The sequence below is a fragment of the Clostridium cellulovorans 743B genome (assembly GCF_000145275.1).
Taxonomy (GTDB): Bacteria; Bacillota; Clostridia; order Clostridiales; family Clostridiaceae; genus Clostridium_K; species Clostridium_K cellulovorans.
Genome location: NC_014393.1, coordinates 4325361 through 5248106 on the forward strand (window position 1 = coordinate 4325361; position 922746 = coordinate 5248106).

General features: G+C 31.7%; 810 protein-coding genes, 22 tRNA genes, 4 rRNA genes, 7 pseudogenes, 4 riboswitches and 5 other annotated features (1 of these 852 cut by a window edge). Of the genes and pseudogenes, 144 read left to right on the forward strand and 699 right to left on the reverse strand.

Annotation, left to right across the window (positions count from 1 at the left end; translation table 11 throughout):
• Positions 1–153: 153 nt before the first annotated feature.
• The 27 genes from CLOCEL_RS17730 to CLOCEL_RS17845 form a co-directional block, all read right to left on the reverse strand.
• Complete coding sequence (locus tag CLOCEL_RS17730; protein WP_013291890.1) at positions 154–966, reverse strand: GIY-YIG nuclease family protein; 813 nt, start codon at positions 964–966, stop codon at positions 154–156.
• Positions 967–993: 27 nt separating this feature from the next.
• Positions 994–3600: a CHC2 zinc finger domain-containing protein gene (locus tag CLOCEL_RS17735; protein ID WP_013291891.1), complete on the reverse strand. Its 2607-nt coding sequence runs from the start codon at positions 3598–3600 to the stop codon at positions 994–996.
• Positions 3601–3626: 26 nt separating this feature from the next.
• Complete coding sequence (locus tag CLOCEL_RS17740; RefSeq protein WP_013291892.1) at positions 3627–4238, reverse strand: ERCC4 domain-containing protein; 612 nt, start codon at positions 4236–4238, stop codon at positions 3627–3629.
• 4 nt (positions 4239–4242) lie between these two features.
• A complete protein-coding gene (locus CLOCEL_RS17745; protein ID WP_013291893.1) occupies positions 4243–4593 on the reverse strand; it encodes a nucleoside triphosphate pyrophosphohydrolase family protein in 351 nt (116 codons plus the stop codon).
• On the reverse strand, positions 4559–4891 hold the full coding sequence (locus tag CLOCEL_RS17750) for a DUF4406 domain-containing protein (RefSeq protein WP_013291894.1): 333 nt from the start codon (positions 4889–4891) through the stop codon (positions 4559–4561). Before CLOCEL_RS17750 ends, CLOCEL_RS17745 begins: the two co-directional genes overlap by 35 nt.
• Before the next feature lie 3 nt (positions 4892–4894).
• Complete coding sequence (locus tag CLOCEL_RS17755; RefSeq protein WP_013291895.1) at positions 4895–5383, reverse strand: DUF5651 domain-containing protein; 489 nt, start codon at positions 5381–5383, stop codon at positions 4895–4897.
• Between the two features lie 12 nt (positions 5384–5395).
• Positions 5396–5683: a hypothetical protein gene (locus CLOCEL_RS17760; RefSeq protein WP_013291896.1), complete on the reverse strand. Its 288-nt coding sequence runs from the start codon at positions 5681–5683 to the stop codon at positions 5396–5398.
• Positions 5667–5891: a hypothetical protein gene (locus tag CLOCEL_RS17765; protein ID WP_013291897.1), complete on the reverse strand. Its 225-nt coding sequence runs from the start codon at positions 5889–5891 to the stop codon at positions 5667–5669. The genes CLOCEL_RS17760 and CLOCEL_RS17765 overlap by 17 nt, the downstream gene beginning before the upstream one ends.
• Before the next feature lie 83 nt (positions 5892–5974).
• The gene (locus CLOCEL_RS17770) at positions 5975–6955 is read right to left on the reverse strand and encodes a radical SAM protein (RefSeq protein ID WP_013291898.1); all 981 of its coding nucleotides are present in this window, start codon (positions 6953–6955) and stop codon (positions 5975–5977) included.
• A gap of 8 nt (positions 6956–6963) precedes the next feature.
• Positions 6964–7554, reverse strand: a complete 591-nt coding sequence (locus CLOCEL_RS17775; protein WP_013291899.1) for a hypothetical protein — start codon at positions 7552–7554, stop codon at positions 6964–6966.
• A gap of 11 nt (positions 7555–7565) precedes the next feature.
• The gene (locus CLOCEL_RS17780; protein ID WP_013291900.1) at positions 7566–8000 is read right to left on the reverse strand and encodes a single-stranded DNA-binding protein; all 435 of its coding nucleotides are present in this window, start codon (positions 7998–8000) and stop codon (positions 7566–7568) included.
• Between the two features lie 18 nt (positions 8001–8018).
• The gene (locus tag CLOCEL_RS17785) at positions 8019–8642 is read right to left on the reverse strand and encodes an HD domain-containing protein (protein WP_013291901.1); all 624 of its coding nucleotides are present in this window, start codon (positions 8640–8642) and stop codon (positions 8019–8021) included.
• A gap of 12 nt (positions 8643–8654) precedes the next feature.
• Entirely contained in the window at positions 8655–9623 is a 969-nt protein-coding gene (bet, locus tag CLOCEL_RS17790; RefSeq protein WP_013291902.1) for a phage recombination protein Bet, read from the reverse strand.
• Positions 9623–9790: a hypothetical protein gene (locus CLOCEL_RS22895; RefSeq protein WP_013291903.1), complete on the reverse strand. Its 168-nt coding sequence runs from the start codon at positions 9788–9790 to the stop codon at positions 9623–9625. Before CLOCEL_RS22895 ends, bet begins: the two co-directional genes overlap by 1 nt.
• Positions 9790–10170, reverse strand: a complete 381-nt coding sequence (locus tag CLOCEL_RS23565) for a hypothetical protein (protein WP_041707195.1) — start codon at positions 10168–10170, stop codon at positions 9790–9792. Before CLOCEL_RS23565 ends, CLOCEL_RS22895 begins: the two co-directional genes overlap by 1 nt.
• On the reverse strand, positions 10151–10912 hold the full coding sequence (locus CLOCEL_RS17800) for an AAA family ATPase (RefSeq protein WP_041707196.1): 762 nt from the start codon (positions 10910–10912) through the stop codon (positions 10151–10153). Before CLOCEL_RS17800 ends, CLOCEL_RS23565 begins: the two co-directional genes overlap by 20 nt.
• Positions 10896–11198: a hypothetical protein gene (locus CLOCEL_RS17805; RefSeq protein WP_013291904.1), complete on the reverse strand. Its 303-nt coding sequence runs from the start codon at positions 11196–11198 to the stop codon at positions 10896–10898. The genes CLOCEL_RS17800 and CLOCEL_RS17805 overlap by 17 nt, the downstream gene beginning before the upstream one ends.
• Complete coding sequence (locus tag CLOCEL_RS17810) at positions 11195–11668, reverse strand: hypothetical protein (RefSeq protein ID WP_013291905.1); 474 nt, start codon at positions 11666–11668, stop codon at positions 11195–11197. Before CLOCEL_RS17810 ends, CLOCEL_RS17805 begins: the two co-directional genes overlap by 4 nt.
• 16 nt (positions 11669–11684) lie before the next feature.
• Entirely contained in the window at positions 11685–12275 is a 591-nt protein-coding gene (locus CLOCEL_RS17815) for a hypothetical protein (protein ID WP_013291906.1), read from the reverse strand.
• The gene (locus CLOCEL_RS17820; RefSeq protein WP_013291907.1) at positions 12262–12510 is read right to left on the reverse strand and encodes an AbrB/MazE/SpoVT family DNA-binding domain-containing protein; all 249 of its coding nucleotides are present in this window, start codon (positions 12508–12510) and stop codon (positions 12262–12264) included. Before CLOCEL_RS17820 ends, CLOCEL_RS17815 begins: the two co-directional genes overlap by 14 nt.
• 135 nt (positions 12511–12645) lie before the next feature.
• Positions 12646–12804 (reverse strand): hypothetical protein, encoded by a 159-nt coding sequence (locus tag CLOCEL_RS22900; RefSeq protein WP_157629753.1) that lies wholly within the window; start codon positions 12802–12804, stop codon positions 12646–12648.
• Between the two features lie 29 nt (positions 12805–12833).
• Complete coding sequence (locus CLOCEL_RS17825; protein WP_013291909.1) at positions 12834–13388, reverse strand: hypothetical protein; 555 nt, start codon at positions 13386–13388, stop codon at positions 12834–12836.
• A 1-nt stretch (position 13389) separates the two neighbouring features.
• The gene (locus CLOCEL_RS17830; RefSeq protein ID WP_013291910.1) at positions 13390–13623 is read right to left on the reverse strand and encodes a hypothetical protein; all 234 of its coding nucleotides are present in this window, start codon (positions 13621–13623) and stop codon (positions 13390–13392) included.
• On the reverse strand, positions 13616–13768 hold the full coding sequence (locus CLOCEL_RS23340) for a hypothetical protein (RefSeq protein WP_013291911.1): 153 nt from the start codon (positions 13766–13768) through the stop codon (positions 13616–13618). Before CLOCEL_RS23340 ends, CLOCEL_RS17830 begins: the two co-directional genes overlap by 8 nt.
• Positions 13769–13855: 87 nt before the next feature.
• The gene (locus tag CLOCEL_RS17835; protein ID WP_013291913.1) at positions 13856–15145 is read right to left on the reverse strand and encodes a DUF7666 domain-containing protein; all 1290 of its coding nucleotides are present in this window, start codon (positions 15143–15145) and stop codon (positions 13856–13858) included.
• Positions 15146–15263: 118 nt separating this feature from the next.
• Entirely contained in the window at positions 15264–15551 is a 288-nt protein-coding gene (locus CLOCEL_RS17840; protein ID WP_041707198.1) for a MerR family transcriptional regulator, read from the reverse strand.
• A gap of 12 nt (positions 15552–15563) precedes the next feature.
• Positions 15564–16325 carry a phage antirepressor gene (locus CLOCEL_RS17845; RefSeq protein WP_013291915.1) on the reverse strand — a complete coding sequence of 254 codons (762 nt, stop codon included), beginning with the start codon at positions 16323–16325 and terminating at the stop codon, positions 15564–15566.
• A gap of 91 nt (positions 16326–16416) precedes the next feature.
• Here CLOCEL_RS17845 and CLOCEL_RS17850 point away from each other — a divergent pair, with 91 nt between their 5' ends.
• A complete protein-coding gene (locus CLOCEL_RS17850) occupies positions 16417–16623 on the forward strand; it encodes a hypothetical protein (protein ID WP_013291916.1) in 207 nt (68 codons plus the stop codon).
• Here CLOCEL_RS17850 and CLOCEL_RS17855 read toward each other — a convergent pair.
• The 4 genes from CLOCEL_RS17855 to CLOCEL_RS17875 form a co-directional block, all read right to left on the reverse strand.
• A complete protein-coding gene (locus CLOCEL_RS17855) occupies positions 16574–16885 on the reverse strand; it encodes a hypothetical protein (protein ID WP_013291917.1) in 312 nt (103 codons plus the stop codon). The two genes, CLOCEL_RS17850 and CLOCEL_RS17855, sit on opposite strands and share 50 nt — an antisense overlap.
• Positions 16886–16887: 2 nt before the next feature.
• Entirely contained in the window at positions 16888–17931 is a 1044-nt protein-coding gene (locus tag CLOCEL_RS22450; protein WP_013291918.1) for a BRO family protein, read from the reverse strand.
• A gap of 10 nt (positions 17932–17941) precedes the next feature.
• A complete protein-coding gene (locus CLOCEL_RS23570; RefSeq protein ID WP_013291919.1) occupies positions 17942–18637 on the reverse strand; it encodes a BRO-N domain-containing protein in 696 nt (231 codons plus the stop codon).
• Between the two features lie 95 nt (positions 18638–18732).
• Positions 18733–18948 (reverse strand): helix-turn-helix domain-containing protein, encoded by a 216-nt coding sequence (locus CLOCEL_RS17875; protein ID WP_013291921.1) that lies wholly within the window; start codon positions 18946–18948, stop codon positions 18733–18735.
• Between the two features lie 194 nt (positions 18949–19142).
• Between CLOCEL_RS17875 and CLOCEL_RS17880 the strand changes: the two genes are divergently transcribed.
• Positions 19143–19499 (forward strand): helix-turn-helix domain-containing protein, encoded by a 357-nt coding sequence (locus CLOCEL_RS17880; protein WP_013291922.1) that lies wholly within the window; start codon positions 19143–19145, stop codon positions 19497–19499.
• 303 nt (positions 19500–19802) lie between these two features.
• Positions 19803–20888, forward strand: a complete 1086-nt coding sequence (locus tag CLOCEL_RS17885; protein ID WP_013291923.1) for a site-specific integrase — start codon at positions 19803–19805, stop codon at positions 20886–20888.
• A 62-nt stretch (positions 20889–20950) separates the two neighbouring features.
• Here CLOCEL_RS17885 and CLOCEL_RS22460 read toward each other — a convergent pair whose 3' ends face one another.
• The 20 genes and pseudogenes from CLOCEL_RS22460 to CLOCEL_RS17985 form a co-directional block, all read right to left on the reverse strand.
• Positions 20951–21061, reverse strand: a complete 111-nt coding sequence (locus CLOCEL_RS22460) for an NUDIX hydrolase N-terminal domain-containing protein (RefSeq protein WP_081446461.1) — start codon at positions 21059–21061, stop codon at positions 20951–20953.
• Positions 21062–21240: 179 nt separating this feature from the next.
• On the reverse strand, positions 21241–21807 hold the full coding sequence (locus tag CLOCEL_RS17890) for an NUDIX hydrolase (protein ID WP_010073595.1): 567 nt from the start codon (positions 21805–21807) through the stop codon (positions 21241–21243).
• A 291-nt stretch (positions 21808–22098) separates the two neighbouring features.
• The gene (locus tag CLOCEL_RS17895; protein WP_010073596.1) at positions 22099–23760 is read right to left on the reverse strand and encodes a dGTP triphosphohydrolase; all 1662 of its coding nucleotides are present in this window, start codon (positions 23758–23760) and stop codon (positions 22099–22101) included.
• Between the two features lie 230 nt (positions 23761–23990).
• The gene (gene ric, locus CLOCEL_RS17900) at positions 23991–24686 is read right to left on the reverse strand and encodes an iron-sulfur cluster repair di-iron protein (RefSeq protein ID WP_010073597.1); all 696 of its coding nucleotides are present in this window, start codon (positions 24684–24686) and stop codon (positions 23991–23993) included.
• 28 nt (positions 24687–24714) lie between these two features.
• Positions 24715–25131 carry a hemerythrin domain-containing protein gene (locus tag CLOCEL_RS17905; protein ID WP_010073598.1) on the reverse strand — a complete coding sequence of 139 codons (417 nt, stop codon included), beginning with the start codon at positions 25129–25131 and terminating at the stop codon, positions 24715–24717.
• 265 nt (positions 25132–25396) lie between these two features.
• Entirely contained in the window at positions 25397–26161 is a 765-nt protein-coding gene (locus CLOCEL_RS17910) for a SagB/ThcOx family dehydrogenase (RefSeq protein WP_010073599.1), read from the reverse strand.
• Positions 26162–26559: 398 nt separating this feature from the next.
• Positions 26560–26751, reverse strand: coding sequence for a hypothetical protein (locus CLOCEL_RS17915; protein WP_010073600.1), 192 nt, complete (start codon positions 26749–26751; stop codon positions 26560–26562).
• A gap of 104 nt (positions 26752–26855) precedes the next feature.
• Complete coding sequence (locus CLOCEL_RS17920) at positions 26856–30140, reverse strand: DEAD/DEAH box helicase (RefSeq protein ID WP_010073601.1); 3285 nt, start codon at positions 30138–30140, stop codon at positions 26856–26858.
• On the reverse strand, positions 30127–31410 hold the full coding sequence (locus tag CLOCEL_RS17925) for a sigma-70 family RNA polymerase sigma factor (RefSeq protein ID WP_010073602.1): 1284 nt from the start codon (positions 31408–31410) through the stop codon (positions 30127–30129). Before CLOCEL_RS17925 ends, CLOCEL_RS17920 begins: the two co-directional genes overlap by 14 nt.
• A 783-nt stretch (positions 31411–32193) precedes the next feature.
• Positions 32194–32607 carry an Imm44 family immunity protein gene (locus CLOCEL_RS17930; protein WP_010073603.1) on the reverse strand — a complete coding sequence of 138 codons (414 nt, stop codon included), beginning with the start codon at positions 32605–32607 and terminating at the stop codon, positions 32194–32196.
• Positions 32608–32619: 12 nt separating this feature from the next.
• Positions 32620–33333, reverse strand: a pseudogene (locus CLOCEL_RS17935) (polymorphic toxin-type HINT domain-containing protein); the annotation flags it as partial.
• A 94-nt stretch (positions 33334–33427) separates the two neighbouring features.
• Entirely contained in the window at positions 33428–33781 is a 354-nt protein-coding gene (locus CLOCEL_RS17940; protein WP_010073605.1) for a hypothetical protein, read from the reverse strand.
• Between the two features lie 32 nt (positions 33782–33813).
• Positions 33814–34443, reverse strand: a pseudogene (locus CLOCEL_RS17945) (polymorphic toxin-type HINT domain-containing protein); the annotation flags it as partial.
• A 198-nt stretch (positions 34444–34641) separates the two neighbouring features.
• The gene (locus CLOCEL_RS17955) at positions 34642–34968 is read right to left on the reverse strand and encodes a DUF6572 domain-containing protein (protein WP_010073607.1); all 327 of its coding nucleotides are present in this window, start codon (positions 34966–34968) and stop codon (positions 34642–34644) included.
• A 17-nt stretch (positions 34969–34985) separates the two neighbouring features.
• Positions 34986–37067 (reverse strand): RHS repeat-associated core domain-containing protein, encoded by a 2082-nt coding sequence (locus CLOCEL_RS23345; protein ID WP_013291928.1) that lies wholly within the window; start codon positions 37065–37067, stop codon positions 34986–34988.
• Between the two features lie 289 nt (positions 37068–37356).
• Positions 37357–37971: an immunity 26/phosphotriesterase HocA family protein gene (locus tag CLOCEL_RS17965; RefSeq protein WP_010073610.1), complete on the reverse strand. Its 615-nt coding sequence runs from the start codon at positions 37969–37971 to the stop codon at positions 37357–37359.
• A 14-nt stretch (positions 37972–37985) separates the two neighbouring features.
• Complete coding sequence (locus tag CLOCEL_RS22640; protein WP_013291929.1) at positions 37986–48590, reverse strand: polymorphic toxin-type HINT domain-containing protein; 10605 nt, start codon at positions 48588–48590, stop codon at positions 37986–37988.
• Positions 48591–48847: 257 nt separating this feature from the next.
• Positions 48848–49828: a permease prefix domain 1-containing protein gene (locus CLOCEL_RS17975; RefSeq protein ID WP_010073613.1), complete on the reverse strand. Its 981-nt coding sequence runs from the start codon at positions 49826–49828 to the stop codon at positions 48848–48850.
• Entirely contained in the window at positions 49821–50165 is a 345-nt protein-coding gene (locus tag CLOCEL_RS17980) for a PadR family transcriptional regulator (protein WP_010073614.1), read from the reverse strand. The genes CLOCEL_RS17975 and CLOCEL_RS17980 overlap by 8 nt, the downstream gene beginning before the upstream one ends.
• Before the next feature lie 181 nt (positions 50166–50346).
• On the reverse strand, positions 50347–53493 hold the full coding sequence (locus CLOCEL_RS17985; protein ID WP_010073615.1) for an MMPL family transporter: 3147 nt from the start codon (positions 53491–53493) through the stop codon (positions 50347–50349).
• 264 nt (positions 53494–53757) lie between these two features.
• Between CLOCEL_RS17985 and CLOCEL_RS17990 the strand changes: the two genes are divergently transcribed.
• The 3 genes from CLOCEL_RS17990 (at position 53758) to CLOCEL_RS18000 (ending at position 57810) form a co-directional block, all read left to right on the forward strand.
• Complete coding sequence (locus tag CLOCEL_RS17990) at positions 53758–54342, forward strand: TetR/AcrR family transcriptional regulator (protein WP_010073616.1); 585 nt, start codon at positions 53758–53760, stop codon at positions 54340–54342.
• 70 nt (positions 54343–54412) lie between these two features.
• Positions 54413–54470, forward strand: a sequence feature (sodium ion sensor (DUF1646 type); this cis-regulatory element may regulate processes involved in with the transportation of sodium ions).
• A 130-nt stretch (positions 54471–54600) separates the two neighbouring features.
• On the forward strand, positions 54601–55812 hold the full coding sequence (nhaA, locus tag CLOCEL_RS17995; RefSeq protein WP_010073617.1) for a Na+/H+ antiporter NhaA: 1212 nt from the start codon (positions 54601–54603) through the stop codon (positions 55810–55812).
• A gap of 227 nt (positions 55813–56039) precedes the next feature.
• Positions 56040–56215: riboswitch (Lysine riboswitch) on the forward strand.
• Between the two features lie 131 nt (positions 56216–56346).
• The gene (locus CLOCEL_RS18000; RefSeq protein ID WP_010073618.1) at positions 56347–57810 is read left to right on the forward strand and encodes an amino acid permease; all 1464 of its coding nucleotides are present in this window, start codon (positions 56347–56349) and stop codon (positions 57808–57810) included.
• Positions 57811–57918: 108 nt separating this feature from the next.
• Here CLOCEL_RS18000 and CLOCEL_RS18005 read toward each other — a convergent pair whose 3' ends face one another.
• Positions 57919–60906 (reverse strand): CBM35 domain-containing protein, encoded by a 2988-nt coding sequence (locus CLOCEL_RS18005; RefSeq protein WP_010073619.1) that lies wholly within the window; start codon positions 60904–60906, stop codon positions 57919–57921.
• 470 nt (positions 60907–61376) lie between these two features.
• Here CLOCEL_RS18005 and CLOCEL_RS18010 point away from each other — a divergent pair, with 470 nt between their 5' ends.
• A complete protein-coding gene (locus tag CLOCEL_RS18010; RefSeq protein ID WP_010073620.1) occupies positions 61377–62339 on the forward strand; it encodes a LysR family transcriptional regulator in 963 nt (320 codons plus the stop codon).
• Here the strand turns inward: CLOCEL_RS18010 and CLOCEL_RS18015 are convergent.
• The 24 genes from CLOCEL_RS18015 to CLOCEL_RS18135 all read right to left on the reverse strand — a co-directional run bounded on the left by CLOCEL_RS18015 (position 62334) and on the right by CLOCEL_RS18135 (position 91071).
• Entirely contained in the window at positions 62334–63440 is a 1107-nt protein-coding gene (locus CLOCEL_RS18015; protein WP_010073621.1) for an SGNH/GDSL hydrolase family protein, read from the reverse strand. The genes CLOCEL_RS18010 and CLOCEL_RS18015 overlap by 6 nt on opposite strands.
• A 40-nt stretch (positions 63441–63480) precedes the next feature.
• The gene (locus CLOCEL_RS18020; protein WP_010073622.1) at positions 63481–64317 is read right to left on the reverse strand and encodes a class I SAM-dependent methyltransferase; all 837 of its coding nucleotides are present in this window, start codon (positions 64315–64317) and stop codon (positions 63481–63483) included.
• 428 nt (positions 64318–64745) lie between these two features.
• On the reverse strand, positions 64746–64970 hold the full coding sequence (locus CLOCEL_RS18025) for a hypothetical protein (RefSeq protein ID WP_010073623.1): 225 nt from the start codon (positions 64968–64970) through the stop codon (positions 64746–64748).
• Positions 64971–65016: 46 nt separating this feature from the next.
• Positions 65017–67815 carry a lipase family protein gene (locus CLOCEL_RS18030; protein ID WP_010073624.1) on the reverse strand — a complete coding sequence of 933 codons (2799 nt, stop codon included), beginning with the start codon at positions 67813–67815 and terminating at the stop codon, positions 65017–65019.
• Between the two features lie 520 nt (positions 67816–68335).
• Positions 68336–68827, reverse strand: a complete 492-nt coding sequence (locus CLOCEL_RS18035; protein ID WP_423200097.1) for a DUF7010 family protein — start codon at positions 68825–68827, stop codon at positions 68336–68338.
• A gap of 360 nt (positions 68828–69187) precedes the next feature.
• On the reverse strand, positions 69188–70510 hold the full coding sequence (locus CLOCEL_RS18040) for an aminotransferase family protein (protein ID WP_010073626.1): 1323 nt from the start codon (positions 70508–70510) through the stop codon (positions 69188–69190).
• A 122-nt stretch (positions 70511–70632) separates the two neighbouring features.
• On the reverse strand, positions 70633–72462 hold the full coding sequence (locus tag CLOCEL_RS18045) for a radical SAM protein (protein WP_010073627.1): 1830 nt from the start codon (positions 72460–72462) through the stop codon (positions 70633–70635).
• Between the two features lie 70 nt (positions 72463–72532).
• The gene (locus CLOCEL_RS18050) at positions 72533–73234 is read right to left on the reverse strand and encodes an SDR family NAD(P)-dependent oxidoreductase (RefSeq protein ID WP_013291930.1); all 702 of its coding nucleotides are present in this window, start codon (positions 73232–73234) and stop codon (positions 72533–72535) included.
• A gap of 10 nt (positions 73235–73244) precedes the next feature.
• Positions 73245–74432 carry a hypothetical protein gene (locus CLOCEL_RS18055; RefSeq protein WP_010073629.1) on the reverse strand — a complete coding sequence of 396 codons (1188 nt, stop codon included), beginning with the start codon at positions 74430–74432 and terminating at the stop codon, positions 73245–73247.
• Positions 74380–76047 (reverse strand): YcaO-like family protein, encoded by a 1668-nt coding sequence (locus tag CLOCEL_RS18060; protein ID WP_010073630.1) that lies wholly within the window; start codon positions 76045–76047, stop codon positions 74380–74382. The genes CLOCEL_RS18055 and CLOCEL_RS18060 overlap by 53 nt, the downstream gene beginning before the upstream one ends.
• Positions 76044–76931 (reverse strand): hypothetical protein, encoded by an 888-nt coding sequence (locus tag CLOCEL_RS18065; RefSeq protein WP_010073631.1) that lies wholly within the window; start codon positions 76929–76931, stop codon positions 76044–76046. Before CLOCEL_RS18065 ends, CLOCEL_RS18060 begins: the two co-directional genes overlap by 4 nt.
• Positions 76932–76943: 12 nt before the next feature.
• Positions 76944–77717: a SagB/ThcOx family dehydrogenase gene (locus CLOCEL_RS18070; RefSeq protein ID WP_010073632.1), complete on the reverse strand. Its 774-nt coding sequence runs from the start codon at positions 77715–77717 to the stop codon at positions 76944–76946.
• The gene (locus tag CLOCEL_RS18075; RefSeq protein WP_010073633.1) at positions 77692–78525 is read right to left on the reverse strand and encodes a lantibiotic dehydratase C-terminal domain-containing protein; all 834 of its coding nucleotides are present in this window, start codon (positions 78523–78525) and stop codon (positions 77692–77694) included. The genes CLOCEL_RS18070 and CLOCEL_RS18075 overlap by 26 nt, the downstream gene beginning before the upstream one ends.
• Before the next feature lie 68 nt (positions 78526–78593).
• Complete coding sequence (locus CLOCEL_RS18080) at positions 78594–79943, reverse strand: hypothetical protein (protein ID WP_010073634.1); 1350 nt, start codon at positions 79941–79943, stop codon at positions 78594–78596.
• Entirely contained in the window at positions 79918–81558 is a 1641-nt protein-coding gene (locus CLOCEL_RS18085; protein ID WP_010073635.1) for a YcaO-like family protein, read from the reverse strand. The genes CLOCEL_RS18080 and CLOCEL_RS18085 overlap by 26 nt, the downstream gene beginning before the upstream one ends.
• A gap of 2 nt (positions 81559–81560) precedes the next feature.
• On the reverse strand, positions 81561–82790 hold the full coding sequence (locus CLOCEL_RS18090; RefSeq protein WP_013291931.1) for a hypothetical protein: 1230 nt from the start codon (positions 82788–82790) through the stop codon (positions 81561–81563).
• Positions 82791–82795: 5 nt separating this feature from the next.
• Complete coding sequence (locus CLOCEL_RS18095; protein ID WP_010073638.1) at positions 82796–83842, reverse strand: hypothetical protein; 1047 nt, start codon at positions 83840–83842, stop codon at positions 82796–82798.
• Positions 83843–83853: 11 nt separating this feature from the next.
• Entirely contained in the window at positions 83854–86367 is a 2514-nt protein-coding gene (locus CLOCEL_RS18100) for a lantibiotic dehydratase (RefSeq protein ID WP_010073639.1), read from the reverse strand.
• On the reverse strand, positions 86346–87089 hold the full coding sequence (locus CLOCEL_RS18105) for an ABC transporter permease (RefSeq protein WP_010073640.1): 744 nt from the start codon (positions 87087–87089) through the stop codon (positions 86346–86348). Before CLOCEL_RS18105 ends, CLOCEL_RS18100 begins: the two co-directional genes overlap by 22 nt.
• Positions 87079–87780 (reverse strand): ABC transporter ATP-binding protein, encoded by a 702-nt coding sequence (locus CLOCEL_RS18110; protein WP_010073641.1) that lies wholly within the window; start codon positions 87778–87780, stop codon positions 87079–87081. Before CLOCEL_RS18110 ends, CLOCEL_RS18105 begins: the two co-directional genes overlap by 11 nt.
• A 149-nt stretch (positions 87781–87929) precedes the next feature.
• Positions 87930–88124, reverse strand: coding sequence for a thiazolylpeptide-type bacteriocin (locus CLOCEL_RS18115; protein ID WP_010073642.1), 195 nt, complete (start codon positions 88122–88124; stop codon positions 87930–87932).
• 52 nt (positions 88125–88176) lie between these two features.
• Complete coding sequence (locus tag CLOCEL_RS18120) at positions 88177–88371, reverse strand: thiazolylpeptide-type bacteriocin (RefSeq protein WP_010073643.1); 195 nt, start codon at positions 88369–88371, stop codon at positions 88177–88179.
• Between the two features lie 56 nt (positions 88372–88427).
• Positions 88428–88622, reverse strand: a complete 195-nt coding sequence (locus tag CLOCEL_RS18125; protein ID WP_010073644.1) for a thiazolylpeptide-type bacteriocin — start codon at positions 88620–88622, stop codon at positions 88428–88430.
• A 1165-nt stretch (positions 88623–89787) separates the two neighbouring features.
• Entirely contained in the window at positions 89788–91071 is a 1284-nt protein-coding gene (locus CLOCEL_RS18135; RefSeq protein ID WP_010073646.1) for an alpha-galactosidase, read from the reverse strand.
• 103 nt (positions 91072–91174) lie between these two features.
• Between CLOCEL_RS18135 and CLOCEL_RS18140 the strand changes: the two genes are divergently transcribed.
• Complete coding sequence (locus CLOCEL_RS18140) at positions 91175–92038, forward strand: helix-turn-helix domain-containing protein (protein ID WP_010073647.1); 864 nt, start codon at positions 91175–91177, stop codon at positions 92036–92038.
• A gap of 168 nt (positions 92039–92206) precedes the next feature.
• On the opposite strand, the gene CLOCEL_RS23350 is transcribed toward CLOCEL_RS18140, so the two are convergent.
• From CLOCEL_RS23350 to CLOCEL_RS18175, 7 genes are all read right to left on the reverse strand, one after another.
• The gene (locus tag CLOCEL_RS23350; RefSeq protein ID WP_010073648.1) at positions 92207–93463 is read right to left on the reverse strand and encodes a V-type ATP synthase subunit I domain-containing protein; all 1257 of its coding nucleotides are present in this window, start codon (positions 93461–93463) and stop codon (positions 92207–92209) included.
• A 151-nt stretch (positions 93464–93614) separates the two neighbouring features.
• Positions 93615–94403: a hypothetical protein gene (locus tag CLOCEL_RS23355; protein WP_010073649.1), complete on the reverse strand. Its 789-nt coding sequence runs from the start codon at positions 94401–94403 to the stop codon at positions 93615–93617.
• Entirely contained in the window at positions 94403–95140 is a 738-nt protein-coding gene (locus tag CLOCEL_RS18155; RefSeq protein ID WP_010073650.1) for a DUF6063 family protein, read from the reverse strand. Before CLOCEL_RS18155 ends, CLOCEL_RS23355 begins: the two co-directional genes overlap by 1 nt.
• Positions 95127–96659: a hypothetical protein gene (locus CLOCEL_RS18160; protein WP_010073651.1), complete on the reverse strand. Its 1533-nt coding sequence runs from the start codon at positions 96657–96659 to the stop codon at positions 95127–95129. Before CLOCEL_RS18160 ends, CLOCEL_RS18155 begins: the two co-directional genes overlap by 14 nt.
• Positions 96656–97681 (reverse strand): Wadjet anti-phage system protein JetD domain-containing protein, encoded by a 1026-nt coding sequence (locus tag CLOCEL_RS18165; RefSeq protein WP_010073652.1) that lies wholly within the window; start codon positions 97679–97681, stop codon positions 96656–96658. Before CLOCEL_RS18165 ends, CLOCEL_RS18160 begins: the two co-directional genes overlap by 4 nt.
• 139 nt (positions 97682–97820) lie before the next feature.
• Positions 97821–98366, reverse strand: a complete 546-nt coding sequence (locus tag CLOCEL_RS18170) for a VanZ family protein (protein WP_010073653.1) — start codon at positions 98364–98366, stop codon at positions 97821–97823.
• Positions 98367–98759: 393 nt separating this feature from the next.
• Complete coding sequence (locus CLOCEL_RS18175; protein WP_010073654.1) at positions 98760–99230, reverse strand: hypothetical protein; 471 nt, start codon at positions 99228–99230, stop codon at positions 98760–98762.
• A 498-nt stretch (positions 99231–99728) separates the two neighbouring features.
• Here CLOCEL_RS18175 and CLOCEL_RS18180 point away from each other — a divergent pair, with 498 nt between their 5' ends.
• Positions 99729–100880, forward strand: a complete 1152-nt coding sequence (locus CLOCEL_RS18180; RefSeq protein WP_010073655.1) for a methyl-accepting chemotaxis protein — start codon at positions 99729–99731, stop codon at positions 100878–100880.
• Between the two features lie 118 nt (positions 100881–100998).
• Here the strand turns inward: CLOCEL_RS18180 and CLOCEL_RS18185 are convergent, their stop codons facing one another.
• Entirely contained in the window at positions 100999–102123 is a 1125-nt protein-coding gene (locus CLOCEL_RS18185; protein ID WP_242655178.1) for an acyltransferase family protein, read from the reverse strand.
• Positions 102124–102373: 250 nt separating this feature from the next.
• Positions 102374–104227 (reverse strand): glycoside hydrolase family 44 protein, encoded by a 1854-nt coding sequence (locus CLOCEL_RS18190; RefSeq protein WP_010073657.1) that lies wholly within the window; start codon positions 104225–104227, stop codon positions 102374–102376.
• Between the two features lie 207 nt (positions 104228–104434).
• Here CLOCEL_RS18190 and CLOCEL_RS18195 point away from each other — a divergent pair, with 207 nt between their 5' ends.
• Positions 104435–105271 (forward strand): AraC family transcriptional regulator, encoded by an 837-nt coding sequence (locus tag CLOCEL_RS18195; protein ID WP_010073658.1) that lies wholly within the window; start codon positions 104435–104437, stop codon positions 105269–105271.
• 108 nt (positions 105272–105379) lie between these two features.
• Here the strand turns inward: CLOCEL_RS18195 and CLOCEL_RS18200 are convergent, their stop codons facing one another.
• The gene (locus tag CLOCEL_RS18200; RefSeq protein WP_010073659.1) at positions 105380–106282 is read right to left on the reverse strand and encodes an AraC family transcriptional regulator; all 903 of its coding nucleotides are present in this window, start codon (positions 106280–106282) and stop codon (positions 105380–105382) included.
• A 112-nt stretch (positions 106283–106394) separates the two neighbouring features.
• Between CLOCEL_RS18200 and CLOCEL_RS18205 the strand changes: the two genes are divergently transcribed.
• Positions 106395–107129, forward strand: coding sequence for a sulfite exporter TauE/SafE family protein (locus CLOCEL_RS18205; RefSeq protein WP_010073660.1), 735 nt, complete (start codon positions 106395–106397; stop codon positions 107127–107129).
• Positions 107130–107263: 134 nt separating this feature from the next.
• On the opposite strand, the gene CLOCEL_RS18210 is transcribed toward CLOCEL_RS18205, so the two are convergent.
• A complete protein-coding gene (locus CLOCEL_RS18210) occupies positions 107264–108244 on the reverse strand; it encodes an aldo/keto reductase (RefSeq protein ID WP_010073661.1) in 981 nt (326 codons plus the stop codon).
• A gap of 223 nt (positions 108245–108467) precedes the next feature.
• Positions 108468–109409, reverse strand: coding sequence for a metallophosphoesterase family protein (locus CLOCEL_RS18215; RefSeq protein WP_010073662.1), 942 nt, complete (start codon positions 109407–109409; stop codon positions 108468–108470).
• Between the two features lie 257 nt (positions 109410–109666).
• Between CLOCEL_RS18215 and CLOCEL_RS18220 the strand changes: the two genes are divergently transcribed.
• Complete coding sequence (locus CLOCEL_RS18220; protein WP_010073663.1) at positions 109667–110386, forward strand: superoxide dismutase; 720 nt, start codon at positions 109667–109669, stop codon at positions 110384–110386.
• A 169-nt stretch (positions 110387–110555) separates the two neighbouring features.
• Here the strand turns inward: CLOCEL_RS18220 and CLOCEL_RS18225 are convergent, their stop codons facing one another.
• The 8 genes from CLOCEL_RS18225 to CLOCEL_RS18260 all read right to left on the reverse strand — a co-directional run bounded on the left by CLOCEL_RS18225 (position 110556) and on the right by CLOCEL_RS18260 (position 121195).
• Positions 110556–112052 carry a glycoside hydrolase family 43 protein gene (locus CLOCEL_RS18225; protein ID WP_010073664.1) on the reverse strand — a complete coding sequence of 499 codons (1497 nt, stop codon included), beginning with the start codon at positions 112050–112052 and terminating at the stop codon, positions 110556–110558.
• Between the two features lie 224 nt (positions 112053–112276).
• Positions 112277–113527: a DUF6179 domain-containing protein gene (locus CLOCEL_RS18230; protein ID WP_013291933.1), complete on the reverse strand. Its 1251-nt coding sequence runs from the start codon at positions 113525–113527 to the stop codon at positions 112277–112279.
• A gap of 53 nt (positions 113528–113580) precedes the next feature.
• Positions 113581–114051 carry a DUF6323 family protein gene (locus tag CLOCEL_RS18235; protein WP_010073666.1) on the reverse strand — a complete coding sequence of 157 codons (471 nt, stop codon included), beginning with the start codon at positions 114049–114051 and terminating at the stop codon, positions 113581–113583.
• 213 nt (positions 114052–114264) lie between these two features.
• A complete protein-coding gene (locus tag CLOCEL_RS18240; RefSeq protein WP_010073667.1) occupies positions 114265–115434 on the reverse strand; it encodes a phosphoribosylaminoimidazolecarboxamide formyltransferase in 1170 nt (389 codons plus the stop codon).
• 215 nt (positions 115435–115649) lie between these two features.
• Positions 115650–116123, reverse strand: coding sequence for an IS200/IS605 family transposase (tnpA, locus tag CLOCEL_RS18245; protein WP_013291935.1), 474 nt, complete (start codon positions 116121–116123; stop codon positions 115650–115652).
• A 157-nt stretch (positions 116124–116280) separates the two neighbouring features.
• Positions 116281–116362: riboswitch (ZMP/ZTP riboswitch) on the reverse strand.
• Positions 116363–116369: 7 nt separating this feature from the next.
• Positions 116370–118043, reverse strand: coding sequence for a cellulase family glycosylhydrolase (locus CLOCEL_RS18250; protein ID WP_010073669.1), 1674 nt, complete (start codon positions 118041–118043; stop codon positions 116370–116372).
• A gap of 654 nt (positions 118044–118697) precedes the next feature.
• Positions 118698–120683 (reverse strand): beta-propeller domain-containing protein, encoded by a 1986-nt coding sequence (locus tag CLOCEL_RS18255; RefSeq protein ID WP_010073670.1) that lies wholly within the window; start codon positions 120681–120683, stop codon positions 118698–118700.
• A complete protein-coding gene (locus CLOCEL_RS18260; RefSeq protein WP_010073671.1) occupies positions 120680–121195 on the reverse strand; it encodes a sigma-70 family RNA polymerase sigma factor in 516 nt (171 codons plus the stop codon). Before CLOCEL_RS18260 ends, CLOCEL_RS18255 begins: the two co-directional genes overlap by 4 nt.
• 378 nt (positions 121196–121573) lie before the next feature.
• Between CLOCEL_RS18260 and ctpM the strand changes: the two genes are divergently transcribed.
• The gene (gene ctpM, locus CLOCEL_RS18265; RefSeq protein WP_010073672.1) at positions 121574–122908 is read left to right on the forward strand and encodes a radical SAM/SPASM domain Clo7bot peptide maturase; all 1335 of its coding nucleotides are present in this window, start codon (positions 121574–121576) and stop codon (positions 122906–122908) included.
• 12 nt (positions 122909–122920) lie between these two features.
• Positions 122921–124036, forward strand: a complete 1116-nt coding sequence (locus CLOCEL_RS18270) for a radical SAM/SPASM domain-containing protein (RefSeq protein WP_010073673.1) — start codon at positions 122921–122923, stop codon at positions 124034–124036.
• 384 nt (positions 124037–124420) lie between these two features.
• Here the strand turns inward: CLOCEL_RS18270 and CLOCEL_RS18275 are convergent, their stop codons facing one another.
• The 12 genes from CLOCEL_RS18275 to cdaA form a co-directional block, all read right to left on the reverse strand.
• Positions 124421–124558, reverse strand: coding sequence for a ribose ABC transporter ATP-binding protein (locus tag CLOCEL_RS18275; protein ID WP_010073675.1), 138 nt, complete (start codon positions 124556–124558; stop codon positions 124421–124423).
• Positions 124559–124638: 80 nt separating this feature from the next.
• Entirely contained in the window at positions 124639–125271 is a 633-nt protein-coding gene (locus CLOCEL_RS18280; RefSeq protein ID WP_010073676.1) for a VTT domain-containing protein, read from the reverse strand.
• Positions 125272–125689: 418 nt separating this feature from the next.
• A complete protein-coding gene (gene glmS, locus CLOCEL_RS18285) occupies positions 125690–127522 on the reverse strand; it encodes a glutamine--fructose-6-phosphate transaminase (isomerizing) (protein ID WP_010073677.1) in 1833 nt (610 codons plus the stop codon).
• A gap of 502 nt (positions 127523–128024) precedes the next feature.
• Positions 128025–129449, reverse strand: coding sequence for an undecaprenyl-phosphate glucose phosphotransferase (locus CLOCEL_RS18290; RefSeq protein ID WP_010073678.1), 1425 nt, complete (start codon positions 129447–129449; stop codon positions 128025–128027).
• Positions 129450–129480: 31 nt separating this feature from the next.
• Positions 129481–130458: an LCP family protein gene (locus tag CLOCEL_RS18295; protein ID WP_010073679.1), complete on the reverse strand. Its 978-nt coding sequence runs from the start codon at positions 130456–130458 to the stop codon at positions 129481–129483.
• Between the two features lie 29 nt (positions 130459–130487).
• Positions 130488–131831, reverse strand: coding sequence for a phosphoglucosamine mutase (gene glmM / locus CLOCEL_RS18300; RefSeq protein WP_010073680.1), 1344 nt, complete (start codon positions 131829–131831; stop codon positions 130488–130490).
• A gap of 84 nt (positions 131832–131915) precedes the next feature.
• Positions 131916–132224, reverse strand: coding sequence for a YerC/YecD family TrpR-related protein (locus tag CLOCEL_RS18305; RefSeq protein ID WP_010073681.1), 309 nt, complete (start codon positions 132222–132224; stop codon positions 131916–131918).
• A gap of 145 nt (positions 132225–132369) precedes the next feature.
• Entirely contained in the window at positions 132370–133437 is a 1068-nt protein-coding gene (buk, locus tag CLOCEL_RS18310; protein ID WP_010073682.1) for a butyrate kinase, read from the reverse strand.
• Between the two features lie 25 nt (positions 133438–133462).
• Entirely contained in the window at positions 133463–134368 is a 906-nt protein-coding gene (ptb, locus tag CLOCEL_RS18315) for a phosphate butyryltransferase (RefSeq protein ID WP_010073683.1), read from the reverse strand.
• A gap of 340 nt (positions 134369–134708) precedes the next feature.
• Complete coding sequence (locus CLOCEL_RS18320; RefSeq protein WP_010073684.1) at positions 134709–136304, reverse strand: NAD(P)/FAD-dependent oxidoreductase; 1596 nt, start codon at positions 136302–136304, stop codon at positions 134709–134711.
• 20 nt (positions 136305–136324) lie between these two features.
• Positions 136325–137530, reverse strand: coding sequence for a CdaR family protein (locus tag CLOCEL_RS18325; protein WP_010073685.1), 1206 nt, complete (start codon positions 137528–137530; stop codon positions 136325–136327).
• Positions 137500–138351: a diadenylate cyclase CdaA gene (cdaA, locus tag CLOCEL_RS18330; RefSeq protein WP_010073686.1), complete on the reverse strand. Its 852-nt coding sequence runs from the start codon at positions 138349–138351 to the stop codon at positions 137500–137502. The genes CLOCEL_RS18325 and cdaA overlap by 31 nt, the downstream gene beginning before the upstream one ends.
• 170 nt (positions 138352–138521) lie before the next feature.
• Between cdaA and CLOCEL_RS18335 the strand changes: the two genes are divergently transcribed.
• Together CLOCEL_RS18335 and CLOCEL_RS18340 are read left to right on the forward strand one after the other, a co-directional pair.
• On the forward strand, positions 138522–139547 hold the full coding sequence (locus tag CLOCEL_RS18335) for a hypothetical protein (protein WP_010073687.1): 1026 nt from the start codon (positions 138522–138524) through the stop codon (positions 139545–139547).
• Between the two features lie 132 nt (positions 139548–139679).
• The gene (locus tag CLOCEL_RS18340; RefSeq protein ID WP_010073688.1) at positions 139680–140246 is read left to right on the forward strand and encodes a cell wall hydrolase; all 567 of its coding nucleotides are present in this window, start codon (positions 139680–139682) and stop codon (positions 140244–140246) included.
• Between the two features lie 298 nt (positions 140247–140544).
• Here CLOCEL_RS18340 and CLOCEL_RS18345 read toward each other — a convergent pair whose 3' ends face one another.
• From CLOCEL_RS18345 to CLOCEL_RS18395, 11 genes are all read right to left on the reverse strand, one after another.
• On the reverse strand, positions 140545–141414 hold the full coding sequence (locus CLOCEL_RS18345) for an NAD(P)/FAD-dependent oxidoreductase (RefSeq protein ID WP_010073689.1): 870 nt from the start codon (positions 141412–141414) through the stop codon (positions 140545–140547).
• 83 nt (positions 141415–141497) lie between these two features.
• The gene (gene trxA, locus CLOCEL_RS18350; protein ID WP_010073690.1) at positions 141498–141812 is read right to left on the reverse strand and encodes a thioredoxin; all 315 of its coding nucleotides are present in this window, start codon (positions 141810–141812) and stop codon (positions 141498–141500) included.
• 133 nt (positions 141813–141945) lie between these two features.
• Positions 141946–143301, reverse strand: a complete 1356-nt coding sequence (locus CLOCEL_RS18355) for a tetratricopeptide repeat protein (RefSeq protein ID WP_010073691.1) — start codon at positions 143299–143301, stop codon at positions 141946–141948.
• A gap of 1 nt (position 143302) precedes the next feature.
• Positions 143303–143761 (reverse strand): dUTP diphosphatase, encoded by a 459-nt coding sequence (dut, locus tag CLOCEL_RS18360; protein ID WP_013291936.1) that lies wholly within the window; start codon positions 143759–143761, stop codon positions 143303–143305.
• Positions 143762–144095: 334 nt separating this feature from the next.
• Complete coding sequence (locus CLOCEL_RS18365) at positions 144096–145139, reverse strand: hypothetical protein (protein ID WP_010073693.1); 1044 nt, start codon at positions 145137–145139, stop codon at positions 144096–144098.
• Positions 145140–145391: 252 nt separating this feature from the next.
• Positions 145392–147005 carry a phosphoenolpyruvate--protein phosphotransferase gene (gene ptsP / locus CLOCEL_RS18370; RefSeq protein WP_010073694.1) on the reverse strand — a complete coding sequence of 538 codons (1614 nt, stop codon included), beginning with the start codon at positions 147003–147005 and terminating at the stop codon, positions 145392–145394.
• A 464-nt stretch (positions 147006–147469) separates the two neighbouring features.
• Positions 147470–148144: an N-acetylmuramoyl-L-alanine amidase gene (locus tag CLOCEL_RS18375; protein ID WP_010073695.1), complete on the reverse strand. Its 675-nt coding sequence runs from the start codon at positions 148142–148144 to the stop codon at positions 147470–147472.
• A 338-nt stretch (positions 148145–148482) separates the two neighbouring features.
• A complete protein-coding gene (locus CLOCEL_RS18380; RefSeq protein WP_010073696.1) occupies positions 148483–149856 on the reverse strand; it encodes a citrate/2-methylcitrate synthase in 1374 nt (457 codons plus the stop codon).
• A 333-nt stretch (positions 149857–150189) separates the two neighbouring features.
• Positions 150190–150399 (reverse strand): helix-turn-helix transcriptional regulator, encoded by a 210-nt coding sequence (locus CLOCEL_RS18385; protein ID WP_010073697.1) that lies wholly within the window; start codon positions 150397–150399, stop codon positions 150190–150192.
• 5 nt (positions 150400–150404) lie between these two features.
• The gene (locus CLOCEL_RS18390) at positions 150405–150710 is read right to left on the reverse strand and encodes a DUF6442 family protein (protein WP_010073698.1); all 306 of its coding nucleotides are present in this window, start codon (positions 150708–150710) and stop codon (positions 150405–150407) included.
• A gap of 538 nt (positions 150711–151248) precedes the next feature.
• Entirely contained in the window at positions 151249–152226 is a 978-nt protein-coding gene (locus tag CLOCEL_RS18395; protein WP_010073699.1) for an aldo/keto reductase family protein, read from the reverse strand.
• Between the two features lie 113 nt (positions 152227–152339).
• Between CLOCEL_RS18395 and CLOCEL_RS18400 the strand changes: the two genes are divergently transcribed.
• Positions 152340–152717 (forward strand): MerR family transcriptional regulator, encoded by a 378-nt coding sequence (locus tag CLOCEL_RS18400; protein ID WP_010073700.1) that lies wholly within the window; start codon positions 152340–152342, stop codon positions 152715–152717.
• A 241-nt stretch (positions 152718–152958) separates the two neighbouring features.
• Here the strand turns inward: CLOCEL_RS18400 and CLOCEL_RS18405 are convergent, their stop codons facing one another.
• Both CLOCEL_RS18405 and CLOCEL_RS18410 read right to left on the reverse strand, forming a co-directional pair.
• Complete coding sequence (locus CLOCEL_RS18405) at positions 152959–154071, reverse strand: SLC13 family permease (RefSeq protein ID WP_010073701.1); 1113 nt, start codon at positions 154069–154071, stop codon at positions 152959–152961.
• 134 nt (positions 154072–154205) lie between these two features.
• On the reverse strand, positions 154206–155123 hold the full coding sequence (locus CLOCEL_RS18410) for an aminoglycoside phosphotransferase family protein (RefSeq protein WP_010073702.1): 918 nt from the start codon (positions 155121–155123) through the stop codon (positions 154206–154208).
• Between the two features lie 345 nt (positions 155124–155468).
• On the opposite strand from CLOCEL_RS18410, the gene CLOCEL_RS18415 reads away from it, so the two are divergent.
• Positions 155469–155852, forward strand: a complete 384-nt coding sequence (locus tag CLOCEL_RS18415; RefSeq protein ID WP_010073704.1) for a DUF3237 family protein — start codon at positions 155469–155471, stop codon at positions 155850–155852.
• Positions 155853–155868: 16 nt separating this feature from the next.
• Here the strand turns inward: CLOCEL_RS18415 and CLOCEL_RS18420 are convergent, their stop codons facing one another.
• The 62 genes from CLOCEL_RS18420 to CLOCEL_RS18725 all read right to left on the reverse strand — a co-directional run bounded on the left by CLOCEL_RS18420 (position 155869) and on the right by CLOCEL_RS18725 (position 201840).
• A complete protein-coding gene (locus CLOCEL_RS18420) occupies positions 155869–156621 on the reverse strand; it encodes an alpha/beta hydrolase family protein (protein WP_010073705.1) in 753 nt (250 codons plus the stop codon).
• 496 nt (positions 156622–157117) lie between these two features.
• Complete coding sequence (gene rpsI / locus CLOCEL_RS18425) at positions 157118–157510, reverse strand: 30S ribosomal protein S9 (RefSeq protein WP_010073706.1); 393 nt, start codon at positions 157508–157510, stop codon at positions 157118–157120.
• Between the two features lie 25 nt (positions 157511–157535).
• On the reverse strand, positions 157536–157970 hold the full coding sequence (gene rplM, locus CLOCEL_RS18430) for a 50S ribosomal protein L13 (RefSeq protein WP_010073707.1): 435 nt from the start codon (positions 157968–157970) through the stop codon (positions 157536–157538).
• A 227-nt stretch (positions 157971–158197) separates the two neighbouring features.
• Positions 158198–158932, reverse strand: coding sequence for a tRNA pseudouridine(38-40) synthase TruA (gene truA / locus CLOCEL_RS18435; protein WP_010073708.1), 735 nt, complete (start codon positions 158930–158932; stop codon positions 158198–158200).
• A 12-nt stretch (positions 158933–158944) separates the two neighbouring features.
• A complete protein-coding gene (locus CLOCEL_RS18440) occupies positions 158945–159751 on the reverse strand; it encodes an energy-coupling factor transporter transmembrane component T family protein (protein ID WP_010073709.1) in 807 nt (268 codons plus the stop codon).
• Complete coding sequence (locus CLOCEL_RS18445) at positions 159741–160607, reverse strand: energy-coupling factor transporter ATPase (protein ID WP_010073710.1); 867 nt, start codon at positions 160605–160607, stop codon at positions 159741–159743. The genes CLOCEL_RS18440 and CLOCEL_RS18445 overlap by 11 nt, the downstream gene beginning before the upstream one ends.
• A complete protein-coding gene (locus CLOCEL_RS18450; protein WP_010073711.1) occupies positions 160592–161434 on the reverse strand; it encodes an energy-coupling factor transporter ATPase in 843 nt (280 codons plus the stop codon). The genes CLOCEL_RS18445 and CLOCEL_RS18450 overlap by 16 nt, the downstream gene beginning before the upstream one ends.
• Positions 161435–161491: 57 nt before the next feature.
• Positions 161492–161833 carry a 50S ribosomal protein L17 gene (gene rplQ / locus CLOCEL_RS18455; RefSeq protein ID WP_010073712.1) on the reverse strand — a complete coding sequence of 114 codons (342 nt, stop codon included), beginning with the start codon at positions 161831–161833 and terminating at the stop codon, positions 161492–161494.
• Between the two features lie 13 nt (positions 161834–161846).
• Positions 161847–162794: a DNA-directed RNA polymerase subunit alpha gene (locus CLOCEL_RS18460; protein WP_010073713.1), complete on the reverse strand. Its 948-nt coding sequence runs from the start codon at positions 162792–162794 to the stop codon at positions 161847–161849.
• A 63-nt stretch (positions 162795–162857) separates the two neighbouring features.
• Positions 162858–163478: a 30S ribosomal protein S4 gene (gene rpsD, locus CLOCEL_RS18465; RefSeq protein ID WP_010073714.1), complete on the reverse strand. Its 621-nt coding sequence runs from the start codon at positions 163476–163478 to the stop codon at positions 162858–162860.
• Positions 163479–163511: 33 nt separating this feature from the next.
• Positions 163512–163907, reverse strand: coding sequence for a 30S ribosomal protein S11 (gene rpsK / locus CLOCEL_RS18470; RefSeq protein WP_010073715.1), 396 nt, complete (start codon positions 163905–163907; stop codon positions 163512–163514).
• 31 nt (positions 163908–163938) lie between these two features.
• On the reverse strand, positions 163939–164307 hold the full coding sequence (gene rpsM / locus CLOCEL_RS18475) for a 30S ribosomal protein S13 (protein ID WP_010073716.1): 369 nt from the start codon (positions 164305–164307) through the stop codon (positions 163939–163941).
• Positions 164308–164452: 145 nt separating this feature from the next.
• Positions 164453–164566: a 50S ribosomal protein L36 gene (gene rpmJ, locus CLOCEL_RS18480; protein ID WP_003373491.1), complete on the reverse strand. Its 114-nt coding sequence runs from the start codon at positions 164564–164566 to the stop codon at positions 164453–164455.
• Positions 164567–164583: 17 nt separating this feature from the next.
• A complete protein-coding gene (infA, locus tag CLOCEL_RS18485) occupies positions 164584–164802 on the reverse strand; it encodes a translation initiation factor IF-1 (protein WP_010073717.1) in 219 nt (72 codons plus the stop codon).
• Between the two features lie 7 nt (positions 164803–164809).
• The gene (locus CLOCEL_RS18490; RefSeq protein ID WP_242655179.1) at positions 164810–165097 is read right to left on the reverse strand and encodes a KOW domain-containing RNA-binding protein; all 288 of its coding nucleotides are present in this window, start codon (positions 165095–165097) and stop codon (positions 164810–164812) included.
• 2 nt (positions 165098–165099) lie between these two features.
• Entirely contained in the window at positions 165100–165849 is a 750-nt protein-coding gene (gene map / locus CLOCEL_RS18495) for a type I methionyl aminopeptidase (protein ID WP_010073719.1), read from the reverse strand.
• The gene (locus CLOCEL_RS18500; RefSeq protein WP_010073720.1) at positions 165849–166499 is read right to left on the reverse strand and encodes an adenylate kinase; all 651 of its coding nucleotides are present in this window, start codon (positions 166497–166499) and stop codon (positions 165849–165851) included. Before CLOCEL_RS18500 ends, map begins: the two co-directional genes overlap by 1 nt.
• A gap of 28 nt (positions 166500–166527) precedes the next feature.
• Complete coding sequence (gene secY, locus CLOCEL_RS18505; protein ID WP_010073721.1) at positions 166528–167811, reverse strand: preprotein translocase subunit SecY; 1284 nt, start codon at positions 167809–167811, stop codon at positions 166528–166530.
• A gap of 1 nt (position 167812) precedes the next feature.
• The gene (gene rplO, locus CLOCEL_RS18510) at positions 167813–168253 is read right to left on the reverse strand and encodes a 50S ribosomal protein L15 (RefSeq protein WP_010073722.1); all 441 of its coding nucleotides are present in this window, start codon (positions 168251–168253) and stop codon (positions 167813–167815) included.
• A 17-nt stretch (positions 168254–168270) separates the two neighbouring features.
• The gene (gene rpmD, locus CLOCEL_RS18515) at positions 168271–168450 is read right to left on the reverse strand and encodes a 50S ribosomal protein L30 (protein ID WP_010073723.1); all 180 of its coding nucleotides are present in this window, start codon (positions 168448–168450) and stop codon (positions 168271–168273) included.
• 12 nt (positions 168451–168462) lie between these two features.
• Positions 168463–168960 carry a 30S ribosomal protein S5 gene (gene rpsE, locus CLOCEL_RS18520; protein ID WP_010073724.1) on the reverse strand — a complete coding sequence of 166 codons (498 nt, stop codon included), beginning with the start codon at positions 168958–168960 and terminating at the stop codon, positions 168463–168465.
• Between the two features lie 18 nt (positions 168961–168978).
• Positions 168979–169338 (reverse strand): 50S ribosomal protein L18, encoded by a 360-nt coding sequence (gene rplR / locus CLOCEL_RS18525; protein ID WP_010073725.1) that lies wholly within the window; start codon positions 169336–169338, stop codon positions 168979–168981.
• 21 nt (positions 169339–169359) lie between these two features.
• Positions 169360–169899: a 50S ribosomal protein L6 gene (gene rplF, locus CLOCEL_RS18530; protein WP_010073726.1), complete on the reverse strand. Its 540-nt coding sequence runs from the start codon at positions 169897–169899 to the stop codon at positions 169360–169362.
• A gap of 35 nt (positions 169900–169934) precedes the next feature.
• Positions 169935–170333, reverse strand: a complete 399-nt coding sequence (gene rpsH, locus CLOCEL_RS18535) for a 30S ribosomal protein S8 (protein ID WP_010073727.1) — start codon at positions 170331–170333, stop codon at positions 169935–169937.
• 32 nt (positions 170334–170365) lie between these two features.
• On the reverse strand, positions 170366–170551 hold the full coding sequence (locus CLOCEL_RS18540; protein WP_010073729.1) for a type Z 30S ribosomal protein S14: 186 nt from the start codon (positions 170549–170551) through the stop codon (positions 170366–170368).
• A gap of 15 nt (positions 170552–170566) precedes the next feature.
• Positions 170567–171109 carry a 50S ribosomal protein L5 gene (gene rplE / locus CLOCEL_RS18545; protein ID WP_010073730.1) on the reverse strand — a complete coding sequence of 181 codons (543 nt, stop codon included), beginning with the start codon at positions 171107–171109 and terminating at the stop codon, positions 170567–170569.
• Positions 171110–171130: 21 nt separating this feature from the next.
• A complete protein-coding gene (rplX, locus tag CLOCEL_RS18550; protein WP_010073731.1) occupies positions 171131–171448 on the reverse strand; it encodes a 50S ribosomal protein L24 in 318 nt (105 codons plus the stop codon).
• An 18-nt stretch (positions 171449–171466) separates the two neighbouring features.
• Positions 171467–171835, reverse strand: coding sequence for a 50S ribosomal protein L14 (rplN, locus tag CLOCEL_RS18555; protein WP_010073732.1), 369 nt, complete (start codon positions 171833–171835; stop codon positions 171467–171469).
• A 28-nt stretch (positions 171836–171863) separates the two neighbouring features.
• The gene (rpsQ, locus tag CLOCEL_RS18560; protein ID WP_010073733.1) at positions 171864–172118 is read right to left on the reverse strand and encodes a 30S ribosomal protein S17; all 255 of its coding nucleotides are present in this window, start codon (positions 172116–172118) and stop codon (positions 171864–171866) included.
• A 27-nt stretch (positions 172119–172145) separates the two neighbouring features.
• A complete protein-coding gene (rpmC, locus tag CLOCEL_RS18565; protein WP_010073734.1) occupies positions 172146–172358 on the reverse strand; it encodes a 50S ribosomal protein L29 in 213 nt (70 codons plus the stop codon).
• Positions 172358–172792 carry a 50S ribosomal protein L16 gene (rplP, locus tag CLOCEL_RS18570; RefSeq protein ID WP_010073735.1) on the reverse strand — a complete coding sequence of 145 codons (435 nt, stop codon included), beginning with the start codon at positions 172790–172792 and terminating at the stop codon, positions 172358–172360. The genes rpmC and rplP overlap by 1 nt, the downstream gene beginning before the upstream one ends.
• A gap of 18 nt (positions 172793–172810) precedes the next feature.
• The gene (gene rpsC, locus CLOCEL_RS18575) at positions 172811–173482 is read right to left on the reverse strand and encodes a 30S ribosomal protein S3 (RefSeq protein ID WP_010073736.1); all 672 of its coding nucleotides are present in this window, start codon (positions 173480–173482) and stop codon (positions 172811–172813) included.
• 15 nt (positions 173483–173497) lie between these two features.
• Positions 173498–173833, reverse strand: a complete 336-nt coding sequence (gene rplV, locus CLOCEL_RS18580; RefSeq protein ID WP_010073737.1) for a 50S ribosomal protein L22 — start codon at positions 173831–173833, stop codon at positions 173498–173500.
• Positions 173834–173857: 24 nt separating this feature from the next.
• Positions 173858–174139, reverse strand: coding sequence for a 30S ribosomal protein S19 (gene rpsS / locus CLOCEL_RS18585; RefSeq protein ID WP_010073738.1), 282 nt, complete (start codon positions 174137–174139; stop codon positions 173858–173860).
• A gap of 64 nt (positions 174140–174203) precedes the next feature.
• Entirely contained in the window at positions 174204–175034 is an 831-nt protein-coding gene (gene rplB / locus CLOCEL_RS18590) for a 50S ribosomal protein L2 (RefSeq protein WP_010073739.1), read from the reverse strand.
• Positions 175035–175089: 55 nt separating this feature from the next.
• Positions 175090–175383: a 50S ribosomal protein L23 gene (gene rplW / locus CLOCEL_RS18595; RefSeq protein ID WP_010073740.1), complete on the reverse strand. Its 294-nt coding sequence runs from the start codon at positions 175381–175383 to the stop codon at positions 175090–175092.
• On the reverse strand, positions 175383–176003 hold the full coding sequence (rplD, locus tag CLOCEL_RS18600) for a 50S ribosomal protein L4 (protein WP_010073741.1): 621 nt from the start codon (positions 176001–176003) through the stop codon (positions 175383–175385). The genes rplW and rplD overlap by 1 nt, the downstream gene beginning before the upstream one ends.
• Before the next feature lie 27 nt (positions 176004–176030).
• A complete protein-coding gene (gene rplC, locus CLOCEL_RS18605; RefSeq protein ID WP_010073742.1) occupies positions 176031–176660 on the reverse strand; it encodes a 50S ribosomal protein L3 in 630 nt (209 codons plus the stop codon).
• A gap of 85 nt (positions 176661–176745) precedes the next feature.
• The gene (gene rpsJ, locus CLOCEL_RS18610; RefSeq protein WP_010073743.1) at positions 176746–177060 is read right to left on the reverse strand and encodes a 30S ribosomal protein S10; all 315 of its coding nucleotides are present in this window, start codon (positions 177058–177060) and stop codon (positions 176746–176748) included.
• A 610-nt stretch (positions 177061–177670) separates the two neighbouring features.
• Complete coding sequence (tuf, locus tag CLOCEL_RS18615; protein WP_013291937.1) at positions 177671–178864, reverse strand: elongation factor Tu; 1194 nt, start codon at positions 178862–178864, stop codon at positions 177671–177673.
• 30 nt (positions 178865–178894) lie between these two features.
• The gene (fusA, locus tag CLOCEL_RS18620; RefSeq protein WP_013291938.1) at positions 178895–180964 is read right to left on the reverse strand and encodes an elongation factor G; all 2070 of its coding nucleotides are present in this window, start codon (positions 180962–180964) and stop codon (positions 178895–178897) included.
• A gap of 79 nt (positions 180965–181043) precedes the next feature.
• Positions 181044–181514: a 30S ribosomal protein S7 gene (gene rpsG, locus CLOCEL_RS18625; protein ID WP_010073746.1), complete on the reverse strand. Its 471-nt coding sequence runs from the start codon at positions 181512–181514 to the stop codon at positions 181044–181046.
• A gap of 166 nt (positions 181515–181680) precedes the next feature.
• Positions 181681–182061 carry a 30S ribosomal protein S12 gene (rpsL, locus tag CLOCEL_RS18630; protein ID WP_010073747.1) on the reverse strand — a complete coding sequence of 127 codons (381 nt, stop codon included), beginning with the start codon at positions 182059–182061 and terminating at the stop codon, positions 181681–181683.
• A 57-nt stretch (positions 182062–182118) separates the two neighbouring features.
• Positions 182119–182355, reverse strand: coding sequence for a ribosomal L7Ae/L30e/S12e/Gadd45 family protein (locus CLOCEL_RS18635; RefSeq protein ID WP_010073748.1), 237 nt, complete (start codon positions 182353–182355; stop codon positions 182119–182121).
• A 120-nt stretch (positions 182356–182475) separates the two neighbouring features.
• Entirely contained in the window at positions 182476–185994 is a 3519-nt protein-coding gene (rpoC, locus tag CLOCEL_RS18640) for a DNA-directed RNA polymerase subunit beta' (RefSeq protein ID WP_010073749.1), read from the reverse strand.
• 19 nt (positions 185995–186013) lie between these two features.
• Entirely contained in the window at positions 186014–189733 is a 3720-nt protein-coding gene (gene rpoB / locus CLOCEL_RS18645; protein WP_010073750.1) for a DNA-directed RNA polymerase subunit beta, read from the reverse strand.
• Positions 189734–190055: 322 nt separating this feature from the next.
• Positions 190056–190415 (reverse strand): 50S ribosomal protein L7/L12, encoded by a 360-nt coding sequence (gene rplL, locus CLOCEL_RS18650; protein ID WP_010073751.1) that lies wholly within the window; start codon positions 190413–190415, stop codon positions 190056–190058.
• 48 nt (positions 190416–190463) lie between these two features.
• Positions 190464–190961, reverse strand: coding sequence for a 50S ribosomal protein L10 (rplJ, locus tag CLOCEL_RS18655; protein WP_029169171.1), 498 nt, complete (start codon positions 190959–190961; stop codon positions 190464–190466).
• 43 nt (positions 190962–191004) lie between these two features.
• Positions 191005–191145, reverse strand: a sequence feature (ribosomal protein L10 leader region).
• 145 nt (positions 191146–191290) lie between these two features.
• Positions 191291–191980 carry a 50S ribosomal protein L1 gene (rplA, locus tag CLOCEL_RS18660; RefSeq protein WP_010073753.1) on the reverse strand — a complete coding sequence of 230 codons (690 nt, stop codon included), beginning with the start codon at positions 191978–191980 and terminating at the stop codon, positions 191291–191293.
• Between the two features lie 71 nt (positions 191981–192051).
• A complete protein-coding gene (gene rplK / locus CLOCEL_RS18665; protein WP_010073754.1) occupies positions 192052–192477 on the reverse strand; it encodes a 50S ribosomal protein L11 in 426 nt (141 codons plus the stop codon).
• A gap of 80 nt (positions 192478–192557) precedes the next feature.
• Positions 192558–193079: a transcription termination/antitermination protein NusG gene (nusG, locus tag CLOCEL_RS18670; protein ID WP_010073755.1), complete on the reverse strand. Its 522-nt coding sequence runs from the start codon at positions 193077–193079 to the stop codon at positions 192558–192560.
• Positions 193080–193125: 46 nt separating this feature from the next.
• Entirely contained in the window at positions 193126–193350 is a 225-nt protein-coding gene (secE, locus tag CLOCEL_RS18675; RefSeq protein ID WP_010073756.1) for a preprotein translocase subunit SecE, read from the reverse strand.
• A 40-nt stretch (positions 193351–193390) separates the two neighbouring features.
• Positions 193391–193540 (reverse strand): 50S ribosomal protein L33, encoded by a 150-nt coding sequence (gene rpmG / locus CLOCEL_RS18680; protein ID WP_010073757.1) that lies wholly within the window; start codon positions 193538–193540, stop codon positions 193391–193393.
• Between the two features lie 192 nt (positions 193541–193732).
• Positions 193733–194926, reverse strand: coding sequence for an elongation factor Tu (gene tuf, locus CLOCEL_RS18685; RefSeq protein WP_013291937.1), 1194 nt, complete (start codon positions 194924–194926; stop codon positions 193733–193735).
• 77 nt (positions 194927–195003) lie between these two features.
• A tRNA-Thr gene (locus CLOCEL_RS18690) sits at positions 195004–195079 on the reverse strand.
• A gap of 77 nt (positions 195080–195156) precedes the next feature.
• Complete coding sequence (sigH, locus tag CLOCEL_RS18695; protein WP_010073758.1) at positions 195157–195810, reverse strand: RNA polymerase sporulation sigma factor SigH; 654 nt, start codon at positions 195808–195810, stop codon at positions 195157–195159.
• 94 nt (positions 195811–195904) lie between these two features.
• A complete protein-coding gene (locus CLOCEL_RS18700; RefSeq protein ID WP_010073759.1) occupies positions 195905–196414 on the reverse strand; it encodes an NYN domain-containing protein in 510 nt (169 codons plus the stop codon).
• Entirely contained in the window at positions 196415–197344 is a 930-nt protein-coding gene (rlmB, locus tag CLOCEL_RS18705; protein ID WP_010073760.1) for a 23S rRNA (guanosine(2251)-2'-O)-methyltransferase RlmB, read from the reverse strand. It abuts the gene before it with no gap.
• A gap of 26 nt (positions 197345–197370) precedes the next feature.
• A complete protein-coding gene (locus tag CLOCEL_RS18710; RefSeq protein ID WP_010073761.1) occupies positions 197371–197784 on the reverse strand; it encodes a Mini-ribonuclease 3 in 414 nt (137 codons plus the stop codon).
• A 143-nt stretch (positions 197785–197927) separates the two neighbouring features.
• On the reverse strand, positions 197928–199628 hold the full coding sequence (locus CLOCEL_RS18715; RefSeq protein WP_010073762.1) for a proline--tRNA ligase: 1701 nt from the start codon (positions 199626–199628) through the stop codon (positions 197928–197930).
• Between the two features lie 416 nt (positions 199629–200044).
• Entirely contained in the window at positions 200045–200734 is a 690-nt protein-coding gene (gene ispD / locus CLOCEL_RS18720; RefSeq protein WP_010073763.1) for a 2-C-methyl-D-erythritol 4-phosphate cytidylyltransferase, read from the reverse strand.
• Positions 200735–200748: 14 nt separating this feature from the next.
• Entirely contained in the window at positions 200749–201840 is a 1092-nt protein-coding gene (locus tag CLOCEL_RS18725; RefSeq protein WP_010073764.1) for a PIN/TRAM domain-containing protein, read from the reverse strand.
• 293 nt (positions 201841–202133) lie between these two features.
• Between CLOCEL_RS18725 and CLOCEL_RS18730 the strand changes: the two genes are divergently transcribed.
• Entirely contained in the window at positions 202134–202538 is a 405-nt protein-coding gene (locus tag CLOCEL_RS18730) for a nucleoside triphosphate pyrophosphohydrolase family protein (protein WP_010073765.1), read from the forward strand.
• 54 nt (positions 202539–202592) lie between these two features.
• Here the strand turns inward: CLOCEL_RS18730 and disA are convergent, their stop codons facing one another.
• The 18 genes from disA to CLOCEL_RS18815 all read right to left on the reverse strand — a co-directional run bounded on the left by disA (position 202593) and on the right by CLOCEL_RS18815 (position 220363).
• On the reverse strand, positions 202593–203666 hold the full coding sequence (gene disA / locus CLOCEL_RS18735) for a DNA integrity scanning diadenylate cyclase DisA (RefSeq protein ID WP_010073766.1): 1074 nt from the start codon (positions 203664–203666) through the stop codon (positions 202593–202595).
• Positions 203667–204002: 336 nt separating this feature from the next.
• Positions 204003–205376, reverse strand: coding sequence for a DNA repair protein RadA (gene radA, locus CLOCEL_RS18740; RefSeq protein ID WP_010073767.1), 1374 nt, complete (start codon positions 205374–205376; stop codon positions 204003–204005).
• Positions 205377–205691: 315 nt separating this feature from the next.
• Complete coding sequence (locus tag CLOCEL_RS18745) at positions 205692–208130, reverse strand: ATP-dependent Clp protease ATP-binding subunit (protein ID WP_010073768.1); 2439 nt, start codon at positions 208128–208130, stop codon at positions 205692–205694.
• Positions 208131–208143: 13 nt separating this feature from the next.
• Positions 208144–209160, reverse strand: a complete 1017-nt coding sequence (locus CLOCEL_RS18750; protein WP_013291939.1) for a protein arginine kinase — start codon at positions 209158–209160, stop codon at positions 208144–208146.
• Between the two features lie 10 nt (positions 209161–209170).
• Positions 209171–209686 carry a UvrB/UvrC motif-containing protein gene (locus CLOCEL_RS18755; protein WP_010073770.1) on the reverse strand — a complete coding sequence of 172 codons (516 nt, stop codon included), beginning with the start codon at positions 209684–209686 and terminating at the stop codon, positions 209171–209173.
• 164 nt (positions 209687–209850) lie between these two features.
• Complete coding sequence (locus CLOCEL_RS18760) at positions 209851–210309, reverse strand: CtsR family transcriptional regulator (protein ID WP_010073771.1); 459 nt, start codon at positions 210307–210309, stop codon at positions 209851–209853.
• A gap of 151 nt (positions 210310–210460) precedes the next feature.
• Positions 210461–211102, reverse strand: a complete 642-nt coding sequence (locus CLOCEL_RS18765; protein WP_010073772.1) for a histidine phosphatase family protein — start codon at positions 211100–211102, stop codon at positions 210461–210463.
• Between the two features lie 331 nt (positions 211103–211433).
• The gene (locus CLOCEL_RS18770; protein ID WP_010073773.1) at positions 211434–212384 is read right to left on the reverse strand and encodes an ROK family protein; all 951 of its coding nucleotides are present in this window, start codon (positions 212382–212384) and stop codon (positions 211434–211436) included.
• A 232-nt stretch (positions 212385–212616) separates the two neighbouring features.
• Complete coding sequence (locus tag CLOCEL_RS22915; protein ID WP_010073774.1) at positions 212617–212790, reverse strand: hypothetical protein; 174 nt, start codon at positions 212788–212790, stop codon at positions 212617–212619.
• Positions 212753–212986, reverse strand: coding sequence for a hypothetical protein (locus CLOCEL_RS18775; RefSeq protein ID WP_010073775.1), 234 nt, complete (start codon positions 212984–212986; stop codon positions 212753–212755). Before CLOCEL_RS18775 ends, CLOCEL_RS22915 begins: the two co-directional genes overlap by 38 nt.
• Before the next feature lie 323 nt (positions 212987–213309).
• A complete protein-coding gene (gene panD / locus CLOCEL_RS18780) occupies positions 213310–213699 on the reverse strand; it encodes an aspartate 1-decarboxylase (RefSeq protein ID WP_010073776.1) in 390 nt (129 codons plus the stop codon).
• A 14-nt stretch (positions 213700–213713) separates the two neighbouring features.
• Positions 213714–214559: a pantoate--beta-alanine ligase gene (gene panC, locus CLOCEL_RS18785; protein WP_010073777.1), complete on the reverse strand. Its 846-nt coding sequence runs from the start codon at positions 214557–214559 to the stop codon at positions 213714–213716.
• A gap of 176 nt (positions 214560–214735) precedes the next feature.
• Positions 214736–215563: a 3-methyl-2-oxobutanoate hydroxymethyltransferase gene (gene panB / locus CLOCEL_RS18790; protein WP_010073778.1), complete on the reverse strand. Its 828-nt coding sequence runs from the start codon at positions 215561–215563 to the stop codon at positions 214736–214738.
• A gap of 582 nt (positions 215564–216145) precedes the next feature.
• Complete coding sequence (locus CLOCEL_RS18795; protein ID WP_010073779.1) at positions 216146–218221, reverse strand: elongation factor G; 2076 nt, start codon at positions 218219–218221, stop codon at positions 216146–216148.
• Between the two features lie 475 nt (positions 218222–218696).
• Positions 218697–219236 (reverse strand): hypothetical protein, encoded by a 540-nt coding sequence (locus CLOCEL_RS18800; protein ID WP_010073780.1) that lies wholly within the window; start codon positions 219234–219236, stop codon positions 218697–218699.
• Between the two features lie 19 nt (positions 219237–219255).
• Positions 219256–219522 (reverse strand): hypothetical protein, encoded by a 267-nt coding sequence (locus tag CLOCEL_RS18805; protein ID WP_010073781.1) that lies wholly within the window; start codon positions 219520–219522, stop codon positions 219256–219258.
• Positions 219495–220058 (reverse strand): RNA polymerase sigma factor, encoded by a 564-nt coding sequence (locus CLOCEL_RS18810; RefSeq protein ID WP_242655180.1) that lies wholly within the window; start codon positions 220056–220058, stop codon positions 219495–219497. The genes CLOCEL_RS18805 and CLOCEL_RS18810 overlap by 28 nt, the downstream gene beginning before the upstream one ends.
• Positions 220059–220075: 17 nt before the next feature.
• Positions 220076–220363 (reverse strand): LiaF transmembrane domain-containing protein, encoded by a 288-nt coding sequence (locus CLOCEL_RS18815; protein WP_010073783.1) that lies wholly within the window; start codon positions 220361–220363, stop codon positions 220076–220078.
• A 261-nt stretch (positions 220364–220624) separates the two neighbouring features.
• On the opposite strand from CLOCEL_RS18815, the gene CLOCEL_RS18820 reads away from it, so the two are divergent.
• Positions 220625–221566 carry an IS982 family transposase gene (locus tag CLOCEL_RS18820; protein WP_010077629.1) on the forward strand — a complete coding sequence of 314 codons (942 nt, stop codon included), beginning with the start codon at positions 220625–220627 and terminating at the stop codon, positions 221564–221566.
• A gap of 308 nt (positions 221567–221874) precedes the next feature.
• Here CLOCEL_RS18820 and CLOCEL_RS18825 read toward each other — a convergent pair.
• The 13 genes from CLOCEL_RS18825 to CLOCEL_RS18885 all read right to left on the reverse strand — a co-directional run bounded on the left by CLOCEL_RS18825 (position 221875) and on the right by CLOCEL_RS18885 (position 232376).
• Positions 221875–221949, reverse strand: a tRNA-Asn gene (locus CLOCEL_RS18825).
• Between the two features lie 24 nt (positions 221950–221973).
• Positions 221974–222048 (reverse strand) — tRNA-Asn (locus CLOCEL_RS18830).
• 7 nt (positions 222049–222055) lie between these two features.
• A 5S ribosomal RNA gene (gene rrf / locus CLOCEL_RS18835) occupies positions 222056–222172 on the reverse strand.
• Positions 222173–222241: 69 nt separating this feature from the next.
• Positions 222242–225146: ribosomal RNA gene (locus CLOCEL_RS18840) — 23S ribosomal RNA — on the reverse strand.
• 200 nt (positions 225147–225346) lie between these two features.
• Positions 225347–225423: transfer RNA gene (locus CLOCEL_RS18845), tRNA-Ile, on the reverse strand.
• A gap of 6 nt (positions 225424–225429) precedes the next feature.
• A tRNA-Ala gene (locus CLOCEL_RS18850) sits at positions 225430–225505 on the reverse strand.
• A gap of 108 nt (positions 225506–225613) precedes the next feature.
• Positions 225614–227128 (reverse strand): 16S ribosomal RNA (locus CLOCEL_RS18855).
• A 967-nt stretch (positions 227129–228095) separates the two neighbouring features.
• Positions 228096–228171, reverse strand: a tRNA-Ala gene (locus CLOCEL_RS18860).
• Between the two features lies 1 nt (position 228172).
• A tRNA-Ile gene (locus CLOCEL_RS18865) sits at positions 228173–228249 on the reverse strand.
• 3 nt (positions 228250–228252) lie between these two features.
• A 5S ribosomal RNA gene (gene rrf / locus CLOCEL_RS18870) occupies positions 228253–228369 on the reverse strand.
• Together the 16S, 23S and 5S rRNA genes with 6 tRNA genes alongside form the textbook arrangement of a ribosomal RNA operon.
• A 388-nt stretch (positions 228370–228757) precedes the next feature.
• Complete coding sequence (gene murD / locus CLOCEL_RS18875; protein ID WP_010073788.1) at positions 228758–230134, reverse strand: UDP-N-acetylmuramoyl-L-alanine--D-glutamate ligase; 1377 nt, start codon at positions 230132–230134, stop codon at positions 228758–228760.
• A 474-nt stretch (positions 230135–230608) separates the two neighbouring features.
• On the reverse strand, positions 230609–232000 hold the full coding sequence (locus tag CLOCEL_RS18880) for a glycine--tRNA ligase (RefSeq protein ID WP_010073789.1): 1392 nt from the start codon (positions 231998–232000) through the stop codon (positions 230609–230611).
• An 85-nt stretch (positions 232001–232085) separates the two neighbouring features.
• Positions 232086–232257 (reverse strand) — a binding site (T-box leader).
• Between the two features lie 44 nt (positions 232258–232301).
• Positions 232302–232376: transfer RNA gene (locus CLOCEL_RS18885), tRNA-Asn, on the reverse strand.
• 398 nt (positions 232377–232774) lie between these two features.
• Here CLOCEL_RS18885 and CLOCEL_RS18890 point away from each other — a divergent pair.
• Positions 232775–232969: a hypothetical protein gene (locus tag CLOCEL_RS18890; RefSeq protein WP_010073790.1), complete on the forward strand. Its 195-nt coding sequence runs from the start codon at positions 232775–232777 to the stop codon at positions 232967–232969.
• Positions 232970–233042: 73 nt separating this feature from the next.
• Here the strand turns inward: CLOCEL_RS18890 and lysS are convergent, their stop codons facing one another.
• The 16 genes from lysS to CLOCEL_RS18970 all read right to left on the reverse strand — a co-directional run bounded on the left by lysS (position 233043) and on the right by CLOCEL_RS18970 (position 247260).
• Entirely contained in the window at positions 233043–234569 is a 1527-nt protein-coding gene (lysS, locus tag CLOCEL_RS18895; protein WP_010073791.1) for a lysine--tRNA ligase, read from the reverse strand.
• Between the two features lie 16 nt (positions 234570–234585).
• Positions 234586–235062 carry a transcription elongation factor GreA gene (greA, locus tag CLOCEL_RS18900; RefSeq protein WP_010073792.1) on the reverse strand — a complete coding sequence of 159 codons (477 nt, stop codon included), beginning with the start codon at positions 235060–235062 and terminating at the stop codon, positions 234586–234588.
• 170 nt (positions 235063–235232) lie between these two features.
• Positions 235233–236198: a tRNA dihydrouridine synthase DusB gene (dusB, locus tag CLOCEL_RS18905; protein ID WP_010073793.1), complete on the reverse strand. Its 966-nt coding sequence runs from the start codon at positions 236196–236198 to the stop codon at positions 235233–235235.
• A gap of 11 nt (positions 236199–236209) precedes the next feature.
• The gene (locus CLOCEL_RS18910; RefSeq protein ID WP_010073794.1) at positions 236210–236989 is read right to left on the reverse strand and encodes a type III pantothenate kinase; all 780 of its coding nucleotides are present in this window, start codon (positions 236987–236989) and stop codon (positions 236210–236212) included.
• Between the two features lie 273 nt (positions 236990–237262).
• Positions 237263–238933: a formate--tetrahydrofolate ligase gene (locus tag CLOCEL_RS18915; RefSeq protein ID WP_010073795.1), complete on the reverse strand. Its 1671-nt coding sequence runs from the start codon at positions 238931–238933 to the stop codon at positions 237263–237265.
• A gap of 203 nt (positions 238934–239136) precedes the next feature.
• On the reverse strand, positions 239137–241080 hold the full coding sequence (ftsH, locus tag CLOCEL_RS18920) for an ATP-dependent zinc metalloprotease FtsH (RefSeq protein ID WP_010073796.1): 1944 nt from the start codon (positions 241078–241080) through the stop codon (positions 239137–239139).
• 29 nt (positions 241081–241109) lie between these two features.
• Complete coding sequence (gene hpt, locus CLOCEL_RS18925) at positions 241110–241649, reverse strand: hypoxanthine phosphoribosyltransferase (RefSeq protein ID WP_010073797.1); 540 nt, start codon at positions 241647–241649, stop codon at positions 241110–241112.
• Between the two features lie 22 nt (positions 241650–241671).
• On the reverse strand, positions 241672–243060 hold the full coding sequence (gene tilS / locus CLOCEL_RS18930) for a tRNA lysidine(34) synthetase TilS (protein ID WP_010073798.1): 1389 nt from the start codon (positions 243058–243060) through the stop codon (positions 241672–241674).
• A gap of 142 nt (positions 243061–243202) precedes the next feature.
• Positions 243203–245584: a stage II sporulation protein E gene (gene spoIIE, locus CLOCEL_RS18935; RefSeq protein WP_010073799.1), complete on the reverse strand. Its 2382-nt coding sequence runs from the start codon at positions 245582–245584 to the stop codon at positions 243203–243205.
• 486 nt (positions 245585–246070) lie between these two features.
• Positions 246071–246544, reverse strand: a complete 474-nt coding sequence (gene tnpA, locus CLOCEL_RS18940) for an IS200/IS605 family transposase (RefSeq protein WP_013291570.1) — start codon at positions 246542–246544, stop codon at positions 246071–246073.
• 168 nt (positions 246545–246712) lie between these two features.
• A tRNA-Met gene (locus CLOCEL_RS18945) sits at positions 246713–246789 on the reverse strand.
• A 17-nt stretch (positions 246790–246806) separates the two neighbouring features.
• A tRNA-Met gene (locus CLOCEL_RS18950) sits at positions 246807–246882 on the reverse strand.
• Between the two features lie 14 nt (positions 246883–246896).
• Positions 246897–246985 (reverse strand) — tRNA-Leu (locus CLOCEL_RS18955).
• A 5-nt stretch (positions 246986–246990) separates the two neighbouring features.
• Positions 246991–247067 (reverse strand) — tRNA-Met (locus tag CLOCEL_RS18960).
• A gap of 14 nt (positions 247068–247081) precedes the next feature.
• Positions 247082–247157: transfer RNA gene (locus CLOCEL_RS18965), tRNA-Met, on the reverse strand.
• Between the two features lie 14 nt (positions 247158–247171).
• A tRNA-Leu gene (locus tag CLOCEL_RS18970) sits at positions 247172–247260 on the reverse strand.
• A gap of 177 nt (positions 247261–247437) precedes the next feature.
• On the opposite strand from CLOCEL_RS18970, the gene CLOCEL_RS18975 reads away from it, so the two are divergent.
• Both CLOCEL_RS18975 and CLOCEL_RS18980 read left to right on the forward strand, forming a co-directional pair.
• Positions 247438–247626 (forward strand): hypothetical protein, encoded by a 189-nt coding sequence (locus CLOCEL_RS18975; RefSeq protein ID WP_010073800.1) that lies wholly within the window; start codon positions 247438–247440, stop codon positions 247624–247626.
• A gap of 62 nt (positions 247627–247688) precedes the next feature.
• Positions 247689–248174, forward strand: coding sequence for an LSm family protein (locus tag CLOCEL_RS18980; RefSeq protein WP_010073801.1), 486 nt, complete (start codon positions 247689–247691; stop codon positions 248172–248174).
• Between the two features lie 177 nt (positions 248175–248351).
• Here the strand turns inward: CLOCEL_RS18980 and CLOCEL_RS18985 are convergent, their stop codons facing one another.
• From CLOCEL_RS18985 to purR, 19 genes are all read right to left on the reverse strand, one after another.
• Entirely contained in the window at positions 248352–248753 is a 402-nt protein-coding gene (locus CLOCEL_RS18985) for a S1 domain-containing RNA-binding protein (RefSeq protein WP_010073802.1), read from the reverse strand.
• Between the two features lie 46 nt (positions 248754–248799).
• A complete protein-coding gene (locus tag CLOCEL_RS18990) occupies positions 248800–249069 on the reverse strand; it encodes an FtsB family cell division protein (RefSeq protein WP_010073803.1) in 270 nt (89 codons plus the stop codon).
• A gap of 62 nt (positions 249070–249131) precedes the next feature.
• Positions 249132–249521 (reverse strand): spore cortex biosynthesis protein YabQ, encoded by a 390-nt coding sequence (gene yabQ / locus CLOCEL_RS18995; RefSeq protein ID WP_010073804.1) that lies wholly within the window; start codon positions 249519–249521, stop codon positions 249132–249134.
• Positions 249522–249530: 9 nt separating this feature from the next.
• Positions 249531–249818 (reverse strand): sporulation protein YabP, encoded by a 288-nt coding sequence (gene yabP, locus CLOCEL_RS19000; RefSeq protein WP_010073805.1) that lies wholly within the window; start codon positions 249816–249818, stop codon positions 249531–249533.
• Positions 249819–249870: 52 nt separating this feature from the next.
• Positions 249871–250149 carry an RNA-binding S4 domain-containing protein gene (locus CLOCEL_RS19005; RefSeq protein ID WP_010073806.1) on the reverse strand — a complete coding sequence of 93 codons (279 nt, stop codon included), beginning with the start codon at positions 250147–250149 and terminating at the stop codon, positions 249871–249873.
• Positions 250150–250258: 109 nt separating this feature from the next.
• On the reverse strand, positions 250259–250534 hold the full coding sequence (locus tag CLOCEL_RS19010; RefSeq protein ID WP_010073807.1) for an HU family DNA-binding protein: 276 nt from the start codon (positions 250532–250534) through the stop codon (positions 250259–250261).
• 88 nt (positions 250535–250622) lie between these two features.
• Complete coding sequence (gene yabN / locus CLOCEL_RS19015; protein WP_013291943.1) at positions 250623–252092, reverse strand: bifunctional methyltransferase/pyrophosphohydrolase YabN; 1470 nt, start codon at positions 252090–252092, stop codon at positions 250623–250625.
• A gap of 2 nt (positions 252093–252094) precedes the next feature.
• Positions 252095–253636, reverse strand: a complete 1542-nt coding sequence (locus CLOCEL_RS19020) for a putative polysaccharide biosynthesis protein (RefSeq protein WP_010073809.1) — start codon at positions 253634–253636, stop codon at positions 252095–252097.
• 215 nt (positions 253637–253851) lie between these two features.
• Positions 253852–254397, reverse strand: coding sequence for a stage V sporulation protein T (gene spoVT, locus CLOCEL_RS19025; protein ID WP_010073810.1), 546 nt, complete (start codon positions 254395–254397; stop codon positions 253852–253854).
• Between the two features lie 305 nt (positions 254398–254702).
• The gene (locus CLOCEL_RS19030) at positions 254703–255722 is read right to left on the reverse strand and encodes a SurA N-terminal domain-containing protein (RefSeq protein WP_010073811.1); all 1020 of its coding nucleotides are present in this window, start codon (positions 255720–255722) and stop codon (positions 254703–254705) included.
• 331 nt (positions 255723–256053) lie between these two features.
• Entirely contained in the window at positions 256054–257082 is a 1029-nt protein-coding gene (locus tag CLOCEL_RS19035; protein ID WP_010073812.1) for a SurA N-terminal domain-containing protein, read from the reverse strand.
• Between the two features lie 68 nt (positions 257083–257150).
• Entirely contained in the window at positions 257151–260672 is a 3522-nt protein-coding gene (mfd, locus tag CLOCEL_RS19040) for a transcription-repair coupling factor (protein WP_010073813.1), read from the reverse strand.
• Positions 260673–260688: 16 nt separating this feature from the next.
• Complete coding sequence (gene pth / locus CLOCEL_RS19045; RefSeq protein ID WP_010073814.1) at positions 260689–261255, reverse strand: aminoacyl-tRNA hydrolase; 567 nt, start codon at positions 261253–261255, stop codon at positions 260689–260691.
• Positions 261256–261487: 232 nt separating this feature from the next.
• Complete coding sequence (locus CLOCEL_RS19050) at positions 261488–262894, reverse strand: sensor histidine kinase (RefSeq protein ID WP_010073815.1); 1407 nt, start codon at positions 262892–262894, stop codon at positions 261488–261490.
• Positions 262895–262897: 3 nt separating this feature from the next.
• Positions 262898–263572, reverse strand: a complete 675-nt coding sequence (locus CLOCEL_RS19055; RefSeq protein WP_010073816.1) for a response regulator transcription factor — start codon at positions 263570–263572, stop codon at positions 262898–262900.
• A gap of 173 nt (positions 263573–263745) precedes the next feature.
• On the reverse strand, positions 263746–264702 hold the full coding sequence (locus CLOCEL_RS19060; protein ID WP_010073817.1) for a ribose-phosphate diphosphokinase: 957 nt from the start codon (positions 264700–264702) through the stop codon (positions 263746–263748).
• A gap of 26 nt (positions 264703–264728) precedes the next feature.
• Positions 264729–266096 carry a bifunctional UDP-N-acetylglucosamine diphosphorylase/glucosamine-1-phosphate N-acetyltransferase GlmU gene (gene glmU / locus CLOCEL_RS19065; RefSeq protein ID WP_010073818.1) on the reverse strand — a complete coding sequence of 456 codons (1368 nt, stop codon included), beginning with the start codon at positions 266094–266096 and terminating at the stop codon, positions 264729–264731.
• Between the two features lie 132 nt (positions 266097–266228).
• Positions 266229–266507, reverse strand: a complete 279-nt coding sequence (gene spoVG, locus CLOCEL_RS19070) for a septation regulator SpoVG (RefSeq protein ID WP_010073819.1) — start codon at positions 266505–266507, stop codon at positions 266229–266231.
• Positions 266508–266696: 189 nt separating this feature from the next.
• A complete protein-coding gene (gene purR, locus CLOCEL_RS19075) occupies positions 266697–267515 on the reverse strand; it encodes a pur operon repressor (protein WP_010073820.1) in 819 nt (272 codons plus the stop codon).
• A gap of 338 nt (positions 267516–267853) precedes the next feature.
• On the opposite strand from purR, the gene murC reads away from it, so the two are divergent.
• Positions 267854–269239 (forward strand): UDP-N-acetylmuramate--L-alanine ligase, encoded by a 1386-nt coding sequence (gene murC, locus CLOCEL_RS19080; RefSeq protein ID WP_010073821.1) that lies wholly within the window; start codon positions 267854–267856, stop codon positions 269237–269239.
• Between the two features lie 151 nt (positions 269240–269390).
• Positions 269391–269466, forward strand: a tRNA-Pro gene (locus CLOCEL_RS19085).
• A 267-nt stretch (positions 269467–269733) separates the two neighbouring features.
• On the opposite strand, the gene CLOCEL_RS19090 is transcribed toward CLOCEL_RS19085, so the two are convergent.
• Positions 269734–270936 (reverse strand): pyridoxal phosphate-dependent aminotransferase, encoded by a 1203-nt coding sequence (locus CLOCEL_RS19090; RefSeq protein WP_010073822.1) that lies wholly within the window; start codon positions 270934–270936, stop codon positions 269734–269736.
• 180 nt (positions 270937–271116) lie between these two features.
• Between CLOCEL_RS19090 and CLOCEL_RS19095 the strand changes: the two genes are divergently transcribed.
• The 4 genes from CLOCEL_RS19095 to CLOCEL_RS19110 all read left to right on the forward strand — a co-directional run bounded on the left by CLOCEL_RS19095 (position 271117) and on the right by CLOCEL_RS19110 (position 274607).
• Positions 271117–272460 (forward strand): [Fe-Fe] hydrogenase large subunit C-terminal domain-containing protein, encoded by a 1344-nt coding sequence (locus CLOCEL_RS19095; RefSeq protein WP_010073823.1) that lies wholly within the window; start codon positions 271117–271119, stop codon positions 272458–272460.
• A gap of 288 nt (positions 272461–272748) precedes the next feature.
• Positions 272749–273276: a phosphatase PAP2 family protein gene (locus tag CLOCEL_RS19100; RefSeq protein WP_010073824.1), complete on the forward strand. Its 528-nt coding sequence runs from the start codon at positions 272749–272751 to the stop codon at positions 273274–273276.
• A 78-nt stretch (positions 273277–273354) separates the two neighbouring features.
• A complete protein-coding gene (locus CLOCEL_RS19105; protein ID WP_010073825.1) occupies positions 273355–274020 on the forward strand; it encodes an HAD family hydrolase in 666 nt (221 codons plus the stop codon).
• Between the two features lie 125 nt (positions 274021–274145).
• Complete coding sequence (locus tag CLOCEL_RS19110) at positions 274146–274607, forward strand: hypothetical protein (RefSeq protein WP_010073826.1); 462 nt, start codon at positions 274146–274148, stop codon at positions 274605–274607.
• A 149-nt stretch (positions 274608–274756) separates the two neighbouring features.
• Here the strand turns inward: CLOCEL_RS19110 and CLOCEL_RS19115 are convergent, their stop codons facing one another.
• The 3 genes from CLOCEL_RS19115 to CLOCEL_RS19125 all read right to left on the reverse strand — a co-directional run bounded on the left by CLOCEL_RS19115 (position 274757) and on the right by CLOCEL_RS19125 (position 278569).
• A complete protein-coding gene (locus CLOCEL_RS19115) occupies positions 274757–275923 on the reverse strand; it encodes an iron-containing alcohol dehydrogenase (protein ID WP_010073827.1) in 1167 nt (388 codons plus the stop codon).
• A gap of 321 nt (positions 275924–276244) precedes the next feature.
• Complete coding sequence (locus CLOCEL_RS19120) at positions 276245–277126, reverse strand: class I SAM-dependent methyltransferase (protein ID WP_010073828.1); 882 nt, start codon at positions 277124–277126, stop codon at positions 276245–276247.
• A 423-nt stretch (positions 277127–277549) separates the two neighbouring features.
• The gene (locus CLOCEL_RS19125; RefSeq protein WP_010073829.1) at positions 277550–278569 is read right to left on the reverse strand and encodes a peptidoglycan-binding protein; all 1020 of its coding nucleotides are present in this window, start codon (positions 278567–278569) and stop codon (positions 277550–277552) included.
• A gap of 403 nt (positions 278570–278972) precedes the next feature.
• Between CLOCEL_RS19125 and CLOCEL_RS19130 the strand changes: the two genes are divergently transcribed.
• Positions 278973–279611: a type III toxin-antitoxin system ToxN/AbiQ family toxin gene (locus CLOCEL_RS19130; RefSeq protein WP_010073830.1), complete on the forward strand. Its 639-nt coding sequence runs from the start codon at positions 278973–278975 to the stop codon at positions 279609–279611.
• Positions 279612–279873: 262 nt separating this feature from the next.
• Here the strand turns inward: CLOCEL_RS19130 and CLOCEL_RS19135 are convergent, their stop codons facing one another.
• From CLOCEL_RS19135 to CLOCEL_RS19150, 4 genes are all read right to left on the reverse strand, one after another.
• Positions 279874–280563: a hypothetical protein gene (locus CLOCEL_RS19135; RefSeq protein ID WP_010073831.1), complete on the reverse strand. Its 690-nt coding sequence runs from the start codon at positions 280561–280563 to the stop codon at positions 279874–279876.
• Positions 280564–281178, reverse strand: coding sequence for a DUF2812 domain-containing protein (locus CLOCEL_RS19140; RefSeq protein WP_010073832.1), 615 nt, complete (start codon positions 281176–281178; stop codon positions 280564–280566).
• Positions 281175–281492 (reverse strand): PadR family transcriptional regulator, encoded by a 318-nt coding sequence (locus CLOCEL_RS19145; protein ID WP_010073833.1) that lies wholly within the window; start codon positions 281490–281492, stop codon positions 281175–281177. Before CLOCEL_RS19145 ends, CLOCEL_RS19140 begins: the two co-directional genes overlap by 4 nt.
• Before the next feature lie 197 nt (positions 281493–281689).
• Complete coding sequence (locus tag CLOCEL_RS19150; protein ID WP_010073834.1) at positions 281690–282499, reverse strand: hypothetical protein; 810 nt, start codon at positions 282497–282499, stop codon at positions 281690–281692.
• Between the two features lie 425 nt (positions 282500–282924).
• Between CLOCEL_RS19150 and CLOCEL_RS19155 the strand changes: the two genes are divergently transcribed.
• Together CLOCEL_RS19155 and CLOCEL_RS19160 are read left to right on the forward strand one after the other, a co-directional pair.
• Entirely contained in the window at positions 282925–283818 is an 894-nt protein-coding gene (locus CLOCEL_RS19155) for a phosphotransferase family protein (RefSeq protein WP_010073835.1), read from the forward strand.
• 34 nt (positions 283819–283852) lie between these two features.
• Positions 283853–284422 carry a GNAT family N-acetyltransferase gene (locus CLOCEL_RS19160; RefSeq protein ID WP_010073836.1) on the forward strand — a complete coding sequence of 190 codons (570 nt, stop codon included), beginning with the start codon at positions 283853–283855 and terminating at the stop codon, positions 284420–284422.
• A 277-nt stretch (positions 284423–284699) separates the two neighbouring features.
• On the opposite strand, the gene CLOCEL_RS19165 is transcribed toward CLOCEL_RS19160, so the two are convergent.
• The 28 genes and pseudogenes from CLOCEL_RS19165 to CLOCEL_RS19295 form a co-directional block, all read right to left on the reverse strand.
• Positions 284700–285533 carry a creatininase family protein gene (locus CLOCEL_RS19165; protein WP_010073837.1) on the reverse strand — a complete coding sequence of 278 codons (834 nt, stop codon included), beginning with the start codon at positions 285531–285533 and terminating at the stop codon, positions 284700–284702.
• Positions 285534–285638: 105 nt separating this feature from the next.
• A complete protein-coding gene (locus tag CLOCEL_RS19170) occupies positions 285639–286466 on the reverse strand; it encodes a GNAT family N-acetyltransferase (protein ID WP_010073838.1) in 828 nt (275 codons plus the stop codon).
• Between the two features lie 474 nt (positions 286467–286940).
• A complete protein-coding gene (locus tag CLOCEL_RS19175) occupies positions 286941–288836 on the reverse strand; it encodes an ABC transporter ATP-binding protein (RefSeq protein ID WP_087943108.1) in 1896 nt (631 codons plus the stop codon).
• A gap of 13 nt (positions 288837–288849) precedes the next feature.
• A complete protein-coding gene (locus CLOCEL_RS19180; RefSeq protein WP_010073840.1) occupies positions 288850–290589 on the reverse strand; it encodes an ABC transporter ATP-binding protein in 1740 nt (579 codons plus the stop codon).
• Positions 290590–290642: 53 nt separating this feature from the next.
• Complete coding sequence (locus CLOCEL_RS19185; RefSeq protein ID WP_010073841.1) at positions 290643–291074, reverse strand: MarR family winged helix-turn-helix transcriptional regulator; 432 nt, start codon at positions 291072–291074, stop codon at positions 290643–290645.
• Positions 291075–291239: 165 nt separating this feature from the next.
• Positions 291240–291683, reverse strand: a complete 444-nt coding sequence (locus tag CLOCEL_RS19190; protein WP_010073842.1) for a PaaI family thioesterase — start codon at positions 291681–291683, stop codon at positions 291240–291242.
• 167 nt (positions 291684–291850) lie between these two features.
• Positions 291851–292288, reverse strand: a complete 438-nt coding sequence (locus CLOCEL_RS19195; protein WP_010073843.1) for a hypothetical protein — start codon at positions 292286–292288, stop codon at positions 291851–291853.
• Between the two features lie 522 nt (positions 292289–292810).
• Positions 292811–293776, reverse strand: coding sequence for a pectate lyase (gene pelA, locus CLOCEL_RS19200; protein WP_010073844.1), 966 nt, complete (start codon positions 293774–293776; stop codon positions 292811–292813).
• Between the two features lie 530 nt (positions 293777–294306).
• Positions 294307–294711, reverse strand: a complete 405-nt coding sequence (locus CLOCEL_RS19205) for a hypothetical protein (protein WP_010073845.1) — start codon at positions 294709–294711, stop codon at positions 294307–294309.
• Between the two features lie 334 nt (positions 294712–295045).
• Positions 295046–296050, reverse strand: a complete 1005-nt coding sequence (mglC, locus tag CLOCEL_RS19210; RefSeq protein WP_010073846.1) for a galactose/methyl galactoside ABC transporter permease MglC — start codon at positions 296048–296050, stop codon at positions 295046–295048.
• A gap of 18 nt (positions 296051–296068) precedes the next feature.
• A complete protein-coding gene (locus CLOCEL_RS19215; protein WP_010073847.1) occupies positions 296069–297583 on the reverse strand; it encodes a sugar ABC transporter ATP-binding protein in 1515 nt (504 codons plus the stop codon).
• A gap of 105 nt (positions 297584–297688) precedes the next feature.
• Positions 297689–298720 (reverse strand): galactose ABC transporter substrate-binding protein, encoded by a 1032-nt coding sequence (locus tag CLOCEL_RS19220; RefSeq protein WP_010073848.1) that lies wholly within the window; start codon positions 298718–298720, stop codon positions 297689–297691.
• A 218-nt stretch (positions 298721–298938) separates the two neighbouring features.
• Positions 298939–300000, reverse strand: a complete 1062-nt coding sequence (locus CLOCEL_RS19225) for a galactose ABC transporter substrate-binding protein (RefSeq protein ID WP_010073849.1) — start codon at positions 299998–300000, stop codon at positions 298939–298941.
• Between the two features lie 165 nt (positions 300001–300165).
• Positions 300166–301158 carry a substrate-binding domain-containing protein gene (locus CLOCEL_RS19230; protein ID WP_010073850.1) on the reverse strand — a complete coding sequence of 331 codons (993 nt, stop codon included), beginning with the start codon at positions 301156–301158 and terminating at the stop codon, positions 300166–300168.
• Positions 301159–301173: 15 nt separating this feature from the next.
• Positions 301174–302940, reverse strand: coding sequence for a sensor histidine kinase (locus CLOCEL_RS19235; protein ID WP_010073851.1), 1767 nt, complete (start codon positions 302938–302940; stop codon positions 301174–301176).
• 12 nt (positions 302941–302952) lie between these two features.
• Positions 302953–304575, reverse strand: a complete 1623-nt coding sequence (locus tag CLOCEL_RS19240; protein WP_010073852.1) for a response regulator transcription factor — start codon at positions 304573–304575, stop codon at positions 302953–302955.
• A 313-nt stretch (positions 304576–304888) separates the two neighbouring features.
• Complete coding sequence (locus CLOCEL_RS19245; protein ID WP_013291945.1) at positions 304889–305896, reverse strand: aromatic acid exporter family protein; 1008 nt, start codon at positions 305894–305896, stop codon at positions 304889–304891.
• A gap of 100 nt (positions 305897–305996) precedes the next feature.
• Positions 305997–306590, reverse strand: coding sequence for a DUF1349 domain-containing protein (locus tag CLOCEL_RS19250; protein WP_010073854.1), 594 nt, complete (start codon positions 306588–306590; stop codon positions 305997–305999).
• A gap of 29 nt (positions 306591–306619) precedes the next feature.
• Positions 306620–306724: pseudogene (locus CLOCEL_RS23880) on the reverse strand (GNAT family N-acetyltransferase); the annotation flags it as partial.
• A 58-nt stretch (positions 306725–306782) separates the two neighbouring features.
• The gene (locus tag CLOCEL_RS19255) at positions 306783–307637 is read right to left on the reverse strand and encodes a permease prefix domain 1-containing protein (RefSeq protein WP_013291946.1); all 855 of its coding nucleotides are present in this window, start codon (positions 307635–307637) and stop codon (positions 306783–306785) included.
• Complete coding sequence (locus tag CLOCEL_RS19260) at positions 307624–307968, reverse strand: PadR family transcriptional regulator (RefSeq protein WP_010073856.1); 345 nt, start codon at positions 307966–307968, stop codon at positions 307624–307626. The genes CLOCEL_RS19255 and CLOCEL_RS19260 overlap by 14 nt, the downstream gene beginning before the upstream one ends.
• Before the next feature lie 200 nt (positions 307969–308168).
• On the reverse strand, positions 308169–308540 hold the full coding sequence (locus CLOCEL_RS19265; RefSeq protein WP_010073857.1) for a YkvA family protein: 372 nt from the start codon (positions 308538–308540) through the stop codon (positions 308169–308171).
• A gap of 89 nt (positions 308541–308629) precedes the next feature.
• Positions 308630–309019, reverse strand: a complete 390-nt coding sequence (locus tag CLOCEL_RS19270) for an ACT domain-containing protein (protein ID WP_010073858.1) — start codon at positions 309017–309019, stop codon at positions 308630–308632.
• Between the two features lie 164 nt (positions 309020–309183).
• Positions 309184–309279, reverse strand: a riboswitch (guanidine-I (ykkC/yxkD leader).
• 229 nt (positions 309280–309508) lie between these two features.
• Complete coding sequence (locus tag CLOCEL_RS19275; RefSeq protein WP_010073859.1) at positions 309509–310456, reverse strand: metallophosphoesterase; 948 nt, start codon at positions 310454–310456, stop codon at positions 309509–309511.
• 82 nt (positions 310457–310538) lie between these two features.
• Positions 310539–311552, reverse strand: coding sequence for a PDDEXK nuclease domain-containing protein (locus CLOCEL_RS19280; protein WP_010073860.1), 1014 nt, complete (start codon positions 311550–311552; stop codon positions 310539–310541).
• A 262-nt stretch (positions 311553–311814) separates the two neighbouring features.
• Positions 311815–312757 (reverse strand): annotated as a pseudogene (locus CLOCEL_RS22535) (IS982 family transposase).
• A gap of 127 nt (positions 312758–312884) precedes the next feature.
• Positions 312885–314057: a bacteriophage abortive infection AbiH family protein gene (locus CLOCEL_RS19290; RefSeq protein ID WP_010073861.1), complete on the reverse strand. Its 1173-nt coding sequence runs from the start codon at positions 314055–314057 to the stop codon at positions 312885–312887.
• Between the two features lie 241 nt (positions 314058–314298).
• Positions 314299–315855 (reverse strand): ABC-F family ATP-binding cassette domain-containing protein, encoded by a 1557-nt coding sequence (locus CLOCEL_RS19295; RefSeq protein ID WP_010073862.1) that lies wholly within the window; start codon positions 315853–315855, stop codon positions 314299–314301.
• 168 nt (positions 315856–316023) lie between these two features.
• Here CLOCEL_RS19295 and CLOCEL_RS19300 point away from each other — a divergent pair, with 168 nt between their 5' ends.
• Positions 316024–317211: a class I SAM-dependent rRNA methyltransferase gene (locus tag CLOCEL_RS19300; RefSeq protein ID WP_010073863.1), complete on the forward strand. Its 1188-nt coding sequence runs from the start codon at positions 316024–316026 to the stop codon at positions 317209–317211.
• 168 nt (positions 317212–317379) lie between these two features.
• Here the strand turns inward: CLOCEL_RS19300 and CLOCEL_RS19305 are convergent, their stop codons facing one another.
• From CLOCEL_RS19305 to CLOCEL_RS19320, 4 genes are all read right to left on the reverse strand, one after another.
• The gene (locus CLOCEL_RS19305; protein ID WP_010073864.1) at positions 317380–318321 is read right to left on the reverse strand and encodes a PucR family transcriptional regulator; all 942 of its coding nucleotides are present in this window, start codon (positions 318319–318321) and stop codon (positions 317380–317382) included.
• Positions 318322–318447: 126 nt separating this feature from the next.
• Positions 318448–319557, reverse strand: a complete 1110-nt coding sequence (locus CLOCEL_RS19310) for an ABC transporter ATP-binding protein (protein WP_010073865.1) — start codon at positions 319555–319557, stop codon at positions 318448–318450.
• A gap of 107 nt (positions 319558–319664) precedes the next feature.
• Positions 319665–320600, reverse strand: coding sequence for a tRNA modification radical SAM protein MnmL/YtqA (mnmL, locus tag CLOCEL_RS19315; RefSeq protein WP_010073866.1), 936 nt, complete (start codon positions 320598–320600; stop codon positions 319665–319667).
• Positions 320601–320703: 103 nt separating this feature from the next.
• Entirely contained in the window at positions 320704–321798 is a 1095-nt protein-coding gene (locus CLOCEL_RS19320; RefSeq protein ID WP_010073867.1) for a hypothetical protein, read from the reverse strand.
• 128 nt (positions 321799–321926) lie between these two features.
• On the opposite strand from CLOCEL_RS19320, the gene CLOCEL_RS19325 reads away from it, so the two are divergent.
• Both CLOCEL_RS19325 and CLOCEL_RS19330 read left to right on the forward strand, forming a co-directional pair.
• Positions 321927–322991 (forward strand): YkvI family membrane protein, encoded by a 1065-nt coding sequence (locus tag CLOCEL_RS19325; protein ID WP_029169175.1) that lies wholly within the window; start codon positions 321927–321929, stop codon positions 322989–322991.
• 185 nt (positions 322992–323176) lie between these two features.
• Positions 323177–324073, forward strand: a complete 897-nt coding sequence (locus CLOCEL_RS19330; protein WP_013291948.1) for a radical SAM protein — start codon at positions 323177–323179, stop codon at positions 324071–324073.
• A 272-nt stretch (positions 324074–324345) separates the two neighbouring features.
• Here CLOCEL_RS19330 and CLOCEL_RS19335 read toward each other — a convergent pair whose 3' ends face one another.
• The 11 genes from CLOCEL_RS19335 to murI all read right to left on the reverse strand — a co-directional run bounded on the left by CLOCEL_RS19335 (position 324346) and on the right by murI (position 335844).
• The gene (locus tag CLOCEL_RS19335) at positions 324346–325680 is read right to left on the reverse strand and encodes a peptidoglycan-binding domain-containing protein (RefSeq protein ID WP_010073871.1); all 1335 of its coding nucleotides are present in this window, start codon (positions 325678–325680) and stop codon (positions 324346–324348) included.
• 63 nt (positions 325681–325743) lie between these two features.
• Positions 325744–326976, reverse strand: coding sequence for a peptidoglycan-binding protein (locus tag CLOCEL_RS19340; RefSeq protein WP_010073872.1), 1233 nt, complete (start codon positions 326974–326976; stop codon positions 325744–325746).
• Between the two features lie 32 nt (positions 326977–327008).
• Positions 327009–328346 (reverse strand): peptidoglycan-binding domain-containing protein, encoded by a 1338-nt coding sequence (locus tag CLOCEL_RS19345; RefSeq protein ID WP_010073873.1) that lies wholly within the window; start codon positions 328344–328346, stop codon positions 327009–327011.
• Positions 328347–328405: 59 nt separating this feature from the next.
• Positions 328406–329149, reverse strand: a complete 744-nt coding sequence (locus CLOCEL_RS23575) for a peptidoglycan-binding domain-containing protein (protein WP_242655181.1) — start codon at positions 329147–329149, stop codon at positions 328406–328408.
• 9 nt (positions 329150–329158) lie between these two features.
• Positions 329159–329740 (reverse strand): hypothetical protein, encoded by a 582-nt coding sequence (locus tag CLOCEL_RS23580; protein WP_242655182.1) that lies wholly within the window; start codon positions 329738–329740, stop codon positions 329159–329161.
• 33 nt (positions 329741–329773) lie between these two features.
• Entirely contained in the window at positions 329774–331108 is a 1335-nt protein-coding gene (locus tag CLOCEL_RS19355) for a peptidoglycan-binding protein (protein ID WP_010073874.1), read from the reverse strand.
• 44 nt (positions 331109–331152) lie between these two features.
• Positions 331153–333021 carry a S8 family peptidase gene (locus tag CLOCEL_RS23735; RefSeq protein ID WP_010073875.1) on the reverse strand — a complete coding sequence of 623 codons (1869 nt, stop codon included), beginning with the start codon at positions 333019–333021 and terminating at the stop codon, positions 331153–331155.
• A 246-nt stretch (positions 333022–333267) separates the two neighbouring features.
• Complete coding sequence (locus CLOCEL_RS19365; protein WP_010073876.1) at positions 333268–333963, reverse strand: helix-turn-helix domain-containing protein; 696 nt, start codon at positions 333961–333963, stop codon at positions 333268–333270.
• A complete protein-coding gene (locus CLOCEL_RS19370; RefSeq protein WP_010073877.1) occupies positions 333956–334366 on the reverse strand; it encodes a DUF3783 domain-containing protein in 411 nt (136 codons plus the stop codon). The genes CLOCEL_RS19365 and CLOCEL_RS19370 overlap by 8 nt, the downstream gene beginning before the upstream one ends.
• A 121-nt stretch (positions 334367–334487) precedes the next feature.
• Entirely contained in the window at positions 334488–335006 is a 519-nt protein-coding gene (locus CLOCEL_RS19375) for a peptidylprolyl isomerase (RefSeq protein ID WP_010073878.1), read from the reverse strand.
• A gap of 58 nt (positions 335007–335064) precedes the next feature.
• A complete protein-coding gene (gene murI, locus CLOCEL_RS19380) occupies positions 335065–335844 on the reverse strand; it encodes a glutamate racemase (RefSeq protein WP_010073879.1) in 780 nt (259 codons plus the stop codon).
• Between the two features lie 313 nt (positions 335845–336157).
• Here murI and CLOCEL_RS19385 point away from each other — a divergent pair, with 313 nt between their 5' ends.
• The 3 genes from CLOCEL_RS19385 (at position 336158) to CLOCEL_RS19395 (ending at position 340331) form a co-directional block, all read left to right on the forward strand.
• A complete protein-coding gene (locus CLOCEL_RS19385) occupies positions 336158–338050 on the forward strand; it encodes a type I glutamate--ammonia ligase (protein ID WP_010073880.1) in 1893 nt (630 codons plus the stop codon).
• Between the two features lie 195 nt (positions 338051–338245).
• Complete coding sequence (locus CLOCEL_RS19390; protein WP_010073881.1) at positions 338246–339796, forward strand: DUF3369 domain-containing protein; 1551 nt, start codon at positions 338246–338248, stop codon at positions 339794–339796.
• Positions 339797–339839: 43 nt separating this feature from the next.
• Positions 339840–340331: a YajQ family cyclic di-GMP-binding protein gene (locus CLOCEL_RS19395; RefSeq protein ID WP_010073882.1), complete on the forward strand. Its 492-nt coding sequence runs from the start codon at positions 339840–339842 to the stop codon at positions 340329–340331.
• A 227-nt stretch (positions 340332–340558) separates the two neighbouring features.
• On the opposite strand, the gene CLOCEL_RS19400 is transcribed toward CLOCEL_RS19395, so the two are convergent.
• The 3 genes from CLOCEL_RS19400 to asnS form a co-directional block, all read right to left on the reverse strand.
• A complete protein-coding gene (locus CLOCEL_RS19400) occupies positions 340559–341566 on the reverse strand; it encodes a hypothetical protein (protein ID WP_010073883.1) in 1008 nt (335 codons plus the stop codon).
• An 18-nt stretch (positions 341567–341584) separates the two neighbouring features.
• Entirely contained in the window at positions 341585–342178 is a 594-nt protein-coding gene (locus CLOCEL_RS19405; protein WP_010073884.1) for a C39 family peptidase, read from the reverse strand.
• A gap of 606 nt (positions 342179–342784) precedes the next feature.
• On the reverse strand, positions 342785–344176 hold the full coding sequence (asnS, locus tag CLOCEL_RS19410; RefSeq protein ID WP_010073885.1) for an asparagine--tRNA ligase: 1392 nt from the start codon (positions 344174–344176) through the stop codon (positions 342785–342787).
• An 86-nt stretch (positions 344177–344262) separates the two neighbouring features.
• Positions 344263–344495: a binding site (T-box leader), on the reverse strand.
• Positions 344496–344779: 284 nt separating this feature from the next.
• Here asnS and CLOCEL_RS19415 point away from each other — a divergent pair.
• Together CLOCEL_RS19415 and CLOCEL_RS19420 are read left to right on the forward strand one after the other, a co-directional pair.
• Positions 344780–345202 carry a hypothetical protein gene (locus CLOCEL_RS19415; RefSeq protein ID WP_010073886.1) on the forward strand — a complete coding sequence of 141 codons (423 nt, stop codon included), beginning with the start codon at positions 344780–344782 and terminating at the stop codon, positions 345200–345202.
• Positions 345203–345496: 294 nt separating this feature from the next.
• On the forward strand, positions 345497–346621 hold the full coding sequence (locus CLOCEL_RS19420) for a THUMP domain-containing class I SAM-dependent RNA methyltransferase (protein WP_010073887.1): 1125 nt from the start codon (positions 345497–345499) through the stop codon (positions 346619–346621).
• A gap of 196 nt (positions 346622–346817) precedes the next feature.
• Here CLOCEL_RS19420 and CLOCEL_RS19425 read toward each other — a convergent pair whose 3' ends face one another.
• Positions 346818–347468 carry an HD domain-containing protein gene (locus CLOCEL_RS19425; protein ID WP_010073888.1) on the reverse strand — a complete coding sequence of 217 codons (651 nt, stop codon included), beginning with the start codon at positions 347466–347468 and terminating at the stop codon, positions 346818–346820.
• A gap of 144 nt (positions 347469–347612) precedes the next feature.
• Here CLOCEL_RS19425 and CLOCEL_RS22920 point away from each other — a divergent pair, with 144 nt between their 5' ends.
• Positions 347613–347774 carry a hypothetical protein gene (locus CLOCEL_RS22920; RefSeq protein ID WP_010073889.1) on the forward strand — a complete coding sequence of 54 codons (162 nt, stop codon included), beginning with the start codon at positions 347613–347615 and terminating at the stop codon, positions 347772–347774.
• A gap of 26 nt (positions 347775–347800) precedes the next feature.
• Here CLOCEL_RS22920 and CLOCEL_RS19430 read toward each other — a convergent pair whose 3' ends face one another.
• The 13 genes from CLOCEL_RS19430 to ppnP form a co-directional block, all read right to left on the reverse strand.
• Positions 347801–348643 (reverse strand): PRD domain-containing protein, encoded by an 843-nt coding sequence (locus tag CLOCEL_RS19430; RefSeq protein ID WP_010073890.1) that lies wholly within the window; start codon positions 348641–348643, stop codon positions 347801–347803.
• Positions 348644–349051: 408 nt separating this feature from the next.
• Positions 349052–349261 carry a cold-shock protein gene (locus CLOCEL_RS19435; protein ID WP_010073891.1) on the reverse strand — a complete coding sequence of 70 codons (210 nt, stop codon included), beginning with the start codon at positions 349259–349261 and terminating at the stop codon, positions 349052–349054.
• Positions 349262–349457: 196 nt separating this feature from the next.
• Positions 349458–349721, reverse strand: coding sequence for a hypothetical protein (locus tag CLOCEL_RS19440; protein WP_010073892.1), 264 nt, complete (start codon positions 349719–349721; stop codon positions 349458–349460).
• 44 nt (positions 349722–349765) lie between these two features.
• The gene (locus tag CLOCEL_RS19445) at positions 349766–352528 is read right to left on the reverse strand and encodes a tetratricopeptide repeat protein (protein ID WP_010073893.1); all 2763 of its coding nucleotides are present in this window, start codon (positions 352526–352528) and stop codon (positions 349766–349768) included.
• Positions 352529–352733: 205 nt separating this feature from the next.
• Complete coding sequence (locus CLOCEL_RS19450) at positions 352734–355520, reverse strand: calcium-translocating P-type ATPase, PMCA-type (protein WP_010073894.1); 2787 nt, start codon at positions 355518–355520, stop codon at positions 352734–352736.
• Between the two features lie 376 nt (positions 355521–355896).
• Entirely contained in the window at positions 355897–356388 is a 492-nt protein-coding gene (locus CLOCEL_RS19455; protein ID WP_010073895.1) for a dihydrofolate reductase, read from the reverse strand.
• Positions 356388–357179: a thymidylate synthase gene (locus tag CLOCEL_RS19460; RefSeq protein WP_010073896.1), complete on the reverse strand. Its 792-nt coding sequence runs from the start codon at positions 357177–357179 to the stop codon at positions 356388–356390. Before CLOCEL_RS19460 ends, CLOCEL_RS19455 begins: the two co-directional genes overlap by 1 nt.
• Before the next feature lie 226 nt (positions 357180–357405).
• Positions 357406–357837 carry a CD225/dispanin family protein gene (locus CLOCEL_RS19465; RefSeq protein ID WP_010073897.1) on the reverse strand — a complete coding sequence of 144 codons (432 nt, stop codon included), beginning with the start codon at positions 357835–357837 and terminating at the stop codon, positions 357406–357408.
• Between the two features lie 127 nt (positions 357838–357964).
• Positions 357965–358321 (reverse strand): DUF2752 domain-containing protein, encoded by a 357-nt coding sequence (locus CLOCEL_RS19470; RefSeq protein ID WP_010073898.1) that lies wholly within the window; start codon positions 358319–358321, stop codon positions 357965–357967.
• A 79-nt stretch (positions 358322–358400) separates the two neighbouring features.
• The gene (locus CLOCEL_RS19475) at positions 358401–358961 is read right to left on the reverse strand and encodes a CD225/dispanin family protein (protein WP_010073899.1); all 561 of its coding nucleotides are present in this window, start codon (positions 358959–358961) and stop codon (positions 358401–358403) included.
• A gap of 291 nt (positions 358962–359252) precedes the next feature.
• The gene (gene asnB, locus CLOCEL_RS19480) at positions 359253–361130 is read right to left on the reverse strand and encodes an asparagine synthase (glutamine-hydrolyzing) (RefSeq protein WP_010073900.1); all 1878 of its coding nucleotides are present in this window, start codon (positions 361128–361130) and stop codon (positions 359253–359255) included.
• A gap of 277 nt (positions 361131–361407) precedes the next feature.
• Complete coding sequence (locus CLOCEL_RS19485; protein WP_010073901.1) at positions 361408–362295, reverse strand: SDR family oxidoreductase; 888 nt, start codon at positions 362293–362295, stop codon at positions 361408–361410.
• Positions 362296–362451: 156 nt separating this feature from the next.
• On the reverse strand, positions 362452–362769 hold the full coding sequence (gene ppnP / locus CLOCEL_RS19490) for a pyrimidine/purine nucleoside phosphorylase (protein ID WP_010073902.1): 318 nt from the start codon (positions 362767–362769) through the stop codon (positions 362452–362454).
• Between the two features lie 238 nt (positions 362770–363007).
• On the opposite strand from ppnP, the gene CLOCEL_RS19495 reads away from it, so the two are divergent.
• The 3 genes from CLOCEL_RS19495 (at position 363008) to CLOCEL_RS22105 (ending at position 364869) form a co-directional block, all read left to right on the forward strand.
• Positions 363008–363361: a DUF4234 domain-containing protein gene (locus tag CLOCEL_RS19495; RefSeq protein ID WP_010073903.1), complete on the forward strand. Its 354-nt coding sequence runs from the start codon at positions 363008–363010 to the stop codon at positions 363359–363361.
• 125 nt (positions 363362–363486) lie between these two features.
• Positions 363487–363840: a DUF4234 domain-containing protein gene (locus CLOCEL_RS19500; protein WP_010073904.1), complete on the forward strand. Its 354-nt coding sequence runs from the start codon at positions 363487–363489 to the stop codon at positions 363838–363840.
• A gap of 255 nt (positions 363841–364095) precedes the next feature.
• Complete coding sequence (locus CLOCEL_RS22105) at positions 364096–364869, forward strand: YdcF family protein (RefSeq protein ID WP_013291951.1); 774 nt, start codon at positions 364096–364098, stop codon at positions 364867–364869.
• 114 nt (positions 364870–364983) lie between these two features.
• Here the strand turns inward: CLOCEL_RS22105 and CLOCEL_RS19510 are convergent, their stop codons facing one another.
• Positions 364984–365844, reverse strand: a complete 861-nt coding sequence (locus CLOCEL_RS19510; protein ID WP_010073906.1) for an NmrA family NAD(P)-binding protein — start codon at positions 365842–365844, stop codon at positions 364984–364986.
• 691 nt (positions 365845–366535) lie between these two features.
• On the opposite strand from CLOCEL_RS19510, the gene CLOCEL_RS19515 reads away from it, so the two are divergent.
• Complete coding sequence (locus CLOCEL_RS19515) at positions 366536–367981, forward strand: HD domain-containing protein (RefSeq protein WP_010073907.1); 1446 nt, start codon at positions 366536–366538, stop codon at positions 367979–367981.
• A gap of 73 nt (positions 367982–368054) precedes the next feature.
• On the opposite strand, the gene CLOCEL_RS19520 is transcribed toward CLOCEL_RS19515, so the two are convergent.
• Positions 368055–368756 (reverse strand): sugar transferase, encoded by a 702-nt coding sequence (locus CLOCEL_RS19520; RefSeq protein WP_010073908.1) that lies wholly within the window; start codon positions 368754–368756, stop codon positions 368055–368057.
• A 223-nt stretch (positions 368757–368979) separates the two neighbouring features.
• On the reverse strand, positions 368980–371904 hold the full coding sequence (locus tag CLOCEL_RS19525; RefSeq protein ID WP_010073909.1) for an Ig-like domain-containing protein: 2925 nt from the start codon (positions 371902–371904) through the stop codon (positions 368980–368982).
• A gap of 794 nt (positions 371905–372698) precedes the next feature.
• Between CLOCEL_RS19525 and ytvI the strand changes: the two genes are divergently transcribed.
• Positions 372699–373814, forward strand: a complete 1116-nt coding sequence (ytvI, locus tag CLOCEL_RS19530) for a sporulation integral membrane protein YtvI (RefSeq protein ID WP_010073910.1) — start codon at positions 372699–372701, stop codon at positions 373812–373814.
• Positions 373815–374326: 512 nt separating this feature from the next.
• Here the strand turns inward: ytvI and mgrA are convergent.
• From mgrA to CLOCEL_RS19545, 3 genes are all read right to left on the reverse strand, one after another.
• On the reverse strand, positions 374327–375328 hold the full coding sequence (gene mgrA / locus CLOCEL_RS19535) for an L-glyceraldehyde 3-phosphate reductase (RefSeq protein ID WP_010073911.1): 1002 nt from the start codon (positions 375326–375328) through the stop codon (positions 374327–374329).
• 122 nt (positions 375329–375450) lie between these two features.
• The gene (locus CLOCEL_RS19540; RefSeq protein WP_010073912.1) at positions 375451–377244 is read right to left on the reverse strand and encodes an ABC transporter ATP-binding protein; all 1794 of its coding nucleotides are present in this window, start codon (positions 377242–377244) and stop codon (positions 375451–375453) included.
• The gene (locus CLOCEL_RS19545) at positions 377244–378986 is read right to left on the reverse strand and encodes an ABC transporter ATP-binding protein (RefSeq protein ID WP_010073913.1); all 1743 of its coding nucleotides are present in this window, start codon (positions 378984–378986) and stop codon (positions 377244–377246) included. The genes CLOCEL_RS19540 and CLOCEL_RS19545 overlap by 1 nt, the downstream gene beginning before the upstream one ends.
• Positions 378987–379200: 214 nt before the next feature.
• Between CLOCEL_RS19545 and CLOCEL_RS19550 the strand changes: the two genes are divergently transcribed.
• On the forward strand, positions 379201–380037 hold the full coding sequence (locus CLOCEL_RS19550; protein WP_010073914.1) for an AraC family transcriptional regulator: 837 nt from the start codon (positions 379201–379203) through the stop codon (positions 380035–380037).
• 42 nt (positions 380038–380079) lie between these two features.
• Here the strand turns inward: CLOCEL_RS19550 and CLOCEL_RS19555 are convergent, their stop codons facing one another.
• The 8 genes from CLOCEL_RS19555 to CLOCEL_RS19590 all read right to left on the reverse strand — a co-directional run bounded on the left by CLOCEL_RS19555 (position 380080) and on the right by CLOCEL_RS19590 (position 387883).
• Positions 380080–381567: a sensor histidine kinase gene (locus CLOCEL_RS19555; protein ID WP_010073915.1), complete on the reverse strand. Its 1488-nt coding sequence runs from the start codon at positions 381565–381567 to the stop codon at positions 380080–380082.
• 203 nt (positions 381568–381770) lie between these two features.
• On the reverse strand, positions 381771–382226 hold the full coding sequence (locus CLOCEL_RS19560) for an S-ribosylhomocysteine lyase (RefSeq protein WP_010073916.1): 456 nt from the start codon (positions 382224–382226) through the stop codon (positions 381771–381773).
• 115 nt (positions 382227–382341) lie between these two features.
• The gene (locus tag CLOCEL_RS19565; RefSeq protein ID WP_010073917.1) at positions 382342–382773 is read right to left on the reverse strand and encodes a hypothetical protein; all 432 of its coding nucleotides are present in this window, start codon (positions 382771–382773) and stop codon (positions 382342–382344) included.
• A gap of 193 nt (positions 382774–382966) precedes the next feature.
• Positions 382967–383767 carry an ABC transporter ATP-binding protein gene (locus CLOCEL_RS19570; RefSeq protein WP_242655183.1) on the reverse strand — a complete coding sequence of 267 codons (801 nt, stop codon included), beginning with the start codon at positions 383765–383767 and terminating at the stop codon, positions 382967–382969.
• Entirely contained in the window at positions 383764–384792 is a 1029-nt protein-coding gene (locus tag CLOCEL_RS19575; protein WP_010073920.1) for a FecCD family ABC transporter permease, read from the reverse strand. The genes CLOCEL_RS19570 and CLOCEL_RS19575 overlap by 4 nt, the downstream gene beginning before the upstream one ends.
• A 145-nt stretch (positions 384793–384937) precedes the next feature.
• Positions 384938–385909: an ABC transporter substrate-binding protein gene (locus tag CLOCEL_RS19580; protein WP_010073921.1), complete on the reverse strand. Its 972-nt coding sequence runs from the start codon at positions 385907–385909 to the stop codon at positions 384938–384940.
• Between the two features lie 88 nt (positions 385910–385997).
• The gene (gene cobU / locus CLOCEL_RS19585; RefSeq protein ID WP_010073922.1) at positions 385998–386567 is read right to left on the reverse strand and encodes a bifunctional adenosylcobinamide kinase/adenosylcobinamide-phosphate guanylyltransferase; all 570 of its coding nucleotides are present in this window, start codon (positions 386565–386567) and stop codon (positions 385998–386000) included.
• Positions 386568–386688: 121 nt separating this feature from the next.
• Positions 386689–386861: riboswitch (cobalamin riboswitch) on the reverse strand.
• A 149-nt stretch (positions 386862–387010) separates the two neighbouring features.
• The gene (locus CLOCEL_RS19590) at positions 387011–387883 is read right to left on the reverse strand and encodes a tRNA 2-thiocytidine(32) synthetase TtcA (RefSeq protein ID WP_010073923.1); all 873 of its coding nucleotides are present in this window, start codon (positions 387881–387883) and stop codon (positions 387011–387013) included.
• Positions 387884–388137: 254 nt separating this feature from the next.
• Here CLOCEL_RS19590 and CLOCEL_RS19595 point away from each other — a divergent pair, with 254 nt between their 5' ends.
• The gene (locus CLOCEL_RS19595) at positions 388138–388521 is read left to right on the forward strand and encodes a hypothetical protein (protein WP_010073924.1); all 384 of its coding nucleotides are present in this window, start codon (positions 388138–388140) and stop codon (positions 388519–388521) included.
• Positions 388522–388664: 143 nt separating this feature from the next.
• Here the strand turns inward: CLOCEL_RS19595 and hisJ are convergent, their stop codons facing one another.
• The 20 genes from hisJ to CLOCEL_RS19695 form a co-directional block, all read right to left on the reverse strand.
• Positions 388665–389501: a histidinol-phosphatase HisJ gene (hisJ, locus tag CLOCEL_RS19600; RefSeq protein WP_010073925.1), complete on the reverse strand. Its 837-nt coding sequence runs from the start codon at positions 389499–389501 to the stop codon at positions 388665–388667.
• A gap of 25 nt (positions 389502–389526) precedes the next feature.
• Positions 389527–389865 (reverse strand): phosphoribosyl-ATP diphosphatase, encoded by a 339-nt coding sequence (gene hisE, locus CLOCEL_RS22925; RefSeq protein WP_010073926.1) that lies wholly within the window; start codon positions 389863–389865, stop codon positions 389527–389529.
• A 27-nt stretch (positions 389866–389892) separates the two neighbouring features.
• Positions 389893–390219, reverse strand: a complete 327-nt coding sequence (gene hisI, locus CLOCEL_RS22930) for a phosphoribosyl-AMP cyclohydrolase (RefSeq protein WP_010073927.1) — start codon at positions 390217–390219, stop codon at positions 389893–389895.
• A 23-nt stretch (positions 390220–390242) separates the two neighbouring features.
• Complete coding sequence (gene hisF / locus CLOCEL_RS19615) at positions 390243–391004, reverse strand: imidazole glycerol phosphate synthase subunit HisF (protein WP_010073928.1); 762 nt, start codon at positions 391002–391004, stop codon at positions 390243–390245.
• Between the two features lie 2 nt (positions 391005–391006).
• Positions 391007–391726, reverse strand: a complete 720-nt coding sequence (gene hisA / locus CLOCEL_RS19620) for a 1-(5-phosphoribosyl)-5-[(5-phosphoribosylamino)methylideneamino]imidazole-4-carboxamide isomerase (RefSeq protein WP_010073929.1) — start codon at positions 391724–391726, stop codon at positions 391007–391009.
• A complete protein-coding gene (hisH, locus tag CLOCEL_RS19625) occupies positions 391723–392328 on the reverse strand; it encodes an imidazole glycerol phosphate synthase subunit HisH (RefSeq protein ID WP_010073930.1) in 606 nt (201 codons plus the stop codon). The genes hisA and hisH overlap by 4 nt, the downstream gene beginning before the upstream one ends.
• 17 nt (positions 392329–392345) lie before the next feature.
• On the reverse strand, positions 392346–392933 hold the full coding sequence (gene hisB, locus CLOCEL_RS19630; protein WP_010073931.1) for an imidazoleglycerol-phosphate dehydratase HisB: 588 nt from the start codon (positions 392931–392933) through the stop codon (positions 392346–392348).
• A 26-nt stretch (positions 392934–392959) separates the two neighbouring features.
• Positions 392960–394252, reverse strand: coding sequence for a histidinol dehydrogenase (gene hisD, locus CLOCEL_RS19635; protein ID WP_010073932.1), 1293 nt, complete (start codon positions 394250–394252; stop codon positions 392960–392962).
• 84 nt (positions 394253–394336) lie between these two features.
• The gene (gene hisG, locus CLOCEL_RS19640; protein WP_010073933.1) at positions 394337–394987 is read right to left on the reverse strand and encodes an ATP phosphoribosyltransferase; all 651 of its coding nucleotides are present in this window, start codon (positions 394985–394987) and stop codon (positions 394337–394339) included.
• Between the two features lie 19 nt (positions 394988–395006).
• A complete protein-coding gene (hisZ, locus tag CLOCEL_RS19645) occupies positions 395007–396218 on the reverse strand; it encodes an ATP phosphoribosyltransferase regulatory subunit (protein ID WP_010073934.1) in 1212 nt (403 codons plus the stop codon).
• Positions 396219–396661: 443 nt separating this feature from the next.
• Positions 396662–398149, reverse strand: coding sequence for a methyl-accepting chemotaxis protein (locus CLOCEL_RS19650; RefSeq protein WP_010073935.1), 1488 nt, complete (start codon positions 398147–398149; stop codon positions 396662–396664).
• Between the two features lie 247 nt (positions 398150–398396).
• Positions 398397–398669, reverse strand: coding sequence for a hypothetical protein (locus tag CLOCEL_RS19655; RefSeq protein ID WP_010073936.1), 273 nt, complete (start codon positions 398667–398669; stop codon positions 398397–398399).
• A gap of 24 nt (positions 398670–398693) precedes the next feature.
• Positions 398694–399557 (reverse strand): hypothetical protein, encoded by an 864-nt coding sequence (locus CLOCEL_RS19660; RefSeq protein ID WP_010073937.1) that lies wholly within the window; start codon positions 399555–399557, stop codon positions 398694–398696.
• Positions 399538–401763 carry a heavy metal translocating P-type ATPase gene (locus tag CLOCEL_RS19665; RefSeq protein WP_010073938.1) on the reverse strand — a complete coding sequence of 742 codons (2226 nt, stop codon included), beginning with the start codon at positions 401761–401763 and terminating at the stop codon, positions 399538–399540. Before CLOCEL_RS19665 ends, CLOCEL_RS19660 begins: the two co-directional genes overlap by 20 nt.
• Positions 401764–401778: 15 nt before the next feature.
• On the reverse strand, positions 401779–402162 hold the full coding sequence (locus tag CLOCEL_RS19670; protein ID WP_010073939.1) for an HMA2 domain-containing protein: 384 nt from the start codon (positions 402160–402162) through the stop codon (positions 401779–401781).
• A gap of 12 nt (positions 402163–402174) precedes the next feature.
• The gene (locus CLOCEL_RS19675; protein WP_010073940.1) at positions 402175–402744 is read right to left on the reverse strand and encodes an HMA2 domain-containing protein; all 570 of its coding nucleotides are present in this window, start codon (positions 402742–402744) and stop codon (positions 402175–402177) included.
• 332 nt (positions 402745–403076) lie between these two features.
• Positions 403077–413714 (reverse strand): non-ribosomal peptide synthetase, encoded by a 10638-nt coding sequence (locus CLOCEL_RS22110; RefSeq protein WP_013291952.1) that lies wholly within the window; start codon positions 413712–413714, stop codon positions 403077–403079.
• Positions 413715–414078: 364 nt separating this feature from the next.
• Positions 414079–415122 (reverse strand): hypothetical protein, encoded by a 1044-nt coding sequence (locus tag CLOCEL_RS19685; RefSeq protein ID WP_013291953.1) that lies wholly within the window; start codon positions 415120–415122, stop codon positions 414079–414081.
• Positions 415109–415600, reverse strand: a complete 492-nt coding sequence (locus CLOCEL_RS19690) for an RNA polymerase sigma factor (RefSeq protein WP_010073945.1) — start codon at positions 415598–415600, stop codon at positions 415109–415111. The genes CLOCEL_RS19685 and CLOCEL_RS19690 overlap by 14 nt, the downstream gene beginning before the upstream one ends.
• A gap of 196 nt (positions 415601–415796) precedes the next feature.
• Entirely contained in the window at positions 415797–417992 is a 2196-nt protein-coding gene (locus CLOCEL_RS19695) for a DNA topoisomerase III (RefSeq protein WP_010073946.1), read from the reverse strand.
• A 391-nt stretch (positions 417993–418383) separates the two neighbouring features.
• Between CLOCEL_RS19695 and CLOCEL_RS19700 the strand changes: the two genes are divergently transcribed.
• A complete protein-coding gene (locus CLOCEL_RS19700; RefSeq protein WP_013291954.1) occupies positions 418384–419037 on the forward strand; it encodes a helix-turn-helix domain-containing protein in 654 nt (217 codons plus the stop codon).
• A 168-nt stretch (positions 419038–419205) separates the two neighbouring features.
• On the opposite strand, the gene CLOCEL_RS19705 is transcribed toward CLOCEL_RS19700, so the two are convergent.
• The 14 genes from CLOCEL_RS19705 to CLOCEL_RS19770 all read right to left on the reverse strand — a co-directional run bounded on the left by CLOCEL_RS19705 (position 419206) and on the right by CLOCEL_RS19770 (position 452961).
• A complete protein-coding gene (locus CLOCEL_RS19705; RefSeq protein ID WP_010073948.1) occupies positions 419206–420138 on the reverse strand; it encodes a serine hydrolase domain-containing protein in 933 nt (310 codons plus the stop codon).
• Positions 420139–420185: 47 nt separating this feature from the next.
• Positions 420186–421487 carry an MFS transporter gene (locus CLOCEL_RS19710; RefSeq protein ID WP_010073949.1) on the reverse strand — a complete coding sequence of 434 codons (1302 nt, stop codon included), beginning with the start codon at positions 421485–421487 and terminating at the stop codon, positions 420186–420188.
• A gap of 136 nt (positions 421488–421623) precedes the next feature.
• Positions 421624–426099, reverse strand: coding sequence for a non-ribosomal peptide synthetase (locus tag CLOCEL_RS19715; protein ID WP_010073950.1), 4476 nt, complete (start codon positions 426097–426099; stop codon positions 421624–421626).
• 15 nt (positions 426100–426114) lie between these two features.
• The gene (locus CLOCEL_RS19720) at positions 426115–427596 is read right to left on the reverse strand and encodes a serine hydrolase domain-containing protein (protein WP_010073951.1); all 1482 of its coding nucleotides are present in this window, start codon (positions 427594–427596) and stop codon (positions 426115–426117) included.
• A gap of 167 nt (positions 427597–427763) precedes the next feature.
• Complete coding sequence (locus CLOCEL_RS19725; protein ID WP_010073952.1) at positions 427764–430103, reverse strand: type I polyketide synthase; 2340 nt, start codon at positions 430101–430103, stop codon at positions 427764–427766.
• Between the two features lie 73 nt (positions 430104–430176).
• Positions 430177–431403 (reverse strand): ACP S-malonyltransferase, encoded by a 1227-nt coding sequence (locus CLOCEL_RS19730; protein ID WP_010073953.1) that lies wholly within the window; start codon positions 431401–431403, stop codon positions 430177–430179.
• A 26-nt stretch (positions 431404–431429) separates the two neighbouring features.
• A complete protein-coding gene (locus tag CLOCEL_RS19735) occupies positions 431430–433856 on the reverse strand; it encodes a non-ribosomal peptide synthetase (RefSeq protein ID WP_010073954.1) in 2427 nt (808 codons plus the stop codon).
• Positions 433857–433883: 27 nt separating this feature from the next.
• A complete protein-coding gene (locus CLOCEL_RS19740; protein WP_010073955.1) occupies positions 433884–447725 on the reverse strand; it encodes a non-ribosomal peptide synthetase in 13842 nt (4613 codons plus the stop codon).
• Between the two features lie 123 nt (positions 447726–447848).
• On the reverse strand, positions 447849–448892 hold the full coding sequence (locus CLOCEL_RS19745; protein WP_010073956.1) for an HAD-IIIC family phosphatase: 1044 nt from the start codon (positions 448890–448892) through the stop codon (positions 447849–447851).
• Between the two features lie 24 nt (positions 448893–448916).
• Positions 448917–450050 (reverse strand): acyl-CoA dehydrogenase family protein, encoded by a 1134-nt coding sequence (locus CLOCEL_RS19750; RefSeq protein ID WP_010073957.1) that lies wholly within the window; start codon positions 450048–450050, stop codon positions 448917–448919.
• A 41-nt stretch (positions 450051–450091) separates the two neighbouring features.
• Positions 450092–450328, reverse strand: coding sequence for an acyl carrier protein (locus CLOCEL_RS19755; RefSeq protein ID WP_010073958.1), 237 nt, complete (start codon positions 450326–450328; stop codon positions 450092–450094).
• Between the two features lie 36 nt (positions 450329–450364).
• A complete protein-coding gene (locus CLOCEL_RS19760) occupies positions 450365–450931 on the reverse strand; it encodes a 3-hydroxyacyl-CoA dehydrogenase family protein (protein WP_242655185.1) in 567 nt (188 codons plus the stop codon).
• A gap of 131 nt (positions 450932–451062) precedes the next feature.
• Positions 451063–451947 carry a recombinase family protein gene (locus tag CLOCEL_RS19765; protein WP_242655186.1) on the reverse strand — a complete coding sequence of 295 codons (885 nt, stop codon included), beginning with the start codon at positions 451945–451947 and terminating at the stop codon, positions 451063–451065.
• 321 nt (positions 451948–452268) lie between these two features.
• Positions 452269–452961 carry a serine hydrolase domain-containing protein gene (locus CLOCEL_RS19770; protein WP_010073961.1) on the reverse strand — a complete coding sequence of 231 codons (693 nt, stop codon included), beginning with the start codon at positions 452959–452961 and terminating at the stop codon, positions 452269–452271.
• A gap of 55 nt (positions 452962–453016) precedes the next feature.
• Between CLOCEL_RS19770 and CLOCEL_RS19775 the strand changes: the two genes are divergently transcribed.
• From CLOCEL_RS19775 to CLOCEL_RS19785, 4 genes and pseudogenes are all read left to right on the forward strand, one after another.
• Positions 453017–453391 (forward strand): TnpV protein, encoded by a 375-nt coding sequence (locus tag CLOCEL_RS19775; protein WP_013291955.1) that lies wholly within the window; start codon positions 453017–453019, stop codon positions 453389–453391.
• 366 nt (positions 453392–453757) lie between these two features.
• Positions 453758–455677 (forward strand): tetracycline resistance ribosomal protection protein Tet(O), encoded by a 1920-nt coding sequence (gene tet(O) / locus CLOCEL_RS19780; RefSeq protein ID WP_005357924.1) that lies wholly within the window; start codon positions 453758–453760, stop codon positions 455675–455677.
• Between the two features lie 51 nt (positions 455678–455728).
• Positions 455729–455918, forward strand: a pseudogene (locus tag CLOCEL_RS22540) (cysteine-rich KTR domain-containing protein).
• A 471-nt stretch (positions 455919–456389) separates the two neighbouring features.
• A complete protein-coding gene (locus CLOCEL_RS19785) occupies positions 456390–456995 on the forward strand; it encodes a sigma-70 family RNA polymerase sigma factor (RefSeq protein ID WP_010073962.1) in 606 nt (201 codons plus the stop codon).
• 6 nt (positions 456996–457001) lie between these two features.
• Here CLOCEL_RS19785 and CLOCEL_RS19790 read toward each other — a convergent pair whose 3' ends face one another.
• The 40 genes from CLOCEL_RS19790 to CLOCEL_RS19980 form a co-directional block, all read right to left on the reverse strand.
• Positions 457002–458588, reverse strand: coding sequence for a recombinase family protein (locus CLOCEL_RS19790; RefSeq protein ID WP_010073963.1), 1587 nt, complete (start codon positions 458586–458588; stop codon positions 457002–457004).
• A complete protein-coding gene (locus tag CLOCEL_RS19795) occupies positions 458573–460078 on the reverse strand; it encodes a recombinase family protein (protein WP_010073964.1) in 1506 nt (501 codons plus the stop codon). Before CLOCEL_RS19795 ends, CLOCEL_RS19790 begins: the two co-directional genes overlap by 16 nt.
• Before the next feature lie 34 nt (positions 460079–460112).
• On the reverse strand, positions 460113–460298 hold the full coding sequence (locus CLOCEL_RS19800) for an SHOCT domain-containing protein (RefSeq protein ID WP_010073965.1): 186 nt from the start codon (positions 460296–460298) through the stop codon (positions 460113–460115).
• Positions 460291–460701 carry a DNA-directed RNA polymerase sigma-70 factor gene (locus CLOCEL_RS19805; protein ID WP_010073966.1) on the reverse strand — a complete coding sequence of 137 codons (411 nt, stop codon included), beginning with the start codon at positions 460699–460701 and terminating at the stop codon, positions 460291–460293. The genes CLOCEL_RS19800 and CLOCEL_RS19805 overlap by 8 nt, the downstream gene beginning before the upstream one ends.
• Before the next feature lie 206 nt (positions 460702–460907).
• Positions 460908–462374 (reverse strand): N-acetylmuramoyl-L-alanine amidase, encoded by a 1467-nt coding sequence (locus CLOCEL_RS19810; protein WP_010073967.1) that lies wholly within the window; start codon positions 462372–462374, stop codon positions 460908–460910.
• A 1-nt stretch (position 462375) separates the two neighbouring features.
• Positions 462376–462786 (reverse strand): phage holin family protein, encoded by a 411-nt coding sequence (locus tag CLOCEL_RS19815; protein WP_010073968.1) that lies wholly within the window; start codon positions 462784–462786, stop codon positions 462376–462378.
• A gap of 73 nt (positions 462787–462859) precedes the next feature.
• Positions 462860–465331 carry a glycosyl hydrolase family 18 protein gene (locus CLOCEL_RS19820; protein WP_010073970.1) on the reverse strand — a complete coding sequence of 824 codons (2472 nt, stop codon included), beginning with the start codon at positions 465329–465331 and terminating at the stop codon, positions 462860–462862.
• Complete coding sequence (locus tag CLOCEL_RS19825; RefSeq protein ID WP_010073971.1) at positions 465331–465915, reverse strand: hypothetical protein; 585 nt, start codon at positions 465913–465915, stop codon at positions 465331–465333. The genes CLOCEL_RS19820 and CLOCEL_RS19825 overlap by 1 nt, the downstream gene beginning before the upstream one ends.
• The gene (locus CLOCEL_RS19830) at positions 465908–466105 is read right to left on the reverse strand and encodes a hypothetical protein (RefSeq protein WP_010073972.1); all 198 of its coding nucleotides are present in this window, start codon (positions 466103–466105) and stop codon (positions 465908–465910) included. Before CLOCEL_RS19830 ends, CLOCEL_RS19825 begins: the two co-directional genes overlap by 8 nt.
• Before the next feature lie 14 nt (positions 466106–466119).
• On the reverse strand, positions 466120–468645 hold the full coding sequence (locus CLOCEL_RS19835) for a phage tail spike protein (RefSeq protein ID WP_010073973.1): 2526 nt from the start codon (positions 468643–468645) through the stop codon (positions 466120–466122).
• A 3-nt stretch (positions 468646–468648) separates the two neighbouring features.
• On the reverse strand, positions 468649–469425 hold the full coding sequence (locus CLOCEL_RS19840; RefSeq protein ID WP_010073974.1) for a distal tail protein Dit: 777 nt from the start codon (positions 469423–469425) through the stop codon (positions 468649–468651).
• 12 nt (positions 469426–469437) lie between these two features.
• Positions 469438–472050: a phage tail protein gene (locus CLOCEL_RS19845; RefSeq protein WP_010073975.1), complete on the reverse strand. Its 2613-nt coding sequence runs from the start codon at positions 472048–472050 to the stop codon at positions 469438–469440.
• 208 nt (positions 472051–472258) lie between these two features.
• Positions 472259–472639, reverse strand: coding sequence for a hypothetical protein (locus tag CLOCEL_RS19850; RefSeq protein ID WP_010073977.1), 381 nt, complete (start codon positions 472637–472639; stop codon positions 472259–472261).
• Between the two features lie 19 nt (positions 472640–472658).
• Entirely contained in the window at positions 472659–473258 is a 600-nt protein-coding gene (locus CLOCEL_RS19855) for a major tail protein (RefSeq protein WP_010073978.1), read from the reverse strand.
• A 2-nt stretch (positions 473259–473260) separates the two neighbouring features.
• Entirely contained in the window at positions 473261–473602 is a 342-nt protein-coding gene (locus CLOCEL_RS19860; RefSeq protein WP_010073979.1) for a hypothetical protein, read from the reverse strand.
• Positions 473599–474030: an HK97-gp10 family putative phage morphogenesis protein gene (locus tag CLOCEL_RS19865; RefSeq protein WP_010073980.1), complete on the reverse strand. Its 432-nt coding sequence runs from the start codon at positions 474028–474030 to the stop codon at positions 473599–473601. The genes CLOCEL_RS19860 and CLOCEL_RS19865 overlap by 4 nt, the downstream gene beginning before the upstream one ends.
• The gene (locus CLOCEL_RS19870; protein ID WP_010073981.1) at positions 474023–474355 is read right to left on the reverse strand and encodes a head-tail adaptor protein; all 333 of its coding nucleotides are present in this window, start codon (positions 474353–474355) and stop codon (positions 474023–474025) included. The genes CLOCEL_RS19865 and CLOCEL_RS19870 overlap by 8 nt, the downstream gene beginning before the upstream one ends.
• A 1-nt stretch (position 474356) precedes the next feature.
• On the reverse strand, positions 474357–474668 hold the full coding sequence (locus tag CLOCEL_RS19875) for a head-tail connector protein (protein WP_010073982.1): 312 nt from the start codon (positions 474666–474668) through the stop codon (positions 474357–474359).
• A 17-nt stretch (positions 474669–474685) separates the two neighbouring features.
• Positions 474686–475864 (reverse strand): phage major capsid protein, encoded by a 1179-nt coding sequence (locus CLOCEL_RS19880; RefSeq protein WP_010073983.1) that lies wholly within the window; start codon positions 475862–475864, stop codon positions 474686–474688.
• 12 nt (positions 475865–475876) lie between these two features.
• A complete protein-coding gene (locus CLOCEL_RS19885; RefSeq protein WP_013291958.1) occupies positions 475877–476650 on the reverse strand; it encodes a head maturation protease, ClpP-related in 774 nt (257 codons plus the stop codon).
• On the reverse strand, positions 476544–477905 hold the full coding sequence (locus tag CLOCEL_RS19890; protein ID WP_010073985.1) for a phage portal protein: 1362 nt from the start codon (positions 477903–477905) through the stop codon (positions 476544–476546). Before CLOCEL_RS19890 ends, CLOCEL_RS19885 begins: the two co-directional genes overlap by 107 nt.
• 18 nt (positions 477906–477923) lie before the next feature.
• Entirely contained in the window at positions 477924–479525 is a 1602-nt protein-coding gene (locus tag CLOCEL_RS19895) for a terminase large subunit (protein ID WP_010073986.1), read from the reverse strand.
• 64 nt (positions 479526–479589) lie between these two features.
• On the reverse strand, positions 479590–479760 hold the full coding sequence (locus CLOCEL_RS23360) for a hypothetical protein (RefSeq protein WP_010073987.1): 171 nt from the start codon (positions 479758–479760) through the stop codon (positions 479590–479592).
• Positions 479761–479861: 101 nt separating this feature from the next.
• Positions 479862–480071: a hypothetical protein gene (locus tag CLOCEL_RS19900; protein ID WP_010073988.1), complete on the reverse strand. Its 210-nt coding sequence runs from the start codon at positions 480069–480071 to the stop codon at positions 479862–479864.
• Positions 480071–480661: a gamma-glutamylcyclotransferase family protein gene (locus CLOCEL_RS19905; protein WP_341271455.1), complete on the reverse strand. Its 591-nt coding sequence runs from the start codon at positions 480659–480661 to the stop codon at positions 480071–480073. Before CLOCEL_RS19905 ends, CLOCEL_RS19900 begins: the two co-directional genes overlap by 1 nt.
• A complete protein-coding gene (locus CLOCEL_RS19910) occupies positions 480621–481568 on the reverse strand; it encodes an amidoligase family protein (protein WP_010073990.1) in 948 nt (315 codons plus the stop codon). Before CLOCEL_RS19910 ends, CLOCEL_RS19905 begins: the two co-directional genes overlap by 41 nt.
• Before the next feature lie 121 nt (positions 481569–481689).
• Positions 481690–482079: a DUF4314 domain-containing protein gene (locus tag CLOCEL_RS23910; protein ID WP_010073991.1), complete on the reverse strand. Its 390-nt coding sequence runs from the start codon at positions 482077–482079 to the stop codon at positions 481690–481692.
• Positions 482080–482084: 5 nt separating this feature from the next.
• Positions 482085–482756, reverse strand: a complete 672-nt coding sequence (locus CLOCEL_RS19920) for a hypothetical protein (RefSeq protein WP_010073992.1) — start codon at positions 482754–482756, stop codon at positions 482085–482087.
• Positions 482757–482942: 186 nt separating this feature from the next.
• On the reverse strand, positions 482943–483491 hold the full coding sequence (locus tag CLOCEL_RS19925) for a hypothetical protein (RefSeq protein ID WP_010073993.1): 549 nt from the start codon (positions 483489–483491) through the stop codon (positions 482943–482945).
• Between the two features lie 30 nt (positions 483492–483521).
• The gene (locus tag CLOCEL_RS19930; RefSeq protein ID WP_010073994.1) at positions 483522–485258 is read right to left on the reverse strand and encodes a DNA cytosine methyltransferase; all 1737 of its coding nucleotides are present in this window, start codon (positions 485256–485258) and stop codon (positions 483522–483524) included.
• Positions 485251–486507 (reverse strand): site-specific DNA-methyltransferase, encoded by a 1257-nt coding sequence (locus tag CLOCEL_RS19935; RefSeq protein WP_010073995.1) that lies wholly within the window; start codon positions 486505–486507, stop codon positions 485251–485253. The genes CLOCEL_RS19930 and CLOCEL_RS19935 overlap by 8 nt, the downstream gene beginning before the upstream one ends.
• A gap of 9 nt (positions 486508–486516) precedes the next feature.
• A complete protein-coding gene (locus tag CLOCEL_RS19940; protein WP_010073996.1) occupies positions 486517–487299 on the reverse strand; it encodes an S-adenosylmethionine synthetase N-terminal domain-containing protein in 783 nt (260 codons plus the stop codon).
• Position 487300: 1 nt separating this feature from the next.
• On the reverse strand, positions 487301–487840 hold the full coding sequence (locus CLOCEL_RS19945) for a P27 family phage terminase small subunit (RefSeq protein ID WP_010073997.1): 540 nt from the start codon (positions 487838–487840) through the stop codon (positions 487301–487303).
• Between the two features lie 115 nt (positions 487841–487955).
• Positions 487956–488324, reverse strand: a complete 369-nt coding sequence (locus tag CLOCEL_RS19950) for an HNH endonuclease (protein WP_010073998.1) — start codon at positions 488322–488324, stop codon at positions 487956–487958.
• Positions 488325–488465: 141 nt separating this feature from the next.
• Positions 488466–488873 (reverse strand): sigma factor-like helix-turn-helix DNA-binding protein, encoded by a 408-nt coding sequence (locus tag CLOCEL_RS19955; RefSeq protein WP_010073999.1) that lies wholly within the window; start codon positions 488871–488873, stop codon positions 488466–488468.
• A gap of 2 nt (positions 488874–488875) precedes the next feature.
• Positions 488876–489106, reverse strand: a complete 231-nt coding sequence (locus CLOCEL_RS19960; RefSeq protein WP_010074000.1) for a hypothetical protein — start codon at positions 489104–489106, stop codon at positions 488876–488878.
• Between the two features lie 79 nt (positions 489107–489185).
• On the reverse strand, positions 489186–490556 hold the full coding sequence (locus CLOCEL_RS19965; RefSeq protein ID WP_010074001.1) for a DEAD/DEAH box helicase: 1371 nt from the start codon (positions 490554–490556) through the stop codon (positions 489186–489188).
• The gene (locus tag CLOCEL_RS19970; RefSeq protein WP_010074002.1) at positions 490540–490818 is read right to left on the reverse strand and encodes a VRR-NUC domain-containing protein; all 279 of its coding nucleotides are present in this window, start codon (positions 490816–490818) and stop codon (positions 490540–490542) included. The genes CLOCEL_RS19965 and CLOCEL_RS19970 overlap by 17 nt, the downstream gene beginning before the upstream one ends.
• Positions 490819–491034: 216 nt before the next feature.
• On the reverse strand, positions 491035–493302 hold the full coding sequence (locus tag CLOCEL_RS19975; RefSeq protein ID WP_010074003.1) for a phage/plasmid primase, P4 family: 2268 nt from the start codon (positions 493300–493302) through the stop codon (positions 491035–491037).
• Entirely contained in the window at positions 493293–493718 is a 426-nt protein-coding gene (locus tag CLOCEL_RS19980; protein WP_010074004.1) for a DUF7768 domain-containing protein, read from the reverse strand. Before CLOCEL_RS19980 ends, CLOCEL_RS19975 begins: the two co-directional genes overlap by 10 nt.
• Positions 493719–493902: 184 nt before the next feature.
• On the opposite strand from CLOCEL_RS19980, the gene CLOCEL_RS19985 reads away from it, so the two are divergent.
• From CLOCEL_RS19985 to CLOCEL_RS20010, 6 genes are all read left to right on the forward strand, one after another.
• Positions 493903–494277 carry a hypothetical protein gene (locus tag CLOCEL_RS19985; protein WP_010074005.1) on the forward strand — a complete coding sequence of 125 codons (375 nt, stop codon included), beginning with the start codon at positions 493903–493905 and terminating at the stop codon, positions 494275–494277.
• The gene (locus CLOCEL_RS19990) at positions 494256–494504 is read left to right on the forward strand and encodes a hypothetical protein (protein ID WP_010074006.1); all 249 of its coding nucleotides are present in this window, start codon (positions 494256–494258) and stop codon (positions 494502–494504) included. The genes CLOCEL_RS19985 and CLOCEL_RS19990 overlap by 22 nt, the downstream gene beginning before the upstream one ends.
• A 2-nt stretch (positions 494505–494506) precedes the next feature.
• Complete coding sequence (locus CLOCEL_RS19995) at positions 494507–494911, forward strand: hypothetical protein (protein WP_010074007.1); 405 nt, start codon at positions 494507–494509, stop codon at positions 494909–494911.
• Positions 494904–496046: a DUF2800 domain-containing protein gene (locus tag CLOCEL_RS20000; protein WP_010074008.1), complete on the forward strand. Its 1143-nt coding sequence runs from the start codon at positions 494904–494906 to the stop codon at positions 496044–496046. The genes CLOCEL_RS19995 and CLOCEL_RS20000 overlap by 8 nt, the downstream gene beginning before the upstream one ends.
• On the forward strand, positions 496039–496602 hold the full coding sequence (locus CLOCEL_RS20005) for a DUF2815 family protein (RefSeq protein ID WP_010074009.1): 564 nt from the start codon (positions 496039–496041) through the stop codon (positions 496600–496602). Before CLOCEL_RS20000 ends, CLOCEL_RS20005 begins: the two co-directional genes overlap by 8 nt.
• 96 nt (positions 496603–496698) lie before the next feature.
• The gene (locus CLOCEL_RS20010; protein ID WP_010074010.1) at positions 496699–498690 is read left to right on the forward strand and encodes a DNA polymerase; all 1992 of its coding nucleotides are present in this window, start codon (positions 496699–496701) and stop codon (positions 498688–498690) included.
• 33 nt (positions 498691–498723) lie between these two features.
• Here CLOCEL_RS20010 and CLOCEL_RS20015 read toward each other — a convergent pair whose 3' ends face one another.
• Positions 498724–499089 (reverse strand): hypothetical protein, encoded by a 366-nt coding sequence (locus tag CLOCEL_RS20015; RefSeq protein ID WP_242655188.1) that lies wholly within the window; start codon positions 499087–499089, stop codon positions 498724–498726.
• A gap of 473 nt (positions 499090–499562) precedes the next feature.
• On the opposite strand from CLOCEL_RS20015, the gene CLOCEL_RS20020 reads away from it, so the two are divergent.
• Positions 499563–500189 carry a helix-turn-helix domain-containing protein gene (locus tag CLOCEL_RS20020; RefSeq protein WP_010074013.1) on the forward strand — a complete coding sequence of 209 codons (627 nt, stop codon included), beginning with the start codon at positions 499563–499565 and terminating at the stop codon, positions 500187–500189.
• Positions 500190–500357: 168 nt separating this feature from the next.
• Here CLOCEL_RS20020 and CLOCEL_RS20025 read toward each other — a convergent pair whose 3' ends face one another.
• The 6 genes from CLOCEL_RS20025 to CLOCEL_RS20050 are packed head-to-tail and all read right to left on the reverse strand — an operon-like array spanning position 500358 to position 508864.
• The gene (locus CLOCEL_RS20025; RefSeq protein ID WP_010074014.1) at positions 500358–502265 is read right to left on the reverse strand and encodes a helix-turn-helix domain-containing protein; all 1908 of its coding nucleotides are present in this window, start codon (positions 502263–502265) and stop codon (positions 500358–500360) included.
• A gap of 37 nt (positions 502266–502302) precedes the next feature.
• The gene (locus tag CLOCEL_RS20030) at positions 502303–503775 is read right to left on the reverse strand and encodes an LlaJI family restriction endonuclease (RefSeq protein WP_010074015.1); all 1473 of its coding nucleotides are present in this window, start codon (positions 503773–503775) and stop codon (positions 502303–502305) included.
• Between the two features lie 2 nt (positions 503776–503777).
• Positions 503778–506351: an AAA family ATPase gene (locus CLOCEL_RS20035; protein WP_010074016.1), complete on the reverse strand. Its 2574-nt coding sequence runs from the start codon at positions 506349–506351 to the stop codon at positions 503778–503780.
• 3 nt (positions 506352–506354) lie between these two features.
• Positions 506355–507575, reverse strand: coding sequence for a DNA cytosine methyltransferase (locus tag CLOCEL_RS20040; RefSeq protein WP_010074017.1), 1221 nt, complete (start codon positions 507573–507575; stop codon positions 506355–506357).
• Positions 507575–508666: a DNA cytosine methyltransferase gene (locus CLOCEL_RS20045; protein ID WP_010074018.1), complete on the reverse strand. Its 1092-nt coding sequence runs from the start codon at positions 508664–508666 to the stop codon at positions 507575–507577. The genes CLOCEL_RS20040 and CLOCEL_RS20045 overlap by 1 nt, the downstream gene beginning before the upstream one ends.
• A gap of 18 nt (positions 508667–508684) precedes the next feature.
• Positions 508685–508864, reverse strand: a complete 180-nt coding sequence (locus CLOCEL_RS20050; protein WP_010074019.1) for a MerR family transcriptional regulator — start codon at positions 508862–508864, stop codon at positions 508685–508687.
• A gap of 154 nt (positions 508865–509018) precedes the next feature.
• On the opposite strand from CLOCEL_RS20050, the gene CLOCEL_RS20055 reads away from it, so the two are divergent.
• Positions 509019–509318, forward strand: coding sequence for a hypothetical protein (locus CLOCEL_RS20055; RefSeq protein WP_010074020.1), 300 nt, complete (start codon positions 509019–509021; stop codon positions 509316–509318).
• Here CLOCEL_RS20055 and CLOCEL_RS20060 read toward each other — a convergent pair.
• The 3 genes from CLOCEL_RS20060 to CLOCEL_RS20070 are packed head-to-tail and all read right to left on the reverse strand — an operon-like array spanning position 509315 to position 510537.
• On the reverse strand, positions 509315–509680 hold the full coding sequence (locus tag CLOCEL_RS20060) for a hypothetical protein (RefSeq protein ID WP_010074021.1): 366 nt from the start codon (positions 509678–509680) through the stop codon (positions 509315–509317). The two genes, CLOCEL_RS20055 and CLOCEL_RS20060, sit on opposite strands and share 4 nt — an antisense overlap.
• Positions 509681–509692: 12 nt before the next feature.
• The gene (locus CLOCEL_RS20065; protein ID WP_010074022.1) at positions 509693–510154 is read right to left on the reverse strand and encodes a hypothetical protein; all 462 of its coding nucleotides are present in this window, start codon (positions 510152–510154) and stop codon (positions 509693–509695) included.
• Between the two features lie 14 nt (positions 510155–510168).
• A complete protein-coding gene (locus CLOCEL_RS20070; RefSeq protein WP_010074023.1) occupies positions 510169–510537 on the reverse strand; it encodes an HIRAN domain-containing protein in 369 nt (122 codons plus the stop codon).
• Between the two features lie 698 nt (positions 510538–511235).
• Between CLOCEL_RS20070 and CLOCEL_RS20080 the strand changes: the two genes are divergently transcribed.
• Both CLOCEL_RS20080 and CLOCEL_RS20085 read left to right on the forward strand, forming a co-directional pair.
• Positions 511236–512468 (forward strand): recombinase family protein, encoded by a 1233-nt coding sequence (locus tag CLOCEL_RS20080; protein WP_010074025.1) that lies wholly within the window; start codon positions 511236–511238, stop codon positions 512466–512468.
• Positions 512469–512474: 6 nt separating this feature from the next.
• Positions 512475–512900: a hypothetical protein gene (locus CLOCEL_RS20085; protein WP_010074026.1), complete on the forward strand. Its 426-nt coding sequence runs from the start codon at positions 512475–512477 to the stop codon at positions 512898–512900.
• 71 nt (positions 512901–512971) lie between these two features.
• On the opposite strand, the gene CLOCEL_RS20090 is transcribed toward CLOCEL_RS20085, so the two are convergent.
• From CLOCEL_RS20090 to CLOCEL_RS20110, 5 genes are all read right to left on the reverse strand, one after another.
• Positions 512972–513127, reverse strand: coding sequence for a hypothetical protein (locus tag CLOCEL_RS20090; RefSeq protein ID WP_010074027.1), 156 nt, complete (start codon positions 513125–513127; stop codon positions 512972–512974).
• A 115-nt stretch (positions 513128–513242) separates the two neighbouring features.
• Complete coding sequence (locus tag CLOCEL_RS20095) at positions 513243–513515, reverse strand: hypothetical protein (protein ID WP_010074028.1); 273 nt, start codon at positions 513513–513515, stop codon at positions 513243–513245.
• Between the two features lie 67 nt (positions 513516–513582).
• Positions 513583–513780, reverse strand: coding sequence for a SymE family type I addiction module toxin (locus tag CLOCEL_RS20100; RefSeq protein WP_010074029.1), 198 nt, complete (start codon positions 513778–513780; stop codon positions 513583–513585).
• A gap of 164 nt (positions 513781–513944) precedes the next feature.
• Positions 513945–514307 carry a 3-hydroxyacyl-CoA dehydrogenase family protein gene (locus CLOCEL_RS20105; RefSeq protein ID WP_010074030.1) on the reverse strand — a complete coding sequence of 121 codons (363 nt, stop codon included), beginning with the start codon at positions 514305–514307 and terminating at the stop codon, positions 513945–513947.
• 42 nt (positions 514308–514349) lie between these two features.
• Entirely contained in the window at positions 514350–514757 is a 408-nt protein-coding gene (locus CLOCEL_RS20110; protein ID WP_010074031.1) for a tautomerase family protein, read from the reverse strand.
• A 723-nt stretch (positions 514758–515480) separates the two neighbouring features.
• Between CLOCEL_RS20110 and CLOCEL_RS20120 the strand changes: the two genes are divergently transcribed.
• Positions 515481–517088, forward strand: coding sequence for a xylulokinase (locus tag CLOCEL_RS20120; protein WP_010074033.1), 1608 nt, complete (start codon positions 515481–515483; stop codon positions 517086–517088).
• 120 nt (positions 517089–517208) lie between these two features.
• Here CLOCEL_RS20120 and CLOCEL_RS20125 read toward each other — a convergent pair whose 3' ends face one another.
• The 25 genes from CLOCEL_RS20125 to argC all read right to left on the reverse strand — a co-directional run bounded on the left by CLOCEL_RS20125 (position 517209) and on the right by argC (position 548427).
• Positions 517209–519095 (reverse strand): hypothetical protein, encoded by a 1887-nt coding sequence (locus CLOCEL_RS20125; protein WP_010074034.1) that lies wholly within the window; start codon positions 519093–519095, stop codon positions 517209–517211.
• A gap of 11 nt (positions 519096–519106) precedes the next feature.
• On the reverse strand, positions 519107–520024 hold the full coding sequence (locus CLOCEL_RS20130; protein WP_010074035.1) for a hypothetical protein: 918 nt from the start codon (positions 520022–520024) through the stop codon (positions 519107–519109).
• A gap of 11 nt (positions 520025–520035) precedes the next feature.
• Positions 520036–520437: a hypothetical protein gene (locus CLOCEL_RS20135; RefSeq protein WP_010074036.1), complete on the reverse strand. Its 402-nt coding sequence runs from the start codon at positions 520435–520437 to the stop codon at positions 520036–520038.
• 17 nt (positions 520438–520454) lie between these two features.
• Positions 520455–523181, reverse strand: a complete 2727-nt coding sequence (locus tag CLOCEL_RS20140) for a rhoptry family protein (protein ID WP_010074037.1) — start codon at positions 523179–523181, stop codon at positions 520455–520457.
• A gap of 298 nt (positions 523182–523479) precedes the next feature.
• Complete coding sequence (locus CLOCEL_RS20145; protein WP_013291960.1) at positions 523480–524811, reverse strand: hemolysin family protein; 1332 nt, start codon at positions 524809–524811, stop codon at positions 523480–523482.
• 169 nt (positions 524812–524980) lie between these two features.
• Positions 524981–526006, reverse strand: a complete 1026-nt coding sequence (locus CLOCEL_RS20150; RefSeq protein ID WP_010074039.1) for a protein-glutamate methylesterase/protein-glutamine glutaminase — start codon at positions 526004–526006, stop codon at positions 524981–524983.
• 6 nt (positions 526007–526012) lie between these two features.
• A complete protein-coding gene (locus CLOCEL_RS20155) occupies positions 526013–526825 on the reverse strand; it encodes a CheR family methyltransferase (RefSeq protein ID WP_010074040.1) in 813 nt (270 codons plus the stop codon).
• A gap of 180 nt (positions 526826–527005) precedes the next feature.
• Positions 527006–528532 (reverse strand): methyl-accepting chemotaxis protein, encoded by a 1527-nt coding sequence (locus CLOCEL_RS20160; RefSeq protein WP_010074041.1) that lies wholly within the window; start codon positions 528530–528532, stop codon positions 527006–527008.
• The gene (locus tag CLOCEL_RS20165) at positions 528498–529496 is read right to left on the reverse strand and encodes an MCP four helix bundle domain-containing protein (RefSeq protein ID WP_010074042.1); all 999 of its coding nucleotides are present in this window, start codon (positions 529494–529496) and stop codon (positions 528498–528500) included. The genes CLOCEL_RS20160 and CLOCEL_RS20165 overlap by 35 nt, the downstream gene beginning before the upstream one ends.
• Before the next feature lie 34 nt (positions 529497–529530).
• Positions 529531–530016: a chemotaxis protein CheW gene (locus CLOCEL_RS20170; RefSeq protein ID WP_010074043.1), complete on the reverse strand. Its 486-nt coding sequence runs from the start codon at positions 530014–530016 to the stop codon at positions 529531–529533.
• Positions 530017–530031: 15 nt separating this feature from the next.
• Entirely contained in the window at positions 530032–532077 is a 2046-nt protein-coding gene (locus tag CLOCEL_RS20175; RefSeq protein ID WP_010074044.1) for a chemotaxis protein CheA, read from the reverse strand.
• 39 nt (positions 532078–532116) lie between these two features.
• Positions 532117–532470 (reverse strand): response regulator, encoded by a 354-nt coding sequence (locus tag CLOCEL_RS20180; protein ID WP_010074045.1) that lies wholly within the window; start codon positions 532468–532470, stop codon positions 532117–532119.
• Between the two features lie 186 nt (positions 532471–532656).
• On the reverse strand, positions 532657–533451 hold the full coding sequence (locus CLOCEL_RS20185; protein ID WP_010074046.1) for an ABC transporter ATP-binding protein: 795 nt from the start codon (positions 533449–533451) through the stop codon (positions 532657–532659).
• Between the two features lie 510 nt (positions 533452–533961).
• A complete protein-coding gene (locus tag CLOCEL_RS20190; protein ID WP_010074047.1) occupies positions 533962–534756 on the reverse strand; it encodes an ABC transporter ATP-binding protein in 795 nt (264 codons plus the stop codon).
• Positions 534731–535627 (reverse strand): ABC transporter permease, encoded by an 897-nt coding sequence (locus CLOCEL_RS20195; protein ID WP_013291961.1) that lies wholly within the window; start codon positions 535625–535627, stop codon positions 534731–534733. Before CLOCEL_RS20195 ends, CLOCEL_RS20190 begins: the two co-directional genes overlap by 26 nt.
• A 110-nt stretch (positions 535628–535737) precedes the next feature.
• Entirely contained in the window at positions 535738–536739 is a 1002-nt protein-coding gene (locus CLOCEL_RS20200) for an ABC transporter substrate-binding protein (RefSeq protein WP_010074049.1), read from the reverse strand.
• 551 nt (positions 536740–537290) lie between these two features.
• A complete protein-coding gene (locus CLOCEL_RS23365) occupies positions 537291–537440 on the reverse strand; it encodes a hypothetical protein (RefSeq protein WP_010074050.1) in 150 nt (49 codons plus the stop codon).
• Between the two features lie 185 nt (positions 537441–537625).
• Positions 537626–537880: a hypothetical protein gene (locus CLOCEL_RS20205; RefSeq protein ID WP_010074051.1), complete on the reverse strand. Its 255-nt coding sequence runs from the start codon at positions 537878–537880 to the stop codon at positions 537626–537628.
• A gap of 448 nt (positions 537881–538328) precedes the next feature.
• Positions 538329–540167 (reverse strand): sensor histidine kinase, encoded by a 1839-nt coding sequence (locus CLOCEL_RS20210; protein ID WP_010074052.1) that lies wholly within the window; start codon positions 540165–540167, stop codon positions 538329–538331.
• 35 nt (positions 540168–540202) lie between these two features.
• The gene (locus tag CLOCEL_RS20215; RefSeq protein ID WP_010074053.1) at positions 540203–540658 is read right to left on the reverse strand and encodes a hypothetical protein; all 456 of its coding nucleotides are present in this window, start codon (positions 540656–540658) and stop codon (positions 540203–540205) included.
• 235 nt (positions 540659–540893) lie between these two features.
• The gene (argF, locus tag CLOCEL_RS20220) at positions 540894–541823 is read right to left on the reverse strand and encodes an ornithine carbamoyltransferase (RefSeq protein ID WP_010074054.1); all 930 of its coding nucleotides are present in this window, start codon (positions 541821–541823) and stop codon (positions 540894–540896) included.
• Positions 541816–545046, reverse strand: a complete 3231-nt coding sequence (carB, locus tag CLOCEL_RS20225) for a carbamoyl-phosphate synthase (glutamine-hydrolyzing) large subunit (protein WP_010074055.1) — start codon at positions 545044–545046, stop codon at positions 541816–541818. Before carB ends, argF begins: the two co-directional genes overlap by 8 nt.
• Positions 545027–546112: a carbamoyl phosphate synthase small subunit gene (locus CLOCEL_RS20230; protein WP_010074056.1), complete on the reverse strand. Its 1086-nt coding sequence runs from the start codon at positions 546110–546112 to the stop codon at positions 545027–545029. Before CLOCEL_RS20230 ends, carB begins: the two co-directional genes overlap by 20 nt.
• Before the next feature lie 48 nt (positions 546113–546160).
• Positions 546161–547378 (reverse strand): bifunctional glutamate N-acetyltransferase/amino-acid acetyltransferase ArgJ, encoded by a 1218-nt coding sequence (gene argJ / locus CLOCEL_RS20235; RefSeq protein ID WP_010074057.1) that lies wholly within the window; start codon positions 547376–547378, stop codon positions 546161–546163.
• Between the two features lie 11 nt (positions 547379–547389).
• Positions 547390–548427: an N-acetyl-gamma-glutamyl-phosphate reductase gene (gene argC, locus CLOCEL_RS20240; RefSeq protein ID WP_010074058.1), complete on the reverse strand. Its 1038-nt coding sequence runs from the start codon at positions 548425–548427 to the stop codon at positions 547390–547392.
• Between the two features lie 264 nt (positions 548428–548691).
• Between argC and CLOCEL_RS20245 the strand changes: the two genes are divergently transcribed.
• Complete coding sequence (locus CLOCEL_RS20245; RefSeq protein WP_010074059.1) at positions 548692–549858, forward strand: aspartate aminotransferase family protein; 1167 nt, start codon at positions 548692–548694, stop codon at positions 549856–549858.
• A gap of 309 nt (positions 549859–550167) precedes the next feature.
• On the opposite strand, the gene CLOCEL_RS20250 is transcribed toward CLOCEL_RS20245, so the two are convergent.
• Positions 550168–551103 carry a ketopantoate reductase family protein gene (locus tag CLOCEL_RS20250; protein WP_010074060.1) on the reverse strand — a complete coding sequence of 312 codons (936 nt, stop codon included), beginning with the start codon at positions 551101–551103 and terminating at the stop codon, positions 550168–550170.
• A gap of 352 nt (positions 551104–551455) precedes the next feature.
• On the opposite strand from CLOCEL_RS20250, the gene CLOCEL_RS20255 reads away from it, so the two are divergent.
• The 3 genes from CLOCEL_RS20255 to CLOCEL_RS20265 all read left to right on the forward strand — a co-directional run bounded on the left by CLOCEL_RS20255 (position 551456) and on the right by CLOCEL_RS20265 (position 555089).
• Positions 551456–551971, forward strand: coding sequence for a ferritin family protein (locus CLOCEL_RS20255; protein WP_010074061.1), 516 nt, complete (start codon positions 551456–551458; stop codon positions 551969–551971).
• Positions 551972–552109: 138 nt separating this feature from the next.
• Positions 552110–553702, forward strand: a complete 1593-nt coding sequence (locus CLOCEL_RS20260; RefSeq protein WP_010074062.1) for an ABC-F family ATP-binding cassette domain-containing protein — start codon at positions 552110–552112, stop codon at positions 553700–553702.
• A 265-nt stretch (positions 553703–553967) separates the two neighbouring features.
• Positions 553968–555089, forward strand: a complete 1122-nt coding sequence (locus tag CLOCEL_RS20265; RefSeq protein WP_010074063.1) for an acyltransferase family protein — start codon at positions 553968–553970, stop codon at positions 555087–555089.
• Positions 555090–555177: 88 nt separating this feature from the next.
• Here CLOCEL_RS20265 and CLOCEL_RS20270 read toward each other — a convergent pair whose 3' ends face one another.
• Positions 555178–556206 (reverse strand): substrate-binding domain-containing protein, encoded by a 1029-nt coding sequence (locus CLOCEL_RS20270; protein WP_010074064.1) that lies wholly within the window; start codon positions 556204–556206, stop codon positions 555178–555180.
• Positions 556207–557047: 841 nt separating this feature from the next.
• On the opposite strand from CLOCEL_RS20270, the gene CLOCEL_RS20275 reads away from it, so the two are divergent.
• A complete protein-coding gene (locus CLOCEL_RS20275; RefSeq protein WP_010074065.1) occupies positions 557048–560755 on the forward strand; it encodes an Ig-like domain-containing protein in 3708 nt (1235 codons plus the stop codon).
• A 143-nt stretch (positions 560756–560898) separates the two neighbouring features.
• Here the strand turns inward: CLOCEL_RS20275 and CLOCEL_RS20280 are convergent, their stop codons facing one another.
• Positions 560899–562281, reverse strand: a complete 1383-nt coding sequence (locus CLOCEL_RS20280; protein WP_242655189.1) for a S26 family signal peptidase — start codon at positions 562279–562281, stop codon at positions 560899–560901.
• 532 nt (positions 562282–562813) lie between these two features.
• Here CLOCEL_RS20280 and CLOCEL_RS20285 point away from each other — a divergent pair.
• Together CLOCEL_RS20285 and CLOCEL_RS20290 are read left to right on the forward strand one after the other, a co-directional pair.
• Positions 562814–563698, forward strand: a complete 885-nt coding sequence (locus tag CLOCEL_RS20285; RefSeq protein ID WP_010074067.1) for an AraC family transcriptional regulator — start codon at positions 562814–562816, stop codon at positions 563696–563698.
• Between the two features lie 183 nt (positions 563699–563881).
• On the forward strand, positions 563882–564310 hold the full coding sequence (locus CLOCEL_RS20290; protein WP_010074068.1) for a pyridoxamine 5'-phosphate oxidase family protein: 429 nt from the start codon (positions 563882–563884) through the stop codon (positions 564308–564310).
• 196 nt (positions 564311–564506) lie between these two features.
• Here CLOCEL_RS20290 and helD read toward each other — a convergent pair whose 3' ends face one another.
• Positions 564507–566783 carry an RNA polymerase recycling motor HelD gene (gene helD / locus CLOCEL_RS20295; protein ID WP_010074069.1) on the reverse strand — a complete coding sequence of 759 codons (2277 nt, stop codon included), beginning with the start codon at positions 566781–566783 and terminating at the stop codon, positions 564507–564509.
• Positions 566784–567193: 410 nt separating this feature from the next.
• Positions 567194–568279: an RNA ligase RtcB family protein gene (locus CLOCEL_RS20300; RefSeq protein ID WP_010074070.1), complete on the reverse strand. Its 1086-nt coding sequence runs from the start codon at positions 568277–568279 to the stop codon at positions 567194–567196.
• Positions 568280–569018: 739 nt separating this feature from the next.
• Between CLOCEL_RS20300 and CLOCEL_RS22940 the strand changes: the two are divergent.
• Positions 569019–569169 (forward strand): annotated as a pseudogene (locus tag CLOCEL_RS22940) (sugar phosphate nucleotidyltransferase); the annotation flags it as partial.
• 166 nt (positions 569170–569335) lie between these two features.
• Positions 569336–570142, forward strand: coding sequence for an aminoglycoside phosphotransferase family protein (locus CLOCEL_RS20305; RefSeq protein WP_010074071.1), 807 nt, complete (start codon positions 569336–569338; stop codon positions 570140–570142).
• 87 nt (positions 570143–570229) lie between these two features.
• Here CLOCEL_RS20305 and CLOCEL_RS20310 read toward each other — a convergent pair whose 3' ends face one another.
• The 5 genes from CLOCEL_RS20310 to CLOCEL_RS20330 form a co-directional block, all read right to left on the reverse strand.
• Positions 570230–570757 carry a putative ABC transporter permease gene (locus CLOCEL_RS20310; protein ID WP_010074072.1) on the reverse strand — a complete coding sequence of 176 codons (528 nt, stop codon included), beginning with the start codon at positions 570755–570757 and terminating at the stop codon, positions 570230–570232.
• Between the two features lie 164 nt (positions 570758–570921).
• Positions 570922–571698 (reverse strand): GNAT family N-acetyltransferase, encoded by a 777-nt coding sequence (locus tag CLOCEL_RS20315; protein ID WP_010074073.1) that lies wholly within the window; start codon positions 571696–571698, stop codon positions 570922–570924.
• A gap of 134 nt (positions 571699–571832) precedes the next feature.
• Positions 571833–573221 (reverse strand): glycoside hydrolase family 1 protein, encoded by a 1389-nt coding sequence (locus CLOCEL_RS20320; RefSeq protein WP_010074074.1) that lies wholly within the window; start codon positions 573219–573221, stop codon positions 571833–571835.
• Between the two features lie 201 nt (positions 573222–573422).
• Positions 573423–575084, reverse strand: coding sequence for a hypothetical protein (locus tag CLOCEL_RS20325; protein WP_010074075.1), 1662 nt, complete (start codon positions 575082–575084; stop codon positions 573423–573425).
• The gene (locus tag CLOCEL_RS20330; RefSeq protein WP_010074076.1) at positions 575071–575877 is read right to left on the reverse strand and encodes an ABC transporter ATP-binding protein; all 807 of its coding nucleotides are present in this window, start codon (positions 575875–575877) and stop codon (positions 575071–575073) included. The genes CLOCEL_RS20325 and CLOCEL_RS20330 overlap by 14 nt, the downstream gene beginning before the upstream one ends.
• A gap of 437 nt (positions 575878–576314) precedes the next feature.
• Between CLOCEL_RS20330 and CLOCEL_RS20335 the strand changes: the two genes are divergently transcribed.
• From CLOCEL_RS20335 to CLOCEL_RS20355, 5 genes are all read left to right on the forward strand, one after another.
• Positions 576315–577955 carry a response regulator gene (locus tag CLOCEL_RS20335; RefSeq protein ID WP_010074077.1) on the forward strand — a complete coding sequence of 547 codons (1641 nt, stop codon included), beginning with the start codon at positions 576315–576317 and terminating at the stop codon, positions 577953–577955.
• 312 nt (positions 577956–578267) lie between these two features.
• The gene (locus CLOCEL_RS20340; RefSeq protein WP_010074078.1) at positions 578268–579581 is read left to right on the forward strand and encodes an ABC transporter substrate-binding protein; all 1314 of its coding nucleotides are present in this window, start codon (positions 578268–578270) and stop codon (positions 579579–579581) included.
• Positions 579582–579901: 320 nt separating this feature from the next.
• Entirely contained in the window at positions 579902–580816 is a 915-nt protein-coding gene (locus tag CLOCEL_RS20345; RefSeq protein ID WP_010074079.1) for a carbohydrate ABC transporter permease, read from the forward strand.
• Between the two features lie 2 nt (positions 580817–580818).
• Positions 580819–581643 carry a carbohydrate ABC transporter permease gene (locus tag CLOCEL_RS20350; protein WP_010074080.1) on the forward strand — a complete coding sequence of 275 codons (825 nt, stop codon included), beginning with the start codon at positions 580819–580821 and terminating at the stop codon, positions 581641–581643.
• Between the two features lie 404 nt (positions 581644–582047).
• Positions 582048–583823, forward strand: coding sequence for a sensor histidine kinase (locus CLOCEL_RS20355; RefSeq protein WP_010074081.1), 1776 nt, complete (start codon positions 582048–582050; stop codon positions 583821–583823).
• 173 nt (positions 583824–583996) lie between these two features.
• Here the strand turns inward: CLOCEL_RS20355 and CLOCEL_RS20360 are convergent, their stop codons facing one another.
• On the reverse strand, positions 583997–586024 hold the full coding sequence (locus CLOCEL_RS20360) for a penicillin-binding transpeptidase domain-containing protein (RefSeq protein WP_010074082.1): 2028 nt from the start codon (positions 586022–586024) through the stop codon (positions 583997–583999).
• Between the two features lie 251 nt (positions 586025–586275).
• Between CLOCEL_RS20360 and CLOCEL_RS20365 the strand changes: the two genes are divergently transcribed.
• Positions 586276–587127, forward strand: a complete 852-nt coding sequence (locus CLOCEL_RS20365; RefSeq protein ID WP_010074083.1) for a Cof-type HAD-IIB family hydrolase — start codon at positions 586276–586278, stop codon at positions 587125–587127.
• A gap of 31 nt (positions 587128–587158) precedes the next feature.
• Here CLOCEL_RS20365 and CLOCEL_RS20370 read toward each other — a convergent pair whose 3' ends face one another.
• Positions 587159–588421, reverse strand: coding sequence for a TolB family protein (locus CLOCEL_RS20370; protein ID WP_010074084.1), 1263 nt, complete (start codon positions 588419–588421; stop codon positions 587159–587161).
• 521 nt (positions 588422–588942) lie between these two features.
• On the opposite strand from CLOCEL_RS20370, the gene CLOCEL_RS20375 reads away from it, so the two are divergent.
• Positions 588943–590175 carry a hypothetical protein gene (locus CLOCEL_RS20375; RefSeq protein ID WP_010074085.1) on the forward strand — a complete coding sequence of 411 codons (1233 nt, stop codon included), beginning with the start codon at positions 588943–588945 and terminating at the stop codon, positions 590173–590175.
• A 462-nt stretch (positions 590176–590637) separates the two neighbouring features.
• Here CLOCEL_RS20375 and lspA read toward each other — a convergent pair whose 3' ends face one another.
• A complete protein-coding gene (lspA, locus tag CLOCEL_RS20380) occupies positions 590638–591105 on the reverse strand; it encodes a signal peptidase II (RefSeq protein WP_010074086.1) in 468 nt (155 codons plus the stop codon).
• Positions 591106–591127: 22 nt separating this feature from the next.
• Positions 591128–593065 (reverse strand): ABC-F family ATP-binding cassette domain-containing protein, encoded by a 1938-nt coding sequence (locus CLOCEL_RS20385; RefSeq protein ID WP_010074087.1) that lies wholly within the window; start codon positions 593063–593065, stop codon positions 591128–591130.
• 264 nt (positions 593066–593329) lie between these two features.
• On the opposite strand from CLOCEL_RS20385, the gene CLOCEL_RS20390 reads away from it, so the two are divergent.
• From CLOCEL_RS20390 to CLOCEL_RS20405, 4 genes are all read left to right on the forward strand, one after another.
• Positions 593330–594337 (forward strand): LacI family DNA-binding transcriptional regulator, encoded by a 1008-nt coding sequence (locus CLOCEL_RS20390; RefSeq protein WP_010074088.1) that lies wholly within the window; start codon positions 593330–593332, stop codon positions 594335–594337.
• Between the two features lie 346 nt (positions 594338–594683).
• Complete coding sequence (locus tag CLOCEL_RS20395) at positions 594684–595991, forward strand: ABC transporter substrate-binding protein (RefSeq protein ID WP_010074089.1); 1308 nt, start codon at positions 594684–594686, stop codon at positions 595989–595991.
• Between the two features lie 87 nt (positions 595992–596078).
• On the forward strand, positions 596079–596972 hold the full coding sequence (locus tag CLOCEL_RS20400) for a carbohydrate ABC transporter permease (RefSeq protein ID WP_010074090.1): 894 nt from the start codon (positions 596079–596081) through the stop codon (positions 596970–596972).
• A complete protein-coding gene (locus tag CLOCEL_RS20405; RefSeq protein WP_010074091.1) occupies positions 596965–597804 on the forward strand; it encodes a carbohydrate ABC transporter permease in 840 nt (279 codons plus the stop codon). Before CLOCEL_RS20400 ends, CLOCEL_RS20405 begins: the two co-directional genes overlap by 8 nt.
• Positions 597805–598022: 218 nt before the next feature.
• On the opposite strand, the gene CLOCEL_RS20410 is transcribed toward CLOCEL_RS20405, so the two are convergent.
• Positions 598023–599810, reverse strand: coding sequence for a sensor histidine kinase (locus tag CLOCEL_RS20410; protein ID WP_013291963.1), 1788 nt, complete (start codon positions 599808–599810; stop codon positions 598023–598025).
• Positions 599811–599922: 112 nt separating this feature from the next.
• On the reverse strand, positions 599923–601467 hold the full coding sequence (locus CLOCEL_RS20415; protein ID WP_010074093.1) for a response regulator transcription factor: 1545 nt from the start codon (positions 601465–601467) through the stop codon (positions 599923–599925).
• 381 nt (positions 601468–601848) lie between these two features.
• On the opposite strand from CLOCEL_RS20415, the gene lacZ reads away from it, so the two are divergent.
• Positions 601849–604887, forward strand: coding sequence for a beta-galactosidase, LacZ type (gene lacZ / locus CLOCEL_RS20420; protein ID WP_010074094.1), 3039 nt, complete (start codon positions 601849–601851; stop codon positions 604885–604887).
• Positions 604888–605221: 334 nt separating this feature from the next.
• On the opposite strand, the gene CLOCEL_RS20425 is transcribed toward lacZ, so the two are convergent.
• The 7 genes from CLOCEL_RS20425 to CLOCEL_RS20455 all read right to left on the reverse strand — a co-directional run bounded on the left by CLOCEL_RS20425 (position 605222) and on the right by CLOCEL_RS20455 (position 613892).
• The gene (locus CLOCEL_RS20425; RefSeq protein WP_010074095.1) at positions 605222–606574 is read right to left on the reverse strand and encodes an alpha-amylase family glycosyl hydrolase; all 1353 of its coding nucleotides are present in this window, start codon (positions 606572–606574) and stop codon (positions 605222–605224) included.
• A 69-nt stretch (positions 606575–606643) separates the two neighbouring features.
• Positions 606644–607213 (reverse strand): TetR/AcrR family transcriptional regulator, encoded by a 570-nt coding sequence (locus tag CLOCEL_RS20430; RefSeq protein WP_010074096.1) that lies wholly within the window; start codon positions 607211–607213, stop codon positions 606644–606646.
• 425 nt (positions 607214–607638) lie between these two features.
• Positions 607639–608643, reverse strand: coding sequence for a LacI family DNA-binding transcriptional regulator (locus CLOCEL_RS20435; protein ID WP_010074097.1), 1005 nt, complete (start codon positions 608641–608643; stop codon positions 607639–607641).
• 273 nt (positions 608644–608916) lie between these two features.
• Entirely contained in the window at positions 608917–609960 is a 1044-nt protein-coding gene (locus tag CLOCEL_RS20440) for an aldose epimerase family protein (RefSeq protein ID WP_010074098.1), read from the reverse strand.
• Positions 609961–609971: 11 nt separating this feature from the next.
• Positions 609972–611483 (reverse strand): UDP-glucose--hexose-1-phosphate uridylyltransferase, encoded by a 1512-nt coding sequence (galT, locus tag CLOCEL_RS20445; protein WP_010074099.1) that lies wholly within the window; start codon positions 611481–611483, stop codon positions 609972–609974.
• Positions 611484–611700: 217 nt separating this feature from the next.
• A complete protein-coding gene (gene galE / locus CLOCEL_RS20450) occupies positions 611701–612690 on the reverse strand; it encodes a UDP-glucose 4-epimerase GalE (RefSeq protein WP_010074100.1) in 990 nt (329 codons plus the stop codon).
• A gap of 35 nt (positions 612691–612725) precedes the next feature.
• Entirely contained in the window at positions 612726–613892 is a 1167-nt protein-coding gene (locus CLOCEL_RS20455; RefSeq protein WP_010074101.1) for a galactokinase, read from the reverse strand.
• A gap of 244 nt (positions 613893–614136) precedes the next feature.
• On the opposite strand from CLOCEL_RS20455, the gene CLOCEL_RS20460 reads away from it, so the two are divergent.
• Together CLOCEL_RS20460 and CLOCEL_RS20465 are read left to right on the forward strand one after the other, a co-directional pair.
• Positions 614137–614820, forward strand: coding sequence for a polysaccharide deacetylase family protein (locus tag CLOCEL_RS20460; protein WP_010074102.1), 684 nt, complete (start codon positions 614137–614139; stop codon positions 614818–614820).
• A gap of 15 nt (positions 614821–614835) precedes the next feature.
• Positions 614836–615375 carry a YkoP family protein gene (locus CLOCEL_RS20465; protein WP_013291965.1) on the forward strand — a complete coding sequence of 180 codons (540 nt, stop codon included), beginning with the start codon at positions 614836–614838 and terminating at the stop codon, positions 615373–615375.
• 82 nt (positions 615376–615457) lie between these two features.
• Here CLOCEL_RS20465 and CLOCEL_RS23370 read toward each other — a convergent pair whose 3' ends face one another.
• Positions 615458–615616 (reverse strand): clostri-philic family protein, encoded by a 159-nt coding sequence (locus CLOCEL_RS23370; protein ID WP_010074105.1) that lies wholly within the window; start codon positions 615614–615616, stop codon positions 615458–615460.
• 157 nt (positions 615617–615773) lie between these two features.
• Positions 615774–616148 carry a hypothetical protein gene (locus CLOCEL_RS20470; protein ID WP_010074106.1) on the reverse strand — a complete coding sequence of 125 codons (375 nt, stop codon included), beginning with the start codon at positions 616146–616148 and terminating at the stop codon, positions 615774–615776.
• Between the two features lie 352 nt (positions 616149–616500).
• Here CLOCEL_RS20470 and CLOCEL_RS20475 point away from each other — a divergent pair, with 352 nt between their 5' ends.
• On the forward strand, positions 616501–617652 hold the full coding sequence (locus CLOCEL_RS20475) for an AI-2E family transporter (RefSeq protein ID WP_010074107.1): 1152 nt from the start codon (positions 616501–616503) through the stop codon (positions 617650–617652).
• Between the two features lie 425 nt (positions 617653–618077).
• Here CLOCEL_RS20475 and CLOCEL_RS20480 read toward each other — a convergent pair whose 3' ends face one another.
• The gene (locus tag CLOCEL_RS20480) at positions 618078–618344 is read right to left on the reverse strand and encodes a hypothetical protein (RefSeq protein ID WP_010074108.1); all 267 of its coding nucleotides are present in this window, start codon (positions 618342–618344) and stop codon (positions 618078–618080) included.
• Positions 618345–618597: 253 nt separating this feature from the next.
• On the reverse strand, positions 618598–620322 hold the full coding sequence (locus CLOCEL_RS20485) for a ferredoxin hydrogenase (RefSeq protein WP_010074109.1): 1725 nt from the start codon (positions 620320–620322) through the stop codon (positions 618598–618600).
• Positions 620323–620638: 316 nt separating this feature from the next.
• Between CLOCEL_RS20485 and CLOCEL_RS20490 the strand changes: the two genes are divergently transcribed.
• Positions 620639–621196, forward strand: a complete 558-nt coding sequence (locus CLOCEL_RS20490; protein WP_423199207.1) for a GTP pyrophosphokinase — start codon at positions 620639–620641, stop codon at positions 621194–621196.
• Positions 621197–621346: 150 nt separating this feature from the next.
• On the opposite strand, the gene CLOCEL_RS20495 is transcribed toward CLOCEL_RS20490, so the two are convergent.
• The 7 genes from CLOCEL_RS20495 to CLOCEL_RS20530 all read right to left on the reverse strand — a co-directional run bounded on the left by CLOCEL_RS20495 (position 621347) and on the right by CLOCEL_RS20530 (position 628458).
• Positions 621347–622066, reverse strand: coding sequence for an ABC transporter ATP-binding protein (locus tag CLOCEL_RS20495; RefSeq protein ID WP_010074111.1), 720 nt, complete (start codon positions 622064–622066; stop codon positions 621347–621349).
• Positions 622059–622829 (reverse strand): ABC transporter ATP-binding protein, encoded by a 771-nt coding sequence (locus CLOCEL_RS20500; RefSeq protein ID WP_010074112.1) that lies wholly within the window; start codon positions 622827–622829, stop codon positions 622059–622061. Before CLOCEL_RS20500 ends, CLOCEL_RS20495 begins: the two co-directional genes overlap by 8 nt.
• Positions 622807–623880 carry a branched-chain amino acid ABC transporter permease gene (locus CLOCEL_RS20505; RefSeq protein WP_010074113.1) on the reverse strand — a complete coding sequence of 358 codons (1074 nt, stop codon included), beginning with the start codon at positions 623878–623880 and terminating at the stop codon, positions 622807–622809. Before CLOCEL_RS20505 ends, CLOCEL_RS20500 begins: the two co-directional genes overlap by 23 nt.
• Before the next feature lie 3 nt (positions 623881–623883).
• Positions 623884–624786 (reverse strand): branched-chain amino acid ABC transporter permease, encoded by a 903-nt coding sequence (locus CLOCEL_RS20510; protein WP_010074114.1) that lies wholly within the window; start codon positions 624784–624786, stop codon positions 623884–623886.
• Between the two features lie 60 nt (positions 624787–624846).
• Complete coding sequence (locus CLOCEL_RS20515) at positions 624847–626025, reverse strand: ABC transporter substrate-binding protein (RefSeq protein ID WP_010074115.1); 1179 nt, start codon at positions 626023–626025, stop codon at positions 624847–624849.
• 356 nt (positions 626026–626381) lie between these two features.
• A complete protein-coding gene (locus tag CLOCEL_RS20525; RefSeq protein ID WP_010074117.1) occupies positions 626382–627497 on the reverse strand; it encodes an amidase domain-containing protein in 1116 nt (371 codons plus the stop codon).
• Positions 627498–627531: 34 nt separating this feature from the next.
• Positions 627532–628458: a M15 family metallopeptidase gene (locus tag CLOCEL_RS20530; RefSeq protein WP_010074118.1), complete on the reverse strand. Its 927-nt coding sequence runs from the start codon at positions 628456–628458 to the stop codon at positions 627532–627534.
• 332 nt (positions 628459–628790) lie between these two features.
• Here CLOCEL_RS20530 and CLOCEL_RS23375 point away from each other — a divergent pair, with 332 nt between their 5' ends.
• The gene (locus CLOCEL_RS23375) at positions 628791–628964 is read left to right on the forward strand and encodes a hypothetical protein (RefSeq protein WP_010074119.1); all 174 of its coding nucleotides are present in this window, start codon (positions 628791–628793) and stop codon (positions 628962–628964) included.
• A 125-nt stretch (positions 628965–629089) separates the two neighbouring features.
• Here the strand turns inward: CLOCEL_RS23375 and CLOCEL_RS20535 are convergent, their stop codons facing one another.
• Positions 629090–629500, reverse strand: coding sequence for a DUF2752 domain-containing protein (locus tag CLOCEL_RS20535; RefSeq protein ID WP_010074120.1), 411 nt, complete (start codon positions 629498–629500; stop codon positions 629090–629092).
• Between the two features lie 269 nt (positions 629501–629769).
• Between CLOCEL_RS20535 and CLOCEL_RS20540 the strand changes: the two genes are divergently transcribed.
• Complete coding sequence (locus tag CLOCEL_RS20540) at positions 629770–630288, forward strand: L,D-transpeptidase (RefSeq protein WP_010074121.1); 519 nt, start codon at positions 629770–629772, stop codon at positions 630286–630288.
• A 236-nt stretch (positions 630289–630524) separates the two neighbouring features.
• Here CLOCEL_RS20540 and CLOCEL_RS20545 read toward each other — a convergent pair whose 3' ends face one another.
• The 8 genes from CLOCEL_RS20545 to CLOCEL_RS20575 all read right to left on the reverse strand — a co-directional run bounded on the left by CLOCEL_RS20545 (position 630525) and on the right by CLOCEL_RS20575 (position 648612).
• Entirely contained in the window at positions 630525–632366 is a 1842-nt protein-coding gene (locus CLOCEL_RS20545) for an Ig-like domain-containing protein (RefSeq protein WP_010074122.1), read from the reverse strand.
• Between the two features lie 466 nt (positions 632367–632832).
• Positions 632833–636744: a S8 family peptidase gene (locus CLOCEL_RS20550; protein WP_010074123.1), complete on the reverse strand. Its 3912-nt coding sequence runs from the start codon at positions 636742–636744 to the stop codon at positions 632833–632835.
• Between the two features lie 333 nt (positions 636745–637077).
• Positions 637078–640980 carry a S8 family peptidase gene (locus CLOCEL_RS20555; RefSeq protein ID WP_010074124.1) on the reverse strand — a complete coding sequence of 1301 codons (3903 nt, stop codon included), beginning with the start codon at positions 640978–640980 and terminating at the stop codon, positions 637078–637080.
• Positions 640981–641444: 464 nt separating this feature from the next.
• On the reverse strand, positions 641445–644768 hold the full coding sequence (locus CLOCEL_RS20560) for a S8 family peptidase (protein ID WP_010074125.1): 3324 nt from the start codon (positions 644766–644768) through the stop codon (positions 641445–641447).
• Between the two features lie 149 nt (positions 644769–644917).
• Entirely contained in the window at positions 644918–645055 is a 138-nt protein-coding gene (locus CLOCEL_RS22945; RefSeq protein WP_010074126.1) for a hypothetical protein, read from the reverse strand.
• 222 nt (positions 645056–645277) lie between these two features.
• Positions 645278–646567: an O-acetylhomoserine aminocarboxypropyltransferase/cysteine synthase family protein gene (locus CLOCEL_RS20565; protein WP_010074127.1), complete on the reverse strand. Its 1290-nt coding sequence runs from the start codon at positions 646565–646567 to the stop codon at positions 645278–645280.
• Positions 646568–646725: 158 nt separating this feature from the next.
• Positions 646726–647847 carry a tRNA 2-thiouridine(34) synthase MnmA gene (gene mnmA, locus CLOCEL_RS20570; RefSeq protein ID WP_010074128.1) on the reverse strand — a complete coding sequence of 374 codons (1122 nt, stop codon included), beginning with the start codon at positions 647845–647847 and terminating at the stop codon, positions 646726–646728.
• A 3-nt stretch (positions 647848–647850) separates the two neighbouring features.
• Positions 647851–648612: an exodeoxyribonuclease III gene (locus CLOCEL_RS20575; RefSeq protein WP_010074129.1), complete on the reverse strand. Its 762-nt coding sequence runs from the start codon at positions 648610–648612 to the stop codon at positions 647851–647853.
• A gap of 267 nt (positions 648613–648879) precedes the next feature.
• Here CLOCEL_RS20575 and CLOCEL_RS20580 point away from each other — a divergent pair, with 267 nt between their 5' ends.
• Positions 648880–649710: a formamidopyrimidine-DNA glycosylase gene (locus tag CLOCEL_RS20580; RefSeq protein ID WP_010074130.1), complete on the forward strand. Its 831-nt coding sequence runs from the start codon at positions 648880–648882 to the stop codon at positions 649708–649710.
• Between the two features lie 203 nt (positions 649711–649913).
• Here CLOCEL_RS20580 and CLOCEL_RS20585 read toward each other — a convergent pair whose 3' ends face one another.
• The 6 genes from CLOCEL_RS20585 to CLOCEL_RS23740 all read right to left on the reverse strand — a co-directional run bounded on the left by CLOCEL_RS20585 (position 649914) and on the right by CLOCEL_RS23740 (position 656784).
• Entirely contained in the window at positions 649914–650624 is a 711-nt protein-coding gene (locus CLOCEL_RS20585; protein WP_010074132.1) for an MBL fold metallo-hydrolase, read from the reverse strand.
• 323 nt (positions 650625–650947) lie between these two features.
• A complete protein-coding gene (locus CLOCEL_RS20590; RefSeq protein ID WP_010074133.1) occupies positions 650948–653788 on the reverse strand; it encodes a CBM35 domain-containing protein in 2841 nt (946 codons plus the stop codon).
• 560 nt (positions 653789–654348) lie between these two features.
• Positions 654349–654537 carry a hypothetical protein gene (locus CLOCEL_RS20595; RefSeq protein WP_010074134.1) on the reverse strand — a complete coding sequence of 63 codons (189 nt, stop codon included), beginning with the start codon at positions 654535–654537 and terminating at the stop codon, positions 654349–654351.
• A 24-nt stretch (positions 654538–654561) separates the two neighbouring features.
• Positions 654562–654741: a hypothetical protein gene (locus CLOCEL_RS20600; RefSeq protein ID WP_010074135.1), complete on the reverse strand. Its 180-nt coding sequence runs from the start codon at positions 654739–654741 to the stop codon at positions 654562–654564.
• Between the two features lie 65 nt (positions 654742–654806).
• Positions 654807–656321: a radical SAM/SPASM domain-containing protein gene (locus CLOCEL_RS20605; protein ID WP_013291967.1), complete on the reverse strand. Its 1515-nt coding sequence runs from the start codon at positions 656319–656321 to the stop codon at positions 654807–654809.
• Positions 656322–656658: 337 nt separating this feature from the next.
• Positions 656659–656784 carry a hypothetical protein gene (locus tag CLOCEL_RS23740; RefSeq protein ID WP_010074137.1) on the reverse strand — a complete coding sequence of 42 codons (126 nt, stop codon included), beginning with the start codon at positions 656782–656784 and terminating at the stop codon, positions 656659–656661.
• 834 nt (positions 656785–657618) lie between these two features.
• Here CLOCEL_RS23740 and CLOCEL_RS20610 point away from each other — a divergent pair.
• A complete protein-coding gene (locus tag CLOCEL_RS20610; protein ID WP_010074138.1) occupies positions 657619–659046 on the forward strand; it encodes a glycoside hydrolase family 26 protein in 1428 nt (475 codons plus the stop codon).
• 183 nt (positions 659047–659229) lie between these two features.
• Here the strand turns inward: CLOCEL_RS20610 and CLOCEL_RS23745 are convergent, their stop codons facing one another.
• The 21 genes from CLOCEL_RS23745 to CLOCEL_RS20700 all read right to left on the reverse strand — a co-directional run bounded on the left by CLOCEL_RS23745 (position 659230) and on the right by CLOCEL_RS20700 (position 677092).
• Complete coding sequence (locus tag CLOCEL_RS23745) at positions 659230–659358, reverse strand: hypothetical protein (RefSeq protein ID WP_010074139.1); 129 nt, start codon at positions 659356–659358, stop codon at positions 659230–659232.
• A 231-nt stretch (positions 659359–659589) separates the two neighbouring features.
• Positions 659590–659772, reverse strand: coding sequence for a hypothetical protein (locus CLOCEL_RS20615; protein WP_010074140.1), 183 nt, complete (start codon positions 659770–659772; stop codon positions 659590–659592).
• 21 nt (positions 659773–659793) lie between these two features.
• Complete coding sequence (locus tag CLOCEL_RS20620) at positions 659794–661308, reverse strand: radical SAM/SPASM domain-containing protein (RefSeq protein WP_013291968.1); 1515 nt, start codon at positions 661306–661308, stop codon at positions 659794–659796.
• 293 nt (positions 661309–661601) lie between these two features.
• Positions 661602–661727 (reverse strand): hypothetical protein, encoded by a 126-nt coding sequence (locus CLOCEL_RS23750; RefSeq protein WP_010074142.1) that lies wholly within the window; start codon positions 661725–661727, stop codon positions 661602–661604.
• Positions 661728–662196: 469 nt separating this feature from the next.
• Complete coding sequence (locus CLOCEL_RS22560) at positions 662197–662340, reverse strand: class IIb bacteriocin, lactobin A/cerein 7B family (protein WP_010074143.1); 144 nt, start codon at positions 662338–662340, stop codon at positions 662197–662199.
• Positions 662341–662766: 426 nt separating this feature from the next.
• Positions 662767–665253: an ABC transporter permease gene (locus CLOCEL_RS20625; protein WP_010074144.1), complete on the reverse strand. Its 2487-nt coding sequence runs from the start codon at positions 665251–665253 to the stop codon at positions 662767–662769.
• A 2-nt stretch (positions 665254–665255) separates the two neighbouring features.
• The gene (locus CLOCEL_RS20630) at positions 665256–665960 is read right to left on the reverse strand and encodes an ABC transporter ATP-binding protein (protein ID WP_010074145.1); all 705 of its coding nucleotides are present in this window, start codon (positions 665958–665960) and stop codon (positions 665256–665258) included.
• Positions 665961–666043: 83 nt separating this feature from the next.
• The gene (locus CLOCEL_RS20635) at positions 666044–666646 is read right to left on the reverse strand and encodes a TetR/AcrR family transcriptional regulator (protein ID WP_010074146.1); all 603 of its coding nucleotides are present in this window, start codon (positions 666644–666646) and stop codon (positions 666044–666046) included.
• Positions 666647–666840: 194 nt separating this feature from the next.
• Positions 666841–667020: a hypothetical protein gene (locus CLOCEL_RS20640; RefSeq protein ID WP_010074147.1), complete on the reverse strand. Its 180-nt coding sequence runs from the start codon at positions 667018–667020 to the stop codon at positions 666841–666843.
• Positions 667021–667466: 446 nt separating this feature from the next.
• A complete protein-coding gene (locus CLOCEL_RS20645; protein WP_010074148.1) occupies positions 667467–668249 on the reverse strand; it encodes an acetyl-CoA carboxylase carboxyltransferase subunit alpha in 783 nt (260 codons plus the stop codon).
• A complete protein-coding gene (accD, locus tag CLOCEL_RS20650) occupies positions 668246–669118 on the reverse strand; it encodes an acetyl-CoA carboxylase, carboxyltransferase subunit beta (RefSeq protein WP_010074149.1) in 873 nt (290 codons plus the stop codon). Before accD ends, CLOCEL_RS20645 begins: the two co-directional genes overlap by 4 nt.
• Positions 669118–670464 (reverse strand): acetyl-CoA carboxylase biotin carboxylase subunit, encoded by a 1347-nt coding sequence (locus CLOCEL_RS20655; RefSeq protein ID WP_010074150.1) that lies wholly within the window; start codon positions 670462–670464, stop codon positions 669118–669120. The genes accD and CLOCEL_RS20655 overlap by 1 nt, the downstream gene beginning before the upstream one ends.
• Positions 670465–670472: 8 nt before the next feature.
• Entirely contained in the window at positions 670473–670895 is a 423-nt protein-coding gene (fabZ, locus tag CLOCEL_RS20660) for a 3-hydroxyacyl-ACP dehydratase FabZ (RefSeq protein ID WP_010074151.1), read from the reverse strand.
• Position 670896: 1 nt separating this feature from the next.
• Entirely contained in the window at positions 670897–671397 is a 501-nt protein-coding gene (accB, locus tag CLOCEL_RS20665) for an acetyl-CoA carboxylase biotin carboxyl carrier protein (RefSeq protein ID WP_010074152.1), read from the reverse strand.
• Positions 671398–671400: 3 nt separating this feature from the next.
• A complete protein-coding gene (fabF, locus tag CLOCEL_RS20670) occupies positions 671401–672645 on the reverse strand; it encodes a beta-ketoacyl-ACP synthase II (protein WP_010074153.1) in 1245 nt (414 codons plus the stop codon).
• A 12-nt stretch (positions 672646–672657) separates the two neighbouring features.
• The gene (gene fabG, locus CLOCEL_RS20675; protein WP_010074154.1) at positions 672658–673398 is read right to left on the reverse strand and encodes a 3-oxoacyl-[acyl-carrier-protein] reductase; all 741 of its coding nucleotides are present in this window, start codon (positions 673396–673398) and stop codon (positions 672658–672660) included.
• A gap of 11 nt (positions 673399–673409) precedes the next feature.
• On the reverse strand, positions 673410–674345 hold the full coding sequence (gene fabD, locus CLOCEL_RS20680) for an ACP S-malonyltransferase (RefSeq protein ID WP_010074155.1): 936 nt from the start codon (positions 674343–674345) through the stop codon (positions 673410–673412).
• 51 nt (positions 674346–674396) lie between these two features.
• Complete coding sequence (gene fabK, locus CLOCEL_RS20685) at positions 674397–675338, reverse strand: enoyl-[acyl-carrier-protein] reductase FabK (protein ID WP_010074156.1); 942 nt, start codon at positions 675336–675338, stop codon at positions 674397–674399.
• A gap of 52 nt (positions 675339–675390) precedes the next feature.
• Positions 675391–675615, reverse strand: coding sequence for an acyl carrier protein (gene acpP / locus CLOCEL_RS20690; protein WP_010074157.1), 225 nt, complete (start codon positions 675613–675615; stop codon positions 675391–675393).
• Between the two features lie 34 nt (positions 675616–675649).
• Positions 675650–676627: a beta-ketoacyl-ACP synthase III gene (locus CLOCEL_RS20695; protein WP_010074158.1), complete on the reverse strand. Its 978-nt coding sequence runs from the start codon at positions 676625–676627 to the stop codon at positions 675650–675652.
• Positions 676628–676630: 3 nt separating this feature from the next.
• Positions 676631–677092, reverse strand: coding sequence for a MarR family winged helix-turn-helix transcriptional regulator (locus CLOCEL_RS20700; RefSeq protein WP_010074159.1), 462 nt, complete (start codon positions 677090–677092; stop codon positions 676631–676633).
• A 137-nt stretch (positions 677093–677229) separates the two neighbouring features.
• Between CLOCEL_RS20700 and CLOCEL_RS20705 the strand changes: the two genes are divergently transcribed.
• Positions 677230–678033: a biotin--[acetyl-CoA-carboxylase] ligase gene (locus CLOCEL_RS20705; RefSeq protein ID WP_010074160.1), complete on the forward strand. Its 804-nt coding sequence runs from the start codon at positions 677230–677232 to the stop codon at positions 678031–678033.
• Between the two features lie 122 nt (positions 678034–678155).
• Here CLOCEL_RS20705 and CLOCEL_RS20710 read toward each other — a convergent pair whose 3' ends face one another.
• The 8 genes from CLOCEL_RS20710 to CLOCEL_RS20745 all read right to left on the reverse strand — a co-directional run bounded on the left by CLOCEL_RS20710 (position 678156) and on the right by CLOCEL_RS20745 (position 685189).
• Positions 678156–679226, reverse strand: a complete 1071-nt coding sequence (locus CLOCEL_RS20710) for an NAD(P)H-dependent flavin oxidoreductase (protein ID WP_010074161.1) — start codon at positions 679224–679226, stop codon at positions 678156–678158.
• A 243-nt stretch (positions 679227–679469) separates the two neighbouring features.
• Entirely contained in the window at positions 679470–679970 is a 501-nt protein-coding gene (locus CLOCEL_RS20715; protein ID WP_010074162.1) for a nitroreductase family protein, read from the reverse strand.
• A 129-nt stretch (positions 679971–680099) separates the two neighbouring features.
• Positions 680100–681245, reverse strand: a complete 1146-nt coding sequence (locus tag CLOCEL_RS20720; protein WP_010074163.1) for a metallophosphoesterase — start codon at positions 681243–681245, stop codon at positions 680100–680102.
• 154 nt (positions 681246–681399) lie between these two features.
• Positions 681400–682062 (reverse strand): ABC transporter ATP-binding protein, encoded by a 663-nt coding sequence (locus CLOCEL_RS20725; protein WP_010074164.1) that lies wholly within the window; start codon positions 682060–682062, stop codon positions 681400–681402.
• Positions 682019–682822: an ABC transporter permease gene (locus CLOCEL_RS20730; protein ID WP_010074165.1), complete on the reverse strand. Its 804-nt coding sequence runs from the start codon at positions 682820–682822 to the stop codon at positions 682019–682021. The genes CLOCEL_RS20725 and CLOCEL_RS20730 overlap by 44 nt, the downstream gene beginning before the upstream one ends.
• Complete coding sequence (locus CLOCEL_RS20735) at positions 682800–683801, reverse strand: ABC transporter substrate-binding protein (RefSeq protein WP_010074166.1); 1002 nt, start codon at positions 683799–683801, stop codon at positions 682800–682802. Before CLOCEL_RS20735 ends, CLOCEL_RS20730 begins: the two co-directional genes overlap by 23 nt.
• A 290-nt stretch (positions 683802–684091) precedes the next feature.
• Positions 684092–684679 (reverse strand): rubrerythrin, encoded by a 588-nt coding sequence (gene rbr, locus CLOCEL_RS20740; RefSeq protein ID WP_010074167.1) that lies wholly within the window; start codon positions 684677–684679, stop codon positions 684092–684094.
• A gap of 123 nt (positions 684680–684802) precedes the next feature.
• Positions 684803–685189 (reverse strand): desulfoferrodoxin, encoded by a 387-nt coding sequence (locus CLOCEL_RS20745; protein ID WP_010074168.1) that lies wholly within the window; start codon positions 685187–685189, stop codon positions 684803–684805.
• Positions 685190–685685: 496 nt separating this feature from the next.
• On the opposite strand from CLOCEL_RS20745, the gene CLOCEL_RS20750 reads away from it, so the two are divergent.
• A complete protein-coding gene (locus tag CLOCEL_RS20750) occupies positions 685686–686339 on the forward strand; it encodes a hypothetical protein (protein ID WP_010074169.1) in 654 nt (217 codons plus the stop codon).
• A gap of 238 nt (positions 686340–686577) precedes the next feature.
• Here CLOCEL_RS20750 and CLOCEL_RS20755 read toward each other — a convergent pair whose 3' ends face one another.
• From CLOCEL_RS20755 to CLOCEL_RS20770, 4 genes are all read right to left on the reverse strand, one after another.
• Complete coding sequence (locus CLOCEL_RS20755; protein WP_010074171.1) at positions 686578–687444, reverse strand: GNAT family N-acetyltransferase; 867 nt, start codon at positions 687442–687444, stop codon at positions 686578–686580.
• Positions 687445–687519: 75 nt separating this feature from the next.
• Positions 687520–688290 (reverse strand): DUF2087 domain-containing protein, encoded by a 771-nt coding sequence (locus tag CLOCEL_RS20760; protein WP_010074172.1) that lies wholly within the window; start codon positions 688288–688290, stop codon positions 687520–687522.
• A gap of 410 nt (positions 688291–688700) precedes the next feature.
• Complete coding sequence (locus CLOCEL_RS20765; RefSeq protein WP_010074175.1) at positions 688701–691304, reverse strand: cation-translocating P-type ATPase; 2604 nt, start codon at positions 691302–691304, stop codon at positions 688701–688703.
• Positions 691305–691753: 449 nt separating this feature from the next.
• Positions 691754–692377: a PH domain-containing protein gene (locus CLOCEL_RS20770; protein ID WP_010074176.1), complete on the reverse strand. Its 624-nt coding sequence runs from the start codon at positions 692375–692377 to the stop codon at positions 691754–691756.
• Positions 692378–692929: 552 nt separating this feature from the next.
• On the opposite strand from CLOCEL_RS20770, the gene CLOCEL_RS20775 reads away from it, so the two are divergent.
• Both CLOCEL_RS20775 and CLOCEL_RS20780 read left to right on the forward strand, forming a co-directional pair.
• Positions 692930–693697 carry an alpha/beta fold hydrolase gene (locus CLOCEL_RS20775; RefSeq protein ID WP_010074177.1) on the forward strand — a complete coding sequence of 256 codons (768 nt, stop codon included), beginning with the start codon at positions 692930–692932 and terminating at the stop codon, positions 693695–693697.
• A 129-nt stretch (positions 693698–693826) separates the two neighbouring features.
• Entirely contained in the window at positions 693827–694831 is a 1005-nt protein-coding gene (locus CLOCEL_RS20780) for a ketoacyl-ACP synthase III (protein WP_010074178.1), read from the forward strand.
• 267 nt (positions 694832–695098) lie between these two features.
• Here the strand turns inward: CLOCEL_RS20780 and CLOCEL_RS20785 are convergent, their stop codons facing one another.
• Positions 695099–696385: a phenylacetate--CoA ligase family protein gene (locus CLOCEL_RS20785; protein ID WP_010074179.1), complete on the reverse strand. Its 1287-nt coding sequence runs from the start codon at positions 696383–696385 to the stop codon at positions 695099–695101.
• Between the two features lie 922 nt (positions 696386–697307).
• On the opposite strand from CLOCEL_RS20785, the gene CLOCEL_RS20790 reads away from it, so the two are divergent.
• A complete protein-coding gene (locus tag CLOCEL_RS20790; protein WP_010074180.1) occupies positions 697308–698798 on the forward strand; it encodes a methyl-accepting chemotaxis protein in 1491 nt (496 codons plus the stop codon).
• Positions 698799–698964: 166 nt separating this feature from the next.
• Here the strand turns inward: CLOCEL_RS20790 and CLOCEL_RS20795 are convergent, their stop codons facing one another.
• The 5 genes from CLOCEL_RS20795 to CLOCEL_RS20815 all read right to left on the reverse strand — a co-directional run bounded on the left by CLOCEL_RS20795 (position 698965) and on the right by CLOCEL_RS20815 (position 704468).
• On the reverse strand, positions 698965–700866 hold the full coding sequence (locus CLOCEL_RS20795; protein ID WP_010074181.1) for an FtsX-like permease family protein: 1902 nt from the start codon (positions 700864–700866) through the stop codon (positions 698965–698967).
• Complete coding sequence (locus tag CLOCEL_RS20800) at positions 700853–701623, reverse strand: ABC transporter ATP-binding protein (protein ID WP_010074182.1); 771 nt, start codon at positions 701621–701623, stop codon at positions 700853–700855. The genes CLOCEL_RS20795 and CLOCEL_RS20800 overlap by 14 nt, the downstream gene beginning before the upstream one ends.
• 285 nt (positions 701624–701908) lie before the next feature.
• Entirely contained in the window at positions 701909–702940 is a 1032-nt protein-coding gene (locus CLOCEL_RS20805; RefSeq protein ID WP_010074183.1) for a sensor histidine kinase, read from the reverse strand.
• On the reverse strand, positions 702937–703611 hold the full coding sequence (locus CLOCEL_RS20810) for a response regulator transcription factor (RefSeq protein ID WP_010074184.1): 675 nt from the start codon (positions 703609–703611) through the stop codon (positions 702937–702939). Before CLOCEL_RS20810 ends, CLOCEL_RS20805 begins: the two co-directional genes overlap by 4 nt.
• Before the next feature lie 95 nt (positions 703612–703706).
• Positions 703707–704468 (reverse strand): SagB/ThcOx family dehydrogenase, encoded by a 762-nt coding sequence (locus CLOCEL_RS20815; RefSeq protein WP_010074185.1) that lies wholly within the window; start codon positions 704466–704468, stop codon positions 703707–703709.
• A 254-nt stretch (positions 704469–704722) separates the two neighbouring features.
• On the opposite strand from CLOCEL_RS20815, the gene CLOCEL_RS20820 reads away from it, so the two are divergent.
• Together CLOCEL_RS20820 and CLOCEL_RS20825 are read left to right on the forward strand one after the other, a co-directional pair.
• A complete protein-coding gene (locus CLOCEL_RS20820) occupies positions 704723–705250 on the forward strand; it encodes a TetR/AcrR family transcriptional regulator (RefSeq protein ID WP_010074186.1) in 528 nt (175 codons plus the stop codon).
• A gap of 332 nt (positions 705251–705582) precedes the next feature.
• Positions 705583–707313, forward strand: a complete 1731-nt coding sequence (locus tag CLOCEL_RS20825; RefSeq protein ID WP_010074187.1) for an MFS transporter — start codon at positions 705583–705585, stop codon at positions 707311–707313.
• A 231-nt stretch (positions 707314–707544) separates the two neighbouring features.
• On the opposite strand, the gene CLOCEL_RS20830 is transcribed toward CLOCEL_RS20825, so the two are convergent.
• The 19 genes from CLOCEL_RS20830 to CLOCEL_RS20920 all read right to left on the reverse strand — a co-directional run bounded on the left by CLOCEL_RS20830 (position 707545) and on the right by CLOCEL_RS20920 (position 730141).
• Complete coding sequence (locus tag CLOCEL_RS20830; protein ID WP_010074188.1) at positions 707545–708531, reverse strand: hypothetical protein; 987 nt, start codon at positions 708529–708531, stop codon at positions 707545–707547.
• A gap of 439 nt (positions 708532–708970) precedes the next feature.
• Complete coding sequence (gene ilvN, locus CLOCEL_RS20835) at positions 708971–709468, reverse strand: acetolactate synthase small subunit (RefSeq protein ID WP_010074189.1); 498 nt, start codon at positions 709466–709468, stop codon at positions 708971–708973.
• A 15-nt stretch (positions 709469–709483) separates the two neighbouring features.
• On the reverse strand, positions 709484–711208 hold the full coding sequence (gene ilvB, locus CLOCEL_RS20840; RefSeq protein ID WP_010074190.1) for a biosynthetic-type acetolactate synthase large subunit: 1725 nt from the start codon (positions 711206–711208) through the stop codon (positions 709484–709486).
• A 226-nt stretch (positions 711209–711434) separates the two neighbouring features.
• Positions 711435–711710: a binding site (T-box leader), on the reverse strand.
• Positions 711711–711852: 142 nt separating this feature from the next.
• Positions 711853–714474, reverse strand: a complete 2622-nt coding sequence (locus CLOCEL_RS20845) for an FtsX-like permease family protein (RefSeq protein WP_010074191.1) — start codon at positions 714472–714474, stop codon at positions 711853–711855.
• A complete protein-coding gene (locus tag CLOCEL_RS20850; RefSeq protein ID WP_010074192.1) occupies positions 714471–715154 on the reverse strand; it encodes an ABC transporter ATP-binding protein in 684 nt (227 codons plus the stop codon). Before CLOCEL_RS20850 ends, CLOCEL_RS20845 begins: the two co-directional genes overlap by 4 nt.
• 164 nt (positions 715155–715318) lie before the next feature.
• Entirely contained in the window at positions 715319–716320 is a 1002-nt protein-coding gene (locus CLOCEL_RS20855) for a sensor histidine kinase (protein WP_010074193.1), read from the reverse strand.
• Between the two features lie 2 nt (positions 716321–716322).
• Complete coding sequence (locus CLOCEL_RS20860) at positions 716323–717000, reverse strand: response regulator transcription factor (protein ID WP_010074194.1); 678 nt, start codon at positions 716998–717000, stop codon at positions 716323–716325.
• 209 nt (positions 717001–717209) lie between these two features.
• Positions 717210–718931, reverse strand: a complete 1722-nt coding sequence (locus CLOCEL_RS20865) for a methyl-accepting chemotaxis protein (protein WP_010074195.1) — start codon at positions 718929–718931, stop codon at positions 717210–717212.
• Between the two features lie 162 nt (positions 718932–719093).
• Complete coding sequence (locus CLOCEL_RS20870) at positions 719094–720527, reverse strand: Ig-like domain-containing protein (RefSeq protein ID WP_010074196.1); 1434 nt, start codon at positions 720525–720527, stop codon at positions 719094–719096.
• A 25-nt stretch (positions 720528–720552) separates the two neighbouring features.
• Positions 720553–721908, reverse strand: coding sequence for an acyl-CoA reductase (locus tag CLOCEL_RS20875; protein WP_010074197.1), 1356 nt, complete (start codon positions 721906–721908; stop codon positions 720553–720555).
• Positions 721908–723041 carry a LuxE/PaaK family acyltransferase gene (locus CLOCEL_RS20880; protein ID WP_010074198.1) on the reverse strand — a complete coding sequence of 378 codons (1134 nt, stop codon included), beginning with the start codon at positions 723039–723041 and terminating at the stop codon, positions 721908–721910. The genes CLOCEL_RS20875 and CLOCEL_RS20880 overlap by 1 nt, the downstream gene beginning before the upstream one ends.
• Positions 723042–723397: 356 nt before the next feature.
• Positions 723398–724000: an indolepyruvate oxidoreductase subunit beta gene (locus tag CLOCEL_RS20885; RefSeq protein ID WP_010074199.1), complete on the reverse strand. Its 603-nt coding sequence runs from the start codon at positions 723998–724000 to the stop codon at positions 723398–723400.
• On the reverse strand, positions 723997–725748 hold the full coding sequence (gene iorA, locus CLOCEL_RS20890) for an indolepyruvate ferredoxin oxidoreductase subunit alpha (RefSeq protein WP_010074200.1): 1752 nt from the start codon (positions 725746–725748) through the stop codon (positions 723997–723999). Before iorA ends, CLOCEL_RS20885 begins: the two co-directional genes overlap by 4 nt.
• A gap of 548 nt (positions 725749–726296) precedes the next feature.
• Entirely contained in the window at positions 726297–726611 is a 315-nt protein-coding gene (locus CLOCEL_RS20895; protein WP_010074201.1) for a hypothetical protein, read from the reverse strand.
• 153 nt (positions 726612–726764) lie between these two features.
• Positions 726765–726992: a small acid-soluble spore protein Tlp gene (tlp, locus tag CLOCEL_RS20900; RefSeq protein ID WP_010074202.1), complete on the reverse strand. Its 228-nt coding sequence runs from the start codon at positions 726990–726992 to the stop codon at positions 726765–726767.
• 287 nt (positions 726993–727279) lie between these two features.
• On the reverse strand, positions 727280–728020 hold the full coding sequence (locus CLOCEL_RS20905) for a ThuA domain-containing protein (RefSeq protein WP_010074203.1): 741 nt from the start codon (positions 728018–728020) through the stop codon (positions 727280–727282).
• Positions 728021–728040: 20 nt separating this feature from the next.
• Positions 728041–728850, reverse strand: a complete 810-nt coding sequence (locus tag CLOCEL_RS20910; RefSeq protein ID WP_010074204.1) for a sugar phosphate isomerase/epimerase family protein — start codon at positions 728848–728850, stop codon at positions 728041–728043.
• A 198-nt stretch (positions 728851–729048) separates the two neighbouring features.
• Complete coding sequence (gene queE, locus CLOCEL_RS20915; RefSeq protein ID WP_010074205.1) at positions 729049–729711, reverse strand: putative 7-carboxy-7-deazaguanine synthase QueE; 663 nt, start codon at positions 729709–729711, stop codon at positions 729049–729051.
• Complete coding sequence (locus tag CLOCEL_RS20920) at positions 729704–730141, reverse strand: 6-pyruvoyl trahydropterin synthase family protein (RefSeq protein WP_010074206.1); 438 nt, start codon at positions 730139–730141, stop codon at positions 729704–729706. Before CLOCEL_RS20920 ends, queE begins: the two co-directional genes overlap by 8 nt.
• Before the next feature lie 626 nt (positions 730142–730767).
• Between CLOCEL_RS20920 and CLOCEL_RS20925 the strand changes: the two genes are divergently transcribed.
• The gene (locus tag CLOCEL_RS20925) at positions 730768–731391 is read left to right on the forward strand and encodes a flavodoxin family protein (protein WP_010074207.1); all 624 of its coding nucleotides are present in this window, start codon (positions 730768–730770) and stop codon (positions 731389–731391) included.
• Positions 731392–731646: 255 nt separating this feature from the next.
• Here CLOCEL_RS20925 and CLOCEL_RS20930 read toward each other — a convergent pair whose 3' ends face one another.
• Positions 731647–732501 (reverse strand): methyl-accepting chemotaxis protein, encoded by an 855-nt coding sequence (locus CLOCEL_RS20930; protein WP_010074208.1) that lies wholly within the window; start codon positions 732499–732501, stop codon positions 731647–731649.
• A 62-nt stretch (positions 732502–732563) separates the two neighbouring features.
• Positions 732564–733301, reverse strand: coding sequence for a hypothetical protein (locus tag CLOCEL_RS20935; protein ID WP_010074209.1), 738 nt, complete (start codon positions 733299–733301; stop codon positions 732564–732566).
• A 370-nt stretch (positions 733302–733671) separates the two neighbouring features.
• Here CLOCEL_RS20935 and CLOCEL_RS20940 point away from each other — a divergent pair, with 370 nt between their 5' ends.
• Positions 733672–734796: a macrolide family glycosyltransferase gene (locus CLOCEL_RS20940; RefSeq protein WP_010074210.1), complete on the forward strand. Its 1125-nt coding sequence runs from the start codon at positions 733672–733674 to the stop codon at positions 734794–734796.
• Positions 734797–735028: 232 nt separating this feature from the next.
• On the opposite strand, the gene CLOCEL_RS20945 is transcribed toward CLOCEL_RS20940, so the two are convergent.
• On the reverse strand, positions 735029–735850 hold the full coding sequence (locus CLOCEL_RS20945) for a nitroreductase family protein (RefSeq protein ID WP_010074211.1): 822 nt from the start codon (positions 735848–735850) through the stop codon (positions 735029–735031).
• 305 nt (positions 735851–736155) lie between these two features.
• On the opposite strand from CLOCEL_RS20945, the gene CLOCEL_RS20950 reads away from it, so the two are divergent.
• Entirely contained in the window at positions 736156–737049 is an 894-nt protein-coding gene (locus tag CLOCEL_RS20950; RefSeq protein WP_010074212.1) for a LysR family transcriptional regulator, read from the forward strand.
• A gap of 85 nt (positions 737050–737134) precedes the next feature.
• Here the strand turns inward: CLOCEL_RS20950 and CLOCEL_RS20955 are convergent, their stop codons facing one another.
• The 8 genes from CLOCEL_RS20955 to CLOCEL_RS20990 all read right to left on the reverse strand — a co-directional run bounded on the left by CLOCEL_RS20955 (position 737135) and on the right by CLOCEL_RS20990 (position 745573).
• Positions 737135–738322, reverse strand: coding sequence for an iron-containing alcohol dehydrogenase (locus tag CLOCEL_RS20955; RefSeq protein WP_010074213.1), 1188 nt, complete (start codon positions 738320–738322; stop codon positions 737135–737137).
• A 189-nt stretch (positions 738323–738511) separates the two neighbouring features.
• Positions 738512–739588 (reverse strand): DUF4179 domain-containing protein, encoded by a 1077-nt coding sequence (locus CLOCEL_RS20960; protein ID WP_010074214.1) that lies wholly within the window; start codon positions 739586–739588, stop codon positions 738512–738514.
• Positions 739581–740153: a sigma-70 family RNA polymerase sigma factor gene (locus CLOCEL_RS20965; protein ID WP_010074215.1), complete on the reverse strand. Its 573-nt coding sequence runs from the start codon at positions 740151–740153 to the stop codon at positions 739581–739583. Before CLOCEL_RS20965 ends, CLOCEL_RS20960 begins: the two co-directional genes overlap by 8 nt.
• A 350-nt stretch (positions 740154–740503) precedes the next feature.
• Positions 740504–741268 carry an EFR1 family ferrodoxin gene (locus CLOCEL_RS20970; protein ID WP_010074216.1) on the reverse strand — a complete coding sequence of 255 codons (765 nt, stop codon included), beginning with the start codon at positions 741266–741268 and terminating at the stop codon, positions 740504–740506.
• 709 nt (positions 741269–741977) lie between these two features.
• Entirely contained in the window at positions 741978–742880 is a 903-nt protein-coding gene (locus CLOCEL_RS20975) for a sensor histidine kinase (RefSeq protein ID WP_010074218.1), read from the reverse strand.
• Positions 742881–742937: 57 nt separating this feature from the next.
• On the reverse strand, positions 742938–743831 hold the full coding sequence (locus tag CLOCEL_RS20980) for an ABC transporter permease (protein ID WP_010074219.1): 894 nt from the start codon (positions 743829–743831) through the stop codon (positions 742938–742940).
• A complete protein-coding gene (locus tag CLOCEL_RS20985; RefSeq protein WP_010074220.1) occupies positions 743824–744747 on the reverse strand; it encodes an ABC transporter ATP-binding protein in 924 nt (307 codons plus the stop codon). The genes CLOCEL_RS20980 and CLOCEL_RS20985 overlap by 8 nt, the downstream gene beginning before the upstream one ends.
• A gap of 130 nt (positions 744748–744877) precedes the next feature.
• Positions 744878–745573, reverse strand: a complete 696-nt coding sequence (locus tag CLOCEL_RS20990; protein WP_010074221.1) for a response regulator transcription factor — start codon at positions 745571–745573, stop codon at positions 744878–744880.
• Positions 745574–745987: 414 nt separating this feature from the next.
• Here CLOCEL_RS20990 and CLOCEL_RS20995 point away from each other — a divergent pair, with 414 nt between their 5' ends.
• The 5 genes from CLOCEL_RS20995 to CLOCEL_RS21015 all read left to right on the forward strand — a co-directional run bounded on the left by CLOCEL_RS20995 (position 745988) and on the right by CLOCEL_RS21015 (position 749314).
• Positions 745988–746449 (forward strand): ribonuclease, encoded by a 462-nt coding sequence (locus tag CLOCEL_RS20995; protein ID WP_010074222.1) that lies wholly within the window; start codon positions 745988–745990, stop codon positions 746447–746449.
• A gap of 39 nt (positions 746450–746488) precedes the next feature.
• The gene (locus tag CLOCEL_RS21000; RefSeq protein WP_010074223.1) at positions 746489–746767 is read left to right on the forward strand and encodes a barstar family protein; all 279 of its coding nucleotides are present in this window, start codon (positions 746489–746491) and stop codon (positions 746765–746767) included.
• Positions 746768–747025: 258 nt separating this feature from the next.
• Entirely contained in the window at positions 747026–747982 is a 957-nt protein-coding gene (locus CLOCEL_RS21005) for a DMT family transporter (protein ID WP_013291971.1), read from the forward strand.
• Positions 747983–748118: 136 nt separating this feature from the next.
• Entirely contained in the window at positions 748119–748403 is a 285-nt protein-coding gene (locus CLOCEL_RS21010) for a transposase (protein ID WP_013291592.1), read from the forward strand.
• The gene (locus CLOCEL_RS21015; protein ID WP_041707166.1) at positions 748400–749314 is read left to right on the forward strand and encodes an IS3 family transposase; all 915 of its coding nucleotides are present in this window, start codon (positions 748400–748402) and stop codon (positions 749312–749314) included. The genes CLOCEL_RS21010 and CLOCEL_RS21015 overlap by 4 nt, the downstream gene beginning before the upstream one ends.
• An 80-nt stretch (positions 749315–749394) precedes the next feature.
• Here the strand turns inward: CLOCEL_RS21015 and CLOCEL_RS21020 are convergent, their stop codons facing one another.
• From CLOCEL_RS21020 to CLOCEL_RS21115, 20 genes are all read right to left on the reverse strand, one after another.
• A complete protein-coding gene (locus CLOCEL_RS21020; protein WP_010074225.1) occupies positions 749395–749751 on the reverse strand; it encodes an SdpI family protein in 357 nt (118 codons plus the stop codon).
• A gap of 188 nt (positions 749752–749939) precedes the next feature.
• Positions 749940–751184, reverse strand: coding sequence for an MFS transporter (locus CLOCEL_RS21025; protein ID WP_010074226.1), 1245 nt, complete (start codon positions 751182–751184; stop codon positions 749940–749942).
• 391 nt (positions 751185–751575) lie between these two features.
• Complete coding sequence (gene trxB, locus CLOCEL_RS21030; RefSeq protein WP_010074227.1) at positions 751576–752514, reverse strand: thioredoxin-disulfide reductase; 939 nt, start codon at positions 752512–752514, stop codon at positions 751576–751578.
• A 30-nt stretch (positions 752515–752544) separates the two neighbouring features.
• Positions 752545–752775 (reverse strand): glutaredoxin family protein, encoded by a 231-nt coding sequence (locus CLOCEL_RS21035; RefSeq protein ID WP_010074228.1) that lies wholly within the window; start codon positions 752773–752775, stop codon positions 752545–752547.
• A gap of 92 nt (positions 752776–752867) precedes the next feature.
• Positions 752868–753413, reverse strand: a complete 546-nt coding sequence (locus tag CLOCEL_RS21040; protein ID WP_010074229.1) for a glutathione peroxidase — start codon at positions 753411–753413, stop codon at positions 752868–752870.
• Between the two features lie 14 nt (positions 753414–753427).
• Positions 753428–753910 (reverse strand): glutathione peroxidase, encoded by a 483-nt coding sequence (locus CLOCEL_RS21045; protein WP_010074230.1) that lies wholly within the window; start codon positions 753908–753910, stop codon positions 753428–753430.
• Positions 753911–754116: 206 nt separating this feature from the next.
• Positions 754117–754476: a zinc-ribbon domain-containing protein gene (locus CLOCEL_RS21050; RefSeq protein ID WP_010074231.1), complete on the reverse strand. Its 360-nt coding sequence runs from the start codon at positions 754474–754476 to the stop codon at positions 754117–754119.
• Positions 754477–754577: 101 nt separating this feature from the next.
• Positions 754578–755756, reverse strand: coding sequence for an aminotransferase-like domain-containing protein (locus CLOCEL_RS21055; RefSeq protein WP_013291972.1), 1179 nt, complete (start codon positions 755754–755756; stop codon positions 754578–754580).
• Positions 755757–756216: 460 nt separating this feature from the next.
• Complete coding sequence (locus CLOCEL_RS21060; protein WP_010074233.1) at positions 756217–756951, reverse strand: ABC transporter permease; 735 nt, start codon at positions 756949–756951, stop codon at positions 756217–756219.
• Positions 756952–756990: 39 nt separating this feature from the next.
• Positions 756991–757740: an ABC transporter permease gene (locus CLOCEL_RS21065; protein ID WP_010074234.1), complete on the reverse strand. Its 750-nt coding sequence runs from the start codon at positions 757738–757740 to the stop codon at positions 756991–756993.
• A 4-nt stretch (positions 757741–757744) separates the two neighbouring features.
• A complete protein-coding gene (locus CLOCEL_RS21070) occupies positions 757745–758653 on the reverse strand; it encodes an ATP-binding cassette domain-containing protein (protein ID WP_010074235.1) in 909 nt (302 codons plus the stop codon).
• Between the two features lie 35 nt (positions 758654–758688).
• Positions 758689–759237 (reverse strand): DUF2812 domain-containing protein, encoded by a 549-nt coding sequence (locus CLOCEL_RS21075; RefSeq protein WP_010074236.1) that lies wholly within the window; start codon positions 759235–759237, stop codon positions 758689–758691.
• A 26-nt stretch (positions 759238–759263) separates the two neighbouring features.
• Entirely contained in the window at positions 759264–759581 is a 318-nt protein-coding gene (locus CLOCEL_RS21080) for a PadR family transcriptional regulator (RefSeq protein ID WP_010074237.1), read from the reverse strand.
• A 160-nt stretch (positions 759582–759741) separates the two neighbouring features.
• Positions 759742–761874, reverse strand: coding sequence for a peptidase domain-containing ABC transporter (locus tag CLOCEL_RS21085; protein ID WP_242655190.1), 2133 nt, complete (start codon positions 761872–761874; stop codon positions 759742–759744).
• Between the two features lie 65 nt (positions 761875–761939).
• Positions 761940–764786, reverse strand: a complete 2847-nt coding sequence (locus CLOCEL_RS21090; protein ID WP_010074239.1) for a type 2 lanthipeptide synthetase LanM family protein — start codon at positions 764784–764786, stop codon at positions 761940–761942.
• 142 nt (positions 764787–764928) lie between these two features.
• Positions 764929–765111 carry a class II lanthipeptide, LchA2/BrtA2 family gene (locus CLOCEL_RS21095; protein WP_010074240.1) on the reverse strand — a complete coding sequence of 61 codons (183 nt, stop codon included), beginning with the start codon at positions 765109–765111 and terminating at the stop codon, positions 764929–764931.
• Positions 765112–765337: 226 nt separating this feature from the next.
• Positions 765338–767500 (reverse strand): peptidase domain-containing ABC transporter, encoded by a 2163-nt coding sequence (locus CLOCEL_RS21100; protein WP_010074241.1) that lies wholly within the window; start codon positions 767498–767500, stop codon positions 765338–765340.
• 18 nt (positions 767501–767518) lie between these two features.
• Positions 767519–770539 carry a type 2 lanthipeptide synthetase LanM family protein gene (locus CLOCEL_RS21105; protein ID WP_010074242.1) on the reverse strand — a complete coding sequence of 1007 codons (3021 nt, stop codon included), beginning with the start codon at positions 770537–770539 and terminating at the stop codon, positions 767519–767521.
• Between the two features lie 94 nt (positions 770540–770633).
• A complete protein-coding gene (locus CLOCEL_RS21110) occupies positions 770634–770831 on the reverse strand; it encodes a lichenicidin alpha family lanthipeptide (RefSeq protein WP_010074243.1) in 198 nt (65 codons plus the stop codon).
• A gap of 461 nt (positions 770832–771292) precedes the next feature.
• A complete protein-coding gene (locus tag CLOCEL_RS21115) occupies positions 771293–772153 on the reverse strand; it encodes a PHP domain-containing protein (RefSeq protein WP_010074244.1) in 861 nt (286 codons plus the stop codon).
• Positions 772154–772736: 583 nt separating this feature from the next.
• Between CLOCEL_RS21115 and cooS the strand changes: the two genes are divergently transcribed.
• Entirely contained in the window at positions 772737–774611 is a 1875-nt protein-coding gene (cooS, locus tag CLOCEL_RS21120) for an anaerobic carbon-monoxide dehydrogenase catalytic subunit (protein WP_010074245.1), read from the forward strand.
• Positions 774612–774804: 193 nt separating this feature from the next.
• On the opposite strand, the gene CLOCEL_RS21125 is transcribed toward cooS, so the two are convergent.
• The 8 genes from CLOCEL_RS21125 to CLOCEL_RS21160 form a co-directional block, all read right to left on the reverse strand.
• Positions 774805–775959 carry a DUF2812 domain-containing protein gene (locus CLOCEL_RS21125; RefSeq protein WP_010074246.1) on the reverse strand — a complete coding sequence of 385 codons (1155 nt, stop codon included), beginning with the start codon at positions 775957–775959 and terminating at the stop codon, positions 774805–774807.
• Positions 775946–776290 (reverse strand): PadR family transcriptional regulator, encoded by a 345-nt coding sequence (locus tag CLOCEL_RS21130; protein WP_010074247.1) that lies wholly within the window; start codon positions 776288–776290, stop codon positions 775946–775948. Before CLOCEL_RS21130 ends, CLOCEL_RS21125 begins: the two co-directional genes overlap by 14 nt.
• Positions 776291–776391: 101 nt before the next feature.
• Entirely contained in the window at positions 776392–777288 is an 897-nt protein-coding gene (locus CLOCEL_RS21135; protein WP_010074248.1) for a hypothetical protein, read from the reverse strand.
• A gap of 304 nt (positions 777289–777592) precedes the next feature.
• Complete coding sequence (locus CLOCEL_RS21140) at positions 777593–778942, reverse strand: MATE family efflux transporter (RefSeq protein WP_010074249.1); 1350 nt, start codon at positions 778940–778942, stop codon at positions 777593–777595.
• A 315-nt stretch (positions 778943–779257) separates the two neighbouring features.
• The gene (locus tag CLOCEL_RS21145; RefSeq protein ID WP_010074250.1) at positions 779258–780964 is read right to left on the reverse strand and encodes an ABC transporter ATP-binding protein; all 1707 of its coding nucleotides are present in this window, start codon (positions 780962–780964) and stop codon (positions 779258–779260) included.
• Between the two features lie 157 nt (positions 780965–781121).
• Positions 781122–782213 (reverse strand): ArsR/SmtB family transcription factor, encoded by a 1092-nt coding sequence (locus CLOCEL_RS21150; RefSeq protein WP_010074251.1) that lies wholly within the window; start codon positions 782211–782213, stop codon positions 781122–781124.
• A 253-nt stretch (positions 782214–782466) separates the two neighbouring features.
• Positions 782467–783027 (reverse strand): GNAT family N-acetyltransferase, encoded by a 561-nt coding sequence (locus CLOCEL_RS21155; protein WP_010074252.1) that lies wholly within the window; start codon positions 783025–783027, stop codon positions 782467–782469.
• Between the two features lie 114 nt (positions 783028–783141).
• Positions 783142–783714, reverse strand: a complete 573-nt coding sequence (locus tag CLOCEL_RS21160; protein ID WP_010074253.1) for a flavodoxin family protein — start codon at positions 783712–783714, stop codon at positions 783142–783144.
• 367 nt (positions 783715–784081) lie between these two features.
• On the opposite strand from CLOCEL_RS21160, the gene CLOCEL_RS21165 reads away from it, so the two are divergent.
• Positions 784082–785311, forward strand: a complete 1230-nt coding sequence (locus tag CLOCEL_RS21165) for a right-handed parallel beta-helix repeat-containing protein (RefSeq protein ID WP_010074254.1) — start codon at positions 784082–784084, stop codon at positions 785309–785311.
• Positions 785312–785526: 215 nt separating this feature from the next.
• The gene (locus CLOCEL_RS21170; protein ID WP_242655191.1) at positions 785527–786234 is read left to right on the forward strand and encodes a formylglycine-generating enzyme family protein; all 708 of its coding nucleotides are present in this window, start codon (positions 785527–785529) and stop codon (positions 786232–786234) included.
• A 243-nt stretch (positions 786235–786477) separates the two neighbouring features.
• On the opposite strand, the gene CLOCEL_RS21175 is transcribed toward CLOCEL_RS21170, so the two are convergent.
• Positions 786478–788013: a PucR family transcriptional regulator gene (locus CLOCEL_RS21175; RefSeq protein WP_013291973.1), complete on the reverse strand. Its 1536-nt coding sequence runs from the start codon at positions 788011–788013 to the stop codon at positions 786478–786480.
• 227 nt (positions 788014–788240) lie between these two features.
• Here CLOCEL_RS21175 and CLOCEL_RS21180 point away from each other — a divergent pair, with 227 nt between their 5' ends.
• A complete protein-coding gene (locus CLOCEL_RS21180; protein ID WP_010074258.1) occupies positions 788241–789197 on the forward strand; it encodes a flavodoxin family protein in 957 nt (318 codons plus the stop codon).
• Between the two features lie 99 nt (positions 789198–789296).
• Here CLOCEL_RS21180 and CLOCEL_RS21185 read toward each other — a convergent pair whose 3' ends face one another.
• Positions 789297–789725, reverse strand: a complete 429-nt coding sequence (locus tag CLOCEL_RS21185; protein WP_010074259.1) for a MarR family winged helix-turn-helix transcriptional regulator — start codon at positions 789723–789725, stop codon at positions 789297–789299.
• A 335-nt stretch (positions 789726–790060) separates the two neighbouring features.
• On the opposite strand from CLOCEL_RS21185, the gene CLOCEL_RS21190 reads away from it, so the two are divergent.
• Positions 790061–790516 (forward strand): DUF2798 domain-containing protein, encoded by a 456-nt coding sequence (locus tag CLOCEL_RS21190; protein WP_010074260.1) that lies wholly within the window; start codon positions 790061–790063, stop codon positions 790514–790516.
• A 294-nt stretch (positions 790517–790810) separates the two neighbouring features.
• Complete coding sequence (locus CLOCEL_RS21195; protein WP_010074261.1) at positions 790811–791239, forward strand: hypothetical protein; 429 nt, start codon at positions 790811–790813, stop codon at positions 791237–791239.
• A gap of 199 nt (positions 791240–791438) precedes the next feature.
• Here CLOCEL_RS21195 and CLOCEL_RS21200 read toward each other — a convergent pair whose 3' ends face one another.
• Positions 791439–792194 carry an MBL fold metallo-hydrolase gene (locus tag CLOCEL_RS21200; RefSeq protein ID WP_010074262.1) on the reverse strand — a complete coding sequence of 252 codons (756 nt, stop codon included), beginning with the start codon at positions 792192–792194 and terminating at the stop codon, positions 791439–791441.
• A gap of 106 nt (positions 792195–792300) precedes the next feature.
• Between CLOCEL_RS21200 and CLOCEL_RS21205 the strand changes: the two genes are divergently transcribed.
• The gene (locus CLOCEL_RS21205; RefSeq protein WP_010074263.1) at positions 792301–792708 is read left to right on the forward strand and encodes an Lrp/AsnC family transcriptional regulator; all 408 of its coding nucleotides are present in this window, start codon (positions 792301–792303) and stop codon (positions 792706–792708) included.
• 122 nt (positions 792709–792830) lie between these two features.
• Here the strand turns inward: CLOCEL_RS21205 and CLOCEL_RS21210 are convergent, their stop codons facing one another.
• The 15 genes from CLOCEL_RS21210 to CLOCEL_RS21275 all read right to left on the reverse strand — a co-directional run bounded on the left by CLOCEL_RS21210 (position 792831) and on the right by CLOCEL_RS21275 (position 813939).
• Positions 792831–793646 (reverse strand): MBL fold metallo-hydrolase, encoded by an 816-nt coding sequence (locus tag CLOCEL_RS21210; protein ID WP_010074264.1) that lies wholly within the window; start codon positions 793644–793646, stop codon positions 792831–792833.
• A 253-nt stretch (positions 793647–793899) separates the two neighbouring features.
• Positions 793900–794892, reverse strand: a complete 993-nt coding sequence (locus CLOCEL_RS21215) for a MerR family transcriptional regulator (protein ID WP_010074265.1) — start codon at positions 794890–794892, stop codon at positions 793900–793902.
• 410 nt (positions 794893–795302) lie between these two features.
• Positions 795303–797444, reverse strand: a complete 2142-nt coding sequence (locus CLOCEL_RS21220) for a DUF4135 domain-containing protein (RefSeq protein WP_010074266.1) — start codon at positions 797442–797444, stop codon at positions 795303–795305.
• Between the two features lie 265 nt (positions 797445–797709).
• Positions 797710–798435 (reverse strand): LytR/AlgR family response regulator transcription factor, encoded by a 726-nt coding sequence (locus CLOCEL_RS21225; RefSeq protein WP_010074267.1) that lies wholly within the window; start codon positions 798433–798435, stop codon positions 797710–797712.
• A gap of 26 nt (positions 798436–798461) precedes the next feature.
• Complete coding sequence (locus tag CLOCEL_RS21230; RefSeq protein ID WP_010074268.1) at positions 798462–799766, reverse strand: sensor histidine kinase; 1305 nt, start codon at positions 799764–799766, stop codon at positions 798462–798464.
• 335 nt (positions 799767–800101) lie between these two features.
• On the reverse strand, positions 800102–800263 hold the full coding sequence (locus CLOCEL_RS23380; RefSeq protein ID WP_010074269.1) for a hypothetical protein: 162 nt from the start codon (positions 800261–800263) through the stop codon (positions 800102–800104).
• Positions 800235–800870, reverse strand: coding sequence for an accessory gene regulator ArgB-like protein (locus tag CLOCEL_RS21235; RefSeq protein ID WP_010074270.1), 636 nt, complete (start codon positions 800868–800870; stop codon positions 800235–800237). Before CLOCEL_RS21235 ends, CLOCEL_RS23380 begins: the two co-directional genes overlap by 29 nt.
• Positions 800871–801314: 444 nt before the next feature.
• Positions 801315–802625 carry a lanthionine synthetase C family protein gene (locus CLOCEL_RS21240; RefSeq protein WP_013291975.1) on the reverse strand — a complete coding sequence of 437 codons (1311 nt, stop codon included), beginning with the start codon at positions 802623–802625 and terminating at the stop codon, positions 801315–801317.
• A 4-nt stretch (positions 802626–802629) separates the two neighbouring features.
• Positions 802630–805764 (reverse strand): lantibiotic dehydratase, encoded by a 3135-nt coding sequence (locus CLOCEL_RS21245; protein ID WP_010074272.1) that lies wholly within the window; start codon positions 805762–805764, stop codon positions 802630–802632.
• 36 nt (positions 805765–805800) lie between these two features.
• Complete coding sequence (locus tag CLOCEL_RS21250; RefSeq protein WP_010074273.1) at positions 805801–806526, reverse strand: LytR/AlgR family response regulator transcription factor; 726 nt, start codon at positions 806524–806526, stop codon at positions 805801–805803.
• A gap of 304 nt (positions 806527–806830) precedes the next feature.
• The gene (locus CLOCEL_RS21255; protein WP_013291976.1) at positions 806831–807556 is read right to left on the reverse strand and encodes a flavodoxin family protein; all 726 of its coding nucleotides are present in this window, start codon (positions 807554–807556) and stop codon (positions 806831–806833) included.
• Positions 807557–807692: 136 nt separating this feature from the next.
• Positions 807693–808796, reverse strand: a complete 1104-nt coding sequence (locus CLOCEL_RS21260; RefSeq protein WP_010074275.1) for a hypothetical protein — start codon at positions 808794–808796, stop codon at positions 807693–807695.
• A 187-nt stretch (positions 808797–808983) separates the two neighbouring features.
• The gene (locus tag CLOCEL_RS21265) at positions 808984–811161 is read right to left on the reverse strand and encodes a peptidase domain-containing ABC transporter (protein ID WP_010074276.1); all 2178 of its coding nucleotides are present in this window, start codon (positions 811159–811161) and stop codon (positions 808984–808986) included.
• 68 nt (positions 811162–811229) lie between these two features.
• A complete protein-coding gene (locus CLOCEL_RS21270) occupies positions 811230–812516 on the reverse strand; it encodes a lanthionine synthetase C family protein (RefSeq protein WP_010074277.1) in 1287 nt (428 codons plus the stop codon).
• 166 nt (positions 812517–812682) lie between these two features.
• The gene (locus tag CLOCEL_RS21275; RefSeq protein WP_010074278.1) at positions 812683–813939 is read right to left on the reverse strand and encodes a glycosyltransferase; all 1257 of its coding nucleotides are present in this window, start codon (positions 813937–813939) and stop codon (positions 812683–812685) included.
• 721 nt (positions 813940–814660) lie between these two features.
• Here CLOCEL_RS21275 and CLOCEL_RS21280 point away from each other — a divergent pair.
• The 3 genes from CLOCEL_RS21280 (at position 814661) to CLOCEL_RS21290 (ending at position 815682) form a co-directional block, all read left to right on the forward strand.
• Positions 814661–814879: a hypothetical protein gene (locus CLOCEL_RS21280; protein WP_010074280.1), complete on the forward strand. Its 219-nt coding sequence runs from the start codon at positions 814661–814663 to the stop codon at positions 814877–814879.
• Between the two features lie 288 nt (positions 814880–815167).
• Entirely contained in the window at positions 815168–815383 is a 216-nt protein-coding gene (locus tag CLOCEL_RS21285) for a hypothetical protein (protein ID WP_010074281.1), read from the forward strand.
• Positions 815384–815466: 83 nt separating this feature from the next.
• Positions 815467–815682 carry a hypothetical protein gene (locus CLOCEL_RS21290; protein WP_010074281.1) on the forward strand — a complete coding sequence of 72 codons (216 nt, stop codon included), beginning with the start codon at positions 815467–815469 and terminating at the stop codon, positions 815680–815682.
• Positions 815683–815804: 122 nt separating this feature from the next.
• Here CLOCEL_RS21290 and CLOCEL_RS21295 read toward each other — a convergent pair whose 3' ends face one another.
• The 15 genes from CLOCEL_RS21295 to CLOCEL_RS21365 form a co-directional block, all read right to left on the reverse strand.
• Positions 815805–816053 carry a zinc ribbon domain-containing protein gene (locus CLOCEL_RS21295; RefSeq protein ID WP_010074282.1) on the reverse strand — a complete coding sequence of 83 codons (249 nt, stop codon included), beginning with the start codon at positions 816051–816053 and terminating at the stop codon, positions 815805–815807.
• 92 nt (positions 816054–816145) lie between these two features.
• Positions 816146–817060: a helix-turn-helix transcriptional regulator gene (locus CLOCEL_RS21300; protein ID WP_010074283.1), complete on the reverse strand. Its 915-nt coding sequence runs from the start codon at positions 817058–817060 to the stop codon at positions 816146–816148.
• 93 nt (positions 817061–817153) lie between these two features.
• Positions 817154–818311, reverse strand: coding sequence for a DUF116 domain-containing protein (locus CLOCEL_RS21305; protein ID WP_010074284.1), 1158 nt, complete (start codon positions 818309–818311; stop codon positions 817154–817156).
• A 24-nt stretch (positions 818312–818335) separates the two neighbouring features.
• On the reverse strand, positions 818336–818731 hold the full coding sequence (locus CLOCEL_RS21310) for an ABC transporter ATP-binding protein (protein WP_157629757.1): 396 nt from the start codon (positions 818729–818731) through the stop codon (positions 818336–818338).
• A gap of 60 nt (positions 818732–818791) precedes the next feature.
• Positions 818792–819529 carry a 6TM ABC transporter family protein gene (locus CLOCEL_RS21315; RefSeq protein WP_029169184.1) on the reverse strand — a complete coding sequence of 246 codons (738 nt, stop codon included), beginning with the start codon at positions 819527–819529 and terminating at the stop codon, positions 818792–818794.
• A gap of 263 nt (positions 819530–819792) precedes the next feature.
• Positions 819793–820578: an ATP-dependent sacrificial sulfur transferase LarE gene (gene larE, locus CLOCEL_RS21320; protein ID WP_010074285.1), complete on the reverse strand. Its 786-nt coding sequence runs from the start codon at positions 820576–820578 to the stop codon at positions 819793–819795.
• 122 nt (positions 820579–820700) lie between these two features.
• Positions 820701–821930 carry a nickel pincer cofactor biosynthesis protein LarC gene (gene larC, locus CLOCEL_RS21325; RefSeq protein ID WP_010074286.1) on the reverse strand — a complete coding sequence of 410 codons (1230 nt, stop codon included), beginning with the start codon at positions 821928–821930 and terminating at the stop codon, positions 820701–820703.
• Positions 821931–822042: 112 nt separating this feature from the next.
• Positions 822043–822768, reverse strand: a complete 726-nt coding sequence (locus tag CLOCEL_RS21330) for an energy-coupling factor ABC transporter ATP-binding protein (protein ID WP_010074287.1) — start codon at positions 822766–822768, stop codon at positions 822043–822045.
• Positions 822769–822849: 81 nt separating this feature from the next.
• Positions 822850–823644: an energy-coupling factor transporter transmembrane component T gene (locus tag CLOCEL_RS21335; RefSeq protein WP_010074288.1), complete on the reverse strand. Its 795-nt coding sequence runs from the start codon at positions 823642–823644 to the stop codon at positions 822850–822852.
• Positions 823645–824625 (reverse strand): cobalt transporter CbiM, encoded by a 981-nt coding sequence (gene cbiM / locus CLOCEL_RS21340; protein ID WP_010074289.1) that lies wholly within the window; start codon positions 824623–824625, stop codon positions 823645–823647.
• A 223-nt stretch (positions 824626–824848) separates the two neighbouring features.
• The gene (locus CLOCEL_RS21345; protein ID WP_010074290.1) at positions 824849–826006 is read right to left on the reverse strand and encodes an aldo/keto reductase; all 1158 of its coding nucleotides are present in this window, start codon (positions 826004–826006) and stop codon (positions 824849–824851) included.
• A 171-nt stretch (positions 826007–826177) separates the two neighbouring features.
• Positions 826178–826987 (reverse strand): nucleotidyltransferase domain-containing protein, encoded by an 810-nt coding sequence (locus CLOCEL_RS21350; RefSeq protein WP_010074291.1) that lies wholly within the window; start codon positions 826985–826987, stop codon positions 826178–826180.
• Between the two features lie 40 nt (positions 826988–827027).
• Positions 827028–828587 (reverse strand): alpha-amylase family glycosyl hydrolase, encoded by a 1560-nt coding sequence (locus tag CLOCEL_RS21355; protein WP_010074292.1) that lies wholly within the window; start codon positions 828585–828587, stop codon positions 827028–827030.
• A gap of 200 nt (positions 828588–828787) precedes the next feature.
• Positions 828788–829777, reverse strand: a complete 990-nt coding sequence (locus CLOCEL_RS21360; RefSeq protein WP_010074293.1) for an HD-GYP domain-containing protein — start codon at positions 829775–829777, stop codon at positions 828788–828790.
• Between the two features lie 321 nt (positions 829778–830098).
• Positions 830099–831088, reverse strand: a complete 990-nt coding sequence (locus CLOCEL_RS21365) for an HD-GYP domain-containing protein (RefSeq protein ID WP_010074294.1) — start codon at positions 831086–831088, stop codon at positions 830099–830101.
• Positions 831089–831685: 597 nt separating this feature from the next.
• Here CLOCEL_RS21365 and CLOCEL_RS21370 point away from each other — a divergent pair.
• Positions 831686–832111 carry a DUF3237 domain-containing protein gene (locus CLOCEL_RS21370; protein WP_010074295.1) on the forward strand — a complete coding sequence of 142 codons (426 nt, stop codon included), beginning with the start codon at positions 831686–831688 and terminating at the stop codon, positions 832109–832111.
• A gap of 52 nt (positions 832112–832163) precedes the next feature.
• Here CLOCEL_RS21370 and CLOCEL_RS21375 read toward each other — a convergent pair whose 3' ends face one another.
• The 4 genes from CLOCEL_RS21375 to CLOCEL_RS21390 form a co-directional block, all read right to left on the reverse strand.
• Complete coding sequence (locus CLOCEL_RS21375) at positions 832164–832433, reverse strand: CD3324 family protein (protein ID WP_010074296.1); 270 nt, start codon at positions 832431–832433, stop codon at positions 832164–832166.
• A gap of 302 nt (positions 832434–832735) precedes the next feature.
• Positions 832736–833359 (reverse strand): TetR/AcrR family transcriptional regulator, encoded by a 624-nt coding sequence (locus CLOCEL_RS21380; protein WP_010074297.1) that lies wholly within the window; start codon positions 833357–833359, stop codon positions 832736–832738.
• 228 nt (positions 833360–833587) lie between these two features.
• Complete coding sequence (locus CLOCEL_RS21385) at positions 833588–834814, reverse strand: endonuclease (protein ID WP_010074298.1); 1227 nt, start codon at positions 834812–834814, stop codon at positions 833588–833590.
• Between the two features lie 433 nt (positions 834815–835247).
• Positions 835248–836111, reverse strand: a complete 864-nt coding sequence (locus tag CLOCEL_RS21390; RefSeq protein WP_010074299.1) for a pentapeptide repeat-containing protein — start codon at positions 836109–836111, stop codon at positions 835248–835250.
• A 470-nt stretch (positions 836112–836581) separates the two neighbouring features.
• Here CLOCEL_RS21390 and CLOCEL_RS21395 point away from each other — a divergent pair, with 470 nt between their 5' ends.
• Positions 836582–837031 carry a YsnF/AvaK domain-containing protein gene (locus CLOCEL_RS21395; RefSeq protein WP_010074300.1) on the forward strand — a complete coding sequence of 150 codons (450 nt, stop codon included), beginning with the start codon at positions 836582–836584 and terminating at the stop codon, positions 837029–837031.
• Between the two features lie 76 nt (positions 837032–837107).
• Entirely contained in the window at positions 837108–837551 is a 444-nt protein-coding gene (locus CLOCEL_RS21400; RefSeq protein ID WP_010074301.1) for a YsnF/AvaK domain-containing protein, read from the forward strand.
• A 27-nt stretch (positions 837552–837578) separates the two neighbouring features.
• On the opposite strand, the gene CLOCEL_RS21405 is transcribed toward CLOCEL_RS21400, so the two are convergent.
• The 3 genes from CLOCEL_RS21405 to CLOCEL_RS21415 all read right to left on the reverse strand — a co-directional run bounded on the left by CLOCEL_RS21405 (position 837579) and on the right by CLOCEL_RS21415 (position 840777).
• Complete coding sequence (locus CLOCEL_RS21405; protein WP_010074302.1) at positions 837579–838607, reverse strand: threonine aldolase family protein; 1029 nt, start codon at positions 838605–838607, stop codon at positions 837579–837581.
• 481 nt (positions 838608–839088) lie between these two features.
• The gene (locus CLOCEL_RS21410; RefSeq protein WP_010074303.1) at positions 839089–840051 is read right to left on the reverse strand and encodes a carbohydrate kinase family protein; all 963 of its coding nucleotides are present in this window, start codon (positions 840049–840051) and stop codon (positions 839089–839091) included.
• Between the two features lie 162 nt (positions 840052–840213).
• Positions 840214–840777, reverse strand: coding sequence for a PTS transporter subunit EIIC (locus tag CLOCEL_RS21415; RefSeq protein ID WP_081446467.1), 564 nt, complete (start codon positions 840775–840777; stop codon positions 840214–840216).
• A gap of 19 nt (positions 840778–840796) precedes the next feature.
• Here CLOCEL_RS21415 and CLOCEL_RS23885 point away from each other — a divergent pair.
• Positions 840797–841242: pseudogene (locus CLOCEL_RS23885) on the forward strand (glycoside hydrolase family protein).
• Entirely contained in the window at positions 841229–841429 is a 201-nt protein-coding gene (locus tag CLOCEL_RS21420; RefSeq protein ID WP_010074306.1) for a sucrose-6-phosphate hydrolase (Sucrase), read from the forward strand. The pseudogene CLOCEL_RS23885 and the gene CLOCEL_RS21420 overlap by 14 nt, the downstream one beginning before the upstream one ends.
• Positions 841430–841441: 12 nt before the next feature.
• Here the strand turns inward: CLOCEL_RS21420 and CLOCEL_RS21425 are convergent, their stop codons facing one another.
• Positions 841442–842659 carry a glycosyltransferase gene (locus tag CLOCEL_RS21425; RefSeq protein WP_010074307.1) on the reverse strand — a complete coding sequence of 406 codons (1218 nt, stop codon included), beginning with the start codon at positions 842657–842659 and terminating at the stop codon, positions 841442–841444.
• A 202-nt stretch (positions 842660–842861) separates the two neighbouring features.
• Positions 842862–843917: an FtsZ/tubulin family protein gene (locus tag CLOCEL_RS21430; RefSeq protein WP_010074308.1), complete on the reverse strand. Its 1056-nt coding sequence runs from the start codon at positions 843915–843917 to the stop codon at positions 842862–842864.
• A gap of 156 nt (positions 843918–844073) precedes the next feature.
• Here CLOCEL_RS21430 and CLOCEL_RS21435 point away from each other — a divergent pair, with 156 nt between their 5' ends.
• The gene (locus CLOCEL_RS21435) at positions 844074–844910 is read left to right on the forward strand and encodes a helix-turn-helix domain-containing protein (protein WP_010074309.1); all 837 of its coding nucleotides are present in this window, start codon (positions 844074–844076) and stop codon (positions 844908–844910) included.
• A 106-nt stretch (positions 844911–845016) separates the two neighbouring features.
• On the opposite strand, the gene CLOCEL_RS21440 is transcribed toward CLOCEL_RS21435, so the two are convergent.
• The 4 genes from CLOCEL_RS21440 to CLOCEL_RS21455 form a co-directional block, all read right to left on the reverse strand.
• The gene (locus tag CLOCEL_RS21440; RefSeq protein ID WP_010074310.1) at positions 845017–846495 is read right to left on the reverse strand and encodes a hypothetical protein; all 1479 of its coding nucleotides are present in this window, start codon (positions 846493–846495) and stop codon (positions 845017–845019) included.
• Positions 846496–846726: 231 nt separating this feature from the next.
• Complete coding sequence (locus CLOCEL_RS21445; RefSeq protein ID WP_010074311.1) at positions 846727–847869, reverse strand: glycerate kinase family protein; 1143 nt, start codon at positions 847867–847869, stop codon at positions 846727–846729.
• Between the two features lie 31 nt (positions 847870–847900).
• Positions 847901–849190: a GntP family permease gene (locus CLOCEL_RS21450; RefSeq protein ID WP_010074312.1), complete on the reverse strand. Its 1290-nt coding sequence runs from the start codon at positions 849188–849190 to the stop codon at positions 847901–847903.
• Positions 849191–849357: 167 nt separating this feature from the next.
• Positions 849358–850218, reverse strand: coding sequence for a helix-turn-helix domain-containing protein (locus CLOCEL_RS21455; RefSeq protein ID WP_010074313.1), 861 nt, complete (start codon positions 850216–850218; stop codon positions 849358–849360).
• Between the two features lie 222 nt (positions 850219–850440).
• On the opposite strand from CLOCEL_RS21455, the gene CLOCEL_RS21460 reads away from it, so the two are divergent.
• Positions 850441–851193, forward strand: a complete 753-nt coding sequence (locus tag CLOCEL_RS21460) for an HAD-IA family hydrolase (protein ID WP_010074314.1) — start codon at positions 850441–850443, stop codon at positions 851191–851193.
• A 162-nt stretch (positions 851194–851355) separates the two neighbouring features.
• Here CLOCEL_RS21460 and pseH read toward each other — a convergent pair whose 3' ends face one another.
• The 3 genes from pseH to CLOCEL_RS21475 form a co-directional block, all read right to left on the reverse strand.
• Positions 851356–851844, reverse strand: a complete 489-nt coding sequence (gene pseH / locus CLOCEL_RS21465) for a UDP-4-amino-4,6-dideoxy-N-acetyl-beta-L-altrosamine N-acetyltransferase (protein WP_242655192.1) — start codon at positions 851842–851844, stop codon at positions 851356–851358.
• A gap of 36 nt (positions 851845–851880) precedes the next feature.
• Positions 851881–853053, reverse strand: coding sequence for a dTDP-4-amino-4,6-dideoxygalactose transaminase (gene rffA, locus CLOCEL_RS21470; RefSeq protein ID WP_010074316.1), 1173 nt, complete (start codon positions 853051–853053; stop codon positions 851881–851883).
• A gap of 69 nt (positions 853054–853122) precedes the next feature.
• Positions 853123–854586, reverse strand: a complete 1464-nt coding sequence (locus CLOCEL_RS21475; protein WP_010074317.1) for a glycosyltransferase family 4 protein — start codon at positions 854584–854586, stop codon at positions 853123–853125.
• A gap of 445 nt (positions 854587–855031) precedes the next feature.
• Here CLOCEL_RS21475 and CLOCEL_RS21480 point away from each other — a divergent pair, with 445 nt between their 5' ends.
• From CLOCEL_RS21480 to CLOCEL_RS21490, 3 genes are read left to right on the forward strand one after another with little or no spacing between them, the layout of a single operon-like run.
• Positions 855032–855835 carry a hypothetical protein gene (locus tag CLOCEL_RS21480; protein ID WP_010074318.1) on the forward strand — a complete coding sequence of 268 codons (804 nt, stop codon included), beginning with the start codon at positions 855032–855034 and terminating at the stop codon, positions 855833–855835.
• 13 nt (positions 855836–855848) lie between these two features.
• On the forward strand, positions 855849–856979 hold the full coding sequence (locus tag CLOCEL_RS21485) for an ATP-binding protein (protein ID WP_010074319.1): 1131 nt from the start codon (positions 855849–855851) through the stop codon (positions 856977–856979).
• 3 nt (positions 856980–856982) lie between these two features.
• Positions 856983–858404, forward strand: coding sequence for a vWA domain-containing protein (locus CLOCEL_RS21490; protein ID WP_010074320.1), 1422 nt, complete (start codon positions 856983–856985; stop codon positions 858402–858404).
• Positions 858405–858588: 184 nt separating this feature from the next.
• Here the strand turns inward: CLOCEL_RS21490 and corA are convergent, their stop codons facing one another.
• From corA to CLOCEL_RS21510, 4 genes are all read right to left on the reverse strand, one after another.
• The gene (gene corA / locus CLOCEL_RS21495; RefSeq protein WP_242655193.1) at positions 858589–859548 is read right to left on the reverse strand and encodes a magnesium/cobalt transporter CorA; all 960 of its coding nucleotides are present in this window, start codon (positions 859546–859548) and stop codon (positions 858589–858591) included.
• A gap of 277 nt (positions 859549–859825) precedes the next feature.
• Positions 859826–860521 carry a LiaF transmembrane domain-containing protein gene (locus CLOCEL_RS21500; protein ID WP_010074322.1) on the reverse strand — a complete coding sequence of 232 codons (696 nt, stop codon included), beginning with the start codon at positions 860519–860521 and terminating at the stop codon, positions 859826–859828.
• Between the two features lies 1 nt (position 860522).
• The gene (locus CLOCEL_RS21505; protein ID WP_013291978.1) at positions 860523–860978 is read right to left on the reverse strand and encodes a LytTR family DNA-binding domain-containing protein; all 456 of its coding nucleotides are present in this window, start codon (positions 860976–860978) and stop codon (positions 860523–860525) included.
• 180 nt (positions 860979–861158) lie between these two features.
• Complete coding sequence (locus tag CLOCEL_RS21510; protein WP_010074325.1) at positions 861159–861926, reverse strand: SDR family NAD(P)-dependent oxidoreductase; 768 nt, start codon at positions 861924–861926, stop codon at positions 861159–861161.
• 507 nt (positions 861927–862433) lie between these two features.
• Here CLOCEL_RS21510 and CLOCEL_RS21515 point away from each other — a divergent pair.
• Positions 862434–863201: a 3'-5' exonuclease gene (locus CLOCEL_RS21515; RefSeq protein WP_010074326.1), complete on the forward strand. Its 768-nt coding sequence runs from the start codon at positions 862434–862436 to the stop codon at positions 863199–863201.
• A gap of 265 nt (positions 863202–863466) precedes the next feature.
• Positions 863467–864744 (forward strand): glutamate-5-semialdehyde dehydrogenase, encoded by a 1278-nt coding sequence (locus CLOCEL_RS21520; RefSeq protein ID WP_010074327.1) that lies wholly within the window; start codon positions 863467–863469, stop codon positions 864742–864744.
• 78 nt (positions 864745–864822) lie between these two features.
• Here the strand turns inward: CLOCEL_RS21520 and CLOCEL_RS21525 are convergent, their stop codons facing one another.
• The 3 genes from CLOCEL_RS21525 to udp are packed head-to-tail and all read right to left on the reverse strand — an operon-like array spanning position 864823 to position 867483.
• A complete protein-coding gene (locus CLOCEL_RS21525; protein WP_010074328.1) occupies positions 864823–865488 on the reverse strand; it encodes a YczE/YyaS/YitT family protein in 666 nt (221 codons plus the stop codon).
• A gap of 23 nt (positions 865489–865511) precedes the next feature.
• On the reverse strand, positions 865512–866702 hold the full coding sequence (locus CLOCEL_RS21530) for a phosphopentomutase (protein WP_010074329.1): 1191 nt from the start codon (positions 866700–866702) through the stop codon (positions 865512–865514).
• A gap of 1 nt (position 866703) precedes the next feature.
• Positions 866704–867483, reverse strand: coding sequence for a uridine phosphorylase (gene udp / locus CLOCEL_RS21535; protein ID WP_010074330.1), 780 nt, complete (start codon positions 867481–867483; stop codon positions 866704–866706).
• 411 nt (positions 867484–867894) lie between these two features.
• Between udp and CLOCEL_RS21540 the strand changes: the two genes are divergently transcribed.
• Positions 867895–868629 (forward strand): GntR family transcriptional regulator, encoded by a 735-nt coding sequence (locus tag CLOCEL_RS21540; protein WP_010074331.1) that lies wholly within the window; start codon positions 867895–867897, stop codon positions 868627–868629.
• A gap of 181 nt (positions 868630–868810) precedes the next feature.
• Here CLOCEL_RS21540 and CLOCEL_RS21545 read toward each other — a convergent pair whose 3' ends face one another.
• The 8 genes from CLOCEL_RS21545 to CLOCEL_RS21580 all read right to left on the reverse strand — a co-directional run bounded on the left by CLOCEL_RS21545 (position 868811) and on the right by CLOCEL_RS21580 (position 877439).
• Complete coding sequence (locus CLOCEL_RS21545) at positions 868811–869359, reverse strand: DUF6144 family protein (RefSeq protein ID WP_010074332.1); 549 nt, start codon at positions 869357–869359, stop codon at positions 868811–868813.
• A gap of 93 nt (positions 869360–869452) precedes the next feature.
• Complete coding sequence (locus CLOCEL_RS21550) at positions 869453–870289, reverse strand: AraC family transcriptional regulator (RefSeq protein ID WP_013291979.1); 837 nt, start codon at positions 870287–870289, stop codon at positions 869453–869455.
• 141 nt (positions 870290–870430) lie between these two features.
• On the reverse strand, positions 870431–871420 hold the full coding sequence (locus CLOCEL_RS21555; RefSeq protein ID WP_010074334.1) for a phosphotransferase enzyme family protein: 990 nt from the start codon (positions 871418–871420) through the stop codon (positions 870431–870433).
• A 276-nt stretch (positions 871421–871696) separates the two neighbouring features.
• Positions 871697–872368 (reverse strand): YczE/YyaS/YitT family protein, encoded by a 672-nt coding sequence (locus CLOCEL_RS21560; RefSeq protein WP_010074335.1) that lies wholly within the window; start codon positions 872366–872368, stop codon positions 871697–871699.
• 418 nt (positions 872369–872786) lie between these two features.
• Positions 872787–874829: an ABC transporter permease gene (locus CLOCEL_RS21565; protein WP_010074336.1), complete on the reverse strand. Its 2043-nt coding sequence runs from the start codon at positions 874827–874829 to the stop codon at positions 872787–872789.
• A complete protein-coding gene (locus tag CLOCEL_RS21570) occupies positions 874819–875586 on the reverse strand; it encodes an ABC transporter ATP-binding protein (RefSeq protein ID WP_029169186.1) in 768 nt (255 codons plus the stop codon). The genes CLOCEL_RS21565 and CLOCEL_RS21570 overlap by 11 nt, the downstream gene beginning before the upstream one ends.
• 168 nt (positions 875587–875754) lie before the next feature.
• Complete coding sequence (locus CLOCEL_RS21575; protein ID WP_010074338.1) at positions 875755–876774, reverse strand: sensor histidine kinase; 1020 nt, start codon at positions 876772–876774, stop codon at positions 875755–875757.
• Positions 876771–877439 carry a response regulator transcription factor gene (locus CLOCEL_RS21580; protein WP_013291980.1) on the reverse strand — a complete coding sequence of 223 codons (669 nt, stop codon included), beginning with the start codon at positions 877437–877439 and terminating at the stop codon, positions 876771–876773. Before CLOCEL_RS21580 ends, CLOCEL_RS21575 begins: the two co-directional genes overlap by 4 nt.
• A 405-nt stretch (positions 877440–877844) precedes the next feature.
• Between CLOCEL_RS21580 and CLOCEL_RS21585 the strand changes: the two genes are divergently transcribed.
• Positions 877845–878297 (forward strand): hypothetical protein, encoded by a 453-nt coding sequence (locus CLOCEL_RS21585; protein ID WP_010074340.1) that lies wholly within the window; start codon positions 877845–877847, stop codon positions 878295–878297.
• A gap of 165 nt (positions 878298–878462) precedes the next feature.
• On the opposite strand, the gene CLOCEL_RS21590 is transcribed toward CLOCEL_RS21585, so the two are convergent.
• From CLOCEL_RS21590 to CLOCEL_RS21600, 3 genes are all read right to left on the reverse strand, one after another.
• Positions 878463–878921 carry a GNAT family N-acetyltransferase gene (locus tag CLOCEL_RS21590; protein ID WP_010074341.1) on the reverse strand — a complete coding sequence of 153 codons (459 nt, stop codon included), beginning with the start codon at positions 878919–878921 and terminating at the stop codon, positions 878463–878465.
• A 100-nt stretch (positions 878922–879021) separates the two neighbouring features.
• Positions 879022–879894: an AraC family transcriptional regulator gene (locus CLOCEL_RS21595; protein ID WP_010074342.1), complete on the reverse strand. Its 873-nt coding sequence runs from the start codon at positions 879892–879894 to the stop codon at positions 879022–879024.
• A gap of 79 nt (positions 879895–879973) precedes the next feature.
• On the reverse strand, positions 879974–880747 hold the full coding sequence (locus tag CLOCEL_RS21600; protein ID WP_010074343.1) for an MBL fold metallo-hydrolase: 774 nt from the start codon (positions 880745–880747) through the stop codon (positions 879974–879976).
• A gap of 849 nt (positions 880748–881596) precedes the next feature.
• Between CLOCEL_RS21600 and CLOCEL_RS21605 the strand changes: the two genes are divergently transcribed.
• Positions 881597–882439: a class I SAM-dependent methyltransferase gene (locus tag CLOCEL_RS21605; RefSeq protein ID WP_010074344.1), complete on the forward strand. Its 843-nt coding sequence runs from the start codon at positions 881597–881599 to the stop codon at positions 882437–882439.
• A 125-nt stretch (positions 882440–882564) separates the two neighbouring features.
• Here the strand turns inward: CLOCEL_RS21605 and rlmH are convergent, their stop codons facing one another.
• From rlmH to CLOCEL_RS21650, 9 genes are all read right to left on the reverse strand, one after another.
• Complete coding sequence (gene rlmH / locus CLOCEL_RS21610; protein WP_010074345.1) at positions 882565–883044, reverse strand: 23S rRNA (pseudouridine(1915)-N(3))-methyltransferase RlmH; 480 nt, start codon at positions 883042–883044, stop codon at positions 882565–882567.
• A 71-nt stretch (positions 883045–883115) separates the two neighbouring features.
• On the reverse strand, positions 883116–883679 hold the full coding sequence (locus tag CLOCEL_RS21615) for a hypothetical protein (RefSeq protein ID WP_010074346.1): 564 nt from the start codon (positions 883677–883679) through the stop codon (positions 883116–883118).
• A gap of 374 nt (positions 883680–884053) precedes the next feature.
• Entirely contained in the window at positions 884054–884674 is a 621-nt protein-coding gene (locus CLOCEL_RS21620) for a lactate utilization protein (RefSeq protein WP_013291983.1), read from the reverse strand.
• 151 nt (positions 884675–884825) lie between these two features.
• Positions 884826–885863: an adenosine deaminase gene (gene add / locus CLOCEL_RS21625; RefSeq protein WP_010074348.1), complete on the reverse strand. Its 1038-nt coding sequence runs from the start codon at positions 885861–885863 to the stop codon at positions 884826–884828.
• A 242-nt stretch (positions 885864–886105) separates the two neighbouring features.
• The gene (locus CLOCEL_RS21630; protein WP_010074349.1) at positions 886106–886609 is read right to left on the reverse strand and encodes an SEC-C metal-binding domain-containing protein; all 504 of its coding nucleotides are present in this window, start codon (positions 886607–886609) and stop codon (positions 886106–886108) included.
• Between the two features lie 66 nt (positions 886610–886675).
• Complete coding sequence (locus tag CLOCEL_RS21635; protein WP_010074350.1) at positions 886676–887251, reverse strand: GerMN domain-containing protein; 576 nt, start codon at positions 887249–887251, stop codon at positions 886676–886678.
• 14 nt (positions 887252–887265) lie between these two features.
• Positions 887266–888048, reverse strand: a complete 783-nt coding sequence (locus tag CLOCEL_RS21640) for an MBL fold metallo-hydrolase (protein WP_010074351.1) — start codon at positions 888046–888048, stop codon at positions 887266–887268.
• On the reverse strand, positions 888049–889311 hold the full coding sequence (locus tag CLOCEL_RS21645; protein ID WP_010074352.1) for a UDP-N-acetylglucosamine 1-carboxyvinyltransferase: 1263 nt from the start codon (positions 889309–889311) through the stop codon (positions 888049–888051).
• Between the two features lie 350 nt (positions 889312–889661).
• A complete protein-coding gene (locus CLOCEL_RS21650) occupies positions 889662–890063 on the reverse strand; it encodes a hypothetical protein (RefSeq protein ID WP_010074353.1) in 402 nt (133 codons plus the stop codon).
• Positions 890064–890517: 454 nt separating this feature from the next.
• On the opposite strand from CLOCEL_RS21650, the gene CLOCEL_RS21655 reads away from it, so the two are divergent.
• From CLOCEL_RS21655 to CLOCEL_RS21670, 4 genes are all read left to right on the forward strand, one after another.
• Positions 890518–891072: a 2'-5' RNA ligase family protein gene (locus tag CLOCEL_RS21655; RefSeq protein ID WP_010074354.1), complete on the forward strand. Its 555-nt coding sequence runs from the start codon at positions 890518–890520 to the stop codon at positions 891070–891072.
• Positions 891073–891208: 136 nt separating this feature from the next.
• Positions 891209–891694 (forward strand): dUTP diphosphatase, encoded by a 486-nt coding sequence (locus CLOCEL_RS21660; RefSeq protein ID WP_010074355.1) that lies wholly within the window; start codon positions 891209–891211, stop codon positions 891692–891694.
• Positions 891695–891751: 57 nt separating this feature from the next.
• Positions 891752–892195: a DMT family transporter gene (locus CLOCEL_RS21665; RefSeq protein WP_010074356.1), complete on the forward strand. Its 444-nt coding sequence runs from the start codon at positions 891752–891754 to the stop codon at positions 892193–892195.
• A gap of 74 nt (positions 892196–892269) precedes the next feature.
• Positions 892270–893472 (forward strand): S8 family serine peptidase, encoded by a 1203-nt coding sequence (locus tag CLOCEL_RS21670; RefSeq protein WP_010074357.1) that lies wholly within the window; start codon positions 892270–892272, stop codon positions 893470–893472.
• Positions 893473–893505: 33 nt separating this feature from the next.
• Here CLOCEL_RS21670 and CLOCEL_RS21675 read toward each other — a convergent pair whose 3' ends face one another.
• The 3 genes from CLOCEL_RS21675 to CLOCEL_RS21685 form a co-directional block, all read right to left on the reverse strand.
• The gene (locus CLOCEL_RS21675; RefSeq protein WP_010074358.1) at positions 893506–893784 is read right to left on the reverse strand and encodes a hypothetical protein; all 279 of its coding nucleotides are present in this window, start codon (positions 893782–893784) and stop codon (positions 893506–893508) included.
• A gap of 111 nt (positions 893785–893895) precedes the next feature.
• Entirely contained in the window at positions 893896–896088 is a 2193-nt protein-coding gene (locus tag CLOCEL_RS21680; protein WP_010074359.1) for a type IA DNA topoisomerase, read from the reverse strand.
• 123 nt (positions 896089–896211) lie between these two features.
• Entirely contained in the window at positions 896212–897441 is a 1230-nt protein-coding gene (locus tag CLOCEL_RS21685) for a competence/damage-inducible protein A (protein WP_010074360.1), read from the reverse strand.
• A 472-nt stretch (positions 897442–897913) separates the two neighbouring features.
• Here CLOCEL_RS21685 and CLOCEL_RS21690 point away from each other — a divergent pair, with 472 nt between their 5' ends.
• From CLOCEL_RS21690 to CLOCEL_RS21700, 3 genes are read left to right on the forward strand one after another with little or no spacing between them, the layout of a single operon-like run.
• Positions 897914–898897, forward strand: coding sequence for a DnaD domain protein (locus CLOCEL_RS21690; RefSeq protein WP_010074361.1), 984 nt, complete (start codon positions 897914–897916; stop codon positions 898895–898897).
• Positions 898897–899880 carry an ATP-binding protein gene (locus tag CLOCEL_RS21695; protein WP_010074362.1) on the forward strand — a complete coding sequence of 328 codons (984 nt, stop codon included), beginning with the start codon at positions 898897–898899 and terminating at the stop codon, positions 899878–899880. Before CLOCEL_RS21690 ends, CLOCEL_RS21695 begins: the two co-directional genes overlap by 1 nt.
• A gap of 51 nt (positions 899881–899931) precedes the next feature.
• Positions 899932–900270, forward strand: a complete 339-nt coding sequence (locus CLOCEL_RS21700) for a hypothetical protein (protein WP_010074363.1) — start codon at positions 899932–899934, stop codon at positions 900268–900270.
• Between the two features lie 186 nt (positions 900271–900456).
• On the opposite strand, the gene CLOCEL_RS21705 is transcribed toward CLOCEL_RS21700, so the two are convergent.
• The 9 genes from CLOCEL_RS21705 to CLOCEL_RS21745 all read right to left on the reverse strand — a co-directional run bounded on the left by CLOCEL_RS21705 (position 900457) and on the right by CLOCEL_RS21745 (position 902566).
• Positions 900457–900532: transfer RNA gene (locus tag CLOCEL_RS21705), tRNA-Thr, on the reverse strand.
• A gap of 9 nt (positions 900533–900541) precedes the next feature.
• Positions 900542–900618 (reverse strand) — tRNA-Asp (locus CLOCEL_RS21710).
• 5 nt (positions 900619–900623) lie between these two features.
• Positions 900624–900699: transfer RNA gene (locus CLOCEL_RS21715), tRNA-Val, on the reverse strand.
• Between the two features lie 4 nt (positions 900700–900703).
• Positions 900704–900778 (reverse strand) — tRNA-Glu (locus tag CLOCEL_RS21720).
• A gap of 56 nt (positions 900779–900834) precedes the next feature.
• Positions 900835–900911: transfer RNA gene (locus CLOCEL_RS21725), tRNA-Asp, on the reverse strand.
• 5 nt (positions 900912–900916) lie between these two features.
• A tRNA-Val gene (locus CLOCEL_RS21730) sits at positions 900917–900992 on the reverse strand.
• A gap of 4 nt (positions 900993–900996) precedes the next feature.
• Positions 900997–901071: transfer RNA gene (locus tag CLOCEL_RS21735), tRNA-Glu, on the reverse strand.
• Between the two features lie 223 nt (positions 901072–901294).
• On the reverse strand, positions 901295–902098 hold the full coding sequence (locus CLOCEL_RS21740; RefSeq protein ID WP_010074364.1) for a pyruvate, water dikinase regulatory protein: 804 nt from the start codon (positions 902096–902098) through the stop codon (positions 901295–901297).
• Positions 902099–902167: 69 nt separating this feature from the next.
• Entirely contained in the window at positions 902168–902566 is a 399-nt protein-coding gene (locus CLOCEL_RS21745) for a CoA-binding protein (protein ID WP_010074365.1), read from the reverse strand.
• 330 nt (positions 902567–902896) lie between these two features.
• Between CLOCEL_RS21745 and CLOCEL_RS21750 the strand changes: the two genes are divergently transcribed.
• The gene (locus CLOCEL_RS21750) at positions 902897–904129 is read left to right on the forward strand and encodes a BaiN/RdsA family NAD(P)/FAD-dependent oxidoreductase (protein WP_010074366.1); all 1233 of its coding nucleotides are present in this window, start codon (positions 902897–902899) and stop codon (positions 904127–904129) included.
• Positions 904130–904290: 161 nt separating this feature from the next.
• Here the strand turns inward: CLOCEL_RS21750 and CLOCEL_RS21755 are convergent, their stop codons facing one another.
• The 3 genes from CLOCEL_RS21755 to CLOCEL_RS21765 form a co-directional block, all read right to left on the reverse strand.
• Positions 904291–905034, reverse strand: a complete 744-nt coding sequence (locus CLOCEL_RS21755; protein ID WP_010074367.1) for an acyl-[acyl-carrier-protein] thioesterase — start codon at positions 905032–905034, stop codon at positions 904291–904293.
• Positions 905035–905287: 253 nt separating this feature from the next.
• Entirely contained in the window at positions 905288–905470 is a 183-nt protein-coding gene (locus CLOCEL_RS21760) for a DUF1858 domain-containing protein (protein ID WP_010074368.1), read from the reverse strand.
• Positions 905471–905592: 122 nt separating this feature from the next.
• Complete coding sequence (locus CLOCEL_RS21765; protein WP_010074369.1) at positions 905593–906879, reverse strand: adenylosuccinate synthase; 1287 nt, start codon at positions 906877–906879, stop codon at positions 905593–905595.
• A gap of 307 nt (positions 906880–907186) precedes the next feature.
• Here CLOCEL_RS21765 and CLOCEL_RS21770 point away from each other — a divergent pair, with 307 nt between their 5' ends.
• Positions 907187–908251 (forward strand): HD-GYP domain-containing protein, encoded by a 1065-nt coding sequence (locus CLOCEL_RS21770; RefSeq protein WP_010074370.1) that lies wholly within the window; start codon positions 907187–907189, stop codon positions 908249–908251.
• 188 nt (positions 908252–908439) lie between these two features.
• Here CLOCEL_RS21770 and CLOCEL_RS21775 read toward each other — a convergent pair whose 3' ends face one another.
• The gene (locus CLOCEL_RS21775) at positions 908440–908685 is read right to left on the reverse strand and encodes a DUF3006 domain-containing protein (protein ID WP_242655194.1); all 246 of its coding nucleotides are present in this window, start codon (positions 908683–908685) and stop codon (positions 908440–908442) included.
• A gap of 177 nt (positions 908686–908862) precedes the next feature.
• Between CLOCEL_RS21775 and CLOCEL_RS21780 the strand changes: the two genes are divergently transcribed.
• Positions 908863–909948 (forward strand): HD-GYP domain-containing protein, encoded by a 1086-nt coding sequence (locus tag CLOCEL_RS21780; protein ID WP_010074372.1) that lies wholly within the window; start codon positions 908863–908865, stop codon positions 909946–909948.
• Positions 909949–909993: 45 nt separating this feature from the next.
• Here CLOCEL_RS21780 and CLOCEL_RS21785 read toward each other — a convergent pair whose 3' ends face one another.
• From CLOCEL_RS21785 to CLOCEL_RS21850, 16 genes are all read right to left on the reverse strand, one after another.
• A complete protein-coding gene (locus CLOCEL_RS21785; RefSeq protein ID WP_010074373.1) occupies positions 909994–910611 on the reverse strand; it encodes a 3'-5' exonuclease in 618 nt (205 codons plus the stop codon).
• Positions 910612–910690: 79 nt separating this feature from the next.
• Positions 910691–912022: a replicative DNA helicase gene (locus tag CLOCEL_RS21790; RefSeq protein WP_010074374.1), complete on the reverse strand. Its 1332-nt coding sequence runs from the start codon at positions 912020–912022 to the stop codon at positions 910691–910693.
• A 36-nt stretch (positions 912023–912058) separates the two neighbouring features.
• The gene (gene lonC, locus CLOCEL_RS21795; protein WP_010074375.1) at positions 912059–913951 is read right to left on the reverse strand and encodes a Lon family ATP-dependent protease; all 1893 of its coding nucleotides are present in this window, start codon (positions 913949–913951) and stop codon (positions 912059–912061) included.
• A gap of 12 nt (positions 913952–913963) precedes the next feature.
• Positions 913964–914407: a 50S ribosomal protein L9 gene (gene rplI / locus CLOCEL_RS21800; protein ID WP_010074376.1), complete on the reverse strand. Its 444-nt coding sequence runs from the start codon at positions 914405–914407 to the stop codon at positions 913964–913966.
• Complete coding sequence (locus CLOCEL_RS21805) at positions 914407–916392, reverse strand: DHH family phosphoesterase (protein WP_010074377.1); 1986 nt, start codon at positions 916390–916392, stop codon at positions 914407–914409. Before CLOCEL_RS21805 ends, rplI begins: the two co-directional genes overlap by 1 nt.
• A gap of 3 nt (positions 916393–916395) precedes the next feature.
• Positions 916396–917409 (reverse strand): DUF2232 domain-containing protein, encoded by a 1014-nt coding sequence (locus CLOCEL_RS21810; RefSeq protein ID WP_013291985.1) that lies wholly within the window; start codon positions 917407–917409, stop codon positions 916396–916398.
• A gap of 10 nt (positions 917410–917419) precedes the next feature.
• The gene (locus CLOCEL_RS21815; RefSeq protein WP_013291986.1) at positions 917420–917737 is read right to left on the reverse strand and encodes a MazG-like family protein; all 318 of its coding nucleotides are present in this window, start codon (positions 917735–917737) and stop codon (positions 917420–917422) included.
• A gap of 175 nt (positions 917738–917912) precedes the next feature.
• The gene (locus tag CLOCEL_RS22115; RefSeq protein WP_010074381.1) at positions 917913–918209 is read right to left on the reverse strand and encodes an ATPase; all 297 of its coding nucleotides are present in this window, start codon (positions 918207–918209) and stop codon (positions 917913–917915) included.
• Positions 918210–918422: 213 nt separating this feature from the next.
• Positions 918423–918875, reverse strand: a complete 453-nt coding sequence (locus tag CLOCEL_RS22120; RefSeq protein ID WP_010074382.1) for an HAD family hydrolase — start codon at positions 918873–918875, stop codon at positions 918423–918425.
• A gap of 101 nt (positions 918876–918976) precedes the next feature.
• Complete coding sequence (locus tag CLOCEL_RS23915) at positions 918977–919081, reverse strand: hypothetical protein (protein ID WP_010074383.1); 105 nt, start codon at positions 919079–919081, stop codon at positions 918977–918979.
• A 327-nt stretch (positions 919082–919408) separates the two neighbouring features.
• Complete coding sequence (gene rpsR, locus CLOCEL_RS21825; RefSeq protein WP_010074384.1) at positions 919409–919666, reverse strand: 30S ribosomal protein S18; 258 nt, start codon at positions 919664–919666, stop codon at positions 919409–919411.
• Between the two features lie 25 nt (positions 919667–919691).
• Positions 919692–920138 (reverse strand): single-stranded DNA-binding protein, encoded by a 447-nt coding sequence (locus CLOCEL_RS21830; protein WP_010074385.1) that lies wholly within the window; start codon positions 920136–920138, stop codon positions 919692–919694.
• An 18-nt stretch (positions 920139–920156) separates the two neighbouring features.
• Positions 920157–920444, reverse strand: a complete 288-nt coding sequence (rpsF, locus tag CLOCEL_RS21835; RefSeq protein WP_010074386.1) for a 30S ribosomal protein S6 — start codon at positions 920442–920444, stop codon at positions 920157–920159.
• Positions 920445–920656: 212 nt separating this feature from the next.
• Entirely contained in the window at positions 920657–920863 is a 207-nt protein-coding gene (locus tag CLOCEL_RS21840) for a DUF951 domain-containing protein (RefSeq protein WP_010074387.1), read from the reverse strand.
• A 23-nt stretch (positions 920864–920886) separates the two neighbouring features.
• Complete coding sequence (locus tag CLOCEL_RS21845; protein ID WP_010074388.1) at positions 920887–921768, reverse strand: mechanosensitive ion channel family protein; 882 nt, start codon at positions 921766–921768, stop codon at positions 920887–920889.
• A gap of 26 nt (positions 921769–921794) precedes the next feature.
• The gene (locus tag CLOCEL_RS21850) at positions 921795–922040 is read right to left on the reverse strand and encodes a putative Se/S carrier protein (protein ID WP_010074389.1); all 246 of its coding nucleotides are present in this window, start codon (positions 922038–922040) and stop codon (positions 921795–921797) included.
• Positions 922041–922148: 108 nt separating this feature from the next.
• Here CLOCEL_RS21850 and CLOCEL_RS21855 point away from each other — a divergent pair, with 108 nt between their 5' ends.
• Positions 922149–922746, forward strand: the 5' portion of a protein-coding gene (locus CLOCEL_RS21855; protein WP_010074390.1) for an aminotransferase class V-fold PLP-dependent enzyme. The gene runs 560 nt beyond the window's last position; 598 of the gene's 1158 nt are visible here — the first part of the coding sequence; the start codon lies at positions 922149–922151; the stop codon falls past the right edge of the window.

A 922746-nucleotide genomic window follows, 5' to 3' on the forward strand; every position in this document is an offset into this window, starting at 1 on the left:
GTATTTATATATCCTTATATATATATATATATTTATTTTAATGTAACTTTGTAACTATATATATATAAATGGCTTAACCGTGCGGTCTGAACGTGGTTACACTCCGGTTACGTTTCGGTTACACTTTTTAAATTATGTAACCTTTGTGTTTTTCTAAATGATGGCTACTTGATGCTCTTTGGCTATCATTTCTTTAAATCGCTGCTTGTAGGCCTCTAATGTAAGCTTTGGATTTGCAATATTGAAAACCTCATAACCTTCTTCTTTATATTTATGGATCCACCAAGCTTCAGCATTATTTAAATTTTCTTGGTTAACTGCTTCATTTGCATGAATATTATTTCTTACTCCTGTAATAACACTAAAAGTTATATCTTCTATATTGCCTTTGCCACCATCTTTTATATGCTCTTGCCATCGAAAGAAGGGTAGATATCTAGTTTGTCCAATATAATACTTATTTTCAACTCTGTTATACATTAAATAAATGTATCCAAATGTATCCCCGTTGTTGCCAGCTTCTTTTTCTTGAAACTCACCTTCATATCTTAGGTTTTTATATAATTGATTTTTGCAATCATAGCTACAAAAATAAGCTGTGTTTTCTTGATCTTCTAAGTCAATTTCACCAAAATAATTATTAGTTAAATTTGATTTTGGGAAATCACTAGCCTTGCCATTGAGTTTTTTATGACAATGAAAACAGTAAGTATCAATTTGTAAATAGAATCTGTCATAGAAAAACTTATTGCTTTCCATAATAATTGCATAAATTCCATCTTTCTTCCTTGGTTTTGCAAATAATATTTTTTCTGCTGCACTTCCTGTGTATTTCTTTTTAACATCTTCTTTAGCGATATCTTTGCTTTCAACATTCTTTAGATAGTACTCATCTAAAAGAATACCTTTATCCCATGCATCTCTTTTATGGCAGTAATCATAAACCCTTATCCAAAAGTAATGCATATTTATGCACCTCCTAAAAAGAGGGCATTAAGGAGTTTTAACACCCTCAAAATACCCTTGTATAACTTTTGTTTCTTCTGCTCCAAGCGGCTCCTCTAAAATATCCGGCTGAACTATTGAAAATAAACCAAGTTTTCTAAAACCCTCTTTGCTGTATTCATCAAATCTAATTGGTTTAAGTCCTATCTTGATTACCTTACTTGATTGCTTTACTAAATATCCTGACTTATCTGCTTGCTTCTTAAAGTCCCTTGCCTTTAAAGGAATAATATCTGCTGAACCGACTTTGGTACAAAATTCATGAATTTGATTTATCATTTCTGAGGTTCTGATAAATAACCCATCCCCTCTATCTTTTATAACATCATCAACATCAAATGCCCTATTATCATTAATCATGTTATTGTATAAGACTAACATCTGCTCAACTACTGACTTTGTGTCGTTGCCTTCATCAAGTATTTCCTCATTGATATTTTTAGATATGTGCTTTTCATATCCTATAAGTTTGGATGCTTGATGCTTTTCAAGTAGAATATTGAATAGCTCTATACCTGTAGCAATATTGATCGCTGTTGTTAATACCCTGTTTTGAAGCTTGAACTTCTTTTTTACCTCTGATCTAATCTCTTTGTAATCCTCAGTGCTCAAATCAAGCACTACATCTATAATTGACCTTCCGAACTTATTTAATATCTCCTCATTATCAATAATCCATTGCATGGCTTTGGTATGTTCTTCTGTTCTTTCTCTTCTACTCAGATATACTATTGCACTTCTCTCTATTAATGCTTTCTCTGCATTAGGATAAGATTCTTCACCAGCTAAAATTATTGGTCTAGTTAATTGAAAATCTTTTGTTTTAAACGATTTATCACCCCTAGATATGGTTGTTCTATCATAAAGGTTTCTAAGGTTTTCACTTATCTTTTGAGCCTTGTATCTATCACCCATCATGCTAGGCTTAAACTCTTCAAATAAGCTTGGATAGTTGCCTGTAGAGAGTTCTTTTGTGAGTGCGAACGGTGTAATTAATCCAATAGATTTTATATCTTGTGTTGGATAGTTTAATATTGCTGCTATAACATTTGTCATAATAGCTGATTTACCAGAGCCACTTTCACCTACTAACAATAAATGATGAAGTCTTTCTTTTACCTCTTTGCACTGAATAACTGCTAGATTATGAAGTATTGTACCTATGATAGGAATAGTCTTATCTGGAGTTGCAAACTTGAATATGTACCTCTTAAGTTGAGTTAACTCAGCCTTAGTTATTAATTCCTTACAAGCGATATCAACATTGGTACTTTCAGCCTTTAAAGTTTCATTAATTCCGTTTTGCTCTATGGCCCCATCTTTAGTTATTAAAACTAACTTATCGTCTTTCTTAATAAATTGTGTCCCTTGATAGACTTCTTCTGCTTCTGTTGCCCAGTATTTATTTATCCAACTTTTTAACTCTGTTAGATCTTTTATATCTGTGCTTTTAAATGTTAAATCCATAGCATTTAGGCTCTTCTTGAAAACCCTTATATCATTAAAAACATCAACTGAACCAACTCTTTCAACTATTTCTCCTCTAGAAGTTTTCATAGTTAGTTTTATGTATTCAATCTCATCATCTACGTAACTTATTCTCTTTGCTTCTAGGAGTCTAAAATCAGTTATATATGTTCGTATGTAGATATCTTTTTTCTCATTGTAGATATATTTATATATTCCACCTTGATTCTGTTGAAATTCATCCTTGCTTTTTAGGTCTAGACTTCTTTCGAATGCCTCCAGTAAATCCTGTTTAGTATGTCCACTTTCCAACCAATCAGTTACATCCTTATTGTCTCCAAGTGACTTTATACCAGGTAAATTTATAAATCTAAACTCTGAAGCAACTTCAAATAAATTCTTATGAACAAACCATTTATATTTTTCTCCTGCTGCGCCAGTATCACCAATAACATAAATAACATAATTCATTCCATCTTTAAGTAATTCAAAGTCTTTAAGCCCCTTTACGGAAGTTGTTTCATAACCATCTTTTCTAAGTATAGAATTGATAGTATTTGCATCCTTTTCGCCTTCGACGAATATTATTATCTTTTGTTGCTTAATGCCTGTAAGAGTATTGTGGAGATTATATGGAACTTCTCCGGATTCGCCACGCTTATTTACGACATTGCCAGAACTATCTATGTGATAATAAGGTGTTTCCTTTGTGCCATCTGGCTTCAAGAATTTAGCCTTGTAGTAAAGGACTTTATTGTCCTTATCTACGAAAGGGAAAATTCCTAAAAGCTTAAAACCTTTTTTGAATCCTTTTAACTGTCCATCAATATACTTCTTAATATTATCCTCCTGGAGCTCTTTTTCTGTCTTTATGTTTTCCATGCCTAAATATTCTCTAGCTTCTTTGTAGCCAAGGTTTTTAAGTTTTGTGATAAAATCAATGGCATCACCTTGCTCCTCACAACCCCAACATTTGAACTTCTGTTTATTCTTATCTGGAAAGAATTTAACACTCAAAGAAGGTGTTTTCTCTTTATGGAAGGGGCATTTAGTAAACCCCTCTCTGTTAAATCTCTCCCCTGTCTCTTTTTCTATTAAGTCCTTTAGATCTATATCTTGTATATCCAATTCTTCACCTTCCTTAAGTGTTTTTACTATAATATACCTTCCGTATCTTCTTCGATTCCATAGTCGAACTCTGCTATTTCCGGATTAAGCTCTTTTAAGTAGTTCCTAACTCCGTAGTAGAGCTTTCTGAAGATTTCAAACCCTGCTTCTTCTTGTGGAACAAATATAGTATCTGATAAGTACAGATCTTGAATACTTGATAACCTTCCTAGTACGGCCTTTACACTAAATTTACTCCTGTAATTTCCTTTCTTTATGTTTTCAAGTCCGTTTTTTTCTTCTATCATTAGAAACATTTTAATTCCTTTTACTTTAGCTCTTTGAAACTCTCTAATTAATCGAATATCATCCCTTGAATCAGTTTCTTCCATGAGGTTGCCTATAAATTCATTGATGTGGGCTTTCCTTTCAACTGCTACAGGAAAGTTCAAGTCTCTATATATACCCATTTCTGGCCTTGCTGTGATTATTGCTGTGTAGTCTCCTTCTGGAATCTTAGCTTTTTTATACTTAACTTTCTTTTTAGTAAAATAGCTAAGAATATGAGAGTTTTCTTGCTCATTTGTATCGCAAACAATTACTAAGTTTTCACTTAAAAGTTTTTTAATTTCCGTATCAGAAAATTTAAAATAATACATCTAATTACTCCTTTACGTTAATTTCTATTCCAGTCAAAGGTGTCCAAGCTCGCTCTGTAATAAGCTTATCCTTGTGTTCTAGGTTTATTTGTTGTACTAAATTAGGTTCTTCAAACTCTTTAGCCTCTTTGTGGCATCTCCAAAGGATTAAAATGCATATTTGTATCAAGTCAAAAGTTTCTCTAATAATCTCTTTAAGGTTTCTTAAGTTTCTATCTTCAGAATAATTTAGGATTGCTATAACTACTTCCCTAAATTCCTCTTCAAGTTTTGATATTATGCCTGCTGCACCTAAAGTTTCGTTATCTATTCCTTCTCTGTCATTTTTCTTCAATATGTACATCAGTAATTTCATTTGTATCCTCCACCTCAAACATCAATACTTTACCTTGCTTTTTAGCGTATACATATTCCATTCTCGCCCCTTTACTGTCTATCCAGTTACCAAGCATGCACACAGTATCACAAGCGTCTATCATTGCGTAGCAGATAGGCATGTATGCCTCCCATGGAAACCCTTCTGGAAGTATTGCCGGATTCATCACTAAGTGACCTTCTTTGATTAGTTTTTCTTCAACTTCTGCAAAATTTTCTTTATAATCAGGTAATCCTGTTATCTTTCCAGCTATGTAAACTTTCATTTTTTTACTCATACTTTACTTATCTCCTTTACTTAAATCCCTATCGTAAGCATATTTACAATGTCCGTAGTCATTGAATCCTGTTATCTCTGGAATGCATTTATCCTCAAACTCGCTGTAAATCTCACATTCAGTACACTTTTTTTGGCACTTGTTACACGTATAGTGCAATATAAGTTCAACTAGATAGTAGTAATCTCTGTTTTCTTCATAAGTCTTGTTATAATCTGATTCTCTTTTCTTCATAAGTTCTTCCATTGCTCTTACATTATCTAAGAACACCCTAGAGCGTAGTTTATCTTTTTCTAAAACTTCTTTAGCTTTTGGGTTAAGTCTGCCCTTAATAGATTCTGTGGTTTTATTTATATAGGTCATTGCCCTCTTAATATCTGCTTTTTCTGTTTTATTTAAAAAGTTGCTTTTAGATAATAACTCCAAGTTTGCCCTTAGAAGAATACTTGATATAACCTGGTTACGTTCATCTGTGTTAAGATAGTCTTTCATAAATCACACCTCCTAAGCACATTTTAGCCACCTCTTTATTTTGCCTATAAGCTTGTTTAGAAATGATTGTTGTTGTGGTAGAGTATTTACCCTTACAGGCTTTTTATAACCCTTGTACGACTTATTATTGTGTTTGTAGCTTGTCTTTTCGCTTTTGTCTCTATAAATCTTTTCATAAAGAAAATCATAATCAAGATAAATATCAAATTCTTTTCGAGCTGCTTTCTTTATACTAATAGCTTCGATTTTGGCTTTAGCACCTTCGCCTTCAGCTACATAGGTTTTAAGTTTGTGTCTCACTCTTTTCACCCTCCCACTTTTTTATTAGGCTAGAAGTCACTATTTCCAGTAATCTCTCTTTGCTTACATCTTCACTTTTAAGTTGATTAAAAGTTTCATCTATACCAATGCATAGTTCAGCAATTACTTTAATCTTTGTACCTTTAGTTTCAACTTCACAAACTGAAACATTTTTATCTTCTGAATCAATAATCTGTAACTTTAACATGTTTTTCTCCTTATTATCGCTATATCTAAATATAAAGATAAATAGATATAGCGAATGTTTCTATCACTTAATTTACCTTGTTCCTAAATCATATTAACTTGGAGGTATTCTAATTGTGCTTTCTTCCAAGGCTCATACTCTTCCCAAGTGCAGCTCTTGTATATTCTTGAATTAACCCATCTTGCAAAATGTTTTAACCTAATGTCTTTCTTTTGGTTGTAGATCATTACAAATGGGTCTACTTTTAACTCTCTAAGCTTTCTAAATCTATACATATCTTCTTCAAAAGTTGTGTTATAGCCAACCAACGTGAAGCACATATGTCTGTACGGTTTTATGAATTTGCTTAGGGTTTTTATGCCCTCTATAACCTTATCTTCAAAGGCCATCAAGTCCCATGTATAGTGCAATGACCTTAGATGTTTAACTTGTCCCATGGCTTGTGCTATATCATCGTTCATAAGCCTTATGTCGCATCCTTGATTAATATCAACTATTAACCCTCGTTCCTTAATCTCTACTAATTTATCTATACAATTAGGATCTGCAGTAATATTGTTATCATGGAGGATTATTATGTTTGAACGAGGATTAATTATATCTTTAATCTCTGCTACATTATGAAACTTTCCTTCTTTCTTAGGAACGAAACAAAAACCGCATTCCCGGATGCATCCTCGAGAAGTAAATCCCATCCCCGCATTGACTATCTCTGTAGCCTTTTGCAGTTTGCGTTCTTTTGTCATTATTCCCCTCATGCGTGATGCAATTTCTTCAGCACTATATAAATCATAATCTGGCTTACTGTATTCAATTTTTCCTGGCAACACTTTATTGATGTCCCAACCAGTACCACCAATTTCAATTTTATCTCCATACTTTTGTATAAGTTCTTCGCACTTATATTTAGATCTAGTAAAAATAGCACTAGCGAAAATCTTTTCATATTCTGTATTAGGCTGAACAAATTCAACTTTTTCACCTTGTAACTTGTAAAAACTTGATATCTTCATGAGTGCTAAGTTAGGTATCTTGGAATCTACATCAATTAATCCTATAGTCATATTCCACCTCAAACAACTATTTGTTTATAAAACTTGTCGTACTGTTCTATGTAATCCCATCTGTCTTGATATATATTGTATTTACTTTTGTGATCTCCGATACTTAGTTGTGTTTGTTTTAAGAATTTACTGGGTATAATAAGTATTTTGTTTTCATCAATGCAAACTATCACATAAATATCGCATGTAGGATTACTTTTTTCTAAGTTAAATGAATAGCATGACCACTGGTTTTGATGAGTATACTTATTAGCTGCTTTTACATCTATCTTGATATTGTCATTCACTAATAAATCATAAGGGTGTCTTGCTGACATTTTCTCAACTCTATATCCCTTGTTTTCAAGTAATTCTTTAATCATCATTTCAGCATCAAAACCAGTTTTACTTTCAGAGTCACTTTGTTTCAAATTCATTTCTTCAGCTATCCCCTTAAAGCCACCGTTTCTTGAAATCGCAATACCTAAACCATGGCTTTTAGTTGCTAAAGTACACTCCTTATCACTAGGCATCCTATTAATGTCTAATGCTTTCATAACTTTTCTAACTTCATCATAAATCTTCTCTTTAGTCCATCTAATTCCATGTGTATAACCCATGTTTCACCACCTTAAAATGGTATAGAATCGTCCGAATCATCACAAGGACTTGTAAAATTATCATCAAAACCACCACCAAAACCTTGATTACTACTTTGACTTTGATTGTTACTTTGCTGATTGCCATTTCCCCACTCAAGGAATTGAACTTCATCAGAAACAACTTCTGTAACATATCTCTTGCCTCCATCTTGTGCATCATAAGTTCTTGTTTGTATTCTTCCACTAACTCCTATTAGCTTGCCTTTAGTTGTGTAGTTGGCTACAGTCTCAGCAATCTTGCCAAAAACAACTATTGGAATGAAATCTGTTTCTTTCTGTCCATCTTTACTGGAAAACCTTCTATCAACCGCTATAGTAAAGTTAGCAACTGCTGTCCCTGTACCTTGTGCAAATTTTAGTTCTGGATCTCTTACAAGTCTTCCTATAAGTACCGCCTTATTCATAATAACCACTCCTTAATCTTATTTGTGTCTATAAACAACCGTTCTATCTATTGTGTCCTCTAAGAACCTACTAGCTTCTAAATCTGCTGTATGTAATGCAATTACGCTTTTATACATATCCATGGCTTGGTTCATTTGCATCTGCAATTCAGAAGGTTCTGAGTTGCCCATGTGCCACCTTATCATTAACATTTCTTCTAATGTAAGTCTGATGAAGTTTTGAATCATAATAACTGATTTCTCACCATGTCCCAAAGGCATACCATCATTAATCTTGTAACCATCGTAACTTTGCCATCTATTGTTATCACCTTTAGTCCAACAAGTTTCTAAACTATAGAAATTGGTTTTGCAAATATCATGCAGCAGTGCAGTAATTGCTATAGTGTCCTCAGAAAGTCCTAAATCAAATCTTTTATTCTTTTCATGTAAAAGTCCAAAAACATTCAAGCTGTGCCTAGCTAGTTGCCCTTCATAATTTCCGTGATATTTTGTACTAGCAGGAGCAATAAAGTAATCACTCTTGGTTTGTAACCATTCTATAAGTTTGTCCATGCCTGGTCTTTGTACTGTCTGCAAGATATGTAAGATTGTATTTTTATCTCTCTCGGCTTGTGCTTTGATTTCTAACTCAGTTAACATTCCTTATCCTCCTTAAAATGGGTCTTCCTCGGTCTCTTCTCCATCTTGTGGACTTTCCTCTTTTGTAGGAGGCTCTTCACTTGAAACTCCTTCTACAGGCTCAAAAACAACATCTTGAATATTTCTCTCTTCTTCTGTAGGCTCTTCATATAACTTGACTAACTTAATTAATTCCGAACAATCCCAACTAGATAAATTTCTTAGATTAAACTTACATTCTATAGCAAATCCTTCTAGCTTGGAAATATCACTTCCATCAACTAAACCTTTAGCCCTAGCTATATCCATAAGTAGCTTTTTTTCCTTGGTCGTTGCCATCTTTGGAGGTTCTTCCACTTTATTTTCCTCTCTCATTCTATCCTCGACATTAACTGGATCTGTTGGAAGGTCTTCGTCAACTCCGACTTCCTCTGCTGTATAAAGCTGAGATAAGGAGTTAGGAAATGCTTCTCTTAAGGCTTGGACTAATGCAACCTTGCGAATCATTGTAGCGGGTTTACTTCCCCACAAGGATTTACCAGTGTTGTATTCATCAAAACTTACTGTGTGATAAACCTCTTCTTTGTCATTTTTAAAAAATACTTTCGCCCATCCTCCAACAAGTTCTTCCTTTTTTTCCTTGTGTTTACTTAGATAGAAAGTTCCTTCTCTTTCCTCTAATTCACCTTTAAGGTTAATGATTATTATTCCAGATTTCGAACCTTTATAGTTCTCATTGGTTTCTGCTCTCTTAGTAAAAGCATCTTTGCCAACTATCATTTGTGCTGCTTGGTCTCCATACTTAACCAAGTAAGCTTCTCTTAGAAATGGATTAAGCTTTTGTCCTTGACATAACTTTAGAAACATTCCAACCTCTTGGTCTGAAACTTTGTTAGCTTGACCACTTACTAAATATTTCTTTACTACTGCTGAGGAGAGTTTTATCTTTTCCCCTGCAACTTCATATTCTGCTATATTAATTAACCCTGTTTGATTTTCCATTATTCCTCTTCCTCCTCAAAATTTTCTAAGTATTCTTTATAAGTTAAATCACACCTTATGCCCTCACATTGATTGTATGGTGCATTATTTATTTTGGTTAATCCATAATCAGTGAGTGGGCAATAATTACACAATTCTTCATCTAATTCATCCTTTGATTTAGCCATTATTCAATCACCTCTACTTTAATTTCTAGTAACCCTTTAACTACCTTAGTTAAAATCATTTGTGTATCTAGTTGTTTAACTACTGTTATTGATTCGCTATCATCAACAAACACTGGTATTTTTACGTTCATCACATTACTGATAAGATTAGATATCTCTAAGCCTGCTTTAATTCTTTCTGAATTGGAAAGTTTGTTGAACTCTTTACCTTCATATAAAATCTTGAACTTTTCTTTAAGCTCTCCATCCTTTGTAAGTTCTTCAAAACTTAATTCAACCTTATCAAGATACTGGTTAATAGTTGATGTTTGTTTATTAAGTCTAATAGTGTTAAATTGCTTTCCTGCATCAATAGCAAGTTTAATTTCTGCTAAATTCAATATCTCTTTGCTTTGCCTGTAAGTCTGCTAAAACATTATCCCTGGAACCTTCTTTAAGAGCATCTAATTTCTTTTGCAGTTCTTCAAGTTCCAAGATATCAAACTGTTTTTCCTCTGGAGCCTCTTTGACTTCCAGTGCTGAAATTTTACCTTCCAAGAAAATAACGTTGTCTTTATGTTCTTTAATTTCTGCGTTTTTATCTGATAAGAAAGTCTCTGGTATTTTGAAGTTGTTCTTTTTAAGAATCTCAGTAAAATATTCTCCTAGTTCCTGGAACACTTCTTCTTTTGGAACTGGCTTAAGAACTTCGCTAAGTAATTGCTTTGCATCTTTTGGTGCTAAGCTTGGAAAATAGTAAGGATTAAAGATACTTAAAAAGATATCTTTGCTTTTATATAACTCTGCTAGATCTGAATTATCTGCCTTGCTGCCATCAATAAACAATCCATTAGTTGAGCCTTTCTTTCTTCTAATGATGTTTTTCTCAGTACCGTCTATGATGCAATTCAACTCAACTTCTGTAATCTTTGGCTTATCATCATTAACAAGCCTTGTTGCTGCTTTTTCATTTCCGTAAATATCACAGCCAGTAAATAGCCAACATATCGCTTCACCTACGGAACTTTTACCTATACCATTATCTGCTGATATAAGAGTTCTTTTCTCTCCTAGAACCACGGCTTTAGCTTCTTTGTAGCCTTTAAATCCTGTAATAGTTAAATCTTTAATTATTAGCTTCATTTCTTTCTCTCCAATCTTTTTCTATTTCATCAATATCAAATCCACAAGGATTCTTACTAAATAAGCTTTTGCAATGCCCATAAACAGCACAATCTTCACAATCACTTGTTAAACAATAATTTTCTATAAGTCTAAGACAACTAAAAAGCTTTTCTTCCGTTGTCAATCCTTCATCCTCCTTGATTTTATTTAAGCCACCCTTTATACTAAAAGTGCGAGTTTTAGTGAGGGTGTAGCTTAGTGCTATGCTCTTTTCTTTTATCTTTACAGGCATTGAGGTAATCATCTAGAACTTTCTTTTGCATTCTTTGCCACCCCATTTCTTCTTTGACCTCTTTTCAACGGTGGTATGGTTGAGGCTTCTTCTTCACTCCATTCCCTTGCAATTCTTTCTCTAAATAGTTGTTCTGATATACCATTTCTTACTGCTACTTTCATAGCTTCACTAGCTTCTTTTTTTCTATTTGAAGCCATTTCGCTCCTTGTAAGAATAGGTGTACTTATAGCTTTTTCTATAGACCATTTAAGCCTTTTTACTCTTCCATATGCTGCTTCAAAACTTATACCGTTTTTTCTTGCTGTGTTTAATTGTTCTTTTGTAAATGGTGATTCTTCTCTGATTGTTTTAGGAGTAGCTAATGCTCTTGTTTTGCTCCATCCATATCTTCTTACCCTATCTTCAAATAATCTTCTTCCTATGCCGTTTTTCTCAGCTTTTAGATACTCTTCTGGTGTTATGTAATAATCAACATCCATTTATATGAACTCCTTCCTAAAACACTTCTATACCTTCCTTTTTAGCCAACTCAATGTAGTTACTTATAGATAATGTATTGTAATTATTCTGAAAAAGCCGTTTCTTAAACTCAGCCTTAGAGATTCTCTTTGGAAAATCTTCAAACATTAACTTTTGAGTTTTAACTTTTCTTCTTTTTCGAACCAAGACTGAAGCTTTTCCGCCATCAATTTTCTTTTGTTTTTTTACCTTTAGAAAGTCATCGTATAAAGGTCCTAGCTTTTCTCTGTATATAGCAATCCACATACAGTATGTTTTTCTATTAACATCATGTTTCTTTAAGCAATCAACCATCCTTGTATTAATAGTTGTGTACTCTTTTAGAAGAGCCTTGGTATTTCTAAATGTTGCTTTTTTAGTTGACTTAACAAGTACCTTTACAATGTCTTTAAATATAGGCTCGTCCACCAATGTAGCAAACATACCGTATATTTTAGCAGCCATCATGCCAGTTTCATCTTGTATTTTAGTCATGCTCTTACCTTTTATGTACTGCTGAGCAATTTCTTCTAAGGTACTGTCTGGACTTAATGTGTTTTCATCTGTTTCATAATCAGAAACTCTCATTTTTTAGTTCCTCCTTGCATTCTTTACAAATACATTTGCCTTTAAGGTAGGTAACATTCCTTACATTCCCACAGAAGATACAACCTGGCTGATGTTTCTTTAAGATGATCGTTTCATTTTCTGTAAAGATTTCTAGACCATCACCCACTTCTATTTCTAAGGTCCTTCTTAACTCTATTGGAAACACTATTCTTCCTAACTGATCTAATTTCCTAACCACGCCTGTACTCTTCATGATTAATTTTCCTCCTCAATATTTTCTTCTATAGGCATAAACCCACTTTCTAATAGACCTTGAAAAACCTTTTCATCATATCCTATTGATTCAACTTCATATCCTGTTTGATTCATCTTTCTTTCCTCCTAATTTTTAATCTATTACTTCAAAGGTTTCCTTTAACCAACAATCAAAACATTGTATAGGAAAACCTTTGTTATCAATTCTTTCAATGAATTTAGAGCCTACTTCATTCTCTTTAATTTTAGCTAGTACACCCTTACCATTCTTAAGCAGTGTTCCTACAGGCAAATCAATAACTTCTATGATATTGTAAGTATTTATGATGAAGCACCTCCCTCAATAAACCACTTTCCGTTATTCATAACATCTTTAATATCTTCTGATTCATCTTCTAGGATAAGAGTTAAAATCTCTGAGAAATCATAATAATCATCTATCACAAAATCTTTGTGCTCAACTCTGCATTTTGCATTTCTAGCCTGCATAACTTCTGTAAAGGTAACTGGTTTTTCTACTAAAATAAATTCAGCGTTTAGCCATAAATCAGACATTACAAGTATTGCTCTGTTTGCCTGTTCTTTTATGACTTTGTGGTCATTATTCCAAGTAATTTCATAAACAGCATTTTGATAAATAAATTCAGTTCCTACTGGAAACCCTAGTAACTCCCAAATCTTATAGGTTTTCTTTTGTGGTGGCTGATTTTTAATTTTCCATTCTAGTTCATCTATGATATTGCCATACAGATTAGGCGAACAGCTTCTTAACTTGCATGATCCATTATTGTGTTTGCCAATATCACATTTATCACATCCAGCCAACGCACAATGCCCCTTAATTACTTTTATTGCTTCAATAATTTCCTTCTTCATTTCAACCCCTCCTCACTTTATTACTTACATTTTCTTTAATACATTTACACCATTCTCTCAAAACCCATGTTCTGTCTTGTAGTTTTGCAACTCCATCGGCTTTGATTTCAATAACTTTTATACCATTACTCTTCTTAAGATTTTTATTAAGTTGAACTTTAATCTTTCCTAGGTGTTTTAAAAACTTCTTATAAGAAAATACATAAACATTACCTTCAACAAATTGTTTAGCCATTATCTTCCTCACTTTCTGCATCTGGACCTTCTCCAAATTGCTCTGCACATTTCTTACTATCTGGAATGAAATACATGCATCTGTCACCAGTTACATCACATATCCAACCTTCATCTTCATCAAATTCAGCACATTTACAACTCATAAAACCCCTCCTGTTGCTGCCAAGGCTACTGCTACCAGTGTTAGAAAGCAGCCTACAAACATAAATAAATTTAAAATCCAATTATCTTTATTCTTCATCTTCTTCAACCTCTACAAATTCACCATTTAAAAGCTTGTACCAAGTATTTTCTTTAATCTTCCCACCATCAACTAAAGCACTTTTAACTTCTTTTAAATGCCAATCACAATTTTCATCTTCATACCATTCTGCAAGAACCAACCATGCCCCTAAGATACCCTTAGCTTTATTTTCTATACCTAAACCACATGCTATTGATTCTTTTCCCTCAACACTTGCTGCTGAGCGATTACCTGTGTTAGTTGCTGCTGAGCGATTACCTGTGTTAGTTGCTGCTGAGCGATTACCTGTGTTAGTTGCTGCTGAGCGATTACCTGTGTTAGTTGCTGCTGAGTAATCACCTGTGTTAGTTGCTGCTGAGTAATCACCTGTGTTAGTTGCTGCTGAGTAATCACCTGTGTTAGTTGCTGCTGAGCGATTACCTGTGTTAGTTGCTGCTGAGCGATTACCTGTGTTAGTTGCTGCTGAGCGATTACCTGTGTTAGTTGCTGCTGAGTAATCACCTGTGTTAGTTGCTGCTGAGCGATTACCTGTGTTAGTTGCTGCTGAGTAATCACCTGTGTTAGTTGCTGCTGATTGATAACCTGTGTTAGTTGCTGCTGATTGATAACCTGTGTTAGTTGCTGCTGAGCGATTACCTGTGTTAGTTGCTGCTGATTGATAACCTGTGTTAGTTGCTGCTGATTGATAACCTGTGTTAGTTGCTGCTGAGTAATCACCTGTGTTAGTTGCTGCTGAGTAATCACCTGTGTTAGTTGCTGCTGATTGATAACCTGTGTTAGTTGCTGCTGATTGATAACCTGTGTTAGTTGCTGCTGAGCGATTACCTGTGTTAGTTGCTGCTGATTGATAACCTGTGTTAGTTGCTGCTGATTGATAACCTGTGTTAGTTGCTGCTGAGTAATCACCTGTGTTAGTTGCTGCTGAGTTGTCCTCATTATTGGATTCTTTAGCATTTTCCCAGTTAACTTTGTCATAAATGAACTTTACACCAGCTTCAATTAATCCTTTAAGTCCTATTTCAAAACCTATATGAATCTTGGATGTTGCAACCTTACTATCATCATTATCTTTACTGATCTGCCCATCACCTTCTACTTCGCAAAACCTGCTAGTTGCTGGGGCATAGTAATTAAAAACATCTAATGGGTTTTCGCAAAAGTGAAAACCGCAATCACAAGCTTTCGCTTTTTCTTCTTCGTAGTCCTTGCCTAATTCATATTGAAAACCTCTGCACTTTAAATCCTTGTCAAAACCTTTAAATCCTTTTATACTCATTTCAAATTCCTCCATTTAATTTAATATTTTATTTTGGTGTTTTGATACCATTGCAGCATCTTCTGCTAAGCTAGGTTGTCCATAGAATATTAATAAGATGTGTATAAGTGCATAACACTTATAGTTTTACGATTCTAATTCCTTCGCCTACAAAGTTTTTTACGAAACTTCTAAGTTGCTCTATTTCTACTTTTGCATCTGCTAGCTGCTGCTTCAATTTCTTTTCATTTAGATTTTCAATAACCTTACCATTCACAGTTAATTCTTCAACTTCTTTAGTTGAAAAGTAAGGACTATCAAATGCTTTTAATCTTTTCAATTTACCTTCTCTAACAAGTTTATCTACACTTGTACCGTGGATACCTAAATACTCAGCAACTTCTGATCTGCTCATTATTGCTCCCATAAAATTCACCCCTTAACTTTTAAACTTATTAATAAAGTAAACTTGCCCTTTTCCAGTAACTTTAGGAGTTTTAGAAATAGATACATGCCCATCAGCATGAGATATAGATGTCTCCTTTATCTCAAATAAACCTAGTTCCATACTGCTTTGAGTTGGCATATTATAATCAGTGCCTTTTCGCTTGATTAAATAACCATATTTTCTTAACCACTCAAATAGTCTGTTTTGACCAACATCGACACCATTTTGTTTAAGTATTTTAGCTAACTCACCAACTAATATGGAATTGTGTGAAGCTGCTACCGCATTAGCAAATACTACTTTTGGTTTTTGTTCTTGAAGCTTATCCTCAGCTAGTTTTCTCTTTTGCTGTTCCTCTTTCAAATTAGTAGCTAACTGAATTAAAAAGTCAGGACTAGTTATTGCTTTTTCAATGGTGTCGTTTGTCATGTATACTCCATGTTTTCTTATGGAAGGAAGTACCTCACTAGTAACCCATTTCTTAAACTTCTTAGCATTAGGTAATTTGCTACCTAAGATTAAAGAATAAAGACCACTTTCATTTATGATTACTAAATCTTGTTTTCCACCAGGGGTGTCGCAATTTGCTACCCCCTTATCATCTTCATCTACATGTTTATTTAAAGCATCTCTTCCATTTGAGTAGCCTAATTTTTCAGCTACATCCTTGCCTATAAACCAAGGTTCATTGTTTATAACCACCGTTCTAACTTGTCCAAATTCTTCGCTTGTGAAAATTCTTAAATCATTCATTTGCTTATTACCTTCTTTCTGTATTTTTCTTACTTTCTAATTAAATTAAGTCATTTATGTGTTATAATCTCCTGTGGAAGGAGGTGATTGAATGTCAAAAGATTTTGATGATTTCGTTAAATCTCTAAGTAAGGAAGAGTTAGAAGAAATCGGAAATAGTGCTAACAATAAAGACATAGTTATAACACTCCCAATAACTGAGGAAACTATTAACAAATTTATCACTGGTATATCCACAGCAAATTTAATTATTGCCTTTGCTTTGTTACGCAAGTATCATGACTGGCTAAATTCTTAGCAAGTTCAATACTGTCAATTTCGATGGATATGTTTTCTATCTGCTCTTGAACTTGCCCTTCCTGAGCAGATAATTCAATGTCATTTAGAATGGATAATGTATTTACTATTTCTATAATTTTTTCAGAAGCTTGTACTGCAACTAATAATGTATTAGCTGAATAACATTTATTTCCATACCTATCCATGGCTTGAGAAGACGCTTTCTCCTGAATATCCTCTAATCTTGTAATTTGTTTTTCTAAAATTTCTTTATAATTCACAATTATTTACCTTCTTTCTTTAATTGTTCTAAAACTTCTTCATTGCCACATATTAATAAGTCAATCTTTGTTCTCTCAGCTACTAAAGCCTTATTCTTTGATTCAAGTTCTTTTATCATTTCACTTTTTAGCTGAGGACTAAAACTTGAGAAATAGTTATTAACGAACTTGTTTTCATTTGCAACATAGCCACCTTTAAGTCTAATATTTTTCAGTATAATTTTTATTTGCTTCTTGAACTCTTTAGCTATTGGCTTTCTACTCTGCATAAGAACTTCATATACACCATCTTCTGTCAAGAACCACATTTCTTGCTGTCCGCCTTGGGTCGGAACAATCTTCCGAACCTTCTCTTCAACATCTACATTGTTAAGCATTTTGTTTATACTGGATAAGTCATATTCAATCCATTCCGCTATATCTTTAGCTAGAAACAATGGATTCTGAAAATCTCCAAACACTCTAAAATGTCTCCCTAGAATTTCGCCAGTATCAATGACCTGTAAATCGAATTTATCGTTCTTAGTTTCTTGTGTATCAATATGTATCTGTTCTTGAATTTCTATTTCTTTAGGTGGTACTAATTCATCTAAGAGAGTTTTTACTCTTGAACTATTTTTACTTATGTTTACATACTCTTTAAGCCCATCATAGGAAATTAAAAGCATTCCAAACTGATTTCTGTACATATTCAAATCTCTGGTTTCATCTGCACTTAATTTTGATATATAATTATCATTTACGGGCTTCGCTATTGTGGTGGTACTACTTGCACCTAAAGCTTTTGCAACATCCAAGACAACAAATTTATCTGTACCTTTAATATTTCTAACTTTGCCAAGGCTTGTCTCTAAAATTTGTACTTTGTTAGGGTCATGTGGAAATTCATCTTCAAATTTAATACCTTTAAACTCATTAATTGAAATTCTTATCGTTCTACCTAGTCCATCAATTTTCCTTATATCACCTCTTTTAATGCATTCATAAATATGACTTCTGCTTACTTTTAGTTTTTTAGCCGCTTCAGCTACTGTATAACTTTTCATATTGCCACTCCTATACTCTTCTATTTAGATCATAAATAGATACTTGATTCTCTTTTCTTTCTGCCTTTATGACAGCGATGCTTTCATCAATAATACCTAAGCTATCCCTCAACACTTCCACAGGAACATCTTCCCACTTGTCTGCATTAAGCTTAATAAGCACTCTTTCTTTAACAAGTTCATATTCTTCATTAACTTTAGTAATTCCAAGTCTCTTCTTTATATAAGAAACTATGTCTGTTTTTTGCTTAGTAACTGGTTTGAAGTATTCTTTGCATTTCTCTTCAAGCTTTGACATTCTATCATTGACTATTGCATCTAATTTGCTTTCAAGAAGAATAGCTATGTCATTACTTGATGCTAATTGATTGTTGTATGAGCCTGTCTTTCTAATGGAAGGTAAAACTACATCAGTAACCCAATCTTGAAATCTTTCAGCTTCTTCTTTCCTTGATTTAAAGATAAGCTTGTACACTCCGCTTTCAGTAAGAAAGTTTTCTCCTGCATTATTCAGTTTTCGGAAGTCGGCTATACCGATATCTGAATTAGTTAATTTAATAACTTGTTTTTCATTAAAATTTCTTATACTGTCATTTACATTCTTAATATCTAAACACTCTGCTACATGCTTAGTATTAAACAATGCTTGTCCATTCCATTCAAATACTTCAACTTGCTTTTCTTCAAAAATCATTAATTCGTTCATTTATCTATTACCTTCTTTCATTGTGTAAATTTGCTTTGATTTTGAAGCGATTTCCGTCTTTTCAGTTAAAAAAAATTTGAAGCTTATTAATGCTTCTATAAGGTCTTTTCTTTGCTGTTCCATTCTTTAACCCTTCTTTCTATTAGTTCGGTTTGACTAATTCCATATAGGTCGCAAAGTATAGGGACAAATTCAGCTGGTAACATAACCTCGCCATCTTCAATACGTCTTAACCTATCTCTCGCTATACCTAGCTTTTTTGCTACAAAAGTAACAGGTATTCCCTTACTTTCTCTGAGTTGTCTTAGCATTTTCATACCTCCTTCCCTGTGAACTCAGTATATAATACTTTATGTAGAATTGTAAAATCGTGTCTTGCTTCAATATTGAAGTTTATTGCGTCAATAATGCATTTTGCTTCATTTTCCTTCTATTTGAAGCAAATTACAATATTCGTTGTTTTATTTTACGTCAAATATGATATACTATACTACGAGGTGAGAAAATGTTATCTGAAAAATTAAAGCAAATAAGGAAAGAAATGCACTTAACTCAACAAGAGTTTGCAGATAAATTAGGAATAAGCAGAGGTTACTACTGCGATATGGAACGCGGTAGAAATAAAGGTACTAATGTAAAAGTAATATCAAAATTATCTGACGTTACAGGCAAGCCCATGGAGTATTTCGTTGATAAGGATACAGAGTTAAAGCAATATGATGTATTAGATTCTGCTTTAGATATGCTTATAGATAAAGGATATGTTGAAGACGATGGCGAGATTAATGACAATATGGCTAAAAACATAATCATGGAGATATTAAAGAAGGAACTTTGCTTAAAAATAAAAAGCAGGGAGTAAAATCTACTTCCTGCCAAGGTCTTTTATTAGTTCCAATAATGATATAATTTCTTGATTGATTTCTTGACTATTCACATAATCGCCCCACTTCAATTTAATGTGACCCGCTTGGCATTTGTGTGTGAAATTCCTAAAAATAGTATATCATAATACGAACAGTTGTTCTACTATTTTTTATCATTTGTTAATAATTTAAGTATACTACTTCTGTAAATAGTATCAATAATCACATAATAGATTTTAGAGATTGTTTATAATTTACCAATGTTGTATAGAATCACTAGAGAAAAGGAGGAATGAAAAATGTTTGAATATAAGATTCTTACTCGTAAAAAAGACAAAGGATATCAATTTATAGTTAGTTACAAAGATGAAACTGGTAAATGGAAACAAAGAGCAAAGCAAGGTTTTGAAAATGAATCTAAGGCAGAAAAAGCAGCTAAGGCTTATATATTTGATTTAAAAGAAGAACTCGAAGAAAAAGCCAAATTAAACAAGGATTATGAAAATATAACATTTGAAGAGTTTTCAAAAATGTACCTTAAACATAAGAAAAATCACGTTGAACCCCATACATTAACTAGGTTCAAGCTTGCTATTAGTAAATTTAGTGACTTGGATAGTATGAGAATGACCGATATCAAGGTTAGAGATATACAAAATATAGTCGACAAAATGGTTAAAAGTGACACTTTAAAAGCATCAAGCATATTGGCATACAAAAATACTGTATCTACCATGTTTGAATCTGCTATAAAGCAATTTGAGGTCATTATAAGTAATCCATGCACTAATGTTATTGCCCCAAAAGCCGCAAAACCAAACAAAAGAGCCTTGACCAAGATAGAGGTTGATGATCTACTTTCTAAAATAGAAAATAAAACACATTACTTAATATCTTTAATAGCTGCTTATTGTGGTCTAAGGGCAGGGGAAATTTTGGGGTTAACATGGCAAGATATTGATGAAGAAAATGATTTAATAAAGATTACTAAACAGTGGAAAAAACTTAAGAATGGTGAGTATGGAATGGGTCCACTCAAGAGTAGTAATTCTTATAGAGAGGTAACTTTGCCTTTAAAGGTAAAATTAGAGCTTAAAAAATATAAGATAGAATATTCTATAGGTGATGAACAAAGATTGTTTAAGTATAAAGATTCATCTTGTATAGTATCAACTCTTAGATATGACTATAAGAAAGCTGGATATGATGTAAGTATTCATGAGTTAAGACACTCTTATGCAAGTTTATTAATAAGCAAAGGATTGACCCATGATGAAGCAGCGGAAGTTTTAGGGCATACGGTGGAAGAAAATATAAGAACCTATTCACATCTTACTGCTGATAATAAGAATAAGGTTAAAAAGCTTATTCTAAAAAACTTCTGACGATCAATGAATTTCTGCCGTTCTTCTGCCGAAAATTTCACAACCCTTGTAAATCAACGGTTTCAAGAGTTAAAACTATATTTATCTTTAGAATAAGTTAAGCCCGCTTGTGCAATAGCTTGTAATTCCATCGCCCAATTCATCCATTGTTCCATAGCTTTGCCTCTTTTCATTATATTTTCTTATATCAGCTCCAATAATGTTTCTATATTAAATGCATGTACCGTTGACAAAATCAATATATTTTTTTAATCTAACTACACTATATATAAGGTTTATTATTATGAGCAAATCGCTCTTTAAATATAAATTTGATATATTTTATCAATCACTGTATCTTTTACATATTCCATCAATGATTATACATTTCATATATTTTATCAATGAACTTAGAATATACTTTTTGCATATGAGGCTCATTACTATATGTATTTACTTCGTTTGTATTTATCCATTTAACACCACTGTTCTCATCTTCTTTTATAAATAGTTCTTGCTTATCATCAGCCTCCATTAAATATGAAACAGATAAGTGAAGATGCGGAGCCACATATTTACCTCTCTTTATATGAGATATCACCGTTAATATATCTAAAGAAAAAATACCTGAACTTAAAAGTTTTATATCTTTTATACCCGTTTCTTCTTTAGCCTCTCTTGTTGCAACAGCTAATAAGTCTTCTTCTCCATCAGCATGTCCTCCAGTCCAAGACCAAGAATCATATATATTATGATATATCATCAAAACCTTTTCCTTGGTCTTATTTACTATAAATGCAGAAGATGTTATATGCGCAATCTGGTTATCTCTTGTTAATATATCTGGAAATTTTTCTATACATCTAAGAATTATTTCTTTATCTATTTTTTCTTGTTCATTGTAAGGCTTATAACTTTCAATCTCTTCAATCCATCCCATATGTTTCACCTCTTTTCACAAAATAGTCTTCTTGCAAATATTCTCAACCGCCCTATAGTCTATTTTTCAGATTTTATTATACCTTATATTCTAACCTAATTGCTTGAACTTTTCTGGTTATAAAATTGAAATATATAAAGAAAGATCATTTTTAGTACTAAACTTTTCTTGAAAATTTAACATTAAAAATGATCTAAGATATTCCATTATTATTTTTAAATAAATTTAAACGTAATTCAGAAATTAAACTTTAGCTTTATTGATGACCTTAAATTTGTTTATCAAAAAAACTTATTCGATTAAATATAAGCTTTTAAATTCGCTGCTAGCATAGTTATCTGTCATACCTGCTATATAATCACAAATAGTTGATAAATATGCATAATGAATTTCAAGGGTTGCTTTGATAAAAAGTTCCTCTTCATTAAGATTTTCCTTATCTTCTCTATTTATCTTAATAAGTTTATTCTCTATAAGGTTTCCAGAGTTATCTACATATATACTATCTCTTAGCTTTGCAATAATTTCATTAGCTTCAAATACATCCTCCATAGTTATTTCCAGTTTCATAAGCTTAACTAATTTATTTATTTCCTCTGGACTATTATCTATAAAATTAATATTTTTTGCTGACAACTCCTTTGAAAGCATTATATCATAAATATTTTCAGATACTTCTCTAACCTTTGATGCAAGTCTTGTTAATATATACTCCGGCATCTGCCTTGGATTTTTATAATAAGCTTTAAACAATTCCCTTATTACATGAATCGCTTTGCCATCAAATCTACTTACGTTATAAGAATTAAGAATTTTTATTTTTATATACTTCTCTATTATCTCATTAACCTTTTGTCCTATTGGCGAAAAATCTACAATTTTTTTAGTAAACATAACCCTGTCATCTTTTAAATTAGTTATATTTTCTTTATTCTTCATAAGCGTGTCTAAAGAAAACATCGTAACATCTTTAATAAAGAAATCTATTAAGTTTCTTACTAATGTATTTATTTGATATAATTCAGTTCTTTCAAACCTGACTACTTCTATGAGTTTTTCCATAGAGGAAATTAATCCATCTAAATTTCTAGAATACATATCGTCGTCTAGGTTAATCTTATCAAATTCATCCATTAAATAAGTAGCTACAGTTTCAAAATTTAAATTTAAATCTGTATCTCTTAATCCATCATCAAAGTCATGCTGTCTTTGGGCAATTTCATCTGCAATAGCAACAATTTGACCTTCTAAGGTAACAGCAAAATTATAGTCTAACAATTCCTTTATAAAGGATGCGTCACCTAAGAATCTATCTATATCCCAACATCCACCACACTTTTCTTTACAAACCTTATGTCTTTTTATTCTTGTATGTTTTAATATTCCGTCCATTACTTGCCAAGTTAAATTCATGCCTTTGATTTTTTTATGCTTAACCTCTAACTGGTCAAGAATCTTTAAGGAATGAAAATTATGCTTGAAACCACCGTAATTTATCCTATATCTTATTTTTCCAGTTAAGTTATCCTTACCAGACATGATATCGTCCAAGGTTCGCTCTCCTTGGTGCCCAAAAGGAGTATGACCTATATCATGACCTAAGGCTATTGCCTCTACTAAATCTTCATTCAAATTCATATTTCTCGCAAGGCTCCTTGCAATCTGAGAAACTTCCAAGGTATGAGTCAATCTGGTCCTGTAATGATCTCCTTTTTCGTGTGAAAAGATTTGTGCCTTATGTTCTAATCGTCTAAAAGCCCTAGAATACTTTATTCTATCTCGATCCCTTGAGAACTCATTTCTTAAAAACATGTTGTTGTATCCACTTGATTTACCACTTGATTGCTTATTACTAAACTTAACTTTTCTGTCTGATTCTTTATCACATTGAGCATACTCTTTCATTCTTACATCTCTAAATTCAATAAGCTTCCCTATATCTAATATCCCCATAATACAACCCCTATTTAACATTAATGTCAATTAAATAATCAATATCCAATATAAACTAGTATACTACATTTTAGTTAACATTTCATCAAAATAGTATTTATTTTACCAATTTAAAGTAACTAGTTCAAATATAAAAGCTATACACCCTATGCCTAAAAGTGTATAGCTACAAATCCTGATATAATCTATCTACATTTTTCGTATTCTTGTATACTTTACATATCTGAAACTTATATATTTTTAAATAAAATATTATTCTCAAGATGGATATGCTGGAAGGTATCTATTTCTAACTCCCTTAATTTTTCATAGGTTACTTGAAAAGTTCTGCAAGCATCCTTTGGCACAATATAATGTTCTGTTACTTCTCTAAGTTCTTTTATTATATCTCCAGCTCCTGTGTGTTCATCTTCTAATTCATTTATAAGTTTTAAAACTTTTTCTCTATTTGAATCATTTCTATTTGTATCATATTCTTTTATTATTGGAAATAAGAATTCCTCTTCCTTTACTAAATGCCCCTCTAACTCTGTTCTCAAAGTATTAAATAATTTATGAACCTTGAAAAGTTCTTCATGGTTACTACCATGAACCCTTAATATTTTAAAGGTAAGCTCACTGATTTTAGGCAATTCTTCCTTTAAATATCTATGATGCACGCTTACAATATAATCTACTAGCTTGCTTGGTTTTTCCTTCGCCCAATCTGTAAATTCCTCATTTTTTTCTTGAAATTCTTCATAAGATGCTTGAAGCAAAGTTAATATTTTATTTCCATCAAGGTTCTGTTCATCCATTGCCTCTATTAATGGTCTATTTCCTCCACAACAAAAATCAATTTTATATTTTAAAAATAAATCACTAGCTCCTGGAAAAACAGTAACAACATCTCCGATTTTATCTGACAAACTAAAGTTTCTAATCATAGTTTTTTCCTCCAATTTTAATTTTTGTTTATAAGGCTTTGATTTTAGGATATAGATGCATATCCTCTTTAGAAATACGACTTTCTAACAACTTTAATATTTCTTTGCTCTCTTTTAAAAAACTATCGGTATCATTTAAAATTTTGTACTTTGTATTAAACTTATTCTTATAATCACTAAAATCCCCATGAATAGTTCCCATTTCTTCACCATATTCTTTAGCCAATTTTCTTAAGTCTTCATCCTCACTTTCAATTAATGTTGGATACAAAAATTTATCTTCTGAGTGCATATGCACATTAATTTTCCCTGCAAGAATATTTATATTTTTTACTAGAGAGTCAAGGTTTTCTTTAATATCATTAGCATTAATCCCTTCCTTAATAACTAGAAATAATTCTCTTATTTCTCCATGTTGTCTTTCTAGATTACTTATATTAGCCATATTCTATCCTCCTATGTATAAAATTTTTTCAATTAATTCATTGCTTTTATCTATACTTTAATTATAATCATAGCGAATTTTTAATATGTGATTTGAAACACATATTAAAAATTTAATTGAAACTTATTTTGTAGTCATAAAAAATATAAAAAAGCTATACCTCTAAAACAAAAGTGTATAGCTCCAAATCTATATTTTTTTGTACTTACAATTGTTATATATACGTAAAAGTATTTGTATACTTGTTTATTAATAACCTTTAATATTATTTGATTTTATTGCCTACAGATGCCATATATATAACAAATTCATCTTCCCCGTCTAATCCTAACATCTCATCAATTAATTGTTGATCATAAATCCCAATAGCGCAGGTACCGCAATCAATGGACTCTGCTGCAAGATAAAGATTTTGACATAAGTGTCCTACATCAATAAGAATCTTTTTATGAGCAGTGACATCAAATTTATATTCTGCTCTATATGGAATACAGCTCCAAGCAAATATCACAGCACTCTTTGAAACGAAATTTTGGACAAAAGGTTGTCTAGGAGTTGCTTCATCAACTTTACTAACTAAATCTTCTACTATGTACATGAACATAAGTTTATGCTCCAAAGGAAGATACCTATAAACACCACTTACAAGTCCTTCTACTTTATTTATTATCAAGTATGTTTCAAAAGGATGACAAGCTCCTCCAGAAGGTACTCTTCTTAAAGTTCCTGTATTGTTATTTGTTACTTGATGTATTCCTTGAGTTGTCCAAAGCAGGTAAGAAAGCTCATCGATTGTGATTTTTTCTTCTGAATATTTTCTTACACTTCTCCTATCATCAAAGCAATCAAAGACATTATGTTTAATTAGGATTTCTCTATCCACCTCTGGAAGATCAATTAGTTCCTTAGTTTCATCATATTCTTTTTGAAAACTTGGGAATGGTAATCCTTTTTGTCTATCTGTTTTAATCTCATCTAGCACCTTAAAGTCTGCCTTCATAAAATCTCTATTTTTCTTATATCTGTCCATTTTTATCTCCTTAATAATCGATTTTCTTATATTTGGGTCTCTAACTTATAATAACATTCTTAGCTTATCAAGGGATTTAATTTTATTCTGTAACAAAGGTTACAAAAGTATTTAAATTTCCATTATTCTTCTTAATCCTTAATTTGAATAACTTCATTAATACTTCTGCATTATCTAAAGATACATCATTTACATAGTTGATTATCTCATAGTTTTGTGGGAAAAGTAGTGGGGTTTGTTTTCCTGGATTGCTTGGGTATTTTGATTTTTTGTACCAATCTAAATGGTTGCCGTTGTTATCTTCACTATCCTGTCATTTGTCATTAAAGAAAAATCTTCAATAGACATTATTACATCATCTATTGAAGATTTTCTGTGAGTTTATAAATGCACTAACTTTAATACAATATACTTCTTACTGGCAACTTTTCTAACTTTAACTTTATAACTTGTTGGTTAACTGTTTCTCTTAATTTTTCATTATCTTGTATTGATTCTTTCAGATCATTAAACCACTTATCTACTCCACCTGTCCTAGCTAACATCCCTTCCTCAAAAAAGGAAGTTTCATTTTTAACATATGTTAACACTTCGTTTATAGTTGAATCTACTCCACACCAACCAGCTCTCCAAAGTTAGGGCATAAGTCAGCTAACAAATCCAAAATTTTCATCAAAAATAATCAACTCAACTTTCAATTTTTTTTTGATAATATATCTTTAACTTCATTTGGAAGAATTCCCATAAAGTAATTTTCAATGTTGTCCCAAAACCATTTTGAATAATTGAGAATTCTCTCTTTTTGTGATGTTTCTGGTTGTTCCTTAGTAAACAAGAATTTAAGCATTTCTACGCTAGTGTAATGTTTAACCTGAACATCTTTCAAAATGCTATTTTGGTAAAAATCACCTTGCTTAATAGCCCTTTCAAGTGGATATATCGAGTTCATACGTAAATAAATTTGTGGATTATTGCCACCAATAACCTGATAGCTTAACATCTTTCTTGCTTCACCAATACCTAACGCAGCAATTTTTGCATCAATATCATCGCCATGAAACCTAAAGTGGAATGACGTAATCTCATCTACGCCAGTTACATAATTATCACTCGGATTCACGGTATTCGTTATTGAACTCATAATAAATTTTGAGAAAATATCACTATCTTGATGTATAATGTATCTTTGATTATCAGCATTACTATTTGTACGTTCAGAAATAAACTTAATTTCTTTGATTTTTCCGAATTCAAAGGCCGAATTGATGATAGTCTGTGCAAAAGATCTAGCTTCAAACTTATCAGCAATCTTTAAGGTCTTCATAAAATGATTGCCCAAATCAATAACTGTAAACTGGCTACTAGTTATTTTTTGTTCATTTAAAAAACTCTCAAATGATTTCAAGATTATTTTATATTGAGATAAAAGATTTTCTACTGAAATATCACTGTTAAGTGAAACCTCAACACCAGAAGTGTACACAAATTTCTCAAACAAATTTTTATGCTGTAATTTTTCCCGCTCATCTTGATTAAATAGAGCAAATTTAAAACTTGGAAACGACATATTCTTATAGTACTTTTCCCAAATTCCACTCAGATTTACTTGATAGACAGCCGAGTATGTGTTGCTATTAAGATCAAACTCTTTCGAGAAAAATTTACCTAATCGCGATTTGGAAAATTGAGATTCCAATTCTGGTGTCACAAAAATTAAGTCATTCCCGAAAAGACTCCTAGGACGAGCTACAAACGGTGAATATCCAAGCTTATTTGGAGACGAGAAATCTTTTTCAATCATTAACAGTACAGTTTTAACTTTGTTATCAAGAGAATCTTCATCACGTTTATTTTGAACAAAAATGTACTTAAAGTCTTCCGGACTAATGATTAAGTTACGATTATTTCCCTTTTCTTTGTATACAGACAGCACCTTACGCATTACTTCTAGAATTTGAGTCTTTCTTATTGCTGACATACCATGAAGCTGCTTAACTTCGTTCATATCTCGAGATAAAAAATCAATCATTCCAAATCCATGAAGAACTTTAGATTTATCACGTGCAGCACGACCAATTTCTTGAATATAGTCAACTACATTTCCAGTCGGAGCATAATGATAAACATTCGTGATATCAGGAATATCAATTCCCATACCAAAAGCCTTAGTGGCAAGCACAAATTGAAGTTCTCCAGATTTGTATTCCGATAGCACCTCATCCTTCTCTTCCTTTTGCAAAGTACCATAGTATTTACCTGTCTTTTCTGCAATTTTAGAATCATTCTGAGCCACAAAGTTATAGAAATCTATTAACAATCGCACAGTTGGAAAATAGAGTAACGACTTCTGCTTATTTTTCAACGCCATTTGTAAATGCTTCAAAGCAAGTGCATTTTTCGTTTTTCTATAGTCTCGACCCTCAGCATCAAGGTTCTTCTCACTACTTCTAACATTCATCAATAGTTCATCACGTCTTACATCACCAAAATATGAAATCGGACTTATCATATTTAAAGTATTTCTCGTGTCTAAATACATATCTTCCCTACCACCATATATGGCAGTAGCTGTGAAGGTAACAATTGGGAATTTATATTTTCTTAGTTTCGCAAGATAAATACCCAAATACCAATAATCAGCTCTGAAGGATTTACCCCAAGTTGTCACAATATGAGCTTCATCAATAATGACTACCCCGATCTTTCTTTTACCAATCAACATTTTAATGTCACTTCTAGCCTGTAGAGTCTCTGGAGATAAATACAGTACATCCACTTCTTGATTTTGCACTCTCTCTAGAATTTTTTCTTTTTCAAACGGAGGTGTATTACCATTGATTGTTGCAGAAGAGCTCACCCCTTTACGGCGCATGTTATCAACCTGATCATTCATCAACCCAATCAAAGGTGATATAACTAAAGTAAGCGGCTTATTTTCAATATATTTTTGTGCTAGATACAATGCTGGGACTTGGAACATAACTGACTTACCAGCACCAGTAGAAGCTGTAATATACACGTCCCTAAACGCTTCCCCATGCATTGCTTTTTCTGCTTGAGTTACAATATCATCTATAATTTGGGCTTGTGAGATATTTATTGTTTCTTTAGAATGACTTTCAATATTCTTATAAAAAGCTATTTCCCTATAACTGTCATATCCATAAACATCTTTTAATATCCTCAAGTAGCTTTCTTCATTTTGAATAACTTGTCGTCTAATTGAAAGCGTATCAAAGAATAAGTTGATATCCTTTAACTTAGAAAGAATATTAAGCCGCTCCAAGTATCTATTAGGTAAACTATCTGAGGAACCAGATAATACTAATAAAATATTGTGTTTGCTATTATCATTAAGTATTTCTGTTTCTAAGTCTAGGAAAGGAATTTCATCTTCTGAAAGTTCTATGCGTTGAATGTTATCTAGTGGATACTCAACAGAAAAATCAACCTTTGCCGGAATATCTTTATATAATTTATATCTATTAATTTCTTCTTCAAATTCTATATAAGTTACAAAATAATTTCCGCTTTGTTTTGAATAGTCAATTTTCCCATAGAAGAATGACACATTTTCTAGTATTTTCTCCTGTTCTGGCTCAAGCTCACTATCCTCCTGATAATACAAGTAATGATAAATATCATCAACATTACATAATGTACCTCGGTAAGGAAACTGCTTGTCATATAAGTTATTTTCTAATACAACTACAGGCATTTTATTAATAGCCGATTTTTCCTTAAACAGTTGGTATTCCTCTATAGTCATCCACTTGTAGTCAAAATCAAATTTTCTGTTATCAATAATTTCATCTACAACTTGTTCACGAATTGTATCTAGGTTTACCTTGTCATAGTAATCAATATGAAACGAGAAATATTTATTTTTATATGGCATCTCAGCCACATTGAAACCTTTCAATATTATTATTGACTTTCCTACTTCACTTATAATTTCTTGAATACTATTTTCTATCATAATAAAAATCTCTTAACCTTTCTAAAATCTTAGGATTTTGAAGTTTACTGATTGCTTTGGCTTCAATTTGCCTTATACGTTCACGAGTTACATTCTCAACATGTCCTATTTCTTCGAGAGTATGGGTTCTTCCATCAATAAAACCAAATCGAAAATTTAAAATTCTAGTTTCTTTTGGAGTTAATCGTCCTTCACAAATCTCTTTAAGCTCTCTCTTTAACTCTCCTTCTTCTGCAGACTTCTCTGGTGATCGATGTTTATCATCCGGAATGAACTCTCCAAGAAAGCTCCCTTCATCAGCGCCAATTGGAATATCCAGACTCGTTAGGTTTGCAACATCCTGATATACTTGTAAATAGTTAACTTCTTCCGAAGAAATACCCAGTAAATTAGCTAGTTCTTCCTTACTAGCTACTCGCCCATTCTCATTCCAAAATTTGTTTTCAGTACTTACATATTTGATTATTTTTTCTCTCATATGAACTGGAATTCTGATTGTGGTGCTATAATCGGCGATACTTCTAGTAATGCTCTGTCTAACCCACCAAGTCGCATATGTAGAAAATTGGTTTCCCTTGCTAATATCAAATTTTTCAGCTGCCTTCATTAAACCGAGCACACCGGCTTGATACATATCACTATTATCAAAAGAAACCGTTGAAAATTGTTTATATCTTAATGCTATTTCCCATACAAGCTTCTTATTTGCATTAACAAGATTATCTAATGCCTGTTCTCTTTTTCTAAAATCTTCTTTGCTAGAATGAAGGTCAACTAGATACTCTAAATTGTGACTTTTATCAACTACGTTTTTTAGTTTTGAGACTTCATCATTGAATGAATCATTGTCTAGAACAACATCCAATTCCTCAAAATTAAACTCGTCCAAAAAATCAAAATCTTCAAAATTAATATCTCGGTGTACTTCATTGATAATTGTATAGCCTGAAATATTTAAACTATGTCGAATCCGCTTTTGCATATCACGATCAATCTTTTCAGTTTCGAACCATTTATTGAGCTTTGTTTCCCTTAATTCTTTATTGGGTCCAATGTACTTAAAAAGCCTACTGATTTTTTCATTAAATGCTCCTTTGGAGTGTACAATCTCAATATTCAGTGAATTTAGCTCAGTAAACACTGACTCCATCTCGCTATCTGATACTCGATATTTCTTAAATAGTTCTTCAACCTTTTCAATATTTAACTTGCTACCAAATCGAAGGTTGTCGTTTATATAGTCAATAATAATGGACAAATTGTCACTCACGATAAATTACAACCTCCTTAAGCAATCTTTTTAAAATTAAACATAAATAATTTCACTTATAGCATAATTTTACATCATAGCCTAAGACTTTTCAATTAAACCTCTTCTAATTATAAACAGGTATAGGTTTGTTTTCCTCATAGATGAGTTTATCTACTAGAAATATATTTAATCTTTATATGTAAAATTATTTTTCATAATGAGTCTTACTATCTCCCTAGAAGCCTCCATGTTTTACTTCTCCATATGGATTATAGCTATATTTATCTGTTACTTGTTCAAATATATTTGCTACTTGTGATACACAGCCTCTTCCATCATATAAATAGAAGGATGAGTCTGACCATATATGGAAGTACGATGTTAAACTATCTTCTGATATTCTATCTAAACCGTAGGTGTAGGAATTTGTACAAAATCCATGTCATCTGAGGTCATTAATACTTCTGCATTATCTAAAGATACATCATTTACATAATTGATTATCTCATAGTTTTGTGGGAACAGTAGTGGGGTTTGTTTTCCTGGATTGCTTGGGTATTTTGATTTTTTGTACTAGCCTAAATGGTTTCTTTTCTTATTAAAAAGAAAACTCCAATAGATATTATTACATTATCTAGTGAAGCTTTCTTATAAATTCATAAACGTCTTAATTTATTCATTTGCTCATCATTATTATTCAAAATTTAGCAACTTCTTAAATTTGTAATACAATTAGCCTTATCCTTAGCTTACTTTATTAGATCATTTACTTTAAAGCTACCATCACTTAGTATGTTTCAGTTAAATTAACTTTATTTCCTCTATAGAGTATCCAAGATGACCTAAGATATCTCTTTCAAATGCTCCATAATCTAGTTTGGCTTTTTTACTTATTTTTTTTATTGACTTCAAGATATTATCTAATATTAATTTCTTTTTCCCTTCAATATCAGAACTAATATATTTGTCATAATCAATATGTTTTCTTACTGAAACAAGTTGAAACTTTAAATCATATTTCACTTCTTCTTGCCATTCTCCCCTATCTATTAAATCTTGAGGTGCTACAATTGGAGTTATTCCGATAACATTCACTATTTCACTATATTTATTATTTTTTACAAATAAGGAAATCCTCCTATACATCGAATATATTTCATCATCAACACCATAAATGTTTTTATAGTATGAAGGCGAATTAATATTTATTTCCATAAAATCTCTTCTCTACCATCCATTAGGATTAAGTGGTGGGTATGTATCATATTTGTCAAAGTAATATTTATTCATATCATACTGCCAATAGTGCATATCTATCTTATTACCACTTTCCAAAACTCTCATTTCAGCATTTTTACTCTCTAGATAACTCTTAGAATACCTTGTATCTGGATATAGTGTCTCTCCAAACTTTAATATTTCACCAGTATCCTTATCTACTAATGCATAACCATAATTAGTATTTAAATTTGATAATGAATTACCATGAATTTCATTTGTTGCATTTATATCAATACCATTTGTTTTTTTATATTTTCCCCATGCCTCGCTCATTCCCGTATTATCGTACATTCCTTTATTTGCTGACTGAAATTCATTCCAAGTCATAAACTTACCTTCAGTCACATCCACATTACACTTATCATGAACAAATACCCCAATCTCTGAAACAAAGTATGTATGCCAATCAGCCACCTCAAAATTATATACCTTTACTGGCTTACCTAGCTTCTCCACTGTAACTTTGCTAACTTGAGTTATCTTACCAGAAGCTAAAAGAACCCTATCTCCTTCCTTCAGCTCCCCTGCTGGTGTCCATCCCTTATCTTCTACCCAGTCTGTAGTATCAATTTTATTACCTTCTATCTCTAGATGTACTAAAGTATCAACTTCTTTTATAAATACATTCTTTACTTCTTTATAGCCTTGTTCTTCTGTTTCAGCATTCCTAGAATTTTACTTGAATATTATCATTTAAACTTTTTTGTGGTTAGATTATACATTTTTATGTAGCTAATTTTCCTATTAAATATTATCATTCTGGTTTATTTGCCACCTTATTTAGAATAGCGTTTCCCTTTTCATCCAATACACCTTCGATAACATTACTTATTTTGTATTTATATATTTCATCAATATATTTATTCAGTTTATCTTTATAGTCATCAACATTACCGATACTTATTCCATTCGCTGTCATCTTATCAATTATATCTAATGTTGATATTTCAACTCCAATATATGATATAGCTCCATATAAATACGCTGCACCGCTCTTTATACCTATTAATCCACCATTATCATATGGATTCGGTACTAGAAATTCACTTGCACGTGTCTTAAAGTCACCATAACTTATGCTTATTGGCATCTTTTTTGTTTTCTCCACTACTGATCACCTCAAATACTATATTACTAACATTACTGCCATGGCCTATAGAACCCTTTACTATGATGTAGCTTATGAAAAGCCTCATCAAGTAATCTCATGTTGCTTGGAATATCTTCTCCACCAATTGATAATGGAACCTTATGGCCAACTTCGTATCCTGGAGGAACTTTTCCTTCGCTCAACCATTGATTCATCCATTTTGGTGCCTTACCACTCGCCCCAAGTTCCTTTAAAAAGATACTTTTTGTAGTCTGGCTTCTTGTTGTTTCGTATGCAATGCCGTTTGCTTCTTTATATTTTGTCCATGCATCGCTCATTCCTGTATTATCATACATTCCTTTATTTGCTGACTGAAATTCATTCCAAGTCATAAACTTAGCTTCAGTCACATCCACATTACACTTGTTATGAACGAATACCCCAGCCTCTGAAACAAAATATGTATGCCAATCAGCCACCTCAAAATTATATACCTTTACTGGCTTACTTAGCTTCTCCACTGTAACCTTGCTAACTTGAGTTATCTTACCAGAAGCTAAAAGAACCCTATCTCCTTCCTTCAGTTCCCCTGCTGGTGTCCATCCCTTATCTTCTACCCAGAATGGATGATTTTCTGTGGTATCAATTTTATTGCCTTCTATCTCTAGATAAACTAAGGTATCAACTTCTTTGTATAAATACGTTTTTTACTTCTTCGTTTAGTAAATACCATAAAAAGATAAAGCTCCAATAGATACTTTTATGATCTACCAGAACTTTATTTTTATCTTTAATCAAGTTCAAAAGGATTTCTTACATGTTTTGTTTTACCTCTATGCTTTTCTTATATAAAATACAAAATTGGTTTATTACTTAATTTACTCATCTAACATTTTGTAATTAAACCCATACCCATTATCATCAAGGAACCTTTTCAATTTCTTGAATAGCTTTTCACAATTTATTGTCAATTCATATTTGCAATAAATCTCTATTTCTATCTTTTTACCTTTCGAAGTTGGATATGTTTGATACAATTCACCACTTTCAATAAAACTAAGATAATTATTTACTTTGTCCTGAATTAACCTTAAATGATTAATTTCATCTTCCCAATCCAATTCATCAGTAATTGTCAATGTTACATTTTTTTCTTCATTATCAGTTGATATAAAATCTACTGTATTTATATTTTTCAATGACATTTTAAATTATCCTTTCTTTAATTATCTGGCCTAATTATTTTAACCCCAGTTGGAGGTATTTCTATACCATTTGTAAATGGCGGTTTCCCTTTTCCTACAACAACTCCCCCATCTTTTTCAATTTGAGGAAAACCTATTTTTTGATTTTTAGTAAGTGGTGCTGTACTTGATGATTTAGCTTCTTCAATTATTATATTTCCTGTAGCCTCATCAATACTTAAAAAATCTGCTCTTACTTTAACACCTTCTTTAGTCCTAATAGTAACTTGTTCTGCCACAGTTTTACGGCCTTGGTTCTCTATGATATCTTTTTTCACACTCTCCTCAAATAATTTACCATTTTTCTTGTTCTGTGTTAAAACATCAGACTTATCTAACTTTTTAGCAAAGAGCTGCAAATTCATTGGGAGTAACCCTTTTTCACCCTCAGGCAACATCCTAGAAGCATCAGTAACATAATCCTCAGCCTTTACTACAATTCCACCCGGTGCAGATATAAAGTCAGGTCTAGTTAGTCCTTTATCCAGTGACTTAATTACATCTATTGCATTCTGTCCGTCTTTTACCAAGTCTATAGCTTTATCTGCTGCATTAACAACCTCAAAAGCTTTTTCCGCCTTAACTGCATACTTTCCTACCTTTGCAGCATCACCAACGAATGGTATCATCGATGCAAAGCTTAAAGCTGCATCTACTGTGTTTCCTCTTGCTAAGGATATTAATCCATTAACACCATCTAGTACATCACCTACAACTGGCACAAACCCTGCTATATCTAAAGCCAACTGTACTCCGTCTAGAATTTGGTCTTTGTATTCATAAGCCTTACTTAGAACATACTGAGCACCTTCACAGCCCTTCTTAACTGTCTCCATTACCGTTCTTACGACTTCATTTGGATAATTTATCGTAGAAATTATCGGCTCTGCTAGCTGTTCCACCCTCTCAATGGTGTTAGAAACAACCTCTTTAGCTTCATCAATCTTTTCCTCTGCATAGGATACAACGTTATCTACAGTTTGTTCAGCTGAATTATACCAACTACTTACTTTATCACTTACATAGTCATAAGCATTTGATACAAAATTTGTTACATAAGATAGTGCTTTAGATCCGTAATCTACTACCGTATCAATTACATCATTAACAACTTCTTTTGCCTTTGAAACTGCTTTATCAAACCAGCCTGGCCAATGCCCACTTGGATCTGTATACATCATTGGATTATTTACGGCATATGCATACCTATTTAAAGTAAGCGGCTGCATTACATTACCTAGATAACTATCCCTTGTTAGGAATCTTCCTGTCTCTGGTTCATAGTATCTCGCTCTTAGATATTGTAGTCCACTAAGTCTATTATAATTTTCTCCGTTATATCCGTAGAAGTTTTCATAATGAGTCTTACTATCTCCCCAGAAGCCTCCATGTTTTACTTCTCCATATGGATTGTAGTTATATTTATCCGTTACTTGTTCAAATATGTTTGCTACTTGTGCTACACTGCCTCTTCCATCATATAAATAGAAGGATGAGTCTGACCATATATGGAAATATGATGTTAAACTATCTTCTGATATTCTATCTAAACCATAAGTATATGCATTTGTATAGAATCCATGTTCATCTGAGGTCATCAATACTTCTGCATTATCCAGAGATACATCATTTACATAGTTGATTATCTCATAGTTTTGTGGGAACAGTAGTGGGGTTTGTTTTCCTGGATTGCTTGGGTATTTTGATTTTTTGTACCAACCTAAATGGTTACCGTTGTTGTCTTCATTATCATGCCCATAACCATTATTTTTGCCATATCCCTCATTTTCTTCATTACCATTGTTGCTGTCGCCACTTTGTCCACTTTTATAGCTGATGCTCTTATTTTTCTGAATTTCATTGTTACTATCAACTACGCTATAGCTTTCATGGGACTTATCATTACTTGTGCTTTTGTTTCCAATACTATTGTCACTAATTACACTATTTCCATTGCTGTTATTACTAGATTCATTACTATCGCCACTATTTTCTTTGTTAATTTCGTTGGGGTCTACTTTATCTTCTCCAGCTACAGTATCAGATTTTTCTCCTGACAAAGCCCCAGCGGCAGCTTCCTTGTTGTCCTTTGACTTTCCAAAGAGTCCTTTGAAGAAATTCTTTATACAATTTGCTGCTTTTTTAATGGCATTTCCTATTTTCTTAAAACAGTTTGCTACAAGAATTAAGTTTTTAATGGTAAGTTAGTAACTATGCTGAACTCACTTTATCTTTAAATATTTACATAATAATTAAATAACCACACATATCAAATTATAAATAAAAAAATACCCAGTAAATCTTTTTTATGATTATACCAGGTTAAACAAGTATTACCTTGTTATAGTTTTAATTAAATTTAAGCAACTTAGGATTTATTATCAATTCTTTTTCAACTTGCAAAGCAATTCCCGTCATTGTTGTAATTCCATAAACACCGAGAATTTTAGGTTTACCTTCCAACAATCTTCCATCTTCTTTGCAATACCAATTTGAATTAATTCCAATCCTATAAAATCCATAATCCAAATTTTCTTCATATTCAGATATCCCAACATTACCTACAGTATAAAATAAACCTTTGTTCCAATAACTTATATCCACAATAGCTGGCCTTATTAATAGTTGTGAATAATTAGGGTTATAATCACCTATATCAAGTTTAGTAGTTTTATTATTAAAAATAAATATAACATTTTTTCCCTGTACAAAAGTATCATGTTCGATATGATCTATATTTGTCTTTAGAACCTTACCATAAAAAAAGATGTTCTCTCTAGGACTTAAAACAAAAATGTCTCCCACTTTCAACTCTTTTTTTGTTTTTTTTATTAATCGTAATTGATAATCCTTAGGTTTCATTTGATCTAAAGCATCTAATTTTTGTCTTATCTCTACTATTTGCTCAGAATATCTTTTTTTCCATTCACTTGATATTGGATTTTCATTGGCTTTATTAATCATATGTATTCCTCTTTCTATTTTAATTTCTTAATGAAATTCTCAGCCCATTGCAAAGCTTCAGGATAATACTTTGAATTGGGACTTATGCTGTTCATCTTATTAATTGCATTTGCAGGACCATTTTCAATTAGATATTGCTCTATAGCCCTAGCTTGGTTTCTAGTAAGCCCATTAACTTGTTCAACTAAATTATCAAAGCCTTTGCCATTATAGTTATGCTGATATAATCGCTTAGCTAATTCTTGTTTAGTAATTCCTGTATACACTTCTTCTCCATTTTTAATTCCATAGTATACAATATCCTCTGCATCCCCTTTATTTAACCATTTTAGAGTATCCTCTGAGATAGAGCTACTTTCTACCACTTTACCCCCAGGCAACATCCTAGAAGGATCCCTAATATAATCTTCACCCTTCAATACAGTTCCATTAGGATCAACTACAAAGTCTGGCTTAAATACGTCCACATTACACTTGTTATGAACGAATACCCCAGCCTCTGAAACAAAATATGTATGCCAATCAGCCACCTCAAAATTATATACCTTTACTGGCTTACCTAGTTTCTCCACTGTAACCTTGCTAACTTGCGTTATCTTACCAGACGCTAAAAGAACCCTATCTCCTTCCTTCAGCTCCCCTGCTGGTATCCATCCCTTATCTTCTACCCAGAATGGATGATTTTCTGTAGTATCAATTTTATTACCTTCTATCTCTAGATGTACTAAAGTATCAACTTCTTTTATAAAAACATTCTTTACTTCTTTATAGTCTTGTTCCCCTGTTTCAGCATTCCTAGAAAGAACCTTATCTCCTATCTTTATTTCATCTATAGGTTTATTTCCTTGTTCAGTAATTATTCTTGTACCTGCTACAAAACAACCACCTTTATCTCCATTAGGCAACATCCTAGAAGCATCAGTAATATAATCTTCAGCCTTTACTATAATTCCACCAGGTGCAGATATAAAGTCAGCTTTACTTAGACCTTTCTCTAGTGCTTTAGTTACATCTACTGCATTTCGCCCATCTCTTACCAAGTCTATAGCTTTATCTGTTGCATTAACAACCTCAAAAGCCTTTTCCGCCTTAACTGCATATTTTCCTACCTTTGCAGCATCACCAACAAATGGTATCATCGATGCAAAGCTTAAAGCTGCATCTACTGTGTTTCCTCTTGCTAAAGATATTACTCCATTAACACCATCTAGTACATCACCAACAATTGGTACAAATCCAGCTATATCTAAAGCCAACTGTACTCCGTCTAGGATTTGCTCCTTGTATTCATAAGCTTTGCTTACAACATACTGAGCACCTTCACAGCCCTTCTTCACCGTATCAATTACCGTTCTGACCACTTCATTTGGATAATTTATCGTAGAAATTATCGGCTCTGCTAGCTGTTCCACCCTCTCAATGGTGTTAGAAACAACCTCTTTAGCTTCATCAATCTTTTCCTCTGCATAAGATACAAAATTATCTACAGTTTCTTCCGCCGAACTATACCAGCTACTTACCTTATCACTTACATAGTCATAGGCATTTGATACAGCATTTGTTACATAAGATAGTGCTTTAGATCCATAATCTACTACCGTATCCACAACATCACTAACAAAATCTTTTACCTTTGAGACTGCATTATCAAGCCAACCTGGCCAATGTCCACTTGGATCCGTATACATCATTGGATTATTTACTGCATAAGCATACCTGTTTAAAGTGAGTGGCTGCATTACATTGCCTAAATAACTATCCCTTGTTAGGAATCTTCCTGTCTCTGGTTCATAATATCTTGCTCTTAGATACTGTAAGCCACTAAGTCTATTATAATCTTCTCCATTATATCCGTAGAAGTTTTCATAATGAGTCTTACTATCTCCCCAGAAGCCTCCATGTTTTACTTCTCCATATGGATTGTAGTTATATTTATCCGTTACTTGTTCAAATATATTTGATACTTGTGCTACACTGCCTCTTCCATCATATAAATAGAAGGATGAGTCTGACCATATATGGAAGTATGCTGTTAAGCTATCTTCTGATATTCTATCTAGACCATAGGTGTAAGCATTTGTATAAAATCCATGTTCATCTGAAGTCATTAATACTTCTGCATTATCTAAAGATACATCATTTACATAATTGATTATCTCATAGTTTTGTGGGAACAGTAGTGGGGTTTGTTTTCCTGGATTACTTGGGTATTTTGATTTTTTATACCAGCCTAGATGGTTGCCGTTGTTGTCTTCATTATCATGCCCATAACCATAACCATTATTGTTGCTGTTGCTTTTTCCGTCGCCATATCCATTGCCATTATTTTTGCCATATTCCCCATTTTCTTCGTCGTTCTTGTTGTTGACGCCACTTTGTCCACTTTTATAGCTGATGCTCTTATCTTGCTGAGTTTCGTTACTGCTCTTAGCTACACTATAGTTTTCATCGTCATTACTATCGCCACTATTTTCTTTGCTACTTTCGCTGGTTTCTACCTTATCTTCCCCAACTCCAGTATTAGATTTTTCTCCTGGCAAGGCTCCAGAAGCAGCTTCCTTATTGTGTTTTGACGTTCCAAAGAGTCCTTTGAAGAAATTCTTTATACCATTTGCTGCTTTTTTAATGGCATTTCCTATTTTCTTAAAACAGTTTGCTACAAAGTGAGCTGCTGCTTTTATTCCATCTGCACACTTACCAAATACAGTTTTGTTAGACTGTTCTGATTCTGATGAATTTGATGAATCTGAATTATCTTCTGATTTTTCTTGGTTTCCTTTTTCATCATCCTTTGTTTCTGTTTTACCATTATCAGTTTTGGAACCTTCTTCTCCAACCTTTCCAGCATTTGTATCCTTATTTTGCTGGTTTGTTGTATCAGTAGTGTTGCTATTTGTAGAACTCTCTCCAGTAGTTTCTGTATCTAAATCCAGAACTACCTCTATCCTTCCAGTTCCAAAATCGTAGTAGCCTCCATCGTAATAATTGAAGGGATTTCTGATTTCAAAACTCCAGTGTATTCCACCACCATATTTATAGGGATTCCACCATTGATTATCTTTAGGATTATGGTTATGACCTGTATTATCTTTAGGGCAATGATGACCGTGGCCGTGCCCTGAATTGTTACCATTTTGTCCATTATTACAATCATCTTTAGGTTTATTTCCACTATTGCTTCCAGAATACTCCTTAGTTTTATCTTTACCATCATTCCCTGAGTCTTCCTTGGGCTTGTCCTTATCTTTTGAATCACTGCCATTGTTACTTCCTGAATTATCCTTTGGTTTGTCGTTATCCTTAGGGTCACTTCCATTATTGTTCCCTGTTGAATTATTTCCACCAGGATTATCATCATGATTACTATCTGGCTTATATGGCTGTGGTTTAAAGAAGATTCCATAGGTTGAAAATAATCTATTTCCATCACTATCGTATCCAAAGGTAAGCACCTCTCCATTAGGGTTCGTAAGTTGGATTAATCTGTCCTCTAAATCATACTGATAATACTCTGTTTTCTGTCCAGGATAAATCTTCTTGATTCTATTTCCATTCTTATCATACTGATACTTTATATTAGTACCTTCAGTCTTTTCACTTATCAGTTCGTCGGCAGCATTGTAATTATAAGTAGTAGACTCAGTTCCATGATTATCCTTTACTTCTACTGCTATACGATTTCCTGCTTTATCATAGCTATACTCATATTTCTTAGCTTCAAACTTTAAACACTCGCCATACTTTTCCTCAGTGAAGGATATGATTTCATTGGAACCATCATAACTATAGGTTCTTATATAACAATCATAGCCTTGAGTAGCTTTTTCCTTTACTATATTTCTAGCTTTGTCATATTGATATTCAAAGCTTGATATAACTTTTCCATGCCAGCTTATATTTTCAAGCTTTGTTATTCTATCAGCTTCATCGTAAGAGTAAATTACTTTAGTTCCATTTGGAAGCAGTGCTTCTTTTCTTCTTCCTGCACTGTCATAAGAATAAAAAGTTTTTTCACACTTCCAGTTTTCTACGAAAATCAATCTATCTAATTCATCATAGTTGTACCTTACAAACTTACCATCTGGATATGTAATCTTAGATTTTCTTCCTAAACTATCAAAGCTATATTTAACCTTTTCTCCTGTTGAGAAAGAAACGGAAGTGAGTCTTCCCATTTTGTCATAACTGTAATTTGTATCTCCTTCTGGTCCCTTTAACTTAGTACGATTTCCACTTATGTCATACTCATAGCTTACATCTTCATCTTTTACCGTTGCGCCCTTTGAATCTCTATATTCTTTTGCAACAAGCCTGTTAAGCTTATCATAATCGTAATTTGTTTTTGTTCCATCAGGTTTTGTATAGCTTGATAAAGTCCCTACTGGGTTATAGGTAAAGCTTTCTTTTTCTCCAAGAGGATTAGTCACAGATGTAACTCTTCCCACTTTATCATAAGAATATTTTGTCTCATTTCCATTGCCATTTACCATAGAAACAAGATTGCTTGACTTATCATAACCATATTTAGTTTCGCTTCCTCTTGGGTCAGTTGCTTTTACTACTCTATTTAGCTGATCGTAATCATAAGAAGTTTTATTATTGTTTCCATCTATTACAGAAGCTAAATTCTGATTTTTATCGTAATCATATTTAGTAACTCCACCTACTGGATTTGCTACTTCTGAAACCAAGTTAAGAGCATTATATTTATATGAAGTTTTGCTTCCTATAGGATTTGTAACTGAATCAACCAAGTTATTTTTATTATAGGTATAACTAGTTGTTTCACCTAAAGGATTTGTAACTGCTTCAAGATTATTTGTAGCATCATAACTGTACTTATAATCTCTATTGCCAGGCTTTGTTACCTTGGTTACATTTCCTAAGGAATCATATTCAACCTTTGTAACCTTACTTTCTGGATCTGTCATCTTATTGATTCTATCTAAAGCATCATACTCATAGAAATTTATATTTCCATTTGCTTCTTTTATGGAACTAAGGTTTCCTTCGCTATTGTATTTATAAGAAGTTACATTTCCTATGGTATTCTTTTCTGTTAACAGCTTATGCATCTTATCATAAGTATAAGTTGCTATACTTCCTTCTGAATCCTCTAGCTTTGATAAATTGCCTAATTCATCATAAGTAAATTTCTTTGAATATCCTTCTGGGTCAGTTATAGAGGTTATCCTTTGAACTTTATCATAAGAATAACTATAGTTTTCACCCATAGGATTGATTTTAGAAATAAGCCTATCATTTAAATCATATTGAAATTCTGTTACTCCGCCTAAAGGATCTACGTTCTTTGTTTGAAGACCATGCTTATTATATTCATAGCTTGTCTTATTTCCTTTAGCATCAATTTCTGCAATGATATTATTTAAGCTATCATACTGATATTGAGTGTCAAAGCCTAGACCATCTACCTTCATCTCTAATCTGTTTAAGGCATCATATTTATACTGAGTGATGTTGTCCATAGGGTCTTGGACTTTTATTAAGCTTCCTCTAGGGTCATAGGATAACTTTGTTGTATTACCCTTTTCATCAGCAAAGCTTATAAGCCTATCCAATGGATCATACTGATAATTCTTTGATGCACCTTTTGCATTAGTAACTTGGATTAAGTTTTGATTTTTATCATATGCATAAGAGGTTGAATTATCTAATGGGTCTATTACTTTAATAAGATTTCCAATATCATCATAGTGATATTGATATTTTTTACCTGCTAATTCTATTTTTCCTGTTATCCTGTTTAATCCGTCGTAAGTTATAGTTGTAACCTTGCCTTCAGGATCTGTAACCTTTACCACCCTATTTCTTTTGTCATATTCATAGGTAGTTTTATTTCCATCAGCATTAACTTTTTCCGTTATATTTCCTAATAAGTCATAGCTGTATTTTATAGTTCTTCCCAATACATCTTTTTGTTCTATAAGCCTTCCTTTATCATCATAAACATTAGTAAGCTTATTATCAGCGTTATCTTCCTTACTTAGCACTCTCCCCATGCTGTCATAGCTATAACTTTTCCTTAAGCCAGCAGCATCAGTGGATGAAATCAATCTATTGCTTTCATCGTATTCCATAGTAACTACGTCACCATTTGGATATATAAGGCTAGTCAAGTTTCCGTTTTTATCGTACTTCATTTGGACAACTTCATCTAAAGCATCTGTTACTTTAGTTTGATGGTTGTTACCACTGTATTCGTATCTAGTTTCCTTACCTAAAGGATCTATCATCTTAGCTACATTACCAGCTTTATCGTAAACATACTGAGTAATATTTTTAAGAGGATCTACTGAAGATATTAATCTGTTTAGACCATCATAATTGTAGATTTTTTTATCTCCGTTAGGTGAAGTTTCTGATTTTAGGTTTCCATTTAAGTCATATTCATAGGACTTAGAGTTTCCAAGAGGATCAATAACTGTTTCTAAGTTTCCTATGTCATTATAATTATATTTAGTAGTTTTTCCTTCTTCATCGGTTAAGGAAGTTACCTTGTTTCTTGCATCATAAGTATAGCTTACTACGTAGCCTAGTGGATCCTTTGTACTGATTAGATTGCTGTTGCTATCATAGTTATAGTGATATTCTCTATCAAGACTATCTTTAATGTAAGAAATTCTACCTAGTTTGTCATAAGTAGTATCCGTAATAACCCCATTTATATCTGTTAATTGTACTAACCTATATAGGTTATCATACTTATATTTTTTCACGTTACCATCTGGCAATGTTAATTCTAAAAGATTCCCTTGGCCATCATACTTATTTACTAAGGTTTGACCCTTTGCTCCAATTGCTTTTTCAATCTTATTTACTGTGTAATTATAAGTGTAAGTAGATTTATTACCCTTAGGGTCTGTTGTGGAAATAATATTACCTAAAGGATCTCTTTCATAGGTTGTCTCACCTTGTTCTGCGTCTATTATCTTTATAAGTCTGTTTAATTTGTCGTATTGGTATCCTTTAGCATATCCTTCTTGATTGATTTCTTCTACTTTATTTCCATTTGCATCATAGTTGTAAGTAGTTTTGTTTCCAAAAGGATCTATTGCTTTAACTATTCTGTTTAAGCTATCATACTGAAAATTTGATACGTTTTTGTTACCATCAGTTACTGAAGCCTTGTTACTATTAGCATCATAAGTATATGTTACTATTCCACCATCAGGTAATGTGGTACTTAACTCATTTCCTTTTGCATCGTAAGCTATTCTTGTGATTTTTCCTAAAGGATCTTCTATAGAAATAACTTTCCCCATAGCATTGTAGTAATACTTATATACATTTCCTTTGGCATCTGTAGCTTGTGATACATTTGCTCCATCGTATTCATATTTGTATATACTTCCCTCTGGATCTTTTGCGGAAATCACCTGATTTTTATCATTGTAGGAATACTCAAAGGTATTGCTATCTGCCCTTGTTATTTTTAACAGATTTCTATTGCTGTCATAAGCCATTGTGGTAGTATTACCTTCAAAATCAGTTATAGCTATTGGATTATCTCTATCATCATACTGAAAAAGCTTTACCTTACCATCATATCTACTTTCCTTAGTTTTATTTCCTCTACTATCATACTCATAAGTTGTAGTATGACCTAAAGCATCTGTTGAAGTTTTTACATTGTTATTGCTGTCATAGGTAATTGCTTCTTCTGTTCCATCAGCTCTTACAGTTTTAGTTATTCTATACTGAGAATCATAATAGTATTGAGTTTTATTTCCATTGGCATCTATTGCTTCAGAGTAGCCATTATTGTAGCTTATGGATACTTTTTTACCTTGAGCATCGGTTTGCACAGTAACACGACCTTGCTCATCGTAAGTATTAGTTACAACAATATTTCCTTTTGCATCAATAAAAGAAACCATTCTTCCGTTGCCATCATATTGGTACTTTGTTTCATTTCCATTAGCATCTATATAAGAAACTAAGTTTCCACTTCCATCATAACTATATCTTAAGCTACTGCTACTTGGTAAAGTGATGCTACTGATTCTTCCTTCTCCATTTAAAGCTATTGTAAAAACTTTACCTGAAGGAGAAGTTATACTGGTTAGCTTATAATCTTCATTATAAGTAAGCTTTGTAGTATTGCCTTTTTCATCTATTTCAGAATCTAAAAGTCCCATTTTAGTGAACAAATACGTAGTTATACCATCAGTTATCTGATAGCCTATATTTTTTCTACTTTCATCGTTGACTAAAGAAAGTTTTAGATTTTCCCCTGCTGGCCCACTATAGCTCCCATCAGGATTTCTTCTATAGTAAATTGTACTTCCATCACCTTGACTAAATACTATGGTTCTATCCTTAAGTATTGATAAAGATTTGTTAAAATTGAAATCCCATCTTGAACCAAAATACCCGTCATGGCTGTCTCCTATAGAATTATAAGTTCTCTTTATTAGAAAATTTCCGTTATAATCTGCTGCACTAGCGTCATCAGCTTCATATAGAAAATTACCAGTAAGAAGATTTATTGGTTCAAAACCATAAATACAATGTTTCTTTCTTCCCATAAGGGCACTATCTATTTCTTTTTTTCTCGCATCTGTCAAGGACGGAGGTGTATATGGTTTACCTGCATTTGTCTTAGGATTTCTTATAAATAAAGTATTTCCTTCAATAAGTAGAGTATCTCCAACCTTGTTATCACTCATAATCACAGAGTTAGGAACTCCATAAAAACTTGCTATATACGGTATTGTATCCTTAGCTTGAATTTGATAAATCTGAAAATAATCACTGTAACTAGGGCCAGCAGTTTGACCATTTAACTTGGCAGTTACCATGATTCTATATAACCTATCCAACTTTGGTGTTAATATCTTATCTGCTTGCCAGTTACTATCCTTACCTTTATGCACATAGGCATTAGGAAAAATGCTTGAATACATAGTTCCATCTGGATACTTATAAACATATTCAGCAGGTACAGTTCCTTTATAATCAGGATTTTTAACATCTAGCTGATAGTCTACTTTTGCAGTTGGTTTTACTAGTCCATCAACAGTTATTCCATCAACTCTTAAAGAACCCTCACTATCATGCTCAGTGATTGGTCTTAAATTAACAGTGGATAGTCCAAAGGGCATTGTAGTATCTACCCCGTCTACAAACTCATAAATAATATCAACCTTTGGCCTATTTCCCTCATATTCATTATTTTGTGTTGCAAAGGTTTCACATTGTTCTGTCTCATTTAATCCTTGCAAAACAATTCCATTATTCGGTTTACCATTTATCCAATCGTTGACTAAGGACTTAATATCCCAGCTTATAAAACCAACACCACTATTTATAATTGCTGAAGAATAAAAATCCTTATTTTTAGGCTGATTATTCCAAGTAAGTGTGCTTATATCATAACCATCATTTACACCGTATAATCCAATCTCCCTTGGAGCATCGCTAAACTTAGTATATTTATATAATTGAAGATTTGCTGATACAATAGTTGCTCCTTGTGGAACCTTAGATGCAACATCAAACTTAACATAAGTTCTAGTTTTCTGAAATCCATTGATAATATAATTGTTATTCCCTGAAGCAACTCCATCATCCATACCCACATAGGTATACCCATTGTTTAAAGTATTAGTGTCTGGAGAATTTTCTTCTGCTGAGGCTACGTTAAAATCAGAATTATAAAAGCTTACAGCTGGGTCAATCTTTACTGGATACGCTCTTTCTGGAGACTTAAGCCAGTTTTCGTCTACGGTTACAGTAACAATATCCTTAGCAAATAATCTCTTTTCTAATTTTATTTTTAAGTTACTATTAATTTTTCCAGAGGCATCTGTCATTACAGGCGCATTTAATATAATAGTAGGTTCTTTTTTGCTTGGCTCATATCCTCTTATAGAATTAAATTCTTCTTTTAAGTCTAGCCCTTTTGCACTAACTTCATACTTAAAGGTAAATTTATCAACATAATGATTAAGAATAATATCTTCTTTAACAGCATCACTATTTACAGTGTACTGATAATCTATTCCTTGAAAAACATCATTATATAAAATTGCATTTTCCTTAGCTGCACTCCTTGAAAAATCCCCTTCAATAGGAAATAAAGTGATAACTGCTTTTCCTTTTTCTATTGCTATTCCTTTGTCCTTAGTTATTTCCGTAGGAAATTCAACCTGATAATCATTAGCTTTATTTTTATAACTTTCTTCCTTCTCATTTAAAGCTAGCGTATTATCAACCTCTTGATAATTTCCACTTTCATCTTTAAAATTCACTTTGTCAAAATATATTTCTTTTACTTCTGTTTTTTCATCAAGCTTATAGGTTTTACTATTAGCTGTTCTTTTGCTTACTACTTCTTTATCTTCACTATAGGTTTCATCTTTCTCTTCTTTAGCTACACTTGGTTTTCTAAGATCCTTTGTAGTTGTGCTTTCTGTTTCTTTTGCAGTTTCTATTTTTTCATTTATCTTGTTTATGTCTTCTCCATAATACTGACCTTTTTCTTGTATTGCTGATATATTTCCAGCTGCATATACAAAGGCTTCATTAAAAGAAAATAAAAGATTAGAGAAAATTAGAAAGATACACGTGACTCTTATTAAGACATTACGTTTCATTTTACACCCCCTGATAATTACATATATGCACCATTATAGTTATAATATTACAAATTATCAAGTTAAAAGCAAGTTATTGCGTTATTTTCCCAAAATCTATCTACATATTTTCATTAAAAAGGATATTATCTCTTAAAATAAGCAAATACCCCTAATGACAATTAATATATGTCATTAGGGGTATTTGCCGTTAATTTATATATGTTGCAAGAAAGTCGCTTCATAACTTATATAATATAAACCATTTAAAAATCCTTTTACCCAAAAATCAATTGATTTAACCGATGAAATCTATAAGGTTCTTGAATTATATACAATAGAGCTAACCCACAGATTACCAAAAAAACTATAATCATTATTAAACATGATACACCTATATTTATAATTTTATTGTTTCTAGACTCAACAATATTGCTATCATTAGTAAGCTTTAGAATGATAAAATATCCAATAATACCTGTTAAGCCTAATAATATACAACGACTAGCATTTAATTTTCCACGTCTGTTAATATTTTTAATTGACCATATTATCAACAGCAGCCAAGACAATAAAAAGGTGAAGATTCCCGCTCCAATATATATACTACAATTATCTGTATTGGCAGAAGTTTTTACGCCTGTTTCTAGTAAGTATCTAATATTGTTTGACGTTACTTCATGTCCAAATCTATTCCAATAATACTGATCTTCTATTGTTTCAGGATAACTATACTTTACTTCTCCGGCAAATGTTTCATGGCTAGTATTCCAATCGAAGTTTTGTGGTAATTCCTTTATCGCTACATATGTAAGTTGATTATTGCTTTCATCTTTAAAAAGTTCTTTCATATAAGCATCAACTCTAATGATTCCTCCATTTATTAACTTTTGTTCTATTTCCTTAGTTTGAGCATTCATACTATCAAATCTTCTTCGATAGTCTTGTTGAACAAAAATCGATGTTATAAACAATATTAGAGATATTACTAACAATATTAGTGATGCAAATAAGGTTTTATAGGAAAATATTTTTTGAAGCTTTACTACTTGATTTACTTCATCTCTTAACTGAAATTCTTCACCAAATCTTTCTATAGCCATCCTAATACTTTCCTCTTCAGAAAACCCGTTTTCTTGAAGTTCCTTTGCAGTTTCCACTAAATGAATCCGCATTTCTTGTTTTAAGTCTTCTGTTTCCATTGATGAATCACTTGTACTCTTATATATAGAATTCAAATATTTATCAATACTATCCATTTTTATTCGCCTCCAAAAACTTATCTATTATTCTTTTAAAAAATTGCCATTCATCTTTAGCATTTTCTAAATATTTTTTACCTTCATCAGTTATATGATGGTATCTTCGCCTTCCTCCGCCACTTTCTGAATCATCCCAGTATGATTCTATAAGCTTGTTATTTTCAAGCCTTTTTAAAACTACATACATTGTCCCTTCTTTAATTTCAAAGGTTTCTTCGCATATATTTTTTATCTTTTTTACAATATCATAACCATACATATCTTCAATTTCCAACAAACTTAATATTATGCTTTCAATATATCCTTTTATCATTTCCTTGTTTATTTGAAACATTTTACCACCTCATTAACATCATATCATAAACTACTCTATAGTGTAAAGTAGTTTATGCTATGATGTTATTACCCTTTATATATTCTAAAAAATTAATTCCTAAGTTCGTTTGAAATAAAAACAGGCAGTACATGATGAACTTTATATTCATCATATACTACCTGCATTTTTGCTGAAATTTTTATTGATTTAATACCTCTTCCTTTACTTCAACATTTTTCTTTTTTAGAAAACCATCTGATAACGACATAAGTGCCGGTATCACTATTGGAAGCAAGATAAAGCTAAGAAGGAATAATCCTATAACAACACATATAGCTAATTCCATCAGTACAACTACATTTGATGGATAAAGTGTAGCAAAGGTTCCTGCTAGTATTATAGCTGCCGACATTACTACTCCACCTATATTTTTTGATGCAATAACTATAGCTTCCTTTTGTGATAGGTTATTATATTCTTTATAGCGCATCATAAGGAATATGCTATAATCTACACCTAGTGCTGCTATCATAACAAAGGAGAAGAATGGAACATTCCAAGCTAACCCATCCTTAGCACTACTAAATAGTAGCTTAGAAATAAATGCTGTTGCTAATAATGAAGTATAATATGCTGCTATCAATGATCCTATTATATATACTGGTATCCAGAAGGATCTTATTACGATAATCAATAATATAAAGATAGCTATTAAAACTATTATCTGTGTAAAGGTTATATCGTGAGTAGCGATATTCTTCAAATCATAAGAAGCTGAAGTTGAGCCTGCAATTCCAACTTTTGCATCTGAAAGCTTTGTACCCTTTAATTGATTTTCAGTGAAAGTATTTATATCCTTTATAAGATTAATTGAATCATCTGCATATGGCTCTGTCTCCAAAGTCACAGTGAATTTAGCTATTTTTCTATCTTTGGACATATACATATCAAGCATTTTAGTTATTTCAGCTTTATCAAAAGCTTCTTTAGGAATATAAAAACTCTTGGTGCTTGTAAGCTGAGTTAGGAATTCATCACTCTTGTTAATACCATCGGATATAGCATTTAATCCATCACTGCTTTTACTTAATCCGTCCTTTAACTGTGTCATTCCATCACTTAGTTTACTTAATCCATCATATAAGGCATCCTGTCCTGTTTTGATTTTTCCGGCACCATTCTTTAATTGTGCCATACTTTCTATAACTTGTTTTTGTCCAGCACTGCCTTTTTTTAATCCATCAGAAAGTGCTTTTGCTCCATTCTCAAGGTCATTTATTCCTGTAAATAGCTGCGACTGAGAATTCGTACCCTCTATTATTTTCTGAAATTGTTCATTAACCTTTGATAAGCTAGATGTAAGTGTATCATAATTAGTATTTGCCGTATTTATACCTTTTGTAAGGTTATCTAATGCCTTAGATAACTGTTCAATAGTTTCCTTCAAGGCTTTCACATCAGGATCTCCTGGGAATTTTCCATCCAAATTCGTAATGCTTGTATCCATCGCTGTTACAAACTGCTTTATTTCTCCTATTGATACTGGTAAACTTTTATAACCTTGTCCTAAATCAGTGTAACCTTTATTTATTTTTGTAATATTGCTTGAAATGGCTTGCAGTCCACCATTTAATTTTGATATACCACCCTTAAGCTGTTCTATACCCGAAGCTAAGTTATCTGCACCCTTAAGCTGTTCTATACCCGAAGCTAAGTTATCTGCACCATTAACACCTTGACTTATACCATCATTTATTTTACTTAGTCCTGCTGTTATAGCATCCATTCCGTTTTGAAGTTCTCCTGTTCCATTTGAGAGATCCTTTACTGGTGAAAGATCAGGAATAGATAAACTATTGTTCATGGTAGTAAGACCATCTTTTACTTTTTTAACTCCATCATTAGTACTAGATAATCCACTGGCAACAGTTTTAGTTTGACTATTTGTATATAAGTCTTCTATCATTTCTCCTTTCGGCTGAGTAGGTCCATAAACTTCTTTTATTCCTTCTAATTTCTTTAATTTTTCTGTTAAGTTATCTATAACTGCTAAATCTTCATTATTCCCCATAGCTTCATCATTTTCTAAAACTATAGTAGTCTGCATAACTTTGCCAGCACCAAACTTATCTACGACAATATTGAACCCTTGTACTGAAGGATTACTAGTACTTAAATCCTTTATGCTATCAAAGGATAATTTAGTTGTATTAAAAATAATTGTTGGCGCAAGTATAATTGCTACAATAAGCAAAGAAAGTACTGGATGTTTAACAGAAGCTTCTGCTGCTTTGCCCCAAAATCTGCTTTCCTTATGCCCTTCTGCATTTTTTGAAGGCCAAAATAGTTTTCCACCAAGAATCTTCATAAGTAAAGGTGTAAATGTCATAATTTCTATCAAAAGAGCTGCTATTCCTATAGCAACTGCATTTGCTGACCTATAAACAGGAAACTTTACAAAGGATAAACTTGCAAAAGCCATTAAAACAGTTAATCCACTATATATTATTGTTTTTCCTGCTGTCTTATAGCTAGTTACAACTGCTTCATCTATTGATAATCCGTGTGAAAGTTCTTCCTTAAATCTGTTGAATAAAAGTATGTGATAATCAGTTCCTATTCCAAACAATACTAAGATAACGAACATTTGAGTAAAGCTAGTAACCGGAAAGTTGAACTGATGAATAAGTATACCTATTATCCCCATAGAAGATAAATAAGAAACACCTACAGCTAAAAGACTTACTATAGGAGTAACAACAGAACGAAACATTAATATTAAGACAATCAATATAAATCCAATTGTTATTATTCCACTTTTGTCAACCCCCTTACCAACGTCACTTGTATAATCATTGTTTATAGCAAGAGAACCTGTTATATAATGCTTTACCTTAACATCTTCAATCTCCTTATCAAAATCATTTATTACCGTTTTGTTATCTCTTGTACCTTTTTCAAAGGAAACTTGTACTAATATCGTAGTTTCATCCTTAGAAATTAATTGATCCTTAGCTTCTGTAGTTTTGAAAGGATCTATTATGTTAGTTATTTGAAGCCTATCCTTACTTTCATTTAATCTATCTATACTTTTCTCAATATCTTTCATTTCATCATCTGAAATTTTATTCTCATCGTTAAACACTATTAACAATGAATCACCCTTAGAGGTTCCCATTTTATCTAACATCTTTGACGCTATTATAGATGCTTCCGTATCTGGGATTGTTGCTTCTCCTTTTTCATTAAGAATTTGTTTCAAATTTGGCTGGTTTATTGTAAATAAGATTGTTGCTACAATCCAAATACTCAATATTACCCAGCGATGCTTTAATATTTTCTTCATAAAAACATTCCTCCCTCTTAAATACTTTTCTCTTTTTCAACTGGTGTTTAGTATTTCAAATCCAATACATACAGATAAAAACAATCATAGCAACAAAATTGTATATATTATCAAAATCAGACACTCGTTGAACTTTAATCATATATGCATTATAATAAAATTACTTTTTATATGAAATCATCAGTTTTTCGTTAAATGTACAAAATAGTACAGTGCAGTTTTTTTTGTATGATTTTAAAGAAAAAATTTTTTAGGAGTTCAATTATGAGTGAAAAAGCAGAATATAAAAGTGCTATCCGTTCAAGGAGATTGATTAGAGAGGCATTCATTGAATTAATACAAGAAAAAGATATAGAGAAAATCACAGTTACTGATATTATTAACCGTGCTGATATTAACCGAGGAACCTTCTATGCCCACTATCAAGATATTCGAGCACTTATGGAACAGATATCCAATGAAATAATTGGAAAAATGTTTGAATTTTTAGGTGAATTCAGCCACAAAAACTTTTTTCAAAACCCTTTACCTCTTCTATTAAAAATCTCAAGTTGGCTTGAAGATGATGTAGAATTTTATAAAACTCTTATCAATTCAAGAGGTTCTGAACATTTTCTTATAAAACTAAAAGAAATCCTTGTTGATTATATGAAAACTAATAGTGATTTTCCAGAGCATGCAAAAAAGTCACCTCAATTTTCCATTCACGCACATTTTTTTGCAGGTGGCATCATTAATTTATATGAGGTATGGCTCCGTAGTGAAATAGATAGCTCACTTAAAGAAATCTCACAGGAAATCAGTATGATTTTTGTTAACTATTCTAATCTATTTTGCCAGAAAAAATAATTTAAGTTGATTACTCTAATATCATGTAATATAATATAAACAGCATTAAAAAGTTAATATAACTATGTACGGTTGGGCAAATTTGGTTATTTGCTTTCAAGCAATTTTAGTTTCTGGGGTGGGAAACTCGTTTTGAGTTTTCCCACCTTTTTTATTGCATTTTTTTAATATATAAGTTTCATAAAGAATCATATTTAGTTAAACGCTTTTATTTTAACTGAGGTTTTAGGGAAATATAATATATGGAGGAAAACACATATGAAAAATACAAAATATCATAAGAAATTAAACCTATTTTCTAAGTTTTTTAAGAATGAAGCTTCTAGTGGCTTGCTTCTACTACTTTGTGCAATAATAGCAATGATTATTGCAAATTCTAGTTTTGCTACAAAATATAATGATATTCTTCATACTTATCTTACTATCGGCTACAAGAAATTTTCTTTATCTATGTCAGTGCTTCACTGGATTAATGATGGATTAATGGTCATATTTTTCTTAGTAGTTGGTATGGAAATTAAACGAGAAATACTGTTTGGAGAACTTAAATCTTTTAAAAAGACCATACTCCCTATCTCCGCTGCAATAGGAGGTATGATTGTTCCAGCGATTATTTATGCGTTGGTTAATTATAAAGAACCTACTATAACTGGATGGGGAATTCCAATGGCAACAGATATTGCTTTTGCTTTAGGAATACTTGCTTTAGTAGGAAAAAAAGCTCCTAAAGGAATAGTCGTATTTCTTACTGCTTTAGCTATAGTTGATGATTTAGGTGCTATTATTGTAATTGCTATATTTTACACTAGCCAAATTTCCTGGACTGCTTTTATTATTGCCCTAATTATTTTGGCGACTCTTATACTTGCTAATAAACTTAATGTTAATTTTGTACCTATTTATATTATCGGAGGTATACTTTTATGGATTTGCTTATTGAAATCAGGGATACACGCAACCATTGCTGGTGTGCTGCTTGGGATGGTGTTGCCTTCTGGTAAGAATGATGCTGAATTTGAAACTTCAATTTTATACAAACTTGAAGAGACTTTAACGCCATGGTCTTCCTTTGTAATTATGCCGATCTTTGCATTAGCTAACTCTGGTATAACTGTTGATATTAATATTCTTTCGACAATCATATTAACACCAGTCAGCTTAGGCGTTATCTTTGGTCTATTTATTGGAAAACAAATAGGTATTTTTGGAGTTTCATATATTTTGGTTAAACTTAAAATAGCAAAACTTCCCCATGAAGTAACTAAACGTCATTTATATGGTGCCAGCGTACTTGGAGGTATTGGATTTACTATGTCTATCTTTGTTGCTTCCTTATCCTTTTCAGATGAAGCCATGTTGTCCGCTGCTAAAATAAGTATTATTATTGCTTCTATATTGTCTGCAATATTAGGCGCACTAGTTTTTTCTCTTATAAAATTGCAAAGCGAGAAAACAAAAGAGTCTATATAAAAACTTTGCATATTGGGGTTTATAAGATTATTTATGCATTTTGATAAAATCGTATAATTTATGCAGTAAATTTGATATTTTATAATAAGTAACTTTATATTTTTAAAAAATAGTTATTTTTTTATGCATTTTATAAAATTTAAAATATTATTCTATAATCCAACTGATTTTAAGATAGTTTACCTTTATCGAAATATAGTGTATGCTGTATTTATTTATAAGTGAATATCTGAGATAGAGGCGCGAACTTTAATAGTAAAACTGTGGAGCTAAGCACGATGATGCAGTTTGAAAGGAAATTTCGCCGAAGTATGCAACTAATCGCTTTAAGGTTGTACTACTGGTTTTACATAGAATATATGTAAGACTGTCACAAACTTATTTGTGGAGAGCTATTATTCTTTGTATGATAAACTTGTTTGTATATTATGTATGCAAACATGCTTAAATACCCTGAGTGTAGCCTCAGGGTATTTTTTTATTCTATCTTCAGTAATTCGCTTATCGGAAAAACTACCGATAAGGAGGATAAACATGAACATAACAAATGAAAAAAATTCAGATTCACCTGAATTAAAAAGAACACTGCAATCAAGACATCTGAACATGATTGCTATGGGTGGTGCCATTGGAACAGGAATTTTCCTTGCACTTGGGGATACTATTCATCAAGCTGGTCCTGGTGGCGCTCTAGTTGCTTACACTTGTATTGGCATAATGGTTTATTTTTTAATGACGAGCTTAGGAGAAATGGCTACTTTTATGCCTGTTGCAGGCTCCTTTGAAACCTATGCCTCTAAATTTATTGATCCAGCTCTTGGTTTTGCATTAGGTTGGAATTTTTGGTACAACTGGGCAATCACTGTTGCTGCTGAAATGGTCGCAGGAGCTTTACTTATGAAATATTGGTTTCCTGACGTACCAAGTATTATTTGGAGTGTTTTATTCTTAGTAATAATTGTAGTTCTTAACTTATTATCAGCAAAAGCCTATGGTGAATCAGAATATTGGTTTGCAGGAATAAAGGTAATCACAGTAATTATATTCTTAGTAATAGGTACTGCTACTATTGTTGGAATTTTAGGAGGAGAATCCATTGGTCTTCGTAACTTTACAATAGATGAAGCTCCATTTGTTGGAGGGCCTAAATCGATTTTCTTAATCTTCTTAATTGCCGGCTTCTCCTTCCAAGGTACTGAATTAGTTGGAATTGCTGCCGGTGAAAGTGAAAACCCTGGTAAAACAATCCCAAAAGCAATTAATACAATCTTTTGGAGAATTATAATTTTCTATCTAGGAACAATTTTTGTTGTAGGTGCAATTATACCTTATACACAAGCTGGAGTAGATGTAAGTCCATTTACAATGGTCTTCGAAAAAGCTGGAATTGCTGCCGCTGCTTCTTTAATGAATGCAGTAATATTAACTTCCGTATTATCTTGTGGTAACTCTGGTATGTATGCTTCTACTAGAATGCTTTATGCAATGGCTAAAGAAGGAAGGGCTCCTAGTTTCTTAGGAAAGTTAAACTCAAGAGGAGTTCCAATCAACGCATTAATTTTAACTACAGTTATTGCTTCAGCTTGTTTCCTAACAGGACTTTATGCTGAAAACACTGTATATGTGTGGCTTGTAGCTGCTTCAGGTCTTGCTGGCTTTATTGCATGGGCTGGAATTGCTTTATGCCACTATCGTTTCCGTAAAGCTTTTGTTGCTCAAGGTCGAGATATAAATAAACTAACTTATAAAGCAAAGTTCTTCCCATTAGGGCCAATCATTGCATTAATACTTTGTATAATCGTAATCTTTGGTCAAGGGATTAGCTACTTTGATGCAGATACAATTGATTGGAGTGGTGTAATCGCTTCTTATATAGGATTACCTATCTTTATTGGTTTGTGGTCGTACTATAAATTAAAACATAAAACAACTGTCATAAAGCTTGAAGATGTAGACCTTGAAATGGAAGAAACTGCTTCTCAGAATTCAGTGAAATAATGAAATATAATTCCTATGCTACATTTCTCTTAGTGGCATTATAAAGGACTTACTTTTGATAGTAAGTCCTTTAAATATATATAATGATTTAGTTTTCAATACCCGTAACTATTTCACATATGGTAAACTACTTATACCTCCAAGTAAATACTTTTTCAAGATAGCAAAATCCACGGCATTTACGGAATTATCCTTATTAAGATCTAAAATTGTATCATATGTACCTGATGAACTTAGCAGGAACTTTTTAAATAATGCAAAATCTAAAGCATTAACTTTTCCATCTTTGTTTATATCTCCATATAAAACTGTAGGTATATCCTCTGCTACTCTTATATAAGTTGTATCTGTTCTAAAGGTCGAAGCAGGTAATCCTTCTTTATTATAAAGATTAGTAACTGGTGAATCAGCCCAGCCAAATCTTACTGCTGTAGGGTTAGTTACTTTACTTGATGATACCACTACAGTGTCTCCACTGATTACAGCATCCGCTAAATAAAAGACATTATCAGAACCTGCAATAGCAAAGCCTGTTAATTTACCATCCTTCACTTCTACAGCCGGTGTTAAGCCTTGTTTTAAACCCACCATTAATCCACTACCTATTGAATCAAAACTTATTTTTATAGAATTTCCTTCTACCACCATTGATTTATATATAGGTCCAGAATAAATAATATTTTGGTTGTACACTTTTTTCTCAGCACTTAAAGCAGCTCTCAACCCAACATCCTGCTTATTGGTTGGATGTATATTCGCCGGATCTCCAACATCTGTGGTAACAACTAAACCTACATTTTTATCACTTAACATAGTCTTTAGCTGAGCCTCACGAATCTCCGCCAAACCATTCCAATTCTGAACTATATTCGTTTCAGATTGAAGAGTTCCATAAGCTGATATTTGAACAAGTATAAATGGAAGTTCCTTTATACCAAAGTTTTTACGCCAATCAGAAATAAGAGTAGGTAATAGTTTATTATATGTACTTTCTCCCCAGTTGCTTTCTCCTTGATACCAAAGTACTCCTTTTAACCCATATGGAACGACTGGCGCAATCATTCCATTATAAAGAACAGTTGGTGAAGATATTATATCTATGTCTGCCGTACCTGTTTTAATTTCATTTGAGGAATCTACATATTCAGGCATAGTCTGTAGACTTTCATAGCTAGTCCACTCTTCTGCCTTAGTTCCTCCCACAGCAGAAAAGACTACTCCAATTGGTACATTTAAATCCTTATTTAACTTTCTAGCAAAGAAGTATGCTACTGCTGATAAATTACTACTTGTACTAGGTGAACAAACCTTCCATCCTTCAGGATTTTCCATAGTTGCAACAGGTGCAGGACTTGTCTTCATAGGTACTGTATAGTAACGTATATTTGGATAATTTGAATTCTGAATTTCATTAGCTGCCTCTGCAGCTTCTTTTAATGTAAATGCCATATTAGATTGACCTGAACATAGCCATACGTCTCCAAAAAGAACATCAGTGATATTCACAGTTTCAACTCCAGCAACAACAGATATATTGTAAGGTTCTCCTGCTGAATGTTTTCCTATGCCTATCTTCCACTTTCCATCGATATCTGAAACTCCAGTGAAAGTTTCTGTACCTATGGTTACAGTTACATTTGTACCATGTTTAGCCCAACCCCATATAGCATTGTCTATATCCCTTTGAAGTACCATACCACTGCCGAACATCTGATTAACTAAAGGTTTATTTTCATAGGCTGGTAATGCAGTATATTTAATTGTTTGTTCAGCTTGCGTATCAATCAAAGATAAACCACGAGCAGTAACTTTTATTTCATAATCCCCAGCAGTACCTGGTACCCATACACAAGATAGACTGCTAGAATATTTGCTTATCTCTTTCCATTCACCGTCTACCTTTTTAACTTCAAATCTATACTGTGCAGCATCATCTGCTACTGCTGTAAAGTTGACAGGTATATCACATGGTTGGGAGCTTGTAGTACTAGTTGATAAATCTACCTTACTAACCTGTTTTCCATCGCCACCTATAAAACTTATATAATCAACAGCTATCCAACCCCAGCTTACGCCGATTGAAAATTCGTTTTTTCCAGCCTTTAGTTTTAATGGACCTACTATAACATCCTTCCACTGATCTGTTTGCTTAAAACTGCAATCTTTTACTTTTGTCTTATTAAGATACACTGGATTACTTTTATCTCCGCCAAAAGTTTTATATCTAATTACTACTGCATAAGAGCCACTAATTTGTATATCAGCAGTTACCTTCAAGGTATCTCCAGGAGCATCAAAACCCTGAACATAAGATTCACCTGACGCACTGCTATCTTTAGTAATATTTAATCCTGTCAGTGTTCCGTTTTCAGCTTCAAGACAAATATTATCTTTTCCTGATTTTGAAGGTATAGCACTTGGATCATATCCACCTTTAGATATTGCTATATTATCTAAATATATTGGTCCACAATAAGTTGTAGCAGTTGTAGCAATTTTGATTATAAAAGCCATGAAAGTTTTATCCGACAAACTATCAAAAGCTTTCGTTTTTGAACGAGTTACATGCAACTTGTTATAAGCTTTACCACTTATAGTAGTCTGTTCGCCACTATTAAGATCAATTCCACTATAATCACTAGTAAATAAATCATCTTGCCATTTCCAACTTGAATCCATTCCTGCTGTACCAATTATCAGTTTCTTGTCAAAATTAGTTGGAACAAATAGATCATAGTCAAGAGTATCGTAAGCTGAAAAGTCTTCTCCTGTTGCACCTAAATTCACCATAACACTTGCATCGTCCCAGGTCTTATTTGTAAAATTAGCGTTAATTTTTAATGCGCCATCATTGCCATCCATTTTTAAATCTTCGCTATACTCTATTGGTGCACTGACATTAGTATCAAAAGCACCTCCATTTGCAGCTGGATTTACAACATTCCAGCCCATGGTTGTACTATCATCAAAAGTGTACAGCAGCTTCTCATCTTCAGCAGCATAAGTCTTTATAGTTGGTATTGATATCATTGTTGTAATAACCGCTGCTGACATAAATAAAGAAACCATTTTTTTGATATTCAGTTTTTTTATCATTTTTCTCCTCCACAATATTTTATTTTTTTCATTTAAATGTAATAATCAAGTTTTAACATATATGTTCCTATCGTTGCAAAAAATTTCCAAGAAATAAAACATAACTACAAATCTAACGATAACTAAGTTATCTCACCTATTAACATTATTTACATTACATATGGCTAGATATGGTTAGTTCTATCACCTTTAAATTATCAATCTTAGCATGAAAAATATTAAATATAGGTAAAAATTTTACATAAATATCCGGAATACTTCCCAAAACATATGGTAATTTTGAAAATGTTAAGCTGCTTTTTTATGTAATTCTCAAATCTATTTCTTTCATACTAGATTCATATGTTAATTATATCATTAGCACTTGAATTCGTATAATAGTTATAATATTATACAAAGTATAAGCATTTACTTATAATACTTACAGATTTTCATTATTTTTGATAAAAATATTTACGGAGGAATCGTAAATGACATCACAACAAATAGAATATATTCTTGTGTTAGCAGAAGAACGTAATTTTTCCAAAGCTGCAAAAAGGCTTTTTGTAACACAACCTTCTCTTAGTCAATTTATTAGGAACTTAGAATACCAATTGAAAACGGTTTTATTTGATCGGAGCACTTCACCTCTAAAATTAACACCTGCTGGTGAAGCCTTTGTGAAAGCTGCTCGTAAAATACAAGCTATAGAGAATGAGCTGAATTATGAACTAGCAGACTTAAGTGATTTACAAGTAGGAGAACTAACAATCGGCACTTCTCCTTTTCGTGCATCATTCCTTCTCACTAAAAGTATCGCTGCATTTCATAAAAAATACCCAAGAATTAAATTAAATATAATTACTGATTCTATCAATGCACTAAGTAATTCACTACTTGAAGGCAATATAGATATTTGCATTGATACAAATATCTTTGATCCTAAGATATTTCAAGTTGAAATACTCTCAGACGAAACTTATTATTTAGCAGTTCCCAAAGGACATCCTTTTAATTTAGAGAGAGAAAATTTACAACTTACTCCTGAAGATATTACTTATGATTCAGATTACTACTACCAGGTAGATGCTTTGGATTTATCCCTCTGCGAAAATCACCCATTCATCATAGTTGAACCTGGTCAAAGTCCACATAATGTTTTTATAGAGATTTTTAAGGAAAGTAACATTAACCCAAATATTATTCTATATTCAAGCCAAATAGAAACAGCTTTTCATTGGGTTTTATCAGGAATCGCTTTTACTTTTATACCTGACACTTTAATACGTTTTGGCAATTATGCTGATCATCCCGTTTATTATAAATTAAATAATGAACATGCAACTAATGAAATTGTCTTTGCATCAAAAAAGAACCGTTATCTATCAAAAGCAGCACATGAATATATTGTACTTCTGAAGAAACTAATTGGACAAGGTACCTGGCTATAAACTACAATATCCAAATCCTAAGATTGTAAATTCTTTCTCCGCATCACACTCGGGTACTTTTATCTCAATAGTATGTATCTCTGCATCCTGTTCATCAAATACAAGCTTTGTCACTGGATTATCCCAACCCATACTATTGTACCCATTTAACAAAAGTTTCATCTTTCCGTCCACATATACTTCTACGGTACCTGTCTTAATATTACTACTTTCTTTATAAACTACAAATAGACTTCTACATTGAAGGTTAAACAAGAAACTTTCCATCGAAGCTCCTGCCTTACGTACCCAACCATTTTTCATTGCTGCAATTGTTTCTGTAGCTTTAAAGCCTCCAGTGGTATCTAAATTTGCATTTAAAGAATCAAGCATAACCATACTTTGAAACTGTAGTCCATAGAAAGCTTTTTCTGACAGCTTGTAGCCTGTATCCTTTGCTTTTTTATAAGCTGTTTCAAAATAGTGATTGATCATTTCTGTAATAAGGCTATGTCCCTGGTTGTTAGGATGCCCTAGATCATCAGAATAATCCTTCCAAGTAATCTGATTAGCATTTATTTCTGGTATGATTCCTTCTTTAATGCTGATCATCGGTAAATCATAATGAATTCCTATCTGCTTCATCTGCCCCTGACAGGTGTAACCTACTTCAGATACAGCAAATAATAGTATAACTATAGGTTTTGTCTTACTTGTTAACATTTTCGCAACCAATGCTTCAAAAGTTGCTCTACATAAATTATTCTTTGTATCATTAACAGCAAACTCAACAAATATAATGTCAGGTTCATATTCTAGTACATCTCTATCTGCACGGATTAGTCCCAATACAGAATCTGTGCCTGAAACTCCTGCATTTACATATTTTACATTATTTCCTACACCAAAATTTTTTGAAAAATAATTATATGATTTTATGGTAAAACATTCTTTCTCCTCAACCATAATTCCCTCAGTAATAGAAGCACCCAAATAGACTATAGTTACTTTTTCTCCTCTCATAGCCTTTTCCATTACAGTTTTAATACGATAATTATTACCTACATTAATCAAGGAATTTTCTGCTATTCTCTTTATAAGATCTTTATCATTAATCGCCATACTTTCACCTATCAAACTTTAATATATTATTATACGGTATTTATTTATCACCAAAAGCATAAAGAATACTTGCTTCAAATGGAATACCTTTTGAATCTGTATTTTCTACTAACTTTTTTGAGACTTCTTCTTTAAATTGATTATACACTTCATCTCCTAAGTTTTTTATAAGTTCGAAAGCAGCTCTCCCTGCATGTGACCATTGTTCTTGCCACCATTCATCCTCATTTTTATAATAGAATGTTTTATGTTCTTCAATAACTTGAATCTTACGAAAACCTACATCACTTAGCATTTTTCTTAATGATTCATCAGTACCAAATTCTCCCCTTTCTTTATTCATGTTATAAGGTACGCACACATCTCTTAGATATTTTGCTACAATATTCATAAAAAAAGGTGTTGTATCTTTCCTTTTCCAGGTTGATAACCCTAGCCTACCATTAGGTTTAAGAACTCTATTCATCTCCCTTAACGCATCAGTGTATTTTGTAAAAAATTGAATTGAAAGACCACATAAAACATAATCAAAACTATTATCATCAAATTCAAGGCTTTCAGCATCCATTTGAAGTAGCTGAACATTATTATAACCCTCATATCTAATTTCTTTTTTTGTTTCAACAATCATTTCTTTAGAAAAATCTATACCTGTGACAAATCCTAATTGTCCAATTATCTCTACAACTGGAAATAATGAAGCCCCCCTTCCTGTTGCAACATCTAAAACTTTCATTTTAGGTTGTAAATTCGATAACTCCACCAACCGTTTCCCAAAATACTGAAAGTATTTCGGTCCTTTACTCCCAAAAGCAGAAGCTGCTCTATCAAAAACACTACAAAGAAACTCATCTCTATTTTTATATACCTTATTCATATATATCCTCCACATGTAATTTATGATTCTTCTAATCAAGAGTTCTTAGAAAGCAAGTATTTAGTAAAAAGTATGTACTATTCTTATCCGGATATTATTCATATTATCATCTCATTGTTAATAATCATAACTATGAAATTTGTCATAATTTTCCCTGTAAAGGCGTATATAAAAAATAAGAAGTTGATTCCTATTCAAATATAAAATACCTCATTTTTTTAATAATACATACTATTTGCATTACCATAAATAAAATGCTAAAATGCAAATATAATTGATGGAATTCTTCTAGTTTTTATACTTACTAATGAAGTAACAACTTTATCTTTATGCAAAACAAACTCCCTCAAACCTATACGTCTAAAGGAGTTTAAACCATATTCAATTTAAAATCAAAATCTCACAATATCAAAATAAATTCATTCATTTTATCTATTTATCTTACGTTTTTTTATAGAAATTTTATGAATTATCATCACTATAACAAGTGCTAAAATCCCTATAATACATAAAATACTGTAAAGAACAAAATGTCCTAGACTTTCAAGTGCCACTAAACCGGTTTTAGATGAGTTGTTTTCTATAACAGCTTTTAAAAAGAAGAAAACTATCCATATTGAGTCAAGTACATAAAAAATCCTATATTTTCTCATATCAGCTACCTCCATTTCAGTTTTGTTGTAAAAATACCATTATTCACTAAAATGAACTTGCATAAACATGCTTCGATAGCAAATAATATGATTCTGGATAATGTGGATGTGCAAGTCCTCCTAACCCTGATCTAATAATAGCAGTTTTAGCAGACTCGTATCTATCAGCTATATTGAGTTCAACTGCAAACCTTGTAGCGCTAATACTATTTCCCATAAATGCTGCTAATACCTGCATAAAATATTCTGGTTGTTGACAGACTTCAAAATCCCATCCAATAAACAAGGTACCAGTATATCTAGTAATTTTACAGTAAGGTAATGCATTGGCAGGTATTTTTGCTATAGCCTCTTCTCTGCTGTTTTTAGATGTTCCATAATTTCTAATAGTAATATTGTCCAAAGAGTCATCACCATGACAGTCACAAGTGTATAAGTAGCACTGATTTCGATTATTTACAATAGCACTTAATGCTTCCAATGTATCGTTCATGCCTATTGCATCATTATTATAATCTATTACACCAAATTCATTTGTGCATTTAGTTAAACTTTCCCATTCACTTTCGTAATTATCTGCTATGCTTATACTAACGGATTTTCCGTAGTGTTTGAACCCCCAAGGAGCCATTGGCAAATATGGAACAAAATCATCTGTATTTAAAATGTTATAAATCCCAACATAATTGCTAGCATTAGAAGCCGTTGTAGTATTAGGAGCAGCAAAAGTATATGCATACACATATTTTGACTTATCAATTAAGCGTGCACCAATAATATTAGCTATTCCAGCACCTCGTGAGTGTCCCATTACCCAATATACACCTTGAACTGACGTATCTATGTATCCTAGAGATTCATATTGCTGCAAACATCTCAATATTCTTGTGGCTGCTACATCAAAGCCTTTGTGATTATTTACTACCATCCAATCTGCGTACCTATAGTATTGATCTGTAGTTCCTACATCAAAATTACTTGACCACTCTTTAATGGTTCCATTTGTACCTCTTACCACTATAGCAATTATTTCTTTTGTTTGCCCAGAATATGAAACCTTTCTATGCCCTATGTAAGCTTCAGATACATCTGAGTCACTATAGGTACTAGTAAAATCATAACAAGTTACATCATACATACCGTTACTCTCCATAAATTCTTTCATATTCATGCCAGAGTATGTACTACCGTGGTATATAATTGATGAGTATAATGAAGATATTGTTCCAATATCAGTGTTATAGGAGGTATTACTGCTAAAGAAATCTCTATAGTCCATTATATATGAAACATTGGAATTAGCATAATCTGTACTCAACATTCCAGAAAACGAATTACTTCCTGGATTTGGATCATTCGAATCATCTCTTCCATCATAATCACTATCAGCCACGGTTGGATTTGATACAGCTTGATATACGGCAACGGTTGTTTTTCCCGTGTACTGATCTTCTGAAATTCCTTCTTTCTTAAGTAACGTATTAACAAAAGGTTTTAAATCTTTTACTGTTTTTTTCCCAAGTTCCTTATAGTCACTAACCCCATCTCCATCTGAGTCTATGTTGCTTGCTTCAGAAACTTTATCATCTAACTTAACATATTGATAATCATTTAGTAAAACCATAGTTTTATCATTTTCTGATCGAACTACTATATTTGTATTCAATTTTTCAGCTAGTGATGAATGAGTTTTTTCATAACTGTTTTTCCCAGACATCGTATCTATACCCATGCCATTTAAAAAACTCCCAATATCAAGGACAAAATAAATACCTTCCCCGGATATATTGGCTTTCAAAGTTCTATTACTCCTATCATTATTTGTTTCCAAAGGAATGAACTCATCATTTTTGAATTGACAGATAGTAAGTTTATCCGTGGCTGATTCATCATGAGAATTCAAAAAGTTTCTGTAATCAAATCTTAGAAGTAATTGATCCCCTTCATTTAACAAAGTTTTTACTTGAATTGGCTCACTTATAACAGCAGGATTTTTACCCAATACATCATTATTGTATTTATCCAAGAACACATTCTCGTCTATTACTCTAGATGTAGCACCTGACAAGAAAGGAACAAATAAATTGCTACTGTTTTTTAAAGAATCTGCAATTCGCTTATCACTTAAATTTTGTTGTACTCTCCTTTTACTATCATGAGTAACTTCATCAGAAGAAGCTTTACATGGATTTAAATTTAACAATATTTCATCTTTATCTGTTAATGAATCTCCATCAGTGTCTTCTAACAATGGCGAAGTTTGATTTACTTTTAATTCTTCTCCGTCTAATAATTTATCTCCATCAGTATCTTTTTCAGAGCAATCTGTACCAATATTTTTCTCTTCTAGATTGCTTAATCCATCATGATCAGCATCCTCTAATCCATCCTCAATACTATTCCCATCTGTATCTTTACTTAATGGGTTCAATTTTAATATGATTTCTATGTAGTCGCTCAAACCATCTTCATCAGTATCATCCCTTTGCACATCTGTTCCAAAATATTTTTCAAGTGAATCTTCAAGCCCATCTTTATCTGAATCTTTTTTTTCATCAACAGTGCTTGAATGTTCACCAACCTTAATTAATTTATACTTTTCAGGTGCTGATTCTAAATTTCCTTGATTCCTCCTATTCCTAAGTGATAATATCTCATATTGTTTCGGTGTCATTGGTTTTTTAAAGTCTAAATTTTCTTTTCCACTATCAGAGAAAATTCTCTCTTGTAAATTTTTCTTTTTTCCTACTGCTTGTACCGATTGAAGGTTAATTGATGTACTTACCAAAAGCATAGCCATCATTAAAGCAACCTTCTGTTTAATACTTCCTTCTTTACGATTCATAAATTCCACCCTTTTCACATTTATTTACATAATTTCTCATGTACTTGTATAATATCGCATTATTTTCCATAACTCAATAATACTTTTCTTTCACTTATAACTTTTATGTTAATTTAATGTTAATTTTTAAATTAACATTATCCAAAAATATACAAGACTTATCATTAGATTTTTACTATTAGCAATAGTCCTACATATCAATTACATTTTATTATTTTTTGTAAAATATGTGGTATCCATTAATATTTCTACATTAAACACTTATACCGTTTATGAAACCAATGTAAATTTTTAATCGAAACATATATAATTAAAAAAGAGCCACTGTTTCTTCCTATAGAAACACTAGCTCTTGTCATTATTATAATTTTCTTTATCGTTGATTAATATTTATAAAGTTTTGCTCCATGTGCTGGTATCTTCACAGATAACTCTTCATTTTCACAAGTAAATGTTTCCTTTGTCCAAAGTTCCTTAAATTTCAAGCCTACAAAGAGATAAGATATTTTTTTTACCTTACCTAACTCTTTAAAGAATTTGAAGTGCTATTTTCGAACATTAACCATATACTAAATACAATTTCAAATACTATCATGACAATTGAAAGCACAATTGAATTGAATTTAACGACAATAATCAGCGCCGTAATAGATACTACGGACATTATTGAATATGCTCTTGATTTATACAACCAACCAAAAGGCATTAAATGTGCCCCAAAAATAATTGCCATAACCATCAACATTTTATCAGGTACTGTTGGATATACCCACATATGAATCAAAATATACAACATTTGATTCATAGAAAATAAGAGTCCCAATTTATTAAGTGGGTTATCTTTTGATGAAAACTCTGATTTTACTATTTTCGAAACCACATACGAGAAAGGTAATAGTGGTGTCAAAACAAAGAAAGTTAACATATTCTTGCTCTCAATATTTTTTATCGGCAACAGCCATACAAGAAGTACGAGACACCAAATAAAAACAGACGTAATTATAATATGAATGCCTCATTTTCCTCTCTTTGCAATATTTACTCTCATTTCATCTAAATCCATCCATCATCGTCCTATTTGCCTTAAACATCATTATTTATTGAAATCATAGCCATTAACAGAATAATACAATGATTATCAACGACTTTCAAGTATTTTACTCTATTTCTTGAAACCTATATTAGTGAATCCAAGAAATAATTTGAAGTCCTTAGACTATTAAAAGATATCACTCCTATAAAAATATAAAAAGAGAGGAGTTATTGGAACACTTCCCAATAACCCCCTGCTTAAACTATCAACAAGTATTACTATATTAATGCACAAAAATAAATTCTTAATATATTCCTTATTCGACTAGTTACTATTTTTTTATCCAAACCTATTTAATACCTTTGATATAGTATCAGCTATTTCATCCATATCTTTTTCATTTACTATGAAATGGGGAAAAAGGTCTATTCCAGCAGTAACATTGTCAATATGAAACTTTCCAACTATTAACCCTCTATTTTTTAGTAATCTTATAATGTTATCTAATTTATCTTTATTAATCAATTCATTCGTTGCCTTACTATCCACCAAATCAATTGATAACATAAGACCTCTGCCTCTTATGTCAAAGACCAAATTATGATCTATCAGTCGCTCCTGCAACTTTTCTTTTAGCCTCTTTCCTTTGATCTCAACGGCTTCTATATAATTTTCTTCTTGCAGTTGATCTATTACAGCTTCTGCTGAAGCACAACACACTGGATTACAGTTTTGTGTAGATAAATGAAATACTAAACTTTCACTCTTGATAAAAGGCTCCTTAACTTTATCACTTATCAACACAGCTCCTATTGGCAAATAACCACTATTCATACACTTTGATAAACAAATTATATCTGGTATTACTTGATAGTGTTCAAAAGCAAACATCTTCCCTGTACGTCCAAAGCCTGTGGCTACTTCATCAAATATCAATAATACTCCATATTTATCGCACAACTCTCTAAGTAACTGCAAATACTCTTTATGTAGTGTAATAACCCCGCCTGAACCTAATATTGGTTCAAGTATTATAGCACCTAAATGTTCTTTATACTTTTCAAAGTTTTTCTCTAGTTCAATGAGAAATCCATCTAAACACTCTTTTTTTAATTCATCAATCTTACAACATCTGCAAAATGGTATAGGAAAACTAATAAATCCATCAAGGAATGGCCCATAGCCGTCCTTAAAATTATTTTCTACTTGGCTAGCTGACATTGAGCCATAGTAACTCCCATGATATGAAGCACTTAGAACAGCTATTTTATTCTTCCTATAGTTTCCTATAAGGGATTGATACTTCCTAACATATTTAATGGCTAATTCAACAGATTCAGAGCCTGTACAAGTAAAAAAAATACTATTAAATTTCTCTGGCGTAATATCAATAATTTTTTTAGACAACCTCAATACAGTATCATTTGTATGTTCACAAGGATTAACATAAGTTACCTTATTTAACTGATTTACTATAGCATCAATTATATGCTTGTTTCCATAGCCTAATGATACGTTCCACAAACCAGATTGACAATCTAGATATCTTTTTCCATACTCATCATATATATGGCAACCCTCAGCACTTGTAATGCATTTTAAATTATCTATATCATCAGCTCTTCTTAAAGGGTTCCATGTAAACTTTCCTTGTCCTTTCATATAATCACCTATCCTTAGAGAGATATCACTCTATATTATATACAGCCTAATTTCACATTAATTATTATAGAAAATCTATAATTTTTTTGAAGTTTCCCTCCTATATGTATACCTTTATGTCACTATTCTTTTATTTTTATATACCTCATAGCAAGCAATTTATCTAAGATTATTTCTACTGCTTTTCTACTGATATTTTTGTCTACATTAAATACCTGTCCATAAGCTTCAATCATCATATCCTTCGAAGTTCCCTTAAGCCCGCCTTCGATAATCAGTGCAATTTGTTTACTTATTTTCATAATCCGTCCCGTATTGACTTCAAAAATCATAGGCATATCTACTATATATATAAGGTGTATTTTATCAAGTACAACACTCTCTCCTTGAATATAAATATTATTAGGTAATATATGTGATATATATTTAGAACTGAACTTAACATCATCAACTTTTATTTTTGAAAAAACATTAGATTCTCTCACTAAATATCTTAATATAGATTTTTTCACATTAAACTCATCGATGATTTTATATTTTTTCATAAACCAACAATACTCTTCCTCTGAAAGAAACTCTGGAAGCATAATACACTTTGAACAACTATCTTTCACTTCACATTCTATACATTTTCGCGATGTGTGTACTTTCTCAGCCTCCTTATATATCTTTCTTACAGTCTTTATATAAGGATCATTTATATTTCCCACAACTTTTCTACAACCATTACAAGGTATTATGTTCATTTCTTCATCTAAATTAAACCGAATCAAATTCTTTATAGTACATGCACCACTAGTACTATACCTACACTGATTTTCTAAAATAAATTTCACATTATGATATTTAAATTTTCCATATTCCATGAAAAACTCTAGATCCTCAGTAAATTTATTAAAATCCTCTCTACTAGTAATAGTTAAATATTCTATATGATTTTCTTTCATTGTACTCATTAATACATTTGTATCAATGTTTTTATTAGTAGATTCATTAGTATTATTCACTCTCTTCGTATCATTAGATACCTTTAAATAATCAAGGCAACAAACTTCTATACACTTCGTATAGCCATCAAATTTAATAAATTTTACACCTTCATCTTCATATATTTGATGAAAGTGTGAAAGAAAATAATTTTTTCTTTCAGCTATCTTTAGATTGTTAGTATAGTTATTTTGAAGGTTGCTATTATCTCCCCAAGAAAGAATTGTACTATTTATGCTAGAGTATGTTTTTAGCTTTTCATATTGCTCTTCCTTAAGATTATTCTTCCCTATGTAAATTTGCCTAGTATTGTTACCTACACCAAAACTCGGATATATTCCAGTAATCTTTGACTCCAAGTCAACTTTCATAGTATCTTTATAAAAATCTATCTTATCAAAATTCTCTTTTTCTGATGAAATAATATTTCCACTGCCCATCATCAATCTATTTTCTTTATCTATTATCTCCAAGTAAATTGAATCATTTTCAAAATTTGTTGAAATAAAATCTTTCTTTAGTCCTAAACCCTCATCGTTTTTAACTAATATATTATTACTCTCTGATAAAGTATCTCCAGATAATAATTTTAAAAAGGTTTCTTCATATTCAGCCAAAATACATATATCTACCTTAAATTTCTCCATGGCATATTCATAATATGAAAATTCATCTCCCAACCATATTACCCTTATATTACCAAAGTTTTCTTTCAGTTCTTTTGTTATGACTGAACTAATTCTGAAGTTACCATTATCTACATAAAAAGCTATGTTAATAGATCCTTCAACCAATATATCCTCTACAAAATCAACTATATTTGATATATTATTTTCAATAAATTGAATTGCTTGAATATTATTTTCTTTTAAGAATTCTTGAATTTTTGTATTATGCTTTTCTTGTACAGTTGAATAAAATCCATGGTTATTTTTTAAATAAATGAATAACGTATTTAGTCTCATGATATCCTCTCAAATCATAAATCATCTACATTTTATTTATTAAACCTCTGGCTTATAAAGTTATCTTAAATTAAAGGCTGAAACCTTTATCCATTAAAAAGAGCTGGCCATTCATCGCCCCAAAATTCTTTTCTAATAAATATTGTATCAGATTTACCACATCTTCATATGATATAAGATAATCTCCAACCATTTTTCCATTTTCTTTTGTATATAAAAGAGCGCTATTATAATAATCTTCTTCATAAATATAACCAGGTAGAATAGCATTTACATAAATATGTTTTTCTTTCAGTTCAACAGCAAGATTCTTTACCCACATATTCAAAGCAGCTTTTGCTAAGCTATAATCAGCTCTTTTAGGATGGGGCATTACAGAGTTCATAGAAGAGATTACTACAATATTTCCCTTTTCTTTTAAATAAGGAAGCATTTGTTTCACTGCAAAAAAAGGGCCTTTAAGAGAAACAGAGAATACATTCTCCCATTCTTCTAAAGTTATTGAATGTACAGATTGTGTGGAACTTGTCCCGCTCATCACCAAAACACTTGATATTTCCTCATCTAATTCTCTTAAAAAGATTCCTAACCCTTCTAGTTCTTCTTGAGTTAAGTATCTAAAATCAATTGGGAAATATTTATATCCTTTTTCTTTGATAAAATTTATATGTCTTCCTATAGCTTCTGCATGTTCCAAAATAAGTACTTTACTATTATAAGTTTTTAAATATTCCCTACCTAATTTGCTTAAACCTCCAATAATAACCTTCATACAATCTCCTTTATATTTTAAAAGCTTCCTTGATATTTTTATGTAAAACTTTAAAACCTTCATTTTCTAAAAGCCTATGACCAAAACCTTCGTTAAAAAGATTTTCCAACGACAAACTTTTCTTCATCGTTTTCTTAATTTTTCTTTCTTCTATATCTATAATATAGAGATATTGCTCTGTTCGTATCCCCAAAAATGGCCATACATAATCTGATAACTGAGAGTTTTTCATAGATGAAAATAATATATTTGAAATTTTATAAGGCTCTTGGATTGAGAGTCTTGAAACATAATAAAAAATTACTTCTATCATTTTGTAGGTTCTTACACGGTCGACTCTAGAGACATTTGTGAGTCTTAGCAACAAATTTTCATAAGAATCATTTATTTCACCAATCCAAAAATCTTCTCCATAGAATTTTGTGTATATTCCATCTTCTCTTATTTGGAGTAAATGCATTGAACAAATTCCAAACTTCTCTTTAATCCCTTCTATAAAGTGGAACTGAGGAAAATAGCTTGCTATTTTTTCCCCAGCTTCAACCTTTCGTAAAAAGCTCATAATTTCCGAAGTAGAAAGTCTTAAAACTCTTAGTTCATTTTTCTTGAAATTCATATTTCCATAACATATAAAATCTGATTTATCGTAAAGAACATTGAATATGGCTTCTTTGTGATTTTTATCCTCTTCTTGATAAATAATAACACTGTTTAAAGGAATGTCTTTTACAAACTCTAGCTTCTCAATTGATACGTCAGTTCCAATCTTTAAATGTTTACATCTTCTAATATCTTCTATTGGGTAATTTTGAGAAACATAAGCAAATATTGAATTTCTTTTATATTCTTCAGCAATTTTTTCATAAGGTTTTATTATTTGATCTGATGCTAAAACTTTATGGTATTTTACTGTATATTCTCCCACAGTCCAAAGTTTATCAAAAAGTCTCTTCCCTCTACTTTCTTCTTGCGATACAGTAGATATAATATTAATCTCTAAGCTCTCAAATTTAAATTTTCTAAAAAACCCTTCTAAATCTCTTATAGAAACAACTCCAAGGTCTAAATCTCTAATAGTGTTGGCTATTTCACTTGAAAGAAAGAAAATTCCATCTTGCTCCAAGATACTAATATAGAAAGTTTTTTTATTCTCCTTTAAGAATTCCCTTGATCTTTTTATAGTTTCTTGCAATTCCATTGCAATAGCACTCTCCTTTTTGACAAAAATCTTCTTCTTCCAATTCATTAAATTTAAAGATTTTTATCGTGATCACTTCAATAAGAGAATTATATTTTTCCTCAGATAACGGCTGTTCCATAAATTGCAATATACTCTTGAGACTTGCTTCTATATTTTCATTCTTATTCAGTAAACTTCCATATTTCTCAGCCTCAATTAGAGCTTTCTCTCTATCCTTTTCTTTTACTGCTAAAACAAAACGTAGAAGGATCAAATTAAAATAACGATATCTACTACCTAACTTTATCGGATGTCTAAAGTATGGAATAAGCGTAACATCTTCCCTTGAAGAGCTGCTTTCAATAAATGATATTACCGATCTAAGTTCAACTACTGTTAAAGTAGTAAGTCTCTTTAATTTTGCTACAATTTTTACTATGTTTATTTGCCAAGCTATTTTTTGATCTATTCTAATATGAATTTCACTAATACCTTCTACAAGATAACGAACAACGTGATGTCCATGATGACTATAATCCTTAAAATATACTTTCTTAGATAATGAATTTAGCAAGGCTTCAAAAACCTTTACTCCTTCACTATTAGAAGAAATATTTCCCCATTGTTTCTTTGGATAGCTATGCTCATCTTCCTTAAAAAGTTCCAAAGGATAATAACCATCTCCATTATGTAAAATTGACTCTAGATTTGTTTCCTGCCATGATAAATCGTCTACATAAACCTTTTCTTTAAGAAACCCTAAATCATTTATATTTCTTCCTTGAAAAAGTTCTGTAAAACAACGTTCAACAGCAATATTAATATCAAAATGAGCTCCAAACTTAACATAGTACTTATTTGATGGTATATGCTCAAAAAGAACACAAATAACTGGAAGTTCTAGGCCGATTCCTGCATCCATAATCTTGAAGGTCAGTTCTTCACCCTGAATTTCTTGAATAAGTGAATATAATTGTGGATTTAATAACTCTTCAATATTCTCTATTATAGGTGGCGTCAACCGTCTTTTTACAATTTCTCGGTTTGCATATCTCTCAAAAACTTCTGATAGAGCTTGAACTTTAGCTTCGTCTAACGTGTTACCATATGACATCCCATTAGTTCCGTAAAGTATATCTGTCATACTCATAGGAAAAAGTTTTTTCTCTCCAGTTACTAAATGAGTTAATTCTTCCACAACTAACTTTTCATTAAAACTTGTAAAATATTCTTGCACAGCTAATGCTTCTTCATAGGAAATATTATAATCACTAACGACTCTTAAAACATCATTTGAATAATATTCCTCACTTGTAAAAAACAATTCTTCATTAATATATATAGGTCCTTCATCCTTAGTCGTAAGACCTTTATGATTATAACGGAAAAGCACTAGGGTAGATATTCTCTCCATAAATTCCCCATAGGCGCTAGCTGTAGCATATTCAAGAGTTGTCCCTTTTCCATTAACAAATAGATTCGTGTCTTTAAGTATCAAGGTTAATGCATAACATCCTTTAGAATTTGTCTTATTTACTTCTTCAACTTCTATATCATGTTCTTTTAGAAAATTCTTAATTTTAGCAATTGTATTTTTAGGTGTCTCTTCTTTCCATCTAGTTATATAACTCATATTCTTTCTCCTTGGCATATTAAGCATTTTTCATTTGGTTCGATTTCACGTTGTTCTGCTTCCATTTTGTATTTATCTAAACAAAATACTTTACCTTTTGAGATTGTAATATCCTCCACTAAAGATTCTATTATTTTTCTGCTGATTTTAAGCAGTTCACTTTCTATAAGAGAAAATGCCATATCTGATAATTCTCCACTAACCCAAACACTTTCAATACTCTCTTCTAAATTATTTAACTTTCCTATTTCATTACAACAATAGCAGCCAAAGTCTTTTGCAAACAAAGTAGGACCTATTTCTAAAAACCTTAGATTTTCTTTTACATAAAGTCTTATACATTTCTTCTCTAAAGCTTTCTCTTCAAAACTTTTTATCGCTTCTCTTGAAAAAAGTAGTGGATTAATAACATATACTTCATTTTCTTCAAAAGTAATTTCTTCTAAGGAATTCACAAAAGCAGTGTTAAAACCTCTAAAGAAACTATTATTTTCTTTGAAACCAATAAAGATAAAAGCAGTTCTGTATAAAGACTCTTTTACAAGTGCTAGTAATGCATAGTCTGTAAGGTCAAAAGCGTCTTTATGCAAAACCAAAAACTTTTGAACTTGCTTATTTCTTTCTATTTCTGCATCTATACTTTTTTCTGGGACCTCTTCTAAGAATTTATGTAAATATTTTTTAATCATGGCTTTTAGGAATATTTCATCTTCTTTTTCAAATTTATCTAAATCTAATGGTTCTTGAAGTTTTTCTAGTAATTCTCTCTTTTTTTCGTCTTCAATCCTTATAATAAAGTCAAACTTTGACATAACGCTATTATATATAACAAAGTTATTTTTTTCTGCGATGATACTATAATGATCCTTAAGTTTAATGAACATATAAAGTTCCCCCTAACCAACAGCCAACATATAAACACAATATTGATTACTATCTACTGTTAAAAAATCTTTTACATCCAAATCATAAAATCCACCCATAGGTACAGTATTATAACCTAAAGAAGTAGCTACTAATTGACATGTTGTACACATATGTCCAGCTTCTAATAAACCTAATCTATAGGACAAAGCCCCGTACTTAGCGAATAATGGTTCCATATCAAATACAAAGAAAAAAACAATCTTAGCATTTCTAAAACTTTGTACTCTAAACTTCGTTGTAGAGGTCAAGTCTTCAACCTCACTTAATGATGCCTTTTTTATAAAATGCAACTGATTACTCTCTGGTAAATATTCAAATATCTTGCCATCTAATTTCTCATCAACTCCATTTACAAAAAAAATAGGTTTTACTTCATACATAGCTCCAGCAGATGCATAAGCCCTGAGATGAACTAAAAATTCATTATAATAGGTGGATAATGTAACTCCAAAGGACTTTTGAAGAATTATAGACAATTCTTTTTCTCCCATATCCTTTTCAAAAAACCAGCTTGTCCTTCTTCTTTCGAGAATTTTAAATAATCCTATATCTTCTATATCACTTTCTTCTATATTACACAATCTAATCTTCTCATTATTCTTAGCTTTTCTAAATTGCTCATAATCTATTTTTTTCATTCCTTGAATTGCAATATTAGATTTTAAATGCATTGTGTGCCTGTGAAATTTTTTCACAACCGAAATATCACTATACTTACTATCTACAAGCTTCCATTTTTTCATAAATGTACTCCCTCATATTTTTAGAAATAACATATTCCAACTCTGGTGTTACAGAAATTCTGTTGTTCATCATATGTATTTGGGAAGAAAGAACATATTTAAATTCATCCATTGCCAACTCTTGTTTTAGAATTATCATGTTATCTATTAGCATATCTATATTCTCTTCTAAGAAAGAAAAGGGAAGCTGTTCTTCCATAACCATATGCATTATTTTCTGCAATGCTTGGGTATTCTCTTTCTTAAGTTTTCCTGCCATGGACTTCCAATAAGCTTGGTATTGATCAAGGAAATCCATATCTAATGATATTGTTTCAGATAATATTCTCTTAATAATATAAGCTGCTAATACTATTCTGGAATTATAAGATAGCGCTTTTTCAAAAACCTTTAAAGCTAAAAGAGAAGATGCATGAAATATGCTTTCGTTCATTTCAAGAATATTTCCTTCTCCATATCTACGAATCTCTGGTATATATTCTGTATAAAAATAGTCCCCTGACTCATACCATGGAAGAGTATCAGGATCAACATCCTCACCATCAAAATTATTAAAGCTATAGAAAACATCTCTATCTACATTATTTACTTTGTTATTTTTAAAAAAGTTTTTAATTTCTTCTTCTAGTTCTACTCTGAATTGCTCATCTTGTTCTTGGAATCGAAGTCTTACATGTGGACCTCCATGCCAATACTTAATAAAAAACCACTTTTCCTTAGATTTATCTAAAATTCTTTTAAGCTTTACCATTAGCTCTTCCTGCTTTACTGTTTCATGACAGTAAATATAAATGGTATGCCATATCATCTCAATCCCTCCTAACATCACTTGCAGATTAATGACACTCTCATGAAACGCTCCATGAATGAAATATTTTAGAATTTGCTAAATAAGCTATAGTTATGAGATTTTCCTGCAACCAAAAGATAAGATGTAAAGAAAGTTTCTTCATTAAAACATCTCTCTAAATATTTTTCATTGATATTTTTCATTGGCCTTGTAGATAATCCAAATCCAGTAAGACACAAAGATAATCCATGAATTATCTCTGCTGATTGCATCATGCAATAAGCATAAACACTCTCATTTTCTTCTAAAACATCATAATTAATTTTTGTATATGCAACTATTGATGATCTACTTAGTTCAAAAAATTCCTTTGAATCATATAACACTTTGTTAAAATCAAATTCTTGTACGTGATGTCTTCCTATCTTATCCTTAAATATCATTGCAAGTTCAATCCCATCCTCTGTTGGAAGTAAAAGATTTGCACTGATAAAATCTCCATAGGCTGAATAGTTTATTAGTTTTTGAACATAAGAAACAACTTTCTCAAATTCTTCTTTTTTTATAAAATGCTTTAAAAAAGAGTATCCTTGCACTGCTTGAGAGCTACTTCTCTCCCTAGCATAGGATATTAATTGGTTAGAATTAATATCATTCTCAAATAATACTTCCTCGGTCCAACCCTGACACTCTACAAATTTATCTAGGAAATCATTGAGTACCGGATCCTTCGCTAATCCATCTTGTGGTAAAAAACTTACTTGATCTATAATTTCACGTTCATCTCGTCCGGCTTCTATAGGAAGAATTAACTCTCCCTCATTCGTATACTCATTTAAATCTATCCGAGCCAAAACACAACCATTTTTTACTTCCCAAGGAATTTCTTCTTTAAGCTTACCGCCATAATGAACTTTCATAGGTTTCTTTAAACTAGAACTATGTATTTTTCCTTGATGCAGTAAATGTCCACAATCTAACAAAGAAAGAATAAATCCAAAGTCACCATATTTTTGCCCAATTTTCCCACGGTCATATACAATCCAAAGTTCAGCAACTTTTTCACTAAAGCTTGTATTTGGCTTTTGATATACAAGATAAAAACAATCTTCCTGTAAGCTATAGACATAAAAAGATACTTTGTTTCTATCAGTTTCATAAAGAAGTATGCAATTACTGTTATAGCCTCTTGCAGAAGGTATCATCGTATGAATATGATAAGGGTTGTCTACTTCAAAACGAACAAATCTAAATGTTTCCTTTGATAACTCCTCAAAAGCTTTGTTATCGCCATTGATTCGATATCTTCGATTGCTAGCTTTCTCATACCGTAGAACAGATTCCTTAGGAAGTATATCCTCAGAAAACCTTTCATACCGCTGAAAGGTAAAACGTTCTGTCATTCTATAATTAAGGGAACGGGTGTACTCGCTCATTAATACTCCCTCTTTCTAAACAACTTTTATCTTTATATTTTGAATGAGACAATGCCCATTCAATTCTTTCTTTATTGATTCTCCTATTTCTATGTCCAAAAGTCATCGCTAACATCTTAGGAGAAACTATTTTGGATATATAAAAACCATTTTTATAAGATAATTCTGTAGTAAGATCTGCAAAATAAATTTCTTCCTGGTCTTTCATCTTTTCATAAAGTAAATAATCTAATAGTTCTGAAGCATTATTAAAACTATCATATTTTCCATCATAATATTCTTTATAAAGTTCTTTTATAGATTTCTTTTCTAATCCATCCATTAGGAAACGATAATTTTCTATGTAACTCTTCTTAGCGGCATGACTCACATGATCAGTCATATCCACCACATCATAATCATTATTATATGTCTTCTTACTCATGGTCTCGTTACTACTGTAAACTCTATGACCAACTAAACATTCATAAATAGCATTCTTAATCGCAATCTCTGGATTAATATGTGATGCAGTACTAATATAAGTGCTCACTGAATCAATTTCAGATATTACAATACATAATACTGTTGGAATTTCTATATCAAAAGTAATATCCAGAAGATATACCGTTCTTCCTTCCCTCTCAAAGATTTCTATTTCTTTTCTTGACGCCTCAGGAATAGAACTGCGATCAATTTCATAAACCTTTACTTTCTTATACCAAAAATTTAAAAAAGCATCTCTTTCAACTAGTTCTAATAAAGCAAAAAGTCTTGATTCTTGTAATGACCCACCAAGAGCTACTCCATTAGAAGATTCCAATACAAAAGTTGGCTCATCGCCGCAATCCATATCAAAAAATTGAAGTGGAAGATACTTAAAAGTTTTCTTTTTATAATCTAGTACCTTAAGCCAAGTATACTTACGTTTTCTATCAAAAGGAGCAACTATTGCGTCTACAGGATCGTAATATAAAAAAGGTTCTGGATTAACTAAAATATTTGCATCATCTTCTTCAAGGCTTGTATGAATTTTCTCCCCCTCAACTTCATACATAGCTCTTCTTTCTAAAAGTTCTAGTAAAGCACTGGTCTCTGCTGCATCAAATTCCTTTTCTCTACCATAGGAGAAGTTAACTGATTTGTTATGTACAAACTCACTTCCTACAAGTGCTATATCATGAGTTCCTAAATATTTATATATATTTGTTATAACCCCATAACGTTCATCAAATTGATCTTTCTTCAGTCCCGAAAGATCTACCTTATTCCTTACCCTTAAAGTTTTCTTATCATAAACCTCATCTTCAAAAGATGTATCTAAATTATTTCTGACATATACATTTTTTGAAGCAATATCTAAAGTAAAACCTTGAACTTGAAAGTCTCTAAAATGAATCTCATAAAAAGACTTTTCTGTAACGTTATTTTTCATAATTTCACTAAAATCATACTTAATAACATCTGTTACCTTATCAAGTGGTTCTATAGGCTCCTCTTCCTTAGGGATGAGAGTAATGTTTTTGTTTACAAAAATTCTTCTTTGCAAATTCTTTGCAACTTGTTTTTCATCTACTTCTTTTTCTAGAAAAAATACTCGATCTGTATACTCTAACATCTTTTCTTTTCTACTCATCTTTATACCTCAACTAAAATAATCCCTGTTTTTTGGAAAATCCCCATATCATCAAATACCTTGATACTATCTACAGGCTTTCCAGCTGATTCTACTTCATTAATATATTCTTCTACTTCCTGAGTCCCCATCAACGGTTTCACATTGATTCCGTATGCTAAAAATATTTCTTTTAGCGCTAACTTAATACTTCCTTCTGCTGCTCCAACTAAAGCTTCTTCTTTATACTGTGCTTTTATTTGCTTTCCTTGAATTTTTACTTCAGTAGTTACAACATTGAGATAATCCTCTTTAGAGAACTCATAGTTAAACTTTAAATCTAAAAGATTCTTAGAAACTTTAATAAATTCATTGATATAATACTTTTTATCCTCTTTAGGTAAAGCTTTTAAACTCTCATCGATTGATAATGAAAAAATTTCTTTATTAAAAACTAAACCATTGAAAGAATTATTTTTAACCTCTAAACTTTTATTAATAAGAAAAGAATTATTAAATTTTTGATGTTCTGAACATTGATCCATAATAAGAATAAATACATAATTCATCATAAAAGTTAATAACTTTTTATCTATACAGTCATCTTTTTCACTTTTTTCATTCTTTAAAATTTTCTCAAGTAAAACTTTTAATTTTTCTACGTCCTTAAACTCTGTTATATAGTTTTCTTTTAAAAAAGTAGTAAATAGTATAATTCTTTCATATTCTTTATACACATTACTACTTAAGATTTCTTCAATATCCTCTAAACTTGTAGCCACAAGAAGAAGGAATCTTTTTTCTTTATTTTCTGAATAATCTAGATAAAATTTTCTCTTTTCTTCAAAGGCTGAACCAATATCTCCTATAAAATCAGCTTGCTTTTTTTCTTTCCTAGGAAGAATCACTTCCAATTGAACTTTTGACAGCTGCTCTTGCATTTTGTTAAAATCGTCATAATTTCTTAATAAGTAATGAAAAGTATTACTTTTTTCATATTCTATTTCTGATAAAGCTACAACCTTTACTTTTATTAAAAATTTAATGATTGTTATCTCTTCTTTACTTAGCAATCCCATATCACTAACTAAAACAGGTCTTTGAAGTTTTTCAATTGTCGTTACAATAGCCTCATAAGGTATAGAATGTTCTTTTATTATCATTTCTCTTGAGCCTACTCGTAACAAAGTTCCATCAGTAATTTTTTTAAAAAAACTATTGTATCGATATAATAGATACTTTTCACTCTCCATAATATTTACTCCTTTTCCATAGTTGCAACTAACATATAGCTAGCTTCTACCCTTTTTCTAGACGACATGCCCATATTAGGTAGGATTAGGTATATAAAATTTACAAGCATTCTATAAGCTCTGAACTCATCAACTTTAAAGAAGTCTCTATTTTTTTCAGAGAATACTTTGTTATGGAAAGAACTCATCTTTCTAAATCTCCGATGCGCTAATTTAGTTTGTATAGCTTGTTTATACGAAACTTTACTTGGGAGTTTTTGAATTGGCAACAATTTATCATACATCTCCTCCATGTAATTGTTCCATCTAAGCACAATTTCAAGAAATGGATCTTTTTCAGCAGCTTCCTCAAGTAAAGTTTTATTTTGTATTACATTACACAATTGATCTAATACCTTTTCTCGTACTTGAAAGTTTTTTTCAAACATTATCTTGTACTTTTCGATATCTTTATTCTTATAATTCAAAAATCCTAAAAGATGCGATTTAAAAGAAAGATATCCTCTTCCAACACCGGTATTGTCTAATTGCTGAGAAACTACTAAAAACATACACATGAGCATAGGAACTTCAAGAGCTTTCCCTTTACTTCTGAGATATAAAAAAGTATCTTCCATTAAACGCTGAGTTGAAAAAAAGAACTCTGTATAAAGCTCTTTTTCTTCAATATAGGTATACTCGCCATACCTTTCAATAAACTCCATCTCATAAAATTCTATCGTAAAATTTTCCTTATTTTCTAATTCTCTAAGCCCATTAACTTTCCTTATATCTTCTTTTCTTTCATTATATAACTCATTACCTTTTCTCTCTTCAGGAGTCAATGCTAATACATACTCCTCGAAGACCTTATTAAAAGAACTATAAAAATACAAAAATTCAGTTCTATCAGCTTTAATATAAAGATTGATAACTGGCAATATTTCTATATTTCTCGAAAAATAATAATCTTTCTTAATTACTTCCCTACAAAAAGGAATAAGTTTTTCTGCAATAAAATCATTCTTTTTCTCTGACTCAATATTCAAATATATCTTCAAATTATGATACATTTTTTATCCCCTCATTCCTTCAAATTGAACTCAGTCAAGTATTCACAACTTTCAATATTTTCAGGTAAAATCTCACTGATCATAATAATTTTTGAGGTTCTCAAAGCATTTAAAAATACTTTTAAAAGTAATATGTTTTCTAAATCAAAATATTGCGGCTTATCAAATTCCACTGAAACACTTCTAACTGAATCATCCTCATAAGGTTTTTTACGAGTCTGAAAAAAGAATTTCAAAGGAATACCATGATTTTTGAAAAATTCTCTAAGTGTTAAAAAAGCTTCGATATTATCTAGATGTTCTATATGGTGAAGCATTGATGTATTAAATAGGAACTTTTGTCTTTCTAAGGCAATATCCCCTATAACTATTCTTGGACATTCAAAAATCTTTCCTTCTTTCAAATTTTTAAAGAATATACTAGCTAATTCTGAAACATGGCTTATATTAGAAAAAAGTGATGTATAAAAGGCTATAAAACCAGGATATAATACACGAATGAGGCTTGTACTAATAACAGGCTTATAAAGCTTTCCTAGATCATCTTCTAAAAATAATTTTCCCTCTTCTTCTTTGATAGTCATATCCTCAAACTTTCTCACTGTTTTGAAAGCATCATTCATATTTTCATCTCTGGTCAAATCTGAAGTTATTCTTGTATCAAACATAGGATTATACACATTAGCATTAAATCCAAATGTTTCGTATACTTCTGCCATATCATATTTTTCAGAAGAATAAAAATCCTGAAGAAGTGGTTTATATTTTTCTACAATATCTGTGTAACGTAAAAATCTATTATAAAAACTCATGTATCCTGGATATATTTTGTTTATGATCATTTTTTCATCTTGCATCTGATAAAATAGGCTATATGATACATCATTTTCTCTTAATTCATTTGGAATTCGACTTGTTAAACTAGCTATGAATCCCTCTTCAATCTCAACAACCTTTTTACCTTTCCCATCTTTGATTTTTTCAAATTGATTAAGCAAATAACTTTTCCATTCTTGCTTCATTTTATCTAATAGTTTACCTACTTCACTTACACTGTCGATTTCACCCCATGGGTCATACCAATATGAACTATAATGAACATTTGTATTTGCTATTATCTGAAAAATATGGTCATCACTAACTTTTACTTTAGTGTCATTATATGCTTTTTTAATTTCTTCTAAAGCATCTAATTGTATACGAGTATTAATATCAAATAAAGGATATAGTTCTAAAAGTTTATATAAATCTTCAGATAACTTTTCCCCATGAACTAAAAAACCTTCTTTTTTCACTAAGTAATCCTCGTATAGGTATTCATTCTCTTTGAATCTATCAATACCAGCTAACTCAGAAATTTTATAGAATCTATTAAGAATTTTTTGTCTAATATCATTTCTGTAATTGATATTTAGTTCCTGTATATCTTTATTAATCTCCTTCAATTGGAATATAACTTGATTCCATTTGCTATCAGAAGGAATTTCATATTTTCCAATTGACCATAAAAGACTACTTATAGAATCATAAACATCAGAAAAATATTCTTTAAACTTAATTAGTCCTATTCCGTAAAAATTCCTTAAAAGTTTCTCTATCGTCTCATCCTTAACAGGAAATATTCTCCTTAGTCTTTCAGCACTTACTTCACTTAAGTCTTTTTCCATTAAAAACCTTTGAAGATATTGATTCATTGCAATCTTTACTGAACGGTCTTTAGTATTAAAAACCTTTCGATTTTCTGAAATTTGAGTTATTATATATAAATCTTTATCTACAAAGTAATAATTCTTATTTATAGTAAACTTAGCTTGTCTAATTATATCCTCACTTAAAAGAAAAGCTTCAAAAATTCTAAATAAAAAAACATTATTAACTGAAATTTGATTCGTATCAATTTCATATTTTCTCTCTTCTCCATTACCTATAATGGAAACACGATTCATTCTACCAATAGGGCTAGTCTTTGTAGTTGCTTTTGTAGCAATACGCATTAAAACTAGTTCAAGTTTCCTTAACTTATTATTATCTGACTGAAAATCATTAAGATAACTATCAAGCTTTGGATAAATATCAGGGTTCACCACATAAAGTGATTCATAAATTTCTTTATTCTCTTTGAAAAGCTTCCTTAGTTCATATCTATTATTTAAATAATCTTTATTAAAAGATTCTTCAAAACACTGAAGCTTTTCATTTAAACTATCTATCTTTTCTTGAAACTCCGTAAGTTTCCCTTGAATTCTTTCATTTCCAGATACATAATCTTTAAAGGGATAATCTAGTCTTAAAGTTTTCAAACTTTTCAAAAGCTTTTTCTTTTCATTGTCCCTATGTATTAAATTCTCTGATATATCCTTAAATAACTCATTAGAATCACTAATGAGTTGTTCTTTGACCCTTTCAATTTCTTCATAAAGATTATTCTTATTTGTAACCTTCAAAAAATTTCCTAAAGGTTGCTTTTCTCTACAGATATTAAAAGGATGAATGTGAATTTTTTTTATTTTCTCTTTCTTTTCCATACATAAGCCACCACCATTAAGAATATTCCCATTAGTACTGAAAGGAATGCGACAGCAAGCCAAAATTCATTTTTAAATTGGCTATATAATGAACTATCCCATGCAATACGAAGCACTATGTTTATATGATATAAAGGATTAAAATTTGCAGCTTTTTTTAAGACTTCTGGCATCATAGCTAGTGGGAAAGATGCATCACTTAAAATAAACATTGGAAAGAATAACGACATCATTGCAATAGAGTATGTAGTTGCTTTATCAATGATAGCTCCAATTCCAAAGCCAAGAATTAGTGAATAAATAACCATTGCTATATATACTGGAATAAATAATCCTATGGTAGAAAAAGTAGCATCAAAAACAGTCTTTGCTAAAATTAATATAAGAATAAATCCAATTATAGCAACAAAAAAAGCCTTTAATATTACAACAAACATTATTCTAGAAAGTTTTACTGGCGTAGCAGCTAATCTTTTATAAATTCCTTTCTCTTTATCAGAGATAACTTGGTTTCCAATATTAAATACCGAAGATGAGAAAAGAACAATAACACATAGACCTGGAATGTATTGAGAAAAAAAGTCAACTCCATCATAGCTTTGATTTCCATACATAACCCCAAACATGATAAAACTCATTACAGGCATAAGTATGCTAAATACAAGATATAATGGTTGTCTTAAATAAGTACGTAATTCTACTTTAAGTTGTTCAAATAGCATTTTTTTTACCTCCAGATATTCGTAAATATACGTCGGATAAGGATTTTAAATTTTCCTTTTCTAGTAATTCTTTTGTGTCCCCGGCAAAAACTAAATTCCCATCATGCAAATATACGATTTTAGAACAATGTTCTTGAACTTCTTCCATATAGTGTGAAGATAAAAATAGAAGAGTATTATTGCATAGTTTATGTAACGCTTCCCAAAACTCTTTTCTAGCTAGTGGATCTAATCCTGTAGTTGGTTCATCTAAAAGCACAAGTTTAGGCTTATTTATGAACGCAAGTGCAAGATTTACTTTTTGCTTCATACCACCAGAAAGACTACTATAATATTTATTTTTATAGCTGCCCATATTTAAAACTTCTATAAGATAATCAATATCATATGTTTCTTTATAATAAGTTTTGAAAAGTCTCAAAAGTTCATAAACCTTGATGCTATCATAGAAAGCATTACTTTGTAAAATTACTCCTAACTTTTCCTTAAAATTTTCTGGATTTAAGCCTTCATCAAAAGTTATAGTTCCTGATGTATGTTTTTTTATTCCCATTAGAATCTCAAGGAGAGTTGATTTTCCACTACCATTATGTCCTATAAGACCTACAAATGCAGGAGCTGCTATTGAAAAGTTTATACCTTTTAATGCTTGTGTATCTCCATAATTCTTCACTAAATTTTCTACAATCATTTTAAACCTCGTTTTAAAATATATTTTTTATAAAAGATTGTTATATAATATTCCGGGACATCTCTTTAAAACAATTTGATTTTTGTTTTTTTTGAGGTGTCCCGAAATTACTCTATTAGTTAATAATAATCTTTAAATTCTAACAATAATTATGTAATATTGATAGTTCCAATGCTACAACATGAAGTAGATCCACAGCAAGAACAGCTGTTACATGAGCTAACTCCTGAAGATGCAGCTGTTTCTGAAAGAGTCATAGTTTCATCTAATTCGATGATATCTATTCCTTCAAAAGCGCTATCAACATTTAATTCTAATTCTTCAATTAGTAAATTGCTATTCATAATAATTCCCTCCTAAAATATTATTTATTTTATTAACCCTTTGATTAATTGATTAAGTGATTTTGATTGTTCCAATGCTACAACATGAAGTAGATCCACAGCAAGAACAGCTGTTGCATGAGCTAACTCCTGAAGATGCAGCTGTTTCTGAAAGAGTCATAGTTTCATCTAATTCGATAATATCTATTCCTTCAAAAGCACTATCAACATTTAATTCTAACTCTTCAATTAATAAGTTACTATTCATAACCTCGCCTCCTTCCCCACATACTCATATCAAAACTGCTTATTACGTAAAATTAATTATGTAATAGAAATTGTTTTGATACTGCAGCAAGAAGTAGATCCACAGCAAGAACAGCTGTTGCATGAACTAACTCCTGAAGATGCAGCTGTTTCTGAAAGAGTCATAGTTTCATCTAATTCGATGATGTCTATTCCTTCAAAAGCGCTGTCAACATTCATTTCTAATTCTTCAATTAATAAGTCAGCATTCATAGTCCATCCCCCTTCCTAAACTATAAATTAAATATATATAACTTATATATTTTATCTAAATTAATATTTTTTTACTAAAAAATATAGGAATATAGAAAAAAATATAAGATATATTCCACTAACAACACTTTTCATTTTTAATTTTTTTATTTTAGTGTCCTCACTCAAAAACATATTTAGCAACAACATTATAGATAACGTATACATTTGCAAGTGCTTAGACTGACACTTTAAATTTTTAATTTCTATCATTGTAGTAGCTAAAACAATAAAAATTTTACACTACTCACTTTCTAAAACATAATTGAATACTTAAAGAGTTAAAGAATGCCTTAAGAAACTTAATTTCATGCTAAAAACCTTAGTACTAGAAGCTTGTCCAATAAAACTTCTTTCTGCTAGCAATTTTCACATGATTTCATTTAGAAACCACAATACGGATAATAGAAAACCTCCATTATTTATAGTTTATGATGCACCTATAACACCTTACCTAACTACTTATAATTCAATAAATAGAATTTTCAATATTGAATATACTTATATGTAAAATCAATTATTTTTCATATATTATAAATTATAAAAATTTTTCCGTTTTTTAATTACATTAACTATTTGTTTAAATTTTTTTTAATATCTTATGATTATTCCTCTTGTTTCTACCTTAACTTATTATTTTATATGTGTCAATTTGTTTCATTTTACCATTTTCGACATATTACTTCACATAAATCTAAATACTTGTTTTTGGTATATTTTTGACTATTTTTAAATATTTTTAATATTGTTAATAATCTTACTCAAATGCCACATCAACCATTCGTGCAACGGTATTTTTTTGTAATTAATTCCACTATTAAACTCTTTCAATATTAATTAATTCCTTTACATATACCATGAAAAAATTTATAACTTACTATGAAAAAATTTGCACTTAAATCATTTAAATTTTATTAAACTCTACATAAAAAAAATTGATAAATATATATTTATTTTTTTTGAATTTTGGTCATTTTTTTTGTTGTTGAGGTCAATTATGAGAAATGTAATGAAGTTATAAACATCCTGATCTTTTTTCAATAAGGCTCGATTTAACTTAAATTTGCAAAGTAGCTGTAAATAATAAAAATCCTTGTAATTTCAAGGATTTTTATTTCATACGGTATTAATATTTATAAAGTTTTGCTCCATGTGCTGGTATCTTCACAGATAACTCTTCATTTTCACAAGTAAATGTTTCCTTTGTCCAAAGTTCCTTAAATTTCAAGCCTACAAAGGTTTCCTTATTCACAATAGTTGGTGAAACTTTAATCACTCTTTCCTCATCAGCAAGATTAAATACAGTTAGATACTTACAATCCCCTACCTTATGCTCACTATACCATACACAATGCACCGAATCTCGAACTAGCTGTCTAGCATTATGAGAAAAAGTCAGAAGGCTAAGTACTTCACTGTTAGTTAGCAATTTCTCAGTCCACTCATCAAGAAGTGTAAGTTCTCCTCCAATCATCAACGGTGAACGGAACACACACCAAAGAGTCATCATAGTAATCTGTTCATCTCTTGTTAAATGTGTCATATGCTCATCAGCAAAGCCTTTCCCTAACATACCAACTGGAAGCATATCACAATCTGGATAGCCACCTTTATCCACATGGTTCTGCCATAATTCACAGCGTTCAAACATATTAAGAACTAGCCTCCAATCATCCCAGAAATCATCTGTAATACGCCACATGTCAGCATACTTTTCATAGTGCCATGCTTCTTCAATACGTGCTGGTCCTGGTGATAGACTTAGTACCATCGGACGTCCACATTGCTGTATTGCTTTATGCAACATTTCGATTTCTTTTTTAGAAGAGGCTGCATCCATACGGCAGATATCATCACATTTAATAAAGTCAACACCCCACTCTGCATAAAGATTCATAATAGAATTATAATATTCCTGTGATCCTTCATCTTCTGGTATCACTCCATACATATCTGGATTCCAACTACAAATTGAGTATGGACTTGCAATTTCATTAGCTGTTTTATCTGTTCCTAAAATTTTTGTATGATTATGCGCAGCAATTCTTGGTATCCCACGCATAATATGAATTCCAAATTTCAAACCTAAAGAATGTACATAATCAGCAAGTGGCTTGAATCCCTGTCCATTAGCTGAAGATGGAAATCGTTCTGGGCATGGTAATAACCTTGAGTATTCATCCATTTCAACACGCCAGAAAGGTATATATTGATGTTTATCACGTTGAGTACCTGCATCATAAGAGTACCATTCTATATCAACGACAATATATTCCCATCCATACTCTTTTAAATTAGCAGCCATATAGTCTGCATTAGCTTTTATATTATCTTCGTTTACGGTTGTATCATAATAATCATAACTATTCCAGCCCATTGGCGGAGACGAAATTAAAAAATTTTTGTTCATAAGCTCATCCCTTCATGGTAAAATATTGATAGATTTTATTTTATTATACCAACGGCAAAAACGCTTATAAAGAGTAACGATATGATATTAGGAGGGTAATTATTTGATTAATAATGCTATTCAATCATTTGGTTTTCTTGATTTCGACAGACTATTAGATTCACCTCTTTATCTATACGACTTTGGAATTGAACTAAGACAAGATGAATTTTACGATTTTCATAACGAAAAACGTGGTGCATATCCTGGATTTTTACTCCAGTGCACCCTTGAAGGCTGTGGTACTTTCGAAGCAGATGACAAAACTATAATGCTTACACCAGGCAAAGCATTTTTCATAACATTTCCGGACTCTAGCAGATACTACCTACCAACAAAAGGCAGTTGGAAGTTTTTTTATATCCACTTTGATGGAGAATTGGCAAGTCACTTTTTTAATCGAATACAAAAAATCGCTGGTAAGACATTTTCAATTCATAGTTCAAGCCAATCAATCTGCTGCTTTTTAGAAGAATACCAGAACATTAAACAAGGTAGAAAATATGAACGCTATGACAGTGGCATATTCCTCTATCAATTTCTAAGCACTTTACAACGGGAAATAGAATTGCCTTTACAAAATAAAAAAAACGCATTTGTTGAAGATGCAGAAATATGGATTCAGAGAAACTACAAACACCAAGTGAATTTGTCTGTAATGTGTCAGAACCTCGGTGTCAGTTTTCCTCATTTGACAAGACAGTTCCACGCACAAAAAGGAATTACACCTATGCAATACCTAACACAGCTCCGTCTCGAGCAATCCCTTTTACTTCTTTTAAACACCACTATGAATATCAATGAGATTGCTACAGAATGTGGCTTTGCTAACGGAAACTATTTTGCTAAGGTATTTCGTAAAGCAATGGCAATATCACCATCAGAGTACCGTGAAAGATATACAGGGAAGATATCTAGTAATGAATAAAATGGTAGCTACTTTTTTAGTAACTACCATTTGCTAATATGTGTTCCTTCCCCAAGAACTTCAAATCTAATTAATATCTTTCTAAACAAGAATTATAAAATAATTAAAAAAATCTTATCTGCATCTTTATTATCGTAAAAGTCAATTATTAAGTTATTAAAGTCTAATCTATTTTAGTTCCTCAAAATCAAAGAGACCCATCTGCTTTAGTTGTCCAAGTCTTAGGAGCGTTTGAGGATCACTATCTCTAAAGAAAGCTTTTCTTATTTCCCTTTCCTTAGTCATAATTTGACTGCTACCATTGTTAGCATGTCTTAATCTACAGCTATATACTATAGGGAAATAGGTTCGTATGAATTTTCCCTCTGCATGAGCAGTTAATGCAAGGATTTGAAAACCTAATTGTTCAGCGATAAAAAATACTGGGTCAAGCACATGGTCACTAGAAGCTTTTCCAAAAGGATTATCTACTATAACAGTCCTGTAACGCTTATGGTATGGTTGAATTTGTGCTCGTTTTTCTGCTAAGTAATTTAATATACCAAGGAACAAGGTCATGTTTTTGCTCCACTTTTCTCCTCCAGACCAAGCGTTTGATTCTTCCCAAGAGAAAGGCTTACTGCTCATTTTTCTGTCATTAGTTACTTTACGACATTTTACCTTAATATTATTTTGCTTCATAACAATCTGCAACAGTTGCTTTGATTGAAGCCACTTATCTATGGATTTTTTCACTTCACTTTCAAGTTCAACGCCATTTTCATCCTTGAATTTATCTCCGTCAAGTTGCTTTAGCATCCAATCAATATGTTTTGCTAATTCCTCTTTACCATCCTTTTCATCCCACTCTGGTATGCTGAATATAAAAACTTCCTTCCAATCTTCTTCTATTTTTATTTTTGTCTTCTTTGGAAGCTGTTTTAATTCCTGTACTATAGTAACTAAGTATGAATGAAGGTGATTAATAAATTGCTGAACTTCCTTATCATGCTCACGGATATCATTTTCTGCTATCTCTATAGTTCGAGTAATTCTTTCTTGCATTTTGTTCTGCCACTCTACTATATCTGCAAAAACCTTCTTATACTCTACTCCATTAACAGCCATTTCCTTTAACTTAACATCAAGGATTTCTGTGTTACAAAAACTAATAAACATTTGCTTTTGCCTGTCAACTCTGAGTTTTCTATCTTCTACACTCTTTGTAAGTCTAGCTATATCAGAAATTATTTCAGTTACTACTTCTAATCTTTTATATGGGAACTTGTGCTTTAGCTCCTCTAAAAGTTCCAAGTCTTTAATCTCTGCCAACAGATATTTATACTCATAGCTATTATTTTTCAAGGTCAATAAGCTTTGCTCTATATCTTTTCTCTCTTTCTCTAAAGCCTTCCATTGATCTTCTAAATATTTTTCCTTTTTCAAAAGATCCTGTTGTTCCTCTTTTAATACAGATGGTACCTGTTCTATAGGAATATCAAAGTTAACTACATGGTCATATCTTGCGTAAAAATCTTTTTCTTTAACTCCATAGGTAGTCTTGCTTTCAATCCATGCTTCCTTTGCAAGGTTAAGATTATGAATTTATCTGATTTTCAACCTTTCTGCTTTCCTCTATCCTAGCCTTTAACTGCTTATATTTTTTGAAATGATCCCTTTGTTTTTCAAAAGTGTCTGCAAATTCTTTTGTTCCTTCTCCAGCTAAAGCTTCCTCAACAGTAGGTATAAGAAGATTATCAACAAGTTGTCCCGTTGTTTTACAAGCATCGAAGAAAGCTTCTACACCACCTTCAGCACCATTAATAATAGCTATCTTTCTCCACTCTGAAGGAATGATTTTAAAATTCTTTTCAATATACTCATGATAATCTTTAATGGTAGTAAAAGCATGAGCATTAATTCTATTTTGACTCATAGTGGAATAATATTCCCATATTTCTTCTTTTGTTGCCGGTCTCTTTTTATCATTTATACTTTCCTTTACAAAAGGAATCTTATCTATTGAATTATCGTCGCCTTCATCATATTCATAGGCATACTTATAGGAATCTACAGAGCCTTTATTCATAAATAAAGTTACTGCTGTTAACCCATAACGTCTTGGCCTTTCACTTAATATCCACTCTATAGCTATATGAGCAGCACTATTTTCAAGAATCAACGTATTCTTGATTTTACGATCTGCCACTTCTGCATGAGGCAATATTGCTTGAATTGCTGTTTGTACATAAACGGTTTTTCCACCGCCATTTTCAAGCAAAATAGCTCCATTGTGACCATCAAACTGAAAAGTGTCATCGTTATAACGCTTCTCACCATTTTCATAAATAACATTGGTAAAACGGATTTTTGAAATAGCTGGCATTATTCTTCTCCCTTCTTATGATCAAGACTATACATAAAATCAAGAATTCCTCTGTTATAGTCATATTCCATATAGTATCTTTGAATTATGTTCTTAGATTTTTCTGTTAACTCAAGCTCTTCATTACCGATATCCTTTACTAGTTCCTGAGCCTCTAAAAATTGCTTTACAGTATTTAAAAAACTTTTTCTACTTATAGTTCTAGCATCTTGAGACTTTGCGGTTTCTTTAATTTCATCCATATCCACCCACTTTTCTATAATGGCAGACCAATTATAATCAAACTCACGATCTAATTCCTTTAATCTTTCATCATCATGGTCGCTTAATACTGTAATCCTCTCATTTAAACTTGATAGCCATTCATTTATAGTTAAGAAATCCCTAGTAGCTTCCATGGTCTGATAGCTGTCATAAAATTCTCCGAATAAAACGATTATAGAAACATACATCAAATATAAATCCAAATTCACTGCTTTTGCAGGCAAATATTTTTTCCTAATAGTTTCATTTGAAACATGAAAAATAGAATTCCTTGATACTGGAATCAAATATATATAATCTCCTGACGCGAAAATAGTACAATCCACTTCACGGGCAAACTGATCCACCAATCCCCTTATCATTTCATCAGAAATATAAAGCCTTAAATCTTCTTTCGATCCATAGCCTTGCATTGAAAGAATAGAATAAAGTTTAAAGGCTTGCATCACTTGTTCATTATTATATAGAATCATCTTTACCCTCCAATCTTAATAACATATTTTTTATAGTAAATCTCTCTGTAACCTCAAGAACTTCCTGAACTTCTTCTATAGATAAAATACTTCCTTTCTTCATTAAAAGAGTAAACGCTTCTCCAAATAAAAGTTCTTCACTTTTTTCTAATGTAGCTATATCAATAGGAGACTTTTGATGAAGTATTATCCAGAAATCATAGAAAATACGATAATCTAATATTTTCTCATGGTTATTTTCCTTCATATATTCAATAACTTCAGCAAGAGTAACTTCATTAATATTAGGCGTTTCTTGAGCTTTATCACTAATAGTCTTAATTGCAAGGTCTGCTATCACCTTAAAGTTCCCACTTTGCTTTTTAAGTTCTAATTTCGCTTCCTCATCCTCTGCTAGAGATAAAAATTCCTGAGTTCTGTCCACTTTATCTTTGTTTTCAAGTCTCTGCATGGCAAATACCGATAAAGGTGACCAAGTTTCATATTTTTCTAAATACATAAAAGGTTCAATTAATCGTCTGGTAGCGTTTAAAGGAAGTGGAGATGAAAATACTCTGCTAGTAATTTCTTGATCAAAGTTAAAAGAATCGATACCTACATAATATAAGGCATCCTGAGCAGCTTGAAGTGCTGTAGTTTTTAGAATAATACTTTCTTTAAGAAGAAGTCTATGCTCATAATGAACTTGTCCCAATTCTCTATCAATTTCAATAATAAGGTCATAAGCCTTTCTATCCTTATCGTTAGTAATTTCATTGCCCACTTTTTCTCTTGTATCCTTTACAAATGCTTGTAATTCATCAAATTCATCATTTTCACGATTAAGCCTCATGTTTATATCTTCAATAATATTTTTATACCTTTCATAGGTTTCAGTGGATACAATATTCCTGTTAACCTCATGTTTTATTCTTACAATTCTATCTTGAAGATTCTTTACATCAAGGCCCATCTCATTAATCTGCCTTAATGCTCCTACGAATTCACCCTTCTCTAATTGTTTTCTTAAAACAAGTTGATTTATCGATAACTGAAATTCATTGAAATACTCTTTTGTAGCAAAAATCAACTCTAGTCCTTGATCATCAAGGGTATAGTATTGAGTATTATTAGTTAAATCAGCCTTGTCTGCCTTTAAAATTGAATACTGAACACTGTCCTCTTTTCTCGTTTCCCAATTAAAAAACACCTTGGAATTTCTTTTTCCTGTTGCCGGTCTAAAGGTTTCTATAATCGTCCTTGCAACCTTTTCAAAGTCATCCTTATTTAAATCTACTTCTCCGTCAGTTATCTCCTGCAAAAAAGCAGCTAACTCCTTTACTCCGGTCTTTTTATTTCTCATAAGCATATTTTCAAAGAAAAACAATAAAGCTAGTAAGCCTAAGCTAAAATAATCAATGGGATTATTGCTATTATCCTTTGAATTTTTATTTTGCAATTTATATAAAGGATCAAATAAAGCTAGTCTTTGAATTCTTTCACGATAATTTTCCGTTACATTACTTATAATTAAGCTCACCTTGTACTCCTCCATATACTCTTAAGTTCATCCTTATTTAAAGCCTCTTGCGGTATATATCTTTCGCTTCCCAAACATCCTAAAATTGTATTTTTATCCTTCTCACTGAAAAAACTAAGAAAGTTTTTTATCGCATTATCATTTCTAAGTTGATTTTCTTTTCCTAGCTCACAAGATTTTTTTAATAACTCTACATAAAAATCTATAGCCAAAGAAGCTTGTATTTTTTCATTGAGAGAATTCCATATAGATATACCCTCATTATCCAAATCACCAAAATAAACTAACTTATGATTGCCCTTCAAATTTAGCTGTAATTCTAACATTCTATAATTAGAAACTATCTTCCACCCGGAACCAAAAATAAGAGAAGTAAATTCAGTTTCCTCTAATCCCTCCATCAACGCCATGAAGGTAGCCTTGTTCTCTACAATAAGATGATAATATGATAATGACTTATCATCGTTAATTTCAATAATCCTCTTAGGATTAATAGCTAACATCAAAGGATCTGAATTATTAACGATATTAAGTTTTTCCCATAAACCGATCCTCTCTAAAAGCGTCTTTCCACCTTTCTCATCAATCCATTTTTCATCACCAACTATATGAAAAGATCTTTCTTGAGAGGTGGCATCATCTTCTGGGAAACCCTTCTTAACTATATAATCATTTATTTTCTCAATAAACGGTACGTCCTTTTTCCAAGTTTCCTCGCTTAACTTAAAATACTTCTGCAAATCTATAGCTCCATCAACCTTTAAGATGTAGCTTTGAATTTCATTAATATAATCCTTTTTAACTTCATACTTTTTTATCTTAAATTTATAGGCGAGAGGAATTTCCTTACCGTTATTATTCTTAGGACTTATTTCTTCAAGAATATTATCAGCTATAAGCTTTCTTATATTCTGTGCAAAGATAATGTACTCCATATCTCCCGGTGCAAGTTTTTCAAGTTCCCCTAAGATTATCCTTGATTTTTTATAGTTCTTTAGATATTCGACTATTGTGTTATACATGGTATCCATCCTTAGACTTTATTACTTAAATTATAACATAATATGCTTTGACAATTCCTAAACAAAATCGTTGCTACCTTTTAAATAAAACTATAAAAAAAACTTACGTCCTCAAAAACGTAAGTATATACTTTCAGAATTATTTAGAACTTTTACGAGTTACCCATTTAAACTTTGTAATAACACAATATCCTAAAAGTGTCCCTAAAGAATTCATTATCAAATCATCTATTTCTGACATTCTTCCAGCAAACATCTGTAAAGTTTCAATTGTCATCGAAAATAGTAAACCTGTCATTAAAGCTTTTTTCCAATTCCATTTTTCACTTCTTATTGCTATCGGCAGTAGAAATCCAAATGGCACAAAAAGCAATAAATTCAAAACTACCATCTTCAGCGATGCATTATCAAAGGGCAGAGAAAATTCAAAAAAGCGTAATCCGTCTATAAACCAGTATATATTAAAAGTCATACCTATAACTCCGGTTATTTTCAGAATAGCTACTATATACAATACAAAAATAAACTCAACAATAATTCTATTATATTCTATCTTTTTCCTTTTCTTGCTTACTAACAAAGTGCCTAATATTACTGCATAAACTAAAATTGCTATTGGTATTCCACGAATAAGATCTATTATTCCTATAATCATATACATTCTAATATTTCCACCAAAGTGCATCTTAACTCCCCACCCATTCCTTTTCAAATGCTTAGTATAATACTTCAATTAGTTTTTGACCTTTGTTTTTATTATACTTGAATTTACTTATAATACATATTATCACAAATAACCATATAGATATTTAAGCTTTCACTATTATTAACGCTAAATTAACACATCCGAATACTATTGCTATAACACTCTAATAATTCCATAAAATTAATAATCGCAATCTACTTTCATTTAGAATACATAAAAGGCATATATAAAGTTGCTTTCTTCAACCCTATATATGCCTCTATTAATCTGTATTTAAGTTTCCATAAAGGATCTTAATAATTCATGTTGATTTCTCAATATAGATATAAAATTTTGATAGAGTTTCAATGTTAAAATTTATTTTCTTTACTGTTACTTTCTAATTTTCACCGTTATATTATCCAATCCATTCTGACAAAACTCGTCCTCATATTTTTCTTCTATCTCAACTTGTCTATGTAGCAACCTTCTAAATTGTTCTTCGCTTAATTCACCACTATCGTCATTTTTAACCCAACCAGTATTGGTTTCCAATATAGCATCTCGCTTTGATAATCTCATCTGAAGCTCTTCCCAGAAAATATAGTCATTATATACTTCTAGATATTCTTCTACCACAGAATCTTCAAATTCTCTGGTAGGTATATATTCTTCTAGTAAATTTTCATATTGAATTAAATCTTCAAAGCCAAAATCTTTTGCAAAAGAATATATGTATTGCTCCAAATCCTCGTATTCTTTGATCTGCTTATCAGCATTTCTTATACCATTAATCATCATATTTCCAACATAAATTACGTCAATTAGCTTTCTATATTGGTTTTTCGTAATGTTTATTTTCAAGTAAATCCCTCCGATTATTTTTCTAACAGCTTATTAAAAGTTTTTCAATAGTATTATTTTCTGATATTAGGAATACTATTATATCCTTTGAAATTTTATTATCCAATTTTTCTACATTAGTTAACCTCCTTCTTACCAATACCTATTAATACATACCTCTTTTAGATATGTTTCACATACTTCTATTTATAAATTCTCATTTATCACTAACCTATTAATCACTTATTAATAAGCATAATCTTTTGAAACTATTGACAAATATGAGAATATAATTTAAATTTACATTAAAGTTTATTTTATAATTAAACTGGGTTTAATGTAAATAAATCACACTGAACATGTGATAGTTCTAAAAATTACCCACTAAGAAAACCTAATAAACAATTATAGAATTAATAGATAAATCTTAACGACAACTATATTGTAAATTATTTATATACATTACTACCAATAAATATTTAAATAGATATCTATGATGTAAACGAGAGGATTGATAAAATGATTAATATTAAATATGCTGATGCCATAAAAACCTTTGCCCAAATTGAAAGTGAAGTAATACCAGGCGGCATCATATTTCTATTTGTTGAAGGTCTTACAATAAAATGGAAAGTAGCTTCAAAGAATTTTGATATGGATCGCTTTAAAGCCGGTACAGATTTGCCAGAAACCTCTGTTGCTGCAAGAGCCATAAGAGAAGGTAATACCCTTACTGAAAAGGTTCCAAGAGAAAAATACGGAAGAAGATTAGTCGTAACTTCCATACCATTTGTTGATGATTCTAATACTCCTGTTGGTGCAATGTCCATATTAATGCCAAGGCTACATCCAGTTGCTGCTGGGTTCCCAAACTTCGCTCCTATAGTTGCAGAATTATTTCCTGAAGGCGCATTTATATATATGACTGACTTAACAAAGGTAGCTTATATTCAATCTTCAAAAAAATTCACATTGCCTAATATGTATGTAGGTTATGAATTAAAAGCTACAGACATTGCTTATCAAACCATACATAATAAAAAAGAACAAACAAAAGAAATAAGTGAAGAAGTTTATGGTGTTCCAGTATATGTTGCAAACTATCCCCTTTATGATGAAGATACAGGTAAAAATATTGTAGCCACTATTGGAGTCGTTACGCCCAAAAGTGCTGCTACTAAATTAAAGAATATGGCTAATAACTTAGCTAGTTGTCTAACAGGCATATCTGCAACAACAGAAGAATTAGCTGCAAGTTCATCAAAAATACATGAAAATGAACAAAATTTATATTCACATATAGAATCTATCATAGCAACCTTAGATAAAATAAATGGTGTTTCAGAATTTATTACTTCTGTCGCTAATCAATCAAACATGCTTGGGCTTAATGCTGCAATTGAAGCAGCTCGAGCTGGTGAAAATGGACGTGGTTTCTCAGTAGTAGCAGAAGAAATTAGAAAATTATCAAGTCAATCAAAAGAAACTGTTCCTCAAATCAAAATACTAACTGATGAAATCAAACAAAAAATATCCGAAGTTAACAAAGAAAGTCGCCAATCTCTAACTTCTAGTGAAGAACAAGCCGCTGCAACTGAAGAAGTTTCTGCAAGTATAGAAGAATTATCTGCAATGACAGATGAATTGAACAATCTAGCTAAAGATCTATAGGAATGCATAAATTTTATGGAACTTATATATAATTTTTATCCCTTATAAACAAGATATTTTAAAAACAAAAACTACCTATTGCTACTTTTATAATAAGTAATAGGTAGTTTTAAAATTTCTATTTTTCAGTTTCCTCTAAGGAAATAACTTGTATTCTATTAATTAATACAGAAATAATATTGAATAATTTATTAAAAAGAACTGCTACTAGAACTACTAACGCAATATAAATATAAGTACTGTAGCTTTCACTTAACCTAACAAAGTTAAAATAAATTATAAAAACCTTCATATGTACTAAGTACATTTCATAAGATATAATCCCAAGTAACCGTAAGGGTTCTGATTTTATCTTTACCTTCATTAAAAATATTAATGTAACAAATATAAAGCATACTGATGAAGCTGTAGCGAAAAACACTTGATAACTTGATTGAACTAGATTTCCTAAATGAAAAGTTGCAACAAAGGAAATTATACTTAAAACTGCAATAGCAAAATATCTTTCCTTCATAAACTTATAGAGTTTGTCATAATATAATCCCATGTATACTCCTATTGGGAAACAAAAGGAAGTATTATATATCCATCCTCCTAAACCTACCTTATGACAAGCTATGAAATAAAAAAATGCGAATATAAGTATAGAATGAGCTGCAAAATTTTTAGGCAAAATGCTAAAGGCAAAATAATATACTCCATAAAATAAAATGATAGTCTGGATAAACCACAAAGTACTATCTATTAATTTAATACCTAAAGCATATATAAGTATCTGAAATATATTATAACTCCCCTGAGAAAAGCTAGCTAATAATATAGTTACTACATTTATTATCACAAATGGAATATAAACTTTACTTAAACGTTTTGAAAAAAAGCCTTGCAAATAGTTTCTTTTCTTAACTATTGAAACTGCTAGTCCATATCCAGAGAATAAAAAGAATATTGTAACTGCTAGATAACCAAACATCATATATGGTTTCATATATGCAGGTTTTTCCATGATCAATGATATATGATGAATCATTACCACTAGAATTGCCAACCCTTTCATGCAATCAGTAGTCGTTCTTGATAAAAATTCTTCGTTATACTTTTTATTTTTAAATACTTTCCCTTTGTAAAATAATAATATCGGTAAAAATAAAAATCCTAATAAATACAAGAATATATTATTTGTAAAAATTAATCTCCCAAAATTCTCCACTACAAACACCACTCTCATCTTCATTTTTTCCATTATAAAATAGAAACTTACATCGTGTCAATTTATGTATATTATTAATATTTATTCCAATACGCTTGTAAGCTTTTTTTCTAATACTATTCAATTATTTATCTGTAGCACAAAAATAGCTATACATCTTAAAAAGAAGGTATAGCTATTTAAATCTATCACATATAAAACTTGTCTCTATCTATTATACTATCCATACCCTCAATAGTATACTATTGATAAACTTTTGAATACAGTTATTATCAGATCTATTCTATTTACTTGGTGTACTCGGTAATTTATCGATTATCCCAAGCAAATATTGTTTCATAATAGCAAAATCAATAGCATTTACTTTACCATCAAGATTAAGATCTAGAACTACCTCATATTTACCATCTGAATTTAATAAATATTTCTTAAAAAGACCATAATCTAAAGCATTTACTTTTGCATCCTTATTATAATCACCATACATTATTGTACTTGAATTAGTATCAAGAACTATATGCGCTACTGATAAGGCAGGTAATGTATATGAAAATACATTTCCACTAATACTTTCAATTGGAGCTTTTTCAGTAATGTTTGCGCTTGTTTGATCAAAAGTCCATACCTTTCCTGACTTATAATTTTTAGTACTAGATAAATTAACATTTATTGTTTCAGGATTATCATAATTCTTGTTTATCATAATAATGTGTAACTTAGAATCATCATTTTTATCAACTGAAGCATATACAGAACTATTTTCAACGTCTGATGTTTCAGCTTTTACCTTTGTATCACCATACTTTGATCCTTTTCCATCATAGTTTCTATATATGTTAAAGCCTGATGCTGTATATGTTCCGCCACCCCAAACTGATCCAAAATAAACTCCATACTTTCCGAAAACGCCTAAAACATCTGCTTCAGCAATACCACCAGTTATATGGTTATCTCCACCATATGAATATTCAGTAAATGAAAGCTTTGTTCCTGGATTATATTTTTGTATTGAGTTTTGAACTTTAGGAATTAAAGGTAGTTTATCCTTACACCATTGTCCTATCCAACTATCTTCTGTATATGTAGGATCCCATAATGTTCTTGGTGCCTGTAATCGTGCTTTATTACAATCAATATTAGTACAATTAGTATCATCATTAAAACATATTCTTTTTCCGCCACCGGAAGCTTCAGGATACCAGTGCAAATCTAAATCATCGATAAGCCTTTTTCCCTCTGCATCAGAAGCCTTCTTCATACTATCAAGATAATAATCTAAGAACCAGTTATAACTACCTTTAACAGAATCCCAATCTTTAGCACTTTGGAAATTATTATATTCAGCAAAACCATAAGCTACAAGTCCATAGGTCTCTGCATACGGATCTACACTTTTAACTGCCTTTGCAAGATTAATATTTTTATCAACAATCTCTGCACAAGTTGGTTGCTGTGGATGAATTCTTGGATGAGTACCAGGCCAAAGTGCAGGCTCATTGTCTAAAGAATATCCTTTAATACCAGTGGCCGTAGAAGCATTTCCATATTTGTTTACAAGAAAATTCACATATTCATCCATGTAAACATAGTTATCTGTTGTATCAGGTGTAAGAGAAAATGGTGCATTCTTTTTAAACTTTACTTCTTTCCATCTTGCTGATGGAGCAGCTTCTGATTCTGCTACTGTACCATTTCCATCTGCTACAACATAGCCTGCAGCTTGCAAACTTACGATAGAATATGACTCACCAGCAGATAAGTTTTTGTCGTGAAAATCCGTTGCTACTACTCCTGGTTCACTCCATCTAGCTTCTGGTATATTACCATTTGATAATAAATAAGTATCACTTGATTGCTTCCAATCACTCCCTGCACTTGAGAAATTATTTTCCCAATTATAACCGGTAAATCTATTACCACCTAATCTCTTTGCACTCAGATTAGCATTATTAAATTCCCAGTTTCCTCCGTAAATATAAGGACTAATCGCTGCCCTTTCTGCCGTGGTATCAATATTTACGTTTATTGATCCTGTAGTACCAGCTAAAACAACAGCATTAGGAAGCATTGAAGCTATAACCATTGTTGAACCAACAGTAAATATCCCCTTTTTTCTAATCTTTTTTTCATTCCTCATTATAATTTATCCTCCCCTCTATTTTAATGTAACTATATACGTTTTTTCCAAAAAATCATTTTATTACTTTCTCTAATTTAGTATATATCTGTTACATTATTAACATTTTACTTAAATTACATCATAATATATATAGTAACATCATTTGAAAATATGGTATAATGCTACATATAAGTATAATTTATTACCTATGAGAGGTTCGTAAAAATGATGCATTGTCAATATATCTTAAACACTTCTTCCAAGGAACATGAATTGGATTTGAATCTCTTTTATTGTGGAAAGGAGTCATGTTCACCCAACTATACCTGGGTCCCTAACTTAAAAGATCGTTTTTTAATTCATTTTATACATAGTGGGAAAGGAACTTTTTACGTTAATGGTACCACTTATTCCTTAGGACCTAATGAAGGTTTTCTAATTTATCCCAAGGATATGGCACATTATACAGCTGATGGAGAAAGTCCTTGGACATATTCATGGATTGAGTTTAATGGGAAGTTGGCAGAAGAATATTTAAATCAAATTGGCTTATGTGAAGACCATAGGATTTTCTTTTCTAAAGAAGAAACACTACTACAGAACGCTTTTCAACAGCTTTTTGATGCCTGCAAGTTAAATCGTAATCATGATTTATTGATACTTAGCTGCTTATATCATCTTCTTGCTATGATTGATGAGCCTTCATACTCAAATTGTCCACCTGAAAATCCTTTACATCCTAAGGATTTTTACATTCAACAAGCCTTACTGTTTATAGACAAGAACTACACAAGAGACTTGTCTATTACCGAAATTGCTGAGTACTTAAAGTTAAATCGTAACTATATGACAAAAATTTTTAAGGAAGCTGTAGGCGTAACACCAAAGACTTATCTTATAAATTATAGAATCAGAAAGGCCGCAGCACTGATGAACAATTCTTACTTAACTATCAGTGAAATCTCCACTATGGTAGGTTATAGCGATCCTCTTCTATTCTCTAGGATGTTTAAAAAAGTCATTGGCTTATCTCCTAGGGCTTATAGGAATCGCTTACTATGACTTTTTACATAATGTAATCGAATACTTTTTTAGATAATTTTTTAGAGGCTATATACTTACTTAAAGGTATATAGCCTTTATAGTAAAATAATCTTTTCCTAGTATCATTTACCTTGCAACATTATTTTTATATTCAGTAGGAGTACACTTCATATATTTTTTGAATATCTCAGAATAGTAACTGCTGCTAGAAAAACCAACAGAAAGAGCTGCCTCTGTAATGTTCATTCCTTCACTTAACAAATAAGGGATACTCCTTTGTATGCGATAACTTAAAAGATAATTGAAAGGAGTTCCATGTACAATCTTTTTAAATAACCTACAACAAGAACTTTTGCTAAGGTTACATGCTTCTGAGATATCATCTAATGTTAAATTTTCTTTATAATTATCATGAATATAGTCTAGTGCAGCTTTAATTTGCATTATATTTTTAGTCTGCTTTATAAGTTCATCAGGAACTTTACAATAAACATCTCGGTAAAGATAAAACCATAGTTCAAATAACTTGCTTTCTATTAATAATTCATATCCTTCAGCTTTTTCTCTATACAGTTCTTCTAACCTCATCAATAAGGAGACTATCTGTTCATTTTCTTTTTTAGATCCTTCAAAATATACAAAGGGTATCCTGTCACTATTGATTATTTCTCCTATATATTTGTTTTCAAAAATACTGCTTTTATATCCTGAAATCAATGTTGGATTAAAGGTAATTGCAAAGTACCTACAGCTGCAATCATTGCTAGCTTTTCCAGAATGAAGACAGTTTTGATTTACAAATATAACATCTCCTGCTTTCACGAGGTGCTGTGTATTATTGGCTTGATAAATCATTGAACCACTAAGAATATAAGTAAATTCAACTTCTGGATGCCAATGACACCCAAAAGAATAACCAATATAATTAGTTATTTCTTCGTAATCAACACGAAAAGGGAAATCATTATTTCTAGCATATTCTCTATTTTCTAATTTGTTTTCTCCAATTTTTAGAACTTTATTTCCCATAATGCCTCCAAATAGCAATATTGTTATAAAACTTAGTAATTTCGACATAGATTTCTTTCTTATTTAACATTATAGTTAGAACTATAACACTACACAATATTAGGAGGCTAAAATGTATATTACTTTTCTTTTTATTTCTACTCTATTAGCATATTTTATTAAAGGCATAACTGGCTTTGGAAATACTCTTGTGATGAGCCCTTTATATTCCTTTGTAACATCAAATAAATTGACTACCCCTATAGATCTTCTTTTCAGCATTCCAACTAATATTTTTATAGTATGGCGAGAAAGAAAAAATATTTCTATTAAAGTAATTCTTCCCCTATCCCTTATGCTAATAATTGGAATCATACCGGGAACATTATTATTAAAGATCGGCAGTGATTGGATATTAAAATCCATATTAGGTCTTTTAATTGCTGGAATGGGACTTGAAATGTTAACAAGAAAAACCAATGAAAATGAAGTTAACAAAACTAATCCCATATTTCTTACGTTCATTGGTGTACTCTCTGGAACTTTAGCTGGATTATATGGAATTGGCGCACTCTTAGTAGCATATATTATGAGAACCACAAATACTAAAAGTCAATTTCGTGCCAATATTTGCTGTGTTTTTTTAGTAGACAATATATTTAGATTCTTTCTATATCTATACACAGGTATATTGAATAAGGAAACACTTCTTATGGCATTATATCTTTCACCTGCCGTTGTTATAGGAATGATGATAGGCATTAAAGTAGATTCTCGTATGAATGAAGAAAGTATAAAAAAATTAGTAATCGCTTTACTGATAATAAGTGGATTAGTTCTATTTATAAAAAGCTTTTTTTATCGCTAATTAAGTATCCTTTTAAAAATTATGAAAATACCAATGCTTATACATAAATCCCTTAAATATTTAGAAACGTAACATCTTTAAGATTAGTATCAATAAAAAGAACGGAGAAAAGAAATCCGTTCTTTACATTTATATTACTTAAAACCAACTATTTTGTGTAGAACATATGGTTCTTCCAAATACGCAATTTCTTCAGCAGTTAGCTTAATAGAAAGAGCATCTACTGGATCATCCAGATGTGTAATTTTCGTAGCACCAATAATAGGCGCTGTTACAGGTTCTTTTTGCAAAAGCCATGCAAGTGCAATTTGAGCACGAGAAACGCCACGTTTTTCTCCAACTTCCCCAACTCTATCTACAATCAATCTATCTTTATCTGCAGTTGAATCATATTTACTTCTGGCAACTTGGTCAGTTTCTGAACGATTAGTTGTCTCTGACCAATCACGTGTTAATCTTCCTGATGCAAGAGGACTATATGGAATTACACCGATTTTTTCTTCCTTACAAAGTGGTAACATCTCTCTTTCTTCTTCACGATATATAAGGTTTAAATGATTTTGCATTGAAACAAAGCGAGTCCAACCATTTTTTTCAGCTACATGAAGAGCCTTCTGAAACTGCCATGCATACATAGCAGAAGCCCCAATATATCTTGCTTTACCAGCTTTCACAACATCATGTAATGCTTCCATGGTTTCTTCAATAGAAGTATTATAATCCCAACGGTGAATTTGGTATAAATCTACATAATCTGTTCCAAGTCTTTTAAGACTTTTATCAATTTCACTGAGGATTGCCTTTCTAGAAAGTCCACCACTGTTTGGGCCTTCATGCATTGGAAAGTAAACCTTCGTTGCTAACACAATTTCATCACGATTCCCAAAATCCTTTAGAGCTCTTCCAACAATTTCTTCACTTGTACCGTCTGAATATACATTCGCAGTGTCAAAAAAATTAATGCCAAGGTCTAGTGCTTTTTTAATAATAGTACGACTATTTTCTTCATCAATTACCCATTTATGAATCCAACGATTTGGATCACCAAAACTCATACAACCAAGACAAAGACGAGACACATCTAATCCTGTATTTCCAAGCTTAGTATATTCCATGGATATTAACCCTCCTTAATGTTTTTATATTGTCAGTATAAACCTTTGAGTAAACTCTAGGTCAAATGTTTTTTTCATAAAAAATTTTAATTAAAATAAGCATTTTTATACTAAAAAAACATCCATCTATATCTTAAATGGATGTTATAGTCGATATTATTTGTACAAGTAGCTTTTTATATTTCAGATAAGTCAACATTTCAATCAGAAAATTCTTAACCTATTACAACTCTTTTGTGAATATCCATTGCTTATCTTTAATATTTCTACCTTTAACAACAACATTATTGTCCTTGACCTCAATATAAACAGCTTTAATATACGGCTCGTCTCTTCTCCCATTTTCACTATTTGGATCAGGTATAAGAGTATAATGAATAGCTCCAGTATGCACCATTGTAAAAGGTTGATTTAAAACCACACTACTCTCATCTAAATCTCTATGAGTATGAGACGTAAAAAGTATTACCTCTGGATATTGGGATAATATTTGTCTAACTTGTTCACTTTCTTGAACTCCAATCCACCCTGTATTTTTACTATCTAAATGTTGATGTAAAAATACAAATATAGGCTTTCCCTTCTGATAATTTTCAGCCAGTTTTTCTTTTAACCAATTTCGCTGCTCCTTAGATATAAGCGCTGTACTAGAATTTATGGTTTCAGAATTACCATCCTCCGAACCTAATGAGATAAAGTGATAATCATTTACCCAAGTATCATGGTATACTTTTTCTTCCCCTGAAAACTCAAGGTATCTATTTATAAAATCCTGAACTTGCTGCGGTGAATTTACCTCTAAGTTATAATCAAAAAACTCATGGTTACCTATATTCTTAATAATTATTTTAGGAAGCAACTCTTCATTTTCCCTTAATATTTTCTTCACTGAATCATATTGTTCTTGAAGCCCTTGATCTACAGTATCGCCATTTAATACTAAAGCATCCATGTGAGGATTAATTGTGTATAAATCCTTGATAGCTTCTTGAAAATGCTCAATGTTTTCATGAACATCTCCAAATACAGCAAAAGAAAGATCTGCATCTATTGTTACTGCAGCTGTAGGCTTTGCAATAGGTTTAGGTTTTAAGAAATATATACCTGATATTATACTAAAAAGAATTATTATAAATATAATACTAATCACTTTAATCGTTTTCATTTTTCACTCACCTTAAATATTTTTTGATAATTCTACTCCATATTTGTTTTAAATAACCGGTAACTTTATTATATAGTATTGTGTTTATTTTTGAAATGTGTTCTAAAAATCACTTCCCATATATAGGCTCTATGTATATAGTATTATAGTCTATTTTATTGAAATTAAATCAATTAAACTACCACAATTTTTCATGTTTATGTAGAAAGAAATGTGGCATAACTAATATATAATCTAAGGAAGAAAGGATGGAAATCATGAGAAGAAAAATTAAAATTATTCAAGGAATAACTTATATCATTTTCGCTGCAATAGCCCTAAATTTTCTTAACTCAAGTTTACCAATAAAAGCTCTTTCTAAAGAAGAACAGAAATTCAAGGTTGAGCCTCTTCCATATGCATATGATGCCTTAGAACCATATATAGATAAAGAAACTATGGAGCTACATCATGATAAACATTATGTCACTTACACAGAAAAATTAAATCAAGCAATTGATAAATATCCAGAATTAAAAAAATTAACCATAGAAGAGTTACTTATGTCTTTAGATAAACTTCCAGACGATATAAGAAGAACTGTAAGAAACAATGGAGGTGGTTATTATAATCATGGATTTTTCTTTTCAATTATGAGTAAAAGTAAAAAATCTGAACCAAATGGGAAGTTAAAAAAGGATATAGAAAAATCTTTTGATTCCTTTGATAAATTTAAGGATGACTTTAAAAAAGCTTCACTAGATGTTTTCGGCAGTGGCTGGGCATGGCTTATTAAAGACAACGATAATCAACTTAAAATTATTACAACAGGAAACCAAGACAGCCCTATCTTCGACGGGATTAAACCAATTTTAGGTCTAGATCTTTGGGAACATTCTTATTATTTAAAATACCACGAAAAACGTAGCGACTATATAGATAACTGGTGGAACGTAGTTGATTGGGATAAGATTGAAGCAATATACTCTGGCAAATAGTAAATTCTTTGAGATACACTATATAAAAAAACTACACACTCCCATGTAAATGAGGATGTGTAGATTTTTTTATTTGCAGTTCATTTAATACTAACAACTATTTAATATCTCATTATCTTATTCTTATAGACTATCTACTAGTTTTTTAAAAAAACTATTCCTTACTATCTTAAAGATATTCACACCTAAAGTTTGTAAACTCAGCAGAATTAGTACCACTTTCATTTTGAGCATATAAACCTATTAGTACCCCAGTAAATCCGCCTGCAACTTCTGAAGAAAGATATCTAGTTTGTGCTGTTCCAAGTTGAATTTCCTCAGTTTCGGTTTTAATGCAAAAGCTGTAGAAATAATTGTTTGCATTAATAACAAGGGCTGCATTATTTACATTGTCCAAAGCTATAGTTTTTTCTACTGATTTTATATCACCAATATTAAGTCTCTCAATAACCTCATAACCAGCTTCACTTTTGCGTATTGCTAAATCATAGTGATGGTTTTCATCCATATAGATAGTGATACCACCTTCACCTTCTGAAATAGCTACATCACAGGAAATCTTAGCATTGAAATCTCTTTGACGAATTCCTATAAATGTTGGAGAATCTGCTTCGTCAAGAGTAACCTCTGTTCCTTTAATAATCACCTTATTTTCACTAATTTCATAGTTCTCTGTTTGAGGAATACGTAAGTAACACCAATCCAAATTCCATTCAGTATTTTCAAAGGTATCGCATTTTTTCTCTTCTTGAACAACATTAGCATCTATATTTTCTATATCAAAAGAACCTATTGTTGTACCATTATGTCCTGCTGTAAACCATCCATCCTCATTAAAGGTAACTGGAGTAAGGAAGACTTCACGTCCAAGATGATGATACGTAGCCCATCTACCAATTTGTCTAAAGCCTAAATGAAGTATCCACCAATTTCCTAGATTATCTTGGATAAGGTCACCATGACCAACTCCTTGTATTTCATAACCACCTAAATTACGATTTGTCAAAACAGGGTTATGAGCATATCCTTCAAAAGGACCAAAAGGAGAATTTCCACGTGCATATGTTACCATATGACCATACTCAGTTCCACCCTCTGCTGCCATAAGGTAGTACCCACCATTAATTTTATATAGATGAGGACTTTCTAGATAACGTCCGCCAGAACCTTGCCATATTGTTTGACTTGGTGTAAGCTTTTTGCCTGTTTCAACATCGATTTCACATTGAACAATACCACTGATTCCATTATCATCTTCGCCATTACTCATAAAATATGTTTTACCCTCTTCGAAGTACATGGATGGATCAATTCCACCCTGATCTACGAATATAGGTTCAGACCATTCACCATAGATATCATCTGTCCATATATAGAAATTCTGATGAGTTGTATCATTGGTAGTTGTCATGTAGAAACGACCATTATTATATCTTATTGTAGGTGCAAAAACTCCACCAGAGCTGTTTACGTTTTCAAGTTGTATCTGACTTTTTCTTGTAAGACAATGTCCGATTTGCTTCCAATTAACAAGGTCTTTGCTCTCGAAAAGCGGAACCCCTGGGAAATATTGAAATGAACTGCATACAAGATAATATGTATCCCCTACTTTGCATACACTTGGGTCAGGGTAAAAGCCTTTAACTACTGGATTATTGTATTTCATTATATACACTCCTCGTTTAATAGTATACGTATTCATAAAATGCTATAATTTAGAATACATCTCTAGCAATTTATAGTTAAATTACTCAATTAATATTCACTAGAGGCATCCTAATTATATTAAAAATTTTGTTATAGAAATATTATAATAAATATTTCTATAACAAACATCATTAAAAATTACTAAGTTTTTCATATAAAAATTTTTCTTTTTGTGCTCTATAGTTATGGAACTTTAAAAGAATTTATATACTGCTTGAATTTAATTTCCCATCCAGACTCTGAATTGTGTGCTTCAACTTTACTATCTAAGTGATTTTTGATAATATAAATCTCTTCCACTGAAAGTTCTTTAAATAATTCTAACACTTCATCTTCCCAAAAACATATACTTAACACTTCCAATAGGTCACTTAAACTATGCACCGCTTCTTTTACCATTGCAATCTTATCGCAGATAAACCTACAATCGTTTATCTCATCGATTAAATCCCGTAACCTTTCATCATCCATAGTATCATTATCTATAAATCTACTTTCTTTTAAATCATCTTCATACTTAAAGGATAAAAATACATTATCAATATTTGCTGTAGATACGCCTACTTCAATTCTAGGGTAAATATCCATAGCTGATTTTTGAATATATTCTATATTTTCATTATCAACTATCCCTAAAATATCACATATTCTCCTTACTGAGTTCTTTAATCCTGCTAGAGTTTCAGGTTTGGATAATTTTCTAAAAATTTCTAATAAAGTTTCCCTCTGCAGTGGAGTAATCTCTAATTTTAATATATCCTCACCTAAAATATTAAGTCCTATAGAATTTGTTAGTATTGGATCAAAAATATTAATTAATAGTTCTTTATAATCAGAACTCTGACGATTTAGAATATAACTAATATTATCCTTATCAAAACATCTACAAAACTCATTTTCAATAAGTAGTGCTTTTAAATATTCATTTATATATTCAATTCCCTGGAACTTTTCTGATATAGGATTAGAAAGTTGATAATCTATGCTACAGTCTATCTTATGAGCAAAAAATCTATAATTATATTTATAAAAAAATTTACCTATTTCATTTAATGTATCATTATATGATATATTTTCTACATCAGTTGAGCTTTTCTTAACTAATTCTAATAAATTCTTCCCTTCATCTATCAAAGAGGTTATTTTATTCCAAGAAGCTTCTAACAAATCATTTATATCCTTTTCTATCAGTACTTCACTTACATTAGTTAGTTCTCTTAATTCTAACTCTAAGGAAAAAAAAATTGAATTTAATAATTCTTCTGCTATTTCTACTGGAATTGATGTGCTATCACCCATTGTATATCTCTCAGTGCGCTTGCCAAGAAGCTTCCATAGCTTAGCTTCAATAAGAATTCTATCTTCATCACTTATATCATTACCTATTTGGATATTATCTGAAAACGCCATTAAACTCTTGTTATTTTCCTCCATAATACCTCCTGTATTAACCTTACTAAACATAAAAAGTATCTTCTCTATATTTCCTAAAATTCGTGCCCGTAAATATCTGTATCATCAACTTCATATCCATATCTTGTATTTCTACAAAGATCCTCTAAAGTAGTTCCACTTAGATACTCCAAAGAACCTTGACATTTTCCATCAAAATGTCTTTTCATAAACTCGATAAGTTCATCATCCGCTATCTGATCCATGGCTTCATTTTTAAAGAAATAGAAGGTCTCCTGTATCTCCATTAATGTGTCTTTATAATTCTGTTGCATTATATAAGGCGAATCACAAAATACTTCCACTATCTTTTTCAAAATTCCTTCAGAAAACTCAATTCTTCCTGTATCTTTTAATGACTTAAAACGATTTTCAACCAATTCATTAATATCTGTATCAGATAGAGCCAAACCATATTTTATTGTTATTTCATTACATGCTCCTAGCTCAATTGCGGCTTGTTTTTTCTGTATATCTTGGAATGCTAAAACCATATTTTTATCCATTATAATCACCCCTAAGCATACAGTACTCCTAACTCCAGGTCAGTACAAGACTTGAAATTCAAGTAATTTTGTGGTAATATATAATTAGAAAATACTTCCCAATTTTAAGAATAAATTTGGGAAGTATTTTTTACTTTATATTTAAGCCCTTCGACATTACTAATACTACATATTTCTAACCATAGTTAACTTAATTGATAATATATTGCTCTGTTAATGGTGAAATAACCTTAAACTGGAATAAGCCATAACCATATCATATTCATCACAAGCTTTTATTACAATATCATCTCTTATAGAACCACCAGGCTGAACAATAAATTGTACCCCACTTTCAGCAGCTCTATCAATATTATCACGAAATGGAAAGAATGCATCGGAGCCTAAGGAAACACCCTTTAAGGTTGAAAGCCACTGAGCTTTTTCTTCCTTGGTTAACCGAGTTGGCATTACCTGAAAAATCTCACTCCAGCTTGCCTTTTCCATTTCAGTTACATCATCTCTTAAAAATTGATCTATGGCATTATCTATATTAGGACGTGTCACACCTTCTTTAAACTGTAAGTTAAGCATTTTGGGATGTTGTCTTAAGTACCATATATCAGCCTTTGAGCCTGCAAGTCTAGTGCAATGAACACGAGATTGTTGACCAGCACCACAGCCAATTACTTGACCATCAAAAGCATAACATACAGAATTTGATTGGGTATATTTAAGAGTTATCATAGCTATAATTAAATCTCTTTTTGCTTCTTCTGGAATTTCTTTATTTTCTGTTACTATATTATTCAACATATCATAATTAACTACTATATCATTTCTCTTCTGCTCAAAGGTAATACCATAAACCTCTCTATTTTCAAGACTTTGTGGTTCATAATCAAAGTCAATTTCAATTATGCAATAATTACCCTTTTTCTTATTCTTTAGTAACTTTAAGGCTTCTTCAGTATACCCTGGAGCAATTATTCCATCTGAAACAGACCTACTCAAAATTTTAGCTGTTGGCAAATCAACAATATCGCTTATAGCAACCCAATCTCCAAAGGAGGACATTCTATCTGCACCTCTAGCTCTAGCATAGGCAGCTGCTACAGGAGATAAATCTATATCTTCAACAAAATATGATTTTTTCAATGCATCACTTAGGGGGAGTCCTACTGCAGCACCAGCTGGACTAACATGCTTAAAAGAAGTAGCTGCAGGCAAATCTAATGCTAGCTTTAATTCTTTAACTAATTGCCAAGAATTAAAAGCATCTAAAAAGTTAATATATCCTGGAGTTCCATTTAGTATCTTAAATGGCATTTCTCCTTCCCTTGAATAAATTTTAGCTGGTTTTTGATGTGGATTACATCCATATTTTAAAATGAATTCTTTCATCATTTAACACCTCCATAATTATATTAAAAAGCTTAAAGCTATCTTGTTGCAGATTATCCACAGCAACCTTAGCAACCTCTTTTCTAAATAATCAGGACCACCCGTCAAACGGGTGGTTTGCTTTAGCCCTATAAGGGCATGTTACTGGCCGTGCTACTCGCACATTGAGCGGTTTGCCAACCGCATACCTTTACTGGCTGCACCTAAAAGGTGCTTTATTTTTTGCCTTTGTTTACTGATTCACCCGTAAACGGGTCAATAAATTCTTTCAAGCTCATTTGTTCATATGCTAAATCTTCCTGTATTTGATTCTTTATGTATTCTTCTATTATCTTTTTGTTTCTTCCAACTATATCAACGTAATAGCCTTTACACCAAAATTGCCTATTCCTATATTTATATTTCAAATTTGCATGTCTGTCAAAAATCATCAATGAACTCTTACCTTTCAAATACCCCATAAACTGAGAGACACTTAACTTCGGAGGTATACTTACAAGCATATGTATATGATCCTTACATGCATTTGCTTCAATAATTTCTACTCCTTTATATTCACATAACTTTCTAAGTATTACCCCTATATCCGCTTTTATTTTTCCATATATGATTTGTCTCCTATACTTTGGTGCGAAGACTATGTGATATTTACAATTCCATTTACTATGTGCTAAACTACTATTATCCATTACGGATATACCTCCTTTGTACTTTTGGTTGTGGTCGGCAAACCTACTACCATTTTACATTGGAGGTATTCTTTTTTTCTACTCATCGCTAGAAGCTTTTTAGAACCACAGGTAAAACCTGTGGTATTCGTAAAACAATAAAAAGTCTGGATAAATATTAATTTACCCAGACGGTCGATACTTTTCTAAAATCCTGCTCCCTATGGTTAATTCCATTTCCGCCAGTTGCAAGATTATTTTATTATTTTATTTAGTAAACTTTATATTGTCTAAAGAAATATTATCTGAATTTGAACCAACAAATAGAATCATATTTGTTACTACACTATCAGCAGCATCTGTAGCTATAGTATTGAAATTTGGACTATCGTTTGTAGAAATGGTCAAAGTTGCTTTATAGGTTCCATCAGTTTGTGCTACAAAGTTGTTTGTCCAAACACGTATAGCTCTTGTAGGATTTCCCCAACCGTGAGTACTACTTTGTGGGATAGCTGCGATTGATACATTTACAGGTGTTGGAGCTATAACATCCATTGTTAGTTTTGTGTCTCCATATATATTTATACTTTGTCCCCAGATATCAGCTGAAATGCGGACATTGGCCCAAAAGTTTCCTTCAGATAAATCATTACTACCCTTACTATTAAGATTGCTGATTTTTAAAGCATTGTTAGCATTTTCAACATTAATAGCAGTTATTGGACTATCTGGATTTACACCAAAACCTTGTGTAGTACCGTCATTAAAGTCCCAAAAGCCTGAAGAAAAGTCTTTCGGTGCTGTTGGTTGGTTTGTTACAGGATCAACTGGTGTAGCATAATAAGCTCCCTTAATACGAGCACGTACATATTGACCTGAAGTGGTTAATTCATTATCTGCCCATAACTTATCAGAACCTGGATCAAGACTTGTTAAACTATTAAGTGCAGCTGCTTTTTCATCCTTGTTACTTATTGAAAAGTTACACCAGCTTATGTTGTTTCCATTTAAGAAATCTAGCCACGCATCTGCTTTAGCTAGGTAAGGTCCAGTAGTACCAGTAGCTAAACTAGTTCCCCATTCTGTTGCAAAAACAGCAGCTCCATGGTTAAGAGCATATCTTACATTGCTCATAGCATTATCTCTATTAGTGTCTACAGTTGATATTGGATTAGTACCACTATAAAAATGTACAGAATACATTGTATTTGAGTCATTAATAGGATTATCTGCAGCTAAATCAGGTCTTTGACTCCAGAATGGATTTCCTACGATGATAAGATTCTCATTTCCCTTGTTTCTAAGTAATTGTACTATAGGAGTTGCATATGATTTTACCTGAGCCCAACCAGTTGCATCATTCGTTACTCCACCATTTTCACCATTAGGTTCATTACACAACTCATAAATTATATTTTTATTATTTGGATATAGTGTAGAAATATCATTAAAGAAGCTTTGCGCGCCTGAATATACGCTAGCATTTGGATCTCCCGGATTCATCATATGCCAATCTACAATAACGTACATATCATTTGCAATTGCATAGTTTATTCCGTTGATGACAGTTTGTTTAACTGATGGGTTTGTTGCATATCCCCCTTCAGCAACATACATAGCAAGACGAATTACATTAGAATTCCAATCATTAGAAAGGGCTGCAAAAGCATTATTATTAACTACCCCAGGAAACCATTGTAGACCATGGGTACTCATACCTCTCAATTGAATTGGATTTCCATCTTTATCACATAGAGTTTTTATACCATTTTTGTTTAGTAGTTGTAATTTACCTCCAACAGAAGGTTTTTTAACATTAGCATTTCCAGTTAAATTAGAATAAGTTGTTTCTGCTGCAACATTTATATTTGGGACTAATGCCATCAACATAGCACCGGCTGCAACAATAGAAAGTATCTTCTTTTTTACATTATTAAACATAATGTCCTCCTTAAATCTTGTGTAATTTAAATTTTAAAATAGTAATATAGTATGTTGGTATATAGTGGTTTTCTAATTAAGTTAGGATAAAATTTTGTATAAATAAATTGGCATGCTTAATTTATTTAACCTTTAACCCCTTAACTAACAATTCCACATTTTGATTATTTATACAAATAGCTATCTGTATTTTTACTCTTTATATGCATCATAAAGGTATGCTATACATTCTACTCCTTCATACATTCATTGTAAACCATGGTATAGGTTTACAAATGAAAATTTATTTTATATATTTTTTTTACAATTTGAATGAAACCTTTCCAATTACTTATTATGGATATGATGTATATAAAAGTATATGGTGTTTTTATATTTGAGTAATTATTATTTATGCTAAGATACTCTAGACATTTAAATATATTTAATATTTATGCAATATAGTATGTATATGTATACTCTCTGTTATCAAAACTACATCGAGTTTCTAAAAAAATATTAAAAGATCGATCTATGTAGTCTATGGATACTCTTCATTTGAACCTATATATTTGAAAAGCTCTTGTGAGTAAACCCACAAGAGCCAAGAAGCTTTAATCAGTTAAATACAATTTTAACTGTATCTTATATAGTTTTTGTTTTTAGACTTATATATCAATATCTTAATTCATCTAATTTATTTATCGTCTTAATATCATAACTCTGTATGTTATTATTAGTTACTGCATATAACTTATCTTTAAGAGCGAAAATTCTATCACCCTCATACCAGTACTCTGAACTGGAGTCCAACTTAATATAGCTTAAGTTTTGTATACCGCTATTTATATCTACCTTAAATATATAAAATCCTTTATTATTATTGTTATAACTATAATCAGTAACAGGAAAACCTACTAAATTATTCTCCTTATTAAAGAAAAATGCTTTATGATTATTTAAAGCCTCTGAGTAAATATACTCTGATCCTATTATCTCCTTATACATTTCTTTAGGATTTTGCTTATCACTAACATCATAGAGAGAAAGTTTAATTCCACTTCTCTTTACAAATTCATCATTGCCCTCAATTTCCTTTGTATCATTTCCAAGTCCAATTAAGTGGTTTTCATCATAAGGATGGAGATAACTACTAAAACCTGGTATCTTTAATTCACCAAGAATCTTTGGTAAAGTAGCATCGCTTAAATCAATTACAAACAAAGGATCTGTGTTTTTAAAGGTAACCATATAGCCTTTATCCTCTTGGAATCTAACGGAATATATTTTCTCACCTTTAGCCAAGTGCTCTAATTTACCCTTAAGCTGTAATTTATCGTCTAATATATAGATGTTATTATCTTGATCTTTTATATCGTTTTGAAAATTAGTAGTTGCTATTCTAAATGTATTATCATATTCATCCATAGAGAATTGATTTAATACATATCCTGATACAGAATTTTTTGCTACAAAAGCTACTCCATCCTCTGTATATTTAAATTTATAAATAGTAGTTTCAGGGTTTGTCGGAATCATTATGTCTTTAGTTGTAGCCATCTCTTTTCCATCAATATTTTCATAGCTTTGTCCAATCAAATATAAATTCTCCATAGATGAGTAGATATTACTGGTGTCTCCCAACATAGTATAGTTGTTTATTGTTCCTTTAGCCATGTCTATAGTTGATATTGTAACAAAAGCACTTGGATTCATTCCTGGAAGATAACATATATCTTCCAAAGAAATTTCTGTTGTAACTTTTTTTCCTGTGGTATCTTCACAAGTTATTTTAGGCAATATATTTTCCTTAGCTTTTTCTTGCTCTGTTGATGGAAGACCATAAACTGGGTATGGGTATTTTGAAGTTATAAAATAAAGCTTATCTCCAATCATTCTTTCCCTTACAAAATTTCCATCGATATTATAAGCCTGTTCTAAAGTAATGTTATTTTTATCTCTAATATTATAGATTTTAACAATACTACTGTCCCCTGCTTCAATTTGATATCCTTCAACTATAAGTTTATCGCCCTTAATAAATAGATTCATTATGCTACTGTGACCACTATCACTAAATACTATTTCTTTAGTTTTTTCTAGTTTTCCAGCTGAATTAGTTTTTGTGATAATAACCTTGGCTATACTACTATTATTTTCATAGCTATTCTTTCCATAGTAAATATATTCTCCATCAGTTTGAACTATATCGCCTTCTTCGACTCCTTGAACTTGATTATTTGTAGTGACATTTTCAGATTTACCTGTATCCTGCATGTTACCAGTAAGCATATCTGCTGTACCTCCAGTAGCAATTTCTGTACTCTTACTTACAACCCCACCATATCTACTGCTGCTTGAATATTGTTTTAAGATTGCTTCAAGATTATCAAAATCATTAATCTTCGGTAATTCCTCAAAATCACTAACAGATGTTATGGTTATATCATTAGAAACAAAATCCTTATGACTTAGACTAACTTGATTTTTTATAATAAATGAAGTACCTACTACCACAGCTAGAGAAGCAGCTAAAAGAGAAACTCTATTTGTTTTCTTGCTTCTTTTAGCCTTTCTTATGCCTTTCTCTATAGCAAAATCTAACTCCTTTGGTATCTCAACATCTTCAAAAGAATTTTTCAAATTTTTTTCATCTATCATAGCAACTCCTCCTTAAACTCTACTCTAAGTGTCTTTAAAGCCTTATGTAAATTTGTTTTTACTGTACCAATTGGCATTTGGAGAGTCTGTGAAATTTCCTCACAGGTAAAGTTTTGATAATATTTAAGTATTATAATAGTCTTTAAATTTTCACTAAGGTTTTGTATAGCTCTTTGGATGTCTATAATTTCTTCTCTATTTTCCTCTAATTTTAAACTTCTTCCTGTATCATCGGATAAATAAGTAACCTTACTATTCTTTTTTACATGATCTATAGATGTGTTTATTAATATCCTAGTTAACCATGTATTAAAAAATCTTGGCTCCTTTAATTTTTTAATATTTTTATAAGCTTTATATACTGTCTCTTGCACTATATCTAAAGCATCTTCTTTGCTTTTAACATAGCTATATGCAGTAACATACAGTGTTTCTTTCTTTTCATAAATTAATGTTGAAAAAGCCTCTTCATCCCCCTTTTGTGCTAGCTTAACCTTTTCTTCTATATTCAAAATTCTCACCCCAACTTTTTTAATTATGTAATAATCTCACCGTTTTGAAATAATCCCCCTCTTCTTTATACCATGATATCACAGATTATTTTTTACTTATATTTATTAGACGGTAGATTTGCCGATATGGTTTTTAATTTAGATTGCATTTTATTACAATTTATCTATTTGAATTAAATAACGTTATGATATAATTGGTACATAGAGTTAAAATTGTATTTATTGTCAGAATATTGACTAAAAAACTTACTAAAAGAAGATTATTAGAATTTAGAATGATTACATATGTCTCACTTTAAAGAGGCTTTAATAATGGAACTTCTATATTATTAAAAACTTTATAAAACACAATTTTTATAAAAGGAGTAAATAAAACCGATGAAAGTATCACAATATAATTTGATTTGGAATCTGGAAGATGGAAAAACTATGGCATTTAATAGCATGAGTTGCGCTCTCGCAGAAGTAGACGATGATTTTATAAACATAATTGAAAATATAAATCATATTAACTATGATGAATTAGAAGATGAGGAAAAAACTCTAATTGATAATATGCTTTTAGGTAGGTACATATTAAACGATGATTTTGATGAGCTTAAAGCTCTAAAATATGAACATTTTTCAGGGAAATTCAATAACAATAGCTTGCAACTTACTATAGCCCCTACATTAAGTTGTAATTTTGCTTGTCCATATTGTTATGAAAATCCTAAGAGCGGAATAATGGATAAAAACGTTACAGATGCCCTCATAGCTTGGATAACTGAAGAAGCAATAAAAAGAAAAGATATTAACATTTTGTGGTATGGTGGAGAACCTCTTATTGCAAAAAATGTGGTTTTTGATATGTCTGAAAAAATCATTGAAATTTGTAAGAAACATAATACCAATTATGGTGCTGCAATGGTTACAAATGGTTATCTTTTGGATGATGTTGTTATTTCTAAATTAAATGACTTAAAAATAAATTCTATCCAAGTAACATTAGATGGACCTGCAAATATTCATAATACAAGAAGAATCTTGAAAAATAGTAATGAAGGTACCTTCGAGGTAATATTGTCTAACATAAAAAAGTTGAAGAAAAACAATATTAACATAATAATACGAATGAATATAGATAAAACAAATATGGATAGCATAGATGAATTTTTAGATATGTTGATTGAAAATAATTTGAGAGATGTTTCTATAAGCTTTGGCAAAGTAACTGATCAAACAGGAACTTGCGTTTCTATGAGTGAATCTTGCATGAATTCTGAAGAATATTCAAAGGAGAATCTAAAATATCAACAAAAACTTTTTCAAAATGGTTTTAACATAGATGCTAATGGTAATTTCCTAGGCTTCTATCCTACCATGAAGACAAATTATTGTGGTGCTGATAATATTGGGACCTTTGTATTAGATCCAGAAGGGTATATGTATAAATGCTGGTGTGATGTAGGTGAAACTGATAGAGCTGTAGGGCATGTACTAGAAAGGCATAATGACCCCAATGAAAAAATGTACATGCAGAATGTTGATTATATGTTCTGGTCTCCCTTTGACCATGAAGAATGTTTAAAATGTAATGTACTGCCCATCTGTATGGGAGGATGTCCTTATAATGGTTTAATGAATGGTTCTAAGCCAGAATGTGAAAATTGGAAATATAACCTAAAAGAAGTATTGGAACTAACATATTTACAAGACAATATTGAGAATTAGGAGGATATAGCTATGGTAAACAAAAAAGCCCATCTTATTGAGCAAGATGAAAATATTAGTTTTCAAAGTATAAACGAAGATTCCCAAGACCCAATTGAAAAAAGTGATTTGGAGGAATCTAATGATGAAATAAACCTAAAAATGGTGGGATGGGAAATTACTCGACGCTGTAATCTTGCTTGCCCACATTGTTATACTGCTGCTGCTAATTCAGATCAATTCGTTCCTGAGTTATCCACTGCTCAGTGCTACAAAATTATTGAAGATATTGCACGTCTTGGAGTCGAAATCATAGGTTGGACTGGAGGAGAACCGTTACTACGAAATGATTTAGAAGATTTGATTGCCTACGCAAAATCTTTTGGTATACGCTCAGGTCTCACCACTAATGGGCTACTACTTAGCGAAAGCCGTGCAAAAAGCCTAAAAGACGCTGGTCTTGAAATAGTTCAAGTTAGCTTGGACGGATCTACTCCAGCCCGTAACGCAAAGATACGAAAATGTTTGGAGTCTGACTTTGAGATCGTTCTAAATGGTGCTCTTAACAGCCAAAAATTAGGTATGAATACAAACTTGGCTATGTTGCTTTGTTCGGAAACCTTGGACGATGCATCTTCATACTTGAAGCTTGCTAAGCAGGTGGGAATTAATACAGTCCGATTCTGTGGGTTTGTACCTGTAGGTCGTGGAAAGAAACCAGAAATCTCCCAAAAATTCTTGTTTTCAAAAGATGATCTTACTTATCTTCGAGAATTCGCAGAAAGTTCAATTGAAAATGAAAATCTTCGCATCTTATTTGATCCAGCTTTTGGGAGCATGCCACCATACCACTATTTTCATAGTTGCTTTGCAGGTAAAGGACAATTATATCTTGATACCTTAGGTAATATTTACCCATGTACATCTATGATAAATTCAGAATTTCTTGTAGGAAATATTCATAATCGAAGTATTGTGGATATTTACAAAGATGAACGTATGAGACCAACAAGCAATTTTTCAGATACTTGTCTGAAAGGTCGATGTACCTCTTGTGAACATGTTATAAACTGTCATGGTGGTTGCCGAGGCATTACCCATGCTCAAACTGGAGATATCCATGCATCATTTCCATATTGCTTAAAATGATATGGTTAAAAATTACTTAATATGTATTTTTAAAATATATTGACATTTATTAGTAAGGTAATATAGAATGAAATTGTAAATCCATAGGTAAAATATGTTTCTTATGTAATCTTATTTACTTAAAGGAGGTATATGTATGAAATTTGTAAAAGCACCAACTAAAAATATCAGCATAATAAAATGCCCATATTTTTGCAACACATTCTTCCCAATTTTACCACCAACTTTCTAAGTGTTACTTATAACAAATACCACCCGTCCAACGAGTGGCTTATGTTAAGGCTATAAGCCTTTATTCTTGCCAGCGAATAACTCCGCTGGCTTTCATTTTATTAAAATTACTATATTCTCTCCTCTTTTAACGATCTTAAAATAATGACGATGCTACTTAATATCTTTTACTTTTAGGTAATTCAACATATCTTCAACCATTCTACAACATAACTTTTCTGAGCTTGGTGTTACAGCTCCTACTATTCTCGGATTCTTTATATATTGTTTTATAAATTTGCTAATATCCATTTTATCTTCCCCCTTGATTAATATGAGGTTAGTATAAAATTCAAATATTAAGCTTTTACAGAAAAAAGTCTTAAGAATTCTTAAGACTTTTTAACCTTATTCCATATATAAAAAGTGTAATATGATATAAAAACAATTAGGATAACCACTAAAATTTTAAAACCAACTGATTCCTTAAACCCAATTCCCAGAAATCCATACAAAAATATCATAGGAGCATCAGCCATTACTATAGTTGCAATACATTTTTTATAGTCTAATTTTATACAAGCAGCTGAAACAGTGAATAAATCTGAAGGGGTTACCGGACAAACTACTCCCAAGGCTAAAACCTTATAACCATATTTCTTAAGAATTGATATGATTTCTTTATTTTTTTCTAAGAATGTTTCTCCTAACAATTGTTTTTGAAAGAACTTTCCAACAACATACATAATACTCTGTGAAATTGCTAGAGATAATACTGATAATAAAAACCCTTCATATGGTCCAAATATAATACTTCCACCAATAATGAAAATAGTTTGAGGAATTAAAAATGCTACCTTCACTGTTGATAAAAATACAAATAGACATCTCATTTTAATTGGGTCATTTCCAATAATAACATTTATCTTATTCAAATCTGTTGTGATTAATCCAAATCTATACAATACATACACAACTACTCCCCAAAAGCTTGACATCATAATTACCTTATTTATTTTTTTCATGATAACCTCCGCTTTTTATCTTTCGTGAAAAAATATTTGAAAGTTTTCTATAACCTAAAACTTTTTCACGGTATCACTTCTTGAAGTGATTTTCTATTTTCTTATTTTAAATTGAGGTTATTAAAATTTTATCTATGAAATTCTTAAGATTAATTAAGAAAAATATCTTCTATACTCATCCATATGAATCAATGAATATTAAATCTACTTGAAAAGAAACATTTAGTATAAAATATAAGGCTATACACTCCTATATAAGAATGTATAGCCTTTAATATTACTTCTACAATTTTAATTTCATCTTTTTAAATAGTTGAACTTTTTTTCAAACGGTGTGACTTTATTTGAAATTTCCAAACTCTATTCCAACTTATCAAACTTTGTTTCAAAGCCGCACTCCAACCGCCAATTATTAAAATTATTCAACAGTTACAGATTTTGCAAGATTTCTTGGCTTGTCTACGTCGCATCCCTTTTTGATAGAAGTATAGTAAGCAAGTAATTGCATAGGAACAACTTCAAGAACAGGTGCAACAAGATTATCTACTTTAGGAATATATAAAACCTCATCAACAGCTTTCTCTAGTAATTCTTCTCCTTTTAAGGTAACACCAATAACATTAGCTCCTCTTGTTTTAACTTCTTTGATGTTACTTATCATCTTATCTACAAGATTAGTTTGAGTAGCAAGCGCAACTACATAAGTTCCATCCTCTATTAAAGCTATTGGACCGTGTTTTAATTCACCAGCTCCATAAGCTTCAGAATGGATATATGATATTTCCTTAACTTTTAAAGATCCTTCTAATGCAACAGCATAATCAAGTCCTCTTCCAAGGAAAAACATATATTCATGCTTTGCAACTTCTTCTGCTAATTTTTCAACTGATTTTGTGCATTTTAAAACTTCTTCAACCTTTTCTGGAAGAGCTAGTAATTGTTCCTTTATTGCGTTTATTTCAGCAGCATCTAGTGTTTCTTTCTTTTCTGCAAAGAATAATGCTATGATATACATTGCTATAAGCTGAGAAACATATGCTTTTGTTGAAGCAACAGCAATTTCTGGACCTGCCCAAGTGTACAATACATCTGTAGTTTCTCTAGAAACAGTACTTCCTACTACATTTGTTACCCCGATAACCCTTGCACATTTTGATTTAGCAAGCTTTAAAGCAGCTAAAGTATCAGCAGTTTCCCCTGATTGACTTACAACTATCATAAGAGTTTTATCGTCTATTAATGGTTCTCTATATCTGAACTCTGATGCGATATCTACTTCTACTGGAATTTTAGCAAGTCTTTCTATTAAAGTTTTACCAACAAGACCTGCATGATAAGCTGTACCACAAGCAACTATATATAATCTGTTGTAGTTTGTTATATCTTCTTTAGTGATATTAATTGTATCTAACTTTATCTCATGATCTAAAGCTATTCTTGACTTCATCGTGTCGCTGATAACCTTTGGTTGTTCCATGATTTCTTTAAGCATAAAGTGATCATAGCCACCTTTTTCAGCAGCATCTGCATCCCAAGTTACATTGAACACTTCTTTGTTTACAGCTTCACCATTAAGGTCAAAAACTTTAGCTCCGTCAGTATCTAATACTACTACTTCTTTATCATCTAATAAATAAACTTTTCTTGTTTCTTTAAGAACAGCTGGTATATCTGAAGCAATAAAATATTCATCCTTTTCTTCGTTTAATCCAACGATTAATGGACTATCTTTTCTTACTCCGATTAATTTTGTAGGATGATCTTTTGAAACAACACCTAATGCATAGCTTCCCTTTAATCTATCAACTGTTTTTAAAACTGCTTCTAATAAATCTCCATTATAATAATAGTCAACTAGATGTGGTATAACTTCTGTATCTGTTTCTGATACAAAGGTATAACCTTCTTTTCCTAACCATTCTCTTAATTCTAAATAATTTTCAATGATTCCATTGTGCACTACAGCAATAGTTCCTTTTTTATTTAAATGAGGATGAGAATTTCCTACTGATGGAACTCCATGAGTTGCCCATCTAGTATGACCTATTCCTACAGACCCTTCTAATGGATTCTCGTTTAAATCATTCTCTAAATTGAAAAGTCTTCCTTTTACTTTTCTAACTTCAATTCCTGTGTTTGTTAGGATTGCAACTCCAGCTGAATCATAGCCTCTGTACTCTAGCTTTGATAAGCCTCCTATTAATAATGGAGCTGCTTTTCTTTTTCCTAAATAACCTACTATTCCGCACATATTCTAAATCTCCCTCTCTTATTTTTATAATAAGAAGGCAAGACACCACATTGTTTTTGTAATAAGAATCACTTCTTACCTTTGTCAATGGTTCTCGGCAATGTCATACCGCAGGGCATCCGCCGAATTCTCGATACTCCCTGTCCTCGTCAGCTACTTTTCTTATAGCTCTGGCGCTTTTCTACTTTTTTCTTTGCCTTCTATATTATAATACGTGATTTTTTTTAACTTGCCACAGATTAAGGCATCTGAATTTAATATCACATAAAAGATAAAAGCAACATGTAGTTTCAATCTTTGAGCCTATATATCTTCTTAATAACGTCTTAACTTATCCACATTTTTAATTTTCTCACTAAACTTTATGTGGATAAATTTATAGATACCCACAGATTCATATCAACTCTTTACACAATAATATAGCCGCTTTATATAGGCCTGTGGCTTTATATAAAGCAGCTTTTTTTTACTATCTTATTATATTGTTACCTTCAACTTAGAATTAATAAGCATTTTTATTAACAAATCCCTTAAAGACTGTTAAGAAAAGAATTTTTATATCAAAAGCTAAACTCCAGTTTTCTATATAGTATATATCGTATTCAATTCTTTTTTCTATTGAGGTATCCCCTCTCCAGCCAGATACTTGAGCCCAACCTGTTATTCCTGGACGTATTTGATGCTTGACCATGTACTTTGGTATCTCTTCTTTAAACTTTTCAACAAAGAATGGTCTTTCTGGTCTTGGTCCTATTAAGCTCATATCTCCCTTTAATACATTAAAGAATTGTGGAAGCTCGTCTATACTAGTTTTTCTTATAAATGATCCAAATCTCGTTTTTCTTGGATCATTTTCTGTTGTCCATTCTGCCTTTTCTTCTTCTTCCTTTTGAATCTTCATAGATCTAAATTTATACATAGTGAAGTTTTGTTTATTTAAACCTACTCTTTCCTGTTTAAAGATTGCAGGTCCTGGAGAAGTTATTTTAATAGTTATATAGACAAATATCATTACTGGTAACGTTATAAGAATAAGTATTAAGGAACCTATAATATCTACAGTTCGTTTAATAACATTATTTATACCTTCGTCAAGAGGTATTTGTCTTACATTGATAACTGGTATTCCATCAAACTCATCAATGGCCGGCTTGGAAGAGATATACTTTGTGAAATCTGGTATTATTTCTATACGAACTCCATGCTTTTCAGCTATCGCAATTATTTTACCAACTTTTTTATATTCCTCCAGATTTAAAGTTATATAAATTTCATCTACATAAGTATTTTCTAATATATCTTCAAGGTCTGCTATTTTTCCTAGAATAGGTATCTCTTGGGTTAATGCTACCTCTTGATGATTTTCAGCATCTATTTTGTAATTATCATCTATTATACCAACTATATTATAGCCCCAATGCCTATTACGATTTACTCTTCTGATAAATCTAGCACAAATATCACTGTGGCCTACAACTAATACATGCCATTTATTATACCCTTTGCTTCTATAGCTTCTTTGTACAAGTCTAATAACCCCCCTAGAAAAAATAAGTGCAAAGGTAGATACTACATAGTACGTTACTAAAAGATATCTTGAGTAATCTATTATTTTGAAAGTAAATAATAAAAATATAAATATAATCCATGCAACAAAATTTGATTGGATTATTTTTATTGCCTCTACATAGAAAGTCTTATATCGTTTTGTAACATAGGTACCAAATATAGCATTTATCAATATAAATATCGGCGCAATTATTATCGCTGGAACTAAATATTCATTAAAGCTTAAATAAACCTCTCTAACTGGTATAAGTCCACTATTAAATCTTATATACCATGTAATTAAGAAAGATACTAATAAAATAATTAAATCCATCGGAATTAAAAGCGCATTAAAAATCTTTTGATTCTGTCTTATCATAGTACTTTCCCTCTCAATGCTCTAAAGGCAGTTAATCTCCATATACATAATCATGTAAATCTATTTTTGCCTTATCTAAATCTGTTACGTAATAATATATATTGTTTATAAGCTTTCCTTCACTATAATCCTGTGAAGGAAACATTCTCTCATCTGTTGAATTTATACCACTAGTTAAAATAGAAACACCCATTCCTATTATATCCGTGGAACTTAAATTAGTTTGGACATAATCTAATAAACTATTTGTTACATTCATAAATTCTGTGGTATCAAACTTTAACAATTGATTCATTACTACTGTCAGAACCTCTCTCTGTCTTTCTGTCCTCTTCATGTCTCCGCCTGAAGTATATCTTATCCTACAATATGCAGTGGCTTGAACTCCATTCAATTTTTGTAGACCTGTACTTGTTATTGGATCAGCTGTAACCCCTTCGAGTTTAGCTGTTTCTAATACATATTCATTTATACAATTCAATTCTTCACTGTCTACATCTATATAAACTCCACCAACTGCATCAACAATCTTTGACATTCCTTCAAAGTTAACCGTTACAAAATTCTTTATAGCAAGGTCAAAATTGCTGTTTATTGTTCTTATTGCAAGTTCTGGTCCACCAAATGCATAGGCATGATTTATTTTATCCATGCCTCTATCTTCAATATTGACATAAGTATCTCTGATTATAGAACTTAACCGAACTTGCTTCTTTGATTTATCTATTGTTGCTATCATAATAGTATCAGACCTAGAATCATCATTAGTCTGAAGATTTCTAGCGTCTATACCAAATAAAGCAAAATTTATTATATCATTATTTTCTTTCTGGGTTTCTTCTGCTTGCGTATTTATACCTAAATCCTTATTATTGGTTGAGATATTTACTTGATCTACCTTCCCCAACTTAGAATATAACAAGGCTATAAAAACGCCTCCAGTTATTAAGATCATTGCTAATAGTATTGATAATGTTATAAATATTTTTTTATACTTACTATTACCCATCTAACCCCTCTCTTTTTAATTGCTTTAATCTATACCTTATCTAGAATCATTTGAGCTAGTTCATTTGCCATCTCTTCGATTTCTATTTGGTTTTCTCCCTCAAGCATAACTCTCACTAAAGGTTCTGTTCCTGATGGTCTAATAAGAACTCTGCCTGTACCGTGAAGCGCTACTTCTATTTCTTGTATCTTTCTTATTATTTCCTGATCTTCTAAGTAAATATTCTTCTTATCATTTGGAACTGTTGCATTAACAAGCACTTGAGGTAATGTCTTCATAATAGTAGCAAGTTCTGATAAACTTTTTCCACTTTGCTTTACTATCGACGCAAGTTGAACTGCTGTTAATAATCCATCTCCTGTTGTATTGTGATCTAAGAAAATTATATGTCCTGATTGTTCTCCACCAAGATTGTAACCTTCTTTAACCATCTCTTCTAATACGTATCTATCTCCGACTTTAGTCTTTACACTGTTTATCTTTTCTCTATCAAGCGCTAAAAATAAGCCCATGTTACTCATTACTGTAACTACTAGAGTTTCTTTAGATAATTTTCCTTTAGCCTTTAAATCCTTAGCACAAATTGCTAACATCTTATCTCCGTCTACTAGATTGCCATATTCATCAACAGCTAGACATCTATCTGCATCACCATCAAATGCTAAACCTAAATTACACTTCTTTCTTGTTACGTATGCAAATAATTCTTCAGGATGTGTAGACCCACAGTTATCATTTATATTTAAACCATCTGGGGTATTGTTTATAACTACTACCTCTGCCCCTAGTTCTCTAAACGCTTGAACAGCTACATGTGATGCAGCACCATTAGCACAATCTAACGCAACCTTAATCCCTTTTAGGTCTCCATCAATAGTATTCTTTATATATTTTATATAATCTTCTTCTGCTTTATCATTTACTATTTTTCTTCCTATTTGGCTTCCAACTGGACTTTGAATTTCATCCATGCCATTTTCTATTATTGCTTGTATTTTATCTTCAATTTCATCACTTAACTTATAGCCATTAGAGTTAAAAAATTTAATTCCATTAAACTCCACTGGATTATGTGAAGCAGAAATAACAACACCGGCATCGGCATTATATTTCCTTGTAAGATATGCTACTGCTGGTGTAGGAATTACACCTATGCATATTGCCTCAGCTCCTACAGACAAAATCCCAGAAACTAGAGCTGCCTCTAACATGTCACAAGAAATTCTAGTATCCATTCCTACTATTATTTTAGGCTTATGTGTGCCTTCTGTTAATACATAGGCTCCTGCTCTTCCAAGTTTATAGGCTAACTCTGATGATAGTTCGCTATTTGCGATTCCTCTAACTCCATCAGTTCCAAAAAGTCTGCTCATTTTCTTACCTCTCTCTATTCTCAGTTTAATTAAACTATTTTTTCCTATATTAATATATCATAACTTCACAGATAATAGTACAGGTTATTTCTCTTCCGTCTCTGAAAGCCTCTCTAATATTATCTTATACCCATCACTTCCATAGTTTAAGCATTTATTTACTCTACTTATAGTTGCAGTACTCGCTCCAGTCTCTTCAACGATTTCATTATATATTTTTTTATCTCTAAGCATCTTCGCAACTTGAAGTCTTTGAGCTAAGCTTTTGACTTCATTAATAGTTGCTATGTCATCAAAAAATTTATAACATTCATCTATTGTTTCTAAACTTAAAATAGCTTTGAAAAAGAAGTCCATTTCATCACTTTTAAGTTTTGATTCTATGTTACTCATAAAATCACTCCTTTGTAATGTATTGTAACACTTTAGCAAAGAATTTTCTATAATATCTGCATTTTACTTTAACACCTTATTCTATTAAACTACCTTGCAATAGAAAAACGCTAACAACCAATTGCTAGCGTTTTTTCTATATCTACTAAGCGTATACTTTAGCTTCTTCTTCACCATTCAATACTCTTAAAGCACCTTGTGCTAAAGCAAGCATTTCATCTTCACCAGGATATACTGTAATTGGTGCAATCCATGAAGTTTTATTTGATATATAATTAATAGTATCTTGATTATAAGCAATTCCACCAGTAATTATTATTGTCTCTACTTTACCGTCAAGAACAGCAGCACATGCTCCGATGTCCTTTGAAATTTGATATCTCATAGCATCAAAAGCTAATTGAGCATTTGCATCTCCAGCAGCAGCACTTGCAATAACATCTCTTGCATCATTGGAATTGCAATAAGCTACAAAGCCACCTTTTCCAGTAAGCTTTTTAAGAATTTCTTCTTTAGTATATTTTCCACTAAAACACATTCTTACTAAATCTCCAGCTGGAACAGTTCCGCTTCTTTCTGGAGAAAAAGCACCTTCTCCATCTAATGCGTTGTTTACTTCTACTATTCTTCCATTTTTATGAGCACCTACAGAAACTCCTCCGCCCATATGACATACGATTAAGTTTAAATCTTCGTATTTCTTTCCTGTTTCCTTTGCATATCTCTTAGCTACAGCTTTTTGATTTAATGCGTGGAAAATTGATTTTCTTGGTAGTTCAGGAAGTCCTGATAATCTTGCAACATCATCTAACTCGTCAACAACAACTGGGTCAACGATAAATGCTTTTACACTTATTTCTTTTGCTATTTCATTTGCTAAAAGTGCACCAAGGTTTGAAGCATGCTCTCCATTAACAGAAACTTGAAGATCCTTAAGCATTGGTTCATTAACCTCATATGTACCTCCGCTTATAGGTTTTAATAATCCACCTCTTCCAACAACTGCATCAAGATCTTTTACGTCAAAATCCTTTTGCTTTAACACATCTAAAATAACTTCTTTTCTAAAATCTTTTTGTGCAATAACACTATTATATTTTCCTATTTCTTCTGAACTATGTCTTAATGTCTCAGTGAAGATTTCTTTTTCATCCTCAAAAACTGCTATTTTAGTAGAGGTTGATCCTGGGTTAATCATTAACATTTTGTGCATGACAAATTCCTCCTAAAATTTTTTATTATTGTAGGTCACAGCTTAATGCTGCTAGGGCAATTGAATACATTTTAGTTTCATATGAGTCAGCTCTTGATGTTAATACAACTGGTGCTGATGTTCCAACTAATATTCCACCATTCTTAGGGTTTGTAAAATAAGTTAAAGTTTTATACATTATATTTCCAGCTTCAATGTTTGGTAATAATAAAATATCTGCGTTTCCTGCAACTGTACCCTGAACACCTTTATGATGTGCAGCTTCTTCTGATAAGGCTATATCTAATGATAAAGGTCCTTGCACTGTACAATGAGGAATTATACCATCTGCATTCATCTTAGTTAATGCTTCTCCATCAACTGTATTTGGCATATTTTTATTTACAACCTCAACAGCACATACACATGCAACTTTAGGTTGTTCATAACCTATTGCTCTTGCAACGCCAACTGCATTATTTATTATTTGTGCTTTTTGATCAAGATCTGGGAAAGTATTAAAAGCAACATCTGTTAAAAAAATTAATCTATCAAAAGCTTCAGTTTCAAACACCGCTACGTGAGACATTAATTTTCCAGTTCTTAAACCTACTTCTTTGTTTAATACTGATTTTAAGAAGTTTTTTGTATCTATAAGACCTTTCATTAATATATCAGCTTTTTTACTTGATACAAGTTCTACAGCTTTTAATGCTGCTTCTATAGGATCTTTTATATCTACAACTTCAAAGTCGGCTAAATCCATATTTAATCCTGCTGCAACTTTAGCAATTTCATCCTTATCTCCAACTAATATAGCATTTGCAATTCCATTCTTTTTAGCATCTCTAACTGCTTCTAAAACTGGCTCATCTTGTGCTACTGCTACTGCTACTGTTTTTAGGCTACTGCTTTTTACCTTTGATATAATCTCATCAAAACTTTTTATCATCCAACTGCACCTCTTTTTTTATTCTAAAATAATGTTTTTATTAATAATATATTAAGTTAAGACATCTAACTTTACATAACGATTCAACAACATAACTCAAAACATTTGTGAAATAATTAACCTAAGTATCTAATAATATTCACTTATATCGCGGCAATTACCATAAATTAAGTATTAACTAATGTAAAACTTTGAAAAGAGAATACTTAAGTAATTCATTCTTCTGAAATTATAATACCAATAAATTTGTGAAATATTTAACGGTTCTATTTTACCAGAAATTTAGTTATTTTCGGTTATTTTCTGAATTTTATGAAAACTTATTTTTTTTAAATCAATTCTATATATTTTTGAACTTTTTCATTATTGCCTCAGCGCATTTTATACCATCAACTGCAGCTGACATTATTCCGCCTGCAAAACCTGCACCTTCCCCACATGGATATAATCCTTTAATGGAAATACTCTCTAAAGTTTCTGTTCTAGTTATTTTAACTGGAGCTGATGTTCTTGTTTCTATTCCTGTCATTATAGCGTCATAGTCACCATAACCCTTAATCTTTTTATCAAAAACTGTTATACCTTCTTTTAGAGCTCCAATCACTTGACTTGGCAAACAATCCTTAAGGTTTTTAAAGCTATATCCTGGTTCATAGGATGGCTTTATGGCTCCAAGTTTAGTTGAAGGAACATCCTTCATAAAGTCCCCCAAAAGTTGGACAGGTGCATGGTAGTTTCCCCCACCTACCTTGTAAGCTAAAGCTTCATAATTCCTTTGAAATTCCATTCCACTAAGAGGTGCATCTCCTCCGAAATCTTTTGGGCCTACTGTGACAACCATTGCCGCATTAGCATTATCTCTATCTCTTTTATAGTAGCTCATTCCATTAGTAACTAATCTATTTTCCTCTGAAGCAGCAGCTACTACTACACCACCAGGACACATGCAAAAACTATACACCCCCCTACCACTTTCTGTATTATGAGTTAAAGTATAATCTGCTGCCTTAAGCTTTGGATGGTTCTTAAACTTACCATATTGGCTTTCATTAATCATATCTTGACTATGCTCAATTCTTACTCCAATTGCAAAAGCTTTGGGTTCCATGAAAATTTTATTTTTAAAAAGCATCTCGTAAGTGTCTCTCGATGAATGACCAATTGCTAAGATAAGATTGTCACATGGAATTTTTTCACCATTAGCCACCACGGCTTCAATTTCTCCATCCCTTGCTATTATGTCCTGTAATTTAGAGTTAAATCTAACCTCTCCACCATTTTCTATTATCTTTTTTCTTATATTCACAACTACATCCTTTAATATATCTGTACCTATATGGGGCTTTCCTAAATATCTTATTTCTTCTGGGGCTCCATTATCTATAAACGCCTTCACTACCAAATCACATCTGCGATCCTTTATACGAGTCGTAAGTTTACCATCAGAAAATGTTCCTGCTCCACCTTCTCCGAATTGAACATTACTTTCTACGTTTAATGGAGCACCTTTCCAAAAGTTATCAACAGTTTTACTTCTTTTATCAACAGATTCCCCTCTTTCTATTATAAGAGGTTTATATCCATTTTGTGCAAGGATAAGACCTGCAAAAAGTCCTGCAGGCCCCATTCCAACAACTATTGGTCTATGCTTCATAGACATAGTTCCAAATTGAAATTCATCATTATTCTTTGTAACTTCTAACCTTACATTATTGTCATTAGACCTTGCTACAACCTTATCTTCTTTGTCACATTTAACTTCAACACTATAGTTAAAAGCTAATGCATTTTTCTTTCTTGCATCAATTGACTGTCTAATTATAGAAAATTCTTTAATATCTTTTTCGCTTATCTTTAATTTTTTACATACCTTAGCTTTTAAAATCTCTAACTCTTCATCAATACTTAAATTTAAATTATTTATTCTAATAGGCATTTTCTTCTCCTTTGTATTCATTATTTAGAAATAGTTACTTTTACGTTCTCTGGATTCACTGCTACTATAGATGCACTCTTATTTACAGAAACATTTACCTTAAGCTCATATTCACCCTCAACTAAATCTTTACAATCTACATAGCAATTAAAGTTATCTGCACTCAATTCATTGATTATATTCTCAACACCTTTAACCACAACATTTGCTTTTACCTCACTTAAGTCGCCTTTTAACTGGCTTCCTAAGTTTTTCAAAGCTATATTGAGATTTATTGATTTACTAATAATTTTTTGAACAGTGATTTTGACCTTAGCACCTTTAGTTGCTGAAATAAGTTCTACGTTATTAGGGATTACAAGTTTAGTTTCAATAGTCTTATTAGAATTTATAGTAGCTAAATCTATAGCTTCTGTATCTATAGATGAAATATTTGCTAAAACATCATCACTAGCTGAAATATCAACAGACTGAATATCTGCCTCTATAGATTTTATAATAATGTCCTCACCAACTACCCCTAAAGTTTTGATATTGACTGGTACATTTTTAATATTATTATATGGCAGTTCTACAGTTGCAAAAGCCTGTGATAAAGATATCTCTGTAACCCTGTTACCATTTGCGTCTAATGCTTCTATTGGCAATTGCAACGAATCTTGTTCTTGAAAATTTTCATAGGTGCAACTAATTGAGAGATTTTTTACTTGATTAACATAAGATTCTGGTCCTGTTAGTGTAATTTCACTTGGAGTAACCTTTGTTTGACCAAAAACAACGCCACTCCTAGGTTCTCCAGAAAGCTCTACATCTATAGGTAAACTTTTTTTCGCTAAATTATCCACATCAATATCAACCCATATACCACTTTCTTTTAAAATAGTCACATCCTTTGGTGCCTCAATTATTTCCACAGGTATCTTTGTATCACCTTTCCTTATGGCATACTTAGATAAGTCTACCTCTAATTTAAAGTTACTAGGCTTTATACCATATATGATATTTGCATTACCTTTAATGGTAATATTAACTTTAAAGGTTTGTTTTGGCATAAGTATTAAAGAAACTTCTTTTAGCCCCTCAGAATTTTTTATTTCAACTGGTACATTTGCAATTATTACAGTCTTTATAGGATTATAGATTGTTGATATGTATATCCAAAGGATAAAAGCAGCTATGAATGAGAAAATCTTAATTATCGTTGATGGAGTATTTTTTTCTTCCATAGCTTCACCTTCTCTCCAAAGCTTAATTTCTTATCTAAATATCTAAGCTTAATTATTCTGAATAAAATATCGCTTAATTTCTCCTTAGTATAGTTTCTTGTAAGTTTTCCATTTATAGCAAGCGAAATCACACCTGTTTCCTCTGACACGATAATTACAAGAGCATCAGACATCTCTGAAATCCCCAATGCTGCTCTATGCCTTGTTCCTAGTTTCTTATCTATACTATGATTTGTACTTAATGGTAAAAAACATCCTGCCGCCACTATTTTATCATTTCTAATTATTGTAGCTCCATCATGAAGTGGAGTGTTTACGACAAATATATTTTCAAGTAACGCTGTAGTTACATTTGCATCCAACTTTGTTCCAGTAGATATTATATCCTCTAAGCCAGTAAATTGCTCAATTACTATTAATGCACCCGTTTCATCCTTAGAAAGGTTTTCTACTGCATTTAGTATTTCAGCAATAAGCTTAGTGAGTTCTGCCTCATTTTTTAATATTGGTCTCTCTGCAAAAGCACTTCTACCAAGATGTTCAAGCGCTCTTCTTATCTCTGGCTGAAATATGATTACAATTGATAAAACACCTATAGTAATAGTTTTATTTAATATCCAGTTAAGCATAGTAAGATTTAAAAAGCTACTTATAGGAATCAAAAATAAAATTAAAATTATTCCTTTTAGTAACTGTTCTGCTCTTGTTTGCCTCATTAGCACATATATTTTATAAAAGATATAACTAACAACCGCTATATCCAAAACATCAAAGAGTGATATGTTCTTTATTGTGATTAAATAAAATCTTAAAGTTTCCAAAACCTCACCTCTTTTTTATTGCTATTTTAATTATACAATAATTTTATTTTTATTACTAAGATTTAATTTATGGAAATTTGTTAATACTTTATATAGATATCTATTTGTAATAATTACCAATTAAGTGTTATCATATTATATATGAAGTACTATTTTAAGGAGTGTCCAATATGGAAGATAATAAAGATAAGAAAGATAAAAAATTAAGGAAACGTTCAATTATTCTAATGATAACTTCCACGATTTTGCTATTAGGTCTAGTATCTTATTTCTTAAGCTATTTGTATTTTTCTAGACCTCAATATACAGAATATGAAAATTCCGTAAAGGCTTATGAAAAACAAATCGTATCGATAAATGATTCATTAACAAATATTTCAACCATAGCACCTATTGATTACGATGTTGCTAAGGAGGATATACCCAAAACTATAAAGGAATTAAAAAACTTAAAAAGTTCAATTCCTTCAACAGGATACATAGCTAAATATGCAGACGCTCATGAAGCTTTATTAAACGGACTTTCCTCAAATATTAGCTTTTTGGAACAAATGAATTTAATATTAAACAATCAAGAGTCAAATGAATTAGATATTGCCAAAGACAACTTAATTAATTATAAAGCTTCTATGCTTGAAAATTATGAATCAGCTAATTTTAGAAGTACGAGTTTCTCTTTGTCAGACAGAGCTTTATCTAGTTTTGACAGCATGATTGCTGCTACAGATGAAATTATTGCTAAGAATATAGCTGCATCTAAAATAAAATCAGATTGTATCAACTTCTTTATATCATTTGATAGACAAATAATAAATTTTAGTAATCTAAAAGCTAATTATATGATTAACTTAAATTCTGTTCGTTCTGGGAAATCTTCTTATGACGAATTAATTTTAAGTATGGAAAATAACAAAAAAGATATTGATAATATATTATTAGAACTTGATTCACTAAGTCCTCAAGAAAGGCTTTCTCCTACTTTGAAGACCTTTAGATCTATTGTATATCAATATAAAACCTATACATATGATTTTATTTATTCTTTAAAAGAAGAAAAAACCAGTACAAAAAGAAAAGATTTGAAAACTATGAATAAGCTTTATGAAGATCCTAATAGTTTATATAAAAATGTCACCAATAGCTACAAAGATTTTCTTAAAGACTATGAAGTTATCAAATCTGTACTAACAAGATAATTTTATTGAATCCTGTATAAGATTTAAAATTTATATATTGTCATAAAGTCTCTCAGAAGAAAAAAGTTTTTTTGCATAAAACTTTTTTCTTTGAGAACAATATACTTAGCCTAAGTTATAAGGAGGATAAGAATGAAAAAAGCTAATGTGGCGATATGTTTTTTTTTGAGTATCGGTATGTTGCTTTCTGCCAATTATGTACCAAAGAAAATTTATGCGCAAATTCAAAATAAGAATCAGATGATTACTTTAAAAGATTCGGATATAAGTGAAAATGAAGCTGAAGACGAAACAATTCAAGTTCTTAGCACATCAAGCAAAAACTATTACATAACAAAAGATGATGTCACTCTTATTGCTAAGGTAGTTTATGCTGAAAGTAGGGGGGAACCCTACGATGGTCAGGTAGCAGTAGCATCAGTAATCCTAAATAGATTGAAAAGTGGAAAGTACTCTGATAAATTAGAAGATATAATTTTTCAGAAAAATGCCTTCTCATGTGTTGAGAATGGAGAAATTAAGGTGACTCCCACGGAAAGCAACTACATGGCCGTATACGATGCTCTTGAAGGAAAAGATCCAAGTGGCAATGCGTTATATTTCTATAACCCTCAAACCGCTACATGTTCATGGATGCATAGTATAGAAAAGATTAATCCTACGCAGATAGGTAACCATGTATTTTTTTCATTAAAATAGTCAATATGTTTTAAAGATATATTGTCTAATTAAACTAGTAAAAAATTTCAATAAAATAAATATAGTATTCTTAGGCAAAACTAGGGGGTGCTACGCAGCTAAATCTATAAATTACTGCGTAACATCCCCTTTCTAAATAGTCTTACTTTTTTAAGACTTTACATTGAAAAAGATATTATATAAAATATATTTTATATAATATCTTTTTCTCTAAAATAGTTTTTTAGTTGATTATAACTAAATCCATAAATAACTTACAGGAAGATTGAAAATATTTATATCTCATATAAACTAAGCTTTACTTATTCATAGCCTTGTTGTCTAGATATCTTACAGCATTAAGTGCAGCTACTTGCCCTTCACCCATAGCCTTCATATATTGATACGGCTTACCTACAACATCACCTGCAGCATAGCAACCTTCAATATTAGTTTTCATTTCTCTATCAACCTTAATGTGATTCTCATCTACTTCTAGTCCTGGTACCAGTTGCTCTGGAGCTACATTATCTCGTAATATAAAAATTCCATCTACTTGAATTTCACCATTTGCTAATAAAAGTTTTTGGACCTGTGAATCTCCGATAATCTCTAAAGGTTTATCTTTTATAATCTCTATATTATTCCTAAGCTCATATTCGCCTTTATAAGTAGGAATATAATAAACGATTGATGCAAGTTCACTCACATAGTTTGCTTCTTCTTCTGCCTCTTTATTATAGCCTATTATAGCTACAGGTTTTCCTTTATATAAAGGTGCATCACAGGTAGCACAATATCCTACTCCTCTACCAAGAAGCTCTACTTCTCCTTTAAACGGTTTACCAAAGAGTACTCCAGTAGCCAAAATCACAGTAGATGCTTTATATTCCTTATCATTAACCATTAAACTAAAATAACTTCCCATAGCATAAATATTATTGATTCTTTCTTTGCTTATCACAATATCCATAGTATTTAGATGTTCTAGAAATTTATCTGCTAGTTCTTTACCTGTAATATTATAATATCCTAAATAGTTATCTATTTTTGGTGCTAAAGTAAGCTTTGAACTAAGCTCTTTATTACCAAATAGAATAATCTTTTTGTTTCTTATTTTCGCATTTACAGCAGCAGATATTCCTGCTGGTCCACTGCCAACTATAGCTATATCATATAATTCATCCATATTATCATGCCTTCCTATAAAATTATAGTAGGTGCTACTCTATTAAGCTTCTGTTTAGTTAATCTTTTAAATAGATAAATTATTTATAGATGCTTTTGTATCCAAGCAGCTAATGCTGGTTTTGGCTTAAAACCTAAAGATTGATCAACAACCTTGCCATCCTTTACAATTATTAAAGTTGGAATACTCGCAACTCTAAAAGTATTAGCTGTTACTGGATTTTCATCAACATTTATCTTTGCAAACTTAACTTTATCTCCCATTTCACTTGCAAGTTCTTCAATAACTGGTCCTAACATTTTGCAAGGTCCACACCAAGGAGCCCAAAAATCTACAACAACTGGAACATTTGAATTTGTCTCTTCATTAAAAGTAGCGTCTGTAATTTGTCTAACCATAATATTACCTCCTATACCCTCGAGGGGTATGTTACTATATTATTATACTACTACGTAAGTTAGTATTAGTCAACCACTAAACTATTATTTCCCTGTAATTTATTTTGTATTGTATATTTATTAAAAATAAAGTTTACTTTGAAAGAATCTCTTGTACTACAGAATTATCTTCACTTGTCCCTTGATATTTATTATGTATTTCATTAGCATAAATTTTAGCTCTTGGTGCATCTATATCCTTAAAGATTACACACTGTCTATATAAAACAGCTAATTCATAATTACCACTTGGAAATTCCTTTATGTAGTTATCATAAAACTTAGATGCATTTTCAAAATCTGAAAGTCTATCATAAGAAAATCCAATAAAATATAAAATATGCTGTCTTAAATAATGTCCTTGGCTATATTGTAATGCTTTATTTAAACTATCTAATGCTAAACTATAATTTTTCTGTTCATCTATTATAATTTGTGACCTATTATAAAAAAATTCACATCCTGAATTTTTAAGTACTTCTATGCTACTATTCAGTAAATTTTTATCATTTATTCCTTGTGCTAGATCCTTATTAGCCTCAACTAATGCATATAAATTATCATAATCTATTGTAGGTGCTGCTAATGCCTGTGAAATAGCTGCACTATTAAAAACTTGCTTTACCTCCTGCTTTGCTTGGTCTTCTGCAACCTTTTTATCAGTACTATTAGAATCTTCTGTCTCTGGTTTTACCTCTATATTCTCTCCTGCTTTTGCTTTCTCGCTTGCCTCTCCACTAGTTTCTTCTTTATTAACCTCTTCTTTAGCTTTTTCTTCATCAGAACTGGACACGTTTGAACCAGTATTATCTTCAGAAACTACCTGAGTTTTTTCTGGAAATATACTGATTTTCCCTTTTATAATATTGACACCTCCAAATATTATAGCTAAAACTGCTACACCTCCAACAACTCCAACTATTGTTTTCTTTAGGTTGAATTTCTTTGGTAAAAATTCTTCTAATCGCCTTATGTACTCTAAAGTCTCTTTATTTTTCTTATCTATCTCTAAGCTTCTCTCAAAATATATTTTACTTTTATCATACTCACCTTTTTTCATCATACATAAACCTAAAGCGTTTAATACATTTATATTATTGAAAGAACTCTTTGCACATTCCTCAAGTGCTACAATTGCATCATTTATCCTTAGGTCATTTATGAGTTTTACTGCATTTCTATATCTTTGGAGAAGAGCTTCATCTAACTTTATATTTCTTAAATATTCTTTAGCTGTACTATTATCATTATAATCATTATTAGTTTTCCATACAGCCTTTGCAGACGCAAGTTCTCCTTGCAGATAGTATATTAATCCTTTTAAATTTAGTGCCGCTTGATTTTTTAAGTTTAAAGAAATGCTTTTTTCACAAAGCATTAATGCTTTATCTAATTGACCATTACTAAAAGCAGTTATTGCCTTATCATAATACCCCTTTGAATTACTCACATTACCACCCTCCAGTAGATCCAAAGCCTCCAGTGCCTCTTTCACTCTCATTTAGTTCTGAAGCTTCTTTTATTTCTATTTCATAAATAGGTTTAACCACCAATTGTGCTATCTTCATATGTTTTTCAACCTTAAAAGCTTCCTTTCCATGATTGATTAGAATTATGCAAACCTCTCCCCTATAACCTTCGTCTATAGTTCCAGGTCCATTTAGTACTGTAATACCATGTTTTAGTGCAAGACCACTTCTTGGTCTTACCTGTGCTTCTGTGTTTTTAGGTAATTCTATTGCTATACCTGTAGGAACTAATGCTGTTTCCCTTGGCATTATAACAAGTTCTTTTGCTGCATATACGTCCATACCAGCATCTCCTGCTTTTGCAAAAGATGGGAGTTTTGCATCCTCAATTAACTTTTTTACCTTTAGTGTATACATTACCTTCTCTCCTTTTACATCCATCTTTCTGCTCGACTAAAGTAAACTTCCACTGCTCTATTTAGTAAAGAATCTTTGTTTATAACAAACTTTTAAAAATTAAGTCCTATTATACTATCTTTGGATAAATTAAAATTTTAATTCTATTGTTCTTTAATTATAATATTTTTATCCATTCAGTGGAATATATATTGGAACATTGTCTTACTTCTTTAGCTTAAATAGTACAAAATTTACATTTACAGCTTATTGAAGTTTAATTATATCATTATAATATTATAAACCAAATATGTTAATAAGTATTTAGTCAATAAAAAAGAACCTATACATGATAGATTCTTCTTTCATAAAGCTCATATTATTTAAAATTTGTTTTATAACATTGTATAACAGAGTTAATGGTATTAACGTCCTGATAACTATTTATTTTGTCATCTATATTTTTATCGTTTATAAATTCACCACTTTTAGGAAAGTATATACTACAATGTTCTTTTTTCGGACCTGAAGAATTATATTCTGCTATAACTATTATTTCTTTCAGTCCATCATTATTTATATCTTGAAAAGAAACTGCTTTCATTTCTTTTAAAAAATTCTTTGTAGAAAATTCAGGAAAGTAGTATATAATTTTATCATTTTTACCTGCTAAATAAAATCTCAACGCAGTATATCCATCAGCCCTTTTAGTGCCTGATATAAATTTAACTTCGCCATAACTATCGAGATTAATATTAAAGCATTGATCTTGTATAACTGCTAATCCACCCTTTTTTAAGTCTTCTAAACTTCGCTCTACCTTAGTTTCCCTGTTAACCAAAGTAAATGTACCTTCGCCTATTCCCCAAAAATTCTTTCTTTCATTACTTTCATCATATTTTATTGTTAATACTATTTGTTTTTTATTAAATTCCATATTTATAGTACCTTTGTTTCCCCAACCATCTTGCTCAAAGGTATAACTAAATTTATCATTTTCTATTTTACCTTTAATAGGAAACGTAGCAACATGAGTAATACCTGTCGAAGTATTTCCTATATTTCCATCTAAATTTCCTTCTTTATCAATAGTAAGTCTAACTCCAAGTCCAAAATGATAATCTGCTCTTAAATTACTTTCTATTACCCAACTTCCACTATAACTGTCATAACTGATTTTTTCAGAATCAGTTTCATTATTGCTATTTTCTTTTTCATTGTTATCTCGTGTTACATTTCTGTCCTTTGCTTCATTGCTAGTTTCTATTTGATTATTTTCTTCTGTTTTTTCTTTATCCGCTTCAGTCAATATAGCGTCTGTGCTAGTGCTTGTACTAACATTTTCTTTTACTTGTTTATCTCCACAGCCTGTTATTGTTATAGCTGCTATAAATAATAATGTATATATAAACTTCTTTTTCATAGCTTCTCCCAAACTTTAAAAATTCATTTTTTATATCTCTTATTTCTTAAATATATTTTACCGAATTTGATAGTAATATCAATGATTTTATAATAATATAAACAATAATTTATATTTATAAAATTTCTATTAATCTTGTAAAAAATAAAACCATCTTGGATAAAATTTAATTCTATCCAAGATGGTTTTTATATTCTTTAAGTATCTAGTCTAAGTTAAGCTACTAAATTAATTTTTATGTAGCTATAATTATTAATTATTCATTATGATTTGCTTTGCTGTTAATATTGAAGATGCACTCATTGAGAATTCATCTAAACCATATTTAACTAAAGTAGGTATAGCTGTTTCGTCTCCAGCCATTTCTCCACACATTCCACACCATTTTCCTTGAGCATGTGCAGCTTCTATAGTCATCTTTATTAATTTTAAAACTGCTGGATGCATTGGGTTGTATAAGTAAGAAATCTTTTCATTCATTCTATCAGCAGCTAATGTATATTGAATTAAATCATTTGTTCCAATTGAGAAGAAATCAACATGTTTTGCAAGTTCATCAGCATTAACTGCAGCTGCTGGTATTTCTACCATTATACCTGTTGATATGTTTTCGTTATATGCTTTACCTTCTGCCTTTAATTCAGCCATACATTCTGCAAGAATTTCTTTAGACTTATTGAATTCTTCTAATGAAGATATCATTGGGAACATGATCATTAAGTTACCAAAAGCAGATCCTCTTAAAATAGCTCTTAATTGAGTTTTGAATATGTCAGTTCTATCAAGACATAATCTTATAGCTCTGTATCCAAGGAATGGGTTCATTTCTTCTGGAAGTGGTAGGTATGGAAGTTTCTTATCTCCACCGATATCAAGAGTTCTTACAACAACTTCTCTTTCTCCAGCTTTTTCAGCAACGTATTTATAAGCTTGGAATTGTTCTTCTTCAGTAGGCATAGAATCTCTATCCATGTATAGGAATTCTGTTCTAAATAATCCTACTCCATCTCCACCGTTTTCAAATACTCCATTTATATCTTCTGGCTTACCTATGTTACCCATAACTTTAACTTTCTTACCAGCTTTAGTTACAGTTTTAACACTTATAAGCTTCTTTAATTCTTCTTTTTCTTTTTCGAATTGAGCTTTTTTAGCTTCATATTCAGCTATTGTAGCTTCATCTGGATTTAAAATTATTATACCTTCATTACCATCTACAATAATTTTATCTCCACTTTTAGCAGTTTGTACTATATCATTAAGACCAACAACAGCTGGTATTTCTAATGTTCTAGCCATTATAGCACTGTGTGAAGTTCTTCCACCAATGTTTGTAACAAAAGCTATTACCTTTGATTTATCTAATTGAGCAGTATCAGAAGGTGTTAAATCATGAGCAACTATAACTGTATTGTTTTCAACCTCTGAAAGGTCTTCAACTATACCAGCTAGGTTTTTAAGAATTCTTGTTCCAACGTCTTTTACGTCTGCAACTCTTTCTCTCATGTATTCATCATCCATAGAATCAAAAATAGCAATAAACATATCTAATACTTCTGTTAATGCTTTTTCAGCATTTATTTGCTTATCTCTTATTGTATTTTCGATAGCACCAGTAAATTCTGGATCATCAAGCATCATAATATGGCTTTCAAAAACAGCAGCTTTATCAGCTCCTACTTCTTTTTCAGCCTTATCTTTTATTTTTTCTAATTGTGTACGTGCTAAAGAAGTAGCATCATTTAATCTGGCAACTTCAGCTTCCACATCCTCAATGTGTTGTTCAACTATTTTTATTTCTTTTTCTTCCTTAACAAATACATTACCTATAGCGTATCCTTTTGATGCAGCTATACCTGTTTTCATAATTAATCCTCCTAGTAACTTTAAAATACATTTTATATAGCATTATTATTCATTTGATGTTATCTTTTCTTAAACTTTTTTCCAAGTATTACGAATATAAATAACTTATATTATTATAAACTGTAGCATAATAGTTGTAAAGATTGTGTTAAATATCATATTTACCTTCGAAATTTTGTATAAGTCTACAAATCTTTCTTGTTAAACGTTTCCCCGAATACATAACATTAATATTTTACCATATTGGAGGTTTTTCAAGCAATAATATCCTTAAAATTCATAGAAATTTATCTCCTTTTTATCTATTGTACATTATATTTACATTAATTTTATTAACTAACTATAAACTAAATTATTCACAAAAACTCAGGTAGTTTACTGTTACTATCTAATTATATTTCATAATTATTAATTTTGACCCTTTATTTCCTATACCTTGACTAATATCCATTTAGATCTATAATTTATTGTAAATCTTTCTGTCTTTCTACATAATTATCTATAGCTGCTTTTATTGCCTTGGAAATTTTTCGTTGATATTCCTCGTTATTTAGCTTTTGTGCTTCTTCAGGATTAGATAAAAAACCACACTCAACAAGGACATCTGCTCTATCTGTAGGATTTCTTAATATTATATAAGAATTTTTTGCATCTTTTGCAAATCTCTTCTTTGTTATTTCTAAATCTGCTTCTAGATATTTTTGAATCACCTCCGCCAAGAGTTTACTTTTAATATTTGAAGCATACCATACTTGTGGACCTTTAACATAAACTTCTGGGAATGCATTTAAGTGTATACTTATAAAAATATCACATTCAGTTGAATTCTTCATTTCGCATCTGGCATGTAGATCCTGCAACTTTTCTGACCTTACAGAAGAATCCTGTGTATGCAAAGAAATATCCTCAGTTCTTGTCATATGTACCTTATATCCACCTTCCTCTAAGCATTCCTTAAGAAAAGTTCCAATCTTCAAATTTATATGTTTCTCAAGAAGCCCCTCAGCACTTTTCGCACCTCCATCCAAACCTCCATGACCTGGATCTATAAGTATCGTTATATCCTTTGCTTCTACCATTCCAACACAAAAAAACATAATAGATAAAGCTATTAGTATTGTCTTTATAAAGTGTCTCATCACTTTTGCTCCCTTCACATTAAAAGTTAATTATTAAATAGTATCTCAATAATAAAGGTTTTTTACGCATAAAAAGTCTTATCTTAAGCGATGGTATTTATATATAAGTTCCACTAATATATCTACGTTAAGTTTATATATAGTTCATAAAGGCAATATATAAACTTAATCGAAACATTTATATTAAAAAATTCCCAAACCATTTCAGCTTGGGAATTTCATATTTATAATTTTCCATTACCTTATATACAAATATTATCTAAAAACATTAACTTGTCTTATACCCAAAGTTTCAATAGGAAATCAAACTTGTCCATTGGAATTCTCTTGCATTAATATTAATCAAAAGTTCTATCATCGATTTCAATATAATTCTTCTCTGAAACAATACTTTCATATGCTGGTCTAATAATCTTATCCATATTAATAAGTTCTTCAAGACGATGAGCACTCCATCCAACTATTCTAGCCATAGCAAAAATAGGTGTATATAGTTCAAGTGGAATATCTAACATACTATAAACCAATCCGCTATAGAAATCAACATTAGGGCTAACCCCTTTATAGATACGTCTTTTTTCAGCAATTACCTCTGGTGCTAATTTTTCTATCATAGAATAAAGCTTAAAATCATCATTCTTGCCTTTTTCTTCAGCTAATTTTTCAACAAAGTTTCTAAAAATTCTTTCTCTTGGATCTGATAAGGAATAAACAGCGTGTCCCATACCGTATATTAAACCACTTTTATCAAATGCTTGCTTATCAACAATCTTTTCTAAATATTCCTTTACAGCTACTTCATCAGATAAATCTCCAACATGTGCTTTTATATCAGATATCATTTCAACAACCTTGATGTTCGCTCCACCATGTTTTGGTCCTTTTAAAGATGATAAAGATGCAGCAACAACTGAATAAGTATCGGAACCAGAAGAAGATACAACTCTTGCAGTAAATGTAGAGTTATTACCACCGCCATGTTCCATATGAAGAATTAAAGCGATATCAAGGACTTTTGCTTCAAGTTCTGTATACTTTTTATCTGGTCGTAACATTCTTAATATATTCTCTGCCATAGAAAGATTTTCATCTGGTCTATGAATATAAAAACTATCATCACATGCATAATAATTGTATGCATGATAACCATACACAGCAAGCATTGGGAATACACTTATAAGCTTTAAACATTGAGAAAGAACATTACTAATGCTTAAATCTGATACTTTATCATCATATGAAGCTAATGTTAGTACACTCTTAGTTAAGGAATTCATAATATCTTTACTTGGTGCTTTCATAATAACATCTCTTGTAAAGTTTGTTGGAAGATGTCTACTTGCAGTTAATATTTTTTTAAATTCTTTTAGTTGTGAAGAATTTGGCAACTCTCCAAATAGCAGTAGGTATGTAATTTCTTCAAACCCAAATCTGTTGCCTTTATTAATTCCCTTTATTAAATCTGTTATATTATAGCCCCTGTATAGCAACTTACCATCACAAGGCATCATTGTCCCATTTTTCTCTTCATAAGCTTGGATTAACGAGATATTAGTCAGTCCTGATAAGACTCCTTTACCGTTATTATCTCTTAATCCCCTTTTAACCCCATATTCATCATATAATTCACTATTAATATGCCCATTTTCTTTGCATACTTGGCCGTATTTGTCTGTAAATTGTTTTAATTGTTCTTTTTTTGTGTGTATCATTTTTAGCCCCACCTTTTTCTATACTATATCTTATTATCATTCATCCTATTATCAGACATAAAATACTTTCAACCATATCTTTATTTTTATTCACTATATTTATATATTATACAATACACTATCCTATGAGTTTTGTACACCTTCCCTTGGTAAAGTTTTCAATTAAATGAAAATTTATCATTTTATTTTCACTTATCATATCTATAAAAATTTATATAACCCTAAAATGAAGATTTTTGTTCTACTATAAAAGTTCAAAAATCCAAAATTGAAGAAATTTTGTTGTGATATTATTTTTTGCCTTCTATCTCTTTATACTATTTTAATGCATAATTAATCAAAATAAAATAAATCTTCAAATTTTTTATCTAAAGCTATACAAAATATTAACGCTAATTTAGCAGTAGGATTAAAGTGTCCTGTTTCAATAGAACTGATGGTCTGCCTTGATACTCCAACCATCCTTGCTAACTCTCCTTGAGAAATATTTTTTTCTGCTCTTGCCACCTTTAATCTATTTTTCAATATTAATTCTTCGCTCATATTTATCACCTTATTAAAAAGTACCCAATAAAGCTGAGAATAACAGTTATCGCAGTAAAAATTCCTACTATAAGGTATTTCTTTTCTCCTATTTTTTTATATTGATAAAAGTTACTTGCAGAAAGATATGCAAAAATGATAATACCAAATTCATAGAAGCTTTGACCTTCTATAGCTTTTATAATACTGAATATAAAACATAGTATTACAACGACTATTGCCCCAAAACCAAAAGACTGACTTAACACTTGTTGCTCTCTTTCATCTATACCTTCATTTTTTACTCTTGCCAGGATTTCTTCTTTATTCATGTTGGCACCTCCATGATATACTATATACATCTTAACATATATTCCCATGTATTGTCAAGTTTTATTGTCATTTTTATTATATAACTTTACATTCTTATTACAATACTTTGCAAGCCTAATAGCATGGATTTTCATTTTACAATTAAGGTTTTACAATTAAGGGCCTAATAGCATGGATTTTCATTTTACAATTAAGAAATCAAATACCACTGGTGAATTGGAAAGTAATCTTTAAAACTGAGAATTAATGAAATTAAAAAGAGATGCCAAAAGTCTATTAACATATTGAAACATATATTCTTCATTCTAACACCAATGTTTTAAGGATAAATGTTTAAATAAAACTAGAGCAACAAAAAGATTGGTTCTTCACCAATCTTTTGTAATCTAGAATACAACCTCCTGAGTACTTATATTTAATCAATATTGTATAAATAAAATGGACTTGAAGGGTTGTAATTCGATTTTTAATTTAGGATCTTATAATTAGTATACTATTTTGCAATAATCACGCTCATTATGTTTACTAAAATTTAATTTAACCTACATGCCTTTCAAAAGGATGATAGTTCAATATTTTTTCAATTTCAGCCATAGCATCTTTAGGAATTTCAAATCCACTTGCAACAATATTATTTTTTAACTGTTCTGGCTTTGTAGCACCTGTAATTACACTACTTATACTAGGCTTATTTAAAATCCATGCAAGTGCTAATACTGACATGTTAGTACCAATCTCTTCTGCTATCTTACTTAACTTTTCTACTTTATCTAAATTCTCATCTGTAAGTAATTGATTAATTTGTTTATCTGGTTGATGAGTTGCTCTAGAACCTTCTGGAATTTTCAACCCTTTTTTATACTTTCCTGTGAGCAATCCTTGAGCTAATGGTGAAAAAGGAACAATTCCTATTCCATTTTCTTCACATACACTGATAATCTCATCCTCTATATATCTATCTACCATATTATACTGAGGTTGAATAACAGACAATGGTCGAAGTCCTAGTTCTTTTATTATTCCAACAGCTTTATTCAGCCTAGCAGCACTCCACTCTTCACTTACGCCATAGTAAAGCACTTTTCCTTTTGCAACTAGATCACTCAATGCTTGAAGCGTTTCCTCCATAGGAGTTGTATTGTCAAATCTATGACAAAAATACATATCTATATAATCCATCTTCATATTTTTAAGGGTTTTATCTATTTGATCAAAAATATGTTTTCTTGAGAGTCCCCAATCATTAGCTCCAGGTCCAGTAGGAAAAAACACCTTACTTGATACTACATATGAGCTTCTAGGATATTCCTTCAAGACATCTCCCAAGAAACGTTCTGCTTCTCCACCACTGTATGCATCAGCACAATCAAAAAAGTTTACTCCATTATCGTAGGCTAATTTGATAGTTTCTTTTGCTAAATTTATTGATTCAGTTCCATATAAACTTGTCATCCAACTTCCCAAAGACACTTCACTTACTTTTAATCCCCATTTTCCAAGATTACGATATTTCATTTGCCATTACCTCCTAAACACATTTTAATCAACCTTGACAAATCCTATTATAAGTATTAAAGTTAACTTTAAGTCAATGTTTTATAAAATAAATTTTAGTTTAGGGGAATATTATGGCATATACAATTAAACAAGCTGCCGAACTTACTAACTTAACACCATCAACTCTTAGATATTATGATAAAGAAGGGCTTATTCCTATTTTAAAACGTACTCCTTCTGGGATACGTATCTTTGATGATATAGATATTAGTTGGATTAGCCTTATATGTTGTCTAAAAAACAGTGGTATGCCTATAGAGGAAATTAAATCTTTTATGGCTCTATGCCTTCAAGGAAAAAATGCTTGCGAAGATCGTAAAAAGGTTTTGGAAAAGCATAAAGAATCTATTGAGAGACAGATTCAAACACTTGAGCACAGCCTCAATACAATAAATTACAAAATTGATAATTATAAAGAGATAGGGATCTTCCACATAGATGGTCATTAAGATTAATAATCTAACTTCAAAAGTCTTGGCTAAGATTAATATTCTTCTCATGGAGAATTCATTCTTAGCCAAGACTTTTTTTTAATTTATCATCGTTCTTCTTATTTTCACTGTTTATATATGTTATAATATTGAAACTTCATTTAAACTTTATATGCATATTGAGAAATTAATATAGCCTATGAAGCTTCTTTATTGAAGTCTATATATATTATAATTATACTTCAAATATATTTCTTAACTACAAGATTATTTTAGTCACTATCCAAAGAAGTATAAGAAACATACTGTTCCACATAGTAAACTGAAACATATAACTACTCTTTTTCACATCTCTAACTTCACTAAAAAACTTATATGAAATCACACTAGCTAAGGAAGCAATCAAAGTTCCAAGTCCCCCAATATTTACTCCTCTTAAAAGTTCTATATATTCAGTTGTAAATCCTGATAAAAGTATCGTTGCTGGTACATTGCTGATTACCTGTGAAGAAATAATTCCTGCAACTAATTCATTTCCCTCCAATACTTGTGATAGAAATGTTGTTACACTTGTAAGTTGTTTCATATTCCCAATAAATAAAAAGAAAAATACAAAAGTAAGGAGAAGTCCATAATCTACCCTAAGAAACAATAATCTATCTACCAAGAATATAGTTGCAAGTACTATTACTAAAAGAATTTGATAGGGTAAAATCCTCAATACACATAGAATACATATTATAAATAACACTGTATATATGATTTCTTGTTTCTTATCTCTGGCCATCAGATTTTTTTGACTATATTCCTCTATCGAAACATTTTTCCTACATATTAAAATTACATACAGTATTATAAATGAAATACACCATAGTGGTAGCATTGCCAGAATAAATTGTCCTATGTCCATCTCTGCAGTTGAAAATAAATACAAGTTCTGAGGGTTTCCAATAGGAAGAAGCATACTACCAAGGTTTGCCGCAATAGTCTGCATTACAATAATAAACACCATTTTATCCTTCTGTCCAGCCATAGGTAAAAGCATAATAGTAAATGGTACAAAAGTAATCAGGGCTACGTCATTAGTGATCAACATAGAAGAAAAGAAACATATACCAATCAAAACAATTTCTAATTGCCTTGAATTCTCTATCCCCCTTAGAAGTACTTGTCCAAGCCTTTCAAATACACCGATTTTCTGCCACCCTTGTACTACACACATAAGCGCAAATAAAAGGGTCAATACGCGAAAATCTATATTTTCTATATATAATTTTGACGGTGGTACCAAAAACATCGTTACCGCTGCCAATAATCCTGATATACATAAAACAGTTTCACTTTTTAGTCTTTTTAACATTATCTTTAGCATTTTAATCTTTCTCCATTTTTGTAATCCTTATATAATATATCGCATTCATTTCAACAATGAATCAATTATCACTCTGAAGTCTTGAATATGTAATTTAGATAAGATCATTCTTTATCTAAAGTTGTCCTTAAAAATTAAAACCTTCTCACATTTTCAGAATACCACTTCGGAATTAATAATTTAAAGTTTTCATAATCCATCCTCGCCTTATAACATCGCTTTATCATTGCATTAATGTCATTTTTTCCAAACTTCACTGCCCATTCTATAGAGAACAATGAGGCATGCGCAACATATATCTTTTGGATCTCCCAAAATTTCTTTGGTGGTTCTCCTCTAAAATATCCTTTTATCTGCCCTATAGCGAAAGGAATGCTTTGTTCAATAGTAAGAATTTGTATTTTGTAAAATTCTTCGTATCTATCTCCACATTCTAAGCGATTAAAATCTATAACACCAATTCTCTTATCTAATGTATAAATCAAGTTACCTGGATGAAAATCTCCATGCTCATAGACAGGTTCTTCTATACAAGTTTTATGTATATTATCCTTTATAAACTTCACAATGTATTCGTCATTAGGAATTCGATACAGAGAATCTTCGTATCGTTTTAACTGCTGAAGTTTCCTTCTTATTTTCGTTTCTTCTGGAAGATCTTCTTTATCAACTTTAATGTTGTGTATAGACTTTAAAATTTCTCCGGCCTTAATTCCTAATTTAAACTGTTCTTCTTCATCTAATTTCGAAAGTACATTATCTAAAGCTGCCCCTTCAACCCAACTAAAAATCATATATACGTTTTTCCCATTATTACATATTCCAGAGGTAATTGCTTTAGACATTTCAAAATTCAGCTTATTATACTTTTTTATAATACGAAATTCGTTCTCTTTACTTTCGAATTTTTCTATAGAATTAATTCGTAATAAGTATTTACCTCCACCTTTGTCTTCTAAGTAAAATTTAATATCATCAGACCAACCTTTGTTTATTTTTTCTATCTTAATCCAATCATCATAGTTAGGAATATCTTTTAAATCTATATACATAAACCCCTCCATTAAAATATATCTATCTATAAATTAAAACCTACTGTAGAAATCTATATATTGCTTCTGCTTTTCTTATCAATAGCAATAATCTCCTTTAGTATCCTTGAATTCTATAAAAAATTATTAAGATCAAAAGCCCCAAGAATATAAGAATTCTGAGACTCTATATACATTCAGTTTTAAATTGTGATAAATCTACCCATGTACTAGTTTTTAATACTTTACTAAGTATTTCTTTTCTATCTACTTTTATGTAATAACTACACATTAACATTGACACCAATTTAATATCCCATTAATATATAGGTATATGTTAATTTGACAACTTGGATGGTGTTTTTTATGGAACTATTATTAGCATTAAATATAAAGCTTTTTAACCCTTACGAAGTTGATAACACAGCATTAAAAATAGTTATGATCCCGTTCACCGGATTTTCTCAAGGAAAATATTTTAACGGTGAAATCATAGGAACAGGTGTTGATACTCAAAAAATATACAATAACGGCAATTCACATTATTCTGCTAGATATATGTTAGCTGGCACAGATTATACAAATACTCAATGTAAAATTTTTATAGAAAACAATGGGACCAGCTTAGATAGCTGTATTCCAACAATAGTTACCGACAGTATAGCTCTATCTTCATGGCAAAATGCAGCTCTATTTTCAACTATTGAACCATCAAAAGACGGAATCATTGTAAAGATATATAAAAACTAATTGAAACACACATTAATTATACCTTTTTGTTTTGCAATACAAATCCTAGCGTCATTTCACCAACACGCTGATTACCTACTTCTGAAAATCCATGTGCTTCCCCTTGGAATACTTCTATCTTAACATTAGAATAAACCTTTCGAAGCCTTTGACTATATTCTAACGGCACTATTTCATCCTGATCACCATGCATAATTAAAATATTTCTTTGATATTTTCCAATATGAGTAAAAATATCAAAGCCTCGTAACGTCTCGAAAAACCTTTTTCCAAGAGTCATTCCCCATAAATCTTCAGAGTTAGGGATATCTTCAGTATTAGGAAATCTTTCATTCCAATTATCAGCAATACATAATGCAGGAAACAATAACACCATTCCTCTGATATCATCTGCACATTCCTCTGCCACTAAAGTAGTCACGAAACCACCCTGACTAGCTCCAAATACAAAAATATTATCCGCATCTACATTTTCTTGTTTCTTTAAAATACTTAATACAGCCTGCAAATCTTCCTTTTCCGTGAAAATCGTCATCTCAGTTGTTTTCATACTGCTTTTTGAACGCACAGATCCTCCACAAAAATCATAGTAAAATGCACCTATACCATTTTGCGCAAGATATTCAGCATTTTTCTTGAAATCCTCACCTACACCATTATATCCATGACTATATATCACAACTGGGTATTTTCCTACTTGCTCTGGCATAACAAAATTACCATGAAGCTCCCTTTCATGATGAGATATTAAAACTGTCACTGTTTTCATAGCAAATCCTCCACGTATTATTTCTTAATTATAGAACTTTAATTATAACTTATGATTCTGATTTTGAGACTAAATTCTGATTTATCTAACTACTTCTCTATTATATCATCGTTGTTTCTGTAAATATATCAGCTTGATTTACTACAACAATACGCTCTCTCCATAGTGTCCACATGATTCCGAACTTAATTTTAAAATTTAAGGAAATAATTTACTTATTTTGATTACAAGAGCCGTAACTCCCATTAAGAAAGTATTCTACTTTGATATAAAAGATCTATAGATAAGATTAGTAGCATTTAAGAAATGTAAAAAGAACACTTTCCAGTGAATCTCTTCACTGAAAAATGTCCTATAAGAATCTTTAATCTTTTTGTTGTACACTTGTTGTAAACGCGTTGTACATGGAATGAAATCCAATACGTTTGACAACTTTTCACAACCTCTGTAACCCTTGAAAAATCGAATTTTTCTCGATTTTTGCATTGATTGTAGATTATCTCTTTGAGAATTGTGATGCTCTTCTTGCTTTTTTAAGACCGTATTTCTTTCTTTCCTTCATTCTTGGGTCTCTTGTTAAGAAACCAGCTCTCTTAAGTTCTGGTCTTAAGTTTCCATCAGCTTTTAATAAAGCTCTTGAAATACCATGTCTGATTGCTCCAGCTTGACCTGTGAAACCACCACCGTGTACATTAACTAATACGTCAAATTTTTCTTTAGTAGCAGTTAATACTAATGGTTGGTTAACGATAAATCTTAATGTTTCTAAACCGAAGAATTCTTCGATATCTCTATTGTTTACTGTTACTTTACCTTCACCTGGTACTAATCTTACTCTTGCAACAGCTTTCTTTCTTCTTCCTGTAGCCATGTATTGTAATTTTGCCATTTTAAATCCTCCCTTCAGCTCCTAATTAGTATTTTAACTCAAGTACTTCTGGATTTTGAGCTACATGTTCATGCTCAGTTCCTGCGTACACTTTAAGTTTCTTTGCCATTTGTCTTCCTAAAACGCCCTTTGGTAACATTCTTCTTACCGCTTCTTGGAATACGAATTCTGGCTTCTTAGCTAAAGCTTCTCTGTAAGGAACTTCTTTTAATCCACCTGGATATAATGAGTGATGTCTTAACATCTTTTGATCTAATTTTTTACCAGTTAATAATATTTTGTCTGCATTTAATACGATAACGAAATCTCCGCAGTCAACATTTGGTGTAAATTCTGGTTTATTTTTACCTCTTAATATTGTAGCTATTTGGCTAGCTGCTCTACCTAGTGGCTTTCCAGCTACATCGATAACATACCATTTTTTATTAACTTCATTTGGTTTTGCTAAGTATGATTTCATGGTAATTCCCTCCTTGATTTTTGCGCTAAACGTTTCTATGTTAAAGTTTTCTCTATGTAAACTTTAAACTTCACGAACAAACAATATTCATTATAATACAACGTTCCAGGTGTGTCAACTTTTAAATCTAGAAATTTCAATGTTTTTTGCATATTTTTTTATGTTTATAACTTTTTTCTTTTCACAGGTGTGTCATCCGGGCGTATCATACATTTAATGTAAAACTATTAATAGTATACCTTATCGAGACTTAATCCTCTAGCAGGTGCTGTTTTTCCTGCTCTATTTCTATCCTTAGACTCTAATATCACTTTTATTTGATCTGACCTCTTTTGCCCTAAACCAACTTCTACTAATGTTCCAGCTATAATTCTAACCATATTATATAAAAAACCATCACCTGTTACTAAAATATTTATTATATCTCCATGCTCTTCAACTTCAATCCTGTGAATAGTTCTTACTGTCGATGCTACTTCCGTGCCTAGGTTTCTAAAAGCATTAAAATCATAGGTCCCAACAAAACTCTCTGCAGCCTTTTTCATTTCATCTATAGATAACTTCCTAGGAACATGATATAAGTAATTCCTATACATTGCTGGATAACTTACTCTGTTTAAAACGCTGTAACAATAAGTCTTACCAATACAATTAAACCTTGAATGAAAATCTTCCGGTACTTCCTCAGAGGATAAAATAACAATATCTTCTGGTAATTTTGCATTAATAGCGATATAAAACCTTTCAATAGGAATTTTGCTATTAGTAAAAAAGTTCGCAGTATACCCCTTTGCATGAACTCCTGAATCAGTTCGACTACATCCAATAAGCTCTACAGACTCTTTGGTTATAGCCTCTATAGCTTTCTCTATTGTTCCTTGTACTGTGACACTATTTTTCTGCTTTTGCCATCCAGAATATTTTGTACCATCATATTCTAAAATTAATTTAATATTTCTCAAGATAATTTCACCTTATATACTAAGATTTCTAGACGTAACTGATAATAAAATTACAAAAATCATTATTATATAAGCTACAGCATCATTTTTAGTGTATTTTAATACCTTCATTCTAGTTCTTCCTTCTCCCCCCCGATAGCACCTTGCTTCCATCGCCATGGCAAGCTCTTCTGCTCTTCTAAAGGAGCTAATAAATAAAGGAACTAATACAGGTATTAATGCTTTAGCTCTTTTAATAAGGCTTCCTGATTCAAAATCAGCGCCTCTTGCCTTTTGGGCTTTCATGATCTTATCAGTTTCATCTATTAAAGTTGGAATGAATCTTAACGCTATAGTCATCATCATCGCTAGCTCGTGTGCTGGTAAACCAAATTTTTTAAAGGGATTTAAAAGTTTTTCAATACCGTCTGTAAGTTCTATAGGCGACGTAGTAAGAGTAAGTACAGAGGTACTAATAACAATAAATACTATCCTTACCATCATCTTAACAGCAAGAATGACCGCTTCTTTATATATATTAATAAAGCCAAGGTTAATCAAAACCTCATCACCTTTGACCATAAAAATATTAAAAATAGCTGTAATTAGAACCAATATAAATACTGGTTTAAGACCTCTATATATGTATATAAATTTTAATTTTGATGCCAATATTATCCCTAAAGTAAACAACGCAATCATAATGTATCCTAAAGTACTTTTTAGAATAAATAAATTTATTATGTATAAAAAGCTTATTATTATCTTAGTTCTAGGATCTAACTTATGAATTATAGAATCCCCAGGAACAAACTGTCCAATTGTAATATTACTTATCATTTTTACTACCTCTTAACAACCTTATAATCTCATTCTTAGCTTGCTCAACAGTAAATATGTCATCAGAGATATCAAAACCTTTTTCTCTAAGTGCAAGTTGTAGATACTTGATTTGAGGTACAGCTAACCCAATAGATTCTAAAAGTTCTATTTGCTTAAATACTTCCGCACTTGTTCCTTGAAGTACACAAGTTCCCTTATTCATTACAAATATTCTATCAGAAATTTTAGCAACATCCTCCATGCTATGTGATACTAAAATTGTAGTCATATCATATCTATCATGTAGCTCTCTAATTTGAAATAATATCTCATCTCTTCCCTTTGGATCTAATCCTGCTGTTGGCTCATCTAGAATTAGTATTTTTGGCTCCATAGCAACCACGCCAGCAATAGCAACACGCCTCTTTTGACCACCACTTAAATCAAAAGGAGACTTATCCTTATATTTATCATAATCAAGTCCTACGGTATTCATTGCTCTAACTACTCTATTTTTTATCTCTTCTTCACCTAAATTTAAGTTTCTAGGTCCATAAGCAATATCTTTTTCAATAGTATCCTCAAAAAGCTGATATTCTGGATATTGAAACACAAGTCCAACTCTTTTTCTTAAATCCGCAAGTTTTACATTCTTATCCCACGGATTAATACCATCTATTATAATAGTACCACTAGTAGGTTTTAACAACGCATTAATATGTTGAATTAATGTAGATTTTCCTGAACCAGTATGTCCTATTACCGTTACAAATTCACCAGCATTTATCTCAATATTAACGTTATCCAATGCCTTTCTTTCAAAAGGTGTTCCTTCCATATACACATGAGTTAAATTCTCTATTTTAATTGACATAACGCATCCACCATCTCATCTATAGATAATATATCGCTCCTAACATCAATACCTTCTTTTTGGAGCTCATAGGCAAGTTCACAAATTTGAGGAACATCTAACCCTAATGCTTTCATTTCTTCTACTTTACTAAAAACTTCTCTTGGTGTCCCTTCCAATACTATAGAGCCACTATCCATAACTATAATTCTATCAGCCTTAGCTGCTTCCTCCATATAATGAGTTATTAGAATTATGGTTATCCCGGACTTTCGCAAATCCTCGATTGTGTCCATTACCTCCTTGCGACCGGATGGGTCCAACATAGCTGTTGCTTCGTCAAAAACTATGCACTTTGGTTTCATAGCAAGAATACCCGCAATTGCAACTCTCTGTTTTTGACCACCAGATAAAAGATGTGGAGCATGTTTTCTAAATTCAAACATATCAACTTTTTTAAGTGCTTCATCAACTCTTGTTCTTATCTCTTCTGGCTGTATACCAAGATTTTCTGGTCCAAAGGCTACGTCTTCTTCCACTATCGTTGCAACTATCTGATTATCAGGATTTTGAAATATCATACCACAAGATTTTCTTATGTCCCATACATTGCCTTCTAGACTAGTATCAAACCCATCCACATACACCTTACCGCTACTTGGAGTAAATAATCCATTAAACTGTTTTGATATAGTAGATTTTCCTGAACCATTTCTGCCTAAAATTGCAACAAATTCTCCTCTTCTAACTTCTAAGGAAACGTCATTAACTGCATATGTACTGACTGTCTCTCCATCATCTGCGTATGCATAAAATAAGTTTTTACAATCTATCATGATATCTTTCATAAGAACACCCCTATATAGCAAAATGGGGACTAAGGTAAACTTAATCCCCTGGCTCTATTAAACTAATTCTAATATAGCTACTTCTGCTCCGTCCCCTCTTCTAGGACCTGCTTTATAGATTCTTGTGTATCCACCGTTTCTCTCAGCATATTTAGGAGCAACGTCATCAAATAACTTAGCAACTACGTCTTCTTCAGTAACGAAAGCAAGAACTTGTCTTCTAGCATGAAGATCTCCTCTTTTAGCAAGAGTGATCATTTTTTCAGCTAATTTTTGAGTTTCTTTAGCTCTTGTAACTGTAGTCTCTATTTTACCATGTTTTAAGAAACTAGTAACTAAGTTTCTTAACATAGCTATTCTTTGATCTGTAGGACGACCTAACTTACGTTGTAATGCCATCTACTGTACCTCCTTACTCATCGTTAAGCTTTAACCCTAAGCCTAGGGCTGTAAGCTTTTGGTCAACTTCTTCTAAAGACTTCTTACCAAGATTTCTAACCTTCATCATGTCATCCATGCTTCTTTCAGTTAGTTCTTGAACTGTGTTTATTCCTGCTCTCTTTAAGCAGTTATAGCTTCTAACTGATAAATCAAGCTCTTCTATTGTCATTTCTAAAACTTTTTCTTTCTTATCTTCTTCTTTTTCAACCATTATTTCAACATTATCTGCATTATCAGTTAATGTCATGAATAGTTTTAAGTGTTCGATAAGAATTTTTGAAGAAAGACTAATAGCTTCTTCTGGTCTTATGGTTCCATTTGTCCATACTTCTAAAGTTAGTTTATCATAGTCAGTAATTTGACCTACTCTTGTATTTTCAACAGTAAAATTAACTCTAGTTATTGGAGTGTAAATAGAATCAATAGCTATTGTACCAATTGGCATGTCGTCTCTCTTATTTTTATTCTGAGTAACATACCCTCTTCCACTATTAACTTCTATCTCCATTTGGAGTCTTCCATCTTCATCTAAAGTAGCTATATGCAAATCTTTGCTTATAACCTCAACACTATCATCTGTGATAATGTCTGCTGCAGTAACTACAGCTGGGCCTTGAGCATCGATATATATAGTTTTTGGTCCTTCTCCATTCATTTTTAATGCAAGAGGTTTTACATTGAGTATAAGCTCAGTAACATCTTCTTTAACACCTTTAACTGTTGAGAACTCATGAAGTACTCCATCTATTTTAATAGAATTTGCTGCAACACCTGGAAGAGAAGATAGTAATATTCTTCTTAAAGAATTTCCTAAAGTAATACCATATCCTCTTTCAAGAGGTTCTATAACAAATTTGCCATAAGAACCATCTTCAGTGGATTCCACACATTCTATTTTGGGCTTTTCTATCTCTAACATTATGAACCCTCCTTATAAACTAATATGGCAACCTATTTCGAGGGCAACTGATTCTACATCTTATTACTTGCTATATAATTCGACGATTAATGTTTCATTTAGTGGAACATCGATGTCTTCTCTTGATGGAGCTGTAACAACTTTGCCTTCAAAAGTTGCGATATCACCACTTAACCATGCAGGTAATACTCTTGGATTTTCAGCAAAAGTCTTGAAAGTTTCTGTTGCTCTGCTTTTTTCTCTAACAGTTATAACATCACCAGCTTTAACTACATATGATGGGATGTCAACTTTCTTACCGTTTACTAAGAAATGACCATGAGTAACTAATTGTCTAGCTTCATTTCTTGAATTACCGTATCCTAATCTGTAGATAACATTATCTAATCTCATTTCAAGAAGTTTTACTAAGTTTTCACCTGTAATACCTCTCATTTTATCTGCTTTATCGTAAGTTCTTCTGAATTGATTTTCAAGAACTCCGTATATTCTCTTAGCTTTTTGTTTTTCTCTTAATTGAACACCATAGTTTGATAATTTTTTCTTACTTTGACCATGTTGTCCTGGTGCATAACCTCTTCTGTCAAATGCACATTTATCTGTAAAGCATCTATCCCCTTTAAGGTTAAGCTTTTCTCCTTCACGTCTGCAAAGTCTGCAAACTGGCCCTGTGTATCTTGCCATTTAATATTACACCTCTCTTTCTAATGTGCTAAACTATACTCTTCTTCTCTTTGGTGGTCTACATCCATTGTGAGGAATTGGAGTAACGTCTTTTATTAATGTTACTTCTAATCCAGCTGCTTGAAGAGATCTGATCGCTGCTTCTCTTCCTGCTCCTGGTCCTTTTACATATACTTCAACACTCTTTAAACCATGTTCCATAGCTACTTTAGCTGCAGTTTCTGCTGCCATTTGAGCTGCAAATGGAGTTGATTTTCTTGAACCTCTGAAGCCTAGAGCCCCAGAACTTGACCATGATAATGCATTACCATGAGCATCAGTTAAAGTTACTATTGAGTTATTAAAAGTTGATTTGATGTGAGCTGCACCATGTTCAACATTTTTTCTTTCTTTTTTTCTTCTAGTCTTTTTAACTTGCTTTGCTGCCATGTATATCCCTCCTTATTTCTAAGCTAACTTATTATTTCTTCTTACCAGCAACTGTCTTCTTTGGACCTTTTCTAGTTCTAGCATTAGTCTTAGTTTTTTGTCCTCTTACTGGAAGATTTCTTCTATGTCTAATACCTCTATAACATCCAATTTCAACTAATCTCTTAATGTTTAAAGCAATTTCTCTTCTTAAGTCACCTTCAACTTTAACAGTTTTATTTATAACATCTCTTAAAAGATTAACTTCATCTTCTGTAAGATTTTTAACTCTTGTATCTGGATTAACGCCAGTTTCAGATAAAATTCTTTGAGAAGTTGGTAAGCCTATACCATATATATATGTTAGGGCTATTTCTACTCTTTTTTCCTTTGGTATGTCGATACCAGCAATTCTAGCCATTAAATCTTGCACCTCCTAGGTTATATTCGTTTTATGGTTGTAAAAAATTTAAATTATATATATTAAGTCTTAGGTTAAGATATATTGAGAGAGGGCAAACATATCTCAGCCGCACCTAAAACATTATATCGTAATGATCTATAAACTAACCTTGCTTTTGTTTGTGCTTAGGGTTTTCGCAGATTACCATTACTCTGCCTTTTCTCTTAATCACCTTGCACTTTTCGCATATAGGTTTAACTGATGGTCTTACCTTCATAGCATAACCCTCCTTAATTACTTGGCTCTCCAAGTTATTCTTCCACGAGATAAATCATATGGAGAAAGTTCTACTGTAACTTTATCACCTGGTAATATTCTAATAAAATTCATTCTAAGCTTACCAGAAATATGAGCTAATATAATTTGACCACTCTCTAGTTGTACTTTAAATGCTGCATTAGGTAATGCTTCTATTACACTACCTTCCATTTCAATAACATCCTCTTTTGCCATAAAGTAATCAAACCTCCTTATCTAATTCTAAAGATTTTATAAGTTTTCGGAGCTTTGAGTTAGTGATTGATTTATTATGAAGGTTCTCCACTTCTTCATGAAATCTTACTTCAGTTAATGCTAAGTGTTTTAACTTTTTCCTTTTTGGATTTTCAAGCTTCCTTGTTGAACCATCCGCTATCATAACATAATTATTATCTATTATATCCAGAATAACGAAAAATCTATCACTATCTCTTCCTGCTTTTCCCAAAACTACGGTGCCTAACAAGTCCTTTTGGATCAATTTATTCACCTCTAGTTACTTAAAGTAAGCAATTCTACTCTATCTTCTAGTATTGCTACTGTGTTCTCATAGTGAGCTGAAAGTTTTTTGTCTTTAGTCACCACAGTCCATTCATCATCTAGAGTTACTATATGATGTGTTCCTTCATTAACCATTGGTTCTATAGCTAGAACCATACCGCTCTTAAGTCTTAAACCACGTCCACGGATACCAAAGTTTGGAACATTAGGATCTTCATGAAGTTTTCTGCCAATCCCATGACCTACAAAATCACGAACAACAGAAAAACCCATGGCTTCGACATGACTTTGTATAGCATAGCCAACATCACCAAGATGACAATTAACTTTGATCTCCTCTATACCTTTAAAAAAGCTCTCTCTAGTTACATCAATAAGTTTTTGAGCAGCTTCTGAGATACTTCCTACTGGAAATGTCCTTGCTGCATCACCATGAAACCCATCTATAAGAGCTCCACAATCAATACTTATAATATCTCCTTCATTGAGAATCCTTTTGCTTGGTATTCCATGAATAACTTCTTCATTCACTGAGGAACATATAGATGCTGGGAACCCGTAAAGTCCTTTAAATGACGGTATTGCACCCTGCTTCCTTATAAAATCTTCTGCTATACGATCTATTTCTTCAGTAGATATTCCAGGTTTAATTACCTCTTCTAGCATCAATAGGGTGTCACCAACTATCTTACCAGCACGTCTCATACACTGAATTTCTGCATCACTCTTAATAACTATCATTATTCGAATCTCTTCAAGACATCTTTAGCTTTATCAAAAACTACATCGATATCTTGTGTTCCATCAATTTCGATAAGTTTATTTTGTGCTGCATAATAGTCAATTAGTGGTTGAGTTTGTTCATCATATACTTTGAGTCTTTCTTTAACTGTAGCTTCAGTATCATCTTTTCTTTGAACCAATGGTCCTTCACACAAATCACATTTTCCTTCAACCTTAGGCGGGTTAAATGTAACATGGTAGCTAGCACCACAGTTTTTACACATTCTTCTACCAGTCATTCTCACAAGTATATTTTCTCTTGGAACTTCAATTAACAAAGAACATTCAATTGCTTTATCTAGTTCCTTAAGAAATAAATCTAAAGCTTCTGCTTGAAAAACTGTTCTTGGAAATCCATCTAAAAGAAAACCTGTTTTGCAGTCTTCTTGCATCAGTCTATCTTTTACTATATCTATAGTTAGTTCATCTGGAACAAGTAATCCTTGATCTATATATTCCTTAGCTTTTTTTCCTAATGGAGTTTGTTCAGCAATATTTTTTCTAAATATATCTCCAGTAGAAATGTGAGGTATGGAATACTCTTGAACTATTTTTTTAGCCTGCGTTCCTTTTCCTGCACCCGGAGGGCCTAGTAGTACTATATTCAAACCGTTCATCTCCACTACATCAAAAATTTTATCTCTTTAAGAATCCGCCATAATGACGCATTACTAATTGTGACTCTAATGTTTTAACAGTTTCAATTGAAACACTTACTAGAATCAATAATCCAGTACTACCTAAGGATAAATCCCTAAAGCTAGTTGAAGATTCTAATACTAGTGGGAATATAGCTATTAAAGCTGCAAAAGTTCCCGCTATTATCGATACTCTTGAAAGTACTTTTTCAATATGAAGTCTTGTGTCTTCACCTGGTCTAACACCTGGGATAAATCCTGCAGATTTATGTATATTCTCTGCCATTTCATCAGCTTTATAGATGATTTGAGTGTAGAACCATGTAAAGAATATAATTAAAACAATATATGTTATGTTGTATGCACCAGAGTTATATTTAAAAATATTAAACCATTTGTCTGAGTTTATCCATACTGCAAATGTACTATTTGGGAAGAAATTTCCGATAGTAGCTGGAAGTCTCATAAATGACATGGCAAATATTATTGAAATAACTACTGAAGCTGTCAAGTTAAATGGTAAGTTAGAATTTTGCTTGAAATGTCTTCCGTTTGCCTTAGATGCATATTGAATTGGGATTCTTCTTTCCGCTAAAGTCATTACTATAACTGAAATTAATAGGGCAATTAGAATTGCACCTAATATTATAACTTCTAATGGAGTTACTTGTTCATTTGTAACTTGAGAGTTAATTCTAAGCACTGAATCTGGTACTCTTGAAATAATACCAAATGCTATAATTAACGATACACCGTTACCAAATCCTTTTACAGTTATTTGATCGCCAAGCCATACTAAGAATACAGAACCAGCTGTCAATGTTAGCATTATCATAGCGACATTAAATTTTGAGTAATCGTCGATAGCTCCTAGTTGAGTCATGATAGCATATATACCATAAGACTGAATTACAGCAAACACTACTGATATATATTTAGTATATTTCTGAATTTTCTTTCTTCCTTCTTCACCTTCCTTAGAAAGATTTTCTAAGTGAGGTATAGCAACAGTTAATAGTTGCATAATAATAGAAGTATTAATATAAGGCATTACGCCTAGTGCAAAAATACTACTTTGCTTTAGTGCTCCACCATTCATTAGATCATAAAAACCTAATAAATTATTCGAATTAGTATCCATGACTTTCATCAACGCATCTTTGTTAACGCCAGGAACAGGAATATAATTTCCTATCCTGAACACTACTAACATTAACAAAGTGAAGATTATTTTTCCTCTTATGTCCTTAACTTTCCATGCATTACGTAAGGTTGACAACATATTAGATCACCTCAGCTTTTCCTCCAGCAGCTTCTATCTTTTCAGCGGCTGTTTTAGAAAATTTATGAGCTTTTATTGTTAAGCTCTTAGTTAATTCGCCGTTTCCTAAGATTTTAACGCCATCATTTATTTTTCCAATAATACCGTTTTGGATTAACAATTCTGGTGTTACTTCTGTTCCATTTTCAAATACATTTAATCTATCAACGTTTATCGCTGTTATTTCTTTAGCAAAAATATTGGTAAATCCTCTCTTAGGTAATCTTCTGTATAAAGGCATTTGACCTCCTTCGAAGCCTGGTCTAACTCCACCACCTGTTCTAGAGTTTTGACCCTTTTCACCTTTACCTGAATTTCTTCCTAAGCCTGATCCTGTACCTCTACCAACTCTTTTTGGAGCTTTCTTTGAGCCAGCAGCTGGTTTTAATGTATGAAGTTTCATATTCTCTACACCTCCCCTTAAGCTTCTTCAACTTTTAAAAGATAAGAAACTTTATTGATCATACCTCTTATTTGAGGAGTTTCTTCTTTAATTACGGATTGACCAATCTTTTTTAGACCAAGAGCATTAACAGTAGCAATATGGTCTTTTTTTCTACCAATAGTACTTCTAAATAAAGTAACTTTTACATTAGCCATTGTTAATTCCTCCTAACCTATTATTTCTTCAACAGTCTTACCTCTTAAAGCGGCAATTTCTTCAACTGTTCTCATATTGCTTAATGCATTTATTGTTGCATTAACCATGTTTTTTGGATTTTTAGAACCTAAAGATTTAGCTCTAACATCCTTAATTCCTGCTAATTCAAGAACTATTCTTGCTGGACCTCCAGCGATAATTCCTGTACCTTCTGTAGCTGGCATAACAAGTACTCTACCTCTTCCGAATTCTCCTTCAAAAGTATGAGGCACTGTATTTCCTACTACTGATACTTTTACTAAATTCTTTTTAGCATCTTCGATGCCTTTTCTGATTGCTTCTGGGATTTCAACTGATTTACCTGTTCCAACACCAACGTGTCCGTTTTCGTCGCCTACTACTACTAGTACGCTAAATCTAAAGTTTCTACCACCTTTAACAACCTTAGCAACTCTGTTTATATGAACAACCTTTTCTTTAAGGTCTAATGTGCTAGGATCAATTTTCACGAAGTTTCCCTCCTTTTATTAGAATATTAAGCCAGCTTCTCTTGCTGCGTCTGCTAATTCTTTAACTCTTCCGTGGTAAACATAACCACCTCTGTCGAATACAACAGTTTTTATTCCGTTTTCTAATGCCTTTTTAGCTACTAATTCTCCAACTTTTTTTGCTGCTTCCTTATTGCTTCCTAGGCCTTCAAAGTTTTTATCTAAAGATGATGCTGAAACTACAGTAACACCTTTTACGTCATCTATAATTTGAGCATATATGTTCTTCTCACTTCTAAAAACAGCTAATCTAGGTCTTTCAGCTGTACCAGCTATGTTCTTACGAACTCTTCTGTGACGCTTAACTCTAGCTTCTGCTCTATCCTTTTTGCTAATCATTGAATTCACTCCTTTCTAAGATTACTTACCTGTTTTACCTTCCTTACGTCTAACAACTTCATCAGAGTACTTAATACCTTTACCTTTGTAAGGTTCTGGTTTTCTCCAAGTTCTGATATCAGCTGCTACAGATCCAACTAATTCTTTATCAATTCCCATAACTTTAATATGGTTTGCATCTGGAAGTTCAAAAGTAATACCATCTACTGGGTCTATTTCAACTGGATGTGAATATCCAAGGCTTAAAACTAATCCTTTTCCCTTAGCTTGTGCTCTGTAACCAACTCCGATTAACTCAAGAGTTTTTACAAACCCTTCATTAACGCCTGTTACCATGTTGTTTATAAGAGCTCTTGTTAAACCGTGTAAAGCTCTGTGTTCTTTAACATCGCTTGGTCTTGTAACAACAACGCTGTTATCAACAGTCTCTATTTTAATGTCTTTGTGCATAGCTTTTGTTAGCTCACCTTTAGGTCCTTTTACTGTAACAACGTTCTCTGGTGTTACAGTAAAAGTTACACCGTTAGGAATAGCTACTGGAAGCTTACCTACTCTTGACATAATTGCACCTCCTGTATTATTGAGTTTAATCTAAATTACCAAACGTAACAGATTACTTCTCCACCTAATCCTAATTTTCTTGCATCTTTATCAGTTAATATACCTTTTGAAGTTGAGATAATCGCAACTCCTAAGCCGTTTAATACTTGAGGAATTTCTTCCTTTCTGCAGTAAACTCTTAAACCTGGCTTAGATATTCTCTTTAAACCAGTTATAGTTCTAGTTTTATCTGAACCATATTTTAATGCTATTCTTAGCATAGGAACTATTCCATCATTATATTCTTCTATATCTTTAACGTAACCTTCTTGTAAAAGTAAGTTAGCGATAGCCTTCTTTACATTTGAAGAAGGAACTTCAACCACTTCGTGTCTCGCAGTATTAGCATTTCTTATACGTGTTAGCAAATCTGCTATTGGATCTGTCATAACCATTAATAGTGCCTCCTTTCATACAACTACTTATATTACCAGCTAGCTTTTCTACAACCTGGTATTTCACCTTTATAGGCAAGTTCTCTAAAACATATTCTGCAGATACCATATTTCTTTAATACTGAATGTGGTCTTCCACATAATCTGCATCTTGTATATGCTCTAGTAGAATACTTAGGTTCTTTGTTCCACTTTTCAACTATTGCTTTACGTGCCACAGTATTCCCTCCTTATTATTGTGCGAATGGCATTCCAAGATATCTTAATAACTCTCTAGCTTCTTCATCTGTCTTAGCAGTAGTTACAAATATAATGTCCATACCTCTTACTTTATCGACCTTATCGTACTCAATTTCTGGGAAAATTAATTGTTCTTTAATTCCTAAAGCATAGTTTCCTCTGCCGTCAAAAGCCTTGCTTGAAACTCCTCTAAAGTCTCTAACTCTTGGTAATGCTACGTTCATTAATTTGTCAGCGAATTCAAACATTCTATCTTTTCTTAATGTAACTTTGCATCCGATAGGCATATTTTCTCTTAACTTAAAGTTCGCTACTGATTTCTTAGCTCTTGTTAAGATTACTTTTTGACCAGCAATGATTTCTAAATCTCTTACAGCTGATTCTAAAACTTTAGCATTATCTTTAGCTTCGCCTACGCCCATGTTTATAATTATTTTTTCAAGCTTTGGAACTTCCATAATATTTTTATATCCGAACTTTTCCATTAAAGCTTTTACAACTTCATTTTCATACTTTTCTTTAAGTCTTGGACTCATCAAATTGCCCTCCTTTCAAGATTAAAGTGTTTTACCACATTTCTTACAAACTCTAACTTTTGATCCGTCTTCTTGAATCTTATTGCTAATTCTTGTAGCTTTCTTACAGCTATCACAGAACAACATAACTTTAGCACTGTTGATCGCTGCTTCAGCTTTAACTATACCACCTTGCATATTTGCTCTGTTTGGTTTTTGATGTTTAGTTACTACATTTACATCTTTAACTAAAACAGTTCCCTTTTTAGGATATACTGCAAGAACTTCACTGATTTTACCTTTATCTTTACCTGAGATAACAACAACTTTGTCACTCTTTCTTACATGTATCTTGCTCACTTAAGCCACCTCCCTATATTATAGAACTTCTGGTGCTAGTGATAAGATTTTATTGAATTCCTTATCTCTTAATTCCCTAGCAACTGGTCCGAATATACGAGTTCCTCTTGGTTGTTTATCTTCTTTAATGATAACCGCAGCATTCTCGTCGAACTTTATATATGAACCATCTTGTCTTCTTAATCCTTTAACTGATCTAACGATAACAGCCTTTACAACATCGCCTTTCTTTACAACTCCACCTGGTGTTGCACTTTTAACGCTAGCGACTATAATGTCTCCGATGTTTCCCCATTTTCTGTGAGATCCACCTAATACTCTGATACACATAATTTCTTTAGCACCTGAGTTATCTGCAACTTTTAATAATGTTTGTTGCTGAATCATGTAAAAACCCTCCTTTCAGTTTTAAAGCCTACTTAGCTTTTTCAACTATCTTAACAAGTCTCCAATTTTTGTCTTTTGACAATGGTCTAGTTTCCATAATTTCTACTCTATCATTAACGTTTGCTTCGTTATTTTCATCATGAACTTTGAATTTAGTAGTTCTATTAACTGTTTTTCCGTATAATGGGTGACGCACTTTAGTTTCAACAGCAACTACAATTGTCTTATTCATTTTATCTGAAACAACTCTACCGATTCTTGTTTTTCTCATTGTTCTTTCCACGGCACAGACCTCCTTTCAAAGTATCGATTATTGTTCAACAGCCTTCAATTCATCTTCTCTTAGGATGGTTTTAATTTGGGCTATTGATTTTTTAACTTCTCTGATTCTCATAGGATTCTCTAATTGGCCTGTAGCTAATTGGAATCTTAAGTTAAAAAGCTCTTTCTTAAGATCAGCTAAGTTAGCATTTAAGTCTTGAGCTGAACTTTCTCTTAACTCTTGTAACTTGTTAGCCTTCATTATTTCTCACCACCCATTTCCTCAAAGTCTTTTCTTGTTACAAATTTAGTTTTTATAGGAAGCTTATGAGAAGCTAGTCTCATTGCCTCTCTAGCAGTTTCTTCATTAACACCTGATAATTCGAATAACACTCTACCTGGTTTAACAACTGCTACCCAATACTCTGGTGAACCTTTACCGGAACCCATACGAGTTTCAGCTGGTTTTTCAGTGATTGGCTTATCTGGGAAAATCTTTATCCAAAGTTTTCCTCCTCTTCTGATGTATCTATTTATCGCGATTCTGGCAGCTTCTATTTGATTGCTTGTAATCCAACCACATTCTGTAGCTTGAATTGCATAATCTCCGTATGCTATAAAGTTTCCTCTAGTAGCTTTACCTCTCATTCTGCCCTTTTGCACTTTACGATGCTTAACTCTTTTAGGCATTAACATATCAGATTTCCTCCTTCCCTATTGTGCGCTTACTTCTTCCTCATTTTTAACTTTCTTTGTTGGAAGAACCTCACCTTTATATACCCATACTTTTACACCAATCTTGCCGTATGTAGTATTTGCTTCTGCAAATCCATAATCAATATCAGCTCTAAGTGTTTGTAGTGGAATTGTACCTTCGTGATATTGCTCTGTTCTAGCAATTTCAGCTCCTGCTAATCTACCAGCACATGCAGTTTTAACACCTCTCACGCCTTGCTTCATAGCTCTTTGAATTGTTTGTTTCATAGCTCTTCTAAAAGAAATTCTCTTTTCTAATTGTTGTGCTATGCTTTCAGCCATTAATTGTGCATCAGTTTCAGCATTTTTGATTTCAACTATATTTATTAAAATATTCTTATCTGCTGATATTTTTAATAAATCTTTCTTTAAAGCTTCAATACCTTGACCGCCTCTTCCGATGATCATACCTGGTTTAGCTGTGTATATATTTAACTTAACTCTTTTTGCTTTTCTTTCTATTTCTATTTTAGAAATACCAGAGTTATAAAGTTTAGTCTTTACAAAGTCTCTAATTTTATTGTCTTCAACTAAGTAATTAGCAAATTCTTTTTTGTCTGCAAACCATTTTGCATCCCAATCTTTTATAACGCCGACTCTTAACCCATGTGGATTTACCTTTTGACCCAAAGTTTTTCCCTCCTTCTACGCTCTTTCTTTAACTACTAGAGTTATATGAGATGTTCTCTTTTTAATGCTAAATGCTCTTCCTTGTGCATGTGGTCTAAATCTCTTTAAAGTTGGACCTTGACCTGTATGAGCATCAGAAACATATAAGTTCTCTCTGCTTAAATTTAAATTGTTTTCTGCGTTAGCAACAGCGGATTTAAGTAATTTATTTACTACAACTGCTGCATCCTTAGGAGTATATTGTAAAATTGCGAATGCTTCATTCACATTTTTACCTCTTATTAAGTCTAACACTATGTTCACCTTCGTTGGTGACATTCTTATATATCTAGCTATAGCCTTAGCTTCCATGTTGAAAAGTCCTCCTTTCTAAGCTTATCTCTTCTTACCAGATGATTTCTCTTGTATATGACCTTTAAATGTTCTAGTTAATACGAATTCACCTAGTTTATGACCTACCATATCTTCTACAACGTACACTGGAACGTGTTTTCTTCCATCATGAACTGCGATTGTGTGACCAACCATTTGAGGGAAAATTGTTGAACTTCTTGACCAAGTTTTTATAACTTTCTTCTCATTTTTTTCGTTCATTTCGTTGATCTTTGCTAATAATGATTCTTTTATATAAGGTCCTTTTTTTACTGATCTACTCATTAAATTTGGCCTCCCTTCATCAAACCTTCAATTAAATCAGAAGAGAATTATAATTCTCTCCTGATTATTTTCTACCCTTGATAATAAGTCTATCTGAGTATTTCTTCTTCTTTCTTGTTTTGTATCCAAGTGCTGGTTTACCCCATGGAGTACGTGGACTTGCGTGTCCTACTGGTGATTTACCTTCACCACCACCGTGAGGGTGATCGTTAGGGTTCATTACAGAACCTCTTACTGTAGGTCTGATACCCATGTGTCTTTTTCTACCAGCTTTACCTATATTGATGATTTCGTGTGTTAAGTTTGATACAGTTCCTATTGTAGCTCTGCATTCAATTCTAACATATCTCATTTCACCTGAAGGTAATCTTAATGTTGCATAGTTGCCTTCTTTAGCCATAAGCTGTGCTGAAGCACCGGCAGATCTAACTAATTGAGCACCTTTTCCAGCTGCTAATTCTACATTATGAACAACTGTACCAACTGGAATGTTCTTTAATGGTAAGCAGTTACCTGGTTTGATATCAGCGTTAACGCCTGACTCAACAACATCTCCAACTTTTATTCCAACTGGTGCGATGATATATCTCTTCTCACCATCTGCATATGATACAAGTGAAATGTAAGCAGATCTGTTTGGATCGTACTCAACTGAAACTACCTTTGCTGGTATTCCATCTTTATCATTTCTCTTGAAATCTATTAATCTATATTTTTGCTTAGCACCACCACCGTGATGTCTAACAGTTATTTTACCTTGATTGTTTCTACCACCTGTTTTATTTTTTGATACAAGAAGTGATTTTTCAGGCACATTTGTAGTTATGAACTCAAATGTATCCATAGTCATTTCTCTTCTTGAAGGTGTGGTAGGTTTATACGTTCTAACTGCCATGCAATTTCCCTCCTTCTTTTTCGCTTATCTGGCCTCAGCCAATACCTGCTTTTTATTACATTCCTTCGAAGAATTCGATTGTTTTGCTTTCTTCTGTTAATTTAACAACAGCTTTTTTATAGTCAGCTCTTTTACCGATGTGTACGCCTACTCTTTTAGTTTTACCTAAGTAGTTAGCTGTTTTAACATCTGCTACTTCAACTCCGAAAACTTCTTCAACTGCCTTTTTAACTTGGCACTTGTTAGCATTTACATCTACTAGGAAAGTGTATTTCTTTTCAGCCATTTCGCTCATGCTTTTTTCAGTAATAACAGGCTTTCTTATAATATCATAGCTTGTTAATTTCATTATGCGTACACCTCCTCAATCTTTGATACAGCATCCTTAGTGATTAATACCTTTGGATACTTTAATAAGTCATATACATTGATATTGTTTACTGGTATTACTTCAACACCTTCAACATTTCTGATTGACTTATATACATTTTCATTTGATTCAGCAACTACTACTAAAGCTTTTTTAACTTCAAAAGCTTTTAACATAGCAACTGCTTCCTTAGTCTTTGGAGCATCAAAAGCTAAGCTTTCTAATACTACTAACTCGTTATCATTAACTTTGCTAGTTAATACAGATTTCATAGCAGTTCTCTTCATTGACTTTGGAATTGATACTCTATAATCTCTTGGTTTTGGTGCAAATACTATACCACCATGAATCCATTGTGGCGATCTGATTGAACCTTGTCTAGCTCTACCAGTTCCCTTTTGTCTCCAAGGTTTGATTCCACCCCCAGAAACTTCAGCTCTTGTTTTAGCTGATTGAGTTCCTTGTCTTTTATTTGCTAATAAAGCAACAACTACTTGATGTACTGCTGCTTCACTAATTTTAGCTGCAAATACATTGTCATTTAATTGGATATCTCCAACATTTTGGCCTTCTTTATTAAATAATCCTACTGTAGGCATTCTGCATCCTCCTTTCCTGGGTTAATATTAAGCTTTAACTGCATTTCTGATAACAACAAAGCCTTTATTTGGTCCTGGAACAGCTCCTTTTATAAGGATGATGTTTTTATCAACCATAACCTTAGCAACTGTTAAATTCATAACAGTAGTGTTTTTAGCTCCCATGTGACCAGGTAATTTTTTATTTTTAAATGTTCTTGAAGGATCTGATGAAGCTCCCATAGAACCTGGAGCTCTGTGGAATTTTGAACCGTGGCTCATTGGTCCTCTGTGTGCGCCCCATCTCTTAATTGTACCTTGGAATCCCTTACCTTTAGAAACTCCTGATACGTCTACTTTTTCTCCAGCCTCGAAGATATCAACTTTAAACTCATCTTTAACGTTGTATCCTGATACATCTTCTAATCTTAATTCTTTAACATATCTTTTTACTGGAACACCTGCTGCTGCGAAATGTCCTTTCATAGGTTTGTTAAATAAATTTTCTCTCTTGTCGCCAAATCCAACTTGAATTGCTTCATAACCATCTTTATCGATAGTTTTCTTTTGGATTACTACGCAAGGACCTGCTTCTACAACAGTAACAGGTATTAATTTTCTGTTCTCGTCAAAAATTTGGGTCATACCAATTTTTTTGCCTAGTATTGCCTTTTTCATCCTGAATACCTCCTAACATATTAGCGGATCACCCTTGGTGATCATAATAGTCCGAATAGCTATTTATCTAAACAAACTATATTTTTTATTCTGATAATTTAATTTCGATATCAACACCAGCTGGTAAGTCTAATCTCATTAGAGCATCAACAGTTTTTGGTGATGGACTTAATATATCCACAAGTCTCTTATGAGTTCTGATTTCGAATTGCTCTCTAGAATCTTTGTACTTATGTACAGCTCTAAGGATAGTTACAACATCTTTTTCAGTTGGTAGTGGCACTGGACCAGCAACCTTTGCTCCTGTAGATTTTGCAGTTTCAACAATTCTTTCAGCTGATTGATCAAGTAATGTGTGATCAAAAGCCTTTAATCTTATTCTTATTTTTTGCTTTGCCATTTCTATTCCCTCCTTTTCATCGCACGTTATACTTTATGCGTACAATAACGGATATACTGTAAACCCTTCCACGTGTATCGCATACTGCAATAACACCCTTCCAAGATGCACTATTCCGCCGCCTGGTTCAAGACCAAGACATACTCCGCAAGAATCTCCCTAAAGTCAGGCCACCTCTTGCTTCATCGCCATTTTTACTCACAACTCTTATATTATAACTTAGAAAACTAAGAATTGCAATAGCTTATTTATTAAAGGTTCTAATTTTGTAACTTAACTAAAAACATTGTATTTTTAGTTCTATTACTAATGATTATTGCCCCGCTAAACGTCACTTTATACATTATAGTGTATGTAATTCATTATGTAAATAGCTTTTTTCTACTTATTTCACTATAAAAAAAGAAGATAGACGTCTCTATCTTCTTTTCATAAACTGCAGTTTGTTTGTTTTTATTATATTAATATAATTTTGTTAAAGATATATCATTAAACTATTTATTAAAATCGATTTATTTCATTCTGTCTGTCTAAATAATGTCCATCTAAAATCTGCATCTAATTTTGTCTTATGCTATTATGTCTATTTAAAAGTCATTTCGTTTAAATATTATTCAACGATTGTTGTAACAACACCTGAACCAACTGTTCTTCCGCCTTCTCTGATAGCGAATCTTAGGTTTTCATCCATTGCTACTTGTGTTATTAATTCTACGTTCATGTCGATGTGGTCTCCTGGCATTACCATTTCAACTCCGTCTGGTAATTTGATTGAACCTGTAACGTCTGTTGTTCTGAAGTAGAATTGTGGTCTGTATCCATCGAAGAATGGTGTGTGTCTTCCGCCTTCTTCTTTCTTAAGTACGTATACTTGACCTACGAACTTGCTGTGTGGTGTTACTGAACCTGGTTTTGATAATACTTGACCTCTTTCGATTTCATCTCTTTGAACACCTCTTAATAATGCTCCGATGTTATCTCCTGCCATTGCTTCATCAAGTAATTTCTTGAACATTTCTACACCTGTTACAGTGATTTTTCTTGTTTCTTCGTGTAATCCAACTAGTTCTACTTCGTCTCCTACATGAAGAATTCCTCTTTCAACTCTTCCAGTTGCAACTGTTCCTCTTCCAGTGATTGTGAATACATCTTCTACTGGCATTAAGAATGGTTTGTCTGTTGCTCTTTCTGGTGTTGGGATGTATGAATCAACTGCTGCCATTAATTCCATTACGCATTTTGTTGCTTCTTCATCTGATGGGTTTTCTAATGCTTTTAATGCTGATCCTGTTATTACTGGAGTATCATCTCCTGGGAATCCGTATTCATCTAGTAATTCTCTTACTTCCATTTCAACTAATTCTAATAATTCTGGATCGTCTACCATATCTGCTTTGTTTAAGAATACTACTATGTATTGTACACCAACTCTTGATGATAATAGTATGTGTTCTCTTGTTTGTGGCATTGGACCATCTGCTGCTGAACAAACTAATATTGCTCCGTCCATTTGCGCTGCTCCAGTGATCATGTTCTTAACATAGTCAGCATGTCCTGGACAGTCAACGTGTGCATAATGTCTATTTTCAGTTTCGTACTCAACGTGAGCTGTGTTGATTGTGATTCCTCTTTCTTTTTCTTCTGGCGCTTTATCTATTTCGTCATATTTGAAAGCTTTTGCTCCACCTTTAAGTGCAAGTACTGATGTGATTGCAGCTGTTAATGTTGTCTTACCGTGGTCAACGTGACCAATTGTTCCGATGTTTACGTGTGGTTTTGTTCTTTCGAATTTTGATTTTGACATCTTGATTTCCTCCCTTATTTAAACCCTTTATTATTTTGCGTTTCTTTCTCCAGCAATTTTATCCTGGATATTTCTTGGAACATCTTCATAATGATCTGTTTCCATGCTGTAAGTTCCTCTACCTTGAGTCTTAGATCTTAATGCAGTTGCATAACCAAACATTTCAGAAAGTGGAACGAATGATCTGATAACTTGAGCTCCTGCTCTATTTTCCATACCATCAATTCTACCTCTTCTTGAGTTTATGTCACCAATTACATCTCCCATGTATTCTTCTGGAACTGTAACTTCAACTTTCATTATTGGTTCAAGTAGTACTGGATTTGCTTTAGCCATAGCATTTTTGAATGCCATAGATCCAGCGATTTTAAATGCCATTTCTGATGAGTCAACATCATGGTATGAACCGTCAACTAGCTTGATCTTGAAGTTTATAACTGGGAATCCTGCAACTACACCGCTATTTGAAGCTTCTTGAATACCATTATCGATAGGTGAAATAAATTCTTTAGGAATAGCTCCTCCAACGATAGCGTTTTCGAATTCATATGCACCTTCATGAGGCATCATTTCTATCCAACAGTGACCATATTGTCCTCTACCACCAGATTGTCTTACAAACTTACCTTCAGCTCTAACAGCTTCTCTGATAGTTTCTTTGTAAGCAACTTGTGGAGCACCAACATTACAATCAACTTTGAACTCTCTTGTTAATCTATCAACGATAATTTCAAGGTGAAGTTCTCCCATACCACCGATGATTGTTTGACCTGTTTCTTGGTCAGTAAAAGTTTTGAATGTAGGATCTTCTTCAGCAAGTTTTACAAGAGCTAAGCCCATTTTTTCTTGACCAGCTTTTGTTTTTGGTTCTATAGCAACATGGATAACTGGATCTGGGAATTCCATACTTTCTAGTACGATTGGATTTGCTTCCTCACATAAAGTATCTCCAGTTGTTGTATTTTTAAGACCTACGATTGCACCTAATTCACCAGCTTCAAGACTTTCAACTTCTTCTCTGTGGTTAGCATGCATTTTAACAAGTCTTCCGATTCTTTCTTTCTTACCTTTCGTTGAGTTAAGAACATAAGAACCTGATTGAAGAACTCCTGAGTATACTCTAGCGAAAGCTAATTTACCAACGAATGGATCTGTAGCAATCTTAAATGCTAATGCAGACATTGGCTCTTCATCAGAAGCTTTTCTGCTATCTTCTTCACCTTCTAATGAAGTACCTTTTATAGCAGGTATATCAAGTGGTGATGGTAAGTAATCAACAACTGAGTCGATCATTTGTTGAACACCTTTGTTCTTGTATGATGAACCACAGAATACAGGAACTATTTCATTAGCGATTACACCTTTTCTAAGAGCTGCTTTTAACTCTTCTACTGTTGGTTCTTCACCATCAAGGTATTTCATCATTAATTCTTCATCTAGTTCAGCTATTGATTCGATCATAGTTGCTCTATATTCTTCAACTTTATCTTTTAATTCAGCTGGAACTTCAGTTTCATCAACTTCTTTTCCTAGATCATCTTTATAAAGGATAGCTACGTTTCTTATTAAGTCTACCATACCTTTGAATTGATCTTCAGCACCAATTGGATATTGGATTGGAACAGCATTTGCTTTTAATCTATCTCTTAATGTAGCAACACATCTAAAGAAATCTGCACCAACAGCATCCATTTTGTTTACATACACCATTCTTGGTACTTGGTATTTGTCTGCCTGTCTCCAAACAGTTTCAGTTTGTGGTTCAACACCACTCTTAGCATCTAGAACTGTAACAGCTCCATCAAGAACTCTTAGAGATCTTTCAACTTCAACAGTAAAGTCTACGTGTCCTGGTGTGTCAATGATGTTTAACTCATGATCTCTCCATACACATGATGTTGCAGCAGAAGTTATTGTTATACCTCTTTCTTGTTCTTGAACCATCCAGTCCATCGTAGCTGCACCTTCATGAACTTCACCTATTTTATGTGTTCTTCCTGTGTAAAATAATATACGCTCAGTAGTTGTCGTTTTACCAGCATCTATATGGGCCATTATTCCAAAGTTACGGAACTTTTCTATAGGATATTTTCTAGCCATACTATTTTTCCTCCTCTCAAGGTTTAAATTTTAATTCAACAAAACTGTTTTGGTAAAAACCAAAACAGTTTTGAACATATTAATATCTGTAGTGAGCGAAAGCTTTGTTTGCTTCTGCCATTTTGTGAGTATCTTCTCTCTTTTTAACAGCTGCACCAGTGTTATTGGCTGCATCCATTAATTCATTAGCTAATCTTTCTCTTGCATACTTTTCGCCTCTTTTATTAGTTGCTGCAAGTATCCATCTGATTGCTAATGTCTGTCTTCTTTCTGGTCTTACTTCTATTGGAACTTGGTAGTTAGAACCACCTATTCTTCTAGCTTTAACCTCAAGAAGTGGCATTACATTATTCATAGCAGTTTCAAAAACCTCTATTGGGTCTTTTTCTGTTTTCTTTTGAATAATTTCAAATGCTTCGTAGCAAACTCTTTGTGCTACACCTTTTTTACCATCTTCCATTATGTTGTTTATTAACTTTGTAACAACTTTGTTGTTGTACATTGGATCTGGTAATACATCTCTTTTAGCTATATGTCCTTTTCTTGGCACTTTTCTTCCCTCCTTAACAGTTTAAATTTAAGTTCATCGGTACTCGACAATTTATGTTTTGTCGTAAAGTGCTTTGCCATCTGTTATATATAATCTCCATAATGGATGTAATTATTATTAATTGAAATATATATTTACTGAAGACATAGCACTAGTGTACGAAGAATTATTTCTTCGCTTTAGGCTTCTTAGCACCGTATTTTGATCTAGCCTGCATTCTGTTAGCTACACCAGCACAGTCTAACGCACCTCTTACTATATGGTATCTAACACCCGGTACGTCCTTAACTCTACCACCTCTTATAAGAACAACACTATGTTCTTGTAAGTTATGGCCAACACCACCAATGTATGCTGTTACTTCATATCCATTAGTTAATCTAACTCTAGCAATTTTTCTAAGCGCTGAGTTAGGTTTCTTTGGAGTAGTAGTTTTAACAACAGTACAAACTCCTCTTTTTTGAGGGCTCGCTTTCAAAGCTGGAGCTGTTGATTTAGTTACTATGTCTTTTCTGCCTTTTCTTACTAACTGGCTAATAGTTGGCATCTCTGCACCTCCTCTTTTATTTTTTAAATCTATATAAATATGGATTTAGCAAGGTAATTATACAGTTGCGGCAGCAACGGCTCCAACTTGAATACCGCATAATCTGCCTAATTCTTTCATAGTATCAATATAAATAACCTCAATGGAGCTTTCCATAGCTAAACCTTCAATATTTTCTCTTATGTTATCATCTGAATCTTTAGCGATGTATAATTTTTTACAATTTCCGGTTTTAAGAGCTTTTATAGTTTGCTTTAAGCCCACTACTTTCTTGCCTTGAAGTCTTTCAACCATTTCCACTGCCTCCATTAACATTACTGTTACAGAGAATATCGAAATACTCTCTGTAACAATTAACACACAAAATGTATTTTATCATTTTACAAACCTTGTGTCAACATAACAATTTTTTTGCTATTCCTCTATTGCGATTTCTGTTTCTCGTGCAACATCGATACTTATGTTCTTATATCTCTTCATTCCTGTTCCAGCTGGAATTAACTTACCGATAATTACATTTTCCTTCAATCCTAATAATGGATCTACTTTTCCCTTTATTGCAGCATCAGTAAGAACTCTAGTTGTTTCTTGGAATGATGCAGCTGATAAGAATGAATCTGTAGCAAGAGCAGCTTTTGTGATACCTAAAAGGGAAACTATTCCTTTTGCAGGTTCTTGATTATTCGCTATTGCATTTTCATTTACTTCAGCATAATCATACATATCTATCATTGTTCCTGGTAACAATTCAGTATCCCCAGAATCATCTATCTTAACTTTTCTTGTCATTTGTTTTACTACAACTTCAAGATGCTTATCATTGATATCAACACCTTGTAGTCTATAAACCTTTTGAACTTCTGATAATAAGTAATTCTTAACAGCTTTGACACCCTTAATTCTGATTATATCATGTGGGTTAACAGAACCTTGTGTTATTTCATCACCAGCTTCTATAACATCACCATTAACTACTCTTATTGATGATCCAAACGGAATATCATATGTTGCTTCTTCACCATCATTGCCAACAACAATTACAGTTCTCTTCTTTTTAGTTTCTTCGTATTTAACTGTACCTGCAATCTCACTTACAATAGCAAGACCCTTTGGCTTTCTAGCTTCGAACAATTCTTCAACTCTAGGAAGACCTTGAGTTATATCGGCTCCGGCAACACCACCAGTATGGAACGTTCTCATTGTAAGCTGAGTACCTGGTTCACCGATAGATTGAGCCGCTACTATACCAACCGCTTCACCTATATTAACCTTTTGACCTGTAGCCATATCCATACCATAGCATTTTGCACAAACTCCATGTTTAGATTTACATGTAAATACAGATCTTATTCTTACTTTCTTTACTCCTCTTTTTTCAATCTTTTCAGCAAGAGGAACATCAACATAAGAATTTTTAGCTGCAAGTACTTCTCCACTTTCTGGATCAACTACATCTTCAGCCATATACCTACCAGCTAATCTTTCATGTAATGGTTCGATTACTTCATTTCCTTCTTTGATTTCTACTACTTCGAAACCTTCATCATCACCACAATCTTCACTTCTTACGATAACATCTTGGCTTACATCAACAAGTCTTCTTGTTAAGTAACCTGAGTCAGCCGTTTTTAGTGCTGTATCGGCGTTACCTTTTCTAGCTCCGTGAGTAGATATAAAGTATTCTAATACGTCTAGACCTTCTCTGAAGGAAGATTTGATTGGACGTTCTATGATTTTACCTGATGGGCTCGCCATAAGTCCTCTCATACCTGCAAGTTGTTTAATCTGAGACTTAGAACCTCTGGCTCCGGAATCTGCCATCATGAATATTGGATTGAACTTATCAAGGTTAGCCATAAGTGCATCCGCAACCTTTTCAGTAGTTTCAGTCCATTTTTCTATAACTTTTTCATATCTTTCATCTTCTGAAATAAAACCTCTTCTGAACATCTTTTCAATCTTATCAACAGTAGTTTCTGCTTCATGCATTAATTCCTTCTTTTGAGGTGGAACTGTCATATCTGAAGTAGAAACTGTGATAGCTCCTATTGTTGAATAGTGATATCCTGTAGCTTTGATTTTATCAAGCATCGTTGATGTTTTCGTTGGTCCATATTTTTGATAACATTTTTCTATAATATTTCCTAAATTCTTTTTACTTACAAGGAAATCTATTTCTAATTTCAACTCATTACCTGGAATTGTTCTATCAACAAAACCTAAATTTTGAGGAATTGATTCATTAAAAATTATCTTACCACAAGTAGTTTCTATATTACCTTTTATAACCTTACCATCAATTACTTTTTGCAGTCTTACTTTAATTCTTGCATTAATAGCTATATCTCCATTTTGGTAAGCCATTAATACTTCATCAGTGTTAGTAAAGAATTTACCTTCTCCCTTAGCTCCTTCTTTTTCTAGAGTTAAGTAATATGATCCTAAAACCATATCCTGAGTAGGAACTGAAACTGGCTTTCCATCAGATGGCTTCATTATATTATGAGCCGCTAACATTAAGAATCTAGCTTCAGCTTGAGCCTCAACAGATAAAGGTAAGTGAACAGCCATCTGGTCACCATCAAAGTCAGCATTATATGCTGAACATGTAAGTGGGTGAAGTTTTATAGCTCTTCCTTCAACTAGTACTGGTTGGAAAGCTTGAATACCAAGTCTATGAAGCGTAGGCGCACGGTTAAGTAGTACTGGATGATCTTGAATAACTTCTTCTAAGACATCCCACACTTGTGGCTGAACTCTTTCAACCATTCTCTTAGCACTCTTAATATTGTGAGCAGCATTACTTTCAACTAACTTCTTCATAACAAATGGTTTGAATAATTCAAGTGCCATTTCCTTTGGAAGACCACATTGATACATCTTAAGTTCTGGTCCAACAACAATAACAGATCTACCTGAGTAGTCAACACGTTTTCCAAGAAGGTTTTGTCTAAATCTACCTTGCTTACCTTTAAGCATATCTGATAAAGATTTAAGAGGCCTATTTCCTGGTCCTGTAACTGGTCTACCTCTTCTACCATTATCGATTAGAGCATCTGCTGCTTCTTGAAGCATTCTCTTCTCGTTTCTAACTATTATATCTGGTGCTCCTAAATCAAGAAGCTTTTTAAGTCTGTTATTTCTATTTATAACTCTTCTATATAAGTCATTTAAATCTGATGTAGCAAATCTTCCACCGTCTAATTGAACCATTGGTCTTAAATCTGGTGGTATAACTGGTATTACATCACTTATCATCCAAGATGGCTTATTACCAGACTTTCTAAAAGATTCTACAACTTCAAGTCTTCTGATAATTCTAACCTTCTTTTGTCCTGAACTTTGAATCAACTCTTCTTTAAGTTCTTTAGATAGGCTTTCTAAGTCAAGTTCTTCTAGAAGTACTTTAACTGATTCTGCACCCATACCTGCTTCAAAGCTATCGTATCCGTACTTATCAATTGCTTCTCTATATTCCTTCTCAGTTAGAAGTTGTTTCTTTAATAATGGGGTTTCCTTTGGCTTTAATACTACATAAGATGCAAAGTATAAAATCTTTTCAAGAGCTCTTGGAGACATATCTAAAATTAATCCCATTCTTGATGGAATACCTTTAAAATACCAAATGTGAGAAACTGGGGCAGCAAGTTCTATATGCCCCATTCTTTCACGTCTTACTTTTGATTTTGTAACCTCAACTCCGCAACGGTCACAAACAATCCCCTTATATCTAACTCTTTTATACTTACCACAATGACACTCCCAATCCTTCATTGGTCCGAATATTCTTTCACAGAATAAACCATCCTTTTCTGGTTTTAGAGTTCTATAGTTTATTGTTTCTGGTTTTTTAACCTCACCTCTTGACCACTCTCTAATCTTTTCAGGTGAAGCCAATCTAATTTGTAATGCATCAAAATTATTTAATTCCAAGGGTTCATCCTCCCTTCAATTAGTCTTCTTCGTTAAAATCTTCTATTTCAAAGTCATCTTTTAATCCGTCTAATGGAAGTTCTTCATAGTCTAAATCTATATCCATTTCTTCTTTAAAGAAATCATCCTGTAAGTCAATATCTTCTTCTGATGGTAAATCAGTGTCCGCAGGAACGCCATTTTCTATTCCTTCTATATTAACTTCTAAATCTTCTAATTCTTCATCAACTGATTCTTTTAATTGAATTTCCTCATTATCACTTGTTAATACTCTAACATCTAAGCATAATGCCTGTAATTCCTTTATAAGAACCTTAAATGATTCTGGAAGACCTGGTTCTGGAATATTTTCTCCTTTAACAATTGCTTCATAAGTTTTAACTCTTCCTACAACGTCATCGGATTTAACAGTTAGAATTTCTTGCAGTGTATGTGCTGCTCCATAAGCCTCTAGGGCCCAAACTTCCATTTCTCCAAATCTCTGGCCACCGAATTGTGCTTTACCTCCAAGTGGTTGTTGAGTAACTAAGGAGTATGGACCTGTAGATCTAGCATGAATCTTATCATCAACCAAATGAGCCAACTTTAAGATATACATATATCCAACAGTAACTCTATTATCAAAAGGTTCTCCAGTTCTACCATCATATAGTACTGTTTTACCATCTCTAGCATAACCAGCTTCTTCTAATTGATCTTCAATTTCTTCTTCAGTTGCTCCGTCAAATACTGGTGTCGCAATATGCCATCCCTTATTTGCAGCAGCCCATCCAAGATGAACTTCAAGTACCTGCCCGATATTCATACGAGAAGGAACGCCTAGAGGATTTAAGCATATTTGAAGTGGCCTACCATCTGGTAAGAATGGCATATCTTCTTCTGGTAATACTCTTGAGATAACCCCTTTATTACCGTGTCTACCAGCCATTTTATCTCCAACTGATATTTTTCTTTTTTGAGCAATATAACATCTTACAAGTTGATTAACTCCTGGTGGTAATTCATCACCATTTTCTCTTGTAAATATCTTAACATCAACGATGATACCAGCTTCTCCATGAGGTACTCTTAATGACGTATCTCTAACTTCTCTTGCTTTTTCACCGAAGATAGCTCTTAAAAGTCTTTCTTCTGCAGTAAGTTCAGTTTCCCCTTTTGGTGTAACTTTCCCAACAAGGATATCTCCTGACCTTACCTCTGCACCTATTCTAATTATTCCACTGTCATCTATATCTTTAAGTGCATCTTCACCAACATTTGGTATGTCTCTTGTTATTTCTTCTGGTCCTAGTTTAGTGTCTCTAGCTTCACATTCATATTCTTCAATGTGTATAGAAGTAAATACATCATCTCTAACTAATTGTTCAGAAATTAGCATCGCATCTTCATAATTGTAACCTTCCCAAGTGATAAAGCCCATTCTTATATTTTTTCCAAGAGCTATTTCTCCTAAGTCCGTAGATGGACCATCTGCTAATACTGCACCCGCTTCAACTTTTTCGCCTTTAACAACGATAGGTCTTTGGTTGATACATGTACTTTGGTTGGTTCTTTTGAACTTTAACAGTTTATAACTATCAAGTTTTCCATCTTCATCTCTCTTAACTTTAACAAGGTCTGCACTAACATACACAACTTCACCAGCATGAATAGCTTTAGGAAGCACCCCTGAGTCAACAGCAGCCTTATATTCTATACCAGTACCAACAATAGGTGCTTGTGGTTTTAATAATGGAACTGCCTGACGTTGCATGTTTGAACCCATCAGTGCTCTTGATGCGTCGTCATTTTCTAAGAATGGTATCATAGCTGTAGCAACAGATACTAATTGTCTCGATGAAACATCCATTAAATCAACATCATGTTTTGATACTACCAACACATCTTCACCATCTCTGACAGTGATTTTACTGTTAACAAAATATCCATTTTCATCCAGTTGTTCATTTGCCTGAGCAACAACTAATGCATCTTCTTCATCAGCTGTAAAGTATCTTATTTCTTCGGTTACTCTACCTTCTTTTTTATCTACAACTCTATAACAAGTTTCAATAAATCCATAATCATTAACCTTTGCATATGTAGCTAAAGAATTAATAAGACCTATGTTTGGACCTTCTGGTGTTTCTATTGGACACATTCTTCCATAATGTGAGTGATGAACGTCTCTAACTTCGAAACCAGCTCTTTCTCTCGAAAGACCTCCTGGTCCTAATGCAGATAATCTTCTCTTATGTGTAAGTTCTCCTAATGGATTCGTTTGATCCATGAATTGTGATAACTGTGAACTACCAAAGAATTCTTTGATAGCAGCAGCAACTGGTCTTGTATTTATTAATGCTTGTGGCGTTATTGCTTCTTGATCTTGAACAGTCATTCTTTCCTTGACTACTCTTTCCATCCTTGAAAGACCTATTCTGAATTGATTTTGAAGAAGTTCTCCAACTGCTCTAAGTCTTCTATTTCCTAAATGGTCTATATCATCAACATTTCCTACACCATAAGGTAATCCGATTTCATAGTTAACAGTCGCTAATATGTCATCTTTTACAATATGCTTAGGAATTAATTTGTGTATATTTTTCTTGATTTCAGCTTTTTGCTCTTCTTCGTCTGTATATTGATCAAGTATTTCTCTAAGGGTTGGATAATGTACTAACTCTTTGACATTTATCTTAGTAGGATCAAAGTTAACATGTGACTTTATGTCTACAAAATTATTACCTATTACCTTTAATGTCTTATCTTCTACTTGAATAATAACTTCATTTATTCCAAGGTTTTGAATTTCTACAGCCTTTTCTCTTTCTATCTTTGTTCCTTTCTCAACAAGTATTTCACCTGTTTCAGGATTTACAATATCTTCAGCTGCTGTTTGGTTAGCTATTCTTAGTGAAAGAGCTAACTTCTTATTGAACTTATATCTACCTACTCTAGATAAATCATATCTTTTAGGATCAAAGAATAGCGTATTTATAAGTTCTACTGCACTTTCTACAGTCGGAGGTTCGCCTGGTCTCAATCTCTTATAGATTTCAAGTAAGGCATCTTCTCTAGACTTAACACTATCTTTTTCCATAGTAGCTTTTAGTCTTTCTTCTTCACCAAGGAAGTCTATTACTTCAGCGTCAGTTCCATATCCCATTGCTCTTACTAACATTGTGATCGGAAGCTTTCTAGTTTTATCAATTCTTACATAAATTACGCTGTTAGAATCTGTTTCATACTCTAACCATGCTCCTCTATTTGGTATTACTGTAGAGGAATATAGTTTTTTACCAGTTTTGTCTACAGTGTAATTGTAGTACGTTCCTGGAGATCTAACTAATTGTGATACTACAACTCTTTCTGCACCATTAATAATAAAGGTACCTTGTTCAGTCATTAATGGGAAATCTCCCATGAAAACTTCTTGCTCTTTAACTTCACCGGTTTCCTTATTTAGTAATCTTACTGTTACTTTTAATGGTGCTGCATAAGTAGCGTCTCTTTCCTTGCATTCTTCAACAGAATACTTGATGTTTTCCATGTCTAATTTGTAGCCTACAAACTCAAGTACAAGATTACCAGTGTAGTCTTGTATTGGATTTACGTCATCAAAGATTTCTTGAAGACCTTCATCTAAAAACCACTTATAGGAATCCACTTGAATTTCTATAAGATTTGGCATTTTGCCTACTTCTACTTGTTTTGAGAAGCTCATTCTGGTTCTTTTACCAACTTGGACAGGATGTACCATTAGCTTTCACCCCTTGTATAAACTAAAATAACCAATAAACACCCCTGTCTTTTTAAAAGTGTCATTGGATTGCATACATTGTCATTTTCATATTCTTGACTTAAATTTTTCATTTAATACTTTGTATTAAAAATTCATTTCAATGTGTTATTTTCACACACCAATGCAATTTAATATTCTATCATAATACTACAGAACAGTCAACAATTATTTATATTTTAGTTTAATCTATAATTGTCTTACAAGTTTTTATTACATAGTTTTAAGCTTGTTTTCTAGAATAAAAAAAGGCACATTTTACTGTGCCTTTTTATTTTTAAAACTATTGTAATTCTACAACAGCTCCTACTTCTTCTAACTTAGCTTTCATTGCATCAGCTTCTTCCTTAGAAACTCCTTCTTTAAGAGCCTTTGGAACACCATCAACTAATTCTTTAGCTTCTTTTAAGCCAAGACCAGTTAATTCTCTAACAACTTTGATAACTTTGATTTTTTCTTTAGCTTCTTTTAATACTACGTTGAATTCAGTCTTTTCTTCAGCAGCAGCTGGAGCAGCTCCGCCAACTACAGCTACAGGAGCAGCAGCGCTTACGCCAAATTCCTCTTCACAAGCTGTTACTAATTCGTTTAATTCTAAAACTGTCATATTTTTTATAGCTTCAATTATTTGATTCTTATCCATTAAAGTGCACCTCCGAATTTATATCTAAATTAATTTGATTATTTTTAATTAAGCTTCTGATTGTTTCTTTTCTTCGATAGCTTTTAACAAGTATGCGAAGTTTGATATTGGAGCCTTGAAGCTTCCAAGAAGTTTTGCAATAAGAACTTCTCTTGATGGTATGTTTGCAAGTTTTTTGATAGTTTCTGTATCATAAACTGTACCTTCAACAACACCAGCTTTTAATTCAAATGATTTGTGTTCTTTTGCGAAATCATTTAATATTCTTGCAGGAGCTGTAGCTTCTTCGTAACCGAATGCTATAGCTATTGGTCCTGTTAAGAATGGATCTAAACCTTCGATACCAGCCTCTTTAGCAGCTAATGCTACTAGTGTGTTTTTGTAAATTTTATACTCAACACCAGCTTCTCTACAAGCCTTTCTTAATGCTGTATCAGCTTCAGCAGTATTACCTTGATATTGAGCTAAAACTAATCCTTTTGAATTAACTAGCTTTTCTTTTATCTCAGCAACTTTTTCTTGTTTAGCTATTCTATTTTTGCTTATCACTTCCACTGTGTGTCCACCTCCTCACAGTCTATATAAACTGTTTTATATAATTAAAGGTCTCTCCGTAGACGCACGAAGAGACCTTTATATACTAAATAATATATATATCGTCTTCCTCGGCAGGTTGTATAACGTTACACCATAAGGTACCTACTTTCTACGGAAAGTTATTTACTTAATCAACGCTAATATTATATCAGCGATAAAACAACCTTGTCAACAACTTTCTTAACCATTCTTACATTTTATGAGTTTTTCTTACATACTGTAAAATCTACTCATTATTTGTAAGCCCCTTATAAATATAAGAGTCTCTAATCTTATGATTAGTCTAACACTTTGTTAGGGTTAACTTTTGCTCCTGGTCCCATAGTGCTTGAAACACTAACAGATTTGATGTATTGACCTTTAGCAGCTGCTGGCTTAGCTTTAACTATTGCTTCCATCATTGCTGTGAAGTTATCTTTTAACTTTTCAGCTCCGAATGATTTCTTACCAACTGGAACGTGAACGATAGAAGTTTTGTCAACTCTGTATTCAACTTTACCAGCTTTAATTTCTTGTATTGCTCTAGCTACATCAAATGTAACTGTACCTGATTTAGGGTTTGGCATTAAACCTTTTGGTCCTAGGATTCTACCTAATCTACCAACAACACCCATCATATCTGGTGTAGCAACTACAATGTCAAATTCAAACCAGTTTTCCTTTTGGATTTTGTCTGCTAATTCTTCTGCACCAACATATTCAGCTCCTGCTGCTTCAGCTTCCTTAGCTTTCTCACCTTTTGCAAAAACAAGCGTTCTAACTGATTTACCAGTTCCGTGAGGAAGAACAACTGCTCCTCTAACTTGTTGATCAGCATGTCTTGGGTCTACTCCAAGTCTTACTGCTAATTCGATAGTTTCATCGAATTTTGCTTTTGATGTCTTAACTGCTAATTCTAGAGCTTCTAGTGGTGTATAAAGAACGTTTTTGTCGATAAGCTTAGCGCTTTCTATATAATTCTTTCCCATTATCTCTATCCTCCTTGTGGTTTTAGCGGTTTTTACCTCCCACTAATTACGTTATCAGTATACTGATAAAATTATTCTACTATAGTTACGCCCATGCTTCTTGCAGTTCCTGCAATCATGCTCATAGCCGCTTCAACTGATCCAGCGTTTAAATCAGGTAATTTTGTTTCAGCAATTTGTCTTAATTGTTCTTGAGTTATTTTACCAACCTTTGTTCTGTTTGGAACTCCTGAACCACTCTCAAGTCCAGCTGCTTTCTTTATTAGAACTGCTGCTGGTGGAGTTTTTAATATAAAGCTGAAAGATCTGTCCTGATAAACAGTTAATACTACTGGTATTGTTAATCCTGCTTGATTAGCAGTCTTAGCATTGTATTCCTTACAGAATTGCATAATGTTAACACCATGTGGTCCTAGTGCAGTACCAACTGGTGGTGCTGGAGTAGCTTTTCCTGCAGGAAGTTGAAGTTTAATTAATCCTACGACTTTTTTAGCCATGAATCTGTACCTCCTAAAATGTGGTTTGGCGGAAAGATATTTTCCTCCCACTATGTTAAGACTTTCGTCTTAATAGCATATTAATCTAATTTTTCTACTTGTGCAAAGTCTAATTCAGCAGGTGTTTCTCTACCAAACATATCAACTAAGCCTTTTATTTTTTGTTTTTCTATATTCACTTCTGTTATCTGAGCATTAAAACCTTTCAATGCTCCAGAAGTAATTAGAACTGTTTCACCAACCTCCATGTCAACGGTTGCAGGAGTATCATTAATACCCATTCTATCAATTTCTTCATTGGTAAGAGAAACTGGTTTACCAGCTGGACCAACAAAGCCACTAACGCCTCTGGTATTTCTTACGATATACCAAGTGTCGTCTGTCATTATCATTTTAATAAATACATAACCAGGTAATAACTTCTTTAAGGCAACTTTTTGCTTGCCATCCTTTTCTTCAACCTCTTCTGACATAGGGATTTGGATGTCATAGAAATAGTTGTGAAGATTTCTGTTGTCAATTGATTTTTCCAAGGTTGCTTTTACTTTATTTTCATAACCTGAGAATGTATTTACAACATACCATTTAGCTTTCTCTGCCATAATTCTCTAAATAGGACTTATCCTATTCTAACCTCCTCTTTGTTTGTTATTTAAATATTAACTTGTAGAGGTTATTTAAGCCAAGATCTAATAGCCCAATAAGCACAGCGAAGAAAATTGTAAATAACAACACTGATTTCGTCGCCTTCTTAACATTTTCTCTTTCAGGCCATGTAATTCTTTTAATTTCAGCTTTTATCTCTCTAAGAACTCTAGAGAAAAAGTTACCATTTTTTCTCGTTGTTTGTGTTTTTTGCTCATTAACAGCCATATCCTTCACACCCTATTATCATATTAACACTTTAATTGAATTATTTTGTTTCTTTGTGAACAGTATGTTTTTGGCAGAATTTACAATACTTTCTCTGCTCTAATCTATCTGGATCGTTTTTCTTGTTTTTCATTGTGTTGTAGTTTCTTTGTTTGCATTCTGTGCATGCTAAAGTTACTTTTACTCTCAAAGTCTACACCTCCTACAGTTGAGCCAATGTATTTATATTAACATTAGTAATATTTTTTATTGTAATTTGTTACTTATCTACTTTATCATATAGCGCTTTATATGTCAAATGAAATATTCTTTTACGATTTAAGCACTTTTTAAAAGGACTAGGTTAATTACCCAGTCCTTACTTATTACTTGTTACTGAGGATTATTCAACGATTGTTGTAACAACACCTGAACCAACTGTTCTTCCGCCTTCTCTGATAGCGAATCTTAGGTTTTCATCCATTGCTACTTGTGTTATTAATTCTACGTTCATGTCGATGTGGTCTCCTGGCATTACCATTTCAACTCCGTCTGGTAATTTGATTGAACCTGTAACGTCTGTTGTTCTGAAGTAGAATTGTGGTCTGTATCCATCGAAGAATGGTGTGTGTCTTCCGCCTTCTTCTTTCTTAAGTACGTATACTTGACCTACGAACTTGCTGTGTGGTGTTACTGAACCTGGTTTTGATAATACTTGACCTCTTTCGATTTCATCTCTTTGAACACCTCTTAATAATGCTCCGATGTTATCTCCTGCCATTGCTTCATCAAGTAATTTCTTGAACATTTCTACACCTGTTACAGTGATTTTTCTTGTTTCTTCGTGTAATCCAACTAGTTCTACTTCGTCTCCTACATGAAGAATTCCTCTTTCAACTCTTCCAGTTGCAACTGTTCCTCTTCCAGTGATTGTGAATACATCTTCTACTGGCATTAAGAATGGTTTGTCTGTTGCTCTTTCTGGTGTTGGGATGTATGAATCAACTGCTGCCATTAATTCCATTACGCATTTTGTTGCTTCTTCATCTGATGGGTTTTCTAATGCTTTTAATGCTGATCCTGTTATTACTGGAGTATCATCTCCTGGGAATCCGTATTCATCTAGTAATTCTCTTACTTCCATTTCAACTAATTCTAATAATTCTGGATCGTCTACCATATCTGCTTTGTTTAAGAATACTACTATGTATTGTACACCAACTCTTGATGATAATAGTATGTGTTCTCTTGTTTGTGGCATTGGACCATCTGCTGCTGAACAAACTAATATTGCTCCGTCCATTTGCGCTGCTCCAGTGATCATGTTCTTAACATAGTCAGCATGTCCTGGACAGTCAACGTGTGCATAATGTCTATTTTCAGTTTCGTACTCAACGTGAGCTGTGTTGATTGTGATTCCTCTTTCTTTTTCTTCTGGCGCTTTATCTATTTCGTCATATTTGAAAGCTTTTGCTCCACCTTTAAGTGCAAGTACTGATGTGATTGCAGCTGTTAATGTTGTCTTACCGTGGTCAACGTGACCAATTGTTCCGATGTTTACGTGTGGTTTTGTTCTTTCGAATTTTGATTTTGACATCTTGATTTCCTCCTTAATGATATCGTCATTATTTATAATAATTCACTGTAAACTAACCCTAGTGTTTATTATATCAATGGAGCCCATAACCGGGATTGAACCGGTGACCTCCACCTTACCAAGGTGACGCTCTGCCGACTGAGCTATATGGGCAATTTCATTAAACTAAACTAGAATCGTATCAGCTATATTCAAACACTTATAAATTCTACTATCAAGCTAAAATTTTGTCAATATTTTTTTATATTTTCATTTAAGCTCTTCTCGAGTTTTCTTTTAACTCTTTGCAAAGCATTATCTATAGACTTAGGGCCTCTCTCTAAATCGCAAGCAATCTCTTGATAAGACTTCCCTTCTAGATATGAATTTAAAACTTCTATTTCTAAAGCTGATAAAACACATTCTATTTGCTTTTCAATTCTTTGAATTTCTTCACGACTTATCATCAATTCCTCAGGATCTGAAACTTTCAATGTAGTAAGCATATCCATAAGTGTTCTATCAGATTCTTCATCATATACTGGCTTATTTAAAGATATATATGTATTAAGTGGTATATGTTTTTGCCTTGTAGCTGTTTTAATTGCTGTTATTATCTGCCTTGTTATACATATCTCTGCAAAAGCCTTAAAAGATGCTAGCTTATGCGGTTTAAAGTCACGTATAGCTTTATATAATCCTATCATGCCTTCTTGATATATGTCTTCTTTATCTGCGCCAATTAGAAAATATGACTTTGCCTTGGATTTTACAAAGCCTTTATACTTGTTGATAAGATATTCTAGTGCATCTGAATCCCCATCCTTGGCTACTAAAACTATCTCTTCATCGATCATTTGGTAATAGTCTTTTTCTCCATATGCCTCTTTATCTAACTGTACCAAATTGATTTCCCTCCCCCATAACTGTAAGTATCAACTCATTCTATATAATACCCTATTAGATTATATCCTATAAATTTTTTCTTAGTCAAGAAGTTTAACATCCTCTTCTCATTTTTTCTAATTTTTTCAATATTTTTTCATCTAAACTATCTTCTATTCTATCCGTTTTTCTATATGATAAAAGTTTTGTTTGTTCTTTTATTGTTTTTTCAATATTTTTTACCTCATGATAGAATTCTAATGAAGACATTCTAATAGCTCCTCTTTGGAATATTAATTGTTGTTCCAGAGAGTCATTGGTCACAACTAATACATTTTTTCTTCGTCCTAAATTATTAACTGTTCTTTCTATATAACTATCTGCTGTCTCTCCTTCTTTTGTAAAAACTACAGTTACATTTCCCACTATTTCTTCCTTTTCTAAGCTTCCTTGAACCAAATGTGCATCAAATATAATGAATATATTATCTCCATTATATCCACCATAGTTCTGCATTTTTTCAATTAAACTTTGCCTAGCTCCTTCAAATTCAGTATCGTTTTTAGGCTTTAGATTTGGCCAACTATTCAATATATTATATCCGTCAATATATATATATCTCAATTATTTCATCCTTTGTGTTAAAATTTCATACATTAAAATTCCGCCTGCTACTGATGCATTAAGTGATGTTATTTGCCCTACCATAGGGATTTTAACAAGTAAATCACATTTTTCTTTAGTTAACTTCGAAATGCCTCTTCCTTCACTTCCAATAATCAATGCTGCGGCTCCTCTAAAGTTTGCATCTTGGCAATAAACTTTTCCATCCATGTCAGCACCATAAATCCAAATACCTTTTTTCTTTAAACTATCAATGACTGAATTTATATTAGGTACTTTAGCAACCTTCATGTATTGTACTGCTCCTGCACTAGTCTTATATACTGTTGGTGTAATTCCTACATTTCTTCTTTTAGGTATTACCACACCATGAACTCCACATACTTCTGCAGTTCTTAAAATTGCACCTAAATTATGAGGGTCTTCTATCTCATCTAATATTATGATAAACGGATCTTCACCTTTTTTTTGGGCATATTCTAGTATATCCTCAACTTCGCAATATTTATACGGAGTAACTATAGCTATTACACCTTGGTGAACTCCCGTTTGCGACATTTCATCCAATTTCTTTCTATCAACTTCTTTTACTACTAATCTTTTCTCTCTTGCTTCAGCTAAAACTACATTAATTGATCCAGTAGTATCGCCTTTTGCAACTAATATCTGCTCTATTGTTGTGGAACTAGATTTCAGTGCTTCTATAACTGCATTTCTTCCTTCAATTATATCCTCACGAACAACCTGTGATTCAAATTTTACCGTTTCAAAATCTTTAGGTTTTCGTTCTTCATTTCTTCTCACTTCTAGTTTTCTATCGACTTTACCTTTTATATTTTCTTTTTGATAAAAATCTTTTTTCTTACCTTTAACTTGATCTTTATTCCATTTATTATTGTCTCTTTCTGATTTTCTAGGCTCTTTTTTCATTGATATAGCACCTCTTACTAAGTTTTTTATTTTGTCTCTGCTATTAGTTTCTTCAAAAGATAGTTTAGTCTCTCCATTTGTTCCGATAAATATAGATATCCTACTAACGCTTCAAAACCCGTGGCATTTCTATAGTGTTTAACTTCTGCATTTTTAGGTTTTGTATATGATTTAGTATTTCTTCCTCTTTTATACACTGCAACTTCTTCTTCCGTGAGCTCACTGAAAATTCCATGAATAAAGTTGCTTTGAGCCTCTGCTTTTACATAATTTGTAGCTTCCTTATGTAATTTATTAACTAACGTATTTCTATTTTCGTTTATTAAATGACTTCTAACAAAAACTTCATAAACAGCATCTCCTATATAAGCCAAAACTAAAGAATTTAATTGACTTGCTGACTCTTTTGTGAAACTATTCTTTAAAATATCAAAATCCATTTTACTCTCCTTACTTTTATGAAGTTTCTATTCATCACATATAGATTATCATTTTATATAAGAAAAATAAAGAAAAAACCTAGTTTCTAAGTCTAAACCTAACTTTTAAGTTTAAACTTAGTTTCTAGGTAAAAATCTATGAACTAGATTTTTTTAAATTCTTCTTTTACTCTATCTATCACTTTATCGTATGCTATAACTTCTAAGTCAGCACTTGATCTTAATTTAAACTCTACTTCACCTTCAGCAATTTTCTTACCAACAGTTATTCTCATTGGAATTCCTAATAAATCTGCATCCTTGAACTTGATGCCTGCTCTTTCATTTCTATCATCAAGAATAACATCTACACCAATTGCTTTTAATGCATCATATAATTCTTCTGCTTTTTTCATTTGAACTTCATCTTTAAACACTGCTGGCACTACTATTACTTGATATGGAGCCACTTCTAAAGGCCATATAATACCATTTTCATCATTATGTTGTTCTATTACAGCAGCTAAAGTTCTGTTAACACCTATACCATAACATCCCATTATGAATGGCTTTTGTGTTCCATCTTGATCTGTAAATACAGCATTCATAGACTCAGAATATTTTGTTCCTAACTTAAAGATATGTCCAACTTCAATTCCTCTTGCAATATTTATTGGAGCACCACATTTTGGGCACTTTTCTCCTTCTGTTACTTTTCTAAAATCACCAACTTTACCTGTAAAGTCTCTATTGTAGTTAACATTTGTGTAATGATAATCTGTTTCATTAGCTCCAACTATGAAGTTATACATATTAGAAACTTCTTCATCTACTAATAGTTCGTCAACTTTAAGATTTATTGGACCTGCAAAACCTGTTTTTGCACTAGTTGCATCAAATACAGTTTTATCGTCTGCAAGTTCAACTTCAACAGCACCACCTAAAGCATTAACAATTTTGACTTCATTAGCTTCTCTATCGCCTCTTACCATAACGCCAACTACCTTTTCATCAATTTTATAAATTAATGTTTTAGCAAACATTTTGCTGTCTACCTTAAAGAAACTTACTAGTTCTTCAATAGTTTTTGCATTTGGTGTATGAATCTTTTCTAAGTTCTTTAATTCTTCTTTTTTCATAACTTCTGCTGTAGCAGGTGATTTTTCTATGTTTGCTGCATAATCACAAGCACTACAGAAAACTATATCATCTTCACCAACTTCTGATTTTACCATAAACTCTGCAGAACCTGATCCACCCATTGCACCTGAATCAGCTTCAGCTGCCTTACATTCTATATCACACCTAAAAAAAATATTTTTATATGCTTCATACATAGCATTATAACTTATATCTAATCCTTCGCTATCCTTATCAAAGCTATATGCATCCTTCATTACGAATTCTCTTGATCTCATTACCCCGAATCTTGGTCTTCTCTCATCCCTATATTTAGTTTGAATTTGATATAAAGTTATTGGTAACTGCTTATATGATTTTATTTCATTTCTAGCTATATCAGTAAATACTTCTTCATGAGTTGGTCCAAGACAAAAATCTCTATCATTTCTGTCCTTTAATCTGAACATCTCAGGTCCCATAGTGTCCCATCTACCAGATTCTTTCCATAACTCAGCTGGAATTAATGCAGAAGCAAGAAATTCTTGAGCACCTGCTTTATCCATTTCATCTCTAATTATATCTTCTACCTTCTTTAGTGCTTTTAATCCCATTGGCATGTAGTTATATACTCCCGATGCCATTTTTCTCATCAAACCTGCTCTAAGCATCAATTGATGGCTTGATATTTCTGCTTCTGCAGGTACCTCTCTCATAGTTAACATGAGCGCTTTTGAAAGTTTCATTTTAAGTTCCTCCTGTCTCTTCTTCATAAACTATTTTTCAACATGTCTATGCATGTAATAACTTACCATGAATTTTATTATTTATTTTATAGAACCCATGAGAAGCCAGATAAATCTTACTTATCTTTAAATATTTACAATATAAAAACACTCACCCCTAAAAATTAGGGCGAGTGTTAATCGCGGTACCACCTAAATTGGTTCTCATTACTGGTAACGGCTTCTCGCCGGTAGTTTTTTCCTACACTCCGAAGTAGGTTCAAAACATTTAAAACCTTTCAGCAAATTGGTTTTATCTCTGTAATGCTGTTTCTACTATTCTTCATCATCGCTTAGATATTTATTTATATTTTCTAATTATACGCAGATTGAAAAAAACTGTCAATAAGCACTATTTCTTAAATCTTATTCTGTCCTTAAAGAAATCTATTTAAAATATTTTCAGCAATTATTATATCTTCTGGAGTAGTTATCTTTATATTTTCATAAGTTCCTTCATAAAGATATACCTTCTCTCCTAATATCTCAGCAGCCATAGTATCATCAGTTACCTCTAAAGATTTTTGATTAATAATTTCATGTGCTCTATATATAACATCAAATTTAAAGGTTTGTGGCGTCTGGACACAGAAAAGTTCATTTCTTTTTAAAGTATCCACAGAAATATTATTTTCATCTTTCAACTTTATTGTATCCTTTGGAGTTACTCCACAAGCTGTGGCTCCATATTGCTTAACATACTTGATTCCATTGTCTATAATTTCATTAGTCACAAAAGGTCTAGCACCATCATGGATGAGGACATACTCACAGTTTTTTAACGCAGATAGACCCGCAAAAACACTATCTTGTCTTTCTGTTCCCCCAATGACAACTTCTTTTACTTTTGAAAAAAAATATTTTTTAACAACTGATTCCTTTATGTACTCTACTTCTTCCTTTGCAGCAACTAAAACTATTTCATCTACATTGCTGTTATCCTCAAAAGCTTTAATAGCATAATAAATTATAGGCTTATCTTTAAGTTCTAAAAATTGTTTATTCACTGCAGCTCCCATTCTTTTACCTTTACCTGCTGCAAGAATTACTGCACTAACTTTACTCATATCTTTCCTCTTTATTAACTTTTTACTGTAGCAAATATCATTCTTCCCGCAGCAGTTTGAAGAACTGATGTTACCTTAACAAAAACTTGTTCTCCAACTCGGTTTCTTCCATTCTCTACTACAATCATAGTTCCGTCTTCTAAATATGCCACTCCTTGGCCTTGTTCTTTTCCTTCTTTTATTATCTGGATATTTAATTCTTCACCTGGAAGTAATACTGGTTTAACAGCATTTGAAAGTTCATTTATGTTTAACACAGGAACCCCTTGAACCTCTGCAACTTTATTTAGGTTATAATCATTTGTAACGACTTTTCCATTTAGTATTTGTGCTAACTTTAATAACTTACTGTCTACTTCTTGGATATCAGTAAAATCCTTTTCATAAACTTGTACTTCTATAGGCAATTCTTTTTGAATCTTATTTAGAATATCAAGACCTCTTCTTCCCTTTGTCCTTTTTAAGTCGTCAGATGAGTCTGAAATATGTCTTAACTCATTAAGTACAAAATGTGGAATAACTAAAGGACCTTCAACAAAGCCTGATTGGCAAATGTCAAATATTCTTCCATCTATTATAACTGAAGTATCTAGCACTTTAGGAATAGATCTCGAATGATTTTTTTCCTTCTTTTCTTTAACAAGACCATTCTTTTTCGCATTAGCCATAAATGCAAATAGCTCTTCTTTTTTCTTTACTGCCACATCTGCACCGATTATTGCAAAAATAAGAATAATAATGGTTCCTACAATTCCTAATAATACTGACTTGCTATATATAGGAATACCTATCAATACTCCTAGAATCATCCCGATTATTGCTCCGATAACTCCCATTATTATGTCTGAAACTGATATCCTTTGAAAATATCTTTCAAAGCTATCTATAACTTTTACTATTCCTTTTACTATAGTAGGGGACAATAAGAAAAAAATAATACCAAATAATAATCCTACTGCTAAAGAACTTAAAACACCTGTTAAAGAATTGTTTCGCAAATTTAATGTTTCCCTTATAACATCAACAGTTAATAACTCAGAGGCAATTAAATAACCTATGGTAACTCCTGCTGCTGTTAAAAGGCCTCTTAATATTTTTCTTATCAAAGATTCACCTCCTAATAATATTATTGACATTTTTAATTTCTACTAAACAAAGAAATTTTTACAAACCTACTTTTATAGTAAATTTTTATATCTACTTAGGTTAAGTTTATATTATCTATCGTAGTATTTCAACAAGTTCCTTGATAAATTTAAAAAAATATAAACTATCCCCCTATTCAATTAATGGTACATCCTTTATTATTTAATTAAGATAGATGTATAAATTGACAAACATTTCTATTTACCTTATAATTTAATTATGTCTTATTGTTTACCAAGAGGAGGATAACAATATGAAGGATGTTATATTCGATGATTTTCAAAATACCGTTGAGGACTCGTTGCTTAGACACAGAAGTCTCATTGATATATTATCAAAACTTCAAGAATCTGATGCCAGGGTCAATAGAGCAATATCAAAAGCTATTACAAACTGTGGTTGTATCAAAGTTAACGGTCAAAAGCAACAAATGAACTTTAATGTAGATTCATTAAACGATGAAAAACTTAAAAATTCCTTAAATTCACATGTTATTGGAGATTTATGTGACAGCTGTAGAGATATAGTTGAAAGAGAACTAGGAAATCATCTATTTTATGTTGCTGCATTGTGTAACACCTTAGATTTAAATATGTATGATATTCTACTTAAAGAAAATGACAAAATTAACACTTTAGGAAAATTTAGTTTTAGATAAGAACCTTTACTTTAATAAGTGATTTTAATTAATAAAAGGCATGGCAAATATTTGCTATGCCTTTACATCTAACATGGATTGTTCCCGTAATCTTCTTAAGCCATTCTTAATAGCTTTAGCTCTTGCTTCTCCTATTCCCTCTACTTTATCTAAATCCTCTATAGAAGCTTTTAAAATTTCTTGAAAATTATCAAAAGAATTAACCAAATTATTTATTACTGCTATTGGTAACCTAGGAATTTTATTTGTCATTCTATAACCTCTTGGAGATATCAATGTATCCATAAGTGGTAACTCAGGATATCCTAGAACCTTCGCAATCATATCTAATTCTAAAATTTCATCATCATCAAGCTGCTGAAAACTTTCATATACTTGTTCACAATCATCCGATACGACGCAATAGTCTCTGATTATTAAAAGTCCTTCTCTTTCAACATTTCGGATAAGTTCACCCATTTGCATAGATATTAGTCGCCCTTCAACACCTAGTTCTATTACAAAACTTTCTATCTCTGCTACTATTCTAAGCACTAATTCTGTTCTCTGAATAGCAGTTGCAATATCAAACAAGGTAACCATATCTTGAAATTCTAATACATTGACATTTGAAATTATTCTATCTAATACTGCAACGTATTTTTCTAAAGTTTGTATAGCCTGATTTGCTCTTGCAAGAACAGTACTACTGTCTCTAAGAACATATTTTATGTCATCTTTAAAAACAGTTATAACATTTCTTCTTTGAGATATAGCTACTGCTATAACTCCAAACTGTTTAGCTACTCTTTGTGCAGTTCTATGTCTAGTACCAGTTTCAAAGGTGTGAATTGAAAAATCTGGAATCAATTGAGTGTTAGCACAAATAATCTTCTTTAAATCATTACTTAATATTATAGCTCCATCCATCTTGGCTAGTTCATATAAATAGGCAGGATTATAATCTGCATTTATTTTAAAGCCACCATCTACTATTTTCATAAGTTGGTCGCTATTTCCTAGTATTATTAATCCTCCAGTTTTCGCCCTAAGTATATTCTCAAGGCCTTCTCTTAATTGTGTACCTGGTGCTATACGTTTAAGTATATCCATTATATTTTGATCCTTGACGCCCCTTTGAGTTGTCACTTATCCTTTCACCCCTTTAAAAATTTCTTTTGATAACATAATTTATTGAATCAAGGACTACAATTATTCCCCTATCTGCCAATTATTTTTGACTACAAGGAATAATTGATTCACTACTTTTCCTATAAAACAATAATTGCTCAAGCAAGTACTTAATTTTTTCAACTTACAAAGTGTATATTTAACTATAGATGCTGCTGTATGTATACTGCCGCCAATAGATAGTATTATATGAAAGATTATTATCGGAACATATAGATTTATTATAATTGAAATTTTTTAGATCATTTTTACTAAACAAAATTATATTAGTAAATTTTTTAGAACTATATATATTTATCGTTTATTAAATACTTTGCTGAATGCTTCTTTTAAAGTATTTACCCCTATTATATTAATATCCTGTTTTTTAAGCTTTTGAGTATTTCTATAAGGTAAAATTATATTTTTAAATCCCATTTTAGATGCTTCATTTACTATTCTTTCTCCAAAGGCTACTGGTCTTATTTCCCCAGTTAGTCCAATCTCTCCAAAAACTAGCATCTTTTCTAACGGTATTTCATTTCCTTTTATACTTGAAATCAATGCTAATGCAAGTCCTAAGTCACCTGACGTGCCTTCTATATTTAATCCACCTACAACATTAACATAAACATCACAATTATAAAATGGTATTTTTAGCTTTTTTTCTAAAACAGCTAAAATTAGACTTACTCTTGAATAATCTACCCCTACTGCAGTCCGCCTTGGCATTGGTGCTTTAGTCTCTGTAACCAAAGCTTGAATTTCAACAAGTATAGGTCTTGAGCCTTCCATAATTCCAATTACTACAGAACCCTCTTGATTAAAATTCGTTTCTTCTAAAAATACTCCTGAAGGATTACTTATTGCAAGTAATCCTTCCTCACACATTTCAAAAACTCCAATTTCACTAGTGGTTCCAAAACGATTTTTCATCGTTCTAAGTATTCTAAATTCTTCTGTTCTTTCTCCTTCAAAAGAAAGTACTGTATCTACCATATGTTCAAGAACTCTTGGTCCTGCCAGTTCTCCTTGTTTAGTTACATGCGCAACTATAAAGAAAGGAATATTACTTGACTTACCAATCCGCATAATGCTATTAGAACACTCTCTTACTTGTGAAACACTACCTGGTGCTGAAGTCACTGAAGGCTTAAATACTGTTTGTATTGAATCTATTATCACAAATACCGGTTTTATATTGTTAATATGAATTTCTATGGCTTCCATATCTGTCTCAGAGACTATCAGTAAATTCTCATTTATAGTGCTTAATCTGTCACCTCTGATTTTTATCTGCTCTTCTGACTCTTCACCAGATACATATAGAACTTTACCGTATTTACTAGCAATACTATTAGCTGTTTGCAAAAGTATCGTTGATTTTCCTATTCCAGGTGCACCTGAAATCAATGTTAATGAGCCTCTTACAAGACCTCCACCAAGAACTCTGTTTAGTTCACTAATTCCCGTATCAAATCTCTCTTTTTCTCCTGACTTAATAACCATTATGCTTTTAGGTTCACTAGTAACATTTTGTGCTGAAGTTATCACGCTACTTGTCACTGAAGTTGATTTTTGTTCTTCAACCATAGTATTCCAAGAATTACACTCAGGACATTTTCCGAGCCACTTAGGATTTTCATATCCGCACTGTTGACATACATATATTGTTTTTATTTTTGCCACTTTTTCACCTCTTAGTTAGGCTTATATTCTTTTATTACTAAACTACTATAACTCGTATGTAAATTTTTTCATTTCAACTTAATATTATATACTAACTTTCCCACAATTCCACCGTATATTCAATTCTTTGTCAGCTAATTAATTATTAAAATCAAATACTTCTAAAAAATAGATCTTATATCATTATCCTAAAGAAAGTATTTTCAACAAAGAATTAACCACTATACACCACAATAAAGTTATTTTAAATAATCCCCATACTATAATAAAATTACCGCAGACCTATGAATCTGCGGTAAACAAATTAGTTTTAGATTATTTTCTAGTAAATTCAAGTTTATTATCTTCTACAGTTACTATAACTCTATCAGATTTCTTAACATTACCTTTAAGAATCTCTTCCGATAATTTGTCTTCTACAGTTTTTGTTATAGTTCTTCTTAAAGGTCTAGCTCCATAAGTTGTATCAAATCCTTCTTTAGCAAGAAGCTTCTCAGCTTCTTCATCGAATTCAATGAATATCTCTTGCTCTTTCAATCTATCTGAAACATTCTTAAGCATAAGCTTAACAATTTCACTTAGATCTTTTTCCTCCAATTTATGGAATACAATTATGTCGTCTATTCTGTTTAAGAATTCAGGCTTAAAAGATTGCTTTAATTCATCCATGATATTATCTTTCATTTTCTCATATTCTGAATTATTTATATCTCCAGCAGTATTAAATCCTAAACTCTTTTGTTTCTTAATGCTGTGAGCACCAACATTTGATGTCATGATGATAATAGTATTTTTAAAATTAACAACCTTTCCTTTTCCATCAGTTAAAATTCCATCTTCTAAAATTTGAAGTAACACATTAAATACATCTGGATGTGCTTTTTCAATTTCATCGAAAAGAATTACTGAGTATGGATTTCTTCTAACCTTTTCAGTTAATTGGCCACCTTCATCATATCCAACATATCCTGGAGGAGATCCGATTAATCTTGCTACAGAATGCTTCTCCATATATTCTGACATATCAACTCGTATCATATTCTTCTCATTATCAAACATAGCCTCAGCTAATGCCTTTGTAAGCTCTGTTTTACCAACTCCTGTTGGTCCAAGGAATATGAATGAACCAATCGGTCTCTTTGGATCTTTTAGTCCAACCCTAGCTCTTCTAACTGCTCTTGCTACAGATATAACAGCTTCTTCTTGCCCTATTACTCTATTGTGTAGTATTTCTTCAAGCTTTAATAATCTCTCTGATTCCTTTTCTGTAAGTTTTTCAACAGGAACATTGGTCCATTTTGAAACAACCGTTGCTATTTCTTCTTCTCCAACCTCCTGGTTTTCTGTTCTACTATTATTATTCTTCCAATCTTTACTTAGCTTTTCTAATCTTTCTTTTGTCTCTTTCTCTGTATCTCTTAATCTAGCAGCCTTTTCAAAGTCTTGAACTCCAATAGCATCAGCTTTTTCTTTAGAGATTTTTTCTAATTCTTCTTCTAGACTCTTAAGATCAGGTGGTGCCGTTAAGTTTTGGATTCTAACTCTTGCCCCTGCTTCATCTATAAGATCTATAGCTTTATCTGGAAGATATCTATCTGTTATATATCTGTCTGAGAGGTTTACCGCTGCATCTATTGCAGCATCAGTAATTTTAACTCTATGATGTGCTTCATATTTATCTCTAAGTCCTTTTAAAATCAATAAAGCTTCCTCTTTTGTAGGTTCTCCTACCTTAACTGGTTGGAATCTTCGCTCTAATGCAGAATCTTTTTCTATATATTTCCTATATTCATCTAGAGTAGTAGCACCAATACATTGTATTTCACCTCTAGCTAAAGAAGGTTTTAGGATGTTTGATGCATCTATAGCTCCCTCTGCTCCACCAGCTCCTACAATCGTATGAATTTCATCTATAAACAATAATACATTGCCCGCTTTAGTTATCTCAGCCATTACTTTTTTTAATCTTTCTTCAAACTCACCTCTATATTTTGAACCGGCAATTAGTGAAGATAAATCTAATGTTACAACTCTCTTGTCTTTTAATATTTCTGGAATATTTCCTTCTACAATTTTTTGAGCAAGTCCTTCAGCTATAGCAGTTTTACCTACACCTGGTTCACCAATAAGACAAGGATTGTTTTTTGTCCTTCTTGACAATATCTCAAGAACTCTTTCAGTCTCTTTATCTCTTCCTATAACAGGATCAAGCTTTGCTTCTTTTGCCATTTTAGTTAAGTCCCGTCCAAATTGATCAAGAGTTGGTGTTGGCATACTATGAGTCTTATTATCCTTAATATCACCTTGCTGTTGCTTTCCTGAAAGACTATCTACAATATTATCTCTAAGCCTTTTAAAGTCAACACCTAGATTATTTAGTATCGTAAATGCAACACCTTCGCCTTCCTTAATTAGTGCTAAAAGAATGTGTTCTGGACTTACATAGTTATGACTTAAGGCCCTTGCCTCTGAAAAACTTAGATCTAATAATCTTTTAGTCCTAGGAGTAAGAGGAATTTCATTCTTTGCAACCTCTGCATCCCCTTTACCTTCGTATTCTTCTATAAGCTCCCTAACCTTTTCTAGAGTAACATTCATTTCATTTAGTGCTTGCTTTGAGAGTCCGCCTTCTTCCTTTAGAATTCCAAGTAATATATGTTCTGTACCTATATATCCATGTTGAAGATTCTGCGCTTCCTCTTGGGCAAAATAAATAATTTTTTGTGCTCTTTCCGTAAATCTACCAAACATCATTTTAAATCACCACCTAAGTTAATTTTTGTCTTAATAACTCTGACCTCTTTATATTTCTATCCTTTTGGGCTAATTCCTTGTCACATTGTTTTTGAATAGCACTAGGTTGTATTTCTACCATAAGAGTATTTAATGTTTCAATGCTTATATGTTTAATTATACCCATTTCTACTCCTAATCTTACATCTGAAAGAAGCTTTAAACTTTCTTTAGTATCTATCAACCTAGCATTTGTAATAATTCCAAGTGATCTGTATATTCTATCTTCTATTTCTATCTGTGCATTATTTAAAATATAATCTCTATAGCTTAATTCTTTATTCATAACTTGATTTATAACTGATTCTAAGTTTACCAATATTTCTTGTTCTGATACGCCTAAAGTAACTTGATTTGAAATTTGATATATATTTCCATGCGCTTTTGAACCTTCACCATAAAGTCCTCTTATAGTCATCCCTACTTGAGTAAGTGTTTCTCCTAAGCTACTTATTCCATTCCTCATAGTTAGAGTAGGTAAATGTAGCATTGCTGAAGCTCTCATTCCTGTACCTAAGTTTGTTGGACATGCTGTTATATATCCTAAATCTTCATCAAAAGCATAATCAACACTTTTTTCAATTACACTATCATATATATCAGCTGTTTCATAAGTTTCTTTAAAATTCAATCCAGAACTAATTGCTTGGATTCGGAAATGATCTTCTTCATTTATCATAATGCTTACAGTTTCATCTTTATTCACTAAAAATGCTGAAAAATCTTTATTTTCCATAAGTTTATTAGATATGAGATGTTTCTTAAAGTAATAGTCATTTTCTATTGCTTTATTCTCCCATAAATGAATTGCCTTAAAATCATTATCTTCTCTATCTAAAAAAACTTTTTCAACCTCTGAAATTATATCCCTTGAATTTTCTAGAGTTTCCTTATGTGGTAACTTTCTATCCTTCATATTTCTTGCTAGCCTGATTCTGCTACTGATTACAATATCATTATTGTTCTCATCGCCCTTCATCCAATTCCTCATATTTTCACCTCTAATCTGCTTGAATTCCTTTTATTTCATCTCTTAGTTCTGCTGCATGTTCAAAATTTTCTTCTAATATAGCTTTTTGAAGTTCTTCTTTTAATTTTAATAAATACTTCTTATTTTTAATAGTTTTCTCTAATTTTTCAGGTATCTTTCCTTTATGTTCAACGTTTTTCTGAACCTTCTTTACAATAGGCATAATGTAACTTCCAAGATCTTTGTAGCATGTATCGCAGCCCACTATTCCTTTTTTGCTAAATTCACTTAAAGTTGTTCCACAACCACTACAAGTAACTTCTGTTTTAGGTATATCGTTAGAACTCTTACCTATATTCACATAATCCATAAAACCACTTAAAATATTTTGGAAGGTAAAGTCGCCAAATATTGAGCTTCCCATCATACCAAAAGCTCCCGTTTCCTTTGCACATTTCTCACAAAGATTCATTTCTTCCTTTTCTCCATTTATATATTTTTCTATATGAATAGTTGCTTCATTCTCTTTGCATTTTTCGCATATCATAGTTCTTCCTCCTAACCTATAAATACTTGAGGTATTAGATTTTCTAATCTTAAACTTTACTTAGCCATAAAAATTTAGACTCTTAATGTTGTTAACATTTTAAATGTTTATTAAGTCTTTCTAAAATATTATGTCGGTAAATCGAAAATTAAACTTAAAAAGATTTATATACTTAATGATAATAAAACTGACTTTAAGATATCTGCTCTAAGTCTATTACGTTCATTACATACACATGCTAGTGTCCTATCATTTATTGTTACTCTTAAAATATCAGCTTCCTTCTTTGTTAATAACTCTAAACTTACAAGAATCTCTATAACCTCTGCTGCAGCCCCACAGGTTATACTATTTCCAATTTTCTCAAATAACACATCTTTTATATTTTTTTCTAAGAAACAAGAAACTTTTTTTATCTTAATGCATCCACCGCCGCCTCTTTTACTTTCTATGTAATATCCTTTTTCCATTGTAAATCTTGTAGTTAACACATAGTTTATTTGCGATGGGGCACAACTAAAATGTACTGCAAGTTCATTCCGTTGTATTTCTAGCTCATTTGAGTTACATTCATCAACTAACTCTTTTATAAAAGCTTCTATTATATCTGTTAGTCTTGCCATTATAATCTCCTTTACAAGAATGAATAACTTTTAGACTTTTACTTTCTTTGACCTTCGTTATAAATATATTATCACTTGGTTTTTTAATATTCAACACCCAAAATCGAAAAAAAATAGCCGAGTAATTTAATAATACCCAGCTATCTATAATTTATACTGTTTTCGTTGTCTTTTCTGCTTTTTCCTCAGCTAAATGGGAAATATCTGCATACATCGAAATAGAACCTTTTCCTTCTTCATAATCAATTACTGTTAAACTAGTTTGATGAAGAAATGGTGGATTCCAAAGTTGTGCTATTGGAAGATTATCAATATATCCTATATAAGATTTTATTGCAACAGTATGAGAAACTATCGCAATAGTCTGACCTCTATGCTTTTTTACTATTTTACTTATTTCTTTTGAAATTCGTTCTCTAAGTTCTTCAAAGGTTTCACCACCATCCGGTATAAACTTGTCTGGATCATTCCAAAAATTATGATATTGCTCTTTATGAGAAATCATAAGTTCATCAGTGGTGTAACCCTCCATTCTATCAAGGTTCATTTCTCTAAGATTATCATTTTCAATGATCTTTATATCTTTATCCCCCTTTATTAAAGCTGCAGTCTCAACTGCTCTTCCTAGGGAGCTTGTATATATAACGTCAATATGTGTGTTCTTAAGTCGCTCTGAAAGTAACTTAGCTTGAGCAATACCTTTTTCTGTTAATGGTGAATCCATAAAACCTTGAAATCTTTTCTGTATATTAAAATGTGTTTCTCCGTGTCTTATAAGTAATACTTTAGTCATTTTATCCTCCTTTGATAAGTTACTCTATCAAATCTTGTCCTATTTTTAAAACTTAAAAAGCTTTTTGAATTTTTACTCTTATCAAATTAATCATATCATATGCTAAGGTTTACAAAGAAAATTTTTTTTCTAAATTAATCTTTAACAGAAAACTTAGTTAACCCTATAGAATTCCTTTTGGTTCTAATCTTTTTACACTATTATCAAAACTAAATTCTAGCATATTTGCGAAAATATTTTTTAATCCTAGAAACAATTAAGTATCTATATAATAAAAAAATGAACTTACTCTATATAATAGAGCAGCCCATTTTCTTACTGTTAACTATTTTTATTTGCTTTCAAGAATTGCAAGTGCAACAGCACCTTTAACTCCTGCATCTGTTCCTAAACCAGCAGGAACTATTTTGCAATTTTCAGCTAAAGTTTCGAAACATCTTTCTTTTACAACTTCTTTTACTTTATCGAAAACTACGGCTCCTCCTTGAGAAACTCCACCACCAATTATAACCATCTCAGGGTCAAAAGATGTGATTACATTTCCTACGCATATTCCAAGGTATGTAAGAGCTTTATCTAGTATCTCTTTAGCTACGTCATCACCTTTAGCTGCTTCTTGAAAAACTTCATAAGATCCTGGATTCTCATAATTTGCAAGGGATGTTTTTAGCCCTTGTGTAACTGCTTCTTTAGCTCTTTTTCCTATTGCTGTTCCAGAAGCTAAAGCTTCAGCACAACCATGATTTCCACAACCACATATTGGACCATCTTGTTCTAAAGTCATATGTCCCACTTCTAATGCATTTGAAGTACTTCCTCTAAAAGCTTTTCCATTGATTATAGCACCACCACCGATACCTGTACTTACAGTAATGAATACCATGTTCTCAGTTCCTTTTCCAGCTCCAAAAACATATTCTCCAATAGCTGCTGCATTAGCATCATTATCAAGATAAGTTGGTATGCCAAACTTTTCTACAATTGGTTGTACTAATTTAAAATTTTTAAATGGTAAGTTTGGAGTTGTTATTATAACTCCTGTTTTTGTATCTAATGGTCCAGGTGACCCTATTCCTATAGATTTTACTTCTTCAACTACTGCTTTACCCTCTTCAAGTACTTTTTCAATTGTTTCTATTATTCTTCCTAGTACTGGTAATTCACCTTCGCTAGCTTTTGTTGGAACTGTATATTGACTTATTATATCACCTTCAACAGTTGCTAATGCACCACTGATTTTGGTTCCACCTAAGTCAATACCTATTACATATTTCTTTTCCATGACTGTCCTCCATAACTCCTATATTATCCGTCTTATTTCTATAATATTATAAAACAAAAGAAAGATTTAGCCAATTATATTTTAATATATTTTCTTTACAAATTTAACTAAAAAATTCCTATAGGTATAGTACCACTAATATCTCATCCTTTAATCTAAATCTTCTACAAAAAATAATAAAAAAGTTGTAAGCAAAAAACTATTAATATCTTTTGCTTACAACTATTTATTTCTATAATATTGAACCGTTTCGTGAGAATATATCTCTAAGCTTTTCTCTCTTATATTCATCATCTGCTTTAAAGTTCGTAAATCCATGAATATCTTCATAAACTTCATAATTTGGATCCACTAGAGGCCTATCTAATTCATGGCCTTCTATATGCTGTAATGTAGTATCGTCCATCATAGTCTCCTCCTTTGGTTTGAATTTTAAAATTATTACTTTCTAAAATGTTACAAATAAGCTCAGTATTCTCATCTTCCTTTTCAAGTGAAATTACAAAATCATCATAGGAACTTACAATTTGAAGATAGTCTTGGATGCTAGTGTAATCGCCTAAATCTATCTTTCCGTTAATATCAAGACGATAAAAAGACATATCATTCTCTCTCCTTAATGGGCTTTGCTATTATTTTACCTATTTCTATAGTTTTTATTCCTATATAAATTTAGGTTTATCATGAAAATATAATAAACCCTTAAATAAGTGCTATTTAAGGTTAATCCCTCTATAGGTAAAACAATCTCTATATTTATAGTTTATTTTGTCTTAATTATGTAATAAAAAAATAACAAGTGCCTATACTCTCAATGGAATACATTCACTTGTTATAACAAGTTCGCCAATATAATTAAATTTTTTCGCTAATAAGTACTATTTAGTAATTAAATTCTTAAAATAACTTAGAATATCAACTGCCCTTAAAGCATCTTAAGTTCACCATGTTTTTCATAACTAGTAATTTTATAAATTGAATTATCTTCATTAACTAAGATAACTCTTGGTTCATGAGTTTTTGCTTCTTCTTGATCTAAATTGCAATAACTCATAATAATTATTTTATCCCCAGTCTGAACACATCTTGCAGCGGCACCATTTAGGCAAATTATACCGCTACCTCTTTCACCACAGATAGTATAAGTTTCAAATCTCTGTCCATTATCGATATCAACTATTTGTACTTTTTCATATTCAAGTATACCTGCTTGTTCTAAAAGTTCCTCATCAACAGTTATACTTCCTACGTAATTTAATTTTGCTTCTGTTACTGTGGCTCTATGAATTTTTGCTTTCAACATACAAAGCTGCATTATTTTTCTCTCCTTTATCCTATAAACGTAAAATTATCTATAAGTCTTACTTTTCCAATGAAAACAGCAAGTGCTATAAGTACTGGTTTTTCAACTGTACTTACAGGTGCTAAATCTTCTGAATCAACTATCTCTACATAATCAATCTTAGATAATGACTCAGTTTCAATAACTTTTATGATTTCTTCTAAAATCTTTTTAGTTTCCTTTTCACCATTCTTAAGTAATTCCTTAGATCTGGTTAATGATTTACTTAATATTAAAGCTGCTCTTCTTTCTTCCTGCGATAAATACACATTTCTTGAACTCATAGCAAGTCCATCTTCTTCTCGTACTATTGGGCAAGGAACTATTTCTACATCAAAATTCAAATCTCTTACCATTCTTTTTATTACTGCTAATTGTTGTGCATCCTTTTCACCAAAATACGCTCTATTTGGCTTAATTATGTTAAATAACTTTGAAACTACTGTGCATACTCCTTGAAAGTGTCCTGGTCTTTTGCTTCCACATAGCCCCTCTGTTATTCCTTCACAATCTACATATGTTGAAAATGTACTTTTATACATTTCTGCTGGCTCTGGATTAAATATAAAACTAGCACCAGCTTCCTCTGCAATTACACTATCTCTTTCAATATCGCGTGGATATTTATCAAGATCTTCTGTTGGTCCAAATTGTATTGGATTTACAAATACACTTACCACGACTTTATCATTTTCAGCTTTAGCTTTTTCTATCAAACTTTTATGTCCATTATGAAGATAACCCATAGTTGGTACTAGTCCAACTGTTAAACCTTGTTTTCTCCATATACCTATTTCACGTCTAGCTTCCTCTATAGTTTTTATTACTTTCATATTAATATAATCTCCTTTTACTATATAAGGTTATAGGTTCTTTATATATAATTAATTTATACATACATAAGTTTCAATAATGTTCCTACATTAAACACATATACCGCTTATGAAATCAATGTGCTTTTTAATGGTAACATATTTACTTAAAACATTGTTTTTATAAATCCTCAATTTTAATAGAGTTTTTCAATAAGTTTTTCATCTATTTTAAAAGTATGTTCTTCTGAAGGAAAAGCTCCTGACTTTACATCTTCAATATAAGCCTTAACTGCTTCTTCAGCACTTGTACCTAAATCTTTATATTGTTTAACAAACTTTGGTCTTAAGCCATCAAACAATCCCAATAAATCGTGGTATACTAGTACTTGTCCGTCGCAACCATTACCAGCACCAATACCTATAGTTGGTATTGTTAATTTACTTGAAATAAGCTCCGCTAATTTCGCTGGTACACATTCAAGGGTTACAGCAAAAGCTCCTGCTGCTTCTACTGCTAAAGCATCTTCTATAAGTTTCTTAGCTGCTTCTTCTCCTCTACCTTGAACTTTAAAACCACCAAAGGCATTTACTGATTGAGGGGTTAAGCCGATATGTGCAACTACAGGTATAGAGGCTCTAACAATAGCTTTAATCTCATCTTGAAATTCTTTACCACCTTCTAGTTTAACAGCATTAGCTCCACCTTCTTTAATTAGACGTCCGGCATTATAAACTGCATCAAAAACAGATCCTTGATAAGACATAAAAGGTAAATCAGCTACAACTAAAGCATTTTTTGCACCTCTTGTAACTGCCTTTGTATGATGAATCATGTCTTCCATAGTAACACTTAAAGTATCCTCATATCCAAGACAAGTCATACCTAAAGAGTCACCCACTAAAATACTATTGATTCCTACCTTATCAACGATCTTTGCCATTGAATAATCGTATGCTGTAAGCATTGTGATCTTTTCTTTTCTTTCTTTCATTTCTTTAAATGTAATAACTGTATTTTTCATTTTGTTGTCTCCTCATAAACCATATTTTATCACGCAAAAATGAACCTATCTAATCGTAGTGACTAGTTAACAATAATACTTCGCTAACTTACTATGGGTATAGGTGAGGCTTTTTATTCTATTGCAACTACTTGAAAAACTTCTGAAGATATTTTATAGGTAAATATAGATTAGTATTCATTATTAATAGATTGGTTTATATAAAAATTTATTTAGAACTTAAACTAATTGTGCAACTCCTTATGAATCGCATTAATGTAGTCCCATTCCTTTAGGATATGAGCTAGAGATTTCAGAAGTAATTATTTCTCTGGTGTAGTTCATCCTCGATACCACCCATGGTTAATTTACCACATTACGCTGAACATTTCTATAGTTTTTTATAATTTTTTATAAGTGAAAATAACCCAAAGTATAAAAAACTATAGAGCATGTAAAAAAATAATGCTCTATAGTTAAAATTAAATTTATATTTATATTATTTTAAAATCTAGAAATTTTATTAACTACCATGAATACTTCCTAATAATTATCTATAAGTTATAATTTTTTATACCAATTACTTAAAAAGAGACTAAATATTTATAGATTAGCTAAATCAGCCTCTTTATGCTTACTATTTATAATATTTCTCATTTCACTTGGTGGAACTTCTTCATATCCTTGGAATTCCATATCAAAATACCCTCTTGCACCTGTCAAGGCCTTTAAATCTGTAGTGTACGTGAACATCTCTGCTAGTGGCACTTCAGCTATAATTTTATTGTTATCTTTTTCATTTTCCATTCCAAGAACTCGTCCTCTTCTTCTATTTAGATCACCAATTACATCCCCCATTTTGTTTTCTGGTGTAAAAACTTCTACTCGCATTATTGGCTCAAGAATAACAGGCATTGCTTGTTCTAACCCTTTTTTATATGCTATAGATGTTGCTAACTTAAAAGCCATCTCTGAAGAATCTACAGAATGATAAGATCCATAATGAAGCGTTGCTTTTAACCTTATTACCGGGTATCCTGCCAATACCCCCTCATTTATACACTCTTTTAGTCCTTTTTCTACTGCTGGAATATACTGACGAGGAACAACTCCTCCTACTACTTGATCTACAAAAAGAAGTTCATCATTTCCATCATCCCTTGGTTCAAATTTAATATGAACATCGCCATATTGCCCATGTCCACCAGACTGCTTCTTATGCTTTCCTTGAACATCAGAAGTAGCTTTTATCGTTTCTCTATATGGAACTTTAGGAATTCTTAAAATTACGTCAGCTCCAAATTTATTTTTAAGTTTTCCGACTAATATTTCAAGATGAGTCTCCCCTATTCCAGAGATATTTGTTTCACAATGTTCTATATCTCTAGAAATTCTGAAAGTGCTATCCTCTTCTAAAAGCTTACTTAATCCTAATGAAACTTTTTCTTCATCACCTTTGTTCTTAGGAATAATTGCCATAGTCATTGTAGGTTTGGGAAAAATCATTTTTTCAAAATTAATAGGCATTGCTATATCGCATAATGTATCTCCCGTAGATGAATATTGAAGCTTTGCAATAGCTCCAATATCTCCTGCAAAGATTTCACTTATCAATTCTTGATTTTTTCCCTTTAGTTCATATATAGCATTGATTTTTTCTTCTTTTTCTTTATTTGCATTATATACACTTATACCACTTGTAAGCCTTCCACTAATAACCTTAAACATAGATAATTTCCCTACAAAAGGATCTGCTATAGTCTTAAATATTTGAGCAGCGAAAGGTTTCTCTTCATCTGTATATACCTCAATTTCTTCACTAGTCTGAGTTTTTATCGCTTTGTAAACTCTATCACCCTTTGGAAAAATATCTATAATATATTTACTTAAAGCATTAATTCCAATACCATTAATAGCAGAACTGCAGAATACAGGAGATAATTCTCCACTAGTAAATCCTTCTACTAAACCCAAAATAATGTCTTCTTCTTGTAAGGTACCTTCCTCAAAATATTTTTTCATAAGCTCCTCACTAGTTTCTGCTATAGATTCAACTAGTTCTCCGTGAAGTTTTTCTATCTCATATCTTATATCTTCTGGAATATCTATTTTTATTTCTTCTTTTCCAACTACCTTATATGCCGTTTCCGAAATAATATCAACATAACCTTCAAAATTGATTGCCTCTCCAATAGGATATTGAACAGCTACAGCACCTAAGCCAAAAGTGTTCTTTATATCTTCATAAGTATCAAAAAACTTACTATTTTCAACATCAAGCTTTGTTACTAAAAAACTCCTTGGTAGGCTTAACTTTTTACAATATTCATAAGCTCTTTCAGTCCCTACCTTTAAACCAGACCTTCCGCTTACGCAAATAACTGCAGAATCTGCAGCCCTCATTCCCTCAAGCATTTCCCCAATAAAATCTAAATAACCTGGTGTATCTATTAGATTAATCTTTACACTACTTCTCTCAAAAGGTAAAATTGTCGTATTAATAGAGGTTTTTCTTTTTCTCTCTTCAGAGTCATAATCACTTACTGTTGTTCCTTCCTCAATAGTTCCCATTCTAGTAATAGTTCCATTTGAGTAAAGTAACGCTTCAGCTAAAGTGGTCTTGCCACAACCATTATGTCCTAAAAGCACTATGTTCTTAATCCCCTTATATTTCCCCATAAATGTTACCCCTTTCACCATATCATGTCCGAAAAATCTATTTATAAATACGTCTTAAATTATGTGTCTTTATATAACTATGCTTATTGTACAGATATAATGATTATACGTTTATATTTACTGAAATCATAAGTAAGCATTATCAAATCACACATTTCTTCTTAATAAATTCATTGGATATATTAATAGCTAATATTTATAGGGATATATAAAAGGTTCATTTTATATATTGTGTTTTAAGTTATTTATAACTTTAAGTTCTTATAACTTCCTATAAAATAAAAAAATGAGAATCTAAGATTGTTATATATCAATTTTATAGAATAATTATAACTATTCTATAAAAGAAACAAATAATAGATTCTCACCTTATATATTCTAATATTGAAATTTCATCAAGACTCTATAGACAAATTAAGAAATCAATATAACTTATGAAGATTCTTTATCGAAACCTATATAAATTATTATATTTTTATTCTTTGTCTAAAACCACTGTAGGCTCTTCATTCTTTGTATCTATTTTGTTATGTTTATTTCTACCCATTAAAACAAATCCTATGACTATTAATATTACAGGAACTATAAGTTGTCTAACTGCAGAATAAATCATATGATAATGTTGAATAATTCTAAAAGAAAATAACATATCCCAAACTTTATTAACAACTGCTAAAGCTCCTATAATAATGAGTGCAATACCAATTATTTTATTATTTATCTTACTCATACTTAATTCCGAAGAATTTCTTTGAATTATTCTGTAATTATCATCTACAAAGATACCTCTCTCCATAGCATTTTTTACATTAAACGTATCGAAAAAGTTATAAAACCATATAGGTATAAGTAAAGGTAATATTAATACGTCAAGCTGTATATATTGCGATATTGAAAAAATACCGAAAAATAATATAATTTGTTCAACCCCTCTTTTCATAAGTCCATTATACATATATCCTACACCAGGTATAAGTGCACACATAAAATTAAAAAAACTATTCTTTCTATTCATCAATTACATCTCCTATCTTTTATGGTAACATTATTTTAAAATTAGAAATTTTGTTGATCATATCAGACTCTAAACCAAAAATACCAATAATTAAAAGTAAAAATCCACTACAAATAAAACTTAATGATAGTCTTTGAGCAAAAATAAATTCTAGAGTTATATCTATTATAGATTTAGAGTTTTCTATCTTATCTATTAATTTATTAGTATAATCATTACTAACAATAATCTCTTCATTTGCTTTATACAATAATCCCTCTATATCGTCGGTTTTGTATGACCCCATAATTCTTCCTCCTCACGATTAAGTTTGTCCTTCAGCTTATTTTTCCCTCTATATATTCTTCCTTCTACGGCTCTTTCAGATATTTCTAACACGTCTGATATTTCCTTATAACTTAACCCTAAATAATAATATAATATTATCGGATTTTTCAGTTCTTCTGGCAAGTCCCTTACAGCTTGCCTTACTTCATTTCTATCGATAACACTTATTCCTTCCTCCTTACCATGACTAAACAATCCACTAAATATCATCTTAACAGACCTTTTTTTCTTATATGTTATACACTTATTCACAGTGATTCTATATAAATATGTGGATATTTTAGAGTCCCCTCTAAAATTGTTTATACTTTTATAGAAAGAAATAAATACTTCCTGTGATAAATCCTCAGCTTCCCCATAATCTTGTGTATAAGAATAACATAGAGAAATAATCATCTTTTTATATTTTTCTATTACTGAAACTAGCTGATTTTTATCACCATTTTTTAACCTCTCTATTATATCTTCATCACACAACTTATCACTTCCATTCACATTCTATAAACTAAATTCTAAAAAGTTCGAATACAATTAAGTATCGAATCACTAACGGAATAATAACCATCTATCACCATAGCTAATATAACTAATAGTATAAAGCCTTTATTAAATTTTATCACTTGATTTTCCTTTAACCTTTTTGCTTCAATAAGAAGCTCTATACCAAACACCACTAATATAATAGGCCAGAATACCATTATGTTTTTCAAAATTTCTATATTGCTTTGTCTTAATAACATCATGATACCTAATAGTATAAATCCTATAGCTGTTGAAATATTTCCTACACTCTTTTGCATTTATATACCTCCTTAATTAAAATATAAAAATTATATATAAGTCACAATGATATTTCTACATTAAATCCATCTACATTTGATAAGAGAATGCAGATTTTTAATCACAACGTCTATATAGATAGTAAATCACTTAAATAAATTAATTTAACCCGTTGTGCTAGTTAAATACGCTGGCAATACTTACAAATAGAAAAACTCCAGCATATTTGCTAACCTATCATTAAAAAACACCACTAATCTAATGATAGGAGGCTAACCTATATGCCAGAGTTTAATAAAGATTCTACCATAACAATAAATGACTTAAAAGATTTTATTGTTGTCACTTATGTTATAATTGATGACTTTTACCAAAAAGTAACTCCAACATTTATTAAAAATCGTCGTAACATCGCTAAATCAGTAATGACTGATAGCGAAATAATTACGATTTCTTTAGTAGGTGAACTCTTAACCATTGACTCTGAAAAAGCATGGTTTGGATTTTGCTCTAAAAACCTACGAGACTTATTTCCCAACTTTTGTAGTAGGCCGAGGTTTCATAGAGTTAGAAAGTCATTATTTCGAGTCATTGATGAAATTCGTAAAGAGTTAACGAAATTTCTTAACTATCAATATGACCGAATGAGAATTGCAGATAGTATGCCAATTCCTGTGTGTAAGTTTGGGAGAGCTCATTTCCATAAAGCTTTTAAGCCGGAGGCTGCCTACGGGCGATGCGCTTCGAAAAAAGAAACATATTATGGATTCAAATTACATGCTTTAGTAGCCCTCGATGGCTATATCACAGATTTTACTGTAACAGCAGCAAATATTGATGACAGAGATGTCGTCTGGGAACTCACAGCTAATTCAGAGATTGATATACTAATAGGTGATAAAGGATATATAGGTCAAAAAGTTGCTTCGCAATTAAAAGAAACAAGGTACATTCGTCTTTTAACAATAAATCGTAACAATAGTAAAACTAAACTTTTAAAACCTTTTAGGCAGTTGATATTCAAGGCTCGTCGTAGAGTAGAAACTACTTTTTCTCAGCTCTCCGAGCAATTAAATATGCAGAGGGTTCTTACAAAATCAACTTGGGGATTTGCCACAAGAATATCAAATAAAATATTAGCTCATAATCTTTGCTATTTTATAAATAAATTTTTTAATATAGGTATAGAAATATCAAAGATTAAAGAATTAGTATTCGGATAATAATTTCCAAAAACAGTATATGAGACAATAGGATAGGACTGCCTAAAATCATGGTATAAATATCCTTTTAATGAAAACTTATCTGCTAGCACAACAGGTTAATTTATTATAACGTTATTTCTAAATACTCTTTAAGTTTTTTCTTTACATCTATTTAGACTACTATTAATAAGAAAACCCACGAAGAAATTGAAATAATTTTTTATTTTTTTATAAATGCCCAAGTTGGATATAAAACAAAAAGAGTTAATTTAAAATGACTATAATCATCTTAAATCAACTCTCTTATCTTAATCCAAAAAATAAAATGGCTCCGTGGAGAGGGCTCGAACCTCCAACCCTTCGGTTAACAGCCGAATGCTCTGCCATTGAGCTACCACGGAACATTATTTATTCAAAAAGTAAAATGGCTCCGCGAAGAGGGCTCGAACCTCCAACCCTTCGGTTAACAGCCGAATGCTCTGCCATTGAGCTATCGCGGAACATTAAACCCAGCGACAACCTACTTTCCCACAAGACCTCTCCTGCAGTATCATCGGCCCTTAGTAGCTTAACCGTCGTGTTCGGAATGGGAACGGGTGTTACCTACCAGGCATAATCACTGGATACACTTTAAAATTTCTTTTAAAGCTCAGAGTGTTCTCTGAAAATTGCATAGATATTAAAAACTTTGTTTAGGTTAAGCCCTCGATCTATTAGTATGAGTCAGCTGAACATGTTACCATGCTTACACCCCTCACCTATCAACCTTGTGTTCTTCAAGGGATCTTACTAGCTTACGCTATGGGAAATCTAATCTTGAGGTGGGCTTCACGCTTAGATGCTTTCAGCGTTTATCCCTTCCCGACATAGCTACCCAGCCATGCTCCTGGCGGAACAACTGGTACACCAGAGGTCAGTCCATCCCGGTCCTCTCGTACTAAGGACAGCTCCTCTCAAATTTCCTACGCCCGCGACGGATAGGGACCGAACTGTCTCACGACGTTCTGAACCCAGCTCGCGTGCCGCTTTAATGGGCGAACAGCCCAACCCTTGGGACCTTCTCCAGCCCCAGGATGCGACGAGCCGACATCGAGGTGCCAAACCTCCCCGTCGATGTGGACTCTTGGGGGAGATCAGCCTGTTATCCCCGAGGTAGCTTTTATCCGTTGAGCGATGGCCCTCCCACGAGGAACCACCGGATCACTAAGCCCGACTTTCGTCCCTGCTCCACTTGTAGGTGTCGCAGTCAGGCTCCCTTCTGCCTTTGCACTCTTCGAACGATTTCCGACCGTTCTGAGGGAACCTTTGGGCGCCTCCGTTACTTTTTTGGAGGCGACCGCCCCAGTCAAACTGCCCATCTAACAATGTCCGGCACCCAGATTCATGGGTTTCCGTTAGAATCCCAATACTGTCAGGGTGGTATCCCAAGGTTGACTCCATAGAACCTGACGGCCCTACTTCCCAGTCTCCCACCTATCCTGTACAGACAATATCGAAACTCAATGCTAAACTACAGTAAAGCTCTACGGGGTCTTTCCGTCCAATCGCGGGTAGCAAGCATCTTCACTTGCACTACAATTTCGCCGGATTTACAGTTGAGACAGTGCCCAAATCATTACGCCATTCGTGCGGGTCGGAACTTACCCGACAAGGAATTTCGCTACCTTAGGACCGTTATAGTTACGGCCGCCGTTTACTGGGGCTTAAGTTCATGCCTTCGCTTGCGCTAAGCAATCCCCTTAACCTTCCAGCACCGGGCAGGCGTCAGCCCCTATACATCAGCTTTCGCTTTAGCAGAGACCTGTGTTTTTGCTAAACAGTTGCTTGGGCCTATTCTCTGCGGCCTAGCTTGCGCTAGGCACCCCTTCTCCCGAAGTTACGGGGTCAATTTGCCGAGTTCCTTAACTGTAATTCTTCCGCTGGTCTTAGGATTCTCTCCTCACCTACCTGTGTCGGTTTGCGGTACGGGTACTATTTTGCTCTCTAGAGACTTTTCTTGGCAGCGTGGAATCAGGTACTTCGCTACTAAATTTCGCTCCCCATCACACCTCAGAGTATTAGCACGCGGATTTGCCTACGTACACCCCTAAATGCTTAGACCAACATCCAATAGTTGGCACACCCTATCCTCCTGCGTCATCCCATCGATAATAACGCTAATAGTAGTATCGGAATATCAACCGATTGTCCATCACCTACGCCTTTCGGCCTCAGCTTAGGTCCCGACTAACCCTGGGCGGACGAGCCTTCCCCAGGAAACCTTAGGTTTTCGACCATTAAGATTCTCACTTAATTCTCGCTACTTATGCCAACATTCTCACTTCTGTACAGTCCACAACTCCTTCCGGTACTGCTTCTGCCCATACAGAAAGCTCCTCTACCACTCCTTACGGAGTCCATAGCTTCGGTGGTAAGTTTGAGCCCCGGACATCTTCGGCGCAGGATCTCTTGACTAGTGAGCTATTACGCACTCTTTAAATGAGTGGCTGCTTCTAAGCCAACATCCTAGTTGTCTTAGAAATCCCACATCCTTTTCCACTTAACTTACACTTGGGGACCTTAGCTGATGGTCTGGGCTTTTTCCCTTTTGACTACGGACCTTATCATTCGCAGTCTGACTGCCGGGGTAAAAGTATATGGCATTCGGAGTTTGATAGAGTTCGGTAACTGTTGTCAGCCCCTAGCTCATTCAGTGCTCTACCTCCATTACTCATTTTACCCGACGCTAGCCCTAAAGCTATTTCGAGGAGAACCAGCTATCTCCGAGTTCGATTGGAATTTCTCCGCTATCCACAGCTCATCCCATGGTTTTTCAACACCAATGTGGTTCGGTCCTCCACGAGGTTTTACCCTCGCTTCAACCTGGCCATGGATAGGTCACCCGGTTTCGGGTCTACGGCATGCAACTAGTCGCGCTGTTCACACTTGGTTTCCCTTCGGCTACGTACCTTAAGTACTTAACCTTGCTGCATACCGTAACTCGTTGGCTCGTTCTACAAAAAGCACGTCGTCACACTCATATGGTGCTTCGACCGGTTGTAGGCATACGGTTTCAGGTTCTATTTCACTCCCCTTCCGGGGTTCTTTTCACCTTTCCCTCACGGTACTTCTTCACTATCGGTCACTAGGTAGTATTTAGCCTTGGGAGGTGGTCCTCCCTGCTTCCCACAAGGTTTCACGTGTCTCGTGGTACTCTGGATATACTCTCGCTATCATTCGCTTTCTCCTACGGGGCTATTACCCTCTATGGCTTAGCTTTCCAGCTATCTTCGAATAACAAACTCTAGCTTTTATGAGTATTCCGCAACCCCAGAGATAAATCTCTGGTTTGGGCTCTTTCCCTTTCGCTCGCCGCTACTTAGGAAATCGAATTTCTTTCTCTTCCTCTGGGTACTTAGATGTTTCAGTTCCCCAGGTGTGGCTTCATGTAGCTATGTATTCACTACAGGATATACATCGTTTGATGCATAGGTTTCCCCATTCGGAAATCTCCGGATCACTGGCTATTTGCGCCTACCCGAAGCTTATCGCAGCTTATCGCGTCCTTCTTCGCCTCCTAGTGCCAAGGCATTCACCATACGCCCTTTGTAGCTTAACCTAAAAATTGCTATAACCTGCGCATTGCTTCGTCACTTTCGTCTCTGTGGTACTCATTTACATAAGTAAACTCCGCTTCCTCGAGTCTTCAGTTCCTCACACTGCTTGGTTCTATCAAATTAAATTAGTCTTAATTATACAAAGTTTATATAAATAACTTTACTTGGTTTTTAATATCTTATGCAATTTTCAAAGAACAAATGGTGGGCTTAAATGGACTCGAACCATCGACCTCACGCTTATCAGGCGTGCGCTCTAACCAGCTGAGCTATAAGCCCTCAATATGGTGGAGAATAAGGGATTCGAACCCTTGACCCCCTGCGTGCAAGGCAGGTGCTCTCCCAACTGAGCTAATCCCCCGGGACCAAAAGATTAAATCTATTAAGATTAATCTCTGGAAATTGAACAGAAGAAAGACCCAGTGGACACAGTGTCTTACAAGTAAAACTACTGTGTCATTTTCCTTAGAAAGGAGGTGATCCAGCCGCAGGTTCTCCTACGGCTACCTTGTTACGACTTCACCCCAATCATCGACCCCACCTTCGGCCGCTGGCTCCTTACGGTTACCTCACGGACTTCGGGTGTTGCCGACTCTCATGGTGTGACGGGCGGTGTGTACAAGGCCCGGGAACGTATTCACCGCGACATGCTGATTCGCGATTACTAGCAACTCCAACTTCATGTAGGCGAGTTTCAGCCTACAATCCGAACTGGGACGAGTTTTATAGATTTGCTCCACCTCACGGTCTTGCGTCTCGTTGTACTCGCCATTGTAGCACGTGTGTAGCCCTAGACATAAGGGGCATGATGATTTGACGTCATCCCCACCTTCCTCCTGGTTAACCCAGGCAGTCTTGCTAGAGTGCTCAACTAAATGGTAGCAACTAACAATAAGGGTTGCGCTCGTTGCGGGACTTAACCCAACATCTCACGACACGAGCTGACGACAACCATGCACCACCTGTCTTCCTGTCACCTCAAAGAGGTAACTTCCCCAGTTACGGGTAATTCAGGAGATGTCAAGTCTAGGTAAGGTTCTTCGCGTTGCTTCGAATTAAACCACATGCTCCGCTGCTTGTGCGGGCCCCCGTCAATTCCTTTGAGTTTTAATCTTGCGACCGTACTCCCCAGGCGGAATACTTAATGCGTTAGCGGCGGCACAGAGGTCATGACAACCCCTACACCTAGTATTCATCGTTTACGGCGTGGACTACCAGGGTATCTAATCCTGTTTGCTCCCCACGCTTTCATGCCTCAGCGTCAGTTACAGTCCAGAAAGTCGCCTTCGCCACTGATGTTCTTCCTAATCTCTACGCATTTCACCGCTACACTAGGAATTCCACTTTCCTCTCCTGCACTCTAGACTTCCAGTTTGAAATGCAGCACCCAAGTTGAGCTCGGGTATTTCACATCTCACTTAAAAATCCGCCTACACATCCTTTACGCCCAGTAAATCCGGACAACGCTTGCCACCTACGTATTACCGCGGCTGCTGGCACGTAGTTAGCCGTGGCTTGTTCTTTAGGTACCGTCATTATCGTCCCTAATCAAAGAGCTTTACAACCCGAAGGCCTTCATCACTCACGCGGCGTTGCTGCATCAGGGTTTCCCCCATTGTGCAATATTCCCCACTGCTGCCTCCCGTAGGAGTCTGGACCGTGTCTCAGTTCCAATGTGGCCGATCACCCTCTCAGGTCGGCTACGCATCGTCGCCTTGGTGAGCCGTTACCTCACCAACTAGCTAATGCGCCGCGGGCCCATCTTATAGCGGATTGCTCCTTTGATACATCTCTCATGCGAGAATTGCATTTTATGCGGTATTAATCTTCCTTTCGGAAGGCTATCCCCCTCTATAAGGCAGGTTGCCCACGTGTTACTCACCCGTCCGCCGCTAATCCACCCCGAAGGGCTTCATCGCTCGACTTGCATGTGTTAAGCACGCCGCCAGCGTTCGTCCTGAGCCAGGATCAAACTCTCAATTTAAATTGTTGAGTTCTAATCTTGACTTTGGTTTTTATTTTAAAACCTCAGAATTTGTCTGGTCTTGTTCTTCTGTTCAATTTTCAAAGATCAATCATTTCTTCAACTTACTCACTGTCATCCGACAGCTTATTCAGTATATCAACTTCAGAGTTACTTGTCAACAACTTTTTTTAACTTTTGATAACTTTTTTCCTGTCATCTTGTCGTTGTTTTCTCTCTGAATTCTCTGTCGTTCCTTGCGACAAGAGATATTCTATCACCTTATGCGTTCAATTTTTAGAGTTTTTACCTTATGGATTAAAATTACCTCCATCATAGTATAATTTTCTTGATTTTTCACATTTTCTCATATGCCGATACGCTAGAATCAGTTGATTAAGCTTTTTGCCATTTTTTATTACATATAGTCTTCTTATCTTTACTTGTATAAGTTTCACTGTAGATACTCACAGCTAAAATTAGAACTATTCATCAAAATGTTATTCCTTCATATTATACGTCTAACAGAATATTTTCTTAACATAGATAATAACTAGTTTTGAAAATGTCTTAGTGATCATAAGAACGAGTTATTTGATTTTATAAAAATTCAAATAATATCTATAAGATTCCAACAGCTATTCCTATTTGACAACATATCCACTGAAAAGAAAATAGCTGATACATTTATAAAAAACAGATTTTATATTAGAATAAAAAATATCATCAATCTCATTACTCTAATGTTGAAACGTCTTTTCATTCAATAATAAGTTAGGGGACACCAAACATATATGTGTCCCCTAACTTATTATCAAAAACCATGAAAAATTAAAACGCGAAAATATTATATAAGTCCTACTACTATTTCTCCATTAGAGCTATTCTTTCACTACATTACTAATTTTTCAAGTCTTTAGTAATATCAATAGTATTCGTTAAATAAAAAAATCGCCATATCAAATGATACGGCGATTTTTTTATTGATTGGTGGAGAATAAGGGATTCGAACCCTTGACCCCCTGCGTGCAAGGCAGGTGCTCTCCCAACTGAGCTAATCCCCCATGGTGGACCTTTAGGGACTCGAACCCCAGGCCGTCCGGTTATGAGCCGGATGCTCTAACCAACTGAGCTAAAGATCCATTATTTGGCAACAACTTACTTTCCCACAAGACCTCTCCTGCAGTATCATCAGCCCTTGATTGCTTAACCATCGTGTTCGGAATGGAAACGGGTGTTACCAATCAGGCATAATTACCAAATTACTCTTACAACAATATAAATTATAATATGTTCTATTTATGATGTCAACTACTTTCTTTCATTTTTCTCTTCAACTTATATTCATTTTATTTGCAAATCATTTCACCTTTGCTAAATAAACAATGCTAATATAATTTCGTCGATAGATAATCTCTTAAATGCTTTAAATTTATATAAATAATTCGATATATATGTTTCAATAAAGATTCTACATATAGCTTATTCATATTTGAATAAGCATGTAGACTTTTGATGTAGCTTCAATAATGAAACATATATATAGATTATACTAACATGAAATACATTTTTACTCTTATAATAATCGTATCAGCTCACACATGAAATGTACTAAATTTTTATAAGAAGCTAAAAAATATTCTCATTACCTTACATAGCTTTCACTATATCCTTGAACTTATTACCTCTTATTTCAAAATTAGCAAACATATCAAAACTTGCACAAGCAGGAGATAATGTTACAATATCCCCTTCCTCTGCTATCTCTTTCGCCTTGTACGCTGCTTCTTCAAGTGTTTGTACAATATAGATAGGTAAATCTAAAGTTTTCTCTTTTATCACCTTATCAAAAACATCTTTTATCTTTTCTTTCGTTACTCCAAGAAGAATAAGCTTTTTAATCTTTTCATGTCCCTCTTCTGCTAAGTATTCGAAAGGAATATGCTTATCATATCCTCCGGCAATTAAGATAACTTTCCTATCAAATGCTTTTAAACTAGCAACAGCTCTAGTCGGACTTGTTGCTATTGAATCGTTATAGTATTTCACACCATCGATTTCTCTTATAAATTCACTACGGTGCTGAACTCCTGAAAAAGTTGTTGCCACTTTCTTCATTGATTCTATAGATGCATCCTCATTAGTAACTAAAAAAGCTGTCAGCAAGTTCTCAACATTATGCATACCCATTAAGACAAGTTCTTCTTTTTTACAAACCTCTTTATCTCTCAAATAAAGCTTATTCTCCTTAAAATACGCTCCTTGTGGAACTTCTGTTTTACTACTAAAGAAATTAATCCTAGAGTTAGCCTTATCTTTCATGTTATAAGTTATATCATTTTCTATATTTAATACTAATAAATCATTTTCTCTTTGAAATTTAAAAATGTTTTCTTTTGCTTCAATATATTCATTCATAGATTTGTGCATATCTAAATGATTTGGAGATAAGTTAGTTACTGCTGAAACTTCTATAGGCAACTGTATAGTCATAAGTTGGAAACTTGACAGTTCTAACACAACTTTATCTGTATTTTTTATTTCTTCAATCTTGGTGAATAGCGGAGTACCTATATTTCCTCCTACCCAAGTATTATATCCTTCTGTTTTCAATATCTCATATACAAGGGTTGTTGTTGTTGTCTTCCCATCACTACCTGTAATAGCAAATATCTTTCCTGGACAGTATCTAATAAACTCCTCCATTTCAGAAGTTATATAAGCCCCTTGTTCCTTGCATTTTAATAATGCAGGACTATCAATCCTCATTGATGGTGTTTTGAATACAACCTCAAAACCATCTAGATACGATAAGTAGTCTTCTCCAAGAACTAATTTTGCTCCTTCACTTTCTAATTCTATCGATGTATTTCCTAACTCTTCTTTATTCTTCTTATCAAAAGCTGTTACCTTAGCCCCTAATTTTATCAAGAATTTGATTAATGGTATATTACTTACGCCTATACCTACCACTGCTGTATTTTTACCTTTTATAAAATTCTTAAATTCTGAAAAATCTTTATTCAAAACTGAACCTCCCTTACAAATACACCTACCCCTATTATACAAGGTTTCTATATTTCATTATATCACTTTCTTAAATATTTAAAACCTACGCAATAAACCCTTTTTTATTACAGCTTCTGTGTTTAAGTTTTAAAAATTTAAATTTTTTGCTATATTTTTTGTAAACTTTTACATCATTATGTCGCAATATGTTAAACGTTTTCTAAAATCTCTTTTCAAATTGTCTGAATTTTGCAACTTTATCGATAGGTGTTGAAATATATCTTTATCGTGCTATACTTATCTTGTGCCGTAAGAAAACATTAATATAATTCCCCAAGTTTTAATTAAACATATAACATATCCCCATGATTAAACCCTATTTTGCTGGATTGTAAAATCCAGCGCTTTTTCTTTTTTGACATTTTTACAGAAAAAACGAGAAGTTTAAATTTAAAACCCAAACTCCTCGCCATCATTATTCTACTATTATATTTAGAATTCTAGCTTTTCTTCTATAAATTTCTCAAGTTCATCGATTTTTATTCTTACTTGATTCATTGTATCTCTATCTCTTACAGTTACACTATCATCTTCAAGAGTATCAAAGTCAATAGTTATGCAGTAAGGAGTTCCAATTTCATCTTCCCTTCTATATCTTTTACCAATACTTCCTGCTTCATCATAGTCCACATTGAACTTCTTGCTTAATTTCTCGTAAACTTCTAAAGATTTTTCTGATAGCTTCTTTGATAAAGGCATCACAGCTGCTTTAAATGGCGCTAATGCTGGATGAAGTCTTAATACGGTTCTGCTATCTCCATCTTCAAGTTCTTCTTCGTCATAAGCATCACATAAAAATGCTAATAATACTCTATCAGCTCCTAGTGATGGTTCTATAACATATGGTACATATTTTTCATTTGTCACAGGATCTAAGTAATTTAAGTCCTGTCCGCTATGTTTCGCATGTTGATTCAAATCATAGTCTGTTCTATCTGCTATCCCCCAAAGTTCACCCCAACCGAATGGAAATTTGAATTCTATGTCAGAAGTAGCATTGCTATAGAAAGATAATTCTTCTTCGCCATGATCTCTAAATCTTAAATTTTCTTCTTTCATTGATAGATTCTTTAAAAAGTTGAAGCAATAATTCTTCCAATATGAAAACCATTCTAAATCCGTACCTGGTTTACAGAAAAACTCAAGCTCCATTTGTTCAAATTCTCTTGTTCTGAATATAAAATTTCCAGGAGTAATTTCATTTCTAAAAGACTTTCCAATTTGACCTATACCAAAAGGTATTTTTTTTCTTGAAGTTCTTTGTACACTCTTGAAGTTTACAAATATTCCTTGTGCTGTTTCAGGTCTTAGATATATTTCAGCCTTAGCATCTTCAGTTACACCTTGAAAGGTTTTAAACATTAAATTAAACTGTCTAATTTCAGTATAGTTATGTTTTCCACACTTAGGGCAATCTATATTATTGTTGTCTATGTACTCTTTTAACTGTTCTTTAGACCAGCCATCTGCTGATGCAACTTCTGCTCCATTTGCAGCCATATGATCTTCAACAATCTTATCTGCTCTAAATCTAGCTTTACATTCCTTACAATCCATTAATGGATCTGAAAAACCACCAACATGACCTGATGCAACCCAAACTTCTGGGTTCATTAATATAGCAGAATCTAAACCTACGTTATATGGGCTTTCTTGAATAAACTTTTTCCACCAAGCCTTTTTGATATTATTTTTGAACTCAACTCCTAGTGGACCATAATCCCATGAATTCGCAAGCCCACCATATATATCAGATCCTGGGAATACATATCCTCTAGATTTTGCAAGGGCAACAATTTTTTCCATAGTTTTTTCTACAGCCATAATAATCCTCCTCATATTTCTAATTGTATGATTTTAAAAATATAGTTTTTTAATTTTTGAAAAATAAAAAAAGACCCTACAATCCTAAAGGGACGAAGAAACTTCTCCGCGGTTCCACCCTTTTTGGCTTAGGCCCTACTTTCTTAATTTATTGATACTCAAAAGCTCCTTTCTCAGAATTTCCATAGTTGTTTTCACCACCCACAACCTCTCTTAAAAAGATAATACTGATACTTTTCTTTTTTCATCGTATCTTCTATTTAGTTTCTATTTACTATAGTAATTAGTCAAAAAATTAAAATGGCTCCGTGGAGAGGGCTCGAACCTCCAACCCTTCGGTTAACAGCCGAATGCTCTGCCATTGAGCTACCACGGAATGTCTTTCACAAGTATTATTATATATAGTAACCCTATTCATGTCAACATGTTTTTCTATTTTTTTATATTATTAATTGATTATTTTTTACATAAAGCTAAATTTAGAGGAATGTTATTTGATGCGATATACCCCCTATAAAATATACAATTTTCAATAAAAAATCTTCCACACTTGTTACACAGTGTTTCTTGAAAGCCACTTTGTTATTTTTTGTGTAAAATCTTTCAGTTTATATATGGTTAACTTATTGATTGTTACAAATTTTTTTACCATTACTTAAACTAGTGGAAAATTTCTAAATATAAGTATATACTTATATAAAGACACGAAAGTGCTTAAATTATCAATATATTTTGTCAACATTACTTTTTAGTATCATTTAGGAGGTTTGAATCATGACTGGATATGAAGCAACATTAAGAATGTTTGAATTAGACGAGGAAATTACTAAAGTAAGTAAAGATTTATCGAAAACTAAGGATGCAAAAGAACGTTTAGTTCTTGAAGCTAAACTTGATGCTCTAGATGTAGAATTTATAACTTTAAAGCACAAGCTTTCAAAAATTACATTACCTTATAACGATAATTAAAATAAATTTATTTTAGCTAAAATAGGTCCTACTAGACAACTATTGTTTAGTAGGACCTATTTAATATTTCAATTTATTTTATTTGCTTCATTGTTGGGAATAAAAGTACATCTCTTATAGATGCTGAATCTGTTAGGAACATAACAAGTCTATCTATACCCATTCCCATTCCACCTGTTGGTGGCATACCTATTTCAAGAGCCGTGATAAAATCATCATCCATCATGTATGCTTCGTCATCACCATGTTCTCTTTCCTTCAATTGTTGAAGAAATCTTTCTTTTTGAACTATAGGATCATTAAGCTCTGAATATGCATTACAAAGTTCTCTTCCAAAAACAAAGCCTTCAAATCTTTCAGTAAATGCTTCATTTCCTCTCTTCTTCTTTGTAAGAGGTGATATTTCTACTGGGTAATCATATATAAATGTTGGCTGAATCATATGTTCTTCACCAAAAGCTTCATATAATTCATTTAAAATTTCACCCTTAGTATAATATTTTAATTCTTTCTTAAGTTCTAAATGTTTTTCTTTTGCAATTTGTCTAGCTTCTTCATCAGTTTTTATTTCATTAAAGTCTACACCTGCATATTCTTTAACTGCATCAACCATGGTAATTCTTCTCCAAGGTGGTGTAAAATCTATTTCAGTTCCTTGATAAGTAACCTTTGTAGTTCCTAGAACCTTTTTACATATGTATGCTACCATATTTTCAGTTAACACCATCATATCATTATAATCTGCATAAGCTTCATATAATTCAATCATTGTGAATTCTGGATTGTGTCTTACTGAAATACCTTCATTTCTGAAGTTTCTTCCAATCTCATATACTTTTTCAAAACCACCAACAATCAATCTCTTTAAATATAATTCTGTTGCAATTCTAAGATACATATCTATATCTAAAGAATTATGATGTGTAACAAATGGTCTTGCAGCAGCCCCTCCAGCAATTGGTGACAAAATAGGAGTTTCTACTTCAATATAAGCATGTTGATCTAGATATTCTCTCATAGCAGTAATAATAGCAGATCTCTTCATGAAGGTTTCCTTAACTTCTGGATTCATGATTAAATCTACATATCTTTGTCTATATCTTAAATCAGTATCCTTTAAACCATGATATTTTTCAGGTAGTGGACGTAAAGACTTAGTTAAAGGTTGGTAGTCTGTAACTGAAACTGTTATTTCTCCAGTCTTAGTTTTAAACACTTTACCAGTAACTGATATAAAATCACCAATATCTAAAGTCTTAAACTTTTTAAGTTTTTCTTCTCCAATGTTATCAATCTTTACATGTAATTGAAGTTTGCCATATCTATCATGAATATCACAGAATCCAGCTTTACCATGAACTCTTTTTGACATTAATCTTCCTGCAACCACAACTTCTTTCTCTTCAAGATCTTCAAAGTTTTCTTTAACTTCATTTGATGTGTGAGTTCTATCAACCTTATAAACATCAAAAGGATCTTCTCCAGCTTCTTGTGCATCTTTAAGCTTTTGCATTCTTTCTAGTATTAGCTTATTTAACTCTTCATGATTTTCTTCATTGTTAGCATTTTGTTCATCGTTTGTGAACTGCTTTTCTGACATTTGTAACCCTCCGTATCTACTTTGTTATTTCTAATATTTCTAATTTAATCGTTCCATCTGGAACTGCTACATCGACAGTTTCTCCAACTTTTTTGCCAAGCATAGCCTTACCAACTGGTGATTCATGTGAAATCTTAAATTCTAATGGGTCAGCTTCTGCAGACCCTACAATAGAGTATACATCAACATCTCCGCTATCAATATCTTTAACTTTTACTTTTGTGCCAATACCAACTATATCACCTTGAATATCTGTTTCGTCTACCACTGTAACTTTTTTTAACATAGCTTCAAGTTGAGCTATTTTCCCCTCAACAAACGCTTGCTCGTTTTTAGCTTCATCATACTCTGAATTCTCGCTTAAATCACCAAAAGACAGTGCCACCTTTATCTTTTCCTTTATATCATTTCTTCTAACAGTTTTAAGAAACTCTAATTCATCTTCAAGTTTTTTTAGTCCTTCATATGTCATTACATATTTTTTTGAATCCATATTCTACGTTCTCCCCTTTACCTAATCCTACCCTTAATTAAAGTACCTTATATAATAATTTTCTATAAGTATTTACGCTATTATAAACTAGTCGTGTTTCATTGTCAACTATACATATAACTAAGGGTAATATCATGATATTCTATTGGCCTAAATAAAATGTCATAATATCATATAATATTTTCTTTATATTTTAAAAGGAGGTCTATAACTTTTTTGGCATCTGTTTCATAATTAACAGCATTTCTTATGACAGTACAATCCTTTAAACCTTTAACATAGAAAGCTATATGCTTTCGCATCTCTCTAACAGCCTTAACCTCTTCATTTGACATAAGTTCTAATTGATAATGTCTAATGCACATATCTATTTTCTCAGCACCTGTTGGATATTTTATTTCTTCATTTGATAATTTTTGTTTAATTTGATTAAATAGCCAAGGATTTCCCTGAGATCCCCTAGCCACCATTATACCATCACAATTGCTAATGTGTATTAAATTTTGTGCATCCTCATGTGAAAACACATCACCATTACCTATCACAGGAATAGTCACTGCTTTCTTTACTTGAGCTATTATATTCCAATCTGCCTTACCTTGATACATTTGTGCTCTGGTTCTTCCATGAACAGCAATAGCATCTGCTCCAGCTTCTTCTATGACCTTTGCAAACTCAACTGCATTTATGTTATCCTCATCAAAGCCTTTTCTAAATTTAACTGTTACAGGCTTGCTAGTAGTATTTTTTAAAGTTTTAACTATTTCATAAGCTAATTCAGGTTCTTTCATCAATGCAGATCCTTCACCATTCTTTACAATTTTAGGTGCTGGACATCCCATATTAACATCTATAATACAAAACTCATCTTTTTTATCAAAATACTCACATGCTTTTGCCATAATGTATGGGTCTCTTCCAAAAATCTGAACAGCAACTGGCCTTTCTTCATCTATTACTTTTAATAAAGCCTCAGTATTTTCGCTACCATAGAATAGCCCTTTAGCGCTAACCATCTCTGTATATACAAGTCCACATCCCTGTTCTAAACATAATGTCCTAAATGGGCTATCAGTTACACCAGCCATTGGCGCTAAAAAAACATTGTTTTTAAATTCTAAATTTCCTATTTTCAATTTACTCACGCCTATTCTTTATTCTTAAGAAAAAGTATTCTAAGTCCATCTAAAGTTAAGTACGGATCAACTACATCTATATATTTTGTGGAAGAGCCTATAAGTTTTGCAAAACCGCCTGTCGCAAGTACTAATGGTTCATCTTCACCCATCTCCATAAGTTCCTTTTTCATGCCTTTAATAATATATTCTACAGAACCTATATATCCATATATCATACCTGCTTGCATAGCACTTTCTGTGGACTTGCCTATAATAGAATTAGGCTTTGTTAACTCTATCTTAGGAAGCTTTGCTGCCCTTTGTGTCAACGCATCAGCAGATATTTTTATACCTGGAGCTATAGCCCCACCTAGGTAATCTCCATTTCTCTTCATAGCACAATAAGTAGTGGCTGTACCAAAATCTATTATAATAAGTGGGCTATCATATTTTTCATGTGCTGCTACAGCATTAACAATTCTATCTGCCCCTACCTCTTTAGGATTTTTATATTTTATGTTTATTCCAGTTTTAGTTCCTGGTCCTACAACCATTGGTTTTATCTTGAAATATTTCTCTATCATTCTTTCTAATGAATAATTTATATTAGGTACTACTGATGATATTATAACTCCTGTGATTTCTTTTGGATCTACCTCGGAAAATTTAAAAAGATTTAAAACTTTTATTCCATATTCATCAGCAGTCCTTGTAATCTCTGTAGAAAGTCTCCATTCTTTTAAAAGAGTTTCTTCCGAATACACACCTAAAACGATGTTTGTATTACCTACATCTAATACCAAAACCATATCTTACATCTCCTTAACCTTTGGTTAGGCATCTTTTAAATAACAACAAATTATAGCACTTTTCTATGTTTCAAGAATATTAAACCATTATATTATAAACCATATTCTTATAAGATAATCCTTTTCGATGATTTATTTAGAATACTTATTATATATATTGTTATTTTAAGATACCGTAATAAAGTTTTAATACAAAATAAGAGCAGCATCTAAGCTGCTCAATATCATACCTATTCTAACAATTCATGAAATATTGGTCAAGAAAATGTTTATTTAAAATAATCCAAAAATATTTCCATCACTATCTATATCCATTTTGTTAGCTGCTGGAACCTTAGGAAGTCCTGGCATTGTCATAATATCTCCAGTAAGTGCAACTATAAAACCTGCTCCATTTGATATTTTAACTTCTCTTACAGTAATCTCAAAATCTTTTGGCCTTCCAAGTAATGTAGGGTTATCTGAGAATGAATATTGAGTTTTAGCTATACAAATTGGAAGTTTATCTAAATCAAACTTTTCTAACTCTTCTATCTGTTTTTTAGCTGCAGATGTAAATGTTACTGCTTTTGCTCCGTATATCTCACAAGCTATAGTCTCTATTTTTTCTTTAATAGGTTCTTTTTCGTCATATAATACCTTAAATTCAGCTTTTTCGCCTTCGATTGTAGCAATGACCTTTTCTGCTAGATCTTTTCCGCCTTCTCCACCTTTTGCCCAAACTTCTGATAAAGAAACCTTAACTCCTAACGAGTCACAATATTCCATAATAGCATTTATTTCTTCATCTTTATCAGTTATGAATTTATTAAGAGCAACTACTACTGGCAAGCCATATTTCTTTATATTTTCAATATGTCCTCCCAGGTTAACTATGCCCTTCTTTAGAGCATCTACATTAGCTTCAGAAAGAATTTCCTTTTTCACTCCACCATTGTACTTTAATGCTCTTACTGTAGCTACAATAACTACACAGCTTGGTTTTAATCCACCATATCTACATTTTATGTCAAAGAATTTCTCAGCTCCTAAATCTGCTCCAAAACCTGCTTCTGTAACCGCATAATCACCAAGCTTAAGTGCCATTTTAGTTGCAAGAATACTATTACAACCATGTGCTATATTAGCAAAAGGCCCTCCATGAATAATAGCTGGAGTGTTTTCCAATGTCTGAACCAAATTTGGCTTTATAGCATCTTTCATTAACATAGCCATAGCACCTTCTACATGAAGTTCTCTACAATAAACAGGATTCCCCTCTAAGTTGTATCCTATTACTATATCTCCCATTCTTCTCTTTAAATCCATTAAATCAGTTGATAAACATAAAATAGCCATAACTTCTGAAGCTACAGTTATTGTAAACCCATCTTCTCTAGGAAAACCATTTATTTTTCCACCAAGAGCAACAACAATGTTTCTAAGAGCTCTATCATTCATATCAAGGACTCTTTTAAAAATTATTCTTCTGCAGTCTATATTTAAGGCATTTCCTTGATGAATATGATTATCTATAGCAGCACAAAGAAGATTATTTGCTGAAGTTATCGCATGCATATCTCCAGTAAAATGAAGGTTTATATCCTCCATAGGCACAACTTGCGCATATCCACCACCCGCTGCACCACCTTTAACACCGAATACAGGACCTAGCGAAGGTTCTCTTAACGCTATAACAGCTTTCTTTCCTAACTTACACAAAGCTTCACCTAAACCAACAGTAACAGTAGATTTTCCTTCTCCTGCTGGTGTCGGATTTATAGCTGTAACTAATATAAGCTTTCCATCTTCTTTATTTTTATTTTTCTCTAGAACATCTAAGTTTATTTTTCCTTTATATTTTCCGTACAGTTCCACATCATCTTCTGAAAGACCTATTGTTTCTGCAACCTTCATTATAGGAATAATGTTCGCCTCTTGAGCAATTTCAATATCACTTTTCATGCCTCAATCTCCTTAACTCTTGTTATTATTTAAATTTTACGAATTATATTAATTATTTATGACTTATTATTCATATTACATTATATCAAAGTTACTTATATTATTCCACTCTAAGTAAAAATTAAAAAAGAAGAGAATAAAAGCCGCTAAGATACGTTCCTCAATAAATTAAGGTATGCTTAGCAGCTTTTATTTATTCCTAATTAATTTTCTTCTTTGTTAACATCTTCTTTAACATCAACTTCATCGTCTGATTTAGCTGTAGAAATTTCTTGTTCTAAAGCTTTTTCTTCTGAAGTCTCTATATCAATAACTTTCTCATCTATAGTGTTCTTTTCCTTATTTGGGAAAACTCCAAAATTGAATAATGATTCAAACTCATCAGCTTCTACTTTTTCATGTTCTAATAATGCTTTAGCCACTATATGAAGCTTATCAATATTTTCTGTTAACAACTGCTCAGCCCTAGCATATGCTTTATCTATAAGAACTCTAACTTCTTCATCTATTTCAAAAGCAACCTGCTCGCTATAATTTCTACTTCTTCCAAGGTCTCTACCTAAGAAAACTTCGTTATCATCTTTTCCAAGACTAATAGTACCAAGCTTATCGCTCATACCATATTCCATAACCATAGCTCTTGCAATAGCTGTAGTTCTTTCTATATCATTCTTTGCACCAGTACTGATATCACCAATGATAAGTTTTTCAGCAACTCTTCCACCTAGAAGTCCAACCATCTCATCAAGCAGCTTTGATTTTGACATATATGCTCTATCCTCTTCTGGTAAATGCATAGTATATCCACCAGCCATTCCTCTTGGAATTATACTTATTTGATGAACTGGATCACTATTTGGTAATAGTTTCATAACAACAGCATGCCCTGCCTCATGATACGCAGTAAGTTTTCTATCTTTTTCACTCACAACTCTGCTCTTCTTTTCTGGACCTGCAATTACTCTTGTAACTGCTTCCTCAAGTTCTTCCATTGTAATTCTATTCTTTTTATTTCTAACAGCAAGTAAAGCTGCTTCATTCATTAAATTTTCAAGATCTGCACCCGTAAATCCTGGTGTTCTCTTAGCTAAAACATCTAACTTAACTTCAGGTGCTAATGGTTTATTCTTTGAGTGAACTGCAAGTATTTCTTCTCTTCCTTTAACATCTGGAGCTCCAACTAATATTTGTCTGTCAAATCTACCTGGTCTAAGTATAGCTTTGTCTAATATGTCTGGTCTATTAGTAGCAGCAATAACAATGATGCCTTCATTTATTCCAAACCCATCCATTTCAACTAGTAACTGATTAAGAGTTTGTTCTCTTTCATCATGTCCACCGCCAAGTCCTGCACCTCTTTGTCTACCTACCGCATCAATTTCATCGATAAATATAATACATGGTGCATTTTTCTTAGCACTTTCAAATAAATCTCTTACTCTTGATGCTCCGACTCCGACAAACATCTCTACAAAGTCCGAACCAGAAATACTAAAGAATGGAACACCAGCTTCACCCGCTACAGCTTTTGCTAATAAGGTTTTACCTGTACCTGGAGGTCCAACCAACAACATACCCTTTGGTATTCTAGCTCCCATCTCTAAATATTTTTTAGGATACTTTAAGAAATCAACGACTTCTTGCAGTTCTGCTTTTTCTTCATCTTCACCAGCAACATCTTTAAACGTTACTTTCTTTTTATCAGCAGTAGCAAGCTTATGTTTTGATTTTCCAAAACTCATAGCTCCTCTATTTCCGCCTTGGGATTGTTGCATAAACATAATCCATAAGGCCACCATTAAAACGATAATAAGAATTGTCGGTAAAACTTGTAACCAAACTGGTATTGTAGTTGGTGGTATATATTGCTCTTCAACATCTTGTTTTGGATTAGCTTGCAAATATTCATTTATTACTGATGATGTAACATAAGCTTTATACTCTTGACCATCAGTAAGTTTTCCCGAAATAGTCATATTATCAGGATTAATATCAATACTCTTAACTTTATTATCTTCCCAATACTGTTTAAATTCATCAAGTCTAACGACCTTAGAACTACCTCCGCCACTTGAAAGCACAAATGCCGTTAATATAACAACTGATACTATTAATATCCAAACCGTAGCACTAAATGATTTTTTCAATTAGGGCCCCCCTCTCTTTCTCGGTTACTTTATTTTTTGTAAACACTTTCTTTTAATACTCCTACATAAGGAAAATTTCTATACTTTTCTGCGTAGTCTAATCCATAGCCTACGAGAAATTTATCTGGGACTTCAAAACCAATATATTTAGCATCTATTTCAACTTTATGACGCTCTGGTTTACTTAAAAATGCTGCAATCTCTATAGTTGCTGGTCTTCTATTCTTTAAATATTCGACCAAGTACTTCAAAGTAGTACCACTATCAACAATATCTTCGACTATTATTATATCCTTACCCTCTATTTGAAAATCCAAGTCTTTCAATATCCTTACTACACCTGAACTCTCTGAAGAATATCCATAGCTTGAAACTGCCATAAAATCCATACCAATTGGTATCTTTATTTCTTTCATAAGATCTGACATAAACATTATAGAACCCTTCAATATACCAATTAGGAATAAATCTTTACCTTCATAATCTTTAGTGATTCTTTCACCTAACTCTTTGACCTTATTTCTTACCATAATTTCGTCAATTATTATTTCTTCTATACAGTCATTCATAAAACATTCACCTTCTAAACAATCAACCTTCTACTCTTATTTTTAGTATATTCTTAGTCTTCTCAGTTATCTTGTAAATATCACTGGTTCTATATCCCACTACCCAAGCTATGTTACCATCAAAACAAACAAGTGGTATATTATCCCGTTCTTCTTTTGGAACTTTTTCATCTATAAAATAGTCTTTCAATTTTTTCTTTCCGTTCATTCCAAAGGGAATAAAATAATCACCATTTTCTCTGTTTCGAATAAACATGTCATCTTTTATTGTATCATAATCGAAATATCTAGTTAAATAGCTTTTGGAAAAAATCATATCTTTTTTATAACTTATAACTTCCGTCTCAACATAACTCTTTATCTCTTCTATGTACATCCTTGAATTTGCAGGTAACTTGTACCTCCATTTTAAATTATTGTTTCCTTTTAAACTATATCCTATTTCTATATGTCCATAACTATTATATGCAATAATTCCGTGTAATAAGTCTATACTTTTCCCTGAATTATTTCTTTGAAGCTTAATTATATCGTAAATATGTTTTTTCTCAAAATTAAACAACCCTTTTGCCACAGTATTATAAGCTTTTCTTATTACTCTTGTTAATATGGACTCTGGCTCATTAAATGCATTTTTACTTATTATAACTTTATTTTCTCTTACTTCACAATAGCTTTTATATTTTTCATTAGCTATGGCTTCTAAATATTCATTATCCTTTTTCACTGTATCTGATAACCTTACCAAGGTATTTATGATATCAGAATTAAAATTTTCTTGTATGTATGGTATTAGTTCTAATCTAACCTTGTTCCTGCTATATATTGTTTCTAAATTTGTTGCATCTATTCTAGGATTAAGTCCATTTTCTTCGCAATATCGTTCTATTTCTGATCTTGAGACATCTATAAGCGGTCTTATATATACTCCATCCCTAACAGGCTTTATCCCTTCAATACCTTCCGTTCCTGAACCTCTCATTATTCTCATAAGAACAGTTTCCGCCTGATCATTTGCATTATGAGCAACGGCTATTTTATCTGCTTTAAGTTTATGCTTAAGTTCTTCAAAAAACTTATACCTAACTTCCCTTCCTGCCATCTCACTAGATATTCCTCTATCCCTTGCTATCTCTTCGACCTTCTCTCTTAAAACGAAAAACTCAATTCCTAGTTTCTTGGAAAGCTCGATAACATAAGCTTCATCAGAATCAGCAGCATCACCTCTTATGCAGTGATTCACATGAGCCACGTATAATGTAAGATTATACACTTCCTTCAGTTCATTAAACACATGAAGAAGGACAACAGAATCCGGACCACCAGAAAGCGCAACAATTACTACGTCGCCTATACTAACCATCGAATTTGAACTTATGGTTTTTTTAACTTGTTTAATTAACTTATCCATTATGCAATCTCCTAGCTCGATAAATCCACACGTGACATATGGATATTATAACATAAGAAAATAGTAAAACAAGCATAGGTCAGCCTATGCTTAAAATTAATATCTGTATTAATGAAAAATTCAATATATTTTGAAAAAATACTTAATAAACATTATAGATTCTAGACACAATAGCAGTCATATCATCCTTCACTTTACCGTTAGAAAGTTCTTTAGCCTTCTTTATAATGCTTTCAACCAAATCTTTGGGATTTGTTGTCTTTGTTTCTTTTAAATGTTCAACTATCCATTGAGGTTTTCCTGTATTATCCCCATTATAATCTATTACCCCATCGCTTACCATAATGATAAAATCACCATTTTCAACATCACTCTTAGTTACGTCTATATCCGGCTTATCAAGAACACCTATAGGAAGCGTTTTTGAATTTATTACTTCTATATGATCCTTCTTTTTTATAAAGCTAGCTGCAGCACCAATCTTAATAAACTCAACTTCACCACCATATAAATCTATTGTACTCAAATCCACTGTAGAATATTTCTCATCCTCTTCAAACTTCATATTCATTATGGAATTCACAGTATTTATAGATGTGCTTTTAGACAATCCTGCTAACGTAAATTTTTCAATCAGCTCTACGACTGCATTACTTTCTTTGCAAGCTTGTGGTCCTGATCCCATACCGTCACTTATCATAACCATATATGTTCCATCTTTTAACTTATTAAAAGTATAGCTATCACCCATAATTTTTTCTTGACTCTTTGCTGCAGTTCCTACATAAGAAACTACATGATACTTTGGAGTTTCCTCAAAAGTAACGGTACATTTATTAGTCTTAGGATTAATAGAACATCCCTCATCACTTACACACATATTTTTTTCCATAACGTTTTTCAATATCGGTAAGACGTCTTTTACACAACTTTGAGAGCCCCCGCAAGACTCCATTTCCATCTTAATAACAATCCTATTTTCTTTAGTTTTAAAGCACATTAGATCATAGTATCTCACACCATGCCTGTTAAAATTATGTATAAGCAATTCTTCAAGGTCTCCATTGAAACAAACTTCCTCATTGAATTCCTCACTTATTTCTTCTACAGACCTCCCCATATTTTCTATCTGATTTGATAATATTTCTCTACCTTCACAAAGTCTTTGTCTCCACATCTCACTTATAACAAAGTTATTCATTAACTCCTCAGCATTCTTTATAAGCACCGTCCTCTTTACACATTTTCTTTCTAACTCATCTGGAAGTGCTACGGTGCCATAATCATATTGTTCTAATAATTCTTGGAAAGCCGAATGTGTCAAATAAAATTCTCTTTTCCAACAAATATTATACATATTACAACTTGAACAAACCCTATCAGCTAAGTTCTCTACAATCCTTGTACTTTTCTGCTTCATTGCTAACTTATCATTATCAGCTAAATCATCAAGAACCTTAGATATATTATGAAGAACCTTAGAAAAGTTATTTAACTTCTCTTTATAAATTTCCTTTATTTTAGAATTATAATTTTCCTTTAATATTTCTTCTTTTTTATTTATATTCAATTCTTTCTTGAATCTCTCATAAATTTTACTTGGAGTTAATAAGAATATTGCTGTGCTAATCAACGCCTCAATCATTGAAAAATCCATCTGAAACTTGCTATATATAAGTAGTAATACGATAGATATTATACAAGCCAGAGAACTAACTATCTTTCCAAGTTCTTTAAATACACCTGTTGCAAGGCCTGCTAATGCAAGCAAACTTATATAATCTATCATAGAATTAGTTGACATACCACAAATAACACCAACAGCAGCACCTATAGAGGCCCCTACGGCACTTCCATTTATGTATCCCAAAATCATAGTTATAATAATTGCAACAATATTTATTAACGATATTCCATAGATTTCAATACCCCAAGTTCCTGAAACCATAAGCGCTAAAAGAATAGCCATAGCTATAGTTTCTTCACTAGAATATATGTATCGAGTATTTAAATTTTTAAAAGACTTTATAGAATAAACCAAAAGTAGAAATATTGGTATTATAGTGACTACATCCAATAAAGTTGTAATAATAATTACATCTATAGAATAGTGATGCACAATAAATGTATAAATAATTTCTATAATCAAAATGATTGTTCCTACAAAAACACTATCTTCTTTTATAGATTTTTTTCCTGCAATTAAGTTATAAAAAACTATAGCAGCAATTAAAAATAAATATAGCCATAAATTATTAATACGATCAACTAAGGTTACATACCCTACAAATGTACCAAAAGCCGAGCAAAGACTATAATTAAACCTTTTTATTCGCCCTGTTGCTGCAACAAAGGAAATTCCAAAGGGTGCCGTATCATTAATAAGGCATACTCTACTTATTAAAAATGAACATACAAACAGTCCTATAAATTTCACTATGTCCCTTTTGGAGATCTTAGCCTTTTCATCCTTATCTTCTTTTGTTACCCGTTTATACTCCATCATATCTGCGCCATACTGCACTATATAACCCCCTCTGATTATTAAGTAAGGTCATTATATCAGAGTTGTATGGAAATCTTTGTCATTAGTTAGGTGTTAATTAAATAATCGTAGGACAAATAAAATTTATTTTTTATTGAAACTACAAATATATGCTGAAATTATAAAAATATTCACAAGATAAATATAAGTTAATGTTAATTTTTGTAACATATCTTAACTACTAATTTTATAAATCACGAATTCCGTAATAAACTAATTAAAAAAGATATATAATTTAATCAAAAGAAATCCTTCTTATCATTTCATAAAAAGTTTACTTATTATGATTATATTTTTAAGTCTATCCTCAATTCTTACATTTTATAATTTCTTATATAAAATCAGGACCACCCGTCAAACGGGTGGTTTGCTTTAGCCCTATAAGGGCATGTTACTGGCCGTGCTACTCGCACATTGAGCGGTTTGCCAACCGCATACCTTTACTGGCTGCACCTAAAAGGTGCTTTATTTTTTGCCTTTGTTTACTGATTCACCCGTAAACGGGTCAATAAATTCTTTCAAGCTCATTTGTTCATATGCTAAATCTTCCTGTATTTGATTCTTTATGTATTCTTCTATTATCTTTTTGTTTCTTCCAACTGTATCAACGTAATAGCCTTTACACCAAAATTGCCTATTCCCATATTTATATTTCAAATTTGCATGTCTGTCAAAAATCATCAATGAACTCTTACCTTTCAAATACCCCATAAACTGAGAGACACTTAACTTCGGAGGTATACTTACAAGCATATGTATATGATCCTTACATGCATTTGCTTCAATAATTTCTACTCCTTTATGTTCACATAACTTTCTAAGTATTACCCCTATATCCGCTTTTATTTTTCCATATATGATTTGTCTCCTATACTTTGGTGCGAAGACTATGTGATATTTACAATTCCATTTACTATGTGCTAAACTACTATTATCCATTACGGATATACCTCCTTTGTACTTTTGGTTGTGGTCGGCAAACCTACTACCATTTTACATTGGAGGTATTCTTTTTTTCTACTCATCGCTAGAAGCTTTTTAGAACCACAGGTAAAACCTGTGGTATTCGTAAAACAACAAAACTCCACATTTTATTGTGGAGTTATCTGGTAGCGGAAATAGGACTTGAACCTACGACACTTCGGGTATGAACCGAATGCTCTAGCCAACTGAGCTATTCCGCCTTATTATTCTATTTTAATGGTTGCGGGGGCAGGACTTGAACCTACGACCTTTGGGTTATGAGCCCAACGAGCTGCCAACTGCTCCACCCCGCGATATTATTTTTAAATGGTGCCGAAGACCGGAATCGAACCGGTACGATGTGTTAGCATCGCAGGATTTTAAGTCCTGTGCGTCTGCCAGTTCCGCCACTTCGGCACATTTGGTAGCGGAAATAGGACTTGAACCTACGACACTTCGGGTATGAACCGAATGCTCTAGCCAGCTGAGCTATTCCGCCTTATTATCTTTTAATGGTTGCGGGGGCAGGACTTGAACCTACGACCTTTGGGTTATGAGCCCAACGAGCTGCCAACTGCTCCACCCCGCGATATTATTTTTAAATGGTGCCGAAGACCGGAATCGAACCGGTACGATGTGTTAGCATCGCAGGATTTTAAGTCCTGTGCGTCTGCCAGTTCCGCCACTTCGGCACGTACTCTTGCGTCGCTTCTTTATATTGTATCTCAGCGACAAGATTTATTATATAATAGGTTTTCATATATGTCAACACATAATTTTAATTTTTTTAATGGAACCTGAATTCAATCATAGGAATATACTAATTTTAGGGACAGAGTTATTTTACCTGATCCCTAGAGGTGAAAATGATGGCTGAATTAATAAAACACGATTATTGTCATGTAGCTATAACTATAGTTATTAGAAATCGACCTGTGGCTGAGGCTTTGACTGGAGAAGTTCTTTCTGTAGGCGACAATTTTGTAAGAATAAGAGAAACAGCACCTCCAAATAGAATTTTAAATATTAATATAGATGCTATAGATTATTTCTATTAGAATCGTTTTGTAGTTTATAAAGGTTTGGAGATTTTCCAAACCTTTCTCTAAAGGAGACTACTATGGATATATATAACTTTTTATTAATCTTACTTTTATCAAACTTAAAAAAAGATCTCAATAAAAGTTCAAACAGAAACATAGTACTAAACCTAAATAGTAGCTCCAAAAATTCTCAGGAAGCTATGGAAACTTCAGCAACGCACTTTTTAGAAAACGAATTTGAAAATTGCAAAAACATATCGAATATACTCAATAACAATTGCGGGCTCGAGTGTATAATAGACTTTACTAAAAAAAATTCTATACCACTATCAAAAGATAATTCAGCTTTATCTCTAAATATTAATGATCACCCTTATATAAAAAAAGCTTTAGATACCTTTATCAACGAAAACTACCAAGGAAAAACAATAACCATTGAACCCACTAGTGGACATTCAATAACTGGTGAACTTGTTTCCATTAAAGATACTTTTATTTCTATAAAAACTGAAGATGGAAAATTAATCTTCTTTAAAAATGACAACATAAATTATTATTATTAATAACGTTCTAAACTACCGATGGCTGAAGTTTTATATAAACTTCTTAAATGATTTGAAACTTGAAACTTTTAACACTTTTATAGTTCATTTTTTGAAAAAGCTATTTTTTTAAATAAAAATACTGCTTAGAATACCTTTTTTATCTAAGCAGTATTTTTATTCTTGCCTTACAAGAAACTATTTCATAACTGATTTTTTGCTTTTTCCTTTTACGTCTTGATGTTTCTTTATATCTTGGAATCTTTCCTCACTGTCTTTAAGGAATTTTGAAAGCTTATCTTCAAAATCGCCACCACTTCTTTGATTTTTATTCCAGTCAATTTCCATTGGTCTAACGGTCTTTTTTGTTGGATTCGCTTGTTTAATAGATAGACTGATTTTCCCATCTTCTTCAACTGATAGAACTTTCACCTTAACCTTATCTTGTTCTTTAAGATGTTCTTTGATATCTTTGACATAATTATCCGCAACTTCAGATATATGTACAAGACCTGTCTTCCCCTCTACCTCTACAAATGCGCCAAACTTGGTTATATTAACAACCACTCCATCTACTATTGTTCCTGCCTTTAAAGCCATGTTGAAAAAATTCCTCCTTAATATTTATCCTGTTTTAATTGTTTAATTATTTATTGCCATCTACCACTGGTATTTCGCCATTTTTGATTAAATCGCTATTTTCTCTAGCTTTTTTTTCTATGAATAGATCTGATGAGGACATATTTACTTCATCTTGCAACTTTTCATTTTCTTCTGTTTCTACTTGTAACTGCGACTTTATTTCCTTCATATCTTTATTTATTCTTATGAAAGTAGTAACTTGATGAACAAGCATAAAGCAGATATAAACTGTAAAAATAGCAAATAAAAGCTTTCTAAGCTTAAATTTTTTCATATCCATTCACCTACAATTCCATTCTTACTACTATTGTAAAGTGTTTTCTTATCTAATTCAAGCTAATTTTTCTTTTTATTTTCAAGTAATAGCTGGAACGGATATTTGGCATAATTTATAGTTATCCTTAACACTTTTCCTAGAGCTAGATAACACCTATAATTAAATTTAATCATAATTTTGCTTACATATCTTAAATATATGTAAAGCCCTAAGGCTATATACATGTATGCATAAGGACCTAAAATAGCATAATTAGTAAAAAGTAAAAAAACAAAGGCAATAGAAGAAGCAAATATCCAGAATAAAACATCTTCTATAGCTGTGACAATTTTATTTTTATTATTAAGACCTCTTAAAACTCTATAGACATCATACATTATTCCCATTATCATACCGGTTAAAAAGCTAGACAATAAAATTATAAGCTGATAATTCCATTTTAACAGCATAATACACCTCTACTTAAACAACTTAGTCATTAAACTCTCGTTAGTTTTTTTGCTGCCAGTATAAACTATAGAATCTATTTTGCCCATAATGTTTACTTCACCATTATGAACATCCAACTTGTTCATCTTTAAATTCTCACCTTTTATAATTAATGGTCCTTGATTTGTATTTAAACGAATTTGTTCTTCATTAAATCTAATTACTTCAACTACGCCTGTTATAAATGCTTCTTTTCTATTTTTTAAGGTGATATTGCCTTGTTTCTCTTCAATTCTAATTTCTTTTTTTACTTCCATACTATCCCCTCCTATCACATAATGTATATGATTCAGAAGGAGTATTTATGCATTACTCTTCTCCATTTCCTTCTTCCGTATCTTCTTCGCCTGCTATTATCTCATACATACCTTTAGCATTATCTTTAGTTACATGATTTGCTATGTTAACTATTTTAGCTTTTAAAGATCTATTAGCATATAAAATTTCTATTACATCGTCTTCTTTAACTTCAGAACTTGGCTTAGCCACTTTACCATTTATAATAACTCTTCCACTTTCACAAGCTTCTTTTGCCACAGTTCTTCTTTTTATTATTCTTGATACTTTTAAATATTTATCTAATCTCATAATATCCTCCAATTATTTCTAAAAGAATATATCTTAGACACCTACAAAAAAAACCTAGACTTTTAATCTAGGTTCTTTTTGCCATAGTCCATTTTATGTATAAAAAGAATTATTTATTTACTCTATCTTTTAATTCTTTTCCAGCCTTAAATGATGGAACTGATGATGCAGGTATTTTTATTTCTTCTTTTGTTCTTGGGTTTCTTCCTGTTCTTTCAGCTCTTTCTTTAACTTCAAAAGTACCGAATCCAACTAATTGAACCTTTTCCTTCTTTTCTAATGCTTCTTGAATACTTTCCATGAAACCTTTTAATGCTGCTTCAGCATCTTTTTTTGTTAAACCTGATTTTTCTGCAATACTACTTATTAATTCTGTTTTATTCACTTTCGTTCCCTCCTTAAAGTGAGTATCTAATTCTTCTATTCTTCAAAAATACTAGAATTCCTTCTTTATCTAGGAATTTATAACTTTGTTACCTAATTCTTTTTATATTCTCTGCTTTTTTTGCCTCATCCCATAGTTCATCCAACTTCTCTATAGGTAGATCTTTGAATACAAAATTCCTCTTAACACAAAGCTGTTCCATAAATTCAAAACGTCTTATGAATTTATCTACAGTATACTTTAATGCAAACTCTGGGTTAATGTCAAGGATTCTTGAAACATTTACCACTGAAAAGAATAAATCTCCTACTTCTTCTAATATTTTTGACTGATCTTTTGTTTTATATACATCCTTTATTTCTTGAAGTTCTTCTAGCACCTTATCCATAGCAGGTTCTACTGAATCCCAGTCAAAACCCACCTTAGCTGCCTTTTCTTGTACCTTATGTGCTTTTATCAACGCTGGGAGAGCATTTGCTATATTCTTCATAGCTTCTGACTGAGAAGTTATACCCTTCTCTGCCTTTTTTAGTTCATCCCAATTTTTTAGAACTTCATTGCTATTTTCACAAGAAATATCCCCAAAAACATGAGGATGTCTATAAATCATCTTATCACAGATACCCTTTACAATATCATTTTCGTTGAAATATCCTTCTTCTTTACCTATAATGCTATGAAAAACTACATGAAGAAGTACATCACCTAATTCTTCTACAAGATTATTGTCATCTTTGTTATTTATTGCATCAACAACTTCATAAGCTTCTTCAATAAACTCCTCTTTAATAGATTCATGAGTTTGTTCTCTATCCCAAGGACAACCATCTTCACTTCTCAATTTCTCTATTATTGAAATGAGATCATAGAAATCTTTATATTCATTGTTATAATCCTTTGGAACATATACAGAAGTAAGATAATCGATTTCTTCTTGCCTATCTAATTCATAAAGCTTTATCTTTCTAATGATCTCCTCACCATCTACTCCAGCTGCCCTAACAAAATAGATTTCCTTTTCATCATTATAGAATTGAGAAAGATAAATTTTAACTTCGGAAGTTATCATTTTATTATATACTTGCGTAATAATTGTACCAACTCTTCTATCTATAACTTGATTTTTAACGTCAAAAGCATCTATAACTTTTAAACCCTCAATAGGATCTATTTCTAAAGCCTCCATCATTACATCTACAAAACTAACAGCTGTTAAAACTTTATATTCAATATTTTTCACTTTACATAACTCTATAAGATTATTGACGGATTTTTCGGCTACAAGTGGGTGTCCTGGCACTGCATAAACCAAAGTTCCAAATTCTTCATACTTTTTTATTATATCTTCCGCAATAGACTTATACACCTCATCAAAATTATCTAAAGTCTCATATCTGTCATCATAAGTTTCATATTTTATTCCCATCTCATCTATGTATTTCATAGTTGGGTGTATCTTGGTTCTAAGCAACACTCTTGAACTAGACTTTAAAGCTTCTAAAGTTCCAACTGTGATCGATTCTTTAGAACCTGGTCCTAAACCCACTATCTTTATCATCATCAATTCCTCCTTTTAACTTTGACTCTATCCATTAAATCATTATAATCAAAAACTCTAAAAACTATAATAAGTATACAATAGATTATAACACCAATAGTGATAGATGATAAAGTAGCTATAGCTTCACTTCCATATAAAGCTAGAAACTTACTATGGATTAATATAACAGGAATTATCATAAAAACGGATGAATATGCTGGTTTTGCTAAAGCATTATTAAAACTAAATTTAATTTTCATATCTCTAATTAACACTTTCAAATTCAACAGAGATGTAATTATATATCCTACAATTGTTCCAATAATACCACCAAAAACATATAATTGTGGTATAGGGACTAATATTAGAGTCAATATTATCTTTACAATCCCCCCTATAAGAGAATTTATAAGTGGTGAATACAATTTTCCAACTCCTTGTAATATAGCTGTAGTAATTTGAGTCATGACCATAAAAGGTATAGAAATTGATAAATATTTTAAAAGCATGTACCCTTCTGCCTTACCTGGAAATAAAAGATTTAATATTGGATCTGCCATGAAAAATAAACCAAGACAACAAGGAAATGCTATTACCATAGAAAAGCATATTGCTTGTTCGGATTTTTTTATAACAGAAAGTTTTTTACCCTTAATATATTCAGACGCTATTATCGGTATTAAGGAAGCACTTAAGCCTAAGGCTAACGTTAAGGGAAGATGTACTAATACACTTACCTTCCCTAATTGTCCAAGAGCCATAGTAGATGTTTTATAATCAAACCCCGCCTTAAATAACAATTGTGGTATCAATATAGAATCTAGCAAAGAAGTAAGACTTGCAATACATGATCCTATAGATATAGGCGCTGCAACTTTTATTATCTTTGTTAATACTCTATTATCTCTTGTAACCTTATCAAATCCCATCCGCACTTTTTCTCTATTAAATTTATACAAAAGATATATTAACCCAAAAACGCCTCCACCAGCAGCACCAAAAGCTGCTCCTGCTGCTGAAAATTCAATTCCCTTCGGCAAAAGTATGTACGCTAGTCCTACTCCGATCACCACTCTAGCAATCTGCTCAATGACTTCTGAGATTGCTGTAGGTGTCATATTCTGATGTCCTTGAAAAAATCCTCTAAAAGCACCAACTAATCCCACTATTACTGGTGCAAACGCTATTGCAACTATAGAATAGTACGCCTTAGGATCCCACCTTAACGCTGATACTAAATTTTGTGAAAATAATAATATGAAAGCACTAAAACCGCCTCCTATTATTACCATTAGCATCATAGCCTTGTTAATTATGTTCAGAACACCACCTTTATCGCCTAATGCACTTCGTTCCGAAACTAGTTTAGATACTGCTATTGGTATACCTGAAGCTGCAGCAAAAAAAACTGTTAAAAGTGGAAATGCCATCTGATAATAACCCATCCCCTCATCACCGATAAGCATAATCAATGGCCATCTAAAAAAAAATCCTAATATTTTAGCTATAATTCCTGAAATCCCTAAAATCAATGTCCCTTTAAGCATCGATTGCTTTTTCATAATATCCCCCCATAATCAGCATCTATTATTAAAATATTTACGATTATAAATGAATATTACACTTTTATAAGTTTCCTAATATAAAAATGCATCTCCGCCCAAAAGCAAAAGAACTGCCATGATAAGTGATTTTACCCATGACAGTTCTATTATTTTTTAACCATTTTTTAATTCTAATAAGCCCAATATTAATTAAAAAATATTCTTCTGTAAATCTATTGTTCCATTTGCTTTCCTAAAAAAGTTGCTGCTGTTTCTGCAAGTTTGGTTTCCACATCACCAAATTTAGTCCCTTCTTTACTACCTAAAACTACTGCTCCTACTGCATCACCTTCTGATATGATTGGTGCTATAACTTGTGAACTATATCTACCAACATCCTCTCCCTCATAAAGTGGAATTCCTTTGTTATCTTCAGCTATAGCAAAAGTTCTCCTACCTTCTATAACATCTTCAAGTTCTTTTGAAATTTTTTTCTCAACATAATCTTTTTTAGAAATACCACTAATAGAAACAAATCCATCTTTGTCTGCTATTAAAACCGTATGTCCTAAAGTTTGATTCAACGCCTCTGCATAACCTCTAGCAAAATTTCTTAGTTCCCCAATAGGAGAATACTTCTTAAGAATTACTCCACCCTCTCTATCAGTAAAGATTTCCAAAGGGTCTCCTTCTCTTATTCTAAGAGTTTTTCTGATTTCTTTTGGAATAACTACTCTGCCTAAATCATCAATACGTCTTACTATTCCAGTAGCTTTCATCGTTTGTTTTCCTCCTGTTTTTTGTTATGCTTTGTTATCAAATTTAGCATTTGCATTGTAAGAAAAATTATCCATAATCTTTTTGTTTTTTATCATTTTTTTTACAAATTTCTTCTTTTGTCTACACACAAAAATGTATAAAGATTATTTAATATGAATTTTATGGATTGACTTTTTCTACAAACCCTCTTAGTTCTTAAATTTTTGATAAAAAAATAGCTTATGCACTAATCACTTAGTACATAAGCCTACTATCTTCATTTGCTAAAAAAATGTTTATAATAAAAGTTTTCATTGTTAATTAACTAGTTTGTTAAGTTGCTTTTATATTCTTTTACTTTATCACTTCTTAATTGTTCAAGAACTTCTGTATATTTAGATGATTGCTTTTCCTGTAATAAAGAAGCTTTAGACTTTTCTTTTTCAAAAGGAATCGCTTCTTCAATTGGAAGAGCTTTGATTATGAAAAATCCATAAGTTGGTTCATCAATAATTTCACTTACCTGTCCTGGATTCAATGCAAGCGCAGCCTTCAAAAATCCTTCAACCAACTGAGATTGGTCTGTTACTTCACCAAGGTATCCACCTGTTTGACTTGTAGATGAATCTTCAGAATACTTTTTAGCAGCATCTGCAAAAGATAATCCACCTTTAATTTCTGCTAAAGCAGCATCTGCAATTTCTTTATTTTTAGCCTTATCTTCATTTGCATCATTTTTAATTAATATATATTGAACATGCTTTATATTGGCCTTTTCTGTCTTAAAAGTTTCTTCATTAAAACTAGTAGCAAGTTCTTCATCACTTACTGTAATATCTTTTCCTATAGCTTCTTTAGCCTTATCTGTTAATTTTCTATTTTTAGTATATTCTTTGAAAGATTCTGGTGTGAAACCTGCATTTTTAAGAACATCTATATATTTTTGCTCATCACCTTGACCATAATCAGTTTTCATCTTTTCTATCTCTTTATCTGTCTCAGAGTTAATCTCATCCATATTAATTTCTAGATTATTGTCTTCTATGTATTGTAGCATAAGCTCTGTATCTACCATATTCTTTAATTGAGCTTCTCTTTGTGCATTAATACTTTTCATAGCTTCTTTACTTGTCTCATATTTTTCGCCATACTTAGCCTTAGCTTCATCTATGTATGATTGCATAGCTGTATCTACTTCGCCTCTAGTAATCTTTTTTTCTCCAACCTTTGCAACCACTTGCTTCGCTTTAGCTGCTGGTGTTTTTTCAGCTATTCCACAAGCAGATACACTAATAATCATTGTGCCAAGCATAACTGCCGTAACTAATTTTTTTATATTCTTCACGTAAACTTCCTCCATTCACTACATATCCTTAAATTTCGCTCATTTTTTATTTTAGCATATTATATACATATTTCAATGGTTCTTATTTGCATATTTTTGAACTTTCAAATCAAAACCTCCGATGATAGCCTTACTATTCTATCATCGAAGGTTTCTTCTTAATCCACCTAAACTTTAGATGAAGGTATCTTATATTTGCTGAATAGCCATCCTATTGCTATACAAATTCCGCAACAACTATGCATCTGCTACATACTGTAATAAGAGGCTTTCCATATAATACATTATTTTTATAAAGCAAGAAATTTAAAACCCATAAGAATAATTTAAATTAACCCACTAACTTATCTTCATACTTAGTTGATTTTTCGTCTCTTAGTTGTTGTAAAATTTCTTCAGCCTTCTCACTTTGCTTAGTTTGTAATAAAGTAGTTTTTTGTTTTTCTTTCTCAAAAGCAATAGCTTCATCAGTTGATATAGATTTTATTATGAAGAAACCAAATGTTGGTTCATCTACTACTTCACTCATTTGTCCTGGATTTAAACCAATTGCAACATTTTTAAATCCTTCTACTAATCCTGATTCACTTGTTACAGCTCCAAGGTATCCTCCATTATCTTTAGTTGAAGGGTCATCTGAATATTTTTTTGCAGCATCTGTAAATGATAATCCACCTTTTATTTCAGCTAATGCAGCATCCGCTATCTTCTTCTTAGCCGCTCTATCCTCTGGAGTAGCAGAAGATTCTACCTTACATAGTAAATATTGAACAAACTTAGCATTAGCATTTTGTGTTAAAAACTCATCTTTCTTAAAGCTTGCATCTATATCTGCATCAGTAACTTCTGCACCCTTACTCATAGCTTCTCTAGCTTTACTTGAAATGTATGCATTTTTAATATCATCTTTATATTTTTCTAATGTATATCCATTATCTTGTAGTAATTTTTCAAAAGTGGCATCATCTCCACTACCATATTGATCTCTCGCTTGTTTATAAGCATTATCAACTTCAGCTTCCATTTCATCTTCGTTAATCTCAATATTGTTATCCTTAACATATTGAAGTAGTAATTTCAAATCAACAAGCGCTGATAAAGTTGTTTTTCTTTGTTCATTGATGCCTTTCATAGCTTCTTCATTTGAAGCATAATCTTCACCATACTGAGTTTTGGCTTGTTCTATCATATATTTTATTTCTTCATCGACATCTCCCTTGGTGATTTTTTCATCCCCAACTTTCGCAACTACTTCCTTTGCTTTATTTGTTTCAGTTTTTTCTAAGAATCCGCAACCTGTAGCTCCAACAACCATTGCACCTATAAGCGCTGCAGTCACTAATTTTTTTATACTCTTCACTTTATAATTCCTCCGTTCATATTTTCACTAGCTTTATTTCACTCACTTCTAATTTTAACATAAAATAACTAATTTACAATGGTCTCGCCAATATATTCTAAGAAATGTTTTAATTTATTCAATATTTCCTCTCGTTTTATGTCTTTTAGTTGAAATATCATAGTTGGTGTCTCTTCTTGTTTAAACATAATATGTTTTGAGTACTTATCTATAATAGCATTAACCATTTCCTTTGTTATCTTATCTTTATTCTCAAAAATTAAGTGTATCTCTTTGATTTTATCCTTCACTTCAATTATGCCAAGATTCTTAGCCAAAGCTCTTATGTAGGATATTTCCATTAAATTATTCACCGAAGGCGGTAAATCTGAAAATCTATCAATAAGCTCATCAGTAATATCCAACAAATCTTTTTTGGTCTCTATTGAAGCGATTTTTTTATAAACTTCAATTTTTTGCGTTTCATCACTTATATATCCATTTGGTATAAAGGCATTTACCTTCATTTCAATAACAGTTTCTATTGGTTCTTTATCAATTTCACCTTTAATAACCTTTATAGTATCCTCAAGCATCTTGCAATACAAATCATAACCAATGGCTGCCATTTGACCGTGTTGTGCAGAACCCATTACATTTCCTGCTCCTCTTATCTCAAGGTCTCTTAATGCTACTTTAAAACCTGAGCCAAGCTCTGTAAAATCTTTTATTGCCTTTAATCTCTTTTTCGCCACTTCGGTTATTATTTTATCTTTTCTGTAAGTTAAATAAGCATAGGCTATTCTATTAGTACGTCCAACTCTTCCTCTTAATTGATATAATTGAGATAAGCCCATTTTATCTGCATCATAAATAATCATAGTATTAGCATTTTGAATATCAATACCTGTCTCAATAATTGTTGTGCTTACAAGAATATCATACTCTTGATTCATGAATGCTCTCATAACCTCTTCAAGTTCTTTTTCTGCCATTTGTCCATGGGCTACAATTATTCGAGCCTCTGGTATTAAATGAGCTAAACTGTCGGCAATCTCTCTAATATTTTCTACCCTATTAAACACAAAGAAAACTTGACCTTTTCTATTTATTTCTCTGAGCACTGCATCTCTTATAAGCTGGTCATTATATTCAACCACATAGGTTTGCACAGGATACCTCTCCTCTGGAGGAGTTTCGATAACACTTATACTTCTTACCCCTGTTAATGACATATTAAGTGTTCTAGGAATAGGGGTAGCAGATAGAGTAAGAACATCGATATTTTTCTTTGCATTCTTTATTTTTTCCTTGTGACTAACTCCAAATCGCTGTTCTTCATCGACAATTAATAAACCTAAATCTTTAAATTGTACCGTCTTTCCTAAAATTTTATGTGTTCCAATTATTATATCTACATTTCCTTCTTTAAGAGACTTCAAAGTCTCCTTTTGCTGAGTTGCACTTCTGAACCTAGATATCATATCTATGTTTACAGGAAAACCTGTAAATCTTTTTTTCAGTGTTTTATAATGCTGTTCTGCAAGAATTGTTGTAGGTACCAAAAATGCAGCTTGCTTTCCATCCATTACAGCCTTGAAAGCAGCTCTCATAGCAACCTCAGTTTTTCCATAGCCTACATCTCCACAAAGCAATCTATCCATAGGCTTGTTTTTTTCCATATCAACCTTTATCTCTTCGATAGCACTGATTTGATCTGGTGTTTCTTCATACGGAAACTCTGCTTCAAATTGTTGCTGCCAAGTTGTATCCTTAGAAAAACTATATCCCTTTACAGCTTCACGAGTAGCGTAAAGTTTTACTAAATCTTGAGCAATCTCATTAATAGAATTTCTAGCCTTAGTTTTTGCTTTCTGCCATTCACTTCCACCAAGTTTTGTTATCTTAGGAGCCTTACCTTCACTACCTATGTATTTCTGAATCAAATCCAATTGTTCTACAGGCACATATAAAGTATCTCCATCAGAATAAGATACCATAAGATAATCTTTTTTTACATTTTCAACTTCTAGTTGTTTGATACCCTTATATACTCCTATACCATGATTAGCATGCACAACATAATCTCCTGGCTTTAATTCAGCAAAACTACTTATTTTGCCTACACCCTTAACATTCTTCTTTTTTTGTGCATTCTTTCTAGTTGTTTCCCCGAAAAAATCCTTATCAGAAATTATAGATACTTTATATTCAGGGAATTCATAACCCTTCAGCTGATTTCCAAAAGTTATGACAACTTCACCTTCTTTAATTTCTTGAATTGTATCCTTATAGGTTGCCACTATATCATAATCAGCAAGAGTTTTTACAAACCTTTCTCCTCTTGGTCTTGTACCAGATAATATTACAGTTTTGAATCCTCTTCTTTTCTTGTCCCTTATATCTTCAGTCAAAAGATCCATTTTCCCTTGGTATGAATTTAAGGATATTTCATTAAATGTCACAGTAACTCTTGGCTCAAATATCTTCGAAGCTTTAATAATAGAATTTAAAGTAAACAACTTACTTAATGATAACCGTTCTAAAGTTTCTTCTTTTGGTACTAAAAGCTCTCCTTGCCCAGGTAGGATATCTCCTTTCTCTAAGTAGCTTTTATAATTACTGGCAAATTCATAATATACACTATCAAGCTTACCACTAGTACGATCTGTATCCTCTATACATATCATACAATCCTTAAAATAATCTAAAAAACTTGAAGGTTTTTCATAAAAATATGTAAGAAAACTATCGATAGTTTCAAAAGTCCATCTTTCTTTTAAACTTTCTATGTTTCTATTTATCGAAAAGCGAATTTTTTCCTCCAACTCTTTATCATCACGTTTTTTTGCTACTTGCAAAACCTTCTCCAAATCCTTTTCAATACGTTCAACACCTTTTTCCACCAATTCATTAGTCAATATCATCTCTTTTGCTGGGAAAAGTTCTATCTCTGTTACCCTTTCTATACTTCTTTGAGATTCCAAATTGAAGGTTCTTATAGAATCAATTTCATCACCAAAAAGTTCTATTCTAAAAGGGACAGACGAAGTAGGCGGAAATACGTCTATAATTCCACCTCTTATAGAAAATTGTCCTCTAGCATCTATTATTTCTACTCTTTCATAACCACTTTGTACTAGCTTCATAGAAAAATCTGCTGTAATTAACGTATCATTAAGTTTTAATTTGAAAAATGATTGTTCAATATATTCAATAGGGCAATAGTTTGGCGCCAAATTTTCGATACTGCTTACAATTATTTTTTTATTATTGCTCTTAATTTCCTTTAATACTTTCAGTCTTTCCCATCTTAAATCTCCCGATACAGCTTCAATATTATAAAAAACTACTTCTTTTGTCGGAAAATAATAGACTTTTGGCGTAAAAAATTGCAAATCCTCGTAAAGATTTCTTGCCTCAACATCACTACTAGTTAACACCAACATCGTTTGATCAAGTTTTTCAAAAATACTAAAAAGCGCAAAAGCCCTAGAAGAATCTGCGAGCCCGTAGATCCCTATAGGGAACCTCTCTTGCTTATAACTTTTGTATAAGGTTTCAAACTCACCACTTGAAATTAGTGGATCAATTACCCCATCTAGTCTCATACTTACACCTCTATATTTATTCCACGATTATTCCGTTATATTTATTCATAGCGTCAAGAACTCCTAGGTTTAATATATCTAAAACGCCTTGTGCTGCAACATCATATACCTTGTTCATAGTTTCCTGTTCTTCTTTTTGGAATCTACCTAGCACATGGTTTATAAGATTTCCTTTAGGTGCTCCAACCCCAACCTTAACTCTTGGAAACACATCATTCCCAAGATGAAGCAAAATATTTTTTATACCATTATGACCTCCAGCACTGCCTTTTTGTCTAATTCGAAGCTTGCCCACATCTAGACTTATATCGTCATATATTACTATTAGATTTTCTTTAGGAATCTTATAAAAATCCATAACTTCCCGTACGCATTCTCCACTAAGGTTCATATATGTAGTTGGCTTTACTAGGATAACTTTTTCATTATTAATAAATCCTTCTCCAATTTCACCTTTAAATTTTACCCTGTTCACTTGTATATTATACTTATCAGCTAAAATATCTACAACTTCAAAACCAACATTATGCCTAGTACTTTCATATTCTTTTCCAATATTACCAAGACCAAATATTACAAACAAGCTTACTCACTCCTCATATTCATGCAATTATTGTTAGCTATAATTAATATTTAATTATAGCAAATTTTCTTAACGTTATAAATATAATATTAGTTCTTCCTGTTATTTAAATTTTTTAACAACAGAAATTTACCTTTCATCAGGTTATCCTGGACAATTTGCAAAAGCTATTTCCTAAACAAAAATAACAGGTCACCTCAAAATTATTGAGATAACCCGTAAAATAAATTCTCTATTTTTCCACTTTGTCATTTTGTAAGGTAAAAATAAAATTCACACCTTCCCTACCTACATTTTCCACCCACACTTTTTCACCATGTAAATTCATTATATGTTTTACAATAGCTAAACCTAATCCAGTACTCTTAGCCTTTTGTTTTTCATCCTTAAAAAATCTATTCCATATTTTCTTCAAGTTCTCTTCTTCGATGCATGGCCCTGAATTAAAAATAATGACTTTTAATCTATTCTCTAAAACTATTGTTTCTATTCTAATTATCCCACAGTCATAGACATATTTAATAGCATTATCTAAAATGTTAACTATAACTTGAAAAATTTTATCTCTGTCTGCTAGTACAACTCCTCTTTCTTCTACTAAACTCAAGTCAACAAAAACATTTTTATTTCTAATATCATTTTCTTTAATTGATATTACCTCTCTTATTACTTGATTAACATCAAAACTTTCTAGTCGAAGAAGAGTATTATTAGCCTCATAAGTTGATAAATCCAACAAATTGTTTATAAGTCTTGATAACCTCTCCATTTCCTTCTGTACTATCTCTAAATAATAACCTACATTTTCCTCTGGTACTATTCCGTCTATTATAGCTTGCACAAAACCCCTTATGGAAGTAATGGGTGTTCTAAGTTCATGAGAAACATTTGATACAATTTCCTTTCCTTCACTATCCAGTCTTTGTAGCTCAGCAGCCATAGAGTTAATGGATTCCACTATTTCTCTTAACACATAATTTTCTCTAACATCTATTCTTTTTTCTCTATGTCCAACAGCTATAAGCTTAGCTTCAAAATTGATTTTTTGAACTTCCTCAAAAATATGTTTTTTAAAAAATATATACCATAAAGAATTTGAAAGAACTATTATAAATATAGCGAATACCATGGAAACATATAAAGCAAAATCAGCATCACTTTTTATATGCCCAGAAAAATCATTAAAAACTATAGCTCCTATAAATTTTTCATCTTCAAATATAGAAATAGCATAAATAAAAGTATCTCTAAATCCAAATTCTTCATCCTTACTCTTAACATCAATAAATTTATCAGTATGTAATTTTAAAAGTTGGTCTTTTGTGAATTCATAATTCATAATTCTTGAACTAAGTTCCTTATTAAGAGCACCTTTATCATCAATAATATTTATCATTGAGTTTGTTAATATTTCAACATCACATATATTTTCTTTTACCTTTTGTAGCTCACTTTCTCCATGATAATACTGATGAATAGCTTTTTCAATCATTGTACTTTGCTCTATATATTCGCGCTTTTGTTCATTCCAGTAATTGTTAAACACTAAGCTACGCAGATTTAAACCTATAAATAATATAATGAATACAATAAAAATATTATAAATTATAAATTTCTTTGAAGTCAGTGCTGCTTTCATATTCTACTTCACCTCAAATTTATAACCCACTCCCCATACTGTTTCTATTTGCCAATTTTCACCATCCTGTAATTTCTCTCTAAGTCTTTTTATATGTACGTCAACAGTACGGGAATCGCCCGGATAATCGTATCCCCAAACTTCACAAAGCAATTGTTCTCTTGTAAATACCTTATTTTTATTACTTGCCAAAAAGTATATGAGTTCAAATTCTTTTGGTGGCATTCTCATTTCTTCGTCCTTATAATATATGGTGTATGAATCCATATCAATAACAAGACCTTGGAAAATAATTTTTTCTTTTACTTTATCAGTTATTATAGTCCTTCTTAACACGGCTTTAACCCTTGCAATAAGTTCTTTTGGATCAAAAGGCTTAACTATATAATCATCAGCACCAAGTTCTAATCCTAATACCTTATCAAAAGTATCACTCTTAGCAGTCAGCATAATAACAGGTGTTTGATGCTCTCGCCTTATCCATTTTAATATTTCATAACCATCAGTTTCAGGCATAATGATATCAAGTAATATCAAATCTGGCTTAAAGCCTTTTACCTGATCTTGTGCCTCTTGTGCGCAGTAAGCTAATGAAGTTTCGTACCCAGAATTTTCAAGATACATTTTTATTACCTCACAGATATTTAAATCATCATCAACAATTAATATTTTAGACATGTATATTCCCCCTAACCCTTATATACCTAATTTATCACATTTCCCTAAAAATTTTAATTTTTTTATGAAATTTTCCACATATTTATTTAAAATTTTTTTCTATTTGTATATATATGGAAAAAACTGCCCTAAAATAGAACCTTTCGTCTACTTTAGAGCAGTTTTTAGCAGAATTATTTTTCAAAAATTTTACTTACCGGAAGATCTTCATATATTCTCCTAATCGCTTCTGCAAAAACAGGTGCTACAGGAAGAACTTTTATTTTTTCAATCTTCTTTTCTTCTGATAATGGTATAGTATCTAATACTACCAATTGTTTTATAGGGGATTTTTCTATTCTCTCGATAGCTGGGCCAGATAATAATGGATGAGTACAGCATGCGTATACTTCTCTTGCTCCTCTTTTTAATAGAGCTTCTGCCGCATTTGTAATTGAACCTGCTGTATCTATCATATCATCAATTAAAACTGCAACTTTTCCCTCTACATCTCCGATTAAATTCATAACTTCAGAAACATTTGGTCTAGGCCTTCTTTTATCAACAATAGCTATAGGAATCTGAAGAATATCTGCAAAATTTCTAGTTCTCTTTACTCCACCAATATCAGGTGAAACTGCTATCAAGTCTTCTGTATCTATATCTAGATTTTGAAAATACTCAGCTAAAATAGGTACCCCTGCAAGATTATCCACAGGAATATTGAAAAAGCCTTGAATTTGAGCAGCATGTAAATCCATAGTAAGTACCCTATCTGCTCCAGCAGCAGTTAAAATATCTGCAATAAGTTTAGCTGTAATAGGCTGTCTCGCCTTAGATTTTCTATCTTGCCTTGCATAAGCATAATGAGGTATTACAGCAGTTACTACTCCAGCTGAAGCTCTTTTGAATGCATCAATCATTATTAATAATTCCATTAATCTATCATTTACTTCATCAAATATTGGTTGGACAACGAAAATATGTGCACCTCTTACTGTTTCGTTTATATCTACACTTGTCTCTCCGTTGCTAAACTTTCCTACCTTTGACTCTCCAACCTTTAATTCTAGTATGTCTGCAATATCCTCAGCTAACATCGGATGTGCATTTGCAGTAAAAATTTTGATATTTTTGCCATGAGATATCATATTGCCATAGGCCTCCTTAAGCTTTTTTACTTAATTCTTTTTTTATTTACCCAACCCTTAATGTTGATTTGCTTAGCTCTAGCAATTGCTAAAGCTCCACTTTCAACGGTTTTCGTAATAGTTGAACCTGCCGCAATATACGCATCATCTTCCACAGTAACTGGTGATACTAAGTTTGTATTACATCCTATGAATGCATTATTTCCTATCTTAGTTAAATGCTTTTTCTTTCCATCATAGTTTACTACAACTGTGCCACAACCAAAATTACAGCTTTCCCCTACTTCAGCATCCCCAATATAGGTTAAGTGTGACACCTTAGTTTTATCACCAATTTTAGCTTTTTTAATCTCTACAAAATCCCCAATTTTAACTTCATTTCCTATAGTACTTTCAGGTCTTATATAAGCAAAAGGACCAACTGAAGTATCCTCTCCAACCTTACTTTTTACAATAACCGAATTATCAATTGTTGTTCTATCCCCAACCTGTACATTTTCTAATCTAGAAGTTCCTTTTATAACAACATCTCTTCCAATTGTAGTTTTACCTTCAATTACACACCCTGGATAAATAATTGTGTCGTTTCCAATAACAACATCTGCACCTATATACGTATTTTTGCTATCAATTAACGTAACTCCATTTATCATATGTGCCTCATTAATTCTGTTTCTCATTATTTCTTCGACTTGTCCAAGTTGTATTCTTGAATTTACACCTAAAGTTTCTTCAAAAGGAACTGCCATAGCACCAACTCTATGATTATCCTTTTTCAATATTTCAATGACATCAGTTAAATAATATTCCCCTTGAGAATTGTTATTACTTAGCTTAGCAAGCGCAAGTAAAAGCATCTCTATATCAAAGGCATACATACCTGCATTGATTTCTTTTACCTTCAGTTCATTTTCGTCGCAATCTTTATGTTCTACAATCTTTTCTACATCATTTTCACTGTTTCTTATTACTCTTCCATAACCATTGGCATCAGTTAATATAGATGTTAATAACGTCGCCTTATTATTATTATTCTCATGGAAATCAATTAATGCTATAACTGATTCTTTAGTTATTAATGGTGCATCTCCAGTAAAAATAGCAACTGTTCCTTTTTTATTTTCCAGAAATTCCTTAGCACAAATTACTGCATGGCCTGTTCCTAATTGTTCATTTTGAATCGTATAGGATACATTTTTACTTTCAGTAGCTTCTTCAACTTTCTGTGCTCCTGTTCCTATAATGACATTAACATCATCGATTCCAGCCTCTCTTAAAGTGTCGATTACATGATTAACCATTTCTTTACCACAAACTTTGTGTAAAACCTTTGGAAGGTCTGACTTCATCCTTGTTCCTTTTCCCGCAGCAAGAATAAGAGCACTTTTATACATTTTCTTCACCTCTCACATTTATGTGTACCAAAAACACTAAATGACGCAAAACTTCAAATATATTATATTTTATTGATATTGATTTTTCAACTTTTATAATCAGCCACAAAAAAAGAGGCTTAAGCCTCTTTTTTATTCTTCGGGCTCAACCTCTTCAACTTTTGCCTTTTCATATTCTTCTAAAATAGCAGACTGAATTTTTTCTCTAGTTTCAGTGTTGATTGGATGAGCTATATCTTTAAACTCTCCATCAGGAGTCTTTCTGCTAGGCATTGCGATAAAAACGCCATTCTGACCTTCTATAACTTTGATATCGTGTACTACGAACTCATTGTCAAAAGTAACAGAAACAATTGCCTTCATCTTACCTTCAGCTGAAATTTTCCTTACCCTTACATCAGTAATTTGCATATGACACACCTCCAAGTAGCTGATAATAATGAAATTCTATAAATATTTTGTAATTCCTTCTATTTTTAAGTTTTTTAACAAATTTTTCTTTTTGTGTGCCTATTTATATATTTTTTTCATTGGAAAAGTATCGAAATTTTATATTTTCCTACATTTTTCATTTTTATTATCAATAATTTATAAGATAAACTACTTACACCAGTTATCACTAACTTTAAGCACAGCATTCCCTTGCTCGTCTATACCATTGTACTTAACAATAGATACATACCCATCAACAAGCTTTTTTGGCACTTCATTATTATCAATTAAAACCCCTATTCCCTTAAGTTGACATTCAAATTCCCGTAATAATTCAGTGATTCCTAATGCTGTTCCTCCAGCTTTCATAAAATCATCAATAAAAATGCACTTACTTCCTTTTTTCAGACTCTTTTTTGACAAAGACATGCTTTGAATCCTTTTACTAGAACCTGATAAATAATTAATACTTATGGTTGTCCCTTCCGTTACTTTAGAATCTCTCCTTACTATCACAAGTTGTATGCCTAAAAGTTTAGCTACTTCATAAGCTAAAGGAATACCCTTAGTTTCCACAGTTATAACATAATCTAGTTCTTCCTCCTTAAAGGTTGAAGCTAGAAGTAAAGCTGCCTTTTGAAGAATATCGGGATTAGCTAAAATGTCAGTCATATATAAAAAGTTACCTGTTATGATTCTATCTTTATCACTAAGTATTTCACAAAGTTCCGTTGGAAAATTTTTTCTTAAGTTTTCTGGAGCATTGACTATATATTTAACTCCTCCAGCAGCACCCGCTACAGTCTCTATAGTTCCCGCATCTAAAAAATGGAGCATATCTCTAACTATGACTATATCTTCACTAGTGGTGGATTTAGCAGCATTCAAAAGCTCTGTAAAATAATTTAATCCTATCACTCTATTTGGGTTCTCCATAAGGATTTTTGTTATAGCACTTATTCTTTGAGTCCTTGAAAATTTTAACATAGTACTTCTCCTATTTACGAATTATTTTATAATTAAATATGTTAATATTCATATTTTAGAATATCTTAAGCTAGTTTACAACCTAATATTCTCATAATTTAAAATATAATTTTATATTAATTTAATAGTATATCCGAATATTGTATTAATTTTATCGTTACATAGTCAAAACCAAATCTTATTTTTAATAATCCTTAGATCTAATAACATGTATTCTTTTGTTAAAAGTCTGATATAATTTACTAAGTGGATAATTTAACTTTTATTATACATACACTCTCTTATGATCAATTCTTTTAGAGGGTACTTGAAATTAATTATATTTAGGAGTGATATTTATGTCTTCGACATTAAATACTTTAACCAGAAATGATAAAGTTCATTTTATAGGTATAGGCGGAGTAAGTATGAGCGGCCTTGCAGAAATTCTATTGACAAAAAATATAAAAGTTTCTGGTTCTGATATGAAGGATTCTAGTATAACTGAACACCTAAGAGAACTCGGAGTTGAAATAAGTATAGGTCATAGTCCTTCTAATATATCCGAAGATGTTTCCGTAATTGTATACACTGCTGCAATTGCTAAAGATAACCCAGAATTAGTATCAGCTAATAATAGAAACCTTCCTATGTTTACAAGAGCAGAATTTCTCGGAGAAATAATGAAAGACTACAAACATAACATTGCTGTATCTGGAACTCACGGAAAAACTACTACAACCTCAATGGTTTCTCATATACTTCTTAAAGGCGAAAAAGATCCTACAATTTTGGTCGGTGGTAGTTTAGACATTATAAACGGATATGTAAGAACAGGAAAAAGCGATTATTTCCTAACAGAAGCTTGTGAATATAAAGGATCGTTTTTATCGTTTTATCCCACTATCGGAATCATATTAAATATAGATGCAGATCACTTGGACTATTATAAAGATATCGATGAAATAGAAGAGGCATTCCAAAAATTTGCTTACCTTATTCCTAGAGATGGCTACCTTATAGTAAATAATGAGGATGAGAGAGCTGTAAATGTCGCTAAAAACTCGAATTGCAATACTATAACATTTGGGATAGACAATGGTGATATTATAGCTAAAAACGTTACGTTCAATAGTCTTGGGCACGGATCTTTTGATATGTTCTACAAAGGATGCGAATATTTCCATGTTACTTTAAAAGTACCCGGAAGACATAATGTTCTAAATTCATTATCTGCTATGGCTGCCGCAATAGCATCTGGTATTGAACCAAATCACATAAAAGCTGGAATAGAAAGTTTTGGTGGAACCCATAGGCGTTTTGAATTCAAAGGTACAGTAGACGATATTACAGTAATAGATGATTATGCTCACCATCCAACTGAAATAAAAGCTACTTTAGAGGCATGTAAAAATGTTTCTCACAATAGACTAATATGTGTATTTCAACCTCATACCTATACTAGAACCTATAGTCTTTTTAAAGACTTTTCCGAATGTTTCGGAGGTATCACAAAACTAGTTCTAGCTGATATTTATGCTGCTAGAGAAAAAGATACTGGTATTGTAAGCTCACAACGCCTTGGAGATGCTATCAGATTAAATGGTGTAGACTGTATTAACCTTCATAGCTTCGAAGAGATAACAAATTTTTTAAAAACCTATGCTAAAGCAGGAGATATGATTATAACTGTTGGTGCCGGTGACATAAATAAAGTTGGTGAAGACTTCTTAAAAAGTAGATAAGAATCAAAAGGGATCACTTGATCCCTTTTTTATTTGTATATTATAATTATCCTAAAAGTTTCAAAAATAACTAATCAAATATAATTCTTGATTTTTTATCGAAAACCTATTGCATTTTTCTTTGAACATGCTATAATAATCTTTGTGATCACGGGGTGTAGCTCAGATGGGAGAGTGCGTGGTTTGGGACCATGAGGTCGCAGGTTCAAGCCCTGTCACCCCGACCAAAAGGTAATGATGTAAATCATTACCTTTTTATTTGTTTCTTTTTATATACACAAAACATATCCAATCAAATTCTGAAATTTCATATAAAATATCCATTGTTGAAATATCATCAAAATCCTATGGTTAAACCGAAAAATCAATATTACCTATGAAGATTTTTTATCGCAACTTCTCTACTTAACAAATTCAACTATTCCAAACTTAAGTAATCATAACAATAATTTAACCCCTGAAGATATAAAGATTATCCTCAAGGGTTAATAAAATTAATATTTAACATTTAGCTTATTATATTCTTTTATAGCTATATTTAAAATTTCAATAGCTCTCTTTATTTCTTTTTCATCAATGCAGTAAGAAAGCCTAATTTCATTTATACCTCTTCCTTCGCTCTGATAAAATCCTTTTCCCGGTGCAACCATTACAGTTTCCCCATCATGATTAAAATCTGTTAAAAGCCATCTACTGAATTTTTCACCATCATCAATAGGCAACTTTACAAAAATGTAGAAAGAACCCTCTGGTTTAAAACAAGTAACTCCTTCTATATTACATAAACCTTCATACATTACATCTCTTCTACTCTTATAAATAGCTTTAACCTTCTCAATATAGCTCTCTAAGGTGTTTATAAGATTAGAAGCTGCGTATTGCTCAATAGTTGATGCACAAAGTCTTGCTTGACATAATTTTAGCATCTGCATTTTAAGATCCTCATTTTTTGTTGCTACTAACCCTATTCTTGCACCGCATGCACTATAATGTTTTGATATACTATCTATGATTATAGTTCTTTTCCTCAAATTTTCAAACTTTATAGGAGAAATAAAGCTTGTATTCTCAAAAGTAAATTCTCTGTAAACCTCGTCAGAAATTATATATAGGTCGTATTCTTCTGCAATTTCTCCAAGCATCTTAATTTCTGCTTCTGTATATACGGTACCTGTGGGATTAGATGGATTTGAAAATAATATAGCCTTGGTTTTACTTGTAATCTTACTTACTATCTCTTCTTTCGAAGGTAAATGGAATCCATCTTCTATACTTGTATGCACAGGCACAATTGAAGAATCAGCCATTTTCACAAAACTATCGTAGTTTGAATAATATGGTTCTGGAACAATAACCTCATCACCTGGATCACAAATAGAAAGTATTGTAAAAATAACAGCTTCACTACCTCCAGCTGTTATTAAAATTTCATCTGGCAGTATATCCATATTCCACTTCCTGAAGTTTTTGCTAAAGGTCTCTCTAAGCTCTGTGATCCCTTCTGAATTAGAATACTTAACAATTTTCTCTTTGTAGTTGTTTACACCTTGAAAAAATGTATCTGGTGTCACAATATCCGGTTGTCCTATGTTTAAAGGATATATCTTTATTCCTTTTCTTCTAGCCTCATCTGCTAATGGAGTGAGCTTTCTTATTGATGAGAAATTCATCTTTTCTATACGCTTTGATATCTTCATAATCGATAGCCCCTTTATAATAAAATACATTATCGTTTATAATCTATTATATAGCTACTTTAAATTATTTTACATAATTTTTTGTGATAAATTAATGATAATTTATATTTTGAATATATTTATATTGTATTGTCTAAACTACTGCTATATGAACTGATATTTTAGAAGGAGTGTATTATTATGAAAGCGATGCACAGCGAATTATTCCGCGAACTTATATATGCTTACCACAATGATACTTTTGAAGAAAGAGTAAGTGAACTATTAAAAGACCCAAATATACATAAGGAAGCTTTAGCTAAAACTATATCACACCTTTGCGGAGTGGATATAGATTATACTGATAATTTTTCCGAAGCTCTAAAATCAGCAATAATAACCTATGAAGCTAACAATAGAGTAGTCAATAAAATCCAAGATTGTCCTACAGATTGCCCTGATCCTTCAGGAAGAACTCACTGTCAAGAATCTTGTCCTTTTGACGCTATAATTTGGGACTCAGAAAAAAGCACAACCGTTATAGATAATGATGCCTGCACTGGTTGTGGTTTTTGCGTAGAAGCGTGTCCTAGTGGTTCTCTTTTAGATAGAACTGAATTTATACCTCTTTTAGAATTATTCAAAAACAAAGAACCTGTTATTGCAGCAGTCGCACCTGCAATAGCTGGGCAATTTGGTGATGCTACACTGGATCAATTAAGAACATCATTTAAAAAATTAGGATTTATAGATATGTTTGAAGTAGCTTTTTTTGCTGATATGCTTACATTGCTAGAAGCTGTAGAATTTGATCATTTGGTTCATGATAAAGATGATTTGATGATAACTTCTTGTTGCTGCCCAATGTGGGTGGGAATGATAAAACAAATTTATGGTGACCTTGCTAAGCATGTTTCACCATCAGTTTCTCCTATGATAGCAGCAGGTAGAGTTCTTAAAAGGTTGAATCCAAAAGTTAAAGTTGTATTTATAGGTCCATGCATAGCTAAAAAAGCAGAAGTAAAGCAACCAGATTTAATAGGTGATATTGATTTTGTATTAACCTTTGCTGAAGTGCAAGAAATTTTTGATACCTTCGAGATAACTCCTTCTGAATTAGATCCTACTCCAACAACAGAATATGCAGCTAGGGAAGGAAGGCTATATGCAAGAACTGGTGGTGTTTCATTATCGGTATATGAAGCGGTAAATAGGATTTTTCCAGAGAAGTCTGAATTATTTAACGCTGTTCAGGCTAACGGAGTTGTTGAATGCAAAAATATTTTAGCGAAAGTTAAAAATGGAGAATTAAAATCAAACTTTCTAGAAGGTATGGGGTGTGTCGGTGGTTGTGTTGGCGGACCTAAAGCTATATTACCAAAAGAAGAAGGTAGAATTAAAGTTGATGAAACAGCCGAAGCTGCAAAAGTAAAAATTGCTTTAGACAATGAAACTATGAAATCTATATTAGCGAAAATAGGTATAAATTCTGTTGACGATTTTAAAGATCATGAAAAAGCTAAAATATTTCAACGTGAATTTTAATAATTAGCAATTACTAGATTAGCTAATATTCTAAATCTTTCAACCCAAAATATCTTAGTAAAAAGCTGCCTTTGAATGATAATAGCATTGAAAGGACGGCTTTTTCCAATTATCTTTGCATTTTAGTATTGCTAAAGAATACCCCTTTGAATTTGTTAAATTTATATATAGATATTCTATCCCTAATATCTTTTTAACATTAAGATGATACTATTTATTTTAGATATATAAGCTATTAAATCAAATTTGAATTTATTTAACTTATAGACTAATATCGAAGGTGATTATATGAAAAAGTTTGCTTCATTCTTAAAAAAAGATGCTTTACTATTAGAAAAAATCAACGCCTCTTTAAGGTCTCCCTTTATGGATTGGTTTATGCCTAAGATTACTTATCTTGGAACCTTTTATGCGTCACTGATAATTTTATGTCTAATTCTTATATCCACAATTGAAGACAAAATACCATTTTCCTTGACTCTAGTCATTTCTATGGTTCTTACATCTGCTGTAACCCAAGGAGTAAAAAGAACTGTAAACAGGAATAGACCTTATAATGTCTTATTAAATTTGACGGTATCAAAGATCGGAATAGATAAATATTCTTTTCCTTCTGGTCATACTTCTAACGCTTTTGCCTTAGCAGTAATAACTTTTTGTTTCTTTCCATATATTGGAGTATTAGCTTTATTTCTCGCAATATTAGTTGCTTTATCTAGAATGTATTTAGGTGTTCATTATCCTACAGATGTTGCCATAGGGTTCATAATAGGAACATTAAGTTCTTTAATAATTTATTTTTGCTTAATTGTATAAGTATGATATACTCTTAAATAAAGTTATAAAGCTACCATCATTAATTGGTCGCTTAATATTGTACTTAGGAGTGATGAAATGCTTTCAAAAATGGAAGGTGCTATATTTGATTTAGATGGTACTCTTGTTGACTCTATGTGGGTATGGCAAAAAATTGATGAAGATTATTTATCTGCACGTGGCATCAAAATGCCAAAAGATTTAAAATCTAATATAGAATATTTAAGTTTTGAAGATACTGCAAAATACTTCAAAGCAAATTTTAATATCGAAGACAGTGTAGAAACTATTATGAATGAATGGAACCAAATGGCATATAGAGAATATTTAGAAAATGTTCCAATGAAACCAAATGCATTGAAATTCCTTAATACCCTTAAATCTTGTGGGGTGAAGATCGCCCTCGCTACTAGTAACTGTTACTTACTTCTTGAGACTGTACTGAAAAAGCACGGAGTTTATGATTTATTTGATGTAATAGTAACTACTGAAGAAGCAAAAAAAAGCAAAGCATTTCCAGATGTATTTTTGCTCGCAGCAGAAAAATTAAAACTAGCCCCAGAAAATTGTGTTGTTTTTGAAGATATTTTACCTGCAATAATCAGTGCAAAATCTGTTGGAATGAAAGTAGTAGCTATAGAAGAAGCTTCAACCATAGCTACCCAAGATAAAATCGTACAAGCTTCTGATATGTATATAGGAGACTATTCTGAACTACTTTTAAAATTAGAAAATGTCTCTTAATGTCAAATATGTTTAATTCTATTTTGAGTTGAATACATTTTTATATTTAATATATTGATATTTATGCATTTTTGTTATATTATAAACTTTAGGGATGTATACAAATTTATAACTTGGAGGCAATTATGGTAATAAATATTATTTTAGGTGTATTGATAGTTGTTTTACTGGCATATATAGTGTTTCTTAATGATTCATTGGCTAAAGAAAAGCGAAAAAATTCAGTATTAAACCATGAATTAAACTTACAGCATTTAAAGGGTGACGGCAAAAAGCTTCTTGCAAATGTGGAAATCAGATATTGTACTCCAAAATTTAGAGTTGCAAATATTTTAAATGATACGGCTCTTTATATAGCTCCTATTGAAACCATAGCTATTGGGAAAATACCTTCAAACCTTTTAGTACAAGTTCTTGATCAGGCCGTTGCATTAGAAATAACCTGGTACTATGTTACTTTTACTACTACTAACAATGTAAATAATAAAGGTTGGGTTAGAGGTGAAGATATAGTTTTTTCAATGGATCCACAGAAAAGGAAAACTCAACAACCCGACACCTCAGAAGACACTAATTCAAATAACTAACATATGATTTTAAATTCTAAAGCATAGCTTACAATTAAATAAGCTATGCCTTTTAATGTTTGTATAACTATATATAATAAAAAACTATGACAATTCAATCAATTTGATTGCTCCGTCATAGTTTTATATAAAAGGCTTATTATATTATATTAAAAATCTACCTTGATTCCATAATATGTACAGTTAAATAGTTTTTCCATTTCTGTTACTGTTATAGTTCTTGGGTTAGATCCTGTACAAGCATCACCAATAGCTCTTTCAGATATTAATGCAACTTTTTCTTTAAATAAAGCTTCATCAATACCATAATCTTTAAGAGTTAGAGGTATGTCCATTTTTACATTTAAATCTCTTATAGATTTAACTAAAGCATCTACTAATTCATCGGTAGTTTCACCCTTCAATCCTATTCTCTTAGCTATATCTGCATATCTTTCTGCTGCTACTTTTTTATTAAATTCTATTACATATGGTAGGTATATTGCATTTGCACAGCCATGTGGAATGTGAAATACCGCACCTGTTTTATGTGCCATAGAATGTGTAATACCTAATAATGCATTAGAAAATGCCATACCAGCTAAACATTGGGCATAATGCATTTTTTCTCTTGCATCTTTATCTTCATTATATGATTTAAGCAATTCATCATAAATCATTTCTATTGCTTTAATAGCTAATGGATCTGAGAAATCAGAATGTAAACCAGCGACATAAGCTTCAATTGCATGAGTTAATGCATCCATTCCAGTATGAGCTGTCAATGTTTTTGGCATCGTCTCAGCAAGTTCTGAATCTACTATAGCTATATCTGGAGTTATATTAAAATCTGCTAAAGGATATTTTATTTCTGTCTTATAATCAGTTATAACTGAAAAAGCAGTTACTTCTGTAGCTGTTCCTGATGTAGATGGTATAGCTACAAATTTTGCCTTATTTCTTAGTTCTGGAATAGTAAATGGGTCCTTTATGTCATCAAAAGTGAGCTCTGGATGTTCATAGAATACCCACATAGCTTTTGCTGCATCTATCGGAGAACCTCCCCCTATTGATATTATCCAATCTGGTTCAAATTCTCTCATTGCTTCAGCACCCTTGAATACTGTTTCCACGGACGGATCTGGTTCTACACCTTCAATCAATCTTGTTTCAATACCAGCTTCTTGAAGATAGCCTATAGCCTTGTCTAAAAATCCAAATTTCTTCATGGATCCTCCACCAACAACTATAACAGCTTTTTTACCCTTTAGGTTCTTTAATTGTTCCATAGAACCTTTTCCAAAATATAAGTCTCTAGGTAACGTAAATCTATTCACAAAATCCCTCCTAATTATGTATTTTTATTTTTATTTTACCATTTTATATGTTTTATTGCAAATTTTAATGCATGTTTACACAAATTTAACATTTTGTATTTTATATTACATAACCTTACATAATTGCTGATAATATTTTTATTTATGATTGCTCAATCAAAAGCTTACATACTGATTTTAATCACTTTTTACATTATTTTCTCATATAAACAATTTATTTATCAAACTGCATTTACTAGAAATATTGGCTTTGCTAAATCAATTTGACTGCAGTACATAAAGTATAAGCTAGATATCTATCTTGTTTTTTAGCTGATCATTTTAAACAATGCCACTAGAAATAAACATGCAATGACTATTAACAGCTGAAATTGATTTCTTATTTTCCTGCAAGTAATCACGAATAGCCTTTTGTCCTTCAAACATTTTTATAGCTTCTTCTCTTGAAAGGCCTCTGTTTATCATTGCCTCAATAAATTGCTGACGCATCTCTTCTGTCATTTTGTCATCATATTGTGCATACATTAATGCTTCTAGTTGCTCACAGTAGTCATCATCATAGGGATTAACAAACTGAACAAAGTCATTCATTCGAGCTTGCACTTTGTTTAGTCCTATTTTTTGCATATAAATAGGCAATTTCACTCCTATCTCAAAGTCTTTTTTTAGTGTGTCAAAGGAATTGCATCTAATTTTTTGTTCAATTCCAAGTAAGTTGAGTTTGTCGTATTCAAATCCATCTACATAAAAAGCACCACTGGCAGCATTTCTACTTATTTCAATTCCGATTACAAGGCCCCCATCCTTAACAGCACTTTTCATTTTCTCAAGTATTGATAAAGGATCGGGAATATGTTGTAGCACTGTTTGACATATTGCAATATCATATTTTTCTTTTGCTACAAATTTTATTAAATCAGAACAAATAAATTCCACCTGATAATTTGTATTTTGAAAATCTCTTTTCGCTTCTTCTAATAACTTATCACCAATATCAATACCAGTGTACGTACTCCCAACAGGCAACATCGGTAATAAACTTTTCCCTAAAAAACCTATTCCACATCCAAAGTCTATAATTGATACAGGTTCAGTTATCTTCCAAACTCGCTCAACTAAAAATCGCATGTAGTCTTCATTCCACCAAGCTGATCGTGACTTTTTAAGATATTCTAATGCATTATTCCATATTGTTTCTCCCATTTCATTCTACCTCAACTTTCTTAATGACTTATATTCTATACAAGTTCTAATAATGTCTCTACACTAATTCCCTTTACTACAAATAATATCAAGGTATCTTTCTAACCTAATTATATATAAATTCAATTATCCTATTTAGTCCTTACTGTCCAACTCACTTGTTCCAATTATATAATTAAATATAATATTTTATATAAAATTTAATTTTTTACTATTGATTCATTTCTTCAATATTTAAATTTTCTTTCTCTCTTATACTCAAAAGATATATATAAATCAGATGTGAACGTCCTTATTTATACATATTTAAACCTATTGTATATAAAAAGAATTACTACACGCTAGCTATTATAAGTTAGCTGTGTAGCAACTCTTCTAATTTAACTCATTATTATAATTTTGTCTTTGAAAATCTATGTATTCTTATGGTAAAGTTACTAATCCACTGCTGTTAACATAGCCAGCTTTAACTCTAGCATCTAGTTGAGATAATGTGTAGCTATAAGTCTTTTCAAAATGTGGCTTATCCTTGAAGCTTGTCCAATCTCCACCCCATACAAAACCATGTTGCTTTCCAATCACTGCAATTTTTGCATAACTAGCGTCTGTATATTGTGCTGCACCATTGACGATTTCAACTACATCTATAGCTAGTCCAAAATTATGCCAACTTTGTCCAGCCTTAGCATTAGTGACAATAGAACCAGAAGTAGTTCTTCCTTGTGCATATAAAGCATCTTGTTCAGCATATGAACGGAAACCATCAGTAATTCTAACCTTTATTCCTTGATTTTGAGCATCTATGATGAATGCCACAACATCATTTTGAATTTTAGGTTGTAATTTTTTAATTCTATCTCTTGTATAAGAATCCCATATATTATTTATATCTGATGTTGTTGATGGCGGTGTCGTTGGTGTTGTTGCTGAAATCACTTGGCTACTAGATCCTATTAAATAGTTCCAAGTATTTAAATCAACAATACCGTTTTGTGTTAACCCTTTAGCTTTTTGGAACGCAACTACTGCACTATATGTACCACTACCAAAAATTCCATCTACAGTTAATGATAAGCTATATTTATTCTTTAATAAATATTGAACAGCCTTAACTGCATTATTATTGCTTCCTTGTTGAGTTGTTACACATAATTTTGACCAAGTATTTTGACCAACTATTCCATCAGAAGTTAATCCCTTTGAAGTTTGAAAATTTTTAACTGCTGTTGTTGTTCCTGGACCAAAAGTTCCATCAACAGTAATTCCTGCTGACTGATTGTTTAGAAGGTATTGCAAGGCATATACATTAACACCACTGCTACCATGTTGAAGTGTAGGCCAAGTAATTGCTGCAAAAGCAACTTGTGTAAATAATGAAATAATCATTATATTCACTAGAAATACCGAAAGAATAGACTTTTTAAATATCTTCTTTGCTCCCATTTTTACATAACTCCCTTTTATATTGTATTTTTATACATACTGTACCATTAATGTTTAATAACTTCAATTATCTTTACAATGTTTTAACCTATTGTAAATAAAAGTTAATAATTTGTAACTATATTCCATAAGTTGCTATGCTATTCCACGTAAATTAGAACCGTATAGTAGTAACTTAAATAGTTAAATATTTTTTACTTTTTTTAGGTTGCACTTTTGTATACTGTGTTATATAATGGCAATAGAGTTTGGGTGAGGTCCTACCCTACAGTGGACAGTAAAAATTCAGGTGAGGTCCTACCATATAGTGGACAATAAAAATTCAGGTGAAGTCCTACCAAACAGTGGACTATCAGGTGGTTATATAACCACCTTTTGCGTTATTTTAGGGAGATATTTTTTTATGTGTGTTTCTATTTATACTGTGAATACCGACTATATTGAATTTTTGAGATCCGTAGATTCTAGAGTATTAGAAAACGAAAAAAACTTTGGGAATCTTCGAAAATATGTAGGAGTATTATTTAAAATAAATAATTACGATTATTTTGTACCTTTAAGTTCTCCCAAACCTAGCGACTATGTTTATATGGATGGATTTAAAACTATCAGACATTCTGTTGTTCCTATATATAGAATAATAGAGACTTCAGAAGATAAGATTAACTTTTTAGGAAAACTGAAATTCTCTAGCATGATTCCAGCACCGCCGTCTCAGCTAACACTTTTAGATATAACTTCCCTAACTGAAGATTATAAAACTTTGATCTTCAACCAAATAAGGCACATAAGAAAAAAACTCACTGTACTCCAAAATAGACATGCTAAGGTTATTTATAATCAAAAGAAAGCTAATTATGCAAATATAAACTATTTAAATGATACCGTTGACTTCAAAAAACTTGAACAAGCCATGGAGTTATTTATAAAAAAAGATATTATCACTGACAAAAAATTATCATTAACAGAAACTGCCGCTGCATCTGCTGATATGAATGAAAATAATGGACAATCATCACAATCCTTTAATCCACAAGACTAGGTACTATGTTTTTTTATACCCACACTCTCATATATGTATTCATTTTACTTATTATATAAGTTCAATACTGAAATGCATATGTTTTTATTTTTATAAATATCTCGATAATTATATATCAAAAAAAGAGATAGAATTTCTCCATCTCTTTATATACAAAATACTAAAGTTAAAGTATAAGATACTAAGAAATAACCTTGTCACGCCTTAAAGAGTTAATCCTAGTGTTAATTAAAAAGGCTCTTATCTAAGAAAATTTTAAGGCTTAAGAAACAAGAAGCTTATTATATACAATATTTAAAATCTCATCGCTACTAATTCCGTCAGGACTATTCTTAATATCTATTATTTTATTACTAGCTACTAATACAAAACTTTCACCTTCTTTATCCTTATAAACATTAATTCCATCCGGCAAATTACTATGGTATATTTCCATACCATCCTTAATATCTCTAAGTCTTTTTACCAATCTATTTTCATAAAAATTTATAACCCACGAATATTTACTTTCAAAAACAAAATAACTCAATTCACTTTCATCTACCCAATACTTTGTTTGCTGGCTCAATACACTTTTATAATTATCAACATGAACTTCATATTGGTAATCACCATTAATTCCGAAATCCACTAAAATTAATGGAATATTTTCATTTCCAATTTTATCCTTATTAAACACACTGGCAATGGCAAAAGCAATTATGATACTTGTAAAAATAACACCAATCCCTATACCACTTCCAATTGATATTGCCATATTAACTTCTCTTGAAAACTTATTTCTATCTATGAGCATTTGTATGCCAATTGAAAATATTAAAATTAATGCAATTGATGTTATCATAGCAAGCTTATAAAATCTATCATAATCAGTATCAAAAATCATAACTATTAACATCGACAAAACCAATACTATAGCAAATCCATTTGAGAAAAAATTCCTTATTTTCATTTATTTGTAACCACCGCATTCTAAAACTAAATTACGTTTTAACCTCACTTTACTTTTTATCACCCAAAAAATAAATTCAATTATTCTACCTATATTTGTAACAATCATAAAAAACATTATCACTGAAGAACTTAACATCATATTATTAGTCAATAGAAACTCACTAGCGTTTAAAAATAGTTGTATATATAAATTCATTGCAAATACCATAGTTATAAATAACTGCAAAAGTACATTTGGTAATGAACATTTAAAAAGTAACTTATATTTTTCTTTCTCATCGGTATGGATAGATACAACTTCTTTTTCTTCTTCTGTATAAAAAAATTGAACTTTATTTGATTGGCATATATATTTCCACCCTGCTGCTTCACAATATTCTCTGTATTCTAAAGCAACATCAGTGTCTTTATGGTCAAACACAGATACTTTATTAAATATATCAACTGAAAATTTTAATTTTTGTGGTTCAATTCGTTTAAATTTAAATAATGCTCCTTTCGTTGATTCTAATAACCAACCCTTTTCAGCCATACTCTCAAGATATTCCTCTACAGCATTACATTCATAAGGCATATAATAAAAATAAGTCCTCTTTTTATTTTTACTAATCATAACTCTTCCTCCATATATATCACTCCATCATTTACTAAGGTAATTAATCTCTTATACTCCTCTTGAAGTATTCCTTTTCCTTTATCCGTAATTATGTAACTTCTTTTTCTTCCTTGAACTTCTGTTTCTCTGATAATATTTTCTTTTTCAAATTTTCCAAGAAGAGCATATAAAGTCCCAGGTCCAACAGTAACCCTTCCCTTTGATATTTCCGCTACAGCTTCCATAATATCTACTCCACATCGCTCTTTTAATAAAGCCATTAATATATAGTACATAGGCTCCGTCAAATTCTGAAATTGTTCCCTTGCCATATCTTGTCTCCTCACAAATATAGTCACTCTACATTTACTAAAACTATTGATAGCTCTATAGATAAATATCGAGTATCGATATTTATAATTCAATAATATTATCGATACTCGATATTGTCAATAAAATTTTGAACTATTGTATTTATTTTACAAAAGAGACCGTTATAAAACAGCCTTTATGTAATATTTTTAAAAATCTATTCTTTACAATAAAATTCCCATATAGCTAGATATTTTTCGATTCTAGATTTATATAAATCATTTAAAGAAACACTAAGTCCATCATAACTTTTTACTGCGCTATATAATAATTTAGAAATATGATTATATGTTTCATCTGATACCTTTAGAAAAGAAGGCATCGTACTTTCATCATTATAAATGCTTAAATAATTCAGTTTTTCTGCATAGCCGTATCTATGAACATTAGTATTTTTTTCATTATCTCTAATGTTCATCTGAAGCACTAATGTTTCTTGGACCAACATATGAGTTAAATGAGTTGAAATTAAATAATCTTTTCTCATCAACTTTCCTAGAGCTTGGACTGCTATAAACCAAAAATTGTCTGCCTTTTCTAAACTCTCCACAACATAGCCATGTGGTAAAGTGACAGTTTCCTCTTTACATAATGCATTTACTATTAAATTAAACCTCATACCATTCATTTTACATACTCTAATAACTTCACCATGACTTTCAGTACGATAATGAGACATTCCTAATATATCATCTTGGAACCCAAGACTACTAATACAATCAGAATATATTGGGGAATTGTTATTATATTCAGTTTCATTCAATTTGATTTTCATTTCAATATCAACATCACTGTAAGCATCATTATAACATTTATTTATTGCTTTAATTATCTTCTGTTCATCCTTTGATGAAGAAATTAATATACCTTTTATTTCTATGCTTATTGACTCTGGTAGACCAAATATATATTGAATAAGCTTTTTGGTTTCTTTATACATAAATTCTTTACTAATAGCGATTTCCATATTAATTTACCTCCTTGTGCTATTTTCACTCAATAAATAAAACTACTAAATCATAATCTATAAAATTTTTCATAACTAAAATCTCTGTTATAATAGGTTTCCCTGTCTATAATCTATGTTCTTATAAAGTTCAAAGTAATTATACTACAATATATAATTTCGAAAATATAAAACAACATCTCAACGGAGAAATCTAATCCCTAACCCAATTATTATTGCAAAAACATACTCTATATTTACAATTATAATAAATAATTAGTAATTTTTCCTTACTTAATGATATACTTTAATTTATCTAGCCTTTAATAGATATGAACATCATAGCTATTAAAGCTTTATGAAAGTGAGTGATCGTGATGAATTCATGGATAATCTAATCTTAATAAACAAATGCATTAAGCATTGCAATTGAGAGGAGATATAATATGGACAATAAGAAAGAAAAATATCTAACTTACATAAAGAAAAGATTCCCTAAGATAAAAATAGACAGTATAAACTATAATTTTCAAGACGGATTAAATAATGATATAGTTATCATTAATAATTCTAAAGTTTTTCGTTTTGCTAAAAATCAGGACATTATTGATTCCTTAGAGCATGAAATTAAAATAATAAATATTGCTAAAGAATATGTGGACATGCCTTTACCTGACCTTGAATATATTGAGCCAGGTATTGCAAAATCTAATTTTTTTCACGGAACTCCTATTTTTAGAAATGAACTATTGATGTTAGACGATGAACAACAAAATAACCTTGCAAAACAGATAGGATGTTTTCTAAAGCAGTTACATTCAATACCTATGGAAATAATAAAGGAAAATGAGATAAAAGCCTTTCCTGGCAATGGAGTAAGAGAGGATTTTATTTCACAATTTCACATAATTGAAGAAAAATTATTTCCAATGATGAAGAGTTATACGAGGGAACATATTACTCAAATCTACAAACCATTGATAGAAAATGAATTATTTCTCTTATATGAACCAGCATTGATACATGGTGACCTAGCTCCATTCCATTTCTTTTACTCAAAAGAGCAAAATAAAATAAATGGAGTAATAGACTTTGGGTCATCTGGCTATGGTGATCCAGCTCATGATTTAGGTGTTATACTTGATAATTTTGGTGAAGGATTTATTAAAAAAATGAGCATGCATTATCCTGAAATAAATTCTTTTATAGATAGATCACGATTTTATGCAACAATTTCTAGCCTATGGTGGGCCTTGAGAGGATTCGAAAGTAATGATCTATCATGGCATTTATTACATCTTCATACAGCAAGAGATATAATGCCTATTGGATTAAAGTAATAATTCTAAAATATAATTTAAATGGGGGTGAAAAATGAATTTAGTTACTGTTTTCAATGAAATGAAATGTATTGAAACTGATAATTTAATTCTTAGAGAAATAACATTAAATGATGTTGATGATATTTTTAATATATTTTCAGATAAGGATGTTATGAAATTTTATGATGTGTTCCCTCATAATTCAAAAGAAGAATCAATAAGCTTAATTAATAAATTTATTGCTGGTTTTAAAAACAAGAAAATGATAAGATGGGGAATTTGCTTAAAAAATTCAAGTGAAATTATTGGTACATGTGGATTTCATAGTATTTCTACAAATAACTTAAAAGTAGAAATTGGATATGAATTGAGAAAAAGTGAATGGAATAAAAGATATATGAGTGAAGCTATTAATGGCTTAATAAAATTTGCTTTTGAAGTTTTTGAAGTAAATAGAATAGAAGCTTTTGTTGAAAAAGAAAATATTTCTTCTCACGGCTTATTAGTGAAATGTGGTTTTCAAAAAGAAGGAGTTTTAAGAGAGTATGAAGTATGTAGAGGTCAACTAATAGATTTGATAATATTTAGCATGCTGAATAAAGATTACAGGAATAAAAAATAAACAACCTCCGCTTAACGTATATGTACCTGTTAAGCGGAGGTTTCACTTATTTGCTCTTTCAAGGTAAATTATTTTGAAAATTACAACAAACAACTCTAAATATGCTCTTTTGCTGTATATGTTGTAATAAAATTTCATCATAAACTGTATTGATTTCAATACTAACATGTTATTTTTATATGTAGGTTGCATTATGCAACTTATATATATATATCAAAAAGTTATTTTTATTTTTTTATGTCATAACCTTCAGCATATAAAGTTACGTTCTCACTTACTAAGCTTTCAAAGAATCAACTATTAACTCAACAGTTAGCTTTACAAAAGCATCTGTAAATTCCTTAGCTTCCTTTAAATTTATATTAGATGGATTACCGCAATAACCTAATGGTGTAATTTCTCTACCTTCAACTCCACCTTGTTGCCACTTTCTTAATAATTCAAAGGTCGTCTTAGAAGATTCAAAGCCTTTAGCCATTTCTTCATTTACTAGTTCTTTAAATTCTAGCAACATCAAGCTTGTCTCGAATCCACCCGCATGTATGTCCATATAAGGATTTTCATCATTAACAGGTGGCTCGTCATGATCTTCTTTTTGGATAAGTAAGTACGGTTCACTGTCATCTAATCCCATTATTTTTTGAAAGAATTCAGGTATAATATTATATACCTTTTTATCCTTTTGACTAACTTCATATATTTCCTTAACAGTTTCAACTATTGTTTTGCTGTGAAGAGAATCCCCATGCATATTTAATATATAGACATTTTTGAAACCCCAATTATAAAGACATTCTATTGTATCTTTTAAAACAGCTTTCATTGTATCCACCTTTACAGTAAATGAACCTGGGAAACCGCTAGTAGCAACATTAATTCCCCAATAAAATGGTGGTGCTATTACGGATTTAACATTTACTTTGTCTAACTCATCCTGTATATGTTTAAACATTGCATAAGTTAAATATGTGTCCGTCCCTAATGGTAAATGTGGCCCATGCTCTTCTATTACTGCTACTGGTAATAAAACAACAGCTTCCTGTTTAATTAAATTTTCTACCTCTACATAGGTCATATCTACCATTGTTCCTTGAAATATTGAATTATCCATCTTTATCCCCCAAATCTTTATATGAAAATTTATAGTTCCCTATTTACAAAACTTCAACTCCCAATTCTTAATTAACAATATATACGCTTAACTAAAATTAATAAGTTATCTATATGTATGTTCAGCATAAGAAGAAATCTGAACAAAACCATTTCTTGCATAAAATCTTTTAGCATTAATATTAGACTTAACAACTCCAAGGATTATTTTATTGATTGATTTATTTTTACGTAGGTTTCTAATTGCATGTGCTAATATATAACTTCCATATCCTCTATTTTGAAATATTGGCCTCACCACAATATCATATATGTAATTCTGCTTAAGTATATATGCGCCAACTAATTGATCATTTTGCCAAAATGAACGTACTTGATTGCATTTATCTAGATCTATTAACCTATTGCAAAAATGCTCTGTATTTGATGCATATCCATTCACCGACCACCCATTATCTATCCTCAACTGATAATAGGCACTATCAAATAAATCAACAAAATCATCTATTCTTAATTCTTCAAAGCCCCTATCACTCAAGTTACATTGCTTTAATTCTAATAATTCTTCACTTGCATATTCAAGCCAATAGCCTTCCATATCAGTTTTGAATCCTAATTCTCTAATTAAATCTATTATCTTTGGATTATTTCCATATACATTAAAACAAATCTCCTTTGAATTTGCTTTTGAAGTATATCCATTTGTTTTATCTTTTATTATTTCTAGAATCTCATCTATATTATTTTCATTCAAAAAAGAAGCATAGAAAATACAACAGTCATCATTATCAACCATTATAAATACTCCTTTATTTTGTTCTGTTTCTAAAGAAAATAACACCTTAACCACATTATTTTTAAATCCTTCCTCAACATAATCTCTTCCCCCTGGAGATATATTTTCTATAAGCTTTAATATTTCTTTATTATCCATTAGCCTATCCCTTTTTAATATCTAGTGATAAAGTTTCCCAAATTCTTCCACTAGCTTATTTTTCACTTTGAATATATATACTTATAAAGAAAGGCTATACCTGTGAGTATAGCTTACCTTTTCGTCTATTTAAAATAACAATTAGCCACTTTGAATCTACGAAATAAATATTTTTACTTATTACTTACTCATTATACAATATAGTGTAATTCTTTTCTTTACTTATATGAACTTATCATCTAAAAATATTTTTTAAGCTTACATCTAAGCTATGCATTTAGCACAATTAAACTGTATAGATTAAACCTTTATTCTACATTAAAATAATTATCAAATAAATAAGAAAAAGCACCATGATTCCTATAAATTGTACCCTATCTGTTTGATACAGTACAATTTATCCATCATTGGTGCGCTTATAAATTAGCTTATATTATTTATTAATCTGCCTTTGCTATACTGAATTTAAAATATCTATGACAATTCAAAAGCTCCAGTATAAAGTTGATAGTACTTACCTTTTTGCTCAATCAAAGTCTCATGATTTCCTCTTTCAATAATTCTACCTTGCTCAAGAACCATGATAACATCAGAATTTTTAACAGTAGAAAGTCTATGAGCAATTACAAATACTGTTCTTCCTTTCATAAGTTTATCCATTCCTTCTTGAACAATTTTCTCTGTTCTGGTATCTATACTAGAGGTTGCTTCATCAAGTATTAAAACAGGAGGGTCTGCAATAGCTGCTCTAGCAATAGTTAATAGTTGTCTTTGACCTTGTGAAAGGTTGCCCCCATCACCAGTTAGAATTGTATCATAACCATTTGGCAGATGTTTTATAAACTGATCTGCATTGGCAAGTTTTGCTGCTGCATATACTTCTTCATCTGTGGCATCAAGCTTTCCGTATCTAATGTTATCTGCAACAGTTCCTGTAAACAAGTGAGCATCTTGAAGTACAATACCAAGAGAACTTCTTAAATCATCTTTCTTAATTTTGTTGATATTAATACCGTCATATCTTATCTTGCCATCTTGGATATCATAGAAACGATTGATTAAATTTGTAATAGTAGTCTTTCCTGCACCAGTAGCACCAACAAAAGCTATCTTTTGTCCTTGTTTTGCATAAAGATCTATATTGTGTAATATGATTTTTTCATCATTATAACCAAAATCAACATCATTAAAGACTACCTCTCCAAGTAATTTTGTATAAGTAACTGTACCATCTTGATGTGGATGCTTCCAAGCCCAAAGCCCAGTACGTTCTTTAGTCTCTACTATATTACCCTTTTCATCTTCTCTTGCATTAACTAAGGTTACATATCCTTCATCCATTTCTTTTTTCTCATCAAAAAGCTTAAATATACGTTCCGCTCCAGCTAAAGCCATGATAACGAAGTTAAATTGCTGAGCCATTTGATTAACAGTTTGACTAAAACTTCTTGTTAGTTGTAAAAATGCAGCTAATGCACCTAAAGTAAATCCACCAAAATCACCAATAGCAAGGATAGAACCCAAAATAGCTACAGCTACATAGTTTATATAACCGATGTTACCCATGATAGGCATTAATACATTTGCATATTTATTTGCATTATTAGCACTATCAAAAAGGGCGTCGTTTAATTTATCAAAATTAATCTTTGCTTCTTCTTCATGACAAAAGACTTTTACAACCTTTTGTCCTTCCATCATCTCTTCTATATATCCGTTTACTGCTCCAATATCTCTTTGTTGAAGTCCAAAATATTTTCCACTCTTAGCTCCAACAAATTTAGTAACTTGAAACATTAAGATAATTATTAGAACTTGCACCACTGTCAACGGTATACTTAAAAAAATCATAGAGATAAATACGCTAACTACAGTTATAATGGCCGCTAATAATTGCGGTATTCCTTGGCTTATCATTTGCCTTAATGCATCAGTATCATTAGTATAAAGACTCATTAAATCGCCATGAGAATTAGTATCAAAAAAACTTATTGGTAAAGTTTCCATATGACTAAACATATCATCTCTTATTTTTTTAAGAGAACCTTGTGAAATTATAATCATCACGCGGGCATATACATAATTTGATAAAACTCCAACGAGATAAATCACTGCCATAGAAATTATCATTTTAAATAGTGGCTCAAAATTTGCTGAAGATTCCTTTAATAATGGAATTATATAATCATCAATTAAATTTCGTAGAAACAAAGTTCCAATAACATTAGCAAGAGAGCTTATGATGATGGTTATTATCACTATAGAAAACAATAACTTGTATTCCTTAAGCACATAAGCAAGCAATCTTTTCAAGATCTTTAAAGAGTTTTTGTTGGGTTTTCCACGTCCTGGACCCTTTCCAAGACCCATTGGTTTAGCTTTACTATTTTGACTCACTATCATCATCCCCCTTTACTTGTGATTCGTAAACTTCTCGGTATATATCATTAGATTTTAATAATTCTTCATGGGTTCCAAAACCATCTATCTCACCATCATTTAATACAATGATTTTATCTGCATCTTGTACTGAAGATATACGTTGAGCAATAATGATCTTAGTTGTATCTGGAATTGTTTCTTTAAAAGATTTTCTAATTAATGCATCTGTCCTTGTATCTACTGCACTAGTAGAATCATCTAAAATCAATATCTTTGGTTTCTTTAAAAGAGCTCTTGCAATACATAATCTTTGCTTTTGCCCTCCAGATACATTTGTTCCACCTTGTTCGATAAACGTATCGTATTTGTCAGGGAAATTTTCAATAAACTCCTCTGCTTGAGCTTGTCTACACGCTTTAATTATTTCTTCATCAGTTGCATCCTTGTTTCCCCATCTTAGGTTTTCTTTTATAGTTCCAGAAAACAAAACGTTCTTTTGCAATACCATTGAAACTTCATCTCTAAGAGTTTCAACATCATATTTCCTAACATCAATTCCACCAACTTCAACTACTCCATTTGCTACATCATATAATCTTGGGATAAGCTGAACAAGACTCGATTTAGCACTACCCGTTCCTCCAATAATCCCTATAGTATCCCCAGAATTAATCTTCAAGTTAATGTTTTGTAAAACAAAATTATCCTTATTTTTGTTGTAACTAAAATCAACATTTTTAAAGGTTATTGACCCATCTTTTACTTCATAAATAGGATTTTCACCATTTACTAAATCGCTTTTTTCCTCTAAAACTTCTACAATTCTTTCCGCTGAAGATTTTGACATAACAACCATTACAAATATCATAGATAGAATCATAAGACTCATTAATATGTTTGTAGTATAAGCGAATAGGCTCATCAATTCCCCAGTAGTCATAGAACTCGAAACAATCATTTTTGCTCCAAGCCAAGATAAAAGTAATGTACAAGCATATACTGTAAACTGCATTATAGGTCCGTTAAGTATAATTAATCTTTCAGCACTTATAAAATAGTTATATAGGGTTTCAGAAGCTTTATAAAATTTCTTTATTTCATAATCTTCCCTTACATAAGCTTTTACAGCTCTGATTCCAGTTAAATTTTCCTGAACACTAGAATTTAAATCATCATATTTTTTAAAGACCTTTACGAAATATGGATGAGCACTAGTCATAATAAAATATAATAAAATTCCAAGAAAAAATATTGCACCTAAAAATATTAAAGATAATTTCGCATTAATATAAAAGCTCATAATCATAGCAGAAACTAACATAAGCGGAGCTCTAACAAATATTCTTATTATCATTTGGAAAGCATTTTGAACATTTGTTACATCTGTAGTCAATCTTGTAACAAGTCCTGCTGTTGAATATTTATCTATATTCGAAAAAGAATACTTTTGGATATTATAGTACATAGCCTTTCTTAAATTTCTAGCAAAACCAGTAGACGCTCTTGCACCATATACCCCACCTAATACACCAAATGAAAGGGATAAGAAAGATACTGCTATCATCAATGCTCCAACAATAGCTACATATTTTACATCTCCTTTTCCTATACCATTATCAATAATTTTTGCCATTAATAATGGAATTATTATTTCCATTATTACCTCCAGAGTAATAAAAACAGGAGTTATAATAGAATCTTTTTTAAATTCTGCAACATAACTAGCTAACTTTTTTATCATAACTTTCCTCCTTTTGTTAGATTTCTAACTAATTATTTATAAAAAAACTGAACTCAATCAGCAATTTTTCTAGACAATCTGTCAATCAAAGAAATCAATGTATTTGCTTCCTCTTCACTTAATTCTTCATTCAAAGATTCCTCAAACTTATTAATAAACTCGTACACTTTTCTATCTATTTCTAGCCCTTTTTCTGTGATAACAATCTTTTTAAGCCTCGCATCTTCTAAAACACTTTCTCTCTTGATAAGCCCGTTCTTTTCCATAAGTTGGAGAACGCTAGTAACAGAAGATCGTCTAATATCAAATTCTTCTTCAATATCCTTTTGAAATATATCTCTTTTCCCTGAGTTTTCATTTATAAAACCAAGTATTCTAGATTGAATCCCAGTAGCACCATATTGTGAAGCTTCTTTACTTATCATTCTCTTAATTCTATTAGCAAAAATTATTACTTCTTTACCAATGCGAAGTGTTTTATCCATCTTTATACCTCAATATTTTTGTTAGACTTCTAACTAATTATCTTTAATTTTTTTACCTTTGTCAATATAAATTTTATGATAAATCTTTGTATGTGCTTTTACAGCATTATCGTAAAATTTATATAAAGTAAAAATATATTTCTTAATTTATGACATTTAAATTTATTATTTTTTAGGATAATCCTCTTCACAAAAATCTCCTATAACAAAATAAGAACCCTGTGAATTAATAAGTATTTGTTGCTGTTCATCAAACACTTGACCTACAGTTCTCATAATGGTTTTCCCATTACTTATAACTTGCCCAACTGCAGTAATTGTACTTCCTTCAGCTACATTTTTAATGTAACTAACACTCATATCAGTAGTTACTACTCTTTTTCCTAATGAAATACATGCGATACCCATTACAGTATCAATTATAGATGCTAACACACCTCCATGTACAACTCCATATAGATTGCAATGCTTATCTATAATTTTAGCACGATAATTAACTTTCCCTTCATCTATTTTAACAATTTCAAGTTGAAGAAAATTTTCTAGGCTAGGCATCTTATATTTTTCCATCAAATAATTTTCTATCCATAAAAGACGTTCATTAGACATTTTATATCCTCCAACAAATAGTATTATTATATTATATCATTTATCTTTTCTACTTGTTAGTTTTCATTGCAAAATACAAAATTTCTCTTTTAACATTAGAAATTTTATATATGTAAAATTCAAAATATAACTGAAGAGACAGTGCTATACACCATCTCCTCAACTACCTATTTTCTTAGATTCTTAAATATAAAAGCATCCTGATCTATATTCTCAAGTCCTTTAGGTATTTGAACATTAGGATTCTTAGTACTTCCACCCATACTACTTATTATATTATTTACATTTTGTAGGTCAGTATCATTAATATCAACAACTACTTTACATTCTACATTTGCTACTTCTTCAAAATTCCCCATGCCACTTACCATCGGACTTGCTGCAACTAATGGAGAACTAGATCTTTCTCCAGTGATATTACTTTTACCTAAAACTGCCCCTGACAAACTTGACATACCTTCAGCACCTAAAGTACCACTTTGGGAATATGCACTACTTCTATGGTCATTTATATCCACAAAAGCACCTTTAAATCCTTGATTATTAAGTTTCTCAACAGTTTCATTTGCTTCTTTTATATTGCTAAAGTACCCTTCAACTTTCATTAAACCACTTCCTCTACAATATTTTATTCAAAACATTGTTTCAATTAATTGATTAAGCGATTTATTAACCAACTAATTTTTTATTGGCTTTATTAATATCAACATTATTATTCCAAAATGTTAAAAAGTTATCCTTATAAAAAACCTTTACTTACTGCATACGATTTGTCGCTAATTTGAAATATTTGCTTGATTAATCAATATTGCGTATATATAATATAATTGAATGATAGGTGTTATTATGAAAATATAACTATTTATTCAAACTTCAACTTTGTTCAAACAATTTAAAACTACAGAAGAACAGCAATAGTATTTATTTCTAAATATTATTGCTGTTTTTCTATTATACACCACTATGTATAAACTAAATTATATATCCTTGACTCACCTTGAAAAAACTTCTGCAAAATTATATTATTCTATCTTTCAATATAATATCATTTTCTAGTCCTACAAATATTATAAAAAAGTAAAAAGTCTATACTATCACTAGTATAAACTTTTTATATCATCTATATATTATTTTATCAAAGAAGCAGGACTTGTATTATACCATGCATATCCAGCTCTTCTTTCTTGTTCAATTTCGCTAATATTATATTTTACTTCACCTTTACGGTTTACAAATATAGGTTTGTCAGTTCCGATTTCATAAAAACGAGCCCAGATAACTGAATTAGGATCTTTTGTAATTACAGTATCTGTTTTTGTTCTTGTTGCTTTTATTCCAACAATTTTAACTTTTGCAAACCAATCTGTAGCAGCTTTAATAGAAGCCGCTATTTGAGGAGTAGACTTTCTAGTCTTTAGGAACTTTACAATAGTTACACTTTCAGTAGTACAAAGAGATGGAACTTCATAAGCTCTTGCATATGTAGGTTTTAAAGTATTTTCATCATGTTGTTGTCCCCAAGCTGTTAACTTTCCATTAACAACAACTTGAGTTTTTAATATACAATTTACTCCTTTATCAACAGATGCTTTACATTTAGCAGCTAAAGTATTATCTACAAATGAAAAGTTGCCTTTCTTGTTTGCAACTTCATCTAAAAGATACATTACATTAATCATTGCATCATCATTGAAAGTAATGTGTGTGTGATAACCTGAACCCTTATAAACTTGTGGCCATCCTCCATTAGCATATTGCATATTTAACAAGAAGTTAATTCCTTTTATAGCTGCAGCAGAATATTTTGCATCTTTTGTCTTGATGTACTCAGCTGCTAATCTTCTTATTTCTGTGTAAGTAGCTTTGTTGTCAATAGTTGACTTTGCCCAATCTCCACTTTTTTCGCCATAATACTTAAGCCAACCACCATCTGTTTGTTGATTTTTTAAAATAGTTGCCATGTCTGCTGTAACACCAGTAGCATCACCAGCAGCAAATACTGTTACAGGTGTTTGTAATGCCACTAAAGCAGTGGTTGGTGCAAGAACTAAAGCTAACGCTAAAGATATATTTCTTAATTTTGATTTAAGCATAATAAATACTCTCCCTTTTTCTTTATATTAATCTTATTATTGAAACCACATAATAAATTCATGGACATATTGAAAATAATTAAAAATTATAATTTCAGCTTGTGAATTGTAATTGAACCGGTTCCAATTTGCAAATTACAACTCTTTCATAATTCTCATACCAAGGTTTAATATAACTTTCTGTCTCGACTTGTCCAAAAACTATTCAAATTAATTGTAAACGATTAAGTGGTTACGTTTCCATTATATAAGGAGAATTATTCCCTGTCAATAATATTTATGTAATTTTTTATGTGTTTTATATTAATTATTCATTATCATACTAAAAATATCTAAAGGTATACCTTATACATAAGTGTCCCAATAAGTAACCTAAGTTCATTTAATATACTTGACTTTGTGCAGATATATCAGAACTACTATAACTATTAAAATTCTTATATATAAACACTTTGCTTACCTTTTAAATCAAAACTCATTATATATTGAATATCATTTAAATAAGTTCACTCTACTTAGAATTAATATTTCTATTTAACCCGAAGTTGTACTGCCTCTTCATAGCACTTCACTTTATACACTTTGAAGTATTTAGTAAACTCTTTTGTCCACATATCCATTTCATCTTCAATTTCATTTGTTTCATTCATAATAAAGACTACATTTTTACAATCAGTATTAGACATAGCAGGCAATAGCACAGAGAACCCCCACTGAACATCTTCTTTTTCATCTTCAAATCCATTTCTTGCATCTACAACAAAATTACTCTTTGGATATTTCTTAAGCAATTCCAAGGCAAAAGATGTTGGCTTTCTATAGTCATCATAACAGCAAAACTTTTTCCATGTTGATAATACTACATTGTCTTTTTCTATGTACCTTACATTGCAAAATTGTGAATCAAATTCATTATTATTCATGTTCATCTTCATACCTCTCTTTCCTCTCCTTAACCAATCTTCAAAAATACTCATACTCCAAAATAGATATTAATCTTTGCCTATACTATTTTTAAAATTCCTTATGTAGAGATATTCGAATATTTTCTTGAAAACTCATTCATGATTTCCAGGTATGTTGTTCCATTATATTATATTTCATATTTGGGCTCATTGAAATAAAAAACATCATACTTAATACCATTATCCTAAATATAGTATTTAATGTTGGATAATAGAAAAAATTACCATTTATTCATCTAAAATAATAAATGTATACACAATAAAAAGAAGCCTGTTTTTTAACAAGCTTCTTTTTATGCAAATTCTATTTCTTTCTAAGATATTTTCTTATATCAACAGCAACAGCTGCAACTATAATAACACCTTTTATAATTTGTTGCCAATATGGTCCAACACCTATAAAAGTAAGTCCATAGTTTATTACTGTAAATATAAGAACTCCAACTACAGCTCCAGGTACAGTACCAACACCACCTGAAACTGACCATCCACCAACAACGCAGGCTGCTATAGCATCAAGTTCATAACCATTACCATAGTTATTTGTTGCTCCACCTGTTCTTGCAGCTTCAAGGATACCAGCTATAGCATATAAAACACCAGCTATCATGTATAACTTCATGATACTGCTTTTCACATTTATACCAGAAACAACTGCTGCTTCTTTATTTCCACCAATTGCGTATATATCTTTACCTAGTTTTGTTTTATTTAAAACAACATATATTACTCCAGTTACTACAATAGCTATAATTACTACATATGGTATTCCTAAAAATGATCCTGTTCCTAAGTTTGAAAAATCTGATCTTAATCCACCAATTGGTTGTGAATTATTTGGAGGAAGATCAAAATATAAAGAGTTTGCTCCATATATGATAACCATTGTACCAAGAGTTGTTATAAAGGCAGGAACCTGAAATCTTGATACTATAAAACCATTAAGTGCTCCTACTAATGCACCAATTGCAATTGCTACAAGAATTGGTACAAGAATATTTAATTCACCTAAATTAGGGAAAAACTTATTTGGGTAATCTGATGCTTGAAGCATTGATGCTGATATAACTGCTGAAAAACCTACCATACGCCCTGCAGATAAATCTGCTCCACCAGTTAAAATTATAAATGCAGCTCCTAGAGCTATTATTACTCTTGTTGAACTTTGAATAAGGATATTCTTAAAAACATCTACAGAGATAAAGCTTGAATCCTTTATAGCTATAGCTAATATAAGAACTACTAAAACTATAAATATAGCATTCTGCTTGAAAAATCCCTGGACTTTTTTCTTGTTAATCGCTTCCATTTACTTTTCCTCCTAAGCTTACTTCATATACTTTGTTGCTAACGACATTATCTCTTCTTCTGTAGCAGCCTTGCCTTCTACAATACCTGCAAGCTTTCCTTCACACATGACCATTACTCTATCTGACATTCCTAAAAGTTCTGGTAATTCAGATGATATCATTATGATGCTCTTACCCTGTTTTGTAAGTTCGACCATAAGGGAATATATCTCGAATTTAGCACCTACATCTATCCCTCTAGTAGGCTCATCAAGAATAAGTATATCTGGCTCTGTAAGAAGCCATCTGCCAATAAGCACCTTCTGCTGATTTCCACCAGATAAATTCATTATAAATTCCTTTTCTGAAGGTGTTTTTACTTTCAATTTTTCGATATTTTTCTTTGTATCTTCTTTACGTTTTCTATCATTTAATAGTCTTAATGTTGTCAGATAATTATCTTGACTAGCGATAGTAGTATTTTCTGTTAAAGATAATACTGGGAAAATACCAGTAACTCTTCGCTCTTCAGTTAAAAGTGCTATCTTATTCTTTTTTGCATCCATTGGATTTTTTATTTTAACCTCTTTACCATTTACGCTAATTGTACCTGTTTCAATGCTTCTAAGCCCAAATATAGCTTCCATAAGCTCTGTTCTCTGAGCTCCAACAAGACCTCCTACTCCAAGTATTTCCCCCTTTTTAAGATCAAAGGAAACATCCTTAAAGGATTTTGGAAATGGAGAGGTGAAATTTTCAACTTTTAAGATTACATCCCCAGGAATAGTATTTTTTTCTGGGAATCTATTTGTTAGGTCACGACCAACCATTCTTTTTATTATAAGATCTGTAGTCAGCTCCTTGGCAGCCCATGTACCTATATATTTTCCATCTCTCATTATTGTTACTTCATCTGATATCTGAAGGATTTCTTCCATCTTATGAGATATATAAATAATTGAAACCCCTTGCTTTTGAAGATCACGAATTATTTTAAAAAGGTGAGCAACTTCTGTTTCTGTTAAAGACGAAGTTGGTTCGTCCATTACTATAACCTTCGCGTTGTACGATACAGCTTTTGCTATCTCCATTTGTTGCACAATTGAAACTGAAAGCGTATCTACAATAACATCAGGTTCTACATTGATTTCTAATTTTTTAAAAAGTTCTACAGTATCGTTGTGCATTTTTTTGCTGTCAACTAATTTAAAAGGTCCTACGCCTTTAAGTGGAAGTCGTCCTAACCACATGTTTTCCATAACATTACGAAATCTAACAGGATGAAGCTCTTGATGGATCATAGCAATCCCATTATCTAAAGCTTCCTTGGAATTGTTCACCTCTATTTTTTTACCCTCTAGGATTATTTCTCCTTGGTCCTGTTTATATATACCAAAGAGGCATTTCATCAAGGTGGATTTTCCTGCTCCATTCTCCCCCATTAGGGCATGTACTGAACCTGGTCTGATTTTAAGTGTTACATCATCCAATGCTTTTACACCAGGAAACTCTTTAGATATATTTCTTAGCTCAAGCAAATAATTGTTCTCCATTATCTCATACCTCCAAAAAGAATTCCTGAATCTTGATTTAATTCAATCAAGGACTAACTTCTCTTGTTATCCTTGATTGAATCTAAATTCATATTGCTTCAGAAACTACTTTGCATCACTTATATTGTCTTTTGTAATCTTTTTATAATCTATCCATACATATTTTCCGTCAACTATGTCATAACCTGTGTTATCTTTAGAAGGTGTTTCTCCTTTTCCTACTACTTCCGCAATTTTAAGTGTTGCTATACCTTGATTTTTAGCATCATTTAAAACTGTTCCAAGCATTGTTCCATCTTCTATAGCTTTAACTCCTGGTGCTGTAGCATCAACACCTACAACTGGGATATATTTCCCGCCAGTGAAGTATCCTGCTGCTTTTAATGCTTCTATTGCACCAAGTGCCATATCATCATTATTTGCGAAAACTGCTTCTATCTGGTCTCCTTTTGAAGTTAAGAAAGACTGCATTTTATCCTGCGCTTTTACACGATCCCACATACCTGTATCAGTTGCTAATTGATTTGATTTTATTCCTTGTGTTGTTAATTCATCTATAGAATATTTTGTCCTTGCTATAGCATCAGAATTTCCTGGTTCCCCTGTAAGCATTACATAATCAATAACACCATCATGATTCTTATCTGCTTCAGGATGTGCTTTCCAATATTCTGCCATGATTTTCCCTTGAATTGTACCTGATTGTTCAGGCTTAGCTCCTACATAATATAGCTTATCCCAGCTATTCATATCTGATTCTGAAGGTACACGATTAAAGAATACTATTGGAATATTAGCTGATTTTGCTTTGCTGATAATTGTGCTAGAAGCTTTAGGATCAACTGGATTAATAGCTAGTGCACTAACTTTCTTTGTGATAAATAAGTCGATTTTATCATTTTGAGTTGATGTTGAATTTTGACTATCAACTATGTCAGCAGTTACATTATCAGTTGAAGCTTGACTTGTGATTGAATTACGTACTCCAGTCATAAAAGTATCGTCAAACTTATAAATTGTAGTTCCTATGGTTACTTTTTTATCCCCTGAATCTGCTTTTGAACCTGAACTTGAACACCCTGTTAATGCTGTTGTAGCTATAGTTGCCATTAATACAAGAGTTATAATTTTTTTCATTTGTAGTTCCCCCTAAGAATTGTTGTTATAATCGTTTTCATGGACTAATATTAACATGTCCAATATGTTAATAGAATGCAAAATTCTACACTGATATATTAAAATTCTACTCTCTTTAAAATTGTACACTTCTCCAATAATCCAGCATTAAATTTATAAGAGTAAATAAAATATGCTATAAACATACTCTATTTACTCTTATTTTTCATATATAAAATCTAATATTTATAAGCTTCTTTTGCAACGTCTAAATTATCTTTTGTAATAGCTACATAAGGTACCCTTACTGATTTATCAGACCCCATAACAAAAGCTGTTCCTTTAAGAATATCATCACCTTTTGACGCATTTATAGCAAGATTTATTACTGCAGCACCCTGTTTTTTTGCATCATTGAGTACTGTACCCACCATTTTCCCTTCAGTAATTTCCTGTATGGCTTCCTGAATTGCATCAACACCAACCACTGGAACAAAATTATCCCCTGACATATATCCATTCTTTTCAAGAGAGTTAATTGCACCTATTGCCATAGTGTCATTATTTGATATGACAAATTCAATATTATTGCCGAACTGTGCTATCCATTGATCCATCTTTCCCCGTGCCCTTACTTCATCCCACATGGCATAATGGGAATCCAATTCTCTTACTTGTATACCTGAATTTTTTATTTCGTCTATTACATATTTTGCTCTTATTTCTGCGTCTGGGTGGCCAGGTTCTCCTTTTAGTAAAACATAAGAAAGAATTCCATCCTTGTCTTTATCCCATTGCAAGTTCTTTCTCCATAATTTAGCTATCATTTTACCTTGAAGAATTCCAGCTTCTGAAGAATCTGCACCTACATACCAAGCATTACTATAACTTTTTAGAACAGAGGCTTCTGGTTCCTTATTAAAAAAAATTACTGGCACTTCAGCATTTTTCGCTTTGTTTATAATTGTTTCAGCAGCTGTAGGCTCTACAAGATTCACTACAAGAACTCGTACTTTATCATCAATCATCTCATCAATCTGTTGAAATTGCCTTGATTGGTCGTTTTGTGAGTCTTGAACATTCAGGGCTGCTTTCCCAAAAGAAGTTTCTTCCATGCTCTCGCTTACATAAGATATAAAAGTATCATCATATTTATAAATAACCGCTCCAATTTTAGGGAATCCATCTTTATAACCAATTTCCATAAAAATATTTCTGTTCATGCTTACTATGAAAAATGTTATTATTACTAATGCTATAAATACAATTAAATAAACTCTTGTACTTTTACTATTTTTCATCCTTTGTCTCCTATACTTATATGTAAATATCTAATCTAAAAATCCCACTCACCCATTAAATCTATCAGTCTTAACATTAAATATCAGACTTAAAATAGGTTTTCCATAAGTTCAATGCTAAATTAGTTTATTTATATAGATTTTTTATAAACTTTCAATTACCGATCACTGAGTAAATGGGAATAGAATCTTCTGATTTTCAGGCAAATATATGGCATCATTATCAATAACAGTAAATCCACTTTCAATATACCTTGGAATACTTTTTCCTTGTAGCTTTAAAACCGCATTTTTAACAGCTAAATATCCCATGCTAAAAGGACTCTGTATAACCACAGATTGTATTGTTCCATCTTCCATATATTTAACTTCTTGATAATCACCATCAAAGGCCACTACTTTTATCTTTCCTTTCAAGCCTAACTTTTCTATAGCTCTTGCTACACCAATTGAAGCTTTATAGTTTAGAGCAATTATCACCGATATATCTTCATTATTTGATATTAATTCCTTCGCTATCCTTTCAGCTCCATTTGAATCTTTAATGTCGCACCACCTATCAATTACTTGTATTTCTTTATAATCTTTGGTAACTTCTTTTATCCCCTTATATCTATCAAATTCATTACTACCTGTTTTTTTATCAAAGCCTACAATAGCAGCCACTGAATTCATTCTTGCAAGACTTACAAGTTTTTCTCCTGCACTTTTACCCGCACTTAGATTATCTGTTGCTATACAGCACGCTATCTTTGCCGTATTTACTTTACTATCTACAGTCATTACAATTATACCTTTGTTAACTGCAGCTTCAACTGGTTCCACAAGTTCCTGAAAACTACTGGGTACCAATAATAAAGCATCCACTTTCATTGCTACTGCTTCATTTATAAGGTTTTGCTGGATTGTAATATCACCTCCGTCTTCAGGAGCAACAATATTCAGTTTAATATCGAACTCTTTTGCCGCTGTCTCAGCACCAAGCTTTACATTTTTCCAGTAATCATCACTCTGATTTAAAAGAATAAGGCTTATGTTTTTAATCTTCTCATTTTGTGTGGAGATTCTTTTCTGATAATAGAAAGGAAAAACTATTATAGAGATCAATAGAGCTATAAATATAATCCACTTAATGTTAAAATTGATTTTAATCTTCATCGTTAACCTCTTCACTTAAATTTCTACTATAGGTAACCATATTTTTATGTTAGTGCCTTCTTCTAGCTCACTTTTTATCTCAAGACCATACTCTTTTCCATAAGTCAGCTGAATCCTTTCATGAACATTCTTCACACCTATGCCAGAACCAGCTTTTGGTTCAGTCTCATATTCAAGTAGATGCGGAAGTTTTTCAGGCTCTATTCCAAGCCCATTATCACTAATCTCAAATAACAGTTTTCCATCAACAATAGAAGTGCTTATTTTAATGTATCCTTGATCCTGCATATACTCTATCCCATGGTAAATAGAATTTTCTATCAGTGGCTGCAGAATTAACTTTGTTGTTTTTAAGTGCATTGTCTCTGGATCAGTTTCTATGTCATAAGTAAATTTATTCTTGAACCTAATCTTTTGAATTATAAGATAATTTCTTGCATGCTCTATTTCTTGCTCAACTGAGATAATATTTCGGCCTTTACTAATACTTATTCTAAACAATTTAGCTAAAGAAGTTACCATTGTTATAACATCTTGACTTTTACCATTCTCCGCCATCCAAACAATAGAATCTAAAGTATTATACAAAAAATGAGGATTGATCTGAGATTGAAGTGCATCTAATTCACTTTTTCGTTTTGACTCTTGTTCTATCACAATTTGACTCATGAGAGACCTAACCTTTGACAACATTAAATTAAAGGCTTGGGATAGCTTTACAACTTCGTCTTCACCCTTTGCGTCTATCTGAATATCAAAGTTTCCTTCTTCAACCTTTTTCATGGATTTCTCTAACTGCTTTATTGGTTGTGATATCTTTGCAGAAATAAACGAGAATGTTAGCACGATTAGTAGAATACAAGAAATTAAAATCCATATAACGAAGTTCATAATTTCTTTTTTTGATGCCACGATTTCTGAGACATTTGCCACCGCAACAACTTTCCAATTTGTATATTTAACAGTTTTTATAGTCACAAGTTGCTTACCCTCATCAGAATTTTCAATATAACTGCCAAGGTAATCCTGATTCTTTTCTTTTTTAAGACCTATATTGATAAGTTGTTGCTGAGGATGGTATATTATATCGTTTTCAGAATCCACAATGTATAAATACCCATTTTTCCCTATACTCACATTCTGACACAACTGACTTATATTACTATAATTCATATCCACAAGAAGCACTCCATGCCTTGTTGTATTCCCATCAGTATAATCAATAGTCCTACTTAATGAAACAACCCAATCATATTTTCCTTGAAAAAGATTCTGAACATGTGGTAGCGAAAAAATAAGGTTACCAGATTTGTTCAATGCATTTTCAAACCATCCTTGTGATGTAATATCAGCACCAGACTTTAATTGAACTTTAGAAGTACCAAGAAGAAGTTCTCCAGTTTCTGAAAATACTGCTAGTGTAGTAATGTCATTACGAGTGCTTTGTATAACATTCATCTGATCCATAAGATTGCTGTTTTGAATATTGGGGTTTAGATAAATATTGTTACTCAAAAGATTAGAAACGTTAACCATGCTGTTTAAATAATATTCTATATTAGAATTTATCTGATCAACTAACTCCTGAATTGCTGATGCAGCATTTTTTTCTGAGGTATCAGCAAACTTGCTATAGCTTATAATCCCTACAAAAAGCATTGCTAAAATTGTTACAGCCGTAAAAGATATCGTTATAATAAATTGAATGCTTTTTAGCTTTATCGCTTTCATCAATCGCTGAAAGGGCTTCTTTAAAACTCTAGTAATAACGTCATTCTCCAAAGCTTCATCTCCTTAACTAGTCTTCCCACTCCTATATTCTGATGGTGACATCCCAAGATACCTTTTAAAACTGTAACTAAAATAATTAGGCTCTGAATATCCTACTTTTCTTGCCACCTCAAATGTCTTCATATCGGTAGTTTTAAGAAGCTGCTTTGCTTCATCCATCCTTATGGAAGTCAAATAGTTGATGAAAGTCATTTTAGTTTCTTTCTTGAATAAGAGACTAAAATACGTCTGACTTATATGTAAGTGATTGCACAAATCATTGATGTTAAGTTCACTATCACTGTAGTTCCTATGGATATAGTCCTTTGCTTTTTCAATTAAAAGTTCACAAGTATCTTTCCTATCCTTCATAATATGACTCATTATTTTCAGAGATATTTCCTTAAGCCAGGTTTTTACGTGTTTTAGGTCATTGAAACTATATAACTCAACAAAAATATTATAATCTCTTCCAAATATAGAGGCTAAATCCACATTAGAACTCTGAGCAGCCTTAAGTATAGCAGTAAGCATTTCGAGAAGGTATATCTGATAATCCTTAAAAGAAGCTTTAGTATCAGTAAGCTTATCAAACATTCTGTCTATAGTTTCACTGACCTCAACTTCCGTGCCAACCTTTATAGAACTTTCCATCTCGTGTTCCATATTTTTATCGAAGATAATCTTATCTTTACTACCTGGCTCTATATCTTCGATCCATATAATTCTGTTACTACCTAAAATCAACCTATAATCTAATGCAGCCATAGCATTAACCCACGAGTTAGAAATCATAGAAGTATCTGTCTCCATTGTTCCAAGACCAATTGTAACTTCAAGCATTAAATACTTTTCAATACTTTGTCGTATTTCTTCAAGGATTGATAACATTTCTCTAATAACAGTTTCAGCTTTTTCTTCTTCAGCAGAAATTATTAATACAATCCTATCATTATGAATAAAAATATTATGAATATCATGCATAAACCCAATTTCAGTTACTACGTTTAAAACAGCATATATGATTAATTCTGCCTCTTCACCGAATTTATACCTATGTTTACCTTTTAGAATACTATCATCAATACTTATAACTGCTACCGTAAAAAAGTTGCCTGCTAATTTAATATCATAATTTTTGCACTTTTCGTATATCTCATCTTTTTCCAAACTATTTGTTATCAACGATGAAAAAAACTTTTCCTTTAAAATTGGTAAACTCTTTGTATAGTGAGCTCGTAATAACTCTGTATTTTCTTTTTCTGAAATCTCTTCATCAAGCTGTGTTTTAAGCCTTAAAAGAATATCTATAAGTTCATCTGAAGAAATAGGTTTTAATGCGTATTCAATTACTCTTAGATTTATCGCCTTCTGGGCATACTCAAATTCATCAAAACCTGTTAATATTACTATTTTAGTAGTAGGAATGCTTTTTCTAAGTTCTTGTGATAGCTTAATCCCATCCATAAAAGGCATCTTTATATCAGTAATCACTACATCTGGCATTACCTTTTCGGCTATCTCTAAAGCCTCTCTACCATTTTCCGCTTCTCCAACCAGTTCAAAGCCGTACTTTTCCCACTCTATTTTCTTTACAATTCCTTGTCTCACTTCTTCTTCATCATCAACCAATAATAATTTATACATTGGTACCTCCCTAACCTTTGGTATATAGCAATAGTTATAGTATTACTAATTATATATCATTATTTGAAGAAATGAATATATATATGTTGAATTTACGGTTAATTATCAACTTGATTTTGAATTAAATATTATAACATTTAATTTTTATACAAAAGGCATATATGTATTGATCGTCTCAACACATATATGCCTATAAAATGTATACTTTTATAAAGTTTCATTCTTATCAACTGCTGAATATATACCATAACAACAATTTTAAAATGCCGAATAGCAATTTCTATATGAAAATGCCACCATGCTCCTAGGTATTTTATAATTTTTTGTCACCTACAGCTTCATTAAGCTTGTGATTTGTCCAGAAATTCTTTTTTAACACTAAAAGTGCTTCCATATCGTTCAAAAATTGAAAAAGCATCGCTCTATTTTCAAATTCATCTCTTGTCTGTGGAAGTTCTTGAACCTTAAACATAAATATAATTGCGTGTAGTTCAATTAAGAGTTCTTCAGCAGTGTTATATTCTCCAAAATTTGATGCTACCTTTTCTGTGAATTTAGCTACAATTTCTGTGTGCTCTAAAGTCATATAGAATTTTATAAAATGACTTCTCATATATTTTAGAACTTCATACTGTAGAGTCCTCATTTCCATATACTTAACATAATATTTTATCTCATTATATTTCGCATCATTACTCATAATATAATTATTTAAATGTCTATAAGCCCTATCTTTACCTTCTACTAATATGTTTTCTAATTCATTAAATAAGATTTCTTCATCTATGTGTACTGCTTGATTTCTCAGATCTTTTGCCATGTAGAACAGAATTTTTCGCATATGTTCTTCTATATTTTCTTGAAGCTCTTTAATTTCATTTTCAATTTTAGGCATATGAATATTTAAAATAATACCTATACCAGCACCAACAATCATAAGTAAAAACTCGTTTGTTATTAAAAACATAGAGATAGACTTTTCTGCTAATAGATGAGTAACTAAAACTGAACTAACAACAATTCCATCTGTAATTTTTAAAATCACAGTAATAGGAATAAAAATAATTAGATATAACCCAAAAACGAAAGGATTATATCCAAAAATAAAGAACAATATACTTGAAACCAATAAAGCTAAGACAGTAGATTGGAGTCTTTGAAAAGCTAGCTTTATAGAAGTTTTTTTAGTATTTTGAATGCTCAGTATAGTTATAACCCCAGCAGCTACAGCATATTTCAAACCCAAATATTGAGCTATAATAATAGCAAGTGATGAGCCAATTGCTGTTTTCAATATTCTAAATCCGATAAATTTTTTCATATGTGGTCCGTCTTTCTTTCGTAAATTAATTCCTTTTTTATTATATTTCCTCAAAAGTCATTCCTCAAATAAATCCTTAAGGATTCTTGGGTCAGCCACTCTATATTTTATGTTCCTTCCATAGACATTCTGTAACTTTCATCTCTGTAAATGTAGCCTTGAAGGAATTATCCGTTGGTGAACATGCATATAAACCAATATTTATTTCCTCTGCGCCTTCAAAGAAATGAAAAATTCTCATCTGCTTAAAGTTTATACCATCAAAAGAGTTTTCAATACAATAGTCACTTCCTCGTCTGCTCAACCTATACCACATAGATTTTACAAAAGCTCCAACATCAGTAGTAGCCCAATCAGAGTAACCATTATTTGTTACAACACTACCAAGCCAAGCAGTGTTATTATCATGAAATTCTATTCCTGCCTTCACCCAATTTTCACTATCTTGATAAATTGCAACTCCACATTGATCAAACAAAGCTGTACTGTTAAACTCTGCTTTTACTGTGAATGAAAAGTACTTTTCGTCCGTTGTAACATAAAGTACATGCGCATTATCATTTCTAAATCCATAATAAGTTCTTTGCCAAAAATCAGTATTAGGCTCTGTTGTAATTTCCACCCTATCTTTTTCTATTGAATAATTTTCAGGTTTAAAAAACCACTTTGCATCTTCAGAATTAAATTGAAACATAATTATCCCCCTAAAATTTCAAAACTTTACTACATTTTATCATTTAATACCACCATATGTATATGGTCTTCCCATCTTCCATTTATCTTTAAATACTTGTATGCTAAACCTTCATTATAAAATCCTATCTTTTCTACATAAAAATCTAACTTTTCTACTATATTTAATTAAGCTTTATTCCTAAGAATACTCTTATGCTGTTTTCAGTTTAAGCTTCATTTTGTAATCAAGTTCGAATATAATATAACCTACTATATTTAATGTAAAGAAGACTATTATCCAAGGAAAACCTAACCTTTTTTTGTGAAAAGCATAAATTACACTCCAAACTCCAAATAGCACCCAATACACTGCCAAAGTGCTTACTGCAATTTGTCTTAATAATATAGGAACTCCTAAATGAAATCCATCAAGGTTAAATCCAAATCTAAGTGTCCATTCAATACCCTCAGGAGACCTAACATAAGTAGATAAAAAATCCTCAGTATCATTTTTAATTTCTTCTATTGAAAAGCCTTCTGGGTATATTGTATCCAATTCACCGTTACCAGCTGTTTTAGTTAAAGTAACATATCTAAACTTACTTTTATACTTTGTGATCAACTTATTTACTTCCTCAGAAGATATATCTTCCCCTGACTTAATCTTTTCATTTACAGCAGCTTCAAATTCAGCTGGGACTATTAATGAAAAATCTTTATGCACTATTCTATGTACTGTAAAAGTCATTAATGAAACAATTAACGATACTATAGCTGCCATTAGAATGACTTTTTCGAATTTCTTTTCAATCTTAAATATTCCAATTAATTCATTTTGTATTTGATTCGCATCTCCAAATCTTTTTATGGCTATATTAAATGCCTCTTCTTCGCTGTGTCCCTCTTTGATAAGTTCAACTATACTACTTTCTAGATTTACACTCATTTCATCCTCGAAATCTTTAACAACAGTTTTATCTTCCGATATATTCTTTGAACACTTTTTAACAAATTTTTTTATTCTATCAGATAGCTCTTTACTTATATTCATATTACTTTCCATCATCTATACCCTCCATAAATTTATCTATTAGATTTCTCATAAATATCCACTGCTGGTTTTTCTTTAGAATATAACTTATGCCTTCTTCTGTAATAGAATAATATTTACGTCTTCCTCCTCCACTTTCACTGTCTTCCCAGTAGGATTTCACATATCCGTTCTTTTCAAGACGTTTAAGTGATAAATAAAGGGTTCCTTCCTTTAATTCAAATGTTTCTTCACTAATATCTCTTACTCGTTTTGCTAACTCATATCCATACATGGGGCTATCTTTAATTAAACTCATCAAAATAGTATCAATATAACCTTTTAACATCTCTTTATCAATTTCCATATGTCCCCTCCTGCAACCATATTAACACACAGTACCTAATAATGCAATGTACTTAATAATAAAATGCCATTTTAATCACAACATTTCTTGTCTTTCCCAATAAACATTTTTATATACATATATTAAATAGCAGTAATACCTATTGATATTACTGCTACACAAACTCTACTTTATAATTATTTTTCCACATACCGTTAAATTTAACTTTGATTAATTTTAATAACTAGTAATATCAATATTATCCATAGTAATAAAATTGGTATGGCAAAATACCACCTTTTAGGTTTGCCTTTTCTCCATAAGTTTTCTGCTTCAATTCTACATTGCTGAAATACTTCTTTTGGTATAAGTTTTATCGTTATTGCAACAAGTATCGGAAGCAAAATTATGTCGTCTAATAAACCTATAACTGGTATAAAATCTGGTATAAAATCAATAGGTGATAGAGCATATCCAATTGTAATTCCTGCAAAAAGCTTTGCTATTACTGGTGTTTCTTTCTTCCTCAAAGCAATAAATACAGCAGGTATATCTGATTTTAATTTTTTCGCTCTAGTTTTTAAATCTATCATTTTACTCTCCATTTTCTTCTTTCAGCTTCATCATTAAATATTCTGTTATACCCTCTATATATAAATATCTATATTCTTAATTATATCTTTTAATATATAATTTCATATTTTTCATCACTAAGCGAACTTATGGCATTATCAATGTCCTTATTTTTAACAAGAATATAATCTGTATCATAAGTAGAAATAACAAATATGCTTATACCCTTTTGGGCTAGTATCGTGCTAATGGAGGCAAGGATTCCAACTAAAGAAAAATCCAACGGACCTTCAACCTTTAATGCTCTCCAATCTTTTTCACACTTTATATCACTAGGAATATTATCTTCAGAGCAAACTATTGATAACTCATCTGATGTCCTTGTTATAGAAAAGAATTGACAACTTTGCGCCCACTTAGGAATTAATTCAGTTTTATCTAATCTACAAACTCCATATTTTTCTTTTAGTAATTTCATTGTTAATATTTTTTCTGCCATCTTTATCTTCATCCTTTCTTTTATAAGTACCCACTAATAATTTTTATTGCTTGAATTCTTTAAATCAGTGTATTTTTATCTTACAGCTTATTAATGATAATATTTCCTGACATAACTTTAAAGTAGGCAAAAATAAAAAAGCCAAAAGAAATATTATAAAAAATATCTCCCAGGCTTTTATCCTTCCGTGTACACAGTTATCTGTGCGTTTTCTCTTGGACCTGCCAGTGGTAAACTGCGGAACCCTAGAAAACTAAATAATTATTTAATTATTTTAAGCTTCAACTTATAAAGCGATTTTATCATAATACAATATTTAAATCAATTCTATATTATTTTTCTCAAAAATAATTTATTACCCCTTCAAAATCAATATATAAGCAACTAGGCTAAACACTTGTACTTAAGTAAACTATTCATATTAACTATCAAATGAGTTGTCGTTATGCTATTTTAGTTGTCCAGTAAAAAGTACATGGGATATCTTAACTATAGATTCATTTTTTCTGATTTCAGTATATATTCATTATTTCTTAAATCAAACTTTCCTATTGGTTCTGGCCCTCTTAATATTCTTCTATCTATGTTAAGGTTCCCTGATGAGTCGTATCTGACCCTCCATTCAACCAACATTATTTTTCCATCATCTATTTCAATACCTTGTATTCCGCTGGCCCTAACGCAGGACCCATCATTGAAGTAAGGCAGTTCTTTAGCTTTGGGAAAATGCGGCCTATGAGTATGTCCGCAGATTATCATAATTTTGTTCTTTTCAATCCAACTGCTATATATACGTTCGATTTTATGAATCCTTTCAGCATTTTTTACAGGACTTGCAGGATTTGTGAATCCTATTGAGTGAAGATATCTCCAAAAATATCTTACTGTAAGCCTATTAAAACGCCATAATTTATCATTCATTCTATCTCCTTGATGACCATGAACAGTTAGTATCTCCTGTCCTGTATCTTTATGCTTAAACACTACTGCTTCATAGGGTGTAATACCAGGAAATAATTCAATATGTTCTTCGTTATACCCATCGTAAAACCTATAATAATTCTTCTCTACAAAATTAGAATATTTTAAGCATATATTGTGATTGCCGTACAACATGATCAATCTATTTGAATCAAAGAACTTTTTCAATAAAGAATAGGCTTCATCATGTGCCAATCTTATCTCCTTAAAGTTAGAGTTTTCCCAAAGTTCATCGCCATCTCCAACTTCTACATAAGTATATCCATTTCTAAAATAGAACTCTAATGCGTATAAAAATATATTCTGATTTTTTGCAAATTCATCAGCTGGCGCACCATTTCCTCTATGACAGTCGCTGAAAAATATATATTTAGATTTGTTATCAAAGTATTCAATTTTTGCATTATTATATGCTTCTGTTAATCTCTTTTCTGCTAGTTTCTTTTCCAACAACATGGCACACTCCTTTTATGAGCATTTAAACAATCTTTGCATTAGTTAATCTACCCTTTTAAGTAAAAATATATTTAAGTTCAAGCTATAGTGTACCTTCGATTTCCTCAATAGAAGGCAATGTCCCTTTTAATTCTTCTGGTATCTTCTCTAACAACTTATATTCACTTACTCCTATTGGTTTTGTCATATCTTTCAATGAATATTCTGCTACTAACCTATTCTTTTCCTTACACAAAATTATTCCTATTGACGGATTATCAATTTCTGTTTTTAAAATATCATCTACTGCTGATAAATAAAAGTTTAACTTACCTGCATACTCAGGCTTGAATTTCCCTGTCTTTAATTCGATAACCACATAACACCTAAGCCTTAAATTATAAAATAATAAATCTAAGTAGTAGTCATCTCCACCTACTTCAAGTTTATATTGATTACCTATGAACGCAAAACCAGAACCAAGTTCTAGCAATAATTTTGTAACCTTCTTTACTAATTGATTCTCTATATCTCTTTCATTCATATCCTCAGTCATAGTAATAAAATCAAATATATATGGATCTTTTAATGTATCTAATGCCAACTTATTATTAGGTGCTTCTAATTTATCTATAAAATTTGCTGTTTTTATTTCATTGTTTTGCCTATCATACAAGTTACTTTCTATTTGATGAACCAAAGTATTTCTACTCCATCCATTCTCTATATTTTTCCTAACATACCAAATTCGTTTATCTTTATCCTTTACTTTATCTAATAAAGTAATATTATGATACCAAGTAATTTGTGCAAGTACCTCTTGCACAAATTGAAAATCATTATATTCTTCTGCAAATTTTCTCATATACTTTAAATTTCTTAATGAAAAGCCTTTTAGTTCAGGAAATTCATTTTTAATCTCTTTAGCTATATTATCAATAATCTTAGCTCCCCAACCTTGTCTTTCTTGAGCCTCTAATATAACTCTTCCTATATTCCAATATAAAATTAGTAACTCCTTATTTACTGACAATATTGCTTTTTGTTGGGAACTTCTAATTTGTTCTTTTATTTCTTTTATTAAGTTTATATATAGATTATTTTTTTCAATATTCATAATAAATATTTTCACCTCAAAACTAATTCATATATCTATACTTTACCTTAATTCTAACATTTAAACAAAAATAGAAATAGAAATGATTATTACTTCTAAAAAATAATAGCATATACGGAATAATAACTTATACAATCCCATATATACTATTTATCTTAATTTAACCTGTTGTGCTAGCAGATAAGTTTTCATTAAAAGGATATTTATACCATGATTTTAGGCAGTCCTATCCTATTGTCTCATATACTGTTTTTGGAAATTATTATCCGAATACTAATTCTTTAATCTTTGATATTTCTATACCTATATTAAAAAATTTATTTATAAAATAGCAAAGATTATGAGTTAATATTTTATTTGATATTCTTGTGGCAAATCCCCAAGTTGATTTTGTAAGAACCCTCTGCATATTTAATTGCTCGGAGAGCTGAGAAAAAGTAGTTTCTACTCTACGACGAGCCTTGAATATCAACTGCCTAAAAGGTTTTAAAAGTTTAGTTTTACTATTGTTACGATTTATTGTTAAAAGACGAATGTACCTTGTTTCTTTTAATTGCGAAGCAACTTTTTGACCTATATATCCTTTATCACCTATTAGTATATCAATCTCTGAATTAGCTGTGAGTTCCCAGACGACATCTCTGTCATCAATATTTGCTGCTGTTACAGTAAAATCTGTGATATAGCCATCGAGGGCTACTAAAGCATGTAATTTGAATCCATAATATGTTTCTTTTTTTCGAAGCGCATCGCCCGTAGGCAGCCTCCGGCTTAAAAGCTTTATGGAAATGAGCTCTCCCAAACTTACACACAGGAATTGGCATACTATCTGCAATTCTCATTCGGTCATATTGATAGTTAAGAAATTTCGTTAACTCTTTACGAATTTCATCAATGACTCGAAATAATGACTTTCTAACTCTATGAAACCTCGGCCTACTACAAAAGTTGGGAAATAAGTCTCGTAGGTTTTTAGAGCAAAATCCAAACCATGCTTTTTCAGAGTCAATGGTTAAGAGTTCACCTACTAAAGAAATCGTAATTATTTCGCTATCAGTCATTACTGATTTAGCGATGTTACGACGATTTTTAATAAATGTTGGAGTTACTTTTTGGTAAAAGTCATCAATTATAACATAAGTGACAACAATAAAATCTTTTAAGTCATTTATTGTTATGGTAGAATCTTTATTAAACTCTGGCATATAGGTTAGCCTCCTATCATTAGATTAGTGGTGTTTTTTAATGATAGGTTAGCAAATATGCTGGAGTTTTTCTATTTGTAAGTATTGCCAGCGTATTTAACTAGCACAACGGGTTAATTTAAATCCACTATTGTAATTTTTCGACCCCTATTTTAGGCTGTTGTTGTTTAAAAATAATTCTTGGGTTAGCTCCATAAACTGATGCTATTAGCTTATCCTGTTTTATTACTTTTACTAAGTTCTCAATTTGTTGTGCATATACATCATTATTATAATAAAAAATAGTTGTGGTTGTATTTGGAGCCATTATCAGTTCTTTTAAAACATCTTTATCAGTAACATCAAGTGAATGTCCAAAAATAAACACTTCATTTTTTTCATTATCATTTTGTTCAATTTCTGATACCCAATTTTTATATTTACAACCTGTCTTTTTATATATTCTTTGAAAATACTTTTTAAACCGAATAAATTCTAGCTTATTATTCCTTTCATCATCTTCAAGATATTCATCTATTCCTAAAACCATATTATTTTCTTTACTAGTTCTTTGAATATTTGCCTTTCCATGAATATAATCATATTCAATACCATCATTTACTTCACCATAAATTTTTTGATAAGTGTTAGTATAATTAAAACTTAACACTTTGTCAATATTTTCAATTTCAGCTATATCTTTTGCTTTATATTCCACCTCACTCTTGCCAACAACATCTTCAAGATATATTTCTAAACATCTTATAAGATTATTAAGATCACAAATAAGTTCTTTTATTATTACTTTAGCTGTATCTCCGTGAAACTTTTTGGTATCAAATTTTTCATAATGATTAACACCTGTATTTTTCATATTATCAAGAAAAGAGTGAGCATTTTGATACAACACCTCATTATCTGGTCGTCTTTGACTGCTAGGATTCTCCTGCATCGTTATATTGTAATTCATATAATATTCCAAGCACTTTATTATATCTGCTATTTCAGACTCAAAGTCAATCCAACCTTTATTTTCAATACCACTCTTTTTGCTAAAATAATCAATCCATACATTTTGTGAAATTAGCCTATCTAATTCTTTTAGAGCATCCTTATGATTTGAAAAAGTAAATACTTCATCACTGAATAAATATTCTCTTACATTTTCATTTAAGTTTGAAAACATAGGCCATTTTTCCAACTCATGTTTCGGATGTTTTTCTAGATTTTTATAACATTTAATGAACTCCATAAAGTCCCAATACTTAGTTGGAAGGTTATGTTCTAAATCAAACCCATTACCTATAATTAATATCTTCATTACATTCCCCACTTTCACACTATAATTAATCAATATTTTATTATAATATCCCATAATTTACAATTATATTGCACCATGCTCATTTTTTCGCTCTTTTACTATAGAAATAACCATTAGTTTATATTAATCATTTATTTATGTAAATGAAATTAGTGTATACAGAAGCATAATCTCTACCTCTATATACACCATTTCTTGTTCATTCATTCAATTTAAATCAACTGTTATTATAATTCTGTAATTATACTATTTTAGTTGTCCACTCTTCACAGTTCCATATCTCAGTAGCAACATCCCTATAGAACTCTGGTTCATGGGACACAAGTAAAATAGTTCCCTTATATTCTTGCAGAGCCCTCTTTAACTCGTCCTTCGCATCAACATCAAGATGGTTTGTAGGCTCGTCAAGGATTAGTATATTTGATTCTGTATTAAGAATTTTACATAGTCTTACCTTCGCTTGCTCTCCTCCACTTAGGACACAAACTTTACTTTCGATTTGTTTTGTTGTAAGTCCACATTTTGCAAGAGCACTTCTTATTTCGTATTGAGTATAAGAAGGGAAAGCAGTCCAAACCTCTTCAATACAGCTATTATAATTTGCTTCTTTTATTTCTTGTTCAAAATATCCAATGTGTTGGTATTCTCCAAGTTCAACTTCTCCACTTAATGGTTTTAAGATTCCTAGTAAGCTCTTTAAAAGTGTTGACTTTCCAAGACCGTTAGCCCCTACTAGAGCTACCTTTTGTCCTCTTTCTAGGTAAAGGTTAAGAGGTTTTGATAAAGGTTCATTATATCCAATAACTAAATCCTTTGTTTCAAATATAAGTTTTCCTGAAGTTCTTGCTTGTTTAAAATAGAATTCTGGCTTTGGTTTTTCTGCTGCAAGCTCAATTCTGTCCATTTTATCAAGTTTCTTTTGTCTTGAACGTGCCATACCAGTAGTCGCAACTCTTGCTTTATTTCTTGCAACGAAATCTTCAAGCTTAGCAATTTCAGCTTGTTGTCTCTCGTAAGCTGCTTCTAGTTGCTTTTTATTTGCTTCATAGATTCTTTGGAATTCATAATAGTCTCCAACGTATCTTGTAAGCTTTCTATTTTCAACGTGATATATTAAATTGATAACACTATTTAAGAAAGGTATATCATGAGATATTAATATAAACGCATTTTCATAGTTTTGCAGATATCTCTTTAACCATTCTATATGTTCTTCGTCTAGATAGTTTGTAGGCTCATCTAGTAATAGTATGTCTGGATTTTCAAGAAGAAGTTTTCCAAGTAAGATCTTTGTTCTTTGTCCTCCTGATAAATCTGTTACATCTTTATCTAGACCTACATCAAGAAGCCCTAAACCTTTAGCTACTTCTTCAACCTTTGCATCTATAACATAGAAGCCGTTATGGTCAAGCATATCTTGGATTACTGCTGTTCTTTCAAGCATCTTTTCTAATTCTTCTGGAGTGCAATCTCCCATCTTACCATATAGCTCATTCATCTCAATTTCAGCATCAAATAAGTACTGAAAAGCACTTCTCATAACGTCTCTTATTGATTGTCCTTTATCAAGAACTGTATGTTGGTCCATATAACCAACTCTCACATTGTTTGACCATATAACCTGACCATCATCTGGCATAAGCTTGTCAGTTATTATATTCATAAAGGTAGACTTACCTTCTCCATTTGCTCCAATTAATCCTACGTGCTCACCCTTTAAAAGTCTAAAAGATACATCTTCGAATATGGCTCTATCTCCAAAGCCGTGACTTATATTTTTAACCGTTAGTATACTCATTAAAATCCTCCTAAGGTTTTAAAAACTTATTTATCAGACCAAGAATATTATATTATATCTTTTTACTGCGAACAATAGAAAATACTATAGATAAGGTTTGCAATTTGTCGATATTAACTCTATACTAAACTAAGTAACGCTCTAACAATTGATAACGGAGGTTTTCACATGACTTGCAAATTTTATTTACATAAAAACAAAGGCAAAAAAGCTATAAACGGTCATCCTTGGATATTCTCTTCTGATATAGCTGGCTACGACGGAGAATATACTAATGGCGATATCGTAGAAATATATACTAGCGAAGAAGCATTCATTGGAAAGGGTTATATCAATGATGTTTCTCAAATAGCTCTTAGAATTATGACAAGAGACATAAATGAAGAAATAAACAAAGAATTTTTTAGAAAACGCCTTAGAACAGCTTGGGATTATAGACAAAAAGTTGTTGATACTTCTTCCTGCAGATTTATCTTTGGAGAAGCAGATTTTCTTCCTGGCATGATTATTGATAAATTTGAAGATGTCTATGTAATCCAATCTCTAGCTCTTGGTATAGATAAGTATAAACAAATTATAACTGATATATTGGTAGAGGAATATAACGCTAGAGGCGTTTACGAAAGAAGTGATGCTTCCGTAAGACTTAAGGAAGGCATGGAACTTAAAAAAGGCTTTTTAACAGAACCTTTTGATACAATGGTTACCATCGTTGAAAATGGAGTAAAATTCCATGTAGATATAGAAAATGGTCAAAAGACAGGGTTCTTCCTTGATCAGAAGGAAAATAGACGTGCAATCCATAAGCTATGTAAAGATGCAGAAGTTCTAGATGTGTTCACTCATACTGGTTCCTTTGCATTAAATGCTGGAATCGCCGGAGCAAAACATGTTACTGGTCTTGATATTTCGGAGCATGCTGTAGACTTCTGCAGAAAAAATGCTGAACTAAACAATCTTCAAGATAAAGTAGAATTCGTCTGTGGTGATGCCTTTGAAGTAATGAAAAACTGGGCATATGAAGGTAAAAAATATGATGTAGTTATCGTAGACCCACCTGCTTTTACAAAAGCTAGGGACACTATAAAAAATGCTAAAAAAGGCTACAAAAAAATAAATTTCCGTGGTCTTAAAATGGTTAAAAACCAAGGTTATTTTGTTTCTGCATCTTGCTCACATTTTATGAGCCCAGAATTATTCCATGAAGCAATAGCAGAAGCTGCAAGAGATGCAGGGGTCATGCTTCGCCAAGTTGAGTTTAAAACTCAAGCTCCAGATCATCCAATTCTTTGGAATGATGAAGAGTCTTACTACTTAAAATTTTACATTTTCCAAGTGTTAACTAAAGAACAATAACTTATTTTCACTAAATTATAAAAGTTCCAATAAAGATTTCATATTAAATGCATTTATTGCTTACTGAAAGCAATGTAGATTTTTAATCTGATCTATATAATCATAAAAAGTATTCAATTACAGTAAAACTACTCCATTGAATACTTTTTTATGTTCAATATAATTCTATTATTTTTCTTTCCATATCAGATATGCAATTATAAAAAGCGTTGCTTCTTTAAAGTTTCTTATATCATAACCAGTTTCTCTTTTTATCTTATCTAATCTATAAATTAGAGTATTCCTATGAATATATAATCTTCTTGCTGCATCACTTATGTTTAATCCATAATTTATAAACTCTTCTATAGTAGTTAACATTTCTTCATCAAAAGAATTAAATTTGTCTTCGAGCTTTTCTTTAAGCTCATTTTTCAAATCATCCTTTATAAAATAAACCAACTTTTCTAGAAGCAATTTATTATAACTTAAAATATTTTGCTTAATTGAATATCTTGATTTTAGCATCAGACATTCTTTGCAATTTTCATAAGCTTTTTTTACTTCCTTAGCCTTATAAATTGTGTCACTATAACTTATACAGCTATCATAATAAATATCCGCTTCAATTGATTCAATTATACTGCTTGCATGCTCTTCTATATCTTCAAAAATCCCCATAAGCACAATATGATCTCCAAATATTATGCTTATAACATCCTGCTCCTTATATATTTCTTTAATAACCGTCAATGCATCATACTTATTTCCATCAACATCAATTATCATTACATTGCTACCTTTTTCAATAAAAGAAAAGTTTTTCGTAAGTAACTCATTAGATACTTCTCTGCCTTCTAAAATATCCATAAAGCCTTGTTCTTTTATAGAATAAAGTTCTCTATACTTACTTTCTATTATGTATTTTAAAACGCCTTGAGATCCTTCAAATCGTTTAGGTATTTGTACCTTTATGTTGCTTTCTCCTAAAACCACTGAAAAAGTAGTAATCTGTTCATTACTGTCATCAGAAATAGCTCCAAATATTACATTCTCTTCTTCGTCTATTAATCGAAGTTTTATATCAGTATTTGTAACTAGTTCTTGAAGAAAAATATTAAAGTTATTCATTTCATCACCTCACCATATGTATTTTTTACTTTAAATCTATTATATATAAGTAAAGCAATCATTAATATAAAGAAAACTCCACTTAAATACAATTCAAGTGGAGTATATTTTTACTGATTAATGTTATTATAGAACTGTTATTTCAGTTTCTTTATCGAATATATGTGCTTTTTCCATATCAAAGCAGATTGATATTTCATCGCCAACAGCAGCATTTGAAGTTCCATTAACTCTTGAAGTGAAGTTATTTCCGCTCTTAGTTAAGTATAGGTATGTTTCTGCACCCATAAGTTCAGTAACTTCAACTTTAGCTTTTATAGTTGATTCTGGATTTGCAGCAACTACTTCTGCCTTGTCGCTTAAGTTTTCTGGTCTGATACCGAAAATTACTTCTTTACCAACATAACCTTCTTTTTTAACAACAGCGGCTTGTTTGTCTGTTAAGTATAAAGCATCTTGACCAATTGTAACTTTAACTCTTGAACCTTCTTCTGAAAGTTTAGCTGACATAAAGTTCATTTGTGGTGAACCTATGAAACCTGCAACGAAAAGGTTAACTGGATTTTGGTATATTTCTTTTGGTGATGCAACTTGTTGTATGATACCGTCTTTCATAACAACGATTCTTGTTCCTAATGTCATAGCTTCTGTTTGGTCATGTGTAACGTAAATGAAAGTTGTAGCTAATTTTTTGTGTAATTTAGCTATTTCTGTTCTCATTTGAACTCTTAGTTTAGCATCAAGGTTAGAAAGAGGTTCGTCCATTAAGAATACTTTTGGTTCTCTAACGATAGCTCTTCCCATCGCAACTCTTTGTCTTTGTCCACCAGATAAAGCCTTTGGTTTTCTATCTAAAAGATGAGCTATATCAAGAATTTTAGCTGCTTCTTTAACTTTAGTATCTATTACATCTTTTGGTACTTTTCTTAATTTTAATCCGAATGCCATATTATCATATACAGTCATGTGAGGATATAATGCATAGTTTTGGAATACCATCGCGATATCTCTATCTTTAGGTGATACGTCATTACATACTTTATCTCCTATTAATAGTTCTCCCTTTGATATTTCTTCAAGGCCAGCGATCATTCTTAAAGTTGTTGATTTACCGCAACCTGATGGTCCTACGAAAACGATGAATTCTTTATCTGCTATATCTAAATTGAAATCTTTAACTGCTGTTACATTTCCTTCATATATCTTATAAATATGTTTAAGTTCTAACTTTGCCATTAATAATTCCTCCCTGTGATCATCAATTCGCTTTGATTTATCTTATAGATTAATTTTATACCACTGAAAACCTTTTATCCATAATGAAAATTCACAAAACTTTAATTCTATTTTGTAGAATAGCACAAACCTTGATACAACCCTTTGTCTTCCATGGTTTTATCAATATCGTTTAAAATTTCCCACTTTTTCAAACTCCATTTAGGTTCTATTAACAAATTCCTTGGTGCATCTCCTGTAAGTCTGTGAATTACCATATTGCTCGGAAGCATTGTAATTGCAGTAATTATGATATCTATATATTCTTCCTTGCTCAAAAATTCTAGTGTTCCCTCTTTGTATAATTTCACAAGAGGTGTATCTTTTAAAAGATGAAGTAAATGCAATTTAATTCCAGATATTTGTCTGGATGCTACATACCTTATTGTATTTAACATATCTTCCTTTGACTCACCTGGGAGTCCAAAAATTGTATGAACCACTACATTAATATTTCTATCATTAAGTTTTTTTAACGCTGTTTCAAAAGTTGATAAAGGATATCCTCTGTTTATTATGGTAGCTGTCTCTTCTTTTGTGGTTTGAAGTCCGAGTTCTACCCATATATAAGTTTTTTTACTAAGCTCCTCTAATAAATCTAATACCTGATCACTTAAACAATCTGGCCTTGTAGCAATTGCCAATGCTACTACATCTTCTTGTTCTAACGCTTCCTCATATTTACTACGAAGAACATCAATAGGTGCATAAGTATTTGTGTAAGCCTGAAAATAAGCTATGTACTTCCCATTCTTCCACTTTTTATTCATAATAGCTTTGATATCATCAAACTGCTTAGATATAGAAAATCTTCTATCTCCAGCAAAATCTCCAGATCCTCTTTCACTACAATAAATACAACCACCAGTATTTATTGACCCATCTCTATTAGGACAAGAAAAGCCCGCATCTAAAGATATCTTAAATATCTTTTCTCCGAACTTTTCTCTTAAAAAATAATTTAGGCTATGATACCTTTTACCATTCCATTCTTTACTCTTCAACACTAAACCCCTTTACCTTTATAATTTAATTGATTGCAGTTTTTAAATAATTATCAAATCATTTTATAAGTCTCAACAAAGTGGCCTTATATATAGATCTCTTTTAGATCTTGTTTATCTCAAGTGTTCTAAATTCAATTGAATATACTCCTAAAGCCTCTTCTTCATCTGAAGACAATACTGCACCTTCTTTTTTATTTACGATAAATTTCATGTTCTCTTTATCAGAACCTTTATATATTAAATTAAACTTTGAACGGTCGAAATTTTTATCGAAGGAAAACTTTAGTTCTTCTGCATTCTCAATATCATAGACCTTGAGCATATCTGAGAGTTCCTTTTTATATTGGACTATTAAATATAGATTATCTTCTGAATAAGTTAAAAAGTCAACCTTTCCATCCTTTATTAGACCCAAAACCTTTATTTCTTTTCCAACAGGTTTCTCCTTTTTTGAACCATCTTCCTGCCCCTTCTCTTCGCCTTTACTATCACCCTTTTCCTTAGCTGCTGTCATTAAAGTTTCATCGATATTTATAGATGCTACCATTGTGTTTATATCCTCAGTTGTAATAGCCATATGTTCGCCAGAAAAATCCATGTTAAGTCTAGCCAATTTATTATTTTCTAACTTTACCTTGCTCATAGATAAAGGGTTTTCCTTATCTAATATAAAACTAGGAATAGCACTTCTTCTTATGAGTAAAAAATCTTCTATATTATCTTCATTTCTGATTCTTACATCATCATCTACTACAAACACTTCCTTTTTTAGTTTCGATTCTATTTTATCTATAGAATAATTATCATCTTCATTTATCACGGTCATACTCAATTCTTCAAGACTGGTAAATGGCTTTGTCTTATCTGTTCTAGTTACCTTTAAAGTAACTTTTATACTTTTAGTCAATTCCTCCACTTTATCAACAGAATATCCGGATACCTCTAAATTCTCATCATGCTCTTTGCTTCTTATCATTTCCTTAAGCTTATCTGAAAAAAGTTTTTCACTTTCTCCATACTTTTTATCCCTTAAATTTTTAACATACTCTGTTGCTATATCTACAGCTTTTTCAGTATCAAATTCTTTAGCCCCAATATTAGCACTAGTTTTATATTCATTAACTGATATACCTGCGCAACTTACCAAACTGAATCCACAAAAAATTATTAGTAAAATACATATTCCTCTCTTCATAATAACAACACTCCTTAAAATTTACTCCTTTTAGTTTTTCTAAATTTAAGATCTATTATTCAGTTGGTTTTTATCATTATTTTCAAAATAATATATATAAATATATAAAAGGTATTTTTAGGAGGATAATCGTGAAGAATAACATAAAACTGATATTTCAAACAGCTATGGTTTTCGTAGGTACTATCGTAGGCGCTGGTTTAGCATCTGGACAAGAGATAGTTTATTTCTTTACTCGTTTCGGCAAATGGAGCTTTCTAAGTCTTCTACTTCCTCTTTTGCTATATGTTTTTATTGGTCGTATGGTAATAATCTTAGCAGTAAAATATAATCTTCGCTCTTATGATGAGTTAATGACAAAGGTTAGCCCAGGAATCTTGGGTAAGATTACTGGAATTTTTACTACCCTCCATCTTTTGAGCAGTAGTTCTATAATAGTAGCTGGAAGTGGTGCTTTAATACATCAATATTTCCATGTCTCTAAATATATTGGAACAGTTATCATGGTTTTTATAGCTATAATTGCGTTATTAAGAAACATTAAAGGCTTAGTGGAAATCAACTCATTTATTGTGCCATCATTAACTCTAGTAATAATTACAATTTTTATATTATACATACGTTTTTCATCTAACCTTACTGTAAATTTTTCTAACTTTCCGCAGTTCAGAGAACAAAATTTTTGGTTAGTATCTGCTATTCTATACGGTGGCTTTAATATAATGGGATGTTCCGGCGTACTTACTCCTTTAAGCAATGAAACTAAAAAAACAAAGCCTCTAATAGTTGGACTATTCTTAGGAGCTTTTCTCTTAACCTTGCTATCTCTAATAATAAATTTGATGTTGACCTTAAATGTGCCAAATATATTTAAATATGAAATTCCACTTTTATATGTTGCTCATAGATTTGGTTCCATCTTTCAGGTAACTCTACTTATAATAATATTTGCAGAGATGTTTTCTACAATTGTGTCTGATGTATTTAGCATATCTCGTACCCTTGGAACCTCATTCAAGTTAGGGTATAAGAAAGCTTTATTTTTAGTAATGCTCATAATAATTCCAATCTCTAGATTAGGTTTTGGAAATTTAATCGCCACCTTATATCCAATATTCGGAGTAGTTAGCTTAATTTTTCTATTCCAAATAACTAAATTTTATTATAAAGATAAGAGTCACTTTTCTAAGTAGCTTTAAGTATATAAGTTCCAATAATGTTTCTACCTTAAGTTCATATAGCGTTGGTAACCTTAATGTATATTTTTAATCAGAACATAATATTCAATGTTATTGTTTTGCATTAAGCAACTTGAATATTTGCAATTATTATTTTATTATTTTTAAAGAACCAAGTTGATTAAAAATTAGAGGTGCTTATGAAAATACTTGAAAATTGCACTATCTGCCCTAGGGCTTGTGCTGTAAATAGAATCAATGGTGAAAAAGGATTTTGCCTTGGAAAAGATACTGTTAAGGTAGCTAGAGTTTCCCTTCATCACTGGGAAGAACCATGTATTTCTGGTGATAAGGGTTCAGGAACTGTATTTTTCTCAAACTGTAATCTACGTTGTATTTTTTGTCAAAATCATCAGATAAGTCAAGACAATGTGGGAAAAGAAATTACTATCTCTAGATTAAGTGATATATTTATTGAACAACAAGAAAGAGGGGCTCACAATATAAATCTTGTAACTCCAACTCATTATGCTTTCCAAATAATTGAGGCTTTAGCTCTTGCAAAAGATAAAGGACTAAATATTCCAATAATTTACAACAGCAATGGCTATGAGGAAACTGATACTATAAAAGCCTTAAATGGTTATATTGACGTTTATCTTCCAGACTTGAAATATTATGATGATAAATACGCCTTAAAATACTCTAAGGCTCCAAATTATTTTGAGAAGGCTTCAAAAGCTATAGAAGAGATGTTTAATCAAGTAGGCGAGGCTCAGTTTGACGAAAATGGATTAATCAAAAAAGGTATAATAATTAGGCATATGCTTTTACCTACACTTATTTTTGATTCAAAAAAGATAATAGATTATATAATAGACACCTTTGATGATAAGGTTTATGTGAGCTTAATGAACCAATATACCCCTATGTATAATGCGAAAGACTATCCTGAAATAAATAAATCTGTAAAATCCAAAGTTTATGATGCTCTAATCGATTACGCCATAGATAAGGGACTTACTAAAGGTTTTATACAGGAATCGGGAACTTCAACTTCTGATTTCACTCCTGATTTTGATTTAAGAAATGTTTAGTTGAAATTTTTTTAAGCTCTCAGTCCAAATTGTACTGAGAGCTTTATTAGGTAGATGTCTATACTCTAAAAATATATTATTATTTCTTTTAGCAACTTATCTAAGTTTATTATAATATATAACTTCCATTGTTAAAGCTTCCTCCAAATCCTATAGATATATTAGAAAACCAATATATCCTATGAGGATTCTTTATCGAAGCTTATATATTAAAAATTCAAACTTTCCTAGATATAATCTGTTAAAAACTTAACTAATATTTCTACGCTTAACTATTCTAAAGGATACTTAATAATTGGAATATATCCATATTCCTCATCTATAGTAGGAGGTATAAATATCCCTTCTCTGAAAGCCCTTAGTCTATTAACATCATTCTCAGCGGTAGTTGCTAATGATACATAAAGTTTTGCTATAGAATACCAAGTTGCAAAATCAACTATTCCAGAACCTGATAAACTAAATAACTCTTGAAACTTCTTTACTGCTATTGCAGTTTTTATATCATAATGTCCATTGACATCTATCTTATCAATTACAGGATAATATTCTGAAATAAAATTCAAGTATGTTTGTACAGTCTTTACATATTCCCCTGATTCTCCAACTCCTAAGGGATAACCTGGATATTCTCGAGGAACCCCCTCAATTCTTCTGGTTCTAGCAAAGGAATGTTCTGTTCCAAAGAATACATTTAATATTTCTGTTGGATTTAATCCTTTATCAGCTAGAAATTTGCTCTGCCATTTTAGCAGGCACCCATTCTCTATATATTCTTCTCCACTACAATATTTAGCTAACACTGGAGTTCTTTTATTTCCTATGACAATATACGTATTAAATATTAAGTCTACAATTCGGTCTATATTTTTATAAGTATTTCTTCCTTTAACAAAAACTTGGTCATAACGAGAATCATTAGTTATGTGGAAATCCATTCCTTGAACTCCATACCACTCCGTATATATTCTATTTAGAACAAAGGATATTATGCAGTATACATTAACTCTGATAGCAGTTTCAGACCATGTAGCATAAATTTCGCAAGAACACACATTTTTTATATAATCGTTAAATTTGACTTTTAAATTTTCTGCATTTTTATCATCTGGAGTTCCTAAATGAACGATTACGTAGCTTGGAATCATCACTTCTCTATCATCAATAATACTAACTAAATCTGAAATAAAGTTTTGTTGATCATCAAACTTTTTCTTTGGTGGTATATTGATCAATTCCGAATCTGGAATAATTAACACTTCTTCCTCTTCATGCCCTTCACCCTTAGGTTTCAATTCTATAGCCTGCATTGCAGTAACCTTAGGTAATATTTGTGTACCAATTATCTTAATATCTGTATACCCTTCAGCAACTACCTTGATTACACAAGTAGAATAAGGTACATAGCTTGAATAACTCTCTGAATAAAAAATATCTGGCGTATCTAGTTCTATTATTTCTGTAAATCCAGATGAATCTGTATACAAATTAATTTCTTTATTCTGAAATTCTTCTGTAACAGACTGACTAACCAAAACCGTGGCGTTCTTCACAGGGATTTCAGTCTCCGCTTTCACTAACCTAACTTGCAATTTTCCCTTTGCCATTTAATTTAATCCTTCCACAATCGCTCTTTTTAAAATAAACATCTTCTTATCTGAGAAAATCCACTATACGGATATCTTTGTTATATGCACATATAATCTAGATATAGAATACCAAGTTGCAAAATCCACTATTCCAGTTTCACTTGCTTTAAATGTGTTTTGAAATTTCCTTACTGCTTCAGCAGTGGCTAAATCATAAATTCCATTTACCGTAACTTTAGGTATAAGAGGATATGCCTCAGAAATTTTATTTAAATGCCCTTGAATAATTCTCACATTACTCCCTTTATCTTCTATGGTCAAAGGACTTCCTGGGTATGGCTGAGTTATTCCTTCGAACTTATCTGTTCTTCCTAAAGACATACTATTCCCATAATACTTTTTTATGATTTCTATAGGATTTAACCCTTCATCTGCCAAAAACTTACAACCCCATTTTGATAGCCATGCATTTCTAATTACCTTTATTCCATCGGAATACTGAGTCAATATGGGCTGTTTTTGCCTATCAATTGTAATATAGGTATTAAACGTAAAATTAACAATTTCACTTATACTTTTGTAAGTTGTTCTTCCGTAAAAAAAAGCAGGATCATAAATAGGATCATTTGTTATATGAAAATCTTTCCCCTGTCTTTTATACCACTCCGTATAAATCCTATTTAATATAAATGATACTATGCAGTAAGAAAAAGCTCTAATGGCTGCTTCTGGCCATGTAGGATATATTTCTCCAGCACAAACAGTTTTAATGTAATCAATGAATCTTACATTAACATTTTTCGCATTATTATCATTAGGTGCTCCTAAATGAACTACTATAGAATAAGGAATCATTGGTGTTTGATAATCTACACCCCCACTAACAGGAACATTTAACTTCGTCGCAGATTCCGGAATCTTTTCAGGATAATTTCCAATCAATGTAGGCTCTGATATTAAAAGTTGGTCTTCAATTTGATTTTCGCTATTTTTAGGATTTAACCTAGCATGCTGTACTGCAAGAACCATTGGGAATATTTGCACCCCTCTTATTTGATAACTGTTATACCCTTCCGCAGTTACTTTTATATCACAAAGACTATACGGTCTTGTATTCAATGGACTTAATGACAACAATATATCTGGAGTCTCTAATTCAATAATTTCTGTATTTCCTAAGGAATCAGAAATCATTTTATATTCGATAATTTCCCCACCGCCAGCATTAGCACCACTTATAATAACCGTTGCGTTACTGATGGGTAATTCATTATTCCCTTTTACTACTCTTACCTGAAGTTCCCCTTTTGCCATAACTTTCCCTTTCGAAATAGATTGCTTCTTTTTTATTGCTCCGGGTAATCCATTGTTGGGATATACCCTTGAAATTCATCTATAATAGGTGGAATAAATATCCCATTTCTATAAATTCTCACGTTATCTACTATACTTTCATTTAGCTTTACTAATGAAACATATAATCTAGCTGCTGCATACCAAGTTGCAAAATCTACTATCCCAGATATATTTAAGTTAAATATTTTTTGAAATTCTTCAACAGTATTAGCAGTGTCCAAATCATAATTTCCACTTATCTTCACTTCGGGAATATCAGAGTAATATTTAGCTATTGTATTTAGGTATATTTGTACTGTTTTTACTAGTTCTCCTGCAACATTTAACAGCAAAGGATAACCTAAGTATTCTATAGGAACACCTTCTACCTTCGTAGCCCTTGATAAAAACTTATCCTCACCTAGGTAAGTTCTTATTATCTCTCCAGGGTTTAATCCTCGGTCCGCTAAGTACTTACTTTGCCATTTCAGTATGCAACTATTTTTAATATATTCTTCACCAATACAATACTTAGCTAATATAGGCCGTTTTTCTTTTGCTTTTATTATATAGGTACTAAAAGCCTCATTGACCAATTTATCTATATTTGTATAAGTATTTCGTCCTTTTGCAAAGGCTTGATCATAAATAGGATCATTAGTTATATCAAAATTCTTATTTTGTTTTCTATACCACTGTGTATATACTCTATTTACAACAAAAGATACTATGCAATATATATTTGTCTTAATTGCAACTTCAGACCAAGTGGCATAAACTTCACAAGAACATACATTTTTTATATAGTAATCAAATCTTACTTTTATATTTTCTGCCTCTTCATCATCTGGTGCTCCAAGATGAACTATTACCTCACTTGGAATTACTACTTCCTTATTTTCAGGTATATCAGATTTCTTTGAGATAATATGTTCTTGGTTTTGACCTTTTTCCTTTGTATTACCAAGTACCAACTGTGAATCAGGAATAATTATCAGTTCTTCTTCACTTTCCTTCCCTTCTAATTTAGGCTTCAATGCAATCATTTGCATGGCTGTAGCATCTGGAAGTATCTGTACTCCAACTACTTTAATCTCTTTAAATCCATCGGCTGTTACTTTAACATCACAAGTGCTATATGGTTTATAACTAGAATATCCTTGAGAATATGATATATTAGGAGCAAATAACTCAACAGCCTCTGTAAATCCAGATTTATCTGTTTTTAGAGTATATTCTTTATTTTCAGCTTCATCAAGGATAAACTGAGTAACTAGGATTTTAGCATCTATTACTGGAACTTCAGCTATATCCTTTACTAATCTAACCTGTAGCCATCCCTTAGCCATGTAGATTTCTCCTATGAAAATTACTTTTACAGTTCAAGCGTAAATATATTAACCAATATTTAAGAAGTTGGATAATACATTATGGGGATATATTCTTTATTTTTATCTATTACAGGTGGAATAAACTTCTTTTCTAGTGAGCATTCTATTTCTTGCTTTCCACGATCAAAAGCTTGTGATATCTGAACATATAATCTAGCTAAAGAATACCAAGTTCCAAAATCAACTATTCCTGTCTGCTTTAATTTGAAAAATCTTTGATATTGCTTTACAGCTTCAGCAGTTTCCAAATCATAATTTCCATTAACCGTAACCTTAGGAATAGGTGTAAATATTGATGAAATTCTATTTATATATTCTTGAATTACCCTCACAGTTTTTCCTGTACTACCAATAACTAAAGGATTGCCTGGATAAGCTTCTGGTATGCCTTCAATATTTGAAGTTCTTTGCAATGTAACATTATCTCCATAATATTTTCTTAGGATTTCCAATGGATTCGCTCCATTATCTACCATAAACTTACTTTGCCACATTGATAACCAGCCATCTCTAACTACCTTTATACCATCAGAATATTGAGTTAGCATTGGCTGAACTTGTCTTCCTTTTACTACATAGGTATTAAACATACTATTAATGCCCTCGCTGATATTTGCGGCAATAGTTGTCCCTAATAAAAACTCTTGATCGTAAACAGGATCATTTGTAATATCAAAACTTTTTCCTTTTCGCTTATACCATTCCGTATAAATTCTATTCAACACAAAAGATATTACACAATATCCAAAGGTTCTTATCATATTTTCTGGTCAAGTAGGATATATTCCAGCGGAACAAACACTTTTGATATAATCTATATACCTTACTTTAATGTTCTTTGCATTTTCATCATCTGGTGCACCTAAATGAACGATTAAATGATATGGAATAGATGGTCTCTGAAATTCTATACCTCCAATAGGCATAGGCATTAGCTTTAGTGCTTCCTCTGGCTTTTTTTCGGGATAACCCCTAAATAACGGATGTTCTGGTATTATAATTTGATTTTCACCTTGATTTTGCTCTCCCTTAGGGTTTAACCTAGCATATTGAATGCCTAAAACATTAGGGAATATTTGGACACCAATTATTCGAAATTCTTGATATCCTTCAGCAATTACCTCTATATCATAAGTGCTATATGGTCTTTCATTTGAAGGACTTTGAGATAATAAAATATCTGGTGCCTCAACTTCAACTACTTCTGTGTATCCCGAACCATCCGAAGTGGCTTTATATTGACTTTTATTTTGATTCTGAGTGCCAGTTTGTCTTATGGTAGCACTAGCATTAATTACAGGAAATTCAGTATTACCTCTTACTATCCTCAGTTGTATTAATCCTTTTGCCACTGGTCTTCACCTCCAAGCCACATTGCTTTCAAGCTATACAATCGGATAATTTATTGTTGGAACATATCCTTGAAAATCGTCTATAATTGGAGGTATAAATATCCCTTGTGATACTTCTGACCTTTCTTCCCTAAGTTCAGCTATTTTAGTTACCGCCACATATATTCTGGAAATAGCATACCACGTTGAATAGTCAACAACACCTGTGGGCTGTAGATTGAAAACTTCTTGAAATTTTCTAACCATCGCCGCTGTATTTACATCATAATTTCCACTTACAGCTACCTTAGGTAAAGCTGGGTAATTAGTGGCTATCCTATTTAAAAATGTTTGTACAGTTCTAACAGGTTGCCCTGTACTTCCTATTCCTAGAGTATATCCAGGATACGATTGAGGAATCCCTATAACTTTTTCAGCTCTTTGCAAGTTTACATCGCTTCCATAATACTCTCTTAGTATTTCTAAAGAATTTAGTCCTTTTTCTGCTAGATCTTTACTTCCCCATTGGTAAAGCCACCCTGGTCTTACAACCTTTACTCCATCACAAAATTGTGTGAGCAACGGTTGCTTTTGGCCAGGTCTTATAACATAGGTAGAAAAGAATAAATCTACCAACTTGCTAATGTTTTCAAATATATTTCTTCCTTTAAAAAACGCTTGGTCAAAGGCGGTACTATTAGTTATTTGAAAAGCTTTCCCTTGACCTCTATACCATTCTGTATATATTCTATTTAGTACAAATGAAAGAATAACAAATAAATTAGCTCTTAGTGCACTTTCAGGCCAAGTTGCATAAATTTCACTTGAGCATACATTTTTTATATAATCTATAAATCTGACAGTAATATTTTCTGCTTTATCATCATTTGGATGTCCCAAATGAACCACTATATACTGAGGAACTACTGGTTCCTGAAGTACTACACCACCTGTTGGCTTTGGCAAAGGTTTTATTGGATCTTCTGGAATTTTTTCTGGATAGTTGCCGTATAACACCGGTTCAGGTATAGATATTATTTCTCCAGTTTCCTGTCTTTTATCATTCACTGACTTCATCTGTATATCTTGAATTGCAAGAACATTTGGTAGTATTTGAGTTCCATTTATCATGATATCTTGATATCCTTCAGCAGTAACTTTAATATCACATGTACTATATGGCTTAAAAGTAGATGGGCTTTGGGAGTATGCTATATCTGGCGCTTCTAATTCTATGATTTGAGAAATTCCAGAAGAATCACTTACTAGTTGTTGTTCAACTTGTCGCGTACCATCTCTGCTTGTCTGTGTTACCGTAATCTTTGCATTTTCTATCGGTCTTTCTCTATCGCCTTTTTCAACTCTAATTTGAAGAGTACCCTTTGCCATAAAATAGTTCCTCCAATTAATCACTTACTTTATAAATATGAACATTAATAAAAAAAGTTCTTATTCATCAACAATCCCATCAATTCAGGTGGAATCCTGAAATATATATTTGTATTAGAAAAAAACATTATGTCATCATTGCATGTTTTTTTATCTGATACGGTGTTAGAAAAATTCATTCTTGCTTCTAATTTTGACTCTATATATGACCTTTTATCCATTTGAATTATTCTAAAAGTCTCATATAAACATAGAGTTCCATATCCCCACATAGTATTGGGATATATTATTCCTGGTCGACCTCTCTTAGCACCCTTTACTAAAAATGCCTTTAATCTTTCTCCATACATAAAAGGATCCTTGCCCTTTATAATTCCCCACTCCATCATTAATGCTGCTGCGCCAGCTACATGAGGTGCCGCCATAGATGTTCCATTTAGAGTATCATAAAATCCACCTGGTATTGCGGCTTCGATATTTTCTCCTGGTGCGACTATGTCTGGCTTAACAGTGGGTTCCTGAGAATTACCTCTTCCCGAAAAAGTAGAGAGAATATTTGTATCCGAATTATAACTTCCTACTCCTATGGCCCTTTGCACCGTAGCTGGAATACCTAGTGTTCCATATGGGTCTGGATTCAAAAATCTAGTTTCTGAACTTAATTGTTCTGTTACTGGCATCCAAATATCATACGGTCTACCTCCCGGATTATCACAAGTTATAATCATCCTCCACTGCCCTTGCAGAAGACTAGTTCCTTCTGATACTAAACTTATAACTATTTCACCATTAACGCTTAATGGTGTTGGTCCAGTTACGTATATATAAAATCTATCACTCATAAGCTGTCCTTGTGAATAACCAGGCCTTAGTGCTACTACTCCACTTGATACATTCTGTGGATTCAGAATCTCTATAGCTATATTATCCAAAATGTTCTTATATAGATTAATTACTAATTGGCTACCTTCACCTGATATATTGAAATTTATCTCTTCTCTCGCTGTTATAGTTCCACTTGCATGATGAGCTGCATCTCCTTCGTTCCCTGAAGCAATAGCCATCGACATTCTTTCAAGTCTACATATAGTATCGATGTACTGCTCTAAAAGACTGTTTCCATCATGAGCACCATCATTAGTAGAAAAACTTAAGTTTACAGATAAAGGTTTGCTCAATTCCTTACTTTTATCTATTAAAAATTTTAATCCTCTCATAAGTTGTGAACTTTTTCCGTAATTTACTTTCCCTACAGCTGTCATTTTCACCATGGCAATGCTACTCTCATAAGCAACCCCTCTATATCTTGGATTAATAATTCCACTTCCACAAGCTATACTGGCTACATGACTTCCATGACCGTTATCATCTATATGAGGGACTACAGAAAAAGGGTCTGGGCTCTTAATTGCTTGGTTTATTTGCTCTCTATTATAAATAACTCCACCTTTGCTTAGATCATATATATAATCAATTCTTGTATCCCCATTTTTCTCCCTAAACTCTTGATGCATATAGTCAATTCCAGAATCTAAAAAACCTACTAAAATCCCTTTGCCAGTAACCTCAAATTGAGTCCAGACTTGATTTATACAACTACTATTATTACTATTTACAAAGGATGAAAATAAAGTTTTTGGTAACTCAATATATTGTATTTCACTAATTCTAGCTAGCTCATTTAACCTGTTTGTGTCTATAGTTATTATGGCAAATCCAAAACCCAAATCCTCAAAGACTCCTCCAAGAGCTTGAACTTTTTCTCTAGCTACACTAATATCACTTCCTAGTAATGCAACTAGTTCTAACTTTCCTTGAAGTATCTCATCACTTTTTGTATATTCAATTATTTTCATCTTAACTTCTTCAGGTACGTTGGCTAATAAATTCAACTTTCCTCCAAATTTTTCCACAAGCACAACTCCTAGCAATTATTTATATTCAATATATGAATTTAACAAAGAAAATTTTCATAATTATAGACTCAAAATTTAAATCTACATAAGTTTCGTTATTGGTTGTAAGTTTAATGAAATACCATTATAAGAACTTATATAAAAAAAAAACAAAAGGGTACTAATAAAAGTAGCTCTGAACTACCTTTTTAGTACCCTTTTCAGTATAAGTTGTCCTATAAAATATCTTATGTAGAATTAAAATTATAATTTTAGTTCTATGTAATCTAATTGGCCTAAAAGTTTAACTTCTTTAACAATAGCAGTCTCAATATTTTGAGCTTTCATATTACTTATTAAAAGTATCTTTGTATTGTCAAGCTTTTTAACTTGTCTAACCATTCTTTCACCTTTGTATTCAACAAAATACAACTTATTATTTTGTATTTCATTTTCAACATGACAAAAGGCTAAATCACCTTTAGCAATTCTATATCCAAGCATTTCATCATCTTCGATTTGTAACATAAATACCTTATCTTGGGAATAACCATTAATTTTATTAGCCTTTATAGGAAATTCCTTTGTAGCTAATGGTTTGTTCATATTATAATCAAAAACAGGAATGCTTCTTAAAATAGATCCAAAAGCACTACTCCAAGCTGCATCTGGTGCTTCTTCTTTTTTTGCTTTTGGGCTACTAAAGTTAGGATATGATTTTTGAGGTCGTTTAGCCTCACTTGCTTTTTCTTCAGCCTCGTCATTATACATAGTCATATCATTTAGATTTTCACCTAAAGCCTTAGAAAGCTTATCTATGATCGCTTCTGGTATAACTTTTCTTCCTAATTCAATATCATTAATAAAATTTTCTGCTGCACCGATTTTCTTTGCTAATTGCTTTTGTGATAAGCCTTGCTTAATTCTAGTTTCTTTAAGTCTTTCTCCTACTCTACTCATTTTTCCCCTCTTCTTCATGTTCCTTCATAGCCGAGCCATTTTCTTGAAAGTACTTTCTCTCCTTTAACAACTCATCTAAAAGGTTTTTAAACTCCCACTTTACATTATGCTCTGTAATCATAGCAAATAAAGGAAGTCTTCCTTTAATCTTAGATCTAATTTGAAAAATTGCTTTATTCATTTCATTAGAATCTAATGCATTTAACAAAACCACTCTTTCATTGTTAGGAAGATTTTGCTCATCATTGGATTTAGCACCAAAAAGGATATCCCCTACCTTAAGGTTTCCCATATTAGCATCTATAACTGTGCACAACGGGAGTCTATTTTGGATTAGTGAAATTCTAATTTGATCCACTTCCTTACTATTAAACCCATAGAGTAGTATTTGTTTTTTTACCATCAGCGCCACTCCTTTCTATGAATAATAAGAACATCTTTATTACAACATTTTTCAATAAACCACTATAATAACCTGAGAATATAACTAGCTTAAATTCACTTGCTACACCTCTAAATCTAAGTTACATTTTTTCTGGTTCTGGATACTCTACTCCAAAAGTTTCAACAGTTACTTCTTCCATAACCTGTGGCTCTACTGGTTTATCATTACGTCCAGTTTCAGTATTTACTATTTTATGAGCAATCTCCATACCTTCAATAACTTTTCCGAAAGAAGCATACTCAGCATCTAAATGTGGTGAATTTGCAACCATAATGAAAAATTGGCTTCCAGCAGAATTTGGCATCATAGTTCTAGCCATAGAAAGAACACCTTCTGTATGTTTTAAATCGTTTTTGAATCCATTGTTTGTGAATTCACCTTTAATTGAGTATCCAGGACCGCCTACACCAGTTCCATTAGGATCTCCACCTTGAATCATAAAGCCAGGAATAACTCTATGGAAAATAACTCCGTTGTAAAATTCCTTCTTTATTAAGCTAATGAAATTATTAACTGTATTTGGAGCTACATCTGGGTACAACTCCGCTTTAATAATTCCACCATCTTTCATTTTTATAGTAACTACAGGGTTCTGCATAAAATTTCCTCCTTCAAAGATCAATACTAATTTTTATTATTCACCTAATTATACTATATTATTCTACTTCTGCACTCAATAACATATTGCAAAGTTCTAATATATCATTACTATTTAATGAATTAAATATTTCTATAGTTCCTTTACTATTACTGTCATTTAATTCATCTCTTCTCATCAGTATGTTTTTAAGCTGTTTAACAGTACCATAACTACCATCAATTATTTTAGCATCTCCTACTATCTTTTTTATCGCTTTTTTAGCAAAAGGATAATGGGTGCACCCAAGAACTACTGCAGAAATTTTATCATTTAAATACGGCTTAAACTTACTTAGAAGATAATTATCAAGTTCCTCCCCTTCTAATACACCTCTTTCAATAAGTTCTACAAGTTCTGGGCATGGAAGAAAAATTATCTCCCTGTCTGATCCATACATCTCTAAAAGATGGTTAAATTTTTCTTTTTTCAAAGTTACTGGTGTAGCCATCACAATTATTTTTCCATCTTCATTAAGTTCTACTGCTGGCTTCACTGCAGGTTCTATTCCTATAATAGGAACTTCTTTATATATTTCCCTTAAATCATTTATAGCTACACTTGTGGCCGTATTGCAAGCTATTACAATAGCCTTACATTGTTTCTTTATTAAAAACTCTACTGCACTAAAAGTAAGTTTCTTTATTTCCTCATCGGTTTTAATTCCATAAGGAGCATTTTTTGAATCTCCAAAGTGTATTAAATTTTCCTGTGGCAGTGCTTTTATAGCTTCCTTCATGACGCTAAGACCACCAACTCCAGAATCCATAAAGCCAATTGGTTTATATTTTTCTTGCATATAATCACCATCCAATGTAATAATATAACGTGGATATAGCTATATTATAACCCTATTCTATAATTTTGTCTTTTGACGAATTTTATCTTGATATTGTTTTTAAATGTTCGTGAATGCGAGTCTTTTTGTTTTTTATAATTAGCTATAATTTATGTGAGTTTAATATCTAAATCTAAAATTATAGACTATTTTTTATTATTTATTCATTCAAGTGGACAAATCATTGACAAATTACTATTTTAGTAATATATTATTCTTATAATGAATTAATAAAAAATTTTTGTTTATTTTTAAACATTAGGAGGATTATTGTATGGCAAAGGATTTACTATATGTTGTTCCTAAAGAAAAACACACAGAAGCTGGTATTAAAGAAGTTTTAACTGCTCACCCTGAAATTAAATTCGTATCTATCGTTGGTGTAGACCTAGCTGGTCATGATACAGATGAAAGAATTCCTGCTCACATCATATTAGATGACGTAGCATCATTCTTAAAAGGTGGTACTCAGACTGACGGTTCATCAGTTGTATTACCAGGTATAGCAACTTTAAACAATGCTAAAGTTGATATGGTTCCAGATCCAGACGTTAAATGGGTAGTTGACTACAATTACGATAATATAGATGAAGAAACTGGAAAACCAGTTGGTACTTTAAGAGTTCCTTGTTTCTTACTTCATGAAAATACTCCTGTTGATTCTAGATCAATATTAAAAGCTTCTAATGAATATGTAAAATCTTCTTTACTTGAAATATTAAAAGCTAAACCAGAATTATTAAGTGCATATGGCTTAACATTTGATGATGTAGCTGACATCACTTTTGCTTCTGCAACTGAATTAGAATTCTGGGTTAAAACTCCAGAAAATAAAGCTCAAACTGAAGAATTATCTACATCTCAAGTACTTCAAGAACAATACTGGGCTAAGACTAGAGGCGTTGTAAGAACTGCTCTTGAACAAACTTTATCACTAATGGACAAATATGAACTTGGCGCTGAAATGGGTCATAAAGAAGTTGGTGGAGTTAGAGGAAAATTTGGTGCTGACGGTAAACCATCACACATCATGGAACAAATTGAAGTTGACTGGAAATATGCTGATGCCGTACAAGCTGCCGATAATGAAAACTTAGTTAAAATAATCGTTAGAGATGTATTCCAAAGCCACGGCTTAGATGTTACATTCCTTGCTAAACCAATCCACGGTGTAGCTGGAAGTGGTGAACATACACACATGAGTATATCTTTAAAAACAAAAGCTGGAAAAGTTATTAACCTATTTGCTCCAACTGAAAAGCACTTCTTAAGCTTATTCGGTTACGGTTCATTAATGGGTATATTAAAGAACTACGAAGTTATTAACCCAATAGTTTCTGGAACTAACGATGCTTTAAGAAGATTAAAGCCAGGTTTCGAAGCTCCAGTTTGTATCGTTACTTCAATTGGTCACTCTGTTGATATCCCTTCAAGAAACAGATCAATACTAGTTGGTGTTGTACGTGACTTATTAAACCCAAGAGCTACTAGATTCGAACTACGTGCTCCAAATCCACACTCAAACACTTATTTAGTTTTAGCTTCAATGTTCATGGCTTCTATTGATGGTATTAAATATGCTGTAACTAAAACAGCTGATGAAATACTTGCAGAATTATCAAAACAAGCAGGAGAAGAAACTGCTTACCTTGAAAAAGATAGAGCTTACAGATCTGAAGAAGACGTATTTGAAGACTTCACAGAAGAAGAAAGATCTGCTTTATTTGGTAAAGCACCTGCTACAGTTTACGAAAACTTATCAGCATTTGATGCATACCCAGAAAAACTTGATGTTTTAAAAGCTGGTGATGTATTTACTGCAAAATTATTAAACAGCTACAAACAAGCTATGACTAAAAAATGGTTAACTGAAATTGTTAACAGAATAATCCCTTCTTACAGAGATGAAGTAAGAAGCTTTACAAAACTTCACAATCCTGAAAAAGCTGAGGATTTAGATGTTTCAAGATGGCAAGAAATTTCTTCATTAAAGAAATATATCTTCAAAGATTCTCTTTCAACTAAGAGTTTATTTACAAGAATCAAAGATGCTGCTGAAACAGATGATTTAGCAGAAGTTTCAAAACTACAAGTTGAACTTGATGCAGTTATCATCAAAACTAGAGATTTATATTCAACATACGTTAAAAACTTATTAGATATATAATATAAATGTAAATATAAGCTGATTTATTAATCAATATATTTTAAAATAACGAAAAAACTAGAAAAAGTGCTAAATCTTTTTCTAGTTTTTTATTTGTTTTTCCTATAAATCTTAACTATTTTTAGTTATAATATAGGTATATAACTTACATAAAATACACATATTACAACTATCGTTAGCGGAGAGGAGAACAAAATGTTTAATCCGTTAAATAAAGACTTTTTAACATTTAAAGACATTGAAGGCTTACTCACATATAAAACTATCGATATATTAATAGTTGATAATAATCCTGATTTCTATATTAATTTTTCTGAATTATTAAATTCTAAGAAAATAAATGAAAGACCTGTTAAAATTTCTATTGCTGAGAACTTATGTGAGACTAAAAAAATATTATCGACTAATAAAAATATATCTATAATATTTCTAGACAGTGATGAAGAGTATTTAGCTTGTGAATTGATTACCTTCATTAAATCAAAGGAGGAAATCAAACACATAAGGATTATATTAACTTATAGCGATATTTCATTAGCTATGAATTCAAAACTAGTATCCAAATATACTATAGCTGATGTTAAACTCAAAAGTGAACTTGAAAATCCTCAAATCCTTCTTTCAATTTTTTCTCACGCCCAAACCTATGAACAATTAGTTTCAATAGAATATACAAAGGAAGGATTTCATAGAGTTATTGAAAGTTCAAAGAAGTTTTTAAGGTATAATTCAATAAAAAAATGTGCATCTATTACATTGTCTCAATTACATTCAATATTAAACTTAAATAAAAATAAAGATATACAAAAATCATCTGCTTTCTTTATAAGTAATTTAAGTGGCGAGTATAGAATAATTTATGGCAAAGGTTTCTTTAAAGATTATAATGATAAAAACCCAATTGATGTACTTTCCCCTTCCCTTTATAATGCAGTACAGTTTTCCCTTTCAGAGCATAGCTGTCTATACACAAACAATTGTCTGCTACTTTATTTTAAAAGTGATTCAAATATAGATAATTTAATTTTTATAGATAATGTACCTGGACTTTCAGAATTTGATATTAATCTAGGTAGAATGTTTTGTAATAATGTTTCTATGTCACTTGATAATATATATTTAAATGACGAAATAGAAAATACTCAAAAGGAAATTATATATACCCTTGGAGAAATTACTGAAACTCGTTCTAAAGAAACAGGGAATCATGTAAAAAGAGTAGCAGAATATTCTAAGCTCTTAGCATTAAAATATGGCTTATCTTCAAAGGAAGCTGAAATTATCCAGTTGTCATCACCTATGCACGATGTTGGAAAACTAGCCATCCCCGATATTATCTTAAATAAACCAGGAAAACTTACTAATGAAGAATTTAATATTATGAAAAGCCACTCAAAAATTGGTTATGAGATGCTTAAAAATTCTCACAAGCCTCTTATGAAAACTGCTTCTATAATAGCCTTAGAACACCATGAACGTTATGATGGTACTGGTTACCCTTATGGTCTTAAAGGCGATTCTATAAGCATTGAAGGTCGTATAACTGCTGTTGCTGACGTATTTGATGCTCTAGGCAGTAGTAGGTCTTATAAAGAAGCATGGGATATGGAATCAATCTACGCATTACTCAAGGATCAAAAAGGGCATCACTTTGACCCTGATTTAATAAATATCTTTTTTGATAATCTTAAAGAATTTTTAGATATCAAAGAAAATTACGATGACCGCTTTGCAATTGCAAAATAATAAGGTTACAATAAGATGATGAAAGGTTTTAGGAGGTTTTAAAATGGCAAGTTCATATTCTTTTGACGTTGTATCTGACGTTGATATGCAAGAAGTAGATAATGCAGTGAATCAAGCAAAAAAGGAAATTTCTCAAAGATATGATTTTAAAGGAAGTCCTGTCGAAATCATCTTAAATGATGAAGATATAAAATTAACTGCAGAAAATGAATTTAAATTAGACGCTGTTCGTGATGTATTAAGAGGAAAATTCGCTAAGAGAGGGCTTTCAGTAAGAGCTCTTGACTTTGGCAAAGTTGAAAATGCATCTTTAGGATCAGCAAGACAAGTTGCTAAAATAGTTAAAGGTCTTTCTAAAGAAAAGGCTAAGGACATAGTTAAAGAGATTAAAGACAGCAAAATCAAAGTTCAAACTCAAATAATGGATAATCAATTAAGAGTTACAGGTAAAGATAAAGACGATCTTCAAGCTGTTATCCAATTATTAAAAGGCAAAGATTTTGGAATTGATCTTCAATTCACCAACTATAGATAAAAAATCATTGTAAGCATTTCTCTGTCTCTCATATCAGAGATTCACCTAACATTACTAAATAAGTTCTTTAATTCTTATAATCAAAAGCCTGTTAAATGCTGAGTATCAACATTTAACAGGCTTTTAGTATTTTATTAATTCCTATTTATAATTTTAGTAGCCCTTAAAATCAAACCTACTATCCTTCTTTTTAAGTTTATCCTTTTAATTAAGATTCTTGTCCATGTTTATTGATCTAGGCAATTAGATTTTCTTTTATACAATACACCTAATATAATACTAATACCAACTATCCCAACGCCAGCAGCCAATAAATAACTACCATAATTAGAATTTTTGCCACTTGATTCAGAAATACTATCATTAGAAATAATATTTGTAGTTAATAAATTTACTGCTTCCAAATTTTCATAATTTATAGGATATTGTAAACCATAAAGCTTTTCACTAGGCGGCTTCAAGCTTTCTTTTTCAATATTTTTTTGCATTTCTAATGCTGCTACTTTTCTAGCTTTGAAAAAATCACTTGCTAAATATGGAGTAAACTTACTACATACTTTAATATCTTCTCCATATGTAACTCCATCACTTAATGGGATTATTATTTGTTTTCCATCTTGCTCCAAATATATTGCTCCATCTATCCCATGAATCCCAGTGACAACTTTTAAATTTTTAGGATTCTTCACATTAGTAGTTTCTAATAGATTTTTTATGTTCTCTTTATCTGATAAAAATTTGATAGTTTCTTCTGATAATAAAATAGTCGCAGAACTAATACTTTCCCATCCGTTTATTGATTTTTCAGTAGCTTGTGTGTTTTTTACAAATAAAATAGAGTCTACATATTGCTTTTTACTATCTCTATATACTGCTATAATAGCATTTTCAGGATCAAGAAACTCATTTAAATCTAATCTTTTCTCATAACCATCATAAAAATCTGATGACTTAATATTAGTAAATGCATGTATCTTTATATTTTCATATGCTCTTACATCATTAGCATCTATATTTGGTAACGTATTATCCCTTTGTTTTCTTCTATTATATCCATCAATCACCATCTTTTTATCTGCTGTTACATTTGCAATAGAATCGTTAAATTTATCATTTTCCTCCACTTGAAGCAATACCTCATCAGAAGATTTGGTTATTGCATCATTAGTCTCAGCTAATACTGGTGTTGCTAATATAGATATTATCAACATTAATGAAATAACTAATTTTTTCATATATACGCTCCTTATCAATTAATTTATACTACATTCCCATTTAAAATTCCACAAATATGCAAACGAAGAATTCCTATAATCTCCGCTTATTAAAGAATCATATCTACACCATTGTTCAAAACCACGTGCAGGCCAATTAGTGCTAGTGCCTTGAGGATCTTGTAACCATACATTATTATTTGCTGTATCATAACCAGTTATAACCATCATATGACCTGGGGCACAACCAGCATTTATAGACCATCCATTATTTATTGAACCAACAACACTGCCAGAACCATCAAATGGTAACGCACTATAAGTAAGATCAAATTGAAGCGAGTAACCTGTTGCCCACGCTGTGGCTTCTCTAACTTGTGCTGCACTAGCCGTATTATTATCAACTTTTCCATATACATGTGTGCAAATATCACTTTGACTTCTAAAGTACCCCTTTGTTTCAGCTAACATTTGGGTACAGGCATCCCAACACCAATTAGAATTTTCTTGTCCTCTAAGAGGACAATTCGTAAATGATTGAGTAGCATAAGTAGCTACTGGGGTTAAGTTTACTGCTAAAACAGTAAGTAATGAACTAACTATAATCCTAGTTTTTCTTGTGTTTTTAAACACAATTGTCTCCTTTTTACTGCTAATTAATTCATTGTAATACCTTTTATGTAATTACAGCTTTACTTTAATATAAATATATATTTTTATCAATATTTTGTTAACATTTTTGTATTATTTATTCGTTTTTTTTATATTTTGTAATATAATGTAATTTTTTTTTAATAACTTTACCATTCCGATTATTTTCAAAGAAGATTATGTTTTAATTACTACTTGAAAACATTCTATATTTTTTTCCAAACATAATATATAAAATTCAAGTTACTTACTAAAGTAACTTGATTTGAAAATTTAGAACATATCTAAAAAACTTCTTAAATAATTAGAATTATAGTCATGATCACCTGTATCATAGTTGAAATAGAAGGATTCAAAACTCTCATCTACGTATTATTATTCCTCCTCTCTTGCATGTTTTTACTTTACTAATTATGTTTTTCTTCTCACTAATTAGACGATTAAAAACTAAGTTTGGGTTCATAAAATGTAATAAAATCTTAAAAATTATACTTTTCAATTAATCAACATACTTAAAAACATAAAAATACCCCATAGGTAAGACTTTCTATCGTCCACTCTATAGGGTACATCTTATTTAAAATTATCTTAGAATTCTGCTGAACCTGTTGTTCTTGGAAATGGTATTACGTCTCTTATGTTTGACATACCTGTCAAGTACATAAGAATCCTTTCAAAACCAAGACCAAAACCAGCATGCTTAGTTTCTCCATATTTTCTTAGTTCCAAATACCACCAGTAATCTTCCTTATTAAGACCTAATTCAGCTAACCTTGCTTCTAGTATATCAAGTCTTTCTTCTCTTTGGCTTCCACCTATTATTTCGCCGATTCCAGGTGCCAATAAGTCTGCTGCTGCAACTGTTTTTCCATCATCATTAATCCTCATATAGAAAGCTTTAATTTCTTTTGGATAATCTGTTACAAACACTGGTCTCTTAAATACAACTTCTGAAAGATATCTTTCATGTTCTGTTTGAAGATCAATACCCCATTGTACTGGATATTGGAATTCTACACCAGACTTTTGAAGTATATCTACAGCTTCTGTATAACTTACTCTACCAAACTCACTGTTAACGACATTATCTAGTCTTTCTTTAAGCCCTTTATCTACAAAGTTACTAAAGAACTCCATCTCTTCTGGGGCATTTTCCATAACATAGCTAATTATATATTTAATCATATCTTCAGCAGTATCCATATAATCTTTAAGTTCCGCAAACGCCATTTCAGGCTCAATCATCCAAAACTCTGCTGCGTGTCTAGTTGTATTTGAATTTTCAGCCCTAAAAGTTGGTCCAAAGGTATATACATCTCTAAAAGCTAAAGCAAAAGTTTCTGCTGATAATTGACCACTTACTGTAAGGTTTGTTTCTCTTCCAAAGAAATCATCTTGATAATCTATCTTTCCTTCTTCTGTCTTTTTAACATTATCAAAATCAAGAGTCGTAACCTTGAACATTTCGCCAGCACCTTCACAATCACTACCTGTTATTATTGGTGTATGAACATATACGAAGCCTCTTTCTTGGAAAAACTTATGTATAGCATATGCAGCAAGACTTCTTACTCTAAACACAGCAGAAAAAGTATTACTTCTTGGTCTTAAATGAGCAATAGTTCTCAAATACTCCATTGTATGTCTTTTCTTTTGCAGTGGGTAATCACTATGAGAATTTCCATGAATCATTATACTTTCTGCTTTAACTTCAAAAGGTTGCTTAGCTTCTGGAGTTAAAACTAAAGTCCCTTCTATTTCAAGCGAAGCACTAATAGCTAACTTTGAAACTTCCTTAAAATTTTCAAGGTTGTTTTCAAAAACTACTTGAACACTCTTAAAAAAGCTTCCATCGTTCAGTTCAATAAAACCAAAATTATTATTAGCTCTGATAGTTCTTACCCAACCAGATATTCTTATTTTTTTATCAGAAAAAGCATCCGTCTCTCTATAAAGAGTTTTAATTAATGTATTTTCCATTAGTTCTCCTCCCAAACAACTTATTATTATAATTATATTATGTTATTAATATTTTTAGAAAATATAAAAACCTTCATCCTCTAAAAAATAGGGACGAAGGTATATTCGCGGTACCACCCTAGTTATTACAATGAATATTCCATAGTAATCACTCAATCCAAATAAGGCTTTGGCGACCTCTATACCTACTTTTCTTTAAAATAGAATTTCGAATAGAAACTCCGAGATGTTCTTCATTATAATCTTCATATCAACATTCCAGCTTAAGTCGACTCTCTTTAAATCTAATTATAACTACTTTTCTCTTCATAGTATTTATTTTCGTTTAGTTTTACTAATTTTATACGTAAATATTATATTTTTTTTGTATTATTTTTATAAAAGAATACAATATTGATTATATTAAACAGTAGTAGCACTTGTCAACTAAACAATTCCATTTAACTATCATTTTAAATATTATAGCATATACTGTTCTAAGAAGAGGTTTTTTTATCCTCACAAGGGAGAAGTTCTTTACAAGAGAGAGACACCCTATTAAGGAAATTAATCCCTCTAGAAATTAATCTCCTAAAAGAAAAACCTCTTAAGGGAGGAATATAAATGGAAGATTCTCAATTTATTGCATGTAAAAAACATCTCGAGTCCATGAAAACCTCAAATATGGACTTAGATGATATATATAAATTAATAAACTATATGTATTTAAATGAATATTCAAAGGATATGATTAAAAAAGTTTTAACAAACGTATTTGGCCACAGTTTTCCCAACAGCTTAACTACAATAGCTCATATTTTAGTTTCTGAAAAAGACTATAACTTAGCTATGGATTATATAAATCTTGCTCTTAAGACTATTAAAAAAGATGAACTCTATTTTTTGAGATCTTTTTGTGAATATAAGCTTGGGGATTACCATAAATGTTTGAAAACAATAGAAAAACTTGATCCTGAGGAATATGGTGATGTTATTAAAGAACTTGGGCATTTAAGTAATGATAATTTAAATATAAATGTTATTTAGCTAAAAATACCGCTACTGTTGTAGTGGTATTTTTTTATTTCTTTTTGACTTAGTAAATAGTATACTGTAAACAATATGGAGAGTCGCACTTATGGATAATAAAGCTAAAAAATAAGAATACTTTCTGTATAAAGAGTTCCATACTGAAATTTCTAATTTTATCTATACTAAATTAGCGAAATACCTAGATAGTGTAAGTATTTTAAGTTTAATGCTTTTTTAAAAACAACTGGAATAAGTTAAAATTTTATTTTGGAACCCTATAGAAAATAAAAAAGTTTAGGAGATACATTAATGTCAGAATATAAACTAGTTGCTACTGCAGCCTTTGGTTTAGAAGCAGTAGTTGCAAAAGAATTAAAAAATCTTGGTTTTAAGGATCTAGAAGTGGAAAATGGTAAAGTTACTTATATCTCAGATGTAGAAGGAATAATCAAATCAAATCTATGGTCTAGATGTGCCGATAGAATACATATTTGTATAGGAGAATTTACCGCAACTTCTTTTGAAGAACTATTTGAAAAGGTTAAAGCTCTACCTTGGGAAGATTACATGCCTGAAGATGCAAACTTTATAATTAATGCAAAATCAGTTAAATCTACATTATTTAGTTTATCTGATATTCAATCAATTTCAGAAAAAGCTATTATTGAAAAACTTAAAGAGAACTACTCTGTAACTTGGTTTTCAAAATCTGGTGCAAAATACCCTATATTGGTTAGTATTCTTAAAGATAAGGTAACTGTACTTTTAGATACCAGTGGTGTTGCACTTCATAAAAGAGGTTACCGTGAAGATGCAAATATGGCTCCACTAAAGGAAACCATGGCTGCAGCTTTAATAAATATATCTGGTTGGACTCCTGATAAACCTTTTATGGATCCATTCTGCGGTTCAGGAACAATTGCTATTGAGGCTGCAATGATAGGACTTAATATAGCTCCTGGTCTAAGCAGAAAATTTCTTTGTGAAGAATGGGATATATTCCCTAGTGACTTATGGAAAGCTGCAAGAAAACATGCGTATTCTGCTATTGATTACGATAAAACCCTTGATATAAGCGCTTCAGATATAAGCGGAAAGCTTGTTCAACTTTCAAAAAATAACGCTGAAAAAGCACGAGTAGACGATTATATAAACTTTAGAGCTATGGATGTGAGAAAATTAAACACACTAACTCCTAGAGGCACTCTTATATGCAATCCTCCATACGGAGAACGTCTTGAAGAGAAAGCTACAATAGATATACTATACAAAGACATGGGCCTAGTCTTTTCAAGATTACCAAACTGGTCATACTACATATTAACATCTGACGAAGATTTCGAGAAAAACTTTGGGAGAAAGTCTGATAAGAATCGTAAGCTTTATAATGGACGAATCAAATGTTACTACTATCAATACTTTGAGAAAAAATAAAATTACCACTACAAATAGTCATAGTAGTAATTGTCAATTTATATTAATTTGATATTATCCCCTTGAAGTAGATAATCATAATAGTAAAACTATCTACTTCAAGGGGCTTTTCAATTTTAATCTCCTTGCTTATTTCCTTATCAAATTTTTAAATTGCTATAGCACCTATTAATCTTTATATCTAACATACTCTACTCTAAGTATATTGATATTCTCTCGAAGATGTACGCAAATGCTTTCTTGCTTCTTTTTTAAATTGTTCAATAGTTTCTTCCGTCTTGTTAATATCCTCTTTTGTCATTTTTGTCCTACCGGTTCTATCACAAAATGACAATAAAGCTATTTCGTCGATTTCTACTTCTTTAACCATCTGCTCTAGTTCTTGAAAAGGTAGTTTTTTCATTACAAATAATGTTTGCATATGCCATCTTACCATAGCTGCAACCTTTGTTATAAATTCTTGCTCTAAATTAAAACTCTCTAAAAATTTTATGGTTAAATCCTTCCCAACCTTATCATGGTCATAAGCAGTCCAACGTCCCTTTTTTAATCTAGTAGTTGGACCTTTACCTATATCATGGAGAAGTGATGCCCACATTAATACCCTTCTATCAGAACTTTTTTCTCTTACCTTAGCCGCATTATCAACTACCATTAAAGTATGGATAAGTGCATTACCTTCAGGATGATATTGTGGATTTTGTTCTGCCTTAGCAAGTTCGCTTATTAAATTAAATGGGCTTTCTTTCATTTTATCTGCTTTAATAATCTCGCTTAAATACTTTGATGGTACCTCATCTTCAAGGAGATGTTTCTCCACTTCATAAAACAAATTATCATTTGCCATGTTTCCCCTCCATTATGTTTTTTTCTGCTAAATATCTCTTTCATATTCATTAATTCTATATAAATTATATGTAAAATAACTGACTTTAATATTATTCTATGATAATATTAATATGTATATACGGAATTTTAGGAGGACCTATTATTGGGATTATTTACTTTAGTACCGTTGTTATTATTATTTATTTATTTTCTATTTAGATTTAATAAAACTCAACAAACAAAATCAGCTGTATACTTTTCTATCGTGGTATCAGGTCTTGCAGTATGTTTTGGTCTATTCTCTTTATTACCTACAATCCTATAAGACAAAAATGAGCCCATAATCAAGGCTCATTTTTGTCTTAATTTAATATTCCCTATATGAACGGCTATATATCCAATCTCTTCTTCTGGCATTACAAGATTAAAGTTTTCTTTTACATAATCTGCAACAGCTATTGCAACCATATAAGAGTCCTTTAATTGAGTTTTTATGGAGTCAAGAAGAATATTTTCTATTGGAAGCTTTTTATTTATTCTATCTATAGCAAATCTAAGATGCGTCAAAAGTCTCATGTAAGAAATTGATTCTCTATCTATTAAAATATTCAAATTATTTTCTATTACAGTTATCATCTCTTGTATAATGTATGCATTTGTTGCTACAGAAGATGACTTTTGATTATTTAAGGCTGCATGTATATGCATCGCTATAAATCCTACCTCTGCCTTTGGTAGTTCTAAGTTCATTCTATCATTTATGATTTCTAGCACATCCTCTGCTATGCTAAATTCCTTTTCATATAAAACCTTAGTTTCATATAAAAAAGGATTTCCTATCTTTATCCCATTCTTAATTCTTTCAATTGTGAAAGCTAAATGGTCTAACAAAGTTATATGAATTATTTTACCTAAATCACTTTCTGTTACTTTTGAAATATATGAAATGGCTTCTTCTGTAGCACCAATTAAAGAACTATCAACATTCCTATATAAACTATTTAGTTTAGCTTTATTCTCATCATCTTCAATATAGTATATTCTTTCTATTTTTTCTCTATCATAAAACTCCTGGCCTTTTACTACTGAAAAACCAATTCCTCTACCAACCATAACACACTCTTTATCTTTGTCTCTATCAAAACCTAAAATTACATTATTATTAAAAGGCTTGATAACAGTAAATCCCCTCATAACTTTCACTCCATTTGTATCATATTTTCATGATAATGTTGCTATTTAAAGTTAAACCTTTACAATTATATCATATATATTTGAATTATATAATAGAAAAACATATAATGATAGGTATCACCCACTTAAAAGTTAGATTTAAGTTTTACTTTTAAATTGTTTTTTATGAAGTATTTTTAAATAGCTAATATCCTTATGATTATATAAGTTCCAAAATTGAATCTGAATAAAAACTATATATTAAAATTTGAAAATCAATAGGTTTAATGGAGTATAGTTAGCGAGCCTTCTATATATTTTAAAATAATCTTGTTAAAAAAATAAATTAAAACCCCTAATTATCAGCACCCTGCATAATTAGAGGTTTTCAACGCTACTATATTCTAAACATAGATAAAAATCTTGTTACTATAACTTCTGTACATTTATTGCCATAGGTCTTTTATTTGTCTCTACCATATCATATTTTACGGACTCACCTTCATGAAGGTCTTTATTATGAGTCTTTTCCTTTACTTGAGAATGGTGAACATAAGCATCCATACCTTCATTACCTGAAATAAATCCATAACCTCTTTCATTATCAAACCATTTAACTACACCTGTATATGTGCTCATTTAAATCACCTCCAACTTTATTGTTTACTCTTTTATCTTCTTAGATACTATTAAACTTCTGATATTACTACTTCTTTTTCCCTAAAATGTTTCTTAAATCAAAGTTCGTCTTATTAAAAAAATTCAAACTTTCATTATTATTATCTGCATATACTATACTTGCTAAATATAGCTAAAGAAAAAATGCCTTGAAACACTATGGTCTCCAAGGCATCAAATGATATATAAGGCTATTCTTTTTTGTATTTTCTTCTAGGATTTTAAAGGCCTTTGTTTCTTCTATTATGACCTTTAAGAAAGCATCACTGCATTTCATTTCTTCATTTATATAATTAATTGTTGAGGAGGCTTCATTTTTATGAACTATACAGCTATAGCTGTGCAATTCTTTAGCTAAAGTTGTGTGCATTGGCGAGAAGCTTAAAATTACTAAGGTAAATAATAATACTAATCTTTTCATCAAATCACCTCTTTAGCAATTATTATTAACAATTATAAAGATTATTATGTATTTACTTTATCAAATTTATTACTACTCTTTAATTCGCATATCATTCTTTTAATAAGTTCTTTTTTCTCTAACGCATAACATGCCTTAGGTGTCTTTTTTAAAATTTCTTCAAGCACTATTAACCCTTCTTTATATAGACTTAAAGCTTTTTCTACATCATTCATTTTTGAATAAATCTCTGCTTTGTGTATAAGTATTTCTGCTTTTCCATCGTAAGCATACAAATAGTCAGGTTGTATACCTATAGCCTCTGATGAATATCTTAGAGCTTTATCATATAGTTCAAGTGATTTAAAATAATTCATTTCCTTCTCATATGATTTTCCTAAAATCATATACGCTCCACCCATTGAATGAATAGCTGATACGTCTTTAGGCGATAATTCTAAAGCCTTCATAAAACCTTCTTCACACTTATAAAAGGTCTTTTCTATTTGTTTTTTTTCTGAACCATCATTTACTAATTGCCTTAATAAACCTCTTGCAGCAAACCCAATTTTCTTATATGTATCAATATTTTCACAGGATTTTTCTTTGGAGTACTCATAACTCTCTAACGCTCTTCGATAACTATGCTTGGCGTTCTCACTTTTACCTATTTCAACATAATATTCAGCAAGACGCTTATATACCATTCCCTTATTATTTAATAAATAAATTAAATCCCAACCTTCTTCCTGGTGTAATTCATGTTCATTAATTATATAATCATAAATTTTAATTGCTTTCTTGTATAATTTCCCAGATATTGAGTAATTCCGCATCCTTTCATTCACTTCACCTAACTTTTCAAGAGCATCTGCTTTATAGCTTAGTAATGTGTATATATGATATTTTTCCTTCAGTAAATCTTCAATTTCTAAGACAACCTTATTGTAAATATCTAATGCATCTTCATATTCTGATAAATATACTTTTAACTTTCCATAATTAATTAATATTTTAATCTTTGCTATTGAATTATATATATCAAGATTCTCTCTCCTAAGCTCGTTATAATTACTTATATATTTCTGAAAATATTTTTCTGACTCTTTGTCTTTATAAGTATCCTTATAAAGAACTGCTAATAAACCAATTATACTCAAATTTTCAGCTTTATCCACATGTATTTCAGCATATTTAAGAATTTCTTCAGCTTTTAAATAGCTACCTAAACTAATATATATCTTTCCCAATCTATAAGAAGATTGTGCAAGCAAAAATGAAAAATTATGTATATTAGTTTCATCTTTAACTTCTTGAAAAAACTTTTCATATAAATGCTTTAAAAACAATATATTTCCCATTTTAAAAAAATAGTCCGATTTATCAAGAAACCATTCCCCAAATTCGTCTTTTTTCAAGAACTTACTTCCATGATAATATGCTTCATTAAGATATATCTCTTGGGTCTTGTCAGCAACATTCTTTAATTTTTTTGAATAATACTTAAACATAACTTTATGTACTTCTATTAATTGTTCGTTTTTTTGATATTCATTAAGACTTTTTCGCATCAAAGAATGCATTTCCCATGTATCCTTCAATGCCCTTTCACTTATAAATGAAAAGTTACAAAATTCATCCAATCCCATTATAGGATATCCAGTATTATACTCCTTTATTAACAACTCAAATATTTCACTATTCCAAAACCTTGGAACAGAAAGAACTTTTAACGTCTCTCGTTCATGATATTGTAGATACTGCATAAATTTTTCGAATAGTTGTATTTTATTATTGTTAAGAAAATCTTCTTTCGTTGGTTTTTTTCCCTTCTTTATCGCTTCATAAGTGTCAACACACAAATCTAGAAAATATGGATGTCCTTCTGAGATCTCAATAATGGAATTGATAATCTCATTTTCTTTTATACCTGAGTATACTAAAAAAGATCTTGAATCAACGTCTGCCAAAGTTCCAACTAAATGTTGTTCAATACATTCAGCCCACTGACTATTTATATCTTGCCATTTTAATTTCTCTCTACCCAAAATAACAAACAAACCTCCTGGTAAGTTTGGAATTAATACATCTCTTATCCATTCATCTATTTGAAAGTAAGATTTTTCACCTTTGTTGCTTGAATTTAACGCTTCGTATGTATCTAGAAAAATTACTATCTTTCCATTTTTCTCACTTGCATAGTTTTTTAAATCTTCCGCAAAATAAACAGGTAAATATTCTAATAACTCTTTTGGTTCTTTCAAAGACATATCTAATATATCATTTATTCTCTTTTGATTTATCCAGTCTTTATATTTGTTATTTACTTTATCTAAAACAGCAAGAATTTTTACCGGAATCCCCACTAATGGCATGTCACCAAATGTTGCTATGATATCAGTAACCAAAGAACCTTCTTCAAGAAATGGTATAGACTTTTCAGTAAAAGACATTTGAGGACTTGCTTTTTTCAAATAATACGCGTAAGCAAAATCAAATAAATTGAAACTTATTTTATACTTCCTACTTAGTTCAGTTCTCAAAAATAATAATGCATTGTCAACATCTCTATGTTGTCTAACATCAAAATCTATAAAACCCCACAGTATATTTTCATCTTTTATCTCTATTTCATGTTGTAACTTCTTCCTTAAACTACTTTTACCAATTCCGCTTACTCCGTAGTAAACTAGTACTTTTGTATCATCATTCTGTATACTGTATATACAATTCCAAAAGGCTTCTATATAATGTTTCCGATCAGTAAACTGCTTAACAGCTGTAATATGATGTTTATTCATTATTTTTGTAGGTTGTATTTTAGGCATAAACTTCTCCTTAACCCTCATATATTATTTATCTATAAAATTATACCAATACTTATAATTTATTAAAATGACTTATTAATCCAAATTTTCCATAGCAAGCTTTTGGGAAATAATCATATAATAACTTCTACTAAATAAAAAAACTTTCAGCAGATATAATCACTAAAGACAAGCCATCTCAAAATTTGAGATAGCTTGCTTCTAATTATTTAGCTAAAGTAGCACTTGTACTATTATCCTTATATACAGCTCTTAAAACAAATTTAACTAATTCATTTACAATTACAACCGTTGATGCTAAAAGCAATATCTTAGCCCAAATGATAGGACTTAAAGAAACAGCATTAAAGAAGTCCTTTAATATCTCAGTAAAGAAAATCTGTGCAACTGCAGTTATTCCTATAACCTTTAAAGCCATTTTATTTTTGGTAAAGTTAGGGAATATACTATCTAATCCAAATTCTCTGCTGTTGAATGCGTTAAATAAAGCACTGAAAGCAAAAATACCAAATAATGAAGTTTCCATTTCATTTGGAACAAAGCCTGTACCAGTATGCTCCACAATTTCAACTCCTAGTGGATTAAATATCATTTGAACCATTAGTAGAAGCGTAATGTAAGAAGCATTTAATATAATACTGGTGATCATTTTCTTTGTTATTATACTTGCATTTCTATTAACTGGCTTTCTGTTTAATACAGCACGTCTTACTGGCTCAAGTCCTAACGCCAGTGCTGGAGGCCCGTCCATTATTATGTTAACCCATAATAATTGTATTGTTGTAAATGGCATTTCTTTTCCTAATAGTTGTGATATTATTGCTATCATAAAAGCAACAATGTTAACAGTAAGCTGGAACTGTATAAATCTTTGGAAGTTTTCGTAAATTCCTCTTCCCCATTGTATTCCTCTTACTATTGTACTAAAGCTATCATCTGTAAGAATGATATCTGCAGCACTCTTTGATACTTCAGTTCCTGCAATACCCATTGCTATACCAACATCAGCTTTGTTTAAAGCAGGTGCATCATTTATACCATCACCAGTAACACCTACTACTTCACCAAGTTCTTGAAGGGCATTAACAATTCTCATCTTAGTGTCTGGCTTTGATCTTGCAACTATAGCAATGTTCATTATTTCGTTCTTTAATTCTTCATCCGTTAGAGTATCTATATAAGTAGCTTCTACAGCTTTCATACCACCTTGTAATAAACCAAGATCTGTACCGATAGCTATAGCAGTGTTTATATTGTCTCCTGTAAGCATTTTAGTAGTTACTCCAGCATTTCTTGCAACCTCTACAGCTTCCTTAACATCGACTCTTAACGGATCTCTAATTCCAACAAAGCCAGTAAATATAAGGCCGTCACTTGATAAGTAATTGTGACCTTCAAGTTCTGATGTGAAAGCAGCTTCTTCATAAGCCCTTGATAATTTCTTGTAAGCAAAACCCAGAGTTCTCATAGCCTTAACTTGTAGGCCTTTTATTTCTTCTAATATAGCGTTCTTTCTTTCTTCTGTTAATTCTACAATTTCATTACCTACTTGAATTAACTTACAAAGTTCAAGAAGAACTTCTGGAGCTCCCTTTGACAATAAAACTTGTTGTCCTTCTTTTTCAATAATAGTTGACATTCTTTTTTCCTTTGAACTGAAAGGAACTTGAGAAACTACTTTATTATCTTTTCTATATGTTACGTAATCTATATCTTTATGTTTTAAAAGTAATGCACATTCTGTAGCAGAACCTAAATATTTGTACTCATTGTTTTCAAAAGCTATATCAGCAGTAGAGTTTAGCATGCAGTTATCTAAGAAGAAGCCCTTGCTTTCTGCTCCACTACCTTCAGTAAACTTACCATCAACATATACTGTTTCTACAGTCATTCTATTTTGAGTAAGAGTACCTGTTTTATCTGAACATATTACTGATATAGAACCAATTGTTTCACATGCTTCTTTTTTAGTAACTAATGCATTAATCTTAGCCATTTTTTGCATTGTTATGGCAAGAGTCATGTTTACCATAGTTGGTAATCCTTCTGGAACTGCAGCAACAATTAAAGCAATACATACAACAAGTGCTGTTTTAGCTGGATTTATAGAATCTAAGAAAGGTACGATTCCTGAAGTATCTACGCTTAAAGTATTTTGTAATACCATTTTTGCTACGATAAAAATAAATAATAATGCCGCAATAGCACTTGCTGCCTTTGCTATCATTTTACCTAAATTTCCAAGTTTCACTTGAAGTGGCGTCTCAACATCATTTTCTCCAAGATTTTGTGCAATCTTGCCCATTTCAGTAGAATCACCAGTAGATGTAACTACCATAGTTCCTCTTCCATAAGCAACTAAGGTTCCACCGAATACCATATTTTTTTGCTTTGCTGGAATTGGATCTTGTATAACCTTTTGACCCTTGCTTTCAATTTCTTCAAAACCTACTATAATTTCAGCATCCTTTGATACATCCTCAGACTCACCAGTAAGCATATCTTCTCTTAACTTAAGTTCTAGAGAATCTATTAATCTTCCATCTGAAGGTACTAAATCACCAGTCTCAATATAGACTATATCTCCTGGGACAAGGTCTGATTTTTGAGTTTTTGTTACCTTGCCATCTCTTAATACTTTAACTTCTACATTTTCTGTAAGTTTTGATAAAGCTTCAGCTGCTTTTTTAGATTTTCCTTCTGTAACAATACCAATTGCTATTCCTAAAGCAACAGCACAAACTATTCCTATTGCATCAGCAACTTCACCTATTAATGCACTTATAAGTGCAGCAGCCATAAGTATAATCATCATTGGCTCTGTTAAAGCTTCTTTAATATCATCAAGCAAGCTTCCCTCTTGAGCACGGCTAAATTCATTTAAGCCATATTTCAATTTTCTCTCTTCTACAGAATTTGTAGTTAAACCAGTCTCTTCATTAACAGACAAATCTTTAAGAACATTTTCTTTAGACTCATTAAAATATTTCATAACTCTCTCCTTTTAAGTATGTAAATTCATAGATAATAGATGTAAATATCACCTTTAACCACAGTTATAGAATCCTCTCTAGAAATTATTTATTAACATCATACTCAATCGGTCCTACAAACTGTGACTACATTTATATTATATAGTATTCAATACCTTTTGTAAAGTTAATTTTCTCCTCACCTTAAAGTTATTGCATTCTAAGATAAACATATATACTTAAAAAAGTTTATAAGTAAATTTATAACACAAAGACGCATGAAAAAATTTTTAATATACTTAGAAACACTTCTAAATCATATTATAAATGTTTAAGAAGCCTAGAGCACTGTTACTCTAGACTTCTTAAAAACTTATTTATTTAACTTTTTCATGATCATTTTGCTCTTACCAAGTCTACATACTTAAATTGTAGATCATTTTTTTCATCGCAAAAAACTTCCGATTGATTTTTAACTATCCAAGCTTTCTCGTCTAATATAGGGAAATAAGCATCTCCGTCAGCCTCTCTATCCACCTCTGTAAGATATATCTTATCAGTACTTGGAAGCAACTCTTTATAAATTTGCTCTCCACCTATTATAAAATTTTCCTGATCTTCTTTAATACAGTTTTTTACCTGATTTATATCATAAAGAACCGTAACATTTTCATTATCTACTTTATAATCCTTATTTCTAGTGATTACTATATGATGTCTTCCTTCTAGAATGCCTGGGAGTGATTCAAAGGTTTTTCTTCCCATTATAATAGTGTTTCCCATTGTTAGTTTCTTGAATCTTTTTAAATCTTCGGATATTCTCCAAATTAGCTCATTATCCTTACCGATAACATGATTTTGACTTTTAGCTACAATTATACTTAACATTAAACAGATACCTCCATCTTTATAACAGGATGATGCTGATACCCTTCTAATTTTATATCTTCTGGCTTAAAATCATAGAAATTTTTTATTTCTGGATTAATCCAAATCTTTGGAGCATCATACGCTTCCTCACGTCTCGTAAGTTGAAGCTTCATTCCTTCAACTTGATTTTCATATATATGTGCATTATTAATAACATGTGTAAATAGTCCAGGTTTAAGCCCTGTAACCTGTGCAATTAAATGTACTAATACTGCATATTGAGCCATATTAAAAGGTACACCTAGAGGAATATCTCCTGAACGTTGAACTAGCATGCAATTAAGTCTTCCATCAGTAACATCCCATAAGGTCAAAAAGCAACAAGGTTGTAATGCCATATCTTTAAGGTCATCTATATTCCATAGATTTATCATCATTCTTCTGTCTTGTGGATTATCCTTTAGAGCTTCTATAAGTTTATCTATTTGTTTATACTTTGCCACTTGATAGCCGTATGCTTTTCCTATAGTCCCATCCTCAAGCATCCATTCATCCCATATACTAACATTTTGTTCTTGAAGCTTTCTTACATCATTTGATTGATCTTTATAAATCCATAAAAGTTCTTTTACAGCAGTTTTAAATGCAACGAATTTTGTTGTAAGTATAGGAAATTCTTTTTCTAGATTAAATTGAAACACCTTATGTGGTAGCTTATAAGTTGCAACTCCTGTACGATTTTGATCATAATACCCATTATCTAATATATCCTGAACAATATCCAAGTATTGCTTATCTGCTGATGACATAATAATCCTCCTCTTTAAAAAAAGACAGCAAATTGCCGTCCTATTATTAATATATAAAAAAATTATAGAAGTTTATATAGTAAATTATAGATACCCACAATAAAAGCTTGTATTATGCATAAAAGTTTTTATTGATAGAATTACGCTTCATGCTAATAAACTTAATGAATAAGTTTAGAACTTGTTGCGGGTATCTATATCTAACTCACTACATAAACAAAATGTTTTATCTCATATATCCATAATCATTTAAATCTATCATAATTAATGCTATCGTATATATAAAGACTATTATAGCAAATAGAACTCCAAGTCCTATAGAAACAAAAGACCAAATCTTAGCATTTTTTGAATACCTTTCAGCCTTCTCATAATTACCGTTTCTAACCAAGGAATCTACTTGTGCTGAATAAACTATAGCTACGATACCAACAAGATTGCAACAAAACACTGTAGAAAGTATTGCAAGCACCAAATTATTTTTAACTTCAATTCCGTTATTATTCCATCTCGGATTTACATTACCTTGTTGAAAACCACTTCCTTGTTGATTATTATTTTGTATATTAACTACTTCATTATCCCCTAAGTTACTCCCACAACCTTTGCAAAATCTAGCTTCTTCATTATTTTGTTGACCACAATTTTTACAATACAAAAAACTCACTCCCTAAACAATCAAATTTTACATAATTCATAGTGATAATCATTTAAACTTATTATGGTCAATAATACAATCTAAATAACTCGCTTCTATAAATATTAATTCAATCCCTTTATGTCCATTAAACAATTATTTCAGTTGGCGCTAGAATTTTAAATGGATAAAGATTTATATTTCTAAAAAGCCAATATAAAATGATTGTTATAAGCAACGCATAAATAACTTTTCCATTCATAGGAATTCTAGGTATCTCTTTATTAAATAAAATCTTTAAAATAATGGCAGTCATTTCATATACCATATAAGGTAATAAAGTAACCATAAGCATGTTATATCTAAAAGCTTGCCAAATATTAAGATTAAGCAAAGCATGAATTGCTCTTGTACTTCCGCATCCTGGGCAATAAAATCCTGTTATCTTTTTAAAAAGACATGGTGGAAAAATATTAACCTTTGAAGGATTAAATTTATATAGCAAAACTGCCCCACAACAAATAATTACTAGAACTATAATCGTTATCGTTCTTTGTACTTTAATATTCTTTAACTGTTCCACTTTATGTATTAAGCATAATGAAAATTAGAACGATTAGTATGTAAATAATTCCGCATATAAATGCAGCTAATGTCCAATTTTTTGCTTTCTCCGAATTAATTTTAGCTTCTTCTATATCCCCTTTGCTTAAGGCATTATTAACCTTAGCTGAATAGACAATAGCTATTATAGTAAATGGTATGCAACAGCAGAAAATAGACATAATTGCCCAAACAAGATAATCTGGCACAGACTCTGATGGCTTTCTGTCATTATTATAGTTTTTAGGCATATTAGCTTCATTATAATTTTCTTTTTTCTCAGTATGCCCTTGGTTATCTAAAGTTTCATCGATATCTCTCTTTTCTTCCGGTATCATATCGTTTTTTTCATTTTCTTTTGTGTCTTCGTCATAAACATTTAAACTTGAATTTTCTTTTATAGAGTCAAGTTGTGAGCTATTCATTTCCACATTTTTTTCAGATGTAATTTGGCTTTCTTCTCGCTCTGGAAGCTTGGCACCACATTTTTCACAATACCTTGCATCTTCAGCAGCTTCTTTTCCACATAACCTACAAAACATTTCGCCACCGTTACATAATACCTACCTTTATGTAACTTCCTCCCTTTACATTTATATTTTCATGTCGTTATTAATATAATTTAGTTATCCTCTATTTGATTATAAATGATAATTAATTTTCACGTCAATTTTTTATAAACTTTATATATCGCAAATTATCTATTACCTACTTATTTTGTGACAAAAGTATAAGAAATATTATTAATTACAAAGGTAAGAATATCTATCTTCTATTTTATCCTTATATCACTTAAGGGGCTGTAAAAGACACAGCCCCTTAGAATTTCTTTATTATTTTGCACATGCAGCTTCTTCAATATGCAAGTTCCTCTTATTAGCTTCTTCATACCATAAAGCAAAACATAGAAGAGTCCAAATTTTTCTACTATAATCTTTTTCTCCTGTTCTATGAGCATCAAGCAATTTAATAGCTTCATTTGTATTTATAAGATGTTTTGCTTCACTTCTTGCAAAAATATCTTTTGCCCATTGGTACATTTCATTTTTAAGCCATACTCTTATAGGAACGGGATATCCAAGCTTTCTTCTAGTTTTTACTGCACTAGGAATTTCTGATGCAAAAGCTTCTCTTAAAAGGCTCTTAGTTGTATTATTTCCTATTTTCTCGTATCTATCAAGTCTTGAACAAACTTCCATAACTCTCTTGTCTAAGAATGGTACTCTAAGTTCAAGAGAATGTGCCATAGTCATTCTATCTGACTTAACTAAGATATCACCTCTAAGCCATGTATTTATATCAATATATTGCATTTTTACTACGCCATCAGCACCTTTTAACTCATCATAGAATTCCTTTGTAATTTTTGTAGATATTTTTGATGGATCATATTTAGGAAGATATATTTTCTTTTCCTCTTCTCTGAAAATATTAGCATTCCCAAAATACCTGTCTTCTACAGGTGTGCAACCTCTCTCAAGGAAACTCTTACCTCTTACACCTTCAGGCATAATTTGTGATGCTGATAAAAGAGCCTTTTTTAATCCTTGTGGCATACTATCAAACATCTTTAAGGATTCGCTTTCTCTATATATTGTATATCCTCCAAACATTTCATCGGAACCTTCTCCGGATAATACAACTGTAACATGCTTGCTAGCTTCTTCAGATATAAAATATATTGGAATCGCAGATGGGTCTGCCACTGGTCCATCAAGGTGCCATAATATTTTTGGCAATGTGTCCATGTATTCTTGTGCTGACACGACTCTTCTAATGTTTTCTACTCCAAGTTCACTAGCAATTTCAGCGGCTAAATCCATTTCGCTATAACCTTCAACCTCAAATCCTACAGTAAAAGTTTTTAATGCGGGATTCAATTTTCTTGCTAATGCAACTATAATTGTAGAGTCAATTCCACCTGATAGGAAAGAGCCTACAGGCACATCACTTCTCATGTGTATGTTAACTGAGTCTTCAAGAGCCTCTCTAATTTCTTCTATCTTCTTAGTTTCGTTAGCAGGTTCAGGCTTAAACTCCACTTTATAATATCTCTCAAATCTCGGAGCCTGTCCTTTTTCCTTTATAAGCATATGCCCTGGTCTAATTATCTGTATATCCTTTAATATACTCATCGGTTCTGGAACATATTGAAAAGTTAAGTAATGTTGTAAACCTTCTTCATTAACTTTAAATACGTCCTTATCAGTATAGAAAAACGCCTTTTCCTCTGATGAGATTATTAAAGATTCATTATCATACATATAGTACAGTGGTTTTATGCCAAATGGATCTCTTACGGCATACATGGTTTCAGTTTCTTTATCCCAGATAATAAATGAGAACATTCCTCTGAATTTCTTGATTGCTTCCTTACCAAATTCCTTATAAGCACTAAGCATTACTTCTACTTCCGTGTCTGTAGTAAAAGTATAACCTAATCCTTTAAGTTCTTCTCTAATTTCTCTATAATTGTAAACCTCACCATTGAATACAATATGATATTTATCATCATTAAAAGAATAAGGTTGATGTCCATTAGCAAGATCAATTATACTTAAACGCCTAAATCCTAAAATTACACTTTCATCACTATAAAGGCCTTTATCATTTGGTCCTCTATGGGTCATAACCTCACACATAACTTTTGTCATCTCTATATCTTTTTCTTCTATAGCAGATTCTTTATACATTGCAACTAGACCACACATATTAGACTCCTTTCAAAAATGAACTCATAAAAAAACCAAGGCATATATCCACCGCCATTGGTTTAAAAATCTGTATCACTCTACTTCATTAATTATATTTTATATTCTATATTAATTTAAAATTTTTATCAACTTTATTTGAGGTTTTTTAATAAATTATACACCTATTAAAATATTGTTAAATCCTCGACCTTTAAATATATACATTGTGACAATTATTTATTCATATCTTGGCTAATAATTTCAATGCTCTTAGCTATTGCAAATTGGAATTAATCTAAGAACCTACAAATTCACCACCATCAACATGAATAGTTTGGCCTGTCATATAAGAAGCATCATCTGAAGCAAGAAAAACATAGGCACCAGCTACTTCAACAGGCTGACCTGCTCTTCCCATTGCATTATCTGCTCCAAACTTACTTATAGTTTCCTCTTTAAAAGAGGAAACTATAAGAGGTGTCCATATTGGTCCTGGAGCCACTGCATTAACTCTTATTTTCTTACTGATTAAAGATTTTGCTAATGATCTAGTAAATGTAGTCATAGCTCCTTTAGTCATGGAATAATCTATTAATGTTTCATGTCCATTATATGCCACTATTGATGTAGTGTTTATAATGCTATCTCCTTTTGTAAGGTGTGGAAGTATTGCTTTAGTCATAAAGAAATGACCATAAATATTTGTCTTCATTGTATTGTCAAACTGCTCACTAGTTATATCCTCCAAAGCTTGAGCTTCAAACTGAATAGCAGCATTATTAACTAGAATATTTATTTTGCCAAATTCCTTAATAGTTTTTTCAGCTACTTCCTTTGCAAAGTTTTCATTCTTAATATCTCCTGCAATCAAAATGCATCTTCTACCTTCTGCTTCGACTTCTTTTTTTGTTTCTTCAGCATCTGCATTTTCATTTAAATATACAATTGCAATATCTGCGCCTTCTTTTGCAAAAGCAACTGCCACAGCGCGTCCAATTCCGCTATCTCCTCCAGATATAACAGCAATTCTATCCTTAAGCTTACCTGTCTTTACTGTATACATAGGTGACTTATATACAGGTTTCTTTTTCATTTCACCTTCAAACCCTGGTTGATGATTTTGCTGTTCACCTTGAAATTCCTTTGGAAAACTATCTACTATGTCGATTATATTTTCTTTCATACGTACTCCTTCATTGCTGAAAAATTTAATAACACTAGTATTCTCTATTAATAAGAAAATATTCACATTTTATATAAAATAAAAGAAGTTAACTTCCTATAATTTAATATCTTATAGAAAATTAACCTCTATGTTCTAATATTTATTAATATGCTATTACTCTTTTATGTATGAACAGCAGTAATCTGCAACTTCTGTAACTTCTAACTTGAATTTTGAGTTAGCCGGCACTGTAAAAGCATCGCCTTCTTTATATAATGTAAAAGTATTTTCTCCTGGAAGCATAACATTTAAGCTGCCTCCTAAAACTTCCATAACTTCTTTATCACCAGTTCCAAATTCATATTCACCTGGAAGCATTATTCCTAAAGTTTTTCTTTCCCCATTTTCAAACACAACAGTTCTGCTTGTTACCTTACCATCAAAATAAACATTTGCCTTTTTAATCACTGTAACATTATTGAATTCACTCATTTTATAGCCCTCCTTGTATATTTATAGGTATATTATATATTCTACATCACATTTTTTCTATCTATTTATGTAATATTAATTCACTTTTTCTTATATTTATGCTTAAGTTTATCATATTTATTGCTTAATAGAATACCTTTTAAAATACCCTACTTGATTAACTTATAAATAAGTTGATGAATATCTCAAACTTATGATGTATAATTTATGTTACCTATACTTTTACTAGGAGGTCTATATGATCAAAGAAAGAAATATAGCAGTCTCAATTATCCTTTCAATTGTAACCTGCGGAATTTACTACTTTTATTGGATAGCAGCTCTAAGCAATGAATCTTCTATCTATTTAGGTGAAGAACCTTCAGGTGGATTAGAAGTTTTATTCACCTTGCTTACTTGTAATATTTATGGGATTTATTGGGGCTATAAGATGGGACAAAAGTTATATGATGTTCAAGCAAGGACTTCTAACACACCATCTGACGATTCTATGTTATACCTACTATTGAACTTATTTCAATTCCCAATAGTATCACTAGCAATAATGCAATCTAAATTAAATGCCGTAGCATCAAGAAATCCTCAATTTTAAGAAACTGGTGAAGCATTAAATTCGCTTCACCAGTTTTTTAATAAGCTTAGAAATTTAAAATTTTATGAATATATTATTATTCTAAAAAATATAATATATCGATTGTAATTTATTAGGAGGAATTTATGTTCAAAGAAAGAAACATAGCAGTCGCAATTATCCTCACAATTATAACTTTTGGTATTTACGGATTGTATTGGATGGCAGCTTTAAGTAACGAGTCTTCTCGATATTTAAGTAAAGAATCTTCGGGTGGTCTTGAAGTCTTATTCACATTAATTACTTGTGGCATTTATGGTATCTATTGGAATTATAAAATGGGAAAGAAGTTATATGGTGTTCAAGCAAAAACTTCTACTTCCCCATCAGATGACTCTATCTTATATTTACTTTTAAGTATATTTGGTCTTTCCATAATATCACTAGCTATAATGCAATCTAAAGTTAATGACTTAGGATCAAGTAACTCTCAATTCTAAAAAAACACTGGGGAAGCGCTAACTACGCTTCCCCAGTGTTTTTTGATTATATGTTCACTCTGTAAAAGTATTTTCAAAGATAAAAATCAATAATTACAAAACCTATATATAACATATTTCTTTATGTTTATAAACTTTAATTTATAATTATTCTTCATAAATCAATTTATGATAGAATTAGTTATAATAAACCATTTATTGCTGAATTAAATTTATATGAAAAAGCTATGATTTTGTTTCTAAGGAGGAATTTATTTGGATTTAAAAAAACTTATAGTTTTAATTATTTTCTTCATATTTGGAGGGCTAAGTATTTCTTATTACATAGGCTTAATATCATATACACCCAATATGTCATTTTCACGCTTTTGGTTAATTCTAGGTATTGTCCTAATTGTCATGGGATTCTTTTATTTAAAGTTTGATACAAAATTATTAAGCTATATTCCAAAAAAGTTTCTCATCATATTCACAAGCTTTCTGATTATTGGCTTCTCTTTCTTCCTTGTTACAGAAGCTTTCATTTATAAAACTGGAAGTGAGAAAGATAACACACCTACTGATTATGTTGTTGTTTTAGGTGCTGGTCTTATAGGCGATAGAATTTCTACCTCTTTACAATTAAGACTTGATGCGGCTCTAGAATTCCATTCTATTCATCCAGAAATCCCTATTATAGTATCAGGTGGACAAGGACCTGATGAACTTCTTAGTGAAGCAAGAGCTATGAAGGACTATTTAATAGAAAAAGGTATAGATCCAAACCTTATAACGATGGAAGATAAATCTACTAGTACTTATGAAAATTTTATGTTCTCAAAAGAATTAATTAGCAATAAATGTAGTAAAACCCCTATAAAAGTTACAGTTATCACAAATAACTTTCATCAATTTAGGGCTAATATGATAGCAAAAGCGCAAGGCTTTGAGGTACATGGCTACCCTGGTTCTTGTCATCCATATTCTTCACTGAACTTTCATGTAAGAGAGTTCCCTGGAGTTATAAAAAGCTTCATCTTTGATAGATGAAGCTTTTTATAACTAATTTTATATACTCTTTGTCTAAAATAATTTTTAATCATTAATTTTCTGTGGAATTAGCTTATAACTGTCTGAAATCGATTTTAATCGAAATATCTATTTTTACTTCCACATATTCTTATAATCATTTATATAATGTTCGAAAGACTTTGGATCTGTTCCCATAACCTTCTTAAAATCGTTAGTTACTTTTCTTCCTATTCCTAATCTTGAAGTTATACATAATCTAGTTATTCGTTTTAGTTTTTCTCCTTCAAGACCTTTTTTAACCATCAACTGTTTAAACTCTTTTATCTTAGGGTTTACATATTCAACATTTTTTCCTGCTGTATTTGAAAATATCTCTGCAGCTTCGTGATATGTTATAGCTTCTTTTCCTGTTACTTTATATATCATATTGAAATGTTCATTCTCTTCACAAATCACCCTAGCTGTGAAAGCAGCTACATCTCTTACGTCGATGAAATTAATCTTTGCTTTTCCAGCTGGTATCATTATTTTGCCTTGAACCTTTATTTCATGTCTGTACATTGTATTAAGCTTTTGCATAAAATAGCTTGGTCTTATGATTGTATATGGCACTTCTATTTCCTTAAGGTATTTCTCTATTCTTCTATGTTGAGCTAAAGGATTCTTGTCTATACCTAATATAGATATGAATATAATTTGCAAAACTCCCATTTGCTTTGCTTTATCTATAAAAGGAAATACATGTTCTTTTACATCTATATCTTCTGGTGGTGCTATAATAAGAACTTTTTTTACTCCTTCAAGAGCTTTCTCATAAGTGTCCTTTTCCTTGAAGTCAAAACGTACTAATTCAATTCCTTTTGGCAAGACTTTTCTCGCTTCTCTTAAATCATCTGTAGCACCTCTTACTTCTACTTCATCCATTGAAAGTAGCCTTAAGACCTCAGAACCTATATTACTAGTTGCTCCAGTAACTAAAATTGTATCATACATTTTCTATTCCTCCACTTGTATGTTATTAGTTTTATTACTTGGAAAATGAATGCGCTGTAACATACCATAAAATAAACACAGCTAGTCCAATTTTTTCTTAGGTTTTTTACTAATTATATTTGCCAATTATTAAATAACTCTTAAACAATTTAAAGTTATACATACTTCTTATTAAAAGTATAAGAATAATTCTCATTCTTTAAAGAATAAACGTTTTAATAACACCTTCACAGCTTCACATTTATCCTCATATACTTACATGAATTTTAGATACAACTTCTATATGTAATATCTTCACAGTAAACTTATCCGTTATTATTAAATATAGCTAAACGAGAATAATTAATAATGGCTATAAGTTGTAAACTTTTTCCCCTTTACCGTCAGCATTCGACCTTACAGGGGTATTATACCATATTACCTATTAACTCTTCTACTTTTTTCATAGCTATATTTAAAACTAGCAGCTTGAATTTATTGTGCATTTTTTACATTTTAAGTATAATAAGATTAGCTGTTGTCTATTTCAAAATTACTTATATATTACTAAATACATAAAATAAACCTCTTAGTTTCAATACTATAAATCTTCTAAAGTAAAAAATAAAATTACAATATTTACTAGATTTAATTTCTATAATTAGGTTATATTATATGCATATACAATATGCAACAGATTGGATGTGAGCAAATGTCTTTAATTTTTACTAACTATATATTGGATAATGTTCATGGTTACATTGGACTTACAAAAGCTGAAGCTGAAATCGAAAAACTTCCTATTTTCAAAAGACTTCAATATGTTAAACAACTGGGACTTGCCCACTGGATTTTCCCTGGTTCTGAGCATACTAGATATATACACTCCCTTGGGGTTATGTATATAATCGATGAGATGGCAAAAAAGCTTAATTTTTCTGATGAAGATAGGCAGCTAGTAAGATTATCTGCAATGTTACACGATATTGGGCACTATCCTTTATCACATGTAGGTGAAAAAGCCTATAAAGAAGCTTTAGTAGGTGATAATCAATTAGATGCTCTAAAGTTTAAATCCCTAGGAAAAATTCAGGCTCTAACTGCTTCTAATCCAGTTAATGATGCTCTTAATATACTAAGTCCCGATCCTCTACACCACGAAAATGTAGGTATTAGTATCTTAAAGAATAGCTCTGCTATAATTTCTATAATAAATAAGTATTGTTCTTATATCGATATGGATGATTTATATACAATAGTCTCTGGAGATTACAGCGCGACCGAAAAGAAACCGCAACTTTCGCCAATGATCCAATTATTACATTCGGAATTTGATGCAGATAAAATAGACTATCTTTTGAGAGATGCGACCTTCTCAGGTGCTAATTATGGACGCTTTGAACTAGGAACTTTGATTAAAAACCTTAGAATGAAAAAGCATTCAGTCTACGGTATAGACATAGTAGGTGTTAAAGAGAAGGGCATAGGTGCTGCAGATCAATTTTTAATTAATAGACATTTCTCATATCGAGAGATTATTTATAATAAAAAAGTAAACGTAATTGCTATAATGGCGCAAACTGTTATGAACTATATAATCTATAGTAATGACATAGTAGGCTTTCCCAACAAAGAGACATTCTTAAATAATATGCAAAACCACGAGAAAAATTCAAAATTTTTAGGTTTCACGGATCAATACTTTATCAATTTTCTATATCATATAGATACAAAAAACCCAAAACTCCCTTACGCTATAAGCAAAATGATTAGTAACTTAAAAACCTTCAGTAGCCTAAAGTTAGCAAGTACACCTATATCATTATCTGGTTTTGATAGCTTAGAGCTACAAAATAAACTTAAACAGACAGATCTTTATAAACGTATATCTAACAAGGATTATTGTCATGAAAACAAAGTTGCTATAGTCAATGAAATATCTATTACTCCTAATGTTCCAATTGAAAAATTTAAAGCTTCTTACGAAAAAGAAAAATTTAAATTACCAATTGAACATTACTTAAGTGAAAGACTACAAAACGGTCTTGCAATAATAGAAGATGATGTAGATCCTTATTTACTTGTAGATTCTCCTTATTCTCTTGTTAAAGATCTTAGCAATAACAAAATCGTAAACCTTAGAGAATATATTTTATAGCTTATATGTAATAAAGGATGTCCATCTTGTAGTTATAAAAAACTAACTACTGGACATCCTTGTTATTTTCTTCTTAATATGCGTTTTTATCTCCAAACAAAACCAAAAATGTTTTTAATATAAGTTTCAGATCCAGCAATAAACTTCTTTCTCTTATATATTTTAAATCAAGCTCTATCCACTCTTCAAAACCTATACTACTTCTTCCCATAACCTGCCAGTAGCAAGTTAATCCAGGTCTTACTAATAACTTATCTCTTTGTCTATAATTAAATTTTGCAACTTCCCTTGGTAAATTAGGTCTTGGTCCAACTAATGACATCTCACCTTTCAAAATATTAAATAATTGCGGTAACTCGTCAAGGCTTGTCTTTCTGATAAATTTACCAACCTTTGTTACTCTAGGATCTTCCTTCATTTTAAACATAGGTCCAGACATTTCATTTTTATCAGCAAGCTTGTCTAATAATTTTTCAGCATTTACTACCATTGATCTAAATTTATACATTTTGAACACTTTCCCGTTTTTCCCAACTCTCTCTTGAGAAAAAAATACAGGACCTCTTGATTCTATTTTTATAGCTATTGAAATTGCTATTATAAGTGGTAAAAGCAATATAGTAGCTACTAGAGAAACAGCTATGTCCATAAATTTCTTAATAGCAAAATAATATCTAGGCATCTGCACATCAATACTTTTTCTCTGTTGTAATTCATTTGCATCAACTACAATTAGATTATCGTCATCCTCAAATTCAGCAATATATTTCTCCATTGGCTATCCCCCTACACTTTGGCTATCAAAATAATTATAACACTTTAATTAATGATTAATCAAATATTATGATTAATATTAATCAATAGCTAAACTTTGTATTATGATTTGTTTAACTTAATTTCTTATAAAATAGTCTAACCGTATGTAAGAAAAGATGCAATGATTTATTTTTGCATCTTCTCTCTATATATTTCTATATATGAAAATGTTAGAAAATATATTACTTAAATCTCGGAATATCAAACTCTAAAACCGGATTATCCATTTGATTTACCAATTTAGCAATATTATACGTCTGCTTTCTAGCCCACAATACATCTGTAGCATATTGATGCCAATTTTTTGCAAAATCCCATCTCATTTTGTATAGTGTGTTTTGGTTAAAAGTTGGATCATTAATATATCCATCTCCAATCCACTTAGCTCCCCCTGTTATTGCAGCATCCACAGTAGTCCATCCATTTTTATATGCTGCCGTTGTTCCAGTAATCAATGGTCTATTAGGGAAATGAGGCATATCATCAAAAGCGCCAATCCCATACATATTATATACAGTCACTGGTGCAGGCAATTTAATCATTTTATAACCAACAAGATATTCCTTTTTTACACCATTTTCTAAAAAAGTTTCATAAACAGGGCTATTTAAATCTGCTATCTCTGTTATAGTAGTTCCAATAGATAGTTGAGACTTTCCATACCCAGTTTCTAATAATGCATGAGATACTAAATAAATAGGATTTACATTAAATGCTCTACCACCATTTAAAAAAGCTTGTCCTTTTCCTTGAAGTACTCCAGCTGTAGTTAATGTTTTATTCAAATTATCTGCATTTATTCCTTCTGTAAAATTAAGTTTCATAAACATAAATACAGCATTAGGATCATTTATTGATGTGTTAGGATTCATTTCATTATATATCTCAGTTCTTGTAGCTGGTCTTGACCCGCTTGATAGCCATATAGGTGGCTTCTTTGCTACTTGAAGGTTTACATAATAATCTAATGTATTAGCGTAGTTTGTAAAAACTACTTTTCCTTTAGATGCGATAGTTCTCTCTACCGCACAGCTTGTCCCATCCTTACCAATAGCAACAACCTTAATGATATGATCTCCAACTAAAACACCAGTAGTATCAAGAGTTGCAGAATATCCACTTATATTAGCGTCCGTGTAATTTTTGCTAGCAAAAGCTGCCCCTACATCTGGCCTTGATAATCCGACAGTTGCATTTGCCTTTAACTGATTATCCAGATATATTTGAACTGATGAAATACCTGTGGCATTTAATGCCCATCCACTTACTGTAATACTTGATGATGATACTAATTGATTATTAATAGGTGTATCTATAAAGGTTTGTCCATCAGGCTTGTTAACTGTTAGTTTATACTCACGTTTTGTTATTGTCCCATCATTTCCTATAGCTTCTAGCGTAATTTGTCTAATTCCTCTTGCTACTTTATTTATATCAAAATATAAACTATATCCTGAAGTAGTTCCCCCTACATATCCTGGGAACGCTGCATCTACGTCTGGTCTTGAAATTGATGGTTTTGTTGTATTAAATAAATTACCATCTACATAAACATTAACAGCTTTTACTCCACTTGGACTCAACGCCCATCCTACTATATTAAAACTTCTATTATAGTTTATTCCACCACTAAAATTATCTGCCACAATATAGGAGCTTGGCTTATTCATTGTAATATTTCTAGTGGCTTTTCCTAAAATACCTGTATTGCCGATAGCTTCAACAGTTACTGTGTGAGCACCTGGACTTATAATATTCCTATCAATAACTAACTTATACCCTGAATTTGCTCCATTAATATAACCTGGATTAACTTTTTCAACGTCTGGTCTTGATAAACCTAACGTAGCACTTTTAATATATTTCCCATCAACATATACTTTAACCTCTTTAACACCGTCTGGATTTAGTGCCCATCCACTTACCACAAAGTCTGTATTATTGATTTTTGAATTTTCATATGGTAAATCAATGCATGTTAATGCTACAGGTGCTTTGTAAGTTATATTGGTATTCTTGGAAACCTTAGTTCCATCAACACCAATAGCTTCTACAGTTATTACATTGTTTCCTTCAAGAAGTAAGCTTTTATTAATTGAATAATTAAATCCACTATTACTTACACCCTTATAATTAGGATAAACCTTAGCTACATCTGGCCTAGCTACCATTGTAGCATCGCCAAGAATTTTCCCATTTAATGATATAGTAACTTTTTGTAGTCCAGATGGATTAATAGCCCATCCTCCAACAAATACATTTTGATTTTGAATTATTGAGTTAATCGCTGGTATATCAATAGTTGTAATTCTAAAGTTATCCTTAACATTTAGTTTAACTTGTGTTCTAGATGTCTTTTTATCTTTAGAAACAACTTCCACATCAATTACACCTGTACTTCCTAAAAACTTACTTTTAGGTATTTCTATACTATATCCTGAATTATTACTATCATCATATAAAGGAAAAGCTTTAGCTACATCTGCTCTAGACATCCCATAAGCAGCCTTACCTACGAAGTCACCATTAACAAAAACGTTAACAGCTTCTACTCCTTCCTGTGCTAATGCCCATCCAGCGATAGTTATTTTATCATTTGAAACCGTACTATTATTAATTGGTGTATCTACACATACTAAATTTGATAAACTTGGAACATTCATCGAAATCTTTCTTGTAGTTGCAACGCCATCATTTCCAGTTGAAATCACCTTGACTTCGTTTATTCCTTTAACAAGCTTGTCTTTAGAGACAACAAAAGAATATCCAGATTTATCTGACCCTGGATATCCTGGATATACCTTAGCAACATCAGGTCTTGCACCATTAATTATAGCATTCCCAACTAGTACGTTATTAATATATACCTTAACATCTTTTACCCCTGAACTACTTAAGCTCCAACCTGATACAGTAAAATCCTTTTTACCCATTTGTATTCCATCAGTAGGTTGATCTATAAAAACTATTGGACTAAGTTGTGCAACCATAGCCTTTACTGAACTTACCTCTGCAACAGCTATATTATTAGCATCATAACTAACAAATGTAGCAGTCCCTATCGCACATATGACGGCTATTATCATAGCCTTGCTCTTTCTTATCATCCTTCTCCCTCCTTATACTATCATCTTATTTTACACTACAATTCCCGATTCTTCTACCAAAACCTAGTAAATTATTGAGAAAAACTCTTCTATATAAAGAAATAACATATCATCTACTCATTTAAAGAAGATTTTCTATAGAACTTAATAAGAATGAATATATCAGTAAAATAAATATCAACCTTGGTTTTTTTACAACCTTTTTCTCCCTCAAATTTATTATCTCTATACAATTGTGTTTCCTAATTAAATCATTAATATAATATTTCTGTATACTCCATTTACCTACAAATAATTATTTTACTATTCTTTATTTTCATCGTAGTAAAATCCAACATGTTTATACTTTACAAATTATTTTTCTAAACTTTCTTTCACTTCGTATAGAATTTATCTCTTTTATAACTTTTACATACGACTCAAAAATGATAAACTAACTTATAGATATAATAAAATATTTAAACTAAAAAGCTATGTACAATATTATAAAAATAAAACTTTTTGACCTTATTCTTCATTTTATGATTACAAATATAAATATTTGTTAATATATTTATATATAAGTTAAAACTTGATGTATAATTAAAATGACACTCTAAATTTTCGATTTAGGCAGTGAAGCTTACTCACCAGTTTCAACTGGGGGGAGTTTGCTTTTATATTATATAGATTTGACCTATATTTATACATTTAATACATATACTGTTTATGAAATCAATGTAGATCTTTAATAAAGATATAACCTTTAAATTTATGTTTTTCTATAAATTTCGAGATTGGGAGGGTTAATTGAAATGGACGAAAAATATACAATAGATTTTACTAAACTAAAGAAGTTTTTAATAGTACTCATCTTATTATTCTTAGGCTTATTTATATTGTTTAAGTCTATGTATTATTTAGCTCCCTTTGTGGTAGCATTAATACTTTCATTAATGATTGAGCCTTTTGTTAAGTTCTTAGGCGATACCTTAAAACTAAAAAGAGCCATATCATCTGCAATCGGAGTCCTTATGGTATTATCAGTATTTGGTGGACTTTTGGCTCTAATTATCTCTAAACTTGTAAGAGAACTAATTTCATTATCAGATGTCCTTCCAGACCTCATCAAAAATGCATATGAGAATATAATGGCTATAAATTCTGATAGCTTCTTTGACAAGTGGCTGCCAAAGAAAATTTCATATGACTTTAGTAATATTACCGACACACTATATTCATCACTATCTAGTTTTGCTAACCCCTTAGCAAAAGGTATTTTTAGTACTGCATCAGCGTTACCTAATATGTTTATATTCCTTATCGTTATGGTGATTGGAACTTATTTTATTTCTAGTAGCAAACATGATATTATTAATCTTATTAACAAGCATTTACCTAAAACTTGGTTATCAAGTCTTAACAAATCAAAAGATGGTGTATTTAGCTCATTAAGTAGGCTATTAAAGGGATATTTAATTATACTTACTATAACTTTTATCGAATTGCTTATAGGCTTTAACATAATAGGCGTAAAATATGCCTCTGCTCTTGCATTAATAATAAGTGTATTCGATATACTACCATTGATAGGATCAGGACTTTTTTTGATACCTTGGGCTATTTATAGCGTCATAACAGGGGCTACAACTCTTGGAATTAGACTTTTTATACTTTATATTGTAATACTCATAATTAGACAACTTATAGAACCTAAAATTATCGGTGCTCAAATAGGTCTACATCCGCTAGCTACATTGATAAGTATGTATACAGGATTTAGTCTCTTAGGCGGCGCAGGCATCTTCTTAGGCCCTATAATTCTCCTTATCACAAAAGCGGTTCTATCTACAATATATAGAGGGTTAACTTTCAAAGAGATTTTCTTGAAATGTGAATCTACTGATAATAAAACAAAAACTCAAACCTAAATAAAATCACTTAATTGACGAAATATCAGTTTTGCCTTATATGTTATACATATCTTCAAATAAAAATCTCCCCATAAGATAACATAAAATTAAATTTCTATGTTTATCCTATGGGGAATAATTTTAACCTAGTTATAGTTATTAGCAGCACTATATTTCGCAAAATTCTACAAAAATATATATTGCAATAAAAACTTGCTGCTGCCTTTATAACTTGTTCATCCATGTGAACTTAGTAAATTGAAAACTTAAAACTCATATATAAATAAAAAGCCGACATTTAAGTCGGCAATTACTATCAAGTATAGAGGGGACTATACTGATTCCTGCTTCAAGAAATTGACATTGCGAATGTATCGATTCCATCATATTTCTTACAAGCATTTACAACCTTATTATATATTATCTGGAATCGTTTTGACAACCCTTTCACCGATTTTTCTGCAAGTTCTGAGTTTATTTTTAAAATTACAATAAGTATTTCTAATGCATACTATATAGAAATCAAAAATTTACCTATATTTATTTGTTATTTCATCTATTCTTCTTAATTCATTTTCAGTAAAATCTAAGTTATCAAGTGCTTTTACGTTTTCTTCTATCTGAGTTACTTTACTTGCACCAATTAATGCAGAAGTAACAATTCCTTTTCTCAACACCCATGCCAATGACATCTGAGCAAGAGATTGATTTCTCTCTTTTGCTACCTCATTAAGCTCTTTTGCAAGATTTATTCTATTCTCTGTTATATCTTTCTCATGCAAAAACCTAGAGTTCGCATTAAATGCTCTTGAATCCTTAGGAATACCATTTAGATATTTATCCGTCAAGGTTCCTTGAGCTAATGGAAGAAATGCTATAGTTCCAACCTCTTCTTCTTTTAACACGTCTTGTAACCCGCCTTCAATCCATCTATCTACTATAGAATATGATGGTTGATGAATAATTATTGGGGTCTTCAATTCCTTTAGAATCTTTACTGCTTCTTTTGTTTGATCTGCATTGTAATTTGATAATCCTACATATAAAGCTTTTCCCTGTCTAACAATATGGTCAAGAGCAAGCATAGTTTCTTCAATTGGAGTTTCAGGGTCAGGTCTATGATGATAAAAGATATCAACATAATCTAATTCCATTCTTTTTAGACTTTGGTCTAAGCTAGAAATCAAATATTTTCTTGATCCGAAATCACCATATGGTCCTGGCCACATATCATACCCAGCCTTAGTAGATATAACAAGTTCATCCCTATAACCTTGAAAATCTTTCTTTAGTATTTTAGCAAAGGTTTCTTCTGCACTTCCATATGGAGGTCCATAATTATTTGCTAAATCAAAATGTGTTATCCCTAAATCGAAAGCTGTTCTTATTAATTCTCTACTATTCTCGAATACATCTTTACCACCAAAATTATGCCAAAGCCCTAAAGATATAGCCGGAAGCTTTAATCCGCTTCTTCCACATCTATTATATATCATTGTGTCATATCTCTTCTCATTTGGAATATAAGTCATGTGATCTCCTCCTTGATTTTTTTGTAATTTAACCTTAATAATAACAGAGTTATTCACAAATTCCACAGTATTATCAACAAGTTATCAACACATATTGGGAATAACTCTGAAAGTTATCCACATTACACTGCTTTTAACACAGCAAATTGTGAATTGTATAAATGATAATAATAACCTTGTTGTTCCATTAACTCGTCATGATTTCCTGCTTCTGCTATTACCCCATCATTAACATACATTATCTTTGTTGAATTTTTAATTGTTGATAATCTATGTGCAATAATAAATGAAGTTCTTCCCTTAAGCAACCTTTGTAGTCCTTCTTGAAGTGCTAATTCTGTTTTTGTATCTATACTAGAAGTTGCTTCATCAAGAATTAAAATTCTTGGATCAGCAAGCAATGCTCTGGCGAAAGAAATCAGTTGTCTTTGCCCTGCTGAAAGCCTACTTCCTCGCTCATTTACTTCTGTATTATAACCATCCTTTAGCTCTATTATGAAATCATGAGCCCTAACAGCTTTTGCTGCTTCAATTACTTCTTCATCTGTAGCATCTAATTTTCCATATCTAATATTGTCCATTATAGTTCCAGCAAAAATAAATGTATCTTGAAGCATTACCCCCATTTGAGTTCTTAAAGAATTCAATGTAACCTTACTTATGTCATGGCCATCTATTAATATTTCACCAGCTGAAACATCATAAAAACGGCTTAGCAAACTTATAATAGTAGTTTTTCCTGCTCCAGTTGGACCAACTAATGCAATACTGTCTCCTGGATTTACTGAAAAATTAATACCCTTAAGTATTTCCTTATCATCTTCATATCTAAACAATACATCATTAAAATCAACTTTACCTTTTACAATTGGTAATTCATAAGCATCCTTAGCATCTACAATTTCTGGCTCTATATCCATGGTTTCAAAGATTCTTTCAAGATATGCTACTGCATTTATCAATGCATTGTAGAAGTTACATATAGTTATTATAGGATTCCAGAACCTCCAAAGATATGCTATAAAAGCAATTAGAACACCTACTGTAACCCCTTGGTTAACACCTACTCCTAAAACAAAAATACCATAGCCATATACCATTGAAGCCGTAATAGTTGAAACATTTTCTACTGTTGGCCAAAGAAGAAATTGTATCTTAACTGCATTTAACCAAGATGTTCTATATTGATTACAAACATCTCTAAAGATTTTTAAGTTTTCTTCTTCTCTCGCAAAGGATTGAGTGATTCTGATACCTGCAATACTTTCATGGATATACGCATTCATATTTGATTGTTTGCTACTCAATAACTGGAATGCCTTTCTCTGAGCATTTTTCAGTAAAATGACTATTATAAGTAATATAGGTACTCCAATCATGCAAACCATTGTAAGTTTTGGATTAATAATCAACATAAAACCTAAAGCAATAAACAAACTTACTATGTCTGTAACTAAATTCACTAATCCATTAGATAATATATCACTTAAGGAGTTAACATAGTTAACAACTCTAACTAATATTTTTCCATGAGGTCTACTATCATAAAAGGTAAATGGCAACTTCTGCAGGTGAGTAAATAAGTCTCTCCTCAAAGTTACAAGTATACTTTGTCCAACTCTATTCATAGTCCTTATTCTATATTTCATACATAAAGCTATCACTAATAAAGATAACAAAAATATAACTGCAAGCTTTATTAGTCCCTTAACATCTCCTGCTGGAATTTTATCATCCATAGCAATCTTCACTAAATATGGCCCAAGTAATGTAGCCATATTTGATAACACCATCAATAGCACAGTAAAAAACATCGTTTTTCTATAGGGTCTTATATAAGTAAATAATCTTTTTAAGTGTTTTAGATTAAATTCACTTTCTAATTCTTCATCTACGTCAAATTTGTTTCTTGCCATTATCCCACCTCCTTAACCTTGTCGAAATCACCAAATTGATTTACATAAACACTATGGTAATATCCCTTTTGTCTCAATAACTCATCGTGATTTCCTCTCTCAACAATCTTTCCGTTATCTAATACTAAAATTATATCTGCATTTTTAACTGAGGATATTCTATGCGCTATTATAAAAGTAGTCTTCTCTTTATTAACTTTATCTAATTGCTTCTGAATTTCATATTCTGTTTCCATATCTACAGCAGAAGTAGTATCATCTAGAATTAATATAGAAGGATTCTTAAGAAGTGCCCTAGCTAGTGATATTCTTTGCTTTTGACCACCAGAAAGCCCAACCCCTCTTTCACCTACTATCGTGTCATATCCTTCTGGCATTTGTGATATGAATCCATGAGCTCCAGCCATCGCTGATACTTTTTCAATAGTTTCAAATGATACATATGGATCTCCAAAAGCTATGTTTCCTTCAATGGTATCAGAAAATAAGAAAACATCTTGCATTGACATAGCTATATTATCTCTTAGACTTTTTAAGTTCCACTTTTTAATATCTTTTTTATCTATAAGTATATTTCCTGACGTTGCATCATAGAATCTACATATTAAATTTACTAATGTAGATTTTCCTGCTCCTGTTGGCCCTAAAATAGCAACAGTTTGTCCTGGTTTCGCAGTAAAATTGATATTTTTTAATACAGGACCATCTTCATATTCAAAGCAAACATCTTTAAAATCAACTTGACCTTTTATCTCTTGTATCTCATCTTTTTCATCTTCACTCTTTATATTTGGCTCTTCTGAAAGCATCTCTCTAATCTTATAAGAAGATGCTACGAATCTTTGATAATCATTAATTAGTGGACCAACCATACGCATAGGGTTATTTAACGCCCATAAATATCCATTAAATACAACCAACTCTCCAATAGTCATTGACTTATTTATAACCATTATTCCACCGACAAGCATCATTATAATTGATAATGAACCTGCAAAAAAATCTAGTACTGGAAGATATTTTTCCCATAACTTTGCTGATTCTATGTTCTTATCCATATAATCTTGGTTATGTTTATCAAACTTTTCTATTTCATACCCTTCCTTAGCAAAAGCCTTTACAACTCTATTTCCACTTATATTTTCCTCTACAAAAGAATTTAATCTTGAAAAACTTTCCCTTATGTGATAAAACATAGGTCTTACCTTGGATGTCATATTATAAGCTATAATCCCGATTACAGGCGTAACTATAATTAATGCTACTGTAAGTTTTATATTAATAATTCCCATCATCACCACAGCAAAAATAAATATCATCGCATTCTCAAAAATATTATAGATTACCCACGCAACAAAATGTCTAAGTGCATCCATATCACCAGTCATTCTTGCCATTATATCACCAGTTCTATGTTGTTTAAAATATTCGAAGTCTAAACTTTGAAGTTTTATATATAAATCATCTCTAAGTTTATATATGGCATCTTGCGAAACATACTCAAATAACATCTGAAAGGTATATCTTATAATTGACTTAATAAGCATTACTCCAATCATAATACCTATAATAGGAACAAGCATATTAGTTTTTCCTTCTCCTATAACTTCATCAACGATTTTTCCTGAAAAATAAGGATTTACCATAGTCATGGCTGCTGCTACTAAAACCATAATTAATGCAAAACAAAATTTAAACTTATACTTATTAACATAACTCCATATCCATCTAAAACTCTCCATCCCCTATCTCCTTTCCATGTATCGGTGCTACAATTTTTCATTAATTTAATAATGAATCCATGTTTATTATCACGCAATCTCCATTAATTATAAATGTACTTTTTTAATATAATGATGTATATTCTTATATATATGACTTTTTGAATAAGCCATTAAAGATAATTTTTTTGGTTAAATATGTCATGCAAACACCTATAGTAAAGGATGGTAAACTATGTGTCAATTAGGTTTAAATGCTTCAAACTTTAATCCTGAGATATTGTTTTTAATTGACCATACAATGAAAGGTAAGGTTTTTAAGAAATATCATCATCATGATTTCATAGAAATAAGCATTGTTCTGTCAGGCGAAGTTTTTTATAACATTGAAAACAAAGTGTACAAGATTACCAAAGGTGACATTCTAATTTTTAATCCAGGAGTTAATCATAATGAAATGCTAGAAGAAAATATGACAGTAAGGGAGCTGCATATAGGGCTTAGTAATTTTGCTATAGAAGGTTTTATTAAAAATACCTTTCCCCTCCCTATCAATTCATCTATTTTAATTTTAGATAAATATAAAGATGCATTTTTCCGTTGTTGTGATGAAATTCTCCTAGAGCAACAAGATAATTTCCCGGGATATGATATGGTTTTAAAATCTTTGGTCATGAAGCTTCTTGTAATTCTTCTAAGAGAAACTACTTTTGAAGATGCTCGAAAAAAAGGAATTAAGTTTTCTTGTGAACCCTCTGAAAAACAAAATGTAGTAAAAGCTATAATTTCTTATATGGATGAACATTACATGAATGATATTTCACTATCAACAATATCTGAAAATATGTATATGAGCCCTGTATATATTTCTAAGATTTTTAAAGAAGAAACTGGTGACTCACCAATAAACTATCTAATAAAAGTAAGATTGAATAAGGCAAAAGCTCTTCTAGATAATGGTGAACTTACAGTAAAAGCCGTAGCAAAATCCGTAGGATATGATGATGCCTACTATTTTAGTAAATTATTTAAAAAATATTTTGGATATCCACCTTCAAAAGTAAAAAGTTAAAGCAGAAATTTTAAATCATATTTCTGCTTCAACTCTTTATTTTTATCTATTGTTACTCTTTAAAAAGTTATTGTCTAAATATATATCGGAAAGTTCTATATCTAGTTTTTGCGAGTCAATTTCTTTTGAATCAGATACATTAGTTTCCTCTGACTCAATAATAGGAATAGAAAAACTAAACTTCGATCCTTCCCATTCAATACTTTCAACCCAAATACGTCCACCATGCATTTCTACCATAGCCTTTGTCAAAGATAAACCAATTCCGCTACCTTCAATATCCCTTTTACAGTTATCTCCTTGAGAAAACCTTGCAAAAACTTGCTCTTGCATATTTTTTGAAATACCGACTCCGTTATCTTCAACTGATACAATAATCTCATCCTGATTTTTATCAAGAAAAACCTGAATTTTACCTCCATCATCAGTATACTTTATTGCATTAGATAAGAGGTTTAGCATGATTCTCTCTATTTTCTCTTTGTCACAAACTATATTAAGTTCTTCAAATTTAGTATCAAATATAAGTTCTATATTTTTTCTTTCTGCATAAGCTACAGCTGATAATGTAATATCCTCAATTATACTAACTATCTCATAATTTCTTAGCCTAATTTTAATGAAGCCAGATTCTATCTTACTAGAATCTATTAAGTTATTTACCAGCTTTATTAATCTAGAACAATTCTTCTTCATTATTTCGGTATATTCATTAATAACACTTTCCTTATCTATTTCTCTTTGTTTTATCTTAATCTCGAATAGCTGAAGAGAACTATATAAAATATTTACGGGAGTCCTTATTTCATGAGAAATATTAGTCATAAAATCAGCCTCAACTTTATTTTTTTCATAAGCTTCTACTAATTTTTTCATATTTAAGTTAACTTCATTTTGAAGTCCAAGAAGTTTATTATTATATTGCATCTTATCTTCATTAACTGCAGTAATCATCACTACTTGTGAAAATAACATTAGTTGTGCCAAATATATGCCTTCATCTTCATAAATAATAGACATATTAAAACCTAATTCTAAAAAACCATGACTTACCTGCAAAATAGCAAATGCTAAAATAGCTATGCCAATAATATTATTGGCCATTCTTTTTGTATCCTGCTTAAAAACATATGTAGCTATAGCTATAGATATGGTAATAAATACGGCCTTATGTATAAAAATACTTATATCTTTTTCACCCAACATACAAGCAATAACATCAATTAATAATACTGCTACTACGAAAATCCAACTACCTTTAGGTTTTTTTAACTTATTAATTTCAAGAATAGCTAGTGTAATAAATAAGTAACCAATTATAAAACCAATAGCCTTTATTGATAATAGAAAGCTATTATCTTTTAAAAGTATACATAAAAAATTAAGAAAAATAGTAATGAGAGTACAAATATGTCCTTTTGAAATATAATCAATATACTTTTTGGGATATGTATTATTGAAGTCTATGAAACCTGCTACTATCGCTCCATAAGAGAAAAAGATAAGTAAATTTTGATATAAATTTTCCATAATTTGTCCTCTTCGTATCATCTTTGTTTTTTACTTAATTATATCAAATATTTATATTTTTTTGTATCTTATACATAAAATTCTATAGTTTTTTTTAGTTTTTTTAAGTTTATGTAGATTTTATGTATGTTTTTTATTATAAATGACAATAAAAAATGTTATTAGATTGCCTAATAACATTTTTTTCAGCATTTATTTATCAATTATTGTCTATAAATATCACTACTTATCCCTTTTTCCAACACTAACTTCGCATATTCCTTGGCTGCAAATAGAGAATGATCTCTATAGTTCCCACACTCTACAGCAGTAGTAGCAGGAATTACTTCTGTATCTAATACTTTCTTTAATCCATAAGTTAGAGCATCTATTACAGTTTCTGCTTGTATATCTCCCCAAGCTACCATATAAAATCCAGTTCTACATCCCATAGGCGATAAATCGATTATACCATCCATTTTTTCTCTCATATATCCAGCCAATAAATGTTCTAATGTATGTATTGCCCCTGTTGGCAATGCACTTTCATTTGGTTGTGTAAATCTCAAATCAAATTTTGTTATATTATCACCTTTAGGACCTGTTTTCACTTCACACTTTCTTACGAATGGTGCTTTTACTTTAGTATGATCCAATAAAAAGCTTTCAATTTTGTCCACTATAATCACTCCTATTTAAATCTATAAGAACTAAGAACATATCAATAAAAATATAGGCTTCATTTCACAATATATTATATTTATGGGCCATATTTTATTTATAGAACTTTGTCCATTAAATTTTGAACTTTGCTTGACTCTTTTCCACATCAACCTTTTGTACTTTCGTATCATTCATTAAATTGTACATCAACTGTTTAAACTGTAATACTAGCCATAAGAAAATCATAGGAACTAAAGATATTCCTACCATCTCTAATATGTTTTCAAAATTCCAGTAATAAAGATACAGAAAATAAACTGTTACAGGAAAGCTCATTAAAATAGATATAAAATTCTTATACCACTTATTTTTAAGTCTTAACATAAATGCTGATATTATATAAAGAAAAAATATTACACAAATAGATGCAACATAAATAGCATTTGTGTATTTGCTGTCTGGATAATCTAAAGGAAAAATTTCTGTTAGATATATATATATCCCGATAGATAATAAATGTAAAATTACTTGATTTATAAAAGTTACAATATTGTTCCTTAGCATATGACCTCACCTCATGTGACTGTAATTATAATATAGCCATTATAATATATATATCATATTTACGTTCCTATGTCACACATTACTATTTCCTTTTAGTCTATTTAGTTATAAGAATACTTTATCTTCATATCATACAAAAAGCAAGTACCTTCCCAAAAATTGTATTTTGTGTTTTTATTATCACTTCCTTTTATCAACTTCTTGTACTCCCCTTCACTATTGGAATAATATGCGGTTTTCCGCTTACTGGATTTTCAATAACCACCACGTCTATTCCATATATCATTTTTATAATCTCTATATTTATAATATTCCTAGGTTTTCCCGAAGCCTTAATTTCTCCTTCACCTATAAAAATTATTTCATCACTATACTCTATTGCTAAATTTAAATCGTGTAATACGGCTATCACTGTAATTTTCTTTTTTAAATTTAAATTTTTTATTATGTTCAATATCTCTATTTGATGAAATAAATCTAGGTGAGAAATTGGCTCATCTAATAATATTATTGGAGTATCCTGAACTAAAGCTCTTGCTACTATAACCCTTTGTCTTTCTCCACCACTGAGTTCTGCTATAGACTTATCTTTAAGCTGAAAAGTATTAGTTAATTTCATAGCCTCAAAGACTCTTTCTTTATCCTCATCACTATCTTTTTGAAGAGGTCTAACATATGGTGATCTTCCCATCATCACTATATCCTCTACAGAAAACTGGAATTCCACTTCAGTATTTTGAGGAACAAGTGCAATTTTTCTCGCAAAGTTTTTTCCTTTCAGCTTATGTATATCGCAATCTTCAATAAAAATTTTATCTTTAGATACTTCCAGAATTTTAGCTATATGCTTCAGAAGAGTAGTTTTTCCTGAACCATTCGGTCCTACTATGCTATAAAAATGACCTTGCTCAAATTGAAAATTAATCTCCTCTAGAATAGTTTTTTTTTCGTAACCAAAAGAAAATTCTTTTATTCTTACACTTGAACCCATCATATTATCTTCCTTTTACTCTTATATAATAAATAAATAAAAAGTGGTGCTCCAATTAAAGCTGTTATAGCACCAACAGGTAATTCCGTAGGCTCTACTGCTGTTCTTGCAAAAGTATCACAAAGAACTAAAAATATCCCTCCAAAAATCGCAGAAAAAGGAATCACCCTTCTATTATCTGGACCTATGATAAGCCTTATCATATGAGGAATAATCAATCCAACAAAGCCTATAGTACCACTACTTGATACTATCACTGCTACCATAAAAGAAGCTACAATTATAAGAACTTTTTTCACCTTTTCTACTTCTATTCCTAGACTCTTAGCAGTTTCTTCTCCAACTAATATTACATTTAAATCCTTTGAAAAAACATATATTATTATGCTGCCTATAATTACAGTTATTGAAAGAATAACAACTTGCCTCCACCCAGCTGATGAGACACTTCCCATTGTCCATAATATAACTTTTTCAATCTTTTCTCTATTTAATATCATCAGTAAAGATATTAAAGCCGAAATAAAATAACTTATAGATATCCCTGCTAACAATAAATTTACCGTTGGAAGCTTATTTCCCACTTTTGCTACTCCATAAACTATTATAGTAACTGCTAATGAACCTATAAATGCAAATATAGTGGGTGTAACTCCTAATATAATTCCTATTGTTGCCCCTAACGCTGCTCCTGATGAAATTCCTAAAACATAAGGATCCGCCATAGGATTTTTAAACATACCTTGAAATGAAGTGCCGACAACAGAAAGTCCTGCCCCTACTAAAGTTGCTGCTAATATTCTCGGTAACCTAATCTTTAGTATTATTGTGCTCTTCACTGAATCTATATTATTAGTATCGATGAGTTCATTAATCAAAGGTATTTTTTTCAATATTATCTTTACAGTACTATATACATCTATATCTGCTGAGCCAAAATTAGAACATAAGATTATAGTAAAAAATAATACAATGCAAGATACCACAAAAAAGAACTTTCGCTTTGATGCTTTTACTGCTAAATGCATATTTATTCTTCCTCACATAAGTTTGTTTAATTCTTATCACATAAATAAATATACCACAGCTTTACTTATATAAAATAGCTGTGATATACTCAACCACCCTTTTATGGATAACTTCAATTAAAGCTAACCTAAAACCTATATATATCTATGAAACCTTTACTTTTACTCCCTTATTAAAAACTTCTGGATGGATTATCTTAGCTAATTCTTCAAGACCATCTACAACTCTTGGACCTTGTCTATTTAATAGATCCTCATCTATCTCGTATAACTTTTCTCCTTTTACTGCTGACAGTTCTTTATAACCATTTGCAGCCTTTATCCCAGCTTTAGTATCGTATTTATTAGTACATACTAATATATCTGGATTCTTCTGGACAAGCTTTTCTAAACTATAACTCCAATTTGTTCCATCACTAGCTGCATTAGTAGCTCCTGCTCTCTCAATTATATTCCCGATGAAAGTGTCTCCAGTTGCAGCATAATCTCCATATTCGCCATAACCTACTACATAATATACTGAAGGCTTATCCAAATCCTTAACCTTTTCTGTAATATCCTCCACCTTTTCCTTCATATCTTCAACTAAATCTTCTCCATCACCTTTATCATTAAATAAAGCTGCTACAGTTGATATCTTGTCATAAACTCCCTCTAAAGAAGTAGCTTCTTTAATTACAACAACATTTATACCTAGTTTTTGAATTTTTTCTACAACTTCATCTTTAGTTATAGAGGAAACAACAACTATATCAGGATTTAGTGACACAATTTTTTCTACATTAGGTTCACTTACAGTTCCTAGAGAGTCAATTTTAGTAACTTCTATTGGATAATCATCACTATCACTTCTTCCTACAAGCCTATCTTCTTCGCCTAAGGCATATATAGTTTCTGTTATAGCTGGTGATAAAGATATTACTTTCTTAGGCTCCTCTTTAATCGTGATTTCTCTATCATGATCATCCTTAAAATCATATGGATACGAAACCCCTGAGCTTGCACTTACAGTTTCCTTGCTGTTGGTATTGTCAGCTTTATTGCCTCCATTACAACCAGCTAATATTCCAGTTAGTGCTAATACTACACATAATGATAAAACTTTCTTTTTCAACATAATACTTTCTCCTTTTCACTCAACAGCAAACGCTTGTGTTTATTGTTTTCATAACTTTCCTATATTTCAAATTCACTCTATATTTCTACTACTTTATCTTAAGTGGTACGCCGCAAACTACTAAATATAATTCATCACAAAGCTTACTAATATATTGATTCACTCTTCCCTGAATATCTCTAAATTCTCGTCCAAGTCTGCTTTCTGGCACTACCCCATAACCTATTTCATTTGTTATCATAATTATTGGAACTTTAGAAGCCTTTATGGCTTCTCTTAGAACAAATATTTCCTTCATTATTTCCTTCTCTATATATTCAAAATTTACGTTGTCTATATCGTCAAAGTCTACATCTTTTAAATCAAACATTAAGTTAGTTATCATTACTGTTATACAATCTATAAGGATTCCTTTATAAGTGATCCCCTGTTGTTGTCGATCTATGATGTACTGCCCTATGCCCTTGTAACCTTCATAAGTAATCCAATAACTTGGCCTTTGCTCCTTATGTTTTTTTATTCTTCTTTTCATCTCCTCATCATAAGGAATAGATGTCGCTATGTATAATATATTTTCTCCAAGTTCTTTTGCTCTTTCTTCTCCTATACGGCTCTTGCCACTTCTAGCTCCTCCAGTTATAAGTATACCATTACCCATTTTCTTTTTCCTTTCAACAAAAAAACTACACCGTTTGGGTGTAGTTAATAACAACTAGTCTATTGCTTATATAAAGCACTTAACAACTTAATTATTACTTCACATCCTCCCTCCGAAGATCGAAATTTCTAATCAATAGGCAGGTCTCCTGACTTATAGTTCACTTTACTTTCTATCCTTCTCAGCTAAACAGCTAATGGAATTTAGATTTCATCCCTATTTACAGTAGCGGGGGCTGTAGTGGACTCTAACCACTTTCCCTATTATCCTATTACCAAGTCTCTTACCAAAACTTCTAAGTATTTTGATATTAAACTTTTTAGGCACCTAAAGATTACTATTAGATTAAAAATAATTCTACCACTTATCTATACATTTATCAATATACTCTTCTTGTTAGTATCTATCAAGTTCAAAGCAAATAAAAAGAACTTATAACACTACTATTCCTCATCTTTATCGTATTCTTCAAGGAATGAATGCTTTACACCAGATTTCTCCCAACCTAAAATCGAATCCATATTTACATTTTTTGCAGCATTAAATATAGATTTATCTACATCATCAAAGGTTTTCTTTAAATTTTCTATCATTTCTTTTATTTCGTATCTCTTATTCCCTGTTTTTTTTGCTGATATCATACAAGCACAGTTAAGAGGCCATATTCCGCTATGTTGAATAAAGTTCTTTATGGATTTTTCCTCTATATAATATAATGGTCTTATAAGCTCCATATTTTCAAAATTATCTGCTTTCAACTTTGGAAGCATTGTTTTAAAGTTTCCTGCATATAGAATATTTAGCATAGTAGTTTCTATAACATCATTATAATGATGACCTAAAGCAAGCTTATTACAACCTAATTCCTGAGCCTTACTATAAAGTACTCCTCTTCTCATTTTTGCACACATATAGCATGGGTAGTCCTGAGCTATCTTTTCCGCTACTTCAAATATATCAGCATTAAAAATATGTGCATCTATTTCTAAGTATTTTAGATTATCTTCTAAAAGAGTTCTTATGCTCTCGTGATATCCAGGGTCCATAGCAATGAATTCTACTTCAAAGTTCATCTTCTTATGCTTTAGTAATTCCTGAAAAAGCTTAGCCATAAGGAGACTGTCCTTTCCTCCAGAAATAGCTACTGCAATTTTATCTCCTTCTTCGATTAAGTTATAATCTTTTATTGCACGGATAAACTTTGACCATATTCTCTTTTTGTATGTTTTAACAATACTTCTCTCTATATCTTTAAGTGGTTTTCTTTCTTCGAAAGGAACTAAGATTTCACAACCCTTTCCTGATAATTCACTCATTTTATCACCTCATGTTTTATTCCCAAAAATTATAACACGTTATAATTATTTTGTCTTTCATTACTTTAACTTGTATAGTTCCGCTAATCTTTTCAATTATTGATAGTACTATGTTTTTCTATAAAAAATTTTTATCATTAAGTTCAGTATTAACAGTACGTTATGGATTTAGTTGCAGATTAAAGTTTAAAACTTTCTACCTCATATTATATAAATTCTATTTCCGTACATAATATACCTAGGAGGTGATTTCTATGTTCCAAAGTGTTGGAGTAAATATTAACAAAGATCTTAAAAACGTACTAAGAGCAAAAAAAGTGCCCTTTAGAAAATCTTTCATGGAGCGCCCTCATTTAGAACTAGAATATTTTAAAGGTAGAAATAAAAATGCTTCAGAAAATACCATGGATCATCTATATGACATGATGAAGTCAAAAAAAGATAATATGATGAATTCCATGAAAAAAATGTACGACAAAAACTTTTCTAAGCAAGAAGAACCTATGAAAGAAATTCCAAAGCTATTTACGAAAAAAAACAATGCCACCTTATTTGCACTGGGAACTATTGCATCTGCTGTGGTGGTTTCATCACTTATTTCTAAATCACATAGTCATAAACATAGATTTAGATTTTAAAATTTAATTATTTTAGTGACAAGAAAGAAATCACATATTTAAAACTGCATTGTACGGATAGTATACATCCTAACAACTCCACTAAACAGTAGCAACAACTACGATATTAACTATATACGTAACATGTTTAATAGCTAGAGAAATTAAATTTCTCTAGCTATCCATTGTTCATTATATATTGTAAATAATTTTTTGCTTCCTATGCGGCGTAATAACTCTACTACTTCTTCAAAATGCGTATCCAAATACTTAATATTATGTGCATCTGAATTTAACGTAAGTGGTATATCTAAAATTTTGCACTGCTCTAAAATCCAATTATTGGGATATGGTGTTGTCAAATACCCTCTAGCAATTCCACCTGTGTTAATCTCTAAAATACAATTAGATTCCGCAATTACTTTTAAAGTATCTAAAACTTCATCCTTATACCACTGTTCATTTTCATCAAAATACATATTGTCTTTATTATTCTTTCTTATTAAATCCAAATGTCCTATAATATCAGGCGGATTTGTAATGACCATTTCCCTAATTAACCTATAATAACCTTTAACAAAAGCCTTAGCGTCGCCTTTATATATGTCTCTTATTATTGCTTCATATTCTTGAGGAGGTCCATCAACAGAAAGATATTCTTCTGTTACCGGACTCTTCATAAAGTGAACTGAGCCTATTGTATATTCCACTCCTAAGAATTTTGGTGCAATTTTTACTAATTCTCTTGAAAAATATTCTGCCTCAATACCTACATAAACCTGAATATCTTCCTTATACTTTTCTTTTAAGGCATTTATTGTGTCAACATACTCCTTAAGTTCATCCCACTTCATATTCCAAGAAGTGGAAAAATGTACTGGAGAATGACTTGAAAAACCTATTGCATCAAATCCTAACTCTATAGCTCTTTTAACATATTCTTCTGGTTCGCCAATTCCATCACAAAATCTGCAATGAGTATGAAAATTAGAAAATTTCATTACAAATTTCCTCCCTTTTGTTTTCCTATAAATCTTCGCTTGCTACTTCACGTCTCTCAGTTTTTTTGTTTCCTATCTTTGCACTTCTTTTTTCAAGTTCAGCTTTTACATCCTCAAGAGATATACCCTTCTGAGCCATAAGCACTAAAACATGATATGCTAAATCTGATATTTCGTATATAACTTCTTGATTGTCATCATTCTTGCTAGCAACTATAACTTCAGTACACTCTTCTCCAACCTTTTTTAATACCTTATCAATTCCTTTTTCGAAAAGGTAATTGGTATATGAACCTTCTATAGGATTATTCTTTCTATCTTCAATGACTTGAAATAATTCTTCTAAAACAGTTTTCTCAGCCATAGTATCACCTTTCTAAGTACATATTATTTATTTTTCCCTTTTAATTTCTCTATAAAAACAAGTATGCTCTCCTGTGTGGCAAGCAGCCCCAACTTGTTTTACCTTTACTAAGATTGTATCTCCATCGCAATCATAGTAGATGTTTTGCACATATTGAAGATGTCCTGATGTTTCACCTTTATTCCAAAGTTTTTGTCTAGAACGGCTATAGAACCAAGTAGTTCCTGTTTCTAACATCTTTTTAAAGGATTCTTCATTCATATATGCAAGCATAAGAACTTCTCCTGTTTCAGCCTCTTGTATGATTGCAGGCACAAGTCCTTCATTAAATTTAATATCTTCTATTTTACACATCTGTTATCACCTTAATTGGCTTTCTACAGCCTTACCTCTATATTTTCATCTTTTAAATAGTCCTTAACCTCTTTTACTGTTAATTCCTTATAGTGGAATAAGGATGCTACTAAAGCTGCATCTGCCGTAGTATCTTTGAAAACTTCTGAGAAATCTTGAAGCTTTCCACAACCACCAGAAGCTATTACTGGTATATTTACAGCATCACAAATAGCTTTTGTAAGAGGTATATCATAACCATTTTTAGTTCCATCAGCATCCATACTAGTTAGAAGGATTTCTCCAGCTCCAAGACTTTCAGCTTTTTTTGCCCATTCTACAGCATCAAGTCCAGTATCTATTCTTCCTCCATTTATAACTACATTCCAGCCTGATTTATCTTCTCTTAGTCTGCCATCGATAGCAACTACGATACATTGGTTTCCGAATATTTTTGCTCCTTCAGTTATTAACTCAGGATTTCTTATAGCAGAAGAGTTAATAGAAACCTTATCTGCACCAGCTCTTAAAATTTCTTTTATATCCTCTACTGTTCTAATGCCACCACCTACAGTTAAAGGTATAAAAACCTTATCTGCAGTTCTTTCTATAACATCAACCATAGATTTTCTTCCTTCATGAGTTGCAGTTATATCTAGGAATACTATTTCATCCGCACCTTCTTGGTTATAAAAATCAGCTATTTCAACTGGATCTCCTACATCCTTTAGGTTTACAAAGTTTATCCCCTTAACTACTCTTCCCATATTAACGTCTAGACAAGGAATAATTCTTTTAGTAAGCATTACTATTCACCTCTTCCTACCTTAATAGCTTCTTCTAAGGATAGAGTATTTGAATAAATAGCTTTTCCCGCTATAGCTCCATACAGGTTCATTTCAGTCAAGATTTTAATATCTTCAATGTCCTTAACTCCACCTGAGGCTATTATATTGCAAGACACTGCTTCATTAAGCTTTCCTGTTTGCTCAAAGTTTGGTCCTTGAAGAGTTCCATCCTTAGATATATCAGTAAATATAATAGTTTTTACGCCAATAGCTTCCATGGTCTTTGCAAAATCAATATAATTAACCTCACTAACTTCAAGCCAACCTTCTACAGCTGTAAAACCATCCTTTGCATCAATCCCTACAGCAATTTTATCTCCAAATTTCTTAACAGCTTCCTTAACAAGTTCTGGTTGTCTTAAAGCTGAAGTCCCAAGTATTACTCTAGCAACACCTGCATCAATTACTTCTTCTATAGTCTTCATATCTCTTATACCGCCACCTAGTTCAACAGGTAACTTTGTAGCTTCAATAACACTCTTTACAACAGATAGATTTCTTAGACTTCCCTTTAAAGCTCCATCTAAATCTACCATGTGTATGAATTCTGCTCCTTTATTCTTAAAACCAAGAGCTGTTTCAACTGGATCTTCTGCAACAACTTGTGAAGTCGCAAAATCTCCTTTATATAATCTAACGCATTTTCCGTCTCTTAAATCTATAGCAGGAAATATTATCATTTTACCAACTCCCCAAAATTCTTAAGTATTTGCATTCCACTTTCACCGCTCTTTTCTGGATGAAATTGTGCTCCGAATACATTGCCTTTGCTTACAAGCCCAGGAATTTGTCTTCCATATTCACTATAAGCATTTAAAATTCCTTCTTCTTCTATAGATGCATAATAAGAATGAACATAGTAAGCATAAGAACCTTCTTTTACACCTTTTAGTAATGGCGAATCCACGTCGAACTTAAGGTTATTCCAACCCATATGTGGAACCTTAACTTCTTCTTCTATCTTTTTAACAGTTCCCTTTAATAATCCAAGGCCTTCTGTTCTGACCATCTCTTCTCCAGTTTCAAAGAGTAATTGCATTCCAAGACAAACTCCTAAAATAGGTTTACCTGCTTTTGCTTCCTCTTTAATAACTGTTTCTAGTCCAGCTTCTCTAATATTCTTCATGGCATCTGGGAAAGCTCCCACTCCTGGGATTATTATTCCCCCTGCTTCTTTTATAACCTTTGGATCATCAGTAATAACTGATGGAATATTTAAATAGTTTAGGGATTTCCAAACACTCTTAAGATTTCCCATACCATAATCTATAATAGCTATCATAAGTTCACCTCCAAAATTTAGATACTTCCTTTTGTAGACATAACACCCTTTATTCTAGGGTCTACTGTAACTGCTTCTGATAAAGCTCTTCCAAAGCCCTTGAATAATGATTCAATCATATGGTGATTATTTTTGCCATATAAAACCTTACCATGAAGTGTAATTCCAGCATTAAAAGCAACAGCTCTAAAGAATTCTTCTATCATCTCCGTTTGGAGTTCTCCAACCATTGGTGCAGTAAATTCAGCGTCAAAAACTAAAAATGCTCTTCCACTTAAATCTAGAGATACCAATGCTAAGGTTTCATCCATAGGTAAATATGAAGTTCCGTATCTTTTTATACCAGCTTTATCTTTAAGAGCTTCTTTTATACATAAACCAATGACTATTCCAACATCTTCTACAGTGTGATGACAATCTACAAAAAGATCACCCTCACAATTAATTTCTAAATCTAAAAGCCCATGTCTTGTGAAAAGATTTAACATATGATCAAAAAATCCTATGCCAGTAGTTCCTTTAAATTCTCCACTGCCGTCTAAATTAAGTGTCATGTTTATCTTTGTTTCATTAGTATTTCTAGTTATAGTAGCTTCTCTTTTCATGACTTTCTCTCCTAATCCTTAAGATATTATTTAAACCTAACCTTTATAGAATTGGCATGAGCCGTTAAACCTTCAGTCTCTGCTATCTTAACTATTTGATCCTTAACTCCTGCTAGGGCTGTCTTTGGATAATATATATAGCTAGATTTCTTTATGAAGTCATCTACAGATAGTGGTGAGAAGAATCTTGCTGTTCCACTAGTAGGCAATACGTGGTTTGGTCCTGCTATATAATCTCCTAATGGTTCTGGCGAATATTCTCCAAGGAATACAGAACCAGCATTTTTGATTTCTCCTAATACTTCAAAAGGATTTTCTACTACAAGTTCTAAATGTTCTGGAGCAATATTATTTGCCATTTCAACCGCTTCATCTATGCTATCTACTAATATAATTGCACTATAATCAGTAAGAGAAGCCTTTATTATCTCTGGTCTTGAAAGCTCCTTTATTTGATTTTCAATCTCTACATTAACTTTTTCAGCAAGTTCCTTTGAAGTAGTTACGAGTACTGCTGAAGCTAATTTATCATGTTCTGCCTGTGACATTAAATCGGCTGCTAAGAAACTTGGATTTGCATTTTCATCAGCAACTATTAATATTTCACTTGGACCTGCTATCATATCTATATCAACTTGACCATATACACTCTTTTTAGCGAGAGCCACAAAGATGTTTCCTGGTCCAACGATTTTATCAACCTTTTGAACAGTTTCTGTTCCAAAAGCTAATGCAGCAACTGCTTGGGCTCCACCCATTTTATATATGGTATCTACTCCAGCTATATCTGCTGCAACAAGTATATTTGGGTTAATAGTGCCATCCTTTGAAGGTGGAGTAACCATAAATATATTTGGAACGCCAGCTGCCTTAGCAGGTACTGCATTCATAATAACAGAAGAAGGATAAGCAGCTGTACCACCCGGAACATAGATACCTACTTTTTCTAAAGGTCTAATTGTTTGCCCTAATATAACCCCTTGTTCCTTTGTTGTAATCCAAGAATTTCTCTTTTGCCTTTCATGGAAGTCTAAAACATTTTCCTTTGAAAGCTTTATAGCTTCTAAAAATTCTTTATCTACCTTATTATAAGCCTCTTCTATTTCTGATCTTGTAACCACGAGGTTTTCCTTTGTAACCTTATCACTGTCAAACTTTTGAGTATATTTTAAAACGGCTTCATCACCATTTGCTTTTATATCTTCAAGAATATTATCTACAGTTTTTATTACTTCGCCTTGAACTTGTTCTGCTCTTTCTCTTAACGACTCTAAATATGCTTTTCCCTCTTCACTATTTCCATAAACTATCTTAATCATAACTTGCCTCCTTAATCTCTTTTACTTTTATGAGAATTCAGAAAACATAGGAAATACTTTTTCCTGTTATCCTCTTAAGTTTCTCTAAATTTCCGCTGCTTCTTTTTTGTCTACGTAATCTTGAACTTTATCTATAAGGTTTGTTATTTGCTCCTTATGAATCTTTAGACTAGCTTTATTAACTATCATTCTCGCACTTATATCACATATCTTTTCAATTATTATAAGTCCATTCTCTTTCAATGTACTTCCGGTTTCAACAATATCTACAATAGCGTCTGCTAACCCTAAAATAGGTGCAAGCTCTACAGAACCTTCAATTTTTATTAGCTCAACGTCTTCTCCTCTTTTTCTAAAAAAATTTCTTGCTACTTCTGGATACTTTGTTGCAATTTTTTTCACATTATAATTATCAATTGTTAAGTAACTAGGAACTGATGCTAATGCAAATATACACTTTCCTACTTTTAAATCAACAACTTCATAGAAATCTTTGTTTTCTTCTAAAAGAGTATCCTTTCCTACAATCCCTATATCAACAACTCCATGTTCAACATAAGTTAAAACATCCGCAGCTTTAGCAAGAACAAATTCAAACCTATTACTTTCATCTTTGAATATTAATTTTCTTCCTTTATTCTTCAATTCTGTGCAATCTATACCAATGCTCTCAAATATCTCTATAGCATGTTTTTCTAATCTTCCTTTAGTCAAGGCAATTCTAACGTTCTTCATAGTTACACCCCTAAATCTCCTAATTTTCTAAACTAACATACTTTTCTTCGCCATCTTCTGATACAAATATAATATTGCAAAAACCTTTTTTCTTTCCGTAATCAATTGCCTCATCTTCACTATCTAAAAGAGACATTTCTACTATATATCCCTCTTCTCTAACTGCTTCAGCAACTGCATATGCCTTAACCGTAGCTTTACTTTCAAAGTGTACTAAAACATATTTATCTTCATCTTTTTGGTCACCTTGATTTTTTAATACATTTATAACATTATCAACATGTATTGCAAAACCTGTTGCTGGCTTTGGACACCCAAACTCTGAAGCTAGGTTATCATATCTTCCGCCACTTAGGATGCTACAACCTAATTGACTTGAATAACCCCTAAAAGTTGTACCTGTGTAATATTCTATAAATTGTATCATTCCTAAATCAATAGACACATATTCTGACAAACCAAGACTTTCTAAACTTTCATATACTTCTCTAATATTTTCAATAGCACATATAGCATTAGCATTCTTAGTTAACACTTTCGCTGAATCTAAAACTTCTTTTCCTCCAAATAAAGTTGGAAGTGCTTTTAAAGCCTCAGCATTATCCCCTAATGTCTCACTATTTTCTTCTATAAAGTTCCTTAATGCAACGAAGTTCTTTTTTTCTATAAAGCTTCTTAAAGTATCCATATCTTCATCAAATAACTCTAAATCTTCAATAAGGGACTTGAAGAATTCCGCTTGTCCTATTTCTATATGAAAATCCTTGACCCCAACCTTCAACAAGGCTTTAATAGCAGTTATAATTACATCTGCATCACTCTTAGCATTTCCACTTCCAATAACTTCAATACCTGACTGAGTTATTTCACTAAGTTTCCCTTCTAAGATTTCATTATTTCTAAAAATATTTCCACTATAGCACACTCTTAAAGGGTATGTAGCTTCTCTTAATTTTGTATTAGCAACTCTCATCAAAGGAGTTGTCATATCCGGTCTCAACACAAGTAATCTTCCTCTTGAATCTAAAAGCTTATACATACTTTCCTGATCTATAGACCCGCTTTGACCATAGAACACATCAAGATACTCTAACGTCGGTGTAGCTATTTCAAAATAACCGTTCTCTTTATAGAACCCTCTTAGAGAATTGATAACTTGATTCTTAATTTCGCATTGATCGAAAAGTAAATCTCTCATTCCCTCTGGAATATATTTGTTTAATTTTTTCATAATTGCCCCCTGTTTTACTTTATCACTTTAGCTAATTAAATTACTAAAATTATATTATTATTTTATTCTTGTGTCAATGTAATATGTAAATCTTATTTTCATTTTACTATAAATGTTACTAATTATATATCCTAATAATTAGTATAATCATAGATAAACCAACAAATTTAGATTATCCAAAATTTATTCTATATTTATAGCTAATATATATTACAATTGAAAATCTACATTACTTTTATAAACGTGGTCTAAATTAAATGTGGAAATATTATTGAAATTTATATAAATAGTTTTCCCATACATTTATAAATTATAAAGCAGTGGCAAGCTACCACTGCTTTATAATTATATTATTACAATATTAACGTAGATAAACTAACTCCAGCAAACCTTCTCTAATATCCTATTTAATCTAAGCTTTAAATTCATCGTTTTCTCTTTATCTACATAAATTCATTTAGTACATTTGTAGTTTCTATAAGGTCATCAACTAGTTTTTTAGCTTCCTTAGCTTTATTTATATGCTCTGATGACATTGCTGTTGCTTCCTCTGAATTTGCCATAGTCTCTTCGGATATAGATGAAATATTAGAAATTGCTTGTACTATAAATCCATTTGATTTCAATATTTCATCTATACTTTCTTTTACGTAATTGTTTTCATTTGCGATTTTAGTAACATTCTTATTTATCTCTTCAAATATATTGCTAGTTTCAACCACTAATTTACTTTGAACATTATTACTATCAACTAACCGTTCTACCATCTCTGTAGACTTAGTTGCATTATCTTGTAAACTTAAAATTATTTTGTTTATATTCTCTGTAGCTTCTCTACATTGTTCTGCTAAGACCCCAACCTCAGCAGCAACAACACTAAAGCCTTTTCCTTGTTCCCCAGCTCTAGCTGCTTCTATAGATGCATTAAGTGCAAGTAAGTTAGTTTGCTGAGCTATTCCTGATATAACAGAAGTTATTGTACTAATGTCGTTAGACTTCTCTTTTAATTCTTTCATCAACTTAGAAACTATATTGCTATCATTTGTTACAGTTTTAGATTCTTCATTAAGTTCATTAACGATATTAACTCCTCGTTCTACAACTTGAGAAGTAGTAGTTGATGCTTGTTGCATTGTTTTACAAGCGTCCACAGACTTTTCAATCTTATTATGAATCTTGTCCATATATACGGATTGTTCTTGAATATCTCCTGCAGTTGTTGATGCTCCATTTGCTATTTGCTCAATAGCATTAGCAACTAGTTGAGAAGAACCTGCTATATCTTCAACAATTCTATTGATCTCATTGGAATTGCAAGCAATTACTTCTGCAACTCTTACAATACCCTTCGATACAAAATCTTGTTTTTCTTTTGCTTCCGTTATCTCTTTAATACTTTCTATAGAGTGTTCCAAGTTTTCTTTAATTATTTTTGTAAGACTGAACATAACCGCAAAAATTAACACCATTGACAACACAATACATATATGGTCATTTAAATTGTCTTGTGAAATATTATTGTTGACTAGGTTCATCACTACCTTCATTCCAACTCCGAAGGTAATTAAAATAATATTTCTTATTGTAAGCTTTTTGTTTGCATATATGCTATATGCAATCCCTATTGGAAATATAAAAGAACATATAGCAAGATTAGACATAACTACCATACTACTAAGCCATGTCAAGTACAAAGTCCAAAAGGTTATTTCTCTTGGTACAATGCTTACGTCGTTTCTTTTGTGAATAATTGTGGCTACTATCATAGATGTCTGTAGTACCATAAGCTCGATAATGAATAAAGATAGATATTTGTTTTGCCTCACTATTATGGATATAACAAATAAGTCAATGAGAATGGTTAATATCCAGCAAATTTTCATTATCCTAGGATTTTCTTTTCTAATTAGTTCAATCTCCTCATTGTTCATATAATCGACCCCCCATTAGGATTATTTTATCATATTTGTCTTATAACATCAATATTAGTAAATTATTCTCACAATTCCTTCTGGAGTTTTTTGTTTTTTTTATTCTACTTAAATATATTATTAAAGCAATGATACAATTATTCGTATCATTGCTTTATATTCTTAATAAAATATTAACTTTTTATTTCTTTTTATCATTAAATATAATAAAAGCTATCTTACATAATAATCTCACAATTATAACTTACTATGCTGTTGGTTCAGTTGCTCCATGATTATGGATATGTTCTTCTCTTTCTGCAATAATATCTTCAATTAACTCTTTAGTTTCGAGTAACTCTTCAAAGGACATAGATCTGTAGTCCTTAGTCATGTTATTTGGCATATTTATTCCTTGTCGTCTCATAAATTCATCAACTCTATTTTGGTTTTTCTTATATATGAAATAACCTGTTGCTAAAACTCCAGCGCCAACTAGCGCACCTGTAATATGATCTCTAGTAATTGTTTGCATCATCATGTTATATTCCTCCTTTAAATGATATTATATTGAACAAAGGTTTCCATTGTAACCTTTATTAGAAAACACTATTTTCTCACACTCATTATTAAAACCAGGGAAAAGCTTATCTTGAACTAAATTAAGATTACTGTTTGTAAACATCACATTATTTCTTGTAGTAGGACTTTGTCTTTCTATATATTTAGTCAATAGAACCTTTATAAAATCCATATTCTTATTTTTTGGACTTTCTTCACCAATAGATGAAACATTATAGAATATTTCATTTGTGCATGTATTAGTAACCTTATTTACTTTTAAAGTTATACCTTCAAAATTTAGATTAAAGAAGTGTCTTCCGTAGTTTGTTAACCAAGTCACAGCAGAGGCTTCTACAAAGTTTCCATTTCTTATAGCGTTGAGCAAATAAAGTACAGATATTGCTTCTGGATCAACAGTACCTTTATTATCAATATCATCTTTAATATGTTCCACTATAGATAGAATTGTAGTACCTGCTGCTAACCAGTTTAACAGGTTAGTCACAGATATATTTTGTATAAACAATCGAGAAACTCCTGCAACAGCAATTATCCCCAAAGAATAATATGCTAGTATTGGTATTTCTCGCTTTGGTAAACTACTAATAATCCTTATAGGCATAAATCCATTCTCTTTTGAATATAGAATTGTAAGACGTATAAGCACCTCTTCAACTTCTATATTTTCATTAAAGTTAATTAGTAAACTTTGAATTACAGAATTATATCTACAATCAATTATGCCTTCATGTTCAGTTAGTGCATTTATAATTTCTTCTTCATTTTTTAAAGGTTTATTAAGTTTTACCCTCAGTCGATTTGTTAATTTACTTAATAAAACGATGCTAGGATAATTTGCTGTCATTTGTTTTACCCCCTCTAGTTTTAAACATCAATAATCTTATTGAATTACCTACAACTAAAACAGTACTTGAGTTGTGTAAAATTGCACCCCAAACAACTGGCAATACACCAAAAGCACTTAATAAGATTCCGACACTATTAATAGTAAATACAAGTGTAAAGTTTTGCTTTACAATATTCATAGTGTTCTGTGATAACTTAATGATATCAGGTATTAACATTGGCTCTTCTCTCTGGATTGTAACATCAGAAGCCTCAATTGCTATATCTGCACTTTTACTTCCAAGAGAAATTCCTACATCTGCATGAGCAAGTGCTGGTGCATCATTAACACCATCACCTATCATAATTATTTTAGATCCATTAGCTTGTAGCTTTTTTATCGCATTAACCTTATCTATCGGTAAAAGTTCTGCTTGAAAGCTATCTACACCCATCTTTGTAGCAGCTATTTCAGCATGCTCTGTTAAATCACCTGTAAGTAAGATAATATCGTCAATTCCTCGGTATCTTAAATTGTTTATAGCTTTTTTCATATTTTCTCTTACTCTGTCTTGAATACCTATTAAACCGATTAACTTATTATTTAAAGCTACATATATGAGCTTATCACCTTTTGCCAATAACCATTCTTCTTTTTCATTGGTGTCACTAGTGTTAATCCCAAGCTCATCAATAAAGATTTTACTTCCAACTGTAACAATACCTTCATTAATATTTGTAACAGTGCCTCTTGCTACAAAAGTCTTATTGTCTCCATGAGTAGGAATCTCCCAACCTTCTGCCTTTAGCTTATTTAAAATCCCCAATGCTAGAGGATGATTAGATGTTTCTTCTGCAGCAGCGGCAATTTCTATTATCCTTCTCTCATCAAAATCAGGTAAAATAGGAATAATATTAGTAACTTGAGGTTTTCCTTCAGTCAGTGTACCAGTTTTATCAAATACAACTGTATCTGAATTAGCCATAAGTTCTATATAGTTTCCACCCTTTATTAAAATCCCATTTTTCACAGCATTATTAATAGCTGCTGAAAAAGCAGTAGCAGTAGATAATTTTATTCCACAGCAATAGTCAATGATTAACATATTTAGAGCTCTTGTAGGACTCCTTGTTACTATATAAGTTACTCCCGCAAATAAAAAGCTAAAAGGCAATAAAAAATTAGAAAACTTATCTGCATAATCTTGCATAGGTGCCCTGTTACTTAGTGCATTATCAACCATATGAAATATCCTTGCTACAACTGTCGTATCTCCAGACTTTTCTGTATTAATAGTCAAAGTTCCACTTTTCAATATGGAACCAGCAAAAACTTGATCATTTTCTTTTTTTAGTACAGGCATATATTCTCCTGTAATAGGCGATTGATCTACAGCACCTTCACCAGTCACTACTCTACCATCTACACAAATCTTTTCTCCAGTATGAACAATAACAACATCGTCTTTGTTTATTTCATTCATCTTTACTTTCTTTACTGAACCGTCTCTTAAAACTTTCCATGCAAACTCACTGTTTAAGCTAAGCATATCCTGAATTGATTTTCTAGTTCTTTGGGCAGTATATTCAGTCAATAATTCAGCTGTATTTGAAAGTAGAATAATTACTAAAGCTGATACATCTTTCCCCAACAAAAGACTAGACAATATCGCTGTAGCTGTTAATGTATCTTCATTAGGCCGTTTAGTTTTAATCAATGACAGGAATCCACTTTTAAAAATTGGTGCTGTTAACGCTAAACTTATAATTGAAGGACCTGTAAGAAGCCTCTTGTATCCAATTTCTTGTGTCAACGTATATACATTCTTCTTTCTTGCCATAGTATAAACTAATGTCCCTAAAGAAACTCCCATTCTTGTGATTATACGGGAAATTGATCCACCTTTTTCACTACATATTTTCTGTCCATTCGTCTTAGCTTCATAAGCTAACTCCTTCTTAACTCTATAACTTTGCTTAATTACTAAATTATTAAAACAATCTTCTACTATATTTAAATTAGCTTCATTACCATCATAAAATAGCAACGCTGTGCCAGTTATAGTGTTAATATTAGCATTTTTAATGAATGCTATTTTCTTTATATCTTTTAATAATTTATCTTTATCTGAACCTTTAAGCTGATCACATCTAATCCTTACCCTCCCAGGTAAGCTATGTATAACAGTAGATCTTATTCTTCTTTGGTATGATGTATTTAACATTTTTTCCTCCTAAGTTTAGGAATATTCTTTTACTATATCTTTAAGCTGGTGTTCTATTGTATTGATAACATACTGTAGATTAGTTTCACCATATCTTCTAAACAGTTCTACATTATCAATGTTTACTTGTATAACTCTGTCTACCCAAGCTAATAACTTTCTTTCATATAAAACTTTTGTATCATAAGTAATTAAAACAGTACCTAAATCATAGTTAATGGTGACATCTTCAATTCCATTAAGAATTCTAATAGCATGAAGGATCTCACTATGATGGTTTCTATGTTGTATAGGTACTCTGTTAAGATGAGGAACTTTTAATCGTATTCTTCCTGGCAAGCTGTGTACCACTCTAGTTTTTGTTAAACTATATCTAAGCATTTCTTTAATACCTATCATTAATCACTCCCCTTAATCAAGATATGAAAGCGCCCACATTAAGCAAGTTGTAGGACCTACTTTATTGCCAGTACCAGTATAAAATCTATATGCTGCTGAACTGAGAAGTGCTAGTATCAAAATAGACCTTCCATCTACTATACCTTTTGATTTATTATATATAGCCATATTTATTGAATCCTTCACCAGTTGCATTTCGTTGCTTAGTACAGGTACTGGTTTTTTTGACACTTCCTCTTCAAGGCATAAAAGCTTTATTATTACAGCAATCAATAACTGTGGTTCCATACGTCTATTATCATAGTTTATAATAAGCGTTCCAATATTTGTGTTAGCTTCTATACTTCTGACTGATCCAATTTTCTTTAGTTCATTGGCTAATACATTTTTTGCTTGCTCATTATTTCTAAGAATAGGGATATAAAATCTTATCCTCCCATCAATAGCATGCCTCACTTCAACAATACCTTTAAAATCTGGTAAATTGTTATGCTTACTAATTCTACTATTATCTCTGCCTAAAACTTTTATCGTTGCAGTACTGGCTGCTAGAACTATTAAGTTTTTTAAGATATAATTCATCAAATGAACCTCCTTGCAAATCTGGTTCTTATATACTATATCTAAAGTAACCTTTACATATAAATTTCATATTTCAATCTTTGCATATAGGGAAAAGCTACTTTCATCGAGTATTAAAAAATCACCTATTTTTTATGATAGACAAAGTAGAAAATTTTATTCTTCTACTAATCAAAAACTTTTCAATAATTTATCTTAAACGCAATATCCCCTACAGAATAATACAGATGTATTTTTCCTGTATTATCCTATAGGGGATACTTAAATAAACTTAATTAATAAGTTGCAATACTTCTTATAAAAACAAATTTATAAAGCTATAAATCTTATATCTATAAAAAATTAACTCTTTCACAATAATCAAGCATTCTTTCAACAGCAGCCTTATTCAATTGACTCCATTGAAAACCTAATTTTTTCAGAATAGCATTTGTTCTATCGCTAACAGTCATAAAGGTTGTTGAATTATAATTTTCAAGCAAACCTAAGTGAACCATAACATCATCAACATATTCCTTTAATTCTTCATCTTCACTCTTTAAAGAAATATATTCTCTAAATTCATCAATACTTTTAAGTTCTAATTTTTCATATTTTCTTTCTAGGATCTTTGCCAAATCCATAGTTCCTATTTTTTCAGGATTTTCTATATGAAACACTTGATTCTTACAGTTGACCTTGTTAAAAAGAAGAATGACTGCTTTAGATAATTGATCTACATAAGAAAAATCAAAAATATTTTCTTTTATTTTAGGTATACAATTTAGTCTGATAAAAGCTTTTATATTTCTATAAACCGCATTTTCTGCTATATTTTCTTGAAATATTCCTGTTTCATAATTAAAAGTTACATTTCCAAGCCTAAATATTTTAGTATTTAATAGATCTTTACTAGCTTCTTGAACTAATTTTTCAGCCTCTAATTTTGAACGCACATATACATTATCAGATTCCTGCCCAATATAAATATCCTCCTCTGAAAACATGACTAAGTCTTTATTAGAAACACGTCCACTTCCAACGCTAATAGTAGATATTTGATTAAAATCTTTTAACAAACCTTCCTTAGCAAAATCAAGCAAGTGCTTTGTTCCTAAAACATTTATATTGTAAGACTCCTCATATCTTCCATAATGTTTTACATTAGCTGCAGAATTAATTATACAATCTATTTTTAAAGATAACTTTTCATAACTATCAATATCTAAACCTAGATATTTCTCTGATATATCTCCTTTTAATATCATTACTCTATTCTTATATTTATGATAAAACTCCTGTCCAAAATAAAAAGTAGTTTTCTGTATAATTCTATCCTCTGCTTCTTTAGTGTCTTTTCCTCTTAATAGCAAATATATTTTACTATCTGTACTTAATAAAAGTTCCTTTAAAATATTTACGCCAACATAACCTGTAGCACCTGTTAGTAAAATATTCTTATAAACAACTTCATCATTCAAATTAATACTTGTATATCTTTTAATATCATCTCTGTACGAGTGGTACAATGGTTCTATAGCTTTTGGAATTTGATTTTCTTCCTCAAACAAAGTTGCAGCTACCTGACCTTGAACTTCATTATTCTTTAAACTTGGTGCTTCCTTTTTTAACTTAATATTTAAAGCCAATTGCTTAATAGTTGGATATTTAAACATATCATTTATAGCAATAATAAATTCTGTTGCTAACCTTGAAACTACTGAAATTGCTTTTAATGAATTACCGCCAATTTCAAAGAAATTAGAATCCGTACTTATTTCTTTTAAACCCAATGTTTTACTCCATGCCTCTGATATCTTTTCTTCAACACTATTTTTAGGAGCTATATATTCCTCATTTAGATCAGTCAATTTAGGTATAGGCAATGCTTTTCTATCAATTTTTCCACTAGAATTCATAGGTATACTTTCAAGTTGCATTATATACGATGGAATCATATAGTTTGGAAGTTCCTTTTTTAAGAAGCCCTTTATCTCTTTAGGAGAAATTTTTTCGTTACTTACAATGTATGCACATAAATACTTGTTCCCGCTATAATCCTTTTGATCATCTACAACCGCTTCTTTTACCTTTGGATATTTTATTAATTCTGCTTCAACTTCTTGGAGTTCTATTCTAAAACCGTTGATTTTTACTTGATAGTCAATTCTACCTATAAATTGTATATTACCGTCTGGAAGCCATTTTGCAAGGTCACCAGTTTTATATATTATTTCTCCTTTCACATAAGGATTTTCTATAAACTTTTCTTTTGTAAGTTCTTCTTTGTTTAAATATCCCCTTGTGATTCCATCTCCACCTACACATAATTCCCCTGGAACTCCTATTGGAAGTAGGTTATTATTCTTATCAAGTATGTAAGCTGTTGAATTAGCTATTGGAGTCCCTATAGGCACTACTATGTTTTCATCCCATTTTTTCGTAACTTCATATATCGTTGAAGCAACTGTATTTTCTGTTGGACCATATCCATTTAGAATCTTTAAGTCCTTATATCTTTGGGTTATTTTACTTACCTGCTTACTGGATAAAACATCTCCCCCCACAAGTAAACATCTTAAATTTTTGAAGATCTCTTCATTACTTTCACTATATTGATTAAATAGGGGAGTTGGCATAACCATTATCGTTATTTCATTATCATCAATATAAGTTTCTAGTGCTGCATCATTAATTATTAAGTTGTTATTTTCTAAGTGTAAGGTTATCCCATTAAGTAATGCGATCCAAATTTGAAATACCGATGCATCAAAAGATAATGACCCAGCCTGAAGAACTTTATCATTTTCTTTGATTCTAATATAATCAGCATTAGTAATAAGGTTTACTAAATTTCTATTTTCAACGCATACTCCCTTAGGGTTACCAGTTGAGCCTGAAGTATAAATTACATATGCTAAATCCTCTGGTAAATTTGTAGTTTGAAGGTTTTCTTTGCTTTCCTTAAATATTTCTTCATCATTCAAATCCATCAATTGTATATTAAGTTTTTTCAAATTCACCTTTTCCAACTGATGTTTTTTAATTAAAAGTATTTTACTGTTGCTGTCTTTAATCATATAATCAATTCTTGCTTTTGGATAATCTTCATCTATTGGCAAATATGCAGCTCCACTTTTTATAATAGCCAGCATAGCAATTATAGTATCTATGCTCTTATCACATACTATAGAAACAATGTCTTCTTTTTTCACTCCCATTCTCACTAATAGCTTAGAAATCTGATTTGATCTTTCATTTAATTGTCTATACGTTAGGCAATCTCCCTTTGATACAATGGCAGTTTTATCTTGCATCTTCTCAGCCACTTCTTCAAATAATTCTTTTATTGTTTTATCTCTTGCATATTTTCTTTTTGTGTTATTAAATTTTTTTAATATTAAATCCGTCTCTGTCTTAGATAAAATATCAAACTCATCAATAGGTTTATCTAAATCGTTTGTAAGCTTTGTAAGGATATTAATATAATGTGCTACAAAATTTTCTATTGTCTCTTTTTTATATAATGCTGTTTGATACTCTAATTCACCTAATATTTTTTCCTTGCTTTCATTAAATATCATAGAAATAGGGAATTTTGCTATGTTATTTTTAAATTTATAAGTTTCTACTTGTGAATCGTTTAATTTTAAATTTTCAATACTTACATCTTGAAAAGAAAAAATAACATCAACAAGAGAATCATTCTTTATATTTAACTTTTCAATTAAATTCTTAAGATCATAGTTTTGATTTTCAAAAGCTTCCAAGGAGGTTACCTTTACTTGCTCTAAGAAATCTCTAAAACTCCTATGCCCAATTATTCTATTCCTTAATGGTAATGTGTTAACAAACATACCTACTGTGTATTTAAGGTCTTCATGAGTTCTCCCTGCTGCTGGAATTCCTACTATTAAATCTTCTTGACCTGTATACTTGTACAACAGTACGTTGTACGCTGCTATATAAAACATAAACTTTGTTACACCTAGACCAGTAATAGTTTTATTTATGCTTTCTGTTAATGCTTCATTTATTTCAAAATTTATTGTGTCTCCTTGAAAATTTTTACCTTGCCCATTTTTATAATCCAATGGTACATTTAACTTTGGAATCTCTCCTTGAAACTTATCAACCCAATATCTTTCTTGAAGCTCTAATAAACCATCTTTATATAACTTACTTTGCCAATGTGAAAAATCTTTATATTGAATTTTTATCTCGTTAAGTTTATCCCCATTATATAACGAAGATAATTCTTTTGTTATTATACTCATTGAAACGCCATCTGCCACAATATGGTGTATATCTATCATTAAAATTGAAGTATCAGAAAATTCAATTACGTTTCCACGAATAAGAGGGGCTTTACTTAAATCAAAGGGTTTTATAAGTTTTTCAGCTTGAACTTTGTTTATATCAAATTTACTATAAACCTTTATATAATCTACTTTAAAGTCTACTTTTGAATGTACCTTCTGAAATATATTTTCATCCATCACATGAAAACTTGTCCTTAATGCTTCATGCCTATTTATCAATTGACGAATTGATCTTTGAAAACTTTCCTTATTAAAATTACCTTTAATTGAATATGCGATAGGTATATTATAGTTTGTAATATCTACATTTTTTTGATTTACTGCATATATTCTTTTTTGTACTGCTGACGCTTCATAATATTCTTTTTCTTCTACCTTTTCAATTTCTCTAAAGTTAAAAGATTCATCTGTAGTAGTACTATTTAAATATCCTACAGTCATACTATTTAAATATCCTGCCAACTCTTCTATGGAAGGATTTCTAAATACATCTGTAACAGCAATTCTAAGCTCAAGCTCTTTATAAATTTTAGAAACCAAACTTATAGCTATAAGTGAATTTCCCCCAAGTTCAAAAAAATTGTCCTTAATGGATACTTTTTGTGTCTTAAATAGCTTGCACCAAATTTGCTCAAGTTTTTGCTCCATTTCAGTTCTAGGTTTTATAACTTCTATTTCATCATGTGATAGATCAGGAACAGGCAATGCTTTTCTATTAATTTTTCCATTAGAATTAACAGGTATTCTTTCAAGTTGCATTATGTACGAAGGAATCATATAATTTGGAAGTTCCTTCTTTAAGAAGTCCTTTATCTCCTTAGAAGAAATTTTTTCGTCACTTACAACGTATGCACATAAATATTTGTTCCCATTATCATCCTTTTTATCGGCTACAACTGCTTCTTTTATCTTTGAATATTTTAATATCTGTGCTTCAATTTCTTGAAGTTCTATTCTAAAACCGTTGATTTTTACTTGATAGTCAATTCTCCCCATAAAGTATATATTGCCATCTGGCATCCATTTTGCAAGGTCACCAGTTCTATATATTCTTTCTCCTTTTACATAAGGATTTTCTATAAACTTTTCTTTTGTAAGCTCTTCTCTGTTTAAATATCCTCTTGCAATTCTATCTCCACCTACACATAATTCCCCAGCAACTCCTATTGGAAGAAGGTTATTATGTTTATCCATTATATAAGCTGTTGAATCAGCCATTGGAATGCCAATTGGTACAATTATATTTTCATTCCACGGTCTCTTTACTTCATATACTGTTGAAATCACTGTGTTTTCTGTTGGTCCATATGCATTTATAATTTTTAAATTGTCATATAATTGAGTTATTTTGCTTACTGCTTTACTAACTAAGACGTCTCCCCCTACTAGTAAACATCTCAAATTTTTAAATATAGCTATGTTGCTTTCACTATATTGGTTAAATAATGGAGTTGGCATAAGCATTAGAGTTATTTTATTATTATCGATATAAGCTTCTAGTGCTGTGTCATTAATTATTAAGTTGTTATCTTCTAAATGTAGAGTTATCCCATTAAGTAATGCAATCCAAATTTGAAATACTGATGCATCAAAAGATAATGATCCAGATTGAAGAACTTTATCACTTTCTTTAACTTCAATATAATCAGGATTGTCAACAAGTTTTACTAAGTGCCTATTCTCAACGCATACCCCTTTAGGATTTCCGGTTGAGCCTGAAGTATAAATTACATACGCTAAGTCCTCTGGTGAATTTATATTTCTAATATTTTCTTTGTTTCCCTTAAATATTTCTTCGTCATTTAAATCTACTAATTCTATATTGTCCTTTTCTAAATTTACCTTTTCAAACTGATGCTTTTTAATTAAAAGTATTTTACTCTTACTATCCTCAAGCATATAATCTATTCTTGCTTTTGGGTAATCTTCATCTATTGGCAAGTATGCAGCTCCACTTTTTATAATAGCCAGCATAGCAACTATTGTATCTATGCTCCTGTCACATAATATTGGAATAATCTCATCCTTTTTCACACTTTTTCTCACCAATAAGGTAGCAAGTTGATTTGCTTTCTCATTTAATTGTTTATACGTTAAATGTTCTCCCTTTGATACAAGTGCAGTTTTATCTTGTGCCTTTTCAGCCACTTCTTCAAATAATTCTTTTATTGTTTTATCTCTTACATCTTCTCTTTTTATGTTTTTAAATCTCTTCACTATTATATCTTTCTCTGCCTCAGATAAAATATCAAACTCATCAATAGGTTTATCTAAATCGTTTGTAAGCTTTGTAAGGATATTAATATAATGTTCTGCAAAATTTTCTATTGTCTCCTTTTTATATAATGCTGTTTGATACTCTAATTCACCTAATATTTTTTCCTTGCCTTCATTAAGCACCATAGAAATAGGAAACTTTGCTACATCATTCTTAAATTTATATGGTTCTATTTGTGCGCCGTTGAATTTTAAATTTTCAATATTTACATTTTCAAAAGAAAAAATAACATTAAAAAGAGAATCCTTCTTTATATTTAATTTCTCAATTAAATTCTTAATATCATAGTTTTGATTTTCAAAAGCCTCCAGAGAGGTTCCCTTTACTTGCTCTAAGAAATCTCTAAAACTCATATTCTTAATTATTCTATTTCTTAGTGGCAATGTATTAACAAACATACCTACGGTACCTTTAAGGTCTTCATGAGTTCTCCCTGCTACTGGAGTCCCTATTATTAAATCTTCTTGATTCGTATACTTGTACAATAGCACGTTGTATGCCGCTACATAAAACATAAACTTTGTTATACCTAGCGCAGTAATAGTTTTATTTATTCTTTCTGTTAAATTTTTGCTTATTTCAAAATTTATTGTATCTCCTTGAAAATTTTCATCTTGCCCATTTTTATAATCCAATGGTACATTTAACTTTGGAATCTCTCCTTGAAACTTATCAACCCAATATCTTTCTTGAAGCTCTAATAAACCATCTTTATATAACTTACTTTGCCAATGTGAAAAATCTTTATATTGAATTTTTATCTCGTTAAGTTTATCCCCATTATATAACGAAGATAATTCTTTTGTTATTATACTCATTGAAACGCCATCTGCCACAATATGGTGTATATCTATCATTAAAATTGAAGTATCAGAAAATTCAATTACGTTTCCACGAATAAGAGGGGCTTTACTTAAATCAAAGGGTTTTATAAGTTTTTCAGCTTGAACTTTGTTTATATCAAATTTACTATAAACCTTTATATAATCTACTTTAAAGTCTACTTTTGAATGTACCTTCTGAAATATATTTTCATCCATCACATGAAAACTTGTCCTTAATGCTTCATGCCTATTTATCAATTGACAAATTGATTTTTCAAAACCTTCCTTATGAAAATTACCTTTAATTAAATATGCAATAGGTATATTATAGTTTGTGCTATCTACATTTCTTTGATTTATTGCATATATTCTTTTTTGCACTGCTGATGCTTCGTAATATTCTCTTTCTTCTACCTTTTCAATTTCTCTAAAGCTTAAAGCTTCATTTGTAGTAATACTATTTAAATATCCTGCCAATTCTTCTATGGAAGGATTACTAAATATATCTGTAACAATAATTTTAAGCTTAAGTTCTTTATGAATTTTAGAAACCAAACTTATAGCTATAAGTGAATTTCCCCCAAGCTCAAAGAAATTGTCTTTAATAGATACTTTTTGTACCTTAAATAACTTACACCAAATTTGCTCAAGTTTTTGCTCCATTTCAGTTCTAGGTTCTATAAATTTTGTTGTATGCTGCGATAAATCAGGAACAGGCAATGCTTTTCTATCGATCTTTCCATTAGAATTAACAGGCATTCTTTCAAGTTGCATTATGTACGAAGGAATCATATAATTTGGGAGTTCCTTCTCTAAGAAGTCCTTTATCTCCTTAGAAGAAATTTTTTCGTCACTTACAACGTATGCACATAAATACTTGTTCCCGCTATAATCCTTTTTATCGTCCACAACTGCTTCTTTTATCTTTGAATATTTTAATATCTGTGCTTCAATTTCTTGAAGTTCTATTCTAAAACCGTTGATTTTTACTTGATAGTCAATTCTCCCCATAAAGTATATATTGCCATCTGGCATCCATTTTGCAAGGTCACCAGTTCTATATATTCTTTCTCCTTTTACATAAGGATTTTCTATAAACTTTTCTTTTGTAAGCTCTTCTCTGTTTAAATATCCTCTTGCAATTCTATCTCCACCTACACATAGCTCCCCAGGAACTCCTATTGGAAGAAGATTATTATGTTTATCCATTATATAAGCTGTTGAATCAACTATTGGAATACCAATTGGTACAGCTATATTTTTATCCCATTGCCCCTTAATTTCATATACTGTTGAAATCACTGTGTTTTCTGTTGGTCCATATGCATTTATAATTTTAAAATCGTTATATAATTGAGTTATTTTGCTTACTGTTTTACTAACTAAGACATCTCCCCCTACTATTAAACATCTCAAATTTTTAAATATAGCTATATTGCTTTCACTATATTGGTTAAATAATGGAGTTGGCATAAGCATTAGAGTTATTTTATTATTATCGATATAAGCTTCTAGTGCTGTGTCATTAATTATTAAGTTGTTATCTTCTAAATGTAGAGTTATCCCATTAAGTAATGCAATCCAAATTTGAAATACTGATGCATCAAAAGATAATGATCCAGATTGAAGGACTTTATCACTTTCTTTAACTTCAATATACTCAGGGCTATCAACAAGTTTTATTAAATGTCTATTCTCAACGCATACCCCTTTAGGATTTCCAGTTGATCCTGAAGTATAAATTACATATGCTAAATCCTCTGGTGAATTTATATTTTTAATATTTTCTTTGTTTCCCTTAAATATTTCTTCATCATTTAAATCCACTAATTGTATATTAACTTTTTCTAAATCGACCTTTTCTATCTGATGCTTTTTAATTAAAAGTATTCTACTATTGCTGTCCTTAAGCATATAATTTATTCTCGCTTTTGGGTAATCTTCATCTATTGGCAAATATGCAGCTCCACTTTTTATAACAGCTAACATAGCAACTATTGTATCTATACTCCGATCGCATAATATTGGAATTATCTCATCCTTTTTCACACCTTTTCTTACCAATAAGTTGGCAAGTTGATTTGTTTTTTCATTTAATTGTTTATATGTAAGATACTCGCCCTTTGATACAAGAGCAGTTTTATCTTGTGCCTTTTCAACCACCTCTTCAAATAATTCTTTTATTGTTTTATTATCATTGTATTTTCTTTTTCTATTATTAAACTCATTTAATATAATGTTTTTTTCTTCTTCAGAAACTATTTGTAACTCTGATATTTTTACATTTGAATTCTTAATAATGTTGTTAGCAATAACTTCCATTCCCTTAACCATTTGTATAACTTGCTGCTCTGTATAATCCTCTATTCTATACTGAACCTCTATTTCTATCTTTCCATCTTTTTTATATTCCTTAATAAAGATATGTAATGGAATATTTGTATACTCCTGTGGCAAAGCTTCACTGCTAATAGATACATCATTAAAATTACCACAATTATAACTTTCAAACACATAGTAATTTACGCAAAACTTGAATAAAGAATCAACTCCTTTTTTCTTTAATTCTAAGTCTTGTGCTAATAAATCATATGGATATTTTTGATTATAGTAACAGCTTTTAAGTTCTATATTTAGATAATCTAAAAATTCATTAATAGTATTACTTTCTTCTATATTTATTCTTAAAGGCATTGTTCCTGTAAACATACCTATGGTATTTCTTTGACGTTCATTACTTCTATTAAAGCAAGCAACTGCTAGGGTTATATCATTGTCATTCAATATTCTGCTCATATATATACTTGAAAGAGAAATAAAGAATTTATTTAGTGAAACTTTTTTTTCATTCAAAAATTTTTTAAGTTCTTCACATATACCTTCATTTAATGGAAACAATTTTGTTTTTGATTTAGCACTTTTAGAGTTTATATATAAAGAATTTTCATTTAGATTTGAAAACTTGTCCTTCCAGAACTTTTTATTCTCTTCAAACTCTTGGGAATTTAAATATTCCTTTTCCTCATATATAAAATCTATATATGAATTTTCAACCTCAGATTTTATAGTTTCATTATTACACAATTGCTCATATACATTAAAAAGTTGTTTAAGTAATATATTACAAGACATTCCATCACAAATAAGATGATGAATAAAAAAACATACCCCCATATTTTCTTCATCAATTCTATAAATAAAACACTTAAACAGAAGTTCATTTTGTTTGTATAAAATCTTTGTGCCTTCCTCTGTATAAAACTCCTTAAATTTACTTTTAGCATCATCGCTATATAAAGTAAAATCTAAGAAATTTATATTAATAAATTTATATTCACTTACATATTGATATAATTTTCCATCTTCTTCATAGAATTTTAGTCTAAATGAATCGTTTTTTTCAATGATTAAATTTATTGCCTTTTCTAACATATGAATATCTAAGTCACCAGCAATATGAATTTTGTATATAATATTATGCATTGGTGTGTTAGGAAACATTAGCTCATTGTACCAAATCCTCTTTTGCGGATGAGTTATCTCAATTTTTTTATTAATACTGTCCATAAAGAACACCTCCCAATATATCATTCCACTTAAGTATTACAACCCATATCCATAAATAGTTGCATTTTTATTAAAATATAATAACTGTAATATATTTCATATTTCCACCTTTATTTTTTAATATATATAGCTTCCATTATTGAAGTTACATAAAAAGGCTCTATGATTATTCAAATATCAATAAACTCTAGGTAGCATCTTTATTTGAATTCTACATATAAATCTCATTATCGAAACTACATCCAAAACCCTATGGACATATTAAAATCACTATGCCCCATGAATCTCGTTTATTTGAAATATGTATAACTAAAAATGAAAAGGATACTTAAAGTTCTTATGCTCTAAGTATCCTTTTTCGTTTTTATTCACTATATAAACTGATCCTAACCATATTTAATGCTACCTCTTCAGCAATACCATTTTTTGATGAAATAGAATATGATATATCACCCTTTTTCCAAGTTGCTAGATTAACTATTTTATTTTCATTCCCCTGTAACTTTACACTTATTTTATTTATTTCATATATATTCTGAACTTTATATGTATTATAATCACCACTTATATTCTCGGCTACCTTTCCAGCTCTAAATATGACTATATATTGTCCATTATTATATTCTATTTCAATCATATTATTTTCTATAACAGATATTTTATCTATAACAAATTCACTTGATATTCCTTTTATATAATCTATTTTAAATTTTATTGCTTCTTCGGCTTCTTCCAATGTCTTATATTCTTTTTTCCATTCCCCGGCAGTAAGTATAGGCGGCTTCCCTATTTCTTCTTTTTCATTATTCTCCTTTTCATTATTCTTCTCGCTACTCTTGTTCTTCGTTTCGTCACTATCGTGTTTTTCTACATTACTGTCATCGCTTCCATTGTTATTGTTTTGATTATTTCTATTTACATTATTATTGTGGTTATTTGCATTATTATCTTCGCTAATTTGATTTTTTTCATCACTACTATTGTCTATATTATTATCTTCATCAGGCTTTGAAGATTCATTTTTCTTATAATTTTCGTCCTGACTAGAGTACTGATTTTTAATCTCTGGTCCTTTCAGTTCATCATTCTTTGATATGCCTCTATTATTATCATATAATCCACTTACTTTAATATTTTGTACTTCCTTATTTGCATCATCTATGCCATACTGACTTAAATTATTATATTTAAATAATTGAGGCTTGCCACTTACAATATTTAAGCATAGAATTACCGTAAAGCATGCAGCAATAATTTTTATTTTTTTTATAAATGTGCTATTTTTTTTAATTACTGAAGTTTTAACTTTTATATCTTCCTTGAGTACATTATGAAGTATTCTTTTTTTCATATCTTCAGTCATAACAATTTTATTTAATTGCTCCCTATATTTTTTACTCAAAATCATACTCCTCCTTTAACTCTTTCCTTAATATCTTCCTACCTCTACTAAGCAGTGAACGTACTGTTGACTCTTTCTTATCTATTATGGATGCAATTTCTACCGTAGTGTAACCTTCATAGTAATATAAATATATAATTTCTCTATATTTCAATGGAAGCTGCATTACTTTTTTAAGAACATTATTTTCTTTATATTCATCATAATATGGAGTTTCCGTTAACTCTACACGATTTCTAAACCAAGCAGATTTTAATTTATTTTTACAAATATTTCTGGCAACACAAATAAACCAATTCTTTTTATGGTCATTGTTTTGAAATGTCACCTTATTTTTAAGTAATTGTATAAAAACCTCTTGTACTACATCCTCTGCATCGTAAATATTTTTCATATATGAATATGCAAGCCTAAATAGCATATTCCCATAATAATCTAAGTCCTGTGAGATAATTTCATCTGTACACAATGAAATCTCATTCATTATAAAACTCATCCTTCCATTCCGTAGTACAATTAACCCCCTAATGTTTTATGCCATATTAATTTTCTTTACTTGTTATAAATATGATACAACTCACATTGTAAAAGTGTTGCAATAGATTTTGAAACTTATCTATTAATTACAAATAATAAAAGCCAACCTGAAGAAAGCACTTCATAGTTGACTTTTAGTATGTTTATTTTTTATCTTTAAACATATTCATAAGATCTGCGAAAGGACTATCCATCGGATCTTCCTTCTCTTGATTTAATTTATTCATTATCTTTGCAACTTCTCTTTTATTCAACTTATCAGATTTGCTATCAAATCTCTTCTCAAATTGACTAGCCTTTTCTCTAAAGTTACAATTCGATCCTGGGCAAACATAAATTTTGCCCTCACCTTGACCTCTAAGTTCTAATTTCTTTTTACATTCTGGGCAACGAGCATTGGTGATTCTTGCTAGGTTTTCTCTGTGTCCACATTCTCTGTCTTGGCATACAAGCATTCTACCTTGCTTACCTTTTACTTCTAACATATACTTACCACAATCAGGACATTTTTTGCCTGTCAGATTGTCATGTTTAAATTTATCACTACTTCCTTTAACATCATCAACTAGCTCTGCAGCATACTTTCTCATTGCTTCAATAAATCCTCTTGAATCCTTTTGCCCTTTACTAATACGCTCAAGTTCAAGTTCCCATTCTGCAGTTAGCAATGGGGACTTTAATTCTGAAGGTACTAAGTCTATAACCTGTTTCCCCTTAGAAGTTGGAATTATATCTTTGCCGTTCTTCTCAATATAGAACATATTAAACAACTTTTCTATAATATCTGCTCGTGTTGCTACAGTTCCTATACCGCCAGTTTCTCCAAGAGTCTTAGCATGAACTTTATCAAGACTTACGTACTTTTGCGGTTTTTCCATAGCTGAAAGCAATGTACCTTCATTAAATCTAGCTGGTGGTTTTGTCTTATGCTTTTCTGAGTCGATACTCATTACATTAAGCTTATCACCTTTTTTAACTACTGGCAGCGTTTGACTATCTTTATCATCCTCATCCTCTGCTAAAGTTGCTTCTTTATCATAAACCTTCTTCCAGCCTTTAGCTTTGATAACATTGCCTTTAGCCACAAAAGTTTCACCATTTATATCAGCTTTAATTGTTGTTTGTAGATACTCATAAGGAGGAAGCATAACAGCTAAGAATCTCTTAACTACTAAATCATAAATATGTCTTTCTTCGCTGCTTAAAAGTGCTAACTTTCCTTTTTCTTCTGTTGGAATTATCGCATGGTGATCACTAACCTTGCTATTATCTACAAAACCCTTGTGTCCTGTTATCTTTCCTTTTAAAATTTCATTAGCTACAGCACTATAGCTTCCAACGGCAATAGCTCTTAATCTATCAGGCAATGTAGCAACAATATCCGTAGAAAGATATCTGGAATCAGTTCTTGGATAAGTTAAAACCTTATAATTTTCATACAATCTCTGCATTATAGATAAAGTTTGCTTTGCAGAGTAACCATAGATTCTATTAGCATCTCTTTGAAGCTCAGTCAAATCATAAAGAGCTGGTGAATATTGTTTTTTATAACTCTCTGTAACTTCTACTATATTAGCTTCTTTACCTCTTACTGCAGATAAAACCTTATTTACCTTATCTACTTCAAAAATATTGCTATTATTGTTCTTATCTCTGTATTGAAGATTAAAACCTTTTGCTTTAGCATTAATTACAAAATAATCTTTTGGTACAAAGGTTCTTATTTCTTCTTCTCTGCTAACAATCATAGCCAAAGTAGCTGATTGAACTCTTCCTGCTGTTAATTGAGCATTATACTTACAAGTTAGTGCTCTTGTTACATTCAATCCAACAACCCAATCAGCCTCTGCTCTGCACTGTGCCGCCCTATACAAATTTTCATATTGAGCTGAAGGCTTCAAATTTCTAAATCCGTCTAAGATAGCTTTATCTGTTTGAGAAGATATCCATAATCTTTTCATAGGCTTCTTAACTCTTGCCTTTTCTATAATCCATCTTGCAACAAGTTCACCTTCACGACCTGCATCCGTTGCAATTACTATTTCATCTACATCTTTTCTGTTTAATTGCTCTTTGACTGCGTTAAATTGTTTTCCACTTTGTTTTATAGTCACAAGTTTTAAAGGTTTTGGAAGCATAGGTAAATCTTCTAATCGCCAACTCTTATATTTATCATCATAAACCTCCGGATCAGCTAAAGTCACTAAATGCCCAAGAGCCCAAGTTACTATGTATTTTGGTCCTTCTATATACCCATTACCACTTTTCGTACATTTTAAAACTCTTGCAATTTCTCTTCCTACAGAAGGTTTTTCTGCAAGCACCACTGTTTTTGACATATCATCTTCTCCTTAATAGCTAATAACAAGCTAACATTATCTTTTATTCTAATTCCTCAACACATACTAAAATAAATAATATGCTCCTAAGGATTTTTTCATTATTCGTATCAGTTAAACTTCTAATCTAAACAAAGTTAAATTCCTTACATGATAATTAAGTTATCTTTCTAATTGTTTCAATTAGATATGTTCCAATAAAGAAACTACATTCATTTCAACTACAGTATATAAACTTGATCTAGACACTTAATTGCAATATATATATTTAAATAATAGGCTATCTCTAGATACACTAAGATAGCCTATTTCTATTTTACCATATATATTCTTTTATTGCTTTCTTTAAAATTATGCTATAAACACCTTAAGCATATTTTAAAACATAGGTTTGACTACTGCAGCAAGATTTGTTGGCTGCTCAAGTTGGGAATTTCAGCGTATATTTTCATTCTTGTCACATATGTCATTGGGAGAGTACATTCGTAAAAGAAAACTTACATTTGCAGCATATGATCTCCAAGATAATGGCTTAAAGGTAATTGATATAGCTCTCAAATATGGCTATGAATCTCCAGCTGCTTTTTCTCGTGCTTTTAGCAAATTATATGGAATATCACCATCATCAGCACGGGATAGCTATATGGACCTTAATGCTCATCCAAGACTAACCTTCGAATTTGTTGAGAAAGAGAGGCTTATAAAAATGAGTAAGTTCAGTGAAAGAGGTTATGTTGTTAGAGAAAATGGCGCTGTGTATTTTACAAAAGACATGGATAAAACTGTGAAATGGTTTGAAGATGTCCTTGGTTGGTATGGAGATGTTGTTGCAAGAGATAGTGATGGCAATGGAGGCTATGGTTGCGTTTTCGATTATCCAAGCGAAGTGGCAATAGCTCATCTGATTCCATTTAGAGGATTTCATCTATTCACAGGAGAACCAATAAAAGGTGTAGCTGGCTTCCTAATGATTGACGGAATTGATGCGCTACATAAGCTTGTCAAAGAAAATGGATGGAATCAAATTTCAGATATTGTACCATAACCATGGGGATCTAGAGAATGTAGTATTACGACTATTGATGGATGCATATTGCGCTTTTTTGAGGAAATTCATAAATAACCTTTAAATTAGAATATGCAGTTGAATTGTTTCATTTTCTTCTTAAAAATATTAAGGACTACTTATACAGTAAGTCCTTTTTTATTGAAACTATAATTTATCAACCAACGTATTCCAAGTCAATTCTAAAACCCCCGTCATATTTGATGGTTCATTTGAAACGTAAGTAACTACTGCATTTTTCTCTGGTAGCATTACTACATATTGTCCAAACAATCCATCCATTCGATAAGAGTTTGGATATGAATTCATCCAAATTTGATATCCATAACCTTGTTTATGGTCAGCAGTTATATAATAGTCATTTAAATGAGCTGTATCTATTTGAACTTTTGTAGCTTTTGCAATATAAGCTTCTGGTATAATCTGTTTTTCATTCCATCTACCTTTATTAAGTAGCAATTGACCAGCTTTTGATAAATCTAGAGCTGTTAAATATAATCCATTACATCCGAATGATATATCATTTATATCAGCTTCCCAATATGGCTCGGCTATTTCTAATGGTCTAAAAATACGAGGCATTAGATATTCTTTCAAATTATATCCTGTTGTAACAGTAATAAGCTTTGAAAGCATATAAGTTGCACCATTATTATATACAAAATGCTTACCTGCTTCATAGACCACAGGTTCCTCAAAAAAGAGCTTACTGATGTTATCAAAAGGCCCATTATTTTTTATTACCTCGTCCATTGGACATCTTGCATGTCCAGTTCCCATGCAAAGCAAATCATGAATTGTCATTTTACTTAAATTATCATTTCCTTCTATAGCACCCTCAATATCACTTGCAAAATGCTCTACTACTTTATCTCCTAAACTAAAATATCCCTCACTCTCTGCAATTCCAATTGCCATAGAGGTGAATGTCTTACTTACAGACCACAAAAGTGTTGGCTTTGGTGTTTTGAAGTGATGCTCAGCAATTATATCTCCATCTTTTCTTACAACTACGCTTAGAACATGAAGGTTCTGTCTTTTTACTGATTCTATTAAATCTTGTAATATATTATCATCCATTTTATATCTTCCTTGTGCAAATAATTATTCACCTTTAACAACTATTATTATACAACATCTGGTAATTCAGTTTCAATATTTCTAATATACTCAGATTTATACCCTAAAATTGACACCACCATAGTAGTTATTCCCATAAAAATGAACATTAGCCCAATCTCTCTCCCTTTTCCAATCCCGATTATGCTACCTATACTTTCTCTAACAATACTGGTTTTTAGGAGTGGTCCAAATACATACTCTACTAACGGGCCAGAAGTAATGTATGCCAATGGAATTGCTATCTGTGAAACCATTCTTCTAATTGAAAACACTCTACCTTGAAGGTCTAAATGAACTTTTGATTGCCAAATGGCATTGCTACAACTTTGCTGTATAGGAACAAAAAAGAAGATTAAAAAAGCAGAAATAGTTACGAGAGGAATTGATGGTTTTAGTCCAGCAGTAACCAAACATATTCCTATGATGAAGATAATAGACATTATACCTAATATCTTATGTTCTGGTCCTCCCCACAAAATTACTATACCACTCCCTACAATCATCCCGAATCCAGCTATAGATAAAACTGCTCCTAATACAGCTGGAGTTGTGAATGATAAAGCAAGAGGTGTAGCTAATATAGTGACAGTAGTAACAAAATAATTAATTATTGAAAAGAAAAACAAAAGCATAACCAACCCTGGGCGTTCTTTTATATAATTCCACCCCACTGAAGCATCCATTAAAAAAGTTTTATCTTTCTTTTTTAAAGAATCTTTCTTTTCTAAAAGAGGAACTTCAGCCACTAAACATGAAAGGATTGCTATCAAAAATGTAATAAAGTCAATTATAATAACAGCCCAAATATCAACTTTCGCTGATAAAAAACCTGCTAACAGCGGTGCTATTAACTTTGAGACTCCATCCCCAATTTGCACCATACCATTTGCCCTTACAAGATGTTTCTTAGGTACTAATAAGCTAATGGATGCAGTATAAGCTGCTACTTGAAATGCACTACAAACGGAACATATTGCCATACTTAAGTATATTATTGATACTTTAAAATCTCCCATATAGAACATTACCACAATAAAAAAAATACTAATTGAGGCAATTAAATTACTGAAAATCATAACTTTTTTTCTATCATATCGATCTACCAGCACCCCTGAGAACGGAGAAATTACAATTCCAGGAAGCACTGTGAACATAGCTATAAGCGTGTACTGAGTTACAGACCCTGTTTTCTGGTAAACTTGTAATCCTAAAACAAAACCAGTTAACCCAGTACCTATTATAGAAACAACTTGTCCTATCCAAATAGAAACAAAAGCTGACATATCTTTATATCTTGCAATTTTCATTATTATTTCACACCTTTATGGTTTTCTTAATATTTTATGTAGATAGGTTCAAGTATCTGCATAACTATTTACAATTTTCATATTAACATTGACTCAAAAATATTCAGGCCAATACTTGAACGATAATCTCCTACATTTATTGGAATAAGGCATCTAAATCATCTTCTGAAATATCCGCTACTTTGAAATCTGATGGAGTAAAATATATTTCCTCTTGATCACATGTAAAATTAACTATAGTCTTAATATTACCTATAAAACTATCTATAATCTGTGTTATAGTAGATTTCGCAAACTCTTTACTACAGTAACTGATTTCAACCACTAAATCGCCATTAATTATCATGCAGTTAATATCAACTTTTGCTGTAATATGATTTTTTGATGAACTATCAGATCCAGTATATTCATTAATTATTTGATAATCACCATTTCCATTTAGCTCTCCAAACTGACCTAGGTAATTAAATCTTACTTCTGGTTTAATATATTGATTATTAATGGACTTATCCATATACCTTAATACACCGTAGCTTAGTCCTTTGTCTGGTATATTTCGCATTACTTCCTTAGTTGTTTTTATTATACTTCCTAAATCTTCATCATTAGTTTCCAATTTTACTGGAAATATAGAAGTAAACCAACCAACAGTTTTTGTTACGTCAACGCTATCTAAGTTTCTTCCATGCCCCTCCATATCAATTTGAATATTATTGCTACCAGTAAGCTTTCTAAGGGAAACATACAATGATGCAACTAACAAGTCTATTACTTCTGTATTATAAGTACTATTTGCATCCTTCAATAGTTTTTGAGTAGTATCTACCCCCAAACTTTGCTTTTCCTGTACTATATCACATCCACACTGACAATTAAATTGAAAATCTTCCCTTATACAGAAACTATTGTCTTTTTGGTTGTTCCAATAGTCAATAAGAACCTTATTTTCTTTTAAAGTGTTGCAATATTCTAGAAGGCCTCTTTGCCATTCTAACATTGATGCAGTTTTTTCTGGCAACCTAACTTTGATCCCACTAGTCAACCCATTATATACTATAAATAATTGTTCAACAAAAATACGCCATGATACACCATCTACTACTAAATGATGCATAGTCACTAATAGTAGGGATTTATTTTTAGCTTCAATAATTTTTGCTCTAATCAATAAATCATTAGTAATATCAAATGCTGATTTCAATTCTATTCCCATCTTAATAATATGAGAATCAATATCTTCTCCATCTTCTATAGCTTCATATTCTAAAGTGAAATCATCATTCAAATGATTGTTATTGTAGAATAGCTTACCCTTTTCAATTTCATAATTTAGTCTTAAGCTATCTTGGTGCTCAATTACCTGCTTAAATGCTTTCTCCATTAATTCCTTATCCAAAGCTTTCTTTGTTTCAATAAGAATTGATTGATTGTAATAATTCTTTTCTTTAAAAGCTTGTTCAGAAAACCAACTTACAATTGGAGTGGTATCAAATACACCACTTATCGTACCTTGTTCGTACTTAGATACTTCAGAACTTATATTCTCTACATAACTTATAATTTTCGATATAGTCTGATACTTTATAATCTCTCCAGCAGATACTCTAAGATTTATATCACTTAATTTAGAAGCAGCTTGAATTGCTTTTATTGAATCACCACCAAGAGAATAAAAGCCATCATTAATTCCAACAACTTCCACTTCAAGAATTTCTGCAAATACCTTAGAAATATTCTTTTCTATTTCCTTTTGCGGAAGAATCAAGTCTGTTGAAGCAGTTAAATCTGGAATAGGTAGCTTATTTCTATCAACTTTACCATTTGGAGACAATGGTATATCATCAATTATAATGATATTAGAAGGAACCATATACTCTGGTATATTATCTCTTAAAAATTCATTCACATTATCTAAGTCAATACTTTCTTCAATTACTATAAATGCACACAATGACACATTACTATTTTTACTTTTTACATCCAAAACTACAGCACTTTTAATACCTTTATATCGCTCAAGAGCACATTCAATCTCTCCAAGCTCTATCCTAAAACCTCTTATCTTAACTTGAAAATCTTCTCTTCCCTTGTAAACTAATACACCATCTTTATTTAGAAAAGCTAAATCTCCTGTTTTATACATTCTATATCCATCAATAAAAGGATTTGGAATAAATCGCTCTTTGGTGATTTCAGGTTTATTTATATATCCCCTAGCTACGCCATCTCCTGAAATATACAACTCACCTACTTGACCTGGGGCAACAGGCAATAAATTTTTATCAAGAATATACAGCATTACATTATCAGCTGGTATACCTATTGGAACAGACCCCTCTGTATCTATACCTAATTGATATTTGTAAATCATGCATCCAACTACAGTTTCAGTTGGTCCATATTCGTTGAACATTTCAATTTTGCCTTTAAAACTCTCATGAACCTTCTCCGCTAATGATGTTTTAAAATCTTCTCCCCCAACTATAAATCTTCTTACTGAAGATTCTTCGTTATCTAAGTCCTTTATCAGCGAAAGATGTGCAGGTGTTAATTTAACTATTGTAGCCTTTTTATCCTTTATAATTCTAAATAATACATATTCTTTTTGATCATCTCTATATACAGCCGCTTCTATACCACTTATCAATGGAGTAAAAATTGATGTAACAGTTAAATCGAACGCAAGAGAAGAGTAAACAGCAAATACATCATCTTGATCTTTAACATAGCTTTCTTTAGCCCACCAAATATAATTTACTAGCCCTCTATGCTCAATCATAGTTCCTTTTGGCTTTCCTGTTGAGCCAGATGTATATATTAAATAAGCAAGATTATGAGGCTTAGCAATAGAAGTAGGATTCTCTATTTTCTTAGAGTAAACTCTTTCATCATTCAAATTAATTACTTCAAGATTAAATTTGCTTACATTGCTTTGGTCCTCAGCATCCGTAATCAAAATAGCTGCTTTAGAGTCCTCTAATATATATTCTATACGTTCTCTTGGGTAATTTGGATCTATTGGTAAGTAAGCACATCCAGCCTTCAATGCTCCCATAATTCCAATAAATAATTCTAATGAATGAGAAACCATTAAAGCCACAATATTTTCTTGTTTCATGCCTTTCATTATTAAACCATGAGCCAATTTATTTGCTCTTTTATTCAGTTCATCATAAGTTAAAGTTTTATTTTCGAAAGAAACAGCTACCTTATTTGGAGTCTTTAAAACTTGCTCTTCAAATAGCTGTACAATAGTTCTATCCTTAGGATAATCCTTCTTAGTATCATTGAACTTGTAAACTATAGAATTGATGACTTCGTCAGAAACAAGCTTAATATCAATCAGTTTACATTGTTTATTTTGATAACCTTGTTCTATTATATTTATAAAATACTTATATAGATCCTCTATGCTTTCATCAGAATATAAATCTCTTTTATAGTCAAAGGAAATATCAGCTCCTTCTCCCCACTCCTTAACTATGATTTGGAGGTTATAGAATTGATATCCACCGTACATATCAAAAAAATCCACTTCAAGATCTGCTGCTTTCTGAGCAAAGCTTGTATTATAACAATTGACAGCAATACTATAAAGCCTATCTATTCTCTTACTTTCAGCATTTAAATCCTGAATTAAAATATCATAAGGATATTTCTGATGCTTTAAATATTCTTTCATTTCCTTAGAGATACAACTAAGAAAATCAGAAAAAGAAATTTCATTATCAAGTTGCATTCTAAAAGGCATAGTACTTGTAAACATTCCAAAGGTTCTTTTTTGTCTTAACCCATAACGGTTAAAAATTGGAATACCCAATGATAAATCTTCTTGTTGACTTATTTTGTTATAGTAAATAAGCGTAATAGCAGAGAAAAAAGTATTCATTGAGTGTCCAAAACTCCTTATTTTCTCCAGTACATCCTTGTGAATTTTGAAGGTAACTCTATTTCCTAATATTTCTCCATCAGGCTCTTGTGATAAAAACTCAGGTTCCTTACTAAACTTACTTATCCAGAAATCTCTATCTTCAATGAATTTTTCTGATTGCAAGTATTCAGTTTCTTTTTGAATAAATTCTAAATAGGAGCATGTCCTTATTATTTGTTGTTTTTCCTCCAACATATAGTTAGAATATAACGTTAAGATCTCCCTTGCAGCCATCTCTGCAGACCATCCATCACAGATAATGTGATGCATCCTCACAAATATTCCAGTTTCACCCTCTGAAACTTTTACCGCTGCAAAATCAAATAACCTTGATTGTATGATGTTAAATCTTTTTTTGATTTGTCCTTCAATCCACTGTTCTAATCTTTTTTTATTGTCTTCATACATACTAAAGTCGACAATTTCTAATTTATATGGCTCCAATTCATTTATGTATTGACTTACTTCATTACCCGTCTCTATAAACCTAAGTCTGATTCCAGGATTATTACATATAAAGTCATTAATTGCTCTTTCTAATATCTTAAAGTCAATTATTCCTTTGACTTTAGCATATCCTCCAATATTATTAATCGAGGTATTGGAGTATATTTTTTCATTATACCAAACCCTCTTCTGTGGATGGGTAAGAGGATATAATTGACCTACTTCCATTTTCATAGATTCCACCCCACTTTATATTCTTTTTTTCTTAGGAAATAATGCAGATACAAGTAAAACAAAGCCCCACAGTTCAACAGCTATACTAATATAATCAAAACCCCAGGTCAATCTTGGAGCTGGTACAAATCCCCCAAAGAAAGTTCCAGTATAAAATGTTACAAACCATCCAACTGTCAATAAAAGTGCTACAATAACCTTAATGATGTTACATAATTTTTTGTTATTGTTTTTACTTATAAAATTTCTTTTCTGTTTAATAAAGCTTCTAACTAATATAATTAAATAAGCTATAAGTACTAGGGATAATCCTATAGCTACGTTCCTCATTAAGTCTCTTTGATAAAATACCTTTTTATAAAATACTTGTCTCTCTCCAGTATTCCAAGTAGTCCATGAATCTATTACATTTAAGATAACAGAGTTTCCTTCTTCACTATTGGTCAAAAGTACAATTCCTTCTGATTTATTAGGGATTGTCATATACCCAGAATTCCAACCTCTATTATCTCCACCATGTGAAACTGCTATATTACCATCTGTAAGTTCATATATGGAACATCCAAAACCATAATGACTCTTAAAAGGTTCATACATCATTTCAATATCTTCTTGTTTTATTACTCCTCTACCAGGCAATTCGCCATTGTTACCTTTGATTCCAGCTAAAACAAACTTTGATAAATCTGTTACGTTAGTATACAAACCTGCTGCTGCTTTTTCTGCATATATATATGCTGGCATCTGCTTTCCAAATACATCATGAGGTTTTGCCATTATATCATTAAATTCAGGTTTATATTCAAAATAACTATTATTCATACCTAATGGCTTTAGTATTTCCTCTTCCATATATTCTGAAAAAGTTTGTCCTGTCACGTCTTCAATAAGTACTTCTAATATTTCATAACCAGCTCCAGAATATAAGAACTTCTCCCCTGGTTCATTTTTTATCTCTAGTTTTCCATTAGAATTTAATGATTCTGCAACTGTTGGAAGCTTAGTTCCTGGTTTATAACCAGCATAATTTATAGCATTTATTCCAGATGTATGTGTAAGCAGACTTCTTATAGTAATCTTATCTTTATCATATTCAGACTCTGGCAACTTCCAAGACTTTAGATATTTCTCCACTGGATCATCTAATGAGATTTTTCCACTATCAACAAGTTTAAGGATTCCCCAAGCGGTAAAACTCTTAGAAATAGAGGCAGCTTGAAATATTGTGTTACTATTAATATGCACCTTTGTTTTTTTATCAGCATAACCAAAGCTATATACCTCATCTATCGCTCCCTCATGTATAAATGCTATAGCTATACCTGGAGTTCTATACTTTTCTAGGTACTCTGGTATTTTATCTATTATATCTTTTTTATACTCATTATAAGTTTTTCCACTTTCTGCATTAACTAAAGTTACTATAGATTGGCACATAAATATCATAGAAAAAAATAATAATATAAAACTCTTTCGGTATTTAAAGTTTCTTTTCATTTTATCCCTCTTCCTAAAGCACTTATGCTCTTAGATTTATGTATTGTACTAGTTAATTATAAAAGTATTAAAAATATTTTCATCTCTCTAATGCAGAGTCATTTAACTTAAATATTTGTTTACATCCCTCAAATTAACTAGTACAGGCTTGGAGTTTACTAGATTTTCTAACTTAAAACTTCAATATTTTTCTCATCTATTAGCTTTGAAATACTTTCAATCGTCGGATTTTTTAATAAATCTACTACTACTAGGGTTGTATCTAGCTTTTCATTTATTTTATTAACAATCTTAAATGCAAGTACAGAATCGCCACCTAAATCAAATAAAGTATGCTTTATACTCAATTCCTCGTAGCCTAGCATTTCACTCCATATGATAGCAATAACTTTTTCGGTTTCCGTATACTCATCCGTTTCATTACCTTTGAGTTTTACTTTGACTTCTTCTTCAACTAATTCATTTACATCTATATATACCTTGCACTTTTCATATACTGCTTGAAGTTCATCAGCTATATCCTTGGGTAATATATTGCTTCCTAGAATACTACTAAAGTCATCTAAATTAATTTTCTTCTTCTTATTCGGAACTTCTACCCAACATCTTGTAGGCTCAAAAGGATATGTTGGAGTACTAATCCTTCTTCTGTCTACCTTCTGGTAAAAGTCTTTCCAATTTATATCAGCACCTTGAACATAAAGACTACAAATTTCTTTAAGTAATTCTTTGTTCTCTCTTTCTCCAATAATAAAATGTTTTACCTTTTCATTGGCTTCCTTACTAACTTTATCAAAGTTTAATAACTGTGATAAATCCGTGCCATCTAATGTAACTGCATCTTCTAATACCTTAAAATAGAAACCATTATCATTGTTTTTGCCTAGATCAAAACAATTAATCTCTCTAATTTTTTTCTTAAACTCTTCTTCACCTTCAAATACAAAAGCTATTCTATATTTATAATCTCCCTTACCTATATTAGTTGTATAAATTAAATTACTAATGTTTATTTCTTTTTTATCATCTATTAACTTTTTATACTCTTTAATATATTGTTTAAGTGAGTACTCAGTTTTAGCAGACAAAGTAAATATTTCTGGTGCTGTTATCTTGTTTTGATTTTCATCTTGTCCACTAGCTTCTTCTAATACAACATGGCAGTTAGTTCCATTCAATCCTACCCCTGTTATACCACATCTTCTAGGCTCGCCATCAGTCTCCCAAGGTTTTGTTTTATAATTTACATATACCGGTGAATTGATAAAATCAAGGTTTCTATTAGGAACATTATAGTTTATTGAAGCTGGAATCTCTTTGTTTTTAAGGGACAGAATCGTTTTAATTAACCCTGCTATTGACGAAGAGTTATCTAGATGCCCAATATTAGTTTTTACAGCTCCTATAGCACAAAATTGTTTTTTATCAGTAAATCTTTCAAAAGCCTTTTTTAATCCTGATACTTCAATTGGGTCACCTAATTTAGTAGCTGTTCCATGAGTTTCTATATAAGAAACAGTCTCTGGGTCAACTCCTGCATCCATCCATGCCTTGCTAATTACATCAGCCTGTGCATCAGCACTAGGTACTGCAACGCCAATTGATTTACCGTCTTGATTGATAGCGCTACCTTTAATTACAGCATATATATTATCTCCATCTTCAATGGCTTTGCTTAAAGATTTTATTAATACTGATGCAACCCCTTCCCCTGGGCAAGTACCATTGGAATTATCATCAAAAGTTCTAGTCCTGCAATCCTTTGATTCTATACCTATATTCTCTTCTATTCCATCGATAGGTATAGCTATCATTTTGCAACTTCCTACAAGAGCCATATCACAGTCGCCTCGTCTTATACCAGAGCAAGCAAGATGTAAAGCAATAAGAGTAGCTGAGCAAGCTGTATCAATTATCATGCTTGGACCCTTTAAATCTAGAAAATATGAAATTCTACTTGCCATCATAGGTGGTTTGTTTCCGAATATAGATACTGGTATAAGATTAGGCTGTACATCTGCTATGTATTTTTGATAAACATTGCTTAAAGCTGCCTTATATCCAACATATACTCCAGTCCTGCTGCCTCTAAGGACATCTCCACCGTATCCAGCATCCTCCAAGGTCTTCCACGCTGTCTCTAAAAACAATCTTTGATTTGGATCCATGACTTTAGCTTCATTTGGTGTCATGTTAAAAAATTTATAATCAAACTTATCCACTTCATCTATGTATCCAGCTCTTAAAAATTCATAGTCACCCTTTATAAAATCTGTATATTCAAGATATTTTTCTACATCTTTTCTTCTATCTTCTGGAAGTTCTCTAATGCATTCAACTTCATTGCGAAGAATACTCCAAAATTCATCAGGGTTATCACTCATAGGAAATCTACATGACATACCAATTATCGCAATATCATTTTCTGAAATCTTTTTAACCGGTTTATCATTACGCTTTAATCCTGATTGCATACTAATTTGACTAAAATCTATTTTCTTTTTCACGAACTTATCTCCCCTTTTTGCCTTCAGCACCTTTTTATAAGAAACCTATTTTATTAGACATTCCCAAGAGCCTCTAATTTAAAATTAGTCCGCTATTCGTTAAAACTTCTCCAACCAATTGCTGCTGATTTTCTTCACTTACCTTTTTACCTTTAAGAACCTCTTTTAATACGGAAAGTGCTATTTCTGCTTCTTCTTCTGATGCATTTCTGCCCTCATTTATCAGATTAAATCTAAGCTGCTCAAGAGATTTATAGGATTCTACTACAGTTTCTCTATATTCATCCTTTTCCCAGTTCTTGTTTGGTACTGAAGCTGCAACCTTTAAACATTCATCCACAACTGAGAAATATTTCTTTCTATCCTTAAGAGTAAATTCCATTAAGGTTTTTATGTCATCCACGTTTAGGAATGAAAAAGTCTGTACTGTCTTCATATTGATTTTTGAAAGATTTCTTAATATATTTTGTGGTCCTAATTCAATGACTAAGTTGATTTTTTGTTCTTTGAAATAGTCCATGATTTCTTTCCATCTAACAGGATATACAAGCTGCTTTGAAAGGAGATCAACAACACATTCTTTACCCGCATATGGTCTAGCTTCGACATTGGATATAACCGGGAAATTGCCGTCTTCAAAACTGCACTTTTCAAGTTCTCCTCTTAAAATTGATGATGCTTCTTCCATAATAAAGCTATGAAATGGTGCACTCATAAACATTGGAGTTACAGTCCCTCCCATTGTAAGAACATTATCTTCAACCTTCATAACTGCATCTTGGTTACCAGCTATAACAAATTGTTCATCTGAGTTATAGCAAGAAATAACTGCCTTTTTATCATTTATGGAAGCTTCTTCACACGCTTTTTGTAAAATGAATCTATCTATTCCATCAACGACTGTCATTATTCCATCTAGAGACGCTGTAACTTTATTAGCTAAAACACCTCTTAAAGCCACAATTTTTAAGGCATCTTTAAACTCCATCATACCGCTGCAAGTCATAGCTGCATATTCTCCTAAACTATGTCCTGCACATAAAACAGGTTTAATACCTACTAGTTTCATGTAAACCTTATATGCCGCAACGCTGACAGTTAAAATTGCTGGAAACATTTTTTCAGGGTTACCTAACTGCCCTACTGTTCCATTAAAACACAACGCTGCTAAGTCATATCCTAAAACTTCATTAGCTTCATTAAAAACATCCCTTGCTTCTTGATATTCCTCGTATAATAACTTTCCCATTCCTGGATATTGAGAACCCTGTCCTGGGAAAACTAACGCTATTCTCTCCAAATTCAAAACCTCCCTCGGTTTGTGTTTTATACGTATTGCTGACTAATTATCTGTATCAGCTCGATAAATCTTGATGCCAGCTCTTCCATCTTAGCAGAGTTCAACTTGCCATCATTATAGCTAAAACTTATAGTAATTAACTCTTTATCAACCACTAAGTTAATAGCTAAATCATAAAATTTACTTCTTACGTAGTTATCTTCTTTTCTTTCATTTACACCGAAATAAATAGCTACTTCATCAACCTTACGCGAGTAATTAGAGTCCATTAACTGATCTTTTGAAAAACTCTCGATAGCTCTAATACCATGGATAGATTCGAACAAACTTGAGAAATCACTGATATTCCCAAAGTCTATATTCAAAATTCCTACTGAAGTTTCATCTAATATATTACTGTATAAACATAGTTCATCAGCTTCAAAAGTTTCTTTCAGCGTATATGAATACATTGCTAATAAAAAAGTGTAAAGCTCTATTCTTTCTTCAGAACAAACAGCTGAAATATTTTCATAGTCCTTACTTTCTATATTAAATTCTGCTAATTCGACTATGTTATTTGTATTTTTCATTACTAAATATTCATATGGTACTTTTAAAAATTTAAGATTTAGTTCTATCTCTTTGTTATTAACCGTATTACCAATTAATCTCGCCAAATGCTGAATCGTAGGTTTCTTATAAAGTTCCATTATGTCTACTTGATTTGGATATTCCGTATCTACTCGAGCATGTAATTGCACTAACAGAAGAGAATTTCCACCAACATTAAAGAAGTTATCCGTTATGCCTATTTGCGTTAATCCAAGTACTTCTTTCCATATATCAACAAGTCTTTGTTCTAATTCATTACTTGGAGGTACATGTGAACTATTTTCTTCTTCAACTGCTTGTATCTTTATTAATTCTTTTCTATCAACTTTTCCATTTGGCGTCATTGGAATTTTTTCTATCTTTATAAATTGTGATGGAACCATATATTCTGGTAGACTCTGAATTAATTGTTCCCTTAAGCTAGAAGGTGAAATTTCTTCTTCAGCAGTATAGTAACAGCAAATATATTTGTTATTCATTCTATCAGCCTTATCAACTGCAACTGCATCTTTTATTCCATTACATGCTAAAACCTTATTCTCTATTTCGCCTAATTCTATTCTAATACCACGAATTTTCACCTGATGGTCAGCTCTTCCAACAAGTTCAAGCTTTCCGTCATTATGTATAAAACCTAAATCACCAGTTTTATATATTATATCTGCGGGATTATTACCAAAAGGATTTTTTAAAAATACTTGTCTAGTTAATTCTTTATTATTTAAATAACCAGAGGTTATAAATGGAGTCCTAATATAAACTTCACCGACTTCACCTATTCTGCATTTCATTTGATTCTCATTGAGTATCATTGCTTCTGTATGATCTATAGGCTTTCCAACAGGGATACGATCTCTTTTCACATCATCTTCGCTAATCCTATAAAAGAACTTTGCCAACGTTGTTTCTGTAGGCCCATATAAATTTACAAGTTGTACAGAATTACCTAGCTTGTTAATAAAATTCTTAACATCATTACCTCTTAACATCTCCCCTGCCAACATTATATATTTTAAGCTTGGGAAAGAGTTTTTATCTTTTACATATTCAACTACCACCTTGAGTAATGATGGAACCATATGAATAACGCTTATACTGCTTTCATTAATCCATTTTATAAGTATTTCTGGGTTTATTAATATTGCATCATTATCAGGAATATAAACTGTTCCTCCACTAACTAAAGGTACAAAGATATCTCTTAAAAATGGATCAAAAGATTGAGAGGTCAGTTGACTCACCTTACAATTATCATCTAAATTAAATTCCCTAATCTCCCAATCAATGTAGTGTAATAAACTTCTGTGTCTTCCTAAGATAGCTTTTGGTATACCTGTTGAACCAGAAGTAAAATATATATAACAATTCTTATTTAGTAGAATTTCATTATTACTTGGCTGCTCTTCTATTTCATTAAACTTATAAAGTGAAATATGTTCTACATATTTGTTATAATCTTCAGGTTCATCCATAGTCAGTACTTTAACTTTGCTGACAATGCACTTAGCGATACTACATACCTTTTCTAAGTATTTACTACTTGTGATTATAACGTCCCCTAAGCATTCATTTATCATTAGGAGTTGCCTTTTCTCTGGGAAGTTAGGGTCTAGAGGGACAAAAATCCCTCCAGCTTTTATAACCCCAACCATTGATTCAATAAGTTCTGCACCCTTGTCCAACATTAGAAAAACTTTCTTATCATCACTTAAATTTTGTCTTAGAAACTCTGCAATTGTATTTGATTTTTTTTCTAATTCGCCATAGGTAGTGAGCTCATTTCCTTTCTGAATTGCTATCTTGTCAGGCATTTTAGAAGCATTTAAACTTATTCTATTTTGTATACTGTCATTCTTCACTTTGCTTCAACTCCTTCTACATAGTGTCTAAGAGAAAAATTCATCATTATCCAAGAGATCATCAAAGTCCATTGCAAATTCATTGACATTATTATTAGTTAATAATTGATTTATTCTAATAACATCCTCGTCTAAAATCTTACTAATAATCTCTGTAATATTGTTTATAAGATCTTTCATCATAGATTCTTGGAATAAATCTTCCCTATACACTAAATCCAATCTGATTCCCTCTAATTCTTCACTAACATATAATGTAACCTCATATTTTGATTCAGTCATTATAGAATCGTAGGTTTCAACTTCTAATCCTTCCAAGGTTATTTCACTGTTTCCCTGGTACGGCAAGTAATTAAACATAATCGTAAATAAATCATCATTTTGCATTCCATAGGATTCTCGAGCCTTATAATATAGATCCTCATATGGATATTCTTGATTATCCAAGGCTTCTGTTACAACTTCATGGACATGTTTTAAATACTGGTCATAAGGTGTATCATCATACACTGTTGTTGTTACAACCAACACATTTAAAAACATTCCTATTAACTTCTCTAATTCATGATTTGTCCTTGCTGCAACTGGCAAGCCTACTGTAACAGGACCAGCTCCACCTAATTCATTCATAATTGCTATATTGAAAGCAGATAAAATAAACTCTGACTTTGTGATTTCTTTTTCCTTACAGAATTCACTTATACGAGAATACATAGCATCCTCAATAAATGCCACTTGTCGTTTACCATTTCCACTTCTAGTCAAACCTTCATTGTTATTAGGAAGTTTTGTGTAAACATAGTTCTTAAGCACTTTATCACTATATTCACTGAAGCTCTTCTGTTCTGATTCCATAAGTTCGTTCTGCCACACGGCATAATCCTTGTATTGTATCCTTAATTCTTCCAATTTCTTTCCATTATAGAAATTAGAGAAATCTTGGAGCATTATACCCATAGATACACCATCAGAAATTATATGATGCATATCAAAGATCATGATTTTTTCCTTGTCACCTAATGATATGACTCCAACTCTTATCAAAGGTAATTTTTCTAAATCAAAAGGCCTTATGAATTCTTTCATTACTTGTTTAAGTTCTGATTTGCCAGCCTCTATATATTCAATCTCAAATTTATTTTCATCATGTATTTTTTGAACAGGCTGTCCATTAATAAGATGGAAAGTTGTCCTAAGAATATCATGTCTATTTATTAATTTTTCAAAGGCTTCTTCAAATCGATGCTCATTGAATACACCTTGCAGCTTTAAAGAGCCAAACATATTGTAGCTAATATCCTTAGGATTTAATCTATTTACTACAAATAATCTCTTTTGAGCAGACGAAAGCTCGTAATACTCTTGCTCTTTGACAGGTATGATTTTGTTAAAAGTACTTACCTTAGCTTTATCTATATATTCCACTAAACTTCTTACATTTTCAGTTCTGAATATCTCTCCTATCGGCACTTGAACACCAAATTCTGCTGCCACTTTTGAAGATATCATCGGAGCTTTAAGTGAATGCCCACCTAAATGATAGAAATTATCGTTCATACCAACTCTTTCAACACCTAAAACTTCACTCCAGATTTTTGCAAGTCTTATTTCTGTATCAGTCTGTGGTGGAATATAATCTATTCCCATATCAATTTTATCTTCAAGAGCTAACAGTGCTTTTTTATCTACCTTACCATTTGCAGTTAAAGGGATTTCTTCTATCTCAACAAAAGCTGTTGGTATCATATACTCAGGTAATCTTTCTATTAAATATACTCTTAAACTATCTATATCAAAATTATCCTTTGGTACAAAATAAGCATATAAATACTTGTCTCCATCAGTTTTCTCTTTCAATAGAACTACAGCATCCTTCACTGCAGCAGATTCGATGATTGATGTCTCAATTTCGCCTAGCTCGATTCTCAGACCCCTTATCTTAACTTGACTATCAACTCTTCCTAAAAACTCTATATTCCCATTGGCGTTCCACTTTCCTAAATCGCCAGTTTTGTACATAAGTTTTCCTTCTTCAAATGGGCTTGGAACAAAACTCTCAGCAGTAAGCTCTGGCTTATTTAAATATCCTCTTGCTAATCCATCTCCAGATATATAAATTTCACCAACCACACCTATAGGAAGTATATTTTTTTCCTTATCCAATATGTAAATACTTGTATTATAAATAGGTTTTCCTATAGGGATATTTGAGAATTGTTTCTCTAGTTTATAACTTGTTGTTACTACTGTATTTTCCGTTGGCCCATAGTTGTTGAAAACTTCATAGTTTGAGGCTTTAAAGTTTCTTAACTTATCTCCTCCTGTAAGAAGCCTCTTTAAACTTGGGATTTCTTCACCCATAAACTGCTCACATACCTGAGTTGGAAGGAAAGCAATGGAGATTTTATTTTCATTGAAGAATTCTTTAAGTTTAGGAATATTGAGCCTTAACTCATCATCTATCAAATAAATACTTGCTCCTTTTATAATATAAGGGAATACCTCCCAAACCGAAGCATCAAAACCAAAACCAGCATACTTTATGCTTCTATCATTAGAATCAACTGAGTAATAATCTAAGTGCCAATAACATAAATTTATTAATGACCTGTGTTCAATAACAACACCCTTAGGTCTTCCCGTTGAACCAGAGGTATAAATCACATAAGCCATATCTGTTGGTAAATTCACATTATCTATTTGTGATTTATCCTGTTCATATAATTTTGGATTCTCTAAATCTATAAATTCACCATCAAAAATTATATCTTTTGCTAACTCACTTCTAGAGAGCAGTATTTTAGCTCCACTGTCTCCAATCATATATGTTATTCTTTCTGCTCCATAAGATGGATCAATCGGAAGGAATGCACCACCTGCTTTTAAAATTCCTAGGATACCTATTAGCATCTCTGGTACTTGATTAATCATAATAGCAACAATAGTTTCTCTTCCCACACCTTTTGCTCTTAAGTGTCTAGCAAGACTATTTGAAAGCTCATCAAGTTCTTTGTAATTGACTATTCTTTCAACATCATGATTCCTATACACTATAGCTGAATTCCATGGAGTTGCTTGAACTTGACTCTTAAACAATTGGTGAACAGCAAGATTACTAGGATAATCTACTGAAGCTCCATTAACCCTATTTAAAATTGTCTTCCTTTCATCTCCTGAAAGCATATCTAGTGAACCTATGCTTGAATAAGAGTTTGCAGCAATTTCTCTTAGGAGATTTACAAAATGCTCTTTAAAACGTAAGATAGTCTCCTCTTTAAAAAGATCCTTTCTGTACTCTATTGCAAAATCAATAGTACTATCTTTATCCAGAGCAATTAAGGTAATATCAAATTTTGCAATATCACTCTTTAAAGCTATTGGTATAAAATCTACATCATCGATTTTAAATCCGTCTCTTTGAACCTTTTGCATTGAGAACACAACATTATACAATTGGTCTCCATTGATATTTAATTGGTCTTTTAGCTCTTCTATTGGATAATCCTGATTTTCAAAAGCAGTGATAATGTCATTATGAGTAAGTTTTACATACTCTAAGAAGGCTATAGTTGGATCGACATTAGTTCTTAGTGGTAACATATTTACAAACATACCTATCATTTTCTCTAAATCTGGATGAGTTCTGCCTGCTACAGGTGAACCAACTATTATGTCAGTTTGTCCTGTATATTTATAAAGAATTACATTAAAAGTCGATAACAATACTGAATATAAAGTAAACTCGTTACCCTCAATCAACTTTTCTAAATTCTTTGTTAAATCACTATCCAAACTAAAATTTATATTACCAGCTTCATAACTTTGAATACTCTCTCTCTGGAAGTCTGTAGTAATATTTATCATCTGAATTTCGTCACTAAGCTTATGTTTCCAATACGCCTGTTGTTTCTTTAACTTTTCTTTACCAATGTTACTGCTTTCCCAAAGAGCAAAATCCTTATACTGGAGGTCTGAATATCCGATATTAATACCTTTAAGTGCAGAAATAAATTCTTCCACGATTACTTCAAAGGAAACACCATCACAAATGATATGATGCATATTGAATATAATAAGTTGTTCTATATCTGACATCCTACATAACTTTACATTCATCTGTGTTGGTTCATTTAAATTAAACGGAGTCACAAAATCTTTTATTAGTCTATCAGCATCACAGTCTTCACAACTAATGTCTTGATAGTCTATAGAAACTTTAAAGTTATCATTTATTTTCGCATACAGCATACCGTCAACCATCACAAAAGAAGTCCTTAAAATTTCATGCTTTAATATAACCTTCTCTAGTGCTGCCTCAATTTCATTTCTAGTAATTTTTCCAGTAACTTTAAGAGCACCAGGAATATTATAAGCAGTACTTTCTCTATCAAATTCCCATAAAAGATACATTCTACGTTGAGCAAAACTTAATGGATAATAATCCATCACTGGCGCTTTTTCTATAGCTCTAAATTCTGCCTTTTTCCTACCTTCGATATTCTCTGCTAACTCCCAAAGTACAGGAAGTCTAAAAATATCTGCAAGGCTGATTTCAACGCTGAACTCTTTAAATATCCTTCCAACAACTAAAGCAGCTTTCAAGGAATGTCCTCCTAGCTCAAAGAAATTATCCTTTCTTCCAACTTGTTTAGTATTAAGGACATCTTCCCATATCAACGCAAGCTTTGATTCTACACCTTCACGAGGATTCTCAAACTCATTAGCTTCTAGCAAATCAAACTTTGGCAAAGGTAACGCTTTTCTGTCTATCTTGCCATTGTTGTTTAACGGCATCTTATCAAGTTTTATATAATGCTTTGGTATCATATACTCAGGAATATTTTTACCCAAGTAAGTCTTTAATTCTGATAAATTTAACTCTTCGTCAGAAATATAATAAGCACATAGATATTTTTCTTTTAAATCATCACCTACAGCTAAAACTATAGCTTCTTGTATTGAAGGGTAATTTCTTATAAGACTTTCTATTTCACCAAGCTCAATTCTAAAACCTCTGATTTTAACTTGGTAATCAAGTCTGCCTAAAAACTCTATATTTCCATCTGGTAGCCACTTTACAAGGTCGCCAGTCTTATATATCTTTTCTCCAGGTGCAAAAGGATTATCAATGAATTTTTCATAATTTAAATCTGGTCTGTTAAGATATCCTTTAGCTACTCCAATCCCACCAATGTATAATTCTCCTGGGACACCAACAGGTTGGATTTTGTATCTTTTATCCAATACATATGTCTTCATATTTTGAACAGGCTTTCCAATAGGCACATTAATTCCTTCTTCAAAATCCCCTAAATCATACGCAGTTGTATAAATAGTAGCCTCTGTAGGTCCGTAAAGATTCTTGAAGCCTACTTGAGGGTAACGCTTCTTAAATTCAAAGACAGTTTCCTTTGTTATAGCTTCTCCTGCCACAATTACATACTTTAGCCTTGATAAATTATCAGCATATTTACCCTTAGCAACCTCTAAGATTGTGTTCAGCATAGATGGTACAAAATTAACATGAGTAATATTATATTTACTTATTGCCTTTAACATAGCGAATGGATCTTTATGACTTTCCTTTTCTAATATCACAAGCCTTCCACCCCTATGGAACCACCCAAATATTTCAGCCACAGATACGTCAAAGGTATATGTTGTCTTAAATAAGAATGCATCTGTTTCCTCTACAGGATACATAGCTTGAAGACCATCTACGATATTTACAACATTATGATGGCTTACCATTACCCCTTTAGGCATTCCTGTAGATCCTGAGGTATAGATTATATAAGCTAAATCTTCATAACTATTTACTATATCAGGGTTTATAGCATCAACTTCATATTGTTCTATGCTGTCAATTACCATATTGTCACAGTGTAGTTTAGAAACTAAATTACCAAATTCCTTATGCGCAACAACTATTTTTGCTCCACAATCCTTTACGATGAAGTCGATTCTATCCACAGGATTTGATGGATCAATAGATAAATAAGCTGCGCCTGCTTTAAGAATAGCTAATATTGATAAAATCATTTCAGCAGAACGTTCCATTATAATCGGAACAATTTCTCCTGACTTAATTCCTCTTTTACGCATTGTTTTTGCAAGGTCATTAATCTTACCATTTAATTCTTTGTATGTAATAGTCTTATCTACTAACTGATGATTTTCATACCTTGAATAAACTAAAGCTACATTTTCTGAATACTTTTGAACCTTATCCTCAAACAAGTTGATTATTGTATTTTTCCATAGTTCTTTTGTTTCCGTATTGTTAAATCTATATAAGATTTCTTCACTTTCTTCAGAAGAATTTATATCGATATCTGAAACTAAGGCTTTAGGCTTGTCTACAATAACCTCTAACAGGTTGATGTAATGTTTCATCATTCTCTCTATTGTCTGTTTCTTAAAGAGTTTAGTACTATATTCCATCGTAAATTCGATATTTTTACCCATTTCTAGTGCAGCTAAGGTTATATCAAACTTAGAAATTTCATTTTCTAAGCTTAATGGTTTTATATTTAACCCGTCCATTGATGTATCATTGTCGTCCACACTGAATAGGGAGAACATAACATCAAATACTGGATTTCTGCTTAAATCTCTAGGTAAGTTTAAGTCTTCAATAAGCTCCTCAAACTGATAATTCTGATTATCAAAAGCTCCTACTACATTTTCCTTCACTTCTTGAAGTAACTCGAAGAAAGACTTATCATCAGATAGTTCAGCTTTTAATACTAGAGTGTTTACAAACATACCCATGAGATTATGTAATTTTTCATTATTCCTTCCTGCAACCGGAGTTCCAATTACAATAGATTCTTTACTTGTATACCTATATAAGAGTATGTAAAATGCAGAAAGCAGAACCATATATAAAGTAGTGTTTGTTTCTACAGCTAACTCCCTTAACTTTGAAGAAAGTTCTTCGTATACTTCAGTTTTTATATTCGCACCCTCAAAACTTTGAAGTGATGGCCTTATAAAATCTGTAGGAAGGTCAAGTACTGGTATATAATCCTTCATCATATTAATGAAGAACGCTTTACTACTTTCAAATTTATTAGCTTCATAAAGATTCTTCTGCCATAAAGCATAATCCTTATAGCCAATCTCAAGTGGTTCTAGAACTGCCTCTGAGTAAAGTGCTGCTAAATCTCGTGCAAAGACTACCATAGATACACCATCGAAAATAATGTGATGTACGTCTAATAAGAGTAAATGACAATCTTCTGATTGTTTTACAACTCCCACTCTAAAAAGAGGAGCTGTTTCAAAATCAAATGGTTGTACAAAAGCCTCTGTTAATTGCTCAATTCCTTGATGAATACCATCAAAATAATTGATTTCATAATCTATATTGTCATGTACAATTTGTACTGGCTCTCCATCGATTATCTTAAAGGAAGTTCTCAAAGCTTCATGTCTTTGTACAAGTTTTGAAACAGCTGCTTCAAACTTCTCTTTGTTGAAATCACCTTGAATTTTAAATATATTAGGAATATTATAAGCTATAGTATTTTTATCAAGCTGGCAAAGGAGATAGATTCTTTTCTGAGCAGATGAAAGAGGATAATATTCCTTTTTATCTACAGGTTTAATTTCTTGAATTTTCACTTTTTGTGAACTATCAATATGTATGGCCAATTCCTTAATAGTAGGTCCCTTAAATAATACTTTTAACGGCACCTCTGTATTAAAAATTCTATTTATCTTGGAAATCAGAACTGAAGCCTTTAAAGAATGTCCTCCAACTTCAAAGAAGTTATCTGTTGTACTTAGTCTGCTAGCATCTAATACTTCCTTCCATAATTCTAGAAGTTTTTCTTCTGTATCGTTTTCAGGTAGTACTAATTGACTTTCATCACAGCTAATTTCATCTGGCTTTGGTAATAGTTTTTTATCAATCTTTCCGCTTTGATTTATTGGCATAGAATCTAATCCTATAAAATATGACGGAATCATATAACTTGGGATATATTTTGATAAGAATTCTCTTAACTCGCTAACTGTTATTTTTTCTTCCGCCACATAATAAGCACAAATATGCTTGTCTCCATTGGAATCATCTATAACAATTGCTGTAGCATCCTTAATTTTGTTATTTTCAAGAAGTGTCTTCTCAATCTCACCGATTTCTATTCTATATCCTCTTATTTTAACTTGATTGTCAATTCTTCCAACGAACTCAATATTTCCATCCGGCAACCATCTAGCATAATCACCAGTCCTATACATTCTTTCACTTTTATTAAATGGGTTCTCAACAAATTTTTCCTGAGTTAATTCAGCCCTGTTCAAATATCCTCTTGCTAAAGCTACACCAGAAACACACAACTCACCTGGGACCCCTATAGGCTGGATACGGTTTTGTTCTCCCAATATATAAATATCAGCATTGTATATTGGTTTTCCTATAGGCACTGATGTAAAGCCTTCAGGATTATCTTGGCACTTCCACATAGTAGAACAGATTGTAGCTTCTGTTGGACCATAAGCATTGATATACTGAAGCTCATTTTTCCATTTTTCCATTAAACTTGGAGATATAGCTGAACCTCCAGTCATTAAAATTCTTAAAGTTTTTACTCGCTCTGGTTCCAAATACAGAAGATAATTTGGTGGTAGAATTCCTGCTGTTACATTGTTATCATTTAAGAATTCTTCAAATTTTCTATAATCGCTGATTATATATTCAGGGGCAATGACTAGGGTTGCACCTGTCAATAATGCCATGAACATCTCAAGCAATGAAGCATCAAAAGAACTACTAGCAAATTGAAGAATATTATCCTCATCGTTCAAGCCTATGTACTTTATAAAATATTCTCTTAAACTTGCCACGCCTTTGTGCTCAATCATAGCTCCTTTTGGTTTACCTGTTGAACCTGAGGTAAATATTATATAAGCAACATCTGTAGACTTGCTTATAATCTCTAATGGTTCATCAACTTGGTCATAAGCACTGCTATCATCTATGTCTATTAATGTTCCATCGAAATCTATTGAACTTATTGACTGCTTGTCACAAAGAATGTAATTACAACCGCTATCCTCTAAAATAAACTTTATACGTTCCTCTGGATATTTAGGATCTATAGGAAGGTATACACCTCCCGCTTTCATTATTCCTAACATACCTACAACCATACTAATTGAGCGTTCCACCATCAAAGCAACAATTGTCTCTGCTTTTATACCTTTTTCTCTCAGCCCCTTAGCTAACTGCTCTGCTTTCTGGTTTAACTCGCCGTAAGTAATGGTCTCATTTTCATAGGAAACAGCTACCTTGTTACTATGTAACTGAACTTGCATTTCAAACAGTTCTTGGATAGTCTTATCTTCCAAATAATCTGACTTCATATCGTTAAATTCATATATAACTTGATTCTTCTCATCAGCTGACATTATATCTATGTCAGATATCAGTACTTCTGGGTTCTTTGAAACTTCGTCTAGGATATTTATAAAGTGCCTTGAAATTCTTTCTATAGTATTCCTTTTATAAAGACTAGTACAGTATTCTAATTTAAAGTTGATTATCTCTCCGTCCTCTTGAGCACTAAGAGTTAAATCAAATTTAGAAATCTTATTATCTAGTTCAAAAGGATTGATTAACATATCTTTTGTTTCTAATTGTTTTTCGTCAAAGGCATTCTGCATTGCAAAAACAGTATCAAAAATAGGATTTCTGCTTAAATCTCTTGCTACTCCAATTTTATTCAAAATGTCTTCAAATTGATAATCTTGAGCTTCAAAAGCTTCAAGTACATTTATACGAACCTCATCTAAGAAAGCTCTAAAGGTTTTTTCACCCATAGGTTTATTTCTCATAGGTAACGTATTTACAAACATTCCTACGACATTTTCAATACCAGCATGATGCCTTCCTGATACTGGCGTTCCTATAATAATATCCTCTTGTGAAGTATATCTGTGAAGAAGTATGTTATAAGCAGCAAGAAGTGTCATAAAGTTTGTGCTGCTGGTCTTATTTGAAAGGTTTTTAATTCTAGCACTAAGCTCCTTATCTATACTGAAAGATAGCACATCTCCTTCAAAACTTTGCACGCTAGGCCTTATATAATCTAAAGGCATATTAAGAACTGGAATATCATCTTTTAAGATGTTCATCCAATAGTTTTCCTGCTTTCGTATCTCATCAGTGTTAAAGATTTCTTCTTGCCACACACAATAATCTTTATAGGTTATTGTAGAATTTGATAATTCTACTCCTCTATATAGATTAATAAAATCTTCAAATAGAATAGATAAAGACATACCATCAGAAATAATATGATGCATATCTATAAACAGCACATACTGTTCTTCTTGTACCTTTATTATTGAACTTCGAATTAAAGGTGCTTTCGCAAGATTAAATGGCTTCGCAAGTTGTTGAAGAATTTTGGGCAGCTCACTCTCATCAGTTTCTATATAATCTAACTCAGCATCTACATTTTCATGAATATATTGTACTTGCTTACCATCAACTATAGTAAAACTTGTACGTAAACTTTCATGGGTGTTTATTATTTCTTTGAAAACTTTATTTAGCTTTTCAAGGTCAAGTGCTCCCTGAATTTTAATAGCTCCTGTCATGTTATAAGCTGTAGACTCAGGTTCAATCTGCCAAAGCACAAACATTCTCTTTTGTGATGCTGAAAGTGGATAGTATTCTCTCTTCTCAATTGTTTTTATAGGATTCCTATCAACTCCTGATAAAGCTTCTACATATTTAGACAAACTCTTAATAGTAGGATTGGTAAAAACAGCTTTTACAGGCACTACTATATCCATTTGTTTATTAATTTTGGATACTAGCATTGTAGCCTTTAGAGAATGACCCCCTATCTCAAAAAAGTTACTATTAATACTTATCTGGTTTCTTCCTAAAACACTATTCCATATATTTTGAAGAGTGTATTCTGTCAAAGTACTAGGGGCTTCATATTTTTCTTCACTAACAATCTCTCCGTTAGGTTCAGGCAATGCTTTTCTATCAACTTTCTTATTTGGAGTTAGTGGAAGTTTTTCTAATCTAACTATGAAGGATGGTACCATATATTCTGGCAGTTCTTTTAATAGCTGCTCTTTTATATTAGAAATACTTAGTTCTTGTTCACCAGTATAATAACCGCAGATATACTTATTGCTATTGCTGTCTTCAAATACCCTAGCAGCAGCTTCTTTGATTCCATCTATCTTTAATAGGTTATTTTCAATGTCACCAAGTTCAATTCTATATCCTCTGATTTTTACCTGATGATCTACACGTCCAATAAACTCAATTTCACCGTTTTCTAACCATCGAGCCACGTCACCAGTTTTATATATAAGGCTATCTGGATCTAGGTTACTTTTTATAAATTTTTCACTTGTCAATTCTGGCTTATTTAAATATCCTCTTGCTAAACCATCTCCTGCAATGCAAAGTTCTCCATAAACTCCTAGATGGCAAAGCTTTTCATTTTTATCCAAGATGTAAATACGTGTGTTACTAATAGGCGTTCCAATTGTTATTTCTTTTTCAAAAGTTAATTCTTTGATAAGAGACCATACGGTTGTCTCTGTAGGACCATACATATTGAAAATTTTTGAAGGTGTAATTATCTTTAGTTTCTCTAAAAGTGATTGTGGGAAGGCTTCTCCGCCTACCATAATCGTATCGATATTTTTTAGGCATGAATTCCATTGATCATCATTTGTTATCATTTGTGCTCTAGATGGGGTTAGTTGAATCATATTTACATCATTATCTATGATTACATCGTGTAATCCTCTTGGATCAGTTTGTTGATCTTCACTACATAAAATCACTGTTGAACCTTTTGTAAGTGGTAATAAGGTCTCAAGTACAAAAATGTCAAAGGATATTGTAGTTAAAGCAAGAATTTTACTTGATTCATTAAATATAATGTTTTTAACTATACCTTGTATAAAATTATTAACAGACTTATGTTCTATCATTACCCCCTTAGGATTTCCTGTAGACCCTGAGGTATAAATAACATAGGCTAAATTACTGCTATTGCTTACTTGCTCTAAATTTCTATTGTAATATTGGTTTAAAGGAATGTTATGAATATCTAATATTTCTCCATTAAAAGAAATATCATTTATATCATCTATATTTGTTAAAAGCAAACATGCATTGCTATCATCTAATATATAATTGATTCTATCCTTTGGATAAGTTGGATCTAGCGGTAGGTATGCACCCCCTGCTTTCATAACAGCTAACATGGCTACTATCATATCTACTGATCTAGTCATCATTATAGCTACAATTTGATCTGATTTAACGCCTTTTAACTTTAACTGATTTGCTAACTGATTTGCCCTAGAATTCAGGCCTTCATATGTAAGACTGTCATCATTCAACTTAACAGCAATATTATTCGGAGTTCTTTTTACTTGTTCCTGGAACAATTCGCTTATAGTCATTTCTGTTTGATATGACAGCTCTGTTCTATTAAAACCATAAAGCATTTTATTAGCTTCAGCTTCTGATAAATATTCTATTCTTCCGACTTCAATATCAGGACTTATAACAACCTTCTCTAATATATTTTTTATATGTTCTGACATTCTTTCAATCACGGCACTTGGATATAAGCACTTGTTATAAGCAAAAGTTACTACCAATTCATCAAACAACTCAAACCCTATACTTAGATTAAAATCAGTAGCTTCCCAAAGTGAAAAATCTGATAAAGTAAGAACTCCACTATTTCCAATTTCTTTATCAAGAGGATAATTTTCAACTACTACCAAGGTGTCAAATAAGGTACTTGCATTGTTCTGCATACACCAATCTTTGATTTCAACTAAAGATGTAACTTCGAATGCCCTTCTTTCTATTAAAGAGTTCTCTACATCTTTAATAATACTTTGAAAACTTCTATTATCATCGTACTGTACTCTCAGTGGCAATGTATTGATAAAAAGCCCTGTCATATTCTCTATACCACGGATAGGAATATTTCTTCCTGATACTGTGGTTCCAAATACTATATCTGCACTGTTGTTGTAATTACTTAACAGTAATCCCCATACAGAATATAAAACTGATGCAACTGTAGAATTATTTTCTCTAGCTAGCTCTTTTATATTCTCATATAAGGTTCTTTCAAGTTTTAGACTATAGTGACCTATTTCATAATTACTATTAGGATCACCTTTAACTCTTTTGCCTATACTATCCTCAAGGGTTTTTATCTCTAAACTTTCCAAGAACCTGTTCCAATAGCTTTTTTGCTTTTCCTTATCTTGATTCTTCATCCAACTGATATATTCTGAAAACCTACTTTTGAATATCTTCTCTGGATTCTTCCCATGATAAAAGTCATTATAGACACTGAAAAATTCTTTTATTATAATCCCGTTACTCCAACCATCGTATAATATATGATGATTGGATATTATCATCTCATATTTTAAATCACTAATTTTGCATAACAATATCCTAAACGGTTCTATGCTAATATCAATTCCCTTTTCTCTATCCTCTAATTTAAGCTTGCAGATCATATCTTCTTTGCTTGTAATTTCTTCATTACTGTAGTCATAATACTGTATATCAAAATAAGGTTTTTTAAGGACAATTTGTAGAGGCTTCTCAAGTTTTTGCCACCTTATTATGGTTCTTAAAGCTTCATTACTTTCAGCAATGAATTCCCATGTCCTTTTGAATATGTCAAAATCTATTTCACCATTTATAGAAATACTCAACTGCTCAAAATATATCTGGCTTTTAGGCTCATTTAAATAATGAAACAGCATTCCTTCTTGTAGTGAAGTTAACGGTAATATCTCCTCTACATCCTTTTTATTTATGATTTTGCTATATGCCATAAGTTCCTCCTCTTCTGAATAAAGTGTAAAAGGGAAATAAATGCATTAAAAGTTAGATTTAAAATTTGTCAGTCTCATATGAGACAATGAATTTTAGCTGCATTCTATTAGGACAAAAATTTGTTATACAGTCTCTAAAAATTCTACTTTTATGTATTCAGGAGTACGAGGAATATATTTAAGTTCATTCTCCAAAGTCACCACTCCATTTTCTTCTTTTACCTCTTTAAATCCGGCAAACTTATAGGTAACGTACATTGTTCTATTTCTATCAGTAGGAACAAACTCTGCTTGCAGCCTAACATTAGCTTCCTTAGCAATACTCATAATATAATTGAGCATAATAGTTCCAACACCTCTAGACATTACCCTGCAAGACATTAATAAAAGTTTTAATGTCCATACGTCTGATTTGCATTCTAAGAGGACTAATCCTATCTTCCCATAACTTCCAAACTTGTCCTCTAATCCTGCAATAAAAAGCTTATGGTCGTCTGATTTTCTAAATGCATCAAGTTCTTCATAAGAATAGGTGTACCCGGTAGCATTTAATTGATGAGTCCTAACAGTAAGCTCTTCAGCTCTTTGCAAATCGCCTTCCCCTACCTCTGAAATAGTAAAATGCATATTTAAGGATGCGAGAAACTCCTCTTGAGTCCCTGTATTTTCTTCTTCTAATTTTTTACGCTCTATATCGCTCATGTACATTTTTCTTCTGAGCTTTGAATCCTCAGTTATAAATAAAGGATTCATTTGTTCCATGTTAAGTAAATCCTTTATATCTTCTGCATCTATGCATAATACTTCTGGAAATGTGAACTTAACCTCTTCTCTTTCAAACACTTGGTCATCTATAAATGCAAGAGTATCAATACCTATATTTATAGAATCAGCAATCTTTTTAACTGATGATGACTTTGCGTTCCAATTAATTTGCGGATATATAAAATACTCACTTAGTCCAAATTCATTTAGCTTCTCGATAGCTTGATTATGCTCATTTCTGCTAGCAATTGATTGCAGTATTCCACGGTTATCTAGTTCCTTAATGATTTCAACTATTCCATCTCGTAATTCTATATGAGAATCTTCCAGTAGAACACCATTCCAAATAGTATTATCTAAATCCCATACAACGCATTTAACTTTTTTAATGATATTACTCATAATGTCACTCCCTTATTAAATCCTCTAGATAGATCTGAAGGCGTTATTTGCAATTAATACTTCATGTATCTGAGTTGTTCCCTCAATAATTTCATTTACTCTTGCATCTCTGAAATAGCGTTCAACTCTATATTCATTAGAAACACCATTGCCACCATGAATTTGAATAGCATCACTTGTTATTTTAGTAAGCATAGTTGACGCAAAATATTTAACCACCCAAGTCTCCATTATAGAATCTGGATCGCAGATATCCTTTAGATAGCCCGCCTTATAATATAGCTGTCTTGCTGCCTTTATATTGACTACCATTTCTGTTATCATCTTTTGTATTAATTGATTACCGTTAATAGTAGAATTAAATTGTTGTCTTTCTTTCGCATATCTTAAGCTATCTTCTAAGGCTGCTTGAGCAACACCAACACAACCACATGCTACAGAATATCTTCCATAATCAAGACATGAAAGAGCTACATGAGATAAACCAGTGCCAATTCTTCCTACAAGATTTTCTTTTGGGATTCTACAATTTTCAAGGGTTAATTCAGCTATCATAGAAGCTCTTACCCCAAGTAATCCACTCATAGGCTTCTTAGAAAATCCTACTCTATCTTTCTCCACGATAAATGCAGTAGGCTTGTCTTCGCACTTAGCAAAAAGGATAAAGAAGTCTGCTATCTGACCCATTGTTATCCACTTTTTCTTTCCATTTATTACATAATCATCACCATCAGCTACAGCAGTAGCTTCAATACTTTTAGCATCACTACCTATTCTAGGTTCAGTTAATGCAAAAGCTCCTATAGCTTCACCTTTTGCCATCTTATTTAGCCAAGTATCACGCTGAGTTTCAGTCCCCCACCTAAGTAAAGCTAAAGCAGCCATTCCATGGACTGTAAGTAAATTTCTCATAGATGAACAGCCTTTGGCAAATTCCTCATTTAATATTCCTAGAGTAATATTATCAAGGCCCATTCCATCATATTGTTTAGGAATCATAGCTCCTAAATAACCCTTCTCTGCTATTTTCTCTATTAGACTTGGCTCAGTACGTCCCAACCTATCATTTTCATCTGCAACAGGAATAATTGCTTCCTTTACAAAATCTTCAAATTCCTTTTGATATTTTATTTGCTCTGGAGTTAACTCAATAACCAATTTAATTCCACCCCTCAATTTATTAAAACCATAAAATAACTCTATTTAATTTTACTTTCTATTAACGTACAAATTGAATTTATACTCTTAAAGTTGTCAAAATCTAAATCTTCGTTACCGATTTGTAATCCAAATTCTTTTTCAACAAACATAACAAGCTGCATTGCAAATAAAGAATTTACAAATCCTAATTCAAATATATTCTCATCGTCTGCTAACTCGTGTCCTCTAAAATACCTACCTAAAAATGCTTTTATTTTCTCTTTTCTTGCTTCCATATTTCTTGCCTCCATTTTCTATATTTAAATTTTGTGCTAAATTGTATAATCGTAAAAACCTTTACCAGTTTTTCTTCCCTTTAGGTTTGCATCAACCATTTTCTTAAGTAATGGGCAACACTTGAATTTAGGATCTTGATAACTTTCATATAGAACCTCAAGGGAATCTACTACTGTATCAAGACCTATAAGGTCTGCCGTCTCAAGAGGGCCCATTACATGTCCATAACACTTTTTGAATATTGCATCTACCTCTGCTGGAGCTGCTACTTGATCCTGCACGACGAATGCAGCTTCGTTCATAAATAAATGAGAAATTCTGTTTGATACAAATCCAGGCAAATCATTTACGATTATCATCTCTTTACCCATCTTTGAAAGTAGTTCCTTTGTTTTTTCAATTGTTTCTTCAGAAGTATAAAAACCTTTTATTGCTTCAACAGCAGTTTTTATATGCACCGGATTCATAAAATGTGTTCCTATAACTTTGTCTGGTCGTTTAGTCAATGATGCTATTTTAGTTATGGATATACAAGATGTATTAACTAAGAATAAACAACTTTCATTAGGACAATGACATTGATACAATATAACGATGAACACGGCAAAAGCGAAAAAGGGTGTGCATTTGCACACCCCTTGAAAATACTGATAAATCTGCCATTTTTTTAAATCAAAGCCTCTTGCTTCTATATTTAATAACCATTTTTTCAGTCTGTTAATTAGGCTAATTTTTACTCTGGACTAGAGTATCGAGTCGACTTTCTCACAATGGTTCCATCCTCTGTCATCATAACATTACTTCTCTTTTGTCTCATTCGTTTTACTTCTTGAAATGTAGAAATTGAAATAATAGCTGGTCGATGTTCCTTTATGATTTTGATTAACATTCCTTCTCTAATTCTGATAGCACCCGTATATCTCTCGTCATCAAGAATAACTTCGATACTACGTTTTGACCATTTATCATTTCCACGTGATGTCAAAATTTCCCTTTCTTCCAACTTCCTTTTGATTTTCAGAATACTATCTCCATCAAGGAACATATCATAAATCATTTTAACCACCTTAGCCTGTTCCTCATCAACTATCAGCTTTCCATCTTCATCACGCCTGTATCCATAAAACACTCTGTTATTCATTTTGGATTCTGGGTTTTCCCTCATTTTACTAATCCCCCACTTTATATTCAGGCTTTTGTCATCCGATTCCGCTTGTGCCACTCCACCAATTATTGCCAGCATTAATTCTGAATCTTTATCGAAAGAACTAACATTCTCATTTTGAAAAAATATCTCAACACCAATTTCTCTTAATTCCCGCACAGTTCGTAGTAAATATTCTGTATCTCTGTAAAACCGACTGACGGACTTAGTAATGATATAATCCACTTTTCCTGCTTTGCAATCTGCTTTCAGTCTCTCCATATTTTTCCGTTCATATTTTCCTCTGCCTGATGAGACATCAACATATACATCAAATAATTTCAAGTCAGGATTCTTGACAATATCACTCATCAATTTTTCTACTTGATTGGCAAGGCTGTTCATCTGATCATCCTTTGATGAACTAACCCTGCAATATACTCCCGCTCTTTTTATTTTAGATCGTTTAGGCAAACTAACACTTTTCTCAATTTTCATATCATTTTAACCATTCTATCGTTAAAAACAGGTGCATTGTTCTTTTTAAATTATAATGTTTATTAGGCTAAAATACAATGTTTCTTTTAAATCCATTGATTTTAAGGCATTTTTACAAAGTGTACATTTGCCTAATAATCATTTAGAAGGACGAAAACCTTGATACAATTCAACGATGAACCCCTTAGATTGAACACCCTATTTAATATAAGAAGAAAGCCGATTCGGTATTACCCAAATCGGCTGTGTCTCAAATACATATTAAATTGCTCAATTTTCTCGCGAAAACTGAAAGTTTCACTTCTCATTATCAAGTTCTAATAACAATTTTACACCTAATACAGTAGCTGGGACTCTATAATTCGGGGCGAGATTTGAAAGCACAACAACAGCTGTACCTGTTTCGGGATTAAAACCAAGATAGCTATTATAATTTCCTGTACCACCATTATGCCATATGATGTTATTCTTACTATCAAGAATCCAAGACATTCCTATCTCATCCATATGAATACCCATGGTTTTATACATTTCAGTTGATGCATTAATGCTTTTCAGGCTATTATGGCAATCTGAAAAATATGAATTATCTTCAAGTTGCATCTGTGCGTATAAAAGCATATCCTCAATATTTGATGTGACAGCTCCCGCTGACAAATATGCATCGCCTTCTTTCCAATCCCAATACTTTCCAAGGTCTCCGCTTTTATCAGAAATCTGTGTTGAGGTTAAACATAATTCATTTTGTGCAAAATCATTTAACAAGCTTGTATATTCCGTTTCATATACTGACTCAAGAACAAGTCCTAATACTGCATAACCATAATTAGAATATACGAAATCATAACTTGCTTTATTCATATTCAAGTTTCCTGCTTTGTCAGAAACCATTTCTTTTGTAACACCATAAAAATCATTTCTACCATTAAAAAAGTTAGAAACCATAGGACTTTCTAAATAATATCCTTTATAGCCTGAAGTATGTGTCAATAGTTCCTCTATTGTTGGATATGTATTTCCTTCCGGTAAAGATAAATAGTTGTCTATTGTACAATCATTATTTGAGGAACTGGGCGGCAAATACGAAAGGCAAGGGGATTATTTGATACCGTGCTTAACTGTACCCGCCGAAGAAGAACAGGCAATAGGCATCTGGGGGCAACGGCATTTAGATTATCTAAAACAGTACCGTAAAGTTACATACACCAATCTTCTTACAAGCGGCAGGCTAAACGCCTACCTTGCCGACATCAACAGACAGGCACAGGAACGCTTTGAAAGGCTCATAGAGGGTATGAAACAGGCACAGGGCATAACGGAACAGCTAAAGGCAGAAAACGCCTTAGAATGGACAGGATGCCTCAATAACATAAGGGCTTGTGCGAGGGAGATTGTGGAAAAGGAAATTATTTTTGCATAAACAGATGATTAGTGGCAGGGGGAAATCCTGCCGCTTTTTCTGCTTTAGTTTGTCAGCTTGACAAATAAAGGGTTAAGGAATATAATTAGATTCAGTATTATACAAGGAGTTAATAAATATGCGGCAAGGTATTCTTAAATAAACTGTCAATTTGATAGTGGGAACAAAAAGTAGCAGTCCCGTTTCACTTTTAATATGGGGCTTAGTTTTTTGTACCCAGTTTAAGAATACTTTTATCATGTAATTTTATATGCCCGAAAACATATAAGTGTTTTGGGGCTATTGGAGTTATTTACCCAGTGATAGGAGTATTTATCACTGGGTATTTTTATGCCCTTTTTTGGGTGTTGATAGGAGGAAAATCACATGAAAATAATTAACTTAGGCATTCTGGCTCACGTTGACGCAGGAAAGACAACATTAACGGAAAGTTTATTGTATACCAGTGGTGCAATTGCAGAACTAGGGAGCGTAGATGAAGGCACAACAAGGACAGATACAATGAATTTGGAGCGTCAAAGGGGAATCACTATCCAGACAGCAGTGACATCTTTTCAGTGGGAGGATGTAAAAGTCAACATTATAGATACGCCAGGCCATATGGATTTTTTGGCGGAAGTATACCGTTCTTTATCCGTATTAGACGGAGCAGTATTATTAGTTTCTGCAAAGGATGGCATACAGGCACAGACCCGTATACTGTTTCATGCACTACAGATAATGAAGATTCCGACAATTTTTTTCATCAATAAAATTGACCAAGAGGGGATTGATTTGCCAATGGTATATCGGGAAATGAAAGCAAAGCTTTCTTCGGAAATTATAGTGAAGCAAAAGGTTGGGCAGCATCCCCATATAAATGTAACGGACAATGACGATATGGAACAGTGGGATGCGGTAATTATGGGAAACGATGAACTATTAGAGAAATATATGTCAGGGAAACCGTTTAAAATGTCAGAACTGGAACAGGAAGAAAACAGGAGATTCCAAAACGGAACGTTATTTCCCGTTTATCACGGAAGCGCTAAAAACAATCTGGGGATTCGGCAGCTTATAGAAGTAATTGCCAGTAAATTTTATTCATCAACGCCTGAAGGTCAATCTGAACTATGCGGGCAGGTTTTTAAGATTGAATATTCAGAGAAAAGGCGGCGTTTTGTTTATGTGCGTATATATAGCGGAACATTGCATTTGAGGGATGTTATTAGAATATCTGAAAAAGAGAAAATAAAAATCACAGAGATGTATGTTCCGACAAACGGTGAATTATATTCATCCGATACAGCCTGCTCTGGTGATATTGTAATTTTACCAAATGATGTTTTGCAGCTAAACAGTATTTTGGGGAACGAAATACTGTTGCCGCAGAGAAAATTTATTGAAAATCCTCTCCCTATGCTCCAAACAACGATTGCAGTAAAGAAATCTGAACAGCGGGAAATATTGCTTGGGGCACTTACAGAAATTTCAGATGGCGACCCTCTTTTAAAATATTATGTGGATACTACAACGCATGAGATTATACTTTCTTTTTTGGGGAATGTGCAGATGGAAGTCATTTGTGCCATCCTTGAGGAAAAATATCATGTGGAGGCAGAAATAAAAGAGCCTACTGTTATATATATGGAAAGACCGCTTAGAAAAGCAGAATATACCATCCACATAGAAGTCCCGCCAAATCCTTTCTGGGCTTCTGTCGGGTTGTCCATAGAGCCGCTCCCTATTGGAAGCGGAGTGCAGTATGAAAGCAGAGTTTCACTTGGATATTTAAATCAATCGTTCCAAAATGCGGTTATGGAGGGGGTTCTTTATGGCTGCGAGCAGGGGCTGTATGGATGGAAAGTGACAGACTGTAAAATCTGTTTTGAATATGGATTGTATTATAGTCCTGTAAGTACCCCCGCAGACTTTCGGCTGCTTTCCCCTATCGTATTGGAGCAGGCTTTAAAAAAAGCAGGGACAGAACTATTAGAGCCATATCTCCACTTTGAAATTTATGCACCGCAGGAATATCTCTCACGGGCGTATCATGATGCTCCAAGGTATTGTGCAGATATTGTAAGTACTCAGATAAAGAATGACGAGGTCATTCTGAAAGGAGAAATCCCTGCTAGATGTATTCAAGAATACAGGAACGATTTAACTTATTTCACAAATGGGCAGGGAGTCTGCTTGACAGAGTTAAAAGGATACCAGCCAGCTATTGGTAAATTTATTTGCCAACCCCGCCGCCCGAATAGCCGTATAGATAAGGTTCGGCATATGTTCCACAAGTTAGCTTAACAGCTTGCAAAAGTCATATAAAATGAGATTTGAAAGGATTAGAGACTAATTATGATGAAATGCGAATGGATATTGTGTCCTGTTTGTGGGAGCAAAACCCGTAATAAAATTAGGAAGGACACTGTTTTGGAGAATTATCCCCTTTATTGTCCAAAATGCAGACAAGAAAGATTGATTAAAGTTGACAACTTGAAGATAACTGTCATCAAAGAGCCAGACGCTTAAGACGCAGAGCCGATGAAATTGTGGAACAATTCACGAATCATCGGCTCTTTTTGTTTCGTATTTGAAAGAACAAACTCACCAAATAAAAAAAACGATATTCGGGTGGGTTATTTTGTTATACCCTAAATTACCCTCTGAATTTGTTTTTAAATTTGGAGGGATTTTTTTATGTCCTTTTTTCGGGCAGTTATCTATCTGCTCATACGAAGCAAAATTTATCAATACATAGCATATCAGAGAACGGCAGGAAACCAGTTAAAAAAATTTCTGCCAGTGCAACGGTACTTCTCACCTTGAAAGTAGAAGTACAATCTCCATACAATAGAATTACTATTTCCTATAACCGTAAAGGTCACAGAGCCTTTGCGGTTTTTCTTTTGTCGATTTTTGTTGGAAAGTGCCGTAGGGCTGTTTCTGATATGCGGTGTCGTTCTCCGCCTCTCCATCTGGATTTTTTACATTTCAAAAATTCAGATGGGAGGTATTTATGGTGAAATATGCACCAAGAAAGGTATATATCAGAGAAAGTGGCGGCTATGTGGAATTATCCTACACGGAGTTCTGCCGTTGCAGGGAATCCGACCAGACCTATATGGACAAGCTGTTTATCCCCATTCAAGGCTGTCTGCTTGAAGTCGTGAGGGAGCAATACACAGACTTCTACCGTGACAAGGAACGGTGGCGTTATCTGCAAAAATTAGATACAAAGAATAGACTGCTATCTCTCGACGGATTTACGGACAGCGAGGGGAATCCTCTGGACTTTATCACTGATGAAGCGGTGGACATTGCAGAAACCGTTGTCAATGCGGTCATGGTGGACAGGCTGAAAGCCGCCCTGCCTTTGCTGTCGGATAGTGAACAGGAGCTGATACAGGCAATCTTTTTTGACGGACTTTCCGAGCGTGAAGTCGGGGCGAGGTTGGGCATAACCCAGAGCGTTGTAAACAAACGCAAAGCCAGAATCCTAATAAAACTAAGAAAGATAATAGAAAATTCAAATTTTCTTTTCTCATACAAAACCAATTATACCACTACAGGATTACTTTTTCTACAAAAAACCGACTGGATCCAATCCAGCCGGCTGCATTAATCTCCATTATGCTTTTATCTCTGTTCCGTCCTTAAATGTAACCCTTACATCTCCTTTTGCATAAACCGTGATGAAATCTACCAAACCGCACCATAGGTCACTGTCGAATTCAGTCAAAACTTCGTCCTGCTCAGACAATCGGTTGATGTACTCCTTAATTACACCCGACTTTAGTTTACGCTCCTCAATCTCGGCTTTTAACTGTCCTTCCTCTTCCCTTAAGGCCTCATATCGTTCCACCATCTCATCGTAGCGTCTTAAATACTCTATCTGGTCTTGTTCCTTTCGAGCATTCTGACTAACAAATTCCTGCGTTCTTTGAATCAAAACTTTGATTTCATCTCTCACATCGTCAAGTTTCTGTTCAACTTCTGAGGTGTCACAAGCTACTCTGATAATAACATCCATGTTCTCTACCAGCTCGTCCTTATCTTTCATCACTTGATTAAAAGCTGATACGAAAGCCTCCTGTATCTGATGTTCGTACAAATGCGGTGTTTTGCAGTTACACCCCTTCTTTTTCTTCTGGTATTTGTTATTGCATTGATACACAACCCTACGGTATTTATCGTTGGAATGCCAAACCTTGGCACCGTAAATGCCACCACAATTCCCACATCGTATCTTTGCATAATAAATGCTATTGCCCATATACTTTGTGCCGATTTTCTGTCTTCGTAAAATCTCTGCCCTTACCAAATCAAAGGTTTCCGGTGGAATGATGGGTTCGTGATGTCCTTCCACATAATACTGTGGTATTTCCCCTTCGTTCTTCTTTTTCTTCTTTGTCAAAAAGTCAACTGTATACTCTTTCTGCAAAAGTGCATCCCCTTTGTACTTCTCGTTTGTAAGAATCTGAATCACCGTAGAACACCACCATTTATCTTTTCCCATTGGTGTAGGAATACCCATCTCCGTAAGTTTTTCTGCAATCTTGTAATGCGAAAATCCCTCAAGGTAAAGTTTGTAAATAAGTCTGACTATCTTTGCCTGCTCCTCGTTGATTACAAATTCCCCATTCGGTCCCTTATCATACCCAAGGAAATTTGAATAAGCCAAGCTGACCTTACCGTCTGCAAAGGCTTTTCTCTTACCCCAAGTGGTGTTCTCTGAAATACTGCGTGATTCTTCCTGTGCCAAAGAACTCATTATCGTAATAAGGAGTTCTCCCTTTGCATCGAGCGTCCAGATATTCTCCTTTTCAAAGAAAATCTCCACGCCCTTTTCTTTCAGTTTTCTTACTGTCACGAGGGAATCAACCGTGTTTCTCGCAAATCGGCTGACCGACTTTGTAATGATCAGGTCAATTTTTCCATCAAGTGCATCCTGCACCATTTCGTTGAATCCGTCTCGTCGATTCGTGTTTGTTGCTGATATACCTTCGTCCGTGTAAACCTTTACAAATTCCCAATCTTCTCTGCTCTTTATGTAGGTTGTATAATAATCCACCTGCGCCTCGTAGCTTGTTGCCTGTTCTTCTGTATCCGTTGAAACACGGGCATATCCTGCAACTCTTCGTCTTCTAATCGAAGTTATCGGCTGAAAATCAAAACGATTGATGGTAGCAGGTATTACCGTTACTTTCTTTGCCATACGCTCTTTTTCCTTTCTTTGTCATTTAATTCAAATCTTTCATCGAAAACCACCATGTCCTCAAAGGTGCTTGCAAATAAGGGTTCATAGTCCTTGCTTTGCAAAATTTCCTGCACAGCCTGTCTTACTTCTTCATCCAAGACCCTTTTTGCAGAACAGTTCTTGCAATTCCAAACCTTTACCTTTTGTTTCTGCCCGGCGGGTCCCATTTTCCAAGTGTCGCTTTCCAACTTACCGCCACAACAACCGCAGGTCAGTTTCCCGGAAAAACCGCTGTAGCCTTTCTTGTAGGCTCGCATAACCTTCTTCACACTTCCGTTGTTTAATAGAAACTCAACCCTATCCAAATGGATGGTTATCTGCTCCACCCTTCTTCTGACTTCATCTTCATCAAAGTTTTCTGCTCCTAAAGCGGTCATGGCAGCATCCATAAGTTCCGTTTCATAAATTGGTCGAAGTTCACACTCTCCTTTGCCCTTACGCTCTCTGGTGTTGCAATTCCACTTCTTACCGTATTTTGTGGTTCTTCTGCTGACGGAACACCCGCAACAGCCACACTTGACCATTCCAGAAAAGGCAGTCTTAATAAAGTCCTTATTTGGCATTGCCTTTGCACGTTCCTGTTTTATCTGCTGAACCTTTGCAAAGTCCTCAACCGAAACCAACGGCTCAAACATCTCTTCTACTGCATACTGTGGCAATTCTCCCTTGTTGTACTTTCTGACATGGTTCTCATTGATGTAGTTTTTCTGTAAAACCATCGTTCCCGTGTAAGAAATACTCGAAAGGATATTCTTAATCGTGGAATCATCCATCGGAACTCCGCTTTGCCCCACCACTCCATCAGCCTCTAAACCTTTGGCTATGGAATATGCAGGTTCTCCTGCCAAGTACCGTCTGTAAATGTCTTTTACCACTTTTCCCTGTTCCGAAATGATACGGAACATCTCTCCATCCCACCTGTAGCCGTATGGAGCCTTATGACCATTTGGAATTCCTTGTTGGAAACGCTTACGAATTGCCCACTTGATATTTTCTGAAATGCTGCGTGACTCTTCCTGTGCAAAGGAAGCAAGAAGTGTAAGAAGAAGTTCTCCATCGTCTGACATGGAATGGATGCGTTCTCTCTCGAAATAAACATCGATGCCGAGTTCCTTTAGGTGTCTTGTAACCTGTAAAGTATCAACCGTGTCTCTTGCAAATCGGCTGATGGACTTTACAAGCACAAGATCGATAAGTCCGGCTTCGCAATCTTCCACCAGTCGGTTGAAATCATCACGTTTTTTTCTGCTTGTACCCGTGATGGCTTCGTCTGCATAAACACCTACATACTTCCATTCCGGATTACTCTGAATATAGGAACTAAAGTAACTTACCTGTGCTGACAAAGAATGTAATAATTCATCATCAGAAACACGGGCATAAGCAGCAACTCTTATTCTTCTTTTTACACTTGGCAATGTCGCATGAATCGTTGTAATTACTGGCATTTTGACCCTCCTTTCCATGTGACATATTCCCGTACTATTCGGTTTGTATCAAGTCAATGTCGAACAATAAACTACTCAAATTTGGACGGTATTTTTCACGGAAAATTGTATCAATCTGCTTATATTCTTCTTTGCTAATAAGCCCTTGATTTAAGAGGTTTTTGACCTTACTCATGGTCGTTTGATAGAGTCTTTCGTTTCTAAACGCTTCCTTAGTCATCAATGCCACCTCCAAATCTGTCTGCGATATAACATTCATGGCTGCAATACTTACGGTTTGCATTGCCGTATACCGTAAATGGCTTTTTACAATATGGACACTCATATTCGTACATGGCTTTGCGATTGACCTTATCAAGGTGAGCATTCCACCACTTGTTTCTGCATCTATCCGAACAAAACTTCTTTTTCTTTCTTCCGGGATTTTGTTTTATGGCCACCCCACAGCAAAGGCACACATCCTTTTTCACCTCTCCCTGTTCTGCCATCTTTCCTCCAAGACCATGTCTTCTGCAGTAAGTTTTGACGGTGTTCTCCGAAAGTTCCATCTGTTCTGCGATTTTCTTATATCCCAATCCGGCTTCTCTTAAATTTCCAATCTGAATCTTCTGTGCGTCTGTCATAGCCACACCTCCACAAGTTATTGAAGGAACGTGCCATCGTTACGAAGTTTTCCCTTCACTATCCTTGGGTCACGAAAATCCATTTTGAACGGATTTATTTTTATCCTTCTAGTGGCTATGTAAACGAAACGCCCCTTTTTCCCCTTTTTGAGCAAAAAAAATAAGCCTGCAGACTCCAAACGGAATCCACAGGCCTACTGTGTCACTTATACTCTTTTTACATAATCAAGGGAAATCCATCCTGCACCGGACTTTAACTTGCCCCATTTGGTTGCACCCTTACCATCGGACTCTTCCACAATGGTATATACTCCCTTTGGAATATACTTCGTTCTTGCATAGTTCGTTCCTGGACCCTTACGGATATTAAGGTCAGAGATGCTGACCTTTACAAGATAAGGTTCAAATGCTGTGTTGGAATACAGCACTTTCCCGGACTCATCAAATACGGAATAACCCTTATTCTCATCAGCGCACTTCTTTGCATATTCCAAATTATGATATGCACCCTTCTGTGATGCCGCATCCGCCCATGTCTTACGCACACGATACCATACTTCTTTTTCTTCTACAGGCTTTTCAACCTTAGTACCGATAATGGCATTAAGGATAGTAAGAATCTTACCACCATAGCCTTTGCCTGTTGCCCAGCCTTTTCCATTCGGATTTTCCTTTTGACCGAGCCAATCCACATATTCTGCACTTCCTCTTGTGACATATTTGAATCGTGGGTCTACACATTCATTCACAAGAGCATCTGCACAGGCATAAGCCTTTAAGTGCTGAATCTGTGCCCTGATACCAAGCTGTGCAGTATCAAAGGAATTTCCCGTTTTACCCTTAGAAGTTACACCCATACCACAGTAGTTGTTCTGTGCAAGTGTTACGGCAGTCCCTTCGAATTTGAAGTTACCTGTTTCCAGACAAGACTGTGCGAATGCAATATCTCCTCTTACTCCCTCTGCCTTGCCTTCTGATAAGTAAAGCGGAATCATATCAATTACCGACTGAGCCACAGATGGGTTCTTTGCTTTAATGTAAGCCGCCATCTGTTCTGCTGTTGCAACTGCTGTTCCCATAATCTTCGTATAGGAACTCGTATCCTCTGTAACCATTGCAGCTTTTACATCCTTACGGAATCCATCCATTGTGTAACCCATGCCAAGCTGTGTCCACAAATGTTCTGGGTCTCCGTGGTTACTTGCCACACCACGAGCATGACCTTCCTTATGGCTTATAATGACACCATCTGCTGTTGGGTCTAAGCTATACTCCGTACAGAGCATTGCAAACAACTCCACAGCCGCCTCATAGGTTCTTTTGGCTACAGCTTTTGCCTCTTCCAAGTTAGAACAGGTAAATGAAGAACCGCCTGTGTACTTGATGCAGGCAGGCTCGCACATTTCTACACCGATATGGGTATTATTACTTGAGCCACCACCATGCCATCCTCTGTGATTCCAAGGAAGTGTCTGATACACCGTTCCATCATTACCATCAATAAATGCGTGGACACAGGCTCTGTCATAAGAAGACTTGTTCCACGAATTAATAAAGGCTAATGCCTTCGGTTGGGAACACCCAACCGAATGAAGCATCAGCCCTAAGACAGTAATTTTCTTCCCTGCCTTATAACAGGGATTGTTTGTCATAATAGATTCAATTAACTTCATGCTACTCCTCGCTTTCTGCATCTTCATGCAACTGCTTCAATACAAGTTTCAGTTTTTCAGGAATTGGCAGACCTAAAATCCCGGCATTCTCTAAAAGTGATACACCTTCGTTAGAAAGGTAAAAGAAAATGACCGCTGTTCTAAGTACGCTGCCTGTTCCAATCACCTGCACATCCAGAATGTTTGACATTCCCACAAGGATGAATATCAACACCTTACGGCAGATACCTCTGAAACCTACTTCGCTAGAGAGTGTTTTGTTGGAAATTGCACACATCACACCAGTCACATAATCAGCAACTACAAATACAACAAGTGCAATCAACAGTCCGTCACAACCTCCAAGGAAGTATCCGAGCCATCCACCAATGACCGTAAATACAGCCTGAATTCCATTCCAAAATGCTTTCATGGTTTTGTCCTCCTTTAAATTTTTGTATAAAAAAAGCAACCACCCTTTCGAGCAATTGCTAATTTCCATATACCTATATCTGCTTTGGTAACCATTCCCACAGTCTCATATCTTCCTGTCCTAAAGACCACATACAAGTGCCTCTTAACTTCCACCGATATGCTGCCTGGTTAATCCAATACACAAGACTGTCCACATCTTGGTAATACAGAATAGAAAAACCATCTGCATCTCCAAGGAAAAGCCTTGAAATCCATATATTTATATCCTTGGGAATAATCTTAACTGAGTAATCATTCCCACAGGATAACGACTCCATCGTATGTGAATGGTAAAAATCATATTCAAGTGATATTTCCTCACTTCGTGTAGTGGATTCCTCCACATCGCTTGTGAGCGTAAACACTTGAAACTCATCATTCCATACACAGTTCGTTCTTGCAATTCTGCCAAAGGATGATGTCTTGCCATCCGGCATAATCACATCAAAGCGTTCATATGGCTCATATGTCCATGCATCACCCATACGCAGCAGTTCGCAAATGGATGTATTGTCAGAACGATACCCTGCATAACCTCCCGTAAATCCGCTCACGTTTGCCGTAAAACGAAGAACAGAAGAAGAACCGGAATAAACCCTTACCTTTCCATTTCTGATTCGCATTTCTACGGTATAAACGCTTGGATCCGTTCGTAAGGATGCATCCGTGTTTTTTGCAATCTCCGTAGCATAACTTCCAATCAATGTCGAACCATTGTACAGTTCTACTGCCTGATTAGAGATATTAAGACAACAATATAGACTGCCACAAAATACACCAGCTCTGCCACTACCGTTCTTTAGAAAACCAAGTCGCGCTCTAATGTGTATGTCCTTAAAGCCTGAATAGTCCCACATAAGGTCTCCATATCCTTCAAGCTGCGAGTAGACTCTTTCTGTCGAATACTCATCTTCTCGCCATATACTCCATTTCCCACTATCGGTTTTCCAGAACCCTGTTTCAAGCACACCACTATCTCTGAAATCTTCATACCAAACAAGTGCCGAGTCTGGCTTTCTTCTAAGCATTTCAAGTGTCAGCTTAAAACCTTTGTCGGGTCCAACCATATTGCCATCCACATCTTTAAATTGTCTCGGAGCAACCACATAGGTGGCATCCCCCGCTGATGGATACTCATTGAATGCCGAGCAGACCCTAAAACCATAAAACTGTACCCCTTTTACATCAACAGATACTTTTATCGTATGTGTTCCGGCAGACAAAGCCACACCTTTTGCAAGTGTTTTCCAGAAGGTTGTTCTCCAATACGGCCACCACAATCGGCTCTCATAGAAATGTACTTCTGCCCCATCAATGCTTATATAAACACCGTTCTTATCCCAAAACGGATAACATAGCCTTACTGCAATATCATAAGTTCCAGCCGATGCAACCGTAAAGTTGTATGTAGCCGTACCTTCATCACCTAAAGAAACCATGCTGTCTGATACTGAAACAACACCTGTGTATTTGTCAGGAGTACCTCCACCCCGGTCAACATAGATAGTTCCAAACTCTGCCTTCTGCTCCTTGCTATAGGCTGTCAGATACTTTCTTCCGTTATAGGAACTTGCTATCTGTGGCTGTGATCGGGAAGTGGCATCCTGCCCTTCCATGTAGTCATACACCTGTGGCAATGCCCACGGTACTTTATTGTCATCATCCCAATAAGACAGAATTGGAATAAAAGGCTGTGGTGGAGCATCTCCCGTGAAGTTATACTTTCCTTTCATCCAGTTCTGTGCTGCATAATAGGTATTGGAAGTCCCTCTGTATGTCTTTCCGATATTTGCCGGGTCATCGTAAATCTGCCAGTTCCATCCATAAGTCGGCATTCCAAGAAACACCTTCTTTGGATTCATAACCTTAGAGGCATAATCATAAATTCCCTCAAGCCAACTTCTCGGAGATACGGGTCCAGGAGCAGAACCTGCCCAAGCCATACCATAACTCATGATGGATGCTGTATCGCAGTATTTATCCAAATCGGCATACACGCACCAGTTCTCTCCACCAACCGAACCATTCACGGAAGTCATGCCCGGCAGACAGATATTCATGTGTTTGGATGAATCATATCCCTTTACTGTGTTATAAATATTGGCAAACATCTGTGTAGATGCCTTGTGTGTGGAATATCCATCTCCTTTTTCCAAGTCAATGTCAATTCCGTCACACCAAGAATATTTTTTCATAATTCTTACAATCTCAGAAAGAAACATATCCTGTGCACCATCTGTATTATCCCTAAGTGCTTTAAAAATACTGTTGCTACCATCGTTTGCTACAGTAAGCAGCCACTTGATATGAGACCACTTGTTGATGTAAGTGAGCATATTGGAAATGGCAACACCAGACTCATAAATCTCTCCTGTTGCTTTTACCTTAAAAGAAAAAAGACCAATCTGACTGATTCGGTCTCCATAATCCCTAAGTGCCTGATACATTCGGGTATTTCCCATGAATGTCCACACCATGACTTGTCTTCCTTCAAGCGTATTCATTACAAAAGCTCACCTCCATCTTCCATTTCCTGCAGTTCAAACAGTACCCTTGCCGATTTTCCCTTTTCCACCTTTACGATGTGTTTGGAATCCCACGCTGCACTATACTGATAAAATCCTTCTTTCTTCTCCGCTGCTCCATTTTTAAGGCACTCCCTTGTGGATGCCAAAAGCTGTATTTCATCGTCCGCTTTCATCGCAGATGGAAACCTTACCCTTTGACCTCCGACACCTTGTGCCAGTTCTATGGAATCAGATGCCATATCTGACTTTGGATATACACTGATATCCAGTCCAGCCGATGTGCCGCCAAGGTTGCATACAATAACTGTTTCCTTGGAACGAACCACCCCATTAAACCAAACTGGCTCTCTATCCACTCCATCGTCTTGGCTTTTTGTCAGTAATTTTTCTGTATGTGGTGCATAGCCTGTAAGTGCCGAACCTTCCTGTAGCTGAAGGTCTGTAAAATAAATCGTGCCGGAACAATCGGAAATGATAGGACTGACCGATATGCTTGTGACACACTTATCCTGTTTCTTATTGATGACCTCTGCAAGTCGAATAAATGCAACATTACCCATCTTGCGACCACTTAATCTCACATGGATGTCCTATCCACCCCGTTGCTACCGAGCCACCCTGCAAAAGTAAATCCGTTACATACAAAGTTCCTGTACAATTCGTAATGCACACCCTTACAGTAATGGACTTTACTCGCTCTCCATAGTTTTTTGGTGTGACCCTAGCAGATGTTGCGGAAAAATATGCCACTTCTCACACCTCCATCAATATAAATCAATAAATCTTGTTTCTGTCGTTCCATCTTCATATTCAATGACAACCTCAATCCCTACTTGCGAAGAATCGGATAGTTTCTTAAGGTTCTCCGAGCCAATCTGTGCCGACAGCGTATAACTGGAACGATTCGCAGGATACACGGTCTGTGAAAGACTCTTTGTCATTCCACTTACACCTTCTGCCTTAAAGGAAGCTGTACCGCTTGCCCCATTCTCTCCGTCAGCTTCAAAACCGGAACTAACCCAATACGCCAGTCCATCATCGGCTCTCGAATTTCGCAGCAGATTAAATGGAACCATTTCACGAATGTCGTCGTTCGTGACCATGCTCGTTCCTTCGAGTGTGTCAGCCACGCTATCCCATTGTGTTGCTGATGAGCCTAAGTTCTTTAATGTGGTCGATAACTCAAGCACCGTATTCCAAGGCTCCTGCAAGTTATACTCTCTTCGGATAATTCTTGTTGTGATGGAAAGACCAAGTTCCCTATCTTCCACTCTTACATAATCACCAAGTTCCCAAGCCTCATGCTCGTAACCTGTCAGCACCGATAAGTCCATAGCATTCAGCACATAGGAAATGGACGGTTTACAGTATTCTGCCAATCTCATATTGGTGTACTCAAGCATCTGATATGGATTGGTAAATGAAGAACAGTCAAGTGTGGTAATTCGGATATCCTTAGTAAAAGTAAAATCCTCTACATAAGGTTTCCCACCATTGATATCTGCAAATGTTAATCCTTCTGCACCTACCGCATAAAGCCTCGTTACAAGACTTCTGGTATCCACCACTCGCTTAATACTCTTCATGTTCTTTTTATAAGCAAACAAGGCTCCGCTGTCCTTGCCATTAACTGTAAGTAAATGAACCAGTCTGTTCGGACAGTCAAATACCAGATCACCGCCATGCAGGTCTGCGATATTACGAAGAATGGAAAGAGCATTTTTTTCTTTACTCGTCCATGTTCGTTTTGTCTTTACTTCTACCGTTCCGACACTCCACTCCGTATCAGCAAGTGCATACTGCATTGCCACTTCCGGGAGTTCTGCATCAAAGGTTCGTTCCTCTTTTCTTACGGAAAAGGTCAAATCATAGAACTCTGCCTCTGCATACACTTCCGTAACTGTTGTACCATCGGTAGCCTTTGTATCTGTAACGGTTCTGACCTTATAGACATCGTCTACAATCTGTATTTTCTTCTCGCTGTCAATATATCTTCGTTTTGCATCCCTGTATGAAATTTTAAATGTCAGCGTATCTTCTCCGTTGATTTCTCCCGTAACAATAATGTCATAGGCATTTTCAAGTACAGACTCCCACGCTCCATTCTCATCCAAGACAACAGGACGGGCATAGCCAATCTTTCCGTATGGTGCTTTCGGAATATCATACAGTCTGATATCTACCACCTTCGGTGTTTTGGAAGTATCCGTTGTAGAAAGTGTCATTCTAAAACGAATGTACTCCCTGTTCGGAGACTGCAATTTGCCATCTGTGGATACCGCCACCCAATCACTCCACTCCACCAAATCATCACTTGTGGATGTTTCAATGTTAGAAACAGAGGTCGTACCAACCACATATTCACTTGTGACAGATACTTTTCCTGTTCCTGAAAGATTGCACTTTGCTGCAGCAGAGGTAAAGACAGCTTCTGTCGGATACACACCGCTTGTAGCACGGAGAGTAACAACTCCCGGACTTGTCGTTCCGTCTATGTCACCCGTTGTATCCCCACCATTTGCCAAACAGGCCGAATGAAAATAATCAACCAAATCCTCTGCTGTAAGTTCACTATCACAATCCAAAAACCAGTCATCGAAACCACCTGCATACCAATAAGACATGGAGTGCATACCCCAGATAAGGTCTGCTGTACAAGTGGTGTTCAAATCACCCGTAATACTCAAATCTTCGGAAATCCACGCTTCTCCTGTGGATTTATCCCCCACCACAATCCATGCTTTCTTATTGGATGGCTCAATAACTGCCGCTATAAAATACCAACTACCATTAGAAAAAGAAATGGTCGGTGACACGGACTTATCTAAAATCAATGTCCCCGAAGAGTTATACAGCATCAGTCTTGGCTTTCCTCTAATCAAAGAAAGATAAAAAATAGGCTGTCCCGGACCATAACGGGTATTAAGGATTGGTGTATATGTATTCCCGATGGAATACGTTGTCGGCTGCATCCACCCGCCACAGATAATTCTCTCTCCGATATTTGCAAAAAGAGAACCATCATTTGTTACCTTAAGGTAGGTCTGCTCTGTGGCTGGGTTGTTTATGTTCATTCGAAAATAATTACCGAAGATACCTGCTCGAAGTGATGCCGTAGTTCCCGACCACTTATTGATATACGCATTTCTTCCCATGCCGGATGAATCGGCTAATTCCGTATTTCCATCTGGAGCAGACTCACTAAAACGCCACAATCCGTCTTTGGCATATTCTGATGGAAATTCGCCTGTAAAATCTGTCTGCTTATTCAAAACTGTTTTTAATGACATATCCTACCTCCATCTGCTTTTTGCCTGAATACCAAGGCTCGTAAAAGTGGCATTCTTTACCGATACGGAAATACTGTTCTTTCCTACATAGAGGGATGGGAAGTTTAACTCCTGTAAATAAGGAAGTCCGTTTCTAACAATCACTCCATTCTCATCCTCCACATAGGCTGTCATCTTATCCGTATCTACAACAAGTGTTTCTCCCTCTGAAAGTGTAGCATTCACAACCTTAAGTTCCTGTCCGTTAGTCGTTATGCTGATATAATTACTTACGCTTGGAGACAAAACTCCTTTTATTTTATAAATGGGATTTGAATCCACATTTCCTTTTTCTCTTTTAATCTCATGTGTTCCTTCTGCATCAATGAGAAAAGTCTCATCATTGATTGCGTATCCGAATGGATCTGGGCAAAAAAACTTCAAAGAAAAATGCCCCGCAGAACGGAGCAATCTCTCACAATCAACCTTTTCGTCAATTCTTGCCATAAAGTATCGGTCTGGTACATCATCAAGAATTAACTCGCCCAATCCATCCGTTGGGTCAAGCCAGAGTGCAATATCATCCAAAGCTAGGATTAACTCCCCGAAACTGCCTTTTGGAAAAATACTGCACTCCAGTTTAATCTCCCTTGCATCAAGGTCAGCACCGAAATCTGCTACTCCGTATTTCCCCGGAACTATAGTTGTGTAGTTTCTAAGCTGACCGCTTACCTGCCATGAAGTAAGCCTAGCCCTCATACCCATACTTTTTGATGTAACACTATTGAATATAAAACCCACACAACCACCTCCTTATGCTGTAGAAAAACGTCCCTGTGCACGGGAACCTGTCTGAATCAAATTGTATAATTCCTGCGAAATCTTACGGATATCTTCTTCACTTCTGACAATCATCTGTGAAATGGAAATAAGGGAACCGTAAGATGCTCCACTTCCCACTCCGTTCATTCCACTTGCAACCGAAGCTACTGTTGCATTTGCATCAAGATTAAAGTTCGTAGGAACAGCCGACTTCATATCTCCGGCTAGTCCATTCATTACATCCATAATGCCTGCATTCATATCCTCTGCCGCTGTAATTGCAGATTTGGCTGTATCGCCAATACCTCCTGCCAAACCTTCTGTAAGCATTTCTCCGACCCAAGCCATCTCTCGTGATGGAGAATGGATACCAAAGAAATCCTTAATCTTGCCCATAAGATTAGAACAGAAACCGCTGACCTTATTCCAAAGCCACGATGCAGCATCTCCAATACCATTCCAGATACCTTTGATGAGGTTTAAACCGATGGTAGCCATCTGTGACACGCCACCTGCAAAGCCTTTCACGATTGCAGAAATAATCTGTGGTACTGCTTTTACAATCGACACGATAATCTGTGGCAGGTTCTTAATCAACGCAACTAAAAGCTGAACACCTGCCATAATAATCTTGTCGATATTTCCAATCAGGGCATTTACAATGCTTGTGATAATCTTTGGAATGGCATCCACAATCGTTGTAATGATTGTTGGAAGGCTCTCCACCAAAGAAATCAGTAACTTAATCCCCGCATCGATAATGAGTGGAATGGACTCAATAACTGCTGTAATAATTCCATCAATAATCTGTGGAATCACAGTTACAATCGTTGTAATGATTTGTGGCAATGCCGTAACGAGTGATGATAAAAGCTGTATGCCTGCCTCGATAATCTGCGGGATTGCTGCCACGATAAATTCCACGATGGAAATGATTATCTGTGGCAATGCCTCTAACAACACAGGAATGGCTGCAATAATGCCCTGCGCCAATCCCATCACAAGCTGTAGGGCTGCATCAAGGAGCATTGGCAGATTGTCAATCAAACTCTGCACAATCGTCACAAGTGCCTGTACTGCGGCAGGAATTAAAGTAGGCAGAGCCTCTGCAATTCCCTGTACCAAAGTTGAAATCATTTGAATGGCTGCGTTAATAAGCAAAGGCAGATTTTCTATAATCGCATTCACGATTGTAATGACTGCTTGTACTGCCGCAGGAATCAGCGTTGGAATCAACTGTAAGATGGTATTTAATACTTGTGAAAAAAGGTCTGTTACTGTTTGAAGTAACGTAGGAAGTAACTGTGCAAATGCCTCAAGCAATGCTCCCGTTACCGTTGGAAGAGCCGACACAATATTCTCTATAACAGGAGTAATGTTTCTAACCACATCTTGGAATGCATCCACCACGTTATTACAGAGCATCGTCATGTCTGCATCAGCGTTTCCGAAACCTACCACTAAGTTCTGCAACGCAGCCTGCATGGAGTTAATGGATCCAGAAATCGTGTTCTCTGCTTCTGCTGCCGTTGCCCCGGCAATTCCCATGTTTTCCTGAATAACATGGATTGCAGCCACCACATCGGCATAGGAAGAAATATCGTACTCAATACCGGAAATAGCCTGTGCATCTGCAAGCAATCGTTCCATTTCCGTTTTTGTACCACCATAACCAAGTTTTAAGTTATCAAGCATCGTGTAGTTCTGCTTTGCAAAACCCTGATATGCATTTTGGATAAGAGACATATCTGTACCCATCTTATTGGCGTTATCAGACATATCCGTAATAGCCATATCCGCATACTCCACAGCTTTTTCTGTATCTCCACCCAAAGATGAAATCAGTGATGCAGAAAAGCCTGTGACGGTTTCCATATAATCATTTGCAGACATACCTGCTGTTTTATAAGCATTGGAAGCATAAGTTTGCAGTTTGCCCGATGATTCCTTAAACAAGGTGTCTACACCACCGACAAGCTGTTCATAGTCTGCATACGCAGACACCACTTCTTTGCCAAGGCTGATGGCTGCAGCTCCAGCCGCCGCCACTACGGTTCCCATAGCAACACCGATACCTTTTAGTGTACTTCCAAGAGCCTTAAACTTATCCTCGGACTTATCTGCCTCATCCCCGGCTTCCTTGATTTCATCCCCCATATCGTCTGCCGAGTCGGAAACCTCATCCATTCTACGGTCCATATCCTTAAGAGAATCTTCCGCGTCATCATAATTGGCATTCGCTGTTTCAAGTGCAGTATTATTTGCTTTGAGTTCCTTCTCCATAGCAATAAGTGCTGCCTCAGCATTGTTAAGCTGAATCTGCCAGCTTTGTGTGCGTCTGTCCGTTTCTCCAAAGGATGTGGATGCGTTCTGGAGGGCAGACCTTAAGGTTTCAATCTTGCTCTTCTGTGCATCGATTTCCTTGTTTAAGACTTTATTTCTTGCAGACAAAGCCTCAACCGAATTATCGTTTTTGTCGAATTGTGCCGATACCAGTTTCATTTCCGAACCCAATACCTTAAACGACTGATTGATATCTGCCAGTGCTTTCTTAAACTCTTTCTCACCTTCGACACCAATCTTCAGACCAAAATTATCAGCCATGTGTCTTTTCCTCCTTTCCGCTAAATTCCATAAGGAATTACATCATCAATGGATAATTCCTGCTTTGGCTTGGAAATGCCGTTGTACTGTTTGTGGCACTCCCATAAATCCATAAATAAACCAAAAGGCATCAGCCAGAACTCATCCTGTGACAGATGAAGCTGACCGATGCCGTAATACAAAAGCCGGGTAAACAACTCATCGTCGCTTACTCGGCCACTATGTTTTTTCCTTCTGATTCACTTTCCACGTTACGCTTTGTACCTTTATACATCGCATCCATGATTGCGTCCTTATAATCCGTAAGTTCCATTGGTGAAGTAAGAAGTTCCACCTCATCTGCTGTGAGTTCCGGTTTCTTCTCATTTGGATTTTTAAGGTTGTGAATAAGGATAGGCTGATTACATAAAAGAGTAATAAGCCAGATAATCTCATCGAGAGCCATCTCGAAGTTCTCAGACTTCATGAGCTTCTCTCCAAGGTTCTCCAACCCGCCGTATCGTCCTGCGATTTCCTTTGTCGCACGGGTAGTAAGGAGCATTTCATACTCTGTACCACCAATATTTACAACTGCTGTTCTTTCATCCATATCTGATATCCTCCACTAATTATTCTGTAGTGCCTGTAGTTGTATATGTTGGCTCATATACATCGTCATACCAATTCTTGATAACTGTAGCACTAACGCCTGTATCATCTTCGGACACTTCTGCTTTCCAAGGATGCTTGCCAAGACCGTCCACCTTGTTTCTACGAAGAACCGTTCCTTCAATAGATGGGGTTGAAAACTCAATGCTCTCTCCCTTTGTGGTAAGGTTTGTCGCAGGAATACCAAATTTTACACGGTATAACCAGAAGTAACGGTATTTTCCGTTTGCTTTCTTTGCACGGAATCCAATCGCAACAGGTGTACCACCATCTTCGGATGTTGAAATCAACACATGGTTCTTATCAATGGTTGCTCCTGTAAGGTCACCCGCTACAGATGCACCAATGTCATCAATACCAAGTGTAAGTGTTCCGCTCTGAAACTCTTTTACGATTTCAGCAGCACCGTCATCGGCATACAGCGTAGCCTCTGCCAGTTCCACGGATAATTCCGCAGACATAGCCTTTGCCAAAGACACAGGAGTTGCGTAGGTTTCGTTTCCGTCTGCATCTTCTGTGATTTTCGAATAAAATAATTTATCAAGACCAATCGTAGCCATAATTATTCCTCCATTTCATAATGTTTTGCCACATCAATGGCATAGTGATGGAAGTCCGTATCGTTCTCGTGACCGATGTATCTTCCATCCGTTATCGTGAAATCCCTATCAAGTAGTTCTTTCATAAGTTTCTTTTTCTGTGTGGTGTAATTCCCTTTCACAAACAGGGACAGCCTTGCCTCTTCAATCTCATAACCCGGACGGTTATCCGCATGAACTTCCAAGGAATCACCCATAGGTGTTACCACCACATATTCATTTGGTGCTTTTCCTTTGAACACACCCGTTTCCACAGGCAGACCACAGGATGTAACCACACCTTTAATCTCTGATAGAAAACTCATACCCTTTTAATCTCCTCTTCCAGTTTTTCTTTCATCGCACTAATGGCGGCTGATTTACTCGCACTTTTCGCAGGTTTCATAAAAGGTTTTGCAGGCTGACCACTCTTCCCATACTCAAGAACAGAAGCCAACATCGCATTGCTCTCCCCATCCGGACGTGGTTCAGAAAATCCAACTTTAATGTTAAAATCTCCGTTCTTATCCTGTAGGGGTTGCGAAGTTCCAAGGGCATCCAAAAGCTGACCCGTACTTCGTGACTTATACTTTGTGTCTTTACCAACCACAGACTGTAAATTGGAACGTACCTTTGCCTCCACAACCTCTGCCCCTGCTTCAAGCACCTTCGGTAAAATGACATCCGTTTTCTCTCCAAGCCTTGATACCTTCATCAGAAAGTCATCTGGCATCTTCCAAGATACTTTAGCCACTACTCGTCACCTCCTGTACAAGTGCCTCCAAATACATCCCTCTGCCTTTTACATTCTCAATGGATGTAATCTCAAATTCCTGATCACCGCAGATAATCTTCATATCCGTTGTTACAGTTACATTTGGAATCACACGGAAACGGAACAACTCTGTAGCAGTAGAAAACACCGCCACATTTGCCCATTTCTCACTCCCGTGCCTTCCTTCTCTGTATGCCCGGACAGATGCGATAACCACATCTTTTTCAATAGAAAAGCCTTCATCGTCCGTTGTGAGTTGTTTCTCCACAATGTCGATAAAGGCTGTCATCTTTCCAAAACTCATACTACACCTTCCATTCCCGGTCTAACCTAAGAAGAAGATTGACTGTGTTCCATACCTGCTGTCCTGCCTGAACATTGTCGGCAAAAAAGCCACCTGTCGAACCATCCCTACTTTCATAGAAATGGCTCGCAAGCATTATGACTGCCTGCTCTGTTGTGGCAGGCATTGTGTTTTTAGAGTAAAACCCTTCGTCTAAATGTTGGTAGCTTTCAGCATAGGCTGTTGCAGCAGTCAGGAACTGCTCCAAAAGAGTATCATCTGCGGAATGCTCCAATATCAGATTGGTTTTAACCTTTTCAAGCAATTCACTCACTATCTGCACCCCCTGTCTTATTCAGACTTAAGTTTCAAAATCTGCACAGCTTCAGGAAGGATTAACTTTCCATCCACACGCTCTTTTGCAACATAACCAATCATACCGTTACCTGCAAAGAGTTCACGAAGTTCTGCAAATGAACGAGAACCTCTGTCACCGATGTTGTAATAGCTGTAGTCACCGAATGCAATCGCATCTTCCGGTGCATATGCAGATGTGTGTACCGCATAACCCAACAATCTATCAGGCTCTCCCGCCTGATAAGAAGGCTGCCAGATATAAGCACCGTTGTTGTCCTTCAACTTTCTAAGAACAGCAAGGTTCTTGTCGTTGATAATGAAAGAAGCATTCTTTCTATATGGACGCTTAAGGGCATACACAAGATTGATGATGTCATCTGCCTTGATTGCTGCTGTAAGTGTTTCAGCTACAGTACCACCACCGTTTTCTGCAAACAAACCGAGTGGTCTGCCTACACCATCACCATTAAGGAAAGCATCCTCTTCTGCATTAGCAAGTGCCTTCCCAAACTGTTCGATGATGTATTTCTCAAGGTTGAATGCACTGTCATATAACAACTCTTCTGTTACCTTAATAGCAACATGAAGTTTGTGTGCATCCAAAAGAATCTGAGAGAATGTTGCATCACCAAAAGTTAAAGCGCCACCCTCTTCAATCCAGGATGCCGCCGGTTTGGTTGCTGCAATATTGATTTTATGCTCACCACTTGTTGTAATGGTGTGTCCGAGTCTTCGCATGATGTTTTCTTCTGTAAGTACATCAATCATTCTGCTGTCGTATTCTTCCGGTACTAAGTAGCCACCGTCTGCATCGACACCTTCCTGTAACACATTGTTTACACGCTTAAAGTTAGAACGTAATGCATCAAGCATAGCGTCCTTATACTCATTGGATGCCTTGCCAGTCTTTTTCTCTTCTGCACCCATCTTTGCCATTCCCGGCTTAGTTGTAAGAGGTGTGTTTACTGGCTTATTAAGTTCTGCCTCCATCTGTTCCTGACGTTCCAAACGTCTGATTTCATTGCTTAATGCGTTGATTTCCTCTTCCATACGATTGTATGTAGCATCGTCTTCTGCACTAAGTGTACCTTTATCGGTACGATGTGATTCTAAAAATGCCTTTGCAGCATTCCACGCAGTATTGCGTTTTTCTCTTAACTCCTGAATAGTCATGATTAAATCCTCCTAAATATGATTTTTGATAATGTCCAAACGCTCCAAAAGAGCATCCACATTTCGTTCATTGGTTTCCGGTGCAGGGATTTCTGACTGTTGCACCACAGTCTGTTTCTGCTTGCCATACTTGGCAGAAATCTTATTCTGCAAAGCGTTATTTACGGCTCTGCTTGAAAACATCACCGCTTCCACAGCATCTTCCATGTTGCTGTTTTCTGCCCCACCGTTATCACGGGTAAGCGTTCCATCAGCGAATCCAAGTTCTACCGCCTTATTGGCATTCATCCATGTTTCAGAATCCATAAGGTGTGACAGCTTGGCTCTTGAAAGACCTGTCTTTAACACGTAAGCGTTGATAATGGACTCTTTGACTTCGGCAAGCATATCAATGGCTTTCTGCATTTCTGCATGGTCACCCATTGCGATGGTCATAGGGTTATGAATCATAAGCATGGAAACAGGTGACATAAGCACTTCTTTTCCTGCCATAGCAATCACCGATGCCGCAGATGCTGCAATACCATCAATCTTGACTGTGACCTTGCCTTTGTAATTGGAAAGCATATTGTAGATTTGTGCCGCAGCTACACAATCACCACCGGGACTGTTAATCCACACCGTGATATCGCCTTCCCCCGCATTGAGTTCATCTTTGAAAAGCTGTGGCGTGACATCGTCATCGAACCAGCTTTCCTCTGCGATTGTTCCGTTCAGAAACAGCGTTCTCTCCGCCGGACTGTTCTCCGTCTGAGCCTGATTCTTCCAATTCCAGAACTTCTTCATGGTTTTCCTCCTCTCCACCTTCCGAGCCTTTTGCAAAAAGACCTGCATCCTGTAACTTGGTCATGTTTCCATTGATGAGATACAAATCTCCACCAAGTTCAGCAGGAATTTTGTCGAGGTTTTCTAACTCACGGATATCGTTTGCACTCATCCAACCGTTCTGTCTGCCAATGGCATAACCATTCATACGGCTCTGGTAGTCACCTCGAAGAAGCCCGTCCATGTTAAATTTGATAAAATACTTCTTTTTTTCTTGAGCCGTCAGTAAGGAACGCACCATAGCCTGCTCCCACCTTGAAATCCAAGGGTCAAGCGTGTATTTTACGAACTCCAATGACTGTTGCTCTATATTAGAAAAGCTCGACTTCTCAAGGTCTCCTACCATGTGTGGTGGGACTCTGAAAATTCGAGCAATTTCATTGATTTGGAACTTCCTCGTTTCGAGGAATTGTGCCTGTTCAGGGCTGATAGAAATCGGTGTGTACTTCATTCCTTCTTCCAAAACAGCTACTTTATTTGCGTTGGAACTTCCACCAAAGGTCTGTGTCCAACTCTCCCTTACCCTAGACGGGTCTTTAATAGTGCCGGGATGTTCAAGTACACCACTTGGTGCAGCTCCGTTAGCAAAGAACTTGGCTCCATACTCCTCACAGGCAATTGCCATGCCGATAGCATTTTTAGCCATAGCAATCGGACTGTATCCTACAAGTCCGTCAAAGCCTAATCCCGGAATATGAAGTACGTCTGTTGCTGCAAGGGTTACCCATTTTCCTTGATTGGTTGGTGCATCATCTACCGTCATGTAATACTGGTAGTAGATTTTCCCCTTATCATCTCTGTCCACAGTCATGCGATCAGGCATAAGTGGGTATAGAGCAACAATCTCTCCCTTACCATTTCTGATAATCTGTGCATAAGCATTGCCCCACAGCAAAAGGTGGGTCATAAGCACTTCTCGAAAGGTATAGGAAGACATCTCCGGATTTGGTTCATCATGCAATAAAAAATACAGCGGATGGTCGGTAGCTTTTGCTTTGCTACCGTCTCCCCTGTACTCATAAAAATGAAGTGGTAGGCTTGCTACCGCTTCTGATAAAATCCTCACGCACGAATAGACTGCTGTCATCTGCATCGCACTTCGTTCATTTACCTTTTTACCGCTTGTTGAACTTCCCAAGAAAAATCCATATGCACTTCCTGCTGTTCTGTTTGTAGGTTTATCCCTCGACTTGAATATTCCTGACAAAATACCCATTTTCTAATCCTCACTTTCTTAAAAAACAAGCAACCCTCGTGTATCGTAGACACTTTCACTCGTGTCATTGCCACATCGGATTGCCCTGTCAAGTGCCATGATTGTTGCAATAGCACCGTCAATCTTTTCTGTTGATTTTGCTTTATCGGCCTTAATGTTTCCCGCCGGGTCGTTTCGGATATAAATGTTATCCATGTTCCAACGGAGAACCGGATGCCCATTATGAGCCAGTTTCTTTTCCAAGGTCAGTTTCATAAGTTCCTTTGTTGGAGGAGACATGGATGCAAATCCCTGCCCCATAGGAACAACCGTAAATCCCATACCCTCTAAGTTCTGTACCATCTGTACTGCTCCCCATCGGTCAAATGCAATTTCACGGATGTTGTATTTCTCCCCAAGCTGCTCGATAAACTTCTCAATAAAGCCGTAGTGAACCACGTTACCTTCCGTGGTCTGCAAATAGCCATCTCTCTCCCAAATGTCATAGGGGACATGGTCTCTTCGCACTCGAAGTTCAAGCGTGTCCTCTGGAACCCAAAAATACGGAAGCACTATATACTTGTCATCCGCATCAAGTGGTGGAAACACAAGCACGAAGGATGTAAGGTCAGTGGTGCTTGATAAGTCTAAGCCACCATAACAAACTCTTCCTTCCAGATCTTCTTCTCGTATGTTCTCTGCACACGCATCCCATTTGTCCATTGGCATCCAACGGACTGCCTGTTTTACCCATTGGTTCAAACGAAGCTGTCGAAAGGCATTCTCTTCACCCGGATTCTGCTTTGCACTATCACAGGCGGCTTGCACCTTCTCAATGCCAATCGTAATATCCAAACTTGGATTTGCTTTTCTCCAAACTTCCGGGTCTGTCCAGTCATCCTCTTGGTCTGCCCCATAAATGACAGGGTAAAATGTAGGGTCAACTTTTCTGCCCTCTAAAATATCCACAGCCTTCTGATGTAACTCATAGCAGATGCTGTTCGTATCATTTCCCGCTGTTGTGATAATAAAGTGCAGAGGATTTCTTCTTGCATCCGATGTACCCTTTGTCATCATGTCAAAGAACTTACGGTCTTTCTGAACCCATAACTCGTCAAACACAAGACAGCTTACGTTTACACCGGATTTGCCTGCAACGTCTGCTGACAATGCCTTATAGGAACTGTTTGTGGGACCGAAACCGATAGTCTTTCTACTTGGTCTTAAGTCACATCTTTTCATAAGAGCCGGACTAAGACGAACCATGTCACACGCTACATCAAATACAAGCGAGGCTTGGTCTCTGTCAGCAGCACAACCGTACACTTCGGCTCTCTGCTCCCCATCGGCACAAAGCATATACAATGCGATGGCAGCCGCAAGTTCCGACTTTCCACATTTCTTCGGTACTTCGATGTACGCTGTCGTAAATTGTCGATACCCGTCGGGTTTTAATGTTCCAAAAATATCTCTGATTATCTGTTCCTGCCAATCTATAAGTTCGAATGGCTGATTATAGAACTCGCCCTTTGTATGCTTAAGCTGTTCAATAAAGGCAACCACAAAATCAGCCGCCTCCTTGTCATAGATGGAGTCCTTGGCTTTAAACTTGGTAGGAACATACTTTTTTAGTTTTCTCAATTCTCCACCTCCAAAAATGGACAGCAAAAAAGACCCCTTTCGGAGTCTTCTGCAAAATTTACTTTTATTCTTTGATGGCTACAAATCCAAACTGGTCAAATAAGGCATGAGGGTCGATTTGGTAAATCTTCCAACCATCCATCTCTCCAATGTATCTCTCTCCCCCAAGAAGTGCCGCAACCTTTAATGCGTGGCATCTTGTTTTGTTGTAGGAAAAAATAATCTCGTTTGTCATGGCGTTTGCCTCCTTCGTTTTCGTTATGTGTACATTACCGTACTATCACACATATTGGAATACGACTATCCACCAGAGTTGTTGCCACATAATTGTGTATATTATAATCCGCGCTGTTCGCACTGATGTATTGTCTGAATTATGGAATCCTGTTCTTCTTTGGAAACCCCTATGCTTTCAAGTGCCTCTCTCGTTCCACAGTCGGGGCAAATCGGCGTTTTACCATCCTTCCTTGAAGTAGCAGGCACTCCTCGGTATGAATTGCCACAGAAGGGGCAAATTTGAATTCTTGCAATGTTGTTTGTTTTCATTATATTCCAAGCTCCTTTCTGCTTTTTCTGATTGCGTTCATCAGAAGGCTTTGGTCGAATTTAAAGGTGTTATATCCTGTGATGCAGGTCTGCACATAATTCCATGTTGGTATCCCAAATGGTCTGTCCTCGTGCATGATGTAAACAAAAGCGTCTCTCAATCGTTCTTTTTTACTTTTAATGCCTGTTACCACAATCTGCATTTCCTTTTTATAATAAAAGGTTGGGAATCCTTCGTATCGGTCAAGTGCAGCCTCATCCTCTTCTTCCACCGACCAAACTGCAACAGGTACTTTCGCACCTTCCTTTGGTTCAATCGTAAGATAAGAACCGGACTTGCTACCCTTAAATAAAAGTTCGTAATCCTCAATTACTGCTGTTCCAACCACCCTTGCTGTTGGGCATCGAAATCTCATCTGCGTTACATTCAAGTTGCTGCCGTAGGCTAAATAATATCGTTTCATCTGCTTTCCTTCCTTTCTAGGGCTATACCCTTCTACCACCTTAAGACCGCCGTGGCGGTCAAAGGCAGGCCTGTGGCTATTCTCTTCAAGCCACTCGACCTCTTCGGAAAGCTGTGTCTCCGTCAAGTCTCTTCGTATAAAGGTCTCTTGCTGTTTTGAATTCATCCCCAATAAATCCAAGGCGAAGGAGCCAAGTTCTCATTGCGTATTTTGGATTTTCGGTCTGCTGTGGCTTTGCACTTGCTGACCTTACTTCCTTTGCCAATTGGCTAAGTGCGAGGCAAAGCTGAATGTAAGCTTTAAGCTGTCCTGCGTGTAAGCCGTTCTGCTTTCCGTTTGCAGGTGCTTCGAATTGGAAAAGTCGAAATTCAACCGTTCCCTTTGTGAAAGTTGCGTGAAGGTTTAACATGTGGTATCGGCTGTCGTTGTAATGGTGGTTTCTGCCGTAACCTGCGTTTTGGCTGTTGTACCAAATGTCTGCCAATGCCGACATGGTTTTTGGTTTTCTTCTGTTAAGCTGTTCCAAAAATCGTGGGTCAACCGTTCTGCAATATCTGTTCATTCTGCCTCGGTCAAGTTTTAAGGCATCTGCTAAAAGGCTTTCGTGGCTCGCCATAATGTTTGCCAAGTTTCTAAGGCTCTGTGGTGTGTGTCCGTTTGCTCCGATGTGGATGTGAACTCCGCATCCTCTTGTGGCATCGCTCTTTGCTCCAGCCTTTCTTAAAATTCGGATGAGTTCCTGCAGTTTTTCGATGTCTGCGTAGGTAAGGATTGGCGTTACCAATTCGCATTTCTCGCTGTCTGCTCCTGCAATGCTTACGTCTCTTTGAAATTTCCATTCTCTTCCCTGCTCGTCCCATGCTGACCAAGTGCAGTATCCGTTTCTTCCATCTGTGTATTCAAATCGGTTGGTTCCGAAAAATCCGGCTGCAAGTTTTGCTGCCTTTTCTCTTTTGATGTTGTTCATCTCAACCTCAACTCCGATGGTCTGTTTCTTCATTTCTTCAATCTGTCTTGCTGTTTTTTCGTTCATTGTCTGCCTCCGTTTTATGTGTTTTCCCTTTCGGTGTACACATATTCCCGTACTATGCAGATATTATCAATACAACTACTACACAAAGATACACACATCAAATTGTGTACATTATGGTGGTTTATTCCTCATCTGTGCAAGTAGTAAGCCCCATCAATAGTTCGGTATAAATCTTGGTGTAACGTTCACATTCACTACCTTCTGAACCCGCAATTGCTCTGAGGTAAAAATCAGCTGCCTCTTTGCGAGAATCCCATGTTTCTTCCTTACCGTAGCAGATTATCTTAACGCTATCCAATTTTCTACAAGCATCTTCTCCGTAGACAACATTGAGTCCACTACCATTATCCCAAGAAACCATAATGGATGCTGTGTCATCGACTCCCCTTACTGTTCCCTTCGTTCCAATCGGTGGTGCTTGGAAATCATCCATTTGCACCAGCTCCACCCTCGTTCCAACCGGATATTCTTTTCTTACCTGTTCTACAATCTCTCTGCTTGGAAATCTCATTATTCCTACTCCTCCTTTTGCTTTTTGAATGCCGAAGAACCATCAAGGTTCTCAAGTAAAATTTTTCTGTCTGCCTTAAATTCATCACCGATGAATCCAAGTCTCAAAAGGAAACAGCGGAATGCGTATTTCTCATTCTCATCTTCCCTTGGCTTTGCCGTGATTCTCTTTTGGTTCTTTGCCATCTCACAAATGGCTGTAACAAACTTTGTGTATGTCTGCACCCTTTGTGGATCCAATTCAGAGAACCAAGGGAACTCAATCTTGTCATCTTTTACGTTAATCACTAGGCTCTGCTTTTTAAATGCACTGCTGAACAATCTGCCCTTGCTCTCAAGGATTCTAAAAAGATTGTCGATTGCCTCATCTGTAAAGCCTTCCTTTAGAACCGAAATGATAAGTTCATTCGTTTCTGTGGTTTCATCCCACTCTGTTGGGGAGTTGCCTGTTTCCATTACACAAGCATCCACCACTCTGCTACTCTTTTCAATTCCGACTGGGTCTGTATCATTCAAGTCTTCCCACGAAAGTGTGCCATCCTTCTCAACCCTAAAAATGTCGATTTGATATGCACATGATGGAACTCCAAGATACTTTGCTTTGACTCCCAGTTCCTTTTCAATGGCTTTAACCATTTTCTTGCGAGCATCCCCGCTTACATTAAAATGTAATACCATTTTGCGTACCTCCTATTCTTTTGGTAGTACACATATTCCCGTACTATCGGTGTAATAGCAACGATTATTTCAGATAAAACGTGTAGAATACCACACGAATAATTCCTACATAATTTGTGCATAGTACATAGGGAATATGTGAAAAACGGAAGTGGAAATCCCCACTCCCGTCTACTCATTTAAGGCTTACGCTTTTCTTAAAAGAATGCTACCAACATTTACCCATCTGCCACCGTAGGTTAAGTCGATGAAACCACAACCAGAGAAAGTATATGTCTTTCCTGCCGCAGTCTGTACCTTTTCTACAGCACAGTAGTTCTTGTTGCTCTGACCTCTTGTACAGTTTGCAGTTAACCATACATAAGAACCTGCAGGTAAGTCGCAGCACTTAGAACCGTCAGCATAATATGCTCTTGTCGCATACTGTACTTTACGCTTTCTTGTGCTTACAGCCACCCAAGATGTACCATTGGAAGCGTAGTCTGCAAAATCACCAAACTCACATCCCCAATACTCCTCTGGGAAAACACCCATAACCATATTGTGATTAGCGTCAAGAATTACTGCTGGAGCATCGACGCCTTCCCATCCTGTTCCCGGAACTGTACCTTCCACGAAACATTCATTCTTTGTAATATTTCCAATCTTTGTAGAACTACAACTTCCGTTATCGTTCATTTTATAAATTGGAATCTTCTGTCCAGACAGGTTTACCTGCCATCCACTAACTGCCATTTTCTTTTCCTCCATAATAAATTATTTTTCCTACTCACATTTGGCATAATAATTTATGCCCGATAAAACGAATACCACATTCGGTAAGGCTACACCGTTACCCCACATCTTATATTCCGCAGAATCGGAATGTGGATTCTTAAGCCATTTGATAATCTGGCTGTCTGTTTTCGGCTTTATCTTCTTGCCCATTGCTTTCGCATGAACAGAAAATACATTCTTCCACCAAGCAATCTCCTCTTTAGTCGGATTCTCTGTTTCCAGATCATCGCACCACCAATCAGGAAATCCTTGTAATCTCGCACACTCTGTTGGAGTGAGCCTTCTGACAATATACTCAGGCTCAACGATATGATAGTCACCGCTGAAAGCCTCTTGATTGCCGAGCCATTGTTTCTCTCCCATACTTGCAGCAAGCGTTCCAAATACATCCTTGCCCGATGCCGTTTTGACATCGTTTATAATCGGTGGGTCTTTATAATCTGTAGCCACTAATGTGTTTGCCAGCTCTTCCTCTGCATTCGTAAAGAATGATGCTTTACTTGAACTAAAGGTAGGAACTGCTACTGCACTTGGTCCCTGTGCATTTAATGTGGAATTAATCCCATCATCCGTAATGCCCGGAACTCTTGCAAAATTCTGACCACAGTTAAAAGCCTCTCTGTCAATGGCATAAACAACTGCGTGTTTATCAACTGTATTTAATGTGAATGAGACATCCTCACTGATTCCATCACCCTGTGGACCGTTCTCATCCTTCCTTCCAATCATGGAGCCCTGTAATGAAACCACAGCCATACCGCCTTGATTGCACGATGGATTTCCTCCATTGGCATCCAAGCAACGTGCTGTATCAGCTTCATAAAATCCGCTGTTCGGATTATCCGATTTCATGGAATTACTCTCTTTGGCACAGATACCATACACCTTTGGTGTCTCAACCACAAATGGCTGATTATTTCCACCAGTTCCATAAGTAGACGAAACTGTCTGTGCTACTTCCAAGGGACCGGTATATCTCGTGTCCTGACTGTGATTCTCAAACATCAAGCGGTCTGTGCCTGTTTCTCCAATGCCTTCTGAAGTATCTCCGGCAGTTGCTTTCCACGGCTGGCGGCTCTTCGCAGAATACCCAGACACGCTTTCTGACTCAAATAGTATTTTTCCTGCACACCCACCTGCAAAATCTGCGACAAGGTAGATACGCTTTCTTCGTTGGGGTACTCCCCAAAACTGTGCATCGAATAATCTCCATGCGACTGAGTAACCATCTCCCAAGATTTCTCCTGCGTTTTCCCACTTTGAAGGTCTAGGAACAGACACTTGCTCGTCTTTGACTTTGCAGATTTCTTCGAGGACTGCACGGAAGTCTTCTCCTTTGTTACTGGAGAATGCTCCTGGGACATTTTCCCAGACGATAAATCTTGGATATTTTCCATTGGTTGCCTCCCTCATTTCTTTAATGATTCTGATTGCTTCATAAAAAAGACTTGAGCGTGAACCGCCCAAGCCATCTCTTTTCCCTGCCACGGACATATCCTGACATGGGCTTCCAAAAGTTATGATATCTACGGGAGCAAGTGTACTACCATTTAAGGTAGTAATGTCTCCCAAATGTTCCACCTGTGGCAGTCTCTTTGTTGTGACACGAACAGGAAAAGGCTCAATCTCCGATGCCCACAAAGGGGTTATACCGGAAATCAAGCCTCCTAAAGGAAATCCCGCCGAGCCATCAAAAAGACTGCCAAGCGTTAAAGTTCTACTCATTGCTGCCCTCCACTTCTACTACCAAAGCAGAATATGGAATCTGCTCTCCATCTCGAATGACATACACATTGTCTGCGTCTCCTGTGTCCTCCACATATCTGCGGAGAATCACGGATGCGTACTTTTCATCCAGTTCCATCGTATGACAGATACGATTTGTCTGCTCACATGCCATAAGCGTTGAACCACTACCACCAAAGGTATCTACTACAATTCCATTTGCCTGACTCGAATTACCAATAGGGTATGCAAGCAAATCAAGTGGTTTTGAAGTAGGATGGTTTTTATTTCTCTTTGGCTTATCGAAGTTCCAAATGGTTGTCTGCGAACGGTCAGAATACCACGGATGTTTTCCATTCTGTAAAAATCCGTAAAGCACAGGTTCGTGCTGCCACTGATAATCAGAACGCCCAAGAACTAAGGAGTTCTTAACCCAAATGCAACAGCCTGCCAAATGAAATCCTGCATCCTGAAATGCCCTACGGAAATTCAAGCCTTCTGTATCTGCGTGAAAAATATAAGCAGCTCCACCTTTTTCAAGATGTGCTGCCATGTTCTTAAATGCCTGTAACAGGAAGTTATAAAATTCCTCGCCTTTGATACTGTCGTTCTGAATAGTAAGGCCATCGGAACTTTGGAAAGATACACCGTATGGTGGGTCTGATACGATAAGGTTTGCTTTCTTACCATCCATCAGCGTTGCCACATCTTCCTCACTTGTGGCATCTCCACACATAAGTCTGTGTCTGCCAACCTGCCAGACATCTCCTCTTTTTACGAAGGCAGCCTTTTCAAGTGCATCGTTTAAATCGAAATCATCATCTTCGACTTTGTCATCTTCCGTACCAAAAAGGTCTGCAATTTCCTGTTCCTCAAAACCTGTAAGTCCGATATCGAAAGCCTCTGCCTGTAAGGCTTCGATTTCAATACGCAAGAGTTCTTCATCCCAGCCTGCATCCTGTGCCATTCTGTTGTCGGCAATGATATATGCTTTCTTTTGTGCCGGGGTAAGATGGTCAGCTAAAACACACGGAACTTCCTCAATATGCTCCTCTTTGGCTGCCATCACTCTTCCGTGACCTGCAATGATATTGTAATCCCCATCAATGATGACAGGGTTGATGAACCCGAACTCACGGAGCGAAGCACGAAGTTTATTTATCTGCTCTGCATTATGGGTACGGGCATTATTCACATAAGGTATCAATTTGTCAATTGATACAAGTTTCATTTCTGTTGTAGTCTGCATACTCCACCTCTAATACAATCCCCATTCGGCAAACTTCTCAAAGCCACCGATGGAACGAATAAATGCTCTCGCTTCTTCTACGATTTCTGCATAAGGAATGCCGCCAATCATCACATCACCAATTGCACAGCAAATTTCCACAGGCTTTCCTGTTTTCTGTGCTTTCAAGAATGCATGGATGTTTAAAGACACATCTGCTTTCGACAAATCCTTACCATGTAATCCACCACCTGTTACTGCATCAGCCATATCAGAGCCTAGCTTTCGATTGGTAGCACCTGTATCTACATCCGTACCACCAGTCCAGTCACCGATAGGGTTTACTTCCGCAAAGCTGTATTTCTCTTCCAGCTTAGTTCTGTCTGCATTGCTCTGACAGATAATAAGTCTGCTGCCATCAAGGATGTATTTACCATCAGTCGGATACTCCTCATAAATCTCACGGGCAATTTCAGACAGAGTTCTCTGTTCCTTTGTAAGAGGCATACCTTTGAAGATACCATTATCTCCACAACGAACCTCTACCGACTGATTATGTGAAAGATGCACATCCTGTGGAACAATCACAATATCAGTTTTCATTTCTCCTGCAATACGCTTGATTGCCTGTTTCACTACTTCCTCAACAATATGAGCAGAGGTTTCGATAATCGCATGGCACACATCATGTCCAATTAAGACCTCAACTGCAATCTTAGGATTTTCTTCTGTTTCATAAGCCAAATCAACAATGGCTCCTGCTATTCTGTCAGCCACCTTGTCCGGATGGCTTGGATTTACTTTTTCAATCATGTTATATTCCTTTCCGTGTACGAAGGAGTCTTTCCATCACATCGTCCTGTGGTGTTGCCCCGGAAAATTCCACCGAGCAGTTCTCCTTTACCACTTGAAAAATCTGATACCAAATCTGATTCACTTGTTTCATGTACTGCTGCGACATCGCAACATACGGACTGGCTATGGCATTTCCTGTAGTTGGGTGCTTTGCAAGGAAGCCAAATTCACTTATGCATTCCTCACATTGGATCCAACGGGACACGCTCATCGCATACTGTTCTATAAGCTGTATGTTAACGAGTCTTTCACAGCCTCTCTCTTTCAGCCAGTTCCAAGTTTCCTTATACACCTCTGCTGCACAGAGGTCTTTGCCAGCTTTCTGTTTGGATGTTAAATAATCTTTGATTGGCGGAACATCCTCGCCTGTGAATGTAGGCGGGTCTGGTAATGAAATAACGGTAGCTGACTGTCCATCGTTCATTTTGTCGACCAAAGCCTTGGACTTTCGACCTGCTCCTACACGGGCACCGCCACGGTTTGTTCCGTCTTTTGCCATGTTTTCCTCACTTTCTAACGATTGGGGGTTTAATACCCTGTTTGATTTCTATAAAATGCGCGTGTGACCCCCACCCCGTTGCACACTATATTAGCTGTAGAGATTTGAACCGCCCCTACCCGCTGTTCTTATGCCAACGGTCTCCTCGTTCTGCGTGGATTCTTGAATGGCAAGACTTACATAAAGAAATAAGGTTGCTTCTGTCATGTGTTCCACCTTCTGCCAAAGGTTTGATGTGGTGTACTTCTTCCACAGGAACGTACAATCCTTTCTCCAAACACTTCTCACACATTGGGTGGCTCTTCACATAAGAGTCCCTTATCCTTTTCCACACTCGTCCGTACCTACGGTTTACAGCAGCTTTGTCTCTGTCGTAAGTCTCGTAGCGTTTGTTCTCTTCCTTTTGATGTTGCTCACAGAACCTTCCGTATGTAAGGTTGGGACATCCCGGCTTGGAACACGGACGTTTTGGCTTCTTGGGCATCCTACTCACCTCCTACTGTTTTTAGGCATAAAGAAAGCCCTCACAGTGGGGCTGCCACCATGAAGGCTGTTCTGTTATCCATTTTGCTATGATAACAATATCACATATGGGAGTCGGACATTGCTGGACATTTACGGACATTTACGGACAACTTATTTTATTTATTGCCCTATCGTGCCATCTTCTAATGGTTCTTTCATCAGCGTGAAGGACATCCCCAATCTGTGACCACGTATAGTTTTTGATATAACGGTAGGTCAAAACTATCTGTTCATCGTGGTTCTCCAATGTACCGATAACCTCCATGATTTCCTTCTTCGTAACAAGGAGGCTTTCCAACTTCTCCATATACTCCCTTTCGTACTCATCAATCTTAAGCAGGGTCTTGATATATGGGGCATCTGTATTTTTAGTCGCATTATAATGTTCTTCAAGACCAGGACTTCCAACCGATGATGCCAGTTCTCTTAATGTATCAATCTCCTCTTTCAAAAGGGCGATTCTTTGTTCCAAACGATAGGCTTGGCTTAAATATTCTCTTACTGTCATGCTTAAACCTCCTCATCCAATTTGCGAATCAGCATTTCGGGGTCGATTTCTGTAAGAACACCAAACCAATCGGAACGAAAGAAGTTTAATATTTCCTGTTTCTTTATTTCCGCATCTTTATTTGCCCTTCCTCTTGATAATTTCTTAAGGGCATCTCTGTAATCCTTCACAGCCTGCAATATAATCGCATTCGCAAGTCCTGTATATGGATCCTCTGTATTACTTCCTTGCATTCATCAATACCTCCGAAAATTTTTATTTCCCTTGGATTGACTCTGATTGTCTTTGATTGTCATTGATTGTCATTGATTGTCATTGATTTAGGTCTGCTTTAACCGCATCGATTAAAGCCGCCTGTGTATTGTCCTTATCAGACAACGCTTTTACGATTCGTTCATCTATCGTACCCTTGGATATAAGGTGGATGATTTTTACACAACTTGCCGTCTGACCTTGTCTATACAGACGGGCATTTGTCTGTTGGTATAATTCCAACGACCATGTGATTCCGAACCACACAAGAGTTGAACCACCACTTTGAAGATTAAGGCCGTGACCTGCTGATGCCGGATGCACAAGTGCCACAGGAAGTTCTCCCCTGTTCCATTTTTCGATGGATGCATCTGAATCCAAACGCTGATACTGCACTCCCAAGGATTTTAGTCTTTCCTCAATTCGGATAAGGTCGTGCTTATACCAATAAGCAACCATAAGTGGCTGACCATTGGCTGCCTCGATAATATCTTCCAAAGCATCGAGCTTCTTATCATGGAATTCGATGTAGCTTTTATCATCGGTATAAACTGCACCGTTAGCCATCTGCGACAGCTTTCCTGAAAGTGATGCAGCATTGGATGCTGTAATTTCTCCACCGGGGAGACTTAAGACAAGGTCTTTTTTCATTTCTTCGTATGTATCCAGTTCACTTGCACTAAGGTATACCGGATATTCCGTACTTAGAAGACTAGGCATTTCCAAGTAGTCGGTAGCTTTCATGGAGATTGTGATATCATCAATCTTCTCATAAATCTGCTGCTCGGCTCCCGGTAACAGCTTGTAGGAATACACAATAGGTCCATTAACCCTGTCCGGCTTAAAGTAATTCAGTCGGTACTGACCAATGAATCTTCCAAGTCTTGCTCCCATATCAAGCACCTTATATTCTGCAAACAAGTCCATCATGCCATTGGATGACGGTGTTCCGGTAAGACCAACCATTCTCTTAACCATCGGTCTTACTTTCATAAGGGAACGGAATCGTTTGGACTGCCAGTTCTTAAAAGAAGATAGTTCATCAATTACAACCATGTCATAGTCAAAGGGCTGTCCACTTTGTTCAATCAGCCACGGTACATTTTCACGGTTGATGATGTAAATATCTGCATCCTTCTGTAATGCTTTCTTTCGTTGTGCTACTGTTCCAACCACTATGGAATAGCGTAATCCTTTGAGATGCTCCCATTTCTCTATCTCTCCGCTCCATGTATGCTTTGCTACACGAAGGGGTGCAATAATGAGAACCTTGGAAACCTCAAAGCTGTCATACATTAGTTCCATGATGGCAGTAAGGGTAATACTACTCTTTCCCATACCCATATCAAGCAGGATTGCTGCTATGGGATTTTTCTTTATAAACTCAATCGCATACTCTTGGTACGCATGAGGCTTATAGCATAATCTCATCTAATATTCCTCCAATCTGGCTCATATCGTCCAACACATACACACGGAATCCTAATCTGCGTAGTAGCTTGTGTCTTGAAACCTGTAAAGGTCTTGGTTTCTCTCCCGGAGCCTTAACTTCCACAAAGGCAAACTTTCCACCAGGTAATAAGACAATTCGGTCTGGAACCCCATCAAATCCTGGGGACACCCACTTAGGACAAATGCCACCACGCTTTTTCACTTCCGTGATTAACTTCTTTTCTATCTGTTTCTCTCGCATCGCAATCCTCCATCAAATTTTCCAAAAGTGATGGTCAAGAACCTCATTTCCTAAACTCCCCTTATATCAATTTTTTCTATTTTTTTATCTCTATAGGTAACTTTAGGAATAGACTGTAACGACCATCACAAATGGCTAAAAATAAGGGTTTTGTGCAAATGCAAGCCAAACACAAAAAGTTAGTATCTGACTTGCACCGACCTGCACTCTTAAAAGTTAAATGAAATCATTTCCCATTTTGAGTTTCACGCCATGCACCATCACACCCTTGTTGGTTTTGTGTCGATAGAATCCTGCTTTATCAATGGCAGAATAAAAGTCCGTGGTACTACGGATATACTCTCCGTTCTGAATGCAGTAAGCACGATATTGCTGATAGAACTCTCCTGACTTTTCCTCAAAGGAGTCATCCACTTCACAGCACTCGGCAATAAAGTGTCCAAGCCAGTCATTGTCCTCACGGTAGGCTTCAACCGCATCTCTTACGACCTTCGGGTCAGCCACCTTATGATTTGCTTTGCTTACCTTTTCTGCCCCTTCAATAATCCACTTCATAATTGCGGGACCGGCATTCTCAAAAAGGTAATCAGCATAGTTCTTGATGTCAGAGTTGCCCTTGATTTTTGCATTGAATGGAATGACCTTTAATCGTCTCCAAATACCGTCATCATTGGCTCCGACACGAGGTAAATGGTTGGTGTACAGCACGACCTGATGGGCAGGCATAAAATGGAAGGGATCCTTATATTTCTTACATGCCTGTATTTCATCCGTGGAACAAAGTTGCTTAACCATAGCTGTATTAAGACGCACACCTTCCTGCATCTCGGATGCAATGATGAGTCTTTTGCCCTTAAGCTCCGCCATCTCTGGCTGTGCGTTTACCTTGTTTCCCATCGTGAGAATGTCTGATGAAATTTTCCCGCTATAGGTTCCAAGCACACGAGCAATGGTGTTCCAAAAGGTAGATTTACCGTTTGCACCATCTCCGTAGGCAATGATGATGAACTCCTCATACACCTTGCCAATTGCTGCAAGACCAATAACCATCTGTACATATTCGATGAGTTCCTGATCACCGCAGAAGAATGTCTCTAAGGCCTCAAGCCAAATATCCATACCTTCATCTCCCGGAGATACTTCTGTAATTTTGGTAATAAGGTCGAATGGGTCATGTGGTTGCACACCTGCCATTCCCTTTTCCAAGTTGTAAGTAGCAAATGGTGTATTAAGAAGAACTGGGTTCTTATCAAGGTCGGAAACCTTAATGGTAACCATCGACTTAGCCACATTCAGAGCCGAAGTAATATACTTGTAATCTCTGCGTTTCATAGTGAAAGCCATGTACTTTTCAGCCGCAAGCAACGCATAGAACAGACCGAGCTGGTCTCCTTCTACTTCCTTTGCTACCGCCTTTGAACCTGCCTTCACGGTGGACTCGGCAATACCTGCATCTATCAGTTGTTTTCTTACTCTTTCCAACTCATCGTTGGCATCTGCAAGCTGAAGGTCTAAAAATTCCACACAGGCTCCGACAGCCATCTGCTTATCTTCCACCCACACCTCTCCGTCAAAACGAATAAAGTCTGTGGCAGCAGTAAACTTAAGTTCATCCCCGTACTCCCTACAAAGCACACGAGCCTGTCCGACATCGGAATAATCATCCGGCTTTAGGGAATCACCTTCTCCACCACCGAAATCATCGTTGTAGTCATCCGGCGGAACATATCCATCCTGCCCCTGTATCTTCTTTGCAAATTTCACAGCACTGTACCAGATGGTCTTAAGTTCCTCATCTGATAATGGCGGGTCACACTTTTCAGCTTCTTCGAGAAAAATCTCGTGTGCTTTGTCTGTGGCTCCGTAGCGTTTCACTACTCTGCCTGCAAAACGAGAAAGGGTATTGTTTCTCGTACCCGCTTGGATAACTCCACCTGTGGATGTATCCTCTTCGTCTTCTTCAATCTGTACTTCTTCATCAATCGTTACCCAGCCTTCATGCCACACAACCTCGGTACAATCAGCACCATAGATAAAGCGAGCCGCATCTAATGCGTTTCCATCGAATACCGGGAAGGCTTTGTGGATGGCTCTTTTTAATGCTGCGTAGTCATCTGCATGGGTACACACAGCAATTGGGAAGTAAACGTGGTACTTCGGTCTTGGTGCCTGTCCGTCTTTTGCCAACATATGATGGCGGCTAGGTGCCAACGCATAGGAAATGTCCGGCATCATCTCGTCCAACATATCTGCCGTAACCCAGTCAGCAGGATTATCTGAATGGTCGTTATCCAAATCCATGACCACTACATCCGACTGAATGAAGTTACTGACATTTCTGTAGTTCTTCTGATATTCAGCACAAACGTGGTCGAACTTTACTGCATCAATCAACCCCTCTGCACTCGTTACCACGCATTTCTGTGGGTAGGTGCAGTTCTTGGCATTGCCGACACAGGCTGCGTTAAAAATTGTTAACTGCATTTTTCTTCCTCCTTTAAATCCTCCGTGAAATAACGGATTGTCATTCTTTTCTGTTTTGCTCTCGCAATTTCTGCTTCCATTCCTTCTGAAATAAAAGAACCGAACACCCAAATCTCTAAACAATGTGCAAGCAGAATCATATCCATCTGCATTGCAAGGTCTCTTTCTGTCTTTTCATCCATGTATTGAGGAAGTAATAAATGCGGTGCTATCGGAATTGCACCTTGGTCTACAGCAAATCTGCTGTACTTTCGAGCCTTCAGCGTGTTCCCTTCTATATCCCCAGAATACGGAGAACAGATATAAACAATCGGTCTGAACTTCTTTTCTGCCTTTTCCATATTGGCTATTGCCCGAAAAGGAACTGGGTCGCTATAGCCCTCTGCGTTTGTATAAGTTATCCCATCTGGACTCACCCCTTTCGTTAAAAAATTATGAATTTATCTCTTCACTATCCTTGGGTCACGAAGTTTCGTTTTGAACGGAATTATTTTTAGAAAATCGAAAATTTTTGAGTTTCTTCCTTTTATATGCAAAAAACTGCTATGAAAAATTTTCAAAAAAGTCTCGTTCAAAATCGAATTTGCTGACCCAAGGATAGTGAGAGGCAATGAAGCCACAAAAAACTTCCTGAAAAAAAGTCAAAAAAAAAATCCGTTCAAAACCGGATTTACTGACCCAAGGATAGTGAAAGGCAATGAAGCCACAAAAAACTTCCTGAAAAAAAAGTCAAAAAAAAATCCGTTCAAAACCGGATTTGTTGACCCAAGGATAGTGAAAGGCAAAAGACCCAATCAGAAAGGTGGTGTTGAAATGGCAGCTGATAACAGGGAAACATTCATCGAATCATCGATTGATGAAGAACTCGCAGACGTGCTTATAGCCATCAGCGTAATAACCAAAAGGCTGGCACGAAAAATCACAGAAAATCATATGTCAAAAGGAGAAAAACAATGCACGAAAACAACGGACTAACAGGCAAGACAATCAATGTCAAACACAAACACGGTCACACCGATGCGTACCCTTGGAATGGAATCGCTGTTCCGGTTCTAATTACGGAAGAACACACAAACTTCTATGTTGGTACTGTCCTTCCACATCACGCACCTGGAGGATTTGGAATATCCCAACCTTATAACGTGACTCTGGACAAGCATGACCTTAAGGTCGGAAATCTCATCATCGTAGGAGGAAAGTAAAAATGGGAAAAATGAAGGAACTTTCAGCAATTTTGGACAGCATGGTCGAGTGTGGCAACGCATTAGTAACATCTGCCAATGCACTCAAAGACTTATGCGAAAACATCGTATCTTGTGGAAACACACTACAGAATGCGGCTAACGCACTTAAGGATTTCTACTCTTCTGTTACAGAAGAAGAACCAAAAGCTGCACTTCCTAAAAAGGAAACCACACCAAAGAAAGAAACTGAAAAGACATATACCCTTGAGGAAGTCAGAGCCATTCTCTCTGCAAAATCCAAAGCCGGATTCAGAGAACAGGTAAAAGAAATGATTACAAAACGAGGTGTAGATAATCTCACAAAATTGGATTCATCGGAGTATCCATCCCTTGTTAAAGAAGTGGAGGGACTCACCAATGGCTAAACACGCGCTCTTATCAGCATCAGCCAGTCATCGTTGGATAAACTGTCCACCAAGTGCAAAGCTGTGTGCTGTTGAAGAAAATAAATCCAGTCCGTATGCCCAGCAAGGCACGGACGCACACGAACTCTGCCAGTACAAGGTAGAACACGCATTAGGTAAAAATGTATCTGACCCTACTGCAAACCTTGAGTTCTTTGATACGGAAATGGATTACTGCTCCGACCAATACTGCTCCTATGTTATGGAACAGTTGGCGGCTGCAAAAGAACTCTGCAATGACCCTGAAATCTTAATCGAGCAACGCTTGGACTTCTCCAAGTGGGTGCCGGAAGGTTTCGGTACTGGAGACTGTGTCATCGTAGCCGATAGAGAAATCCATGTAATCGACTACAAACACGGACTTGGGGTTCTGGTATCGGCAAACAACAACTCCCAAATGCTGTGCTATGCACTTGGAGCATTGGAGTTGTTCGACGGAATCTATGATATCCAAACAGTTAAAATGACCATCTTCCAACCTCGTAGGGATAACGTAAGTACATACGAAATCTCCAAGGAAGAATTACTAAAATGGGCAGATGAGGTTCTTGCCCCTACCGCACAGCTTGCCTTTAATGGCGAGGGAGAATTTAGTGCAGGTGAGCATTGCCAGTTCTGTCGTGTCAAAGCGACCTGCCGTAAACGAGCAGAGGAAAACTTAAAACTGGCTCAGTACGATTTCGAGATGCCTATTAACCTTAACGATACTGAAATTGCCGCCATCCTTTCACAGGTGGACGAGCTGGTATCGTGGGCTAATGACATTAAAGAATATGCACTTCAACAGGCCTTAAGCGGAACAGAATATGAAGGCTTTAAGGTAGTCGAAGGAAGGTCAATCCGTAAGTACACCGATGAGGATGCTGTGGCTTTCATCGTAAAAGACCACGGATTTGACCCTTACGAGAAGAAACTTCTCGGTATCACAGCAATGACCTCGCTTCTCGGTAAGAAGAAGTTTGAGGAACTCTTAAGTGGACTAATTGCCAAGCCACCGGGCAAACCAACACTCGTGCCAATCTCAGACAAACGACAGGCAATGAGTACAGCCAAAGAAGATTTCAAAGAAAATGAAGGAGGACAAGACAATGGCTAATATGAGTATTCCTACTAAGGTAATCACAGGCGTGAATACCAGATGGTCCTTTGTTAATGCATGGGAACCAAAATCAATCAATGGAGGTGCACCTAAATACAGCGTGTCCCTCATCATCCCAAAGGATGATATTGCAACTATCAACAAGATTAAGGCAGCTATTCAGGCGGCTTACGAAGAGGGCGAGTCTAAACTTAAGGGTAATGGAAAGACAGTTCCTGCTCTCTCTGTTCTTAAAACTCCACTTCGCGATGGCGATTTGGAACGTCCAGACGATGCGGCATATGCAAATGCATATTTCGTAAATGCTAATTCCGCTACTGCTCCTGGTATCGTAGATGCAGACAGACAGCCTATCATTGAACGTTCAGAGGTTTACTCTGGTGTATATGGTAGAGCATCTATCAACTTCTACGCATTCAATTCAAATGGCAATAAAGGTATTGCCTGCGGATTGAATAACTTGCAGAAGATTCGTGACGGAGAGCCTTTAGGCGGCAAGTCTCGTGCAGAGGATGACTTCGCAACTTCTGATGAGGACGATTTCCTCTCATAAATAATTCGTAACCAACTGGTGGCACAATTGGTATCCACGTGGTGGCAAGGCAAACCGCCTTGCTGCCACTATTTTTTTTAATAGGAAGGTGACAAAATGCGTAAAATTGGGACTTTATCGATTGATATTGAAACTTATTCAAGTATAGATCTGGCAAAATGTGGTGTATATAAATACAGTGAATCCTCGGATTCTGAGGTTTTACTCTTTGCATATTCTGTTGATGGCGGATCCGTTATTGTAATTGATGTAGCAAACGGAGAATCCATACCGGATGAAATATTACAAGCACTTGTTGATGATTCCGTTATCAAATGGGCATTCAATGCAGCATTTGAGAGAGTGTTCCTCTCCATTTGGCTAAAACGTAACTACCCGGAACTCTTCTGCTCTTACAGTATTCCGGAAGATTCCGTTGGAAACTATCTCGACCCATCTGCTTGGAGATGCTCCATGATCTGGTCAGCTTACATGGGACTCCCACTCTCGTTAGAAGGTGTCGGTGCTGTTCTTGGATTAGAAGAACAGAAACTAAAGGAAGGCAAAGACCTCATTCGTTACTTCTGCAAACCTTGTGCAGCAACCAAGGTCAATGGTGGCAGAACCCGTAATCTACCAGAACACGCACCGGATAAATGGGAATTATTCAAAGCCTACAATAAAAGGGATGTTGAGGTTGAAATGAATATACAGAAGAAACTCTCCCACTATCCTGTTCCTGAATTTGTGTGGGAAGAATATCATCTCGACCAAGAAATCAATGACAGAGGCATTGCTCTTGATATGGATGTTGTGGAAAATGCTATTAGAATTGATGCTATCAGCAAAGCAACTTTAATGGCTACCATGCAGGATTTGACAGACCTTGAGAATCCGAACTCCGTAGCACAAATGAAAGGATGGCTTGCAGCCAAAGGAGTAGATACCGACTCCTTAGATAAAAAGGCTGTTATCGAATTACTTAAGACCGTACCAACTGATGTGGCTGATGTTCTTACACTTCGTCAGCAGCTCGCCAAATCATCTGTAAAGAAATACCAAGCCATGCAGAATGCTGTGTGTGACGATGGACGAGCAAGAGGTATGTTCCAGTTCTATGGTGCAAATAGATCAGGCAGATGGGCAGGTCGCATCATTCAGTTACAGAACTTGCCACAAAATCATATGGAAGATTTGGATGTTGCCCGTGACATTGTAAAATCCGGGGACTACGAAATCCTCAATATGTTCTATGATAATGTGCCGGGTGTTCTCTCTGAACTCATCCGTACAGCCTTTATCCCTCGTGAAGGATACAAATTTGCTGTAGCAGACTTTAGTGCTATTGAAGCAAGGGTAATCGCACACTTAGCCAAGGAAAGATGGCGTATGAAGGTTTTTGCTGATAACGGAGACATTTACTGTGCTTCTGCATCTGCGATGTTCGGTGTACCTGTTGAAAAGCACGGTCAGAATGCCCACCTTCGTCAGAAAGGTAAAATCGCAGAATTAGCGTTAGGTTATGGCGGCAGCGTGGGAGCATTAACCTCTATGGGTGCTTTGGATATGGGACTTGCCGAAGAAGAACTCCAGCCACTTGTTGATGCTTGGAGAGCTGCCAACCCAAACATCGTACAATTTTGGTGGGATGTTGACAATGCAGTAAAACGTGCTATTAAGGAGCGTACTGCTACGAAGACCCACGGCATCCGCTTCATCTACAAAAGTGCCATGCTCTTCATCGTTCTTCCATCCGGCAGACGATTGGCTTATGTGAAACCTCGCATTGGAGAGAATAAATTTGGGGGCGAGTCAGTCACTTACGAAGGTGTGGGTACAAATAAAAAGTGGGAACGCATCGAATCATACGGTCCCAAATTTGTCGAAAACATCGTACAGGCAATCAGCCGTGACATTCTCTGCTATGCACTTCGTACCTTAAGCCACTGTTTCATTGTAGGTCATGTACACGATGAAGTTATCATCGAATGCAGACAGGATGCATCCTTGGAGGCTATCTGCGAACAGATGGGACGTGTTCCAGAATGGATTGAAGGCTTACTGCTCCGTGCTGATGGCTATGAAACACAATTTTATAAAAAGGATTAAAGCAAAAGCCGGGCATCATACCCGGCTATCCTTTTAATCTAATTTCTTTTTCAATTCCTTAAGCAGCTTGTCCTTTCTGCCATGCAAAGTTGTCTGTGGAATTCCAAACTCTGCTGCCATCTCACGTTCCGTCTTTTCCTCTGCAATTCCCTTACAGATACGCTTCTTTTCATCTGTTAATTTCTCACATTCTGCAAGTAAATCTTTAACCAACATAAGGTCTGAAACTACATTAGCTGGGTCGTTTTCATCTGTTGCAGCATCATAGCCTTCTTCTACAAGCGCATCATAAGAAGTTTCATTTTCATTCTGTCTCTGCATCGCACGGATATCCTTTCTTACCATTGCACATAATCCATCCGTCATACGTTTTGCCTCAACCGCTGAATCACCTTCCATAATCGCATAATAGCGACCAACACCATGCATCACAATCCAACGAACCGGAATCCCCAGATTTTCATAATACTGAATTGTTCCGTAGTCTTCCTCAAGAATTGGAATGTAGATTGGATTGTTAATAGTTACTAAATTAGCCTTCTTTGTCATTGTTTGTCCTCTTTCCGCCCTGGCTACGCCACCAGACGAGGACACCAACAACCGCACGACAATTAAGCGGGGATTTATCAAACCCTACAAAAGACCTTATGTCTTGTAGAATTCAATATGGATCCTCGCCTGACGTCGCGCGCCGCTAGGCTATAAATATTTTTTTATTTGAGCAAATGCTCAGTTCGACCATCACTTCGTGATGATTCAACTCAGAACTTGCTAAAATTCTTCTGGTATAATTCTAAAAAAAGTTGTATGATATAAGCAAAACTCATATTGTAATAGTTTTTTACATTTCATATACGGAAAGGGCATGTATTATGAGTAATCTGAATATTGATATATTAAATCAAAATATCCAAACCTTAATGGAACAAGAAGGTCTTACTCAACAACAACTGGCAGAAAAGATTGATATGTCGCAGCCAAACTTTAGTCGTGCTTTCAACAATAAAGGTGGACAACGATTTACCTTAGAACAAATCTGCAAAATTGCTGACCATTTTCAAGTTTCCGTAGATTTTCTTCTTGGTTTTGAAAAGCCTACAAACAAACTATCCGAAAAAGAAATATGTACACTATTTACTTCTCTTTTGGAGCAACGAAAACTTGTAAAATTTGATATTTCTCGTGAAGAAGAAATCTATACACCATACAAAACATTTGATGGGTATCCAGATTGTAATACTGAAAAAAAACACATACAGTACAACGGCTTTCTTTTTCCTAGTTACTTTGACATTGGTCCTACTGACCGCTACACTGAAGACCAGTTGGATGATTTTCAATCTGACATCCTCTATGGCGGAAACAGTGATGAATCCAATAAACGTATAAATGCATTCTTTGATAGGTACTTCCAAATCTACGATATGTATTTGCATAATCAAATCACTAAGGAGTTCTTCCATGAAATAGTTGATAAGTTCCTTGCTGACCTATCATAATTATCTTTTTATTTTTATTATCGCACTGATTTTTCGTTTGCCCATCAAGTGCCACTTTAAGTAAAAAAGGCATAAAAATAAGGGTTCTCACGATTTTATTTTTCTTAAAATCGTGAGAACCCTTATAGATTCTGATGAGTATTTTAAAGTCGCACTTTAAAAATTTCTTTATTCTTTTCTTTCTGGTAATTTCAAATTTACATGAGCATCATCAATTTTGCTTTGCCACTCTTCCACAGAATCGTCTGGATGATTCCAAATTAAAAACTTAACAAAATATGCTACTTGGTCGTATTTTTTATCAAATCCAGCTTTTGCCAACAAGTCTTCCATAAAAACAGGATTCATATACAATGCTTTACAGATAGCCACTACATTTGCATACTTTTTTTCACAGCTTCCTTGGTTAATATATTTACTTATAGTCTGTGTAGATATATTACTCCTATAACTTAATTCCGACTCATTAACATCTAATCTCTCCATGTGATACTTTAATGTTTTTCCGAACCCTTGTGGTAATTCTTCCATAATTTCAGCAATTTTTCCGGAAGAAACAACAACCTTTGAAAGTTCATCTCTTCTAGTAATTTTGCCCTGATTATCCTTATGGTTTGGATTATAGTTTGCCTCAATAAATGTATCAGAAGTAACATCTCGGCACAAAAAACATCTACGATAGAAAGTATCACTATAACTCGTACTTGCACTAATGTTCCTATCAAACACAAAACAGCACTCATCTACGTGTTCTAGTGCATACCTTGTAAGAATAGGCATATCATTCTCATTAAGTTCTATATATTTGGCTGTGTTCAAACAAACCATGCTATTTGCATATATTATCTTACCATCTATAAATAATTCTCTTAGTACAGGATCCATAAAAATGACAAAAATTGCATTTTTCTCATCAATTACGAATGTTTGGTTCTTTCCCAATGTTCCCTTTGCAAAAGAGAATGGTGGAAGATACTTTCCATCTGAGAACACCTGTACACCATGAGCCTCATCATATCCTAACTCGATTACTCGAATTTTAGCAGCAATAGCAGATACCATAAAAAAAGTAGCCAACTCTCCTACTGCAAGTTCCATTAATTCAGCGTTTCGCATCATTGGATATTCGGCATGAAGTCTATGTAAGCATTCATCTAATTTTCTTTTGGTCATTTCTGCTGGCATAAGAATACGAGGTGCAAGCTGATTTGCCTGCCACTCCATCCATTTCAATGCAGGTGCATCTTGCGGAATTCCCTCATAAACCTCAACTATTTCACAAGAAATATGATTACAGTCTCCTTGCAGAATTTTTTGCAATTCAAACGGTTTACGATGTCTATCCCAATGTACACACTCATGAATAATCGTGTTATTTGCTGTGCCAATATTATACATAAAATAGACATTTGGATTTATCAGCATTGTTCCCGGTTCTGTTACTATTTCGCAAGTTTCCTTGCGTAAAATATTAGTATATACAATGACCTTCTCGGATCCAAAATAAGTCTTACCAAATACACCTTCTTCCAATGGAGCAAAATATAGCTTCATCCCCATAGAAGCTACAATCTCTTCTACAGGTAATGCCATTGGCTGCATGAGTGCCTTCGGATAATGTCTACGCAAGAAATCCTCTGCATGACGTTCTACATCTTCTTCGTACATATAAGGTACAAGATTTTGGCTAAGACTTCTATCTCGTTCATAACGACTTACATCATACTCTGAAACATTGGTTATTCTCACATTGTGCAATCCGTTCTGTAACAATGCTCGGAAGAATATATTATAGCACTTGCAGTCCTCAAAGGTTTCCTGTCCATATCTAGTTTTTCCCGCTACTTCTATATCAGCATCGACTGTGGCACGAATCTCCAGTTCATCATTTCCCATATCTTTAAAGGTAACTCCAGATACATGAATATCTTGTAAACTCACCCAAGTAACATATGAAATTACATCATTTTCAAAGCTATCCTTCGGTTGCGTTACAACAAAGGAAGATAGCCTTGCCATCATATCATCTATAAAATTGTCTTCTAGATATGCTTTGAACGATTCGTATTTTGCCAATATGTAGTCCTCCTCACACAAATGTCTTTTAAATCTCTTATAATTCTAGCAACCCTATATCAATCTTTCCCTTTGCCAAATAACGTTCATATAACATACTTGCTGGGATAAGACGAATCTGGATGTTCTCCAATCCAAGTGCCTCTAACATAGGCATTCTTGCTGTTCCCTTTTTTATAATCTCATTCTTTTCCGTAGGCATCAAAAAGCAATTCTTTACCACTGAAATATTATGAGCCTTGATAAAGTCCTTGTATGCCAACTGATACAGATACTGCTTCGTAACATCTCCAACACCTGGATTGCCACGAAGGGACTTTCCTTTTTCAAGCTGAATATTATAATACTTCGCATCGAAGATAATAAAATGGTCTGTACCATTTATCTGTGGAATGCTAATCAAATCTGGGATAAGCGTATCTGCAGCATCCACCTCTTCCATATCAATTCCCTTCCACTTCGGCTTTTCTATAATATTGATGAGAGCCTCGGAACTTCTGCTCTTAAATTCATCTGCCAAAGGCACTGACATTTTCAACTGACCGAGTGTAGTGTTCAGCTTATTATCAAATACATCTGCACACACTTTCTCCCATACCGCATGGTAAGCAGTTGTTCCGAACATACTGATACCATCATTCTCTTCCAACATTCTTCTTTCTTGCGAAATATATGTGTAGATAGTCTTCAGAAGTATCTGCCTACGGGTATTAAATTGTATATTTAACTCTTTGTGCAAACGCTCAAGGATATAATCCTTGTCACCAAAATCAAGTAATATTTCCTCTGACAGTACCAATTCGTCTATGCCAAATAACTCATCCAATTGTGCATCGTGGAGCTGCTTGGAGCATTCCGTAAGAACACACTCGTGGAGTCGCTTGAAATAGTCCTTATCATCTTCCACCGTTTTACCCGTGTAAAGTTCCATGTAATATGGACGTTTATCTTCAATCATGGCAAAACTCTCATCAATGGTCTTGCCCCACAGAATTTCTCCTTCCCCGTTTATTTCGATAATATCCTCACTATTCGTATAGATACCATATTCATAATAATCGTTGAGAAGAAATAGGATAACAGCCAGTATATTAAAACTACGGTTATCCCCATCTCCGTTGAAGATATTTATTATCTGCTCCTCCGAATTGCTGTATCTCTCCAGTACCTTAATCACTTGCTTCATTTCGGTCAGTGGTTCTTTCTGTGACAGTAGATACTTCGGATATACCTTGATAACTCTGCTACCAGAAGTGATAACCCCCACATAGGTAAATACATATAGGCAATCACCGCTTTCAGCTGTCTCATCGGTAATTTCTATATCCTCATCAAGCAAATCGGTCATTTCAAGCTGTGCTGTGTTATTCTTCACGCTCTTAAGCACACCATAGGCTTTAAGGTTCTTGATGAACTTCTCCACCCCGGCTTCATCAAAAGAAAATATATTCTTCAGTTCGTTCTTGGTGTAGCGTTTCTGCTCCCTAACGTAACTTGAAACTATCTTCATTCCTAATCTTCCTTATCGTAAAAATCTTCTCTGAATGTTGCACCAAAAATTTTAGTACCAATCTTATCAAAAGCATCACACACAGCAGAATATTTACCAGTATCTGGGCAACCATCAAAGAAGCGGTGTTTACCCTGCTTTACCGCATCCTCATACAAATACATGATTACCTTGCTCTTAAACGCAGCAATAAATGCCTTTTTATCAATAATCATACCGTTTTCATTAGATGCTATTGCCTTCTTAGATAAGAAGAATGGACCCATCAGCTTATCTTCGTTAATTTTAAATTCACTTGATGACATCTTTGCATTAATAGCCTTACGCAGACGATTCCATTCGATTGTCTCATCAGAACCCTCAAGGATAATTTTTCCGATATCAGCAATTTTTTCTGCATTCTCATCAATGCCAAGATACTCAAAATTCCATCTTCTCTTGAACGCTGTATCCATTGGGAATACGCCCTGATCTGCACTATTCATTGTAGACCAGATAAACATATTGTCTGGAATACGAATACGGCTATACGCTTCTGGAGAACCACCAAGTTCCTTTGCAAGGTATTTCTTTATATCCTCTGATGCTTGGATATCATATTCACTAACACCGTCTTCATCACGGTCAAGCAACTGGAATACATCACCAAAGACAGCCGCGACTTTTGCTCGGTTAATTTCCTCAATAATCAGTATATGAGGCTGTGGCATTAAGTCCCTTGCACTCTTTAATGCAGAAACGTACATCCTCATAAACGGTCCCGGCACATACTCATAGGCAATTTCACTCTTTTTGCTTGCGTTCTCTGAAACGTTTACATACGGTCTAATTGCTCTGCCATGATTTCTTTCTACGCTATTATCTCCAATTGCCTCTGTACCATCTTGCTTTTTCGTTTTGAAACTATCATCACAATACAATCCGAGAAGAATTGGAAGCCTTGTTAATCCGTCTTCTTTGAATCGTTCGTAAAGCAAATCGTACTTCTCTTGTGCGGTTAGAGCATCATTTCTTAAAACTGCAAGAATTTCTTTTTTATCTGCATCCAACTGTACCGCGGGTTCAGCCTCTATCATCGTTGGCTTATATGTACCCACAAACTGTGAATAACTATATTCCGGATGAAAGGTCACCCTTTCTACCACAGTGCCATTATAGGATTCTGTAACTTTTTTAACGTCCTCTTTTAACAAATAGCTTTTTCCTGTACCAGGAGCCCCGAAAACGATACGATTTCTTTCAAATGATGTTTCCAATCCCGTCTTAAATACTAAATCCACAGTTTCCTCCACCTCGGTTCTTTCTTCATCCTTCTGGTAAGTGCCACGCAATAATTCTGCTACGGCAGACTTATAATCATTAATTGCCCATATTGACATTGCTGTCTTAAGGGAGTTATGTAGGTCAGATGACAACACACTTCTGCTAATATTTTTCTTAAGCCATTTAACTGTTCTTGTGCTTTTATAGTCAGCACTCTGATTTGGATTATCCGTGTCATTATAGAAATATTCTGATTCTATTCTACCGATATGAAATTCGGAAGGTTCTGCAAAAATAATATAATCGCCAACTTTTACGTCATTGATAAAACGCCATACCTGTCCGATATCCTGACCTCTTCCTATGCCCTTCTTATCAAAATATTCATCATATCGAACAGCTAATGCATCCTTACTAACTATATCAGACAAATCTCCCATAGCAGACCAACCTATACAGACATGAGGATGCTCGTCCGATAATGCATCGTTTTTCTCCTTAATATGAATACCAAATAAATTATGGTTAAAAACATCTTCACTATCATCTACATCTTTTGGCTCAATTACATCATCTATAATTTCTGGCATATCCATATATTCACGATATGATTCAATAGTAGAACCTTCCCAAAAGGTATCACACGTAATAATATCAAATACATCTGCTTTATTTTGGTTGGAAAGCTCATCATTATCAATCACATATTTGCCTTCCTTTTCTGTAATACATCCCGACCACTGTAAAACCTTTAACATTTCTCTAATTTGTCGGTCTTCATGTTTCCACTCATGTTCGCTCTCGTCTACGCTAACACTCACTGGATAATTACCTGTCCTTCTATAATCCAAAATATCAGAAATCAACTGTCCAATGTCAGGATTCTTTTTCTTTGCAACATTCTCATTATAAAAAATGAAATCCTTTATTTCTTCTTTAGTCAAATAAGCAATCAAACTGCCATGTAATAAGTTCATCGTATACAAAACTTTTACAATCACTCGCATCGGAGCCAATTTAATATTATCTTGCTTACTCTCGTTGTACGCTGCTGAAGTTCTCATATTAGGAAACTGAAACTTTTTAATAAAATTCAGTACAACAGCACGGGTATTTCCTGCCGCAGCAGCCTTGGCACAATTACTCTTTTCATTCAGAGTAAAATAGAACCCCAAAGTCATCATATTATTATTTGCACTTTTATCCTCTGCTGATGTCGGAACTGTATTTGTGGTAAAGCAATATCCTGCCTTTTTTAATGATTCATCAAGTACCGAAATTCTCAAATCATTTGTAAACAAATAATGATACACGGACTACACCTCCATTTCTTTTAACAAATCAGCAACTGCTAAAGCTACAGCCTTTGCAAGTTTTGGTGGCACCGCATTTCCAATCATCTGGTATGCATTCCCTTGCGAACCCACAAAATCAAAATCATCATCAAACGACTGCAACCTTGCAGCCTCTCTAACCGTAATTGAACGACTCTGTTTTGAATCATAGTGGATAAACCGGTTCCCATCCTTATAAAGGTGTGCAATTATAGTAGTGCTTGGAAGATCTGGCTCCAACACATGGTATCTATGAATTGGAGACTTAGACCCTACTTTTTCTTCATACAATTCGCTAATTTTTTTACTATCATATTCTCTATTTCCAGTTTCAATATCTTCGGCTAAAATTCTAAATGTATCCATATCACGTAAATTGTGATATCGTGGTTTATGCCATGTCACAATGCTTTCAGGTATCGAATGTGATTTTCTTCGAGAATGATTCTCCGTATCATAAAACGGAACACACGCTGGCAAATCCCCTATTGCCTCTTTAACCGTGATAATTCTCTCCCCCTTATATTTAGGGAGCAACTCCTTATAAAAATTTACGAGATATTCTTGAATATTACAGTATCGTTTTTTATCAATACCAACAATAATCATCCTCTCTCTATTTTGTGGAACAGAATACTCACTTGCATTAATCTTAGCAATCCGCAAATCATCTATTATTTCGTAGCCAATATCGGCAAAACCTTTCCTTATCAAATCAGTAATCGGTGTACCATCTGGAGCTGCACTCAAAATTCCCGGCACGTTTTCAAAGACAAATAATTTAGGTCTATATCTATTAACTACATTCAAATAGTGCTCAAACAGATAATTGCGGTAATCATCTCGCATACCATTTTCGTCTCTTACTCTCCCCGCCACTGAATATGCCTGACATGGTGGTCCACCAATGATAATATCTATACCATTTGCTTTATTGACAAAATAATCCAGTCCCCTGTTTGTACCGAATTCCTCATCTTCCCATCCACCAAAAAGTTCTTCTTCTCTTTGGATATCAAAATGCATTACTCTTTCATCAGCATCTACTATACCCCACTTTGTTTTCAACCTATTTACCAGTGTGTTTACTTGCGGTTTAAGCCATTCAACTGCTGCAACATCTTCATATTGACCACTTTGAAGGAATCCGTCCTCAAGACCACCACATCCGGCAAACAAATCAATGATTTTATACTTCGACATTATTCTCGTCCTTTCAGATAATCTTTCAATTTAATAGCCACCACCTGCCCTAGCATCGGTGGAACAGCATTTCCGACTTGGCGATACTGCTCAGATTTATTTCCGTAAAAAATGAAATCATCTGGAAAACTCTGCAATCTTGCACTTTCTCTCACCGTAGGTATTCTGTTCCACTTATAATGAAAGTGCGACCTATGCCCTGTATTAATTGTATTAGACGGTTTCTTACTATGATATCGAGTAAGGGCCTCATGATATTTATATATTCCCTGATACTCTTCTGGTAAAGCCTTATAATTTTTACCTTCTGGTACTAACGAAATCATGCGCTTTGTTTTTTCTATTGGAATACTCCCAATATGATTACGAACTGTATGTGAGTTTTTACGCATCAGTCTTTGATACGCATTCTGTGGCTCTGAAATATAGCTCTGTTCCTCTTCTCCGTATATTATCTCACCTTCTGCTGTTTGTAATGATGGCAAATCGCCAATTGCATCCTCGCTAGTAACATAATTTTCCTTATCAACAAACGCTTCTGGAAATTCGAACTCAGTATCCGAATTTCTTAATCCAACAAAGAAAACACGCTTTCTTATCTGTGGAATTCCATAATCAGGAGCATACAACAACTTCGGAGTCATTCTATAACCAATCTCTTTAAAATCCTCAATAATTCTCTTTGCTCCTATTCCACCATTTGTTTGAATCATACCTGGAACATTTTCCAAAACAACAGCTTGAGGCTGTAATCTTTCAGCCAATTTCACCATTGCAACATATAATGAATTTCTCTTATCATTCATATCTCTTGGTCCAGCAATGGAAAATCCTTGACATGGTGGTCCACCTACTAATACATCAAGCTGAATATTTTTTTCTGCTAAATAATCAACAATAACATCTATATTATCATGATTAAACAAGTCTAATTTCATTGATTCAGCCGTACCATGATTAGCTTTAAATGTTTTTAGAGCTGCGTCATCGAAATCAACACCTAAAACAACATCATATCCAGCATCATAAAAACCACGGGATAAACCGCCCGCCCCGGAAAACAAATCTACGCAAGTAAATTTCTTACTCATAAAACTATCCTCATTTCATCATTTTTTCTTATTTTCTTTTTTTCTATAATCAACAGGTTTCGGACAATCTTCTGGTATTGCCCATACTTCCCCAACTTTAAAGGCACCTTCAATTCTATCTTCAGAACATAAAATCTGAACTCTTCTTTGAGAAATGCCCCATTTTTCTGCTGCTTGGCTTGCACTCATGTATCCCATACAATACACCTCCATTATCACATATAGTATTATATTCCACGGGACGAACAAAAGCAATATTTATGACTCGCATTCTGCTAAAAATTTGGTGCAGCATATCATCCATTTATGATATACTACACCTATAACAATCAACATAATTACGAGGTACACTATGCAACTTGAATTAGGATTATTCGACAGAAAAATTTACCTTATTGCCTTAGAACTTAACCAGCCATTTACCATTGATGACTGGACTTCTGCTGTACAAGCGGAACACCCGACTTGGACTAAAAAGAATATACAAAATCGTGTAAAAAATATGCTCCGTCAAAATCTTCTATCCAAGCATCGTAAAGGCTTTAAATCCTACTACTCTTGCTTGGTTACCCGTGATGAATTTCTTGCAGCAGAATTTGTTTCCACCGGAAACATCGATATTAACAATAATCCTTTTATGTTAGGTCTCTAATACCAAGCAACCGTACCCTGTTCTAACACTGTGCCTTCATCATAGGCCTCTGCAATTTTGCTCATGGCATGGGAAGCATAGTAATAAAAAACATCATCCTCTGTCGCTGTCGGTAATTCTGCCTCAGTCAGTGGCGGTTCTCCATTTTCTTTACGCATTTCATTGATGCTATCACGTAGTTCGTTTAGTTCTGATGCCGGAATATGCCTTAGAGAATCTCTTTCCGCAGGCTGAACAATAAAAATTTTCTCTTCATCGATGTTAATTCCAATTATTCCAGCAGAACTATTCTTATCATTCTCTGGGAAATATTCATATCGTATTTCCTTTTCTGCCTTATACAGCAACTTGAATGTAACCATATCTTCCTCTCCTTAAATCCCCTGATATGTACCAGATGTTTCTTTTGAGCCAATCAAGATACCCTGTTCAAATTCCAACTCATAAGTTTCATCGTATGAATGTGGTCCTGTGAATGCTCTACCCAAGAAACTCTTATTTAGATGCTTGCCGATTATAATTGTTCCAGTATAAGTCACAGGCATTTTCAGCTTGTTATATACATGGAAATCGCCCCATCGAGATTTATCAACTGCCTCAACGCCATTTATAGATGGGTAAACATCGTCCTCACAATTCACTTCTAGTTTATCAATAAATAGTTGGCTCTGCTTTACTGAAAAATGTATGATAAACCCCTTCCAACAAGCTGTATGAGGAGCTTCTGGCTTTAAACCAAATTTTTCAGGGTCGAACAACTCATACACATCACTTGCAGCTATAAAAATATACTCTTTTTTATTCCAATCAAATGGATCCGTCATTTGCTGTGACATACACCCACCTGCCTTTATTCAGATAAATCAAGGTTACGTTCCATTGTGTGATAACCCTCCATACCTTCAGTAACACCCTGAACCATAGTTTCTTCTTTTAGTTCACAAAGTACACCCTGTGGTATTACATATTTTACTACACCAACCGCAGTATCGGCAATACGGTCATATAGCCTACCCGCACTCATGCTCTCACCTTGTACCGTGTATGGACTGTTAGCCACATATCCAACATGACCTAGACCTTCCAGTTCTACTTTAATTGCCTCTGTGTCCGCTTCGTTATCTGGTTCTTTAATCAATTTCACTTCCATGCCCGGTTCGAAAAATTCCTGACCGTAATGATGCTTTGTACCCGTAATTGTAAAATAGATTTTCTTCATAGCGTCTTCCTCCATATTTTCTATACACCTTTTAACAACTCGCCTAATACAACAAATGGGAACACTAAAATACAAATTATAACTAACATATCCATCCCTCCTTTGATGGTGCTGTTTTTTTTGTTGATTTAAGAATATAAAATTTGCTGTCCCAAAAACCGGACTTATACTCTTCAAAATTGACCTTATTGACCTTTTATACAAATTATGATATATTTTTACGCGAACACCTGTTTGCTTTTAAGAAGGAGGGATTCTGTGGCTGCAATCATATCACACGGACTTAGTGACTGTGCACACTTAAAAATAGTATCCGTGATTTCTTCATTCGATTGTGATGGAAATATTATGCCTCTATATGTTAGAATTGGAGGAGAATCATTAAAAATTTATAATGCTTATCAGGCCGACTCTACCTTTAACCTACTCCACTTTAAATGTGAGATAATGGATTACGATAGGGTCAAACCAATAAAGTTGACATACCACATCAATGACCATCGTTGGAGTATGCCACTTCAATAATTACACATAACACACATAACATAACACGAATAGAGTAAAGGAAGATGTTTACTAGGCGTATTGCGTCCATCTAAACATTTTCCTTTTTTTATGCCCTCTTATGCGGTAATACAGGATTGGAAAGGAGGTGATGCCCATGCGAGTCAAATCTACTGACAGGAGGTACATAAGAAATGGCAAAGAGACTGGACGCTGCACGAATAGAGAAAGCCCGCCACAGTAGCGAGAACTCTAGCAACCGCCGTGAAGAAGAAAAGCAACGTATCCAAGATACCATTGCTAAAAACCGATCTGGCGAAAGGCGAGGCAGGGTTATTATGCCTGAAAAGAAAATGTACGCATTTCAAGAAGCTAAAAAGATTCGTGTTGCCGCATACTGTCGTGTAAGTACAGCAGAGGAAGCACAGGTCGGAAGTTTTGAAATGCAAGTACAACACTTTCAGTCTGTTATCGATAGTAATCCTAATTATGAATTAGTCAAAATCTATACAGACGAAGGAATCTCAGGCACATCTATTAACAAGCGTAAAGGTTTCCAAGAAATGATTGAGGATGCTTGTGCAGGCAAAATCGACCTTATTCTGACAAAAAGTATCAGCCGTTTTGGTAGAAACATTGTAGACATTCTTACTACCCTACGACAGTTGGGAGACTTGAATCCACCTGTTGCTGTTCACTTTGAGTCAGAAGGTATCAACACAAGTGATGCCGGAAACAAGTTACTAATATCTATCCTGTCAGCTTTAGCAGAATTGGAGAGCCAACAGAAAAGTATTGCTATCAAGGAAGGTATACGATACCGAATGCAAGAAGGTCTTTATAAATTCTCGGTGCGAAACACCATCGGATATTATAGAGATTATGCGGGTCGTGTAAAAATCGAGCCTGCCGAAGCAGAAATTGTACACTACATCTTTGATAGCTTTACAGGTGGTGCTACTCCACAAGAAATTGCAGATTCATTAACTGCACAAGGCATTCGCTCTCCAAAAGGCAAGGAGTGTTGGAATGTCAGCACAATTAAAGGCATTCTCCGCAACGAAAAATATGTAGGGGATGTTCTATATCAAAAAACATATTCAAAGGATTATTTATCCCATAAGAGCGTCAAGAATGATGATGTATTACCTCAATGGTATTGGGAAAATGTGCATCCTGCCATCATTAAGCGTAACCAATGGCTCTTGGCACAAGAACTCTTACAGAAAGGGAAATGGACAAAACGTGGCAACAAGCCAATTGCTGCCATTCAAAAGAAGTTTACTGTATCGAGAGTTAAATCCGGAGCATTGCGAGGATTCTTCATTTTGGATATGGCATGGTCAAACGATGAACGTGACCAATTTATAAAAATTATAAACAGTATAAACGAGCTGGAAGAAGCTCCAACAGAAGAAAGGAAGTAAAAAACTATGGCACTTAATTTTGCAAATTTAAAACTTGAGGTAATCGACATCACATCTAACTCTACACCAGAAATATATGTTAACAATAATGGTGTTACATTCAGCAAGCGTGTTCTTGAAGATTTAGGTTATCCACAGTATGTACAATTCTATACCGACCCTGAAAATAAAGTATTCGCAGTTCGTCCATGCAAGGGAACAGAAACAAAAGCTACTTCATTTGCCAAGGCTAAAACAGAACAGAAAAACACGCTCTCCATCACAAACAAGAATCTTCGTGAAGTTCTAGTACAACTCATTCCTAACTTCGTAGAGAAGACCCGTTACAAGATTGTAGGCGAATATGATGCTGAAAACAAAATCATGCTTTATGATATGTCCAAAGCAGAAGAAAGTTCCTATCGTACAGGTGATGCAGCTGACGAGAAATAATATTTAAGGTCAAACCTCACAAAACAGGAAATTCCCGTCCATCAATTTGGTGGACGGGAACTCTTTTAACACTAATTTACTTTTTCTAATTGGTCAATGCATTCTTCCATTTCCTGAGTCAAGAGCATTAAGCCATATCCCATATCAAAGACCTCACACTCCACTTCCGAAACGCAATACAACAATGCTTTGATGCCTTTAAGTTTTACAAGCACTTCCTCATGCATATAATCACCTCCAACTACAATAGTAATCATATATTTTGCATAAGCAAGTTATTCTGTTATATTGGGCAATGGAGCATAGACACTCTTGTATTTCAAGAACTTTTACTATAATATTCTAAAAAAACAATGCCTTAATTCTATTTAATACGTCGTTATCAACCGTTGCCATTGACTTTTTGCCATTCTTAAAATATATCTCTACACCATTTTGCTGATACTGTTGATTCACAACAACAATTCGGTCTACAGTGCTTTTATTCAATTCTATCTCAGTTTTACCAAGAAGCCCTTTATGTATTAAAACAATTTTATCGTTCTTCAAGCCTTTTAGCTTAATATCACCATTTTTATAGTCACCTGAAATCACGTTATTACAAGCAATTCCCATTATCGTTACCTCCAATTCATATTTTAAATTATGCTACAATTGTACCATTAATCTCCTAAAAAGTATATCAGCAATTATCTCCATACCATACTTCATCACGCTTGGTTATTATAAGTCTACCGCCTTCGCATTTAACCGTGATGGGTGTCCCCGGAAGAAACTCCAACTCACGCAGCCACTTCCCCTGTAATCGAATTTCAGGAACAACCTCCTGTTGTGCGTACTTCTCGTATACTTTCAAATCTCTATAATCCTTAAAAGCCATAAAACTCCTTTCGTACCTTTTAACCTTTACTTGCTATCGTTAATAGGGTATTCACTTTCCCCTTTATTCTTTGCCCCTGTGTTGCGTTATCAGGAATCATATAGGCATAATTCCACGTTTAAAAGCCTGAAAACGCCTTATTTAAAGCCACTTTTACACGAACCCTATCGTTGACTTGTATCGGCACTAACGTCCTTTTGTTCATTGCAAATAGAATCAATTCTTTCATATACTTCTTTTTTAACTTCCCACTTTTCTGTTACATTTTCAATTACTACATCCACATCATTAAGTAATTGATAGTCAGATGAAAATACTATTCTACTGATAATGGTATCTGCGCTTTCAACATCCTTGCCTTTATTAAAAAATGTTTGAAATCTAATATTTTTATATATTTCATTTTTAGAATTCTCTAGAATATCTCCACTAATGTCTATTAAAATTACCTGAAATCCACTCTTTGCAAGACTATGAGCTACACCAACACCCATAACACCAGCACCGATTACTCCAATTTTTTTCATTGCTAACCTCCTAATATTTCTTTAAGCGCTAAACATTTATAGTTAATTTTCTATTAACTTTCTACGTTCTGTCATGGAAATACCATCAAATCCCCATGCATCTGGATTAAGCTCATCTAAAATGAAATAATTAGCTTCTTCATTGTTTCCTAAGACTTCTGCTAACAATTCTTTTGTTGCTTTCATCATTTTAGAAATTTCTTCAGCATCTGTAGTACCTTTAGAAACTTTAATATTTACAAAAGATACTGCTTTTTTATCAGCTGATTGTTCTAAAGTTTCTCCACCAATAGACCACTGATTTGCTGAGAGTTCGTCTAAAGTTATAACAGTTAAGCTTTTTTCCCTACCCATAACGGTAACTACTAAATCTGTTAAGCCTTCAATGATTTTTTTCTGCTGTTCTAATGATGTTTGTTCTTTAACTAGCTTCACATTAATATACGGCATAAACCTACCTCTTTCTTTAATATAATCTACATAATGTATACTTATTAATTTTCGTCAATTTTTATTAATTATTTACATATTGTTTATTAATTTCATGTAATTTTTGCTTTATTTTTAGCATTTGCCCATTAAACCTGAAATTTTGATTATTTTTGTCATACTTTTTTTGTTTTACACAAACCAATTTGTAACTTTTTTTACTATTTGTAAATAAATTTAAAATCATTCTCAAAATATTTTTCAAAAGAATTGCTCTAGCTAATGATGGAATTATCCTTAAGTTAAATATTTCCAAAAACTAACAACTAAGTTATAACTTTATCACTACTGACTTATAACTTGGATTCTGGATATGGGTATCTATATAAGACTAAGAATTTTAAGTTTAAACTAAAATCATATTGATTAATTACAGTTTTAATAGTAAAATAAAGCTATGTGTTGTACGTATAAGTTTTTTATTTTGTCCGAATGCTATTTTTTACAAACTGATAAGATTGAAAATTCTCGCTGTATCAACACATTAAGAAATCAACAATTATACATAATTCCGCCACTACTAACAGTAGTACCAATGCAAAATCTCTTTTGAAGATAATGTTGTACGTACATGTTTGGAGATTCTCTACTATATTTATAATACGTAGTTAGAAATGTTTTAAAAAATCATAAATTCACATAATATAAATATCAATATTACAATATTTTATGGAGGAATAAAAATTGAGTATTTCAATAAATAATATCAAAGATTCCATTGTCAACGGAAAAACAGTACTTGGTATCGAACTTGGTTCAACCAGAATTAAAGCAGTTTTAATTGGTGAAGATAACACACCAATCGCTTCAGGTAGCCATGAATGGGAAAATAGCTATATTAACAATATCTGGACCTACAGCTTAGATGATGTATGGAAAGGAATACAAGATAGTTATCAAAATATGGCTAACGATGTAAAGACTCAATATGGAGTAACCCTTGAAACTATTGGTGCAATCGGTTTTAGTGCTATGATGCACGGTTATATGGTTTTCAACAAAGAAGGAGAACTTCTAGTACCATTCCGTACATGGCGTAATACAATTACAGAAAAAGCTTCAGAAGAATTAACTAAACTTTTCAACTATCATATACCTCAAAGATGGAGTATTGCTCATCTTTACCAAGCTATCTTAAATGGTGAAGAGCACGTAGCTGATATAACCTTCCAAACAACTTTAGAAGGTTATGTACATTGGAAATTAACAGGTGAAAAAGTTCTAGGTGTTGGTGAAGCATCAGGAATGTTCCCTATCGATATAGAAACAAAAAACTATAATAAAAATATGATTAATCAATTTAATGAATTAATCGCTAGTAAGAATTTCTCATGGAAACTTGAAGACATAATGCCAAAGGTTCTATTAGCTGGTGACAATGCTGGTGTTCTTACAGAAGAAGGCGCAAAACTTCTTGACGTTACTGGTAACCTAAAAGCAGGTATTCCACTTTGTCCTCCAGAAGGTGATGCAGGAACAGGCATGGTTGCAACTAACAGTATTGCAAAACGTACTGGTAATGTTTCAGCAGGAACTTCTGTATTTTCAATGATCGTTCTTGAAAAAGACTTAACAAAAGCATACGATGAAATAGATTTAGTTACAACTCCTACTGGTAACCTTGTAGCTATGGTTCACTGTAACAACTGCACTTCTGATCTTAATGCTTGGGTAAACATATTCAAAGAATTTTCTGAAGCTATGGGTATGAAAGTGGACATGGACACCTTATTTGGAACCCTATATAATAAAGCACTAGAAGGAGACTCAGATTGCGGCGGATTATTAGCTTATAACTACTTCTCTGGTGAACATATAACTCATTTTGAAGAAGGTCGTCCATTATTTGTACGTTCAGCAGATAGCAAATTTAACTTAGCTAATTTCATGCGTGTACACTTATTTACATCATTAGGTGCATTAAAAACTGGTCTAGATATTCTTCTTAAAGAAGAAGGTGTTAAGGTTGATGAAATGTTAGGTCACGGTGGTTTATTCAAAACTAAAGGCGTAGGACAAAAAATCATGGCTGCAGCTATAAATGCTCCTGTTTCTGTTATGGAAACTGCTGGTGAAGGCGGTGCATGGGGAATGGCAATACTTGCTTCTTACATGCTTAACAAAGCTGAAAATGAAACATTAGATGATTACTTAACACAAAAAGTATTTGCAGGAAAAACTGGTTCAAAGATAGACCCAGCTTCTGAAGATGTAAAAGGCTTTGATGAATTCATGAAGCGTTACACTAAGGGACTTTCTATTGAAAGAGCTGCTGTAGATAATCTTAAATAGTATCAAGTAGAAAAAGCACACATCCCATGAGGATTAGTGTGCTTTTTCACATCATTTAGTGAGTAATTTTTAAAACAAACTTAAAAATACCATTTATATGTATGTACCTATTTTTTTATGTTATAATTCAATTACTGTTTCCGAGTCGAAATAATCAACAAATTCTCTAGTATTACTATAAGCTAGATCTATTTTATAAAACTTAGCCATTTTATATAAACCTTTATTTATTGTATCTATACTATTACTGCCTAACCCTATAATAAGATCTTCTTTAATTTTTTCAAATTCTTGACGTTGTCTACGTAATGTATCAATGACTACAATGTCAAAATCATCTGTTGCATCTTTAATTTCCTTGATTCTCTCATCAAAAATTTCAATAATTCTATCTCTACGTTTTTCTGACTTAGTACTAAATAAGTCGACCTTATCAAGTAAGTACATAAACAATGCAGAGGCGATACCAGATAACATAGTTGATAAAACAACCGACCAAGGCTCACCTATACCAATCTTATTCAAAAGTGCTTCTATTCCAATACCAGCTATTGCAATTACACTACCTCCAATAATCTTAATAATTGCATCACCCTTTTGTGATGGTGTCATTTCCTTTGCATCTTTTCCAAAGAGTATCTTCGCTGATTGTACAAATATCTTAATACCTTCTTTGATTAGTTTCAATACCTGTTTAAACATTCCAACAAATAGACTAATAATACCTTCAATTAGAGATGAAATAAATCCTTTTATAAAACCTAAAACGCTATCACCTAGAAATTCCTTAGCATTCTTAAGTACATACTCCTTTACTCTTCCAAATCTAATTTTTAAAGCGTCTATTGTAGAATCTGCTCCAACACCTTCAATCATGCCATTTTTAATAATGTCCTTCAATTCAAAATATAAAGGCTTAACAATAAAAAGTATTACATTTCCTACTGCATACTCTTTAGCTTGATCTGCTGCATTCCCAATGGCAGTACCGTAGATTTCTTTTGTTTTATATTTACTTAATTCTTCATCTATTTTTGCTCTTTCTTCGCTTGTCAGACTACTTCCTTTTTTCTCCTCAGCTTCAGCATACGCTGATTTTCTATCCTTTCTATCTGCAATTCCTTTTCCAGTTAAATTTTTAACCACAGTCTCATTCGTTTGTGAATTGATGCTTCTTTGTGCCTCCTTTTCCATTTGGATCATTCGTGTTTTGGTTTGTCCATCTACTTCAAAATAATCTTTTCCTTCTTTTTTTAATTTTTCTTGTTCATTAATAAAGTTTGAATTACTACTATCTAATTTTCTACCATTAAGAGCAGCTGATGTAAGTGCAAGATTATCATTACTATTTGCTATTCTTTTAATGTCGTCAGTTGATAACGCATAGTTTCCTTTAAATTGCGTATGGATTTGTTTTAATGGCACTATATGGTCAGGCTCTGCTTGATAATCATATTTACCATCATTTCTTCGTTTATCTGGATTATTTCTATATGCATAAAGATTTCTCTCACCTGTATACTCATTACTCAGAAGCTTATTACTACCATTGCTATTAACTGCTTTTTTCTTATAGTTACTCATTGCGTTCTGATTTTCATATGATCCTCTGTCGTATTTATCTCTATTTTCTTTTCCATACTCATAAGTATATTCTCTAGCCTTCTTATATTCGGTATACCCATTAACATTTGTTTCTTTTTGCTCTTGTCCATGGTAAGAAAATTGTTCACATTCATTTAATACTCTTGAAGCAGTAAGCCCTTTTCTTCGCGCAGCTTTCCCTAATGATGTAGCTTCAAGCAGGCCATCTACAATAGACATAAATACTGGTTTTAAAATGCTATCTGTTAAACGCTCTCCACTTTCAAACTCAGCATAAACTTCATCTATGATTTCTTGAGATGATCTTCTATCATATATCTCAAATTCTTGGAGTTTCTTTGTAACTTCAAGTGGTGATGCTTGTGATAATTCTTCCAGCTTTATCCTTCTATCTTCATCCATTTACTTACCTCCTACGCAGCATTGTATGTACTGATAATCTGATCATGCTGTTCCTTCATATTTTTTTGGTATACATTAACAGATGAAGTTTCCTCTAAAGAAAGAATTTGAGCATCTGTCATAGCTTTAAGAATCTTGCTAGATGTAATAATAGCTTCTACTTCTTTTTGTTGGATTACAGGTAATCTCCTTAAGCTCATTTCACTATGAACTAACTTATGAGCAAACTGGATACAACGTAAATATAGAGAATGTACAGAATTATCAAGTCTAACTAATAGTTGCTCGTAAACATTAATTAAAGATTCAAAATAGAACTCTACATTCTTTAATGAAGCTTCAATAGCAGCTAATTTTGCAATTTCTGCATTCATTTTTGCAACTTCTGTATCAATTTTCTTTTCTTCTTCCTTAACTGCATCTAGAGTTTCTTTTGCCTTTTTTCTTGTATAGAAACCGAGTGTACATATAGCTTGGGCAGTTGTTTTAAATTTGTGTTTATTAAAATCTATTTTATATACCTGACTTTTAGTTTTAACAGAATCAAATTTAGTTGCCTCTGCTTTATACTCTTCAATTGAAAAATCTTTGCTTATTTTAATATCCTTGATTTTTTCTAAATTCGTTGCCATTTCAACAAATAACTCTGTTTTAATCTTCGATTTATAATTGTTGATTTTTTTAACACGTTCTTCAATTTGATTAGTTATAGTATCAACATCATCATCGAATCGGTTTCGCCGCTCATTATATCTCTTCGTTATATTCTCATATAATTTTTCTGCCTCCTGAAACTTATCTTTTCCAGTAAACCCATTCCAGGTATTTGTCACTTTCTCCTTTGCTGTATAAAAACTTTTCTTTACTTTGTGAACTGCATTAACTGCTTTTCCTTTTACCCATCCACAAAAACCACCAAATAACCCCATACGAACTCCTCCTATCTGTTATTTATATACTCATAACCCTCTTTTAATAAATCATTAAAATCTTCAACCCATCGAACCATCTTACGAATTTCAGTATTACGAAATCCCCAATCGATCCCCAACTTTTCAATCCATTTCCGCTCATTCTCATCAACTTCTTCATCTGCATCTAGCACACCTGCTAGTTCAATGATAATGGCCTTTTTTACCTTTTTAGTACTTGCTTGAAATACCGTTACAAGTTGATTATAATCTTTACCTACTAACTCATAATCTTGCAACCCTGTTTCCATTTTATAAGTTTGAAAAACTGCTTTTTCACTTTCCTTAATTATCCCATTGATATTCATAGCAATTAATGCTAATTCTAAAAAGTCCTTGCTTTCTCTTTCATTTAACATATTCAAAAACATATTTACTCCTCCATTTATTATATTTTTCTGCCGTTTACATCAAATTTAGAAATTTCTGTTACTAGCATTCCATTCCTTTTTACTTTTTCTTTTCTCTCTTTAACTTGTCCATTTGGATAATAAGAGTTTTCTATTACAACTTCACCTTGCTTATCATAATTTCTACTTAATAAAATACTTCCATTAGAATCATAATCAGCACTAAACACCTTCCGTCCTGATTGTTGCATCTCGCTATATTTTAAAACATCATTATTAAATGTATTAAATACTGTTATTCCACTTTCAGCATCGTATATTTTTTCCTTCCTATTAGGATCTTGCTTAGTGGTTGCTACTTCATTTTTATAAATCGCCTGCTGACTTGTAAATTCCTTGAACATTTTAACTATATCATTTAGTGTTAAGATTTGAGTTTCGATATTTCTTATTTTACTAGCAACTTCTTCTTGCTTAAAACCAATATTTTTAGTACTTAAAGCTAATTCTTTATCTTTTTGAATCACCTGGTGTAACATATCATAAAATTTATCAACATCCTTGAGTCCATTTTCTTCGATACCTTTTACTATGGATAATGACTTTGATATGCTTACATCTAACTTATCAGTTTTATCGCTTAGCGTTTCAGATAACTTTGTAATTTGCTGATATATATTATTAAAATTATCGTTTGAAATTTGATTTTTCTTATCTTTATCTGCACTTATCGATTCTTTAACTCCATTAATTGATTTACCTATTTCGTTGATAACTTCTTTTTGAAGTAATCCAAGTTGACTTTGGAACTTATCTATAGCTTGTTCTACAACACCTTGACGTTCCTTTTCCTTTTCAATCAGATTATAAATTAACTGGCTAATCTTGCATTGTTGATTCTTAACATTTGATATTTCATCAGCCATTATGTTATTAACTGCACTTGAAGATTCATTAATCTTATCTTCAATCTCTTTAATTCCTGCTTGGACAATACCGTTAGTAACAGCTAAAAGTTCCCGCAGGTTCTTATAGCTTTCTTTATTTGAGTTTTCTAACTTAGTAAATATTTCACTTTGCTTTAATACAATCAATGAAATAATTGTATCTTTAGTCGTTTCAAGTGTTTTTGCAACCATAGTTGTATTTTCATCAATTTTATATCCTGTTTGAATAGATACATTATTTATTACTTCTACTAATGAATCATTACTTTGCTTAGCAAATTCAATAATATCTCCATTACCCTTATTAATCTTATTAGTCACAACTTCTGCTACTTTCTCTATTTGACTAGATATTTTTTCGTGATTGTTATTTGTGGTTGTATTTGTGTTATTGATAATTTTATTAAATACTTCTTCTAATTGCTTATGATTTGACTCAATGCCATTAGCCATTACTTCTGCTTGCTCATTTAACTTATTCATAGTCTGAACTAACATATCTTGTAATATTTCAACTAACTTCTCTTTGTTCTGTCCAGCTTTATCAATCAATTCTCTCTTATCCTGATTTAATTGCGTTACTATTAGTTCTACTATTACTTTAAGATGTTCATTTAATTTTTCATGCTTGCTATTCATGATAGAATTTGTATTTTCAATAATCCTATCTGAAACCTCTTCAATTTGTTTCTTTCTAACAAAGTCTTGTTCATTAATTACATCTTCAATTCTTGTTAAATTACTATTGAACTCAAATGCTTCTTTATCAATATTTTCTACTATTGAAACTTTCACTTGCTCAAGTTGTTCAATCATACCATTATGATTTTCACTCACTTTGTTAAATACTTTATCTATAAGTTCCATTTCATTATTATGTCTATCAACAAACACTCTGTAAATCTCATCAATAACATACTTCTTATTATGATTTGATATATTAACAGTTTCTTCTCTCATCACTTTCAACTCAACCGCTAAGTCATTTGCCACTTTACTTATACTTTCACTCAATTCACCCTGTTTATCATCATAAGTACTTTTTATACCCTTAAAATACTCATATATAGACTTACTTATTTTTTCATTTTTATCAATAATTGTTGTTTCTACTCTAGTGAATCCCTCTACACTATTATCAAATAACTTTTTAATATCATTCTGTAAAATAAGCAGATTATTTTGACTTTTTTCCATCTGCCTAGAAAACTTGTTTAAAATAAGTTGTTCAGCCTTATCTGACTTTTCAGTTATTAGATGTGCTAGTTCTTCAGCTTTCAATTCAACTAAGTTATTACTATTCTCAAAAGCCCTATTCATTATATTATTGGTATGTGCGATCGCTTCATTTGTTTCTTTTGCTAACTTATCCGCATTTTCAAGAAGTTTCTTAGTTTTATCCTCAATATTCTCATTTGTACTCTTAATTTGCAAATCTATCTCATTCTTAAGTTCCGACTTATAATCAGAAACTTTTAATGATAATTCTATATATTTAGCTTCTAAATCTTTTTTTGATTTCTCTGATAGTTCTTTAATATATTCCTCAAAATTACTCAGTCTGTTAAAAACTTCAGTTTGATTTGTTTCTAGGTAACTTTTATACTTACTGTATGTATACATATAAAACACACTAATATAATATACCCCTGTGCTCAAAAGCATTAAAGAAATTACTATATGGCACCAAAAGGGTGCATATTTCGTTACTACTGTACTATTTAAAATTTCAATACTACATATAACTCCAATCCAACAGTACCACAACCGCCATGTCTGCTGGATTTTTCTATTAATCCACTTTATTAATTTATCCATTTTGTACCTCCCTATTATATTTATAAAGAGCTAACCTTCAACTAGCTTGCTTTAGTTAGAACTTATATATTTTTAGATTTACATTATATCTACCTCTCAACTTACATTATACCATAAATATACAAAATTTTTACTTATAAATCATATTCAGCCAACAAAAAAACACCCCATAAGAACCACAGCAAACCACTGCAACTTCTTATAAGGTGTAACTTAATACATGTTATATTATATTTTCTTATAACAAACTTTTTCATTGATAATTATAAGAGATTTTCTTTTGACCCATCAGTGATAATTACTCTTTTTCAAAAGCAACTTGCTCTTGCTCTTGGAACTTCTCTGCCTTTTTAATCAATATCTTATTAACTCTTTTTCTATCACATTTTAATATGATGAATTCAAATCCATCATGAATTATTTTCTCATTAACCTGTGGATAAGATTTTAATTGAGCATAGATCCAGCCACCAATAGTATCGATATTTTCATCAGAAATATCTGCTCCTATCATATCGTTAATGTCCTCAAGAAGTACTTTTCCATCAACAATGAACTTCCCTTCTTCTATCTCACTAACCTCTTCACCTTCTTCATCATCAAACTCATCTTGGATTTCACCAACAATCTCTTCTAAGATATCTTCAACAGTTACAAGACCAGCTGTCCCACCGTATTCATCGATGATAATCGCCATTTGAGCCTTTTCCTTTTGCAAAATTTTAAACAATTCACTTATTGAAAGAGATTCTGGAACAAATTTAATTTCACGAATAATTTCTTCTATATTTTCGTTATTCCCTTGAATTCTTTGTTTGTACAAATCCTTGATATGAATAAATCCAATAACATTATCCTTACTTTCTCTACATACAGGATATCTTGTTAATTGCTCATTCAAGGTTGTTTCTATAATTTCATCAAAAGAGTCTTCTATAAATATACATTCCATATCCGTTCGAGGTATCATTATATCTTTAACGATTTTCTCAGAAAAATCAAATATATTATCAACAAAAGTTAACTCTGTTTGATCTATCAAGCCATGCTTATAGCTTTCCTCAACAAGAATTTTTATTTCTTCATCGGTATGAGCTTCATCATGCTCATCCACCTGAGACATTCCAAAGGCTTTAAGAATTAAGTTGGTGCTATGATTAAATGCCCACATTATCGGATAAGTTACCTTATAAAACATTATTAACGGTAATGCTGTATATGTTGCTATCTTTTCAGCAGTTATAATCGCCAATGACTTTGGTACTAATTCACCTAGGACTATATGAAACCCTGTTATAATTGAAAACCCTAGCACAAAGGAAACCGAATGAGCTGTTCCTTCTGATAAATCTAAAAGCTGAAATAGTGGCATTACTAACTTTGCTACGGCAGGTTCTCCTATCCATCCTAATCCAAGAGACGCCAGTGTTATTCCTAATTGGCAGGCAGATAGATATGAGTTTAAATCGTTAACTACCTTTATAGTATGTTTTGCACTTTTCTTGCCCTCAAGTATCAGCGTTTCTATTCTAGATCTTCTTACTTTTACCATTGCAAATTCTGTTGCAACAAAGAAACCATTCATGAACACCAGCAGAATTACAATAATAATATTAATAAAAATAATCATTCTCCAAAACCTTTCATTTATTGTAAATTGTATTATTAACCATTATATCATATCCATTTTAAAAATTTCATTAAAAAATTAATTTCATATATATTTCTTCCTATTAATGAAATCTGTAGCACCAATATAAGATGCTACAGATTTACTATTATTCATACATTGCAATATTCTATAAAGCAGAATATATTAATCCAGAAATATTTTTTAATGCTGCGCGTTTATCAACTGCACCAATTTCATAGGCAACTCTAGGCATTCCATAGACAACACTAGATTGCTCATCCTGACCTATAGTTTTTGCCCCCTTTTGTTTCATTTTTAAAAGTCCCTGAGCTCCATCACTGCCCATACCTGTTAATATAACTCCTACTGCTTTACTTCCCGCTACTTCTGCTACAGAGTTAAACAATACATCTACTGATGGACAATGACCGTTTACTTTTTCTCCGTTAACACATTCTACAAAATAATTGTTTCCTCTTTTAATCAACCGCATATGCTTATTGCCTGGAGCAATTAAGACTCTTCCTGGAATTACAGCATCAAGATTTTCAGCTTCTTTCACTTCCATATGACAAAGATTATTTAATCTATCTGCATACATTTTTGTAAACACTGGTGGCATATGCTGAGTTATTACTACTGGTGGCATATCTCTAGAAAAATCCTTTAACACTTCTAAAATTGCCTCTGTGCCACCAGTTGATGCACCAATAGCAATTATTTTATTGCTATTTCTTAAGTTAGGTCCATTTGTAGATCTTTCATTTATTATATGGCGTTTAAAATGTCCTACTTTAGCCGTCGATGCAATTTTAATTTTTATAATCAATTCATTTATAAAAGCTTCTCTATTAATGGACATCCCTTCATTTATCTTTGTGACAAAATCTACTGCACCAGCATCTAAAGCTTCAAAAACATTTTCACTTACTGAACTTACTACAACTACAGGAATAGGATATTGAGGCATAAGCCTTCTTAAAAACTCTATGCCATTCATCTTCGGCATCTCTACATCTAAGGTCATAACATCTGGCTCAAAATCAACTATTTTATCTCTTGCTTCATAAGCATCTCTTGCAGTTGCAACTACCTCTATTCCATTATCAGCAGCTATACCTCTAGCAATTAGTTCTCTTAAAAATAATGAATCATCAACAACCAATACTCTAATCTTTTTTGAAACCTTCACACCACTCTATCCTTTCCTGTAAATTGCTGGCATAACATACTTGTAATCTGTCTCTTCTTTATTTATAGCTTCAGAATGTCCTATAAATAAGTATCCTCCACTTTTGGTGCTATTATAAAATTTATTTATCAATTGCTCCTTTGTTTTTTGATCAAAATATATCATTACATTTCTGCAGAATATAATATCGAACTTACTTTTAAATGAAAAAACCTCATTCATTAAATTAAAATTTCTATATATAACTTCATCTCGTATTTCTTTAGAGATTTGATAACTTTCTTTTCCAACCTTCGCAAAATATTTCATAATCCAATACTTCGGTACTGAACCCATAGCTTCTGCCGGATAAATTCCATTTTCCGCTACCTCCAATACCTTTTGTGATATATCTGTTGCTAATATTTTTGTGTCCCACATAAATTTTGACTTTCCAAAATAATCTGCTATTATCATTGCTAAGGTATAAGGTTCCTCACCACTAGAACAGCCTGCACTCCAGATTCTCAAATCTCTATCTGTACACTCCTTCTCTAAATAAGGTAGGATAATATTCTTAAAATAATCGAAATGATCCTTTTCCCTCATAAAAAAGGTATGATTGGTAGTAAGTCTATTTATAAGATTTCTAACCTCTTTTCCTGAAGCATCTTGAAAAATAAAGTTTAAGTAATCGTGAAAATTATTAAAACCCTTTTCTACAATCATGTTGCTAAGACGCCCTTCAATAAGAAGCCTTTTTTTTGTAAGGTCTATTCCATAATCCTTTTTTATATAATCTGTAAGCTCTTTAAAATCATGTTCCTTCAAAGTTAACATTTCTCTACCTCTAAATTTTACCCTAGGTCACTTTTTGATATTTAAGTGATATACGTTCCATTATTGAAACTTCATCAAAAATCTATGGACATATTGAGAAATCAATATAATCTGTGAAGATTCTTGATAGAAACTTATTTAATATAACTTTTAAACTATAACATTATATTTCCTCATCAATTAGTATTTACCGAAATCCTTGCTATCTAAGGATATCTTTGGTTTGCCTTTTGTTGCCATTGATTCAGTATGTTCTGGTAAACTATGTTTAGCTTTATTGAACTCTGAATCAAAAGATATTCCCTTATAAGCTACTGATGAACCTCGTTTTAGTTTAAATCTTCCTATCATATTTTTAAGCATCATTGCTTGGCTTGAAAGTTCTTCGCTAGCTGTTGCACTTTGTTCAGCTGTTGATGAATTTGTTTGTACAACATCTGAAACTTGTTCTATACCCTTATTTATTTGTGCTATGGCAGTTGCTTGTTCATTGGAAGCTGTTGCTATATCTCCAACTAAGGTTGCTGCCTTAGTTACTTCAGAAACTATTTGATCAAGAGATTCTGCAGTACTATTTGCAATTTTTGTTCCAATTTCTACTTTTCTAATAGAACCTTCTATTAGGTCTGTAGTTTCCTTAGCTGCATTAGCACTTCTCTCTGCAAGATTTCTTACTTCCTCTGCTACAACTGCAAAACCCTTACCATGTTGTCCTGCCCTAGCTGCTTCAACTGCTGCATTTAAGGCTAATATGTTGGTTTGGAAAGCAATATCATCAATTACTTTAATTATTTTCGAGATATTTGCAGAAGACTCATTGATTTCTTCCATAGACTTAAGCATCTCTTTCATATGAGAATTTCCAAGTTCAGCTCCTTTTTTCGCATTAAGAGCAAGTTCATTGGCCTGGCTAGCATTTATAGCATTTTGCTTTGTTTGAGCTGCTACTTCTCCAATAGACGATGTTAATTCCTCTATTGAACTTGCTTGTTCTGTAGTCCCTTGTGAAAGAGTTTGACTTCCTTCAGAAACCTGACTGGATCCTGTTGAAACTTGATCTGCAGCGTTGTTTATCTCTTTAAATATTTCATTGAAAGATTCAATTATAAGATTTAGAGCTTCCTTAATCTGAGCAAAGTCCCCTTTATATTCGTTATTTATGGACAACTCAAGATTTGAGTTAGACATTTCGTTTAAAACTTCTGAAATTTCTGATATATAAGAAGCTAAAGCATCTATAGTTTCATTTAATGCATTTTTGATATCAGCATGATCTCCTTTATAATTTCCTACAACATGTCCTTTTAAATTTCCATTAGACATTTCTTGTAGTACTTTTGAAGCTTCCTTAACAGGTTCAATAATAGCATCTAAAGTACCGTTTACCCCTTCAACTATCATTTTAAATTCTCCACCATGTTTGTTTGCATCAGCTCTTATTGATAATTTTCCTTCTACTGCTGCCTTTGATAGCATATTAACATCTACAACCAATCCATTTATTGCATCTATACAAGTATTTAAGTTATTCTTCATTTCGTTGAAGTCGCCATTATAAGTATCAGTTATTTTTGGTGGTATGTCCCCTTTGCTTATTCTATCTATATACTCTGCATTTAAATTTATAGGTCTTATAAAAGCTTCAATGATGTTATTTATTCCTACTACAAGCTTACTCCACTCCCCATTGTAATTTGCAAAAATCACCTCTTATACGCAACTTGCCTTCTTGTATTGCATTTATAAGTTTTCTTATCTCAGTTAGCAATTCTTCAATGGTTTTTGCCATCAATACTATATTTTTTCCAAGGACATCCTTATCTGATTTAGCAGATAGATTAATATTCAAATCACCAGACGCTATTTTCTCTACAGCATTTACTTGTTCATTGATATTCTCTGTCATTTTTTTAAAGGCTGACATTAAATCACCTATCTCATCTTTTGTAATATTTTCAATATTAATGTCTATATCTCCAACAGCAATTCTATTAGAATAATCGACCAACTTACTTATAGGTTTGGTAATAGCCCTTGAAATTAATACACCTAGTCCAATAGCTGCTAAAACTCCAAGAATCATAATTATTATCATTAAACTTGTTGCAGAGCTTGCCATTGCAGCGTTATCATTTGCAGTTGTTTTGGCAAGACTCTCCTTCATATCGATAATTTCAGCTAAATTCTCGTCAACTGCTGCATTAGCTTTAACGCCCTCGCCTTTAATTATGTCAAAAGCCTGTTGATCTTTATTTTCCTTTTTCAGTTGAATTATTTGTGAAACTAGCTGCTCAAAATACGTCATAGATTTATCTAGCTTCTCACACAATGCTTTTCCTTCATTTGTATGCACTGTTTCTTGAAAAGCAAGATAATTTTTACTGAAGTTCTCTTTATCAGTATTATACTTTGTTTCATATTCTGGTATGGCATTTGCATTGCTAGCCAAAAGTACATCTCTAAGATCTACTCTAATCTTCTGAAAAGATTCAGCCATATTCACAACATTTGACATAGGAGCAGTCATTTCTTTATATAGTTCTGTATCATTGTTACTTATTACCTTTATTCTAGAAATACCAACTATGCCGATTGCAAAAGCAAGAATAGCTACAACAAAAAATCCTGATGTTATTTTAGTACCTAGCTTTAAATTGTTGAAAAAATTCAATAATACCATCTTCCTTCATTATTTCTCAATTTAACTAACTTATTAAACTAACTCTCTCTATCTCATCATCATTAAGCAATTTGTCACAATCCAATAAAAGCTTAACCTCACTTCCTACCTTGCCTATACCTTTTACATAACGGTTGTTAAAGCCTGCTTTTATATCTGGCTGTGGAACAATATTGCTCTCATCTATATTGATTACTTCTGCTACATTATCAACAATGAGACCAACAGAAACATCCTTTATCTCAATAACAACGATACAAGTCCTATCGTTATACTCCTTTGGTTCCTTTTTAAACCTAAGCCTTACGTCAATAACTGGAATAATCTTTCCCCTTAGATTAATTATTCCTCTAACATAGTTAGGTAGCTCCGGAACTTCTGTTATCTCTTGAATACCTATTATTTCTATTACATACATGATTTCAATCCCATAAGTCTCCCTACCAATAGAGAAGGTAAGAAATTTACCTCTTTGGGTATCCTCAATAGTTTCCTCTAATACATCACCCATCTTAATTAACTCCTTTTATCTATCTAAAATACCACTTACATCTAAAATTAAACTCATGCTACCATCTCCAAGTATTGTGCATCCAGCAATACCCTTAGCTTTTTTTACGTAACCTGGTAATGCTTTGACTACTACCTGTTGTTCACCAATTAAAGAATCTACAAATAAACAAGCAACCTTTTTATTGTGCTCTACCACTACTATTATCCCATCAGAAAGAGTTGTAATCTTTGTATTAATATTAAAAATTCTACTCACCCTAAATACTGGATAAGCTTCGCCCCTTATCATTATCAACTCATTTTCATCACTATCGATAATTACCCCATTTTCATCTGGTTTGAAAGATTCTCTAATATTTGTTATAGGTATTGTATATCTTGCTTTTCCAACTAGTACTTCTAAACCGTCGATTATTGCTAAGGTCAAGGGGATTTTAACTGATGTTTTGCTCCCTTTCCCTGGTATGCTCTCAATAAAAATTGTCCCGCCAATACTATCGATGTTTTTCTTTACCACATCCATTCCAACACCACGTCCAGAGTATTCTGTAACTCTTTCGTTGGTTGAAAAACCTGGTAATAAAATAAACGAAAAAATTTCACTATCCGTAAGTTCCTCTTCTACTTTAGTAGTTAAACCCTTATCTCTTGCCTTATCATATATTTTCTTTCTATCAAGTCCTCTTCCGTCATCACTAACAATTATAAATACATCTCCACCAACATTCTTTGCCTCAAGAGTGATTTTTCCTACCTCGGGCTTGCCAGAATCTATTCTTTCCTCTTTTCCTTCAAGTCCATGATCTAATGAATTTCTCACAAGATGCATAAGCGGATCAGAAATATGATCTATAATATTTTTATCAACTTCTGTTTCTTCTCCTATAATTTTAAGTTCAACTAATTTATTTAGCTTTTTGCTCATGTCCCTTACTATCCTATTCATCTTACGAAAAGTCATTGAGACTTCTACCATCCTGATAGACATAACTATGTCCTGCAACTCATTTGTAAGCTTTCTTAGCTGTAATGACGCTTTATTGAAGTTATCTAGTTGTAAACCCTCTAAATCTGGATTTTTTACAACCATAGCTTCTGAAATCACAATTTCACCGACTAAATCTAAAAGCATATCAAGCTTAGAAATATTTACACTTATAATACTTTGATGCTTTCCACTTTTATTCATATTAGTAGCTTCTTCTTTATTACTTCTCATCACTTCTATAGTTTCATTATGAACAACTTCAGACTTTTCTTTTAATGCATTAAGGTCTGGTGGATATTCTTGCACTTGTAATAGTTCAAATTCCTTTAAAAGAACAGTCTCCTCAAGTTGCTCCTGAATCTTTTCCCTTTTTTCGTATGTAGAAAAGCCAATGAAAAATCCATTTTTTCTTATTTCATTGGCACTTTCTTTATTGTCTATGATATCTTCAGGTATGTGATAGATTTCGCTGGCTATACCCTTAAGATTGTGTACTACTGTATAAGCTCTGATGTTTTCCATATCACATTCATCTTCAAAAAAAATCCTGGCAATATACCTCTGTTCATCATCTATATTTAGATTTTGATATGAACTTTTATAAGAATTTGAATTATCCATCTGATTCTTGGAATTATGTTCAACAAATTCACTATTAATTTCGTTCATGGTTTTGAGGATCGATGAAGCTTTTTGTGCTAAAGCCTCGCTATCTCCATCTGGCTCCATATCATTCTCAATCTTCTCAATTTCACCTTTGATAAAATCAATTGCTAGAAGGACCAAGTCAAATAAACTGTCAAAATCTACTGTTATATTTTCATTTTCTCTAATATAGTAGAACAAATCTTCTACAGAATGCGCTAATACAGCTATATTGTTAAACATCATCATAGCTGAAGAACTTTTTATGGTATGCATTATTCTAAAAATTTCATTTATTGCTTCACCACAAAGATCCTTCCTTTTTTCACATTCTATGCTGATTCTTTCAAGTTCATCCACCAGTTGGTTGCTCTCAAAGAGGTATACTTCTAGCATTGGTTCTCTATTTGCTCCTCCCTCTGACATATATCCCCTCTTCTTTCTATTGATTTCTGGAATTCTTCATTACAACTTGCTAAAAACTTTTATTATTGTCTCTTCTTTAAATGGTTTTACTATAAAGCCAAAAGCACCAGCCACCACAGCATCTCTTACAATAGATTCTTGACCCATTGAAGAAATCATGATGATCTTTGCATTTCTATCAAAGTTCTTTATCTCCTTTAGTGCTTCTAAACCAGTCATTATAGGCATGGTAATATCAAGTGTTACGATGTCAGGCTTAAGAAGTTTATACTTTTCAATTGCTTGTTTACCATTTTCTGCTTCAGCAATTACCTCAAACCCATTTCTTTCTAAGACAGATTTTAGAGATATTCTCATAAACATAGCATCATCAGCAATTAATATCTTTTTCATAAACTCCGCCCCCTTAACCTTTACATATTTATGAAGAACATTATAAATTTATTTTTGTTATTACATGAATAAGTTCATTTTAAGACTAAGCTTCAAATCTAAAATATTCATTTATAAGTTCTTACTATCAATAGTAATTATATTTATATTAAGTAAATTTATTCCTTTTAGCTGTATGTAGCTTCATCAACTAATCGCTCCTGTATCATTAAAGTCTTCTTCAGACTTTAAGTCATCAAAGAACTTTAAAAGTTTAGGAATAGTTAACCTATTTTTTTCTTCTCCATGAACATCTAAAACCACTTGCCCTTGATGCATCATTATTAATCTATCACCCATGTTTATGGCATGATTTAAGTTGTGAGTTACCATCATAGTTGTTATCTTATTTTCATTAACTATCTTATCTGTAACTTCACTAATTGTTTGAGAAGTCTTTAAATCCAATGCAGCCGTATGCTCATCTAACAATAATAGCTTTGGCTTACTCATAACCACCATTATTAAGGATAAAGCTTGTCTTTGTCCACCAGAAAGCATCTCTACCTTTGTATCAAGCTTATCCTCAAGACCTAAACCAACTCCAGATAAGACTTTTTTAAAATATTCTATGTTTCTTTTAGAAACTCCTGAAGTTAAATTAACTACTTTTCTTTTGTTATAAGCTATAGATAAATTTTCTAGAATGGTCATATTGGGGGATACACCCTTATATGGGTCCTTAAACACTCTACCTATATATTTAGCACTTTTGTATTCTGCTAACTTTCTTATCTCCCGTTTATTGATAACTATTTCTCCTTGATCTGGAGATATTGCTCCAGCAATGATGTTTAGCAGTGTAGATTTGCCAGCACCATCGCTTCCTATGATAGTAATGAATTCTCCTGGTTTAACTTCTAGATTAAAATCCTTAAAAAGATTTTTTTCATTTACTGTCCCTTTATTAAAGCCTTTAGATAATCTAGTTATTTTTAACAATAGAATCACCCCCATTAATTATCTTCGCAAATTTTAAAGTTCAAATCTTTTGTATCAGTGTAGCATCTTTTTGTAGCATGTTTTTATCACAAAAATGCTACAGCTTAAATGGCTCTATCACTGGGTTTCCAAGCACTTTTTTCCCAATGTAGCATTTTCAAAAAAATAAAGACCTCATCTCTAAAAAAAATAGAAATATAATTTTCCTTATATAGACATATAGTTTTTTATTTTATGCTACATTTGCTATACTATGCTATAAATGGCTCAACCAAGCCGTTTTTAAGGTAGCATTTTGTGTAGCATTTTTATTTTAAACTTGCTACATCTGCTACAGTTAATTTGCTACAGCTGTTAATAATATTTATATGACCCTATATTCTTTATATACATTTTCAGTGAATATTTTGGCAGAATTATCCTCAAAACAAAAAACAGTCTGAGTTGAGGCTTTTGCCTCACTTCAAACTGCTTTTAAAGTAAACTTAGTGAATAATCTTAAATTATTTCTTAGCTAAATATTCCTGCGTCACTAAAACTTTCTCCAGACTTTAACTGATTGAAATATTCTAATAGCTTTGGAATTGTAAGCTCTGCTTTTTCTTTGCCTTCTACATCTAGAACAACTCGCCCTTGATGCATCATTATTAATCTGTCTCCCATGTTTATAGCATGGTTTAAGTTATGTGTTACCATCATAGTGGTAATTTTATGTTCATTTACTATCTTATCAGTAATTTCATTTATCCTTTGAGATGTTTTTGGATCTAGCGCTGCTGTATGCTCATCCAACAATAAAACCTGAGGTTTACTCATAACTGCCATTATCAAGGACAATGCTTGTCTTTGCCCTCCTGACAACATAGCAACCTTTGTTCCAAGCTTATCCTCAAGTCCTAGATTCACCTCTGCTAGTAGCTTCTTGAAGTGATCTATATTCTTCTTAGAAATTCCCGGAGTTAGGTTAAAGGATTTTCCCTTATTATAAGCTATGGACATATTCTCTAGTATAGTCATATTTGGAGATACGCCCTTTGAAGGGTCCTGAAATACTCTTCCTATGAATTTTGCACACTTGTACTCCGCAAGTCTACTAATATCTTTTTTATCAATGATAATTTTTCCGTCATCAGGAACTATAGCTCCAGCTATTATATTTAATAAAGTAGATTTACCAGCACCATTACTTCCTATAATAGTTATAAATTGTCCTTGCTTAACTTCTATATTAAAATCATTAAAAACAATTTTCTCGTTTACAGTTCCTCTATTAAAGCCTTTAGATAGATTCGTTATTGTTAACAACAGTGGCACCTCCGTTTTTCGCCTTCTTAAAGCTCTTGAAGGATAAATGTTTTGTATTTAAAGATAGAGCTACTATTACTATAACAGCAGTTACAAGCTTTAAATCCTGAGGATCTAAACCTAATTCTAAAACACCTGTTACAGCAAGCCTATATATAATAGCACCTAGTGCCGCAGTTGTAGTGGCTTTCATAAAGGAAATCCTTCCAAATATTGATTCTCCTACAATTACCGCTGCTAGACCTATAACTACAGTTCCTGCTCCCATGCCTACATCAGCATAATTCTGATATTGGCATAATAAAGCTCCTGCTAAAGCAGCTAACCCATTTGATATCACAAGTCCTAATATCTTATAGTTATCTTTATTTATAGCTAAAGATGTAACTAATTGTTCGTTATCACCTACAGCTCTTAATATAAAGCCTTTCTTGGTCTTAAGAAAAACATCTAAAAGTATTTTTACTATAATAGCAAAAATTAAAAGTACAACTATCTTAGGTATAACATCCTTAGATAAGAAATGTGATGATCCAAAAATCTGAGTATTAGCTTTGCCCATAACTCTAAGGTTTATGGAATATAATCCTATCATAACTAATATTCCAGCCATCAAATTGTTAATTTTAAGCTTAACATGAAGTAACCCTGTTGTCGCTCCTCCAATACATCCTGCAATAATAGCCACTATTGTTGCTATAAAAGGATTCATACCCTTTGCAATCATAACTGCAGTAACTGCAGCCCCCAATGGCATAGTGCCATCCACGGACATATCAGGAAAATCTAATATCTTATAAGTTATGTATACACCGATAGCGACAATGGCGTATATGAATCCTAATTCTAAAGAACCGATAATAATATCCATTTCTTAACCTCCCCAGTAAAGTTCCTGTCTTTATCTTTTGATACTCTCTTTGTAACCCGCAGAATCAGGCTAATAATGAATTCATTATTAGCCTGAATAAACTGTTAAAATTATTTAACTCCGCCAGTTATCATTTCCGCACTCTTTAATTCATCAGGAATTTTTATGTTTAATTTTTTAGCTGCATCTGTATTAATAGTTATAGTTAAATCATCTAAAGTTTTTATTGGAATTTCTGTTGGTTTTTTACCCTTTATAACTTCAACTGCTGATACTCCTGTTTGGTAACCAAGCTTGTAATAATCAATTCCGTTAGTAGCTAATGCTCCACCTTCAACTTGTCCTTTTTCTGAACCAATTACAGGAATATTATTTTTGAAACATTGTTCAGTAATAATTGGTGTTGCAGAAACAACCATGTTGTCTGTTGGACAATATAAAACATCAATTTTGCTAGTTAATGAGTTAAGAGTTTGTGGTATGTCATTTGTACTAGTTATACCTGCAGTAATTATTTCTAATCCAAAGTTTGGAGCCGCCGCTTTAGCTTTTTCTATTTGAATTTCTGCATTAACCTCACTAGTGTTGTATATAATACCAACCTTTTTAGCTGTTGGTACTAATTTCTTAAGTAAATCAAATTGCTTATCTATAGAAATATCATCTGATGTTCCAGTTACATTTGTTTCTGATTTTTCTAGACTTTTTGCAACACCTGCTTTTACTGGGTCTGTAACTGCTGTTATAAGTATTGGAATATCTTTTGTTGCATTATAAGCAGCTTGAGACGAATCAGTGGATATTGCTAGAATTAAATCTTCCTTGTCGCTTACAAATTTCTGTGCAATTGTTTGTGCAGTAACCTTATCCCCTTGTGCGTTTTGGATATCAAGCTTTACATTCTTTCCATCTTCGTAGCCATTTTCTTTTAATGCTGCTATAAAACCTTCTCTAGCAGAATCTAAGGCTTGATGCTCAACAATTTGTGTAACCCCAATTTTAATCTCTTTCTTGTCTTTTAATGCTGTACTAGATGAGTCCTTGGAACAAGCCCCTAATACAGATACTGTAACTATTGCAGCTAACAGTATTGATAATTTCTTAATTTTCATATTAATTTGCCCCCTAATCATTTATGTTTATCTTCATTTGTTAGTAATATTTATATGATTCTATATTTTTTTTTATACATTGTCAACATTTTTCTCAAATATTCGCAAATTGTTTGTTTACCGTTTACATATTGGTGAAGATTTCTACATTTTTTATCAAATTGTCTTCTCTTAGCTTATAATAAAAAATAGCCCAAAATGATAGCTTGTCCTCATTTTAGACTATTTTTTTACCTTTAATTTTCATAAATTTATGTACCATTTACTTAAGACGTAGTTGAGTCTTGGCGTTCCATCCATATGGTGGTTTTCTGCTTCTAGAAAACCAGATGCAGCCATTACTTATCCACTTTTCTAACCATTTGCCATAAACTTCTTGTCCAGCGTCGTCGTCATCATAACCATATTGAAAACCACAGCAAGGATAAATTTCATCTGAAGCTATTCAAAATTCATCGTATGGGAGATCGATTAAATTATCATAATTGCATACTAGACATGAATTTGTCATCTTATTACCTCCAAATATTCTTGTATATGTATCAGTACCCTCAACAATCTTCAAAAACAGCCTCTATTATCTGTCCATTACCTATTGCATTGAGTCCATCAAATATCATAAATTTTTTACCTTCAATTAATAAATACCTTGGGGCATTATCAAACCATTGTATATATACTTTTACATACCTTTCGTGCATTACCAATTTACCGTCCTATAATTTATCATTACAGCATTTCTATATGTATATTTGCATATAATAAGCCCTTTAACTATCAACCTTCATTATAAGCTTTCCACTCCCCAATCATTATAAGTATAGTATTCATCCTGTGAAATAGATTTATAGTCTACACAGAAATCAAGTAATTTTCTATCTCTTTCTTAAATAAAGATATTATCTTGGCTAAAGATTTCACATACATCAGCTTTATTTTGGGGAGTTAGATTCTTAAAACAAAACACTTCATTATCATTATCCCCATATGGACAAAAGTTTCCATACCTACAAGATTGACAGCATGCGATGCTTATATTTGATGGAAGTGCTTTCTGTAAATACTTTATTGCATACTCAATTTCAGTATGTGCTTGTGTTATAATAGCATATTCTCCTAAATTAATCTCAATTATCTTCAAAAAGCCTGTTATAAAATTTCTCCTCAGATGGAACTGATGCTACTTCTGATGCCTATAATTCTATTTACCATACGTATATTTTGTAATTTTAAAATTTAGCTATGGTCTCCCAACTATAATCTTATTACACAGTCTATCGGCCGATTAGAAGTAATTTGAGCCATCTAAGATTACATAGTAAACAATCACACAATTAACAAATATTTAAACATCCTCTCGAACCACGCACAGCGTATAATTAATTAATCAGTTACTTCTTCATTTGTTTTCCTCTTCTTAACTAGTCTATATATTGACTTTTTACGTCAGCTGCAATATCAGATGAATATAGTTTTACACCCCATGCGCCCATATTACTCCTCCTATCTTTCCATTAAATCTATAGAAAAATAGTGTAGAGAACTTTTTTAAAGTTCTTTACACTATTTCTACATGCATATTCATTTTTCTATATATCCGAGAATTCTGTATTTATTGTTTCCTTGTTAGTAAAGTACTCAGTGTCTTCACCAATAAATTCTTCCTCTTCAATAGTAAATTTCATGACAAACTCACTTCCTACACCCAGCAAGCTATGAACTTCTATTTGTCCGCCTTGGATTTCAACCAGTGATTTTACGAGGGTAAGACCTATTCCAGTTCCTTCTCTGTTTCTTCTTAAAGTTTTATCAACTTGTCCAAATCTTTCAAAGATCAATTCTAGCTTATCTTCTGGTATTCCCACCCCTGTATCTCTTACAGAGATTGCAACCTTATCATCGCATTGATTTATATTTATGAAGATGTCACCTCCAGGATTAGTAAACTTTATAGCATTGGAAATTAGATTTAACAAGCATCTCTCTATCTTGTCCACATCACAATTAATAATAATCTCCTCAACTTCCGTATCAAAGGTTATTTTCAATTCCTTACTTTCCACATATGGAGCTACTGATAAAGTAATGTCCTCAACTATGTTTACTATATTACATTTCTTTAAAGTTATATTTACAAACCCTGAATCAATCTTAGTTATATCCAAGAAATTATTTATCAGTCTCGTAAGCCTGTAACAATTTTGCTTCATGATATTAAAATACTTCTCACTCATAGGCAAATATTCTTCTCGGGCTTTATCACGCATACTGATACTAAGCACTTGTACTGCTGCAAAAATTATGTTTAGAGGAGTCTTAAGTTCGTGTGATATATTTGAAAATAGTTGCATTATGCTATTATTAAATTCTAGAGATTCTGTAAGCAACTCAACATTCCTTTGAACGTCTATCTTTAATTTTTCAACTTGCTTCTTATGAGATATATCTCTAAAAATAGTAAGTGTAGTTGGTTCTCCTTCATAAGTTATAAATATCGAAGTACTTTCAACTTCAAGATTTTTATCCTTACTTTTTATCACACTTTCAAATTTTAAGGATTGGCATTTATCCTTAATTGCATCCCTAAAGAACTGAGCTACTCTATCTCTTTCCCCTTCTTCTATTAGCTCTATCAACTTTTGCTTGTATATTCTTTTTCCATTCTTCATTCCAAATAAGTTTACTGCACTATCATTGGCAAATAAACAGGTCAATTCTCTATGTACTACTATTGCATCTAAGGAATTATTTATAAGAAGGTTATAACAATCTTGATTGTTTATAAGTAATTCCTCTATGTTTCTTCTATGAATATGATTTTTTATAAGTTCCTTATTAAGTACGTTTAGTTCTACGTCTTTCTTCTTAAGTGCTTCACTATTTATTTTGGTAAAGTAACCAAGTGGCCAAGCTGTTAAAAGGAATATCCCTGCTAATATAAGATCATTCTCAAAGCGCATATTTACTACTGCCTTTGGGTCATAGAATATATCAATGGAAAGCATTATCAAGGAAACTACCATAGCATTAGCCATACCAAAATTCATCCCCATCTGTAAAGTAGATGATATTATTATTAATAAAAATAGAAACTTGTATTGTTCAACGGAGTTGTCAGATATTATTATTAAAACTGAAAAAAATGAAATTAATATTATATTCTCAGTGATAATGGTCAATTTCTTATACTTTGATTTTACAGTAGCTAGATAAGTTAGATACCATACTGCTAGTATTAAAACCAAAATAGTTATAAGCATAACTACATAATTCATATTAAAACGATAATTATCATTAAGATAAATTGAACCATCGCCTGAAAAATTATATCTAATAATAATGATTGCTGCTAAAATTAAGGATGCTAATTTTACTGTATAAATAATCTCATTAATCCCATTCTTATTTTCGTTCTCTGTTATTTGCATATATAACTCCTCATCTTTTCTGAGTAAATACGTTACTATATTTGTACAGATGTTCTTTTTCTTCTAAGCAGATAAACTATTCGTAAAACCACCGCAAATAATATTAATGATGGTATTCCATATAGTTCTTTTTTCAATGGGTCACTGAACACATTTTCCAAATTTAAATGTAGTACTTGTCTAAGAAACAAAATATTTATGCCCTCACTTAGTGCTAAACAAGTTATACTTGTGAGCACACCAAAAATCGCCTTATGTACTTCTATCTTACATAGGGTAGCGATTACAATAATTTGTATTATAGCATTGATAATGGTAGTAAGACTTGACTGGATAGGTAAAAATCTAATAAAAATACTAATAGGCATAAAAATATATACCAAATTTAGACACTCTTTTAGTTTTAGCTCTTTCTTAATGAAAACAAAGTTTGCTACTACTAATAGTATCGTTTCTATGATTCCCCTAAGTATATGTCCGTAGGCATCCATATTTACTCACTCTTCTCCTTTTTTTATTCAATTATACCATCTATCTAACTACATTATCAATTCTATGTAATACTATTGCAAATTTAAATTTAATATTAATTTTTATAATTTTCTATGTAGAATTTTCTCCAAAACTGTCTAAAAACTTTTAGGGTAAAATTTTCACACACTCTATAAAAAGACTAACAATAGAATTTTATCCTACTGTTAGCCTTCTTCTATAATATCACTAATTTTAATAATTTACTTCAACTAGTTTTACCATTATAGCTTTTTGAATATGAAGTCTGTTTTCTGCTTCATCAAATATTTCATTAGCATGAGCTTCTAAAACTTCATCTGTTATCTCTTCTTCTCTATGAGCTGGTAAGCAATGAAGAACCATTGCATCTTTCTTAGCATATGAAAGTAATTCCATATTAACTTGGAACCCTTTAAATGCTTTTATTCTTTCAGCAGCTTCACTTTCTTGTCCCATACTAGCCCATACATCTGTTACAACAACATCAGCATCTTTAGTTGCTGCTATTGGTGAATTAGATATTTCAATTTTACTACCTGTTGCTTTTGCGTATTCTTTTGCTTTTTCTACATAGAAATCATTTGGCTTATATCCTTCTGGACTTGCTATAGATATATCCATTCCCATTATGGAACAACCAATCAAGTAGGAATTCACCATGTTGTTTCCATCTCCTATAAAAGCAACTTTTAACCCCTGAAGTTGTCCTTTATATTCTTTTATGGTCATAAGGTCAGCTAAAACCTGGCAAGGATGCTCATTATCTGTAAGAGCATTAATTACTGGAACTGAAGAGTATTGAGCAAGTTCCTTTACAACTTCATCCTTGAAAGTTCTAATCATTATTATATCTAAATATCTAGATAAAACTCTAGCTGTATCCTTAATAGGTTCTCCTCGTCCTATTTGAAGATCATTGGAGGAGAGGAATTCTCCTACTCCGCCAAGTTGAAATATTCCAGTTTCGAAGGACACTCTAGTTCTTGTTGATGCTTTTTCAAAAATCATTCCAAGAGTTTTTCCTTCTAGATATTTATGTGGTATATTATTTTTTCTTTTAAATTTTAAATCTTCACCTAATTGTATTAAATCTAAAATGTCCTCTTTCGTTAAATCTATCATTGACGTTAAATGCTTATTCATAAATTTCCCCCTCATAATCTCTCAAATCACCGTATTGAAGCTTATTTCCGTCATTTAAATACTCAAGAGTCTTTATATATTCTATAGCTGTATCTAGGCATGTGAAACATGGAATTCCGTAATTTATAGAAGCACTTCTTAAAGTTTTACCAAAACTCTCTTCATTTTTGGTTACTATAGAAGTATTGATTACGAATTTAATCTCACCGCTTTTTACAAGTTCTTCAATAGCCTTTGTATTTTCTTTATCAATAATTTTTATTGGTTTTATACCAACTTTTTCTATAGCTTCATAAGTTCCCTTTGAAGCGTATATATTTAGCCCCTTGTCTTTTAATAAATCTGTTATGGTAGTTAGCTCTTCTTTGTTATAAAGGGATATAATAATAGAATTAGCTTTTTTATTTTTATCATTTATATTTCCTATAGCTGCAAAAGTTTTTGCAAGAGCATCTTCTACATTTTTTCCTACGCCCATAACTTCGCCTGTAGACTTCATCTGTGGACCTAAAACGGAATTTACGTTTTTAAGTTTAAAGTATGAGAATACAGGTCCTTTAACAATCGTAAAGTTCGGTTCTTTAACCATTCCATCTTCTATAAAATCAACTATCTTGCCAAGTTCTTTATTTACCATGACTCTTGTAGCTTCTTCTACAACATTGACTCCTGTAGCCTTACTAAAGATTGGCACTGTTCTTGATGCTCTTGGGTTTACTTCTATAACGTAAACCTGCTCATCCTTAACTACATACTGGATATTTATCATTCCGATAACCTTTAGCCCATCTGCAATTGCTCTAGAGTACTTTTGAATCTTCTCTAAAACAACTTCAGATAAGTTTTTCGGAGGATATATAGTCATACTATCTCCAGAGTGAATACCAGCTCTTTCTATATGCTCCATTATACCAATCACTTTTAATGCATAGCCCTTTTCTGTAACAGCCCCAATACCATCTATCTCGACTTCTTTACCTTCTATATATTTATCTATAAGAATAGGTTCTTCATTAGAAACAACTCTTAAAGCAGTGCTCATGTAATGCTCGAATTGTTCTTGATTTCTTACTATCATCATAGCCTCTCCACCTATAACATAGGATGGACGAATTAATGCTGGAAAGCCTATTTCTTTTATCGCAGTTCTTGCTTCTTCTAAATTTACTGCTGTTTTACCCATAGGTCTTTCTATTCCAAGCTTTTCAAGGAAAGCTTCGAAACTACTTCTATCTTCAGCAATATCCAAGCTTTCAGTAGAAGTTCCTAATATATTAACTCCAAAGTGCTGAAGACCAGCTACTAAATTTAAAGAAGTCTGTCCTCCAAATTGAGCAATTACTCCCATTGGTTTTTCTACTTCTATAATATTTAAAACACTTTCTAGAGTCAGCGGTTCAAAATATAATTTATCAGAAGTATCAAAATCAGTACTTACCGTCTCTGGATTATTATTTATCATTATTGCTTCTATGCCCATCTCCTTAAGTGCCATTGCACAGTGAACGCAAGCATAGTCGAATTCAATGCCTTGGCCAATTTTAATAGGACCAGAACCAAGTATTATAACCTTATGACCAGATGAAGCTACTGCTTCTGTTTCCATACCATAATTTGAGTAATAATATGGAGTATCAGAGTAGAACTCCCCTGCACAAGTATCTACCATCTTGTAAGTAGGCATTATTGCTTTTTCTTTTCTATATTCACGGATTTTCTCCCAAGAAACTTTAGTGCAATCACCTATCTCTTCATCGGATATTCCAAGAACCTTAGCAATTGTTAAAAGCTTCAGATTATCTTCCTTAAGAATTTCAGTTCCACATTGCTCTAACTTCTTTTTATGATTAATGATGTTCATAAACTTATCCAAGAACCAAGGAGTTATTTTTGTAATCTCTTGTATCTTTTCCTTAGAAACTCCAAGTTCAAGGGCTTTCATAAGCCAAAGTATTCTATTGCTAGTAGGAACTTTTAATTCCTCATATATTCTTTCTAAGCCAAAATCAGTTTCCTTCAGCTTCATATTTAAAGAATATACTGCCTTCATAAATGCTGCCTCGAAGGTTGTATCTATTGCCATTCCTTCTCCTGTAGCCTTCATTTGAGTTCCAAGAGTATCATCAGCCTCTACAAACTTATCAAAAGGCCACTTTGGAACTTTTACCACTACATAATCAAGAGCTGGCTCAAAGCAAGCAGTCTTCTTTGTGATAGGATTTATTATTTCAAATAAAGAGTATCCAATAGCTATTTTCGCCGCAACCTTTGCTATTGGGTAGCCTGTTACCTTTGAAGCTAAGGCTGAGGATCTACTAACTCTAGGATTAACTTCTATAACGTAATAACTATTATCATAAGGAGATAATGCAAACTGAACGTTACATCCTCCCTCTATTTTTAGATTATCTATAATTTTAAGAGAAGCTGTTCTTAAAAGATGATATTGCTCATCATTTAAGGTTTGTGTTGGTGCAACAACTATGCTGTCTCCAGTATGCACGCCTACTGGATCTATGTTTTCCATGTTACAAATAGTGATACATGTACCAACACTATCTCTCATAACTTCATATTCAATTTCTTTATATCCAAGCAAACTTTTTTCAACAAGAATTTGACCAATAGGACTTAAGGCTATTCCGCTATGCGCTATCTCTTTTAATTGTTCTTCATTATCTGCAATACCACCACCTGTACCACCAAGGGTATAAGCAGGTCTTACGATAACTGGATATCCTATAGTTTTAGCAAAATTTAAAGCAGCCTCTATTGTAGTAACAATTTCACTTTCTGCCATAGGTTCCTTTATATCTTCCATAAGCTTCTTGAATTTTTCTCTGTCTTCGGCCATTTCTATAGTCTCAACAGAGGTTCCAAGTAACTTAACATTATACTTTTCTAATATCCCACTCTCTGAAAGCTGGCAAGCTAAATTTAAAGCAGTTTGACCACCTAAGGTTGCTATTATGCCTTGAGGTCTTTCCTTCTTTATTATTTCCTCACAAGCTTCCAAAGTCATAGGTTCTATATAAACCCTGTCAGCTACTTTAAAGTCTGTCATTATTGTAGCTGGATTACTATTTAATAGTATAACTTCTATTCCTTCTTCTCTTAGTGCTTTACATCCTTGAGTTCCTGAATAATCGAACTCCGCTGCCTGACCTATGATGATAGGGCCAGAGCCAATTATCAGTACCTTTTTAAGCTCTGATTTTTTCATATATATAAGCCCCTTTTTCTATAAGTTCTATAAAATCGTTAAAGAATTCTTCTCCTTCTTTTGGACCTGGAGATGCTTCTGGGTGGAACTGAACTGAGAAAGCAGAATACTCTTCACAGCTTAAACCTTCTACAGTTCCATCATTTAAATTTATATGAGTTATTTTAACGTTCTTTGGTAATGAGCTTGGATCAACACTATAACCATGATTTTGAGAAGTTATCCAAACTTTCTTTGACGCGATATCTTGAACAGGATGATTTCCACCTCTGTGTCCATACTTTAATTTAAAGGTATCTCCACCTAAATGTAGAGCTAGAAGTTGGTGTCCAAGACATATACCCATTATAGGAACTTCCCCTAAAAGTTCCTTTATAAATGATGTTTCTTCCACAATATCCTTTGGATCTCCAGGGCCGTTACTAAGTAGAATTCCTTGTGGATTAAAACTCATTATTGTATCAGCATCTGTGTCAAAAGGCACTACAGTTACATTACAATTTCTCTTTAATAATTCAGTGGCTATACTAGCCTTAAATCCAAAATCCACTAACACTACATCGTACATAGGGTTTTCACATTTTAGTGTGTATATTTCCTTAGTGGATACCGAATCTACTTCACTACCAAACACTCCATTTGAATTATTAAAATCAATATCGTCCTTGTTCTCTTTAGAGATAAAATAACCTTTTAAGGTTCCTTGCTCTCTTATCTCTTTAACAAGTTTTCTTGTATCAATCCCTGCAAAAACAGGAATTTCTCTTTCCTTTAAGAATTCTACGATACCGTTATCCTCACACTCAAAGATTTGATTTACTATGAACCCTGATGCATGAACCTTTTTACTTTCATTAAAAATCTCGTGAACCCCATAGTTCCCAATTAAAGGGTATGTCAAAGTTATAATCTGCCCACAATAAGATGGATCCGTCAAAATCTCTTGATAACCGGTCATGGAAGTATTAAATACAACCTCTCCAACAACAGGGCCATCACCTTTTGGCTCAACTAAAAATCTTCCATTATATACACTGCCATTCTCTAATACTAACATTCCTTCCATGGTACCCCTCCTCATAGACTCTTGATTTTTTCATTATCAGATTATTTCTTACAGTTCATAAGTTCCATTTATTTCAACATATCCATATGTTAAATCACAACCCCAAGCAACAGCTCCTGCTTTGCCATCTTTTAAGTCGATATCTATATAAACTTCATCTCTTAATATAATTTGATGAACTTCTTCTTTATCAAAATTTGTTTCAAAGCCGTTTTCTACGATTTTAACAACTCTATCACCATCTACAAAACCAATATCAATCTTGTTTGGATCAAGATTTGCACCTGAGTATCCTAATGAACACATTATTCTTCCCCAGTTAGCATCTCCACCAAAGAAAGCTGCTTTAACTAAGCTTGAAGTGATAACAGACTTTGCACAAGTTCTCGCATCTAAATCAGAAGCAGCATTATGTATTTCACATTGGATTAATCTTGTTGCACCTTCGCCATCCTTTGCAATCTTCTTCGCTAAATCCTTATTTACAAATTCTAATGCTTCCTTAAATTTTAAATAGTCTTCATTTTCTTCTGTAATCTTTGTATTTTCAGCTGCTCCGTTTGCAAGTACGATTACTGTGTCATTTGTGCTTGTATCTCCATCAACGGATACCATGTTATAAGAATCATTAACAGTTGCTTTTAATGCCTTTGAAAGTAATTCTTTAGAGATATTTACGTCAGTTACTATGAATCCAAGCATTGTTCCCATGTCTGGGTGAATCATACCTGAACCCTTTGCAATAGCTCCGATTGAAACAACCTTTCCACCGATTTCAGTTTCTACAAAAATGCTCTTAGGGAAAGTATCTGTAGTCATTATCGCTTCAGCAGCATCACCTCCACCTTGATAAGAAAGTTCTGCACAACCTTTAACTATTCCAGCCTTTATAATATCCATAGGCATTGGAACTCCAATTCTTCCTGTAGATGAAACTAAAACTTCTTCTGGCTTAAGGTTTAATATTGTAGCCGCTTCCTTTGCCATAGTTTTAGCATCTTCTAAACCTTGTGCTCCATTACAAGCATTTGCATTACCACTGTTGATTACTATTGCCTGAGTATTCTCAGATTTAATGTGTTCCATGTCCATAAGCACTGGCGCTGCTTTAACTTTATTTTTAGTGAAGGTTGCTGCAGCCACAGCTTCTTTCTCACTATATATAATTGCAAAATCTTTTTTCCCGCTCTTTTTTAACCCTGAAATAAATCCAGCTGCTTTTATATTTTTTATATCTGTAATTGTTTTTTCAGTTACTATTTTCATCTTAATTCCTCCTATGGAAACATCGGCATGAAATTTAAGCCTTCAGTTTCTTCTAATCCAAATATTAGGTTCATATTTTGTACTGCTTGCCCTGCAGCTCCCTTAATTAAATTGTCTATTGCAGACATTACTATTACTCTATTTGTTCTTTTATCAACTCTTACTCCGATATCACAAAGGTTTGATCCCTTAACCCATTTAGTTTCTGGGAATCCATCTATAACTCTTACGAATTTCTCATCTTTGTAGAATTCTTTATAAAAATCAAGAATTTCTTCTGTTGTCATATCCTTTTTAAGTTGTGCATAGCATGTTGATAATATACCTCTTGCCATTGGCACAAGATGTGGTGTAAAGGATATAATTACTTCGTCTCCTGCAAGTGCTGATAACTGTTGTTCAATCTCTGGAGTGTGCCTGTGAGTGGTAACCCCATATGCCTTAAAGGATTCACTACTTTCACAATATAGATTTTGTATATTTGCTCCTCTTCCAGCTCCTGATATTCCTGATTTAGCATCTACTATTATTGATTTAAGCTCTACTAATCCATTTTTAACTAATGGTGCTAGTCCTAAAGCTGTAGCTGTTGGATAACAACCTGGATTTGCAATTAAAGCTTTTCCTTTAATATCTTCTCTATTTAATTCCACTAAGCCGTACACAGCTTCGTCTAAAAGCTCTGCCGCATTGTGATCTATCTTATACCATTCCTCATAACAGTTAACGTCCTTAATTCTGAAATCTGGTCCAAGATCTATAATCTTGATTCCTTTCTTCATAGCTTCTTTTGCTATTTCAAAGGCACCACCTTGATGTAATGCTACAAATAAGACATCTACCTCATCTAATCTTTCTGTAGCTTCCTTTAAATCTATACACTTTTGATTTATAAATCCTCTAAAATTACTGTATACATCATCAAAGGACATTCCCGCATAATTATGAGCAGTAAGATAAACTATATTCACATCCTTGTGATTGTTTAAAATCCATACAAGCTGTTCTCCTGCATAGCCTGTTGCTCCAATTATCCCTGCATTTATCATCAATCGCACCTCCGAAATTATTAATCAACTAGTATAATAATGCACTATCTAGTGACGAAAGTCAAGGTTATTTATGAATATTTATAAAAATATATTGTATATTTATTATAGGGGTCGTATAATTATTGTATCTTATAAAATGTTAGCTTCAATAGTTAGACTTTGTATGTATGGACAACTGCATAAATGATGTATAATAATTGTATAAAAATAAGCTTAGAGCACTTTTTGCTTTCAACTTGTTTTACTTAGGAGGTATGAATAATGATAAAAAACCATGTAATGAACACTTACGGTCGTGCTGATATAATCTTCGAAAAAGGTATTGGGACAAAATTATATGATACAGAAGGTAAAGAATACTTAGACTTTGTAAGCGGAATCGCTGTAAACTGTCTTGGCCATAGCCATCCAGTTATCGTAAATGCTATTAAAGCTCAAAGCGAAAAACTTATGCATGTTTCAAATTATTATTGGAATGAATACAACATAAAATTATCAGATATATTAACTAAAAACTCTGATCACGAAAGTGTATTTTTCACAAACAGTGGAGCAGAAGCTCTTGAAGGAGCAATGAAGCTTTGCAGAAAGTACGGAAAAACTCAAAGTGAAGATAAAGATGTAATCCTATATCTTTCTGGCTCTTTCCACGGAAGAACTATGGGTGCTATTTCAATAACAGGCCAACCTGCATATCAGAAACCATTTATGCCTATAATCCCCAATACTGTAATGGTAGAGTTTAACTCAGTTGAAGATTTAAAATCTAAGTTCACAGAAAAGGTCTGCGGAATTATTTTAGAACCAGTTCAAGGTGAAGGTGGTCTTAGTGCCTGCTCAATGGAATTCTTACAAACAGCTAAAGACCTTTGTGAGAAAAACGATGCTTTACTTGTTTTCGATGAAGTTCAATGTGGTATCGGAAGACTTGGAACTTTATTCGCTTATGAAAAATTCGGAATTATCCCAGACGTTATCTGTATAGCTAAAGCTTTAGGTGGTGGAGTTCCAATCGGAGCTTTCATTGCAAACGAAAAAACTTCAAACGTTCTTGTACCTGGTGACCACGGAACTACTTACGGTGGAAACCCATTTGTTTGCTCAGTTGCCTGTGCTGTATTAGATGAACTTATAAATAATGGTGTAATCAAAGGTGTAGATGCAAAGTCAGAATACATGAAGAGTAAACTTTTAGAATTAAAAGAAAAATATCCTTCTAAGATATCAGAGATCAAAGGTATGGGGCTATTAATAGGCTTTAAATTAGAAGGAAGTCCAAAGGAATTTATGACAAAGGCTTTAGAGAAAGGACTTCTAGTAATCTATGCTAACAACAATGTTGTAAGATTATTACCTCCTCTAAATGTAACAGAAGCAGAAATCGATGCTGCAATTGAATTATTAGATAAGGTGTTTGCTGAGTTTTAGGTCTAGTATTAAAAGTTAACGCAAACTTATTTATAAGGTGTAAAACTTATACTATCCTTAGTATTGTTTGAACCATATCCACAATGGATTGAACCCAAAATATTAAACAGCTTTTATTAAGTAACTATCTAGGACTGAATCTTGTATTTTACAAGATTCAGTCTCTTTAATTTACTCTTAATTCTTTTCCATAGCAATTACTAATGTAAATATTTTTAACTTAAATATTTATAAGTTAAAAGTTTATAATTATAGTTAGCCGATATTTTGAAAGTCCCAAATTCCAATTTTACATTTCTAAAACAAAATTTATCCAATAGAATTTATCTTCTCATAGGCGGTACAAATAAATGGAATAGGCAGATCATACTTTGCTGCTAATTCTATTAGTGTTTGTCCAAATAATTCTCTTTCATCTTTCTTGTCTTTCAATTCAAAATCTCTTTGGAAGGATGTTTTTGCTTCATAAGGGAAATTCCTTGCCTTATTATACGCTGATTCTATTATATTTTCCGGAAGATTTACCTCTTCTTTTTTGCTTATCTCAACTATTTCTTTCATTATCCCTTTGACTTTTTTACTACTATCTTCATCTTTAAAGACTTGTCCTAATGTCTTATTCTCACTAGCTGTCACTAGTCCATATGCTGCTATAAAAATATATTTGCTCCAAATTTCTTTAGTATATTCACTACTATAGCTATACTGAATATTCGCTCTATCCATGAGTTCACATACATCAGTAGCATCTACTACTGTATTTTTAGGATCTTTGCCGAATATTATCGTGCATGCTCCTCCATTCTGTTCAACAATGCCAGGTTCCTTAATATGAGTTCCAACATAAACACAAGCTGGAAAAACAACACCATTCTTTATAATCTTTCGTATTCTTTCATAAATATCAATTCCATTTAACAATGGTATAATCTTTGTATTATCGCCCATCTTAGGTACAAGTCTTATTAATGTATCATCTAAGTCATATTGTTTTACACAAATATAACAAATATCTAGTATAGGCAATTCTTCAAGTCTATCTGTTGCCATAGTAGGTACACACTTCATCGTACCTTCTTGCTTGGTGATTAATGTTAACCCGTTTTTTTGTATTACCTCTAGGTGATTTCCCCTAGCAACAAAATATATCTTTAAATTTCTTTCTGCATCAACTAGTAATTGTGCCATTTTGCCCCCAAAATAACCACCAACACCACCAACTCCAATAAATGCAACATTTTTCATTACTTCAACCCCTTATTTATATCTCCAGTGGTAATAGTTATAAAACCCTAATAAGCAGTTATTTTTTACCTTGATAGGTATTTACCTAGTAAAATCACCCACTTGTATATTCTATCATTAATTCAATATTGTGTAATTGAATTTGCAAAATATATTTACGTTTCTTGCTATTTTTCACCAAGAGAAATATCTATATTCTAACTTCAATATCAAATCCTTTAAAGCCTTGTTGGTGAGATATCAGTTTACATATCTTTAATATTTCTCCCAACTTCACATATACTTTATAAGAACCCTTAAAGAGATAATTGACTTCTTATAGGTTCATAGGATTAATATTTTAGGAGTATTTATGAGTTATACAACGAATAGACAACCCCAAGGTATCTTGAAAAATGATGAAACTTTTCTTAGAGAAGGGTTAGTGGCTGAAATCGTAGCAATAAATGATTATAATCACTTTTTAACTTTTACTGAAAACAAAGAAGTGAGGGATATCTTTCACCATATAATGAAGGAAGAAAAAGAACATTACGGTCTATTTCTACAAGCTCTAAGAACTATCGACTCAGAGCAAGAAAATTTATCAAAAGATATGGCTGAACACATTAAAATATCAGCAAAACATTCTTATAAAGACTATTCTGGCGGAAAAGAAAATAGAAGTTTACTGCTTACCTATATTAGAGAAGCTATAAAAGGAGAGTTTGAAGCAATTATTTTATACGAGGATTTCTTAAGTAATACGCAAAATAAAGCTTTATTCAAACTTATAAAAGAAGTTACTTCGGATGAAAAGGAACATGTTGAAGAATTAACTAGAGCTTTAATTCTTTTAGATAAGGATAAATACGGACCTCTCATATAGAAAAAATAATGCATATTTAAACTTTTGTTATAAATATGCATTATTTTAATGTATAATAAGGTTAGAATTTTGAATTGTAACTATCTATGTGTTATAATGACCAAATGATAATGATAAGAAAAGTGAGGAATGAAATACGTGATAACAGTAACTAATGTAAGTCTGAGATACGGTGACAGAAAATTATTTGAAGACGTAAATCTTAAATTTACTCCTGGCAACTGCTATGGTGTAATAGGTGCAAACGGCGCTGGTAAGAGTACATTTTTAAAGATTTTATCTGGAGAAATTGAACCTAACACTGGTGAAGTAAGTATTCCAAAAGGAATAAGAATGTCTGTATTAAAACAGAACCATTTCGAATACGATGAGTTCCCTGTACTTGAAACTGTAATAATGGGTAATGCAAGACTTTATGAAATAATGAATGAAAAAGACGCACTATATGCTAAACCTGATTTCAACGATGAAGACGGAATAAGAGCATCTGAGTTAGAAGGCGAATTTGCTGACTTAAACGGTTGGGAAGCAGAGTCTGAAGCTTCTACATTACTTCAAGGTCTAGGCATAACAACAGATCTTCATGATAAAAAAGTTTCAGAACTAGATGGTGGAGAAAAAGTGAAGGTATTAATCGCACAAGCACTTTTTGGAAACCCTGGTATCCTTATTCTTGACGAACCTACAAACCATTTAGATATTAAATCCATCAACTGGTTAGAAGAGTTCTTAATCAACTTCGAAGGTACAGTTATCGTAGTATCCCATGACAGACACTTCTTGAATAGCGTTTGTACTACAATGGCAGATGTTGACTTTGGTAAGATTAAATTATATGTTGGTAACTATGATTTCTGGTATGAATCAAGCCAGCTAGCTCTTCAAATGGCTAAGGATCAAAATAAAAAGAAAGAAGAAAAAATTAAGGAATTACAAGAATTTATCGCTAGATTTAGTGCTAACGCTTCAAAATCAAAGCAAGCTACTTCTCGTAAAAAACTTCTTGATAAAATCAATCTTGATGACATTCAACCATCAAGCAGAAGATATCCTTTCGTAGGCTTTAAACCAGAAAGAGAAGTTGGAAATGATATTTTAAGAGTAGACGGAATCTCTAAGACTATCGATGGTGTTAAAGTCTTAAATGATGTTTCCTTCATAGTTAATAAAGATGATAAAATTGCTTTTGTAGGCAATAATGAAATAGCAATCACCACCCTATTCAAAATCCTAATGGGTGAAATGGAACCAGACAGCGGAGAATTTAAATGGGGTGTTACTATAACTACTGCATACTTCCCTAAGGATAACAATGAATTCTTTGAAAACTCCAACTTAAGCCTTGTTGATTGGCTAAGACAATATTCAGAAGAAAAATCTGAAAGCTATTTAAGAGGCTTCCTTGGAAGAATGTTATTCTCTGGAGATGAAGCTTTAAAAGAAGCTTCCGTATTATCAGGAGGAGAAAAAGTAAGATGTATGCTATCAAAAATGATGCTTAGCAGTGCTAACGTATTACTTTTTGATCAACCTACAAACCACTTAGACCTTGAATCAATAACAGCTGTAAACAATGGTTTAAGAGATTTCAAGAGCAACTTACTATTCACTTCTCATGACCATCAATTCGTGCAAACTATAGCAAACAGAATTATCGAAATTACTGAAGACGGAACTATCGATAAGGTTATGACATACGACGAATACTTAGAATTTAAGAACCAACTATAAAATCTAAGGCTATAGCACCAACTGCTATAGCCTTTATGTAATCTTTAATCATCTATTTTTAAATTAACACTATCACAATTTGGACATGCAATCTATAACTTTGTCCTTTCCTCAATATGAAGGTTTTACACTGATTACTATGGAATTTTTTTTCATAATTTGTTATATAATTAGACTTATCAACCTCTACCTCTCATGTTAGGACTTCTGGATTATTTGTCCATAACCTAAGTTAAACAAATTCTTTACTCAAGGAGCTTATTATATGAAATTATCATCTTCAAGTTCATTTACTCTAAACTTAATAAGAGTCGTAGCCGCTGAATTAGTTTTAATTGGCCATGGCTTAAACTTTTTTAACGTACTTGACATATTAAAACCACCACATTTTCCTTATATGCAAAATATTGCTGTAATACTATTTTTTATATTGTCAGGTTTTCTAATATCCTATTCAATTTTTAATAAAAGCAATAATAAACAATACTTTTTCAAAGACTATTTTATAGAAAGATTTTCAAGAATATACTCAGCATTAGTTCCATCAATATTTTTAATAATCATAATAGATCTTTTCAATAAATATCTATTTACTGGATACATCCATAACAATTCATTTAATGTAAAAACTTTTATTGGTAACTTATTTATGCTTCAAAATTACCCAGTTCTAAATGGATTATCTAATATCTTTATTATAGATTTCTTTGGTTCTGGAAGACCACTTTGGACTTTACAAATAGAATGGTGGCTCTATTTATGGTTTGGATATTTAATAATTGTCTGCTTTTTTAAGAGAACAAAAACAAAAAATAAACTAATACATATTGCATTTATAATTCTCTTTAGTCCAATTCCTATTAAAAACATTTTACCAATTCACGGTACTAGTCTGACTTTAGTGTGGCTAATGGGTGTATCAATTTATCTTTTAACTAATATAAATTTCATAAAAAATTTAAGCAAATCTCGCTCCCTAATTCTTTTGCTTATCTTTGCCTTTAGTTCATCATTCAGAATAATGTTAACAAAATCAGCCTATGATACACTTTTTGCAATTTCTATTTCAAGTGCATTATTATTTTTGCTAAACATATGTCAACAAACCACTGTTGAAGTGCCAAATAAATTTAAATCAATAGTACAATTTATGGCAAATTACTCATTTACCCTTTACTTAACACATCACTCAATCTTATATTTACTTGCCAACTTGAAGAATAAAATCTCACCATCTGTACTATTAATTTTTTCATTTATATTCTGTAATCTTTTAGCTGCCTTTTTTGCATCTTTCACTGAAATGCAACACAAGAAATTAGCCAATAAGTTGAAATCTATTTGTAATCGAGTAGGCAGTAGATCCCATTCAATATATCCTTCTTAAGTAAGACTAGATTTTATTTCAATTATTGTGGAAGTTCATCTACTTTCACAATCAAGCTGTGAAATACCAAGAAAAGATGATTTCTTATTTAGAAATCATCTTTTCCATTTAGCCTTTTAACAGAATCACCAAGTATTATCTTACAACTAATTTGCTTAATACCTCGCTTACTCTTTGATTTGCTTAATCTTTTCATCAAAATATCTATTGCCGTTTGAGCCATATTTCTCATATCCATTTCCGCTGTAGTTAATCTAACACCATTAGCTACAGGAGTAAGATAATTATCAAAACCTACAACAGATACATCCTCAGGAACCTTATAACCAAGTTTCTCTAATTTATTTATCAAAACATATGCTGTGTTATCACAATTGCAGACAAATGCCGTTGGAAGTGCTGATGTAAGTTCAAATTCCACATTAGCACTGTCATTACTACGGTCACTAATATACCATTGAGTGCATCTATCTATATCAATATCATTTTCTATCAACGCCTTGAGATATCCTAAATACCTATCTTGAATACTACTAGTAGCCTTTTTATTACCAACAAATCCAATATCACGATGTCCCATTTCTATAAGATAATCAGTAAGCAAATACATGCTATAGAAATTATCTACTATCACAAAATCTTGATTAATATCATTCTCATAAAAATCCATAAAAACTACAGGTACAGGCACAGATTTAATCATATTATAATAGCTTTTTGAAACCTGACCTAATACAATAACACCATCTACTTTATTATCATTAATCATCTTAGGCACTGTTACTTGATGCTCATCATCATGTTTTAGTATTTCAAATAATACATAATAGTTTAATTTCATCAATTCATCTGCAACTTTTTTATATAGTTCCCAATAGAATGATACTCCTACTTCAATAAATCTTTCTGCAATAATGATTCCTACATTATAAGTTTGTCCATCTTTTAATGTTTTTGAAGATGCATTATACTTGTACCCCAATTCATTTGCTAATTGCTTAATTTTAGATCGTATTTCATCACTTACGCCCTCTTTATCAGCCAAAGCTTTTGAAACAGTCACTGTACTTACATCTAATTTCTTGGCTATATCGGACATAGTCACTGTTTTTTTCATTCTAATCCTCCAACAAAGTAAGTATCAACCTATAATTTAATCCTTAGATTTATATTTTAATAGTAATATATTCAGCTGAAAAGTCAATCAATTTAAGTCATAGATAACAATTTATGAATTTCCCTTTTCTCAAATTTTATTTAAATTTTTTATAGTTAGGTCAATTTAAAAGACTTTTAAGTAAACATAAGCTACTTTTAGTTAAATAAACTTAATTACCTCCTATTAAAATACCTAAGTTTATTATCTCTTCTTTTTTATCTATTCCATAGAATCTTATAACTAAAAGCGATATATCTACAAAAAGTTTTCAACTATTAGAGGTTTATAGTCAATTAAAAGCTTTCAAACCACCTATTACCTTCAAATAAATCATTAAATTAAACTGCGACACTATATGTGTCATTTTACTTAAATGGTTTTATACAAAACATAATAACTGTAAACGTATAATTGACATTTTATTCTATTAAATGTATACTTAAAATTAGAGTAAAAAAAGTATTTTTTAAGTTAATATAGTCAAAATATATAATATTATGAAGAAGTTTTACCTAATACTTTTTATTCGAATCTTAGTTATCACTTATGTTTTTATTTTATCTACAAATTTCCTTAAAGAATAAAAAAAGCATTAGGCTAAAACAGATAACTATACCCCAATAATCTGATGTTTCCCTCATCTGACGACTTTTGATATAAACTTTCTAAAACAACACCTTAGTCTAGCTTTTCAATTAGGTTGCAGTTGAGGAAAATATATAAACTTATCTGATTTAAAATCAAATCACTGCTTACAATGTTCTGTAAGCAACTAAATTTTTATTAAGGAGGACAAGCTATGCTAAAAAGACTAAACATGAAAAAATTTGCTTCTTTGCTTATGGCTGCATCTCTTGTTACATCGTTGGTTTCATCACCAGCTGTAAAAACCTATGCCGCTGAAAGCGAAAAAACATTGTACACTTTTGAAGACAATACAACTATGGGTTGGGATGTTTTAAATACAGTTGCTAATGGAGGTGCTTTTGATAGTTCTGCTAGCGCACCAGTAGAATACAGTCAGGATTTAAAACAAGATGGTAATAGCGGAGCATTAAAAATTAATGCTAATTTTACAGGCAAGACTTGGGATGACGCAAGTGTTATAGTAAACCTAGGTTCATCTGCAAAGGACTTTTCATCTTACGATACCCTTGACTATGATTTATTTGTCCAAAGTGATTTTACAAGCAAACTAACAGTTGCTACAGCAGGTATGGATTCAAGTTGGGCATGGAAGGACGATTTATTCGTTGCTAATTATGGGGGAATTGATGTTACTACTGGCGAAAAAATAACTATAAATGGAAATGATTACAACAAAATACATATAACTCGTTCAAAAACTTCTACTTTGGATAGTTTAACAGATAAAACCTTCTATCGTTTTATAATTAAAATAGCAGCTGTTAATACAACATACTGTGGTCCAATATATTTAGATAATATAGCACTATCTAAAGGTGGATATATACCAGGGAATACTCCTTCAAAAACAGGAAAAGATGATATTACTGTTGAAGCTGAAAATGGAGTACTAACAGGATTAACCGTTACTCCAGATAGTGGTGCTTCAGGTGGAGCTTATGTTAATGGTCTTGATAGCGGTACAGATAGAATGGATTTAACTGCTGATATACAAGTTAGTGGTTCATATCTAATAATAATGAAATACAAAACTTATGGTGGTGCTAAAATTAATCCTGTATACCTTAATGGCGCACTACTAAAAGATTGTTCTTTTCCAGAAGCTCAGAGTGAATGGAAAAATGTTATATTAAGTCCTCAATATCTTTCTGCTGGAAAAAATGTCTTCTCACTTGGCAACAGTTGGGGTTGGATAGCTGTTGATAATGTTCGCTTTGTAGGTGGCGATGGAAAACAAGTTGGACAAGTAAGTTTATCATCTGATACTACAAGTTCTCAAGCTTACGATATACCTGTTACCTTTACTGCAATAGCAGATGATGCAGCACAATATAGATTCCTATCAAGAAAAGTTGGCGGTGATTGGCAAGAAATAAGTCCATATTCCAACAAGTTATCTTGTATATGGGTTCCAGGAGCTGCTGGTGATTATGAAGTAAAAGTTACTGCTCGTGGTACAGCTACAACTGTTGATCAACAAGCTGAACAAATAATTAAGTACACTGCCCTACCAGCATATGAAAACAAACCTTTAGTTAATCAAGTCTTTGGTAGCGGTATGGTTCTTCAAAGAGACATAGAAAATGCTCTATGGGGTTGGGATAAACCTAATACAAATATAACAGTAAAAGTAGGTACAAAAACCTTCACTGGAATTACAGATTCTGAAGGAAAATGGAAGATAAGCATAGGAACATATCCAGCAGGAGGTCCTTATGACATATCTGTTTCAGACGGAACTACTACTACAAATATGACTGACGTTCTTTTTGGTGATGTATGGCTATGTTCTGGTCAATCTAACATGGCATTCCAACTAACTGGAACCTTAGATTCTGAAAATGAAATAAAAAATTCAGACTATCCAAATATTCGTTACTATACAGTACCTGTGAAAACAAGCTATGTGCCTCTTTCAAACATTGATAATGCACAAGGCTGGAAGGTTTGTTCACCTAGTACAAGTGGCAACTTATCAGCAGTTGCATATTTCTTCGCTAGAAAATTAACTACTGATCTAAATGTTCCAATTGGAGTAGTTTTTGCTGCTGAAGGAGGAACTAGAGCAGAACAATGGACTAGCTACGAAAGTTTACAAAACATCCCTGAATATGTTGCTGCTTCAAATGCAATCAAATCATGTTCTACTGAAATTGATGCAACATCTTCCCCAAATGTTCTTTATAATGGAATGATTGCACCAGTTGCTCCATATGGATTAAAAGGTGTACTTTGGTATCAAGGAGAAAGTAACTGGGGAGATGCAAGCTATGAAAGATTATTACCTAATCTTATTGCTGATTGGCGTAAAAACTTTAATGTAAAAGACCTTCCATTTATCCTTGTTCAACTACCAGGTTTTGCTGATCTTCAATCTGAAACAAATGCTGTTCAACCAGGAAATGGATTAGCAGAAATTCGTGATGCTCAACTAAAAACTACGCTAAATGATGAAAATGTTGGTTTAGCTGTTATCACAGATATTGGAGATCCAAATAACTTACATCCAACTAATAAACAAGATGTTGGATTCAGAACAGCCTTAAGTGCTGAAAAGAAAGTTTACGGCAAAGATATTGTTTATTCTGGGCCTATCTATAAATCAATGTCTATAGAAGGAACTTCTATAAAGATAAACTTCGACTCAATAGGCAGTGGCTTAATGGTTGGTTCAAAAGAAGGATTAAACCCTGTTCAAGAAGTTAAAGATGGTAAATTAACAGGCTTTGCTATTGCAGGATCTGATAATGTCTTCTATTTAGCCGATGCTGTAATTAGTGGTGATTCCGTTATAGTTTCATCAAGTAAAGTACCAGATCCTAAGGTAGTAAGATTTGGATGGGCTAACTCACCAGTTACTAACCTTTATAACAAAGAAGGTCTACCAGCTTCTCCATTTGGAACAGATATGACTTATACAAGAGTAGCTGAACTTACTTCAATTGATAATATAACTAAAACAGTTAATGTAGGACAACCTTATAGTTTACCATCAACAGTTACTGCAAAATATAGCGACGGTACTACAAAAGCTGTTGCAGTTACTTGGACTCCAGCCTCAGTAGACACTAGTAAAGCAGGAATTTATACATTTAAAGGAACTGTTAAAGGCTACGATAAAGAAGTTTCCTTAACCCTTACAGTGTTGGGAAGTCTTGGATTAGTTATTGAATTAGACAATGATATCAATAAAATACTACAAAGTTTAAATGATTCAAATATAATCTGTATCCACATTAATGCAAAGAATAACCCTGTTGTATCAAAGGACGTATTCAATGCACTTAAAGGCAAGAAAAAGATTGTTACCATATTCGCTGACAATGTAACATGGGAATTTAATGGCGAAGGAATTGATATTTCCGTTGCTAACGATATTGATTTTTCATTAAAATCTGTAAGTAGTGCTTTACAAGCTAAAGAACTTGCAAAGGCTAAAGCTATTTTAGGAAATGATCTATCAATAGTACCATTTTCATTTAACCATGATGGTCCTCTTCCAAGCAACGCTAGAACCTCTGTATTTGTAGGTAAAAACCTTGCAGGCAAAACAGTTAATGTCTACAGATATTTTGAAGATAAAGACTCTTGCGAATATATTGCAGACTCAGTTGTAGATGCAAATGGCTATATAACCATAAATCTAAACCACTGCAGTGATTACTTTGCAGTTGAAAAAACATCTGCTACAATAGTTCCTAAAACTGATGCAGCAGAGCAACCTAAAACTGATGCTATAAATCTACCTCAAACTGGATCCGCAATAGATACATCAGTATTAATGACTTTAGGAGTACTTCTATTTATAACTGGAGCAGCCTTCTTTGTACTTTCAAGAAGAAAGCAAAATTCTAAATAGAATCTTCATAGATTATTATAAGTAACTGGCTTGTTGCCACTTACTTACACCTTATAAACATAAATTTGCCAGAGGACTTCTCCTCTGGCCTTTTTTATTCTATTAATAACGTTACAAAGTATCTAAATAAACAATTTGTAATATTATTTTTCTGTAAACTTATTTATATTAATTACCTTACCTATGGTATTTCTTTTAAACACAGGATATCCAAATTCATTCTTATCTTCTGTACAAGTTATAAACACAACCTCTGATTCAGCTTCTATGACTTCTGTAACACGGTGAGCAAGAAGTTCTCCTCTTTGATTGATAAATATTACTATATCATCCTTTTCCGCTTCTGTAGAAAGTTCCACCTGAATCTCATCCTTTTTCTCTAAGGTAGGTTTCATATAATTATCTTCTATCGTCATATATATTTTATTACTCTTAAAATCCATAAACCTGTCCTTATCTATGGAAATTTCCTTTGAGATATGATTTGCTGCATTTGAAATTTTTATTTTTTCATGATGAAAATCACCAAATCCTTTAGTTCCACCAACACATAAACCTTCTACGCAGATAGCAGTTGTATAAAGCTTTGAACCAAGAAAAAGCATAGTATCGGTACTTTCAAGAATTATACCTTCAGCAATCCAGCTTCCGTCTTCATTAACTCTCTTAAACAACTCATTCTTAGCAGCTTGTACCTCCTCTTCGTAACCTAGTGGCGTTGAAGATAACAGCAACCCTATCTCATAAGATTTTAATTCTTGTAATCGCGTATATCCCTCATTTATTATGCGTTTTATCACAGTTTCCCCTTGATTATTGAGAACCTGGAATTCCCTTTGTATTTTACATAACCAATAAACCAGCATAAAAGGTGAGTTGAATCTTTGCCCATTATGGATTCTTCTATGATACACTGGATTTTTTACTAAATTATATTTTAAAATTTCAACATTGGATAAGTCCAAAATCACATTAAATAACTTTTCCTTTATAGCATCATTGATTTCCACAGCTTCTTCCAACGAAACTTTGGCTTCCCTATTTAAAATATCATAAATACTTTGCAACATTACTACATTATCTACTTGAACATCTAATTGTTCTTCTACTAAAACCTGTCCTTGTGTTTCTTTATAATAAGAAAAACCTGCTGATATAGTATTATAAATTTTACTTATAAGCTCTACGTTCGTTAGCTCTTCATCAGAAATTCTGGTAGCTGCAATCTCTTCACAAACAAAAGTTTGCTCACTGCTTATAAAATCCTCAAGTTCATTTCCCAACTGATCAACAAAAGGTATCTTTTCAGCTCTAAGATTTTTCAAAATCCTAAATATATCAAGAGCAACATATTTAGAAAAACCTTTTATATTTTCAACAACTTCAAACTCATTGGTTTCTTCGTTATATTTTAAATATTTACATTGTTCAAGACTATTTGATTCTAGATATGTTCTTATAAATAAAGCTACTTTTTTTAAAAAAATTGTGTTCTCATCCTTCATGTTTGTCCACCATTCTCTCATAACTTCTTTTGCATAAGCAATCTATTCAAATTCATTACATAAGTTTTAAATAGGTATATTCCATGAATTTTCTTATATATATAACCACAGGTAAAGTTTAAGTTATTCATTAAATAAATCGATGTATATCTTTGAAATACATCTAAAAGGTTTCTTGAATAATTTAGTTTCTGGTCGTGGTTATCTATATATGTGAAACCTATGAAAAACCTAATTTAAATTTATGTATCATACCTGTATCATACTACACTTTATATAAATGTCTCAATGGAAATTAATTGAACAAGAAAGATTTTACTGTTACCTTCCAAAGGCATATAATATTACATAGAGTTAATGAAAGTTTCAGTGTAGAAATCTTTAATCTACTATTTACAAAGTTCGATTATTGAAATTTCGTCAAAATGCTATAGAAATATTGAAAAATCAATATAGCCTATGAAGCTTCTTCACTGAAATTTATATACAAGCATATTGAAAATATTTACAAACCTATTTTTTATAAAAAAGACGTTATACCAGGAGTAGTTACATGATAGATAAGAAAACTTTAAAAAATATTCAGAAACTCGTAGGGAACATAACAGCAGAAAATCTTAAATATGTTGATTACTACATAAGTGATGATTTTGGTTTATTCATTCCCACTGTGGGATTTTGCGAATATGCTATAACAGCTCAGCATACTCATCCTACTTATTCCTTTGTGCTTTTATTTTCTCCAGAGGATAACTTTACACCAGTTTCTATAGAAATATTGGACAGTCATTATTTAATGACCGCAATGGCTCCATATATATGTCACGAGGAAAAAGAAACAGATTCATTTACTCGTTACATTGCGATCCTCATATCTGCTGAAACTTATGAAAAACTTTATAAGTCCTATAAGGATAAAAATCCTGAAAAATATTTTTGGAAACAATTTTTAGTTAGTGAAGATATTATGCTTTACATAAAAAAATTCATGAGTGAATATGAAAATAAACAACCTGGTTTCAAAGATGTACTTAAAAATCTAGCATCACTGATTACTCATCAAATAATTAGAAGCATCCTTGGAATAGATTCTTTAAAAGACTTTTATATAGAAGAATTTGAAATAGAAAAAGTTATTGCTTATATGCATCAAAACTTTGGGAAAAAGCTTACCATAGCAAATTTAGCACTGGTAGCCAATATGTCGGAATCTCACTTTATCCGTACTTTTAAACAGGAAACAAAACTTGCACCAATTGAATATTTGATTAACCTTCGTATCAATAAAGCTAAAAAATTATTAAGGAGCAAGTCAAAAACAGTCACTGAAATCGCTCTCCAATGCGGTTTTAATAGTTCCTCACATTTTTCTTCTTGCTTCACAAAACAACTAGATTGTACTCCTTCAGAATATCAGAATATGTTTCAAAATAGTTGATTGTATTTTGAAACATATTGAGAATATTTTGAAAGAAAAGCTTATTCTTTTACTGTATATTTTAGTATATAAATCTTATTAAATATCTATGGTCATTAAGAATAAACTACTACAATATGATTAAATAAAGCTATTTATTTAGAGTACTTGTTTACTAAGATATATGAGTAAGGAGATATTATAATGAAAAAAGAAGAAATTTTTAAATTAATCACTGAAAATCCTGCTTTCTTTTTAGCTACAGTAGAAGATGACCAGCCAAAAGTTAGGGGCATGCTTCTATATAAAGCTGATGAAGATGGCATAATCTTTCATACTGGTTCAATGAAGGATTTATATGGACAAGTTTTAAAAAATCCTAAGGTTGAGTTATGTTTTAATGGTAACGGCTCTCAAGTTCGTATAAGCGGTACTTTAGAAATCATCGATGACAATAACTTTAAGGATGAAATTTGCAATCATCCAAGTCGAAAATTCTTACAAGCTTGGAGAGAAAGTAAAGAGTTAAAAGACTTTTATAAAGAACTTATAGTATTTAGATTAAAAAACGGTACAGCTACCACATGGACCATGGCAACAAACTTTGCTTCTAAAGAATTTATTCAGCTTTAACTGAAACCTCAAATTTAAAACTTATCAAATAATAACTGATGGATACATTCCTCTGTTAGATGTTGATTAAAAATAAACCCTTATAACTAATTCTTTTTCACATAAATCCATCGGCTATCTTTGATAGTTAATTTGAAGAACTTAAGTATATTATAAAGCAAAAGCTTACAGTAATAACTACTGTAAGCTTTTTGCTTTATAATAATTCAGTCTTATCTCCCTGAGAATATATATACAACCTATGAAGTGGCCTTGTCATGGCTATATAAAGAAGCTTTATATCTAACTCATCTTTCTTATAAAACTCCTTAGAAGCATTAGCTACAATGACTACATCAAACTCTAGCCCCTTTACTAGATAAGATGGGATTAAAACAATACCACCTGAAAATTCTTTCTCTGTGCCAGTGATCAGTTCTGTCTTTACTTTCAATTTATTTAAATAGCCCTTCATCTCCTTGCATTCTTCAAGTGTCTTACAAATAATCGCTAAAGATTTAAAGCCTTCTTTTGTAGTTTCTTCAATCTTTAACTTTATATCTGCTACTATTTCTTTTAAGGTTCCCATTTCATTAACAGTGACCTGATCACCATGTCTAATAACAGGCTTTGCAAGTGGTAACTCCTCTGAAGCAAGCTCCTTTATTACCTCATTGGCAGCGTCCATAATTTCAACAGTAGTTCTATAGCTCTGTTCAAGAGTTAAAAAAGAATAATCTCCATCTCTAAAAATATACTTTTCAAGGTCACTCCAATTTTGAATCCCTCTATAAGAATGTATTCCCTGTGACAAGTCACCCAAGATCGTAAAAGAATTGCTATTTATAATGCACTTTAGTACATATATTTGAAACAGACTGAAGTCTTGTGCTTCATCTATAAGAATATGTCTCACCGAAAGGGCATCCTCGATTCCTAAAATATGATAACGAAGAAACATCAATGGAGCAAGGTCTTCAACCTCCAATAACCCATCTTCAATTACTGAATTTGTATGATGTATAACTTTATCAGTAAAGGTTTCACTTATATATTTATGAAAGTATTCCTTATTAACTTCACTTCCATTTAATAAGTCCTTATAATACTCTAACGGAGTTTTTACTTTAATTTTATCAATATACTCCCTTATAAGTGTTTTTGAATCTTTTCTTATTTTCTCCATTAAGGCATCTCTTTCATCTGCCAACTTAATTATCTTTTTTCTTCGCTCAGGAGAATCTTCCATATCTCTTCTTACTTTATCTATTTGCCAGTCAAAATCCTTTTCAACCTCATCAATTACAGTTCCTTTTTTCTGTTTCAAAATATTTATAAGGCTTTTCTTGATTTCATTAACTCTTTTCATTATTGGGAGGTACGCATAATCCTTCATAAATGCTCTCTGCAATTGGTTATAGGAGATAAGTACAACATTATTTATTTTAAAATCTTCCTTTGGCAAGAAGTCTAATTCTAATTCATAAATGTATCTTCTTATTATGTTGCTAAAATGAAGTGATGATTTAAAACGAGAAATCTTTTTTACTTCTTTTATCATTTCCTCTGAAGAATTTTCTTGTTTTTCTATAAAGTAAGCCAACTTTTCATGAGGAGGCTTTATTTTAAATTTAGAACCTATTATATTCATTGCCAAATCTTCGAAGGTATTTTGAAGTACATTCTCAACCCCTAAGTCTGGCAGTACATCTGATATATAACTAAGAAAGAAACGATTAGGTGCAATAATCATAAAGTTTTTAGGACTTAGCAAGTCTTCATGATTATACAAAAGGTATGCTATTCTATGAAGCGCTATAGTAGTTTTCCCGCCCCCTGCTGCCCCTTGCACAACAAGTGGTTTCCACATATCTGCTCTTATAACCTTGTTTTGTTCTGCCTGAATTGTGGATACAATATCCTTAAGTCTGTTATCTTTACTAGAACCAAGACTTGCCTGAAGAAAATCATCATTAGTAGTAATATCTACATCATACATCTCCTCGATTTTTGCTGCTTCAATGTTATATTGCCTTTTAAGTTTTATCTCACCATCTATTGTTCCATCAAAACAATCATAGCTTGCAGCACCAAGTCTTCCTTCATAATATAAATTGGCTACTGGTGATCTCCAATCTATTATTAAAGGCTCATTATCCTTTTCTCTTAAAAGAGACATCTTGCCTATATAAAATTTTTGGAGAATAGCACTCTTATCCTCGATAAAGTCAACCCTTGCGAAATAAGGCTTGGATAAACTCTTGCTTAAATTTTTAACCTTCTGATTTAAGTTATCTTGAAGAGTGGTGTTAATTATCAAATCATTAAACTGTTCTGCGTTATCAGAATTGTAGTGTGTTAACCCGTAGTTTACTTCTTTGTCTATTTTTTCTTTAATTTTAGTAATTCCTTCATTATAATTTCTCATATAATCAAGGATATACTCTAGCTTTTCAATCTCTTGTGTATAATCTGGATGTTTTATAGCGCTCATACCTGCACCTCACTTTCTATAGTTGAGAATTAAAAATTTATTGGTTATTATTAAAAAGAACTCTTTAATATTTTTCTTAATCCCCAGTTTTCTCACGATTTCAAAATTGTGTCACCCATTTATTTTATACAAATGCTGTATAAAAATAAAATCCTTAATTCTTTCTTACTGAAGTTGCTAGAAGTATTTACATCATTGGTTCTCAGTAAAGTATTAAAATCATATTTTTGCTAACTTTTTCTTGACAAGATGATGTTTTTATTTTATGATATTAATATAACAATTGACAGTAAGATATAATATTGTGTAAGTCATGTCAAAACTCATTGGATTTATTTTCCAGTGACTTTTTTTATTTTTTGTCCCTTTTCTTTTAAACAGTGAAAAACACAGGCATAAAGCCTGTGCTATCAATCCTTATAAGTAATAAGTGGAGTCAATCTTGCAACTACCTTTATCATACTGAAGGCTTCAAGATCACTAATTACTCTTTCAATATTTTTATACGCCTCTGGGGATTCTTCGTATATGAGATTTTTATCACTGCACACAAGGTTATACCCCATGTTTCCGTTCTTAATATCCTTTCTCATAAACTTTCCTTGGAGCTTTTCCATGCAACCAGCCCTCTTCCACTTACGCCCTGCTCCATGAGCTATAGAAAAGCCTGTATCTATAGACGCATTAATTGTCTTTACTATATAAGAGCTTGTGCCCCTAGATCCAGCAATAACTACAAAAGAATCCTCTTCTGCTGGTGATGATCCTTTTCTATGAATATAAAATCCACCCTTCTCTTCTATACCGTTATGAACAGCTTCTATAACAAGTTTTTCACAATTACAATTTACTGCATCGCATAGTTTTTCAGCTATAATTTCTCTATTATCCCTTGCAAAAGCTGTTGCTAACTTATAATCTTCAAGATACTTTAAAAAAACTTCAGTGCCTTCTTCAAGTCCATTATCACAAGAATAGTTTTCTATATATTTTCTTAGAATATTCTCACCTAAGCCTCTGCTTCCACTATGAACTAACAGGTAAACCTTTGACTTATCTAAGGCCAATTTTTGAAACTCCTCTTTATCAAGAATTTCACTTATCTCTGTAAATTCTCCAAAGTGGTTTCCTTTGCCTATGGTTCCTAAATTAAAATTGTTTTGATCTCCGCTCTTATCATCATCTACCTGCTTTGGATTATGTAGTTCACCAAGACTTCCTATTGCTATTAAACCCTTCATAGCCTTTTCAATCTTAAACTTTTTTCTAAGTAGTGATGTTTGAAATAAACTTATAGAGCAACCAATATCATTTCCTATAAGTGTTGGATATATAACTTTCTCTGTAATAAATGCTGCTCCTACAGGTGTCTTTCCTGGATGTAAATCTGGATAACCAAAAGCTTTAACTACACCTCTAAATTCTGAAATTCTTTTTACCTGTTCAACAGCTTCACTTTCCATCCAAGTATTTTCAGTAGCTATTATTTTATACATCAGTTTCTATTCTCTCCCTATGTCTTTACTTAATTTTATTTTTCATAATAAATACAGTTTTTATAAATGCTAATCCTTATATCTATAGACCATGAATTTCTTACATAATCATATTTGCATAAATCATTTACTTATAAACTGTTTTCATTTTAATCTTAAGAGAGAATATTTAACAAATAGTTATTAAACTTCTCTCACCACTAAAGTCTTTATCATCTTAATCACGACCTTTCATGTATATCTAGTGATAAAAGCCTTTCAGCCCTTACCCTAACTTATTTTCACTTCGAACACATATCCTAGCTTTCATTATTTTTCATATATAATATATCTCCAATTTTATCAATTCTCCAATATAAACACAATTACAAACTTATTAATTACTGACACAAATTCTTTATTAAGATAATGTTAAAACCTTATCTTCTAGGCTATTTTTTAAAAAAACTTTGAGGATATGTTTCTAAATTTACTTTAGCCTTACAAAATGCTTATTCCATCCATATTATTAACAATGAAAAAACCAATTCTAATTCTCAAGATTCAAATATCCAAAACTCTAACTCACAAAACGCAAGTAGTGAGCATTTTAATACAGCTATGAGGAACTTTGGTGGAAGAAATTCTGGACAATTATATGATTTAAGAGACACAACCTTCTAAAATATATAAGTCAAAGCAAAATAACTGATAAGATTTAGTCTATAAAATTAACACACTAGTATAAATTAGCAATTTTATGAAAGTAAGAAAAGCAGTAATTCCTGTTGTTGGTCTATGCGCTAGATTCCTACCAACAACAAAAGCTCAACCGAAGGAAATGCTTCCTTATAGCAGATAAACCAACAATTCAATATATAGTAGAAGAAGCCGTTGCTTCTGGAATAAAGTTTACTTTACCAGGTATATATTCTATCATTATAGATATATAAACTTAACCCTATCTTTATGATATTTCAAAAATATGAAACTTAATTTCAGTGGTGTCCATATGAAAATTAAATATTTTTCGAATAGGTGAAGTTTAAAGTTAGCAAAACTATAAGGAGAATATCTATGGAAAAAGGGAAATTACTTGCAGAGGGTAGGACTGCAGAAGTCTTTCAATTGGGAGAAAGAAAAATATTAAAGCTATTTAAATCCTTTATGCCAAAGGAATCTGCTGAAACTGAATATAACATTAGTTTGAACCTTATGAACCAACTTACTATAGTACCAAAAGTATATGATTTTGTAATGATAGAAAACAGGTATGGAATTATTTACGAAAAAATTTCTGGTGAACCTATGATGGTGAAAATTTCTAAAAAGCCGTGGACAGTAAAAAAAGAGGCTAAGCGCTTAGCTAAATTGCATACCCTAATTCACAAAGAAACCAATTTAGAATTGCCAAGTAATATTACAACCTTAAAAAATCAAATATCCTATACAGACTTACTGCAGGAAGATGTAAAAATAAAGCTCTCAAATTACATAGATACTCTTGAAGTTAAAGACAAGTTGTGTCATGGAGACCTTCATCCTGACAATGTGCTTATAACTGAAGAAGAATCATTAATAATAGATTGGATGACAGCTACTAAAGGAAATCCCCTAGCTGATGTAGCAAGAACCTCTATAATGTTTAAATTTGCAGTAATTCCTGAAAAAAGCTTTCTTGAAAAAATGATTATTACTCTAATTAGAAATAAGTTTCTTCACAACTATATAACCAACTACATTAAACTATCTGGAGTTTCCCTTGGTGAAATTGACAAATGGGAGTTACCTGTTGCTGCAGCAAGGCTCATTGAGGGAATTCCAAAAGAAGAGAAAGCAAAATTAGTGAACTACATAAATACAAAAGCAAAGGAATTACCTTAAATATACTAACATATTAAAGCCAAGGGTTATTGTACTTCCTATATATTTCACAGAAAGCAACTAAAAACCCTTGGCTTTTTTATTTTCTTATTTATTGTCTTGCAAAGTATCACCTTTCAATAATCCTTTAATAGTAACAGTAAAGTCCATTGCAAAAAATATCATAATAACCACTGTTACTATATCCCAATACCAATCATTACTTAGATAAAAACCTCTCACAGTAGGCTGCATATAGTAGATTGCAGCTAAACTAAGTAAAAACCAAATAATAGATGTCCTTGGATAAATATAACCGAAAAGATTATACTTTAAATCTGAATAATCCCAATAATTCTTGTTGAAAAGCCTTTTCATAATATGCCCACTTATATATTCAACAGTAGTTGGAACTACAAAGCATAAAACTGCCAATATCGGAAATGCAAACTTTAAAACATCGTTATACAAAATTAAAATAGTCATAGCAATTCCATACATAGGCTTCATAGGTCCCATTAAAAAATAATCTTCTTGAAGTCTATTTTTAGAGTATATACAATATGTGTTTTCCAAAACCCAACCTAAAAAAGAATAAACGATAAAATTGAACAATGCGTAAAAAAGTACATTCATGACCTTCCCTCATTTCCTAAAACCTTTAATATTATTAGTATGGGCAGAATTAATGAATTTATTTATACTAAACCTATTAGTATAAACATTATTTTTAACATTTTTCTTTTTAGGGGTTTTGGGGTAGACTTTAATATATAAATTTAAACTTTAAGACAAGCTACTTAAAATCTAAATAATAAATCACAACTCTCACCTATTTTATAAAAACCATTCTTCATATACATTTCTTTAGCAGTCTCATCCTCATATGTATTTAGATAAATGGTTTTACATCCCGCTTTTAATGCTATATCAATTAATACTTTTAATATGGTTGTCCCATATCCCTTGCGTTGATATTTATCCAAAACAGAAAAATCTTCTATTTTAGCAACATCATTATAAATAAACAAATCACAATTTCCTATTATATTACCATCGTGGTAGCATACATAAGAATTCACACCTTTATCAGAAAGATAGACTTGTCCGCGTCTGTAACATCTTCTTGTGCAAAAATCTTTTCCTAGTGCCTCCTCATCATTCTCCAAGTTACAAAATAAAATATCATCTATCATTGCTTGGCTAACAACTCTCTTTATTTCGCAACCTGATATCATAAATAATTTATCAACACAAGAAATATCTAAAGAATAGAATCCTTTTGTTGATATTTCAGCTTTATATTTATCACTAATCCAAAAAGGCTCACTAACAACATCATCTAAAAGAATATTACAATAGTTACTTTTCTCAAATATCCTAAGTCCAATTTCCTTTTCAATAATTTGCTTTAAGCTTTTCCCTTCATTTGAATTATATACATACGTATAATTGTGATAATACATGTCCATTAATTGGTTATCATGAAACCTAACTATATTCCCATTTTCAACAAACTCTGAAAAACATTTTGTATACTGGAGCTCACATTCTATAATTTTTTTATCAATGCTCATACTTCTCCTTTGTTTTACCATATATCTAATTATTTATCATATCTATAAGTCCCAATAATATTTTTATTCAATTCACATCTCATCGATAAAACACTGTAGCTTTATAATCGAAACGTATATATTTATCCAACCTATTAAAATCCATTGTTTTCTGTAACTTCCTTCATCCAATGACCACTCTTTTTTATAGTCCTCTTATTAGTATTTAAATTTAGTTGGACAAAACCATATCTATTTTTATAGGCATTAGTCCAAGACCAATTATCAATAAAAGTCCACAAGTGATAGCCCTTAACATTAGCACCTTCTTCTATGGCCTTATGTAACCATATAAGATGATCCTTTATGAAATCTATCCTATAGCTATCATCTATAAATCCATCCTTTATAAAACGCTCCTCATCTTCAACACCCATACCATTCTCAGAAATATAAGATTCTATATTTTCATAATTATCTCTTAGGTTGATCATTATATCGTATATACCTTTTTCATATATCTCCCAACCTCTATAGATGTTCATTTTTCTTCCTGGCATCTCATAGTTATCAAAAAAGCTTTCTGGCATAAGCTTTGAATCATCCTTGCTTAGATTTTCCTTTGCCTTAACCCTTCTTGGTTGATAATAGTTTACACCCACTAAATCTATAGTATTGTTTTTAAGTAATTCCTTATCACCTTCTTGAACTACTGGTGTGAGATTATTTTCTTTTATAAACCTAACAAGTTCTTCTGGATATTCTCCTTTAGTAGCAGGATCTAAAAAACTTCTATTAAATAATAAATCTGCGATATTTGCTGCCTTTAAATCCTCATCTGAATTACTTCTTGGATATGATGGAGTAAGATTTAGAATAACTCCTATTTTTGCATCATTCAAATTCAAAGTTCTAAACTTCTCTATAGCTCTCGCCGTAGCAATATTAGTATTGTATGCAACTTGAACTGCTCTTTTAAAATCTGAAACATTTGGGTAATGGAAATCATAAAGATACCCACCTTCAACAGGAACTATCGGCTCATTAAAGGTAAACCACTTTTTCACCTTTTGACCAAAAAGTTCGAAGGTAACCTTTGCATAATCACTATAAGCTTCTACCACTTCTCTATTTTCAAAACCGCCTATATTCTGCATTTCTATAGGCATATCAAAATGATATAAATTTACAAAAGGTTCTATACCATTAGCTAAAAGTTCATCTATAACATTGCTATAAAATTCTACTGCCTTTTCGTTTACCCGACCTACGCCTCCTGGAATAAGTCTTGACCAAGAAATAGAAAATCTAAAGCTATTATGTCCTATTTTCTTCATAAGCTGTATATCTTCTTTGTATCTGTGATAAAAATCACAAGTATTCTGAGGTCCTACACAATTAAAGAATCTTTGTGGCTCCTCTTGATACCAAAAGTCCCAAACATTTAGGCCCTTTCCATCTTTTCTAGCTGCTCCTTCACCTTGTGGTGCTGAAGATGCACTACCCCACCAAAAATCTACCGGAAATTTATATTTAATACTCATCCTTTAGCCCCCTATAATTCTTGCTAATTTTAAACGCTCATGTCCTAGTTATTTTCTAAATTTAATCCATATTACTATAGTGCCACCATCTTTACAATTATACAACCTTTGTTTGATTGCATGTTTTATTGGATACATATAAAGTTATACCTCTTTATATGTATCCTCCCAATTATTATAATAAACTACGTAATGTATAATCTACTCCTGAATCTTATCCCAAGATATCTTAAATACATTTTTCCAAAGAATTATCATAGCAATCAGTGCTATAACCATGTATCCATAGACACCAAAAGGTATAAAGCTTATTCCTACATGAACTCCAGCTAACACTAATACTATAACCATCATAAGTAAGTTTGCAGCTGAATCGCCCTGCCCTTGAACTGCTGAAAATGGAAGGGAAAACGGAATTGCTTTCTTAGACATAGAAAAAATAAGTAAACTCATAATTACCGTAATAAGAAAGACAACTATTAAATCTGGTATTATCCTAGCTCCAAAAACAGCTATCATGATTATATCTTCAAGAATCATTATAGGTAGTACCAGCCTAATTATACTTGCTTTTATTGCACCCTTAAAAATAGCAGTTGGTGACTTTATAGGCGCAGTTTTATATATCCAAGCGCCTTTGTAATTACCTGAAAATCTAAGCATCGATATTACTGTAGGAAGCATTGCAACACACATATATATAAACAAATATAATCTTCCACCTCTTATCGAGTCAAAGTTCTCACCATGGGCGAAAGAAAACATCATAATAAATGGGAACGCTAATGCCATCCCAATTGAAGGATAGACTTTAAGCTTAAATTCTCTTTCATTTTTTAACAACTTATAATAGAACTTGAAAAAGCTTTTCTCTTCCTTATTTGGACAAACCAAATTTGCAATTTTACTAAATAACTTGCCCTCTTCTTTTTTGCTTTTTGAACTATTGTCATTTAACTTTTGAAGATTCGCTTCAAAGGTTGGCGTAAGTTTTATATAAACAACTATAGAAACTATCGGAACTACTAACGCTAAAGCAGAAAGAATTATATAATTTATATCAAAATTGCCTTTTAAAATTAACTCATATGGTGCAGCAAACCAAACTGGTGGAACAAGATAATGCCACCACTTAATATTTAAGACAGCCTCAAAATCTACAATATCAAACATCCTAGCAAGAAATTGATATCCTACACTCATGAAAATAACTAAAAATATTTGTACATAATTGATTATATCCTTTAACTTTTCTCCACTAGAGAATCTTATAATCAATAGATAGAACAGTGCCGTAATTATTACCACAAAAAGATTTAAAAGTATTACTTCAACTAAATAAATCAATAGAAATCCTACACCTTGAAAGAATGTACCCACTATCATTGGTAATAATGCAAGAGAAATTGTTATTTTACTCACATAAATCAAAATATGTATAACCTTTGCTACACTTAAGGTTTTCCCTGTAACAGGCTTTGGAGCAATTATATTTTTATCCCTAGTATCCAACAATACAGATGAAAAGTCAGAAACCATAAACATCATTAAGAAAAACATAAGCATACCAGCTACTATGCTCATTTGATATATATAATTTTTTCCCATAGCTACGAATACAGAAATGAATATGCTCATGAATATATTCATTCCATACATTAGTACATTAGAGTTTTTATCTTCATTCTTTGATTTCTTTTTATTATTACTATTTGTACCATTACTAAAAACTGTTGGAACTCTTCTATTATCCATTGTGAGCTTCACCTGCAATATTTTTCTCATAACAGGATAATCTACACCCATTTTTCTAAAGAAATTTTGAAACTTATCTAAAAATTTTAAAGTCTTATAATCCTTCATATCCTTCACCTTCTTGCACTATAGCTACAAACTCTTCAGCTAATGCTGTATGAGAGTCGAAGCCAGTTAAATCATTAAAGATCTCTTCTAAAGACCCTTCTTTATTCTTTTCCTTTAATTCCTTAAAGGTTCCATCCGCAACAACATGACCCCCGTTTATTAATACAATTCTACTACTTATCTTCTCAACGACATCCATGATATGTGAAGAATAGAATATGGTCTTTCCTTGTGCCGCTAAATGAGATAAAATTTCTTTAACAATCATAACACTGTTAGCATCAAGTCCACTTAATGGCTCATCTAAGAATAGGATATCAGGATTATGTATTAAGCTTGCAATAAGAACCACCTTTTGCTTCATTCCTTTTGAAAATGAAGATATTCTTTCATCATATACTTCAGCGATATCAAAGATTTTCATAAGTCTCTTTCCTTTATCGCTAGATTCTTTTTCATTTAGACCATATAATTCTCCGATAAAGGTTATATATTCCCTAGCAGTTAAACTTTCATATACATCTGCTAATTCTGGAACATACCCAATTCTTTTTTTATATTCCACATCTGCACTTGATACATCCTTACCAAAGATTTTTACCGTCCCAGTATACCCTTGTACAAGTCCTAGTAGTATTTTAACTGTAGTACTTTTGCCAGCTCCGTTTGGTCCTATATAGCCTATGATTTGTCCTTTATAAACTTCTAAATTTATTCCCTTTAGTACTTCCTTTTCACCATAGTTCATTTTTAAATCACTTAAGGTTATTATTGGTTCATTCTTAAAATCCATATTTCCACCTCTTTATTTTAACTTTTAAAAGTTCAATTCTACATATTACAAGTTATATATTACTACTTATTATGATTAATTACAACTGCTTATTTAATAAAATTTTCCTGTAATTTATTGTATCGCATATATCATGATAAACAAATACTTGTTTATTATTATTCATCCCCTAATCACACCTATTGTAATATAAACCAATTTAATTTTATAATACATAAATTTAAACTTTAATTCATAATAAAGTAATATTTGTCGATAAAGTTTCCGCTTATTGCTACAATCCCAAAACTACCTAAAAATCATAAGAACTTTTAAAATTTAATTTAATCAAAATAAATTTATCCCTCTTCACTCGGAAAACCTTTACAAACACCTTCGACAAGCTTTAAAATAAAATGGATTACTATAAAAATTTTATTAATTAAGAGGAGTTAACTATGATAAAAGTTATGATTATCGATGATGATTTCATCACCCGTACAAAACTTAACACTATAATAAACTGGCCACATTATAATTATGAAATTTGTGGAGTATACTCAAATCCTAAAAACGCTATTGAAAATATTGAAAATGACAAACCAGATATAGTAATCACTGATATGAGTATGCCAATCTTAAACGGCGTCGATGTTATAAGATTTTTGAAAAAAGAATACCCCTCAATAAAAACTATAGCTCTTAGTGCATACGATGACTTTGATTATGTAAGAGAAAGTTTAAAACTTAAAGCTGTTGATTATATTTTAAAAAATCAATTAAATGCTGAAGAATTATTATCAGTTCTAAATACTGCAGTTAAAGAGATTGAAAAAGAAAATAATGAATCTATTAATCGAAGCAAATTGAACGAAGAACTTAGCACTCATAAATATTTAGTTAACAGAGAACTTATCAATAAAATAATGAATAAAGAATTTGAAGATGAGAATTTACTTAAATCCTTTATCCAATACTTCGATATTAAAGATTCTATGGGCAATCTTATTATTCTAGCTCTGGAAATAGATGATTACGAAACCTATAAATCAAGATTTACCCTTGAAGATGAAAATAAATTTATACGGTCCTATACAGAGATAATAAAAGAATCTGTATTTAATAAAGAAGATAGCATAATAGAATATATCTCGAAAGGTCAATTCCTAATTATTATAAACAATAAAAAAGAGATAAGCCTTGGTAATATAGATAGTAAAACAAAAGAAACTACAGAGAAACTTATATCTGTATCAAAAAGATATTTCAACGTGACTATCTCCTTAGGTATTAGTAGCCTTTGCCACAATGTGAAAGAAATACTCAAGTATGTCTTTGAAGCTAATTACGCATTAAAAGAGAAGTTTTCTAAAGGAAAAGGGAAAATATATAAAGGTACTCAATCCTCTATTGATGAAATTCAAAATTTCTATTTGAGTTCAAAAGACCAAGAAAAAATTTATAATTATATCATATATAAGGAAGAAGTCTTATTAAAAGAACATATTGAATACATATTTTCAAAGATAGCAGAGATGAATATAACCAGAGAAAATGCCAGAGAAATCTGTATAGAAATAATGACTATACTATATAGGGTATTAAAAGAAAATGGTTTTGTCATTCAGTTATTAGGCTATTCCTATAATCCAATTGATTACATAGAAAAGCTTGAAACAGCTGAAGATCAAAAAAACTATCTGCTTGAGATATCATTAAAAATTATTGGAATATTAAGTACCTATGAAATAAGGGATAGTTATTCAAAATATACAAGAGAAGCTATAAAATATATAAATGAGAACTTTAAGAATAATATATCTTTAACTGATGTATCAAACAAATTGGGTATATCAAGCGCTTATTTAAGCCATACTTTTAAATCCGACTATCCAAAAGGCTTTGTAGAATACTTAAACTTAGTAAGAGTTCAATATGCAAAATTTCTAATTAATTCTGGAGAATACACGCTAAAGGAGATAGTTGGAGAAGCAGGTTTCAGTAGTTATAACTACTTTTTTAAAATCTTCAAGTCTATCACCGGTGTCACTCCAACACAATTTAAGGATACTAGTAATTCTTCCTTTACCTTAAAATAATTAAATTACATAGATCAATCAGAAACTTACAATTAGAGTGAACTTATTCATAAAATATTTATTGTAAAATTTATAATAAATGTAAATTTTGAATAATTCAGACTCCTATTGTAAGTTTTTATTTTACTAAATTACCATCCACATCCCAATAGTTCACTTATCACTATCGTATATTTAGCTAAAAATATGCTCAATATACATGCGTAGCTATAAATTTTGTAGTAAATATAAAAAAATTAGTGTCCCAGAAGTGTCGATTATCTTTTATAATGAAAACAATTACAGAAGAAAATTTTAAGGGGGAAATAAACCATGAAAAAACGACTATTAGCAACTATTCTTACAAGTGTATTAGTAGTAGGCTCTTTAGCTGGTTGTGGAAACTCAACAAAAACTGAAACTAAAGAATCAACCAAAACAGATGGTAAAAAAACTATCACTGTATGGGCATGGGACACTAATTACAATATTCCTATAATAAAGGAAGCTGGAAAAAGATATACTGAAAAACACCCAGATGTAGAAATAGTAGTAAATGAATATACTAATGAAGACGTATCTAAAAAACTACAAACTGCATTTGCATCAAGTACTACAAAAGGTTTACCTGACATTACATTAATGGAAGACGTTAAAGTTCAAAAGTATCTTTCAACGTACACAGATCAATTCGTAGATCTAACAAGTTCTCTTCCATTTGATAAATTCGCAGATTTCAAGGTTAAAGCAGTTAGCTACCAAGATAAAAAATACGGTCTACCTTTTGATACAGGAGTTGCTGCATTATTCTACAGAAAAGACTTATTAGAAAAAGCAGGCTTCACAGCAAAAGATCTAGAGAACATCACTTGGGATCAATACATTGAAATTGGTAAAAAAGTAAAGGCTGCAACAGGTGTTGATTGGCTAGTAAACGACTTATACAATGGTACAACATTAGAAAACATAATGATTCAATCAGCTGGTCAATGGTACTATGATGACAACGGCAAAATAAATATCAAAGATAATAAAGCTTTAGAAGAATCATTAACTTTAATCAAGAAAATGAATGATGAAAAAATATTCTTAGCTGCTAATGACTGGACTGAATACGTAAGTGCTTACAGTTCTGGTAAAGCTGCTACAGCAATACAAGGATGCTGGTTCTTACCAACAATCAAGAGTGATGCTAGTGCATCTGGAAAATGGGCTGTTACTTCAGTTCCAAGACTTACAAAAACACCTAATGCTAAAAATGCTTCAAACCAAGGTGGATCAAGCTTATATGTATTAAACAGTTCAGAAAATAAAGATGCTTCAATAGACTTCTTAAAAGAAGTATTTGCAGGCGATGCTGATTTCTATCAAAAGATATTAAAAGATCAAGGTGCACTTTGTGCTTACCTACCAGCATTTGAAGGTTCAGCTTTCGAAACTAAAGATGAATACTTTGGCGGACAACAAATCTTCAAAAATTTTGCTCAATATATTAAAGACGTTCCACAAGTAACTTATGACAAAAACACAGCTACTGCTCAAAATTCAGTTCAAGCTGCAATAAAAGACATTTTAGATGGCAATGTTGAAGTTTCAAAAGTTCTAGGAACTATAGAAGAAATGACTAAAAACCAAACTGGTGAATAATGCTTTATAGAATTCTAAAATAAAAATTAGCATGTAGACCCTGAAAACTACCCATATTGTAACGTTTAAAAAATATGCTAATTACAAATTTAAATTCCTATAAGCACTCAAAATAAATATATATTCGAAAACAGGTTCATATAATAGTCCCCCAGACATTTATTACTGAACTAAATACCGAAAATATATTAAATACCCAATAAAAATGTCTTAGTGAGACTAAGACATTTTTATTTAAAAACATCTAAAACCCTAAAAGTTAAACCTTAAAAATTAAACCCTAAATATTTTAAACCCTAAATACTAAAGGAGGTAAGCTTATGATTTTTAATTCCCTAAAGAATCAATCAACTGATAAATCTAATACTCACAAATTAAATAAACAAGATATAAGTGGTTGGTTATTTGTCAGCGTCGCAGTACTATTAATTACAATTTTCGTTGTTTACCCAATAATTAGCGCCTTTCTTTTATCATTTAAATCACCAAACGGTGCTACTTATACGTTTAGTGGAATAACTAATATCAAGAGAATGCTCAGCGACTCCCTATTCTATAAATCACTTGGAAATACACTTCTTTTCCTAGTAATTCAAGTACCGATAATGCTTTTTATTGCTCTTGTTTTAGCTTCACTTATGAACTCTGATAAAATAAAATTTAAAGGTATTTTTAGAACTGCAATCTTTCTACCATGTGTAACATCACTAGTTGCATATTCTGTACTATTCAAAATGATGTTCTCTGGAGATGGAATCATAAATAGAACTTTATTATCTTTACACATTATAAATGATCCTATTTTATTCTTAAACTCTACATTTTGGGCTAAGGTAATAATTATAGTAGCTCTTATTTGGAGATGGACTGGCTATAACATGATGTTCTATCTATCTGGACTTCAAACTATACCAAAAGAAGTTTATGAAGCCTCATCAATCGATGGCGCAAGCAAGATTAAACAATTTTTATTTATAACAGTTCCTCAATTAAAACCAATAATATTATTTACTGCTATAACCTCAACAATTGGTACATTACAATTATTTGATGAACCTATGAATATAACAAAGGGTGGTCCATCAAACTCTACAGTTACAATATCACAATATATTTATAATCAATCCTTTGTCTTCAATCCAAACTTCGGATATGCAGCAATGCTTTCTTTTGCAATAGTTGTAATAGTTGTAATTCTATCGGTTATACAATTTAAAGTAGCAGGGGAGGAATAATAATGAATAAATACAGAGTAGCAAAGAAAATACAAAGTATCTTCACATATACATTTTTAATTATTGTAGCTTTCTTATCATTATTCCCATTCTACTGGATAATTGTAGGATCTACTAATACTACAGTTGATATTGCTCAAGGTAAATTAAGCTTTGGTAGTGAACTATTCAATAACTTAAACAAATTAACTGCTGTAGGAAACATTAAGCAAGCCTTTGTAAATACAACAATAATAACTTTAATATATTGTGTTTTTGCATTATTCGTAAGTTCTTTAGCAGCCTACGGTTTTGAAAAATTCCAAAGTAAATGGAAAGATAGGATATATGGAGTATTAATTTTAATCATGATGGTGCCTTTCGCAGCACAAATGATCCCTCTATTCCAAATGATAGCTAAAGTTGGACTTATAAATTCATATTTAGCTATAATCATTCCAGGAGGAGCTTCAATATTCTTAATATTCTTCTTTAGACAAAGTTTCAAGAGTTTCCCAACAGAAACAATAGAATCTGCTCGTATAGATGGTGCTAGCGAGCTTACTATATTCTTAAGAATAGTTGTTCCTCCTATGAAATCTGTGTTTGCAGCTGGAGCAATTTGGGCATTCATGAATCAATGGAATAACTACTTATGGCCATTGATTGTACTACAAACTGAAACATCAAAAACATTGACTCTATTCATATCAACAATATCTTCTGCATATGTTATTGATTACGGTCAATTAATGCTTGCAATAGTAATTGCAACTCTACCAGTAATAATAATATTCTTGTTGTTACAAAAACAATTCGTTGAGGGTATTACTGGTTCCTCAAAATAGACTCGTACCCCTAATAATAATTATTATATTGATAATTCACTTACAGTATCCCTATTGCTGTAAGTGAATTATTTGTTTATATTCAATTACTCTTAACTTTCTTGAACTTCAACACATCTTATTTTAATATTAGTGGGAAATTTTTTCTCAAGAAAATTAAATTTTAGACGAAATACTTTTAACCTGACATAAAAAAATTAATTAGTTACTAAACTGAGCATTTACTAGTTAATTAATTTATTTATCACCATAAGGACTAAGAAATAGTAGCCTCAATGAATAGTTATAACTTAATTAGTTCACCCTAAAAAAGCTACTCTTATATTAAACAAACTTAGTAACATAGCCACTATATAAACACTAATTATTTATATGAAGATTTTAAAATTACGGAGATATATATTATGGATAATAAAAAAGGAATTACTAGAAAAATAGCTTTGGCATTTGGTTCAATGACTATAGCATTAACCTTAATACTAACTTCTATATGGTATAGGGATACCACTAGAGTAGTAACAGATTTAGTTGAAACATATACCTATAAGCTTTTAGAAGATTCAAATAATAGCTTTGAAAACACCTTAACAAATAATCAGTATTTGACCTCAATAATGGCATTTAATAACTCTACTATTATGAAAATATTAGAAGAAAACCTTGAAACACAAGATAAGACAACTATCTTTAATAACAATATAAAAATGCATGAATACCTGACGCAAATGATTACCAATAACTATGATATTTCCGGTATACAAATCATGGATTCTAAAGGTAGGATATATACAGAGGGAAATGGCAGAATGCTTAGCGAAGCCAGTGTCCGAGCTTATTTCAACAATAAAAATTTGAAAGATAATATTGTAAAAATACAGGTAAACTCGGCTTACGATCTAAATACAATTTCAAAAACTAAAACAAATGACGTAATTTCTTATATAGCTAAAATCAGAAAGGGCGATAAAAACCTTGGAATTATTGTAGTTAATTGCACATATGAACTTATAAATTCAAAACTCGGTTCTCAATTTCCTACTAATAGCAGTGTATTTATGGTTGATGGGGATAATAAAATTATTTATAACAACAATGATGCATCAACTCTTGGTGATAACATAAGTAGCACTGATTATAAGGGAGTATTGAACAAAATTCCTTATAATAACGGTTATTTTCTTCAAGAAATAAACGGCGAATCTATGTTTGTAGTCTATTACAAATCTAAATTTACAAAATGGATTACTTTTGCCTTAGTTCCTGAAAGTAGTTTGCTACAAAAATCCTCTAGCGCAATTCGAAACACCCTGAGCTACTCAGTAATTCTGCTTATAGTCTCATTAATTATTGCAATAGTCTTATCCTACTCTATAAGCAAAAACATACACAGACTAAGAAAAGGAATGGAAAAAATTAAAAACGGTGATCTAACAACTAAAATAATAATTAACTCTAACGATGAAATAGAAGACCTGAGCATTACCTTTAATAATATGATGGATCAAATAACTACTTTGCTTCAAGATATTAAAACTCAAGAGATGAAAAAAAGATTATTAGAAATAAAAACTTTACAATCACAAATTAATCCTCATTTTGTTTCTAATACTCTTCATACTATTAAATGGCTATCTGATACCCAAAGGATAGATAATATAAGTAATCTAACTAACTCTATAATAGAATTATTAAATGTAAGTATGGGCAAAACTAATGAATTCATAACTATTGAAGAAGAATTCCAATATATTAAACATTATATAAACATTGAACAATATAAATACTATGACAATTTGAATGTTGTTTTTAAACTATCCGATGAAATTATGCACTATAAAATTCCAAAACTTTTACTTCAACCAATAGTAGAAAATGCTATAATCCATGGTATAGATCAAGCTGAAAAGGATGGCATAGTATTATTACAAGGCTTCCTAAAGGATGATTTAATCTACATTACTGTTGAAGATACGGGTGTGGGAATGGATCAATCTACTATCGATAAACTCCTTCATAATACGGAGCATAAAGGTCGTCTTAACAGCATTGGTCTTAAAAATATAGATGACAGACTTAAATTATATTACGGAAACGACTATGGTATAAACATTGTAAGTGTTCTTGGCAACTTTACTAGGGTTGAAATAACAATCCCAGTAACAAGCCAAACAGAACAATAGTTAATATGATTATTTCAAAAACATTATTATTTCTACAGAAAAAGCTACACAGCCTTACTTTCGTGAGACTATGTAGCTTTTATATTTTATATAGGTTTACTACTACTCTACATTAAATTCATGCATTATTTATACATTTACTGTAGGTTTCTATTCAGAATATATATACGCTTTTATTTAGCAAAGTAATAATCTAAAACTTTCTTTTGTCCATCTAATACGAAGTGACTACCACCTTTACTTTTTACATTTTCCATCATCGTAGCCATAACTAACTTAGGATTATCTGTATTCATAACTACAAACCAGCCATTCTCCTCTGCATTCGTATCATTAGCATCCTTTTTAAGCTCTGCAGTTCCTGTTTTACCAGCAAGAGAAACTCCAGGTATTTGTATGCTGTGTGCTGTTCCACTTGGTTCTTCTATTACAGCTTTCAAATCGTCAGCTAAAACCTTAGCATTTGCAGCTGATATAAGATTTTCCTTCCAAACCTTTGGTTGCTTGCTTTCAATGGTTGGTGACATTATTTTACCATCATTTACAACAGCACTATACATAAGTGTAAGTTGAAGTGGTGTCATAAGCACCTGACCTTGACCATAGCTGCTATCTGCAAGAGCTATGTCATTCTTTAAGCTGCCATCTGCTGATATCTGTGACGCTACTATTGGATAATCTATAGGAAGTTCTTCCCCTATTCCAAAAGCTTTTGCCTTTTCTATAAAAGCGTCTTTGCCAAGCTTAAGGGCTACTTGAGAGAAATAAATATTATCTGAATATACAAAAGCATCTTTCAAAGTGACTGGTGCCCCTGTATCTGTTACTCTTGTAACTTTATAATCTCCCCAGCTTGCATTTGGTTGCCACTGAGTTCCTGAAATACTTAGCGCTTCTTCTGGATTTATTGCAGACTTTTCAAGACCTGCAATAGCTGTGAAAAGCTTAAAGGTTGAACCTGGTGCATAACTTTTCTTAAATCTATTTTCAAATTGTGCATCCTTTGCTACATCCCACTTAGCTTTTGTTGTTTGAGTTACATAAGTAGTGAAGGAATTAGGATCGAAAGATGGTGAGCTTACCATAGCTAAAACAGCACCTGTTTTTGGATCTATAACCGTAGATGCTCCTTTTTCACCATTCATACTTTCATATATTTTCTTTTGCAACTCAGAATCAATAGAAATAGTTATCTTTTCCCCATCCTTTGGTTCTGTCTTTGCAATATCAATCTTACTGTTGTCGCTCTCTCTTGAAATATATATGTGTGCTCCGTCTTTTGCCTTTAATCTATCTTCATAAACCTGTTCTAAGCCTCTTTTACCAATCAAGCTAGTTTCTGTATAACCTTTATCTTTATTAGCTTCTAACTCTTCTGCTGTTACATTACCTATGTAACCAATTAAAGCTCCAAAAGCTTCTCCGCCATTATAAGTTCTACCATTCTTATCTTTCTTTATTACTCCATCAATCGCTAAAGCTGCAGATATTTTTTCTCTCTCAGTAGAATTTACTGTTACTATCGGTACAAAATATTCAGGGTTAGTATTTGCTGCAAGCTTTTCTGTTATATCATTAGGGTTGATATCAAGAATTTTAGCAAGTTGCTCTGTATTTGCTGCTTTATTAGCTTCATAATTCTTAGGATAAATACCTATCTGTGTTACTGTACTATTAACTGCAAGACCATTTCCTTTTGCATCATATATTTCTCCACGCTTGCCTTCTAAGGTGTCTATTCTAACCTTATCCCCTTGAACCATCTGTGGAAAAATCATTTTTTCATCCCAGTTAATAAGCCAGTTGCTTTTCTTATCAACTTTTTCCTTAACTAAATTAGCAGTATAACCTTCTATTTTAATATCACCAGCAGCAGTTTTCATATCTATTGAAAAAGGAATACTACTCTTGTCCTTTTCATTCTTATTCTCATTTTCGCTGTCCACGGTGATTTCTATAGTTTCTGCCTCTATTCCACTATATATTTTTGTATATCTTTGTACAAAATCTTCTTTAGATACATATCCTTTTGCTTCCGTTGAAAGCATTTCATACATAGCTTCATAATCTTTATTTTGCCAGCTTTCTTTGTATACCGCAAAGGTATCTGCTGCACTTTTTTCCTTAGAACATCCACTTAAAACCAACATTGCAATAGCAAAGATTATAAGTAATAAGCTCTTTATGGATAACTTTCTCATCTCATCATCTCCTCGGTAACAATTATATCACCATTCTTTAGTGTTTTCCATTTCTAGCCTAAGATAATGCTATTGAACTTCGATAATTTTTCCATTAGACTATTGATAAAACATCTTACTTTATTTACCCTTTTATTAGAATTAACCATATATTAATATTGAATACAACTTTAAGAGCTATAGTTATACTAGCAAAGAAAATCATAACTATTATGAGAATTAACATTAAAACTTTATTTATGGGGGACGTTATGAGTTACAAAATGATTTGCGTAGATATAGATGGCACCATACTAAATGATAAACATAAGCTTACAGAAGATACAAAGAAAGCTTTAAAGGAAGCACATGATAAAGGCTTACATGTTGTAATATGTAGCGGTAGGTTATTTAGTGATGCTGAATATTATTCTAATTTATTAGGAGTTAATTCTTCAATTGTTGGCTCCAACGGAACTATCATTAAGGATAAGAAAAATGATGAGTTTATTTTTAAGAAGATATTAGGCAAAAATACCTGTAGCAAATTACTCAAAATCTTCTCAAAGCACAATATAAAAGCGTCTTTTTACACAACAGACAAGGTATACAGCAGCAACTTTAAGTTTACCCTTATACTTTTCTTAGGTAAGCTAATTGGAGTTGTTAGCAGAAATACAAAACTCAAATATATATTTAATAAAAAACAATGGCAGCAGATGATCGATACAAGCGTTGATAACATATACAAATGTGAAGTAACCGTCAAGGATATAGATAAACTAAATGCACTTAAGAAGGAACTAAAACAACTACATGATATAGAACTAGTTAACCAAGCAGCAGATAATATAGAAATTAGCTCAAAAGGAATCACTAAAGGCAGTGCTGTTAAGTTTCTTACAAAATACTATAATATAAAAAAAGAAGAGGTCATAACTATCGGTGATAGTGGGAATGATTTACCTATGATTGAATATGCAGGTCTTGGAGTAGCTATGGGAAATGCTTTTGAAGATGTAAAAGAAAGAGCTGATTATATTACAGCTTCCAATAATGACAGTGGTGTTGCAAAGGTTATAAATGAATTTGTACTAACAGACCAGCTAAGAAAAATTGTTTAAAAATTTAGTTCTTATAGAAGAACAGCACGTCCTAGGACATGCTGTTCTCTTTTTCTAATATGTATACCCGTTTTCTTGTATATTCACTTTTCCATAAGTCTACCATCACTAAATTATCATAGGATTCACCTACACCTTCTATGAGATATTCATTTTTTTCCTCTTCTCTCAATAAATCTATATACTTCTTGGCTTTCATATCATAAATTTTCGTATTAGAATTATCTCCAGTGCTAAACGTTAAATATTTATCATTAAACAAATTTATGCTGCCGTTATGTCCAGACTCCCACTTAACTTGTTCTGGATCTCTTATCGGTTCAAAAGCTCTCTTATTAATATCATACAAAACAACTTTTGATGTAAAGCTATAACCGTTATAGTTATACGTCTTACAATTTGATTTAGCAATTGTAACAGTATCTTCACTTATCTTTGCGTTATTAAAATCTTTCTCATCCTCTGTTGACCAAATAACATCAAATATTCCTGAGTTTATATCATATATATATATTTGAGAATCATTAGAATCTATAGAATGTCCACAAAATACAACCTTATCTCCATCAACATCTGGCTCAGAGAAGGTATCTTTATTTATACTGTTACTCCTCTTAATTTCTTTTAATTCCTTAGTTTTTATGTTATAGCTTTTCACAATATGAATTGTCTCTTTTTTTTCGTTAACTGCATCTATTTTATATACAATATTTTCACCATCTATATCTATATCATTAGGACTAAATTTATATCCACCACTAGCATAGCTACTATTCTTTTTGCTGTATTGATCTATTTTAATTACTTTACCAGTATCTATGTTTTTCAAATACATCTTCCACCCTCTTCCATCATTCACTTCACTAATCAATTCTTGACCATCTTCTTCCCAAACTAAATAACCATCATCATAAGCCACAGTCTTTATATGATTTTTCTTTTTCACTTTGTCAGCTATTAGCTTCATCTCTTCAGTTTTAAAATTATATTCATATATACCCTCTGGTAGGCTAAATTGATTTTTTACATAATGGCTATCTGAAGTTGTAACAAGTAAACTAGAATCCGTATACTTACATCTGACATCTAAATTTTCTGGAATGGTATAACCTTCTACTATATTATTTGCCTTATAATATGGATCACTTAAGTCTATCTTCTCTAAAGTTCGATAAGTAGACTCTGTTTGCATCAAAGGATTAAACGGTTCCTTTTCTAATGCCTTTGTAACTTCTACCAATCCGTATACACCCATAATACATGCTACTACAATAAGTAATATCTTTTTCATCATTTCTCCACACTTCCAGCTATGATTATCATAACTAATTCGTAATTAATTTCCTAAATTTATTACTTCTCATATTATTAGCTTATATTATAAAATCTCTGGATTCAAATAAAGTTTTCCTAAACTTTTTCTAACATGCAATTTTATATAATTACTTACAATCATCATCCTCAATAACTTGGAGTGAGTAATTCAAAAGTAAAAATAAATAGTTAATAGTTCTGTTAAAATCTAATGAAAAACATTTACATTTGCAGTATTGAAAATTTTTAATCAATATGGTAACATAATTGTAAATAATAGGCGAATATTGTTGATATTTTCTATTTTGTGTAAAGTTGTGATATTTTAAATTTATATATTAATGATAGTTTTAGGTTTCTTATCTAATTTAGTTTTTATAAATTATCATGTAAGCGTCTTCTTAATGAAAACCAATCTCTATCAAAAGGTAAATTTTGTACATGTTTTAAATTTTAAGATAAATAAGTTTAATTATTTTACTATTTTTTAGGGGGATTAAAATGAATATTAGAAAAAGACTTTTATCTTTTATTTCAGCATCAGCGCTAGTGTTTGTTACTATTGCAGGAGTTTCAGTTTCTGCAACTGGTGCTAATGAAGTAACTATCAATACTGCTATTGGTTATAATTATCCAATAAAACCTGGAACAGTGGAGTGGTACAAGTTAGGCAATAAACCAGCAAGAGAAAAATCTTGTCAGATACCAGAAGAAGTTCTAAAAAGTTTGACTACAGATGAGTTAATAGAAACTGTCTTAAATTATCCTTTCCTTATGGATATATATGCTTATGATTCATATCAAAAAGGATTTAATGCTGTCTCCAAGAAATTTAATGGACTAAAAGAATTATTAAAAAGAGAAGATGTTGCTGATAAGCTAATTGCTAAATACAAGAGTATAGAAGTTGCTGATGATGTAGCTTCAAGTGAAATTTTTGATTTAGCTAGTGTTGAAGTATTACTAAGACAAGATGAAGTTATAAGTAAACTAAATGACACAAGTAAAAATGAAGTAGAAAAAGAAGTAGAAAATAAATATATGCAAAAGAAAGAGCATAAGGATATTTATGGTGCAACCTGTGCTACTAGTTATAAAGTTGAAGCAGAAAAACAAGCGACCTTATCAACTGAACAGTCAAATACATTAGCAACTACATTAATAGTTAAACCAGCACCTGCACTATCAACTACATTAGTAGTTGATCAAACAACCACTTTAGCAACTGAAGAAACACCTTCATTAGTAGCCGAACAAACAACTAAATATGTATATACTCCAAAAGGAACACCTGTAGAGGTTCTCCAACTTGGAGAACTTATGACTAATGCTGAAAAAGTTGAAGCTGATAATTGGGTTAAATCTACATATCCAGGGATTGGTCTTTTAAGATCTGCCACTTCAAATTATAATTGCCATTCTTATGCTTGGTATAGCCAAGCTACCAGTAATGTATATTGGATAAATAATCCAACACCTTATATGACAGATGGTAGCTATAATTATATGGGTACTGCTAGCGGATATTCTGGAGAAAGAGTATACTATAGCTCACCTGGTAATGAACATTCTGGAATAGTCTATAATCGTATAGCTGGCACAATAGGACCTGATGCTTACGGCAATGTAAATGTACTTTCTAAATGGGGAACTTATGGATTAGTGAGACATTCAGCTCAAAACTGTCCATATTACGTAGGTGGACTAGCTTTACAATTCTATAAGAAAAACTAATAGTTTCAATTCTTATATTGAAAGTAAATTTAGAAAAAATGAATATTGTTTTAAACTTATTTATCTTTAGAGAAAATCGCATAATTTAAAAATAGAGATTTTAACCTATAGATTAGCATTGAGAATCCATTGTTTTCTTTAAATAGAAATACATAAAATGAAATTGTGCAATTTCTCATTTAGACATGTGTCATAGATACCACAGTTAATTCTCAACTTATTCTTTAATTTTATCAAAGCTAATACTAATGTTACCAATGAAAATTTTATCACAAGTTCAAGTTTTGAATGTGTTTATCTATAAAAAAAGAAACCTTCTATAATAAAATAAAAATATCATAGAAGGTTTCTTAGTAAAACATTTTAGCTTAACCATCAGTAAATGTTTCTCTATTTCCAGCATCCTTAATTAGTATGACTATACGCATGCAGCTTATAATTTTATAGACTAACTAATTTTTCCTATTTTAGCTTAATTTTATCTTGCTCTTCATCATAGAAAAACAATACAAAAATAACCAATGCCACAGATCCAAGAACTACACAAATATCAGCCACATTAAAAACAGGGAACACATATGAGCCAAAATGAAACTCAAAGAAATCTGTAACACTTCCTAAAAATAATCTATCAATCAAGTTTCCTATAGCACCACTTAAAATTACTGCTAAGGAGATTCTAAATAACTTTTCTTTGTTCTTATATATCATATACGAAAGAACAACTGTTACAATAATAGTAATAGGAATAAAGATATACCCTTTATTCTCTAATAAACTCCACGCTATTCCTTCATTCTTGTGATGAGTTATATAGAAAAAATCATTTATAACTGGTATCTTTTCACCAACCTCAACATTATTGATGATCATAAGCTTTGAAACTTGATCTAAAGCCACTAAGGCTATTATCATAATAACTAGAAACATACTTTTCTCCTATATTATAAATTTATTTATTTTTATTTGCCTTATTTTCTTCAATTTGAGCAGCTAATTCATTTAGATATACCCATCTTTCCATCTTTTCCTCAAGTTCTTGTTGCAAACTTTCCTTTTCTGCTAGAAGTTCTTGAAGCAATACATAATCCGTAGCTGCTTTTTCTACTCTTGCCTCTAAATCTTCTAATTTTTCTTCCAATCCAGCGATAACTGAATCAATCTCATCAAATTCTCTTTGCTCTTTAAAGGAAAACTTCATTGGCTTTTTTTCTTGCTTTTGAAAATTTTTATCCACATCTAAGAAGTTTTTATCCCCATTACCTTTTGATTTATCCACTGCCTTTGGATTCTTTTCCTCACTACTTGTTTCTATTTCCACAGTTTCTTTGAAATCTGTATAGTTACCCACATACTTATCTATTTCACCTTGACCTCTAAAGAAGAATATTTTATTGGCAATTCTATCTAAGAAATATCTATCATGAGAAACAGCTATAACAGGTCCACTGAAATTATCAATATAATCCTCTAATATAGTAAGAGTCTCTATGTCTAAATCATTAGTAGGTTCGTCTAGTAGCAGAACATTTGGGCTTTCCATAAGAACTCTTAAAAGATATAACCTTCTTTTTTCTCCCCCAGAAAGTTTTGATATCGGTGTCCATTGAAGATGAGATGGAAACAAGAATTTCTCCAGCATTTGCGATGCTGTGACCTTTTCACCATCAGCAGTGGTAATAAGTTCTGCACCCTCTCTTATATATTCAATAACTCTAAGTTCTTCATTCATACTATAATTTTCTTGAGAATATACTCCGATCCTCACTGTATCTCCAATAACAACTTCCCCACTATCTTTTTGAAGCTTACCACTAATTATATTTATAAGAGTAGACTTACCATTTCCATTAGCTCCTACTATTCCTATTCTGTCATCTCTTAAAAGTATATAGCTAAAATCCTCTATTACCTTTTTATCTTCAAAGGATTTATTAATATGTTCAAGTTCGATAATCTTCTTTCCAAGTCTACTACCTGTAACAGATATCTCAAGTTTTTCGTCCTGTGCCTTTCCTAATTCACCCTTTAAAGTTTCAAACCTGTCTATTCTAGCCTTTTGCTTTGTACTTCTAGCCTGTGCCCCTCTTCTGATCCAAGCAAGCTCTTTTCTAAAAAGATTCTCCTTCTTACTTTGAGTTGATGCTTCTAATTCTTTACGCTCAATCTTTTTTTCTAAGAATACGCTATAGTTCCCTTCATATGAATATAAATTTCCACCATCGATTTCAATTATCCTATTAACAACTCTATCTAGGAAGTATCTATCATGAGTGATCATTAATAGAGCCCCTTTTCTTTTATTAAGAAATTGTTCAAGCCACGCAATGGTATCATTGTCTAGGTGATTAGTCGGCTCATCTAGTATAAGAAGTTCAGCTGGACTAATAAGCGCTGCTGCTAGAGCTATTCTTTTTCTTTGGCCTCCGGATAAATTCCCAACTTTTTGAGAAAAATCTGTTATTCCAAGCTTCGTTAATATGGTCTTTGCTTCACTCTCAAGGTTCCAAGCGTTGGCTGCATCCATATCCCTTGTAAGTCTCATAAGCTTTTCATCCGGTGTATTTTTATCCTCTATTGCTTCTTCATATTCCCTTATAAGCTTCATCACAGGAGTATCACCTTTAAAAATCTGTTCGATTACCGTAGCATTCTCATCAAAAGCTGGATTTTGGGATAAGTACTCAATTCTAACTGCATTTGCTCTTATAATCTTTCCTGTATCCTCATTCTCTACTCCTGCGATAACCTTAAGCAAGGTACTTTTCCCTGTTCCATTTATACCTATTACACCAATTTTATCACCATCATTGATACCTAAATTTATATTATTAAAAAGCTGCTTTTCGCTATAGCTTTTCGATATATTTTCTGCACTTAAAAAGTTCATGATTTACCTCTCTTATAGACTCTATATTTTTTCAATGTGTCCAATATCTAATTTATATCATACAAGCTGATAATTAACAAGGAAATGAAGCTATTAAACTACTTTACTTACGTCCTGTTCGCTATTTTAGAATATTGATGTTAATATAAAACTTTGATACTATATCTATATGTTTATGGTAAGCAGATGCTTTTTGTAATAAGTAACTTACCAAATATTTTCAAGTCAAAATAAATATTATGGTAATATAGGGAGGAAAATCAATTGGCCACTATAAAAGAAATAGCATCTCTTGCAGGGGTTTCTATGTCCACAGTCTCTAGAGTTTTAAACTTTGATGATACATTAAACGTTACTGATGTGACACGAGAGAAAATATTAAGGATCGCATCTGAACTTGAGTATGTTCCATCGAAGTCAAAAAAAACCAAAAATAAATTTTCTAGAGATATTGGAATTGTTTACTGGTATAACTACCAAGAAGAACTAGAAGACCCTTACTATTTATCAATAAGATTAGCTGCTGAGAAAAAAAGCAACGAAAATAACTTTAATTTAGTAAAGGTGACTGAAGATACTCCGGTTGAAGATATTAGAAATCTTAGCGGAATAATTGCAATTGGACGATTTTACGACGATACTATAGAAAAGCTAGCAAGTTCTAATGAAAATATAGTATTCGTAGATTTTTCACCAAACGAAAATAGATTTGATTCCGTAATGGCCGATATAGGAAAAGCAACTTCTAAGATACTGAACTATCTATACGAGTTAGGTCATAGAAAAATAGGCTATATCGGTGGAAAAAAATTAGAGAGTATAGATTATAAAAATTTATTTATAGATGATAGAGATATTAAATATAAAGAATTTATGGAAAGCAGAGGTATATATAATGTTAATTATATATATGAAACTGAACGCTTTACCTTTAAAATAGGCTATAAACTTATGACCGAAGCATTAAAATCAGAAGATAGACCTACAGCATTTTTTATTGGAAATGATACTATGGCAGTTGGGGCATATAAGGCAATCTCAGAGGCTGGCTTACATATACCAAAAGATATAAGTATCGTAGGCTTTAATGACCTACCTAGTGCAAAATATATGGTACCCTCATTAACTACTATAAGAATTCCAAGTGAATATTTAGGCAACGCTGCTATTGATTTATTATTAGAATCTATAAACGGCAGCAGAGAATATAATAAAAAAGTTATAATACCAACTGAATTTAAAATAAGAGAAAGCTGTACAGAAATAATATAGCTTAAAAAGGTTTACTGAAATGTACCTACTTTTCAGTAAACCTTTTTTAATTTTAACATTCTTCTCCACTTAGACATTATTCTTGCCTTAATAAAACTTACTCAATTCTTATAATAATCTTTACTATAATTATTCATTTTTAACTTCACTCCTGAATATACTGGCAACTTAAAACCAATCACAAAAAAGTACTAATATCTAAAAAAAGAACAAATTTATTTTTTTTCATTATAAAATTAGTACAAATTAAGATTAATATCATCATAACGTTTACTATGTTGAAAATGCTAAAATGTAAACAAATACATCAGTAATATAAATTTAATCATTCGAGGAGGATTTGTTTATGAATTTTAAAAAAATTATAGCTACTGCACTAACTGCTATGATGACATTCAGCTTAGTAGGTTGTGGATCATCAAGTAGTAGTAATACATCAGATAGTAAGACAAGCACTGATAAAACAGTTACTATTTGGGCTTGGGATGAAACATTCAATATTAAGGCATTAAATGAAGCTAAGGATATCTACCTAAAAGATAATCCAGACGTAAAATTCAACATTGTAACTATGGCACAAAATGATATCGTACAAAAATTAAATACAAGTCTTTCATCTGGAACTTATGATGGACTTCCTAACATTGTTTTAATTGAAGATTACAAGGCTCCAGGTTATTTAAATGCTTATCCTGAGGACTTCAAAGATATAAGTGGCTCAATAGATGCAAGCAAATTCATGGATTACAAACTAGATATCATGAAAAATGGTGACAAACTATATGGTGTACCATTTGATAGTGGTGTAACAGCTTTATTCTATAGAACTGATTATATAGAACAAGCAGGCTATAAAAAAGAAGATATGAAAGATATGACTTGGGAAAAGTATATTGAAGTTGGTAAAGCTGTAAAAGCAAAGACTGGAAAAGATATGCTAACACTTGACCCTAATGACTTAGCTCAAATCAGAGTTATGATGCAAACAGCTGGTGAATGGTACATGGAGAAAGACGGAAAAACTGTAAACCTTGCAGATAACCAAGCATTAAAAGACTCTATAACAGTATACAAAAACTTACTTGATGCTGGAATAGTAAAACAAGTTTCTGATTGGGATTCCTTCGTAGGTGCGTTCCAAAAAGGAGACGTTGCTACTGTACCAACTGGTTGTTGGATTGCATCATCAGTGCAAACAGCTAAAGATCAAAGTGGCAAATGGGCTGTAACTTCTATTCCAAGACTGGGAGCAAACTCTAAGTCTGTTAACGCTTCTAACCTTGGTGGTTCTAGTTGGTATGTATTAGATAAAGTTACTGGTTCTGATTTAGCAACTGATTTCTTAGCAAAAACTTTTGCAGCAAGTAATGAATTAATGAATGACTTAGCAAAAGATATTAACTTAGTAAGTACATTAAAATCCTCAAGCACTGGTGAAAATTACTCTAAACCTTCTGAATTCTTTGGAGGTCAAGAAATATTTAAAGATTTCTCTACATGGACAGCAAAAATTCCACCTGTAAACTATGGTCTTCACACATATGCTATCGAAAGCATTATGACAGAAGCAGTACAAGCGATCGTTGGTGGATCTGATATGGATTCAACACTTAAAAATGCTCAAACACAAGCAGAAGCAGCAGTTAAAAACTAACAATATCTAGAATAATAAAAATTAAAAACCATTTGCTGAATTACTACATAGATATTTGGCAAATGGTTTTATAAGGAGATGAGGAAGATGAGTCGCAAGAAGAATTTGGAAATGTCTAGTGGTGCCAATAGATGGGGATGGTTCTTTGTTTCTTTAAGTACAATTTTAATATCAATATTTGTTTTTTATCCGATGATACAAGCTCTTTTGACTTCCTTTCAATCAGGAAGTGGAAATAATTTAAAGTTTAATGGCATACAAAACTACCAAAGAATGCTTACAGATAGTACTTTTATTAAATCACTTACAAACACTCTTTTGTATTTAGTTTGCCAAGTTCCAATAATGATCCTTTTAGCGCTTATCATTGCAGCTGTCCTTAATGATAAAAACTTAAAATTCAGTGGATTTTTTAGAACTGCAATTTTCCTACCATGTGTAACTTCCCTAGTAGCTTACTCAATGGTTATGAAAAGTATATTTGCAGCAGACGGCATAGTAAATAAGTTATTATTGAATCTTCATTTAATATCTGATCCAATTCAATGGGTTACAGATCCGCTATTTGCTAAAATCTTAATAATCGTTGCAATTACTTGGAGATGGACAGGATATAATATGATATTCTTCTTATCAGGCCTACAAAATATTGATCCTTCGATTTATGAAGCAGCAGAAATTGATGGAGCTTCTACATTTAAGAAATTCACAAGCATGACAGTCCCATTATTAAAACCAATTATTCTATTTACTACAATAACATCGACGATCGGTACACTACAATTATTTGATGAAGTTCAAAACATTACTCAAGGTGGTCCAGCTAACGCTACTACTACTATTTCTCAGTATATATATAACTTAAGCTTTAAGTTCTCACCAAACTTTGGATATGCCGCAGCAGTTTCTTTTATCATTGTAATATTGATTATCATATTGTCATTAATCCAATTCAAAGTAGGAGGAGATAAAAATGACTAAAAAATTTAAAGTATCAGCAGCCTTTAAATATTTATTTTTAAGCTTACTAGCCTTTGTTTCATTATTCCCGTTTTTCTGGATTATAGTTGGTTCTACAAATGAATCTGTAGAAATTACAAGAGGTTCTCTGTTGCCCGGTAAAAACTTCTTTGTAAATTTAAACAACCTTCTAAGCTCAGACTTAGGATTTGCTAATTCACTTGTTAACTCAGCAAAAATAGCTGTTTTAACTACTATTTTTGCATTATTAATCTCTTCTTTAGCTGGTTATGGATTTGAAATATTCAAATCAAGAGCAAGAGAAAGATTATTTACAATTTTACTTTTATCTATGATGGTTCCTTTTGCAGCCTTAATGGTTCCACTTTTTAGATTATTTGCATTTATCAATTCCACACCGCTAAAATTTATGGGATTAAATACATTGATAGCTGTAATGGTACCTAGCTTTTCTACTGCATTTTTGATATTCTTTTTCAGACAAAATACAAAGTCCTTCCCAAAAGATATCTTAGAAGCAGCTAGAATTGATGGTTTAGGAGAATTAGAGATTTTCTTTAAAATATATGTTCCAACTATGAAATCAACTTATTCAGCAGCAGCGATTATTACATTTATGAGTAGCTGGAATGCTTATATCTGGCCATTAATTGCACTACAATCCCCTGAAAAAAGAACTGCAGTTTTAATTATTTCTACCTTAGGTTCAAGTTATAACCCAGACTATGGCATGATTATGACTGCTATTTTAATAGCTACTTTACCAACTGCATTAATATTCTTTATAATGCAAAAACAATTTGTTCAAGGTATGCTTGGATCAGTAAAATAGTATTAGAAATATATTTTTTTAATAATTTAAGATTTCAATTAGAAAATCTGTGTAACAAAAGATAGATAATTCAAGTTACAGTTTGCATTCCCCTGTATGCAATAACTTCCCCCTAACATACCAATAGATAACCCCTAATATACCATAAAAACCCCTTAGTATTTGATTACATGATTAGACACCAGTTATCAAATACTAAGGGGAAATTTTTATATCTATTATTCATCTATAAAATTTTTTTGGGCAGGTATTATTACCTTTACTGTAGTACCTCTATCTATTTCACTATTAATAGTGACACCATAGTTATCCCCATATAAAAGTTTTATCCTATCATTAACATTGTGAATACCGATACTAGTAAAATGAGTATTTTTATTGGTAGATTTCTCAAGAATGTTTTCTAAATTTTCATCAGATATCCCTATACCATTATCAATAATTTCGCAAATAAGATTTCCATCAATTTCATTTACAAATATATGAATATACCCTTTGCTTTTGTTAGGAAATCCATGAAAAAAAGAATTCTCAATAAATGGTTGTAGAATTAATTTCGGAATAATATATTCTTCACACTGAGGCATTACAAAGAAATTAACAATGATATCATCACCGTAACGAATATGGTGTATTAACACATAATTTTTTATATTATTTATTTCCTCTAGTATTGTTATCATTTCATTTTTATTACTAATTGTATTTTGAAGGAGAGAAATGAACGCATCAATAGTATCGATAGACTTTTCTACATTTCCTTGCCACATTAGCCACTTAACAGATGATAAGGTATTATAAATGAAATGCGGATTAATCTGCATCTGCAAAGCATGTATTTCTGCTTTTCTCTTTTCCTTTTCTAGTTTTACTTGTTTCTGAACATAACTGTTTAATCCATCTAACATATAGTTAAAAGCAATAGATAATTCTCGGGTTTCATAACTTCCATCAACTGAAATATGGTTATTAAAATCACCATGAATAATATGAGGTATTTTCTCCACCAAAGCAGAAATAGATTTAGTAGACTTTTGTATAGTAAAAAAAGTAATAATAATAAAGATTAGTGAAATGCCTCCGCTAACTAAAATAATCTCTGAGGTATTATACATTTCACTCAAGAACATATTTTTATTAATAGTACCAACCATATTAAAATTGTAAACAGGCAAATATTTGGATAATATAGTTATATCGTCAGAATTCATCTTAGTATTTATGTAACTTTTATTGTTACTTTGGATATCCTTTGAAATTTCATATAAATCTAAATTTTTCTTTCCTACTTGAGAAATTATATTAGAAGAAACAACAGTACCATCACTAGCTATTATAGAGATGTTACTTCCAGCACCTACAAAATGTGCATAATAATTTTTTAAAACATCTTGAGTAATAAGTATATAAACAAATCCATACGGTTCTTTAGTTATTTTATTAGTTAATACTTTCGTTGCCACAATTGTATTCTTATACCTTGTTAGACTTGTAAATCCATATTCAAGGTATTGATACAAAACAGTATTCTTATTATTTAATGCATTCTTTGATATATCATACTCTAAAATATCTTCTACCTCAGAAGTAATTCGGTCATTATTTACTACATGAGTTCTACCATTAACCCCTACAATCACTACGGTAAAATCATTAAAATCGTTAGCTGGTACTGTTTCCATCAGATGCTTTTTCATTTTATAAATAGTGTTATATGTGAATTTATTATCAGGTCCTGTATATGTCAAATAGTTTTCAAAATCAGGACTAATACTGATCACATTCATAATGTTTAAGGTCTTGTCATTTAATCTTGCAAAACTTTCACTAATTTGAGTTAATACCTTATAGTTTGATCTACTAAAAGTATCTACAAGTACATCTTTAGATATTTTAATAGTAAGTGCAGTTGTACAAATAGACACCAACGCAACACTAACAAAGACAATAGATGCAATTTTAAAAAATAGACTAGTAAAATAAAAACGTTTAAATAAATTCGACATAGTCTTCTTACCTTTCCATTTATATAAGGTTTTTTAATATATAGTGTTTAAATATCTAATTGAATTAGTCTAATTCCTAGTCATTCTTCTGTAAAAAGTTCCTTATAAAACTTTAAAACTTAATCTCACCTTTCCTAAAGTTACTTGGGGTAAGACCAGTGAATTTTTTAAAAACCTTGCAAAAATAGCTATGATCAGAGTAACCTACCATGCTACTAATATCAGAGATAGGAATATCTTGCTTTAAAAAATCACAGGCTTTTTCTATTCTGATTTTATTAAGAAACTCATTAAACCCTTCTTTGTTATGCAAACTAAAATAAGATGATAAATAATGATAATTAAAGTTAAATAATTTTGATACATCTGATAAAGTCAGTTGTTCATTATAATGAGTATATACATATTGCGTTATTTTATTAATCATATGAGAATTAATTTTATTCTGATATTTATCTATAACTTCACTAAAATCCTTTAATAGATCTTCATAAGTTGCTATTAAATCTTCAGCATATTTACTATTATAAATTCTATCAAAGTACTGATGTTTCAAAGAATTTAAAGTAGTTGTATCAAAATTTAAAGATTCTAAAGTAGTGATTACGTTATAAAATGAGTTTTGAATTAAAGTTTTCAGTTCGAATTCAGTGAGTGATTTATTGGTTATTGCATCTTTTATATATTGTGTCAACATTTCAAAAGCGCTTGAAATTTGCATTATAGCAACCGCTTCCGAAAAGCCTTTGAAGTTAAACTTTTCCACTGGTGAAGGATCTTTATAGCTTTCAGATGTTAGCAAATGATTATTTTTATTATAAAAATACTGTTTAGTTAATGGTACAAAATCTTTTTCGTATACACCCTTGATATTGAGAAGAGATTTGAATTTCTCGCTTAAAACAAAAAATGCTTCCGGAAAACTCCCACCAACTGTATTAGCAATCTTAGTTAATTTTTTTTCCAAAGAACTATACTCTTCATTTTTAAAATTTATAACTAGAATAATAATTTCAGTTTCAGCGCGTACTACTTGAAAAACATCCTCTGACGAAAAATTCTTATTTATCTGAGCAATTATAAAATCAATCATTTTGTTACGTTTGTCTTGGCTATCATAGGCTACCTTTGCATTTATACCAAATAGACAAAAGGTAGGATGAATGTATGTGTTTTCTACATAGCCTAAATCTATATTTATGTCAAATCCATGAATAAGTCTACTTATTATATTGCTTGCATTAGTTATATTATTAGAAGGTGTTGTTAAATTGGGTATCTTGCTACTAACTTTCTTTAAAGTCTTAAGTAGTTCAGTTGGATTTAACGTAGGTTTTAAAATGTAATCAACGGCCCCATATTTAAATGATGATTTTACATATTCAAAATCACTATAGCTACTTAAGATGATTATTTGAATCTCAGGATAATTTTCTTGTATAAATTTAGTTAATTCAACACCATCCATTTGTGGCATTACGACATCTGAAATCACAATATTAGGACTATGCTTTTTAATAATTTCAAGAGCTTCTTTACCATTTGAAGCCTGACCAATAACTTGAAAGCCTTCTTTTTCCCAATCAATCATATGTGTAATTCCTTGTCTCATAATAAATTCATCATCAACGACTAAAATTTTGCAATATTCATCCAACGCCTTCACCTCTTTTTTTACATTTATATGTAATAATCTAAAATACTATTTAAGTGTCATTTGAATCTGATTATATATTATTGATAAATGCTTTTCAATAATATAAGATGTATCTTTACTAAAGTTTACTAAATGTTATTGATTTTTTAGTAAAATTCTAATACAATAAATATTAAAGGATATAACATTTGAAAAGTTAACATTCTTATATATTTTTTTATCAATACTATTTAAAATTTTCTGCTTTGAAGTAGATTGATAGTTAGTTGAAAAACTGTATTCATTATTTGCAATATGGCATTGACGTATAAGAAAACTTTTATTTGTAACTATAATATTATGTGTAATGAACTACTTAAAATGAGAAAGTGAGGTAATAAGATGAAAGATATTAGCCCAACCTTAGACTGGTTAGAGAATCCAGAAATCTTTAGAGTAAATAGAATAGATGCTCATTCAGACCATTGGTTTTATGAAAGAATGGATGATATTAAATTACAAGATGAAATGCCACTTAAACAAAACTTGAATGGGAAATGGAGATTTTCTTACAGTGAAAATCCATCCTTAAGGTTAACGGATTTTTATAAAGAAGACTTTGATGTAAGTGGCTTTGACTATATTGAAGTTCCAGGACATATTCAACTTCAAGGTTATGATAAGTGCCAATACATTAACACAATGTATCCTTGGGAAGGTCACGATGAGCTAAGACCACCTCATATTTCAAAAAGCTATAATCCAGTAGGAAGTTACGTAACATTTTTTAATATAAAAGAAGAACTTAAAAATAAACAAACCTTTATATCATTCCAAGGTGTTGAAACTGCATTTTATTTATGGCTTAATGGCAAATTCGTAGGCTACAGTGAAGATACCTTTACTCCTTCAGAATTTGATATTACAGAATATCTAAAGGAAGGAGAAAACAAACTTGCTGTAGAGGTGTATAAAAGAAGTAGTGCCAGTTGGATTGAAGACCAAGATTTTTGGAGATTCTCAGGAATTTTTAGAGATGTCTATTTATATGCAGTTCCTTACACCCATATAAATGACCTTTTCGTGAAAACTGACTTAAGTGATGACTTTAAGGCCGGAACCCTTAACGCAACTGTTAAAATTTCTGGTAACATAGAAGGCAGACTAGAGGCATACTTAGAAGATTCAAAGGGAAACAAGGTTACAGAGACTTTAACTCAAGATATAAGTAGTGCCAGCTCTAATGGAGAATTAAACCTATCACTTAAAATTGATAGGGTAAACTTATGGAGTGCAGAAGAACCAACCTTATATACTCTTTATCTTTTAATTCACACTAAGGATAATGTATTAACTGAGATTGTCCCACAAAAAGTTGGCTTTAGACGCTTTGAAATGAAAGATAAAATCATGTGCCTTAACGGAAAAAGAATAGTATTCAAAGGTATAAACCGCCATGAATTTAGTGCAAGACGTGGCCGTTCAATTACTAAGGAAGATATGCTTTGGGATATTAACTTTTTAAAACAGCACAATATCAACGCTGTAAGAACTTCTCACTATCCAAACCAAAGCTTATGGTATAGACTTTGTGATGAATATGGTATCTATTTAATAGATGAAGCGAACCTAGAAAGTCATGGTTCATGGCAGAAGATGGGCCAATGCGAACCATCTTGGAATGTTCCAGGAAATCTTCCTGAGTGGCAGGATGTAATTTTAGACCGTGCTTCTTCAATGGTTGAACGTGATAAAAACCATCCTTCTATTCTTATTTGGTCTTGCGGAAACGAATCTTATGCAGGAGAAGATATATTCCAAATGTCAGAATACTTTAGGAAAAAAGATCCTTCTCGTTTAGTCCATTATGAAGGAGTATTCTGGAACAGAGAATATGATAAAACCAGTGACATGGAAAGTAGAATGTATGCTAAAGCAGCAGACATAGAAAAATACTTAAATAATGATCCAAAAAAACCTTATATTAGTTGTGAATATATGCATGCTATGGGGAACTCCTGTGGTGGAATGATGAAATACACTGAACTTGAAGATAGATATTCAATGTACCAAGGCGGATTCATCTGGGATTACGGCGATCAGGCTCTTTATAGAAAAACACTAGATGGCAAAGAAGTATTATCTTATGGTGGCGATTTTACTGACCGTCCAACAGATTATAATTTCTGTGGCAATGGTATAGTATACGCAAATAGAGTACCTTCACCTAAAGCAATGGAAGTAAAATACTTATATCAAAACATAAAAATCACTCCAGATAAGAATGGTGCAATAATTAAGAACCAAAACCTTTTTGTAAATACAGATAAATATGAATTATATTATAAGGTTGAAAAAGAAGGTAAATTACTTCTAGAAGGAAAAACAAAAGTATCTATAGCTGCTGGAGAAGAAAAGCATGTAGAACTACCTTTTGGAGAATATAATTGCCCTGAAGAAATAGTCTTTACCGTTTCAATGCACTTAGCAGAAGACACAATTTGGGCAAATAAAGGACACGAAATAGCATTTGGACAAAAGGTTTTTGAAAGAAAAGAAATAACAAAGACTTCTCCTGATAGCAAGCTTAAAATTGTTTATGGAGATGTAAATATAGGTGTTCACGGAAAAGACTTTAAAGTAATATTCTCTAAACAATATGGCGGAATTATCTCTTTGAGATACTCAAATAAGGAATTCATAACAAGAACTCCAATGCCATTCTTCTGGAGAGCAATTACAGACAATGATAGAGGAAATAGACACGACTTTAGATGTGCTCAATGGCTTAGTGCTACCTATGGTCTAAAATGTGTAGATGGCTCAATAGAACCGCATGATGATAAAATCATCCTAAATTACATCTACCAATTACCAATAACTCCAACAACTACTGTTACAATGTCTTATGAGGTATCATCAGATAGTACAATTAAAGTAACTGTAGCTTATAAAGGAGTAGAAGGACTACCTGAACTTCCAGTATTAGGTATGAACTTTAAACTTTTATCAGAATTCAACACCTTCTCATGGTATGGAATGGGTCCAGACGAAAACTATATCGATAGATGTGAAGGTGCTAAGTTAGGCATTTATGAAAGTACTCCATTAAATAACCTATCTAAATATCTCGTTCCACAAGAATGTGGTAATAGAACAGGTACTAGATGGGTAATGGTTAAAAACCAAAAAGGTGAAGGTCTTAAGTTTGCTTACGAAAAATCACCATTTGAATTTAGTGTTTTACCTTACTCTAACATGGAACTTGAAAATGCTCTTCACCAAGAAGATTTACCACCAGTCAACTTCACTCACGTTAACATTATAGGTAAACAAATGGGCATTGGTGGAGATGATAGCTGGGGAGCACCAGTTTTACCCGAATTCTGTATAGACTCTAGTAAAGATTTAGAATTTAGCTTTATAATTTCTAATATATAAAAATAACTTATTATATATAAGTTGAAATAATAACTCTACATTCGATTAATATTCAATAATCTAGAAGATATCTAGTTTTGGTGTAGAAACTTAATTGCAATATATATACATTAAAATAATGTTTGTAAATTACCCTTGTACTACCGATAAAATCAATGAAGGCTTTTCATCGAAACATATATTAAAATCTAATAACACATGAAAAGAGAGTATCAATAGCTTTATACTTAAAAAGTTTATTGATACTCTTTTATATTAATGAGACATAAGCTTAATCTTTCAAAATAAAAAACTTAATATCAAAAGTTAGCATTTAACTATAATTACATTTTGACTAAATAGATGCTATCCTTAAGATCTTAGAGCTAAAAGGCTCTAGCTTTATCTTTAAGCTTTGATTTTCTATAGTAAACTCTTCATCTTCAATTAAATTTTCTGCGAAATTTCCTTTTGTAGCTATTTTAAACTCTAAAACACTTTCCTTATCTTCTAGGTTCAGTGCAATATAAATATCTTCACCTTCAGAAACTCTTTCAAAAACAAATTGCTGATTTTTAACTACAACTTGTTTGTAATCACCATAGCATAAAGCCTTAGAATTAGCTCTAACCTCAGCAATTTTCTTTATATGCTCAAATAAATCTGCATTAGCATCTTCTATAGCTCCAAGTTCAAGACATGGTCTTAATGGTGCATCCGTTCCTTTCCCTTTTACAGCCTTGATTCCATATTCACTACCATAATATATAGAAGGAATTCCTGGCATTGTATATAGAAGGGTATAGATATTTTTTAAATATTCCTCTTTTATAACAGTACTGGCTAATCTATTTACATCATGATTATCTACGAAATTGTATAAATTAAGATTCTTGTAAATGCCACCATTTCCAGATTGTCTATTAAAAGAATAAGCTATTTCAAAATAGTTTTTATCATTATGACTAGAATATAACCCTTTATAACATTCATAGTTTGTTACAGAGTCTATGCTATCTTTGTTTGCCCAACGGTTGTAATCACCATGAATCACTTCTCCCACAAGCCAAAAATCTTTTTTTAAACTTTTAGTGAATCTTGAAAGTTCCTTTAAAAACTCAAAATCCATACAGTCTGCTGCATCTAACCTCAAGCCATCTATATCGAATTCTTTTATCCAAAATTCTATAACCTTAAATATATAATTTTTCACCTCTGGGTTTCTTAAATTAAGCTTTACAAGATTGTAACATCCATGCCAACTTTCATAGGAAAAATTATCTCCATAACTATTGTTTCCAGAAAAATTAACATTCGTAAACCAATTTCTATAGTATGAATTCTCTCTTTTCTCCCGCAAATCTAGGAAAGGTTCAAACTCTCTTCCCACATGATTAAATACGGCATCTAAAACAACATCTATATCACTTTCGTGAAGCTCTTTGCACAATTCCTTAAAATCTTCATTTGTACCTAGTCTTTTATCTATTTTATAATAATCCTTTGTATCATATCCATGAGAGGTAGACTCAAAAATTGGCCCAATATAAAGGGCATTTATATTCATCTCCTTTAAATGAGGAACCCATTCTCCAACTTTTGAAAGTCTATTTGTTAGCTGAATATTTGCATCATTCTCCGCTGGAGCTCCCGTAAATCCTAATGGATAAATGTGATAGAACATAACCTCTTCAATTGGTCTATTCATAATTTCTCCCCCTATTATTGTTAATATACCATTCGGTATAGTATAACTAAAAAAATATGTCAGAAATTCTTAAGAATATATGCCATGCATGAATTGATGTATAGCTCTGTATGTTACTTCTTCATCTAGTTCTTTATTTTCATTGTCATATGCTAATATATAGGAATTTACCATTCCTAGATAAGTTACTGCGTATATGTGTTGTCTTCCCACCATATTTCCATGGTCCATTGAAGCGTTGAGAAACAGTTCTTCTATAACTTCAACTTCAGCTTCCATAAAAGCTCTAGAAACCTTAAAAGGTTCACTGTCTGGAGGGTAGAATCTCATTGCCATAAGCAATCTGTAGAATTTTGAATTACTTAAAGCAAATTTAAAATAGCTAGAAGTAAGCCTATGCAAAGTCAAACTTAAATCTCTTTGGTAAAGGGATGCAACTTTAACCATTTCCATAAGCCTTTCGTGATTTTCTTTTATAAGTTCATATAAAAGACCTTCCTTGTTTCCAAAGTAATGGTATAATGTAGGTTTTGTAACTCCCGCTGTATTAACTATTTCCTGTACTCCTACTGCATCATATCCTCTTGAGTAAAATAACTCAAGAGCAGAGGCTAATATATTTTTCTTATTGTCTACCATTTTATCACCTCTATATCATTATACCACTCGGTATAGAAGTTGTGCAAGATTTTTTTATTTTTCAAAATTTTTTCCACACGATGTATCTATTAATTCATTTATAAAACTACCAAGTTTACAGTATCGAATAGATGACCCAACTAATTAAAATGAAACTAAAAAATTATTTTATTTAGTTTAAAAGTATATTAGACTATACTTTATTAAATAAATATATACAAAGACATTCTTAAGTTTATCTAAGTATCTATATCTATATTCACTTATCATTGAAATAATAAAAACAACTGTAGTAATGAAATTAATTTCCACCACTATAGTTGTTTCTTCTTAATAACATAAAAAATCAATTTATCATTGCTTTCAAATATAACTTAAACCTCATAATATAAGCATTTAGTATGAAGATTATTCATTCATATAAGCTACTTTTTAAATTTCTTACAGCTATCTCTAGTTACAAGCTTTGTTGGTACAAGAACCTTCTTCGATAAATTTCTTCCAGTCCTTAACTTTTCTAAAAGTAAATCTAAAGCCGTTTCTCCCATGAATTCCGTATATACTTTAACGGTAGTTAAAGCTGGAATAATATATTGAGATGTTGGGATATCGTTAAAACCAATAATACTTACATCGTTTGGTATACTAAGTCCATTTTCTATAACAGCTTTATATGCACCGATAGCCATGGTATCACTAGCTATAAAAAATGCACTTGATCTATTTTTCTTTGCCAAAGCTTCTTTCATTAGTCTATATCCATCTGCATGAGTAAAATTCCCTAAAAGAATATTATCCTCCGATAAATAGCCTAATTTATTCATATGTTCTTTGAAGGTTTCTTCTCTATAGTCATTTACCTTATCATTACCACCATTTATATATTCTATTCCACCTATATAACTGATGTTTTTATGTCCTAGCTCTAATAAATAATTTAAAGCATTTAATACGGCTTTTTTAAAATCTATAACAACCGAATCGAAACTTTCTTCGTCTGGAGATGAATCTACAAAAACAACATTATCAGTAGCTCTTGAAAACTTTTCTATATCATTGTTTCCGAACTTCCCTATAGCTATTATTCCATCTAAATAGTTAAGTTTATCGTAGTTATCTCCTTTATTCACTTTTACAAACTTTATTGACTCATCTTCACACTTTTTTTCTATTCCTAATCTGATAGAAAGATAATATGGGTCTTCCAATTCTTCTTTTTCAGAATACCAATGAACTATACCAATTGTCGCAAGCTCTTGCTTTTTACCTTTTCTTTCACGTAGCGGCACATAATCAAGTTCTTCGGCGATTTCGAGTATTCTTTTTTTTGTATTATCTGTAACATTTAAGGTTTCATCAAAATTAAGTACTCTTGATACTGTTGCTATTGAAACCCCAGCTATAGAAGCAATCTCCCTTATCGTCGCCATATTAATCAACCTCTTTATAATTTTAAGATTTTACTAAACTCTAATGCTTATTATATCATATCAGTACATGTTATTTATCATATGCTAATAAATAAGTTATACAAAATTTATATTATATAGTTCCAAAGCTAAAGGTATAACGTTTTGAATAAAATTAATAATTCCAATATGCCTTTAACTTATCCATAAAAATAGCCACCATATATTTTTAAATCACAGCTTAGCTAATGAAAAAATATACGGTGGATTATTTAAATTCCCTTTAAATTTATTCTACTTAGTATAGAACTTGTATATAGTTGTTTTATTGTACTCTTCTCCTGCTTTTAGAGTTGAATTATCTACAAAACAGCTATCTATCCCTACCGGAGGGCTTTGTGTTTCAAAACAAATACCATATCTTATTTCTTGAGCTATTCCATCAAAAAGTGGTTCTGCATTTTTATAGTTCATAGTGTAAATTACCACTGTCTCTTGGTCTGTATATATTTCCATGTTTCTTCCAGAAACGTCGTCATATATATGAACCTTTTTACTATCACCTTCATTTAGCACCCAAGGATGGTCATAACCACGCGCAAGATTTATTTGAGGATGATCTGAATCTATCTCTTTTCCTACAGCCTTTACTTCTCTAAAATCAAAAGGTGTATTTTCAACCTTCATAAAATTTCCTGTAGGGACTTGAGTCTCTTGCAGTTCAACTATTTTATCACTATCTATGAAAAGTTTATGTTCAAGTACACTGTGTTTACCATTTCCACTTAAATTGAAGTAGCAGTGATTTGATAAGTTCACAAGAGTATCCTTGTCACTTACACCTTTGTAGTTTACCTTAAGTTCATTCTCTTCTGTTACAGTAAATGTGATTTTTGTTTCTAAGTTACCTGGATAGCCTTCTTCTCCATCCTTACTTAAGTAAGTAAATTGAACACCTGCTGAAGTTTCATTGATAAAAGTTTTTGCTGTCCAAAATACTTTGTTAAAGCCTATATCTCCACCCTGCCCTTGATGTGTACCATAGTTTTTATTAAACGTTAAAGTTTTACCTTGGAAAACTGCTTCACCAACATTGATTCTGCCTGCTGTTCTTCCAAGAGTTGCACCTATATATGAAGGGTTATTCTCGTAAACATCTATATCCTGATATTTTAATACAACATTCTCTACATTACCATTTCTATCTGGCACAAGTATATCCGTTATAACCGCACCATAATTTAACACCTTAAGTTCAAACCCATTTTTGTTTTTAATCTCATAGCTTACTACATCTTTTCCCGAAAAGCTACTAAGAACTTTTTCATTAACTTGCATATTAACACTCCTTATAAGGCTTTAATAAATCTATCAAAGGCCTCTTGTCCTTCTGCATCTCTCTTAAATACCCCTGCATGTTCAAGCACCTTTGAGAATTTAAGACCTACTTCTTTTTGTATTATAGACTCAACATTTTCCTTTGAAATCTCCTGGTATTTATTTATTATCTCTTCACACCAAATTTTATGTTTTGCTAATTCTTCATTTCTATCTAAAAGAGAAATTTCCTTCTCTTTTGTTAAAAATGCCTCTAAATCCTTAAGCTCTGTTTTTAACCTAGCTGGTAATACTGCAAGACCCATTACTTCAATAAGACCTATATTTTCTTTCTTTATGTGATGAAGTTCTTCATGTGGGTGAAAGATACCATCTGGATATTGTTCTGTAATTCTATTATTTCTTAATACTAAATCCAATTGATACTTGCCATCCTTCATTCTAGCAATAGGTGTAACAGTGTTGTGTGGTGTATCATTAGTATATGCAAGTATTTCAACTTTTTCATCTGAATAGTTTTGCCATGTTTTGTAGATGTAATCTCCTGCTTCGATTAAAGCTTCCTTACTCATACTTTCTAATCTAATAACAGACATAGGCCACTTAACCTTGTAACCTTTCACATCCTTGAAGCCTTCCATCGTAAATTCTAATTCTGCTCCTGCTTTAGCCATAGCAAATTCATAGTTTCCACCTTGGAAATGATCATGAGTCAATATAGATCCTCCAACAATCGGTAAATCTGCATTAGACCCTACAAAGTAATGTGGCAACTTTTCTATGAATCCAAGTAATTTCTTAAACCCTTCCTTTGATATCTTCATAGGCTCATGTTCACCTTTAAATACTATACAATGTTCATTATAATACACATAAGGTGAATATTGTAGAAACCACTTTTCATCCGCTAAAGTTATTGGTATAATTCTATGATTTTGTCTTGCAGGATGATTTACTCTTCCTGCATATCCCTCATTTTCTTTACACAGAAGACACTTTGGATAAGCACTCGATGGCATATTCTTAGCTGCTGCTATTGCCTTAGGATCTTTTTCTGGTTTTGATAGATTTATAGTTATATCTATTTCCCCATATTCTGTACTTGTTTTCCACTTAACATCTTTTAATACCCTTTTCGTTCTTATATAATCAGAACTTCTGCTTAAGTTATAGTAGTAGTCTGTAGCTTTTTTCTTATCTTCGTCATATAAATTATAGAATTCTCTTATAACTTCTGAAGGTCTAGGCATTAAACAACCCATGATCTTTGTATCAAAAAGATCCTTATAAACACTTCCATCACTTTCTAAAATTCCTTTATCAAGAGCCCATAACATTATATTTTCAAGAATAACCTCTGGAGAATCTAAATCTTCATTTTCAACAACTACCTCTTCTATATCATCAAGAGAAAGTACTTCAAGAATCCTATTTCTTGTATATAACTTATCTATTTCTGTAAATAATCCTCTATTCAATCCATATTGCAATAGTCTTTCTATTTCATAAGAAATGTTTATCATCATAGCAATTCACCTAACCTTTATCATTTAAAAATCAATCCTTATATACTCCACTAACCTCTTGCGTAAAAACCGCAGAAATACATAGAGAGTTCCTTAGTTAAATTTAACATGGAACTCTTTGTATGCAGTCAAGAAACTACCTTCATTCTTATTAATAATTTAAGATAATATTATTAGTATATTTGACAATAGTGTCTTGGCTAGAATCTATATACTAATCTTCAAAACCATTTTTATGAGTGTTGTGGAAATTCCAAGCTGAAGCAATTATCTCTTCAACATTCATGCATTTTGGAGTCCATCCAAGAATTTCTTTTGCTTTTTCACTTGATGCAACTAATACCGCAGGATCTCCTGCTCTTCTTGGAGAAACTTTTGCTGGAATAGGGTGCCCAGTAACTCTTCTTGCTGCTTCAATCATCTCTTTAACAGAGAAACCATTTCCGTTTCCAAGGTTAAACACATCACTATCAGCTCCAGATCTTAATCTTTCTAAAGCTAAGATATGACCTTCAATTAAATCTCTTATATAAATATAATCCCTTATACAAGTACCATCAGCTGTTGGATAATCATCACCATAAATCATTATGCTTTCTCTTTTCCCTAATGGAACTTGCAGTATTAATGGTATTAAATGAGTTTCTGGTGAATGAGCCTCTCCAATTAAACCATTTTCATGTGCTCCTGCAACATTGAAATATCTAAGTGCTATAAACTTAATGCCATGAGCTTGATCACACCACTTCATCATCTTTTCCATAGCTAATTTAGTTTCACCATAAGTATTTGTTGGATTAGTATCTAAAGATTCTACTACTGGTACAGTTTTTGGTTCACCATAAACTGCTGCTGTAGATGAAAATACTATTTTCTTTACATCATTTGCTATCATCGCTTCTAAAAGCTTTTGTGCTCCATAAACATTGTTATTATAATACTTAAGAGGTTTCTCCATGCTTTCTCCTACTAGAGAATTAGCTGCAAAGTGAATAACTGCATCTATGGAATTTTCTTTGAATACCTTATTCATAAAATCAAAGTCTATTACATCTCCTTCATAGAACTTAGCCTTCTCATGAACTGCTGCTCTATGACCAGTTTGAAGATTATCAACAACTACTACGTCTTCGCCTCTTTCAATTAATTCATATACACAATGTGAGCCTATATATCCAGCTCCTCCACATACTAAAACGCTCATATTTGACCATCCTTTCACAAAGTAAATTTTTTTGTTTACTTAAGTTTTCTTGCTCCATCTCCTACATTTACTACATAGAAATCTGCAGTATATCCGATTTTTTCTTTATATTGGTCTCCAACATTTTTTATGAAGTTATCAATTTCAGAATTTTTTACTATACTAACAGTACAACCACCAAAGCCAGCACCAGTCATTCTTGAACCAATAACACCCTCTTGTTTCCAAGCAAGTTCAACTAAAGTATCAAGTTCAATTCCTGTAACTTCATAGTCATCTCTTAAAGATATATGTGAAGCATTCATAAGCTGTCCAAATGTAGCTAAATCTCCGTTATTTAAAGCTTCTACTGCCTTTAATGTTCTTTGATTTTCGTAAACAGCATGCTTTGCACGTTTTATCTTTATTTCATCACCTATAAGATTTTTATTTTCTTCGAAAATTTCTTCTGTTAATTCTCCAAGAGCATTTATATCTAGTTTTTCTTGGAGTTTAGCAAGAGCAGCTTCACATTCTGATCTTCTTTCGTTATATTTTGAATCTGCTAAGCCACGACGTTTATTTGTGTTTGCAATGATTATTGAAGCATCTCCTAATTCAACTGGAGCATACGTATATTTTAATGTATTTGTATCAAGAAGAACTGCACAGTTTTCTTTTCCCATACCTATTGCAAATTGGTCCATTATGCCTGAATTTACTCCTATAAATTCATTTTCCGCAAGTTTGCTCATCTTAACCATGGAAATCATATCCACATCTACATTAAATAAATCTTTCAATACTATTGAAGTTGCAAGTTCAATTGAAGCTGATGAAGAGAGACCTGCTCCGTTTGGTATATTTCCATAGAATAATACTTCAAAACCTTGCTCGATTTTAAATCCGTTTTGGCCAAATGCCCAAATTACACCCTTTGGATAATTTGCCCAATCATGTTCTTTTAAATTAGTTAGTTCGTTTACACTGAACTCAATTATTCCCAATTGTTCAAAGTTATCAGAATATAGTCTAACTTTGTTATCATCTCTTTTTCTCGCGATAGCATAAGTACCTATAGTTAACGCACAAGGGAATACGTTACCACCATTATAGTCTGTATGCTCTCCTATCAGATTAACTCTACCTGGTGCAAAGTATGTTTCTACATTTTCTGAGTTTCCAAAAACTTTTGCAAAGTTATTTACTAATTGTTTTATCATAATTTATTATTCTCCCAACTAATTTATTGTTATATCTACATTATAAATTTGTATCGTAAAAAAAGCAACGGGTTTCAAGTAAAATTTTACTGATTTTTTACTAATATTTTTATCATTCCTATTAATTTTTATCCATAAGTTAATTTAATTGTTATTTTCCTCTGAACTATTTAATATACTTACTCTGAACAACTGTTGTTGTATTCTATGGTTTATAGAGTTATCACGAAAGGCAGGTGTTTATATGAGCAAAGTTTATTCTGTAGTTGTAGCTTTCATTTTAGTTTATGCTATCCTACCTAACATTTACTTCAGACTATTCTCTCACCAAGTACTAAAAAGAGCAGCTACAAAAAAGAAAATTGTAGCATTAACTTTTGATGATGGCCCTGATCCTAGATATACTCCAGAACTTCTAAATGTATTAAGGAAAAACAATGTAAAATGCACTTTTTTTGTTCTAGCTGAAAATGCTTTAAAATATCCTGAACTAATAAAAAGTATAAAAGATGACGGACACTATATAGGGCTACATTCCTTAAGACATATAAACGCTATAGTTGAATCACCAAAAAAGACTAGAAACACTTTTTTAAAATCCATAAGTATAATGGAAAAACTAGGGGTTAAAATAACTCTATTTAGACCACCTTGGGGAATGGTTAATCTATCAACTATGTTCTACACTAGAACAAATCACTTTAAACCAATACTATGGTCCACCCATTCCTATGATTGGATTGGCTGGAATACCGTTGAAAATATCAAAAGTCTTCTGCTAAAAAGAATACGCCCCGGAGACATAGTTCTTCTACACGATGGAAGAGGAAAAAATAATGCCCCCAAAAGAACTATTGCAGCCCTTGAAACAGTAATACCAAAACTAAAAAAAGAAGGTTACGAATTTGTACTAGTAAAAGATCTCTAAAGGAGTGCTATTAAAATGACAAACAGAATCATAGAAAAAATTGATAACCTTATAGTAAAATTATTTCATTGGAATCATATTCCTTTTAGTGAAACAAACTTTCTATACCTAGATATTTTTACCTACAAAGGTAAAAGCAAAAAATTGACTGATGGGACAACAATAAATAAAGGTGACCTTGTAGGTGAAATTCATATCGATAATAAGAATCTAAAGAATCTTAATACAAGCTATCCTAGTTTAATCCGAAGCTTTCAATGTGAACTAGAAGCATTAAAAATTTGTTATAAAGAGAATACACCAAAATATTCAGAAATAAAGGCTATTTACGGAGTATCTGTATTTTATGAAATTTTAAAAAGACAAGGTTTTACTATTTTAAAAATAGATAACCCTCTCCTTTGCTTTCTTGGCTCCGTCTGGGAAAACATTTTAAGATTTGCCTTAAATAGTACTGGTAGAAAATCAAGAAAAAAATTTGTTTTCTCTAAAGAATGTTGGATTTCCAAATCACAAATAGAGTCTACACGCTCTAGAAATAAGAAAAAAATTTAAATATATGCTATTATTCTTTAAGAGTATTTTTTTAGAAATAAAAAGAAGACTAATACTTTCATTTATAGTCTTCTTTTTGCTTCTATTTTCTCTTTTCTATCTTTACTTCTATATCATTACCTTCGAAATTTTCATAAGCTGGTGGGTTTTTCCTCGTCCCATGATTATCTTGAGCCTCATGAAGTTTTTGTCTTCTTTGTCCTTTTTGCATAGAATCAATGGTATCATGTTGCTTTTTCATATCATCGCTCCTCTCCATAAAAATATTTTCTGCAAAAAAAAACTTTTAATACACGAATTATAATTCTCTCAATTTATTTTTGCTTTCTTATTTTTTTGTAGTAATAATTACATATGTTCCAGAAGCGTTTTAAAATAATGGTTGTTTTTAGATATGCTTAATTAAGTCTGGAGCAAGGATGCCTCTTAACCCAGTTAACATTCTCTTTAATATAATTTAGAACACTTTCCCATTGCTCATAGGGGATTGCCTTGGTTGTTTCAATAAAGGTTTTAAGTATGTTTTGGAATTGTATAACATCAATCTCCCTATGAAAAAGCATATATCTTATCTTCTGTAATGGGAGAGTTTTATCAATGTCATATTCATCTAAATAAGAAGTTAATAATGTAGCAGCAACATATTCTTTAGCACCTTTAATACCTAACGCATATGGATCTTCATGACTTTTACAATCTAAGCTGTAGTTTATATTGATTTCTTCTTCAAGCTCTATACTATCTAGATTTTCAACATAACTAAAAAAATCCAATGATGTTCCTCCTTAAAATTAATATTGATCTACTATCAATACTATATCATAAATTGGGGTTTTATGATTACGATTACATACCATTATTTGTTAATTTTCTATGAAGGCAATTCCATTCTATACATCTATAATTTTTTTAATAGCCAAAACTTTTCTTAATAATCCTACATAAGTAAATGTATCCAATTAAAAATAATATGCCCATTTAATATAAAATATTCTTAACCTAAAAAATCTGTCTTGTGTATTTAAAAGGAAACAACTAAAATATATGATATATAGATTTTAAAGCTGAAATTCTACCGTATTCAAATTAGTTATTGGAAAACATCGAGAAGGGATGTGCTCAAAGATGATATTAGATAAAAAATCAATTTATAAAATTGCAGGCTTATTAGTTTTCGCTATTACATTTTATTTTTGTGTAAACAATTTTGATGCTGTACTAGGAGTACTTAGTTACTGCTATACTCTATTATTACCTTTTATTTTAGGAGGATGTATAGCTTTCATATTAAATATTCCAATGAATTATTTTAGCAACAAGTTTTCCAGGGTACAAGGAAATAAATTAGGATCGCTAGTTAGAAAAGGAAATAAAATTTTCAGTCTTATTTTATCCTTTGTTCTAGTACTAGGCGTAATTATCCTAGTTTTAGCATTAGTTATACCTCAAATTGCAGAAACAGCTAAACGCTTACCTACAACCTTTGAAAATGCTTCTGTTATAGTAAAATCATGGATAGAAAATGTAGATTGGTTGTCAAATGACATAATTAATAAAATTAATGTCATTGAAATCGACTGGAATAGTGTATTCAATGAAATAAAATCATCTGTTTTTAACGGTGCTGGTTCCATGATATCATCTACCATTGGAGTTGCTACTTCTTTCTTAAATGGTGTAGTTAATTTTTCATTAGGTCTTGTATTTTCAATATACTTGCTACTAGACAAAGAAAACTTGAGCAAACAATGCAAGAAAATTCTATATGCATTTCTCCCAAAAGAAAAGGTGGTTTCTATATTAGAAATAGCCTCACTAGCAAATAAGACTTTTTCTAATTTTCTTACTGGACAATGTGTTGAGGCAGTTATTTTAGGCTTTCTTTTCTTTGTAACTATGAGTATTTTACACTTCCCCTATGCTATGGTAGTAAGCGTATTTATTGCTTGCACAGCACTTATACCTGTTTTTGGCGCTTTCATAGGAGGAGGTTTAGGATTTTTCTTAATTGTTATGGATAATCCAACTAAAGCACTTTTATTTTTAGTCCTATTTTTAGTCTTACAGCAAATTGAAGGAAATCTTATATATCCACGTGTCGTAGGAAATTCTGTAGGTCTCCCATCAATGTGGGTACTTGTAGCAATTACCCTCGGTGGCAAGTTAATGGGGTTAACTGGAATGCTTATATTTATTCCATTATGTTCTGTAGCTTATGTATTATTCCGTAAAGCAGTCAATAATAAACTGTACAAAAAGAAAATTATAGTAGAGTAGCCCTAAGTACAAAAGGACCATGATTAAGTATTTTTATCTCTTAATCATGGTCCCTTTCATAGTAAAAGTGTTTTTATGTATAAATAAATAATATCTTAGGAAACTTTTTAGTGAGTGTACGGAAACTTCAACATAACTATGTATTTATCATATAATCCAATGAAATGCTCCATCCCCATAGAACATTTTTGCTGATCTAAACAAAATATATTCAGACTACCTCATTAGAGTATATTGAATATTTCTATACTGAAATTCCGATTTATCTTTGTAATATTTTAGAAAAGTAGATTTGTCGAGATACTAGTCTATCTATATTATAAAAAGTATGGACTTTTAAATAAATCAAGATTTCGGTTCGAAAAACTATATGTAATTCTATATCTAATTAATAATTCTCCCTATTTGTAATATCCCTTTTTCATTTACCCCTGAATTTCGAAATTATAATTTATATCTCTGTAGCTTGCCAATCTATGTTTTATAAGTGGATTGCTGAAAGCAATAGTCTTAGCTTCCTCAATGTCTTCTGCTTGAAATGTAAAAGTTCCAGAATTCTTTGTAACCATTCCACCCACCATTAAGTTTCCTAAAATATCTTTATTACCTATATAGCTTACCTTTGTGTCACAAATATTATGTAAATTCATCTCGTCTAATTTATAGCTTACTCTAACTAAAAGATTTTGCACCTTAATACACATCTCCTTTGTTTATGTTATTAAATAACTTTCTTATGTATACCCTCAGTATTATAAAATGAAAGCTTATTAAAACTTCTAACTATCATTATCACTGTTTTAAACCTTGTGAATTAATCTAGGTTTTATTGGAACCCCTGTATACTATTATATTACCGAACATATGTTCTTTTGTCAACACAAAAATAAAAAAAGAGTCATAAAATTTCATATGACCCTCTTTTATATACGAATATATGTCAATTTATTTTTTATATTTTACATGTAAAAGCTTATGTGCTAAGCCTTCCCCTGGAGTTCCATAATAACTATCATACATTCTTTTTAAAGCTTCATTTTCATGAGACTTTCTCTTTGGAAGATTTTTGTCTTGATTATATAATACAGATGCTCTTACTAATCTTATATCCATATCCATTCTATCTGCTACTGGTACATGAGGTTGACCTCCTCCGTTCACGCATCCGCCCGGACATGCCATAACTTCAATAAAGTGATATTGTTTTCTATCTAATGCTCCAGATTTGATAAATTCAAATACATTAACAGAACCGTTAATTACTGCTACGTTATACTCACTTCCGCCGATTTCAACAGTTGCTTCTTTTATTCCATTCAAACCTCTTACTGCTTCATATTCTATATCATGAAGATCAGCTTTCTCAACAAAATCCTTAGCAGTTCTTAGCGCAGCTTCCATTACCCCACCTGTTGCACCAAAGATCGTTCCAGCACCAGTATATTCACCCATAGCTAAATCACATTCACCATCTTCAAGAGTTGCAAAATTGATTTTCGCATCCTTTACCATCTTAGCTAACTCTCTTGTAGTTATTACTGCATCTATATTTCTAAGACCGTCATTTTCCATCTCTGGTCTATCTGCCTCGTATTTCTTAGCTGTGCATGGCATTATAGTTACAGTAAATATCTTACTAGGATCTATATCTGATATAGAAGGATAATAAGATTTTGTAGCTGCACCAAAAATTTGTTGTGGTGATTTTGCTGAAGAAAGATTAGATAATAATTCTGGATAATAATTTTCAGCTTGTCTCACCCAACCTGGACAGCAAGATGTAAACATTGGGAATGGACCATTATTATTTATTCTTTGAATAAGTTCTGTAGCTTCTTCCATTATAGTCATATCAGCGCCAAAGTTTATATCAAAAATCCTATTAAATCCTAATTCTTTAAGTGCAGTATATATTTTTCCTGTTACATCTACACCATATCCCATTTTAAATAGCTCCCCTAAAGCTGTTCTTACAGATGGAGCCATAGCTACAATAACATGTTTCTCTGGATCTTCTAAAGCTTCTTTTACTCTGTCTATGTGTGGTTTTTCTGACAATGCAGCAACTGGACAGACAGCAACACATTGTCCACATAGTAAACAATTTGTATCATCAAAGCACTTATCATCTGTAGTGCTAACTCTAACCAGGTCACCATCTCTAACTATCTTAATTGAAGCAGTACCTGTTTTACTTTCACAAGTTGCTTCACATCTTCCACATAGTACACATTTAGTTCTGTCTATTATTATAGATTTACTTCTAACATCTAAATACTCTGTTTTATCTTTTGGCATAAACGGAGTAGTTGCTCTCGCTTTATGTTTAATAACTAACTTTAAAAACTCACAATTTTCTTTTCTCGGGCAAGTTCCACATTTAAATTCATGCTTATCTAATAACTCTGACAATCTTCCTTTAACTGCTTCCGCAACTCTTTCAGATTTCGTATCGATAACCATTCCATCTTCTACTAACGTATTGCACGCTGTAACCAACTGTTCTCTTCCTTGAATTTCTACTTTACATACCCCACAGTTGCCTATATCTATACAGTCAGGTAAAAAACATAGTGTAGAAATATCTATGTTGTTATCTTTCGCTAATTTTAAAATCGTAGTAACATCACTAGTCTCTATCACATTACCATCAATAACTATAGTTTTCATTGGTGTCCTCCCCTAATGAACTTTTATTGTTTTTTCCTTATTCATTTTATCATAATTGTTAAAAAAATAACATTATATTTTTATTTATTATTATTTATTTTTGCACTCCATATTATTACAGTATTTTTGGTGAAAATTCATTTTTGAATTATTTTTTGTGTTTATTTTAATAATTCATGCTATAATTGTAGAAATACAAATCATAAGGAGTGATCTTTAGTTGGTATCAGAATTGGACAACTTCTCTCGGGAAATTTCTAATCCTTCGACTATTTTTAATGAGTTCAAGCATTTAATGCTCTTGTATAACTGTGCCTTGAGAGAGGTTGATACGAAACTTACGATATTAAATGATGAATTTCAGGTTATACATGACCACAATCCAATTGAACATATTAAATCAAGGATAAAAACACCTGAAAGCATCGTAAAAAAACTTAAGAGAAAAGGCTTTGAAATAACTGCTGAGAATATGAAAACCCATATAAGCGACATTGCTGGAATAAGAGTGATTTGTTCGTTTACTTCTGATATATATAAAATATTTGAACTAATCACTAGTCAAAGTGATATTACTCTTTTAAAAGTAAAAGATTATATTAAAAGTCCAAAACCTAATGGTTATAGAAGTTTACATCTTTTAGTAGAGGTTCCTGTGTTTTTATCTGAAAAAACTGAGCCAATGAAAGTCGAAATACAAATCCGTACAGTTGCTATGGATTTTTGGGCAAGCCTTGAACATAAAATACACTACAAATTCGAAAAAACCCCACCCCAGTACATTTTAGACAACTTAAAGTTATGCGCTGATACCGTTAATGCTCTAGATGCAGAAATGCTTATGTTAAACGAGGAAATTCAAAAATATAAATAGCACATAAATTTCACAATTGAACCCACATTAAAAATTTTTGTGCCAACTTGAAATTCAATATAACTATCGAAAGAATATCACTGAAATATATAAACAAAAGACTATCTAAGAGATATCAACCTTAAGGTTACTTCTTAGATAGTCTTTTAGTTATACTGCGCTAACTGTTTCTCCCAAATATGCTTTCTTAATTTCCTCATTTAGAAGCAGTTCTTTTCCTGTACCTTGCATTGTAATAATTCCAGTTTCCATTACGTATCCATAGTCTGCAATTTTTAATGCAAGGTTTGCATTTTGTTCAACAAGTAATATAGTAACTCCTTGTTTATGAATTTCTTTCATTATATTAAAAATATCTTGAACAACTATAGGTGCAAGTCCCAAAGATGGCTCATCCATCATTAAAAGCTTTGGCTTTGACATAAGAGCTCTTCCTATAGCTAGCATCTGCTGCTCACCACCAGAAAGTGTTCCTGCCTGCTGCCATTTTCTTTCTTCTAACCTAGGAAATAATGAATACACCCATTTAATATCCTCTTCTATAGCCTTTTTATCTTTTCTATAATAAGCTCCAAGTTTAATATTTTCTAAAACTGAAAGATTTGGGAAAATCCTTCTTCCTTCTGGGACAAGGGTTAATCCCTTCTGCGCAAGGTTCCTAGTCTTTTCCTTTAATAAATCATTACCTTCATAGCTTATTTTGCCGCCCTTTGGTTTTTCAAGTCCAACAATAGTTCTAAGCAAAGTGCTTTTCCCAGCTCCGTTAGCACCTACTATAGTAATTATCTTTCCTTCTTCAACTTTTATATTGACTCCTTTTAAAGCTTCAATGCCTCCGTAAGCTACAACCAAATCTTCTACTTTAAGCATCTTCACTCACCCCCAAGTATGCTTCTATAACTCTTTTACTATTTTGAATCTTAGAAGGAGTTCCTTCCTCAATTACAGCACCATAATCTAAAACGTAAATTCTATCAGAAATACCCATAACTAGTTGCATATGATGCTCAATTAATAAAATCGTAAGGTTATATTCTTTTCTTATATCCCTTATAAAATCTGTGAGTTCTTGTGATTCTGTTGGATTCATACCTGCCGCTGGTTCATCTAATAATAATATCTTTGGTTCTGTTGCTAGAGCTCTCGCTATTTCGAGTCTTCTTTGTTTTCCATAAGGAAGCGAACTTGCTTTTACGTCTTTATATTCTAAAAGTCCAACTTTATCTAAAAGCTCAAGAGATTTTTCTATCATCTCTTTTTCTTCACTTCTATATTTCGGTAACTTTAACATACCTCCTAAGAAAGAAGATTTAACATGAAGATGGTTTGCTATTAATACATTATCTAAAACTGATAATTCCTTAAATAACCTTATATTTTGAAAGGTTCTAGATATACCCTTTTTGGCTATAACATCAGGTTTTAATCCATTTATTTGTCCACCATTAAAAGTTATTACTCCTTCTGTTGGTGCATACACTCCTGTAATCATATTGAAAGCAGTTGTTTTTCCTGCCCCATTTGGTCCTATTATGGATATGATTTCACCTTCATTTAAGGTTAGATTTAGATTTTTTACTGCAGTAATTCCTCCAAATCTCATAGTAAGATTATTGGCTTTTAAAAGCTCCACTCTTCTCATCTCCTTTTCCCTTTGCTATTCTTCTTATAAAAGCTCTTATGCCATCCCAAGTAAACTCCTTATTGCCCATGAGTCCGTTTCTGAAGAATAGCACTGCAACCATAAGTAGTATGGAGAATACAACCATTCTCATTCCTGATATTCCTTTTAATCTTACAAAGCCCAAGTTTATACTCTCATCTAAAAATCTCAATGCTTCCATTGCAATAGTAATTACAAAAGCAGAAATTACACTTCCTGATATACTGCTCATTCCACCTAATACTATGATAAGTAATATGTTGTAGGTCATCGTAAATCTAAACATAAGTGGATCTATTGTACAAATTAAACTTGCCATTAATCCACCACCAATAGCTGCGAAAAATGCACCTATAGCGAAAGATATCATCTTATGTTTGAATAAATTTATTCCCATATTTTCTGCTGCTATTTCATCTTCCCTTATAGCCTTTAAAGCTCGCCCGTGACTGCTGTTTATTAAAGATGCTATTAAGATTACTGTTATTACTGCTATTCCAAAGGACCACCATAAATTAGTATTCGCTGGTATAGATTTTATTCCCATTGATCCATTTGTTATATTTTGAGTATTAGTAAAAATAACTCTTATTATTTCTCCAAATCCTAGTGTCGCAATAGCTAAATAATCACCTCTTAATCTAAGAATTGGCGCTCCAATTAAAAGTGCAACTAGCGCAGATAATATCCCGCCGATTAATAAAGCTACAGGGAATGGTACTTGTAAATTTGCAAGTGGTTCGATTATTGGTTGCATAAAGAACACCTGAGCTTTAGTCTCTGAAGACATGGTTAAAAGTGCTGTTGTATATGCTCCTATCGCCATAAATCCAGCATGCCCTAAAGAAAATAATCCCGTAAAACCATTAATCAAATTCATACTTACAGCTAAAATTACATATATAGCACATAAGTTTAAAATTCTAACTTTATATGAATCCATATTTTTATCTGCTACAAATACCATTAGAAATAAGACTACTAAAAATATCGCCGTTAATATTAAGTTTTTCTTTTTCATATTCTACACCTTCTCCGCAACATTTTTTCCCATTATTCCTTCTGGTTTAACAAGTAATATGACTATAAGAAGAATAAATGCAAAAGCATCTCTGTATCCAGTAAGTCCAGGCGCAAAGGCTACTAGCATTACTTCTGTAAGCCCTAAGATAAATCCACCTAAAACTGCTCCTTTGATATCTCCAATTCCTCCAATTACAGCTGCAATAAAGCATTTAATTCCAGGCATAAGTCCCATCAATGGTAATAATGTAGTATATTTAAGTCCCCACATAACTCCACCTACTGATGCAAGTAAAGAACCTATAACGAAAGTAAGTGAAATTATTCTGTTTGTATTAATACTCATAAGTGCAGAAGTTTCATAATCCCTTGAAACAGCTCTCATAGCCATTCCGACCTTTGTACGATTAACAAGATATAATAACCCTACCAATAATATAATTGTTACAACTGGTATTATTACTGTAAGCTTTTGCATTGTAACCGATCCAATAGTTATATTATCTGTAAATAATGCTATCTGCGGAAAAGACTTTGGTGTACCTCCAAAAGCAACTGTAGCTACACTTTCTAAAAGAAAAGAAACACCTATAGCTGAAATTAAAATAGACGTCTTTGGTGCATTTCTAAGAGGCTTATATGCCGCTCTCTCAATAACAATTCCAAGAACAGAGGTTACTGCTATAGCAACAATTACTGCTACATACCATGGCATTGAAAAGACCACTATACTATAGAAAGCAAAATATGCTCCCATCATAAATATGTCTCCGTGAGCAAAATTAATAAGCCTTAGTATTCCGTACACCATTGTGTACCCAATTGCTATAAGTGCATAAAGACTTCCCAAAGAGATACCATTAACTAAGTGCTGAAAAAACGTGTCTAGACTCATTATGTTCATAGTTATTTCTCCTTTAAAATTTAGGGAGAACTTTCTAGTTCTCCCCAGTATCTTTATTTCTTAAGGTTGTACTACATCAAGATATTTAAACTTACCTTTTTCAACAGTTTTAATTATTGCTGGCTTAATCGCATTTCTGTTTTTATCAAAGTTAAGTACACCAGCTGAACCTTGGAAATCTTTAATTTCCGCTATTGTATCTCTAAGTTTTACAGAGTCAACTGTGCCAGAATCAGTTAGTCCTGTTTTTTCTATAGCTTGTACTAATAAAAGATAAGCGTCATAAGCTAATGCCGCAACTGCAGCTGGTTCTTCATTTCCGTACATTTCCTTATACTTGTTTAAGAATTTTGTTGTTTCATTAGTTAAAGGATTTGCTGCATCAAAGAATGTTGAGAAAGTAACTCCTTCAACAGCATCTCCGCCTATTGATAAGAAGTCTGGATTTTCCCAAGTATCTCCTCCAAGTATTGGACATGTAATTCCAAGTTGTCTTGCTTGTTTAGTAAGCATCGCAGATTCAGTAAAGTTACCAGGAGCAAATATTACGTCTGGATTCTTTTGTTTTATATTTGTAAGCTGTGCAGAGAAATCAGTATCTCCTGTATTATAATTAGCTTTTTCAACTATACAATTTTTATCTCCAGTAAGTTTTGAAAGATTATCTTCGAAATATTTAGATAAACCAACCGCATAGTCATTTGATACTTCTTGAACTATAGCTGCTTTTTTAACTTTTAACTTATTAAATGCATAGTTTGCCATAACTTCACCTTGGAATGGATCTATAAAACAAACTCTAAAATAATATTCATTTCCTTCTGTTACCATAGGGTTTGTACAAGATGTACCAATAGTAGGTATCTTACCATTTTTTACAGTTTCCCCTGCTGCTAATGATAAGGAACTTCCCCAACTTCCTATGATTGCAGAAACTTTCTCTTTCTCAACTAATCTTGATGCAGCATTTGCAGCTTCAACCTTATCAGACTTGTTGTCTACAGTAACTAATTCAATTTTCTTTCCTAGCACTTCAGGATATAATGCTTTAGCAACCTCTAATCCTTTGATTTCGATTTGTCCTCCTGCCGCATTTGCACCTGTCAACGGTTCAAATACACCAATTCTGATTACATCAGAACTTGCATTAGATGAACTTCCAGTCTTTTCGACTTCACAACCAGCAAAGCTTGTCGCTAATAGTAAAGTACTAAGTAACATAGCTAACTTTTTTTTCATACTCTCCACTCCCATTCATGTTGAATAAATTGTTATTTGTTTATTTCTCTTACTTTAAATACATTTTTCCTTAATTATATATTAGTTAATAATATCCTGTCAATGATAACTGCTTTATACTTTTTTATATTCATAAATAACACTTTATTAAATTACAAATTATTTTTTTATCATTTAGTTAATTTGTTTAACAGTTTGTTAATTCAAATTATCAGATAAATTAAAGAAATCCACCCCTTTTACCATTTTAATCAAGAGATGGATTTTTTTATTTATATAGGTTTGCTTTTCAATTTTTCTATAATAAACACTTTTGTAAGTATCTCTTTTTCCCAGCATAATTTCTAATGGCTTTGTTAAAAATGAACCCTCACTAACCAAAACTTTACATTAGTTTCATTCCACCCCAAATCCCAAGGCACCTTATTTCTATCACTATTATGACAAGTAACCAAAGAATATCCCTTTGAATCAGCACCACTAACTACAGAAATATGCGTAATATCTCCTTTCTTTTCATATGCTACAAAATCACCTGGAAGCAGCTTATAAGAGGATTTATAAACCTTGTTATAATCACCATAATCTATTACTGAAGCTCTTCCACTGTTTAACATATATCTTTTAAATTTATCTGCATTAACCCATGGTCCAGTAGCACTTCCTCTATCATAGTTCCAACCTGCTGTCTTTTTAAACTTTCCACCTTCAAAGAGTATCTGAGATGCAAAGTTAGCACAATCTCCACCTTGAGGATTAAAGTCTACATACTTACTATTATACTTAAATCCATATTTTGGCTCACTTGCAGAACCGCAAAATTGTTCAGCATAAGCAATAGCACCACGTCTTCTTTCATTTAAATTTGAAAAATCTCTAGGTCCTTGCGAAACTATATATTGTCTTATTGCTTCAACCTTTAAGTTTTTTAAATCTAAAGAATCTCCGAGAGGATCTTTATACCACTCTTTTGTGACTATCCATGTATTATCTGACTTTGCTAAAGACATAACATGATAGGTACCTAAACGAAAACTATTGATAGCAACTGGATCTTTTTCATATCTATATTTATATTCTGTCGAACATAAGAAATTTATAGACATACTATCCTTATTACCTTTTACACTCTTTATCACAATGTCAGGGTTTATTTCTATAAATTCTGCACCTTGCTTCTCTTCCCAATTGTGAAGATACCTATCTCTACTTTGTTCGTATTCATATGCCCAAATTCCATACTTGGTTTTCATATTATAAATAGTTTTTATGGGTTCTAAATCCCCAATTATCATAGAATTATTCTTTATTAGGAATATATCCTTAATTATTTCTTGTGCCTCTTCTTTAGTAACTGCTGCAACAGTATCAATAGCCTCACCCTTAACCAAAGAAATGATACTTGAGCAAAAAAGCAAAATAAAAAAGATATATCTTATGAGTAAAATTCTTCTTTTAGATTTCTTATCCATATTACAACCCCTTCATCGTAAGCTAGATAGCTAATCATCCTACCGCGTTGTTTATAACTTCTATACTATGAGCTACCTTTTCATTTTTAGTATCTACAGCTCCATACCAAGGTGTGATATTTTCAGAACCGTCTCTAAAATATCTTGCCTTTATAATGATCTCAGGACGATATTCATAATGAAGAATATCAAAATGGCTCCACTTGCCGCCCCAAATGAAATAATTATTTTCAAATACTTGTGGCAGTTCTTTAGGATACTCTTTTATTCTTTGATTTCCTTGTTCTAAAGATGCCCACTGCCAATAATCTTTAGGATTACTTGCAAGATCTATTGCTATTCCAAAACTATGAGGACTTAACCTTCCTGTACCAGATATCACTCTATAATTGTAGGTTCCATTTATAGGATATACGCAAGCCATTGCTTTTCCATTAGTCTGAGATAGTGTTCCAATTTGTTTCATTATTTGAACAAGCCTATCATTTGCATAATTATTGCTATTAAATCGAAGTCCATTAACTGCACACCTTAAGTTTTTTTCTATTTCACCTTTATTTTTACCATATACTTCATGAAGAAGTGAATAAACCCGTATCCTTCCTGGATCAAAATTTTCTTTCATAACAGAACTAATCGATGTAAGCGGATATACTTGCTCTAGCATATCTTGAAGATCTGGATTCTTTAATTTTTGGTCAATATTCTTTTTTACCATGTCATCATAAAGTATCTTATTTCCAGACTTCATAACAACGTATATCAGCCCGCTATTTTCTTTAACAACTCCTTCTATGTGATCTGGATATCCCATCATAAGACATAATAAATCTTGTTTCATAATAGTTTTATATTTCTCATCAAGGGTAATATTGTTATCTTCACTTGACTCCTCACCTTTTGCTTGAAAGCACGTTACAGAAAGTATAACAGCTAAAAATATCGTCGCTATTTTCCTCATAAATACCCACCTTTTTTCACTTATTATTTCATAGACATTTTTTATTTTTTCCCTTTACATTAATGATTATTCGTATATATAAATTAACTTTAATTGTATAAATATAGGTTTTCAATGTAGCTTCAATAATTGGATATATATGCTGTTTGTTATTTTACTTAAACTTGCAACCAAATCCATTTTAATGCATTATGTATTTTCAATTTAAATACATGTATATTTTTACATATTTGTTTTTTGACACAATTTTGTCACAATCAACTAATATAATAAAAATATAAATTATTACTTAAATAGCTTAAGTAATTTAAATATCTTAGGGAGGTTTATATATGAGAAAATGTGACAGTATACTTACAACTACTACATTTATAATAACTGCTAGTTTATCTTTAACTCTAATGTCTGGTTACGGAAGCAATCAGCAAAATACTCCCGTAACTACTGTTGCTAGTACCACTCTTCCCGCTATAACTGATGACAATAATTCTATTTCTAAAAAATAGAACCATACTTTTAACCGCTAAACCCTTACTACATAATAAAAGGCTGAATGCAAACAATGTTAATATCTTTGTTTACATTCAGCCCTCTTAATTTTAACTAAAAACTTAAAATGATAAATTCAGATCTATTTCCTGAATACATCTAAAGATTTTTCTATTGTAGAATCACTATTATAAGTCATAGGTTCAATATTAGGAAACATAGTTATCATCCTATAAATGTATACCAAAATGATAATTATTATAATAGTAATATAAAATATTTTCTCATTTTTTTTGCTTCCCCAAAGAGGCTTTCTTCCAAACATTATGTATAGCAAAGCAACAGGAATAAGCCAAAACAGTGGATGATAATAAACAGCTGATGCAAAGTCCAAATGAAATGCAGCTTTGCAAGCCCTAGTTATCCCACAGCTCGGACAAGGTATTCCAAAAATTCGTCTTATAGGACAATCTCCAAAGATAAGAATCGCCATTATCAAAGCTAATATCATGGCCCCTTGATTCTTTAAAAAAACTATTACCTTTTTTTTCATTCTTACTCTCCACCATAGTTATAATAAAATATAACATCAAAATATTTTATTATATAATACCTACATTATTTTTACATCCCTATATCAGATCTATAACCATACTAACATCTTTAAATTTGCTTATCAAACTTTATCATTGATAAAAGTACCAATCGCTTTAATCAATAGATTCCTATATAAAGTTAAAATCATGTTATCTTAATCCATAATATCAAAAACTTTAATCTGTAATATACTATATATAGTAATAATTATTCTAGGTGATGCTATTGGAACAACTAATAAAAAAATCTTTAAAACTCACATATTCAGTGGTAAAACCAGTAATAGATATGGCAACTGATATGGTAAAACAAGACCGAGCTTATCCAAAATCTACAGAGGCCTTAATAAATGGTAAAAATTTTCAAAATAAAACAGGATATTTTATTTGGGTAGATAAAAGAAATTTTAAGGTTAATGTGTTTCAATATAAAAATAATGGCTGGGTTCTATTAAAAAGTTTTTTATGTTCCATAGGAAAACCTTCAACCCCTACCCCTGAAGGTATTTTTTCTATAGGCATTAAAGGCCTATTTTTCGGTACTGAAAAAGGTTATAAAGCTAGATATTACACCCAGTATAAAGACAATTATTTGTTTCATTCAATCCTCTATAATCTAGATGGAACTATACGAGATGGTAGACTTGGCATGGCCATTTCTGATGGTTGTATAAGACTATCACTTTTTAATGCGAAGTGGATTTTTGATAACATCCCTAAAAACACCGGCGTATACATCACATAAGTGGCACCCTAAATCTTCGATTTAGATGGTGGAACTTACTCCTCAACCTAAGTTGAGGAGTTTCCTTTTTTCACCCTAAATCTTTGATTTACTTGGTGGAGCTTACTCCTCAACCCAAGTTGAAAAATCCCCTTTTTTCACTCTAAATCCTCGATTTAGTTAACAAAATTTACTCATCAACTAATGCTTACTTTTAAAACTTTAATTGATTAGTAAGATTATTTAAATCTTTAATTTTAATTTGTTACTGTTACTACACAAGTAACCTTTTTATTACTATTGCTTTCAGCTACTGCCGATATAGTAGCGATTCCTGGAGAAACTCCAGTAACTACCCCTTGGCTGTCTACCACAGCAATATTCGTGTTGCTACTTGACCAGATTATATTTTTATTAGTAGCATCAATTGGCGTAATAGTTAATACTAACGCTAGATCTTGTCCTGCTTTTATCGCTGCTTTAGTTTTATCAAGTAAAATAGATCTAATTGAGTTTACAACTGTTATTTGTGAAGTTGCTACAAATCCACCTTCTTGTGTAGTAGCAATTATAGTAGCATTTCCAACAGATACAGCTGTTACTTTTCCTGTAATATCTACAGTTGCTACACTTGTATTGCTACTTGTCCAAATAACATGATTATTCAATGCTGAAGATGGCATTACAGTAGCTTTTAATTGCAGATTTTCTGTTTTATTCATTGTTACAGAGGTTCTATCTATTTTTACCCCTTGAACTTTTGGTGTTACAGATATAACACGAGCTGCTTTTCTAATTCCATCCTCTGAAGTTGCTATTATCATACAAGTTCCAGGTGCCATTGCTGTAACTAGTCCATTTGCATCTACCTTTGCAATTTTCTCATCGCTGCTCGACCATTTTATTGACGTCTTAGTTGCATTACTTGGAAGTACTGATGCTAAAAATTGATATGTACCATTCTCCTGAATATAGTCTATGCTTTGAGAAATATTAACTCCTGTTACTGGATTTATTACCTTTATCACAGATTGTGCTTTTAGTCCACCATCAACAGTTGTTACAGTTATTGTTGCACTTCCAACAGATACTGCTGTTACTTTTCCTAATGCATCAACCGTAGCTACACTTGGATTTGAGCTACTCCAAGTAATATTTTTATTCATTGCATTGGTTGGATACACTGTTGCTAATAATGCTATTGTCTTACCTATATCTACTTCAGCTGTGTTCCTATCTGATACCACTGAAGCAATTGGTGGAACTACTGCTACTGCACAAGATGCTATCCTACCTCCATTTTCTGTGGTTACCGTTATAATAGCATTACCTAAACTTATAGCTGTTACTTTTCCTGTTGCATCAACTGTAGCTATTGCTGTATTACTACTTTTCCATGTAACCTTCTTGTTTGTCGCATCATTAGGTCCTACCGTTGCAACAAGTGTAATACTTTTACCTTTAGTGATACTTGCTGCAGTCTTATCAAGTTTTATCATTGTAGTAGGAATTATTACTGTGATTGTTGATGTTGCTTCATATCCCCCATCTTGAGTCTTTGCTTTTATTATAGCTACCCCTGGTTGTATCCCTATAACTTTACCAGTTGCATCTACAGTGGCTACCTGTGTGTTGCTACTTGTCCAGGTCACCTTCTTGTTTGCTGCATTTGTAGGTGTTACTGTTTCCTTTAAGAATATGTATCCGCCTTTAGATATTTGTGCTTTTGCAATATTTAATGATATACCTTTTACTTTAGTACTAACAGTTATAATACTAGAAACGCGTTTACTTCCTTCTTCTGTTGTAGCGGTTATTCTAGTACTACCTGGTGCTACTGCTGTTACTTGTCCAGTTTGATCAACTTTAGCTATTCTTTCATCACTACTTGTCCATACAACCTTTTTATTCGTTGCATTTGTAGGCATAACTATTGCTGTAAGCTTTAAGTTTTCACCTTCTGGTATAGTTCCACTTAGTTTGTCTAAAGTTACCCCTGTAACTGGAATAGTAGTTACTGCTGAAACACCAAAATTCTGAAAAATAATCATAAATGTCAAGATTGCTACAAAAACTTTTTTCCACTTTTTCACTTTCATTTTTCACCCTCCTTATATTTTTTTCCATTTTAATTGTCGTATATTTTTTCATAACTCTTTATAGTGTTCATTTTGAATCCTTTCACTAATAAGTAAAATACACTCCTCTTGGCACGATCATATAGTTCAAAAGAGCACAGGGTTGTTACATTAGTGCTTTTAACCACTAATACAACAACCCCTTTTACTTTTCTATTGTCCAATATATTAATTTATATATTCTTTCTAAACTTTTAATTATTTTTTATTAAGAAAGTTCTCTATAAAGTAAATGTAACTTCCTTTGATAATGTCACTCCCATTTTTGAATTAATAAATCTAACAACTAAACTATGATTGCCTTTAGTAAGTTTGCTTACATCAATCTTACCTGCAAAACCTGTATTTTTCCTGTTATATTCCTTGTAAGCTATATATACATCTGGTCTATCTAGTCCATTGTTAACTTTATTAAAGTTCTACTTAGTTACTTTTTTACATACATAATCCAAGGATCTGTGGAAGTCTCTATTCCATTTCCATCTACAATTCTAAATTGTGTATGATAGGTACCTGTCGTCAGATTACTTATATCTAAGGCTGCTCTGAAACCTGCCTTCTGATTGTTGTAGTCTTTAAAAGCATTATACACATCTGGTCTACTTATGTTATATTCACATTCATAAACAGTACTGTTTATAACCATTGTAACCTTTGATATGCCAGCCTTGCTCAATGCCCATCCACCAATATTTAAAGTATTTCCCGTAACTGTTATTCCATTTTGAAGGGTATCAATACTGTATTTTAAAGTGTTTTGTCTGTTGAATATTACTTCATTTGAATTAATAGTTCTACCAGTACTATCAGTAAACACTAATACCAACTTGTGCTTATAATAATCCAACTTACTAATGTCTACTGTTCCATTAAACCCTGCAGTTCCATTATTATAATCTTTAAAGGCATTGTAGACATCTGGTCTACTTACTCCATACTTTAAGTCATATGGCACTCCATCAACTAAAGCCTGTACTTTAGTGATTTTAGACTTATTCAACGCCCAACCACTAACATTTAATACATCTCCAGTAATTAACTTTCCTTGGGTTGGTGTATCTATATTATATTTCAAGGTACTTTGGACATTAAATTTAATAGTCTCTGATACTTTCTGAAATCCACTTGCATCAGTAATTCTTATCGCTAAAGAGTGGGTTCCATATGGTAGCTTACTTATATCAACTTTACCATTAAAGCCTGAAGTTTTATTATTATATTCCTTATATGCATTGTATACATCGGTTCTACTCAATCCATATTTAAGGTCTTGAGGCACTCCATCGATTAATGCTTCAACTTTAACTACATTTCGCTTACTTAAAGCCCATCCACCAACTTCTAGAGTATTTGTAATCTCTGTCCTACCAGCTTGCGGAGTATCTATAGAATATTGGGTTGAGTCTTCAACATCGAACGGAACAAAAGCTACTGATTGAGTTCTTCCTACTCCATCAGTAATTATTATGTTAAAATAATGAGAACCATAATATAATTTACTAATATCTATAGTACCACTAAAGCCACATGCTTGACTATTATATTGTTTATACGCATTATATACATCTGGTCTATTTAAACCATATTCTATTTGTTGGTAAGTTTTCTGTCCATCAACTACAACTTCAACTTTCTTTATTCCTGATTTGCTTAACGCCCATCCGCTTACATTTATGAACTTTCCTGAAAAAGTCTTATTATAGCCAGGTGAATCCATATTAGATATAGAATTCTTTACGTCAAACCAAATTCCAACGGGAAATGTAACCTTTCCCCCAGCTTCTGTTACTTTTACTTTTAAGAAGTGATTTCCATATTCCAAACCTGTAAGGTCTACACTACCACTAAAACCTGCACTTTTATTATTGTAATCTTTAAAAGCATTATATACATCTATTCTAGATACTCCATACTTTAATTGGACTGGAGTTCTATCATCTATGATTGCTTCAACTTTTTCTATACCTGACTTGCTTATTGCCCAACCACTAACATTTAAACTTGAACTCGTAACTAAATCCCATTCTTTAACACTATCTAATGTTGTTTTTAAAGTACCACGAATATTAAAGTTTATTGCTGGTGTAAGTTCTACTCTTCCACTTATATAAGTAACCTTTAGTTGCAATGTATGAGGACCATATGCATATTCTTTGATATCCATATTTCCACTAAAACCTGACTTACTGTTATTATAATCCCTGAAAGCATTATATACATCGGTTCTAGCTAAACCATAATTTAATGCTTGAGTTTTACCACCATCTATAACAGCTTCTATTTTAGCTATCCATGCTTTACTTAATGCCCATCCACTTAGTGATAAAGTATTCCCTGTGGCATCCATTCCTGGCCTTACAGTATCCACGCTATACTTTAATGTATTGATAGTAGTAAATTTAACAGTATCTGAAAAACTAACTATCCCTCTTTCATCTGTAAACATCAAAGTTAACTCATGATTTCCATATGGTAAATCACTTATATCTAAATTCCCCGCAAAGCCTGATTGTTTATTGCCATAGGCTGGGAAAGCGCCAAATACATCTGGTCTATTTAAATTATAATCTATTTCTATACCTCTATTATCTACTAAAGCTTCTACCTTATTAATACCATACTTACTTAAAGCCCATCCACTTATATCTAAGGTATCTCCTGTGATCACTTTCTTTTGACTTGGATTATCTATACTATATTTCAAGGTTTGATCTTTCGGAATTGAAGTATGATCAACTGGTAAGTATAGTATATCTATAGCACAACTACTGATTTGTTCACTATAACTAAATACTTTTAAATAGAAATCCCTAGTTTGATAATGGTTGGATATATAAAATTCTGTTCTATCTCCAATTTGTATAAATCTATCTGGGAAATATAAACTATCAGAAAAAATATTTACCCATAAATTTTTATCTGCAGTATTCATTGTAATTTTTGCTACAGTATTGTCTGGTATTTGAAGCTTGTACCAATCAACATCACCAACAGGATTTAGTTCACAAATAAATGCTGGTTTTGAATTATATATTCCTCGTGGATTTGAAGGAATATTATCATCCTCGTACCCAGTAGTTATATTATCAAATACTCCTGTTAATACAGCTTTAACATTAAATATTCCACTTCCATAAAACTGATTTGGAGAATCTACCAATAATCGGTTTGAATACTCTTTAATTTTGTCTTGAATATCAGTCACCGTTAATTGTGGCTCTTTGCTTAACATTAAAGCAACTTGTCCAGAAACCATTCCTGTGGCTACAGATGTTCCTTCTGCACTAAGATATTTTGTTCCAAATATGCCGTTAGGTACTGTTGAGTATATGTTTGCCCCTGGTGCAACTACATCAACTTCCTTACCAAAATTAGAAAAGTAGCATAATTGATTAGATTGATTTGTTGCTCCAACAGCTATAACATTATCATAAGCTGCGGGATAATTTACACCTTGAAAACCTAAGTTTCCTGATGCTGAAATAAGTATACAGCCTTTTGAAACAGCATAATCAACTGCTCCCTTTAATATAGCATCATCCTTTCCAGTACCTAAGCTGATATTTAATATCTTTGCACCATTATCAGCTGCCCACTTTATACCGTTTGCTATAGTGTTAGTATCACCAACACCATCCTTATTAAGAACCTTAACTGACAATAATTTGGCGTCATATGCGATTCCAGAAACTCCAATATTATTTTCTCTATCTGCTGCAATAATTCCAGCTACAAGTGTACCATGTCCATTATTATCCTCATATGAACCAATACCAGTAAAATCTTTTCCACCTATTACCTTACCAACTAAATCCTCATGTCTTGTATCTATTCCTGTATCAATTACTGCTACAGTAACACCCTTTCCAGTACTTACTGACCATACATCTGGAATTTTAAGTGTTTGCAAATACCACTGCTTGTCACTTACACTACTAATTGCGCCCATAGCTTGAACTGTATTATTTTCAACTTTATTTGATACATCAAACTTCTCATATTTATAGTTTGGTTGAATTAATTCAACATTTGGATCATTTTCAAGTTCCTCTATACGATCCTCTAGTTGCTCATTTTCTCCAACTTTAATCTTTTCAATTTTTACTTCATTATTCTTAGAACCAAAGAAATATTTTAATATTTTTGATTTATTTTCTTCGCTTTTATACTTTACTATAATCTCATTTTCAACAATATTTTCTCTATCAGTATAAAAGTCTTCTACATTAACCTTCTTCTCTACATTAGTATCTGCTAAAACCGATTCTGTTTGCGTAATGTTTAGCAGATTCACTAAAACTAAACCACTAATTAGTAATCCTAATAATCTTTTCTTCAAATGTTTTTACCCCTTTATTGTATTTTTAAAACTTCTAGTAACTACCAAAATATTATATTATCTTTTCTCACATCCCCTATTATGTTTATTCTTTTGTAACATATTATTAATATTCTACACTACCTTTACTTAGTGATACAAGTTAATTTTACCTGTATATATAGAGTTTATATTTAGTCTTTAGTTCCTAGAAAACTCATCTTAACAATTATTAATTTAAAATATTTAATACCAATTTATATAGATTGCTATTTATAAAAAAAACTCTTCTTGGGAAGCTTATAAATCTTTGCTTCCCAAAAAAAGTTCCTTAATTTATCATCAAATTATATTTTAGTATGAAAAGGTCAATTTGTCTGAAAAGTTAGTTCTGCCACCACCATCAGTAAATCTAATAACTAAGCTATGAACTCCTTTATTAAACTTACTTATATCTATACTTGCAGTAAAACCTGCATTTTTATTGTCATAATAGCTAAATGCTTTATATACATCAGGTCTGCTTACTCCATATTTCACGTTTTGCACTAACTTATCATCTATCAATACTTCTATCTTTTTTATGCTATTTCTACTTAACACCCATCCATTAACTTTTAAAGTACTATCCGTAACCTTTATATTGTTCTTTGGAGTATCAATGTTGAACTTCACTGTATTTGGAATATTAAATACCACCGTATTGGAATTAGACACTCTTCCACTTTCATCGGTAAATTTTATAACCAAATAATGATTTCCGTAGTGAAATTTGCTTATATCTATAGAACTACAAAAACCTGAATTTTCATTATTGTATTCTGAAAATATCTTGTAAACATCAGGACGGCTTAATCCATAAATTAAACTTTGTGTTATTCCATCTACTACTGCTTCTACCTTTGTAATCTTAGTTTTACTTAATGCCCATCCTCCGATTTCTAATTTATTCGTCGGAATTATCAAACCTTGACATGGAAAATCAATACTATACTTAAGAGTATTCTGTATATTGAAGTTAACAGCCTCTGACATTGTAACTAAACCTCTCGCATCAGTAAATCTTATAGTTAATGAATGATCTCCACATGGTAACTTACTTATATCAATTTTACCTTTATAACCTGAATTTTGATTACCAAAACTTTTAAATGCACCGTATACATCAGGTCTACTTAGTTTATTCTGAATATCTTTAGCCACTCCATCTATCACTGCTTCAACTTTTGTAATACCAGTCTTACTTAATACCCAACCGGCTACTTCAAGATTACCTCCACTTAAAGACATTCCTTTTTGTGGAGAATCTACTGCATATTTTCTTTCTTCTATAATATTAATCTTAATTATCTCAGAAATAGTTGTTCTTCCAACTTTATCACTGACCTTTATTTGTAAATTATGAATACCATACGATAACTTACTAATATCTATTGATCCTAAATACCCGGAGTTTTGATTATTATATCCTTTAAATGCTGCATATACATCTGGTCTACTTAATCCATATTGTAATTTTTGAGCAATTGTTTCATCGATAATAACTTCGACCTTTCCTATACCAGCTTTGCTTATTGCCCAACCGCTGATGTTTAAAATGTTACCAGTTACGTCTTTTCCTGAAGTTGGAGAATCTACACAATATAATGAGTTTTTAACTATAAATTTCGTATTACTCAAAGTACTAGTTTTGCCACCAGCTTCAGTTACTAATATTTTTAAATTATGTTCCCCATATGATAAATTCTTTATATCTACATTTCCTGTAAAACCTGAATTTTTATTTTCATAATCTTTAAAGGCATTATATACATCAGTACGTGATTTTCCGTAACTTACGTCTACAGCCTCTTTATCATCTATTATTACTTGGACCTTTTTTATTCCAACCTTACTTAATACCCATCCGCTAACGTCTAATGAAGAACCTGTTATTATGTCTCCTTGTTTCAAACTATCTAAGCAACTCTTTAAAGTACTACTGATGTTAAAACTTACCGGCTCTGTAACTTGTGTTCTACCACCTTTGTAAATGACTCTTAATTGTAGAATGTGCGAACCATAGTTATATTTAGTGATGTCTATGTTCCCAATAAATCCTGAATCTTTATTATTATATTCCTTGAAAACATTATATACATCGTTTCTTGCGATTCCATATTTTAATTCTGCAACTTTATTATTATCTATTAAAGTTTCAATTTTTTCTATACTAGCTTTGCTTAAAGCCCATCCGCTTAGTGATAAATATTTACCTGTAATATTCGTTCCTGATTTTACAGTGTCTATACTATACTTAAGTGTATCCTTAATAGTAAATGTTATAGGGCTTGTAAATTGGGTAACACCTCTATTATCAGTAAACACTAGCTTCAATTTATGACTACCATAAGAAAACTTACTTAAATTCAAAGAGCCACTAAAACCTGAATTTTCATCACCATAATCACTAAAAGCCTTAAGTACATCTGGCCTTTTCACTCCCACTCTTATATCCATTATTTGATCATCAATTATAGCCTTTGCATTGGCGAGTCCTAACTTACTTATAGCCCAACCACTTAAATCTAATGTATTTCCAGCAATAACTTGTCCTTGTTTTGGGCTATCTATAGAATATTTCAAGGTTGAATCCTTAGGAATCGAAGTATCCTTAATCGACAAGTATTGTATATTTATAGTACAATTACTTTTCTCTACAAAAGGGTTATATACTTCTAAATAGAAATTTTTCGTTTTATCTTTATTATAATTTGATATATAATATTCACTTTGGTCTATAACAACAAAAATGTTATCTGTAGAAGAGAACTTATCCGAAAATACATTGGCCAAAATCCCATTATCTAAAGTATTGAATGTAAACTTCGCTACAGAATTTGCTGGTATACTTACCTTATACCAATTTGCATCTGAATTACAACTTAACTTATTGACCAATGCTTTTGGTCCCGTTATTTTTTCTGCTTCATTAATAGTATTATCATTATTACCAATTACTGTTGTTGGTAATTGTCCAGAAACACCTGTAACTATCTTTTTAATATCTAAAAGTCCATATCCATAAAACATATTCGACAAAGAATCAGATAACGAAAAACAAGAATTCTTAATTTTATCTAAGACATCCTGTACAGTTAACTGGGACTTTTGACTTACCATCAGTGCGACTTGTCCAGAAACTATTGCTGAAGAAGCTGATGTTCCAAGCACAGCTTCATATTTTGATGGAAACTTTGCCGCTGGTACAGTAGAATATATTTTTGTGCCTGGAGCAACTATATCCAATTCTTTTCCGTAACTTGAAAAATAGCACCATTGATTTGTTTCATTTACTGAACCAACTGCTATAACATTGTCATACGCAGCAGGATAAGTTACTTTTTGGAAACCATAATTTCCAGTTGCAGCCACGAGGATACAACCTTTCGAAGCCGCATAATTAACAGACTCCTCCAATATAGGGTCATCTTCTAGTGAACCTAAACTTATATTTAAAACTTTTGCACCATTATCAGCAGACCATCTTATTCCTTGTGCTATGGTAGCTGTATCTCCAAATCCATTCTCATCAAGTACTTTAACTGACAAAAGCTTTGAATCATAAGCAACTCCAGTAATTCCGATATTATTAGCCTTATCCGCAGCAATTATGCCAGCAATTGCTGTTCCATGACCGTTATTATCGAGATATGAGCCTGTACCAGTAAAGTCTTTTCCACCTTTAACCTTACCAATTAAATCTTCATGACTACTATCTATTCCCGTATCGAGAATTGCCACTGTTACACCTTTTCCAGTACTTTTATCCCATACCTGTGGAATTTGATAATTTTCTAAATACCATTGCTTACCGCTCAAACCACTATTAGTAGTCATAGCATTATTGCTTTGAGTATCTATCATATCAAACTTTTCATATTTATAATTTGGTTGAACAAATTCTACGTTTGAGTCATTTTTCAACTCTTCTATACGCTGCATTAACTGTTCTCTGTTATCAACTTTTATTTTCTCAATTTTTGATTCACTTTTTTTTGAACCTAAAAAATAACTCAATACATTTGAATTATTTTCTTTACTTTTATATTTAACAATAATTTCATTTTTCACAATATTTCTTTCATCAGTCTTAAAACCCTCTATATCAATTTTTTGTTTTACAGAACTATCTGCTAAAACAGTTGTATCTATTAAATTAACTGCATTGATAAAAAACAAAGCAAAAATTAGTGTGCCAAATAATCTTTTTTTCAATTTAACCAACCTTTCTAATATGTTTCTTACAATCTCCAACATTTGAAATAGCTATTATAATTAGCATATTACGCTAAAAATATACCTCCTTTTACATTGTTATAACATAGTATTTTCATACTTTTTACAATTAAACACTTTTATGTATAAATTTCATATTACTGAGATTATAATATCTTATATGCTCTATTTTGTAAATATTTTTTACAAAATACATAGGTTATTATATAATTCTGTGAAACTTCTTCCGCTCTAGCACTTAATCATCAGTTATCAAACATTTATTCTATGTCTCGCTTCTGAATAGTTTTTATATAATAGGATTAATATAAAAAAAGCTATGCCTAAGTATTCATCTACTTTTGACATAGCTTTCATTATTATTATTCTGTTCAACTTTTCCTATAGAGTTCAAGTTCAAGCTTAACTTAATTTCTCTTTATGAAATGTCTGATTTTTCTCTTCTAAGGCTTTTGAATGCTGAATGTACGAACCTCAGTTAGTAAAATCTGCCCCCTAGCATCAGTAAATCTCATAACTAAAGAATGATTTCCTAATGATAACTTACTTACATCTACTGTTCCTATAAACCCTGAACTTTTATTATTAAAATCTTTAAATGCATTATATACATCTAATCGGTTTATACCATATTGGACATTATATGCTACACCATCAACTAAAGCTTCTACTTTAACAACACCAGTCTTACTTAATACCCAACCGGCTACATTTAAAGTATTTCCTACAACGATTTTTCCACTTTGAGGTGAATCAATAGCATATTTCTTAGTATCTGCAATATTGACTGAAACTGCCTTAGAGTTATTTACTCTTCCCACTTTATCAGTAATTTTTAACTGAATATGATGAATCCCATAAGGCAATTTACTAATATCTATAGTCCCATTAAAACCTGAATTCTGATTATTATATTCTTTAAAGACATTATATACATCAGGCCTATTTATACCATACTGTAGTTCTTTGTACCTAACTCCATCAACTAGTACTTCAACCTTTTGTATCCCCGCTTTGCTTAATACCCAACCACCAACACCTAAGGTATTTCCTGCTATAGTGCTAGCGTTAATAGGTGTATCTATACTATATATAGGACTTTGCACGATAAACTTCACTGGTTTTAAAACAGTGACTTTTGTATTCCCTTCAGTAATTCTCAATTTTAAATAGTGTTCACCATAAGAAAGTTTCCCCACATCAAGTGTACCATTGAAGCCAGCTTTACTATTGTTATATCCCTTAAAAGCATTATATACATCCATTCTAGTTGCTCCATAGGTCATAATGGAAGACGTATTGTTGTCAATTATTGCTTCTACTTTTGAAATCCCGGCTTTACTAAGAGCCCATCCGCCTATACCTAATGTAGTTCCCATAACAATACTCCCTTCTCTTACAGTGTCCATGCTTGTTATTAAAGTACTTACAATAGTAAAATTAACTGGAGTTGAAAAAGCTGTTCTTCCTCCCAAATACGTTAATTTTAATCTTAAACTATGAGTTCCATAGCCATATTTTCGTATATCTAAATTTCCACCAAAACCTGAAGTCATATTATTATAATCTTTAAATGCATTATACACATCTATTCTTGATGTACCATATTTTAATTCTACAGGTGTATCATTATCTACTACAGCCTCAACTTTAGCTATTCCAACCTTGCTTAATGCCCATCCTCCAACTGGTAGAGAGTTACTTGTAACTTGCATTCCTGGCTTTACATTATCTATACTATACTTTAATGTATCAGCAATAGTAAATGTAATAGGATTTGTAGATGTTACTGCACCTATCATATCTGTAAATACCATTGTCAATGTATGCTTTCCATAAGCTAATTGACTTAAATCAATAGTTCCATTAAAGCCTGCCCTTATATCATAATACTCTGGAAATGCTTCAAAGACATCTTGTCTAATAACCCCATTTTCGATTTGGTAAATTTCATTATCTATCTTAACCTTTACGTTTCCAATCAAGTCTTCACATAAAGCCCATCCACCAATATTTAATGTGTTTTCAGTAACAACTGCATCCTGTTTTAAAGTATCAATGCTGTATTTTAAAGATTGGATCTTTGGAATTACAGGATCAGTTATAGACTTATATTCTATAACTGTATTCCAACTATTTGTTGGTGATAGATTGTCCATAATTTTCACATAATAATATGTTGGTGAAAAATAATTACTCACATAATATTCTTCATTTACATATAATCCATTAAAAGGAAACATAATATTCTCTAAAGATTTATGGTCATTTCTATATATTTCTGCACTAAGCCCACTATTTCCACTGCTAAACTTTATCTTTGCAACAGTATTACTAGGCACATATAACTTGTACCAGTTTGCATCAGTTTCAGAAGCTATTGAATCACTAAAAGATGTTGAACTAGTTATCTCCCTAGCAGAACCTATAGTATTATCATTCTTACTAGCCAAAACTGCATAATTTAACGTTCCATCAACTCCAGTAATTGCTTTACTAACATCTAATACGCCTTGTCCATAAAATATATCTGGATAAGTTTTAGCTAATCTAAAAGAACAATCCTTAATTTTCTTTAAAACATCACTTACAGTTAATTGAGGTTGTTTACTTAAAATTAATGATACTTGTCCAGAAACTACTGCAGTTGCAGGTGATGTTCCTTGGTATACATTGTACGTTTGATAAACTAGAGACTTTGGAGCCGTTGTATAAATATTTACACCAGGCGCAACTACATCAAGTTCATCTCCATAATTTGAAAAATTACTCCATTGATTTGCTTCATCAGTTGCTCCAACAGCAATAACATTATTATAAGCAGCAGGATAACCTACACCAAACACACCATCATTTCCTGAAGCTGCTATAATAACACATCCTTTAGAAACTGCATAATTTACTGCATCCTCTAAAATAGGATCACTAGAATCGCCTCCTAAGCTAAGATTTAATATCTTCGCACCATTATCAGCAGCCCACTTTATTCCTTCAGAAGTAGTTAGCGTATCTCCTTCGCCTCTACTATCTAATACCTTTACCGATAATATTTTGGCATCATAAGCTATTCCTGAAACTCCTATTCCATTTGCTCTATCTGCAGCAATTATTCCTGCCATTGCAGTTCCATGACCCTCATCATCCATATATGAGCCACTATTTGTAAAATCTTTCCCACCTATTACTTTTCCTTGTAAATCTTCATGCGTTGTATCAATCCCTGTATCAAGAACTGCCACCTTAACTCCAGCACCTGTGCTCTGTGTCCAAACACCAGGAATACCTAAACTATCCATATACCATTGCTTCTCACTAACCCCAGTGCTTAACATCATAGCATTAACACTATTATATTGATTACTTTTAGTTAACTCTGATTTTTTGTACTTATAGTTAGGTTGTATATATTCAATATTTGGATCATTCTGTAGCTCATTTAACCGTTGATCTAATTCTGACTTGCTTTTAACCTTGATTTTTTGGATTTTTTCTTTATTATTGCTTTTTCCCCAAAAGTAGCTAAATACGCTAGGTTTTTTCTCATCCTCTTTATATTTTACGATAATCTCATTTTCAATAACATTTTCTTTTTTTGAATAGAAATCTTCTATCTTAGATTTGTCTTTTATATAATCAACTTTTTGTGAGGTAATATATACTTTTCTTTCTTCATAGTTAGCTGCATAAACTAAGTCTATACCTTCTATATTAAGTAAACTCAAACAAAATAGACTTATACCTACCATTCTTAAAAACTGCTTTTTCATATGCTTCTACCTTTCTAATGAGTTTGTAACAAACTACATCATCACTATTCTTTTGTAATATTTCTTATAATAAAATATATTTACTATCCTTCTCCCCCTAAAAACTATTTTTTTTACCTTTAGTCTATAATATTTTAATTTTAATTAGTTTATCTTATGATTACAAGATAAATCTCTTGGATGCTATGGTCACCATAACCTAGATATGAATCGCTTTCCATATTACTTTTTTCAATCTTTAATATTCTTATTCTTTTAATATTAACTGCAACTTTTTTAATATTCATTACTTATACCAATTGTCTCAATAACACTAGTCTCAAAAATCAAAATATATAAGTTCCATCATTGAAGCTTCATTAAAATTCTATGAAAATATTAACAAATCAATATAACCAATGAAGGTTCTTTATCCAAACTCATATATCATAATTTTATAAAAACTTAAACTTAAAAGTTCCTCAAGAAGAAAGATATCTCTTTGAGGAACAAAATATAAACCTTATAATTTACTCAACTGCTATTTTCAAAGCCTTATCTAAATAATAAATTAAGTCATCTGCATCCTCAATTCCCACTGAAACTCTTATTTGGTCTGGGGTTACCCCTGCCAATTTTTGTTCTTCTTCTGAAAGTTGAGAATGAGTTGTACTTGCTGGATGAATTACTAACGATCTTACATCTGCAACATTTGCAAGCAATGAAAATACTTCTAAGTTATCAATGAACTTCTTGCCTGCTTCTAAACCACCTTTTATTCCAAAAGTGAATATAGATCCAACACCCTTAGGGAAGTATTTCTTTGCTAGACTGTTGTATTTACTTTCCTCAAGTTCTGGATAATTTACCCAACTTACTGCTGGATGATCACTTAAGAATTTAACTATCTTTCTTGAATTTTCAACATGTTTTTGTACTCTTAGGGATAATGTTTCTAAGCCTTGAAGTAATAAGAAAGAGTTAAATGGGCTTATGCAAGCACCTGTATCTCTAAGCAGTTGAACCCTAGCTTTTAAAATATAAGCTGCAGTACCAATATCTTGTGAATATCTAATTCCATGGTAAGCTGGATCTGGCTCTGTAAAACCAGGGAATCTTCCACTCTTTGCATAATCAAACTTTCCTGAATCTACAATTAAACCACCGATAGAACTACCATGACCGCCTATGAATTTTGTTGCAGAATGAACAACGATATCCGCACCATATTCTATTGGTCTTATTAAATATGGTGTTCCAAAAGTATTATCAACAATTAATGGAACTCCATTTTCATGAGCGATTTTAGCTACTGCTTCTATGTCAACAAGGTTTATTCCAGGGTTACCTATTGTTTCTATGTAAACAGCCTTTGTTTTTTCATTAATTACACTTCTAAAGTTTTCTGGATCATCAGGATTTACAAAATTAACTTTGATCCCAAATCTAGGGAATGTAGCAGCAAATAGTGTATATGTACCACCATATAAAGTACTTGCTGAAACTATTTCATCTCCAACATTAGCAAGATTTAGTACTGCATAAGTAATTGCTGCAGTACCTGAAGCTGTAGCTAATGCTCCAACTCCACCTTCCAAAGCTGCTATTCTTTTTTCTAATACATCTGTTGTAGGATTTCCCATTCTTGTATAAATATTTCCTTCTTCTTTTAAAGCAAATAGATTTGCTGCATGTTCTGTATTGTTAAATACATAAGATGTAGTTTGATAAATTGGAACTGCCCTTGAACCAGTTGTAGGATCTGGCACTTGACCTGCATGAACTTGTAATGTGTCAAAACTTAATTCTCTTTCACTCATTTTTTCATCCTCCATTATATATATAACATGTATAAATCTTTGCTTTAACTCAAAGGTGCGTAGAAATTTCTGTTAGCAAATCTTTAATATCTATGTTTCAATAATAAATACTAAAATTCTTCTTGAAAATTTTAGTCTTGTTAAGAAATTGTTCCTAATTATTTATTTAAGACAGCTTGTAGATGTTGCTTGGATTTATAGTATTTATCTATAGTTCCTCCACCTAAACATTCGTCTCCATCATAGAAAACTACAATTTGTCCTGGCGTTATAGCTTTTTGAGGTTCTATAAATTCTACAATACAAGTATTATCTTCTCTTTGATGAACGATAACTCCTTGATCTTTTTGTCTGTATCTAAATTTTGCAGTACAGTTAAAGGTTTTTGGTTTTTCTTTCTCACTTATCCAACTTACTTCTACTGCTGTTAAACCATAAGAATATAATCTAGGATCTTGTTCTCCTTGGACTACATATAATATATTCTTTTTCAAATCCTTATCCACTACAAACCAAGGTTCTCCAGCTCCACCTATGCCTAGCCCTTTTCTTTGTCCTAGTGTATAGTGCATAAGTCCAATATGTTCCCCCATAACATTACCATCTAAGGTCATCATGGGACCTGACTTAGCAGGAAGATAATTATTTAAGAATTGTCTGAAATTCTTCTCACCAATGAAACACACTCCTGTACTATCCTTTTTAGTAGCTGTAACAAGGTTTGCTTCTCTTGCCTTCTCTCTTACTTCTGGCTTTCTTAAGTGTCCAATTGGGAACATACTTTTAGATAACTGATATTGATTAAGCTTACATAAGAAATAAGTTTGATCCTTATTCTCATCAGCCGCCCTTAATAATTTATATTCTCCATCTCTAAAATCTACCTGAGCGTAATGTCCCATAGCAATATAGTCAGCCCCAACAGTAAGTGCAAAATCTAAGAATGCCTTAAATTTAATCTCTTTATTACACATTACATCAGGGTTAGGAGTTCTTCCGCTTCTATACTCTGCTAAAAAATATTCAAAAACTCTATCCCAATATTCTTTCTGAAAGTTTACTGAGTAGTAAGGAACTGAAATACTATCACAGACTTTTCTAACATCTTCGAAATCTTGGACTGATGTACAAACGCCGTTCTCATCCTCATCATCCCAATTATTCATAAATACACCAATAACATCATAACCTTGATTTTTTAGTTCTAATGCAGCCACAGAAGAATCAACTCCCCCTGAAACCCCTAAAACTACTTTAATATTCTTGTTTTCCTTTTCCATTTGCTAAACCATCCTTTTTATAACAAGCTCCACAGGGCAATGATCCGAACCTAAAATTTCATTATGTATTTCTGCACTAACAAGTTTATCTTTAAGCTCCTCAGATATTACAAAATAATCTATACGCCACCCTGCATTCTTAGTTCTAGCATTAAATCTATATGACCACCAAGAATATGCCCCTTCTTTATCTGGGTAAAAGTAACGATATGTATCTATAAATCCTGAAGCTAAAAGTTCCGAAAATTTCGCCCTCTCCTCATCACTAAAGCCAGGATTTTTTCTATTTGTCTTTGGATTTTTTAAGTCTATTTCTTTGTGCGCTACATTTAAATCCCCACAAACTATCACAGGTTTGTTTTTCTCAAGTTTCTTTAAATATGCTCTAAAGGCATCTTCCCATTCCATTCTATATTCAAGTCTCGCTAATTCTTCTTTTGAATTAGGAGTATATACTGTCACAAGATAAAAATCATCATACTCTAAAGTAATAACTCTTCCCTCTTTATCATGTTCTTCTATATTAAGTCCGTATGATGCAGATAAAGGTTTTTCCTTTGTAAACACTGCTGTTCCAGAGTAACCTTTTTTCTCTGCATAATTCCAATATTGTTCATAACCTTCTAAATCTAAATCTATCTGACCTTGTTGAAGTTTAGTCTCTTGTAAACAAAATATATCTGCATCTACAGATTTAAAGAAATCTAAGAAACCTTTTTCCACACAGGCTCTAATTCCATTTACATTCCAAGATATTAGTTTCAAAAGTTCATCTCCCTCCATATCTTAAGTCTATTTGTATTTTATCACGTATAACTATTAATTAACCAGCTATTATTTTAAATGTACGGATTATTAATCTCAAATAGTAATTATTCATAAATTTATTTTTTTAATCATTTATATAAACAATATTTCACCATCAAATTCATTTCATATTCCGGTATTGATGTAACTTTATATACAATTATTTCTTAATTTGTTATCCTATATATAATGAAAAATATACTAAGTAAATTAGGAGGAATACTAATGCTTGAAATTCCAGAGTCTTCAGTACTTTCAACTCAGATTAGCGAAGTATTAAGAAACAAAAAAATTATAGGTGTTATATCTAATCATTCTCCACATAAGTTTGCATGGTTCCATGGTGATCCAAATGAATATAATAAAATACTTGTAGATAAAACTATACATAAAGCTACACCATATGGTGGAATGATAGAGATTAAAGTTGAGTCTTCAATTCTTCTATTTGCTGATGGTGTATCATTAAAATATAATGCTCCTAATGAAAAACTTCCACCCAAGCATCAACTTCTTCTTAAATTTGAGGATTCTTCATCTGTTACTGCATCAGTCCAAATGTACGGTGGTATATGGTGTTTTAATGAAAACAGTGATTTTAAAAATCCTTATTATGATATTGCTAAAGACAAACCATCACCCTTATGTGATGAGTTCGATAAGAATTATTTCTTCAAGTTAATTAATTCTCCAGATATACAAAAATTGAGTACAAAATCCTTTTTAGCTACTGAACAAAGAATCCCTGGACTCGGAAATGGTGTACTTCAAGACATCCTTTGGCAATCAAAACTTCACCCGAAGCGTAAAATTAATTCTTTAGCTACTGGAGATAAAGAACTGTTATTTATAAATATTAAGAAAGTTTTATTAGAGATGGTTGAGTTAAACGGAAGAGATACTGAGAAAGATTTATTTGGAAATAATGGTGGGTATAAAACAAGAATGAGCAAAAATACAGTGGGTTCTTCTTGCCCTTCTTGCGATGAAATAATAGAAAAAGCAAATTACTTAGGTGGTAGCATATACTTCTGTCCTAATTGCCAAAAGCTATAATAATAATCTTTTTCCACATAATAAGCTGTATTGGAAATAAAGTAGAAAGAAATATTTCTACAGTAGCTTGAATTTTTACTAATAGCTTAATGAATCTCACCATTTAGCTATACACTTAGTTAAATAGTGAGATTTTCTACCTATTCCCTAATTATATTTATTACTAAACCATCACAAACTGAACTTAAACTACGTTAATTTTCTCATGATATACACGCAACATTAAACCCTTTGTCTCTTATTATTTCTTCAGATATATGCTCATCAAGATGCATACAATAAACTCTATTTGTTAATTCTCTCGGGATCTTTTCAGAAAGTTTTTTTAAAGATAAGTGGCTATTTCCTTGATAATCTAGTCCACAGGTATCTTGATATAACCATTGAATCTGTCCATTATTAAACCTATCTAATATCACATTGTTTATGTCATTTGAATCACCACTATAATAAAACGCTTCTTTATCCATACTCATGACAAATCCATATGTTGGCATTGTAGCTACATGAGTATTTTGAGAAAACTCTATGTTAATTTCTCCAAATTCTATATCATCAATCTTAGTAAAATCGTTACTATTTAGTTCATACATATCACTGGTTACACCAACATTTATCAAAAAACTTACTATTTGCTCCTTATTAGGGAAAAATATTTTGGGTTTTTGCCCTAAAATATAATGCGCGTAGAATATTACATCTCCAAGACTCCCTACATGATCGAGATGCGTGTGGGTTACAAATATGTATATATCCTCAATCCCATCAAACATATTTATTTCTCTAAGCTTATGAAAAACTGTACCACCGCAATCAATAAGAATCAAACTACTATTTTTCTTTATATAGGCACTTGTATTACCAAGCTTTGTATTGAAGGCACTCCCTATTCCTATGAATTTCAATTCTTGCATAATATTCTCCTTCTTTCTTTAATATTAATCTATAGATTTCATCGTCTACACTTCAAGTCATTGATTAAATTAGTATTCTTATACCTTTGTAATAAATCCAAAAGATTTCTTGAGTAACTTAAATTCTAAACATCAATAATTTAATATTTCTACATTTAATTCTTACCACATTAATAAAAACATTTCAGATTTTTGATCAGAATATATATAAATAAAATAGTCGGCCATATCAAATAAGATAATACTTACATATGATATGACCGACCTTTTGATTGATTAATTGATTTTAACTATTAATTGTATATAAATTACGTTGCTAATTCTTAGCTAAGAAGTTTCTTTTTTAGAAGAGCTAAGTCTATAGCATTTATTTTTCCGTCTTTGTTCATGTCTGCTACTGTTAAGTCCATACTATCAGTAGTACCATTTAAAATTGCCTTCTTAACAAAAGCTAAATCTATAGCATTTACTTTTCCGTCTTTATTAACATCACCTAATGAATATGTAGTAACTACGCTAACTGGTTTAACCATAATTAAGTCAACATTGAACCAACCCCAACCTCTGTCAATAGTTATAGTGTTGTCTCCTGCGTTTAACTTAATTTCAATTGGAGTAGTATCACTGAAATAAGTGCTTTCTGCAACTTTATTTGTTGCCACTGCAGTACCATTTACTAGTACATTATATTCTTTAGCTCCATATGGTGCTGAATGTCTTACTATAAGGTTATATGTTCCAGCAGCTGCTACATTTACATTCATAGCAAGATTATCTGTATCATCTTCGAAACTAGTTACATAACCAGTTCCAGAGAATCCTTGCATTGCAGTTGCAACTGCAGTTCCGTTTAATGTACCTTTCTCTGCTTCATATACAGTATAACCTTCTGGAATTGTTAATTCTGGACGAGTGCTTAATGCTTTTAACATTATTGCATCAAGTTCATACCAACCCCAACCTCTGTCAATTGTTATAGTATTATCTCCTGCTTTTAATTCGATCTTTAATTCTGCAGAATTAGAAAACTCAGTAGATTCAGTAATGTTATTTGTTCCAGCTTGTGTTCCATTAACAAGAACATTATACGCTTTATCTCCGTATGGAGCTGCATGTCTTACAAGAAGACTATAAGTTCCACCTTCTTTTACATTTACCTTAAAATCAACTTTATCAGTGTCATCTGTGATACTTGTAACGTAACCTGTTCCTGAAAAACCTTTTGTTGTGTTTCCAACTTCAACTCCAGTTAAAGTAGCATTTTCTGCTTCATATGCTGTATAACCCTCTGGAATTACTTGTGTAGTTGGTCCACCTATAACTTGACCATTTAGAGGTTTTAACATTAGGCAGTCAACATTGAACCAACCCCAACCTCTATCGATTTTAATTGTATTAGCTCCTGCTGTTAGCTTAACAGTAACTGCTGTTGAATCAGTAAATAAGCTTGATTCTTGTATTTTATTTGTTGCTACTACTGCTCCATTTACAAGAACATTATATTCTTTACTTCCGTATGGTGCTGAATGTCTTACTATAAGACTATATTCTCCACCTTTATCTACAGTTACATTTAGTGAAAGGTTATCAGTTGCACCACCAAAGTTTCCAACATAACCAGTTCCTGAATATCCTTTATTACTGTTATCAACAGTTAATCCAGATAAAACTGCTTTTTCAGCCTCAAAAACTGTGTATCCTTCTGGAATTGGAGCTGCTGTAGGTAATGGCTTTGCTGCCCATACTGGTAATGGAGCTTTTCCATATATACTTGCTGAAGGAATTTCATCTAAAGTTAAAGCATAATCACTGGTATATACTTTTTTAATTAAATCACTTGTATTCTCTTTTTCATCCATTATAAATTTTCCAGACCAAGTTGAAAAATATGACCATGCTGCACCATCAGCTTGAAGATTATCTGTATCTGGGATTGGTCCATTTTCACTCATTGTTACAAGTTTGTTCTTAGCACCTAATGCTACTAACGTATCAAAACTGTTGACGAAAGATCCATGATCTGGAGTTTGTGGGTAGTTATCTACTCCTATAATATCTGCATATGCATCACCAGGATACCAAGTTGATGCAGAAGCATCAGTACCGCTTGTCCAAACCCATATAAGGTTGTTTAATTTATATTCATTAGTTAATTTATCAAAAAGGATTTTATATAATTGTTTAAGTGGTTCAGCACCTTTAGCGCCCCACCAGAACCAGCCACCTGATGCTTCATGAAGTGGTCTCCAAAGCACAGGAATTCCTGCATCTTGTAATACTTTAAGTTTCGCTGCTGTTGCATCAATATCTTTAAGAATTAAAGCATTTTCTGCAGTACCTGGAGTTACTGCTTTTGTGATATCGAAGGTAGTCCCATTTGTATAGAAATCACTACCACCACTTGGAGCTCTCCAGTGCCAACATAATTCAACAATACCACCATAACTAGCCCATGTCTTAGCTTTTTCTATATCAGCATCACCACTTAATATATCAAAACCTTGGATAGCTGGAAGTTTTCCAGTAAGGCTGTAGATATAGTTTATTTCATCTAAGCCGCCTGATTGTTGTCCAGTTATTATCTTGCTTCCATAGTTATCTGTCAAATACTTCATCAATGCTTTCGTGCTTGTACTAGCATATGGGTTTACTAAATTTGGTTGAACTGGAGTTAATGGGCCTCTGGCTTCACCAAGTTGCACATCGATATAATCTACTTGCATCCATCCCCACGAGTTAACAATAGCTATAGTGTTTGCTCCAGCTTTTAGAGATATATTGTTCACTGTTAACTGTTTAACCGTATCAGATGCTGGAAATACACAATCAGAAATTACTGAACCATTAACCACCAAAGTATTATTTTTTTGTCCATATGGTGTTGCATATCCTATTGTAATATTATATCTTCCTGCTTGCTCAACGTTTACATTAAATGTAACAGCATCACCTGCAGTATCGAAGCCATCTACACCTGCTCCATTAGAAAAAATAGTTCCTGTTTTTACCTCTGTGCCAGTTAATGTTGCTTTTTCTGCTTCGTATCTTACAGGTGTAGCAGTAGTTTCTGCATTAGCTGCTACAAGAGGCATTTGAATTGTTGAAGCTGTGATTGCTGCTGTCATTGCTAAGCAACCTATAGCCTTCTTTCTTCCTTTTACCATAAATTTCTCTCCCTTTAACTTTTACTTTTTTTATTAATTGGAACTATATTATTTTTAACCTCCTCACTTCTCATATTATAATGTTCACCATTATCTTGTATATAGCCCTTAAATTAATTATACTACCTAAATATAGATTTTTATAGATGTATACTAATCTCCATATAAACCAACCAATAACAATAGTGTAAATATTTTTCGATACTTATTCACTTTCTTACTTAAAAGTATCTTAATAAGACCATTAACGTTACATTTTTATAAACAAAATATCCTATAGGCAGACTCTTTATGGAGCCTACACTATAGGATATTTCTTAAAATTTTACCAACTTTCTAAAATACCTTACCCTTTTAATTACTCCTTAAGAATAACTATGAATAAAATAAAATTAGATTCTACATATATAGCATAAATTTCTATAATAAAATTATCTTTTCTACCTAAGCATAATTTCCATGTAGTCTATGATTTAAATTGTTCTATGTATGACATTGTATAGAAACTCAATTAAACTCTATATGTTAAGATCAGTTTCATTCTATTTTTCAGTTTCATTCTATTTTAATGAAGTAATAGGTGGTATTCCGTATAAAGGTTTAACTCCATACATTATAGCTATTGGTTCAGTAGGTACAAGCACACCATATTTAATAGTTATTATAGTACTTGAATCTATTTTTTTGCTTACTAAGCTACTTCCTCCGTTGATTTCTGAAAGTTCTTTAATGTTTACAAAACCCTTCATAAAAAAATCCTCCTTTTAATTTTATTATTCTTTTATTGTAACTGGATAAATTCCATATAGAGGTCTTACTCCATATGCTAAAATAGGTGGTGTAAGAATACCATACTTAAGTGTTACTATTTTGTTCGAAATAGTAGTGGAAGTTATTAAAGTACTTCCTCCATTAATTTCAGCTAAATCTTTTATATCTGCAAACCCTTTCATGTTTTCACCTCCTTTCAATATTTAGGTACTTAAAAACTCAATCAGTATGTTTGTCCATAAAAATATTAGTTTAGGACTAATTCTTTAAATTCTTCTGCAAGCCCTTCAGCACAGGCTTTATGCTTTTCTTGAGCCATCTTTAGAACTTCCTTAGCTTCTTCAATTCTTCCCAATTGGAATAGAACTACTATATAGTCATGATATGGATCTACATAGCCTTCTGGAGATAACTCTGAAGCTTTCTTTAGGTTTTCAATACCTTCCTCTATTCTTTCAAGCTTACAAAGTGCTAACCCTAATCCTTTTAATCCATAAACGTGATTTGAGTCTTTATTTAAAATTTTGTCATTTAATTCAACACATAGTTTATAATTTCCAGTCATGTATGCAGCTAGAGCATAATCGCTTAATAATTTCTCACTTTCATCTTTACTTATAAGTCTTTCACAAGCATGTAACACCATCTCAAAATTAGATTCCTTTAAATATTCTTCTGCTTGAGCCTTTAGGGTATCTATATTATCTGATAACTTTTTCATCTCACATGCTACTGCATAATTATATGAACAGTGGGTATTTTCTGCATACATATCTCCACCAATAGATATACGGGTGTTTGAGCATCCTCCATGACAATAGTCTCCATAAGTACAAGTTTTACAGACACCACTTAACTTATCTCTAGACATCTCTCTATTCCATGCAAAGTTACTTTCTTTTTCCCAAATATCTTTTAAAGAAGTTTCACGGATATTTCCTTCTATATATTTTTGTTCACGAATTGAAGTACAGCCTACGATATCACCATTATGCAAAATACCAAATGATGTCTTTCCAGCTCCACAGCCTGTCCAAAAAGCATTCTCATTACCAGCTCTTTTTTGTCTAACCTTTATTTCTTTTATATTGAAATATCCTAAACAATCTGCTAAGTCTACAGCAATTCTATCTTCTAGCATTGTTTCATATGCAAAGTTTATAACATCATCAATTTGAGAAGGTGCAAGAGTTGTTTCTTTTCTATCTTTAAAACTCCCCATCGGTAATGCGATTTGTAGTTGCCATTGACTTACGCCCATTTCAATAAATTTTTCTTTCATTTCTCCTAGCATAAGTAAGTTTTCTGTACTTATCGTAGTTATTACAGACGTAGCTATTCCGGCATCTTTTAAATACTTTAATGATTGAGAAGATCGAGCAAAAGAACCTGGTTTTCTCATATAATCATGATGCTCTTCTAACCCATCTAAACTTATAGCCACTGTTCCAACACCAGCTTCAGCTGCTAACTTTGCTATTTCTTCAGTAACTAACCATCCATTTGTTATTATATTTGGGATAACTCCATTTTTCGTAAGTTCCTTTGCAATAAGGTGCCAATCCTTTCTAGTAGTTGGTTCACCACCAGAAAGTGTTATGTATTGCATACCTAATTCTCCAAGTTGCCTACATAAATCTAATGCTTCTTCTGTTGTTAATTCATCTGGTAATGGATTTTCACAAATAGATCCACAATGCTTACAACGCATGTTACAGCCCATTGTTATTTCCCATACTGATGTAATAGGTTGATTAATCATAATTTTTTCTCTCCCTTAAATCTATATTAATTTCTTCTTGCCCCAACTTATTTATCATGCTAAAAATTTTTGTTACAAACTATTAATGAAAGTTTTTAGCACTTATAGCCATCACAGAAAGTTAATTTTATACTTATAAATTCTAATTATCATATTATTTATTTAAATTTTGTAATATTGTTATATCGCTTAAACCTAGCTAGCAGTAGATTAATATAAATGGACTATCGTAAATTTAAAAAATCCTCTATTATTTTCTGCTAGCAAAATCAACGGTAACTATGTAAAACTGTTAAGTTTTAAATTTAGCATTAACATAAGATTTAACCTGATGAATTTATGCTAAAGCAACAGTTTTAGAACTTGGAGGTCTAACACCATATACTATAAGCGCATCTTTTTGAATCCTTACTGCTCCACCATTGATTTTGTTTAGATCTTTAATATCTATAAATCCTTCCATATTCTTCACCTCCTTTCACAAAAATCAACAAATTCTTGACACTATATTTTTCTTAGTCTAGGAATCATTTAAGTTCTATTTTGCCGTTTTTTTAATGTTTATTGGAATTACTATAGTATATACAGAAACGTTAACCAAGTGGCTTATGGTATCCTAATAGCATGGATATAAACCTTTTCATTGTCTTTCTATATTTAAGTATATTTTTCTAAATATCCTATATTTAAACAATAATACGTTATATTCAATAAGTCAACTTCCATTTTGTTAATATATCTCATTTTATATGTTTTACTGACATAATATTTAAATATCATGACAATAAGTATCATTTATTGTAACTATTTTAAATTTCATCTAACAATCCGTTAATTTTTATACAACTTAGAAATTACCATTTATCGTTAATTATCTGCTTATATAAAATAAATTCAATATATTTATATAAGTGTGTCGAAAAGCAAAAAAACTAATTCCTGGTATGCTTTATTAGAAATTAACTCTTAAATGTCTTCTAAAACTTTATTAGCAACCTTTACCCTCCGAATTTATGATAATAAATATGAATTTGTGTTATTTTTTTACCTAACATAGAATTATATAATTATTGTAAACAATTACATAGCGCGTGCATTATTGTTTACACTCTATTTTTGTACTAACACACCTATAAATACATTGTGCTAACATTCTATAAAAGTCGCAAAAATTATTATCAAATATCAATTCTCAACAGTTTTCATATTACAGGCGCCTACTGAAAACAGCATTATAACTAGTTCAACACTTCCCTTTATCCTATTAATTTTATTAACGTCAAAGGAGATGTTTATTATGAAATTTCTATCAATCAAAAAATCACTTTCATATATTTCAGCATTAGTTCTTACAATTTCAATCACTAGTTCTTTTACAGATCCTGTTTATGCTGTTAGCAGCACTTGCAAAACAGGAATGTTTCTCGGTTATGATGGTGGTATAAGCACCACTGGCGTAAGTACCTACAGCCCAGATATTGTATCTCTTGACTATTGCAATTGGAATGGCTCAACTGGTGCTAACATGATAAGTTATAGTTCTAATAGCACTGTTAAAAACTTAGGAAAGACTATCTCAGTATCTTGTCACATGCCAAATCCAAAAGGCGGAAATGTTAACACCTTATTGTCTGCTTCAGATTTTGATATTTTAGCTAATCAAAAAATACAAAACATTACAACTTCAAGTTCTGTAATGTTACAAACATATAAAGCAGAGATAGATAAGATTGCTGCTGGATTAGCTGATCTAGGTACTACTGTATACTATAGACCATTCCATGAAATGAATTATGGTTGGTTCTGGTGGGGTGCTCAAGACACAACTGATTTCAAAACACTTTGGTACAACTTATATGATTATATTATTAACTACAAAAAACTAACAAATGTTAAATTCGTCTATGCTCCGAATAAAGGAGATAAGGCTGCTGACTATTATCCTGATAGTTCAACAGTAACTTGGATAGGAATCGATGCTTATAGCGATGATCCTGAAAATGATAGCGCAATTCAAACCGCATATAATGCACTTATTAATAAGGGAAAAATCATTGGTTTCAGTGAAGTTGGACCAGCTGTAGGCGGCGCATATGTAAATAGTAATAATCAACAACTTAAAAAATTTGATTATTCTTTATGGAATAATGCTATAAATAATAAATATACTGGAGCTAGCTATTTCATAACTTGGGATGGAGCTTATGCACCTTTTAATAATATAAATGGTTCTTTGCTTTTCACAAAGAGTGATTCTTCAGCTACATCTAGTGCATTAACTAAGTATAACTTCGAAAATAGTAATCAAGGTTGGGTTGGAAATACAAATGTCACTGGTCCATGGTCTGTTAATGAATGGAGTGACAAAGGATCTTATTCGCTGAAAGGAAATATAACACTTTCTAGTGGCACTAAATACTATCTGTATAATCCGATAAGTGATAACTATTCAGGATACAAAACCTTAAAAGCAAGAGTTAAAGTTGCTTCATGGGGTAACTTAGGTTCTGGACTTACTGCAAAATTATATGTAAAAACAGGAAACTCATATACTTGGTATGATGGTGGTTCTGTAATTGTTAACACCAGTTCAACAACTCTAACATTAAATTTGGCAAACATTATAAATACGTCACAAATTAAGGAAGTTGGAGTTGAATTTATCGGTGGTTCAAATTCTTCAGGAACATCGGCAATATACGTGGACAATATAACTTTGGAATAAATATATACAATAACAAAACGTCTAGTTTTGTGCAAATTTGCAATAGTAATGTAATTTCTGCAATATCAAATTGACTACTTATCTATTGGCAATGAAAGTCTTTTGAATGTCCATTTATAACATAATAGAAAAATCCTATAGAATGTTTTTTATAATCATTCTATAGGATTTCATTTCTACTTACTAGAAATCAATTCCATACAATACTGTTGGTCTTTTAGGAATTATCTTTTTTACTAAACGTGAGAACCAAGATCCCCCATTTACTTGTTGCAGTTTTTCTATTTCTCTAATTTCTATAAAACCTTTCATTCTAATTCCTCCTCTAATTAATAAATAAAGAAATATATATGTTTCATTTCTTGAAATCAAATCGAAAATTTATCTAATTACTAAAAGAAAAACAAATTCTATTTAGAATCTTTATTGAAACATATATAAGGAATTATAGCTGCATCGCGTTACAACTAAAGAATTGTCTGTAAAATTCACTTTTATAGATACTTACATATCATATCTTTATGTCGATGCTCTTGCTTTTCCCTATTTTGTTATAGTAACTGGATAAATTCCATATAAGGGTCTAACACCATACTTTACAACAGGTGGCCTAACTACAACACCATACTTAAGAGTTATTGCTTCATTTGCAGCTATTATCGAACTTACTAAGCTATCTCCTCCGTTGATTGAAACTACTTCTTTTATATCAACAAATCCTTTCATTTTCTCACCTCCTTTCTATATTTATGCAAGCATTATCTCTTTGAATTCTCGTGCAAGCTCCTTAGCACATTGTTTATGTTTTTCTTGCGCCTTCTTTAAGACTTCCTTAGCTTCTTCAATTCTTCCTAATTGGAATAGAACTATTATATAGTCGTGATATGGATCTACATAGCCTTCTGGAGATAACTCTGAAGCTTTCTTTAGGTTTTCAATACCTTCCTCTATTCTTTCAAGCTTACAAAGTGCTAACCCTAATCCTTTTAATCCATAAACGTGATTTGAGTCTTTATTTAAAATTTTGTCATTTAATTCAACACATAGTTTATAATTTCCAGTCATGTATGCAGCTAGAGCATAATCGCTTAATAATTTCTCACTTTCATCTTTACTTATAAGTCTTTCACAAGCATGTAACACCATCTCAAAATTAGATTCCTTTAAATATTCTTCTGCTTGAGCCTTTAGGGTATCTATATTATCTGATAACTTTTTCATCTCACATGCTACTGCATAATTATATGAACAGTGGGTATTTTCTGCATACATATCTCCACCAATAGATATACGGGTGTTTGAGCATCCTCCATGACAATAGTCTCCATAAGTACAAGTTTTACAGACACCACTTAACTTATCTCTAGACATCTCTCTATTCCATGCAAAGTTACTTTCTTTTTCCCAAATATCTTTTAAAGAAGTTTCACGGATATTTCCTTCTATATATTTTTGTTCACGAATTGAAGTACAGCCTACGATATCACCATTATGCAAAATACCAAATGATGTCTTTCCAGCTCCACAGCCTGTCCAAAAAGCATTCTCATTACCAGCTCTTTTTTGTCTAACCTTTATTTCTTTTATATTGAAATATCCTAAACAATCTGCTAAGTCTACAGCAATTCTATCTTCTAGCATTGTTTCATATGCAAAGTTTATAACATCATCAATTTGAGAAGGTGCAAGAGTTGTTTCTTTTCTATCTTTAAAACTCCCCATCGGTAATGCGATTTGTAGTTGCCATTGACTTACGCCCATTTCAATAAATTTTTCTTTCATTTCTCCTAGCATAAGTAAGTTTTCTGTACTTATCGTAGTTATTACAGACGTAGCTATTCCGGCATCTTTTAAATACTTTAATGATTGAGAAGATCGAGCAAAAGAACCTGGTTTTCTCATATAATCATGATGCTCTTCTAACCCATCTAAACTTATAGCCACTGTTCCAACACCAGCTTCAGCTGCTAACTTTGCTATTTCTTCAGTAACTAACCATCCATTTGTTATTATATTTGGGATAACTCCATTTTTCGTAAGTTCCTTTGCAATAAGGTGCCAATCCTTTCTAGTAGTTGGTTCACCACCAGAAAGTGTTATGTATTGCATACCTAATTCTCCAAGTTGCCTACATAAATCTAATGCTTCTTCTGTTGTTAATTCATCTGGTAATGGATTTTCACAAATAGATCCACAATGCTTACAACGCATGTTACAGCCCATTGTTATTTCCCATACTGATGTAATAGGTTGATTAATCATAATTTTTTCTCCCTTAAATCTATATTGATTTGTTCTTATATCAGTCTTATTTACTATGTTAAAAACACATAACTTTTCTAACTTATTTAGTTAAGAAACTACTATATATGCTTTATTATTTTACCAAACCACTATGCGTATATATCTTAAACACAGCTAGCAGTAGATAATATCTCTTTACTACTTTAAACATTCGTAATTTTCTTTATCTTCTGCTAGCTAAATCAATATCAATACTATAAAACTATTTGGTTTCATATTTTTAAACACTAAATATTTTGATGTAAAGATTATTATGCTATAACAGTACCTCCAGAACTTGGTGGTCTAACTCCATATACTATAAGTACTTCCTTAGAAATCTTTACTGCCCCACCATTGATTTTATTTAGGTCTTTGATATCAATGAATCCTTCCATGTAATTCACCCCCTTTCATAAAAAGTTAATTTATATATATCCTTTTAATCTTTCATATGTAATTATATTTAGAGAATTTATACCCTTTATTCCTATATTTACACAATAATTCCTTAATCGAAAGAAGTCAACGTACTTTTTGTTAATAATTATCAAATTATATATCTTATTTACACTGAATTTGAACAACAAATTAAATTATATGAGTTTTTTTGTAATTAATCGCAACTAAATCTATAATTTATTTCACTTTAAATCTAAAATTTATTAACAAAAAACTCCTGTAAGTCTAAAACCGTGTATTAAGAATAAAAGAACTTATTCTCAATAATATTATTAAGAATAAGTTCTTTTATTAACTGGTTAACCAATACTAACAAAATTATCTTAACTAAAAATTTTCTTAGTATACAAAAAATTATATAATAATTATTTTATTATGTAACTTTTTACTTTATTACTGGAGTAATTAAGACTTCTTTACTGCATTGGCTATTGTTGTAGCTATTGTTGTTACTGGATTTATAAATACAACACCATAGCAAATTACGTTTATAGGTAATATACCACCATTGATGTTTTCTAAATCCTTAATTGGTTTAAATCCTTCCATATTTGTCCCCCCTTAATATTTTTTAGATATTAATATATATCCATATAACTATAATATTTGCACAAAACTTCCAAGTCAATGTTTTCCTTTCGACTTTTTTACTAATCTTAATACACTCACCATGATATTTAATTTAATTAATAAATTATATTGTTTTCTGTATTTTCACCTATAAACCAATATTGCTTAATTTCCCTATACACAATTAAGAATCATGTTACCACTAGAACTGTCACAATCACTCTCCACAATGTCACTATGAAAATATAAGTATGTATACTTTTATTTTCAATGTACTAAATATTATATCCTGATAAACAAAAGAAAGGAGCAACGTCAAAATGCATATACATTCTGAGGTTACTCCTTTTCATACTTAAAATAATTTAAAAATTATTCATCTAATTTTGATATGATGTCTTGTTATTATTCTGCACTCTTTAGAGATTCAACCATATCTATTTTTTTGAACTTATTATACATAGCTAAATTAACTATTAGTGAAAATACAAGCGTTAATAAAGCAGAAAAGAAAAAATATTGTGTCTTTATTACTCTAGCCATAAGCATTGTCGTTGTTTCTGCACTTGCTAAAACAAAATTATTCATAGCTATTCCCATGAATATCCCAGCAACAATTCCTATTATCGTTAATATAATATTTTCTTTATATATATATGATGCAAGTTCATTATTATAAAAACCTAAAACTTTTATTGTTGCAAGCTCTCTCTTTCTTTCAGAGATATTTATATTAGTAAGATTGTATATAACTACGAAAGCCAACAATCCTGCTGAAATTATTAGCACTATAACCACAGTTGTAAGGCTGTTCATATTCTTACTATACTCTTCTTGAAGATTTGTATTAAAGCTTGTAGAGTTTATTTCATCTACGTCTGATAATAGGTTTGAAGTTTTTTCTTCATCAGCTGAGCTATTACTATTTAGCAAAGCATAAAAACTATTATATGCTAAATTCTCCCCTGTAATCTCTTCATAATATTTTGGGGACATATATACAAAGTGTTGCATATATTGCTCTGTTACTGCTGAAACCTTTGCTTCTGCCTTTTTATCATTTATAGTAATTTCTACTGTATCTCCAACTTTCTTACCTAACAACTTTGAAAGTTTCTTTGTTAAAATAACACCCTCATCTTCAAGTGTTACAGTTTCATCATCCATGATCAAATTAATATATTCCCCTACATTTTCATCATTATCCAGCACCATTATATATGCATCTTCCCCAGAAGAGGAATCATCTGATACAGTACCATTAGTTGTATAGGTAAACAACGTAGATTCAATGTTATTATCTCTAAGTACTTTATCATTTAACTTTGTCTTTTCTTCATCATTTAATTTAGTATTTAATAAAGTCTGCATATCATACTTATATATTTTATCAAATTGTCTTCTTAATGAAACATCTATACTACTTTTAACTCCAAAACCTGTTAACATAAGTCCTGTACATGCTGCTATACCAATGACCGTCATTAAAAGCCTTTGCTTATATCTAAATATATTTCTTGCAGTAACTTTCCTTGTAAACTTCAGACGTCTCCATATAAAGTTGATTCTCTCCAAGAAAATTTTCTTTCCAACCTTAGGTGGTTTTGGTCTTATAAGAGAAGCTGGAACTTCTCTCAACTCTTCAATTGTAGCTGCTATAGCTGAAATAGTTGTAAATGCTATAGCCAATAGTGAAGCTTCAATAGACAATGATAAAATTACTGGTGTTAACTTAATTGGAATTGCATACATTTCTCCATAAGCACTCATAATAATCGGCGGATAGGTTTTAAATCCAAAAGATATTCCAATTAAACTTCCAAGTACACTAGCAAATAATCCATAAAGCAAATAGTGGGAAACTATAGCTACTTTCGGATAACCTAAAGCTTTAAAAGTACCTATTTCTGTTCTATTCTCCTGGACCATCCTTGTAATTGTTGTTAAGCTTACAAGAGCTGCTACAAGGAAGAATATTAGTGGAAATACTTTTCCAATAGTATCTATTCTGGTACTGTCTTCACTATAGCCTTTGTATCCCACATTATCATCTCTATCAAAAATATACCACTGTGGCTTCAGTAAGCCTTGAGTCTGACCATAGCTTGCTTTAATAATTTCATCATATCTATTACTACTCTGTTCTTCTCCTAATATTTCTATTTCTTGATTTAAATCGTCTATTACATGCTTATAATCATTATTCTTATAGAAACTAGTATCAGCTTCTTCATAATCTGCTTTTATATACATTTCTGTATAAACAGAGCTTTTAAAAACCTCTGGCAGTATATAAACAAAACCTTTAACTGTTCCATTTCCAACAGAACTTAGTTGTCTGTTTATAGATAAATATAATGGCGATTGTGCTGATGCAACTATCTTAAACTCATTATTTCTCAACTTATCTTTAATATCAGTTTTATTACCGGAGTTAAGCTTTATTGTATCTCCTATGCTTAAAGAGTTTTCCTTTAAAAATCTCTCCTCAACTACTATCTCATTATCATTCTTAGGTTTGCTTCCTTCTACGATAGTTATAGTATTTATACCATCCTCTTTAGGCAAAGAATTGATATTTACAACTAGGCCTGTCTCTCCTTGTTCTACTACTGCATCCAAGGAATAAGCCCCTTCTACTGAAGATATACTTTTTAGATTACTAACTGCATCAATATCATCATCTGTGATACCCATAGTACCGATAATTTTAAAATCCATGAAGTTACTATCTTTAAGATATAAATCTGCTGATCTCTTCATATCTGGACTTGTTGCTCTTATTCCTCCATAAAAAGATACGCCGATTGCAATTATTATAACTATAGAAATAAATCTTGATATCGTCTTTTTTACATCTCTAAATATATTTTTTATAAAAGTCTTCTTCATAATTACCACTCTATGCTTTCTATTGAAACAGGATTTTCATTTTTTGTTATACTCTCTACAGTTCCATTCTTTACATGAATTACTTTATCAGCAATAGGTGCTATAGCTGAATTATGCGTTATTATTACTACAGTCATTTTATATTGTTTACAAGTATCTGATAAAAGTTTCAAAATAGATTTACCAGTGTTATAATCTAACGCTCCTGTTGGTTCATCACAAAGAAGTAGTTTTGGATTTTTTGCTAATGCTCTTGCAATAGATACTCTTTGTTGCTCTCCACCAGAAAGCTGTGCTGGAAAGTTTTCCATCCTATGCCCTAATCCAACTTCTTTTAATACCTCTTCTGGATTCATAGGATTCTTACATATTTCCACTGCTAATTCAACATTCTCTAAGGCATTAAGATTTTGAACTAGATTGTAAAATTGAAATACAAAGCCTATATCTTCACGCCTATATTTGGTAAGAAGCTTTTCATTATATTTACTAATTTCATTACCATCAACAAATATACTACCACTAGTTACTTGATCCATACCACCTAAAAGATTTAAGATGGTAGTTTTTCCTGCTCCACTTGCTCCAAGTATTATAACGAATTCACCCTTATCTATTGAGAAAGATGCATCAGAAACAGCAGTTATTGCAACCTCTCCCATAGTATAACTCTTTTTAACATTTTTTAATTCTATAAATTTATCCACTTTTGCCCTCCTCATCTCTTTAATGAACATTTGTTCACTTCTATGGTAATAGCTACCCTCTTGAAGTATTGGTAGCATATCTTTTAACAATCTTCTATATCTAACTTGTCATCTATATCACAAAACAAAATATCTATAATATTATTTATATATCTTTTAACTTCTCTCCCATCCTCTTTTTCATTTAGTATAATAGCTACGCTTTCTACTAAATTACATGCTAAAAGATAAATTATAAAATTATCCTTAAGCTTTTTTCCCTTAAAAGAGAGGTCATAATTAAGTTTTTTTGTTACAGTCCCTGTTACCCATTCAGCAAAGAATGTTTTACAATTTTCATATATAGTCCCTTCACTACCGTTAAATAATATAGCAAGTTCTGTGCTTTTAGTCTCGAATACCTTCATTATTTTCTCTAAGAGCTCAATAAATATGTATTCTGCCTTCTCGTCTAACTTAACATTCTCAAGGGCTGTAATATATTCTACTATTTTATTATATACATCTCCAATTAATGTCTTATACAAATCCTCTTTACTGTCAAAATATTTATATATATTCCCCACAGAGGTTTCAGAATTTTTAGCTATAGTTCTAACAGACGACTTATTGTATCCTTTAAGTTTAAATTCCTTTAAAGCTTCGGAAATGATTTTGTTCTTTGTTTCTTCCTTTAAGTATTGCACAAAAGAAAACCTCCGTTCATTTTTACTATTCTACTCCTATTAAATACAAATGTAAATACCAAAGTTAATCTTTATCTAAAAGAATCTTTACCTTTACACATTAATAGAGTCCTTAAATTTTATTCGTACAGAAAAAAAGCAGACAATGCATATAAACACTGACTACTCACCAATTCCTCATTGATAACTCTAAATTAACCAAGCTTTTTAAATTGATTAGCTATAAAATAGCCTGCCCCACCAACTATTAATATAATTATGCCCCATTTAACTATTGATTTAACTAACCACCAAGTAATACTAACAATCGTAAAAAGCAGTACTATTCCACCTATAATAGTAAGGATGTTTTTGATCATAGAGTCATTTCTCATTATCTATACCTCACATTTTAATGTATTTACGTCTTAAAATTACTAATAATAACTATTAAACCCTCTCAGTAATTTTACCTACATTATATTTTTATTATCACATATGTTATTCTAGCACCGTAGCTTTTCATGCTCAAGTTAAATATAAATTTTGTATAGTACTTTTATATTATATTTCGAAGGTAAACTTGCTTTAATCAAACTATTTATAAATAGAACCAAATAGTATCCTTGAACACGGATTTTCTTCATCTAGTCTTTTGACAACAAACAAAGAAATCTTTATAAAACATTAAAATATAACTTTTTAAAAAACTGAAATTCATATACACTATACATAATCTTAATTATTAAAATTATGTCAAAAGCCATAGGCATATTGAAAAATCAATATGCCTATGAAACGTCTTTATTGAAATACACACAATCATGAAAAAGCTTGTTATTTATGCCATATTACGAAATTTATCATATCTCATTTTCATTAGTTCTTCTAAGTTCATAGTTCTTAACACTTCTATTTCTTCTATTAACTGTTGCTTTAAATCTTTTGCCATTACCTCTGGATTTTTGTGAGCTCCACCAAAAGGCTCCTTTATTACTTTATCTATTATTCCAAAGTCCAATAACTCATTAGCAGTAATTTTCATCGCATTTGCAGCGTCTTTAGCTCTCGATGCATCCTTCCATAAAATAGATGCAAAACCCTCTGGAGACAAAATAGAATATATAGAATTTTCAAGCATCCATACTCTATCAGCTACACCTAGTGCTAATGCCCCTCCACTTCCACCTTCTCCAATAAAAATAGAAATAATAGGTGTTTTTAATGTCATCATTTCTACTAAATTTTGTGCAATTGCATATCCTTGACCTCTTTCTTCTGCTTCAACTCCACAGAAAGCCCCTGGTGTATCTACAAAACAAATTACTGGTCTTTTAAACTTCTCAGCTTGCTTCATAAGCCTTAAAGCTTTTCTATAGCCTTCCGGATGTGGCATACCAAAATTTCGCTCAAGATTCTCCTTAGTGTTTTGTCCTTTTGCTATTCCAATAACTGTTATATTCACATTGCCTATAGAACCTATACCACCAATAATAGCTTTATCATCACCAAAGGATCTATCTCCGTGAAATTCGATAAATTTATCAAAAATACTCTGTATATAAAATTTAGCATTAGGTCTTTCATTCAATCTTGCTATAGTTACCTTTTTCCAAGCATTCATTTTCTCACCTCATGAAGAGTTAATATCTTAGAAAGTACGGTTTTCATATTCCTTCTATCCACTATCTTATCGATAAACCCTTTTTGAAATAGAAACTCTGCACTTTGAAAGTTTTCAGGTAATTTCTCATTTATAGTGCTTTCAATTACCCTTCTTCCTGCAAAACCTATAAGTGCTTTAGGCTCACTTATAATGATATCTCCTTCCATAGCAAAGCTCGCTGTTACCCCACCTGTTGTAGGATGAGTAATTACTGTTATATATAATAACCCTGTATCTCCATGCTTAGCTACAGCACCACTAACCTTTGCCATTTGCATTAAGGAAAAGATTCCTTCTTGCATTCTAGCTCCTCCAGATGTAGTAAAAATAATAATAGGTAATCTTTTTGAAGTCGCATATTCAATGGCTCTAGTAATCTTTTCACCTACAGCTGTTCCCATGCTCCCCATCATAAAGTTACTGTCCATTATTGCTGTAACTACAGGATTTCCGCCTACTGTACCATATCCTGTAACTACAGCTTCCTTTAAACTTGTGGCTTCTCTAGCCTTTGCTAACTTCTCTTCATAGCCTTCAAATTCTAAAGGATTTTTCCCTACAACTTCTGAATCTATCTGCTTAAAGGTATCCTTGTCAAAGATATATTTTATCCTTTCCATAGCAGATATTTTCATATGATACCCACATTTCGGACAAACATTCATATTATTGCTTAAATCCTCAGTGTATACAATGCTAGAACATTCTGTACACTTACTCCACATACCAGTTGGTATGTTTGGTTTTTCTATATCATCTAATCTTCTTTCTAAATTAACTTTACTAACAGTAGCGTATTTCCTCTTACCTAACAAATCTTTAAGCATCATTTATTCACCAACTTATCCGTTAAAAATAGAGTATTATAACTTCCGTTAACGAAATCCTCATGATTTAATATAGAAAAATGTAAATCTACATTGGTGACAACTCCGACTACAATAAACTCTGCTAAGGCTCTTTTCATTCTTCTTATTGCCTCATCTCTATTTCTCCCATAGACGATAAGTTTACCAATCATTGAATCATAGAACTGCGGAATCTTATATCCTCCATAGATTGCAGTATCTACCCTTACCCCTAACCCTCCTGGAAAATTCACTTCTTCAATCAATCCAGGACAAGGTCTGAAGTTTTCATTAGGATCCTCAGCATTTATTCTACACTCGATCGAGTGTCCTTTAATCGAAATGTCCTCCTGTGCAAAGGATATCGCCATACCACTAGCTACATTTATCTGTTCTTTTACTAAATCTATTCCTGTAACCATCTCTGTTATAGGATGCTCTACTTGAATTCTTGTATTCATTTCCATGAAGTAGAAATTACCATTTATATCATAAAGGAATTCTATGGTTCCTACACTATTATAATTTACAGCCTTTGCCGCTTTTTTGGCTATCTCACCCATGATCTGTCTAGTTTCTTCTGATAAAACTGTAGATGGAGCCTCTTCTATGACCTTTTGATTCTTTCTTTGTACCGAACAATCTCTCTCTCCAAGATGTACAACATTTCCATAATCATCTCCGAGGATTTGAATTTCTATATGCTTTGGTTTCTCTATATACTTTTCAATATACATAGTATCATCACCAAAGTTTGCTTTTGATTCAGCTTTAGCCGTATTATAGCTTGAAGCTAAATCTTCCTCTTTATAAACTATTTTTATTCCTTTACCGCCACCACCAGAAGCAGCTTTTACCATAACAGGAAAACCTATTTCCTTTGCAATCTCTAGTGCATGCTCTTCATCTCGTATCGCACCTTCATAGCCGGGAACTATAGGAACACCTGCTTCTCTCATTATTTCTCTTGCTCTAGCTTTGTTTCCCATAAGATCTATGGCTTTGTAGTTTGGTCCTATGAATTTTATATTACATTCTTCACACATCTTAGCAAACCTACTGTTTTCAGACAAAAACCCAAAACCAGGATGTATTGCATCAGCCTCTGTTAAAATGCAGGCACTTAATATATTTTGAATATTAAGATAGCTATCTCTTGATGTTGCTGGTCCTATGCAAACTGCTTCATCAGCAAGTTTTACATGAAGAGCATCCTTGTCAGCTTCTGAATATACAGCAACAGTTGCTATATCCATTTCTCTACAAGCTCTGATAACTCTTACTGCAATTTCTCCTCTATTAGCGATTAGAACTTTCTTTATCATATTCTCACCTAACCTATAGCAAATAAGATTTCTCCCTCACAAGCCTTTTCCCCTTCAACTGTAGCCAAGACTTTACCTATTCCAATAGATCCCTTCAATTTAATTATCTCAGTTTCTAACTTCAAGACATCTCCTGGAACAACTTTCTTTTTAAATCTTATCTTATTAATTCCTGCAAAATAAGCAGTTTTTCCTTTAAACTCATCCATACTTAAGATTGCAACTGCTCCAGTTTGAGCTAATGCCTCAACTATTAATACTCCTGGCATAATAGGTTCTTGTGGAAAGTGTCCTTGAAAAAATGGTTCATTTACAGTTACATTCTTATAACCTACAGCTTTAGTACCTTCAACAATTTCTTCTATTCTATCGATTAATAAAAATGGATATCTATGTGGAATTATTTCCTTAATCTCATTTATTGTTAACATGTTAATTCTCCCTTATTTTAAATAATGGCTGACCATACTCTACCATATCACCATTTTTAAATAGTATCTCTACCACTTCTCCAGAAACTTCTGCTTCAATTTCATTCATAAGCTTCATAGCTTCAATAATACAAAGAATTTCTCCCGTTTTAATTCTCTGGCCTACTTCTACGAAAACTTCAGCCTCAGGACTTGGTGCATTGTAAATAGTCCCTACCATTGGAGATCCTATAACTTTAAGATCCTCCATCACAAGAGTTTCACTATCAGTAGCTATAAGAGTTTCCTCAGTTTCAACCCTCTTAACAACAGTAGTTTCTTCCACTATCTTGTCTACAGGAGTTATCTTACTTTGTTTAGGTACTACATCCTCAGCTTCCTTACTATTTCTAGTTAAAGATTTATCCATTTTCACATGATATTCAGATGATGAAAATTCGAAAAATGCTAATTCTGAAGTATTAACTGCATCAATAAGCTGTTTAATTTTTTCAATATCCATAACCTATTCACCTATCTCCCACTTTTTAAATACCAAAGTAGCGTTATGTCCTCCGAAGCCTAATGAATTAGATAATGCATATTTAAGTTCAGAAGATCTTCCTTCATTTGGCACATAGTCTAAATCACACTCTTCGTCTTTAGTATTATAGCCAATAGTTGGAGGTATAAAGCCTTCCTCTAAAGCTTTTATACAAACAATTGATTCAACAGCGCCTGCTGCACCAAGTAGGTGACCTGTCATAGACTTTGTAGATGAAACTGGTATATTATATGCGTTATCTCCAAATACCTTTTTAATAGCTATAGTTTCAAACTTATCATTGTATGGAGTACTTGTTCCATGAGCATTTATATAAGAAATTTCGTTATTTTCTATTCCAGCTTCCTTTATAGCAAGCTCCATAGCCTTAGCAGCACCTACACCTTCTGGATCTGGTGATGTCATATGATATGCATCACAAGTTGAACCATATCCAACTACTTCTGCAAGAATAGTTGCTCCCCTACTTTGAGCATGTTCAAGGCTCTCTAATATAAGAATTCCTGCACCTTCACCCATTACAAAGCCACTTCTTTCTTTATCAAAAGGTATCGATGCTTTATTTATATCATTAGAAGTATTTAATGCTTTCAAATTAGTAAATCCAGCAACACTCATTCCTGTAATTGGTGCTTCTGCTCCACCAGTTATCATTACATCTGCATAGCCATGCTTTATATTTCTAAAAGCATCACCAATTGAATTAGTTCCAGTTGCACAAGCTGTAACAGAAGCATTACTAATACCTTTTGCTCCATACTTTATCGCAATATTTCCTGAAGCTAAATTGATAATAGACATTGGTATAAAAAATGGAGAAACTTTTTTAGGACCTTTTGAAAATAGCTTTTCAAATTCGTTTCCCATAGTACTAAAACCACCAATACCAGAACCAACAATAACACCAACTCTATATCTATCTTCTGCATCAAGATCTAGCTTAGACATTTTAAGTGCTTCATCTGTAGCGGCTATAGCCAACTGCGAGAATCTATCCATTCTCTTTGCTTCTTTTGCATCCATTACTTCCGTTGGATCAAAGTTCTTAACTTCACCTGCTATTTTAACTTGATAATCTGTTGTATCGAAACCTTTTATAAAATCAATACCACAAACACCATTCTTACTATTATTCCAAAATGTACTTACATCATTACCTATTGGAGTTACTGCTCCTATTCCTGTAATTACTACTCTTCTATCCATAAATTCACCTCTCTATATGACCATTCCGCCATCAACATTAATGACTTGACCTGTAATATAATCCGATGACTTTGATGCTAAGAAAGCCACTAGTTCAGCTACATCCTCAGGCTCTCCTAATCTTTTTAATGGTATGGAATTTTTAGTTTCTTCTTTTATCTTTTCCGATAATTCTTCTGTCATATCTGTCACTATATATCCTGGGGCTACAGCATTTACATTTATGCCTCTGCTACCAAGTTCTTTAGCTAAAGACTTTGTCATTCCAATTATTCCAGCCTTTGATGCTGAATAATTTACTTGACCTGCATTTCCTACAATACCTACTACAGAAGAAATATTTATTATTTTCCCGTATTTCTGCTTTATCATAACTGAAGTTACATGTTTTGAACAATTGAAGGTTCCCTTAAGATTTACTTCAATAACCTTATCGAAATCCTCTTCTTTCATTCTCATGATCAATCCATCCTTTGTTATTCCTGCATTATTAACAAGAATATCTATTTTGCCAAAGGCATCTTTTGCTGCAAGGATAAGTTTTTTAGCCTCTTCATCTTTGCTTATATCACCTTGAACTAAAAGAATTTTAACACCTAGAGCTTCTAACTCAGTTTTAAGTTTTTCTGCTTCCTCAGTATTACTTCTATAATTAACCACTACATTAGCACCAGAAGTAGCAAGTTTTGTAGCAATAGCTCTTCCTATTCCTCTAGTTGCTCCTGTAACAATTGCACATTGTCCAGCTAACATATTTTTCCTCCCTACGACTCCTTTATAAAAGCAATTGCCTTATTTAAGGTATCCATATTTTCTATATTCAAAATATCAACATCTTTACTAATCTTCTTTACAAATCCACTTAATGTTTTTCCTGGTCCAACTTCAATAAAAGTATCCACACCAACAGCTATCATATTGCTAATTATATTGCTAAACAATACTGAACTCATTACTTGATCTCTAAGAGATGCAAGAATATTTGAATCCTCCTTATATGTATCACCAGTAACATTTGAATAAGTAGGCTTACTTAAGGTTTTTATGTCTATATTTTTAAGTTCCTGTTCTAGCTTCACTGCTGCTGGTTCTAACAAAGAACAATGGAATGGAGCGCTAACAGGAAGTTTCTTGCCTCTACCACCCTTTTCAATAGCTAATTCTACAGCTTTATCTACTGCAGCATTAACTCCAGCAACTACTACCTGTCCTGGACAATTAAAATTAGCACCTTGAACTAGTCCAACGGTTGAAGCTTCTTTACAGATTTCAATAACTTCCTCATCCTTAAGCTTTATAATCGCTGCCATACCACCTATTCCAACAGGCACAGCTTCCTGCATGAATCTTCCTCTTTTTTTCACTAGAGGTACTACTTCTTCAAACTTCATAGCTCCCCCATAAATTAAAGCTGAATATTCTCCAAGACTTAATCCTGCTGATACCTCTGCTTTTATACCATTTTCCTCTAAAGCTTTGAGTACAGCCATATTTACTGTAACTATTGCAGGTTGAGTATTCTCTGTATTATTCAAATCTTCTACAGGTCCATTAAAGCAAATTTCTGATATCTTAAAGCCTAAAACTTTATCTGCTTCCTCAAAAACGTCCCTACAACTCGGTATATTTTCATATAAGTCTTTACCCATTCCAACATACTGAGCACCTTGACCTGCGAATAAAAATGCTATTTTCCTCATAGTTTCTACCTCTACTCTATTCTTATTATCCTGCTATAAAATATAAGATAATTAAAGAATTTTTATATCTGAGAACTTACTTATAATTAAATCTGCCTCTTTTAAAATTTCTTCAATAATTTCTTTTGAACTCTGTTCTTTCTTAACCAACCCTGTGATTTGACCAGCCATAACTGATCCAAACTCAACATCTCCATCTCTTGCAGCTTTAGCAAGTGCACCAGTTCCAGCCTTTTCTATATCCTCTTTTGTTGCACCCTCTTTTTCCAATACCAGAAGTTTTCTTGAAAGTTTATTCCTTACAACTCTTACAGGATGCCCTGTTACCCTTCCAGTAACATCTGTATCTATATCCTTTGCTTTTAAAACCATATTTTTATAATTCTCATGAACAGTACATTCCTTTGCTACTAAGAATCTAGTGCCTATCTGTACCCCTTCAGCGCCTAACATCATAGCTGCCGAAAATCCTCTTCCATCACCAATTCCTCCAGCTGCAATAACTGGTATTGAAACAGCATCTACTACTTGTGGTACAAGGGCCATAGTCGTTAACTGACCTATGTGACCGCCTGATTCCATACCTTCTGCAATTATTGCATCTGCTCCAGCATTCTCCATTCTTTTAGCTAATGCTACAGAGGCTACAACTGGGATTACCTTCACTCCATGACTTTTCCACATCTCCATATACTTTCCTGGACTCCCTGCTCCAGTTGTAACTACCTTTACACCTTCTTCACAGATAAGTTTAGCTACATCATCTGCATTTGGCGCCATAAGCATCACATTTACTCCAAAAGGCTTATTTGTATTCGCTTTAGCCTTCCTTACTTCTTCTCTTATCCATTCAATAGGTGCTGCTCCTGTTATGATGCCTAATCCCCCTGCCTCACTTACAGAGACTGCTAAAGATGCATCAGCGATCCACGCCATGCCTCCTTGTATTATTGGATGTTTAATATTTAGAATTTCCGTTATTCTTGACCTCATAATTATAATTCTCCCTATTAAATAGATCAGATAAGATATCTGACCTAGATTTTTAATTTTCTATTTTTGATTCAACATATTCCACTGCATCATTAACTGTTTTAATACTTTCTGCTTCTTCAAGCTGAATATTATATGCCTCTTCTATTTCGATTATTACCTGAAATAAATCTAAAGAATCAGCTCCTAATTCTTCGAATGTAGTTTCAAGTGTTATACGATCCTCGTCCACACCTAATTGATCACATATTATTTCCTTAATCTTTTCAAATACCATTTCCATTTCCTCCATTTATCATAATTTTATTTTTTTACCATTCAATAAGCGCAGCACCGTATGTAAGACCTCCACCAAAGCCCACTAAAATAATTTTATCGCCTTTTTTTATCCTACCTACTCTAACAGCTTCATCTAATGCTATTGGAATAGTAGCAGCAGACGTATTTGCATACTTATCTAAATTTATATAGAAATGTTCAATTGGAATATCCATCTTTTTACTTACATATTGAATTATTCTATAATTTGCCTGATGAGGAATAATACATTTAATATTACAAAGATCTTCTTTAGTTTCTAAAAGTATTTTTTCAACTGCTGTTACCATTGCTTTAGTTGCAAACTTAAAAACTTCTCGACCATTCATAGCAATGTAGTTGTATTTAGAGTTATCAACTTTTTCATCTAGAAAAGGATTTTTTACTTCTTTAGCTCCTATCTCTAGATTCTCTCCTTTGTCTCCCTCAGACATTGTATATATACCTTTAACTCCCCTATTTTCACTAGCCTTCATAATTACTGCACCAGCACCATCACCAAACAATACTGCTGTGGCTCTATCTTCCCAATTAATCGCTTTTGATAAAACTTCAGCACCGATAACTAATACTGTCTTGTGTTGTCCTGTTTTTATCATTGAATTAGCTATACTTACGCCATATAAAAAACCTGAACAAGCAGCACTTACATCAAATGCTGTAGCGTTATAAGCTTCAATTTTCTTTTGTACAATACAAGCAGTAGAAGGTGTATACATATCTGGGGTTACAGTAGCAACTATTATTAAGTCTATATCAGTAGCCACCACATTTGCAGCTTCCATAGCTTTTATCGCTGCCTTAACTGATAAATCTGAAGTATCCTCACCTTGAGATACTCTTCTTTCGCTTATCCCTGATCTGCTTTGTATCCATTCATCATTAGTATCCATGATTTTAGACAAATCATCATTTGATACTATCTTTTCTGGTACGTAAGACCCTGTCCCAATAATTTCTGAAGTTATCATATTTTACTCCTTGCCATTATGTAAATCATATTTCTTTCTAAAATAATTATTTATTTTTTCTAGAGCAGTCACTAATACTTTTTCTTCTTCTTCATCGATACCCTCTATAGTTTCTCTTATCATATCCATATGAAACTTCTGATGTACTCTATAAGCAAGCTTTCCTCTTTTGGTAAGCTGAATCATTACTACTCTTCTGTCTTCTTCTATTCTATTTCTACATACGTAACCTTTCTTAATAAGCTTGTTTATTGCAGTTGTCAATGTACCTACTGTAATCCTTAAATCTGCTGCCACTTCTGACATAGTCCTAGGTTGATACATCCCAATAGCTTCAATAGTATGAATTTCCGTTACAGAAAGATCAGAAAATGTGCCTTGCTGTAATGCGCTTTGTTCGATTTCTAGAACATCATTGAACAATTCAACTATAAGTTTATTTAGAAAATGTTCATTATCTTTCAACCTGTTCAACTCCTTCAAGCTTCTTCCTTTGAAAAATACTTTGAAATTCAAAGTACTTGTTTTGATAATCAAAATATACTATAATCAAAATATATTGTCAATAAAATTTTAAAATTTTACCATTGGAGGTATGCTTCTTGGAAAGAAAATTATCCTATGTATCAACCCTTGAAAACTTAAATACCTGCTGCTTTGGAAAAACTTTTCTATACCTACCTACAATAGACTCCACTAATATAAAAGCTAAAGAATTAGCTAATCAAGATCAATCTAAATATCCAAATGGATTCTTAATTATAAGTGAAGAACAAACTAATGGCAAAGGTCGTTTAGGAAGGACTTGGCATTCTCCTAGTGGATGTGGCTTATGGTTTTCCTTAATTCTAAGACCTAATATAAACCTTGTAGACATACCAAAGATAACTCTAATTTCTGCCGTTGCACTTTGTGATTCATTAAAAAATTCTGGAGTAGATTCTCAAATTAAATGGCCAAATGACATATTAATTAATAATAAAAAAATTGCTGGAATATTAACGGAAATGAGTAGCCTAAATAGCATTGTCAATTTTGTAATTTTAGGCATAGGTCTAAATGTAAATACGAAAGCTTCTCAATTTCCTTTAGAATTGAAAGAAACAGCATCTTCATTATTCATTGAATATGGCAATAATTTCGATAAATCTAAGATTCTTGCAGACTTCTTGTATATATTTGAAGATTTATGGTTTAAATTTTTAACAAATGGTTCATTCGATCATATACTAGCGAAATATAAAGAAACTTCTACTGTGTTACATAAAAAAGTTAAAATCATTAATGCTGGTAAAGAATCTCTTGTTTTCGTAAAAGATATAACTGAAGATGGCTCCTTACTAGTAGTAACAGCAGATGGAGATGAAAAACTTATAATCTCCGGAGAAGTATCTTTACGACTATAAAGTTAACTCTCAATGCTTATATACCTAACTATAATAAATAATAATTATTTCAATTTATGTATACGCAATGCAAAATTGAGGATAACAGCTATAAAGCCTTTATCCTCATGCAAATCATATTATTAATTAACAGCTTCTAACTCAAGTGTTAATTCATTAATTAATTCTTTAACTGTAACAATTTTATCCATCCTATATCCATTGCTACCTGTAAAAAGGAGCCCTCCTGTAACATTTCCCTGTACTGATTCTATCAGAGCTTTTGAAATACAATATATTGTATCAGCAGGATTACATTTCTTTAAACAGCTAAAACACTTTGTTACTTTAATCTTATCTTTACTTACAATATCAATAAATTCATTTCTTATAGCTCTACCTGGAAGACCAACTGGACTCTTAATAAGCTGAATATCTTCCTTTGAGCATTTTATGTATGCATTTTTATATTCAATATCTGCATCGCATTCCTCTGTGCAAATAAACCTAGTTGCCATTTGTACTCCTGAAGCACCTAGTTTTAAAAATTTTGCAATATCTTGCCCCGTGTATATACCACCAGCAACTATAATAGGAATCTCAACTCCATCTTCTTGAAATGCTTTAAGTTCTTCTTTTACATCCTTAAAAATTGTCTCTAAATCATCATTTGTATGTTCTTGTAGTTCATCCATTTTAAACCCTAAATGCCCACCAGCCTCAGGACCTTCAATTACTATAAAATCAGGAAGATACGAATATTTATCTTTCCATACCTTCGTAATAATCTTAGCAGCTTTTCCAGATGATACTATAGGTGCTATCTTTGTTTCGCTTCCTTCAACTAACTTTGGTAAATGGCTTGGAAGTCCCGCACCTGAGATGATTACATCTGCCTTTTCCTCAACAGCAACCTTAACTAAATCATCATAATTATTGGTAGCTACCATTACATTTACTCCAATAATACCTTCAGGAGATAACTGTCTGGCTTTTCTTAATTCAGCTCTTAACGCTCTAATGTTAGCTTCCTTTGCATTATTAATAAAATCTGGTTCTCTATATCCTACCTGAGCCGCAGAAATAATACCAATTCCACCTTCATTTGCTACTGCCGCAGCAAGTCCTGATAAAGAAACACCTACCCCCATTCCACCTTGGATTATAGGTATCTTAGCTTGTAATTTACCAATATTTAAAGTCTTGATTTCCACAGATCCACCTCTAATTCTTCAACAAAAACTTCTACAATTAAACATTTTGATAATCAAAGAATTAGACAAGAAAGGTTCTATTACTAAATATTTTGACAATCAAATTATGTTATTGCAAAAGTTTCACGTTGAAATATTTTGATATTCAAATTATATGTTTATTTTTTATTCTTGTCAACAATGGAAAAATCTTAGAAACAAGATTTACTAAACTAAAAACCTCGTCTCTAAGATTTTCTTTTGTTACCACCTATTATTGTGAATTCTAGTTTTATCGAATCTATCTTGTACATCCTTTTCTTCATCAGGATATCCTACAGGAATTATAGATAGTGGTATAACATTAGAAGGTAAATTAAGAATATTCTTGACAGCCTCTGATCTTTCATTATCAGGGTAAACACCTAACCACACAGCCCCTAACCCTGTAGCTTGTGCAGCAAGCAAAATATTTTGCGTTGCAGCAGAGCAATCCAAAACCCAATTTCCTTTAAATCTTTCCTTTGATATATCTCCACAAACAACAATTGCTACATCTGTACTTAAAAGCATTTTTGCATACGGATGGATCTTGGTTATTTCTTCCATAACACTCTTATCTCTTAATACTATAAATTCCCATGGTTGCTCATTCCCAGCAGAAGGAGCTGCCATTGCTGCTCTTAAAAGGTTATCCACCTCTTCATTACTTACACTTTTGTCAGTATATTTTCTTATACTTCTTCTTTGTAATATATTTTCCATACCTTTCCTCCTGATTGATTGTAATTAATTCTCTTCATTTAAATTATATTTCTACATAAAATTTATATAACTTAGTCAAACTCAATTTGCATTTTTATTGAAGTGATTATAACTATTTTTCTATTCTACCTATTGAATCTTTAAATTTACTATTTCACTTCTGCTACCTATCCTTATAGGTGGTCCCCAAGTACCGTATCCACTTGATACTACTGTATCTAGTTTTCCTTTTTTCATATGCCCATAATCTATTTCAAACATCTTATTAGTAATAATATTTGCTGGTGCAATTTGACCTCTATGAGTATGTCCTGAAAGATGTAAATCAGCCCCTATATCTTCACTATCCTTAATAGAGCTAGGAGTATGATCGATTACTATTTTGTATTTCCCTTTATCTATATTTTCAACAATTTCATTTAAATCTTTTCTTTTACCAGCAACTCTCTCTATGCTAATATCGTCTCTTCCAATAATATAAAACCTATCATCAACAAGTACCGCTTCATCTCTTAGTACCTTAACACCATTGTTACTTAATTCTTCTTCTATTTTTTCGTAATCGCCCATCATAATATCATGATTTCCAAGAGCCACGTAAGTTCCATACTTAGATTTCAAACTTGAAAATTCTTTTGCCATCTTCTTTTCAATAAAAGGTGTTATATCTGTATCCACTATATCACCAGCTATAATTACAATATCTGCATCTAATTGGTTTATCTCTTCAACCATCCTTATTAGTCTATCATTACCTATCAACGTACCTAAATGGATATCTGATACTAATGCAATGTTTAATGGTTCCGTCAGAGTAGTTTCTTCTTTAGCAATAATTATTTCATTTACATAGGATACCTTAGCATTCCTAGTACCAACAAACAACATTAAGGTAAAAACTATTATGGACAGTATCGTTCCTACAAATCTAAGATACTGATTTTTAATTTTCAACTTTGAACTTATATGAAAATTTTTCAGTAAAACAACAATTATGTTAATAACTAAAAATATAACTAAAGTTTCTAATATATATATTACCCAATAGAAACCTATTAAATTCAAAGCCAAATCTACTTTATCTGGCAAAAGTTTAGGTGAAACTATAGCAAGAATAAATGATATAGCTAAGAGTGAAAATATACTCCAAAACCAAACCTTTTTAATCTTGAAAATGCTACTTATTCCCTGAAGTATATTCCTACCAACACAATAATTTAGAAGCCCATATAACGCAGAAAAAATTATTAATACAGCTATTATACTTATCTTCATCCCTTTTTTAGTCCCCCTAATACATCTGTCTTTTACATTTTTTGATGTGCTTTCATCTTGTTACATAGTTTAAAGTCTGGCTAAGAAGTATATATATATATTTATTTTATCATAGTTAATTATATTTCAATATTGAAAAGTAAAAAATCCCTTCCTATATTAGTTCTAAGATCGAATACTTATGCTTTTGAAGATTTCCTAAGAAAGGTCCTTTTATTTCACCGTTTCTCATCACAAAAACTGCACCATTGAAAGCAATAGCTTCATCAATATCATGGGTAATAAAAATTAATGTTCTTTCATCTGTTTTTAAAATTTCTTTTATGTTACTTATAATTATATCCCTATTTTTTATATCCAAAGAATTAAAAGCCTCATCCATTACAACTAACTTACTTGGCACTGCAAATGCTCTTGCTATGTTTATCCTTTGTTTCATACCTCCACTTAGTTTTGAAGGATAATACTTCTTATACTCTGACATATTCACTAAGGATAAGTACTTATCAATTCTGTTACTAATCTCTTCGCTATTAAAAAACCTTTTTAGTACTAAATTTAAGTTTTCCTCAACTGTTAACCATGGTACTAATCTATGCTCTTGAAATATGTAACTTATCGTGTCTTCTTCTACTCCTGTGATTTCTCCTGATTGAAACTCAATAAGACCCGCAATTATATTAACTAGAGTTGTTTTACCGCATCCTGACTTTCCTAATATACAACTTATATCATTCTCTCTAAAATCTACAGACAAGTTCTCAAAAACAATTTTATCTCCAAAGCTTTTGTTTAGATTCCTTATTTTTATGGTCATTTTCCTCTCTCCACCTAAATAGCAATTTCGATATAAGTGTCTCAACACCTTGAAAAATTAGTCCTATTAGTGCAATAATCAAAATCCATGAAAATATTGCTGGAGTATTGAAGTTTACCTTTTCGATCTGTACCATAGCGCCTATCCCATATCTAGGTTGACCATGTACTTCTCCAGCAATAACAACTTTTAAAATTAATGAAATTGTGGAAGATAGTATTCCCACTAAGCTATAGGCTACAGTCGGTAAGTATATGTGCTTAAACTTTTCAAGCCTATTTACTCTATAGACGTTCAACATCTCTACTATATTCTTATCAATCCTTTCAATGGAACTTAATATAGTATCATATACTATAGGTAACGCAATAGCTACGCCAACTACTAAAGGTGCATTATCTTTATCTACCCAAATTAATGAAAGTACTACTAAAATCATAGTTGGCATAGATTTAGCTATTGCATTTAATGGAACCAAAAGATTCCTTATAGACATATTCATTAATGCTAATCCACCAAATATAACAGCTATAGCTAGTGCCAACCAAAAACTCACAACTGTTCTATATAATGTTGAGTATAGTGTTATACCAAAATCCTTATCTTCAATAATTTTCAGAAAATCTATTGCTACTATTCTTAAGGAAGGGAGGTAAATTTCATTATCTATTATTAATGAAGCTACTTCCCAAACACTCAAGAACACAATAATAGCTATTAACTTTTCTTTGTTGTTTTTAGTCCATATATATTTCTTCATCAGGCATCTGTCCACCTATAGTTTTTGCATCAAGCTCTGATAATATCTTGAAGTAGTTTTTATATTCTTCTACAGAATCCTTGATACCTGTATATTTTAGATTTGATCTTTCTAAAGATTTAATTAACACTTCTTTTTTTGCTGAAAGCCCTATATCTTCACAATACTGTCCAAACTCTTCCTTATTATTGTAGTCCCATTTTATACCTTCCTCGGTTTCTGATAAAAAACCTTCTATAAAATCTTTATGTTCTTTTAATAATTCACTTTTTACTATTATAGTTGCTTGTGGATATCCAAAAGTTGTATTAAATATTTTCATCCATTGCTCATTAAGACTAGCAATAACTTTAACTTGAGGTTTCGTAGCAATTAATCCTGTTAATGCTGGTTCTGGGATTATTGCCGTTGTCTCTTTACCTGTAGCTATTATTGGTATTATTTCATTTGGTGAATTAACATAGGAAAAATTCACTTCTGTTTGTCCATTAACTCCCATGTTTTTTAATAATCCTTGAGTAATAAGATCTGGAGTTAAGCCTTTTCCCATTGCGACTACAGTTTTGCCTTTGATATCCTCTAATTTTTTTAGTTCCTCAGTAGAAACTAAATAGAAGGAGCCTGTACCAGTTGTTCCCGCTATTTTATATTCTCCTTTAGTCTTATTATAAGCTGTAGCTGCAACATTAGATGGAACTATTGCTATATCAGGTTCTTTTTTTAGTACTGCCGTAACTAATGCATCGGAACTCTTTTCTACAGAATATTTTATGTCCATACTTTCATAGCCATCAACTTGAGTATTTTCTTTTATCAGCTTGGCCATAGCCATAGCAGGCAATCCATCAGGTGCAACAACATTGATTGTTACTTTATCCTTTGATACATCCTTTACTTCCGGCCTTGAACAAGCGGCTAAAAGTACTAAGCTTGCGGTTGTTAATAATAATGACATTAAGCTTTTCTTTATTATTTTCATCTTAACCTCCTATGATTCCTTAATATATTTATTTCAAATTTCACTTCTTTCTCTCATCGATCATTTTTTAATTATATGCTTTTCCATAAAAGATTTTTATAAACAAATTCAGTATTATTAATGAACCTAATATCTACTTACCAAATTGAGGCTTAATTTAAGAATAAAGCATATATTTCAACAGATACCCTTAAGTCTTACTAGCTGCTCTATTCATATATAATTATAATAAAAACTGTGAATAGTTTTACTATGCACAGTTTTAAACGTATCTTTATATTTTAGTCTTTCTAGAATTCATCTGAAAGAACTTCAAAATAACCTTGTGGATGAGCGCATGCTGGACATACTTTTGGTGCAGAATTTCCTACATGTATATAACCACAGTTTCCACATTTCCAAGAAACTTGATTTTCTTTATTGAAAACAGCATTATTCTCTATATTTGCAGCTAATTTTCTGTATCTAGCTTCATGATGTTTTTCAACTTCCGCTATTTTTCTAAAAGCTTCTGAAATAGCTGAGAACCCTTCTTCTTCAGCAACTTGAGCAAATTGTGGATATAAGTCTTCCCATTCTTCATTTTCCCCTGCAGCTGCAGCAAGTAAATTAGTTTTAGTATCACCAAGTGCTACTGGGAAAGAAGCACCATTGATTTCAACAGTTTCTCCATTTAAGCTTTCTTTTAAGAATTTAAAAAATATTTTTGCATGTTCCTTTTCGTTATCTGCAGTCTCAATAAATAGATTTGAAATCTGAACAAATCCTTCTTTCTTAGCTATTGATGAATAAAATGTATATCTGTTTCTTGCTTGTGATTCACCTGCAAAAGCCTTCATTAAGTTTTCAGCAGTTTTAGTTCCTTTTAAAGATTTCATATTTGGACCCCCATCCATTCTATGTTTTAGATATGTTTATAAATTTAACTTTAAATAGTAGCTTCAATCCTTTTTATAAAAATTAATTTATTCAAGAAGCAAGTTATTTTTATGAGTTTTTGCCTAATTTTGTGCTACCCAGTGACCATGAATATTACAATATTCTCTAGCTGTATACTCTAAGCTAGTATCACAAACTTTAAAACGCGCTTCTGGTTTTTCACCTGGTTTTAAATGTTTTCTATATACTTTATTTTCACAAATAAGTTCTATCCATTCTATATAATGTTTTTCTTCCATAGGATGTTCTACACTACCTACTTTAACTAATATTTCTCCATCTAACTTTTCTATAACTGGAATATGTTTTTCCCTTGCAGCATCCACTGTATTTTCTACTTGAAGTGTCATTGGCTTACCACAACAAACTATTTCTCCTTGACCAGCGTGGACTACCTCTATGATATTTCCACATACATTACATTTGAAAACTTGATTTAATTGAGCCATTTCCATACCTCCAATAATAAATATTTTACTAGCTTAATTATTCCTGTTAGAAGTGAATCACTTCCCAGTATACATAACTTGTAATTTTTCTTATGTATCTGCTTAAAGCTTATAAGTTTAAGCAATTATGTTAGTTACTTTTACTCCTTATATTAATTTACTGTTTATACACCATTATAATTTTTATCATAATGTAAAATCAACTAACAGGATAATGTAATTTAATTAAATTATATCATACTAATAGCAAACTGTAAATGATAATTGTTATCCTTAGAACTTTATTATCCTCTAAGAAATATTGTAGTTATTTTTTCTATTCGCTAACAACTAATTTACAATTTAGCTTCCCCAAATTAATTATTTGATATTCTACATAAATTAATGATTAATTGACTTTCATATACTTACATTAATTATCGAATTCCTCTATTTGTATACTTCTTTTATTGTTGAACAAACTATAATTATCATTCTAAAAAAGGAGCATACATCAATGAAAAAACTTACATTAAGACTATGTTCTACCCTAGTATTATTTATTACATTAGCAACACCACTTAAAGTATATGGTCACAAAAATCAATCTATGAAAGATATATTATTAACTAAGCCAGCAGTTGAACTTAAATTAGCTGAAAGAAAACTTTGGATTGATCATGTTTTCTGGACTAGAAGCTTGATACTTAGTGATTTATCTTCTATCCCTGATAAAGAGTCTGTTTTAGAGCGTTTATTGAGAAACCAAAATGATATTGGTGACTCGATAAAACCTTATTACGGGAAAGATGCTACAGATAAACTTTCAAAACTTTTAAGAGATCATATTATGATTGCAGTTCAAGTCGTTGACGCTGCTAAAGATAATAATAAAGAAGACTTAGATAAATATTCTAAATTATGGAGCAAAAATGCCGATGATATAGTTGATTTTTTATCTAGTTCAAATCCTCATTGGTCTAAATCAGATTTAAAAGAGATGCTATATAAACATTTAGAATTAACCACAAATGAAACTGTATCAATGATAAACAAAGATTGGAAAGCAGCAAATGCCACCTTTGATGAAGGAGAAAACCATATGATTAAATTTGCTGATATGCTTACAAACGGTATTGTAAAGCAATTCCCAGAAAAATTCGAAAAATAGTCCCCTCTTTTAATAATTACATCTATTCCCTATATTTAATTATTCGCCAAAAAGTGTCAATCTTTATTTAAACAGACTGACACTTTTTCATTGTCGATGTAGTGGATTATCACTTCATCATTAACATCTACTTTTATATTATCAAAAGCATAAATCTTTTTATCAGATGCTAGCACAATATCTACACTCTGTTCTTTATTTGATTTAAACTTAAACTTGCATGATTTTTCGTTATACCCTATTTAATTTTTATCCAATGGCTAAGTATAGATTCCTCTTTGAAACCTCTCTTTTTATACATGTTATACGCTATAGTATTTCTTTCTATCACAATTAACTTCACCTTTAGCACTTCTTTTTTATCTAAAAAATCTATTGCGGTTTCTAATAATTGCTTTCCAAAGCCTCTGCCTCTATATTTTTTGCAAAGCCCTATATCAAATGAGCCCTCTTTACCTATTATTCTGCAATTAAGAAAACCTATATTCTCCTTCTCATTTTGAACTAAAAAATAATAATTAAATCCATCACTACTGCTAATGTACCCATCGATATCTTCAATATAAGCAAAAGTTCCATGAGGCATATCACTGAAGGAATCATTAAAAACATTTAGATACTCTAATTTATTATCACTTGTTAGTAGCACCAATTCTAAACAACTATTCCTTTTTTCCTGTTTTTCTAAATACATATTTATCGCTGAGTAAGTTTTACTGTATCCTATGCTTTCTAGTACCTTTAATTTTTCCAAATTTCTTTCACCTAATAATATTTCTGATGCCCCATAAATATTACCAATAGAGATAGCATTATTAATCAACTTTTTAATCATACTAGCGTTATCTTCTAAATCTTCAATTACATCTAAATCATGAATATAAACAGTCCCCAATTCTTTAACAACCTCTAAAACAATCCCTATTTTAGCAACTACTTTTTCTTTGTGAAAATAAAAAATAGCACCTTTCCCATAGTCGTAAATCTTCTTTCGGAAAATATTGTCAACTTCATCAATACTTATATTTTTACCATTACTTCTAGCTATAAATTTACATATAAGTTTTTTTTCTTTACTATTTAAAATAGAATAATTCTTAATCATCTTCTCTTACCTATCTGAAAACAAAAGTAACCTATTGGTCAATATCTTCATACCTTTCTAGTAACAATATCTATACTATTCCTTTAACCAATACCTACTACAATCGTTAGCTCTCTCTATAAAACCATACTCAATCAATGCTCTCCTTATAGTTACATGATCTTCATATATTCTTTCTAAAATCTTATTCACTTCTTTTTCTGTGTAAGCTTTACCCCTAACAAAATTTTTGGCTATTTCCCTAAGCACAATTATTTTCTTTTTTGCCTTGGCTGGATAATTTTTCAAGGCACCATTCCCATTCATATATATCGCAATAGTTTCATTTATTTCTTTATCAGTTATGTTATACCTATCATCTACTATCGTCGCAGTTTTATGTGCATCAGTTATAACAGTATTCTCTAACTTACTTATCTTCTTATGTGTATTATTCGAAAGGAGCTCCATCATAGCTAAAAAAACCCTTGCTTGCTTTTCCTTTTCTCTAAGTTTATAACGGTGATTTCTAATAGTTGATTGAGCAACACCTAGCTTATCTGCAACTTCTTTATCCGATAACCCTTGAGTTAATAATAGAATCAATTCCCTTTGAACTTCAGAAATCCCTGTAAACACTGGATTCATCCTCAATAAATATTGAAGCATCGATTCATGGTTACTTTCTATATGAAGTTCTGTAGCTCTCTTAGAATCAAACAATTCTGATCCTATCCGGTATATTTGTCCTTTTCTAAAAGTTTCTTCGCAGATAATACATTTAAACGCCTCTGAACTTTCAATATATCCACTTTTTATTTCATCTACATTAGCAGACCAAAAGACTTCATTTGATTTTATCTCCATAACACTCACATCCTAATATTAATAATTATTTTTTAAGTTTATATATTTTTCTATACTTCCCACCCCTTTATTATAGTTAATATTTTCGTATTTGTCTATATATAAACAAACACTTTTTGTTTTTGTTTGCGCATTTGCCATGTTTTTGTTTTTTAGCAATATAAGAATTTCTCCTTCTAGCATCGGCTTCATATTTCCTATGATATTAAAGCAATTGCTATTCTTTTATATACCCTCTCATAGTTTTTTATCATATAACTTCCCTTCGATAAGTTATCATCAACAACTTCCACAAGTTATTTCCTGTAATAAAAAGATGTTCTCTTCTTGGTGACAACTGTCTATCCTGAAGAAAACATCTTTAAACTTATGAGATACTTTTTATATTTAATTATATATGTCTACAGTTATTACTTTCTAATAAAAATTAATTTATATAATTGGACTACAACAAGTGGCATAACAGATAATCCACATATATAACCATACTGAGTTAATGTTAACCTTGCGACTTCAAAGACTTGCATCAACGGATTTATCATCAAAACTGCTACCAAAAGCAAAAATCCAATAATTAAAGAAAACCATACGAACTGATTAGAAAAAACACCTATCCTAAATATAGATTCTTTCGATCTACAATTAAACCCATGAAATAATCTGGAAAGACATAAGGTTGAAAATGCCATTGTACTTGCTACTACGTTATCTCCAGTTGATAGTCCTATATGAAAAGCAATAATTGTTCCCAATGCTATTAAAAATCCTTCTAAAGCTACTTCTATAGCAAATTCTTTATTTAATATTGGAACGTTGATGTCCCTTGGTTTCTCTTTCATTATATTTTGATTGTGCGGCTCAAGTCCTATAGCTATAGCTGGTAAACTATCAGTAAGTAAATTAATAAATAGTAAGTGTACTGGAGCAAAAGGAACTGGTAAAGCTGTAAGCGAAGCATAAATTACAGATATTATTCCTGCGGTATTTCCTGATAATAAAAACTTAATTGAGTTTTTAATATTTGCATATATACTTCTTCCATTAGAAATTGCTTTAACTATGGTTGAAAAATTATCATCTGTCAGTACCATAGCTGCAGCATCTTTCGCAACTTCTGTACCTGTTATTCCCATAGCAATACCTATATCTGCTTGCTTTAAGGCAGGAGCATCATTGACTCCATCTCCAGTCATTGCAACTACATTACCTCTTTCTTGCCAGGCTCTTACAATCCTTATTTTATGTTCTGGCGATACTCTGGCATATACAGAAATTTCTGCAACCTTACTTTTTAATTCTTCATCGCTTATTTTTTCAAGTTCAAACCCTTCCATAGCTTCTGATTCATTCTTTAATATCCCTATTTGTTTAGCTATAGCTGATGCAGTTATCTTATGGTCTCCTGTTATCATTACTGGTTTAATTCCTGCACTTATACAATTAGCAACCGCATCCTTTGATTCTTCTCTTGGAGGGTCCATCATAGCTATCAAACCTATAAAACATAAATCTTTTTCATAATCAAGATTTATTGTCTCATTTTCTTCAACATCTTTACTTGCAAAAGCTAAAACCCTAAGTCCATCAGTAGAAAGTTGCCTATTTATATCTTCAATTTCTTTTTTATGCTCCTCAAGCAATGGTTTAACTCCATTGGCAGTCTCTATACTAGTTGATCTTGATAAAAGTACATCCAATGCACCCTTCGTAATCATCAAAGTCTTATCATCTATTTTATTAACAGTACTCATTAATTTTCTATCAGAATCAAAAGGGATTTCTGCAATCCTTGGATGTTCTTTCCTCACAACCAATTCATCTAAATTATATTCTTCACCTAAATTAACTAGCGCAACTTCCGTGGGATCTCCAATTTCTTTATTCTCAGTAGTTACAGCATCATTACATAAAAGAGCCATTATTACAAGTTTCTTTTCTATTTCTTTATGATATTGTAAATTATCATGGTTAATTATTCTATCATCAACAAAAACCTTTTTCACAGTCATTTTATTCTGTGTTAATGTTCCAGTTTTATCTGAACATATCACGGAAATACTTCCTAAACTCTCAACTGCATGTAGCTTTCTTACAATTGCATTTAGCTTAGCTAATTTTTGAGTACCAAGAGCTAGCACAATAGTAACAATAGAACTTAATGCCTCTGGTATAGCAGCTACTGCAAGGGCTACTGCAAACATAAAGGAATCGATTATAGGATAGCCTCTAAATATATCTAAAGCGAATATCACTGCAGATATAGCAATGATTGCTATTGCTAACTTTTTACCGAAGTTATCTAAGCTAACCTGTAATGGTGTTTTCTTCTCCTTTGTTGATTCAAGTAAATTTGCTATCTTACCTATTTCCGTTTTCATTCCAATATCAGTAACTAAAATCACACCTCTACCATAAGTAACAAAACTCCCTGAGAAGACCATATTTTTTCTATCACCAATAGTAATATTATCTTTATCTATAGTTTCAATTTCTTTATTTACACTTTCAGACTCCCCTGTTAATGAACTTTCATTAATCTGAAGGCTATAAGTCTCAATCACCCTTCCATCTGCACTAACGTAATCGCCTGCATCTAAATATAAAATATCTCCTACAAGAATCTCTCTTGATGGTATTTCTATTTTCACACCATTTCTAAGAACTTTTGCTGTAGGTGATGAAAGTGCTTTTAAACTATTTAAAGACTGCTCTGCCTTAATATGCTGAATTGTTCCAAGTATAGCATTAATCGTTACTACAATAAGAATTACAATTGTGCTTTCTAATTTACCTAAAAAAGCAGATATTGTAGCAGCAACCAAAAGAATAATTACTAAGAAATCTTTAAACTGATCAAAAAAAATCTGAATGGCACTCTTCTTTTTAGCCTCTTCTAGCTCATTGAAACCATACTTTCCTCGCTGTTTAAGTACTTCCTCATCATTTAACCCTCCATCACTAACGCCAAGTATATTCATTATTTCTTCTTTAGGTTTTCTATAGAATTCACTCATACAGTTATTCCCTCCTAAAATATAATTTCAATTTTAAAGTTTAAGTATAGGACACAATTACATCTAATTCTAATATTTAAGATTACTGGTAAAATAAAAGTTCCTAAATAAATTAAGTTGTACTTAATTGCCCTATGTAAATACTAAATATAAAGCTTTTAATACTTAATACTATTTTTCTAATAAACCTCTAATTTTATAGCATAAATTTTATGGTTATTATTAACATATTTGTATTAACGATATTTTAGTCCTTGTTTAAAAAAATACAAAAACACTAATTTTCACAAACTTAGTCCTAAATCTTATTTAGGATTAAATCTGGAAAACTAGTGTTATAAGTTTAATCACCATATACATATATTAATAAAGATAATTAACGCTATTTAAACCTATCAATATACTCTATTTAAATACATATTACAAATTAGCATATTAGAAATATCTATTTAGTTATTTATATACTTCTTAAAAGTCTCTGAAAAATCTCTATTATTATGAGTTTTTCTAAGATCAACCATCCAATTAAAATTAAAGTCTGTTAGATTTTTTACAACTTGTGCTGCATCTCCAGTTATTGAAGACCTACTTATAGCATCATTTGCCATCTTTAAACCTTCTGCACCATCTTGAACTCTTTGATAATTCATTCTTTGAATTCTACTTATTTCAAGCAAAGCCTTATATAGATCTTTTAGTATTTCCAATTGTTTCTTATCAACATCTATACTAAATGGCATTTCGTTAAAATGAAACTTTATTTCCACATCTGCATCTATTGTTCCTGCAGTTTCTAAAGTTACACCACTTACTGTCTCATAACAAAAGTCATGTCTCTTTACTGTTCTTTTCTTGCTCATAGCACTAGCGCCATCAACATGTAATAGTCCATAGTTTGTAAAGACATATTCATCTGATTTAGATTTTATTACGAAAAATATCTTTTCTCCATCTTCGTGCATGATGTAATCATCACCATCAACTTTGTCAAAATCACTAGGTGCGATTATTTTTCCTATGTCTGATAACCCTAAAGTATCCGAAGCTAGCTTTCCAAATAGATTTGCTGCCATATTAATCTCCTCCTGCAGTTAATCCTGCCATATAATAAATCCTATGATAATTAAACTTAATACATGTTTAATTTAGGTACTTTTATTATACTATAAACAGTATATTTTTATAATTACCATTTGCTTAAATATATAGTTCTTGCATACTATTTTAATTTAAATTTTACTTTTCTTTAAAATTCATCATATTCGACAAAGGATAATAAAGATTTTTGTCTAAATATACATTTATACGACTGTTCCTTTATACTGTTAGATTTTTATTCAATTATTTTATCATTATGAGATATACATTTTTTCTGTCTTTAAGTTTCTATTATTCTTGACGTTCTATATAATGAAAAAACGCCTTTAACCACAACAACAGTAAATACACTTACCACTTTATATCACCATTATATTACATATTATGAGTTAAAAACCAGTAATACTGGTGCATAAATGTAATAAGTTTCATAAACTGAGAAGGATTTTGATTTTTTTGAACGAATAGTAATATCAATGATTGGTTTAATTAACTAATCAACAAACTTGATGAAGGTGGTAATTGTATTGTTTGGAAAACTTGATGGTATTTATTATGAAAGATTAGGCAACCCAGATAGTGATAAAACTTTAGTTTTTGTTCACGGTGCTGGATGTAATAGTAAATTTCTAAAGCCTTTAGCTAAGAAATTAATAACTTACAATTGCTATTTAATTAACTTATCAAATCATTATAAATCAGATAAGAAAGATTGCTATACAGCTGAAGATTATGCAAATGAATTAACTAAATTTGTTTGTGATTTAGATAATGTTACGTTAATTGGTCATTCCTTAGGCGGGGTAATTTGTTTGGCGATAGCTTCAAAGTGTTTACCTCAGGTAAAGAGTATAGTATGTATAAGTTCTGGAGCAAAGTTTGATAAACTGGATAAAAAATTTGTAAAAAATCTGGAAAAAGGCAAATTAGATATGATCTATATGTTACGAGCCTTAGGTTCTCTAACAAAATTATCTACATATACAGCATTATTTCACATGGAGCCTAGAACTATAACGATTAATGATTTATTGCTTGCTCCAAAGATTGATATATTAGATAGTCTAAGTAAAATCAATGTTCCTACATTAATTTTAGCTGGAGCTGATGAGATTTTAATATTAGTAGAATACTCAGAAAAAGTACATGAAAGAGTTAAAAATTCAAAATTAGTGGTTGTTCCTCATGTAAGGCATATACTGCCAATAGCTAAGAAAGAATTAACGTCAAAGTTAATTGATGAATTTTTATTATCTCAAACCAATAATGAATTAAAACTTGTTAACGAGTTATAAAAAATCTACTATCAAAAGTTAAACATGAGAATTAATAGTTAACGTAAAGAGTGAGTGTAATCTAAATTCAAAATATTGTAACTTATTTCTTCAGGAGCAGTTGATAAAAATATTGGGAGGTATACTTAAATGAAAACTCATAATGCCGTTATTGTAGGTGTCGCATACTATCATCCAGAAAATGCCGTAGATAATCTCTTCTATATCAACCACTTTAAAGAAAGAGGAGAAGACATTAGTGGTCTAATGAGAGCTACGGGAAGAAAAAATCGTTATATTTCAACAGATGAAAATGAAACAGTGTTAACAATGGGAATTGAGGCAAGTAAAAAAGTTATAGAGAAAACCAATATTAATCCAAAGGATCTAAATAGAATTGTTTTCTCAACGGGGACTCCAGAATATGTTTCACCTTGCCATGCAGTAAAAATTCATGATGCTATTAAAGCTGGTCAAAAACTAAGTGCGTATGATATAAATGCCAATTGTGCTGGAATGCTTATATCATTTGAGCAAATATCTAGATCTATGCGAGATAATTCTTCTCTTAAATATGCACTTATTGTTGGCTCTGAACAAGTTAGTAGATTCGCAAGTTATGATGATACATTAACCTACCCAAGCTTTGGCGACTTAGCTTGTGCTATTATTTTAGAGAACATTCCTAATACAGATAGAGGTTTTATAGATTCAGATACATATACTAATTCAAGTACCAACGATAATATACTTTTACCTCCAAATGGTATGTCTTCTATCGTTCATACCAAAATTCTAGGTATGCAGGATAAGCTATTACAATGGACTCCCTTTGACACTACAGGTTGCTTTTATAGTGCTTCAATTTCAATAAAAAATTTACTACAAAAACATAACCTTACTAAAAAAGATATAAAGAAATACTTCTTATCACAATTCTCACTAGCTGCAGTTGAACAAGTTTGTAGTGATATGGAGGAGGATATATCGAAATTTGCTTTCATTGGTGATGAGTATGGATACACAGGTACTTCAAGTCCATTTTTAGCTTATGCCAAATCACTTGAAAAAAATGAACTTAATCCAGGTGACTATGTAATTTTTTGGACCGTAGGCGCAGGAACTACTGCTATTTGTAGTTTATATAGATATTAGTTTTATGCTTCATTTTAACTATCTATTTAACCTACTCGACTGGAATTAACTCACAAAAATTATATATTCATTATTTAATTGCTATTAGTTTGTCCGCAAGCTAATAGCGATTTTAAATTTATATCATTGCAAAGTATTATTAAAAATCTATTTTTTAAATTCTAATTCTTTCAGCTATTTTAAGGCAGTATCCTCTAAAACTTAGTTTAAAGAACACTACCTTTATATTTATATCTTATTATGTAACCTTTTTTTACTTAACTATATCTATCTCTTATCAAAAACCCTTTTTATTTTCCCCTCACTTCTTGGTAAAGTATCAGGATTAACAAACTCTATATTGCATGAAATTTGTAGAATGTTATGTATCTTCGTTCTAATGCTCTTATGTAATTTAATTAGTTCTTCTTCCTTATAATTGTTAACATTTCTTTGTAACTCTATGGTAATAGTTAACTTGTCCAAATTATTGTCCTTCTCAATAGTTAGCGAATAGTGTGGTGTAAGTTCATTAAACTCAAGAAGTATTCTTTCTATTTGAATAGGATATACATTAACGCCTCTTATGATTAGCATATCATCATTTCTTGCCCCAACTCTTCTCATTCTAACAAAAGCACACCCACATTCACATTCGTCATATTCTAGTGCAGATATATCACGAGTTCTATATCTAATAAGAGGAATTCCTTGTTTAGTTAATGTAGTAAATACTAATTCACCTAATTGTCCAGCCTCAACAGGCGCTAGTGTATCCCCCGATATTATTTCTGGAATAAAATGTTCTTCATTTATATGTAATCCATTCTGCACGAAACATTCGCCAGCTACTCCTGGCCCCATAACTTCACTTAATCCATAAATATCGTATGCTTTAATCCTAAATTTATCTTCGATGTTAGATCTCATCTGATCTGACCATGGCTCTGCTCCAAAAACACCTATCTTTAGATTTAATTCATCAGGGGATATCCCCATCTTCACCATAGTATCATATATATGTAATGCATAAGATGGTGTACATGCTAATACAGTAGTTCCAAATTTCTTCATAGTTAGTACTTGTTTCTCAGTAGCACCTCCGGATATAGGTACGACTGCTGCTCCAAGATGTTCTACACCATAATGAACTCCTAAACCACCTGTAAACATCCCATAACCATAAGCAATCTGAACAATATCATTATTAGTAATACCATATCTTCTCAAAGTATTTGCCATAAGTTCTGACCAAGTTTCAATATCATCTTTTGTGTATCCAACTACAGTTTGAGTCCCTGTTGTTCCAGAAGAAGCATGTATTCTTACAATTTTTTCCATAGGCGCCGCAAACATTCCATATGGATAATTATCTCTAAGATCTTGTTTTGTTGTAAATGGTAATAGTTTAATATCCTCAAGCGTTCTAATATCTTCAGGTAATAAACCTATATTATCAAACTTATTTTTATAGAATGGCACATTTTTATAAACATATTTCACCAATTGCTTTAATCTCTCTGTTTGTATATCATATATCTCTTCTCTTGTTTGAATACCTAATAGATTGTTCAAATTAACCCCTCCTATTTTCAATGAAACAAATTAATTGTACTTATATAATTTTCGTACCTACATTATAATTATTTAGTATTTATGTTATTTTTTATCGAAGTATGTTTTCAACTCATTACACATTTCGACATTTCAAGAATTTTATTGGAGTTTATCATCTTCATTATACACCTTAATATAATCCATAGATATAAAATTTTACTTAATTTATTAACCTAAAAGTTTCATATTGGATTATCACAAACGTCCACTTATAATATATTTAAATATATTGTTGTTATTACAATTAAATTATTTATCGTTAAAAATTTATTTATTAACCACTAAATTCATGTTGAGTCTGTACATTCTCATTATAATTTTTTATTAACAACAATTTAACTTTTATACTGTGAATAACAATAAATAAAGGAGGATATTGGTTTATTGTAACGAATAATATATTATATAGACTTATTTTTAAGTAATGATAAATTAAGTAAGAAGCTAAAATATTATGACTTATAAAATTACATTGGATTTTAAGTAAAATGATAACTGTAATTTTTATATAATCATCTGACCTTTTCATTTAAAATCAGATTCATTTATCTATTAAGTAATTATATACAGATTAATGATAGCTTTTCACTTATGTTGCGTATCACTAAGTTTTAGTTAAACTTACAAATTATCAACATATCAAGTAGTTGTAAATCTTAATTCTAAGGAGATGATCATAATTAACCATTTTGGGGATGTCCATAAATAAGTTACAAACTCAGAGCCAATCGTTATTCTCTTCATACTAAATATGTTGAATCGTTTGTTGCTTATTGAATTAACCTGTTAATTAATATATCTTAGCTTTGATAAAGTTCATGATTTAACTGCTCTTATTTACTGAATTTTGATATTTTACAAAAATTTTAGGAGGATTTTTATGGATTTAGAATTATTAAAAGATGAAGAAAAAAGAATGAACACCGTAATGTTTTTGATAAATTTATTAATACCTTTTTTTGCTTTTGGATTTCTAAAATTATTCTTAGATGGAACTTCTATTGATGCTATTGTCTTTATCTTTACACCTATGAGTCTATTGATTAAGTTATTTGAAAAGACACTTAAAGGACTTGCAAAGTACCTTTACATTTCAGCTATTCCAGTTCTTGGAGCAGTCGTTATAGCCTTTTCTGCTGATGGAAAATTTGTTTGCATAACCCAAACTTATTTTTTCATTTTGATATTATCAATAGCTTACTATAATAGAAAGGTGGTAATTGCTGCTGCCTTATCAACAATAGTTGCAAATAGCTTAGGTCTTTTCTTCTATACAAAGGAATACTTGTTAATACTTAACTTACCAGCATGGATATTTATTATGGGATTATTTGCACTAGCTTCTGTTGTAGCTACAATAATTACTGAAAGAACTTATAACTTATTTAAAACTTCTGAAATTAAAGAAAAAGAAACAGCAAATTTATTCTCATCTCAAGAAAAAATAATGATAAATGTAAAAGATATATTTAACAATCTAAAGAATGTATCTGACACAATTTATCACTCAATAGATCAATCTAAAGAAACTACTCAACAAATAGCTGTATCTTCTCAAGAAATTGCTGAAGGTTCTATGGAACAGTTAAGAGAAGTGGATGGAAGTATCGACGTCTTTAATACACTTGCAAATAAAATTTCGAGTGCAGAAGATAAAGTTAATGAAGCTGTTAGGAGCATGAATACTTTAAAACAAAATAACAATACTGGAATATCATCTATTGAAGAACTTTCAAGCAAGTTTGAGGAAAATACCAAATCTACAAATGATGTATATCAGGAAATACATAACTTATCTGAAAAGTCTAAGTCAATTGGAAGTATCATAGATACAATAAACGGTATTGCAGAACAAACTAACCTACTTGCATTAAATGCTGCTATCGAAGCAGCAAGAGCTGGCGAGTCTGGTCGTGGTTTTGCTGTTGTAGCCGATGAAATAAGAAAACTAGCTGAACAATCTTCAACTTCTACCCAAAAGGTTGATAATATATTAGTTGATATTATTAATATAATAGAAAAAACACAAAGCACTATGAAATATAATAGAGGAATAGTAAGTGAATCAAATGAAAAATTGAATACCACAGTAAATTCTTTCAAAAATATAGTAGTATCCTCAGAAGATATTATTAATATAATACATATATTAAGTGATCAACTTGAAGATATTAAAAATTTAAAAGATACTTTACTTAAATCTATGGAAACTTTATCAACATTCTCAAAAGAATCAGCAAGGTCAACAGAAGAAGTAAGTGCTTCTACGGAAGAACAAGCAGCTTCAGTTGAGACTATTGTTGCATCAATGAGTGAAATCCAAGGTATCATTGATAATCTATCTGATATCTTAAATAGCAACAAAATTTAGAAATCTGATATCGATAGACAAAATAATTTTTTATTAAATAAGATTATGTAAAACAATAACAATTTTTAGATTAATAAAATAGTAGCTTTGTGGATATTCCTCAAAGCTACTATTTTTCATTATCCTATCTTTAGAATATGCATCATATCTATTACTATATTTTATGTTACCCCTCAATCTCCCTCATATAAGAACCTAATGTTACAAAATAATAAACACAATAAACTAACACATATACAACTAGAATAGCTACATAACTGCCCATCAACTTTAAAGCTAACATTTTACTAAGTGCTACTGTCGCTGGATAAGTATTGATTGCTGCAATTAATAGTGGAGTGCCAAAGAAAATCAACAATTCCTTGGCTACAGACATTTTTATTTCTTTTTTACTTACTCCTATTTTTCTTAGAGTGATAAACTTACTCTTATCTTCTCTTGCTTCCATATTCATCTTAAAATATATAATTCCTCCAGTGGCCATTATAAAAAGCATACCTATAAATAACCCTATAAATGCCATCATTCCTAATAACTTAAGCCCATCAGCATAATGGTCATAAAAAGTCTTAACGCTGCTTTCGTCAGGTACAGTTTTCAGAAGTTCTGTAGTAAAATCATCAGCTTTAAAATCATTCTGTAACATATAACCTGTCACATGTGCTATGGTCCCTTTATCCGCTATACTCTTCATATTTTCAAATACAGAATCCTTTACAACGACAGTTTCCTTAAAATGATCTAAAGCGATAAACGGTTTTGTATCTGTTAAAGTAACCTTAAAGTTATAGTTCTGACTGCCTATATTTATTGGGATATTTTTATTTTCTATAGGATCACCTATAGTATAATTCTGAATCTTCACAAAATAACAATCATCATTTTCCTTTAACTGAATTTTTCTATCTTGCCCTTGGTGATCATTTATGTTATTAAAATCTTTTTCACTAATTATATAGATTTCTTCATTCCCATCATAGGAGGGATTCCTTATGATTGTTTTTAATAATTGAAAATCATCCTTGTACTTAACTGTTACTTGTTTATAGTTACTTAAGATATCTTGAAAAATCTTATCTTCTCCGCCATTATTAAAATACTCTACAGAAAATGGCCTCATATATCTAGAATTCTCCTCTGTTTTGCCATATGATCCTATGCAAGTCACAAGGGCACAAAGTGCTACAGTAGTAGTTATCGCTATTACACTTAAAGTTCCAACATTACCTTTATATCTATAAAAAAGTTGAGCTGTTGATATAAGTTTTGTACCTTTAAAAAGTCTTTTTTCATTTTTCTTGCTCAAGTATATAAGTAAAGATGTTGTAGATGTAAAGAAAAATATTGTTCCAACTACAACTAATAAAACAACAATTGGAGCTTCCACAAAGTTATAAGCTAACTTTTTAATTGCGATATTATATCCTATAGCTAGAAAAACTACTGCTAACATGCCTAATACTACTGTTAAAAATGATACTCTTAATCCTCTTTCAACCTTTTTTGATGCATTAAATAAATCTATAAGCTTGCTGGTTCTTATAATAATAAATCCATGCACAGTTATTATTATAAAAATGCCTAAGAAAATTGTAAGACATAACCTTAAAGCTTTTATACTCCATTGAAATGGCACTGTAACTGGAGTTTTAATCATAAAAAATAAAAGCATTATAAAAAACTTTGTAAAGATCAACCCCAAGATAATTCCAGTAAGCAATGATAAGAACATTATAATTATATTTTCTAGAAAGTTAACCATTGCAACTTGCCTCTTTGACATTCCTAAAAGCATATATGTAGCAAATTCCTTTTTTCTTGACCTTACAAAAAAGGAATTGGAATACCATATAAAAAAAGCCGAGAATAATGTAATCATAACTGCTCCAACATAAAAAAGAGTTATAAATTTCTTCATAGAGCCTAGTTGATCTTGTATATTCTCACTATACAAAATAGACATAAACAGATAGATTGCAAAAACACTGAAAGAGGAGCTAAGAAAATATGCCACATAATTTCTAAAGTTCTTTCTAACATTTCTCAGTGTAATACTAAATAGCGTCATCAATATCCCCTCCGATTACAGATAATATTTTTAGAAGCTTACTATAGAATTCTTTCCTCGTCATATCTCCTTTATATATGTCATTAAATAGCTTACCATCCTTAATAAAAACAACTCTTTTACAATATGACGCTGCAAAAGCATCATGAGTTACCATAAGTATAGTCGCATTATCATTTTCATTTATACCTTGAAGAGCACTTAAAAGTTCCTTTGATGCTTTAGAATCTAAGGCTCCTGTAGGCTCATCTCCAAGGATTAAGGAAGGCTTTGATATTATCGCTCTAGCTGCAGCTCCTCTTTGCTTTTGTCCTCCTGATACCTCATAAGGATACTTATTTAATATATCCTGTATTCCAAGCTTTACAGTTATATCTTTTAATCTTTGTTCAATTACCATATAAGGCACCTTTGCTAATGCTAAAGGTAAAACTATATTCTCTTTTAAGGTCATATTGTCTAAAAGATTAAAATCTTGAAAAATAAATCCGAGCTTTTCTCTCCTAAAAGCTGATAGTTGAGGCTCTCTTAAGGATGTTATATCCTTACCTTCTAATAAAATGCTACCTGAGGTAGGCTTATCAATAGTAGCTATCAAGTTTAACAAAGTGGTTTTTCCAGAACCTGATGGCCCCATTATTCCAATGAATTCACCAGTTTCTACTTCTAAATTTATATCTTCCAAGGCAGTATATTTAAGTCCACCAAATTTTGAACCATAAACTTTCTTAAGATTTTTTATTTTTAACACTTCCATGGCTTATATCCTCCTAAATTATGATAAATATATCCTTATTAATAATTCATTTCTCATATTTCATTTACACCACGCCACCATTAATTTGATGTGCTTGTTCTTATTTAGCCTAATTTGCTTACTTAATCCAACATTTTCATAACAATTAGCACTATCCTGATTGTATAACTATTCATCTGTATAAACTCAATTAAATCTTTCATATGAATGCATTCTCTATATCTTAAGTATATAAAAAAACAAAATGTAGAGCCATTTTTCTGGCTTACATTTTGTTTTCATAACTTACATTTTTGTAACATAATAATCGTTCCATTTAGGAAAATGAATTGAGACCGTTGTGCCTTTTTCATATTCTGATTCCACAGTAATATAGTGTCCTAATTTTTTTGCTAACTTTTGTGAAAGATACAATCCAAATCCCGTAGCCTTAGTATCTATATTTCGTCCATTGTCTCCAGTAAAAGCTTTAGTGAAGATTCTTTTAATATCTTCCTGCTTTATTCCAATGCCACTGTCTACTATACTTAGCACCTTTTCATTATCATATTCATATGCTATTGCCTTTATACAGCCCTTATTCTCTGTATACTTCAAAGAATTAGATATCAGTTGATTTATTATAAATATCAACCACTTTTTGTCAGTATCTATATAAAAACTACTATCAATATCGTTAATAAAACTTATCTGCTTTCTTATAAAAATTAATGAATGTTTTTTAATACTTTCATTTACTAACTTTTTAATTGATTCTTCTGAGATAATATAATCTTTAGAAAACCCATCACTTCTGCTATAGTATAGAACCTTCTCTACATATTCATCAATTTTATCAATCTCTTCCTTCATAGATGAAAGCAGTGAAGCATCAACTTCAATATCACAACTCTCAATTATCAACTTTGAAGTAGTTATCGGCGTTTTAATTTCATGAACCCATGAGGTTATAAATTCATTATTTTCCTTATTTCCTTCCTGAATTTGACTTAGAGAATTGATATATTGCTTATATAAATCATTTATAATAACAGAGTAAAGTTTGTCTTTATAATCCTCAGCCGCAGGAAGTATAGGAGTTTTATCCTTTGCTTTAATAATATCCTTAAGCCTTTTTATTTGCTTATTCTTTAAACTATAATCAATAATTAGAAAAACTAAAAACATGAAAAAAGATACACTTATCACATACAATAAATTCGCCTTAAGCATTCGGTTTTCTCGATCAAGATATATGACCATTGTTATAAAACCCATAAGTAAAAAATAAAAAACCATGAGCCTAAGATTTTCTTTTAAATACCTATAAAAATTCATTTCACTATATATCCTTGATTCTTTACAGTTTTTATGTATTCACAAAGTCCAAGTTCCTTAAGTTTTTTTCTTAGTCTATTTATATTTACTGTAAGTGTGTTATCATCAATAAAATTTTCATCTTCCCACAGTTCCTGCATAAGTTTCTCTCTTGTTATTATTGTTTCATGCTTTTTCATTAAAGTATATATTATCTTAAACTCATTTTTCGTAAGCTCAAGGCTTTTATCTTCATAATATATTAAGTTATCTTTTAAAGAAAGAATAACACCTTTATATTCTAGAGTATCCATAGCTACTTCTCCATAAGAATAAGTTCTACGTAAAAGAGCGTTGATTTTAGCTATAAGTACCTCTATTGAAAATGGCTTTGTAAGATAGTCATCTCCACCCATATTAATTGCCATTACTACGTCCATATTTGTGGTTCTTGATGATAAAAAAATTACTGGAACCTTTGATATTTCTCTTATTTTATTACACCAGTAAAAACCATCACAAACAGGAAGATTTATATCTATTACTATAATAGAAGGCTTCTCTCTTATAAAATCTTCAAGGGTGCTATTAAAATTCTCTACGCTATATACTTCAAATCCCCATTTTCCAAGTGAACTTCTAAGGATATTTCTTATTTTTTCTTCATCCTCTACAATCATTACTTTGTACATAAAGCCTCCAGGCAGTTATCTAATATATTTCTTGTGTCCTTACACAAAGCATTACTGCAACTTATCTTTAAGTATATCACTAGTAAAATTAAATTTCATTCATCTATTCTACCAACAGATGCTAAATAAATCACAAAGTTTTCATCACCGTCAAGATTTAGAAACTCATCTACCATATATTGATCATAAGCTGCAACTGCACAAGTTCCGCATCCAATTGCTTCACAAGCAAGATATAGATTTTGACAAAGATGTCCTACATCAATTAGCATTGACTTATGCGCTGAGATATAGTATTTCCATTCTCCTCTATAAGGTACACAACTCCATATAAACGTCACAGCACTATCCCCTACAAACTCTTGGTCTAAAGCTATCTTTGTCATTTCTAATTCTAAATTTTCATGGTCAAATAGAAAAATAAGCTGGTGACTTAAGGCCAAATACCTATAGACTCCTCTTTTCAACCCATGGACTCTATGTATAGCCAGATAGGTTTCAAAAGGATGCCTCGCTCCTGCTGATGGTACATTTCTTACAGTAGACGCATATTTTCCACGAATTCTCTTCACAGCTTGAGTCGCCCAAAGAAGAAAAGATAATTCTTCTAAAGTTAAAGCTTGCTTATTATATTTCCTTCGACTCATTCTATCATTAAGCACTAAAAATATATTCTTCTTTACGATTATTTCATTGGTTATTCCCGGTAACTCAATTATTTCTCCTTCTTGATAATACTTGGGCAGATCACTCTCTATAGGAGGTTGAGGTATCTTCCTATCTTGATCTGATGCTAAATGGTCCCACTTTAAGAAATTGGCCTTCATAAGTTCACGAAATAGTTGTAGCTTATCCATAATTCACCCCTTCCATTTAATTAATAATTAAGTCTTTCCATTAAATATAAATAACAATAATATATATGATTAATCTCTCTCGTTAATTAACTTCAAATTCTTCTATATATTTCAATTTCATCAATTATGAACAGCCGTAATTCTATTTTGAAGGATTCCACTCTGAACTCCATATGAAAATTGAAAATTTATTGCACCTTTTATTATGGAAGTGTATAATATGAACAAGGTTCATTAAAAAGTGAGGAATGAATATGCCAAAAATTCTAGAGAACGTAAAAGATTTATTATTGGATGAAGGTAAAAAGGTCTTTTCCACCCAAGGCTACAAAGCTGCTAATATAAGAGATATTACTAAGGCTTGTGGCATAGGAACTGGTACCTTTTATAACTACTTTCAAAATAAAGGAGAACTTGCTATAGAAATTTTTCAAAGGGACTGGTCTAAAATCATATCTTCAATAGAATCCCTTATTACAGAAGAAATCCCTTTAAAAAATAAGCTATATACGATCTTTAAGTACATTGACGGTTTTTTAAAAGATCATATTGCAGTTTTTATTGAAATGGCGTCTGAAAACTATTCTTATAAAGAAACAGAAGTAATGACACCTCTTCACGAGGCTATTAATAAAGTTCTAACTTTTCATAAGGAAAAAGGTGAAATCAATTCTGAGCTTCCTTTAGAAAAATTAACCTCTTTCATTGTATTTAATCTTATTAATATATCTAAAAACAAAACTATTAACTTTAACGAGTTCTATGACTTAATAAAAATTTAATATATAGGGTTCATTATTAAAAGTGCATAAAGAGCCTATAGGTATATTGAAAAATCAATGCACTTTATCAAGATTTTTTATTAAAACGTATAAATAAGCTTCGTCAATAAAAAACTTTTAAGATGAAACTGTTTAAATAGGTTAATTGAAAATATACTCTGAATTAATTCTTTATTTGACTTATAAACTCTCTAACAATTTACCCTATTAAAAATTTGGTGAATAAAATTATTAGAAGTTATATATTCTATAATCATATGTCAAATTTAGTTTTTAATGATGAGTATTAGTTTATATTTTTAAATGAACATCGTTCAGAAAGGAGTCATATTATGAAAAAAGACAATAGTAAAAACTTATTGCTTATATTATTTTTATTAGGTATTTTTATGGGTGCCTTGGACACAGGAATTGTTTCACCAGCTAGGACAGTAATCGCTAACTCTTTTAATATCTCCGCTAACACATCTATATGGATAATTACAATTTATACTTTAGCTTATGCCGTAGCAATGCCTATAGCTGGTAAGCTATCCGATAATTTTGGAAAGAAAAAAATCTATATTATTAGCATATCCCTCTTTGGAATAGGCTCTTTATTATGCGGTTTATCTAATTTCTATGGAAACTTTAGTTTATTACTAGTAGCTAGAGTAATTCAAGCTATAGGTGGTGGCGGTATTATGCCTATAGCCACTGCTTATATAGGTGATAGTTTTCCACCTGAAAAGAAAGGTGCTGCCCTTGGTATGGTTGGAGGAATATATGGTATTGCAACTACCCTTGGTCCAAGTGTAGGTTCAGGTATCTTAAATATAGTTGGAAACTCAAATTGGGGGGTATTATTCTTTATAAATGTCCCAATATGCTTAATTATCTTAATTCTTTCTATTTTATCTCACACAGAAGAAAAGATAAAAGCTTCAAAGAAAATTGATATTAAAGGAAGTATTCTTATTAGTTTAACAATATTATCTTTAATGTATGGATTAACTAACTTGAAATTTTATGAATTCTTAACTAGTATCAAATCTATTGATGTATGGCCATACTTATTGGCATTTATAATCTTACTGCCAATTTTAGTATTTGCTGAAAAAAAAGCAGAAGACCCAGTTCTAAACTTAAAATACTTTACAAACAAAGAGATATCTTTAGCACTAATTATTGCCTTTATCGTTGGTGCTGGAATGATGGGTGTAGTTTTCGTCCCTCAATTTGGAGAGAATATTTTAAAAATAAAATCAGGTTCTGGTGGATATATAGTAACTATAATGGCAATATTCTCTGGAATTTCTGCTCCTATAAGTGGTAAATTAGTTGATAGGTTCTCTGCTAAAATAGTTTTGATATCAGGCTTTACTCTTTCTGCTATAGGAACATTAACGTTAGCTTTATATGCAGCAAATCATCCAAGTTTCTTTAGCCTATTGATAGGTTTATTATTTGTTGGACTTGGAATGGGTTGTACAATGGGGGCCCCATTAAACTATATTGTTCAAATTAACGTAAACCCAGAAGAAACTGCTACAGCACAATCTACCCTTTCATTAATAAGATCAATAGGTGTAGCAATATCACCTAATATCCTTATAGGTTTTATATCCCAAGCGGGTAAAAATATGTCCACTAAGTTGATGGAAGTTATACCAAAAATGGAAATGCCACAAATTCAAGGCATGCAAGCTCCTGCAGCAAACATGACTTCAAATACTTCTGGAATATCACAAGAACAATTACAGCTTCTTCAAAATGCTGATGTTACTACAATAGTAGATTCTGTTAAAAAATTTAGTGAGGATATATTAAATGATAAGGTTGCTCCAGCTATTCAACAAATGACCTCAGTCCCAAATTATAAGGGTCCTAACGCGGATTCATTAATGAGCACTATAATAAACAGTTACTTAAAACAAATTGAAGATTCAAGATTAGTTATAGAAAATGTTTTTCAAAGTACTCTAAACTCTGGTTATTCAAAGCTGTTTATAGGTGCTGCTGTTATCGCAATACTAGGTTTAATCTCTTCCCTACTACTTTCAAAAAACAGAAAAAACTCATAGTTCATATTCCCCGGAACTAACTTTAAAAGACTATTGAAAAGTAAACTGAAGGAATACTATTCCTTAGCAAGGTAGATAATTTAAGTATAACCTATAATTCCAAAAACCTCCTAAAGCTGTTACATTGTTAATTTCTAAATCATTAGTGAAAAAAGCCTATAAAGTTGAGATCTTTCGCTCTACTCTTATAGGCTTTTTTGTATGTATTTATAGATTTATTTGATTATATCTTTAAGAAAATCTATCTAGCAATTCATTTAGCACCATTTTTTCAGTAGCTATCTGATCTTTTAGTAATTCACTAATTCTAAGCAAAATATTATTCATTTTAGTAATGTTATATTTTAATGCAAGATTTCTAATTGTACCATAATTCTTATTTAGTGAGCTATACGCTTCTATAAATTTTTCTCCATTTACTAAAAAGCCTTTGTTAACCATATACTCTAAGCGAAGCTTCATCAATAATTTATGTTCATAAAATAAATGTAATGCTCTGATGTCTAAATACATGTCTTCTTGAACTGATACATTATCTAATATATCAACAATCCTTTCCACTGCATCTAGTCCAAAAATACATTTTTCACTAAATGATACATCAATGGTTTTTTTTGAATATAAATAATTATTTATACTACTTACAACTTGCTCAAAATCAAAGTTTACTATAGCTCCTTCAGATTTTTTGAATAAGTGCAAATTTAAAAAAAAGTCTACTTTATACTTTATATTAAAATATCCATTTTCAATTTCTTCAAATGGAACTTTAGTCCTTATATATTTACCATCTAGAAGATTATCAGCAATGTATACTGAATTATCTTCAATATCGTAACCATATATAAAAACTTCGTGTACTTCACTTGCTCTATTGTATGAACTTGACTCAGAAATATAATAACGATCAACATATAAATATATATATAAACCACCATTTATTGAATCTACTATAAAATCTTTCATAGAACCATTCCATTTAGATAAAAGAATACTTTTAGGTATGTTGTAATGATAAAAGTAAGGGCAATTATCAAAAAACAAATGATGATTGTCAAAAAAATAACTATTCCAACTATATACATATCGAATTTGGATAAAATTATTATATAACCATAACCACGCATTCTCATCATCAGCAATCATCGATAATATACTACCATAACTATTGTAAGTATTAATAATGGGCTCATTCATATGTAATATCTTCTTATTCATGTTAAAACCATCCTTTTTCTATTTATAATAACTATACATTTTCACTGGTGTAAGTTTAGTAACCTCTTAGTTAAAAAGATTTTTATCCTATATACACTATTACTGTAGATATATTAACTGTCTATCTTATTATTGTAAAACTAAAACAACTTATGATGAGGATTTATTGAAGTATATAACTTTAAAAAGCGTACTAAGTTATCAATAATATTCTACATAAATATACACTTTTCCTTCTCATTATTTTACTATTATAATAAATAGTTCAATATAATCCTTTTTATCACAATAATTAAAATCATAAAATAATCACTTCTTTAGCATTTATTTTAAAAACTTAAATCAACCAAAAATAAGCTGACCGCTGTAGTAACTTTACAGCGGTCAACTTCTTCCCTAATATAATTTATTTCCTGATTAATTATATATTATCTAACTTTTATCTTTCAGTCATACTTATAGATTCGATTGCTACACTACCACCTCTAACAACTTCTATTGTTGTAAAGCTTTCTTTTAGCAATTTTATCATACTATTGTTTTTTCCTTCAGTTTGCACAAATTCTAATAAAGCACTATCCTTACCATAATCAATAATAGACCCTTTAAAGACATTTGCAATATGGAATAATTCCCTCTTATCATCTTTTGTACAATTTTTAACTTTTACAAATAATATTTCTTTCATATGAATTGAAGTACAAGTAAAATCTACTACTCTTATTACTTCAACGCATCTATTCAATTGCTTTTTGATCTGTTCAAAGGTATTATCGTCACTATTTAAACTAATTGTCATTCTTGATATAGTAGGGTCTTCTGTTGCTCCTACAGTTAAGCTTTCTAAATTATAAGACTTTCCAGAAAACAATCCAGATATCTTTGCCAGTACCCCTACATCATTTTCAACATATAATGAAATCCATCTTTTTTTCATCGAATTTTCCTCCTCTTAACATTCTAAAATCATATTATCTAAAGGATTTCCGCCTTTTACCATAGGTAAAACTAATTCTTCACTATCTATGATAATTTCAATAATAGTCGGAGCATTTTTGTTCTCTGCAGCTTTCTCAAAGGCATTCTTTATCTCCGCTTCACTTGTTACACGGATTCCATGTGCTCCATAGCTTTCTGCTAACTTAATGAAGTTTGGAGAATACACTGGGCATACCTTATCTGGATTATGACAATCCTTAGAACAACTCTTCCTATATTTTAAACAAGTGCTTGAATATCTTTTATCAAACATTAATTGTTGCCATTGACGAACCATACCTAAATAGCTATTGTTAAAGATACATAAAATCAATGGTAACTCTTGTGCAACTGCTGTGGCCATCTCTTGAATATTCATTTGGAAACCGCCGTCTCCTGATATACATATAACTTTTTTATCAGGGTTAGCAAGCTTTGCTCCTATAGCCGCAGGGAACCCATACCCCATAGTTCCAAGTCCTCCAGAAGTTATAAGCTGTCTATTTTCGTCTATCTCCAAATATTGAGTAGTCCACATTTGATGCTGTCCAACATCAGTAACTACAATTGAATCTTTAAAGATATCATTAATCTGCTGTATTATTAATTCAGGAGTAATACCCTTGTCTTTTTTCATTCCTAGTGGATATTCTTCTTTCCACATTTCTATTTGCTCAATCCATTTAGAGCATTCACAACGTTTAGCTTCTTCAAGCATTTTTTTAATTGCCGGTTTTGCATCTGCAACTATCGGCACATCAACTATAATGTTTCTGGAAATAGATGCAGAGTCAATATCTAAATGAATAATTGTAGCATTCTTTGCAAATTCACTAATCTTTCCTGTTATTCTATCATTAAATCTAGTTCCTATAGAAAAAAGTACATCACATTCACTGATTGCCTTATTAGCGGCGTAACTTCCATGCATACCTACATTGCCAATATATAAAGGATGTGTTGTTGGTATCGCACCTCTACCCATAATAGTTGTTATTACTGGTGTATTTGTAATCGTTGCTAACTTAGTAAATTCTTTTTGTGCTCTTGCAATATTCACTCCTCCACCAATTAAGAAAAGAGGTTTCTCAGCTTTTTCAAGCAATGCTAAAGCTCTCTTTAATTGTCCACTGTGTACTTTTGTATTTGGCTTATAACTTCTCATGTTTACTTCTGTAGGGTAATCATCATCACCAAGAGCTAACATAACATCCTTAGGCAAGTCTACTACTACAGGACCTGGCTTTCCAGTACTTGCAATATAAAAAGCTTCTTTAATGATTCTTCCTAAATCTTTTCTATCTCTAACAGTTACTCCATATTTGCATATACTTCTTGTAATTCCTACAATGTCAACTTCTTGAAAAGCATCATTCCCAATAAGGTTAGTTGGTACTTGACCTGTAAAACATACAAGAGGTACACTGTCATAATTAGCTGTAGCAATTCCTGTTACCAGGTTTGTTGCTCCTGGTCCACTTGTAACTAAACAAACACCAACCTTTCCAGTTGATCTAGCATAACCATCAGCAGCGTGGATAAGTGCTTGCTCATGTCTTGGTAAAATAAGTTCTATATCGTCTTGCCTATATAAAGCATCAAAAATGTCAATGGCATACCCACCAGGATAGCCAAACAACACGTCTACCCCTTCCTCTTTTAGGGCTTTTACAAAAAAATCTGTTCCTGCAATTTTCATTTGGGTTACCTCCTAATATTTTTTTTAATCAAACATTTTTATATTTGAAAAACATTGTGTACTTATTAAATTGATACCTCTAATTTATTTTATATCTTTGGCTAGCCTTAAACTAAAAGTACTAAAGGAATTTTGTTCTAAGTATACTGCTAAAAAAGTAAATAATGATAATTTAATTATTATAAACTTGTAATAAAATATAAAAGCCCTAAGCTGAAAGATATCAGCTTAGGGCGAATCATGCATAATCCGTGTTACCACCTAAATTCAAATACAAAAGTATTTGCTCTCTATTCAGTACGGGATATACATCCGATACCGATTTCCTTTTAACGGTGGAAACTTCCGGTGAAGTCTACTTAAAGATAAAATAGCTTATGCTACACTTTGTTCGGTTCACTGCTCAAAGGCTACTTCCATACTTCCTTCATGAAGATTTACACCAACCATCTTCTCTCTATGCTTTCAGTAAGTATGTACTCCTCCTCATCAATGCATTTCATTTGATTTAAAGTACAATATAATTATACAGAAAAATTTAACAGTGGTCAAGAATTTTTTGAAAATTTAAAAAAGTCGTTAATTCGTATCTTTCATATTAAAAAAATTTTCAAATACCTGTAGCTACCATAATAAAATTAGTATTATATTATTTCTTGCTTTAAGGCATCTATTATATTTTCTTTTCTAATCTTTGAGCTAGAATATACCATAGTCGCTCCAACAACGAAAAATACAGAAAAGACAGCAACTAAAACACTTATCCAATGGATAGTAAAATCAAATTCAAAGCTTTCTGTAAGAGATTTATAAATCAAATACATAGCTATAAAACTTATAGGAAGTCCATATATTAAGGCTTTAATTCCATAAAAGATGCTTTCATAATTTATCATCTTATTAAATCCTTTAGGTGTCATACCTACAGATTTAAGCATGGCAAATTCTCTTTTTCTAAGGGTAATACTTGTAGATATTGTGTTAAATATATTTGCTACAGATATAAGAGTTATTAGTACTATAAAACCATATTCAAAAACAGATAGTAGTAAAATCATCTGCTCTTCTTTCTCTTTTTGCATAAATACATTGTACACATAAATACCATTATTATTTTCTGAATCCACTATAGACTCAATTTTTTCTTGAACCTTTAATGCATCGTCAGTGTTTAAGAATAAACCGGTATGTATATATTCTTTTAACATTGAGTTCCTTTCAATTATCTTATTAAGCACATCCTTAGATACGATTAAATTAAATGTCGCAGTTGGTCCTTGAAACGTAACTCCCATAGGGAATTTATTTGTAAGAGCAGCTACCTCTACATCACCTAATGCCTCTTCTTTGTTTTCACTCATATTAGTGATTAGGTTAAGTTTTTCTCCTATATTTGTCTTAAGTATCTTTGTTTCAATGTATTTTTTTTGATTCTCATCTTTGTATTTAAGAGTATCAATGACTATTCCTGTGAGTTTTTCAGTATTCTTTAATTTATTATAGTCTGCACCTACTTCTTTTGAGTATTCTTCCAACGTTTTATCATCTGGTGCACTTATCTCTACCTGGTAAATATACTTCCCATCTTTTCTAGCATAAGACTCACCTTGCTCTTTTATAAAGTCAGCTGTTGAAGCTTCACCAATTAATGCATCTACATTAATAGTTTCCATATACGAAGCGCTTGTTATATTCTCTAGTGATGTTGTGTTTCTAATTATGTTTTTCTTCATTTCTTCATCTATATTATACATCTTTATGGAAATATCATAATTAACTCCGTCTTGAGTCATGACAATAGATTTCTTTAAGTATCCATTGAAAAAATCTACAGACAAAAATAACACAATACTAATAACTAAAGAAAAAACCGTTGCCTTATATCTCTTTTTATTTCTTTTTAAGTTCTTAAGGGCTATATCTCCCTCTATCCCAAATAACTTACCTGTAAGTTTTGATGTTTTAACATTTTTTCTTGTTAACTTAACATCTGTAGTTTGGCGAATAGCTTCGATAGCTGATATGTTTGATGCTCTTCTAGCAGGAATATACGTTGAAATAAATATCGTAATAGCAGAAATTACTATAGCTGCTGAAATTGAAGGAAGTGAGGCTACAAGCCTGAACTCCTCTGAAATATTCGATGAATTCTTCATTATTGGGTTTACACATAAAAATGTTATTCCCATGCCTATGAGCCCCGAAAAAATGCCAATAGGAATACTTATTGCTCCAAGAACAAAACCTTCAAAGAAAACAGAGTTCCTTTTTTGCTTTTTTGTTGCACCGACACTAGATAGCATCCCTAAATGCCTTGATCTCTCAGAAACAGAAATAGCAAAAGCATTATATATCAAAGAAATAGAACCGATAGCTATAATCCCCATAATAATTGCTGATAACTTTAACACTCCCCCTTTAAGTCCATCATCTTTTATAACTCCATAGTATCTTAAAAGTTCGCTGTTGTACCCGATATTATCACTTGCAATTCCATTTTCATCTGCCAACTTTTTAGCTTTATCAAATAACTTATTATTAATTTTTTTCAGAGTTATTGCTGCGTTTATAGTTCCTTTAGTATTAATCGCCTCTTCATTAACATAAGAAAATGCTGAAAACCCTGGCGACCAAGTTGGTTCAAAATTTGGTCTTTCAATTATTCCAACAATAGTATAATTCTTTGAAGATTCTTTTGTTAACTCTTCATCAACTTTTCCCGCTTCCTTTAACAGTGAGTAATTTTGCATCAAGAACTCTCCTGATGTCTTACCACTAATAGATTTTCGTTGCCCAACATCTACAGTAATACTATCTCCTATCTTATAATCAACCTTTCCATTAGTGATAATAGCATCAGATATCACCAGTTCATTAGAGTTTTCAGGTAGTCTTCCTTCCTTAAGTTTAATAGGAAAGTTTTTAAATCCAATCTTATTGTATTCTTCTATATACAGATAAGGTTTATTTTTATTTTGGCTGCCTTCTAAAACTCCATATCCTACTTTTTTATTTAAAATTAACTCTTTAGTATTCTCGTCATTTCTAATAGCTTTTATTTGTTCTTTGTTGGCATTCAAATATGTAACATGCCATTCCCCATCAGTAGCTATTTCTTGTCTTGCCATTAGATCCATAAAAGAACTGCTAAGAGTTGATACTGCTGTAATCATAGCCACAGATATTATTATTCCAATTATCGTTACAAGAGTTCGTTTTTTATTAAGCTTTAAATGCCTTAATGTTAGTTTATTAACTATATTCATGGACGAATCACCTCATCCTTTGTGATTTTACCATCTTCTATAGCAATAATTCTGTCTGCTTGCAAAGCTATACGTTCATCATGGGTAATGACAATCAGTGTTTGATTATAGGTTTTGTTAAACATCTTTAGTAATTCTATTATTTCTGTACCATTTTTGCTATCTAAATTTCCTGTTGGTTCATCGGCTAACATAATAGCAGGGTTGCTTATAAGAGCTCTACCTATGGAAACCCTCTGCTGCTGTCCTCCAGAAAGTTGATTTGGAAGATGTGTTAACCTATTCTTTAAATTTAATATCTCTACAACCTTATCAAATTGCTTTTTATCAACCTTATGTCCATCCAATAATAATGGGAGATTAATATTTTCTTCAACATTCAATACGGGGATAAGATTATAAAACTGATAAATAAGACCTATTTGCCTACGTCTAAAGATTGCTAATTGCGTTTCATTTAACTTATAGATGTCTGTATTATCTATTAGAACACGACCACTAGTTGGCTTATCAACACCACCCAACATATGTAACAATGTTGACTTACCTGAACCTGATGGTCCAATAATTGCAACAAATTCTCCTTTTTCCACAGTAAAAGATACATTATCAAGTGCCTTTACTGCAGTATCACCGTTGCCATAGGATTTTGATAAATTTTCTATTTTTAATATTTCCATATCCTAACCTCCAAATATAAATAGTGTTCCTCGGTAAAATTAAATATTAACCTTAGAATCATGTGGACTCCAGAATAAACTTTTATATCCGTGTCTTTAATCTTCCTCTATTATACTTATCTCCAATGACTTTACGGTGACTTTTTTATTACAATTTAGTCACTTTAGATTATCTGCTTATAAATTTTTATACTAAACTGTGTTCCTTCATTCTTCTTGCTTGTGACACTTAAATCTCCCCCTTGGCTAGCTATAATAGTTTTAGCCATTGCTAATCCTATTCCTACGCTATCTTCACTAGCATTCTTCCCTTTGTAAAAACGCTTAAAAATATAAGGCAAGTCCTCCTTATCTATACCACTGCCATTGTCAGTAACTTTTATTTGTGTATATAGAGGGGTCTCCTCCACTATAATCCAAATTGTACCTTTTGTTCCCGTATGCTCCACACAATTTTTCATAATGTTTATCATCGCTTCAGTTATCCAATTTAAATCTCCAATAAAGGTTGCCTCTGTATCACCTTCGATTATAATGCTCTGCTCTTTTATGTCCATTGGAATACTTATAGCTTTTGTCACTCTTTCAATAACTTCGGCAACAGATATTTTGTCCTTCTTGAACTTGACTGTTCCTGCATCAATCTTTGAAAGCTTTAATAAAGAAGTCAAAAGCCATTCCATTCTCTCTAGCTGATTTTGAATATTTTTAGTAAATACTACTCTTTTTTCTGATTTTAAATTACTATCACTCAAAAGGTCTGTCATCACCATCATAGATGTAAGAGGAGTTTTAAGTTGGTGTGATATATCAGAAATTGCATCACTGAGATTTTCTTTTTCTTTCTTAAGGGCTTCACCATGTTTTGAAAGCATAAGCGTAACTTTATATATTTCATTCTTAAGAATACTTAGCTCTCCTTCCTTATTATCTCTTATATCCAAAGAATACTCTCCACTACATATGGAGCGTAGAGACTCAGACAGTTTTTCTATTTCCTTATACCTGTATAAAGTAAACAAGCTATAAGATACTAAAAGTGTTACACATGTTATAAAGGTTATTACTCCTGCAAAAATATTAATTCTGAAACCTATAGAAGAACATATAATCGATACTAAAAACATAACTATAAGTAGTAATCTAACTTCTTTATTTCTAAGCATAATTAATCACCTATTCTATATCCCATACCACGAACGGTTTTTATAATTCTTGGGTTCTGTGGATCATCTTCTAATTTTTCTCTTATTCTCTTTATGTAAACTGTCAAAGTATTATCGTTAACAAAGTCTCCTGCCACATCCCATATTCCTTCTAATAACTGGCTTCGTGAAAGTACCTGTCCAATGTTATTGGCAAAAACTAACAACAATCTATACTCTAATGCAGTTAGGCTTATCTCTATGTTCTTTTTATAAACCTTTGCATCAAGAGTATTTATGCATATATCTCCTATTTCAAAAATATTTTTTAAGTTATTTTCTTTGTTACACCTACGTAACACAGATTTTATCCGTGAAATAAGCTCCTTAATACGAAAAGGCTTTGTTATATAATCATCAGCTCCCATATCTAGACCCATAACCACATTTACTTCATCATCACAGGCAGTTAAAAATATAATTGGCATATCAGATTTTGCTCTTGCCATTTTACATAATTCATAGCCACTTCCATCGGGTAATGATAAATCAAACAAACATAAATCCAACTGGATTTCTTCTATTGCTTCTTTTCCTGCTGCTACACTATGACACATTATAACTGTATATCCTTCTTGTCCTAAGGAGTACTCTAACCCTGCCGCAATAGTCTTATCATCTTCAACTAATAGAATATTCAAATTATCACCTCTTCTCATATATTTACCAACATTATATCAATTCATAGCATTATTAACATAACTAATTTGTAATATAACCATCTCTTCTTTAATATATGACAAAAGAATACGGGATGGTTGTATTTCGATTTAAAATTCACACAAGCCAAAAAGCAAGACTAACAAGATAAGCATAAAAAACCTCATCTTATTAATTTTGCTTTTCAACACTAGTTATTATTCAATATAAACTTTTTAATTTGATTGCTCATAGACGTTGTTCTATCCTCTAACGAACGAGAAGAGTTTTCCACCTCATTAGCCAAATTAATCAATTCCTCTGTAGTAGCAGAAATTTCTTCTGCTGAAGCTGAATTCTCTTCTGAAACGGCTGAAGTGTTCTCCGCAACAGAAATAATACTATTCTTACTTTCATTTATAATTGCAACAGATTTATTTATCTCACTTATCTTAGGCAATATATCTCCTATAGATTCAATAATCTCTTTAAAAGATTTTATCGATGTATCTATCACTGCTACCTCATGTAAAAGTTCCTTATTTGCCTCATTTGTAGTTTGCGTGACAATCTCAGTCTCTGTTTGTATATCATTTAGTAGCTTGTTAATATCATTAGAAGAATTTTTTGATTGCTCTGCTAGTTTCCTAATTTCATCAGCAACTACTGCAAATCCTTTTCCTGAATCGCCAGCCCTAGCAGCTTCTATAGCAGCATTTAATGCTAGAAGATTAGTTTGATCTGCAATATCATTTATAAGTTTTGTTATTTCAGTTATTTCACTAACTTTACCTGTTAATTCAGATACCTTAGAACTCACCTGGTTAAAAGAATCTGACATGCCCTTTATAGACGCTATAAGTTGTCCTAACTCTTTATTACTTTTTTGTGCTTTCCCATTTATTACATTAGTACTTTTATCTACACCAAAAACAGTTGCTGCAATCCCCTCTAATGAAGTCCCAAAAACATTTAATACGTTATTCATTTTTATAAGTTCTGTTGATTGTTCAGAAGAACCTTGTGCCACAGCATCAATAGCTCCTGAAATCTCCTTTGTAGAAGAATGCATATTCTCTGATAATGTTGAAAGTGATGTTGATTGATTAGATATAAAACTTGAATCAGCCTCTATATTCCTTAATATCTGGGCAATCTCTGTAATAGTTTTATTTAAAGCCTTATTCATACTACCAAATTCATTGGTAAGACTTGTATCTATTTCTACTGTAAAATCACCTTCTGATAAAACTTTTAACTTACTAGTAAATTCCCTTATAGAATTCTTAATAGCAAAGGTTAGTATTAATGATATTACTGTCAACAAACTAATTGATATAATAAATACGACTCCATAAATAACAACGCTTCTATTATAAATTTTTTGCGATTCTTCTTTTTGAGAATTTGCTATACTTTTCTGAAAATCTACAATATCAGTAATATTTATAGTTAATGCATTACCATAGTTTGTCATTTCATCAGCCATTTTTTTAGTTATCGCTTGCCCTTTTTTTCTTTGCTCTATCAACTCAGGTACAAAAGAAAAATAATTATCATAAGCAGATTTAGCATCATTTATTAATTGCTTTTCTTTTTCATCATTAAACTCATGTTTCAATTGTTGATCCATAATTTCTGTTATTTTATCATTGTATTCATAAGCTAACTTATTCATATTTTCATCATACGGTCTATCTATTATTTTAGTTAGAGTATTCCTTAGCACTCCCATGTACCCATTTACATCTCCCCATGACTTAAGTTCAGGAATAACATTATCATTTATTTCACTAGTTATATTATAAACTTTATTAATGTTAATATAACCTACTGCTGCAATTGCAATAGTTGTTGCTATTGAAATTACCCAAAGTCTAATAATATTTTTTGTTATCTTTACGTTTTTAAGTGCCTTATAATTCTTTATCATCATGAACCTCCCCTAATAATAGCTATACCTCTTGATATAGTCGTCGTTACTATTAAAAAATTCTTCACAGGAAATGTTTTCATATGTCTTCACTGATACAAAAATAGTATAGGTAATAGCTATTACCTATACTATTTTCTAATGATAAAATGTATATTTTACCTATTCAATTACATTTACATTACAAACCTTCTGTAACTTTCCGTCGGCAGTGTTGCAAATTATTTTCACCATTCCAGGATTCTCACCCTTAACTTGTCCATTAACGCATACCTTTGCTACCTTGTCATCGTAAGACTGCCAAAGTACTATTTTATTTGTTGCATTGTCAGGTGCTATAGTTGGTATCAAACTTATATATTCTCCAACTTTAACATTAGCATTATATGTATTTAAATTTAAACCAGTTACTGGACTAACTGAGATATTTCTTGTACTTCTAGAAAAGGTATCATCACTTACATCTTCCGTAAATATATCCGCTGCTTGAGTCCAATAGTATTTTTTGCCCATCATTTCTGCAATTCTTTGAGTATCTGTTCTTGCAGATGCTGCTACATTTCCTGTAGGAGTTGTTCCAACATATTCTGCAGGTGAAGAAACTCTATAGGAACAAAAATATGTATATTTTCCATCATAATGCTTCTCTACCTGTTGAATTGGTGCATGAAATAATGGCTTTAACTCTGTATAAGCACACATTTTCTTCAATTCATCATTATCATCTCCAGCTAATCCACTAGTTAGCGCAGATGATTTATATAGCTCAAAAGGTATATTTTTATTATTTATAAATGATGATACACACTCCCTTGCCACTTCACCCGTCCATCTATAATTTAAATATTCTTTTCCTAAGTTAGAGAAATACGGATCTAATAACGCTACCCTAGATGGTAATAACTCTGGTGGAATTGCTCCACTATCTACATTATCACTGATTAATTTTGTAAGTCTTATTGCCATTTGACTTCCTAATGAATGTCCAACAATTCTAATAGAACTTCCCTTATATCCACTTAAAGCTTTTACATACTCTTCATATAATAAATCAGCAGAACTCTTCTTTATAGAACTTGAAACATCATAACTACCATCAGATTTCCTCCATCTCATGCTATTACGTGCTGTCGGTGACCATATTTTACTTTCAGCATCTTCAACACTTAATTCATCTGAAAATTGATTCCAATAAAACACGCCAACATTCCAGCCAGCTTTTATCCATGAATCCGCTGCATTTTCTCCATAAAAATAGAAAGATTCTCTATGTTTAATCAAAGAATAATTCGGCTGCCAACCGTGTATATATATAATTGTTGGTTTTGAAGGATCAAAAGCTGGATTAGTCTCATTAGGAATAAACTTATATGGCTTATTCCCTATCCCATACCAATATATTCCATAGTTCAATTCATTCCAATCTAGATTGTCCCAACTTAATTTAGTCCAATCTAGATTTATAAAACTTCCGTTATTTGATGCCATTGTAGTATTGTCTACTTCACTTGCATAACTTAATTGAGGAGTAATAATACATGATAGACTAAGAGCTAATGCTAAATATTTTCCTTTCATCTTACATTTCTTTTTCATTTTAGCCACTCCAAAATTCCTTTGATTATAGTTGTCTACTAACTACGTAAGTCATTTCCTGCAAATTGTGCATTCCATCATGAGAAGTTCCTGGATAATGTGCTGGCATTTCCCCTGGCTTAGTGACTATGCTTACACCAAGTAACGTCATTTTTTCAATAAATTCGTGGTCGTCACCACTATACCCCATAGTTTGAAGGAATTGCTTTAAATTTTCTTCAACATAATCATGTACTTCATCTTTATTTTCATATGGGCAAACAAATATAAGTCTATTAAAGCATCTATCAATATCCTTTTTTTCAGGCATTCTGTTGCTTAAAATCACAGTATAGTCGGCATTACACGATGCAAACACCTTTGCCGGTTTCTCCTCATCAACACTATATTTTAATAAACAATACTGTCGGTCTTGTATTGATTTCATAGAACTCCAAGGACTCAGATATGCCTTTGGGAAAACCTCTGTAAGCTCTTTCAAGCTTTCTGCTACAGTTTCTGCAAGAATATTAATGTCTATTTTTTTATTGGCAAATACCATCCTAGGAGACAAACAGGCTTTTTGCTCCCAACATATCACATCACTAGCAATACCTTTTGCAATAGTCTTAATATCTTCTACTTTATCTATAACTTCAAAACTAATTTTAGCACCATGCATTATTAAATGAGAATTATATTTTGCACATAACTCTGCCATTATCCTTCCTGAATATTCTCCACCCCAATGTATAACACAATCCATTTCTCTCACGACAGTCTCATATATATCAGAACATTCACTACTAAAGTATAAAACAGATAGTCTATCTTTTATACTTGGATCAAGCTGTACCAAACTTTCATAGAAAGCATACGCAAAATATGGTTCATCAGCAGAAACCTTTACTAAATTACAGTTCTTTGATAATAACCCCATACCTATACTTGTCGGAACAACTACAAATGCATTTCCAGAAATATTATGAAACATCACACCTCTTGGCTGTCTATGCACAGCTCCATAACTTGTTGGAACCCAATTATCTAGTATATCAATGTTACCAAGTTCTTCTTTAATGATTATCTCAAGATTTTCTCTTAAAAGCATTCTCATACTATTTTCAAGTTCATATGTTACAAGTTCTTCACTTTGATTCAATATGTTAGCTAATCTTTCTATATGTACTTTGGAGTATCCTCTATCAAGCCACAATCTTCCACACCTATCCAAAAGATCAATTGTATCCTGCACTGATATTGCATGACTCTTACTTTTACTTTTTCTAAGTCTTTTTATTTCCTCAATTACCTGATCTCTACTTGAGTAAGTTAATTCTAATTCCAGGCCATTTATATTCTTTATTAAAACATTACTTTCACAAACAGTTTCGCTCTTCATTATATTTCACTCCTTACGTTAAGAGTAGCTCCGCATCCTTTAGCTTCTGCCCCTTTAACTCTGCCAATAACTTTTATTGTCATAGCATACTTATTACAATCAGGGCACTGATCCATAGATACTATTTCAGCAATATCATCAACCAATATTGATGCTCCTGCAAAGCTATCAGTTCCATAGGCATTTAATATTTGAACAAACCCTCTATCACCTGGATTATATAATGGTTTTAAAGTTTTTATATCTCTAATAATGACCTTTCCCCATTTTGGCACATGAAAAAGATAGTCTTTATATTCCTTAGAATAATGACCTAAGATACCGCAAGTATTTTCAGTAAAAGAGTATCCATCGATAAAGTTTTCTTCTGGAATTCCAAGAAAACTAGCCACAGTTTCAACAAATTCTTGTCTTGTTATTGCTATTCCTGTACTTATGTTTCCTTTCTTTCCTTCCCAGCCCCCGCCACCAGTGTGAACTAATACATTCTTCCCCAACTTTACAGGTCTCATAGTTTCTTCCAACTCTTTTATCGCATTAAAAATTAGCAAAGTTGAGCCTCTTATAGCAAGATGTTCTTCTAATTGATCATGTTTAATTATAAAGTTCTTAAACTTATCAATATCAATCGTTAGGTCTTCATCCTCTTCTTTAACAAGAAATATTGTACCTTCTTTAAATTCGAAAAGATCCAATAAATTACCCATATATGATTCTGTTGGTCTTCCTAAAATCATTTCACTTTTATGCTTTCTCATAACTTCTGGTTCTGGATAAAAGACACACTCTTGTACAATATATGGACGAGTAATTTCCTTATCCCGTTCATTAATTTCACCTATCTGCATAAGTTCTTGCCTTCGTCTACCAACCATACTTGGATCTCCGCTTGTACTACTAGATACTGTCCATTTTTCAATTGTCTCTACTGGCACCCTTAATAGATGCTTGAATATATCAGCAGACTTTTTAAACAGAGTAGTTGCAATAAATGGTATATTTTCTATATCCTTTTCTGTATTTAAATTTATGCTTGGATTAAACCCTTGACTGTCACATAATAATTTATAAGCTTGGCATTGTTTATACTGATTAATTACGTTTTCCTTTAAATCCTGAAAAAAATTATTCATATAATTGTACCTCCTATTTTTTAAACTAATCAGTCAGTACAATTATATCTTCACCTTTTTATTGTTTCAAAATCATATTCTATGCTCATTTTCTCATAATCTCTAATATAGTTTTATTTTTCCAACAAACACCTTGTTTTTCTTAATTTTCCATATACATACTCACTAAATCGTCTTTTTTTACGTTTTATTTTACATATGACCATTATTGTACAATATATAAAAAGCAAAAACACCAGAATAAATGAACTTATCATTAATTCTCGTGTTTCTACTTTTAAACAAATTATTTTCTCTATATGCAACTTAGTTGCACTAAAAAAAGTTTATATCTAAATTGCTCCTTTACTTCAAACTTACCCATATATATAACTATTTTCTGACTGATACGAATCCTTATAATTATATCCAAAATCAAAAGCCTTTAAATTTATCTCTAAAAATTTTAAAGGACTAGTCTCTTCTATAACTTTCTTCCATTCTGATTTTTCTATATCTGTAATGGATGCTAAAATACCTACTAAAACTAAATTGACAGCCTTAACATTTCCAGCTCTACTTGCAAGTCCTACTGCATCAACTGTATAAAGGTTTACTGGCAACTTAGAAATCTCAGAAATTAGATTGCTAGGATAAAGTGTCGCCCCAGTTATTACTGGCATAGGCTCAATCTTTTGAGTATTTACTATTAATGTTCCTTCCTTCTTTAAATAATGTATGTAATTGGCACACTCAAGTAATTCAAAAGAAAGAATTACATCCGCAGTTCCACTCTCTATAACTGGTGAAAATATCTTATCTCCAAACTTAACGTGCGTAACAACACTACCTCCTCGTTGAGACATACCATGAACTTCAGAAATCTTCACATCCAATCCAACATTTTGAGCAAGTTTACCAAGTATTCTGCTAGCGAGTAAGGCTCCCTGTCCTCCTACTGCTGATATTAAAATATTCATTCTACTTCCCCCTGACTTGTTTCGATTGCTCCAAACCTACAGACCTTCTTGCAAAGTTCACATCCTACACATAGAATATTATTAATCTCTGCCTTATTATTCTTAATCCCTATAGAAGGACATCCGATCTTAAGACATTCTCTGCAGCCTTTGCATAATTTTGAATTTACCTTTAATGCTTCTTTCACTATATTCGCCCTTTCCAATAAAACACAGGGCCTTTTTGTTATTATTAATGATGGTTCTTCAGCCATAGTTTCATCAGCAACGACTTTCTCTAAATTTTCAATATCATAAGCATCTATCGTCCGGACGCGCTTAATACCAATAGCCTTTCCTAGAGCTTCAAAATCGATCGATAAGGTTGGTTCACCTCTTAAGGTATAGCCAGTTGCAGGATTTTCTTGGTGTCCAGTCATAGCAGTTGTGGAGTTATCTAATATAATTACTGTTGTATTTCCTTTATTATAGACGACATCTATTAATGCAGTAATTCCTGAATGTATAAAAGTTGAATCTCCAATAACCGCTACAGTATTTTTTGAAAAATCTTTTCCCTGAGCTTTTTCAAACCCAAAAGCCATTCCTATGCTCGCTCCCATACAAATAGCTGTCTCCATCGCATCTAATGGTGGAAATGCTGCCAAAGTATAGCATCCTATATCCCCAGAAACATGTAGTCCTAGTTTCTTTAAAACATAGAATACTCCCCTATGGTGACAGCCTGGACATAAAACAGGTGGTCTATTAGGAATAAACTCAGAAAACTCAACTACGACCTCATCCATTACCTCTTTTAAAATACTCTTCCTTATAATTTCAGGACTTAACTCCCCTACAGTAGGAATAACTTCCTTACCTACTACTCCAAGTCCCCATGATTTTATCTTTTCTTCAAAGATAGGTTCTAATTCTTCAATTACGAAAGTACTATCGCACTTATTTACAAACTCAGTTATTTTATTTCTAGGCAATGGATAAGAAAGACCCAACTTTAAAATTGACGCACTAGGAAAAACTTCTTTTACATATTGATAAGCTATTCCACTAGTAATTATTCCTATATTCAAATCATTATACTCAACTTTATTCAACTCAGTTATTTCTGCAAACTCTTCTAGCTTTTTTAATCTTGCTTCAGCGAGAACTCTTCTCTTCTTCGAAACTGCAGGCGCAACTATGTACTTATTTGGGTTTTTGTCATATTCTTTCACCAAATTTATTTGTTGGTCTTCTAGGTAAACGATACTTTGTGAATGCGAAACCCTTGTACTCAACCTTAGTATTACTGGTGTATCAAAATCTTCACTTATCCTAAGTGCAGCTCCTACAAACTCTTTACATTCTTGACTATCTGAAGGTTCTACCACTGGCACCTTCGCAAAAACTCCAAAATACCTTGTATCCTGTTCATTTTGTGAACTGTGTTGCCCAGAATCATCTGCAACTGCAATTACAAGCCCTCCATTTACTCCTGGATAAGAAATCGACATAAGAGGATCTGCTGCGACATTCAATCCCACATGTTTCATTGCAACCAGTGTTCTAGCTCCTGCAATTGACGCACCGATTCCAATCTCCAGGGCTACCTTTTCATTAGATGACCATTCGCCATTAATGTTTTCATATTTTGATATATTGCTCAGAATTTCTGTGCTCGGCGTACCTGGATATGCAGTTGCAACCGTTACACCATATTCAAATGCCCCTCTGGCTATTGCCTCGTTTCCTGTCATTAATTTTTTCAATATAACTCTCCTCCCTCTATAATCTTCAATATGCTAATCTACTATTAGAATTAAAACCATTAAATTTAATTTAACGATTATCTTATATTTAATTCTTGACACTATAACTTTTTAGAGTCTAGTTCTAATATATATCGGCATATCTTAGAATATATCTCCCTTAATGATTTGATTTACCTTTTTAAAGTATTTTACATTTCCAATAATTATTTTGCTATTAACATGTAGAAAACTATGCTAATAGCTTGTCTTGTAAATGGTATCTTCTTCATGAGTTATATATCTTCTTAAACTTCCTACTTACTTCTTATATCAGATATATAATTAGACTCTTACTTTTTCATTAAGTTGATTATAAAGATTTTAACGGATTGTTTTTCGAAATTTATTTCTAAAATGTACTTAATAATATGTTTTTAATATAATCTAAATATATAATATTCGAACTCGATTTCATAACTAATATTAACAATTATTCCAACTACTATAAATATAATTTTATCATTCTATTCGTGGATAAACAACCTTTTTTTATCATAAACGACATTTTATTTTATTTTCTTAATATCTATCCACAAATATTTATTTTTTGCGATTGTAGCATAAGCTAAAAAATTTACAATCGTCCACTGTTTCATGGAATTACCACATTTCAACTCTACAACTTCATCATTAGAAATATAAAAATCTAACTTATTACTTCTACACCAATCAATTTTAAGATAAATCCTATGCTTTCCAGTAGCTATATTAAATCTTTTTATTTCTCCAGATTTTATTTCTCCAAAAAACTTGTTATCTAAAATTATTTTATAACTACGCATTTTATCTCTGATTTCTGATTTTCTTTCTATTTCAATCATATTTTATCCCCTTAACCTACTTAACATCATCTATATTTGTAGTAAAACAAAAAAGTATCACTTTGCAGCGATACTTTTCCTATATATTATAGTTACGCGTACTTAACTTTTATTTTACTAAATGAAATATCTATATTCTTAAGATTAATATATTTATTTATATCCATTTTCCTTAGCTATTGCTTCATCTCTAATTTCTTTTCTCATACCACTAAGAGCATCTTCTCTTCTCTTATTTTTATCTATTAAATCTTGCCTTGTTTTTTGATCATCAGTTTTAGCAATCATTTCATCAGCAAGCTCACAATTTTGAATAGTCTTACCAATGTTATATTGAATTTTATCTACATTATCTCGCCTATCATCTGGTTTGTTTCTCATAATATCATTTCTCCTTTATCTATTGTGATTTTTATATAAAAAGGTGCATTTTAATATAGAGAAACACCTTCTGAATTTATTATGTCTAGAGATATATTTATTATGCTAGAAACATTTAATGTGAAAAACTAATTATTACTACATAAACATTATTTTAAAATTTTTGAATTCTAAAATTTTTTTCTTTTTACCAGTTTAATTTACATCCACCACAAATAATATAACTAATGCTTTCATCAATACTTATTCTAAGTAATAATAATCGTAATTTCTAAATATCAGAACCCCTATTGAAAATTTTTCTCTAATAGTTCCTCTGGTTTCGGGGGCATACCTATGCATTCTAATGGTGCATTATTCATATTTATTGGTTTTGCCCATCTTATGGCATTTGTAATAATCTTCTGTATTTCTGGTTTGTAGTAAATAGGATACTCTTCATGACCTGGTTGAAAATAAAATATTTTTCCTTTTCCTCTTGTAAAAGTACAACCACTTCTAAATACTTCTCCACCTGCAAACCAACCTAGGAATATTACATCATCAGGTTTTGGTATATCAAAGGCTTCACCATACATTTCTTCGTTCTCAAGTTCAAAATAATCTGGTAATCCTTCTGCAATTGGATGTGAATGATCAATACACCATACTCTTTCTCTATCTCCATGTCTCCACCTTAAGTTCAATGTTGTCCCTAATAGTTCTTTCATAATTTTACTATGATGTGCTGAATGAAGAGCAATTAAACCCATGCCTTGCAATACTCTCTTTTTAACTCTATCTACAATTACATCTTCTACTTTTTCATGCGCCCTATGTCCCCACCAAATAAGAACATCTGTATTCATTAAAACTTCTTCTGTTAATCCATGCTCATACATATCCAATGTCGCTATCTGAATTTCTATATCTTTTTCCCTACCTAAAAACTCTGCAATACAGTCATGAATCCCCTTTGGATATATTTTCTTGATATGTTCATCTTCTCGCTCATGTATATATTCATTCCAAATTGTAACCTTTAACATATCCATGCTCCTTCTCTATTTTATATATTAGATAATATCCAATTAGCTGATTTCTCAATATACTCTATCTGATTTTGTGACCCAAAATGTTCAATAGCTAAGAAACCTTCATAGTTGATTTCCTTTAATCTATTAACTATTTCTTTCATTTGGATAGAACCATAGCCAACTGGTGATGTGTACATTCCTCTTCCTGCTATTGTATTAGTTGGTTCTTCACCACTAACAGGTACTAACGCTCTGTCTTTGCAGTGGACATGAACTATCTTATCCTTAAGTAACTCAAAAGCTTTTAACTCATTAACTTCTGAATACATAAAATTCCCCGTATCAAATGTACACCTTAGTTTTGGTACACGTTCCATAAACCAAATAAGCTCCTCATCCGTAGAAAATGGTGCTGTATGATGATCGAAATCTTCTAGTGTTACTACTATATTTTTTGTTTCTGCATAATCACAAATTTTATTTAATACATCTACCATATTACTTAACGCCATTTGATATACTTCACCTTCTTTTTCCTCTACAAATCCAGGAATAACAAGGACTCTTCCTGCTCGAAAGTATGCTGCATCATCAATAAAAGTGTAGCCTTTTTCATAGTCTAAGTTATTCCCAAAATCAAAGAACCCATAAACAGAAGCAACTTTAATCTTTGCTTCACCAAGCTTTTTCTTTAATTCTTCTTTACAGCTTCTTATATGTTCAATATCACATTCAACGCCTTCAATACCAAGTTCATTTACTTTCTTTAATATATCTAACAATTCATATCCTGTTTGTTCACTAGCAACAAGTATGTGATCATAAAAAACAGATAATTTCATTTGAACCTCCATAAAATCATATTCTACTCTCATTATACCTTTATAATTTTCTAAATACTCATATGATTTTGACCAATAATAACAAAATATTCATCTTTATCAACCTAACTGAATAGTTTTCCACAATCGTAAGTTATAGAAATAGAAATAGAGGCTTGTTTATAAGCCTCCAGTCTGTAACTTTTATATTGTATTATTTTATACACCTTTAACAGTAGGTCCCCAAATATATTTATGAAGCTGAAGTTGAATCCTTGCTTCTATTAACTTATTGTTTTTCATAAATTCAACTACTTCTGCTGGCTGTATTTTATCGAATATACAACTAAACAATACATTTGTTTTTTCTAATAGCTCGCATTCTTTTATAAAAGATAACGCTCTTTCTAAATCTTCATTGTCACCCACTACAAACTTAACTGAATCTTTTTTTGTTAATAACTTAAAGCTATCTCTCTTCATATATCCTTCCATCAGTGAAGATTTTCCTTTATAGTCTAAAGTTATACTGACTCTTTCCGATGAATAATTAATCTGCTGAACATCTACACTACCATTAGTCTCAATTTCAATTCGAAGAAGTCCATCCTTTAGTAGAAGATCTATAAGTTCTTTCATCTCTTTTTGAATTAGTGGTTCTCCACCTGTTAAAGTTACATTTCTTACACCAGTTTCTTTTATATAGGCATAAATTTCTTCACCACTCATTAATTCATAAGGACATTCTGGCTCATTAGCCCATTTAGTATCACAATAGGAACACTTCAGATTACATCCTAAAAATCTTATAAAAACAGCCAATTCTCCTGCTCTTAACCCTTCACCATTTATGCTTACGAACTTTTCTACAACCTTATACATATGTCACCTCATAAGTAGCCGCATTATTTGGAGTTTCATAAACCACCACTGATTTCATATTGTGTCCCTTTTTCTTTAATTGCTCGAAGAAAAACTTAGCTAAATTTTCAGCAGTAGGTCTAAATGAGACCTCTTCTACTCTAAATCCTTCTGTTGTTAGCATTTGAAAAAGCTCAGTTTTCAAACTCCCCTTTTCTACTATCAAGCAATGATCATAAAAATCCACAAGCTCCCTTATATCATTTTTAAAAATCCCGAAATCAACAATCATTCCTTTTTCGGCACCTTCATTAATTAATTGGTCACTAAAAATCTCTGCTACAACTCTCCATCTATGTCCATGTATATTACTACATTTACCATCATAATCTTTTAAAAAATGTGCACTGTCCATGCTATGCTCTGATACTAATTTATAAACTTCCTTCACTGTGATAGTCCTCCTTATAATGTTTAATTTCTATTTATATTTTGTATTTCCACTATGCATGGTTGTTACCCATCAAAGCTCTTAGTATTTATCTAAGCTAAATTTTTACAACTAAATATAGTTCAACTTATCTCTACATGCCAAAACAAAAAGGACACAATTGTGTCCTTTCTATAAAAATACCTACAAGGTCAATTTAGTCATTAGCTCATATTTGTACATAAAAGTTCTATTAAAATTCTACACTTCCATATATAAATGCTTATGCTTAATTGTCTCTCCTAGTTTTGTTTATAGACAGGATGGATTTCGAACTGTCTTGCAGCACCTTGAAATATCTAATTAATTTACTACTACTTCAAATATGCCTTATTTAGTTTTCATCTTATTGTATTACAGCAAATAAAGTTTTTCAATAAAAATTCAACCTTACATATTAGTTTTCATAAAGCATTATTAATTTATGTAAATACTATACAAATATACACATTATTAATGATTAAAAATATTCTTATTTCCATTCTATAATATAGCTTACTTTTTATAACATGTGTTAAAATAAATCATAGGTATAAATTTCTGACTTGATATTAGCTTCAACAATTTATTTTAAACGAGGTGTAAAAATGAAAGTATTACTTATCAATGGAAGTCCTAAAGCTAAAGGTTGCACCTACACTGCGTTAAGTGAAGTTGCAAAAGAATTAGAAAAAGAAAACATCGAAACGGAAATTCTACATGTTGGCAACAATGCTATTCGTGGATGTAGCGGTTGTGGTTGGTGTAGAACTAATCCTGGTAGATGTGTACATAATGATGATACTGTAAATATAGCTTTAGAAAAAGCTAAAGATGTAGACGCCTTTGTATTTGGTTCCCCTGTACATTATGCCGCTGCCTCAGGTAGCATCACTTGTTTCTTAGATAGATTCTTCTACGCGGGAAACTGCCTTCAATATAAACCAGGTGCTGCAGTGGTTAGTTGCCGTCGTGGTGGCTCAACAGCTACTCTTGATCAACTAAATAAATACTTTACGATATCCAATATGCCTATTGTTTCCTCACAATATTGGAATATGGTTCATGGAAGCAATCCTGAAGAAGTAACACAAGACCTAGAAGGTATGCAGACTATGAGACTTTTAGGCAAAAATATGGCATGGCTTTTAAAATCAATTGAAGCAGGAAAAAAAGCTGGCATTGCCTTACCAGAAAGAGAACCAAGAACTATGACTAACTTCATTAGATAGTTGTTCGATTAGAATATGATGGAACTTCCTTTGTCTTGCTCTATGCTTTAATAACTCTTTATAATTACCAAAAGTTTGTCTAAAAGATTTATTAAGTCTAAAATATGAGAAGAGTTCTAATAAAAATATATTCTAAAAAAACTGTTTATAGATTTCATATTCTTAAATCTATAAACAGTTTTTAATTATGAAAAATTTTACCATAATTTTTTAATAACTACTCTTTTATATTACTATTAACTTAAACTTTAAGACTTAAACATCTTCTGCAACTTTTTGTACAATATTTATTGCTGATAATAATTCATGAATTGATGCTGAAATCTCTTGCGTAGCTGCCGCCTGTGTATGCGATACATCTGATAATTGTTGAGTTTTTTCTAATAAAGTACTAACTTTAACATTAATAGATGATAAAAGATCTTTTGTACTATTAACCGATTCTCTACTATTCTCTGCCATCTTTCTTATCTCATTAGCTACTACAGAAAAACCTTTTCCTGCTTCACCAGCTCTAGACGCTTCAATAGCAGCGTTAAGTCCTAGGAGCCTTGAATTTGAAGCTATATCATTAACAAAATCCAAAATATTATTTGTTTTCTCGATTAGCCCTATTATCTCTTCAGTTTGGTTTAATGCCTCTGATACATTATCTGATAATTGTACTGCAGAGGATGATATACCTTCTGTTGTACCTATAAGTTCATTTATCGATATAGAAATTTTTTCAGATGTCTCCTTTAATACTGTTTGATTTTTAAGGCTTAATGCAACACTTATAGTTCCAATAATATTCCCCTTAAAATTCTTAAAAGGAATCGTAGCAGACCTAAATGCGTGCACCCCATAAACCCCACTAGGTATAATTCCTGCTTGAAGGGACCCTGTTCTTAATGCTTCTGGAATAAATCCTCTACTTGGAAAAGGCTTTCCTATTACTTCAGCAGGTTCAGCAGTTTTCCCTTCAAAATAATGAGTAAATACTTCTTTATCAGTTATAGCTACAGAATTATCTATAGATATTACATTTTGAAAGAGTTCCCCTATTCTTGCAACGATTTCTATAAGTTGTTTATCACTAATACTAATCAAATCCTTGTCTTCACTCATCATACGTATCTCCTTAATAGAAAAGTATTTATAGTATTTCCTAATTACTTTTTTCCATTCTACTACAAAGTTCCATACCCCTTATCCTCAACGCTTTCTATTAGTTGCCTTAAAGTAAATGGATTGTATTTTATAGCACTTTTGTATTGATAAGGATAGAATTGCTTTAAATGCTCAAGATAATTGACCCATTGGAAAGACAAGGCTTTATATACCCTAATAATATCGCCTTTAAGATGCGCCTTATCTTCCTTAGTTAGATTTTTGTATTTTATAAATAGAATTTCATCTCTTAAATGCATTAATGCCATAAGTAAGTCTGCGAAAGTTTCATGCTCTAGAACACTCTCATTCCCTATAAGACTAGATAAAATATCCCTACTTTCAACGACCAAATTTCTAAGTTCCAGTAATTTAATCTTTTCAAAATTCACTTCATGGTTATGTTTCTGTAGCTTATTCCTGCACCTTTTCAAATCATTAAAATCTAAATCCAAAGCAGTTAGTTTTTCATCACCAACTACTATTATATTTAGTAACGTAAAACCAATATCACTAAAAAATAATCCTACCAACATATTTAGTTTGCTTAGCCTCTCACGCCTAGTTCGTCTTTCTACTAAGCTATCAAATACAATAGTAACAGCTAATATGTTCACTGGAATAAAACATAGGCTCATCAAAGAATAGTACATTGTATTCTCTAGTTGTCCAAAAATTAAATAATGCCCTAGAAACATTATGGCTGAAATAAAAATTAAGATTAATGAAATCTGAATATAATTCTTCTTATTCTTCATACTTACTCCTTTATAATAACTAATTATTTCATATAAAAAACTATACTTATAGTTATAACAATAACTTCATTATTTTAACATAAAGTGTAATATAATATAAACTTTATTTTGCCATCAAAATTTTAAAAATAATGTTAAGTCTATATAGTACATTTATAACTCACCCTAAAATAAAATTATAGGAATATTATATTACCATAGAATAACAAACGCTCATCATTATCCATTATTTACATTTATGTAATGTTATTGTTGTACATTGTATAATTAGGTTATATAATGTAATCGCAATAATATTATACCAATCCTGATTTATTGTGAAAATTAATATGATTTATAAGGCTAACGCCTTATAAAGGAAAGGGAGACTATGGCAAAGATATTGATAATAAACCTACCAGCATACGGACATGTAAATCCAACTTTAGCACTTGCAAGAGAACTTTCTAATAGAAATCATCAAGTATCATATCTAATTACAGAAGAGTTTAGAGAAGAAATTGAAGCGACAGGGGCAACTGTCATCTCTTACAGTGAGAGAATTAAAAATCTACCTTCAGTAGAAAGCTTGGCTACCCATGTCCCAATTATTTATGAAATGGCACTAGATATTGGTGCAAGTTATGATTGTATTATTTATGAGATGGTATTTTATCTCGGAAAACAGCTAGGCGAAGTTTTAAATAAGCCTACTGTTCACCTAATTTCAACTTTTGCTTTTAATAAAAAAATTATGGATAATGTCCTTAAAGGTCACGCTGTAAAACCAGAAATTTCTCATCAACGAAATGCCTTATTTCAACACTATCAAAAATCTTTAACTGACGTTCCAGGCTTAAACTTAGTATATACTTCTCGAGAATTCCAAGTTTATGGTGAAGACTTCGATCCTAAGACTTACAAATTTGTTGGTCCATCAATTAGTAAAAGAATAATTAAAACTGATATTCCTTTTGATAGCTTAAAGGAAACAGTAATTTATATCTCCTTGGGAACAATAAGTAGTATTTCAAATGACTTTTTTAAAACTTGTGTAAAAGCATTTAGTGGCATGGATGCATCAGTAATCATAGCTGTGGGTAAAAAAGTGGATATAAATTCTTTGTGCTCTATCCCTAGCAACTTTCTAGTATATCAATCTGTTCCTCAGCTAGAAGTTCTTAAATATACAGATGTCTTTATTACTCATGGTGGGATGAATAGTGTACATGAGTCTATATATTATGGAGTGCCAGTTGTCGCTATACCACAACGTGCTGACCAGCCTTTTGTTGCTAAGCGATTAGCTGACTTAAGTTTAGGAAAGGTTATACAGAATGATGAACTTTCAGTAGAAAATTTAAAAAGCTCTGTAAATGAAGTTCTCACTAATCCAGTCTACAAATTAAATATGGATAAAATGAGAGAATTAATGATAAATGCTGGAGGTTACAAATCATCTGTAGATGAGATAGAAAAATACATAGCCGCTCATCTTGAAAAAGCAGCTATTTAATAACTCCCCATGCTAAGATATCTAGCAAGTTGTATGCACATAAACTAATAAAGAAACTTATAAGATAAAAGGGCTATGTAAGGATAACCATGCAGTTTATTCCTTACTAGCCCTATCTATATTTCAGTGCATACTCTTCATAGTTCTATGTGCTTTTCAATATGTTGCTCATAAACTTTTGATGTAGGCTCAACGCTGAACCTCATGTATTAATTTTCTATACAAGAATATTTTATTTCCAAGATACATCAGCACTCTTTCTTGGAACAGTTCTTGAATATTTAACGGCAGGATATCCTATTACCATACAAGCAACTATTTGTTTTCCTGGTTTTACTCCAAGCATATCTACTATTTGTTTATTACCTTTTGCTGCTGCCACAAAGAAGCCACTAAAGAAAGTTCCAAGACCTACTGCATTAGTCATTAACTCCATGTTTGAAGCAGCTAAAGCACCATTAACTTCTGAATTTGCTGTAACAACTATTACAGCTGGAGCATTAAAGAATAAGCTATCATTTTCTTTTGGATTTTCCTTATAACGTCCATACATGTATGCCCACATCTCAGCATATCTCTTATATGACATATTTTCTTCTGTTAAGTTATTTAAAATATTATCTGACATAAATTTAAGCGTCTCAAAGGTTACATTTTTTAATTGTTGCAATCCGTCTCTTACTACTACATAAGATAAGTCTTGTGAGTTTGTACCAGTTTGAGTAAATCTTCCAGCCTCGATAATCTTAGAAAGCTTTTCTACTTCTACTTCCTTATTTCTAAATTGTCTCACTGTTCTTCTGAATTTAATAAAATTTAGAAGTCTTTCTGGCTCTATTTCAAACTCTTCTTTTTGATAATTCTTTACTTCTTCCATATTATATTCATCTGTTGAAACAGCTTCCTTAGGACAGACTGCTATACAGTGACCGCATTTAAAACAAGCTTCATTTTTTATTATAGCTTTTCCATCAACCATCTCTATATCTCTTGGAAAACAATCTTTAATACATTGTCCACAGCCAATACACTTTTCAGCATTTACCTTCATCATAGTTATTCGTCTCCCTTTTTATTATAATTGCTATTCTTTTTCAACTGAATACCTTACGCTTTCTAAAAACTAGCCTTCTTCTTATAGATAATCATAATTAAAACTTGAAGCATTGTTCTCATAAGCCTTTGACTTATCTATAATTAAAATTTATAATTATTTTAGACTAATTTTAAGGAAATTTGCCTACAAAATCGATTATAACATCAACTAACAATCTTAGTCCAATTAATAATATTCACACTTTGATAACCTTTAGTTATAGATGTTAACATAAAAATTACCACAATCAAAGGAGTTTACCGATGAACTTGCAACAGTTAGAATACTTTAAGAAAATAGCTGAAACAAAAAATTTTACTACTGCTGCTGCTTTAGCATCTGTTTCGCAACCAGCTTTAAGTAAATCTATTTCTAAGTTAGAAGAAGAACTAAATGTTCCCTTGTTTGAGCGAAATGGGCGTAATGTTAATTTAACTTCTTTTGGTCAAGCATTTCTGGCTCATGCTGATTTGGCACTAAAAGAAATTGAAAAAGGTATCAAGGAACTAGAAGATATGCTCCAAACTGATAAAGGTATTATCTCCGTAGCCTCAACTTACTGTATCGGCACTTACTTTATGCCATTCATCATCAGTGACTTTTTAAGTTTTTATCCTGATGCTAGATTTCAATTTAATCATGGATCAACTGTTGAAATATTAAATGACTTAAAAGCGGGAAAAATTGCATTAGGATTTTATGATAACGCTGTTGATAATTTTGATAGTCTTCTTCAAAATCCTGAAATAGAGTCTGTATTAGTGAAGAAGGAAGAGTATGTTTTAATTGTTCCTAAAAATCATGCACTTTCCACTGAAACAACAGCTTCATTAAAAGATCTCAAAAATGAAGCCTTTATCGTACTTAAAGAAGGAAATACAGACAAAATGGTTTCTTATTCTGAGTTTATAGGATATACTCCAAAGATTTCGGTGCAACCGAACGAAGCAAGCATGTTAAGTGGTCTAGTTGCAGCAGGAGCTGGAATCACAATCGTACCTAATACGCCGCTTATAAATACAAATACTGTATCTATCGTTAAAATAAAAGAAGACCTTGGATACAAGAGCATCTACATGGGATGCCTTAAAAATGCCTACATATCTCCAGCTGCAATAAAGTTCAAAGAGCATATAATATCCTCCATAAAAAATTAGTAGTCTATTTTTTCAACCAAAAACCTTTGAAATGCAAAAACTATTTCAGAATTAAGATTTTCCCATTCTGAAATAGTTTTTTTATCTATAATAACTTATTTAAAAATTCAATAGCATCTAACTTAGTCATATATCTTGGAACAGGATATGATCTATGTGACTCTTTAAAAGCTGTAGTAATAATTTTATCATAATCTGCTTTTTTTAAACCTTCACATCTGGTTGGTAAGTTCACGTCATCTCTTAGCTGATATATTCTTTTAATAAATTTATCTGCCAATATTGAAGGTTCTTCCTGCTTAGTCCCTAGACCACAAAGTACTGCAAGGGTTGCTAATTCATACTCCGAAACTTTCCTGTTAAAGTCTAAAAGATTAGGTAAAATCATTGCTAAAGTTGCTCCATGTGAATGGTCATATAATTCTGTAAACCTATGTCCAAATCCATGAGCATATCCAAGAGAACATTTATTAAATGATGCTCCAGCTTTATATGATGCTATTGCTAATGCTTCTCTTCCTTCTAAATCATCACCATTATCGTAAACCTTCTTTAAGTTGTCATTTATTAATACAATGGCTTCCTCTGCTAACTTTTTAGCTTCTTCATTCTTATGAGTTGAAATATAAGCCTCAATAGCATGATCTAACGCGTCAAAAGTAGTTTCTGCAGTTACATGCTTTGGTAAAGAAACCATTGTTTCTGGATCTAAAACAGCCAACTCAGGTACTATCTTCTGTGAAACCATCATATGTTTAACATGAGTATTTTCGTCACTAATTACTGCTGCAGCAGTTACCTCTGAGCCCGTTCCTGCAGTAGTTGGTATTGCAATAATTGGTAGAGGTTTTCTTCCTACTTTCATCATTCCTGCTAGTTTTCTAATTGGCTTATCATTAGTAAGTGCAGCTGCAGTTAACTTTGAACAATCTAAAGGTGATCCACCACCTATAACAATAACCATATCTACATTATTCTTTTTACCTAAATCAACAGCTTCTTGTGATGACTTAAATGTTGGATTTGGAGTTACTCCATCATAAATTACATACTTTATTCCTTCTTTATCTAAAGATTCTATTAGCTTATCTATAACTCCATATTTAATAATACTTTTACTTGCGATAATTAAAGCGTTATTATATCCCTTGCTTTTACACCATTCACCAACTTTTCCTCTGGCACCAGTCCCCGTAATTGTTTCAGGTAAAGGCATATTTATTAATTCTGCTAGATTTAAAAATAAAGAGGTTCTAATCTTAGAAAAGTTCATATCAAATTCTCCAATCTCTAATATATTTCCCTACTTGTTTTATTAATAATTATACTATTCCCCTCTATTAATTCAACTGTTTTATGCAAGTGTTAACTATTTGAATATATCTTGTAAATTATCAAATATTTAACACTAAACCTTATCTCTTTAGACCAAGTCTCTTTATTTGTAAATCTATTATAATCCTTAATCTAAATTTATAACTTTATCGATAAATACCTCCTCCCCCATATCTTCATAAACGGTTTCAACTTCTCCTTGAGAATTCTCAGTAGTTCCTGTTACTTGAAGCTTATCTCTATATACTATAATTCTCAAACTCTTACAATCCTTCGACACCCCATTGAAATAAGTTCTCTGCTTATTATCATCATATAACCTACCACTCTCACATTTTAGTTCTATATTTTTATCATCAAATACCCGCACCCCATAATGAGCATGTTCGGGATTTGTACTATTTATAACTATACTAACTGGCGTAATCATAATTGAATCAACTGAAAGCCCATTCGCGGTCTTATAATTAACAGCTATATCTTTACTTATAGTCTTATCCACCTTTACTGGCACCTTAAAAGCCCAATTTCCTTTAAACTTCTGATCTTTATCCCCCTCTTTTAGAGCTTTTGTCCTTATAGAATTGAATTCAACTTCAAAATTAAAGGCTTCCGGTATGTCTGTTTCTAAAGAATTAAGATAGTATCTTTCCATACCAACAAAAGTATGTTCATCTAAAAATTCACCTTCTAACCCAGCAACGCCACTATCATCTAGTTCCTTATTAGAAAAACTTACTTTTTTATACTTTTCTCCAGTTAGAAGCTGATTCCTATCTAAAGGTTTATCGCCCCATGATGTGTACTTAAAAGGTTCCTCACTCTCTACTTTATATGTAATGTACAACCCTTGACCATCACACAATATATCTGATAAAGTAATGTCAATCCCATTATCAGATACTTCTTCATTTACAGAGGTAGCATATTGAGCATACTCACCAGGCAAATAAATATTCTTTTCTATCATTTTAAACACACTTCCAATTATAGGAACTTTCGCTGCTAGTGCTGGATTAATAGCGCTAGAAATAAACACCAATACTAAACAAGCTGCAATAGTTCCAACTGTCATTTTTACTTTCTTAAGCTTTTTAAATTTCAACTCTATAAAGGCTCTTTCTATCCCCTGATCTATAGCCTTATCAATAGCCTTATCTATATTTTCTGTAATCTCTATATTAGATATCTTACAATCATTCATTTAAGTAATCCTCCTTTAAAATCTTACTAAGCCTATCCTTTGCTCTTTTTAAGTAGGTTTTTACTGTGTTTTCTGGTATACCCATCACTTCTGCAATATTTTCTATGGTCATACTATTGAAATACTTTAATATAATTACCGTCTTATAATTATCTCTAAGTAAATCTATAGCATTATATAAATCTAACTTTTCATCTATTGATATACCATTATCTCTCTCTGTAATTTTCATTTTATCGTCTAATAGATAAACACAATTATTCTTATTTATAAAGTCTAAAGAACAATTTATTATTATTCTAGTAATCCATGTTTTAAAATATATAGATTTCTTAAGTTTTCCTATGTTAACCATTGCTCTATATGTACATTCCTGAAGGATTTCTAAAGCATCATTTTCATTCTTAACATAGCTATACGCAGTTTTGTAAAGATAAATTTTATATATTTTCATAAGCTCGCTAAAAGCTTTCTTGTCGCCAGCTATAGATTTTTTTATAAGATATCTCTCATTATCAGTTTCAAATTTAAATATTTTTGATTTCACAGCAATCACACTTTCCATTTTTCCCCCTCATAAGCTTTAAATCATAAAAAACATCGATGTTATATATATTAGACTTAAAATTCTATGATAAAGTTTCAAAATTTTATCCACATATGAAATTTTATATTAATAGTTGCTATAAATATAGAAGTAACTGTAATTTTAATAATCCCATATAACTTAAGCTACATATACATCTTAGAAAGGCTTAACTTCTACCGTTCACATAAACAATAGTCTTAACCGTGTATGAATAAACTTTATTAATAATTTAAAATTACAAAATCTATTCCCTACCTAAAAGACAAAAGGCTAAGGCATTGCAAAATTATTTGCATTCCTTAACCTTGTAATTAAAATAACAAAGATTATTTTATTAGTTCTTCCCTTTTTATATAAGGATTTAAATATCGATTCTTCTTAATAGTCTTTGTCCCTATGTTAATGGCATTTTGTGGACATATATTTATACACGCCATGCAATCTACACATTTACCCTTCCATACTGGTTTTTTATCTTCCATTTCAATATTTTCTATAGGACAAACTTTTTTACACATATTACATCCTACACAACTGTCATTAACATTAAAGTTCTTGTCCCTATTTTTAAAGTATTTTTTTACTAAGTTAACTTCTAACATTCCAAATGATTTCTTTGCCTTAAATTCCTTAATATGTTTCTTCTTAATTGATTGTACAAAATCTTGTAATATATTTTTGTTCGCCTCTATAGAACTTTTAGCTCTTTCTCCTGAGGGATTTCTTCCCATCCTCAAATAATTAGATATATATTTTACCGTACAATAATTGCTTATTTTATTTTTACCTTCTAAAAGCTTATTAAGCTGATAAAAACTAACATCTGCATTCCCACCACCTGTTACTCCAATAGCAAAAACATAAGCATCTTTTCTTATCTTTAGTTTAGAAACAAATTCCTCTGCGACTATTGCCATTCCTGCATAATGAACAGGATATACAAATCCAATGACATCATCATTAACCTCAAATTCTTCATCCTTTGAAAATTTGCCACTCATTGAAATGATTTCACAGTTATCAAAATTCTCCTTTAAAAACTTTGAAACATATAAAGAATTCCCTGTTGAACTAAAATAAAATATCTTCATAAAAAAACTCCACCCCTTTTTTTGATATTATTCTTAAATATTTTAAAATCCCTATATATGAACTATGCTAGAAAATATCCACCTTTAGTAATTAATTATTTTAATCTTAAATAATTGATGACTAATTATAGCGATTATAGCATCCAATAATTAACTTCGTCCAATTACTATTTTTCACTACTCCATAAGTAATAGTTATAGGAACAAAAATTTAATTTCCATTCTCTTAATATACAGGTTTTGATAGATAGTCATAATATATTATATTAATCTCTCAATATATTCTATAAATTTTGATGACACTTCAATAATCGAACTTATGCTTTTATATATTCTCTATGTAGTTTCAATGGTAAAACATAGATATCAATAAAATTAGTACTGCAGAAGCTACAGTACTAATTCTATTAGTTTAATATTTTATTTATAACTCTTCATATAATCTTGTGTCTTATAAAAATCATTCTACTTTCTCATCCTTATTATCGTCGGCATGTTTTGATAACATTTTCTTAGCTTTATATAAAACTAAAATACTAAAAAATTCTCCTCCAATAAAGTTAAATGGAGATATCTCCATTTCTATCACTCCTTTATTTAAAATTTTATTTTTAATAGGTTATCTATTATACTTGCCAACTTAGAAAGTATTATTCATAGAAAGAGACCTTATAGCACTCCATCAAATACTATAAAGTCTCCATATATGTTATAAGTTTTCTTTACCATTCCAAGTTATCTTTATAATTAACATTCCGTCAATTAATTCAGCCTTTATTTTATTACCTAGTTGCTCTACTAATGCCTTAGTTATACTGAGACCTAGTCCTGTATTTTTATCACTTCTTGTTGAATCTGCAGTATAAAACCTATCAAAAATATGTTTTACTTGTTCTTCTTTCAACCTAGGAGCATAATTTTTAAATTCCGTAATTATTTTAGTTCCTTCTTTTTTCAATGTTATAACTACGCTCTTCTCTCCATGCTTCAAAACGTTATTGATCAAATTGGAGAATATCCTCATAACAGCTTTTTCATCTGCAATAACATTAGCTGTTGTTATTTCTGCTATAACTTCTGGCTCTATATTCTTTTTTGTAAAATCTTCATAAAACAATGCTATTGTTTCATACAACATGTTACTCAAATTCACAGATCTTAACTCAAAATTATATTCACTTGATTCAACTCTAGATAAGTCGTAAAAACTAATTATAAGTTCTTGCAATGCTACAGTTCTTCTTTCGATTATCTCCATATATCTACTGCAATCATCTTCAGATGTATTTTCATCTTTTACTAATTGTAAATATCCCATAATAGACGTGAGTGGCGTTCTTAAGTCATGAGAAAGATTTTCAATACTTCTCCTTAATTCTTCTTCTCTATGCTTTATGGTACAATTAATTTTTTGATTATCTTCATATAATCTATTTATCGATAAGACCAATTCCTCAATATCCTTATCTAAAGTCATCATTCTTATATTATAGTATTCACCTTTAGTTTTTGTAATTTGCTCTGTAATTTTATTAATATCTTTTTTATATCTATAGATATAAGTGAGTAAGACACTAATAATTGTTAACAGAAAAAATATTACCCACAGCATTTTACTCACTCCTCTCTTAAATTTAATACATAATCATTAACTTAAATCTATACTATTCTATTTTATATCCTGTTTTCTAAATAAACCTATCCCAGCACCAGTCGCTATTAATAATGTTAGTAACCCTACAATTATCGCTTTTAATATATCACCGTTTGTTGATTTTATAGATGTTGCCAATGCCCAATTATACGATAATGAATACTGATACATTTTATCAAACCAATCAAACTTTCCATAAAGAAATGAGATAACCATTGGCAAAACTGCCATTGTTACTATACCAATTCCGATTGTGGCTCCACTGCTTTTTACTAAAGTTGCAATAAGCATTAGTACAGAAATAATTCCCATACCTACTGCCATAGCTCCTAAGAAATTCATTAGCATCCCCAAAGCTTGAGAAGGACTAAACGCCTCACCCCAACCAAAAAGAGTTATTCCTCCTATAGTAGCTACTACAAGTATTATTCCTAATACTGCTGCAAGTCCAATAGCGCAAGCAATCAATTTGGAAACATAATAATATTCCCGCCTCTTCCCGTAAGCTAATATATTTTTTATTGTCCCTGTTGAATATTCCTTCGCAACCATAGCCCCAATTAATACAGCCATAATCATCTCTATTATTCCAGACCCAAAGGCAGCATGATAAGTTTCTTTTGCAGTAGGTTTAAAAATATCGTTTGCTTGTATATGAAACCCTAATCCACTGCCAGGTATTATGACAGAATCATTTTCACCACTACCAGCACTTTGGAGTGTATCCATGAACTGTTCCTGTTGTTCTGGTGACATTCCCTTTAAACTGCTTTTTATAAATTCCTCAGAAGACATAAGTTTTGTTAGTCCTAATACTCCTATAGCTAAGAATAAAGCTATTGCACACAACACCTTAAAAGTTCTTGTTTTAAATAACACATATAGTTCGGCTTTTATTAATCTAAGCATTCTTGCCACCTCCAACTACACTTAAAAAATACTCTTCTAGATTTTGTCCCTTTAATCCTATATTACTTATCTCAATATTATTACGAATTAAAAGAGTATTAATTTTGGCTACATCATTGAGATGACTATATACTTTTATTATACTATTTTCTACTACTGAGTAATCTATAATATCTAACTCTTTTTCTAATAATACAACTGCTTTCTTTGCATCATCAACTTTGATTTCTATATACTGTTTACACTTTTCATATAATTGCTCAGCAGAAATCTCCTCAAGTAATTGTCCATTATCAATTATTCCATAACAAGTTGCAAGTTCTGAAAGTTCACTTAATATGTGGCTTGATACTAATATTGTTATATCTTTTTCTTTATTTATTTTCTTGAGTAATTCCCTAATTTCAACGATGCTCACAGGATCAAGACCATTTATAGGCTCATCTAAAATTAAAAATCTTGGGTTTCCTAAAAGTGCATTTGCAATACCAAGCCTTTGTTTCATTCCTAAAGAAAAATTCTTAACCTTTTTATTGCTTGCACCTTTTAAATCCACTAGTTCTAGAACCTCTTCAATACATTGCTTTCCTGCGATATTTCTTACAAGCCTTGATACTTCAAGATTCTCTTTTGCAGTCATATTGCCATAAAAAGCGGGCATTTCAACTAAACTTCCCACTATTGTCCTAGCTTCATTCAATCCCTTTTCATTACTTACTCCTAAAAGTTCAATTTCTCCACCAGTTTTATGAATCAATCCAGTTACTATTCTTATTAAAGTAGTTTTCCCAGCTCCATTTTTACCTATAAAGCCATATATATCCCCTTTTCTTACTGTCATCGTCACGTTATTTACTGCTAGTTGATTTCCATATTTTTTTGAAAGCTTATGAGTTTTAAGTATAATTTCCTTCATAAGTTTGCCTCCTTAATTCTCTATAACATCATAAATCCAATTTCAAGATGATTTATCTGATGCCCTATGATTACATTATGGACTATATTTTATAAGTTGAACTAAAGCAAATCTTAAGAAAGTATTAAGATTATTCTTGAAACTTAAAACCTATCCCCCAAACAGTCTGTATGTATTTAGTTTCACTATCTACCTCTGATAACTTGGAACGCAGATTACTCATATGAACATTTATCGTATTATCATCCCCTAAAAATTCATCATTCCATACAGTTTGAAATATATTGGCTCTTGTAAATACCTTTTTAGGGTTTTTCATTAATAACTCTAAAATTTCAAATTCTCTAAAGGTTAAAGAAAGCTGTTTATCTTTTACGAAGGCTTCTCTCGCATCCAAATCTAAAGTAATATTTTTATAAATAAGCCTATTACTCTCTTCCTTTGAATTTGAAAATTCTTTATATCTTCTCAGCTGCGCTTCGACTCTCGCAACTACTTCATATATATCAAAAGGCTTACTTACAAAATCATCTGCACCAAGCTTTAAAACATTTATTTTATCCCCTTGAGCAGTTTTTGCTGAAATAACTATTATAGGCATAACTTTAACTTTTCTTATTTCTGCTATTAAATTCTCACCACAAATTCCTGGCAACATTAAATCCAGTAGAACAATATCATAGTCGAATTGTTCTAAACACATTTTTGCCTCTGAACCAGAATATGCACCTCTTACTCTATATCCTTCTTTAATTAAGATATTACATAAAAGTTCATTAATATCTATATCATCTTCAACTATTAATACCTCTATATTATCATCCATCAACGACGTCCTCCTAATCACAGCTAAAATCCTCAAACTAATTTTATCAATTCCTTCCCATTAATTAACTTATTTCTCATTATACTTCATGAAAGAATAACTTTAAATATAAACAACTATGAACATCAAAAGATATTATATCTTCATACCAATTTAATATAGATGTTCTCGTTTAATTCTTTACGTATTCATCTTTCAATATTTATTAATGAACTAGAGAAATATGAGTTTGATTTAATGAAATAATAGCTAGAAAATACTTTTCTAAATTTTCTTAAAATTGTGTAAAATATTTTTCACCCTATTTTATTTGTAATAAAACTGTTATATAGTAGATATATAATAGTTTTTACTTTATATAGAATTTAGTAATTACAAACCGTTAAAAGTTTATTAAGAAAGGGGGGATCTTATATGAAAAAAATTTTTAAGAAACTGAATATATTTTTAGTTTTTGCGCTTTTACTTTCTTCATTGTTTAACACAGTATTTCTAACTCCAACCGATACATTTGGAGCAACGACCGCTACTTCATCTAGCACTAAAGTAATAAATACATTCCAAGGTGTTGCAGACTATATACATACATATGGTAAACTACCGAGTAACTTTATTACCAAAGCTCAGGCTACTAGCTTAGGTTGGAAACCTGGAAAAAACCTTTGGAACTATGCACCTGGCAAAAGCATAGGCGGTGATATATTTATAAATGCTGAAAAACATCTTCCTTCAGCTTCTGGTAGAGTCTGGCATGAATGTGACATAAACTACAATGGTGGGCAAAGAGGTGCTGATAGAATAGTATTCTCAAATGATGGATTAATATATGGTACAAGTGACCACTATAAAACCTTCAAATGCTACTACAAAAACTAACTTATAATAAAAATTTAAAGTCCTTAAGGAGATTTTCTAATGAATAACATAGTCATATTAGATGGTTCACAATTTACTAGTAAGGAAAGGCTTCATGATATATTAAAATCAGAACTTGCACTTCCAGACTATTATGGCAACAACTTAGATGCCCTTTGGGATTGTCTCACAGGATACATAAAATTACCTATAAGTGTAGAGTGGACAAACTTCAAACAAAGTAAAGAACTCTTAGGGGATTATGCTGAAGCTACCTTAAACATATTTTTAGCTGCTTCAAATTCCTTAAAAGAAGATTTCTGCATAAATGTCCATTAAAAATCTTTCAATTTCATGGTAAGTTTGAAAAAACCTAAAAATAGCTTGTATCACTAGCTATCTTTAAGGTTTTTTTACGTAAAATAACCCTACTCAGCAAATTTAATAATCCCGTCCCCCTCCACTTGTATCCTACAATCTACCTAGAAGAATCCTCTGTCATAATTTTATCTAATCCGTTTCTATATCATTTGACTGCAAATTTCCAATACTATATACTAAACCTATTGGTATTTATACATTTTGGGGGCTTTAACAATGAAAAAGGGCTATTTATATATTTTTTTAACAACAATTATCTTTAGTACTATGGAGATTGCATTAAAGTTTGCAGCTGGAACTTTTAATCCAATACAAATTACCTTTACTCGCTTTTTTATAGGAGGAATCTTCTTAATACCTTTTGCACTGACTACTCTTAATAAAAAGAAGATTATTATTTCTATAAAGGACTTATATTTCTTTGCTTTTTTAGGTTTCTTAGGTGTTGTTGTAAGCATGGCACTTTATCAATTAGCTGTACTAAACACCAAAGCGTCTGTAACTGCTGTATTATTCAGTAGCAATCCTGTATTCGTTACAATCTTAGCTTTTTTTCTTCTAAAAGAAATTATATATAAAAATAATATTATCGCATTATTTCTTGAACTTATAGGAATTATTATAATTATAAATCCATTAAATACAAAGCTTAGTTTATTAGGTGTTACTCTTACTCTTGCCTCAACTCTAACCTTTGCCCTCTATGGTGTTAGCGGTAAAAGGAAGTGTGCTAAATACGGCGGTATTGTAGTTACTTGTTTTGGTTTTTTATTTGGAAGTCTTGAAATGCTTGGTTTAATAGGTATTAGCCATATCTCCCCGATTGCCAACTATCTTACTACACAAAACCTTGATATTTTCTCAAGGATACCATTGTTTTCTGGATATTCCATCCACATACTTCCCGTAATAACTTATATCTGCATAATTAATACTGGTGCAGGCTATGCTTGCTACTTTAAAGCTATGGAAAAAACCTCGGCACAAACTACATCATTAGTTTTTTTCTTTAAACCTATTTTAGCTCCAATTCTTGCACTAACAATTTTACATGAGTCAATTCCTATTAATATGCTAATTGGGATTGTGTTTATTCTTATCGGATCACTTACATCCATTCTTCCAGGATTAAAATTTCAAAAATATAATAATATAAATGTTAGTAACTTATAAATAATTTACTAAATAAAAAAGGTTTCCTATCCTTAGAAATGGTGCTAGAATCTAAATAGTACAAATTAAAATGAGAAAATCCTATATAGAAAAAATATGATACAATACTGGTATTGTATCCAAGGAGGATCTCATTATGGCAAAACATTTAGACAAACAGTTTAAGATTGATGCAATTCAATATTATCAAGATCACAAAGAATTAGGACTAGTGGGGTGTGCTAAGAATCTTGGCATTAGTCAGCAAACTCTTTCCAGATGGCAGAAAGAACTGCGAGAAACTGGCGATATAGAAAGTCGTGGATCTGGCAATTATTCTTCCGATGAGGCAAAAGAAATTGCTCGTTTAAAACGTGAATTACGTGATACTCAGGATGCTCTTGATGTATTAAAAAAAGCCATCAGCATTCTGGGAAAATAACAGAAGCTCTTTACCTAGAAGTTTCTGAAAAGACGGAAGCTGCCATGAAAGAAAACCGCCAGGTTTCCGTCTCTGGAATGCTGAAAATATTGGGTGTTTCACGGTCTGGTTATCGTGCATGGCAGAAACATATGCCTTCTGATACGCAAAAACGTAAGGAGGCTGTTAAAGTAAAAATTAAGGATATTTACGATGATTCCAAACAAAACTATGGTGCACCCAAAATTGCAAAAAAGCTACAACAAGATGGAGAAATCATTTCTCAGCGTACTGTTGGCAAGTATATGGAAGAACTAGGAATCAAGGCTCAATGGATCAAACCTTGGACAGTAACAACCAAAGATTCTGATTTCAGTAATGAACTTCAAAATATTCTTGATGAACAATTTAACCCTGAACGCCCAAATGCCGTGTGGTGTAGTGATATCACTTATATTTGGACAACAGACGGGTTTGTTTATCTAACCAGCATTATGGATTTATATTCAAGGAAAATCATCGCATGGACGCTTTCAAAAACTCTGGAAGCAGCATGTGTAATAGAAACAATAAACAAAGCCAAAGCAAGACGAAATACTGAGCAACCACTTATCTTGCATAGTGATCGAGGAAGTCAATACGTTTCAAATGAATACCGAAAAGCTACTGAAACAATGCAACTAAGCTATTCTAAGAAAGCCTTTCCATGGGATAATGCTTGCATCGAATCCTTTCATTCCTTAATCAAAAGAGAATGGTTGAATAGATTCAAAATCTGTAATTACAGACAATCATATCGTCTAGTATTCGAATATATTGAAGCCTTCTATAATACACAACGTATTCACAGTCATTGCGACTATATGTCGCCAGATGATTTTGAAAAGCTGTATGAAAAAGCAAAAAAGGAAGGAATGCTATTGGCGAGTTAAGATGAGGATAAACTTCTCATTTTAACTTGTACTAAATCTTGACATAGGACCAAAAACCTTTTTTACATTTTCATATCATCTTACATGTTTTCTCTTTTCTTAATAACTTTAATCAAATGAATTTGTGATAATATTGCTACTATAATAAGATTGACCAATGATTGTAAAGTAATATATAACCCAACTTGGTCACTTGGTATGGAATTTATAAACTCCTTCAATGTTGTAAATTTTATAACATACTCAATTATTATATTTATAGTTCCCAAAACAATAAGCACCTTTCCAGCATACTTATGCGTTTCTATCCAATTTTCATCTGATTCTTTTGCTAAAGGCAACTTAATTCCTATTAATCCATTCTTATCTTTAGGCGGTGCACTTGACCAAAATACACCAACTATAATAAAAAGTGATGGTAAATAATAAATTACCACAATACCCTACCTCCATTTTGCAAACATCAATCTTAAAATGTATTTTTATCTTACTTGTAATCAGCAAAACAGGTAGATCCTAAATTTAATTCTTTTAGTTTTCTACCCGTTTTATCTATTATCATTCTATTTTAACCGTAAATTACTTATTCTGTAAATATAGTAACTAATGTACATCATGTTCCATTTTAATGTTTTACCGTCTCCAATTTCACAGCGGAGTACGTACAAATACTTGCTACAACTATAGTAAATATAATCAATGGATAAAAGCCAAATAAATCGTTAACTAACCCTGCTAGATAGCTACAAAATGCTAATGGAAACAACACAATTGTATTCAAAGTCATATAATCTATCCTATTTTTTTCTCCTACTACATCAAACATATAATTTCCATACCCAAGCCAAGCACCAGTTTTAGCTCCAGCTACAATTATAATGCCACACATAATAGGGAATGTATTGATATAAGTATTAGTAAGTAAACAGATTAAGGTGGATATAGCTACTGCAAGCCCTATTATTTCAGCAGTTACTATAACATTTCTATTTCCAAACCTTTTACTTATTTTCCCCCACAAAAATCCTCCAATCATAGATCCAAGCACTTGACATACAACCAAGGTTGAAACTTCTGCAGTACTATATCCTAGTTTATTCTTACAGATAACAATAATGAAAGGAATTAAAAGTTCTGCAAACCTTGAAAAAACCTGAGATATAGTCATCTTTTTATAGTTATCGTTTTTATTTAATAGTTTTGGCAATGTCATAAAATACTTTAAAACATGTACATCCTCTTTTTTCACTGTTCTTGGGGTATCTTTAACTGGCAAAATAACAATTGCTGATATCACAAGTGTTATACCTCCAGCAGCAAAAATCATTACATATTTAATATTCTCAGGAATTGCATCATTATCTAATATCAACTTAATAAAATATCCTGCACAAAGGGACGCTATTCCGCCGAAAAACAACTGATTTCCTTGAATTTGACCTCTTAAATTTCCTGGGATAGTTCTAGCAAAAACATCACCCCAAGATACTGCAGTAAGGCCATTTATTCCCCAGAAAGTACAATACATTATAACAAAAGACCAAAATATTACTAACGGCTCTTTTACAAATAACAGTACTGGAATCATTAGAAAAGGAAGAGGCCTATGAATAAATATAGTGACCTTCAAAAGTTTTGACATATCCTTAACTGATGATAGATATGGTCCAAGCAACAGCTTAGGTAAAAGTTTAGCTATCATTATTAATGTCATCGTTAGACCTAAAAGCTGTACACTTCCTGTAAAGGTGTCAACAAATATTGGTATTACTGTGCTTTCTCCGAAAAAGGCTATACCAAAGAAGAAAAATGTGCCTTCTAAAGTCATTGATAATAAATTCCGCTTAGAATCTTTACTTGTATTGCTCATAATGAAGTCCTCCTAGTTAGCCTTAAAGCTAATATGCTTTAAACCTAATGATATCTTTCGTAAGTTCAACAGCTATTATAATAATGAAAAATACATATTAAAATGGTTTATCCTATTATGACAATGGACTTTCTTATACAATAACTTAAATTTTAAGGTATGAAATCAATATATTACCTTCCCCTATAATTTACAGGGAGCATAACTAATAAAAATTCCCTGGCTAAGTCCAATAAAATTACTTAATTCAGAACAAAATTTCTTTCCTAAAAATAATATTGTTATATATTTTGCAATAACGTAAAAAAGTATAATATATTTTTAAATACAACAAAAAACAGTAGTAATCACTATAATGCAAATACTACTGTTTTAACACTTATTCAATTTTTTACTTTCTGCTAAGTTCCTCAATATATTTCTCCGCTGCTAAAGCTGCAATAGTTCCATCTGATACAGCAGTAGTTATTTGCCTAAAAGGTTTTTGTCTTACATCCCCAGCAGCATAGACACCTTTAATATTAGTAGTCATTCTGTCATCTGTTATCACATAGCCACTACTATCTAGATTAATAAACTCCTTAAATAAGTCCGTTTTAGGTTCTGTTCCTATATAGCCAAATACAGCTTCTAATTCTAATTCCTTTTCCTCATTTGTTTTTGTATTTCTTATAATAGCCTTGTTCACAAACTTTTCACCTTCAACATTGACTAAATCCCAATTATACATTATCTCAACCTTCGGATTTTTCTCAAGTTCTTCTAATGTGGCCTTTTCCCCTTTAAAATAATCATATCTTCTTATCATGATTACCTTAGAAGCAAACTTAGTTAAGAACAGTGCTTCTTCTAAAGCAGAATTTCCTCCGCCAACTACAGCCATTGTAGAGCCCTCATACATTGCACCATCACAGACTGCACAATAATGAATTCCTTTGCTTGAAAACTTACTTTCATTTGGCACAGGTATCTTTTTAGGAGTTGCTCCAGTAGAAATTATTAAAGTCTTTGTTCTATATATATACTTCTTAGTTTCAATCAGCTTTTCTTCGTCTTTAAGATTAACACTAACAACGCTATCAAACTCATCTATTTCAGCCCCTAATTCTACAGCCTGTTCCTTCATTAGATCAGCTAAAGCTCCACCTTCAATGGTTTTAAAGCCAGGGTAATTTTCTATAGTATAGCTTGACCTAACCTGTCCTCCAACCATTTGATTTTCTAGAAGTAGCAAACTCAACTTAGCTCGTGCACCATAAATTGCTGCTGTCAAACCAGCAGGACCTCCTCCAATAATCAGGAGGTCCAAATCTTTAATTTCCTTACTCATTAAACCAACTCCTTATAGATAAATGGTGTTTTAAAGATTTAATAACCTATCTATTTCTTCCTTATCAAAACCTAAGATATATTGTCCATCTATATCTATAATTGGTACACCTCTTTGACCAGTCTTTTCAACTATTTCTTTTGCTGCTTCCTTATCTTGAGTTACATTAATTTCTTTATAATCAACCCCGTTTGAAGCTAAATATTCCTTTGTTTTAACGCACCATGGGCATGTATTTGAAGTATAAACTGTAACACTCATTATAAATTCTCCTCTCAATAGTTAATTTTTTTGTGATAATTACTCATATAAGTAAATTACCCATATGTTTTTTTATCTATACTGATTATTTTCTATAATAAGCTTTTTATAGCTTCTTCCATCTCTGATGGTTCTGATGTTGGTTCAAATCTTTTTACAACATTTCCATTTCTATCAACAAGAAATTTTGTAAAATTCCATTTTACTGAATCCCCTTCTAAATAAGAAGGCATCTTTTCTTTAAGTACGTTGTATAAAGTTTCTCCAATTGGGTGCTTCATATCAAACCCTTCAAATGGCTTTTCATTAGTTAAATAATTAAATAGTGGATGTGCTGTTTCTCCTCTTACATCAGTTTTTTCAAAAATTTGAAAATCAACCCCATAATTTGCTTGGCAGAAATTTTTAACCTCTTGATTATCCCCTGGTTCTTGTTCTGCAAATTGATTGCATGGGAATCCAAGTATTTCTAATCCTTGTTCTTTATACTCATCATATAATTTTTCTAAGCCTTCATATTGTGGCGTAAATCCACACTTGCTTGCAGTATTAACTACTAAAACAACTTTACCCTTATATCTATCTAATGAAATTTCCTCTCCATCAATAGTTTTAGCTTTAAACTCATAAATTGCCATATCTTATTTCCTCCCTATGCTTTTTTTATTAAACTTTCAATAGTTTCTTCAATTTTTGATGGTTTAGTAGTAGGTGCAAATCTATCTACCACATTACCTTCTGCGTCTACCAAGAACTTTGTGAAGTTCCATTTTACGCCCCCACCTAATAATCCTTTTTTAGCTGTTGTCAGATACTTATATAAAGGATCCGCATCATCTCCATTTACATTTACTTTTGCGAACATTGGAAATGTTACATCGTAAGTGCTTTGACAAAAATTCTTTATAGCAGCATTATCTCCTGGTTCTTGGTTACCAAATTGGTTACATGGGAAAGCAAGAATTTCTAACTTATCATTTCCGAATTTTTTATACAAATTCTCTAAGTCTTCATATTGTGGTGTAAATCCACACTTACTTGCAGTATTAACAATTAATAAAACCTTACCCCTGTAATTTGAAAGACTCACTTCCTTACCATTTATATCTTTTACATTGAAATCATATATATTCATCACATTCACCTCTAAATTTTTATTGACTACAATTAAATTGTACACAATTTAATTTTTCGTGTCAATGTTTTTTTGTAATAATTTTTTGAATTGAATATATCTTTGATAACAAAGCTTTCTCTGACCTAAATTATAGTATTATCAAAAAATAAAAAACCATGCAAAGCATGATTTTTTAGCTAGAATCAATATTCTTTTTTAACAATCTAAAGTTGTTTGTTTTTATGTTCTTCCATATGTTTTAAAAAGTTAGCTTGTGTTCCATTTTTACCTTGATATCTTAGAAAATCCTCACTAGGATTCATATTAGGCTTATCGACTCCCCCCACTATATCAGATTTCATTTTCTCAAATTGTTCTTCTGTAAGTTCTATATAACTGCCACATTTTGGACACCCAATTACGTATTTTGTTTTATATGGTATTATAGGAATAAAAAATAATGTGAACCAAGTTCTTATCATGTATAGTTTCCATATATCAGTAGTATTGCAATAATTACAAGTCCGTTGAAAAACTGATCCTATGATTTTTTTAGTTACTTTACCCCATCCAAAAATTATCATTCTGCCACTCCTAACTGCATTTTTTCATATAATTATAGCATTGATTAATATTGCACTCAATTTGGGGCTTAGTCTAGCTTATTTTTATAATGAATTATTTTTTATTTTATAAAACTTTTGAGAACCATTCCTAATCGTCGTATTCCTTCAACAATTCGTTCATCAGGCATATTTGAATAATTTAATCTAAAGGTATTTTCACAACCACCATTTGGGAAAAAGGAATCTCCTGGTACAAAAGCTACGTTCTTTTCAAGAGCTACCTGAAAAACTTCTTTAGCTTTTATACCTTTAGGCAATTCAACCCACATGAATAATCCACCTTCTGGTAAGGTATGCTTTGTTCCGTCTGGAAATTCTTTTTGGATGCATTCTATCATAAGCTCTCTTCTATGTCTATAAGTGGCCTTTATTTTTTCTATGTGATCATCTATATTGAATAATTCCATATATTTTGCAGTTACCATTTGTGCAAATATATCTGAATGAAGATCTGTACTTTGCTTGAATGGAACATATTTCTTCATTAAAGTTTCACTAGCACACATCCATCCAATTCTAAAGCCTGGGCAAAATATCTTTGAAAAAGTGCTAAGATAAATAACCCTTCCCTCTGTATCAAAACTCTTTACTGGAGGAATGCTTTCACCAGCAAATCTAACCTCACCATAAGGATTATCTTCTATTACAGCAATATCATATTTATTAGCTAAATCTACTAACTTTTTTCTTCTACTAAGACTCATAGTCCTCCCCGTAGGATTTTGGAAATCAGGTATTGTATATATAAACTTAGCATTTGGAGTTTCCTTTAATACTTTTTCCAATTCTTCCATAATCATTCCTGATTCATCCATAGGAACTTCCTTGAAATTTGGAAGATAAGTTTTAAATGCCTTAATTGCTGCAAGGTATGTAGGGCTTTCACAGATGATTACATCATCTTTATCTATGAACACCTTTCCTGAAAGATCAAGACCTTGCTGAGATCCTGATGTTATCATAATATCTTCAACTTTTGTATCTATACCTTGGTTTTTCATTCTTTTACAAATCGCTTCTCTTAAAGGTACATACCCTTCTGTAGTGCTATACTGAAGTGCAGATTGGCTATTAGTTCTGAGCACTTCTTGACAAACTGTTTTTATTTCTTCAACTGGAAATAACTCTGGAGCAGGCAATCCTCCTGCAAAAGATATTATCTCTGGCTTTTCTGTTACCTTTAAAATTTCTCTTATCTCTGATACTTCAATGTAATCATTTCTTTTAGCAAATTTCATAATCAATTCCCCCACTATGCATAAAATACTTTTTCTTTTCCTTCGCCCTCTTTTTTGCTTAACATAATACTTGAATATAAAATATTCAAATCTCAATATATACTTAAACTACATTAATTCTAACTTCAATTCGGCAAATAGATATAAACACTAGAATTTCCATTTGTTTTTTATTATATCATTATATAAAGATAATATATAGTCACTTACATATAATCTAAGTAATTTCAGTGCCCTTAGCACTAGCTAATTCTTCCCATTACCAAACTAGAAATACACTTTCACCGTCAAGTTGTTGTCCATAATTAGCACAAAAAATATCCAATCTAGAATTTACTTTCTTTTATTCTAGATTGGATATTTGCATGTAATGAAGTTTTGATACTTAATCATAAAATTATTGATACTTGAAAAGATCGCTCACCCAAAAAAAGTTAAACATCTTATAAAGAATAACTTTTTACACTTCAGAACGTTTATATAAAATAACACTCATAATACTATAAAGTGTAAACACTCCCAAATTAACAACCAAGGTCTTTACTATTTCATTTCCATTCATATTCATACCTATTATCTGATTAACTTGAGATTGAATTGTATACTCACGTAAAAATTCTAGCTTTTGAAATACACTTGAAGCAAGTGATAAAAATATATCACTAAAATTCACAATAATTAAATACACTGCAAATATAACATAATCATTTTTACCTAAAATAGTTATAACATTAAGGAAAGCTAATGCTCTTAATATTATTGGAATGAGTATAGCAAAATAAATAACTAGGCTTTCAACTTGCGCAAAGCTATAATCACTCCCTTTTTTAAAAACTAATATAGAAAGCAAAAATAGTAGTAGGACCATTGTGTATGATAATATAACTATTAAACTTTGCACTATCTGTTTTCCAAAGAATATACTAGTTTTATTACCTGTTAAAATTACTGAATTTTTTAATGTATCATATTGATATTCTTCCTGGTATATAAAACTAAATATCATTAATACATTAATTATCAAATTAAATTTGCTTGGAATACTATTTGAGATCAATATTACCCTATCCATATCATTAAAAAATCTAAGATACACACAATAAAATATAATGACTACAGCTATACTCACATTTATTATCCAATAATAAGAACTGTTCTTCAACTTATATATTTCACTTTTTAAAATATTCTTCATAATTACCTCAGTTTCACCTTATTTAATCACATTCTGTTATTAATAAATTTCTGCTTTCTTAGCCATTAAATTTAAATTAAATACAAGTAGTGTACTATATACTAATCCCGTTATAGCTGTAAGTAGACAAGCTGAAACACTAAATTCATTGTAAAAAAGATTTCCTATTTGTGCAGGCATAAAGATTACTCTTAAGATAGTATTAGAGCTTCTATATAGCATAAACATAATTATGGCATATATCTGAATGTATCCATAATAATAAATTACACATATCAATATTTCTTTTTTTACTAAAATAGCTAATAAATCGATAATAGCTATTCCTGTTGCAAAACACGGTATGGTTGAAAATAGTTTTATGAAAAATCCAATAAACATCGAATTTGAATAACCTTCTCCTGGAGGAAGCATTTGAATAGCTACCCCTAAGAACAAAAACAATATAATAGCCATTATAACAGCCATTATTAACTGAACTATATACTTTGCTAAAAACATTTGCTTTCTACTTAAATTAACGTTAACTAAATTCTTAAAAGTCTTATTTCTAAAATCTTCTGTGAATATAGGAAGGAAAATTAGAAGGATTGCATTAATACCAATAACCAATAAATTGCTTATGCTAAGAATTCCATATCTAGTTAAATTAAGTATAGATTCAGCCATCAAAAGTTTCGGTAAAACTCCACCAATAAATAAGCATCCAATCCCTAAAGCAAATGTAATAACAAATAAATATGGTCGTTTAATAACTTTATATATCTCACCCTTAATGTAATTCAACATATCTTTATTCCCTCCCTATTAACTCTAGGAAATATTCTTCCAAGCTTATACCATTCATTTCTAAAGAATATACATCTATATCATTTTCTAATAATATACGATTAATCTGATTAGAGTTTTTATTAAAATTAAATATCTTTATTTGCCTATCATCAACAATTTCATATGTGGTACACTTTAACTTTTCTTCTAAGACTTTCGAAGTTCTTTTAGCATCACTAACTTTCACTTCAATATAGTGTGTACATTTTTCTTCTAACTGTTCAGCCGTTATTTCTTCTATTAACTCTCCTTTATCAATAAATCCATATTTTGTTGCTAATTGTGAAAGTTCGCTTAAAATATGACTTGAAATAAAAATAGTTGTTCCAAGTTCTTTATTTTGCTTGATTAATATATCTCTAATTTCCTTAATGCCTTCAGGATCAAGACCATTTATTGGTTCATCTAAAATTAATAAATCTGGATTACCTAAAAGTGCTAAAGCCAATCCTAAACGTTGTTTCATTCCTAGTGAAAACTTTTTAAACTTTTTATCTCTAGCATCACTAAGCCCAACCATCGAAATGACTTCATTAACATCTACCTCTTTAGGCAACCCTTTTACTATTTTATAATATTCAAGATTTTGTTTAGCTGTAAAATACGGATAAAAAGCTGGGTTCTCTATCATAGCACCAATTCTAAAGTGCTGATTAATATTGTTCTTTGAATGACTATCAAATAGTTTAATCATCCCTTTACTAGTATTTACCATAGATAATACCATTTTCATTATTGTTGTTTTACCTGCACCATTTTTTCCAACTAAACCATATATCTCTCCAGGCAAAATTTTCATATTAACATTATTCACTACTTTTTCATTTCCGTAATATTTTGTTAACTGCTCTGTTACTAACACTGTATCCATGATTAAATCCCTCAATTTCCAATTTATTTGCTTTATTACTCTTGAATCATCCTCTGACTCTTTAAATCTTTAATTACCTTTCCAAGTTTAAATGCTGGATACTGATACAATAGAGCGATAATAAACTCTGCAAAAGCAATCCATGCTATATTCGCAATAAACACACATCCAAATACAATAGCAATACATGATTTTACTTCACAACTTTTTTTTCGAATTTTATATTCACTAATTTTTGAATCTATGTCTGAGTTGATTTCAAACTTACCTTCCTTTGATTTTCTTAATGCATAAATAACACTCTTCCTATTGGTTGTATTTAGTATCTCTGCATTTTGCTCTTGGAGCAATTCTCTAAGCATAACATTCTTTTCCTTGTCAATTGAATCACCATCTTCTTTAAATAGAAAAGCTATCCTACATATATATTCACCAAGCTCGCATTCTTCAAATTCATAAATAAATCCATATTTTATGGAGCTAATTTTCCATCCCTTAGAAAGCATACAATTAATAAAATTCTCCTCATCATCAGTGATTAAATAATATCTAAACATTATTTTCTTATTTTTAATTTGTTTCACTAAAATTCCCCCTCTTGAATTAATCCTTACTTTCCTGACAACACCATATTTCCATTTTCAAGTAATTCCATTAATCGTTCAAGTTCCTTTTTTATTACTTCTTTTCCTAATTCTGTTATAATATATTCTTTTCTTCTATCTACTTCACCTTGGTCTAACTCAGCAATCCAACCTTTGTTAATCAATGTTTTTATAGCTCCGTAAAGAGTTCCTGCACCCAAGACTACTCTTCCTTTACTAATTTTTTCAACATTTTTCATTATTCCATAGCCGTATGACCTCTCAAAAAGTGAAATTAGAATATAAAATACAGATTCTGTTAACGCTCCATAAGATTCATTCATTAACTATTAATCCTTTCCTTATATCACTTGATGATATATCAGTTTACGATATTATTATAAAACTCTATTTTTCTTTTGTCAATTTATTTCATTTATGTAATGTATTTAAATAAAAACCCAACATTCTCATTGTTGGGTTTTTATTCATTGATATTAAGTTTTAATCTGTGTTTCCAGAATAGTACAACTCATTATATACCTTACCATTCTCTATTAATTCATTATGCGTTCCCGACTCGATAATTCTTCCCTTATTCATTACATAGATGCAATCTGCATTTATAATTGTTGATAAGCGGTGTGCAATTGTAATTCTAGTGCATCCTAAATCAGCTAGATACCTTGATATTTTTTCTTCACTTATAGTATCTATCGAGCTTGTAGCTTCATCTAAAATTAGAATTTTAGGTTTACTGATGAGGATTCGTGCCAACAGTATCCTTTGCCTTTGTCCACCAGATAAATTCAATCCCATTTCTGATATTATAGTATTATATTGCATTGGCATACTCATTATTTCTTCATCAATACATACCAATTTACATATTTCTCTTACTTCATTAAGCGGTATACTTCCATTATTCATTACAATATTGTGATAAATTGATTTATTAAAAAGCATTACTTCCTGAGGTACAATGCCTATCATTTTACACAATTCATTTTTATTATATTCTCTGATGCTGATACCATCATAATTAATATCTCCACTTTCAATATCATATAGACCACTTAAAATTTTTCCTAGTGTGCTTTTTCCTGAACCAGAAGGTCCCACAACTGCTACATTTGAACCAGCTTTAATTTTTAAGTTAATCTTCTCAATTACATATGGAGAAGTTTTAGAATATCTGAAAGTTATATCATTGACTTCAATATCTCCTTTAATATCTTTTGCTATACCATTTTCATTATAATTTTCTTCTTCAGTAGACCAAATTTCATCTACTCTTTCTAAATATGAAGAAGCAAGAATAAACTGAGAATATGCAGTACATATATTATTTGCAATTCCAAAAAAAATTGATGATATTGTTTGAAAAGCAACTATTTCACCAATAGACAGTAATCCATAAAAATATAAAACCATGCTACTGCATACTATGAATGCTGGTCCAAACAAATTAATACTACTATTGAATGCACCAATTATATTTTGAATATTAATTCTCCTTGAAAATTTTCTTATTACTTTTTCATATACTATTTTCCAATCATTTAATACCTGTTTTTCTAACCCCATCATTTTTATAGACATTATTGATCCTAAAGCTTCTGTTTGTAACGATTGTGCAGTAGCTCTTTGCACTAATTCTTCATCAACAACTCCACTTAACTTAGGCTGCATTAAAAATAAAAAAACTACGTTTAGTATCCATAAAACTAAAGCAAAAATTCCTAATAACCATGACTTCTGAAACATATATATACTTACTATTATCACTGCACCAACATCTATTACTCCATTAACAATATATGTAGCTAATAGTTCTCTTACAGAAGAAACACAGATTAAACTATACAATAATTCCCCAGTATTTCTAACTTCAAAATACTTATATGGAAGTCGTAATAATTTATTATACGTTCCAATCTCCATCTTATTAGCTATATTAATATTTAAAGTTAATAACTTAAATCCTCTCAAAAGGCTAATAATTGCATAGCCAATAAGTAAACAACCTAAAATTAATGAGAAAATATAGACTGTATCAAGGTTAGATAAAACTATTACTTTATCTATCAAATTTTGTTCAAACATGGGTACACCCAAGTATATAGCATATGCTAGGATCATATATAATACTGCTACAAGGAGTAAACGCTTGTTTTCTTTTAACAACTTAATAACTACATGCCATGGGTTTTCTTTCTTTGAAACTTTTTCAACTTTATCTGTAGGTAACACTTGTAGAATTATTCCACTAAAATCTTTATCAAACTCCTGAATTGACATAACTTTTCTTCCAATACTTGGATTGCAGACAATAACCTTTTGATTTTTTATTGATTCAACAACAACAAAATGATTTTCACCAAAAAAAGCAATGCATGGCAACGTAATCTCAGATAGCTTAAGAACATTATTTGTCTTGAAGGGTTTGCATGAAAAGCCTTTACTTGTTAAGTACTCATAAATCTGAATCATTGACATTCCATCTCGGCCAACATCTAATTCTTTTCTAACCTGCCCTAATGAAGTATTAACATTATAATAATTTTGAATCATTACACAACAACATACCCCACATTCTGTTTGAGATATTTGCTTTACTATATCGACCTTTTTCATAACATACTTTTCCTTCCTAAAAGATAGCGAAAATATTTCAGTTATATCTATTCCAAACAACTTCATTACACTTCTAATGCTAAAATATTTACAGAGTTTGTAGCTTCGTGCCTTAATAACTCATACCCAATACCCGATAAACCAATCATAAATGAATAATCTTCTATGAGCTCCTTATCACCCCATATAACTTTGCCATTTACAACATCATTTAATAATATATCCAACATTTCCTTATATTTCTTTTTTAACTTATTGTCATTCTTATAAAAATCACTAAACATCTTTATTGCTGATAAGTTTCCTGTAAGCCCATGGCATAAAGAATGATTATACTTACTATTAATTAAATTATAATTAATATATATATATCTGCATTTTTCAATATCCTTTAATAAAATATCATTATGAGCTATTTCATACATCTTTAATCTTGCGATACCTATCCCAAAAGCACCATAACACCAATAGAAGCTTTCTGAACTACCATTTCTTTTATCTTTCCAGTTGTTTTTTTCTGAATCATAATACATATTTTCCTCTTCAATGCATTTCATAGCGCAATTAATATAATCCTCATTATTAACTATATGCCCTATACTATATAAAGCCCAAGCAACTCCTGCATATCCATGTGCTAATCCTGTTAACATATTAAAATTAGCTTTCAACACTAATTTATATAATTTATCAGCTAAGCCATTTGCAATTAATAGATACTGTTCATTATTTTCTGTTTTATAAAGTTCTGATAGAAATATGATAACACCTGATAACCCTGTTGATAAATCTAGCTCATCCCACATATGTAAATTTTCTTCTATTTCCTTTAGAACTTCTAAGACATCTTCTAAATACTGTTTCTTTCCTAAAACCCTATAACATTGATAGTATATATATGCTAATGAAGTTAACCCTGAAAATAATCCTATCCCCTCCTCTAAGGATTTTTTTGAATGTAACCCTATATGTCCATTAATTAATCCTTCGACTATATGTTTATACTTCAAATCACAAGTAGCTTTGTATAGCGATAGATAGTACAGAATTACTCCACCCGAACCATACAAACTAGAATCCATGCTACAGTATTTTCTCTTTTCTTTTACTACCGTATCAATCATAAAAAAGCAACTTTGTTTTCTATAATCCCAAATTAGTTTTTCTTCAATTACATCTCCTATCTGTTTAGCAATATGATTAATTGTAATATTCTTTAAATTTTGTGATTTACTGAATAAATTATATTTATAAATCATCTCAGATGTGTTAGGTTGGGTTGATAGTGCAAGGTTAATATAATATATTTGCACCTTTAAATCCTTTTCCGAAAACTTCCTAGCCTTTCCGCTTATAGCATCCATAACAGAATAATTTATGTAATTATCAACTTTTCCTTTGACTGAATAAATGTTAGTTGTATTTAAATCGGAATAAAAATATGGTATATCAAACTCATATAAACTATCTATTTCAATTTGTGCTTTTTTCTTTTCTTTTACCTCTTCCAAATTATCTAACTTTGCAAAGAGACCTCTAAAAGATTCTTCATTTGTTAGATAAGTTGGATAAGTAGAAGCTTCTAAAAATTTACTATAAACTGCTGTTGGTCTTAAAACCTGTCGTATTATAACTTCACTCTCTTTTAATATATCTACAACTTTATTTGGAGTTTTTATAAATATTTTATAACAATCAGAAAATCCTTCTATAATATTCTTGTAATAATCTCTAGCACGAGTAGCCTCACCATTAAGTTTTACTATGTTATCACATCCACCAGTTATAAACTTAGATTCCTTAACAAATTGTAAATTATCAGTTCCTTGATTTTTTATATCAAAAGCTTCCCATTTTGATGTTTCAATGTTATCATCTCCAGAGATTCCTCCAATGTCATAATCAAATATAGACACTGCTGAATTAGTAGGTAAAAGCATTGTTCCGAAGACTGATTGGCTATTCTCATAAAAAAAGTGCTCTAGCATTGTAGCTTTATCATTTATTAAAGGTGCCTGACAATTTGATAGTGTCTCCATATCAATTAGATATGGATTGTTACCAGAAGCTATAATATTTTCCTTGTGAATATCCTCGCATCCCAAAGAATACAATACCGCCAAATATGCTCCAATCTTGTAGTAATATTCCTCCACCTCTTGAATCTTCGTACATCCAATTGCTTTGATATAATCCTGCCATGCATAATTATCCCTAGTAATATTCTTAATAGTCTTTAACTTATACTTTATGCACTGTTCTTTATTTATGGATTCTAGTATTTCATTAAATATTTTTTCTGATGAAAAATCATGAGGCTTATATAATATTTTGTTTTCTGAAAGTTCTAATAAGATAACCTTCTTACCTCCATTATGTGAGTCCCCCGATGTAACAATTATTTGCTTAATTTTACTTTGAGCTGAAATTTCAAAAGTTTCACACATCGGTTCAAAATCTTGTATATAATTACTTAAACATTCATTAATTAGTCTAATTTGATTTTTACACTTTTCCAATAAAATTCTATTTAAAACCGGATACTTGCTTATTAGGTAATCAATGTATTCTTCTTTTGTTAAAAGTTCCGAATAATACAAGTATCTTTCTTGGCTATTTGCACCAACTAGCTTATTTTCATCTTTCATAATATTCATTTCAACAATTAACACTCTTATGCTTATATAAAATATATCCTTGAAAAATATATCTAATTGTTGTTGAATTATGCTATTAAATTGATCAAATAAATCACCATATTTTCTGATTATTGCATTGTCAAATTCGTAATAAAAAATATATAAATAATATCTAGAAAACTCTCCAAAATATTCTTTAGTCCTATGAACAATTTTATTTATTTCCTTAATTTCAAAAGATTTTTTAATGTAGTTTCCAAACAACTTTTCCATTTATCTCACCATCTATATAATTATTTTATTAATTATTTCTATATATGACTGAAGAACTTACTATTATAATATATAATAGTAAGTTCCTTAGTTTTGATTTTCCTTGTAACAAGTATGTAATAAGTTAATCCCTATTTACAGATTAGTTATTCCATGGACAATCTTTTGAGCATGCTGAAGTTGGGCAGATACCAGCTGAAAGTGTAATTCCAATAATAGCAATTGCACAAGGTACAGTAGTAGCACCACCAACAGTTTTGTTTGAAACTAATTCATCTAGTTCCATTTCAGAAATAAATCCTGCTTTGCTTTCATAATTTTGCATAATTGATTTCCCTCCTTAAAAATATTTATATAAAGGATTATTAATCCGTTATACCAACCCTAAATCAGTTTTTTAATTTTTTATAATGTCTATTTTTAAAAAATATTCTAACTAAGAATTAAGCACTTTTCATTGTGCTAGAATAAGGTTAAAAACACCTTATATTCTATAGTTGAAATTTATTTCAACTTATTGTAGTTTAATTGTATAATTGTAAATTTACTCATTATACAACATTCAAATTATCTATATCTCTACCGATATAATATAATTTTTTATATTCACCATTCTTACTTATCAACTCTTCATGCTTACCATATTCTGCAATTTGTCCATTTTTCATTATGAATATAACATCTGCATCAACTATAGTAGACAACCTATGCGCAATAATAATTCTTGTGCATCCAATACCAGATAAATAATTTGATATTTTTCTCTCATTAATATTATCTAAGCTACTAGTTGCTTCATCTAACACCAAAATCTTTGGATTCGAGAGCATTGATCTTGCTAATAAAATTCTCTGTCTCTGTCCTCCTGATAAATTCATACCCATTTCAGATATTATTGTATGGTATCCCATGGGCATTGCTTTGATTTCATCATGTATGCATGCAATCTTTGTAATTTCTTCTACCTGTTCTAATGTTATATTGAAATTTCCCATTACTATATTTTCATATATACTTTTATTAAATAACATAGCATCCTGAGGTACGATTCCCATTTGCCTACAGATAGCTTTCCTATCATATTTTTCAATAGGAATTCCATCAAATCTTATTGTCCCTTTTGTAGGCTTGTACAACCCAACTAAAATTTTACTTAGTGAACTTTTTCCTGATCCAGAAGCCCCCACAATTGCAACTTTAGTTCCTCTTTTAATATTCATTGAAATATTTTCAAGTACATTTTTTGAGTTTTTTGAATATGAAAAACATACATCCTCTAACTCTATATCACCATTTATTTCTCTAACAATTGCATTTTCATCCTCTAATTCAGCTTCCCTGTTCCAAATATCTGCTATCCTATCTAAATATTGTGATGCAGAAATAAATTGAGGGTATACATTTACTATTGACATTCCCAAATTAAAAAATGTTGAAGAAATAGCTTGAAACGCAATTACTTCGCCTATGGTAATGTTTCCCTTATAATACTCATTAATTCCTAAACACAATATTAAAATCGGTGAAAAGTTTTGAAGTACAGCCATAATAGCACTATATGCATTTGAAATTAGCATCCTCTTTTGAAACATTTCAACAACACTCTCATAAATGTTGCTCCAATTCTTATAGATCAAATCTTCCATAGCTGAAATCTTTATTGAAATAATTGAATATAATGATTCTATTTGAGCTGTTTGAGATTTGGACTGTTCAACAATCTCTCCATTAATAGCTTGTGTAAGTTTAGGTTGAATAACTAAAATCACTATAATATTTATCATGAACAAGGCAAAAGCACAAATTGTAAGCAACACTGACTTCTGTTGCATATAAAAAATTATTGCAATAACAGATCCAATATCAATTACGCCTCCAACAATCTGAGTAGACAACATCTGTTTAATACTGGTGGTACCTTGAATACGATATAACAAGTCACCAGTTGATCTAGTTTCAAAAAACTTATATGGAAGTTGTAAGAGATGTCTATACGTATTTGCTTCAAGTTTTCTTCCTAAAAACACATTTAAGGCTATTATTTTTATTCCTTTAAATAAGTAACTCACGAAAAATGCAATTATACATGCTCCTAGCATCAAAAGAAAAATATTCAAGAATGATGAATTAGTTTCCGTCCCTGTCCTATCAATTATTTTTTGTACAATATTAGGAATTTCCAACGTTATTCCATAAGTTATTCCAAGCAATATCAAAATCTCAAGAATTAATATTTTATTTTCTTTAAGATACTGTAAAATAGTTATCCACGGATTGTAATTTCTATTTTTCGTAGGTTTAAATGCTTCCGTAACATCACTTACTAAAATGGTTTTTGAAAATTTTTTAGAAAATTCTTCTCTATTAAGAACTACTTTCCCATCTGCTGGATCTGCTATATAAAACATATTATTTTTTATTTTTTCTACAATAACGAAATGCTTTTGATTCCAATAACATATAAATGGTTTATCTATATGAACTAACTTATCAATCTCATTGACTTCATATACTTTGGCAGAAACACCTTTTTCATTTAAGAAATGCTTAATCTGAAACATAGATATCCCATCTCTGCCGACATCCATATAATCTTGTAACTCTCTTATTGATTCCTTACTTCCGTAATATCTCAATATCATGGCACAACAACATAAGCCACATTCTGTTTCTGTTAATTGTTTAATTATTCGTATACCGCTTCTCTTGATCATCGTATCCTCCTATAGCCTTTAACTTAGCCAAAGAAAATCATCTATATCATACTTATTTATCATCCTCAGTAATGATAGCCCAATACCAGATACTCCAACCATTATCCCTTTACACTTACTATATGCAGACGCTTCACTATTCCAGTTATTTTTTATATGTAGTTGAAATAACTTATCATATGTGTTACTACATTCCTTAATCATTTTTTCATCTTTGCTGATCTTTGCTGCATATTGTATAATATCTAAGTTTCCTATATCTCCATGACAATACACTATATTATTACCAATACATTTTTTCTTAATATTATTTAAAGCCACTTTGATCTCTTGATCCAAATACTCATCCTCGTAACCTAATTCCTTTAGAATAATCTTTTCGAGTAATATTCCTGGTGCACCATGACACCATGCTTTTGAATAATTGACCTCATCATCAGACATAACCCAATCCTTTTCTTCCTTACTATAGAAATGATCGCGTTCATATGACAATAACTCACTAAATAACTGATAGACTTCTCTATTTTCATCTATTAAATACAACTTGTACAAGTATGGAATACACCCTGCAATTCCATGTCCAAAACCAGAATATCTAATTAGTTTCCCACCGCTTTTGACATTCTCTTGGATCTTGTAAAATAACATATATAGAAGTGGTTTTACTTTTTCTTTAATTAATTTATCATCAATTTCACTATATACATTCAATAAAACTGCAAGCATTCCACTTGCTCCAGCCACTAAATCCATTTCTGAAGCGGCTTCAATTCTTTCTTCTAATAAGTCAATAGATTCTATTAACGTACTATAAAAATATTCATCATTGGTATTCACCACTAATTTACTAATTATGTAAATATAAGAGCCGATACCATTAAACCCTCCTATAAGAGTAGAATGATTAAATGTCTTATTTTTAATTATGCTTATAATAAGTTCTGCTGCCTGTATTGCTAAATCAAGATATTTTTTATCCTTTGTAACTTTCCATAAATTTAATAGAAATAATGCTATACCACTATTTCCATTATATAAATCTAAATCTGAAACACTATAAGTCCAATCATTAACATCTATTTTTGAAACAGCACTTCCAATCCATGTTGCATCACTTTTGCCATGCTGATTTTCACCGATAATTGCTATGCTATATAAATAATCACCAATTTCTTTTGCAACATTTAGATAACTGTCAGTATTGATGATTTCAACTGCATCTTCAACATAATGAATTCCAGTTCTAAGCTCTTCTGGATTTTTACTTAAAAATGAAATACTTATAAAATCTATTTGATTATTCAAATCTATTTCAGTAGCTTTACATACTTTGTTTCTAAATAAAAGTTGGGGACTAATAATTAATCTTGATTCTAATACATTTTCATCTTCATCAAATAATTTTTCTTCGTTAAATAACGCTGAAAAATAAGGTATCTCATATCTTTTTAAAGATCTTATTTCTGATTTAATAATATCGATATTATCTGCGTATATACCTATTCTTGCATTTATAAGTTCATTCTCATCTTCGCTACTCATAAAATTAGGATGTTTTGCTATTGAATTTATTTGTGCATACATAAATGTGGGCTTCAATATAATCCTTATTTTTGTTTCACTAAATGACGTTTCAACAAATTCAATAAATTCTTTCTTGTTGCCTAGAATCCATTTATAAACTAACCTAAATCCCTCCTTAATATCTTCAACATACTCTTTAGGGTTTATAATATTGCCATTATATTTAGGTGCATTAAGATTTCCTTCAATAATAGAATTTACTAGTTCCGTACGGATACCATCAGATGCATCATTAACAACTTTTAAAGATTTTATTGGTGCAACTTGTTTTTCTTTATAAACAATACCTCCTGTTTCATACTTGTCATCTAAATCACCAATATGTAACTTATTAGGTAATATTCCAATCGATTGTACACTTGATTTTAAATATTCAATTGCATTATTATAAGCACTATTTTCATCAAAAACTTTACTTTTCATCTCTACACTAAATATTGATTCTAAATCTATTAACATAGGATTTTCAGCACAAGCTATAATATTTTCATGATGAAAATCTGTTGCATTAAAGAAATACAAAATGCCAATTAAGCCGCCTATCTTTAAATAATAATCATGAACATTATCTATACTTCTACATTCTTCATACTTAATATTTTCAAACCAACCACATTCACTTGTTCCATGAATATTCATAACTCTGTATTTCCTACCAGAAAGTATACCTTTTTCGTTTATTAAATTAAGCACTGATTGGAATTTGTTATCAATTATACTATTTCTAGGCTTATAATAAATTATTGTATTTTCAAAAATCAGTTTTGCTACACTTTTTCCTCTACAATGAGTATCTCCCAAAGCAAATTCAATATTTATGAGTTTACCTAATTCAATATTTGAATTAACGTCACTTTGAATTCTACACATATTTTTACTTGTGTTTACAAGTATTTCTTCAATGTATTTCACAAAATTTTTGGCACACTCATCTAAAGTTTCAACTAGAAAACAATACTCACTATATAAACTTTTTCGGTATTGATAGTCATCCAACAATTCATTATTAAAATATTTATATCTCTCTTCAGGACTCTCTCCTTTAAGTAGATTTTTATTTTTCGCATTATTTATTTCAAAAACCATTGTACGAAAAGCTATACTACACATTAAGTCAGATAGCTGAAGAATCATACTTTCCATAAACAGTTTAATATTTTTCACTATCATCGTTTTTTCAATATATTTAGGTAAATTCTCTATATATTCGACCATAATTGGTCCATAAAACCTACTAAATCTCATGTTCTCTAGCATGTTGTCATCTAAAAACATTTTTAAATTTCTGTTGTACTCTTTTACGGATACTTTTTCTACTCTTTCATTTTGCAACTTTTCTTTAAGACTCTTTCCAAATACTTTTTTCAGATATGTATTTAACTCTTCTATACTCTTCATTTCTGGATATAATTTCATCCAGCATTTTTCGTAATAACTTATCATATCTTCCATTTCAAATTATTGCTCCAATTTAAATTTTTTGAAACTATTTTTGTATGAAGGTATCTAATAAAATTAGATACCTTCTTATGTAGGTAAATATTAATTATCTACAGTTACTCATACATTCATTTGTAACTGTACAACCATATCCCTTGTTTCCAAGAACATAGCTACCAACACAACCTAAAAGAGATTGTGCAATTGTGCAAACTATAGTAGTTGCAATACTACCACCGTTTAATTCTGCTTGTAATGAAGCATTTTCATTAACTTCATTAAATAATTCTTCATAATTCTTCATAATCTTCACCCCTTTTTTTATATTAAAGTGTTTTTTTACCACTTCTTCTATATATTATTATATTTTTCCTCAAATTTCAATTTGCGTTTTTATTCCTTTTTTGCATTTATATGTAGTTTTTTCTTATTTGTCCCTATTTTTCTTTATTTTCCTTATATTCTCATAAAACTATTTATACTTAAGTTTATTTTATGCAATATGTAAAATAATCCCATGAGAAAGTTCTCTCTATGCTATATGACCTTAATATAAAAACATTATTGAAACTTATAATGCTTTCACTGCTGCTAATCTTTATGATTATCCTATAAAAGTTTAGATAAATTTTAACCTTGGAGATATATACACATTTCTTATTTGAAAATAAAAAAAGTACAAAAATCAAATACAGATTTTCATACCTTAAAACAATATTTATAAGAAAACTATTCATTGAAGACTTTGCTGTTTGACAATGCTAGCTAAGAACTTAACTTTGCTATTATCTTTTCATATAATTTATAGGACGTTGATATATTATTATTAAGTCCCCTACCAAGCTTTATTTCAGGTCTGTTACTGCCGTGATAATCAGCTCCACCAGAGCACATTAGATTATATTTTTCAATTAAATAATCTAGATACTTATGGTCTTCCTCATTGAATGTAGGGTAATATCTTTCTACACCATCTAAGCCTAATGAAACTAAATAGCTTATCTCTTTTTCCATTTCCTGAGCATTAAGCCCAGCAAAGCCCATAGTTTTATTGTAGTGAGCTAAGAATGATAACCCCCTAGCTTCTTTAATAATTTTAATTGCATCCTCTACCTTAATTAATTCCTTATCCCCATAAGGAACTGGATCTAAATATTTATCCCATATTCCTTGAGCAGTAGTATACATTTTGTTTCTAGTAAAATATCTAAAGATATCATATCTATCTAAATATTCACCTAATGCCTTGTCCTTTAATTCTTCTATCGGAATATCTACGCCTTGTTTTTTTATTTCTGATAATAGATGCTTTACCCCTTCTTGTCTTGCCTCTTTCATTACCCTATATGCATTTGAAAAAACTCCATTTGTTGGATCAATTCCAATTCCTAAAATATGAATTATTCTACCATCTCTATATAAAGCACTAATTTCTATACCCTTTAAAAAATCTATATTCTTCTCTTTTGCATACTTCGCAGCTTCTTCTAATCCACCGATATTATCATGATCGGTGAGAGCTATTGCTTTGACTTTTTCTTTTACAGCCACATCTATTAATTCTTTTGGAGTGCACGATCCATCGGTAATATTACTATGAGTATGTAAATCTACTATATAATCCATCAAATCACCTCTAATTTATTTTAATTTAGTTTATATATAGTTTCTGACATTGTCAATTTTATTTTTGATCTTACATAACTAAGCTTCATTTTTATATTTAAGCTTGAACTACTTTTCTGTTTATGTAGAATACCTAAATAAAACCATCCTGCCAAGACAATCTTATTGTGATACATTATAAAACTTTGAAATAATCCTAATAAAAGGAATTATCTGTTGACAATTATTATTAAATATATTATTATAATCTATATCAAATAGGTGCAGTTTTCTTATAAAAATTAACTTCATATAGCTATTGCAAAAATAATTATATTCATTTTATCTATAGTTATACGAACTTTTTATAAAAACATATTTAGAATATCAATTGTCTATTTCCGTAAATATTTTATTTATGGACTAATAATTGCGCCTTTATTGTATACCAAAAGAGTGTAGATATGTATCTTAGTATTGTCTGTCCGTAAACATAGTCTAGGTGCAACATTTAACTTCAATAAATAACAAAAATGTGGACTTTCATTCTTAAGATATGTACATGATAAATTTTTTATTATTTCAGTATAAGGAGAAGATGAAAATGTCAATGTGTACATCAGCCGATTGCAAATTATGCGAATTCTTATCATCAAAGAAAGAAGTAGAAACATCCTTTAACAGAGTAGAAACTCAACAAGCAAAATGTAAGTTTGGTAAGGATGGAGTCTGTTGTAAGCTCTGTTCTAATGGTCCTTGTAGAATAACACCTAAATCTCCAAGAGGAGTCTGCGGTGCAGATGCTGACACTATAGTCGCAAGGAACTTTTTAAGAGCTATTGCAGCAGGTTCTGCTTGCTATCTTCATGTAGTTGAAAATACTGCTACAAACTTGAAAAATATTGGAGAAGGCAAAGGCAATGTCCAAATAAAAAGTGTTGAAACCCTAAACAACCTTGCAAAAGTTTTTGAGATCAATGAAGAGGATACAAATAAAAGAATAATTAAGGTAGCCGATGCAGTATTAAAAGATTTGTACAAACCAAAGTATGAAAAAATGGAGCTAGTAGAAAAACTTTCTTATAAGCCACGATATGAAAAATGGCAAGAATTGAACATATTGCCTGGTGGTGCAAAATCAGAAGTTTTTGATGCAATAGTAAAAACTTCTACAAACTTAAATAGTGACCCTGTAGATATGCTATTAAATTCTTTAAAACTGGGAGTATCAACTGGCGTATATGGTTTAATGCTTACTAACCTATTAAATGATGTTATTCTTGGAGCTCCGAAAATCAGACAAGCAAAAGTTGGTTTTAGAGTAATAGATGAAGATTACATAAACATAATGGTAACAGGTCATCAACATTCTGATATTGCACATCTTCAAGATAAGTTAATCACCCAAGATGTTAAAAAGAAAGCTATAGATGCTGGTTCTAAAGGCTTTAGATTAGTTGGCTGTACTTGTGTTGGACAAGACTTGCAATTAAGAGGTGAACATTATGAGGAAGTCTTCTCAGGTCATGCTGGAAATAACTACACAAGTGAAGCAGTTTTAGCAACAGGTGGTATAGATTTAGTTGTATCTGAGTTCAATTGTACAATTCCAGGTCTTGAAGCTGTGGCAGATAAATTTAATGTAAAGATGCTTTGCATAGATGATGTTGCTAAAAAGAAAAATGCTGATTTTATAGATTTCAATATGGATAAGGCAGAGGAAATAAGTGATTTAATCATCAGTACAGCACTTGAAAGTTACATAAATAGAAGAGGTAAAGTTGAAATAGATATCCCTAAGGATCATGGTCATGATGATGTTGTGACAGGGGTTAGTGAAGGTTCTTTAAAGGATTTTCTTGGTGGAAGCTGGAAGCCTCTTATAGATTTAATTGCACAAGGCAAAATTAAAGGAATTGCTGGGGTAGTAGGATGTTCTAATCTAACAGCCAAAGGTCATGATGTATTCACTGTAGAACTTACTAAAGAACTTATAAAAAGAGATATCCTGGTTCTTTCAGCAGGATGCTCTTCTGGTGGACTTGAAAATGTTGGTCTTATGTCTCCTGGTGCAGCAGAACTTGCAGGAGATAATCTAAAAGAAGTCTGTAAGACCTTAGGTATCCCACCAGTATTAAACTTTGGTCCTTGCCTTGCTATCGGAAGATTAGAAATGGTAGCAACAGAACTTGCAGAAGCTTTAGGTGTAGATATCCCTCAACTTCCACTAGTTCTATCAGCCCCTCAATGGCTAGAAGAACAAGCTTTAGCTGATGCTGCTTTTGGTTTAGCCTTAGGCTTACCATTACACGTAGCTATTTCACCGTTTATCGATGGAAGTGAAGTTGTCACTAAGGTTTTGGAAGAAGACCTTGTTAATATAACTGGCGGCAGGTTAATTGTTGAAGATGATGTAATTATAGCTGCTAACGAATTAGAAGATATTATTGAATCTAGAAGAGTCACACTAAATATTTAGCTACTACTTCTAACCCTTATTGGTAAGAATCGGTAACCTACGTCTTATCTTTTAGAAACTCCTTGGGTATAAAAATCATTATTTTTATACCCAAGGAGTTATATATATCCCAACAAAGGTTCTTCATAGAATACATTGATTTTTCAATATTTCTCTAGAGTTCTGATATAGTTTCAATATCGTAACTTATATATTAAAAATCTTTGCTTTGAAAATCTATATATTTATGGCTAATATCAATATTACTTTTATCGAAAATTTTTATATCCTCAATATCTCTATTTGCTTTAATTAGAATAATAAAATTCTCGCCTTTTCTTACAATCTTATTAGTTGCAATTTTATCTTCTGTTCCATCCTTGTACTTGATAACTGTATTATCTATTTCTTGGTTCTCATCATTGCCGTATATAGTTATATAATCATGCTGTCCCAATTTAAGGAAGTTACTTAATGCATTATGATTAGGGCGAACGCCACTACTAAAATTAGTTATAACCTTGTACCTATTAAAAACTAACTTTTCTAATGCTATTATACCTATTCTATTATTATTTCCATATAAAGAAACCTTGAAGTCACCTATATCTTCTGAAATAACATAATTTATTGTCCTCATAGGATATAATGACATTTCATCCCCCTGTAAGACCTTATTCTTTATAGCTTTTTCAGAAGATCCTACTGTAGATAGAACTGTAACTGCTACCGCTAATGCTGCACTCAATATAATAGGAGCTATAAACAAAGAAATTGCTGAAGAAAACTTTTTTAAAATCCCTTTGCTACAATAATCTATTGCTTGATCCTCCTTAACTTTTCTTTTTAATGCAATATATGAATTTACAAACCTAATGAGTATAATTGATAATATTGAAATAAATAGTACTATAATCATAGGCTCTAATCCTGCTCCAATGTTTGTTTTTCCCTGCAAGAATAGTATTGTATATAATGCTACAAATTCAATTCCATAAATCAACAAGAAAAAAGCTAACCATTTATGTAACCACTTAAATTGTTGTGAAGGATCATTATAAATTACTAACTTATCAAAAGAAGTAATTTGACCTGAATACTTGAAATATCTAAATTCTCTTACCTTATGAATAAAACGCCATCCACTCTCAGCAAATAAATCATAATATTCTTCAACATCTTCAACTTTATTATTAAAATCAATTTTATATATAGCATCTGTACTCTGTCCTTTTATAAAAGTATAAATTCCAAGTATATTTACTTTTTGAAAAATCCATCCTTTTTGAGCCATATTTCTAAGCCAGTTTTCTTCTTTTTCTAAATCGAATATATAAAACCATTTAAAAACCTTTTTAGTCCTTCCCAAAATTAACTCCCCCCAATAACTTTTTAGATTCAACAAGTAAAGTTTCTAATCTATTTAACTCCAACTGCACCACAGTTCTTCCTAAAGCAGTTAATTCATATGTTTTTTTTCTGTCTACCTCCAATGAAGTATCAACAACCTCTATCAACTTATCTTTTGTTAGTTTTGATAATGCTCCATATAAAGTCCCTGGTGCTAAGATTATTCTAGAGTTTGTTATTCTTTCCACGTTTTGCATTATCCCATAACCATGAAGTGGCTGCCATAATGATGTAAGAATTAAATAAGTGGTTTCAGTTAACGGAAGAAATTCATTAGCTGTTTTTTTCATCAATACACCTCCAAGCCAATATTTTATCACTATATCGAACTTCTATATATCGCACTACGATATATAGTATATCAATATGCTAAACTTATTTCTTTTATATGTCAATATATATTTTTGTTAATCCACTGATAGCAAATCTCTAATTCTTCATCAGTTATTAAATCTGATCTATGCTCAAATAATACCTTCACTTTTGGATTTTCTTCTCTAATCACCTTTAGATATTCTTTAATGGGAGCCCAACCATCATTCTCTTTCAAAGTTGGTAATACTGGATAATGTGGATGCTCTATTTTCTCTCCAACCTTAATATTAGATAAGTGAATTTCTTCAGTATACTTACCAAACCTTCTAATTACATTAATATCACTAAAGCTTTTTTCTATACTCTTTTGTAAATGAATCCTTCCAAAATCAAGGCATAACTTTATCTTATTGTACTTTTCTAAAAGTTGGTCTATATAATCGTCATCACATATGTATTTATTCAAAGCATCGAATTCCAATATAGGCATAAAACCATATTTATCACCTTGCTCAGATAACCATTTAAAAATCTCTTCACTATACTCTTTAAATTGTAAAAATGAGTATTCATCTTCATATCTATATTCACTTTTATCATCAAATCTCCAACGACTCAAATCAAAATCCCCTCTTAATATAACTGGTTTCGGGAAATGAAATAAAATATATTTAGGTTTTAATCCTTTCATTTTAATGTATTTTAACTCCTGTTCAATAATATTGTAAGAATTTCTGCTTACCTGTCTGTCTAAAGATAAAAATTGAGGATCTCTAAACTTTGACATCCAGCCACGTAATGGAAAATGTATACCATAATTAAAACCTTTATTTTCGGCTTCTTGCATTAGATTGTCCACATCTTGTTCTGTTCCAAATAGACAAACTTCCACTCCATAAAACTCTCTTCTAAAGTCTCTTCGGAATTTAGTATAATCATATCCGCCGTGCATTCCAATCATAAAATTTTTCATTATTCTCTCCTATCTAACTAAACTATTTTTTGCGTAATTATTAACTTTTACAGCATTTCATCTATAAAAATTCCTACAAGTTTATAGTGTTACTTTTGATAAAACAAGAAATTTTCAAACTGCGATCTTCTGTTTGGATTTTTATATTTATAGTACCATATTACTGGTAAAAAACACTTCTACTATACTTCATTCTCAATTATCTTGTCTATAAGTTCTGTGGCTTTCAAAACAAAAGAAGCACCTCTCTTTTTCAAGATTAGTACTTCCAAATTTAAATTATTAAATTATATTCAACAACTTTCTACTCAGCTTGGCTTTGAGGGCTAAAAGCCATCCCCTTTTGCATAATTCCAAAACCTTTTATTACTAAGAATAGCGCACATGCTATCCAAATAATTGGTTCTGTTATACATATACCAAGGTATCCTAATTTAGGAGCTAAATAATAAGCTGCTATTACTTTTCCTACTAACTCTATTACACTTGCCATAATTGGAACCACCTTTTGTCCAATTCCTTGCATAGCACTTCTTAGAACTAATAGAATTCCTAAAACATAGTAGAAAGGTGTATCTATACGAAGATATCTAGTTGCTGTATCAATAATTTCAGTTTCTGCAGTTCCTGTAATTCCTGAAACAATTAACGGTACAATAGTAAAAGACATTATCACCACAACAGTTGACCATACCCAGGAAATTAATATTAATTGAATAAATCCCTTTTTTATTCTATCTGGTTTATTTGCTCCATAGTTTTGACTTGAGAAAGTAGCTGCTGTAACGCTTACAGTACTAAGTGGTAACATAAACATCTCTGTAATTTTACGTGCCGCTGTATGTGCTGCAATTGTTTCTGTTCCAAAACCATTAATTGCATTTTGAAGTATAACAGTACCAATAGCCACTACAGATAACATTAAGCCCATGGAAATGCCTGTACTAAATAAATCCATAATAATAGAACGATTTAAGTTAAAGTCCTCTTTTTTCAATCTTAATATAGGATAATTTTTTAAAATATAAATAAAACATAAAACAGCTGATAAAAGTATTGATAATACAGTGGCAAAAGCTGCTCCTTCAACACCCATTCCAAATCCACAGATAAAAAGATAATCTAGTATTATGTTAACAACAGTTGAAATTATTAAGAAATACAAAGGGCTCTTTGTATCGCCTAAAGCTCTCAGTACACTTGAAAACATATTGTAAAGCATAGAAAATGTTAATCCCATTATGATAATTCTTGCAAATGAATATGCACCATCTATAACATCGTCTGGTGTAGCTAATATTCTTAAGACAGGTCTTATTCCAATAAGACTTACCACAGTAAAAAGAATGGATGTAGCTAACCCTAATACAACGGTTCCTGCTACAGCTTTTTTCATTTCTTTTATATCATTAGCACCAAAAAAGCGGGCTATAACAACAGAATAACCATTAGTCATTCCAATAGCAAAGCTTAATAAAAGTCCAATAATAGGGCTTGTCGCACCTACTGCCGCTAAAGCCTTCACTCCTAAGGTTTGTCCTACAATTACAGTATCAATAAGATTATATAATTGTTGAAATAAGTTCCCTATCAATATAGGAATTGCAAATGTAATAATTAGTTTGAGTGTATTACCCTTTGTTAAGTCCGTCATAATTCTTCTCCTTGATAGTCTTTATTTACTTCCTTACGCTACCATCAATTATAGCATACATGATTAATATGTAATCCTATCTTTTCTTAGGTTTTTTCATGTCATTATTAAACCTTTATAGAAAACAACTTATTTCAATTAGTATTTATACATTGTAACTTATCACAACCCCTTATGTTTATATTTATATTTGACTACTAACTCAGAAGGTTAATATCAAAATCTAACGGTTTATAAATATAAAAATCATAGGTAAACACTCTTACCTATGACTTTTATCATACTTCACTAGTACTTTTAAACGTGATTCTGTATTTATGATATCCTTACGGTATTATCTTGTCCTATAGAAAGTAACTTACTCAAGTATTTATTTTCATCTATAAGTTTATACAAATTCCCTTGCTCACCAATTGTCCCTTCATTAATAACTATTATCTCATCATACTTGGCTAAACTTGATTCAGTTAATCTATGAGTTACAGCAATTATAGTACATTCCTTGGAAGAAAGTATTGAATTCTCAATTAAATTTGCAGATTCTATGTCTATGGCAGAAGTTGCTTCGTCCAAAAGAATTATAGGCGTTTTTTTGATTATAGCCCTAGCGATAGATATCCTTTGTCTTTCCCCTCCTGAAAAGCTGCCCCCATTTTCTCCAACATGAGTATTTATCCCATTTGGAAGTCTTTCTATGAGACCTTGCAATTTTGCTAACTTAATCGCTTTATTAATTTCTTCTTCACTGTAATCTTCATATAGGGTTATATTATCTTTAATAGTCCCATCAAATAAATAAACATTTTGCTGTACAGAACAAATTAATTGACAAATCGAATTCGGGTGAATACTTTTTATATTTACTCCATCAATATCAATCATGCCTTGATAATTTTTATAATAGCCTAAAATAAGCTTCAATATAGTTGATTTTCCACTACCACTTTCACCTACTATGGCATATTTTTTACCCTTCTCTAGACTTAGAGAGATATTGCTTACAACGGCTTTTTCTCTACTATATGAGAAAGAAACATCTTTAAAGTTTATACTTGTTTGATAGCATTCTTTTATTCCTAACTCATTATTTTCTTGATTACTTTCTATTATATTTATAACCTTATTAGTTATCTCCTTTGTTGAATTCATCTTGGTTATTATCATAACACTTTGAATAAATGGATTTATAATAAAGTTCATTAATTGCACTGAAGCTATTAGCTCACCTATAGTTATCCTGTCTTTGATTGTTAAATAAACTCCGACCATCATAACAATTATATGCAAAGAGTATCCAAAAAGATTAGAAATCATATCTACAATAGAATTAAATACAGAAAATCTAAATTTACTTTTTTCTGTAGTTTCATTTACTTCACCAAAGTTATCCTCAACCTTATTTACCACATTAAAGCCTTTAATAACTTCAAAGCCCGAAAACATATCCTTAAGTTTTGAAGTATATACTGCCATCTTATTGGAGTATATATTCCTTAATTCACTTAGTTTTCTGCTAAATAGCTGAGGTATTACTAAAGTAATAGCTCCACCAATACTTATAATTAAAATGAGACTATAATCTATTTTAATTAGCGAATAAATAGAAATAACAAACGAAACTAAAAAATATGCTAATTGAATAATATTTCTAAAATAATCCTGTTCAATAATAGCTTCATCATTAGTCAATATCGATATATAATTAGCAGTATTCTCATCTGTAAAATCAGCCATATCTTTTCTAAGAATTTTAGAAAACACATCTTTCTTCAGAACTACTAAAGTCTTTTTTATATATAGATCCTTTACTATTTTTTGGGCAAGGTTACCGAAAAGATACGTTGCAAGATAAATGATAGCTATAACTATACTTTGTTTAAAAAGTTTCATATCTTTTGATATACTTGCATCTACAATATCCGAAAGCAGATAAGCCATATATACATCTATAACAGCACATAAAGTAGTTAGTACAAGGACTAAGAAAAATAACCCTTTAAATTTAGTTATATACTTTTTCATTTTTTCAACTCCTTTTTATATAAATTCTTTTATGAATTAGATATATATCTAATTGCATTATATTACAATTTTAGATTATAATCAATATTCAAATTAGATACTCGTCTAATTATATAAACAAAAAAAATTCCAAGAGATAAACATCCCTTGGAATTTTTTAAAGCTTAAATTCCTTTGATATAAATTTAATCATATTTCTTAGTGCTTCTTTATTTAACTTATAATAAGTTTTTCCTTCTCTTCTATTTATAATTACTAGATCTGCAATTTGTAATAAGTTTATGTGATGAGATATGGTAGCATTTGTTAACTCTAGTTTTTCTGCAATTTCCAAACCAAACTTTTCTTCTTCGATGATCATCTTAAGGATATTAAATCTACTACTATCACTAACGGTTTTAAGTATATTTAGTACTACTTCATCATCATTTTTACCTTTTATGTCTTCTAGTGCTTTTTCTATCTTTGTTCCTATATAAAGAACTAAAATACCATCCCTCTCATCACCAATAATGCTGGCATAATTGACTGTCATAGGTGTCAGAATTATAGTTTTATATTGTTCTAAATTATTAATACTTGGTAATCTTTTTAAATATTCTATTCCTTCAATTTCTACCTTGTTAGATATATATTCACTAAAGTTTATTCTCTCTGTCTTCACCTTTTCAAAGGAGCTATTGAAGATTGGTATAAAGTTTTCAATAAACTCACAAGCCTCATTTAAGTATTTTTTAGGATTATCTATTATCAAGTATATGTTCCACTTTGCTTCACTTGAAATATTACAATCTTTCAGTAACTCCACTGTTTTATTTTTATCTTTATGGGTATCCTTATACTTTTCCACTAACTTACACTCTGCTTTTCCTTTTAGGTAAACTAAATATGCTACAAGCTTTTCTAGTATCTCATCATCTTCTCTAGTTCTTAGTATATCTAAATATTCATTTAGTGTATAACCAGACATACTTATTGGATTATCTATATCAAGGCAATTTGCTACTATAAGTGCTTCTCCAGTAGAATTAAACTCATAATCATAATTATGAAAATAAAACTTAAGCTTTTCTCTATCAACATTTTTACTTTTAGTAAGCTTCTCTATGTACTTTTGAATATTTTTATTAGGAACAAAACCTGGCAACCTTGCTGTTATCTTATCATAAAACTCCTTATTTTCCATAACAAACAGTGTATCTAATATATCTCTTGTATCTGAAGCCTTTAAATCTAAAATAATCTCCATAATATTTCTCCCTAGTAACAACATACTTTTTATCATAATAACTTTTAGTTCCTATTATTGTCAAACTTAATATCTATTTAATCATTAAATACCTAAATACTTTCTCTTAATAGTCTTATCATATATATAGTTTCTAATAATCTTCCTAATATTAAACACATATCATTGATAATCTTAATGTACCTTTTAATCGGAACATCCATAATTAGCTTTAAACATATCCTCTAGTAATTTATCTATTATAGCTTAAAATTTATTTAAATTTACCATGATTGATCCTTGCCATGAGGATAGAATCTTTATAAACGCCTTGTCCCATATGCTTATTATATTTTAATATTCCTTCTACTTCAAAGCCAAATTTTTTGTATATCTTAATGGCTCTTTCATTATCTGCATCCACTTCCAAGGCTATTTTTACTAACCCAACATTATCTGCCCACTCTATTAATAAATTTAACATCTTACTACCAATGCCGTAGCCCCAATATTCTCTTAACACAACTATTCCAAATTGCCCTTTATGTTTACCTCGTCTAAATGAACTACCTGCAAAACCCAATGTTCCAACAACTTCTCCATCTATTTTTGCAGTTATAAAAAGTTCATTTTCATTTTTCCTCTTATCATCGATAAACTTCTTTTCATTTTCATAAGAAATATTGAACTCATCTGATTCTCTAAGTAAAAAGTCAGTTTCACTATCAGCCTTTTTGATAAACAGTATTAACAAAGCAGCGTCTTCACCCTTAGCTGATTCTAATGTTACTTCTCCTAGGCTCAATTCATATTTCTTTGCTTCAATTATCGCCATATTAAAATTTCACCAACCTATCTATATTTATTCCTACAATCATTAATGGTATTTCCCAGCAAACTCTATCTTTCATATAACTCCATTTCTTCATTTAATATTTATCAAAAACTTCTAACGTTTAATTGTTTTATTTATATAATCATAATTCAATTGCATTGCTATCTTTTTTATATTTTCTATAGCATTTCTATCCTCTTTGGGAGATACGTTTTCTGTATTATGAGAACACACTGCCCCAACAGATACTGCATTCATTTTATGCAATAAACATTCTGCTGTTTCTATTGCTTTTTCCATATGCCCATCACCACCACCAGCTAAAAGTATTCCACCTTTTTTCTTTTTCTCAATAGGATTTACATATCTAAAAAACCTTGCACACCAATAAGTCTGCAATCTGCTCATTACTGCCAATAGTTGACCTGATAACTCTGAAAAATACAATGGTGATGCTATGATAATATTGTCACACTCTAATATGTAATCATAAACCTCTTGCATATCATCTTTTTTCGAACACCCTTCACTATGATGGCAGTATCTACAATCTGTACAAGGTTTAATATTAGCATAATAAGCATCAATTATTTTTACTTCTCCATTTATATGCTTTCTAAACTCATTGATCATAGCCTGTGTATCTCCATTTTTTCTTGGGGAACCATTAAAAATTAAAGTTTTCATCTAAAATCCATCCTAGCTGTCTACTAAATCTATAACACCTATTTGTAATTATATACTATAAATTACTATTTGATTGCAACAATGCTACAAATTATATTTCTATACGTTTACATATATATCGTTACCACTTATAATAAGTACTATCAATATATATGTATCATGTATATATCTCAACAATAGATTTTTACAAAATCTTAATTCTACTTTATCTAATAGGAAACTTATTTCACAAATTGGAAACGTATCCACTAGTCTTATATTCTTCTATTGCTGACTTATATAAATCAATTCTTTAGTTGGAGGTGTTAGAAACTTAAAACTGCAATTAATCTTTGCACCAAATTAATAGAAAATAGGGGGATACTTTATGAAAACTTTATTAAAAAAATTTTTATTTGCATCTTTAGTTATGTGCGGAAGTTTTTTAGCTGCATCAGCAACTGCAAATGCAGCAGAATATTATATGGCTCCAAATGGTAATGACAACAATCCTGGAACTCTAAGTGCTCCATTTGCTAGTATAGCTAAAGCTCAATCAGTCGCTTCATCTGGTGATACAGTTATGCTCTTAGGCGGAGTTTATAAAAACTTTTCTATAGGTGCTTCAGATAGCAACTACAATTACGTAAATAACATAACTAAAAGTGGAATTACTTATAGAGCTTATACCTCAAAGAATGTGCCAATTTTTGATTTTTCAAATATAACTCCAACTAAACGTGTCGCAGCATTCCGTATAGCTAGTGGAGTATCTAACGTTACTTTCTTATCAATACAAGTAACAGGAGTAAAGGTCGGTACTCAGAAACAATCTGAGTGCTTCAGAATTGAAGGAAATGCTACATTTAATCAAGTTGTATGCCACGATACAGAAGCTAACGGTTTTTACTTTGTTAACCATGGCACTGGAACTTGTATCAAATGTGATGCTTACAATAATATAGGACCAACATCAAGTTCAATTGGAAACACAGACGGTTTTGGTGCTCATGGTGATGGAGTTACCTTCCAGTATTGCCGTTCATGGCATAATAGTGATGACGGATATGATTGCTTAACTTCAAGAGGTTCGAATACTTTTGATCATTGCTGGGCTTATAACATGACTGCTGGTGGAGATTCTAACGGCTTTAAAATTGGTGGATACGGAACTGGAACACCACCTAGCACAATACCAGTTCACACAGTTAAATATTGCTTATCAGCTAATAACGCAGCTCATGGCTTCTATGCTAATCACCAACCTGGACAATCTGCAACCTGGACATATAACACTGCCTACAACAATGCTGCTGGAAACTTTGATATGTTAGAGCGTGTAAGTCCAACTAATGCTACTGATATTCCAGGAACAAGAGAAATAGTGCATAATAATATTGCCTTTACAAGAGCAGCAATAATAAATTCTAACTTACCAGCTGCAAATGTAAGCAATAACTCTTGGAATAAATCAGGTGTCACTGTATCATCTGCAGATTTCCAAAGTTTAGATGCGACTCAAATGACTAAAGCTAGAGGAACTAATGGTGTATTGCCAACAATCACCTTTATGCATTTAACTGATAGCAGTGATCTTAAAGGACTTGGTTGTTTCTAACCCATTTTATTTAACTGTATTTATTGGCATTATGAACTCACTACAGTTAAAACTTTGTAAGAAAGGTGCACAATATGAAAACCACATCTAATAAATTAAAACTTATATTGATTTTGTTGACCATATCAGTTTTTATGCTAATATATTTCATTAGTAGCAGTATACTTAACCTAAATACTAATAAAAAAAATACTATTGAAACTACCCAATCAACTTTGTCAAATAGTAAAACTATTACTCTAAGCAACGGTATAAAATTAGATTTTGTTCTTATTAACCCAGGATCTTTTACTATGGGATCAAACGAGGAATTCGGTGATGGTGATGAAGGTCCAAAACATAAAGTGACCATTACTGAAGCTTTTTATCTAGGGAAATTTGAGGTAACTCAAGAACAGTGGCTTGAACTTATGGGTAGCAATCCAAGTGAATTTGTGGACTTAAAAAAGCCTGTAGATAATGTTAGTTGGGATGACTGCAAAACTTTTCTGCAAAAACTTGCAGAAAAAACTGGTGAAAATTTTTCACTACCAACGGAAGCTCAATGGGAATACGCTTGCCGAGCAGGTACTGACAGTTTGTGGACTTTTGGGGATACAGCCGAAGAAATAGGTAATTATGCATGGCTTGATATCAACTCAGCTGGGACTACCCATGAAGTAGGAACTAAAAAACCTAATCCCTGGGGGCTCTATGATATGTACGGAAATATCCAAGAGTGGTGTGAAGACCTATATACAGACAAATATTCAGAAACTGATACTACAGATCCTATAGGTCCAAGCTCTGGTGATTCTCGTGTCATCCGTGGCGGTGCTTGGGGTGATATTTCAGATAGTGTACGCTCTTCTTATCGAAATTGTAGTGGCGCTACTAATAAAACTAACGGTACTGGTTTTAGATGTGTTTTGATTATTGATTAGTTATTAATTTTATAGTTCACCATACTAAAAAGAAGTGGTATTTCTAAGGAATACTACTTCTTTTTTCACAAATAAATACTATATAAACTCAATTTAAATTTATACACCAAATTTATACACCAAACTTATATACTATAATTAAATTAATTGTGATTTCTTAAAATTAGATTACAAAACAAATTATATTATAAATCTAAAATTGAAACTTAAAAGGTAGATTTCTAATACTTTGCTCTTTGTCTATTAGAAAGAACCTTTATATTTTAAAATTTTTGAAGACAACTCTAGCTTAAATAGGATATCACCATCGTTTAAAGATATATTCAACATATCTTCAATTTTATGAAATCGATAAAAAAATGTACTGCAGTGTATATTTAATTTTTTAGCTGTATCATTTGCATTTCTATTGCATTCTAAATATGCAACTAATGTTTTTAATAATTCTCCGTTATTTTCCTTATCGATATCCTCAAGTTCTTTAATATATGGATGAATCAATGTATTAATATCAACCCTATGAACATCATTATCTATGTTTTCACATAAATGAAATATATAATATTCTAAATAGTCCTCAAAATGAAATATATAACCTTGGCTCTTTAATCTCTCTGAAAACTCTAATGCATGGATTGCTTGGTTGTAGAACTCTTTTGTATCAAGGATATTTTCGAATCTTAGACTAACTCCAGCTTTTAGATTGTTAAGTTTTAGAAATTCTATAAATTTAGCTTTATTATTTTTAGCTAGTATATCCTTTTCTTCTGTACTGACCATAAAAATAATTTTTTCTTCATAGAACGTAAAAATACAATTGTTAAGTATATTTTTAGCAATATTGATTAACTGCTTTAGTCCAAAACTATGCCTATACTCTTGATAGGTTTGAGAGAAAGGTATCGCTATTAATTGAATACTTTTTCTCACCTTAAATTCTATGTTTTCTAACCGCTCTTTTATATGTATAACATTATCAATTCTATTAGTAAGCAAGTCCATTAGATAATATTCTTCCTCTAACCCAGAACTACTAACAAACAAATTATCCCGTTCTATTTGTATAGAAAGAACTTGAGTTAAAGCATTGGTTATTTCTAAATCCTCTTCGACAAATTGTCGTTGCTTTTGAACTACGCATATATATGCTGCAGTGACATTATTAATTCGTATGCCAGAAAATATAAGACTTTTATCAGAATAGTGAAAAAATGATTTGTTGAAACTATAAATGTTATCGATACATCTATCTTTCTTCATGGTGTTAACAATATCAGTTACTAAATAATATTCATCTTTGTAGTTTAAAATATCCTCTTTAATAAAATTAGCAACATTAGAACGATTAATAATACGATAACTTGTATCTAAAATAAAAATAGGATTTTCCAAGTAACTCTCAGCTATATTTAAAGTTTTATTCATGTCATTAAAAGTGTATAAGCTGTTATAGATATTAAATTTTTTCGCATACAGCTTATATTCCGTAAAAATAAATTTACAAATACCACTATGGACTTTCTCGATACTACTTTCTGTTTCTACCTGTAACACATCTATACTCTCGTTTACCTTGTTAACAACCAATAAAATATTCTTCTTTCCATATAACAGTTCCAAATTAGCCTTTGCTGTTAGATATAATCCATTCTGAAAAATTTCAGTATCCTCGTTCAAAATATGAACTTGATCAATAATATAATCCTCATCATATTCTCCAAAAACTCTACTCTTATATTTATCTTTAATAAAGTCAACTATTGCTTTTAAATTAATCAAAAACTGCCTCCTTTAACCCTTAGAAAAATCTCTAAAAATTCATTAATTTAACTATAATATTTTCATACTTTTTTCTGATGAATAGTTTATTTCCTCATGTTAATCTTATTGAGTATGTAATCACTATAAGTTTCAATCTTAATTTTACCTACACTCGAATATATTGCTACTTTAATATACTTAGCAATATAAGTCTATTATAAACGATTATTAAAGGAGATATTAATATGGCTTTTAAAGTATTAGGCGTTACAACTGGAAGAAAAGATTCTAATTCTGAAATTTTATTAAAAGAAGCACTTTTAGCTTGTCAGGAGCAAGGTACAGAAGTAACAATGATTAACCTAAGAGATTATAACATCGTTGATTGTACAGGTTGTACTGCCTGTACCCACGGAATGTCTAATGGTAAATATGTTGGTTGTACCTTAGACAAAAAAGATGATAAAAAAGCAATTATGGATGTTATGTTAAATCAAGATGCTGTTATTTTATCAGCCCCTACTTATGATTTAATGCCAACCGCCACCTATTTAAAGTTCATGCATAGAAACTTAAGCTATGAATCTTCTTTTTTAGAAGCAATTGGAGCCGTTGAACATAAACATAGAGTTGGTGCGTTAATTGCCGTTGGCGGTTCTACTAGATCTTGGCAATCTATGGCTTTAGAATGTATGCAGGCAACTTGCTTCACAAATGACTTCAAAATTATTGATATGTTCTTGGCTACCCGCGTGCCAGCGCCAAAGCAATGTTTACTTCATGAGAATATGATTAAACGTGCTCATAAGATTGGTGAAAATATAATGACATCCTTGAATACTCCTGTTAAGAAAAGAAGCTGGCTAGGTGATGAAAATATGGGTTGGTGTCCAAATTGTCATTCTAATGCTTTGGTTTTAGGAGAAGTTCAATGGGATGGACTTCATTTCCCAATTGAATGTCAAGTTTGTGGGGCAGGCGGCGACCTTGAAAAAACAGAAGATGGTAAATGGAAATTTGTTATTGCTGAAAATGGATTATGCCGTGATCGTACTAGTGTTGAAGGAAGAGAACATCATCTAAGAGAAATTATGCATACACAAGGTGGTTTCTACACCGAAGAAAACCTAGCAAAGGTTAAAGAGAATTTTATCAAATATAATGATTTAAAATTTCCTACAATCGAAATACCTAGAGATTAATTGTGATTTCACAAACCATATAAGTTGCAGTAATGTATTATTTACCAATGAAAGTTTATCTCAGATGAAATACATTTCATTGGTAAATTGTATTGCTTTTTACCTAATCCAGTCCTTTCTTAAAAGAGCTTTCATCATAGCAACACTTTCATGACCTATTTCTTTGGCAACTTCTTCTTCTATATATCTTTTAATTATTAACATCTCACTACAGTATTCATGCCCTTTTTCAGTTAAAACTATTAGCTTATCACGATTATTTCCTTCGATACACTTCATCATAATATAACCTTGATTTATTAATTTTTTTGCACACTTATGAACTGCCTGACGTGATAAATCTATCTTCCTCGCAGTTTCAGCTACTGTCATACTTTTTATTTCCAACATTGCTAGTAGATGTGATTCAGTATCCGTTATTTCTTCTCCTTTCTTTTCTAACCAAAGCTTAATTACCTCTTTACGAAGTCTTTTATGTTTTTCACTTATTAAATCTATTAAATTTAAGTCATTTAAGTAATCATTCATTATAATATAACCTCATGTCATCTTTAATTGTTTCATAATATATAGTTTTGTTATTGAAACTATCTCAAAACTCTAAGAAAATATTTATAATTTAATATATCTCATAAAAAATCTTTATTGGAACATATATAATTCAAACTCTATACACTTTAATATTACCATATAGGATTCTTAACTTAAAACCTGACTATTCACAAATACTTATTTCATAGTTATTAGATCTCACTTATCCCTACATTTACCACAGTATTGTCAACCAATTTGACAATAAGTAATCACAATGATATACTAAATCGTAATCTTAGTTAACAATATAATATTAAAGGAGCTTTACTATGGGAAAAAATAAAAGAGAAAACTTCATATTTACACTTATATGCTGCACATTAATGGTATTGGGAATGGATGCATATAATGTGTTACTTAGAAACGGCGTTACTACTTCTTTTTTAAAGGATGTACTTATAGGGTTTGTACCTGTATTTTGCATTGCATTATTTATTGATTGGTTTTTCGTTGGAAAAGTTGCTAAATCTTTCGTATCAAAGCTAGTAACCGCTGAGTCTCCACTTATCAAAAAAATCTTACTTACATCATTCTTTATGGTATGTGGCATGTGCTTTTCTATGTCTTTGATTACTTCAATAATCCATCAAGGCATATCCACAGATTTTCTAATAAATTTTGTACAAGCTTTATCTAAAAATTTTTTATTTGCTCTACCTCTTCAACTAGTTATTGTTGGTCCAATCGCAAGGGCTATATTTTTTAAGCTATATCCTGTTGTTTAATGTAAAGCTATATTCACTGTACCTTTCAAAATAAATTTTAGAGTGAAAATTTATTCTCTTTACTTCTCTTTTGTTCATATAATTTCTTTATTGTCTGAAAAACTTATTAACTCTTCACGTTTAGAAGCATAAACTATACTACTAAATGATAATGAATCTGTATTTTTTAGCTTCTATATAACTCGATATAAATTTTCGACAAATTTATAAAATATAACTATATTGTTTTAAATAGACATGATACAATTTCTATATATTTAGCAACTATAATTACAATATAAGGAGATTGAAACAATGAAAAAAACAATGACACTAATATTTTTATCAATTATATTAGTTCTAATTTGTATGTATTTAAATTTTGGCAATTTCTTGTATGGTTCCCCTGTAACTATAGGGAATTTAATTGTTACCTTTTTATACATAATTATCTGGGGCATTATTTTAATTATAGGTATAAAAGATTCGAATTATAAGTTTATGATATATTCTTGTATTTTCTGGTTTATAATGTTGTTGCTATCTATATTAACAATATATGTTGATGCTACAGGTGCTTCAGCCAGTTGGGCAATTCCTTTTGCAGTTTTATTATTAGGTCAATGGTATGGACTTGAATTCTTTTTTTCAGATTATTTAGTTTATTACATGATGTTAGCATTTAGTTCTTTAGTAATAATCATAAATATTACCATATTAATAAAGCGTAAAAAATCAGTATAATTTAAAGTTTAGCGTCTCTTCATTAACTAGAACTTTTTACTAGCAAATAGAGTCCGTGAAAGAAAGGAAGCATCAGCACCTTTCTTTTACGGACTCCACTTTGTATTAAAAGCATTATCATCGAGTTTGTAACACTCTGAAATTATCTATGAAATTTAAGCATTACAACAAAATAATTCTTATCTTTTGCTGTGCAACATCATAAATCTATAATCTCTCCATCCTCTGGAATATAAACTCGATCTAAAACTTTGCTTTCATGCAAAAATTCCTTTAGTCCTTTTCTTGTAAGCATACAATGATTCCAAGCTTCCATATGGACAACAATAACTTTTGATGTAGGTGACTTTCTACAAATCTGAAGTATATGCTCTTTATTCATAGTAATAGGATCACCACCATCAGAAAATTGTGCAGAACCAGCAAAACTTATTATTACCTCTGGTTTATAATTTTCTAAAGCTTCCTCTACCTCTTTACACCAAATTGTATCACCAGTAATATAAACTGAAGACTCATTTTTAGCTGTTATAACATATCCAGATACAGTACCCATAAGCTTTCCAATTTGACCTGTTCCATGCTGTCCACCAGTCCTATTAAAACTGATATCATTCCAACTATAGCCCTGATCAATAGCATTAACAAAGTTAAATCCATTCTCCCCTATTTTAGCCTTATCCTCCGGTTGGCAGAATATTGCTATATCTTTATCTATTAACTTTATTGCAGTTTCATCAAAATGATCCCTATGAATATGTGTTAAGAGCATTGCATCTGCCTTTGCAACAACACTAGCATCTATAGGTAACTCTACCAAAGGATTATTGTTTTGATTTTTAACACCCGGCACAGGAGTCATTTCCCCTTTTGAAGCAAGTATTGGGTCAACTAAAATTGTTTTGTTATTTATATTTAATTTTAATGTCGCATGACGTATAAGTTGAACTTTCATGGTATTTCCTCCCTTTATATGATACATTTATTATATGATATAGTAAATTTTCTTCGAGAAAGAAATATACCATTTTCAGTTTCATGATGAAAGGAAACTTCTAGTTATGCTTGATCAAACAGATATTCAAATTTTAAACCTACTAAAAGAAAATGCTCGTCTTCAATGGCGTGAAATTGGAGAATTAGTTCATTTAACAGGCCAAGCAGTATCAAATCGCATAAAAAGGATGGAGCAAGCAGGAATTCTTCAAGGATATACAATAAAAATTAATTCCTCTAGCCTTTGCAAAACAGCCTTTATTACTGTATTTATGAAAACCTTAGATCATCCAGCTTTCATAAAATTCGTAAAAGCTACTGAATCCGTATTAGATTGTGACCGTATCAGTGGAGAAGGTTGTTATTTATTAAAAGTAAACTTTGTTGATGACGATGACCTTATGGGTTTACTAAGTAAACTTTTAACGTTTGGGAACTACCGCGTAAATATATCTATAGGTAAGGTGAAATAGGTGATATATTGAGTGTGTGAACTATGGTTATTGTAACTAATTTGCATACCTTTTCCTATGTAGAAATTTATGAATATTCTTACTTGCCTTCATAATCTCGTTAATACAATTTAGTATTTAACTCAATTATTCTTCTTGAATTTATACCACACACTCCAATGCTCAAAGTCACATACTAAGCATTCTCCTGATATATCCTTTAAATAAGTACCAACACATTTTCCTTCAATAATAGTTGAGACATCTCTTATAACCTCTTCTACAAAAGATACATCATAAGGCTCCTCATTATATTTCGTATGTCCATGATATATTTTTTCAAACTTATTGCAATATACTTTCAATCCTTCTATACTTTTAAGATAATTCTTTAGAGATATAGATTCCTCCAAATGCATCCATAGTCTTCCTATTATACTATCTCCCGCAAATAGTATTTTTTCTTTTTCATCTAACAAAACGATGCTTCCTTTTGTATGTCCAGGTGTTTCGATAACTTGCAATACCCTATCCCCTAGATCTATTAAGTCACCTTGTTTTATAGATAATATCTTGCAAGAAGCAACATTAATCCATTTCTCAATATCTTCTGAAGTAACATTTGACGGAATCATATCTTTAAACATTTCCATGGAACTTTTCCTTATATCTATTGAATAAGCTTCATCATATAAAACTTTATCTTTATCTGATATATAAGCTTCTTCAAACTGATAATTTCCCCAAACATGATCACAATGGCCATGAGTGTTTACAACAACTAATGGTAGTTCTGTTATGCCTTTCACTACCGAATATAAATTGTTAAACCCCATGCCAGTATCGATTAATAACGCCTTATCTTTTCCTATAATTAAATAAGCTGTAGCCATTCCATTATCATCAATTAAATAAGTATTATCTGAAATTTCTCTTAACAAAAATGATTCTGTATACATATAAATACCCCATCCATGTACTATAATTTTATAATAAATTTCTCTCTGGAATTTATTACTTTAATTGTACATTATATACCAGCTAAAACAATTACCTAAAATCAGATTACTTACCACTAATTAAGTAAAAATCAAATTATATAAATCAACTTCACTTTTGCTTTCATTATGAAACATAAAAACTCCCCCTTTATAATTCATAATTACTATTATAAAAGGGAAGATACGATGACTATATGTCTTTATTTATTATCTATTCTTGTGTCTTGAATTTTATTGGGAACAATAAATCTATTTGCTGTTCCCTGTCTTTTGGCCAATCAAAATTTGAGTTATATACATGATTTAAATGTTCTTCAAGTAATCCACCCATACATTGTTCTCCATCAACAGCATAATTAGCTTCATATTTAGGATTATTTATATTCACCCAGTTAGATACCCATTCCCACTCATGAAAATTGGGAAAAATAATCGAATGAGCTGCATACATTCCGCCTTCAAAATGCTTCTTTTTAAGTGGTGCAGGTACTTCCATATCCTCAGGAATCGTTACCCATAATTCATATCCATAATATTGTCTTTCACTTGATGGGTTTGGATGATTGAATCCAAATACACGAGCATCTGGTTTGATATTATACAAATTGCTGTCCTTTAGAAACTTCTCTAGCTGGTTGCCGGCATTTTCTTCAGGATTTTCCCCAATATAGTGACTTGATGCTACTGTATATGGTGGTAAATGAATAATCCTAACATTCTTTAGTGTCGACAAACTTTCTGTCGCCTTATTTAATTCTTCCATTGACCGTTCCTCCTTAAGGTTGCTTTTTTGTAGAGTTAAGGAGGATACTATGTTAAGTATGGAATCATCACTAAGCAAATCTAATTTTAGTCTGAGTTTTCCTTGCAACTGAAGTTTCTCAACAAGACTATTTAGTATTTCTCTAATTGTTGTCAATGCTGATATCTCATCCGTCAACTGATTTATATTCTGCTTAAAGACTTCAATAGCCATAATAGCATCTTCGCTACTGAGTATATCTCTAATTTGCTTTAAGGGAATTCGCAACTTTCTCAAAATTAGAACTTGTTGAAGAGACAGTATCGCCTTTTCATCATAGACCCGATAAGAGTACCCCTCTTTTTTCGTGCTATCTATAAGTCCTATTTGTTCATAGTACCTCAGCGTTCTTGTAGATATATTAAAAGTCTTCGATACTTCGCTAATTGTTTTTAATTCCATTATTAACTCCTCCTTCCTTATTTAAAAGTATAAAGTGCGACACCACGTCAAAGTCAATGAAAGTCTTATGCTTTATTTACTATTAATTAGATTACCTTAGTTATATTCCAAAATAATCTCTAAAGGTAATTATATTTAATATATGTAAACACTTACATTAGTTTGTATCTTGTTACAGTGTATTATTAGTCTAGTATCAAGCCATCAACTGTAAACAACCTTATTAATTAGAAAACCTTAGAGTTAAGACCTATCCTATCAAAAGCTTATTAGAAGATAGTACAAAAGGAACTTTAATCTAGAATTACATCTAAGATTAAAATCCTTTTATAAATTGCCTTACTCCACTCTAAGAAATTGAACTATAGCAAGCTGGAGCAAACTTAATACTTTTACAGTTAAATTCTAAATTATATAAACAATATTTGTGGCACTATATCCTCATTATATATTCTGATTAATCTATAGCCTTGCCCAATTGTACCATACTTAAAAGACAGAGGTCTATCTTCAAATTTTATCTGCTTTTTTATGTTTTCTATAAGGTCTTCTTTTACCAACCTATTTAAATTACTATTACAACTATTAATTAAGACATCATCTTCTAAGCTACTAGCTGCATATCTCACTAATTCAATATTCTCTATATCCCTATTATAATAAGTACCGTTTCCAAATTCCTTCTCTATAATATACTTTATGGTTTCATTTAATTCCTGTACTATCAATCCATCGTTGTAACCATATTCTTTTAAGATACTCCTACTAATTAAGACTTTTTTATATGTCTCTTTTTTTCTACATTGTTTCTTAGACCCTATACTCCTCTCAATTTTAAGCAATTGTTGAATTTCGTGTTCAATTACAGCGTTCTTTTTGATATATAAGAGAATTGAAAAAATAACTACAACTCCATTAACATCATAATTCAAGCTGTTCTTGCACACCTCATTTTTCCAGAATCCCAATACTTTGTTATAAGATAAGTCAGCTATTTTAAATACTCTATTTATATTAAAATCGCTTAACTTCTCCTTATATATAGCTAGTAAAATTATAGTGAATGCTTCCATATCTTCTAATTCCAACTTATCTGTGCTATTACTTAGTATGGAGAAAGCCAATGAACTTATTTTTATAACTGAAGATTTTATGAATTCATCTTTAGTTATCATATATATTTTTAGAAGCGTATAGGTTACTTCAGCACTCTCTCTAAGTGTATGGTTTTCAATAGATTTTTTATTCATAGCATAAATTACTTTTCTCATAGACTCAATAGATGCAGCTATAAAATATGCTTTTTGGGTTACAACCCCTAAATATAATAAGAAAATAGCTATTCCACAAGTCCCGTAACTTATACTATTACATTTATGTGATAATTCCAACTTGTTCCCCAGCTTTACATCAGTTATCCATGACCTAGTAGTCAATGAATTTTCAACCCCAATAATACTTTTTTGTATTATATAATCACCTAACTTAATAGCAATTTCTTTTAGTTCTTCTTTATTGAGATTATCATAAGTATCACCGACTAAGAATTTAAAATTACTATCCTGATACTTAAATTGCACAAAACGTACATCTAAAAAATATAATTGTTGCTTTAAATCATTTTCCGTAAAATTATAAATTTTGGGAATCATATGAGATAAGATTAAATGATCACCCTTAAATAGCTCATTAATTATCTTTATTAACTGACTTTTATTACTACTAATAATATTGTATCTATATTTGTATCCAGACTTTATTAAGTTAATATAATTCTTAGCTAAGCAACTCATATCTTCTGATAGAAATTCAATATTATACACAGAATAATCTAGGATTTTTTTAGCTATATCTGTGGATGAAATCTCTTGATTAAATATTTCTTCTTGAACTATAAATAAATTTGTACAGTTTAATATCGAAGGGCAATTCCTTAATGAAATAATATCTTTTTTCTCAACTTTATTACAATCCATCATATATAGTAAAGCTAATAATTGTCCAGAATTAAAGTAATATTCTTCGAGGTCCTGGGGAATTTCATTTGCTATATTTTCTATAAAACCGTATCTTTTATAGTTTAATAAACAACTTGTGCTTAACTTATATTTATCAGGTAACTTAGAATTAGTCCAATTAATAATATAATTGAACCTCTCAATATCTTCTAAAGCCCTCATCTTAAATACAATGCTCTTGCCATCTGAAAACCAAATTATAGCACTTCCGTCTAGAAGATAAGAATCTATTTTCACTATCTCTATATGTTCATCTGTATTCAAAATCTTCGATTTTATATCAAACAAATTTTTTTCAGTCAATTTTATTGCCCTTAATATAAACATGAAATACTCAACTATCTTATCCTGGTCTAAAATATTTTCATAAAAATACTCAACTAAGTAAGTTATAAATTCTTTCTTATCTTTAACTATATCCGGAAGACTTTTATAAAGTCTTGCTACCATTTTGCTTATTCCATGAGTAGCATGCTTTTCTTTTGGTATACTTTTTATGCATTCTTTTTTAGCACTATCATTATTGGATAACAACTTTTTCCCCCCTTCATAATAAACTTTTTGAAAGTTCTTTTTTCAATAAAACTATATCATAGATTATAAAATAAACTTTCTTTACGTAATAATCGCTGTATTTTAGATAATAATCATAGGATTTAAATAGATGTTAATAATAAATCTAATCTTTTATAAATATATTTTTTAATGCAATAAAAAAATCCCCTAGTGGGGACTATAAGATTAATTATATATAAATTTTATTTTTTAATATTTGACTTGTTGCTCTATTCCATATATATTATTCAATTAAACCTTTTAACATTCTAGTTGATATTAAACACCTTTCACCATTTACCATATGAATACATCTATTATTTAAATCAATTTCTTTTATATTTTCCTTGTTAACAATATATGATTTATGGCATCTATAAAATCCACTATCCAATTTTGCTTCTATTTCCTTCATCTTTCCATAAAACTCAATTTGCCTATCCATTGCATGTACAATTACTTTATGTATTGTAGAAGATGTTTCAAAAAATAAAATTTTACTATATTCGATATTTATAATCCTATCATCGACCTTTATACTAAATATCTTTTGCAAATCAGTGGACTTTGTGGAATATTTCTTATTAGCATCTAGGATACATTGATGTACCCTTTCTTTTATATTCCTATAATTATCCTTTATTATATAATCCATTGCCTCAACCTTATATATAAATGTCAAATAACTCATCTCTGCATGGGTTGTAACAAACACTATAAATCCCCTAGGATCGTATTCTCTTATCTTTGTAGCTAACTCTATTCCATTTATAGTCGCCTTTAAATCTATATCTAAAAAATACAAACCCACTCCATTATTTTCTTTTATAAAATCTATAATGTCATCTGGCTTTTCTGTAGCTAAAGCTAATTTCATATCAAGCTCTTCAATTAGAACTATATTCTCAATTGCTTTTGTAATCCTTTCTCTTTGTTCCTTATTATCCTCGCATACAAATATGCTTAACACACTTAATTCACCACTTTTCATACATATTATTTATTTGTTATTTCAAAAACCTGCTTAAATTCGCCATTTTCCACAATTGTTTCCATATGTACGTTTTTATACTTATCAGTTATTTCCTTCAGGTTATATAATCCTAACCCTCTATTTTCTCCCTTTGTGGAAAATCCTTTTTGATACATTTTATATATAGGTACTTCTTCAACAAAATTATTAATTATCACTATAATTACTGAACTTTTTTTATTTATAAGGGCAACTTTTACCAATGGCTTGTCACACTTTTCTGATGCTTCAATGGCATTATCAAGAACTATCCCGATAACTCTGCTTAAATCTATGACATCCATATTTATTTCCTCAATAGGCTCTACAATATCTATAAACACATCTATTCCAATTTCTTGAGCTCTAATCAACTTTGAAGAAAAAATCCCTTTGATTTCTACTATCTTAACATTTTTCAAAAGGTCTATTCTAAAATTCTTTGACTCCATTCCTTTTCCTAATGGGAGTATTTTCTCATTAAAATATTTCTCTAACCCATCAATATCTTTTTCTTCTATATAACCGATCATAGAAGAAAGTATATTAACATAATCATGCCTAAAACTTCTCATATCTGTATATAACTTTTCTATTTTGTCCGTATATTCCTGTAAACTTTTAAATTGTATTTGCTTACTTTTAAAGTCCATCTCCTTGTTTATATTGATAATGAGTATATACATGATTATTATTAGTAAAACAAAATAAGCCATAAATAGTATTGCATTCATTATGCCACGCTCTAATCCCGAATCTAGTTTTGATTCGAGAACTAAATTAGCATAAAATATTACTATTGCTAAAACTAGACTTACAATAATTAGTATCGCAAAGCTTCCCCTTAATTCTAAATTAGATATATTTAATTTTCTATTTATAAATACTCCTAACACTTTTGTTATTATGAAGATTAATACTAAACCAATAAAAATCAAAAACCAATATAGCATTGAATTATTTCTTACCATACTAATATCAAAGCCAAATACTTTAAATGCAATGATTCCGACAATATTATTTGACAATATCATTATTATTAATGATATTAATGGAATAGATACACTTCTAACAAAACTTTTGCTATTCCAATATATGTATATAGCTCCAACAGCAAAGATAGGTATTATTGCGATAAATTCATTTATATTTAATAAAGCTGTTGCAAAAACTTCTGTTATAAGTATCAGTAGCACACCTTCTTTAAACTTTATTTTGAATGAATTAAGATTAATCATAGCTGTATAAAAAAGAATAATTGAGCCTAATTGCATTAATAACTTTTCCATAATATGACCAATTCTCCTACTAAACGAGTTTACATATCTAGTTTTAACTATTACTCTTATATTGTACCATATCTCTTATTTTTTTACTAATAAACTAAATCTCTCAAACTCGTTATTTGTAACTTTTTCACCTTTCCTTACTCTAATTCTAGATTTCAAAGATTTTTAAAAAGCATAGCAAATGTTTCTTTGTGTTCATTTCCCATTCCATTCTCCTTTATCAGTTGTTACAATCATAACATCTAATATAAATCTTTACGCACAGGTTGTTGCCCATGCTAAATATACCTAAAAAGAGTTATAACCAGCTGTTAGGTTATAACTCTTTTATACCATTACTCAATATCATCTAATAATTCTATTGGAATAACTGGCTCATATACATTAAGGAAAAGACATAATCCTCTAGCTCGATCTCCTAGTTTTACTGCTTCATTTCCTATTTCGCCAATTACCATATCCCCTATCTTAATTAATTCCTCTCTCATATTTCTCATAATTCTTATACCCCCTATTTAATATTCTATATGTTATCGGTAATATACTTATAACTTGTGCGCCTGTAGCTATTATAATCATAGCTTTTACTGTTGGATTTTGGATTATTAAAGTCAAAATCATTAGAATAATTCCCACTGTAACGCTTTGTCTTCTAAGATTTTGTCTTAATTTTTTACCTATTAATGGATGATTCTCCGTGTCTGCTGGAGCATATCTATATAAACATATGTTTATAAATACGAATATTATAAATACCATGAAATTATTTAGTGTTATATAATAGCTTATAAATGCTCCAAACACATCAATTGTCAATGATGTTATAGTGCAAACTATGCTATTTTGTGCATGAAGCCCAAAAGAACTTTTTCTAATACTCGCAAAAACTAGTATCATAAACAATGATTCTTTCAATAAATTTACTTGTGCCGCTACTAAAAAGATTACTATGAGCTTAGATAAATTAATTAATATTATTTCTATACCTAACTTCATTTTCATTAATTCTAACCCATCTTTGTTTAAATGATTGTTCAGTTTCTGTGTTATCTTTTCTGCTAATATTTCAACCCAATTTATTTTTATTTTTAATTTTCCTTCCATATCTATCACCCAATATAATTATAAAACACATTATTTTAAAATTTTTATTAAATAGCATAATGACGGTAAGTAATAATAAGTGTGTGTCGTTTCTAGCCTTTTAGTAATAAACGCTTTCATTTTTGTAATAACTGCATTCGAAATCTTATGCTCGTATCACATATTCTCGTAAAAATCTTAATATTAATTATGTCTCGTTAAACATTATATTCTTATACAAATCCTATACTTATAATATCTATTAATCTCTAAAAAAAAATTATCCGTCTCCATACTGGTTAACGAATAATTTTCATACTCACTCTTATATTTTTAAATACCTCTTAATAGTTTATTACTATTTGATTTTAGTTCCATTATAAATTATTTGAATAATTCTTTCGTAACATTTAACACAAAAGCGTTCATAAATGTATATCACCTATTTTAAATAAAAATTCAATATTAGTTTATTACAAATACCGATTCCCACTCAGTACTTTTTTTCTTAATGAATTGCAATAACACAAGAGCAACACTAATAACGCCTCCAAACACTGTGTAGTCATCCATTGGATATTTCTCTGACATACTACTTATTTCCCTGGTATAAAATTTGAAAGGTTCTTCTTCATCGAAATATTTTAACGTTTCATCAATTAGCTTAGATATTATATCTAAAAAATCTTCATCTAAAGTATCATCGTACATTAATGTAAATATCTCCAATACACCAGCCGTCCCATGACAAAACATTGGTGAAGTTAACTGCATATCTTCAATTGATAACTTTGATATAGTTTTTAATGAATATAAAGCATCATCAATATACTTTTGCTTTTTTATAGCTTTACCTGCCAAATATATAGCTCTACTTATACCGATAGTACCATAACACCAACTACATCGTTCTAATGGTATTTCTTCAAATTTATCAATCATCTCATAAGGTATTCTCCCTAACCAATATGTAACGTTATCATTCTCGATTTTATATTTGTAAAGTTCTTTTAATATAATTTCTATAGCATCACTTTGTCCTTCTACTTTAATTCCTCTTATTATTGAGATTGAAAGAAATGCAAGTACTCCAGATATTCCGTGAGCCATTCCATTGTTTAGGTATCCATTAGGAAATCTTTCTCTGTCTAGAACAAACTCCTCTTTATCAGTAATATACCAAGATGGTCTTTCAACTCCATTATAAACTTTATTCATATATACAAAATCAATCAATGTCTTTAAAATTAATCGAATAGTCTTATCTATTTCTGCATTGTCCTTGAATCTTAACAAGACCCTTCCAATGCCTACTAATCCACCTATGCATTCACAATATCTCATAATCTTATTATCTTTAATTGTTATAATATACTTCTCTATGCTACTAACCATTATTTTTAATAATTCAAATATTTCTTCATCAATATCCTCATCAATTCCTATAATATCTTTATATGAATTAATGATTAAAGCTATTCCAGAAGAAACTGATAACCCATGAAAACTAGATAAATTTTTATTCATAGAATGAAAATTTTGCTTTATTTGATCTTTCACTAAACCTAAATCTGAACTATATAATTCTCCTAAAAACCTAGCTATATCAATTACATATCTAGGACTAATTTTTTTTATTTCTGCCTCTAAATCATCAGATTTCAAAACATATCTGTACGCCTCTAATATATTATTGGGGTCTTTGTAAAAAACATCAAGGCTTTTTACAATCTCCTCTATCTTTAATTTTTGCTCATCTCTTAATAATACTTTCATATCTTTATCCATTAACCGCATTTTTAAAATATTTTAGAGAATACAATGTATGTCTTGCTAACGCTAAGCTCTCTCTTTCCAATCCTCTATTGATTCCAAAAAATCTATTACAAAACATGTGAATTATTCCACCAATAATATTGTCTACTGTATTCGTTAACTTTCCTTCAAGATTAAGCTGTTCAAGTTTTACTCTATATTTCTTAATACTATCTTCTCTCATAGAAATAATATTATAAATAAGCTCTCCTTCTTCAGTTTCTCTTAGTCCTTTCCAATAGTTATCTGAATTACATATCTTCATTAACTCTTTTCTTATTTTACTAAATTCTTTTCGATATTCTTTTTGCTCTATTAATTTATCAAAATACTTTAATTGCTCTTCATAACTAAATCCAAAGTCATCCATAAGCTTAACTATGTTTATTGCTGCTATATTTTTAGAATCAATAGTTATCATTTTACGATTTTTAAATTTTAATAATTCACTAACTATTATACTATCCACATTGAATATGTCTTCAGCTTCATCAAAGATTTCTATGCCACCATACCTCTCAACTTCCCTAAAATATGTGTCTTGTGTTACTTTGAACAGAAGTTTTTCATTATACATTTTATTTAGAAAATCCTTGATTTCTTTATAGAGCTCCAGTTCTTTTTCTTCGACACATTTTAGTCTTAATCTTATATGAGGCTTTTCATCTGAATATCTAATAAAGAACATTTTTTTAATCAGCTTCTTATCATATAACTCTTTAACGAAAGGGTTAATATAATTTCCTATTATCTCATCTTCTCTATTTTTATCACCATATAATTTTAGATATATCCATTCATCGAAAGGTAGAAAAACTCTTTCCTCGGAATATTCATAACTTTTTTCTTGATCTATAAGTTTAGGCACTATATTTTCCTGTTTATACTCATCATAAGCTTTTCTTATTATAGGTACCACGATTTCTGCACAATATCTCTTATTATCAATAGTAATGCCGCTGCTGATACCTCCAATAACTTCTTGCAATCTAACCTTCTGCTCAGAAGACTTCTTTAATTCCTGAAAAATTATTCTTACATGCTCTTTTTTTTCTATATCCAATACCAATCGATTATCACCAGTTCCTAAATAAATATATCTTACTAATTCATTTTCTTCTGCCCAGTTATAAAACTTTTCTTCAAAATTTTTGTCTGACGTTGTTATGTCTAACATATCAAAACTTAACAACCAAGTTTGAGGAAATAAAATTATATTATTAAATTTGATTCTTGGAACATACCAAAATTTTTGTCTGCTCATAAGCAATGTATCGATTAATGTTAAACTCTGGTTGTCATTACTTAGTTCTAGTAATAGCCTGTAAATATTATATGTTATGGTGTAATTCAACATGTCGTGGGAATAGAATACTACTTCTTTATTCTTTTTCCGAGATTTTAAATAGAACTTACCATTCCTCATTCCTACAACAAGATCATCTAGCGATAATTTATATTCTTCATCCTTACTTGAATTAACGCCTATTGGCAACTCATAATCTAGAAAATTAAAGTTACTAACTACATTACTACATTTTTCAATTGGATGGATAGAAGATATTTGAGCATATATTATTTCTTTACTAAGTGATTCAGTATCTCTATCAACTTCCTCTTTAATTCTATTCACTTCACTTTCATTAAATAAGTCCATAAACCTGCCAAAGGTTTTTCCAATGCGTCCAGAACCAATATTCGCTCCCAATACTAAATCATATCCCTCTGAGCTTTCATCATTATTTTGATTCAACAAAAAGTTTAATTCAAAAGAAGTAGGCAAATCATTAATCTTTGATTTATTTAAATTCAATTTTTCAATTTCTTCCTTTGTTATGATAACTTCCTTTGACTTAATGGAAGAAAAGTTCATCATTTTCATTGCAAAAAATTTAGTGATTTTATCTTCGTTAACACTAACTTCATCCTGCAGTACTTTTTTGTTTGAAGGCTTTGAATATGTAGCTGGATACCCAATTCCCATAGACTCGTCGGTAAGCTCTAATAATGGAACTTCTTGTCCTTCACTATATCTTTCTATAAATTCCCCTTTATAACTTTTCAAATATGATTTTTCTAAATACCTACATCCAAAGGTACCCAAGATTTCTCCAAAAGATTCTATCTCATTCAAAACTTCAGTACTTATTACACATTCTTTTTCTGAAATTCTCATATCTACCTGAAGATATTGATCATTCCTACAAATTTTCTCCATACTGCATATTATATTCTTATATAGTATTTGGCCTTCTCCAACCTCTGTTTTATTATATTCGTCTATGGAATCTTCTAGTTCTTTAATTTCGTTCCCCTCTGCTACACCAATATCTATAAGCTTTTTACAAACATATCCTAAAGGATTACTAATATTAAATATTGGTCTTAAATCAGTTATCAAATACTCTTTCTCTATAAGTTCTAGTAAAAATTTATATATACTTTCTTCTCCAATTTCAGATGTATTTTCAACAAACTTCATCATTAATTCATTAAAATTTATATACTCTTTAGCTAAATACAGCACTGCTTTTACAGCACCTGAATACTTAATAGTAGTACTAAAATTTCCATCTTTATCTTCTTGTCCATACTGCGTTACAATTTTATTCTCTATACGACTTCCTTTTTCTAACAATGTCCCTGAAACCTTAACCCTAAGTTTCTGTAAAATATCCTTATTCATCTCTAGCTTTCTAACTAACTTCAAAAGCCAGGAAGAATCTACTCTTGCCCGTTTCACTCTTGGATTATTGCCTTTAAAACTTATTTTAGAGATATTATCAATTTCATCAAACTCCCCAATTGTTATACCAGAAGATAATCCAAAAGGAGTTGGTCTGGTAGTAATTCTTATATAATACTTCAAAAATGAACTTACTATCTTTTCCTTATCCCCTTGTTTTTTTTCCAACGCCTCATATAATGAAGAACTTGAGACTAAAATTATTTCTCTGAGAATATTATCTTCATTAAACTTTTTCAAAACCCATTGATACATATCGTCAACATTGGCCAATGAATCTACATAATCTCCAATTGGTAGGCTTGGACACCTTAACATAAAAAAATCACTTGCCTTATATAATTTGTTATCCATATTAATTCTCCTTTATTAAAATACATTGAACTTTTCTTATACGTATAAGTTTTTTATTAATCTAACTGATGCCAGGCATATATCGCCATTTTCCATGTGTACTATTCTATTTACTCTATCAATTTCATTAATTTTCTTCTTGTTTACGATAAATGATTTATGTATCCTAATAAAATTTTCACATAAACTTAGCTCTATATCTTTCATTTTTCCATAAAACTCAACCTTGCGTTCTTTCGTATGCAATATCAATCGATGAACATTTTCTGATGTCTCAATATAGATAATTTCGTCTGTATTAAAACATAAGGTTTTATCACCTAAATTAACCTTTAAAGATTTGCTTTGTATATTATATGGACATGTATATCTTTCATACGCAGTTACTATACATTCATATATTCTTTGTTTAATCATCTTGAAATTATTTTTTATTATGAAATCCAAAGCTTCAATTTTATATACAAAAGTTAAATAAGCCATCTCAGCATGTGATGTTATAAATATTATAAAACCACTAGGATCATAACTTCTTATTTTTTCAGCAAGCTGAAATCCATTTAACGGATAGTTTAAGTCTATATCTAAAAAATATATACCACTTGTAGTTGAACTACTAACTTGCGTGAGTAACTGATTTGGATCATTTGTTGCCAATTTGAAGTTAATATCCAAATCTTCTATTAAAACAGTATCTTTAATAACCTTTTCAAAACTATTTCTTTGTATTTCATCATTTTCACATAAAAATACACTTAGCATACCACACTACTCCTTGAAACTTTTTTACTAATTATCTCTCCAATTACTATTATTTTATAGTAATTTTTGCTATGAATTCACTATTTATAATATAGAAATACTTCTATATATTATTTGATAAACTAAATATAAAAAGTTTGCACTCATTACAATAACTTCAGCAGAAATTATATACTAATCGTAAAATACCTATAAGTTAAAATTTGTAACCCTCTTAACATATCCTTAGGTATATGAAAATAAAAAGTTAGGTTATAGCCCTGCCAAACATAATAGCTTAAGCTCTTTAACCTAACTTTTTATCTCAACAAATATTGTCAATTAATTCTTTATATGAATTAAATTTTATATATCCCCTACTTCTCCAATATTTTAGCTCTGCATTATCTAATTCTATGTCTACATCATATGTTTGTTTCAAGGCTAAAAAATATTTCTCCTGATATTGAGATGGAACTAACTCACTTCTTCTTTTTCTTTCAATTAGATTTATAATTGACTCTGCATATTTAGGGATTGTTTCATTATTAAAAATAGGTGAGTCTATCATATTAGGCATATCAACTGTGCATGCTATACTACAAGCCAAATGTGACCCCCATGACTCTACTATTTTACTTAAATACATATTCGTTTCCTTTGCTGAATTGCAACTAGCAGTTACTACAGTAATACCTAACTTTCCGTAAAATGGAAATAAATGTAGCCAATATGCCAATCTATCTATAAATACCTTAGTATCACCAGAGACAGTACCTGCCAACACAGGACTTCCGATTATTATTACATCTGCAAGTAACATTTTCTTTTTGATTTCATCAAAGCCATCTTTCTCATCTAGCACACAAAAACCCTTGTTAAAACACATTGCACATCCTATACAAAATTCTAACTTTAAATCTTCCGCTACAAAAACATCATATTCTACCAGCTCTTTAGATGTTTTAACAATACCATCAATTACACTCTTAACTACTTTTAGAGTGTTTGAATTATGTCTTCGACTGCCCACATATGCGAATATCCTCATTTTTTGTATCATTCCTTTCGTTCCGCTCAAAACGTAAATTATTATGAAAAATATTAACATTGATCAAAGTATAAAAATATCCACTTTATTTTTTTACATATTAAATTGATTACATTACCATATTACAATCTGTATACTAACTTATAAGTATTTCTGAATTAATCAATTCAGTAAACTTTCTAGCACCTATCCTATTTAAGTGTGCTGCATCATAAAAATCATCATCATTAAAGATGTTACTATTAAAATAATCATATACTTTTACATCTTTTTTCTTACTTATTTCTTCTATTATTAATCGAAATTCATTAGTAATTCTTTCTGATAAATGATAATAATAATATTTACTAGTTGGAAGAATGATGATATATGGTGTTACGTTTTTCTCTTTAAGAAATTCTATATATTCATTTAATATTTTTATATTTTCTGCAACTGTTTTTGGATAGTTCTTTAAAGAATCTTTTTTTGCATTTTCTTTTCCCATTTCTATTTTTTGTGATGTAAGATTTCCACTGATGTATTTTTTCCATCCAACTTCACACTCTTCTTTTATATCCTTGTATATTTCATTTTTATAATCTTCAATTAATATTTTCTTTAAAAACATTTCCAGTTGCCGAAACTCTTGACACTTCTTATCAAAAGAATCATCTTTATTATGTATGTCACCAATAAATGGATAATAGTAGTATACCCTATCTTTAATACTCGCCTTTGATAAGTCAAACTCAAAACTATAATAAGTTAAACCTATTAATGCAAATTTAATATGACTTGCATACCTATCTTTATTTAAAATATATTTTGCTACTTCATAGTCATAAAATATATCTTGACTTGAAATCGCAGCATTTATAACATTACCACTAATGACTTCTTCATCAATTCCTACTTCTGCATATGATAATCCTGTAATAAACCCATCTATCATTTTACTATTTTTATTTAATTTATATAAAAAATTGCCTATTTCAAAGTCATAATAATCATTATAGTATTTTTTGAAATTTATTATCCTACTATCATTGCCTACATTATCATCAATTGTTGATATCATTAATTCATATGATAAATCTTCAATTCCTTCCACTCCAATAATCGGTATAGAATCTAATTCTTTTCCTATATTTTTTTCATTATTAGTTATAATTGCAATGACATTACACTTATGTACATCTATTAATTTTAGAATTTTAATTAAATGTGTATTTATTCCATATATAACTATATTAATCATGTATTTGCCTCTATCCTTTTATAATTTAGAAAAGCTCGCTTCATGCTTAAATTATTTTAATGTCTATCCAAAATATTTTTAATCTTACCATTAGTGTGAAAAAAATCCCTTGCTCCTTTAAAAGTTTCCTTCCGAAGCAAGGAATTTCAGATTATAAAATCATTCTTTATTCTTTTACATACATTTATTATATGTTTTCATTACTTCCATTTTTCCAAAGGTCAGAGTAATACCCGTCCTTACCCATAAGTTCTTTATGATTACCCTCTTCTATAACTTTACCTTGATCAATTACATAGATCTTATCACACTTAACAATTGTACTTAATCTATGTGCAATTATTATTGTAGTAATATTTTCTGTGCAATTCTCAATAGTATTTTGTATTGCCTTTTCAGTTATAAAATCTAGATTAGATGTAGCTTCATCCATAATTAGTATATCCGGCTTTTTAATAAGGGCTCTGGCAATAGCTAAACGCTGTATTTGTCCTCCAGAAAAATTCTTTCCATTTTCCTCAAGTACAGTATCATACTTCAATTGAAGACTTTCGATATAATCATGTATATGTGCTTGTTTACATGCCTCTACTATTTCATTATCTGTTACATTTGGATTAGAAAATAAGAAATTCTCCTTTATAGTTGCTGAAAAGAAAAAGGAACTCTGTGATATATATGCTATTCTATCTCTTAATTTTTCCTTACTTATATCTTTTATATCATAACCACTTATTGATATATCACCTTTTTCGAAGTCATAGAAATTCATCAATAACTTAACAAGAGTAGTTTTTCCTGATCCACTTTCACCCACAAATGCTATTTTTTCTCCTGCTTTGATATTTAGATTAATTCCTTTCAATATCAATTGCTTTGCACCATATCTAAAATATATATCCTTAAATTGGATATCACCATATAGACTTTCAGGAATTATCTTTTTTTCTTCTTCATTATCCTTTTCCTTTTTTAGGACTAATATTTCCCCAAGCCTATCTGCAGCAACCATAGCACTTTGTAATGTACCCTGTAAGTTAATTATTCTTTCTATAGGTCCAATAAAATATATTAGCAATGCATTAAAACTAATTAACATACCTATGGATAATTGTTGATCTAATATAAGTATTCCACCTATCCATCCAATAAGTATTAAAAAAACAGATTGTACACAATTTTTAAATGAACTTTGTAAATTTTCGATATATCCAAGCTTTATAATGCTATTTATAAATTTCATGAATCTCTTCTCAGTTTCACCTGCAACTATACTTTCTCCATTAAAAGACTTTATTACTTCTGCCCCATGTAATGATTCAACTAAATAGGAATCCAACTTAGCATTGCTCTCCATATATTTTCTGCTTTCTTCTTCTATAGGTCGTTTAAAAATAGCTACAAGAGCCAAATATATTACTATAGGTATAAAACACACAAAAAACATTATGTGACTTTGCCTATATAAAATAAATCCACCAACTATAGCCATTATAGAATCTATCATTAATGTTAATGTTGCAGATGATAATGCATCTCTTATAGTACCACCATCATTGAATCTAGAAAGAATTTCTCCTACTTGCCTCGTCTCAAAAAAATTCATAGGCAATTCTACAACATGCTTATAGTATCCCAATAAGATTTTTGAATCGATGTTCGTGGCCAATTTCACCAACAAAATATTCCTAAAATAACTTACTACTTCCTTAAATATCATCAAAAAAACAATTGACATCGATAGCAGACCAAGACTTTTTCTCGAATTAATAGGCAATATATTATCAATCAAGAACTGAAAATACATCGACCCAAAAATACCCAATACTGTAACAAATAATGATAACATGAATATCTTTGCTAAAATTAATTTTTGCTGCTTTAATACACTAACAAAACTTGCTAAGACTCCACTCGCTTCGTTTTTAGGTTCAAAATATTCTGATGGTGCCAATAAAATCATTATCCCTGTCCAAATTTTATAAAATTCCTCTGGCGTATATGTAACAATTCCTCTACTGGGATCTGCTATTATTATTTTATCTTCTGATACTTCATGAACTACGATATAATGCATTAATGAACCTTCCATTACCACATGTGCAATGGAAGGCTTAGGGAACTGTCCAAAAATATCATCAAGGTCCTCTGTTTTAACGGCTTTGCTCTTTAATTTCATTTCCTTTGCAGCCTTTAATATTCCATATACAGTAGTACCTTCACTGTCAGTTCCACTGAGTTCTCTTATTTTAGACAAATGCATATTCAAGCCATAATGTCTTGCAACAGTTGCTAAGCAAGCTATTCCACAATCCTTATTATCATGTTGTTTTATGCACATGTAATTTTTTCTAAAAAAATCCAACCTTATTCCACCTCCAATAATCATTCTTATCTGTTTGTAAAGTAACTTATTACACTAATATAATTGGGCTAATTTAGTAAAAATATATGATCCCACTCATTGTCTTTTTTATCATTTATCAATCCTAACAATGGCAGTAATACAGATACTGTACCTCTTACGAAAGAGATGTGATCTTCTTCAATAACTTCCAGATTATCATCATATTCTAAGTTTTTAAAACCCAAAGGATTATCCTCGTTATAATATGTTAATATCCTACTTGCTAAATTATTAATTACTGGCTCAAACTCTTTCTCCCCAGTGTCTTTATAAAACAAATTTACTATATGTAGCCAGCCCGAGTAACCATGGCAAAAAGTTGGAGATATAAATCCTAATTTATCAATATCAAGGGCACAAAACTTCCTTATACAACTTATAGAATCTTCTATATAATAATCATCTTCTATAGCTTTACCAGCAAGATAAATTGCTCTAGCTATTCCACCGCTGCCATAGCACCAGCTTGGCATATAATTTACTGCATCTTTTGCTCCTTGTCTTTCTTCTATTCCTACTTTATATGGCCAATATACTAGTCCTTTTTCCTCTATTCTAAATTTATATAAATAGCTGAGAATATCCTTAATTGCTTCCTCTTGACCCTCTACCTCTACACCTTGAATTTTTGCTATAGCCAATAGTGACAATATTCCAACTATACCATGTGCCATTCCTATTCTAGTATGTCCATAACTGTAATTCTTCTTTTCTATTTCTGACTGGCTTTCATACTCTATAAACCATTTCCTAACTTCATATTTGTTAGCAGTAATCTTTTTTTTAGTTAGCTTGATTAGAAAAATTAATATCCCTTTAATCGCTTCCAATACACTTGATACTTCTTTGAATTCTAATAAATAACGACCTATACCAGCTAATCCATTTATACATTCACAGACTGGCATAGAAATTAACTCTTCTTGTTTGACTATGTTGTTTACACCAATAACAATATATTTATTTAAGCCTTCAAGGAAATTTTTATATAGGTTCTTATTATTAGATATAGCTAAAGTACTAAATCCAATTAATGAATAACCATAAAATGATGATATATCATTACAATATTCAGATATTCTACCATTTAAAAGAACTATATTATTATGTGCACTAATTTTAAATAAGTCTTCATCATATTGTTTTATTAACTGCCCCATTAGTATGTTTATAGATGGTAGAGCAAATAATAACTCTTGATTCATACTACTATTCTTTGATAATTGATTTTTTATATATTCTAAACTTGAGAATTTTTTACCCAAATCTATAATTACCTTTTCCACTTGTTCCTTTAATTCACAGCTTAACAAATAATATATTCCCCCCTATTCTTATTAGGCAAACTGTTTGTCCTTATTCCTTATAGCTAAACCCAATTAACCACATTTCTACTTAACTAGAAAATTACTGATATCTTCATGTATTAAATTAATCAAAATCCTTTATCAATAAATTTAAGTTCCAGCACGATAATTTCTAAACTCCAATAATTCTATTGAATTCTTCGTACGATATATTATTACTAAAATCTTTTTTAATTATTTTTATATTGTTTTTTATATCATTGTTGTTTATAAGGAATTCCGACAATTTCTTTAAATTGACTTCATTTATCTTATTTATTTTTATACCTACACCTAGTCCTAACTCATTAATTAGGTTTGCATTTGGATGTTGATCATTAACAAAGGGATACGCAATCATTGGAACATTGTATTTAACAGCTTCTATCATGCTGTTATACCCCGCATGCGTTATAAATAATGATGCTCGCTTAAGTATTTCTTTTTGGTCAGGAAACTTTTGAAACTCAATATTACTCGGTATATTTTTCTTCTCAATAAAGTCTTCATCTGCATGTTTAAAAGATATTATGACCTTATATTCACTATCCTTAAAATCATTTATAACTTTATTGTAAAATTCTAAACCATGACTCGCTATGCTTCCTGTCGCAACATATATAAGTTTTTCTTTGCTATTATACTCATTAGTATCTCCATCCATAAATAATTTAGGTGTCAGTGTCTTGTATTCTTTTCCTTTGTATTCACCAATTGCTGGTTGCAATTTCTTATTTGCAAAACTAACATTTATTTTTTCGCCTGGGTCAAATAGGTAGAATAGAGGTAACTTACTTATACTGTATTTATCACATAAAGCTTTAATACTTTCTTGACATTTCTTATATAATTCTTCAATTTCTTGATCTGAAAAGTGACTTAATTCCCAACCGTAACAAATACTTAAGTTTTCTCTCAAGTTATCTTCAAAGTGTTTTTCATAATACATTATTCCTGTTGAATAACCAATGATAGGAATATTTAATTCTTCACCAATCATTCTTCCAAAGGTAACACAAGTATCTCTAACAATTATGTCTATATCTAATTCTTTAATAGTCTCCATTAGATATTCCTTGGCAACTTTGTCGCACTTCAACACATATTCTAAAGGCTTTTCTACATCCTCTAGTAATTCATCAATATGCTTTGCAACTTGAGAATAATCTTTTACAAAGTATTTTCCATATTCTAAATATATCTTTCTACTTTCTTCTTCAATTACTTCTGGATAAAAAACAATTTTATAATCTCCGTCACTATACATATACTCTAATTTTTTATCTACAAATACATAAACTTCATTTTCTGTTCCCTTTAATGTATCAATAAGCGGTCTCGTAGTTAAATTATGGCTATAAGTTGAATGAGTAAAAAATGCAATATTCATAGCTTCTCCTTTACTAAATTATATATTTCATTTTTAATCTTCTTCATTGATTCCTTAAGTCTTATATATAATTGCTCCAATAAATAATCTACATTCATTTGGATTTCACATATACCTTTGTGTATTAGCATTATTGAAACTTATATAGTAATACTTTTTCAAAGAAAAATATTATCCTAAAATCTTCATATATAAATAATATTATATCTGTGAAACTATTAATTAGATTTGTAATATTAGTGGCAAAATTACTACTGTATGCAAAGTTATATTAATTACTACTCGTGTATTATTCATTTTTGTTAATTCGCACTTACTTACAACTAATAACTGTATAGATTTCCTTATGCTAATAAATAATCTAAGAAATCATGTATTTCTTTACCTGTAATTGAATGCTTTAAATCATAAAATATCTACATCGGTTTCAAAATCACTTCTTACAATAATCTCATTTCAGTAGCTAACCTGCTTTCACAGCCACCACTATGATCTACAAGTGAAACCAATCCTAGCGAACTTTTATACACAACTAATTTCCGTACTTTATTATGTAATTTTCGCATCCTTTGCTATAACATTGTTACATCTAATACTTATTTTTATTTCATTATTATATTTTTCATTTAAACAAAGCTGATTATTATAAAATAACTTATGTAAATGAATCAATTAAGATTGAAATTATCTATTTATTATATATATATTGAAAGGAGTCAAAATGGGAAGTTTAAAGAAAATTACTTTAGAAGATTTAGATCTAGATTTCCAAATAGGAGATAATAACGAAGAATTCTTATATTTAGGTGGTGACTCTAAAGGAAAGTTAGACTTGGTTGGATCTCCAAGTGTAATCAATTCATCGTTAAATTTTATTCAATTCATTAAAACCAATCGTCCTGTTACAAAGTATACTTACTCAGAACGTGGATGTTGCTAATTGTGATATCACTTAGGTTATAAAGAGGATGTAATTAAAATGATTAAAATCATTTTAATTACATCCTCTTTACACTACCTGGTCAATACTGTTACTTACCTTGTTAATTACTATATATCATATTCACTGTATTTCACGAATAATTTTCGTATTCATTTAAATATTATTTTTACGATTAATACCTTTTTATAATTTCTTACTACAGTTTTTATATAAGAACAATTGATTACTGTAAAATACATTATGTAAGCAAGATTAATTTTAAAAAAATATATTGGAGGAATTAAAATGGGAGATTTAAAAAAACTTAATTTATCAGATTTAGATTTAGACATGCAAGTTGGAGAAATCAACGAAGAATTCATAAATGTAAGTGGTGAAGGTAAAGGAGATTACTCAGGTTCAGCTGCAAGTATAGCATATTCAATGATGACTTTAGGTCAATATTGGAAAGGCGATACCTCTACTGCAAAGTATACTTACTCAGAACGTGGATGTTGTTAATCGGAATAGTAAACAGATTTTACAAAGTACCTATAAATAAAATATAAACAATTTAATTTAAAAAATATATCGGAGGAATTAAAATGGGAGATTTAAAAAAACTTAACTTATCAGATTTAGATTTAGACATGCAAGTTGGAGAAATCAACGAAGAATTCATAAATGTAAGTGGTGAAGGTAAAGGAGATTACTCAGGTTCAGCTGCAAGTATAGCATATTCAATGATGACTTTAGGTCAATATTGGAAAGGCGATACCTCTACTGCAAAGTATACTTACTCAGAACGTGGATGTTGCTAATTTAATATTTTATTGATTTTAATAAGCGTAAAAAGTACCCTGTAATATAGACATAGAAATAAGACTATGGCTATATTACAGGGTACTTTTTTCTTTAAACTAAATATAACTGTGAAAAATAACTAAACCCACCTTTTAAGGCTTTTAAGAGTACTCTCCAAATGTTTTTTAGCTCCTTCTTCTGTAAAGCCTTCCCTCACCAAGAAAGGCACACATGTTTCAACCATTTCTTCAAGTGTTTCATCAGGTTTATTAAATTCACCGTTGGGGTAACAATATACACAATACTCTGTATTAACTGATCCATCCTTATTCTTTCCGTTTAACTCCTGATTCTCCATTGGCATTCCACAGCTTTGACAAATATTCATATTAACATTCCTCCATTAAATAAGTACTTAATTCTTAATCTTTAATTATCCTTATATGATAATTTTAAACCCCATTCTATGACACCATTATGTCATAGAATATTTTTTTTCATAGCCAAATTAAGTCTTTTAATGAATTCAACTCTTAACCAAGTAGGCTCTAGGATTTTAACGTATGGAACTAGTCCAAAAATAAATGAATATAACCATTCATCAATAGGAAAGTTTAGAGTAACTATTATCTTATCATTTTCAATTATACAATCTTTGTAATCAACATAGTCTGCAATCTTCCCTTGCAAAATTCTATCAACTTCTAAAACAACCTTGGTATTTTCACTGCTAGAATCTAAATTACTATCCCAAGGTGCTGGCTTAGGTGTTTCCTTTACAACGAATTCTTCATTCAATATTATGCACTCAATAATTCTACTAAGCTTAAATATTCTAAAGTCTTCACGTAACTCACAGTACCCATATACATACCAAACTGTTCCCATCATCACTAATGTATATGGACAAATGATCCTATCTGTAACTTGGAAATTCATATCAACATATTTCATACAAATCTTGTGATAATTATCTCGAGCTTTCGCTATTAACTCCAAGTGTTTTTTCAAGTTTTCCTCATTAATTAAAGGATTTAATTTCATTATAAGTTTATTATCTTGATTATCTAGTAAATGCGTTGATGAAAACTTGTTAGATATAGTTTTCATATCCAAATAAGGTGCTATTTTCTCTAAGTTATCCAGAATAGCCCTAATTATCTTTGCTTCTTTAGTATTCAAAAAGTTCATGTCTAACTTGTAACCTTCAAGTAATTGATAGCCACCATTCTTTCCACTTTCTGCGTAGATAGGTATACCAGCCATACTTAAGGTATCAATGTCTCTTTGAATAGTTCTAACTGATACTTGATAATGTTCCGCTAATTCTTTTGCTGTTATCTTTTCTTTATTGATTATCATTAGTAATATGCTAAATAGCCTATCTATTTTCATAAGAACCCCCCCAAGTGCTTTTAATAACCAAGTTATGTGACATTGTTTACTTTAAAAATAACCTAAACCTTGCCATTAACCAAGATTCAGGTTTTATTTTAATATTTCTTTCAGTTTATCTATATTGATACAAGTTGGAATTCCTTTATCATGCCAATGATTTTTACATCCACAATAGTCCAATAAAACGCATTGAGCTGGTATATTCATATCCTTTAATAGCCAGCCTCCTGAAATAAGGTTTAGTACACAAGCAACTCCAATAACCCCTGTATTTTCATCAAATAATTTCTCTTTATTGCTATATGCTGAAATAGATGATTCATGTGGGATTACCATAACATTAAAACCAAGCCTTTGACCAAGCCCCGTAAGTTCATTAACTTGGCACTTCGAAGAGCAACCTTTACACTTAAACTCTCGCCCGAACCCTTTTGATTGACAATATGATTTAGAAGGAGATATCATACATATTGGTAATAACAGCACCTTCTTATCAGTTTTTAAAAAGGCTTGTCTAAAAGCTTTATTCATAAGCTCAGCACCAACCATATTTAAATGATATTCTATCCTTGCTCGCTTTCGTAATATTAAATCTTCTCTCCAAAAACTTTTATCGTTTATATTCTCCAAATACTTTTCTACATTAGAAGTGTACTTGCCAAGAGTTTCTTCACTTCTAATTTCAAACCATATTGCAAAATTCTCTACAACCTTAAAAATATCCTGAAACTCTTTATTTGATAAAGTACCAAGATAAGCTTCCCATCTCTTAAGTGGTTTTATTTCTTTGCTAAATTCGCCTGAAGCCTCTAACCACAATATTAACTTGTGCAGCTCAATTATATCTGAAATTCTTGAACCTTTATAATTTCTTACACTTGAAAGTAGGAATAAAGAGGACATAGTTCCTTTTAGTAAATTCATAGTTGGTTTCAAAGTTTTACTACTCTTTCGTGTATCATTTACTATGGTCAATAACTTATATTGCACGTGATTCAATTCTAAAGTTCTTGGAAAATATACTTTCATTAGAACTCCTAATATAAGAAGTTCTAATAACTTTTCCTCTAATTCACTATGCATTTTAGCTTCGATATTATTAAAATAAGAATCATATGATTTAATTATAGGCATAATTGAAGCTTTTGATTCTTTTATTAGTTCATCGGTAATATCAGCCGCTCTTTGATAATACTCACTTGAATCAGTTAATTCACTTTTGGTTAAAGAATAAGTTACTATGTCCATCTAAACTCCCCCCTTACAAATATTCTATCTATTTTCCTTTGCCGAATTCCATAGTCTTTTAAAATACATATTTGTGCTTAATAGTTCATTGAAGCTACCTCTATCAAGAAGTTCACCTTCATTAAACAGAAAAATCTCATCAACTTCTTTTATTGTACTAAGCCTATGAGCAATTGTTATAACAGTTCTACTTTGTAAAAACTCCATTAAATTCTTCATTACTAATTCTTCTGTGGCGTTGTCCATAGCTGATGTAACTTCATCTAATATAATTATCTTTGCATTCGCAAAGTAAACTCTAGCTAGTGCCAACCTTTGACGCTCAACACCTGAACGCACGATTCCTTTTTCGCCAACTTCAGTATCAAGTCCATTTAGCAACTTTGAATAGAACTCCTTAAATCCAACTGAATCTATCACTTGAATAATTACATCATCATTAACCTGCTTATCAAAACAATATTTTCCCTTATAGTTCCGTCAAAGATAGGAGATTCTTGAGAAGTATAAGTTTGAACTTACGATTTCTTCAGCTACATTAGTTGCTTTGCCTATCTCATAGTTAAATCTTTTATGAATTCTAAATACAACTAGCTCCATAAAACTTCGAATTAGATATTTATTGAACAACTCTTCATTATTCAGAAATCGCCCCTTGATCTTGTATAAATATTTTAAAAGCACCTTTGTTACTAGAAAAATTGCTATATATCCAACTAGTATAAAAATCATAATTCTATTATCAATTTTTGCTATAAAAATCAAACTAAAGATTATACTTGGAATTAATTCACGAAAAAACTTAAAGTAGAAATCAAATAATATGCTTTTACCTGCAACTGCCCCACCCTCAATTTTTTGAACTAACTCTCCAGTTCCCATTGCTTGATAAGATCTATAATCTATAGTGCTGATTTTCTTCATAGCTCCCAGCTTAAAATCTAGGTATATACTTTGAGCTAACTTACAGCTTGGATATTCATCAATGTAATTAAGTCCACATATTAATATTAAGGTAAAATCATAAACACACGCAGTCTTCATTGATAGATTTTTGCTTCCAAGATCATCCAAACCCTTTTGAAAATAGCTAGTATCAAAATCACTAAGCAATGCAAATAAAACTCCTAATACTATATAAATGCTAATAAGCAACTTTTTATTTTTTATAATTTCTAAACAATGCTTCCTAACTGTACTCCTTTTAATTTTTATCATGGCATAAAAATTAGTACAGCTAAAACTGTTAGCACCTCTTAATTAAATCTCAGTACAACCTGCTAACAGATTTTTAGCTGTACTGAGTAGTTACTTAGCTTAATTCTCATTACGAGATCACTTCTTTCATGTATCTCATGTACTTACTGTACACTACTTGATTTTATTTATAATTATCGTACTTAATTTTAATTTTCGCAATGATTAATTGCATATATTCCTGTAAAATTTAATAGTTTATAACAACACTCTAGTTATTTAAATCATACATACTTATCAATATAATTGGAGGATTTTATGAGATTATTCTTAGCATTAATAACTGGAGTCTGTTGGACAATTGTATCTAGTAACTCTCCATCGAATAACTTACTTCTGTCTTCTTTGCTCACTTCAACTCTAGCTAAGTCACCATGGCATCTTACTCTAACAGCTCTAAAACCTATGCTCATCATATACTTTTCTGCATTCTCTATTTTTTCAAAGTCTTCAACTTTTAGCTGATTTCCATACGGTATTCTTGTTAAAAGACATGCGTATGGTGGTTTATCCCAAGTATTTAAATTTAATTCCTTTGAGCAAGCTCTTATTTCTGCTTTTGTAAATTTGCATACTAATAATGGACTTTTTACATCCAATTCTTTTAACGCTCTAAGTCCTGGTCTATAATCACTTATATCATCAAAATTTGTTCCATCAACTACACAATCATAACCTTGTTCCTTAGCTACTGATAATATCATACTAAATACTGCAGTTTTACAAAGATAACATCTATCCTCTGGATTATATTTAATAGCTTCAATAATTGGTGCCTCTATAATTTCATGTTTTACCCCTAATTCCTTAACTAATTCCTTTGCTTCAGCAATTTCCCATCTTGGAATATATGGTGATAAAATCGTTACAGCCTTTACATTATCGCCAAGTGCATCTTTAGCTACCCTAAGTAAAAAGGTACTATCCACTCCACCTGAAAATGCTATAACTACTTTTCCTAAACTCTTGAGATATTCAACTAACTGATTATATTTATCACTACTTATCATTTATCTACCCTACCTCTAATATTGAAAATTTTTTGCTATCCACAAATTTCACTATAAACTATCCACATACCACTTAAACTTATCCACAAAATAAATGTTTATTTTAACTAATTGTGAATATCTTAATCATATTTTTTTAAAGTGTTTTTATAAACTTCTTTATAAACCTGCGCTATAGGAATACTATTTTTTCTAGATATATTCCTACAATCTTCATATTCAGGTTTATACTTAACTAATTTTCCTTTATAGTAGGACTTTTTAATTGAAACTTCTCCATATTGAGTTTCTACCTTTGAAAATTCCCTCTCAAGCATTATTTTCTCAACCTTATACTTCCTCACGCCTATAGAAGTAGTTTCCTGAAAAATTATATCTAAAATTGCACCTTCTACTTCTTTAATAATAAGCACACTTAAGTTAATTCCTGGCCTTCCTTTTTTCATAAATATAGGTGTTTTAAATACATCTAACGCTCCTGCATCAAAAAGCTTTTCTTCAACGTAGCTATAAAGTTCCGGATTCATATCATCTATATTAGTTTCAACTATATACTGCTCTTCTACCTTCTCAGAACTTTCTCCTTCACCTAAATATACTCTTAAGACATTAGGAATTTCTAAATCTCTATGTCCAATACCATATGCTACTTTATTAATAGAAAAATCTATTTTTGTAGTAAATTCTTCAACGTTTGCAGCTAATATAGCAGCACCAGTAGGTGTCGTCGTTTCAAATTGGACTACTCCTGCATTAATAGGGATATTCTTCAGTATCTCAACAGTTGCCGGAGCTGGAACTGGCATAAGCCCATGAGCACATTTTACAAAACCGCCACCAACTTGAACTGGTGATGCAATAATCCTTTCAACGGCTAAATAGTCTAAACAAATAGCAGCACCTACTAAGTCTACAATAGAATCAATAGCGCCAACTTCATGAAAATGAACTTCATATATGTTTTTTCCATGCACCTTCGCTTCTGATTCTGCTATTTTCATAAACATAGACATAGTTAATTTTTTAACTTCTTCATTTAAATTGCTAGACTCTATTATTCTCTCGATATCCTTTAAATTTCTATGATGGCTATGATGATGGTTACCATGACTATGATGGTGATTACCATGGCCATCCTTATGATTTAATTTATTTTCTAATATAACGTCTACTCTTGTTCCTGTTATTCCTAGCTTTTCAGCCTTCTGAATTTTTATCTCATATTCCGCTTCTAAATTAAGTTTTGAAAGTTCTTGCAGCAGATACTCTTTGGGAACGCCTAAATCTAGTAATGCTGCCAAATTCATATCTCCACTTATACCGCAAAAACAATCATAATATAGTACCTTCATTAACCTCACTCCCTAATCATATGTATCTATAACAGTGTATACATCGCAATTAAACCTATATAACAAAACTTGTAACATTCCATCTTTGCCTATTCATTGTCCAGTTCTGCAATTATATAATATTGCATTCTCTTAAAAACTCTTCATCTTTTATAACATTCTCATAATTATCATCTCTAATAACCTTGTGCTCTTCTGAAAAAACTATTACTCTATCAAAAACACCTTCTATATATTCAAAATCATGAGTAGCGCAAATTATAGTTTTACCACTTCTATTTAAAGAAATTAATAACTCCCTCAAGAATCTTTTTCCCTTTGGATCTATCCCGTTCATCGGTTCATCCAAAATTATAACTTCAGGATTCATAGCTAAAACACTAGCTATTGCAACTCTCTTCTTTTCGCCTCCACTTAAATTATAAGGATGTTCTTCCTTCAATTTTGTGATATTAAGAAGATTAAGACAATCATTAACCCGTTCATTGATTACATCATCTGGCAATTCCATTTGATTAAGCCCAAAAGCAACCTCTTCAAAAACAGTTGAACAGAAAAGTTGAGTATCAGAATTTTGAAATACAAACCCAATTCTCTTATGAAATGATTTTGAAAACTTTATATCCTTAAATGCACTTTCATTTATCTCGTTTTCATTAAATAAATATTCTCCTTTATTTGAAAAAATAATGCCATTTAACAACTTTAGAAAAGTTGATTTCCCACTACCATTTGGACCTATAATAGCTATAGATTCGCCTTCTTTTATATGAATATTTATATTATCAAGAGCAATTCTGTTCTTATAAGTAAAAGAAATATCTCTTAATTTAATCATTAATAATTCTCCTTATTTTCTTTTATAGGGACCTAATTATAAGCTTTTAAGCTGAAATTTCAACTTCTTTTCTTAAAACCCCTAATAACTCAAAAATATGAATAAACCAACTAATAATAGATTTATAGCTAAATAGCCATAATCTAATTTCTTAAATATTAAATTGACCTTAGTTGTATATTCACCAACAAAGCCTCTACATTCCATAGCACAAGCCATCTCTTCACTCATCCTATATGACTTTATGAATAAGTTACCAATAATACCAGTTAAGGACTTATATCTATTTGCTGTTAAACCAATATTTCTAAGCTTTAACGCCCATAACAAATTAATTGAATATTCTCCTAACAGAACAATATATTTTATTGTTATATCCATAATCCATATAAAAATATCTGGTACAAATAATAACTTTAATGATTTGCTAACTTCATTCCACTTTGTGCTATGAGATAATAAATTAACAAGCAGTATCGTTATTATCAATTTTTGAAATATCAAAAGACTATTTTGGATATTTCCATTAAATATAGATGGAATCAGTGCTATTAAAGTTATTAAAGGGAATATTAAACTTCTAAATAATATTCTTTTTCTTGATTTTCTCTCCATAAAAAAAAGAAGAAATAAAACATATATGTCCAAAATCGCTAGGTAAGTAAACCGTCTTGAAAGAGATATACAAATAATAATTATCAATGTACTAATAACTTTTAATGTAGGATTTATTGAATTAATTAATATGCCTTGATTTTTATCATGCTTTATTATAGAAACTACCTTAATAAAAGAGAAAATACTCTTCTCTATATACGAACTCTTCTCTTCCTTTGGTTGATAATTATCCTTTTCTAATAACCACTCTGGAATCATTTAATCTCCTTTTACATTCTTCTTCATATTTACTTTACTTAGTACCTTGAAAATAATTAATATAATTATTACTCCAACTAATGCTGATATAATATACCCAATATTCTCTTTTAAGAATCCAAAATTATAATCTGGAATTAAAGAATTATATTGAATTCCTTCTTCCATTCCTTTAGGTGTAAAGCCTACAAGATTTTTTACTTCTTCAGTTCCCCATTCTCCCCAAGCAGTACCTACAGCAATAAGTCCTAAGGGACTCCCTAAAATAAGAATGCCAAGTATAATATATAAAGGAGCCATCTTTCCAGCCTTTCCTTTATACATAAGCTCTGGTGACGCTTTTTTTATATAACTATACGCACCTAACGTAATTGCTCCCTCTAAGAATCCAACAACTAACAAATGAGGTATCATCATTGCTGGGATAGATATTGCTAATCCATAAGGACTGTATATCGGTAAGCCTGAAACATCTCTAAAAAGCATTGGTTGAATACCAAATTCTATTGCAGTAAATAAAGCAGCCATATTAACAGAAATATAGCCGCCTAAAAAAGCACCTATAAATTCAGCCTTTTTGCTTGATGCACATTTTTGCACAAACTTAAAAATATAGAATGCTGTAAAAGGCATAATAAAAGCCATATTAAAACAGTTAACACCTAATGCTAAGATACCTCCATCTCCAAAAAATAATGCTTGTATGGCAAGAGATACAGTAATTGCAAAAACTGCAGAATATGGTCCAAGCAAAATAGCTACAAGAGCACAGCCAACAGCATGTCCTGTAGTTCCTCCAGGAAGTGGTATATTAAACATCATAGTTAAAAATGAAAAAGCTGCTGCAATCCCAAGAAGAGGCATTTTCTTTCTTGTTATTTCAGATTTTATCCTTATACTCGCTTTTCTCCAAATGGGTAACATAGCAGCCCCAATAGTAACACAAGTAGATGGACTTAAATAATTATCTGGTATATGCATTATATTCACCTTTCTTTTTGTAGAAAGAAATCATTGTCCTTAATTAAAAAAGACCTATAAATATCCTCTACTAATTCTAAATTTACTCATCACCTTTATTATCTGATGTTTTTGTACTTTTAAAAAGACCTTATGAATAAATTTTCTATATTTGAAGATATTTATAGGCTTTCCTTACCTAAAATCAAATTATATATACATTTGATTATTAAAATTAATACTTTTAGACAAACAATGCTGTAACATTTTTTAATTCTTCACGAATTTTTATCGCTTGTGGACAGTGGCTTTCACATTTACCACACTCCACACATTTATCTGCTCGTTCTGCTTCTGATATTGAATTATATCTTTCCTTAAGTTCTTTCTCTGTTGCTGGTGTAACAAATATACTATATTCATTGTAACAAGAGAAGTTTCTAGGAATATTTACTCCTGCTGGACAAGGCATGCAATATTCACAACCAGTGCAGTTAACCTTTATTCTTTCCTTAAATGATTTTTTAACATTATCCATTATCTCTACTTCTTTTTCTGTTAATGAATTAGGTAGAGCTTCACTTGCAACTCTTACGTTCTCTACAACGTTGTCCATAGTATTCATACCACTTAATACTACAGATACTTCTGGGTGATTCCATACCCATCTTAGTGCCCATTCAGCTGGTGATCTTTTAATATCAGCATTATCAAAAGTATTTACAACTGATTCCGGAAGATTTCTAACAATTCTACCACCTCTAAGTGGTTCCATAATAACAACCCCAAGACCCTTATTTGCTGCATATTGTAATCCTTCTGTTCCTGCTTGGAATTCTTCATCTAGATAGTTATATTGGATTTGACAAAATGACCAATCATAATAATCTACAATTTCTTTAAACACTTCTAATTTATCGTGGAAAGAAAATCCTGCATATCTTATTCTTCCATCTTTTATTGCTGAATCTAAGAATTCAGTGACACCTAAGTTTTTAAGATTTTCCCATGTATCTTTACCTAATGCATGTAATAGATAAAAGTCTATTCTATCTGTTCCTAGACGCTTTAATTGCTCATTCAAATACTTATCCATATCTTCTCTAGTTTTAATCATCCAACTAGGAAGCTTCGTAGCTATATTAACTTTATCTCTATATCCATCCTTTAATGCTCTGGATAAAAATGGTTCACTTTCTCCACCCTTACCCATACCAGTTCCATGATAAGGGTATGCAGTATCTATGTAATTAACTCCTTGATCAATGGCATGATGAAGCATTTCTATTGCCTTCTCATCATCAATTTTAGATCCGTCTCCATCGATAATTGGAAGTCTCATACAACCAAATCCTAATGCTGAAACCTTCTCATTCGTTTTTCCAAGTGTTCTGTATAACAAAATAACTCCTCCTCAATTAAACAAATATACTTACGCTACTTATCTATATTTATATAACTATATAAAATACCGAGTATCTAATCATATATCATTTTTCTTTTTATAGGTATAAAACCATTTTACTATTTAAAGTTAACTTTAAGTCAACATATTTTTTCATTTTATCCACTTTTACCACAAATCTTCTTTCTTCAGTAGCATATCCAGATTGTAGATTAATTTATCTATTTCCACTAATATATCTGTATTATTAAGACTTGAAAGCCTCAAAATGTTATTAACATTTTCATTCATATTCAATGGAATTTTAAGATTATTATCTTTAATTATTTTAAGAAGTTTTTTCTCACCAGGATGCGGCATCTCATTTATAGCAAAAATGATGTCAAAGTAACTAGCAAATAGAGCCGCTACTCTATGATTTACACTAACATAATCATCTCTTTTCAAAGCTTTTTCAATTTGATGATAGTATGCAGGCATTTGAAGTTTTAACAGTGGATAGTTTTTGCTAATTATATTTTCTTTTAATTTACGTGGATAAGGTACTGAGTATTTTTCTTGAAGCTTATTTAAACTTCCATTCTTGTCATATATAATAACTGAATTTAATACATTTGCCCAAAAGCAAGTAGTATACCCTGTATCTGCTTCGTACTTTATTAAAATTCTGCTTAATACCTTATCCCAAGCATCTAAATTTCTATATATAATCTCTATCGGAACTCCACTTTCCTTCAATACTCCATCATCTTCAGTTTCCCAAAAGTTATTATTAAGTTCCATATAACTACAGTACTTGCCAGTGATTGTTTTTCTTTTTTCTATTGCTATTTCATTTGTTACGTATATATAAATATCATAATCTGAATTTTTATCATTAGTTTTTGTAGCGTATGATCCTGCTAGTAAAATACCTTCCACTTCTTGAAGCTGTGAAAATTCGTTTAACATATTTTGCGTCTCTTTATTAATATACATAACTACCCCCACATAATTAATATTAATTTCTATAGCCAATTTAAGCTAATTTAAATATACTTGCAGAGCAAGGAGGTGCAATAATTGTATCATTCTCTATATTTGCAACTCCATTATTTGAATAAATCACTTCATTACTTGTTGTTTCTATCGTTACTTTAGAAACTGCTTCTTTATTTGAAGGGTTTAATACAATCAGAACACTGCCTTCTTTTCCAGTCCTCTTATACACAAGTGGATATGTTTTTGCCTCTGCACATAAAAATTCTATAGTTGCATTAGAGCAAAGTGGTTCATTTTCAAGTCGTATCTTAATTAATTTCTGCACCTCTTTATATAATGAATTTTCTGTATCTTGTTGATTTTTAACTGTTGGTCTATCCTCTCTTGAATCTTGCATTATATATAAATCTTCTTTCTTAGCATCAGAGAAACCAGCATTCAAGCTATCATCCCATTGCATTGGGCTACGTGACCCAGTTCTGCCATAGCCACCTTCTACAGATACAAGATTTTCTACATAATTCATACCTATTTCATCACCATAATAGATAAATGGCGCTCCTGGCATTGTAAGTAAAAATGCAAAAGCAATTTTTATTTCTTCATCATCAAGTCTCTGTTTTATTCTACCCATGTCATGATTGCCAGAAGGAATGCACATTAACCCTTTGCCATCTGTTAGCTCATAATTTTCCATATATCTATTAACAAACTTAGATATATCTCCTTTCCCTTCTCTTGAGAAATATGGATTTTCTTCACGGAATAAATCTAAATAATGAGATGGCCCAAAATGCAATAAAAAGTCCATATGAAATCCACCCATCAAAGATTTATCAGGCTCTCCCCATTCAGAAATAAGCACTGCATTTGGAAATTCTCTATCAAGAAATGCCCTAAAATTCTGCCACAACTTAATTGTTTCTTTGCTATCAACATCATTTTTAACCAAGGACCCAGCCATATCCACTCGGAATCCGTCACACCCCATGTTTAACCAAAACCTCATTACGTCTTTCATCGCTTCAACAGTAGCAATTACTTCTTTTGAATCAGTAGCGAACTGCCAACTCTTCTCAGGATTTGCAAAGCCATAATTTAATGCTGGCTGTGTTGAGAAAAAGTTTACTGCGCAACTTCCATCTCTTTCTGATATTCCACGAATACATCCTGCAATACTCGTTATATTCTTAAAATCTTCCCAAATACTATCTGTCCATATGTATCTATGAGTATATTCATTTTCATCTGCTTTCATAGACTCCTTAAACCAAGGATGATTAATAGAAGTGTGTCCTGGCACTAGATCTAAGATTACATGAATATTTTTTTCATGGGCTTTTTCAAAAAGTTCCTTTAAATCCTCATTTGTTCCATAACGTGTTGCAACATTAAAATAATCCTCAACATCATATCCTGCATCTGCAAAAGGCGAAGCAAAACAAGGATTTATCCATATTGCATTACATCCTAATTCTTGTATATAACTCAATTTCTCTATAATACCTTGAATATCACCAATTCCATCAGAGTTAGTATCATTAAAACTTTGTGGATAAATTTCGTAGAACACTGCATTATCAAGCCATTTTGACATAATAAACCTCCTAAAAATAATCACTTAATTTATTAAATTTTTCTCTTCATGATAACATAATACCAAAATATATTTATTTACAATTGCAAAATATTCCTCTAAAATAACACAATATTAATTACTTTCTATTTGTAAAAAGAAAAACATCATCCTCTATAAGAACAATGCTTTCTCTGTATTTCTAAAATATACAATTATATTTATTGCAGTATTACTTCCTCTATAAACAAGGTTAGATTTTCTGGCGAAATTAGATTGCAAAACTTATACTGTTCTCGAGTTTTAACAGCCAAAATAGGCCTTATTGTAGAACCAATATTTTGCATAACAACTACTGCTTTTTCCCCATTATTTAATCTCACTTGCAGTCCATTAGGATAACAATAAACAGATTCTACAAAGTCTTTATATATTTCCTTATCGAACTTGTTTACTGCGTCCGCAGTAATTTTTTCTATTGCTACATGCGGCAACATTGCATTTTTTCCATTTATATCATTTATATATTCATCACATATTCCAAGTATTTTAGCAAAATCATGTACCTTTTCACCAGGAAGTCCAAATAGTCCTGAACCATCCTCTCTTTCAAACATATAATATATTGCCATGTATGTAGTTGACATCATTGATGGATTTTTCTTTAATATCTCTCTAGCTTTTCTTACATGAAACTTATCATCAATAAACAATTTACCTAGATCGTGCAACAAAGCAGCTATTCCTAGTTTCATTATCTTCTTTTCATCGTAACCTTTACGAATACCAACCATTATAGCCAAAATTGCTACGTCTAAAGAATGCACAGCCAATTTGGATATATCATCCTTCGCAGCTAAGTTACTTATCATAGTAGCATTCTCTGATAAGTTAATATTTCTCATAATATCAGTAACAACTTCCAATACCTTTACTTCATTGACATATTCTCTTCTTTTCGTATCATCAAAAATTTGTTTCAACACCTTTATCGCGTGAAGCTTTATAGGCGCTTCCAAAACTTCTTGAAGAGTAACTTCATCATTACCATCTTCAATATATACAGTGGTAAATCCCATTCTCTTTAGCTTTGTTATGCAACTGTCAGTTATAATGTTTCCTTTACTTACAAACATAACACCATTTTCTGTATATATAGAATTTGCTAATGTCTTATTAACTAAATTCTTATTTAATAAAACCAATTTCATTTTTATCCCCTCATCAACTACTATTAATTCTTATATTTAGGCTCGAATCAAAACTGCAACAAAATAATTCATTATTTTACATATTATGTTTAGAATTACATATTATCATAAGCATCTTGGCTGAACAACGCTTATTTAGTAAATTTTTTTAAAATAATATACTATTAAGAATAAAATGACATAGCTAATATAATATATTATCGAATCAAAAAGGAACCCCTTGAACCCAAAGGAATTCCTTTTTAGTATTTAAATTTCATATTTCGCAATTTATCTCACATTTATATGGATCTCTTCCTATTTTAAAACCTATAAAACAACTTATTGCATTATAACCTCATCTATGAACAATGTTAAATTTTCTGGCTCAAGTAAATTACAAAACCTATAACTATCTTGTGATTTAACAGCTAAAATAGGTCTTGTAGTAGATTCATTATTTTGCATAACAACCATACCTTTTTGTCCATTATTTAATTTTACTTGTAATCCATTAGGATAACAGTATACAGATTTCAAAAATTCCTTATAGATTGTTTTATCAAATTTATTTACTGCCTCTGCTGTAATTTTTTCTATCGCTACATGAGGAAGCATTGCTTTTTCTCCACTTATATCATGTATGTATTCATTACATATACCAAGTATCTTAGCAAATTCATGTATCTTTTCACCAGGAACTTTGAATAATCCAGATCCATCTTCTCTTTCATACATATAATATATAGCCATATATGTGGTTGATAAAATTGATGGATTCCTTTTTAATATTTCTTGTGCCCTTTTTACATGGTACTTATCATCAGTAAATAAATGTCCTATATCATGTAATAGAGCTGCTGCTCCTAACTTTAATAACCTTGTATCATCATAATTCTTACGTATACCAACCATAATTGTCAAGATAGTTACATCTAAAGAATGAACTGCCAACTTAGAAATTTCATCATTAGGTACGAGATTACTTATCATAGCAGCATTCTCTGATAAATTAATATTACCCATAATATCACGAACAATTTCTGAAACTCTTTTTTCGTTTACATATTCCTTCTTTTTTACTTCTTCAAAAATTTCTTTTATAGCTTTTATTGCTTGAAGTTTGATAGGTGTAGCCAAAACTTCTTGTAGATCAATCTCATCATTATTATCTTCAATATACACAGTTGTGACACCCATTGCTTTTAATCTTGATATAGCTTTATCAGTTATTAAGTTTCCCTTATTAAGAAACATTACTCCATTCTCTGTATATATAGGATTTGCTAAAATCTCACCTATCAATTTATCATTTGTTAACACCAACTTCATTTTTATCACCTCATTAGTACTATCGTTCTTAATTTTAATAAAATTTATATTTAAATTAAATTTTTTCTTCGAATTTTGTCACATTTCGCAACTATGCAAATACATCATTAATTTTTGTACACCTTATGACAAATCCAATACTCATTAGAAATAATTAGTATGAGATGCTTTCACACCTTGCCGTAAAGATTAAATACCCATTTCTAATGTACTGTAAAACCATATTTCCTTCTTGCTTAGTATATCTCTAAAAAAAAATAAATACTCTTATCTTCAGTTATAAAAGAAAGTTTTTAAATTATGCAATTGAACATTTTTTATATGCTTATTTACATACGTGGTTAACTACCTATGAATTTGCTTATTTGCCTCTAATAAAATTAAAAATTATATAGAGTAATAATAATATTGTATATATCAAACAATATGATATACGCTTATTTATTCTTTCGCATTCACAACTTTCTTAAAAATAAATTTCATAATATTAAATGATGATACCGGTAAAATATACTACAGAGATGATTTCGTAAAAACTTAATCTTATTAAAAATAAATATATTCATTAATTATATAAGTCGGGAGGTTCTTAAATATATGTTATTAGAAGCTAATTTAGTTTTGACACTAATTGTAGAAACAGGTGAATCTGAAGAAGTTGGCAATACCCCTAGAGGCTATCTTAAGGTAGTTCCTATTAAAGGTGGATCATTTTTCGGAGTGAATGTTAAAGGAAAAGTCTTACCTGGCGGATATGATTGGAACACGGTTATAAATAATGATACGGAGCATCACCTCTCAAAATATATCTTAAAGACAGATGATGGCACATATATATCTATTGAAAACGAAGGATACTTAGAATTGAAAGAAGAGCATAGTAATAGGATTAAAACTTCATCCCGTTTTGAAGTAACTGAAGGCAAGTATGATTGGTTAAATAGTGGCGTTTATGTAGGAAGCCTAGAAGTAGGTAAAACTGAAAGTCCAAGTAAAAACATTAAGATATTTAAAATGAAATAAGTTTTCTTAAGATTATAATATTAGAGCTGTTTAATATCCTAAACAGCTCCTATTATTTTTTTTTCGAATATACAATTCTTTTAATTGTCTCTTCTGCAAGACAATATTCTATAGCCAGTTGTGAAATTTCCACGCCCTCGCTAAACCTTTGTTTGATTTCCAAATTTCTCTTACCTAGCTCTAATTTACTTCCTGAAAGTTCTCCCCAACTCTTGCGATTATCGCTAGCTTGCGGGATATATACTAATCCACCACTTACATACTTCTGGATTTCCTTTAATAATTCCTGTGGAAATAAATCTATACCATTTTTATACTCCATATCAATATGCTCCTTAAATTCATATATAACGTTTAAGGATGCAAAATCTGTAGTATACTTATTGACTTATATAAATTACATTAACAAAACTTATAACTTATTTTCTAGATATATCATCTAAAATATCAGTGAATATGATAATTTCTAGATTAAATTATCTGTTCACTATTTGTATCTATATCTCAATAAATGGCAACTATAAACACTGTGCAACTGTCACCATCTAGTCATCATACAGACTTTGCACAGCATCTAAGCTTGTTCACTAAATTAATATATAACATTACCATCAAATACACCTCCTAATTTTGAATCTCTATAAATTTTTCTAATTGTTCACCTTCTTTTAGTAGTAATCTATATAAACCTTTTATTCTAGACAAAATTATTTGCTTTGTTTGCTCACTTTTACTAATGAAACTTCGTTTATTAATCCACTTGCTCAACTCACCATGCATATAACTATGTAATATATCATAAATTAGTTTTGCTCTCTCATTAGAGATGTTATTGGCAATTTTTATAAGTTCAGCAAGTTTTGCTCCCGGCCTTTTTAGTATTTCAATAACCCTTGGGGAAGGTTTGCCTCCCATAGGTTCAAACCATATAAAGCTATACCAACCCGGATGATTCATACAAAAGTCAATTAAATTTGAAAAAACTAAAAAGATTTTTCTTTCCTGATTAGTTTCTTCATCTACACCATTGCCACAAAACTCTATCATTATAAGAAGTAACTCTCCTAGTGTCTCCCAAAAGATTTCTTCTAAGCTACTAAAATAATTATATAAATTTGTATGAGCACATCCTACCTTTTTAGCAATAACTCTTAAACTTACATCCTTAATACTTTTATTCTCATCGATTAAGCTTAACGTAGTTTCTAAAATTAATTCCCTACTTATATGTTTTTTGCTATCTTCCATCCCAGTTTCTCCTCTTGTTTATGCTGGTAGTTTTTATCGCTATCATAGTAACATATTAAAGTTTTAATGTAAACATATTCATAAAATAGACTAGTTATCCATAGGTATGATTAATTTTACATAAACTATTACAATTGCTTTGACCTATTTCTAGATAACAAAAGACTATAAGAAAGAGTTATCTTCCTTACAGTCTCAACTCACAATTATTTTATACTAATACACTAATTAGTTCCAAATTTGATTTACCCATTCTGGATGATCAATAAAAGGATTTCTGTTATGTTGATATTTATTAAATATTATATCATTTCTTCTTCTTTCCATATCATCAACAGGGTCTTGTTGATTCCATTGGAGTAATACACTTAATCTTCCCATATATGGATTAGTGCCATTATTAACTTTATCATTTAATTCTAAGTTTGGTTCTCCATTATCGCCTTCATATCTTACAGCCATATAGAATAACATTCTAGCTATATCACCTTTTACAGCATTTCTAGGTTCCCATGAATCACTGTCATATTTGCATAATGTAGCCTCTTTATCTGGAGTTCCACCATTATCAAAGTCAAGATTTCCTCTTGTACTATTTACAGATACATCTGTTGCCCTTAGATGGTGTAAATCTGTTCCTGCGCCTGCTGAAGTACCAAAGTTACCATGAGACTTTGCCCATACATGTTCTCTGTTCCAGTTATCAACACCTGAACCATTTGAAGATTTTGATTGTGAACGTCCTGTATATAATAATATAACATTGTTTGAGTTGTTAGGATCTTGGTCTGTATCCTTTATTCCATTCCAAACAGCTTCATATGATAATTTTGTGTGATCATCAATTATTTCATGAAGTGTTGATTTTAAAGTTGCCCCAGTTTTACCCATAGCTGAAGCATAGTATGTAGTATCATATGATGTTGTGCTTCCGCTTGTAGTACCACCAGTGTTTCCACCTGTAGTACCACCAGTGCTTCCGCCGCTTGTATTATCATCTGAAGAAGTCACCTTAGCTATACCAGTAATACTTTTTATTCCTGCATGAGCAAAATATGCAGTTAGTGTTCCTGTAACCTTAACTTGAGTTCCTTTTAAACTAGGATTTGTTTTTAATCCAAATGTAGCTTGATATGTAGTAGAAATTTGAACATAAATCATGCTTGAAGTATTCGTTTCTGTTGCACTATCAGCAATTGCTATAGCCGTATTCCCTGTAAATCCACTTTTTAGAACTGTTGTAGTAGTTGTTGGTTGTCCAACTACGTAACCCTGAACAGTTTTTACAGTACTAGTTTGATTTGCTATTGCCTGTGCCACAGAGTATGGAGATGTACTTGTACCAGTTCCTGTTATTGAGTATGCAGTTTTAGTTATAGAACTAGAAAAAACTACAACTAAAGCAAGTACAAGTGAAAGTATAAAACCTTTCCTTTTAAATGTTGTGATTTTCAATTGTTAGCCCTCCTAAGATATTTATTATAAAATCTATTTTATGAGTTCAGCACAACCTTATCCTAGTCATAAAATAGTCTTTCCCATAAACATAAACTCTTGTATTTACATCACTTAATATTATGCTTCATTTCAAATTTAATCTATAACATGAACATTATAACATCGTGACATAAAAAAGTTAACAATTCCAATAAACATTTAACTTATTATTTAACATAACTATATTTATAAAAACTCATAATAACTAAAAGTAATCTAAAAGTATATATTCATTCCTAAACCCTCTGGTAAAATAGTTCTTTCCGTTAATCTTTTTAAATATCTGCAACTTCAATATCAATTTCTAACGCTTTTCGTTGCAATTCTTGCAGCTGAATTTACCATGTGATTCTATATTAATTATAGGCACAAAACAATTTTTAGACTAGTTCTATTTAGACCAATATTGAGGGCGTGTCAATGACTTAGGTAATCTTGTTTTTGAATCTCCCTTAGCTGTATTAACCTGAGCTTGAGTTATAAATAAGCTATTTTCAAGATTGGTACCTCTTATATCTGCATCTCTTAAATCCGCTCCAATTAGATCTGCATAACTTAAATCAACATCACTAAGATTCGCTGCGATAAGGAATGCTCCTCTTAGATCTGCTCCTCTAAGGTTTGTTTTTCTAAGGTCAGTACCAATTAAATCTAACCTTCCTGCAATTGTTTTCTTACGTTTCAAAGAAGTTTTTTGACCTTTTAAAACTTTTGTGCGGAGAAACTCACTAGTCTGATGAAGTAGAGAATTAACCTGATTCCTATGTAAATCTATATCTGTAACTAGTAAAGAATTAGGGTCAAGATGAGTAAGTCTTTCCGTTTCGTTTATCATATAATTAATTTTATCTTTGATATTATTATCTGTTTGTTTTATATAAGCGTTTGTTAAATACCATAACATTTCATGTAGTTGTCTCATAACCAAAAAAACTTGAAACATTTGTTTTGATAATTCTTTATTTTGCTGCCAGTTCTCTCCTCTATATGTACCTTGTGCAACTCTTTGCCCTGCTCCAAAACAATCATAAGCAGTACATCCTTTAAGGCCCTTATTCCTAAGGTCTTTGTGGATAGCACAGCTAAAATCCTTACATAAGTTTATACATGGTTCTCCTGCCTCTTTGTCAGTAGGAAATCCATCTGAAGCTGAAAAATACAATGCAATGCAACAAAATCCAAAGCACTTTTTGCAATCAATCCTTAAATCTTTGTATAACTCTATCTCTAATTTCCCTCTATTTTCTTTTGACATAATTAATCTCCTTCTTTGATTCGCAACTAATTAAATTTAAATATACAGTTTTAACTATAAAAATAGGAAACACTATAACCAATTCAAGTACAAGTGCTAATGAAACTTATTCAATCTGACTTTGAAAATTAGCCCTCCTAATAGCATTACTATCAAAATTATACCATTTACCAATATAAAAATTGATAATTCCAATAAATATTTAAATATTTATTCTTCCTAAAACATTTTTACAAATTATATAACTTGTAATACTGAAATTACATCGAAGTATCGTGATATATTTGGGAATAAATTAAGTTATGAATACTCTTTATTTGAATATCTACATTTAAAACAAAAGTAACAAATTTTTCAAACACCTCGTACCTATATATTGCTTTTATATCCAACCTTAGTACAGGATATTAACAGTTTTTCAGGACAACATATAAATGCAGAAAATTTATTGATATATGGAGGTATAGGTGATGAGTATATTCGGAGGAATTTTTGGTGACAGTGATGATGATAATATAAAAAAAACTACTGATGATGCAAAACTTCAACTACGTAAAGAAGAACTTAATGTGGAAAAAAGTAAAATTCAAAAGGGCGAAGTAGAGTTTGGTAAAGAGATTATTGAAGAGCATAAAGAATTAGATATCCCTGTATCTCGTGAAGAAGTAGTAATAGAAAGAAGATCTTTAGATAATGAGTCAACTGATTCTCCTATAGCTAACGAAGAAACTATTCGAATACCTGTCACTGAAGAAAAAGTTAATGTAGGAAAGCGTACTGTAATAACAGGAGAAGTTTCAGCTCATAAACGCACCCTTGAAGAAACAGAGCATATAAATGAGACTGTTAGAAGAGAAGAAGCTAGAGTAAATACAATCGGTGATGCAGACATAATTGATACAGATAATAACGAATACTAATATTATATATTTAAAACACCTCGGAAATTTACTTTTATTCGCGAGGTGTTTTAAAAAATAATTGGGGGATAATCAAATGTCAAATAATTTAATAAGTACTAATAAACAAATGGATACCTCAAATATAAATACCTCTGAGGATAAATCAAACATAACTTTAAAGCTTAAAGAAGAGCAACTTGATGTTGTAAAAGAATGGATAACAATAGGAGAGGTGAATATTTATAGACACACATTCTCTGAAGAAAAAAATTTTACTATTCCTATTAATCGAGAAGAATTAATAATAGAGAAAAAAAATCTTGGATCACCTAATCCTAAAAATAACTATACCCAAGAGGAAATTATCAGAATACCACTTAGTGAAGAACAAATTGAATTTTCAAAACACAAAGTTAACTTAGAGGATATATCTCTCTATATAGATACTCTTCAAAATACACAACATATTGAAGAAACATTAAAAAAAGAACAACTAAAAATAAAAGTCTTAGGCTCACCAAAAATCTCAGATAATTGAGGATTATCTGAGATTCATTGTTGCAACTTATATAGTTAAACTCTTCAGATCTTCAATGAAAGCTTTAACTGCATCTTCTTTTGTTGCCCAAGATGTTACAAGACGAATTGATGAGTTTTCATCATCAACCTTTGACCACATATAAAATGAATACTTTTCTTGTAGCTTTTCAATTACCTTATTTGGTAGGATAGGGAATACTTGATTAGATGGCGAATGTACTAAAAATTTATATCCCATAGTTTCAATTTCATTGATAAGTAAAGTTGCTAGTTTATTTGCATGGGATGCAAGGTCAAAATATAATTTATCTCTAAAAAGCTCAAGGAACTGTATACCTAAAAGCTTACCTTTGGCTAACATAGCTCCTTTTTGTTTTATGTGAAATCTAAAATCTTCTTTTAAAGCTTCTTTACATATTACTAAAGCTTCTCCAAGCAATGCTCCATTTTTGGTACCTCCAATATAGAAAGCATCAGCTAATCTAGCAAGATCTGACATTTTTAAATCATTCTCTTCTGAACACAAAGCAGATCCAAGTCTCGCACCATCAATATACAGAATTAAGTTGTTTTCCTTACAAAAACCACTTAGCTCTTCTAGTTCTTGCTTTTTATATATGGACCCTATTTCTGTAGAATTTGATATGTACACAAGCTTAGGCTTTACCATATGTTCATCTGTATGCATCTCAAGAACATTCTTTACGTGCTCCACCCTTAACTTTCCATCTTCTACTTCAACAGAAATCACCTTATGTCCAGTAGCTTCAATAGCGCCAGTTTCATGTACAAGGATATGTCCTGTATCTGCAGAGATTACCGCCTCATGTGGTCTCAAAAATGCTGAAATAACTGTGAGATTAGTTTGAGTCCCTCCTACTAAAAAATGAATATCTATATCCTTAGATTCAATTTCCTCTTTTAACAGTTCTATAGCTTTGATTGAATAATGGTCTTCACCATATCCCTCATTCTGCTCAAAGTTTGATTCTAACAATGCATTCAATATTCTTGGATGAGCACCTTCACTATAATCATTTTTAAAACTGTACATGTATTGTCCCTCCTCATTAGTTGCTTTCTTAACTTTATTCAATATCTTTAAAATTTAAAATATAAAAATTACATTTTCCCTAACATTCTTTTATTTATTAGACTTATCATATCATGTTATTTCCTCAATGAGGAATCATTTTTATACTTTTATTGTCGTATTAATTTATTTTTATAAAAATTTTCATTGACACTTAAAGGCGATTATATATATCGACGTATAATAAAAGGAAAGTCGCAAAACTATCGATCCAATAATTTTACCACTTTCCCTTTAAAATATTTCTACTGCAATTTCATTTATATAAGCTTCAATAATGTTTATGAATTAACTATACTTATTACTTATGAACTCAGTGTAAACTTTTAATCTTAATGACAACTTTTGTTTCATCCTTTAATAAATACATTTACTCTTCATCTTAACAATTCTTCAACTTTTATTAATGTAAATAATGATTATTTTAGTATTTAAAATAAACTTACTCTTCTATAAAGCTACGTACCTCATCTAATGTTGGAATCGCTGCGATTGCTCCAAGCTTTGTACAAACTATTGCACCAACTATGTTGCCAAATTGAATAATCTTTTTAAAGTTTGAAAAGGTTCTTACAACTTCTTTTGAAGACTCTTCTAAAGATAATTTATATAAAGTTGCTCCAACAAAAGCATCTCCTGCGCCTGTAGAATCAATTGATTTTATCTTTATACTTTGTATTATTTCTAAATTAGTGCCATCAGTAATCATCGTTCCTTCTTTACCAAGAGTTATAGCAACAGTCTTTGCACCCCAAACGCATAAGTCTTTAGCAGCTTCTTTCAAATCTTCTTTTCCTGTTAAAATCTTAGCTTCCTCATCGCTTACTTTAACAAAGTCTGCATACTTTAAACATTCTTTTGCAGCATCTATGAACTCATTATCTCGTCCTTTCCATAAATCAACTCTATAGTTTGGATCGAAAGAAATGAATAAATTAAGTTCTTTAGCTTTCATCATTGACTTTAAGTAGGTTTCTTTAAGTTCTCCACCTAATAATGCAGTAGCTGAACCAAAATGGACTATTTCATAATCATTTAACAGCTGATATTCTTTATCACTTAAACAAAAATTCTCATCTGCACCTCTATTAAATATAAAATCTCTCTCGCCATTTTCTTTTAATGAAACAAACGCAAGAGTAGTATTTTGTTTTTCCAAAACCTTTAACAAAGATGTGTCTACAGCTACGTCATCTAAGGTCTTCTTTAAAAATAACCCAAATGCATCAGCACCTACACTTCCACCAAAGGTTGCACTTCCGCCAAGCTTTGATATAGCCGCTGTAACATTAGCAGGTGCTCCTCCAGCTTTCTTTATAAAATTTGTACCTTCAATTAAAGAATTATCTATATCTGAACATATAAAATCAATTAATAATTCGCCTATACATAATATTTTTTTCATATTATTATCTCCTTTTATTAATAGCACACAGAATTAGACTAAACTAAATTTATATTAATCCATGTATGTTTTATAGTAAAGTTATTTGGTACTATTTTATCAACTTGCAACTAATAGAAAAGCATACCCTAAATTGTTAGAGTATGCTTTTCTTAATTATCCTTAAGCTTCTTCATCCTTAAAGCCTAGAATTAATGTTCCAATGAATGCTGCAGCAAAAGCTAAAATCATACCTATGATATAATGCATCATAGATGACCCTGATACTATTACAATACCTGGTATACCAGTCACACCCAGTCCATTCATTGCAACTTTCATCAATACCATATATCCACCACCAAGAGCACCACCAATAGCTGCTGCAATAAATGGTTTAACAAATCTTAGGTTAACTCCAAAGATAGCTGCTTCAGTAATTCCTAATAAACAGAATAATGAAACTGGAGCTGCGATTGCTTTAATTTTTTGATTTTTAGTTTTGAAGTATAATGCAAGTGAAGCACCACCTTGTTCAACATTTGCCATTACCCATATTGGTAATAAGAAGTTTATTACCATATCTTTATTATCTACTAATCCTACTTCTACAGCATGGAAGCTATGATGAATACCTGTTATAACTAGTGATGGTGGTGGGCTTAGTATCGTGGAAAATTCAAAATCTAATGATAATAGAACAATTTTAGATGCGAAAGAAGGACAATTAGAAAAACTAATTAATATTACAAAAAGAGTTCTCTAGATGCCAAATTTTCATATTCATTCACAATGTGGTTTAATAAATGACTCTGATGCTCTTTGCCATTACAATGGAGAGTACTACGTTTTTTACCAATGGTATTCCTTTGGACCGACACACGTTTTAAAACATTGAGCTCCTGTAAAATCAAAAGACTTAATCCATTGGAATCATATTTTGGTAGCAATAATCCCTACTGAAGAATATAACCGTAATGGTCCATATTCTGGTAATAGACTAATAAAGATAATAAGGTTTATTTATATTATACTGGTAATATAAAATACTCAAGTACTAACAGAACAGCTAACCAATGCTTAGCTATAATAAACTATGACTATCCAATAGAAAAGTCATCAGAAAATCCTTTAATTAAAGAATTTCCAGATAGTTATACTGGCCATGTAAGAGATCCTAAGGTTTGGATGGGTTGGTATGCCAGAAATTGATTATCCTTTAGATAAAAATATGGGGGCTCATTATTTAACAATTCCAAGAGAGTTAACTTTAGAAGGAAATACTCTAAAACAAAAGCCAGTTGAAGAACTAATTTTATTTAATAATATATATATAAATAAAGGCTTAAATCTCTCACATTTGAAGATTCAAGCCTGTATATGTTGTAATTATAGCTAATGACTATATGTATTAAACTACTTCTTCTTTACTATTCCGCATGCCTCTCATTATCTCATAAACTCTAAGTATTTCATCTGCTCTATTTTCCCAAGTATTATACTTCGATGTTATTTCCAATGCATTATTTGCTATACGTAATCTTTCTTGCTCATTCTCTAAATAGTATTTAACCTTATCCACCATATCCTGATAATTATTTATATCATAGAAAACTATACTTTCTCCATCTTGATAAATGTTATATGAATAGTTATTATAATTTGCTACTACTAATGCACCATTGAGCATCGCTGAAAATACTCTCTCATGGCTTCCATTTTTAAAGCAAGGAACATCATGAATTATTATTTTAGACTTTGCCATAACATCTAATACTTCTTCGTAGCCAATCGAACCATGATATATAAAATTTCTATACTTCCTTAATTCTTCATTTTCACAATTTCCAAAATAGTTAACTTGTATATCGTTTTTTAGTAACCATAACACTGATTCATATCTTGTTTTTGCTCTTAACCTAAGATCTACTTGAATATATATATATCTTATTATCTCTTTAAACTGATCCATCTTTATTAATTCATCTGGAAGAACCATGTCCTTTATTATACCTTCTAGATGTTCGTCCAAAGTTTTGCAATAATCTTTGCTTGCTTTTTCATACAATTTTTTTGCAATTTTCCCCAGTTCATCACCAATGTATTGGTCCACTACATTATCTATGTTAAGATAGCGTTCATCCAACCCACCAATTACTACAACATCATACTCTTTTTTAATATAACTATTTTTTGCGTAGCTTCCACCATGCATTAGGTGCGTAAATATATTTTCACTATTTATATACTTCTCTGCTGTTGCTATGGCTCCTTCATCATACATACTATAAAATATATTTTTAGGTTTTGTTCTTACTATTCTCTCATACTGATGGAAAGGATGATCTATTAACAAAGCTCCAAAAATCACCTTAAACTTATGAAATAATTCATTGTCTCCAATAAACCCAACTCCATTAAATGTTAGAACCAAATCAACAGATTCGTCAATCTTAAAAATCTTTGCAAGCTCTAACTCATCTCCACGTTTATCCTCTTCTATTTCTAGCCCTACTATGTCCATTATCTCCACATGATGACCTCTTTTTCTAAAAACCTGTACTAATTCATCTACAAAATAACTTACAACACCATAATTGAAATTTCCTTTGTACATAACTATATTCATATTAAAATCACCGTTTCTATACCTTCCTAGTAATATATCTTATGGACAAAGCAATATATTATTGCTTTTATCTGAACTACATACATTAGTGTAATCTAAATTTAAAGCAGTAACTTAATTTGCCCACCTTCCAGTCGTAATGTATTTGTACTTTATATTACCATTGTATAGATATATCTGGTTATGTTCAACTAGGTGATATTTAAAAAGCATAATTATCTTCAAATAAGTCATTTAATTCACTGTTATTTAACCCATCTATATCTTCTTTATTATCTATACCATCTGTATCTATATCAATAATAACACTTCTTTTTTTATTTCTTGATAATTTTCTTTTGTTTTTTTCGTCTAAAGCCATTTTAATTAAGTTTATTGATTCTGTTGGAGTTTCACATCCTCCAAGGACTACTATGTTATTCTTGTTATTATATGTAATATATGTACTTTTATAAACCTCAAATAATTTAGAAACTTCATATGGATCATATCCATCAACCTTCAAATTAATACCTAAGTAATCGCAATAATATACATCTGGTTGAACAAAAACACTATTTTTTATAGCCAAATCAATAGCAGTTTTTACATCTTTTAAACCATCATATAACTTTAAAATAAGACCTGATCCTTCTGCTGTGTTTATTCTAAATGAATCTTTATTATCAATACTACCATCTGCATGAATACCTATTATATTATAAGCTAAATCTAAACTCTCAATTACTTCATTGTTAATTTCTTTATATGTATTTCTCTTATTGTTGTCTACAAATTTTACGTCACTTATTAAATCCATTATACTATTTATATCATTCCAACATTCGATAGTGTTCTTAAATGCCAATTCATCTTCCTTTAGGCTAGGTAAAATTGCTACTACATTTACCTTTGCCTTTGGTAATACTTTTTTCACTATTTGTATAAAGGTTTTTACTGCCCCAGAACCTGTTCCCCCTGCCATAGTTGTAAATACAACAACAACTTCTGTTAAAGGATATTTACTTAGCAATGTTCCTATAGAATTTACATTATCTTTTATCATTTCCTTAGACTTATTTCTATCTCTTCCTGAACCATCTGTACCTGGATAAAGATATACGTTCTTTGACATATCTGCATTTTTTAACGGCTTAATATCAAACAAACTACTATTTAGAAATAAACCATTATATCTAGGATTTCTACTCAATAACCCATCTACTATATTTCCCGCGCCTTGTCCTAATGAAACTAATAACATCTTACCTTTTTCCATGATTACTCTCCCTTGTTATATTGTATAATATATATTATCGAAACAAGTTACACTGAACTTTATATATTTTTGTATTTTTTTCAAAAAAATTCCAAATAAACACTTAAGTTTATATCCTCACTCTTCGAAAAAAGAAAAGAGGGGGAATTTATTATTATGGAATTTAAGGATAAATTTGTAAATTCAGAGAAAACTAATAAAAAAATTCAAAACAAAAAAAGAGGCGAAATACTGTATTATTCTATTAATCAAGTAGCTGATTTATTAAACGAAAGTATTGACAATATAAAATACTATACAAATATATTTGATGATCTTTTGAAAATCTCGATAGTTGATAAAGAATTACATTTTACTAATAATGATGTTGATAATTTAGAATTTTTGATTAAGTTGAAAAATAGAGGCATGACTCTTAAAGAGATTCAAGATTATTGCAGTGAATTACCTTTAAGTGATGCTGAAGCAGAAACTACAGAAAGTAACTTACTATCTGTTGAAGAGCTTATTAACTTAATTAAAGAAGAACAAAAAATTCAACTTAAAGATTTTAAAGACCAATTAATTAGTGATATACAAAACTTAAATTCATTACATCTTCAAAATATTAGTTCATCAATTATTGAAGCTCAAAACAAAACTCTTAATGAATTTAAGGAAAACTTATTCAATGAAATTATCGAACAATTAAATTCTAAATTCTCTAACGCTAATGAAGTTAACTTAGATTTAAATGAGAAATTTGTTGCTGCTACCACAGACTTTGTTTCTGAAATAGTTGATAGCAAAAGTGAAGATTTAAAACTTAGCTTACATAATGATTTTAACACTTTTACACAATCATCTTTAGATGTAAATGAGCGTTTAATAAAAGAAGTTAAAGACTTTAAAGGAGTCATTCAAGACGCTTACTATATCCAACAAGAAATGGAAATAGAAAGCACTAATGCAGGTTTTCTAAGCAAATTCATGAATTTAGTTAAACCTAAATAGTATTAATAGAAAACTCAAGCATTCACATATCACTTTCTTAAGTATCGTATAATTAAATCTATATACCATTAATAAAAAACCGTACTTGATAGCACGGTTTTTTATGTTAATTAATACCTATATCGTTATTTAGCATTCTCGTAAATTTCTTAGCGCCTTTATAATTTAAGTGAGATACATCTATAAAATCTGAATCTTCAAACTCATTAGAATAGTAATAATCGAAAAATTGAAACTCATATTTTAAGGATATTTCATTTATTATCTCATAAAATTCTTGCTGCAATTTCTTAGGCGTAAATGCTTGATATATCTTTGTAGTTGGACATACAATTACTATTGGTTTAATTGAATTAGCTTCTAAAAAGCTTAAATAATCCTCTAATATTCGTTTGTTTTCTATAACTGTTTTAGGATAATCTTTTTTATAATCCCTTTTTATAAATTCAATGTCAGCTAAAAGCTCTTCGTTAGTTCGTGATTGACAATTATATTCTTTCATACTGCTACTATCTATTACTTTATCATAATAATTGCGCACAAGATTGAAAGCTTCATTTAAATGTTCTTTCTTCAATATTTTTTCTTGAATGTATTCTAATTGATTTTGGTAAGTTAGGTATGTACCCGCTAGTTTATTATTATGCATTTTTTTCGTTATTGGATAATAATAGTTTACCCTAGCTTCATTTGCGCTTAGAGATAAATCATAATGAAAACTATAATAACCAAGTCCAATAATTGCATATTTAAGATTTTCTTTCACTTCTTTATAATTATATGCATACTTAAACATTTCAAAGTCATAAAATAAATCCTGACCTGGATACGCAAGATTTAAAAAATTCCCACTTAATATGCTTGTATCTACACCTTTTTGAACATATGATAATCCTGTCAAAATACCCGTAAAATTCTTTTCTTCTGCTAGAAAATCTAGGTGCTTACAAAAAAATTCAGGACTAGATATAATCAGATTCTTAAAAAAGTTATAATCAATTAATTGTTCATCCTTGATAATCCCACTTTGTTTTATTTTATCAACAATTTCATTATTATTACAAACACTAAACACATAATCAAAAAGTGCTGACGAAATACTCTCTATTCCATAAATAATCTTTCCATTTAAATATGACCCTACATTTTCACCATTGTCACTTATATAGAAAACAATATCTGCTTTATCCAAATCAATAATTTTATCTATAATAGTACAAATTTCATTTATACCAAAAACAATTATTTTATACTTTAAGTTCTCCCTTAGCATTGAAGCCCATTTCTCATATGCATTATTAATTTCAGGTAACAACAATAAAAAATCAGATCGATTATCTTGATTTATTAACTCAACAGATTTTACAAGTAAATCACTTAACTGTTCAGAACTTTCACCTAAAATCTCTTCAATACGCTCATCATTATAAGCCTTTCTAATTTCATCTATAGATACAAAATATTCAATAAACTTATTAAAACTATCACAAAACAGTTCCATATCTTGTGTTTCATTTATCACCAAAAGAGATTCTTCACTCTCTTTAAGAAATTCTAATATTTTATTCTTATAAGCTAATCCCATCCTATCCCCTCATTCTTATATATTTCTCCATAAATAACTTCAATATTCCTCCAAGTGATATCTTCTAAGTACCTTGGGATCAAAATTTTCTCATTTCTTACTTAATACATATAGAAACTCAGTCTTACGTCAATACTTAGCCCAATTTGCAAACTATCACTATGTAAATTTTTTCTTGCAATGTTATTATCGATAACTCTTATAGATAACTATAGTCCAAACTATGTTTTTCTAAATTAAATTTATTAACCTTATAATATTTTCAGCCGTCTTTTCTATATTTTCTGGTCCTTTTGACAATGCATCTTTTAAAGATGTGGCTCCCTTAGTAATTCCAAAAACTGAGTCTATACCCATTTGATATAATACATCTATCTCTTCACCAACCATACCAGCTAGTGCTACTACTGGCTTATTATATTTTTTTGCAACTCTTGCAACCCCTATTGGCGTTTTTCCATACTGAGTTTGGGAATCTATACTTCCTTCTCCAGTCCAGACCATATCAGAATTCTTAACTTTATCTTCAAGTCCAGAATACCTTATTACCATCTCTATACCACGTTTCAGCCTACCGTTCATAAATGCCATCAATCCTGCACCAAGCCCTCCAGCAGCACCGCCACCAGGTATATCAATTACATCTTTACAAAGTTGCTCTTTAATAATCAATGCAAAATGTTTTAGATTTTCGTCTAATATTTTTACCATTTCAATTGTCGCTCCTTTTTGAGGTCCAAAAACCTCAGAAGCTCCTCTTTCTCCACACAGCGGATTTGTTACATCACAAGCAACTTCTATAATAATCTCTTGCAATCTTTTATCTAGGTTCTCTATATCAATTCTAGCTAAGCATCCCAGTTCTCCACCACCATAACCAATTTCCTTTCCATTAGTGTCTAACAATTTGCCACCTAATGCTTGGATGGCTCCTGCTCCACCATCATTAGTTGCACTTCCCCCAATTCCTATTAATAACTTTTTTACTCCATTATCTAAACATGCTTTAATAAGCTGTCCTGTCCCATATGTCGTTGTTATAAGTGGATTTCTTTTATCCTTAGGTACAAGTTGAATTCCACTAGCACTAGCCATTTCTAATACTCCTGTTTCATTATCACCAAGAATACCATACTGTGCATCAACTTCATTTCCAAGAGGTCCAACTACCTTCCTCGAATATACCTTTCCCCCTGTGGCATCCACCAAAGATTGCATTGTTCCTTCTCCACCATCAGCCATTGGCACATGAATGCAAGTTATATTTCTATTTACTTTTTTTATACCCCTTTCCATTGCTTCACAGACTTCTTTCGCAGCCATACTTTCTTTAAAAGAATCTGGCGCAAGTACAATAACTAAATCCCGCTTCATTCCATCCCTCCAAATATCACCATAATATCTGTTACCTTAATAAGCCATAGAGAATTGTTGCAACAAGGCACATCACACCACCAACTATACTCTCATATGGAATAATTTTTAGTCTGTCCTTAATTTCCATTTTAACTGATTCTCTTGTAACGTGAAAGAAGTTGCCATGTGGTAAATGGTCAATTACTGTTGCCCCTGTATGAAGCATAACCGCCGCATTTAAAGGCGCCACCCCTGTTGATAAGATAGCCTTTCCAAAAGTGCTTGTCGCCACAATTGTACCAATAGAAGTTGAAGCCATTGTTGCACCCATCAGTATGCCTACTATTGGTGCTAAAAATGTTCCTGGAATTCCTATTAACTTTACACCATCAACAATAACGTCACTTAAATTTGAATTTGATACTACCCCAGCAATTGCTCCGGCACCTATTAATATAATTACAGTTGATGTCATTCTATCTAACCCTGAGGTTGTATAAGAAACTACCTCCTTTACTTGCCCCATTGCCAATAATCCTATTAAGGCTGCACTAGGCAAAATTATTATTGAATCAACATAAAACTCCATAAAAGTTTTAATATTTAAGATATTCCCAATGGGATTGATTGCTAATAAAAGAATTGCCGTAATTGGAGCAACCATAGACTTTGCAAAGCTAGGTTTATTTCTAGTATTTACTGACCTATATTCCCACTCTACTTCCTGAACATGAACACATTTAGAGTTTATAAAACGAGCTATTATATAAGTTACTATAAGTCCTACCACCGCAGGGATAAATCCAGCTATCATTACACTAGCTAAATCTAGATTAAATCCTTGCGCTGCTGCAATTGTGTTCGGATTTGGGGAAATCATATTTCCTGCCTTCCCTCCACCTATCATTGTGAATAATATTGCTGATTTTGTTATACCTATCCGTTTACCCACTGACATAGCAATTGGTGCAACAATTATAATTGCAACTGTATTAAACACTCCCACAGAAGTCATAATCATTGTTGCTAGTGCAATTGCTAATAATACTCTTCTTTCTCCAAGTCTTTCAACTATAGTTTCCGATATTTTTTCAGCAGCCCCTGATTCAATCAGAATACCTGCCAATACACCTGCTGAAATTACATGAACTACTGCACCCATAACACTACTAGTACCACTTATAATGATACTAACTGTCTGTGAAAGACTTGCACCTCCTGCAAGTCCTCCTAATATTGCTCCAGTGATAAGTGCGTATACTGGAGTTATCTTCTTTAAAATTAATATTACTGCAACTATAAGCCCTATCATAGCTCCAATCCAATTAAGAGTTGGCATCTTTGCTTTCTCCTTAGTTCATATATTATCAAAATAATAATTATAAAATTTGAGGTTTGTATATCATAAACTCTTTACTAAGAATAACTATTATTCCCCTACTTATACAATGCCCCTATTCAAATAATATAAAACCAATTATTATATATTTACTTCTAACAACTTCTCTAAAGCAACTTTTTAATAAAATTATATGCACTCTCATCTTCCCACTGAGCTACTTTAACATGCCCAAAAGATTCCCCTTCTAAAGTGAAACTCAATAAATCTCTTATATTTTTACTGTAAAATTCCCTATCTAATTTAATTCTGCTAAAGAGGATTTTTTGTGTGCATGGTTTACTATTGGCATCTGAAGGAAGCATTAACATCCCTAATCCGCCAATATACTTATCTTTATTAACATTAGGTTTAATCATGTTTATATATACCATACCATCAGTAATACTATGTAAGTTAAAAAATATCAGCTTGCCTGAGACATTATACTTTCCAGTAAAAGCTTTAATTACATTCTCTTTAGAAAGAATCTTGAACTCTACCTTATCATTATAAAATTCAAAAACCCCCTCATGTATAGCACCTTCCATAGCTACATTAGTAACTAAAAAGTATACATAATATTTTTCTTCAAAAAAATCAATTTCATTTTGTTCATTGCACTCTAAACCTTCAATGTCTGATGAACTTAATGGTATTTCAATAAGCTTTTCTATACTTATTTTGTATATCTGAGAAATGTATATCAAAGTCTCTATTGATGGAAAAGCATCACCTGATTTATATTTAGATAGCAAATCCTCTGATACCCCTATCTTTTTAGCTAACCTTTTCTGAGTTGATTCTAATTGGATTAGTTTCCTTAGATTATAGGTAAATACCTTGGAAGTTTTTTCATATATGTCATTCTTCAAAGCTTTTACTTCATTAATATTATTGTTTTCAACCTCCAAATTATATAAAATATCACTTATTTTCTTTCCAATTTTTTCTTCTATATTCTTAATTTCTTGTAAGTCTTTTTTCAACTCTAACACCTCATGTTATCCTCTAATGATAATCAATATAATTGAATTCTATTCAAGTTAATATCCTATGTGGTTCAAGTAAATTTGATAGTTATACATAAGTCTAGATGTATAACTATTAATAGATTAACATAATAATCAAGTTATAAAAATTGATTACATAATAATAAACTTAAATATGAATTGAAATTAATTACCATGTTGAATTTGGAGGATATATTAATGAAACTTATTAGCACAAACCCTTTATCAGAATATAATAATAAAATTAAAGCCATCTTATTTGATTCGGGAAGGGTTTTAAATGTACCCACTACTGGACATTGGTTTATAACCAATAACTTTTTTACTTATGTTGATAAAAAAAAATTTGATTCAATACCAACAGATATTAAAAGATTAGCATTCTATGAAGCTGGAAAATTTATTCACACAAAAAAGTTAATTCTTGATGAGCAAGAGGAATATACATATTTTCTTGAATACTACAAGATATTTTCAAGGTGTCTGCCTGAGTTAGGATTAGCAAACAACGATATTGAATCTATTACAAAGGATTATGTATATAATTATAATAAATATAGTTTTTTTGAAGATGTTATAAATGTCATACCAAAACTAAGTGAATCATACAAGTTAGCAGTAATATCAGATGCTTGGCCATCCTTGGAAAATGTTTATAAAGCAGCCGGATTAAGAGATTATTTTTCTTCCTTTGTTATATCTTCAAAAAAAGGTGTTTCAAAGCCTAATGAATTAATGTATAAAACAGCCCTTGAAGAACTGGATGTTTCACCTGACGAAGCACTATTTATTGATGATAATATAAAGAATTGTGATGGTGCATTGAAATTAGGTATTAATTCATTAGTATTATGCAGAGATTTAGACTCTTATGCTTATCATAAATTATTCAAAAGAAACTACACCGTAGTTAGAAATCTAACTGTTGTGAAGAATCTATTAAATATTTAATAAGTTTATACCTCAACTAGCAATATCTTTTACTTATATTTCAGTAGATTCCCCCTTATTTTTTATAATGCATATCAACCTGAAACATTTTTCAAAAACACTATAGAAGTTATGATAAAAAAGTAGGACCTACTTTGATAAAATAGTTCCTACTTTCTAACTTTACTTATTAAATAACGCCATAAATATAAGATTTTTATATTGATTCCCACTCTTTATATCGTCTTTAAAAATACCTTCATAGACAAAACCTGCACTCTGATAGCATTTTATTGCAGCTTTATTCTCTTCCAATACTCTTAAAAAGATCTTATTAAGCTTCATTACCTTAAACCCATAATCCACAATTATCTTAAGCGCTTCTCTTCCATGCCCTTTTCCTCTACCAAACTCTTCTCCAATGAATATCCCAAACTCTGCTTTGCTATTTTTCAAATCAATGTCTTTTAAAAACACTGATCCAATCGGCAACTCTTCTTCTTTAAGCACAATAATAAACTGTTTAGCTCGTCCTGTCTCCACATTACTCTTTAACCATGACATATGTATTTCCTCAGTCAATAATTGCTGATCGATAAAAAACTTACGTACCTCGTTAGAATTTCTCCATTCTATAATGTTGGTAGTATCATCCTTATTAATTTCTCGCAAATATATTTTGTTCCCTACTAATTCCAAATCAATTCACTATCCTTTCGCTAACTCAGAAAGCTTGGAATCTACCTTTGGCTTGTCTTTAAAGAAAGTTTTAATACAATTTGTTATGTATCTTATATTATCTTCTGAAATATTGTAGTATAGTGGAAGTCTCAGCAATCTTTCACTTTCATTTGATGTGTAGATATCTTCTCCATGAAAACGACCATATTTCTCACCAGCTCTAGATAAATGTAATGGTATATAATGAAAAACAGCCATTATATCTCGTTCTTTAAGATATTCTATTAATTCTGATCTTTCTTCAATATCCTTTACCTTGATATAATACATATGTCCATTATGTGTGCATTCTTCTGGAATGTACGGTCTTTGTATGTAACCATTTTTTTCTAAATCTACTAAAGACTCATGATAATAATTCCAAGATCTTAATCTATTTTCGTTTATCTCATTTGCCTGTTCTAATTGTGCCCATAAATATGCCGCATTTATTTCACTTGGTAAATAAGAAGAGCCATATTCGACCCATGTATACTTATCAACTTGTCCTCTAAAAAACTTACTTCTATCCGTACCTTTTTCTCTTATTATTTCAGCTAACTCTACATGTCTACTATCATTTATAAGAATAGCTCCACCTTCACCCATACTATAATTTTTAGTCTCATGGAAGCTAAAGTTTCCAAAATCACCTATGCTTCCTAATGCTATGCCATTATACGTGGACATTACTCCTTGAGCAGCGTCTTCAACAACAAATAAATTATTTCTTTTAGCAATTTCCATGATTTTGTTCATTTCACATGCTACACCTGCATAATGTACAACAACAATAGCCTTAGTCTTTTCCGTAATTGCTCCTTCAATTTTAGTTTCATCTATATTCATAGTATCAGGCCTAATATCAACAAATACCACAGTTGCCCCTCTCATTACAAATGCGTTTGCTGTAGATACAAATGTAAATGATGACATTATTACCTCATCACCTGGTCCTATATCACAAAGAATAGCACTCATTTCTAGTGCATGAGTACACGACGTAGTTAGAAGTACCTTAGGTACTTTGAACCTTTTCTCCATCCACCCACTACATTTCTTTGTAAAAATACCATCTCCACATATCTTATTATTCTTAATCGCTTCTTCTATGTAATCTATTTCATTTCCAATACACGGTGGTGTGTTAAAATTAATCATAACATTCTCCCTAAATATAAAACTTTACCATTATAATTTCTATTACTTTTGTTATTAATTATACAAATACTAACTTTTATTATTTATGTAATTTATGAATTTTTCTAAACTGTTACCACTAAATCTGCTATACCAACTTTTCATCTTTCTACATTTATATTCATAAAACCTTTTGTCATCAATCATATGTGTTATTACTGTTAACGCTTCATCATAATCAGCTATTATAAAATCCCGATTTAAATATTTTCCCACATCACCATAGCTAGTTGATATCACGGGCAAGCTAATTGACATAGCAGCTACTGCACTCAATCCTCCACCCTGCCTAATTGGATTTAAATACAAATTTGTTGATCTTAATAGAGCTAATAAATCACTTTTATATCCTAATAAATAAAATCTATCTAAGATTTCTTTAGGTACCTTATCCTCTAACAATTCCTTATTGTACTTCCCAACAAGAGCGATGCCAGCATCTTGGTTACTTTCAAGCAAATTTATGCATAAATCCAAGAATTTATGGTTTATCTCATTTTCTAGTCTATTACCTACTACTGCAATTATAAATTGATTCTCCGCAAAACCTAATTGCTCTCTTGGATAGGTGTAATTCTTATCTTCCTTGACTATTTCAAATAAAAAAGGAATTTCTAAAGCATTCTGCTTTTCATTATATTTATATTCTTTAACTTCAGTTACACTTCCTCCAACTGCTAAGTACTTTGTGTTTGCTATTGGCAAATCATTTGAAAGTGAAAATGTATATACATCTAAAAATTCGTTGCATATATCAGCTAATAAGCAAGTTCCTCCAACAGAAATAGCATATTTGGGTTTTAAATTATATATAGTTTTAGTCATATCCTTCAAATTTTCAATACGAAACGGACCTTTTCCATTTTGTTTATATACGATTTTGCATCTTGATAATTGTGCATCTTGATATGTACCCTGAAGTTGTTCATCGGTATTATCTAAAAATGCACTTGGAGTAGAGCCTTCAAACAAACATTCTATTGTATTAGGCAATTCATTCGTATTAAAAATATGAATTTCATCTACTTCATCATCGATAGTTTCTATTGCTTTTGCTATACTTAACAATACTTTAGTAGGTGAGTGCTGATATCCCAAAAACTGATTTGTCATAAGCACAACAATATTTCTATTTCTATCTTCTAACTCAATCCTCTCTAAACTATCAACCTTTGCTTTTACACTTTCAAATATAGCTTTGTATACATATTCTAAATCTAACTTCTCTTCATTACATATATTATTTTTGAATTTCATAATTACTAACTGCCAAAATATAAATACCCTTTTCTTGATATCTACTCTTTCATCAGTACAAATTTGTTGTAATGCAACAAGACTTTTATCATTTTCTAATCTCCTGCAGTTATATGATAATGCACCCACCGTAGCTTTAAAAACATCTTCATCTTTCAGATCTATATTTTCTAATCCCAACTCAAAAATATTATTACAAAACTGTTTTATTTGCTCTTCTTCCGCACTTATATTCAAATAAATCTCTCCTTGTATATTAATTTCAATTTTTTACTTAAAATTAAAACTATATCTTTATTATTTATTTCTTGATATTATTATCGACATTTATAGTTAATTATTTATACTACATAATCGATACAGTCATTGTTTTACACCATACCTAGAAGCTAGTATTTAAATGTATACTATCTTTCAAATTTAATAAACCTAATAGCTTATTATAATATTTGAAATTATACCATATCGACTTATTAACTTCTATATTTTTCCTAAAGATAGATTTTCATTTTTAAATCTTAATTTTATATGGTCTTTTTTTCCTATTAACAACTACTCTTTTAGTAGTATTTGTAGTTCCTATTGCTATGCAGTGGTATAATTATTCTATTTAGATTAACCACAAAAGCGTAATAACTTATTATTATATATATTGAAAATAATCATATAGGAAAGGAATATTATGGAGCAATCAAGACTTATTGAAATGATAAAAAATAATCCTAAAGTTATAGCATCTATAGATAATCCTACAGATGAGATGAAGTTATTGGCTATTAAAGGGAATGGACTTACATTGAAATATATAGTTAATCCCACTAGTGAAATGCAGGAGCTATCTATATCCAATAATTCTAGAGCCATTGAATTTGTAAACAATCCTACAGAAGATATGATGATAAAAGCTGTAACCGATGGATGGATTAACTTAGAATATATTAAAAATCCTACAGACAAGGTGATTAAATTAGCTATAGAGCAAGCAGGCTGGGCTATTAAATATGTTAATAATCCCAGTAAAGAATTACAGTTGTTGGCTGTAAGAAAAAATTATGATTCAATAAAATTTATAAAAAATCCTTTTGAGTGTGTACAAGAAGAAGCTGTAAAGATAAGTTATGATGCATTAAGGTATCTAAGTTCACCTACTCATAACGCAGAGCTTATAGCTATCCAAAATAATGAGAAGGCTATTAAGTTTATAAATTACTTAGACAAGAATAAAATGTTGGAATTTTTGAAAGTAAATATTTTAGTACTTAAGTATATTATGAAAGACATATCTAAAGATGACTTAGAGCAAGTATTAAAAGAACAGTTGTCAAAGGAAGATGTTGAGGAAAAGTATGTTAGAGATTACTTAAACTATACAACTATAGATAAACATAGTGACATTATGTCAATGGATAAGATAATGTTTATCTATAAATACGGAAGTAGAAAAGCTAAAAAAATAGCTGTAGATGAAAAACTAAAACTTTTATAAGGAGGGTGATAAAATGAATTTTATAGACACTCTAAAAAGTGTAGACTTAGTACTTGCTACTGGAGAAGTACCTTTAATCGTTGGTGAAAGCGGAATAGGAAAAACAGCTTTAGCCAAAGAAATTGCTAAAAAAAATAATTGGAGTTTAATTATTATTGATGGAAATCTCCTTAAAGAAGGTGAAATAGGTGGCCTTCCAACTATAGATTCTTATATAACAATTAATTCAAACGGAGATAAGATAGAAAAGAAATCTACAGTATATGCTATTCATAATAAACTAAGACAAATTGATGAAGAAATATCTAAAGAAAAAACTGTTCTTTTATTTATAGATGAGATAAATCGTTGTGAGCATACAGTACAACAGGAACTTATGAACTTAATATTAAACAGGGAAATTAATGGTTATAACCTACAAGAAACTGTGAAAATATTAGCAGCTATGAATCCGTCAAGTAAATATGGTTCAGATTTTGATTATCAAGTTGTTGATATGGATGCAGCACAAGAAAACAGATTTGTGTGGTTATATATAGAGCCTGATTATATGCAATGGTTGGATTGGGCAATAGATGTAGGAATTGAACAAAAGGTTATAGATTTTATCTCAACCTTTCCGGAATACTTACATAAAATAAACAAAAATGATATAAGAGCAACCCCAAGAAGCTATGAAAGAATCTCTAAAGCTTATAAAATTTATAAGGATAAAAAGGATTCAATACCTAGATCCATATTTTTAAATATTGTAAAAGGTAATGTAGGAAAGCTTATTGCAGAAGAGTTTGTTAGTTTTGTTCACACAGATTATAGTCCGCTAATAACTTATGAAGATGTTTTTTCTGGTGATTCTCTTAATGAAACTATTATAGAAAAAATAAAAAAGGAAACCCATACAAGACTTTATTTATCAGCAAAGAATATTCTAAAAAACTTAGAGGCAAATATAAAAGATTATAATCATACCTCAAGCTTTTATATCAATAGACTTATAGAGTTTTTGAAGATATATCCTGTAGACTTAATGATAGGCTTAATGAAGGATATAAAAAATAGTTATACTGAAATATACAACCACGCTATAGAAAATGAAGCTTTTGTAGATGCATATTTGGAAGCTTATAGTTCAATAAGGGGATAAGATATGAAAACTTATTTTGATACCCAAGTAGAAAAACTTTATGAAAAAGCAAATGAAGTTATAACTATTTATCTAAGTACAAATCATAAAGATGAAAATTCTCAGGTGAATATACCAGAAGATTTTAAGAAAGAATTTTTCAGTCTTGTAGATAAAGTTAATCTATCTCTTATGGAAGACAAAGATAATTTCTATGGATATTTTTTGTTTCAAACCTCAAGAGAAATAAGATTTGATATAAGCAGTCCTACTGCCATAAATTTTAAAGAAACTAGATATGTTATATACTTTAATCCAATAATTTTTTTAACTCTTAATATAAATCAAATGGCAACTACGATTAAACACGAAATACTCCATGTAATCTCAATGCATTTAATAAGATCAAAAGAATTTAAAGACCGATATAGTTCACTAGCTATTAATATGGCAATGGATGTAGTAGTAAATGAATATTTAGATTATTTGCCACCTTATGCCACTACTTTAGAATGGGTAAATTTAAATTATTCTTTAAAACTCTTGCCCTATGAATCTTTTGAATATTATGTAGAAAAGCTTCAAACTGCCATAGCCTTGCTAGAATCAGCTAAAGATGCACCAGCGGATGATCTTAATAAAGTTGATAATGATACAGATGGCAAAATAGAAATGGATTATAACCCAGAAAAAACTCATGACCTTTGGGAAGAATCTAGTGACATAGATAAAAAAACATTTAAAGAATTTACTGAAAAGTTTATTGATAATTCTCAAAAAGGTAACATTCCAAATTATTTAGAAAGTATTATATCTTCGATTAAAAGTAACGAAAATGAATTGCCTTGGAATTTGTATCTTAATAGGTTAATGGGCACAGTTGAGAGTAGCAAAAAAAAGACTATAACAAGAAGAAATAGAAGACAACCTGATAGATTAGATTTAAGAGGCGAACTCAGGAGTCATAAAGCCAAAATTGCTGTTGCTCTTGATATAAGTGGAAGCATTAGTGATGAAGAGTTTAAGCAATCCATTAAAGAAGTTCTCAATATAGTGAAAAATTATAATCATGAAATTATCATTATAGAATGCGATGATAAAATTAGGCGAGTGTATACAGTTAAATCTGCAAGTGACGTAAAGAATAGAATTAACATAAGAGGTCGCACTAAATTCACTCCTGTTTTTGAATATGCTAATGCTAATAAGCTTAATTTATTAGTGTATTTTACTGATGGTAAAGGTGAAACTGAACTTTTAACAATGCCTAGAGGCTATAAAATCTTATGGGTTATTTCCGGAAGAGGAGATACTCTTTCATTAAAAGAGCCTTATGGAGCAGTTAAAAAACTTAGTAGTATTGAAATGAAAGATGATACATTAGAACTGAATGATGTTGTAAGAGATGGTTTTTCAATGAATAACCAACAAGGAACATTTTTCTAAATACTATAAGGTGATTATTTACAAAGAAACTTTCTTAAAATCCTTGAACTCTTATTTTAACTTGATAAGAAATTATAAAACTAGTAAACAGAATTAATACAGCATTCATTTAGCACTCTAAAAAACGGATGTTTCCTAAACGGTAATCATCCGCTTTTTACTATCTAACTTTGGCGTATTTCTTCTAGTCAAACCAACCTTTGCGCTTAAACCATCTAAACAAGAAAAGACCTATAAATACCATGATTCCTATAACAAAAAAATACCCGTAACGCCATTTTAATTCAGGCATATATTCGAAGTTCATGCCATATATACCTGCAATAAAGGTCAAAGGTATGAATACTGTTGTTGTTAAAGTAAGAACAGTCATGATTTTGTTCATGCGATAAGAATTGATTGACATGTAATTCTCTCTTATTTCCACAGTAAGTTCTCGATTTGATTCTATTATATCCGATAATTTTAAAAGGTGATCGTATATGTCATTAAAATATCTTTTACTATCTCCGAAAGTTTCAAAATGACTAGAATTTATTATCCTATATAATAACTCTTTCATTGAATTTACAATATATCTTTGCTTTAATAGATCTGTTCTTAAATCAAAAACTTTATCTATAATGCTATCATTCATCCTTCCTTTTGTCTTAAAATTGATGTCATTTAAGCTATCCTCAATACGATAAACCTCTGGAAAATACATATCTACAATCTTATCCATAATCAAATATGCAACATATGCAGGATTTGTTTCTTTAATATTATTTCTTTCAATAACCTTTTGGCGCGTTTTATTTATTTCATTTAGCTTGGTTTTATGAAATGATACAATGTAACTTTCTCCAACAAACATATTTACTTCTACAGGTTCTAGGGTTTCCTGCTTCATAGCATTAAGTACAAAGAAATTATAAGTATCATAATAATCCACTTTCGGGCGCTCTAAATTGTTGAGACAATCCTCAATAGCAAGATTATTAAATTTAAAATATTCACTTAACAAAAGTTCCTCTTCTGCATTGGACTCCTCAAAATCCACCCAATACCACTTTATATCATCCATAACCAACCTGCTTAAAGGCTCATTCTGTATAAGCTTTAACTCTTTGGTCATAGCAATTGTGTATATCAATATTACCACCTGCCATTCTTCTCTTATAATACTTATAGATATGTTTTTATCATAAATGATGATTTATGTATATACTCCATTAATTATTATACGTAACTCCTTCTCCTATTTCTACCTATGTCTAGTAACGCACTGATTTTCCGAATCACTTGGAAATGTAAAGTGTTGTTATAGTTCCTATAAGTAAATAAAGACCTCTAAAAAAACAACTCCAGGGATAATTCTATCCTGGAGTTAATTAATTATAATATATTATTCCAATAGCTGGTTCATCTAAACTTATTATCTATATATAAATTACTTCTACACCAGAAAAACTAATATCACCAACTAATGTTAAGGTTTTGGTTGGATTATCATTTTTATTTTTTTCACTAATAGAACCTAAAAATACACTAGTTTTATCTTCAATCTTCCAAGTTCTGGGCATATATAACTCTATCCCTGAAAAAGATGCATTAATTCTAACTACGGCATTTTCATTACGTATGACTGCATTATCAAAGTATACCTTCATAGCTCCAAAAGAAGAATCAAAATGTGCTTGTTGAAAATCATCTGTATTCACATATTTTATACTAGCACCAAATGAATTCTTAAATCTAATTTGACTTCCATCTTCGATGCTGATTTCCTCAAACTTATGCTCTTCACCAATATATTTAGTGTTCATCCATTTTGAATGCCTATGAAAAATCATAGAAAGACCAATACTACCAAGCAACGCTGCAACTAATACAGTCCAAGGTGTAATGCTTGTAATTCCCAATTGATCGTCATATATTATACTAATAAAGGCAATAGGGAATAAAATACCTGGAAAGTTAACACGAATCAAACTTTTTAAAATAATTACTGCTAAAAGAATTGTTAATAACAGGCTAAATACATTTATATCAGGAAAGTATCCTAGTTTACTTATAATCAAGAAAACTCCGCCTAATATAAGTACTAGTCCCCAAAAAACTCTTTCTCTTTTCATCTCATTTCCCCTTTTCTAATATCTTAATTTTTAGTGGTTTATAATAATATCTTGAAACAAATACCTGCTTATGAGTATTTTGAAATTTAACTGTACTCGCTGATGATATACTGCGGGCTATGGAGTAAATATGATTCGTATTTAGTATTGTTGATTTTGAAACCCTCATAAAATATCCTGGTAAAAATTCTTCAAGTTCATAAAGCTTATATTTAATATTAAATATATTATCAATGGTATGTGCACACACCAGACTTTCATTAGTTTCGAAAAATAAAATTTCTTCTAAAGAAAGATAATACTCAGTATCACCTTTGTAAAATATAATTTGTTTCTTTTGTGATAGCATGTCAGCAAGTATAACTTGAATATTTCTAACTTCTTCACTTAGTTCATTACATCTAATGATAACTTCATTTTCTTTAATTTTATTATCTACCTCAATTTTCACCTTCATATTTTCACTCCCCACATTTTTATTATATTAACTAGCTTTTTCCTTGTAAACATAACAAGAGTAAGTGGTTAATTATTGATTGTAAGTGGTATGTTTTTTATATAGATGTATACTAAAAAAACCATACACCAAAATTATATAGGTGTATAGTTTCCTTTTACTTTTATGTATTCCTTAAACTTATACTATTGATATTCCGCCATCAACTACAATATACTGGCCTGTTACATAGCTTGAAGCATCAGAAGAAAAGTAGAAAATTGTCCCATTTAACTCTCCTTTTTTTCCTGGTCTTGAAGCTGGGCAAAGTGTATTATATTTTTCTAAAAACTTTTGTGATGTAAATAAAGTTCTCTCTGTCATTTCCGATTCAAATAACCCTGGGCATATAGCATTTACAGTTATCCCATATTGAGCATAACTTGCACCCATAGCTTTTGTTAACCCTAAAACAGCTGCTTTAGACGTATTATAAGCGTGCCTAATAAAAATGCCACCCTTCTCTCCTAAGATTGCATTAACAGAGCTGATATTAATAACTTTACCATAATTTTGTTCCTTCATAACTGGAATAACATATTTGCTTACAAGATAAATTCCTTTTACATTTATATCCATAACTTTGTTCCATTCTTCCTCACTAAGAGAATCTACTCCACCATGAGCTGTTACACCCGCATTATTTAGTAAAATATCAATTCTACCAAATTCATTAACTATAGTTTCTATTGCAACCTTAACTTCTTCTTCTTTGGCAACATCACACTTAATTGCAATTGCTTTTACCCCTAAACTTTCAACTTCTTTAGCTATTTCTTCAATTTTTTCAACCCTTCTTGCAAGCAAGGCAACGTTAACTCCTTCTTTAGCATAAGCTAAGGCCGCATCTTTTCCTAAGCCACTTGATGCACCAGTTACTACAGCAACCTTTCCATTTAGCTCAAACATCTTAATCCCTCCACGAAACGATATTTTATTTTCACCCTATATCATATTATTATGTATTTGATGTAAATTCAACCATATATTTCTTGAAAGCAATTATTCGGCTTAATTCTTCTTCATAAAGAAATTTTATCAATGAGCACCAGACTTGTATTCAAAACTATTCTCTATAAATATTTATACAAGGCTACGTTTTATTAAGATGGGGAATTTTACTTATCCGTATTCTATCACTACAAAAATATTTACGTAATTACTAATATGTTTGTTTCTACTAAGTATTCCATACAATCTTCTTCTATCAATTCTAACTACTTCACATTATAGCATTTGCCCTCATTATTTTACTTTTCGAAAGTATTTATATATATTACAATAATCCTATTATTCTTATTAAGAAAAAGGAACACACTATAGTTAATTGTTTAGAGAATTTCAGTTATATAAATTAATAAAAAAATATATTGCTACTATTCTTATTCATATTAACCCTTAAAAACAGGAGGAAACATGAATTATATAATATATGATTTAGAATTTAATCAAGAATATCTACATTCTTCAGAAGTTCAATCTGCTAATAATTCGAGCTTGCCCTTTGAGATTATTCAGATTGGAGCATTAAAGCTCACTGAAAACTTTGAAACTGTCGCTAACTTTAATAGCTTAATTAAACCTACTGTCTATCCCATCATTCACCCTTATGTAGAAAGCTTAACTAAAATTAATGATTCTATGGTTAGTTCATGCGAAACTTTTCCACAAGTTTATGAGGACTTTTTAGAATTCATTGGTAATGATGAAACAACTTTGTGTGTTTGGGGAATAAGTGATATAAAAGAGCTTTTAAGAAATATAAAATTTTATAACTTACCATCTTCAACAATTTCTAAAAATTATATTGATATTCAAAAATATGCTTCAAAACATCTTAGAACTCCAAACAAATCCAGAATTGGCTTAAGTACTGCAATAAGCCTTTTAAATATACCCACTAATGGGCAATTTCATGATGCTTTTAACGATGCATATTATACTACAGAAGTTTTTAAGCACATTTACAATAATAATATAAAAACTACTACTTACATACCTAACTTTTCTAGAAGAGTTAAGCAATCCAAAGAAAAAATCGATACTGTTGCTTTAATAAATCAATTTGAAAAAATGTACAATAGAGAAATGTCCCTTGAAGAGGAATCTATGATAAAACTTGCCTATATCATGGGAAAAACTAGACAATTTGTAATTGAATCTAATTTATCAAATGAGGATTAGGCTATCATTATCTATAATAGGTATAACCTTGTCTATTGTATAAACCTTTATCCACAAACTACCATTGGGTTACTTTTCATAATTAACCATGTTATACTTAATATTAATAAGGTTGATTACAGTACTTTATTCATTAACGTACATTAAAATAGATTATAAATTAGCTTACTTTCAAAAGATTTTGGGTTTATAGTTATTATTTTTAATAGCTTCTACATGATATTTTTTAATCATAGATAATAAATATAGAAATGAGGAATTAGATATGAATATAACGGAATCTGCAACTTTAGCTAAAAAAGCATCTATATCTCTTGCAAATAGTAATTCTGATTCAAAAAATAATGCTCTTATAGAAATTTCAAAAGCTTTATTGGAAAGACAAGAAGAAATACTTAAAGCAAATAATGAGGATATAGAAAGAGCCATAAATGAAAACTTATCAGATCCACTATTAAAACGCCTAAAATTTGATAAAAATAAAATTGATGACGTGATAAGTGGCATAAAAAGTCTAATAAACTTACCTGAACCTGTGGGAAAAACTTTAGCTGCTACTGAACTTGATAAAGGTCTTGAGCTTTACAAAATAAGCTGTCCTATAGGTGTAACTGGAGTTATTTTTGAATCTAGACCAGATGCTTTAGTTCAAATATCTACTTTATGCCTAAAAAGCGGAAATGCTGTTCTATTAAAAGGTGGTAGAGAAGCTTTTAATACAAATAGAGTTTTATTTAATATTATAAAAACAGCTTCTGAAGCGGCTGGAATACCTACAGGTTGGATACATCTTTTAGAAACAAGAGATGATGTAAATGAAATGTTAAAACTGGATAAATACATTGACTTATTAATACCAAGAGGTTCAAATGAATTTGTTCAATATATAATGAAAAACTCAAATATCCCAGTTATGGGTCATGCAGATGGTATCTGCCACTGTTATGTAGACTCAGAAGCTGATTTAGATATGGCAGTAAAGGTCGTACTAGACTCAAAAACGCAATATGTATCTGTATGTAATGCTACCGAAACACTTTTAGTAAATAAAGATATCGCAAAAGAGTTTCTTCCTTTGTTAAAAATAGAGTTAGACAAAAAAAACGTTGAGTTAGTAGGTTGTCCTGAAGCCCAAAAAATTATCTTTGTAAATTCTGCTTCGGAAGAAGATTGGAAAACAGAATACCTTGACTATAAGCTTTCTATAAAAATAGTTAAAACCATTCAAGAAGCCATAGAACATATAAATACTTATAGTTCAGGACATACTGAGGCTATTATTACTAAAAACAAAGAAAGTGCTGAACTATTTATGAATCTAATTGATTCTGCCAATGTATTCTGGAATTGTTCTACAAGATTTAGTGATGGCTTTAGATATGGCTTTGGTGCAGAAGTTGGAATAAGTACTAGTAAGCTTCATGCTAGAGGTCCTGTTGGACTTGATGGGCTTCTTATTTATAAATATAAATTGTATGGTAATGGTAATATTGTTCAAGATTATGCGAATAAAACCAAAACTTTTACGCATAAAAAAATATAAACTTCTCATTATATTAATTTTAAGGGGTAACCGAAAATTCAAAAGTAAATTTTTCAGTTACCCCTTAACTAATCATATTTAACTACTTAAATTCAACTTTTTAAGAATAGTTTTATTAAACAACTCTGATACCTTCTGTATAGTTGGTCCAGCTATAAAAGCTGCAATAACCGTAACAACTCCTATTTTCCCTCCAAAGGTAAATCCCAGTACTAGCGATATAACATCGCAGATTATTTTTGCCACTTTATATTCTCTCTTTATCTTATCTCTGATAACCATAACTACACCTGTAACTGGGTCCATTCCAATATTAGCTGATATAAAAATACCAACACCTAGGAATAGCATTGAACATCCTAAGAAAGCGGTTAATATTCTTCCGCTCAAGTCATTGGATATATTCATAACTTCATGTAGTTTAAATCCTAAACTTATAAAGTTACCCATAGGTACTGCATAAATAAATGTCCCTATGTTTATATACTTCCTACCAAATATAAATACTATCGCAAGAAGAATAAGATTTACTAAATTTGTTACTAACCCAAGCTTTTCTGGTTGGAACCCAAGTATATTACGAACCCCATCATATAAAACTGCAATAGGGTCATTTCCTAACATTCCTGCTGAATTAAACGCTAGTCCAAAACCTACTAATGAAACGCCAACTAATGCTATTATTACTTTCATAAAAAAAGCTGTATATGATTTATCCTTAGTTTTTTGAATTATGTTGTCCATTCGAACACCTTTCCTGTCATTTGTTAAATTAGTTTTGGTAATACTGATTCACCAATTGTATCCTTAGGCATTTCTAATTGAAAATTAGCAGCTATAGTAGCTCCAATAGCAGCAAAGCTATCACTTGTTTCTATTAAACCATTTCCACTCATAGCTGGTGAATATGCTAAGAAAGGAACTAATTCTCTTGTATGGTCAGACCCTATATAAGTTGGATCATTTCCATGATCTGCAGTAATTATTAATAAATCATCTTCTTTTAATTTCTCTAATACCTTACCTAAATTAACATCAAACTTTTCTAGTTCTTCTGCATAACCAACTGGGTTTCTTCTATGTCCCCATAATGCATCGAAATCAACTAAGTTAACAAAACACAATCCGTTGAAATCCTTATCCATTATCTCTAATGTTTGCTCCATACCATGAACAGAGCTCTTAGACTTATGTGCTTCTGTTATACCTTCTCTATCAAATATATCATTTATCTTTCCAACAGATATTACATCAAAACCATTATCCTTTAATGTATTTAGGGCTGTCTGTCCAAATGGTTTTAAGGCATAATCATGTCTATTACTTGTACGGCTAAATTCTCCCTTTTTCGCTCCTATATATGGTCTTGCAATTATTCTTCCAACCTTCCATTCATCTTTAAAGGTTAATTGTCTTGCAATTTCACAACAACGATAAAGTTCCTCTAATCCAAAGGTTTCTTCATGACCACAAATTTGTAATACGGAATCTGCTGAAGTATATACTATCATATCTCCAGTCTTCATTTGGTGCTCACCAAACTCATCTAAGATTTCAGTACCACTAGCACTCTTATTACCTACGATATTGTGGCCAGTTTTTATTTTTAGCTCCTCTAAAAGTTCATCTGGGAATCCTGTATCTGTGAATGTTTTAAATGGAGTTTCTATTTTTAGACCCATCATTTCCCAATGACCAGTCATTGTATCCTTACCTATACTTGCTTCTCTCATTTTCATGAAATATCCTAAAGGCTTTTCAACTGGCTCTACATTCCTTATTGAATGTAGATTAGCCAACCCTAGCTTTTGCAAGTTAGGAATCTTAAAACTTTCAACTGATTCTGCTATATGGCCTAGGGTATCTACCCCTACATCACCATATTCTTTTGAATCCTTCATTTCTCCAACGCCAAGAGAGTCTATTACTATTGTAAAAATTCTTTTATACTTTTTCATATTAGTTTCTCTCCTTATCAGATTTTATTAAGTTTCTAATTCCTTGTATTGCAACTTCTATTGCTGTTTCAGTATCATGCACCTGTATATTTTCTAATCCTGATTTTTCACGTTCTTGATTAGCAACTACCAAAAATACCGAACCAACTCTTACTCTTAAATAACTACCTACTACAAACAAAGCAGCTGATTCCATTTCAGATGCAAGAGTTCCACATCTTAACCATGCATTCCACTTATCCATTAATTCATAACTAACAGGTTTTGTTTCTGGAGAGTGTTGACCATAAAATGAATCTTTACATTGTACTACTCCCACATGATGTGTTTTGTCTAGTTCCTTACAAGCTTGCACTAATGAGTTTGCTACATCGAAATTTGCTACTGCAGGGAATTCAATCGGTGCATATTCTTTACTTGTACCTTCCATCCTAATAGCTCCAGTAGCTACAACTACATCTCCGCCCTTAACATTTATCTCCATTCCACCACAAGTACCTACTCTAATAAAAGTATACGCTCCACACTTCACTAATTCTTCCAATGCTATAGCAGCTGATGGTCCGCCTATACCTGTTGATGTAACACTTACCTTAACACCATCTAGATATCCAGTGTATGTAACATATTCTCTACTATCTGCAATTAACTGTGGATTTTCAAAGTGTGCCGCTATTTTTTCGCACCTTTTCGGATCGCCTGGAAGTATAACGTATTTGCCAACTTCCCCTTCTCCAACGTTAATATGATATTGCTTACCTGAACCTTGTGAATAGATCATATTTATCCCTCCATAATTATTATTTATATAAACCGTTTTTGCTATACGCTTACAATTATCTCTATAAAACTAACTATATTTTTAACTTGTCTACTAACTTGTATTTTTGTCTATACAGCAAGTGTAGCATGTCTACTTATACCCGTCAAGTTCTTTTATATTTACTTTAAAACCATAAAATATCTTTATAATTTATAGATATCTATAGACGCTAGTTTATGATAGAATATAAATAAAATCATAGTTTATAGCACTGTTATCATATACACAACATGGCTGTTCTCAGTGCTTCATTGTACAACTGTAAAACTATAGCTATAATTATTATTAACATATTTTTATTGAAATTTTGTGATTTTATAAATATACTTGTCTAGACAAATTCATATTCGGCAGAAAGGTGTTATTTTAATGGACGACTTTAGTATTGTTGGGAAGGAAAAGGAATTAAAATTCGTAACCGTCTATAATCAACTTTTTAAAATGATAAATGAAGGTACTTTTCCTGAAGGAATCAGATTGCCATCAGAACCAGAGTTATCAAAATCACTTGGTGTTAGTAGATCAACTTTAAGGCAAGCACTTGCACTATTACAGGATGATGGAATAGTTAAGAATATTAGAGGAAAAGGAAATTTTATAATAAAGTCTCACTCCGATAAGCCACTGGGCTTAGAGACGATTGGGCATCCAGTATATAGGTGCTCAACCGATTCAATTGATGAAGTTAAAATGAAACTGCGTATAGAACCTTCCACGGACTACTTTAATCAGGCTTTAGGGAAAAAAACTGCTGCTGTTGTACTAATAGATAGGTGGTATAAGTCAAAAGGGATTTCTGCGGCTTATTCTTTCACCTTGTTCCCAATTGAAACTATTTCAAAATTTAATATAGACTTGAACGATTATGATAAAGTTCTACAATTTATAGAAAAGGATTTGTATGAACTATGCAATAATATCATAGTTGAAATAAAGTATTCAACCTCTGGGAATTTTACAGCAAAGGAATCACCAATTTCATCGGAAAATCAATTTTACTTGATACAAGAGACTATGTATATAGATACGGAGTTTCCTATAGCCTCTAACAAGCATTATTTACCACTAAGCTCAAGCTCTATTAAGTTCCATCAGAAAAAATAAAAGAGCACCTAACTGAACTGCCCCCTGTCTCCTTTACATGGGCAGTTCAAACAAGTGCGCTTCTTTATCTCATATCCATGACTCTTATACGCCATTTTCTTTATGATCTTTTGAAATTCTTCTCTTTTATAATATTCATCACCTTTCAAAGGTGATGTTCTTTTAAAATATTATCTGTTTTCTATTTCCATATACTCTCTTGTGGGATTATCTTCATAAGACATCTTTCATTTCCCATTTTTATACTTTTTAATAACTCTACATCAACTTTACACTGAAAAGATTTTTCAAATAGCACTTTGCTATAACCAGTAGTACATTGGCACCATGCATCAGACTCAAGTCTATCTACTTCTGTCAACATTGGGCATGGACAAAAATTAAATTGTAAATAAAGACTTCCATTTTCATAGAATAAACCTGCATCTTTTGCCTTCTGCAAATTTCGAAATTCCTCTAAGTTTGATGATAATTCCATTAGTTCTTTCACTAGTTCTAACTTTTCATCCATTCCATATCCACACTGACACTTCATTCTAATCTTCTTAGTAGTTGCACTATCAAATTTACTTTCTAATCTCTTCATCGTAGAATTTACCCAGGTAGCATTATTCTCAGACTTACCACTTTCTGATTTTCCATATACAACTTCTCTTGCAATATCTTCATTACTCTCATTTTTTATAGCTTCATAAATAACATTCTCTTGAATTTTTCTTATATCAAACATAAAACTCCCCTTTTCTTCACTTTATTTAGTGATCTCTTTATCTCTATTTCTATGATAAAAGAAGTTTTACTATTTTACTTCTGAATTCTTGCTCTATTTAATAGCAATACATAAATCCATAACAACATAATTATTTTTTCTGTCAATATCATGATAGATTCCCAAACCATATCTTTCATCCATCTTATATCCGCTGCGTGGGAGCCAAATATTAAAAATCCCCTGGAATGTTACGAAAATATCCTGTACATATCCATTAAAATGATAGACTGCAAACTTACCACCTTTTATCGTTATAATATTTTCTAACTCCACGTCTTCATAAGTAGTAATACATAAATCATATATACATTTATCTAACTGAGTAATAGACGGATCATTATAAGATTTTTCAATCAAAAGGGTATCTGATTTAATATAAGTTTTGTATCGTTCCATGAAACTGTACCAGTTAACCCCTATCTCTCTATAGTCTCCAATATACCTTTCATAGATTACTTTGAAATCATCCAACCTTCGCATAACAATCTTCTCATCATAATGCTCAAAAGACTTAAACGTATTATGCTCACTAGGACAAAATGGATTAGCAATCTCAGTTGAATTTATAGCCTTTTTAAATTCAATCGGAGAAATTCTGTGTTGTTTGCTAAAAGCTGAACTATAATTCGAAGAGCTGTATCCATAATTAAGTCCAATATCAGTAATGGTTTTATCTTTTTCAACCTTAAGACTTACTGCACTCTGATCTATTTTTATACGTTTGATAAAAGAATAAACGCTTACTCCTGTTTCTTCTTTAAATATCCTACTAAAATGATATTTTGAAAAGTTACAGTGATTAGCAACATCTTCAATGGAGATATCTTCATCTATATGCTGTAAAATATACTCAATACTTTTATTTATCAAAGATTTTTTAATTATTATTTTAACTCACTCCCATAAGAAATCTTATATAAATACAATTCCAATCAAGTAAAATTATAGCAAAACAAACCCTTCTTTTAAACAATATATGAAAAAACAAAGTCCGTAACAGAAGTTGCTACGGACTTTCTGGATAGTTAACTATAATAATTTAGTATAATCAATTTCTATGAAAGGAACCTTATTCTCTATTCGTTCTTTTCTTCCTTTCATAAAATTCATACTCCACTCATCTAAATCATTTAAATTTCTACTTCTTACTATGGCAATATAAAGAATTATCTCTCTAAGCTTAACAAACAATGATATCTGTTTTAACCAAAAGGAATCTAACATCTTATTCTCACAATATCCCTTTAAGAAATGTTTTGCACTCAACTGAGATCCCTGAATATCTAGTTCACCTCTCCAAGTTAAACTCTCATAAAACAATTGAATTGCTATATCATTGATAAACCAACAATAACTTGATTCATCAAAATCAAATAATGTAATCTTATCATCATCAACATGGTAATTGCAAGCTACCATATCTCCATGTATTAATCCATAAGAATTATTGTCTTTAGGTAATTTATTAATTTGCTGTATTAACTCATTTAACGTATCAATAATTTTTGAATGTCCCTTAGGTAAATATTCACTAGCCCTAGAGAGAAAATTATTTTCAGCCCATTGAAATCTTCTACAATTACTAATCGGTGTATACTTCATTGATAAAGTATGTATTTTTGCAGTTAGTTTACCAAGTCGTTCAACATTATGAGTACTCCACGGATATTGTCCTATCCCTTTACCAATGGCTTCTTCAAAAGCTACAACAAAAAAAGCATTGTTTTCAGATGTAACTGTTTCTATTAGTATCTCATTTCTAGAAAATATAGGCTTAGCAACTAATATACCATTACTTGATAGATATTCGATCCACTCCAATTCAGCTTGAATAAGTTGTTTATTTCTATGAGATTCATGAGTTATTCTAATAAATGTTGTTCGCCCATGTACATTAACTCTAAATACATAGTTTTGATGATTCCCTATCAACATTATATCATTATCTTTTACACAATATCTTTGAATTGATTCTGAAATTATTTCTTTTGTAAACTTGCTCTTCAACTTTTCTTCCATTATTAACCTCCATAAATTTAATCTGGTTAGATAATGAAATTTCTCACTCTTCTGCAATACATATTAAATTGCTTAGTCATTTATTTCCCCTCCTGTCAACGTGAAGTTAATTATTATATATAGCATTTTTAGGGTATTCTACTCTTTTTATAATTAAATACTAATATTATAGCAACATTTTCTACCTTCTGGAACAGTAATTTTTATTTACTTTATATATTTACTTCTATTTATTTAATTTTTAGAGATTTGCCAAGAACAATGATTTCATCACAGTTATGCTACAATCTCATCAATTAACTCATCAGAATCATTAAATACTAATTTCTTAAGTCGTGGTGCACAAGGTTTTGAAATTATACCTATGACTTTACCAGTTAGCAGTGCTGAAATGATAGTTCCTTCCCTTATCGTAGATATATTACCTATAAACACCAATGATAAAATTATGGCTAGAATTACAGAAGTACAGTCAAACAAAATCTTGACCTTACCAAAATCAGTTTTAGTTTTATCACTTATGGCAAGTACAAGTCCATCTGGTGCATTTGGCACAATATCCATGGTTATAAACATTACAACTCCTATTGATACAATACCAATGCTTGTGCTCATTAATAATACCTGTATAAAATAATTGCTTGCTTCTATACCTTTCAATAAACCACTGGCAAAATCTACAAAAAACCCAAATGGGAAACTAAAAAGTATTTGCAATAAGCTTTTCAGTTTAAATTTTTTTCGTAAAATAAGAGCCTGTGCTAGGACATAAAAAGCATAGACTCCAATAGTCACTGTTCCAAGACTAACCCCTATAATATTGCTTATAGCTAAAGGAAAAGCTGAAACAGGTGATACTCCCAGATTTGATTTTATAGCAAGATTTATTCCTATAGCCAGGAGAAATAAACCTGCAAAATAAATAGTAATACGTAATATGTATTTCAACTCCGAGTCCCTCCTTATTAAATAATTTTATTTAACTACCTGTACATCATGAAATTGATTAATTTAGTTACAAATTTATTCATTATTGTTGTATATAATCTTCTTGGCACAAATAAAAAAAGAAGCCTCTGCTTCCCCTAAATTAATTATACCATAAACAAAGATTTACTTTCGTGGTGTTTCTTATAAATACCATGCACCTAAGTTGTAAAAATTTTAAATATATCACTTGTATTTAGATATACTAGAACTAATAACTTGTCTCTAAAAAGTTTTCTTAAATTAAGCTTATCGAATAAAACTAATATATTAAGAAAGCTTAGTATTAGTGCACCAAACTTTCTTAATATAAGCTACAAGCTTTTTTTGCAAATAATAAATATCTTGATTTTTATCTCATCTACAACAAAGCCTCACTCTATTTACTTTCAACATTCCTCTTAAATGAGTAATAAGTAGCTACAAAATAACATACATAAATAACTATAATCAATATTAAGGATATACTTATATTAAACATAAAAGCCTTATCTCCAATATATATATCAATTAATGTCCTGCTTGCAGATGCAAAGGCATAAAAAAATATATAGAAACCAAAGACTGCTATAATAATTGGTAGTGTAAAGTATAGGGATATTTGCTTTAAAATTAATCTACCTGTATCTTTATCATCTATACCTAGTTTTCTTAGAGTGTCAAATCTCCCCTTATGCTGTATAGAGTCTGATAGTTGCTGCAACGCAAGTACTGTTAAGCTTATCATCAGTAACACAGTGCCACCATATATTCCAAGAATCCTCATACCTAAAGTAACATTTAATATTTCATTAGTCTCTGCTGCCTTTAATCTGATTGTTAAAGGATTATTCTTCTTCTCACTAAGCATATTCCCATAGTTTTTTATAAACCAGTTTGGTATAAGTTCTGTTTCAACTTTCACTAATTTATCGTTGCTAATCTTCATGGCTGTATTAGCATAAAAATCCTTAGCTGCTAAACCCAAGTTTTCGCACCATTTATCAGGTATAACTACAAGTCCACCTTCATAAGTATTATAAATATATTCTCCAATAGAATCTTTGTAGTATGGATTTGAACTAAGCTTCAACTCCTTATCTTTTATTTTCAGAGTTGAATTTTCACTTACATGCTCGTCAATAAATTTATCATCTACAAGCTTTAACCATTGAGTTGTGAATTCATCATCCTCAAGCCTCACTTCATCATATCCAAGCATTTCTCTTAAATGATTATAATCACTTAATCCTATAGCAAATAGCGGCATATTTTTTTTATCTGTATCATATAGCTTTTTATCATAAATATAGTATTGCTCCACTTCACAATAATCCTTAAAATTATAGTTTTCACTGTCTAAAAATTCTACTAATCCACTATAATCAATTTTGGATATATTCTCTGTTTTGCTCATAATATTTAACCTACTTGCTACAACTGTATCAAAAGGAATTCTATTGTCTAAGTAGCCTAAACTCCACTGTGATAATAGAAGTGTCAAAGTAAAGCATAGTGCAGCACCTAAGAAAGTTATAGAAATTGTGGCCATTAACATGGGAGCTGTCTTTATTTTTGAAACCACTGCTCCTATTAAAAAGAGATTTGTGTACTCATACTTAAACTTTATCCATCTTTCTTTAATTAAAATTAATACATATGCCAAGGAATAGAATAATGCATAAGTTCCACCAATAAAGCCTGTTACCGCAAGGCCAGCATATGTAATCTCATTTCCCTGCTTTAACTGGACATTTTCTATTACCCGCAAAATCCTATAGACAGAATATCCACAAAGTATATAAAGCAAAATAGCTATAATAAATACACTAATGTATATTATCTTACCTCTCTTAAACTGAAATTCAGTCTTCTTTTCATCATTCAGCATATGAATCAATTTAGTCTTACTTAAAGTTCTTATATTTATAAGCCCAATTATGCAAAACATTGCAGTAAAAAATAACAAAGTTATTGCCACAGTGTCTATATAAAGCTTAAAGGAAAATATAATCTTTTGATTTGCAGTCATAAGAATTAAAGCAGTAACCATCTGGGAAAACAAAGTTCCAAGAAATATTCCAAAAACTATGGAAACTATACCCATTACCAAGGTTTCAATAAAAAACATGAGGGCTACATTTCTTTGTGGAATACCTAGTAATATATAAGTTGCAAACTCTTTTTTGCGTCTCTTCATCATATATTTATTTACATAACCTATAAGCAAAATAAGCAATCCTGTTATGATATATGTAGTGTACTTTATCATGATTTTAAGGTATTTAAAATTATAGGTATCTTCTGTTATCAACTCGTAATGTGAGCTTGATAATGACATAAAGGCATAAAACAGGCTTACACATATAATTAGTGTAACAAAATAAATTACATAATCCTTAATAGAGCGTCGTGCATTGCTTAAAGCCAACTTAGCGTACATCTCTCATGTCACCCCCAAGCAGTGCTACCACATCCAGAATCTGATTAAAAAATTGCTTTCTGGTATTTTGTCCCTTTATAAGTTCTGTAAATATCTTTCCATCTTTAATAAATAAAATTCTGTCACAGTAGCTTGCAGTAAAGGAATCGTGGGTTACCATTAGAATAGTTGCCCCTAAATCCTTATTTAAGTGCGAAATCATTTCTATAAGCATTTGAGCTGATCTTGAATCCAATGCACCAGTTGGTTCATCAGCTAAAATAAGTTTTGGATTTGTAATTAACGCTCTGGCACAGGCACATCTCTGCTTCTGCCCACCAGAAACCTCATAAGGATATTTATTAAGAATATCCGCTATCCCTAACTCTGAAGCTACAGCCTTTACTTTGTTGTCTATATCCTGCTTTTTATGCCTGTTGATTGTTAATGCTAAGGCTATATTCTCATGAATTGTCAAAGTATCTATCAAATTAAAATCCTGAAATATAAAACCTAGGTTCTCTCTTCTAAACTTGGCAATATCTTTTTGATTTATTGATGTTAAATCCTTCCCATCAATATAAATATGTCCTGAGCTTACCTCATCAATGGTAGATATAGTATTTAGTAAAGTTGTCTTACCAGAACCAGAAGGTCCCATAACCCCTACAAATTCTCCCTTAACTACCTGAAAACTTATGTCATCAATGGCCTTTACCACATTCCCCTTATTTCCATAATACTTTTCTATACTTTTTATATCTAATATCTTATCCAACATCCTCACCTCAGTTATATTGTACACAATTTCTTCTCTGCTTGATTCTATTAAACCTTACTTTTAAGTTACAACTTTGTCACTTTAAATATGTTGAAAGCATAAAATCAGATTTTAAATTCGCTTATATTACTTATAGGATTAAAGAACTTGAACTGCAAAAAGAGCCTATATGGCTCCATCTCTGCAAAAGTTACCTTTAGGAAAAGTAATTATTATTTTCGTATATAAATTCTCTTTTGAATCTACTGCTATTAACAAGCCCAACTTATTACAAAGCTTTTTACATAAATACAAGCCTATTCCCGTAGACTTGTGACTTTTCCGTCCTTTACTTCCTGTAAAACCCTTGTCAAATACACGCCCAACCTCACTGTCAGGTATTCCTATTCCGTTATCTTTAATAATAAGTTGAACTCCACCTTTGATATCTCTTGTATAAATCTTAACTATTGGTAGCTGAGCTTTTCTATACTTTACTGCATTAACTATTATCTGATTAATTATAAACTCCAACCACTTACTATCACAGTATACACCTTTATCAAGGTCTGTTAAGTCTATATCTATATTATTAAGAATAAACATCTGTTTATTTCTGATAATCACATTATTGACACACTGTTCCAATGAAATTTCTTTTATTAGATAGTCCTTTTGAGTTTCCTCACTTCTGGCGTAAAATAAAGCTTGTTCAACATATCTATCTATATTTTCAAGTTCCTCTAATACAGCTCTTGATGTACTTGTTTTATTATTTTCTTCTATGAGTTTAATAGCGGATATAGGCGTCTTTACTTCATGTATCCATTGCTCAATATACTCCTTATATTCCTTACGGGAAGTCTTGGCTTTATTCACTTCTTCAAGCATGGACTTGCCAGATTTCTTAATTAAATCGTAATATGGAACTGCATCTATAAATGGAGGCTTATCAATTATTTCTCCCATCAGATATTTCTTGTCCAGTTTTTCTACAGTTTTTAAAATATTCTCGTAAAATACTTTCCTTTTTCTATATTCATAAATTAAAAAGGTTATATATACTAAACTCCACGTTACTACAACAGTAATTATAGTATCAAAGGTATTTCCCACACTAAAAAGAAAAATACTTATTGTGATTAATGCTATAACATTTAATAAAATAACTTTTATCCTATCTTTTAAATATTCTCCAGAACTCATACTATATACCCTTGGCCTCTTTTAGTTTTTATAAATTCTTTAACTCCAATATCCTCAAACTTATTCCTTAACCTTGTTATATTTACTGTAAGAGTATTGTCATTTACAAACAAAGCACTATCCCACAAATATTCCATAATGTCCACTCTTGTTACTATCCTTCCTTTATTAATCAGCAGGTAATGAAGTATTTTAAGTTCATTTTTAGTAAGCTCTATTTCTTTATCCTCATATTCAACTTTGCTAGACAGTATGTTTAACTTAATTCCGTTATATTCTATAAATTCTCCTGCATTTTCGTTAGGATATGACCTCTTTAGGAGTGAATTTATTCTAGCCAAAAGAATTTGAGCATTATATGGTTTTGTAATAAAGTCATCCCCACCTAATGTTATACTCATAAGTTCATCAACATTTGTATCTCTGCTTGTGATAAATATAATTGGTACTGTTGAAAAACTACGTATTTGTGTGCATATTTTAAATCCATCATCATAGGGAAGATTAATATCCAACAGAACTAAATGAGGGTTAGTTTCCTTCACAGTCCTAGGTATTTTTTCAAAGTCTATAGTTTTTATAACATGATAACCACTGCGAGTTAATAGATTCCCTATTTCATTCTGAAGTTGCTCATTATCTTCTACAATCATAATACTAAACATAATTATCCTTAGCGAGAGAACTTAAATAAACCACCAAACTCTCACTAAAACTCACCTCTTTTCATAAATTCTTCTATGTTAAAAAGCTATTCTAGTATAATGCTTTCATTAACTCTAGTTCCAACTGATTTACCTAAACAATTGCTAAAATCAATCACCATTGTCAAATCCTTTAATTAATATTTTTCATATTTCCAAATATAGCTCGCATTATAAATGATAAAGTATTTTCATTTATAAAACTAGCCCTAACAGAATTTTATGCTATTCCATTCCTTTAATGTATAAATTTTCGAATATCATTATACTCTTATGTTATAATTAATTTATTAAATTGATTTAAAATTTTGAAATAATGATTTAATTATATATCCTATCTTTACTGGCGAAAAAAGGAGAATTTCTATGGTACATTTAGTATATTGTGATGACAAAGAAAAGGTATTAGAAAAAATATTAGATACTTCTAAAACAATGATTATTAGAGCTGCTACTGGAAGAAAGATTCCTCATAGTAGAGTATTCGTTGGTGAGAAACTTTACTTCATGAAAAAAGGTACTGCAAAAATCTCAGCAACTGCCACTGTGAAATCAGTTGAAAATTTTGTTAAGTTATCAGAAGATGAAATAGTAAAGGTACTTGCCGATAACCAAGAAAAACTAAACTTATCTAAAAAACAACAAGAACGTTGGCATAAGAAATGTATGTGCTTGGTAGAATTTGAGAACGTCACCGAAATAGAACCTCTTGACTTCGACCGTCAAGGCAACATGGATGATTGGCTTATTATCGAAAGGATAGAAGATGTGGTTATTGGTACAAGCATCCCATATAATTATGACAAATCAAAATTTTAGCTTATAACTAGTTTAAAGAAATACTATAGAATATGATGAACAGTTATGTTATCTGGCCTTCTAAAAAAGAGGTCTTAGACTTACAGCCATTCCTCTTTTTTCTATATCAACATACTTATAAATAATCTTAAACTTATACATATTACAAAGGCAAGATGTTGCTCACTACCTTTTTAAAATGAGTATTTGATTAGGATAATCAAACTCTTCTACTAAAGCATCTTCAACAAAGCCAAATTTATTGTATAACCTCCTTGGGGCTATTCCTTTTGTGTCCCCCTCTCTAAAGGTTGTAACTGAAATATCCACATCCGTTGGAAATAATTCAAGCATTTTTCTAACCAATGCAGATGCTATTCCTTCTCTGCGATGATTAGGATGTACAGCCATCCAAGAAAGACATCTCAAATTATAAGAAAATATCAACGCTCCAATAATCCCATCTTCAGACTTTATGCAAAGTGCAGTCTTCCTATTTATGTTTTTTATAACAGTTTGCTTATAACTATTTAGCTGTTCTGTGGTTTCTAAACCTGGAAATTCATCTTTAACAATTCCAATCATGTTCATCCAAGGATTTATATCTTGTAACTCTGCAAAATAAACAACAAATTTGTTTCCCATTTTATTCACCTCCTTAATCTTCTATATACACAAATATTCTGTATGTGCCAATGACATTCTTTTACCACATATGTAACTAAATTTTCTTTTTTCTATATTCTTATGGTGAATATCCCACACGCTTTCGAAACATTCTACCAAAGTGAGTTATATCATTAAATCCCACCCTATATGCTATCTCTGAGATAGGCAAATCAGTATCTCTTAATATTATAGCGGCCATCTTTACTCTTAATCTAATTAAATACTCCATGGTAGACATACCAGTAGCCTTGGTGAATTCATCTGTCAATGTTGTCCTGTTAACATGAAACTTTTCTGTTAATTCCTCAATAGAAATTTTTCTTTCATAATGGGTATGTAAATATAAAATAATCTCATTGATTTGATTATTCTCACATGAAAGTTTTTTTACTTCATGTTCAGTTAAATCTTCCGTACCTGTATATATGTATTGAAGAAAAAATAGAATCTCTAAAAGAAAAGACCTACTGCGACATCTCCAAAAATCATTATTTAATGATTTTAATTCTTCCTGTAAAGAGTCAATCACTTTTGCTATTTGTCTAGCAGTTGCAGGACCTATTTCAATCTGTCGAATACTACTCTCTTCTTCATGAATAAATGGTAACAAAGAACAATAATCTCGGTATTCTGATTCAGAAATCTCTTCTTCTAAGCTTTTCATCCTCTCCAAGGTTAAAACATTATTGACTACAGTAGGACTAAAATAAACTGCCCTTCCACTTAAGTTATTGCACTGGTCTAACTTAATTCTATCATTGGCATTGACGCAAAAAATTGTCGGAGCTGAAACTACAATAGTATTTTCATTAACCCTTATAATGCCTGCCCCTTTTTCAACAAGAATTAATCTAAACATCATATGGTTTTCTGAAGAAAATGGTTCCTTAATTTCAATATATATTGGTAACTTTGTTTCTCTATTAACATCTACAGTGAATAATTCCATAATTAAAAACTCCAATCATGTAGAATTTACTTATTATATTCTACATGATTGGAAACCAACCTTTATTTTGATAAGTATTTTACTTATCAAAATTTAAAATAACTATTCTTTTCTCTTTTGATTTTGCTATTTCTGATTTATTAAAAGTGAATATATCTTCCTTAACTACTTTCCAGCCATCTATATTTTCTATAAAGCTATCGACTATTGATAATTCTCCAAAATCCGGACTAAGTACTTCTGTTTTATAATGCATTGGTATAACAACTTTAGGATTTAATTGATTAACAACCTTAGCAGCAGTCTCTCCATCTATTGTGTATAATCCTCCTACTGGAATCATTAATATATCTACTTTTTCAATGCTTTCAACTTGCTCCTTTGTTAATTCATGTCCTAAATCACCTAAGTGACATACATTTACTCCATCAATTTTATATGTATATACTGTATTTTCACCTCTTTGTGATCCACCTTCTGTATCATGATATGTTTTTGTTCCTTTAATTTTTATACCCTCGACTTTAAATTTACCTCTTTCTCTTATAGCTGTAAAATTGCTTTTAACAGCTTCTAAATAATTATGATCAAAATGATCATGACTAACTGAAACTATTTGAGCATATAGATCTTGAACCTTATAGCCAATACCGTCACCAAAAGGATCTGTTACGATTTTAATTCCTTTCTCACTAGTAATGGTAAAACAAGAATGACCATTCCATTTAATAGAAGCACCCTTTCTTTCTGAACTATTGCTAAGATCTCCTGCAAATACTACTGCGCTCATCATACAAAAGGTTAATATAAAGCTTAGAACCCATACATACTTTTCTTTATGATTTATTTTCATCTTAATCCCTCCATTTATTTATTATTTTGTAGCTACTTTATATTTTAATTCTACTAATTACTAACCTTTCAAAACATAGAGAATCTGCAATGATTATCTGCATATTATCAATTTATCGAGTCATCTTGTACCTCTAATGGCATTCTTTCATCTTGTTTTTCACTTTAACAAGCTAACTATAACAATTTATTTTTCTACTAAATTAAAAGCCCTTACACAAATTATTTAGGTAAGAGTTTTATTGTTATAATCGTATTGCTAATATCTAAAATACTTTCAACCATATTTAAAAGGAAACTCCTACTCTCTCCGTTCCTAGGAGTAAGTTCGCCTAACCAAATCAAAGATTTGGAGGCTTACTTATGGTACGGTTCACCGTAACATCAGCAAGTGCGAAAGGTTTATATTATTTCAATAATGATCTAAACGTCATACCTGTCATTAATCCCTATTTGAATAATATTGAAATTATGGTATAATGTAATTGATTCAGTAAAAAAGACAATGATAGAGACAGTAAACCTTTTTGAAAAATCACAGCGAGCTAGGAATAGTGGAAGCCTGGTATTGATTAGATTATGTTGAATATCCCTCTGGAGTTTCAGGCCGAATTTTATGTAGGTACTGACGGTTTTCTACCGTTAATAGGAACACATATGTTGGTATGTAGTATTGGGTGGTATAACGAAATTTAAGCTTTCGTCCTGTTATAGGGACGAGAGCTTTTCTTTTTTTGTACCACAAAAATCAAAAGTTGACTACAGGAGGTGGTAACTATGGTTGATGGTGACATTAGCGATATTTGTAATAAAGACACTGCAAGATTTTATTATACGAGGAGAGATGAATATGAAGTATAACGCGGAAATTCCAAGAGCCCGCTATGACAAATTTGGAAATAGAGAGTGGGAACGACTAGAAAAGGATAGATTAGGAGAACTATTATATCATGTACATCTTGATATATTAAAACGCTATATCTCCAGTTCGGATCAAGTTATTGAACTAGGTGCAGGTGCAGGTGCAGGAAGATTCACGAAAGATATTGTGAATATGTCCAAGTCCTTAGTTACGTCTGATTTATCCCCTGTTCAGATTGAAATTAATAAAAGAAAAATGGAAGAACTGGGATTAGTTGATAAAGTTCAGGACTTCAAAATTTTGGACATATCCAATTTGGAAGGCATCCCAGATAATACTTATGATGTTGCTGTTTGTATTGGCGGACCTATTAACTATTTGTTCGATAAGGAAGAGAGTGCTATAAATGAAATGCTGAGAGTACTTAAATCCCAAGGCAAGTTGATTCTTGGATCCCTGTCATTAGTAGGTGCATTGACGTACTATCTTGATGGGGTAATATATGAAAAAGGTATGTTCGGAATTGATGCCACTGAATGGATATTTACCACTGGGATACAAGATGAAGAGCATTACCCCGTAGAAAATAAGCATTATGTACACATGATGACAAGCAAGGATCTGGATGCTTTGTTCCAGGGAAAACCGGTAAAAATACTGGAAAAGAGTTCTGCGGGTTTGTTTATGCATTCACAAGAAGAAACTTTAACCAGAGCTAAACAGGATAGTGAATTTTGGGAACTCCTGATAAGAAAAGAGATTGAGTTTACTAAATTACCAGGGACATTAGACTGCGGGATGAACATTATTTATGTAGTGGAAAAGCTATAGGTATTTTATAATTTTTATACTGGAATGTTCTGTATAAACCGCTGCTTTATCAGTTAATTTACTTTCCAAGTATCAACAAACAGCCCAGAAGCATTGATCCGTATTGCTTCTGGGCTTTCTCTCTGTTACTTATGGTACGGTTCCCCATTAATAATCCTAAACCCTCTATAAATCTGCTCCAACAAGATAACCCTAAAAAGTTGGTGAGGAAAAGTCATCTTAGAAATACACAGCTTATGATCTGCTCTTCTTAAAACCTCATCACTAATCCCTAAACTACCACCGATAATAAAAGCAATATCACTATTACCTCTAACCCCTGCATCCTTAATAAAAGTTCCAAATTCTTCAGAGGACAACATTTTACCCTTCAAATCCATAGCTACCACAAGCATATTATCCTTAATGTGCTTTAATATAGCCTCTCCTTCTTTATTCTTTATCAAAATTTCTTCCTTTTCAGAAGCATTGTCAGGAGTTTTTTCATCATTTACTTCAATTATATCTAATTTACAGTATCTACTTAACCGTTTTGAATACTCACTTATAGCTTCCTTTAAGTACTTTTCCTTTAACTTTCCTACTGTTACTAATGTTATCTTCATTTTCAAACTCCCTCTTGTTATTTCTGATAAAAAAATAACTCCAGGCATCACTCTATCCTGGAATTAAATAATTAACCATATATTCTTCCATCAATTACTTGTGATGGATTTATATAATTACTATATTCACAAAGCATCCCTTCAAAAATTATCTCTAAAGAAGGTATATTTAACAAATCCATAGGTTCTACAAAATTCAATGGCTTATCAAACTTATATATATCAGTTTTATATAAAAGATATGCTATCATCTCAGAACAAAAGAATTTTCCCTCATTTTCATATTCTCTATTAATAAGCCTAAACAAAATCCCCATAATATTATAATCTATATTGCCTGTATATAGCTTTAACAGTTCATAGCTTATTGCGTCATATTGTTTATCTGTAACTGGTAATCTCGCCACCATCATAGGACAATTAGGACATTTATTAAACACACCTTGACCAAATTCCTCTTTCTTAAATACACCTATAAATGGATTTCTATTGTACTTTCTTGACATACTAAACATACTGTCTAAATTTATGTCCAGTGAAATAGAGGAATGACTATATGCTTTACCCGTATATATCTTAATTGCCCTTGAAAATATAGTATTTGTACCAGTAAGAACTATAAATATATCCTTCATCTATTTCCCCTTTCCGTTGATAAAAGCTTTGTATATCATTCTTTACTTGTCCTATATTTATCGAACAGGTTTATATTTTCTTATACTTATTTTTTATATTATATCATGTTCTAATTTTATAATCGATATGATAGCTATTCTATTTATAAAGAATTTATAAATAGAATAGCTATCATACAGAAAATATTTTTAAATAATAAAATCTCAGCTCTACTCTAAATATATTTATATAAAAATCACAACTACTAATTATATAAACTCTATTGTTGAAGATACAGGAAAAGACTATGGACATATTGAAAAATGACAATATGTCCATAGCCTCATATTTATTGAAACATATATAATAAGTTTCTAATAATTACTTCTTTATACTAATATCCTAGCTTTTTATCTAGGAAAATAACATGAAGTCTTTGATTATCTCCTTGTCTCCCTATTACTGTATAATCATTACATATCCTATCCTTTGAACTACAACTCATGCATTTTTCAGTCTTTACACATGGTGTCATTCGGTCCAATCTTTTTGAGTTTAATGGAGCTGCTACTTCTCGGACTCTTTTTATCGCTTCATCCATATCTGCAACTATCTTATTTGTGCCTGTTATCACTATCACTTTTTTAGGTCCAAATATCATAGCTGCGACTCTATTTCCATTTCCATCTACATTGTAAAGTTGACCTTCTTCTGTGATAGCATTGGTACTTGTAAAGTAAGCATCTGCGAAAAAAGCTTCTCTATAAATTTTCCCTACTTCTTCTCTTGATAATCCATCCTTATATCTATCTAAAAACTTATATCGACCTTGACGTAAGTAATCTATTATCCCTGTTTCAAACAAAGTCATAGAACCACCTACAGATACAGTTGCTCCATCAGCTACTATTTCTTCTATCTTATCTATAAGTTCTTTTTCATCTTTAACTAAATATCCGTTCATGTTATTTTTTTTAAGATTTTTTATAACTTTTTCAACTCTATTTTCCATCATTCCACCCCAATATTACATTTAATATAACTTCTAGTTACTAAAGAGTTATTATTAAAAATCACCCCTGTAAATAACTCCACCAGAGAATACTTTAAAAAGCTTTTTTCCATATGTTCATTACAAATATACCATAAATTTATCTATGCATAAACTAATTAAGCTCTGACATAATGTTCTTAGCTTTAAATACTTGCTCTCTTAATTGTTTTTTTAGTTCTTCACTGCAAAATGCAACATCAATACCGTTCTCTATTAGTTTTTGCATCTCATTTGCGTTAAGATTCAACTGTTCCATCAACATGTTATATTCTTCTGATAATGTCACTCTTGATACTGTTCTGTTATCCGTGCTTAACGTTACCTTTATCCCCTTCCTTAGATAATCTAATATAGGATGGCTCTTATAATTATCTACTGCATTAGTATCCACATTACTAGTAGGGCACATTTCCAGTGGTATCTGATTATCTATAAGAAACTTTATAACTTCTGGATTTTTATATGCATGAATTCCATGTCCGATTCTCCTTGCCTTTAACAACTTAACAGACTTTACAATATTTTCTTCATTCCCCGTTTCTCCTGCATGAACAGTTATATGTAGTCCTTTCTTCTCAGCTTCTACAAAAGCATCAATAAATAACTCTGGACCATAGTCTTGTTCATTTCCAGCTAAGTCCACACCAACAACACCAAAACTTTTATGCTTAGCTGCTAATTCTATTACTTTCCTAGAACGTTCTATCCCTTCATGTCTCATAGCGCACAAGATAATACCATAACTTACATTATACTTTTGCTTTCCTTCTTCAGCACCAGTAATGACAGCCTCAATAATTTCATCTTCCGTAAGATCTCTCGCTGTGTGATTAAGAGGTGCAAATCTAATTTCTATATACATAACTCCATCTATACTAGCATCTTCAATAAGCTCAAAGGCAATTCTTTTTATATTCTCTTTACTCTGTAAAACTTCTATAGCATAAGAAAACTTCTCTAAATACTTCTTCAGGGAATTACATGGTTCAATAAGCTGAACCATAGTTGCAAATTCTTTAATTGATATGTTCTTAGATATCAAACCTTGATCTTTACACAACTCAAACATTGTTTCGACTCTAATGCTCCCATCTAAATGACAATGAAGTTCTACCTTGGGAATCTTCTTTATCTTATCTAATCTATTCATTATTATCACCCCTTTGTCTTTTCATAATAAGTTTTTCATTAACTATAATATATAAACTCTACAATTTCAACCTCTTCTAAAATATAAATATATAGGCTCCAGCAAAGAATCCTCATAATTTATATTATCAATATTTTTATAGATCTATGACATAAATTCAATAGTATAATCTATATAATAGAAAAAGCATCAATACTATAACTATATACAGTATTGATGCTTTTAAATTTTTCTTATCTATTTTATGCAGTTTTACCGCAACATTTCTTATATTTTTTGCCACTACCGCATGGGCATTGGTCATTTCTACCAACTTTATTTTCATTAACGATAGTTTTTGATTTCTTCCAAGTTTCATGTATTTCTTTTCTCTTTTCTTCTGAGAAAATACCATCCCATTGTGGAAGAGTAAATAAATACTGAGCCTTAGCATCTAACATATTGAAAAATAATTTTTCATAATCTACTTCTAAAACAATTTCTGTATCAACTTCAACTTCTTCTAATTCTAGTGGAGCAACTAAACTTTCATTTATTCCATCAACAAAACCCATGAAGAAAATATTATCAACTTCATATTCTTTTGCTAATTCTTCAACTGAACCTTTTATCTCTTTTTTATGTTGTGCTAGAAGCTTTGAGTAGATCTTAGTTTCTATTTTACTATATTCATCCCAGAAAGCTGCTTCGCCTTTTTGCTTAACATAGTCTATCACCATGTCTGTCCATTGTTTGTATAAAGCCATTTTAATCAATTCTCCTTTATTTCTCTTAATATTTGTTTATAAGATAATTCTAATTTTAGAATTCCACTATTTTATTGTAACTGTCTGAATATCTGTTGGTGTTAATGGTTTTGTTATATCTACAGTTCCACCAAAGGTAGTTTGGTTTGTAGCGGGAATTAAAATTTTAACACTATTAATGCTCTTTATTTGCATTAATGATTGTACTATGGCTTTAACTATTACTGCTTCTTTATTCTTATCTTTTATTATATTTTCTGAATTACTATTAAAGTCGAAACTAACATAAGCAATACCATCTTTAATAGATACACTTATTATTTTTGTATCTTTAGAAAGTATCCCTTTTAGATTACCTGTTAAATCTGCACCTTTAATTAACTCTTCTAAAATTGCCCTCGCTAAAAGCTCATCCTCTTTTATATATCTAGTTTCTTTAGATATGCTTGGTGAACCTTCACTACTAGTACTATCAAAATATGCATCTATTTCGATTACACTAGTTTGTGACTCTTCTGCTTCTGCAATAGTAGACTTTTTTATTTGCTCTGATTGCTTTTGATTTACATCTTTTTTTGCGCAACCTGTAAAGCTAATCGCCGCAGTAATCACTAATATCCCAACTACCCTAACAAACCTCATAATCATATACCCCTTTATATATCTATATAGTTACTCGGCATATCTCGTTTTGCTAGTGTAAGAAATATATCCTTATTCACATCAACATTTTCATCAATTAAAATATTTTTAACTGTTTCATATGCTAGATCTGGATAATTATTATTGTTACTCAAATGGCCGAGTATTATATGCTTTTGTTTATGATCCATTATATCTAATATGGCTCTTCCACAATCATCATTTGATAAATGTCCTACATTACTTAATATTCTTTTCTTAAGCATATAAGGATATGGTCCAAACTTAACCATCTCAACATCATGATTGCTTTCTATAAGTACAATATCGCTATCCTTTATAGTATTCTTAATTTCCGAAGAAAAATGTCCTATATCAGTTACTATAGCTACTTTTTTATTTCCACTTTGTACTGTAAAGCCTGAAGATGCTACTGCATCATGAGGTGTATCAAATCTAGTTATAAGTAAATCCTTGATTTCTTTTTGCTTATCAATTATGACTTTGTTTTCATCCTTTAGCTTCCCTAAAGAACTTTCAAGCTTTCCCCATGTCAATTCATTAGCAAATATAGGTATGTTATATTTCCTTGATAATACTCCAACACCTTTAATATGGTCTGTATGTTCATGAGTTATAAATATACCTGCAATGTCTCGAGGATTTTCCTCTATATCTATTAAAGCCTTCTCTATATATTTCCCTGAAAGTCCTGCATCAACTAATATTTTTCCGTGTTCATTTCCTATAAAAATACTGTTACCACTACTACCACTATATAATGAACAAAACTTCATTTACTCACCTACTGAAATTCTTCTTATGTTACCACCAAGTTTATTGAATTTATTCTCAATATTTGGATAACCTCTGTCTATGTGCCCAATATCAGTAACTATAGTTTCGCCTTCAGCCATAAGTCCAGCAATAATCATAGCAGCACCTGCCCTAAGGTCATTTGCAACTACAGTAGCACCAGTTAACCTTTCTACCCCATCAACGATTGCAACTCTTCCTTCTACTTTAATGTTTGCGCCCATTTTCTTTAATTCATCTATGAATTTAAATCGGCTCTCCCATATACTTTCGTGAACGACGCTTCTCCCTTTTGCAACGGATAAAAGTGTAGTCATTGGCTGCTGAACATCTGTCGGAAATCCTGGATAAGGAAGAGTTTTTACATTAACCCCTTTTAAGTTTCCATTTGTTCTTACTGTTACAGAATCATCATTTTCTTCAACTTCAACGCCCATTTCTATAAGTTTAGCAGTGATAGATTCTAAATGTTTAGGAATTACATTGTTTAGTGTAACTTCTCCACCACAAGCAGCAGCTGCAATCATAAAAGTTCCAGCTTCTATTTGATCTGGAATAACACTATAATCACATCCGCTTAATTCTTTAACACCTAGAATTTTTATCACATCTGTTCCAGCACCTTTAATTTTTGCACCCATAGAATTTAAAAAGTTAGCAACATCTACTACATGAGGTTCCTTTGCTGCATTCTCAAGAGTAGTTTCTCCTTCCGCAAGAGCAGCTGCTAACATTACATTTATAGTCGCTCCAACACTTACAACATCTAAATATATATTAGCTCCGATTAACCTATCTGCAGTAACCTCTGCAATACCATGTTTTATATCTACCTTTGCACCTAATGCTTCAAATCCTTTAATGTGTTGATCTATAGGTCTAACTCCTATGTGACAACCACCTGGAAGCTCAACTTTTACTTTTTTAAATCTTCCTAGTAACGCTCCTATAAGATAATAAGAACCTCTCATCTTCCTCATTTCTTCAATAAGAGCTTCTGTTGTGGTAAGCTCTGTACTATCAACATGAAAAGCATTTCCTTTTCGTTCAACCTTGGCACCTATACTTTTCATTATTGTTTCCATACAACTTATATCTTCAATATCAGGTACATTATCTATAACACATACATTTTTGCTTGCCATCAATGCAGCTGGTAATATTGCAACAGCAGCATTCTTAGCTCCAGTAATATCAACTGCTCCACGCAATGGGTTACCCCCAGTTACTACAAGTCTCTCCATCCTTAATCCATCCTTAATTACTATATTTAAACAAAGCTATTTCCCATTTATTACCAATATCGCACATTCCATTATACTCTTTTTTTAAATTTTTACTATGGAATTTTTAATTTTTAGGCCTTTTTTTATCTCAGTGCCATGAATTATTAAAAATACTTTGCATGAGAAGTCCATTATATCCATAATAATCTTATACTATTTTAACACTAAAGTTATAAAAAGAAAACTGGGTTTTTCAAGATATACCTTATTGTTCTGTTATTAAGGAATTAATTTTTGAGATTTATAATTTTTGTAAGGTTATATATATCTACATTATTGTTTAAAACTATAGTTTAGTTACCTTATTTTTAATCATAGAAAGACTTTATGAACCCATCTTGATAATTGGATATGCTATATAATCTTTTATTTATTACACAAAGGTTATCCCCTCTAAAAGTTATTACCAACTCACTCCCATTGTGTCTATACAGTATCAAGATATACGTCCAAGTTTTTGTATAAGTATTTGGTGGTATGTCAAATTCAAAGTTTGATATATATTCGTTAATTTTTTTCAGTTTATCTTTATCTATAATAGTAATAATACTATCCTCAGCCTCATCAATTATCTCAAGTTTCTCTAATTCGTTATATTCTATATCTCCTTTAAGTTTATCTGGTTTACTACATGAAATAATAATACTAACACTATAAAGTAACATTATAAGCATTAATATTATTACCGAGATGGTATTTATCTTCTTCATGTTTTATATCCTAAAACGCACTCTATAAGATTTACCCAGCATTTTAAGATAACACTTGCCCCCTTGCATTAATCATATTGATTTCTGTTAACTTTTACGTTCCTTCTTTGAAATTCTTCATATTTTATTAATTTACTTGGTACTTTGTCATAAATATAACTTTTAGGTATTGGTATTCTTGCTTATTCTACCATATAGTGGTTATTATGTAAATGTTTTCGACATCTTTGTCCTAAAGTTTTTATTCACTATTCGATAATTTAATTACACCACTTTAAATATATATTGGTTAAAAAAGCTTTAAAATTAACACATAATTTATTTTATGAAGAAATACATCTATAGCATTCTATAATATCTCAGGTATTTAATGGATATTTTTTTATGCTTTTGTGCATTTCTGATTATCTATGTTATAATTAGCTTATCAGTAAATTTCGGGGGATTATGAAAAATGAAATACTATTTAGTAGCAATGTTTGATGATAATTCTTATGAGTATGTTGAGGGGCTCCAAAAAAGTATTAATAGAAAGTATAAGCTGTCTAACAACAATACACTTCCAAAACCTCATATAATACTTGATGTTATAGTAGATCCTGATTTAGATAAGTTTGAGGAGATAGTCGAAAAAATTCTAAGACCTTATAAAAAATTTAAAGTTGAACTCAATGGTCTTTCTTATATAGATCAAAACAATAAAAACTTTAATTTTAAAATTGAGAATAAAGGCTATATAATTCGTATAGCTAGGAACATTAATTCCACATTAAAACTTTCAGGCTTTAATGTTAAAGAAATAGAAGACCAGTGGAATCTTCATGTACCTCTAGCAAATAATAACTTAGCTTCTAAAACTCAAAATTCAAAAGAATATACTGCTACCATCGATAAAATTAAAACTCTTACACCGTATACCTTAGCAAAAATAGATAGATTTGAATTATGGAAATCAATAAATAACAAAAAGAAAACAGTAGTACAGACATTTTCTCTTAGAGATTGTTAACAAAAATTCACTGAATATCCAAAGCAAAATATTTTATTTTTATGTAATCGTTTTTGGACTCTTTCAATCTTTTACTAAATTGTATACAATATATTTAGCAAAGATTTAACAATGATGTGAAAGGCGGCTCAATATTATGCAACTAATGAAGTTGTTCGAAATGCAAAAAGATGTAGATTCTTTAACTCTCAAGAATAAATCAATAGAAAATAATTCTTTGACGTTAAAAAAAATGATAGGTTTACAGATTTCTATAGGAAACTTAGCTTCAAGAACTAACTGTTGTGATATATGGAAATCCTCAACTAACTGTGATAAATCACAAATCTTAGAGGATTATATTACAGCATTAAATTACCTTCTTAGTATCGGGCTTGATAAATCTTATGAGGACATCGAAATAAATATACATCCTAGTACTCAAAAGATCGCTGATCAATTTATATCTCTCTATATAGATATAAATGATTTAGTACTCTACACTGGAAGAGATCATTATATCACTCTTCTTGAGGATTTTTTTGCTTTAGGAATCACTATTGGATTTTCATTAGATGAAGTATTAACAGGTTTCAATACTTCAATGACTAGATTAAAAACTGATTATGCACTTGCTGAATAACTTTTATAAATAAAAAGCCACACATCTGGTTACACTACTCTTTGGAGGTGTATCTAGATGAGTGGTTTTCTTTTTGCTGTCATTGCTGGTGTCGCTATGAGCTTGCAGGGGGTATTTAACACCAGACTTAGTGACAAAATAGGCTCCTTTAAAACAACTGTTTTCGTTCAAGGCACAGCATTTATCTTTTCATTAATCGCACTTTTCATTTTTGGATACAATGAACAAGGGAAATTTGGAGACTTAAAGCTTATTAACAAATTATATTTAACAGGAGGTCTAATAGGCGTTTTAATAACTTACACTGTTATTCTAAGTATTAAAAACCTTTCTCCTACAGTTGCAATTTCCTCAATATTAATAGCACAACTTCTTTCTGCTTCATTAATAGATGCCTTGGGTCTTTTTGATACTAAAAAGGTTATTATAAGCGCTAATGAGTTAGTAGGCATATCGATTATGCTTGTAGGTATAGTTGTCTTTAAATTTTTAAAATTTTAAATTAGAAATTTACAATTCACATATCTCTTTATTATTAAATATACTATTAATGAAATACTTCTAAGGAGTCTTCTATGATTAAAAGAAGAAAACTTTCTCCGGTATTGAAAGATTTTATAGAAGATAATCCGCTTAAGGAATATCGGATAATTATTGAAGCAAAATCTTCTATCGATACAATAATAAAAAAAATATCTTCATCTAAGGGAATTGTATTAAAAACAATATCTTCTTTAAATATAATAAGTGCTAAGGTATCTAGTGCTATCATTGATAGATTATGTGAACTTCCAGCCATTGATTATATTACCTTAGATGATACTGCACTCTTGTGTGGTGTTGGAATTCATTCAGCAAATAACGTCTCCTACAAATTTAGCTTACCTGGTAGTGGGAAGGGTATTACTATAGGCATTGTAGATAGCGGTGTTTTCCCTCATCCTTGTCTAACTCGCCCTATAAATAAATTAAGAAAATTTTATGATCTAATTAATGATGTCCCATACCCCTACGATGATAATGGACATGGTACTTTTATAAGTGGTGTAATCTGTGGTGACGGCAAGGATTCTAAAAATATGTATAAAGGCATAGCCTCTTCCTCAAATATATTCATGGTTAAAGCTTTTGATGCCATGGGCAGAGGATATATTTCTGATATACTCTTTGCTATTGATACTATCATTTCCTCTGCTGAAGAGGAAAATATAAAAATATTATGCCTTCCTTTTGAAACTTTAACCTATGATAAACATATAAATTCTTACTTTTATAACATCTTTAATTTATGCAAATCAAAAAATATTATAGTTATAGTCCCATCTGGAAATAACCGAAATCAACAAGACTCTATAAGAGGAATAGCTACACTATCAAATTGCATCACTGTAGGCGGTATAAGTTCATCATTAGGATATACTAACTATGAATACTCCTCCTTAGGTGATGGAAAGTTTAGCAAAAAACCAGATTTCTTAGCTGCTTGTGTAGAAATTACTTCTCTTAATACTGATAAGAATTATGTATCTATAAAAAATGGACTTAAACAATATCCTCATAAACTTGACAAGCCTTATGTAAACTTTACTGGTACATCCATATCCTGTGCCTATCTTTCTGCATTATGTTCGATAATCTATGAAATTAAACCAACATTAACAACTGAAGATATATATAGTCTTCTTATTTTATCATCTCGCCGCATTGATACATTAGGTGATAACCAAGGTCATGGCATTATAAATGTCGAATTGTTATCATCAAATCTAAAAGAATAAGCCAATCCAATAAGGACTGGCTTATTCTTTAGGTTATATTATGTTGATTATTGTTAATATTGCTAGAAACAAAACTACTATTGCTCCCATAGACAATACTACACCTTCAAAGTATCTTCTTTTCTTAAGATTTGAAAATCCTGCAATACTAAAAAATATTATAAATAGAATCTCCCCGATAAGATTCATATATACTCTCACTATTGTGTCTATACCTAAACCTAATAATGCTACAGTAAATAAAATAACTCCAACTAAAAAAATAATTACATTAAACAATGCGAGCGTTGTGTTTTTGCTCTTTTTTGTCACTAGTGATCATCTCCTACTTATATTAATTATACGCTATAGTAATTATAATATATAAATTAACATAATGGAACAAATTTTAACTTTACAGCTTTTTCTTTCAAATAATGAGGCTTATGTCCTATTCTTCGACTCCTGACTATTTAAAAATTCCATCTTCCAGCTAAAATAATCATTATCTTTATTTTTTTCATAGGATAAGCTTGCATCAAAGATATTGCCTTTCCTACTTTTAAGTCCTTTTATAGCAACTTTACCATCTGCAAGCAAAGACATCACCATATCCTTAGTTATTTTCTTTCCCATAGACATTAAAAATTTATCTTCTTTCCAAACTACATATTTACATCCACTTCGCCAATTACTGCACCCAAACCCAATTTTTCCTTCAATTACATCATTACCACAACATGGGCACTTCCCTAGAGATTCACCTTTGACTAATTCCCCTTCATATTGGTTAATCACGTTTTCTTTATCACCTTTAATCTGATTAATAGCATTAGTAGTAAAGTCAAATATCAACTTCAAGAAGTCTTCCTTTTCTACTTTTCCCTTTTCCATATCTGCTAAAGTTTTCTCTAATCGACCTGTATATTCAAGGTCAAAGAGTTCCTGTATAGGAAAAGTTTCTACTAACTTTACTCCTAATTCACTACATATAAGATTTTTTCCTTCAGTGTATATATACCCAATATCCTTAAGCTTCTTTATAGTTTCAGCTCTTGTAGCTGGAGTTCCTATACTAAATCCACTCAAAATTGCGTCCATCATTTGATCACTTTGTTCTTCATCAAATTTTTTACCACAAGTCTCCATAACCCTAAGAAGTGTCTTTTCCGTATGTCTTTTAGGTGGTTTAGTTGAATGTGCCGAAACCTTTGTCTTAATAGTATCTACTTCATCATTGATATTTACAAAAGGAAGTATAGTATCTTTAGATTCTATTTTCTCTACCTTTTTCCATCCCTCTACTATTTGCACCTTACCCTTTGATATAAAAATTCCGTCCAAATCAAAGTTTTTTATTCTCGTAAAAATCTTTGTTTCTTCACTTTCTGCTATAGGCATGAACTGCGCTATAAATCTATTTTTTATCGCACTATAAACCTTTTCTTCATCACCGCTTAAAGTCTTAGGCTCTAAATATGTAGGTATTATTGCGCTATGGCTCTCAACCTTAGAATTATCAAATATTCTCTTATTCTTGATGAATTTTACTTCTTCTTGAAAAGGTAATGATTTTTTTAATGTGTTTAGTACCTTAGCTGCTCTATCCGCAAGACTTTCTTCTAATACCACTGAAGCAGTTCTTGGATATGTTATGTACTTTTTCTCATACAATCCCTGAGCAACTTTTAGAACTTTATCAGAAGTCCACCCTTTATATTTACTAGTTATATAACCTTGTAAGTTTGACAAATTAAATAGATATGGAGGATATTCCTTCTTTTTTTCTGTTTGTTTATCTACAATTACACCTGTGCAACCTTTCATTTTCTTACTTATCTCGTCTAGTTTTTCTCGTTCCTTGAACTTCTCTTGCTCTTTTTCCTGTTCTTTTTCAATATAAGCGCCTTCATATTCTATATTATCTGAGGTTTTGAAAGTAGCATTTAACTTGAAGTAATTGTCTGGAACAAAATTTGCTATCTCTTTATCTCTATCATAAATAATCTTCAAAGTAGGAAGTAAAACCCTTCCTATATTTAATGGATTACCTTTTCCTCTTTGATATTTTAATGTTGCAACAGAAGTTAAGTTTATTCCAATAGTCCAATCTGCCCACTGCCTACTTATACCAGCATCTCTCAAAGATTTCATCTCAGTGTTTGGCTTTATTTTCTCCATTCCCTTTATAACTTCATCTGCTGTCCATTCATTTTGGAGGAGTCTATAAACAGGCTTCTTCACCTTCAAGTAGCCTGTTATTATATCACCAATGATTTGTCCCTCTCTATCATAGTCACAGGCAGAAATGACCATATCTACATCATTTCTGTTTATAAGCTCTTCGATAATCTTTAATTGCTTTTTTGCTCCTGCGTCAGGTTTATCCTTTTTCTTAGAATCATTCTTTACTTTATACTTAAACGCTTTTGGTATAAACGGAAAGTTATCCATCTTCCACTTAGCCATTTTCTCGTCGTAATCTTTAGCATCGTATAATTGAAGAAGATGACCAAATGCCCAAGTTATATAATAGCCGTTACCTTCTAAATAACCATCTTTTCTTATATTGCTTTTTAAAGCTTCTGCTATATTTTTTGCCACAGATGGTTTCTCTGCGATTATCACCTTGCTCATATTTTTCACCTGTTCACTAATTATTTTTACTCGATAGCTTTTATTATAGACGAAAATTCTTTTTTGCGCAAAATTAAGAGTAATCAAATAGTATAAAACTCTTCAATTACCCTTAATCTACTCTTATTTTATAAGATTGCACCTAAGTAAATTAATAACTTCTAATACTGTTCTATTTCTTACCTTTTGCCTATCACCATTTAAATTAAGCTTCTTAACCTTAACTTCACCATTTATGCAGCATCCAATGTAAACAAGTCCTACGGGCTTTTCATCAGTTCCCCCATCTGGTCCTGCGATTCCAGTAGTTGATAAACCTATATTTACTCCAGCCTTCTCTGCGACTTTTTTAGCCATTTCCCTTGCAACTTCTTCGCTAACAGCACCATATTTCTCCAATAACTCCTTGTTAACACCTAAAGTTTCTTCCTTAGCTTCATTGCTATATGTAATAAACCCTTCTTTAAATACCTTTGATATTCCTGGATAGTTTATAAATGTTCCAGCAAGTAATCCTCCTGTACAAGATTCAGCTGTTGCTAGAGTTAGGTTTCTCTCCACTAGAATTTTAGCTACAACTGATTCTAAAGTATCCTCATCTTCCCCATATACAAACTGCCCTAGCCTATCTTTAATAGTATCTATAATAGGCTGCATAATTTTTATCGCTTCCTCTTCATTATTCGCACTAGCAGTAACTCTAAAAGTAATTTCATGTTCCTTGGCATATGGTGCTACAGTAGGATTAGAATTATCCAGTAATTCATCTAAAGTGTCTGCAGCTTGAGCTTCTGGTAACCCGTATACCCTTAAAACCTTTGAAATAAGTGTCTTGTCGGATTTTTTATTTAAGTACATATCCTTAGCTTGCTTAAACATAGCTTTCATTTCCCTTGGCGGTCCTGGAAGCATTATAAGCACCTTTCCTTCATCCTCTATTATGCATCCAGGTGCTGTACCACATTGATTATGAAGAATTATTGCTCCTTCAGGTATATATGCTTGCTTTTTATTACTTTCAGTTACTTCTCTACCTATCCTTTTAAAAATATCTTCAATATTCTTAAGAGCTTCTTCATTAAATTTAAGCTCCTTATTAAAGTATTCTGCGATTACTTCTTTTGTAAGGTCATCCTTAGTAGGCCCAAGGCCTCCAGTAGTTATAACTAAATCTACACTTTTGTATGCATTATCCAAAACTTCCTTAACTCTACCAGGGTTATCACCAACAACACTTTGATGATATACATTAACTCCAAGGGCGGCTAACTCTTGTGATAAATATTGTGCATTAGTATTTACTATATCTCCTAATAACAATTCTGTTCCAACGCATAAGATTTCTGCTTTCATTTTTATCACTCCTTTAATAGCTTAATTATTTAAATTACATATGTCCCAATTAAAAATCTACATTGATTTCATAAACACTATATATATTTAATGTAGAAACATTACCGCAACTTATATACAAAATATTGTTTATAATTAAACAACTAGTCTTTTATGTAATTGTAACATTCTTACTCATTTAAGTGAATAAACTTAACTTCTTTATTTTTACCATAATTAATAGAACTTATATCCATGATGTTCATTAATAAATTTTTAAAAACTAAAACTTCTATTTATATCTGCAAATTATTGTGCTATATTAATTATCTAGTGTATTTGTTATAAAGTTTATACTTTGATATACTTAAATTAATATACAAAACTTGCCCTTGAATGCTACTTACAATTCAAGGGTTTAATAAAGCCTTTACTACAGAAATATTGCAAAACTAAGTCTCACCATGAAACTCTTTAGAAAGGAGATGGATATATGAGTACGTTTATTTTTAAAAATACTACTTCAAACTTTACACCAATAAGCAATACTTTTATAGATAAATACATGGCTAATGCTCGAGGTGAATTTGTAAAGGTCTATATTCTTGGACTTAAATATTGTCTTGGCGGTGAATTAGGTATTAATTCTGCAACGCTTGCCTCTAATCTAAAACTTTTAGAATCAGACGTGATAAATGCATGGCACTATTGGAATGAAGTAGGTGCAATAAACTTAATTCCTGTAGATAATAACGGAAACTACAATATAGAATTTGTAGATCTTGAAAATCAAAATACAAAAGCAAGCATGAGTAACTCTATTAACTTACTAAATGAGCTTAATAATAACTCAAGCAAAGGGATGCTCGAAGAAATACAGAAACTTCTTGCAAGGCCATTATCACCAAAAGAGATGGAAATTTATCTAAGTTGGCAAAAAGATTTTAACTTTACTCCTGAAATGATTCTTCTTCTCATAAATTATTGCGTTAATAAGGGTAAAGTAGATTATAGATATATAGAGAAAATCGCAATATCTTGGATGGAAACTGGTATAAAGACTATTGATGATGTTCAAAGTTTCATAAAGCAAAGAGAAGATAAGTGGCTTGGAATACGAAAAATTTTGACTTATTTAGGAATCAAAGATGCTGATATAATGAAACCCCAAGAAGCACTTCTAGAAAAATGGTTGACCTCTTATGAAATGCCTCTAGATGTCATTTATAGAGCTTGTGATATTTGCTTTGAAAGAATAAACAAAGCAGATTTTAAATATATTGATGGCATACTTACAAGTTGGAATAATGACAATCTTAAAACATTAGCCGACATAGATGCCAAAGATAAAAAGAGTTTTTCAAAAAACTCAAAGCGCGCTACAAACACTAGATCTCAAGGTTCCTTTGGCGATTATAGTCAGCGAACCTATGACTTTGACGAACTTGAAAAAAAATTACTAGGGTGGGATAAATAATGTTTAAGGGTTATGAAAGTGAAATTTCAAAAATATATTCTACTCTTCGGGATAATGAGACAAAAGCACTTAGATCCCGAAAGGAAGAAATTAAAAGGGTTATTCCTGAAGTATTCGAAATAGAGAAAGAAATTTCTAAAGCTTCTATATCATTAGCAATGACCGCATTAAAAAATGAAGGTAATGTTGAAAAGTCACTAAAAGATATAAGAGAAAAAATTACAGACTTAAGAATAAAAGAAGCTGAATTACTTACCTCTAAAGGTTACCCTATAAACTACTTAGAACCCCAGTATACTTGTAATAACTGCAAAGATACAGGATATATAAATAATAATATTCGTTGTTCTTGCTATAAAAAATACATGGTCCACGTTTACTATAAAAACTCTCAATTAAAAGATATACTACGTGAAAATAACTTCGATAACTTTAACATAAATCTTTTTTCAAATCATAAAAGTGATAATGTTCCCGTATCTCCCAGAAAGAACATTGAAAAAATTTGGACTTCTTGTTCTTCTTATGTAAAGAACTTTAAAAATAGTAATGAAAATCTTTTATTTTATGGGGATAGCGGAACAGGAAAAACTTTCATGTCAAATTGTATAGCAAAAGAACTTTTAGATTGCGGATTTCTAGTTGTATATAGGACAGCTGATGAGCTTATTAAAAACTTAAGAGAAATAGTAATAGAGGGAAATAAAGATTTAGAAAAACTACTTATTGAATGTGATTTACTTATAATAGATGACCTAGGAACAGAGCAGAAAACAGATTTCTCTCGTTCCGAATTATTTAATTTATTAAATAAAAAATTATTAAAAAGAAATAAAATGCTTATATCAACAAATCTTTCTCCTGAAGATATATTGAAAAATTATACAGAAAGAATTTCATCTAGACTTTTAGGGAACTTTAATATATTTAAATTCTATGGAGAAGATTTAAGAATAGCAAAAAACCTTGGTAGAATAAATTAACTTTTAATTGCCAGAACCTATATAACTTTGTCATATATGAGAGGTCTACAAGTGAAAAAGAAGATTACTGTTCTATTTTTCTTTTATTTATTACTATTAACCTTAACTGATTGTCCACGGCAACTTAATAGCATACAATTAGATTATCCGCCCAACGAAATAATTCATTTGCCTTGTATACCAATTGAGATTAAGTATAATGGATTAACATATATAGTACAAACTGATAAAAATCAAATTGACAATATAGAAGAAGAGATAGGTGTTACTGAAGATATAAGATTCAGAACATTTTCTTTGAAGCATAATGATGAAAAAAAAGCCATAGCAATACTTATACGTGAAAAACCAACTATATACTATAGAGCCATTATAAAATATATTTTATAGGTCAATTATAGGTTAAAAGACATCTCATTTGGAGATGTCTTTTGTTCTAATTATATTAATCTACATTTGTACTATTGCTTAAAGAAACAAACACTCTATTACTAACTAAAAAATTACTATTGAAATTATTTATGAGAAAATTAAGTTTTTACACAATAAAAAAACCTTGAAACATATTCAAGGTTTTGGTGCTGGCAACAGGACTTGAACCCGTAACCTGCTGATTACAAGTCAGCTGCTCTACCAATTGAGCCATGCCAGCAAAAATAAATGGCGACTCAGAAGGGGCTCGAACCCTCGACTTCCAGCGTGACAGGCTGGCACTCTAACCAACTGAGCTACTGAGCCATATATGGTGGGAACAACAGGGATCGAACCTGTGACCCTCTGCTTGTAAGGCAGATGCTCTCCCGGCTGAGCTATGCTCCCATAATGGTGACCCCTAGGAGAATCGAACTCCTGTTACCACCGTGAAAGGGTGGTGTCTTGACCGCTTGACCAAGGGGCCTTATTGTAACCATTTATTCTTTTATTAAATTTTTCACATTTTCATCATTATGAAAATGGCGACTCAGAAGGGGCTCGAACCCTCGACTTCCAGCGTGACAGGCTGGCACTCTAACCAACTGAGCTACTGAGCCATATATGGTGGGAACAACAGGGATCGAACCTGTGACCCTCTGCTTGTAAGGCAGATGCTCTCCCGGCTGAGCTATGCTCCCATAATGGTGACCCCTAGGAGAATCGAACTCCTGTTACCACCGTGAAAGGGTGGTGTCTTAACCGCTTGACCAAGGGGCCGTAATACACATCCAGACTTAGCGATGTAATAAGTTCTTTTTTCTCCCATGGAGAATTTATTTTTTATTTTGTACTCGTCGCTGAGCACATTTAATATATTACACGAGGATTCATTAAGTGTCAACATGTTTTTCAAAAATTTTTTTATTTTTTTTAATATTAGTTTTTTACTCGAAAAAAATGAAGAAAACTGAAGTTTTCTAGCAGTTTTCTTCAACTATTTTTATTTTTTATAACCTAAGGTTTCCATAATAATTAAAGCTGTATCTTCAATTGCTCTAGTAGTAACGTCGATTACTTTACACCCTACCTTTCTCATAACCTTATCTGAGAAATCAAACTCCTCTAATATTCTTTCTGCATTAGCATATTTTACATCTGCAGATAAATTTGCAAACTTATCTAACCTATGCTTTCTTATATCAATAAGATGGAGCGGATCTATGGTTAACCCTATTATCTTCTTTTTATCAATTTCAAATAACTCTTGTGGTATAGGGACTTCTGGCATAAGTGGTACATTTAAAGCTTTTATCCCCTTATTAGCAAGGTACATACATAAAGGCGTCTTTGATGTTCTAGATAAACCTACAAGAACGACATCTGCAAACTTTATTCCAGAATCATCTCTAGAATCATCATATTTCATGGCAAATTCCATAGCCTCAATTCTTTTATTATATTCTTCATCCATTTGCCATACTGCACCTGGAGTATATTCCGGCATCATATTTAAAGCCCTTGAAATCATACTTATAGACGGTCCTAAAATATTTGTTATTTTTATTCCCATTTCAGAACACCGTTGTATAAGAAATTCACTTACATCAACTTGTACAATTGTAGATATTATAAGACATTTATCTTTATCCTGAATTTTGTTAAAAAAATCTTTTAGATCTTCAACCTTTTTAAGATAAGGAACTCTTATTACATCTACTTCCTCCTTAAATTGACATGCCGTTGCCTTAGCTACTTGCTCAGCTGTTTCTCCAATGGAATCTGATACTGCATAAATCGTAAACATAAAATCTCCCCCGCTTTCTAAATCATAAGTGTTTCAAATTGCCGTTACATATAAATTTAAAATAGTGAATCAAACCCTTAAAGTTGCGCTATTTGAGAAATATACAAGTGCACACCCCTCTATTGCTATGATACCATTGTTCCTACAAAATTCCAATATATCACCACTAGCCGCTCCTGGTTGTATTAACACTTTATTTATTCCTAATAACTTAGCTTCCTTAATGATTTCTAATCCCTGAATCGAATTTATACATAAATCTATTACTTCTATTTTGTCATCTATACTTGATAAATTATTATATATAGTCCCTTTAGTATCTCTTGGATTAACACCAAAAACAGTATACCCTCTAGCTTTAAACCTTTCATATATCTTATTTGCATACTTATTAGGATTTAAAACATCTCCAACAACAGCCCAATTCTTATAATAAAAAAATACGTCTAAATCTTCTTGTATATTCATCTGTATTCATCCCCTTGTTTTGAGATATAGTATATTAACTTAACCTAGAACTTTGCTATATATTAAAATTCTATAATCTCCTATAATAATTCATTTTGGAACTCCAACTATAAAAACTACGAATATTTTAATATTCATAAAGTAAAGATATTACCTTTTTTATATTAGTTACTCGTAATACTTAACAGCATTATTTTGAATACTCGTATAGGATTTTTCCTTAGTTATATATTATTATATCCTTGGTTCATATAAATATTTATCAAAATTATGTTGACCTTATCTTTATTTAGGTTAAAATACCATTATAAAGCTATAAGGGGTGGTTTTTTGTATCACGATATCATAATTATTGGCGGTGGGGCTTCTGGCCTTTGCGCTGCTATTACAGCTAAAAATATGGGTATGGACGTAGCAATAATAGAAGGTACTGATCGAATAGGGAAAAAAATTTTGACTACTGGAAATGGAAGATGTAATATAAGCAATAAACATATTACACCTGAAAGATATCACAGTAATAACAAAGGTTTTCCTAACTCAATTTTAAATAAATATAATCTTCACTATACTTTGGACTTTTTTTCGACCCTTGGTCTACCAATAATAGAATCTGATGGGGATAAATTATTTCCTATGTCGCTTCAAGCTTCTTCGGTAGTGGATATTTTTAGGCTTGCTTTAGATGATCTTTATATACCAGTTTATAGCAATATTCTAATATCCAGCATCAAAAAAGTTAAAAATAATTTTAACTTATCAACAAAATCAGGTAACATATACACAGCCAAAAAAGTTATACTTGCTTGTGGTGGAAAAACGCTTCAAAAAACCGGATCTATTGGTATAGGCTATTCCTTAGCAACTTCCTTAGGGCATAAAGTAACAAATCTTCAACCAGCGATCGTGCAACTTAAATTGAGTTATCCACATTTAAAAGCTCTTTCAGGAATAAAATTTGAAGGTTCTGTGGATATCTTTGTTGATAGTGCGTTTAAACGAAAAGAATTTGGTGAAATCCTATTTACAGACTACGGTATATCTGGTCCGCCTGTATTACAGATTAGTAGAATTGCATCTTTTGCTATATCAGAAAAAAAACACTGTAAAATTGAACTAGACCTAATGCCTAATTTTTCTGAAGATCAGCTTATAGATTTCATCGAAAATAGGCTTGCTTTATTCAGTTATAGAAGTGTGTATACTTGCTTTATTGGTATTCTAAATAAAAAACTTATTACTACCTTTCTCAAAGATTGTGGTATTGATAATATCCATTCTCTATGTTCTGATTTGTCTTGGAAAAACAAAGAAAAGCTTTTTGCTAATTTGAAACACTGGTCATTTACAGTTAGTGATCATAATTCTTTCACAAATGCTCAGGTTACTGCTGGCGGGATAGATACTATGGATGTAAATAGAGAAACTCTAGAATCATTAATAGTTCCGAACTTATTTTTCTGTGGAGAGATCCTTGATGTAGATGGAGATTGTGGAGGTTTTAATCTTCAATGGGCTTGGAGCTCAGGTTTTGCAGCTGCTTTTGCCGCATCCCAAAACTAATATAAATTTCTTAATTGAAACCTTATCTTATATCAACAGTGAAACTTTCGATAATTTAGAAAAAATATTGAGCTAAAACTCTTTTTCAATCTTTATTTCAAAATAAAAATAAAATTCTCCGTAAGGGCTCTCAGTGCTTACAGAGAATTTTATTTAATCAATTATTTTACCCATTGATATTCTATTTGAGCTGCTACTTTTTCTCCTACTTTTATTACATGTAAGGACGTATAGCTTGTTTCATTTTCTATCAACTGGCAAACGCTTTCTATTTCTTCACCATACATAATCTCTTTTTCATATTTAATATTCATTGTCTTTAAACTATGATCTTTTATAAATTCGATTGGTAATGTATCTATGCTCCAATCTAAATATTTTACATTATTAACATGTCCGTTGGTGTCTATATCACTATATCTTATATGATATTTCTTTTCATGGGTAACATCTTTTAATTTTTTTGGTTTTGGCATTTTGAAAGTTTCATTTGTTTCATCAAATGTACCATAAACATCTATATCATCTTTTTCGATCTTAACAAATGTTCTTTCCTTTAAATCTAATATCATAAATGTAGTATAGTATTTTGCTATCTCATCTCCATTGCTATCTTTAACAGTAAATTCTCTATAAGCAAAAAATTTATTAAATCCTTTTGCCTCAGTGAAAATGGTTATTTTCTCTTTAAATTCTGGTAGTCTTTTTATTTCTAGGTTAGATTGTATCAAAATCCACCCCTTATTATTTTGTAATAAATAATCTACCCCTACCCCTAATTTCTCTGATTGTTCAGTTGATACTTCCATTATCATGTTAATTAATTCTGAAGGAAATAATCTTTTATTAAAATCACATACACTATACATTACATAAAAATCCTTAGAATAAACATAACCACCCATTGCTACATCTCCTAACCATTTTTTAATTTTTATACCTTTATAAATAATGCAATAAATATTCAAAATATTTTATCGTAATATATATAAACTATTTTACACCAAATTGCGACTCTTTTCTATATTTTGGTTATACCATAAAAATCATATGCTCTTTCAGTCAATTTGTTAAGACTTTTTATTATCTAATAACTTTTAAAAGTCTTAGTATAAATAAAAAGCAGTTGAGATTTCTCAACTGCTTTTAAGTAACATATTATTTGTTTATTGCGTCTATTAACGTATTTATGTCAATACCATGAACCATAGCGCCTTCTTCTAATGTTTCCATTTGTGAAGATGGACAACCAATGCAATGAAATCCGAAACCCATTAGAACTTCAGCAATTTCTGGTTTTACTCTAAGAGCTTCTCCAATTGTCATGTCCTTAGTTATCATACTACTCAACCTCTTTTCAAAATTTGATTTACTTTATATTATATTATATCTAATTTTGAATGTTTGTAAACACATTTTATACTAAAAAGGTATAAAATGCTTCAGCTTACGTTTAGGCTTTACTATAAAGTATCAACTCTCATAGTTTGATCTCTTTTTGGACCGACTGAGACAATTGAAATCTTAGCACCTGTAATTTCTTCTATTCTCTTTAAATAAATTTTAGCATTAGGATGAAGCTCATCAAAACTTCTTGCAACTGAAACTGAATCATCCCAACCTTGGAATTCTTCATATATCGGTTCACACTTAGCCAAATCTTCAAGACTTGCTGGTATATAATCTATTATTTTATCACCAATTTTATATCCTACACATATCTTAAGTGATTCCATACCTGCCAACGTATCAATTTTTGTTACGGCAAAACTAGTTACTCCAGATACTCTAACAGCTTGTTTTAATATAACAGCATCAAGCCAACCACATCTTCTAGACCTTCCAGTGGTAACTCCATACTCATGCCCCTTTTCTCTTATATATTGACCAAGTTCATTATCAAGTTCTGTTGGGAATGGCCCTTCCCCAACTCTTGTGGTATAAGCCTTCGCTATTCCTACAACACTTTCGATCATATTTGGGCCTATTCCAACACCTGCTGCAACCCCTGTAGCAGTAGTATTTGATGATGTTACATAAGGATATGTTCCATAATCTATGTCTAAAAGGTTTCCTTGAGCACCTTCAAATAATATGTTTTTATTATTCTTTATTTCATCATATACTCTTACAGAAGCATCACATACAAATTCTCTAAGCTTATCAGCATAATCTAAATATTCGTTATATATCTCATCAAATTTAAAAGGTTCTTTGTTGTAAACTTTAGTTAAAAGTGCGTTTTTTATTTCTAAATTAATCATTAATTTTTCTTTAAAAACTTCTGGATTCATAAGATCACAGATTCTTATTCCAGTTCTTTCAGCTTTATCTGTATAGCATGGTCCTATTCCTTTACCAGTAGTTCCAATACTTTTCTTTCCTCTGAAAGACTCAATAGCACCATCTAAAGCTTTATGATAAGGCATGATGACATGAGCTCTATCACTTATTAAAAGCGTTTTTGCTGTTATTTTAACTCCTAATTCCTTTAAGTAATTTATTTCCTTAAGCATATCCTTAGGATCTATAACAACACCATTTCCAAGTACGTTTAATTTATCTTCATATAGGATTCCTGATGGAATTAGATGAAGTTTATACTCTTTATCACCAACAACTACAGTATGTCCTGCATTGTTTCCACCTTGGAATCTCACAACTACATTGGCATCTTCAGCAAGATAATCTGTCATCTTTCCTTTACCTTCGTCACCCCACTGTGCACCGATAACAACAAAAGTAGCCATTTAAATTCCTCTCTTTCATCATAGCTTTGATATCTTTTAACACATATGATTTTATCAAAGCAATATAACATAGTCAACCAAATCACGAATATTATTGTCAATATAATAATTATACTTCGTAGTTATTAATAATATATCTATTTATTCCATTATTAAGATTATATAAATATCCTACATAATTATTGAAACATATATATCATATTTTACTTAGGTTTTGAATATTTATTACGATAATGTATATTGTAAGCTATTTTAAAATTGTTTTTAATTTAATTCAAATAACAATTCCGCTGTGAGGTAAATAATTATGAAATTAGTTTTTTTAAGTAATCTTATAGGCAATGAAATTTTAGCAAAAGATATACATGATCCCCAAGGAGCAACTTTATTAAAAGCAGGCACTAAAATAACTAAGACATATATATCAACATTAAAAGGTTTAGGTACATTTTTTATATATGTTGAAGATAATGGTTCTCAGGAAGCAAAAGAAGATTTAAAGTTAAAAGGAATAAAAGATAGTGTTCTTGAAACTCTTCCAAAAACCTTTGACAATATATCTGTAAGAGATTTTACTGCAACAAAACAAGCTGTAGAAAGTATCGACAATATTACAGAATATATATATCACGAGGGAACTCTTAATACAAACTTATATGAATTAAAAACTTATGATAATTATACTTACATTCATGGTATAGATACTGCAATGATGGCCATATTTTTAGGTACGAAACTAAGATTTGACAAGGATACTTTAATAGAATTAGGATTATCAGCATTATTACACAATATTGGAAATCTAAAGATTTCCCATGACATATTATACAAACAATCAAAATTAAGCACTGATGAATTTGATGAAATAAAAAAACATACAAAATATAGTAGGGAAATCCTTGAATCTGCTGGTTGCTTCTCTAACAGAATAATTGCAGGAGCTGCTCATCATCATGAAAAGTTTGATGGTACAGGTTACCCTTATGGGCTTACAGGTTCTTATATATCACTTTTTGGAAGAATAATAAGCCTTTGCAGTACATTCACTGCAGTTTCTTCAGATAGACCTTATAGAAAGAGATTTGAGCCTAATGATGCTTATGAACTTATACTATCTAGAAGTGGTACTCATTTTGACCCTAGATTAGTACAACTTTTTAAATCTACATTCTCAATTTATCCACTTGGGTCAATGGTTCAACTTTCTAATGGAGATCAAGGCTATGTAGTTAGACAAAATCCTAATTTTCCTGATAAGCCTGTAGTCTCAATTGTACGTTTAGATCAAGGAAACAAAACAGTATCCTCTCACGAAATCAACCTTGCTCAAACTATAAATGTAGTAATTACTAAAGCCCTTGAAAGCATCTAATTTATGCTCACTTACTAACAAGCTTAAAAATATGCTTTCTATTGTATAAAAGTTCCTTAACAAAATTTGGACTACACAAATGTCTTAATTATCTTAAATATTTAAGCAAATATTGCTTTATAATATAAGTTTTAAAGTTAAAGAATCCAACTCACTTTCTTTAACTATTTTTTTGTTCGTTAAACTCTTTATTGAAACATATCCTTCATAAGTTCTTCAATTTCACGTTTTCTCTTTTCTGTTTCAGCTTTATTTAAAAAAATCTTATTGTCTTTAAATATTAATACGTCTCCTTCCTTACTTCCTGCAGGAATATCTAATATCCTAACGTCTCTCATACTTCCATTTTCCATCTCAACAACGCAAAACTCACCTTCAAATCTATCAATTATTCCAGTCATTATATCATCTCCAAATTCCAACTTTATTTTCAAGGTATCTTTAATTTATTTATATGCTTTTTTAAATTTATTTAACTTTAAATTATAACACATAAATGGTATGTAAAACTAGTAATTTAATAATAAATTATATCATTTTTTATTGTTGCCTTAAAGTTACAATGATATAATTTATTATATACATCATATTTTTTTGGGGGGGATTACTTTATGCGATTAGTGTTTTTAACCAATATACAGGACAATGAAGTCCTTGCAAAAGATGTACTAGACAATAACGGTATACCATTATTAACAGCAGGTACTGAAATGAGCCACTCATATATAACATCATTAAAGAGAAAAGGTATCTTGTTTGTTTATGTAAAGGATGATGACCTTTCTGATATTAAGGAAGATATAAAACTTAAAGAAGCAAAACAACATGCAATAGAAACTTTACCAGAAGCATTTAATTGTATTGCATCTAAAGATTATATGGCAACTTCTAAACTAATTGAAAGTATAGACGTTTTAGTTAATTACATTGAAGAACAAGATAATATAAACACAAGCTTATATGAAGTAATGTTATATGATGACTACACATATATACACAGTATAGATACTGCCATGATGGCAATTTTTCTTGGTAAAAAATTAGGACTTGAAGGGAAAGAACTAAGAGAACTCGGGATTAGTGCTTTACTTCATGATATAGGTAAAACCCAAATCCCCCATGAGATAATATCAAAAAAATCAAAGCTATCCGATGAGGAATTTGAATTAATAAAAGAACATCCTACTTTAGGTAAAAAAATTTTAGAAGAAGCTCAATGTTTCTCTCATAAAATACTAGCTGGAGTTGCTCATCATCACGAAAGGTATGATGGTTCTGGTTATCCTTATGGTTTACGTGGCAAATATATATCTGAGTTTGGTAGAATTATATCAATATGTGATGTATTCACAGCCGTCACTGCTAACCGTTCTTATAGAAGCCGTTATGAACCAAACGAAGCATATGAACTTATGCTGTCTGGTAGTGGCACGCTTTTTGATCCTAAGATAATAGAGGTTTTTAAAAGATATGTATTTATCTATCCTCTAGGTTCATGTGTTAGACTGTCTAATAGCCAAGAAGGCTACATAGTAAAACAAAATCCTGACTTTCCAGATAAACCAATAGTGCGAATTTTATTCGATGGAAAAGAGGATACAGAATCAAAGCCATACGAAATAGATTTATCAAAATCAACTAATATAATTATTACTTCCATAGTAACAGGAAAAGATGACGAGCTAATAGCACAATAAATAAAAAAAGAATCTAGCGGAATGCCGGATTCTTTTTTATATTTTCTATTTTTTATCCTTAATATACTTTGTGAAATAATACGGTGGTATAAATTTTTTCTTAATTCCCTCAGTAATTATTAAGTAAGTTGCTGTTGTATCAAATCTGGCATCATGAAACCTTCCACTTCCACCAAATAACTCTCTAGTTTTCTCATACATAAAAGTTTCATCTATATTTAAAAACTCAACAACTTCTGCTAGCTTAGGATTTTTAATATCACCATTTTTTCCTCGTATTGCACAAATCTCTTTATAATACTGCATGGCACAAAAGTCCATTTTAGGAATGTAGTTAATTCCTAGTCTATAAAATTCAGCAACTAAAAATTTTATATCAAAGTTGACATTATATCCTATTACTAAATCACAATCTACGAAATCATTTATAAACTCTTCATATAAATCAGAAAATTCACACCCATCGCTTAGTTCGATTAAATCTTCTACACTAAATCCATGTATAGCTTCCGCTGATGGTTCAATATCTTCTACACTAAAGAAAAAGTTTTTCCCCTCTACTTTTTGAGGCTTAGTATCTGTAGTGACTTTTATATAACTAAGCTGACATATTTGACCTGGTTTTAAACCTGTTGTCTCAGTGTCAAAAAATATCATATTCATTTCTTCACACCCTTAAAATAATATATTCTGTTAAATCTTCTACTTCAATAATAAAGATATCACATTCTTGACACATAAACTAGCCTTGTTGCATAAAAGGTTCTGGATCTATGAACTTTGAATATTGTCCAGCCCAATTTAACTTAACAGTCCCAACTGGACCATTTCTTTGTTTTGCTATAATACATTCAGCTACACCCTTGTCTTCTGATTCTTTATTATAGTATTCATCTCTATAAAGAAACATAACAACGTCCGCATCCTGTTCTATTGAACCAGATTCTCTTAGGTCAGATAACATAGGTCTGTGGTCTGCTCTTTGCTCTGGAGCACGTGAGAGCTGAGATAATGCTATTACTGGGCATTGCATTTCTTTAGCTAATGCCTTTATGGATCTAGAAATTTCAGATACCTCTTGTTGTCTACTCTCACCACTACCACTCATAAGTTGAAGATAGTCTATAAGAACCATATCAATACCATGCTCTAATTTAATTCTTCTACACTTAGACCTCATTTCCATAACACTAACCCCAGCTGTGTCATCTATAAAAATCTTAGATGCTCCTAAAGGCCCAGCAGCCTTAGCTATATTATCCCAAGACTTATCATCCAAACTTCCATTTCTAAAAGCAACCATATCAATATTTGCTTCTGCACAAAGGAGCTTTTGTACTAATTGCTCCTTAGACATTTCTAATGAAAATATTACTATACTTTTATTTTCTCTAATAGCTGCATGCTGTGCTAAGTTAAGTGCAAAAGTTGTTTTTCCCATAGAAGGTCTTGCAGCTATTAGTATCATATCAGATTTTTGGAAACCTGAAGTCATTCCATCTAGTGCTGTGAACCCAGAAGGTACTCCTGTAAGACCTCCACTATTATTAGCTACATACTCTAATTGCTCAAAACTTCTTGATAAAACGGACGCTATAGGTTCATAATCATTTCTCGTTTTATTTTGAGCTATATCAAATATTTTCTTTTCTGCTGAATCCATTACTTTCGCTACATCATTTTGCTTTGTATAACTATCTTCTGTGATCTCATTGGCTACCTTTATAAGCCTTCTTAATACAGCTTTATCCTTAACTATCTTTATATATGAATGGACATTAGCAGTACTAGCAATAGATGTGGAAAGAGTACTTATATAGCTTATTCCTCCAGATGCCTCTAACTTATCTGTTGACTTCAAATGTTCAATTAAGGTTATCATATCTATAGGAATATCTCTAAAAAACAATTCTACTATACCTGTAAAAATAACCTTATGACTTTCTCTATAAAAATCTTCTGCAGATAATTCTTGTGCTGCTTCTGCCGTTGCTTCTTTATCATTAATCATTGATGCGAGGACAGATTGTTCTGCCTCTATATTTTGAGGTAATGTTCTTATTTGTCCTTCCATCTTTATCTCTCCTGTATTTAATTAAAACTTATGAAACTAGAATACTAGTTCCATAAGTTCTTCGATTGTTGATACTGTTAATACTTCTATATCATCTAAACCCGTAGGTATTTCTTTTTCGTTATCCTTAGGAACTATAACAGTTTTAATTCCTTTTCTTCTTGCACCATAAATTTTCTCAAAAATCCCTCCTACAGGCTTTACCTTGCCCTTTAAGGATATTTCCCCGGTAATTGCGATATCTTGTCTTAAAGGCTTGTTTAGGAGAGCACTTATGATACATACAGTTATAGCTGCACCTGCTGATGGTCCATCAATGTTACCTCCACCAACTACATTAACATGTATATCATAATTTTTAATATCTATATCTGTTACTTTTCTTATAACAGCTGCTGCATTAAATACTGAATCCTTTGCCATAGAACCAGCTGTATCATTAAATCTAATGGAACCCGTACCTTCCTTTTTGGCTTCAAAGGTAGTTGCTTCTATTTTAAGAGCAGAGCCCATATAACCACTAACTCCTAGCCCATTGATTTCGCCAACTTCCTTTTGCTCCATTGATTCATTCTTTTCATAAGGAACCATACGTCCAATAGATATAACTTCTTTAACATTTTCTAATGTGATCTCTACTTCTTCTTTATCATCATTATTATATAATGCATTTCCATAAGCGTCTGCAAGAATGTTTACAGCTTTTCTACCTTCTATAGTATATCTACTAATAAGTTCTGCAACTCCATCATCTAAAGTGACCTTTAATCTTTCTGCTGCATTCTCGACTATATTTTCGATATGCGCCTTATTTAATGGTTCAAAATAAACAGCTGTACACCTTGATCTTAAAGCAGGACTCATTTCTCCTGGACTTCTTGTAGTTGCTCCTATTAACACAAAATCTGCTGGTGCACCTTTATCAAAAAGGTATTTTATATATGCTGGTACAGTGTCATCATCTGGATCGTAGTATGATGATGAGAATTCCACTCTCTTATCTTCTAAAACCTTTAATAGCTTGTTCTGAAGAGTTTGATCTAGTTCTCCAATTTCATCAATAAACAATACACCTCCATGTGCATCTGTAACTAATCCTGGCTTTGGTTCAGGAATTCCTGTCTCAGCTAAATCACGTCGGCTTCCTTGATAAATTGGATCATGAACTGAACCTAAAAGTGGGTTTGTTATTTCTCTAGGATCCCATCTTAAAGTAGTACCATCTACTTCTATAAATTTTGAGTCTTCTTCAAAAGGAGTAAACTTTAACTTTTTACATTCCTCCAACGCTAATCTTGCTGCAGTAGTTTTTCCAACCCCTGGAGGACCATATAATATTATATTTTGTGGATATGGTGTAGCAATCTTAGAAATCAATGCTTTTATAGCTCTTTCCTGTCCCACTATTTCATCAAAACTCTGTGGTCTTAATATTGATAACACATCTTTACTAAGTGATTTAGTATCTAAAGTTTCAAGATCTGCATACTTTTTTAAAGTTCTCGCGTTTTCTGGGCCTTTTTTCTTTTTGATTATTCCCATTCGCACTTCGTCCATATACTTTTCTTGTCTTTCAATTAGTAATTGCTCTACATCTTTTTCAATATTATTTTGTACATATCTTCTTGCAACTTCTTCTGAAAGATATCTAGAGGTTTCCTCAATAGCTAAAAGTAGATTCTTTTCATTAGGGATCTCTTTCAAACCTTTTCCATTGCTCACAACTTTGTTAAGTGCATATACTCTTTCATAAATGTTTTCACTATTTATATACTTTTGCAACTTATATTTAACAACTCTGCTTCTAAAAATCCCTTCATCTATAACCTTTTTAGCTGCATCATACATTACTTTAACTTGAACTTCTATTGATATAGTTGCTCTTATTTCATCATTATCTATCTTAAAGCTATTAGTATTTGAATTCACAGAAACCCACCTCTATTCTTCAGTAACTATAACCTTAACCTTAGTTGAAACTTCCGCATAAAGCTTAATCTCTACTTCGTATGTTCCTACGTGTTTAAGAGTATCCATTACTATCTTTTTCTTATCTATTTTAAAATCATGTTGCTTTTCTAATTGCTCTGAAACATCCTTGCTTGTTATAGCTCCAAAAAGTTTTCCACCTTCTCCAGCCTTTGTAGATATTTTAATTTCCTGCCCCTTTAGCTTTTCAGCAATTTTTTGAGCTGCTTCAATTTCTGCAAGCTTTTCTTTTCTTTCCTTCTCTTTATGATTATTCAAAATATTTAAGTTAGAATCTGTTGCTTCTTGTGCTGCTTTCTTTGGAAATAAGAAATTTCTTGCGTATCCATCAGATACGTTAACTACATCCCCCTTCTTTCCAAGTGCCTTGATATCTTTTAATAATATAACTTTCATTATTCTTCACCTTCCCTTTGAATTTTCGCTATAGCTTCTTTTAATTCTTTTGTAGCTTCTTCTAAGCTTTTATCTTTTAATCTGGCTCCAGCCATAGTGAAGTGTCCACCCCCACCTAATGCCTCTGAAATTAATTGTACATTTAAGTCTCCAAGAGATCTTCCACTAACCAAAACATCATTGCCAACCTTAATTAATACAAATGAAGCTATGACTCCTGTAATATTTAATAATTCATCTGCAGTCTGAGCTGCTAAAATGTTATCTTCTACATCCAATGGACTTACTGCAATAGCTATACCATTTTCCACTTCTGCTTGCCTTATTATATCTGACTTATCAATATACCTTTTTAAGTCATTTGAAAAAAGTTTCTTTAAATAAACAGTATCTGCTCCTTGTGACCTTAAATACGCTGCTGCTTCAAAAGTTCTAACACCAGTTTTAAAGCAAAAGTTCTTAGTATCAACAACTATTCCCGCCAATAAAGCTTCAGCCTCTGTATTTGTAATCTTATGATTCTCTTTCATATATTGAATCAATTCTGTAACTATCTCAGATGTTGAAGATGCATAGGTTTCCACATACATAAGTAATGGGGTTTCGACCCCAACCCTTGCTCGTCTATGATGATCAATTATTACACTCTTCTTAAATCTCTTAAAGACTTCATAATTTAGCACATAGTTCTTACTGTTAGTATCTACTATTATAATCAAACTTTCATCAGTAATCAAATTATCTACATCACTTCCACTGACAAATGTCTTTTCATCAATTTGTTCTTTCATATACCTATCAGCAATTTCTTCTATACTATTATTAAATGAATCTATAATTATATGAGATCTTTTACCTAGTGCTCGAATCACACTGGATAAACCTATAGCTGCACCAATACAATCTATATCAGGATTAGAATGACCCATTAAAAAAACATTTGTACTATTATTTATAACATCCTTTAGTGCATGAGCAAATACCCTAGTTTTTACTCTACTGCGTTTTTCTACTTCTTTAGTGCTGCCTCCAAAAAACTCCAATGCATCACTGCTCTTTAAAACCACTTGATCTCCACCTCTACCTAAGGCGAGTTCTAAAGCAGAAAACGCATTCTCATGATTTTTCATAGGAGTATTATCTCCAAAACCAACACCGATACTTAATGTTACATCTAATGTATTTCCAGTATCTATTTCTCTAATCTGATTTAGAATTTCGAACTTCTTTTCTATTTCCTTTTGGAGTTCATTCCTATGGGTAATCAAAATATACTTCCCAGTTGAATACTGCTTATAAACAGCATTAAGTCTTTGACTATAACTATTTATTGCTCGTTTAATTTCAGCCTCGAGAAGTGGCCTCTTATCCTCTGTAGTAGATTTTCTTACCTCATCAAGATTATCAGCGTCAATAAGCATAACAACTTCTGCATTATCCTTAAGAGCCTTTTTTATTTCTGCTTTTTCACTTGAATCTATAAAATATAAAACTAGCACATCCCTATCAATTTCACTTTTCGTCTCTATTTGAGATGTATATATATCATAACTTTCTTTCTTAATTGATATATCTTTAAATATATTAGTTTTTGAATCTAATATATTTTGAATATCATCACTACTTAACAAACTATCGATGTCGCTTGACAGTATAGCATTTTCAGGGAATCTATCCATAAAAACTTGGTTATACCATAAAATTATTCCATTTGTGTCAATTATAGCAACTGGAAATGGCATCCTTACAAGAATTCCTTTTGATGCATTATCTACGCTATTTATAAATCCGTCTACAAACTCTTTCCATTGACTTTGCTTACTCTTATTTACTCTTTTTGTATATATAAGTAACCCAACAAAAGCTATAAGAAATACGCTTGCTATAACATAATGTTTGAGAATAAACATGGTAGCGATAGCAATTATAATAATAACAAAAAAATACTCATTTCTAGGCTTTAAAAAATTAAACTTTTTTTCCATACCCTATCCTCTTTTTCTCTTGAAAATACCATGCGGATCTAACTTTCTAAAATCAAAAATCATTTCAATAAAACCTACAGTATAAACAACAACAGGCAATATATAAACAGCTCCTATTATAATAATTATAGTTGTAACTTTCTTCATCTTAAGTACATTCATGAATTTGTCATATATAAAAGCTGTTCCTGTAACACTTAAAAGAAGTTTTATTATTGTAAATCCTGTAGTAGCAATTATACCGCCTTCTACATAACCATAATTTCTAAGAACGAGCCCTACACATATTATAAGTATAACTGCTGCACCTAATAAATTTGATATGTAAAAACACTTAAATTCCTTAATTTTTGAAACTTTACAATTTATAGATTCAAGTATTTTTTTAGTAATAAAATAATATACAAATGAAACAAAGAAAATTGTTTCTGCTATCATAGATGGTATAAACCTAATCATGTCATCAGCACTAAATAACTCCTGAAGCTTATACTCTCTTCTTAAAGCTGGTGTATATATAGAATCATAAGTTTTCCGCAAACTTTCGTATCCATTATAAAAAAGGTCTGATATATTCTTATGCTCCATAAAATATGCTAATATCACTGTAATAATAAAAACAGCAACTACATAGGTTGTTATTATGTAAAAGTAACTTTTACCCAAGGATACATTCCTTTGGATAACTACTCCTATGACTACTCCAATAATTACTGTAAATAACAAGCTACTTATTGTTATCGGTATAAATATTTCAGTAGTAAAAGGAAAACTTCTGAATAGCATAAGTACTATCAAAAAATCTATGACTATAGAAGTAATGCTTTTTAAGAACCTATGTGTAGCAAAAAGTACCGATGCTCCTAACGGTATAAAGAAACTGGATATAATTGGAATAACCCAACTTCCATCTCCTTTCATTATTATAGCGGTAAAAATGCCATTAAACATCATACTTATTATAACGACAAGATTCAATAGCAAAGTAAAAAATATATTTCTTCTAGAAATTGTCATAATTCCTCCGTTAATTTCTCTCTTTTAAATGTTGATATAGACTACTCAAATCCTTGCCACTCTTCTCAACAGAATCTCCAGCGACTATACCTTCTTTAAGTTTTATCTTTGTATGTTCATCTATCTGAAGATAAGAATGTCCTAATCTTCTCCCTAATACATATAATAATATTATTGCCCCGGAAATACAATCAAGTAAAGCTTTTTCTGCAACATTGCTCCCTTTTGTCAAAAGTTTAAAAAAATCACCTATAACACAAAGCAAATCAGCTTTTAATTCTTCTATTATTTTAACGCTGGAAATTATATTAAAATCATCTCTTCTCATATATCCATCCCCTTTTCTTCTCTATCTATATTGTAAAGATTTTAATGATATTATGCAACTAATAAATACCATTTTAATCCATTTACTTATAATATCATGGCTTTTATTACAAAAAACCTTTAAAAAATAGCTTCTACTTCTTATGAAGTAAAAGCTATTCCACAAAAGCACTGTATTAAATATTTTTTATTCTTAATGCTCTCATTGCATTTAATATAGATAGAATTACAACTCCTACATCATCAAAAACAACTTGCCAAATAGTAGAATCACCAAAGGCCTCCAATACTAAAACGATTAATTTAATATCAATTGCAAAAATAATATTTTTAAGAACAATCCGACTTGTTCTTTTACCTATTTTTATAGCTTCAACTATCTTATATGGTTCATCAGTCATTATTACTATATCTACTGATTCAATAGCTGCATCCGAACCTAGTCCACCCATTGCAATTCCTATATCTACCACAATCAGTATCGGTGCATCATTTATACCACCACCTACAAAAATTACTTTGCCATTTTTCTCTTTTGTAACATTAGCTTTTTCTAATAATTCAAATTTTTAAGCTGGTAATAGTTCTAAATAAAACCTGTCAACGCCGAAAATTTCCGCAACCTTTTCAGCAACACTTTTTGAATCAACAGTTAACATTATAGTTTCTTTAACACCTATCGTTTCTTAATCATCTATAGTTTTCTTTGAATCTTCTTTAATCTTATCAGAAATTTTAATACTTCCAGAAAAGGTAGAATCTATAGCTGTATATATTATAGTACCTATTGCTTCTTCTACAAAGTCAATACTTGCCTTTTTCATTAACTTATTATTACCACATAAAAAATTTTTTCCATCAATAACAGCTTTTACACCATAGCCTGCAATTTCTTCATAACTTTCTATTGATTCTTTATTTATTATATCTTTATATGGATTTATTATAGATGTTGCTATATGGTGATTAGATAGACTTTCTGCTGTAGCAGTATACTTATGAATCTCTTCATTAGTAATATTTGAAATCGACTTTATATCGGTCACTCTAAATACACCCTTTGTTAGTGTCCCAGTTTTATCAGATACAACTTTCTCTACATGATTTAATGCTTCTAAGAAGTTACCACCATTTATCAATATATCTTTTTTAGATATGCCTCCAATTTCAACAAAAAAATCCTATAGGAATATAAATAACCAATGCACAAGAACAAGATATAACTAAAAAGATACGAGTTCTATAAATCCAATCTGAAAAAACAGCTCCATCTATTTAAGATATTATCTCCAATTGAGATTTTTATTGGAGCAGACTCACCTGTTAACGCTGAGGCATCCAACATAGAAGTTCCTTCTACAACTTCGCCCCCTTAAGTAGTTCATAAAATACACGCCCATCCGAATATATGAATATATATTCGGATATTAAATTAATTTTATTTCTTTTTTACCTTTATATCGAGGAACTTGTACAATTGCAAGTGATTCTTAATAATAAATGCAAACTATTTACAAAGGCTTTCAAGCGCACTTTTTTAGCTTGTATATTTATAATTATTCTTACAGTTATATTTAACCTACAATATAATTACTTATAAAAATCAAATAAGGCAAGAAACATAACATAAATACGTTTCTTGCCTTATTATCAGCTATATATGAATTTACTACTATTCAGTTGTGAATGGTAGTAAAGCTATGTTTCTAGCTCTCTTTATTGAACCTGTAAGTTCTCTTTGATGTTTAGCACAAGTACCACTGATTCTTCTTGGTAAAATCTTACCTCTTTCAGTTACATACTTTCTTAATCTATTAACATCTTTATAGTCGATAGCTTCAACTTTTTCAGAACAGAAAGCACATACTTTTTTTCTGCTTTTTCTGCCTCTGATGTTCTTTTTGAACTCTTTTTTATTGTTTTCGCTCATTCTAATTTCCCTCCTTTACCTAAATTTAAAACGGTATTTCATCGTCATCTACTGGTGATACGAAGTTATCATCAAATCCATTACTGGATCCCCATGAATTCATATCATTGGAACCTTGAGATTGTCCTTGACCATTTCCTCTTTGTTGTCCACTTCCCCATTCAAGGAATTGTACTTCATCAGAAACAACTTCAGTAACATATCTCTTACTTCCATCTTGTGCATCATAAGTTCTTGTTTGTATTCTACCACTAACTCCGATAAGCTTGCCTTTACTTGTATAGTTTGCCACAGTTTCAGCAATCTTGCCAAAGACAACTATTGGAATAAAGTCAGCTTCCTTTTGACCATCTTTAGAAGGAAATCTTCTATCAACAGCTATAGTAAAGTTAGCAACTGCTGTCCCTGTACCTTGAGCAAATCTTAGCTCTGGATCTCTTACAAGTCTACCGATTAATACAACCTTGTTCATTTGACAGCACCGTCCTTATTACTTTTCAAGATTAACTATGATGTGTCTGATTATTCCATCAGTGATTCTAAATACTCTATCTAATTCTTTAGGTAATTGAGCATCAGATGAGAAATTGATTAATGTATAGTGACCTTCGTTAACTTTTGCTATTTCATAAGCTAACTTTCTTCTGCCCCAAACATCAACATTTTCTACTGTTCCACCACCATTTTCAATGATACCTTTGAATTTTTCGATGTTAGCTTTAGTAGCTTCTTCATCTAATGATGGGTTTTGGATAAATAAAGTTTCATACTTGTTCATTACTTTCACCTCCTCTGGACTAACGGCTATGATATTAATCATAGCAGGACTACAATTAAACATTATAACACTTTTTACATTATAATTCAAGTTTTTTATGCACATCATACAAAATAAGTTTTAAATATAAAAAGTAAATTTGCTGAAAAAGAGTCTATTATATAATATTTCAAATACGAATAGCTACTTTCAAAAAACTACTCAAGTTCTATTTAATTTTCCGCATCATTAGCTTTACTTAAAAGAACCTTTTTCACTCGCTTCTCAAAATCACTTCTTGGTAACATAACAATTCTGCTACAACCTCTACATTTGATCTTTATATCTGCTCCAAGTCTAATAATCTCCCATTCAAAACTACCACACGGATGTTGTTTTTTCATCTGTACTATATCATTAATTTTAAATTCTTTAACCACTTATCTCACCACCCCTGATTAAATCATTTTGTATTATAAGGAATACTTATATTGTTATCATCTAATGCAAGCTTTATTTTTTTTCTAAGTTCAACTTCAGCATTCCATTCTTTCGTAGGTTTTGTTCTTCCTACTACTCTTATATTAATCCCCCTAGCACCTAATTCTGTTATACCAACTACCTGTGGTAATTCTACTATATTTTCGTCATCTTTTCCATATTCTAAGCATACTTCATTTATAATGTCTATAGCTTTATTTAAATCTGAATCATAAGATATTGTCACTTCAACTAGAGCCCTTCTAGATCCCCTAGATTTATTAGTAACCTTTAATATGCTTCCATTAGGTATTATATGTATATCACCATTAGCATCTCTTATTCTTGTAACTCTAATTTCTATACTTTCAACTACCCCAGTACTTCCTTGTATTTCTATAGATTCTCCGACCATATATTGATTTTCTATAAGCAAAAATATACCAGAAATAACATCTTTAACAAGATTTTGTGCGCCAAATCCTATTGCTACACCACCAATGCTTGCCAGAGTTAAACTTACAGTGCCAAAATAAATAGATAAAATAGACGTAATTCCAATAAAATAAACAGCATACTTTAATAAACTTCTTAGTATAGCACCAATAGTCTTTGCTAATTTTTCATCCATATTAAAAGAATTTAATGAAAATGTATCATTGCTAGAATTAGCTTTTTCGCTTTTTCGCTTGACCCATTTTTTTATAACTTTATCTCCAATTTTTAAGGTAACTATCATAACTAAAATAACTATTATTGTACCTATAAGTTTTGATCCTACTTCTCGAAACCATCCAGTAAATTGATCAATTGAAACAGATATTATACCAACTTGAAATAATGCTTCAATATTACTACAAATCATCTTCTTCACACACTCCAATATCACTACTATAAAGAGAAGTATTGTCCACTTTCTTTATAGTATATATTTTTAATCTTTAGTTCATACTTTTGTATAACACTTTTTATATTTCCTAAGTCCTCTTCATTAAATCTAATGCTCAGACCACAGCTATGCGTTATACCTGTTGGCGTTGGAACTATCCTATTAGCAATTGATAATTCCTTCAGTTTTTTCTCCATAGTCATTGCTTCATGAGTGTTATTAAAAACAATTAAATATAGTTCTACCATCCTACTCTCCTACTTACATTTTTTAATATACATTTATATTACTATATTTTATAATAAAGTATATACTCTTATTATAATAGATTCTTATTAATGAATATAGGTGAAAACATGGATATATATTTCGATAACAGTTCAACAACATTTCCTAAACCACCAACTGTAATAGAAGCCGTTAATAATTTTATCACTTCTATAGGTGGAAATCCAAGTCGCGGGGCTAATTCAACATCCTTAAATGCTTCTAGGCTTGTATATGATTGCAGAGTAGAACTATCTAACTTCTTTGATTTTAACTTACCATCAAATGTAATATTCACGCATAATATTACCTATGCCTTAAACATGTTAATAAAGGGTATCGTAAAAGATGGTTGGCATGTTATAACATCCTCTATGGACCACAACTCTACCTTGAGAACCCTATTCAGCTTAAATTTAGAGGATACAATAGAATTATCTATACTCCAAACTGATGAAACAGGTCTTTTAGATTTAGATGTATTTGAAAATGCAATAAAACATAATACAAAGCTTGTAGTTTTATCTCATGCTTCTAATATAATAGGATCAATACAACCTTTAAAAACCATTGGGGATATATGTAAAAAATACAATATTTATTTTATTATTGATACAGCTCAAAGTGCTGGTATAATACCAATAAGTTTTAAAGAATTTAATTGTGATGCACTAGCCTTTACTGGTC

What these genes read in the sequence shown, in the direction of transcription:
- CLOCEL_RS17730 (WP_013291890.1), bottom strand. Translation starts at nt 966, where the DNA reads ATGCATTACTTTTGGATAAGGGTTTATGATTACTGCCATAAAAGAGAT.
- CLOCEL_RS17740 (WP_013291892.1), bottom strand. Translation starts at nt 4,238, where the DNA reads ATGTATTATTTTAAATTTTCTGATACGGAAATTAAAAAACTTTTAAGT.
- CLOCEL_RS17745 (WP_013291893.1), bottom strand. Translation starts at nt 4,593, where the DNA reads ATGAAATTACTGATGTACATATTGAAGAAAAATGACAGAGAAGGAATA.
- CLOCEL_RS17750 (WP_013291894.1), bottom strand. Translation starts at nt 4,891, where the DNA reads ATGAGTAAAAAAATGAAAGTTTACATAGCTGGAAAGATAACAGGATTA.
- CLOCEL_RS17755 (WP_013291895.1), bottom strand. Translation starts at nt 5,383, where the DNA reads ATGAAAGACTATCTTAACACAGATGAACGTAACCAGGTTATATCAAGT.
- CLOCEL_RS17765 (WP_013291897.1), bottom strand. Translation starts at nt 5,891, where the DNA reads ATGTTAAAGTTACAGATTATTGATTCAGAAGATAAAAATGTTTCAGTT.
- CLOCEL_RS17770 (WP_013291898.1), bottom strand. Translation starts at nt 6,955, where the DNA reads ATGACTATAGGATTAATTGATGTAGATTCCAAGATACCTAACTTAGCA.
- CLOCEL_RS17775 (WP_013291899.1), bottom strand. Translation starts at nt 7,554, where the DNA reads ATGGGTTATACACATGGAATTAGATGGACTAAAGAGAAGATTTATGAT.
- CLOCEL_RS17780 (WP_013291900.1), bottom strand. Translation starts at nt 8,000, where the DNA reads ATGAATAAGGCGGTACTTATAGGAAGACTTGTAAGAGATCCAGAACTA.
- CLOCEL_RS17785 (WP_013291901.1), bottom strand. Translation starts at nt 8,642, where the DNA reads ATGTTAACTGAGTTAGAAATCAAAGCACAAGCCGAGAGAGATAAAAAT.
- bet (WP_013291902.1), bottom strand. Translation starts at nt 9,623, where the DNA reads ATGGAAAATCAAACAGGGTTAATTAATATAGCAGAATATGAAGTTGCA.
- CLOCEL_RS22895 (WP_013291903.1), bottom strand. Translation starts at nt 9,790, where the DNA reads ATGGCTAAATCAAAGGATGAATTAGATGAAGAATTGTGTAATTATTGC.
- CLOCEL_RS17800 (WP_041707196.1), bottom strand. Translation starts at nt 10,912, where the DNA reads ATGAAGCTAATAATTAAAGATTTAACTATTACAGGATTTAAAGGCTAC.
- CLOCEL_RS17805 (WP_013291904.1), bottom strand. Translation starts at nt 11,198, where the DNA reads ATGATTACCTCAATGCCTGTAAAGATAAAAGAAAAGAGCATAGCACTA.
- CLOCEL_RS17810 (WP_013291905.1), bottom strand. Translation starts at nt 11,668, where the DNA reads ATGGATGTTGATTATTACATAACACCAGAAGAGTATCTAAAAGCTGAG.
- CLOCEL_RS17815 (WP_013291906.1), bottom strand. Translation starts at nt 12,275, where the DNA reads ATGAGAGTTTCTGATTATGAAACAGATGAAAACACATTAAGTCCAGAC.
- CLOCEL_RS17820 (WP_013291907.1), bottom strand. Translation starts at nt 12,510, where the DNA reads ATGAAGAGTACAGGCGTGGTTAGGAAATTAGATCAGTTAGGAAGAATA.
- CLOCEL_RS17825 (WP_013291909.1), bottom strand. Translation starts at nt 13,388, where the DNA reads ATGAAGAAGGAAATTATTGAAGCAATAAAAGTAATTAAGGGGCATTGT.
- CLOCEL_RS17830 (WP_013291910.1), bottom strand. Translation starts at nt 13,623, where the DNA reads ATGGCTAAACAATTTGTTGAAGGTAATGTTTATGTATTTTCTTATAAG.
- CLOCEL_RS23340 (WP_013291911.1), bottom strand. Translation starts at nt 13,768, where the DNA reads ATGAGTTGTAAATGTGCTGAATTTGATGAAGATGAAGGTTGGATATGT.
- CLOCEL_RS17835 (WP_013291913.1), bottom strand. Translation starts at nt 15,145, where the DNA reads ATGAGTATAAAAGGATTTAAAGGTTTTGACAAGGATTTAAAGTGCAGA.
- CLOCEL_RS17840 (WP_041707198.1), bottom strand. Translation starts at nt 15,551, where the DNA reads ATGGGAGCAATAATGAGCAGATCAGAAGTTGCTGAGTATTTAGGTATC.
- CLOCEL_RS17845 (WP_013291915.1), bottom strand. Translation starts at nt 16,325, where the DNA reads ATGAATGATTTAAGAATTTTCACAAGCGAAGAATTTGGACAAGTTAGA.
- CLOCEL_RS17850 (WP_013291916.1), top strand. Translation starts at nt 16,417, where the DNA reads ATGTCAAAAGATTTTGATGATTTCGTTAAATCTCTAAGTAAGGAAGAG.
- CLOCEL_RS22450 (WP_013291918.1), bottom strand. Translation starts at nt 17,931, where the DNA reads ATGAAAAGTTATACAGTAGCTGAAGCGGCTAAAAAACTAAAAGTAAGC.
- CLOCEL_RS23570 (WP_013291919.1), bottom strand. Translation starts at nt 18,637, where the DNA reads ATGAACGAATTAATGATTTTTGAAGAAAAGCAAGTTGAAGTATTTGAA.
- CLOCEL_RS17875 (WP_013291921.1), bottom strand. Translation starts at nt 18,948, where the DNA reads ATGCTAAGACAACTCAGAGAAAGTAAGGGAATACCTGTTACTTTTGTA.
- CLOCEL_RS17880 (WP_013291922.1), top strand. Translation starts at nt 19,143, where the DNA reads ATGTTATCTGAAAAATTAAAGCAAATAAGGAAAGAAATGCACTTAACT.
- CLOCEL_RS17885 (WP_013291923.1), top strand. Translation starts at nt 19,803, where the DNA reads ATGTTTGAATATAAGATTCTTACTCGTAAAAAAGACAAAGGATATCAA.
- CLOCEL_RS22460 (WP_081446461.1), bottom strand. Translation starts at nt 21,061, where the DNA reads ATGAAAAGAGGCAAAGCTATGGAACAATGGATGAATTGGGCGATGGAA.
- CLOCEL_RS17890 (WP_010073595.1), bottom strand. Translation starts at nt 21,807, where the DNA reads ATGGGATGGATTGAAGAGATTGAAAGTTATAAGCCTTACAATGAACAA.
- CLOCEL_RS17895 (WP_010073596.1), bottom strand. Translation starts at nt 23,760, where the DNA reads ATGGGGATATTAGATATAGGGAAGCTTATTGAATTTAGAGATGTAAGA.
- ric (WP_010073597.1), bottom strand. Translation starts at nt 24,686, where the DNA reads ATGATTAGAAACTTTAGTTTGTCAGATAAAATCGGAGATGTTGTTACT.
- CLOCEL_RS17905 (WP_010073598.1), bottom strand. Translation starts at nt 25,131, where the DNA reads ATGGCTAATATAAGTAATCTAGAAAGACAACATGGAGAAATAAGAGAA.
- CLOCEL_RS17910 (WP_010073599.1), bottom strand. Translation starts at nt 26,161, where the DNA reads ATGGACAGATATAAGAAAAATAGAGATTTTATGAAGGCAGACTTTAAG.
- CLOCEL_RS17920 (WP_010073601.1), bottom strand. Translation starts at nt 30,140, where the DNA reads ATGATAGAAAATAGTATTCAAGAAATTATAAGTGAAGTAGGAAAGTCA.
- CLOCEL_RS17930 (WP_010073603.1), bottom strand. Translation starts at nt 32,607, where the DNA reads ATGGAAATAAATATTAATTCGCCTTCATACTATAAAAACATTTATGGT.
- CLOCEL_RS17955 (WP_010073607.1), bottom strand. Translation starts at nt 34,968, where the DNA reads ATGTCATTGAAAAATATAAATACAGTAGATTTTATATCAACTGATAAT.
- CLOCEL_RS17965 (WP_010073610.1), bottom strand. Translation starts at nt 37,971, where the DNA reads ATGATTAATAAAGCCAATGAAAATCCAATATCAAGTGAATGGAAAAAA.
- CLOCEL_RS22640 (WP_013291929.1), bottom strand. Translation starts at nt 48,590, where the DNA reads ATGAAACGTAATGTCTTAATAAGAGTCACGTGTATCTTTCTAATTTTC.
- CLOCEL_RS17975 (WP_010073613.1), bottom strand. Translation starts at nt 49,828, where the DNA reads ATGGATAGTATTGATAAATATTTGAATTCTATATATAAGAGTACAAGT.
- CLOCEL_RS17980 (WP_010073614.1), bottom strand. Translation starts at nt 50,165, where the DNA reads ATGTTTCAAATAAACAAGGAAATGATAAAAGGATATATTGAAAGCATA.
- CLOCEL_RS17985 (WP_010073615.1), bottom strand. Translation starts at nt 53,493, where the DNA reads ATGAAGAAAATATTAAAGCATCGCTGGGTAATATTGAGTATTTGGATT.
- CLOCEL_RS17990 (WP_010073616.1), top strand. Translation starts at nt 53,758, where the DNA reads ATGAGTGAAAAAGCAGAATATAAAAGTGCTATCCGTTCAAGGAGATTG.
- nhaA (WP_010073617.1), top strand. Translation starts at nt 54,601, where the DNA reads ATGAAAAATACAAAATATCATAAGAAATTAAACCTATTTTCTAAGTTT.
- CLOCEL_RS18000 (WP_010073618.1), top strand. Translation starts at nt 56,347, where the DNA reads ATGAACATAACAAATGAAAAAAATTCAGATTCACCTGAATTAAAAAGA.
- CLOCEL_RS18005 (WP_010073619.1), bottom strand. Translation starts at nt 60,906, where the DNA reads ATGATAAAAAAACTGAATATCAAAAAAATGGTTTCTTTATTTATGTCA.
- CLOCEL_RS18010 (WP_010073620.1), top strand. Translation starts at nt 61,377, where the DNA reads ATGACATCACAACAAATAGAATATATTCTTGTGTTAGCAGAAGAACGT.
- CLOCEL_RS18015 (WP_010073621.1), bottom strand. Translation starts at nt 63,440, where the DNA reads ATGGCGATTAATGATAAAGATCTTATAAAGAGAATAGCAGAAAATTCC.
- CLOCEL_RS18020 (WP_010073622.1), bottom strand. Translation starts at nt 64,317, where the DNA reads ATGAATAAGGTATATAAAAATAGAGATGAGTTTCTTTGTAGTGTTTTT.
- CLOCEL_RS18025 (WP_010073623.1), bottom strand. Translation starts at nt 64,970, where the DNA reads ATGAGAAAATATAGGATTTTTTATGTACTTGACTCAATATGGATAGTT.
- CLOCEL_RS18030 (WP_010073624.1), bottom strand. Translation starts at nt 67,815, where the DNA reads ATGAATCGTAAAGAAGGAAGTATTAAACAGAAGGTTGCTTTAATGATG.
- CLOCEL_RS18040 (WP_010073626.1), bottom strand. Translation starts at nt 70,510, where the DNA reads ATGAAAGGACAAGGAAAGTTTACATGGAACCCTTTAAGAAGAGCTGAT.
- CLOCEL_RS18045 (WP_010073627.1), bottom strand. Translation starts at nt 72,462, where the DNA reads ATGAGACTAAATACGTTATTCATTTATTTAAAAAATAACCATGGATTT.
- CLOCEL_RS18050 (WP_013291930.1), bottom strand. Translation starts at nt 73,234, where the DNA reads ATGAAGGTTATTATTGGAGGTTTAAGCAAATTAGGTAGGGAATATTTA.
- CLOCEL_RS18055 (WP_010073629.1), bottom strand. Translation starts at nt 74,432, where the DNA reads ATGGAATTGCAAGAAACTATAAAAAGATCAAGGGAATTCTTAAAGGAG.
- CLOCEL_RS18060 (WP_010073630.1), bottom strand. Translation starts at nt 76,047, where the DNA reads ATGAGTTATATAACTAGATGGAAAGAAGAGACACCTAAAAATACAATT.
- CLOCEL_RS18065 (WP_010073631.1), bottom strand. Translation starts at nt 76,931, where the DNA reads ATGTTCATTAAACTTAAGGATCATTATAGTATCATCGCAGAAAAAAAT.
- CLOCEL_RS18070 (WP_010073632.1), bottom strand. Translation starts at nt 77,717, where the DNA reads ATGAAAAAATGGAAGCTTGTAGATAGTAAGTATAGTGATATTTCGGTT.
- CLOCEL_RS18075 (WP_010073633.1), bottom strand. Translation starts at nt 78,525, where the DNA reads ATGATATGGCATACCATTTATATTTACTGTCATGAAACAGTAAAGCAG.
- CLOCEL_RS18080 (WP_010073634.1), bottom strand. Translation starts at nt 79,943, where the DNA reads ATGAGCGAGTACACCCGTTCCCTTAATTATAGAATGACAGAACGTTTT.
- CLOCEL_RS18085 (WP_010073635.1), bottom strand. Translation starts at nt 81,558, where the DNA reads ATGAGTAGAAAAGAAAAGATGTTAGAGTATACAGATCGAGTATTTTTT.
- CLOCEL_RS18090 (WP_013291931.1), bottom strand. Translation starts at nt 82,790, where the DNA reads ATGGAGAGTGAAAAGTATCTATTATATCGATACAATAGTTTTTTTAAA.
- CLOCEL_RS18095 (WP_010073638.1), bottom strand. Translation starts at nt 83,842, where the DNA reads ATGTATCATAATTTGAAGATATATTTGAATATTGAGTCAGAGAAAAAG.
- CLOCEL_RS18100 (WP_010073639.1), bottom strand. Translation starts at nt 86,367, where the DNA reads ATGGAAAAGAAAGAGAAAATAAAAAAAATTCACATTCATCCTTTTAAT.
- CLOCEL_RS18105 (WP_010073640.1), bottom strand. Translation starts at nt 87,089, where the DNA reads ATGCTATTTGAACAACTTAAAGTAGAATTACGTACTTATTTAAGACAA.
- CLOCEL_RS18110 (WP_010073641.1), bottom strand. Translation starts at nt 87,780, where the DNA reads ATGATTGTAGAAAATTTAGTGAAGAATTATGGAGATACACAAGCATTA.
- CLOCEL_RS18115 (WP_010073642.1), bottom strand. Translation starts at nt 88,124, where the DNA reads ATGAATAGCAATTTACTAATTGAAGAATTAGAATTAAATGTTGATAGC.
- CLOCEL_RS18120 (WP_010073643.1), bottom strand. Translation starts at nt 88,371, where the DNA reads ATGAATAGTAACTTATTAATTGAAGAGTTAGAATTAAATGTTGATAGT.
- CLOCEL_RS18125 (WP_010073644.1), bottom strand. Translation starts at nt 88,622, where the DNA reads ATGAATGCTGACTTATTAATTGAAGAATTAGAAATGAATGTTGACAGC.
- CLOCEL_RS18135 (WP_010073646.1), bottom strand. Translation starts at nt 91,071, where the DNA reads ATGAACAAAAATTTTTTAATTTCGTCTCCGCCAATGGGCTGGAATAGT.
- CLOCEL_RS23355 (WP_010073649.1), bottom strand. Translation starts at nt 94,403, where the DNA reads ATGCCAGCTATTTCAAAAATCCGTTTTACCAATGTTATTTATGAAAAT.
- CLOCEL_RS18155 (WP_010073650.1), bottom strand. Translation starts at nt 95,140, where the DNA reads ATGATTCTATATAATAATGAACAAGTGATGCAAGCCTTTAAACTTTAT.
- CLOCEL_RS18165 (WP_010073652.1), bottom strand. Translation starts at nt 97,681, where the DNA reads ATGTATAACACAATAGTCGAATATCTAAAGAACTATAAAAAATCAAGG.
- CLOCEL_RS18170 (WP_010073653.1), bottom strand. Translation starts at nt 98,366, where the DNA reads ATGCACTTTGGTGGAAATATTAGAATGTATATGATTATAGGAATAATA.
- CLOCEL_RS18180 (WP_010073655.1), top strand. Translation starts at nt 99,729, where the DNA reads ATGATTAATATTAAATATGCTGATGCCATAAAAACCTTTGCCCAAATT.
- CLOCEL_RS18185 (WP_242655178.1), bottom strand. Translation starts at nt 102,123, where the DNA reads ATGGAAAAAATGAAGATGAGAGTGGTGTTTGTAGTGGAGAATTTTGGG.
- CLOCEL_RS18190 (WP_010073657.1), bottom strand. Translation starts at nt 104,227, where the DNA reads ATGAGGAATGAAAAAAAGATTAGAAAAAAGGGGATATTTACTGTTGGT.
- CLOCEL_RS18195 (WP_010073658.1), top strand. Translation starts at nt 104,435, where the DNA reads ATGATGCATTGTCAATATATCTTAAACACTTCTTCCAAGGAACATGAA.
- CLOCEL_RS18200 (WP_010073659.1), bottom strand. Translation starts at nt 106,282, where the DNA reads ATGGGAAATAAAGTTCTAAAAATTGGAGAAAACAAATTAGAAAATAGA.
- CLOCEL_RS18205 (WP_010073660.1), top strand. Translation starts at nt 106,395, where the DNA reads ATGTATATTACTTTTCTTTTTATTTCTACTCTATTAGCATATTTTATT.
- CLOCEL_RS18210 (WP_010073661.1), bottom strand. Translation starts at nt 108,244, where the DNA reads ATGGAATATACTAAGCTTGGAAATACAGGATTAGATGTGTCTCGTCTT.
- CLOCEL_RS18215 (WP_010073662.1), bottom strand. Translation starts at nt 109,409, where the DNA reads ATGAAAACGATTAAAGTGATTAGTATTATATTTATAATAATTCTTTTT.
- CLOCEL_RS18220 (WP_010073663.1), top strand. Translation starts at nt 109,667, where the DNA reads ATGAGAAGAAAAATTAAAATTATTCAAGGAATAACTTATATCATTTTC.
- CLOCEL_RS18225 (WP_010073664.1), bottom strand. Translation starts at nt 112,052, where the DNA reads ATGAAATACAATAATCCAGTAGTTAAAGGCTTTTACCCTGACCCAAGT.
- CLOCEL_RS18230 (WP_013291933.1), bottom strand. Translation starts at nt 113,527, where the DNA reads ATGGAGGAAAATAACAAGAGTTTAATGGCGTTTTCAGATAATATCCAA.
- CLOCEL_RS18235 (WP_010073666.1), bottom strand. Translation starts at nt 114,051, where the DNA reads ATGGATAAAAATATGGTTTTAGCATTCCAAGATATACAGAAAAAACAA.
- CLOCEL_RS18240 (WP_010073667.1), bottom strand. Translation starts at nt 115,434, where the DNA reads ATGAAAGAATTCATTTTAAAATATGGATGTAATCCACATCAAAAACCA.
- tnpA (WP_013291935.1), bottom strand. Translation starts at nt 116,123, where the DNA reads ATGGATAATAGTAGTTTAGCACATAGTAAATGGAATTGTAAATATCAC.
- CLOCEL_RS18250 (WP_010073669.1), bottom strand. Translation starts at nt 118,043, where the DNA reads ATGTTTAATAATGTAAAAAAGAAGATACTTTCTATTGTTGCAGCCGGT.
- CLOCEL_RS18255 (WP_010073670.1), bottom strand. Translation starts at nt 120,683, where the DNA reads ATGATAGATGAAAAAAATTTGAAAAATTCTTTTGAAGATGTTGAGATA.
- ctpM (WP_010073672.1), top strand. Translation starts at nt 121,574, where the DNA reads ATGAAAGTATCACAATATAATTTGATTTGGAATCTGGAAGATGGAAAA.
- CLOCEL_RS18270 (WP_010073673.1), top strand. Translation starts at nt 122,921, where the DNA reads ATGGTAAACAAAAAAGCCCATCTTATTGAGCAAGATGAAAATATTAGT.
- CLOCEL_RS18275 (WP_010073675.1), bottom strand. Translation starts at nt 124,558, where the DNA reads ATGGATATTAGCAAATTTATAAAACAATATATAAAGAATCCGAGAATA.
- CLOCEL_RS18280 (WP_010073676.1), bottom strand. Translation starts at nt 125,271, where the DNA reads ATGAAAAAAATAAATAAGGTAATTATGATGTCAAGCTTTTGGGGAGTA.
- glmS (WP_010073677.1), bottom strand. Translation starts at nt 127,522, where the DNA reads ATGTGCGGAATAGTAGGTTATTTAGGAAAAAGAAAAGCAGCTCCATTA.
- CLOCEL_RS18290 (WP_010073678.1), bottom strand. Translation starts at nt 129,449, where the DNA reads ATGATAAGACAGAATCAAAAGATTTTTAATGCGCTTTTAATTCCGATG.
- CLOCEL_RS18295 (WP_010073679.1), bottom strand. Translation starts at nt 130,458, where the DNA reads ATGGGTAATAGTAAGTATAAAAAAATATTTATAACATTATCAATACTA.
- glmM (WP_010073680.1), bottom strand. Translation starts at nt 131,831, where the DNA reads ATGAGCAGACTTTTTGGAACTGATGGAGTTAGAGGAATCGCAAATAGC.
- CLOCEL_RS18305 (WP_010073681.1), bottom strand. Translation starts at nt 132,224, where the DNA reads ATGAGTAACATAGAATCAAAACTTAAAAGTGATGAAATGGACTTCTTT.
- buk (WP_010073682.1), bottom strand. Translation starts at nt 133,437, where the DNA reads ATGCACAAAATGTTAATGATTAACCCAGGATCAACCTCTACTAAAATA.
- ptb (WP_010073683.1), bottom strand. Translation starts at nt 134,368, where the DNA reads ATGATAAAAAGTTTTGATGAGATTATATCAAAGGTAAAAAGCAGTAGC.
- CLOCEL_RS18320 (WP_010073684.1), bottom strand. Translation starts at nt 136,304, where the DNA reads ATGCCTATTAGAATAAATAATTTAAATTTAAGTATTGATGAAGAGTTA.
- CLOCEL_RS18325 (WP_010073685.1), bottom strand. Translation starts at nt 137,530, where the DNA reads ATGGAAGAAAAAAATACTCCATCAACGATAATTAAGATTTTCTCATTC.
- CLOCEL_RS18335 (WP_010073687.1), top strand. Translation starts at nt 138,522, where the DNA reads ATGGAAGATAATAAAGATAAGAAAGATAAAAAATTAAGGAAACGTTCA.
- CLOCEL_RS18340 (WP_010073688.1), top strand. Translation starts at nt 139,680, where the DNA reads ATGAAAAAAGCTAATGTGGCGATATGTTTTTTTTTGAGTATCGGTATG.
- CLOCEL_RS18345 (WP_010073689.1), bottom strand. Translation starts at nt 141,414, where the DNA reads ATGGATGAATTATATGATATAGCTATAGTTGGCAGTGGACCAGCAGGA.
- trxA (WP_010073690.1), bottom strand. Translation starts at nt 141,812, where the DNA reads ATGGTTAGACAAATTACAGACGCTACTTTTAATGAAGAGACAAATTCA.
- dut (WP_013291936.1), bottom strand. Translation starts at nt 143,761, where the DNA reads ATGGATGTAAAAGGAGAGAAGGTAATGTATACACTAAAGGTAAAAAAG.
- CLOCEL_RS18365 (WP_010073693.1), bottom strand. Translation starts at nt 145,139, where the DNA reads ATGAAAAAGAAGTTTATATATACATTATTATTTATAGCAGCTATAACA.
- ptsP (WP_010073694.1), bottom strand. Translation starts at nt 147,005, where the DNA reads ATGAAAACAGGTATAGCTGCATCAAAAGGATACGCTATAGGTAATGTA.
- CLOCEL_RS18375 (WP_010073695.1), bottom strand. Translation starts at nt 148,144, where the DNA reads ATGAGACACTTTATAAAGACAATACTAATAGCTTTATCTATTATGTTT.
- CLOCEL_RS18380 (WP_010073696.1), bottom strand. Translation starts at nt 149,856, where the DNA reads ATGATACACACAAAAAAAGAACAATTAAAACAATTTACAGACAAATAC.
- CLOCEL_RS18385 (WP_010073697.1), bottom strand. Translation starts at nt 150,399, where the DNA reads ATGAGCGAAGAATTAATATTGAAAAATAGATTAAAGGTGGCAAGAGCA.
- CLOCEL_RS18390 (WP_010073698.1), bottom strand. Translation starts at nt 150,710, where the DNA reads ATGAATAAAGAAGAAATCCTGGCAAGAGTAAAAAATGAAGGTATAGAT.
- CLOCEL_RS18395 (WP_010073699.1), bottom strand. Translation starts at nt 152,226, where the DNA reads ATGAAATATCGTAATCTTGGAAAATGGGGATTAAAAGTAAGTGAAGTG.
- CLOCEL_RS18400 (WP_010073700.1), top strand. Translation starts at nt 152,340, where the DNA reads ATGGCATATACAATTAAACAAGCTGCCGAACTTACTAACTTAACACCA.
- CLOCEL_RS18405 (WP_010073701.1), bottom strand. Translation starts at nt 154,071, where the DNA reads ATGCTAAAGATAATGTTAAAAAGACTAAAAAGTGAAACTGTTTTATGT.
- CLOCEL_RS18410 (WP_010073702.1), bottom strand. Translation starts at nt 155,123, where the DNA reads ATGTATATAGATTTAAAAGATATTCCTAACTATGATGATTGGATTAAG.
- CLOCEL_RS18415 (WP_010073704.1), top strand. Translation starts at nt 155,469, where the DNA reads ATGGAACTATTATTAGCATTAAATATAAAGCTTTTTAACCCTTACGAA.
- CLOCEL_RS18420 (WP_010073705.1), bottom strand. Translation starts at nt 156,621, where the DNA reads ATGAAAACAGTGACAGTTTTAATATCTCATCATGAAAGGGAGCTTCAT.
- rpsI (WP_010073706.1), bottom strand. Translation starts at nt 157,510, where the DNA reads ATGGCAAAATTACAATACATGGCTACAGGAAGAAGAAAGAAAGCTGTT.
- rplM (WP_010073707.1), bottom strand. Translation starts at nt 157,970, where the DNA reads ATGAAATCATACTTAGCAAAACCAAATGAAGTTAATAAAAAATGGTAT.
- CLOCEL_RS18440 (WP_010073709.1), bottom strand. Translation starts at nt 159,751, where the DNA reads ATGATAAGTAATATTACAATTGGACAGTTTGTTCCTGGGGATTCTATA.
- CLOCEL_RS18445 (WP_010073710.1), bottom strand. Translation starts at nt 160,607, where the DNA reads ATGTCAATTAAAATAGAGAATTTAACTCATGTGTATATGGAAGGAACA.
- CLOCEL_RS18450 (WP_010073711.1), bottom strand. Translation starts at nt 161,434, where the DNA reads ATGAAAGATATCATGATAGATTGTAAAAACTTATTTTATGCATACGCA.
- rplQ (WP_010073712.1), bottom strand. Translation starts at nt 161,833, where the DNA reads ATGGCATTACAACGTAAGTTAGGTCGTCCTACAGATCAAAGAATAGCT.
- CLOCEL_RS18460 (WP_010073713.1), bottom strand. Translation starts at nt 162,794, where the DNA reads ATGTTAGAGATAGAAAAGCCCAAAATAGAATGTGTGGAATCCACTGAA.
- rpsD (WP_010073714.1), bottom strand. Translation starts at nt 163,478, where the DNA reads ATGGCAAGATACACAGGGCCAGTTTGCAGACTTTGCAGACGTGAAGGA.
- rpsK (WP_010073715.1), bottom strand. Translation starts at nt 163,907, where the DNA reads ATGGCAGCAAAGCAAGTTAAAAAGACTAGAAGAAAAAAAGAAAGAAAA.
- rpsM (WP_010073716.1), bottom strand. Translation starts at nt 164,307, where the DNA reads ATGGCTAGAATTGCTGGTATCGACATACCAAAGGAAAAAAGAGTAGAA.
- rpmJ (WP_003373491.1), bottom strand. Translation starts at nt 164,566, where the DNA reads ATGAAGGTAAGACCATCAGTTAAACCTATATGCGAAAAGTGCAAGGTG.
- infA (WP_010073717.1), bottom strand. Translation starts at nt 164,802, where the DNA reads ATGGCAAAAGAGGATGTTATTGAAATGGAAGGTAGTGTAATAGAAGCA.
- map (WP_010073719.1), bottom strand. Translation starts at nt 165,849, where the DNA reads ATGATAGTTATTAAGAGTGATGCAGAAATTCAGTGTATGAGACGTGCT.
- secY (WP_010073721.1), bottom strand. Translation starts at nt 167,811, where the DNA reads ATGTTGTCAACCTTACGTAATGCATGGAAAGTTAAGGACATAAGAGGA.
- rplO (WP_010073722.1), bottom strand. Translation starts at nt 168,253, where the DNA reads ATGAAACTTCATACATTAAAACCAGCTGCTGGCTCAAAGAAAGCTCCA.
- rpmD (WP_010073723.1), bottom strand. Translation starts at nt 168,450, where the DNA reads ATGGCTAATGTAAAAGTTACTTTATTTAGAAGTACTATTGGTAGAAAA.
- rplR (WP_010073725.1), bottom strand. Translation starts at nt 169,338, where the DNA reads ATGATTAGCAAAAAGGATAGAGCAGAAGCTAGAGTTAAGCGTCACAGA.
- rplF (WP_010073726.1), bottom strand. Translation starts at nt 169,899, where the DNA reads ATGTCAAGAGTAGGTAAGCTTCCAGTAGCTATTCCTAACGGTGTAACT.
- rpsH (WP_010073727.1), bottom strand. Translation starts at nt 170,333, where the DNA reads ATGGTTATGACAGATCCAATAGCAGATTTGCTAACACGTATAAGAAAT.
- rplE (WP_010073730.1), bottom strand. Translation starts at nt 171,109, where the DNA reads ATGAGTCCAAGACTTAAAGAAAAGTATGAAAATGAAGTTGTAAAAGCT.
- rplN (WP_010073732.1), bottom strand. Translation starts at nt 171,835, where the DNA reads ATGATTCAGCAACAAACATTATTAAAAGTTGCAGATAACTCAGGTGCT.
- rpmC (WP_010073734.1), bottom strand. Translation starts at nt 172,358, where the DNA reads ATGAAGGCTAACAAGTTACAAGAGTTAAGAGAAAGTTCAGCTCAAGAC.
- rplP (WP_010073735.1), bottom strand. Translation starts at nt 172,792, where the DNA reads ATGTTAATGCCTAAAAGAGTTAAGCATCGTAAAGTGCAAAAGGGCAGA.
- rplV (WP_010073737.1), bottom strand. Translation starts at nt 173,833, where the DNA reads ATGGAAGCTAAGGCTATAGCTAGATATATAAGAATGTCACCAACGAAG.
- rpsS (WP_010073738.1), bottom strand. Translation starts at nt 174,139, where the DNA reads ATGAGTAGATCAGTAAAAAAAGGACCTTATATAAAAGAATCATTATTA.
- rplB (WP_010073739.1), bottom strand. Translation starts at nt 175,034, where the DNA reads ATGGCAGTTAGAACGTATAAACCTACCACACCTTCAAGAAGAGAAATG.
- rplW (WP_010073740.1), bottom strand. Translation starts at nt 175,383, where the DNA reads ATGAAATTAACAAGCTATGATATTATAAGAAAGCCTGTTATTACTGAA.
- rplD (WP_010073741.1), bottom strand. Translation starts at nt 176,003, where the DNA reads ATGCCTACAGTAGGATTATTTAATAAAGAAGGCCAAAATGTTGGAGAT.
- rplC (WP_010073742.1), bottom strand. Translation starts at nt 176,660, where the DNA reads ATGAAAAAGGCAATACTAGGCAAAAAAATTGGTATGACCCAAATTTTT.
- rpsJ (WP_010073743.1), bottom strand. Translation starts at nt 177,060, where the DNA reads ATGGCAAAGCAAAAAATAAGAATAAGATTAAAGGCTTTTGATCACACA.
- tuf (WP_013291937.1), bottom strand. Translation starts at nt 178,864, where the DNA reads ATGTCAAAATCAAAATTCGAAAGAACAAAACCACACGTAAACATCGGA.
- fusA (WP_013291938.1), bottom strand. Translation starts at nt 180,964, where the DNA reads ATGGCTAGAAAATATCCTATAGAAAAGTTCCGTAACTTTGGAATAATG.
- rpsL (WP_010073747.1), bottom strand. Translation starts at nt 182,061, where the DNA reads ATGCCAACTATTAGCCAGTTAGTAAGAAAAGGCAGAAAAGACATAGTA.
- CLOCEL_RS18635 (WP_010073748.1), bottom strand. Translation starts at nt 182,355, where the DNA reads ATGGTTGAAAGACTTCAAGGCAAGAAAGTAGTGGGCTTAAAGCAAACT.
- rpoB (WP_010073750.1), bottom strand. Translation starts at nt 189,733, where the DNA reads ATGGTACATCCTGTCCAAGTTGGTAAAAGAACCAGAATGAGCTTCTCA.
- rplL (WP_010073751.1), bottom strand. Translation starts at nt 190,415, where the DNA reads ATGGATAAGAATCAAATAATTGAAGCTATAAAAAATATGACAGTTTTA.
- rplA (WP_010073753.1), bottom strand. Translation starts at nt 191,980, where the DNA reads ATGGGAAAGAATTATATAGAAAGCGCTAAGCTTATCGACAAAAACGTT.
- rplK (WP_010073754.1), bottom strand. Translation starts at nt 192,477, where the DNA reads ATGGCTAAAAAAGTCGTAGGATTAATTAAACTTCAACTTCCTGCAGGA.
- nusG (WP_010073755.1), bottom strand. Translation starts at nt 193,079, where the DNA reads ATGGCAGAGAAAGCTAAATGGTATGTTGTAAATACATTCTCAGGTTAT.
- secE (WP_010073756.1), bottom strand. Translation starts at nt 193,350, where the DNA reads ATGGCTGTTAATGAGCAAAAAACACAAACAACGAGAAAAAATGGTAAC.
- tuf (WP_013291937.1), bottom strand. Translation starts at nt 194,926, where the DNA reads ATGTCAAAATCAAAATTCGAAAGAACAAAACCACACGTAAACATCGGA.
- rlmB (WP_010073760.1), bottom strand. Translation starts at nt 197,344, where the DNA reads ATGAAAAAAGAGCCTAGAAAATCAGAAAGAGACAATAATAAATGGAAT.
- CLOCEL_RS18710 (WP_010073761.1), bottom strand. Translation starts at nt 197,784, where the DNA reads ATGGATTTTGATATTTTAAAGAATAGTTTCACAAAAGAGTCAGCAAGT.
- CLOCEL_RS18715 (WP_010073762.1), bottom strand. Translation starts at nt 199,628, where the DNA reads ATGAAACTTTCAAAAGCGCTCATGTTAACTATGAGAGAGGTACCTGCA.
- ispD (WP_010073763.1), bottom strand. Translation starts at nt 200,734, where the DNA reads ATGAGTAAAGTTAGTGCAGTAATTCTTGCAGCAGGTAAAGGTAAAAGA.
- CLOCEL_RS18730 (WP_010073765.1), top strand. Translation starts at nt 202,134, where the DNA reads ATGAAGGATGTTATATTCGATGATTTTCAAAATACCGTTGAGGACTCG.
- CLOCEL_RS18745 (WP_010073768.1), bottom strand. Translation starts at nt 208,130, where the DNA reads ATGATGTTTGGTAGATTTACGGAAAGAGCACAAAAAATTATTTATTTT.
- CLOCEL_RS18750 (WP_013291939.1), bottom strand. Translation starts at nt 209,160, where the DNA reads ATGAGGAATTGGATGAAGGGCGATGAGAACAATAATGATATTGTAATC.
- CLOCEL_RS18755 (WP_010073770.1), bottom strand. Translation starts at nt 209,686, where the DNA reads ATGATATGCGAAAAATGCAAAGAGAATGAAGCAACTATTCATATAGAA.
- CLOCEL_RS18760 (WP_010073771.1), bottom strand. Translation starts at nt 210,309, where the DNA reads ATGGCAAGACTAACAGATATAATAGAAGCTTTTATAAAAGAGTTAGTT.
- CLOCEL_RS18765 (WP_010073772.1), bottom strand. Translation starts at nt 211,102, where the DNA reads ATGACTAAAGTATTACTTATAAGACACGGAGAAACACATTTTAATATA.
- CLOCEL_RS18770 (WP_010073773.1), bottom strand. Translation starts at nt 212,384, where the DNA reads ATGGAAAAGAAATATGTAATAGGTATTGACTTAGGTGGAACCAAAATC.
- CLOCEL_RS22915 (WP_010073774.1), bottom strand. Translation starts at nt 212,790, where the DNA reads ATGGACGATACTACATTACAGCATATAGAAGGCCATGAATTAGATAGG.
- CLOCEL_RS18775 (WP_010073775.1), bottom strand. Translation starts at nt 212,986, where the DNA reads ATGTCTTTTTATCGTCTTGATATTAACGGAAAGATAGATTTAGGCGAT.
- panD (WP_010073776.1), bottom strand. Translation starts at nt 213,699, where the DNA reads ATGCAGCTTTGTATGTTGAAAGCAAAAATTCATAGAGCCACAGTAACA.
- panC (WP_010073777.1), bottom strand. Translation starts at nt 214,559, where the DNA reads ATGAAAGTAATAAAAACTATAGAGGAAGCTAGACGTGAAATAGGTATA.
- panB (WP_010073778.1), bottom strand. Translation starts at nt 215,563, where the DNA reads ATGAAAAATACAGTTATTACATTTAAAGAAATGAAAGAAAGAAAAGAA.
- CLOCEL_RS18795 (WP_010073779.1), bottom strand. Translation starts at nt 218,221, where the DNA reads ATGGGGAAATATAAGGGGATTAAGAACATAGTGCTTTTAGGACATAAT.
- CLOCEL_RS18800 (WP_010073780.1), bottom strand. Translation starts at nt 219,236, where the DNA reads ATGAATAGAAAGAATAGTTTTTTTAATTTTATGTGTGCACTTATACCT.
- CLOCEL_RS18805 (WP_010073781.1), bottom strand. Translation starts at nt 219,522, where the DNA reads ATGGGGTCATACAAAACCGACGATATAGAGGGATTATTGTATAAAGCA.
- CLOCEL_RS18815 (WP_010073783.1), bottom strand. Translation starts at nt 220,363, where the DNA reads ATGCAAAAGAGTGTAGGAAATATTTCAACAGCTATAGGATTTATACTA.
- CLOCEL_RS18820 (WP_010077629.1), top strand. Translation starts at nt 220,625, where the DNA reads ATGCCAGAGTTTAATAAAGATTCTACCATAACAATAAATGACTTAAAA.
- CLOCEL_RS18880 (WP_010073789.1), bottom strand. Translation starts at nt 232,000, where the DNA reads ATGGCTGTAGAAAAAACTATGGAAAAAATTGTTGCCCTTGCAAAATCT.
- CLOCEL_RS18890 (WP_010073790.1), top strand. Translation starts at nt 232,775, where the DNA reads ATGACTGGATATGAAGCAACATTAAGAATGTTTGAATTAGACGAGGAA.
- lysS (WP_010073791.1), bottom strand. Translation starts at nt 234,569, where the DNA reads ATGTCAGAAAAGCAGTTCACAAACGATGAACAAAATGCTAACAATGAA.
- greA (WP_010073792.1), bottom strand. Translation starts at nt 235,062, where the DNA reads ATGGATTCAAAAAAATATGTAATGACATATGAAGGACTAAAAAAACTT.
- CLOCEL_RS18910 (WP_010073794.1), bottom strand. Translation starts at nt 236,989, where the DNA reads ATGGTTTTGGTATTAGATGTAGGTAATACAAACATCGTTTTAGGTGTG.
- CLOCEL_RS18915 (WP_010073795.1), bottom strand. Translation starts at nt 238,933, where the DNA reads ATGAAAAGTGATATTGAAATTGCTCAAGAGGCGAACATTATTCCTATA.
- hpt (WP_010073797.1), bottom strand. Translation starts at nt 241,649, where the DNA reads ATGAATGACTGTATAGAAGAAATAATAATTGACGAAATTATGGTAAGA.
- tilS (WP_010073798.1), bottom strand. Translation starts at nt 243,060, where the DNA reads ATGGATAAGTTAATTAAACAAGTTAAAAAAACCATAAGTTCAAATTCG.
- tnpA (WP_013291570.1), bottom strand. Translation starts at nt 246,544, where the DNA reads ATGGATAATAGTAGTTTAGCACATAGTAAATGGAATTGTAAATATCAC.
- CLOCEL_RS18975 (WP_010073800.1), top strand. Translation starts at nt 247,438, where the DNA reads ATGGCTGAATTAATAAAACACGATTATTGTCATGTAGCTATAACTATA.
- CLOCEL_RS18980 (WP_010073801.1), top strand. Translation starts at nt 247,689, where the DNA reads ATGGATATATATAACTTTTTATTAATCTTACTTTTATCAAACTTAAAA.
- CLOCEL_RS18985 (WP_010073802.1), bottom strand. Translation starts at nt 248,753, where the DNA reads ATGGCTTTAAAGGCAGGAACAATAGTAGATGGAGTGGTTGTTAATATA.
- CLOCEL_RS18990 (WP_010073803.1), bottom strand. Translation starts at nt 249,069, where the DNA reads ATGAAAAAATTTAAGCTTAGAAAGCTTTTATTTGCTATTTTTACAGTT.
- yabQ (WP_010073804.1), bottom strand. Translation starts at nt 249,521, where the DNA reads ATGCTGTTAAAATGGAATTATCAGCTTATAATTTTATTGTCTAGCTTT.
- yabP (WP_010073805.1), bottom strand. Translation starts at nt 249,818, where the DNA reads ATGGAAGTAAAAAAAGAAATTAGAATTGAAGAGAAACAAGGCAATATC.
- CLOCEL_RS19005 (WP_010073806.1), bottom strand. Translation starts at nt 250,149, where the DNA reads ATGAGATTAGATAAATATTTAAAAGTATCAAGAATAATAAAAAGAAGA.
- yabN (WP_013291943.1), bottom strand. Translation starts at nt 252,092, where the DNA reads ATGATAAAGATAGTGGGTTTAGGACCAGGTTCTAAAGAATCGATCACA.
- CLOCEL_RS19020 (WP_010073809.1), bottom strand. Translation starts at nt 253,636, where the DNA reads ATGAAAAAGCAATCGATGCTTAAAGGGACATTGATTTTAGGGATTTCA.
- spoVT (WP_010073810.1), bottom strand. Translation starts at nt 254,397, where the DNA reads ATGAAAGCTACTGGAATAGTAAGACGTATTGATGATTTAGGCAGAGTA.
- mfd (WP_010073813.1), bottom strand. Translation starts at nt 260,672, where the DNA reads ATGAGACTAGATGGGGTAATTGATCCACTAATTTCAAGTGGTGAGTTT.
- CLOCEL_RS19050 (WP_010073815.1), bottom strand. Translation starts at nt 262,894, where the DNA reads ATGAAAGCAGCACTGACTTCAAAGAAATTTATAATTTATAATATTTTT.
- CLOCEL_RS19055 (WP_010073816.1), bottom strand. Translation starts at nt 263,572, where the DNA reads ATGTCTAAAATATTAATTGTTGATGATGATTTAAATATCTGTGAGGTA.
- CLOCEL_RS19060 (WP_010073817.1), bottom strand. Translation starts at nt 264,702, where the DNA reads ATGATATCTCATGGCAAAAATATCAAAATTTTTACTGCAAATGCACAT.
- glmU (WP_010073818.1), bottom strand. Translation starts at nt 266,096, where the DNA reads ATGTATAAAAGTGCTCTTATTCTTGCTGCGGGAAAAGGAACAAGGATG.
- spoVG (WP_010073819.1), bottom strand. Translation starts at nt 266,507, where the DNA reads ATGCAAATTACTGATGTAAGGGTAAGGAAAATTTCAGCTGAAGGTAAG.
- purR (WP_010073820.1), bottom strand. Translation starts at nt 267,515, where the DNA reads ATGTTAAAATTTTCAAGGACTCAAAGAATAAGTGCTATAACAAAAATC.
- murC (WP_010073821.1), top strand. Translation starts at nt 267,854, where the DNA reads ATGTCTTCGACATTAAATACTTTAACCAGAAATGATAAAGTTCATTTT.
- CLOCEL_RS19090 (WP_010073822.1), bottom strand. Translation starts at nt 270,936, where the DNA reads ATGAAGATATCAAAGCGTATAGAAAAGATGAATTTCTCATCAATAAGA.
- CLOCEL_RS19095 (WP_010073823.1), top strand. Translation starts at nt 271,117, where the DNA reads ATGAAAGCGATGCACAGCGAATTATTCCGCGAACTTATATATGCTTAC.
- CLOCEL_RS19100 (WP_010073824.1), top strand. Translation starts at nt 272,749, where the DNA reads ATGAAAAAGTTTGCTTCATTCTTAAAAAAAGATGCTTTACTATTAGAA.
- CLOCEL_RS19105 (WP_010073825.1), top strand. Translation starts at nt 273,355, where the DNA reads ATGCTTTCAAAAATGGAAGGTGCTATATTTGATTTAGATGGTACTCTT.
- CLOCEL_RS19110 (WP_010073826.1), top strand. Translation starts at nt 274,146, where the DNA reads ATGGTAATAAATATTATTTTAGGTGTATTGATAGTTGTTTTACTGGCA.
- CLOCEL_RS19120 (WP_010073828.1), bottom strand. Translation starts at nt 277,126, where the DNA reads ATGGGAGAAACAATATGGAATAATGCATTAGAATATCTTAAAAAGTCA.
- CLOCEL_RS19125 (WP_010073829.1), bottom strand. Translation starts at nt 278,569, where the DNA reads ATGGGAGCAAAGAAGATATTTAAAAAGTCTATTCTTTCGGTATTTCTA.
- CLOCEL_RS19130 (WP_010073830.1), top strand. Translation starts at nt 278,973, where the DNA reads ATGTGTGTTTCTATTTATACTGTGAATACCGACTATATTGAATTTTTG.
- CLOCEL_RS19135 (WP_010073831.1), bottom strand. Translation starts at nt 280,563, where the DNA reads ATGAAAATAAGGAATTTTTTCTCAAATGGATTTGCTATAGTATTGGTT.
- CLOCEL_RS19140 (WP_010073832.1), bottom strand. Translation starts at nt 281,178, where the DNA reads ATGATTAGTAAAAATAAAAAGAGGACTTATTTTTATTATATGCCTTAT.
- CLOCEL_RS19145 (WP_010073833.1), bottom strand. Translation starts at nt 281,492, where the DNA reads ATGGCAAGGGAACAATTTCAGAATTTGACGGAGCCTATGTACTATATA.
- CLOCEL_RS19150 (WP_010073834.1), bottom strand. Translation starts at nt 282,499, where the DNA reads ATGGAAATCGCTATTAGTAAAGAATTTATGTATAAAGAAACCAAAAAG.
- CLOCEL_RS19155 (WP_010073835.1), top strand. Translation starts at nt 282,925, where the DNA reads ATGGACAATAAGAAAGAAAAATATCTAACTTACATAAAGAAAAGATTC.
- CLOCEL_RS19160 (WP_010073836.1), top strand. Translation starts at nt 283,853, where the DNA reads ATGAATTTAGTTACTGTTTTCAATGAAATGAAATGTATTGAAACTGAT.
- CLOCEL_RS19165 (WP_010073837.1), bottom strand. Translation starts at nt 285,533, where the DNA reads ATGGATAATTCAATATTTCAAGGAACAATGGTAGATATGACCTATGTA.
- CLOCEL_RS19170 (WP_010073838.1), bottom strand. Translation starts at nt 286,466, where the DNA reads ATGGATAATAAAGAAATATTAAAGCTTATAGAAAATATATCTCCAGGG.
- CLOCEL_RS19175 (WP_087943108.1), bottom strand. Translation starts at nt 288,836, where the DNA reads ATGGGTCTTGGAAAGGGTCCAGGACGTGGAAAACCCAACAAAAACTCT.
- CLOCEL_RS19180 (WP_010073840.1), bottom strand. Translation starts at nt 290,589, where the DNA reads ATGATAAAAAAGTTAGCTAGTTATGTTGCAGAATTTAAAAAAGATTCT.
- CLOCEL_RS19185 (WP_010073841.1), bottom strand. Translation starts at nt 291,074, where the DNA reads ATGGATAAAACACTTCGCATTGGTAAAGAAGTAATAATTTTTGCTAAT.
- CLOCEL_RS19190 (WP_010073842.1), bottom strand. Translation starts at nt 291,683, where the DNA reads ATGTCTAATGAACGTCTTTTATGGATAGAAAATTATTTGATGGAAAAA.
- CLOCEL_RS19195 (WP_010073843.1), bottom strand. Translation starts at nt 292,288, where the DNA reads ATGAAAGTTGAAGGGTACTTTAGCAATATAAAAGAAGCAAATGAAACT.
- pelA (WP_010073844.1), bottom strand. Translation starts at nt 293,776, where the DNA reads ATGCTTAAATCAAAATTAAGAAATATATCTTTAGCGTTAGCTTTAGTT.
- CLOCEL_RS19205 (WP_010073845.1), bottom strand. Translation starts at nt 294,711, where the DNA reads ATGAAGATGAACATGAATAATAATGAATTTGATTCACAATTTTGCAAT.
- mglC (WP_010073846.1), bottom strand. Translation starts at nt 296,050, where the DNA reads ATGGAAGCGATTAACAAGAAAAAAGTCCAGGGATTTTTCAAGCAGAAT.
- CLOCEL_RS19215 (WP_010073847.1), bottom strand. Translation starts at nt 297,583, where the DNA reads ATGGAGAACAATTATTTGCTTGAGCTAAGAAATATATCTAAAGAGTTT.
- CLOCEL_RS19220 (WP_010073848.1), bottom strand. Translation starts at nt 298,720, where the DNA reads ATGAAAAAAATTATAACTCTTGTATTAATGGCAACTATAGCTACAACA.
- CLOCEL_RS19225 (WP_010073849.1), bottom strand. Translation starts at nt 300,000, where the DNA reads ATGAAAAATAGTAAAAGTACAAGAGTTTATTTAATTGTATTTATAGCA.
- CLOCEL_RS19230 (WP_010073850.1), bottom strand. Translation starts at nt 301,158, where the DNA reads ATGAAGATTAAAATCAATTTTAACATTAAGTGGATTATATTTATAGCT.
- CLOCEL_RS19240 (WP_010073852.1), bottom strand. Translation starts at nt 304,575, where the DNA reads ATGTATAAATTATTATTGGTTGATGATGAAGAAGAAGTGAGACAAGGA.
- CLOCEL_RS19245 (WP_013291945.1), bottom strand. Translation starts at nt 305,896, where the DNA reads ATGAAAAAATTTATCGGATTTAGAATATTGAAAACAGCAATTGGCTCA.
- CLOCEL_RS19250 (WP_010073854.1), bottom strand. Translation starts at nt 306,590, where the DNA reads ATGTTTCAATTTAATTCTGAAGATGCAAAGTGGTTTTTTAAACCTGAA.
- CLOCEL_RS19255 (WP_013291946.1), bottom strand. Translation starts at nt 307,637, where the DNA reads ATGATGGAAAGTAATATGAATATAAGTAAAGAGCTATCTGATAGAATA.
- CLOCEL_RS19260 (WP_010073856.1), bottom strand. Translation starts at nt 307,968, where the DNA reads ATGGAAATTGATAAAGAGATGTTAAAAGGTTATATTGATACTATTTTG.
- CLOCEL_RS19265 (WP_010073857.1), bottom strand. Translation starts at nt 308,540, where the DNA reads ATGATAGATTTAAAAACTAGAGCGAAAAAATTAAAATCAGATATACCT.
- CLOCEL_RS19270 (WP_010073858.1), bottom strand. Translation starts at nt 309,019, where the DNA reads ATGGCAGAAAAAATATTAACAATGAAATTACTAAAAGAAAAATATGGA.
- CLOCEL_RS19275 (WP_010073859.1), bottom strand. Translation starts at nt 310,456, where the DNA reads ATGTTGTTGGAAAAGAAACTAGCAGAAAAGAGATTAACAGAAGCATAT.
- CLOCEL_RS19280 (WP_010073860.1), bottom strand. Translation starts at nt 311,552, where the DNA reads ATGAATATTGAAAAAAATAATCTATATATAAACTTAATAAAAGAAATA.
- CLOCEL_RS19290 (WP_010073861.1), bottom strand. Translation starts at nt 314,057, where the DNA reads ATGAAGATATTAATTATAGGTAATGGGTTTGATTTAGAACATAACCTT.
- CLOCEL_RS19295 (WP_010073862.1), bottom strand. Translation starts at nt 315,855, where the DNA reads ATGAGTATACTAACGGTTAAAAATATAAGTCACGGCTTTGGAGATAGA.
- CLOCEL_RS19300 (WP_010073863.1), top strand. Translation starts at nt 316,024, where the DNA reads ATGACTTGCAAATTTTATTTACATAAAAACAAAGGCAAAAAAGCTATA.
- CLOCEL_RS19305 (WP_010073864.1), bottom strand. Translation starts at nt 318,321, where the DNA reads ATGAATAACTTTAATATTTTTCTTCAAGAACTAGTTACAAATACTGAT.
- CLOCEL_RS19310 (WP_010073865.1), bottom strand. Translation starts at nt 319,557, where the DNA reads ATGGCAAAGTTAGAACTTAAACATATTTATAAGATATATGAAGGAAAT.
- CLOCEL_RS19320 (WP_010073867.1), bottom strand. Translation starts at nt 321,798, where the DNA reads ATGAAGAGAGGAATATGTATTTTACTAATAATTTTTTGTGGATTCAGT.
- CLOCEL_RS19330 (WP_013291948.1), top strand. Translation starts at nt 323,177, where the DNA reads ATGAAAATACTTGAAAATTGCACTATCTGCCCTAGGGCTTGTGCTGTA.
- CLOCEL_RS19335 (WP_010073871.1), bottom strand. Translation starts at nt 325,680, where the DNA reads ATGGCAAAGGGAAAATTGCAAGTTAGGTTAGTGAAAGCGGAGACTGAA.
- CLOCEL_RS19340 (WP_010073872.1), bottom strand. Translation starts at nt 326,976, where the DNA reads ATGGCAAAAGGGGAACTTCAGGTAAGAGTAGTAAAAGGGAATAATGAA.
- CLOCEL_RS19345 (WP_010073873.1), bottom strand. Translation starts at nt 328,346, where the DNA reads ATGGCTAAGGGATGGCTACAGGTTAGATTAGTAAAGGATATAGCTGAA.
- CLOCEL_RS23575 (WP_242655181.1), bottom strand. Translation starts at nt 329,149, where the DNA reads ATGATAAGAACCTTTGGATATTGTGTAATATCTTTTGTGTTGAATAGA.
- CLOCEL_RS19355 (WP_010073874.1), bottom strand. Translation starts at nt 331,108, where the DNA reads ATGGCAAAGGGTACTCTTCAAATTAGAGTTGAAAAAGGCGATAGAGAA.
- CLOCEL_RS19365 (WP_010073876.1), bottom strand. Translation starts at nt 333,963, where the DNA reads ATGAGTAGAGTAGGAGAAAGACTTAAAGAAACTAGAATTAAGCAAGGC.
- CLOCEL_RS19370 (WP_010073877.1), bottom strand. Translation starts at nt 334,366, where the DNA reads ATGGTAAAAAAACAAATACTACTCTATGGGTTTAATAGTAAGGAAGTG.
- CLOCEL_RS19375 (WP_010073878.1), bottom strand. Translation starts at nt 335,006, where the DNA reads ATGCAGAACCCTGTAGTTACTATAAAAATGAAAGATGGTGGAATTATT.
- murI (WP_010073879.1), bottom strand. Translation starts at nt 335,844, where the DNA reads ATGCAAGAAAAATATAAACCAATTGGCTTTATGGATTCTGGAGTTGGT.
- CLOCEL_RS19385 (WP_010073880.1), top strand. Translation starts at nt 336,158, where the DNA reads ATGGCAAAGGATTTACTATATGTTGTTCCTAAAGAAAAACACACAGAA.
- CLOCEL_RS19390 (WP_010073881.1), top strand. Translation starts at nt 338,246, where the DNA reads ATGTTTAATCCGTTAAATAAAGACTTTTTAACATTTAAAGACATTGAA.
- CLOCEL_RS19395 (WP_010073882.1), top strand. Translation starts at nt 339,840, where the DNA reads ATGGCAAGTTCATATTCTTTTGACGTTGTATCTGACGTTGATATGCAA.
- CLOCEL_RS19400 (WP_010073883.1), bottom strand. Translation starts at nt 341,566, where the DNA reads ATGAAAAAATTAGTTATTTCATTAATGTTGATAATATCTATATTAGCA.
- asnS (WP_010073885.1), bottom strand. Translation starts at nt 344,176, where the DNA reads ATGGAAAATACATTAATTAAAACTCTTTATAGAGAGACGGATGCTTTT.
- CLOCEL_RS19415 (WP_010073886.1), top strand. Translation starts at nt 344,780, where the DNA reads ATGGAAGATTCTCAATTTATTGCATGTAAAAAACATCTCGAGTCCATG.
- CLOCEL_RS19420 (WP_010073887.1), top strand. Translation starts at nt 345,497, where the DNA reads ATGTCAGAATATAAACTAGTTGCTACTGCAGCCTTTGGTTTAGAAGCA.
- CLOCEL_RS19425 (WP_010073888.1), bottom strand. Translation starts at nt 347,468, where the DNA reads ATGGCAAATGATAATTTGTTTTATGAAGTGGAGAAACATCTCCTTGAA.
- CLOCEL_RS19430 (WP_010073890.1), bottom strand. Translation starts at nt 348,643, where the DNA reads ATGAGGGGATTTACTGTTATCAAGCCTTTTAATAATAATGTAATTTTA.
- CLOCEL_RS19435 (WP_010073891.1), bottom strand. Translation starts at nt 349,261, where the DNA reads ATGAGCACATATACAGGTGTAGTTAAATGGTTTGATAATGAAAGAGGT.
- CLOCEL_RS19440 (WP_010073892.1), bottom strand. Translation starts at nt 349,721, where the DNA reads ATGAAAAGATTAGTATTATTATTTACCTTAGTAATTTTAAGCTTCTCG.
- CLOCEL_RS19445 (WP_010073893.1), bottom strand. Translation starts at nt 352,528, where the DNA reads ATGCCTAAAATACAACCTACAAAAATAATGAATAAACATCATATTACA.
- CLOCEL_RS19450 (WP_010073894.1), bottom strand. Translation starts at nt 355,520, where the DNA reads ATGAAATATTTTAATGAGTCTAAAGAAAATGTTCTTAAAGATTTGTCT.
- CLOCEL_RS19455 (WP_010073895.1), bottom strand. Translation starts at nt 356,388, where the DNA reads ATGTTAAGTATAATTGTAGCTAAAAGTCAAAATCATGTTATCGGTAAG.
- CLOCEL_RS19460 (WP_010073896.1), bottom strand. Translation starts at nt 357,179, where the DNA reads ATGTCATCAGCAGATAAGCAATACTTGGATATTGTTCAGGATATATTA.
- CLOCEL_RS19475 (WP_010073899.1), bottom strand. Translation starts at nt 358,961, where the DNA reads ATGTTTTGTAGGTTATGTGGAAAAGAAGCTGCTGAAGATGCAAGGTAT.
- asnB (WP_010073900.1), bottom strand. Translation starts at nt 361,130, where the DNA reads ATGTGTGGTCTAGTTGCAATGTATAAAGAATCTGCTATAGAAGAAAAA.
- CLOCEL_RS19485 (WP_010073901.1), bottom strand. Translation starts at nt 362,295, where the DNA reads ATGAAAGAAAATATAATCGACATAGTAGATAGTTTTCCAAAGGAATTT.
- ppnP (WP_010073902.1), bottom strand. Translation starts at nt 362,769, where the DNA reads ATGAGTGAATTCAATAATGTTACAGTGATTAAAAAGGCAAATGTTTAT.
- CLOCEL_RS19495 (WP_010073903.1), top strand. Translation starts at nt 363,008, where the DNA reads ATGATCAAAGAAAGAAATATAGCAGTCTCAATTATCCTTTCAATTGTA.
- CLOCEL_RS19500 (WP_010073904.1), top strand. Translation starts at nt 363,487, where the DNA reads ATGTTCAAAGAAAGAAACATAGCAGTCGCAATTATCCTCACAATTATA.
- CLOCEL_RS19510 (WP_010073906.1), bottom strand. Translation starts at nt 365,844, where the DNA reads ATGTATGATACAATTTTAGTTACTGGAGCAACTAGTAATATAGGTTCT.
- CLOCEL_RS19515 (WP_010073907.1), top strand. Translation starts at nt 366,536, where the DNA reads ATGTCTTTAATTTTTACTAACTATATATTGGATAATGTTCATGGTTAC.
- CLOCEL_RS19520 (WP_010073908.1), bottom strand. Translation starts at nt 368,756, where the DNA reads ATGGAGAAATATATTGCTGAATTTGAGGATGACGATAATCTAATTGTA.
- CLOCEL_RS19525 (WP_010073909.1), bottom strand. Translation starts at nt 371,904, where the DNA reads ATGATAAGAAAGAGCAAGGCTATGATAATAGCCGTCATATGTGCGATA.
- ytvI (WP_010073910.1), top strand. Translation starts at nt 372,699, where the DNA reads ATGGACGAAAAATATACAATAGATTTTACTAAACTAAAGAAGTTTTTA.
- mgrA (WP_010073911.1), bottom strand. Translation starts at nt 375,328, where the DNA reads ATGACTTATATTCCAAATGAGAAGAGATATGACACAATGATATATAAT.
- CLOCEL_RS19540 (WP_010073912.1), bottom strand. Translation starts at nt 377,244, where the DNA reads ATGGCAAGAAACAAATTTGACGTAGATGAAGAATTAGAAAGTGAATTT.
- CLOCEL_RS19545 (WP_010073913.1), bottom strand. Translation starts at nt 378,986, where the DNA reads ATGGAGAGTTTTAGATGGATATGGAGTTATGTTAATAAGTATAAGTTT.
- CLOCEL_RS19550 (WP_010073914.1), top strand. Translation starts at nt 379,201, where the DNA reads ATGTGTCAATTAGGTTTAAATGCTTCAAACTTTAATCCTGAGATATTG.
- CLOCEL_RS19555 (WP_010073915.1), bottom strand. Translation starts at nt 381,567, where the DNA reads ATGGAAAATTTATATCAAAATTTACTTATCTTTTTCTCTTATGGAGCG.
- CLOCEL_RS19565 (WP_010073917.1), bottom strand. Translation starts at nt 382,773, where the DNA reads ATGCTAAGGAACAATATTGTAACTTTTATAAATCAAGTAATTTTACAT.
- CLOCEL_RS19570 (WP_242655183.1), bottom strand. Translation starts at nt 383,767, where the DNA reads ATGATGGGTTCAAGTGTAAGAATAAAAGAATTTTCTTTTGGTTACGAA.
- CLOCEL_RS19575 (WP_010073920.1), bottom strand. Translation starts at nt 384,792, where the DNA reads ATGCATTTAGCAGTAAAAGCATCAAAGCGAAAGTTCTTTTTTGTGGTA.
- CLOCEL_RS19580 (WP_010073921.1), bottom strand. Translation starts at nt 385,909, where the DNA reads ATGTTGAAAAAGAAAGTTTTATCATTATGTGTAGTATTAGCACTAACT.
- cobU (WP_010073922.1), bottom strand. Translation starts at nt 386,567, where the DNA reads ATGGGTAATGGTATACTTATAACTGGAGGAGCTAGAAGTGGCAAGAGC.
- CLOCEL_RS19590 (WP_010073923.1), bottom strand. Translation starts at nt 387,883, where the DNA reads ATGAGTGAATTATCAGGAAAGGGTTGTGAAATCTTAGTTCCTTTCGAA.
- CLOCEL_RS19595 (WP_010073924.1), top strand. Translation starts at nt 388,138, where the DNA reads ATGTTCCAAAGTGTTGGAGTAAATATTAACAAAGATCTTAAAAACGTA.
- hisJ (WP_010073925.1), bottom strand. Translation starts at nt 389,501, where the DNA reads ATGAAATTTTCTAATTTTCATACTCATTGCAGATTTTGTGATGGAATT.
- hisE (WP_010073926.1), bottom strand. Translation starts at nt 389,865, where the DNA reads ATGGCTGAGAAAACTGTTTTAGAAGAATTATTTCAAGTCATTGAAGAT.
- hisI (WP_010073927.1), bottom strand. Translation starts at nt 390,219, where the DNA reads ATGTGTAAAATAGAAGATATTAAATTTAATGAAGGACTTGTGCCTGCA.
- hisF (WP_010073928.1), bottom strand. Translation starts at nt 391,004, where the DNA reads ATGCTTACTAAAAGAATTATTCCTTGTCTAGACGTTAATATGGGAAGA.
- hisA (WP_010073929.1), bottom strand. Translation starts at nt 391,726, where the DNA reads ATGATAATATTTCCTGCTATAGATTTAAGAGACGGAAAATGCGTTAGA.
- hisH (WP_010073930.1), bottom strand. Translation starts at nt 392,328, where the DNA reads ATGATAGCTATTATAGATTATGGTATGGGAAATCTTAAGAGTGTTTGG.
- hisB (WP_010073931.1), bottom strand. Translation starts at nt 392,933, where the DNA reads ATGAAAAGAGAAGCTACTATAACTAGAAATACTAATGAAACAAAGATA.
- hisD (WP_010073932.1), bottom strand. Translation starts at nt 394,252, where the DNA reads ATGATTAAGATAGTTTATGGAAATAGTGAAGAGGGAAAAGCATATTTA.
- hisG (WP_010073933.1), bottom strand. Translation starts at nt 394,987, where the DNA reads ATGAAGAACGTTAGAATTGCCTTGACTAAAGGAAGATTAGAAAAACAT.
- hisZ (WP_010073934.1), bottom strand. Translation starts at nt 396,218, where the DNA reads ATGAAAAAATTAAACAAATATATTCCAGAGGGAATGAGAGATTTACTT.
- CLOCEL_RS19650 (WP_010073935.1), bottom strand. Translation starts at nt 398,149, where the DNA reads ATGAACAATGAGGAGATTGAACTAATTAGAAAAGAAAATCCTAGGATA.
- CLOCEL_RS19655 (WP_010073936.1), bottom strand. Translation starts at nt 398,669, where the DNA reads ATGATGATGCAAACAATTACTAGAGATCATATTACAGGTGCGCTAGTT.
- CLOCEL_RS19660 (WP_010073937.1), bottom strand. Translation starts at nt 399,557, where the DNA reads ATGACAGCAAATTATCCTAGCATCGTTTTATTAAGTAAATTAACAAAT.
- CLOCEL_RS19665 (WP_010073938.1), bottom strand. Translation starts at nt 401,763, where the DNA reads ATGTTAAATACATCATACCAAAGAAGAATAAGATCTACTGTTATACAT.
- CLOCEL_RS19670 (WP_010073939.1), bottom strand. Translation starts at nt 402,162, where the DNA reads ATGATAGGTATTAAAGAAATGCTTAGATATAGTTTAACAAAAACTAGA.
- CLOCEL_RS19675 (WP_010073940.1), bottom strand. Translation starts at nt 402,744, where the DNA reads ATGAATTATATCTTAAAAAACTTAATAGTTCTAGCAGCCAGTACTGCA.
- CLOCEL_RS22110 (WP_013291952.1), bottom strand. Translation starts at nt 413,714, where the DNA reads ATGGACAGTATTAATAAAAAAATTGAGATAACTCATCCGCAAAAGAGG.
- CLOCEL_RS19685 (WP_013291953.1), bottom strand. Translation starts at nt 415,122, where the DNA reads ATGATTTTGAGTAAAAAATATAGGGAGCAATTAAATAAAATTGTTATG.
- CLOCEL_RS19690 (WP_010073945.1), bottom strand. Translation starts at nt 415,600, where the DNA reads ATGAATGAGATTTCATTGTGTACAGATGAAATTATCTCACAGGACTTA.
- CLOCEL_RS19695 (WP_010073946.1), bottom strand. Translation starts at nt 417,992, where the DNA reads ATGTCAAAAACAGTGGTGCTTGCAGAAAAACCTTCTGTAGGAAGAGAA.
- CLOCEL_RS19705 (WP_010073948.1), bottom strand. Translation starts at nt 420,138, where the DNA reads ATGGATGATAATATATTACAAGATTTAATAGAATCAGTAAAAAGACAG.
- CLOCEL_RS19710 (WP_010073949.1), bottom strand. Translation starts at nt 421,487, where the DNA reads ATGAAAATTGCAAGATATAAAGATATGTCAGCTTTTGTTTCTATTTGG.
- CLOCEL_RS19715 (WP_010073950.1), bottom strand. Translation starts at nt 426,099, where the DNA reads ATGAAAATGGAAGTAGGTCAATTATATCCTCTTACCCATCCACAGAAG.
- CLOCEL_RS19720 (WP_010073951.1), bottom strand. Translation starts at nt 427,596, where the DNA reads ATGAAAAGAAACTTTAAATACCGAAAGAGTTTTATATTATTATTTTTT.
- CLOCEL_RS19740 (WP_010073955.1), bottom strand. Translation starts at nt 447,725, where the DNA reads ATGGCATATAGCAAAATCATAAATAAAAAGGATGTAGAGGAGATATTA.
- CLOCEL_RS19745 (WP_010073956.1), bottom strand. Translation starts at nt 448,892, where the DNA reads ATGAGTAATATCATTAAAAAAGTTAAATGCGTTGTATGGGATTTAGAT.
- CLOCEL_RS19755 (WP_010073958.1), bottom strand. Translation starts at nt 450,328, where the DNA reads ATGGAAGCAAGAAAAGAGAAAATAAAAGCATTTTTAGGTAGGTATTTT.
- CLOCEL_RS19785 (WP_010073962.1), top strand. Translation starts at nt 456,390, where the DNA reads ATGGTGAAATATGCACCAAGAAAGGTATATATCAGAGAAAGTGGCGGC.
- CLOCEL_RS19790 (WP_010073963.1), bottom strand. Translation starts at nt 458,588, where the DNA reads ATGGCAAAGAAAGTAACGGTAATACCTGCTACCATCAATCGTTTTGAT.
- CLOCEL_RS19795 (WP_010073964.1), bottom strand. Translation starts at nt 460,078, where the DNA reads ATGCCAGTAATTACAACGATTCATGCGACATTGCCAAGTGTAAAAAGA.
- CLOCEL_RS19800 (WP_010073965.1), bottom strand. Translation starts at nt 460,298, where the DNA reads ATGACTAAGGAAGCGTTTAGAAACGAAAGACTCTATCAAACGACCATG.
- CLOCEL_RS19805 (WP_010073966.1), bottom strand. Translation starts at nt 460,701, where the DNA reads ATGACAGACGCACAGAAGATTCAGATTGGAAATTTAAGAGAAGCCGGA.
- CLOCEL_RS19810 (WP_010073967.1), bottom strand. Translation starts at nt 462,374, where the DNA reads ATGAAGTTAATTGAATCTATTATGACAAACAATCCCTGTTATAAGGCA.
- CLOCEL_RS19815 (WP_010073968.1), bottom strand. Translation starts at nt 462,786, where the DNA reads ATGAAAGCATTTTGGAATGGAATTCAGGCTGTATTTACGGTCATTGGT.
- CLOCEL_RS19820 (WP_010073970.1), bottom strand. Translation starts at nt 465,331, where the DNA reads ATGAATACGCTTGAAGGAAGACAAGTCATGGTGTGGACATTCATGGGA.
- CLOCEL_RS19825 (WP_010073971.1), bottom strand. Translation starts at nt 465,915, where the DNA reads ATGGGTAATGTTGCATTTATTCGACTTGCAGAGGTCATCAATAAGAAA.
- CLOCEL_RS19835 (WP_010073973.1), bottom strand. Translation starts at nt 468,645, where the DNA reads ATGTCATTAAAAACAGTTTTGAATAAGCAGACAGATTTTACAGGCGAA.
- CLOCEL_RS19845 (WP_010073975.1), bottom strand. Translation starts at nt 472,050, where the DNA reads ATGGCTGATAATTTTGGTCTGAAGATTGGTGTCGAAGGTGAGAAAGAG.
- CLOCEL_RS19850 (WP_010073977.1), bottom strand. Translation starts at nt 472,639, where the DNA reads ATGGATGAAAGAACAGCAGTTGTAAATATTGGTGGTACAGAGTATGAA.
- CLOCEL_RS19855 (WP_010073978.1), bottom strand. Translation starts at nt 473,258, where the DNA reads ATGGCTACGATTGGTCTTGATAAATTATTTTATTCGAAAATCACAGAA.
- CLOCEL_RS19860 (WP_010073979.1), bottom strand. Translation starts at nt 473,602, where the DNA reads ATGAGTTTTCTATCAGAGATTAAAGGTGTGGTTACATCCTGTGGTCTG.
- CLOCEL_RS19870 (WP_010073981.1), bottom strand. Translation starts at nt 474,355, where the DNA reads ATGAGTTTTGGAAAGATGACAGCCTTTATCGACATTGTGGAGAAACAA.
- CLOCEL_RS19880 (WP_010073983.1), bottom strand. Translation starts at nt 475,864, where the DNA reads ATGACTATTCAGGAGTTAAGAGAAAAACGCAATACTGCGTGGAATGCT.
- CLOCEL_RS19885 (WP_013291958.1), bottom strand. Translation starts at nt 476,650, where the DNA reads ATGAAGAAGTTCTGGAATTGGAAGAATCAGGCTCAGACGGAGAACAGT.
- CLOCEL_RS19890 (WP_010073985.1), bottom strand. Translation starts at nt 477,905, where the DNA reads ATGGGTATTTTGTCAGGAATATTCAAGTCGAGGGATAAACCTACAAAC.
- CLOCEL_RS23360 (WP_010073987.1), bottom strand. Translation starts at nt 479,760, where the DNA reads ATGACAAACGAGATTATTTTTTCCTACAACAAAACAAGATGCCACGCA.
- CLOCEL_RS19900 (WP_010073988.1), bottom strand. Translation starts at nt 480,071, where the DNA reads ATGAAAACAAACAACATTGCAAGAATTCAAATTTGCCCCTTCTGTGGC.
- CLOCEL_RS19910 (WP_010073990.1), bottom strand. Translation starts at nt 481,568, where the DNA reads ATGAACGAAAAAACAGCAAGACAGATTGAAGAAATGAAGAAACAGACC.
- CLOCEL_RS23910 (WP_010073991.1), bottom strand. Translation starts at nt 482,079, where the DNA reads ATGAGATTTCCAAGCAGAGAGATTGTAGAACAGGTAAGAAAAGAATAT.
- CLOCEL_RS19920 (WP_010073992.1), bottom strand. Translation starts at nt 482,756, where the DNA reads ATGGTATTACATTTTAATGTAAGCGGGGATGCTCGCAAGAAAATGGTT.
- CLOCEL_RS19925 (WP_010073993.1), bottom strand. Translation starts at nt 483,491, where the DNA reads ATGGCAGTTAGTGGATGGCAGGTAAACCTGTCTGGACAGAAGATTCCA.
- CLOCEL_RS19930 (WP_010073994.1), bottom strand. Translation starts at nt 485,258, where the DNA reads ATGAGTAGAACTTTAACGCTTGGCAGTCTTTTTGATGGCTCGGCGGGA.
- CLOCEL_RS19935 (WP_010073995.1), bottom strand. Translation starts at nt 486,507, where the DNA reads ATGCAGACTACAACAGAAATGAAACTTGTATCAATTGACAAATTGATA.
- CLOCEL_RS19940 (WP_010073996.1), bottom strand. Translation starts at nt 487,299, where the DNA reads ATGATTGAAAAAGTAAATCCAAGCCATCCGGACAAGGTGGCTGACAGA.
- CLOCEL_RS19945 (WP_010073997.1), bottom strand. Translation starts at nt 487,840, where the DNA reads ATGGCAAAAGACGGAACAAACCGTGGCGGTGCCCGTGTAGGAGCAGGT.
- CLOCEL_RS19950 (WP_010073998.1), bottom strand. Translation starts at nt 488,324, where the DNA reads ATGCCCAAGAAGCCAAAACGTCCGTGTTCCAAGCCGGGATGTCCCAAC.
- CLOCEL_RS19955 (WP_010073999.1), bottom strand. Translation starts at nt 488,873, where the DNA reads ATGACAGTAAGAGAATATTTAAGCCAAGCCTATCGTTTGGAACAAAGA.
- CLOCEL_RS19960 (WP_010074000.1), bottom strand. Translation starts at nt 489,106, where the DNA reads ATGCAAGGAAGTAATACAGAGGATCCATATACAGGACTTGCGAATGCG.
- CLOCEL_RS19965 (WP_010074001.1), bottom strand. Translation starts at nt 490,556, where the DNA reads ATGAGATTATGCTATAAGCCTCATGCGTACCAAGAGTATGCGATTGAG.
- CLOCEL_RS19970 (WP_010074002.1), bottom strand. Translation starts at nt 490,818, where the DNA reads ATGCGAGAGAAACAGATAGAAAAGAAGTTAATCACGGAAGTGAAAAAG.
- CLOCEL_RS19975 (WP_010074003.1), bottom strand. Translation starts at nt 493,302, where the DNA reads ATGCAGTTAACAATTTTTAACGCAGCCTGTGTCGGCAATGCCAAGAAC.
- CLOCEL_RS19990 (WP_010074006.1), top strand. Translation starts at nt 494,256, where the DNA reads ATGCACGAAAACAACGGACTAACAGGCAAGACAATCAATGTCAAACAC.
- CLOCEL_RS19995 (WP_010074007.1), top strand. Translation starts at nt 494,507, where the DNA reads ATGGGAAAAATGAAGGAACTTTCAGCAATTTTGGACAGCATGGTCGAG.
- CLOCEL_RS20000 (WP_010074008.1), top strand. Translation starts at nt 494,904, where the DNA reads ATGGCTAAACACGCGCTCTTATCAGCATCAGCCAGTCATCGTTGGATA.
- CLOCEL_RS20005 (WP_010074009.1), top strand. Translation starts at nt 496,039, where the DNA reads ATGGCTAATATGAGTATTCCTACTAAGGTAATCACAGGCGTGAATACC.
- CLOCEL_RS20010 (WP_010074010.1), top strand. Translation starts at nt 496,699, where the DNA reads ATGCGTAAAATTGGGACTTTATCGATTGATATTGAAACTTATTCAAGT.
- CLOCEL_RS20015 (WP_242655188.1), bottom strand. Translation starts at nt 499,089, where the DNA reads ATGGAAGGTGATTCAGCGGTTGAGGCAAAACGTATGACGGATGGATTA.
- CLOCEL_RS20020 (WP_010074013.1), top strand. Translation starts at nt 499,563, where the DNA reads ATGAGTAATCTGAATATTGATATATTAAATCAAAATATCCAAACCTTA.
- CLOCEL_RS20030 (WP_010074015.1), bottom strand. Translation starts at nt 503,775, where the DNA reads ATGAAGATAGTTTCAAGTTACGTTAGGGAGCAGAAACGCTACACCAAG.
- CLOCEL_RS20040 (WP_010074017.1), bottom strand. Translation starts at nt 507,575, where the DNA reads ATGTCGAAGTATAAAATCATTGATTTGTTTGCCGGATGTGGTGGTCTT.
- CLOCEL_RS20045 (WP_010074018.1), bottom strand. Translation starts at nt 508,666, where the DNA reads ATGAGTAAGAAATTTACTTGCGTAGATTTGTTTTCCGGGGCGGGCGGT.
- CLOCEL_RS20050 (WP_010074019.1), bottom strand. Translation starts at nt 508,864, where the DNA reads ATGGGATACATGAGTGCAAGCCAAGCAGCAGAAAAATGGGGCATTTCT.
- CLOCEL_RS20055 (WP_010074020.1), top strand. Translation starts at nt 509,019, where the DNA reads ATGCAACTTGAATTAGGATTATTCGACAGAAAAATTTACCTTATTGCC.
- CLOCEL_RS20060 (WP_010074021.1), bottom strand. Translation starts at nt 509,680, where the DNA reads ATGGTTACATTCAAGTTGCTGTATAAGGCAGAAAAGGAAATACGATAT.
- CLOCEL_RS20065 (WP_010074022.1), bottom strand. Translation starts at nt 510,154, where the DNA reads ATGTCACAGCAAATGACGGATCCATTTGATTGGAATAAAAAAGAGTAT.
- CLOCEL_RS20070 (WP_010074023.1), bottom strand. Translation starts at nt 510,537, where the DNA reads ATGAAGAAAATCTATTTTACAATTACGGGTACAAAGCATCATTACGGT.
- CLOCEL_RS20080 (WP_010074025.1), top strand. Translation starts at nt 511,236, where the DNA reads ATGGCAAAGAGACTGGACGCTGCACGAATAGAGAAAGCCCGCCACAGT.
- CLOCEL_RS20085 (WP_010074026.1), top strand. Translation starts at nt 512,475, where the DNA reads ATGGCACTTAATTTTGCAAATTTAAAACTTGAGGTAATCGACATCACA.
- CLOCEL_RS20090 (WP_010074027.1), bottom strand. Translation starts at nt 513,127, where the DNA reads ATGCATGAGGAAGTGCTTGTAAAACTTAAAGGCATCAAAGCATTGTTG.
- CLOCEL_RS20095 (WP_010074028.1), bottom strand. Translation starts at nt 513,515, where the DNA reads ATGGGAATTGCTTGTAATAACGTGATTTCAGGTGACTATAAAAATGGT.
- CLOCEL_RS20100 (WP_010074029.1), bottom strand. Translation starts at nt 513,780, where the DNA reads ATGGCTTTTAAGGATTATAGAGATTTGAAAGTATACGAGAAGTACGCA.
- CLOCEL_RS20105 (WP_010074030.1), bottom strand. Translation starts at nt 514,307, where the DNA reads ATGAAAAAAATTGGAGTAATCGGTGCTGGTGTTATGGGTGTTGGTGTA.
- CLOCEL_RS20110 (WP_010074031.1), bottom strand. Translation starts at nt 514,757, where the DNA reads ATGCCGTATATTAATGTGAAGCTAGTTAAAGAACAAACATCATTAGAA.
- CLOCEL_RS20125 (WP_010074034.1), bottom strand. Translation starts at nt 519,095, where the DNA reads ATGGATGAAGATAGAAGGATAAAGCTGGAAGAATTATCACAAGCATCA.
- CLOCEL_RS20130 (WP_010074035.1), bottom strand. Translation starts at nt 520,024, where the DNA reads ATGGGGTTATTTGGTGGTTTTTGTGGATGGGTAAAAGGAAAAGCAGTT.
- CLOCEL_RS20135 (WP_010074036.1), bottom strand. Translation starts at nt 520,437, where the DNA reads ATGTTTTTGAATATGTTAAATGAAAGAGAAAGCAAGGACTTTTTAGAA.
- CLOCEL_RS20140 (WP_010074037.1), bottom strand. Translation starts at nt 523,181, where the DNA reads ATGGATAAATTAATAAAGTGGATTAATAGAAAAATCCAGCAGACATGG.
- CLOCEL_RS20145 (WP_013291960.1), bottom strand. Translation starts at nt 524,811, where the DNA reads ATGATTATTTTTATTAATATTATTATTGTAATTCTGCTGGTGTTCATG.
- CLOCEL_RS20155 (WP_010074040.1), bottom strand. Translation starts at nt 526,825, where the DNA reads ATGTTAACTTTGAAGGAACATGATTTTAAAGAGCTTACAGATTATATA.
- CLOCEL_RS20170 (WP_010074043.1), bottom strand. Translation starts at nt 530,016, where the DNA reads ATGGGTGATGTATTAGAGGAAACTATTGAGGATACCCAAAGAGGTAAA.
- CLOCEL_RS20175 (WP_010074044.1), bottom strand. Translation starts at nt 532,077, where the DNA reads ATGTCAGAGGGAGGAGCAAATAGAGAACCAATGCTAGAAGTATACCTC.
- CLOCEL_RS20180 (WP_010074045.1), bottom strand. Translation starts at nt 532,470, where the DNA reads ATGAAAAAGATATTAATTGCTGATGATGCTATGTTTATGAGAATATCT.
- CLOCEL_RS20195 (WP_013291961.1), bottom strand. Translation starts at nt 535,627, where the DNA reads ATGGATATTATTATCGGTTCTTTAGAATTAGGATTCATATACGCCATT.
- CLOCEL_RS20200 (WP_010074049.1), bottom strand. Translation starts at nt 536,739, where the DNA reads ATGAAAATTAAGAAATTATCAATACTGTTAGCTGCAATAGTTACAGTA.
- CLOCEL_RS23365 (WP_010074050.1), bottom strand. Translation starts at nt 537,440, where the DNA reads ATGCACGAAAGGTATGTAAAAGTATATATACAATGGTTTGATAATGCC.
- CLOCEL_RS20210 (WP_010074052.1), bottom strand. Translation starts at nt 540,167, where the DNA reads ATGCAAATAACAGAGAACGAAAATAAGAATGGGATTAATGAGATTATT.
- CLOCEL_RS20215 (WP_010074053.1), bottom strand. Translation starts at nt 540,658, where the DNA reads ATGGATGCCTACGGACATATACTTAGGGGAATCATAGAAACGATACTA.
- argF (WP_010074054.1), bottom strand. Translation starts at nt 541,823, where the DNA reads ATGAATAAGCATTTAACGTCAATGATAGATTTAACGAAAGAGGACATT.
- carB (WP_010074055.1), bottom strand. Translation starts at nt 545,046, where the DNA reads ATGAAAAAATCAGAGCTTAAAAAGGTACTGATAATTGGCTCTGGCCCT.
- CLOCEL_RS20230 (WP_010074056.1), bottom strand. Translation starts at nt 546,112, where the DNA reads ATGGAAGGAATGTTAGTATTAGAGAATGGCAGTGTATATAATGGAAGA.
- argJ (WP_010074057.1), bottom strand. Translation starts at nt 547,378, where the DNA reads ATGAAAATAGTAACTGAAAAAACAATTACAGATATAAAAAATATAAAA.
- argC (WP_010074058.1), bottom strand. Translation starts at nt 548,427, where the DNA reads ATGATAAATGCAGGGATAATTGGAGCAACAGGCTATGCAGGAGAACAG.
- CLOCEL_RS20245 (WP_010074059.1), top strand. Translation starts at nt 548,692, where the DNA reads ATGATAAAAAACCATGTAATGAACACTTACGGTCGTGCTGATATAATC.
- CLOCEL_RS20250 (WP_010074060.1), bottom strand. Translation starts at nt 551,103, where the DNA reads ATGAAAAATGTTGCATTTATTGGAGTTGGTGGTGTTGGTGGTTATTTT.
- CLOCEL_RS20255 (WP_010074061.1), top strand. Translation starts at nt 551,456, where the DNA reads ATGAGTTATACAACGAATAGACAACCCCAAGGTATCTTGAAAAATGAT.
- CLOCEL_RS20265 (WP_010074063.1), top strand. Translation starts at nt 553,968, where the DNA reads ATGAAATTATCATCTTCAAGTTCATTTACTCTAAACTTAATAAGAGTC.
- CLOCEL_RS20270 (WP_010074064.1), bottom strand. Translation starts at nt 556,206, where the DNA reads ATGAAAAAAACAGTGACTATGTCCGATATAGCCAAGAAATTAGATGTA.
- CLOCEL_RS20275 (WP_010074065.1), top strand. Translation starts at nt 557,048, where the DNA reads ATGCTAAAAAGACTAAACATGAAAAAATTTGCTTCTTTGCTTATGGCT.
- CLOCEL_RS20280 (WP_242655189.1), bottom strand. Translation starts at nt 562,281, where the DNA reads ATGAGAGAATGGTGGACAAACATGAAGGATGAGAACACAATTTTTTTA.
- CLOCEL_RS20285 (WP_010074067.1), top strand. Translation starts at nt 562,814, where the DNA reads ATGATAGATAAGAAAACTTTAAAAAATATTCAGAAACTCGTAGGGAAC.
- CLOCEL_RS20290 (WP_010074068.1), top strand. Translation starts at nt 563,882, where the DNA reads ATGAAAAAAGAAGAAATTTTTAAATTAATCACTGAAAATCCTGCTTTC.
- helD (WP_010074069.1), bottom strand. Translation starts at nt 566,783, where the DNA reads ATGAGCGCTATAAAACATCCAGATTATACACAAGAGATTGAAAAGCTA.
- CLOCEL_RS20300 (WP_010074070.1), bottom strand. Translation starts at nt 568,279, where the DNA reads ATGTATAAAATAATAGCTACTGAAAATACTTGGATGGAAAGTGAAGCT.
- CLOCEL_RS20305 (WP_010074071.1), top strand. Translation starts at nt 569,336, where the DNA reads ATGGAAAAAGGGAAATTACTTGCAGAGGGTAGGACTGCAGAAGTCTTT.
- CLOCEL_RS20310 (WP_010074072.1), bottom strand. Translation starts at nt 570,757, where the DNA reads ATGAATGTACTTTTTTACGCATTGTTCAATTTTATCGTTTATTCTTTT.
- CLOCEL_RS20315 (WP_010074073.1), bottom strand. Translation starts at nt 571,698, where the DNA reads ATGAGCATTGATAAAAAAATTATAGAATGTGAGCTCCAGTATACAAAA.
- CLOCEL_RS20320 (WP_010074074.1), bottom strand. Translation starts at nt 573,221, where the DNA reads ATGAGTATTAAATATAAATTTCCGGTAGATTTTTGGTGGGGTAGTGCA.
- CLOCEL_RS20325 (WP_010074075.1), bottom strand. Translation starts at nt 575,084, where the DNA reads ATGAAGGATTATAAGACTTTAAAATTTTTAGATAAGTTTCAAAATTTC.
- CLOCEL_RS20330 (WP_010074076.1), bottom strand. Translation starts at nt 575,877, where the DNA reads ATGGATTTTAAGAATGAACCAATAATAACCTTAAGTGATTTAAAAATG.
- CLOCEL_RS20335 (WP_010074077.1), top strand. Translation starts at nt 576,315, where the DNA reads ATGATAAAAGTTATGATTATCGATGATGATTTCATCACCCGTACAAAA.
- CLOCEL_RS20340 (WP_010074078.1), top strand. Translation starts at nt 578,268, where the DNA reads ATGAAAAAACGACTATTAGCAACTATTCTTACAAGTGTATTAGTAGTA.
- CLOCEL_RS20345 (WP_010074079.1), top strand. Translation starts at nt 579,902, where the DNA reads ATGATTTTTAATTCCCTAAAGAATCAATCAACTGATAAATCTAATACT.
- CLOCEL_RS20350 (WP_010074080.1), top strand. Translation starts at nt 580,819, where the DNA reads ATGAATAAATACAGAGTAGCAAAGAAAATACAAAGTATCTTCACATAT.
- CLOCEL_RS20355 (WP_010074081.1), top strand. Translation starts at nt 582,048, where the DNA reads ATGGATAATAAAAAAGGAATTACTAGAAAAATAGCTTTGGCATTTGGT.
- CLOCEL_RS20360 (WP_010074082.1), bottom strand. Translation starts at nt 586,024, where the DNA reads ATGAGAAAGTTATCCATAAAGAGCTTATTACTTATAATCTTTGCTATT.
- CLOCEL_RS20365 (WP_010074083.1), top strand. Translation starts at nt 586,276, where the DNA reads ATGAGTTACAAAATGATTTGCGTAGATATAGATGGCACCATACTAAAT.
- CLOCEL_RS20370 (WP_010074084.1), bottom strand. Translation starts at nt 588,421, where the DNA reads ATGATGAAAAAGATATTACTTATTGTAGTAGCATGTATTATGGGTGTA.
- CLOCEL_RS20375 (WP_010074085.1), top strand. Translation starts at nt 588,943, where the DNA reads ATGAATATTAGAAAAAGACTTTTATCTTTTATTTCAGCATCAGCGCTA.
- lspA (WP_010074086.1), bottom strand. Translation starts at nt 591,105, where the DNA reads ATGTTTCTAGTTATTATGATAATAGCCTTAGTGGCTTTAGATCAAGTT.
- CLOCEL_RS20385 (WP_010074087.1), bottom strand. Translation starts at nt 593,065, where the DNA reads ATGAACTTTTTAAGTGCAGAAAATATATCGAAAAGCTATAGCGAAAAG.
- CLOCEL_RS20395 (WP_010074089.1), top strand. Translation starts at nt 594,684, where the DNA reads ATGAATTTTAAAAAAATTATAGCTACTGCACTAACTGCTATGATGACA.
- CLOCEL_RS20400 (WP_010074090.1), top strand. Translation starts at nt 596,079, where the DNA reads ATGAGTCGCAAGAAGAATTTGGAAATGTCTAGTGGTGCCAATAGATGG.
- CLOCEL_RS20405 (WP_010074091.1), top strand. Translation starts at nt 596,965, where the DNA reads ATGACTAAAAAATTTAAAGTATCAGCAGCCTTTAAATATTTATTTTTA.
- CLOCEL_RS20410 (WP_013291963.1), bottom strand. Translation starts at nt 599,810, where the DNA reads ATGTCGAATTTATTTAAACGTTTTTATTTTACTAGTCTATTTTTTAAA.
- lacZ (WP_010074094.1), top strand. Translation starts at nt 601,849, where the DNA reads ATGAAAGATATTAGCCCAACCTTAGACTGGTTAGAGAATCCAGAAATC.
- CLOCEL_RS20425 (WP_010074095.1), bottom strand. Translation starts at nt 606,574, where the DNA reads ATGAATAGACCAATTGAAGAGGTTATGTTCTATCACATTTATCCATTA.
- CLOCEL_RS20430 (WP_010074096.1), bottom strand. Translation starts at nt 607,213, where the DNA reads ATGGTAGACAATAAGAAAAATATATTAGCCTCTGCTCTTGAGTTATTT.
- CLOCEL_RS20435 (WP_010074097.1), bottom strand. Translation starts at nt 608,643, where the DNA reads ATGGCGACGATAAGGGAGATTGCTTCTATAGCTGGGGTTTCAATAGCA.
- CLOCEL_RS20440 (WP_010074098.1), bottom strand. Translation starts at nt 609,960, where the DNA reads ATGCAAGTTAATGAAAAAGTTCTTAGTAGCTTTTCGGGAAAAGATGTA.
- galT (WP_010074099.1), bottom strand. Translation starts at nt 611,483, where the DNA reads ATGATAAACATTTCTTATGAAATAGAAAGACTATTGCAATATGGATTG.
- galE (WP_010074100.1), bottom strand. Translation starts at nt 612,690, where the DNA reads ATGAGCGTTTTAGTATGTGGAGGAGCTGGATATATAGGCTCACATTGT.
- CLOCEL_RS20455 (WP_010074101.1), bottom strand. Translation starts at nt 613,892, where the DNA reads ATGATAAAACAATTAGTAAATAACTTTGCAAAAGTTTTTGGAAACTCA.
- CLOCEL_RS20460 (WP_010074102.1), top strand. Translation starts at nt 614,137, where the DNA reads ATGAGCAAAGTTTATTCTGTAGTTGTAGCTTTCATTTTAGTTTATGCT.
- CLOCEL_RS20465 (WP_013291965.1), top strand. Translation starts at nt 614,836, where the DNA reads ATGACAAACAGAATCATAGAAAAAATTGATAACCTTATAGTAAAATTA.
- CLOCEL_RS23370 (WP_010074105.1), bottom strand. Translation starts at nt 615,616, where the DNA reads ATGAAAAAGCAACATGATACCATTGATTCTATGCAAAAAGGACAAAGA.
- CLOCEL_RS20475 (WP_010074107.1), top strand. Translation starts at nt 616,501, where the DNA reads ATGATATTAGATAAAAAATCAATTTATAAAATTGCAGGCTTATTAGTT.
- CLOCEL_RS20485 (WP_010074109.1), bottom strand. Translation starts at nt 620,322, where the DNA reads ATGAAAACTATAGTTATTGATGGTAATGTGATAGAGACTAGTGATGTT.
- CLOCEL_RS20495 (WP_010074111.1), bottom strand. Translation starts at nt 622,066, where the DNA reads ATGCTTAAAGTAGAAGATTTGGTTGTAGCTTACGGAGGCATTGAAGCT.
- CLOCEL_RS20505 (WP_010074113.1), bottom strand. Translation starts at nt 623,880, where the DNA reads ATGAAAAAGAAAAACTTAATATTAACGGCGATATTTTTAGTAGTCTTA.
- CLOCEL_RS20510 (WP_010074114.1), bottom strand. Translation starts at nt 624,786, where the DNA reads ATGAACATAATGAGTCTAGACACGTTTTTTCAGCACTTAGTTAATGGT.
- CLOCEL_RS20515 (WP_010074115.1), bottom strand. Translation starts at nt 626,025, where the DNA reads ATGAAAAAAAAGTTAGCTATGTTACTTAGTACTTTACTATTAGCGACA.
- CLOCEL_RS20525 (WP_010074117.1), bottom strand. Translation starts at nt 627,497, where the DNA reads ATGGATAAGAAATCTAAAAGAAGAATTTTACTCATAAGATATATCTTT.
- CLOCEL_RS20530 (WP_010074118.1), bottom strand. Translation starts at nt 628,458, where the DNA reads ATGAGGAAAATAGCGACGATATTTTTAGCTGTTATACTTTCTGTAACG.
- CLOCEL_RS23375 (WP_010074119.1), top strand. Translation starts at nt 628,791, where the DNA reads ATGAGAAAATGTGACAGTATACTTACAACTACTACATTTATAATAACT.
- CLOCEL_RS20535 (WP_010074120.1), bottom strand. Translation starts at nt 629,500, where the DNA reads ATGAAAAAAAAGGTAATAGTTTTTTTAAAGAATCAAGGGGCCATGATA.
- CLOCEL_RS20545 (WP_010074122.1), bottom strand. Translation starts at nt 632,366, where the DNA reads ATGAAAGTGAAAAAGTGGAAAAAAGTTTTTGTAGCAATCTTGACATTT.
- CLOCEL_RS20560 (WP_010074125.1), bottom strand. Translation starts at nt 644,768, where the DNA reads ATGAAAAAGCAGTTTTTAAGAATGGTAGGTATAAGTCTATTTTGTTTG.
- CLOCEL_RS22945 (WP_010074126.1), bottom strand. Translation starts at nt 645,055, where the DNA reads ATGAATATTAAAAAAGTTGCAGTTAATATTAAAAGAATAAGAATATTA.
- CLOCEL_RS20565 (WP_010074127.1), bottom strand. Translation starts at nt 646,567, where the DNA reads ATGAGTGAAAGAGAATTAAGTTTTGACACATTACAAGTTCATGCAGGT.
- mnmA (WP_010074128.1), bottom strand. Translation starts at nt 647,847, where the DNA reads ATGGAAAAGGAAAACAAGAATATTAAAGTAGTTTTAGGGGTTTCAGGG.
- CLOCEL_RS20580 (WP_010074130.1), top strand. Translation starts at nt 648,880, where the DNA reads ATGCTTGAAATTCCAGAGTCTTCAGTACTTTCAACTCAGATTAGCGAA.
- CLOCEL_RS20585 (WP_010074132.1), bottom strand. Translation starts at nt 650,624, where the DNA reads ATGCAAGAATTGAAATTCATAGGAATAGGGAGTGCCTTCAATACAAAG.
- CLOCEL_RS20590 (WP_010074133.1), bottom strand. Translation starts at nt 653,788, where the DNA reads ATGGTAAAAGGAAGAAAGAAGGCTATAGGTTGCTTAGCAATGACAGCA.
- CLOCEL_RS20595 (WP_010074134.1), bottom strand. Translation starts at nt 654,537, where the DNA reads ATGAAGGGTTTTGTAAACATTAAAGAACTTTCAGAAATCAACGGAGGA.
- CLOCEL_RS20600 (WP_010074135.1), bottom strand. Translation starts at nt 654,741, where the DNA reads ATGAAAGGGTTTGCAGATATAAAAGATTTAGCTGAAATTAATGGAGGA.
- CLOCEL_RS20605 (WP_013291967.1), bottom strand. Translation starts at nt 656,321, where the DNA reads ATGATTAATCAACCTATTACATCAGTATGGGAAATAACAATGGGCTGT.
- CLOCEL_RS23740 (WP_010074137.1), bottom strand. Translation starts at nt 656,784, where the DNA reads ATGGAAGGATTTATAGATATTAAAGATCTAAACAAAATCAATGGTGGA.
- CLOCEL_RS20610 (WP_010074138.1), top strand. Translation starts at nt 657,619, where the DNA reads ATGAAATTTCTATCAATCAAAAAATCACTTTCATATATTTCAGCATTA.
- CLOCEL_RS23745 (WP_010074139.1), bottom strand. Translation starts at nt 659,358, where the DNA reads ATGAAAGGTTTTATAGAAATTAGAGAAATAGAAAAACTGCAACAAGTA.
- CLOCEL_RS20615 (WP_010074140.1), bottom strand. Translation starts at nt 659,772, where the DNA reads ATGAAAGGATTTGTTGATATAAAAGAAGTAGTTTCAATCAACGGAGGA.
- CLOCEL_RS20620 (WP_013291968.1), bottom strand. Translation starts at nt 661,308, where the DNA reads ATGATTAATCAACCTATTACATCAGTATGGGAAATAACAATGGGCTGT.
- CLOCEL_RS23750 (WP_010074142.1), bottom strand. Translation starts at nt 661,727, where the DNA reads ATGGAAGGATTCATTGATATCAAAGACCTAAATAAAATCAATGGTGGG.
- CLOCEL_RS22560 (WP_010074143.1), bottom strand. Translation starts at nt 662,340, where the DNA reads ATGGAAGGATTTAAACCAATTAAGGATTTAGAAAACATCAATGGTGGT.
- CLOCEL_RS20625 (WP_010074144.1), bottom strand. Translation starts at nt 665,253, where the DNA reads ATGAAGAAGACTTTTATAAAAAATATATTTAGAGATGTAAAAAAGACG.
- CLOCEL_RS20640 (WP_010074147.1), bottom strand. Translation starts at nt 667,020, where the DNA reads ATGAGAAATGACTCTATGATCAAAAACATCCTTACTATTATAGGTGGA.
- CLOCEL_RS20645 (WP_010074148.1), bottom strand. Translation starts at nt 668,249, where the DNA reads ATGAATGCTTGGAAAAAGGTAACTATAGCAAGATTGAATGAAAGACCT.
- accD (WP_010074149.1), bottom strand. Translation starts at nt 669,118, where the DNA reads ATGCTTAAAGATTTGTTAGGTAAGAGGAAATACGCTACTGTTAGTAAA.
- CLOCEL_RS20655 (WP_010074150.1), bottom strand. Translation starts at nt 670,464, where the DNA reads ATGATAAAGAAAGTTCTAATCGCTAATAGAGGAGAAATTGCAGTAAGA.
- fabZ (WP_010074151.1), bottom strand. Translation starts at nt 670,895, where the DNA reads ATGTTAACAATAAATGAGATTAAGGAAATAATTCCACATAGATATCCA.
- accB (WP_010074152.1), bottom strand. Translation starts at nt 671,397, where the DNA reads ATGGATATTGAAAAAATTAAACAGCTTATTGATGCAGTTAATACTTCA.
- fabF (WP_010074153.1), bottom strand. Translation starts at nt 672,645, where the DNA reads ATGGATAGAAGAGTAGTAATTACAGGAATAGGAGCAGTAACTCCAATA.
- fabG (WP_010074154.1), bottom strand. Translation starts at nt 673,398, where the DNA reads ATGTTAGCTGGACAATGTGCAATTGTTACAGGAGCAACTAGAGGAATA.
- fabD (WP_010074155.1), bottom strand. Translation starts at nt 674,345, where the DNA reads ATGAGGAAAATAGCATTTTTATTCGCAGGTCAAGGTGCTCAGTATGTT.
- fabK (WP_010074156.1), bottom strand. Translation starts at nt 675,338, where the DNA reads ATGAGGTCAAGAATAACGGAAATTCTAAATATTAAACATCCAATAATA.
- acpP (WP_010074157.1), bottom strand. Translation starts at nt 675,615, where the DNA reads ATGGTATTTGAAAAGATTAAGGAAATAATATGTGATCAATTAGGTGTG.
- CLOCEL_RS20695 (WP_010074158.1), bottom strand. Translation starts at nt 676,627, where the DNA reads ATGATAACTTCAGAAATTATTGGGACAGGGTCTTACGTACCAGAAAAG.
- CLOCEL_RS20715 (WP_010074162.1), bottom strand. Translation starts at nt 679,970, where the DNA reads ATGGAAAATATATTACAAAGAAGAAGTATAAGAAAATATACTGACAAA.
- CLOCEL_RS20720 (WP_010074163.1), bottom strand. Translation starts at nt 681,245, where the DNA reads ATGAAGATAAGTATAATAGCTGTATTAATAATTTTTTCTGCGTTATAT.
- CLOCEL_RS20725 (WP_010074164.1), bottom strand. Translation starts at nt 682,062, where the DNA reads ATGACCATAAAAATAAGGAATCTAAACAAAAGCTTTGGAGATAAAATT.
- CLOCEL_RS20730 (WP_010074165.1), bottom strand. Translation starts at nt 682,822, where the DNA reads ATGAAGAAATATATATGGACTAAAAACAACAAAGAAAAGTTAATAGCT.
- CLOCEL_RS20735 (WP_010074166.1), bottom strand. Translation starts at nt 683,801, where the DNA reads ATGAAAATAATAAAGAAAAGCTTAATGTCATTATTATTAACAACCGCA.
- rbr (WP_010074167.1), bottom strand. Translation starts at nt 684,679, where the DNA reads ATGAAATCTTTAAAAGGAACTAAAACTGCTGAAAACTTAATGAAGGCT.
- CLOCEL_RS20745 (WP_010074168.1), bottom strand. Translation starts at nt 685,189, where the DNA reads ATGGCTCAATTAAATCAAGTTTTCAAATGTAATGTATGTGGAAATATC.
- CLOCEL_RS20750 (WP_010074169.1), top strand. Translation starts at nt 685,686, where the DNA reads ATGAAAAAACTTACATTAAGACTATGTTCTACCCTAGTATTATTTATT.
- CLOCEL_RS20755 (WP_010074171.1), bottom strand. Translation starts at nt 687,444, where the DNA reads ATGATTAAGAATTATTCTATTTTAAATAGTAAAGAAAAAAAACTTATA.
- CLOCEL_RS20760 (WP_010074172.1), bottom strand. Translation starts at nt 688,290, where the DNA reads ATGGAGATAAAATCAAATGAAGTCTTTTGGTCTGCTAATGTAGATGAA.
- CLOCEL_RS20765 (WP_010074175.1), bottom strand. Translation starts at nt 691,304, where the DNA reads ATGAGTGAATTCTATAGAAAACCTAAAGAAGAAATAATGAATATACTT.
- CLOCEL_RS20770 (WP_010074176.1), bottom strand. Translation starts at nt 692,377, where the DNA reads ATGGCAGCAAATCTATTTGGAAAGCTAGCTTCGGATACTTTAGGGTTA.
- CLOCEL_RS20780 (WP_010074178.1), top strand. Translation starts at nt 693,827, where the DNA reads ATGAAAACTCATAATGCCGTTATTGTAGGTGTCGCATACTATCATCCA.
- CLOCEL_RS20790 (WP_010074180.1), top strand. Translation starts at nt 697,308, where the DNA reads ATGGATTTAGAATTATTAAAAGATGAAGAAAAAAGAATGAACACCGTA.
- CLOCEL_RS20795 (WP_010074181.1), bottom strand. Translation starts at nt 700,866, where the DNA reads ATGACGCTATTTAGTATTACACTGAGAAATGTTAGAAAGAACTTTAGA.
- CLOCEL_RS20800 (WP_010074182.1), bottom strand. Translation starts at nt 701,623, where the DNA reads ATGGAAGTGTTAAAAATAAAAAATCTTAAGAAAGTTTATGGTTCAAAA.
- CLOCEL_RS20805 (WP_010074183.1), bottom strand. Translation starts at nt 702,940, where the DNA reads ATGAATTTTTATAGGTATTTAAAAGAAAATCTTAGGCTCATGGTTTTT.
- CLOCEL_RS20810 (WP_010074184.1), bottom strand. Translation starts at nt 703,611, where the DNA reads ATGTACAAAGTAATGATTGTAGAGGATGAAGAAAAAATAAGAAATATC.
- CLOCEL_RS20815 (WP_010074185.1), bottom strand. Translation starts at nt 704,468, where the DNA reads ATGGATAAGCTACAACTATTTCGTGAACTTATGAAGGCCAATTTCTTA.
- CLOCEL_RS20820 (WP_010074186.1), top strand. Translation starts at nt 704,723, where the DNA reads ATGCCAAAAATTCTAGAGAACGTAAAAGATTTATTATTGGATGAAGGT.
- CLOCEL_RS20825 (WP_010074187.1), top strand. Translation starts at nt 705,583, where the DNA reads ATGAAAAAAGACAATAGTAAAAACTTATTGCTTATATTATTTTTATTA.
- CLOCEL_RS20830 (WP_010074188.1), bottom strand. Translation starts at nt 708,531, where the DNA reads ATGAATAAGAAGATATTACATATGAATGAGCCCATTATTAATACTTAC.
- ilvN (WP_010074189.1), bottom strand. Translation starts at nt 709,468, where the DNA reads ATGAAAAAAAGATGGATTTCATTATATGTTGAAAATGATGTAGGGGTA.
- ilvB (WP_010074190.1), bottom strand. Translation starts at nt 711,208, where the DNA reads ATGAAAATTGCAGGAACAGATTTTTTTGTAAAAGCCCTAAAAGAGGAA.
- CLOCEL_RS20845 (WP_010074191.1), bottom strand. Translation starts at nt 714,474, where the DNA reads ATGAATATAGTTAATAAACTAACATTAAGGCATTTAAAGCTTAATAAA.
- CLOCEL_RS20850 (WP_010074192.1), bottom strand. Translation starts at nt 715,154, where the DNA reads ATGGAAATATTAAAAATAGAAAATTTATCAAAATCCTATGGCAACGGT.
- CLOCEL_RS20855 (WP_010074193.1), bottom strand. Translation starts at nt 716,320, where the DNA reads ATGCTTAGAAATAAAGAAGTTAGATTACTACTTATAGTTATGTTTTTA.
- CLOCEL_RS20865 (WP_010074195.1), bottom strand. Translation starts at nt 718,931, where the DNA reads ATGATAAAGAATTATAAGGCACTTAAAAACGTAAAGATAACAAAAAAT.
- CLOCEL_RS20870 (WP_010074196.1), bottom strand. Translation starts at nt 720,527, where the DNA reads ATGAAAAAGAAATGTAAGATGAAAGGAAAATATTTAGCATTAGCTCTT.
- CLOCEL_RS20875 (WP_010074197.1), bottom strand. Translation starts at nt 721,908, where the DNA reads ATGAAGAGCGAAACTGTTTGTGAAAGTAATGTTTTAATAAAGAATATA.
- CLOCEL_RS20880 (WP_010074198.1), bottom strand. Translation starts at nt 723,041, where the DNA reads ATGAATAATTTTTTTCAGGATTTAAAGGAAAACGTAATTAATCAGTAT.
- CLOCEL_RS20885 (WP_010074199.1), bottom strand. Translation starts at nt 724,000, where the DNA reads ATGAATATTTTAATATCAGCAGTAGGAGGACAGGGAGCCTTACTCGCT.
- CLOCEL_RS20895 (WP_010074201.1), bottom strand. Translation starts at nt 726,611, where the DNA reads ATGATTGAAATAGAAAGAAAATCAGAAATCAGAGATAAAATGCGTAGT.
- tlp (WP_010074202.1), bottom strand. Translation starts at nt 726,992, where the DNA reads ATGAGAAACAAACCAGATGATAGGCGAGATAATGTAGATAAAATTCAA.
- CLOCEL_RS20905 (WP_010074203.1), bottom strand. Translation starts at nt 728,020, where the DNA reads ATGTTAAAGGTTACAATTTGGAATGAATATATACATGAGCGAGAAGAT.
- CLOCEL_RS20910 (WP_010074204.1), bottom strand. Translation starts at nt 728,850, where the DNA reads ATGAAATTATCTGTTTTTTATGATCACATACTTGTTGCTAGTGAACAA.
- queE (WP_010074205.1), bottom strand. Translation starts at nt 729,711, where the DNA reads ATGTATAAGGTTGTAGAAAAGTTCGTAAGCATAAATGGTGAAGGGTTA.
- CLOCEL_RS20925 (WP_010074207.1), top strand. Translation starts at nt 730,768, where the DNA reads ATGAAAGTATTACTTATCAATGGAAGTCCTAAAGCTAAAGGTTGCACC.
- CLOCEL_RS20930 (WP_010074208.1), bottom strand. Translation starts at nt 732,501, where the DNA reads ATGAGTGAAGACAAGGATTTGATTAGTATTAGTGATAAACAACTTATA.
- CLOCEL_RS20935 (WP_010074209.1), bottom strand. Translation starts at nt 733,301, where the DNA reads ATGAAGAATAAGAAGAATTATATTCAGATTTCATTAATCTTAATTTTT.
- CLOCEL_RS20940 (WP_010074210.1), top strand. Translation starts at nt 733,672, where the DNA reads ATGGCAAAGATATTGATAATAAACCTACCAGCATACGGACATGTAAAT.
- CLOCEL_RS20945 (WP_010074211.1), bottom strand. Translation starts at nt 735,850, where the DNA reads ATGATGAAGGTAAATGCTGAAAAGTGTATTGGCTGTGGACAATGTATT.
- CLOCEL_RS20950 (WP_010074212.1), top strand. Translation starts at nt 736,156, where the DNA reads ATGAACTTGCAACAGTTAGAATACTTTAAGAAAATAGCTGAAACAAAA.
- CLOCEL_RS20955 (WP_010074213.1), bottom strand. Translation starts at nt 738,322, where the DNA reads ATGAACTTTTCTAAGATTAGAACCTCTTTATTTTTAAATCTAGCAGAA.
- CLOCEL_RS20960 (WP_010074214.1), bottom strand. Translation starts at nt 739,588, where the DNA reads ATGAATGATTGTAAGATATCTAATATAGAGATTACAGAAAATATAGAT.
- CLOCEL_RS20965 (WP_010074215.1), bottom strand. Translation starts at nt 740,153, where the DNA reads ATGGAAAGTGTGATTGCTGTGAAATCAAAAATATTTAAATTTGAAACT.
- CLOCEL_RS20970 (WP_010074216.1), bottom strand. Translation starts at nt 741,268, where the DNA reads ATGAAGATATTTTATTTTAGTTCAACAGGGAATTCTTTATATGTTTCA.
- CLOCEL_RS20975 (WP_010074218.1), bottom strand. Translation starts at nt 742,880, where the DNA reads ATGCTGTGGGTAATATTTTTTCTGTTAACAATTATTAGTGTCTTACTC.
- CLOCEL_RS20980 (WP_010074219.1), bottom strand. Translation starts at nt 743,831, where the DNA reads ATGCTTAGATTAATAAAAGCCGAACTATATGTGTTATTTAAAACAAGA.
- CLOCEL_RS20985 (WP_010074220.1), bottom strand. Translation starts at nt 744,747, where the DNA reads ATGAAGGAAATTATACTTAAAACTCATAAGCTTTCAAAAAAATATGGA.
- CLOCEL_RS20990 (WP_010074221.1), bottom strand. Translation starts at nt 745,573, where the DNA reads ATGGATGATAATATAGAGGTATTAATAGTTGAAGATGATATAGATATT.
- CLOCEL_RS20995 (WP_010074222.1), top strand. Translation starts at nt 745,988, where the DNA reads ATGAAAAAAATTTTTAAGAAACTGAATATATTTTTAGTTTTTGCGCTT.
- CLOCEL_RS21000 (WP_010074223.1), top strand. Translation starts at nt 746,489, where the DNA reads ATGAATAACATAGTCATATTAGATGGTTCACAATTTACTAGTAAGGAA.
- CLOCEL_RS21005 (WP_013291971.1), top strand. Translation starts at nt 747,026, where the DNA reads ATGAAAAAGGGCTATTTATATATTTTTTTAACAACAATTATCTTTAGT.
- CLOCEL_RS21010 (WP_013291592.1), top strand. Translation starts at nt 748,119, where the DNA reads ATGGCAAAACATTTAGACAAACAGTTTAAGATTGATGCAATTCAATAT.
- CLOCEL_RS21025 (WP_010074226.1), bottom strand. Translation starts at nt 751,184, where the DNA reads ATGAGCAATACAAGTAAAGATTCTAAGCGGAATTTATTATCAATGACT.
- trxB (WP_010074227.1), bottom strand. Translation starts at nt 752,514, where the DNA reads ATGAGTAAGGAAATTAAAGATTTGGACCTCCTGATTATTGGAGGAGGT.
- CLOCEL_RS21035 (WP_010074228.1), bottom strand. Translation starts at nt 752,775, where the DNA reads ATGAGTGTTACAGTTTATACTTCAAATACATGCCCATGGTGCGTTAAA.
- CLOCEL_RS21040 (WP_010074229.1), bottom strand. Translation starts at nt 753,413, where the DNA reads ATGGCAATTTATGAGTTTAAAGCTAAAACTATTGATGGAGAGGAAATT.
- CLOCEL_RS21045 (WP_010074230.1), bottom strand. Translation starts at nt 753,910, where the DNA reads ATGAATATATATGATTTCAATGTAAAAGATATAAATGGTAAGGAAGTG.
- CLOCEL_RS21050 (WP_010074231.1), bottom strand. Translation starts at nt 754,476, where the DNA reads ATGATAATTTTTGGATGGGGTAAAGTAACTAAAAAAATCATAGGATCA.
- CLOCEL_RS21055 (WP_013291972.1), bottom strand. Translation starts at nt 755,756, where the DNA reads ATGAAATTTGCTAAAAGAAATGATTACATTGAAGTATCAGAGATAAGA.
- CLOCEL_RS21060 (WP_010074233.1), bottom strand. Translation starts at nt 756,951, where the DNA reads ATGAAGAATATTTTAAAAAGTGAAATATATAAGTTGAAGAACAGTTCT.
- CLOCEL_RS21065 (WP_010074234.1), bottom strand. Translation starts at nt 757,740, where the DNA reads ATGTTGAATTACATTAAGGGTGAGATATATAAAGTTATTAAACGACCA.
- CLOCEL_RS21070 (WP_010074235.1), bottom strand. Translation starts at nt 758,653, where the DNA reads ATGGATACAGTGTTAGTAACAGAGCAGTTAACAAAATATTACGGAAAT.
- CLOCEL_RS21080 (WP_010074237.1), bottom strand. Translation starts at nt 759,581, where the DNA reads ATGAATGAATCTTATGGAGCGTTAACAGAATCTGTATTTTATATTCTA.
- CLOCEL_RS21085 (WP_242655190.1), bottom strand. Translation starts at nt 761,874, where the DNA reads ATGAAAAAGGTCGATATAGTAAAGCAAATATCTCAAACAGAATGTGGG.
- CLOCEL_RS21090 (WP_010074239.1), bottom strand. Translation starts at nt 764,786, where the DNA reads ATGGAAAAGTTGTTTGGAAACTACATTAAAAAATCTTTTGAAATTAAG.
- CLOCEL_RS21095 (WP_010074240.1), bottom strand. Translation starts at nt 765,111, where the DNA reads ATGCAAAATTATGAAAGCAAAGCAGGATTTATTTCTGAAATGGAACTA.
- CLOCEL_RS21100 (WP_010074241.1), bottom strand. Translation starts at nt 767,500, where the DNA reads ATGATCAAGAGAAGCGGTATACGAATAATTAAACAATTAACAGAAACA.
- CLOCEL_RS21105 (WP_010074242.1), bottom strand. Translation starts at nt 770,539, where the DNA reads ATGGAAGATATGATAAGTTATTACGAAAAATGCTGGATGAAATTATAT.
- CLOCEL_RS21110 (WP_010074243.1), bottom strand. Translation starts at nt 770,831, where the DNA reads ATGAAGAATTATGAAGAATTATTTAATGAAGTTAATGAAAATGCTTCA.
- CLOCEL_RS21115 (WP_010074244.1), bottom strand. Translation starts at nt 772,153, where the DNA reads ATGGATTATATAGTAGATTTACATACTCATAGTAATATTACCGATGGA.
- cooS (WP_010074245.1), top strand. Translation starts at nt 772,737, where the DNA reads ATGTCAATGTGTACATCAGCCGATTGCAAATTATGCGAATTCTTATCA.
- CLOCEL_RS21130 (WP_010074247.1), bottom strand. Translation starts at nt 776,290, where the DNA reads ATGAAAAAAACAGCTAATGAATTTCTTCCGTTAACTGAAACCACTTAT.
- CLOCEL_RS21135 (WP_010074248.1), bottom strand. Translation starts at nt 777,288, where the DNA reads ATGAAAAATTTTATGATTGGAATGCACGGCGGATATGATTATACTAAA.
- CLOCEL_RS21140 (WP_010074249.1), bottom strand. Translation starts at nt 778,942, where the DNA reads ATGACGGACTTAACAAAGGGTAATACACTCAAACTAATTATTACATTT.
- CLOCEL_RS21145 (WP_010074250.1), bottom strand. Translation starts at nt 780,964, where the DNA reads ATGAAAAAGTATATAACTAAATTTAAAGGGTTATTTTTCTTAGTCCTT.
- CLOCEL_RS21150 (WP_010074251.1), bottom strand. Translation starts at nt 782,213, where the DNA reads ATGGAGATTATTTTAGATTTAAAGGCTTCAGATACAAGAGATATATTA.
- CLOCEL_RS21155 (WP_010074252.1), bottom strand. Translation starts at nt 783,027, where the DNA reads ATGGCGATAATTGAAGCAAAGAAATATGAATTGAGCCTAGGAGAAGTA.
- CLOCEL_RS21160 (WP_010074253.1), bottom strand. Translation starts at nt 783,714, where the DNA reads ATGAAAACTTTAATTTTTAATGGTTCCCCAAGAAAAAATGGAGATACA.
- CLOCEL_RS21165 (WP_010074254.1), top strand. Translation starts at nt 784,082, where the DNA reads ATGAAAACTTTATTAAAAAAATTTTTATTTGCATCTTTAGTTATGTGC.
- CLOCEL_RS21180 (WP_010074258.1), top strand. Translation starts at nt 788,241, where the DNA reads ATGGCTTTTAAAGTATTAGGCGTTACAACTGGAAGAAAAGATTCTAAT.
- CLOCEL_RS21185 (WP_010074259.1), bottom strand. Translation starts at nt 789,725, where the DNA reads ATGAATGATTACTTAAATGACTTAAATTTAATAGATTTAATAAGTGAA.
- CLOCEL_RS21190 (WP_010074260.1), top strand. Translation starts at nt 790,061, where the DNA reads ATGGGAAAAAATAAAAGAGAAAACTTCATATTTACACTTATATGCTGC.
- CLOCEL_RS21195 (WP_010074261.1), top strand. Translation starts at nt 790,811, where the DNA reads ATGAAAAAAACAATGACACTAATATTTTTATCAATTATATTAGTTCTA.
- CLOCEL_RS21200 (WP_010074262.1), bottom strand. Translation starts at nt 792,194, where the DNA reads ATGAAAGTTCAACTTATACGTCATGCGACATTAAAATTAAATATAAAT.
- CLOCEL_RS21205 (WP_010074263.1), top strand. Translation starts at nt 792,301, where the DNA reads ATGCTTGATCAAACAGATATTCAAATTTTAAACCTACTAAAAGAAAAT.
- CLOCEL_RS21210 (WP_010074264.1), bottom strand. Translation starts at nt 793,646, where the DNA reads ATGTATACAGAATCATTTTTGTTAAGAGAAATTTCAGATAATACTTAT.
- CLOCEL_RS21215 (WP_010074265.1), bottom strand. Translation starts at nt 794,892, where the DNA reads ATGGAATTAAAAACAATTAGCGAAGTATCGAAGACTTTTAATATATCT.
- CLOCEL_RS21230 (WP_010074268.1), bottom strand. Translation starts at nt 799,766, where the DNA reads ATGGAAAAGTTATTAATGCAATTAGGCTCAATTATTCTTTTTTATACA.
- CLOCEL_RS23380 (WP_010074269.1), bottom strand. Translation starts at nt 800,263, where the DNA reads ATGAGAAATATGAGAGAGGAATTAATTAAGATAGGGGATATGGTAATT.
- CLOCEL_RS21235 (WP_010074270.1), bottom strand. Translation starts at nt 800,870, where the DNA reads ATGGAAGGAAAATTAAAAATAAAAATAAATTGGGTTGAAATATTAGCA.
- CLOCEL_RS21240 (WP_013291975.1), bottom strand. Translation starts at nt 802,625, where the DNA reads ATGAAAGTATTATTAAGAGATGAGCAAAAATTAAAGATAGAGGAGATT.
- CLOCEL_RS21245 (WP_010074272.1), bottom strand. Translation starts at nt 805,764, where the DNA reads ATGGATAACAAATTATATAAGGCAAGTGATTTTTTTATGTTAAGGTGT.
- CLOCEL_RS21250 (WP_010074273.1), bottom strand. Translation starts at nt 806,526, where the DNA reads ATGCTAAGTGTATTTTTATGTGAAAATGATGAAATACAAAGAAATAGT.
- CLOCEL_RS21255 (WP_013291976.1), bottom strand. Translation starts at nt 807,556, where the DNA reads ATGAGGATATTCGCATATGTGGGCAGTCGAAGACATAATTCAAACACT.
- CLOCEL_RS21260 (WP_010074275.1), bottom strand. Translation starts at nt 808,796, where the DNA reads ATGATTAATATAGTTATATATGGAATAAATACACATTTAATTAAAATT.
- CLOCEL_RS21275 (WP_010074278.1), bottom strand. Translation starts at nt 813,939, where the DNA reads ATGAATATTGCATTTTTTACTCATTCAACTTATAGCCATAATTTAACT.
- CLOCEL_RS21280 (WP_010074280.1), top strand. Translation starts at nt 814,661, where the DNA reads ATGGGAAGTTTAAAGAAAATTACTTTAGAAGATTTAGATCTAGATTTC.
- CLOCEL_RS21285 (WP_010074281.1), top strand. Translation starts at nt 815,168, where the DNA reads ATGGGAGATTTAAAAAAACTTAATTTATCAGATTTAGATTTAGACATG.
- CLOCEL_RS21290 (WP_010074281.1), top strand. Translation starts at nt 815,467, where the DNA reads ATGGGAGATTTAAAAAAACTTAACTTATCAGATTTAGATTTAGACATG.
- CLOCEL_RS21295 (WP_010074282.1), bottom strand. Translation starts at nt 816,053, where the DNA reads ATGAATATTTGTCAAAGCTGTGGAATGCCAATGGAGAATCAGGAGTTA.
- CLOCEL_RS21300 (WP_010074283.1), bottom strand. Translation starts at nt 817,060, where the DNA reads ATGAAAATAGATAGGCTATTTAGCATATTACTAATGATAATCAATAAA.
- CLOCEL_RS21305 (WP_010074284.1), bottom strand. Translation starts at nt 818,311, where the DNA reads ATGGACATAGTAACTTATTCTTTAACCAAAAGTGAATTAACTGATTCA.
- CLOCEL_RS21315 (WP_029169184.1), bottom strand. Translation starts at nt 819,529, where the DNA reads ATGATAAAAATTAAAAGGAGTACAGTTAGGAAGCATTGTTTAGAAATT.
- larE (WP_010074285.1), bottom strand. Translation starts at nt 820,578, where the DNA reads ATGATAAGTAGTGATAAATATAATCAGTTAGTTGAATATCTCAAGAGT.
- larC (WP_010074286.1), bottom strand. Translation starts at nt 821,930, where the DNA reads ATGAAGGTACTATATTATGATTGTTTTTGCGGTATAAGTGGAGATATG.
- CLOCEL_RS21330 (WP_010074287.1), bottom strand. Translation starts at nt 822,768, where the DNA reads ATGATTAAATTAAGAGATATTTCTTTTACTTATAAGAACAGAATTGCT.
- CLOCEL_RS21335 (WP_010074288.1), bottom strand. Translation starts at nt 823,644, where the DNA reads ATGATTCCAGAGTGGTTATTAGAAAAGGATAATTATCAACCAAAGGAA.
- cbiM (WP_010074289.1), bottom strand. Translation starts at nt 824,625, where the DNA reads ATGCATATACCAGATAATTATTTAAGTCCATCTACTTGTGTTACTATT.
- CLOCEL_RS21350 (WP_010074291.1), bottom strand. Translation starts at nt 826,987, where the DNA reads ATGTATATTAATAAAGAGACGCAAAATATGTTAAACGAATTTTCACAG.
- CLOCEL_RS21355 (WP_010074292.1), bottom strand. Translation starts at nt 828,587, where the DNA reads ATGTCAAAATGGCTTGATAATGCAGTGTTCTACGAAATTTATCCACAA.
- CLOCEL_RS21360 (WP_010074293.1), bottom strand. Translation starts at nt 829,777, where the DNA reads ATGAAATTGGTTTTATTAAATAAGAATTTAGTTAATAAGACATTAGCA.
- CLOCEL_RS21365 (WP_010074294.1), bottom strand. Translation starts at nt 831,088, where the DNA reads ATGAAGTTGGTGTTAACAAATGATAAATTGATAGGTGAGATTTTAGCA.
- CLOCEL_RS21370 (WP_010074295.1), top strand. Translation starts at nt 831,686, where the DNA reads ATGTTATTAGAAGCTAATTTAGTTTTGACACTAATTGTAGAAACAGGT.
- CLOCEL_RS21375 (WP_010074296.1), bottom strand. Translation starts at nt 832,433, where the DNA reads ATGGAGTATAAAAATGGTATAGATTTATTTCCACAGGAATTATTAAAG.
- CLOCEL_RS21380 (WP_010074297.1), bottom strand. Translation starts at nt 833,359, where the DNA reads ATGGAAGATAGCAAAAAACATATAAGTAGGGAATTAATTTTAGAAACT.
- CLOCEL_RS21390 (WP_010074299.1), bottom strand. Translation starts at nt 836,111, where the DNA reads ATGTCAAAAGAAAATAGAGGGAAATTAGAGATAGAGTTATACAAAGAT.
- CLOCEL_RS21395 (WP_010074300.1), top strand. Translation starts at nt 836,582, where the DNA reads ATGAGTATATTCGGAGGAATTTTTGGTGACAGTGATGATGATAATATA.
- CLOCEL_RS21400 (WP_010074301.1), top strand. Translation starts at nt 837,108, where the DNA reads ATGTCAAATAATTTAATAAGTACTAATAAACAAATGGATACCTCAAAT.
- CLOCEL_RS21405 (WP_010074302.1), bottom strand. Translation starts at nt 838,607, where the DNA reads ATGTACAGTTTTAAAAATGATTATAGTGAAGGTGCTCATCCAAGAATA.
- CLOCEL_RS21410 (WP_010074303.1), bottom strand. Translation starts at nt 840,051, where the DNA reads ATGAAAAAAATATTATGTATAGGCGAATTATTAATTGATTTTATATGT.
- CLOCEL_RS21420 (WP_010074306.1), top strand. Translation starts at nt 841,229, where the DNA reads ATGCCAGAAATTGATTATCCTTTAGATAAAAATATGGGGGCTCATTAT.
- CLOCEL_RS21425 (WP_010074307.1), bottom strand. Translation starts at nt 842,659, where the DNA reads ATGAATATAGTTATGTACAAAGGAAATTTCAATTATGGTGTTGTAAGT.
- CLOCEL_RS21430 (WP_010074308.1), bottom strand. Translation starts at nt 843,917, where the DNA reads ATGGAAAAAGGTAAGATGTTATTAGTTTCATTAGGACAAGGCGCGGGA.
- CLOCEL_RS21435 (WP_010074309.1), top strand. Translation starts at nt 844,074, where the DNA reads ATGGAATTTAAGGATAAATTTGTAAATTCAGAGAAAACTAATAAAAAA.
- CLOCEL_RS21440 (WP_010074310.1), bottom strand. Translation starts at nt 846,495, where the DNA reads ATGGGATTAGCTTATAAGAATAAAATATTAGAATTTCTTAAAGAGAGT.
- CLOCEL_RS21445 (WP_010074311.1), bottom strand. Translation starts at nt 847,869, where the DNA reads ATGAAGCGGGATTTAGTTATTGTACTTGCGCCAGATTCTTTTAAAGAA.
- CLOCEL_RS21450 (WP_010074312.1), bottom strand. Translation starts at nt 849,190, where the DNA reads ATGCCAACTCTTAATTGGATTGGAGCTATGATAGGGCTTATAGTTGCA.
- CLOCEL_RS21460 (WP_010074314.1), top strand. Translation starts at nt 850,441, where the DNA reads ATGAAACTTATTAGCACAAACCCTTTATCAGAATATAATAATAAAATT.
- rffA (WP_010074316.1), bottom strand. Translation starts at nt 853,053, where the DNA reads ATGATTAATTTTAACACACCACCGTGTATTGGAAATGAAATAGATTAC.
- CLOCEL_RS21480 (WP_010074318.1), top strand. Translation starts at nt 855,032, where the DNA reads ATGGAGCAATCAAGACTTATTGAAATGATAAAAAATAATCCTAAAGTT.
- CLOCEL_RS21485 (WP_010074319.1), top strand. Translation starts at nt 855,849, where the DNA reads ATGAATTTTATAGACACTCTAAAAAGTGTAGACTTAGTACTTGCTACT.
- CLOCEL_RS21490 (WP_010074320.1), top strand. Translation starts at nt 856,983, where the DNA reads ATGAAAACTTATTTTGATACCCAAGTAGAAAAACTTTATGAAAAAGCA.
- CLOCEL_RS21500 (WP_010074322.1), bottom strand. Translation starts at nt 860,521, where the DNA reads ATGAAAAGAGAAAGAGTTTTTTGGGGACTAGTACTTATATTAGGCGGA.
- CLOCEL_RS21505 (WP_013291978.1), bottom strand. Translation starts at nt 860,978, where the DNA reads ATGAAGGTGAAAATTGAGGTAGATAATAAAATTAAAGAAAATGAAGTT.
- CLOCEL_RS21510 (WP_010074325.1), bottom strand. Translation starts at nt 861,926, where the DNA reads ATGTTTGAGCTAAATGGAAAGGTTGCTGTAGTAACTGGTGCATCAAGT.
- CLOCEL_RS21515 (WP_010074326.1), top strand. Translation starts at nt 862,434, where the DNA reads ATGAATTATATAATATATGATTTAGAATTTAATCAAGAATATCTACAT.
- CLOCEL_RS21520 (WP_010074327.1), top strand. Translation starts at nt 863,467, where the DNA reads ATGAATATAACGGAATCTGCAACTTTAGCTAAAAAAGCATCTATATCT.
- CLOCEL_RS21525 (WP_010074328.1), bottom strand. Translation starts at nt 865,488, where the DNA reads ATGGACAACATAATTCAAAAAACTAAGGATAAATCATATACAGCTTTT.
- CLOCEL_RS21530 (WP_010074329.1), bottom strand. Translation starts at nt 866,702, where the DNA reads ATGAAAAAGTATAAAAGAATTTTTACAATAGTAATAGACTCTCTTGGC.
- udp (WP_010074330.1), bottom strand. Translation starts at nt 867,483, where the DNA reads ATGATCTATTCACAAGGTTCAGGTAAGCAATATCATATTAACGTTGGA.
- CLOCEL_RS21540 (WP_010074331.1), top strand. Translation starts at nt 867,895, where the DNA reads ATGGACGACTTTAGTATTGTTGGGAAGGAAAAGGAATTAAAATTCGTA.
- CLOCEL_RS21545 (WP_010074332.1), bottom strand. Translation starts at nt 869,359, where the DNA reads ATGTTTGATATAAGAAAAATTCAAGAGAATGTTATTTATGAAGCTATA.
- CLOCEL_RS21555 (WP_010074334.1), bottom strand. Translation starts at nt 871,420, where the DNA reads ATGGAAGAAAAGTTGAAGAGCAAGTTTACAAAAGAAATAATTTCAGAA.
- CLOCEL_RS21565 (WP_010074336.1), bottom strand. Translation starts at nt 874,829, where the DNA reads ATGTACGCTAAGTTGGCTTTAAGCAATGCACGACGCTCTATTAAGGAT.
- CLOCEL_RS21575 (WP_010074338.1), bottom strand. Translation starts at nt 876,774, where the DNA reads ATGAGTTCTGGAGAATATTTAAAAGATAGGATAAAAGTTATTTTATTA.
- CLOCEL_RS21580 (WP_013291980.1), bottom strand. Translation starts at nt 877,439, where the DNA reads ATGTTTAGTATTATGATTGTAGAAGATAATGAGCAACTTCAGAATGAA.
- CLOCEL_RS21585 (WP_010074340.1), top strand. Translation starts at nt 877,845, where the DNA reads ATGGTACATTTAGTATATTGTGATGACAAAGAAAAGGTATTAGAAAAA.
- CLOCEL_RS21590 (WP_010074341.1), bottom strand. Translation starts at nt 878,921, where the DNA reads ATGGGAAACAAATTTGTTGTTTATTTTGCAGAGTTACAAGATATAAAT.
- CLOCEL_RS21595 (WP_010074342.1), bottom strand. Translation starts at nt 879,894, where the DNA reads ATGGAATTATTCACTGTAGATGTTAATAGAGAAACAAAGTTACCAATA.
- CLOCEL_RS21600 (WP_010074343.1), bottom strand. Translation starts at nt 880,747, where the DNA reads ATGAAAATAAATCATAAAGAAAAGTATGTATGGGTTCTAAGCTTTATA.
- CLOCEL_RS21605 (WP_010074344.1), top strand. Translation starts at nt 881,597, where the DNA reads ATGAAGTATAACGCGGAAATTCCAAGAGCCCGCTATGACAAATTTGGA.
- rlmH (WP_010074345.1), bottom strand. Translation starts at nt 883,044, where the DNA reads ATGAAGATAACATTAGTAACAGTAGGAAAGTTAAAGGAAAAGTACTTA.
- CLOCEL_RS21615 (WP_010074346.1), bottom strand. Translation starts at nt 883,679, where the DNA reads ATGAAGGATATATTTATAGTTCTTACTGGTACAAATACTATATTTTCA.
- CLOCEL_RS21620 (WP_013291983.1), bottom strand. Translation starts at nt 884,674, where the DNA reads ATGATGGAAAATAGAGTTGAAAAAGTTATAAAAAATCTTAAAAAAAAT.
- add (WP_010074348.1), bottom strand. Translation starts at nt 885,863, where the DNA reads ATGAATAGATTAGATAAGATAAAGAAGATTCCCAAGGTAGAACTTCAT.
- CLOCEL_RS21630 (WP_010074349.1), bottom strand. Translation starts at nt 886,609, where the DNA reads ATGGCTTTATACAAACAATGGACAGACATGGTGATAGACTATGTTAAG.
- CLOCEL_RS21635 (WP_010074350.1), bottom strand. Translation starts at nt 887,251, where the DNA reads ATGAGGTTTGTTAGGGTAGTTGGGATATTAGTGATTACTGCGGCGATT.
- CLOCEL_RS21640 (WP_010074351.1), bottom strand. Translation starts at nt 888,048, where the DNA reads ATGAAGTTTTGTTCATTATATAGTGGTAGTAGTGGTAACAGTATTTTT.
- CLOCEL_RS21645 (WP_010074352.1), bottom strand. Translation starts at nt 889,311, where the DNA reads ATGGAGAGACTTGTAGTAACTGGGGGTAACCCATTGCGTGGAGCAGTT.
- CLOCEL_RS21650 (WP_010074353.1), bottom strand. Translation starts at nt 890,063, where the DNA reads ATGAAGAAGATAAATACCATCTCGGTAATAATATTAATGCTTATAATG.
- CLOCEL_RS21655 (WP_010074354.1), top strand. Translation starts at nt 890,518, where the DNA reads ATGAAATACTATTTAGTAGCAATGTTTGATGATAATTCTTATGAGTAT.
- CLOCEL_RS21660 (WP_010074355.1), top strand. Translation starts at nt 891,209, where the DNA reads ATGCAACTAATGAAGTTGTTCGAAATGCAAAAAGATGTAGATTCTTTA.
- CLOCEL_RS21665 (WP_010074356.1), top strand. Translation starts at nt 891,752, where the DNA reads ATGAGTGGTTTTCTTTTTGCTGTCATTGCTGGTGTCGCTATGAGCTTG.
- CLOCEL_RS21670 (WP_010074357.1), top strand. Translation starts at nt 892,270, where the DNA reads ATGATTAAAAGAAGAAAACTTTCTCCGGTATTGAAAGATTTTATAGAA.
- CLOCEL_RS21680 (WP_010074359.1), bottom strand. Translation starts at nt 896,088, where the DNA reads ATGAGCAAGGTGATAATCGCAGAGAAACCATCTGTGGCAAAAAATATA.
- CLOCEL_RS21685 (WP_010074360.1), bottom strand. Translation starts at nt 897,441, where the DNA reads ATGAAAGCAGAAATCTTATGCGTTGGAACAGAATTGTTATTAGGAGAT.
- CLOCEL_RS21690 (WP_010074361.1), top strand. Translation starts at nt 897,914, where the DNA reads ATGAGTACGTTTATTTTTAAAAATACTACTTCAAACTTTACACCAATA.
- CLOCEL_RS21695 (WP_010074362.1), top strand. Translation starts at nt 898,897, where the DNA reads ATGTTTAAGGGTTATGAAAGTGAAATTTCAAAAATATATTCTACTCTT.
- CLOCEL_RS21740 (WP_010074364.1), bottom strand. Translation starts at nt 902,098, where the DNA reads ATGTTTACGATTTATGCAGTATCAGATTCCATTGGAGAAACAGCTGAG.
- CLOCEL_RS21745 (WP_010074365.1), bottom strand. Translation starts at nt 902,566, where the DNA reads ATGAATATACAAGAAGATTTAGACGTATTTTTTTATTATAAGAATTGG.
- CLOCEL_RS21755 (WP_010074367.1), bottom strand. Translation starts at nt 905,034, where the DNA reads ATGGGTGGTTATGTTTATTCTAAGGATTTTTATGTAATGTATAGTGTA.
- CLOCEL_RS21760 (WP_010074368.1), bottom strand. Translation starts at nt 905,470, where the DNA reads ATGATAACTAAGGACATGACAATTGGAGAAGCTCTTAGAGTAAAACCA.
- CLOCEL_RS21765 (WP_010074369.1), bottom strand. Translation starts at nt 906,879, where the DNA reads ATGGCTACTTTTGTTGTTATCGGTGCACAGTGGGGTGACGAAGGTAAA.
- CLOCEL_RS21770 (WP_010074370.1), top strand. Translation starts at nt 907,187, where the DNA reads ATGAAATTAGTTTTTTTAAGTAATCTTATAGGCAATGAAATTTTAGCA.
- CLOCEL_RS21780 (WP_010074372.1), top strand. Translation starts at nt 908,863, where the DNA reads ATGCGATTAGTGTTTTTAACCAATATACAGGACAATGAAGTCCTTGCA.
- CLOCEL_RS21785 (WP_010074373.1), bottom strand. Translation starts at nt 910,611, where the DNA reads ATGAATATGATATTTTTTGACACTGAGACAACAGGTTTAAAACCAGGT.
- CLOCEL_RS21790 (WP_010074374.1), bottom strand. Translation starts at nt 912,022, where the DNA reads ATGGAAGGACAAATAAGAACATTACCTCAAAATATAGAGGCAGAACAA.
- rplI (WP_010074376.1), bottom strand. Translation starts at nt 914,407, where the DNA reads ATGAAAGTTATATTATTAAAAGATATCAAGGCACTTGGAAAGAAGGGG.
- CLOCEL_RS21805 (WP_010074377.1), bottom strand. Translation starts at nt 916,392, where the DNA reads ATGGAAAAAAAGTTTAATTTTTTAAAGCCTAGAAATGAGTATTTTTTT.
- CLOCEL_RS21810 (WP_013291985.1), bottom strand. Translation starts at nt 917,409, where the DNA reads ATGACAATTTCTAGAAGAAATATATTTTTTACTTTGCTATTGAATCTT.
- CLOCEL_RS21815 (WP_013291986.1), bottom strand. Translation starts at nt 917,737, where the DNA reads ATGAGAAGAGATGATTTTAATATAATTTCCAGCGTTAAAATAATAGAA.
- CLOCEL_RS23915 (WP_010074383.1), bottom strand. Translation starts at nt 919,081, where the DNA reads ATGTTGGATGCCTCAGCGTTAACAGGTGAGTCTGCTCCAATAAAAATC.
- rpsR (WP_010074384.1), bottom strand. Translation starts at nt 919,666, where the DNA reads ATGAGCGAAAACAATAAAAAAGAGTTCAAAAAGAACATCAGAGGCAGA.
- CLOCEL_RS21830 (WP_010074385.1), bottom strand. Translation starts at nt 920,138, where the DNA reads ATGAACAAGGTTGTATTAATCGGTAGACTTGTAAGAGATCCAGAGCTA.
- rpsF (WP_010074386.1), bottom strand. Translation starts at nt 920,444, where the DNA reads ATGAACAAGTATGAAACTTTATTTATCCAAAACCCATCATTAGATGAA.
- CLOCEL_RS21845 (WP_010074388.1), bottom strand. Translation starts at nt 921,768, where the DNA reads ATGATTTGTAGTAATATTGAAGCATTATTTCAAGTTGGTATAATATCT.
- CLOCEL_RS21850 (WP_010074389.1), bottom strand. Translation starts at nt 922,040, where the DNA reads ATGGTAGAACTATATTTAATTGTTTTTAATAACACTCATGAAGCAATG.